Annotated in this window: 755 protein-coding genes, 3 tRNA genes, 15 pseudogenes and 2 riboswitches (2 of these 775 cut by a window edge); of the genes and pseudogenes, 384 read left to right on the plus strand and 389 right to left on the minus strand. The window is 59.1% G+C overall.

Annotation, left to right across the window (positions count from 1 at the left end; genetic code table 11):
- The 6 genes from modC to NK667_RS10070 form a co-directional block, all read right to left on the minus strand.
- A protein-coding gene (gene modC / locus NK667_RS10045; protein WP_054614577.1) for a molybdenum ABC transporter ATP-binding protein crosses the window boundary here: on the minus strand, positions 1-194 show its beginning. It extends 886 nt beyond the left edge of the window; the window shows 194 of its 1,080 coding nt (coding positions 1-194); it begins with the start codon at positions 192-194; its stop codon lies off the left edge, out of view.
- Positions 195-197: 3 nt separating this feature from the next.
- Positions 198-878: a molybdate ABC transporter permease subunit gene (gene modB / locus NK667_RS10050; protein ID WP_054050539.1), complete on the minus strand. Its 681-nt coding sequence runs from the start codon at positions 876-878 to the stop codon at positions 198-200.
- Positions 879-1,646, minus strand: a complete 768-nt coding sequence (modA, locus tag NK667_RS10055) for a molybdate ABC transporter substrate-binding protein (protein ID WP_054614578.1) — start codon at positions 1,644-1,646, stop codon at positions 879-881.
- A gap of 268 nt (positions 1,647-1,914) precedes the next feature.
- Positions 1,915-2,979, minus strand: coding sequence for an NAD(P)H-dependent flavin oxidoreductase (locus tag NK667_RS10060; protein ID WP_054614579.1), 1,065 nt, complete (start codon positions 2,977-2,979; stop codon positions 1,915-1,917).
- 118 nt (positions 2,980-3,097) lie between these two features.
- On the minus strand, positions 3,098-3,691 hold the full coding sequence (locus NK667_RS10065; protein WP_054614580.1) for a hypothetical protein: 594 nt from the start codon (positions 3,689-3,691) through the stop codon (positions 3,098-3,100).
- 80 nt (positions 3,692-3,771) lie between these two features.
- Positions 3,772-6,180, minus strand: a complete 2,409-nt coding sequence (locus tag NK667_RS10070) for an autotransporter (RefSeq protein WP_236708575.1) — start codon at positions 6,178-6,180, stop codon at positions 3,772-3,774.
- 178 nt (positions 6,181-6,358) lie between these two features.
- Here NK667_RS10070 and acuI point away from each other — a divergent pair, with 178 nt between their 5' ends.
- The gene (acuI, locus tag NK667_RS10075; RefSeq protein ID WP_054614581.1) at positions 6,359-7,342 is read left to right on the plus strand and encodes an acrylyl-CoA reductase (NADPH); all 984 of its coding nucleotides are present in this window, start codon (positions 6,359-6,361) and stop codon (positions 7,340-7,342) included.
- Between the two features lie 52 nt (positions 7,343-7,394).
- Here acuI and ada read toward each other — a convergent pair whose 3' ends face one another.
- The 6 genes and pseudogenes from ada to NK667_RS10105 all read right to left on the minus strand — a co-directional run bounded on the left by ada (position 7,395) and on the right by NK667_RS10105 (position 11,038).
- Entirely contained in the window at positions 7,395-8,462 is a 1,068-nt protein-coding gene (gene ada / locus NK667_RS10080; protein WP_054616239.1) for a bifunctional DNA-binding transcriptional regulator/O6-methylguanine-DNA methyltransferase Ada, read from the minus strand.
- 78 nt (positions 8,463-8,540) lie between these two features.
- A complete protein-coding gene (alkB, locus tag NK667_RS10085; RefSeq protein WP_054614582.1) occupies positions 8,541-9,221 on the minus strand; it encodes a DNA oxidative demethylase AlkB in 681 nt (226 codons plus the stop codon).
- Complete coding sequence (locus NK667_RS10090) at positions 9,211-9,900, minus strand: 2OG-Fe(II) oxygenase (RefSeq protein ID WP_054614583.1); 690 nt, start codon at positions 9,898-9,900, stop codon at positions 9,211-9,213. The genes alkB and NK667_RS10090 overlap by 11 nt, the downstream gene beginning before the upstream one ends.
- Positions 9,897-10,172 (minus strand): annotated as a pseudogene (locus NK667_RS32815) (methylated-DNA--[protein]-cysteine S-methyltransferase); the annotation flags it as partial. The pseudogene NK667_RS32815 and the gene NK667_RS10090, both read right to left, overlap by 4 nt.
- A gap of 354 nt (positions 10,173-10,526) precedes the next feature.
- Positions 10,527-10,697 carry a hypothetical protein gene (locus tag NK667_RS10100; protein ID WP_177331429.1) on the minus strand — a complete coding sequence of 57 codons (171 nt, stop codon included), beginning with the start codon at positions 10,695-10,697 and terminating at the stop codon, positions 10,527-10,529.
- A 35-nt stretch (positions 10,698-10,732) separates the two neighbouring features.
- Positions 10,733-11,038 carry a DUF1883 domain-containing protein gene (locus NK667_RS10105; RefSeq protein WP_054050556.1) on the minus strand — a complete coding sequence of 102 codons (306 nt, stop codon included), beginning with the start codon at positions 11,036-11,038 and terminating at the stop codon, positions 10,733-10,735.
- Positions 11,039-11,249: 211 nt separating this feature from the next.
- Between NK667_RS10105 and NK667_RS10110 the strand changes: the two genes are divergently transcribed.
- A complete protein-coding gene (locus NK667_RS10110) occupies positions 11,250-11,606 on the plus strand; it encodes a hypothetical protein (protein WP_054614585.1) in 357 nt (118 codons plus the stop codon).
- 69 nt (positions 11,607-11,675) lie between these two features.
- A complete protein-coding gene (locus tag NK667_RS10115) occupies positions 11,676-11,906 on the plus strand; it encodes a hypothetical protein (protein WP_054614586.1) in 231 nt (76 codons plus the stop codon).
- A gap of 11 nt (positions 11,907-11,917) precedes the next feature.
- Here the strand turns inward: NK667_RS10115 and NK667_RS10120 are convergent, their stop codons facing one another.
- Together NK667_RS10120 and NK667_RS10125 are read right to left on the minus strand one after the other, a co-directional pair.
- On the minus strand, positions 11,918-12,199 hold the full coding sequence (locus NK667_RS10120) for a hypothetical protein (protein WP_054050561.1): 282 nt from the start codon (positions 12,197-12,199) through the stop codon (positions 11,918-11,920).
- A gap of 137 nt (positions 12,200-12,336) precedes the next feature.
- Positions 12,337-12,525, minus strand: a complete 189-nt coding sequence (locus NK667_RS10125) for a hypothetical protein (RefSeq protein WP_054050563.1) — start codon at positions 12,523-12,525, stop codon at positions 12,337-12,339.
- Positions 12,526-12,783: 258 nt separating this feature from the next.
- On the opposite strand from NK667_RS10125, the gene galU reads away from it, so the two are divergent.
- Both galU and gorA read left to right on the plus strand, forming a co-directional pair.
- A complete protein-coding gene (gene galU, locus NK667_RS10130; RefSeq protein ID WP_054050566.1) occupies positions 12,784-13,623 on the plus strand; it encodes a UTP--glucose-1-phosphate uridylyltransferase GalU in 840 nt (279 codons plus the stop codon).
- Between the two features lie 130 nt (positions 13,624-13,753).
- Positions 13,754-15,112, plus strand: a complete 1,359-nt coding sequence (gene gorA / locus NK667_RS10135; RefSeq protein ID WP_054614587.1) for a glutathione-disulfide reductase — start codon at positions 13,754-13,756, stop codon at positions 15,110-15,112.
- Here the strand turns inward: gorA and NK667_RS10140 are convergent.
- Entirely contained in the window at positions 15,109-16,119 is a 1,011-nt protein-coding gene (locus NK667_RS10140) for a DNA-binding protein (protein ID WP_054614588.1), read from the minus strand. The genes gorA and NK667_RS10140 overlap by 4 nt on opposite strands.
- A gap of 178 nt (positions 16,120-16,297) precedes the next feature.
- Between NK667_RS10140 and NK667_RS10145 the strand changes: the two genes are divergently transcribed.
- The 3 genes from NK667_RS10145 (at position 16,298) to ahpF (ending at position 19,648) form a co-directional block, all read left to right on the plus strand.
- Positions 16,298-17,242 carry a site-specific integrase gene (locus NK667_RS10145; RefSeq protein ID WP_054614589.1) on the plus strand — a complete coding sequence of 315 codons (945 nt, stop codon included), beginning with the start codon at positions 16,298-16,300 and terminating at the stop codon, positions 17,240-17,242.
- Between the two features lie 145 nt (positions 17,243-17,387).
- Positions 17,388-17,951 (plus strand): alkyl hydroperoxide reductase subunit C, encoded by a 564-nt coding sequence (gene ahpC / locus NK667_RS10150; RefSeq protein WP_054050573.1) that lies wholly within the window; start codon positions 17,388-17,390, stop codon positions 17,949-17,951.
- A gap of 131 nt (positions 17,952-18,082) precedes the next feature.
- Positions 18,083-19,648, plus strand: coding sequence for an alkyl hydroperoxide reductase subunit F (gene ahpF / locus NK667_RS10155; protein ID WP_054614590.1), 1,566 nt, complete (start codon positions 18,083-18,085; stop codon positions 19,646-19,648).
- A gap of 175 nt (positions 19,649-19,823) precedes the next feature.
- Here ahpF and gloA read toward each other — a convergent pair whose 3' ends face one another.
- Complete coding sequence (gloA, locus tag NK667_RS10165; protein WP_054050577.1) at positions 19,824-20,345, minus strand: lactoylglutathione lyase; 522 nt, start codon at positions 20,343-20,345, stop codon at positions 19,824-19,826.
- Positions 20,346-20,490: 145 nt separating this feature from the next.
- Between gloA and NK667_RS10170 the strand changes: the two genes are divergently transcribed.
- A complete protein-coding gene (locus NK667_RS10170; RefSeq protein ID WP_054614591.1) occupies positions 20,491-21,015 on the plus strand; it encodes a DUF4946 domain-containing protein in 525 nt (174 codons plus the stop codon).
- A 214-nt stretch (positions 21,016-21,229) separates the two neighbouring features.
- Here NK667_RS10170 and NK667_RS10175 read toward each other — a convergent pair whose 3' ends face one another.
- The 3 genes from NK667_RS10175 to NK667_RS10185 all read right to left on the minus strand — a co-directional run bounded on the left by NK667_RS10175 (position 21,230) and on the right by NK667_RS10185 (position 24,289).
- The gene (locus NK667_RS10175; RefSeq protein WP_054050582.1) at positions 21,230-21,595 is read right to left on the minus strand and encodes a histone-like nucleoid-structuring protein, MvaT/MvaU family; all 366 of its coding nucleotides are present in this window, start codon (positions 21,593-21,595) and stop codon (positions 21,230-21,232) included.
- A gap of 224 nt (positions 21,596-21,819) precedes the next feature.
- A complete protein-coding gene (locus NK667_RS10180) occupies positions 21,820-23,355 on the minus strand; it encodes an EAL domain-containing protein (protein WP_054616240.1) in 1,536 nt (511 codons plus the stop codon).
- A 61-nt stretch (positions 23,356-23,416) separates the two neighbouring features.
- Positions 23,417-24,289, minus strand: coding sequence for a LysR family transcriptional regulator (locus NK667_RS10185; RefSeq protein WP_054614592.1), 873 nt, complete (start codon positions 24,287-24,289; stop codon positions 23,417-23,419).
- Positions 24,290-24,359: 70 nt separating this feature from the next.
- Between NK667_RS10185 and NK667_RS10190 the strand changes: the two genes are divergently transcribed.
- Positions 24,360-25,304 (plus strand): DMT family transporter, encoded by a 945-nt coding sequence (locus NK667_RS10190; protein WP_054614593.1) that lies wholly within the window; start codon positions 24,360-24,362, stop codon positions 25,302-25,304.
- Between the two features lie 253 nt (positions 25,305-25,557).
- The gene (hppD, locus tag NK667_RS10195; protein WP_054050587.1) at positions 25,558-26,634 is read left to right on the plus strand and encodes a 4-hydroxyphenylpyruvate dioxygenase; all 1,077 of its coding nucleotides are present in this window, start codon (positions 25,558-25,560) and stop codon (positions 26,632-26,634) included.
- 179 nt (positions 26,635-26,813) lie between these two features.
- Here the strand turns inward: hppD and rarD are convergent, their stop codons facing one another.
- From rarD to NK667_RS10210, 3 genes are all read right to left on the minus strand, one after another.
- Positions 26,814-27,695 (minus strand): EamA family transporter RarD, encoded by an 882-nt coding sequence (gene rarD, locus NK667_RS10200; RefSeq protein WP_054614594.1) that lies wholly within the window; start codon positions 27,693-27,695, stop codon positions 26,814-26,816.
- A 470-nt stretch (positions 27,696-28,165) separates the two neighbouring features.
- Positions 28,166-29,179: an aldo/keto reductase gene (locus NK667_RS10205; protein WP_054614595.1), complete on the minus strand. Its 1,014-nt coding sequence runs from the start codon at positions 29,177-29,179 to the stop codon at positions 28,166-28,168.
- A 274-nt stretch (positions 29,180-29,453) separates the two neighbouring features.
- Entirely contained in the window at positions 29,454-30,764 is a 1,311-nt protein-coding gene (locus NK667_RS10210; RefSeq protein ID WP_054614596.1) for an MFS transporter, read from the minus strand.
- A 170-nt stretch (positions 30,765-30,934) separates the two neighbouring features.
- On the opposite strand from NK667_RS10210, the gene NK667_RS10215 reads away from it, so the two are divergent.
- The 5 genes and pseudogenes from NK667_RS10215 to NK667_RS10230 all read left to right on the plus strand — a co-directional run bounded on the left by NK667_RS10215 (position 30,935) and on the right by NK667_RS10230 (position 36,723).
- On the plus strand, positions 30,935-32,047 hold the full coding sequence (locus NK667_RS10215; RefSeq protein WP_054050595.1) for a sugar diacid recognition domain-containing protein: 1,113 nt from the start codon (positions 30,935-30,937) through the stop codon (positions 32,045-32,047).
- A gap of 223 nt (positions 32,048-32,270) precedes the next feature.
- Positions 32,271-33,413 carry a glycerate kinase gene (locus NK667_RS10220; protein ID WP_054614597.1) on the plus strand — a complete coding sequence of 381 codons (1,143 nt, stop codon included), beginning with the start codon at positions 32,271-32,273 and terminating at the stop codon, positions 33,411-33,413.
- A 462-nt stretch (positions 33,414-33,875) separates the two neighbouring features.
- Positions 33,876-34,637, plus strand: a pseudogene (locus NK667_RS32820) (MCP four helix bundle domain-containing protein); the annotation flags it as partial.
- The gene (locus NK667_RS32825) at positions 34,632-35,495 is read left to right on the plus strand and encodes a methyl-accepting chemotaxis protein (protein WP_401322605.1); all 864 of its coding nucleotides are present in this window, start codon (positions 34,632-34,634) and stop codon (positions 35,493-35,495) included. The pseudogene NK667_RS32820 and the gene NK667_RS32825, both read left to right, overlap by 6 nt.
- Positions 35,496-35,535: 40 nt before the next feature.
- Positions 35,536-36,723 carry a pyridoxal phosphate-dependent aminotransferase gene (locus NK667_RS10230; RefSeq protein ID WP_054614599.1) on the plus strand — a complete coding sequence of 396 codons (1,188 nt, stop codon included), beginning with the start codon at positions 35,536-35,538 and terminating at the stop codon, positions 36,721-36,723.
- Between the two features lie 144 nt (positions 36,724-36,867).
- On the opposite strand, the gene NK667_RS10235 is transcribed toward NK667_RS10230, so the two are convergent.
- The 5 genes from NK667_RS10235 to NK667_RS10255 form a co-directional block, all read right to left on the minus strand.
- Complete coding sequence (locus NK667_RS10235; RefSeq protein ID WP_054614600.1) at positions 36,868-37,845, minus strand: NAD(P)-dependent oxidoreductase; 978 nt, start codon at positions 37,843-37,845, stop codon at positions 36,868-36,870.
- 21 nt (positions 37,846-37,866) lie between these two features.
- A complete protein-coding gene (locus NK667_RS10240; RefSeq protein ID WP_054050605.1) occupies positions 37,867-39,165 on the minus strand; it encodes an MFS transporter in 1,299 nt (432 codons plus the stop codon).
- Between the two features lie 112 nt (positions 39,166-39,277).
- Positions 39,278-40,273, minus strand: a complete 996-nt coding sequence (locus NK667_RS10245) for a sugar kinase (protein WP_054614601.1) — start codon at positions 40,271-40,273, stop codon at positions 39,278-39,280.
- Positions 40,266-41,048 (minus strand): sugar phosphate isomerase/epimerase family protein, encoded by a 783-nt coding sequence (locus tag NK667_RS10250; protein WP_054614602.1) that lies wholly within the window; start codon positions 41,046-41,048, stop codon positions 40,266-40,268. Before NK667_RS10250 ends, NK667_RS10245 begins: the two co-directional genes overlap by 8 nt.
- A 176-nt stretch (positions 41,049-41,224) precedes the next feature.
- A complete protein-coding gene (locus NK667_RS10255) occupies positions 41,225-42,211 on the minus strand; it encodes a LacI family DNA-binding transcriptional regulator (protein ID WP_201783197.1) in 987 nt (328 codons plus the stop codon).
- A 306-nt stretch (positions 42,212-42,517) separates the two neighbouring features.
- On the opposite strand from NK667_RS10255, the gene NK667_RS10260 reads away from it, so the two are divergent.
- From NK667_RS10260 to NK667_RS10270, 3 genes are all read left to right on the plus strand, one after another.
- Positions 42,518-43,357, plus strand: a complete 840-nt coding sequence (locus tag NK667_RS10260; protein WP_152980908.1) for a hypothetical protein — start codon at positions 42,518-42,520, stop codon at positions 43,355-43,357.
- A gap of 90 nt (positions 43,358-43,447) precedes the next feature.
- Positions 43,448-45,493, plus strand: coding sequence for a hypothetical protein (locus tag NK667_RS10265; protein ID WP_054614605.1), 2,046 nt, complete (start codon positions 43,448-43,450; stop codon positions 45,491-45,493).
- Between the two features lie 187 nt (positions 45,494-45,680).
- The gene (locus NK667_RS10270; RefSeq protein WP_236708576.1) at positions 45,681-47,879 is read left to right on the plus strand and encodes an autotransporter outer membrane beta-barrel domain-containing protein; all 2,199 of its coding nucleotides are present in this window, start codon (positions 45,681-45,683) and stop codon (positions 47,877-47,879) included.
- 60 nt (positions 47,880-47,939) lie between these two features.
- On the opposite strand, the gene NK667_RS10275 is transcribed toward NK667_RS10270, so the two are convergent.
- From NK667_RS10275 to NK667_RS10300, 6 genes are all read right to left on the minus strand, one after another.
- Positions 47,940-48,395, minus strand: coding sequence for a hypothetical protein (locus tag NK667_RS10275; protein WP_054614608.1), 456 nt, complete (start codon positions 48,393-48,395; stop codon positions 47,940-47,942).
- Positions 48,396-48,589: 194 nt separating this feature from the next.
- Entirely contained in the window at positions 48,590-49,198 is a 609-nt protein-coding gene (locus tag NK667_RS10280; protein ID WP_054050619.1) for a LysE family translocator, read from the minus strand.
- Positions 49,199-49,250: 52 nt separating this feature from the next.
- Positions 49,251-50,090 (minus strand): AraC family transcriptional regulator, encoded by an 840-nt coding sequence (locus NK667_RS10285; protein ID WP_054614609.1) that lies wholly within the window; start codon positions 50,088-50,090, stop codon positions 49,251-49,253.
- Between the two features lie 75 nt (positions 50,091-50,165).
- Positions 50,166-50,807 (minus strand): DUF1345 domain-containing protein, encoded by a 642-nt coding sequence (locus tag NK667_RS10290; protein ID WP_054050623.1) that lies wholly within the window; start codon positions 50,805-50,807, stop codon positions 50,166-50,168.
- Positions 50,808-50,991: 184 nt separating this feature from the next.
- Positions 50,992-54,090, minus strand: a complete 3,099-nt coding sequence (locus NK667_RS10295; RefSeq protein ID WP_054614610.1) for an efflux RND transporter permease subunit — start codon at positions 54,088-54,090, stop codon at positions 50,992-50,994.
- A 14-nt stretch (positions 54,091-54,104) separates the two neighbouring features.
- Positions 54,105-55,262: an efflux RND transporter periplasmic adaptor subunit gene (locus NK667_RS10300; protein ID WP_054050627.1), complete on the minus strand. Its 1,158-nt coding sequence runs from the start codon at positions 55,260-55,262 to the stop codon at positions 54,105-54,107.
- Positions 55,263-55,558: 296 nt separating this feature from the next.
- Between NK667_RS10300 and NK667_RS10305 the strand changes: the two genes are divergently transcribed.
- Together NK667_RS10305 and NK667_RS10310 are read left to right on the plus strand one after the other, a co-directional pair.
- On the plus strand, positions 55,559-56,260 hold the full coding sequence (locus NK667_RS10305) for a response regulator (protein ID WP_054050629.1): 702 nt from the start codon (positions 55,559-55,561) through the stop codon (positions 56,258-56,260).
- 4 nt (positions 56,261-56,264) lie between these two features.
- A complete protein-coding gene (locus NK667_RS10310; protein WP_054614611.1) occupies positions 56,265-57,566 on the plus strand; it encodes an ATP-binding protein in 1,302 nt (433 codons plus the stop codon).
- A 1,041-nt stretch (positions 57,567-58,607) separates the two neighbouring features.
- Here NK667_RS10310 and pncA read toward each other — a convergent pair.
- The 5 genes from pncA to NK667_RS10335 all read right to left on the minus strand — a co-directional run bounded on the left by pncA (position 58,608) and on the right by NK667_RS10335 (position 61,795).
- Positions 58,608-59,249: a bifunctional nicotinamidase/pyrazinamidase gene (pncA, locus tag NK667_RS10315; RefSeq protein WP_054614612.1), complete on the minus strand. Its 642-nt coding sequence runs from the start codon at positions 59,247-59,249 to the stop codon at positions 58,608-58,610.
- Positions 59,250-59,299: 50 nt separating this feature from the next.
- On the minus strand, positions 59,300-60,076 hold the full coding sequence (locus tag NK667_RS10320) for an anti-sigma factor family protein (RefSeq protein WP_054614613.1): 777 nt from the start codon (positions 60,074-60,076) through the stop codon (positions 59,300-59,302).
- The gene (locus NK667_RS10325) at positions 60,073-60,612 is read right to left on the minus strand and encodes an RNA polymerase sigma factor (protein WP_082356791.1); all 540 of its coding nucleotides are present in this window, start codon (positions 60,610-60,612) and stop codon (positions 60,073-60,075) included. Before NK667_RS10325 ends, NK667_RS10320 begins: the two co-directional genes overlap by 4 nt.
- A gap of 12 nt (positions 60,613-60,624) precedes the next feature.
- On the minus strand, positions 60,625-61,155 hold the full coding sequence (locus tag NK667_RS10330) for a tetratricopeptide repeat protein (RefSeq protein WP_054614614.1): 531 nt from the start codon (positions 61,153-61,155) through the stop codon (positions 60,625-60,627).
- 79 nt (positions 61,156-61,234) lie between these two features.
- Positions 61,235-61,795, minus strand: coding sequence for a cytochrome b (locus NK667_RS10335; protein WP_054614615.1), 561 nt, complete (start codon positions 61,793-61,795; stop codon positions 61,235-61,237).
- 135 nt (positions 61,796-61,930) lie between these two features.
- On the opposite strand from NK667_RS10335, the gene NK667_RS10340 reads away from it, so the two are divergent.
- The 3 genes from NK667_RS10340 to nudC all read left to right on the plus strand — a co-directional run bounded on the left by NK667_RS10340 (position 61,931) and on the right by nudC (position 64,565).
- Entirely contained in the window at positions 61,931-62,704 is a 774-nt protein-coding gene (locus NK667_RS10340) for a class I SAM-dependent methyltransferase (protein WP_054614616.1), read from the plus strand.
- Between the two features lie 211 nt (positions 62,705-62,915).
- The gene (locus NK667_RS10345) at positions 62,916-63,728 is read left to right on the plus strand and encodes a crotonase/enoyl-CoA hydratase family protein (protein ID WP_054614617.1); all 813 of its coding nucleotides are present in this window, start codon (positions 62,916-62,918) and stop codon (positions 63,726-63,728) included.
- A 6-nt stretch (positions 63,729-63,734) separates the two neighbouring features.
- Entirely contained in the window at positions 63,735-64,565 is an 831-nt protein-coding gene (gene nudC, locus NK667_RS10350; RefSeq protein WP_054045794.1) for an NAD(+) diphosphatase, read from the plus strand.
- Here the strand turns inward: nudC and NK667_RS10355 are convergent.
- Positions 64,533-65,312 (minus strand): TSUP family transporter, encoded by a 780-nt coding sequence (locus NK667_RS10355; RefSeq protein WP_054614618.1) that lies wholly within the window; start codon positions 65,310-65,312, stop codon positions 64,533-64,535. The genes nudC and NK667_RS10355 overlap by 33 nt on opposite strands.
- Before the next feature lie 181 nt (positions 65,313-65,493).
- On the minus strand, positions 65,494-66,732 hold the full coding sequence (locus NK667_RS10360) for an acyl-CoA dehydrogenase family protein (RefSeq protein ID WP_054614619.1): 1,239 nt from the start codon (positions 66,730-66,732) through the stop codon (positions 65,494-65,496).
- Positions 66,733-67,087: 355 nt separating this feature from the next.
- Between NK667_RS10360 and sfnG the strand changes: the two genes are divergently transcribed.
- Entirely contained in the window at positions 67,088-68,182 is a 1,095-nt protein-coding gene (sfnG, locus tag NK667_RS10365; RefSeq protein WP_054045800.1) for a dimethylsulfone monooxygenase SfnG, read from the plus strand.
- Positions 68,183-68,321: 139 nt separating this feature from the next.
- Here sfnG and NK667_RS10370 read toward each other — a convergent pair whose 3' ends face one another.
- Both NK667_RS10370 and NK667_RS10375 read right to left on the minus strand, forming a co-directional pair.
- Complete coding sequence (locus NK667_RS10370; RefSeq protein WP_054045802.1) at positions 68,322-68,801, minus strand: nuclear transport factor 2 family protein; 480 nt, start codon at positions 68,799-68,801, stop codon at positions 68,322-68,324.
- 57 nt (positions 68,802-68,858) lie between these two features.
- Positions 68,859-69,422, minus strand: coding sequence for a TetR/AcrR family transcriptional regulator (locus NK667_RS10375; RefSeq protein WP_054614620.1), 564 nt, complete (start codon positions 69,420-69,422; stop codon positions 68,859-68,861).
- A 218-nt stretch (positions 69,423-69,640) separates the two neighbouring features.
- Between NK667_RS10375 and pssA the strand changes: the two genes are divergently transcribed.
- A complete protein-coding gene (gene pssA / locus NK667_RS10380) occupies positions 69,641-70,984 on the plus strand; it encodes a CDP-diacylglycerol--serine O-phosphatidyltransferase (protein WP_054614621.1) in 1,344 nt (447 codons plus the stop codon).
- A gap of 144 nt (positions 70,985-71,128) precedes the next feature.
- Here pssA and efeO (NK667_RS10385) read toward each other — a convergent pair whose 3' ends face one another.
- The 4 genes from efeO (NK667_RS10385) to efeU are packed head-to-tail and all read right to left on the minus strand — an operon-like array spanning position 71,129 to position 75,363.
- Positions 71,129-71,953, minus strand: a complete 825-nt coding sequence (efeO, locus tag NK667_RS10385) for an iron uptake system protein EfeO (RefSeq protein ID WP_054045816.1) — start codon at positions 71,951-71,953, stop codon at positions 71,129-71,131.
- A 36-nt stretch (positions 71,954-71,989) separates the two neighbouring features.
- A complete protein-coding gene (efeB, locus tag NK667_RS10390; protein WP_054614622.1) occupies positions 71,990-73,297 on the minus strand; it encodes an iron uptake transporter deferrochelatase/peroxidase subunit in 1,308 nt (435 codons plus the stop codon).
- Positions 73,298-73,315: 18 nt separating this feature from the next.
- On the minus strand, positions 73,316-74,515 hold the full coding sequence (gene efeO / locus NK667_RS10395) for an iron uptake system protein EfeO (protein WP_054614623.1): 1,200 nt from the start codon (positions 74,513-74,515) through the stop codon (positions 73,316-73,318).
- An 8-nt stretch (positions 74,516-74,523) separates the two neighbouring features.
- Entirely contained in the window at positions 74,524-75,363 is an 840-nt protein-coding gene (gene efeU / locus NK667_RS10400; protein WP_054045822.1) for an iron uptake transporter permease EfeU, read from the minus strand.
- 406 nt (positions 75,364-75,769) lie between these two features.
- Between efeU and NK667_RS10405 the strand changes: the two genes are divergently transcribed.
- The 6 genes from NK667_RS10405 to NK667_RS10435 all read left to right on the plus strand — a co-directional run bounded on the left by NK667_RS10405 (position 75,770) and on the right by NK667_RS10435 (position 82,891).
- A complete protein-coding gene (locus NK667_RS10405) occupies positions 75,770-76,786 on the plus strand; it encodes an AraC family transcriptional regulator (protein ID WP_054614624.1) in 1,017 nt (338 codons plus the stop codon).
- A 249-nt stretch (positions 76,787-77,035) separates the two neighbouring features.
- Positions 77,036-78,700 carry an AMP-binding protein gene (locus NK667_RS10410; RefSeq protein ID WP_054614625.1) on the plus strand — a complete coding sequence of 555 codons (1,665 nt, stop codon included), beginning with the start codon at positions 77,036-77,038 and terminating at the stop codon, positions 78,698-78,700.
- A 16-nt stretch (positions 78,701-78,716) separates the two neighbouring features.
- On the plus strand, positions 78,717-79,478 hold the full coding sequence (locus tag NK667_RS10415; RefSeq protein WP_054614626.1) for an SDR family NAD(P)-dependent oxidoreductase: 762 nt from the start codon (positions 78,717-78,719) through the stop codon (positions 79,476-79,478).
- Between the two features lie 12 nt (positions 79,479-79,490).
- On the plus strand, positions 79,491-80,684 hold the full coding sequence (locus NK667_RS10420) for an acetyl-CoA C-acyltransferase (protein WP_054614627.1): 1,194 nt from the start codon (positions 79,491-79,493) through the stop codon (positions 80,682-80,684).
- A gap of 167 nt (positions 80,685-80,851) precedes the next feature.
- Complete coding sequence (locus NK667_RS10430; protein ID WP_054045832.1) at positions 80,852-81,979, plus strand: acyl-CoA dehydrogenase; 1,128 nt, start codon at positions 80,852-80,854, stop codon at positions 81,977-81,979.
- 138 nt (positions 81,980-82,117) lie between these two features.
- A complete protein-coding gene (locus NK667_RS10435) occupies positions 82,118-82,891 on the plus strand; it encodes an enoyl-CoA hydratase (RefSeq protein WP_054614628.1) in 774 nt (257 codons plus the stop codon).
- A 116-nt stretch (positions 82,892-83,007) separates the two neighbouring features.
- On the opposite strand, the gene NK667_RS10440 is transcribed toward NK667_RS10435, so the two are convergent.
- From NK667_RS10440 to argH, 11 genes are all read right to left on the minus strand, one after another.
- Positions 83,008-84,159, minus strand: coding sequence for an acyl-CoA dehydrogenase family protein (locus NK667_RS10440; protein WP_054045835.1), 1,152 nt, complete (start codon positions 84,157-84,159; stop codon positions 83,008-83,010).
- A gap of 3 nt (positions 84,160-84,162) precedes the next feature.
- On the minus strand, positions 84,163-85,269 hold the full coding sequence (locus NK667_RS10445; RefSeq protein ID WP_054614629.1) for an enoyl-CoA hydratase/isomerase family protein: 1,107 nt from the start codon (positions 85,267-85,269) through the stop codon (positions 84,163-84,165).
- A 262-nt stretch (positions 85,270-85,531) separates the two neighbouring features.
- Complete coding sequence (locus NK667_RS10455) at positions 85,532-86,227, minus strand: HPP family protein (protein WP_054614630.1); 696 nt, start codon at positions 86,225-86,227, stop codon at positions 85,532-85,534.
- 156 nt (positions 86,228-86,383) lie between these two features.
- On the minus strand, positions 86,384-87,562 hold the full coding sequence (locus tag NK667_RS10460) for an MFS transporter (protein WP_054045841.1): 1,179 nt from the start codon (positions 87,560-87,562) through the stop codon (positions 86,384-86,386).
- Between the two features lie 151 nt (positions 87,563-87,713).
- Positions 87,714-89,057 (minus strand): MmgE/PrpD family protein, encoded by a 1,344-nt coding sequence (locus tag NK667_RS10465; RefSeq protein WP_054616241.1) that lies wholly within the window; start codon positions 89,055-89,057, stop codon positions 87,714-87,716.
- A gap of 29 nt (positions 89,058-89,086) precedes the next feature.
- Positions 89,087-89,974 (minus strand): polysaccharide deacetylase family protein, encoded by an 888-nt coding sequence (locus NK667_RS10470; RefSeq protein WP_054614631.1) that lies wholly within the window; start codon positions 89,972-89,974, stop codon positions 89,087-89,089.
- Positions 89,967-90,815 carry a polysaccharide deacetylase family protein gene (locus tag NK667_RS10475; RefSeq protein ID WP_054614632.1) on the minus strand — a complete coding sequence of 283 codons (849 nt, stop codon included), beginning with the start codon at positions 90,813-90,815 and terminating at the stop codon, positions 89,967-89,969. Before NK667_RS10475 ends, NK667_RS10470 begins: the two co-directional genes overlap by 8 nt.
- Before the next feature lie 202 nt (positions 90,816-91,017).
- On the minus strand, positions 91,018-91,842 hold the full coding sequence (locus tag NK667_RS10480) for an ABC transporter substrate-binding protein (protein ID WP_054045846.1): 825 nt from the start codon (positions 91,840-91,842) through the stop codon (positions 91,018-91,020).
- Between the two features lie 39 nt (positions 91,843-91,881).
- Entirely contained in the window at positions 91,882-92,646 is a 765-nt protein-coding gene (locus tag NK667_RS10485) for an amino acid ABC transporter ATP-binding protein (RefSeq protein WP_054045848.1), read from the minus strand.
- 10 nt (positions 92,647-92,656) lie between these two features.
- Positions 92,657-93,535: an amino acid ABC transporter permease gene (locus NK667_RS10490; RefSeq protein ID WP_054614633.1), complete on the minus strand. Its 879-nt coding sequence runs from the start codon at positions 93,533-93,535 to the stop codon at positions 92,657-92,659.
- A 171-nt stretch (positions 93,536-93,706) separates the two neighbouring features.
- The gene (argH, locus tag NK667_RS10495; RefSeq protein WP_054614634.1) at positions 93,707-95,134 is read right to left on the minus strand and encodes an argininosuccinate lyase; all 1,428 of its coding nucleotides are present in this window, start codon (positions 95,132-95,134) and stop codon (positions 93,707-93,709) included.
- A 352-nt stretch (positions 95,135-95,486) separates the two neighbouring features.
- Between argH and NK667_RS10500 the strand changes: the two genes are divergently transcribed.
- Positions 95,487-96,452, plus strand: a complete 966-nt coding sequence (locus NK667_RS10500; RefSeq protein WP_054614635.1) for a LysR family transcriptional regulator — start codon at positions 95,487-95,489, stop codon at positions 96,450-96,452.
- Between the two features lie 123 nt (positions 96,453-96,575).
- Here NK667_RS10500 and NK667_RS10505 read toward each other — a convergent pair whose 3' ends face one another.
- From NK667_RS10505 to arnB, 9 genes are read right to left on the minus strand one after another with little or no spacing between them, the layout of a single operon-like run.
- A complete protein-coding gene (locus NK667_RS10505; RefSeq protein ID WP_054614636.1) occupies positions 96,576-98,192 on the minus strand; it encodes an ArnT family glycosyltransferase in 1,617 nt (538 codons plus the stop codon).
- Positions 98,165-99,544 carry a UDP-glucose dehydrogenase family protein gene (locus tag NK667_RS10510; RefSeq protein ID WP_054614637.1) on the minus strand — a complete coding sequence of 460 codons (1,380 nt, stop codon included), beginning with the start codon at positions 99,542-99,544 and terminating at the stop codon, positions 98,165-98,167. Before NK667_RS10510 ends, NK667_RS10505 begins: the two co-directional genes overlap by 28 nt.
- Complete coding sequence (gene arnF, locus NK667_RS10515; RefSeq protein ID WP_054614638.1) at positions 99,541-99,954, minus strand: 4-amino-4-deoxy-L-arabinose-phosphoundecaprenol flippase subunit ArnF; 414 nt, start codon at positions 99,952-99,954, stop codon at positions 99,541-99,543. The genes NK667_RS10510 and arnF overlap by 4 nt, the downstream gene beginning before the upstream one ends.
- Complete coding sequence (gene arnE / locus NK667_RS10520) at positions 99,951-100,295, minus strand: 4-amino-4-deoxy-L-arabinose-phosphoundecaprenol flippase subunit ArnE (RefSeq protein WP_054045862.1); 345 nt, start codon at positions 100,293-100,295, stop codon at positions 99,951-99,953. Before arnE ends, arnF begins: the two co-directional genes overlap by 4 nt.
- Positions 100,292-101,941 carry a lipid IV(A) 4-amino-4-deoxy-L-arabinosyltransferase gene (arnT, locus tag NK667_RS10525; RefSeq protein WP_054614639.1) on the minus strand — a complete coding sequence of 550 codons (1,650 nt, stop codon included), beginning with the start codon at positions 101,939-101,941 and terminating at the stop codon, positions 100,292-100,294. Before arnT (NK667_RS10525) ends, arnE begins: the two co-directional genes overlap by 4 nt.
- A complete protein-coding gene (gene arnD / locus NK667_RS10530) occupies positions 101,938-102,822 on the minus strand; it encodes a 4-deoxy-4-formamido-L-arabinose-phosphoundecaprenol deformylase (RefSeq protein WP_054045866.1) in 885 nt (294 codons plus the stop codon). The genes arnT (NK667_RS10525) and arnD overlap by 4 nt, the downstream gene beginning before the upstream one ends.
- Complete coding sequence (arnA, locus tag NK667_RS10535) at positions 102,822-104,813, minus strand: bifunctional UDP-4-amino-4-deoxy-L-arabinose formyltransferase/UDP-glucuronic acid oxidase ArnA (protein ID WP_054045869.1); 1,992 nt, start codon at positions 104,811-104,813, stop codon at positions 102,822-102,824. Before arnA ends, arnD begins: the two co-directional genes overlap by 1 nt.
- Positions 104,810-105,829, minus strand: a complete 1,020-nt coding sequence (gene arnC / locus NK667_RS10540; RefSeq protein ID WP_054614640.1) for an undecaprenyl-phosphate 4-deoxy-4-formamido-L-arabinose transferase — start codon at positions 105,827-105,829, stop codon at positions 104,810-104,812. Before arnC ends, arnA begins: the two co-directional genes overlap by 4 nt.
- A complete protein-coding gene (arnB, locus tag NK667_RS10545) occupies positions 105,826-106,974 on the minus strand; it encodes a UDP-4-amino-4-deoxy-L-arabinose aminotransferase (protein WP_054614641.1) in 1,149 nt (382 codons plus the stop codon). Before arnB ends, arnC begins: the two co-directional genes overlap by 4 nt.
- Before the next feature lie 375 nt (positions 106,975-107,349).
- On the opposite strand from arnB, the gene NK667_RS10550 reads away from it, so the two are divergent.
- Positions 107,350-108,288 (plus strand): site-specific integrase, encoded by a 939-nt coding sequence (locus NK667_RS10550; RefSeq protein ID WP_054614642.1) that lies wholly within the window; start codon positions 107,350-107,352, stop codon positions 108,286-108,288.
- A 6-nt stretch (positions 108,289-108,294) separates the two neighbouring features.
- Here NK667_RS10550 and NK667_RS10555 read toward each other — a convergent pair whose 3' ends face one another.
- The 13 genes from NK667_RS10555 to NK667_RS10615 all read right to left on the minus strand — a co-directional run bounded on the left by NK667_RS10555 (position 108,295) and on the right by NK667_RS10615 (position 124,338).
- Entirely contained in the window at positions 108,295-109,347 is a 1,053-nt protein-coding gene (locus NK667_RS10555; RefSeq protein ID WP_054614643.1) for an ABC transporter ATP-binding protein, read from the minus strand.
- The gene (locus tag NK667_RS10560) at positions 109,344-110,942 is read right to left on the minus strand and encodes an ABC transporter permease (RefSeq protein WP_054614644.1); all 1,599 of its coding nucleotides are present in this window, start codon (positions 110,940-110,942) and stop codon (positions 109,344-109,346) included. Before NK667_RS10560 ends, NK667_RS10555 begins: the two co-directional genes overlap by 4 nt.
- 3 nt (positions 110,943-110,945) lie before the next feature.
- Positions 110,946-111,959 carry an iron ABC transporter substrate-binding protein gene (locus tag NK667_RS10565; RefSeq protein ID WP_054614645.1) on the minus strand — a complete coding sequence of 338 codons (1,014 nt, stop codon included), beginning with the start codon at positions 111,957-111,959 and terminating at the stop codon, positions 110,946-110,948.
- A gap of 305 nt (positions 111,960-112,264) precedes the next feature.
- The gene (locus NK667_RS10570) at positions 112,265-113,767 is read right to left on the minus strand and encodes an ArnT family glycosyltransferase (RefSeq protein ID WP_054614646.1); all 1,503 of its coding nucleotides are present in this window, start codon (positions 113,765-113,767) and stop codon (positions 112,265-112,267) included.
- 141 nt (positions 113,768-113,908) lie between these two features.
- Positions 113,909-115,627, minus strand: a complete 1,719-nt coding sequence (gene arnT, locus NK667_RS10575) for a lipid IV(A) 4-amino-4-deoxy-L-arabinosyltransferase (protein ID WP_054614647.1) — start codon at positions 115,625-115,627, stop codon at positions 113,909-113,911.
- Between the two features lie 158 nt (positions 115,628-115,785).
- Positions 115,786-116,463, minus strand: a complete 678-nt coding sequence (pmrG, locus tag NK667_RS10580; RefSeq protein ID WP_054614648.1) for a lipopolysaccharide core heptose(II)-phosphate phosphatase PmrG — start codon at positions 116,461-116,463, stop codon at positions 115,786-115,788.
- A 300-nt stretch (positions 116,464-116,763) separates the two neighbouring features.
- On the minus strand, positions 116,764-117,312 hold the full coding sequence (locus tag NK667_RS10585; RefSeq protein WP_054045888.1) for a PqiC family protein: 549 nt from the start codon (positions 117,310-117,312) through the stop codon (positions 116,764-116,766).
- Positions 117,313-117,329: 17 nt separating this feature from the next.
- The gene (locus NK667_RS10590) at positions 117,330-118,985 is read right to left on the minus strand and encodes a PqiB family protein (RefSeq protein WP_054614649.1); all 1,656 of its coding nucleotides are present in this window, start codon (positions 118,983-118,985) and stop codon (positions 117,330-117,332) included.
- Positions 118,966-119,622, minus strand: a complete 657-nt coding sequence (locus tag NK667_RS10595) for a paraquat-inducible protein A (protein ID WP_054614650.1) — start codon at positions 119,620-119,622, stop codon at positions 118,966-118,968. Before NK667_RS10595 ends, NK667_RS10590 begins: the two co-directional genes overlap by 20 nt.
- Complete coding sequence (locus NK667_RS10600; protein WP_054045894.1) at positions 119,619-120,215, minus strand: paraquat-inducible protein A; 597 nt, start codon at positions 120,213-120,215, stop codon at positions 119,619-119,621. Before NK667_RS10600 ends, NK667_RS10595 begins: the two co-directional genes overlap by 4 nt.
- Positions 120,216-120,441: 226 nt before the next feature.
- Positions 120,442-121,743 carry an NAD(P)/FAD-dependent oxidoreductase gene (locus NK667_RS10605; protein ID WP_054614651.1) on the minus strand — a complete coding sequence of 434 codons (1,302 nt, stop codon included), beginning with the start codon at positions 121,741-121,743 and terminating at the stop codon, positions 120,442-120,444.
- Positions 121,740-122,828: a polyamine ABC transporter substrate-binding protein gene (locus tag NK667_RS10610; protein ID WP_054614652.1), complete on the minus strand. Its 1,089-nt coding sequence runs from the start codon at positions 122,826-122,828 to the stop codon at positions 121,740-121,742. The genes NK667_RS10605 and NK667_RS10610 overlap by 4 nt, the downstream gene beginning before the upstream one ends.
- Positions 122,829-122,979: 151 nt before the next feature.
- Positions 122,980-124,338 carry a glutamine synthetase family protein gene (locus tag NK667_RS10615; RefSeq protein ID WP_054614653.1) on the minus strand — a complete coding sequence of 453 codons (1,359 nt, stop codon included), beginning with the start codon at positions 124,336-124,338 and terminating at the stop codon, positions 122,980-122,982.
- Between the two features lie 162 nt (positions 124,339-124,500).
- On the opposite strand from NK667_RS10615, the gene NK667_RS10620 reads away from it, so the two are divergent.
- The 4 genes from NK667_RS10620 to NK667_RS10635 all read left to right on the plus strand — a co-directional run bounded on the left by NK667_RS10620 (position 124,501) and on the right by NK667_RS10635 (position 128,663).
- Positions 124,501-125,409 (plus strand): helix-turn-helix domain-containing protein, encoded by a 909-nt coding sequence (locus NK667_RS10620; RefSeq protein ID WP_054614654.1) that lies wholly within the window; start codon positions 124,501-124,503, stop codon positions 125,407-125,409.
- A gap of 201 nt (positions 125,410-125,610) precedes the next feature.
- A complete protein-coding gene (locus tag NK667_RS10625; protein ID WP_054614655.1) occupies positions 125,611-126,810 on the plus strand; it encodes an alpha-xenorhabdolysin family binary toxin subunit A in 1,200 nt (399 codons plus the stop codon).
- Between the two features lie 27 nt (positions 126,811-126,837).
- Positions 126,838-127,881 carry an alpha-xenorhabdolysin family binary toxin subunit B gene (locus tag NK667_RS10630; RefSeq protein WP_054614656.1) on the plus strand — a complete coding sequence of 348 codons (1,044 nt, stop codon included), beginning with the start codon at positions 126,838-126,840 and terminating at the stop codon, positions 127,879-127,881.
- A 413-nt stretch (positions 127,882-128,294) separates the two neighbouring features.
- Positions 128,295-128,663 (plus strand): hypothetical protein, encoded by a 369-nt coding sequence (locus NK667_RS10635; RefSeq protein WP_054614657.1) that lies wholly within the window; start codon positions 128,295-128,297, stop codon positions 128,661-128,663.
- Between the two features lie 471 nt (positions 128,664-129,134).
- Here NK667_RS10635 and NK667_RS10640 read toward each other — a convergent pair whose 3' ends face one another.
- Positions 129,135-130,178, minus strand: coding sequence for a DNA-binding protein (locus NK667_RS10640; protein ID WP_152980915.1), 1,044 nt, complete (start codon positions 130,176-130,178; stop codon positions 129,135-129,137).
- Between the two features lie 378 nt (positions 130,179-130,556).
- On the opposite strand from NK667_RS10640, the gene NK667_RS10645 reads away from it, so the two are divergent.
- Genes NK667_RS10645 through NK667_RS10655 form a run of 3 tightly spaced genes read left to right on the plus strand, consistent with a single transcriptional unit; the run spans position 130,557 to position 134,334 of the window.
- Entirely contained in the window at positions 130,557-132,383 is a 1,827-nt protein-coding gene (locus NK667_RS10645; protein WP_054614659.1) for a Mu transposase C-terminal domain-containing protein, read from the plus strand.
- A 23-nt stretch (positions 132,384-132,406) separates the two neighbouring features.
- Entirely contained in the window at positions 132,407-133,264 is an 858-nt protein-coding gene (locus tag NK667_RS10650; RefSeq protein ID WP_054614660.1) for a TniB family NTP-binding protein, read from the plus strand.
- Positions 133,234-134,334: a TniQ family protein gene (locus tag NK667_RS10655; protein WP_054614661.1), complete on the plus strand. Its 1,101-nt coding sequence runs from the start codon at positions 133,234-133,236 to the stop codon at positions 134,332-134,334. The genes NK667_RS10650 and NK667_RS10655 overlap by 31 nt, the downstream gene beginning before the upstream one ends.
- A gap of 73 nt (positions 134,335-134,407) precedes the next feature.
- Here NK667_RS10655 and NK667_RS10660 read toward each other — a convergent pair whose 3' ends face one another.
- The gene (locus NK667_RS10660; protein ID WP_152980917.1) at positions 134,408-134,728 is read right to left on the minus strand and encodes a hypothetical protein; all 321 of its coding nucleotides are present in this window, start codon (positions 134,726-134,728) and stop codon (positions 134,408-134,410) included.
- Between the two features lie 206 nt (positions 134,729-134,934).
- Here NK667_RS10660 and NK667_RS10665 point away from each other — a divergent pair, with 206 nt between their 5' ends.
- A complete protein-coding gene (locus NK667_RS10665; RefSeq protein WP_054614663.1) occupies positions 134,935-135,210 on the plus strand; it encodes a helix-turn-helix domain-containing protein in 276 nt (91 codons plus the stop codon).
- Positions 135,211-135,545: 335 nt separating this feature from the next.
- On the opposite strand, the gene NK667_RS10670 is transcribed toward NK667_RS10665, so the two are convergent.
- Entirely contained in the window at positions 135,546-136,637 is a 1,092-nt protein-coding gene (locus NK667_RS10670) for a site-specific integrase (RefSeq protein ID WP_054614664.1), read from the minus strand.
- Positions 136,638-136,715: 78 nt separating this feature from the next.
- Here NK667_RS10670 and NK667_RS10675 point away from each other — a divergent pair, with 78 nt between their 5' ends.
- Positions 136,716-137,573 carry a DNA-binding protein gene (locus NK667_RS10675; protein WP_054614665.1) on the plus strand — a complete coding sequence of 286 codons (858 nt, stop codon included), beginning with the start codon at positions 136,716-136,718 and terminating at the stop codon, positions 137,571-137,573.
- A gap of 1,218 nt (positions 137,574-138,791) precedes the next feature.
- The gene (locus NK667_RS10680) at positions 138,792-139,010 is read left to right on the plus strand and encodes a hypothetical protein (protein ID WP_054614667.1); all 219 of its coding nucleotides are present in this window, start codon (positions 138,792-138,794) and stop codon (positions 139,008-139,010) included.
- A gap of 334 nt (positions 139,011-139,344) precedes the next feature.
- On the opposite strand, the gene NK667_RS10685 is transcribed toward NK667_RS10680, so the two are convergent.
- Positions 139,345-139,677 (minus strand): hypothetical protein, encoded by a 333-nt coding sequence (locus NK667_RS10685; protein WP_054614668.1) that lies wholly within the window; start codon positions 139,675-139,677, stop codon positions 139,345-139,347.
- Between the two features lie 444 nt (positions 139,678-140,121).
- On the opposite strand from NK667_RS10685, the gene NK667_RS10690 reads away from it, so the two are divergent.
- Positions 140,122-141,594, plus strand: coding sequence for a hypothetical protein (locus tag NK667_RS10690; protein ID WP_177331430.1), 1,473 nt, complete (start codon positions 140,122-140,124; stop codon positions 141,592-141,594).
- A 19-nt stretch (positions 141,595-141,613) separates the two neighbouring features.
- Positions 141,614-142,735 (plus strand): AAA family ATPase, encoded by a 1,122-nt coding sequence (locus tag NK667_RS10695; RefSeq protein ID WP_177331431.1) that lies wholly within the window; start codon positions 141,614-141,616, stop codon positions 142,733-142,735.
- Between the two features lie 279 nt (positions 142,736-143,014).
- Here the strand turns inward: NK667_RS10695 and NK667_RS10700 are convergent, their stop codons facing one another.
- Positions 143,015-143,758: an SDR family NAD(P)-dependent oxidoreductase gene (locus NK667_RS10700; RefSeq protein ID WP_054616242.1), complete on the minus strand. Its 744-nt coding sequence runs from the start codon at positions 143,756-143,758 to the stop codon at positions 143,015-143,017.
- Between the two features lie 10 nt (positions 143,759-143,768).
- The gene (locus NK667_RS10705; RefSeq protein ID WP_054614669.1) at positions 143,769-144,176 is read right to left on the minus strand and encodes a DoxX family protein; all 408 of its coding nucleotides are present in this window, start codon (positions 144,174-144,176) and stop codon (positions 143,769-143,771) included.
- Positions 144,177-144,272: 96 nt separating this feature from the next.
- Here NK667_RS10705 and NK667_RS10710 point away from each other — a divergent pair, with 96 nt between their 5' ends.
- A complete protein-coding gene (locus tag NK667_RS10710) occupies positions 144,273-144,653 on the plus strand; it encodes a winged helix-turn-helix transcriptional regulator (RefSeq protein WP_054614670.1) in 381 nt (126 codons plus the stop codon).
- A gap of 190 nt (positions 144,654-144,843) precedes the next feature.
- Here NK667_RS10710 and NK667_RS10715 read toward each other — a convergent pair whose 3' ends face one another.
- Both NK667_RS10715 and NK667_RS10720 read right to left on the minus strand, forming a co-directional pair.
- Positions 144,844-145,209, minus strand: coding sequence for a hypothetical protein (locus NK667_RS10715; RefSeq protein WP_054614671.1), 366 nt, complete (start codon positions 145,207-145,209; stop codon positions 144,844-144,846).
- A 274-nt stretch (positions 145,210-145,483) separates the two neighbouring features.
- The gene (locus NK667_RS10720) at positions 145,484-145,741 is read right to left on the minus strand and encodes a hypothetical protein (protein WP_054614672.1); all 258 of its coding nucleotides are present in this window, start codon (positions 145,739-145,741) and stop codon (positions 145,484-145,486) included.
- 543 nt (positions 145,742-146,284) lie between these two features.
- On the opposite strand from NK667_RS10720, the gene NK667_RS10725 reads away from it, so the two are divergent.
- Positions 146,285-146,515, plus strand: coding sequence for a hypothetical protein (locus NK667_RS10725; RefSeq protein WP_054614673.1), 231 nt, complete (start codon positions 146,285-146,287; stop codon positions 146,513-146,515).
- A gap of 387 nt (positions 146,516-146,902) precedes the next feature.
- Positions 146,903-147,694 carry a type I methionyl aminopeptidase gene (gene map / locus NK667_RS10730; protein ID WP_054614674.1) on the plus strand — a complete coding sequence of 264 codons (792 nt, stop codon included), beginning with the start codon at positions 146,903-146,905 and terminating at the stop codon, positions 147,692-147,694.
- Positions 147,695-147,774: 80 nt separating this feature from the next.
- Here the strand turns inward: map and NK667_RS10735 are convergent, their stop codons facing one another.
- The 4 genes from NK667_RS10735 to NK667_RS10750 form a co-directional block, all read right to left on the minus strand.
- Positions 147,775-148,788: an isocitrate dehydrogenase gene (locus NK667_RS10735; protein ID WP_054614675.1), complete on the minus strand. Its 1,014-nt coding sequence runs from the start codon at positions 148,786-148,788 to the stop codon at positions 147,775-147,777.
- A 485-nt stretch (positions 148,789-149,273) separates the two neighbouring features.
- Positions 149,274-150,035, minus strand: a complete 762-nt coding sequence (locus NK667_RS10740; RefSeq protein WP_054614676.1) for a YoaK family protein — start codon at positions 150,033-150,035, stop codon at positions 149,274-149,276.
- Positions 150,036-150,186: 151 nt separating this feature from the next.
- Positions 150,187-151,431 carry a malic enzyme-like NAD(P)-binding protein gene (locus NK667_RS10745; RefSeq protein ID WP_054614677.1) on the minus strand — a complete coding sequence of 415 codons (1,245 nt, stop codon included), beginning with the start codon at positions 151,429-151,431 and terminating at the stop codon, positions 150,187-150,189.
- Between the two features lie 530 nt (positions 151,432-151,961).
- Positions 151,962-152,192, minus strand: a complete 231-nt coding sequence (locus tag NK667_RS10750) for a hypothetical protein (RefSeq protein WP_054614678.1) — start codon at positions 152,190-152,192, stop codon at positions 151,962-151,964.
- 140 nt (positions 152,193-152,332) lie between these two features.
- On the opposite strand from NK667_RS10750, the gene NK667_RS10755 reads away from it, so the two are divergent.
- Complete coding sequence (locus NK667_RS10755) at positions 152,333-153,988, plus strand: SulP family inorganic anion transporter (protein WP_054614679.1); 1,656 nt, start codon at positions 152,333-152,335, stop codon at positions 153,986-153,988.
- A 69-nt stretch (positions 153,989-154,057) separates the two neighbouring features.
- Here NK667_RS10755 and NK667_RS10760 read toward each other — a convergent pair whose 3' ends face one another.
- Together NK667_RS10760 and NK667_RS10765 are read right to left on the minus strand one after the other, a co-directional pair.
- Positions 154,058-154,243: a ribbon-helix-helix protein, CopG family gene (locus tag NK667_RS10760; RefSeq protein ID WP_054614680.1), complete on the minus strand. Its 186-nt coding sequence runs from the start codon at positions 154,241-154,243 to the stop codon at positions 154,058-154,060.
- 85 nt (positions 154,244-154,328) lie between these two features.
- Positions 154,329-154,595 (minus strand): hypothetical protein, encoded by a 267-nt coding sequence (locus tag NK667_RS10765; protein ID WP_152980919.1) that lies wholly within the window; start codon positions 154,593-154,595, stop codon positions 154,329-154,331.
- A gap of 110 nt (positions 154,596-154,705) precedes the next feature.
- Between NK667_RS10765 and NK667_RS10770 the strand changes: the two genes are divergently transcribed.
- The 5 genes and pseudogenes from NK667_RS10770 (at position 154,706) to NK667_RS10790 (ending at position 163,340) form a co-directional block, all read left to right on the plus strand.
- Positions 154,706-155,338 carry a trimeric intracellular cation channel family protein gene (locus NK667_RS10770; RefSeq protein WP_054616243.1) on the plus strand — a complete coding sequence of 211 codons (633 nt, stop codon included), beginning with the start codon at positions 154,706-154,708 and terminating at the stop codon, positions 155,336-155,338.
- A 517-nt stretch (positions 155,339-155,855) separates the two neighbouring features.
- Positions 155,856-156,086 (plus strand): DUF4917 family protein, encoded by a 231-nt coding sequence (locus NK667_RS10775; protein WP_054614682.1) that lies wholly within the window; start codon positions 155,856-155,858, stop codon positions 156,084-156,086.
- Positions 156,087-156,628: 542 nt separating this feature from the next.
- Positions 156,629-157,753 carry a response regulator gene (locus tag NK667_RS10780; RefSeq protein ID WP_054614683.1) on the plus strand — a complete coding sequence of 375 codons (1,125 nt, stop codon included), beginning with the start codon at positions 156,629-156,631 and terminating at the stop codon, positions 157,751-157,753.
- A gap of 93 nt (positions 157,754-157,846) precedes the next feature.
- Positions 157,847-162,393, plus strand: a pseudogene (locus NK667_RS10785) (PAS domain-containing hybrid sensor histidine kinase/response regulator).
- Between the two features lie 11 nt (positions 162,394-162,404).
- Complete coding sequence (locus NK667_RS10790; RefSeq protein WP_054616244.1) at positions 162,405-163,340, plus strand: diguanylate cyclase; 936 nt, start codon at positions 162,405-162,407, stop codon at positions 163,338-163,340.
- Positions 163,341-163,627: 287 nt separating this feature from the next.
- On the opposite strand, the gene NK667_RS10795 is transcribed toward NK667_RS10790, so the two are convergent.
- The 9 genes from NK667_RS10795 to NK667_RS10835 all read right to left on the minus strand — a co-directional run bounded on the left by NK667_RS10795 (position 163,628) and on the right by NK667_RS10835 (position 183,248).
- Positions 163,628-164,746, minus strand: a complete 1,119-nt coding sequence (locus tag NK667_RS10795) for an ABC transporter permease (protein ID WP_083471302.1) — start codon at positions 164,744-164,746, stop codon at positions 163,628-163,630.
- A complete protein-coding gene (gene rbbA / locus NK667_RS10800) occupies positions 164,746-167,466 on the minus strand; it encodes a ribosome-associated ATPase/putative transporter RbbA (RefSeq protein WP_054614685.1) in 2,721 nt (906 codons plus the stop codon). The genes NK667_RS10795 and rbbA overlap by 1 nt, the downstream gene beginning before the upstream one ends.
- Positions 167,463-168,428, minus strand: a complete 966-nt coding sequence (locus NK667_RS10805; RefSeq protein WP_054614686.1) for an HlyD family secretion protein — start codon at positions 168,426-168,428, stop codon at positions 167,463-167,465. Before NK667_RS10805 ends, rbbA begins: the two co-directional genes overlap by 4 nt.
- A gap of 117 nt (positions 168,429-168,545) precedes the next feature.
- Positions 168,546-169,346 (minus strand): PRC-barrel domain-containing protein, encoded by an 801-nt coding sequence (locus NK667_RS10810; protein ID WP_054614687.1) that lies wholly within the window; start codon positions 169,344-169,346, stop codon positions 168,546-168,548.
- Positions 169,347-169,517: 171 nt separating this feature from the next.
- Complete coding sequence (locus NK667_RS10815; RefSeq protein ID WP_054614688.1) at positions 169,518-170,243, minus strand: Crp/Fnr family transcriptional regulator; 726 nt, start codon at positions 170,241-170,243, stop codon at positions 169,518-169,520.
- Between the two features lie 75 nt (positions 170,244-170,318).
- A complete protein-coding gene (locus NK667_RS10820; protein WP_054614689.1) occupies positions 170,319-178,958 on the minus strand; it encodes a glycoside hydrolase family 94 protein in 8,640 nt (2,879 codons plus the stop codon).
- A gap of 37 nt (positions 178,959-178,995) precedes the next feature.
- Positions 178,996-180,453 carry an ATPase domain-containing protein gene (locus NK667_RS10825; RefSeq protein ID WP_054614690.1) on the minus strand — a complete coding sequence of 486 codons (1,458 nt, stop codon included), beginning with the start codon at positions 180,451-180,453 and terminating at the stop codon, positions 178,996-178,998.
- Complete coding sequence (locus NK667_RS10830; RefSeq protein ID WP_236708577.1) at positions 180,450-180,851, minus strand: hypothetical protein; 402 nt, start codon at positions 180,849-180,851, stop codon at positions 180,450-180,452. Before NK667_RS10830 ends, NK667_RS10825 begins: the two co-directional genes overlap by 4 nt.
- A gap of 42 nt (positions 180,852-180,893) precedes the next feature.
- Positions 180,894-183,248, minus strand: coding sequence for a response regulator (locus NK667_RS10835; RefSeq protein WP_083471371.1), 2,355 nt, complete (start codon positions 183,246-183,248; stop codon positions 180,894-180,896).
- A 356-nt stretch (positions 183,249-183,604) separates the two neighbouring features.
- Between NK667_RS10835 and NK667_RS10840 the strand changes: the two genes are divergently transcribed.
- From NK667_RS10840 to NK667_RS10850, 3 genes are all read left to right on the plus strand, one after another.
- A complete protein-coding gene (locus NK667_RS10840) occupies positions 183,605-185,221 on the plus strand; it encodes an oleate hydratase (RefSeq protein WP_054614692.1) in 1,617 nt (538 codons plus the stop codon).
- 130 nt (positions 185,222-185,351) lie between these two features.
- A complete protein-coding gene (locus NK667_RS10845; RefSeq protein WP_054614693.1) occupies positions 185,352-185,606 on the plus strand; it encodes an Lpp/OprI family alanine-zipper lipoprotein in 255 nt (84 codons plus the stop codon).
- A gap of 37 nt (positions 185,607-185,643) precedes the next feature.
- The gene (locus NK667_RS10850) at positions 185,644-186,039 is read left to right on the plus strand and encodes a hypothetical protein (protein WP_054614694.1); all 396 of its coding nucleotides are present in this window, start codon (positions 185,644-185,646) and stop codon (positions 186,037-186,039) included.
- 24 nt (positions 186,040-186,063) lie between these two features.
- On the opposite strand, the gene NK667_RS10855 is transcribed toward NK667_RS10850, so the two are convergent.
- On the minus strand, positions 186,064-186,768 hold the full coding sequence (locus tag NK667_RS10855; RefSeq protein ID WP_054614695.1) for a VIT1/CCC1 transporter family protein: 705 nt from the start codon (positions 186,766-186,768) through the stop codon (positions 186,064-186,066).
- Positions 186,769-186,974: 206 nt separating this feature from the next.
- Between NK667_RS10855 and NK667_RS10860 the strand changes: the two genes are divergently transcribed.
- From NK667_RS10860 to NK667_RS10935, 16 genes and pseudogenes are all read left to right on the plus strand, one after another.
- Positions 186,975-187,628, plus strand: coding sequence for a BON domain-containing protein (locus tag NK667_RS10860; RefSeq protein ID WP_054614696.1), 654 nt, complete (start codon positions 186,975-186,977; stop codon positions 187,626-187,628).
- A 79-nt stretch (positions 187,629-187,707) separates the two neighbouring features.
- Positions 187,708-188,190, plus strand: coding sequence for a general stress protein (locus NK667_RS10865; RefSeq protein WP_054616246.1), 483 nt, complete (start codon positions 187,708-187,710; stop codon positions 188,188-188,190).
- A 130-nt stretch (positions 188,191-188,320) separates the two neighbouring features.
- Positions 188,321-189,703 carry an NAD-dependent succinate-semialdehyde dehydrogenase gene (locus NK667_RS10870; protein ID WP_054614697.1) on the plus strand — a complete coding sequence of 461 codons (1,383 nt, stop codon included), beginning with the start codon at positions 188,321-188,323 and terminating at the stop codon, positions 189,701-189,703.
- Between the two features lie 216 nt (positions 189,704-189,919).
- Positions 189,920-190,954, plus strand: coding sequence for an alcohol dehydrogenase AdhP (gene adhP, locus NK667_RS10875; RefSeq protein WP_054614698.1), 1,035 nt, complete (start codon positions 189,920-189,922; stop codon positions 190,952-190,954).
- 14 nt (positions 190,955-190,968) lie between these two features.
- Positions 190,969-192,456 (plus strand): bifunctional ADP-dependent NAD(P)H-hydrate dehydratase/NAD(P)H-hydrate epimerase, encoded by a 1,488-nt coding sequence (locus tag NK667_RS10880; protein WP_054614699.1) that lies wholly within the window; start codon positions 190,969-190,971, stop codon positions 192,454-192,456.
- Between the two features lie 24 nt (positions 192,457-192,480).
- Entirely contained in the window at positions 192,481-194,847 is a 2,367-nt protein-coding gene (locus NK667_RS10885; RefSeq protein ID WP_054614700.1) for a phosphoketolase family protein, read from the plus strand.
- Positions 194,835-196,052 carry an acetate/propionate family kinase gene (locus NK667_RS10890; RefSeq protein WP_083471304.1) on the plus strand — a complete coding sequence of 406 codons (1,218 nt, stop codon included), beginning with the start codon at positions 194,835-194,837 and terminating at the stop codon, positions 196,050-196,052. Before NK667_RS10885 ends, NK667_RS10890 begins: the two co-directional genes overlap by 13 nt.
- A gap of 35 nt (positions 196,053-196,087) precedes the next feature.
- Entirely contained in the window at positions 196,088-196,669 is a 582-nt protein-coding gene (locus NK667_RS10895) for a GNAT family N-acetyltransferase (protein WP_054614701.1), read from the plus strand.
- Between the two features lie 38 nt (positions 196,670-196,707).
- Positions 196,708-197,466, plus strand: coding sequence for a helix-turn-helix domain-containing protein (locus NK667_RS10900; protein ID WP_236708578.1), 759 nt, complete (start codon positions 196,708-196,710; stop codon positions 197,464-197,466).
- A gap of 583 nt (positions 197,467-198,049) precedes the next feature.
- The gene (locus NK667_RS10905) at positions 198,050-200,404 is read left to right on the plus strand and encodes an Orn/Lys/Arg family decarboxylase (RefSeq protein ID WP_054614702.1); all 2,355 of its coding nucleotides are present in this window, start codon (positions 198,050-198,052) and stop codon (positions 200,402-200,404) included.
- Positions 200,397-202,580 carry an ornithine decarboxylase SpeF gene (gene speF, locus NK667_RS10910; protein ID WP_054614703.1) on the plus strand — a complete coding sequence of 728 codons (2,184 nt, stop codon included), beginning with the start codon at positions 200,397-200,399 and terminating at the stop codon, positions 202,578-202,580. The genes NK667_RS10905 and speF overlap by 8 nt, the downstream gene beginning before the upstream one ends.
- A 90-nt stretch (positions 202,581-202,670) precedes the next feature.
- A complete protein-coding gene (potE, locus tag NK667_RS10915; protein WP_054614704.1) occupies positions 202,671-204,014 on the plus strand; it encodes a putrescine-ornithine antiporter in 1,344 nt (447 codons plus the stop codon).
- A gap of 395 nt (positions 204,015-204,409) precedes the next feature.
- Positions 204,410-204,934, plus strand: coding sequence for a hypothetical protein (locus NK667_RS10920; RefSeq protein ID WP_236708580.1), 525 nt, complete (start codon positions 204,410-204,412; stop codon positions 204,932-204,934).
- Complete coding sequence (locus tag NK667_RS10925; RefSeq protein ID WP_054614706.1) at positions 204,931-206,406, plus strand: ATPase domain-containing protein; 1,476 nt, start codon at positions 204,931-204,933, stop codon at positions 206,404-206,406. Before NK667_RS10920 ends, NK667_RS10925 begins: the two co-directional genes overlap by 4 nt.
- A 9-nt stretch (positions 206,407-206,415) precedes the next feature.
- Entirely contained in the window at positions 206,416-207,438 is a 1,023-nt protein-coding gene (locus NK667_RS10930; protein WP_054614707.1) for a sensor histidine kinase, read from the plus strand.
- A 276-nt stretch (positions 207,439-207,714) separates the two neighbouring features.
- Positions 207,715-207,876: pseudogene (locus NK667_RS10935) on the plus strand (universal stress protein); the annotation flags it as partial.
- A gap of 53 nt (positions 207,877-207,929) precedes the next feature.
- Here the strand turns inward: NK667_RS10935 and NK667_RS10940 are convergent.
- Positions 207,930-208,493: a GNAT family N-acetyltransferase gene (locus tag NK667_RS10940; RefSeq protein ID WP_054614708.1), complete on the minus strand. Its 564-nt coding sequence runs from the start codon at positions 208,491-208,493 to the stop codon at positions 207,930-207,932.
- 1,181 nt (positions 208,494-209,674) lie between these two features.
- On the opposite strand from NK667_RS10940, the gene NK667_RS10945 reads away from it, so the two are divergent.
- The 3 genes from NK667_RS10945 (at position 209,675) to NK667_RS10955 (ending at position 212,346) form a co-directional block, all read left to right on the plus strand.
- Complete coding sequence (locus NK667_RS10945) at positions 209,675-210,949, plus strand: ATP-dependent nuclease (RefSeq protein ID WP_236708581.1); 1,275 nt, start codon at positions 209,675-209,677, stop codon at positions 210,947-210,949.
- Positions 210,950-211,019: 70 nt separating this feature from the next.
- Entirely contained in the window at positions 211,020-211,277 is a 258-nt protein-coding gene (locus NK667_RS10950) for a hypothetical protein (protein WP_236708582.1), read from the plus strand.
- Complete coding sequence (locus tag NK667_RS10955) at positions 211,270-212,346, plus strand: UvrD-helicase domain-containing protein (RefSeq protein WP_054614709.1); 1,077 nt, start codon at positions 211,270-211,272, stop codon at positions 212,344-212,346. Before NK667_RS10950 ends, NK667_RS10955 begins: the two co-directional genes overlap by 8 nt.
- A gap of 1,520 nt (positions 212,347-213,866) precedes the next feature.
- Here the strand turns inward: NK667_RS10955 and NK667_RS10960 are convergent.
- Together NK667_RS10960 and NK667_RS10965 are read right to left on the minus strand one after the other, a co-directional pair.
- On the minus strand, positions 213,867-214,625 hold the full coding sequence (locus NK667_RS10960; RefSeq protein WP_054045907.1) for an SDR family oxidoreductase: 759 nt from the start codon (positions 214,623-214,625) through the stop codon (positions 213,867-213,869).
- Entirely contained in the window at positions 214,598-216,064 is a 1,467-nt protein-coding gene (locus NK667_RS10965) for an MFS transporter (protein WP_054614710.1), read from the minus strand. Before NK667_RS10965 ends, NK667_RS10960 begins: the two co-directional genes overlap by 28 nt.
- Before the next feature lie 181 nt (positions 216,065-216,245).
- On the opposite strand from NK667_RS10965, the gene NK667_RS10970 reads away from it, so the two are divergent.
- Positions 216,246-217,097, plus strand: coding sequence for a LysR family transcriptional regulator (locus tag NK667_RS10970; protein ID WP_054614711.1), 852 nt, complete (start codon positions 216,246-216,248; stop codon positions 217,095-217,097).
- 4 nt (positions 217,098-217,101) lie between these two features.
- On the opposite strand, the gene NK667_RS10975 is transcribed toward NK667_RS10970, so the two are convergent.
- Both NK667_RS10975 and NK667_RS10980 read right to left on the minus strand, forming a co-directional pair.
- A complete protein-coding gene (locus tag NK667_RS10975; RefSeq protein ID WP_054614712.1) occupies positions 217,102-217,746 on the minus strand; it encodes a dTMP kinase in 645 nt (214 codons plus the stop codon).
- 30 nt (positions 217,747-217,776) lie between these two features.
- The gene (locus NK667_RS10980; RefSeq protein WP_054614713.1) at positions 217,777-218,376 is read right to left on the minus strand and encodes a TetR/AcrR family transcriptional regulator; all 600 of its coding nucleotides are present in this window, start codon (positions 218,374-218,376) and stop codon (positions 217,777-217,779) included.
- A 168-nt stretch (positions 218,377-218,544) separates the two neighbouring features.
- On the opposite strand from NK667_RS10980, the gene NK667_RS10985 reads away from it, so the two are divergent.
- The 4 genes from NK667_RS10985 to NK667_RS11000 all read left to right on the plus strand — a co-directional run bounded on the left by NK667_RS10985 (position 218,545) and on the right by NK667_RS11000 (position 222,677).
- On the plus strand, positions 218,545-219,645 hold the full coding sequence (locus tag NK667_RS10985) for an alkene reductase (RefSeq protein ID WP_054614714.1): 1,101 nt from the start codon (positions 218,545-218,547) through the stop codon (positions 219,643-219,645).
- Between the two features lie 52 nt (positions 219,646-219,697).
- Entirely contained in the window at positions 219,698-220,486 is a 789-nt protein-coding gene (locus NK667_RS10990; RefSeq protein ID WP_054614715.1) for an SDR family NAD(P)-dependent oxidoreductase, read from the plus strand.
- Positions 220,487-220,583: 97 nt separating this feature from the next.
- Positions 220,584-221,582, plus strand: a complete 999-nt coding sequence (locus NK667_RS10995; RefSeq protein WP_054614716.1) for an NADP-dependent oxidoreductase — start codon at positions 220,584-220,586, stop codon at positions 221,580-221,582.
- A gap of 282 nt (positions 221,583-221,864) precedes the next feature.
- A complete protein-coding gene (locus NK667_RS11000; protein WP_054614717.1) occupies positions 221,865-222,677 on the plus strand; it encodes an oxidoreductase in 813 nt (270 codons plus the stop codon).
- A gap of 112 nt (positions 222,678-222,789) precedes the next feature.
- Here the strand turns inward: NK667_RS11000 and NK667_RS11005 are convergent, their stop codons facing one another.
- The 8 genes and pseudogenes from NK667_RS11005 to NK667_RS11040 all read right to left on the minus strand — a co-directional run bounded on the left by NK667_RS11005 (position 222,790) and on the right by NK667_RS11040 (position 228,724).
- The gene (locus NK667_RS11005; protein ID WP_054614718.1) at positions 222,790-223,230 is read right to left on the minus strand and encodes an SRPBCC family protein; all 441 of its coding nucleotides are present in this window, start codon (positions 223,228-223,230) and stop codon (positions 222,790-222,792) included.
- 118 nt (positions 223,231-223,348) lie between these two features.
- Positions 223,349-223,735, minus strand: a complete 387-nt coding sequence (locus tag NK667_RS11010; RefSeq protein ID WP_054614719.1) for a nuclear transport factor 2 family protein — start codon at positions 223,733-223,735, stop codon at positions 223,349-223,351.
- A gap of 59 nt (positions 223,736-223,794) precedes the next feature.
- Positions 223,795-224,175, minus strand: a complete 381-nt coding sequence (locus NK667_RS11015) for a nuclear transport factor 2 family protein (protein WP_054614720.1) — start codon at positions 224,173-224,175, stop codon at positions 223,795-223,797.
- Between the two features lie 70 nt (positions 224,176-224,245).
- On the minus strand, positions 224,246-224,989 hold the full coding sequence (locus NK667_RS11020; RefSeq protein ID WP_054614721.1) for an SDR family oxidoreductase: 744 nt from the start codon (positions 224,987-224,989) through the stop codon (positions 224,246-224,248).
- Between the two features lie 79 nt (positions 224,990-225,068).
- Positions 225,069-226,176, minus strand: a pseudogene (locus tag NK667_RS11025) (alkene reductase).
- A gap of 57 nt (positions 226,177-226,233) precedes the next feature.
- Positions 226,234-226,815, minus strand: coding sequence for a TetR/AcrR family transcriptional regulator (locus tag NK667_RS11030; RefSeq protein ID WP_054614722.1), 582 nt, complete (start codon positions 226,813-226,815; stop codon positions 226,234-226,236).
- A gap of 110 nt (positions 226,816-226,925) precedes the next feature.
- Positions 226,926-228,185, minus strand: coding sequence for a cation:dicarboxylate symporter family transporter (locus NK667_RS11035; protein WP_054614723.1), 1,260 nt, complete (start codon positions 228,183-228,185; stop codon positions 226,926-226,928).
- Positions 228,186-228,298: 113 nt separating this feature from the next.
- Positions 228,299-228,724, minus strand: coding sequence for a VOC family protein (locus NK667_RS11040; RefSeq protein ID WP_046054868.1), 426 nt, complete (start codon positions 228,722-228,724; stop codon positions 228,299-228,301).
- A 206-nt stretch (positions 228,725-228,930) separates the two neighbouring features.
- On the opposite strand from NK667_RS11040, the gene NK667_RS11045 reads away from it, so the two are divergent.
- From NK667_RS11045 to NK667_RS11070, 6 genes are all read left to right on the plus strand, one after another.
- Positions 228,931-229,809 carry a LysR family transcriptional regulator gene (locus NK667_RS11045; protein ID WP_054045936.1) on the plus strand — a complete coding sequence of 293 codons (879 nt, stop codon included), beginning with the start codon at positions 228,931-228,933 and terminating at the stop codon, positions 229,807-229,809.
- Between the two features lie 305 nt (positions 229,810-230,114).
- A complete protein-coding gene (locus tag NK667_RS11050; RefSeq protein WP_054614724.1) occupies positions 230,115-230,495 on the plus strand; it encodes a hypothetical protein in 381 nt (126 codons plus the stop codon).
- Positions 230,496-230,603: 108 nt separating this feature from the next.
- Positions 230,604-231,500, plus strand: a complete 897-nt coding sequence (locus tag NK667_RS11055) for an NAD(P)-dependent oxidoreductase (protein ID WP_054614725.1) — start codon at positions 230,604-230,606, stop codon at positions 231,498-231,500.
- A 298-nt stretch (positions 231,501-231,798) separates the two neighbouring features.
- The gene (gene potE / locus NK667_RS11060; protein WP_054614726.1) at positions 231,799-233,208 is read left to right on the plus strand and encodes a putrescine-ornithine antiporter; all 1,410 of its coding nucleotides are present in this window, start codon (positions 231,799-231,801) and stop codon (positions 233,206-233,208) included.
- Positions 233,205-235,490, plus strand: coding sequence for an Orn/Lys/Arg family decarboxylase (locus NK667_RS11065; RefSeq protein ID WP_054614727.1), 2,286 nt, complete (start codon positions 233,205-233,207; stop codon positions 235,488-235,490). The genes potE (NK667_RS11060) and NK667_RS11065 overlap by 4 nt, the downstream gene beginning before the upstream one ends.
- A gap of 181 nt (positions 235,491-235,671) precedes the next feature.
- Positions 235,672-236,322 carry an MliC family protein gene (locus NK667_RS11070; protein WP_054614728.1) on the plus strand — a complete coding sequence of 217 codons (651 nt, stop codon included), beginning with the start codon at positions 235,672-235,674 and terminating at the stop codon, positions 236,320-236,322.
- An 18-nt stretch (positions 236,323-236,340) separates the two neighbouring features.
- Here the strand turns inward: NK667_RS11070 and NK667_RS11075 are convergent, their stop codons facing one another.
- Positions 236,341-237,759, minus strand: coding sequence for an aldehyde dehydrogenase family protein (locus tag NK667_RS11075; protein ID WP_054614729.1), 1,419 nt, complete (start codon positions 237,757-237,759; stop codon positions 236,341-236,343).
- A gap of 108 nt (positions 237,760-237,867) precedes the next feature.
- On the opposite strand from NK667_RS11075, the gene NK667_RS11080 reads away from it, so the two are divergent.
- Positions 237,868-238,764: a LysR family transcriptional regulator gene (locus NK667_RS11080; protein ID WP_054614730.1), complete on the plus strand. Its 897-nt coding sequence runs from the start codon at positions 237,868-237,870 to the stop codon at positions 238,762-238,764.
- Between the two features lies 1 nt (position 238,765).
- Here NK667_RS11080 and NK667_RS11085 read toward each other — a convergent pair whose 3' ends face one another.
- The gene (locus NK667_RS11085) at positions 238,766-239,671 is read right to left on the minus strand and encodes a LysR family transcriptional regulator (protein WP_054614731.1); all 906 of its coding nucleotides are present in this window, start codon (positions 239,669-239,671) and stop codon (positions 238,766-238,768) included.
- A gap of 115 nt (positions 239,672-239,786) precedes the next feature.
- Here NK667_RS11085 and NK667_RS11090 point away from each other — a divergent pair, with 115 nt between their 5' ends.
- Both NK667_RS11090 and NK667_RS11095 read left to right on the plus strand, forming a co-directional pair.
- Positions 239,787-240,782, plus strand: a complete 996-nt coding sequence (locus tag NK667_RS11090) for a zinc-dependent alcohol dehydrogenase family protein (RefSeq protein ID WP_054614732.1) — start codon at positions 239,787-239,789, stop codon at positions 240,780-240,782.
- A 25-nt stretch (positions 240,783-240,807) separates the two neighbouring features.
- Positions 240,808-241,383: a chorismate mutase gene (locus NK667_RS11095; protein WP_054614733.1), complete on the plus strand. Its 576-nt coding sequence runs from the start codon at positions 240,808-240,810 to the stop codon at positions 241,381-241,383.
- 4 nt (positions 241,384-241,387) lie between these two features.
- Here NK667_RS11095 and NK667_RS11100 read toward each other — a convergent pair whose 3' ends face one another.
- Positions 241,388-242,266 (minus strand): LysR substrate-binding domain-containing protein, encoded by an 879-nt coding sequence (locus NK667_RS11100; protein WP_054614734.1) that lies wholly within the window; start codon positions 242,264-242,266, stop codon positions 241,388-241,390.
- A gap of 100 nt (positions 242,267-242,366) precedes the next feature.
- On the opposite strand from NK667_RS11100, the gene NK667_RS11105 reads away from it, so the two are divergent.
- Positions 242,367-242,783, plus strand: a complete 417-nt coding sequence (locus tag NK667_RS11105; protein ID WP_054045959.1) for an ester cyclase — start codon at positions 242,367-242,369, stop codon at positions 242,781-242,783.
- Here the strand turns inward: NK667_RS11105 and NK667_RS11110 are convergent.
- Positions 242,756-243,679: a DMT family transporter gene (locus NK667_RS11110; RefSeq protein ID WP_054047657.1), complete on the minus strand. Its 924-nt coding sequence runs from the start codon at positions 243,677-243,679 to the stop codon at positions 242,756-242,758. The two genes, NK667_RS11105 and NK667_RS11110, sit on opposite strands and share 28 nt — an antisense overlap.
- A 126-nt stretch (positions 243,680-243,805) precedes the next feature.
- On the opposite strand from NK667_RS11110, the gene NK667_RS11115 reads away from it, so the two are divergent.
- Positions 243,806-244,663 (plus strand): LysR family transcriptional regulator, encoded by an 858-nt coding sequence (locus NK667_RS11115; protein WP_054614735.1) that lies wholly within the window; start codon positions 243,806-243,808, stop codon positions 244,661-244,663.
- On the opposite strand, the gene NK667_RS11120 is transcribed toward NK667_RS11115, so the two are convergent.
- The 3 genes from NK667_RS11120 to NK667_RS11130 form a co-directional block, all read right to left on the minus strand.
- The gene (locus NK667_RS11120; RefSeq protein ID WP_083471305.1) at positions 244,660-245,802 is read right to left on the minus strand and encodes a patatin-like phospholipase family protein; all 1,143 of its coding nucleotides are present in this window, start codon (positions 245,800-245,802) and stop codon (positions 244,660-244,662) included. The genes NK667_RS11115 and NK667_RS11120 overlap by 4 nt on opposite strands.
- A gap of 169 nt (positions 245,803-245,971) precedes the next feature.
- Positions 245,972-246,607 (minus strand): response regulator transcription factor, encoded by a 636-nt coding sequence (locus tag NK667_RS11125; protein WP_054614737.1) that lies wholly within the window; start codon positions 246,605-246,607, stop codon positions 245,972-245,974.
- Positions 246,608-246,611: 4 nt separating this feature from the next.
- Complete coding sequence (locus NK667_RS11130) at positions 246,612-248,060, minus strand: sensor histidine kinase (RefSeq protein WP_054614738.1); 1,449 nt, start codon at positions 248,058-248,060, stop codon at positions 246,612-246,614.
- A gap of 229 nt (positions 248,061-248,289) precedes the next feature.
- Between NK667_RS11130 and NK667_RS11135 the strand changes: the two genes are divergently transcribed.
- The 6 genes from NK667_RS11135 (at position 248,290) to phaR (ending at position 256,018) form a co-directional block, all read left to right on the plus strand.
- A complete protein-coding gene (locus NK667_RS11135) occupies positions 248,290-249,912 on the plus strand; it encodes an acyl-CoA synthetase (RefSeq protein WP_054614739.1) in 1,623 nt (540 codons plus the stop codon).
- 127 nt (positions 249,913-250,039) lie between these two features.
- Positions 250,040-250,366 (plus strand): DUF485 domain-containing protein, encoded by a 327-nt coding sequence (locus NK667_RS11140; protein WP_054047659.1) that lies wholly within the window; start codon positions 250,040-250,042, stop codon positions 250,364-250,366.
- Positions 250,366-252,036: a cation acetate symporter gene (locus tag NK667_RS11145; RefSeq protein ID WP_054614740.1), complete on the plus strand. Its 1,671-nt coding sequence runs from the start codon at positions 250,366-250,368 to the stop codon at positions 252,034-252,036. The genes NK667_RS11140 and NK667_RS11145 overlap by 1 nt, the downstream gene beginning before the upstream one ends.
- Before the next feature lie 60 nt (positions 252,037-252,096).
- Positions 252,097-253,869, plus strand: coding sequence for an acyl-CoA dehydrogenase C-terminal domain-containing protein (locus NK667_RS11150; protein ID WP_054614741.1), 1,773 nt, complete (start codon positions 252,097-252,099; stop codon positions 253,867-253,869).
- A 130-nt stretch (positions 253,870-253,999) separates the two neighbouring features.
- The gene (locus NK667_RS11155; RefSeq protein ID WP_054614742.1) at positions 254,000-255,268 is read left to right on the plus strand and encodes an OprD family porin; all 1,269 of its coding nucleotides are present in this window, start codon (positions 254,000-254,002) and stop codon (positions 255,266-255,268) included.
- Between the two features lie 228 nt (positions 255,269-255,496).
- On the plus strand, positions 255,497-256,018 hold the full coding sequence (gene phaR, locus NK667_RS11160) for a polyhydroxyalkanoate synthesis repressor PhaR (RefSeq protein ID WP_054045976.1): 522 nt from the start codon (positions 255,497-255,499) through the stop codon (positions 256,016-256,018).
- 32 nt (positions 256,019-256,050) lie between these two features.
- Here phaR and phaP read toward each other — a convergent pair whose 3' ends face one another.
- Positions 256,051-256,620, minus strand: a complete 570-nt coding sequence (phaP, locus tag NK667_RS11165) for a TIGR01841 family phasin (protein ID WP_054614743.1) — start codon at positions 256,618-256,620, stop codon at positions 256,051-256,053.
- Positions 256,621-256,864: 244 nt separating this feature from the next.
- Here phaP and NK667_RS11170 point away from each other — a divergent pair, with 244 nt between their 5' ends.
- Positions 256,865-259,201, plus strand: coding sequence for a DUF3141 domain-containing protein (locus NK667_RS11170; protein WP_054614744.1), 2,337 nt, complete (start codon positions 256,865-256,867; stop codon positions 259,199-259,201).
- A 1,149-nt stretch (positions 259,202-260,350) separates the two neighbouring features.
- On the opposite strand, the gene NK667_RS11175 is transcribed toward NK667_RS11170, so the two are convergent.
- Entirely contained in the window at positions 260,351-261,388 is a 1,038-nt protein-coding gene (locus NK667_RS11175) for an AraC family transcriptional regulator (protein WP_054614745.1), read from the minus strand.
- A 240-nt stretch (positions 261,389-261,628) separates the two neighbouring features.
- Between NK667_RS11175 and phbB the strand changes: the two genes are divergently transcribed.
- The 5 genes from phbB to NK667_RS11200 all read left to right on the plus strand — a co-directional run bounded on the left by phbB (position 261,629) and on the right by NK667_RS11200 (position 267,569).
- Entirely contained in the window at positions 261,629-262,375 is a 747-nt protein-coding gene (gene phbB, locus NK667_RS11180; RefSeq protein ID WP_054614746.1) for an acetoacetyl-CoA reductase, read from the plus strand.
- Between the two features lie 57 nt (positions 262,376-262,432).
- Positions 262,433-263,611: an acetyl-CoA C-acetyltransferase gene (locus NK667_RS11185; RefSeq protein WP_054616249.1), complete on the plus strand. Its 1,179-nt coding sequence runs from the start codon at positions 262,433-262,435 to the stop codon at positions 263,609-263,611.
- A 94-nt stretch (positions 263,612-263,705) separates the two neighbouring features.
- Positions 263,706-265,409: a class I poly(R)-hydroxyalkanoic acid synthase gene (gene phaC / locus NK667_RS11190; protein WP_054614747.1), complete on the plus strand. Its 1,704-nt coding sequence runs from the start codon at positions 263,706-263,708 to the stop codon at positions 265,407-265,409.
- 132 nt (positions 265,410-265,541) lie between these two features.
- Positions 265,542-266,195 (plus strand): hydrolase, encoded by a 654-nt coding sequence (locus NK667_RS11195; protein WP_054045987.1) that lies wholly within the window; start codon positions 265,542-265,544, stop codon positions 266,193-266,195.
- A 60-nt stretch (positions 266,196-266,255) separates the two neighbouring features.
- Entirely contained in the window at positions 266,256-267,569 is a 1,314-nt protein-coding gene (locus NK667_RS11200; RefSeq protein ID WP_054614748.1) for an OprD family porin, read from the plus strand.
- A gap of 648 nt (positions 267,570-268,217) precedes the next feature.
- On the opposite strand, the gene NK667_RS11205 is transcribed toward NK667_RS11200, so the two are convergent.
- Positions 268,218-268,862: a hydrolase gene (locus NK667_RS11205; RefSeq protein ID WP_054614749.1), complete on the minus strand. Its 645-nt coding sequence runs from the start codon at positions 268,860-268,862 to the stop codon at positions 268,218-268,220.
- Positions 268,863-269,006: 144 nt separating this feature from the next.
- Between NK667_RS11205 and NK667_RS11210 the strand changes: the two genes are divergently transcribed.
- On the plus strand, positions 269,007-269,894 hold the full coding sequence (locus NK667_RS11210; RefSeq protein WP_054045993.1) for a LysR family transcriptional regulator: 888 nt from the start codon (positions 269,007-269,009) through the stop codon (positions 269,892-269,894).
- A gap of 166 nt (positions 269,895-270,060) precedes the next feature.
- Positions 270,061-270,264: a hypothetical protein gene (locus tag NK667_RS11215; RefSeq protein ID WP_083471306.1), complete on the plus strand. Its 204-nt coding sequence runs from the start codon at positions 270,061-270,063 to the stop codon at positions 270,262-270,264.
- Positions 270,265-270,293: 29 nt separating this feature from the next.
- On the opposite strand, the gene NK667_RS11220 is transcribed toward NK667_RS11215, so the two are convergent.
- The 7 genes from NK667_RS11220 to fdnG all read right to left on the minus strand — a co-directional run bounded on the left by NK667_RS11220 (position 270,294) and on the right by fdnG (position 279,332).
- Positions 270,294-270,389 (minus strand) — tRNA-Sec (locus NK667_RS11220).
- The gene (gene selB, locus NK667_RS11225) at positions 270,390-272,294 is read right to left on the minus strand and encodes a selenocysteine-specific translation elongation factor (protein ID WP_054614750.1); all 1,905 of its coding nucleotides are present in this window, start codon (positions 272,292-272,294) and stop codon (positions 270,390-270,392) included. It abuts the tRNA gene before it with no gap.
- The gene (gene selA / locus NK667_RS11230; RefSeq protein WP_054614751.1) at positions 272,291-273,697 is read right to left on the minus strand and encodes an L-seryl-tRNA(Sec) selenium transferase; all 1,407 of its coding nucleotides are present in this window, start codon (positions 273,695-273,697) and stop codon (positions 272,291-272,293) included. The genes selB and selA overlap by 4 nt, the downstream gene beginning before the upstream one ends.
- Positions 273,698-273,748: 51 nt before the next feature.
- The gene (fdhE, locus tag NK667_RS11235) at positions 273,749-274,675 is read right to left on the minus strand and encodes a formate dehydrogenase accessory protein FdhE (RefSeq protein WP_054614752.1); all 927 of its coding nucleotides are present in this window, start codon (positions 274,673-274,675) and stop codon (positions 273,749-273,751) included.
- 5 nt (positions 274,676-274,680) lie between these two features.
- The gene (locus NK667_RS11240; protein ID WP_054614753.1) at positions 274,681-275,334 is read right to left on the minus strand and encodes a formate dehydrogenase subunit gamma; all 654 of its coding nucleotides are present in this window, start codon (positions 275,332-275,334) and stop codon (positions 274,681-274,683) included.
- Complete coding sequence (fdxH, locus tag NK667_RS11245; protein WP_054614754.1) at positions 275,331-276,266, minus strand: formate dehydrogenase subunit beta; 936 nt, start codon at positions 276,264-276,266, stop codon at positions 275,331-275,333. The genes NK667_RS11240 and fdxH overlap by 4 nt, the downstream gene beginning before the upstream one ends.
- Positions 276,267-279,332, minus strand: a complete 3,066-nt coding sequence (gene fdnG / locus NK667_RS11250; RefSeq protein WP_152980929.1) for a formate dehydrogenase-N subunit alpha — start codon at positions 279,330-279,332, stop codon at positions 276,267-276,269.
- A 288-nt stretch (positions 279,333-279,620) separates the two neighbouring features.
- On the opposite strand from fdnG, the gene NK667_RS11255 reads away from it, so the two are divergent.
- The 5 genes from NK667_RS11255 (at position 279,621) to NK667_RS11280 (ending at position 284,458) form a co-directional block, all read left to right on the plus strand.
- The gene (locus NK667_RS11255) at positions 279,621-280,769 is read left to right on the plus strand and encodes a MalY/PatB family protein (RefSeq protein WP_054614757.1); all 1,149 of its coding nucleotides are present in this window, start codon (positions 279,621-279,623) and stop codon (positions 280,767-280,769) included.
- Positions 280,770-281,010: 241 nt separating this feature from the next.
- On the plus strand, positions 281,011-281,868 hold the full coding sequence (locus tag NK667_RS11265; RefSeq protein WP_054046013.1) for an SDR family oxidoreductase: 858 nt from the start codon (positions 281,011-281,013) through the stop codon (positions 281,866-281,868).
- Positions 281,869-281,945: 77 nt separating this feature from the next.
- Entirely contained in the window at positions 281,946-283,292 is a 1,347-nt protein-coding gene (locus NK667_RS11270) for a cation:proton antiporter (protein ID WP_054614758.1), read from the plus strand.
- A gap of 218 nt (positions 283,293-283,510) precedes the next feature.
- Entirely contained in the window at positions 283,511-283,720 is a 210-nt protein-coding gene (locus NK667_RS11275) for a hypothetical protein (RefSeq protein ID WP_236708584.1), read from the plus strand.
- A 261-nt stretch (positions 283,721-283,981) separates the two neighbouring features.
- Entirely contained in the window at positions 283,982-284,458 is a 477-nt protein-coding gene (locus tag NK667_RS11280) for a hemerythrin domain-containing protein (RefSeq protein WP_054614760.1), read from the plus strand.
- Between the two features lie 171 nt (positions 284,459-284,629).
- Here the strand turns inward: NK667_RS11280 and NK667_RS11285 are convergent, their stop codons facing one another.
- On the minus strand, positions 284,630-285,166 hold the full coding sequence (locus NK667_RS11285; protein WP_054614761.1) for a hypothetical protein: 537 nt from the start codon (positions 285,164-285,166) through the stop codon (positions 284,630-284,632).
- A gap of 73 nt (positions 285,167-285,239) precedes the next feature.
- Positions 285,240-287,162: a hybrid sensor histidine kinase/response regulator gene (locus NK667_RS11290; protein WP_054614762.1), complete on the minus strand. Its 1,923-nt coding sequence runs from the start codon at positions 287,160-287,162 to the stop codon at positions 285,240-285,242.
- 157 nt (positions 287,163-287,319) lie between these two features.
- On the opposite strand from NK667_RS11290, the gene NK667_RS11295 reads away from it, so the two are divergent.
- Positions 287,320-288,093, plus strand: coding sequence for a type 1 glutamine amidotransferase domain-containing protein (locus NK667_RS11295; RefSeq protein WP_054614763.1), 774 nt, complete (start codon positions 287,320-287,322; stop codon positions 288,091-288,093).
- Here the strand turns inward: NK667_RS11295 and NK667_RS11300 are convergent.
- Together NK667_RS11300 and NK667_RS11305 are read right to left on the minus strand one after the other, a co-directional pair.
- On the minus strand, positions 287,999-290,311 hold the full coding sequence (locus NK667_RS11300; RefSeq protein WP_054616250.1) for an ATP-dependent DNA helicase: 2,313 nt from the start codon (positions 290,309-290,311) through the stop codon (positions 287,999-288,001). The two genes, NK667_RS11295 and NK667_RS11300, sit on opposite strands and share 95 nt — an antisense overlap.
- On the minus strand, positions 290,308-291,975 hold the full coding sequence (locus tag NK667_RS11305; protein ID WP_054614764.1) for a VRR-NUC domain-containing protein: 1,668 nt from the start codon (positions 291,973-291,975) through the stop codon (positions 290,308-290,310). The genes NK667_RS11300 and NK667_RS11305 overlap by 4 nt, the downstream gene beginning before the upstream one ends.
- Before the next feature lie 599 nt (positions 291,976-292,574).
- On the opposite strand from NK667_RS11305, the gene NK667_RS11310 reads away from it, so the two are divergent.
- Positions 292,575-292,799 (plus strand): YgdI/YgdR family lipoprotein, encoded by a 225-nt coding sequence (locus NK667_RS11310; RefSeq protein ID WP_054046026.1) that lies wholly within the window; start codon positions 292,575-292,577, stop codon positions 292,797-292,799.
- A gap of 135 nt (positions 292,800-292,934) precedes the next feature.
- On the opposite strand, the gene NK667_RS11315 is transcribed toward NK667_RS11310, so the two are convergent.
- Positions 292,935-293,300, minus strand: coding sequence for a hypothetical protein (locus tag NK667_RS11315; RefSeq protein ID WP_054614765.1), 366 nt, complete (start codon positions 293,298-293,300; stop codon positions 292,935-292,937).
- A 441-nt stretch (positions 293,301-293,741) separates the two neighbouring features.
- Here NK667_RS11315 and NK667_RS11320 point away from each other — a divergent pair, with 441 nt between their 5' ends.
- From NK667_RS11320 to NK667_RS11330, 3 genes are all read left to right on the plus strand, one after another.
- Entirely contained in the window at positions 293,742-296,024 is a 2,283-nt protein-coding gene (locus tag NK667_RS11320; RefSeq protein WP_054614767.1) for a hypothetical protein, read from the plus strand.
- Positions 296,025-296,498: 474 nt separating this feature from the next.
- Positions 296,499-296,783, plus strand: coding sequence for a DUF3077 domain-containing protein (locus NK667_RS11325; protein ID WP_054614768.1), 285 nt, complete (start codon positions 296,499-296,501; stop codon positions 296,781-296,783).
- Complete coding sequence (locus tag NK667_RS11330) at positions 296,780-297,046, plus strand: hypothetical protein (RefSeq protein ID WP_054614769.1); 267 nt, start codon at positions 296,780-296,782, stop codon at positions 297,044-297,046. Before NK667_RS11325 ends, NK667_RS11330 begins: the two co-directional genes overlap by 4 nt.
- A gap of 97 nt (positions 297,047-297,143) precedes the next feature.
- Here NK667_RS11330 and NK667_RS32935 read toward each other — a convergent pair.
- The 15 genes and pseudogenes from NK667_RS32935 to NK667_RS11400 form a co-directional block, all read right to left on the minus strand.
- A pseudogene (locus tag NK667_RS32935) lies at positions 297,144-297,514 on the minus strand (hypothetical protein); the annotation flags it as partial.
- A 41-nt stretch (positions 297,515-297,555) separates the two neighbouring features.
- Positions 297,556-299,409: a polyurethane esterase gene (locus tag NK667_RS11335; protein ID WP_054614770.1), complete on the minus strand. Its 1,854-nt coding sequence runs from the start codon at positions 299,407-299,409 to the stop codon at positions 297,556-297,558.
- Between the two features lie 97 nt (positions 299,410-299,506).
- Positions 299,507-301,201 carry a polyurethane esterase gene (locus NK667_RS11340; protein ID WP_054614771.1) on the minus strand — a complete coding sequence of 565 codons (1,695 nt, stop codon included), beginning with the start codon at positions 301,199-301,201 and terminating at the stop codon, positions 299,507-299,509.
- 23 nt (positions 301,202-301,224) lie between these two features.
- On the minus strand, positions 301,225-304,296 hold the full coding sequence (locus NK667_RS11345; protein WP_054614772.1) for an autotransporter domain-containing protein: 3,072 nt from the start codon (positions 304,294-304,296) through the stop codon (positions 301,225-301,227).
- A gap of 225 nt (positions 304,297-304,521) precedes the next feature.
- On the minus strand, positions 304,522-307,479 hold the full coding sequence (eprS, locus tag NK667_RS11350) for an autotransporter serine peptidase EprS (protein ID WP_054614773.1): 2,958 nt from the start codon (positions 307,477-307,479) through the stop codon (positions 304,522-304,524).
- Positions 307,480-307,716: 237 nt separating this feature from the next.
- Entirely contained in the window at positions 307,717-309,081 is a 1,365-nt protein-coding gene (locus tag NK667_RS11355; RefSeq protein ID WP_054046043.1) for a TolC family outer membrane protein, read from the minus strand.
- Positions 309,082-309,083: 2 nt separating this feature from the next.
- Positions 309,084-310,433: an HlyD family type I secretion periplasmic adaptor subunit gene (locus tag NK667_RS11360; RefSeq protein WP_054614774.1), complete on the minus strand. Its 1,350-nt coding sequence runs from the start codon at positions 310,431-310,433 to the stop codon at positions 309,084-309,086.
- Positions 310,430-312,208, minus strand: a complete 1,779-nt coding sequence (locus NK667_RS11365; RefSeq protein ID WP_054614775.1) for a type I secretion system permease/ATPase — start codon at positions 312,206-312,208, stop codon at positions 310,430-310,432. The genes NK667_RS11360 and NK667_RS11365 overlap by 4 nt, the downstream gene beginning before the upstream one ends.
- Positions 312,209-312,420: 212 nt before the next feature.
- Positions 312,421-312,843: an AprI/Inh family metalloprotease inhibitor gene (locus tag NK667_RS11370; RefSeq protein WP_054614776.1), complete on the minus strand. Its 423-nt coding sequence runs from the start codon at positions 312,841-312,843 to the stop codon at positions 312,421-312,423.
- A 97-nt stretch (positions 312,844-312,940) separates the two neighbouring features.
- Entirely contained in the window at positions 312,941-314,395 is a 1,455-nt protein-coding gene (locus NK667_RS11375; protein ID WP_054614777.1) for a serralysin family metalloprotease, read from the minus strand.
- Positions 314,396-315,745: 1,350 nt separating this feature from the next.
- A complete protein-coding gene (locus tag NK667_RS11380) occupies positions 315,746-316,204 on the minus strand; it encodes an REP-associated tyrosine transposase (protein ID WP_054614778.1) in 459 nt (152 codons plus the stop codon).
- Between the two features lie 93 nt (positions 316,205-316,297).
- Positions 316,298-317,383 (minus strand): polyamine ABC transporter substrate-binding protein, encoded by a 1,086-nt coding sequence (locus tag NK667_RS11385; RefSeq protein WP_054614779.1) that lies wholly within the window; start codon positions 317,381-317,383, stop codon positions 316,298-316,300.
- A 61-nt stretch (positions 317,384-317,444) separates the two neighbouring features.
- On the minus strand, positions 317,445-317,786 hold the full coding sequence (locus NK667_RS11390) for a cupin domain-containing protein (protein WP_008026311.1): 342 nt from the start codon (positions 317,784-317,786) through the stop codon (positions 317,445-317,447).
- Between the two features lie 31 nt (positions 317,787-317,817).
- Positions 317,818-319,224 carry an NAD(P)/FAD-dependent oxidoreductase gene (locus NK667_RS11395; protein ID WP_054614780.1) on the minus strand — a complete coding sequence of 469 codons (1,407 nt, stop codon included), beginning with the start codon at positions 319,222-319,224 and terminating at the stop codon, positions 317,818-317,820.
- Positions 319,225-319,274: 50 nt separating this feature from the next.
- Complete coding sequence (locus tag NK667_RS11400) at positions 319,275-320,090, minus strand: helix-turn-helix domain-containing protein (protein WP_054614781.1); 816 nt, start codon at positions 320,088-320,090, stop codon at positions 319,275-319,277.
- A 264-nt stretch (positions 320,091-320,354) separates the two neighbouring features.
- Between NK667_RS11400 and NK667_RS11405 the strand changes: the two genes are divergently transcribed.
- The gene (locus tag NK667_RS11405) at positions 320,355-320,630 is read left to right on the plus strand and encodes a DUF1652 domain-containing protein (protein WP_054046061.1); all 276 of its coding nucleotides are present in this window, start codon (positions 320,355-320,357) and stop codon (positions 320,628-320,630) included.
- 197 nt (positions 320,631-320,827) lie between these two features.
- On the opposite strand, the gene NK667_RS11410 is transcribed toward NK667_RS11405, so the two are convergent.
- The gene (locus NK667_RS11410; RefSeq protein WP_054614782.1) at positions 320,828-323,302 is read right to left on the minus strand and encodes a UvrD-helicase domain-containing protein; all 2,475 of its coding nucleotides are present in this window, start codon (positions 323,300-323,302) and stop codon (positions 320,828-320,830) included.
- A gap of 280 nt (positions 323,303-323,582) precedes the next feature.
- Between NK667_RS11410 and NK667_RS11415 the strand changes: the two genes are divergently transcribed.
- Positions 323,583-324,278 carry a pirin family protein gene (locus NK667_RS11415; protein ID WP_054047667.1) on the plus strand — a complete coding sequence of 232 codons (696 nt, stop codon included), beginning with the start codon at positions 323,583-323,585 and terminating at the stop codon, positions 324,276-324,278.
- Positions 324,279-324,473: 195 nt separating this feature from the next.
- On the opposite strand, the gene pgm is transcribed toward NK667_RS11415, so the two are convergent.
- Positions 324,474-326,120 carry a phosphoglucomutase (alpha-D-glucose-1,6-bisphosphate-dependent) gene (pgm, locus tag NK667_RS11420; RefSeq protein ID WP_054614783.1) on the minus strand — a complete coding sequence of 549 codons (1,647 nt, stop codon included), beginning with the start codon at positions 326,118-326,120 and terminating at the stop codon, positions 324,474-324,476.
- A 185-nt stretch (positions 326,121-326,305) separates the two neighbouring features.
- Between pgm and NK667_RS32830 the strand changes: the two are divergent.
- The 5 genes and pseudogenes from NK667_RS32830 to NK667_RS11440 form a co-directional block, all read left to right on the plus strand.
- Positions 326,306-326,444 (plus strand): annotated as a pseudogene (locus tag NK667_RS32830) (integrase); the annotation flags it as partial.
- A 144-nt stretch (positions 326,445-326,588) separates the two neighbouring features.
- Positions 326,589-327,428, plus strand: a complete 840-nt coding sequence (locus NK667_RS11425) for an SDR family oxidoreductase (RefSeq protein ID WP_054614784.1) — start codon at positions 326,589-326,591, stop codon at positions 327,426-327,428.
- A 134-nt stretch (positions 327,429-327,562) separates the two neighbouring features.
- Positions 327,563-328,570, plus strand: a complete 1,008-nt coding sequence (locus tag NK667_RS11430; RefSeq protein ID WP_083471309.1) for an SDR family oxidoreductase — start codon at positions 327,563-327,565, stop codon at positions 328,568-328,570.
- A gap of 128 nt (positions 328,571-328,698) precedes the next feature.
- The gene (locus NK667_RS11435; RefSeq protein WP_054046070.1) at positions 328,699-329,073 is read left to right on the plus strand and encodes a DUF1330 domain-containing protein; all 375 of its coding nucleotides are present in this window, start codon (positions 328,699-328,701) and stop codon (positions 329,071-329,073) included.
- 87 nt (positions 329,074-329,160) lie between these two features.
- Positions 329,161-330,243 (plus strand): alpha/beta hydrolase family protein, encoded by a 1,083-nt coding sequence (locus tag NK667_RS11440; protein WP_054614785.1) that lies wholly within the window; start codon positions 329,161-329,163, stop codon positions 330,241-330,243.
- 253 nt (positions 330,244-330,496) lie between these two features.
- Here NK667_RS11440 and NK667_RS11445 read toward each other — a convergent pair whose 3' ends face one another.
- The 4 genes from NK667_RS11445 to NK667_RS11465 all read right to left on the minus strand — a co-directional run bounded on the left by NK667_RS11445 (position 330,497) and on the right by NK667_RS11465 (position 336,189).
- Positions 330,497-331,414, minus strand: a complete 918-nt coding sequence (locus tag NK667_RS11445) for an AraC family transcriptional regulator (RefSeq protein ID WP_054046074.1) — start codon at positions 331,412-331,414, stop codon at positions 330,497-330,499.
- Positions 331,415-331,671: 257 nt separating this feature from the next.
- Entirely contained in the window at positions 331,672-333,072 is a 1,401-nt protein-coding gene (locus NK667_RS11455) for an aminotransferase-like domain-containing protein (RefSeq protein WP_054614786.1), read from the minus strand.
- 67 nt (positions 333,073-333,139) lie between these two features.
- Positions 333,140-334,594, minus strand: a complete 1,455-nt coding sequence (locus NK667_RS11460; protein ID WP_054614787.1) for a hypothetical protein — start codon at positions 334,592-334,594, stop codon at positions 333,140-333,142.
- Between the two features lie 572 nt (positions 334,595-335,166).
- A complete protein-coding gene (locus tag NK667_RS11465) occupies positions 335,167-336,189 on the minus strand; it encodes a zinc-dependent alcohol dehydrogenase family protein (RefSeq protein WP_054046080.1) in 1,023 nt (340 codons plus the stop codon).
- 270 nt (positions 336,190-336,459) lie between these two features.
- On the opposite strand from NK667_RS11465, the gene NK667_RS11470 reads away from it, so the two are divergent.
- From NK667_RS11470 to NK667_RS11500, 7 genes are all read left to right on the plus strand, one after another.
- The gene (locus NK667_RS11470; RefSeq protein WP_054614788.1) at positions 336,460-337,377 is read left to right on the plus strand and encodes a LysR family transcriptional regulator; all 918 of its coding nucleotides are present in this window, start codon (positions 336,460-336,462) and stop codon (positions 337,375-337,377) included.
- Between the two features lie 152 nt (positions 337,378-337,529).
- A complete protein-coding gene (locus NK667_RS11475) occupies positions 337,530-338,807 on the plus strand; it encodes a tyrosine-type recombinase/integrase (RefSeq protein ID WP_054614789.1) in 1,278 nt (425 codons plus the stop codon).
- A 606-nt stretch (positions 338,808-339,413) separates the two neighbouring features.
- A complete protein-coding gene (locus tag NK667_RS11480) occupies positions 339,414-341,150 on the plus strand; it encodes a primase-helicase family protein (protein ID WP_152980933.1) in 1,737 nt (578 codons plus the stop codon).
- Positions 341,140-341,385: a hypothetical protein gene (locus tag NK667_RS11485; protein ID WP_054614792.1), complete on the plus strand. Its 246-nt coding sequence runs from the start codon at positions 341,140-341,142 to the stop codon at positions 341,383-341,385. The genes NK667_RS11480 and NK667_RS11485 overlap by 11 nt, the downstream gene beginning before the upstream one ends.
- A gap of 62 nt (positions 341,386-341,447) precedes the next feature.
- Complete coding sequence (locus NK667_RS11490) at positions 341,448-341,723, plus strand: hypothetical protein (protein ID WP_054614793.1); 276 nt, start codon at positions 341,448-341,450, stop codon at positions 341,721-341,723.
- 83 nt (positions 341,724-341,806) lie between these two features.
- The gene (locus NK667_RS11495; RefSeq protein ID WP_152980935.1) at positions 341,807-342,241 is read left to right on the plus strand and encodes a hypothetical protein; all 435 of its coding nucleotides are present in this window, start codon (positions 341,807-341,809) and stop codon (positions 342,239-342,241) included.
- A 170-nt stretch (positions 342,242-342,411) separates the two neighbouring features.
- Positions 342,412-343,464 (plus strand): hypothetical protein, encoded by a 1,053-nt coding sequence (locus NK667_RS11500; protein WP_063869673.1) that lies wholly within the window; start codon positions 342,412-342,414, stop codon positions 343,462-343,464.
- A gap of 176 nt (positions 343,465-343,640) precedes the next feature.
- On the opposite strand, the gene NK667_RS11505 is transcribed toward NK667_RS11500, so the two are convergent.
- The 5 genes and pseudogenes from NK667_RS11505 to NK667_RS11525 all read right to left on the minus strand — a co-directional run bounded on the left by NK667_RS11505 (position 343,641) and on the right by NK667_RS11525 (position 347,169).
- A complete protein-coding gene (locus tag NK667_RS11505; protein WP_152980937.1) occupies positions 343,641-343,883 on the minus strand; it encodes a hypothetical protein in 243 nt (80 codons plus the stop codon).
- 192 nt (positions 343,884-344,075) lie between these two features.
- Positions 344,076-344,279 (minus strand): annotated as a pseudogene (locus NK667_RS11510) (ABC transporter permease subunit); the annotation flags it as partial.
- Positions 344,280-344,350: 71 nt separating this feature from the next.
- Complete coding sequence (locus tag NK667_RS11515) at positions 344,351-345,565, minus strand: ABC transporter substrate-binding protein (protein ID WP_054614796.1); 1,215 nt, start codon at positions 345,563-345,565, stop codon at positions 344,351-344,353.
- 108 nt (positions 345,566-345,673) lie between these two features.
- A complete protein-coding gene (locus tag NK667_RS11520) occupies positions 345,674-346,396 on the minus strand; it encodes an ABC transporter ATP-binding protein (RefSeq protein WP_054614797.1) in 723 nt (240 codons plus the stop codon).
- Positions 346,393-347,169 carry an ABC transporter ATP-binding protein gene (locus NK667_RS11525; protein ID WP_054614798.1) on the minus strand — a complete coding sequence of 259 codons (777 nt, stop codon included), beginning with the start codon at positions 347,167-347,169 and terminating at the stop codon, positions 346,393-346,395. The genes NK667_RS11520 and NK667_RS11525 overlap by 4 nt, the downstream gene beginning before the upstream one ends.
- A 210-nt stretch (positions 347,170-347,379) precedes the next feature.
- Between NK667_RS11525 and NK667_RS32545 the strand changes: the two genes are divergently transcribed.
- Positions 347,380-347,514, plus strand: a complete 135-nt coding sequence (locus NK667_RS32545; protein ID WP_256207476.1) for a hypothetical protein — start codon at positions 347,380-347,382, stop codon at positions 347,512-347,514.
- A 117-nt stretch (positions 347,515-347,631) separates the two neighbouring features.
- Here the strand turns inward: NK667_RS32545 and NK667_RS11530 are convergent, their stop codons facing one another.
- From NK667_RS11530 to NK667_RS11555, 6 genes are all read right to left on the minus strand, one after another.
- On the minus strand, positions 347,632-348,066 hold the full coding sequence (locus NK667_RS11530) for a heme-binding protein (RefSeq protein ID WP_054614799.1): 435 nt from the start codon (positions 348,064-348,066) through the stop codon (positions 347,632-347,634).
- A 66-nt stretch (positions 348,067-348,132) separates the two neighbouring features.
- A complete protein-coding gene (locus NK667_RS11535) occupies positions 348,133-348,915 on the minus strand; it encodes an ABC transporter substrate-binding protein (RefSeq protein ID WP_054614800.1) in 783 nt (260 codons plus the stop codon).
- A gap of 156 nt (positions 348,916-349,071) precedes the next feature.
- On the minus strand, positions 349,072-349,425 hold the full coding sequence (locus NK667_RS11540) for a RidA family protein (RefSeq protein ID WP_054046155.1): 354 nt from the start codon (positions 349,423-349,425) through the stop codon (positions 349,072-349,074).
- The gene (locus NK667_RS11545) at positions 349,422-350,822 is read right to left on the minus strand and encodes an NAD(P)/FAD-dependent oxidoreductase (protein WP_054614801.1); all 1,401 of its coding nucleotides are present in this window, start codon (positions 350,820-350,822) and stop codon (positions 349,422-349,424) included. Before NK667_RS11545 ends, NK667_RS11540 begins: the two co-directional genes overlap by 4 nt.
- Entirely contained in the window at positions 350,815-351,147 is a 333-nt protein-coding gene (locus NK667_RS11550; protein WP_054614802.1) for a (2Fe-2S)-binding protein, read from the minus strand. The genes NK667_RS11545 and NK667_RS11550 overlap by 8 nt, the downstream gene beginning before the upstream one ends.
- Positions 351,137-352,261: an NAD(P)/FAD-dependent oxidoreductase gene (locus tag NK667_RS11555; RefSeq protein WP_054614803.1), complete on the minus strand. Its 1,125-nt coding sequence runs from the start codon at positions 352,259-352,261 to the stop codon at positions 351,137-351,139. The genes NK667_RS11550 and NK667_RS11555 overlap by 11 nt, the downstream gene beginning before the upstream one ends.
- A 166-nt stretch (positions 352,262-352,427) precedes the next feature.
- Here NK667_RS11555 and NK667_RS11560 point away from each other — a divergent pair, with 166 nt between their 5' ends.
- A complete protein-coding gene (locus tag NK667_RS11560; RefSeq protein WP_054046161.1) occupies positions 352,428-353,333 on the plus strand; it encodes a LysR substrate-binding domain-containing protein in 906 nt (301 codons plus the stop codon).
- On the opposite strand, the gene NK667_RS11565 is transcribed toward NK667_RS11560, so the two are convergent.
- A complete protein-coding gene (locus NK667_RS11565) occupies positions 353,330-354,115 on the minus strand; it encodes a GntR family transcriptional regulator (RefSeq protein ID WP_083471311.1) in 786 nt (261 codons plus the stop codon). The genes NK667_RS11560 and NK667_RS11565 overlap by 4 nt on opposite strands.
- Positions 354,116-354,363: 248 nt before the next feature.
- Here NK667_RS11565 and NK667_RS11570 point away from each other — a divergent pair, with 248 nt between their 5' ends.
- From NK667_RS11570 to hisM, 5 genes are read left to right on the plus strand one after another with little or no spacing between them, the layout of a single operon-like run.
- Complete coding sequence (locus NK667_RS11570) at positions 354,364-355,377, plus strand: SIS domain-containing protein (protein ID WP_054614804.1); 1,014 nt, start codon at positions 354,364-354,366, stop codon at positions 355,375-355,377.
- A gap of 2 nt (positions 355,378-355,379) precedes the next feature.
- Positions 355,380-356,234 carry a PfkB family carbohydrate kinase gene (locus tag NK667_RS11575; protein ID WP_054614805.1) on the plus strand — a complete coding sequence of 285 codons (855 nt, stop codon included), beginning with the start codon at positions 355,380-355,382 and terminating at the stop codon, positions 356,232-356,234.
- A 60-nt stretch (positions 356,235-356,294) separates the two neighbouring features.
- Entirely contained in the window at positions 356,295-357,065 is a 771-nt protein-coding gene (locus tag NK667_RS11580) for an ABC transporter substrate-binding protein (protein WP_054614806.1), read from the plus strand.
- A gap of 24 nt (positions 357,066-357,089) precedes the next feature.
- On the plus strand, positions 357,090-357,779 hold the full coding sequence (locus NK667_RS11585; RefSeq protein WP_054046171.1) for an ABC transporter permease: 690 nt from the start codon (positions 357,090-357,092) through the stop codon (positions 357,777-357,779).
- Complete coding sequence (hisM, locus tag NK667_RS11590; protein ID WP_054614807.1) at positions 357,776-358,477, plus strand: histidine ABC transporter permease HisM; 702 nt, start codon at positions 357,776-357,778, stop codon at positions 358,475-358,477. The genes NK667_RS11585 and hisM overlap by 4 nt, the downstream gene beginning before the upstream one ends.
- A gap of 42 nt (positions 358,478-358,519) precedes the next feature.
- Here the strand turns inward: hisM and NK667_RS11595 are convergent, their stop codons facing one another.
- On the minus strand, positions 358,520-359,383 hold the full coding sequence (locus NK667_RS11595) for an aldo/keto reductase family oxidoreductase (protein WP_054614808.1): 864 nt from the start codon (positions 359,381-359,383) through the stop codon (positions 358,520-358,522).
- 99 nt (positions 359,384-359,482) lie between these two features.
- Between NK667_RS11595 and NK667_RS11600 the strand changes: the two genes are divergently transcribed.
- The 4 genes from NK667_RS11600 to NK667_RS11615 all read left to right on the plus strand — a co-directional run bounded on the left by NK667_RS11600 (position 359,483) and on the right by NK667_RS11615 (position 366,500).
- On the plus strand, positions 359,483-360,391 hold the full coding sequence (locus NK667_RS11600) for a LysR family transcriptional regulator (RefSeq protein ID WP_054614809.1): 909 nt from the start codon (positions 359,483-359,485) through the stop codon (positions 360,389-360,391).
- 245 nt (positions 360,392-360,636) lie between these two features.
- Positions 360,637-361,890 carry a multidrug efflux RND transporter periplasmic adaptor subunit MexE gene (gene mexE / locus NK667_RS11605; RefSeq protein WP_054614810.1) on the plus strand — a complete coding sequence of 418 codons (1,254 nt, stop codon included), beginning with the start codon at positions 360,637-360,639 and terminating at the stop codon, positions 361,888-361,890.
- A gap of 12 nt (positions 361,891-361,902) precedes the next feature.
- Entirely contained in the window at positions 361,903-365,082 is a 3,180-nt protein-coding gene (locus tag NK667_RS11610; RefSeq protein ID WP_054614811.1) for an efflux RND transporter permease subunit, read from the plus strand.
- A complete protein-coding gene (locus NK667_RS11615; RefSeq protein ID WP_054614812.1) occupies positions 365,079-366,500 on the plus strand; it encodes an efflux transporter outer membrane subunit in 1,422 nt (473 codons plus the stop codon). The genes NK667_RS11610 and NK667_RS11615 overlap by 4 nt, the downstream gene beginning before the upstream one ends.
- Positions 366,501-366,778: 278 nt before the next feature.
- Here the strand turns inward: NK667_RS11615 and NK667_RS11620 are convergent, their stop codons facing one another.
- The 3 genes from NK667_RS11620 to NK667_RS11630 are packed head-to-tail and all read right to left on the minus strand — an operon-like array spanning position 366,779 to position 370,071.
- Positions 366,779-367,729, minus strand: a complete 951-nt coding sequence (locus tag NK667_RS11620) for an HlyD family secretion protein (RefSeq protein ID WP_054614813.1) — start codon at positions 367,727-367,729, stop codon at positions 366,779-366,781.
- Positions 367,730-367,733: 4 nt separating this feature from the next.
- A complete protein-coding gene (locus NK667_RS11625) occupies positions 367,734-367,934 on the minus strand; it encodes a DUF1656 domain-containing protein (RefSeq protein WP_054046186.1) in 201 nt (66 codons plus the stop codon).
- The gene (locus tag NK667_RS11630) at positions 367,924-370,071 is read right to left on the minus strand and encodes an FUSC family protein (protein WP_054614814.1); all 2,148 of its coding nucleotides are present in this window, start codon (positions 370,069-370,071) and stop codon (positions 367,924-367,926) included. Before NK667_RS11630 ends, NK667_RS11625 begins: the two co-directional genes overlap by 11 nt.
- Before the next feature lie 204 nt (positions 370,072-370,275).
- Between NK667_RS11630 and NK667_RS11635 the strand changes: the two genes are divergently transcribed.
- The 4 genes from NK667_RS11635 to NK667_RS11650 all read left to right on the plus strand — a co-directional run bounded on the left by NK667_RS11635 (position 370,276) and on the right by NK667_RS11650 (position 375,702).
- On the plus strand, positions 370,276-371,175 hold the full coding sequence (locus tag NK667_RS11635; RefSeq protein ID WP_054046190.1) for a bestrophin family protein: 900 nt from the start codon (positions 370,276-370,278) through the stop codon (positions 371,173-371,175).
- 76 nt (positions 371,176-371,251) lie between these two features.
- The gene (locus NK667_RS11640) at positions 371,252-372,307 is read left to right on the plus strand and encodes a tetratricopeptide repeat protein (RefSeq protein ID WP_054614815.1); all 1,056 of its coding nucleotides are present in this window, start codon (positions 371,252-371,254) and stop codon (positions 372,305-372,307) included.
- A 225-nt stretch (positions 372,308-372,532) separates the two neighbouring features.
- Entirely contained in the window at positions 372,533-374,035 is a 1,503-nt protein-coding gene (locus NK667_RS11645) for an ATPase domain-containing protein (RefSeq protein WP_054614816.1), read from the plus strand.
- Complete coding sequence (locus NK667_RS11650; protein WP_054614817.1) at positions 374,032-375,702, plus strand: ATP-binding protein; 1,671 nt, start codon at positions 374,032-374,034, stop codon at positions 375,700-375,702. Before NK667_RS11645 ends, NK667_RS11650 begins: the two co-directional genes overlap by 4 nt.
- 183 nt (positions 375,703-375,885) lie before the next feature.
- Here the strand turns inward: NK667_RS11650 and NK667_RS11655 are convergent, their stop codons facing one another.
- The 5 genes from NK667_RS11655 to NK667_RS11675 form a co-directional block, all read right to left on the minus strand.
- Positions 375,886-376,263 carry a response regulator gene (locus NK667_RS11655; protein ID WP_054046198.1) on the minus strand — a complete coding sequence of 126 codons (378 nt, stop codon included), beginning with the start codon at positions 376,261-376,263 and terminating at the stop codon, positions 375,886-375,888.
- Positions 376,264-376,340: 77 nt separating this feature from the next.
- On the minus strand, positions 376,341-377,522 hold the full coding sequence (locus tag NK667_RS11660; RefSeq protein WP_054046200.1) for a hybrid sensor histidine kinase/response regulator: 1,182 nt from the start codon (positions 377,520-377,522) through the stop codon (positions 376,341-376,343).
- Entirely contained in the window at positions 377,516-378,109 is a 594-nt protein-coding gene (locus tag NK667_RS11665; protein WP_054046203.1) for a chemotaxis protein CheB, read from the minus strand. The genes NK667_RS11660 and NK667_RS11665 overlap by 7 nt, the downstream gene beginning before the upstream one ends.
- Complete coding sequence (locus NK667_RS11670) at positions 378,106-378,921, minus strand: CheR family methyltransferase (RefSeq protein ID WP_054046205.1); 816 nt, start codon at positions 378,919-378,921, stop codon at positions 378,106-378,108. The genes NK667_RS11665 and NK667_RS11670 overlap by 4 nt, the downstream gene beginning before the upstream one ends.
- Positions 378,922-378,948: 27 nt before the next feature.
- Positions 378,949-382,440, minus strand: coding sequence for a response regulator (locus tag NK667_RS11675; protein ID WP_054616253.1), 3,492 nt, complete (start codon positions 382,438-382,440; stop codon positions 378,949-378,951).
- A 264-nt stretch (positions 382,441-382,704) separates the two neighbouring features.
- Between NK667_RS11675 and NK667_RS11680 the strand changes: the two genes are divergently transcribed.
- From NK667_RS11680 to NK667_RS11810, 26 genes and pseudogenes are all read left to right on the plus strand, one after another.
- Complete coding sequence (locus NK667_RS11680; protein ID WP_054046207.1) at positions 382,705-383,064, plus strand: response regulator; 360 nt, start codon at positions 382,705-382,707, stop codon at positions 383,062-383,064.
- A gap of 331 nt (positions 383,065-383,395) precedes the next feature.
- Positions 383,396-386,356 (plus strand): hypothetical protein, encoded by a 2,961-nt coding sequence (locus NK667_RS11685; RefSeq protein ID WP_152980939.1) that lies wholly within the window; start codon positions 383,396-383,398, stop codon positions 386,354-386,356.
- Positions 386,357-386,455: 99 nt separating this feature from the next.
- Complete coding sequence (locus NK667_RS11690; RefSeq protein ID WP_054614820.1) at positions 386,456-387,772, plus strand: glycosyltransferase; 1,317 nt, start codon at positions 386,456-386,458, stop codon at positions 387,770-387,772.
- Positions 387,773-387,925: 153 nt separating this feature from the next.
- Entirely contained in the window at positions 387,926-388,792 is an 867-nt protein-coding gene (locus NK667_RS11695; protein WP_054046213.1) for a phosphatidylinositol-specific phospholipase C domain-containing protein, read from the plus strand.
- A gap of 71 nt (positions 388,793-388,863) precedes the next feature.
- Positions 388,864-389,769, plus strand: a complete 906-nt coding sequence (locus NK667_RS11700) for an AraC family transcriptional regulator (RefSeq protein ID WP_054046215.1) — start codon at positions 388,864-388,866, stop codon at positions 389,767-389,769.
- Between the two features lie 307 nt (positions 389,770-390,076).
- On the plus strand, positions 390,077-391,387 hold the full coding sequence (locus NK667_RS11705; RefSeq protein WP_054046217.1) for an ABC transporter substrate-binding protein: 1,311 nt from the start codon (positions 390,077-390,079) through the stop codon (positions 391,385-391,387).
- 204 nt (positions 391,388-391,591) lie between these two features.
- On the plus strand, positions 391,592-392,491 hold the full coding sequence (locus NK667_RS11710; RefSeq protein ID WP_236708625.1) for a carbohydrate ABC transporter permease: 900 nt from the start codon (positions 391,592-391,594) through the stop codon (positions 392,489-392,491).
- Positions 392,492-392,501: 10 nt separating this feature from the next.
- Positions 392,502-393,332 (plus strand): carbohydrate ABC transporter permease, encoded by an 831-nt coding sequence (locus NK667_RS11715; RefSeq protein WP_054046221.1) that lies wholly within the window; start codon positions 392,502-392,504, stop codon positions 393,330-393,332.
- 149 nt (positions 393,333-393,481) lie between these two features.
- Positions 393,482-394,585, plus strand: coding sequence for an ABC transporter ATP-binding protein (locus NK667_RS11720; RefSeq protein ID WP_054046223.1), 1,104 nt, complete (start codon positions 393,482-393,484; stop codon positions 394,583-394,585).
- Positions 394,586-394,597: 12 nt separating this feature from the next.
- On the plus strand, positions 394,598-396,070 hold the full coding sequence (locus NK667_RS11725; protein ID WP_054614821.1) for a mannitol dehydrogenase family protein: 1,473 nt from the start codon (positions 394,598-394,600) through the stop codon (positions 396,068-396,070).
- Between the two features lie 149 nt (positions 396,071-396,219).
- Positions 396,220-397,716, plus strand: a complete 1,497-nt coding sequence (gene xylB / locus NK667_RS11730) for a xylulokinase (protein WP_054614822.1) — start codon at positions 396,220-396,222, stop codon at positions 397,714-397,716.
- Between the two features lie 13 nt (positions 397,717-397,729).
- Positions 397,730-398,674 (plus strand): carbohydrate kinase family protein, encoded by a 945-nt coding sequence (locus NK667_RS11735; RefSeq protein ID WP_054614823.1) that lies wholly within the window; start codon positions 397,730-397,732, stop codon positions 398,672-398,674.
- Positions 398,675-398,891: 217 nt separating this feature from the next.
- The gene (locus NK667_RS11740; protein WP_054614824.1) at positions 398,892-399,512 is read left to right on the plus strand and encodes a transglycosylase SLT domain-containing protein; all 621 of its coding nucleotides are present in this window, start codon (positions 398,892-398,894) and stop codon (positions 399,510-399,512) included.
- A 158-nt stretch (positions 399,513-399,670) separates the two neighbouring features.
- Complete coding sequence (locus NK667_RS11745) at positions 399,671-400,909, plus strand: hypothetical protein (RefSeq protein ID WP_054614825.1); 1,239 nt, start codon at positions 399,671-399,673, stop codon at positions 400,907-400,909.
- Between the two features lie 29 nt (positions 400,910-400,938).
- Positions 400,939-401,235, plus strand: a complete 297-nt coding sequence (locus NK667_RS11750; RefSeq protein ID WP_152980941.1) for a hypothetical protein — start codon at positions 400,939-400,941, stop codon at positions 401,233-401,235.
- Positions 401,236-401,495: 260 nt separating this feature from the next.
- Positions 401,496-403,568: a type VI secretion system Vgr family protein gene (locus NK667_RS11755; RefSeq protein WP_054614826.1), complete on the plus strand. Its 2,073-nt coding sequence runs from the start codon at positions 401,496-401,498 to the stop codon at positions 403,566-403,568.
- Positions 403,565-404,413, plus strand: coding sequence for a DUF4123 domain-containing protein (locus tag NK667_RS11760; RefSeq protein WP_054614827.1), 849 nt, complete (start codon positions 403,565-403,567; stop codon positions 404,411-404,413). Before NK667_RS11755 ends, NK667_RS11760 begins: the two co-directional genes overlap by 4 nt.
- Before the next feature lie 75 nt (positions 404,414-404,488).
- Positions 404,489-405,361 (plus strand): hypothetical protein, encoded by an 873-nt coding sequence (locus NK667_RS11765; RefSeq protein ID WP_083471312.1) that lies wholly within the window; start codon positions 404,489-404,491, stop codon positions 405,359-405,361.
- An 11-nt stretch (positions 405,362-405,372) separates the two neighbouring features.
- Entirely contained in the window at positions 405,373-407,613 is a 2,241-nt protein-coding gene (locus NK667_RS11770; RefSeq protein WP_054614828.1) for a lipase family protein, read from the plus strand.
- Between the two features lie 44 nt (positions 407,614-407,657).
- Positions 407,658-408,844: pseudogene (locus NK667_RS32835) on the plus strand (hypothetical protein); the annotation flags it as partial.
- A 6-nt stretch (positions 408,845-408,850) separates the two neighbouring features.
- Complete coding sequence (locus NK667_RS11785) at positions 408,851-409,789, plus strand: PoNe immunity protein domain-containing protein (protein ID WP_054614829.1); 939 nt, start codon at positions 408,851-408,853, stop codon at positions 409,787-409,789.
- Between the two features lie 107 nt (positions 409,790-409,896).
- Positions 409,897-410,685: a PoNe immunity protein domain-containing protein gene (locus NK667_RS11790; RefSeq protein WP_054614830.1), complete on the plus strand. Its 789-nt coding sequence runs from the start codon at positions 409,897-409,899 to the stop codon at positions 410,683-410,685.
- On the plus strand, positions 410,682-411,452 hold the full coding sequence (locus NK667_RS11795; RefSeq protein WP_054614831.1) for a PoNe immunity protein domain-containing protein: 771 nt from the start codon (positions 410,682-410,684) through the stop codon (positions 411,450-411,452). The genes NK667_RS11790 and NK667_RS11795 overlap by 4 nt, the downstream gene beginning before the upstream one ends.
- Positions 411,453-411,463: 11 nt before the next feature.
- Positions 411,464-412,411, plus strand: a complete 948-nt coding sequence (locus tag NK667_RS11800) for a type VI immunity family protein (RefSeq protein ID WP_083471313.1) — start codon at positions 411,464-411,466, stop codon at positions 412,409-412,411.
- Positions 412,412-412,442: 31 nt separating this feature from the next.
- Positions 412,443-413,225 (plus strand): PoNe immunity protein domain-containing protein, encoded by a 783-nt coding sequence (locus NK667_RS11805; protein WP_054614832.1) that lies wholly within the window; start codon positions 412,443-412,445, stop codon positions 413,223-413,225.
- 40 nt (positions 413,226-413,265) lie between these two features.
- Positions 413,266-414,051 (plus strand): YcxB family protein, encoded by a 786-nt coding sequence (locus NK667_RS11810; protein ID WP_054614833.1) that lies wholly within the window; start codon positions 413,266-413,268, stop codon positions 414,049-414,051.
- Here the strand turns inward: NK667_RS11810 and NK667_RS11815 are convergent.
- The gene (locus NK667_RS11815) at positions 413,960-414,256 is read right to left on the minus strand and encodes a hypothetical protein (RefSeq protein ID WP_082356617.1); all 297 of its coding nucleotides are present in this window, start codon (positions 414,254-414,256) and stop codon (positions 413,960-413,962) included. The two genes, NK667_RS11810 and NK667_RS11815, sit on opposite strands and share 92 nt — an antisense overlap.
- 376 nt (positions 414,257-414,632) lie before the next feature.
- Here NK667_RS11815 and NK667_RS11820 point away from each other — a divergent pair, with 376 nt between their 5' ends.
- From NK667_RS11820 to NK667_RS11830, 3 genes are all read left to right on the plus strand, one after another.
- A complete protein-coding gene (locus tag NK667_RS11820; RefSeq protein WP_054614834.1) occupies positions 414,633-415,181 on the plus strand; it encodes a hypothetical protein in 549 nt (182 codons plus the stop codon).
- 193 nt (positions 415,182-415,374) lie between these two features.
- Entirely contained in the window at positions 415,375-415,644 is a 270-nt protein-coding gene (locus NK667_RS11825; protein WP_054614835.1) for a DUF2790 domain-containing protein, read from the plus strand.
- 91 nt (positions 415,645-415,735) lie between these two features.
- Complete coding sequence (locus tag NK667_RS11830; RefSeq protein ID WP_054614836.1) at positions 415,736-416,131, plus strand: hypothetical protein; 396 nt, start codon at positions 415,736-415,738, stop codon at positions 416,129-416,131.
- Here NK667_RS11830 and NK667_RS11835 read toward each other — a convergent pair.
- A complete protein-coding gene (locus tag NK667_RS11835; RefSeq protein ID WP_054046253.1) occupies positions 416,128-416,397 on the minus strand; it encodes a DUF1652 domain-containing protein in 270 nt (89 codons plus the stop codon). The genes NK667_RS11830 and NK667_RS11835 overlap by 4 nt on opposite strands.
- Before the next feature lie 382 nt (positions 416,398-416,779).
- Between NK667_RS11835 and eco the strand changes: the two genes are divergently transcribed.
- Positions 416,780-417,262: a serine protease inhibitor ecotin gene (gene eco / locus NK667_RS11840; protein ID WP_054614837.1), complete on the plus strand. Its 483-nt coding sequence runs from the start codon at positions 416,780-416,782 to the stop codon at positions 417,260-417,262.
- Between the two features lie 143 nt (positions 417,263-417,405).
- Positions 417,406-417,711, plus strand: a complete 306-nt coding sequence (locus NK667_RS11845; RefSeq protein ID WP_054046257.1) for an NIPSNAP family protein — start codon at positions 417,406-417,408, stop codon at positions 417,709-417,711.
- Between the two features lie 31 nt (positions 417,712-417,742).
- Here the strand turns inward: NK667_RS11845 and ilvA are convergent.
- Positions 417,743-418,738: pseudogene (ilvA, locus tag NK667_RS11850) on the minus strand (threonine ammonia-lyase, biosynthetic); the annotation flags it as partial.
- Between the two features lie 259 nt (positions 418,739-418,997).
- On the opposite strand from ilvA, the gene NK667_RS11855 reads away from it, so the two are divergent.
- A complete protein-coding gene (locus NK667_RS11855; protein WP_054614838.1) occupies positions 418,998-419,333 on the plus strand; it encodes a DUF2834 domain-containing protein in 336 nt (111 codons plus the stop codon).
- Between the two features lie 118 nt (positions 419,334-419,451).
- Here the strand turns inward: NK667_RS11855 and NK667_RS11860 are convergent, their stop codons facing one another.
- Together NK667_RS11860 and NK667_RS11865 are read right to left on the minus strand one after the other, a co-directional pair.
- On the minus strand, positions 419,452-420,375 hold the full coding sequence (locus NK667_RS11860; protein ID WP_054046260.1) for a magnesium transporter CorA family protein: 924 nt from the start codon (positions 420,373-420,375) through the stop codon (positions 419,452-419,454).
- Between the two features lie 7 nt (positions 420,376-420,382).
- Entirely contained in the window at positions 420,383-421,957 is a 1,575-nt protein-coding gene (locus NK667_RS11865; protein WP_054046262.1) for a RimK family protein, read from the minus strand.
- 92 nt (positions 421,958-422,049) lie between these two features.
- Between NK667_RS11865 and rimI the strand changes: the two genes are divergently transcribed.
- Complete coding sequence (gene rimI, locus NK667_RS11870) at positions 422,050-423,147, plus strand: ribosomal protein S18-alanine N-acetyltransferase (protein WP_054614839.1); 1,098 nt, start codon at positions 422,050-422,052, stop codon at positions 423,145-423,147.
- 115 nt (positions 423,148-423,262) lie between these two features.
- On the opposite strand, the gene NK667_RS11875 is transcribed toward rimI, so the two are convergent.
- The gene (locus tag NK667_RS11875) at positions 423,263-424,414 is read right to left on the minus strand and encodes a PQQ-dependent sugar dehydrogenase (RefSeq protein WP_054614840.1); all 1,152 of its coding nucleotides are present in this window, start codon (positions 424,412-424,414) and stop codon (positions 423,263-423,265) included.
- Between the two features lie 51 nt (positions 424,415-424,465).
- Complete coding sequence (locus tag NK667_RS11880) at positions 424,466-424,780, minus strand: hypothetical protein (RefSeq protein WP_054046268.1); 315 nt, start codon at positions 424,778-424,780, stop codon at positions 424,466-424,468.
- Positions 424,781-424,982: 202 nt separating this feature from the next.
- On the opposite strand from NK667_RS11880, the gene ku reads away from it, so the two are divergent.
- Positions 424,983-425,858 carry a non-homologous end joining protein Ku gene (gene ku / locus NK667_RS11885; RefSeq protein ID WP_054614841.1) on the plus strand — a complete coding sequence of 292 codons (876 nt, stop codon included), beginning with the start codon at positions 424,983-424,985 and terminating at the stop codon, positions 425,856-425,858.
- A 34-nt stretch (positions 425,859-425,892) separates the two neighbouring features.
- On the plus strand, positions 425,893-428,412 hold the full coding sequence (gene ligD / locus NK667_RS11890; protein WP_054614842.1) for a DNA ligase D: 2,520 nt from the start codon (positions 425,893-425,895) through the stop codon (positions 428,410-428,412).
- A 97-nt stretch (positions 428,413-428,509) separates the two neighbouring features.
- Here the strand turns inward: ligD and lpxO are convergent, their stop codons facing one another.
- Positions 428,510-429,409: a lipid A hydroxylase LpxO gene (gene lpxO, locus NK667_RS11895; protein WP_054046274.1), complete on the minus strand. Its 900-nt coding sequence runs from the start codon at positions 429,407-429,409 to the stop codon at positions 428,510-428,512.
- A 482-nt stretch (positions 429,410-429,891) separates the two neighbouring features.
- On the opposite strand from lpxO, the gene NK667_RS11900 reads away from it, so the two are divergent.
- A complete protein-coding gene (locus NK667_RS11900; protein ID WP_082356619.1) occupies positions 429,892-431,481 on the plus strand; it encodes an ABC-F family ATPase in 1,590 nt (529 codons plus the stop codon).
- Positions 431,482-431,747: 266 nt separating this feature from the next.
- Positions 431,748-432,935, plus strand: coding sequence for an MFS transporter (locus NK667_RS11905; protein WP_054614843.1), 1,188 nt, complete (start codon positions 431,748-431,750; stop codon positions 432,933-432,935).
- 107 nt (positions 432,936-433,042) lie between these two features.
- On the opposite strand, the gene NK667_RS11910 is transcribed toward NK667_RS11905, so the two are convergent.
- The 3 genes from NK667_RS11910 to NK667_RS11920 form a co-directional block, all read right to left on the minus strand.
- Entirely contained in the window at positions 433,043-434,221 is a 1,179-nt protein-coding gene (locus NK667_RS11910; RefSeq protein ID WP_054055318.1) for an integrase core domain-containing protein, read from the minus strand.
- A gap of 125 nt (positions 434,222-434,346) precedes the next feature.
- On the minus strand, positions 434,347-435,384 hold the full coding sequence (locus tag NK667_RS11915) for an alpha/beta hydrolase family protein (protein ID WP_054614844.1): 1,038 nt from the start codon (positions 435,382-435,384) through the stop codon (positions 434,347-434,349).
- Positions 435,385-435,647: 263 nt separating this feature from the next.
- Positions 435,648-436,259, minus strand: a complete 612-nt coding sequence (locus tag NK667_RS11920) for an FMN-dependent NADH-azoreductase (protein ID WP_054614845.1) — start codon at positions 436,257-436,259, stop codon at positions 435,648-435,650.
- 130 nt (positions 436,260-436,389) lie between these two features.
- On the opposite strand from NK667_RS11920, the gene NK667_RS11925 reads away from it, so the two are divergent.
- Together NK667_RS11925 and NK667_RS11930 are read left to right on the plus strand one after the other, a co-directional pair.
- Positions 436,390-437,298 (plus strand): LysR substrate-binding domain-containing protein, encoded by a 909-nt coding sequence (locus NK667_RS11925; RefSeq protein ID WP_054046286.1) that lies wholly within the window; start codon positions 436,390-436,392, stop codon positions 437,296-437,298.
- Entirely contained in the window at positions 437,295-437,654 is a 360-nt protein-coding gene (locus NK667_RS11930; RefSeq protein WP_054614846.1) for an MmcQ/YjbR family DNA-binding protein, read from the plus strand. Before NK667_RS11925 ends, NK667_RS11930 begins: the two co-directional genes overlap by 4 nt.
- A 1,218-nt stretch (positions 437,655-438,872) precedes the next feature.
- On the opposite strand, the gene NK667_RS11935 is transcribed toward NK667_RS11930, so the two are convergent.
- Together NK667_RS11935 and NK667_RS11940 are read right to left on the minus strand one after the other, a co-directional pair.
- The gene (locus tag NK667_RS11935) at positions 438,873-439,301 is read right to left on the minus strand and encodes a DUF1294 domain-containing protein (protein ID WP_054614847.1); all 429 of its coding nucleotides are present in this window, start codon (positions 439,299-439,301) and stop codon (positions 438,873-438,875) included.
- Positions 439,298-440,128 carry an undecaprenyl-diphosphate phosphatase gene (locus tag NK667_RS11940; RefSeq protein ID WP_054046292.1) on the minus strand — a complete coding sequence of 277 codons (831 nt, stop codon included), beginning with the start codon at positions 440,126-440,128 and terminating at the stop codon, positions 439,298-439,300. The genes NK667_RS11935 and NK667_RS11940 overlap by 4 nt, the downstream gene beginning before the upstream one ends.
- 381 nt (positions 440,129-440,509) lie before the next feature.
- Here NK667_RS11940 and NK667_RS32840 point away from each other — a divergent pair.
- The 10 genes and pseudogenes from NK667_RS32840 to NK667_RS11985 form a co-directional block, all read left to right on the plus strand.
- Positions 440,510-441,196, plus strand: a pseudogene (locus NK667_RS32840) (cache domain-containing protein); the annotation flags it as partial.
- A gap of 270 nt (positions 441,197-441,466) precedes the next feature.
- Positions 441,467-442,054, plus strand: a pseudogene (locus NK667_RS32845) (methyl-accepting chemotaxis protein); the annotation flags it as partial.
- 222 nt (positions 442,055-442,276) lie between these two features.
- Entirely contained in the window at positions 442,277-442,840 is a 564-nt protein-coding gene (gene pnuC / locus NK667_RS11950; RefSeq protein WP_054614848.1) for a nicotinamide riboside transporter PnuC, read from the plus strand.
- Positions 442,837-443,361, plus strand: a complete 525-nt coding sequence (locus NK667_RS11955; protein ID WP_054614849.1) for an AAA family ATPase — start codon at positions 442,837-442,839, stop codon at positions 443,359-443,361. The genes pnuC and NK667_RS11955 overlap by 4 nt, the downstream gene beginning before the upstream one ends.
- A gap of 332 nt (positions 443,362-443,693) precedes the next feature.
- Positions 443,694-444,131 carry a hypothetical protein gene (locus NK667_RS11960; RefSeq protein WP_054614850.1) on the plus strand — a complete coding sequence of 146 codons (438 nt, stop codon included), beginning with the start codon at positions 443,694-443,696 and terminating at the stop codon, positions 444,129-444,131.
- A gap of 1 nt (position 444,132) precedes the next feature.
- The gene (locus tag NK667_RS11965; protein ID WP_054614851.1) at positions 444,133-444,705 is read left to right on the plus strand and encodes a hypothetical protein; all 573 of its coding nucleotides are present in this window, start codon (positions 444,133-444,135) and stop codon (positions 444,703-444,705) included.
- 55 nt (positions 444,706-444,760) lie between these two features.
- Positions 444,761-446,050, plus strand: a complete 1,290-nt coding sequence (locus NK667_RS11970) for a hypothetical protein (RefSeq protein ID WP_054614852.1) — start codon at positions 444,761-444,763, stop codon at positions 446,048-446,050.
- A 62-nt stretch (positions 446,051-446,112) separates the two neighbouring features.
- On the plus strand, positions 446,113-446,793 hold the full coding sequence (locus tag NK667_RS11975) for a C39 family peptidase (protein WP_054614853.1): 681 nt from the start codon (positions 446,113-446,115) through the stop codon (positions 446,791-446,793).
- 33 nt (positions 446,794-446,826) lie between these two features.
- Positions 446,827-447,639 carry a hypothetical protein gene (locus tag NK667_RS11980; RefSeq protein ID WP_054614854.1) on the plus strand — a complete coding sequence of 271 codons (813 nt, stop codon included), beginning with the start codon at positions 446,827-446,829 and terminating at the stop codon, positions 447,637-447,639.
- 46 nt (positions 447,640-447,685) lie between these two features.
- On the plus strand, positions 447,686-448,966 hold the full coding sequence (locus NK667_RS11985) for a coiled-coil domain-containing protein (RefSeq protein ID WP_054046311.1): 1,281 nt from the start codon (positions 447,686-447,688) through the stop codon (positions 448,964-448,966).
- Between the two features lie 202 nt (positions 448,967-449,168).
- Here the strand turns inward: NK667_RS11985 and NK667_RS11990 are convergent, their stop codons facing one another.
- A complete protein-coding gene (locus NK667_RS11990; protein WP_054046313.1) occupies positions 449,169-450,494 on the minus strand; it encodes a sigma-54 dependent transcriptional regulator in 1,326 nt (441 codons plus the stop codon).
- A 342-nt stretch (positions 450,495-450,836) separates the two neighbouring features.
- On the opposite strand from NK667_RS11990, the gene NK667_RS11995 reads away from it, so the two are divergent.
- The 3 genes from NK667_RS11995 (at position 450,837) to nhaB (ending at position 454,233) form a co-directional block, all read left to right on the plus strand.
- Complete coding sequence (locus NK667_RS11995) at positions 450,837-451,103, plus strand: hypothetical protein (RefSeq protein ID WP_054046315.1); 267 nt, start codon at positions 450,837-450,839, stop codon at positions 451,101-451,103.
- A gap of 274 nt (positions 451,104-451,377) precedes the next feature.
- Positions 451,378-452,667: an NHL repeat-containing protein gene (locus tag NK667_RS12000; protein WP_054614855.1), complete on the plus strand. Its 1,290-nt coding sequence runs from the start codon at positions 451,378-451,380 to the stop codon at positions 452,665-452,667.
- 63 nt (positions 452,668-452,730) lie between these two features.
- Positions 452,731-454,233 (plus strand): sodium/proton antiporter NhaB, encoded by a 1,503-nt coding sequence (nhaB, locus tag NK667_RS12005; protein WP_054614856.1) that lies wholly within the window; start codon positions 452,731-452,733, stop codon positions 454,231-454,233.
- A gap of 116 nt (positions 454,234-454,349) precedes the next feature.
- Here the strand turns inward: nhaB and NK667_RS12010 are convergent, their stop codons facing one another.
- From NK667_RS12010 to gnd, 3 genes are read right to left on the minus strand one after another with little or no spacing between them, the layout of a single operon-like run.
- The gene (locus NK667_RS12010) at positions 454,350-455,171 is read right to left on the minus strand and encodes a Cof-type HAD-IIB family hydrolase (protein ID WP_054614857.1); all 822 of its coding nucleotides are present in this window, start codon (positions 455,169-455,171) and stop codon (positions 454,350-454,352) included.
- The gene (gene zwf, locus NK667_RS12015; protein WP_054614858.1) at positions 455,168-456,691 is read right to left on the minus strand and encodes a glucose-6-phosphate dehydrogenase; all 1,524 of its coding nucleotides are present in this window, start codon (positions 456,689-456,691) and stop codon (positions 455,168-455,170) included. The genes NK667_RS12010 and zwf overlap by 4 nt, the downstream gene beginning before the upstream one ends.
- Complete coding sequence (gnd, locus tag NK667_RS12020) at positions 456,688-457,668, minus strand: phosphogluconate dehydrogenase (NAD(+)-dependent, decarboxylating) (protein ID WP_054046325.1); 981 nt, start codon at positions 457,666-457,668, stop codon at positions 456,688-456,690. The genes zwf and gnd overlap by 4 nt, the downstream gene beginning before the upstream one ends.
- A 273-nt stretch (positions 457,669-457,941) precedes the next feature.
- Here gnd and NK667_RS12025 point away from each other — a divergent pair, with 273 nt between their 5' ends.
- The 4 genes from NK667_RS12025 to NK667_RS12040 all read left to right on the plus strand — a co-directional run bounded on the left by NK667_RS12025 (position 457,942) and on the right by NK667_RS12040 (position 463,209).
- Positions 457,942-458,121 carry a DUF6026 family protein gene (locus NK667_RS12025; RefSeq protein ID WP_054614859.1) on the plus strand — a complete coding sequence of 60 codons (180 nt, stop codon included), beginning with the start codon at positions 457,942-457,944 and terminating at the stop codon, positions 458,119-458,121.
- Positions 458,122-458,415: 294 nt separating this feature from the next.
- Positions 458,416-460,164: a phosphoethanolamine transferase CptA gene (locus tag NK667_RS12030; protein ID WP_054614860.1), complete on the plus strand. Its 1,749-nt coding sequence runs from the start codon at positions 458,416-458,418 to the stop codon at positions 460,162-460,164.
- Positions 460,165-460,389: 225 nt separating this feature from the next.
- The gene (locus tag NK667_RS12035; RefSeq protein WP_054614861.1) at positions 460,390-462,630 is read left to right on the plus strand and encodes a TonB-dependent siderophore receptor; all 2,241 of its coding nucleotides are present in this window, start codon (positions 460,390-460,392) and stop codon (positions 462,628-462,630) included.
- A gap of 372 nt (positions 462,631-463,002) precedes the next feature.
- Positions 463,003-463,209 carry a DUF2790 domain-containing protein gene (locus NK667_RS12040; RefSeq protein WP_054046333.1) on the plus strand — a complete coding sequence of 69 codons (207 nt, stop codon included), beginning with the start codon at positions 463,003-463,005 and terminating at the stop codon, positions 463,207-463,209.
- An 86-nt stretch (positions 463,210-463,295) separates the two neighbouring features.
- Here NK667_RS12040 and NK667_RS12045 read toward each other — a convergent pair whose 3' ends face one another.
- The 5 genes from NK667_RS12045 to NK667_RS12065 all read right to left on the minus strand — a co-directional run bounded on the left by NK667_RS12045 (position 463,296) and on the right by NK667_RS12065 (position 466,942).
- Positions 463,296-463,787 (minus strand): GNAT family N-acetyltransferase, encoded by a 492-nt coding sequence (locus NK667_RS12045; RefSeq protein WP_054046335.1) that lies wholly within the window; start codon positions 463,785-463,787, stop codon positions 463,296-463,298.
- Positions 463,788-463,931: 144 nt separating this feature from the next.
- The gene (locus NK667_RS12050) at positions 463,932-464,513 is read right to left on the minus strand and encodes a DinB family protein (RefSeq protein WP_054614862.1); all 582 of its coding nucleotides are present in this window, start codon (positions 464,511-464,513) and stop codon (positions 463,932-463,934) included.
- 18 nt (positions 464,514-464,531) lie between these two features.
- The gene (gene zapE / locus NK667_RS12055) at positions 464,532-465,650 is read right to left on the minus strand and encodes a cell division protein ZapE (RefSeq protein ID WP_054614863.1); all 1,119 of its coding nucleotides are present in this window, start codon (positions 465,648-465,650) and stop codon (positions 464,532-464,534) included.
- 181 nt (positions 465,651-465,831) lie between these two features.
- On the minus strand, positions 465,832-466,173 hold the full coding sequence (locus NK667_RS12060; RefSeq protein ID WP_054614864.1) for a nuclear transport factor 2 family protein: 342 nt from the start codon (positions 466,171-466,173) through the stop codon (positions 465,832-465,834).
- A gap of 52 nt (positions 466,174-466,225) precedes the next feature.
- Positions 466,226-466,942 (minus strand): helix-turn-helix transcriptional regulator, encoded by a 717-nt coding sequence (locus tag NK667_RS12065; RefSeq protein WP_054614865.1) that lies wholly within the window; start codon positions 466,940-466,942, stop codon positions 466,226-466,228.
- Between the two features lie 190 nt (positions 466,943-467,132).
- On the opposite strand from NK667_RS12065, the gene NK667_RS12070 reads away from it, so the two are divergent.
- Entirely contained in the window at positions 467,133-468,185 is a 1,053-nt protein-coding gene (locus NK667_RS12070; protein ID WP_054614866.1) for an aldo/keto reductase, read from the plus strand.
- Between the two features lie 152 nt (positions 468,186-468,337).
- On the opposite strand, the gene speB is transcribed toward NK667_RS12070, so the two are convergent.
- Together speB and NK667_RS12080 are read right to left on the minus strand one after the other, a co-directional pair.
- Positions 468,338-469,297: an agmatinase gene (speB, locus tag NK667_RS12075; protein ID WP_054614867.1), complete on the minus strand. Its 960-nt coding sequence runs from the start codon at positions 469,295-469,297 to the stop codon at positions 468,338-468,340.
- A gap of 13 nt (positions 469,298-469,310) precedes the next feature.
- Complete coding sequence (locus NK667_RS12080) at positions 469,311-470,402, minus strand: polyamine ABC transporter substrate-binding protein (RefSeq protein ID WP_054614868.1); 1,092 nt, start codon at positions 470,400-470,402, stop codon at positions 469,311-469,313.
- A 99-nt stretch (positions 470,403-470,501) separates the two neighbouring features.
- On the opposite strand from NK667_RS12080, the gene NK667_RS12085 reads away from it, so the two are divergent.
- The 3 genes from NK667_RS12085 (at position 470,502) to NK667_RS12095 (ending at position 473,788) form a co-directional block, all read left to right on the plus strand.
- Complete coding sequence (locus NK667_RS12085) at positions 470,502-471,395, plus strand: LysR family transcriptional regulator (RefSeq protein ID WP_054614869.1); 894 nt, start codon at positions 470,502-470,504, stop codon at positions 471,393-471,395.
- 234 nt (positions 471,396-471,629) lie between these two features.
- Positions 471,630-473,078, plus strand: coding sequence for a nucleobase:cation symporter-2 family protein (locus tag NK667_RS12090; RefSeq protein WP_054614870.1), 1,449 nt, complete (start codon positions 471,630-471,632; stop codon positions 473,076-473,078).
- 53 nt (positions 473,079-473,131) lie between these two features.
- The gene (locus NK667_RS12095) at positions 473,132-473,788 is read left to right on the plus strand and encodes a TetR/AcrR family transcriptional regulator (RefSeq protein WP_054046353.1); all 657 of its coding nucleotides are present in this window, start codon (positions 473,132-473,134) and stop codon (positions 473,786-473,788) included.
- A gap of 82 nt (positions 473,789-473,870) precedes the next feature.
- Here NK667_RS12095 and NK667_RS12100 read toward each other — a convergent pair whose 3' ends face one another.
- The 4 genes from NK667_RS12100 to NK667_RS12115 all read right to left on the minus strand — a co-directional run bounded on the left by NK667_RS12100 (position 473,871) and on the right by NK667_RS12115 (position 479,962).
- Positions 473,871-477,449, minus strand: a complete 3,579-nt coding sequence (locus NK667_RS12100) for a molybdopterin cofactor-binding domain-containing protein (RefSeq protein WP_083471316.1) — start codon at positions 477,447-477,449, stop codon at positions 473,871-473,873.
- A 10-nt stretch (positions 477,450-477,459) separates the two neighbouring features.
- Positions 477,460-477,936, minus strand: coding sequence for a (2Fe-2S)-binding protein (locus tag NK667_RS12105; protein WP_054614871.1), 477 nt, complete (start codon positions 477,934-477,936; stop codon positions 477,460-477,462).
- A 311-nt stretch (positions 477,937-478,247) separates the two neighbouring features.
- Entirely contained in the window at positions 478,248-478,730 is a 483-nt protein-coding gene (locus tag NK667_RS12110; protein ID WP_054614872.1) for a MarR family winged helix-turn-helix transcriptional regulator, read from the minus strand.
- A 179-nt stretch (positions 478,731-478,909) separates the two neighbouring features.
- A complete protein-coding gene (locus tag NK667_RS12115) occupies positions 478,910-479,962 on the minus strand; it encodes a 2,5-dihydroxypyridine 5,6-dioxygenase (protein WP_054614873.1) in 1,053 nt (350 codons plus the stop codon).
- A 312-nt stretch (positions 479,963-480,274) separates the two neighbouring features.
- Here NK667_RS12115 and NK667_RS12120 point away from each other — a divergent pair, with 312 nt between their 5' ends.
- The 7 genes from NK667_RS12120 to NK667_RS12150 all read left to right on the plus strand — a co-directional run bounded on the left by NK667_RS12120 (position 480,275) and on the right by NK667_RS12150 (position 487,402).
- Positions 480,275-481,423: an FAD-dependent monooxygenase gene (locus NK667_RS12120; RefSeq protein ID WP_054614874.1), complete on the plus strand. Its 1,149-nt coding sequence runs from the start codon at positions 480,275-480,277 to the stop codon at positions 481,421-481,423.
- Positions 481,420-482,226, plus strand: a complete 807-nt coding sequence (locus NK667_RS12125) for an alpha/beta fold hydrolase (protein ID WP_054614875.1) — start codon at positions 481,420-481,422, stop codon at positions 482,224-482,226. The genes NK667_RS12120 and NK667_RS12125 overlap by 4 nt, the downstream gene beginning before the upstream one ends.
- A gap of 18 nt (positions 482,227-482,244) precedes the next feature.
- A complete protein-coding gene (locus tag NK667_RS12130; protein WP_054614876.1) occupies positions 482,245-482,997 on the plus strand; it encodes a maleate cis-trans isomerase family protein in 753 nt (250 codons plus the stop codon).
- A 229-nt stretch (positions 482,998-483,226) separates the two neighbouring features.
- Complete coding sequence (locus NK667_RS12135; RefSeq protein WP_054614877.1) at positions 483,227-483,859, plus strand: N-carbamoylsarcosine amidohydrolase; 633 nt, start codon at positions 483,227-483,229, stop codon at positions 483,857-483,859.
- 407 nt (positions 483,860-484,266) lie between these two features.
- Complete coding sequence (locus tag NK667_RS12140) at positions 484,267-485,577, plus strand: MFS transporter (RefSeq protein ID WP_054614878.1); 1,311 nt, start codon at positions 484,267-484,269, stop codon at positions 485,575-485,577.
- A 145-nt stretch (positions 485,578-485,722) separates the two neighbouring features.
- Positions 485,723-486,802: a nucleoside hydrolase gene (locus NK667_RS12145; protein ID WP_054046372.1), complete on the plus strand. Its 1,080-nt coding sequence runs from the start codon at positions 485,723-485,725 to the stop codon at positions 486,800-486,802.
- 126 nt (positions 486,803-486,928) lie between these two features.
- Entirely contained in the window at positions 486,929-487,402 is a 474-nt protein-coding gene (locus tag NK667_RS12150; RefSeq protein ID WP_054614879.1) for an LEA/WHy family protein, read from the plus strand.
- A 119-nt stretch (positions 487,403-487,521) separates the two neighbouring features.
- Here the strand turns inward: NK667_RS12150 and NK667_RS12155 are convergent, their stop codons facing one another.
- Positions 487,522-488,445 carry a carbon-nitrogen hydrolase family protein gene (locus NK667_RS12155; RefSeq protein WP_054614880.1) on the minus strand — a complete coding sequence of 308 codons (924 nt, stop codon included), beginning with the start codon at positions 488,443-488,445 and terminating at the stop codon, positions 487,522-487,524.
- Positions 488,446-488,530: 85 nt separating this feature from the next.
- On the opposite strand from NK667_RS12155, the gene NK667_RS12160 reads away from it, so the two are divergent.
- Positions 488,531-489,448: a LysR family transcriptional regulator gene (locus NK667_RS12160; RefSeq protein ID WP_054614881.1), complete on the plus strand. Its 918-nt coding sequence runs from the start codon at positions 488,531-488,533 to the stop codon at positions 489,446-489,448.
- Positions 489,449-489,565: 117 nt separating this feature from the next.
- Here NK667_RS12160 and NK667_RS12165 read toward each other — a convergent pair whose 3' ends face one another.
- A complete protein-coding gene (locus NK667_RS12165; RefSeq protein WP_054046380.1) occupies positions 489,566-489,817 on the minus strand; it encodes a hypothetical protein in 252 nt (83 codons plus the stop codon).
- Positions 489,818-489,981: 164 nt separating this feature from the next.
- On the opposite strand from NK667_RS12165, the gene NK667_RS12170 reads away from it, so the two are divergent.
- Positions 489,982-490,299 carry an ElaB/YgaM/YqjD family protein gene (locus NK667_RS12170; RefSeq protein WP_054046382.1) on the plus strand — a complete coding sequence of 106 codons (318 nt, stop codon included), beginning with the start codon at positions 489,982-489,984 and terminating at the stop codon, positions 490,297-490,299.
- A gap of 133 nt (positions 490,300-490,432) precedes the next feature.
- Here the strand turns inward: NK667_RS12170 and NK667_RS12175 are convergent, their stop codons facing one another.
- A complete protein-coding gene (locus NK667_RS12175) occupies positions 490,433-491,464 on the minus strand; it encodes an Ldh family oxidoreductase (protein ID WP_054614882.1) in 1,032 nt (343 codons plus the stop codon).
- Between the two features lie 202 nt (positions 491,465-491,666).
- Between NK667_RS12175 and NK667_RS12180 the strand changes: the two genes are divergently transcribed.
- Positions 491,667-496,445 carry a M35 family metalloendopeptidase gene (locus NK667_RS12180; RefSeq protein ID WP_054614883.1) on the plus strand — a complete coding sequence of 1,593 codons (4,779 nt, stop codon included), beginning with the start codon at positions 491,667-491,669 and terminating at the stop codon, positions 496,443-496,445.
- Between the two features lie 112 nt (positions 496,446-496,557).
- Here the strand turns inward: NK667_RS12180 and NK667_RS12185 are convergent, their stop codons facing one another.
- Entirely contained in the window at positions 496,558-496,827 is a 270-nt protein-coding gene (locus NK667_RS12185) for a PepSY domain-containing protein (RefSeq protein ID WP_054046388.1), read from the minus strand.
- A 152-nt stretch (positions 496,828-496,979) separates the two neighbouring features.
- Here NK667_RS12185 and NK667_RS12190 point away from each other — a divergent pair, with 152 nt between their 5' ends.
- Positions 496,980-497,993, plus strand: coding sequence for a FecR family protein (locus NK667_RS12190; RefSeq protein ID WP_054614884.1), 1,014 nt, complete (start codon positions 496,980-496,982; stop codon positions 497,991-497,993).
- 64 nt (positions 497,994-498,057) lie between these two features.
- On the opposite strand, the gene pvdQ is transcribed toward NK667_RS12190, so the two are convergent.
- Positions 498,058-500,391, minus strand: a complete 2,334-nt coding sequence (pvdQ, locus tag NK667_RS12195; protein WP_054614885.1) for a bifunctional acylase PvdQ — start codon at positions 500,389-500,391, stop codon at positions 498,058-498,060.
- A gap of 284 nt (positions 500,392-500,675) precedes the next feature.
- Here pvdQ and NK667_RS12200 point away from each other — a divergent pair, with 284 nt between their 5' ends.
- Positions 500,676-501,080, plus strand: a complete 405-nt coding sequence (locus NK667_RS12200; protein ID WP_054046395.1) for a hypothetical protein — start codon at positions 500,676-500,678, stop codon at positions 501,078-501,080.
- Here NK667_RS12200 and NK667_RS12205 read toward each other — a convergent pair.
- Positions 501,070-501,258 (minus strand): hypothetical protein, encoded by a 189-nt coding sequence (locus tag NK667_RS12205; protein ID WP_054046397.1) that lies wholly within the window; start codon positions 501,256-501,258, stop codon positions 501,070-501,072. The genes NK667_RS12200 and NK667_RS12205 overlap by 11 nt on opposite strands.
- 583 nt (positions 501,259-501,841) lie before the next feature.
- Here NK667_RS12205 and NK667_RS12210 point away from each other — a divergent pair.
- Genes NK667_RS12210 through NK667_RS12230 form a run of 5 tightly spaced genes read left to right on the plus strand, consistent with a single transcriptional unit; the run spans position 501,842 to position 508,848 of the window.
- Positions 501,842-503,065 carry an MdfA family multidrug efflux MFS transporter gene (locus tag NK667_RS12210; protein WP_054614886.1) on the plus strand — a complete coding sequence of 408 codons (1,224 nt, stop codon included), beginning with the start codon at positions 501,842-501,844 and terminating at the stop codon, positions 503,063-503,065.
- A 21-nt stretch (positions 503,066-503,086) separates the two neighbouring features.
- Positions 503,087-504,217, plus strand: a complete 1,131-nt coding sequence (locus NK667_RS12215; RefSeq protein ID WP_054614887.1) for a LuxE/PaaK family acyltransferase — start codon at positions 503,087-503,089, stop codon at positions 504,215-504,217.
- A gap of 1 nt (position 504,218) precedes the next feature.
- Positions 504,219-506,648 (plus strand): acyl-CoA reductase, encoded by a 2,430-nt coding sequence (locus NK667_RS12220; protein WP_054614888.1) that lies wholly within the window; start codon positions 504,219-504,221, stop codon positions 506,646-506,648.
- Entirely contained in the window at positions 506,645-507,934 is a 1,290-nt protein-coding gene (locus NK667_RS12225) for an AMP-binding protein (RefSeq protein ID WP_054614889.1), read from the plus strand. Before NK667_RS12220 ends, NK667_RS12225 begins: the two co-directional genes overlap by 4 nt.
- The gene (locus NK667_RS12230; RefSeq protein WP_054614890.1) at positions 507,931-508,848 is read left to right on the plus strand and encodes a GNAT family N-acetyltransferase; all 918 of its coding nucleotides are present in this window, start codon (positions 507,931-507,933) and stop codon (positions 508,846-508,848) included. Before NK667_RS12225 ends, NK667_RS12230 begins: the two co-directional genes overlap by 4 nt.
- Here the strand turns inward: NK667_RS12230 and NK667_RS12235 are convergent.
- A complete protein-coding gene (locus tag NK667_RS12235) occupies positions 508,837-509,763 on the minus strand; it encodes a LysR family transcriptional regulator (protein ID WP_054046410.1) in 927 nt (308 codons plus the stop codon). The two genes, NK667_RS12230 and NK667_RS12235, sit on opposite strands and share 12 nt — an antisense overlap.
- Before the next feature lie 119 nt (positions 509,764-509,882).
- Between NK667_RS12235 and NK667_RS12240 the strand changes: the two genes are divergently transcribed.
- Positions 509,883-510,878: an aldo/keto reductase gene (locus NK667_RS12240; RefSeq protein ID WP_054614891.1), complete on the plus strand. Its 996-nt coding sequence runs from the start codon at positions 509,883-509,885 to the stop codon at positions 510,876-510,878.
- A 45-nt stretch (positions 510,879-510,923) separates the two neighbouring features.
- Here the strand turns inward: NK667_RS12240 and NK667_RS12245 are convergent, their stop codons facing one another.
- Positions 510,924-511,442 (minus strand): hypothetical protein, encoded by a 519-nt coding sequence (locus NK667_RS12245; RefSeq protein ID WP_054046415.1) that lies wholly within the window; start codon positions 511,440-511,442, stop codon positions 510,924-510,926.
- 386 nt (positions 511,443-511,828) lie between these two features.
- On the opposite strand from NK667_RS12245, the gene NK667_RS12250 reads away from it, so the two are divergent.
- The 19 genes from NK667_RS12250 (at position 511,829) to NK667_RS12340 (ending at position 538,351) form a co-directional block, all read left to right on the plus strand.
- Positions 511,829-513,820 carry a methyl-accepting chemotaxis protein gene (locus NK667_RS12250; RefSeq protein WP_054614892.1) on the plus strand — a complete coding sequence of 664 codons (1,992 nt, stop codon included), beginning with the start codon at positions 511,829-511,831 and terminating at the stop codon, positions 513,818-513,820.
- Between the two features lie 398 nt (positions 513,821-514,218).
- Positions 514,219-514,665: a DUF411 domain-containing protein gene (locus tag NK667_RS12255; RefSeq protein ID WP_054046418.1), complete on the plus strand. Its 447-nt coding sequence runs from the start codon at positions 514,219-514,221 to the stop codon at positions 514,663-514,665.
- A complete protein-coding gene (locus NK667_RS12260) occupies positions 514,665-515,099 on the plus strand; it encodes a YqaA family protein (RefSeq protein WP_054614893.1) in 435 nt (144 codons plus the stop codon). Before NK667_RS12255 ends, NK667_RS12260 begins: the two co-directional genes overlap by 1 nt.
- A 170-nt stretch (positions 515,100-515,269) precedes the next feature.
- Positions 515,270-516,292: an alpha/beta fold hydrolase gene (locus NK667_RS12265; protein ID WP_054046423.1), complete on the plus strand. Its 1,023-nt coding sequence runs from the start codon at positions 515,270-515,272 to the stop codon at positions 516,290-516,292.
- A 10-nt stretch (positions 516,293-516,302) separates the two neighbouring features.
- Entirely contained in the window at positions 516,303-517,256 is a 954-nt protein-coding gene (locus NK667_RS12270) for a D-2-hydroxyacid dehydrogenase family protein (protein ID WP_054614894.1), read from the plus strand.
- Positions 517,257-517,856: 600 nt separating this feature from the next.
- A complete protein-coding gene (gene glgA / locus NK667_RS12275) occupies positions 517,857-519,443 on the plus strand; it encodes a glycogen synthase GlgA (RefSeq protein ID WP_054614895.1) in 1,587 nt (528 codons plus the stop codon).
- A 17-nt stretch (positions 519,444-519,460) separates the two neighbouring features.
- Positions 519,461-521,254 (plus strand): malto-oligosyltrehalose trehalohydrolase, encoded by a 1,794-nt coding sequence (treZ, locus tag NK667_RS12280; RefSeq protein ID WP_054614896.1) that lies wholly within the window; start codon positions 519,461-519,463, stop codon positions 521,252-521,254.
- Positions 521,251-523,329: a 4-alpha-glucanotransferase gene (gene malQ / locus NK667_RS12285; protein ID WP_054614897.1), complete on the plus strand. Its 2,079-nt coding sequence runs from the start codon at positions 521,251-521,253 to the stop codon at positions 523,327-523,329. Before treZ ends, malQ begins: the two co-directional genes overlap by 4 nt.
- Positions 523,326-526,121 carry a malto-oligosyltrehalose synthase gene (locus NK667_RS12290; RefSeq protein ID WP_054614898.1) on the plus strand — a complete coding sequence of 932 codons (2,796 nt, stop codon included), beginning with the start codon at positions 523,326-523,328 and terminating at the stop codon, positions 526,119-526,121. Before malQ ends, NK667_RS12290 begins: the two co-directional genes overlap by 4 nt.
- Before the next feature lie 21 nt (positions 526,122-526,142).
- Positions 526,143-526,484: a DUF2934 domain-containing protein gene (locus NK667_RS12295; RefSeq protein WP_054046434.1), complete on the plus strand. Its 342-nt coding sequence runs from the start codon at positions 526,143-526,145 to the stop codon at positions 526,482-526,484.
- A gap of 241 nt (positions 526,485-526,725) precedes the next feature.
- A complete protein-coding gene (gene glgX, locus NK667_RS12300; RefSeq protein ID WP_054046436.1) occupies positions 526,726-528,885 on the plus strand; it encodes a glycogen debranching protein GlgX in 2,160 nt (719 codons plus the stop codon).
- 1 nt (position 528,886) lies between these two features.
- Positions 528,887-529,876, plus strand: coding sequence for an acyl-CoA dehydrogenase family protein (locus NK667_RS12305; protein WP_054614899.1), 990 nt, complete (start codon positions 528,887-528,889; stop codon positions 529,874-529,876).
- On the plus strand, positions 529,873-530,631 hold the full coding sequence (locus NK667_RS12310; RefSeq protein WP_054614900.1) for a PIG-L deacetylase family protein: 759 nt from the start codon (positions 529,873-529,875) through the stop codon (positions 530,629-530,631). The genes NK667_RS12305 and NK667_RS12310 overlap by 4 nt, the downstream gene beginning before the upstream one ends.
- The gene (locus NK667_RS12315; protein ID WP_054614901.1) at positions 530,628-531,227 is read left to right on the plus strand and encodes an SAM-dependent methyltransferase; all 600 of its coding nucleotides are present in this window, start codon (positions 530,628-530,630) and stop codon (positions 531,225-531,227) included. The genes NK667_RS12310 and NK667_RS12315 overlap by 4 nt, the downstream gene beginning before the upstream one ends.
- Positions 531,224-531,883: a glycosyltransferase family 2 protein gene (locus NK667_RS12320; RefSeq protein ID WP_054046443.1), complete on the plus strand. Its 660-nt coding sequence runs from the start codon at positions 531,224-531,226 to the stop codon at positions 531,881-531,883. The genes NK667_RS12315 and NK667_RS12320 overlap by 4 nt, the downstream gene beginning before the upstream one ends.
- A gap of 180 nt (positions 531,884-532,063) precedes the next feature.
- Positions 532,064-532,822 (plus strand): PIG-L deacetylase family protein, encoded by a 759-nt coding sequence (locus NK667_RS12325; RefSeq protein WP_054614902.1) that lies wholly within the window; start codon positions 532,064-532,066, stop codon positions 532,820-532,822.
- Positions 532,823-533,321: 499 nt separating this feature from the next.
- Positions 533,322-534,110 carry an endonuclease/exonuclease/phosphatase family protein gene (locus NK667_RS12330; RefSeq protein ID WP_054614903.1) on the plus strand — a complete coding sequence of 263 codons (789 nt, stop codon included), beginning with the start codon at positions 533,322-533,324 and terminating at the stop codon, positions 534,108-534,110.
- 150 nt (positions 534,111-534,260) lie between these two features.
- Positions 534,261-536,960, plus strand: a complete 2,700-nt coding sequence (locus NK667_RS12335; protein WP_054614904.1) for an autotransporter family protein — start codon at positions 534,261-534,263, stop codon at positions 536,958-536,960.
- 323 nt (positions 536,961-537,283) lie between these two features.
- Entirely contained in the window at positions 537,284-538,351 is a 1,068-nt protein-coding gene (locus tag NK667_RS12340) for an autotransporter domain-containing protein (RefSeq protein ID WP_054614905.1), read from the plus strand.
- A gap of 132 nt (positions 538,352-538,483) precedes the next feature.
- Here the strand turns inward: NK667_RS12340 and glgB are convergent, their stop codons facing one another.
- The 3 genes from glgB to NK667_RS12355 all read right to left on the minus strand — a co-directional run bounded on the left by glgB (position 538,484) and on the right by NK667_RS12355 (position 546,224).
- Positions 538,484-540,715, minus strand: coding sequence for a 1,4-alpha-glucan branching protein GlgB (glgB, locus tag NK667_RS12345; protein ID WP_054614906.1), 2,232 nt, complete (start codon positions 540,713-540,715; stop codon positions 538,484-538,486).
- Positions 540,712-544,059 carry a maltose alpha-D-glucosyltransferase gene (treS, locus tag NK667_RS12350; RefSeq protein ID WP_054614907.1) on the minus strand — a complete coding sequence of 1,116 codons (3,348 nt, stop codon included), beginning with the start codon at positions 544,057-544,059 and terminating at the stop codon, positions 540,712-540,714. Before treS ends, glgB begins: the two co-directional genes overlap by 4 nt.
- Before the next feature lie 170 nt (positions 544,060-544,229).
- Positions 544,230-546,224 carry an alpha-1,4-glucan--maltose-1-phosphate maltosyltransferase gene (locus tag NK667_RS12355; RefSeq protein ID WP_054614908.1) on the minus strand — a complete coding sequence of 665 codons (1,995 nt, stop codon included), beginning with the start codon at positions 546,222-546,224 and terminating at the stop codon, positions 544,230-544,232.
- Between the two features lie 225 nt (positions 546,225-546,449).
- On the opposite strand from NK667_RS12355, the gene NK667_RS12360 reads away from it, so the two are divergent.
- The gene (locus NK667_RS12360) at positions 546,450-546,614 is read left to right on the plus strand and encodes a hypothetical protein (protein ID WP_177331432.1); all 165 of its coding nucleotides are present in this window, start codon (positions 546,450-546,452) and stop codon (positions 546,612-546,614) included.
- Here the strand turns inward: NK667_RS12360 and NK667_RS12365 are convergent.
- Positions 546,604-547,110: an MgtC/SapB family protein gene (locus NK667_RS12365; protein WP_054046459.1), complete on the minus strand. Its 507-nt coding sequence runs from the start codon at positions 547,108-547,110 to the stop codon at positions 546,604-546,606. The two genes, NK667_RS12360 and NK667_RS12365, sit on opposite strands and share 11 nt — an antisense overlap.
- Positions 547,111-547,232: 122 nt before the next feature.
- Between NK667_RS12365 and NK667_RS12370 the strand changes: the two genes are divergently transcribed.
- The 3 genes from NK667_RS12370 (at position 547,233) to mapR (ending at position 550,672) form a co-directional block, all read left to right on the plus strand.
- Complete coding sequence (locus NK667_RS12370) at positions 547,233-547,466, plus strand: DUF3203 family protein (RefSeq protein WP_054046461.1); 234 nt, start codon at positions 547,233-547,235, stop codon at positions 547,464-547,466.
- A gap of 195 nt (positions 547,467-547,661) precedes the next feature.
- Positions 547,662-549,092 carry a cytochrome c oxidase accessory protein CcoG gene (gene ccoG, locus NK667_RS12375; protein WP_054614909.1) on the plus strand — a complete coding sequence of 477 codons (1,431 nt, stop codon included), beginning with the start codon at positions 547,662-547,664 and terminating at the stop codon, positions 549,090-549,092.
- A gap of 170 nt (positions 549,093-549,262) precedes the next feature.
- Positions 549,263-550,672 carry a GntR family transcriptional regulator MpaR gene (gene mapR, locus NK667_RS12380; protein ID WP_054046464.1) on the plus strand — a complete coding sequence of 470 codons (1,410 nt, stop codon included), beginning with the start codon at positions 549,263-549,265 and terminating at the stop codon, positions 550,670-550,672.
- A gap of 150 nt (positions 550,673-550,822) precedes the next feature.
- On the opposite strand, the gene NK667_RS12385 is transcribed toward mapR, so the two are convergent.
- The 8 genes from NK667_RS12385 to NK667_RS12420 form a co-directional block, all read right to left on the minus strand.
- Positions 550,823-551,569 carry an SDR family oxidoreductase gene (locus NK667_RS12385; protein ID WP_054614910.1) on the minus strand — a complete coding sequence of 249 codons (747 nt, stop codon included), beginning with the start codon at positions 551,567-551,569 and terminating at the stop codon, positions 550,823-550,825.
- A 245-nt stretch (positions 551,570-551,814) separates the two neighbouring features.
- Positions 551,815-553,896, minus strand: coding sequence for a putative bifunctional diguanylate cyclase/phosphodiesterase (locus NK667_RS12390; RefSeq protein ID WP_054046468.1), 2,082 nt, complete (start codon positions 553,894-553,896; stop codon positions 551,815-551,817).
- A 315-nt stretch (positions 553,897-554,211) separates the two neighbouring features.
- Complete coding sequence (locus tag NK667_RS12395; protein WP_054614911.1) at positions 554,212-555,693, minus strand: efflux transporter outer membrane subunit; 1,482 nt, start codon at positions 555,691-555,693, stop codon at positions 554,212-554,214.
- Positions 555,690-558,797: an efflux RND transporter permease subunit gene (locus NK667_RS12400; RefSeq protein ID WP_054614912.1), complete on the minus strand. Its 3,108-nt coding sequence runs from the start codon at positions 558,795-558,797 to the stop codon at positions 555,690-555,692. Before NK667_RS12400 ends, NK667_RS12395 begins: the two co-directional genes overlap by 4 nt.
- Positions 558,794-561,898, minus strand: coding sequence for an MdtB/MuxB family multidrug efflux RND transporter permease subunit (locus tag NK667_RS12405; protein ID WP_054614913.1), 3,105 nt, complete (start codon positions 561,896-561,898; stop codon positions 558,794-558,796). Before NK667_RS12405 ends, NK667_RS12400 begins: the two co-directional genes overlap by 4 nt.
- Positions 561,895-563,205 carry an MdtA/MuxA family multidrug efflux RND transporter periplasmic adaptor subunit gene (locus tag NK667_RS12410; RefSeq protein WP_054614914.1) on the minus strand — a complete coding sequence of 437 codons (1,311 nt, stop codon included), beginning with the start codon at positions 563,203-563,205 and terminating at the stop codon, positions 561,895-561,897. Before NK667_RS12410 ends, NK667_RS12405 begins: the two co-directional genes overlap by 4 nt.
- A gap of 175 nt (positions 563,206-563,380) precedes the next feature.
- A complete protein-coding gene (tpx, locus tag NK667_RS12415; protein ID WP_008030203.1) occupies positions 563,381-563,881 on the minus strand; it encodes a thiol peroxidase in 501 nt (166 codons plus the stop codon).
- A 256-nt stretch (positions 563,882-564,137) separates the two neighbouring features.
- Positions 564,138-564,581, minus strand: a complete 444-nt coding sequence (locus NK667_RS12420; protein WP_054614915.1) for an SRPBCC family protein — start codon at positions 564,579-564,581, stop codon at positions 564,138-564,140.
- A 133-nt stretch (positions 564,582-564,714) separates the two neighbouring features.
- Here NK667_RS12420 and NK667_RS12425 point away from each other — a divergent pair, with 133 nt between their 5' ends.
- The 15 genes from NK667_RS12425 (at position 564,715) to NK667_RS12495 (ending at position 583,299) form a co-directional block, all read left to right on the plus strand.
- A complete protein-coding gene (locus NK667_RS12425; protein WP_054614916.1) occupies positions 564,715-565,140 on the plus strand; it encodes a YciI family protein in 426 nt (141 codons plus the stop codon).
- Positions 565,141-565,581: 441 nt separating this feature from the next.
- On the plus strand, positions 565,582-566,373 hold the full coding sequence (locus NK667_RS12430; RefSeq protein WP_054614917.1) for a hypothetical protein: 792 nt from the start codon (positions 565,582-565,584) through the stop codon (positions 566,371-566,373).
- Between the two features lie 10 nt (positions 566,374-566,383).
- A complete protein-coding gene (locus NK667_RS12435; RefSeq protein ID WP_054614918.1) occupies positions 566,384-567,847 on the plus strand; it encodes a DUF1254 domain-containing protein in 1,464 nt (487 codons plus the stop codon).
- Between the two features lie 153 nt (positions 567,848-568,000).
- Positions 568,001-569,407 carry a DUF1254 domain-containing protein gene (locus tag NK667_RS12440; protein ID WP_054614919.1) on the plus strand — a complete coding sequence of 469 codons (1,407 nt, stop codon included), beginning with the start codon at positions 568,001-568,003 and terminating at the stop codon, positions 569,405-569,407.
- Positions 569,408-569,446: 39 nt separating this feature from the next.
- Positions 569,447-570,346, plus strand: a complete 900-nt coding sequence (locus NK667_RS12445) for a transporter (protein WP_054614920.1) — start codon at positions 569,447-569,449, stop codon at positions 570,344-570,346.
- A gap of 28 nt (positions 570,347-570,374) precedes the next feature.
- Positions 570,375-571,412: a hypothetical protein gene (locus tag NK667_RS12450; protein WP_054616255.1), complete on the plus strand. Its 1,038-nt coding sequence runs from the start codon at positions 570,375-570,377 to the stop codon at positions 571,410-571,412.
- A 15-nt stretch (positions 571,413-571,427) separates the two neighbouring features.
- Complete coding sequence (locus NK667_RS12455) at positions 571,428-572,408, plus strand: AAA family ATPase (RefSeq protein ID WP_054614921.1); 981 nt, start codon at positions 571,428-571,430, stop codon at positions 572,406-572,408.
- Positions 572,405-573,340, plus strand: coding sequence for a DUF58 domain-containing protein (locus tag NK667_RS12460; RefSeq protein ID WP_054614922.1), 936 nt, complete (start codon positions 572,405-572,407; stop codon positions 573,338-573,340). Before NK667_RS12455 ends, NK667_RS12460 begins: the two co-directional genes overlap by 4 nt.
- The gene (locus NK667_RS12465; RefSeq protein WP_054614923.1) at positions 573,337-573,930 is read left to right on the plus strand and encodes a DUF4381 domain-containing protein; all 594 of its coding nucleotides are present in this window, start codon (positions 573,337-573,339) and stop codon (positions 573,928-573,930) included. Before NK667_RS12460 ends, NK667_RS12465 begins: the two co-directional genes overlap by 4 nt.
- Positions 573,917-574,909 carry a vWA domain-containing protein gene (locus NK667_RS12470; RefSeq protein WP_054614924.1) on the plus strand — a complete coding sequence of 331 codons (993 nt, stop codon included), beginning with the start codon at positions 573,917-573,919 and terminating at the stop codon, positions 574,907-574,909. Before NK667_RS12465 ends, NK667_RS12470 begins: the two co-directional genes overlap by 14 nt.
- A 1-nt stretch (position 574,910) precedes the next feature.
- Positions 574,911-576,485 (plus strand): VWA domain-containing protein, encoded by a 1,575-nt coding sequence (locus tag NK667_RS12475; protein ID WP_054614925.1) that lies wholly within the window; start codon positions 574,911-574,913, stop codon positions 576,483-576,485.
- Between the two features lie 3 nt (positions 576,486-576,488).
- The gene (locus NK667_RS12480) at positions 576,489-577,913 is read left to right on the plus strand and encodes a BatD family protein (RefSeq protein WP_054614926.1); all 1,425 of its coding nucleotides are present in this window, start codon (positions 576,489-576,491) and stop codon (positions 577,911-577,913) included.
- Positions 577,910-578,932 carry an HAD family hydrolase gene (locus tag NK667_RS12485; protein WP_054614927.1) on the plus strand — a complete coding sequence of 341 codons (1,023 nt, stop codon included), beginning with the start codon at positions 577,910-577,912 and terminating at the stop codon, positions 578,930-578,932. Before NK667_RS12480 ends, NK667_RS12485 begins: the two co-directional genes overlap by 4 nt.
- Before the next feature lie 75 nt (positions 578,933-579,007).
- The gene (locus NK667_RS12490) at positions 579,008-580,597 is read left to right on the plus strand and encodes an arylsulfatase (protein WP_054614928.1); all 1,590 of its coding nucleotides are present in this window, start codon (positions 579,008-579,010) and stop codon (positions 580,595-580,597) included.
- Positions 580,598-580,785: 188 nt separating this feature from the next.
- Entirely contained in the window at positions 580,786-583,299 is a 2,514-nt protein-coding gene (locus tag NK667_RS12495) for a fused MFS/spermidine synthase (protein ID WP_054614929.1), read from the plus strand.
- Positions 583,300-583,403: 104 nt separating this feature from the next.
- Here the strand turns inward: NK667_RS12495 and NK667_RS12500 are convergent, their stop codons facing one another.
- Positions 583,404-584,075, minus strand: a complete 672-nt coding sequence (locus NK667_RS12500) for a DUF3313 domain-containing protein (RefSeq protein WP_054614930.1) — start codon at positions 584,073-584,075, stop codon at positions 583,404-583,406.
- A 214-nt stretch (positions 584,076-584,289) separates the two neighbouring features.
- On the opposite strand from NK667_RS12500, the gene NK667_RS12505 reads away from it, so the two are divergent.
- On the plus strand, positions 584,290-586,650 hold the full coding sequence (locus NK667_RS12505) for a tetratricopeptide repeat protein (protein WP_054614931.1): 2,361 nt from the start codon (positions 584,290-584,292) through the stop codon (positions 586,648-586,650).
- 160 nt (positions 586,651-586,810) lie between these two features.
- On the opposite strand, the gene NK667_RS12510 is transcribed toward NK667_RS12505, so the two are convergent.
- The 3 genes from NK667_RS12510 to NK667_RS12520 form a co-directional block, all read right to left on the minus strand.
- Positions 586,811-587,779, minus strand: coding sequence for a hypothetical protein (locus tag NK667_RS12510; RefSeq protein WP_054614932.1), 969 nt, complete (start codon positions 587,777-587,779; stop codon positions 586,811-586,813).
- Between the two features lie 256 nt (positions 587,780-588,035).
- The gene (locus NK667_RS12515) at positions 588,036-588,515 is read right to left on the minus strand and encodes a DUF934 domain-containing protein (protein ID WP_054614933.1); all 480 of its coding nucleotides are present in this window, start codon (positions 588,513-588,515) and stop codon (positions 588,036-588,038) included.
- A complete protein-coding gene (locus NK667_RS12520) occupies positions 588,512-590,185 on the minus strand; it encodes a nitrite/sulfite reductase (protein WP_054614934.1) in 1,674 nt (557 codons plus the stop codon). Before NK667_RS12520 ends, NK667_RS12515 begins: the two co-directional genes overlap by 4 nt.
- Before the next feature lie 395 nt (positions 590,186-590,580).
- Between NK667_RS12520 and ccoN the strand changes: the two genes are divergently transcribed.
- Positions 590,581-592,008 (plus strand): cytochrome-c oxidase, cbb3-type subunit I, encoded by a 1,428-nt coding sequence (ccoN, locus tag NK667_RS12525; protein WP_054047690.1) that lies wholly within the window; start codon positions 590,581-590,583, stop codon positions 592,006-592,008.
- A gap of 8 nt (positions 592,009-592,016) precedes the next feature.
- Positions 592,017-592,238, plus strand: a complete 222-nt coding sequence (locus NK667_RS12530) for a hypothetical protein (protein WP_054614935.1) — start codon at positions 592,017-592,019, stop codon at positions 592,236-592,238.
- A 116-nt stretch (positions 592,239-592,354) separates the two neighbouring features.
- Here NK667_RS12530 and NK667_RS12535 read toward each other — a convergent pair whose 3' ends face one another.
- Both NK667_RS12535 and NK667_RS12540 read right to left on the minus strand, forming a co-directional pair.
- Positions 592,355-592,849, minus strand: coding sequence for a hypothetical protein (locus NK667_RS12535; RefSeq protein ID WP_054614936.1), 495 nt, complete (start codon positions 592,847-592,849; stop codon positions 592,355-592,357).
- 70 nt (positions 592,850-592,919) lie between these two features.
- On the minus strand, positions 592,920-593,681 hold the full coding sequence (locus tag NK667_RS12540; protein ID WP_054046520.1) for a helix-turn-helix domain-containing protein: 762 nt from the start codon (positions 593,679-593,681) through the stop codon (positions 592,920-592,922).
- A gap of 79 nt (positions 593,682-593,760) precedes the next feature.
- Between NK667_RS12540 and NK667_RS12545 the strand changes: the two genes are divergently transcribed.
- On the plus strand, positions 593,761-594,453 hold the full coding sequence (locus tag NK667_RS12545) for an aspartate/glutamate racemase family protein (protein WP_054614937.1): 693 nt from the start codon (positions 593,761-593,763) through the stop codon (positions 594,451-594,453).
- A gap of 1 nt (position 594,454) precedes the next feature.
- Here the strand turns inward: NK667_RS12545 and NK667_RS12550 are convergent, their stop codons facing one another.
- The gene (locus tag NK667_RS12550) at positions 594,455-594,976 is read right to left on the minus strand and encodes a GNAT family N-acetyltransferase (protein ID WP_054614938.1); all 522 of its coding nucleotides are present in this window, start codon (positions 594,974-594,976) and stop codon (positions 594,455-594,457) included.
- Positions 594,977-595,217: 241 nt separating this feature from the next.
- Here NK667_RS12550 and NK667_RS12555 point away from each other — a divergent pair, with 241 nt between their 5' ends.
- From NK667_RS12555 to NK667_RS12565, 3 genes are all read left to right on the plus strand, one after another.
- Positions 595,218-597,560: a hypothetical protein gene (locus tag NK667_RS12555; protein WP_254744616.1), complete on the plus strand. Its 2,343-nt coding sequence runs from the start codon at positions 595,218-595,220 to the stop codon at positions 597,558-597,560.
- Between the two features lie 397 nt (positions 597,561-597,957).
- Positions 597,958-598,242, plus strand: a complete 285-nt coding sequence (locus NK667_RS12560) for a DUF3077 domain-containing protein (RefSeq protein ID WP_054614940.1) — start codon at positions 597,958-597,960, stop codon at positions 598,240-598,242.
- Entirely contained in the window at positions 598,239-598,442 is a 204-nt protein-coding gene (locus tag NK667_RS12565; protein ID WP_236708586.1) for a short-chain dehydrogenase, read from the plus strand. The genes NK667_RS12560 and NK667_RS12565 overlap by 4 nt, the downstream gene beginning before the upstream one ends.
- A gap of 260 nt (positions 598,443-598,702) precedes the next feature.
- On the opposite strand, the gene NK667_RS12570 is transcribed toward NK667_RS12565, so the two are convergent.
- The 4 genes from NK667_RS12570 to NK667_RS12585 all read right to left on the minus strand — a co-directional run bounded on the left by NK667_RS12570 (position 598,703) and on the right by NK667_RS12585 (position 602,822).
- Positions 598,703-599,683, minus strand: a complete 981-nt coding sequence (locus NK667_RS12570) for a LysR family transcriptional regulator (RefSeq protein ID WP_054614941.1) — start codon at positions 599,681-599,683, stop codon at positions 598,703-598,705.
- Positions 599,684-599,763: 80 nt separating this feature from the next.
- Complete coding sequence (locus tag NK667_RS12575; RefSeq protein ID WP_161807674.1) at positions 599,764-600,972, minus strand: DSD1 family PLP-dependent enzyme; 1,209 nt, start codon at positions 600,970-600,972, stop codon at positions 599,764-599,766.
- Positions 600,973-601,046: 74 nt separating this feature from the next.
- On the minus strand, positions 601,047-602,441 hold the full coding sequence (locus NK667_RS12580; protein ID WP_054614943.1) for a D-arabinono-1,4-lactone oxidase: 1,395 nt from the start codon (positions 602,439-602,441) through the stop codon (positions 601,047-601,049).
- 18 nt (positions 602,442-602,459) lie between these two features.
- Positions 602,460-602,822, minus strand: coding sequence for a c-type cytochrome (locus NK667_RS12585; RefSeq protein ID WP_054614944.1), 363 nt, complete (start codon positions 602,820-602,822; stop codon positions 602,460-602,462).
- 385 nt (positions 602,823-603,207) lie between these two features.
- Here NK667_RS12585 and NK667_RS12590 point away from each other — a divergent pair, with 385 nt between their 5' ends.
- Both NK667_RS12590 and NK667_RS12595 read left to right on the plus strand, forming a co-directional pair.
- The gene (locus NK667_RS12590) at positions 603,208-604,833 is read left to right on the plus strand and encodes an NADP-dependent glyceraldehyde-3-phosphate dehydrogenase (protein WP_054046534.1); all 1,626 of its coding nucleotides are present in this window, start codon (positions 603,208-603,210) and stop codon (positions 604,831-604,833) included.
- Positions 604,834-604,871: 38 nt separating this feature from the next.
- Positions 604,872-605,909: an FUSC family protein gene (locus NK667_RS12595; RefSeq protein WP_177331433.1), complete on the plus strand. Its 1,038-nt coding sequence runs from the start codon at positions 604,872-604,874 to the stop codon at positions 605,907-605,909.
- A 3-nt stretch (positions 605,910-605,912) separates the two neighbouring features.
- On the opposite strand, the gene NK667_RS12600 is transcribed toward NK667_RS12595, so the two are convergent.
- Positions 605,913-606,806, minus strand: a complete 894-nt coding sequence (locus tag NK667_RS12600; RefSeq protein WP_054614945.1) for a DMT family transporter — start codon at positions 606,804-606,806, stop codon at positions 605,913-605,915.
- Between the two features lie 134 nt (positions 606,807-606,940).
- On the opposite strand from NK667_RS12600, the gene NK667_RS12605 reads away from it, so the two are divergent.
- The 3 genes from NK667_RS12605 to NK667_RS12615 all read left to right on the plus strand — a co-directional run bounded on the left by NK667_RS12605 (position 606,941) and on the right by NK667_RS12615 (position 608,560).
- On the plus strand, positions 606,941-607,378 hold the full coding sequence (locus tag NK667_RS12605) for an Lrp/AsnC family transcriptional regulator (RefSeq protein WP_054046539.1): 438 nt from the start codon (positions 606,941-606,943) through the stop codon (positions 607,376-607,378).
- Between the two features lie 57 nt (positions 607,379-607,435).
- Positions 607,436-607,765, plus strand: a complete 330-nt coding sequence (locus tag NK667_RS12610; RefSeq protein WP_054046542.1) for a YceK/YidQ family lipoprotein — start codon at positions 607,436-607,438, stop codon at positions 607,763-607,765.
- 108 nt (positions 607,766-607,873) lie between these two features.
- Positions 607,874-608,560, plus strand: a complete 687-nt coding sequence (locus NK667_RS12615) for a hypothetical protein (RefSeq protein ID WP_054614946.1) — start codon at positions 607,874-607,876, stop codon at positions 608,558-608,560.
- A 62-nt stretch (positions 608,561-608,622) separates the two neighbouring features.
- Here NK667_RS12615 and NK667_RS12620 read toward each other — a convergent pair whose 3' ends face one another.
- Complete coding sequence (locus NK667_RS12620; protein WP_008081508.1) at positions 608,623-609,294, minus strand: Bax inhibitor-1/YccA family protein; 672 nt, start codon at positions 609,292-609,294, stop codon at positions 608,623-608,625.
- A 123-nt stretch (positions 609,295-609,417) separates the two neighbouring features.
- On the opposite strand from NK667_RS12620, the gene NK667_RS12625 reads away from it, so the two are divergent.
- Both NK667_RS12625 and NK667_RS12630 read left to right on the plus strand, forming a co-directional pair.
- Positions 609,418-609,505, plus strand: a tRNA-Ser gene (locus NK667_RS12625).
- A gap of 472 nt (positions 609,506-609,977) precedes the next feature.
- Positions 609,978-610,187 (plus strand): hypothetical protein, encoded by a 210-nt coding sequence (locus tag NK667_RS12630; RefSeq protein WP_054614947.1) that lies wholly within the window; start codon positions 609,978-609,980, stop codon positions 610,185-610,187.
- A gap of 98 nt (positions 610,188-610,285) precedes the next feature.
- On the opposite strand, the gene NK667_RS12635 is transcribed toward NK667_RS12630, so the two are convergent.
- The 13 genes and pseudogenes from NK667_RS12635 to NK667_RS12690 all read right to left on the minus strand — a co-directional run bounded on the left by NK667_RS12635 (position 610,286) and on the right by NK667_RS12690 (position 622,125).
- The gene (locus tag NK667_RS12635; RefSeq protein WP_054616256.1) at positions 610,286-610,582 is read right to left on the minus strand and encodes a DUF7660 family protein; all 297 of its coding nucleotides are present in this window, start codon (positions 610,580-610,582) and stop codon (positions 610,286-610,288) included.
- Positions 610,583-611,040: 458 nt separating this feature from the next.
- Positions 611,041-611,790 carry a substrate-binding periplasmic protein gene (locus NK667_RS12640; RefSeq protein WP_054046548.1) on the minus strand — a complete coding sequence of 250 codons (750 nt, stop codon included), beginning with the start codon at positions 611,788-611,790 and terminating at the stop codon, positions 611,041-611,043.
- A gap of 598 nt (positions 611,791-612,388) precedes the next feature.
- Positions 612,389-612,634: pseudogene (locus tag NK667_RS32550) on the minus strand (RHS repeat-associated core domain-containing protein); the annotation flags it as partial.
- Positions 612,633-612,698: pseudogene (locus NK667_RS32630) on the minus strand (phage holin family protein); the annotation flags it as partial. The pseudogenes NK667_RS32550 and NK667_RS32630, both read right to left, overlap by 2 nt.
- Before the next feature lie 115 nt (positions 612,699-612,813).
- Complete coding sequence (locus NK667_RS12650; RefSeq protein ID WP_054614949.1) at positions 612,814-613,401, minus strand: peroxidase-related enzyme; 588 nt, start codon at positions 613,399-613,401, stop codon at positions 612,814-612,816.
- Positions 613,401-613,922, minus strand: coding sequence for a CMD domain-containing protein (locus tag NK667_RS12655; RefSeq protein ID WP_054614950.1), 522 nt, complete (start codon positions 613,920-613,922; stop codon positions 613,401-613,403). The genes NK667_RS12650 and NK667_RS12655 overlap by 1 nt, the downstream gene beginning before the upstream one ends.
- A 67-nt stretch (positions 613,923-613,989) precedes the next feature.
- A pseudogene (locus NK667_RS12660) lies at positions 613,990-615,554 on the minus strand (ABC transporter substrate-binding protein).
- A 48-nt stretch (positions 615,555-615,602) separates the two neighbouring features.
- The gene (locus tag NK667_RS12665) at positions 615,603-616,616 is read right to left on the minus strand and encodes an ABC transporter ATP-binding protein (RefSeq protein WP_054614951.1); all 1,014 of its coding nucleotides are present in this window, start codon (positions 616,614-616,616) and stop codon (positions 615,603-615,605) included.
- A complete protein-coding gene (locus NK667_RS12670; protein ID WP_054614952.1) occupies positions 616,606-617,601 on the minus strand; it encodes an ABC transporter ATP-binding protein in 996 nt (331 codons plus the stop codon). Before NK667_RS12670 ends, NK667_RS12665 begins: the two co-directional genes overlap by 11 nt.
- On the minus strand, positions 617,598-618,518 hold the full coding sequence (locus tag NK667_RS12675) for an ABC transporter permease (protein ID WP_054614953.1): 921 nt from the start codon (positions 618,516-618,518) through the stop codon (positions 617,598-617,600). Before NK667_RS12675 ends, NK667_RS12670 begins: the two co-directional genes overlap by 4 nt.
- The gene (locus tag NK667_RS12680) at positions 618,515-619,489 is read right to left on the minus strand and encodes an ABC transporter permease (protein ID WP_054614954.1); all 975 of its coding nucleotides are present in this window, start codon (positions 619,487-619,489) and stop codon (positions 618,515-618,517) included. The genes NK667_RS12675 and NK667_RS12680 overlap by 4 nt, the downstream gene beginning before the upstream one ends.
- On the minus strand, positions 619,486-620,946 hold the full coding sequence (locus NK667_RS12685) for a SidA/IucD/PvdA family monooxygenase (protein ID WP_054614955.1): 1,461 nt from the start codon (positions 620,944-620,946) through the stop codon (positions 619,486-619,488). The genes NK667_RS12680 and NK667_RS12685 overlap by 4 nt, the downstream gene beginning before the upstream one ends.
- 228 nt (positions 620,947-621,174) lie before the next feature.
- Positions 621,175-622,125 carry a LysR family transcriptional regulator gene (locus NK667_RS12690; RefSeq protein WP_054046567.1) on the minus strand — a complete coding sequence of 317 codons (951 nt, stop codon included), beginning with the start codon at positions 622,123-622,125 and terminating at the stop codon, positions 621,175-621,177.
- Positions 622,126-622,409: 284 nt separating this feature from the next.
- On the opposite strand from NK667_RS12690, the gene ehuB reads away from it, so the two are divergent.
- The 6 genes from ehuB to NK667_RS12720 are packed head-to-tail and all read left to right on the plus strand — an operon-like array spanning position 622,410 to position 626,377.
- Positions 622,410-623,282 carry an ectoine/hydroxyectoine ABC transporter substrate-binding protein EhuB gene (gene ehuB / locus NK667_RS12695; protein ID WP_054614956.1) on the plus strand — a complete coding sequence of 291 codons (873 nt, stop codon included), beginning with the start codon at positions 622,410-622,412 and terminating at the stop codon, positions 623,280-623,282.
- Between the two features lie 27 nt (positions 623,283-623,309).
- Positions 623,310-623,468, plus strand: coding sequence for a hypothetical protein (locus tag NK667_RS12700; protein WP_177331422.1), 159 nt, complete (start codon positions 623,310-623,312; stop codon positions 623,466-623,468).
- Positions 623,462-624,142 carry an ectoine/hydroxyectoine ABC transporter permease subunit EhuC gene (ehuC, locus tag NK667_RS12705; protein ID WP_054614957.1) on the plus strand — a complete coding sequence of 227 codons (681 nt, stop codon included), beginning with the start codon at positions 623,462-623,464 and terminating at the stop codon, positions 624,140-624,142. The genes NK667_RS12700 and ehuC overlap by 7 nt, the downstream gene beginning before the upstream one ends.
- Entirely contained in the window at positions 624,139-624,789 is a 651-nt protein-coding gene (gene ehuD / locus NK667_RS12710) for an ectoine/hydroxyectoine ABC transporter permease subunit EhuD (protein ID WP_054614958.1), read from the plus strand. Before ehuC ends, ehuD begins: the two co-directional genes overlap by 4 nt.
- A complete protein-coding gene (locus NK667_RS12715) occupies positions 624,782-625,573 on the plus strand; it encodes an amino acid ABC transporter ATP-binding protein (RefSeq protein ID WP_054614959.1) in 792 nt (263 codons plus the stop codon). Before ehuD ends, NK667_RS12715 begins: the two co-directional genes overlap by 8 nt.
- A 54-nt stretch (positions 625,574-625,627) precedes the next feature.
- Positions 625,628-626,377 (plus strand): SDR family oxidoreductase, encoded by a 750-nt coding sequence (locus NK667_RS12720; RefSeq protein WP_054046577.1) that lies wholly within the window; start codon positions 625,628-625,630, stop codon positions 626,375-626,377.
- Positions 626,378-626,603: 226 nt separating this feature from the next.
- Here the strand turns inward: NK667_RS12720 and NK667_RS12725 are convergent, their stop codons facing one another.
- Together NK667_RS12725 and NK667_RS12730 are read right to left on the minus strand one after the other, a co-directional pair.
- The gene (locus NK667_RS12725; RefSeq protein ID WP_054614960.1) at positions 626,604-626,900 is read right to left on the minus strand and encodes a hypothetical protein; all 297 of its coding nucleotides are present in this window, start codon (positions 626,898-626,900) and stop codon (positions 626,604-626,606) included.
- A gap of 74 nt (positions 626,901-626,974) precedes the next feature.
- A complete protein-coding gene (locus tag NK667_RS12730; protein WP_054614961.1) occupies positions 626,975-627,475 on the minus strand; it encodes an Lrp/AsnC family transcriptional regulator in 501 nt (166 codons plus the stop codon).
- A 119-nt stretch (positions 627,476-627,594) separates the two neighbouring features.
- Between NK667_RS12730 and NK667_RS12735 the strand changes: the two genes are divergently transcribed.
- The 5 genes from NK667_RS12735 to NK667_RS12755 all read left to right on the plus strand — a co-directional run bounded on the left by NK667_RS12735 (position 627,595) and on the right by NK667_RS12755 (position 636,158).
- Positions 627,595-628,629, plus strand: coding sequence for a histone deacetylase family protein (locus NK667_RS12735; RefSeq protein ID WP_054614962.1), 1,035 nt, complete (start codon positions 627,595-627,597; stop codon positions 628,627-628,629).
- A 38-nt stretch (positions 628,630-628,667) separates the two neighbouring features.
- Positions 628,668-629,723: an ornithine cyclodeaminase gene (locus NK667_RS12740; protein WP_054614963.1), complete on the plus strand. Its 1,056-nt coding sequence runs from the start codon at positions 628,668-628,670 to the stop codon at positions 629,721-629,723.
- Positions 629,724-629,874: 151 nt separating this feature from the next.
- Positions 629,875-631,284 (plus strand): amino acid permease, encoded by a 1,410-nt coding sequence (locus NK667_RS12745; RefSeq protein WP_054614964.1) that lies wholly within the window; start codon positions 629,875-629,877, stop codon positions 631,282-631,284.
- 88 nt (positions 631,285-631,372) lie between these two features.
- A complete protein-coding gene (locus NK667_RS12750) occupies positions 631,373-633,499 on the plus strand; it encodes a TonB-dependent receptor family protein (RefSeq protein ID WP_054614965.1) in 2,127 nt (708 codons plus the stop codon).
- Positions 633,500-633,686: 187 nt separating this feature from the next.
- Entirely contained in the window at positions 633,687-636,158 is a 2,472-nt protein-coding gene (locus NK667_RS12755; RefSeq protein WP_054614966.1) for a hypothetical protein, read from the plus strand.
- A gap of 61 nt (positions 636,159-636,219) precedes the next feature.
- Here the strand turns inward: NK667_RS12755 and NK667_RS12760 are convergent, their stop codons facing one another.
- The 31 genes from NK667_RS12760 to NK667_RS12910 form a co-directional block, all read right to left on the minus strand.
- Positions 636,220-637,092, minus strand: coding sequence for a DNA/RNA non-specific endonuclease (locus tag NK667_RS12760; protein ID WP_054614967.1), 873 nt, complete (start codon positions 637,090-637,092; stop codon positions 636,220-636,222).
- An 80-nt stretch (positions 637,093-637,172) separates the two neighbouring features.
- On the minus strand, positions 637,173-637,754 hold the full coding sequence (locus tag NK667_RS12765; protein ID WP_054614968.1) for a hypothetical protein: 582 nt from the start codon (positions 637,752-637,754) through the stop codon (positions 637,173-637,175).
- Positions 637,723-637,986 carry a hypothetical protein gene (locus NK667_RS12770; RefSeq protein ID WP_054614969.1) on the minus strand — a complete coding sequence of 88 codons (264 nt, stop codon included), beginning with the start codon at positions 637,984-637,986 and terminating at the stop codon, positions 637,723-637,725. The genes NK667_RS12765 and NK667_RS12770 overlap by 32 nt, the downstream gene beginning before the upstream one ends.
- Before the next feature lie 121 nt (positions 637,987-638,107).
- The gene (locus NK667_RS12775) at positions 638,108-638,311 is read right to left on the minus strand and encodes a hypothetical protein (RefSeq protein ID WP_236708587.1); all 204 of its coding nucleotides are present in this window, start codon (positions 638,309-638,311) and stop codon (positions 638,108-638,110) included.
- Between the two features lie 17 nt (positions 638,312-638,328).
- Entirely contained in the window at positions 638,329-638,466 is a 138-nt protein-coding gene (locus NK667_RS12780; protein ID WP_236708588.1) for a hypothetical protein, read from the minus strand.
- Between the two features lie 58 nt (positions 638,467-638,524).
- Positions 638,525-639,649 (minus strand): OmpA family protein, encoded by a 1,125-nt coding sequence (locus tag NK667_RS12785; protein ID WP_054614971.1) that lies wholly within the window; start codon positions 639,647-639,649, stop codon positions 638,525-638,527.
- A gap of 23 nt (positions 639,650-639,672) precedes the next feature.
- Positions 639,673-640,113, minus strand: a complete 441-nt coding sequence (gene tssE, locus NK667_RS12790; RefSeq protein ID WP_054614972.1) for a type VI secretion system baseplate subunit TssE — start codon at positions 640,111-640,113, stop codon at positions 639,673-639,675.
- A gap of 3 nt (positions 640,114-640,116) precedes the next feature.
- Positions 640,117-640,653, minus strand: a complete 537-nt coding sequence (tssJ, locus tag NK667_RS12795) for a type VI secretion system lipoprotein TssJ (protein WP_054614973.1) — start codon at positions 640,651-640,653, stop codon at positions 640,117-640,119.
- Entirely contained in the window at positions 640,634-641,731 is a 1,098-nt protein-coding gene (gene tssG / locus NK667_RS12800; protein WP_054614974.1) for a type VI secretion system baseplate subunit TssG, read from the minus strand. The genes tssJ and tssG overlap by 20 nt, the downstream gene beginning before the upstream one ends.
- Complete coding sequence (gene tssF, locus NK667_RS12805; protein WP_054614975.1) at positions 641,695-643,464, minus strand: type VI secretion system baseplate subunit TssF; 1,770 nt, start codon at positions 643,462-643,464, stop codon at positions 641,695-641,697. Before tssF ends, tssG begins: the two co-directional genes overlap by 37 nt.
- 24 nt (positions 643,465-643,488) lie before the next feature.
- Entirely contained in the window at positions 643,489-645,075 is a 1,587-nt protein-coding gene (gene tssA / locus NK667_RS12810; RefSeq protein ID WP_054614976.1) for a type VI secretion system protein TssA, read from the minus strand.
- Positions 645,072-648,437, minus strand: coding sequence for an ImcF-related family protein (locus NK667_RS12815; protein ID WP_236708589.1), 3,366 nt, complete (start codon positions 648,435-648,437; stop codon positions 645,072-645,074). The genes tssA and NK667_RS12815 overlap by 4 nt, the downstream gene beginning before the upstream one ends.
- Positions 648,421-649,596 carry a hypothetical protein gene (locus tag NK667_RS12820; protein ID WP_054614977.1) on the minus strand — a complete coding sequence of 392 codons (1,176 nt, stop codon included), beginning with the start codon at positions 649,594-649,596 and terminating at the stop codon, positions 648,421-648,423. Before NK667_RS12820 ends, NK667_RS12815 begins: the two co-directional genes overlap by 17 nt.
- Complete coding sequence (locus NK667_RS12825) at positions 649,551-649,808, minus strand: PAAR domain-containing protein (protein ID WP_054614978.1); 258 nt, start codon at positions 649,806-649,808, stop codon at positions 649,551-649,553. The genes NK667_RS12820 and NK667_RS12825 overlap by 46 nt, the downstream gene beginning before the upstream one ends.
- A gap of 28 nt (positions 649,809-649,836) precedes the next feature.
- Complete coding sequence (locus NK667_RS12830; protein WP_152980948.1) at positions 649,837-650,358, minus strand: Tli1a family immunity protein; 522 nt, start codon at positions 650,356-650,358, stop codon at positions 649,837-649,839.
- A 37-nt stretch (positions 650,359-650,395) separates the two neighbouring features.
- Positions 650,396-652,702: a T6SS phospholipase effector Tle1-like catalytic domain-containing protein gene (locus NK667_RS12835; RefSeq protein ID WP_054614979.1), complete on the minus strand. Its 2,307-nt coding sequence runs from the start codon at positions 652,700-652,702 to the stop codon at positions 650,396-650,398.
- Complete coding sequence (locus NK667_RS12840; RefSeq protein ID WP_083471320.1) at positions 652,690-653,220, minus strand: Tli1a family immunity protein; 531 nt, start codon at positions 653,218-653,220, stop codon at positions 652,690-652,692. Before NK667_RS12840 ends, NK667_RS12835 begins: the two co-directional genes overlap by 13 nt.
- Complete coding sequence (locus NK667_RS12845) at positions 653,217-654,017, minus strand: toxin Tle1 chaperone Tla1 (protein ID WP_054614981.1); 801 nt, start codon at positions 654,015-654,017, stop codon at positions 653,217-653,219. Before NK667_RS12845 ends, NK667_RS12840 begins: the two co-directional genes overlap by 4 nt.
- Positions 654,014-656,410, minus strand: a complete 2,397-nt coding sequence (locus tag NK667_RS12850; protein WP_054614982.1) for a type VI secretion system Vgr family protein — start codon at positions 656,408-656,410, stop codon at positions 654,014-654,016. The genes NK667_RS12845 and NK667_RS12850 overlap by 4 nt, the downstream gene beginning before the upstream one ends.
- 2 nt (positions 656,411-656,412) lie before the next feature.
- Complete coding sequence (tssH, locus tag NK667_RS12855) at positions 656,413-659,079, minus strand: type VI secretion system ATPase TssH (RefSeq protein WP_054614983.1); 2,667 nt, start codon at positions 659,077-659,079, stop codon at positions 656,413-656,415.
- Between the two features lie 153 nt (positions 659,080-659,232).
- Complete coding sequence (locus NK667_RS12860) at positions 659,233-659,724, minus strand: Hcp family type VI secretion system effector (protein WP_054614984.1); 492 nt, start codon at positions 659,722-659,724, stop codon at positions 659,233-659,235.
- Between the two features lie 21 nt (positions 659,725-659,745).
- A complete protein-coding gene (locus NK667_RS12865; RefSeq protein ID WP_054614985.1) occupies positions 659,746-661,470 on the minus strand; it encodes an OmpA family protein in 1,725 nt (574 codons plus the stop codon).
- A 7-nt stretch (positions 661,471-661,477) separates the two neighbouring features.
- The gene (tssL, locus tag NK667_RS12870; RefSeq protein ID WP_054614986.1) at positions 661,478-662,161 is read right to left on the minus strand and encodes a type VI secretion system protein TssL, short form; all 684 of its coding nucleotides are present in this window, start codon (positions 662,159-662,161) and stop codon (positions 661,478-661,480) included.
- Complete coding sequence (tssK, locus tag NK667_RS12875; protein ID WP_054614987.1) at positions 662,158-663,513, minus strand: type VI secretion system baseplate subunit TssK; 1,356 nt, start codon at positions 663,511-663,513, stop codon at positions 662,158-662,160. Before tssK ends, tssL begins: the two co-directional genes overlap by 4 nt.
- A 22-nt stretch (positions 663,514-663,535) precedes the next feature.
- The gene (gene tssC / locus NK667_RS12880) at positions 663,536-665,074 is read right to left on the minus strand and encodes a type VI secretion system contractile sheath large subunit (RefSeq protein WP_054614988.1); all 1,539 of its coding nucleotides are present in this window, start codon (positions 665,072-665,074) and stop codon (positions 663,536-663,538) included.
- Between the two features lie 32 nt (positions 665,075-665,106).
- Positions 665,107-665,610 carry a type VI secretion system contractile sheath small subunit gene (tssB, locus tag NK667_RS12885; protein WP_054614989.1) on the minus strand — a complete coding sequence of 168 codons (504 nt, stop codon included), beginning with the start codon at positions 665,608-665,610 and terminating at the stop codon, positions 665,107-665,109.
- A gap of 659 nt (positions 665,611-666,269) precedes the next feature.
- A tRNA-Gly gene (locus NK667_RS12890) sits at positions 666,270-666,345 on the minus strand.
- 63 nt (positions 666,346-666,408) lie between these two features.
- The gene (gene pgsA, locus NK667_RS12895) at positions 666,409-666,969 is read right to left on the minus strand and encodes a CDP-diacylglycerol--glycerol-3-phosphate 3-phosphatidyltransferase (protein WP_054046593.1); all 561 of its coding nucleotides are present in this window, start codon (positions 666,967-666,969) and stop codon (positions 666,409-666,411) included.
- Between the two features lie 32 nt (positions 666,970-667,001).
- Positions 667,002-668,825, minus strand: coding sequence for an excinuclease ABC subunit UvrC (gene uvrC, locus NK667_RS12900; protein WP_054046595.1), 1,824 nt, complete (start codon positions 668,823-668,825; stop codon positions 667,002-667,004).
- 2 nt (positions 668,826-668,827) lie between these two features.
- Positions 668,828-669,469, minus strand: a complete 642-nt coding sequence (gene gacA / locus NK667_RS12905) for a response regulator transcription factor GacA (protein WP_082356623.1) — start codon at positions 669,467-669,469, stop codon at positions 668,828-668,830.
- A gap of 126 nt (positions 669,470-669,595) precedes the next feature.
- Entirely contained in the window at positions 669,596-670,039 is a 444-nt protein-coding gene (locus tag NK667_RS12910; RefSeq protein WP_054614990.1) for a GNAT family N-acetyltransferase, read from the minus strand.
- A 162-nt stretch (positions 670,040-670,201) separates the two neighbouring features.
- Between NK667_RS12910 and NK667_RS32555 the strand changes: the two genes are divergently transcribed.
- Together NK667_RS32555 and NK667_RS12915 are read left to right on the plus strand one after the other, a co-directional pair.
- A complete protein-coding gene (locus NK667_RS32555; RefSeq protein WP_256207487.1) occupies positions 670,202-670,330 on the plus strand; it encodes a hypothetical protein in 129 nt (42 codons plus the stop codon).
- A 336-nt stretch (positions 670,331-670,666) separates the two neighbouring features.
- Positions 670,667-671,743, plus strand: a complete 1,077-nt coding sequence (locus NK667_RS12915; protein WP_054614991.1) for a 3-deoxy-7-phosphoheptulonate synthase — start codon at positions 670,667-670,669, stop codon at positions 671,741-671,743.
- Positions 671,744-671,793: 50 nt separating this feature from the next.
- Here the strand turns inward: NK667_RS12915 and NK667_RS12920 are convergent, their stop codons facing one another.
- Positions 671,794-672,837 (minus strand): hypothetical protein, encoded by a 1,044-nt coding sequence (locus tag NK667_RS12920; protein ID WP_054614992.1) that lies wholly within the window; start codon positions 672,835-672,837, stop codon positions 671,794-671,796.
- A gap of 339 nt (positions 672,838-673,176) precedes the next feature.
- On the opposite strand from NK667_RS12920, the gene NK667_RS12925 reads away from it, so the two are divergent.
- The 10 genes from NK667_RS12925 to NK667_RS12970 all read left to right on the plus strand — a co-directional run bounded on the left by NK667_RS12925 (position 673,177) and on the right by NK667_RS12970 (position 686,310).
- Entirely contained in the window at positions 673,177-674,058 is an 882-nt protein-coding gene (locus tag NK667_RS12925; protein ID WP_054614993.1) for an esterase/lipase family protein, read from the plus strand.
- A 121-nt stretch (positions 674,059-674,179) separates the two neighbouring features.
- Entirely contained in the window at positions 674,180-674,461 is a 282-nt protein-coding gene (locus NK667_RS12930; protein WP_003445034.1) for a peptidylprolyl isomerase, read from the plus strand.
- Positions 674,462-674,598: 137 nt separating this feature from the next.
- Complete coding sequence (locus NK667_RS12935) at positions 674,599-676,467, plus strand: extracellular solute-binding protein (RefSeq protein WP_054614994.1); 1,869 nt, start codon at positions 674,599-674,601, stop codon at positions 676,465-676,467.
- The gene (locus NK667_RS12940) at positions 676,467-677,528 is read left to right on the plus strand and encodes a microcin C ABC transporter permease YejB (protein ID WP_054046607.1); all 1,062 of its coding nucleotides are present in this window, start codon (positions 676,467-676,469) and stop codon (positions 677,526-677,528) included. The genes NK667_RS12935 and NK667_RS12940 overlap by 1 nt, the downstream gene beginning before the upstream one ends.
- Complete coding sequence (locus tag NK667_RS12945) at positions 677,528-678,550, plus strand: ABC transporter permease (protein ID WP_054614995.1); 1,023 nt, start codon at positions 677,528-677,530, stop codon at positions 678,548-678,550. Before NK667_RS12940 ends, NK667_RS12945 begins: the two co-directional genes overlap by 1 nt.
- Positions 678,551-678,564: 14 nt before the next feature.
- Positions 678,565-680,139 carry an ABC transporter ATP-binding protein gene (locus NK667_RS12950; protein ID WP_054614996.1) on the plus strand — a complete coding sequence of 525 codons (1,575 nt, stop codon included), beginning with the start codon at positions 678,565-678,567 and terminating at the stop codon, positions 680,137-680,139.
- A 152-nt stretch (positions 680,140-680,291) separates the two neighbouring features.
- The gene (locus tag NK667_RS12955; protein WP_054614997.1) at positions 680,292-681,707 is read left to right on the plus strand and encodes a sigma-54 interaction domain-containing protein; all 1,416 of its coding nucleotides are present in this window, start codon (positions 680,292-680,294) and stop codon (positions 681,705-681,707) included.
- A 286-nt stretch (positions 681,708-681,993) separates the two neighbouring features.
- A complete protein-coding gene (locus tag NK667_RS12960) occupies positions 681,994-683,385 on the plus strand; it encodes a GntP family permease (RefSeq protein WP_054046615.1) in 1,392 nt (463 codons plus the stop codon).
- Positions 683,386-683,392: 7 nt separating this feature from the next.
- Positions 683,393-684,166, plus strand: coding sequence for a 3-hydroxybutyrate dehydrogenase (hbdH, locus tag NK667_RS12965; RefSeq protein ID WP_054046617.1), 774 nt, complete (start codon positions 683,393-683,395; stop codon positions 684,164-684,166).
- A gap of 188 nt (positions 684,167-684,354) precedes the next feature.
- Complete coding sequence (locus tag NK667_RS12970; RefSeq protein ID WP_054614998.1) at positions 684,355-686,310, plus strand: acetoacetate--CoA ligase; 1,956 nt, start codon at positions 684,355-684,357, stop codon at positions 686,308-686,310.
- Between the two features lie 16 nt (positions 686,311-686,326).
- Here the strand turns inward: NK667_RS12970 and NK667_RS12975 are convergent, their stop codons facing one another.
- Positions 686,327-690,133, minus strand: coding sequence for a hypothetical protein (locus tag NK667_RS12975; RefSeq protein ID WP_054614999.1), 3,807 nt, complete (start codon positions 690,131-690,133; stop codon positions 686,327-686,329).
- Positions 690,134-690,308: 175 nt separating this feature from the next.
- A complete protein-coding gene (locus NK667_RS12980; RefSeq protein WP_054615000.1) occupies positions 690,309-691,418 on the minus strand; it encodes a PilT/PilU family type 4a pilus ATPase in 1,110 nt (369 codons plus the stop codon).
- 131 nt (positions 691,419-691,549) lie between these two features.
- Between NK667_RS12980 and NK667_RS12985 the strand changes: the two genes are divergently transcribed.
- Both NK667_RS12985 and NK667_RS12990 read left to right on the plus strand, forming a co-directional pair.
- A complete protein-coding gene (locus NK667_RS12985; protein WP_054615001.1) occupies positions 691,550-694,087 on the plus strand; it encodes a PAS domain-containing hybrid sensor histidine kinase/response regulator in 2,538 nt (845 codons plus the stop codon).
- Positions 694,088-694,123: 36 nt separating this feature from the next.
- The gene (locus tag NK667_RS12990; protein ID WP_256207501.1) at positions 694,124-694,429 is read left to right on the plus strand and encodes a peptidylprolyl isomerase; all 306 of its coding nucleotides are present in this window, start codon (positions 694,124-694,126) and stop codon (positions 694,427-694,429) included.
- A 114-nt stretch (positions 694,430-694,543) separates the two neighbouring features.
- On the opposite strand, the gene NK667_RS12995 is transcribed toward NK667_RS12990, so the two are convergent.
- The 10 genes from NK667_RS12995 to NK667_RS13040 form a co-directional block, all read right to left on the minus strand.
- Positions 694,544-695,476, minus strand: a complete 933-nt coding sequence (locus NK667_RS12995) for a sugar kinase (protein WP_054615002.1) — start codon at positions 695,474-695,476, stop codon at positions 694,544-694,546.
- Between the two features lie 129 nt (positions 695,477-695,605).
- Positions 695,606-696,823 carry an amino acid deaminase gene (locus NK667_RS13000; protein WP_054615003.1) on the minus strand — a complete coding sequence of 406 codons (1,218 nt, stop codon included), beginning with the start codon at positions 696,821-696,823 and terminating at the stop codon, positions 695,606-695,608.
- Positions 696,824-696,862: 39 nt separating this feature from the next.
- The gene (locus NK667_RS13005) at positions 696,863-697,627 is read right to left on the minus strand and encodes an IclR family transcriptional regulator (RefSeq protein ID WP_054615004.1); all 765 of its coding nucleotides are present in this window, start codon (positions 697,625-697,627) and stop codon (positions 696,863-696,865) included.
- Between the two features lie 146 nt (positions 697,628-697,773).
- Positions 697,774-698,163, minus strand: a complete 390-nt coding sequence (locus tag NK667_RS13010) for a RidA family protein (protein WP_054615005.1) — start codon at positions 698,161-698,163, stop codon at positions 697,774-697,776.
- Positions 698,164-698,199: 36 nt separating this feature from the next.
- Positions 698,200-698,991 (minus strand): amino acid ABC transporter ATP-binding protein, encoded by a 792-nt coding sequence (locus NK667_RS13015; RefSeq protein WP_054615006.1) that lies wholly within the window; start codon positions 698,989-698,991, stop codon positions 698,200-698,202.
- A complete protein-coding gene (locus NK667_RS13020; RefSeq protein ID WP_054046640.1) occupies positions 698,988-699,650 on the minus strand; it encodes an amino acid ABC transporter permease in 663 nt (220 codons plus the stop codon). Before NK667_RS13020 ends, NK667_RS13015 begins: the two co-directional genes overlap by 4 nt.
- 9 nt (positions 699,651-699,659) lie before the next feature.
- A complete protein-coding gene (locus tag NK667_RS13025) occupies positions 699,660-700,322 on the minus strand; it encodes an amino acid ABC transporter permease (protein ID WP_054046642.1) in 663 nt (220 codons plus the stop codon).
- A 177-nt stretch (positions 700,323-700,499) separates the two neighbouring features.
- Complete coding sequence (locus tag NK667_RS13030; RefSeq protein ID WP_054615007.1) at positions 700,500-701,348, minus strand: transporter substrate-binding domain-containing protein; 849 nt, start codon at positions 701,346-701,348, stop codon at positions 700,500-700,502.
- A gap of 319 nt (positions 701,349-701,667) precedes the next feature.
- Positions 701,668-701,949, minus strand: a complete 282-nt coding sequence (locus tag NK667_RS13035) for a type II toxin-antitoxin system RelE family toxin (RefSeq protein WP_054615008.1) — start codon at positions 701,947-701,949, stop codon at positions 701,668-701,670.
- Positions 701,939-702,187: a type II toxin-antitoxin system Phd/YefM family antitoxin gene (locus NK667_RS13040; RefSeq protein WP_054615009.1), complete on the minus strand. Its 249-nt coding sequence runs from the start codon at positions 702,185-702,187 to the stop codon at positions 701,939-701,941. The genes NK667_RS13035 and NK667_RS13040 overlap by 11 nt, the downstream gene beginning before the upstream one ends.
- A 309-nt stretch (positions 702,188-702,496) precedes the next feature.
- Here NK667_RS13040 and NK667_RS13045 point away from each other — a divergent pair, with 309 nt between their 5' ends.
- Positions 702,497-702,928, plus strand: coding sequence for a thioredoxin family protein (locus NK667_RS13045; protein ID WP_054615010.1), 432 nt, complete (start codon positions 702,497-702,499; stop codon positions 702,926-702,928).
- 142 nt (positions 702,929-703,070) lie between these two features.
- Here the strand turns inward: NK667_RS13045 and NK667_RS13050 are convergent, their stop codons facing one another.
- Positions 703,071-704,630 carry a TerC family protein gene (locus NK667_RS13050; protein ID WP_054615011.1) on the minus strand — a complete coding sequence of 520 codons (1,560 nt, stop codon included), beginning with the start codon at positions 704,628-704,630 and terminating at the stop codon, positions 703,071-703,073.
- Between the two features lie 384 nt (positions 704,631-705,014).
- Positions 705,015-705,881: a LysR family transcriptional regulator gene (locus NK667_RS13055; RefSeq protein ID WP_054615012.1), complete on the minus strand. Its 867-nt coding sequence runs from the start codon at positions 705,879-705,881 to the stop codon at positions 705,015-705,017.
- Between the two features lie 141 nt (positions 705,882-706,022).
- Between NK667_RS13055 and NK667_RS13060 the strand changes: the two genes are divergently transcribed.
- A complete protein-coding gene (locus NK667_RS13060) occupies positions 706,023-707,558 on the plus strand; it encodes an MFS transporter (RefSeq protein WP_054615013.1) in 1,536 nt (511 codons plus the stop codon).
- Positions 707,559-707,839: 281 nt separating this feature from the next.
- Here the strand turns inward: NK667_RS13060 and NK667_RS13065 are convergent, their stop codons facing one another.
- Entirely contained in the window at positions 707,840-708,250 is a 411-nt protein-coding gene (locus tag NK667_RS13065; protein WP_054615014.1) for a MerR family transcriptional regulator, read from the minus strand.
- A gap of 78 nt (positions 708,251-708,328) precedes the next feature.
- Here NK667_RS13065 and NK667_RS13070 point away from each other — a divergent pair, with 78 nt between their 5' ends.
- The 3 genes from NK667_RS13070 (at position 708,329) to poxB (ending at position 711,888) form a co-directional block, all read left to right on the plus strand.
- A complete protein-coding gene (locus NK667_RS13070; RefSeq protein ID WP_054615015.1) occupies positions 708,329-709,552 on the plus strand; it encodes an NADH:flavin oxidoreductase/NADH oxidase family protein in 1,224 nt (407 codons plus the stop codon).
- Positions 709,553-709,717: 165 nt separating this feature from the next.
- The gene (locus tag NK667_RS13075) at positions 709,718-710,092 is read left to right on the plus strand and encodes a hypothetical protein (RefSeq protein WP_254744621.1); all 375 of its coding nucleotides are present in this window, start codon (positions 709,718-709,720) and stop codon (positions 710,090-710,092) included.
- Between the two features lie 71 nt (positions 710,093-710,163).
- Entirely contained in the window at positions 710,164-711,888 is a 1,725-nt protein-coding gene (poxB, locus tag NK667_RS13080; RefSeq protein WP_054615016.1) for a ubiquinone-dependent pyruvate dehydrogenase, read from the plus strand.
- A gap of 116 nt (positions 711,889-712,004) precedes the next feature.
- On the opposite strand, the gene NK667_RS13085 is transcribed toward poxB, so the two are convergent.
- The 5 genes from NK667_RS13085 to cobW all read right to left on the minus strand — a co-directional run bounded on the left by NK667_RS13085 (position 712,005) and on the right by cobW (position 720,563).
- Positions 712,005-713,648 carry a phospholipase D-like domain-containing protein gene (locus NK667_RS13085; protein WP_054615017.1) on the minus strand — a complete coding sequence of 548 codons (1,644 nt, stop codon included), beginning with the start codon at positions 713,646-713,648 and terminating at the stop codon, positions 712,005-712,007.
- 185 nt (positions 713,649-713,833) lie between these two features.
- Positions 713,834-714,445, minus strand: coding sequence for a vWA domain-containing protein (locus NK667_RS13090; RefSeq protein ID WP_054615018.1), 612 nt, complete (start codon positions 714,443-714,445; stop codon positions 713,834-713,836).
- Between the two features lie 53 nt (positions 714,446-714,498).
- Complete coding sequence (locus NK667_RS13095) at positions 714,499-715,500, minus strand: magnesium chelatase ATPase subunit I (RefSeq protein ID WP_054050939.1); 1,002 nt, start codon at positions 715,498-715,500, stop codon at positions 714,499-714,501.
- 143 nt (positions 715,501-715,643) lie between these two features.
- Entirely contained in the window at positions 715,644-719,498 is a 3,855-nt protein-coding gene (gene cobN, locus NK667_RS13100) for a cobaltochelatase subunit CobN (protein ID WP_054615019.1), read from the minus strand.
- A gap of 3 nt (positions 719,499-719,501) precedes the next feature.
- On the minus strand, positions 719,502-720,563 hold the full coding sequence (gene cobW / locus NK667_RS13105; protein WP_054615020.1) for a cobalamin biosynthesis protein CobW: 1,062 nt from the start codon (positions 720,561-720,563) through the stop codon (positions 719,502-719,504).
- 96 nt (positions 720,564-720,659) lie between these two features.
- A riboswitch (cobalamin riboswitch) is annotated at positions 720,660-720,871 on the minus strand.
- A gap of 186 nt (positions 720,872-721,057) precedes the next feature.
- A riboswitch (cobalamin riboswitch) is annotated at positions 721,058-721,286 on the plus strand.
- Between the two features lie 118 nt (positions 721,287-721,404).
- Here cobW and NK667_RS13110 point away from each other — a divergent pair.
- The 4 genes from NK667_RS13110 to cobM all read left to right on the plus strand — a co-directional run bounded on the left by NK667_RS13110 (position 721,405) and on the right by cobM (position 723,566).
- Positions 721,405-721,608 (plus strand): CbtB domain-containing protein, encoded by a 204-nt coding sequence (locus NK667_RS13110; protein WP_054050945.1) that lies wholly within the window; start codon positions 721,405-721,407, stop codon positions 721,606-721,608.
- 11 nt (positions 721,609-721,619) lie between these two features.
- Positions 721,620-722,327 carry a CbtA family protein gene (locus NK667_RS13115; RefSeq protein WP_054050947.1) on the plus strand — a complete coding sequence of 236 codons (708 nt, stop codon included), beginning with the start codon at positions 721,620-721,622 and terminating at the stop codon, positions 722,325-722,327.
- Positions 722,324-722,737: a cobalamin biosynthesis protein gene (locus NK667_RS13120; RefSeq protein ID WP_054615021.1), complete on the plus strand. Its 414-nt coding sequence runs from the start codon at positions 722,324-722,326 to the stop codon at positions 722,735-722,737. The genes NK667_RS13115 and NK667_RS13120 overlap by 4 nt, the downstream gene beginning before the upstream one ends.
- A gap of 82 nt (positions 722,738-722,819) precedes the next feature.
- A complete protein-coding gene (cobM, locus tag NK667_RS13125) occupies positions 722,820-723,566 on the plus strand; it encodes a precorrin-4 C(11)-methyltransferase (RefSeq protein ID WP_054615022.1) in 747 nt (248 codons plus the stop codon).
- A gap of 193 nt (positions 723,567-723,759) precedes the next feature.
- On the opposite strand, the gene nfuA is transcribed toward cobM, so the two are convergent.
- From nfuA to NK667_RS13140, 3 genes are all read right to left on the minus strand, one after another.
- Positions 723,760-724,344 (minus strand): Fe-S biogenesis protein NfuA, encoded by a 585-nt coding sequence (gene nfuA, locus NK667_RS13130; protein WP_054050953.1) that lies wholly within the window; start codon positions 724,342-724,344, stop codon positions 723,760-723,762.
- 57 nt (positions 724,345-724,401) lie between these two features.
- Complete coding sequence (locus NK667_RS13135; RefSeq protein ID WP_054615023.1) at positions 724,402-725,436, minus strand: acyltransferase family protein; 1,035 nt, start codon at positions 725,434-725,436, stop codon at positions 724,402-724,404.
- A 170-nt stretch (positions 725,437-725,606) separates the two neighbouring features.
- Positions 725,607-727,889: a fatty acid cis/trans isomerase gene (locus NK667_RS13140; protein WP_054615024.1), complete on the minus strand. Its 2,283-nt coding sequence runs from the start codon at positions 727,887-727,889 to the stop codon at positions 725,607-725,609.
- 155 nt (positions 727,890-728,044) lie between these two features.
- On the opposite strand from NK667_RS13140, the gene metH reads away from it, so the two are divergent.
- Positions 728,045-731,755: a methionine synthase gene (gene metH / locus NK667_RS13145; RefSeq protein ID WP_054615025.1), complete on the plus strand. Its 3,711-nt coding sequence runs from the start codon at positions 728,045-728,047 to the stop codon at positions 731,753-731,755.
- Between the two features lie 367 nt (positions 731,756-732,122).
- Complete coding sequence (locus tag NK667_RS13150; RefSeq protein WP_054055132.1) at positions 732,123-732,341, plus strand: DUF2970 domain-containing protein; 219 nt, start codon at positions 732,123-732,125, stop codon at positions 732,339-732,341.
- On the opposite strand, the gene NK667_RS13155 is transcribed toward NK667_RS13150, so the two are convergent.
- Positions 732,338-733,411: an ABC transporter substrate-binding protein gene (locus NK667_RS13155; RefSeq protein ID WP_054615026.1), complete on the minus strand. Its 1,074-nt coding sequence runs from the start codon at positions 733,409-733,411 to the stop codon at positions 732,338-732,340. The genes NK667_RS13150 and NK667_RS13155 overlap by 4 nt on opposite strands.
- Before the next feature lie 521 nt (positions 733,412-733,932).
- On the opposite strand from NK667_RS13155, the gene NK667_RS13160 reads away from it, so the two are divergent.
- Positions 733,933-735,591, plus strand: coding sequence for a nitrite/sulfite reductase (locus NK667_RS13160; protein WP_054615027.1), 1,659 nt, complete (start codon positions 733,933-733,935; stop codon positions 735,589-735,591).
- Positions 735,575-736,069, plus strand: a complete 495-nt coding sequence (locus tag NK667_RS13165; protein ID WP_054055126.1) for a DUF934 domain-containing protein — start codon at positions 735,575-735,577, stop codon at positions 736,067-736,069. Before NK667_RS13160 ends, NK667_RS13165 begins: the two co-directional genes overlap by 17 nt.
- A gap of 72 nt (positions 736,070-736,141) precedes the next feature.
- Here NK667_RS13165 and NK667_RS13170 read toward each other — a convergent pair whose 3' ends face one another.
- The 3 genes from NK667_RS13170 to sohB form a co-directional block, all read right to left on the minus strand.
- A complete protein-coding gene (locus tag NK667_RS13170; protein WP_054615028.1) occupies positions 736,142-739,939 on the minus strand; it encodes a dermonecrotic toxin domain-containing protein in 3,798 nt (1,265 codons plus the stop codon).
- 47 nt (positions 739,940-739,986) lie between these two features.
- The gene (locus tag NK667_RS13175; protein WP_063869675.1) at positions 739,987-744,858 is read right to left on the minus strand and encodes an NEL-type E3 ubiquitin ligase domain-containing protein; all 4,872 of its coding nucleotides are present in this window, start codon (positions 744,856-744,858) and stop codon (positions 739,987-739,989) included.
- 211 nt (positions 744,859-745,069) lie between these two features.
- Positions 745,070-746,092 (minus strand): protease SohB, encoded by a 1,023-nt coding sequence (gene sohB / locus NK667_RS13180; protein WP_054615030.1) that lies wholly within the window; start codon positions 746,090-746,092, stop codon positions 745,070-745,072.
- A 207-nt stretch (positions 746,093-746,299) separates the two neighbouring features.
- Between sohB and NK667_RS13185 the strand changes: the two genes are divergently transcribed.
- Positions 746,300-747,010: a histidine phosphatase family protein gene (locus NK667_RS13185; RefSeq protein ID WP_054615031.1), complete on the plus strand. Its 711-nt coding sequence runs from the start codon at positions 746,300-746,302 to the stop codon at positions 747,008-747,010.
- A gap of 64 nt (positions 747,011-747,074) precedes the next feature.
- Positions 747,075-747,389, plus strand: a complete 315-nt coding sequence (locus NK667_RS13190) for an SCP2 sterol-binding domain-containing protein (protein ID WP_019690779.1) — start codon at positions 747,075-747,077, stop codon at positions 747,387-747,389.
- 80 nt (positions 747,390-747,469) lie between these two features.
- Here the strand turns inward: NK667_RS13190 and NK667_RS13195 are convergent, their stop codons facing one another.
- Complete coding sequence (locus tag NK667_RS13195) at positions 747,470-748,060, minus strand: hypothetical protein (RefSeq protein WP_054615032.1); 591 nt, start codon at positions 748,058-748,060, stop codon at positions 747,470-747,472.
- Positions 748,061-748,335: 275 nt separating this feature from the next.
- On the opposite strand from NK667_RS13195, the gene NK667_RS13200 reads away from it, so the two are divergent.
- Positions 748,336-750,183, plus strand: a complete 1,848-nt coding sequence (locus NK667_RS13200) for an amidohydrolase (RefSeq protein WP_054616259.1) — start codon at positions 748,336-748,338, stop codon at positions 750,181-750,183.
- A gap of 249 nt (positions 750,184-750,432) precedes the next feature.
- Entirely contained in the window at positions 750,433-752,145 is a 1,713-nt protein-coding gene (locus NK667_RS13205; RefSeq protein ID WP_054615033.1) for a hydrogenase maturation protein, read from the plus strand.
- 115 nt (positions 752,146-752,260) lie between these two features.
- Here NK667_RS13205 and NK667_RS13210 read toward each other — a convergent pair whose 3' ends face one another.
- On the minus strand, positions 752,261-754,891 hold the full coding sequence (locus NK667_RS13210) for an MGH1-like glycoside hydrolase domain-containing protein (protein ID WP_054615034.1): 2,631 nt from the start codon (positions 754,889-754,891) through the stop codon (positions 752,261-752,263).
- Positions 754,892-755,208: 317 nt separating this feature from the next.
- On the opposite strand from NK667_RS13210, the gene NK667_RS13215 reads away from it, so the two are divergent.
- The 3 genes from NK667_RS13215 (at position 755,209) to NK667_RS13225 (ending at position 758,411) form a co-directional block, all read left to right on the plus strand.
- On the plus strand, positions 755,209-756,072 hold the full coding sequence (locus tag NK667_RS13215) for a LysR family transcriptional regulator (RefSeq protein WP_054615035.1): 864 nt from the start codon (positions 755,209-755,211) through the stop codon (positions 756,070-756,072).
- Positions 756,073-756,189: 117 nt separating this feature from the next.
- Positions 756,190-757,335 (plus strand): SRPBCC family protein, encoded by a 1,146-nt coding sequence (locus tag NK667_RS13220; protein WP_054615036.1) that lies wholly within the window; start codon positions 756,190-756,192, stop codon positions 757,333-757,335.
- A 59-nt stretch (positions 757,336-757,394) separates the two neighbouring features.
- The gene (locus tag NK667_RS13225) at positions 757,395-758,411 is read left to right on the plus strand and encodes an SMP-30/gluconolactonase/LRE family protein (protein WP_054616260.1); all 1,017 of its coding nucleotides are present in this window, start codon (positions 757,395-757,397) and stop codon (positions 758,409-758,411) included.
- A 101-nt stretch (positions 758,412-758,512) separates the two neighbouring features.
- Here NK667_RS13225 and NK667_RS13230 read toward each other — a convergent pair whose 3' ends face one another.
- A complete protein-coding gene (locus NK667_RS13230; RefSeq protein ID WP_177331434.1) occupies positions 758,513-758,686 on the minus strand; it encodes a hypothetical protein in 174 nt (57 codons plus the stop codon).
- A gap of 102 nt (positions 758,687-758,788) precedes the next feature.
- Entirely contained in the window at positions 758,789-759,031 is a 243-nt protein-coding gene (locus NK667_RS13235) for a DUF465 domain-containing protein (RefSeq protein ID WP_054055106.1), read from the minus strand.
- A gap of 217 nt (positions 759,032-759,248) precedes the next feature.
- On the opposite strand from NK667_RS13235, the gene NK667_RS13240 reads away from it, so the two are divergent.
- Positions 759,249-759,770, plus strand: coding sequence for a DUF4142 domain-containing protein (locus tag NK667_RS13240; RefSeq protein WP_054055104.1), 522 nt, complete (start codon positions 759,249-759,251; stop codon positions 759,768-759,770).
- Positions 759,771-759,932: 162 nt separating this feature from the next.
- Here NK667_RS13240 and NK667_RS13245 read toward each other — a convergent pair whose 3' ends face one another.
- On the minus strand, positions 759,933-760,181 hold the full coding sequence (locus NK667_RS13245) for a hypothetical protein (RefSeq protein ID WP_054615037.1): 249 nt from the start codon (positions 760,179-760,181) through the stop codon (positions 759,933-759,935).
- A gap of 346 nt (positions 760,182-760,527) precedes the next feature.
- Between NK667_RS13245 and NK667_RS13250 the strand changes: the two genes are divergently transcribed.
- Genes NK667_RS13250 through NK667_RS13275 form a run of 6 tightly spaced genes read left to right on the plus strand, consistent with a single transcriptional unit; the run spans position 760,528 to position 765,949 of the window.
- Positions 760,528-761,379 carry an STAS domain-containing protein gene (locus tag NK667_RS13250; protein ID WP_054055100.1) on the plus strand — a complete coding sequence of 284 codons (852 nt, stop codon included), beginning with the start codon at positions 760,528-760,530 and terminating at the stop codon, positions 761,377-761,379.
- A 4-nt stretch (positions 761,380-761,383) separates the two neighbouring features.
- Positions 761,384-761,746, plus strand: a complete 363-nt coding sequence (locus NK667_RS13255; RefSeq protein WP_054055098.1) for an STAS domain-containing protein — start codon at positions 761,384-761,386, stop codon at positions 761,744-761,746.
- On the plus strand, positions 761,743-762,147 hold the full coding sequence (locus tag NK667_RS13260; RefSeq protein ID WP_054055096.1) for an anti-sigma regulatory factor: 405 nt from the start codon (positions 761,743-761,745) through the stop codon (positions 762,145-762,147). The genes NK667_RS13255 and NK667_RS13260 overlap by 4 nt, the downstream gene beginning before the upstream one ends.
- The gene (locus tag NK667_RS13265) at positions 762,144-763,148 is read left to right on the plus strand and encodes an ATP-binding protein (protein WP_054616261.1); all 1,005 of its coding nucleotides are present in this window, start codon (positions 762,144-762,146) and stop codon (positions 763,146-763,148) included. The genes NK667_RS13260 and NK667_RS13265 overlap by 4 nt, the downstream gene beginning before the upstream one ends.
- Positions 763,141-764,016: a sensor histidine kinase gene (locus NK667_RS13270; protein ID WP_054055094.1), complete on the plus strand. Its 876-nt coding sequence runs from the start codon at positions 763,141-763,143 to the stop codon at positions 764,014-764,016. Before NK667_RS13265 ends, NK667_RS13270 begins: the two co-directional genes overlap by 8 nt.
- The gene (locus NK667_RS13275) at positions 764,006-765,949 is read left to right on the plus strand and encodes a response regulator (RefSeq protein WP_054615038.1); all 1,944 of its coding nucleotides are present in this window, start codon (positions 764,006-764,008) and stop codon (positions 765,947-765,949) included. The genes NK667_RS13270 and NK667_RS13275 overlap by 11 nt, the downstream gene beginning before the upstream one ends.
- Before the next feature lie 259 nt (positions 765,950-766,208).
- Here NK667_RS13275 and NK667_RS13280 read toward each other — a convergent pair whose 3' ends face one another.
- From NK667_RS13280 to NK667_RS13315, 7 genes are all read right to left on the minus strand, one after another.
- Positions 766,209-768,839, minus strand: coding sequence for an excinuclease ABC subunit UvrA (locus tag NK667_RS13280; protein ID WP_054615039.1), 2,631 nt, complete (start codon positions 768,837-768,839; stop codon positions 766,209-766,211).
- Positions 768,840-768,980: 141 nt separating this feature from the next.
- On the minus strand, positions 768,981-771,092 hold the full coding sequence (locus tag NK667_RS13290; protein ID WP_054615040.1) for an ATP-binding protein: 2,112 nt from the start codon (positions 771,090-771,092) through the stop codon (positions 768,981-768,983).
- Between the two features lie 136 nt (positions 771,093-771,228).
- Positions 771,229-774,327: an error-prone DNA polymerase gene (locus NK667_RS13295; protein WP_201783192.1), complete on the minus strand. Its 3,099-nt coding sequence runs from the start codon at positions 774,325-774,327 to the stop codon at positions 771,229-771,231.
- Entirely contained in the window at positions 774,303-775,718 is a 1,416-nt protein-coding gene (locus NK667_RS13300) for a Y-family DNA polymerase (RefSeq protein WP_054055084.1), read from the minus strand. Before NK667_RS13300 ends, NK667_RS13295 begins: the two co-directional genes overlap by 25 nt.
- Before the next feature lie 7 nt (positions 775,719-775,725).
- Positions 775,726-776,343, minus strand: a complete 618-nt coding sequence (gene imuA / locus NK667_RS13305) for a translesion DNA synthesis-associated protein ImuA (protein ID WP_054055082.1) — start codon at positions 776,341-776,343, stop codon at positions 775,726-775,728.
- Positions 776,343-776,960 carry a transcriptional repressor LexA gene (lexA, locus tag NK667_RS13310; protein WP_054055080.1) on the minus strand — a complete coding sequence of 206 codons (618 nt, stop codon included), beginning with the start codon at positions 776,958-776,960 and terminating at the stop codon, positions 776,343-776,345. The genes imuA and lexA overlap by 1 nt, the downstream gene beginning before the upstream one ends.
- Before the next feature lie 364 nt (positions 776,961-777,324).
- Positions 777,325-778,248 carry a LysR family transcriptional regulator gene (locus tag NK667_RS13315; RefSeq protein ID WP_054615042.1) on the minus strand — a complete coding sequence of 308 codons (924 nt, stop codon included), beginning with the start codon at positions 778,246-778,248 and terminating at the stop codon, positions 777,325-777,327.
- 103 nt (positions 778,249-778,351) lie between these two features.
- Here NK667_RS13315 and NK667_RS13320 point away from each other — a divergent pair, with 103 nt between their 5' ends.
- From NK667_RS13320 to NK667_RS13330, 3 genes are all read left to right on the plus strand, one after another.
- Complete coding sequence (locus tag NK667_RS13320) at positions 778,352-780,094, plus strand: amidohydrolase (protein WP_054615043.1); 1,743 nt, start codon at positions 778,352-778,354, stop codon at positions 780,092-780,094.
- A gap of 97 nt (positions 780,095-780,191) precedes the next feature.
- A complete protein-coding gene (locus NK667_RS13325) occupies positions 780,192-780,929 on the plus strand; it encodes a TorF family putative porin (RefSeq protein WP_054615044.1) in 738 nt (245 codons plus the stop codon).
- Between the two features lie 617 nt (positions 780,930-781,546).
- Complete coding sequence (locus tag NK667_RS13330) at positions 781,547-783,205, plus strand: phosphoethanolamine transferase (RefSeq protein ID WP_054616262.1); 1,659 nt, start codon at positions 781,547-781,549, stop codon at positions 783,203-783,205.
- Positions 783,206-783,528: 323 nt separating this feature from the next.
- Here the strand turns inward: NK667_RS13330 and NK667_RS13335 are convergent, their stop codons facing one another.
- The 11 genes from NK667_RS13335 to NK667_RS13385 all read right to left on the minus strand — a co-directional run bounded on the left by NK667_RS13335 (position 783,529) and on the right by NK667_RS13385 (position 794,377).
- Positions 783,529-783,813 (minus strand): DUF971 domain-containing protein, encoded by a 285-nt coding sequence (locus tag NK667_RS13335; RefSeq protein ID WP_054047648.1) that lies wholly within the window; start codon positions 783,811-783,813, stop codon positions 783,529-783,531.
- Positions 783,810-784,772: a HEAT repeat domain-containing protein gene (locus NK667_RS13340; protein WP_054615045.1), complete on the minus strand. Its 963-nt coding sequence runs from the start codon at positions 784,770-784,772 to the stop codon at positions 783,810-783,812. The genes NK667_RS13335 and NK667_RS13340 overlap by 4 nt, the downstream gene beginning before the upstream one ends.
- Complete coding sequence (locus tag NK667_RS13345; protein ID WP_054047644.1) at positions 784,769-785,617, minus strand: ABC transporter ATP-binding protein; 849 nt, start codon at positions 785,615-785,617, stop codon at positions 784,769-784,771. Before NK667_RS13345 ends, NK667_RS13340 begins: the two co-directional genes overlap by 4 nt.
- Positions 785,617-786,399: an ABC transporter permease gene (locus NK667_RS13350; protein WP_054615046.1), complete on the minus strand. Its 783-nt coding sequence runs from the start codon at positions 786,397-786,399 to the stop codon at positions 785,617-785,619. Before NK667_RS13350 ends, NK667_RS13345 begins: the two co-directional genes overlap by 1 nt.
- Positions 786,400-786,541: 142 nt before the next feature.
- Positions 786,542-787,948 carry an ABC transporter substrate-binding protein gene (locus tag NK667_RS13355; protein ID WP_054615047.1) on the minus strand — a complete coding sequence of 469 codons (1,407 nt, stop codon included), beginning with the start codon at positions 787,946-787,948 and terminating at the stop codon, positions 786,542-786,544.
- A 301-nt stretch (positions 787,949-788,249) separates the two neighbouring features.
- Positions 788,250-788,495, minus strand: coding sequence for a 4Fe-4S dicluster domain-containing protein (locus NK667_RS13360; protein WP_007946457.1), 246 nt, complete (start codon positions 788,493-788,495; stop codon positions 788,250-788,252).
- 25 nt (positions 788,496-788,520) lie between these two features.
- Positions 788,521-790,266, minus strand: coding sequence for a fumarate reductase/succinate dehydrogenase flavoprotein subunit (locus tag NK667_RS13365; RefSeq protein WP_161807665.1), 1,746 nt, complete (start codon positions 790,264-790,266; stop codon positions 788,521-788,523).
- On the minus strand, positions 790,263-791,015 hold the full coding sequence (locus NK667_RS13370; protein ID WP_054047638.1) for a GntR family transcriptional regulator: 753 nt from the start codon (positions 791,013-791,015) through the stop codon (positions 790,263-790,265). The genes NK667_RS13365 and NK667_RS13370 overlap by 4 nt, the downstream gene beginning before the upstream one ends.
- Before the next feature lie 272 nt (positions 791,016-791,287).
- The gene (locus tag NK667_RS13375; protein WP_054615048.1) at positions 791,288-792,253 is read right to left on the minus strand and encodes a Gfo/Idh/MocA family protein; all 966 of its coding nucleotides are present in this window, start codon (positions 792,251-792,253) and stop codon (positions 791,288-791,290) included.
- A gap of 16 nt (positions 792,254-792,269) precedes the next feature.
- Positions 792,270-793,157, minus strand: coding sequence for a Dyp-type peroxidase (locus tag NK667_RS13380; RefSeq protein WP_054615049.1), 888 nt, complete (start codon positions 793,155-793,157; stop codon positions 792,270-792,272).
- A gap of 191 nt (positions 793,158-793,348) precedes the next feature.
- Positions 793,349-794,377 (minus strand): AraC family transcriptional regulator, encoded by a 1,029-nt coding sequence (locus NK667_RS13385; RefSeq protein ID WP_054615050.1) that lies wholly within the window; start codon positions 794,375-794,377, stop codon positions 793,349-793,351.
- A gap of 196 nt (positions 794,378-794,573) precedes the next feature.
- On the opposite strand from NK667_RS13385, the gene NK667_RS13390 reads away from it, so the two are divergent.
- Entirely contained in the window at positions 794,574-795,524 is a 951-nt protein-coding gene (locus tag NK667_RS13390; RefSeq protein WP_054047631.1) for a SphA family protein, read from the plus strand.
- A 288-nt stretch (positions 795,525-795,812) separates the two neighbouring features.
- On the opposite strand, the gene NK667_RS13395 is transcribed toward NK667_RS13390, so the two are convergent.
- Positions 795,813-796,253: a carboxymuconolactone decarboxylase family protein gene (locus NK667_RS13395; RefSeq protein ID WP_054047629.1), complete on the minus strand. Its 441-nt coding sequence runs from the start codon at positions 796,251-796,253 to the stop codon at positions 795,813-795,815.
- A 205-nt stretch (positions 796,254-796,458) separates the two neighbouring features.
- On the opposite strand from NK667_RS13395, the gene pdxR reads away from it, so the two are divergent.
- The 4 genes from pdxR to NK667_RS13415 all read left to right on the plus strand — a co-directional run bounded on the left by pdxR (position 796,459) and on the right by NK667_RS13415 (position 799,926).
- Positions 796,459-797,892: a MocR-like pyridoxine biosynthesis transcription factor PdxR gene (pdxR, locus tag NK667_RS13400; protein ID WP_054615051.1), complete on the plus strand. Its 1,434-nt coding sequence runs from the start codon at positions 796,459-796,461 to the stop codon at positions 797,890-797,892.
- Positions 797,893-798,014: 122 nt separating this feature from the next.
- Positions 798,015-798,308, plus strand: a complete 294-nt coding sequence (locus tag NK667_RS13405) for a putative quinol monooxygenase (protein ID WP_054047625.1) — start codon at positions 798,015-798,017, stop codon at positions 798,306-798,308.
- A 280-nt stretch (positions 798,309-798,588) separates the two neighbouring features.
- Positions 798,589-798,987 (plus strand): cupin domain-containing protein, encoded by a 399-nt coding sequence (locus tag NK667_RS13410; RefSeq protein WP_054615052.1) that lies wholly within the window; start codon positions 798,589-798,591, stop codon positions 798,985-798,987.
- A gap of 231 nt (positions 798,988-799,218) precedes the next feature.
- Positions 799,219-799,926 (plus strand): hypothetical protein, encoded by a 708-nt coding sequence (locus tag NK667_RS13415; protein ID WP_054615053.1) that lies wholly within the window; start codon positions 799,219-799,221, stop codon positions 799,924-799,926.
- 170 nt (positions 799,927-800,096) lie between these two features.
- Here the strand turns inward: NK667_RS13415 and NK667_RS13420 are convergent, their stop codons facing one another.
- The gene (locus tag NK667_RS13420; protein WP_054047619.1) at positions 800,097-804,992 is read right to left on the minus strand and encodes an NAD-glutamate dehydrogenase; all 4,896 of its coding nucleotides are present in this window, start codon (positions 804,990-804,992) and stop codon (positions 800,097-800,099) included.
- Between the two features lie 504 nt (positions 804,993-805,496).
- On the opposite strand from NK667_RS13420, the gene NK667_RS13425 reads away from it, so the two are divergent.
- The 14 genes from NK667_RS13425 (at position 805,497) to NK667_RS13490 (ending at position 826,443) form a co-directional block, all read left to right on the plus strand.
- Positions 805,497-805,850, plus strand: a complete 354-nt coding sequence (locus NK667_RS13425; RefSeq protein WP_054615054.1) for a hypothetical protein — start codon at positions 805,497-805,499, stop codon at positions 805,848-805,850.
- A 287-nt stretch (positions 805,851-806,137) separates the two neighbouring features.
- The gene (locus tag NK667_RS13430; protein WP_003218556.1) at positions 806,138-807,097 is read left to right on the plus strand and encodes an AAA family ATPase; all 960 of its coding nucleotides are present in this window, start codon (positions 806,138-806,140) and stop codon (positions 807,095-807,097) included.
- Between the two features lie 5 nt (positions 807,098-807,102).
- Positions 807,103-808,047, plus strand: coding sequence for a DUF58 domain-containing protein (locus NK667_RS13435; RefSeq protein ID WP_054047615.1), 945 nt, complete (start codon positions 807,103-807,105; stop codon positions 808,045-808,047).
- Positions 808,044-808,538 carry a DUF4381 domain-containing protein gene (locus tag NK667_RS13440; RefSeq protein ID WP_054047613.1) on the plus strand — a complete coding sequence of 165 codons (495 nt, stop codon included), beginning with the start codon at positions 808,044-808,046 and terminating at the stop codon, positions 808,536-808,538. Before NK667_RS13435 ends, NK667_RS13440 begins: the two co-directional genes overlap by 4 nt.
- A complete protein-coding gene (locus tag NK667_RS13445) occupies positions 808,531-809,610 on the plus strand; it encodes a vWA domain-containing protein (protein ID WP_054615055.1) in 1,080 nt (359 codons plus the stop codon). Before NK667_RS13440 ends, NK667_RS13445 begins: the two co-directional genes overlap by 8 nt.
- Positions 809,607-811,346, plus strand: a complete 1,740-nt coding sequence (locus NK667_RS13450) for a tetratricopeptide repeat protein (protein WP_054615056.1) — start codon at positions 809,607-809,609, stop codon at positions 811,344-811,346. The genes NK667_RS13445 and NK667_RS13450 overlap by 4 nt, the downstream gene beginning before the upstream one ends.
- Entirely contained in the window at positions 811,343-812,983 is a 1,641-nt protein-coding gene (locus NK667_RS13455; protein WP_054615057.1) for a BatD family protein, read from the plus strand. Before NK667_RS13450 ends, NK667_RS13455 begins: the two co-directional genes overlap by 4 nt.
- Before the next feature lie 136 nt (positions 812,984-813,119).
- Complete coding sequence (locus NK667_RS13460) at positions 813,120-815,123, plus strand: type VI secretion system Vgr family protein (RefSeq protein ID WP_054615058.1); 2,004 nt, start codon at positions 813,120-813,122, stop codon at positions 815,121-815,123.
- Positions 815,120-815,986, plus strand: a complete 867-nt coding sequence (locus NK667_RS13465) for a DUF4123 domain-containing protein (RefSeq protein ID WP_054615059.1) — start codon at positions 815,120-815,122, stop codon at positions 815,984-815,986. The genes NK667_RS13460 and NK667_RS13465 overlap by 4 nt, the downstream gene beginning before the upstream one ends.
- The gene (locus NK667_RS13470; RefSeq protein ID WP_054615060.1) at positions 815,983-819,588 is read left to right on the plus strand and encodes a toxin VasX; all 3,606 of its coding nucleotides are present in this window, start codon (positions 815,983-815,985) and stop codon (positions 819,586-819,588) included. Before NK667_RS13465 ends, NK667_RS13470 begins: the two co-directional genes overlap by 4 nt.
- A 325-nt stretch (positions 819,589-819,913) precedes the next feature.
- Positions 819,914-820,699 carry a hypothetical protein gene (locus NK667_RS13475; protein WP_236708592.1) on the plus strand — a complete coding sequence of 262 codons (786 nt, stop codon included), beginning with the start codon at positions 819,914-819,916 and terminating at the stop codon, positions 820,697-820,699.
- A 268-nt stretch (positions 820,700-820,967) separates the two neighbouring features.
- Entirely contained in the window at positions 820,968-822,212 is a 1,245-nt protein-coding gene (locus NK667_RS13480) for an exonuclease SbcCD subunit D C-terminal domain-containing protein (protein ID WP_054615062.1), read from the plus strand.
- Positions 822,209-825,850, plus strand: a complete 3,642-nt coding sequence (locus NK667_RS13485; protein ID WP_054615063.1) for an AAA family ATPase — start codon at positions 822,209-822,211, stop codon at positions 825,848-825,850. The genes NK667_RS13480 and NK667_RS13485 overlap by 4 nt, the downstream gene beginning before the upstream one ends.
- Entirely contained in the window at positions 825,847-826,443 is a 597-nt protein-coding gene (locus NK667_RS13490) for a glutathione S-transferase (protein ID WP_054615064.1), read from the plus strand. The genes NK667_RS13485 and NK667_RS13490 overlap by 4 nt, the downstream gene beginning before the upstream one ends.
- A gap of 118 nt (positions 826,444-826,561) precedes the next feature.
- Here the strand turns inward: NK667_RS13490 and NK667_RS13495 are convergent, their stop codons facing one another.
- The 8 genes from NK667_RS13495 to NK667_RS13530 all read right to left on the minus strand — a co-directional run bounded on the left by NK667_RS13495 (position 826,562) and on the right by NK667_RS13530 (position 833,344).
- Positions 826,562-826,819, minus strand: coding sequence for a hypothetical protein (locus NK667_RS13495; RefSeq protein WP_054047593.1), 258 nt, complete (start codon positions 826,817-826,819; stop codon positions 826,562-826,564).
- The gene (locus NK667_RS13500; RefSeq protein ID WP_054047591.1) at positions 826,816-827,028 is read right to left on the minus strand and encodes a hypothetical protein; all 213 of its coding nucleotides are present in this window, start codon (positions 827,026-827,028) and stop codon (positions 826,816-826,818) included. Before NK667_RS13500 ends, NK667_RS13495 begins: the two co-directional genes overlap by 4 nt.
- 253 nt (positions 827,029-827,281) lie before the next feature.
- Entirely contained in the window at positions 827,282-827,461 is a 180-nt protein-coding gene (locus tag NK667_RS13505) for a hypothetical protein (RefSeq protein WP_054047590.1), read from the minus strand.
- Positions 827,462-827,628: 167 nt separating this feature from the next.
- The gene (locus tag NK667_RS13510; protein WP_054615065.1) at positions 827,629-828,804 is read right to left on the minus strand and encodes a lactonase family protein; all 1,176 of its coding nucleotides are present in this window, start codon (positions 828,802-828,804) and stop codon (positions 827,629-827,631) included.
- A complete protein-coding gene (locus tag NK667_RS13515; RefSeq protein WP_054047586.1) occupies positions 828,791-829,087 on the minus strand; it encodes a DUF5629 family protein in 297 nt (98 codons plus the stop codon). Before NK667_RS13515 ends, NK667_RS13510 begins: the two co-directional genes overlap by 14 nt.
- A gap of 202 nt (positions 829,088-829,289) precedes the next feature.
- The gene (locus tag NK667_RS13520; RefSeq protein WP_054047585.1) at positions 829,290-830,870 is read right to left on the minus strand and encodes an aldehyde dehydrogenase (NADP(+)); all 1,581 of its coding nucleotides are present in this window, start codon (positions 830,868-830,870) and stop codon (positions 829,290-829,292) included.
- Between the two features lie 10 nt (positions 830,871-830,880).
- The gene (gene araD1, locus NK667_RS13525; RefSeq protein WP_054047582.1) at positions 830,881-831,873 is read right to left on the minus strand and encodes an AraD1 family protein; all 993 of its coding nucleotides are present in this window, start codon (positions 831,871-831,873) and stop codon (positions 830,881-830,883) included.
- Positions 831,874-832,021: 148 nt separating this feature from the next.
- Positions 832,022-833,344 (minus strand): MFS transporter, encoded by a 1,323-nt coding sequence (locus tag NK667_RS13530; RefSeq protein WP_054615066.1) that lies wholly within the window; start codon positions 833,342-833,344, stop codon positions 832,022-832,024.
- 195 nt (positions 833,345-833,539) lie between these two features.
- Here NK667_RS13530 and NK667_RS13535 point away from each other — a divergent pair, with 195 nt between their 5' ends.
- From NK667_RS13535 to NK667_RS13545, 3 genes are all read left to right on the plus strand, one after another.
- Positions 833,540-835,276, plus strand: coding sequence for an IlvD/Edd family dehydratase (locus NK667_RS13535; protein ID WP_054047578.1), 1,737 nt, complete (start codon positions 833,540-833,542; stop codon positions 835,274-835,276).
- Between the two features lie 188 nt (positions 835,277-835,464).
- Positions 835,465-836,193, plus strand: coding sequence for a FadR/GntR family transcriptional regulator (locus NK667_RS13540; RefSeq protein WP_054047576.1), 729 nt, complete (start codon positions 835,465-835,467; stop codon positions 836,191-836,193).
- A gap of 264 nt (positions 836,194-836,457) precedes the next feature.
- Entirely contained in the window at positions 836,458-841,242 is a 4,785-nt protein-coding gene (locus tag NK667_RS13545; protein ID WP_054615067.1) for a dermonecrotic toxin domain-containing protein, read from the plus strand.
- Positions 841,243-841,406: 164 nt separating this feature from the next.
- On the opposite strand, the gene NK667_RS13555 is transcribed toward NK667_RS13545, so the two are convergent.
- The 8 genes from NK667_RS13555 to NK667_RS13590 form a co-directional block, all read right to left on the minus strand.
- Entirely contained in the window at positions 841,407-843,791 is a 2,385-nt protein-coding gene (locus NK667_RS13555; protein ID WP_054615068.1) for an efflux RND transporter permease subunit, read from the minus strand.
- Between the two features lie 29 nt (positions 843,792-843,820).
- The gene (locus NK667_RS13560) at positions 843,821-844,873 is read right to left on the minus strand and encodes a WD40/YVTN/BNR-like repeat-containing protein (RefSeq protein ID WP_054615069.1); all 1,053 of its coding nucleotides are present in this window, start codon (positions 844,871-844,873) and stop codon (positions 843,821-843,823) included.
- 1,255 nt (positions 844,874-846,128) lie between these two features.
- Positions 846,129-848,786 (minus strand): aminopeptidase N, encoded by a 2,658-nt coding sequence (gene pepN, locus NK667_RS13565; RefSeq protein WP_054615070.1) that lies wholly within the window; start codon positions 848,784-848,786, stop codon positions 846,129-846,131.
- Positions 848,787-848,796: 10 nt separating this feature from the next.
- Positions 848,797-849,627 carry a DUF2797 domain-containing protein gene (locus tag NK667_RS13570; protein ID WP_054047566.1) on the minus strand — a complete coding sequence of 277 codons (831 nt, stop codon included), beginning with the start codon at positions 849,625-849,627 and terminating at the stop codon, positions 848,797-848,799.
- Positions 849,624-849,884: a YeaC family protein gene (locus NK667_RS13575; RefSeq protein ID WP_054047564.1), complete on the minus strand. Its 261-nt coding sequence runs from the start codon at positions 849,882-849,884 to the stop codon at positions 849,624-849,626. Before NK667_RS13575 ends, NK667_RS13570 begins: the two co-directional genes overlap by 4 nt.
- Positions 849,885-849,917: 33 nt before the next feature.
- A complete protein-coding gene (locus tag NK667_RS13580) occupies positions 849,918-850,787 on the minus strand; it encodes a rhomboid family intramembrane serine protease (protein ID WP_054615071.1) in 870 nt (289 codons plus the stop codon).
- A complete protein-coding gene (locus NK667_RS13585) occupies positions 850,784-851,758 on the minus strand; it encodes a metallophosphoesterase (protein WP_177331456.1) in 975 nt (324 codons plus the stop codon). The genes NK667_RS13580 and NK667_RS13585 overlap by 4 nt, the downstream gene beginning before the upstream one ends.
- The gene (locus NK667_RS13590) at positions 851,755-852,645 is read right to left on the minus strand and encodes an NAD(+) kinase (RefSeq protein WP_010459816.1); all 891 of its coding nucleotides are present in this window, start codon (positions 852,643-852,645) and stop codon (positions 851,755-851,757) included. The genes NK667_RS13585 and NK667_RS13590 overlap by 4 nt, the downstream gene beginning before the upstream one ends.
- A 105-nt stretch (positions 852,646-852,750) precedes the next feature.
- On the opposite strand from NK667_RS13590, the gene NK667_RS13595 reads away from it, so the two are divergent.
- Complete coding sequence (locus tag NK667_RS13595; protein ID WP_054615073.1) at positions 852,751-853,701, plus strand: DUF1853 family protein; 951 nt, start codon at positions 852,751-852,753, stop codon at positions 853,699-853,701.
- Between the two features lie 105 nt (positions 853,702-853,806).
- Here NK667_RS13595 and NK667_RS13600 read toward each other — a convergent pair whose 3' ends face one another.
- Positions 853,807-855,090 (minus strand): arsenic transporter, encoded by a 1,284-nt coding sequence (locus NK667_RS13600; RefSeq protein WP_054047553.1) that lies wholly within the window; start codon positions 855,088-855,090, stop codon positions 853,807-853,809.
- A gap of 421 nt (positions 855,091-855,511) precedes the next feature.
- On the opposite strand from NK667_RS13600, the gene NK667_RS13605 reads away from it, so the two are divergent.
- On the plus strand, positions 855,512-855,796 hold the full coding sequence (locus NK667_RS13605; RefSeq protein WP_236708593.1) for a hypothetical protein: 285 nt from the start codon (positions 855,512-855,514) through the stop codon (positions 855,794-855,796).
- A gap of 103 nt (positions 855,797-855,899) precedes the next feature.
- Here the strand turns inward: NK667_RS13605 and NK667_RS13610 are convergent, their stop codons facing one another.
- On the minus strand, positions 855,900-856,460 hold the full coding sequence (locus NK667_RS13610) for an NADPH-dependent FMN reductase (protein ID WP_054047551.1): 561 nt from the start codon (positions 856,458-856,460) through the stop codon (positions 855,900-855,902).
- 176 nt (positions 856,461-856,636) lie between these two features.
- Between NK667_RS13610 and NK667_RS13615 the strand changes: the two genes are divergently transcribed.
- Positions 856,637-856,897 carry a hypothetical protein gene (locus tag NK667_RS13615; protein ID WP_054047549.1) on the plus strand — a complete coding sequence of 87 codons (261 nt, stop codon included), beginning with the start codon at positions 856,637-856,639 and terminating at the stop codon, positions 856,895-856,897.
- A gap of 88 nt (positions 856,898-856,985) precedes the next feature.
- Positions 856,986-857,879, plus strand: coding sequence for a LysR substrate-binding domain-containing protein (locus NK667_RS13620; protein ID WP_054047547.1), 894 nt, complete (start codon positions 856,986-856,988; stop codon positions 857,877-857,879).
- Here the strand turns inward: NK667_RS13620 and NK667_RS13625 are convergent.
- From NK667_RS13625 to NK667_RS13645, 5 genes are all read right to left on the minus strand, one after another.
- Positions 857,845-858,459 (minus strand): GNAT family N-acetyltransferase, encoded by a 615-nt coding sequence (locus NK667_RS13625; RefSeq protein ID WP_054047545.1) that lies wholly within the window; start codon positions 858,457-858,459, stop codon positions 857,845-857,847. The genes NK667_RS13620 and NK667_RS13625 overlap by 35 nt on opposite strands.
- Positions 858,460-858,473: 14 nt before the next feature.
- Positions 858,474-860,729, minus strand: coding sequence for an Orn/Lys/Arg family decarboxylase (locus NK667_RS13630; protein WP_054615074.1), 2,256 nt, complete (start codon positions 860,727-860,729; stop codon positions 858,474-858,476).
- 315 nt (positions 860,730-861,044) lie between these two features.
- Positions 861,045-861,809 (minus strand): DNA polymerase III subunit epsilon, encoded by a 765-nt coding sequence (gene dnaQ, locus NK667_RS13635; RefSeq protein WP_054047534.1) that lies wholly within the window; start codon positions 861,807-861,809, stop codon positions 861,045-861,047.
- Between the two features lie 200 nt (positions 861,810-862,009).
- Entirely contained in the window at positions 862,010-862,462 is a 453-nt protein-coding gene (gene rnhA / locus NK667_RS13640) for a ribonuclease HI (RefSeq protein WP_054047533.1), read from the minus strand.
- A 90-nt stretch (positions 862,463-862,552) separates the two neighbouring features.
- Positions 862,553-863,311 carry a class I SAM-dependent methyltransferase gene (locus tag NK667_RS13645; protein WP_054047532.1) on the minus strand — a complete coding sequence of 253 codons (759 nt, stop codon included), beginning with the start codon at positions 863,309-863,311 and terminating at the stop codon, positions 862,553-862,555.
- A gap of 65 nt (positions 863,312-863,376) precedes the next feature.
- Here NK667_RS13645 and gloB point away from each other — a divergent pair, with 65 nt between their 5' ends.
- The 8 genes from gloB (at position 863,377) to fabI (ending at position 874,184) form a co-directional block, all read left to right on the plus strand.
- Entirely contained in the window at positions 863,377-864,144 is a 768-nt protein-coding gene (gene gloB / locus NK667_RS13650) for a hydroxyacylglutathione hydrolase (protein WP_054616265.1), read from the plus strand.
- Positions 864,145-864,243: 99 nt separating this feature from the next.
- Positions 864,244-865,707, plus strand: coding sequence for a transglycosylase SLT domain-containing protein (locus NK667_RS13655; protein WP_054047531.1), 1,464 nt, complete (start codon positions 864,244-864,246; stop codon positions 865,705-865,707).
- A gap of 280 nt (positions 865,708-865,987) precedes the next feature.
- Positions 865,988-867,820 carry an extracellular solute-binding protein gene (locus NK667_RS13660; RefSeq protein WP_054615075.1) on the plus strand — a complete coding sequence of 611 codons (1,833 nt, stop codon included), beginning with the start codon at positions 865,988-865,990 and terminating at the stop codon, positions 867,818-867,820.
- The gene (locus NK667_RS13665; protein WP_054047528.1) at positions 867,817-869,658 is read left to right on the plus strand and encodes an extracellular solute-binding protein; all 1,842 of its coding nucleotides are present in this window, start codon (positions 867,817-867,819) and stop codon (positions 869,656-869,658) included. Before NK667_RS13660 ends, NK667_RS13665 begins: the two co-directional genes overlap by 4 nt.
- A gap of 3 nt (positions 869,659-869,661) precedes the next feature.
- Positions 869,662-870,735, plus strand: coding sequence for a microcin C ABC transporter permease YejB (locus tag NK667_RS13670; protein WP_054047527.1), 1,074 nt, complete (start codon positions 869,662-869,664; stop codon positions 870,733-870,735).
- Between the two features lies 1 nt (position 870,736).
- On the plus strand, positions 870,737-871,756 hold the full coding sequence (locus tag NK667_RS13675; RefSeq protein ID WP_054047525.1) for an ABC transporter permease: 1,020 nt from the start codon (positions 870,737-870,739) through the stop codon (positions 871,754-871,756).
- A gap of 1 nt (position 871,757) precedes the next feature.
- Positions 871,758-873,368, plus strand: a complete 1,611-nt coding sequence (locus tag NK667_RS13680) for an ABC transporter ATP-binding protein (RefSeq protein WP_054615076.1) — start codon at positions 871,758-871,760, stop codon at positions 873,366-873,368.
- Positions 873,369-873,389: 21 nt separating this feature from the next.
- Positions 873,390-874,184 carry an enoyl-ACP reductase FabI gene (fabI, locus tag NK667_RS13685; protein ID WP_054047522.1) on the plus strand — a complete coding sequence of 265 codons (795 nt, stop codon included), beginning with the start codon at positions 873,390-873,392 and terminating at the stop codon, positions 874,182-874,184.
- 176 nt (positions 874,185-874,360) lie between these two features.
- Here the strand turns inward: fabI and NK667_RS13690 are convergent, their stop codons facing one another.
- The gene (locus NK667_RS13690; protein WP_054615077.1) at positions 874,361-875,224 is read right to left on the minus strand and encodes a LysR family transcriptional regulator; all 864 of its coding nucleotides are present in this window, start codon (positions 875,222-875,224) and stop codon (positions 874,361-874,363) included.
- A gap of 111 nt (positions 875,225-875,335) precedes the next feature.
- Here NK667_RS13690 and NK667_RS13695 point away from each other — a divergent pair, with 111 nt between their 5' ends.
- On the plus strand, positions 875,336-875,761 hold the full coding sequence (locus NK667_RS13695) for a VOC family protein (RefSeq protein WP_054047518.1): 426 nt from the start codon (positions 875,336-875,338) through the stop codon (positions 875,759-875,761).
- Entirely contained in the window at positions 875,758-877,044 is a 1,287-nt protein-coding gene (locus tag NK667_RS13700; RefSeq protein ID WP_054615078.1) for an amidase, read from the plus strand. The genes NK667_RS13695 and NK667_RS13700 overlap by 4 nt, the downstream gene beginning before the upstream one ends.
- Here the strand turns inward: NK667_RS13700 and NK667_RS13705 are convergent.
- The 5 genes from NK667_RS13705 to NK667_RS13725 form a co-directional block, all read right to left on the minus strand.
- Entirely contained in the window at positions 876,991-877,599 is a 609-nt protein-coding gene (locus NK667_RS13705) for a GGDEF domain-containing protein (RefSeq protein ID WP_054615079.1), read from the minus strand. The genes NK667_RS13700 and NK667_RS13705 overlap by 54 nt on opposite strands.
- Before the next feature lie 73 nt (positions 877,600-877,672).
- Complete coding sequence (locus NK667_RS13710) at positions 877,673-878,254, minus strand: hypothetical protein (RefSeq protein WP_054615080.1); 582 nt, start codon at positions 878,252-878,254, stop codon at positions 877,673-877,675.
- A 1-nt stretch (position 878,255) separates the two neighbouring features.
- Positions 878,256-880,427, minus strand: coding sequence for a xanthine dehydrogenase family protein molybdopterin-binding subunit (locus tag NK667_RS13715; protein ID WP_054615081.1), 2,172 nt, complete (start codon positions 880,425-880,427; stop codon positions 878,256-878,258).
- A gap of 9 nt (positions 880,428-880,436) precedes the next feature.
- A complete protein-coding gene (locus NK667_RS13720) occupies positions 880,437-880,892 on the minus strand; it encodes a (2Fe-2S)-binding protein (RefSeq protein ID WP_054615082.1) in 456 nt (151 codons plus the stop codon).
- A 264-nt stretch (positions 880,893-881,156) separates the two neighbouring features.
- Positions 881,157-882,002, minus strand: a complete 846-nt coding sequence (locus NK667_RS13725; protein ID WP_054615083.1) for an oxidoreductase — start codon at positions 882,000-882,002, stop codon at positions 881,157-881,159.
- 113 nt (positions 882,003-882,115) lie between these two features.
- Here NK667_RS13725 and NK667_RS13730 point away from each other — a divergent pair, with 113 nt between their 5' ends.
- Positions 882,116-883,045, plus strand: coding sequence for a LysR family transcriptional regulator (locus tag NK667_RS13730; protein ID WP_054615084.1), 930 nt, complete (start codon positions 882,116-882,118; stop codon positions 883,043-883,045).
- On the opposite strand, the gene NK667_RS13735 is transcribed toward NK667_RS13730, so the two are convergent.
- Together NK667_RS13735 and NK667_RS13740 are read right to left on the minus strand one after the other, a co-directional pair.
- The gene (locus NK667_RS13735) at positions 883,029-884,279 is read right to left on the minus strand and encodes an NnrS family protein (RefSeq protein ID WP_083471325.1); all 1,251 of its coding nucleotides are present in this window, start codon (positions 884,277-884,279) and stop codon (positions 883,029-883,031) included. The genes NK667_RS13730 and NK667_RS13735 overlap by 17 nt on opposite strands.
- Positions 884,279-884,527 (minus strand): hypothetical protein, encoded by a 249-nt coding sequence (locus NK667_RS13740; RefSeq protein WP_054615085.1) that lies wholly within the window; start codon positions 884,525-884,527, stop codon positions 884,279-884,281. The genes NK667_RS13735 and NK667_RS13740 overlap by 1 nt, the downstream gene beginning before the upstream one ends.
- A gap of 292 nt (positions 884,528-884,819) precedes the next feature.
- Here NK667_RS13740 and NK667_RS13745 point away from each other — a divergent pair, with 292 nt between their 5' ends.
- From NK667_RS13745 to NK667_RS13755, 3 genes are read left to right on the plus strand one after another with little or no spacing between them, the layout of a single operon-like run.
- Entirely contained in the window at positions 884,820-885,344 is a 525-nt protein-coding gene (locus NK667_RS13745; RefSeq protein ID WP_054615086.1) for a sigma-70 family RNA polymerase sigma factor, read from the plus strand.
- Between the two features lie 3 nt (positions 885,345-885,347).
- The gene (locus NK667_RS13750; protein ID WP_054615087.1) at positions 885,348-886,331 is read left to right on the plus strand and encodes a FecR domain-containing protein; all 984 of its coding nucleotides are present in this window, start codon (positions 885,348-885,350) and stop codon (positions 886,329-886,331) included.
- A gap of 8 nt (positions 886,332-886,339) precedes the next feature.
- Complete coding sequence (locus tag NK667_RS13755; RefSeq protein WP_054616267.1) at positions 886,340-888,754, plus strand: TonB-dependent siderophore receptor; 2,415 nt, start codon at positions 886,340-886,342, stop codon at positions 888,752-888,754.
- Between the two features lie 9 nt (positions 888,755-888,763).
- On the opposite strand, the gene NK667_RS13760 is transcribed toward NK667_RS13755, so the two are convergent.
- Positions 888,764-890,122 (minus strand): XAC2610-related protein, encoded by a 1,359-nt coding sequence (locus tag NK667_RS13760; protein ID WP_054615088.1) that lies wholly within the window; start codon positions 890,120-890,122, stop codon positions 888,764-888,766.
- A 148-nt stretch (positions 890,123-890,270) separates the two neighbouring features.
- Between NK667_RS13760 and NK667_RS13765 the strand changes: the two genes are divergently transcribed.
- From NK667_RS13765 to NK667_RS13775, 3 genes are all read left to right on the plus strand, one after another.
- Positions 890,271-890,768: a VOC family protein gene (locus NK667_RS13765; RefSeq protein ID WP_054615089.1), complete on the plus strand. Its 498-nt coding sequence runs from the start codon at positions 890,271-890,273 to the stop codon at positions 890,766-890,768.
- A 34-nt stretch (positions 890,769-890,802) separates the two neighbouring features.
- Positions 890,803-891,636: an AraC family transcriptional regulator gene (locus tag NK667_RS13770; protein WP_054615090.1), complete on the plus strand. Its 834-nt coding sequence runs from the start codon at positions 890,803-890,805 to the stop codon at positions 891,634-891,636.
- A 183-nt stretch (positions 891,637-891,819) separates the two neighbouring features.
- A complete protein-coding gene (locus tag NK667_RS13775) occupies positions 891,820-895,482 on the plus strand; it encodes a hypothetical protein (RefSeq protein ID WP_054615091.1) in 3,663 nt (1,220 codons plus the stop codon).
- A 10-nt stretch (positions 895,483-895,492) separates the two neighbouring features.
- On the opposite strand, the gene NK667_RS13780 is transcribed toward NK667_RS13775, so the two are convergent.
- The 4 genes from NK667_RS13780 to NK667_RS13795 form a co-directional block, all read right to left on the minus strand.
- A complete protein-coding gene (locus NK667_RS13780; RefSeq protein ID WP_054615092.1) occupies positions 895,493-896,080 on the minus strand; it encodes a LysE family translocator in 588 nt (195 codons plus the stop codon).
- Between the two features lie 210 nt (positions 896,081-896,290).
- Positions 896,291-897,799: a tripartite tricarboxylate transporter permease gene (locus NK667_RS13785; RefSeq protein ID WP_054047494.1), complete on the minus strand. Its 1,509-nt coding sequence runs from the start codon at positions 897,797-897,799 to the stop codon at positions 896,291-896,293.
- Between the two features lie 24 nt (positions 897,800-897,823).
- Positions 897,824-898,318, minus strand: a complete 495-nt coding sequence (locus NK667_RS13790; RefSeq protein WP_054047492.1) for a tripartite tricarboxylate transporter TctB family protein — start codon at positions 898,316-898,318, stop codon at positions 897,824-897,826.
- 1 nt (position 898,319) lies between these two features.
- Positions 898,320-899,276: a tripartite tricarboxylate transporter substrate binding protein gene (locus NK667_RS13795; protein WP_054615093.1), complete on the minus strand. Its 957-nt coding sequence runs from the start codon at positions 899,274-899,276 to the stop codon at positions 898,320-898,322.
- 221 nt (positions 899,277-899,497) lie between these two features.
- Between NK667_RS13795 and NK667_RS13800 the strand changes: the two genes are divergently transcribed.
- The 5 genes from NK667_RS13800 (at position 899,498) to NK667_RS13820 (ending at position 904,226) form a co-directional block, all read left to right on the plus strand.
- Entirely contained in the window at positions 899,498-900,118 is a 621-nt protein-coding gene (locus tag NK667_RS13800; protein WP_054615094.1) for a LysE family translocator, read from the plus strand.
- Positions 900,119-900,308: 190 nt separating this feature from the next.
- The gene (locus NK667_RS13805; RefSeq protein WP_054047486.1) at positions 900,309-901,391 is read left to right on the plus strand and encodes a bifunctional transcriptional activator/DNA repair enzyme AdaA; all 1,083 of its coding nucleotides are present in this window, start codon (positions 900,309-900,311) and stop codon (positions 901,389-901,391) included.
- A gap of 24 nt (positions 901,392-901,415) precedes the next feature.
- On the plus strand, positions 901,416-902,219 hold the full coding sequence (locus NK667_RS13810; protein ID WP_054615095.1) for an isocitrate lyase/PEP mutase family protein: 804 nt from the start codon (positions 901,416-901,418) through the stop codon (positions 902,217-902,219).
- 5 nt (positions 902,220-902,224) lie between these two features.
- A complete protein-coding gene (locus tag NK667_RS13815; RefSeq protein WP_054615096.1) occupies positions 902,225-902,842 on the plus strand; it encodes a DNA-3-methyladenine glycosylase family protein in 618 nt (205 codons plus the stop codon).
- Positions 902,843-902,972: 130 nt separating this feature from the next.
- Complete coding sequence (locus NK667_RS13820) at positions 902,973-904,226, plus strand: NHL repeat-containing protein (protein ID WP_054615097.1); 1,254 nt, start codon at positions 902,973-902,975, stop codon at positions 904,224-904,226.
- Positions 904,227-904,298: 72 nt separating this feature from the next.
- Here the strand turns inward: NK667_RS13820 and NK667_RS13825 are convergent, their stop codons facing one another.
- The 3 genes from NK667_RS13825 to NK667_RS13835 all read right to left on the minus strand — a co-directional run bounded on the left by NK667_RS13825 (position 904,299) and on the right by NK667_RS13835 (position 907,508).
- Positions 904,299-905,396: an extracellular solute-binding protein gene (locus tag NK667_RS13825; RefSeq protein ID WP_054615098.1), complete on the minus strand. Its 1,098-nt coding sequence runs from the start codon at positions 905,394-905,396 to the stop codon at positions 904,299-904,301.
- Between the two features lie 2 nt (positions 905,397-905,398).
- Complete coding sequence (gene aguA / locus NK667_RS13830) at positions 905,399-906,523, minus strand: agmatine deiminase (RefSeq protein ID WP_054615099.1); 1,125 nt, start codon at positions 906,521-906,523, stop codon at positions 905,399-905,401.
- A 100-nt stretch (positions 906,524-906,623) separates the two neighbouring features.
- Entirely contained in the window at positions 906,624-907,508 is an 885-nt protein-coding gene (locus NK667_RS13835; RefSeq protein WP_054047475.1) for a LysR substrate-binding domain-containing protein, read from the minus strand.
- Positions 907,509-907,765: 257 nt separating this feature from the next.
- Here NK667_RS13835 and NK667_RS13840 point away from each other — a divergent pair, with 257 nt between their 5' ends.
- From NK667_RS13840 to NK667_RS13850, 3 genes are all read left to right on the plus strand, one after another.
- Positions 907,766-908,170 carry a PaaI family thioesterase gene (locus NK667_RS13840; RefSeq protein ID WP_054615100.1) on the plus strand — a complete coding sequence of 135 codons (405 nt, stop codon included), beginning with the start codon at positions 907,766-907,768 and terminating at the stop codon, positions 908,168-908,170.
- Positions 908,171-908,216: 46 nt separating this feature from the next.
- Entirely contained in the window at positions 908,217-908,705 is a 489-nt protein-coding gene (locus NK667_RS13845) for a GFA family protein (protein ID WP_054615101.1), read from the plus strand.
- Between the two features lie 255 nt (positions 908,706-908,960).
- The gene (locus tag NK667_RS13850; protein ID WP_054615102.1) at positions 908,961-911,195 is read left to right on the plus strand and encodes a TonB-dependent siderophore receptor; all 2,235 of its coding nucleotides are present in this window, start codon (positions 908,961-908,963) and stop codon (positions 911,193-911,195) included.
- Between the two features lie 156 nt (positions 911,196-911,351).
- Here the strand turns inward: NK667_RS13850 and NK667_RS13855 are convergent, their stop codons facing one another.
- The 9 genes from NK667_RS13855 to NK667_RS13895 all read right to left on the minus strand — a co-directional run bounded on the left by NK667_RS13855 (position 911,352) and on the right by NK667_RS13895 (position 918,427).
- Positions 911,352-912,638, minus strand: coding sequence for an ATP-binding protein (locus tag NK667_RS13855; RefSeq protein ID WP_054615103.1), 1,287 nt, complete (start codon positions 912,636-912,638; stop codon positions 911,352-911,354).
- Positions 912,639-913,346 (minus strand): winged helix-turn-helix domain-containing protein, encoded by a 708-nt coding sequence (locus tag NK667_RS13860; protein WP_054047704.1) that lies wholly within the window; start codon positions 913,344-913,346, stop codon positions 912,639-912,641.
- A 314-nt stretch (positions 913,347-913,660) separates the two neighbouring features.
- Positions 913,661-914,230 carry a Mov34/MPN/PAD-1 family protein gene (locus NK667_RS13865; protein ID WP_054615104.1) on the minus strand — a complete coding sequence of 190 codons (570 nt, stop codon included), beginning with the start codon at positions 914,228-914,230 and terminating at the stop codon, positions 913,661-913,663.
- A 2-nt stretch (positions 914,231-914,232) separates the two neighbouring features.
- The gene (locus NK667_RS13870; protein WP_083471326.1) at positions 914,233-914,871 is read right to left on the minus strand and encodes a ubiquitin-conjugating enzyme E2; all 639 of its coding nucleotides are present in this window, start codon (positions 914,869-914,871) and stop codon (positions 914,233-914,235) included.
- Positions 914,872-914,877: 6 nt separating this feature from the next.
- Complete coding sequence (locus NK667_RS13875; RefSeq protein ID WP_054615105.1) at positions 914,878-915,129, minus strand: hypothetical protein; 252 nt, start codon at positions 915,127-915,129, stop codon at positions 914,878-914,880.
- A 5-nt stretch (positions 915,130-915,134) separates the two neighbouring features.
- Positions 915,135-916,253, minus strand: a complete 1,119-nt coding sequence (locus NK667_RS13880; protein WP_083471327.1) for a HesA/MoeB/ThiF family protein — start codon at positions 916,251-916,253, stop codon at positions 915,135-915,137.
- On the minus strand, positions 916,243-916,494 hold the full coding sequence (locus NK667_RS13885; RefSeq protein WP_054615106.1) for a J domain-containing protein: 252 nt from the start codon (positions 916,492-916,494) through the stop codon (positions 916,243-916,245). The genes NK667_RS13880 and NK667_RS13885 overlap by 11 nt, the downstream gene beginning before the upstream one ends.
- Positions 916,494-917,324, minus strand: coding sequence for an OB-fold nucleic acid binding domain-containing protein (locus NK667_RS13890; RefSeq protein ID WP_152980954.1), 831 nt, complete (start codon positions 917,322-917,324; stop codon positions 916,494-916,496). Before NK667_RS13890 ends, NK667_RS13885 begins: the two co-directional genes overlap by 1 nt.
- A gap of 494 nt (positions 917,325-917,818) precedes the next feature.
- Positions 917,819-918,427, minus strand: coding sequence for a MiaE family protein (locus NK667_RS13895; protein ID WP_054615108.1), 609 nt, complete (start codon positions 918,425-918,427; stop codon positions 917,819-917,821).
- Between the two features lie 159 nt (positions 918,428-918,586).
- On the opposite strand from NK667_RS13895, the gene NK667_RS13900 reads away from it, so the two are divergent.
- Positions 918,587-919,450 (plus strand): universal stress protein, encoded by an 864-nt coding sequence (locus NK667_RS13900; protein WP_054047464.1) that lies wholly within the window; start codon positions 918,587-918,589, stop codon positions 919,448-919,450.
- 104 nt (positions 919,451-919,554) lie between these two features.
- On the opposite strand, the gene NK667_RS13905 is transcribed toward NK667_RS13900, so the two are convergent.
- A complete protein-coding gene (locus NK667_RS13905) occupies positions 919,555-920,025 on the minus strand; it encodes a DUF1289 domain-containing protein (RefSeq protein WP_027923350.1) in 471 nt (156 codons plus the stop codon).
- Between the two features lie 408 nt (positions 920,026-920,433).
- Here NK667_RS13905 and acnB point away from each other — a divergent pair, with 408 nt between their 5' ends.
- Positions 920,434-922,746: the 5' portion of a bifunctional aconitate hydratase 2/2-methylisocitrate dehydratase gene (gene acnB, locus NK667_RS13910; RefSeq protein WP_054047462.1), read on the plus strand. 297 nt of this gene lie beyond the right edge of the window; 2,313 of the gene's 2,610 nt are visible here — the first part of the coding sequence; it begins with the start codon at positions 920,434-920,436; its stop codon lies off the right edge, out of view.

Genomic DNA, 922,746 nt, shown 5'->3' on the forward strand with positions numbered 1-922,746 from the left:
CTGTCCTGCCAGACTTCATCGTTAATCTGGATAAAGCCTTCGTCGGCTTTCTCCAATCCGGCAATACAACGCAGGCAAGTGGTCTTGCCCGAGCCGGAGTGGCCGAACAAAGCAGTCACGCCACGACCGGGCATTTGCAGGTCCACATCCAGGGCGAACCCCGAGTAACTCAGTTTCAGACGGGTTTGAATCATCGATCAGCTCCAGCCCGCTTTGGTTTTACGGCTGGAGTAGAGCGCCAGCAACACCAGGAAAGAGAACACCAACATTGCCCCGGCCAGCCAGTGGGCCTGGGCATATTCCATGGCTTCGACGTGATCGTAGATCTGCACCGACACCACGCGGGTCTTGTCCGGGATGTTGCCACCGATCATCAGCACCACGCCGAACTCGCCGACCGTATGCGCGAAGCCGAGAATCGCGGCGGTGATGAAGCCGGGACGGGCCAGGGGCAGGATCACGCTGAAAAACGTGTCCCAGGGATTGGCGCGCAACGTCGCGGCGACTTCCAATGGGCGAGTCCCGATGGCGGAAAAAGCGTTTTGCAGCGGCTGCACCACGAACGGCATCGAATAGAGCACCGAGCCGATGACCAACCCCGCAAAACTGAAGGTGAGGGTGCCGAACCCCAGTGATTGGGTGAACTGGCCGACGAAGCCGTGAGGCCCGAGCGCCAGTAATAAATAGAAGCCAATCACCGTGGGCGGCAACACCAGCGGCAGGGCCACAATCGCACCGACCGGGCCGCGCAGCCAGGAGCGGGTGCGCGACAGCCATAACGCAATCGGAGTGCCGATCACCAACAGAATGATGGTCGTCAGGGACGCCAGTTTCAGGGTCAGCCAGATGGCGGAAAAATCGGCACTCGTCAGCGTCATTTAGAGTTGGTAACCGTAGGACTTGATGACTGCAGCGGCTTTCGGACCTTTCAGGTATTCAACCAGCGCCTTGGCGGCCGGGTTGTCTTTGCCTTTATTGAGGATCACCGCGTCTTGTTTGATCGGGTCGTGCAGGCTCGCCGGAACGATCCAGGCCGAACCGCTGGTGACTTTGCCGTCTTTGTAGATCTGCGACAAGGCTACGAAGCCCAATTCAGCGTTGCCAGTGGAAACGAACTGGTAGGCCTGAGTGATGTTCTGGCCTTCAACGATCTTGTCCTTGACCTTGTCGGTCAGGCCTTCTTTAGCCAGTACCTGGGTCGCAGCCAAGCCATACGGTGCGGCTTTCGGGTTGGCGATTGACAGGTGCTGGTATTCGTTTTTCTTCAGTACTTCGCCTTTGGCATCGACATAACCTTCCTTGGCCGACCACAGCGCCAGGGTGCCGATGGCGTAGGTGAAGCGCGAGCCCTTGACGGTGTCGCCTTCGGTTTCGAGTTTTTGCGGGGTGGTGTCGTCCGCCGAGAGGAACACTTCGAACGGCGCGCCATTCTTGATCTGGGTGTAGAACTGACCGGTCGCGCCATAGGCCGCTACCAGTTTATGCCCGGTGTCTTTTTCGAAATCAGCGGCGATCGCCTGGATCGGCGCGGTGAAGTTGGCGGCGACAGCCACCTGGACTTCATCCGCCTGGGCCGAGCCGAAAGCGAAGACAGCGAGCAGGCTCGCCAGGCAAGTAGGGGCAAAATGTGAGGCACGAATGGTCATGGAACGGCTCCGTGGTAGGCAAGTGCAGTGGGCAGTTTTTATAGGGGTGAACTGCGCCGATGCGAGGGGTGAAACGCTATATATCGGAATATATAGCGAAATGCCTGTAAACGGAACTTGTTGGTATTGCGCGGGATTTGATTGGCGCTGATAACCCTGTGGGAGCGGGCTTGCTCGCGAAGGCGGTGGGTCAGGCGACATTAATGTTGAATGCGCCGGCCTCTTCGCGAGCAAGCCCGCTCCCACAGGGGTTTATGGTGTTCTCAGGTTAGCGGCGAATCAGTTTGGCCAAAGCCTCTTCGGCCAGGCGCCGGGTCAGTTCCGCCGTGGGCAACTCAACGCCCAACCTGAATGCCTGCCCGGCCCACAGGTTGGCAAAATCCGCCGGATCCTTGGCTCGCAGCGGCATCAATGCACCGCCAGCCAAAGGGAAGGCGGGGGCTTTATCGCTCATTGGCCCTATCTCTCGCATCACCCGATTCAGCAACCCCCGCGCCGGGCGCCCGGTGAAGAGATTAGTGACCGCGGTTTCGCTTTCCTTGGCGGTGCGCAAGGCCTTGTGGTGCGCCGCGCTGATCTTGGCTTCCGGCGTGAACAAATATGCCGTCCCCACTTGCACCGCCGAGGCGCCCAGATGGAACGCGGCGGCAATCCCGCGCGCGTCCGTGATTCCGCCAGCAGCAATCACCGGCACTTTCACGGCATCGACGATTTGCGGCACCAGTGCGAACGTTCCCACTTGGCTGGTCAGATCATTACTGAGAAACATCCCGCGATGACCACCGGCCTCATAACCCATGGCGATGATCGCGTCGCAGCCGCGCTGCTCCAGCCACACCGCCTCATCAACGGTCGTAGCCGACGACAGGATTTTCGCTCCGGTAGCTTTCACTCGATCCAGCAGGGATTTCTCCGGCAGGCCGAAGTGGAAACTCACGACCTCGGGGCGAAATTCTTCAATCAGGGCACAAGCGGTTTCGTCGAACGGCGCGCGATTGGACACCGGCGTCGGTGCGTCGAAATCAGCGCCCAGTTCACGGTAGTAAGGCTCCAGCAGATTCTTCCAGTCCCGGGCTTTTTGCTCGTCGGGTGCTGGCGGTTGATGGCAGAAAAAATTGACGTTGAACGGCCGCTGGCTGTGCTGGCGGATGGTTTTCAGCTCTTCGCGCAACTGCTCGATGCTCAACAGCGCGGCGGGCAATGAGCCCAGGCCGCCGGCGTTACTCGCCGCAATCACCATGGCTGAATCGTGGGCGCCAGCCATTGGCGCCTGGATGATCGGCAGTTCGATCCCGAGCAGATCAAGAATGCGGGTGTCTGGCCATTGGCTCATTTGAAGCTTCTCCGACATCGACGGTATTGCCCGTTTTGTATCAGCTACGAGGAGGGCAGGCCAGTCGGTTTTTCTGAACGGTCCGGGTCGGTTTTTCAGAATGGACCGACGCCGGTGTTTATGCCGTTGGCAGCCAGGGCGCCGCGAGTGCCAGCGCACCATGGCCGCCACGCCGGACGCAGGCCAACACCTGCACCCACGTCAGTTCGGTCAGGCGAACCTGGGAAGCCGGGACCACGCGGACTTCGCCCGACGTACCGCCCGCCGGGCCTGCATCGAGGATAAACACCGAATACCACGCCTGCTGCTGTTCAAGCACCAGGCAAAACAACCAGCCATCGTCTTCATTGATCAGCCCGACCTTCGCGCCTTCGGCATTTTCCAGGCCAGCCAGGTGCGCTGTCGCATCCTTGAGCAGGGCATAGCCAGGCACCTTGCCGAGCACGTTGTCTTCCAGCGCATTGAACAGTGAGGTGCCCAACCGCGTCTTGGCCAGAAGCCCGGCGAAAAAACAGATCAACACCAGCACCACCAATGCCACGAGGGTGAACGCCGTCACCCCGGCGACGCTGTACTCGGCGAACATCGGCAGCAGTTTGTGAATCGGTTCGCGCAGCAGGTGCACGCCTTTTTCCAGCAGCAAAAACACCAGCACCAACGGCAGGATAAACAGCAGCCCACCGGCCACGGTGGTTTTGATAAAACGAAACATGGCAGCCCCTTTAAGCGGTCATTCAAACGGCATTCAACGACGATGGAATCCGCCGCCACCCCCTCCGCCAAACGAGCGATTCATGACCTGGGAGGAGTTGTGATAGTTGTTGAAGCGTTCATTGCCCGAAGAGCGCGCCGCCGATTCGCGGTTGAGATTCTGCAACTGGCGTTGTTCGCCGGGTTGACCCTTGTCGCGTTGCCCTTGACCATCGATTGCCAGCCGTCGTCGGTCTTTTTGTAGACGTTGCCGTCATGCCCGGCGTAGACGTTGTCACCCACTTTCGCGGCGCCACTGTTGCGTCCGCGAATGGCGCCGTACTGGGTGGTTTTGTCGGTGTTGGGGTTGTAGACCGCACCGCGATTGGCGGTGACTTGAGTGCCGTTGCGCACGTTGCCCGCTGTGACTTTGCCACCGGCAATCGCTGCGCCGCCAGGCCCGACGATCTCGCCGCTGCGCCCGGCAGCGTAGTTGCCGGTGTAGACGTTGTGCACCGCGCCGCGCTGCCCGGCCGTGGCGATACCGGTGCGCGAGTTGTAGGAAGAGCCGACCTGACCAGCCCAGCGGTTGCCGGTCCAGGCGTTGTAGCCCGCGCCGTAACGGCTGACCGAAGCACGATCACCCCATTGACGATAGATGTTGCCGGTGCTGCCCGCCCAGCCGCCAGGACCCCAGGCCACCGCACCGCCGTGATAACCGTAGGCCGCGCCACCCCACGGCATCGGTGCCGGGTAAAGGTGCGGGCCCCAGGCGTAACCCCAACCGTAATTGCCCCACCAAGGGTAGGCGCCCCAGCCCCAGCCCATGGCCACGGTGCTGCCGCCCCAACTCCAGCCAAAACCGAAACCGAAGGTCCAGCCGGTCCACGGGGTATAGCGAATCGCGACGCCAAAACCGTAGGTCACTGGCGGGCCGTACCAGACAGTGCCGACCCATGGCGTATACGGGTAACCGGTGCCATAAACCACCACGCCACTGGCCGGGTCCACCGTGGAACCCTGATACCCCGGCGTATACCCCACGACCACCGTATCGCCGTTGGCCTCATAGACTTTCACGTAGGTGATGTAGTGCATCGGCGAGCTCGGCGGAATCGAGTAAATCACCGCCGGCACCGAAGTCGCGACCGACCACGGGCCCTGGACCGATGTGGCGTTGAACCAGATACCGTTCTCCACCGCATACCAACTCTTGGCATCGACCATGATGATGGGTGTCGGAGTGTTCACCACGTATTGCAGCGGCGTACCGCTGATAGCCTTGAGCTGCGGTTGGCCGTCGAACTGCGGCGCGGTCATTTTTACTTGGCTTTTCTTGATGGCCGAGGTCTGCGGGATCGTCGCTGCAATCGCCGCTTCACGAGCCTGTGGCGTCCCGGCCACCGAAGCCTTGACGTTCTCTTTCGCACTGTCATCCGGGATGTTGGCGAAGTCGGCCGGCAATTTGTCCGCCGAGGCGAAGGTCCACGGGCCTTTCATGTCCGTCGCTTTGAACCAGCGCCCGGAGATCAGCACATAGCTGTCCTGGTCGCCAATTTCCTTGAAGATGTGCCCGGTGGTGTTGGTCACGTAGAGCAATTGAGTGCCCTGGATCGGCTGCCATTGCGGCGCGCCATCGGTGACGATCAACTCGGTGGGCGTCGTTGCAACATGGATCTGTGGGATCGGTGGCTTGGCCAGTGTAGGAATTTTGTCCTTCGGATCACTCTGGCCGGTCAGCAAATCAACCTGACGACTCTGGATCGCGGCTTTCTTGGCTTTTTCCAGATCGGCTGACGGCGAGGGCAGCGGTGCATAGGGGCCGTCGAGCTGATCGGCGGCCATCCAGCCGTCGAACACATGCAGGTAATGTTTGCCCTGGGCATCCTTCAGCAGCAACGGCCGGGTGTTGATCACCCGCTGCAGCGCTGTGCCGTCCACCGGCCGGTAAGCCGGCTCGCCATCGATGTACACCAGCAGCGCTGGGACATCGGAGGTGATGATGCTCGGCGGGGTGTTTTCGATCGGGTCGCTGCTGGATTTCTGCTCGGCCGCGAGTACGCCGACGGCGGCTTCGAGCTGGTCCAGGGAAATGGTTTTCTTGCGGTTCGCCGCGTCTTTTTTCAGGGCGGCGACCCAGGCGTCGGACTGCGCGGCACTCGACGGAAAATCTGCTTTGATCAGAGTGTATTGATCGAGCGCCACCCAACGCGTGGCTTTATCCACGAGGGTATGGGCGCTGAACTGGACGATGCCATAAGTGGATTTTCCATCGGCCCCGGTGGCCTCGACCGCCGCCCGGGCCTGAAGGGTATAACCGTCCCAACTGTCGAGTTGCGGCTGATAGATCGTCAGTTTGGTATCACCGGCGGTCAGGACTTGCGGCCAGGTCGGGCTCGCTGCCGCTTGAGCCGCAGGGGCTTTCGATGCTTGGGGCTGTGCAGCCTGGGCGCCACTGAACGCCAGCAAACAGAGCATCAGCAAAACGGTAAACGAGCGAAGGTAAGGCATTGTCAGCTCCATCGACAGGGCGGTTTTTTCAGGTAATTCAAGGCCGCGAAAAAAGCATAGCCTCCGGTTTTGGAAACGCTCGGTGGATTTGGCGATTGGATGAAAGTCGGGTACGGCAATGTGTTGCATTGTGTTATTTCAATGTCACCAACTTCAGCGAACCCATTGGGAGAGAGCAATGTTCAAGGGCATTTTGATCGACAAAGACGACAGCGGTTACCGGGCCACACTGCAAGAGATCAATGACGATCAACTGCCCGAAGGCGATGTGACGGTGCGCGTGGCGTACAGCACGCTGAATTTCAAGGATGGCCTGGCGATCACCGGCAGCAGCCCGGTGGTGCGAAAATTCCCCATGGTGCCGGGGATCGATCTGGCAGGCAGCGTTGAAGTCAGCGGGAATCCGGACTACAAGGTCGGTGACCTTGTCGTACTTAATGGCTGGGGCGTGGGCGAAGGGCATTGGGGCGGACTGGCGCAGAAAGCACGGCTCAATGGCGACTGGCTGATTCCTCTGCCGAAGGCGTTCACCACGGCGCAAGCCATGGCCATCGGCACGGCCGGTTACACGGCGATGCTCTGCATCCTGGCGTTGGAACACAATGGCGTCACGCCGGATCAGGGCGAAGTGCTGGTGACCGGCGCCAACGGCGGGGTCGGCAGCTTTGCCATCACGCTGTTAAGCAAACTCGGCTACCGGGTGGTGGCGTCGACCGGACGCACCTCGGAGCACGACTACCTTAAACAGTTGGGCGCCAGCGATATCATCGACCGCGCCACGCTGTCCGAACCCGGCAAACCGTTGGCCAAGGAACGTTGGGCAGCGGTGATCGATTCGGTCGGCAGTCACACCCTGGCCAACGCCTGCGCCAGCACCAAGGCCAACGGCACGGTTGCAGCGTGTGGCCTGGCGCAAGGCATGGACTTTCCGGCGTCCGTTGCGCCGTTCATTTTGCGCGGCGTGACCCTCGCCGGAATCAATAGCGTGACTCAGCCGAAAGCCAAGCGCGTGCAGGCCTGGAATCGCCTCGCCGAGGATCTCGACTTTGCCTTGCTGCCGCTGATCAGCCACGAAATCGGCTTGAGCGAAGCCATCGAAGCCGCACCGCGCTTGCTCGCGGGTCAGCTACGGGGCAGGGTTGTCGTCGACGTCAATCGCTGAAGGGAGGCGTCGTTGCGGCTCGAAAGGGCCGCGATGGTGGCAACGGCACTCGCTAAGGCTGGTTTTCCCGCTCCAGCAGTTGCCGCTTGCGCTCCACACCCCAACGATAACCCGACAGGTTGCCGTCGCTGCGCACCACCCGGTGGCAGGGAATTGCCACGGCCAGGCTGTTCGCGCCACAGGCCTGGGCCACGGCGCGCACGGCTTTCGGCGAACCGATGCGCTGGGCGATATCGGCGTAACTGGCAGTGGCGCCGGCAGGAATTTCCCGCAGGGCTTGCCAGACGCGCTCCTGAAAAGCGGTGCCGCGCACATCCAGAGGCAAGTCCAGGCCGATGGCGGGCGCCTCGATAAAGCCGACGACTTGGGCGATCAATTGCTCGAACCCGTGATCAGCACCGATCAGATTCGCGCGACGAAACTTGTCCTGCAGATCGCACACCAGTTGGTGTGGATCGTCCCCCAACAGAATCGCGCAGATACCCCGTTCACTTTGTGCTACCAGGATCGCCCCAAGGGAGCATTGGCCGACCGCAAAGCGGATGTCGTTGTTCTGGCCTTCGGCGCGGTAATCACCGGGCTTCATGCCCAATAGCTGATCGGCCGCCTCGTAGAATCGGCTGTTCGAATTGAAACCCGCGCCATACAGCGCGTCGGTCACCGAACCGCCGACGCTCAAGCGCTCGCGAACCTTGCGTGAGCGGTGTGCGCTGGCGTAGCCCTTGGGCGTCAGGCCAGTGACGGCTTTGAACACACGATGGAAGTGAAAGCTGCTGAGGCCCGCCGCCTCGGCCAGTTCACCCAGCGCCGGCAAGTTCTCGGCGGATTCGATCTGACGGCAAGCAGCCGCCACGGTCGCGGCATGCTGGGCGGCCACAGCGCTTTGATCCTTCGCCGCCCGTTTGCTCGGGCGATAACCCGCTGCCTGCGCCTGTTCGGCAGTATCGAAGAATTCGACGTTCTGCGGTTTCGGCAAGCGCGCCAGGCTGCTGGGGCGGCAATAGATGCCGGTGGTTTTCACCGCGTAGACGAACTGCCCGTCAGCCTTGGGATCGCGGGCGACTACTGCGGCCCAGCGTGGGTCGTTCTCGGTCGCGATGTGGGTCGAAGGGGTGGTCATGGCTTCAGGTCCGTTGACGGGTTTCATACAGATTAAGCAGTCGGCGGGAACGCAACACTCCGGGTCTTGCGGTCAAATTCAACCCGCGCTACGAAACGTGAAATTGATCCGCTGTTCGCCCAGTCGCGGGTGCTGGCCGTCCTTGATTGGCAAGACGCCGTGGTAACGCAAGCGATCAACGCCGCCCCAGACCACGATGTCCCCATGAAACAGCGGCACACGCTGGCTCTTGTCGCTGCGTTCGAAGCCGCCAAACAAAAACATCGCCGGCAAACCCAAGGACACCGAAACGATCGGCGCTGCGTAGGAACCTTCGTCTTTGTCCTGATGCAATGACATCTTGGCGCCTGGGATATAGCGGTTGATCAGGCAGGAATCCGGCACGAAGTCGGCAAATCCTGCTTCCCGCGCCGCCGCTTGCGCCAGCTCGAAAAACACCTCGGGCATCGCCGGCCAGGGTTGCCCGGTTTGCGGATCGTTGCGGGTGTAACGATAGCCGCTGCGGTCCGTGGTCCAGCCCAGCGTGCCGCAACTGCTCAGGCCCACCGACATGGTGAAACCGCCGGGCGTGACCATTTGCCGAAACGGCGCGGCCAGTAGAACGGCTTCCAGCGCCGGTAGCAATCGGTCGATCAGGGGCAGGGCAAAGCCCCGGAGCACGTAGGACTGTTCGCCGATCTGTTCGCGCCGGGGCGGCTGTTCGGGCTCGCTGTCGGCGAACAAATCGAGGGTGGTCGGGTTCATGGGTTCATAGCGCATCGTGAAAGATGATTCCAAGGGTATGCCGTTTGCCACTGTGCAGGCGACTGACGCCGTGGCGCATAGTGACTCGGTAATAGCCGCGAACGCCTTTGACCGGTCGCTGGTTGACGGCAAAGATCAGGCCGTCGCCTTTCTTCAGACCGATCACCTGAGGCCTCGATTGCATTCTCGGGCGCTGCTCGGTCAGCACAAATTCTCCACCGGTGAAGTCGTCGTCCGGTTCTGACAGCAGAATCGCCACTTGCAGTGGGAAAACATGCTCGCCGTACAAGTCCTGATGCAGGCAGTTGTAGTCCTGAGGACCATATTGCAGCAACAACGGTGTCGGGCGCTCCTGACCAGCGGCATGGCAGCGTTCGAGAAACGCTGCGTGGTTGTCGGGGAACCGGGTCGGCAGGTTCATCTGCTCGTACCAGCGATTGGCAATGGGCACCAATCGCGGGTAGAGCGCGCCGCGCAACCGGGCCACCGTGTCCGGCAACGGGTACTTGAAGTACTTGTACTCCCCGCGCCCGAACCCGTGGCGGGCCATCATCACTTGTGAGCGGAAGGGCTCGGGCCGGGGGTACAACGCGCTGACTTGGTCACAGGTTTCGTGGCTCACCAACGAACGGATAATGGCGCAACCGTCCTGATCGAGTTGTTGTTCCAGCAAGGTCCAGTCCAGCTTGCTCATTGTTGCGTCTCACGTTCCAGCAACTGCCGTTTGCGCTCCAGGCCCCAACGATAACCGCCGAGGCTGCCGTCGTGGCGCAGCACCCGATGACACGGCACGATCACGGCAATCGGGTTGGCGCCGCAGGCATTGGCCACCGCGCGAAAAGCCTTGGGCTGGTCGAGACGTTGCGCAATGTCGCGATAGCTGGCGGTCTGGCCCACCGGAATTTGTTGCAGGGCATTCCAGACTTGCCGCTGAAAGGCGCTGCCCGCCAGATCCAGCGGCACATCGAATGCCTGGTGTGGATCGTCGAGGTGGCGCACGGTCTGCTGCAACTGAGGCATCAAGCCTTCATCGCGCTGGAGATCGCCGCTAAAGCGTCGCGCCAGATCGCGTTCAAGAGTGGCCATGTCATCGCCAAGCAGCAACGCACAAAGCCCCTTGTCACTGAAGGCCAGCAACAATACGCCCAGCGAGCAAGTGCCGCTGATGTAGCGAATCGAGGAAGTAGACATGTTCTGACTCCTTAACCAAAGGTTGAGGTGGCCAGTCTAGGGAGCGCCGATCGAGCGAACACTCCGGCGCTTGCGGTCGAATTCGAGCGGGGCGGGGAGCCGACGTCCGTGTTATCGCTCCCGGTCGCGTTACAGCGCTTTGCTGACGCTGATGTCGCTGATCACGTCTTCGCCCTGGCCATGAATGGCGTCCAGCGCAGCTTTGGCTTCTTCTTCAGAGCCGTTTACAAGCTGGGCAAATTCGAAGCGGCGCTCGCCGTTGAGTTTGTATTTGATGACGTACTTGGTCGTTTGGGCCACGGTGATGTCTGCCTTTTTGCGTGTGTGGACGTTGATCAGCTCAGTTTGGTGCTGGAACGGCGAACGATCTTGATCGAGTGGGTCAAGGTCGGCTTGCGCGTAACGCTGATGGCTTTGCGGCTGTTGACCATGTCGATGGTGATGTTCCAGAAACCGGTGCTTGGAGCGGTGATGCGCGCAGGGAAAGTGTCGAATGCGCCGCCGTGATAAGTGTGACGACCGCCATTCTTGAAGCTGCGGAAGTTGGCGTCGTTCATCAAGCGGATGTTGCACATTTGGGAGCACTGGATGACGACGATGTCGTCTTCATTGAGGTGCTCGCGCTGGTGGATAAATTTCATGAGGCGCCTCCAGAAGGGCTTTTTCTACAAAATCAAAACGATAGCAGGGCAATTGGCACAGTTTATCAGCCCGAACGGGTTATTATCCGGCTGTCAGCGTCGTGTTTGACAATTAAAAACAGTTATTCGGAATTCTATGAGCGATAAATGCAACGAGCCTCGGAGAAAAACAGTCATTACGCTGTCGGAGGGTCTTTATCGGAGGTTTTGTATGAAATGGGGTGTCCTGGTCTTGCCACTGGCTTTGGCGGTGAGTGGTTGTGCAAACGTCGCAGAAATCAACGAAACACTGCCGACCATGATCGTGATCTCAGGTAAAAAACCCCAGGAATATGCACAGTGCCTGGTCGAGAAACTGGCTCCCAGCCGTGGCGCCTTGCAACTTGAGCCGCACAAGGACGGCATGCGTGTGATCGTTCCAGGGAAGTTTTCCTCGGGGCCGGCCGCCGTATTCGATATCGAAGACCGCTCCGGCGGCAGCGGTATCAAATTGCATGAGCGCATGTCCAACGTGCCGGTACGCCCCAAAGATATTCAGCGTGCCGCTACCGCGTGCATTTCCGGCTGATAGAATCGACAGCCTGCCTGATGCCGCCAAGGCAACACTTTGGCGGCATTGTCATTTCTGGAGCCGCGCATGAAGCGAGAGCAAGTACGTGAACGCCATGCAGAGGGCCATATCTCTGCCACCCACGTTATTCAGAACCCGGCGAACTCGGGGGAATGGATCGTGTTTTTCAAGAAGAGTGCCGGGCGCAGTTATTTCCTGGTGGATGATAACGACGAAGTCGAATCCTTCAGTCGCCTGGACGATCTGATCGAGGCCGTGCGCGGCCTCGGGATCAAATTTGCCGAAATCCACATGTAGGGCAGGGCGCCCTACTTGCAGACCACCACTACGCTGCGGTTCTTGAAGTTGCCCACATCGACACCCAGGGTTTTGTCGCTTTCCTTGGTCGACGGGGTTCCGTCGGTTCCTACGATCCGGTAGCCAGTGCCGGCACACGAGTCATCGGCTTTTTCATAGCAGGTAGCCCAGGAATTGGCCTCCCCGGAGCAGTCGATAGTCAGCCCTTGCTCGCCATTGTTCAGATAGGTCTTTTCGGATGTGGCGCAGCCAGTGAGCGCCAGTACTGCAATCAGTGCTAGAAGTTTGTTCATGTCGTTGTCGTCGTCAGATGATGGGGCTAAGCCTGTGACAGCAGCGGTGTCAAAAGGTTATAGCGATTGGCCACTTTGTTGCGAACAAGCGTAAAAAAGCCCTGCACAGGGGCAGGGCTGCTCGAATCAGATGCGTTTCAGGACTTGTCCTTGCCGCGCCGCTTCGGGCCTGCGGGTTGATCTTGCAACACCGATGCCACCTCGATCGCCAACGCTTCGGTCGGGAAAGGTCCAGCGATATTTTCGCCAGCAACGCTGTCTACCCACCATTGGCCGTCCTTCGCCTGGTTGATCAGGTACCCATTGACGCTTTTTGCTACCGACATCTATCTGCCTCGTTGGCTGGTTCAATCGCGCCATGATAACGCCAAATGCCCTCAACGGGGGCTGATGGGCGTATGGTGATGTGATTGTCGGTCAGTGCAAAGCCGATGGTCTGTGCTATCTATAAAAGCTTACGGGAACTATCCGCCAGAATATTTCTCTATGATGGCATCGGTTAGCCAGCGCGGGGCATTGTAAGGTGCACGCCGCCTGATTAGACTGCGCCGAAACTCGTACACACAGCCCTTTCAAGGACTTATATGATCAAGAAATGCTTGTTCCCAGCAGCCGGTTACGGTACTCGCTTCCTGCCAGCGACTAAAGCCATGCCCAAAGAAATGCTGCCGGTGGTAAACAAGCCACTGATCCAGTACGGCGTCGAAGAAGCACTGGACGCTGGGTTGACTGAAATCTCCATCGTGACCGGTCGCGGTAAACGCGCTCTGGAAGACCACTTCGACATCAGCTACGAGCTGGAAAACCAGATCAAGGGCACCGACAAGGAAAAATACCTGGTCGGCATCCGCAAACTGCTCGACGAGTGCTCGTTCTCCTACACTCGCCAGACCGAAATGAAGGGCCTGGGCCACGCGATCCTGACCGGCCGTCCACTGATCGGCGACGAACCTTTCGCCGTGGTGCTGGCGGACGACTTGTGCGTCAACCTCGACGGTGACGGCGTCCTGACCCAGATGGTCAAGCTGTACAAACAGTACCGCTGCTCGATCATCGCGATCCAGGAAGTCGATCCGCTGGAAACCAACAAGTACGGCGTGATTGCCGGTGACTTGATCGGTGACGATCTGTACCGCGTGCGCAACATGGTTGAAAAACCGGCTCCGGAGGATGCACCGTCGAACCTGGCGATCATCGGCCGTTACATCTTGACCCCGGACATCTTTGACCTGATCAAGCAAACCGAGCCAGGCAAGGGCGGCGAAATCCAGATCACCGACGCCTTGATGAAACAGGCGCAAAACGGTTGCGTGATTGCCTACAAGTTCAAAGGCAAGCGCTTCGACTGCGGTGGCGCTGAAGGCTACATCGAAGCGACCAACTTCTGCTTCGAGAACTTCTACAAGACTGGCAAGGCTTACTGATAGCGCTTGACTGACCTGTACTGAGAAAACCACCTTCGGGTGGTTTTTTCGTTTTCAGGCCCCATATCGTTCGCAGCGCTTGCCCAATAGACGTCTGCGGGTATGCTGATGGCCTGCCGAGGAGATAGAAATGGCCTACGATTTTGACCTTTATGTGATTGGCGCCGGTTCCGGCGGTGTGCGGGCTGCGCGATTCGCGGCCGGTTTCGGCGCGAAAGTGGCGGTGGCCGAAAGCCGCTACCTGGGCGGTACTTGCGTGAACGTCGGCTGCGTGCCGAAAAAACTGTTGGTCTACGGTGCGCACTTCGCTGAAGACTTCGAGCAGTCTTCCGGTTTCGGCTGGAGCCTGGGCGAGGCGAAGTTCGATTGGGCGACGCTGATCGCCAACAAGGATCGCGAGATCAATCGCCTCAACGGCATTTATCGCAACCTGCTGGTCAACAGCGGCGTGACCTTGCACGAAGGCCACGCCAAGATCGTCGACCCGAATACGGTCGAGATCAATGGCGAGCACTACAGCGCCAAGAACATTCTGATTGCTACTGGCGGCTGGCCGCAGATCCCGGAGATTCCGGGGCACGAACACGCGATCAGCTCCAATCAGGCGTTCTTCCTCAAAGAATTGCCGAAGCGCGTTCTGGTGGTCGGCGGTGGTTACATCGCAGTGGAGTTCGCTGGGATCTTCCACGGTCTGGGCGCACAAACCACGCTGCTGTATCGCGGCGACCTGTTCCTGCGCGGCTTTGACGGCGCGGTGCGCAAACACCTGCAGGAAGAGCTGACCAAGCGCGGTATGGACCTGCAGTTCAATGCGGACATCGAGCGTATCGAGAAACTGGCCGACGGCAGCCTGAAAGCGACCCTCAAGGATGGCCGCGAGCTGGAAGCCGACTGCGTGTTCTATGCCACTGGGCGACGTCCGATGCTGGACAACCTTGGGCTGGAGAACACGGACGTCAAACTCGACAAGAAAGGTTTCGTTGAAGTCGATGAGCAATATCAAACCGCCGAGCCTTCGATTCTGGCACTGGGCGATGTGATTGGTCGTGTGCAACTGACCCCGGTGGCGCTGGCAGAAGGCATGGCGGTTGCGCGACGCTTGTTCAAGCCTGAGCAGTATCGTCCGGTGGACTACAAGATGATCCCGACAGCGGTGTTCAGCTTGCCGAACATCGGCACCGTCGGCCTCACCGAAGAAGAAGCCCGGGAAGCCGGGCATGACGTGGTGATCTACGAAAGCCGTTTCCGGCCAATGAAGCTGACCCTGACCGAGTGTCAGGAGCGCACGCTCATGAAACTGGTTGTGGATGCCAAGACTGACAAGGTGTTGGGCTGCCACATGGTCGGTCCCGATGCCGGGGAAATCGTCCAAGGTTTGGCGATTGCCCTGAAGGCCGGCGCCACCAAGCGCGATTTCGACGAAACCATCGGTGTGCACCCGACGGCCGCCGAAGAGTTCGTCACCATGCGGACGCCGGTCGCGGGTTAATCGTCTTTAGCTGCGTCTGGCGCCGTCGCAACGACTGCCGCCAGACGCACGCTTTCATCCAGGCTGGCCTGGGTCTTCGCCAATTCGACTTCCAGTGACTGATTGATCTGCGACTGCTCGTCGACGTTCTGTTTGAGCGCCTGACTTTCCAGCAAGGCGATGCGCAAGCGTTCCTGAAGAAGGGTGCGTTCGCTGTCGACGCGGTTGGCTTGTTCCAGCAGTTGATCCTGGCGAGTATTGGCTTGTTTGAGCTGCTCTTGTAGCAGGCTCAACTCCCGCAGCGTTCCACGGTTCTCGGTTAGCAAGCGCTCGTTGTCGCGATGCAACTGGGTGATCTCATCCTGACGGACGAGGGCGCTTTGCTGGGCCTGGCGCAATTCCATCTGAATCTGTTGCACCTGGCCTTCATGGCGACGCTGATCCTGTTCGCGCTGCTCCTTGACGGCATTGCGATAATGTTCGAGCGCGTCCCGGGCGTGCAGGTGTTTCTCTTCGAGGGAGCGGATCTGCTCGTCCTTGTCTTTCAAGCGCAATTCAAAATCCGCCAGCGCCTGGTTCAGCCCGGCGTTGCGGGTTTGCTCGGTCTGCAGCATCGAGCGGGTTTCCAGCAGCGCGTCGGATTCCTGAGTCAGTGCCAGGCTTTGAATTTCATATTGCTGATGCAGTTCGCTGTTGGCCTCTCGGGCTTCATCGAGCTGTGACTCCAACTCCTTGCGCTGGCGGTTGAACTGCTCGCGGGCCTGATCAATCGGCTCTTGCGCCTGCTCCTTCAGGCGTTGCGCCAGGCGCGACACCAGTCCGGCCAGCTCATCATCGATGGGTTCGGACGTCGCTTCAGTACGCTCCGGGCCGCCATCCAATTCCTTCAAATAGCGATGAATCGTGGTTTTCGAGCCGGTATTGCCCATCTCGATTCGTACCGCATCAATGCTGGGGTTTTCGCCACGGGCGAGGATCGCCAGCCGTGCTGCTTGAACCACTGCTTTATTTACACCGCCACGAGCCATGAGTCTTCCTACGATTTCGTAATGTGGTACGTACCACTGCTGTACACATTGTACCATTGCAAATAAAAAGGTAAATACTCCAGATTACTGGTACGGGATATACTGGTATTACCCCGTGTGATGATCTGTAGATGCGGTTTTAACCCGCCACAGCAGTACGTTTTCGAGAGTTGAGCCCATGACCGATCTGGATCGCTACCTGCAAGCAGCCACCCGCGACAACACCCGTCGCAGCTACCGGGCGGCCATTGAGCACTTCGAAGTCAGTTGGGGTGGGTTCCTGCCGGCGACCAGCGATAGCGTTGCGCGTTATCTGGTCGCGCATGCGGGCGTGCTGTCGGTGAATACGCTGAAGCTGCGCCTGTCGGCATTGGCGCAATGGCACAACAGCCAAGGCTTTGCCGATCCAACCAAGGCGCCAGTGGTGCGCCAGGTGTTCAAAGGGATTCGCGCGCTGCACCCGGCGCAAGAGAAACAAGCCGAACCATTGCAGCTTCAACACCTGGAGCAAGTGGTGGCGTGGCTGGAGCAGGAAGCGCAAACCGCCCGGAACGGAGGTGATCAGCCAGGATTGCTGCGGGCACGGCGCGACATGGCGCTGATCCTTCTGGGCTTCTGGCGCGGCTTTCGCAGCGATGAGCTGTGCCGATTGCAGATCGAGCACGTAAAAGCCGTCGCTCAATCGGGCATCACGCTCTATCTGCCGCGCAGCAAGAGCGACCGCGAAAACCTCGGCAAGACCTATCAGACGCCGGCGTTGCAGCGTTTGTGTCCGGTGCAGGCCTACATCGCCTGGATCACTGAAGCTGCATTGGTTCGCGGTCCGGTGTTTCGTGGCATCGACCGCTGGGGTCACCTGAGTGAGGAGGGCTTGCACGCCAACAGCGTGATTCCGCTGTTGCGCCAGGCACTGGAGCGCGCCGGCATTCCGGCCGAGCACTACACCAGTCACTCCTTGCGTCGCGGTTTTGCAACATGGGCCCATCAGAGTGGTTGGGACCTGAAGTCGTTGATGAGTTACGTGGGCTGGAAGGATATGAAATCCGCCATGCGCTATGTTGAAGCCAGCCCGTTTCTCGGGATGACGCCCCTCGCGGAAAAGGCCATTGGCGCTGCTAAGTAAGTTTTCTTCTATTAATACGTTCTGCTAATAGCGAAAACCAATGAGCAGCATGAGCTTTGCCAATGAGCCATCCGGCTATCGAGTGGGTAGGATTCACTCCATCAACTTCTCAACCCAACTTTTCAACCCTGACGGAGAGTCACCGATGCCTATCATCAACAGCCAAGTAAAACCGTTCAAAGCTACCGCTTACAAAAATGGCGACTTCGTACAAGTGTCGGACGCAGACCTGAAAGGCAAATGGTCTGTCGTGTTCTTCTACCCAGCTGACTTCACTTTCGTTTGCCCAACCGAACTGGAAGACCTGGCTGACAACTACGCCGCGTTCCAGAAACTGGGCGTCGAAATCTACAGCGTTTCCACTGACACTCACTTTGCTCACGCTGCCTGGCACAACACTTCGCCAGCCATCGGCAAAATCGAATACACCATGATCGGCGACCCAACCCACGCCATCTCCCGCAACTTCGACGTACTGATCGAAGAAGTTGGCCTGGCTGACCGTGGCACCTTCGTGATCAACCCGGAAGGCCAGATCAAAATCGTTGAGCTGAACGATGGCGGTGTTGGTCGTGACGCTTCCGAACTGCTGCGCAAAATCAAGGCTGCCCAGTACGTTGCTGCTCACCCGGGCGAAGTTTGCCCAGCCAAGTGGAAAGAAGGCGAGGCCACTCTGGCTCCGTCCCTGGACCTGGTCGGCAAGATCTAAGTCTGTGACGCAAGCATCACCAGGGCGGGTTTCCGCACCTAAGTAAGCTGCAACCGCCCAATAAAAACGCCCGGGCGAGATTCGCTCGGGCGTTTTTTTTCGCCTCAAATAAAGTAAAGGAAATCGCCCGTATGTTGGACGCCAATCTTAAAGCCCAGTTGAAATCGTACCTGGAACGGGTCACCCAACCGATCGAGATCGTTGCCTCCCTCGACGACGGTGCGAAATCCCAGGAAATGCTCGAACTGTTGAAAGACGTTGCCAGTCTTTCCACGCAAATTACTTTGCTCGACAACGGTGATGATGCACGCAAGCCATCGTTCTCGATCAATCGCCCGGGTGCCGACATCAGCCTGCGTTTCGCCGGCATCCCGATGGGTCACGAATTCACTTCGTTGGTGCTGGCCTTGCTGCAAGTCGGCGGTCACCCTTCGAAAGCCAGTGTCGAAGTGATCGAACAGATTCGCTCGCTCAAAGGCGAGTTCAGCTTCGAGACTTACTTCTCGCTGTCCTGCCAGAACTGCCCGGACGTGGTCCAGGCGCTGAACCTGATGGCCGTGCTCAACCCGAACATCCGCCACGTCGCCATCGACGGTGGGCTGTTCCAGGCCGAAGTCGACAAGCGCCAGATCATGGCGGTGCCAAGCGTCTACCTGAACGGTGAAATCTTCGGCCAGGGCCGCATGGGCGTGGAAGAAATCCTCGCCAAGATCGACACCAGCGGTGCCGAACTGCAAGCCGAGAAGATCAGCGCCAAAGAAGCCTTTGACGTCTTGATCGTCGGCGGTGGCCCGGCCGGTGCTGCGGCCGCGATCTACGCCGCCCGTAAAGGCATTCGTACCGGCGTGGCCGCTGAACGTTTTGGTGGGCAGGTGCTCGACACCATGGCCATCGAAAACTTCATCTCCGTGCAGGAAACCGAAGGGCCGAAACTGGCCAGCGCCCTGGAAGAACACGTCAAGCAATACGACGTCGACATCATGAACCTGCAACGTGCCACCGCGCTGATCCCGGCGAAGAACGTCGGCGAACTGCACGAAGTGCGCTTCGAAAGCGGTGCCAGCCTGAAAACCAAGGCACTGATCCTTGCCACCGGCGCCCGCTGGCGCGAAATGGGTGTGCCGGGCGAGCAGCAATATAAAGCCAAGGGCGTGTGTTTCTGCCCGCACTGCGATGGTCCGTTGTTCAAGGGTAAACGCGTAGCGGTGATCGGTGGCGGTAACTCCGGCGTCGAAGCGGCCATTGACCTGGCCGGTATCGTCAGCCACGTCACGCTGCTGGAATTCGACAGCAAGCTGCGCGCCGATGCGGTCCTGCAACGCAAGTTGTACAGCCTGCCGAACGTCAACGTCATCACCAGCGCGCTGACCAGCGAAGTGAAGGGTGACGGGCAGAAAGTGACCGGCCTGGTCTACAAGGATCGCGATTCGGGTGAGTTCACCACGGTCGAGCTGGAAGGGATCTTCGTGCAGATCGGTTTGTTGCCGAACACCGATTGGCTCAAAGGCACCGTCGAGTTGTCGCCGCGTGGCGAGATCATCGTCGATGCGCGTGGCGAGACTTCGCTGCCGGGTGTGTTTGCTGCCGGTGACGTGACTACCGTGCCGTACAAGCAGATTGTGATTGCAGTGGGCGAGGGCGCCAAGGCTTCCCTCAGCGCATTCGACCACCTGATCCGCACCTCGGCCCCGGCGTAAACGCCAGCGCTGAAAACACAAAACCCCATGAGTGATCATGGGGTTTTTTTGTCTCGCGCATTTCCAATGTGGGAGCGAGCTTGCTCGCGAAGGCGTCGTGTCAGTTAACATTGATGCTGGATGACACACCGCTTTCGCGAGCAAGCCCGCTCCCACAGGGGAATATTGCCAGGTTTTACATCGGTGCTGGCTGGATGATTTCGACCCAGTAAGCATCCGGGTCCTTGATAAACGCCAGGCTCTTCATGCGGCCATCGTTCAGGCGCTTCTGGAAATCACAGCCCAAGGCTTCGAAGCGTTCGCACGCCGCGCGGATGTCAGGAACCGAAATGCAGATATGGCCAAAGCCACGCGGGTCGGTGTTGCCGTTATGGTAGGCAAACTCCGGATCGTTTTCGGTGCCGTGGTTGTGGGTCAGTTCCAGAATGCCGGGGATCGACTTCATCCACTCGGTACGTGCTGCTGCATCGGCCGGGATCTGGTTTTTATCGACCAGCGCCAGGAAGTACAGGCTGAACTCGGCTTCCGGGAAGTCACGCTTTTCAACCAGCGAGAAACCGAGGATGCGCGTGTAGAAATCCAGGGACTTGGTGATGTCCTTGACCCGCAACATGGTGTGGTTGAAGACGAACTTCTGGGTTGCGGTGTCCGGTGCGGCGGTGACGCCGGGGAAGGTGTTCAATTCGTGCAGGCTCATGGGCCCTCCGGAAAATAAGTGGGGCTGGCGAATGGTCGCAATGATACGCAAGCGTCCCGACATCGCCAAACCAAAACGCCCGGCTATTGCCTGACGGCCGGGTGAGGCTCAGACTTTGTGGTTCAATCTGTGAGTGCCTCTCGTAATGATCCGACCGTTTGCATCGCTATTCGTTTTCATGGGTTTGTTTGCACTGGCCTCGACGGTGCAGGCAGACACCCCAAGCATCACCTGGCCAAGCGGCTGGGAAGTGGAAGTCGTTGCGCCAAATCAAGCCGAGCCACAAGTGTCACGCCAGCGCGCGGTGAAAAACGATGCCGATGGCAATCAGGTGCTGGTAATGGAGCTGACCATGACCCCAGTGGAAAGCGGCCATCAGGTGAACTTGCAGGGCGTGTTGCTGGAGATGCGCAAGTCGGTGCAGAAAGACTTTTTCCAGGGTGGCTATCAGAGTGTCTGCAACAAGATTCACCCGGCTACATTGAGTCAACTGTCAGCGCTTGAAACCACGTGCACAATCACCCAGAACGGCCGGCACGTGCTTTCTCAAACATTGGTCGCTGCCGTACAGGCAGACACCGCCTATGTTCTTTCCTACGCGGGGCAGGCTGAGGTTTATAAGGCAAGTCAGGATGAAATAGCGGCGGCCCGTAACAGCTTGAAACTTTAGATGAAGAATTTAAGGCGGTGATTTTTCAAGGCCCGGGTTTTTAGATGCCCAAAGGGATTAAGCACAAAGTACACGACAAGTATTGAGTGCGCCCGGTGTCTGGCACCTCCGTACAAGGTATTTCCAACTTGATCGACGACTATCGTTGCATTTGTTAGATAACAGGCATGAAAAAGCCCTGCATTAGCAGGGCTTTTTTTGTTGCTGCGAAGGGTTAACCGCGCAACCAGGAATCGACGGTGGCTGCACCGTACTGTTCCTTCCAGGCTTTCAGGCCACGGTGATTGCCGCCCTTGGTTTCAATCAATTCACCGGTGTGCGGGTTGTGATAGACCTTGACCACGCGGGCGCGGCGGGTTTTAGGCGCGGCGGTCTGTTGCAGGCCCGATTTAGCCGGGTTCGGATCGAGAATGGCGATGATGTCGCGCAGGCTTTTGCCGTAGGTTTTCATCAGCCCCTGGAGCTTTTCTTCGAATTCGATTTCTTTCTTGAGCCCGGCATCGTTCTTCAAGGATTCCAGCTGCTTGAGCTGTTCTTGAAGGGCCTTTTCAGCTGCACGAAATTCAGCGAGTCTGGACAATATCTTTACTCCAATAGTGTGTTTGGCTGATACCAACCGCAAACAAAGCTATAAGCCAAGAGCCTTGAAGCGACTCGGTGATAATGGCTCACCTGCCAATCTTGCACAGGGTAAGAAAAATTGTAGTAGTTAATTGCTCAAGAGTAAATCATGTCTTTTTCTTCATGTAACAACAGCAGTCTTTTGATTCAATTTGGTGCGGGTTTCGTTATCTGCAGCGTCGGTTAATGAAGACTTAATGCATTAATGAAGTCCGCGCCGGGCATCGGCCGGCCGAACAGGTAGCCTTGCAGGAAGTTCACGTGATGGGCGGTCAGGTAATCGCTTTGTGCCTCGGTTTCTACACCTTCGGCAACAATTCCCAAGTCCAGCTTGGCCGAGAGTTCGATGATGCTGTCCAGAATGTGCCGGGAGAGGGCGTCGGCACCGATCATGGCGACAAAACTCTGATCGATTTTCAGGAAGTCCACGTTGAATTGGCGCAAGTAACCCAGGCTTGAATGGCCGGTGCCGAAGTCATCGATGGCGATCATCACGCCCAACTCGTGAAGTTGCTCGAACAATTGGAGAGTAATGGCCGTGGGCTCGATCAGTTCGCGCTCGGTCAGCTCCAGCACCAGGCTGATGCTGCCGGGCGCGAAGGCGCTGAGAAACACGCGGCAATCCTCCACCAGTTCCAAGTCCCGGCAGTGGCTGGCGGTGATGTTGATACCAATATGAAACGGTCCCTCAAACGTGGCCGATACCGGTGCCAGCAACGCGGCAGTCTTTTGCATCAATGAGTGGGTCATCGGTACGATCAGGCCTGAGTGTTCGGCAAACGGGATAAACAGGTCCGGGCGCACCAGACCTTCCTTGGGATGATTCCAGCGCATCAACACCTCGGCGCCGCTCCACTTTTTGGTGTCGCCATGCACCACGGGCTGGAAATACGGAATGAACTCGCCAGCCTCCAGCGCCCGTTGAAGTTCAACACTGGGTGACGAGGCGCGTTTTTGCAGAATGTGGCCGATCGTGCCCGACACCACGCCAAAAAAGATCAGCAGGCTGAACAGCGGCGGATATTCGCGGCTCATGTAGCGCCAGGTTTCGCCCTCGGGAAAACCGGCGGCCACGGTAAACGCGTACTGCTCGGAAACCCGTGTGCTCTGCGCCACCGGCAAGACGGGCAGGGCGCTGTCATGCACCTTGCCGTCGGCGGATAACCAGTTATTGCCGACTTGCAGCAACAATGAAGTCTGACGGCCGATCAGTCGCAGTACGTTGCTCAAGTGATAACCGTCGAGGGTGGTCAGCGCGCCTTTTTGGCCATCGCTGAGACGATAAACCAGCAACGCGGTATTGGGCGTTACCGGATTGCCATTCATCAACCACAACTGGCCTTGCGTGTAGTCGCCGGGGTTGACCTTCTCCTGATAGTCGCCAAACAACGAACTGCAATAGAGGTTGTTGTCCCACACCAGATTGGTCGAGCGCACAAAAGGTCTGCGGGTCACCTGTTCGCGCAGCGCCAGTTTGGCATCCTCGCAACGGTCGCCGGCCAGGGGCAGCAACACTCGCGCCGCTTCGGCAGTGTTGTCGAGCATCAGGTTGAATTGACGCAAGGCTTCCTCGGCGGTTTGCTCGGTGCTTTGTTTCAGTACGCGCCCGGCTTGCATATAAAGGATGGCGACGCCCAACAGAACCGGGAGCACCCCGCTTAATACAGTCACAGCAATTCGGGCGCTGCGCTTACGGCGGGATTTGACGGTCAGAGGCATTTGCGAAACCAGGAAGAATTCAGTTATGGCCATGATAGTCGGCCGTTCGTGCTCGTGTTGCTCAGCGGTAAGTCAGGTTTGAGGCCAGTTCGATAAAGGCCAGCGTCGCCGGGGATGACTGACGCTGATCCAGCACGGCCAACCCGACCTGACGTTTGACCGGCGGCGACAGAGGTCTTTTCACATAACGACGGTCGTTGTCTTGCGGCAGTGAGCTTTCGGCGACGACGGTCAGGGCCGCGCCACGTCCCACGGTGTCGAGGGTGCTGAGCAGTTGCGAGCAACGATAGCGAATGTTCGGTGTCAGTCTGGCGGCGTTGAACAGCCGGGAAACCAACTCCGAAGAACCGGCCTCGGTCAGCACGAACGGGTCATGACACAAGTCCTGCAAACTCAGGCTTTCATGCGCGCCCAGCGGGTGATCGGTGGGCAATAACGCAACCATCTGATCCTCGAACAGTGCAAAGGTGTCGAAGCGCTCCTCGGGCAACACGACAAAACCGACATCGATGCGCCGCTCCTCCAGCCATTGAATCACCTGGCGGTCAGGGCCTTCGTCGATATGCACTTCGATGCCAGGATGGGCCGCGCGAAATGGCTCCAGGATCATCGGCAACAACTTGATCGACGAGGTCGGGCCGAAAGAGCCAATACGCAGCGTGCCGCGTTTCATTCCCCGGGCATCGGCGGCTTCCTGGCGCAAGGTATTGGCCAGTCCGAGCATCGCCCGGGCGCGCAATAGTAACTGCTGACCGATATCGCTGAGTTCAACCTGGGACTGATGACGACGCAACAGTTCGACGCCGAGTTCCTGTTCCAGCGCCTTCAGCGCATGGGAAACCGCCGACTGCGAAATGCCCAGGCGATTGGCCGCAGCCGTGAAACCGCGCAGTTCGGCGACCAGGGAGAAGATCTCCAGTTGGGTCAGAGTCATGAGTTTTTACTCATTTTACGATGATCAGACATTAGCTTGATGATACGTCATCCGTTTCTTCTGGTGACATATGAATAGCTATGAACAAAGCCTGACAAAACCTTCGGACCTACCGGTTTATTTGAAACTGGCAGCGGTGACGATGATCTGGGGCGGGACGTTCGTGGCCGGGCGATTCCTGGCTGACAGCCTGAGCCCGTTGTTTGCCGCGAGCCTGCGGTTTCTGTTCGCCAGCGTGGCACTAATGCTGTTTTTGTTGCTGGCCCGCGTGCCGCTGGTGCAGCCAAGCTTGCGGCAATGGGCGCAATTGGCGCTGCTGGGATTCTTCGGGATTTTCTTCTACAACCTGTGCTTCTTTTATGGACTGCATTACATCAACGCGTCCCGGGCGTCGTTGATTGTGGCGTTGAACCCGGCAGTGATCGGGCTGGCGTCGTGGTTGCTGTTCAAGGAGCGCTTGAGCCGGGCGAAAGTGGCGGGGATCGCGATCTGCATCGCCGGGGCAGGAATGGTGATCGTCAGCCGCAACCCACAATTGCTGGCGGCCAATGCCGATGCGTGGATCGGTGATCTGTTGATTTTCGGCTGTGTGCTGAGCTGGGGTGTTTACTCGCTGTTTTCCAAAGAGCTGAATGTGACGCTGGGGCCGGTGCAAACGGTGACGTACTCGATTCTATTGGGCACAGCGATGCTCTGGATAACCAGCGCATTGCGCGGCGAGTTGAGTGTCGACGCGCTGGTCAGCCTGGGGCCGCAACAATGGCTGAGCCTGATGTACCTCGGCGTGCTCGGCTCGGCGCTGGCCTACATTGGATATTACGACGGCATCCGCAAAATCGGCGCAACCCGTTCCGGCGTGTTCATTGCCCTGAATCCGCTGACCGCCGTGATCCTCGGCGCGCTGCTGTTGGGCGAGCAGCTAACGCTGGCCATGTGCCTGGGTGGCGGGTTGATTCTGGCGGGGATTTACCTGTGCAACAAACCCCTTGCGCCGGCCACGAAAAAGGGGATTTGATACAGAAGGCGGACAAACCGTTTTACGCTGTGTAGAATCGGGTTACGCATACAATAATAAACGACTTCTGACACCAGAAGCCTCGCCCGCAAGAGCCTTGGGTCGACAATGAAGAGTTTTGGGTTTCAATTGATCTACGGTGACTTCCTCGCCCGCAGCGTTCGGGGCATCTCCTGTGCGCCACCCGCCAGTCTCAGCATTGCTAGCAACTAACGATCCGTTAATTTCAAATGCAGATGATGAGGCGCCAACCATGGCAGATTTATACGAAAACCCAATGGGCCTGATGGGCTTTGAATTCATTGAGTTCGCATCGCCGACCCCGAATACCCTGGAGCCGATCTTCGAGATCATGGGCTTCACCAAGGTCGCGACCCACCGCTCCAAAGACGTGCACCTGTATCGCCAGGGCCAGATCAACCTGATCCTCAACAACGAACCCAACAGCGTCGCTTCGTACTTCGCGGCCGAACACGGCCCGTCGGTGTGTGGCATGGCGTTCCGGGTCAAGGATTCGCAAAAAGCCTACAAGCGTGCCCTCGAACTCGGCGCCCAGCCGATCCATATCGAAACCGGTCCGATGGAACTGCACCTCCCGGCGATCAAAGGCATCGGCGGCGCGCCGCTGTACCTGATCGACCGTTTCGGCGAAGGCAGCTCGATCTACGACATCGACTTCGTGTTCATCGAAGGCGTTGACCGCAATCCGGAAGGGGCGGGCCTGAAGATCATCGATCACCTGACCCACAACGTGTATCGCGGGCGCATGGCCTACTGGGCCAACTTCTACGAGAAGCTGTTCAACTTCCGCGAAATCCGTTACTTCGACATCAAGGGCGAATACACCGGCCTGACTTCCAAGGCCATGACCGCGCCGGATGGCATGATCCGCATCCCGTTGAACGAAGAATCGTCCAAGGGCGCCGGGCAGATCGAAGAGTTCCTGATGCAATTCAACGGCGAAGGCATCCAGCACGTTGCGTTCCTCAGCGACAACCTGATCGACACCTGGGATCGCCTGAAGAAAATCGGCATGCGCTTCATGACCGCGCCACCGGAAACCTATTACGAAATGCTTGAAGGCCGTTTGCCGAACCACGGCGAGCCGGTTGATCAACTGCAAATGCGCGGGATTCTGCTGGACGGTTCGTCCGAGTCGGGCGACAAGCGTCTGCTGCTGCAGATCTTCTCGGAAACCCTGATGGGGCCGGTGTTCTTCGAATTCATCCAGCGCAAAGGCGATGATGGTTTCGGTGAAGGCAACTTCAAGGCGTTGTTCGAATCGATCGAGCGCGATCAGGTGCGTCGCGGTGTGCTCGCAACTGAGTAACCCGTTGCAGCTGTAAAAAAGCCCGGTCAGCAGCAATGCTGGCCGGGCTTTTTATTGGTGTATACAAAACCAATGTGGGAGCGGGCTTGCTCGCGAAGAGGCCGTGTCGGTCGCCATCAATGAGACTGATACACCGCATTCGCGAGCAAGCCCGCCCCCACAGGTTTTTTGCGCAGACTTCAAGGTCGGCGATTACGCATCATGTGCTTGAACCCTTCAAACACCAGCACCACAACCGCCAGCCAGATCGGAATATACGTCAGCCATTCCCCAGCCTTGATGCTTTCCCCCAGCAACAACGCCACACCCAGCAACAGCACGGGTTCGACATAACTCAACAGCCCGAACAGGCTGAACGGCAACAAGCGGCTGGCGATGATGTAGACCACCAATGCCGAAGCACTGATCAACCCTAGCACCGGGATCAGCAGCGAAAGCCACGGGTATTGGTCGAACACGCCGAAGCCTTGGGCGCCGCCCCAGACGAACCAGAACGCCACCGGCAGCATCAGGATCATGTCTAGCCACAGGCCGCCGAGGTTGTCGGTCTTCAGCCATTTGCGCAGCACGAAGTACAGGGGGTAACCGACCACCACCAGCAAGGTCGCCCAGGAAAAACCACCGACCTGATACAACTCGTTGAGCACGCCGAGGGTGGCAAAAAACACCGCGACTTTTTGCAGGTAGGACAAGCGCTCGCCATAAGCGATTCGGCCGGTCAGCACCATCGACAGCGGCAAAAGGAAATAACCCAGCGACACGTCGAGGCTGTAGCCGTTGAGCGGCGCCCACATGAACAGCCAGAGTTGCAGGCCCAGCAATGTCGCCGACACGATAAGAGCCGCCAACAACTTCGGCTTGCCGCCCAGGCGCTTGAGGATCTCGACCGCGCGCCGCCATTCACCGGACACCGCCATGAACACCGTCATGCAGGGCACGGTCAGCAGCATCCGCCAGCCGAAGATTTCTACGCCGCTCAGGGGAGTGAGCAACGAAGTGTAGTAATACATGACGGCAAACAGCACCGAGGCTGTGACCGATAAAGCGATACCTTTAGACAAACTGTCCTCGCGAGGTTGAACGTGAAACGGGGGCGCAGAGGATACGTGGTTTTAGCTTAGAACATTGTCCGATTGATCAAGAACAACGCAAAACCTGTAGGAGCGAAGCTTGCTCGCGAAAGCGGTCTGCCAGCCAGCATTGATGTTGAATGCAAAGCTGCCTTCGCGAGCAAGCCCGCTCCCACTTTTGATCTTTGTCACCTACAAGATTTGTAATCAACACAAGCCCCCTGTGGGAGCGAGCCTGCTCGCGAAGACGGCATTCAGCCAACATTGATGTTGAAGGTTAGACCGCTTTCGCGAGCAGGCTCGCTCCCACTTTTGATCTTTGTCACCTGCAAGATTTGCAATCAACACAAAACCCCCTGTGGGAGCGGGCTTGCTCGCGAAGGGGCCGTGTCAGTCGACATCTGCATTGCCTGACACACTGCCTTCGCGAGCAAGCCCGCTCCCACAGGTTATGGGTTTTTTCAGTTATTACGCGGTTTACGGCCGGACACGAAGTGGCTGACGTCGTTGAATCCCGGTGTCGACGAATGCCCCGGTTTCACCAGCGAATCAATGAACGCTTCATCTTCCGCCGTGATTTTCACGGTTTGAGCCTTGGTGTACGCATCCCACTGCTCTTCAGTACGCGGGCCGACGATGGCGGAGGTGACGGCGCTGTTGTTGATCACCCAGGCAATCGCGAATTCAACGATGCCGACGCCGCGACCCTGGGTGTATTCCTGGATCTGCTGGGCAATGCGCAGCGACTCGATGCGCCATTCGGTTTCCAGGATGCGTTTGTCCTGGCGTCCGGCACGGCTGTTGGCGTCAGGCTTTACATCCGGCGCGTATTTGCCGCTGAGCACGCCGCGCGCCAACGGGCTATACGGCACGACACCCAGGCCATAAGCGTGGGCCGCCGTCATCTGCTCGGTTTCGGCCTGGCGATTGACGATGTTGTAAAGCGGCTGGCTGATCACCGGCCGGTCGACCCCGAGCTTGTCGGCCACGCGAATCACTTCGGCGATGCGCCAGCCACGGTAGTTGGAGAGGCCCCAGTAACGAATCTTGCCCTGGCGAATGAGGTCGCCAATCGCCGAAATGGTGACTTCCAGCGGCGTGTTGTGGTCTTCGCGGTGCAGGTAATAGATGTCGACGTAATCGGTGCCCAGGCGCGTCAGGCTGGCATCGATGCCGTTGAAGAGGTGCTTGCGGCTCAAGCCGCTGCGATTCGGTACGCCGTCCACCGGACCGAAGCCGACTTTGGTGGCGAGCACCCATTCGTGGCGATTGCCGGCGACGGCCTCGCCGACGATCTCTTCGGAACGTCCGCCGGTGTAGACGTCGGCGGTGTCGATGAAATTGATGCCCTGGTCCCAGGCCTTGTCGATGATCCGCAGGGAATCTTCGGTGCTGGTCTGTTCGCCGAACATCATGGTGCCCAGGGTCAAGGTGGACACCTGCAGACCCGAATGACCCAATGTGCGGTAGCTCATGACGAAATCCTTTTGCCGATGGGAAAGGCGTCAATCAAATACCAGAACTGCCGCATGGATCAAACTGATTTATCGAACACTGCGAATCAAATGTGGAAGCAGGTTTGTGTGGCGAGGGGGCTTGCCCCCGTTCGGCTGCGCAGCAGTCGTAAAAACCTTGCACGCGGTATACCTGAAAGAGCGCGATTGCGGGTTCAGGGGCCGCTTCGCGACCCAACGGGGGCAAGCCCCCTCGCCACACAAGCTCGCTCCCACAGGGGGATCAGCGGTGGGGTCAGGCGCGCAGGGTGCGCGTCATGCGCAACGCCAACACGCTCCCGCACACAATCACACCCGCCAACAGATACAGCGCCGCATCCGTCGAACCGGTGCTGTCCTTGACCCAACCCACCAGGTACGGGCTCAGAAAACCAGCCATCTGCCCCATGGAGTTGATCAGCGCCAGACCACCCGCCGCCGCACCCGCGCTCAGCAGGGCGGTCGGCACCGGCCAGAACATCGGCAGGCCGGTGAGGGCGCCCATGGTGGCGATGGTCAGGCCGAGAATCGCAATCGCCGGTGTCGTCGCGAAGTTCACCGCAATCAACAGACCCACCGCGCCCATCAGCATCGGCACCACCAAGTGCCAGCGCCGCTCTTTTCGCAAGTCTGCCGAACGACCGACCAGCAACATGAATACCGCCGCCAGCAGGTACGGAATCGCACTCAACCAGCCAATCACCAGGTTATCGCTGAAGCCGAGGTTCTTGATGATCGACGGCAGCCAGAAGTTGATCGCGTAAACGCCGCTCTGGATGCAGAAATAGATCAGGCCGAACGCCCAGATCGCCGGGTTCTTGAACACCGCCGACAGCGAATCGGTGGTGGTTTTAGGTTTGTTCGCCAAGTCTTCAGCGTGGTCCGCTTCGAGTACCGAGCGCTCAAACGGCGTCAGCCACTTGGCATTCGCATAACTGTCGCTGAGCAGGAAGTAGGCGAGGGCGCCGAGGATGACCGTCGGAATCCCTTGCAGCAAAAACATCCACTGCCAGCCGGCCAAACCCGCCTGGCCAGCGCCGAAGTGGTTGAGAATCCAGCCGGAGAACGGACTGCCGAGCAGGCCGGACACCGGGATCGCCGACATGAACAGCGCCATGATGCGGCCACGGCGGAAGGTCGGGAACCACTGCGAAAGATAAAGCACCACGCCCGGGAAGAACCCGGCTTCAGCCGCGCCGGTGAACAGGCGCAACGTGTAGAACTCAGTCGGTGTGGTGACGAACAGCAGGCAGGTCGAGAGCGAGCCCCAGACGATCATCATCAGCGCGATCCAGCGCCGTGGGCCGAACTTGGTCAATGCCAGGTTGCTCGGTACGCCGCACAGCACGTAACCGATAAAGAAGATCCCGGCCCCGAGGCCGTACACGGTTTCGCTGAATTTCAGCGCGTCGAGCATCTGCAACTTGGCGAATCCAACGTTCACCCGGTCGAGGTAGTTGAACAGGTAGCAGATAAAGATGAAGGGGATCAAACGCAGGGTAATGCGTTTGTAAACGGCGTTTTTTTCGTCAACGATGGTCTGGGTAGCGGCTGCGCTCTGTGACATGGCGGGCTCTCTCTTTATTATGATTTTTTGCGATGCAAAGGGTAACGTTGATCGCCCTGTGAGTCTCGGCCACCCCTTGGGTAATTGTCTTTGTGCCTGAGCACAGGGTTTGCCACCAAGGCCTGTGCGGGTGAACAACCCGTCCCACCCCGTTTTCAAGGACCTGCCCCATGTTTGAACTCGATCACGACCTGGCCCAGGACATCGTCGACCGGGCCATGGCTATCCTGCCGTACAACGTCAACGTCATGGACAGCCAGGGCTTGATCCTCGGCAGCGGCGAACCCGAGCGGATCAACACCCGCCACGAAGGTGCGCAACTGGTGCTGGCCAACGGGCGGGTGGTGGAAATCGATGCGCAAACGGCGATTCATCTCAAAGGTGTGCAACCGGGGATCAACCTGCCGTTGCTGCTCGATCAGCGGCTGATCGGCGTGCTCGGAATCACCGGCGAACCGGAGCAACTGCGCACTTATGCCGAACTGGTGCGCATGACCGCCGAGATGCTGGTCGGCCAGCGCAATCAGCAAGCCGAACAGCAATGGCGGCGCCAGCGTTGCGATGATTTGCTCGCGTTGCTGTTGACCGACGCCGGGGATTCGCCGCGTTTGGTGGATGAGGCACAGCAGTTGGGGCTCAAGCCGCAACTGACGCGGGTCCCGTATCTGTTCGAGCTGGGCCTGGAGCACGGGCCGGGCCAGACCGTCGAAGCCCTTAGTGCCTGGCTGATTAGTCGTTACCCCGACAGCTGGTGCGTCAGTTCGGCTAAGTCCTCGTTGCTGTGGTGCCGACCGGCGAGCCAGGCGATCGAACATGAGCGGCTGCTGGAAAAACTCGATGGCCTGGGCTGGAACATCCTGCGCATTGCCGTCGGCGGGCAGGCCGATGGACTGCCGGGTTTGCGCCGCTGCTATCGCCGAGTCGGGGACTTGCTGGCCTATGGACGCGACGTGTTGCCGCGCTCGCGATTGCTGACACTGAACCGTTATCGGCTGCCGGTGATGCTTTGGCGGCATCGCAACGACGATGCGCTGGACGAACTGCTCAAGCCGTTGCGCAAAGTCATCGCTAAGGACAACAACGGCCAACTGCTGGCGACCCTGCGCAGTTGGTGCGATCACGATGGGCAGAGCCAGGCCTGTGCCGATGCGTTGGGGATTCATCGCAACAGCTTGCGTTATCGGATGGAGCGGATCGCCGAGTTGAGTGGGGTTGATCCATTGCGGCTGGATGGGATGTTGGCGCTTTATCTGGGGGTACAGTTGCTTCCGCAAACGGACTAGAGAGTGGTGGTGATTTCACTGACGCCTTCGCGAGCAAGCCCGCTCCCACAGGGGAACACATTCCAAATGTGGGAGCGGGCTTGCTCGCGAAGAGGCCATCCCTGACACCCGCCATACTGACTTTGTATAAATGAACAACAAACGCCATCCCCGCTTGTGCAACGGACTGGCGTCAGCGCTCCTGGCAACTGGCAGCATGGAAGCACTGAACTGGAGAATTCACATGAAAATCGTCATCGCCCCCGATTCGTTCAAGGACAGCCTGAGTGCCCAGGGCGTAGCCGATGCCGTTGCGCTGGGTTTGGCCGAAGTCTGGCCGGACGCGCAATTGGTCAAATGCCCGATGGCCGACGGCGGGGAAGGGACGGTTGAGTCGATTCTGGCGGCCTGCGAAGGCGAACTGCGCCGCACGCCGGTGCGCGGTCCGTTGGGTGTCAGCGTCGAAGCCGCGTGGGGCTGGTTGCCACACAACCACACCGCGATCATCGAAATGGCTGAAGCCAGTGGCTTGCAACTGGTTCCGCCAGGGCAACGCGATGCCTGCATCAGCAGCACCTTCGGCACTGGTGAACTGATCCGCGCCGCACTCGATGCCGGTGCGCAACGGGTGATCCTGGCGATTGGCGGCAGCGCCACCAATGACGGCGGCGCCGGGGCGATGCAGGCCTTGGGCGTGAAACTGTTCAACGCCCAGGGACAAATTCTCGCGCCGGGCGGACTGGCGCTGGCACAACTGGCGAACATCGACCTGACCGAAATCGATCCGCGCCTGAACGCGGTGCGTTTCGACATTGCCGCCGACGTCAACAATCCACTGTGCGGCCCGCATGGCGCGTCAGCGATTTTTGGTCCGCAAAAAGGCGCATCGCCGCAGCAGGTCCAGCAACTGGATCAAGCCCTTGGGCACTTTGCCGACCTGTGCGCGCAGGCGCTGGATAAAGATGTGCGCGATGAGCCGGGCAGCGGCGCGGCGGGTGGCTTGGGCTTTGCGGCCAAGGCGTTTCTCGGTGCGCAATTTCAGGCGGGTGTGGAAGTGGTCGCGGAGCTGGTCGGCCTGGCTGAAGCCGTCAAAGGCGCGGATCTGGTGATTACCGGCGAAGGCCGCTTCGACGCCCAGACCTTGCGCGGCAAGACGCCTTTCGGTGTAGCGCGGATCGCTCGTCAGCAGGGGGTGCCGGTGATTGTCATCGCAGGAACCCTGGGCGAGGGTTATCAGGAACTGTATGGACATGGGATTGATGCAGCGTTTGCCCTGGCGAGCGGGCCGATGACGTTGGAACAAGCCTGTGCCGAGGCGCCACGGTTGTTGCGCGAGCGGGCGAGTGATATTGCCAGAGTGTGGCGCATGGCCGCCCGCAACGCCTGATCTGCGTAGCAGCTGTCGAGCAGCGCGAGGCAGCGTTCGGCGGCGCAGCCGTCGTGAAATCAGCCAACAAGATGTAACAGGCAGACCGTGAACGCAGGGTTTAGACTTTGTGGCGAGGGGGCTTGCCCCCGTTCGGCTGCGAAGCAGTCGTAAAACTTGCCGATACGGTTTTACTGACAAAATGCGGGGGCCGCTTCGCGACCCAACGGGGGCGAGCCCCCTCGCCACAGAAGCTCAATCCTCTCCGGCACGGTGTTTCACCATTGAAACACCCGTAACCCCTTGAAATATATTTCCACTTCCCCCGCGAAAATCCTCAAGTCCAGCCGATAACCCTCATAGGCGCACACAAACCTATTACAACAGTGGCGCCAGGCTGATCCGGCCGGCTTACACGCCCACCTGACAGCGATCACGGCACGGATGCTCGAAGCTCAATCACCCGAGACTCATCCTATGTCCATGCGTAATCTGAATATCGCGCCCCGCGCCTTCCTCGGTTTTGCTTTCATCGCCTTGCTGGTCATCGTGCTGGGTGTGTTTGCCGTGAGTCGAATGTCGATCATTCGCCAGGCCTCCGTGGACATGGAAAGTAATCACCTGCCCAGCATCGGCTTCCTCGGCACCATGACCGAAAACGTGCTGCGCCTGCGCATTCTGTCGTTCCGCGTGCTGGTGAACCGTGAGCCGGCGAGCCTGCAAGAAGCCGCCACCCGCATTGAGGTGCTGGTAGGCAAAGTCAAAACGGCCCAGGCCGGTTATGCGGCGTTGCCCGCAGGCGGTGAAGAGGCGACGCTGTACAAAACCTTCGCCACCACCCTGGACAACTACCTGCAAGCCCAGCGCGAGATGATGGATCTGTCCCGCCAGGACAAGCTGGATGAAATGCGCAAGTTGATCAACTCACGGATCAAGGACGGCACCGATCAGATGGGCGAGCAGTTGAACAAACTGATCGCCATCAACAAGGCTGACGCCACAGCGGCCGATGCCGAGGCCGAAGACCAGTATTCCTTTGCCACCAACGGCATTATCGTGGTGTCGGTGGTCGCGGCGCTGATGACCGTTCTGCTGGCGTGGCTGCTGACCCGCAGCATCATCGAACCATTGAACCGCGCCGTGCAGGCCGCAGAAACCATCGCCGGCGGCAACCTGATCAAAACCATTGAAGTCGATGGCAAGGACGAACCGGCCCGTTTGCTCGGCGCCTTGGCCGCCATGCAGAACAGCCTGCGCAAAACCATCGAACAGATCGCCGGTTCCGCCACTCAATTGGGGGCTGCCGCCGAAGAACTCAGCACGGTTACCGAAGAGTCCTCCCGTGGCCTGCAAAAACAGAACAACGAAATCGAACAAGCCGCCACGGCGGTGAATGAAATGACCGCCGCCGTGGAAGAAGTCGCACGCAACGCGGTGTCGACGTCCGAAGCCTCGAACCAGTCGACCCAGGCTGCGCGTGAAGGGCGCAATCGCGTGGTGGAAACCGTCGACGCGATCCAGACCATGACCCACGACGTGCAAAACACGTCGGTGATGATCGAAGGCCTGGCGGCCCAGGGCCGTGACATCGGCAAGGTGCTGGACGTGATTCGCGCCATCGCCGAGCAAACCAACCTGCTGGCGCTCAACGCCGCAATCGAAGCTGCGCGTGCCGGTGAAGCCGGACGTGGTTTTGCGGTGGTCGCGGACGAGGTTCGGGCATTGGCCCATCGCACCGCGCAATCGACCCAGGAAATCGAAAAAATGGTCGCCGGGATTCAAAACGGCACCGGCGAAGCGGTCTCCTCTATGCAACAAAGCAACCAGCGCACCCAAAGCACCCTGGAAATGGCCCGCGCTGCCGGCGTGGCGCTGGAGCAGATCACCCAGTCGATCAACCTGATCAACGAGCGCAACCTGGTGATCGCCAGCGCTTCCGAAGAACAGGCCCAGGTGTCCCGCGAAGTCGACCGCAACCTGGTCAACATCCGCGACCTCGCCACCCAGTCCGCCGCCGGTGCCAACCAGACCAGCGCCGCGACCCACGAATTGTCGCGATTGGCAGTGGATTTGAACGCGATGGTGGCGCGTTTTGTAATTTGAGATAGGGTTGAGTCTGGAGCACGCGCGACAGGAGAAGTACATGCGCTATTCAGCCTTGACCCAACGCATTGCCGGTGACGGAGCGGCAGCCTGGCAGATTCATGATCGAGCGCTGGAGATGCGCGAGCAGGGGGTTGATGTGCTGCTCCTGTCGGTGGGCGATCCGGATTTCGACACGCCCAAACCCATAGTCCAGGCGGCCATCGACAGCTTGTTGGCCGGCGACACGCATTACTCGGATGTGCGCGGCACCCGAGCGCTGCGCAACAGCATTGCCAGTCGACATCGGCGCCGCAGCGGTCAAGTGGTGGATGCCGAGCATGTGATCGTGTTGCCGGGCGCGCAATGCGCGGTGTACTCGGTGGCGCAGTGTCTGCTGGATCCGGGCGATGAGGTGATCGTTGCCGAACCGATGTACGTCACTTATGAAGGTGTGTTGGGTGCCTGCGGCGCCAAAGTGATGCCAGTGTCGGTGCGTCCGGAGAACGGTTTTCGGGTAGATCCGGCGGATGTCGCGGCGCTGATTACACCCAGGACCCGGGTCATTCTGCTCAACAGTCCGAACAATCCATCCGGCGCCAATCTGTCGTTGAAGATCTGGCAGGAACTGGCGCTGCTCTGCGTTCGTCACGACTTGTGGCTGATTAGCGACGAGGTCTACAGCGACTTGCTGTACGAAGGCGAACACATCAGCCCGGCCAGTTTGCCGGGTATGGCCGAACGCACGGCGACCCTCAACAGTTTGTCCAAATCCCACGCCATGAGCGGCTGGCGAATCGGTTGGGTGATCGGCCCCAAACCCTTGGCCGAACATTTGGTGCACCTGTCGTTGTGCATGCTGTTTGGCATTCCGGACTTCGTGCAGAAAGCCGCGCAAGTCGCGCTGGATCGGGATTTGCCGGAAGTCGCGCAGATGCGCGAGGAGTATCGCCAGCGCCGCGATCTGGTGTGCGCGCGATTGAGCAATTGCCTGGGCATCCGCCCGATCAAGCCCGACGGCGGGATGTTCGTGATGGTCGATGTGCGCCCGACCGGGCTCTGCGCCCAAAGGTTTGCCGAGCGGTTGCTGGAAGGCTATGGCGTGTCGGTGCTGGCGGGGGAGGCCTTCGGGCCGAGTGCGGCGGGGCACATCCGGATCGGGTTGGTGGTGGATCAGGTGAAACTGGCGGATGCGTGTCGGCGGATAGCGCTGTGCGCGGCGGATCTTCTGGAAGCGCGTAGGGCCTGAAAGATTTGTATTGTTTGGGCCGGCCTCTTCGCGAGCAAGCCCGCTCCCACAGGGGATCTCGGTCATACACAAAATTTGTGTGCACTGAGATCCCCTGTGGGAGCGGGCTTGCTCGCGAAGGCGCCCTCACAGGCGCCAAATGGCTCAGGCCTTCCACGCCCGGGCATTCACCAGGTTCACCGGCCGCTCACCCGCCAACGCCATCAGCAGATTGTCCACCGCGCACTTGGCCATCGCTTCGCGCGTCTCATGCGTTGCCGAGCCAATGTGCGGCGTCGCCACCACATTGTTCAACTGCATCAACGGCGAATCATGGTTCAGCGGCTCGCGCTCAAACACATCCAGCCCGGCAGCACGAATCTGCCCCTCGCGCAGCGCTCGGATCAGCGCCGCTTCGTCCACCACTTTGCCCCGGGAAATATTGATAAAGATCGTTGCCGGGCCCATCAAGGCAAACTGTTCCGCGCCGATCAAACCCTCGGTTTCAGCCGTCAACGGCAAGGTCAGGCAGACAAAATCCGCCTCCTGCAACAGCTCCGGCAAGCTACGGTATTGCGCATTGAAACGCTGTTCCACCGCTGGTTTCGGCGAATGGCTGTGATAGATCACCGGCATGCCAAAACCGAAATGCCCACGCTGGGCCAACGCTTCCCCGATGCGGCCCATGCCAATAATGCCCAGGGTCTTGCCATGCACATCAGTGCCAAACTGCGCCGGGCCGATGTTGCGATGCCAATGACCGGAACGAACCATGTTCGCCAGTTCCACCACGCGCCGGGCGGTGGCCAGGATCAGCGCGAAACCGGTGTCGGCGGTGGTTTCGGTCAGCACGTCCGGGGTGTTGCTGAGCAGGATCCGTCGCTCGGTCAGGTAATCGATGTCGTAGTTGTCGACGCCCACCGAAACGCTGGCAATCGCTTCCAGATTCGGTGCCAGGTCGAGCAATGCCGCATCCAGTTTCAGACTGGCGCCGAGCAGGCCCTGGGCCCGTGGCAGGGCTGCGCGCAATTTGGCCAGGCCGTCGGCATCGAGGCTTTCGATCAGGGTCACGTCGGTCTGCTCGTGTAAGCGGGCCATCAGCAGCGGCGAGAGTTTCTTGTACAGCACAACCTGCTTTTTCATGGTTATCGTCTCAACTTCAATTCAAGGGTGAGCCGCCATCGGCCGTTTCACTGCGGCTTTGGCCACGACCCGGTCACTGGCGCCGGGCTTGAGGAAAATCGTCAGCACCACCGAGAGCATCAGCGCGCCGCTCATCAACAGATAAGAAGCCCCCGGCGAACCGGTGGTGCTGTTCAGGTAACCGACCAGATAGGAACCGCCAAACGAACCGAGGGCACCCATGCTGTTGATCAGCGCCATGGCGCCACCGGCAACGTTGGCCGGGAGGATTTCCGGGACGATCGCGAAGAACGGCCCGTAAGGTGCGTACATGCAGGCCCCGGCGATCACCAGCAAGGTGTAGGACCACCAGAAATGCTCAGCGCCCAAGGCGTAGGAGCCGTAGAACGCAATCGAAGCAATCAGCAGTGGCGGCCAGACAAAGCGTTTGCGCTTCTGCAATTTGTCCGAGCCCCAGGACACCGCGAGCATGCCGATCACCGCCGCCAAATAAGGCAGCGCCGAGAGCCATCCGGCTTCGACCATGTCCATCTGCAAGCCGGCCTTGAGGATCGACGGCAGCCACAACACGAAACCGTAGACGCCAATGCTCCAGCAGAAAAATTGCAGAGCCAGCACGATGACTTTTGGCGAGCGGAAGGCTTCGGCGTAGTTCTTCACCGCTTTGATGCCGACCTGTTCAGCGGCTAGTGCGCTTTCCAGGTCCTGTTTCTCTTCATCACTGAGCCACTTGGCCTGGGCTGGACGCTCATCGGCCAGGCGCCACCAGATAAACGCCCAGAGCACTGCCGGCAGACCTTCGACGATAAACATCCAGCGCCAGCTGAAATGCTGCACCAGATACCCGGACACCACCGACATCCACAGCATGGTCACCGGGTTGCCAAGGATCAGGAAGGTGTTGGCCCGGGAGCGTTCGGCGCGGGTGAACCAGTGGCACAGATACACCAGCATCGCTGGCATCACTGCTGCTTCGACCACACCGAGCATGAAGCGGATGACGATCAGCCAATAGGCGTTCGAGACGATCCCGGTCAGGGTGGCCAGGCCGCCCCAGAGAATCAGGCTGACGAAAATCAGTTTCTTTACGCTGTGTTTCTGGGCATAGATCGCCCCCGGCACCTGGAAGAAAAAGTAACCGAGGAAGAACAGTGCGCCGAGCATCGACGACAGGCCCGGGGTGATCATCAGGTCTTCGGCCATCCCGGAGGCGGCGGCGAACCCGTAGTTGGCGCGGTCCAGATACGCCAGGCTGTAGGTGATGAACACGATGGGCATGATGTACCACCAGCGGCGGGTAGCGAGTGTTGCAGTTTTCATGATGGTGCTCCTGAGCTTGTTGTTTTTGTCGCAGCAGGTAACGGTCTGAATCTTTAGTGACTGGGCGGGCCTCTTCGCGGGCAAGCCTCGCTCCTACAGGGTTTTGTGTCGGTCACGCATTCTGTTCACGTCGCATAACCAATGTGGGAGCGGGCTTGCTCGCGAATGCGGCTTCAAATTCGACAGACATTTCGGACCGGGTCGGCAACCCCTCCATATCCCCCCGACTCTGCACTGCACGGCTGCCAATCCAGTTGGCGCGCTGTACGGCTTCGGCAAAGCTGAGGTTTTCCAGCAAGGCGCTGATCATGCCGACGGCAAAGCCATCGCCAGCGCCGACGGTATCGACAACGGTTTCCACCGGCACACCTGCAATGAAACCCTGGTCCAGATGCGTACGGTAATAAGCGCCGTGGGGCCCGAGCTTGATCGCCACGGCTTCCGCGCCTTGATCGAGGTAAAACGCCGCGATGTCCGCCGGGTCGTCGAAACCGGTGAGCAAGCGACCTTCGCTCAACCCTGGCAGCACCCAGTGGGCGAGGGCGGCGAGGCGGTTGATCTCGGTGATCATCAACTGCTCGCTGCCCCACAGGCTCGGGCGCAGGTTCGGGTCGAACGACACACTGCGCCCGGCTTCGCGCATGCGGGTCATCAATTCAAAGGACATTTCCCGGGCGCTGGCAGAGAGCGCTGGCGGAATGCCGGTGGCGTGCAAGTGCCGCGCGGTCAACAGCTCGGGAGCAATCGACTGCACCGACAGGTGACTGGCAGCCGAACCACGACGGAAATACTCGACCACTGGATCGCTGCCATCGTCGGCGCGGGACTTGAGCTGAAAACCGGTGGGGTGCGCCGGGTCGATAGCGACATGGCGGCAATCCAGGCCTTCTTTTTCCAGCGTATCGATCACGAAACGACCCAAGGAGTCCGCGCCGACCCGACTTAACCAGGCAACGTTGAAGCCCAACCGCGACAGGCCAATTGCGACGTTGCTGTCGGCGCCGGCAATGCGTTTATGAAACTGGCCAACCGCCGCCAGATCACCGCTCTGCTCGGCCACGAACATTGCCATGGTTTCGCCGAACGAGAGGATATCGATCTCAGACATGCGCGTTCTCCAAGCGTGATTGCCCGAGGCGGGCGAGGGTGGCGACATGTTCGGTGGTCAGTTGCACCAGGTCGTCGCCTTGCAGCGGGTATTCCACCGCCCGCATTACGCCTTGGGCCATGTGCCGCAGCAGTTGTTCCCACAGATGCAGGTCACTGGCGCTTGGCGGCATCGCAACCAGTTTGCCATCGGCCCGGCGTGCCACCGCTTTGCAGTGCACATAGCCGACATGCCGGCCAAGCGCACGCGCGGCGCTGGCGGCGGACTGGTCCTGCCATTGCCAGTTGCCGATGTCGAAGGTCATCTTGATCGGCAGGTTGTGCTGCTCGACCTCGCCGAAGAAGCGCTGGAATGGCTCGATACGCCCGCCGTGCAAGGTCTGGTCGTTTTCCACCAGCAGTTGCACCGGACTCTGGGTCAGCAACCGAGCCAAAGCCTGGAGATCGTTGTTGTCGGTAAAGTAACCGAAGGAGACTTTCAACCATTTTGCGCCGAAGGCCTGGGCCCGTTGCAGGGTGGTGGCCAACTCGGGATTGGGCCGCGATTGACCGGCCAGCCACAGTTCCATGGGCGAGGAATACACGCTTTCCAGACCGCGAGCCTGGGTGGCGTCGGCCAGTTGCGCAGGCTCTTCGTGTGTCAGCAACTCTTCGCGCCATTCAATGCGGGTGGCGCCGGCGGCGGCCAACAAGTCGACGAAACTGCCTTGGCCGCGTTGGCGAACCAGGTCGGCGCCGTAGCTCGACAGGCTGATGGAAACGGGTGGTTTATTCATTGTTATCTACCTCTGAAACCGGTTTCATTTTTGTTCAAAAAAAAGGTTGTGCGGTGTTCTTCAGGGCCTCATCGCGAGCAAGCTCGCTCCCACAGGGGATTTCTGGTGGCCAATGTTTCTGTGTTCGATACAAATCCAATGTGGGAGCGAGCTTGCTCGCGATGGCGTCAGCCCAGTCACCGCAAATCCCCGAGGGTAGACCCACGCGCAATCAACCGCGCCGCAAAATCCACGGTCCGCACCGGCCCGACATCCCCACGCAAACGCTTGAGCAGACACTCAAACGCACTCGCGCCAATCTCTGCCGTCGGCTGGGCGAGGGCGGTGATCCCGCTGCCCACCAACGGATACCAATCCAGATCATCCAGGGCAATCAGCCCGACATCCTCGAACAGCTTGCAGCCCAGTTCACGCAACGCATGAGTGCTGGCCAGCGCGGCAATGCCGTTGGCACAGAACAACGCTTTCGGCCCTTGGCCGTGTGTATCGAGGAAGGTTTTCAAATGTGCAGTCAGGTCGCTGCCGGTTTCCACCACAGCACCTTGGAACGAGGAATGCTGCTTAATCCAATTCTTGAATCCGCTCACCCGTTCGATCCGCGAACTGGTGCCGTCAAACGGTTCAGTCACCAGCAACACGTCGCGGTAACCACGTTGCTCAAGATGAGCGAGGGCCATTTCAACGGCGGCCGGATTGTCCAGACCCACTAGATCACTTTCGAGTTGCTCGACCTTGCGGTCCACCAGCACCAACGGCATTTCCCGATGCAACTCCTGCAGTTCATCGCGGTGATGGCCCAGGGTGTTCACGATCAAGCCTTCGATGTTGTACGAGCGCAACAACGCCAGGTGCTGACGTTCCTGCTCGTCATCGCGATCGGTGTTGCACACCACCAGGCTGTAGCCGTGGCGACGGCACGCAGTTTCCACGCCGTGCATCACGGCAATCGAATAAGGGTTACGGATATCGGCCACCAGCATACCGATCAAGCGGGTTCGCCCGCGTTTAAGGCCGCGGGCCATCTGGTTCGGGCGGTAGCCCAACTCGCTGATGGCTTGCTCGATGCGCTGGGCGATGGCATCGGAGAGCAGGGCACGGTCGTCACCGATAAAGCGCGACACGCTAGCCTTGGACACCCCGGCGTGTTCGGCAACATCGAGCATGGTGACGCGGCTGCGCTGGGCGGCGGAAAAGTCATTCACGGTCTGAAACCTTTTTATTGGATTTATTGGTCTGGATACCATGGAGCAATCCTGAAACCGGTTTCAGTTAGCCTAAAAAATAAACTCAGGTCAAGGGTCGTTATTCCTTGACGGGGACAGCTGTGGGACATTTCCCGATAAGCGGTAGAAAAACCTGTCAGATCTGACAGTAGTCCGCCCATGTGCTTTCGCGTTTAATAAATACAACGTACTTCTTAATCCACTAAGAAGCGCGCGGAGTTTGTCCAAGGCACTTTGGAGTCATCCATGATCATATCTAGACGATTGCCAACTCGTTTGGCACTGCTGCACCGCGCCTCGCTCCTTAATGACCCTATTTATGCCAAGCCAGAAGTTAATGGTGTCGACGCCAGTGATCCCGAGGGGCGAATTCCTGCCGGGCTTATTGGCACCGGGTTAACCGTCCCTATTCCTCGCTGGCCAAACTATCCTGTCACGCCTCCAAGATATGATCGGCTTCAAGTGTTTTGGGAGTTTGGCGGCATTATTGAGTTGCCCTATGATGAGCTTGTTTATCCCGTGCCGCCTCCAATTATCGAGGTTCATATTCCCCCGCGGTATCTGGCGGTGGATGGCGTTGCCTATTTATATTACGCAGCGTGGGGCCATGACGTAAACGATACGTGGTCTTTCAAAAAGAAGCTGACCATCGATACACGTTATGTGCCGGTTAATCTTCAGCCAGTTAGTTATCCCGATGCACTGCTAGGGTACTTGAACTGTCAAAGCGCGCGAAAACTGTGGGAGGGAGTTAGGGTGAAAGTGCCTCCTGATCCTGGGTGCGCAATTGGTGATTGGATTGTTGTGCATTGGAACGGTTACCTTTCACAGAACGCAAGCGGCCCAACCATTCCTGGTACCTATAAAGAGGTCCGTAGACAACTATTGACAGATGCAGATCTGAGAGAGGGTGTGGAGGTACTCATTGAACCTTACGTCCCTCATATAGAACCTATGTGGATTAATGCATCTGCCGAAGTCTGGTATGAACTGGAGCGCAATAATCTAGTCATCAGGAAGTCTGTGAAAAAGCACGTAATGATCGATAGGGTACAGAGTGGGCAGTTGCCTTGCGGTCCACCATAAAGATAAATAAAAGGCCAAGTTTATTTATAGCAGTGTCGTTGAGGTGGTATTAAGTCGAATGCCTGTCTTATATAGGTAAGGAGATACGAAATGAACGAGAAAGTGCGTCTGCCTGAACAATCACAGAGTGACCTCACGCAGGATCCAACACTGGTAGTGGATCCTGCACCAACAATCTCCGGCAGATTGGCGGATGGCACGATGCCGGTTGTCCTGATCCCGGTAGGAACACCGTTAGCCGTGGAGGTCAACCAATGGGGAAACCCGAATCCCCTTGATATTTATGAGCTGAGAATCATTGAAGGACCCGCCCCCGACACAACTGTTCCTGACTGGGAGATGCAAGGAACCTCTCTGGGTGAGAAACCTGCGGGGCCTATCATAGATCGTTGGCCACTTCCTGCAGAAATTCCCGCAACCCCTTGGTTGCAACACAGTCCAACGGCTGCGTATCCACGGCTTTTCCATGTGTGGAGCGTCTCCTATCTGGCGGGGGTCAATCCTGCGGGGTCCGTGATCATTCCATTGATCATTGACCGTATCGCCCCTTGGCAAGACCGGACGACACTGGTCAAAAGGCCGCCGCCGATCGCGGCTTGGCCACCTGGAATGGGGTCGACAATCGATGATGATTTCGTGGCTAATAACTCCGCAGGTCTGGTGATGGAAATCTCCAAGGCCTATGAGAACCCGCTGTCCCCCCCTATTGGTGATACCTACAAACTCTGGATGAGTGAAAACTATTCTGCTACGCCCACAACGCTACCCACTATACATGGTGACCTGCCGGCCGACGGCATGGTCGTGATTCCCATTGGTGACGTTGCAGCATTGACAGGGTCGACGGTATATATTTGGTACCTACTGATTGATCCCGCTGGCAACGAGACTATAGGTTCGACGCCTGCGGGCAAGACCGTTAATTTGCTGCCACCTCCTGTTCTCAACCCCTTGAGCGTTCCATTAGCTGATCCGGTGATTTCCATCGCGGATTGCGAGGCGGGCGTAACGGTCGAAACCCTGCGGGGGACCAACTTGCAAAATACAGATCACTACGTACTCACCTGGAATGGCCAAGTGTTCTCCGATGAGGATGTTGGTTCTCAAAATCAATTATCCATTGATGTCGATAAGTTGGTTATTGCTGATAACTACGATGAACTCGTCGGCGGAACACAGGAGGCAGTTATCGTTTGTCAAGCTACCCGAGGCCCGCTTCCTGTTGGTGCACCGGTTAATCTTACTGTGTGGGTTGATCTTGATTACGTCGGACCGACCAATCCGGATCATCCCAGTGAAATCAATCTTGACATGGCGCCGTTGGTAGTGGAGGGCGCGTCAGGTATTGGTCTGCCTAACGAGTTGGTGCCAGAGGACTTCAACCGGAATGCCAACATAGTGCTTACACTTTGGGATGAACCTGGAAGACAACCTGGCCCAGGTCAGGAAATTCGGATCTATTACGATGGTAAATGGGTTCCGCCTTCGATTTTTCCCGCCGCCGGATCGGAAGGTACAACCATCAACTTCCCTCTTCTCTGGAGATATATCGACGACGCCAGCTTTGGATGGAAGATAGCTTATTGGACAGTTACCAGAATTGGCAGTATCAACGTGCCGAGGTCCGAAGACACGAGAGTAAATTCTCAAGCAATTGAAATTAAGCTTGCAGCGCCGAAAGTAGTTGGCCTCAGAGGCAATATTATTGGCTGTCCGACACTGCCTGCTTCTAATGACAATAAACTCACTGTTTTTATAGAACCCGATCCGGTAAATTTACCGAAAGACGCTGTAGTGACAGTCTATTTTAAAGGCTATCAGGACCCCGGGCGGACCATTGTAAATCCGAATGGCGAGGTCGATGTACTGCATACAGTGTTGGACACCGAGGTGTTAACTGGATTTAACGTGGTAATAGGCCCTTTCAATCCAGTGCTGAAGTACTCGTCAAAACCGATGCCCATCGACGTTGTCGGGGAATACAAAGGGGCGGCTGACATTTGGTATACCGTTGCGGGCATTACGAAACCCTCGGACATGGCGAGTCATGAGGTTTTAGTAGACCGAACGGACTTTACATATTGTGATGGCTCTAAATATGCGGATGGGCTGCCACCCGCACTGCAAAAACTCTAAAGAGGAAAGTGATCAGTCGAGCGTCGTAGCGACTCTCGACTGATCTCGATTGTTTTGTTGCTGAAGATTTTTCCTCCTCTAATACAAGATAAATCCTACAGATTCGATTGGTTCAAGCCGCTACTCTTGCCACTTTTTATGCAGCAGTGGTTCATCTAATATGAGCCCGGACATTAAGGTAAGTCCTATGTTTCTCAATTATTCGACGCGCTCAAAGTTGTTTTATATGTTGTCACCTTTGGCACTTTTTTCGCTGGGTTGCAGTTCCGCAATGGCGAGGGCTCTGGCACCGGGGGAAACGGCAGTCGTCGTCAATCCTTCACCCGCCGAAGCATGGTCTGCGACCCAAGGGGGCTCATTGACTATTCTGGGTGGCGAGACGTCGAATATTTCGATCAGCGGCTCCTCATCCTTGTCCCTGAGCGGCGTTACCACCAATATCACGACAGGGCTAAGTGCATTACAGGTCATAAATAGCAACGCCACTATTACTGAAAGTACTCTCAACACAAATGGAATAGCTATACGTGCCGGGCGCACGAGCAGATCAACAACCGGTTCCGTGGTGACAGTGACCGACAGTACGGTTATTGGCGGGACTGGCGGTGTGTTGGCCAGTTCCTATAGCACCTTGAACTTTTCCAACAGCCGTGTTGAAAGTACTGGAGCCAACAGTGTTGGCCTGAGCCTCTTGGGTGCCAGTGCCAATATCAATGCAGGAAGCACCATTGTCGGGGTTGAGAATGGCGTGTCTTTTTCCGCCGACCCCACAGACACTCAGACCAGTCTGTTGAAACTGGATAATTCGACGGTCCAGAGCACCACTGGCGCGGCCATCCTGGTCGACGTGCCTCCAGTTGCCGGTGCACCCGTTCAGATTCAGTTGAACAACAACTCGTCGTTGATCGGGGGGAACGGCGCGGTGCTCGAAGTCAGAAACGGTTCGTCAGCAGACATCAGCGTGGATCGAAGCAACGTGTTCGGCGATGTGCTCAATGATGCGACGAGCACTACCCGCGTGACTTTGAGTAACGGAGCCTCGCTGGTGGGACGCATGGAAAATGTCACGAGCGCTACGATCAACAGCACGGCATTGTGGGACCTGCCCGGGGACAGCCAGGTTGGCACGCTGCTCATGAATGGCGGGACAGTGAAATTTGGCAGCGACCAGGCGTTCTATCAGTTGAACGTCGGCAGTTTGTCCGGCAATGGCGTGTTCCAACTTGGTACGGATTTCGCGACTGGACAGACGGACCTGCTGAATGTAACTGGCGAGGCGTCCGGCGACCACCAGTTGGCAATTGCCAGCAGCGGGGCGGAACCGGCCAGTGGCCAGCCCATTACAGTTGTTCACACGGGTGGCGGCGATGCGACGTTTGCCCTGACCAGCGGCACGGTTGATCTGGGAGCCTTTTCCTATGGTTTGGCGAAGAGCGGCAATGACTGGCTGCTGGATCCGACGACTCGTGTCGTCAGTCCTGGCGCCCGGTCGGTATTGGCATTGTTCAATACCGCGATCCCCGTGTGGTACGGCGACCTGGCGCCCTTGCGTTCGCGCATGGGTGAGCTTCGGCTCAATCCAGGTTCTCCCGGCGCATGGGCGCGGGTCTACGGCAACAAATTCAATGTCGCCGATGGTTCAGGCGTGGGCTACCAGCAGACGCAACGGGGCTTTTCCATCGGCGCGGACGCGCTATTGCCCTGGGGCGATCAACAGTGGTTGATCGGCCTGCTCGCCGGTCACAGTGATTCCGACCTGGATCTGAGCCACGGCACTTCCGGTACGGTGGACAGCTATTACTTCGGCACCTACCTCACCTGGATCGATCGACAGACCGGCTACTTTTTTGACGGCGTGTTGAAATATAACCGCTACCAGAACGAAGCAAAGGTCGGGTTGAGCGATGGCAAGCGAGCCAAGGGCAACTACGACAGTTCAGGTATTGGTGTTGAAGCAGAGTTCGGGCGTCACATCAGCTTGACGAGCGACTACTTCATTGAACCCTTTGCGCGTTTCTCAGCAGTCGTCATCGAGGGCAAGGACTTCGACTTGGACAACGAGATGACCGCCTCCGGTGACCAGGCGAAGTCCTTCCTGGGTAAAGTCGGCATGACTGTAGGGCGTAATTTCGAGTTCGAAAAAGGCATGGTCGCGCAACCTTATGTCCGGGCGGCCTTCGCTCATGAGTTTGCCGAAAACAATGAGGTCAAGGTCAACGACACCGTATTCAACAACAATCTTTCCGGGAGCCGAGGCGAGGGTGCAGCGGGGGTTGCACTGAAGATGAACGACAATCTGCAGGTTCACGCGGACTTTGAGTACAGCAAGGGCAAAAATATTGAGCAACCCTACGGAGTTACATTAGGGATGCGCTACGCCTGGTAATAGATATTAACTATTTAATCCGACCACTGGAACAGCCTACGCTGTTCCAGTGGTTTTTTATTACCCGGTTACTTGGAAGTTATTGATCTCCAATTCCAGGCTGGCGCGATTTCTGGGTTGTGAGCTCTCCAGCGTTGCGCTGATGCTTCCCGTGATGAGCCTGGTTTCTTTGTCCAGCGTGAAGTTAATGGTGCCGGCTGTATTCCTGTATGAAACCGGTTGTTCAGGGATCGAGTAATCTACGTATTCCACGCGCACACTGGATGTGCCTGGCAAATTATGCTCGCCATCACGTAGCGTTGCTGGAATATAGATATTGACTTGCTTGGTTGTAAAGTCCGCCGCGCGCTGATGAACCCGTACTACCCATGTCATGCCCAAAGGGTCGGGGTAAAGGGCTTCGAAAAGCGAGCGAAAATTCGCTCTGTACGGCAAGCCTCCGAGGGTGCCGACGAAGCTATCGTCAGCATGTTTCACAGTGCGAGGGGTCAAGATACGCTTAGCTACAGTGCTCATCGTCAGAATCTCCAATTTCGATAGAAGTTATTCAAAAATGAAGCAATTGCCCTTTGTCGGGGTCGTTAAATATAGGCACGGCCAGCTGTCCTCGTAAGCTGTAAAACATGCCAGTTTACAAGTGCAACATATTGTGCTCGCGTTGCCTGCGAGTTGGGTTTAAGTGTTATAGCAAAATGGCATTTGGAAACGAATTATAGAAACAGTGTCACCCAGGTCGAACATAACAGGAGAACGGCCATTATCTTATTGATTCGTCCCGCAGTTCGAGGTGATGAATATAATCTTGACGAAACCACACCGAGAACCGCCCAAGTTGCCAAAGATGGCAGCGCGATCAGAAAAAACGCCAGCGACAATACCCATACATGGGTTTGTCGATCAATATCATTACCCGCGAAAACACTGACTACCGCCAGCGCCATCATCCAGGTTTTCGGATTGACCACTTGTAATGCCATGGCGCCGATCGCTCCCAGTCTAGGTTCCTGATCGGTGGCGATCGGCTCCGAGGCGCAAGCCTTGAACAATTGCCAGGAAAGGCAACTGAGCCAGAGCACCCCGATCCATTGCAAAAGCGTTTGTGCGAAAGGAAACACCGCAAATATTCGGTTACCTCCGCTGCCTACCACAAACACAATGGTCGCCGCTCCGACACACGCGCCCAGGATAATAGGCGCCGCCGCTCTGAACCCGAAGCGCGCGCTGTTGCTCAGCACCAGAATATTGGTCGGCCCCGGCGTAATGGACGCCACAAACGCAAACAACAAAAACGGCAACAGCGTTGGGAAGGTGGACAACATGACCTTGAGCTCCAGTGAATGATCGATGGCTTCGATCTTCACAAGCCGAGGGTCACGCGTCTGGAAGATTTGAGCAACGCTTGCGATACATCGCCGGGGTCAGCCCATAGGCCCGAACAAACCAGCGCCCCAGATGACTCTGATCGGCAAACCCCAATTCCATGGCCACCGCCGCCGGTTGCAAGCCACTGGCGAGCATTCGCCGGGCTTTGGACAGACGAAGTTGCACCAGATAGGCATGGGGTGCCAGACCGTAGGCTGCCTTGAACGCGCGGGTCAGGCGGAAGCGATCCACGCCAGTGGCTGCGGCCAGTTGATCGAGGCCGATGTCGAGATGGGCATTGGCGTGCAGATACTCCCGGGCCTTTTGCGCCACCAGCGGCAGGCGCGGGTCTTCGCTGTAGCGGGTGCGCCAGTGCAGATGTCGGGTCAGGTGTTCGAGCAAACCGTCGAGAGCGGTCTGGCGCACGATTTTCAGCTCACCGCCGTGCAAGGTCTGGAACGCGAGGCTGGTGGCCTGGGCCAGTTGCGGGTCGCTGGTCAGGGTGTTGGCGAAACTCAGTTGGCTGTTGAGCGGGGCGTCTTCGAACAACTCGACCAATTCCCGCTCCAGCCAATGCGGGTCAAGGTAGAGCATGCGGTAGGTGAAACCGTCCTCGGTGGGCGCTTCACCGTCGTGGATATCGCCAGGTTCGAGCAGGAACACCTTGCCCGGCGTACTTTGATGCCGGGCCCGGCGGCAGTTGAATTGCTGCACGCCTTGCTCGGTGACGCCCACCAGGTAACTGTCGTGCCAGTGCGGGTCGTAGGCGTGGCCCTCGAAATGCGCGCGCAGGGTCTCGATGCCGGTGTCGGCGTCCTGGGCCAGGTCGATCCAGTTATGCGGGCTCATGCTGCACCTGTGAGACGGATTGCCGACTTATTTAACGCCCCGACACGGTGGATGCCTAGAACGTTTGTGCAGTGTTTAGCTGAAAAGTCCGGCGGCGATGTTGATTGAAAACCCGAGAATCGCCGTGTTGAACAGAAAACCGATCAGCGACTGCGCCAGCACAATCTTGCGAATGCCCCGGGTAGCCACGCCGACATCCGCCGTTTGCACCGCGACGCCGATGGTGAACGAGAAGTACAGGAAGTCCCAGTAATTGGGGGTGGTCAGGCCTTCGGCGAAACGCAATGCCGGTTCCTTGCCGTCCCAGGTGTAAAACAGCCGGGCATAGTGCACGCAGAAAATCACTCCGATCAACAGCCATGAGCCGATCACGGTGGCGGCGGTGAAGGCGTAATGCAGCAGTTTGCGCGAAGTCTCCAGGTCTTTGCTGCCCGCCAGTTCGAAGGTAATAGTCGCGAGGCTGGCGATTGCCGCGATACACACCACGAACAACACCAGCCCGGCGTTTTCGTCTTCGACCTCGGCGATGCGCTTGACGTCCGGGGCCTTGGCGCGGGCCGCAAGCCAGAACATCAGGATCAGGTAAGTCCAGACCCCGGCGTTCCAGCCGATGAGGATTTTGCTGATGATCGAATCGGCCGGAGCCAGAATGCCCACCGCGATGCCGAGCGTGGCAGCGGCGGACAGGCGAGGGTGGGTGCGGGCGAGGAGGGGCATGGAGGCTCGATGGGTCAGGGTTTTGAATACCTTAGCCCAGCGGGGTGGGTTGTGACCACAAAGCTGAAAACGCGCGCCCTTGTAGGAGCGAGGCTTGCCCGCGAAAGCGGTGTGTCAGTCAACATGAATGCTGACTGACACGGCCTCTTCGCGGGCAAGCCTCGCTCCTACAGGGGATCGGTGATCAGATGTCTTTATGGCGCTTGCCCACCAGTTTCATCACCACCACAAAGAACACCGGCACAAACAGCACCGCCAGGGTCGCGGTGATCATCCCGCCGATCACCCCGGTGCCGATGGCTTGCTGGCTCGCCGAGCTGGCCCCGGTGGCGATCGCCAACGGCACCACACCAAGAATGAACGCCAGCGAGGTCATGACAATTGGCCGCAACCGCAGGCGCGCGGCTTGCAGTGTGGCGTCGATCAGGTCGTGGCCTTCGTCATACAGGCTCTTGGCGAATTCTATGATCAGAATCGCGTTCTTCGCCGACAAGCCGATGATGGTGATCAGCCCGACCTTGAAGAACACATCGTTGGGCATCCCGCGTAACGTCACCGCCAGTACCGCGCCGAGCACGCCGAGCGGCACCACCAGCAACACCGAGGTCGGAATCGACCAGCTCTCATACAGCGCCGCCAGGCACAGGAACACGATCAGCAGCGACAAGCCAAGCAGAATTGGCGCCTGACTGCCGGACAAACGCTCCTGCAGCGACAAACCGGTCCATTCCTGGCCCAAGCCCGCCGGGCCTTGCGCTACCAGCCGTTCGATTTCCGCCATGGCTTCACCGGTGCTGTGGCCCGGTTTCGGTTCGCCGGAAATGCTGATCGCCGGATAGCCGTTGTAGCGAGTCAACTGCGCCGGGCCCTGGGTCCACTTGGCTTGGACGAAGGCCGACAACGGCACCATTTTTCCGGCGCTGTTGCGCACATTGATCTTCAGCAGATCTTCGACCTGACTGCGTTGATCGCCTTCGGCCTGCACCACCACGCGCTGCATCCGCCCCTGGTTGGGAAAGTCATTGATGTAGGCCGAACCCACAGCCGTGGACAACACGCTGCCGACATCGGCAAACGAAACGCCCAAGGCATTCGCCTGTTTACGGTCGACTTCCAGTTGCACCTGCGGCGCTTCGGCCAGGGCGCTTTCGCGCACGTTCATCAGGATCGGACTTTTCTCCGCCGCTTCCAGCAATTGCGTGCGCGCCTGCATCAGCGTGGCATGTCCGAGGCCGCCACGATCCTGCAAGCGAAACTCGAAACCGCTTGAGGTGCCGAGGCCATCAACCGGTGGCGGCAACACGGCAAACACCATCGCATCCTTGATCTGGCTCAGGGCAATATTGGCGCGGTCGGCAATCGAGCTGGCGGAGTCATCGCTGCTGCGCTCGGACCAATCCTTCAACGTGGTAAACGCCAACGCTGCGTTCTGCCCGCTGCCGGAGAAGCTGAAACCGAGAATCACCGTGCTGTCGCCAACGCCGGGTTCCTTGGCGTTGTGCTTTTCGATCTGCTCGACCACTTGCACCGTGCGGTTCTTGCTCGCGCCGGGTGGCAACTGAACATCGGTGATGGTGTAACCCTGGTCTTCCACCGGCAGGAACGAGGAGGGCAGGCGACTGAAACACAGGCCCAACCCGATCAGCAGCACGCCGTAGATCAGCAGGTAACGCCCGGTGCGTTTCAGCGCATAGGCGACCCAGCCCTGATAACGCACGGTCAGTTGTTCGAAACGACGGTTGAACCAGCCGAAGAAACCGCGCTTTTCGTGATGCTCACCTTTGGCGATCGGTTTGAGCAACGTCGCGCAAAGTGCCGGGGTCAAGGTCAACGCAAGGAACGCCGAGAACAGGATCGAGGTGGCCATCGACAGCGAGAACTGCTTGTAGATGACCCCGACCGAACCCTGCATGAACGCCATCGGAATAAACACCGCCACCAACACCAGGGTGATGCCGATGATTGCGCCGGTAATCTGCTTCATCGCCTTGCGCGTGGCCTCTTTGGGCGACAGGCCCTCGGAAACCATGATCCGCTCGACGTTCTCCACCACCACAATCGCGTCGTCCACCAGAATGCCGATGGCCAGCACCATGCCGAACATGGTCAGCACGTTGATCGAGAAACCCAGCGCGAGCATGGTTGCGAAGGTGCCCATCAGCGCCACCGGCACCACCAAGGTCGGGATCAGTGTGTAGCGGATGTTTTGCAGGAACAGGAACATCACAGCAAACACCAGCAACATCGCCTCGCCGAGGGTGTAGACCACTTTGGTGATCGAGACCTTCACGAACGGCGACGTGTCGTAGGGGATCTTGTATTCGACGTTGGCCGGGAAGTAGCGCGCCAGTTCATCCATCTTCGCTCGCACGGCGGTGGCGGTGCTCAGGGCGTTGGCGCCCGGCGACAGTTGCACACCGACGGCGGTGGACGGCTTGCCGTTCAGGCGGGTGCCGAATTGATATTCCTGACTGCCGATCTCGACCCGCGCCACATCCTTGATGCGCACGGTGGAACCGTCGGCATTGGCCTTGAGCACAATGTCGGCGAACTCTTCCGGCGTCGACAACTGACCTTTGACCACGATGGTCGCGGTGATTTCCTGAGTGCTGCGGGTCGGCAAGTCGCCGATGCTGCCGGCAGACACCTGGGCGTTCTGCGCGACGATGGCGGCGTTGACATCGGCCGGCGTGAGGTTGAAGCCGATCAGCTTGCGCGGGTCGATCCAGATCCGCATGGCCCGTTCGGCGCCATACAGTTGCGCTTTACCGACGCCGTCCAGGCGCTTGATTTCGTTCATTACGTTGCGCGCCAGGTAATCGCTGAGCGCCACGTCGTCGAGCTTGCCGTCGCTGGAGGTCAGGGTGATCAGCAACAGGAAGCCGGAAGAGACTTTCTCCACCGACAACCCTTGCTGGTTCACCGCTTGGGGCAGGCGCGATTCGATGACTTTCAGGCGGTTTTGCACATCCACCTGGGCCATTTCCGGGTTGGTGCCCGGTTGAAATGTAGCCTTGATGGTCGCGCTGCCGAGGCTGCTCTGGGACTCGAAATACAGCAGGTGATCGGCGCCGTTGAGCTCTTCCTCGATCAGGCTGACCACGCTTTCGTCGATGGTCTGTGCCGAGGCGCCGGGGTACGTGGCGTTGATCTCGATCTGCGGCGGCGCGACGTCGGGGTACTGCGCCACCGGCAACTGCGGAATGGCCAGGGCACCGGCCAGCAGGATGAACAACGCGACCACCCAGGCGAACACCGGGCGGTCGATAAAGAACTGCGGCATAAAAAGCGTCCTGCTTACTGACCAGAAACCTGGGCAAGTGGAAGAGGGGTGTCGTCGATCTGGACTTTCTCGCCGGGCTTGGCGTGTTGCAGGCCTTCAGTGACGATACGGTCGCCGGGTTTGAGACCGCCGCTGACGATCCAGCGATCGTTCTGCACTGCGCCCAATTGCACCGGTTGCAGGCCTACACGCTGATCGGCGTCGAGCAGCAGCACCTGGGCAACCCCGGCGCTGTCACGCTGGATCGCCCGTTGCGGCACGCTGATGCCTTGCTGGTTGACCCCTTGCTCGATGCGCACCCGCACGAAACTGCCGGGCAGCAAATCGAGGTCCGGGTTGGGGAATTCGCTGCGCAGGATGATCTGCCCGGTGCCCGGGTCCACGGAAATCTCTGCGAACAGCAGCTTGCCCGGCAGCGGGTACAGGCTGCCGTCGTCCTGGATCAACGTGGCCTTGGCCTGATCCTGACCGACTTGTTGCAATTGCCCGGAACGGAACGCCCGGCGCAGGTCGTTGAGTTCACGGGTCGACTGGGTCAGGTCGGCGTGGATCGGGTTCAACTGCTGGATCAATGCCAGCGGCGTGGTTTCGTTCTGCCCGACCAGCGCGCCTTCGGTGACCAGGGCACGACCGACGCGCCCGGAAATCGGCGCGGTAACGGTGGCGTAACCCAGATTCAACTTGGCCCGCGCCACAGCAGCCTTGTTGGCGGACACTTCGGCAGCGGTTTGCCGGGCATTGGCCCGGGCGTTGTCGTAGTCCTGGCCGCTGATGGCGTTGCCTTCGATCAACTGCGAATAACGCTGCTCTTGCAGCTTGGCCTGGAACGCATTGGCCTCGGCCTTGCGCAACGCAGCTTCGGCGCTGTCCAGATCAGCCTTGAACGGTGCCGGGTCGATGCGGAACAGCACGTCGCCCTGCTTCACGTCGCTGCCTTCGCGGAAGGTACGTTGCAACACGACGCCGGCCACCCGAGCGCGGACTTCGGCAATCCTTGGCGCGGCGATGCGCCCGCTCAGTTCGCTGGAGATCGACAGAGGTCGCGCTTCGATGGTTTCGACCCGTACCGTGGCCAGTGGCGCGGCTTCTTCGGCGGTCGAAGACTTGTCACAAGCGCTCAGTGTCAACGCCAGTGCAAGCAGGCTGAGCGTGGCAAGCAGATTCTTTGACATGTAGTTACCCCAATAATGACCCCCAGCATCCTACGGGGAGGCGACGAGGGTAGCGGTGAAGCTTTGTAGGCGCTGTGTGAAATTGTGTAAGGGTTTTACTCTTAGACGTACGAGGGCGTATATCCTTTGGCGCTTGATTACTTTTGCGACTGTTATGCCGCTTTCGCGAGCAAGCCCGCTCCCACAGTTGATCGGCGCTGTTCACAAAATCTGTGTTCACAGCAAATCCATTGTGGGAGCGGGCTTGCTCGCGAAAGCGGTCTACCAAACGCCACCGCACTTTTTGGAAACACCCCATGCCCAACATCCTCCTGGTCGAAGACGACACCGCGCTCTCCGAACTGATCGCCAGCTACCTGGAACGCAATGGCTACTGCGTCAGCGTAATCAGCCGCGGCGATCATGTGCGCGAACGCGCGCGGGTCAATCCGCCGGACCTGGTGATCCTCGACCTGATGCTGCCGGGGCTCGATGGCCTGCAAGTCTGTCGCTTGCTCAGGGCCGATTCGGCCACGCTGCCGATCCTGATGCTCACCGCCCGCGACGACAGCCACGACCAGGTGTTGGGCCTGGAAATGGGCGCCGATGACTACGTGACCAAACCCTGCGAGCCGCGCGTGCTGCTGGCTCGGGTGCGCACCTTGTTACGCCGCAGCAGCCTCGGCGAACCGCAGACCGCCAACGATCGCATCCTGATGGGCAACCTGTGCATCGACCTGTCCGAGCGCACCGTGACCTGGCGCGATCAATTGGTCGAACTGTCCAGCGGCGAATACAACCTGCTGGTGGTATTGGCCCGGCACGCCGGCGAAGTGCTGAGCCGCGACCAGATCCTGCAACGCCTGCGCGGCATCGAATTCAACGGCACCGACCGCTCGGTGGACGTGGCGATTTCCAAGCTGCGTCGCAAGTTTGACGACCACGCCGGCGAGGCGCGCAAGATCAAGACTGTGTGGGGCAAGGGCTACCTGTTCAGCCGCTCCGAGTGGGAATGCTGAGTCGATGTTCAGAATCCTCTTTCGCCTGTACCTGGTGACGATCGTTTCCTACAGCGCGGCGATCTATCTGGTGCCGGACGTGGTGATCAAGCTGTTCCATGAACGCTTTGTCACCTACAACCTCGATTATTCCCGTGGCTTGCAAACCCTGATCGTCAAACAGTTTCACGCGGTGCCAGAGACGCAGTGGCCGGCGCTGGCGGCGGAAATGGACAAGGAATTCCAGCCCCTGCACATCGTGCTGGCGGGCAAGGATGACGCCGACTTCACCCTCGATGAGCGTGAACGTTTGCAGCGCGGCGAGAATGTCGTGCGTATCGGTGACTGGGGCTGGCGCACCTTGGCGGTGGCGCCGCTGAACGAGCGGACAGTGGTGCAAATGGTGGTGCCGCCGGACCCGCTGGACGTCAATCTGTTGTACTGGAGCATTAACGTACTGATCGGCGCGACCATGCTCGCGTGCCTGTTGATATGGCTGCGCCCGCACTGGCGCGATCTCGAACGCCTGAAAGGCACTGCCGAACGTTTCGGCAAAGGTCATTTGAGCGAGCGCACGCAGATCTCCCAAAAATCGAACATCGGCAGCCTGGCCAACGTGTTCGACACCATGGCCGGCGACATCGAGAACCTGCTCAACCAGCAGCGCGACTTGCTTAACGCCGTGTCCCACGAACTGCGCACGCCGCTGACTCGCCTGGATTTCGGCCTGGCCCTGGCGCTGTCCGATGACATGCCGACACCGAGCCGCGAACGCCTGCAAGGCTTGGTGGCGCATATTCGTGAGCTGGATGAATTGGTGCTGGAATTGCTGTCCTATAGCCGCCTGCAAAATCCGGCGCGCCTGCCGGAGCGGGTTGAAGTGTCGCTGGATGAGTTTATCGACAGTATTTTGGGCAGTGTCGATGAAGAACTGGAATCGCCCGACATCGTGATTGATGTGCTGCTGCATGGTCAGCTCGAGCGTTTCACCCTTGATCCGCGTTTGACCGCGCGTGCGTTGCAGAACCTGCTGCGCAACGCGATGCGCTATTGCGAAAAGCGCATTCAGATTGGCGTGCAGGTGTGCCCGAAGGGCTGTGAGATTTGGGTGGATGACGACGGGATCGGTATTCCGGAGGATGAGCGCGAGCGCATATTCGAGCCGTTTTATCGACTGGATCGGAGCCGGGATCGCGCCACGGGTGGCTTCGGCCTCGGGCTAGCCATCAGCCGCCGCGCCCTCGAAGCCCAAGGCGGAACGCTGACAGTGGAAGCGTCGCCGCTGGGTGGCGCGCGGTTCAGGTTGTGGTTGCCGACACCTGCCTGACACAGCACGCTCATCGCTTCTGTAGCAGCTGGCGAAGCCTGCGTTCGGCTGCGCAGCAGTCGCCAAACCTGAGCACACGGTCTTCCTGAAGCACCGCGCCGCATGATTTTACGACTGCTTCGCAGCCGAACGCAGGCTTCGCCAGCTGCTACAGATCGTGGGGTGTCAGGCGAGTATCGCCGTGTTGTGTATTAGCCGCCGTGCTCCGGAAGCGCAGGGCGGGACGCTGACGGTTGAGGCTTCGCCGTTGGGTGGCGCGCGGTTCAGGTTGTGGTTGCCGACACCTGCCTGACACAGCACGCTCATCGCTTCTGTAGCAGCTGGCGAAGCCTGCGTTCGGCTGCGCAGCAGTCGCCAAACCTGAGTTCACGGTCTTCCTGAAGCACCGCGCCGCATGATTTTACGACTGCTTCGCAGCCGAACGCAGGCTTCGCCAGCTGCTACAGATCGTGGGGTGTCAGGCGAGTATCGCCGTGTTGTGTATTAGCCGCCGTGCTCAGGAAGCGCGGGGCGGGACGCTGACGGTTGAGGCTTCGCCGTTGGGCGGGGCGCGGTTTCGGTTGTGGTTGCCTACGCCGGGTTGAAACAGCACGCTCATCGCTTTTGTAGCAGCTGGCGAAGCCTGCGTTCGGCTGCGCAGCAGTCGCCAAACCTGAGCACACGGTCTTCCTGAAGCACCGCGCCGCATGATTTTACGACTGCTTCGCAGCCGAACGCAGGCTTCGCCAGCTGCTACAGATCGTGGGGTGTCAGGCGAGTATCGCCGTGTTGTGTATTAGCCGCCGTGCTCAGGAAGCGCGGGGCGGGACGCTGACGGTTGAGGCTTCGCCGTTGGGCGGGGCGCGGTTTCGGTTGTGGTTGCCTACGCCGGGTTGAAACAGCACGCTCATCGCTTCTGTAGCAGCTGGCGAAGCCTGCGTTCGGCTGCGCAGCAGTCGCCAAACCTGAGTTCACGGTCTTCCTGAAGCACCGCGCCGCATGATTTTACGACTGCTTCGCAGCCGAACGCAGGCTTCGCCAGCTGCTACAGATCGTGGGGTGTCAGGCGAGTATCGCCGGGGATTGAATCAATCCAACCCCAGCCACCTGCATCCGCTCAATCGCCGCCGCCAGCGAGCCATCCAGATCAATCGCCCGGCAGGCATCCAGCACCACAAACGCATTGAACCCCGCCGCACGCGCATCCAGCGCAGAAAACATCACGCAGAAATCCAGCGCCAGGCCGACCAGGTAAACCGTGTCGATGCCGCGCTCCTTCAAATAGCCGGCCAACCCCGTGGTGGTGGTTCGATCCGCCTCCAGAAACGCCGAATAACTGTCGATATCCGGATTGCAGCCCTTGCGGATGATCAGTTGCGCATGGGACAAATCCAGCTCCGTATGCAATTCGGCACCGTGGGTGCCGCGCACACAATGCTCCGGCCACAGCGTCTGCGCGCCGTAGGGCAGTTGAATCACGTCGTAGGGTTTGCGATTCGGGTGGCTGGAGGCAAACGAGGCGTGCCCCGCCGGGTGCCAGTCCTGGGCAATGACCACTTGATTGAACTGGCCTCCGAGGCGATTGATCAAGGGTACGATCACGTCGCCTTCGGGGACCGCCAGTTGGCCGCCGGGGATGAAGTCGTTCTGCACGTCGATCACCAGCAGGGCCGTGCGGGAAGGGTGAAGCGATGGATGTGACATGGTTGGGTTCCTCCTTGGAAGTCAGGTGCCAAGCATAGTGAGGATTCCCGTCATGCGCTAAGCCGACCTCTCAAAACCCTCGCCATGTCCTCAAGATCCGCCACAGAGCTGTGCCCGATCAGCATCCATGCATGTTCCGTATCCGCCCAGTACACAACGTTCATCTCGTGCCGGCGCTCATGGGCAAACGGCCGGCTGCCTTTGTTGGAGCGGGTGACGCACAGCGCCATTGGGCCGTGGGTCGGGTCGAGGTAGGTGATCTGGGCGATGGGCACGCCGTCGTATTCGAGAATTTGCGCGCGCTTGAGCTCCAGGCGCGGCAAGGTCAGTTTTGCCGGCGCGAGGTTCAGGCCCAAACGGCTGTCGATGGTGCGCAGTTGCGCGCGCTGTGTGGACTCGTCGCTGGGCAAGTGTTCAAGGGTTTGCGGCACGTAGAGCGACATATAGTCGGCCACCAACCCACGCCAGTTGCTTTTCTGCTGGCTCATCTGCCAGCCGAGGAACAACCGGTCCGCCACCACACTGCTGACTACCAGACCGGCCGCCGCCGCCAGAAACCAGCGTCGGTTCAAGGCCGGACGAGCAGGGCTGGGCAAAGTGTCGAGCATCGCTTGCAAGCGATCCAGCGGCGCTTGCTGGCCCAATTCGTCGTAGGCCGCTTTGAACGGCAGGTTGCTGCGAGCCAGCCATTGCAGTCGCAGGTTGAGCGCCGGGTCATCGTTGATGGCGGCGTCAATGAGGGTGCGCTGCTCGGCGTCGAGCTGGTCGTCGAGGTAGGCCACCAACTGTTCATCCGACGGTATTGTCGGTCGTGAGTGGTCGTTCATCGACGCTCTCCCGTGGTTGGGTTCGGTACAGCATGCAGGGGCGGGTACTCCGCGAGCTTCAGGCGCGCGGTGGCCAGTCGGCTCATGACCGTGCCGATGGGCACCTGCAGCACATCGGCCACTTCGCGGTAGGACAAGCCTTCGACGTAGGCCAGGTACACCGTTTCACGCTGGGTTTCGGGCAGCGCATCGACCCGCCGGATCACCTGCGCGGCCAGCACATGGGTTTGCGCCGCGTGTTCACCGTCGAATGACAGCGCCTCGTCGGCGTTCACCAGGCCCTGGCCCAGACGCACGCGCCGGGCTCGCACTTCATTCAGCCAGATCGAGTGCAAGATACTCAGCAGCCAGCGGTCCATGCGGGTGCCGGGCTCGTATTGCCCGGCCCGTTCCAGCGCTCGCACGCAAGTGGCCTGCACCAAATCCTCGGCCACATGCCGTTGCCGGGACAGCAGCAAGCCGTAGCGCCATAACCGCGCCAGATGCTGGCCCAACTCTGCTCGTATTGCCTGATCGCTGGCGATAGCGACCTCCATCCATTCGGTGTGTCAGGTTTTCGATGAATCGTCGATGGCTTCGGCCAGGTCCTGGTATTCCTCACAGGTGCTGCCGCAGATCGATTTGATGTGCTGCAACTGTTCCTGGGCCAGATCCAGCCGACCTTTGATCACATACGCCTCGCCGAGGTATTCGCGCACTTGCGCATACTGCGGGTCGAGTTTGACCGATTGCAGGTAATAGCCGATGCCTTCGTCGGTGCGGCCTAGTTTACGCGTGGCGTAGCCGCGATAGTTGAGTGCTTTGGCGGTGTTTGGATCTTTCAGCGTATCAAGCAGGGCCAGCGCTTCTTCGTAACGACCGTCCTTGGCCAGTCGATAAGCGTAGTCAGTGCGGTCGGCGTCCGGTACCAGGCTGCTGGTTTGCAGTACGCATTTATTCGACTTGCTGTCGAACACCTGGCCTTTGGGGCAATTGGGTTTGGCTGGCGCGTCGTCGTCACCATTGGCAAACGCCAGCGTGCTCGATAACGCCGCGACCAGCAGCAGCGGGGCGGTGAACACAGCGAAACGGATTTGCATTTGCGAAACTCCATTCACAGGGAAAGCAGAATTCAAGGGCAGGTATCCATAGAACACCTCGCCCCGGTGTTTTATTCGTTCAGTTCGTATCGCGCCCCGGCAACATCCTGCGCAAAGTGCCGTCGCGCATTCCGTAATGATGAACCAGCGCCATCACTGCATGCAGCCCGGCCAATAGGATGATGGCCCAGGCCACGTTTTCATGCAGGCCGCCGAATACCGACTTCATGCTTTTATCAAAAGTCATCAAGGTTGGGACATCGAAAAGACCGAAGAAGTTGAACGGTTCGGCCTGGGCCCAGCGAAACAGAAAACCCAGCACGATCTGGCTCAACAGCAGCAGATACAACGCCAGATGCGCGGTTTTCGCCGCAATGTTCATCACGCCTCGATTGGCCGGCGGCAAACGACGACCGCTGGACATACGCCAGAGCAGCCGGCCGATGACAATCACCGCGAGCAAGATGCCGCAGGAGATGTGCACCGACTGCAAACCCTTGCGCAGCGGCGTGCCTTTGGCCAGTTGTTCCCAGATTTGTGCGCTGGCAAACATGAAAATCACCAGTGCGGCAGTCAGCCAATGCAGGCTCATGGTCAGGCGGTCATAACGTGTCGGCGAATCGGTGTTCAGGCGGTTCATGGGTAATCCTCATGGGCGGTGGCAAGTGAACACCGCTGTATGAACAATTATTCATTTCTTTCTTGAGATCTTTGCAGGGGAAGTTCAGGTCCATTCGCTATGCTCGCAGCATCGCTGTCAATCGGGAGAACTGCCATGCGAGAACACATTCACCATGCTGCCGCCGATGGCTACAAAACCGGGGCCGACACTTACGTGCGCGGTCGCCCGGACTATCCTCCGCAAGTGGCCGACTGGCTGACCGGCACCTTGGGTTTGAACGACGATAAAACCGTAATCGACCTCGGCGCCGGCACCGGCAAGTTCACTGGACGCTTGGTGGCTACCGGAGCGCAGGTGATTGCCGTCGAGCCGGTGCCGGAAATGCTCGACAAGTTGGCTGCTGCGTATCCCGACGTGCTGGCGGTCAGCGGCACCGCCACCGATTTGCCCCTGCCGAATGCTTCGGTGGACGTGGTGATTTGCGCCCAGGCCTTTCACTGGTTCGCCAGCCCCGAGGCTCTCACTGAAATCGCCAGAGTGCTCAAGCCGGGCGGCAAGTTGGGCCTGGTGTGGAACCTGCGCGATACCCGGGTGAGTTGGGTGCCGAAACTGGATGCGATCGTCAATGCGCTTGAAGGCGATACCCCGCGCTACTACACCGGGGCCTGGCGCCTGGCGTTTCCGCATAAGGCGTTCGGACCGTTGCAGGCGCAGCATTTCGGGCATGGGCATACAGGCTCGCCGGAGGATGTGATTTTCAATCGGGTGCGGTCGACGAGTTTTATTGCGGCGCTGCCCCAGGCGCAGCGGGACAAGGTGGATGCGCAGATTAAAGCCTTGATTGAAAGTGAGCCGGAGTTGCGGGGTAAGGAGGTGATAACTGTGCCTTATGTGACGGCGGCGTTTGTGGCGGTGAAAGGAGGTTAGATGTGGGTTGTTGCGGATATTCGCGAGCAGGCTCGCTCCCACAGGGGAGTGCATTTCAAATGTGGGAGCGAGCCTGCTCGCGAAGGGGCCTGCCTAGACACCAAAGAACCAACAGCCAGTCCCGCATTTGGCCGAACCACTGCCTTACTCCCACCCGCGATGCCTTGTTATAGTTCGGGCCTCATTTTCTGCCCGGTCAAGGATCTCTGCCATGTCTCAGTACACCGCGTTCACCGTCGAACTCGCCGACAAAATCGCTCATGTGCAGATCAACCGTCCGGAAAAGATCAACTCGATGAACGCCGCGTTCTGGAGCGAGATCATCGAGATTTTCCAATGGGTCGACGACACCGACGAGGTGCGGGTGGTGGTCCTGAGCGGCGCCGGCAAGCACTTTTCTTCCGGTATCGACCTGATGATGCTCGCTGGCGTGGCCAATGAACTGGGCAAGGACGTCGGCCGCAATGCGCGCCTGCTGCGCCGCAAGATTCTCGCCCTGCAAGCCTCGTTCAATGCCGTCGATAATTGCCGCAAACCGGTGCTCGCGGCGATCCAGGGTTATTGCCTGGGCGGCGCCATCGACCTGATCGCCGCCTGCGACATGCGCTACGCCGCTGAAGACGCGCAATTCTCGATCAAGGAAATCGACATCGGCATGGCCGCCGACGTCGGCACGTTGCAACGCTTGCCGCGGATCATCGGTGACGGCATGCTGCGTGAACTGGCTTACACTGGTCGCAACTTCGGGGCCGAGGAAGCGCGTGGCATGGGACTGGTCAATCGCGTCTACAGTGACCGCGACAGCCTGCTCGATGGCGTGATGGGCATTGCCCGCGAGATCGCCGGCAAGTCGCCGATTGCGATTACCGGCACCAAAGAGATGATCAGCTACATGCGCGACCATCGCATCGACGACGGCCTCGAATACGTCGCCACCTGGAACGCCGCCATGCTGCAATCCACCGATTTGCGCGTGGCCATGGCCGCCCATATGAGCAAACAGAAACCCGAATTTCTGGACTGATTAACCATGATTTCACGCTGGACCACCGCAGTACTGGACACCGATCAACCCGGCGGCTGGGCCGTGGCGCGCAGCCCCGAAGGCTTTCTGTTCGATGACAACGGCGCGCTGTTCCCACGGGAATGGCTCAAGCGCCAGGACCTGTCGATCCTTGCCGAACACGGCATCGGTCACCTCGATGGCGAGCCGGTCTATTTACTGGAATTGCGCAGCCCCAGCGAAGTACCGGGCTGCAACTGGAAAGGCTTGCGGGCGTTCATGCTTGAAGGCGATCACACCGTCTACAAGGTGCTTGGTTACGCCGCGCAGATCGGCACCTGGTACCGCGAACACCGTTTTTGCGGTAACTGCGGGCAAGCGACGCATCAGGTTCCCCGCGAGCGGGCGATGTACTGTGAGCCGTGCGATATCCGTTATTACCCACGGATTTCGCCGAGCATGATCGTGCTGGTCACCCGTGGCGATGAAGTGTTGCTGGCGCGTTCGCCGCGTTTCGTCACAGGTGTCTACAGCACGCTGGCGGGGTTTGCCGAGCCGGGTGAGTCAGCTGAGGATTGCCTGATTCGCGAGGTTCGCGAAGAGGTGCAGATCGAGGTCAAGAACATCCAGTACATGGGCAGCCAGTGCTGGCCGTTCCCGCACTCGATGATGTTGGGTTTCCACGCGGAATATGCGGGTGGCGAGATCGTCTGTCAGGAAGACGAAATCGAAGACGCCCAGTGGTTCAACATCCACGCGATGCCGCCGTTGCCGGCATCGCGCTCGATTGCCCGTTACCTGATCGACGTCTACCTGGCGCGGCGCTTAGGCCACGCTGAACCAGTGTTGCCAGGCTAGCCGCACGGTCAGGCCCAGCACCACGGTGATGAACACCGGGCGAATGAACTTGGCACCGCCGCTGATGGCGGTGCGCGCGCCGAAGAACGCGCCGACCATCACCGACACGCCCATGCTCAGGCCGATGATCCAGTCCACTTGCCCGGAAAACACGAACACCGACAGCGCCGCAATGTTGCTGACGAAGTTCATGCTGCGTGCCACGCCGCTGGCCTTCACCAGGTCGATGGGGTACATGAGCAGGCTGCTGACGGTCCAGAACGCACCCGTGCCGGGGCCGGCCACGCCATCGTAGAAACCGAGGCTGAAGCCTTGGGTCGATTGCCACTTTTTCTTGATCGGCGCGTCGCTGTCCAGCGGCGCTTTCGGCGTGCCACCGAACAACAGGTACACGCCGCAGGCGAAGACGATCACCGGCAGCATCTTGTTCAGCCATTCAGCGGGCAGATAATGCGCGACCACTGCACCGGTCAACGCGCCAACCAGCGTGCCGACGATGGCATGTACCCATTGCTTCGGATGGAACAGCTTGCGGCGGTAGAAGGTGAAACTGGCGGTGGCCGAGCCGAAGGTCGAACTCAACTTGTTGGTGCCCAGCACCAGGTGCGGCGGCAGGCCGGCGGTCAGCAAGGCCGGGGTGGTGAGCAGACCGCCACCGCCAGCGATGGCGTCGATGAAACCGGCAATGAAAGCGACAAAGGCCAGAATGGCCAGGGTGGTGAGGTCAACGCTGAGTTCGAAAGGCATGGAATCGGCTTATTCGGCGGGGCGCCGAAGGTGGGCTGCGGGAAGGGCTCATATCTTACCCACATCCAACTTCTGCGGCGACCCGTCTGGCGCTTTCGCGAGCAAGCCCGCTCCCACAGGGGAACGCATTTCAAAATGTGGGAGCGGGCTTGCCCGCGAAGGCGTCATCCCTGACGACACATCACTTGCGCTGCGGCCCATTCCCGATCTGCCACACAAACGGCGGTTCGGTCCCGTTGATCGCCCAATCCCCGATAATCCGCGCCTTGTAGATCACCGGATTGTGCGACGACACCGTCCGCGCATTGCGCCAATGCCGATCCAGGGATTTCCCCTGGCGAATATCCGAAGCCCCCAGCGCATTGAACAGTTCACTGGTCGCGCGCTGGATCAATTCGGTGACCACCACTTGCGCCTTGGCCGATTCGATTTCCGCCGCGACATTCGCCGCCTGTTCTAACGCATCATCACCCGAGAAGCGTGCCTCATAAGCCCTTTGCGCCGGTTGCGCCGCCTTCAACGCGCTGGCCTCGGCCGCATACACCAACGCCGCAATCTCACCGACCACCTGCTGCACCTGCGCATCCTGGCTGACATGCGGGGCATTGCCATGGCTGTAGATGCGTTTGCGCTCGCGCACCTGATGCGCCACATCGCGTAACGCGGCGCGGCCGATGCCGGCCAGGGACGCCAGCAGCACCAGTTGATAGAACGCAGTCTGGTATTTGAAACGGGTTGCGAAGTCGATGATGTTTTCGGCGTCGACTTCGGCATCGATAAACCGCGACGTTCCGCTGCCGGTGGTGCGCTGGCCAAAACCATCCCAGTCATCGCTCTGCACAATGCCGGGTTGACGGGTGCGCACGGCGGCGATCACGTCGCCACCGGTGTCGCTGCGTTGGGCGTAGACGTCGATCCAGTCGGAAAAGATGCTGCCGGTGCTGTAGAACTTTTCGCCGTTGAGCCGCCATTGATCGCCGTGGGGCGAGACTTTGGTGATCACATCACCGATCGCCACGCTGCCGATTTCGGTCCATGCGCAACCGACGATGTCGCCGGCCACGAAGCGTTTGAACCAGACATCCCGCGCCGGGCCGGGCGCAGCGTTGAGTCGGTCTTCGGCAAAGGCGAAATGCCCGCGCAGGGCCTGGGGCACATTGGAATCAGCTTCGGCCAACTCGATCAACAGTTCGAACAGTTGCGGGACTGACGCACCGCCACCGCCATACTCCACGGGCACGCGCACGGCGCCGAAACCGGCTTCCTTGAGCCACTGAATCGGCTCGTATGGCAGGCTGCGGGACTGTTCGCGCTCGACGGCGCCGGCGGCGATGCGCTGGAAGATCGGCCGAAAACGCGCGGCCAACGCTTCGTAGTCAGTACCGGTGGAGAGAGGATTGATTACCTGGTGTTCGGTCATGGCACAGTTCCTGGGATCGGCAGTAGAGACCGGAGCGATTGCACGGTCCATGCCGAAGTTCGCAGGCCATGGTTTATGGGGTTTTGTCGATTCAGGAGTGGCTTGAACTGTTGCTGCACCAACAGCACAGCAGCAAATTGCCCCTGACACACCCGAATTCCTGTGGGAGCGGGCTTGCTCGCGAAAGCGGTCTGGGATTCAACATCTTCATTGGCTGACATACCGTATTCGCGAGCAAGCCCGCTCCCACAAGGATTTGGCCAGGCTGAAGACAGTAGCGGCCTGCGCGGGATTCGGTGCTGGCACGGTTGCTGCTCTTGTCCAAAGACTTCCCAAAAGTCCTGAGGACAAACCTATGAGTCAGCAAGCCGTCAAATTTGCCTACTGGGTACCGAACGTCAGCGGCGGGCTGGTGGTCAGCAAGATTGAGCAACGCACCCACTGGGGCATCGACTACAACCGCAAACTGGCGCAACTGGCCGAAGAGGCGGGGTTCGAATACGCCCTGACGCAAATCCGCTTCACCGCCGGCTACGGCGCCGAGTTCCAGCATGAATCCGTGGCCTTCAGTCATGCGTTGCTGGCCGCCACCACCAAACTCAAAGTGATCGCCGCGATCCTGCCCGGCCCGTGGCAACCGGCGCTGGCGGCCAAGCAACTGGCGACCATCGACCAACTCACCAATGGCCGCGTCGCGGTGAACATCGTCAGCGGCTGGTTCAAGGGCGAATTCCAGGCCATCGGCGAGCACTGGCTGGAGCACGACGAGCGCTATCGCCGTTCAGAAGAATTCATCCGTTCGCTCAAGGGCATCTGGACGCAGGACAACTTCACCTTCCGTGGCGACTTCTACCGCTTCGACAATTACAGCCTCAAACCCAAGCCACTGGGCCAGCCGGAAATCTTCCAGGGCGGTAGCTCTCGTGCAGCCCGGGACATGGCGGCGCGCGTATCGGATTGGTACTTCACCAACGGCAACACGCCCGAAGGCATCAAGGCCCAGGTCGACGACATCCGGACCAAGGCTGCGGCGAACAATCATTCGGTGAAGGTCGGGGTGAATGCGTTTGTCATCGCCCGCGACACCGAAGAAGAGGCGCGCGCGGTGCTGGCACAGATCATCGACCAGGCTGACCCGGAAGCCGTGAATGCGTTTGGCGATGCCGCGAAACAGGCGGGCAGGGCGTCGCCAGAGGGCGAGGGCAACTGGGCCAAATCAACGTTCGAGGATCTGGTGCAATACAACGACGGCTTCAAGACCAACCTGATCGGCACGCCGCAGCAGATTGCCGAGCGCATTGTGGCGTTGAAAGCGGTGGGGGTGGATTTGGTGCTGGCGGGGTTCCTGCACTTCCAGGAAGAAGTGGAGTATTTCGGTAAGCGCGTGTTGCCGTTGGTGCGCGAGCTTGAGGCCAAGGCACTGAGCCAACAGACCGCCGCAGTCGCCTAAACACCACAAATCCCCCTGTCACCACAAAACCCTTGTGGGAGCGGGCTTGCTCGCGAAAGCGGTGTGTCAGTCAACGATGATCTCGACTGACACGGCCTCTTCGCGAGCAAGCCCGCTCCCACATTAGGTTTGTGTGATCTTACAGACCCAGGTCGGATAGACCCGGATGATCATCCGGACGACGCCCCAGCGGCCAATGGAATTTGCGCTCGCTTTCCTTGATCGGCATATCGTTGATGCAGGCAAAACGATTGGCCATCAAGCCGTTCTCGTCAAACTCCCAGTTTTCATTGCCGTAGGAACGGAACCAGTTGCCCGAGTCGTCGTGCCATTCATAGGCGTAGCGCACGGCGATGCGGTTGCCGGTGAAGGCCCAGAGTTCCTTGATCAACCGATAATCCAGTTCCTTGGCCCACTTGCGGGTCAGGAAGCCTTTGGCTTCTTCGCGGTTGTAGGCGAATTCGGCGCGATTACGCCACTTGGTGTCCAGGGTGTAGGCCAGCGACACGCGTTCCGGGTCGCGGGAGTTCCAGCCGTCTTCGGCCAGGCGGACTTTTTCGATAGCCGATTCACGGGTGAACGGCGGCAACGGCGGACGAACTTCGGCATTAGATGACATTTGAATGTCTCCTCATCAAAGTAAAGTTAAAACACAGTGTCGAGCTTGATTAAGCAGTTACAGGTCCAATAACTTTCGCGCCATGCATTGCGCATTATCGGCGGCACTGTGATCACCCATCACAAGCGCTACGGTAATGGCACCCTCGATCAGGATCAGCAGCTGTTTAGCCAGTGCCTGCGGGTCGGTGGCGCCATGTTCGGTGCAAAGCTCGCTCACGTAGTCGAGCAGTTTCTGTTTGTGGTCTTTGGCGACCAGCCGAACCGGGTCTTGCGGGTCGCCGGTTTCGCCACTGGTATTAATGAAGGCGCAGCCGCGGAAGCCTTCGGAGTCGAACCAGGTCGTGAGCACGCTAAACAGGTTGAGCAAGCGGTCGGCCGGGGTCGGGGCCTTGTCGACTTCGGTCCTGAACCAGTTCATCCAGCGCACATCCCGGCGTTGCAGGGCCGCGACGACCAGCACGTCCTTGTTGGCAAAGTAGCGGTAGATACTCTTGCGGGAGACACCGGCGGTTTTCACCAGAAGATCCATGCCCGTGGCGGCGATGCCACTTTTGTAGATCAACTTTTCGGTGACATCCAGAATGATGTCGCGTGTGTCGTTGCTAGTGATTTCGTTCATGGGACAAACAGTAGAACGATCGTTCTCCTTGGTCAAGTGGATATTTTTATCGCCCATGAAATCGCTTTCGCGGGCAAGCCTCGCTCCTACAGGGGAAGGCGATTGAATGTAGGAGCGAGGCTTGCCCGCGAAGGCGTCATTACAGACAGTAACAAGACCCAAACGGATCCATGGTGTAAGCTCTCGGGTTCTTCGGATTCGACCTTTTTGCGAGCCTTATGCCGTCGCTTTTCAAACGCTCTCTGCTGCCCAAATTGCGCAGTTTTCCGCTGACCGCCGATGCCGTCACCATTCTTTCCGGCGCCGCCGAATATCGTCGTTGCCTGCTGGAAAAAATCGCCCAGGCGACCCGGCGCATCTATATCGTCGCGCTGTACCTGCAACAGGACGAAGCCGGCCAGGAAGTCCTCGATGCCTTGCACGCCGCCAAACTGGCGCGTCCGGAGCTGGACGTGGTCGTCGTCGTGGACTGGTTGCGCGCCCAACGCGGTCTGATCGGTGCCGGCAAGCAGCCGGGCAACTCGGCCTGGTATCAGGAAATGACCCGCACCCATGCCAGCGAAGTGCCGGTGTATGGCGTGCCGGTGCAGACCCGCGAGCTGTTCGGCGTGCTGCACCTGAAGGGCTTCGTGATCGATGATTGCGTGATCTACAGCGGCGCGAGCCTGAACAACGTCTATCTGCACAAGTTCGACAAGTACCGCTACGACCGCTATCACCTGTTGCAGAACAGCGCGCTGGCCGATTCCATGCAGCACCTGATCCAGCACGGTCTGATCGCCTCCAAAGCGGTGCATCGCCTCGACCTGCCGAACCTGCCGACCACCCGCAGCCTGCGCAACGACATCGGCGACCTGCGCAGCCGTCTCAAGCACGCGACCTACGACACCACGGCGGGTGGCGTGGCCAAGGGCGGTCTGTCGGTCAGTCCGCTGCTCGGTGTGGGCAAGAACAACCCGCTGAGCCGGGTGATCTGCGAACTGATCGCTAGCGCCCAGCATCAGCTGACGATCTGCACGCCGTATTTCAACCTGCCGCTGCAAGTGACTCGGGAAATCAACCGCGCCCTGGCCCGTGGGGTGAAGATCGACATCATCGTCGGTGACAAGACCGCCAACGACTTCTACATCCCGCCGAGCGAGCCGTTCAAGGTGATCGCCGCGCTGCCGTACCTCTACGAGATCAGCCTGCGCCGCTTCGCCAAGCGACATCAGCAGAACATCGACAGCGGCCAGTTGAACCTGCACCTGTGGCGTGACGGTGACAACACCTATCACCTCAAGGGCATGTGGATCGACGAGCGCTATACCTTGCTGACCGGCAACAACCTCAACCCGCGCGCGTTCCGTCTCGACCTGGAAAACGCGCTGTTGATCGACGACCCGAAAAACGAGTTGCAGGCGCCGCGGCGCAAGGAGCTGGCGGAGATTTTCGAGAACACCCAGCGCGTCGCGCGCTACCTGGACCTGGAAACTCTGCCGGAATATCCGGGGGCAGTGGCCAAGTTTCTCAAGCGGGTGAGTCGGGTGCGGATTGAGCGGTTGCTCTATCGGATGTTGTGAGGGTTAACACACAGCCTTGATGCTGTGTTGTTTATAAGAATGCCTTCGCGAGCAAGCCCGCTCCCACATAGGTTTTGTGTAGATCACAAATCCAATGTGGGAGCGGGCTTGCTCGCGAAGGGGACAGCCCAGACGCTAAAAAACTTAGTTCAAACCCAACTTCCCACGCAACGTCGACAAATCCTCAGCCAAGGTATTCACCGGCCCAACCAGCGCCTTACGGTCAGCTTCTTTCACTTTGTCGTAAGTCTCGAAACCGCCATCCTTTGTTTTGTACTTGGCCAGGATCTTGTCCACGGTCGCGAAGTTCTTGTCGACTTTGGCGATGAAGGCTTTGTCTTGTTTCTCGATCTGCGGGTGGAACAGGTCGACGATTTTCTTCGCGCCGTCGATGTTGCCCTGGAAGTCATAAAGGTCAGTGTGGCTGTAGCGATCTTCTTCACCGGAGATCTTGGTCGCCGCGACTTCTTCAAGCAGGGCCGCAGCACCGCCAACCACTTTCTCAGGCGGGAAGGTCAGGCCGGCGACGCGGGTTTGCAGGTCCTTCACGTCGCCGTTGAGTTTGTCCGCCAGTTCGTCCAGGCCCTTGGTGCTCTTTTCCGAGAACAGGGTGTATTCGATGCGGTGGAAACCGGTGAAATCGTCGGCTTTCACGCCTTTTTCGTGATCGTCGACACGCGAGTCGATGGACGCATCCAGGTCACTGAACAGTTCGGCAATCGGCTCAATCGATTCGTAGAACACGCGGGTCGGTGCGTAGAGCTTCTGCGCGGTGGCCAGGTCGCCTTTTTTCACGGCGTCGGTGAACTGTTGAGTGTGGCTGCCCAGTTGGTCCAGTTGTTCGGTGACGTAGATCTTGTAGTCCGAAACCGGGCCCACCAGATCCAGCGGCGCCGTCGCCGCGAAAGCTGAAAACGGGGTACTGAGCAAGCCAAGGGTCAGCATTAAAGCGAGTGGCGACTTTTTCATGGGACGGTTCCGTGTTTGGGGGTTGTTATAGAGTTGTTACGCGGTTGTTTTTGGCTGATGAGCGGGTTGTGTAGCGTCGAGCAATGAGCGACCGATGAAGTCCTTGTCGCCCGTCACACCCGGCAAGGTGAAGAAGTACCCGCCGCCCACCGGCTTGAGGTATTCCTCCAGCGGCTCGCCGTTGAGACGGGTTTGGACGGTGATGAAGCCTTTTTCCAGGTCGGCCTGGTAGCAGATGAACAGCAGGCCCATTTCCAATTGGCCGTTCTTGTTCACGCCGTTGGAATAGTTGAACGGGCGACGCAGGATCAGGTTGGCCTGGGTTTGCGCGGTGCGCGGATTCGCCAGGCGAATGTGCGCATCGAGCTTGGTCAGCTTGCCTTCCGGGTCCTTGGCGTAGTCCGGGACCTGGTTTTCGTGCTCGCCGCCCATCGGTGCGCCGGTGCTCTTGACCCGACCGAGGATGCTTTCCTGTTCCTGCAACGGCGTGCGGTCCCAGCGCTCAACGAAATTGCGGATAATCCGCACCGCCTGGTAGCTGCCGTTCGCGGCCCAGGCTGGCTCGTCGCTGCCCGGTTGCACCCAGACAATGCTGTCCATGGCCTTGGCATCGTTGGAATCGGGATTGGCCGAGCCGTCGCGAAAACCCAGGAAGTTGCGCGCACTTTGCGCCGGCACACCGGGTTTCGCCGGGGCTTGCGGCGGCACGCTGCCTTCTTGTTTCCAGCGCACCAGCAGCAGGTCCGGCAGGTTTTTCACGATGTCGCGCAGGGCGTGGATGTTGGTGTCGGTGGTGTTGGAGCAGAACTGCAAGCTCAAGTCACCGTGGCAGCAATCCGCTTCCAGGGCATCGTTGGGGAAACCGACCATGCGGATCAGCCGCTTGGGTTTGGCGTTGGCCAGGCCGAAGCGTTCGTCGAACAGCGACTCGCCGACCGACACAGTGATGGTCAGGTTGTCCGGCGTGACCACCGGGCCGAGAATCCCGGAGTCCACTGGTGGCAATTTCGGATCGACCTGCGTCACGGCGCCGCCCTTCATCAGGAACGCGATGCGCTCGTTGAGGGTGCGGAACAAACGCTCCAGATCATCGCGGTCGGCGGCCAATACATCAAACGACACCAACATGCCCGACGCCGGGCGCGGCGTGACGATACCGGTCTGGTGCTTGCCGTAAAAGGTGTGGCGGTCTTCGGTCTTTTCGCTGCTCGGCGCTTCGGTCACCTGGCTGGAAGCGGCCATCGCCGGGCAGCTAAGGGAGCTGCCGGCCAACGCGACACCGGCGGCGCCCATGCCCATCAATACACGGCGGCGCTGGGCGGAAAACTGTTCCAAGTCTTTCATCTAAATGTCGTCTTCTGCTTACAGGCCGGAAAGGCCAAGGGCTGGGTCGATTTCGTCGAGTACGGTGGCCAGGGTCTTGGCCTTGTCGGCGATCTGTTTGCGCTGCTCGGCACTGACCGTGTCGTAGCTGGCGTAGCCGTCCTTGACCTTGAATCCATTGAGTTCGGCGTCGAAAGCGCTGATGGCGCTGTCGATTTTTGGCAGCAACTCGGCGGCAGATTTGCTCAGCAACGGCCGCAACAGGTCGACAACCTTGCGCGCCGCGTCGAGGTTGGCGGCAAAGCCGTTCAGGTCGGTGTGGCTGTAGCGTTCTTCTTCACCGCTGCTGGCGCGCACGTCGGCGATGCTGTTGAGGTTGCGCACCACAATGCTCACCAGTTGCTCCGGCGGCAGGGACTGGGCGAGCAATTGCTGTTTGAGCGTGGTGATGTCGATGATCAGTTGCATGGCCACCGGCGCCAAGGCGTCGAGTTTGCGTTGCTGGAACAGCGCGTATTCGAGGCGATGGAAACCGGTGAAGGCCGAATCCTGTTCGCGCTTTTCAAAGTAATCGGCGCGGGCGTTGACGGCGTTATCCAGCTCGGCCAGACGTTGCGCGGCCGGGGCAATTCGTTGATAGGCAGCGCGAGCCGGCACATAAAGCGCTTGGGCCTGGGCCAGGTCGCCAGCTTCAATCGCCTGCTTCAGGGCGGTCACGGCTTTGATCAGCGCATTGCTTTGGCTGCTCAGGTACACGCGAAATTCCGACAGCGGACCAATGAACGCAACCATCGATGGCCGGGCCTTGGCCGCCGCATCGGACGCCGCCGTCGGGGTCACGTGCAAGGTGCCACGCGGGTTGCTGAGCAAGCCGCAAGTGATCGCATAGTCACCGGGCGCCAGGTTGGCGTTGATCACCTGGCTCAGGCCGGGGGCGATATTTTCCCGTTCTTCGACCACCAGCACGCCGTCGAGGATTTCCCATTCCACCGCCCGGTCGGAGCGGTTGACGATTCGGAAACTCGCGTGCCCGGCCGGGACCGTCAGCGCATTCGGTTCGCAACTTTTCGGGTGGATATTCACCACCACTTCGTCATGGTTGGTCTGGCGCTTGGCGGCGGCCATTTTCGACGCGTAGTAGAACAGGCCACCGGCCGCGATCATCACGATCACCGAACCGGCCACCGCCCAGCGCAACGCGCGGGGAGGTGAAGCCACGGGAGGATTAGGCGTTGACATGAATGCCCTTATTGGCTGGAAACGGAAGAAGATTGCTTGACGGGCGCGGCGGCCGGGAGGAAGAACATCACCAGCGCCACCACCAGATAAATCAGATACGCGCCGAGGGTGCTGACGGTTGGTGCGTCCTGATAACCGAACATGCCGGCCAGTACCGAGCCCAGCGGGCCATCCATCGGCAGCGTGGCGCTGAAGTCGAAGAGCACGGTTTGCAGGTGATTCCATACGCCTGCTTCATGCAGAGCCTGCACAGAATTGGAGAGGATGCCGGCGGCGACCACGAGGATGAACAAACCGGTCCAGCGGAAGAACGCACTGAGGTTCAGGCGCATGCTGCCGGTGTAGATCAGGAAGCCGACAATGATCGCCAGGATCAAGCCGAGCAGGGCGCCAATCGGTGCCGCCGCGCCTTCGCTTTGCTGGAACACCGCCAGCAGGAAAAACACGGTTTCCAGACCTTCCCGGGCCACGGCGAAAAACACCATGGCGATCAGCGCCGTGACCTGATGCTTGGAGCCGGCCAGCGCGTGATCGAGGGAAACGTGCAGGGAATGCTTGATCGAACGCGCCACTTTGCGCATCCAGAACACCATCGAACTGAGAATGCCGACGGCGACCAGGCCGACGATGCCTTCAAACAGTTCCTGTTGCTTCTGCGGGAACTCGGCGCTCATCAACTCCAGGCCACCACCGACCAACAGCGCCAGAGCAGCGGCGAGGAACACGCCAATCCACACGGCGGGCATCCACTGGCCGCGGCCGGTTTGCTTGAGGTAACTGGCGATAATGCCGACGATCAACGCCGCTTCAATGCCTTCGCGCAGCATGATCAAAAAGGGAACAAGCATTCAGCACCGTGTCGAGTTAGTTAGGTTGCTAAGTTGTAACATAATGACACTCATTCTCACATGAGATCGATTGACTTTAGCTGAACCTTAGCTGAACGACCCAAAAGATCACCCCAATCCCTGTAGGAGCGAGGCTTGCCCGCGAAGGCGGCGTGTCGGTTAGTAGAGATGTTGAATGTGCCGGCCTCTTCGCGAGCAAGCTTCGCTCCTACAGGTTTCCCGGCGTTCCACAAATATGTGATCGACTCAAATCCATTGTAGGAGCGAGGCTTGCCCGCGAAAGCGGTGTGTCATTCAAATAAATGCTGGCTGACACGGCCCCTTCGCGAGCAAGCCCGCTCCCACAGGGCTCTGCGCTGGGCTAATATGCCCGCCACTTGAACAAGAACAGGGCTCACCCCGCGCGATGTCGGAAAAAGACACCATATCCATTCAACTGGTGCGTGAAGCGCTGTTGCAAAGCTGTGCGCCTGGCGCTGCCACCGAAGAGGTGTTGCACAAAGTCGGGATTGATCCGGCGTTGCTGGACGCTGTTGACGCCCGAGTCCCTGCCACCTCGTACGCACGACTGTGGCGTTTGCTGGCCCGGCGCGGTGACGACGAGTTTTTCGGCATGGACCTGCGCCAGCTCAAATCCGGCAGTCTTGAATTCCTGTGCCGCTGCGCCATGGTCCAGCCCAACCTCGCCGCAGGTCTCACCTCGGGCCTGGCCTTTCTTTCGTTGATGCTTGAACACTTGCCCGCGCAACTGGTGCGCCAGCAAAGCCTGGCGGAAATCGTCTTGCTCGAAGACGACCAGGAACCGCGCCGCGCCTTCACCTATTTCACCTACTGGATGATCGTCCACGGCGTCGCCTGCTGGCTGGCGGGGCGGCGGATTCCGATCCTGGCCATCGAATTGCGCTGCCCGGAGCCGGACTTTTGTGATGACTATCAGGTGATGTTTTCCGAGAACCTGCGCTTCGACCGCCCGCGCACGCGGATGATTTTCGCCGCCGATTGCCTGGACTTACCGATCAAGCGCAGCCCGGAAGAACTCAAGCGCTTCCTGGCCCATGCGCCGGCCAACATCCTGGTCAAATACCGCGACCCGGAAAGCCTGGCCAGCCGGATCAAACACGATCTACGACAACTGCCCGCCGAGCAATGGCCTGAAACCGAAGCCCTGGCGCAGCAACTGTGCATGTCGGCCTCGACCCTGCGCCGGCGCTTGGCCGAAGAAGGGCAGACCTGGCAGGGTTTGAAAGACAGCGTGCGCAAGGAATTGGCGATTGTCTGGCTGGCGGAACCGAGCATCAGCTTTGCCGAGATTGCGGCGCGGTTGGGATTTGCTGACGCGAGTTCGTTCTACAAGGCGTTTCGCAAGTGGTCGGGGACCAATCCGGGGCATTATCGGAGTTTGATTCTTAACGAGGCGAGCTGATCCAGATCTTGCGTTGATTCGCGTGGCGCCTTCGCGAGCAAGCCCGCTCCCACATTTGGAATGCGTTCCCCTGTGGGAGCGGGCTTGCTCGCGAAGAGGCCAGGCCAAACAACATATCTCCTGAACCTTGGCCAAACCAGTCAAACAACTTGATAGCTTTGACCATTGCCCCACACCCCGCGCGGCGCGAGTATTCCTGTGTTGATTACGGTTCCCCCAACCTAATAAAAATACAGAGGGATTCTGGCAATGCGCGATTACTTGTCTGCCACTTCACAGTTCGATTACCAGCACACCGTGGATGCCGCGCTCGCCGGCGATTTGACGGCGCTTAACGCCTGCGTCGAATGTTGCGACCGTCACGCGTTGCCAGGTCGCATTGCGCTGTTCTGGGAAGGGCGCGATGGCGCCAGCGCGACGTACACCTTCACGGATTTGCAGGACAAAGCCGCGCGTCTGGCCAATTTTCTTCTGGCCCAGGGCGTTCAGAAGGGCGACAAAGTCGCTGGCCTGCTGCCGCGCAACATCGAATTGCTGATCACCGTGTTCGCCACTTGGCGCATCGGCGCGGTCTACCAGCCGCTGTTCACCGCGTTCGGCCCGAAAGCCATCGAACACCGTTTGAGCAGCTCCGGCGCCAAAGTTGTGGTCACCGATGCGGTCAATCGCTCGAAACTTGCGGAAGTCGCCGATTGCCCGACCATCGTTACCGTTGGCGGTCCCAAAGGGCAGGGCATCGTGCGTGGCGACTACAGTTTCTGGGCCGAACTGCCCAATTATTCCCCTGTATGCGAACCGCTGCTGCTGACCGGTGAAGACCCGTTCCTGCTGATGTTCACCTCGGGCACTACCGGCCCGTCGAAAGCGCTGTCGGTGCCGCTCAAGGCCATCGTCGCCTTCCAGAGCTACACCCGCGACGCCGTCGACCTGCGCCCGGAAGACGCGTTCTGGAACGTCGCCGATCCAGGCTGGGCCTACGGCATCTATTTCGGTGTCACCGGGCCGATGTCGATGGGGCATCCGATCACCTTCTACGATGGCCCGTTCACCCTCGAAAGCACCTGCCGGGTGATCAACAAATACAACATCACCAACCTGACCGGCTCGCCGACGGCTTACCGTTTGCTGATTGCCGGGGGCGAAGAGTTCGCCAAGTCGATCAAGGGCAAGCTGCGCATCGTCAGCAGCGCCGGCGAGCCGCTGAACCCGGAAGTGATCCGCTGGTTCGCCGACAACCTCGGCGTGGTGATCCACGACCATTACGGCCAGACCGAACTCGGTATGGTGCTGTGCAACCACCACGGCCTGGCACACCCGATCCACATGGGCGCCGCCGGGTTTGCCTCGCCTGGGCACCGCATCGTGGTGCTGGATGAAGAGTACAAAGAACTCGGTATCGGTCAGCCCGGCATCCTCGCCATCGACCGCACCCAGTCGCCGATGTGCTGGTTCAACGGTTACGAAGGCGCGCCGACCAAGGCCTTCGTCGGCAACTATTACCTGAGCGGCGACACCGTCGAGTGGAACCCGGACGGCAGCATCAGCTTCGTCGGCCGCAGCGACGACGTGATCACCACTTCCGGCTACCGCGTCGGCCCGTTCGACGTTGAAAGCGCGTTGATTGAACACCCAGCGGTGATCGAAGCCGCAGTAGTTGGCAAGCCTGACCCAGAACGCACCGAACTGGTCAAAGCCTTCGTGGTGATCTGCGAGCAATACCGCGCCACACCGGAGCTGGCCGAAGAGCTGCGCCAACACGTGCGCAAGCGCCTGGCCGCGCACTCGTACCCGCGTGAAATCGAATTTGTCAGCGAATTGCCGAAAACCCCAAGCGGCAAATTGCAGCGCTTTATCTTGCGCAACCAGGAAATCGCCAAGGCTCAAGAGGCCGCGGCTCACAAAGCTTCTGCTTGAATCGAAGGAAATAATGATGCAGATCGAAAACAAGGTTTTTCTCGTCACCGGCGGTGCGTCCGGCCTGGGTGCCGCGACCGCTGAAATGCTGGTGGGCGCGGGCGCCAAGGTGATGCTGGTGGACATGAATGCCGAGGCTGTCGCGGCCCAGGCTGAACGTCTCGGCGCGCAAAGCGTAGTGGCCGACATCAGCAACGAAGCCGCTGCCGAAGCCGCCGTCGCCGCCACCGTCAAAGCCTTCGGTGGCTTGCACGGTCTGGTGAACTGCGCCGGCATCGTGCGTGGCGAGAAGATCCTCGGCAAGACTGGCCCGCACGCACTGGCCAGTTTCAGCCAAGTGATCAACGTCAACCTGATCGGTAGTTTCAATATGCTGCGTCTGGCCGCAGCGGCGATCGCGGAAACCGAAGCGGACGCCGACGGCGAGCGCGGTGTGATCATCAACACCGCATCGGCAGCGGCTTACGACGGCCAGATCGGCCAGGCTGCTTACGCTGCATCCAAAGGCGCGATTGTCAGCCTGACCTTGCCCGCCGCCCGTGAACTGGCGCGTTTCGGCATCCGTGTGATGACCACCGCTCCCGGCATTTTCGAAACACCGATGATGGCCGGCATGACCGAAGAAGTTCGCGCATCCCTGGCCGCTGGCGTGCCGTTCCCGCCGCGCCTCGGTAAACCGGGTGAGTACGCCGCGCTGGTCAGGCATATCATTGAAAACAGCATGCTCAACGGCGAGGTGATCCGTCTTGACGGTGCCTTGCGTATGGCCGCCAAATAAGGAGGATTTGTCATGACCCTTTCCAACGATCCGATTGTTATTGTCAGCGCCGTTCGTACCCCGATGGGCGGTTTCCAGGGCGAACTGAAAAGCCTGACCGCACCTCAACTCGGTGCTGCAGCGATCAAGGCTGCGGTTGAACGTGCCGGTGTCGCCTCCGACGCGGTTGACGAAGTGCTGTTCGGTTGCGTGTTGCCCGCCGGCCTCGGCCAGGCGCCTGCACGTCAGGCTGCACTGGGCGCCGGGCTGGATAAATCGACCCGCTGCACCACCGTGAACAAGATGTGCGGTTCCGGCATGGAAACCACGATCCTAGCCCACGACATGCTGGTCGCTGGCAGTGCCGAGGTGGTGATCGCCGGTGGCATGGAAAGCATGTCCAACTCGCCGTATCTGCTGGACCGCGCACGTAGCGGTTACCGCATGGGCCATGGCCGGGTGCTGGATTCGATGTTCCTCGACGGCCTCGAAGACGCCTACGACAAGGGCCGCCTGATGGGCACCTTCGCCGAAGATTGCGCCGAGACCAACGGCTTCAGCCGCGAAGCTCAGGACGCGTTTGCCATTGCCTCGACCACCCGCGCGCAACAGGCGATCAAGGACGGCAGCTTCAAGGCCGAGATCGTGCCGCTGACCGTTACCTTGGGTAAAGAACAGGTGCTGATCAGCAACGACGAACAGCCACCGAAAGCCAAACTGGACAAGATCGCCTCGCTGAAACCGGCATTTCGTGATGGCGGCACCGTGACGGCGGCCAACTCCAGCTCGATCTCCGACGGCGCAGCGGCACTCGTATTGATGCGACGTTCCGAGGCCGAGAAACGCGGCCTCAAGCCATTGGCGGTGATCCATGGTCATGCGGCGTTTGCCGATACCCCGGGCCTGTTCCCGGTGGCCCCGGTCGGCGCGATCAAGAAGCTGATCAAGAAAACCGGTTGGTCGCTGGACGAAGTCGAGTTGTTTGAAATCAACGAAGCCTTCGCGGTGGTCAGCCTGGTGACCATGAGCAAACTTGAAATCCCCCACGAGAAGGTCAACGTCCACGGCGGCGCCTGTGCGTTGGGCCATCCGATTGGTGCGTCCGGTGCGCGGATCATCGTGACCTTGCTCTCGGCCCTGCGCCAGAAAGGCTTGAAACGCGGCGTTGCGGCGATTTGTATTGGCGGCGGCGAAGCAACGGCCATGGCCGTGGAATGCCTGTACTGAGGCCTGTCGCCAATCCCCCTGTGGGAGCGGGCTTGCTCGCGAATGCGGTGTGTCATTCAACATTAATGTCGACTGACACGGCCTCTTCGCGAGCAAGCCCGCTCCCACAGGGGGTCAGCATTTCAGCCAGACATTTGGTGCGTAAGGTTCATTTTTAAGGATTCACCATGATTCCCAATGACGAACAACTGCAGATCAGCGAAGCCGCCCGGCAATTCGCCCAGGAGCGGCTGAAGCCCTTCGCCGCCGAGTGGGACCGCGAGCATCGCTTTCCGAAAGAAGCCATCGGCGAAATGGCCGAGCTGGGCTTTTTCGGGATGTTGGTGCCGGAACAGTGGGGCGGTTGCGACACCGGTTACCTGGCCTACGCCATGGCCCTGGAAGAAATCGCTGCCGGCGACGGCGCCTGCTCGACGATCATGAGCGTGCACAACTCCGTGGGTTGCGTGCCGATCCTCAAGTACGGCACCGACGAACAGAAAGAACGCTTTCTCAAGCCGCTGGCCAGCGGTTCGATGCTCGGCGCGTTCGCCCTGACCGAACCCCAGGCCGGTTCCGACGCCAGCGGCCTGAAAACCCGCGCCAAACTGGATGGCGACCACTACGTGCTCAACGGCTGCAAGCAGTTCATCACCTCCGGGCAGAACGCCGGGGTGGTGATTGTGTTTGCGGTGACCGATCCGAGTGCCGGCAAACGCGGGATCACCGCGCTGATCGTGCCCACCGATTCGCCGGGCTACAAAGTCGCGCGGGTCGAGGACAAACTCGGTCAGCACGCGTCCGACACCTGCCAGATTCTGTTCGAAGACGTGAAAGTGCCGGTGGCCAACCGCTTGGGCGAAGAGGGCGAAGGTTACCGAATCGCCCTGGCCAACCTGGAAGGCGGGCGCGTCGGCATCGCCTCGCAATCGGTGGGCATGGCCCGCGCCGCGTTTGAAGCGGCCCGGGATTACGCCCGTGAGCGTGAGAGCTTTGGCAAGCCGATCATCGAACACCAGGCCGTGGCGTTCCGCTTGGCGGATATGGCGACCCAGATCGCCGTGGCCCGGCAGATGGTGCATTACGCCGCTGCGTTAAGAGACAGCGGCAAACCAGCGCTGGTCGAAGCGTCGATGGCCAAGCTGTTCGCCTCGGAAATGGCCGAGAAGGTCTGCTCGTCAGCGTTGCAAACCCTCGGCGGTTACGGTTACCTGAACGACTTCCCGCTGGAGCGGATCTACCGCGACGTGCGGGTGTGCCAGATCTACGAAGGCACCAGCGATATTCAGCGCATGGTTATTTCGCGCAATCTTTGAAGGAGTCTCCGGTAGGAGCTGCCGAAGGCTGGGATCTTTTGACGTTGATTTTAAAAAGCAGGATTAAAAGATCGCAGCCTCGTTGCACTCGACAGCTCCTACCGGGGGATCGAGCCTTATGCAAAACAGGAGTTATTTATGAGTTACGAAACGATTTTGCTGGAAATTCACGGTCGCGTCGGCCTGATCACCCTCAACCGTCCGCAAGCCTTGAACGCGTTGAACGCGCAGCTGGTCAGCGAAGTGAACCACGCTCTCGATGGCCTGGAAGCCGATTCGAACATCGGCTGCATCGTGCTGACTGGCTCGAAAAAAGCCTTCGCCGCCGGTGCCGACATCAAGGAAATGGCCGAGCTGACCTACCCGCAGATCTACCTCGATGATCTGTTCAGCGACAGCGATCGCGTGGCCAACCGCCGCAAGCCGATCATCGCTGCCGTTAACGGCTTCGCCCTCGGCGGTGGCTGTGAACTGGCGCTGATGTGCGACTTCATCCTGGCCGGCGACAACGCCAAATTTGGCCAACCGGAAATCAACCTCGGCGTGCTGCCGGGCATGGGCGGCACCCAACGCCTCACTCGCGCCGTGGGCAAGGCCAAGGCGATGGAAATGTGCCTGAGCGGGCGTTTAATCGATGCCGTGGAAGCTGAACGTTGCGGGATTGTCGCGCGGATCGTACCGGCGGATGAGCTGCTGGAAGAAGCGCTGAAAGTCGCGGCGCTGATTGCCAGGAAGTCGTTACCGATTGCAATGATGGTCAAGGAAAGCGTGAACCGCGCGTTTGAAGTCAGCCTGTCCGAAGGCGTGCGCTTTGAGCGTCGGGTGTTCCATGCGGCGTTTGCCACGCAGGATCAGAAAGAAGGGATGGCGGCGTTTATTGCCAAGCGTGAGGCCGAATTCCAAGGCAAGTGATGTAGCGTTTTCGAGGATGCCTTCGCGGGCAAGCCTCGCTCCTACAGGTTATCGGTGTCCGTGTGACCGATACAAAACCTGTCGGAGCGAGGCTTGCCCGCGAAGCTTTTAAGGCATCACACCAGATAGTTCTTCAATTCCCGAGCAATCACCATCCGCTGTATCTCACTCGATCCTTCATAAATCTGGGTAATCCGCGCATCCCGGTAGTAACGCTCCACCGGATAATCCTCCAGATACCCATACCCGCCATGAATCTGCATAGCCGACGAACAGACCTTCTCAGCCATCTCGGACGCAAACAACTTCGCCTGTGAAGCCTCCGACAGACACGGCTTGCCCGCACTGCGCAACCGCGCGGCGTGGAGGATCATCAAGCGCGCAGCGTTCAGTTGCATGTGCATGTCCGCCAGCATGTTGGCGATGCTCTGGTGTTCGATAATCGCCTTGCCGAACTGCACCCGATCCCGCGCGTAAGCCAGCGCCGCTTCGAACGCTGCCCGAGCAATGCCCAGCGCCTGGGCGGCAATGCCGATGCGCCCGCCTTCAAGGTTGGAGAGGGCGATGGCCAGGCCTTTGCCGCGCTCGCCCAGCAGGTTGGCTTCAGGAATGGTGCAGTTGCTCAGGGTTACCGCACAGGTATCGGAAGCGCGGATGCCCATTTTGTGTTCGGTGCGATCGACGATGAAACCCGGGGTGTCGGTCGGCACCAGGAACGCCGAGATACCGCGCTTGCCCAGATCGGGATCAGTCACGGCAAACACAATCGCCAGTTTCGCTCGCTTGCCGTTGCTGACAAATTGCTTGGCGCCGTTGATCACCCACTGGCCGTCCCGCAGTTCGGCGCGGGTGCGCAGGTTGTGGGCTTCGGAACCGGCTTGCGGCTCGGTCAGGCAGAAGCAGCCGATGGCCTGACCGCTGGCGAGGTCCGGCAGCCAGGTCTGTTTCTGTTCATCGGTGCCGTAGTTCAGGACTGGCCCGCAACCCACGGAGTTATGGATGCTCATCAATGCGCCGGTCGCGCCATCGCCGGCGGAAATCTCTTCCACGGCCAAGGCGTAGGCGACGTAATCGACATAGGTGCCGCCCCATTCTTCCGGGACCACCATGCCCAGCAGGCCCAACTCACCCATCTTCGCCACCAGACCGTCGTCGATCCAGCCAGCCTTTTCCCAGGCCTGCGCATGGGGCGCGATTTCACCACGGGCAAAATCCCGGGCCATGTCGCGGATCATCACTTGTTCTTCGCTCAATTCGATATCGTGCATGGCTCAGCTCCCGCTCTGCTCAAAACCGGTGAAGAAACTCTCGACATGCTCGGCGTGCAGCGCCTGCAAGGTCGGCGGGTTCCAGCGCGGTTGCTTGTCTTTGTCTATCAGCAAGGCGCGCACGCCTTCGATCAGGTCGCCGCGTTCGAACCACTGGCGGTCCAGGTGCAGCTCAAGGGCAAAGCACTGTTCCAGGCTCAGCTTGCGACCGCGTCGCAGCATTTCCAGGGTCACGCCCATGGCCAGCGGCGAACGGCTTTCCAGCAGGTCGGCGGTGGCTGTCGCCCATGCGTGGCTGTCGGCGACGGTCACTTCGCGCATTTGCTCCACCATACTCGCCACGTCGGGGAGGGCGAAGAAGTGGTCGATGGCCGGACGCAACGCAATCAGCGGCGCATCGGGAAGTTGTTGCACGGCGAGTTTGGCCAGCACGCCTTGCAGGTCCTTGAGCGGCGAGTCGTGCCATTCCAGATGATCAAGTTGCTCATCCAGGCTGCCCAGTTTGTCACTTTCCAGATACCAGTCAGCCAAACCGCAATACAGCGCATCCGCCGCGCGAATCTGTACGCCGCTGACGCCCAGGTAAATCCCCAGTTCGCCAGGAATCCGTGGCAGGAAGTAGCTGCCGCCAACGTCCGGGAAATAGCCGATGCCCACTTCCGGCATCGCCAGCCGACTGCGCTCGGTGACCACGCGCATATCGGCGCCTTGCACCAGGCCCATGCCACCGCCCAGGACGAAGCCGTCCATCAGGGCCAGGACCGGTTTGCAGTAATTGTGGATAGCGAGGTCGAGGGCGTATTCCTCGACGAAGAAATCTTCATGCAAGGTGTCGCCGTTTTTGTAGCTGTCGTACAGCGAACGAATGTCGCCGCCAGCGCAAAAGGCTTTCTCGCCGGCACCGCGCAATACCACGGCATTGACCTGCGAATCTTCGGCCCAGGCATTGAGCTGGTTTTGCAGGCGACGGACCATGTTAAGGGTGAGGGCGTTGAGACCGGCGGGGCGATTGAGGGTCAGGTGACCGATGTGATTGCGTACCTCGGCCAGCACTTCATTTTGCATGGCATCCATGGCGGTAGTCTCCTGGGATGAAACCTGAGCAGTCATCGATAACTCCCTGCTTTTATTGTTCTTTATAGACAAGCTCGCGCGCGAGCGATGCTCGATCGTAACAGTGCAAATTTGTGATGTACAACCCACATACGTGCAGGTTCTGTCTGCATTTTTACCTTAGTGCAAAATCCAGCGGCCACAAAAAAACCTGTGGGAGCGGGCTTGCTCGCGAAGGGGCCGTGTCAGTCAACATTAATGCTGGATGACACACCGCATTCGCGAGCAAGCCCGCTCCCACAGGTGGATCTGTGTAGTGTCAGGTTCTGCTGCTAAGCACTTCGCCGATGCTGCGCCGCTTGGCGTGTAATTCACTGGCATGAATCAACTGCTCAAGGTCTTCCGGCGTGACGTCGAAAAACGCCTCCATGTCTGCCAACGCGAGTTTGAGATCCTCGGCAGTAATCGCCTGGCTGTCCGCCGAGGGCATGACTGGCACCGGGTCAGCGGGGCGTTTTGGGTAGCGGATCTGCGTCAGGTTGTTATACGCCAACGCACTGAGCAGCATGGCTGAGGCGCTGAGCATCACCGGGCCGAGGGCTTTCCAGTCCAGGGCGATGGTCGCCGGGTCGGCCAGCACCAACAACAACGCCAAGGCCCCGGCCGGTGGGTGCAGGCAACGCAGCCAGCACATCAGGATCAGCGCCATTCCGGCTGCAAGGCATGCGCTGCCCAGGGTGCGGCCGAGTACATGAGCGACCAGCAGCGAAACCACCCCGGCGCTCAAGTAGCCACCGAGGATCGACCACGGCTGGGCGAGGGCGCCTGAGGACACAGCAAACAACAGCACCGCCGAGGCGCCCAGCGGCCCGACCAGGTGTTGCGCCACTTCGATGCCGAACACCTGACTGCACAACCAGACGCTGAACAGCGTGCCCAGGGACATGCCGATGGCGGCGCGGCTCCATTCCGAAGGACGGGTGTTGACGGCGGCGGGTAACCAGCGTGCAAGCATGATGATTCCGTAGACAAAAAAACTAGGCAAAAAAAAGGCTTAGCTGGGATACCCAGAAAGCCCTTGAAGGTGTTCCAACTATTGGGGGAGGAACGAGGCACAGTGTGCCGTTGATTTCAGGTGCTGACAAATTCATATTAATGCAGCTTAAGTGCATTATTTTTGAAGTAAAGCCACCCGGCGACCGGCCATGAAACACAACGATCCGCCCATCGCAGTCAGCGCACACAAGGCGTAGAACATCGTCGGCGCCGGGGTGTGCATCAGCAGGAAACCGCAAATCACCGGACTCAAGGCGCCACCAAGGGCCGCGAGGTTCTGTGCGCCGTAGTAACTGCCACGCAGTTCTTCCGGGGCCAGGGTGTCGACGAACAGGAATTCCGCTGGATAGATGATCATTTCGCCGAGGGTGAAGATGAACATCGCCACGCACCAACTGACCAAGCCGTCCGCCAGGCTGAACCCGATCAACCCGACGATGAACAGGCTGGTGCCGCCGGCAATCCAGTAGCGCAGTTGTTCGCGCTTGAGGAAGCGGCCGATCTGGTATTGCAGCAGGATCACGCTAATGGCGTTGCAGGCGAGCAGGGCGGCCATGGTTTCCAGGGCGCGCTTGGAGTCGTGGGTCACCAGCAGGTATTGCGACAGGTACAGGGTGAAGCGGCCGTGAACCACGGTGCTGAACAGGCAGCCGCAGGTGAACATGATCAGCGTGCGGTCGTTCTTCAGGGTGGTCAGGGTCTTGAGAAAGCTTTGCGGCTGGCCGATGGCGGGCACTTGGGCCGCGTCTTTTGGAATTCCGCTCATCAAGAAGATACTGAAGAACGCGATGCCGCCAGCGATCAGGAACGGCGCAATCGGATACACCCCGGCGATCACTACGCCGAGCATGGGACCGGTGGCGTAGCCGATGTTGGTCAGGGTGTAGCGCAGGGAAAACGCCTTGGCCCGTTGGCCCATGGGCAGGTTTTCGCTGAGGATCGCCTTTGAACCGATCAGGAACAGCGCCGAAGCGGTTTCGGTGATTACCAGGGTGGCGGTGGTCAGGTAGAGGTTCTCGGCGAAGGTCAGCAGCACGAAGCCGATGGCGCTGGAGAGCATGGCCAGGATCAACAGCCGCCGTTTCTCCAGTCGGTCGATGATGTAGCCGCCGTAGAGCGCGAGCAGGGTGGCGATAAACACCGCGATGCCCAGCAGCAGGCCAACGTCCTGTTGGTTGAGACCGAGTTTGTTGCTCAGGAACAGCGTGAGCAACGGGCTGGTGATGGCGCGGCTGACGACAATGGTCAGCGAGCAAATCATCAACCGGCGGATAACGAGCGAGTAAGTGGCCACGGTGGTGCGGATGTCCTTATTCAGATGTTGTGGGGCTCGGCGTCATACCGAGTCGCTGCCATTCGCGGGCAAGCCTCGCTCCTACAGGTGTGCGCTAACCCCGTAGGAGCGAGGCTTGCCCGCGAAGAGGCCAGTGCAGGCAGTACAGATTTCAAGTCAGCCACCGATCCAGCATCGCAACAGATTCCAACTCTTCAACCCGCCACAACTGAGCAAGCAATTCCTCCGCTTGCCCCTGCGGCAAAACCCGCCCGGCCAGACTGAAAAACTTCTCCTCCAGCGCCGCATCACTCAGCGGATTCCCCGGCGCGCCCAACGGTACTTCGACGCAAAGACTCACCTGCCGACCGTCCACGGTCCGCACGCTCACCACGGGCTCGCCATCCTCGGACAATCGCGGGTCCACCTCAAGCCGAATCCGCGACATCCAGTGCGCGATTCGCGGGTCACTGCGTTGTGCATCGTCATACGCCTGCAACCGGCAATGCCCCAGCACCAATCGCGCAGCGAGGGCATAACGCAAACTCATCTGCGCCGCCGCCAGACTCGCGACTTCCTGGCCGCCGCACATGTCCTGCAGAAACACGCACAGTGAAACCTGGATGTCCTCGACCTGATCGGCATCAACCTGCAACTGCGCGAGCAGCAAACCGAGGGCATCAATCGCCGAATGGGTCCCACGGCACGCGGCGTAAGGCTTGATCGAGCAGCGGGCGAGTTTCCACACCCGACCCAACTCCGCGTCCAGCGCCTCGGGCACGGCGGTATCGCCGGCGAGGGTCTTGAGAAAACCGCCCCAGACATCATCGAACAGTTTGGTCGGCCCGGTGATGCCGCGCTGGGCAAACCGCGCCGCGAGCAAACCACCTTCGGCAGCACGACCGCTGTGGAGTTTTTTGCTTTGGGAGCCGTCATGAATAAACGCCCAAAGCCCGCCGCTGAAACTGCCGGCGATGCCGAGCGCGGACAAGGTTTGCGCAGCATCGAGGCCGAGAATCCGCGCACTGGCCGCCGCCGCACCGAACACACCACAAGTGGCCGTGGAGTGCCAACCGGCGCCGTTATGCGCTGAGTAGCTGCCGCAGGCTTCGAGCACCCGACGGCCGATTTCGTAGCCGATGACCACGGCGGTGATGAACTCCCGGCCACTCACGGTTCTGCCCGACATCGACACGGCGGCCATGACTGCCGGCAGCACCACTGCGCCGGAATGATCGCAACCGCCAGTGTCGTCCAGTTCCAGCGCATGGGCGGCGATGCCATTGAGCATCGCCGCCTGAGCCGCGCCGACTCGCCAATCGGTGCCCCAGACCAGCGTGCTGCCGGTTTCGCCTTCGAACACCAGACGCGCCTGTTTCGCCACATCACTGCCAGCCCCGGCCAGGGTTGCGCCGAAGGTGTCGAGAATGTGTCGTTTGGCTTGGGCCACCAGCGCCGTCGGCAAATCCTCAAAGTGGGTATCGACGCAAAACTGCGCCAGGTGCTCCATGCGCATCACGCCCTGGTAGGCGCTGCCGAACTCGTTCATACGCCGTAATCCCGATAATGCCGCTCATACACCGCCGCTGGATGATCCTCCGTCACCTGAACCGCCGAATCCGACCACCATTGCGCGACTTCGCCCGCCGTGGCGATCCACACGTCCTTATGTTGCTGAATGCCTTCGAGCAACTCGCGCAACACGCCAATCCGCCCCGGCGTCGCGATGATTTCCGGGTGCAGCCGCAGCACATAGCAGAGGCCAAAGCGATGAAACCCGGCGAAGTCCATTTGCAGGTTGCCGAGGGTGTGGCTGTAGGACGCGATCCGCGATTGCGCCGGCGGCACCGCCGGGCTGAGGTTGAAGGCGAAATAGGGTTCGTCTTCCAGTTCGTAATGCAATGGCAGTTCGATCACTTCGGGCGCCGTCGGGTGAGCGAATGGCAAATCATCACCGCGCCAGGATGAAGACCAGCGGATGCCTTGATCCCGCAACGCTTCGATGAATCCTGGTGCGCCATTGCCCGCCGGAATGCGAAACCCGGTTGGACGCACGCCGGTTAACGCGGTCAGGGCTTCGCAGCCCTTGGCGATGTCGGCGCTCTGCGCGGCTAAATCGAGGTTGTCGTAGTTCTGGTGCCGATAACCGGCGCAGGCGATTTCATGCCCGCCAGCGAGTATTGCCTTTATGTGTTCAGGGTTTTCCTCGGCGACGATGCCGGGAATGCACCAGCTGCTGGACACGCCCAACTCTGCGAACAAATCCAGCAGACGATTCACGCCGCGCTGGCTGCCGTAGCGCCAGACTGACAAGGTCTTGTCGCGCCCGGCGACTTCCGGGGCCTGAGTGAGGATGCCGTGGATGTCGTTGTAATCGACGGTTAATACGACGGCGCAGCGGTAGCCGTTCGGCCAGACGTTGGAATCAGCCATGGTGATGCTCCTTCAGCCACCACTGGGCGACATCGCGGCAGGTGGCGAACCACACGTCATCGCGCTGGCGCATGTGTTCGAAGAGTTTTTCCAGCAACAGGATGCGCCCCGGTTTGCCGGTGATCTTGGGGTGGAACAGGGTGGTCAGGCACAAGCCTTCGTCCATGGCGCCGTCGTATTCGCGGCACCAGTTGTCGAGGGTCAGCTCGTAACTGGCGGTGCGGTCGAGCCCGGAAGGGAAGTCCGGGGCGCGGGTGTAGGCGAGGGAGGCGTAGTCGTCCATTTCCCAGCGCCCGGGGATTTCCACCAGTGGCGTGTCGAAGCCGGGGACGTTGACCAAGTAAGGCCGGTCATCGCCGCGCATGCTGCTGGAATAGGTCACGCCGGCTTCCACCAGCATCGCCGGGGTTTCGGCGCGCCAGTCACCGGACGGCGTGCGAAAACCTTCGGCGCGGATGTTCAAGTGCTTCCAGAACACCTCGCGGGATTTCTTCATCACATCCTTCTGCTGGTCCAGCGTCAGGGCGTAAAAGGATTCGTGTTTGTAGCCGTGATACGCCACTTCATGCCCGCGCTCGACAATCGCCTGGCATTGTTTCGGCCAGTTCTCCACGACCCAGGCCGGGACGAAGAACGTTGTCGGGATCTTGAACGCATCGAGCAAATCGAGAAGACGGGGCAGGGCACGGTAAGGGCCGTAGCCGCCGAAGCCGAAGTACTCGGGCTTGTGCCAGATCGAGCCATTGAGCATCGCATCGCCGGTCGGGCCATCGAGATCAAAGGCCAGGGCGAGGCAGGCCTTGTGCGGGGCGGGCCAGGTGGGTTGCAGCGAGGAGGACATCAGTAGATCTCCAGTGATTTATTGCTGAAACGCCCGTAGCAGCTGCGGAGCCCGCGAGGCTGCGTCCGGCGGCGAAGCCGTCGTAAACCCTACACGCGAGGTGTTCCTGACACACCGTGTCGTCTGGTTTAACGACTGCTTCGCAGTCGAACGCAAGCTTCGCCAGCTGCTACATCGACCGTAATTGCGCGAGCTACGGGGTTTATTTGCCGGCGTTAATCGTCACAGTCTTGATCGCGCCCAGCTCCAGGTCCCACTTCTTCAGGATGGTCTGGTACGTGCCGTCATCAATCATGCTCTGCAACGCCACCTTCACCGCTTCACTCAACTCAGGCTTTTTCTTGCTCAAACCCATGCCGGAGAACTGCACGGAAATCGGCTGGCCGACGGTTTTGTACATGTCCTTTTCCTGAGTCTTCAGGTACGACAAGGTTTCGCTACCCTGCATCGCTGCGTCGATGCGGCTCTGGCGCAGTTGCGCACGGGCATCTGCCGAGCCTTCGGTACCGACTACCACGATCGCCGGTTTGCCGGCGGCTTCGCAGTTGGCCTTGCTGTACTCGGCAATTTCCGCCGGGAACGTAGTGCGGCGGCTGGTGCCGACTTTTTTGCCGCACAGGTCGGTGATCTCGTTGAAGTCCTTGTTCTTCTGCAAGGTGTAGAACTGCGGACCGCTGGTGAAGTAGTCGACGAAGGTCACGCTGGCCTGACGCTCTACGGTGTCGGTCATGCCCGACAGCACCATGTCCACGCGGTCGGTGGTCAGTGCGTTGATCATTTGCTCGAAGCCGGTTTCCTGCCATTTGATCTTCACGCCCAGTCGCTCGGCCAGGGCGTTGCCCAGGTCATAGTCGAGGCCCGTCAGCGTGTTGGTCGCCGGGTCCTTGAAATCCATCGGCGGGTAGTTCGGCATGATCGCAACGACGATCTCGCCCTTGGCCTTGATGCTGGCCGGCAATTCGGCGGCGAAGCTGAAGCTGGAAGCCATCAGGCCGGCGAGTACTGCTGGAATTACGAAGTTCTTCATGGTCGTTCTCTTATGAGTGTTGTGAGCGCCAAGCGGCGCTTAGGTTCGAACGGCAGAAATGAAGCTTTGGGTGCGTGGGTTTTGCGGACTTATTAGTATTTCTTCGGGGCTTCCAGCCTCCACGATCTGCCCGCCGTCCATAAACACCATGCGGTTGGATACTTCGCGAGCGAAGCCCAGTTCATGGGTGACGACGATCATGGTCATGCCGGTTTGCGCCAGATCGCGCATCACCGACAGCACCTCACCGACCAGTTCCGGGTCGAGTGCCGAAGTGGGTTCATCGAACAACATCAGCTTGGGCCGCATCGCCAACGCGCGGGCAATCGCCACCCGTTGCTGCTGGCCGCCCGACAGTTCAATCGGGTAGCTGTTGCATTTGTCGGCCAGGCCGACGCGAGCGAGCAGTTCCAGGGCTTCCTCATGCGCTTCTTTGGGCGAGCGCTTGAGCACCTGGCACGGGCCTTCGATGATGTTTTGCAGCACAGTCATGTGCGGGAACAGGTTGAATCGCTGGAACACCATGCCGGTGGCCAGGCGTTGACGGGCAATCTGCGACTCGTTGAGTTCGTGCAGTTTGTTGCCGACGACCCGGTAACCCACCAGTTCGCCGTCGACCCAGAGGCCGCCCTTGTCGATTTTTTCCAGCTGATTGACGCAGCGCAGCAAGGTGCTCTTGCCCGAGCCGGACGGGCCGATGATGCACAGCACTTCGCCTTGCTCGACCTCGATGTTGATGTCCTTGAGCGCGTGGTACTGGTCGTAATATTTGTTCAGGCTCACGGCCTTGACGATGTTTCTCATGTCGGACTCCTCAAGAACGCTTGCCGGCGCCGCGAGCGAAACGACGCTCCAGACGGCTTTGACCAAAGGACAGGACGGTGACGGCGACCAGGTACCAGATACCGGCGACGATCAGCAATTCCATGACCCGGGCGTTGGCGTAGTAGATGTTCTGGGCGTTGTAGAGCAGTTCCGAGTACTGGATGACGCTCGCCAGCGAGGTCATTTTCACCATGCCGATGAATTCGTTGCCGACCGGCGGAATGATGATCCGCATGGCCTGCGGCAGGATGATCCGGCGCAGCGCTTGCAGGCGCGGCATGCCGATCGACTTGGCGGCTTCGTACTGTCCGGTGTCTACCGACAACAGGCCGGCGCGCACCACTTCGGCGGTGTAGGCGCCCTGGTTAATGCTCAAGCCGAGCAGGGCCGCCACGAACGGCGTCATCAGGCTCACGGTGTCCATTTCGAACAGGCCGGGGATGCCGATGGTGGGGAAGATCAGCGCCAGGTTGAACCACAACAGCAGTTGCAGGATCAACGGCGTACCGCGGAACAGCCAGGTGTAGGTAACCGCTACGTAGCGCAGGATCGGGTTGGCCGACATGCGCATGATCGCGGTGATCACCCCGAACACAATGCCCTGGGCCATCGCCAACACCGCCATGACGATGGTGTTGAACAATCCCCACATGATCGCCTGGGAGGTGACGAACTGGCCGATGTACGACCATTCGATCTTGCCTTCAGCGAAGGCGCGCACCAGGCCGAGAATCGCGATGACAATCACGGTGGCGAAGAAAATCCGCCCGTAATAACGCCGTGGCACATGGTGGTACTGGGTGATATCAAACTGGTTGTCCGCCAGGTTGCGCTCCGCCTGGAGACGTTCTGCCTGAGTCTGGCTCATGATGTTTCTCCGTACACTGGTGTTTCAGGTCTAGCCCAACCCCTGTGGGAGCGGCGGTGCGACGATTCGACTTGCTCGCGAAGGGGCCGGGCCAGTCGCCATTCATGTTGAATGACACACCGCGTTCGCGAGCAAGCCCGCTCCCACATTGGTATTGCGGTGCCCCATGTATCAGAGGCGGAAGCCCTGATAGTTCTCGGTCCACTGTTGCTGCGCGGCGAGGGCGGTTTTCAAGCGGCCAATCTGTTCGCGCACCTGTTGCGGCGCGGTGCCGCCCCAGCCACTACGGGCAGCGATGGCGGCTTCCAGGGTCAGGCTGTCGCGCACTTCCGGGGTCAGGCGTGGATCGATCTCGGCCAGTAGCGCCGTCGACGCTTCCCACAGCTCAATGTCATGTTTCTCACAGGCTTGCACCAGTGCACCGGTAATCTCGTGGGCTTCCTTGAACGGTACGCCACGCATGGCCAGCCAGTCGGCGACTTCGGTGGCGAGGGTGAAGCCCAGTGGCGCCTGACGCCGCAGTTCTTCAACGTTGACCTTCATGGTCGCGACCATCCCGGCCATCGCTGGCAGCACCAGCAACAGGGTGTCGACACTGTCGAGCACGCCGTTCTTGTCTTCGCTCAAGTCGCGGTTGTAGGACAGCGGTAAGGATTTCAGGGTGGACAGCAGACCGGTGAGGTTACCGATCAGGCGACCAGCCTTGCCGCGAGCGAGTTCGGCGATGTCCGGGTTTTTCTTCTGCGGCATGATCGAGCTGCCAGTGGCGTAGGCATCGTCCAGCGCGACCCAGCGAAATTGCCGCGACGACCACAGGCAAAACTCTTCAGCGAGGCGGGAAATGTTGATCCCGAGCATGCTGGCGATAAACAGGAATTCGGCGACATGGTCACGGCTGGCGACGGCGTCGATGGAGTTTTCGCACACGCCGCTGTAGCCCATTTCCTTGGCCGACTGCTGTGGCAAACGAGCGATGGCGGAGCCGGCCATGGCCGCTGCACCGAGTGGCGACAACGAGGTGCGCACGTCCCAGTCCACCAGGCGTTGCACGTCACGCAGCATCGATTGGGCGTGGGCCAGCAAGTGGTGAGCGAACACGATCGGTTGCGCCTGCTGCAAGTGAGTGAAGCCAGGGCAGATGCTTTCGATGTGCTGTTCGGCCTGATCCACCAGCGCTTGTTGCAGGGCCAGCACTTCAACGGCCAGGGTGCGCACGTGATCACGCAGGAACAGACGCAGGTCGTTGGCGGTCTGGTCGTTACGCGAACGACCGGCGCGCAGCTTGCCACCGAGGGCGCCGAGGCGTTCGGTCAGCAGGCGTTCGATAAAGGTGTGAACGTCTTCGTCGTCCAGGGTCGGGGCGATGCTCCCGGCCTTGAAGTCGGTGCCGATGCGCTCAAGGGCATCGAGCATGGTCAGGGTTTCTTCTTCGCTCAGCAAACCGGCGCGTTGCAGTTCCCGGGCATGCGCCTTGGAGCCGGCGAGGTCGTAAGGCGTGAGGCGAAAGTAGCGCTCAGGGCAACGGGACAGGGCCGCCAGGGCTTCGGATGGGCCGCTTTTGAAGCGTGCACCCCAGAGACGGTCGGTGGTTTGAGACATTGTTGTTTTTCCTCGTCGTTACGCGAAAGTCAGAAAGTGATCTGGTGTTTTGCGAAGAGCTTCGCGGGCAAGCCTCGCTCCTACAGATCGGTTTGCCAGGCCTCGAAACACCCGCCGCAAATCAATGAGGCGTGGTCAGGCCAAAGCAGTTTTCAAAGGGGCAGTTGCGAAGGGGCGAGAGCTGATCGAAGTGTCAGCTTTTAATAGTGCGAAATCAGTGAGTTGGCACTCAGGTACGGATTTTATTAACGGTTGCCAAGCCTTGTTTTCTGTGTTCATTATTATTGGCCAGCTATGTTTTTTGTTGTTGGACACAGATTGTTTGCTAGAGCGCCAGAGGTAAATAAGCATTATGGAAACCCCACTTTCCAATTCCGGAAACCCGCCGCCAAAACCGACTCAGCGGGCTCCGTTGGCGCTCAGCGGCCTGGACTTCAAACTGCTCAAAGTGTTCAAGGCGGTGGTCGAGGCCGGTGGCTTCAGTGCCGCGCAGAACGAGCTGAATGTGGGCTTGGCAGCCATCAGCAAACAGATTTCCGACCTGGAAATCCGCATCGGCATGCGCCTGTGCACCCGTGGGCGAGAAGGCTTTCACCTGACTGAAGAAGGACGCCTGGTGTATCAGGCGTCGATTGATTTGTTTGCCTCGGTCGATAACTTTCGGGATCGGCTTAGTTCGGCGCAGAATGAACTTATCGGTGATTTGGGTGTGGGGATTATTGATAACACGATCTCCGACCCTAATTCCCCGTTAGTTGCAGCGCTTAGAAGAATCAACACAGAGTCACCCAAAGTAAGGTTCCAACTTCAGGCGTCGCAACTGGATGAAGTAGAACGAGGGGTTGTGGAAGGGCGATTAGTTGCGGGGATTGTGCCGGTTTATCAGAAGCGCGAAGAGTTCGATTACTACACGCTTTACGAGGAACGCTCCGAGGTTTACTGCGCGGTCGGCCATCCGTTGTTCACAGTGCCGGAGGCAGAAATCAGTAGTAACGTGCTCAAGGATTACGAGTGCGTGAACCATCGCTACGCGATCCATCGGGACAAACTCAACTTTGCCCGCTATGACAGTTTTTCCGCCTCAGCGACCCAGGTTGAAGCCGTGGCGCTGTTGATCAAGACCGGATGTTTCGTGGGTTTTCTACCGCAGCATTACGCCGCGAACCTGGTGGCCCAAGAGCAATTTCGTGCGGTGCGTCCGGACCTTATTCATATCGTCACGCCGTTCAATCTGATCCTGCGCCACAACACCGTGCGCAGCCCGCTGGTCAAGGCGTTTGCCCAGGCGTTGGGTGTCGATTTGAAGGCACAAGGTTAACAACTAGTTGCAACCTGGAACTGCGCACGAACATGTAGGAACTGCCGAAGGCTGCGATCTTTTGATCTTGAAAATCAACGTCAAAAGATCGCAGGCTTCGGCAGCTCCTATAGGTGACCGGTGTTATGGCTTGAGGTGCAGTAAGACGTAATCGTTTTTATCGAAACGCCCGATCAACGCGGGTTCCAGCGAACCCAGTGAAGTGCCTTTCAGGACTTTGTAGTCACTCTGATCCAGCATCACCCAAACCGGCGCCTTGATGGTTTCCAGTTCCTGGACCGATTCCGTGAACACCGGTTGCAGATCCTGCTCGATATTGACCATGAACTTGATTGCCTTGGCGTCCTTGCCCATGCCGAACAGCACCAGCGGCGCCGGGTCTTGTTGAAGCTTGGCGAAGGCTACGCGACTGAAACTGCGCGTGTCGTAGAGCTGTCGTTCCACCGGTTCGAACACCAGGATGTACACCGACCACAACCCCAGCACTGCACCGAACGCCAACATTTGCGCCCGCCAGGCCGGCCGGAAAAGCGCAGCCAAAGCGATCACTTGCAACACGCCGAGCACGATCAATATCGGTGTCAGTGAGCTCAGCATGTCGGGAAAGCGCCGCTGGCCAACCAGCAAGCCGACAATCAATAACCCCGGGATTACCAGCCACAACCCTTGCATCAAACCACGCAACAGGCCAAACAACCGACCGTGGATCACCTGGAACGGATAAGCCGCGATGATCGCCGCCATGGGCAACATCGGCAGCAGGTAGCGGGCCTTTTTTGCCTGGGGAATCGACAGCCCGAGCATCACGATCAACCCGGCCGCCGCGCAGTACTGCACCAGCCGCAACGACGGCCCGGCTTCACGCGGGTTGGTCAGAAAGATCGCTGCCAGCGCCAACAATCCCAACGGATACGCCAGCGCATAGTTGCCCATGGAACTGGTGAAGTAATACAGCGAACCACTGACACCTTCACTGCCGTCCATGCGTCCCATGAACTGCATGCGAATCACGTCTTGCATAAAGGCTGGGCCACCACTGGCCTTGGCCAGTAGCAACAGCACACCGATGCACAGCACCAGCAACCCGGCGGCGACCAGCCCGAACGCCAACAGCCGGTGCCACTGGCGATTGAGCAGGAAATAACTGCACAGCATGCCGGTCGGCACCACCAGCCCAATTGGCCCACGGATCCCGAAACCCAGCAGCAAAAGGGCAAAGATCAGCAGCCAGCGGCGTGGCGCACCAAAGTGGTCGGCGGCGTAACCCAGGTAGAACACCGCAAACGCCACCGCTGCGAGCATCAAATCCAAAGACACGGCGCGGGTTTCGGTGATGAAGGTGTTGGTCAGCAACAGGAGGGCGATGCTCAACAACGCCCAGCGCGTGGAGTAGGGCGCCAGCAGCCGATACATCAACGTGACGATCACCGCGCCGGCCAGCGCACTCGGCAACCAGGCACTGAAAGCGTTCACCTGCCCGAATGGCAGCGACAGCAACCAGACAAACAGCGTGCTCAGTGCCGAATAGTCGGCATAAGGCTGGCCATAGGTGGTCGGGAACACCGTCGGCCCATGGCGCAGCATTTCCTGGGCAAACAACACGAACCGCGAATCGAAACCGATCGCGGCCTGCTGATAAACCCCGGCCATGAACAACAGCAGCGCCAACAGCCCCACACCGAAGGACTGTCGACGGACAGTGTCATTCACGCTCAGGCTACCGACGAGATGGCAGACCATTGCTGATACGGAATCGGCAGGTTGCGCGAATCGCCACGCCCCATCGGGAAGTACAGGAACCCGGCGCGTGACAGACGCTCGGCGTCATACAAGTTGCGCCCGTCGAAGATCACCGGCGCGGCCAGGCGCTGGCGGATCAGGTCGAAATCCGGGGCCTTGAACTGCTGCCATTCGGTGCAGATGATCAGCGCATCGGCGCCGGCCAGTACCGATTCCGGGGTGCCCATCAGCATCAGCTTCGACTCGTCCGGGTACAAATGCTGGGTTTCCTGCATTGCTTCCGGGTCGAACGCCCGCACGTTGGCACCGGCCGCCCATAACGATTCCAGCAACACCCGGCTCGGTGCATCGCGCATGTCATCGGTATTCGGCTTGAACGCCAGGCCCCACACGGCAAAGGTCTTGCCCGCGAGGTCGCCCTTGTAGAACGCTTTCACGCGCTCGAACAGCTTGTGCTTCTGCCGCTGGTTGATGGCTTCCACCGCTTGCAGCAGATCGCTGGAGCAGTGCGCCTCTTCGGCGCTGTGGATCAACGCGCGCATGTCCTTGGGAAAGCACGAACCGCCATAACCGCAGCCCGGGTAGATAAAGTGGTAGCCAATGCGCGAGTCCGCGCCGATGCCCAGGCGCACAGACTCGATATCAGCCCCTAAATGCTCGGCCAGCTCGGCAATCTGGTTGATGAAGCTGATCTTGGTCGCCAGCATGCAGTTGGCGGCGTACTTGGTCAGCTCGGCGCTGCGCAGGTCCATGAACATGATGCGGTCGTGGTTGCGGTTGAACGGCGCATAGAGATCGCGCATGACCTCGCGCACTTCGTCCCGCTCGCAGCCGATGATGATGCGGTCCGGGCGCCGACAGTCAGCCACCGCCGAACCTTCCTTGAGAAATTCGGGGTTGGAGACGATATCGAACTGCAACAGCCGATTGGCTTCCTGAAGCCTGCGCTCGATGTGAGCACGCAACGTGTCGCCTGTACCAACCGGCACCGTGGATTTCTCCACCAGAATCACCGGTTGCTCACGATGACGGGCCACCGCATCACCGACCGACAGCACGTATTTCAGGTCGGCCGAGCCGTCCTCGCTCGACGGCGTGCCCACGGCGATGAACAACACTTCGCCATGCTGCACGGCCAACTTCTCGTCGGTGGTGAACTGCAGGCGCTTGGCCTCAAGGCTTTCCCTGACCAGACTGGCCAGCCCCGGTTCGAAGATGCTGACATGGCCCTGCTGGAGCAATTCGACCTTTTTGGCATCGATGTCCATGCAGATCACATCGTGGCCGACTTCAGCCAGAACGGCAGCCTGTACCAGGCCAACGTAACCACTACCAAATACACTGATTTTCATGGGTCATTCCTGAGAACGGAGACGCGAGCAGGTCGAGAGTTGATGGTGATGACACCCAGGATGACCAGGGCCACCCCGAGGCTTTTTGCGAGACTGAAATGTTCGTTGAACGCCGGCAGGCTGGCGGCCAGCAGGTACACCAGCGCGTAGCTGATGCTCAGCAGCGAATAGGCGCGACCCAGCGGCACGTCGCGCAGGGCGAGTAGCCAACTGAGCATCGACAGGGCGTAGGCGAAGATTGCCGCCAGCACCACGCCGACGGCGGTCAGATCGACGCTGCCATCGCGCAACGCCGTCAGCCACTGATCGGGTTGCGGCAGCCGGCTCATGCTCCAGCGCATGCCCAGTTGCGCGGCGCTGGCCAGGGTTACGCTGCCCAGGGCAAAGGTGATTCCACGGCGCAGGCTCATGCGTGTTGCCCCAGTAAAACTACGCCGCCGATCACCAGCGCGACACCGAGCCAATGACGCCGGTCGACGGGTTCGTGAAAGATGAAGCGCGCGACCAAAGTGATCATCACGAAATTGAGGCTCAGCATCGGGTAGGCGATACCGACTTCCAGGCGCTGCAACACCAGCAACCAGACCAAAAGCCCCAGGCCGAGAGAGAACAGCGCAAGCCACAGCCATGGCGAGCGCAGTTTCTCGCCCCAGCCTGTGTCCTTGCCGCGCCAGCTCTCCACGGCGTATTTCTGGGCAATCTGGCCCAGGCATGTCAGCAGGCACGCGGTCAGCAACAAAAGCAGGCTCATGCCGCGTCCTTGGGGATGATCAGAATCACCAGGTTGCCTTGCTCATAACGCTTGCCCTCTTTAGGCAGCAGATCCACTTCCTGCAGTTCGTCGTCACCCTTGACCCGCATGACCACGCCCACGGAACCCTGCTTGCGAGCATCGCGCATCCACTGTTGCACTTTGTCGAGGGTGATCCGCCGATTGCGCGATTCGGGGAAATTAAGGCCGTATTTCAGCTCGCCGACGGTGTTGAACAACCCCACTTGCGGACGTTTCAGGCGCCAGGCCAAGGCCGATGCGGCGCCGAGGTCGTTGCTCATCAATTGGCTGGTCTGGCTGAGCTCCTCGACGTGTTCGAGGATGAATTGGTCAGGTGTCTTGTTCGCCACCACCGAGTTGGGCAGCCCGGACGGAATCAGGCCGATGAACAGCAAGCTGCCGAACGCCGGTGCCGCCCAGCATTGCAGGGGTCGAAAGGCTTGCAGCAGGTTGGCCATGATCCAGCCGATCAGCGCGATAAACACCAGCACCAGATTGTGCAGTTCGAGTTCGTAGAGCGGCTTTTTTAGTTGCAGGTAAACCAGTGCCAACAGCACCGTGAGGCCCAGCACCAGATTCAGCAGGCCGTTCAGCCCCAGCGCCCGGCCTTGCTCAAGGCGCAAACGGTCGGCCACTGCATTGCCCAGCAACAGGGCCAGGGGCAGCAGGCACGGCAGGATGTAGGTCGGTAATTTACCGTTGCTGAAGCTGAAGAAAATCAGTGGCATCAGTAGCCACAACAGCAGGAAAGCCACGCTGGTCTGGCGGCGAGACTGCCAGGCTTGTTTAAACGCGGTTGGCAGCAACACCGCCCACGGCAAACTGAACGCCACCAGCAGCGGCAGATAAAACCACCACGGCGCGTCATGCTGGGCATCGTCGCCGGCAAACCGCCGAATATGTTCGTGCCAGAAGAAGAACCGCCAGTAATCGGGCTCCTGGGCATGCACGGCCAAGGCCCACGGCAGGCTGACCGCGACGGCCACGACGATCGCTAGCGGGCCATAGACCAGCAGTTCACGCCAGCGCTTCTGCCAGATCATCCATGGCAGCGCGACCAGCACTGGCAACACCCAGGCCAGAAAGCCCTTGGTCATGAAGCCCATGCCGCAGGCCAATCCCAACGCGGCCCAGCTCAATAGCCGCTGGCCACGAGTGACGCTGTCGAGCGCAAACCACAGCGCCACCAGACTCAAATTGACCCAGAGCGTGAATTGCGGATCGAGGTTGGCATAACCCGCCTGGCCGGCGACCACGGTGAAACTCATGTACAGCAATGCGCAGGCAAAACTTTTGCGCGGGTCGTTCCACAGGCGCCGGGCGATCAGGTAGCAGAGCAACACGCTCAGCCCGGTGCTCAGGGCCGAGGCGAACCGCACGCCGAACAGGTTCTCGCCAAACACTGCCTGCCCGAGGGCAATCATCCAGTAGCCGGCCACCGGTTTTTCGAAGTAGCGCACGCCCATGAAATGCGGCGACACCCAGTTGCCGCTCAGGAGCATGTCCTGGCTGATCTGGGCGTAGCGGGTTTCATCCGGAATCCACAGGCCATGGGTGCCCAATGGCAGCAAGTAGGCCAGCAACATGACGACCAGCAACACAGGCAGGGCCCAGCGTTTACTCATGCGCCTTGCACTCCCAGCCAGCCTTCGCGGCCATCGAGGGCGCCGCGTACCACACGCCCGGCCGGCAGGCTGGCGAATGACTCGGGCAACAAGTCGCCCAAGGGTTTGAAACAGATGTCACGCTGGCGCGCATCGGCCAGCAACTGACGAAATTCGTTAGCCATCAGAATCCCTTCTACTTCGGCGTGGATTGTGTAGACGTTGAGTTTTTCAGGGGTGAAACGGTCGAGAATGAAAGCGTTGAAATCCTTGGCAGCCACCGTCGGCCCGACCACCTCGTCGAAGGTCGGCAAGTCCACCGGGATTTGCGGAGCGCCCAACAGGCCATTGGCCAAGGTCGGCTGGAACAGACTCTGGCCCCGACAATCGCTGTTGTAGCGAAAGCCGAACGCCTGCTTGGCTTCGATCACGCGCTCGTCGGCCCGCCAACCGGCGGAGGCCGAGCAGTCGACTTTTTCCCCGAGAATGTCGCTGAGGCTGTCGACGCCCCGGCGAATCTGCTCGATCAGTTGCGCATCGCTCCAGCGCCCGGTATTGGCTTGCCAGCCGTGGTGGTCCCAGGCGTGCAGGCCAACTTCATGACCGGCTGCCTTGGCCTGACGCATCAGGTGCCCGAGATCGCGACCGATGGGTTTGCCCGGCCAGGCAGTCCCGGCCAGCAAAATGTCCCAGCCATACAGGCCGGCGGCGTTGGAACGCAGCATTTTCCAGAGGAATTGCGGGCGGATGAGGCGCCACAAGTGGCGCCCCATATTGTCCGGCCCGACGCTGAAGAAAAACGTCGCTTTGACCTGGGCCTCATCGAGGATTTCCAGCAACCGGGGCACACCGTCACGGGTGCCTCGGTAGGTGTCGACATCGATCCTTAGGCCTGCCTGCATTAGCGCTTGTCCGCGATTTCGAGCATGGCTTCACGCAGGAAGAAGTCCAGCGTGTTGCCGATGGTCTCGCTCATCTCGACGGTCGGCGTCCAGTCCAGCAGGCGCTTGGCGTTGTCGATGCTCGGTTTACGGTGCGACACGTCCTGGTAACCGGTGCCGTAGAACGCCTTGCTTTCCACGTCGCGGAAACCGGCGAACGGCGGGAAGTTGCTGCGCAGCGGATGCGCTTCGAACTGACGCAGCAGCTCTTCGCCCAACTGGCGGATGCTGGCTTCGTTATCCGGGTTACCGATGTTGATGATCTGGCCGTTGCACACGTCATTGTCGTTATCGATGATCCGCGCCAGTGCTTCGACGCCGTCAGCGATGTCAGTAAAGCAGCGTTTTTGCTCACCGCCATCGAACAGACGAATCGGCGTGCCTTCCACCAAGTTGAGGATCAGTTGGGTGATCGCCCGGGAGCTGCCGATACGTGCCGAGTCCAGGCGATCAAGACGTGGGCCCATCCAGTTGAAAGGACGGAACAGGGTGAAGTTCAGGCCTTTCTGGCCGTAAGCCCAGATCACGCGGTCGAGCAGTTGCTTGGAGACCGAGTAGATCCAGCGTTGCTTGTTGATCGGGCCGAGCACCAGGTTCGAGGTGTCCTCGTCAAAACGCGCGTCCTGGCACATGCCATAGACTTCGGAGGTCGACGGGAAGATCACGCGTTTGTTGTACTTGACGCAGTAGCGCACCAGTTTCAGGTTTTCTTCGAAATCCAGTTCGAACACGCGCAGCGGGTTGCGGGTGTATTCGATTGGCGTAGCGATGGCCACCAGCGGCAGGACCACGTCGCACTTCTTGATGTGGTACTCGATCCACTCGGAGTGAATGCTGATGTCACCTTCGACGAAGTGGAAATTCGGATGGCTGCGTAGGCGCTCGATGGCGTCGGAGCCGATGTCCAGGCCGTAGACTTCATAACGGTCGTCACGCAACAGGCGCTCGGACAAGTGATTGCCGATAAAGCCGTTGACCCCGAGGATCAGCACGCGAGTGCGGCGGGGTTTGCGACCGGATTCAGCACCACGCAACACCGAACCGTCCACCAGACCCAGCTCATTGGCCAGTTGCGGGCCGCTCAGGTACAAACCGTTGTCATTGCGCTGACCGGCAGTGATCACCAGCGAGTCTTCGCCACACGCAATGCGCAACGGATCGACGCTGATCACACGGCCCGGGGCCTGGCCTTCATTGCCTTTGGCCACTTGCGCGCCCCAGACAATCAGCTTGTGTTCGCCGACATCGCAAAACGCGCCCGGATACGGCTGGGTTACGGCGCGTACCAGGTTGAACAGTTCTTCCGCCGGTTTTTTCCAGACCAGTTTGCCGTCGGCCGGGGTACGGCGACCAAACACGGTGGCCTTGGATTCGTCCTGCGGGGTTTCGCTGACTTTGCCTTGCAACAGCGCCGGCAGGGTGTCGCGCAGCAGCGAACTGGCGGCGTCGCGCAGCTTTGCGTGCAGGCTCAGGGCAGTGTCGGAACGCTCGATCCCGACCTTTTGCTGGGCGATGATAGCGCCGGCATCGGCGCGCTTGACCATGCGGTGCAGGGTCACGCCGGTTTCGGTTTCGCCGTTGACCAGCACCCAGTTGGCCGGCGCGCGACCGCGATAGAGCGGCAACAACGAGCCGTGCAGGTTGAACGCACCTTTGCTGGCGGTGGCCAGCAGCGGCTCGCTCAGCAGGTTGCGGTAGTAGAACGAGAAAATGTAGTCCGGGTTGAGTTTGCTGATGCGCTCGATCCACAGCGGATGGTTGGCATCCTCCGGGGCGTGCACCGGAATGCCTTTATTGGCGCACAGTTGTGCGACGGAGCCGTAGAACGCGTTTTCCTTCGGGTCATCGGCGTGGGTGAACACGGCCGCAATCTCAAAACCTGCGCCAAGCAGGGCGTCGATGCCGGCACAGCCGATATCGTGATAGGCGAAGACAACAGCTTTTTTGCTCATGAGAGAACCTGTTCTGAAGAGTTGGAAGTGAGACCGTCGACAGTGACAACGGGAGCAGGGGAGGCGGGTTGGCTACGCAAGACTTTTTCGATAAAGAACCGCGGGCGTGCCCGGACGTCGCTGTACATGCGGCCCAGGTATTCACCCAACAGGCCCATGCCGATGAATTGCCCGCCGGTAAAGACGAACAGCACGGCGAACAACACGAACGTTCCGCCACCGGCCCAGCCGGCACCAAAGGCCAGGCGCAGGACGATCAGCGCAATGGCAAACAGCACACCAAGACCGGCCATACAGAAGCCGACAATGCTGAGCAGGCGTAGCGGGGTGGTGGTCATGCAGGTGATCAGGTCGAACATCAGGTTGACCAGGCGCATCGGGCTGTACTTGGATTCGCCGTGCTCGCGTTCGGCGTGGGTCACGAGGATTTCCGTGGTGTGGCGGGCGAAGCTGTTGGCCAGGATCGGAATGAAGGTGCTGCGTTCGCGGCAGGCGAGCATCGCGTCGACAATGGTGCGTCGGTAGGCGCGGAGCATGCAGCCGTAGTCGCTCATGGCGACGCCGGTGGAGCGCTGCACGGCAAGGTTGATCAGTTTCGACGGCCAGCGGCGCAGGGCCGAGTCCTGACGGTTGTTGCGCACGGTGGCGACCACGTCATAGCCAAGTTCGGACTGGGCCACCAAACGCGGGATTTCTTCCGGCGGGTTCTGCAGGTCGGCGTCGAGGGTGATCACCACGTCGCCCTTGCACTGTTCGAAACCGGCCATGATTGCCGCGTGCTGGCCGTAGTTGCGGTTGAGAATGACAGCGACCACCCGGCTGCCTTCACGATGGGCGGCCTCTTCGAGGATCTGCGCCGACTCATCACGGCTGCCATCGTCCACCAGCACGATTTCGTACTCGTAGTGCAATTGGGCACAGGCTGCTTCGGTGCGCCGCAGCAACTCGGGCAGGCTTTCTTCTTCGTTGTAGACCGGAATAACGATCGACACGCAGTTGATTGGGTAAGGTTTCAAAGGCTTCTGTCCGTAATGTTGGCAATGGCACCGACGACTCGTTCGACGTCGTCGGTGGTCATGTCGGGGAACAACGGGATCGAACACAGCCGCGCCGAGTTCCATTCGGTATTGGGCAGGTAGATGTCCGGGAAACGCTGGCGGTAGTAGGTGTGCAGGTGTGTAGCGATGAAGTGGATGCCGGTGCCGATGTTCTGCTCCTGCAAGGCTTTCATGAACGCTTCGCGGTCGAGGCCGCAGCGATCGGCATCGATGCGCAGGATGAACAGGTGCCAGGCGTGCTGCTGCGCATAGGCCGGGATCGCCAGCGGTTGCACTGGCAGACCTTCGAGCTGTTGCAGGTAGGTCTGGGCCAGTTGCGTGCGCTTGGCGTTGATCTCGTCCAGGCGCTCCAGTTGCACCAGGGCGATGGCGGCGTTGATGTCGGCCAGGTTGTACTTGAAGCCGGGCTCGATGACCTGCGCCTGGGGTTTGCGGCCACCGGTCAGGCGGTCGTAGGCGTCAACGCCCAGACCGTGAAACTTGAGCATGCGCACGCGACTGGCCAGCGCTTCATCGTCGCTGACAAACATCGCGCCTTCGGCGCAGGTCATGTTCTTGATCGCGTGGAACGAGAAAATCGCGGTGCCTTGTGAACCGACGTGGCGGCCCTTGTAAAACGTGCCGGCGGCATGGGCCGCGTCTTCGATCACGGCAATCCCGTGTTTGTCGGCCAGCGCATAGAGCGGATCGAGATCGAACGCTGCACCGGCGTAATGCACCGGGATGATGGCCTTGGTGCGCGGCGTGATGGCGGCTTCGATGCTGTCCAGATCGGTCATCAGCGTGTCGCGATCGACATCGACAAACACCGGCGTTGCCCCCAACAGGCAGATCATGTTGGCGGTGGACACCCAGGTCTGCGACGGGGTGATGACTTCATCCCCGGGACCGATGCCCAAGGCCAGCAAAGTGATGTGCATACCCCCGGTGGCCGAGGACAATGCCACCGCATGCTTGCAACCGACATAGTTGGCGAAGTGCTCTTCCAATGCCTGGTTTTTTGGCCCGGTGGTGATCCAGCCGGAGCGCAATACTTGCTCTACGGCTGCAATTTCTTCATCGCCGATACTGGGGCGCGAGAATGGGAGAAAAGCCTGACTCATGGGGACCTCGGGGCTGGCACAACAATGAAATTTTGGCTGCAAGGATTGGATCCACACTGAAGCGTAGACGCTAAAAAACAAAGTGCATCAATGAGTTGCTACATAAATATTACAAAATGCTTAGGTTGACTTTTAGCGGCGGCCTCGTCAGGTTGTGCTGACTGATTGCTGGCGGCCTGTTTGAATTAGAGTAGGCTCGAAAATGTGAAAGGGACATGAAAAACCGGTCGGCGATTCGTTTATCTGAAGTTCAGACAGCTAGAGTTCAGACTTCGACCGTTTATCGCGTTAATCCCAACGTTTGCTACTCCTTACAGCAAGTAGCCGAACTCTTTAGTTGTTATGTTGAACCGTTTTCATTCAAGGCTTTTTCGTTTGATTGACTTACCCGTTAATGAATCCAGGGCTGCAAAAGCCAATCCGTTGACCCTGTATCTGGCGCGACTGGCGCCGTCCAGCCAACTGACCATGCGTTACGTATTACAGGACGCGGCTGATCGCCTGGGCTTCGAAGACATGAACATCGAGGAGATTCCCTGGTACGAACTCCAGCCCGAAGATGTCGTCGCGTTAGTCGCCGCTTTGCGCACTGACGGGTACGCGCCGAATACCTCTTCGCTGTATGTGAATGCGGTGCGCGGGGTCATGAATGAAGCCTGGCGCATGAGCCTGATCAGCCAGGAACACTTGCTGAAAATGCGCTCGGTCAAAGGCATTGCCGGCACGCGGCTGTCTCAGGGACGCAATCTCAAGCGCACGTTGATTCAGGAGTTGATGGAGGTCTGTGCGGCGGATCCGCGCCCCCAAGGCCTGCGGGACGCGGCGATCATCGCGGTGTTGTACGGTTCGGGCATGCGCAAGTCGGAGTCGGTGAACCTGGACCTGAACCAAGTGGACTTCCACGAGCGTAGCCTGCGGGTCACGGCCAAAGGCAACAAGCAGTTGATCAAGTACGCGCCGGCCTGGGCCTTTGCCAAATTGGACGCGTGGCTGGAACTGCGGCGTTCGCAGTTGGGAGAAGGGCAGGAGGACGATCCGTTCCTGTTCAACCGTATCCGTCGCGGCAGCCACATTACCCGCGAGCGCATCACCAAGCATGCGATCTACTACATCGCCCGGCAGCGCGGCGCGCAGGTCGGGGTGAAGATCATGCCCCACGATTTCCGCCGCTCGTTTATCACTCGCGTGATTGAAGAACATGACCTGTCGATCGCGCAGAAACTGGCGCACCACAGCAACATCCAGACCACGGCCAACTATGACGTGCGCGATGACAATGAACGGCGGCGCGCGGTTGATCGTTTCGATTTGTGAAGGCTGTCAGTCGCTGAGCACATGAGCGTTGCCGAGGGTGGTGACGTGAACCGCGCTGCCGGCGGGTGGCGCGTGCATGCCGGAACTGCGCACCAGCAAGGACCGTCCCGGTTCAAACTCGCCGGGGAGTAGTTCCACGGTCAAGGTGCAAGTGTTGCCACCAAAATCGCGCTCGGTGACGACCCCCGGACAACCGTGGGCATCTGTCACCGAATCGCCGATCTGTAATTGCTCGGGCCGCAGCATGATCTGCGCCGAGCCGTTTCTGCCCTGATCGTTGACCGGAATTCGGCCCAGGTCGCAATGGGCCCAACCGGCCTCGATTCGCGCCGGCATGACGACGGCATCGCCAAGAAATAGCGCAGTTTGTTCGTCGTCGGGGTAGCGGTACAAATCCATCGGATGCCCCGATTGCACCAACCGGCCCTGGCGCATCACCGCCAATTGATCAGCGAACGACAACGCTTCGCTCTGGTCGTGGGTCACCAGAATTGTGGTGACGCCAGCCGTTTCCAGCAGTCGCGCAACCATCTTGCGCATGGCCGCGCGCAAGCCGGTGTCGAGGGCCGAGAACGGTTCATCCAGCAGCATCAATCGCGGCTGTTGCGCCAACGCCCGGGCGAGGGCCACCCGTTGCTGCTGGCCGCCGGACAGTTCGTGGGGCCAACGCTTGGCCATGTTCGCATCCAGATTGACGCTGTCCATCAACTCGGCGATGCGTTCATGCCGGGCCGGGCCTTTGTCGGTTAAACCGAAGCCGATGTTGGCGGCCACGGTCATGTGCGGAAACAAGGCGCCATCCTGAGGCACGTAACCGATCAAACGCTGGTGCGCCGGCACCGAGTGCGTGCTGTCCACCAGGGTCTGGCCGTTGAGCGAGAGGCTGCCGGTGTCGGGGAATTCGAAGCCGGCGATCATCCGCAGCAAGGTGGTTTTGCCCGAGCCGGACGGGCCTACGATTACCGTACGGCTGCCGGTTGGCACCGACAGGCTGATGTTCTCCAGGGCTTGTTGAGCGCCGAAGGATTTGTAGATCGAGTTCAGTTCGAGGGCGTTCATCGGCCAGCCGTGCGTTTGGATTGGTGATAGAGAAGTCCGGTCAACGGCAGCGACAGCAGGATCATGACCAGCGCGTAAGGCGCAGCTGCGGCGTAGTCGATTTCGCTGGTCAGGGCCCAGAAACCGGTGGCCAGGGTCCGGGTGCCGTTGGGCGCCAGCAGCAGGGTCGCGGTCAGCTCGTTGGTGATCGCCAGAAACACCAGCGCAGCGCCCGCTGCCGCACCCGGTGCGGCCAGGCGTAGAGTGATCAGCCACAGCGCGCGACCGGGGGAACGCCCGAGGCTGCGGGCCATGTTTTCCAGCTCGACCGGGGCCTGGGCGATACCGGCGCGCAAACTCACCAGCGCTCGCGGCAGGAACATCAGCAAATACGCGAGCAGCACGGTGATGGTGGTCTGATAGATCGGCCGGGCGAAATGAATTGTCACCGTGACCAAGGCCAGGGCCACGACGATGCCGGGCAACGAACTGGTGATGTAATTGCAGCTTTCCAGCACCCGTTGCAGACGCCCCGGCGAGCGAATCGACAGCCAGGCAATCGGGATCGCGGCGCAGGTGGTCAGGGCGGCGCCGGCAACCCCGAGCAACAACGTCTGCTCCAGGGCGGGCAGCAATTCGTCCCATTGCCAGACCTCGCTGCCCCCGGCGATCAGCCATTTACCCAGGGTAATCAGCGGCACGCCGAGCGCCAGCAGGCAGGTGAAGATTTGCAGGGCTAGGGCGAGCCGGGTGGTGTTGCGGTCCAACAGGACAATCCGCTGCTCCCGAGCACTGCCCGAGCCGACCCGGGCGTAACGGGCACTGCCACGCGCCGCCGATTCGACGGTCAACATGGCCAGGCAACACAGGGCCAACACCCCGGCCAGCATGTGCGCGGCCGGGCCGTTAAAAGTCGATTTGAACTGATCGAAAATCGCCGTGGTGAAGGTGTCGAAACGAATCATCGCGTACAGGCCGTATTCCGCCAGCAGGTGCAGGCCGACCAGCAACGCACCACCGCAAATGGCCAAACGCAGTTGCGGCAGCACCACCCGGAAAAATACCGCCCAAGGCTTGAGACCCAGGGATTCGGCGACGTCTTCGATGGCCGGATCGAGCCGACGCAATGTCGCGGCCACCGGCAGATAAAGGAACGGGAAATACGCGATCACCGACACCAGAACACCGGCCGGCAACCCATGAATCGATGGCACCAGGCTGACCCAGGCGTAACTGTGCACGAACGCCGGCACCGCCAGTGGCGCGGTGGCCAGGAGCGACCATGCGCGTCGTCCCGGCAGGTTGGTGCGTTCGGTCAGCCATGCCAGCGCCACACCCAACGCGATGCACAAGGGCAGGGTGATCACCACCAGCAACACGGTGTTGACCAGCAATTCGCCAACCCGTGGCCGGAACACGAGTTTCTCGATGCCTGCCCAACCGGTTTGCCAGGACACGCCAATCACGAAGGCAATCGGCAACAGCGCCAGCAACGACACCAGCACCGACAAACCCGTCACCCACGCGCCACCGCGGCCGATGAACAGGCCGCGAGAGCGCCGGAATGAATTCGCGGGTATCGCCGCAGCGACACCCGACGGCAGGGTTTCAGGCATCAATTAGAGCAGTCCGGCCTGGGTCATCAGTTCCACCGCTTTTTTGCTGTCGAGCTTGGAGGCGTCGACGGTCGGGGCGTCGAGTTGCGCCAGCGGCACCAGTTTCGGGTTGGATTCGGCATTCACGCCCACGGCGTATTCGAACGAGTTGCCGTTCTTCAGCACCGCCTGCCCTTCCTTGCCGGTCACCCACTTCAGGAAGGCCTGGGCCTGGTCCTTGTGTTTGCTGGAGGCCAGCACGCCACCACCGGAGATGCTGACAAATGCGCCCGGATCCTTGTGCTTGAAGTAGTGCAGTTCGGTGTTCTTGCTGTTTTCGCCAGTCTTGGCCTGATCGCCGAAGCGGTAGTAGTGGTAGATCACACCGCTGTCGATCTGCCCGGCATTCACTGCTTTCAGCACCGCGCTGTTGCCACGGTACGCCGTGGAATTGGCTTTCATCGCCTTCAACCACTCGAGGGTGGCGGCCTCGCCTTTGAGTTCGAGCACGGCCGCGACGATCGCCTGGAAATCCGCGCCGCCCGGCGATGCTCCCCAGCGACCTTTCCAGCTTGGCGAGGCGAGATCCAGCAGCGACTTGGGCAGATCAGCTTCCTTCAGTTTGCTCGGGTTGTAGACAAACACCGTGGAGCGCGCGGCGATGCCGACCCATTTTCCGTGCGCCGGACGATACGGCGCGCCGACTTGTTCGAGCGTTGCGGGCGCCACCGGGGCGAACAGTCCGGCGTTATCCACCAACACCATGGCTGGCGAGTTCTCGGTCAGGAACACATCCGCTGGCGAGGCCGCGCCTTCCTGGACGATCTGGTTGCCCATCTCGGTGTCGTCGCCATTGCGCACGGTGACCTTGATGCCGGTCTCCTTGGTGAAGCCTTCGATCCAGGATTTGGTCAGGCTTTCGTGCTGCGCGTTGTAGACAACGATGCCGTCGGCGTCGGCGGCGTACACGTGCCCGGCGCTGACCAGTGCGGCGGTCAGCAGCGCGGTTTTAAGAAACGAAGGGATACGGGAAGTCATGCGATGCGTGCTCCTGTTTTTTTTGATTTTTGCCTGCGCCGTCCACAGTGTTGACGAGGAAGGTTCTCAATAACTGTAGATCAATAGGAATCATTTGCATGTTTGAAGCGCGGGGAATGTAGAGCGCGGAATGAGAAAAAAACGTTAAAAAAATAGTGAATTCGTGTGATTGGCTACGATGAAATGGTCTGCGCAAAAACTGTGGGAGCGAGCTTGCTCGCGATGGCGGTGTAACAGTCAGCAAAAGTGTTGAATGTTATGCCCTCATCGCGAGCAAGCTCGCTCCCACAGGGATTCGGTGATGGTCAGGACTGTGGGATGAACGCCACGCTCTGGTCTTCCCGGCCATGGAACATCCGCTCGCCATTGGTAGGCGTGGTGGTAATCACCTGATGGTCAACACTCAGGTAATGCAGCGGCAGCGCATCGCCATTGCGGTAGTGCGCCACGATGATGGTGCGTTGCGGATCCCAATGCTGGCCGCTGGTGGTGTCCAGCCACTTCATCAACGCGGCGCTGTCTCCTGTGCGTGGGAAGTCCTGGTTTTCCTGCACGTAGTAGAACGGCGCACCGCCGGTTTGCAGGTACATCGGCACTTTGTTATCGACTTCGACCATGACCATTCGCCAGTCCTTCAGCGGTGCACGCTTGCTCGCTTCAAGCTTGACCGACTCACCGAAGCGGATCACGCCGCCACCGCCATTGGTCCACGGGTAGAGCACGCCCAGCACCGCGAGCAACAGCAGCGTCGCGGCGCCAAACCCGATCTTCCAGCCACGACTTACCACGTTGTGCCGGGTGATCCACCAGGCACCGAGCAGTTGTGCAAACGGCACCAGCGGCAATACGTAATAACTGCGCCGGCTGCCGCTGGCGGTGAAGAACAGCATCAGCAAACCCAGGCCCCAGATCAGCCAGCGGGTATTCGGTTCGACGCTGCTCCAGCGCCGCACCGCGACCCACAACGCGATGATCCAGACAGGCGTCCAAGGCAGGGTGTAGACCGGCAGGTAAATCAGGTAGGTGTAAATCGGCCCGATATTGTCGAACGGCTGGAAAAACCGCACGACGTTTTCCCGCAGCACCAGGCCCAGGCCACTTTCGCCATAGGTTGGCGCGCCGTAGAAATGCGACAGGATAAACGGCGTCATATAGAACCCGCCGGCGATCAGCAGCGCCAGGCACATGCGCAGATTCAGGTGACGCTTCCAGCGACCGTCCTGCAACACATGCGGCAACAGCAGCAAGCCCGGCAGGATGAAACCGATCAGGCCTTTGAACAGTGAGGTCAGCGACAGCAACAGGAAAAACCCGAGGTAACGGCCGAAGCGGGTGTCGTCGGGTCCGCGCCAGTACCACCAGACGGCAGCGAGTACACCGCAAACGGTGAGGATGTCGGCCGTGGCCACCCGAGCCCAGAACACGAAATAGAAGGTGGTCGCCAGCATCCAGCCGGCAACCAGCCCGGTGCCTTTGCGAAACAATTGCTCGCCGAGCGAATACACCAGCCACACGCTCAACCACGCCGAGATCACCGAGGGCAGACGCAATGACCAATTGCCGAGGCCGCCAGTCAGCCAGGCGGTGGCGGTAATCAGCCAATAGGACGGCAGCGGCTTGTCGTAATACGGCCCGCCCTTGAGGTACGGGTCAAAGTAGTCACCGCTTTGCAGCATTTGCAGGGCGATGTTGGCCCAGCGAGTTTCCGCGCCCCACAGCTCCCGCGCGCCTAATCCTGACAACAACATCAGGGCGGTTGCACCCAGCAGCAGCCATAGCGCGGTCCTGTCACTTGTTTGGAGCTTCATGGAGGGTTTCCTGGTGCTTTAAAGGTCACCACAATCCCCTGTGGGAGCGAGCTTGCTCGCGATGGCGGCGGGTCAGTCACTATTGATGTTGGATGAACTACCGCATTCGCGAGCAAGCCCGCTCCCACAAGGGTTCGGTGTTTAAGGTTGGGTTTGCGGGAATATCAGGATTTCCAGGTTGCCGCGCTCATAGCGCTTGCCATCCACCGGCAGCAACGCGACTTCTTCGACTTCCTGCACGCTGTTGACCCGCATCACCACCCCGACCGAGCCCTTCTTGCGCGCTTCAGTCATCCATTGGCCGACGCTGTCCTTGGTGACTTTGCGCGAGTCCATGGCCGGATCCTCCAGGCCATATTTCAGCTCGCCGACGGTGTTGAACAGATCAACCTGCGGCCGCTTCAAGCGCCAGGACAAGGCCGACGCCGCGCCCAAATCATTACTGAGCAACGAGGTGGTCTGACCCAACGCATCCAGGTGTTCGGCAATGAACTGGTCAGGCATCTTGCTGTTGACGATCGTCGCCGGCATCGCCGCAGGCAGCAGCGCCACCAGCAGCCAGCTCCCCAACGCCGGCGCGGCCCAGAACTGCAGGGGCCGCGAGACTTGCAACGCGTTGGCGATGATCCAGCCGGCCAGCACGATGTAGGCCAGGGACAGGCTGAACATCTCGGTGTTTTCGAAGATTTCCTTGGTCGCCTGCACGTAAATCAAGGCGATCAGTCCGACGCTGGCCAGCAGCACATTGAGCACACCGTTGCAGCGAATCGCGCGGCTTTTCCCCTGGTCCACCAGACCCACCACGGTATGCCCCATCAGCAATGCCAGCGGCAAAAGGCACGGCATGATGTAGGTCGGCAACTTGCCGCTACTCAGGCTGAAAAACCCCAGGGGCAACAACAGCCACAGCAGCAGGAAACCCATGGCCGGTTGACGTTTGTTTTTCCAGGCTTGAATGAAGGTGGACGGCAACAACAATGCCCACGGCATGCTCGAAGCCACCAGCAATGGCAGATAGAACCACCACGGACGGGCGTGTTGCGCATCGTCGGCGGCGAATCGGCGAATGTGTTCATTCCAGAAGAAGAACCGCCAGAAGTCCGGTTCCTGATGATGAATCGCAAGCACCCACGGCAGGCACACCACTGCCGCGATAACCACGGCGAGCGACCCGTAGCGCAGCAGTTCACCAAGCCGTCGCTGCCACAGCATGTAGGGCAGGGCGATCAGCACCGGCAACAGCCAGGCGAGGAAGCCCTTGGTCATGAACCCCATGCCGCAAGCCGCGCCCAATATTGACCAGGCACCGAGTCGGCGTTTACCCGAGGGGCTGTCGATGGCAAACCACAACGCCACCAGACTCAAATTTACCCAGAACGTGAACTGCGGATCGAGATTCGCATAGCCGGCCTGACCGGCAATCAATCCGAAACTCATGTAGAGCAACGCGCAGGCGCCGCTTTTACGCGGGTCGTTCCACAAACGGCGAGCGATCAAGTAGGTCAGCCACACGCTGAGCCCAGTGCTCAGTGCCGAGGCGATCCGTACGCCGAACAGGTTGTCGCCGAACACGGCTTGGCCGATGGCGATCATCCAGTAGCCGGCGATGGGTTTTTCGAAATAGCGGATGCCCATGAAGTGCGGGGCGATCCAGTCGCCGCTCAGGCGCATCTCCTGGGCGATCTGGCCGTAGCGGGCTTCATCGGGAATCCACAAGCCGTGGCTCACCAGCGGCAGTAAATAGAACAGCACGAAGGCCAGGAGCAAACCGGGAACGATCCAGCGTTCGACGGCAGATGGGGCAGGGCGGCGGGATATTTTCACCGCTGGGTGTTGCAACACATTGTTGTGGGACGTCATGACTCGACCTTAACGCAGGGACGCAGTGGATCCAGAGAACTATCAACCTTCCCGACTGAACAGTTCCTGAAGGAATTCAAACCAGATAGCTTTAATAGCGCGCGCGACAAATCGGCAAACTAAACGTTTCAACTTTAGTTATCTAACGACAGAGCTGATTATTTCAGGGTTTTATCGCTCAACAACGAATGCCAATCAGCGTCATTCAGTACGCCCAGCACTTTAAGTTGCCCATCGGCGCCGATGCTGGCAAACAGCGAACTGCTGTATTGGCTGGCGGCCGCATGCTTGAAACCGGTCTGCACTTCGAAGTCGCTGATACAGCCACTATGGGTGACGAGGACGGTATTGCGATGAGCAACTTTGTGCGCGACCACATCGTTGCGCAGGGTTGTGCCACAACTGGCCAGCCATTCCTGGGTCAGCGCTTCCTTGCCGAACATGAAATGCGCGGTTTGCTCCGTACGGGTCACCGGGCTGGTAAAGACATCGGTTTGCGCCATGCCGAGTTGCTTGAAACCTTGGCCCACGGCGCTGGCAGACTCACTGCCGAGCCGGGTAATGCCGTCGGCCGGACCCAGGCACGGGTTGCTGGAGCGGTCGCAACGCTCGGCATGCCGCACCAGTACCACCACGTCACCAGCGCGCCAGTGCTGGATCAGTTCGGCACGCGCTTGGGCATTCGCACTGCCCAAGTCGGCTGGGGATCGATGCCACACGACAAAACCCGTCACCAATGCAGCTGCCATCAGCAGCGCTGACAGGCTGATAATCCGGATGAGTCGCGATGGCAGCCAACGACGAGTCGGCATGGCGGATGAGACTGATTCGAACACGATGCGGCCCCTTTAACGACATTATTGAAAGTTGCTGATTCGAACTTCCTGCAATGCTCGGCACACTAAGGGGCGGTACGTGTGAGCGTGGTGAAACGGATGTGAAAAATTTGCGCGGATAAAACGACTTCGTTTATTAGTTTGAATGTCACGCAGTTGTCATTATTAAATGCAGTATTTGATATTCGATATCAAACACACTTGGTGGGGGGTTATATCTTGTAGGAGCAAAGCTTGCTCGCGATGGCGCTCTCAAAGACGCCATCGCGGGCAAGCCATGCTCCTACAAAGGTGTGTCGCTCAGAGGGATGCGGGGCAACCCCTTTGCGAGGCGGCCGCTTGGCTGATCACGGCGGCCAGGCGTTTGACGTTGTTCTGCTGCGCGGTCACCAAGTCTTCGATGGACGGCCCCGAAGGCGTCTGCAACGTGCTGCGGCAGGTAACCAGCGTGTTATCGCCCGCGCCAAGCGGCCGCAAACGCCATTTGACGTCGATCAAGCCGTACTGGCCGGGAATCGAGTCGAAGCGCTGCACGTCAACCCGCAACGACACTTTGCGCTGGGTGTTGCTGTTGGACAGTTGATCCACCAGCGCACTGCGCAATTCATCCGACAGGCTCGCGCCCCACCAATCGGTTTCGAGGATCGACAAGCCGCTGTTGCCCTGGCGAATGACAATCTGCGGACGATCGACCTGGGGCGGCACGCTGATGCCTTCGATCTTGATTTCGTCGCCGCTGGTGCGGGGCGGTTGTGCCGGGGTCAGGGTGTGAAAGTGAATCGGGTCGCTGCGGCACGCCGCGAGCAGCACCAACGCGGCGACCAAGGTAATCTTCGGCGAAAAAGCCATGGGTGTTGCTCCTGTGGTCAGTTGCGCGGTGGTCCTTGCAGATCCGATGGCGCGGCATTTTCGGGACGGCCGCGAATCAACGATTCCGGGTGACGACCGAGGTAATCCGAGAGCTCACGCAGGGATCGCGACATGCGTTTGAGTTCGTCCAGGGTCTGGGTCAGTTGTTCGCGCTGCGGCGAGTCTTCGGCCAGGGTCGAACTCGCCGAATTCAGGGTCTTGCTGACATCCGCCAGGGTGGTCTGCACGCCGGGCAGGGTCTTGGCATTGAATTGCGCCAGGCCTTTACGCAGTTCGACCAGGTTGCTGTCGAGGTTGCTGGCAATCCGTTCCACCGGCAGTTGGTTGATTTTGTTGACCATGGCCTCGAGTTTTTCCTGCAATTGCTCGAGGCTGCCAGGTATGGTCGGAATGCTGACCGGCCGGTCGTTCGGATCGAACGCGACTTTCTCTGCTTTCGGGTAGAAATCCAGCGAGATATACAGCTGGCCGGTCAGCAGGTTGCCGCTGCGGGCCTGGGCGCGCAGGCCGTTTTCGATAAAGGTGCCCATCAGGCGCACGCCGGCGGCTTCGTCATTCGGATCATGCATCAAGGCCTTGATCATTTTGGTGTGGGCCTGACCGAGCCGTTGCGGGTAGATCACGATGCCGACGTTGACCGGGAAGCTGCGTTTCTTCTCGTCGAAATCCAGATTGATCGCCACCACCTTACCGATTTCCATGCCGAGGAATTCCACCGGCGCATCGACCTTGAGCCCGCGCAGGGCCTGGTCGAAACGCAGGCTCAGGTATTGCGCCTTGCCATTGGGTGGGGCGAGGGCGGTGGTCTGGTCATCGAACAGCTCGTAGGTTTTTTCCTCGGTGGCCGGCTGATCGTTGGGGCTGTATTGCGGGGCGAGAAAGGCAATGCCGCCCACCAGCAACGAGGACAGCGACTCAGTCTTCACCGCAAAGCCGTTGGCGCCGATGTTCAGGTCGATGCCGCTGGCGTTCCAGAACCGAGTGTTTTCGGTGACATACGTGTCATTCGGTGCGTGGATGAAGACCTCGAGATTGACGCCTTTGCCGTCGGCATCCAGCGCATACGCCACCACTTGGCCGACCGGAATCTTGCGGTAGTAGACCGGCGATCCGATATCCAGCGAACCAAGGTCCTGGGAATGCAGGGTGAAGCGTTTGCCCGGCTCGCCGTAGGTGATCGGCGGCGGGTTCTCCAGGCCTTTGAAGTTCTTCGAGCGCCTGTCGGCGTGACCGATATCCGCGCCGATGTAGTCGCCGGACAGCAAGGTATCGATGCCCGAGACACCGCCGGCTCCGATCCGTGGGCGCACCACCCAGAATTGCGAGTCTTCGCGGGTGAAGGTTTCGGCCTGTTTCGACAGCTTGATCGTGGCGTCGACACTCTTCTGGTCGTTGCTCAATTCCACGTCCGAGACTTGGCCGATCACCACGTTGCGGTATTTGACTTCGGTCTTGTTGGCGGTCAGGCCACTGCCGGTCTTGAAGGTCACGACAATGGTCGGGCCTTCCTGCATCAGGCTGTGCACCACTAGGGAAATCCCCACCAGCACTGCCACAATGGGCACGATCCACACCAGCGATACGCTGAAACGGCGCGTCTTTATACTGGCCTGGCCTGGGGCCTGAGGCCCGTCAGTGGCTTGCGACTTCATCCATGTCCTCCTCGTTTTGTGATTGCTTCGGCGCTTTATCCCAAATCATCCGGGGATCGAAGCTCATCGCCGAGAGCATGGTGAACACCACCACCAGGCCGAAAAACAGAATGCCCGGGCGCGGTTCGATATCCGCCAGGGCCTGGAATTTCACCAAAGAGGCGACCAGCGCGACCACGATTACGTCGAGCATCGACCAGTAGCCGATGACCTCGACGAAACGGTACAGCTTCGAGCGCTCTTTACGTGCCCACAGGCTGTCGCGGTGCACGGTCACCAGCAGCAGCGTCAGCGCGACGAACTTGATCCCGGGCACCGCGATGCTGGCGATAAAGATGATCAGGGCAATGTCCCAGGCCCCGGCCTCCCAGAATTCCAGCACGCCGCTCATGATGGTGCTGTCGGCGCCGTTGCCGACCATTTTGGTGTTCATCACCGGCAACAGATTGGCTGGCACGTAGAACGCCAGGGCGGTGAACATGTAGGCCCAGGTCCGGGCGAGGGCGTTGGTCTTGCGCCGATGCAACGGCGCACCGCAACGCTCACATTCATGCGGTTCGTTGGTCATGTCGCAGGCCATTGCGCAGCTGTGGCACAGGCACAGGCCGAGTTCGCTGGCGACCGGAGGCGTTGTCATAGGATGTCCCACAGATCACGGATATCGCGCCCGGCGATGCGGATCATCATCAGACTGAGCACGGCGAGGGCGAACAGGCCGATGCCGGGCAACACATCCAGCAACCCCGCGAGTTTGATCACGGCAACCATCGCTCCCAGCAGGCAGACTTCGAGCATGCTCCAGGGCCGCAGCGTTTCCAGCCAGCGCATGCAGAACCGGAAACCCGGCGAGCGCTGGCCCTTGAGGGCGAAGCTCAAGACCCAGATCAGCAGCAATAATTGGAAGATCGGCGCGATGATCATCGAAATCGCCGCCACCAGGGCGATGAACGTGATCGGCCCCAGGCTCAGGGCCAGCACCGAATCCCAAAGCGTGGCGCTGTTTTTCAGGCCTTTGAGGCTGATGCTCATGATCGGGTAGAAGTTGGCAAAAACCCACAACATCAACGCGGTGAGGGTCAAGGCCAGGCGCTGCTCGATCGTCAGGCCGTTATAACGCTGGAGCACGCCGCCGCAGCGTGTGCACAGGGATTTCTGATGTTTGGCGAGCGTGACTTTTTCATACACGCAGTCGCAGTGCTCGCAGATGATCAACTGGTCAGTGGTGGCCATGGGTCGCATTCGCAAGGAGGCAGAAAGTCAGAGCACCTCCTCAATATAGAAGTGCCTCGCGATAGAGCAAATTAAAAGGCTGTTCAATGAGATGCACGCCCGACCTGTGGGAGCGGGCTTGCTCGCGAAGGCGTCATGTCAGTCAATGCCGATGTCGACTGACACACCGCCTTCGCGAGCAAGCCCGCTCCCACAGGGGTAAGGTTTTTGCCGGGAGAGGGGAGGGTTAGCCGAGCATTTCGCGCAGGCGATACCAGAACATGCCGAGCGCCAGCAGCGGTGAGCGCAGGGCGCGGCCACCGGGGAAGGTCATGTGCGGCACGGCGCTGAACACGTCGAAACCTTTGCTGTGCCCGGCATGGATCGCTTCGCCCAGCAACTTCGCGCACCAGTGCGTCACGTTCAGGCCATGACCGGAATAACCCTGGGCGTAGAACACGTTGGGGTGCTGGCTCAAGCGGCCGATCTGCGGGAAGCGATTGGCCGAGATGCCGATCTTGCCGCCCCATTGATAATCGATGCGCACGTTGGCCAGTTGCGGGAACACCTTGAGCATCGCGGGGCGCATATAGGCGGCGATGTCCGATGGATCGCGCCCGGAATAGTGGCAGGCACCGCCGAACAGCAAACGCCGATCCGCCGAGAGCCGGTAGTAATCCAGGCCGACTTTCTGATCGCACAAAGCGAGGTTGTGCGGGATCAACTGCGCGGCGAGCTCGGCGGACAACGGTTCGGTGGCGATGATGTAGCTGCCGGCTGGCAGTACTTTGCCGCTGAGCTTCGGTTCCAGTTCTTCGAGATGCGCATTGCAGCCCAGCACCACGCTGCCGGCGCGCACCGTGCCGCCGGCACAACGAACCTGCACGGTGCTGCCATGGATGATCTCTAGCACCGGGCTCTGTTCGAAGATTCGCACCCCAAGGGATTCGGCCAGGCGCGCTTCGCCGAGGACCAGGTTGAGCGGGTGCAAGTGGCCCGAACCCATGTCGATCAAACCGCCGGCATACACACCGGAATTCACCGCTTGCTGGCGGATCTGTTCCGGGCCGACGAGCCGGGTTTCATGGGCGTATCCGGACTCAATCAAGTCAGCTTGCTCAGCCTGGAACGCGGCGAACTGCGCCTTGGTGTTGGCCAGTTCGCAGAAGCCCCAGCGCAGGTCGCAGTCGATCCCGTTTTCGCGGATGCGATCGCCCACCAGCGCCACGGACTCAACCCCGGCGCGCTCCATATAACGCACACCTTCTTCGCCGACATAACGAGCGAATCCGCTGACGTCATGGCCAATCCCCCGGATCAACTGCCCGCCGTTGCGCCCGCTGGCGCCCCAGCCAATCCGCCGGGCCTCCAGCAGAATCACCGAGAGCCCACGCTGCGCCAGTTCGATGGCGGTGTTGACGCCGGTAAACCCGCCGCCGATCACACAGACATCGGCATCCAGGTCCGAGGCCAGCGTGGGGTAGGGCGCCAGACTTTTCGCCGTGGCGGCGTAATAGGACTGGGCGTGTTCATTGCTGTACTGATTCATTTGTTGGACTTCACTTTGCTCCAGGAACGGGTCATCAGACGCATGATCGCCTGGGGCGGGGTGGTCGAAATGTAGAGTTTGTCGAGGACGGTCTGGGGCGGATAAACCTCAGGATTGTTCACCAGCGCCTCGTCCATGTATTGCTTGGCGGCCGGGTTCGGGTTGGCGTAACCCACCGAGGCACTGACCTTAGCGATCACTTGCGGATCGAGCAGGTAATTGATGAAGGCATGGGCTTCTTTCGGGTTGGCGGCGTCGGCGGGAATGGCCAACAGGTCAAACCACAAGTTGCTGCCTTCCTTCGGGATGGCGTAGGCGATGTTCACACCGTTCTTGGCTTCCTTGGCGCGGTTGGCGGCCTGGAACACGTCACCCGAGTAACCGAAGGCCACGCAGATATCGCCGTTGGCCAGGTCCGACACGTACTTCGAAGAGTGGAAGTAGGTGATGTACGGGCGGATGCTCAACAGCTTGGCTTCGGCTTTCTTGAAGTCTTCCGGGTTTTCGCTGCGTGGGTCCATGCCCATGTAGTTGAGGATCGCCGGGAACACTTCATCCGCCGAGTCCATCATCGACACGCCGCACTGGCTGAGCTTCTTGATGTTCTCCGGTTCGAACAGCACGGCCCAGGAATCGATATGGTCGATGCCCAGCACTTGTTTGACCTTGTCGACGTTGTAGCCGATACCGTTAGTGCCCCACAGGTACGGCACCGAGTGCGCATTTTCTGGGTCGTTTTTCTCCAGCAGCGCGAGCAGTTTCGGGTCGAGGTTCTTGAAGTTCGGCAGTTGCGAGCGGTCCAGTTTAAGGAACGCGCCGGCCTTTACCTGGCGAGCGAGGAAGTGGTTGGACGGCACCACCACGTCATACCCGGTGCGACCGGCGAGCAGTTTGCCTTCGAGGGTTTCGTTGGAATCGAAGACGTCGTAGATCACCTTGATCCCGGTTTTAGCCTGGAATTCAGCGAGGGTGGTTTCGCCGATGTAATCGGTCCAGTTGTAGACGCTGACCTGTGGCTGGGCCTGGGCACCGGCACTGAACATGATCGCCAGCGCGACCGGAACCACGGATTTCAATAGACGCATTCGACACCTCTTTGAGTTGTTGGATTTTTCAGGCGTTGGCAATTTCCCCTTGTGGGAGCGGGCTTGCTCGCGAAAGCGGTGTGTCAGTCGACATCTCTATTGACTGTGCCGCCGTCTTCGCGAGCAAGCCCGCTCCCACAGGGGATGCGGTTTAGACGCTCAGCAACAGGAACTCCCGCTCCCAGGAGCTGATCACGCGCTTGAAGTTTTCATGCTCGGCGCGTTTCACCGCGACATACCCGCGCACGAATTTGCTGCCCAGGTAACGGCCAACGGTTTCGCATTCTTCCATCTGGGTCAGGGCGTCTTCGATGGTGATCGGCAGGCGCAGGTTGCGACGTTCGTAGGCGCGACCCTGCACTGCGGCGCTCGGTTCGATCTTCTCGACCATGCCCAGGTAACCGCACAACAGACTCGCGGCAATCGCCAGGTACGGGTTGGCGTCGGCGCCCGGCAAGCGGTTTTCCACGCGCATGGCGTCCGGAGTCGAGGTCGGCACACGCAGGCCGACGGTGCGGTTTTCTTCGCCCCATTCGACGTTCACTGGCGCCGAGGTGTCCGGCAGGAAACGGCGGAACGAGTTCACGTTCGGCGCGAACATCGGCAGCACTTTCGGGATGTACTTCTGCAGGCCGCCGATGTGGTGCAGGAACAGCTCGCTCATCTTGCCGTCGGCATCCGCGAAAATCGGCTGACCGGTGGCGATATCGACCACGCTCTGGTGCAAGTGCATGGCGCTGCCCGGTTCATCGCCGATCGGCTTGGCCATGAAAGTCGCGGTCACGTTGTGCTTGAGCGCCGCTTCGCGCAGGGTGCGCTTGAACACGGTGATCTGGTCCGCGAGGTCGAGGGCATCGCCGTGACGGAAGTTGATTTCCATCTGCGCCGGGCCGTCTTCGTGGATCAGCGTGTCGAGGTCCAGGCCCTGGAGTTCACACCAGTCGTAGACGTCTTCGAACAGCGGATCGAATTCGTTGGCGGCGTCGATCGAGAACGACTGCCGTCCGCTTTCCGCGCGACCGGAACGCCCCAGCGGTGCCTTGAGCGGCAGGTCCGGGTCTTCGCAGCGCTGGGTCAGGTAGAACTCCATTTCCGGCGCGACAATCGGTTTCCAGTCCTTATCGGTGTAGAGCTGCAGGACTTTCTTCAGCACGTTGCGCGGCGACAGCTCGATCGGGTTGCCGAACTTGTCGAAGGTGTCGTGAATCACGATGGCGGTCGGCTCGATGGCCCATGGAATCACGTAGACCGCGTCCGCGACCGGGCGGCAGATCATGTCGATATCCGCCGGATCGAGCAGGTCGTAGTAGATGTCGTCGTCGACAAAATCCCCGGTTACTGTTTGCAGAAGCACACTTTCCGGCAGGCGCATGCCTCGCTCATGCAGGAACTTGTTAGTGGGTGCAATCTTGCCGCGAGCGATGCCGGTCAAGTCGCTGACCACACACTCGACCTCAGTAATCTTGTGATCTTTCAGCCACGTGAACAGCTGATCGAAAGGGACATTCATAAAGACCTCGTTATTGGTTTTAGTAACGCCAGGGTGGGTGGTCGCATCCGACAGACACTTCCCCTGAAGCGCGTTGACGACTATCTTGGGCGAGCCTTGCAGTTCCATCTATCCACTTTAAGCAGCACCAAAACGCACCAAACGAGTGCGTAAGGTCACCCCATGACAGTGTGCAATCCGTTACAAGTCCAAGCGTTCAACACCGCCGATGTCGCCGAGCAAATCCGCGCCACACCGGGTTGGGTGCAGCATTACCAGCAGATGTCGCCGGGGCATTTCGCCGGGCTGGTGCGCTACTTGGACTTGCAAGGCGTGGAGATTTACGAAGAGCACATGAACACTCGGGTCGAGCAGAATTTCAGTGCGCCACAAGGCTCGCTGGCGTTCTGTTTTGATCGCAGCGATAACTCGCTGTATGTGTTGAATGGCGAAAGTCGCAACATCTGGATCACCCCGGAGAACTACCAGGAAATCGCCGTGGTGTTCGGTCCGGAGTTCGTCCAGCGCCATGGCTTGAACGTGGCGCGGCTGGAAGGCCTGTTCATGTCGCCGCTCAATTGCCAGCAAAACGCGCTGTTCAGCCGTTGGCTTAGCACCACACTGACGCGACTCGCGCAGACGTTCGATCCGCCCAGCCGCGAAGCGTTGACCCTGCAACTGCTGGAGGATTGCCTGTACATCCTCGACAACGCTTGCGTGCGCCTGGATCGCGGCGGCCTGCAGCGGCGTTCCGAAGAGCGAATGATCATGAAGCGAGTAGGGGAGTGGGCGGCTGATGCGCCGGAAGAAACCCTCAATCTGCTGGAGCTTTCCCAGGTCGCTGGAGTTTCACTGCGTCAGTTGCAGCATGCGTTCAAGGCCTTTACCGGCATGACACCGACCCATTGGTTGCGCCTGCGTCGGCTCAATAGCGCACACCGAGAATTGCTCAGCCGGACAACAATGGACACGACAGTCGCCGAAGTGGCGATGCACTGGTCGTTCTGGCACTTGGGGCGGTTTTCCAGTAGTTACCACGCGTTGTTCAAAGAGTTGCCGAGTGAAACGCTCAAGCGTGGAAGCCGAGTGTAACTAATGGAATGATTAATACTTGACTGTAGGATTTGTCCTGCATATGTAGCGTCATGTTTCCAGTTGTAACAGTTTTCCTTATTAATCAATTGCTTGTGATTCTTTAAAGTCTTCAGGTTGTTTGACGCAAAACCAGCCTCGTCTAGCTTCTGTTCATCGACACAAAGGGTGTGTCGATCTTATTGAACAGAGGCAAACGTGATGGCTTTTCAGTTGAAAGATGCAGACAGCAGTAATGATCTTCCCAAAGCTGTTCTCCATCTGATTTCAGGCGAGTATCCCGGTGTAGCGCGCAGCGCCGGGGTATTTACCAAAGAAGATGTGATCAAGATCAAACAGTATGTGAAGAAGGGTCTGGCACTGCCGGGTGAATTACCGGAAGTCGAGTCGTACCTGAAATACACCAAGTTGGATATTCCCGGGTTGGAGCCCAGTGACGTTCAGGTCTTATTCAAGAAAATCCGGATTCATGCGTCCAGTTGGGATGCGGTAGAAAGCAAGATCGTCCAGCAAAGTATCGACTTGAGTTCCGCGGCCAAAAACATTGTCAGCAGCGGTGGCGAAATCATTTCCGTGATCAAGGAAATGCCGATCATGGACCGGGTCAGAACCACGCTGGGTCAGTTAAGCAACAGTGATCTGGAAGGCATCCGATACACGTCCGACGATGGTGAAGTGGCATCTGCAGTAACTGAAATCATCGAGCTGATGAAGGTCGATATCAAACGCCAGCAAAGCGCGACGCAAGAGCTCAAGGACCGTATTTCCAACTTCAAGATCGAGCTGGCTGGCGGCGAATTGTCGAGCGGTAAACGGGTCTTTGGTTTGCAGTCCGAGGTCAAGAGCAAGTATGACTTGATGGAGCGCAACAGCTTGCTCGAATCCATCGCCAGTACCAGGGAAACCATCCGCACCAAGAAAGACCGGATCATGCAGTTGGACAAGGACTACGACTATTACGTCGGCATGTCGTTTTCCGGTGGCTTGCCGATTTTCTGGCCTATTTCAGGATCGATCTTTGGCCCGAAAGCAGAGACAGCCCGCAAAGAACGCAATGCGCTGAAGACTGAAGTTGATGAGCTGGAACTGTCCGTCAGTGGCAAGGAAGGCTTGCAGAGCGCCATGGAAAGTTCCCTGTCGAACTTTGGCGATATAGGTATCCGTATGGCTGGCGCAGAAGCCGCTCTTAATATCTTGAACACCATGTGGCAGACGATCCTGAGCAAGATTGAAGCTTCGGCCGAACAGTTCGGGCGTATCAACAATGCCTTGCGCCTGACCTCATTTGTCGCCGAGTTTGCGATGGTGATTGATCCGTGGCGCGATGTGAAAAACACCGCCGGCGAATTGGTGGCCGTGTTTAACGAGGCGCTGGAAGAATACAAGAAGAGCTTTAACTGATTGCCCGGCGACCAAAGGATGACTGCCATGAACAAAGTGACACCGATCGACACCCAACTTATTCCCCCAATTGACGTTAAAAAGATCATTCAAACCATTCGCGACATTTCGAGGCTGGCCAATTTTAGACAGGAGCGATCCGATGTATTGCAGGAGAGGGCGCAGAGAGCTTCCGCGTACCTGAATAACCTGGATAAAACCCTGCGCGAATCCTTACCGGTGCTGCTGACTGCACTGAACAGCGCTTCCGGGCAAAGCTATTTCGATGCGCTAGCAGAACTCAACGACGCGCTAGCCAGGAATGACCTGACGGCACAGGATCGAGACATGGTCAGCGCAGAGGTCTCGAACATCAAACGTAATATCGAGTCGATGCTCGAAGGCGTCGAGGCGAAGTTTACCGATCGCTCGCGGTTTCTTGAGAACGAAGTTCGCAGCTTATATAGAGTTGAAATCGGCGAACGAGCCGACGAGCCGCTGAAAGTGGCGCGGTCGCGCAAAGCCAGGATTCTGCTGGACTTGAACGATCACACCCTGACCAAAGCGAAACGCTCGGAGCAGCGAGACGCACTGATCAAGGCTCAGGACGTGATTCGTGAATTCAACCTGGCTGACCTGTATAAAAACTACATTCCCGAAGGCAAGGAACTCGACAGCCTCGACATGCAGAACCCGAAAAAAGAGGCGGTGAAGCAGGGGATTGAACTGGTCAGGAAGGTGCTGGGCGTAGTGTCCGATGGCATTAAATACAGCGAACTCGCGACCTCTCGGAACAATCTGGACAAGGAAATCCAGAGCATGACTTTATTGATGGAAGGGCTGAACCATGAGCTTCAGATCGCCGAAGATGCGTTGTCCGATATTACCGCCGTCGTCGACATAAGCCGCCAACGTCGCGTGGTCGGTGAGGAAATCATTACGGTGGCGGGCGTGTGGCTGGGGTTTTCATTGAATCTGGATAACCTGAAACGTACGGATTACACCCAGGCGGAGTTATCGAGATTGCTGAATCGGTACAAAATCCATCTGGAGACGTTGAGTGCTGACTACAACAGCATCATGATTCATTGATGTAAAGGTGCGGTTGATCATAGCGATTGACCGCACTTTAAGCGTCACGGCGGAGTGTGGAGTTGAGGCTGAATATGCGAAATAATAATAACTACACTAAATGACCGTTTAGTTTAGTTATATTGATAGTGACTGCAAAATGATCAGGGAGGAGTCAATGTCAATGCAATTGTCGCTGACGTAGAACTTTGTTTGATCGTTTCGAAGTAATGGGGCTTCATTATGCTGTTGTTTTGGATGCCATTACACCACCCGATACTTCCTGCGCCCCAAAGAAACAGGGATGGAGTACTGATCGTAATGCCATGACCAATTTGCACCCGGTTATCAGGGAGGAAGGTGATTTTTGTGATCGCAGGGTTTAGCTCTGGGGTTACGTCCAAGTAGTGACCGTCTTTCCTCCAGATTGCGTGATGCTGGGCAACACAGTATGTATTCCCTTCGATCACGCCCGTCAGCAGATTCCAGCCGTAAATCACTTCACCTTGATTATTGAGTTGATGAATCCGGCAGTTGTGGTGACATTGCAGTACGGGGTAAATAGGGGCCAGGATTTTTTTACCTCGAAACACGATCCGTCTATTGGCTCAGGATTCCCGAGCGGCAAGGCATTCCCTGTGATTTTCTCAGACATTATCTTCTGGATGAATTTCGGCAAATTTCCATTGCTCATGCCATGGGTAACATTAAAGACTCCTTTTTTGATTGAAGACATAGCCTGCGGCAGCGGCAAAGAGCTGACAAGGCCAGAGCGTGTTCAGTTGAGAAGAATCCATTGGTAAGCCTAGTTCCAAGATTGCCAGGCTAAGGCTATTCCCCAGAAATCTGAACCCCGAGCCTCAGCCGTGCTGTCGTAATTTCTTAAAAAAGATAAATTATAAGTATTTGTTTTTTATGGTTTTTACTGGGTTTCGGAGGTTTTTGCCGATTGCTTTCAGAGGGGTTATTTTTTTAAACGGCAAATATGAAGGTTTATTTTTTTTTTATGATTTCTGATGGTGACCACACAGCTTGTTTCTTTCAAGTGTCTGTAACGATGCCAACCTATTGGATTGATTGCAGGTCGCAGCGATGAGTTACAGGGGCGAAATAATAGGTGTTACCCCTAGGCGATGAGCCATCTGCTTGCTAGGTAACTGACCTCTCGGTACAAGGGCGCCAAGCACACTTCCATAAAGATTATTATTTGATCTGGAAGGTTAGCCCAAAATACCTCGTGATCGTCGTTGGTTCGTGCACTTAAGGTTGGCGAGTCATATGGGGCCAAAGTCTTTTTTTTCGGTTGAGATAAGTTGCACTTTGAAATGTTCTAAAAGGGACGCTTGTAGCTTTTCATTCTTCTCGTGGAGTTGGGCATAGTGCTGTTCCAATTTTTCCAGGTTCCGGTTCGTTGCTTCAAGTCGCCCCCTGAGCTCTGCAGCTTCATCGCTGGCTTTCGATCGGAGCAGTCGAAACTGCTCTTTTTCAATACTTTCTTTTTCGAGCTCTTTGCTCAATTTTTCGGTTTTTGACTTGTGCTCATCACGGACCCGAACAGTCTCCCGCATCAGGAAGTCTTGCGTCTTAACCAGTTCGTTCTGATGGCTTTCCGCAAGCGCCGTAAACTCTTGCTGTGAGCTGGACCTAAGGTCAGTGAGCTGCTGCAGTAATCTATCGATGAGCCCTTGTAACCTTTGTTGTTCCTGGGTATGCACAGCTTGCTGTGCAGTTGCCTGGTCACTTATCTCCTTAATCCTGGTTGTTAGATTTTTTCGCTCGACGTCATTCGCTTGTAATTGCTCTATAAGAGAAGCCTTGTCCATCCTGAGCCCTTCAATCTCTCTAGTTTGTCCAAAAAACTTATCGATGGCAGCCTGTTCATTGGCCCGGGCTGTCACAGCCGATGCTAACGCGGAGTCCGCCTGCTGCTGGAGTTGAAGCCGTTCGGTGTCGTGCCCGGCAACGGCGGCATTTAGGGCGACACCCCAAATATTATCGAAGCTTTCACATACATCGTCGGGAATCCCAGGGCGGCGTAGTCTCGCACTTAATGTTGGGCCGGCTTTGGCCCAGAATTTTTTGATCTCATCGGTAACTAAATTGGGTGATGCAGTGATGCCATGTTCGGCGGCTATTAACTCACGAATGGCTGACTGACGAACCTCCTCTCCATGCTCGAGCAGACGGGTTGCGTAATCATGAACCCATTGGCGAGTGCTTTTGAGTTGCGCGCTAGGAGAATGTTTAGGCATGGTTTCCAACCCTTCATGGTGATGCGGAGTAAAATGCGCAGGATGTGCAGGACGAAGTACGCTCAACGGAATAATCCAGTAGGAATGTGCATTATCAGTATAACACTAAGCCATTGAGCTTCTGGTTATCTATCGACCAGAAAACTGACAGCTCACGATCTAAACAGATGGGCACTCTATTTTTTGAAGTAATGTTTACATGCATTTTCGAAGCTAGAGGTTGGCGAAGCCCAATGCCCACACGCCAACAGAAAGCAGACTTTTAAATTTGTTGTATGAAAAACCACGAAGTAAGCTAATGATAAATTGAAGGTTGTGCGTTTTTATAGGTGCGTTAAACGCACTAGTTGGTGTTTGTGTCGAGATCGGTGTATGTTATGAGAGCTATCAGTAAGACTATTTATAGTTATTAACATCGTATTTGGCCCTCACTGAGGTGTGACGATGGAAAAAATAATCAGTCGAGAAAAAGTTTTATACCAAGGCAGAATATGCGAGTACGCTCGTTCGGTTTCAGTTGATAAAGTCCAGATTTACGACATAACCAATAGGAAATACGAGGTCGTAGAGGTTGCCGAACTGCAATCGATTTCACAGGATTCGATCATCCCTGATATCAACAAAAAAGAAATCAATCGGGATGAAGAAGAACTCTCTGCAGAAATGGATGAAGCAAAGCGTAGGTTTGACGTGATTAGGCAGTGCATGGCAGAGGGAGGCACCTTAAAAGAGATAGTAGTAAAGGTAAAAACACGCTTGGAGTTGAGTCAGCCTTATTGCTACCGATTAGTGGGAAACTACGATGTCAATGCTGGTCCTGGATCCTTGATGCGTTTCAAGCGAGGCCAGAAAAGGGGGGCGCGCAGATTGAGCCAAGTGATCGAATCAATCATCCTTGACTGCATAAAAACTGAGTGGAAAGGCCCAGGCGCTGATAGAAAAAAAGTTCATAAAGCAGTTAAAGAGATGTGCCATGCCGCCCATCTCCCCACTCCTTGTGTCAACACAGTGGCCAAGAGAATTAACAGAGAAAAAAGCGCGAGGGAGTTGACGCGCTTAAAGTCAGGGAGAAAGGCAGCAGACGATAAGTACGCCGCCAGGTCGAAACAGATCAAACTTAAAGTACCGCTTGAGTTTTGGCAGATGGACCATACAGTCGTCGATTGTATTATTGTGGATGAAAAAAACAGGAAGCCATTGTGCCGTCCCTGGGTGACATTGATTATAGACGTCTTTACAAGAGTGGTCATGGGCTATTATTTGTCCATTCATGCGCCTAACTCACTGAATGTTGCGATGGCCATTATGCATGCTGTGATGCCCAAGCGTGACTGGCTCAAAAGCCTTGGCGTAGACGATATTGCTTACCCTTATTATGGAAAGCCCCACGCTATTGGCATGGATAACGCAAAAGAGTTTAAGTCTAAGAGTTACCGTTATGCAGCAAACAAACACCGTATTGACCTGCACTGGAGGCCGCCAAGAACACCTCATTGGGGAGGACATATAGAGCGACTAAATGGGGTGCTGCAGATGGGTTATGTAAAATATTTACCCGGTGCAACCTTGTCTAACGTGGTTTTGCGTGGAGACTACGACAGTGAAAAAGAAGCAGCCATGACGTTTTCGGAGTTTAATGTTTGGTTTGCACGCTCATTAAATATATATCACTTGGAAGAGCACCGGATGCTGGGCATGAGCCCGCATGAAAAATGGCTTGAGTATTATACCGAGGCTACCGGGGTGTTGAGTCATCCACCGTTACTCAGTGACGCCTTCGAGTTTTTTATAGATTTTCTTCCGGAAGTACCGCGCACTATTTCCCACTCCGGGTTAGTGTTGAACAAAATCTGGTACTGGTCCGACGACTTCAAGCCGTTAGTGGGGAATAAAGAAAGCTATGTCGTCAAGTACAATCCCCTGTCGCTGCGGCAAGTGTGGGTCCGTGATGGCGAGGGTCGATACATGCAGGCTCCTTATTCAGATGTGGGTTTGCCGGATATTACTTTGCAAGAACTTAGGCTTATACGGGAGAAAGGCAAGCCGCCACCTAAGAGTGAAGCGGAAATATTTGAAAAAATTCGAGCTAACCGTGAGCTCGTTAATAGTGCAGTGAATGCGACCAAAAGGCTCAGAAAAGTCGTGGAGACATCGAGACTGCCAACTGGCATGCCCATTGAACAAATGCTGGAAAAGCAAAAGCATACCAAGCACCCCAATGAATGTCTCAACTATAGCGCACCGGTTATTCCTTATCAGCCGGAAGAGTAACTTATTCCTTTTGGAGATAAGCAATGGATGATCACATTGCCGAGTATCGTAGAGGGTTGATGGCACTGCCAGACGTAGCTCGTACGATTGCACTGTACGAAGACGTGTGGGTGCCCTATGCAAAGTGGAACAGTATTCGCAACGCGGTAGAAACTGTTTTAAGAATGCCGCCCAAAAATCAGGCTTTGTGTTTGTTGATTTCGGGAGTTTCCGGGATGGGCAAGAGCGCCATGGTCGACCGATTGAATCGTCATTATGGACTGAAAGTTGGCGTTAATGCCCCCTGTATGGTCTCGATGGAGCTTAAGGCGGATGTCAATTTTAAAAATTTCAAAAAGCAATTGTTCTCGACGCTGACCGCGGGCATGAGCTTGTCCGATAACAATATGACCGATGAGTTAATGCTGGGGGCAGTAAGAGCCCTTAATATTCGTGCCATTGGAATTGATGAAATAAATAACCTAACCCTGACCACGCGCTCAGATGTTAGTAGAAGCTTGGCGCATCTAAAAACGATGGGAGGAAGTCCTTTTCATCTTTCGGTGATAGCCTTAGGGAGTGACCGAGCGCAAAATGCCTTAGCCTCGGAAAAGTCACTACTACGCCGGTTTGACATTTTTACATTGGATCGCTGGGTTGAAAATGCAGAGTTTCGATCTTGGCTAGCAGGATATGAGGCAACACTCCCACTCCGAAATCTATCGAACTTGACCGCAGAAAAGGAAATTCAGTTTATTTTGGAGTGCACCAAGGGAAATACCGATGGAATCGTTAAGCTCATTCAGCGAGCAGCGGCGTGGTCGATCGTTGAAGGAACAGAGGCTGTTAACCTTGAAATGCTAAAACTCGGATGGGCTACGATGCCCCCCGTATCGAAGTGATGAATAATCTTTACTGCAACGAATCTATGCTGTCATGGGTATTTCGGCAAATAAACAAAAATTGCCTGTCCGAGGATAAGGTTCGAGTCATAAAAAAAATTGTCGAAGCCGAAATGGAAAGGTGTGCCAACGGGGCTTCGAAACTCTATGAAATTGATCCAGCCAAATTACGGGGACTGTTACTGATGCCCAGCGAGTCGTATCGCACGCAGTATGAGTCGTTCTGGCCAATCGTCCCATTCTACAACCGAACCAGTTACTGCCCACACTGCTTGATGGAGGATATGCAGACCATCCATGAATGTTACTGGCGGTGTGACTGGGAGCATTATTGGTATGTTATTTGTATGCGTCACGGTAGGCGCATGGTGGATATTCCGAATGCTAATTATACTTTTGAGACCCTGGGTAATAAATTCGGCGACGCGTTTGCTGATACTTTAAAAGGTTCTTCAATTGATCAGCAGAGGCTCACGCATCCTTCGCATGGCGACCTACGGCCTTGGTCCTGGTATCGCGGGTCGCAGGAGTCTGACGAGACGAAACCAATAGCGCTGTTTAAGTTGGCCATTAGCAGCCTGGCGCTCATACTGCAGCGACTTGTGGTGAACCATTTAAATGGTTCAGAAGTTAAGTTTGGCTGTTTGCCTGTTATCCAGGATCTTATGAGATTAGCGATGCGTCCTACTACCGAATTTTGCGACTCGTTTCCCATCGCGCACCTAATTTCTCAGCGTCTCGGGCTGAAAAAATACGGAAAAACCAAATGGATCGATATTGGCGCAGATGAGTTTTTAAAGCGAGCGGACCGGTATTCGTCCGTATGGATACGACTCATTGCGATGGCTGTTACTTGCTATGTTTTGAAACTGGAGCGTTCGAACTACTGGTGGGTGCAGCTGGTACAGAGTTGCTGCGAGCTTGGTCATACTCTTCCTGACAGTCCGGAACAGGTGTATCGGAGTTTGGTGGGTGGCAGTTATTGGGGGCTTCGAGAATGGTTTGAATTACGACACGGCACGGGACCTGGATTTCGTGCCTTGTTTGGGGATCGGATGTACGGCATCTAGCAAGAGTTTAAAGCGACTGAGGCAACTCGCTGGGATGCGTAAAAGCGCCCCCTGAGTGCCATGAGATCACGTGCTACTCCAGTTGCGGAGCTGAATAAATGCATTGCGGCAAAGCACCCGTCTGATCGATGGTTTTACGACAAAACAGGTCGTAGGTTTTACCATGTTCTACGGTCAGGCGAACGTGGGGCTGTCCTGAGGGTTCGTCTGGCACGGTGTTGATGGCCAATACGTGCTCCATGCGCCAATGTGCCGATGCATTCATACGCGGCGGGGTCATAACCATCACCGAACACACCGAGCCGAACGGCGAGACTTCATTGAGCACTCGCTCCAGGTACTCCACGTCGGAGACCAGCAGGGTGCGACCGAACTCCATTTCTTCTTCTGTCATCTTGATGCACACATGAAACCAGGGATTTTCTAGGTCCTGTTCGACCACTGCCCATCGTTTGATTTTGAGGTCAAAGGGTAGAGGTGGATGGAGTTCTGCACTTGGCTGAGTAAAAAACATCGTGGCGCCCTCATAAAACGAATCCTATAGATTGTAGCCCTAAAGTATTCAAAAAGGCTTCATCGTTCCTTTTGTGAGCGATACAAATGGAACTGAAACAGGCCTTTGGGACGGCGTTAAAAGCGCGGCGGCTGGAGCGTAAGCTGACGCAAGAAGATTTTTCCGACGTGAGCAGCCGAACTTACCTCAGCACCCTGGAGCGGGGAAAGAAATGCCCCACACTTGAGAAGGTAGTGGAGTTGGCTTCTGTCCTGCAGGTTCATCCGCTAACGTTGATCGCTGAAAGCTTCCTGGCCCTTGAGCCAGACCAGACGCTGGAGGCATTGCTGGAGGTCGTCCAGCGTGAAGCGCAACAGGCCTGAGCTTATCGGTGCGCCGATCGTGAACCGATGTCCCTCGAGGGTTTGACCGCTCCCAGTCGCCGTGACCAAGGGTGGCGTATGGGCGCTGGGTCAAGCCGCTCAAACGGGAAAAGGGCTGAGGGGTGCGCGGTTTTCGTTGCACGCACGCGATTAAGGGCTCGCACGGCCCAGCGCGGCCTTGCCGTAGGCAGCGTTAGTGCCCGCTGATGGCAAGGCCTCCCCGGCAGCGCACTCACAACAAAGCATCCGCCCGGTAATGCCGCCGAATCCCGAGAGTGTCATTCATCGCCTGAATCGGCTTCGGTAGCTACAGCTTTTGGCGAGTTGCCTTCGGTTTATGGCTCTCCATCCTCCAACAGTGAGGTGGCGCGACTGCTGAGCAACGCCCCCGCCTGGAAGTAGCCCATCACCGTGGTCACGCTGCGGTGTTCGGTCATGGCCATCACTTCACCGAGCGGCACGCCCTGACGACCAGCTTCGGTGACAAACCCCGAACGCAGGCTGTGCGCTGCCCAATCGCCTTCAAGTCCGGCCAATTGCGCCCGGCGCTGGACAATGCGCGCCACCTGGTCGCTCGACAGGCCATCAGCGCTGACCTTGCCACCTTTATACAGGCGGCGAAACAGCGGTCCAGCAACCGCCGGCGCCGCCGCCAGCCAGGCCGCCAGCGCTGCTGCGGCCGGGCCGCGCAGCGGCTTCTCCCGACGCACGCCGCCGGTGTCGGTCTTGGTCGTGCCCAGAGCGTACAGCCAGGTGTCGGCATCCAGTTGGCGCACATCATTGACTTGCAGGCCGACCACTTCCGAACGGCGCCGGCCGCCGCCGCTCCAGGCCAGCAGGAGCAGGGCGCGATCACGCACGCCACGCATACCGTCGGTGCAGGTGGCGAGCAGCGCCTGCAACGGCTCGCGCACGATCGCGGTCTTTTTGCGCACGTTCACGCCCTGGCGTGACTGGGTCTTGCGCGCGTCACGGAGCAGGGTCTTCAGCGCTGACGCTTCGCATGGACTGTCCCAGCCATTGATCCGATGCCATTTACCCAGCACGGCCAGGCGGTGACTGACCGTGTTGAACGCCAACGGCCCCAGCTTGGCCTTGACCCGCGCCGCCACTAAAGCGGCGTCGATGCCGGGCGGTAGCAGGTGGGCCCAGCCGCCTTGTTCCAGCGGCCGGGCCAGGTGATCGAGAACAAACTGCACGGCGACCGTAGTCGGTAGCGGCGCATCGCCCAGCGCTTGGCCATAGCGCAATTGCAGCCACGCCGACCAGTAGGCGAGGGCGCTGCGGTAGCTGCGCACGGTATTCGCCGCGGTGCCGGCAGCGATAAATGCCGCGGCGGCTTCCTGGGCGCTAAGCGCCAGAACGTGCGGGTCCAACGGGGTTTCGTCGACCAAGGGTAACTGATCTGTAATATTTAATACGTTCAACGTATTATAATTCCATTAATCAAAAAATAACGTCGGATAACATTCTATTATCAGTCCTAATATAACCGGAGATGGACCATGGCAGTAGGGGTGCCGGAAAACGACGTATTTGCTGCAGCGGATGCGGTGTTGGCACGCGGCGAGCGGCCGACGGTGGAACGCGTGCGTCTGGAACTGGGTCGCGGTAGTCCGGCACGGGTCGGCGGTCTGCTGGATCAATGGTGGTCGCGTCTGGCCGAACGGCTGAACGGCGAGACCCGCCTGCCGGCATTGCCAGGCGAGGTGACGCAGGCTTTTGTTGCGGTGTGGCAACAAGCGATTCATCTGGCGCAGGGCGTCGCCGAACAGGCGCTGGCCGAGCATCGTCAGGTTCTGATCGCAGAACGCGAACGGGTGGCAGCGGTCGAGGACCAGGCGCGTCAAGACGCGGCCCAATTTCGCCAGCAGGCGGCAGAAGCTGTGGCCGGGCGCCAAGCGGCCGAGGCGCGCCTGGCGGATCTGGAACTGTTGTTGGCGCAATACCAGACACAAATAAAGGACCTGCACCAGCAGCGTGAAGGCTGGCTGTACGAGCGCCGTGAAGTTCAGCAGCACAACCAGACGTTACAGCAGGAGCTGCAGGTGCTGCGGCTCAAGGCCGAGCAGGAGCGTGTCGCGCAGGAGCTCTACATTCGCGGAGTCGAGGATCGCGCGCACCGCGAGGTCGACCGTGCCCGGGAGGAGGGCAAGGCTTCGGCGACCCAGCTCAAGGAAGTCGGGCGCCACGTCGAGCAGTTGCAACGTCGGCTGGAGTTGATCCAGGCCGAGCTGAATCAAAGCCAGCAGCGTGCCGCGGCGCAGCACGCCCGCGCTGAAACGCTGGAGCAGCAACTGACACAACTACGCCAGGTTGCTGTGACCAAGCGTAAGCCAAGATCCCGAAATCCCCCGACTTGAATATCCAATGCCTGAGTGTGAAGTAGGCACCGCGGGCCGATACGGTGCGATTCGACGCAGCAGATTGCACGCTTCCGACAAAGCGTCGCAATCGGCCGTGGATTCAGCCGGTCGACGCAACACAACTAAATTCTGTGTAAAAACCGTTCTTTCAGTCAACATCGAAGACGGCTGAGGTAATGCCTTGCAAACCCCATATGACTGTCACAGGCAAGGAGGAAAGTGGCGATTACGACTTATCGTGCCCAATTTGCGCCAGTCGACGGTGAGCTCGTGCTCACCCAGCCAGAGGCTATGAGCTGACGACCCGGTGATTATTGCATCCGCTGGCGCAGTGGTTTCCATGATCACTCCACCCCTTTGCCCACAGCGTTCAACCCTCCAGCGAACATTTGGGCTATCTTCTCTTATCGCTCCATGCGGTTCCAATCTTGCCGCGTTCAAGTCGATCGATATTTTCTCCACGATAAAGCTGCAACTCAGGCCCTGTATAACGAGGTGGCGGCCTAGCATATCTTTGACCCTAGAAGCTGCAATCAGCAAACAGATCAGGGACGTCGAAGAGTTCCAAGCCTTGTTTATCAGGGAATACAGGACCATCTCTAAGGTAGCGCTTGGGGCTTTTAAAGAGTTGGAGAAAGGCCCACAGGTCCTCACCCCCTACGAGTTCAAAGCTCATACGCTTACTTCGCTGACAAATATTCGCTCTTATCTCTAGTTTTATTGGGTAACCGCGGTCAACTTCCTGGCCCTGAGACCACTCCGTTTCTGCCTCATGGTACTCAACAAAGCCGGCCGAGGACGTGCTGTGGGTGGTTTAGGCATACTGATCGGGGTGTTGAGTACGTTTCTGTGAGCTGTGAGACTCAAGCAAGGTGGGACTGACTTGGGTAGCGATTGGCTGATCGGCTCAGCTTCATCATTTCTCCAGATCGCGCCTATGTATAATGCTCCACGCCTGTACTCACATATCCCAGCACCTCACCTAAGACTTTAAAGAAACCAGGAACAATGGCAATGAGCGTTACATATTTCTTGGCCCTTTGAGCCAGATACTGCGGCCCCATTTGACTAGAATTAGGTCAAGGTGAAAAGGTAAGATAGTTTTTCAGTTGGCCAAGCTTAAGAGCTGGTGTCCAGCTGACATGAGGCTGTAATTCAGCGGGCTTACCTTGCGGGAGAGCAGTTTTACCAAATTCGACTTAAGGAGAATAGGGATTGGGTCATTACCGCGAGCAACGGGATCGCCTAAATGAGCGGGTTGAGATGCTTGCAAGATTGGGAGACCAATCAATGCAGTCGAAGCCGGGCTCTTTGGAGCATGTCTTGCTGAGCAAAGTGATGGACGTATTTTGGTCTGCGAACCATCTTATGAATGAAGAATTGGAAAAGCTGAACGCCGCTGGCTTGGATCAAACTATCTACCCAGACAGTTGATCAGTAAGACTACGGCATAAGCTTTAGCATTGCTCAGAGCAGCCGTCCTGACTGCCAATACGGTCACTTCAGACGCTTACGCAATACTCACACCATGACTTCGCGGTAGGCGCAACCGGCCGCTTCTGGCTGAGTTCTGCCTGTCGCCACCCGCAGCTTTGGCGCTTGGGGCTGGCCACCAGTTAAACATTGAGAGTCTGGATTAAAGCCAATCGGGGATACGACTACGCCCCCCTTGATGTTCGAGATTTCAATCGAAACGAACCTATTGGGTGAACCGCGGTAACCGAATGCGGTTAAATTCCAGACAAGGGAGCTAAGTGAGAGTATCCACTTACATCGACGTGACCGAGACCACTTCCACAAACCTGAATTTTTTTCTGGCCGTCTTAGTAGCTTCTTGTTCTGCAACTAGGGAGCTCAGCGTATCGGCCTCATGTACCATCTCGTGCATCTCGCCTTCAAATTCATTTCCCACACGGAGTGTAACTCTCAACCTAGGTGTGAAGCCTTTTGAGACAATCTTTTTCTTCGCAGCCTTCACCGGTTGCACAATCACAACATCCGGAACGGTGTCCTGCCTGCCTGAGTTAATTGCCGGAGCAGAGGGCTTAGAATCACCGAATAGCGCCCGGCGCATCTCATCCTCCATCAATTTTGTATTCATATCATTTCTCAGAAGAGTGTTATCTATAACCTGATCGATTCTATCAGGATGGCCCAACGCTGTAGTAAAGCGTCGATGAGGTCAGACCTGGAGTGGTAGAGGGCCAGCAGATACAGGCGAGCGTCAGTGTCTGTCCATCTGCTGCCTATCATGGCGGGCAGCTGTCGGCCAATAGTAGTCCTTCCCGGAGTTCAGTTTTGGGTCTGCATGAGAGAGCCCGCCGTGCTCACCAATTGGATTCTTGGTATCTCGCACTTGCTCAACCTACTCATCGAGAGCAGCTGATTCTTTGTGTGTGAAAGCAGGACCACCATTCCATAACGTCAGGTTGTCACAATGCGACGGAGTAACGCGGGCTTCGTCATCGAGACTCAGAGCTCGTCGGCCTGCAAGTAGCGATTGGTGCACTATCCTTACGACCTCACGTACATAGAGATGTAAGGAATGGCTCTATACGAGGAAGTACTGGCTTGGTCGGAAAGGCTGCCGCCGTGGCGCAGCGACGCCTTGCGCCGTTTGTGTGTCCAGGGTAGCTGGAGCGACCAGGATTTTGTCGAAATTCTCGATCTCGCAAAGCAACACCATGGGGTGCGAAGCGCATTCCTGCCGGTTCTTCAGCCTGTTCTATTCGCAGCAGACCATTTCCCCGCTGAGGCGAGTCAGGACCACACCGTCGTATTGCAGTCCCTGCATTCACTTACTAACGTGGGGAAGATCCCGAATAGTCAGGCTCTGAACTTCCAGCTGCATGGTCTCACCATCGTGTATGGCGGAAACGGCACGGGGAAGTCCGGTTACGCACGGGTGTTGAAGCAGGCGTGCCGTGCCCGGAGCCGAGGAGATGTCTACGCCAATGCTTACGCTACGGATTACCAGCAACTCGTACCAAGCGCTGTTATCGACTTCGCACTGGACGGCGCCGTCGCGCAGACGACCTGGAGCAATCATCGCGATAACGTACCGCAGCCAGAGCTCCGGGGCATTTCAGTTTTCGATGGCGACTGCGCTAGGCATTACCTCCAGTCACGAGAAGCTGCCAGCTTTCAGCCATCGGCTCTGACTTATCTCCAGCGGTTGGCGAATGGACTCAATCAGGCTCTGCGCCCCGCGCTGCAGGCTGAGATCACGGGCCTTGCAACAGACACGACCCCGTTCAGTGTCATTCCGTTCGAGACCGATGCCGGACGGGCGGTGCATCCGATTGGCCCGACCACTGATCTGACGCGAGCGCGTGAATTGGCTGCGCTCGCCGATGAAGAGCAGGCAGAGCGTGTACGACTTCCACAGGAAATCAGCGAAGCAGACCCAACTGCCCGGGCCTCGCTACTTGACCATGCTGCAACCAGGGTCGATGAATTGGCCAGCCTCATCACTGTGGTGGCAGGCGTAGTGTCTGATGAGGCTATCGATGCCAAGCACCAGGCACATCGAGCCGTCGTTGAGGCTGAGGCAGCTGAACGTGCAGCGTCCGCCATGTTGCAGGCAGGAGATGCTACACAACTACTTCCTGGAACGGGGCAAGGTCCTTGGGCGTTGCTATTCAACGCTGCTCGTGAATACTCGTCGAGTACTGCATATCCAGGACAGGCATTCCCAGTCACCTGTGACGATGCGGTCTGTGTACTTTGCCAGCAAGAGCTCAGTCCTGAAGCGCAGGACCGCTTGCAGCGATTCGACCACTACATTCGAGACCGGGCGGCGGAGACTGCTCAGACTGCACGCAACGCTTGGCTGCATATGGTTCGAGAAGTCGCTTCAGCAAGTGTCGACTTCACAGTTGCCTCTAACATGCTGGAGAGCCTGAGGGCCCGTGATCCAGCGCTTCCGGACGATATACAGACCTCTCGGAGTGACTGTCGCGCGACTTCAGTGGCTCAAAACTGCGGTGGCTACTGGGGTATGGCAGGACTGTCCTGAGTATCGTGGAGCGAATCCGGTGGCGTCGCTCACTCAGGTTGCGGAAGTACTTCGCGTAGAGGCGGGCCGCCTGCGCGCAAACATGGACGCAGAAGCCTTAGCGGCCAAAAAGCTACGGTTGAAAGAGCTGGAAGCACGGCAGCTACTCTCCGAGCATATCGAAGGCATAGCACGGGTGATTGATAACCTGGCCCACAGGGCTCGGCTCCAGAATTGCCTAAATGACATTGCAGCTACACGGCCGATTAGCGTGCTAGCTGGCCAACTGACTCGGACTTATATCAGTGAAGCACTGGCTGGACGCATGAACGAGGAGCTCACTAGGCTGGAACTTAGGCATGTTGAAGCTGGAGTCAGCTCCGCCGGTGAGGCCGGGGCAGTTCGCCTGGGAATTCAGCTGTTGGACTGCCAGCTTGCCCCGCACCAAGTGTTGAGCGAGGCAGAGCAGCGTATGTGTGCGCTTGCCTACTTCTTCGCTGAGCTTCACCAGTCGGGATCGACTTCCGGAATCGTTTTCGACGACCCGGTCTCAAGCCTCGACCACAGCCATCGAACCGCCGTCGCGCAACGAATTGTCGAAGAGTCCGCCAACCGGCAAGTCATTGTATTCACCCACGACGCTGTATTCTTCGGTGAGTTGATAACGCTCTGCCAAGATGCGGGTCTGACACCTGAAGTGAGGTCGATCAGCTACCGGTCGGAAGGCCCTGGATATGTCGATGTCGGTTTGCCGTATGACATGCGCCGGCATCGCGAGCGCATCGTGCAACACCGTCGTGACCAGCAGCAAATTGCAGCAAGCTTCAACTCCCCTCCCGGAGACACTGAGCGGTATGCGATCCGTAATGCATACAGTGATCTTCGCGTGACGATCGAAATTGGTATCGAGGATACGATACTTAACGAAACCGTTGTCCGGTTCCGCGACGGAATCTCGGTCGGCCGGCTTAACGGCGTGATGGCTGTCCAGGAACAGGACTTCCGTGAAGTACAGCGCCTTCACGATCGATGTTGCCGCAATGTTAGCGCGCATTCGCATGCGGCCGGCCAGCAGCGTCCAGTAACACATCCCGATGAGTTGCTTGGGGATATCGAGGCCGTGAACACGATGTTTACGCGCATCCGAAGCCGAAGAGGCTGAATCAGCCGTTACGTGAGCATCTTTGCAGCGCCTGGCAAAATCTGGCGCGAGGCTGCTTACGGCCAGAAGCGGACGTTCAACATCCGTCTTTTCGCCTGTTCTGAATGCTATACACGGTGAGGCTTTCTATTAGCGCGGCCCATGGGATAGAGGATTACTTTGGATCGAATGCAGCCGCCGCAATCGCATCCGAATTCCGCTTGACCGCTAATCACGAGACATGGCATGGCATGTCTCCTGATTTCCGTTGAGTTGGCGTTTAGTGTTGGGACACGACAGTTAGCGGGCGCTGTCGATGATTTGACCTCCGTCAGGCGTGAGGCTGTATCCCGTCAAGAACTGCGAGTCCCTGCTGGCGAGAAACAATACCACTGGCGCAATATCCTCTTCCGGTGATCCATAACGGCCAAGCGCGTTAGTGGGGGCAGGCGCATCGACTGCTGTTCCCCAAGTATCAGCAACCGGCATGACATTGTTGACAGTGATATTGTCAGCGCCCCACTCCCTGGCCGCAGTGCGAGTCAAAGCACGTACTGCCTCCTTTGCCATGTTGTAAGGCGCATAGCCCTGCATGCCAATTACGCCGGCCAAGGAAGCGAAGTTAATAACCCGGCCCTCACCGCTAGCTTTGAGGTGGGGATAGCACGCCTGCATTGCTCGCAGATAAGCAATCGGGCCCATTTCTAAATTACGCTGCAACAACTCGGCCGATAGCTCAATCACCGATGAAAAAACCGCAGAAGGATCGAAAGCATTGTTAACCAAAATATCGATTCGTCCATAGGCAGCCATCACCTTGTCGACAGCGACAGGAAATTGATCGGGATCAGCGATATCGCAAACGATTCCGAGGGCGACACCGCCAGCGGCCTGTATATCAGCAACCACCTGATCAACATTTTCAGCCGTGCGCGAAACGACCGCGACTTTCGCACCCTCCGCCGCCAAAAGTTTAGCGGTGGCTCGGCCGATACCACGGCCGGCGCCGGTGACAATAGCGACTTTTCCATTGAGTCGGGTCATAGTATTCCCCTCACTTAAAAGCATCATGGATGATCGCCATCGGCGCATAAGGCGATGGATTTTCGCGAACAACGTTTTGTGTCACGAACGAAGCAGCGAGGAGAATGATCCCAACGGCTGCCGGGATAGAACCTTTGGGTTTACGAACACCCAGGTGGGCTGACGCTGATAGCAACAGGTGATAAAACATTCCGGCATACGCCAGATCACTGATTGCCACATTGAAACGCCACAAAATCGCGATGGGCCCCAGTATCTTCACCACGATCATCAACGGCACAAGATGGGCGGCTGAATAGCCCAACTCCGCTTGTGCGTTGCGAACAAAGTCTCCTTTGGCGATGTACATCGAGGCAGAGGCGAAATAGAGCAGCGAAAGAAGCGCTGTGCTAACCCAGTAAATATAATTTTCGATCATGAGGTTTTTCCTAAACAGGTGTTGTTACTTCGACCTGGGGCAAAGATGTCGTTTAATATGAAAGACCACAAGTAGGATGAAAAACTGGTGCTTAGTATGGAAAACCAGACTAATGATGACGGTCAGATCAATATGCATGAGGAAATGCGGCGCGCATTTTCGCTGCTTTCAGGCAAGTGGAAGCTGGAGATCATGTGGCTGCTAAACCAGCGAATCTACCGTTTTGGGGAACTGCGCAAAGCGATCAGCGGCATTACACAACACATGCTGACGGCGCAACTTCGAGAGCTTGAGAGCGATGGCTTGATCTCGCGAACGGTCTTCGCAGAAGTGCCCCCGCGTGTTGAATATGAAATGACAGCAAAAGCACGTGCACTCGGACCGACGATGGAGGCGCTCGCTAAATGGTGGAACGAATACGGCGGAAGCGTGCCGGTGAAGCCCGCCTCACGTGGCCGCAAAGCAAAAATAATCTAGTTGGATCAACGACTGATTTGAGTCGATCTGGGTGTAGCTTGAAAGGCAGCTATGGGTCGTTTTCTGCCCATCGCGACAGGCCGCAAACGACCCAAAGCTGTCGCTCTGTATCTGGAGAGCGGGGGGGGGCACTCAGGTGCACACCTAATCGACGACAGATAGCCTGGACTTCCACGTCTCCTTGGAGCGCTCACGTCAAAGAATCGGTAGCGACCTCCTGAAAATTCTCTGGTTCGATGCAGGGCGGTAGCGAGTTAATACCTCCCAGCGGTGGATTGCGAATGGTGACGCTATGCTGAACCAGGCGCAGCCGAGAGGAGAGACGATTACGATAGGTCAAAAGCTCTGAAAAGTTTGTGAACCATTTCTGCTCGCCTGCCGCAATGCCTTCCAGAAGCTTGGTCACTTCAGCTTGGGCCTCATAAAGAGGAAGAAGTGTGTAATACATGACTACAGGGAAATCAAAAGAACATGCAGAAGGCGCGAACAGGTATTTGTCTCTGTCGTCACTGCAATAGTCCCATTTATCCCATCGCGTAAACGCAAGTCGCCACATGTCTGCTGATCTTCCTTTTCCATGGCATTAAGGAAGGGGATTAGGATGTCATAAAAATACAGTTGACGAGCTTGTTATTCGCGCAGAGTCGGCATCCGGCGGAAGCGATAATCTAGTATGTGGAAATCATGGGGCGCCAAGGGGGGGGCGCTGTTTGTGGGCAATTGTCTTTGGCTTAATAAGTTAAAATATTTAATACCTGCCGCAGGCAAGTAAGTCTCGTTAAGCAGCTTAAAACAGTTAGCGCTCTGCGTTAAAAGTTATCTTTAACTTTTTAGAACGTTTCTTGTTCAGGTTTGAGTACTGATACAAATGCAGCCAGCGAAGGGTCTTTTTCAGCATTTTGTTTGTGTCTGCCAATGAAAATCCACTCATCCTCTGCCCAAAGAATTCGTGTAGTTTTAGGTGCTTTTCTGTCAAACACGACCTGATAGATATTCGTTTCCCGCTGCTGGACGACGACGCATTGCTCAAGGCAAACAAACAATCGCTGCCCGGGCTCCAGTGTCGGAGCACTGAGCGGGGCACGCATCTTAATTCCTGTTTTTCGCATAATGACTTTCGTCCTTAAAATTCAGAAATCGTATGCGTTAAATCAAAAGCAAAGAAGATCCGCTGCTGCCAGGGTCTCATTTCATGCCTTTGAGCATGACGCCATATGTGCTTTTCAAGGTGCAATCATCACGGTCAACTAAGTCGTTTTGACCCGTACAGACAGTCACCTTCAAGGAGTGGCATTGATAGCTCATTACTGATCGTGAGCGCTTTTTGGTTCGGTTTTATTCTCGATCTGGCCATTAGGGGCTTCTGTCACTTGAAGCTCATCGGCAAGGTCGTGTGTCTTCAAAGACAAAGCATTGGGCGGATCCACCCAGGCCGGCGTACCTCAGGCGGCTTGGTGGTTCTGCTGACGACTAGCCTCCGAGGGTCTATATGTGCATAATATTATCATGCAGTGATAATACAAAGGCAATCTACTCAGCCTTGCCTCAGGCAGCGGCGACGTTTTTTGCTCAGTTGCACGGAGGCAAAATCGTGCATGAGAACAGAAATATGTGAGCGTTTGGAGAGCTGCATGAAACGTGAGGACGTACAAATCAAACACGCTGAAGGCATTCAGTTTGATACCCATTTGATTGCCAATCCGGCAAACACCCAGGAGTGGATCGCCTTTTTTAAAAAAGAAGCAGGAAGAAGCTTTTTCCTGGTTAATGACAACGAAGAAATTGAACCCTTCCGACACCTTGATGATTTGATTCATGAACTGCGTGAAATCGGTATCAAGGTTGCTGAAATTCATTTTTGAATTCTTGTTCCTTGGAGTGTCGTCATGTCTGTCAGGGTCGAACATCTGTCAAGTCCGAGTGAAGAACTATGGTCCGTGTGTGTAGGCGTGCGGAGAATTCAGTTCCGTAATGAGCAGGGTGCAAAGGACTACGCGGCAAAGCTGAAAGAGCGTATTGAAGCTCCACATCTGTACCCATATGCAGCGCCGGCAACCGGTGATCGAAGTGCTGGCGAGTAATTAGCTGTGATGATCTGGTTTTATTATAAATATTGAAAAATAACAAAAATAATTACACCCCTGCTTGGGGGGGGCACAAGCCTGCAAGTTATAAATAGAAAGCGTTAAGTTTATGTCAAGTATGTTCGACAAGTGAATGCCCGTTCATTCAATATCTGGAGTCGCATAATGAGGGTGAAAGTGCCAACTAAAAAGCCAGCAGAAATTGCCCTGTCGCGGGCCGCTGGTAAACTGGCCGCGGAAGTTTTGAGCATGATCGCGCCTTATGTCAAACCAGGCGTTTCTACCGACGAACTTGACGCGCTATGTCATGACTACATCGTCAACGTGCAAAAGGCCATTCCAGCCAATGTCGGCTATCAAGGTTTCCCTAAAACCTTGTGCACATCTGTCAATCATGTGGTGTGCCACGGCATCCCGTCAGATAAAAAGCTTCGGGATGGCGATATCATCAATATCGACATCGCAGTTCTAAAAGATGGTTGGTTCGGTGACACAAGTCGCATGTACTTTGTGGGTGAGCCAAGCGCTGAGGCTCGCCGGATAGTGGACACCACCTATGAGGCGATGTGTGCCGGCATTTATGCCGTAGGTCCTGGCGCGACGCTCGGTGATGTCGGGCATGCCATTCAAACTGTGGCGCACCGTGAGGGCTACAGCGTTGTGCGCGAATACTGCGGACATGGCATCGGTATGGTTTACCACGATGAGCCGCAGGTTCTTCATTATGGCAACCCAGGCGAAGGGCTGAATCTGAAACCGGGCATGATCTTCACCATTGAGCCAATGCTCAATGCTGGAAAGTGCGATGTAAGAACGCTTGGTGATGGCTGGACGGTGATCACCAAGGATCTTTCGCTCTCGGCCCAGTGGGAACATATGGTCCTGGTCACTAATGATGGTTTTGAGGTGTTGACTCCTTGGCCAGACCAATCAGAGGAGTATCAGGAGATTTTCTAATCGATTGGCCAGCCCTCCAGCTGAGCCGCAGCGATGGATGTAAAAGCGCCAGCTCTGACTGAGCTGGCGAGTGTGTCTATCTAGTCACGCAAATAGGCCACCAAGGCGTCAGCGAAGGACTCGGTAGTACCGGTTCCGCCCATATCCGGTGTCACTTGATCACAGGAGGTTTTCAGAACAACACGGATCGCGGTACGAATGCGTGTTCCCTTGTCCACCATGCCCAAATAATCAAGCATGTCTGCGGCAGCCAACAACAATGCACATGGGTTTGCGATGTTCTTGCCCGCAATGTCTGGTGCCGAGCCGTGGACCGCTTCGAAGATGGCCGCATCGGCGCCGATGTTCGATCCGGGCGCCAGGCCCAATCCACCCACCAGGCCTGCGCACAAGTCTGAAAGGATGTCGCCAAACAGGTTGGTGGTGACAATGACATCGAATTGATGGGGATTCATCACCAACTGCATACAGGCGTTATCGACGATCATTTCGTGAAATTCGATTTCCGGATATCCCGCAGCGACTGCACGTGCAGCCTCGAGGAACAAACCGGAACAAGACTTGATGATGTTGGCCTTGTGCACTGCGGTAACTTTCTTGCGACCTTTGCTGCGAGCCAACTCGAACGCATATCGCACGATGCGTTCGGAGGCTGTGCGTGTTACGCGAATGCTCGCCAAAGCGACTTCGCCGTCCGCTGAAATACTTTGTCCTTCGGGTAGGTACGCCCCCTCGGTATTTTCGCGCACCGTGATGATGTCGATATCTTCGAAGCGCGAACGGGTACCAGGGAAACTGATCGCGGGTCGTACATTGGCATAGAGATCGAAATGGCGGCGAAGGTGGACGTTGATCGATGAGAACCCACGACCAATCGGTGTCGTCAGAGGACCTTTGAGTGCGACACCATGTTTGGCGATTGTCTCTATGGATACTGGGGGCATCAACTGCCCATGTTGCTGTAAGGCCTCTAGACCGGCCTCAACGAAGTCGTAGCGAAGATTGCAGTCAAGAGCATCGAGTACGCGTAACGTCGCTTGCATGATCTCAGGGCCGATGCCGTCACCCTTGATGATTGCGATGGTTTTGCTCATGGTCTCTTCCTTAACAGCGCTATGTCAGCCAGCTGTATTGATTGGGTCATTGAGACTGGTGTCACGAGTCTGCTGATAAGCGTTGACTGCCCGACGGCTATACCGTTGCAGTGCGCTGTGTTTCATTGCCCGCGCCGTGACTGCGCAGGTCATCGCGGATCAAATGACGGGCGTCCTGAGAGGGTGTCAGATCTCGCGCCGCACAGAGCTACTCGAGGAGGATGCTGATGCGGGGCGAGCTACCGGGTCAAGCGTGCTGTCATTGCTCCAGCGAATACACGCATAACATTAACATATAATGTTAATACTATGCGTAGGAAAAGAGGGGGTTCATCGTGAGGACTGTGAGGCTTTTGAACGTCCGTGCATGACGGGTTGAGGTGGCTTTCAGACAGAAATAAAGGAGCAGGGGGGGCTCGAATCGTTCTGGACGTCGCACCGCCAAACCAAAACCAGCGGGCTCGCACCTCACAACAGGCATTGCCTCACTTTCGCATGACGCGGCGGACAAAAAGCCTGACGTCATCAAAGGCAGGCACGATTGCCAGCGTCACCAGAACCATCGCGAGCGGTACCGTTGAGATGTACCCGATGTGCTTGAAGCCAAATGCACCCACCACGCCGCCGAAGAAGAAATTCAGCGCGAGCAGTATCAGTATTTTGAGTCGGGTCCGATTGGCGAGAACTTTTGGATGGAGCGATGTGCTAACGGCATTCCAATAAAACAGTTTTCCAAACTCGATACCGATATCCGTGATGATCCCGGTGATGTGAGTCGTTCGGATTTCGGCTTTGGATATTTTGGTAATCACCGCGTTTTGCAGGCCCATGATGAAACACAGCAGCATCACGGTGACGGACACGAACAAACCATCCACGGTGGAAAGCTGAGCGCCCATAAATCCAAAGCAGATGAGCAGAAAGGCTTCGAACAAGAGGGGCACGGCAAACTCACTGTGCATCCGTCTGCGTCGGGAGTAATTGACCATGACCGCAGAGCACGCAGCCCCAACCAGAAAAGACAACAATGCGCCGGTGCCACTAAGAACCAGGTCGTAGTCTCCCAGCACACTGTTGTCTGCCATCGAAGAAACGATGCCTGTCATGTGTGAGGTGTACTGATGCACCGCCAGGAAACCGCCAGCATTGATTGCTCCTGCGACGAAGGCCAGGACAAACCCAAGATGTCGGTTTGCGGCTGTGGTACGCCTTCGCCCGGTGAGGCTCCTGACATATTTGATCGGCATTTATTCACCCTTGTCTCAAGGGTGTGAGGAGCAAAAAAGCCAGCCGATTATGCATATCTGATATCACCAGGTACTCGCGATTTAGACGGGGCTGCCCGTTGGTAGTTGATGCCTGATCGGTGAACAGAGGATCTGCTGCTGGAGCATCAGTTTAGAGCGGGTAATGCGTCGGGTAATGCAGCTTCGCAACGCCGGTGTCGATAGCGGCCTTGGCCACTGCGCCGGATATCGCTCCGAGCAGGCGAGCATCGAGCGCTTTGGGGAGGATGTAATCGCGCCCAAACTCGAGCTTATCGACGTTGAACGCTTGCAGCACTTCCACAGGCGTCGGCTCTTTGGCCAATTGGCGCAGTGCTTCCACCGCCGCAATTTTCATTGCTTCGTTGATCCGGGTAGCGCGGACATCCAGCGTCCCGCGGAAGATGAACGGAAAGCCCAGAACGTTATTGACCTGGTTCGGGTAATCAGAGCGACCGGTCGCCATGATCAGGTCATCACGAGTGGCCATGGCGAGCTCGTAGCTGATTTCAGGGTCCGGGTTCGAGCAGGCAAACACGACCGGATTAGGTGCCATCGCTGCCAGTGCTTCTGCCGGAAGCAGATTGGCTCCAGACAGACCGACAAACACATCAGCGCCCTTCATGGCTTCCATCAGCGTACGCGGGCCACCGTCGTTAATGAATTGTGCTTTGTATTGATTGAGGCCTTCCCGAGCGGAGTGAATAACGCCGATGCGATCGACCATGTACAGATTGCGTCTTTGAGCGCCGAGACTCAGCAGTAGACGCATACAGGCAGTGGCTGCGGCACCCGCACCAAGGCAAACAATTCTCGCATTTCCCAGGGTTTTGCCCTGAATCTCAAGTGCATTGAGCATGCCGGCGGCAGTGACGATGGCAGTGCCGTGTTGGTCGTCATGGAAGACGGGGATGCTGCATTGCTCGATCAGTGCTTCTTCGATTTCAAAGCACTCAGGAGCTTTGATGTCTTCCAGGTTAATGCCGCCAAAGGTGTCAGCAATGCGTACGACTGTATCGATAAAGGCCTGGGAGCTTTCAGCGTTGACTTCGATATCGATCGAATCGATTCCGGCAAAACGCTTGAACAGCAATGCTTTGCCTTCCATGACCGGCTTGCTGGCCAAGGGACCTAGATTGCCCAGGCCCAGAATGGCAGTGCCGTTGGTGATCACAGCCACCAGATTTCCTTTACCGGTGAAGCGGTAGGCATTCTCGGGATTCTTTGCTATTTCGCGTACAGGCTCGGCTACGCCAGGGCTGTAAGCCAGTGCGAGTTGGGCGGCTGTGTCGGCAGGCTTGGTCAGCGCAATGCTGATTTTTCCTGGGGTTGGGAACTCGTGGTAATCCAGTGCAGCCTTTTTGAAGTCGGTAGTCATGCGATCACCTAATTAGATGTTGATTACAATCACATGTTAACACTATTATAATGCGAGGCGATGAGGTCCTGACCCACAGACCAGGATCGAATTGCCAGCTGAGCGCTGCTGATGAAGGGGTTTATCAGCCAGCGGACCCACTCTATTGGCCCTAAGACTTCAGGGCGGGCCTGTATCTGTTGGCCAATAGAGATCCTTCTATGCTTGAACCCGTCTTAGGCCACCTTGTGTGGCCATTTTTTTGCGCGCTCGAATGTCCCAAGCGTCAAGGCGCTGAGGTCATGGGTGTGAACGACAGGCTCGGATGAGCGCGGTGATCAATGATCTTGGCTGTGAGAGACGTGGTGAGCTCGCGGGAAGGCATGGGGTGCGTCGATTCTTTCTTTGAGTGTGGCGGCATATTCCTTTGCTCCCTGCTCAGTTCGAAATTGGATGCAGCGGCTACCGAAATATACCGACCAATACGCTTCGCTTTGACCGGACAGATACTCAACCTTTACTGACATCATCAAACTCCTTGAGTGGAACAATCAGAAATGAACTTCGGCGGACTTGATACCCAGCTCTCGAAGCTCGCGGATCAGTTCATCGAGGTGTCCAAATGACTCAATTTCTTCGCTGTCATTGACCAGAAAGTAGCTTCTCCCGGCGTCCTTTTTGAAAAGAATGATCCACTCGTGCGTATTGGCCGGGTTGGCTATCACATGCGTGTCGAAGTGCATGCCTTCACCGTGTTTGGTTTTGACGTCATCGCGTTTCATGCGGGGTCTCCGGGCATATGTTTATGCGCTCTCGACACTGTATCTACAGTGTCGCTGGTGTCGTACGAGGCTAGGCCAATTGCTTTACTATTATCACGGCATGTGAATAGTATGCACATGCAGCCAAAGCGAGGCTAGTCATGATTGCCATACGAGAAGCTTGGAAAGCGGGCTTGTTAGGGCGCGAGCATTGGCTTCGAAATATCGTTTCGGGGGTCATCGTCGGCGTCGTGGCGCTACCCTTGGCCATGGCATTTGCCATCGCCTCGGGCGTCAAGCCGGAGCAAGGGATCTACACGGCAATTGTAGGTGGCTTGTTGGTTTCGCTTTTCGGCGGGAGTCGACTACAGATCGCCGGCCCTACCGGGGCGTTCATCGTCATTCTGGCCAGCGTAACCGCCAAGTACGGCGTTGATGGCTTGCAGATCGCGACAATGATGGCGGGCGCAATTTTATTACTGCTCGGCATCACCAAGCTGGGCGCACTCATCAAGTTTATTCCCGATCCCGTGATCGTTGGGTTCACCGCTGGCATCGGTGTGATCATTTGGGTCGGGCAGTGGAAATACTTTTTGGGCTTGCCGAAAATCAGTGGCGAGCATTTTCATGAGCGGCTTTGGCACCTCATCCAGGCGCTGCCCGGCCTTCATGTGCCCACGACCCTGTTAGCCATCTTGAGCCTGCTGCTGGTGATTCTTGCGCCTAAAATTCCAGGCGTGAGGCGTGTTCCGGGTCCTCTGATTGCCATGGTCGTTGTGACAGCGCTGCATTCCTGTTTTCAATTCGATGGCGTGGCAACGATCGGGAGTGCATTCGGGGGTATTCCTCAAGGCCTACCCAAAATGGGTCTTCCTGAAATAACGCTGCCACAGATCATTGAATTGATTGGTCCTGCGTTCGCGATCGCGATGCTGGGGGCGATCGAGTCGCTGTTGTCTGCTGTAGTCGCCGACGGGATGGCCGGCACCAAACATGATTCCAATCAGGAGTTAATCGGACAAGGCATTGCTAACCTGGTCACTCCTCTGTTTGGAGGCTTTGCTGCGACAGGTGCGATCGCTCGAACAGCGACCAACATCCGCAACGGTGGCAACAGCCCCATTGCGGGTTTTGCCCACGCTGTCACGTTGATTTTATTGATCTTCTTCTTGGCACCTCTGGCTTCGGATATCCCGCTGTGCGCGTTGGCTGCGATCTTATTCGTGGTCGCTTACAACATGAGCGAACTAAAACACTTCAAACGCATGGTCAAACGAGCCCCAAAAGCGGACGTTGCGATCCTTTTAATCACCTTCGGCCTGACCGTTTTCAGCGATCTAGCGATTGCAGTGAATATCGGGGTCATTCTCGCGATGCTGCAATTTATGCGTCGGATGGCTTCATCTGTAGAGGTGCAGCTAATGGTCGAAAAAGAGCTGGAGGCAGAGTTGCGCATGAATGGGCATGTACATCTTCCACCTGGTGTTTTGGTTTACACCATTGAGGGGCCTCTCTTCTTTGGCGCAGCAGAAACCTTTGAGCGCGTCTTGGCTCAGACGCATACCGATCCAGGGACGTTGATTATTCGCCTGAAGCGGGTGCCATTCATGGATATCACGGGCTTACAAACGCTGCTCGAAGTTATTGAGCAGTTGCGCAAACGCAGCATCGTCGTGAGGTTGTGTGAAGCCAACGAAAAAGTCCTTGGCAAGCTCGACAGGGCAGGGGTTCTTCAGGCGCTCGGCTCACAGCATTATCATGCTGACTTCAGTGGCGCACTGGGCAGTTACGCCGAGATCGACAAGACCCAGGGCTAGAGATGAGGTGCAGGAAAATAGAAGGAGCGATGAGCAGGTATTCGTCGTACCCGCTCATGCGCAGATGAATCACTTACCATTGGCCGCAGCTTTGCTTTTGGTGGCGTAAGACACGCCATGCGTCTCCAGATAGTCCCGAATAAGCTGACGAACAACCTGAGAGGGCGTCAGATCCTGAGAAGCGCACAGCTCCTCAAGGGCTTTTTTCTTGACGGGATCAATGAGCACAGTGAGTCGTGCAGTCTTATTTTCCATGGAATTGCCTGTACCCTAAAACGGTCAATGTTAATCAAATTGTAATGGTCGGAGTTTTATTTGTCACCGGTTAGGTTCGTAACAGTTAACCGGATTGACCGTGATCAGAAAATGGCGGCGGCACGTCAATCAGAAATGGGTAAAAGTACGGAAAAATGGACGGGCATTTAGCGATTAGCGCTTGTTCGATTTCCAGACTCTTAGACTCAGCCATTCCCTCCATATGGATACCGCCGAACGTGTCGGCAATGCAATCGATCGTATCAATGACTGCGGCCGAATGGCTGGTGTTGACCTCCACCGCGTTGATTTTGGCCAGGTGCTTAAACAGAAGCGCCTTGCCCTCCATCATCGGTGTTTTTATTATCATACTATGATAATGTTATTAGGTCCTGATGTGTGTCTTTGAGGGCGATTCATTTCAAGAACTCTTCCCATTTGCAGTACAGGCTGGTTCCGCAGATGAAGGCTTACCACGCTGGTTGGGTGATCTATTATTGTGAGTTGTCAGGCGTTGCAGCCTTTGCAGTGACAGGCACCCTGATGGCAGGGCGAAAATCGTTGGACTGGTTCGGCGTAATCACCATCAGTTTAGTCACCGCTTTAGGCGGCGGTGCCTTGCGTGACGTACTGATGGCACATTATCCGATCGAGTGGGTTTCCAATGAGAATGGCTTTTTGGTAGGAGTTAGCGCTTCGCTAGGAACCATGATTTGGGCGAGGACCTTGAAAACCTTCAACGATAGGGTGTTGTTGGTAGCCGATGCATTTGGATTGGCTGTATTTACGGTCAGAGGAACAGATATGGCTCTTCAACAAAACCTCCCTCCCAGCATCGCAGTGATCATGGGTGTAGCTACCGCAGTCGCAGGGGGTGTGATGCGTGATGTGTTGTGTAACGAAGTACCGTTGGTGTTTAAACGAGAGGTTTATGCATCCATCAGTATTTTGGGTGCCGTCGCCTACATCACGCTGTTGGATTTGCAGATTTCACTTGAAGTAGCGTCTGCAATCGCTATTGCGTTCGTTTTTGTCAGCCGTATTGCTGCCATTCGTTGGAAATGGAAGCTACCCAGATTCGATGTAGTCGATTGATCTTGTTGCTCACCTGACAAAGCTACGTCCTATAAGAAAACATGAGTGATGCTTAGTCATCTCTGCCCCCCCATCCTTGAGGCTGCTCCTGCAGCCTTTTTTTCCTTCGCCATTCGATGATTTCGCGTCAAAAACGAAGGGCTGGAAAGCTGCATACACGTTTTACTCGACGTTATTTGGTAGGCACCAAGGTCACAGGCTTCGTACCCGAGTGCGCACTCCGTAAAATAAAAATGCCACGTGCGGTAGGTGGCTTTGCCTGATCTTTGTTCGCATCGAGCCGCTCAACCAGGTGTTTGAGCGTCGGCGCGTAATGGGTGGCATGTCGCTTCGACACCGGCAATTTCGAATAGGCAGAGGCAATGCTTCATCGCCTGGTGGATATGGCTGACTGGGTGGTAAGCCGGCTTCACATGTTTGATGAGGATGAACCCACCGTACCATTCACTACTTCTCAGTGGGCCTATATCCCCCTCAATATAATCGCGGCCCAATGCTACTGGGTAACGGAGCAAGCATGGCCGTTGCGCCCAGCTTTGGCTACGGCTCATTGCTGGATCATGCCCGACAGAATGGCCTTCTCACCGCTGACGTGATCCGCCTGTTCGAGTTCTTCGATACAGCCGATTTCGAGCTCATCCTCCGTCTTGTCTGGCAGACATCCCACGTCAATCTATCCCTTGAGATACCAGATGACCGTACGGGCCAAGCAGTAAGGTGCCTTGGCCTCGATGTTCACCTTGGATAAAGCGCTTCATGGGCGATCCCTGCGATGAAATCCTCAGAAATCATAACAAGTGTTCGCGAAGGCGTTTCTACACACTATGGGCCGATAGCTGTCTATCGCGCAGGGCATTGGGGACGTATTCCCTTAGAAGATGCCAGGACAGTCATAGATGTTGAAGTAAAACCAGCCGAAACTCCGAGGGGTGACTGTCGCCCGGGCAGTTAGCCAAGACTGCTTGCAGCAGTGTATCAGCGGGGGTAGCGCATTTTTGAGCCGCCGCAGTACGGAATTGTTCATGCTATTGCGCTAGCGCGGCGTTCATGCACTGCCCCCCGTCAGCCTAATTAGCTGCGAGATGCTTGCTTGTATAGTTCACTGGTCAGGAATAGATTCGATCCTTCAAGGATCCTCTCAAGCTACAAGCCAAAGGGAAATTGCAGTGATTGACTCAAAATCGCTCGGTTACTGCCTCACACTTTGATCTCATCGACGTCTCTTGCTGTTAGCTGATAGAACGCCGAGGACGTTGCGAAATTGGGTATCAATCCGGTGAGGATTATCGAATGCGTGTGATGATTCTGGATGATGATCCCTGGATATCAGATCTTTTAAAACAGCTCGTGTTGAGTATCCGTCCGGTTGCCCAGGTCGACTGCTTTATCGATGTCGCTAGTGCTTTAGACGCTTGGCAGCCAAGCACCTATCAATTGGTGATGGCCGACTGGAATCTACCGGATGCCCCCGGCGTCAACCTGTTGCAGAAAATTCGCGAAAAAGATCAAGACACGCCGCTGATCATGATCACCGGACGCGCTGATCGAGACAGTGTGCTCGCGGTAAAGTCGCTGAGAATCAGCGCCTTTTTCACCAAGCCATTCCAGGTTTCGCGCGTTGTTCAATGCCTGGAAGAGCTCCTTCCCCTTGATGCACCCCCTCGAGCGACCACTGTCAGCACTGAAGACCTGATGAGCTATCTCAATGGTTTGTCTTCGGGTGAGTTGGACTTGCCTTTACTGGCTTCGGTAAAAGACAAGCTTCAGCTCGGCTATGGCGGGGCGTTAATGGATTTGCGAGAGCTCGCCAATGATTGGCAGTATGACCCGGCTCTATGCGCGCACTTGATCGCCGCAGCCAACGGTGCCGCGTATTTCGGGCTCGGGCAGCCATGCACGAATTTGAACGGTGCCCTGACGCGGTTGGGAGGGCTTACCAGCGTGAATCTGGCGATCAGCCAAGCCCTGCGACAGACTAATACTCAACCAGACGGCATGCTGATGACTTTCATCCAGGCGCATTTGGATGAAGCTGAGCGCTTAGCTGAAAGGATTTTTCTGTTGGCGCAACAGTGCGGTCTAGACCCCGCGCCCCTGCAGAGTGCTGCCTTGTTGCACCGCATGGGCGAACTCTGTGTGCTTTACCAAATTCAGAAATGGGGGAACCAAGACAATAGTGTGGACGAAGAAACGCTCATGCACGCAATCCGCGATTTTGCAGCGCCATTTGCCGTTCGCTTGAAAGCACGCTGGGGACTGCCTATGGTTCTTCGGGAACTGATAGGTGCCATTTATGCCTTGCCGCCCATGCAAGTCCGTCGCGAACAAGTGGTAATGCGCCTTGCCGCCGCCATGAACAACGGCGAACCCGAAGCAGACATTGAAAGGCTTAAACGATTGGCCGGCCTGACCTAAGCGTATTTGGGTCTTGCAGGTCGGATATCTCGTGGCCCCCAACTGGGTTCGAACTTTAATCTTGAAGGCTTCGAGGTCTTCTGCGACGGGACAATGCAGGTGAGAAAGCATAAGTATTTTGCATTGAGCTGGGGAGTAGCTATCACTCTGGCGGCGGGGCTGGGGGCGAGCATTCTGAGCGGCTGGATCGTTGACCGCATCAACCAACAGCAGGCTCAGGAAGCGATCGTCGCGGCCACCGAGGAGGCCGCAGATTTGGTTTTAACGCGTCTCAATCTTTACCAATACGGTTTGCGAGGCGCTCGTGGAGCGGTGCTGACAGCGGGTGAGCATGGCGTCAGTCGTAAGGTTTTTGATCAATACAATCAAACGCGCGACCTCGCTGCCGAGTTCCCCGGTGCAAGTGCCTTGGGTTTCATCAGGCGTGTACCGGAACAGGATGAACGCGACTTTCTCAAATACGCTCAAGCAGACGGCAAAGCTGATTTCTCCATTCGCCAGTTCTCGCCCCACTCAGGCGAGCGTTACGTTGTCCAGTATGTCGAGCCTGCTGAAGGTAACCAGCCTGCAATTGGCTTGGACATAGCCTCGGAAACATCGCGGAGAGAGGCTGCTCAATCCTCGATACAAAGCGGTACGACACGAATTACAGGGCCCATCACGTTAATACAGGCACAGGGAAAACCGCAGCAATCTTTCCTTGTGTTGATGCCCATCTTTCGCGGCGGAGTGACTCCGGTGACCGCGGCTGAGCGCGAGGCCACAGCTTTTGGCTGGAGCTATGTCGTGTTGCGGACAGAGGAGGTACTCAGAGGCCTGCGCATAGAAAATGAGACGGTACATTTACGATTAAGGGATATCACGGTTCCAGGGCAAGAGAAGCTGTTTTATGAAAGCACCGACGACTCGGCTCGCCGTGAAACGCTGATGACCCATCAGCTGGAGCGCGAGGTATACGGGAGGCGATGGCAAATCGAACTCGACGCAAATTCGCTGTTCATCCAGCGTCTACATCAGGTCTCACCAAAAGTTGTCCTGTTTTTCGGTGGTTTTATCACGCTTCTTCTGGCGACCTTGGCAAGTGTCGTGAGTGTCAGTCGTCAACGTCGGCGGCAGATATTTGCCGAGCAGGCAAGGTTGGCTTCCATCGTTGAAAGCTCGGCAGATGGCATTATCGGAAAAACACTCGATGGCATCGTCACCAACTGGAACAAAGGCGCCGAGCGCCTTTTTGGGTACACCGCCGAGGAAGCGGTGGGACAGACGCTCGCCAATTTGATTGTTCCGGCAGAATTGGTCACAGAGGAGGCGCATATCCTTGCGCGCATCAGGGCGGGGGAGCGTATCGATAGCTTTGATACCCAACGCCATCACAAAGACCAGCGACTGATCGATGTCTCTGCCAGCATCTCACCCATTTATGGCGAGGGTGGTCGCGTCGTTGGAGCCTCCAAGACATTAAGGGATATCTCGGCGAAAAAAGCCGCAGAGGCCCGAATTCTCGAACTCAATTTCAACCTGGAGGAGCAGGTTGCGCAGCGAACATCCGAGTTGCGGCGGCTCAATCTGTTGCTGGGCACGGTGCTGCGCTCGGCTACTGAGGTTTCGATTATTGCGACGGATCTCGATGGCGTTATTCGAGTGTTCAACAAAGGTGCCGAGCATTTGCTGGGTTACGAAGCCGATGAGGTAGTGGGCAAAGACACCCCGGCGCTCTTTCATGTACCCGAAGACGTCGCTGCCCGTGGTGTAGAGCTGAGCGAGGAGTACGCTCAGACCATCGACGGTTTTCGTGTGCTTACTCATAAACCTGAGCTTGAAGGCGCGGAAACCCGAGAGTGGACTTACATACGCAAGGATGGCTTGCGGGTTCCTGTCACGCTGGTGGTCACCTCCATGCGCGACGCCGATGGGGTGTTGAGCGGTTACCTGGGTATCGCGGTAGACATCACCGAACGTAAAGCGGCAGAAAAGGAATTGGCTGCGAGCCTGAAGACAACACAGGAACAACGTAGCGAACTGATGGCGGTGCATGATCAGCTGCTGATGGCGGCTGAAGTGGCCGAACTGGGCGTTTGGTCCTGGACATTGGCAGACAATGCCTTGAAGTGGAATGACCGCATGTTCGAGTTCTATGGGCAGCCACTGTCGTTGCGCGATACCGGCCTTTGTTATGAGCACTGGTACTCGCGTGTTCACCCCGAGGATGTCGTGGCTGCGGCTGCAAAGCTGAAGGGTGCCGTCGAAGGGATTGATGTGTATGACACCATTTTCCGTGTCGTTCGCCCGCAGGGTCAGGTCCGCTTCATACATGCCGGCGCACAGATAGAACGCAATCCAGACGGTACAGCTTTGCGCGTTACCGGTATCAATCGGGACATCACTGTCCAACGCGAGCTCGAGTCACATCTGCTTTACGCCAAGGAACAGGCCGATGCAGGGAGTGCGGCCAAGTCTGCCTTCCTGGCCAACATGAGTCATGAAATACGCACACCGATGAATGCTGTGTTGGGTATGTTGCAGTTGGTGCAAAACACCGACCTAGATGGTCGCCAACTCGATTATGTGAGCAAAGCGCAGACCGCGGCAAAATCACTGCTGGGTTTGCTCAATGACATCCTTGATTACTCCAAGATTGAGGCGGGCAAGCTACATCTCGATGTGCACCCGTTCGAGCTTGAGCCACTGATGCGTGATCTCGCCGTCGTGTTGGCAGGCAACCAGGGCCGGAAAGAAGTTGAGGTCATGTTTGACCTGGATGCCAAGTTACCCAACGACCTGATCGGCGATAGCCTGCGACTGCAACAAGTACTGATCAACCTGGCGGGCAATGCCCTGAAATTCACCCTGGAAGGCCAGGTTGTGGTCAGCGTTGAACAACTGAAACGCACGGGAAATGCTGTGAGCTTGCGCATCGCCGTTTCTGATACCGGCATCGGTATCAGCCCGGAGCAACTTCAGCGCATCTTTGAAGGTTTTACTCAGGCCGAGGCTTCAACTTCCCGGCGCTTTGGTGGCACAGGTCTGGGCTTGGTGATCTGCAAGCGGTTGGTCACCTTGATGGGGGGTGAACTTCAGGTGGAGAGCCAGCAAGGTGTGGGGAGTCGTTTCTGGTTCGATATCACTCTGGAGGTAGCGCCAACGTCACTGCCGAAATCCACCCCTCCTGAAGTCGATGTGTCTGTACGGATTCTGGTCGTCGACGACAATGCCATGGCGGGTGAATTGCTGTTGCGCACCGTTCATGCGTTGGGATGGAAGGCTGATCGGGTGAGTGGAGGCACGCAAGCGGTGGAATGGGTGAAGAAAGCCCAGGCGCTAGGTGAAGACTACGACGTGGTGCTGATGGACTGGCGGATGTCCGATATGGATGGGCTGAGCGCTGCGCAATTGATCCATCAGCAGGGTAACGGTGTGCCAACTCCGATGGTCATTATGATCACTGCTTACGGCCGCGAAGTATTGGCCGACGCCCACCAGGCGGGAGACGCCCCCTTCGTGGGTTTTCTCACTAAACCTGTCACTCCCAAGCAACTGGCCGACGCTGTTCAGCGAGCGCTCAACGGCAAAGACCTGTTGCATTCTCCCGTATCTCGGTCAACGGTTGACCGGCCACAGCGTCTGGCCGGGCTGCGGTGGTGGTAGAAGACAACATGCTCAATCGCCAGGTAGCCGATGAGTTGCTGACGAGGGAAGGCGCTCAAGTAACGCTGGCCGAAGGCGGACTGGAAGGTGTGAGCAAGGTGATGAATGAGCGTGTGCTCTTCGACGTCGTATTAATGGATATCCAAATGCCAGATATTGATGGTTTGGAGGCGACCCGTCGCATTCGATCGAATCCGCGCTTTGCAACGTTGCCGATTGTGGCGATGACCGCAAATGTCTCCAATACCGACCGTGAAGCCTGTCTTGCTGCAGGAATGAATGATCATGTCGGCAAACCTATAGACCTAGAACAACTCGTCGTAACACTGCTCTTTCAAGCAGGCCCTGAGGATAGTCAGGCATCTTTAGCCTTGGGACAAGCCAATACAGGAGAAGGCGTTATAGAGTCTCGTGCATCAACTATTGACCGTTTTGGTGGTGACCTCGACTTGATCCGCACGGTGCTGCGTACCTTTGGCCCAGAGATGGAAAAACAGCTTGTCCGGTTGCGCGATCAAATCCAGCGGCAAGAAGCATCTGGAGCCGCTTTTGTACTTCATACCATTAAGGGTAGCAGCGGCACCATGGGGGCCAAGGCGGTGTCGCTACTGGCCGGCAATCTGGAGCACACACTAAAGCACGGAGATGCAGAGTGTGTAGCGAGCCTCTTGGCCGACCCGGTTTGGTTTGACGAATTGAGCAAGTTACTGCAACAAAGCCTTGAGCAAATGAATGTCGATTTTGGTCAAAGTCCGCGAGCAAAAAACAGTGCTGACGAAGATTCCGTGGCGCCGGCGCAATGGAGAGAGTCCCTGGAGGAGATTTTGCTATTGCTGGAAGCGGGCAACCTTCAAGCCATAGAGCTGGTAGATGCATTGGCGTCAAAAATGCCACATCCCCTGCGCCCACAGTTCGACGAGCTGGTTGTCAGGGTGCAGTCGCTAGACTTCTGCGCTGCGATGCCGATTGGTCGCGACCTGTTGAGATCTGCCTGATGGAACAGTCGATGGAAACCTGGTTGCCGCATTCCTTCAACCGTCCAAAACTGCTTATCGTCGACGACCAACCAACTAATATCCGGGTACTTCATGAGCTGTTTCGTGAGGACTGTGATGTGTTCATGGCCACCAGCGGTGAGCAGGCAATCAGCGTATGTCAGACCCAACTACCCGATTTGATTCTGCTGGACGTGGTCATGGAGGATATGGACGGGCATGAAGTATGCCGTCGACTCAAGTCCGACCCTGCAACCCAAGGTATCCCAATCATCTTCATTACCGCACAGCAGCAGGAGTCAGATGAGGTGCTAGGTCTGGAGCTTGGCGCGGTGGACTTCATCAGCAAACCCATAAATACCACCATTGTCAGGGCACGTGTGCGAACACATCTAACCCTGAAACTACAGAGCGATCTGCTGCGTTCCATGGCGTTGATAGATGGTCTTACTGGAGTGGCCAATCGACGCAAATTCAATGAGGACATCTCGGCAGATTGGCGTTTGTGCTTTCGAGAACAAAAGCCGCTATCGCTCATTTTGGTAGATGTCGACTTTTTCAAACGCTACAACGACCGATACGGGCACCAGGCTGGAGATGGCTGCTTGAAATCTGTTGCCCAAGCGTTAGCTGAAACGGTTAGACGCCCCTATGACCTGATCGCTCGGTATGGGGGTGAAGAGTTCGCCTGCGTTCTGCCCAATACACCTCTTACTGGAGCAGTCGACATTGCAGAAAAAATGCAAAAGCGTGTCAGAGCGTTGGGCATCGAGCATGCTGCTTCTGATGTCGATCGTGTGGTGACTATCTCTCTAGGTGTCGCAACATTGACGCCCACTGGCGAACTAGGATTCGAGTCTTTGATAGACGCTGCGGACAAGCAACTCTACGCAGCGAAGAACGCGGGCAGGGCGCGCGTATGTTCATCTGCGGTGCCGTCCAGTTAGCGTTTTTCCCGTTGCTGACTGATCGTTTTCTTCCTGCAGCAGCGGGCTAAAGGGAGTGGCTGATCAATGGATAATCGCCGCTACCTTGCTTGACCTTAGCTGACGATCAGATTGAATGAATCTGCCCCATTTGCTGCTTGGCTTTGGGCCGCCTTGGGTCGGTCCTTCGCAACTGTCAGCTTTTGGCCGATCGGTGCCTGTCGCGAAGGACCGTTACCAACCTATTCGACAGCTTCTGCCGATTGTTTTCTATCGGGGAGGCGACGATCGACCCGTTGGGAACGTCATTAAGAAGACAAGCTGGATCGGAATCTCAGCAGTGTGATACCAAAAAAAACCGAACCTATCGCTGTCAAGGCAAGTAAATTCGGCCAGACCAGACTGAAGCCGGCATTGCGGAACAAAATGGCCGTGCTGAGGCTGACGAAGTGGGTAGACGGGGACATCTGCATTACCCACTGCAGCCAGTCGGGCATGCTTTCCAGCGGTGTACTGCCGCCTGAAAGCAACAGCATCGGGATGATTACGGGGATTGCCAGCAGCCCGAATTGCGGGGTTGAACGGGCCAGTGTCGCGAGGAAGATCCCCAGCGAATTGGCGGCAAACAAATACAGCGCGGTGGCTGACAGGAACAACACTACTGAGCCGGTCAGGGGCACGCCCAACGCGAACCTCACGATACCCTCCAGCGACAACCAGGTGCAGCCAACCACGACCAGAGCATTACTGCCGATTTTCGACAGCATGATTTCAAAGGGGGTTAGCGGCAGGACCAGCAAATGGTCGAGCGTTCCATGCTCGCGCTCCCGCAGTAGAGCGGTGCCTGTGAGTATGATGGCCAGTATGGTGATGTTGTTGACGATCTGAATCACCGCCAGAAACCAGCCTCCGTCCAGATTAGGATTGAACAGTGAATGCGTCACCAGCGTGATGGGCAGTTGGACTGCATCGTTGTCCCGGGTGCGATACTCCAGCAACTCCCTCCCAAATATGCGCCCGATGTAACCGGCGCCCATAAACGCCTGGCTCATCGCCGTGGCATCTACATTGATTTGCAGGGTTGGACTGCGCCCTGCGTTGAAATCGGTTTGAAAGTGCGGCGGAATATCGATGATGAACGTGTATCGTCCACTGTCCATCGATGCATCGAGCTGATCGTAGCGCAGCGGCACAGGTGCCTGAAATTCTGGCGTCAGTAGGGCGGCCGGTAGTTGGCGTGACAAATAGCTGTGGTCTTCATCCACAATTGCCACACTGGCGTGATGAACACCAATGACTGAACCTGCGGCTGGCATGTAAATCGCCACGCTGAAGGCGTACGCGAGAAACAACAGCAGTACCCGATCATGGCGCAGGCTGGTGAGTTCCTTGAGTGCCAGCGCGAATATGTGCGCAGGTTTGTTCATCATGCCTCCTGCTTTTTCAGCATCAGCAGACTGACGCCGCTAAAGACAAGAAAAAAACCTAGCAAGGCAAGGCACTGCGGCCAGAGCTGACGCAGGTCCAGTGCCTTGGTGAAGGTGCCAACGGCGATGTCCAGGAAGTAGCCGGCAGGAAACAGTGCACCCATCATCGCAGCGGCCCCCTCCAACGATGAGCGCGGTACGATCAATCCGGAAAACTGAACAGTCGGCAAGCTGGTAATGATCATCGTGCCGAGGATGGCGGCGATTTGTGTTCGCGTGAAGGCAGAGATCAACAAGCCGAGACTGGTTGTCGCCAGCACGTACAAAAAACCGCCGAGGGCGAGCGTGAGCAGACTTCCTTTGAATGGCACCTCAAACAACCATCGATTCATCCCGGTCAGTAAGCACAGGTTGGCCAGGCTGACCACGACATAGGGCATTTGCTTCCCTAGCAGGAATTCCAGGCGAGAAAGAGGGGTGGCGTAGAAATTGGTGATTGAACCCAGTTCCTTCTCCCGAACAATGCCCAATGCCGTCAGCATGGCCGGGATGAACGCCAGAATCAGCGCCATCACGCCAGGCCCGATCGCATTGACGCTGACCACATCCTGGTTGTAACGAAAGCGAATTTGCATGTTCGCCAACGGCTGCGAGGTGTGTGCCTGGCTGTTCAACGAGGCTAGTCGTTCCAGGTTTTCTGCGTGTACCGATTCCACATAGTTGCGACTGGTTTCAGCGCGAAACGGCATGCCGCCTTCCAGCCATGCGGCGACTGTCGGTTTGCGCCCGGCATACAGATCCCGACCGAACCCCGGAGGGATCTCCAGCGCCAGTTTGATCTCCGAGCGTTGCAGGCGCTGCTGTAACTCGACGGGATCGTGAATGGGCGCATGTTCTGAAAAATAGCGAGAGCCACGGAACGCCTCAAGGTAGGCTCGACTTTGTGGCGACTGATCTTGATCGTAGGCCGCGAAGGCCAGGTTTTCGACATCCAGCGAAATCCCGAATCCGAAAATGATCATCATGAACACCGCTCCCAGGAATGCGAACGCGAGGCGGACCCGATCACGCATCAGTTCACGCGCCTCTTTGCTTGCAACAGCCAGCAGGCGACGCAGACGAAAGCGCTTGGGAGGGCTGATTGGAACGTCGTCGCGGGTGAACGCTTTGTCACTGGCCTGCGGGTTTTTGCCTGGAGTCTGCGCCTGTTCAAGACAAGCGATAAATGCCAACTCAAGGGTCTTGGCTGCATATTGCTTTTGCAGTTGCGCCGGGGTGCCACACGCCAGCACTCTGCCAGCGTGCATGAATGAAATCCGGTCGCAGCGCTGCGCTTCATTCATGAAGTGCGTGGACAGAAATATCGTCACGCCCTCATCGCGTGACAGTTCGGTAAGCAAGGTCCAGAACGCGTCTCGGGCTACCGGATCCACACCCGATGTGGGCTCGTCGAGAATCAGAACCTCGGGACTGTGCAGTACCGCAACGGCCAGTGACAGCCGCTGACGTACACCCAGCGGCAGCGCGCCCGAGAACTGCATGGCAACGCCTGACAGATCGAAGCGGGCCAGCAGTGCGTCGATGCGTTCGGTACTCGCAGCCTTGGGCATGTCGTACAGTCGTGCATGCAGATCAAGGTTCTGGCGCACGGTCAATTCACCGTATAACGAGTAACTCTGGGACATGAAACCCACTCGCTTGCGAGTATCCAGATCCGTGGCGTCCACGGGCTTGCCCAACAGCATGGCTTTGCCCTGGGTCGCAGGAATCAAACCGGTAAGGACCTTCATGGTCGAGGTTTTGCCACAACCGTTCGAGCCCAGAAAACCGAAAATCTCACCTTTGGCGATGGAAAAGCTGACATCGTCGACAGCGGTGAAGTCTCCAAAGCGCAGGGTCAACCCTGTCGCTTCTATCGCGACCTGCTTGGCGCCGAGATTCTCATCGGTGTTTACGGGCGATGCCTGCCAGGCCTTTTTTGTACCTCCCTGAAAATGAGTAAAGGCATCGTCAAGCTTGCCGCTGGGCGTGATCGCTGCCAGCTCTGCGCTGAGCCCCGATGCGATCACTTTTCCTTGATCGAGCATCAGGCAGTTTTCGAACTGCTCCGCTTCTTCCATGTAGGCCGTTGCCACCAGCACCGTCAACTGAGGTCGCAGTGCGCGCACCTCATCTATCAGCTCCCAGAAATGCCGGCGTGATAGCGGGTCGACGCCCGTTGTTGGCTCATCGAGAATCAAAAGATCGGGTTGGTGAATCAAGGCACAGCACAGGCCCAGCTTTTGCTTCATACCCCCGGATAGCTTACCTGCCGGGCGGTCTTTGAAGCGCTCCAGATCGGTAGCTGACAGTAGGCCCGTCAGACGCTTCTCGGTGCCTGGTCCCTCCAGGCCGAACAGGGCGGCAAAATAGCGAACGTTTTCGGCGATGCTCAGGTCCGGATAAAGATTATTACCAAGTCCCTGAGGCATAAACGCGATCCGCGAATACAAAGTGCTGCGATGGGCCGCATCATCGATCATGCCTCCCAACACCGACAGTTCGCCGGCTTGCAACTTTTTAACCCCGGCAATCAACCCCAGTAGCGTTGACTTGCCTGCGCCGTCTGGTCCGATCAGACCGCAGCGAGTGCCGGGCGGCAGTTCGAGGTTGATATCGATCAGCGCGCGTTGGGTGGCATACGTGTGATTCAGGCGGATTATCTTTACCGCGTCTGTCATAGAAGCTGCGCCGGCCAGGCAACGGACGTAGTACGCACATAACCAACACCAGGCATCCCGGGTTTTGCCTGCGGTGTGTCGGTGGGGCTGATCAGACGAGCCTTGACCCGGAACACCAGCTTCTGACGTTCGTCACGAGTCTCGACCTCTTTTGGCGTGAATTGAGATTTATCTTCGATAAAGGTGATACGCGCCGAAAGCTGTTGGCCGGGGAGGGCATCCAGGACGATTTTCGCTTCATCGCCCAGCGTCAACTTGCCTGCCGTGGCGGCAGGCAGGTACAGATTCATGTATTGGTCGTGGAGATCGATCAGCACGAACACTTGCCCACCAGCGCCGAGTACTTCGCCGGGTTCGGCCATGCGTAGCTGGATTGAACCATTGATGGGGGCGCGTAAGCTGCCGTCGTCGATCTCACTTTGCAGGCTCGCGGCTTGCGCCACAGCCTCACCAATCCCGGCAATCAAGGCGAGTACTTGAGCTTGGGCTGACCGTACGGCCGCACTGCTGGTGTTGTATCGCGCTTTTTGCTGGTCGAAAAGTTGAGCGCTGTAGTAGCCACGATCGAACATTAATCGTGCGCGTTTGAGCTCCTGTTCTGCCAACCGTTGTTCACTCTGGCGAAGCTGAACATTGGCTTGAGCCACTGCAACGTTCTGACGCGCGCCTGAAACTCCTGCCAGTGCTTGTTGCAGTTTCGCTTCAAGGGTCCGGGTGTCCATCACCGCCAGCAGTTGTCCGGTGATGACCTTGTCCCCCTCGTGCACCAGCACTTGTGCGAGGCGTCCAGGGTTTTTGCTGGCGATCTGAACTTCGGTGGCTTCCAGCCGACCATTGGCGGCGTAGAATTGCTCAGGCAGTGACGGGTGACTCCAACGCCAAAAGCCGAACGCACTGCCGGCCAGCATCAGGACGAGGATCACCAATCCCGATGCGATGAGCTTACGGTGCTTCGTCGGCATTGCACTTCTCCCTATGAATACAGAAGTATGGGGAAGTGCGTAGCGGGCAATCTGATCTAGATCAAGTTGGAGCTGATGTGGCGAGTATTACTATAAGCCGATGCAATGGACGTGAACTCACTCCAGCCGCTCAATGACTGCCTCGATGTGCCAATAACCGATGCGCTCGTAATGGTCATACAATGTCGCCTCCCGCTCACGGTTTAACTGCTCAGACGACTCATAATGAGGCGACGTCCTGATCGTGGCACGCTTAAGGTCTAAAGAAACGGTGTGATCCCGCCACGACACCTCGTCGATCCATTCAGGTGCAATCAACACCCTGTGTCCCAACCACCAATTGCTTGTGTTGACCACAAGATACTGAACCGCCCAACTGTCTTCGTTGATCAACAGGGTCTCGACGTGACCTATCTCACCATCAATGGCTTTAATGTGATAGCCGATGATAGCCTTGCAACTGCGTAAACGGAGACCGTCATTTTCATGGGGTTGCGCACTCGTACGTTCTTTTCGAGCATGTGGTACTCCGATGCCGCCCGGTGCCAGTCCGTCACCTCGAGGATATATGTCGGGCATCCAGCTATCTGCGCCACCCCAGTAACAGGGGTAACCGTAGTAGGTGAGGTATCGCATCTCGTGCTGGCGAGATGTTGGTTGATCGAAGTCTATTCCCGGGCTGTTTTTGATGTGTTCGCTGTTGACCGTAACGGGCAGGCGATGCGACGACCAATCGGGGTGGCGAATTGAAAGTGGTGAGATCAGAACGTTTCGCCTGGAAAGCCAGGAGCCGGTATCGATAACGAGGTATCGGATGACCCAAGCCTCGTCATCGAAATAAAAGTCTTTCACTTCGCCAATATCACCGTCGGTCGCGCCGATAGTGAAGCCCTCAAGGTCCTGCAAGCTTCGTAACATGGGACGGTCCTTTCGTAGTACCGATCGAATGCTCGGCGCGTGGGGAAGGGGCAGACCAGGTTCTCGACGTGGCCATGGTCACTGTGCGCGGAACTACCCGATGGGTCTGTGCGGTGCCGCACGTTGAGGCGGGACGGAAGGCAACCCGAGTTGGGCATTCAGAATCGGTGATCAGTTGTCCTGGCGTCGGGTGTAGTGCAATAGCCGGTCAGTTTCGGTCTTCACTACCGAATAGCATTCACAGCTGAGCAACTCCAGTTGCGGGCGATTGAGGACTTTAATATGGCCACGGCTGTACTCGATGACGCTTTGACGCTGCAACTTGCCCGCAGCTTCCGTGACACCTTCCCGTCGTACGCCAAGCATGTTTGCGATCAGTTCCTGAGTCATATTCAACTGATTGCCTTGCAAACGATCGAGTGACAACAGCAGCCAGCGACATAGTTGCTGATCAATCGAATGATGGCGATTACACAAGGCGGTCTGCGACATTTGCGTAATCAACGCTTGGGTGTAACGCAGCATAAGCAACAGCAGATCGCCGTGGCGATCGAATTCCTCCTTGAGCTTTTGACCGGGCAGACGAAACGCATTGCCGGCACTCTGGACCACGGCGCGACTCGATGTGCTCTCGCCACCCATGAACACGGCAATACCAACAAGGCCTTCGTTGCCAACCACGGCGATTTCCGCCGAAGCGCCGCTTTCCGTAACGTGCAGTAGAGAAACGATGGAGTCGGTTGGGAAGTACACGTGACGCAGGGTGTCTCCGGGTTCGTAAAGCACCTCACCCAGTTCCAGGACGACCCATTCCAAGTGCGGAGTGAGACGCTTGAGTTCCTGGCTGGCGAGCGCTGCAAGTAGGTGGTTTTGGATGGGCTGCGGCGAGGCAGACATAATCAAGCTCCCTGACAGAGGACTAGTACGCCGACTCAGGGTACACCTGTGTCTCCGGAGGCAGGGAATCAACGTTTAATCGTCGACTGCTTGCACATATTTAAGCTCCAGCGGCCTTGGCAGGGGCTTACGGCAATCGACGAGAATCCGGTGCTCGACACCATCATCGATGAGCACCACCGCACCTCCTTCCAGGGGATGACCATCAAGTGTCATTGAAGTTGTATCCGTGGTCCCCTGGCGCGCTTCGAAATGGTACTCCGTCAGTCCGAATCGATAAGTCAGCGTAAAACCCGGCCAGTCCTCAGGGATCAATGGCTCTAGCCTGAGCGTGTTGCCGTTGCGTTGCAGACCGAGCAGAGATTCAACTCCCAGGCGATACATCCATCCTGCGGAGCCCGTGTACCACGTCCAACCCCCGCGTCCGGCGTGGGGTGCAGTGCCATAAACATCAGCGGCCATCACATAGGGCTCGACTTTGTAGGTGTCAATCCTCGCATTATTGAGGGGGGCGGCGGGGTTGATCAGGCTCAGTAGCTCCCAAGCCTTCACAGAGTCACCCAATTGAGCAAACGCCATCGCCGCCCACACCGCAGCGTGGGTGTATTGTCCACCGTTCTCGCGTACCCCTGGCACGTAGCCTTTGATATAGCCCGGATCCAGCTCGCCTTTGTCGAACGGCGGATCGAGCAGCAGAATCGCGCGGATCTCGGGCTTGACCAGATACTGGTCCAGCGCTCGCATTGCCAAGCGCTGTCGTGTTGCCGAACCGCCCCCAGACAGCACGGACCAGCTCTGGGCGATGGAATCAATGCGGCATTCATCGTTGATAGACGAACCCAGTGGCTGTTCGTCATCAAACCAGGCGCGGCGGTACCAAGCGCCGTCCCAGGCCTCTTTTTCCAGACTATCGCGCAGCAGGATGGCATTTTCATCACAGCGTCGCGCAAAATCATCATCGCCGTACCGCGCAGCGATAAGGGCGAAGCGCTTGAGCACATGACACCCGAAAAACCCTAACCAGACACTTTCACCGCGGCCGAGATAGCCCACGCGATTCATGCCATCGTTCCAGTCGCCGCTGCCGATCAACGGCAGTCCGTGCATACCCCGTCGCAGGCTGTGTTCGATAGCTCGCATGCAGTGCTGATAAAGCGGCTCGCGCAAATCCGACACGCCCGGCAGGTCGTAGTAGGACTCTTCACCGGTATTCAGTGCGCGCCCCTCCAGATACCCCGCGGGTTCGTCCAGCACAGACAGATCATCGGTAATTTCCACATAACGGCTTGTGGCTGCCACCAGCCAAAGAAAGTCGTCGGAGCAGGCTGTGCGCACGCCGCGATTCAGTGGTGGGTGCCACCAGTGCTGCACATCTCCCTCCTGATATTGATGACTTGCGCACAAAAGCAAATGCGAACGCACCGTTGCCGGATCTGCATGGATCATGGCCATGCTGTCTTGTAGCTGATCCCGGAACCCTATTGCTCCACCGGACTGGTAATAACCACTGCGGGCCAGGAAGCGGCAGGCGATGACCTGATACATCAGCCAGCCGTTGACCATCACATCGAAACTCGCTGCCGGTGTCTGGACCTGGATCACCGATAGCAGCGAGCGCCAGTGCTCTCGAACTTTTTGCAACTCCGCGGCGGCGACCTGTACCCCTCTGTAACGTTGCACAAGTTGGGTGGCCGCGGGAACGCTTTTTTCTGCGCCCATGCGTAGAACCACTTCCGTACTTTCACCGTCCGCGAGCGCCACCGTTACCTGAATCGCGGCGCAAGGATCCAGACCTGCTCCGATGCGCCCCGACAGCCCGGCATGTTGCATTGCTGATGGCGATTCCAGGCTGCCGTTGCGGCCGATGAACTCGGTACGATCGCCGCTGATGCTGTGGTCACTTCCATCCGTATCAAAGAACGCCACGCGCTCGTTGAACTCGATCGAATAGGCATTACGAGCGAAAAACGCACCACTCACAGGATCCGACTGGGTGACCACGTGCATCGCTGACTTGCTGCGCAGATCGCCCAGCACCCATTCCACGTAACCGGTCACCGTCAACTTTCGATTTCGACCGGACACGTTGCGTACAATCAACCGCGAGAATTTGATCGGGGCGTCGGTTGCCACGAAAACCCACAGTTCGGTCTGGATGCCATCCTCCTCATGTTCGAACACGCTGTAACCAAAACCGTGACGTGTTTGATAGCTGCCAGTACCCGGACAGGGCTTTGGTGTAGCCGACCAGAAGTGCCCTGTTTCCTCATCGCGCAGGTAAATAACCTCGCCGCTGGGGTCAATAATCGGATCGTTGTGCCAAGGTGTAAGCCGGAACTCATGCGCATTTTCCGCCCAGGTGTAGGCACTACCGGTGTCAGACACGACGGTGCCCAATTGTGCATTGGCGATGACATTGACCCAAGGGGCTGGCGTGGGGCGGGTAGCGTTCGAGTTGATCACATATTCGCTGCCATCTTCGCTGAACCCGCCGTAGGCATTGCTGAGCGACAACGGCAGGGAGAGTGGTTTGAATGGCGTGGGTATTGGCACGTATTGACGAGTCGCGACGAAGGGCGCGTACACCGGTACCACGCGCCGACGGTGTATTTGCTCGGCCAGGGAACCGAGTCCTTCGCTAAGTACCAACCGCGCGACCGACAGGATCAATGTGCGATCCTCGTTTGACATCTGTTGGGCTGTACGAACGAAAATCCCTCCGGAACGATCCACCAGCGTGGCTTCGCTACCGGAAGTTACCAGGCCCATGATCGCGTCTTGCAGTTGTTGGCGGTAACCGGTCGGGTCTTCGTTCCAAACCAAAAGGTCCACCACCAGGCCTTTCTGGCGCCAATACGCGTGTGCCTGAATCATCTTCCGGACCAGTTCGATGTTATCCAGACTTTTTATCTTCAGAAGTACGATTGGTCGGTCGCCGGAAATGGACTGTCCCCATAACCCCTGTTGGTTGCGCCGATTATCAATCAGCACGGCACTGTCGGCGCGTACTGCTGCGTTCGCGTAAAGCAGCGAAGAGGCCATTTGTTCAAATAGACGGGCGTCTGCGTGCGAAGCGTTTAGCTGGCGCAGCAGTACCTGGCTGTGGGTCCAGGACAAATCGAAGACCCGATCAGCCAGATGCCGGTCGCGGTATTTATTGATGAGAGATAGACAATGGTCGCGGCTGGTCGCCGCGCCGGTCACCAGATCGATAGTCGCTTGCTGTCCTGGTTGCAAGGTGACACGACAGCGAATTGCGACAATGGGATCAAGTACCGGCCCTGCGGTGCCCGAGAGCTGTTTGCATCCGGCATCCAGGGCGGCCGGCGACTCGAGCTTTCGCCCGCGGCCGATGAAACGGGCGCGGTCGGTTTCGTACGAAATGTCTTCAATATCGACATCATGGGCCGCCAACAAATGGCACATCCACGGTGTAGGCTCATCGCTGGCCCGTGGGCGGCGACTGCAGACAATCGCCTGTAGAGGCAACAGCAACTCTGATTGCACGAACAGCTTGCTGAAAGCAGGGTGCATTGCGTCGGTGTCTGGTCCGGCCAGCACCACTTCTGCATAGGTAGTGATCTCCAGACTTTTTGCCGATGACCCGCAATTAGTGATGTGCAATCGGCGGAGCTCGATGTTGTCTTCCGGCGAGACAACGATTTCCATGTGCGTATCGAAGTCCAGCTCCCGAGTGCGGAACTCTGCACGCGCATCACTGAAAATCGCTTCGTGGCTTTCTGTCCGGCGCAGCGTGGGTTGGAATGCTGCCGACCAGAACACGCCGGTATCGACGTCTCTCAAGTAACAGAACGTGCCCCAGTTATCCTGGGTAATGTCTTCGTGCCAACGGGTCACCGCCATATCGTTACGTCGGCTATAGCCACCACCTCCACTGCTCAGCATCACATGATAGTTACCGTTGGAGAGCAACTGAACGGCGGGGCGTTTAAGCCCGGGATGGGCGAATATCCGAAGGTCATTATCCTGGCTCTGACCGGCGTCAACCAAGGCGGACGACTGCGCTGCCTGCAGGTAAGGCGCTGCTGCTTTGGGCACCCGTTCCTGGAGCAACAGCAGGGCAGACTGCAACGCGGGGTCGGATTCGAATCGCCTTTGCATCGGTTGGTCGAGCAATACGCTGGTCAGGGCCAACAGGCTCATCCCCTGATGGTGTGCCATGAATGACTGCACCAATGCGAAACGCTGACCCCGAGGCAGACGCGCTTCGGTGTAATCGATGGCTTCGTAAAGCCCATAGCGGCCAGCCGCTCCCTCCCGAGCCAGACGCTGCAGGTTCTTGCAGGCAGCCTCGGCGTCCACCATCAACGCCAGCGCACTGGCGTAAGGCGCTACGACGATGTCATCGCCAAGGCCGCGCTTAAGGCCGAGCGCCTGCACGCCAAAGGCGCGATATTGGTAGTTGAAATGCGCATCCAGGGTGTAGTAACCGGACTCCGACACTCCCCAGGGAAGACCAAGACGATGTCCCTGTTCGATTTGAACGGCCACGGCGACATGGCAGCCTTGATCGAGCAGACTGCCGTCATAGTTCGGCATGACTAGCATGGGCATGAGGTATTCGAACATTGAGCCTGACCAGGACATCAAGGTCGGAACACCCTCGTGTTCCCCAAACAATCGACCCAGCGTAAACCACGCCCGTTGCGGAATCTGGCCTTGTGCAATGACCACGAAGTTCGTCAGGCGCACTTCGGACGCCAGCAGATCGTAATAGCCGGTGTCCAGCCGGCGCTCTTCGGCGTTGTAGCCGATGACAAACAAATCGCGTTTGTTGTCATAGAGCAGCGAGAAGTCCATTTGCGCGAGCGCGGCGGTCAGGTTGATCAGCCGGTCAAGGCCGCGGCTGGACTCGATTGCCGCGGCGCGTACCGTTTCAACGCGAACGTGATGCTCGACTGGCCAGTCCGCGTCGTTCAGATGTGCCAAGTCCCGTAGAGATTGTCTCCGCGGTTCGCGACCGATGGCGGGCGCGGGTAACCGAAAGCGTTCCAGCGCTTCAATCCAGTCGCTGCATTGTTCAATAAGTGCACTTTGCCAATAACTGCTGTCTCCCTCGGCCTCCACCTGCGGCGTCGGCACAATGGCGCGGACTGTCTGCAGCATGTCCAGCAGTGAGTTGGCGTCGAGATGTCTGGATGCGCTGTCGAGGAGTGAGTACAACTGACCCGATTCGCCATACACCTGTTGATTTTCAACCAGGGCGTCCAAGGTATCGCGCAGGCCATCGACGATTGAAAGACCAAAAAGGGGGGCGTGGGTGATTTGCACAAGGCCCGCGCGCAATGTCAGCAGCAGCCCGGCCAGATTGCCGCTGTCAACGGTCGAAATATAATGCGGCCTCAGCGGTTCCAGCGTCTGTGTGTCGTACCAGTTGTAGAAATGCTGCTGGTGGCGTTCCAGCCTGTTCATGCTGTCCAGTGATGCCGATAACCGTCGCAACAGTCGCTCGGTACTCAGATAACCAAAGTCGTGAGCTGCCAGGTTTGCGAGCAATGCCATGCCCATATTGGTAGGCGAGGTGCGGTGGGCAATGGCCGGTTTCGGTTCTTCCTGAATATTGTCCGGTGGCAACCAGTTGTCCTGCGGGCCAACGAATTCATCGAAGAACGCCCATGTCCTGCGGGTCAGCACACGCAGGAAACGCAGCGCCTCTATCGACGGTTTAAACAGCGAGCGCTTGGGCGCTGCGCTAAAACGCCACGCCATCCAGGGTCCGGCCAGCCATGACAGCAGGAGGGGGGTAGCAATGACCAGTCTGATGGGATCCGTTACTAGCACGGTTAGCGAGATCAGGGCGAAAAGGGGACCGATCCACATCTCGCGATAGTACCCGGTAAGCCGATTTGCCGAGTTGCGCTCTACCTCGCGGGAAGGTTTCCATTGCAAGAGCAAGCGTCTGCTGAAAATAATCCTCCAAAGCGAACGCGCAATCGCGCCAGCGCTGTAGTACATCTCAAACGGCAACCAGGCGATGGTCGCGCCGACTTGGGCCAGGTCTTGCGCCAGCCCGCCAAAAAGCGCCGCAAGATACTGCCGGTAGGGCACGTTCAGCGGGGGTTGCAGAACGTCGGCGAGCGTTCTGAGTAGTGGTTGCAAAACCAGCAATCCGATCACTGCCAGTGTCCAGGCCAAAGGTTCGCTACTGGCAAACCAGCCCCATGCCAACATCACCAGCAGCGCCAGTGGCTCCAGGCTGCGACGTAGATTGTCGAGAATCTTCCAGAGCGCCATGACATCCAGACGGTTACGCGCCCATTCACCTCGCGCATTGCGCGTCCACGGCAGAATCCACGGTATCAGCTGCCAGTCACCCCGGATCCAGCGATGTCGACGTTTGACGTCGGCGCTGTATCCCGAGGGATATTGTTCGTACAACTGCACATCGCTCAGCAGACCTGAACGGGCATAACAACCCTCGATCAAATCGTGGCTGAGAATCTGATTATCCGGCAGGCAGTCTTTCAGGGCGCAAGTAAAGGCGTCAACGTCATAAATACCTTTGCCAATGAACGATCCTTGATGGAACAGATCCTGATAGATATCCGATACAGCGCGGGTATAGGGGTCGACACCACCTCCGGTGCCAAGCAGACGCGAATAGATGGAACGCGGGGTGCTGGTCAGGCTGATGCCTACCCGAGGTTGTAAAAGAGCATGGCCCGATATGATTTTTTCTTTTCGGGTATCGAATACCGGCCAATTCAACGGGTGCATCATGGCCGCCACACACTGGCGGGCTACGTCTTGAGGCAACTGGGTGTCAGTATCGAGGGTCAACACGTAACGCACCGTTTGCAGTGATCGCGTGTCGCCAACCACAGTCGTGAAACGACTAGCGTCTCGTCCGCGGAGCAACGCATTGAGGTCGTTCAGCTTGCCTCGTTTGCGCTCATATCCCATCCATACCTGTTCCCCTGGATTCCAGCACCGTGGTCGATGCAGGAGGAAAAAACGGTCGATCGAACCTTCGGCGTATTTGCGATTGAGCAGGCTGATCGCCTGTGAAGCGTGTGCGAGCAAGTCGGCGTCTTGCACCTGCACCTCTTCCGGTGCATCGCAGAAGTCAGTCAGCAATGCGAAAAACAGATTGCTGTCACGATTGGCCAGGAACCTCACCTCCAGCCCCTCAACGAGATCTTCGACGTCGGCACGGGAGGCAATGAGCGTTGGAATAGCTACAAGGGTGCGAGCTTCATCTGGAACTCCATTGGCGTAGTCCATCTTTGGCAACATCGTGGGCAACAGGCTGAACGTCACCAACCAATTGATCAGACTGAAAGCCAACTGACTGGTCATGATCAGACAAGGCACAGCCAACACCAGCAATTCGGTGAAAGACAGACCATCGCGGCCCGCGGACGCAAGCATTGGCAGGGCGAAAATCACAGTAAGCGACCCTGCCGGGGCGAGGTAAAACATCAATGGCGAACGTTGAACAAGGCGCTTCCAGCGTTCGTGAAGTGGCACATGGGCCTTGAGCCTTTGCTCAAGAATGCCAATGCCCGCGCCAATCAGGAAATAGCCTACATGGCTGGCTAACAAGCTGTCGGACGTTAAGGCGTTCTGCTCTCCCGAAAGCTTGACGACAATGTCTGCAACCTGGATTTCCGAGTGCTGGCTACGCCTGGCGAGCCGCTCGATCACGTGCCGATAGCTGTCGCGAGTGTCGAAGTCCATGAATGGATAAACAGCCGCCGGATCATTCTTCAATGTCTGCTCAACCAGGCTCATCGACTCGACGAATTCCCGCCAGTTGGTGGCAGACAACAGCCGCAAGCTTGCAATGCTGTTGCTGATTGAAACCTGATCGGCAGACTGTTGCCGAGTGTCGAGCTGCACTTGACGTTCAATGCTCGAGCCGGTCTCAACGAGTGTTTGCTCGATCCAGTTCAGCGGCAGCGCTAACGCAGCGCTTTGGCCCTGCAGGCGACGGGCGAACTCGGCGACGAAAGCGGCCGTCAGAGGCGGCGCCGAGTGAGCCATATCGGCGACGGTCAGTACCACACTTTTCACGTCGCGTTCGGATATCTCAATCAGTCGCTCGGCCCAGTCATCGGCCAGATTTCCGTCGTCCCAGTTAGCCATAACGCGTGACGCGACCCTGCGTAGGTTTTCGATCAAGGCCAGACGCAGCATGATCGGGACTGCCCAGAGCTCGCCAAGAGAGAGTGGCATCACCGTTTGATAGGCGACTATAAAACGTCTGAGGCTGTGTTCGTCGAACCGACCGTCACCATGAGAGATTGTCTCCAGTGCAATGTCATACACCCTGGGCAGGCCGGTCGACGGGCCATTGATCAGGCGCGGCAACTCTCGGCTGTAGCCTTTGGGCAGGTGCGTCCTGGCGGTACGAATGTGATCTTCAATGAGAAAGTAATTGTCCAAAAGCCACTCGGCGGCCGGCGTAATGCGTCGACTGGTCGGCGATGCCTGTATCAGCGCAGTGCAGCTACTGCTGAGGAGGACTTCGTTGTCATCCAGCCTGCCTAGCAGAGAGTCTCGTACGTACAATTCGCTGAGCTGATGCTGTCCGGCAAGAGCGATACCGTGACTAGCCATCTGATCTGCGTTGAAAAGCTCGGAGCGAAGAATTTGCTCATGAGCGAACTTGAGTGGGCGGTATTTGCCACTTCGGCAGAAAGCAGTCAGCCGGGAAAGTAGCCGGCTGGCGCGTATCCATATGCTGGTCATAGGTGCCCTGATCCTGGGAATCGGGTAAAGAGTTGTTCTATTCGTCTCGGAGGAGCTTCTGCGAAGGTCGCCCACCCAATAGTCCCTCACGATCCCTTAATGGTTGGCCAACCACGATTCCATCTTCGTTGATGTCGTAACGTCGCAATTCATCAGAGTGAGCACTGGCGCGTACTTTGACCACGGCCATAACGCGCAGTAGGCGACTGTCGATTTCGATATAGCGCTGAACGATGATGGCATCCGTCATGAAGGCAGTGCCGTAAGGGCTGAAACGAAGGTCGGTGTAGCGATCTTCAAGCTCGCAAGTCATCAGTGTGCTGACACCCGCCTGGCTCAAGGCACTGACCAGACACAACAGTGATTCACGAAAGTCATCCCGAAACGTCGGCGCCAAAGCCAATTCAAAACCCGAAAGCGAGTCGATGACAACGCGTGTGGCGCCGAGCCGTTTTACTTCAAGAAGCAACAGATGAACGATCTCGTCGATGGACAGGTCCGAAGCGCGGCTGTTCACCAGTCCCACCCGGTCTGCTTCGATCAAGCGTGAAAGCTCAGGGCTCTGTGAGCGGTTCGGATGCTGCTCGAACACTGCAATCACCCCCGTTTCACCCTGGTTCGCACCGGCGGCGAGAAAGCTAGCGGCCAAAATGGTTTTGCCTGAGCCGGATGGTCCTGCTACCAGAAGTGAATAACCCTTTGGAAGGCCCCCGCCAAGCATTTCGTCAAGACCCGAGATGCCAATCTTCAAGCGCGAGCGTGTCGCTGATTGGGCAGCAAGTGGTTCCACACTGTTTTGCACAGGGGCGAATACGGTAACGCCTGTTTGATCGATGCGAAACGTATGCAGCCCGGGCAAGGTCGATTGCCCACGCATTTTCATGATCTGCATTTGTCGCACCATCGAATTGCGCTGCACCGTCTGGCCCATCCAGATCAAGCCATCGGCCACGGTGAAGACGGGATTACTCTCGGCCGGGGAAAAGTACTCGCCTATCAAGAATGTTGTCGCCTGCCAACTGGTCATCATCACCCCCAGTTCTTGCACAAACTGCGGCAGGTTGTTGTTGGGGTTGGCTTGTGTCTGACTTGCCAACACCACTGAACGGAACGAATCAATAAACACTAAGCCGGGACTGTAGGCTTCCACTTCACTGACGACGCGCGCTAATACCGCGTCAAGGTCACCGGCCAGCGTGTCCATGGAGAGGTTGATGTAGCGCACTGAGTGGTTGAGCGCCTGACTCTGAAAAAACTCGAATTGCTGCTGGTAGCGCAACATCTTCAAAGGCGGTTCACCCAAGACCGTGAAATACAGCGCGGGGCGCTCGGGGGTGGCCAAGGCAAACATCATCTGGTGGGAAAGGGTTGTCTTGCCGCTGCCTGGCGGTCCGGCGATAAGGTTGAACGAGAACTCCGGCAGGCCGCCACCGAGAACTTCATTGAGCCCCGGGACACCGGTAGACAGACGGTTGATCTGTACGCTGGTACTCATTTCTCGCTGCTCTGATGATTGGTTCGGTCCATGGAGCCCGCCGTGCAATCGCCCACGAGTTGCTCTGTGAGCGAGGGGCCGATCAGGGAGGCCAGCAATGTATAAAAAGTGCTGATCAGTGCATCACCTGATTGACGGGCATCAGCGTGGCTCTGTTTAGCCAACAAAGCTTTCAGGGATGATGTATTCATCACCGTTTCTTCGTACTCATGGACAGATTCGAAAAAAGGATGATTCGCTGCGCACAGGAGCAGGCTACGTCGGTAAAGCGCAGTCACTGCCTGTGGTCCGATGATCGGTGTCAGCGCGGCTCGTATTTCTTCAAGTGTCAGTACAAGCGCCTCGGCCACCTGGCCAGCGCTGTACTGGTCATGCCCCTGTACGTACAGCATTGGCACGCAACGTCTCTGTTCATCACTTGGCATGATCGGCATTACTCATCAGCACGATAGGCGCTGGGCTGCAAGTGCAATACGAGCCAGTGCAGGAATGGACTTGGAATGAGTGCGAGTCATGATCGAAGCGCGGTGATTTTCCACGGTGCGCTGGCTGATCCCGAGCTCGACAGCGATGTTCTTGCTCGGGTGACCTGCCAGCACCATGTCCATGATTTGGCGCTGACGGTCAGTGAGGTTGTTAATGCATTGGGTGGCTTCGTGAGTCCAGGCCAGTTTTTTATTCGAATCACGCGAGTGTTCCAACGCTCTGGCAACACTTTGAAGAACCTCACTTCGACCAAATGGCTTTTCAATAAAGTCCGAAGCGCCAGCCTTCATGGCATCTACAGCAATCGACACTTCACTGCTACCGCTGATCATTACGGCAGGCAAATCGTCGCCGTTGCTTCTCAATCGATGCAGGAGATCAAGGCCTTCCATTCCCGGCAGATGAGCATCAACCAGCAAGCATGCCCGTAGCCCGGGGGAGTAGTCCTCCAGAAACGCCTCGCATGACGCATAGTCCTGGACTAGATAATCGCTTGATTCAAGGACTCCTCGAATCGTATCGCGAAAAAGATCGTCGCGATCAACCACGAATATGATCGATGTCCTTGTATCGCATGACTCGTTTTTATCGAGTTGCTCATCGTCGACAATCGCCAGACGTTGTTGTGAAAGCAACGAAGTAATAACAAAGATGACCTCTTTGAGCTTCGCCGGTTTGTTGAGCTGAGTACAGTGCTCGAACGCCACGTCACGGGAGGTCTGTCGTGAAATATCACCAGTCAGGATGATGGCGGGAATGCTGCGGTGCAGTCTTTTGCGCAGCTGGCTGATTAGTTGCAAGCCATTGATCGATCCTGGCAGATTGAAGTCAGCCAGTATCAGATCAGGTTGGACGCCTCGATGTGTGACGCTTTCGAGCGCCGTGACACCGTCGATCGCCATTGCCACTTGATATCCTTCGGATTTGAGCAGGCCGCCCAGTAATTCGAGCAGTTCAACGTCATCCTCGACAATCAGGATCATTTCTTTGTTGGTTACTGGGCCGTGCTCTTGTAAATCATTTTCTTGCGCCGCGCTTGGCAGGGCTGCGCTTTCACGGGATAAAGCGACGTCAATAGAAAATGCAGACCCTTTTGCAAGACTCGATTGCACACGTAAACGGTGGCCCAACACGGTGCACAAGCGTTTAACGATAAGTAATCCTGTGCCATTCCCCAGACTGAAGTTTTCTATAGGCGCCGCGTAGTCTTTGAGGATTAATTCCTGCTCCGATGACCCCATGCCTATACCGGTATCCCAGACTTCAATGCTGAGCCACCGGCCGTGGCGGCGGCAGCCCAGAAGTATCCGACCTTCGTGGGTGTACTGCAGCGCATTGGACAGCAGATTGCGCAACATTTGCTCCAGTAGGCGCGGGTCACTTTCCACCGAAAGATGACAAGGAACTACCTTCAGTTTTAAACCTTTGGCACCTGCCTTGTAGCGGAACTCGTCAGCGAGTCGATCCAGCAGGTCACTCATTCGAAAGCTGACGGGGTTTGCCAGGATCGCGCCGGTTTCAATGTGGTTGATATCCAGAAGGGCATTCAGCATTCCGGACATTGCGCCCACGGTTTCGCCAATCCTGACCGTCAGCTTGCGAGGTTGCTCATCTTTGAGAATGCCCAGCAGCAGGCCTTGCAACAACTTGAGTGTTTGTAAAGGCTGGCGCAGATCATGACTGGCGGAGGAGAGAAAGCGTATCCGGGTGGCGTTAGCGAGTTCCGCTTTCTGCGTTGCGTCTTCAAGCGCTTGGGTGACCTGCTTTTTATCGCGGATATCGGTAAAGGTAATGATCACACCTTCAACAAAATCATCTTGTTTGTTATAGGGCGAAATCCGACGGGTAAAACTCACTCCACTACGCGATTCGACGTCTCGCTCCAGCGGGGTCATATCACGCATGACAGTTTTGGCATCATCCAGCAGATTGACATCGGTTGCCATCGGACATAGGTCAGCCAGTGGTCGCCCAATGTCCTGGGTAAGAATGTTGAATAGTGACTGACTAGCGGGGGTGAACAAGCGGATATTCAGATTTGCGTCTAACAGAATGACCGCGATGTTCATGCTATTCAGCACGTTCAGTGAAACAAGCGAGGCGGTCCGTTGCTGTTCGAGCGAAGCACGAAGCTGATCATTCATCTCAGTCAGCTCGATGTTCAAGGAGCGCAACTGGTGAGTGGATTCGGTTGTGTTCTTCGGCGTCAATTGCTCTTTCGAGCCCAGCGTTGCAGCATCGGCTGAAGGAGATGGGGTAATCACCTTGGGCGTGGCCGTTCCAGCGTCGAGTGGAAGGCGAACTGGCATTGTGATCTCGCAGCAATGCATTCCGAAGGAATACGTCTCCTTGGATCCTACACCCCTTTAGTCGCTACGCAATGTCCACGCTTCAATGCTGTTCGAGTCAGCAACGTTGTAAATGGCATTCCCAACTGACCTGCTAAAAGTTACCCCGCCATTGCTGAACCGCGCCTACGTTTGTACCAGTGTATGTCGCCAAAGGTCTCCGACCGACGGTCGCTTACAGAATGCCTTGCTTACAGAAAACCCCTAGGTAGTTTCCGAGTCTGTCGCCCCCACTGTAATTCCTCATACCCTGAAATTCATACCGGCGCATCTCTACGGGGGTGCTTTTCGACGACTCGGCACTCAGAGTACGACCCATGACCGATAAAGATGACTCGCAAACAAATGCACCGAGTGAAACTGAGCCGCGTTTCTACCTCGTAGGCGGGGGAATAGCCGCCATGGCTGCGGCCGCGTTCATGATCCGTGATGGCGATGTCATCGGGCGCAACATCACCCTCTTCGAAAAACTCGACACGCCCGGGGGTAGTCTTGATGGTGGAGGATCGGCACAGGACGGTTATGTGCTTCGGGGGGGACGGATGTTCGAGAGCAAGTATGTATGCACTCTGGAGTTGTTCGCGTCGATTCCGACCCTTGATGGCAAAACAACCGTCACGCAGGAGACACTCGCCTGGAATGAACGGATGCACACGTCTTCCAAGTCACGACTTGCCCGCAACGGTCTCAGGGAAACGGCTCCGGAATTCGGACTTACCGAGGGTGACATTCTGACGATCGAGAGGATCGCAATCGAGTCGGAAGCAGCATTGGGACGAACCACGATCGCCGATCAGTTTTCAGAGTCGTTCTTCCAGACTCAATTCTGGTTGATGTGGTGCACCACGTTTGCTTTTCAACCTTGGCACAGTGCCGCGGAATTCCGTCGCTACATCGTGCGCTTCGCACACATGGTGGCGGGATTCAATCGGCTCGAAGGCATCATGCGAACGGTCTACAACCAGTACGATTCGCTGGTCAGGCCCTTGCACAAATGGCTGGTCGAGCACGGCGTGGTCTTTGAGCAAGGGGCTTGCGTGACGGATATGCATTTGCGTGAGCAAAACAACGGAAAAAGCGTCAAGCGTATCCTCTACGAGCGCAATGGTGGGCAGTCAGTCGTCGATGTTCGAAGCTGTGATTACGTGTTAGTGACGCTTGGTTCCATGACCGAAGCGTCGAGCATTGGAGGCATGGATCAAGCTCCGCAATTGAAAAGCAAAGCGATCAAAGGCGCTTGGGCTCTTTGGGAAACATTGGCAAAAGGCAGGCCCGAGTTCGGCCACCCACAGGTGTTTTCCAATCATATCGATGCGACCAAGTGGGTATCGTTCACGACGACCCTCAGCGATCCGGTCTTTTTGCGACGGACCGTGGAATTTACCGGCAACGTACCGGGGGAGGGCGGTTTAATAACCTTTCCTGAGTCCAACTGGTTGATGTCGATAGTGGTGCCATTCCAGCCTCACTTTATTGACCAGCCCGAGGAAGTCAGCGTGTTTTGGGGCTACGGGTTGCATGTCGACGTCCCGGGCAATTTCGTCAATATCCCGATGTCTGCCTGTACCGGGCGGGAAATCATGACGGAGTTGCTTGGGCATCTGCACTTTGGTTCAGACAGCCAGGCCATCCTGAAAAGCGCAATCTGCATTCCCTGCATGATGCCGTTCATCACCAGTCAGTTCATGCCGAGAGAGGAGGGCGATCGACCTCAGGTCGTGCCCGAGGGATACAAAAACCTGGCCTTTATAGGGCAGTACTGTGAACTGCCTAACGACGTCGTCTTCACCGTGGAGTACTCGATACGTACTGCGCAATGCGCAGTTTCCAGTTTGCTGGGGCTCAAACGCAAACCGCCAAAAGTCTACAAGGGCGCGACGGATCCTCGTGTCTTGTTCAAGGCCTTCAAGGCGTTGCATGACATGGGTGTTTAAGTGCTGCGGATCTGCATATCCCTTGCCTAGGTAGTTTCCGAGCCTTCTTTCAGAGCCAACTACCGAATAGGGTGATCTCTCTGCATCGGCAGACCGAACTACGCCTATTCAGGCGCCAAGGAGTGACACCATGAGAAAACTCACCCTGACTACTTCATTGATCGTGGTCTTGGCGATGACTGCCGGTTGCAGTCACCGCCGACAGGAGATTGACGCCCGGATAAGCGGCGCCGAAGACATGGCAACAGCGGCCAGAGTGCACGCGGATCAGTCGGCGGCCAAAGCAGATCAGGCACTGCGTGCAGCCCTGGAGGCAAAGAAATCGGCAGACGAAGCCAATGCGCGCGCACAACTTATGCTCAAAAAGGCCGGTCGCGCCAATTAACGACAGGCGCATTCCAATTCAATTGAATGGCACCGCTATGAAAATGAGTATTTTGCTGAGTCTGATGTGTGCTTGCCTTGTCGGCTGCGTACATGCTCCGACTGAAAAAAAAATGACCACGCCGGACTCGATCGAAAACCTCAGTCAGCCCCGCATCAAGGTGCCGGTTACCGCCAAGGACGACTACGTAGCCAAGACCAAAGCGCTGACCGGGCTGGAGGGCGACGGATGGGTGTTCGACCCGCTCTACGCGACCGCAGTGAATACCGAGCGCCGTGACCTTGCCGTGTGTAGTTTTGCTCGCCAGCGAGGAACGACAAATTCGGTTTATTTTGCCTATTACAGCGGCGAGCTGATCCTTTCGGATGACAAAGCGCCTTCTGGTGTCAGTGTTGAAAATGAATTCCTGACGATGATTTGTTCCCCCTCCTGAATCGTGACAACCACGTTTTTAGCGCTAGACAATCGCCCCGAAGAGTCTGCCAACCACAGCGGTAATAACCATCGCCAAAGCTCCCCAAAATGTCACCCTCCAGGCCCCCGCCAGCAAGGGAGCGCCCCCGGCTTTTGCGGCGACGGCGCCCAATGTGGCGAGGAAAACAAGTGACATGATCGATATCCAAAGGATCACGCTCTGAAGCGGCACTATCAGCGTTACGGTGACCGGCAAAATGGCGCCGACGGTGAAACTCGTCGCAGACGCGAACGCTGCGGAAAGAGGCTTGGCACTCAGCTCCTCGGAAATACCCAGTTCATCTCGGGCGTGTGAACCCAGGGCATCGTGCGCCATTAACTGGATGGCCACCTGTCTGGCCAGTTCAGGCTCAACCCCTCGGCCGACGTAGATATGTGCCAGCTCTTGATGTTCAGCCGCAGGCTTTGTTTCGATCTCTTTTTTCTCTCTTGCCAAGTCAGCGTGCTCGGTATCGGCCTGGGAGTGCACGGAAACGTACTCACCTGCCGCCATCGACATAGCGCCCGCTACGAGCCCCGCGACACCCGTCACGATCAGCGCGTTGTGCGTGGTACTGGCGGCTGCAACGCCGATTAACAGGCTGGCGGTCGACACAATTCCATCGTTTGCCCCCAGCACAGCCGCTCTGAGCCAGCCTATACGGCTGCTGGTATGGGTTTCGGCATGACGACGCATGAATTTGCTCATTGCAGTTGGCCTGCTGTGCGATGGCTTCAGCCGAGAGTGTAGGTAGTTTCCGAGGCTACTCATGAGCAAATCAGGCGCCTAACTTGATTGACTCTGCCACTGCGCAGCTGCAACGACTGCTTTGACGTTGAAGCCACGGGGTCTGATTGATGAGCGGCCTTGTGACAAAAGCCGCAGCGGCAACCACATAATTCGGGATTGAATTCATGAAAACCGATCAGGAACTGAAAAACGACATCCTTGCGGAGTTGCGCTGGGAGCCCTCGGTCAACGCCGAACAGATCGGTGTTGAGGTCAAGGATGGCATCGTGACCCTCGCCGGACACGTCAACAGTTACGTCGAGAAGTGGGCCGCCGAGCAAGCCGTACAGAAGATCTCGGGTGTTCGTGCGCTGGCCGTGGAAATGGACGTGAAGCTCCCAGGCTTGAGCCAGCGTAATGATGCCGATGTCGCGCGTTCTGCCGATAGCGCCCTGGAGTGGGCAACCAATCTACCCAAAGACTCTATCAAGATTCAGGTTGAAGGCGGTTGGGTGAGTTTGACGGGGGACGTGGAGTGGGAATACCAACGCAGGGAAGCGGAAGGTGCAGTCCGAAACCTGATGGGCGTCAAGGGTATCAATAACAACATTTCAATCAAATCCGCGGTTTCGGTAAGAGGCGTTAAGGTCGAGATCACTGAAGCGCTCAAACGTCGGGCAATTATCGATTCGCAGAAGATTACGGTCGAAGTCCACGGTGCCGATGTGACCTTGTCCGGGACAGTCGACAATTGGGCGGAGCGAGAGTTGGCAATGCATTCAGCCTGGAGTGCGGCTGGCGTCAAGAATGTGCAGAACAACATCATCGTCAGCTACTGATCCTCATGTGGTGTTCGGCAACAGGACGCGTGTGTCTTGCACCGTTTTCAGATACGTCCCCATGAGCAGGCTTCAGACCATGAGCATTAACCGTTCTGATTTCTACATCTTTAAAACCCATGCCGAAGCCGAAAGTGCGATACGTGCTCTGAGCCAGGCAGACTTTGACGTAAAGAAACTCTCAATCGTGGGTAAGGGCTATCACACGGAAGAACACCCGATCGGCTTTTACCAGTTGGGAGACAAAGTGAAGTCTTGGGGCGCTATGGGAGCTCTTTGGGGCAGTGTCTGGGGGCTTCTTATTACGCCGGCATTTTTCTTCCTGCCTGGCCTGGGGCTCGTTGCCTTGGCGGGTCCTTTGGTGGCCCTGTTGGTGAGTGCGCTGGAGGGCGCTGTGATTGTCGGCGGTGTCTCCGCACTCGGCGCAGCGCTATTAAATATGGGGTTAAGCAAAGACCAGGTCATCAAATACGAAACCGCCCTCAAGGCTGACGAGTATTTATTAATGGTGCATGGCAGCAGCCACGACATCGATGCGGTGCGAGCTGTGCTCGGGGATTGAAATCACGGCGCTTTCGTTTCGAGAGAACTGCGCATTTAGCCACTACCAGAGCACTCCCATAGGGAATAACCCTTGTGGGCTCTCAGCCGAAATCCATCGGCCTGTGTTCACTCAAGTGAAGGCATTCGTCATGGCTTATACAAGTGTTAATCCCAGTGACGGCCAGTTGCTGGAAAGCTTTGAACAAATCAGCGATCTCGAGTTGGAAGAAAAGCTTGCGGCCGCAGAGCATTGTTTTCAGAGCTGGAAACATACCTCTTATGCGCAACGTGCCGCAGTGATTGGCAGGGCGGCAGAACTGATGCACTCCAGGGTTGAAGACCTGGCTCGACTGGCAACATTGGAGATGGGGAAACGCATCAGCGAAGCCAGTGGTGAAGTGACCTTCAGCGCCGATATCCTGGACTATTACGCAAAAAATGCTGAGCGCTTTTTGGCACGCCAAAGACTCCACCCCCAACAGGGCGAAGCCCATATGGAAAGCAGCCCTATCGGGGTGATTTTCGGCGTTGAACCCTGGAACTTTCCTTTTTACCAATTGGCACGTGTCGCAGGGCCGCATCTCATGGCGGGCAATGTGTTGGTGGTCAAGCACGCCGGTTGTGTTCCGCAATGCGCGATGGCTTTCGAGTCGCTGTTGGTCGAGGCCGGAGCACCCTTGGGCCTCTACACCAACCTGATGATTTCCCATGAGCAGTCGGACCGCGTGGTGGACGACGCACGCGTCAAAGGTGTCGCCCTTACGGGTAGCGTAGCCGCCGGCCGCAGTCTCGCGGCGCGGGCCGGAGCCAACCTCAAGCCTTCATCGATGGAACTGGGCGGCAGCGACGCGTTTATCGTACTGGAGGACGCCGACCTTGACCTCGCCGTCAACTGGGCGGTCTGGGGGCGTATGTACAACTGCGGGCAAACCTGTTGCGCCGCCAAGCGCTTTATCGTGCTTGAAGAAGTCGCAGATGTATTTATTGAGCGCTTTCAGGCAGCACTGGCTGCGCTTAAGCCAGGCAACCCGATGGACGAGAGCACGACACTGGGGCCCATGTCGACAGAGTCGGCCCTGCAGCAGTTGCTGGCGCAGGTCGAAGACGCTGTGTTTAACGGCGCCGAGGTACTGCTTGGCGGCGAGAGAATTCGTCGTCCGGGCGCTTACATGAGTCCGACCATCCTGACCAACATCGCGCCCGACAATCCGGCTTTCAGAGATGAATTCTTTGGCCCTGTCGTGCTTTTTTTCCGGGTCAAGGATGAAGAAGAGGCGATCGCGCTAGCCAATGACTCGGATTTCGGCCTGGGTGGCTCGGTGTTCACAAGAGACGTGGGCCGTGGTCTGCGACTCGCCAGCCGGATCGATACCGGCATGGTGTTTATCAACAACATCAGTTGGTCAGATGCTGAATTGCCCTTCGGAGGGATTAAGAACTCCGGTTACGGGCGTGAGTTGGGCGATATAGGCATCCAGACCTTCGTTAACAAAAAACTGGTGCGTTACGTCTCCGTTGACGCTCCGGTTTAAGGCCGCGTCGCGCCCACTCAAGGCGCCGAGTTCTGCGCTAATTCGTGCCCGCTTAGGTCGTCATGTCGAGCATGATTGAAGCGGTCAGGGGCTTGGGTTTGTCCGCCGCCAGTTGATACGCAAGGTGCAGCGCACACCGGAAATCGGCCCACCTTCTGGACCTGCTTGTCACTTCATGTGGCCCCATGTACGGGACCCATCAAAAAGGAAGCTCCCATGACACTCCAAATGCTGGCTGCCGTCGTTGAACAATTCGGCCAGCCGCTGGTGCTTAAACGTTGCGATATTCCAACCCCCGGTCCCGGGCAGATTCTGGTTCGTACCGAGGCCTGCGGGGTTTGTCATACCGACCTGCATGCGGCCCGTGGCGACTGGCCGCTCAAACCGGGTTTGCCTTTTATTCCGGGACACGAAGGCATCGGTATCGTCACAGCCCTCGGGGCCGGAGTAACCAGTGTCAAGGAAGGCGAGCGGGTCGGTGTGCCGTGGCTGTATTCGGCCTGCGGGCATTGTGAATACTGTCTGTCGGCCTGGGAGACGGTGTGTGCCCAAGCACAATTCGGTGGCTACACAAAGAATGGAGGCTTTGCCGAATACATTCTGGCAGACCCGAACTACGTCGCACACATTCCCCATGGCCTTGATCCGAGAGAGGCCGCGCCAATCATTTGTGCCGGCGTCACGACTTACAAAGGCATCAAGGAAACCGAGGCCCGGCCGGGGCAGTGGATTGTGATTTCCGGTGTGGGGGGACTGGGCCACCTGGCTGTTCAATATGCCAAGGCCATGGGGCTGCGAGTCTGCGCCGTTGATATTGATGACCGCAAACTGGCCCATGCCACCCGACTTGGAGCCGATGCCGTGGTTAATGCCAAAAAAGGCGACCCGGTCGAAGCGGCGAAAGAGGCTACTGGCGGCGGTGGTCATGGCGTGCTTATCACCGCGCCCTCGCTCAGCGCATTCAATCAAGGCGTCGCCATGACGCGTAAACACGGGACTTGCGTGCTGGTGGGGTTGCCGCCCGGTGAGTTTCCGGTGCCGCTGTTCGATGTGGTCGCCAACTGCATCACCGTTCGCGGCTCGTTTGTCGGCACTCGTCAGGACATGGCCGAGGCGCTGACCTTTGCTGCTCAGGGCAAGGTCAAGGCAGACATCGAGTTGCAGCCGTTGTCGGCGATCAACCAGATTTTCGAGCGCCTCGAACACGGAGATGTTCCATCGCGTGTGGTTATCGACTTCAGTGCGGTTTGAAAGAGTGGTAGAGCATGAACATGTTGATTTCCGAGTCTGTGCTGACAAATCGCCAGTGCGCCTTACTTACCGTTGGGCAGATGGCCGAAGCCGATCGGCGCTCGGTCGCTGCCGGTGTGTCGTCTTTTGAATTGATGGCCAATGCCGGTGCGGCAGTGGCGCACGAAATCGAGTGCCACTGGACACCGAGACCTGTGTTGGTGCTGTGCGGGCCAGGTAATAACGGTGGTGATGGTTTCGTCACCGCCCACGTGCTGGCAGAAGCAGGCTGGCCGGTGAGGGTGGCAATGCTGGGGAGCCGATTCAGCCTCAAGGACGAAGCGCGGCAGCATGCCCAACGATGGGTTGGGGAAGTTGAAGCGTTGAGTCCCGAGGTGCTCGAAGGTGCCGAGTTAATCGTTGATGCTCTATTCGGCGCAGGCCTCAGTCGCCCACTGCAAGACCAGGCGCTGGAAACGCTTGCCGCCGCCAGCCATGGCACTGTCCCCATTGTCGCAATCGATACGCCTAGCGGCGTGATGGGCGATAGCGGTGAATCGCTAGGGGCGGTTCCGGCAGTGCTGACCGTGACTTTTTTCCGCAAGAAACCAGGCCACCTGCTGCTACCAGGGCGAGACTTGTGTGGCGAAGTGATCGTTGCGGACATTGGCACCCCGAAAGCGGTGCTCGATGCCATCGCGCCCCAAACATATGAAAATCATCCAGCACTGTGGTTGGCCAACCTGCCGCGAGCCACGTCGGACACCGACAAACACAGCCGTGGCCATGCCCTGATTTTCGGCGGGTATCCAATGACGGGGGCGGCTCGAATGGCTGCCAGAGGTGCAGCGAGAGCCGGTTCGGGTCTCACGACCATTGCGGTGCCTGAAATAGCGTTTCCCATTTATGCCACAGTGCTGGACAGCATCATGGTACGTCCATGGCTGACGCCGGAAGACTTCGGTCACTTGCTCAATGGCAGCCGCTTTTCCGCTTGGTTGATTGGCCCGGGTGCCGGCGTTGACAAGGAAACCTTCGGTCATGCTCTGGCAATGCTTGCCACTGGCCGCCCAACCATCATCGACGCCGATGCGATCACCGCATTCCAGGATGAACCCGGCGCGCTGGATCGAGCCATTCACGGTCCATGCGTGTTGACGCCCCATGAGAGCGAGTTCCGCCGGGTTTTTGATCCCTTTGGCGACAAGCTGACCCGCACCCGAGCCGCTGCCCGGCGTTGCGGGGCAGTCGTGGTCCTCAAAGGCAGTGACACCGTGATCGCCGCCCCCGACGGCAGAGCAATCATCAACGCCAATGCACCGCCAACTTTAGCCACCGCTGGGACGGGCGATGTCTTGAGTGGAATTATTCTGGGTCTGCTAGCGCAAGGAATGTCGGCCTTTGACAGTGCCGCAGCGGGAGTCTGGTTGCACGGTGCGGCGGCTGCCGAATTTGGTCCCGGACTACTGGCAGAAGATCTGCCGGATCTGTTACCCGCGGTGTTCCGTCGGCTGTATAGCTGATAGCCACCCGTTAAGGAGAAAACAATGCGCCAGGGAATTACGACTCAACAGTTGCAGGACATGGATGCCTATTGGCGTGCAGCCAACTATCTGTCCGTCGGGCAGATTTATCTGCAAGACAATCCTTTGCTTGAAGTGCCCTTGTTACTTGAACACCTCAAGCCACGACTGCTGGGACATTGGGGGACGACACCGGGTCTGAACTTGCTTTATGTGCACCTCAACCGCGTGATCAAGGCCTTTGACCTCAACATGATTTTCATTGCGGGCCCTGGCCATGGCGGCCCCGGTATCGTTGCGCAGACGTACCTTGAGGGCTCGTATACCGAGCGTTATCCAGCGATAGAGCGTAATCACAACGGGTTGTGCAGGCTCTTCCGTCAATTTTCCTGGCCAAACGGGATTTCCAGTCACGTCTCGGCGCAAGTGCCCGGATCCATCCATGAAGGAGGTGAGCTGGGTTACTCCCTGGTGCATGCCTTCGGGGCGGCGTTCGACAATCCTCAGTTGATCGTTGCCTGTGTGATTGGTGATGGTGAAGCGGAGACCGGCGCGCTGGCAGCCAGTTGGCACTCGAACAAGTTCCTCAACCCGATCAGGGATGGCGCCGTACTCCCCATCCTGCATCTCAACGGTTTCAAGATTGCCAATCCGAGTGTATTGGCACGTATTCCTCATGAAGAACTGATCGCGCTCATGCGTGGCTATGGCTATGAGCCTTATGTCGTCGAGGGCGATGATCCGTTACTGGTGCATCAAGCACTGGCAGCCACGCTCGATATCGTCATGCAGAGCATTCGTGACATTCAGACGACTGCCCGTCAGGCCCTCAGAAGTGAAAGACCGCAACGTCCCACCTGGCCGATGATTATCCTGCGCACACCCAAAGGCTGGACCGGACCCAAGTGGGTCGACGGGCTGCCTGTAGAGGGCACATGGCGTGCACACCAGGTCCCGATTGCCGACTTCAGCAAACCTGAGCACCTGCAACTGCTTGAGTCGTGGATGCGCAGTTATCGGCCCCAAGATCTATTCGACAAGAACGGCCAGCTCCGTGCAGATCTGGCTGAACTGGCCCCGACCGGTCATCAGCGTATGGGTTCCAACCCTCATGCCAACGGGGGAGAGTTGTTACGGCCATTATCGCTGCCACACTTTCACGATTATGCCGTGCCCATTAACCGACCCGGTGCGGTCAGGGCGGAAGCGACCCGCGTACTGGGTAACTACTTGCGAGACGTCATGCAGCGCAATCTCGCATCCGGCAATTTTCGGCTATTCGGTCCTGACGAGACTGCATCGAATCGCCTGGACGCTGTGTATCAGGTGGCCGGCAAAGCCTGGATGGCCAGGATTGAAGAGGTCGATCTCAATCTCAGCGCCGATGGACGCGTGATGGAAGTCCTGAGCGAACACTTGTGCCAGGGGTGGCTTGAAGGTTACTTGTTAACCGGTCGCCACGGCCTGTTTTCCTGCTATGAAGCGTTCATCCATATCATCGACTCAATGCTCAACCAGCACGCGAAGTGGCTCAAAGAATCTAAAGCAATTCCCTGGCGCAAACCCGTCGCTTCACTCAATTACCTCCTGACTTCACACACCTGGCGCCAGGACCACAATGGCTCTTCGCATCAGGATCCGGGGTTTATCGATCACGTCGCCAACAAGAAATCCGACACCGTGCGCATCTACCTGCCGCCGGATGCCAATTGCTTATTGTCGGTCACTGATCACTGCTTGCGCAGTCACGACTACATCAACCTGATTATTGCCGGTAAGCAACCGGAGTGGCAGTGGCTGGACATGCCATCCGCCATTCGTCATTGCACTGCCGGAGCCGGGATCTGGAACTGGGCGGGGACTGAGGGGCCGGAGGGGCCGGATGTCGTTATGGCCTGTGCCGGCGACGTACCGACGCTTGAGACCCTGGCCAGCGTCATGCTGTTGCGTGAGTACATCCCCGACATTCGAATTCGGGTGGTCAACGTAGTTGATCTCATGGTTTTGCAGCCCAATGACGAGCATCCCCATGGCCTTCAGGACAATGATTTCGACGAGTTGTTTACCAACGACAGACCCGTCATTTTTGCTTTTCACGGATACCCCGCGCTGATTCACAAGTTGACCTATCGACGAGCCAATCATGACAATTTTCACGTGCGCGGTTTCCGTGATGAGGGTACGACCACCACGCCGTTCGACATGGTAGTGCTCAACAACCTGGATCGTTATCAGTTGGCCCTGGACGCTATCGAACGCATCCCGCGCCTGCGTAGTGAGGTGGACCGTGCGCGAGAACGTTACTGGACGATGATCCAGTGCCACAAACGTTACATCAGCGAGCATGGCGAAGATCTGCCGCAGGTGCGGGATTGGCAATGGACAGTCTAAACCTGACAAATGCCGAACCGGACGGCGAGTTGGCGTCGGGACGGGAGCGTCTGATTTTAGCGCTCAACAGCGGCTCGTCTTCACTGAAGTTTGGTGTTTATCGAGTCACGGGTGATCGCGTCCAGAAGTTGATTTCAGGTGAAGCACAGGCGCTCGGCACCCAAGCCGGGCGCTTTGAAGCGATCAACGCACACCAGCAACCACTCGTTGGAGAATCAGTGCCCATGATCACAACGAAGCACGCGTTGCATGAGGTTGAACGGTTGCTGGAGCAGACGCAATCAGGACCTTTGGATGGCATCGGGCATCGCGTCGTACATGGTGGCCCGGCGCTACGCCAGCCATGTCGCATCAACAAACAGGTGCTTGAGCAACTGCAACAGGTGATTGGCTTTGCGCCTTTGCACACGCCGATGGCGCTGTCTGTCATTGAGGAAACCTCCAGACACTTCCCGGAGGTTGCACAGGTGGTGTGCGTTGACACGGGATTTCACGCACAAATGCCTGAGGTTGCCTGCGTGTTGGCATTGCCCAAAGAACTTCGCGAGCAGGGAATCCAGCGCTATGGCTTTCATGGGCTGTCTTGCGAGTCCATTGTCCGGCGGTTCGGGTCCAGTCTGCCCAGGCGTCTGATCATCGCCCATCTGGGTAACGGAGCGAGCATCACTGCAGTGCGTGCTGGTCAATCAGTCGACACCAGCATGGGCCTGACACCCTGCGGCGGAATGATCATGAGCACTCGCAGCGGCGACTTGGACCCCGGGGTGCTGATTTACCTGATACGCCAGAAAGGACTTGATGTGGCGGCGGTAGAGACGCTGGTTGATCGGCAATCCGGTTTGCTTGGCATCTCTGGACTCAGCGCTGACATGCGCTCGCTAAAGATCGCGTCCCCTACTCAGGCAGACGCCCGACTGGCAATCGCGATGTTCTGTTATTCGGCCTCCAAGCAGATCGCCGCAATGATGGCGGTGCTTGGCGGCATCGACACACTGGTTTTCACCGGGGGGATCGGCGAGAACGATGCCGAGGTACGCGCGAATATTTGTAATGGGCTGACCTGGACCGGTTTGCACTTGGATAGCGCGCTGAACCAGTCAGGCAGTGACCTGATAAGTACCCTTGAGTCCACCTGCACAGTGCGCGTTTTTGACTCGCGGGAAGACGAAGAAATTGCCCGCCATACCTGGCAACTCATTCCCTGACGTCACTTTCCCATTCCTTGATACAGGTGCTCATCATGTTGACTGACTATGCAGTAGAAAAAATTCTGGCGGCGCTGGGCCACGCGTCACCCGATGAGCACTGGATCGAAGCCTTGAACGACGGCACCCACGTACTCATCCGTCCATTGCATGAGCAAGATCGCCAACTCGAGTTCGGTTTCATTAACCAGCTGTCCGCCGAGTCTTTTCGTACTCGTTTTTTCGGGGCGATAGGGCAAGAGAATGTGCCACTCCTGGATCAGATGATGGACGTGGATTATCGTAATCGCATGGCATACATCGCGATGGTTCACGAAAACGGCCATCTGTCCGCTGTCGGAATCAGCCGCTATGCCGTCACTGCCGATGGCCGACAATGTGAGTGTGCGGTAGTTGTCGCGGATCACTGGCAACGTCAAGGCATGGGAACGCTATTGATGGAGCACTTGATCGTTGCGGCGCGACGTAATGGCTTCAATAAAATGATGTCGATTCATCAGACCAACAACTTCGGTATGCATCGCCTGGCGCGAAGCCTTGGGTTCCACAGCCGCTACCCGTCTACTGGCGATAACGAAATCATTCATGAACTCGACCTGACGCCGGCCTTCGGATAACGGCGGCTGATGGATGTCCATAAAATGCTGGAGTGCGCATGATGCTGCTCAATACCGGACAAGTACGACCGTTGACGCCACATTTTGCGCGGTCTTACCCTTCAATAAAAACCCTTGATCAATCCACCATTCATGAAGTGTTTTTGTCGTCGCACTGCTCTGAGGAAGACCGTGAACGTTTTGACGAATTAATCATTCATAAAGTTCGTATTAGTAAAGGCATAGAGCTGTATCGCGCGGGAGATCCGTCGCAGTATTTATATTTTGTTCGGCGTGGCAGTTTTAAGACAACCCTTGTAAGCGAACAAGGTCATAGTTTGGTCACCGGATTTACGATGTCCGGAGAACCTATGGGCTTGGAAGTGATCACTGGCGAACGGCATATATGCACGGTGTCGGCTTTGGAAGACAGTGAAGTGAATCTTATTTCTTGTCAACGGCTGGCAAATCTTGCTCGGGATATCCCCGTATTGCAGTTAAACTTGAACAGAATGCTTAGCAGGGAGCTTATCCGCAGCCAGAATATGCTAATCACTTTGGGCCACTGCACCGCAGAAGAGCGCTTGGCAATCTTCATGCTCGACCTCTCCAGGCGCTTTGCAGTAAGGGGGTACTCTGCACACTGCTTTCTTTTGCGAATGTCGCGTGAGGATATTGCATCGTTCATTGGCGTGAGGGCCGAAACGATTTGCCGGGCTATTGCGCGCTTGCGCGCTCTACGTCTGATGACTTTCGAAGGCCGTAGCGTCGAAATTATCGATATACCGCAGCTTGAAACGTTTTGTCAGCGAGGCTGATACCAACAAGGTTTAGCGATGAAACAAGGGTTCCAAGGGTTCGATGAATGATTTGAGTATATTTACTCATGACGGCGCCAGTTCTATAAAGACTGTCGCTCTTTTCCTGTGGTCGAGCCCTGGTTTTATGGGTGTTGCGTAAGTAGATTCCGATGCTTTCCCGAGTTAAGCGCGAGCATTATGATTGCGGGGAAGGAAAAGAGTTATGGGGAAAAGCAGTACTGGCTGTCAATGTGATTTTCAGAGCGGATTTCTGAAAAATGGGCATTCAAACCCAACAGTCAAATATTTCATGCCCTGAGTTTACTTCTCAATTAATGTGGTGACCTCTGTGTGGATTGTTGTGGGGGAGATTTCGCCACCCCTCTCACCGAATAAATGAAATCTTGGATTGTGCCGGGCACGCCGTGCTGAAAACAATTAAACAAACTAATTCCAGCGGAATTTCGTAAACCAATACTCCAAAGCATGGTTCCTCCGTTGATCATAGTTCGTCGTCAACTGCATACAGTTTTCACGATTGATGAGGGAATTAGAGTTCTTTAATCGGTCCCGGTTTCATTTATCCAATCTGGAGGTTGCGATGCCCCTTGAGAAGCAACGACGTCTCGGTATGAAAGTCTTACTCATACATGAAGAGCTTTCGAATAAAACGGCGGCAGGCCGCGCGGTGAGAGAGTTAGCCGAGGTATTGGAAGGGCGTCAGGTGGAAGTCATATTGGCGCAATCGGCACTGGATGCGATTGCCATCATCCACTCCGACCCGATGGTGCAATGTGTCTTGCTCGATTGGGACCTGAGTCTGGACGACAGCCATGAGATAGCAATGAGCGTGCTGGATGCCGTACGTGAACGCAGTGAAGCGGTGCCGATTTTTCTCCTGGCCGACCGCAGCAGTGCAGCCACCATTGGGCTGGATGCCATGCAGAAATCGGATGATTTCATCTGGCTGCTGGAAGACACCAGCGTCTTTATCGGTGGGCGAATCATCGCCGCCATCCAGCGCTATCGGGACGAGGTATTGCCGCCAATGTTCGGCGCGCTTGTACGCTTTTCCCAAGTCTATGAATACTCCTGGCACACCCCGGGACACACCGGTGGCACGGCCTTTTTGAAGTCGACAGTGGGACGCGCGTTCTTCGATTTTTTTGGTGAAAACCTGTTCCGTTCCGACTTGTCGATTTCCGTCGGTGAACTTGGTTCGTTGCTCGACCACTCCGGCCCCATCGGCGCCAGCGAAGTGTATGCGGCCAGGGTCTTCGGCGCCCATCGTACCTACCATGTCACCAACGGTTCTTCGACCTCCAATCGGGTAATCCTGATGGCCAGCGTGACCCGCGGCCAAGTCACCCTGTGTGATCGCAACTGCCATAAGTCGGTCGAGCACGCCATGACGATGTCTGGGGCGATACCAACCTATCTGGTGCCTCTGCGTAACCACTACGGTTTGATCGGGCCAATCCCCCCACAGCACATGACCGTCGAGGCGATCCGCGAGAGCATCTCCAACAACCCGCTGGTGAGTGATGGGACAGACCCGACGCCGATGCACGCGATCATCACCAACTCTACCTACGACGGCCTCTGCTACAACGTATCGCGAGTCGAGGGGCTGCTGGGTGCAAGCGTCGACCGACTGCATTTCGACGAAGCCTGGTTCGGCTATGCACGCTTTAATCCGATTTATCGCGAACGTTTCGCCATGCATGGCGAGCCGGGCGATCACGGTACAGACCGGCCGACGGTGTTTGCCACCCAGTCCACTCATAAATTATTGGCGGCTTTGTCCCAGGCCTCAATGATTCATGTTCGAGACGGCCGGCGCCCTATCGATCATGCACGATTCAACGAGTCGTTCATGATGCACGCTTCGACGTCGCCGAATTACGCCATCATTGCCTCCAATGATGTCAGCGCCGCGATGATGGACGGCCCGGGCGGCAAGGCCCTGACAGGCGATGCCATTCGCGAGGCGATTGCCTTTCGGCGCATGCTCGCCCGGCTCAATGGCGAATTTCAAGGCCGCGGCGAGTGGTTTTTCAATGTCTGGCAACCGGACACGGTGACCCTTCCCGATACAGGCCAGACTGTACCTTTTCATATCGTCGACGAGGCCTTGCTGGCGAGCGACCCGGCTTGCTGGGTCCTCAAGCCCAATGCCGCCTGGCATGGCTTTGGCGACATAGAGGATGGCTATTGCCTGCTCGACCCGATCAAGGTCTCGATTACCACGCCGGGTATTCTGCCGGGCGGCGCCATGAGCGAGCTTGGTATACCTGCCCAAGTGGTCACGGCCTACCTGGATCGGCAGGGCATCGTGGTCGAGAAAACCACCGATTTCACCATTCTGGTGCTGTTCTCCATCGGCGTCACCAAGGGCAAGTGGGGGACGCTGGTTAATGCATTGCTCGACTTCAAGCGCGATTACGACGCCAACGCCCCTTTGGATCGAGTACTGCCCGGGCTGCTGGCCGCACATCCGCTCCGTTATCAGGGCATGGGGCTACGTGACCTCTGTGAAACCATGTTTGTCACGATGGTCGAGTTGCGCACCACCGAAACAATGTCACAAGCATTCTCGATGTTACCGGTACCTGATCTGAGCCCAGTAATGGCTTATGAGCAGCTGGTACGCGGCAACCTTGAAATTGTGTCCCTCGAAAATATGGCGGGCCGTACCGTGGCGACTGCCGTCGTACCTTATCCGCCGGGTATTCCATTGTTGATGCCGGGTGAAAACGCTGGCGCAGCCGATGGTGCGGTACTCGGCTACCTCAACGCATTGGAAAGCTTTGACCGGCATTTCCCCGGGTTCACTCATGACACCCATGGCGTCGAAGTGGAGGAGGGGCGTTATCTGGTCCGCTGCATAACAACCCAGGTGCAGGCTCCATCACTGGGCGCTCAGGCCTTCCTCAGAGATAAAATCGGTGAATAAACTAAAAGTGGCCGCTAACGCAGCCTCACGTAGCAGTTTTTTAACCTCGCGCGAAGTCGTGGACTTTTCTCAAACCGACCTGACGGATGTTGCCGCCGCAGTAATTACCGGCGCGGATGTTCAAAACGGTTTGCTCGATGTCATCAGTCGATCTGGATTCGATATCCCGATTTTCTTTGCCGTCAGCGCCAAGGACGAACTGTCTCGGGAAAACCTGCCAAGCATTGAACACGTCCTGCTGCAAATCAGCGGAGTGTTCGACTTGGGCACCGGGAAGGCCGAGTACTACGGCGACAAACTGGAAACAGCGGCCAGTCAATACGAGGAAGCATTGCTGCCGCCTTTCTTCGGTGCGCTCAAACACTATGTCGAGCGCGGTAACTCGACGTTTGCTTGCCCGGGGCATCAAGGCGGACAGTTCTTTCGCAAGCACCCGGCGGGTCGCCAATTCTTCGACTTCTTTGGCGAGACGCTGTTTCGTGCCGACCGCTGTAACGCCGACGTGGAAATGGGCGATTTGCTCATCCATGAAGGGGCGCCTCTGGAAGCGCAAAAGCGTGCCGCGAAAGTCTACAACGCAGACAAAACCTATTTTGTCTTGAATGGCACTTCAGCGTCGAACAAGGTCGTGACCAACGCCTTGCTGACTCCGGGCGATGTCGTGCTGTTCGATCGCAACAATCACAAGTCAATCCATCAGGGCGCCTTGTTTCAAGCCGGTGCTACACCGCTGTACCTGGAAACCGCACGTAACCCCTACGGCTTCATTGGCGGTATCGATGCGCACTGTTTTGACGAATCCTACCTGCGTGACGAATTGCGCCGGGTTGCGCCAGATAAGGCAGACGCTCCCCGGCCATTCCGGCTGGCCGTGATTCAGTTGGGCACTTACGACGGCACCATCTACAACGCTCGGCAGGTGGTCGATAGCATCGGCCATCTGTGCGACTACATCCTCTTCGACTCGGCGTGGGTCGGCTATGAGCAGTTCATTCCGATGATGAAGGACTGCTCGCCGATGCTGCTCGAACTGGGACCGGACGATCCCGGTATCTTCGTCACACAGTCGATTCACAAGCAGCAGGCGGGCTTCTCCCAGGCGTCGCAGATCCACAAAAAGGATCGCCACATCAAAGGCCAGGAGCGCTACTGCAATCATCATCGTCTGAACAACGCGTTCATGGCCCAGGCGTCCACTAGCCCGTTTTACCCGCTGTTTGCCTCACTCGATGTCAATGCGCGGATGCACAGCGGTCGCAGTGGTCACCGGCTCTGGGACGAGTGCGTTCGCGCCGGCATTGAAGCCCGAAAATTGGTGATGGATAACTGCACCTTGATCAGGCCTTTCGTGCCGCCGACCATCGACGGGCGTTACTGGCAGGATTATCCAACCGATGAAATCGCTACTAACCGGCGGTTCTTCATGTTTCATCCCGAGGAGCGCTGGCACGCCTTCGAGGGTTATACCGAGAATCAATACTTCATCGATCCGTGCAAATTGTTGTTCACCACCCCAGGCATTGATGCGACGACGGGCGAATACACGGAGTTCGGCATCCATGCCGGAGTCCTCGCCACGTTCTTGCGCCAGTACGGCATGGTCCCGGAAAAAAGCGATCTGAACTCCATTCTGTTCTTGCTCACGCCAGCCGAAAGCCAGGCCAAGATGCAGCACCTGGTCGCGCAGATCGCGCGCTTCGAGCGTTTTATCCACGACGACGCGCCACTGGCCGAAGTGTTGCCGGGTATCTATCGCGCCCACGAAGCACGCTACAAGGACTACAGCATCCGCCAGTTGTGCCTGGAAATGCACCAGCTCTACGCAGGACATAACGTCAAACAATTGCAAAAGGACATGTTCCGCAAAGCTCACATGCCCACAGTGGTAATGGACCCCCGCGAGGCGAATCTTGAGTTCGTGCGCGGCAAAGTGGAACTGATCGCACTCGAAGACGCCCAAGGACGAATCGCCGCCGAGGGGGCTCTACCTTATCCGCCGGGGGTTCTGTGTGTGGTCCCCGGTGAAGTGTGGTCGGGTGCGGCGCTGAGCTATTTCCTGGCGCTACAGGATGCAATCAATCGCTTGCCTGGCTTCAATCCCGAATTACAGGGTGTCTACCTCAAGACCGAAGAGGGTGGTCGCATTCGGGCGTATGGATACGTCATCAAGCAATAAAACGTTCCCGAAACGGCACGGGAAAATCATCCCGGTATTCGTCTATCCGCAAAGCAGCGCTCCGCGAAGGAGCGTTTTTGGAGTTCAAATATGGGAACTATCGTGAAGAAGATGAGCGTGGTGCAGCTCACCGTGCTGACGGCCATCAACATGCTGGGGTCGGGCATCGTCCTGCTGCCGTCCAAGCTTGCGCAAGTGGGCACGATATCGATTTTCTCGTGGATCGTGACGGCACTCGGTTCGCTGGCCCTGGCCTATGCCTTCGCCAAGTGCGGGCGTTTCAGCCGCAAGCCTGGCGGTATGGGAGGGTATGCCGAATACGCCTTTGGTCGCTCCGGCAACTTCATGTCCAACTATACCTATGGCGTGTCGCTGCTGATCGCCAACGTAGCCATCGCGATTACTGCAGTAGGGTATGCGACGGAGTTGTTCCATGTGACGTTGACGCCTATCGGTGTCGCCGTAGCTACCGTGGTGCTGCTGTGGTTGACCACCATTGCCAACTTTGGCGGTCCGCACATTACCGGTCAGATCGGCAATGTCACCATCATGGGCGTCATCATTCCGGTGCTGGGGGTTTCGATACTGGGCTGGTTCTGGTTCGATTCATCGCTGTACGTCGCCGCCTGGAACCCACACGACATGCCTATTTTTCATGCGGTAGGCGCTTCGATCTCGATAACCCTGTGGGCCTTTCTTGGCCTCGAATCGGCGTGTGCGAACACCGACGCCGTGGAAAATCCAGAGCGTAATGTGCCGATCGCAGTATTGGGCGGGACCATCGGCGCAGCGGTCATCTATATCGCGTCGACTAACGTGATCGCCGGGATTGTACCGAACATGGACCTTGCGGCCTCCACCGCGCCGTTCGGGCTGGCGTTCGCCACCATGTTCACGCCACTGATAGGCAACATTGTCATGGGGCTGATGATCATTGCCTGTATCGGTTCGCTGCTCGGCTGGCAGTTCACGATTGCCCAGGTGTTCAAAAGCTCGGCCGATGTCGGCTATTTCCTGAAGCTTTTCGCCAAGACGACCAAGTCCGGCACACCCATTGTCGGCATGCTGGTGCTGGTGGTCTGCCAGAGTGTGTTGACGCTGATGACCATCAGCCCGGACCTGAGCAAACAGTTCGACATGATCGTCAACCTGGCGGTGGTGACAAACCTGGTTCCATATTTGATGTCAATGGCCGCCTTGATGACCATTCAAAAGGCTGCTGGTGTCACTCCTCGCAAGGCTATGTTAACCAATGGCATTGCCTATATCGCAGCTGCGTATAGCTACTACGCGCTCTATAGCTCCGGTGCCGATGCAATGATGTTGGGCGGTATTGTCACCATGCTCGGATGGACCCTGTATGGGACTGTCAGCCGTCGATTTATGACGGTTGACACCCAAGTCGTGGAAGGTACATGGCCTCAGAAAGTGTAGACAGTCGTCAGTAGATTCGACTTTTCTTTGGTATGTCATGCGCCGCCTTCAACTACTAATAAGTGTTTGCTTAGAAGTTTAGGGCGGTAAATTACTTTTTTCTAAAACTGCCGTTTTTTTGTAGCGCCCGATCACCTCAGCTATTTCGACGTTCCTCTAATAAAATTATGATGGCTTTTATTAAGCAGGTCTTTTAGCTTCATGGGATGAAGCCGCGTTGCGTCAAACGATGCATATGAAGAATGGAGATCCTTTATAAGTTGCGCACATCCACCATCGACTGAACTAATTTAGTGCCCGACCTGATCAAGCGATTCCAGTCATATACGCCAGGCAACAAAAGGCCAGATATTAAATAACAATCTGCTGAAAAATAACCCCTTACAGCATCATAAATGAGCGCAATCGACATGCTGAATGTGATAAGTCCAATTAATGTCTCAAAGGGAGTACCATCGGCACTAGTCATCAAATATCAGTTAGCCATGTCCACGCAAAGTGAAGAGCACCGTCAGATCGTAGCTTCTTTGGCGCACCGGGATAGGCCCAACGCTGAGAATGCAAAGGTCGCCCAAGCGATCGTTTCAATTTTGCAAGATATGGACGCAGCCCTGACGCCGATCATCGGCCAGCAAGGGGTTGTCGCGCTCTACCGCCGCAGCCTTCATCTGTGCACCTCTACTCATTCGCATCTGGCCGGCACCTTTGGCAGTGTGCAGGCCGCGCTGGACCTGATTGCCCTCAAATCCGTACTCGCAGGGCAAAGCGAAGTCGATGCACTGTTCTTTGGTGAAGAGCTGCTGACCACGTTTTATGAGTTGCTGACCACGCTGATCGGTCCCTCGCTCACCGCACGTTTGCTTCGTGGCGTGTGGGAACCTTCTTTGAGCGACACCCCTTCGCAGGAAAATTCACCATGAGCTCCAAAGTGACTATCAACCGTCTGGCCACCGGCGTGCCAGGCCTGGACGAGGTGCTGGGCGGAGGTTTGCCGGAGTTTTCGTTCAACCTGATCGCCGGCCCTCCTGGCTGCGGCAAAACCACCCTGGCGCATCAGATGATGTTTGCCTTGGCAACGCCTGAACGCCCGGCGTTGTTCTTTACCGTACTCGGCGAGCCGCCGCTGAAGATGCTGCGTTATCAGCAGCAATTCGACTTTTTCGACAGCGAAGCGATCAATCAGTCGATCCGCTATGTAAACCTCGCCGACGACACCCTCGCCGGTGACCTGGACGAAGTGTTGCGACGCATCGTCAGCGAGGTGGAGGCTCACTCGCCGTCGCTGGTGTTTGTCGATTCGTTCCGCTCCGTGGTCCTGGCCAGCCAGACCCAGGACAACCCCAACAACAACCTGCCGCAGTTCGTCCAGCAGCTCGGCATGTTGATGACCACATGGCAGGCGACGACCTTCCTGATTGGCGAATACTTCACCGAAACCGACACCAACCCGATCTTCACCGTCGCCGATGGCCTGATCTGGCTGCGCCAGAGCGTTCAACGCAACTCGATGGTGCGCAAGATGGAAATCATGAAGATGCGCGGCCAGCCAACATTACCGGGGCTGCACACCTTCCGCATCGCGACGTCGGGGATCAAGGTCTTTGCGCCAGCAACACTCAACCCGGTTGAAGCATCGCTGGCGTTCCCGATCAAACGCCTAAAAATGGGTGTGCCGCAGCTCGACGATATGCTCGGCGGCGGTTTACCCCAGGGTTATTCATTGCTGGTGGCCGGGCCGTCGGGCTCGGGCAAAAGCATCCTGGCCGCGACCTTCCTCGCCGAAGGCGCACGCAACGGCGAAACCGGTGTGATCGCGGTGTTCGAACAACGGCCCAACCACTCGCAAAACGCTATGTTGGCCGGTTTGATTCAGAACGGTCAGGTTGGCCTGGTGGACAGTCGCGCGCCGGACCTGTCCATCGATGAAATCGTCCAGTTGCTGCTCAGCGAAATCAGCCGCCTCAAAGCCACCCGCCTGGTAATCGATTCGTTGTCAGGCTTCGAGTTGGCGCTGGCGCCGACCTTCCGCGAAGACTTCCGCGAGTCGCTGTCACGCATGGTCACCGCGCTGACCGGCGCCGGGGTCAGCGTCCTGATGACTTCGGAGTTGGAAGACCGCTACACCGACCTGCGTTTCAGCCCTCACGGCACGGCTTTTCTCACCGACGCGATCATCGTTCAGCGCTACATTGAAGTGCGGAGCCGCTTGTTACGGATTATGGCGGTAGTCAAGGTCCGCGCCAGCGACCATTCCGATGAATTGCGCCAGTACCACATTGACGATAACGGCTTGCAGATTGGCGAAATGCTGGCTGATCAGGAGGGGCTGCTCGGTGGTAGACCGACCAAACAGAGTTCAGGAGCGGAACACGCAGGGAATCAAAATGTTTGAGCCCAACTCATGAGTAATGCCGGTAGCAAGAATGAGCGTGAGATGGCCAATACCGCTCACGAACTTTTTCTGCTCGGCCAAAAAACCGTCGAAGCACGCACCGTGTTAGCAGCACTGCAAAAACAGTTGAGCGACGCCAGCAACAGGCTGGTGGATACCCAGCAGGTCGAGCAATTGATTGAAGCCAATCAGCAGTTGGTACTGGCGATACTTCTGGCGCAAACAGACGCCGTAACACCCCCTCGTTTGGAGGAGCAGCGTTTGTACCTTAAGCTGCGCGAGGCTAATACGAAGTTGGTTATAGCAGCGCTCAGCGCTCAAGACCTTCAGGCAACGGCTGAGCGCGCATTGAGCCAGCAAAAAAGCATCTTGGCGACGGTGGCCCACGAGCTGCGAAGTCCATTAACCCCCATCAGTATGATTGCAGAGCGTATGGTTCGGCTACCTAGCGACCAACTACCGCGGATGCGTGAGTTGATCGAGAGCCAAGTGCAGCATATTTCACAGCTGGTCGATGATCTGCTCGACGTATCTCGCGCCAGTACGGGTAAGTTGCGAATCGACCGCCGCGATATCGATATGATGCCAATTCTGAGCGGCGCTATTGATGTGTGTGGCCCCGTGATGATCGCGCAAAATCAGCATTTCGATGTTCATCTTCCCGATGGCATCTTTAAGGTGAATGGCGACCCAGGACGCCTTGCCCAGATTCTCCATAATTTACTGGCCAATGCGGCCAAGTACACTCCGGTAGGCGGCAAAATCAAACTGTCTGTAACGGTAGGGGCCGACGTTTTGAGAATAAGCATCTCCGACAATGGTATCGGTGTTTCGGCCGAAGCACTCCCGTTCATTTTTGACCCTTATGTTCAAGACAAGCACGCCATAGGTTTCAACGGTGCTGGCTTGGGCATTGGGTTGACCGTAGTTCGGGAGTTGGTCGAAGCACACGGCGGCGAGGTCATCGGCATGAGCGAGGGTAATGGAAAGGGGAGTGAGTTCGTGGTGACGTTACCGTTGGTGAACCCTTAACTTTTCAGAATCGCTAACTGGCTGGAAACCGAAAATTACAGCTCAGGCCTGGGAGGCTAACAGTCCATAAGAAGCATGTATCCCTTATTCCTTTAAGTGTTCCCGCTGTTGTGTGGTTTCGTCGCTATAGCTTTGTACGGTCTGTGCCTGATGTTTCCCCCAGGCCCGCCACGGGCACCCACGAACCGATCAAAGTCAGTGGTGCGTTTAATCTCAAACAGGCCTTGATCGTGACGCTGGTTATAACCGGCCGCACCTAGCTGTTGTCGCTCGGGGATCTGTGATTTTGCAACTGAGCACCGGGCTGACGTGATGGTGAAGGGGACGGTGCAGCACAAGGGGTTGAACTAACTCCTGGGCACCACGGCGGACCAACTCTTGCATCTAGCTCCGTGCAGTGTGCTGGCGATCAAACCGGGCAGGGGGCTCCAATCCTGAATGCTGAATTGCCCCGTGATGGACCGTTGTCTGGAATACCACAGGGCGATTTTTTACAGGTAAAGCCGGTGAATGACCTGGCGGGTGTCGTCAGGATCGCTGTGCGTTTCGAAACCCAGTGATTTCGCCAGATCGCGCATCGGAGTATTGCTGGAGGCGTCCACCGAATACATCTGGCGGAAACCATTCTTGCGAGCGGATTTGATCAAATGCTCCATCAACGCCGAGCCCAGGCCCAGGTGGTTCCATTCATCGGCGACCGTCACCGCGCATTCGCACTCACTTTCCCCGACGGCAGCGTAGCGAGCTACGCCGATCTCGATCAGTTGACCATTTTCATGGACTAGCGCGACGTAGGCCGTGCGTTGCTTGTTATCGGTGTCCATCAATTGGTTGAGCAGGGCGGCTCCCGGTTCGCTGATCTGCGCGAGAAAGCGCATGTGCCGGGACTCGGGAGACAGGCGCTTGATGAAAGCGTATTCGCGGTCGCGGTCTTGTTCCGCCAAGGGACGGATCAAAACGTGGCGGCCGTCCTTGAGCGCTTCGATCCAGTATTTACCGGTGACCGCGGCATAGGCTGCGACGGCTCGATCATTGTGCTCTTTAACGGTGAGCATGGGGTGATCCTCCATTCGGTCCAAAAGGTTGGTGCGTGGTGATGAACCACACGGTTCATTCCTTTGTACTCCGCTGACGGCGTTTGAATCTGATCTGGATCAGACCCCCGTGACTTGGCTTGCTCATACTCCCTATCCAAAACATCAGTAGTGGGCATGCTCTTCGCTGCTGTCGGCGTGGATTATGGGGATATTGGCACCTCTGTGGATCAATCTGATCACTGATGCGGCGCCTACCATCGCCATGGGTCTTGATCTGTAAAGCACGGATGTCATCACACGCAGCCAACCAAGCCGACGGATTGAAGCATCAATACACATATGTGGGTGACAGTACTCCCCAGGTGGGGCTGGTCATGGCGTTAGCAAGTTTATTGACGGAGGAGAGGATTGATTGACTGCGACTCTGCCTTGGCTGAACTCAATTTCAGGGAGTTCCTTTCGAATTTTCAGCGCCTTAACTGATGTGGCTCGTTGTACGTCCAAGATGTTGTAGCAGGTGCTATACGTCGTGCCGAGGCTGTCATGACGTAAGTCCGCTTGGGAAGCTTTCATATCGCGAAGCGGCGCGTCTGATGCATGGCACGAATGCTTTAAATTATTTGGGATAGAGGTGTGGCTACTTACAGAGAAAGCAGTTCGGCTAATGGTCACCTTTTCTGACCACCGAGCTCACTCCTCATCGCCTAGCCTGCTAAACCTTTTGGGTCTAGGTATAGGAGCGACTCCGCGCAACGCAGCTTTGACATATTCCGCAGCAAGTTCAAGGCTATCTTGATCTGCTGCGTATACCGCACTAATTAGCTTGTCCCTAAGTCGGCGCTTGATTGCCAATATCTCTTAAAAACTGTCTTTTTCTAAAGGTTTTTTGTTTGCAATCATATTGATAGCCCGCATATCAGTTGAAAAGTCACGACTGATAGTAAAGGAGAATACCTTAGGGATTATAGCGCGTGATGACCTAGACGACCGAGTCCAGCACTTTGGCAAAGAGATAAATTCAGCGGCTATGCAGCATCGAACAGCGTTGCGACCGCATCAGCGCGATATCAATGCAGCTTCATTCAGAAAGCCTACCTATATTTTGAGACTATGCTGAGAAGCTACAGCGTGTGTTCACCAAACCTGCTTGTAGCTCTCTGATCACTCATCAAAACGTTCTGCCTCAAAGGATGACGGCATTGATCACCAAAATAAAGATCCATGGTTACCGAATTTACAAAGACTTTGTGTTGTTGCCAAACCCAAAGCTGAACTTGCTGGTAGGCGGAAATGAGGCGGGCAAGTCTTCCCTGATGGAGGCGGTAGCTTTGGCGCTAACGGGGCGTGTAGGAGGGCGAACTGCTACGGAAGAGCTCAATCCCTACTGGTTCAACACGTTATTGGTTGCCGATTTCCTCAAAGCGCATCGCGCAGGTGAACGGGTTGCATTGCCAGAGATTTCTATCGAGCTATTTTTTGATAACAGGGCTGATCTGCAATCTCTCTGTGGCGCTATCAATAGTGACGTCCCAACCAATGCGTGCCCAGGTGTTTCTCTCAAAGTCTTGCCAAACACCGAGTACGCTCCGGAATTGGAGGAGTGGCTAAAGTCTCCATCGTTATTGTTGCCCGTCGAGTACTACACCCTCGAATGGCGCTCCTTCGCAGACCAGCAACTTACGAAACGGCCAAGGCAGCTCGCTGTAGGCATAATCGACTCCAGGACTGTCAGATCATCAAGCGGCGTCGATTACCATCTTCGCCAGATTCTCAGTGATCACCTAGAGCCTGCCGAGAAGGCGTCAATCTCACTTGCCTATCGGGACGTCAAAGCTTCGATGTCCGATAACGCGCTAAAGGACGTCAACAAGCGTCTGGGTATCCTGGAGGCATCACTGCAGGAGCAGCCGATGTCTTTGGCGATGGATCAGAGCTCAAGGACGTCTTGGGAAGCCGCAGTGACGCCTCATGTTAACGACGTGCCTTTTTCAATGTCAGGGCAGGGTGAGCAGGCCTCCATAAAGATTTCGCTGGCAATGAGCCGCCATGCTGAGAAAGCGAATATCGTGATGATTGAGGAGCCGGAGAATCATCTGTCACATACCAGCTTGACCACGCTATTGGCTCGCATAGAGAAATTGGCAGGTGATCAACAACAATTGTTCATCACAACCCATAGCACATACGTATTAAACCGACTGGGTCTCGGCTCATTGATCTTGATTGGCCGAAGTACGGCGACAAAGATTACCGAGCTTGAGCCAACGACGGTGTCTTACTTCCAGCGGTTACCCGGATACGACACGCTGAGAATGGCGCTCGCGAAAAAAATTGTGCTCGTTGAAGGGCCATCCGATGAGATCATATTCGAACGAATCTTTCTTGACCGGTATGGCCTATATCCAATGGCATGCGGCATCAGACGTTCTGAGCATGCGCGGCCTCGCGCTTTCCCGCTGCCTGCAACTATGTGAAGCACTCGACAAGCCAGTGGCTGTCCTACGCGACAATGATGGGTTGGATCCCGCGGAACTACGAGCACCAGTGGAGCATTTGCTGACCGCTGGCAGGCGAGAGCTGTTTATAGGGACGGTGGAGACAGGGAGAACGCTGGAGCCACAACTGACCTCGCACAATGGCGAGAAAGCCATGCGTGAAATTCTTGGAATCACAGATTCGGCGGTCCTCGAGACCTGGATGCAAAGGGAGAAAACAGAGGGCGCCCTCCGGATCGCACAGTCCAAGCTGGCGCTAGTCCCGCCGGCTTACATGGTCGCCGCTGCCGAGTTTATCTATGGCTAACTATCTGACATTAGCAGTGGCGGGATCCCGTAAGACCCAAGGAGTTGTCGATCATTGCGCAGCGCTCCCTCTGGCTCGTCGTGCGCTGGTCGTGACGTTTACCCAGACTAACCAAGAGGAACTTCGACACCGAATTGAGATGTACGCAGGAGACCATCAGGGTATTGAAGTGATGGGTTGGTACACCTTCCTTCTCCGTCATTTCGCTAAGCCTTTCTTACCTTTTAAGCATCCTGGCAAACGTGTTCTTGGATTTGATTTCGAGGGTCGTCCGCCCATGATGGTAAAGGGGCTCAAGCGATTTTTAAATTCCAACGGTGCGGCATATGCTTGTGAGCTCGGACGCCTAGCTTTCGAATTAATAGAAGAGAGTAGGGGAGCGCTGCTTCACCGGCTGGAATGCCTCTATGATGAGATCCTAGTGGATGAGGTGCAAGACCTTAGCAGTTACGACTGGGAAATTCTCGACGTTCTGCTTCATTCGTCGATCGACATCCGAATGGTCGGTGATATTCGCCAATCTGTATTGGCCACTAATCCACGTGGTTCGAAGAACCGAAAGTACGCATATACCGATGCAATTCATTGGTTCAGGGCGCGTGAGAAAAAAGGCATATTGGAAATTAGTGAGAGGGTTCTCACGTGGCGCTGTCACCCAAGCGTCGCCGCATTCTCCGACACCATTTTTGACGCTAGCTGGTTGTTCCCTGCGACCGAGTCACTGAATGAAACAAGGACTGAACACGACGGGGTGTTTCTCTTACAGAAAAAGCACGTAGGTAGTTACGCCGCCCAATTTCGCCCGCAATGCCTGCGTAATGCGGCGAGCTCTGGCAAGGATTACGACTTGGATTTTCTGAATTTCAAGGTCTCGAAAGGCGCTACCTATGAGCGGGTTCTGATCGTTCCTACCGCTCCGATACTCAATTTCCTCCAGAAAGGAGTTTCGCTGGAACCAGGGCCAGCATCGGCTTTTTACGTTGCTGTCACTCGTGCGCAGCAGAGCGTAGCGATCGTGGCAGAGAAGGCGGGGATTTCGGGATTGCCATATTGGTGCCCCGTTGAATAGCTCAACTAAACATCCATTTAGTTGAGTTGGCTGATGCTCTCCATATATAGCCTGTTAAGGCGCCTCTGGCGGTTGGTGCTGCATAGACTATCCCCAATAGCACAAATCACTCGTCAGACATGATATTTCCTCACGCCCTGATGAGCTCAAACCTAATCTAGCAGCATGCCAAATGGTGATGTCTGTTGAAATTTTCAGGTTTGAACTTGACGTTGTATTGGTAGATAAGGAGAGACAACCCCCACCAAATCCGATGATTGCGGTCGCTGTTGACAGTGAAGCACAAGTGATAATAAGGCTATACATTTCGCCTGGCAAACCCCAGAGTTCGAACAGAATTACGGAGCTTTGAAATCCTAGGCGCGCCAAGTGAATCAAGGGCTAACACGCAGATTCAGCATTACTCTGTAAACTTGTTTTTTGACTTGTTAACCACCGCAGTTAACAAGTCAAAATTGTAGTTAACAACGGTACCAGACTAGCGTTTTACTGAGCTTTTCATCTAGCCAGGTTGTGGTGAGCGTCCAGGGTATTTGGTGGGAGGAAAGCTCCACAGCCTTCAAGTGTAAGGTGTGCACCGCTAAAACGTCAGCATCTCCATGTATGTAAACGGCGAAACCTAGTGATGTCTAGTAAAATTTGGTAGACATCACTAGATTTCGCTAGAACTTCCTATATTTGGTTAACCAGCTATTTCACGCGATTTTTTCCGAGAACTACCGCGCCGATTACTTCATATGCCTAAATCACTAAGCATGTCTTTTCACGTGCGGCAGTCCTTGAAATTTGCGCGCCAACTCCACGCCGAACGCTGCAGATTTCACACAGCGACGTGCTTGTAGATGGACCTGTGCCATAAGCAATGCCTTAAACGAACAAACTGTAACCAAAAGACCCCTTATATCAAACGAACAGATGAACTCGCATACAGAGCACGGATACGCGAATCTAGGACAATTTCACGCGATTTCTTCCGGAACTGCGGGCTCCGACGACAGGCATGCTTCCATATGGCTGCGAAGAGCTAAAATGTCGTATGAGGCCGATGATGATCGTGGAATCTATTTTGTACTGCGTGGGACAGCGCCGATTACTTTATATGCCTGAACCACGAAGAATCATTTTCGTGATTTTCTAGGCCTATGAATTTTCGATAATATTTTTTTAAAATGATTTTTCTGATTTTAAAGTGACAACGACACGTGCTCAGAGCCCCCAGCTCCCCATAGACTGGTACGCATAATGTATATTATGTTAAATGATGTGTATGGGTGGAACTTCTCCCAAGCCCCTTTCTTGCGACTCCCCAATTCAGCTTCCAGTGATTAAAGTGTTCGCCTCATCAGATCCCCAGTGCCAGCAGCGTTTGTGGATGCAGCGCATTCGGCATGTCCAGGCTGATCGCCTCGAACCCATCGTCGTGGCGATCATGCAATTGCATGGCGGTAATGTGAGTGTTGAGCAACTCCAGCCCGGGACTATTCGGTTTTCGCTGTATTTTCCGACTGTTTGAGCAACCCTCAGATTTGTGAAAGACCACCGTCGACCATCAGTTCCACGCCGTTGACATAACTGGCGTCAGCGGATGCAAGGAACAGCGCGGACGCCGCTATTTGTTCCGGTTGGGCCATGTAGCCCAGCGGTACGATTTGTCCTACGTGACTTTTCAGTGCTTCGATCTGGCTCTCATCCATCTTCAGTCCGTTGTCCATCAACGGTGTCCTGGTAAAGCCAGGGCTGAGCACGTTCGCGCGAATTTTTCGGCCTTTGAGCTCATTGGCCCACGTCCGTGCGAATGAACGAACCGCAGCCTTTGAAGCGTTGTATAGACTCAGGCCTTCCATCCCGTTGCTGGAGCAAATGGAGGCAGTCAGAACGATTGATGAGCCGTCCTTCATCAATGGCAACAGCGTCTGAACAGTGAAAAATACGCCCTTAACGTTAATATCGAACGTGTTGTAGTAAGCGGCTTCGGTCGTTTCTCCCACTGGGTTTTTTTCGCAAATACCGGCATTGGCAAATACTGCGTCGAGTTGATCGTCCCGTGCTTCGACCAAGGCCTTGAGCGCATCGAGGTCGGCCTGCCGAGCGACGTCAGACACCACCGCCACGGCATTTTTGCCCAGTGCGGTAACCGCCGCGTCCAACGTTGCAGCCGAACGTCCGGTGATATAGACGCGCCTAGCACCCTCGGCTAACAGCGCTTGAGCAATGGCAAAGCCGATGCCGGTCGAGCCGCCGGTGACGACCGCTACTTGATTGATAAATTTACCAGACATGTTTTAACTCCTGAGTGACGAGGTATTGAGGCATAAACAGACAGCAGCGCTGAAAACATCAGGCAAGCTGCGATACCCAGCAGCGCGGCAATAAAACCGTTGGCTAGCGAAGATGGGTTTTGCGCAGGCGCGGCGACCGCGTAAAACACGCCACCGAGGACCGCCACCCCCAGCGCGGCGCTGATCTGCAATGCCGAATTGACGACGCCGGAGATCATTCCCGAGCCGCCTGGTGGCGCTCGATCGATAACCGTGCGAATCAGTGTGGGCAGCGCCCAACCCTGGCCGAAGCCGAGTAATCCCACCGCCAGGATCACGAGCGCCAATTGCGGGCTCTCCCCTGCCTGCGCGGCAGCGACCGCGGCGCTCAGGATCAGGCATCCCAGTACCTCAAGCGTCATGCCCATGGCGGGTACAAAACGGCCGAACCAGCGGATGGCAAAGGGCGTTGTCAGAGGGCCAATTAGAAAGCCCACGCCAAAGGGAACGAACATCAGCCCTGAGACCAATGGTGTTGCGCCTAGCGCGTCTTGCAGGTAAATCGAAAACGTTAAAAAGAACGCGGATACCACGTAGAAAAACAATACCCCCGTCAGCCCGGCGACCAGCCCGGGTGCCCGGCTCAACTGCGGACTAACCAATGGTGTGCCGCCTCGGCGCTCCAGCGCAGTTTCGTAGCGCCAGAAGCCGACGGCGGCTATCGGCGAGCTCAGCAGCATCAGGCATAACCACCAAGGCCACCCCGCTTCCCTGCCCTCCACTAACGGCAGCACTAGCAGCCCGACTGATAGCGCACACAGCAATACGCCAATGCGATCCAACGGCGCCGGGGTTTTACTTCGCGAATCGGGAAGCAGTGGTATTCCGCCAAAAAAAACAGCGGCGACGATGGGCAGATTGATCAAGAAAATGGCGCGCCATTGCAGGTCGAAAACATTCGCTGAAATCAGCAGTCCGCCAAGCGCCTGGGCGACAACCGCCGCAAAGCCGATCGTCGCGCCATATACCGCTAAAGCGCGCGAACGTTCGTGTTCCGGAAATAGCGTGTGGATGGACGCCAGCCCTTGCGGCGCCATTGCCGCTGCGCTCAACCCTTGCAACACGCGTCCGAAGATCAACATCGTCGGCGAGTTGGCCAGTCCGCAAATCAGCGACGAAACGCCAAATCCGGCGATGCCGGTCAGGAACACTCGGCGGCGGCCCAGCAGGTCGCCCAAGCGACCTCCAGTGATCAGAAAGACGGCATAACTGGCGGCATAGCCCGAGATGATCCATTGGACTTGCGCGGGTGTAATAGCGAGGCCGCTGCGAATGGACGGCAACGCAACATTGACGATGAAAAAGTCCAGCGGCGGAAGGAACGCGCCGATCAGAAGAACAGCGAAAGCAAACCATCGGCGAGAGTCGGCTGCTTGTGATAAATCCTGTTGGGATGTCATTGGGCAACTCCAGAAAGACACGGCAAGCGCCCATTGTGGGAGTCAGCCAGCGGCCACGGCACTGCCAGATCTGCACGTTTTCCGTTCATATTTGTAAGGGCGATTGGCGTCGGCCTGAAGGATGTTGCAACGCAACGGTCATTGCGGCATCTTCGCCGTTCATTTTCGTTAGAGGTGGGCCATGGACTGGGACGACTTACGCGTCTTTCTGGCAATAGTCCGTACCGGCTCGCTGGGCGCCGCTGCGAAGCAACTTGGCGTTAGTCATCCCACCGTCGGACGGCGGCTTCACGTTCTTGAGCAGCACAGCGGGCAGGTTTTCTTCCGCCGCACCGGACAAGGTCTTGTCCTGACGGACAGCGGTGAAAGAATTCTGGGGCTGGCTGAGGAAATGGAGCGAAGCGCGCTTTCCATTGAGCGGCACCTGGCGGGCGACAGCGATCAACCTGAAGGACTGTTGCGGATTTCATCGGCTGACTGGTTCGCCTGCTATGTGCTGGCTCCCGTACTCAGCGAACTGTCGCGTCGCTACCCATTGATCGTTCCCGAGGTCATCGCCGGACATCGCCTGTTCGATCTGACGCGCCGCGATGCGGATATCGCTTTTCGCATCGTGCCGTTCACCGAACCGGATATCGTTCAACGTCGACTCACGACCCTAAGCTATGGGCTCTATGTCGCGGCTGACTTGCCTTTCTCACCGTCCCAAAACGGAGAAGGCCTCGGGTTGATCCTCATGAACACAGCACAGGCTCACTATCCCGACGTGCTCTGGCTAAAGGAGATGTTTCCTCGCGCAAACACGGTGCTCACCAGCAGCAGCCGTACCGTTCAGGCGCAGATGTGCGGCCGCGGATTGGGTGTGGCGGTTTTGCCACGGGCGTTAGGCGATCAATTGACCGCCCTGAGATTGGTAGACGTCGGCAGTGAACCACCAGGACGCGATATCTGGATGGGGTATCACCACGATATGCGGCAGATGGACAGGCTCCGCGCCCTTGCGAATCTAGCTGGCGAAATGATTGGTACGTAGGGCCTCAAGCTGTGTGCGCAGATGCGCGGATAAGGACTTTATTGATCTCAGAAACCACCTGCATCGTTGCGTCTTCGATCGTTCCTTCATTGCGGCACAAAACCCAGCCGTGATCCGCAATCGCGCGCTCGAATGCCTTGGTACTGGCGACCTGTTCTTCCAGCTTATGCATCACCGTACTGCTCAGCCCGCGCGATCGTGCTGCGGCTCTCGCCCATGAAATATCAGGGTCGGTGACAACCCCGACATGCAGGTCCGGCACTCGCACGTTTCGATCAATGTTCATCTGCAGAATTTCTGCAAACGGGACCATGCGGCGAAACGCAGCATCTGACGGGTACCAGCGATCAATCAGGATGATACTGCCGGGCGGCTGCTTAGGCAGGACGTGCCGGGAAATCCAGGCGCGGCTATCGGCAAAGCGCTCACAAACCCTTAACTCCAAATCCCGGGAGGGATTTCTGACGAGTTGGTTAACGAGAGCCATTGTTTCACCCCTGAAGGGATCGCTTTTACTCTCGCAGAGTCGGATCACCTTTTTGTTGTCGGCCCTTAGTACTTTCGTGATGGCTTCCAACAGTGTGGTTTTACCGGTTCCCTTGGGCCCATCTAGAGATACAAACAGCGGACGATTCCTTCTTCGATTCAGACTGAGAAACGCTCTGTTATGAGCCCGTCGTCAGGTGCTCTCCTGCGACTCATTAGCTGGACACGACGGCAATGACGCAATTATCTCAGCGCGGCAAACTTCGAGTATTTCATCAGCGAGTGAAGAATCATCCGGGCAGGCGCGCGACAACATGACGGCACCGATTGCATGCGCCAGCAAGTCGATCATCTTTGCTCGCACTCCTTCCTGCAGCGTGTCCTGACCATCTTTGTACTTTTCTTCGAGCGCTGCCAGTGTATTTTCTATTCCGTCGGCAAAGGTCGCCTTCAACTCACTCGACTGACGAGCAGCGTCACCGCACAGTGCTGCCATAGTGCAACCCACTCCCCTGCCGTCTCTGTGATCCCTCGACACGTACAGATTTACAAATCCCGTAACGTCGAGATCGCTGGCACTCGATAGGGATTTTGACAGGCTATTTTCAGCTGCTTCTGCCATCAAATCGGCTTTGGAGCCGAAATGCTTGTAGAAACCACCTTGCGTAAAACCCGCTGCAGCCATCAGTTCCGCCACCCCCACGCCATCGTAGCCACGGTCACGAAATAGCTCGGAAGCCGTCTCGACGATATGCGCTCGATTAGCGAGTGATTGCGTCTTGGTGATTTTCATTTCGTGCGCCTCTGCATCTCAAAGCAATGTCCGCATCATACTCTGATGTTGGTCGTAATCAAAAGCGTTGACAGTTTTGAGCATGAGCGACATCATAAATCTCGTCATCGCGAATCTTCGCGGGCACGGCGCACGTCGCCGTCATTGATCAACGATTATGGAAACGATATGAACGATAAGACGTTGTTTGAGCCATACACACTCGGCTCGCTGACACTTTCCAACAGAATCGTAATGGCGCCGTTGACCCGTAACCGAGCTGGCGAGGGTTTTGTACCGAGCGAGTTCGCTGCGACCTATTACAGCCAGAGAGCGTCCGCAGGCCTGCTGATTTCCGAGGCTTCGCAGATCTCGCAGCAAGGACAGGGCTATCAAGATACGCCCGGGATTTATACCCAGGCGCAGATAGATGGGTGGCGCAAAGTCACAGAAGCAGTTCACGAAAAAGGCGGACGAATTTTCCTGCAACTCTGGCATGTCGGGCGCGTTTCCCACATCGACCTGCAGGAAAACGGTGCCGCTCCGGTAGCGCCCTCTGCTTTGCGTCCTGCCACAAAAGTATTCGTCAACAATCTCTTCGTGGATGTTTCGGAACCGCGAGCCCTCGATATCAGCGAACTTCCCGGGATCGTTAACGACTTTCGCCAGGCGGCGTCGAACGCCATCGCTGCGGGGTTTGACGGCGTAGAGATCCATGGTGCAAACGGGTATTTGCTGGATCAGTTCCTCAAGGACGGTGCCAATGTTCGCACTGATGCCTACGGTGGCTCGGTCGAAAATCGCGCTCGCTTGTTGCTTGAAGTGACTGCGGCAGTGGTGAACGAGATCGGTGCTGGGCGAACGGGTATCCGACTTTCACCCGTCTCGCCTGCCAACGGTGTTTCCAGCACCGATCCGCAAGCCCAATTCGACTACGTTGTCGATCAACTCGACGCCATCGGCCTCGTTTACCTTCATGTGGTCGAAGGTGCAACCGGCGGCCCGCGCGATGTTGCGCCCTTCGACTTTGGCTCCCTGCGTCAACGCTTCAAAAATACCTACATCGCCAACAATGGCTACGACCTGAATCTGGCCACCTCGACGCTCAACGATGACAAGGCGGACCTCATTGCTTTCGGACGTCCCTTTATTGGCAACCCCGATCTGGTTGAGCGACTCAAAACCGCCGCCTCTTTATCAGCACTCGATCCTGCAACCCTGTATGGCGGTGGCGCCGCGGGCTACATCGACTACCCGACGCTTGCCGAGTCCAGTTCCGCGCAGCGCTGAACAGTCACAGTGACTGAATCGCTTATCGACGTCCATTCAAGAGAATCTAATTATGAGCATCAATGAAACCGTACTCATCACCGGCGCCTCGACTGGCATTGGCGCCACTTACGCCGAGCGCTTTGCCCAACGCGGGCACAATCTGGTGTTGGTTGCCCGCGACAAAAACCGGTTAGACGCACTGTCCTCCCGGCTACGTGAGAAATACGGCGTGGCCATTGACGTTATTCAAGCTGACCTGACTCAAATCACTGATTTGGCGACCGTCGAAGCTCGTCTGCGCGATGACGCCAGCATTGGCATCCTTGTGAATAATGCGGGAGCCGCCCAATCCGGCAGCTTCATCGAGCAATCCACCGATAGCGTTACCAACCTGGTCGCGCTCAATACCACCGCGCTGGTACGGCTCGCCAGCGCAATCGCCCCGCGCCTGGCACACGCCGGCAATGGCGCGATTATCAACATCGGCTCCGTCGTCGGACTGGCACCGGAATTCGGCATGACCGTCTACGGCGCGACCAAGGCCTTTGTCCTGTTCCTATCGCAAGGTCTGAGCCTTGAGCTCTCGCCCAAAGGCGTCTACGTGCAAGCTGTTCTGCCAGCGGCTACCCGCACCGAAATCTGGGAACGCGCGGGCATCGACATCAATACCCTGAGCGAAATCATGGACGTGGGCGATCTGGTCGACGCTGCGCTGGTCGGCTTTGATCGTCGCGAGCTGGTGACCATTCCACCGTTAAAAGACGCCGGTCGTTGGGATGCTCTGCAGTCTGCCCGCCAAGGTTTGATTTCAGAGATCCGTCAGTCTGAAGTCGCCGAGCGCTATCAGGCCGAGGCGTGATTGTCATGCAGCAGATGCTGATCCTGCCGGGTTTTTCATTAGGCGGATGCGTGGCACAGGCAGGCTGCCATCCCATTAAAACCATGAGAACTGAATCATGAAAGCCTTCTTGATCGACCGTTACGGCAAGAGTCATGGACGTATTGGCGAGGTACCGGTACCTGAACTTGGAATCAACGACGTCCTGGTTGAGGTGCATGCCAGCAGCGTCAATCTGCTGGATTCGAAGATCCGCAAAGGTGAATTCAAACTGATCCTGCCGTACTCATTCCCTTTGATTATGGGTAATGACTTGGCCGGCGTCGTGGTTCGCGTGGGATCGGGCGTGCACAACTTCAAGGCGGGTGACGAGGTCTATGCCCGTCCTCCTCAATCACGCATTGGCGCCTTTGCCGAACTGATTGCGGTGGATGAAAGTGCTCTTGCGCTCAAACCCAAAAATATCTCCATGGAACAGGCTGCTGCCCTCCCCTTGGTTGCACTGACCGCTTGGCAGGTGCTGGTTGAAACAGCCCGGTTGAAAAAGGGGCAAAAAGTCTTTATCCACGCGGGTTCCGGCGGTGTCGGCACAATTGCCATCCAGCTTGCAAAGCATCTGGGCGCCTTTGTTGCGACGACGACCAGCACAAGTAACGTGGGTTGGGTCAAGGCGTTGGGAGCGGACGTCGTCATCGACTACAAGCAGCAGAACTTCGAAAGCGTCTTGCGCGACTACGACGTCGTATTAAACAGCCTCGGCCCTGTCGAGCTGGAAAAATCACTCAGCATTCTCAAACCTGGTGGCCAACTTATCTCCATCTCGGGGCCACCGACGCCAGAGTTCGCACAAGAGCAAAAGCTGTTCTGGGGACTGGGTTGGGTAATGCGTCTGTTGAGCAGCGGCATCCGCAGAAAAGCGCGCAAACAGGACGTCAGATATGCGTTCGTATTCATGCGTGCGAGCGGTGCTCAATTGAAGAAAATCACTGCGCTTGTCGAGTCCGAAATTATCACACCTGTGATCGACCGAACCTTCCCTCTCGAGTCAACGGCTGAGGCATTGAGCTACGTCGAACGGGGCAGAGCCAAAGGTAAAGTGGTCATCAAGCTCATATGACTAAGCAGGTACCCAATAACGGTCGCTGCTGCGTCGACTTAAAGATCTGTAACTCGACCAGCCTGCCGGACGAGACGCCTGGTTCAGTTATACGTGAAGGTCACTTATCAGAAGTGCCCTGTATTAACCCGACTTCACCACCGGGAAAAATTGAGTTGCAGTCCCAACCCGCTACGCCAGCGCCTTCAACAATAGTCTGGCGAAAATTAATGCTGGAGCAATAGCGTCGAACCAGCTGCTTGCTATCGCCGAAAGCAACTCACGGACACACTGGAGTATCAATTGAAAACATCTTCCGAAAAAACCGCGATAGTGACCGGTGCCTCATCCGGTATTGGTCAAGCTACTGCCGAGGCTCTGGTGCGTGCGGGGTATACGGTGTTCGGCACGAGCCGCAAGGCTGGTGAAAGTTCAACACAGGTGTCGATGCTCACTTGCGATGTGACGGATGATCAGTCTGTAAGTGCGCTCGTTTCCACCGTACTCGCGCGGACCGGGCGGATCGATCTCTTGGTTAATAACGCTGGTGTCGGTCTGCTGGGCGGTGCTGAGGAATTCTCGATCCCGCAGGTGCAGGCACTGTTCGATGTCAATCTGTTCGGAGTAATCCGCATGACCAATGCGGTATTACCGTCGATGCGGCAACGTGGACAAGGGCGCATCATCAATATCGGATCTATTTTGGGGTTAGTGCCCGCGCCCTACTCCGCTCATTATTCGGCGGTCAAACATGCTTTAGAGGGCTATTCGGAATCTCTAGATCACGAGGTTCGCGCCTTCAATATTCGAGTATCGGTCATCGAGCCGGCATTCGTGCGTACCGTCTTCGATCAAAACGGCATTGAGCCGGACTCGAAGTTGAAGGAATACGATCAGGCTCGGGCCGGGTTCAAGGCACTGCTAGGCGATGTGATGCCTAAAGCCGACCTTCCAGAAGTCGTGGCGGCAGTTGTAGTGAAAGCGGCGACCGATGTCCGCCCTCAGCATCGCTACACTGCGGGCAAGGCCGCGCGACAAATCAGCATGCTGCGCCGTTTTGCCCCCGCAAAGATTTTTGACAAAGCCTTGCGCAAGCAATTTCGCCTGCCAGTTTGAAGCCGGCGCAGTAAAAGTTGAACCAGAAAAGGGCCATCAAAGGCCCTTCTTTACTCAAACCAAATCACCTGGTCAGCCAGGACTCGACGCTATCGCAGCCCTGCCTGGCTGCTCAGTGTTGGGTAAGAAATAACTGGAGGCTGTTGTGGCCATCCACGATCAGTCCTCGAACAAGTTCCTGGTACTGTTCTGCGGTATTCAGATCTTGCAGGTCAAAGCTTGCAGACCAATGGATGAACGTCTTGGACTGTCCAGTAAGAGCGGCCAGTTTTACCGTGGCTACATAGTTATCCAGCGGCAATGGAGCTTCCTCGAAGCGGTAGGACAGCGTTGTATTGCGATCATCGACCGATAACAGGCGCTCCCTGACAACTGCGCCATCGGCCAACGTGAGTTTGCGAATACAGCCCACCAATCCATCAGGTTGGTTGTCCTCAATGCTGCTTTCGACAATCGAGGGATGCCATTTATGAATCTCACCAAATTTCTTCAATACGCCCCAGGCGTGTCCTGCATCGCTGTCCAGGACAGCGGAAAACTCAACCATCGGCATCGTGTATCTCTCTTCGAATGATCTATTTTTGAAAACGGCTAACTTCGGCTTTTGCCAGCGCCGTCGATGATGAAAGAGCTCCGATCCCGGCTTTGATTCAACCGGGATCGGTGCACGCTCAACCTTCGAACTGGTGATAAACCTTGGCGATGACCTTCCAGGTGCCGTCGATTTTGATCAGGGTCAGGTAATCGTTGTAGTCGGCGCCGATCGCATCCTTTTCCATATCGACACGCACTACGGCTGTCGTGGGTGTGATCGCCAGTATGTCGAGCCGAGTTGTAATTTCTGGGGCGCTGCCGTTCTTCTGAACGAAATCAAACAGATTCCTGATCGGGCCGCCAAGCAGCTCGCCATTTGTGAAACCGTACATCACGGCGTCTTTATGGAAAGCTTGCGCAACGCCTTCTGCACTGCCCACACGCAGACCTTCAACGTACTGATTGGCGGTAGCGATGACAGCGTTGTACTCGGAAGTCGGTACAGCCTTGATGTTCTTGGACATGGTTCTCTCCTTTCAATAAGGGCGAGGTACAACACACCTCGCCAGAGGCGCTCGAGTGCTCAAACGCTCGGATGGGTGTGGTAGATCTTGCTGACGATCGTCCACTTGCCGTCTACCTTCAGCAGGTTGAAGAAGTCGGTGAAACGAAATCCCGAAACGTTGTCGGTATCGACGCGAGCACTGGCGGCAGTGCCCACGATGTCGATGCGAACGATCGCTGCTTTGGCTTCGGGAGATGGGCGGAAAACGTTGTCGATGACGTCGTACAGATTCTGGATCGCACCGCCGACGAGCTTGTCGCCGTCGACCCCAAACATGGTGGCCTGCTCGTTGAACGCGGGCTTCATCAAAGCGCTGTCAGCCTTGGCCCCACCTTCGTTGTATTGGCTAAGCACGTCGACGATCGCGTTGTATTCCTGGACGTAAGTTGGATGGCTCATGATGTGACTCCTGATTGGGTGTTTCCGGTGAGCCGTTTGGCTGAGCGGATGGAAGAAACTCAGCCGACAATCACCAATCCTGGCGTGTCGGCGAGATGATCAAATCGTTGACGGTGACGTTTTCCGGTTGGTTGAGCGCGTAAATCACAGCGCGGGCGATATCGTCAGGCGCGATGGCAATCCGGTTCAGCTCCTGAGCAGCCTTGCGCCCTTCAGGATCGCTGACCTTGTCCGCCCAGCCGGTATTGATCACGCCGGGGCTGACGGTGTTGACGCGGATGCCATGCTGCACACCCAACTCCTTGCGCATGGATTCGGTCATGGCCTGCACGAAAAACTTGGTTGCGCTGTAAACACCCGCCGCCGGCCCGACCTGATGACCTGCAACAGAGTCCATGTTGAGAATCTGCCCGGACTTCTGTTCAAGCATGAACGGCAACACAGCAGCAATAGCGTTGAGGTAGCCCTTGATGTTCACATCGATCATCTTTTCCCAATCTTGCACGGCCAGATCGACCCAGTTGGAAAAGAGCATCAGGCCGGCGTTGTTGACCAAGATGTCCACGGCGCCGTAGGTGTCTTGTGCAAACTTCGCCAACGCTTTGGTTTGATCCAGATGGGTAACGTCTGCGGTGAAGGCAACCACATCGCTGCCTGACTCACGCAGTTCTGCAACAAACGCTTCCAGCCCATGCTGATCGTGTGCTGCCGCTACTACGCGGACACCCTGTGCCGCGAGTGCACGAGTGGTGGCTGCGCCGATGCCGGAAGATGCGCCAGTGACGATGGCGACCTTGTTTTGCAGATAATTCATATTTGAGTACCTCTTGTGCGGCGAAATGCGTTCGCGACGGAGCCTCCCCGCGCCGAGTCGACGCAGGGGGAACTGCTCATTAGTTGGCGTTGGCCGTTGGCCAATCGGTGTAGCCCTTGGCGCCTCCGCCGTAATAACTCTCACGTGGCGCGATGGTCAGTTCGGCACCACGCCGCAGGCGCTCTACAAGGTCTGGATTGGCAATGAACAAGCGACCCAAACGCTACCGCGTCAATCCGGCCTTGCGCCCGGCGTTCCAGCGCCATATCCAGGTCGTAGTTGTTGTTACCAATGAACGACCCTTCGAACTGCGCACTCAGCGCGTCCAGATCCACCCCTTCCGGAACGGAGCGAGAAGTGGCGGTGGCGCCTTCGACGAAGTGCAGATAGGCCAGGTTGAATCTGTTCAACTGCTGAATGAGGTAGCCGTAAGTCGCCATGACGTTGCTGTCAGGGGGTGTATTACCTGCGTCAGGTGTCACCGGCGAAAGACGGATGCCGACCCGGTCACTGCCCCAGATCGCAACCACGGCTTCGGTGACTTCAAGCGTCAGCCGCGTCCGGTTCTCGATAGAGCCGCCGTACTGGTCAGTGCGCTGGTTGGTGGAATCACGCAGGAACTGATCGAGCAGATAGCTGTTGGCAGAATGGACTTCCACACCGTCAAAACCGGCTCGTTTTGCATTTTCAGCCGCATGCCGGTACTGCTCGATGATCCCCGGTATCTCTGAAGTCTCAAGCGCCCGAGGCATGGACACTTCGACCATGCCATTGTTGGTGTAGGTCGTGCCTTCGGCCTTGATTGCCGAGGGCGCGACCGGTGCCTCGCCGTTCGGCTGTAACTCGACGCTGGAGAAGCGGCCTACGTGCCATAGCTGGCTGACGATCTTGCCGCCCGCCGCGTGTACCGCGTCAGTGACTTTTTTCCAGCCTGCCACCTGTTCTTCCGACCAGATTCCCGGCGTCATGGCATAGCCGCGCCCCTGAGGAGAAATGTTCGTGGCTTCGGCGATGATCAGGCCTGCGCCGGCACGCTGGGCGTAGTAAGTGGCGTGCAGTTCATTCGGCACGCCGTCCTCCGCCATCCGGCTGCGTGTCACTGGCGCCATGACAATACGGTTGGCCAGTTGCAAGGCGCCCATCTGCGTGGGCGAAAAAAGGTCGGTGTTATGACTGTTATCAATCATGTTGAATACCTCAAATATTAGACCGGTCGTCTAGTAATTTGGTTAAAAAAAACGCCCCTAGGCCAGCAGGCGTTTACTTGTGATCAGTGCGGTTTCAAACGGGGCCGTGGTCTTCTTGACCTTGACCAACAGCGAAGCGCCCAGCCATAGCTGATAAAGCGATTCGGCTAATATCGCCGCGTCCTGAGTCGGCGAGATGGAACCATCGGCCATGCCCTGCTCGACGCAACGCATGATCCGCTGAATGATCAGCGCGGTGCCTTCCTCCAGCACCGTGCGCATGTCTTCTGACAAGTCGCAGACTTCAGCGCCCAGCTTCACCACCAGGCATTTCTCCTCGGGATGATCGAACGCTTGCGTCTTTGCCCAGTAGTGCAGATAGCCAAGCAGCCGCTCCGCTCCGGTTCCTTCTGCAGCCATGACGATATCGACGCGCCCGATGTACTCCTGAAAATATTCTTCGAGTAGCGCCTGGCCGAATTCTTCTTTCGAGCGGAAGTAGTGATAGAACGACCCTTTGGGTACGCCAGCGGTTGTCAGCACTTCCGACAGCCCCACGGCGGTGTAACCCTTGTTGGTCATCAGCGACTTGGCCACATCGATGATGTGCTGTCGCATGTCTTGGATAGGTTTTTTCATAGGGAAGGCAGCCTACACAAAACTAGACCGGTCGTCTAGAAACTCCTCCCTGCATCTGATGAACTGGCTCCGCCGATAGCGCTTCCTGTCGAACGTTTTCTTGCAAATGGCTAGGCTTTTTGCACGACCTGATTGACTCGTGAAGGCTCAAGGGCCGCCCTCTCCCATTTGGCGATTACCAAGGGTGCGATGGCATTACCCAGCACGTTCAGCGTGGTGGTTCCGCTATCGATAATCCTGAAGATTCCCGCAATAAGCGCCACCCCTTCCAATGGAAGACCGGCAGAGGCCAACGTCGCAGACAAGATAATGATGGCGAATCCAGGCACCCCTGCGGCACCTTTGGAGGTCAGCACCATCGTGACCACCAGCAAGATCTGCTGAGACAACGACAGGTCAATTCCATAAAGCTGAGCGACAAAAATCGTCGCAACGCCCAGGAAAATCGATGCACCATCCAGATTGAACGCATACCCCACCGGCACCACAAAACTGACGATTCGGCGCGGGACTCCATAGCTCTCCAGCTTGCTAATCAACTGCGGCATGACCGCTGCCGATGCGGCACTCGAGAACGCAAGAATCAGCTCATTCCGGAAATACTTGATCAGCTTGAAAATGTTCTCGCCGATCAGATAGCAAATACCGCCAAGTACCACCAATGCAAAGACAATCAGTGCCAGGTAGACCACGCCAATCAGCTTGAGCAAGGGTAATAGCGAGGCAAAGCCGAAGGTTGCGACGGTAGCGCCGATCATGCCGAACACGCCTATTGGCGCGTAAGCCATGACGATAGAGACGACTTTGAACATCGCATCGGAAATGCCCTGAACCACTGCGACCACTGGCGCGCTTTTCTCTCTGGGTAGCGAGTTCAATGCCATGCCGAACAGGACAGCGAAGAACAGCACCGACAGCAGCTTCGCTTCCGACATCGCCACAAAGACGTTATCAGGAACGATGTTCTGCACAATCACGAGAGCGCCCTTCGAAGGCTCCATCGTGATGGACGCCGCGCTATGCGTAATGCCGGAAATATCAGTGCCTGTGCCAGGCGCGAATACATTCGCGAAGCAAAGCCCCATCACAATCGCCAGGCCGGTGATCGCAAAAAAGTACCCCAGCGACTTGATGCCCATGCGACCAAATGACTTGTTATCTCCGCCTCCTGCAATGCCCAGGATCATGCAACAAAACACGATCGGAACAACGACCATCTTCATCATCTTGATGAAGATATCGCCGAGCGGTTTCAGGATTTCCGCGCTAACCCACAATTGATACTGCGGATGAGTATTGAAATACCAACCGACGAGCACGCCAAGCAACAGCCCGGCAATGATTTGCCACACCAAGGGAATACGTTTCATGTCTAGCCTTCTTGTTGGAATGAAAGGACTGCGTTAATAGGCAGTTGCTAGATTCATGAGCTTCCAGCTCACTTGAGTTCAAATGGCACAACGCTGTTGTGCCAACACGGTTCTTATTTGGCGAAAAGTTGGCTCATATCCTTGAAGGCCTTGAATTCAAGGGCATTACCGCAAGGGTCAAACAAAAACATGGTGGCTTGCTCGCCAACCTGCCCTTTGAAACGAATGTAGGGTTCGATTACAAACTCAGTACCAAACGACTTCAGGCGTTCGGCCAGCGCTTCCCACTCTTCCCAGCCCAGAATGATGCCGAAGTGCGGAACTGGTACGTCGTGGCCGTCTACCGGGTTGCTATGGACGCTTTCCTGGGACGCGGTTTTTGGGTGTTCGTGAATAACCAGTTGGTGACCATAAAAGTTGAAGTCGACCCATTGGTTGCTGGAACGACCTTCTTCCAGGCCGAACACTTCGCCGTAAAATGTGCGTGCGCCAGCGAGGTTGTAAACGGGAATTGCGAGGTGGAAAGGCGAGAGGCTCATCAGAACTCCAATACAGTTTTTTTGTTGGTAAAGGACGGAGCGCATGAATGCTGGCCGTTGGTTTTTCGCGACGCTTCAAGTTCCGTCGTCCCACCGACATCGGCTCATGGGTTCGGGCTGTTGCCGGGGGACAGACACATCGTAGGGCGCCCCACAAAACAAAAAAATCAATATAAATTTCTTAGAAACACAATTAATATTTGTGAATGATCAAAGAACTCAAAACACTCATCGCCGTTGCACGGGAAGGTACGTTTGCCGCTGCCGGGAATAAAATCGGCCTCACCCAGGCAGCGGTGAGCGCCCAGATTCAGCGTCTGGAGGCCGAGCTCGGCTTTGAGATATTCGACAGGAAGGGACGCTCGGCCCACCTGAACAGGATGGGCCATCAAATACTCCTGCAAGCGCAAGAGTTGCTTCGGCTTTACGACAATCTGGGCTCCACCACGGTCGGACTTCCTGCGAGCGTGCTGGTGAATATCGGTGCCATCGCTTCTGTACAGCGATCCTATCTTCCAGACGCACTGGCCAAGTTTCACCAACAATGCCCGCAGTGCCGAACCCGCGTAATTCCGGGGCTATCGATGGAGTTGGTGAACCTCGTGGATGCCGGCGAGATCGACATGGCCGCAATCATTCGCCCACCCTTCTCGCTCCAGAGCGATCTACGCTGGACGACCCTGGCGCTTGAACCCTACCGGCTGATCGTTCCGCGCGACGTGCCTGGCGAAGATTGGTCAAAACTGCTTTCAAGCCAACCATTCATTCGGTACGACCGATCATCCTTCGGGGGCCGGCAGGTGGATCGCTTCCTTCGGCAGATGCATTTCACCTTGCGCGAAGTTTGCGAGCTGGATGAACTGGAGGCGATCATCAAGCTCGTGGAGAACGGCGTCGGTGTAGCGCTGGTGCCGCAGACCGCAACCGATCAGGAATGGCCCGCCGGGGTAAGAGCGCTCGATCTCGGACAGCACACCTTTCACCGTGATATCGGGCTCGTGCACAGGTCTCGACAGAGCTTTACCGAACCGGTGCGGATACTGGCTCAACTTATCAGTGAGCAAGTCAGGGCCGGTTCTGAATAAATTCACACAGGAAAAGGCCTGACTTGGTGGCACGTACCGCCTCCTTCGCCATGTTGTAAGGGGCGTATCCCTGCAAGCCGATCACACCGGCCAATGAGGCGAAGTTAATGAACCTGCCCTCCCCGCTGGCTTTGAGGTGTGGGTAACAGATTTGTATCCGTCTGTATAAAACCCCGCGCTAGATACGCAACACCCGACTTCGCGGCATCCACGCACACATCGCCGATACACCCGAGCGTTTAACTGTGTTCACCGGATAGCAGCAGCTACCGACCCACTCAAACTAAACGCACGGAGCATCATCCATGTTCAACTTCTCGAAAGTCTCGTCCCTGGTACTCGGTCTGGCATTGATTGGCGGTCTCGGCCTGTCGAACCTGGCCTCGGCCAACACCCTGAGCGCTGCCGCCCACCGCTCGGCCCAGCAACTGCTGGTGGAAGGTGGTTCGGATCGGCTGCAACAGAATCGCGTTGCGGAATATGGCTCTGAAAACCTGCAAAAGAATCGTGTCGCCGAGGGTGGTTCGGATCGCCTGATCCAGAATCGCGTAGCCGAAGGCGGCGCCGATCGCCTGCAAGAACTGCGCGAACGTGTCGCGCTGTTCAGCCCAGGCAATGCAGCGCACTCCGGTGTGGTCGTCGCAGAAAACCGCCCTGAGTTCGGCTCGAAATATCAGCGTTATTGATTGCCGCTCATATCCGCAAAGCCGAGACTGTGACGCTATAGCTTCTGGTGTTATGAACGATCATCTCGGCTGATTCATTTGGACTCTCGCAGACAAGGAGCACAGCTTATGAAAATCGGTTTCCTGGGGCTTGGCAGCATGGGCCAGGCGATTGCTGCCAATCTTTTGAAAAGTGGTCACGAAGTGTGGGTGTGGAATCGCTCACCGGAACCGGCGCAGAAACTGGTCGAGCTTGGCGCCCACGCCGCGACGACCCCGGCCCAGGCCTTCAACGCAGATATAGTGTTCAGCATGTTGGCTGACGATAAGGCACTGCGTGCGGTGTTACTGGACTCCGGGTTGCTGGCCCAGCTGAAGGGCCCGCTGATTCACGTCAACCTGGCGACGATCGCCGTGGCCTTCGCCGAGGAGTTGGCGGCCTTGCACGAAGCGCAGGGCATCGACTACATCGCCGCGCCAGTGATGGGTCGCCCCAACGTCGCGGCCACGGCTCAACTCAATATCCTGGTCGCCGGACCGGAGGCTGCCATCGAGCGCGTCCAACCGCTTCTTGATCTGATCGGGCGAAAAACCTGGCGCCTCGGTGATAAAGCCGCGAGCGCCAACGCCATGAAGTTGGCCACCAACTTCCTGCTGGTGTCGGCGGTGCAAGCCATGAGTGAAGCGGCGGTGTTGGTGACCCGTCACGACCTGCCCTCCGCCGCGCTGATCGATCTGGTATCGACCACTATCTTCACCGGCCCGGTCTATCAAGGCTACGGCGCCCTGATCGGTGAGCGCCGATATGAGCCGGCCGCTTTCAAGGCGTCCCTTGGGCTCAAAGACGTCGACTTGATCCTCGCCGCCGCTGCCGACGTATCGATCCAGCTGCCGACAGCGGACCTGATCCGCGCCAACCTGCTGGATGCCATCGCCCATGGTGAAGGCGATAAGGATCTTGCCGTACTGGCCGAAGTCGAGGAAAGGCGCACATTGGCAGCGGCGGGACAAACAGCCTCTGATTGAGCCGGACCTACGGGTCAATGAAGCAAGAGGAGCCAAGTGTTATCACCCTCTTGCTTCAACACTGGCTCAAAGATGATCGGCGTCGATCACGATTTGCCGGACAAAGACGTTTTTCTCAGGTCAGGTTCCGACCGGCCGCTCTCCTATGTTTCTGCCTTCCAGCTTGGGTTTATGGCGAAAGCATTGATGTCCTTACCCTCGACTTATTCCAAATCGTGATTAAACACCTCCATTCCTTGCACGCTCCCCATCCTTTGCTATATCTAAAGTCCACCACGCAATCTAATGAGGCAACGGAATGTCAGTCGCGAAGAAAATGAGTGTGGGGCAACTGACGATGTTGACGGCCGTCAACATGTTGGGCTCGGGCATTGTGTTGTTACCGACCAAACTCGCCGAAGTCGGCGCTATTTCGATTCTTTCCTGGCTGATCACGGCCACTGGCTCGCTGGCACTGGCGTATGCGTTTGCGCGGTGCGGGATGCTCAGTCGCAAGACCGGCGGCATGGGTGGCTATGCCGAATACACCTTCGGCAAGGCCGGTAACTACCTGACCAACTACACCTATGGCGTATCGCTGTTGATTGCGAACGTGGCGATCAGCATCACGGCTGTGGGTTACATCCAGGTGCTGTTCGACGTGAAGCTGGACTCGCTGCAAGTGGGCCTGGCGACCATTGCCTTGCTGTGGGTCACCACCTTCGCCAACTTTGGCGGCGCGCGGATTACCGGGCGGATCGGCGCGGTGACCGTGTGGGGCGTGATTGCGCCCGTTGTGCTGGTGTCGACGGTCGGTTGGTTCTGGTTCGACAGCAGTGTCTACGCCGCTGGCTGGAACCCGCACGACAAGGGCTGGTTCGAAGCCGCCGGGGCTTCGGTGGCGATCACCTTGTGGGCCTTCCTCGGGCTGGAATCGGCGTGCGCGAACACCGACGCGGTTGAAAACCCCGAGAAGAACGTGCCGATTGCGGTACTGGGCGGCACTCTCGGGGCGGCGGTCATCTACATCGTTTCGACCAATGTCATCGCCGGTATTGTTTCCAACCCGGAACTGGCCTCCTCCACCGCCCCGTTCGGGCTGGTGTTCGCCAAGATGTTCACGCCGCTGATCGGCGATATCGTAATGGCGGCCATGATTCTGGCGTGCATCGGCTCGTTGCTCGGTTGGCAGTTCACTATTGCCCAGGTGTTCAAAAGCTCGGCGGACACCGGCTATTTCCTGCCGATCTTCGCCAAGGCCAACAAGGCCGGGACGCCCATTGTCGGCATGTTGATTCTTCTCGCCGGCCAGACCGCGCTGGGCCTGCTCACCATCAGCCCGGACCTGAGCAAGCAATTCGACACCCTCGTCAACCTGGCGGTGGTGACCAACCTGGTGCCGTACATCCTGTCCATGGCTGCACTGGCGACCATGCAAAAAGTCTCCAACGTACCCGCCGGCAAGGCGCTGGCCACCAACATCATTGCCTGGGTCGCGGCGGCCTACAGCTACCTGGCGCTCTACAGTTCGGGCGAGCAAGCGCTGATGCTCGGCGGCGTGGCGACGATCTTTGGCTACACGCTGTTCGGCTTCGTCAATAACCGCCTGATCCGTCTCGAAGCACTGAATAACAGCGTACCGACCCAGACCGTCAGTGCGCAGCACATCACGGGCGAGCCGGTGCCGGTCAACCACTTGCAATCCGCCACTTTGGAGCCTCAATCATGACGGAATATAGACACACGCTCGGGATGCTCACGCTGTTGGTGAGCAACCCGCCGGACAAACGCACCGTGTTCGGTCGCGCCCTGGATCAGTTGATCAATGATGTGGAAGAGCGCGCGGTCCACGTCATCGCCTCGGAAACCCTGAGTGACGCCACGTCGATCCTGCGCTCGGATCCGGCCGTGCAATGCGTGCTGCTCAGCTGGGAAATGGACAAAAGTGAAGGCCACGAGGAATGCATCCAGCTGCTGGTCAGCCTGCGCGAACGCAATACCCGCGTCCCGGTGTTCCTGATCAGCGACCGCAGCACCGCGTCGAGTATTCCGCTGGTGGTCATGCAACACGCCGACGACTTTATCTGGTTGCCCGAGGACACCAGTCGCTTCCTCAGCGGCCGTATCCTGGCAGCCATCGAACGCTATCGCCAGGCCGCGCTGCCGCCGATGTTTGGTGCGCTGGTGAAGTTTGCGCGGACCTATGAATATTCCTGGCACACGCCGGGGCATGCCGGCGGCACGGCGTTCCTGAAAAGCACTGCGGGCCGGGCGTTCTACGAATTCTTCGGAGAGAACCTGCTGCGCTCCGACCTGTCGATCTCGGTCGGCGAACTCGGTTCGCTGCTCGATCATAGCGGCCCGATCGGCCAGGGCGAGCGCTATGCCGCCAAGGTCTTCGGCGCCCATCGTACTTATTACGTCACCAACGGCTCGTCGACCTCCAACCGCGTCATCCTTATGGCCAGCGTCACGCGCAACCAGATTGCCCTCTGCGACCGCAACTGCCACAAGTCCGCCGAACACGCGATGACGTTGTCCGGCGCCATCCCGACCTACCTGGTACCGACCCGCAACCGCTTCGGCATCATCGGCCCGATTCTGCCGCAAACCCTGAGCGCCGAAGGCGTGAAAGCCGCCATCGCCAATAACCCGCTGGTCAAGGACGGGATCGACCCGACGCCGATTCACGCGATCATCACCAACTCCACCTACGATGGCCTGACCTACAACGTCACACGCGTCGAAGAGCTGTTGGGCCAGAGCGTTGACCGTCTGCATTTCGATGAAGCCTGGTACGGCTACGCGCGGTTCAACCCGTTGTATCGCGAGCGCTTTGCGATGCACGGCAGCCCCGACGATCACGACGCGTCGAAGCCGACCGTTTTCGCCACCCAATCGACCCACAAACTGCTGGCCGCCCTCTCCCAGGCTTCGATGATCCACGTGCGCAACGGGCGCAATCCCATCGAACACGGGCGCTTCAACGAGTCGTTCATGATGCACGCCTCGACCTCGCCCAACTACGCGATCATGGCCTCCTGCGACGTCAGCTCGGCGATGATGGAAGCCCCGAGCGGTCAGATCCTCACCAGCGAATCCATCGAAGAAGCCGTCGCGTTCCGCCAGGTCATCTCGCGCATGCACAACGAGATGCTGAGCAAGAACGACTGGTTCTTCACCTGCTGGCAACCGCCGACCGTGCAAGTCGGCAACGCCACGGTGCCGTTCCATGAAGTCGATCCGCTACTGCTGAAAACCGAGCCGAACTGTTGGGTCCTGCACCCGAACGAGGTGTGGCACGGTTTCGGTGACATCGAGGAAGGCTACTGCATGCTGGACCCGATCAAGGTCTCGGTGCTCAGCCCCGGCATGGGCGATGACGGCAATCTGCTGGAATCCGGGATCCCGGCCTGTGTGCTGACGGCCTACCTCGGTCGCCAAGGCATCGTGGTCGAGAAAACCACCGACTTCACCATCCTGTTCCTGTTCTCGATCGGCATCACCAAAGGCAAGTGGGGCACCCTGGTCAACGCCCTCCTCGACTTCAAGCGCGACTACGACGCCAACGCCGAACTGGAACTGTGCCTGCCGGATCTGCTGGCCGCCAATCAGGCGCGTTATGCCGGCATGGGCCTCAAGGACCTGGCCGACGACATCTTCGCCGCCATGAAAAAACACAAGACCACCGCCAACATGGCTCAGGCGTTCGGCATGCTGCCCAAAGCCGAATTCAGCCCGGTGGAGGCCTACGAGAAACTGGTGCGCAACGACATCGAACTGGTCACCCTCGAAGAAGCCGCCGGCCGCATCGTCGCCACGGGCATCGTGCCGTATCCACCGGGCATTCCATTGTTGATGCCGGGCGAAAACGCCGGGCCTGCGGAAGGGCCGCTGCTGGCGTATCTCAAGGCGCTGGAAGCGTTCGACAAATCCTTCCCGGGCTTCACCCATGACACCCACGGGATCGAAAGCGAGGCCGGGGTTTATCGTCTGCTGGTGCTGAAATGAGGTAAGTGGGGTTCGCCGCTGCTTGCTGGCCTGAACCTGAAAACGCCCTGACGACATGTCGGGGCGTTTTTGTATCTGCGTGCTCAGGTGACGATGGCCCGGCGCGGAGTAGACATTGCTTCAACTACCGGCCAAGCTCTAACCCGTTTAATCACAGTTGCTGACACTGGATGAAACCCACATGAAAACGGTCATGGCCCTTTTCACCTGTCTGCTCGCTGCCAACGTCTGCGCGGCGACGCCCCCCAGTGCCGAGCCCCCAACACCCATCAAGACCACCTTCGACTGCACCCTGGCAAAGGCCTCTGTCGAGAAGCTGATCTGTCGCGACCCGCAATTGAAGCAGATGGATATGGAACTGATGCGCCTCTATCGTTTGGCGCTCACCGATGAACGTGCCGTCCCGCCGCCGGACAAAATCGTGATCGACCAGCGATTCTGGATGGCCGCGCGCAACCAGTGTGGCGCTGATCCGGAACCCAAAACGTGTGTGATCCGCAGTTATGCCGAGCGCGCCCACCTGCTGCGCCAAGGCTCGGCCATCGTGCGGACCAAGGATCCGGACCGCCTCACCGAAGGCCCTCTGGCGTTTCGCTGTACCGGATTGAACGCGCTGATTGCCGCCACGTTCTATCTCACGCAACCCGGTGCCGTGTACCTGAAATGGGCGAACGCCTCGATCACCCTGAACCAGGTGCAGAGCGATTCGGGCACCCGCTACACCGGCAAGGATCGCCAGGGGGATTACAGCTTCTGGCAAACCGACAATGGGGTGCTGTTCCAGAAGCCAGGCTCAGGGGCGATGAGTTGTACGGCAGAGCCGGTCGGCTGATGTTGGTACCGACAGCCCTTATTTCGATGCAACCGTCTTTGCTTCCAGAAACGCCTCCAGTCCAAGGATGCCGAATTCCCTGCCGATCCCGGACTGCTTGACGCCGCCGAACGGGGCGAGAAGATCCGGAGTCATTCTGTTGATCAATACGGTGCCGGCCTCTAACCGGGACGCGATACCGTTCGCGCGTTCCTGCCGTTGCGAAAACACATACGCCTGTAAACCGTAAATCGTGGCGTTGGCGATTTCTATGGCGTGCGCCTCGCTGCCATAAGCAAGGATCGACAGCACCGGGCCGAAAATTTCCTCACGTGCGATGTCCATGTCGTTGTTAACGTCAGCAAATACCGTGGGCTGCACGAAGTAACCCTTTTCCAGCCCGAAGGGTCGGCCCTCCCCACCTGCAATCAGCGTCGCGCCTTGCTCTTGGCCGCGGCGGATGAAACCTTGCACCCGATCGTATTGGGCCCGGCTGACAAGTGGCCCGATGTCCGTTGCCGGTTCTTGAGGATTTCCCACGACCAATGCAGCCACTAACGTCTTGACCCGCTCGATGACTTCCTTCAAGCGCGCACGCGGCACCAACAAGCGTGTACCGGCGACGCAGGCCTGGCCGTTGTTCATGAAGGCGGCATTCAGAGCCAAGGGTATGGCGGTGTCGAAGTCTGCGTCATCGAGGACGATAGCGGCGGATTTCCCTGTGAGCGCCAGGCTTACCCGCTTCATGGTCTCGACACCGGCGTGAGCAATCAGCTTGCCTGTCGGTGTCGAGCCCGTGAATGAGATTTTTGCGATGAGAGGACTGGTGCTGATTTCGTCGCCCACATCGCTTCCCCGCCCAAGCAGGATATTGAAAACACCGTCAGGCAAACCTGCGCGATCAAGGGCTTGGGCTAGCGTGTGAGCCTGCAGGGCACTCAATTCACTTGGCTTGATGACCGAAGCACAACCGGCAGCAATCGCGGAGGCCAATTTGCTGCAAATCGTGCCGGCGGTGCTGTTCCAAGGGGCAATCAGGCCCGCAACGCCGACCGGTTCCATAAACACCTTTGCGGCTCCCATCGAGCGAACCAGTTCGTAGGCCTCCAGGGTTTGCGCTGCGTTGGCAAAACACTGCGAAGCATACTGGCTAACCCATTGAGCGCGGGCAAACGGGGCGCCGTATTCTTCGATGGCGGTGTCGCGTATCTGCTCGGTGCTGGCCAGCACGGCCGCCTGGAGGCGTCTGAGCATGTCGATACGTTCAGCCTTGGTGGTGCGCCCCATTGCGACCTGAGCACGATGGGCCGCCGCAATTGCGCGTTTCGCATCGTCACGATTGGCCAGTGTGACGGTGCCCATCAGCGCTTCTGTCGTTGGATTGATGCACTCCACGATTTCACGTCCCTGCACGGGAACGAACTTGCCGTCGATATAAGCCTGATTGATGTGCCACATGATGAGGGATTCCTGACTGTGTCCGGGTTCGGTCCCTACAATCTAAGGTCACTTCACTGTTTTAATAATATGATCAAACACGGATGAGTTATTTCGGAAACCGGGACTATGTATAAAAGTGGCCTGACTGAACTGGAAGTGGTGCTGGCCGTGGCCAGGCGCAACGGCTTTCGCGCGGCAGCGGTAGAACTGGAGATGTCGACCACCGCCGTCAGCAACGCCGTGGCCGGATTGGAAGCCCGGCTGGGTGTGCGACTGTTTCACCGCACCACCCGCAGCGTCTCGTTGACCGAGGCGGGGCAAACCTTTGTGAATCAAATCGGCCCATCGGTCATCACTATTCAGGAGGCGATGGCCTCCCTCCTGGAACACAATGCCCTGCCTACCGGCACGTTACGCATCAACAGTTCGCTCGGCGCTGCACTGATGGTTTTCCAACCCATCCTGTTGACCTTCCTGAGTCGCTATCCCGGCATGACGGTAGACATCGCGACTGACGGGCGGATGGTGGACATTATTGCCGAGGGTTTCGACGCCGGCCTGCGTGCCAGTTCACGCGTCCCACAGGACATGATCCGCGTGCCCATCAGTGAGGAAATCTCAATGGTCGTGGTGGCTTCGGCCGACTATTTGAGCCGACATCCCGCGCCAGACACGCTCGATGACCTTGCGGCGCACACCTGCATCCGCGCCCGTCTTCCGAGCGGGATTGCTTCACCGTGGGAGTTCATGCGCGAAGACACATTGCTGAAGGTTGAAGTGCGGGGCCCCTTGGTTCTGGACAGTCCCATCCTGATGCTGGAGGCCGCGAGGCAAGGCCTGGGGCTTGTGCAGTTGCCCGAGTGGTACGTCACGCATGATCTGGCAAGCGGACGCCTGACAAAGGTGTTGCAGCAATGGACTACGCCGGCCCCCGGGCTTTCCCTTTACTACTCCGGCCATCGACATTTACCCGCCGGGCTGCGTGCGCTGATAGGCGTGATTCATGAAGTAGCCGACCTTTAGCTCAAGAAATACAAACATCACCATCGAGCGCAAACGCATCACGCAGATAATCGGTAAACGCGCGCACCCGCGCCGATTGCCGGCGATCCGGCGCAAACACGGCATGGATCGGCAGCGGCGACGGCGTGTATCCGTCCAGCACCGCCACCACCCGCCCAGCCTGCAGGTCCTCGCGAAACAGCCATGAAGGCGACAGCGAAAGACCCAACCCACTCAGGACCATTTGCCGAATCGCCTCGCTGTTGTTGCTGCGCACATTGCCCTTGACCTGCACGCTCTGCCATTCGCCGGCGTGTTCGAAGCGCCAACTGTCGAAATGCTCCAGCTGATTGAACACCAGGCAGTTATGCGCGCTCAGCTCATTCGGTGTGGCGGGGATGCCGTTTTGTTCGAGATAACCGGGCGCCGCGAAAACCCGACGTTTTGTCAGTCCGATCTGACGGGCAACCAGACTGCTGTCCTTCAACTCGCCAATGCGCACCGCGACATCGATCCCCTCGCTGACCAGATCGACGTTCTCATCGCTCAACTGCAAATCGATGGTCACCTCCGGGTGCTGCTGAAGAAATCCGTGCAGCCGCGGCGCAATTTGAATCCGCCCGAAACTGCCGGAAGAGGCAATGCGCAGTGGCCCGGCGACCCGTTCCTGGCCGGTCTGGAAACTGTGTTCGGCGTTGTCCACCGCAGCGAGGATCTGCCGACAATGTTCGTAATAGCGCTGGCCTTCGTCCGTCAGGCTCAGGTTGCGAGTACTGCGAGCAAACAATCGGCCGCCCAGACGTTTTTCCAGCGCACCGATCTGTTTGCTGATCGTTGGCTGGCTGAGTCCGAGCTCTCGAGCCACGGCGGAGAAGCTGCCCCGCTCCACCACTCGCGTGAAAATCGACATCGCGTCTAACGTATCCATGACTGCCTGCTTGGCGATGATTTGGAATGAATACTATAGGCATTTATCGTCTTATCGGAATCCATCGACGGCGTGAAACTGTGGTCATCAACCTCATCGTCCTCAGGAGTTCCACATGAACCAGACCACAATGCGCGCCGCCATTGCTGTAAACGCAGGCGCCGCACTGCAAGTGCAAGACATGCCATTACCTGAACTCAAGGCAGGCCAAGTGCTGGTCAAGATCATCGCCAGTGGCGTCAATCCGCTGGATACGAAGATCAGCAGCGGCCAGGGTGGACATGCCCGGCAGCCATTGCCCGCTGTTTTGGGGATGGATCTGGCGGGTGTCGTCGCAGCAGTGAGTGCGGACGTCAGCGCATTCAACATCGGCGATGAGGTCTACGGCATGGCCGGCGGGATTGGCGGCAATCAGGGATCACTGGCGCAATACATCGCCGTCGATGCCGACTTGCTGGCACGCAAGCCAAAAAACCTGAGCATGCGCGAAGCCGCCGTCCTGCCGCTGATTTTCATCACCGCGTGGGAAGGACTGGTGGACCGGGCCAATGTTCGGGCCGGGCAAAAAGTATTGGTGCAAGGTGGCGCCGGTGGCGTCGGGCATGTTGCCGTGCAGATCGCCAAGGCTCGCGGGGCCGACGTGTTCGCGACCGGGAGCGCCGATAGCCGGGCAATCATCGAAAGCTTCGGTGCCACGGCGATTGATTACCGCCATCAAGCGCCGGCCGATTACCTTGCGCAACACACCGACGGCGAGGGTTTCGACATCGTGTACGACACCGTCGGCGGTGCAACTCTGGATGCCTCGTTCGGCGTGTTGAAGCTCTACACCGGGCATGTCGTGAGCTGCCTCGGTTGGGGCGAACACAAACTCGCACCGCTGTCGTTCCGGGGCGCGACTTACTCCGGAGTCTTCACCCTGCTGCCGCTGATCACCGGCAAAGGTCGCAAGCACCACGGCGAAATCCTCGCACAAGCCACGCGCATGGCTGAAGCGGGACAACTGCGGGTGCTGCTGGATGATCGACGCTTCAGCCTGGAAAACGTTAATGACGCCCACGCAATCGTTGCCGCCGGGCAGGCAATCGGTAAAGTAGTCATCGACATCTGACCGATCCCTTCCAGGATATTCATGAATGAGCGTTAAACCGACACTCCAACTGCTTTGCTGCGCCACCCTCGGCCTGGCCGTCCTCAACGCCCAGGCCAGCGTGCCCGCCTCCCCGCCCCAGGCCTTGCAACCGTTGCTGGTGACCTTGAATGAACGCCTGAACATCGGTGATCTGGTTGCCCTGACCAAATGGGACAGCGGCAAACCGATCCAGGACAGCCCGCGCGAAGCGCAAGTGATCGCCAACGCCCGACAGCTGGCCACCGACCGCAAACTCGACCCGGAAGACGTCGGCCAGTTACTCGCGGCGCAGATGGAAGCCAACAAACTGGTGCAATACGGCCTGCTGGCCAAATGGCAAACCGCCGGCAAGGCTCCGGACACTCCACGCCCGGACCTGGCCAAGCAAATCCGACCACGCCTGGATGAGCTGCAAAACCGTCTGTTGCAGCAATACGCGGACTTTGCGCCCTATCGAAATGATCCTCACTGCGCGAGCTGGATTGCCCAGGCTCGCCCCCGTCTGGCCAAGGACAAGTTGCATGAACTGGCGCTGATTCGCGCTACCGGGGAGTTGTGTACGGCGGCTCTGCCCCGGTAAATCCTCAGGTCAGCCGAGCACCTGACATCAGCCCTTCGGTCAGCAACGACACCAAGGGCTGGACCAGATGCTGAGTGCGCACGTCGTCGCCGATCACCGCCACTTCGGTGCTGGGCAAGGTCGGCAACTTTTCCGAAGGTTGCAGAATCCGCATCCCCTCTTGCAAGAACGAGGTTCCCAGCGCCGTAATGCCCAGCCCACCGGCAACAGCGGCTTGAACCCCCATCAAGTTGCTGGCCAGGCAGGCCGACACCCACTCTCGCCGGACCGACGCCAGGGCCTCGATCATGATGGCCCGGTACGCGCACGGCGGTCGCATCATCACCAGACGCACGGGTTTGGAGGCTTGCATGTCGAAGTCCTGCGCGGCGATCCAGACCAAAGGCTCGCGCCAGATGACCCGACCCCGTTGTGCGGTGGCACTGGCCTTCTGCTTGGCAATCACCACGTCCAGCAACCCGGCTTCGTGGTCGGCCAGCAGGTCGTGGCTCAGGCCGGTGGTGAGTTCCAGTTGAATATCGGGATAGGCCTTGCAGAAGCGCGATAACAACGTCGGCAGTTGCGTGAGCACCAGGTTCTCGGAGATCCCCAGGCGCAGCAGATTCACGGTTTCGGGCGCCTTGATCTCGCGGATGAAGGTATCGAAATGCACCATCAACTTTCGCGCGCCCACCAACAGGCGTTCTCCCTCGGGCGTCAGGATCAGTGTGCGGCTGGTGCGTTCGAACACACGCAAACCGAGGATGTCTTCCAGGCGAATAATCTTCTGGCTGACCGCCGATTGCGAGCGTGCAATCACCTGCGCTGCCGCCGTGAAACTGCCCGTCTCCGCCACCGCGATAAACGCTCGCAACAGATCGATTTCAAGGTCGCTGGCTAGCATGGTCGATTCGCCTTTCAACTGAATGCCATAAGATTTATGCGTTTGAGTTCTGGATAGCAAGCACCGAACATCGTATTCAATCTGAAACGAGGTGTTTGAAATGACCGATAGAACAGCCGTAAAAATCGTTGAAAGCTTCTGGCGCGAAGTGTGGCAGGCCAAAGACCCGCAAGCCGCCGCGCGCTTCGTGGCTGAAGACTTTGTGATCACGTCCGGTGGTGTCGATATTGTTGGCCGCGAAGCCTTCATTCGCTGGATTGGCGCCTTCCTCTCGACCATCGAAGACTTCGAATTCGGCGCCATCGAGACCTTCCAGAATGCCCAAGGCACTCGCGTAGCCTCGCGCTGGAAGTTGACCGGGAAAAACCAGGGGTTCATCGGTGGGCGCACCTGCAACAGCCCGTTTGAAATGCTTGGCACCGCCGTCTGGGAAGTGCGCCCGGACGGCTTGCTCGCGCACAACTGGGTCGAGCGCAATGCCCTGGAAGTTCACCGGGACATGATCGGCTTGGGTTGAACCGGGCTGAAGACCATACCCGACGCGAACACCACCCCAAGGATGACGCCAGCCGCACCGAGCAATTGCCAGATATTCGGCAACACACCGAGGATCGACGACACCAGCATGGTGAACACTGGCGCCAGGTTGAAGAAAATCGAAGTGCGTGCGGCGCCAATGGCATGGATGCCTTTGAACCACAGCAAGTACGCAATCAACGAACCGAAGACCGCCAGGTAGATCACCGCGCCGTGAATGGCCAGCGAAGCGTTGCGGATGTCGGCCAGCGGGTCTTCATAGATGAAGCCCAGCACGATCAGACCGATGACCCCGAACAACATGGAAAAACTTGTGGTTTCCAGCGGCGTGGAGTCTTTGACGAAGCGTCGGGTGCCGACCATGTTTGCCGCCCAGGCCATGCTGCCGGCGAGGATCATCGCGTCACCGCTAGCGACTTTCAGCCCCAGCAGCACCTGGATATCCCCGCGAGTAATCACCAGCCCAACACCGAGCAGGCCCAAAATCAGCCCGATGGCGCGGCCTCGATCAATGCGTTCGCCTTCAAGCAGCACCGCAAAGATCATCGTCCACAGCGGCGTAGTCGCCAGGATCAGCGCGCCGTTAATCGGTGTGGTGGTTTGCAGGCCAAAGAAGGTCGCGAGGCTGAACGCGGTAAACCCGAGCAGCCCCAAGCCAATGAAGGCCAGCAGATTGTTTTTCAGCGTGCTGAGCCGCAGCTTTCCGGCCAGACTGAAAATCAGCACGAGCAACAACGTCGAGATGGCAAAGCGCTCAATGGAGGCGCTGATCGGTGCCATGCTCTTGATGATGTAGGCGCCGGCGTTGAAGTTGGTGCCCCAGAAAAACGTGGCACCGACAATGCCGGCATACGCGAGCGGCGTTGATTTAGACATGGTGGTTTCCTCGGCAAAGCGTGCGATGAACATTCAAACCTGCCCATCAGGTTTTGAAGGATTCTTGCAGGCTTGCCGATGGGGCAAAATTCCCCATTTATTCACCTTCAATGTGAGAAAACGCCCATGTTCGATTGGGAGGATCTGCGCTACTTCATCGTCTTCGCCCACGAACGGTCGCTATCGGGGGCAGCACGCGCGCTCAAGGTCGACCACGCCACGGTGGCGCGGCGCATCAGCGCACTGGAGAGTTCGCTGAACCTCAAGTTGGTGGACCGGCGCCCGCGCGCGTATGTCATCACCGAGGACGGCGAACGCATTGCCCAATTGGGGCGGCGCATGGAAAACGAGTCCTTCGCGGTACAGCGCACCGCGCTGGCCGGACAGGACAACTACGTCGGCGAAGTCACGGTCAGCGCCCCGCCCGCGCTGGCCTGCGCGTTGATAGCGCCGCACCTGAATGAATTGCGGGCGAATTATCCGCAGTTGTCGTTGCAGTTGATTGGCAGCCTGGGCAGCGCGTCGTTGTCGCGGCGCGAAGCCGATATTGCCGTGCGCCTGAGCCGCCCCAAGGAACCGGACCTGGTGGCCCGCAAGGTCGCGACGATACCTTTTTACCTCTACGCCTCGGCGGACTACTTAGCCGCGACCGCCGCGCAAGACCTGGTCTTCATCGCCTATGACGAAACCATGGAGCAATCCCCGCAACAGGCCTGGCTGAAGCAGCAAGCCGGGGATCGCTCGATCCTGCTGCGCAGCAATGACCTGAATATCCAGGCGACTGCCGCCCAGGCCGGCGCCGGTGTCGCGGCATTGCCCGGTTTCCTTGGCGAACGCTACGGCCTGCAAACGATGCCGTCCGTAGGTGCGGGCTTGACCCGTGATGTGTGGCTGGTGGTGCACAACGACATTCGGCACACCCCGGCGGTTCAGGCGGTGATGGGTTTTCTGGTGTCTTGTTTTGACAAACCGGCTCGCGCTTAGCTGTGCGGCGATTTGTGCCACGGATAGCCTTTCGAGCTGACTTCAAAGGCGTAATCGAACAGGCGCTTCATGTACTCGCCATCGAATTTATGATTACGCGGGCACAGAAAATCAGAGCCGATGTACGCCAGGTTGAAGTCCGCGCTGTCCTGCTGCGCAATGCGGTAGATACGGTCCAGGTCGCTGATCCCCTGGGTCTGAATCAGTGTGCTGATGGCGCGACCGCCAATACTCAAGGTGCGGCGCTTGGTGCCGGACCACTGCGGTTCCAGTTTGCCGTTGCGAATGACGTAGAAATGTCGCTCTCGACGCAGGCGCGCGCCGGGCACTTTGCTCAGCTCCATGACGGTGGCCGGCGGGTAAAGAAATACCTGGGTGAGGACGCCGCCGTCCACATGCATTTCCTGGAACTGTTTACCGTCGACCTCCACATCGATCATGACCGGCGAGACGGCGCCGGGAATGCTCATCGAGGCGACCATGATGTTGCGAAACAGGTCGAGCGCTCCCGGCGCGCCGCTGGAAGCAATAGCGCCCATGTTCCAGGTGACAGGGCGCCCTGCATCCAGGTCGGTGGTGCCGATCATCAGCAGGCGTCCCTTGGCGTATTGCCCGGCGATGGCTGCCAGCAACTCCGCGTCGACGTACTTGGCAATCAACCGCGACAATGGCTTGCTGTCCGCGATGCCGTCGCTCGCCAGGCGGGTGAGCACGTTTCGCGAATGGAACACGTCTTTCGGGCCGATGCCGTTGCAGATCCGTTGAATCACCGCGTCGTACTCGGGCCCCAAGTAAGCGAACGGCGCGACCAGTGCGCCCGCGCTGATCCCGGTGACAACCTTGAACACCGGCCTCGTGCCATTCAGGGTCCATCCCGCAATGATCCCCGCTGCGAAGGTGCCAGCGTCGCCACCACCGGAAACGGCGAGCATATCGGCCAGCGGCAGCCTGTCATCCGGCTCATCGACACTGGCGAAGGCCTCGTACTCCTGAAGGTTGGCCTCACTGGCATCGCGGATAAATGCCGTGAGGTCATGATCCAGCCAATAGCGCGCATTCGGAATGCCGGGGATGAGCGCTTTTTCGGTCAACGGTTGCGGCACCGCATCCCGGCGTTGCAGGCAGCCTTGGCGCAACATGTTCAGTGTTGAGGCGCTGGGCCTGGGCAGAAAGGGTTTCAAGACGCCTCCTCCGGTCCCTGTAATTGACAGAGAACGCGCTCGACTATTGGGTGGTGAGTGGCTTGTACACCTTCCAATTTAGCGCAAGCCCGGGCAGTCAGGATGGCGGCGGGACGTCCGGTCTGGCTTAACGCAACTTCAGTGGATCAACCAACCCCGCCGCAATCGCCATCCCCACCAGGTCCGGCAAAGTGCTGGCCTGCATGCGTTTCATCACCCGCGAGCGATACAAGTCGACGGTTTTCGCGCTGACACCCAGTTGCTCGGCGATTTCCCGCGTGGTGTAACCCTGCACCAACGGCAGCAACACATCGCGCTCCCGTGGCGTCAGCGTCAGCAGGCGGGCCTGCAATTCTTCATGGCCGACATTGCCTGAACGATGGGTCGCGCAGTTGCTGAGGGCCTGTTGCACGCTGTCGAGCAGCAGTTGTTCGTTGTAGGGTTTTTCGATGAAGTCATGGGCGCCGGCCTTGAAGGCACGGACAACGATGGGCACATCGGCGTGGCCACTGACGAAGATGATCGGCAGTTTCAGCTCGCGCTCGCGCATGGCTTCCTGCACGTTCAAACCACCCATGCCGGGCATGCGCACATCCAGCAACACGCAGGCATTGAGCTTTGCATCGCAGGCATCGAGAAATTCAACTCCACTGGTGAACGGCAAGGCTTTCAGCCCGACCGATTCGAGTAACCAGACCGTTGAATCGAGCATGCCTTGATCATCATCGACCACGTACACCACGTGTTCCGTCACAACTGCCATTGCGTTATTCCTGTTGTTGTTTTGTTGGGCCGGCCAGCGGCAAACGGCAATACAGCAGCAGCCCGACCGGTTGCCGACGGGCCTGCAGTTCGCCACCGAAACCTTCGATGATGCTGCGACTCATGGACAAGCCAAGGCCCAGGCCATCGGGCTTGCTGGTGTAGAACGGGGTAAAAATCTGCTCAAGCTGCGACTCGCTGACGCCCGGCCCCTGATCGTGCACGCTGATCTCCACCGTTGCGCCACTGATCTGCCCCGCCGCCATCACGATCAGTGACGGCCGGCCCGGATGTTGTTCGCGGTTGGCATCGATGGCGTTGCGCAACAGATTGAGCAGCACTTGCTCCAACTGCACCCGGTCGGCGTAGACGGGCGGCAGATTATCCGGCAGCCGATCGTCGATTGTCACGTGGCACTGAGTCGCCTCCCAGGCACACAAACGCACGGCGCCACGGGCGACATCGGCGACGTTCAGGGCCTGCATGCGCCGCTGGCCTTTTCGCAGAAAACCACGCAGGCGACGGATCACTTCCGAAGCGTGAGTGGCATGCAACGTGATGCGTTCCAGGCCTTGCGCTACCCGTTCGGCGGCTTGCGGATTGGTGCCCAGCGCCTGCAAATAACGTTGGCTGGCGTTGGCATAATTGACCACGGCGGCCAATGGCTGGTTGATTTCGTGGGCGATGCCCGACGCCAGTTCCCCCAGCGTCACCAGGCGCGCGGTGTGCGCCAGTTCGTCCTCCAGACGCCGCCGGTTTTCTTCGGACTGCACGCGAGCGGTGATGTCGCGGGAGACGCAGACCACTTCCACCACATCCCCGGTGTAGGTTTCACGAATCGCCCGGCTGGCGGTCTCGAACCACAGGTAATGCCCGTCACGATGGCGGATTCGGTATGTCATCGTGTGATAACCGTCGTGCTCCAGGGCATCGCGGGCGGTTTGCACCAGGTTGGCCAGGTCCTGGCCGTGGAACAGGCCCTGGGCCATTTGCCCACGCAACTGTTCAGGCCAATAACCGAGCAAGGTCCAGGACGCCGGCGACGCATCGAGAAAACGCCCGTCCGGGGTGTGCCGGGAAATCAGGTCGGTGGTGTTCTCGATGATCAGCCGGTACAGCCGCCGCGCCGTGGCCGCCTCGCGTTCTGCCAGCACTTGCTTGGTGGCCACATGGCAACGACCGAGCACACGGCTGCTCTGCGGATCGGGGATAAACGTCCAGATCAGAATCTGCGCCTGGAACTCGGCCTCGACCCCTTCGATGGCGCGCTGCTGCGCCAGGCAAGCGCGCACCAGGTCCCGGTGATTCTTCGGCAAAAAGCCCAACACGTAGCTGTGCGGATGCTGCGCGACCAATGCCAGCAGCGCCGCATTCAACTCCAGCGGCTGGCCTTGGTTATCGAGCAGCACACTCGGCTGTGGGTCATAACTCAACAAGGACGAGTCAGAAGTCATCACGGGTCCGCTACGTGGGGGAAACCAAGGATATACCGGCCGTGGAGCTTTGGCGGCATTCATTTACCGCTCGGAGAATAATATATAGTACATATCCTATACAACGTAGGTTGTACTTCCATATCTCCGGCAGATTGTTATATAAAGCACACCGGACATAAAAGTTGACCTCAGCGGCTACGCTGAAAGGTCAGCTATAGAGCTAACAATCAGCCACCGAGTACCCGTCATGTCGATCTTCGAACAAGGGCTTAGCCCTACGGCTGTCAATCATATTGCCTTGTCGCCGCTCAGCTTCCTCGAGCGCACCGCCCACGTTTACCCCGACTACCCCGCCGTCATCCACGGTTCGATTCGCCGCACCTGGGCGCAAACCTACAGCCGCTGCCGACGCCTGGCTTCAGCCCTGGCCGGTCGCGGGATCGGCAAGGACGACACCGTTGCGGTGATGCTGCCCAACATCCCGGAGATGCTGGAAGTGCACTTCGGCGTGCCGATGATTGGCGCGGTGCTCAACCCGCTGAATGTGCGCCTGGACGCCGAAGCCATCGCGTTCATGCTGCAACACGGCGAAGCCAAGGTGCTGATCACCGACCGCGAGTTCCACAATGTGATTCATGCAGCCATCGGCATGCTCGACCATCCGCCGCTGGTGATCGACGTCAACGACCCGGAATACGGCGAAGGTCAGGCCGTCAGCGACCTGGACTATGAAGCGCTGCTGGCCGAAGGCGATCCGGCGTTCGCCTGGCAATGGCCGGACAACGAGTGGCAAGCCATCTCGTTGAACTACACCTCCGGCACCACCGGTAATCCGAAAGGCGTGGTCTATCACCATCGCGGCGCCTACCTGAACGCATTGGGCAACCAGATGACCTGGGCCATGGGCAACCACCCGGTGTACCTCTGGACCTTGCCGATGTTCCATTGCAACGGTTGGTGCTACCCGTGGACCATCACCGCATTGGCCGGCGTGCATGTGTTCCTGCGCCGGGTCGATCCACAGAAAATCCTCACGCTGATCCGCGAACACCAGGTGACGCACCTGTGCGGTGCGCCGATCGTGCTGAATGCGCTGGTCAACATGCCGGACTCGGCGAAGGCCGCCATCGATCACCCGGTGAATGCCATGGTCGCCGGTGCCGCACCGCCGGCCAAGGTGATCGGCGCTGTGGAAGAAATGGGCATCAAAGTCACCCACGTCTATGGCCTGACCGAAACCTATGGCCCGGTGACGCTGTGCGCCTGGCACGCCGAGTGGGATGAATTGCCGCTGGATGAACGCGCGCAGATCAAGTCCCGCCAGGGCGTGCGTTACCCGACACTCGAAGGCGTGATGGTCGCCAACTCGACCACGCTGAAACCCACTCCGCGAGACGGCAAGACCATCGGCGAGATCTTCATGCGCGGCAACACCGTGATGAAGGGCTACCTGAAGAACCCGACCGCCACCGCCGAAGCCTTTGAAGGCGGCTGGTTCCACACCGGCGACCTGGCGGTGTGTCATCCCGACGGTTATGTCGAGATCAAGGACCGGCTCAAGGACATCATCATTTCCGGCGGCGAGAACATTTCCACCATCGAGCTCGAAGGCGTGCTCTACCGCCATCCTGCCGTAATGGAAGCTGCGGTGGTTGCGCGGCCCGATGAGAAATGGGGTGAAACGCCCTGCGCATTTATCACCTTGAAGGCTGATCACCCGGACGTGCGCGAGGCGGACATCATCAGTTTCTGCCGTGAGCACCTGGCCGGATTCAAAGTGCCGCGCACGGTGATCTTCACCCTGTTGCCGAAGACCTCCACCGGCAAGATCCAGAAATACGTGTTGCGCGACCGGGCCCAGGCCCTCTAACCCTCACCGACGTTAAACGCTTTCAAGCGGCAGGTCGCGAACCTGCCGTTTCGGGCTCGTGCGCGCCCAATTCGGCTGCCGGGCCCTGCCCCCACACACCGACAACAAAAACAATGTGGAGCTACCGATGATCGACATCCATTCAACCGACACCCAGCGCTGCGAGCGGATTCGCACCAACCCGAAATTCCTTCAACTGGTCAGCAGCCGCTCGCGTCTGGCCTGGTCGTTGAGTGCCACGGTGCTCGGTACGTATTACCTGTTCATGTTGGTGGTGGCGTTTGCCCCCAAATGGCTGCATGCGCCACTGGGTGAAAACCGGATGTTGACCCTGGGCATGCCGGTGGGCGCGGCGATCATCATTTTTTCCTGGCTGCTGACGGGTTGGTATGTCTACCGCGCCAACACCCGTTTCGACGCACTCGGCGCCGCGATTCTTGAGGAGAGCAAGTGATGACTCTCTTCAGGAAACTGACCTTCGCCGGTCTGGGTCTCTTGCCGGCCTCTGTTGTGCTCGCCGCGCCACTGACGGGCGCAGCGGAGAAGCAACCGCTCAACCTGAACGCGATCAGCATGTTCTTCGTGTTCGTGCTCGGCACACTCTGCATCACCTGGTGGGCGGCGCGGCAAACCAAATCCACCTCGGATTTCTACACCGCTGGCGGAGGGATCACCGGGTTTCAGAACGGTCTGGCAATTGCCGGTGACTACATGTCCGCCGCCACGCTGCTGGGGTTGTCGAGCCTGGTGTTTGCCAAGGGTTACGACGGGTTCATCTACACCATCGGCTTCTTCGTCGGCTGGCCGATCATCACGTTCCTGATGGCCGAGCGCTTGCGCAATCTGGGGCGCTACACCTTCGCCGACATCGTTTCCTATCGGCTGGACCAGAACAAAGTGCGGATCTTTGCCGCGTTCGGTTCGCTGACGGTGGTGTGCTGCTACCTGATCGTGCAGATGGTCGGGGCTGGTCAGTTGATCAAATTGCTGTTCGGCCTCGATTACCCGGTGGCGGTGGTGATCGTTGGCGCGCTGATGCTGGTGTACGTGATCTTCGGCGGCATGATCGCCACCACTTGGGTGCAGATCATCAAGGCTGTGTTGCTGTTGGCCGGCGGCACCACCTTGGCGGTCATGGCCATGTCGCAGTTCGGGTTTAGCTACGAAACCCTCGCGGCCAAAGCGGTTCAGGCTCACGCCAGCGGCTGGAACATCATGGGGCCCGGCGCGATGCTCGCCGACCCGATCAACACCGCTTCGATGTCCCTCGGGCTGGTGTTCGGGATCGCCGGCCTGCCGCACATCCTGATGCGTTTCTTCACCGTGCCGAATGCCAAGGAAGCGCGTAAATCGGTGTTCTACGCCACCGGTTTCATCGGTTTCTTCTTCCTCGTGGTGTGCACCCTGGGCTTCGCGGCGATGGTGATCATCGGCACCGACCCGCAGTACTACGTCAACGGTGAAGTCGGCGGCGCCTTGATCGGCGGCGGCAACATGGTCGCCATGCATTTGGCCAAAGCGGTGGGCGGCAACCTGTTCTTCGGTTTCCTTGCGGCAGTCGCGTTTGCCACCATTCTGGCGGTGGTTTCCGGTCTGGCGCTGGCCGGTGCTTCGGCGATTTCTCATGACCTCTACGCCACGGTGTTCAAGCAAGGCAAGGCCAGCGAGAAACAGGAAATGCGTGTCACGCGCATGGCCACGGTCGGCCTGGGCATCATCGCGATTCTGCTGGGCATTCTGTTCGAGAAGATGAACGTCGCCTTCCTCGTGGGCCTGACCTTCGGCATCGCCGCATCGACCAACTTCCCGGTGCTGATCATGGCCATGTACTGGAAAGGCCTGACCACCAAAGGCGCGATCCTCGGCGGTTTCGCGGGGCTGATCTGCGCGCTGGTACTGGTGATTCTGTCGCCTGCCGTGTGGGTCACCGTGCTCGGCCATGCCCACGCGATTTTCCCGTATGACCACCCGGCGCTGTTCTCCATGCCACTGGCGTTCCTGGTGATCGTCGTGGTGTCCCGACTCGACCGCAGCGTGCGCGCCGACAAGGAGCGCGATGCCTACGCCGATCAGTTCGTCCGCGCCCAGACCGGCCTCGGCGCCGCCAGCGCTTCCAGTCACTGATTGAGCAAGCACGGCCCGCCGTTGCGGCGCCGTGCCCACCGTCCCAAAGAGGTTCACGTTATGCCCGAATTCAACGCTCCCCTGCGCGACATGCGCTTCGTGCTGCATGAAGTGTTCGACGCTCCGGCCCTGTGGGCACGCCTGCCGGCCCTGGCCGACAATGTCGATGCCGACACTGCCGACGCCATTCTTGAGGAAGCGGCGAAAGTCACCTCGCACCTGATTGCGCCACTCAATCGCAGCGGCGATGAAGAAGGCGCACATTGGGTCTACGGCCAGGTCACCACGCCGATCGGCTTCAAACAGGCTTACACCACCTACATTGAAGGTGGCTGGGTCGGTTTGTCCGGCAACGCCGAGTTCGGCGGCATGGGCATGCCGAAGATGCTCGCGGTGCAGTTCGAAGAAATGCTCTACGGCGCCAACTCCAGCTTTGCGCTGTATTCGGCGTTGAGCTCCGGCGCGTGCCTGGCGCTGGATGCCCACGCCAGCGAAGAGCTGAAACGCATCTACCTGCCGCCGATGTACGAAGGCCGCTGGGCCGGTTCCATGTGCCTGACCGAAGCCCACGCCGGCACCGACCTGGGGCTGATCCGCACCCGCGCCGAGCCTCAGGCCGATGGCAGTTACCGCATCAGCGGCAGCAAGATCTTCATCACCGGTGGTGACCAGGACCTGACCGAAAACATCATTCACCTGGTGCTGGCCAAACTGCCGGATGCACCGGCCGGGCCGCGAGGCATCTCGCTGTTCGTGGTGCCCAAGGTACTGGTCAATGCCGACGGTTCCCTCGGTCATGCCAACGCGGTGAGTTGCGGTTCGATCGAACACAAGATGGGCATCAAGGCCTCAGCCACTTGTGTGATGAATTTCGATGGTGCCAGCGGCTGGCTGGTGGGTGAAGCCAACAAAGGCCTGGCGGCGATGTTCACCATGATGAATTACGAACGCCTGTCCATCGGCATTCAGGGCATTGGCTGCGCAGAGGCGTCGTATCAGAGCGCGGTGAAATATGCGCGGGAACGGGTGCAGAGCCGCTCACCGACCGGCGCGATGGCCCCGGAGCAAATCGCCGATCCGATCATCGTGCACCCCGATGTGCGCCGCATGCTGCTCAGCATGAAAGCCATGACCGAAGGTGGCCGCGCGTTCGCCAGTTATGTCGGCCAGCAACTGGATCTGGCGAAGTTTTCCGATGACGCCCGGGAACGGGACAACGCGCAAACCCTGGTGGCGCTGCTGACCCCGGTGGCCAAGGCGTTTTTCACCGACTCCGGGCTGGAGAGCTGCATCCACGGCCAGCAAGTGTTCGGCGGTCACGGCTACATCCGCGAATGGGGCCAGGAACAATTGGTCCGTGACGTGCGCATCGCGCAGATCTACGAAGGCACCAACGGCATTCAGGCGCTGGACCTGCTAGGGCGCAAAGTGCTGGCCGACAGTGGTGTTGCGCTGCGCCAGTTCACCGGCGAGATCCGCCACTTCGCCCACCAGCCCGACGCGCCCTACTCCGTTCAACTGTTCGACGCCGTGCAGCGCCTGGAAAACCTCAGCGACTGGCTGCAAGACCAGGCCGCGACCAACCGCAATGAAGTCGGCGCCGCGTCGGTGGAATACCTGCATTTGTTTGGGTATGTCGCCTACGCCTGGCTCTGGGCGCGGATGGCCCAGGTGGCGAAGAAAAAGCGCAGTGACGATCAGGCATTTTATGGCGCGAAGATCGCCACCGCGGACTTCTACATCGAACGCCTGCTGCCACGAATTCTCAGCCTGGAGCAATCCATTCGCGCTGGCAGTGGCTCGTTGTATGGCCTGAGCGCCGAACAGTTCTAACGATTGAACCGCACGCGGCGCCCCGCTCCTCTCTTTGGGTGTTCGCGTTTTTTACTGAACAAGCCCTCGCCTGTCTGGCGAGGGTGTGTGAATCGCTGTTCCAAAAAAATAAAAACAAAGGGGCTTCACCATGGACCGTCACACCTGCACGCTCGCTACACGACTGTTACTGGCCGGCGGCGTCATCAGCCTTTCGGCCCCCGCTTCGGCGGACTTCATCAAGGACAGCAAGGCCAGCCTTGAGCTGCGCAACTTCTATTTCAACCGCGATTTTCGCCAGGACAACGCCGCGCAGTCCAAGCAAGAGGAATGGGCCCAGGGTTTCCTGCTGCGTTACGAATCGGGCTTCACCGACGGTTTGATTGGCTTCGGTGTCGATGCCATTGGCCTGGTCGGGATCAAGCTCGATTCCAGCCCGGATCGCGCCGGTTCCGGCTTGTTGCAACGCCATCGCACCACCAGCAAAGGTGCTCAGGATGAATATGGGGAGCTGGGCGTAACCGCCAAGGTCCGCGCCTCCAAAACCACGCTGAAGTTGGGCACTTTGCTGCCGAAATTGCCGACGGTGCTGGCCAACGATTCGCGGCTATTGCCGCAGACGTTCGAGGGCGGCCAGTTGACCTCATTGGAAGTCGAAGGCCTGACCGTGGACGGCGGGCGCCTGAAGCAGGTCAACCAGCGCGATTCCTCAGACTACGAAGACATGAGCATCACCAAGACCGGCGCCAAAGGCATCATCACGCCGCAAGCCACCAGCGATAAGTTCGACTTCGCCAGCCTCAACTACAAATGGACCAGTAACCTCGCCACGGGCTACAGCTATGGCCATCTCGATAATTTGTACAGCCAGCATCTGGTCAACCTGACCTACGTGCTGCCGGTGACCGCCGGCCAGTCGTTCAAGAGTGACTTGCGCTTCGCCCGCTCCATCCACGATGGCGGCAGCAACGTCGATAACAAGGCACTCGGGGCGATGTTCACCTACTCCCTCGGCGGGCATGCGCTGGGACTCGGTTATCAGGGCATGAGCGGTGACACGGGTTTTGCTTACATCAACGGCACCGATGCGTTCCTGGTGAACTTCGTGCAGATCGGCGACTTCGCCAGCAAGGATGAAAAATCCTGGCAGGCGCGCTACGACTACAACTTCGCGGCCATGGGCGTGCCGGGGCTGACCTTTATGACCCGCTACCTGACGGGCGACAACATCGACCTGGGCGGCAATCGCCCAGAGGGAAAGGAGTGGGAGCGCGATACCGATATCGGTTATGTCGTGCAGAGTGGCCCGTTGAAGAACGTTGGAGTGAAATGGCGCAATGCAACCGTGCGCTCGACTAACTTTGGCAGTGATCTGGATGAAAACCGGTTGATCGTCAGTTACAGCCTGCCGATTTGGTAGGTGGACTTGGCATCACAAGATGGGGCTCGCTTTGCGGCGGGTCCCTTTTTTTTTGATCCGGAATCTTTGGTGTTCTGGCGGGCCTCTTCGCGAGCAAGCCCGCACCCACAGGGGATTTGTGAACGACGAAGATCCTGTGTGGGAGCGGGCTTGCTCGCGAAGGCGGCCGCAAGGGCAACAAAGAAGGTTAAGATGCCTGCAAATCAGGCTCGCCACGAGACGCCCCGCATGACCGATAACAATCGCAACACTCCCCGCCTGATCAAGAAATACCCCAATCGCCGCCTGTACGACACCCACACCAGCAGCCACTTGACCCTGGCCGACATTCGTCAATTGGTGGTTGATAAAGTCCCGTTCCAGGTGGTCGATGCCAAAAGTGGCGAGGACTTGACCCGCAGTATTCTGCTGCAAGTCATCCTGGAAGCCGAAAGCGGCGGCGAGCCGATCTTCAGCAGTGAAATGCTGATGGGCATCATCCAGTTCTACGGTCCGTACCAAGGCGTGCTTGGCAGTTACCTGGATAAAAGCATCCAGACCGTGATCGATATCCAGTCCCAGACCGGCGCTCAGTCGACCGAGGCCTGGAGCACCTTCATGCACCAGCAGGCACCGGTGATGCAGGACTTGATGCGTCAATACGTCGACCAGTCCAAAGCCCTGTACCTCAACACCCAGAACATGTTCGGCCTGTTCGGCGCCAAGCCTGCCGCCGATAACGAGCCGAAAAAAAATGGCGATGGGGAATAACCCCATCGCCATCGGTGCCGCTCTGATCTGACTTACTTGTTAGCGCTGGTCGCCTTGGCGCCTGCTTCTGGAGCGGTTTTGCCGGCGGCGGCAGTCGCTGCGTCGAAGCTGCTCTGAGCCACATCAGACGCCTGTTTCACGGCTTTCTGAGCGTTTTCAAACACGCTGCCGGCATTCGCCAAACCCGACTTGAAGGCTGCAACCACTGGCTCGGAACCCGCCGGGGCATTCTTGCTGATCGACTCAACAAACTCATTCACCTGCTGGGTGCCCGCCTCAACCTGACGCTCGGTCAGTTTGGCGATGTCCGATTGCGTGCCGACGATCAGCGCTTGTACCTGACGATTGAATTCGGCCAGGCGTTCGGTCTGCGCGCTCGGCTGGGTGAACGACGCCTGCAAATCGGCGAAGCCTTGTGGGTCACGTACCGCCAACAGCTTGCGAACACCTTCGAAGTGCTCTTCGGTGGAGTCGCGCAGTGCCTTGAACTGCAACTGGCTCAGTTGCTCAACGCTGGCGAAGACTTTGCCGCTGATTTGCTGCAAAAGGTCGAGGTTGGCTTTCTGAGTGGCTTGCAGTTTTTCCGAGTTGAAAAAAGACATGCTGAAATCTCCTGGTACTGGAAGGCCCATTCAGGCCTGAGGACGCGACAGCGATCCGGGCAGTCGTCGCGTTAGCCTTGATATTGCAGTGCACAAAACTGTTTGGCAACGGATATTTTGTGCGCTGCAAAATAAACGGTACGCCTCTTGTGGTTAATCCCTATAGACTTGGGAAAATCCGATGATCGGCCTAGCCATTGCTAGTCTGGCTGAAGACTCCCTCGCACTATGTCAGGAGATCACGATGGGCCAGGACGAAAATATTGCAGCGCAAGAAGAAGCGCTTTCCTCAGCGGCCGGTTTGTTCGAGCACCTGAACCACCTCCAGCGCCTTAACGCTCGCAACGTGTTCGACGCCGTGCAGCAGCGCCAGGCCAAAACCTTCGCGCCGCTCAGCCAAGGCCAACTCAAACTGCCCACGGCGGCTGACTGGCAGGAATACTTCACCGACCTCGGCCAACGCAGCCTGTTGTTCTGGGACACCTTGCGCCAGCGCGGCGACAACACCCTGGCCCACGAACGTGCAGGCTTTCCGCTGTTGCTCAAGTTCGAGCATGAAACCCTGGTCAGCGGCGCCGACCTGCCGCGCCCGGTCAACTACTCACTGTTGCGCATCCTCAGCCACGAGCCCTCCATCGACGGCCAACCGCCGGTGATCATCATCGACCCACGCGGCGGTCACGGTTCGGGCATTGGCGGTTTCAAACAGGATTCGCTGATCGGTGAAAGCCTGCGTGCCGGGCATCCCACTTACTTCATCGCCTTCAGCCATTCGCCAAGCCCCGGGCAGACCCTGGCGGATATTGTCGAGGCGCAGGCACACTTCATCGAAACGGTCAGCGCGCGGCATCCCGCCGGCGCCAAACCGGTAGTGATCGGCAACTGCCAGGCCGGTTGGGCGCTGATGGGACTGGCCGCGACCAGACCCGAATTGCCAGGGCTGATCATCGTCAATGGCGCGCCGTTGTCTTACTGGGCCGGGGTCAACGGGCGCAACCCGATGCGCTACACCGGTGGTTTGCTCGGTGGCGGCTGGATGGCGCGTTTGGGCAGCGACTTGGGCAACGAGCGTTTCGACGGCACTTGGTTGGTGAGCAATTTCGAGAACCTCGACCCGGCCAACACTTACTGGGGCAAGTACTACCACCTGTTCAGCGAGGTCGACACGGAAGCCGCGCGCTTCCTCGATTTCGAGCGCTGGTGGGGCAGTCCGACGCTGCTCAACAGCGAAGAAATCGAGATGATTGTCGATGACCTGTTTATCGGCAATCAGCTGTCCGGCGGTTTGGGGCGCAAGAGCAGTGGGCTCGACCTCAAGCGCATCGAAGTGCCGGTGGTGGTGTTTTGTTCCTATGGCGACAACATCACCTCGCCGCAACAGGCGCTGGACTGGATCGCGGATGTGTACCCCAGCGACCTGGCCCTGCAAAACGCCGGGCGCACCATTGTCTATCTGCGTCACGCCAGCATCGGTCACCTGGGGATTTTCGTCTCCGGCGAAGTGGCGCGGCGTGAACACCGCGAACTGCTGGGCGCGGTCGACAGCATCAATGCCCTGCCCGCTGGGCTGTATGAAATGCTGATCGACGATCTGCCCGATTCGCAATATGCCGTGCGTTTCGAAACCCGGCGCATCGCCGATATTCATGGCGATGGGCAGCCGTCCCGTGATGATGATCGCGAGTTCGCCCTGGTCGAGCGCACCTCGGACCTGAACAACACGTTGTACGACGGTTTTGTCCGTCCGTGGCTGCGCCCGTTGATTAGCGAATCCACCGCAGAGTTGATCCGCAAAGCCCATCCTTTCCATCAGCAGCAAGCGCTCTGGAGCAGTTCGAACCCGGCGTTGTGGTGGCTGGCCGGCAGCGCGGCGCAGGTGCGCAAAGATCGTCGCCCCGCTGCTACCGCCAACCCGTTGCTGGCCTGGCAGGCGTTGTTTTCCAATCAGATCCAGGACGCCTTGAACGGCTATCGCGATCTGCGTGATGCCACCCAGGAACTGTGTTTCTACGGCGTGTATGGCGCGCTCAACAGCTTCGCCGGCAACCCGCCGGAGCGCGATCTTAAGGCGCATGCCGAGCAGCACGACAAAGTACTGCTCGAACGCCTGCAAACCGCCCTGCCCCTTGGCGGCCTGATGGAAGCCTTGGTTCGCATCCTGTTCCTGCTGGACCGTGACAGCGACGCGGCGGGCAAGGCCAACCTGGAAAAACTGCTCGAGCAATTGCAGGTGCTGCTGCAAGACCACAGCGCCGAACCGCTTGACCTTCGCGAAACCCTGCAAACCCAGAAAATGCTGGTGCTCACTCACCCGCAAGAAAGCCTGCGCTGCCTGCCGCTGTTGCTGCCTGAAACCGAGGAACGCCAGCAGGTATTGGCCGCCGTTGCTAATTTGCTGCCGGATTTACTGAACGAAACCGCAACCGGCCATGCCTTCTGGCGTGAGCTGCACACCTTGCTTGAAGTGCCGTTGCCGGGCTTCGACCTGACTCAGCCGCCCGGTGAAGCAGCAGTGACTGCGCAGCCCATACACAAAGCGGCCAAGGTCAAGAAAGGTTCGAAAAAACCTCCGGCGAAATGACCTGAAACGCAATCCCCGTAGCAGCTGCCGAGCAGCGCGAGGCTGCGTTCGGCGGCAAAGCCGTCGTAAAACCTGACCGCGAGGTATTCCTGATACACCGCGTCGTCTGAATTCACGACGGCTGCGCCGCCGAACGCAGCCTCGCGGGCTCGGCAGCTGCTACGTCAGATGGGTTCGGTTTCGGTTACGTCAGACCGGTTCGGCTTCTACAACCTCAAAGGATTCATCCGCCCGGCTCGGCTTCCACTGCAATCCCCGTAGCAGCTGCCGAGCAGCGCGAGGCTGCGTTCGGCGGCGAAGCCGTCGTAAAACCTGACCGCGAGGTATATCTGATACACCGCGTCGTCTGAACTCACGACGGCTGCGCCGCCGAACGCAGCCTCGCGGGCTCGGCAGCTGCTACGTCAGATGGGTTCGGTTTCGGTTACGTCAGACCGGTTCGGCTTCTACAACCTCAAAGGATTCATCCGCCCGGCTCGGCTTCCACTGCAATCCCCGTAGCAGCTGCCGAGCAGCGCGAGGCTGCGTTCGGCGGCGAAGCCGTCGTAAAACCTGACCGCGAGGTATATCTGATACACCGCGTCGTCTGAACTCACGACGGCTGCGCCGCCGAACGCAGCCTCGCGGGCTCGGCAGCTGCTACGTCAGATGGGTTCGGTTTCGGTTACGTCAGACCGGTTCGGCTTCTACAACCTCAAAGGATTCATCCGCCCGGCTCGGCTTCCACTGCAATCCCCGTAGCAGCTGCCGAGCAGCGCGAGGCTGCGTTCGGCGGCGAAGCCGTCGTAAAACCTGACCGCGAGGTATTCCTGATACACCGCGTCGTCTGAACTCACGACGGCTGCGCCGCCGAACGCAGCCTCGCGGGCTCGGCAGCTGCTACGTCAGATGGGTTCGGCTTCGGTTACGTCAGACCGGTTCGGCTTCTACAACCTCAAAGGATTCATCCGCCCGGCTCGGCTTCCACTGCAATCCCCGTAGCAGCTGCCGAGCAGCGCGAGGCTGCGTTCGGCGGCGAAGCCGTCGTAAAACCTGACCGCGAGGTATATCTGATACACCGCGTCGTCTGAACTCACGACGGCTGCGCCGCCGAACGCAGCCTCGCGGGCTCGGCAGCTGCTACGTCAGATGGGCTCGGCTTCGGTTACGTCAGACCGGTTCGGCTTCTTCAACCTCAAAGGATTCATCCGCCCGGTACTGCCCTGGCGTCATGCCGAACCAGCGGTTGCACGCCTTGTTGAAACTGCTGTGGTCATGAAAACCAAGGAGATAGGCAACATGCTTCATGTTGAAATGAGAATGACGCAGGTAAAAGTCCGCCAATTGCCGGCGTACCGCGTTCTGTACGTCCTTGAATTGCGTGCCGTCCTTTTCGAGGGAGCGTTGCAGCGTGCGCTTGCTGATGTTCAGCGCGGCGGCGATCGATTCCATGTCGTATTGCCCCTTGCCCTGGCTCAAACGCTCGCTGATCAAGGCGCGAATCCTGCCGACAATCGAGAAGCCAAACAGCAGGTCCAGTTGCGCTTCGGCAAAACTGTCATGCAGCACCGCCAGTGTCTCGTTGGCCATGCTCAACGGGCGCAGCACTTCCTGGCCGTCGAACAGAATGCTGTCGTAGGCCGCATCAAACTGCAGGTTGCAGCCAAACAGGCGCCGATGTTCGGACGTGTCCGCCGGTTCCGGATAACTGAACTCCACGTTCAGCGGTTGCGGCGAGTTGCCGCCCGCCAGCCAACGGCAAAACCCCATCAACGATGCGAGTGCCGCATCGACGTATTGCCTGGGTTTGACCGAGCCGGCCTGCTGATGATCGAGGGCGGCCAATCGATAGTTCTGCTGCTCGGCCATGAAAAACAAACTGAAGCCGGTACCGATCAACGGGCTGAAACGCACCAGCCGTTCGAGGGCGCGTTTCAGGTTGAGGCTGGACATCATGGTGTAGCCGACAATTTGAAAACTGCCGGGATGGAAGTTGCCATAGGCTTTGAGGCCGATGTCCGGATCACCGCTGGCCTGGGCCGCCAGTGCCCACAATTTATAGATCGCCCTGCGCTCGCAAAACGCTCCTGGCAGGTTCGCGAGCCTGATGTCCAGTCCAGCCTCCCGGCACAGACTGGCGACATCCAGTCCTTGAGCCGAGAGCGTATTCACCAGCACGCTGGCATAGCCTGAACTCATTCTATACATGGCGTCCTCATTGACCTGTGGAACCGGACATCCTGTCCGGAGCCATTACCGATCTGCGTTGAATCAAAGAATATCGGGCCGCTCAATGTCGAGTGTTGATCCCAGTATAGGTATTCCTCGTTTTTAACCACGTTTGGCACCGTTGGACACCACACCGTCACCTCACAACACTTCCGCAGGCCCCGGTAATACCGAACAATCCCCCATCTTGCAGCGCAAAAGAAAAAAGGGAAGAAGTCTATGAAGTCGCTTGGTCGTATTGCGTTGGTAACCGGTGGTATGGGTGGGATTGGTACGGCGATCAGTCAGCGTCTTTACAAGGAAGGTTTCAGAGTTGTGGTGGGGTGCAGCGCTGATTCCGCGCGCAAGAACGAATGGGCCGCGACTCAGTTGGCAGCCGGTTTTGAGTTCGAGTTTGTCTACGGCGACATCACTGACTGGGAATCAACCCGCAAGGCATTCGAAATGGTCAGGGAGACGGTTGGCCCGGTCGATGTGCTGGTCAACAACGCCGGCATAACCCGGGATGCCTCGTTTCGCAAACTCACCCACGAAGACTGGAATGCGGTAATCGGCACCAACCTGACCGGCCTGTTCAACACCACCAAACAGGTGATTGAAGGCATGTTGAGCAAAGGCTGGGGACGCGTAATCAACATCTCCTCCATCAACGGCCAGCGCGGCCAGTTCGGCCAGACCAACTACAGCGCGGCCAAGGCCGGCATCCACGGCTTCACCATGGCGCTGGCGCGGGAAGTGTCCGCCAAGGGCGTGACCGTCAACACCGTGTCGCCGGGCTACATCCAGACCAGCATGACCGCCGCCATTCGCCCGGACATCCTCGACAGCATGATCGCGGCCACGCCGGTCGGTCGCCTCGGCCAACCCGAGGAAATCGCCTCCATCGTCGCCTGGCTGGCATCCGATGAGTCGGCCTACAGCACCGGTGCCGACTTCTCGGTCAACGGCGGCATGAACATGCAGTAACCCGCGCGGGGCATGGAGGCCCTGCTGCCGTTCGATACATTCCTGATGAGGTCACGCATGAACGAAGTCGTAATCGTTGCCGCTACTCGTACCGCCATTGGCAGCTTCCAGGGTGCCTTGTCCGCGATTCCGGCCACCGAACTGGGCGCGGCGCTGATTCGCCGCTTGCTCGAACAGACCGGGATTAACGGCGAACAGATCGATGAAGTGATCCTCGGCCAGGTGCTCAGCGCCGGGTCGGGGCAAAACCCGGCCCGCCAGACCGCGATCAAGGCCGGCCTGCCCTTCACCACGCCCGCCATGACCTTGAACAAGGTCTGTGGTTCCGGGCTCAAGGCTGTGCAACTGGCGGTCCAGGCGATTCGCTGTGGCGACGCCGAGCTGGTGATTGCCGGTGGCCAGGAAAACATGAGCCTGGCGCCTTACGTCCTGCCCAAGGCCCGCACCGGTTTGCGTTTGGGTCACGCGCAATTGCAGGACAGCGTGATTCAGGACGGTTTGTGGGACGCCTTCAACGACTACCACATGGGCATCACCGCGGAGAATCTGGCGCAGAAGTACAGCCTCAGCCGTGAACAGCAAGACACCTTCGCCGCCGCCTCACAGCAGAAGGCCGCCGCGGCCATTGAAGCCGGTTACTTCAAGCGCGAAATCACCCCGATTCTGATTCCCCAGCGTAAAGGTGAGCCGCTGGCCTTCGACACCGATGAGCAGCCGCGCCCGGACAGCAGCCTCGCGTCCCTGGGCAAGCTCAAACCGGCGTTCCAGAAAGATGGCAGCGTCACCGCCGGCAATTCATCGACCCTCAACGATGGCGCCGCCGTGCTGTTGCTGGCCAGTGCCGCCAAGGCCCAGGCGCTGGGATTACCCGTGCTGGCGCGGATCAAGGCTTACGCCAGTGCCGGCGTGGACCCGTCGATCATGGGCATCGGCCCAGTGCCGGCCACCCTCCGGGTGCTGGAAAAGGCCGATTGGAGCCTTGATGACCTGGACCTGATCGAAGCCAATGAAGCCTTCGCCGCGCAGTCACTGGCAGTCGGCAAGGAACTGGGCTGGGACACCAGCAAAGTCAACGTCAACGGCGGTGCGATTGCCCTCGGCCATCCGATCGGCGCATCAGGCGCGCGGATTCTGGTGTCGCTGCTGTTTGAGCTGATTCGTCGCGATGGCCACAAAGGTTTGGCCACGTTGTGCATCGGTGGCGGTCAAGGCGTCAGCCTGGTCATCGAGCGCTAGTCACACCGAACTGCTTGCCTTAGCTACTGACGCGGCACCTTACACGGTGTCGCGCTTTTTTCTGCCCGCTTGATCTTTGTGGGCAAGGAGTTCCATGGATAACAATGCGCACACGTTCAACACTTTCTGGTCTGGCCAGGTTCCGTTCATTGCGTCCTTTGCAGTGCAACAATTACGCCTGTGGGTCAGCACCAATCCGTGGTTCACAGGGCAGGAATACAACGACTGGTTCGACCTGCCCCGTGGCACCCTCGACAACCTGCAGTCCGACTATCAACTGCAATGGGGCGACCTCGGTCAGCGCCTGATGACCGGCCAGCCGTTCACGTTTGAGGATCGGCGTTTCGCCAGCGGTGCCTGGAGCCAACCGCTGTTTGGTTCGCTGGCGGCGTTTTACCTGCTCAACGCCGGTTTCATGCTGAAGCTGCTGGACAAGCTGCCGATCAAGGAAAAAAAACCGCGTCAGCGCCTGTTGTACCTGGTCGAGCAAGCCATTGCCGCCGGGGCGCCGAGCAACTTCCTCGTCAGTAACCCGGATGCTTTGCAACGGGTGGCCGACACCCAGGGCGCCAGCCTGATCACAGGGATGCTGCACCTGGCCAACGACCTGCAAGAAGGCAAGATGCGTCAGTGCGACAGCAATGCGTTCAAGGTCGGCGTGGATTTGGCCACCACCCCCGGCGAAGTGGTGTTCGAGAACGAATTGTTTCAGTTGATCCAGTACTACCCGCAAACCGAAACCCAGTACCGGCGCCCGGTGTTCGTGGTGCCACCGTCGATCAACAAGTACTACATCCTTGATTTGCGCCCCGACAACTCAATGATCGGTCACCTGTTGCAGCAAGGGCATCCGGTATTCCTGATGTCCTGGCGCAACTTCGACCAGGCACATGCCGGCACCACTTGGGACGACCTGATCGAAACCGGCATCATCAAAGGCTTGCAAGTCACCCGCGACATCAGCGGCGAGCAACGGCCCAATTGCGTCGGCTTCTGCATCGGCGGCACGCTGTTAAGCACGGCGCTGGCGGTACTGGCCGCGCGCGGTGATAAAGACATCGCCAGCGTCAGCCTGCTGACCACTTTCCTCGATTACCTCGACACCGGCCCCATCGACATCTTCGTCGACGAACAACTGGTGGCTTACCGCGAGCGCACCATCGGTGGGAAGGACGGCCCGATCGGCCTGTTCAAGGGCGAGGACATGGGCAATACCTTCTCGCTGCTGCGGCCCAATGATTTGTGGTGGAACTACAACGTCGACAAATACCTCAAGGGCCTGAAGCCGACGGCCCTGGACCTGTTGTTCTGGAACAACGACAGCACCAACCTGCCCGGCCCGATGTACTGCTGGTATTTGCGCCACACCTACCTGCAGAACGACCTGAAATCCGGTGAGCTGGATTGCTGCGGCGTCAAACTCGACCTGCGGGCCATCGAAGCGCCGGCGTACATTCTCGCCACCCACGACGACCATATCGTGCCGTGGAGAAGCGCCTACGCCAGCACCGAATTGCTTGGCGGTACCAAACGTTTCGTGCTCGGGGCCTCGGGGCACATCGCCGGGGTGATCAATCCGCCGGCCAATCAGAAACGTCACTACTGGACCAACAACCGCGTGAGCAAAAAACCGGACACCTGGTTCATGAATGCCCAGCAACATTCCGGTAGCTGGTGGAACGACTGGTTCGTCTGGCTGGCCGAACACGCCGGCGAGCGCCAGCCTTCGGCGCTGCACACCGGCAATGCACAATACCCGGCGCTGGAGTCGGCACCGGGGCGCTATGTGATGCAATGATCCACCGCCCTGCGCGATAGATGACCGTCGCGCAGGGCTCGCACCCAGCACAAAACACAGCACACCCACTCAATATCCCCGCCCGAATCTGCGCAACCATGAGCCTTCACTCACTCCCGTAAGGACCTCGTGATGGCCATTGCAAAAGCAGTTCCCGGCAAAACCCTGCTCACCCCTACCGATCACACCTTGATCATGATCGATCACCAGTCGCAGATGTCCTTTGCGACCAAGTCCATCGATGCCGTGACCCTGCGCAATAACGCCGCACTGGTGGCCAAGGCTGCACGCGGCTTCAAAGTCTCGACCATTCTTACCACCGTCGCCGAGAAGAGCTTTTCCGGGCCGATCTTCGACGAGATCAAGTCAGTGTTCCCAGAACACAACGTGATCGACCGCACCAGCATGAACACCTGGGAAGACGAGCGCATCGCGGTTGAAGTCAACAAGTTCGGCAAGCAGAAAATCGTGCTCGCCGGTCTGTGGACTTCCGTGTGCATCGTCGGCCCGGCGTTGTCGGCTATCGATCAGGGTTTCGAGGTTTATTTCATCGCCGATGCTTGTGGCGATGTGTCCATCGAAGCCCATGAAATGGCGATTCAACGCATGATCCAGCTCGGCGCGCGGCCGATGACTTCGTTGCAATACCTACTGGAACTGCAACGCGACTGGGCTCGCACCGAGACCTACGAAGAAACCGTGAAAACCTCCATCGCCAATGGCGGCTCGTATGGCCTGGGGCTGATCTACGCGAAAACCATGTTCGGCGCGTCCGAAGGTCATTAAGCAACATCAGCGACTGCGTGATTTGCTCGCGCAGTCGCTGCCCCTCGTGGTGATCGATCGATGATGTTTTCCGTACAACACCGCATTGTTTATTTGTCGATACTGTTCGCCGGCACCGCCCTGGCGGATGAACCGGCGCCCACAGGTTTTCTAGAGGGCGCAACGCTTGGGGTGTTGAGTCGCAACTTCTACCTCAACAGCGACTATCGAACGCCCTCACCCTCTGGCAAAAGCTACAAAGCTGAATGGGCTCAAGGGTTTATTGGCACTTTTGAATCCGGTTTCACCGAAGGCACGATTGGCGTTGGGCTCGACGCCCATGGCTTTTTCGGGCTCAAGCTTGATGGCGGCAGAGGTCATTCAGGCACCGGACTGCTGCCGGTGGGTGATGACGGTCGCAGTGACAGCAACTACTCCAGTGGTGGCGGCGCGATCAAGTTCAAGGCATCTCGCACTACTTTGGCCTTCGGCGAAATGACCGTGGAAACCCCGGTGTTCGATACGTCGGACAAACGACTGCAACCGGAATACGCCACGGGTTTTCTCATGGACAGCCGGGAAATCGACGGCATGAATCTGGTGGCGGGGCACTTTACGGCGTTCAAGAACCAGGACAGTTCATCGCCCAAGGATGACTTTTATGGCTACGGTGCGAATACCGAGGCTGGCGGGATTTCCTTTCTCGGGGCCGATTTGTTCACCAACAGCCCCGTGGGCGGCGCGTTGTATGCCTCCGAATTGAGCGACACCTGGCATCAGTACTACGGCAATCTGCACCTGAAGCAATCGGATGTGTTTCTCGACGCGAATCTGTATCACACGCAGGACACCGGCCGGGCGTTGGCGGGGGCAATCGACAACACGGCCTACAGCTTGTCGGGCAAATACAGCCTCGGCGCGCATGGATTTACCCTCGCCTATCAACAAATCGACGGTGACACGCCGTTCGATTTCGTTGGTGGCGACTCCATCTACCTGGCCAACTCGATCAAATACGCCGACTTCAACGGCGCCCATGAACGTTCCTGGCAGGCGCGCTACGACCTCGACCTGGGTGCGTTTGGCATTCCGGGGCTGAAGTTCATGACCCGCTACGTGACCGGACGCGATATTGACGGCACCCATGCGCCGAAAGGTGGCGCCTACAACCCGTTCGATGGGGACAGCGGCGAGTACGTACCGCAGCAAGGGGACGGCGGAAAACATTGGGAACGCGACATCGACTTGCACTACGTCGTGCAATCCGGAACCGCCAAGGGCTTGTCCCTGCAACTGTCCCACGTCTCGCACCGAGGCAACACCGCCCAGGCGGGCGATGACATCGACCGGGTCTACGTCGTCATCCAATACCCACTGACCTTCGGGCCATTCTGATTCACCCCAAATCCCTGTAGGAGCGAGGCTTGCCCGCGAAGCCGGCGGCACATTCAACATCGCCGTGTCAGACAAATCGCCTTCGCGAGCAGGCTCGCTCCCACAGGGGAAATGCAGCGGTCATGGGATCGGATTTCACATAGATCAAAATGTGGGAGCGAGCCTGCTCGCGAAAGCGGTAGTTCAGACAATATCTTTGTCGCCTGACACTCCCCCTTCGCGAGCAAGCCCGCTCCCACAGGGGAATTGTAGCGATCACAGGATTGGGTTTCACACAGACCAAAATGTGGGAATGGTGGCGGTCGCGGGATCGGGTTCTCACACAGACCAAAAATGTGGGAGCGGGCTTGCTCGCGAAAGCGGTGGTCCAGGCAACATCTCTGTCGACAGACACTCCGCCATCGCGAGCAAGCTCGCTCCCACAGGGGAATTGTAGCGATCACAGGATTGGGTTTCACACAGACCAAAATGTGGGTACGGCTGCGGTCACAAGATTGGGTTTTACGCAGGACAAAATGTGGGAGCGGGCTTGCTCGCGAAGGCGGTGGATCAGGCAACATGGCTGTCGACTGACACTCCCCCCTCCGCGAGCAAGCCCGCTCCCACCGCTTTGGCCCTGTATTGAATTCAGGGCCGGTGATCGTTCGCTTATTTGACCTGACGTTGCGGGGCCTTATGCACCATGGTGTAGGCGTAGTCCACGCCCATGCCGTAGGCGCCGCTGTGTTCGCGTACCAGTTCCATCACTGCGTCGTAGGTTTCTTTGTGAGCCCAGTCGCGTTGGTATTCGAGCAGTACTTGTTGCCAGGTCACCGGCACCGCGCCGGCCTGGATCATCCGCTGCACGGACATGTCGTGGGCTTCCTTGGTGGTGCCGCCGGACGCGTCGGTGACGATGTACACCTCGTAGCCTTCAGCCAGGGCTTCCAGCGCCGGGAAGTTCAGGCAGACCTCAGTCCACAGTGCCGCCATGATCAGCTTTTTGCGCCCGGTGGCTTTGACCGCAGAAACCAGCGCCTTGTCTTCCCAGGAGTTCATCGAGGTGCGCTCGATTGGCTGTTGTTCCGGGAACACACCGAGCAATTCCGGCCAGATGAAACCACTGAAGCTTTCGGTTTCCACCGAGGTCAGGATGGTCGGCACGTTGAAGATCTTCGCCGTCTTGGCCAATGCCACGGTGTTGTTCTTCAGGGTCTGGCGATCAATCGATTGCACGCCGAAGGACATCTGCGGCTGGTGGTCGATCAGGATCAGGGCGGAGTTGGTTGGGTTGAGCAATTCACGGATGGACATGGCGAGTTCCTTTTGATGTCGATGAGTTTTGTTTAATGGGTTAGTCGCTGTTTGTTGGCGGCTTGGTTGCTAATTTAGGCCCTAGCCATAAAAGGAACAATTCCCTAAAATCGGGAATCATTGATTCCAAATTAGGGACAATCCTTGGACCGTATCGAATGCATGCGCGCGTTTATCGTGACCGTCGGTGAAAACGGCTTCGCTGCCGCAGCCCGGGCGATGGATGTACCGCGCTCAAAAGTCAGCAAACAGATTCAGGCACTGGAAGAAGCCATCGGTGTGCAACTGCTGCAACGCACCACCCGCAGCCTGCACCTGACCGAGGCCGGTGCCGAGTATTACGATGCAGCGCGGGAGCTGATCGCCTCGCTGGACGAGGCCGAACAACGGGCCCGTGATGGCGTCGGTGAATTGCGTGGCGTGCTGCGGATCAACGCGCCGATGTCCTTCGGGTTGCGGCGTCTGGGGCCGCTGATCCCGGTGTTCCATGAACTGCACCCAAACATCGAGCTGCAACTGGTGCTGAGTGATCAGCAAGTGGACCCGGTGCGCGGCGGTTTCGACGTAACGCTGCGGATTGCGAGCATGCCCGACTCATCCATGGTCGCCCGCCTGTTGGCCCCGGCGCCGCGAATCATGGTGGCCTCGCCGGCCTACCTGAAACGTGCCGGCACGCCACAAGTGCCCAAGGACCTGACCAACCATCAATGCTTGAATTACGGCTATCTGCAAAGCGGCGTCAGCCTGCAATTGAGCAACGGCAAGGACACGCAACGGGTCAACGTCACCGGGCCGTTGCACGCCAACAACGGCGATTTGCTCGCCCAGGCCGCCGAAGCCGGAATGGGCATCGCCCTGCTCCCGGATTTCATTGTCGAAGAGGCGCTAGCCGCAGGTCGGCTGGTGTCGGTGCTGTGCGAATGGCAGGCGCCGCCGATCACCATCAACGCGGTTTACCCGTCCGCGCGGCGCGTGCCGCAGAAGACCCGCACGTTTATTGATTTCCTGATCAAGGAATTGGCACCACGGTGAGACTGAAGCAAGCCCCCAGCAGCGATTTGTCGCATGAATGCCGTCCGCTATTCCAAATCAAGCTTAAAACCTGTCAGATCTGACAGTTCACTGATTCTTGACCGAGTGGGAAAATCCCGGCTGCCCAGTCATCTGGATCGGGTGGAGACTCACGGGGAAAGGAATCATGGAGCATATTGTTGATTTGCACGGTACTGCCCAAACCGATCAAGACGCACGAAACAAGGCTTCGCAGGTGCTCGCCAAACGAGGTTTTCGGGTGGCGATCTCAAAGGTGGAGATGCGTCCAGAAACGTATGCAGCAACCGTTTTCTATCAGTACGAACAAGATCCTGGTAATGATCCTGATCGTAATCGGAATGCAAGTTGATGATGAGTGGGTCCTGGCCACGGTGAAACTGGCGGAAGGCAGCCGGAGTCGAACCTGCCCGGGAACGGATGCCGTCCCCAACCGGGTTTGAAGCCCGGCCGCGCCACCGGGCGCGATTGCCTTCCTTATTCGTTGGCCTGTGCCAAGGCACTGTCGAGGCGGATCTGGCGCCGGTCACCAAGGCGTCGGGTCAGGCCGATCCGGTCGAAATATTCAAGAATCTGCACGCTGCGCTTGCGCCCCAAACCCACGGCATCACGAAACGCCGCGACCTCGATCACCGGGTTTTCACCGGCCAGTTGCAACAGCATAGCCGCCAATCGGCGCAGCGCCGCGTCGGTGTAGAACAGGTCGCGCACTACTTGGTGCAGTAACCCGAGACGCGCCATTTTTCGCAGCAGCAGGCGCACCACCACTTCGTCATGCCCCAGGTCACGCACCCATGGCGGATTGAAGCCTGCCTGTTCAAATGTTGGCTGCAATTGTTGCCACAAGGCTTCGTCGTCGGCACTCAGGCGCACTTGATGATCGGGCAGATGCAGCCACGCTCCACTGCTGAGCACCACACCGCTGGCCAGTAACTCGTCGAGCAGGCTGATGAACGTCGGACGGTCGAGCACGGAGCCCGAGAACCGGCGCAGGCGATCGCGGTCCGGGCCCATCTGATCCGGTTCCAGTTGATGGAAGCGTGCGAGGTGTTCCAGCAGCATTGGTTTGAAAGATTCCCAGCGTTCGGCGCTGAATAACAGCGGCCCTTGGCGGGTGCTGATAAGACGCACGTCGTCGGGCAAGACCCAGCTATCGCGAGGACGGTTGAACTGACGTTCGAGGCGTTGCGGATCAAGTCCGATGTCGCTGTGGGCCAGCAGCGCAGGCATGACAGCTTCAAGACTGTCGGTGCTGGCGAGCGCCTGTAGTTGTGCCAATCGCTCGGGACTGCGGCGGTGGCGGCTCGGTGCAAACGGATCGAGCACCCGCCCACCGCCGAGGGTGCGTTGGGCGCTTTGGTCGCGCAGGATCAGCGGATCGCCCTTCACTGCGTGTACCGGCGCATTCAACAGCAACTGCGCGAACATCCGCTCGCCGGGTGCCAGGCTCGGTCCTTCCAGTAATGCCACTCGCCCGGTCACGTCTTGCGTGCCGAGGTGCACGTGCACCGGGTGAAAGTGCGCAAACGCAATGACTTCGCTGGGCAACAGGCGCATCTCGATATCCAGTCGCTGGGTCGGCGCGTGCAGCCACTCGGCGAGCAGCCATTGGCCGCGGTGAATCTGTTCCAGGTTCAGGCGTTCGGCGCTCAGGTTCAACGCCACCCGTTGCCCGGCGAATGCATGGTTGGCAGCTTGATTCTGCGCATGCAGGCCTCGTATTCGCACCGGTTTACCCAACGGTCCGAGCAGCAACGTATCGCCCACGGCCACCGAACCCGACAACGCCGTGCCCGTCACCACAATACCGGCGCCGGCAACCTTGAAGGCACGGTCAATTGCCAGTCGAAACCCGCCGCTTTTACTGCGTTGCAGGACGTGTTTTTGCTCAGTGAGCAGCGCTTCACGCAGCGTCCCGATACCGTCGCCAGTGACACTCGACAGCACAATCATCGGCGCGCCGGCATACGGTCCAGGTGCGAGCAATTTTTCGACTTGAAATCTGACTGATTCGACTCGGTCCGGCTCAACCCGATCACACTTGGTTATCGCCACCAACGCCCGAGGAATCCCCAGCAACTCGACAATCGCCAGATGCTCGCGAGTCTGTGGCATCACGCCGTCATCTGCCGCCACCACCAACAGCACCAGATCGATCCCTTGTGCCCCGGCGAGCATGTTGTGGGTGAAGCGCTCATGCCCCGGCACGTCGATAAACCCGGTCAGTTCCGCCCCCGGCTCCAGCGCCGCGTAGAGGTAACCCAGATCGATGGTCATGCCACGCTCACGCTCTTCGCGACGTCGATCCCCCGCCTGACCGGTCAGCGCCTCAAGCAACAACGTCTTGCCATGGTCGATGTGCCCTGCAGTGCCGACGATCACCCTTCCCTTCCTTTCAGTTGATCAAGCTGCGCCAGCCACGCCGCTTCGTCGTCCAGTTGCCGCAAGTCCAGCCACAACGCGTCGTCATCGATGCGCCCGAGCACCGGAATCGGCAAGCCCCGGAGCGCTGCTTCCAGCCCATTCAAGGTTCGACCGCGCAAGCGTTTGGAAGCCACCGGCCGCAGACACAACGCCGCGCTCGGCAGACGCGCCACCGGTTGGCTGCCGCTGCCAATCATGCCCAGCGCCGGCACCGCGCTGACATTCCAGCCTTCGCCCAACACCCGCGCCAATGAAGGTTGCAGGCGTTCGGCCTGGGCGAGGATGTCGGCTTGAGGTCGGGTCAACAGGCGCAGGCTCGGCAAGCGTTCGGCGAGTCGATCAGGGTCACGGTACAAACCCAACACCGCTTCCAGCGCCGCCAACGTCAGTTTGTCGACCCGTAATGCACGCTTGAGTGGGTTCTTCTTGATCTTCGCGATCAAGTCCTTGCGCCCGACAATCAGCCCGGCCTGCGGACCACCCAGCAACTTGTCGCCACTAAACGTCACGATGTCCGCGCCATCCAGCAGCGCCTGGCGCACCGTGGGCTCAGCCGGCAGGCCCCACCGCGTCAAATCCAGCAAACTGCCGCTGCCCAAGTCTTCCAGCAACGGCAACGCATGCTTGTGCGCCAACTCGGCCAGTTCCGCCGTCGGCACGCGGGTGGTGAAACCGGATATCGCGTAGTTGCTCGCGTGCACGCGCATGATCAAGCCACTGCGCAGGCCGATAACCGCTTCATAGTCCCTGGCGTGGGTGCGATTGGTGGTGCCGACTTCAACCAGTTTCACCCCGGCCCGGGCCATGATGTCGGGGATGCGAAACGCGCCGCCGATTTCAATCAGCTCACCCCGAGAAATGATGCCTTCCTTGCGCGCACCCAGGCTGTTGAGGGTCAGCAGCACGGCGGCGGCGTTGTTATTGACCACGGTGACCGCTTCGGCGCCGGTCAACTCGCGGATCAGGCCTTCGATCAGGTCGTCACGGTCGCCGCGCTTGCCGCTGTGCAGGTCGAATTCCAGATTGATTGGATAGCGCGCCGCCATTTGCAAGGCTTCGATGGCTTCGTCCGGCAGCAACGCACGCCCCAGATTGGTGTGCAAAACCGTGCCGGTGAGGTTGAACACCCGGCGCACATGGCTGCGATGCTGCGCTATCAGCCGTTCGCCCGCCCTGCCTGCCAGCACTTCAGGCGCGATCTCGACGGCCGCCAGTTGTCCCGACAAAACCGGTTCGCGCAAGTCATCCAGTAACTGCCGCAGACTCGCCAGCAACGCATCCCGCCCGTAGCGCTCAGCCAGTGGCCGGCACGCCGGATGGCGCAATAAACTGTCGATGGAAGGCAGGCGCAGGTTGGACATCGGTAGCTCCGCAAAGCAATGAACCGTCGCGCCTGAGTGTAGACGTTGGGTTCATTCGCCTCCGGGAGCCAACAACAGATTCGGCGCCAGGCGCTGATAGCCTTCCTGCTCCAGGCGCATATCCAGCAGCAGGCTGGTCAGGTCGGTCGACAACGGCTCGGCCTCGGCATCGTTTTCCAGATACAGCAGTTTCAGATAGCTGTTGCAGCCGGGGCAGACTTCCGCACGCAACGGCGCCTGATCTGCTGCATAGCGATCATCATCCAGGCTGACGTATTCCAGGCCTTTGCTCTGCTCGCAATACACGCACTTGACCCGAACCACATGCCATTCACAGGCACACAGCGAACACACCAGATAGCGCAAACCGTTGAACTTGCCGCGATGGCGAATCACCCCGGCCATGGCCGGCGACCCACAGGCCGGGCACTGGCTAAGGCTATCGCCAGGCTTGAGTTCCAGGTTCGGCGTGTCCAGCAACCAATGACTCCACGCCACTTGCAGCGCAGCGCCGAGAAACGGCACCACCTCTGCCGGCAGCAACGTGAACTGACCGCTGACCAACGCAACCGCCCAGGCCTTGAGCTGTCCGGGATTGGCACCCAGCAACGTGTTGATCGCGCTTTTGACCGCCGGCTGTGGCGGTGGCTTATAGCGCAGCAACAGCGCGTACAGAAACGGCATCCAATCACCCTCACGCACCAGACTGTCAGCGGCGAACGGCGGCAAACCGTGTTGCTGGCAGGCTTTCAAGCGTTCGGGGTCTGGCATTTCATCAACCGGCAAGTCATCCAGCATTTCCTGTTGCAGATGACACAACCCGGCCATCAGTCGCAGGTAATCAGCGAGCGGATGCCCCTCGGCCAACCGCTCCAGCCCCTGCGCGCGCAAGGTGAACAGGTTGCGCGGTGGCAGGTGCAGAAACGGCGGCGAACTGGCCGCCGCTTCAATCTGTCCAGGCTCAAGAATCGTCGCCAAGGTGTTTATCCTTTTTTGCTGATCGGCCGTTCGGGATGTTCGTCGCGGGTCACTTCGCGATACCAGAGTTCATGGTGCTTCCTGGCCCAGGCGCGGCTGACCCAACCGTGGACCATCGCGCTGATGGAGCCCTTGATCCAGATCCCGGCGTAGATGTGAATGATGATGCTCAACACCAGCACAAACCCCGCCAGCGCATGCAACAGCATGGCCCAGCGAATCGTGGTGATGCCGAAATACACGCTGAAGTACGCGCGCCAGATCACCAACCCTGTGAACAACAACCCTAACATGCATAACAGCAGCGTCCAGAACAGCAGCTTCTGCCCGGGGTTGTACTTGCCAATCGGTGGCACGCCCTCCTCTTCATTCTTGATCACCCGATCGATGCGCTTGAGCCACAGCCCATCGTTGTGAATGAAGAAGTTGGCCCGCCAGAAACGAATCACCAAGCCGAGGAACAGCACGAACATCAGCACGCCCATGAACGGATGCAAAATCCGCGTCCACGGCCCGCCGCCAAACAGGTTGCTCAGCCAGAACAACGCCGGATGAAACAACGCCAGCCCCGACAGTGCGGCCATGAAAAACAGGATCGCCACCAACCAGTGATTGGTCCGCTGGTTGGCGGTGTAGCGCAGGATCTGCTTGCGGATCATGGTCTGTCCTCCCCGCGCGGATCAAAGGTGTGCACCGATGGATCGACTTCATGCACCGCCGGATCCTTGAACGGCGGCAGTTCATCCTCTTCGACGATTTGCGGGCCGATGCGCACGTAATGGAAGAACCCGGCCAGCACCGCCAGGCCCATGGCCAGCAAGCCCAGGGGTTTGCTCACGCCTTTCCACAACCCCACCAATGGGCTGATTTCCGGGTCCTTCGCCAGCCCGGCGTACAGCTGCGGCGTGTCGGCATGGTGCAGCACGTACATCACGTGGGTGCCGCCAACCCCGGCCGGGTCGTACAGGCCGGCGTTCTCAAAGCCACGGCTCTTGAGATCGACGATGCGCTCGGCGGCGTGTTCCTTCATGTCTTCCTTGGTGCCGAAGACGATGGCGCCGGTCGGGCAGGTTTTCACGCAGGCCGGTTCCAGCCCCACGGCGACCCGGTCCGAACACAGCGTGCACTTGTAGGCCTTGTGGTCCTTTTGCGAAATGCGTGGAATGTTGAACGGGCACCCGGTGATGCAATAGCCGCAGCCGATGCAATGGTCCTGATCGAAATCCACGATGCCGTTGGCGTGCTTGATGATCGCCCCAGGGCTGGGGCACGCCGCCAGGCAACCGGGCTCGGCGCAGTGCATGCAGCCGTCCTTGCGGATCAGCCATTCAAGGTTGCCGGCGTCGGTTTCGTGCTCGGTGAAGCGCATCAGGGTCCAGGTTTCCGCCGTCAGGTCCTGGGGATTGTCGTAGGTGCCGAGGTTATGGCCGACGTCATCGCGCAACTCGTTCCATTCCGAGCAGGCGACCTGACAGGCCTTGCAGCCGATGCACTTGGTGGTGTCGATCAACTTCGCCACTTCCTCCTGATTACGCGCCGAGGGTGGCACGGTGGTGGTGGCCGAACGGGCGATGATGTCTTGGCTGGCCATTTAGACTTTCTCCACGTTGACCAGGAATGACTTGGATTCCGGGGTCTGGGAATTACCATCGCCGAGGAACGGCACCAGGGTGTTGGTGAGATAGCCGTGACGCGTCAACCCGGTAAACCCCCAATGCAACGGGATGCCGATGTGGTGCACCACCTGGCCGTTGACCTGCAACGGACGAATGCGCTTGGTCACCACCGCCACCGCTTCGATAAAGCCTCGCTTACTGCTGACCCGCACCTTGTCGCCGGCGACGATGCCTTTCTCCTTCGCCAACACTTCGCCGATCTCGACGAACTGCTCCGGCTGCGCGATCGCGTTGAGCTTGCAGTGCTTGCTCCAGAAGTGGAAATGCTCGGTCAGCCGATAACTCGTCGCGGCGTAGGGGTAATCCTTGGCCACGCCAAGGGTGTCCCAGACGGAATCGAAGATCCGCGCCGCCGGGTTGCTGGTGGCTTTCTTGTTGTTTGGGTGCAGCGGATTGATGCCGATCGGGGTTTCGAACGGCTCGTAATGCTCGGGGAATGGACCTTCGTTCATTTTGTCCACGGCGAAAAACCGCGCCACGCCTTCGGGGTTCATGATGAACGGGTTCATCCCGGCGTCCGGTGCCGAATCGACCTTGAAGTCCGGCACATCAGTGCCTGCCCAGGCCTTGCCGTTCCACCACACCAGGCGTTTTTTCTCGTCCCACGGTTTGCCTTGCGGGTCGGCGGAGGCGCGGTTGTAAAGAATCCGCCGATTCGCCGGCCAGGCCCAGGCCCAGCCGAGGTGCTGTTTCATGCCATACGGATCGCTGTTGTCGCGGCGGGCCATCTGGTTACCACTTTCGGTCCAGCTGCCACAGAAAATCCAGCAGCCGGACGCGGTGCTGCCGTCGTCCTTGAGCTGGGCGAAACCGGCCAGCTGTGAATTGCCCTTGATCGCCGCGCCGGTGGCATCGCTGAAATCCATGGTGGCGTTGCCGTTGATTTCCTTGGCCAGTTCTTCCGGCGAAGGCTCGTCGGGAATCTTGTACGGCCAGGACAGTTTCAGGATCGGCTCGGGATACGCCCCGCCCTGCGCCTGATAACGCTTGCGCAGGCGCAGGAACAATTCGCCCATGATCTTGATGTCGGTCAGTGCTTCGCCCGGACCATCAGCGCCTTTCCAGTGCCATTGCAGCCAGCGACTGCTGTTGACCAGCGAGCCGTCCTCTTCGGCGAAACAGGTGGTCGGCAGGCGAATGACTTCGGTCTGGATATCGGCGCTGGTCACGTCGTTGTACGGCCCGACGTTTTTCCAGAACTCCGAGGTTTCGGTGGACAGCGGGTCCATCACCACCAGCCATTTGAGCTTGGCCAGTGCCGCCATCACGCGGTTTTTGTCCGGCAACGCGGCAATCGGGTTGAAGCCCTGGCACATGTAGCCGTTGACCTTGCCCTGGCCCATCAGGTCGAACATTTTCAGGATGTCGTAGTTGGGGATGTCGAGTTTCGGCAAGTAGTCGTAGGCCCAATGGTTCTCGGCGGTGGCGTTGCTGCCGTACCAGGACTTCATCAGGCTGACGTGGAACTTGCTGTAGTTCTGCCAGTACGACAGCTGCCCCGGCCGCAAGGGTTTTTGCGTGCGTTTGGTGATGTAGGCGTCGTAATCCTGCTCGGCGTCCAGGCCCAGCGTCAGGTAACCGGGCAGCGAGTTGGAGAGCAAGCCGAGGTCGGTCAGGCCCTGAATGTTCGAGTGCCCACGCAACGCATTGACCCCGCCGCCGGGCATGCCGACGTTGCCCAGCAGCAATTGCACCATCGCCGCGCTGCGGATGATCTGCGAGCCGATGGAATGCTGGGTCCAGCCCAAGGCGTAGAGAATCGTCATGGTCTTGCCCGGTTGCGAGCAGGTGGCGATTTCTTCCCAGATTTTCTTGATCGCCTCCACCGGCATGCCGCAGATCTGGCTCGCCAGGTCGATGTTGTAGCGGCTGTAGTGGGTTTTCATCAGTTGATAGACGCATTGCGGGTCTTGTAGGGTCGGGTCGACCTTGGCAAAACCATCCTCGCCGATTTCATAGCCCCAGCCGGACTTGTCGGTGTACAGGCGTTTTTCCGCGTCGTAGCCGCTGAAAATCCCGTCCTCGAAGCCGTACCCGGCTTTGACGATGAACGATACGTCGGTGTAGTTGCGCACGTACTCGTGCTGGATTTTGTCTTCGGTCAGCAGGTAATTGATCAGCCCGCCCATGAAGGCAATGTCGGTGCCGGTACGGATCGGCGCGTAATAGTCGGCCACGGACGCGGTACGGGTGAATCGCGGATCGACCACGATCAGTCTCGCCTTGTTGTGCGCCTTGGCTTCGGTCACCCATTTGAAACCACACGGGTGCGCTTCTGCTGCGTTGCCGCCCATCACCAGAATCAGGTTCGCGTTGGCGATATCGGTCCAGGTATTGGTCATGGCACCACGGCCGTACGTCGGGGCAAGACTTGCCACCGTCGGACCGTGTCAGACACGCGCCTGGTTATCGAACCCCAGCATGCCGAGACTGCGGATCACTTTGTGGGTGATGTAGCCCGCTTCGTTGGACGCCGCCGACGCCGCGAGAAACCCGGTGGTCAGCCAGCGATTCACCGTTTGGCCCTGGGCGTTCTTCTCGATGAAGTTGGTGTCGCGGTCGGCCTTCATCAGATCGGCCACGCGGTCCAGCGCTTCGTCCCAGGAGATCCGCGTCCATTCGGTGCTGCCCGGCTTGCGCACTTGCGGGTATTGCAAGCGGCTGGGGCTGTGAATGAAGTCCAGCAGACCCGCGCCTTTCGGGCACAGGGTGCCACGGTTGACGGGGTGATCGGCGTCGCCTTCGACGTGGATGATGCTCTGGCTGACGTTTTTCGCCTGGTCGCCCTGGCTGTACATGATCAAGCCGCAACCCACGGAGCAATATGGGCAGGTGTTGCGGGTTTCATGGGTGTGGGCGAGTTTGAAATGACGCACTTGCTCGGCAAAGGCTGGCGCCGGGAGCATGCCCAGCGCGCCAAGGCTCGAGCCCGCAAGGCCGATACCGGCGACCTTGAAGAACTGACGACGGTTGAGGTCCATCGTGCACTCCTGTTTTCTGGACAAATACATTTCAAACTCTAGGCCAGTGAAACGGCGCCCCAGATGAAAACCGACCGTCGGCACAACACCGATCTAAATGTGGGAGCGGGCTTGCTCGCGAAAGCGGCTTTACATTCAACATCATTGCTGACTGACCCGCCGCCTTCGCGAGCAAGCCCGCTCCCACAGGGGATGGTGTCCTGATTATTTTTGTGAGGTGGCTCCAGAGCCGACCGCAGGGGCTTATCATGCCGCCATGATTAACCCCCACCCTTTATGAGACTGAGCATGACCTTCGATTTCGATCAGGTGTTCGACCGCCACGCAACCGGCAGTACCAAATGGAGCCGTTACCCGGCCGACGTGTTGCCGATGTGGGTCGCGGACATGGATTTCGCCGCGCCGCCGGTGATTATCCAGGCCCTGCAAAAACGCCTGGAACACCCGTTGCTCGGCTACAGCGTGGCCCCGGACACCCTGCGTGACGCCATCGTCGCCGACCTCTGGAACAAGTACGCATGGCGCGTCCAGCCGCAAGAAATCGTGTTTCTGCCGGGTGTGGAATCGGGTTTCAACATGGCGCTGAATGCGTTGGTCGAGCCACAACAGAACGTCGTGGTGCAGACGCCCAACTATCCGCCTCTGCGGCATGCGCCGGGACATTGGGGCCTGAACAAGGTTGAGCTGGAATTTGACACCCAGGCCGACGGTTCCTACGCCACGCCGCTGGAAGCATTGCGCGAATCCCTGAGCGGTGGCGGCGCGCTGTTGCTGAGCAATCCGCACAACCCGCTGGGCAAAGTGTTCCCGCGCGAAGAACTGCAAGCCGTGGCGGATATCTGCCTGCAACAGGACGCCTGGATCATCTCCGACGAGATCCACGCCGAGCTGTGTTACGACGGGCGCGTACACATTCCTACCGCCTCGCTGAGCCCGGAGGTCGCCAAACGCACCATCACGCTGATGTCGGCGAGCAAGGCGTACAACATCGCCGGTTTGAAGACCTCGTTCATGATCATTCAGGACCCGGCGCTGCTGTCGCGGGTCAACCATGCCCGTTGCGGTCTGGTGGACAGCGTCAACCCGCTGGGCCTGGAAGCTACGCGTGTGGCCTACACCGAGGGTGGACCGTGGCTCGCCGAGCTGATGACTTATCTGCACGGCAACCGTGACTATCTGGTGGACGCGGTGCGCACGCGCTTGCCGGGCGTGACCATCAACGTGCCACAAGGCACTTACCTGGCGTGGCTCGATTGCTCGGCGCTGGGGTTGGACGATCCGCAGCGGTTCTTCCTTGAACAGGCCAAGGTCGGTTTGAGCGCTGGCCTGGATTTCGGTGATCACAGCAAACAGTTCGTGCGCCTGAACTTCGGCTGCCCTCGGGCATTGCTGGAAGAAGGGATTGCGCGTATCGAGCGCAGTTTGCTCAACAAGTGAAAATCCCCCCCTGTGGGAGCGGGCTTGCTCGCGAAGGCGGTGTGTCAGTGGATATAAATGCTGATTGATACGACGCTTTCGCGAGCAAGCCCGCTCCCACAGGGGATTTGTGTGCTTTGTGATATTTGCGTTCCAAATCCGTCATCTGAAATCCAACCGAACTCCACGCAAAAGGCCAGGGTCAACCCTCCAGGAGCGGCATCCGCCCTCGCCTTTTTTGCCTCGAGACTGGAGATCGATGATGACTGACTATCCAAAACCGCCCTTCGCGAAACAGGCCCAACCCGTACCCGGCTCGCAAAAGAAAATGGACCCGTATCCCGACTGCGGCGAGCAGAGCTACAAGGGTTCCGGCCGGCTGGAAGGCAAGATCGCCCTGATCACCGGCGGCGACAGCGGTATCGGGCGCGCCGTGGCGATTGCGTTCGCCCGGGAAGGCGCCGACGTGGCCATCGCCTATCTGAATGAACACGAAGACGCCGAAGAAACCGCGCGCTGGGTCGAACAGGCCGGGCGTCAATGCCTGCTGCTGCCCGGCGATCTGGCGCAAAAAGCCCAGTGCTACGACATTGTCAGCAAGACCGTCGAGCGCTTTGGCCACATCGACGTGCTGGTCAATAACGCAGCGTTCCAGATGACCCACCAGAATTTTGAAGACATCCCCGATGAAGAATGGGTGATGACCTTCGACGTCAACATCACCGCTATCTTCAGGATTTGCCAGGCAGCGCTGAAACACATGAAGTCCGGTGGCTCGATCATCAACACCAGTTCGGTCAACTCCGACATGCCCAAACCAACCCTCCTGCCCTACGCCACCACCAAGGGCGCCATCGCCAACTTCACTGGCGGCCTGGCGCAGATGCTCGGGCCGAAAGGCATCCGCGTAAACAGCGTGGCGCCCGGCCCGATCTGGACGCCGCTGATCGTCTCGACCATGACCGATGAGGAAGTGCAGAACTTTGGCGGCGAAACACCACTCGGGCGGCCGGGACAACCGGTGGAAGTCGCGCCGATTTATGTGCTGCTGGCCTCGGACGAAGCCAGCTACATCACCGGCCAGCGCTACGGCGTGACCGGCGGCAAACCGATCCTTTAAATGGAACCTGCCACCCCCTCCAGAACTCAACTCTTTACAGGCCTTCCCACGGCGGGCCCACCCAGCGAGAATACGGAATGAGCTTCACTTTATGGGTGGCTGTATTGGGTGCGGTGCTGTTGACGCTCGCACTGACCTCGTCGTTTCTGCGCTGGATGCCGGTGACCACTTCGGCCGTCTGTCTGGCGCTGGGAGTGGGCATCGGTCCGGCGGGCATGGATTTGCTTAAGCTGGACATTAAGGACGCGTCTAACTGGATGGAGCACCTGACGGAAGTCGCGGTGCTCTTCTCGCTGTTTGTCTGCGGCTTGAAGTTGCGTCTGCCGCTGAGGGATCGCAGGTGGCGAGTCGCGTTCGGGCTCGCCGGGCCGGTGATGCTGCTGAGTATTGCTGGTGTGAGCCTGTTGCTGCACTACGGCCTGGATCTGGCGTGGGGGCCGTCGATGTTGATCGGCGCGATCCTCGCACCTACCGACCCGGTGCTGGCAGCCTTGGTGCAGGTCAATGACGCCAAGGACTACGACCCGGTGCGCTTCGGGCTCTCGGGTGAAGCGGGTCTGAACGACGGTGTCGCATTTCCTTTCGTGATCCTCGGTTTGTTATTTTTGCAGCAGAGCGGCAGTTCCAGCGCCTGGCTCGATGACTGGGCCTTGAAAAGCCTGTTGTGGGCGGTGCCTGCCGGGTTGCTGACCGGTTATTGGATGGGCCACGGCATCGGTCGCGTGACGTTGTCGATGCGTATCCGCAATGCGGACAGCACCTTCTCCCCCAATGATTACCTGACCCTGGCACTGATCGCCCTGGCCTATGTGGCGGCCGAATCGATCCACGGCTACGGCTTCCTGTCGGTGTTCGCCGCGGGTTTGGGCCTGCGCCAGGCCGAGGTCAAATCCACCGGCGACACCCAGACCCCGGCCGAGCATTTGGTGCAACCCGTGGTCGGCCATCAGAACGTCGAGCCCGAGGCGGCGGTGCATGGTGACGTCGCCAATCTGGAAGACACCCAGGTCGCGGCTGGCATCATGATGGGCGACATGCTCGCCTTCGGCAGCCTGGTGGAACGGGCCATGGAAGTGTTTTTGGTGACGCTGCTCGGGGTAGTGCTGGTGACGCATTGGGACTGGCGCGCACTCGTGATTGCGGCGGTGTTGTTCTGCGTGATTCGACCCTTGAGCGTGTGGCTTATTCCCTGGGGAGGCTTGCTCGACCGGCGGCAACGTTCATTGATCGGCTGGTTCGGGATTCGCGGCATCGGTAGTTTTTATTACCTGTTCTACGCGCTGAACCATGACCTCCCCGCGTCTGTGGCGACCCTGTGTACTGACCTGACGCTGTCAGTGGTGGCGTTGAGCATCCTGATTCACGGCATCAGCACCCAGCCAATGCTGGCGTGGTATGAGCGCAAGAATCATCCAGAAAACTGATTGATTTTTACGATAGCAAGCTATGTATCCATCCATTTTCCAACCCGAAAATAATGAAATTACTTAGGGGCGCATGCAGTCACAAGAATATCCGGCCCCGCGTGGGCCCCCAAAATCAGGTGAACGTTATGCAGTACTCCTCGGCCCCGTTGCATCCTCAAGCCTGCCGCGACTTTGCACTCGAATGTAATCGCCAGTTGTTTGAGGATGCGCATCTGTTGAGCCAGGAGGCCTTTGAACTGCTGGAGAAAGCCGAGCTGGATGCCGAATTGTTCACCCATTACCAGGCCCTGCGGTACAAGGCTGATATGAAATTCGAGGAAGCGATCGATCATCTGCGTTTGATCGAGGAAGAGTTTCCGTCGGCAGAGAGGTTGGCTTTGCTGCGCTCGAAGTCATCTGGCGAGGGTTTTGATTCGCGGGCTTGAACCAGTAAAAAAGATCGCCGCCTTCGGTAGGAGCTACCGAAGGCGGCGATTTTTTATTTCAGGGCTGCGATTTGCATTGAGCAGCCTCGTCAATTCATGCACCTTGCACGGCAAAAATCTTCAGCGCTCCTCGCAAGTTTTTGTTTTAACTCTATTTTTGTCTCAGTAGAAATCAGGCACAGGAAATGCTCTTGAACTGTAAGCGACTGACGGCAACCCGATCGTCTGCGCTGCCCAGTGATTAAACCAAGAGGTTCGACCATGAACGCCATTGACCTGTTGAAAGCCGACCACGAACGCGTAAAAGGCATCCTTGGCCAGTTGAGTGAGTCCACGGAGCGCGCAGTCAAAAAACGCACGGAGTTGATCGCCAAGCTGGAAATGGAGATCACCATCCACACGCGTCTGGAAGAAGAAGTGCTCTACCCCGCCTACAAGAAGGCCGGTGGTAAAGAGCAGGAAGTCATGTACTACGAAGCCAAGGAAGAACACCGGACCGTGGATTCCCTGGTGTTGCCAGACCTGAAAACCACCGATCCTTCGACGCCCGAGTTCTCGGGCCGGGTGAAAGTGGTCAAGGAACTGCTGGAACACCACATCGAGGAAGAAGAAACCGAGATGTTCCCACAAGCCAAAAAGCTGCTGGGCAAAGCCACATTGGAAGAACTGGGGCAGCAGATGGAAATGCTCAAGGTTCAATACAAGAAGGAAATGACGGCGGCTAATCTGGCGGCGTGATGCTTGTAACACTCAACCATGGCAAGGGAGATCGCTGTGGTGAAGGGGCTTGCTGTGGCGAGGGGGCTTGCCCCCGTTGGACTGCGCAGCAGTCCCTTCTTTTAGGGCCGCTTCGCAGCCCAGCGGGAGCAAGCTCCCTCGCCACAAAAGCCTTCCCCACCAATATTTATCTCAACCCCCAGGATTCGTGACCTGGATGTAGAACGAGTAACTGCCCAGCAACATCCAGAACGTCGCAAAAATCCACGGCGTGCGCACCGAAAATAACAGCGACTTGCGATAACCCTTGTGGCTCGACTCCGTTTCTGCGAACAGCGGCGACTCGTCGTAGGCCAAGCCCATCAGCGGCTCGCTGTCCAGCAATTGGCTTTGCTTGAAGTGCCAGTGATCGATGATGTCGTATGCGGCCCGAATGCCCGGCCAGGCGTTCAACGAACTGAGCACGCCCAGCAACGCCAGAAACGGTGGCACCACCAGCGTGAACAACTTGCCCCACTCGGGATTGAGGTTGGACATACAGGACGCGAAGGCGATCACCAGAAACGATTGCGCTGCCAGATAGGCATCGGTGCGGTTGGCCAGAATGCTGGTTTCGTACTGGATTTCCCGGCGATAGAAGTCCAGGCGTTCCTTGGGTGAACCGAACATCTTGGCGTTGTGTTCGTTCAGGGCTTCTTCAGCCAGGGAGTCAGTCAGGATTCTTGGCACAGTGCTCACACATAGAGTGGAAAGCATTTAGAAGAGTTCTGCACTGGCAAAGTTCAGCCCGATTTCCTCGTTGTCATTTCATCGCCTGCGCAATGATCTCGACCAAATGCAGTTGGGTAAACGGTTTGGACAAGCGCGGTAGTTCAGTCACGAAGCCTTCCAGGCGGTCGGCGTAACCGGTGGCCAGGATAATCGGCAGGTCCGGTTTCTGTGCCCGAATGGCCTGTGCCAGCTGCGCGCCATTCATTTGCGGCATGGCCATGTCGGTGATGACCAGATCAATGTTTTGGCCGCTGTCGAACGCTTGCAGCGCCTGCGCACCGGATGCCGCACTGATCACCCGATGCCCGAGATCCTCAAGCAGCAAACTGGTGCTGGTCAGTACCAGGCTGTCGTCATCCACGACCAGCACACTGAGCCCCGGTATGGTCGACATGGCCGGCGTCTCGATAACAGGTGCTCGCACTGCGCCGGGGGTTGCGACGGGCAACCAGAGTTCGGCGGTCGTTCCAGCGCCCTTCTGGCTCTTGAGAATGAACCTTCCGCCCAACTGCGCGATAAAGCCGTGAACCATCGACAATCCCAGCCCGGTGCCTTTGCCCACGCCTTTGGTGGTGAAAAAAGGATCCGTCGCCGACGCCAGCGTAGTCTGATCCATGCCCTCCCCGGTATCGGCGACACTCAGGCACACATACCGACCGACCGGTAAGGATGACCGGGCCGGATCGCTGACCTGTTCGTTGCGGGCACTGATGACAATTTTGCCGCCGTCGGGCATGGCATCACGGGCGTTGGTCGCCAGATTCAGCACCGCCAGTTCAAGTTGATTGAGGTCGGCCGCAGCAGGTTCAAGGTCGGGCGCGAAGCAGGTTTCGAGATTCACTGCCGGCCCCAGGGAGCTGCGTAGCAGGCCGGTGATCCCTTGAATCAGCGCCGGGATTTCGACCGATTCGGTCTTGAGTTCCTGGCGCCGGGCGAAGGCCAGCATGCGCTGGGTCAGAGACACGCCACGCAAGGCTCCCTGCGTGGCGTTATCCAGCAAGCGCAAGATTTTCGGATCGTCCGACACGCGTTTACGCACGATTTCCAGATTACCGAGGATCACCGTCAGCAGGTTGTTGAAGTCGTGGGCAATCCCGCCACTGAGTTGGCCAATGGCCTGCATCTTTTGCGCCTGGAACAGCGCTTCGCGGGTTTGCTCAAGGGCCTGCTGGGCTTGCGTCACTTCGGTGATATCGCGGGTGATCTTGGCGAAACCGAGCAACGTCCCCGTCTCGCCCCAAATCGGGTCCACCACGACATGGGCGAAGAACTGTGTCCCGTCCTTGCGCAGGCGCCAGGCCTTGTTTTCGAAGCGACCTTCCCGCGTAGCTGTCGCCAGCGCTCGTTGCGGCTCGCCGGCGTCTCGGTCTGCGGGGGTGTAGAACATCGAAAAATGCTTGCCGATGACTTCTTCCGGCCGGTAACCCTTGATGCGCTGGGCGCCAAGGTTCCAGTTGGTCAGGTATCCATCCGGGGAAAGCATGTAGATCGCGTAGTCGGTGACGCTCTGAACCAGCAAACGAAACTGTTGCTCGCTTTGCTTGAGGGTTTCTTCGGCCATTTTGCGGTCGGTCAGGTCTCGGGTGATCTTGGCGAAACCCACTAGCGTGCCCGACGGGTCGATAATCGGATCGATCACCACATGCGACCAGAACAGCGTGCCGTCCTTGCGCACCCGCCAGCCTTCACCCTCGAAACGCCCTTCCGTCCTCGCCGTCTCCAGCGCGCGCTGGGGCAGACCGGCCAGACGATCGGCCTCGGTATAGAAGCGCGAAAAATGCTGGCCGAGAATCTCCGCCTCTTCATAGCCCTTGAAACGCCGGGCACCGGCATTCCAGCTGGTAATGATGCCATCGGGATCGATCATGTAGATCGCATAATCCACCACGGAATCGATCAGCTGACGAAATCGGCTGTCCTCGATAGCCTTGGTTTTTGTCCGATCACCGCTCATTGATCCCTCCCGACGTTATTGTTCTGTGGAGTATGCGACAAACCAAAGGATAGGACAGCCGTAATACCCAGGCCTCGCAATGTTGTAGTGGAGCGTCGGTAACAGAACACCTATTCTCGATGCCACCTACCGCGTCCGGCCAAGGAAACTGCCCTCGATGATTCTGATTCTGTTGCCGACCCGCGATTACGATCCGACTGAAAGCAGTGTGCCTTGGCAGGCCATGCGCCAGGCCGGGATCGAGGTGCGTTTCGCAACGCCCGAAGGCTTGCCCGCCTACGCTGATCCACGACTGGTGGACACCGGTTTCGGCCTGTTGAACCCGCTCCTGATGACGCGTAAATCCGACCTCATCAGCTACGCCCGAATGATCGAAGACGAGACGTTCCTCCAGCCATTGGCCTACGCCGATGTCGACCCTGCGCAATTCAGCGGGCTGCTGATTCCCGGCGGTCACGCCCAAGGCATGCGCAGCCTGTTGGAATCCGGGCAGGCCCGGCGTATTGCCCGGCACTTTTTCAAGATCGCCAAACCTGTCGCCGCGATTTGCCATGGCGTACTGCTGCTGGCCCGTACCCTTGACCCTGACACCGGGCGCCCGGTCATCGATGGGTACAAAGTCACGGCGCTGGTGGCCAGCACGATGGAGCTGCCGGCCTGGATCCTTACCGCGTTGTGGCTGGGACGCTACTACCGGACTTACCGGCAGACCGTCGAAGCCGAAGTGCGGGCCGCCCTGGGCAAACCTGCGGATTTCCAGCGTGGTCCGTGGGTGTCCAAACGTGATTCGGCGGACAAGCCACAACACGGTTTTGTGGTCCGCGACCGGCAGTTGCTCACCGCTCGCTGGCCAGGCGACTGTCATCGCTTTGCCTCTGAATGGCTGCGGATGCTGAGCGAACAGACCACCAGCTCGGTAGCAATTGCTTGACCTTGCTGTCGCCAAACCGGTCATCGATTAGCATCACCACGCCTTGATCCTGCTGAGTGCGGATCACCCGCCCGGCGGCCTGCACCACTTTCTGCACGCCGGGATACAGGTAGGTGTAGTCATAACCGGCGCCGAAGATAGCCGCCATGCGGTGTTTCATTTGCTCGTTGACCGGGTTCAGTTGTGCCAGCCCCAGGGTCGCAATGAAGGCGCCGATCAGCCGCGCGCCGGGCAAGTCGATGCCTTCGCCGAATGCTCCGCCCAGCACGGCGAAGCCAACGCCCTGACTGTGGGCGGTGAATTGGTCGAGAAAGTCCTGGCGCTGCCGTTCGGCCATGCCCCGCGATTGCGACCACAACGTGATGTGCGGATGCCGCTCGGCCAGCAACTGCGCGACTTGCTGCAAATAGTCGAAGCTGCTGAAAAAGGCCAGGTAGTTGCCGGGACGCTCTGTGAACTGCCGGGCAATCAGCTCGACAATCGGCTCAAGGGACGCTTGGCGGTGCACGAACCGGGTCGAGATCTGGCTGACAATGCTGACCTGCAACTGATCCGCGTGAAACGGCGATTCCACATCGATCCACACCGTATTCGCCGGGGTGCCCAACAGATCGGCGTAGTAATGCCGGGGGCTCAAGGTCGCGGAAAACAGCACGGTACTGCGCGCCGCCGTCAGGCGTGGGCGGATGAACCCGGCGGGCACCACGTTGCGCAGGCACAACTGCGACAAGTTGCGTTTGCGCTCGAGGTCGCGCTTGCTGATGTCGAACAGGAATTGCTCATCGAACAGCTCGGCCACCCGGCCAAACTGCAACATCTCGAAGTAGAAATTCTGTAAGGCGCTGTCCAGCCCTTGCGGGTGATCGTTGAGGTAGTCGCCAATGCTCGCGCTGCACGATGACAAGGCCTGGAGCAGTTTTTCCGGGGCCTTGTCATAGGCTTGATAGGGGCTGAGTTGCAGGTCATGCAACGCGTTCCACTCACGATTGACCCGCTGCAAGGATTTCTTCAGCGGCTCGGGCGCGGTTTTGCGCACGGCGTTGAGGGTCGCCTGATCGAGGCTGGCGCTATACATCTGCCGGCCGCGCTCCACCAGATTGTGGGCTTCGTCTACCAACACCGCGACCCGCCAGTTGTTGGCCTGGGCCAGACCAAACAACAAGGCGCTGAAGTCGAAGTAATAGTTGTAGTCCGCGACCACCACGTCCGCCCAGCGCGCCATTTCCTGGCTCAGGTAATACGGGCAAACGTTGTGTGCCAGGGCGACGTCACGCAACGCGCTCTGGTTCAACAGGCTCAATTGGCTGGCGGCCTGGCGCGCGGCGGGTAAGCGGTCGTAGAAGCCTTGGGCCAACGGGCAGGATTCGCCGTGGCAAGCCTTGTCCGGATGTTCGCAAGCCTTGTCCCGGGCGATCATTTCCAGAACCCGCAACGGCGGCGCATCGGCGCTGTCGAGGATCACCTGCGCCGCGTCCAGCGCCAGTTTGCGTCCCGGGGTTTTTGCCGTGAGGAAGAACACCTTGTCCAGTTGCTGCGGCGCCAGCGCCTTGAGCATCGGGAACAACGTGCCGACGGTCTTGCCGATCCCCGTCGGCGCTTGCGCCATCAGGCAACGACCGGTGCTGACCGCTTTGAACACGGATTCGGCCAGGTGTCGTTGCCCCGGACGAAACCCGGCATGCGGAAACTTCAATGCTTGAGCCGCCTGATTGCGGGCGTCGCGGTGAGCCATTTCCTGCTCGGCCCAATGCAGGAACATCTGGCAATGATGTTCGAAGAACGCCTCCAGTTCAGCGGCGCTGAACGCCTCGACCAGACAGGTTTCCTTTTCGCTGACGATGTCGAAATACACCAGCGCGAGGTTGATCTCGGCCAGTTGCAGCTTCTGGCACATCAGCCAGCCGTAGACTTTGGCCTGGGCCCAGTGCAACTGGCGGTGGTTGGCCGGTTGTTTGCTCAGGTCGCCGCGATAGGTTTTGACTTCTTCCAGGCAGTTTTGCGTCGGGTCGTAGCCGTCCGCCCTGCCCCTGACTTTCAATGATTGATACAAGCCTTCCAGTGCCACTTCGCTCTGGTAGCTGTCGTTGCGGCGCGAGGCAACGGTGCGATGGCCGACGATGCCTTCCAGTGCGGTGGGTGACGGGGTAAAGCGCAGGTCCAGGTCGCCGACCTTGGCGGTGAATTCACACAACGCCCGCACCGCGATGCTGTAGCTCAAGCGCTCTGCTCCGCCCATTGCACATAGCAGACAGCAATCGGCATCTGGTGTTCGTGGCAGAACTCCAGCCAGCGCAGTTGATTGTCTTGCAGGCGGTCGCCGGGGCCTTTGACTTCGATCATGCGGTAGGTCTTGTCCTGCGGCCAGAACTGGATCAGGTCCGGCATGCCGGCTCGATTGGCCTTGATGTCGAGCAACAGGCGATTGAACCAGTGTTTGAGGTGTTCGGCCGGCAGGCAGTCCAGCGCCTGATCGAGCAGTTCTTCGCTCAACGCGCCCCAGAACACGAACGGCGACTGCACGCCCCACTTGGCCAGGTAACGCTCGCGGATGGTCTGGCGATAGCGCCCGTCATTCAGTTCGGCGAGGCAGGCCTGGAACAACTCGGCGCGTCGCTGGTGGAAGTCTTCATTATGTAAATCCACCGGCCCGCGCTGGAACGGGTGGAAAAACGCCCCCGGCAACGGCGCGAAAATCGCCGGCCAGCAGAGCAAGCCGAACAGCGAATTGATCAGGCTGTTCTCGACGTAGTGCACCGGCGCCGCATCTTCAGCCAGGTGCGCCTGCACGTAATACTCCACCGACAGCGCCAGATCGGTGCGGGGCAGTTGCAAGTCCAGGCGTTCCATGGCCCGAGGGGCTGCGCGCTTCATTGGCGGCCCGCCCAGTTTGCGCCGCAGCCTTGGCAGCACTCGCAACAACTTCTGCTGTTCGGTGGCGCTTTCTGGTGACTGCTCGGCGAAAGACGCCAGATCCAGCGCCAACGCGTATTCACCGCAACGTTCCAGCACCCGGATCAGCCGCAATCGCGCGCCGGGATAGGCGCATTCACGGTAGATGCCCAGGGCATTGGCGAAATCGGCGATACGTTCGCAGTACTGACCGATCTGGAACAACAACTTGCCCCGACGCCGTTGCAACCAGGGATTGTTCAGCACCAATGCGTTGATCTGCTCGACAACCTCCGCCACCGCTTCACCGGCCTCGAACCGCTGCTGACACTCGTGCAGGAACACGCAGGCGTCCACGTCTTCACGGCTGCGCAAGCCTCGGGATTCGGCGCAGAACTCGACTTTTTCATAGGTGTAGATGCCGAGGTCAGCCAACACGAACTCCGACCAGTCCTGGTAAAGATTGCCGAAGAACATCAGCCGCAACCGGTCGCACAAACCCATGATGGTCAGGCTGAACAAGCGGTCATCCAGTGTCGGGCACCACTGCTGGAAGCTGCGGGACTCGGGAAACTGCTCGCTCAACAGCTGCAGCCAATCGGTCTTTTTGCCCTTGGGCTGGTCGATGGCATGGCCCAGGCATTGCAGAATCTCGGCCTTGAGCAATACGTCGAACACGTCCTCTATAAACAGTGGCGATTGCTCATCGATCCAGCCCAGTTCCAACAGCGGAGCGGCAGCGTTGGCGATATCGCCGATCTCGACGTAATGCAACTTGCCGGCCCGAAAATGCAGGCCCTTGCGCATCACCATCCGCACCAGCAATGCCCGGGATTCACGCGGCAACCGGTTGAACTCCGCCATGAAATGCTGCTCTTGCGGGCTCAACACATCGGCATAGCGATGCTCAAGCCAATCAAGCACTTGCATGAAGTTGTTCAAGTAATAGAACGGATCGTCGAGCGGATTTGCAGTCACAGGAAAAAGGGCCATGGCGAGCGAGTACTGGTTATGCGTACAGATACCAGCTACAGCCGGTGCGAGGCAATCGGAAAAGGATGGGCGGCGCGGTTAAAACATCAACTGCCGCCGGCTTTGTAGCAGCTGTCGAGGTACGAGGCTGCGTTCGCTCGTAGCAGCTGTCGAGGCACGAGGCTGAGTTCGCTCGTAGCAGCTGTCGAGGCACGAGGCTGCGTTCGCTCGTAGCAGCTGTCGAGGCACGAGGCTGCGTTCGCTCGTAGCAGCTGTCGAGGTACGAGGCTGCGTTCGGCTGCGAAGCAGTCGCCAAACCTGACCACGCGGTCTGCCTGAAACACCACATAGCCTGATTTCACGACGGCTTCGCCGCCGAACGCAGCCTCGTGCCTCGACAGCTGCTACGAGCGAACGTAGCCTCCTACGAGCCGTGCGCAGGTTTCGACAGCTGCTACAGGGTGCCTTACGGTTTAGATGACTGACATCTGGCGGCGCGGCTAATCGTGGATTTTTCAGGTGACCATCGAACTTTCTGCCGATCCACGGCACCAACCGCCATAGAGCGACAGTGATGACAGAAACCGTCACACTGATTTTTTGAGCATCATGGAGGTGTTATGAATATCAAGACCCTGGGCCTGCCCCTGGCCGTTGCAGCCTTTCTGGCCTTGGCCGGTTGCTCCACGCCAACCGTGGTGACCCTGCAGAACGGCACCCAGTATTTGACCAAGGACATGCCGAAAACCAAGACCAAGGACGGGTTCTATGAATTCGAAGATATCTCCGGGGCGAAAGTGAAGGTCAATGCCAATGATGTGGCGACGGTTCGTAAAGAGGACTGAGACCGCGTTATCGTTCTTCGCGGGCAAGCCTCGCTCCTACATTGGATCGGCGTCGTGCACAAAATGTGTGACCGGTGCGGTCCACTGTAGGAGCGAGGCTTGCCTGCGAAGAGGCCCGTCAAATCAGCACAAAAATCAAGGCATCCCCGGAACACTGGTATCGCAGACAACATAGCGATCACCGCGCTTGATCATCTCCGCCCGCAGCTTCTGGCACCGGTCATATTCCTGCTGCACCGAATTATCGATGCTGATATTGCCGGTCACTGGCGGCTTGTTCCCGTCACCGATCCGGATCGTCGCCCAAGGCTGCTCCGGCTCGATATGAAAGCGGCTTTTCGCTTCGACAGGTTCTTTGGTTTGGATCGCTGCCGGTTTCGGCAACTCATCTGGCGTCAGGCCATAACGGCTCAAAATCGAGCTGTGAGGCAGTTCTGCAGCGGCGTTCGCCGATAACACGGCCAAAGCCAACCCCAAGACATACCCCTTGCTGTTACTCACGTTGCTGAATCTCCTGTACTCAATGGCGGCATACCGCTGTGCGTTTAGACATAACGCAGCAGTGGGCGGATGCTTTAGTGCCGATTCCTGTTGGTGCAGGTGTTTGAGTCCAGGAATGGCCGATGAGTCACGGTGGCAGGCAGGTTTATCGCGTTATCGTTATTCGCGGGCAAGCCTTGCTCCCACAGGGGATCTGCGTCGTGCACAAAATATGCGACCGACGCGATTCCTTGTAGGAGCGAGGCTTGCCCGCGAAGGGTCCCTATCAGGCGATGACGATCCCGGAGCCAGACAAACTTTCCCCCACCAACGTCCATCGTCTGCCCGGCTGACCACTGATCCGAAAACATCTCCAACCTGTAATTTCTGACAGTAGCTAACCCCCTCCAGCCGAGGTTTGATCACTCCAGCCCTTCTCTGATTGCGCAAGGAGTCCACATCATGCCAACCACCCCCTCTTCCGATGACACCGTCCTGGTGCTCTACCCGCCCAGAATGCCCGGCGCCACCACACCGGTAATCGGTGCTCATTACGGCGTGCCAAAGCGCATTTATGACCTGGAGCCAATGGGCGCCAAAGTGGAGGTCAATCCTTATCCGGATCAGGAAGCGGGCGACACGGTGTTCCTCAACCTGGACGAGTACAACGGCATCGACAGCAGGCAGACGCAGTCCGACTCCGACACCGTCGCGCTCTACATCCCCAAGAATATGTTGAAGCAGGACACCCTCCATAAGCTCTCCTACTCCGTGGTGCGCGGCAGCCAGAACCGAGGTACCTCGGAGCCGCCGCTGGAGTTGCTCTACAACCTCATCCGCCCCGGCAATCAGGACCGCGCTCCCGGCCCAGGTGAAAACGATGGCCACTCCGAGCTGGAGTTGTTGCTGCCGGATGAGATCAAGAACGGCGTCGGCCCGGACTTCCCGGTGGCCGGTGTGCCGGTCTGCGTTTCCTACCCGTTTTGCCGCGCCTACGATCGGATTCGCCTGAACCTCAACGGGCATGATGTCTACCACACCGTCACCCCGCTGGAGGCACCACTGCCGGGTTCGGCCACGCCGGTGAAGGTGTGCTTTACCGTGACGCGCGCGGACCTGGCCGCAGGCGGCGATCACCCCCAATTCAACATTTCCTACACCCTCACCGACCAGTGTGGGAATGGTCCTGATCCCGACGCGCCGTGGTCGGCGTCACAGGTGGTGGATGTGGATTTGGCCGGACGCCAACTCGTGGCCCCGGACCTGGCCGAAGACCCGGATGACCCGAGCGATGACCCGGCGACCATTGACCTGATCAAACTAGGGACAAAAGACCTGACGGTATCGGTGCAAACCTTTGCACCGGTGTGGCAGGTCAACGATCGTATTCGCGTGGCCTACACCGCCACACCGCCCACCGGTCCGGTGGCGGATCAACTGATCACCGCCGACGTTACCCGTGTGCCCTTCACCTACAAACTGATGGTGGATAACGCCAAGGTGTTGCCCAACAGCGTGGTGCGGGCCCGGTATGAGTTGGTTCGCAACAATGTGGTGATAGCCACTTCCCGCATCGCGACCGCCCGAGTTATCGGCGGCGGTGCCGTCGAGTTGAGACCGCCGTTTCTGGTGGGGGCTACCAACCCGATTGACGTGCTGGCGTATCCGGATGGTGTGACGGTGCGGGTCGAACACCTGACCGCCGAGAGTGGTGACAAGGCGCATCTGGTCGAGGTCAGTCCCCTGCCCGACACCCCGGCCTTTCCAAGTCCGGTACTGAACGCCAATCATCGCGCCAACTTCAACTTGAGCCCGGCGTTCCTGGCGGCGCGGCAGGGTAAGAACATTGAGTTGAAATGGGAGTTGATTCGTAATGGAGCGAAAGTGGCGGAATCGCCGGTGTTGGCACTGACGGTGAACCGGATTGTGGATGGGGATACACGGTTGCCGACGCCAACCATTACTGCCGTGACCGATGGCGTAACCCTGGATCTGACCAGTTTCACGGGCGACACCAGCGCACTGCTCCAGGCTTGGCTGGGGATTGCCGTCGGACAACCGTTTTGGCTGCGGTGCGAAGGCACAACTAGCAGTGGCGCCCTGGTAACGCTGCGAATCCATCAAGGGACGGCCATTGGTACCACCGGTGACCAGAGCGGTGACGTGACGCGGGCGTTTCTGGGCCAGTTGGGGAATGGCACGCAGATCACTGTGTTTGCGGCGGTGAATTTTGATGGGGTGGCGAATGAGGCAACGGCGGTTAGGTTTCGGGTACGGGATTATACCGTCAAATCGGTTCCCATATTTTGGGAAGAAAATTTTAACGCTCAACCAACTCGCAGTATCTCTGCCGGGCAGAGTATTTCTCTTGATAGTATGACCATAACCTTAATTAGCGGCGCCGGCACCTCTGGTATTCATACATTCTCAACCCCAGTTCCAGGAATGCTCAACGGCCCTGCAATCGTCACAAATAACGGAACCGAAACCGGCCAACAACAAATCAGACTGAGTCTCAAATCAAACTGTTCTCGGGTAAGATTTGCCTATACCTACCAACTCAAAGCAGCCGAAGTAATTTTCTTGGATGGGGCAGGCAGGATCGACCAGCGAGACTTACCTGCAGACCCGTCAAACGGTCATAAATGGGTCGACTTTTCCGCACCCTCCGGAAGACAAATATCAACTATTGATATCATCTCCAGAGATTGGTCATATCTCGATTTCTTTCAGTTCTGGAGCTAAATAAAGAGAGAAAAAGAAACGCACTTATTTAACGGCCCGCCCATAAGTTTGGTAGGAGTTGCCGAAGGCTGCGATCTTTTGATCTCTGATTTTTAAAGGCAGGATCATCAAAAGATGGCAGCCTTCGGCAGCTCCTACGGGATCGGGGTCAGGCCTGGAAAACGCCTACAGGAGAAGCAGCTGTTTCGGGCGTTGCTTTGGTTGACTGCCCTGCCCTCACTCCCTATCCTCACGCCCGTCACGACTCATTCGTGATCGGGTTTGACGGCCTGGACTTCCTTACTACGCGCATAGCCTTTCTCTGCTCGTGCACTTCTGTGCCCGCTCATTGCATATGGTGACTGTGCGTGGGGCATCTTCGGATGCGCCGGGTTAGTGAGGACCGGTCCGTCAACCTGCGCACAGTTGCCACCCAATTCGTTTGACGGCGATTTCGTGGCAGCTCTTTTTGAACCAAAAGGAGTTACCTCACTTATGACGCAAGCAACCACAAAATCCACCTCCTTCGCCCCCTGCGATCACGTCGACCATCACCTCTTCGCCGTCCAACCCGGCATCCCCCTGCTCGACGCCTTGGAACACGCCTCGGTCTACCTCAGTTGCGCCGAAGCCCTCGCCCATCAAGCCCCTCACGCCACCCGCCCGGAACACATCGCGACGTTACGCTGGGCCAGCAAACAGATGCTCGGCACCGCAAGTTCATTGTTGCAGGCCTCCATCGACGGCATGCACGCGGCGCAAACGGGAGGTGAGGCATGAATGCGCATATGCCGATGACCCACAACGAGTGCGACATTCCGGTGTTGCTGGTGGCCACGCAAGCACCATTGGACGTGTTGCACAGCAACGCCGCGACGCGGTTTCTGGCGGGGACGCAGATGATGGAGAGTCTGGCCAGTCTGGATATCACCCAGGCCAAGGGTGCTGATGTGCAGCAACTGGCGCATGCGGCGGCGATGTTGTTGCGTGACGGGTGTGATGTGATGGATGTGTTGGGGCGGCAGATTCGGGCTCGGGTTTGATCGCATGATTTGATGTTGGATCGGCTGGCCTCTTCGCGAGCAAGCTCGCTCCCACAGGGATTGGTGCCGGACACAGATTCTGCGCCCACCGAAGGTCCCCCTGTGGGAGTGAGCCTGCTCGCGAAGGTGGCCGGACAGCCAAAATGATATTGCCTGACACACCGCTTTCGCGAGCAAGCTCGCTCCCACAGGGATTGGTGCCGGACACAGATTCTGCGCCCACCGAAGGTCCCCCTGTGGGAGTGAGCCTGCTCGCGAAGGTGGCCGGACAGCCAAAATGATGTTGCCTGACACACCGCTTTCGCGAGCAAGCCCGCTCCCACAGGGATTGGTGCCGGACACAGATTCTGCGCCCACCGAAGGTCCCCCTGTGGGAGTGAGCCTGCTCGCGAAGGTGGCCGGACAGCCAATAATGATGTTGCCTGACATACCGCTTTCGCGGGCAAGCCCGCTCCCACAGGGGACCGCGATGCCCTGTAGGAGCAAGGCTTGCCCGCGAAGGGTCCCTATCAGGCGATGACGATGCCGGAGCCAGACAAACTCTCCAACCCAACCCCCACCAACGTCACCGAATCCCCGCCAAACGTCAGCACCGTGTCATGCCCGACCGCCGTGGCATGCGCCCGGTAATCATCGTTCGGCGCCACGCCTTGAACGCCGAGAAACACCAGTTTGTCGCTGGCCTGATAGCCAATCACCTTGTCCTGACCAAACCCGCCAGTGAACAGGAACGTATTGACCCCGCCTCCCGACTCCATCAGGTCATTGCCCGCGCCGCCAACAAACACGTCGTTGCCCTTGCCGCCGATCAAATGGTCGTTGCCGTCCAGGCCAAACAGCCAGTCGCCGCTGGCATGCGCCGTGAGCGTGTCGGCACCCGCGCCGCCCTTCACCGTCGAGGCGTATTGGGTCAGGTTGTTGCCGACCTTCAGGCCATCCGCCGTGACGCTGTGGGTCACGTCGTCCTTGAACACGCCCCACAGGAACGCCGGTTCCTTGGTGATGATGTTGCCGATGTCGCGGGTGATGCTGATCCCGCCGTTGGCATCCTTGACGTAGAGGTTGCCGACGCCGTCATTGGCGAACACGAAGTTTTTCACCGACTGCTGCAAATCCAGCACGTTGCTGCCCTTGCCGCCCAGCACGATGTTGTAGCCGCCACCGTCGCGGAAGGTGTCGTTGCCATCCCGGCCTTCGAGGTAGTCGTTGCCCTTCCCGCCCTGGATCAGGTCATTGCCGTCGCTGCCGATGATGAAGGTGCTGCCCTTGTGGGTTTCGGCGTTGCGGTTCAGGTCCTGAACCCAAGTGTTGGCCTTTGCCGGGTCCGAAAGATTGGCGACGATGATGGTCGAGTCTTTGCTGGTGAGGTCGTAGAACTTCGACTCGATCACCCGGTTCATGCCATCGCCGTAAGCGGTCGGCAAGTGGGAGATCCAGGTCGGAATGTTCAGGATGGAAAACGGCAGCACGTTCCATGCGGTCGAGGCGTAGTGATCGTTGAAGCTGACGATGTTGTCGGTGGTCGAGGCCTTGGCGCCGTCATGCACGCCCACGGACGCGAGGTTGAAGGTCGAGCCGTCGAGAGCGCGGAACACCGGATCGTTTTCGTAGCCGACGTTCAACACTTTGTCGGTGCTGCTTTGGGTTGGCGAGGCGTAGGCGATGTAGTTCGAATCCTTGTAGAAACCCGACCATTTGTCCGTGCTCAAATCCGCCAGGCTGTTGACCGCCAAGCCGCCGAGGCTGTGGCCGCTGACCAGCACGTCTTTGCCTGACAGGCCATGGGCACTGGCAAACGCCGCCAGATTGCCGAACAGTTTGCCAAAGGCTTCACCGGCGTAGTTCTTCGCATAATCCTTGGGCCCCAATGCGGCCAGCAGATCATTGATCGCGTCGCCGATGGAGTCGCCGATCAGGATTTCCCGTGGGCCGCTGGTGCCACGAAAGGCGATGCCAAGCTCCGTAAGATGACCTTGGGCGTCGTATTTGCCGAGGATCTCGACCTGCGCGCTGGTGTAGCCAGCCTTCTCGCCGTAGAAGGTTCCGCGTGCGTCGGTCTTGCCGTCATAGCCCAGTTGCGAGGCGGTGATCGGCGTCCAGCCGGCCTTTTTCACGGCGTCCAGTGCGAGTTTTTCGGAATCCGGATTCCACGGCACGCCGGGAATGACGCCCTGGGAATCGGTGCCACCGATCAGCGCGGTGATCAGCGTCGCCGGCAACCCGAGGCCGAAGCCGTTGTGCTGATAACCGGCCGCAAAGCCGTTATCGAGGTTGTGATAGGAGTACAGCGTGATGGCCATGGCGTCGCTGAACAACGCCTTGGATTCTGCGGTGCTGAAGTTTTTGTAATCGTAAACACCCATTGCTATTGCCTCTCTTTTGTTGGAATTGTCAGAGATAGCTCACAGCCAAAGCGCCTCGGGAATGAGGCGCTCCGGAGCATTTCAGTGCATGTCGCCCTTATGCAAAGGTAAAACTTGAGGTGGACAGGTTATCCAACCCGACGCCGACCAGGGTCACGGCAAAATCGCCAATCTTGAGCACGGTGTCGTGGCCGGACTGGGTCGCATTTTGCTTGTAGTCATAGCCCTGCCCTGCGCCCTGCACGCCCATGAACACCAGTTTGTCGCTGCCCTGGTAGCCATTGATCGCGTCGAAACCGAAGGCGCCGCTGAACAGGAAGGTGTTGTTGCCGCCATTGGCATGCATCACGTCATTGCCCGCGCCACCGACGAAGGTGACGTGACTCTTGTCGCTGCGCAGCAGGTCATCGCCGGCATTGCCGAACAACCAGTCGCCATCGACGGTGGCCGCCAGGGTGTTGCCATAGGCATCACCGTTGAGCGAATGGTTGTAGTGGGTCAGCTCGCTGCCATTGAGCAAGCCGTTGGCCGTGACGTTGTAACTGACGTCCTTGCTGCCCAACCACGAGCCTGGCTCCTTGCTGACTATCGCGCCAATGTCGCGGGTCAGGCTGATGCCGCCGTAGGCGTCGCGCACATACAGGGTGCCGTCGCCATCGTTGGCAAAGCTGAAGTTCTGCAACGGCTTTTGCAGCTCGAAAGTGTTACTGCCCTTGCCGCCGAGCAGGATGTTGTAGCCGCCGTCATCGCGGAAGCGGTCGTTGCCGTCCCTGCCCTCAATGAAGTCATTGCCGGCGCCACCCTTGAGCAAGTCGTTGCTGTCGGTGCCGATAATGAAGGTGCTGCCGATGTGCGGCTCGCCGCTGCGGCCGAGGTCCTCGACCCAGGTTTTACCCCGGGAATCGACCGCCAGGTTGGAAACGATCAGCGTCGAGTCCTTGCTGGTCAGGTCGTAGAACTTCGAGTCGATCACCCGGTTCAAGCCATCGGCGTAACCCAGCGAACCATGCGCCGACCAGCTCATCGGGTTGAGGATGCTGAACGGCACCAGGTTTTGCGCGGTGGAGGCGTAATGGTCATTGAAGTTGACGATGTTGTTGGTCGCCGACGCCTGATAACCATCGTGCTTGCCCACCGAACCAGTGCTGAACGTGGTGCCATCCAGCGCGCGGAACACCGGATCGTTTTCGTAGCCGATGTTGAGCACGTTGGTGGAGACGCTTTGGGTTGGCGAAGCGAAGGCCACGTAGTTGGCCTGCTTGAAGAAACCGCCCCAGTTGTCGCCGCTCAACTCTGCCACGCTGTTGACGCCGAGGCCGCCGAGACTATGGCCGCTGATCAACACGTCCTTGGCACCCACACCGTGGGCGATGGCGAATGCGGCGACGTCCTTGAGCAAGGTGTCGAAGGCGTTTTTCGCGTAGTTCTTCGCGTAATCCACCGGGCCGATGGCGGCCAGCAGGTTGTTCTTGATGTCGCCGAAGGTGTCGCTGTAGCCCAGGCCACCGGTGCCGCGAAACGCCACGCCGATGCCAATCAGCTTGCCGGCCGCGTCGTACTTGCCGAGCACTTCGGCTTCAGCGCTGGTGAAGCCGTCCTTCTCGCCAAAGAACGAACCTTGCGCACTGACCTTGCCTTGATAACCCAGCGCCGTCGCGCCAATCGGCGCCCAAGCGGTAGCGGGCAATGGCTTGCCCGTCGGCGTGTAGGCATAAAGCGTCAGGGCGATGGCATCGCTGTACAACGCCTTGCCGGCGGCACCGCCGGCATTTTTGTAATCAAACAGTCCCATGTGTTGGCTTCCTTAGCGTCAAATCAGAACTGCCAGTCCAGGGTCAGGCCCACGCCGTGGTCCTTCTCGTTGGAGCCGATCAGCCCGTTGTAATCCAGGTTTACGCGGGTGGCTTTGTTCAAGGCCAACCCGGCACGCAGGCCGACCACGGCGGCATTGCGATCCATCGACACGCTCTGCACGTTGAACCCGGTGTTGCCGTTGGCAAACGCCAGGTGTTGATCGGTATCAACGCTGCTCAAGTTGTGCTGCCAGCCGAGGCTGCCGGACAGTTCGAGGCTTTTCTGGTCGGACAGCGCAATGGCTTTGCTCGCCCGCAGACCGAGGGTCGAGAGCACCGCGTCGCGATTGTCTTCACCGCCCTTGAGCGCGGCGGCATCACCCTTCTCGGTGAAGCTTTCGCTGTTCAGGTGCACGTAGGCCAGTTTGGCGAACGGTTCCAGAGCCAACGGTTGCAGGTCCAGACGATACGCCGCTTCGGTGAACACCTGCGCGGTGCTCGCATCGTGCTTGGTTTTCTGCTTGCCGCTGACATCGGCGAATTGCAGGTCACGTTTCGCATCAATGCGATGCCAGCTGTAGGCACCGCCGACGCTCAGGCGCAAGGCATCGATTTCATGCCCCAGGTACGCACCCAAGTGGTAGCTGTCGACGTCGGCCGACGAATGCGTGCCATCGCCCATGCTCAACGAACTGTTGCTATAACCGGTGACGAAACCGAGACGGGTATCTTTAGCGATCAGGCCATCGCCACCCACCAACAAACCGCCGATGGAGCCGTTGGAACTGGCGTTGTCGTTACCGCCATCACTTTTGCCCCAGGCGCCCAGGACCTTGACCCACAGGTTGCTCTTGTCATCGGTCGGCGCGCCGGCATCGAACAGATCACGTTCGCGCAGGCGATCGCTGACTGCATCACGCAGGTAACGGCTGTCGTTGATCAGCATGGTGCCGATGGCTGGATGAATCTCACCGGACAGTTGCTGGAACGCTTGCTGGGCCACCGCCGCAGTCGGCGATAACAGCAGGGTTTCGTACAGCGCATTGCCCGCGCCCAATTGCTCGGCGGCAGCAGCCACGGCGCGTTGGTTCGGGGTCTGGCCCACATCGCTAAACGTTGTCGCGTTACGCTCTACCGCCAGTTGAACACCGGTGGCCGAGTAATCCAGGGCGCCGCCGATAAACAGGTAGTTCGGCAGTACCGCACCGAATTGGCCCTGAATGCCGCCCGCCGCTTGCAAGATGTTGTACTGATGGCCGAGCAGGCTTTGCGTTTCGGCAGTGGTCAGCAAGGTCGGGCTGTTTTCCAGGGACAGGCTGACAGTGGCGCCATCGATCACGGCTTTGCCGCCCGCGACGATCTGGTCGCTGCTGGTTGGCGACAGTTCCACGGCGTAGGTCGAGCCGCGCTCGAAGACCACGTCGCCGGCCACTTGCAAGGTGCCGATGGAATTGCCCGGAGCCACGGTGCCGCCACTTTTCGCGGTGAGCGCGCCGATGCGGCCGTTACCGCCGAGGATGCCGCTGTCATTCACAGTGACTGCCGACGCCAGCGAACCGTTGATTGCCAGCCGCCCCTGATTAACCAGGGTCGGGCCGCTGTAAGTGTTGGCGCCGGTCAGCACCAGGGTGCCGATGCCTTGCTTGGTCAGGCCGCCATGGCCGGAAATGTCGTTGCGCCAGGTGTCGAGCCCGCAGTGCACGTCGTTGCAGACGCGCTCGGTGGGTTTGCCGGCGTCGATGATCCCGCCAATGCCTGGCAGGTTCGCGACAAACTGGCTGTCGCCGTAGGCGCCCTGGATGCGGAACTCTTCAGGAATGTCCTGCTCGGTGACGAACATCGCCGGGCCGTCGATGCCTTTGCCCAGGTTGATCATGCCCCAACCGTACAACGCATCGACGCCAGGCGCGCCGAGGTCGGTGGCCGTGGTGCGCAATACGCTGGCGACCTGTGCGCCGGTCATGTACGGGAAGCGCTCCATCAACACCGCCATGGAACCGGCCACGTGCGGCGCCGCCATCGAGGTGCCGTTGTAGTTGGCATAGCTGGTGCCGAGGTTATCGGCGCTGGTGCCGGTGATGATCGAGCTGTAGATCCTGCTGCCCGGCGCCGACACGCAGTAACTCGCGGTGTAGCCGCAGCGCGATGAGAACGTGCTGATGTTGTAGAGGTCGGCGCTGGTCAGGTCCGGATTCTTTTGCAGCGCCGCCACGGTGATCCAGTTCGGGGCGATGTCCGGCACGAAATACGCCAGGCCGGCGATGGCATCCGGGTTGTTGAGGTTGTAGTCGTTGCCGGCGGCGAAGATCGTGACGATGCCACTGCGGGCCGCCGCGATAGCGCCGTCATAGGCACCGCCCGGTTTGGTGCCGAGCAAGGGCTGGATCTCGTTGAACTGCAACTGCGCGTCTTGCACAGTGAAGTGCGGGAACGCCGGGTTGCGCCCGCCGAGGTCGAAGCGATCGGTGATACCGATGCCCCAGCTGTTGTTGATGATCCGCGCGCCGCTGGCGATCAGCGCATCCCAACCGGCCTTGTAGACCGCGCCGTCGTTGCCGCGAATGATCCCGTCTTCCGGGCCTGGGTCGCCGTTGTCGGCACTGATGATTTGCGCGCCGAATGCTACGCCGTGCATCGGTCCGCCATCGCGGCTGCCAGCGGCAATCCCGCCGACGTGGGTACCGTGGGCGCCGAGTTTGCCGTCGGAACCGACCGAAGGCGCGCCGTCATAACGGAACGCGTCCCCGGCTTTGACCGGGATGTACGGGTCGGTGTATTCGCGGATGCCGCTGGTGACCAGATTGATCACCTTGTTGGTGCCGGAAAATTCCGGGTGCTGGGCATAGACCGGCTGGTCGAAGATCCCCAGTTTCACGCCTTTACCGGTGTAACCGGCGGCGTAGGCCTGCTGCGCATTGATCGCACCCACGCCCCAATCGGCGTTGAACTCGGCGCTGCGCCAACTGTTGGGATCCCCGAGTTTGCCGTTTTCCACGTACGGCGCGGCATGCGCGGTGCCCAGGCTGGCCAGGGCGCAGAGCACGGCGAGGTTGAGGGTTTTCAGAGCAAATTTGTTGTTGTTTACAACAGTCATCCAGTTACCTTCCTTAGTTGTGTTGCCAAAATCCCTGCGCCGAAGGCGCACTAATATTCACAGCGACCTGTAGCAGCTGCCGAGCCTGCGAGGCTGCGTTCGGCGACAAAGTCGTCGTGAAATCAAGCGACACGGTGTTTGAGGTCGACCGCATGCACCGGTTTCACGACGGCTTCGCCGCCGAACGCAGCCTCGCGCTGCTCGGCAGCTGCTACGACGACCGCGTTAAAACTGCCAGTTGAGGCTCAGCCCCACGCCATGGCTTTTCTCGCGGCTGGCCAGTTGGCCGGTGTAATCGAGGTTCAAGCGAATATCCCGGCTCAGAGCGAGGCTGGCATGTGCGCCCACCAGTGCGGCATCGCGCATCAACGGCGAACTTTCCACCGCGAACGCCGTGCCACCGCTGGCAAACGCCAGGTGTTGCTCGGAATCGACGCTGCTCAGGTTGTGCTGCCAGCCGAGGCTGCCGCTCAGGTCCAGTTGTTGCTGGCCGGACAGGTTTACAGTTTTCAGCGCCCGCAAGCCCAGCGTGCTGAGCACTGCATCGCGGGTGTCGCCATGGCTCTTGAGTGCGGCGGCATCACCCTTTTCGGTGAAGCCTTCTGTGTCGAGGTGCACGTAGGCCAGGTTGGCGAACGGTTCCAGGGCCAGCGGTTGCAGGTTCACGCGATACGCTGCTTCACCGAACACCTGGGTGGTGGCCGCATCGACCTTGGCTTTTTGCTTGGCGCTGACGTCGCCGTATTGCAGATCACGTTTCACATCGGCGCGATGCCAGCTGTAGGCACCGCCCGCGCTCAGGCGCCAGGCGCCGAGTTCGTGACCGGCATACGCGCCCAGGTGATAGCTGTCGACTTGCGCCGAGGAATGCGTCCCCGAACCCATGTTCACCGAGCTGTCGCTGTAACCGGCGACCAGACCGATCCGGGTTTGCTCATCCACTGCGCCATCGACACCTGCGAGCAAGCCACCAATCGAAGTGGTGTAACCCGCCGTGTCGTGGCGATCATCGGTCTTGCCCCACGCGCCGAGGGCCTTGATCCAGCCGTTGCTTTGCGCACCTTTGGCGTCGTTCAGGCGCTCGCCGACTGCATCACGCAGGTAACGGCTGTCGTTGATCAACACCGAGCCCAGCGCTGGGTAGATTTCCCCCGACAATTGCTGGAACGCCTGTTGCGCAGACGTAGCAGACGCCGACAGCAGCAGACTTTCGTACACCGGATTGCCCGCGCCCAAGCCTTCCACGGCGCTGGCCACGGAGCGCTGGTTCGGGGTCTGGCCGACGCTGGCGAAACTGGTGGCATTGCGTTCCACGTTCAATTGAACGCTGTTCGCCGCGTAATCGAGGCTGCCGCCGATAAACAGGTAGTTGGGCAACACTGCGCCGAACTGGCCCTGAATGCCGCCGCCCGCTTGCAGGATGTCGTACTGATGACCGAGCAGGCTTTGCACTTGTTGGGCGCTGAGCAAGGTCGGGCTGTTTTCCAGGGACAGGCTCACGGTGGCGCCATCGATCACGGCTTGGCCGCCAGCGACGATCTGGTCGCTGCTGGTTGGTGACAACTCCACGGCGTAGGTCGAACCGCGCTCGAAGACCACGTCGCCGGCCACTTGCAAGGTGCCGATGGAATTGCCCGGCGCCACGGTACCGCCGCTTTTCGCGGTGAGTGCGCCAATACGGCCATTGCCGCCGAGGATCCCGCTGTCATTGACGGTGACCGCCGATGTCAGCGAACCGTTCACCGCCAACAGACCGCCGTTGACCGTAGTCGGTCCGCGATAAGTGCTGTCGCCCGTCAACATCAAGCGACCGGCGCCGGATTTGATCAGGCTGCCTTCATAGACGCGAGATGCCGCTGCGGTATTCCGCGCTGTGCCCACCGCGTAGTCGGTCTGGTCCTGTTGACTGGCACCGGCTGCCACGCCGTTTTCCCAGCCTTTGTCCCTGAGAGTTTGTTGCCAGGCGCTGTGTTCGGCGGCGTCTTCGGCCTGGCGCTGGATCAACGCTTTGTCGCTGATGCCGTTGCTCCAGACATCGCTCTGCCCTGCCCCCAGATTGGCGTCGAACGCGCCGAGCAATTGCCCCGGTCCGTGCAACGCCCGCTCCAGATTGGCGACGCCCCAGCCGACCTGCGCGTTCGGCGCATCAGTGATCGAACCGTCGAGCTGGGTCGCGGTGGTCAGCAGCACTTGCAGCGCTTGCTGGTTGTTCATGTACGGGTAGCGTTCCATCACCAGCGCCAGAGCGCCCGTGGCGTGCGGCGCGGACATCGAGGTGCCGGACTTGATCGCATAACCGCCATCGGGAATGGTGCTGTCGATCTTCGCGCCGGGGGTGGTAATGCACCAGTATTTGGCGATTCCGCACTGGTTGTACTTCTGCAGGTTGCCTTGATCGAGTCCCGACACCGCCAGCCAATGGCCTTCCAGGTCTGGCTGGAAGTACGGCAGCGCCGAACGCACGCTGGCGTTGGGGTAGCCGCTGTTGCCGGCGCTGAACACGTTGATCACACCGCGACGGGACACGTCGGCGGCGGCATCCAGCCAAGTGCCTTTGTTGAAGTGCTGGGCGTAGGCCGCGTGCAGGTCGTCGAGGGTTCGATAGCTGACATCCGGCGGCTGACTGCCCCAGCTGTTGTTGATCGCACGCACACCGGCATCCGCCAGCGCGTCGTACGCCGCTTTGAAATAACGCGGATCGGGTTTCGGGCCGAACAGGAAGCTGTCAGTCTTGTTGGTGTTGGCCACATAGAGTTGCGCGTTGTACGCCACGCCGTGCATGCCGGTGCCATCGCGAGACGCGCCGATGGTGCCGGCAACGTGGGTGCCGTGGGAGTCGTTGTTGGTGTTGAGCGCACCGTTGACGCTGAACGGTGTGCCATCGACGTAGCTGCCGCTGGCGGTGACCGCGTGATAGCGGTCTTTGGCGAATTCGGGATGGGCGGAATCGAAGCCGGAATCCAGTTCACCGATGATCACGCCTTTGCCAGTGATGCCGGCGGCGTAGGCTTGATCGGCCTGCATGCGCGCCAGGCCCCAATCGCGCTGGAACTCGGCCGAACGCCAACTGGCGGCGTCACCGGGCTTGCCGGTTTCAAGGTACTGGGCCTGGGCGGCTGCGGGGATGGCCGAAACCAGGAGCAATAGCGTGCCGACCGAAATCGGCTTGATCTGTACGTCCATGTCGTTCTCGCTTTTTTGGCGTTTTTAGAGTTTTAGCCCCCTGTCCGCGGGGGTGGTCGTGCGGTGTTGCTGTGTCGCTATGTTTTCAGGTTGCAGGTAGCTCTGTGGCGAGGGGCTTGCCCCCGTTCGGTTGCGCAGCGACCGCCGCTTTGGAGCCGCTTCGCAGCCCAACGGGGGCAAGCCCCCTCGCCACAAAAGCCCTATTGCCACATAATTTCACTCGCCACACTGATGTGTTTATCGGGATTTCGGGCCCTGGCCAAACGCCTCGTCGACCTTCGCCAGATCCTGCTCATTCAACGTCCCGGCGTAGTAATGCAGCTTGGTCCATGCCATCAGGTAGTCGTAGCGTGCCTGAGCCAAATCGCGGCGGGTGGTAAATAGTTGTTGTTCGGCGTTCAGCGCATCGAGGTTGACCCGCTCGCCACCGAGGATGCTTTGCTTGGTCGAGACCACCAGCGCTTCAGCGGAAGCCAGGGCCTTTTGATAGGCGCGCAGCTTGTTCACGCCCGACAAACAGGCGCTGAACTGGCGACGCAGTTCGATCAGGGTTTCGCGGGTCTTACCGTCGAGGTCGTACTCAGCCTGTTCCATCGTGCGGCTGGCCTGACGGGTCATGGCCGACACTCCACCACCGGCATACAGCGGCACGCTGACTTCAATACCAATGGTGTTGGTGTCGTAACGCTGGTTATAGGTGTTGCCGCTTTCCGACTCGTTCTGTCGCACCGTGGCGTACGCGTTGACTTTCGGCAGGTGCCCGGCGCGGTTGCGTTCGACTTCATACCGCGCGACTTCCACGGCTTGGCGCTGCGAAGCCAGGTTCGGGTTATTGGCCACGGCCATTTCATGCCAGGTGTCGAAGTTGGCCGGGGTCAGGGCGAAGGTCTGGAAGTTCTGGTCCAGCGGTGACAGGTCGCCGATGTTGAGCGCCGGCACACCGATCAGCGCACCTAACTCGCGCAATGACGCGTCCTGCTCATCCCGGGCTTCGATTTCTTCGGCCGTGGCCAACTCGTAACGAGACTCGGCTTCAAGAATATCGGTGCGCGTACCCTCACCCTGGCGGAACATCTGTTCGTTCTGCTGGAACTGTTGCTCGAACGCCTTCTTTTTCGCCAACGCGATGTCGATCTGATCCTGGGCGAACAACGCCTTGGTGTAGTTCTCCAGCACCCGCACCAGCAATTCCTGGCTCTTGCCGCGGAAGGTTTCGTCGGCGAACAGCGACTGCGCCACGCCTTTGCGGTACGACGCGTAAGCCTCGTAGTCGAGCAACGGTTGTTGCAGGCTCAGGGTCGAGCCGTAACTGCTGTAGTTGCGGTCATCGGTCTGGTTCTGCCCGCGCTCATTGAGGGCGGTGGCCTTGGACGAGTTGCGACCCTTGTTGTAGTTGTAACCGATCCTGGGCAACAGCCCGGCGCGACCGATAATGCGGTTTTCCAGGCCGGCATCCCGCTCCTTGATGGCGCCGAGGAACACCGGATCATTGCGCAACGCCTGTTCGTAGATTTCAAACGGCCCCAGGGCCATCGCACTGTTGCAAGTCAGTAACGCCAGGGCCGCCCCGAGCATGGAAAGCTTATTCATACAACCGAACATCCTTATTCCTCGGTCAACGCGGAGCCTGCCCGGTCGAGCAGCGGTTTGAACAAATAGTTGAGGAGTGAACGTTCACCGGTGCGCACGAACATTTCCGCCGGCATGCCGGGCTTGATCACCAGCCCATGGAGTTTTTCCATAGCCTGGTCGCTGACGCTGCTGCGCAATACGTAATACGGCGCGCCGGTTTTTTCGTCGATCATCTGGTCGGCGGAAATCAGACTGACTTCACCCGGCACCCGTGGCGTGCGGCTCTGGTTGAACGCGGTGAACAGAATGTCTACCGGCAAGTGCGTGCCGACCTTGTCGATCAGATTGACCGGCAAATGCCCTTCCACTTCCAGGGTGGTGCCTTGCGGGACGATTTCCAGCAGGGTTTCACCCTGACGGACCACGGCGCCTTCGGTGTGCACGCCGAGGTTTACGGCGATGCCGTCAGCGGTGGCGATGATCTCGCGGTGTTGCAGGTCGAACCCGGCGGAGGTCAGTTGCTCCTTCAGCGTCACGCTCTTGAGCTGCGCGTCGGCCAGTTGGGTGCGGACTTCTTTCTGGTATTCCTCGATGTGCTGTTGCAGCTTGAGTTTTGCTTCGAGGATGCCCTGTTCCACCCGACCGCTTTCGCCGGTGTTCTCGGCCAGTTGTTGCTGCACTTGCGAGAGTTGTCGCTGGTATTCCATCAAGCGGTTGCGCGGGATATAGCCGTTGTCCGCCAGCGGTTGCAGGTTGCTCAGCTGTTGTTGCAGCGAGTTGGCCTGAGCCGTCAGGTCGGTACGCGCTCGGCGCATGCCGGCCAGTTGCGCGCTGGCGCCTTCGATATTGGCGCGCAGGCCGCCCTGTTCGCGGGCATAGGCTTCGCGGCGGCTGCTGAACAACTGGCGCTGGCCTTCGAGGACCAATGCCAAACGTGGATCGGCGTCCTTGCTCAACTCGGCGGGGAACGTCACCTGCTTGAGGTTATCGCGCTCACTCTCCCAACGCGCCACGCTGGCCCACGCCATGCGGTATTGCGCCTGCAACGAATCGACGTCGGCGGCGGCCTGGGTCTGGTCGAGCTGGAACAGCGGCTGACCTTGCTTAACCACCTGGCCTTCGCGCACCAGAATCCGGCTGACCACGCCGTTGCCAATCGACTGCACGGCTTTGCGTTTGCCGGATACGACGACGGTGCCCTGCACCGGAATCCCTTGATCAAGCGGCGCGAGACTGGCCCAAGTGAAGAAACTGCCAGCGCCGACTATCGCCAGGATCCAGCCCATGCGCGCGAAGAATCTGGCGTCGCGCTCCGGGCGTTCGGCGATGTAATCGTGTTCCATCGTTGCTTCGTTTTCAGTGTTCATGCGTGCGCTGCTCATACACCCGAGTTCCTTGTCGTGGGCTGATACTGCCGGCTCATGCTGAGCCCGCCCGGTGCCTGCGCCGCTTTCTGTTCCTGATTTGCCGATTGATTGCCGGACAGTGCCTTGAGCACATCCTGACTTGGGCCATAGGCCTGCAAACGACCGTCGTTGAGCACCAACAACTTGTCCGCCTGGGCCAGTGCCGAGGAGCGATGGGTCACCAGAATCACGCTGGTGCCCCGGGCTTTCATGTGCGCGATGGCGCCAGCCAATGCCGCTTCGCCGACGGTGTCGAGGTTGGAATTGGGTTCGTCCAGCACCACCAGGCTCGGGTTGCCGTACAACGCACGGGCCAGGGCCACGCGCTGTTTCTGGCCGCCGGACAAACCGCTGCCGTCTTCGCCGAGCACGGTGTCGTAGCCTTGCGGCATGCGCAGGATCAGTTCGTGGACGCCAGCGTGTTGCGCCGCTTCCACGACTTTCTGCGGATCGGCATCGCGGAAACGCGCGATGTTTTCGGCGATGCTGCCGCTGAACAATTCGATGTCCTGGGGCAGATAGCCGATGTAAGGGCCGAGGTCGTCGCGGTTCCAGCGATGGATGTCGGCACCGTCGAGCCGCACCGTGCCGCCGAGGGTCGGCCAGACGCCGACCAGCACTCGGGCCAGGGTCGATTTGCCGGAGCCCGAAGCACCGAGCACGCCCAGTACTTCACCTGCGCCGAGGCTGAAGTTGACCATGTGCAAGGTCGCCGCACGTTGACCCGGCGGGCCGGCGCTGACTTGCTCAAAGGTGATCTGGCCTTTCGGTGCCGGCAGCGCCATGGCGTCGTCGCTGGGCGGATAGGCTTGCAGCAGCGCGTCGAGGCGGCGGTAGGCGAGTTTGGCGCCGCTCCATTGCTTCCACACGGCAATCAGTTGATCGATGGGGCTCAGGACGCGGCCCATCAAGATCGAACCGGCAATCATCATGCCGGCGGTCATGTCACCCTTGATCACCAGCAACGCGCCCAGCCCCAGCACCAGCGATTGCAGGCACAGGCGCAGGGTTTTACTCAGGGAACTGATCACCGCACCGGTGTCACTGGCCTGATTCTGCAAGCCCAGAAAACGTGAATGCACCTGGAACCAGCGCTTGCGCAAGACACCGAGCATGCCCATCGCCTGAATGGTTTCGGCGTTATGCAGGTGACTGGTGGCCAGTTGGCTGGACTTCTGGGAAAACCCGGCGGCTTCGCCCAGGGGCTTTTTGGTCATCGCCTCGTTGAGGCATGCCAGCCCGATCAGTAGCACCGCGCCGGCCGTGGCCAACACGCCCAACCACACGTTGAACAGGAAAATCACAAACAGGTACACCGGGAACCACGGCGCATCGAAGAAGGCGAACAGCGCCGGGCCGGTGACGAACTGGCGAATGTGGGTCAGGTCCCCGAGGGATTGCCCGGCGTTGCCCTCGCCCTTGAACAGGTTGCGCTCGAACGCGGCCTGGTAGACCCGCAGGTTAAAGCGCCGCTCCAATTGGCTACCGATGCGGATCACGATAAAACTGCGCACGACTTCGAGCATGCCGATAAAGACAAAGAACCCGACCACCATCAATGACAGCATCGCCAGCGTCGTTTCGTTTTGCGAAGACAGCACCCGGTCATACACCTGGAGCATATAGATGGAGGGAACCAGCATCAGCACGTTAATCAGTGCAGTAAAACAACCGACGCTGATCAGGATGCTCTTATAGTCGCCCAGTGCCTTGAATAAGGGTGCGGTGCCTGGGGCCTTCGCCATCTTCATTGATTTTTCCTGAGATGTTAGTTCTCGTCACTCTTTGACGAGGCTTCAATTAACTGCCTGCACGCGAGCCAGGCCTTCTTTGCTAGTTAGTGCTTACAAATGAATAACAACTCTTTTAGATCAAGCGAGAGTCAGGGTTATTGATCCGCTGCCTATAACTGCATTGATGGGCTTTATATCCAGCGTTCAGTGCGTCGATCTTGTAATTATGCTTAAGGCGCCGAGCGCTTGAGCGTAATGATCAGTCCTGACTTCAAAGTGCTTTTATAGAGCCCTTCGCGTTGTCGGCTGAAAAACACAATTCTTGAGCCTTCTTTACCGGTGATCGAAATGCCGTCCGGCTCGGTGAACCAGCCAATCGCCGACTCTTCCAGCCAGGCGCTGAGGCAGTCGGCGCCGTCACCCAGGGTCTGCTTTGGTTGAAAATCTATGGTGCAAACGTTCGACGGCTTGTCCTGCAATGCCTGGGACTCAGCGGTGTCTTGCGGGGCATTGAGGGTGGCTTGCCAAAGGCCTGCCAGTTCCGAAGGGTCCGCTAATTTCAGGCTGCTTGCCATGGCTACATCTCCAAAAAACATCATCAGCGTCGCCAATAGCCACGCGGTTGCTTTGTAGGTAACGGCGTTATGGGTCATAGGACTTTTTACTCCGGGGTGTAGCCTCACCCACAGCGTGCATGGATGCAAGGACAGAGCGCGGCGCATTAAGCGCCGCGCTCCTTTTCGCCTTGTATCAGGCCACGATGTCCGTGGTTGCTGCCTGGCCAACGGTGCTGACGAGGAAATCAGCCACGCCGTGCCCGGAGAAGTCCACCGCCAGTTGGCTGTTGCCACCCGACGAGGTCAACACCGCATCGCCTGCCGCACCGGTGAACGAACTCACAAAGTGCACGCCTGCGCCTTTGGTGATGCCGGTCAGGTCAATCTTGTCCAGGCCGCTGACAAAATCGAGGATCTGATCGACCGCACCTGGCTTGGAATCGCTGCTGGCGGCAAACACGAAAGTGTCCGAACCCGAACCACCCCACAGTTTGTCCGCACCGCCTGCGCCGTAGATCAGGTCGTTGCCGGCACCGCCCTTCAGCTCGTTGGCGACGCTGTTACCGATCAACAGATCGTTGCCCGAACCGCCGATGGCGTTTTCGATGATTGCGCCCTTGGCGATGGACACGTTACCTACCAGGCCGCCAACGTCGGAGAACGAGGCGTCATTGAGGTTGATCTTCTGGTTTTGGGTAAAACCGGAGAAATCCAGGGTGTCCTTGCCGCCCGCATCCCAGACCGAAAACACGAGTTTGTCGGCGGACGACGAAGCGCTCAGGAAGTCGCGACCGGCGTTGGAGTTGAAGCCGTAGGTGGTGTCACCGGTACGGGTTTCAGTGTTGGCGCCGTAGAGCTTCTGGATGGCCGCGATATCGTCCATCAGCGGGCCGGAAGCATAGGCTTCGACGCCGGCCTTGCTGAAGTTCTGGCTGGTGTTGCTTTCACTCCAGTAGCTCATGAGGCTGTAGCCACGGGTGTCCTGGCCGTAGGACGCGTCGTTGTAAGTCGGGTTGCCTTCGCCGGCGTTGTAGTCGCCAGGGTGAGACAGGCCCAAGGTGTGACCGATTTCATGGGTAAGGGTCTGACGCCCGTAGTTGTTCACGCCCGGGGTTTTGTTGACGTTGTAGCCGCTGCCGGTCAGGTACCAGGACTGACCGTCATAACCCGGCTCGGTGCCCGGCAGGAATGCAAATGCCGCTGCGCCGTCCTGGCCACCGCTGTAGTTACCGAAACTCATGTGCCCGTCGCCGCCCTTGGCCGCTTCGGCAAAGGTGACTTTGGCCACATCGGCCCAGGATTGCATGGCGAGCACGGCCTGGGCTTTTTGCAGGGCGCTGAACTGACTGAAACCGGTGACGCCCAGGCCGCTGAAATTCGAGGTCTGGGACGTCAGAAAGGTGTAGGTCAGTTCGATCTTGCCGCTGCCGTTCAGATCGTGCCAAGCAGCACCATCGCGCAGCAGTTGAGTCGCGGCTTGATCCACCGAGAAGGAGGGTTTGCCATTGACCGTGAGGTTGCCACCCCGGTCGTACTGATGGCTGAAGCTATTGATCTGGTTGAACGCAGAACTCGGCGCGGCCAGTGCATGCAGTGGCTGGAAGGCCAGTTCGGCGGAATCAATAGCCTTGGCTTTTACTTTCGACATAAACACACTTCCTTGTTAAGCAATGGAACAGTTTTTGTCAGACAGAGACAATCTCTGGCGAGATCGTCCTATCACTCGCCCAATGAAGGCGTAAGAAACCTGACACAATTTGAAATCAAACGTCTACTACTTTTTCGAGGTCAAATTGTTGTGTTCCAGCAAGTGCCCGGAAATAAGGGGGATGGGGTTGGAATATAGTTTTTAGTGCGCGGGGATGGGCGAATTGTCTGACAATTTCAAATTTAAATATTAAATAGGGGTAAGTTGCTTTTTGTCGAGAGCGTCTCACTTTGTTGAACTTATTAATATGAGTGCCAGTGCATTGCCATCAACTAAATTAAATAATTAGTGAATACTACATGCGGCCTGTAGCAGCTGCCGAAGGCTGCGTTCGACTGCGCAGCAGTCGTCAAACCTGAACACACCGCCATACTGAAACACCGCATCGCCTGATTTCACGACCGCTGCGCGCCCGAACGCAGGCTGCGCCAGCTGCTACAAAAAGCGCGCTATACGCTACAAAAAACGCGCTATACGCCATGTCTGTAGCAGCTGCCGAGCCTGCGAGGCTGCGTTCGGCGGCGCAGCCGTCGTCAAACCTGAACACACCGCCATACTGAAACACCGCATCGACTGATTTCACGACCGCTGCGCGCTCGAACGCAGGCTGCGCCAGCTGCTACAAAAACCCCGCCATACGCTACAAAAAACGCGCCATACGCCATGTCTGTAGCAGCTGCCGAGCCTGCGAGGCTGCGTTCGGCGGCGCAGCCGTCGTCAAGCCTGAGCACACCGCCTTACCGAAACACCGCATCGACTGATTTCACGACCGCTGCGCGCTCGAACGCAGGCTGCGCCAGCTGCTACAAAAAGCGCGCCATACGCTACAAAAAACGCGCCATACGCAATGTTTGTAGCAGATGCCGAGCCTGCGAGGCTGCGTTCGGCGGCGCAGCCGTCGTCAAACCTGAACATACCGTCTTACTGAAACACCGCATCGCTCGATTTCACGACCGCTGCGCGCCCGAACGCAGGCTGCGCCAGCTGCTACAAAAAACGCGCCATACACTACAAAAAACGCGCCATACGCCATGTCTGTAGCAGCTGCCGAGCCTGCGAGGCTGCGTTCGGCGGCGCAGCCGTCGTCAAACCTGAACACACCGTCTCACTGAAACACCGCATCGCTCGATTTCACGACCGCTGCGCGCCCGAACGCAGGCTGCGCCAGCTGCTACAAAAACCCCGCCATACGCTACAAAAAACGCGCCATACGCCATGTCTGTAGCAGCTGCCGAGCCTGCGAGGCTGCGTTCGGCGGCGCAGCCGTCGTAAAACAAGCGTTGCAATACATCAGAGCCAACACGCATCCCAAAGCGGATAGTCATGAACTCGCTCGACGAGTCCAGCGCGTACGGGGTTGCGAACCACGTATCGCGCAAGATCCTTTACATCTTCCTCCTTGCGCACTGCTCGATCGTGATAGCCCTTCTGCCACAACCGCCCTCGCCGTCCCAACGTCTGATTAACGGCCAAACTGCTACGCGATTTGATGCGGCACACCACGTCGGCCAATGTTCTATCCCTCAGCTGCAACAGGTAGTGCATATGATCCGGCATCAAAACCCAGGTCAAAAAATCCGCCCAACCCTCCGCTTCCAACTCGCGCAGCTCTCTGACGACCAGTCGCCCCAGCCGCCAATCAGCAAAAAGCGGCTGTCGTTGGTGAACGACAGCCGTTATCAGATAAATACCTCCAGGTTCGGAAAAACGTCCAATACGCAGGCTACCGGCATTCGTAAAGACAGGCATTCCATTGCCTCCTTATCCATTGAAGAGGAAGTCTCGAATCTACAACGCTGCCTCTCAGCTCGATAATCACCAATCGCTACCAAATATGAACGCTCAACTCCCCGTCCGAATCTTGTTCCACACCCGCGTCCGAATCCGGTCAATGTTCAACGGCATAGCCTCCAGCGCAAACAATTTCCCCATCATTTCCGGGCTCGGATAGACCTTGGTGTCGTTCTTGATCGTCGGATCGATAAGGCTGTCGGCTTGTGCGTTGCCATTGGCGTAGTGCACGTAGTTGCTGATGCTGGCCATGACGTCCGGGCGCAGCAGGTAGTTCATGAAGGCGTAGCCGGCCTTTTCGTCCGGGGCGTCGGCGGGCATGGCGACCATGTCGAACCAGATGGCGGCGCCTTCCTTGGGAATCGAGTAGCCGATGTCCACGCCGTTCTTGGCTTCCTTGGCGCGGTTTTCCGCTTGCAGGATGTCGCCGGAGAAACCGACCGCCACGCAGATGTCGCCGTTGGCCAGGTCGCTGGTGTATTTGGACGAGTGGAAATAGCTCACATACGGCCGGACTTTCAGCAGCAGCGCTTCGGCTTTTTTATAGTCTTCGGGATTTTTGCTGTGGTGCGGCAAGCCCAAATAATTCAGCGCTGCGGGCAGCAGCTCCGGGCCGTTGTCGAGGATGGCCACCCCGCACTTTTGCAGTTTCTGCATGTTTTCCGGTTTGAAGATCAGGTCCCAGGAATCCACCGGCGCGTTGTCGCCCAATACCGCTTTGACTTTGGCGATGTTGTAGCCAATGCCAGTGCTGCCCCAGAGGTACGGGAAGCCGTGCTCGTTGCCCGGATCGTTGGTCTGCAAGGCTTTGAGCAGCACCGGGTTGAGGTTTTTCCAGTTCGGCAACTGGCTCTTGTCGAGTTTCTTCAACGCCTTGCCTTCAATCTGCCGGGCCATGAAGTGGTTCGACGGGAATACCACGTCGTAACCGGATTTGCCGGTCATCAACTTGCCGTCGAGGGTTTCGTTGCTGTCGTAGACGTCGTAGGTGAAGCCGATGCCGGTTTCTTTCTGGAAGTTCTTGGTGGTGTCCGGGGCGATGTAGTCCGACCAGTTGTAGATTTTGACTGTTTCGGCCGCGTGGCCGAGGGTCGCGACGAGTGCAAGGGGCGCCAGGGTCAGTGTCTTTCGGATCATGAGTCGATTCCTGTAAGGGCTATTGTTATTGGCAGGCAATCAAAAGATCAAAATCAAAAAATCAAAAAATCAAAACGTAGGTCTTGCGCACGGTTTCCTGGATATCCCAGATACCGAGACTGTTGGCTGGCAACATCAGTGCATCGCCGGCTTCTATGTGCAGGGTTTCACCGTCGTCAGGGGTGAAGGTGCAACGGCCCTGGATGAAGTGACAGAACTCCTGGGCCACGATTTGCCGGCGCCAGCGACCGGGAGTGCATTCCCAGACGCCGGTTTCGACGCCGTCGTCGCGCTCGACGCTGGTGGTCGAGGCCACCGCCACTGGCGTCCCCAGTGGCACGGCGACGGGGTTGGATTCGTCCAGCTTCAGGGTGGCGGTGTTCTTGAATTGCGTGATGCCCATGGGAGTACCTGTCAATGAGAAAGAACGCTGTTTAGTGCATGAAACCTTCCATGAACCCCGCCACGCCGCTGGCGAGTTTGCGCCGCCAGGGTGCGGTGGCCGGGTTGGCCAGGGTCTGGTCTTCGTGGACGAAGCTGCGGATGATCGCGTTGTAGCCGAGCCAGCGGCAGGGTTCCGGCTCCCAGGCTTTCAGCGCATCGAGTCCACCCTGTGGGATGACCCAAGGCTGGCGCACCAGCTCGGTATCGCGCTCCAGGATCAGATCGGCGAGGGTTCGCCCGCCCAAATTGCTGGCACCGACACCCTCCCCGCCATAACCGCCAGACAACGCGATGCCAGCGGCCCGATCGCAGAGCATGTGCGGCTTGAAATGTCGGGACATGCCCAGGTTGCCGCCCCACGCGTGAGTGATGCGCACGTTCTTGAGTTGCGGGAACAGTTCGCCGAACAGATAACGCCGCAGTTCCACCTCGCCGGTGGTCAGGTCGAAGTCATGGCGTAATTTGCCAGCGAACTGATAGCCACCCCGAGCGCCGAACACCAGGCGATTGTCGGCGGTGCGCTGGCCGTAAGTGACCTGGCGGCTGCTCTCGCCAAAAGCCTGGCCACGGCTCAAGCCGATTTCGTCCCACGTCGCGGCGGACAAAGGCTCGGTGGCCACAATCAGGCTCTGAACCGGCAATTGATAACGCCCCAGGGGCGGCAGCGTGACGGCGTAGCCTTCGACCGCAGGCACAATCCAGCGGCTGCGCACCTGAGCCTTGGCCGTACGCAAACTGCCGGACTGCCACTGAGTGACCGGGCTGTTCTCATAGATCTTGACGCCCATGCGCTCCACCGCCCGGGCCAGGCCACGCACCAGTTTTGCCGGGTGAATGGTCGCCACATGCGGCGCATAGATACCGCCATAAGGCTTGGCGATTCTGATCTGTTGCGCCAATTGCTCGGGGCTGAGCCAGCGGTAATCGTTTTCGGTCAGGCCCTGGCTGTGCAGCTTGTCCAGGTAACCGCGCAGGCTGGCCTCCTGCTCTGGATAACGCGCCGCGCAATACAGCACGCCACCTTTGCGGTAATCGCAGTCGATGCCTTCGCGTTCGAGGACGATCTCTACTTCATCGGGAATGCTGTGCAGCAGATCGAACGAGGCGCGGCGTTGTTCAGGCGAGAGACCGGCAAGCAAACGGTCCTCACCCAGCAGATTGCCCATCAGCCAGCCGCCATTGCGGCCCGAGGCGCCAAAACCGGCGGTTTGCGCCTCGACGATGGCGATCTCCAGGCCCGGGGCCAGGCGCTTGAGGTAGTACGCGGTCCACAACCCAGTGTAGCCGGCGCCGATGATGGCCACATCGACGTCCAGGTCCTGTTCCAAGGCCGGACGTGCCAGCAACGGCTCGTCGAGTTGATCCATCCATAAACTGATGTTGCGCCACGCCGGCATACCAGACTCCACCACTCAAACTTCGATGGCGTCGATCCTAGAGCGTGACCTCAGAGGCTGTCTTGCGCGCGTGCACGCAAAGAAATTTGTTTGACGTAGGCCTTGGGCGACTGGCCGGTGTGTTGGCGGAAACAACTGTAAAACGCCGACAGCGAGTTGAAGCCAGCGGCAAACGCCAGTTCGTCGACCCGCAATGGTGGCGTAGCCTTGTCCAGCGCCGCGAGCAAGTGCTGCAGGCGCGCCTGGTTGACGTAACGATAGAAGCTTTGCCCGAGCACCTGGTTCAACAGATAGGAAATCTGATTGCGGCTGTAACCGCACTCCTTCGCCACCCGCTGCAAATCGAGTTCGGGGTCCAGATAAGGTTGCTGGCGCTGAAAATACTGCTGCAGGTCTTCGGCCATAAAGCTCAGTTGTCGCGGTGACAATCCAAGCCGGCTGGCCGCCGGGCGCAGGTTATTCGACGTTTTACTCGGCGGCTGTTCGCGCACCAGAGACGCGTATTCGTTGACGCGCCAGATCAAGCCGTCACGCACGGTGATCGCTTCGCTGGAGCGAAACGACACCATCCCGTCGGTGCCGCGCAGGGTCATCTGGTATTGAATGAACGCGGTGTTGCCGTCCAGGCGAATGCGATCCGAATGCTCCAGCGCTTCGCCGGGATTGCGCGGCATGCTGTCGCGTACGTACTCGCGCAACTCGTCCAGGCCCATCACGCGGTTCTGGAAAAAGTCGCTGTACTGGATGTCCGGGTGATACAGCGCCATCACGCCGTCCAGGTCCCGGTGTTTCCAGCACAGGTGGTAGCGCATGACCGTCTCGCCGGTGGCTTGGGTTTGCAGCGGACCATCATCATCGGCGTGCATAGAGGGCTCTGTGAAATAAACCGAGCTTGCCCAACTTGGGCCTCGGCTTCAATGGCCGATCAATGATGGCCTTTTGGCGATGAATGCCCGAGGCGTGACCCATATCAAAAAAAATCGAACCAATCGCTAAACGGACTGAAAAAATCCACATGGTTTTCACATCTGGATGCTACTTTTAAATGCATTCACCGGTTGAACCAATGAAGGTTCTACCCCTCCTCACATGAGCTAAAGGAAGCGCTCGATGACTAAGGCGGGCAACACATGAACAAAGGGTCATTCAGCAAAGTTACCTTTCCAAACGCCTGCCAGCTGATGCGCTGGCATTTTCATCCCATGGGTTTCGAGGCGAGCATGGACGCGCCGGGCAGCATGATTGCCCGTCTTTTTGACCGTGCCAGTGGCGAAACCATGATCGCCATTGCTGGCATTCCTTGCGCGACCGTGATGAATGCCGCAGATGTAGAACGAATAATCGAAGCGGTGGAAGATGAACTTGAAACGTTCATTCCGCCGGTGGCGCTCAGGAGTTATGCCTGACACCGGATCCAGACAACAAGAAGCCCACAGGATGTGGGCTTTTTTGTGGGTGCTGATTCATCCTGAATTGAAATGCCATACCCCTGTGGGAGCGGGCTTGCTCGCGAAGGCGGTGAATCAGTCGACATTGATGCTGGATGACACACCGCCTTCGCGAGCAAGCCCGCTCCCACATGGCTCCCACAGGAATTAGCGGTCTATGCGGATTTTGCGCTCTGCCGATGATCCGCAAAGAACGCCTTGCCCTGACCGACCTTGTCAGACGCCTTGGGCATATTGACGGTTTGGCCGTCCTGGCCATCGACATACCAATAGCAATGACTCACCGCCCGGGTGATCCCGACATAAGCCAGCCGCAGAATCTCGTCTTTCTGCGCCGTGTCATAAGCCTCGCTGTCCCCAGCCTTGCCCAGCCCTGCCATGCGATACACCTGGTTCTTGTAAGGCGAGCTGGTCAGATGCTGGCAATCGCCCAGCAAGAACACAGCGTCCGCCTGAAGCCCTTTGGCGCTGTGATAGGTCAATTGCTTGAGCCGGCGAGCGTCGTACGGCAGGCTAGAATCAACATTAACTAAAGATTGAATATGCTGCTCTATCAATGACTTATCGCTACTTTTTCGATAAAGCATCAAGATTGAATCGCCGCGCCGATAGTGTTCCATCAACCGCTGCGCCATGCCTTGGTCATCCCGGTCCAGCACGTTCACCGGCTGGAGCGCCTTGGATTCACCGCAGGCCTTGGCCTTCTTGCCAGGGATGGCTGGCGCGGCTCGCACGATGTGTTCGGCGGCATCGATGATGTGCTGATGACTGCGATAATTGTCGCTGAGCATGACCCGAGTGGTGCTCGGCGACGGGAATTCCTTGTTGAACTCCATAAAGTACGTCGGCGAACTGCCGCGCCAGCCATAGATCGACTGCCAATCATCGCCAACACACAGCAACGACGAACGCTGCGCACCACGCCCTACATGCATCGCCGGTCCACGACTGCGAATCTCGGCCAGGCTGGCGCGAATCCACGAGACAATCTGCGGCGATACGTCTTGAAATTCGTCGATCATCAGGTGCGACAGCGGCCTGAGCAGCTCATCGCTCAGCAGCTTCAGGTTTTCGGGCGAATGCTCGCTGAACAGGGCAAACATCCGGTTATAGGTCATCACCGGTGGCTTTTGATCGAGCAAGTGATCTTCCAGGGCGCGCCAGAACAGGCTCAAGGCTTCAAAGAAAAACCGGTCCGGGTCGTCCTTGGCAAAATTCATACGGCCCACGGCATCGGGAACGTCCAGCCCCAGGTTCTCGATAAACCCGGCGGCAGCGACGAAACAGTCCAGCAACGGTGAGGAGCCTAGCTCACCCTTGACCTTGTAATCGAACCCCGGCCCGGCACTGGCATCCCCGGCCAACGAGGCTAAAACACGTTTTGAAGATTCATAACTATCCAGCCATATCAATGGCTTACGACAGAATGCTTGAAACAAGGTGCGCTTTACTGCCCATTCGGCGCGCACCGTCAGCTTGGCATTTGGACGGCTGACTTGCGGGTTTTCCCGAGGATCGAAGCCCAGCACCACCCAGGCGTCCAGGCTTGGAATGTAGCCGTGACAATGAAAGGTCGAGCCGTTGATATCGAACGTCTGACGATTCGGCTCGATGCCCTTGATCGGCCAGGCACCCGCGCGAAACCACAGGTCTTCAATCGTGTCGCAGAGTTCTTCATCGCGCTTGGCCGCCAGTTCAGTCACGGCCACACGCTTCTGTACATCAGGGTGATCGCGTTCCAGCTCCTTGAGCTGCAAGGCATGGCGAGATAAAGGCTGGATCAGCTCGCGAAAGCGTTCGTTGGTGGTGAACAACGCGTGATAACAAGCGTTGAGCTGCTGGCGCTGGGCGTCGTTGATTCGCAGGTCGAATGGATTGCTGTCGACTTCCTCGTCACCGTTTTGTGGGCGATTGCTGAGATTTTCGAAGGCCTGCAAGCGCTCGAATCCCGGCAAACTACGGACCATCGGCAGAATCCGCGAGTGAAAGGTGCGCACCAGTTCCCGGGCGTCTTTAAGGCTGAGTGCCCGGCCCCACAAGCCAAACAGCTCGATGAGTTTGTTGATGAAGTCTTTGCGCGATTCGCGGGTGAAGGTCACCACGGTCATCGAACTCAATTCGAACCCTAAATAGTGGGTCAGCAACAGAATACGCAGTACCAGCGTCGTCGACTTGCCCGCACCCGCGCCGGCGATCACCGAGGTCGAAGGTGTATCGCTGAAGATCATCTTCCATTGCGCAACGCTGGGCTGAGCATGAGCAGGCAGCAGTCGCGCGACATCAGCCTTCATGCGTTTCTTGATCTCGGCATTCAACGGCAGCCGCCAATCATCGAACAGGTTGTCGTCGACATTCGGCGGTCGGTGCTCGGTGGAGCGCGAGTCGCGGATCAACAACACCTGCCGGCCTTCTTCCAGCCCTTCGAGCTTGCCCTCCTTAAAGCCGTAATCCACCCCGGCACTGTGGCCGCTGCGAAAGCCGTCAGCCTGCCCGTGGAGCCACGATGCACGGTGTTGCGCGCGCATTTGGGTCAAGCCATACCCGAAAAAACGGGCGGCCAGGCGCTTGAGCCATGGCATCTCGGCGAGGGGACGTAGTTCGGGAGGGAGATCGGGGGTGTGTTGCAGCACGCGGACGGACTCCAGGGTGTGAGGCTGTTGAGGGCTATGGTGTCTGCATTTGCCGTTTAGTTCTAGTGAAATGCTTACAGGTCATTGGCTTATGCGATGAAGTGAAGGCTGGATGAGAATGTTTCGAGGTTATTCAACATCAACTTATTAGATTGTTTTGAAGCACTTTTTACGCTTTTTATCGATCATCGGCTGATAGATGATGCTCGCCATCAACCACCGGTTCTTGTTTCGTGGCTCAGGCGCACCGCCCCATGACGAACCTTTTCAGGAGACGATCATGCTTGAACTCAGACCATTCAACACCTTGGGCGGCGCCCATCATGGCTGGTTGGATGCCCATCACCACTTTTCGTTCGCCGAGTACCATGACCCGAAACGCATGAACTGGGGCAACCTGCGGGTCTGGAACGATGACGTGATCGCCCCGGGTACTGGCTTCCCACAGCATCCGCACCGCGACATGGAAATCATCACTTATGTGCGTGAAGGTGCGATTACCCACCAGGACAACCTGGGCAACAAGGGCCGTACTGAAGCGGGTGACGTGCAGGTCATGAGCGCAGGCACCGGGATCGCCCACAGCGAGTACAACCTGGAATCCACCGAGACCCGGATTTTCCAGATCTGGATCATCCCCAACGAGGCCGGCTCGGCTCCGTCGTGGGGCGCCAAGCCTTTCCCGAAAGGTCAGCGCGAAGGTTTCGTGACCTTGGCCAGCGGCAAGACCGGCGACGATCAAAGCCTGCGGATTCGCGCTGATGCGCGGTTGGTGGCGGCGAATCTGAAGGCCGGGGAATCGGCGGAGTATCACCTTGATAACGGGCGCCGTGCCTACCTGGTTCCGGCCACCGGTGTGATTGAAGTCAACGGCTTGCGTGCACAAGCTCGAGACGGTGTAGCGGTCGCCGATGAGCAAGTGTTGCGTGTGACGGCGATTGAAGACAGTGAGATCGTGTTGGTGGATCTGGCTTAAATACCAGGTAAAAAAATGGGCGACCTTGTGGTCGCCCTTTTTTGTTTGTAGCGATTGTGGCGAGGGGGCTTGCCCCCGTTCGACTGCGAAGAAGTCGCAAATCAACACACACGGTATGCCTGGAAAACCGCAATGGCCGGATTAGGGTCGCTACGCAACCCAACGGGGGCAAGCCCCCTCGCCACAGGCCCTCAATCACTTCGTTGAAATAGCGCCATCCACCAGGGTCTGAGCCTCAGCCACCAACTGCTTGAGATGCTCGTCGCTGATAAAGCTTTCCGCATAGATCTTATAGATGTCTTCAGTGCCCGACGGACGCGCCGCAAACCAGCCGTTCTCGGTCATGACCTTCAAGCCACCGATTGCCTGGTTGTTACCCGGCGCATGGCTGAGGATGCTCTGGATCGCTTCGCCAGCCAGTTGGGTCGAGGTGACTTGGTCCGGGGACAATTTGCTCAGCAGTGCTTTCTGCTCAGGGTTGGCCTTGGCATCGACCCGCACCGAGAACGGTTCGCCCAACTCGTCAGTCAGTGCGCGATAGGCCTGGCTTGGGTCGCGACCGGTGCGGGCGGTCATTTCTGCCGCCAACAGCGCCGGAATCAGGCCGTCTTTGTCAGTGCTCCAGACACCACCGTCCTTGCGCAGGAAGGAAGCGCCGGCGCTCTCTTCGCCACCAAAGCCCAGGGAACCGTCGAACAGGCCATCGGCAAACCACTTGAAGCCGACCGGCACTTCGTACAGACGACGACCGAGGCGCTTGGCCACTCGATCGATCAAACCACTGCTGACCACGGTTTTGCCCACGCCAGCATCGGCACGCCAGTGCGGACGGTTCTGGAACAGGTAGTCGATTGTTACTGCGAGGTAGTTGTTCGGCGCCAACAGGCCGCCGGACGGGGTCACGATGCCGTGACGGTCGTGATCCGGATCGCAGCCGAAGGCCACGTCAAAACGATCTTTCAGACCAATCAGGCCCTGCATGGCGTGGGTGGACGATGGGTCCATGCGGATCTGCCCGTCCCAATCGACGGTCATGAAACGGAAGGTCGGATCGACCTCGGTGTTGACCACTTCCAGATCCAGGCGGTAATGCTCGGCAATCGCCGACCAGTAGCGCACCCCTGCTCCGCCCAACGGATCGACACCCAAATGCAGCTTGGCGTCACGAATGGCGTCGAAGTCGATCACGTTGATCAGGTCGGCGACATAGGTGTTGACGTAGTCGTGGCGATGGGTGGTGCTGGCTTTCAATGCCTGCTCGTAGCTGATGCGCTTGACGCCGGCCAGCTTGTTGCCGAGCAGTTCGTTGGCCTTGGCTTCGATCCACTTGGTGATGTGGGTGTCGGCCGGACCGCCATTGGTAGGGTTGTATTTGTAGCCGCCGCTTTGTGGCGGGTTGTGGGACGGCGTAATGACGATGCCATCCGCCAGGCCCGAGGTGCGGCCACGGTTGTAGCAAAGAATTGCATGGGAGATGGCCGGGGTCGGCGTGTACTCGTCGCCTTCGGCGATCATCACGGTGACGCCGTTGGCGGCCAACACTTCGAGGGCGCTGGCACCGGCTGGGGTCGACAGCGCGTGGGTGTCGATGCCGACAAACAGCGGGCCGTCGATGCCCTGGGCTTCACGGTACAGGCAAATGGCCTGGCTGATCGCCAGAACGTGCCATTCGTTGAAACTCAAGTCGAACGAACTGCCACGGTGACCTGACGTGCCAAAGGCGACGCGCTGGGTAGAGATGTTGGCATCAGGCTGGCCGGTGTAATAAGCCGTTACCAGTCGCGGGATGTCGACCAACAATTCTGCCGGTGCCGGTTTGCCCGCAAAAGGACTGAGTGTCATGCAAAACCTCTGAAATAGAGTGGTTCAGGAATAGAGACGGAGTTTACTGGCAGTTTGACCACGGCGCGATAGCAACGATCCGCGCGGTCTACGACCTTTTTTAACCCAGGATGACTCCAGTACCGCATTTCGCTGGAATACGCCACAGCCTGCTACAGCAGGTTTATCAAGGAGTCAGGCGATAGAACTACGTCATCCCCCTGGCGATCCGTCTGCAATTCGAGTTTGCCGCCCGCCGCTGCGAAATCGTCACGCTCGAATGGGAATGGGTCCAAGCCCATGAGCGAAGAAGCCTATCGGCTGCTTTCGACAGCACCGATGCGTTCGCCGCGCGTGTCGAAGCACGCCGATAGCTGTTCATATAGTCTTCGTGAGAAATCATATTGGGCAATAAATGCTGCGTAACGTGCACCAAATTCAATGAAATGGCGGGCCACAATGGGTAATCGTTAAAAGAGGTTACCCCCTATGACTGACAAGAAGGTTTGGCTCGTCACCGGCGCTGGCCGCGGGCTGGGCACCGAGATCGCCAAGTCGGCGCTGGCCGCAGGACATGCCGTGGTGGCAACCGGCCGCGATGTCGCCAAGGTCGGCGCGGCCATTGGCAAGCATGACAATCTGCTCACAGTCCAGCTCGACGTTACCCGTCCCGAAGATGCCCAGGCCGCGGTCGAGGCCGCCATCGGCAAGTTCGGCCGGATCGACGTTCTGGTCAACAACGCGGGCAATTTCTACGCAGGCTTCTTCGAAGAACTGAGCCCGGATCAGGTGCGCAAGCAGATCGAGACCCTGCTGTTCGGTCCGATGAACGTCACCCGTGCCGTGCTGCCGGTGATGCGCCAGCAGCGCTCCGGCCTGTTGCTGAACATCTCTTCGACCGCGGGCATTGCCGGCGGCATGTTCTGCACCGCCTACGCGGCCGCCAAGTTCGGTATCGAAGGCTGGACCGAGTCCCTGACTCCCGAGATCGAACCCTACGGTATCCGCACAATGCTAGTGGAACCGGGGTTCTTTCGCACCGAACTGCTGAGCGCCGACTCCACCACCTACGCCGAGCCAGCCATCGACGACTACGCCCAGCGCACGCGAGAGATCGTCGCGGCCTGGAGCGGCATGGACGGCAAACAGGGCGGCGACCCGGCCAAGCTTGCGGCCGCCATCGTACAGCTCGCGGGACGAGATGAACCGCTGACGCGTTTCGCCGCTGGCGCCGATGCCGTGCAGACCTTCGAGGCCAAGGCCAAGGCGCTGCTCGATCAGGCCGAGGCGCATCGCGCGTTGTCGTCCTCGCTTGCCCACGACGGCTGACGCGATCGTTCGCAACATCAACCCGTGCAACGCATGTGGATGACTTCATGACGCTTGGTCTCGCCCTGCGCGCCCCCGCATTGCGGACCACGCCCACCATCCAGGCCTGGCCATCAACCCAAGGAGCCCTCACCATGAGCAATCTACCCACCGACCAAGTCGAATCCGACGACGCAGCAGGCCGTGAACGCCGGGAATTCATCAAGGCCGGCCTGGTCGTGACGGCCGCTGCCTTGCTGCCTGGTTTGGCTGCGAGTGCGTCGGCCGCGACCGCAACCGGCGCGCAAGCGCAAGGGCATCAAGGGGCAGGCAAGAAGGTGTGGATGATCACCGGCTCCAGCCGGGGCCTGGGCTTGGCGATCGCCAGATCGGCACTGGCTGCCGGCCATGCGGTCGTGGCTACCGGGCGCAATCCGCAACGGGTCGCGGCGGCGCTGGGCAACCACCATGACCTGCTCACCGTCAGGCTCGATGTCACCCGTCCGGAAGAGGCCTACACCGCGGTCGAAGCGGCCGTGGGCAGGTTCGGCCGGATCGATGTCCTGGTCAACAACGCGGGCAACTTCTACGCAGGCTTCTTCGAAGAGCTCAGCCCGGATCAGGTTCGCAGCCAGATCGAGACCCTGCTGTTCGGCCCCATGAACGTCGCCCGTGCCACGTTGCCGGTGATGCGCAAGCAGCGCTCGGGGCTGCTGCTCAATATCTCCTCGAGCGGTGGCATCACCGGCGGCATGTTCTGCACGGCGTATTCCGCCGCAAAGTTCGGCATCGAAGGATGGACGGAGTCGCTCATCCCGGAAATCGAGCCCTACGGCATCCGCACGATGCTGGTGGAGCCCGGCTTCTTTCGCACCGAACTGCTGACCCCGGCCTCAACCACGTACGCGGAACCCTCGATTGATGATTACGCCCCGCGTACGCGGGAGACCGTCACGGCGTGGAAGAGCATGGACGGCAAGCAGCCGGGAGATCCGGTCAAGCTCGCCAACGCCATCGTGCAACTCGCGGGGCGCGAACAACCGCCGCTCCGCTTCCCCGGCGGTGCCGATGCGGTGCAGACCTTCGAGGTTAAGTCCAAGAACCTGGCCGAGCAGGCCAATGCCAATCGCGCACTGTCGAGCGCCCTGGCGCATGACGCGTAGGGCCGGGCCAACCAAGGCGTCTACAACATGACCAGGTTCGGCGTGAACGGCTTCACCGAATCGCTGCGCCAACCGCCGCTCTGGCGCTTGACCTCAATCTTGACCTCAATGCAGTGGACCCAACTCCAATGAAGAAATACATCCTCACCGCAGCCGCCGTCATGGCGATGGCACTCTCTGCAACGGTTTACGCGCAGCCGCCCGGCTACATGATCGCCAACTACACGATCACCGACCAGGCCGGCTTCCAGCGATACATGGATGCTGCGGGGCCGCTGGCCCCCAAGTACGGCGGCAAGATTATCGTGTTCAACATGAACGCCACCGCCGTGGAGGGCAAGCCCAAGATGGTGATGGCCATCGCGGAATTCCCGAGCCTGGCCGACGCCCAGCGGTTCTACAACTCGCCGGAATACACCGCCGCCAGAAGGCTGCGCATCGAGTCCACAGAAGGCTCGGTCGTCATCACCGAAGGCTTCGTCGCGCCGACGCAGAAGCCGTGACGCCCTTCGTGCCGCGGTTCTGACCGCGCCTCGGGAGAACGCGCCTCATCCAACACCGATATCTCACCTACATCGAAGGAATCCACCATGAGCAATCCGGACAACTCTCCCGCTCTGCAGGAAGGCGCCTCATCCCATAGTCGCCGACAGATTCTGAAGGCCAGTGCATCGCTGGCTTCCCTCCCGTTGCTGGCCATGGCTGCGTCCGGCGTGGGTGCGGCGCAAAGCCAGGCCGCCGCACCGGCCGCTGCACCAGCCGCCGCGGCCACCGATGCCGGTACTGATGCCTTCATCAACGGCATGGCCGATCTCATGGCCCACTCGACCCGCACGCCCATCCTGCGTTGGCCCAACGAGTACGGCATGGAGTACGAAGATGTCTTCTTTCCCGCGATGGACGGCGTGACCATCGAGGGCTGGTTCATCCCCGGCAACTCGGACCGGCTGCTGATCTTCAACCACCCGATGCCGTGCAACCGCTATGGCTATCCCGGCCACCTGGCCCCGTGGCAGGACTTCGGCGGCTTCGAGGTGAACTTCCTGCCCGAGTACAAGATCCTGCACGACGCCGGCTACAACATCCTGACCTACGACATGCGCAACCATGGTCGCAGCGGCATTGGCAGCGGCGGCGTCAACGGCCACGGGGTTCTGGAGTACCGCGACGTGATCGGCTCGATGCGCTACGCCAAGTCGCGGCCCGATACCCGCAAACTGAAGACCGCGCTGTACAGCCGTTGCCTGGGCGCCAACGCCACCATCGTCGGCATGCACAAGCACCCCAAGGAGTTCGCGCATATCAGGGCGATGATCGCGCTGCAGCCGGTGTCGCCGGCGGTGTTCGTCCAGACCGCCGTCGAGAGCCAGAAGATTCCCAACGGCGTCGCACGGTTCGATGCCGCCTTCCACAAGCGCACCGGCTACCACCTCGCCGATGTATGGCCCATCGAGTACTCGCGGTCGGTCACCATTCCGACGTTCGTGTCTCAGGTGCGGCGGGACTTCCTGACCAAGCAGTCCAACGTGCAGGAGATCTACGACCTGATCTCATCCAAGGACAAGAAGCTGTTCTGGATCGAAGAGACGGACAAGCGCTTCGAGGGCTACAACTATTTCGGGCGAAACCCGCAGCTCGTCCTCGACTGGTTCGAGAGCCACATGCGCTCGTGACGGGCTCCAGCAGCAACATCGGCTTCGCGATAGCCAAGGATTCGGCAGACAGAGGCGCGCTGGTGATTCTCAACGGCCGCCATCAAGACAGCCTGTACAGGGCCGCCGCGGGCCTCAGCTCCGAAGTGCGCAGCGCGATTGGCGCGTTCGTACTGGTCGCGTCAGAGTTCAGAGTGGTTGAAGCTGCCTCCGCAGACGATTCGAGAACCACTTCTGGCTTATCGCCGCGCGGCGTCTCTGCCACTCGGTGCAATCAACTCAGTCGCATGCGTTTGATATCACGTTGAGGCGGTGCGCCGAACAGGCGGCTGTACTCGCGGTTGAACTGAGAGGCGCTTTCGTATCCAACGAGCCCGCCCGCGTAGCCGGCATCGAGGTTCTGGTTGAGCATCAGTTGCCTCGCCTCCTGCAGCCGCAGTTGCTTCTGGAACTGCAGCGGGCTCATGCCGGTGATGGCGCGAAAGTGCTGACGAAAAGTTGAAGGGCTCATGCGCGCACGCTCAGCCAACTCGTCGACGTGCAGCGGCTCTCTGAAATTCTGCTTGAGCCACGCTACCGCCTTGGCGATTTGCCGGCTCGGTGAGCCCGCCGCGACCAAGTGCTGCAGTTGTGCGCCGTGCGGGCCTGTGAGGAGGCGAACGGTGATCTCGTGTCGAATCAACGGGGCCAGTTGAGGTATCACCTGCGGCTCGTCCAGCAGATTGACGAGACGGACCAGGGCATCACCCAAGGCGCCATCGAGCTTTTCGATGGTGACCGGTTGGCAGGAGCTACCCTTGTCCGGTTGCGACAGTTCCAGCTCCGAAGCGATCTGCATGATCAGGCGCATGTCCAGCGTCAGCATCATGCCGAGGAACGGCTCGCGCGTGGTCGCGTGCATGATGTGCGCCAGCACGGGGAGATCGATCGTCGTCAGCATGGACTGCCCCGGTCCGTAGTCCGCCACCTCTTCTCCAAGCGTGACCTGCTTGCCGCCCTGCACGACGACGCCAAGTCCCACGCCATAGATGCAGTGCAGCGGCGCGGTGGGTGCCTTGCGGCGATGCAAGGTCAAGCCGGGAATGACTGTGGCGTGATCACCGTCGCTTTGGGCAAATCTTCCGATGACACGCGCCAACGCCTCCACCGTCGTCGGAGTCGCCGATGGCTTGGGCGATTCATACTTGATCATGAGCTTCTCTTTTGCCTTGAGTACCACAGCCGAGCCTAGCATCGGCCCACATCACCCACACCGTGTTACAACGATCATTAATCATTTTAGGCAAACATAAGGATGAATCCGGCAAGCAAAAAGAGGGCGCGATCCACAGGCGTGCGAGCGTCATGCTCGCCAAGTAGAACGCATGCTGCGTCGATTCGACCGGGCGCCGATGATCGCCGAACAGGTCGCTTTTCAAAGAGCTTGATAGCGGACCTTTTTAACCCCGCTCAATCAATCGCTTCCAGACGTAATGCGTCACCCAGCAATCCCAGTGCGGTACCGAGGTCATGGTCACCGCTGAACGTATGGCTCAAGCGAAGATGCTGACCATACAGGCCTTGCAGGCTGAACAGCTCGCCTGGCGCAATCACCACTTGCTGCTTGAGCAAGCGCTGAAACACCCTGCGCACATCGACCTGACGCAACGAGCGCGCCCAGATCGTCGCACCACCTTGCGGCTCGACCGGTTGCAGCGCGTCCCCCAGTCGTTCGTGCAACAGATGGATCATCTGCACCTGACGCTCCTTGAGCAGGCGCCGCAGTACTTGCAGGTGCTGGTCGATACGGCCATTGCTGTAGAGGCGGGCAATGGCTTTCTGGCGGATCGGCGACAGGCGAAACGCACGCAACAAAAAATGCCGCTGCAGTTCTTCGCCCAGTCGTCGTGAGAGCAGATAGCCGTACGGCGCTTCCGGCCCGATGATTTTCTCGAAAGTGGAGAACACGATCAGCCGATCAGGCGCCAGAAGGTCGCGAAACTTCGGCCCTTCTGGCTCGAAACCAAGCTCGCCATAGCAGTCGTTTTCCAGCACCCAGCAGTCATGCCGAGCCAGCAGCTGCGCGACCGACTGCCGGTTGTCATGCGGTACCTGGCTTCCCCGCGGCATGCTCAGCCCTGATGACAGCATCACCAGCCGCACCGACTCGATCTCCAACACGTCATTGAGCCGCTCCAGGTCCAACGCGCCGCAGGCTTGCAATGGCAACTCGATCACCCGCACCTCCGCCGTCTCAAGCAAACGCAGAATCACCCAATCACACGGCGACTCGACCACCACCGTGGCGCCTTTGAGGCAGAGGATGGTGATCAGTATTTCAAGCACGCCGCGAAGATCGGCGCCGATGTAAACCTCGTCGGCATGCCAGTAACGCGCCGGTGACGTGGTGTAGCGCGCCGCCAGTGCCGTACGCAATTCAAGCTCGCCACAGGGTTGCGAGGCCGAGAGTGGCTGGCGCGGATACTGGCGCAGCAGTTCGCGTTCCAGCGTCAGCAGCGGGCTGTCCAGTGGCTGCAACAGGGCCGGTTCATCGGCGCTCAACACCAGCATTTCTGGACGCCGAGCATTGAAATAGACGGTTTCAAGTAAATCATTGCCGCTGGCCAACGGACCAATGGCAGCTATCGGCTGCGAGTAATAACCGGACTTGGCCACCGAGTAGACCCGCCCTTCCTTCTCCAGCAGCGAATAGGCGTATTGAATGGTTGAAATCGACACGTTCAGGCGCAGCGCCAACTGCCTCAAAGAAGGCAGGCGAGTCGGTGTGCCGCAACCCGGTTCATTGATGAGGTGCGTCAAATATCGATACACCGCCTGATAAGCAAAGTCGGTTTCTCTGGGTCCTTTCATTGGTATTCGCCGGGCACGGTGCAGGTATTTGCTTGAACGGTTGTGGATGGCGACAGCCCCTGCACTTTCAATGCCCCGCTGACAGTTCGCCAATAGCGTCCGCGTCATCGTCCTGCGGGTCTTCGACGCAAACGTCTTCCTGCACGGTTACTGACCCCATGCGATAAAGCGTGGCAATCAGGTTGACTGGCAAGCCACTGACATCGACCATCCATTGCACGACTTGCTCGGGCACCTGATGCCCCTGCATCGCCTTGTGCAGGTCCGGCATGGCCACCAGCATTCCGGGGTGGCAACTGCGCAGGAAACGCTCGAGTCCCGCTCCCCCATCGACAAAGGGCGCAAAGAGCAGGCAGATCAATTGAGCCTCGGTCAACCCGAGGGTTTTCAGCACCTCGTCCGCCGCCAGCAAGCGGCGCTCGGTCATGACGACCGGATTACCAAATGACTCCAGTGCCAATTCGCAAAAGCGCTCCGGCACCAGTTTGCGCCGCATCAACACCAGGGCTCGCTGCAAGTATTCAGCGATCCCGGTTTCATAACTGTCGCCCGACACAACGCTCGCCTGTAACCCGCGCAAATGCGCCGCAATCACTGGGCTGACGTATTCGCTATCGCTCAGGTGCGCCGCCATTTCGTCAATCTGGACACCGAGGAATTCGGTGAGCAGCGGCCAGCGCTCCTCGAGTTTGCCGACCACCATGTCGTGAATATCGATATTGGTCGTGCGGCGGCAGGCTTCAAATCCGCCATACGGGCGCCATTGCGCGCGCTCATGGCCAGCATAAAATTCAAGATAATAGTCGCTGCCCAGGTCATCGAGCACGGCGAACAACCCGTCAAACCCCGCGATGTTGTTATTCAGGGTCCCGAGACCTGCCTTTTGCGCCGCGCGCTTCAAACCGTCGAGAAACTGCTTCTGTTGGCGCGGCGTTTCGCTGCTGATCAACGCATCGACCCCATTGCCCCATCTCGCGATCTGCCCGTAGAACTCGCCCGTTGTCAGGTAACCATCATCCCAAAGATCAAGCGGCCCATCCCAGGCCCGGCGATGGCCGACCATCAACAGGTTGAGCCGGTTCGACTCGCGCCCGGCCTCGGAGATCGGCGCCAGATGGTTGAATGGCAGGACTTCACGGTTATCCACCATCAACAATTCGACCCGAGGATCGTCATAGAGGAACAGCGCCGCGTTGGTACGATGGATGTTCTCCAGCGCTGTAGAACCGGTCCCGTTCAGGCGCAACGTGGCCACGCGTAGCTGAAACGTCGCCGGTGCCCGGCTGGCGATGCTCAGTTGGGCGGCGCGCAACAAGGCCAGGGTGTAACAACTGTCGAGCGTGCCGGACTGGATCGACATCACCTTGAATTCGCCGATGCGCTCCATACCGCCAGCCGACACCACCAGGCGCTGAATCATAAGCTGCAAGGCGGTGCGCTCGGCGCGCGAGAAAAAACTCAGCAGCCTTTGCAGTACTTGCTGGTAAACATAGTTCATTGCCTGATCGTGAATTGTAGTCATCAGTGTTTTACCTGGTATTCGGAAGTTCAACGTCACGCAAACAGTGATAGACACTGCGCGACCGATTCTCGCTGTGAAGTGCTTGATCCTGTCATAAAATGCTAGCACTTAAGTTTGGGGTAATTATTTGAAATGTTTGAACTCTGCCTATGCCAAGGCGACAGCCACCTCCTCGCAAAGCCCGACGGGGCAAGGCCCGCGAGGTTTGGCACGACTTCCTAGGAAACTTCCGACAGCGTCCCACAGACATTGAGTACAAAAAATAGAGAAAGAAGATACTGATTGGTCTTTAGTCTTCAAACGTTGTGACATTTGCCCGTCGTCTGTCGCAAACATGTGCTGATTAATATCAGCCGAACGCCCACTCATGACTCATTCCTTGAGATGAAAGTAATCATTCAATTATCAGGGCTTATATGATGATTAGAAGATACAGATCGAAAGCAAAAACCGGTTCAGTTGCTGAAACCCGGTAGACAGAAACGAAAATGCCCTCTGCGCAAGGAGCGCAGAGGGCATCGGGAAAGCTTGAAGAGCAAGCGTACGTGAGGGCACGCACGCCTGCGTAAGGCTTACGCTGGCTCGACCTGCAGGGCGACCCGTTCGCGGCATGGGCATTCGTCCATGTAGCGATGCGCTTCGACAAACTCGGAAAACGGGAAGACCCGAGTCTTGAGCGGCAGCAGCACGCGGTCGGCGGTCAACTGGTTGATATCGCGCAACGCCCGTTGCAACGCCACCTGATCCTGAATAATGCCCAGCTCCGGCTTGCCGGTGAAGTTACCGATACAGTGCACGAAGAACTGAATGTTCTTCTGGAACGCTGCACACGCCGGGAATGGCGTCTGGTTGCCGCCTTGCAGGCCGTAAAGCACCAGGCTGCCACGCGGCGCCAGCACGTCACCGAGCATCGACATCTGTGGCCCGCCAAGCCCATCGAACACCACATCGACGCCACGGTTGTCGGTGATCTTGTTGATCTGCATCAGCAGATCCTGTTCTTCGGTGACGATGACTTTCTCGGCACCGAGGGACAGCAGGTAGTCACGTTCTTCCGCGCTTTTGGTCGCTGCGATCACTCGCACACCCAGGGCTTTGCCCAGTTGTACAAAGGACGGCCCTGCGCAATGGCTTGCGTCGGTTACCAATGCAAACTGCCCTGGTTTGACCCGCGCCAGATCGACGTAGGCAAAATAGGCGATCAGCAGCGGCGTGTAATGCACGCTGGCTTCGATCGGGCTGAGCACGTCCGGGTAGCGGGTCAGTGCCGAGCGCGGCAGAACAATCTGTTCACCGTAGACCGGATAATCGTTAGGACTCTCGGCTGGGAAGCTGGCGACCTTGTCACCCACCGCCAAGTCATCAACACCGTCGCCGACCGCCGTCACAACACCCGACATTTCATGGCCGAGGCCTGAAGGCAGACGAGCGTGGGACGAAGCCAGGTTCTGGCGCCAGAGAATGTCGTACCAGCTGATGCCGATTGCTTCGACGCGCACCTGCACTTCACCTGGTGCAGGCAGAGCGGCCGCATGCTCTTCGCATTTGAGCACCTCGGCTGGACCAAACTTGTGAAAACGGATCGTGCGGGACATCGCAAACCTCGTCAAAGTAACCTCTAGTGCCACGAACTCTATCTGGGCTTTCTACCCAAGACCATCAGTGGCTATTAATAGTCGACATGCCTGTCATTGATTCCGCAGCGCCGGCGGCATCACCAGATGCCGTAAAAAACCGAAGCAGCCATTTAAGTAAAAAGTGAATTACACGGTGCAGAGTAGCAGCCTTTGCCCGTAAGATTCATGCCGGCCATTGTTCTCATATGGCCGCCCACGTCAAGTTTGCTGACTCTGCCAGGACTCCAGATGAATCGTAATGACCTGCGTCGTGTCGACCTGAACCTGTTGATCGTTTTCGAAACATTAATGCATGAACGCAGTGTGACCCGTGCTGCGGAGAAATTGTTCCTTGGACAACCCGCGATCAGTGCGGCGCTCTCGCGCCTGCGCGGGCTGTTCGATGACCCGCTGTTCGTGCGCACCGGCCGCAGCATGGAACCGTCGGCCCGGGCAGTGGAGATCTTCGCCCTGCTCTCCCCGGCGCTGGACTCGATTTCCACGGCGGTCAGCCGTGCGGCGGAATTCGATCCAGCCACCAGCACTGCGGTGTTTCGTATAGGTTTGTCGGACGACGTCGAATTCGCCTTGCTGCCCATGCTGCTCAAACGTCTGCGCGCCGAATCACCGGGCATCGTGCTGGTCGTTCGCCGGGCCAACTACATCCTGATGCCAAGCCTGCTGGCCTCGGGTGAAATCTCCATCGGCGTCAGCTACACCGCCGACCTGCCGGCCAACGCCAAGCGCAAAGTACTGCGCCGCAGCATGCCCAAGCTGTTGCGAGCCGACACCGTGCCGGGCCCGCTGAGCCTGGACGACTTCTGCGCGCGACCCCATGCGCTGGTGTCGTTCGCCGGCGACTTGAGCGGCTTCATAGATGAAGAACTAGAGAAGCTCGGGCGCAAACGCCATGTCGTCCTTGCAGTGCCGCAATTCAACGGGCTGAGCACGCTCATCAGCGGGACGGATATTGTCGCCACCGTGCCTGATTACACGGCTGAGGCGTTGACAGCCGCAGGTGGTGTGCGGGCGGAAGATCCGCCGTTGCCGGTGCGAACCTTTGAACTGCACATGGCGTGGCGTGGGTCGCAGGATAATGATCCGGGCGAGCGTTGGTTGCGGTCGAGGATTCAGATGTTTTTTGGGGATCCGGATAGTCTCGCCTGAACGCGACCTTCAAGCATAAAATCCAGAAAACAATGGGAAATACTGGTCCGCACTTGTTCGTTACTGTTCTTATTTTTCCGTGTTCGTCCAGGGTATCTGGGGGTATTATCTAGGGTATCTTGCCCTGGCAGCTCCACGGATACCCCTACATCATGCCTGCTTCCGACAGTCCCACAGCCAACCCGTCATCTCCCAGAAGCCTCAGTGATGCCCGCCTTAGATCGCTGTTCGAGCCCGGTAGGTACACAGACGGCACTGTGCCCGGCCTCTATCTGCAAGTCTCGAAGAGCGGCGGCAAGTTGTGGCGGCTGAAGTACCGCCTGCACGGCAAGGAATACGTGTATGCGATCGGTACCTACCCTGCCATAGGCCTGAAGAAAGCTCGCGATTTGGCTTGGTTAGCTAGAACAGAGGTATCTGAAGGCAAACACCCTCTGAAAGAGAAGAAAGCCAAGCTCGAGGAAAAACGACTCGCGGAAGACCGGACGTTCCAGTTCGTCGCCGAGCAATGGTTGAAGATCAAAGGGCCTAAGCTGGTCGAAAAGTCTCTCGCCGGCTTCAACGGTGCACTGACCAACCACATCTACCCTACCCTCGGCCAAATGGCGGTGGCCGACATCAAGCTTGAGCACATCAGTGCCGTGATCGGCAGACTCACCGGCAAGGGCATGATGGCGATGGCCAAGCGGTGCCGGACGATCATGCGGGCCGTGTTAGGGTTTGCGCTGGGGCGTAGCTGGGTGCCGCACAACGTGGCACTGGGCAAAAGCGACGAACTGGAAATCAGCCACGTCGTGACCCACTCCGCCGCGCTGGAAACACCTGAAGAGCTGGGGCGCTACCTGCGACGGCTGGAGACTTCTGGCGACGGCAGTGTGACGCAAGCACTGCGACTGTCGGCCCTGCTCCCCTGCCGCCCCGGTGAGCTGGCGGTGATGCGCTGGGAAGACACCAATCTCGCCGGTGGCGACTGGCGTTACGTGGTCGGCAAGACCAAGCACCTGAGTAAGGAGAAGCACATCGTACCGCTGCCGACACAAGCGCTGGCAATCCTGCGTGAGTTGCACGAAAGCCGTGTCGTCAACGCCAAGGGAGAAGGCTGGGTATTTCCGAGCCCGGTCCACCCTGGCGAGCCCATCAACCCCACCTCACTGTTGAAAGCGGCACAGCGCCTGTGGCCGGACGGGAAGATAACCGCCCACGGTTTCCGCAGCGTGTTTCGCAGCATGGCCCACGAGCATCTAGGGATTGATTTCGTGGTGCTTGAACTGATGCTGTCGCACAAGATGCCCGGTCCGCTCGGTGCCACCTACGCACGGGCGCAGTTGCTGAAGCAACGTCGAGAGGCGGCGCAGGAGTGGGCCGATTACCTCGACCGCCTGCGCTCAACGCCAGAACAAAACAATGACCGGATGAACGGCATTGAATGATATTGCACAGCTGAAAAAACAGGAATAAGGTGCCGGCCAATCCCGACAGGAAAGGGATTGACCAGCAAACCAAACCAGATACACGTAGTCCCGCCCCAAGGTCCGCCATAGGAACCTGACAGGTACACACAAATCGAAACGGAACAGACATTCGATTTGGACTGGGATCAAGTGACCGGTGCCAACAGCGCCGGGTTCAGTTGATTTCGAGGTGCACCATGTCAGCAGCAACCCTCACCGCCACAACACCCCCTACTCTCGCGTCGGAATCGGCCTACAACCATGGCCACAGCCCACTCATGCCCCTTAGAGAAGCATTGGCCATCTACGGCGCGGGACGCACTGCCTTCTACGCCAGCATCGCGCGTGGCGACTTCCCTGCCCCTGTCTCGCTCGGCCCCCGGCGCTCAAACGGCTACGCCGGTAAATCCATGTGGGTTCGCACTGAGATCATGGCCTGGCTCGAAGCCAAGATTTCCGAGCCTCGCGCACTAGGACCGACCGCAAAGTCCTGTCGCGCTGCCGAGCAACCGGCGTAGTCAACCTTCGGACAAAAGAAAGCCCCGGCAAGCGGCTAACTTCCGAGGCTGAATCAGGTATTCCAATATGAAAAATTCTAGCACTTTTGCGCCAGGAAATCAGCCGGGCGCTGTGTCGCCGAGGCATCTTGACGACGAACAGTACATCCCTCATTTCAATGAGAAACGCGACGAGCTTCTGCGGTCAGGATTGTGCTCGAAAGGCTCTGTGTCCGCAAAGGCGGTCATGTTGCTGGCGCATGTAGGCCTATTGCGTGCTGCGAATGACCATCCCACAAACAATCATCAACACCCTGCGCCAGGCATTGCTGGCGAGCACGGTGGTGCACCAGTTGTTGACGATCACCCCGCCTCTACCCAGTCGCAACGCCGTCCTGCAACGTCTGACAAAAGGAAAAAGGCCAATCCAATAACGACGATTGATGCTGAATCGAAGGAGATTTTGCGCTACATCAGCGAAGACTTTGTCATGTTGGGCAGCGCTTCCAGCTTGGTGGCGTACCACATCGAAAGCGGCGACAAGCTGGGTAAAGAGGCATTCATCCAATACTGTGCCAAGCATTACGGCGAGGTGCTATTCGTCGATAGCGATGGCAATCAGGTTGATCGGGCATCGAGCGGGCAAATCTGGTGGGCGTGGAGCGATCCGAGCAGGCGTGTGGTGAAGTCCATCATTATGGAGCCGTCCAGCAAGCCCGAGCACGAAGGCGACCCGACCGCCTACAACCGCTGGTACACACTGCGCAAGAGCATGGTCGAGCCGAACTACGCCGCCACCGTAGACGACGTGAAGGTACTCACAGATCATTTGATGTTCATCAGCGACGGTGACGAAGTAGCGGTGATGTACTTTCTGTGCTGGCTGGCACAGCTATACCAATTCCCTGAAACCAAGATCCCTGTCGCGATCCTGATGTACTCGCGAGTGGGCGGTGTGGGCAAGAACCTGATTCAACGGCTGCTGACCAAGGTCTTCGGGAAACCGCTGGTGACAGGCTGCACCGGCAAAATGCTGCAAAGCAATTTCATGGACGCCATCGAACACCGCCGCATGGTGTTCATCAATGAAGTGGCCAAGTCCGAAAAGGCCGACGGGTATGAAAATTTCAAGAGCCAGATATCCGAAGAATCCGTCTCGTTCGAGGGCAAGGGGCGCGCAGCCCGTGAAATCAAAAACATCGCGCATTACATCATCACCACCAACAACCTGGATGCCTTGCCGTTGATGCAAGGCGATCGGCGCATTGCTGTGCTGATGTGCGACTCGGTGCCGAAGTCCACGATCTATTACAAAACGCTGGTCGAGTGGATTGACGGACCAGGAGGGCCGGCACTGGCCAACGTACTGCGCACCTGGGAGTTCCCAGCCAGTTGGAACCCGCACGCACCAGCACCACAGACCGAGGCCGCTCGCATCATGCAACGTGAGTCACGGGGCGCACTGCATGCAATGGTTGAGGAATTAATTGAAGGCCACAGGGCACCGTTTGACCGCGACCTGGTGACGATCAATGCTACCTGTTTGGCTCTCGAAACGCAGTACGGAAAGATACTCCAGAGGGAAATCAACCCGGTCAAGTTGGGCAGGGTCTTGAATGACATTTGCGGCAAACCCAGCCAGAAAGACATCAAACGCCCAGGACAGGCCACCGAAAGGAAGGTGCGGTACTACGTCGTCCGTAACGGCGAAAAATGGGAAAAATCCACGCCGGAGCAGCGCGGCGACCACCTCGAAAAAGGTACTCCGCTGTTCGCTGTGTCAACCGAAACCCGAGGCAGTGAGGTAGGAAGTCATGAAATTTGATTGGATTGAATGGCTCGGTCGAGGAATGCAGCTCGCACTGGTTGTGCTGGCCGTCGGTGGGATTTATGAGTGCTCCGCCGACAGTAGCCGAAAACAGGAAGCGCTGTGCGGCGTGGCGCAGTCATACGTGGAAGCCCTAGATACTCGGTCGCAGGTGTCCCGACAGGAAATTAAACGCGCCGAGAAGACTATCAGCGACGCCTGTGATCAGAATGACGACTACCGGGACTACTGACCATATGCTGCTACGCTTCCAGCTCTCAAGCGACATCCGTCGTGAACATAAGGAGATGGACAGTGTACATTTTCGAGATCGTTGTTCCGGGTGAATCGCTAGAGCTGCCCGGACTAAGCCCGCGTGCCAAATGGGATATGGAAGACATGCTCCATGCGCTCACTGCACAGTTTTTTGAGGCTAACTTTGCACTCAACTTGTTCGAGCAGACACGGCTGAAGGAGGACGCGAGCCCCACCATTGAAAAGTGGCAGCGCAGGGTAAACCGTAGTCGAGAGATAGAAGAGATCGTCGAACAAGAACGTGGACCATCAACGGATTTTTCAAAACGGATATAAAATTTGAGGCCGACATACGCCTCAAACGCGAGGAGTGGGCATCAGGCAAGCTGCCATCCGAGTTCGAACATCAGCTTTCTTTTTTGTATGCTAAAGAGTTTCTCAGCGCGCTGGACGGCTTCGAAAAACATCTTGGGAAAATCCAGAAAGCTGAAGGTGCGCCACCAGTTATCGCGGACCTTCACAGCAGAACGATCGCCGCTTTTCCAGACTTGCGTGCGGTTCGAAATTCAGTCCAACACAATGAGGAGCGCGTACGCTCGAAGGGTTTCAAAGAAAAAAACCTTGATTTGCAACCCCTCCCCAATGGAATGGCGCCGCCTGAGCTCAAAGTGCTAGCGCTCAAAAACTTACATGGTTCAAAGTTCTGCACAACCATGGACAATGGAAGCTACGGTGAAGTGGATATTTCTCCCGAGTCCATGGAAATAATGCGAGGGCTTCTTCAAGAAGCATTGAGCGCGTTCATCTGGACCGGGCCGATGCGTCACCTACCAAGCGCACCAAAACTCGTCTAGCTGCCCCGTCGATCCAAGAGGGCGCTCTCCGTGGCGCCCTGCAAGCGATTGGCAAGAACGCTGGGCACATCAAGCAAGGACTGGCCAAGCTGTTGCAGCAGTTAAAATAAAGGGCGATCGCCATAGGCGCCTCGACTACTACAGCTCAACACTTACAAAGGGAATCTCCAATGCGGTTAACACTGTCGTGCATGCAGTGCTTACAAGAAAGCGGACGACTAGGCGGTGCTTCGCACGTCGAAATTCGGGACGATGGTTGCTACACGGCAACCTGCCTGAACGGCCATAAGACTGTGACCGTCCTTCAGCAGCAAAAATTCGAAGTCCTGTTTGAGATTGGCGCCCACGCGATACTGGACGGTTACTACCGAGAAGCGGTTTCCTCTTTTACTTCGAGCCTCGAACGCTTCTACGAATACACCATCCGAATACTCCTCGAAAAATCCTCGGGTAGTGACAACCTTTTCCAGGCTGCATGGAAAAATGTCTCGAACATGTCGGAGCGGCAGCTCGGTGCGTTTATCTTCCTTTGGGCCCACAACTTCAAAGAACCCCCTGCGCTACTGCCCGATAATATGATTAAGTTCAGAAATGAGGTAATCCATAAAGGCAAAATTCCATCGCGAGACAAGGCTTTGGAATACGGAGATGCGGTCCTGGACGTGCTGCGGCCGAAGCTAAGTAAAATTCTTGAGGCGTTCCCAGAGCAAGTGCAAAGCTCAAGCATCCGGCAAATTATGGCTAGTGCAGGAAAAGCCGACACCCCGAATAGCGTATCGACAATGTCCATCAATACAATCCTAGGTCAAGGCAATGTTGAGGGCCCAGAAAAACGCCTCGAAGAGCACCTGGTTTTGGTAGATGACATGCGCACTCGACTTGGTAACCTTCAGGATTACTTCAATCAGATGCAGGCGCCGCAAGGCCCCATTATGTCGCCTGATGAAATTCGTGATTTCCTCGGCCGAAAATTCCCTGAGCTGGTAGCAGAGGGTCGCAACGACCCCGACGGCTGGGATTTCTTTCTGGGGGCACCACAGCAAGAGCCAAACTCCAATTGCATCGTCCGCACTGTGCAACACCCACAAGGGGGCACCCAATTCGAGCTGTCGGTATCATCACGACTTGAAGGCACAGAAAAGATGGTCATGTTCAGCGGGAATGAGGACGCATTGCGTCAAGTTGTCGATGCGCAGCTACGCATCTATCGCGACCACCTGTAAGCAAAATAAAGGGCGCTCTCCAAAAGCGCCCTTGTCGTCTGTGCTGCACACCGGTCATCTGCCACGCTTCCCGCCCTTGCCGGCCTCACCTCTCGGACGCTTGCCGGGGTTGGCCTGCGGGAAGTACTCCTGCGTCTTGACCGGTTTCCTGGTCGTACCATCGCGCTTGTCGATCATCACTTCACCTCGCTGATGTGCCGGCGTGGCACAGATTCGGAAAACAACTCACTGCGTAACTCGGCCTCGAACTGATCAAGCGGCAAGCAGGGAGCATGTACCAGCGCCCACGCCGTCATCCGAACGCCCTTCATGATCAGCCGGCGACGAACCCGCAGTGCTTCGCTCGGGCCGCTCTCCACGTCCCGCTGAAGGCGGCTCAGAATGCGTTCGAGGCGTATTTCCTTAGCTTCAACGCTCATGATCAGTACGCCGGACGCACAGTGGAGGCGTCCTTCATCGAGTTCCACAGCTTGTCGAACTCAGCGTTGCTCATGCTGGCGACGTCTTTCGCACTGATCCTCCCCGACTCGTCCGGCGCACGGCCAGCGGCTGGTAAATTGCTCAGGCTGGTGGGCGCTTGGCGAGCGGGTTGGCGGGTTGCAGGCACATGAGTTCAAGCCCAGGTAGTTGAGCCCAAGTACGGCGATGAAGGCACCCAACATGTACTGGGCGCCGTGGGCGAAGTTGATGATCCGCAGGAGCCCGAAAATGATCGCCAGGCCCAGGCTGAGCAAAGCATAGAAGGCCCCGTTGATCAGCCCCAGGAGCACCTGGCCGAACAATACACTCAGGGGAATACCGAATACGACAGTCATGATTTACCACCCGCTGAAAGTCAGTGACACCCGGCTGGTCGCAGCCGGGGCATAGCTGGAGTCACACCTGTTTAGTTTGTGGTGACCAGCTTGCACTTGCTTTCAGCCAGAGGGCGGTAGGCTTCCTCGCCAGGAATCGTGCGAACGATTTTGTACAGGTCCCACTCCCCTTTTGATTCCGCTGGAGTCTTGACCTGAGCCAGGTACATGTCGTGAACCATTCGGCCATCGACACGAATTTTTCCGTTCTTGGCGAACATGTCATTGACCGGTGTCGCCACCATCTGTGCGCGTACCGTCTGCGCATCATCGCTGCCAGTCGCCTTGATGGCGTTCAGGTAATGAGTAGTCGCCGAGTAGATGCCTGCCGGCACCATGCCCGGCATCTTGCCGGTGCGTTTGAAGTAGCGCTGAGCCCATGCACGGCTTTCATCGTTCATGTCCCAGTACCAGCCAGTGGTCAGCATCAGACCCTGAGTCACCTCCAAACCCATGGCATGGATGTCGTTGAGGAACACCACCATGCCGGCCAGTTTTTGTCCGGACTGCGCGACGCCAAACTGGCTGGCAGTCATCAGCGAATTGACCGTATCGGAGCCGGCGTTGGCCAATGCAATCACTTCTGCACCAGACCCCTGGGCCTGCAAGATGTAGGAAGAGAAGTCGCTGGTCGGGAATGGATGACGAACCTTGCCAACCACCTTGCCGCCATCAGCCTCGACGACCTTGATGATGTCCGCTTCCATCGCATGGCCGAAGGCATAGTCGGCGGTCAGGATGAACCAGCTCTTGCCGCCAGACGCGAGCACAGCCTTCGCGGTTCCATTGGCTAACGCGTAGGAGTCGTAGGTCCAATGAATGTGATTGGGTGAGCAAAACTCATTGGTCAGGCTGGAGGCCGCTGCACCAGAAATCAGCGCCAGCTTACCGGCCTGCTCAACCACCTTGCTTGCCGCCAGCACTACCGAGGAAGCCACCATGCCGGTAACCATGTCGACATTGCGCTCATCCACCCATTGGCGAACGGTGTTAGCGCCGACATCAGGCTTATTCAGGTCATCGGCACTGAAGACCACGATTTTCTTGCCATTGACCTGACCGCCGAAGTCCTCGATGGCCATGTTCAGCGCTTCCAGACCGCCGGGGCCGGAGAGGTCGCGGTAAGTCCCGGACATATCGGCCAGATAACCGATTCGAATCTCGTCATTGCTGATCTGAGCCTGGGCGGCGCTGACAAGCAGGCTGGAGACGAGAATGGCACGTGCAGTCTTCTGAAAAACCTTCATTTAGCTCACCCATTCTTCACAGTTATTGTTGTTGTTTCGGGCAAAACGATCCCGTATCGGCGGGTCTTGAGCCACGTCGACACCTATGTCGCAGGGATAAAACGGATCTCAGACGCCGAGACAGCTCTGCAGGAGTTCTTGTTTCGACTCCAGTTCAGCAGCGCTGATTTCTTCCACGATCTGACCGTGGTCCATCAAGTAATGGCGGTCAGCCAAAGGTGCTGCGAAGCGAAAATTCTGCTCCACCAACACAATGGTCAAGCCTTGCTTCTTGAGCTTGATCAGCACTTCGGCCAGCTTCTGCACAATCACCGGGGCCAGGCCTTCGGTGATCTCATCCAGCAACAACAGATTGGCGCCCGTGCGCAGGATCCGCGCCATGGCCAGCATCTGCTGTTCGCCGCCGGACAGGCGTGTGCCCTGGCTGAAACGCCGTTCATAAAGATTGGGAAACATCTCGTAGATTTCGTCGAGGCTCATGCCGTCGTTGCGCACCGTCGGTGGCAGCAGCAGGTTCTCCTCGACATTGAGACTGGCGAAAATACCGCGCTCTTCCGGGCAGTAGCCGACACCCAATCGTGGGATCAGGTGCGCGGCGAGACCGATGGTCTCGTTGCCATTGAGCACAATCGAGCCGGTGCGACGGCCGACCATATTCATGATTGCGCGCAGCGTGGTGGATCGCCCGGAGCCGTTGCGCCCAAGCAAGGTGATGAGTTCGCCACGCCGTACCTGCAGGTCGATGCCGTGCAAGATGTGAGATTCGCCATAGAAAGCATGCAGGTCGCTGATCCGCAGTTGCTTGAAATCCGGAGCGTGCAGACTGTTCATGCGTGCTCTCCTGCAAGGCTGACAGCTTCACTGCCAAGGTAGGCCTCGCGCACCAACGGATTAGCGGAGACGCTGGCATAGTCTCCTTCGGCGAGAATCGCCCCGCGTGCCAGGACGGTGATGCGGTCGCACAGCTCGCTGACCACTCCCAGGTTATGCTCGACCATCAATACCGTGCGCCCTACGGCGGCCTGACGTATCAGGTCAATGACCATGTTGACGTCCTCGTGCCCCATGCCTTGGGTCGGCTCGTCGAGCAGCAACACCTCCGGATCCAGTGCCAGGGTAGTGGCCAACTCCAGTGCGCGTTTACGACCGTAAGGCAGTTCGATGGTCAGGGTATCGGCGGCGTCGAGCAGACCGACCTGCTCCAACATCTGTAAAGCCCGCTCATTAAGACCCTCGAGGCTGCGTTCGGACTTCCAGAAGTGAAAGGAGTTACCCAGCTTGCGCTGCAAGGCCACCCGCACGTTCTCCACCACACTCATATGGCCAAACACTGCGGATATCTGAAATGACCGCACCAAACCCAAGCGGGCAATTTCATTGGGCTTCAAACGGGTGATCGACTGGCCACGGTAGAGGATCTCACCACGGGTGGGCGGGAGAAACTTGGTGAGGAGGTTGAAAACGGTGGTTTTGCCGGCACCGTTAGGCCCGATCAGTGCGTGAATATGGCCCGTCTGCACACGTAGATCGACCGAATCCACCGCAGTGAAACCGCGAAACTCTTTGGTCAAGCCACGCGTTTCCAGCACGATTTCTGACGACATTTGAAGCCCTCTAACCTTAGTTATTTTTATTGGTTATGGTGCTACTGCGCGATTTGACGTTTACGTAAACGAAACCGCTCATTCAAAAAAAATCTACTTAATACAAACTCTCCAGCTGGCCTCAGGCACGCTGATGGAACAGCTCCAGATTGATCAATCGACGCTCATCCCGCATGCCTAAAATGGCGAATTTGTTGCACGATCCGAGGTATGCGCGATCCCTGTCCTCTGCCGATGCGCCTGGCGGTGCATCACCCGAAACTCAACGTGCCGGTGTTGTGTTGGCGCAACGTGGAGGCCCTCACGGGTAAGTCGGTGCGTGAGTTGCTCTTCAGGCTGGCGTGACAGAGCTGGGATCGACGAGTCTGGATTTCACTCGATTAATGAATGGGCCAAGATGCTTCAGCGGCCAAAGAAAACGTACCGTCAACGGTGGTTTGATGGGAAAACCAGCACAAAGACCTAAGGCGCAGTAACGCCGTTGCCACCAGCACGCAGCAACTCTTCAACAGCCAACCGCGCCACTTCGGCATCCTGCTCCGCCTTGACACCGGACACACCGACAGCGCCAATGCAGTGGCCTTCGTGCCAGATGGCAACGCCGCCCTCGAGCATGCCTTGCAGGTTGGGTGCGCTGAGGAAGGCGTGTCGCCCGCCGTTGATCATGTCTTCATACGCCTTGCTGTCGCGACGACCCAACGCTGCGGTGCGGGCCTTTTCGGTGGCGATGTAGCCGGCGATCGGCGCCGCACCGTCCAGACGCAGCAGCCCCAGCGGATGCCCGCCGTCGTCGACGACAGCAATCGCCACGCCCCAGTTGCGCGCCTGTGCCAACTGTTTTGCCGTAGACAGCAGGTGTGAAACCTCTTGTTCACTGAGAAAAGCCTTGGTTTGCATCCCGCCTCCTGATCAAAAAGAACGGCACGCCGGCTCAAGCAAGCGTGCCGATAGAACACACGCGGCTTAATCGCCGTAGATGTCGAAGTCGAAATACTTCTGGCGAATTTTGTCGTAGGTGCCATCAGCCCGAATCGCCGCCAAGGCCTGGTTGAAACGGTCTGCCAGCGGATCGTTCTTGGGCACGGCAATGCCGATGCCTGTGCCGAAGAATAGCTCTTCAGTGAAGTTCGGGCCGACGAATTCGTAATCCTGCCCTTCCGGCCGCTTCAACAGGCTTTCATCGATCACCACCGAACTGGCCATGGTTGCGTCGAGGCGCCCGCCCAGCAGGTCGAGGAAGATTTCGTTCTGCGAGCCGTAGCGCACCACTTCGGCACCCGCCGGGGCGAATTTCTCGGTGACGTAACGATCGAAGTTGGTTGCGCGCTGAACGCCAATGCGTTTGCCCTTGAGCTGCGCCGGAATGTCGACGATGCCGCTGCCTTTCTTGAACACCAGGCGCGCCGGAATGCGGTAGTAGCGATTGCTGAAATCGACCGACTTGAGGCGCTCCGGGGTCATCGACATCGAAGAAATCACCGCGTCGACTTTCTTCACCTTGAGCGCGGGTATCAGGCCGTCGAACTCTTGCTCCTTCCACTCGCACTGGACTTTCATTTGCGCGCACAAGGCCTGGCCGATGTCGTAGTCGAAACCGACAATCTGGTTATCGGGAGTCTTCGACGCGAACGGCGGATAAGCCGCTTCGATGCCCAGGCGCAGCGGCTGCTCCGCCGCGTGCAGGTTGCCGGCCAATGCCAGCAGCGAGATGAGACAAGCCTTCAATAGCGTATTTTTTACGTTCATACATGGCTCCAGATGCGATGTTGTTTGTGTCGGGCGCTCCGCAAAGGAAGTCGTCCGTTATGGCAGCGGAAATGTGAACAGGCGGAGATGGCGGCTCTGATGGCCCCTGCTCCGTTGTTGCGCCGCGTGGAACCGGCGCAACGGGTCGAGAAACACTCAGACGGCGGCGGTGACGATCAACTCCAGCAGGATCTGCGGGTCATCGAACATCACCTGGGCGGTGGCGCGTGCCGGCGTTTGCGCGGCATCGACCCAGGCACTCCAGGTTTCATTCATGCCGGCGAAATCGGCACTCATGTCTTTCATCCAGATCTGCACACTGAGCAGCCGGCTCTTGTCACTGCCGGAGATTTCCAGCAATTCGTCGACCCGTTGCAGCACCTGGCGCGTCTGGCCACGGATGTCCTGGCTGCAATCGGCGGCGACGATGCCGCTCAGCCAGGCAACGCCGTTGTGCACGACGCTGCGGCTCAGGCGTGGGTTGCTTTCGATGCGTTGGATAAGGCTCATACAGGCTCCTGGGTCAAAGGTGTCTCGGTTGATAGTTGGGCAAGGGTGATGGGTTTGAGCGGTGATCGAATGCGGTAGTAGCCGACTTCTGTGGCAGACACCTGGCGTTGCGCGGCAATGATTTCAGTGACGCTCAAGCCACACTGGCGCCCCTGGCAAGGCCCCATGCCACAGCGACCGAAGGCCTTGGCTTGATTGGGCCCCAGGCACCCCAGCTCGACGTACTGGCGAATCGAACCGGCGCTGACTTCTTCGCAGCGACAGACAATCACCTCGTCGGCGGGTATGCGGTTTTGCTGCTGCGGGCGGTACAAGGCATCGATCAGTGGCCGCGCGGCAAGCTGGCGACGCAACGCCTTGCGATAAGGTGCGGCGAGTCGTTGCGCCTGTTGCGCATCGAGCTTTCCCGAGCGGGCGGCAATCGCCAGCCCGACCAGACGGCCTTCGAGCCGCGCCACGTGCGCCCCGCCGATTGCCCCGCCATCACCGGCGATGTAAATGCCCGGCAGGCTGGTTTCACCTTGGCTGTCACGGCGCGCGATCCAGCACAATTGCTGCTCGCTCCAATCGTGTTCCAAGCGCAACGACCAACTGATCTGTGTGTTGGGTACCACGCCTTGATGCAGCAGGATCAACGAAGCGCGAATGGTCCTGTTCCGACCGTGACTGACGAAGCTCAAGGCGTTGGCGTGCGCCTGCCCTTCGATACGCAAATCCCGCGCATCGCGAAAATGTTTGACGCCGGCGCGCTTCAGTTCCGCCAGCAATTGCAGGCCCTTGAGCAAATCGCGCCAGCCGCGCAGGGCGCTTGGGATGTTGCGCCAGGCGCGCGGCAGATCGTTGCGGCCGCTGGTGTCCACCAGCGCTTCAATCGCAACCCCGGCGCGCAGGTATTGCACCGCCAGCAGGTACAGCAACGGTCCGCAACCAGCGAGTACCACGGGGCCTTGCGGCACCAGTGCGGCATTTTTCAGCAGGATCTGTCCGGCACCGGCGGTCATCACGCCCGGCAAGGTCCAGCCCGGAATCGGCATGGGTCGCTCGAACGCCCCGGTGGCGATCAACACCTGCCGCCCCTGGAGGATTTGCGCCCGCCCCTCGATCAGGAAATGCACCTGACGCTGGGTTGTCACCTGCCAGATCGCCGCGTTGGGCAGGTATCGGGCGGCGCATTGCAGAAACTTCGCAACCAATGGCGCACCCGCTTCATAGTCGCGTCCCAACAGCTGGCGGCTGCGCGCGTCGGCCTGCTGGATGTTGCGATAGATCTGCCCTCCCGGGCTGCCCTGCTCATCCAGCACCGCCACCGAAAGGCCGCGCTCCGTAGCCTCAAGGGCGGCACTCATGCCGGCCGGGCCGGCGCCAATCACGATGAGATCGACCGTTTGCTCATTCATCAGCCACCTCCTCCTCTCCCCCCAGCACATCGCGAGCGCCACGCTGACGCTGCACTCGCATGCCCGCTCGAACTGGCAGCAAACAGGCCTGACAGTTGGCTTGGCCGTCGACCTCGACCAGGCATTCGAAGCACACCCCCATCATGCAAAAGGGCGCGCCGAGTCGGCCGTTGACCGCGCTTTCACGGGTATGAGTGACGCCGCTGCCGAGCAATGCTGCGGCCAGTGACACACCGGCCGGCACTGACAATGGCGCGCCTTCGAATTCGATCTGCACGGTGTTTTGCCCAGGGTCGATCACCCGAAACAACGAATCAACCGACATGGCGCACCTCGCTTTTGTGGTGAAAGCGCTTAAGGCCGAAAGCCGCTACCGCCGGATCGTCGAACTCGCCGTCGATCCACGGCGCCAGGCGCAAGGCGTGAATCGCCGCCAGGGTCACGCCGCTGTGGCAGCTGACCACTACGGCTCCCGGACATGCCTGGGAGGCTTCATAAATGGGATAGCCATCGGCGCTCATTACCCGCAGCGCGCCCCAGGCCCGGACCAGGCGCACTTGCCCCAAACGGGGGAAACAGCGCACCGCGCGCGCGGCGATCGTCGCCATCACTTCGCTGCAAGTGCCGTCATCGAGCCCGGCGGACTCATGGGAGTCGCCCAACTGCACCGTGCCTTCGTCGGTCTGGCGTATGTAGGTGGTGGGGTAATGCAGAAAAGGTTTGAGGCGCTCGGTGACCAGGATTTGCCCACGGTTAGGACTCACGGGCACGTCGATCCCCAACTGAGCGCCCAGCTCACGATTGCCGAGCCCGGCGGCCAAAATTACCCGCCCGGCATACCAGCGTTGTTCACCGGCCTGCAGCTCGAAGCCCGAGGCGCATTGGCCGATGGCGCTGACCCGATGACCATTGATGATCCTGACTCCACGCGCCCGGCAGGCGGCGTACAGCGAACGCAGCAGCTTGAGCGGATTGACGTGCCCGTCCATGGGCGAATAGCAGGCACCCACGACCGTCGGCCCCACGCCCGGCAGACGCGCCTTCAGTTGTTCGCCATCCAGCAACTCGAAGGGGTAATCGCCCTGCATGGCATCGCGCAGCCAGAGCAGCCGACGGCTTTCCTCGGCCATTTCCTCGTCACTCAAACACAGCTGGAAACCGCCCGGCTGGCGCAGATGAAGGTCGATGCCAGTATCGGCCTGCAACGAGGCCGCCAAGCGTGGCCACAGCGCCACCGCTTCACGCGTCCATTGCGCATAGGCACTCATCCCGTACCCCTTGCCCTGCACCCACAGCAAACCGAAGTTGCCACGGGCCGCGCGCAAGGCATCGTCGCCTTCGTCCAGTACGCTGACCTGGCGCCCCATCAAGGCCAGCCCATAAGCAATGGACAGCCCGACCAAACCACCGCCGACGATCATGACATCAGTTTTTTGCATGAGCTTCACTACCGCCCTTTCAACGCCAGGGATTCAGCCCAGGCGCAGGCATTACGCCTGGATAATCTTGATAGGGACGATGCTAAACAGCAGACAAGCGCTTGAAAAATGCTTTATTTTGGCAAGGCCATGTCTTTTTGTTATGGCTTTTCTGAAGGACATCACCATGAATCTTCGCCAGCTGGAAGCCTTCCGCGCGGTCATCCTCGGCCAGACCGTCACCCGCGCTGCCGAGATGCTGCACATTTCGCAACCGGCGGCGACGCGCCTGATTGCCAGCCTCGAGGAGGACATCGGCTTCGATTTGTTTGTCCGCGCCAAGGGCCGACTGCAACCGACCGCCGAGGCCATGACGCTGTATCAGGAAGTGCAACGCTCACTGCTCGGGGTCGAGCGCATTGCCCGAGCGGCACAAGACATCCGCAGCTTGAAACGCGGTTCACTGCACATCGCTTGCGCGCCGGCCATGGGCCTGTCATTCCTGCCGCGAGCCATCGCTGCGTTCATGGCTGAGCATGATCAAGTGCAGATCTCGCTGGTAGTGCATTCATCGCGCGAGATCGTTGATCTGGTGGTCGGTCAGCGCTGCGATCTGGGCATCATCGTACTGCCCAACACCTACCCCAGCCCGCGCGCAGAAAAACTGCTGGCAACCCGGATGCTCTGTGCACTGCCGGCCAATCATCGCTTACAGGACAAGGCCACCATTCGCCCGGAGGATCTGCAAGGCGAGGCGTTTATTTCGTATCCACAATCCATCGGCTCGCGCCAACACATCGACTCTATATTTGCCGCACACGGGGTCGAGCGTGAACTGCGCCTGGAGACCCAGCTGTCGCTACCGATGTGCATGTTTGTCGAACAAGGATTGGGGATAGCGCTGGTCGATGCCATCAGCGCGGTCGAGTACCGGGGCAATGGCATCGTGTTCAGAGCGTTCGAGCCGGCCATCGAGATGGACTTCAACATGCTGTTGCCGGTTCAAGGACCGGCGTCGAAACTGCAAATCAGCTTTCTCGAACACATGCAGCACTTCATCGCTCGGGAGGTGCCGGCGGATTATCGGTTTTAGACGCGAAAGCTGTTGACCCGACTGTCTGCCAGTTTGAACACCACACGCTGCGGGTGGTTGATCGAGACCAGATACTCCACCGGCTGGCCTTGGGTGTCGAAAATCACGCCCCGATACACCAACGCGGCCGTCCCGGGATCGACCTCCAGCAGACGCGCCTCCTGGTCATTCATCGTGGCAATGCTTAACGTCCCCTCGTCGCTTTCTATTTCGATCTGATAGCGCGACAGCAACAACGCATACAACGAGCCGCCCTCGATCAAATCCCCCGCCACCAGCTCGGGTACCCGGGCCGCAGGAATGTAACTGGTCTCGATGCAGAACGGCTTTTGGTCCACGGTGCGCAGACGCCTGATGGTCAGCAACACATCGCCTTCCTGAATCTTCAGCAGTTTGGCGACGCGGACGCTGGCCTGGGTTTGTTCGAAATAGAGCAATTTGCTGCCGGATCGGGCTCCAGCTTGTTCAACCACTTCGGCAATGCCTTTACGCGCCACCGTATTGAGCGGCCGTTCGACGCCCGGTGCGGTCACGAAGGTTCCGCGATTGCCACGGCGCTCCAGGACACCGCGATCGATCAGTGTTTGCAGCGCCTTGCGCAAGGTCATCCGGCTGATCCCCAGGTGTTCGGCCAGGTCCCTTTCTGCCGGGATTCGCTCAGCCGGTCCGAACTCCGGGCGCTCGAGCATTTCAAGCAACGCCTGAACCGCCTGCCAGGCCACCTGTTTGCGCTGGGGCGCGGGAAACGCCATGTCGGAGGGTTTTTCGCTGGTCACTTTCATGGTCTACATCCTGGAATATTTTTCTGGCGATCCACTGCGACTGTAAAAACCGAAAACCGACGCAAACCCGCCAACTGGGCTATGACAAAGAATACCCGGTTCAGCAAAACCTTGAAAACCGCGTATTTGGCCCATTAGACCACGGGCAAAAAGCCTTGTAATGGTATTTTTCGTGGTATAGCTTTTGGTCTAAATGGTGGTCGTGAACAGCAACATGCACCGCCGCAACAAGGCACCCAGGAGTCCACATGGCGATCCAGTTCAACCGGGAAGGCTTCATCAATTCCTTGCAACAATCCGTTCAAATCGTCGACGACGCCCAGCAGTTTGGCCAAGAGCTGGCAACGCGGATTGACCGCATCTATTTCGTCAGCTGCGGCGCTCCCAACCGCATCATGCTCGGCCTGCAGTACTGGCTTGAGCGCTACAGCCATTCACTGGAGGTGCGCCGTTACTTCCCGGCCGATTTCATGGACATCGACCCGCCGCGCCTGGATGAGCGCACCCTGGTCGTGCTCGCATCCAAATCCGGAACGACGCAGGAAACCATCGCCGCTGCACGCTTCCTGCAAGACAAACCCTGCCTCACGGTGGGCGTGACACAGACCGCCGAGTTGCCGCTGGCCCAAGCCGTTCAACATTGCTTCCTGCTGGGCCGCACGGACGAGGCGTACTTCGGCTGCTTCATGATCCTTCAGGCGTTGATCGGCGGTATTTTGGCCAAACGCGAAGGCTGGCCGCTGTTGGATAAGCTCACTCGCTCACTCAAAGCGCTGCCGCAAGCGCTGGCCGATGCGGCGATCAACAACGACCAACGAGCGACCGAAGAGGCGCGGCTCTATAAAGATGATCGCGTCATGTACTTCCTCGCGTCGGGTCCGATGTTCACCACCGCCTATGTATTTGGCGTGTGCGTGGTGATGGAAAGCCAATGGCTGCACTGCCTGCCGGTGGAGGCCGCGGAGTTTTTCCATGGTCCGTTCGAAGCCATCGATGCCTCCACCCCGCTGCTTCTGCTGGTCGGCGAAGACCCGAGCCGAGCGCAGATGGAACGGGTCGTGAACTTCTGCCAGCGCTACACCGAACGAGTCATGGTCTACGACTCCAAAGATTTTCCAATGGAAGGGATCGACCCGGAAATCCGCGCGATGGTCGCGCCCTACATCGTCGGCATCGCCGCTGAACGCATCGCGGCTCATCTGGCGGTCTGGCATCAACAACCGCTGACGACTCGCCGCTACATGTGGAAAACGGAGTATTGAGCATGGCCAGCCTGATCGCGGTCGGCGACAACACGACGGATGTGTACCTGGACCGGAACATCGAATACCCGGGCGGGAATGCGCTCAACGTTGCGGTATTCGCCTCCCGGCTGGGCACTCGTAGCGCCTACCTGGGCTGCGTGGGCGATGACCGCTATGGCCAGCGCCTGCTCGATTGCCTGCAACAAGAAGACGTCGATGCATCCCGTTGCCGAACGCTGCCGGGCGCCAATGGTTGGGCGTGTGTCGACAACATCGACGGCGAGCGCGTGTTTCTCGGCAGCGACCCTGGTGTTTGCCGTCAACTACGACTCAACGCCGAGGATTTGGCCTACATCTCGACGTTCCCGCTGGCGCACAGCAGCCTCTACAGCGGCCTCGAAAACCAACTGGCGCAGATTCGTCACGCCAGCGGCTGCCTGTCCTTCGACTTCTCGGACAACTGGGTCGAATTCGATTGGCCGGCCCTGATCAAGCATGTCGATATCGCCTTTTTCTCGGCGGCGGACCTGTCTTCGCGAGAAGCCTATGAACTGGCGCACTCGATGCGGGCTCTGGGCCCCTCGATTGTGGTCATCACTCGCGGTGCACTAGGCGCCCTCGCGGTCGATGTCCACGGCGTCCATGAACAGCCCAGCCTGCCCTGCACGGTTGTCGACAGCATGGGCGCCGGTGACGGCTTCATTGCCGCATTTCTGCTGGCATGGCAAGCCCGGCACAGCCTCGCCGACTGCCTATTACGCGGCGTCGATTATGCCGGCCAGGTGTGTGGCTGGTCGGGTGGTTTCGGCCATGGGCAAGCCCTGGACGCCGAACGTTCCGAGCATCTGAAACAAGCCTTGAACATTCGAGGCTGATCCGTGCTGCCTCGGCCAATCCCGGGGCGGCTCAACCAACCTGTCGTGGATACCCTGTCGATGAAAAAATATCTGATCGGTTTGATGCTCGTGACCAGCCCGCTGATGAGCTGGGGCGCCAGCGAAGAGTTGCGCTTCGGGGTCGACCCCACCTATCCACCGTTTGAGTCCAAGCGGCCAGACGGCTCGCTGACAGGTTTCGATATCGAGTTGGGTGAAAGCCTGTGCACCGAGTTGAAACGTCGTTGCGTCTGGGTTGAAAACGCCTTCGACGGAATGGTCTCAGCCCTTAAAGGCAAAAAATTCGACGGCATCCTGTCTGCCTTGTCGATCACCGAAGAACGCAAAACCGAAATCGCCTTTTCCAATACGCTGTATGACACCCCGGCTCGTCTGGTGGCACCTGAGGGCAGCGCCTTGCAACCGACCGCCGAATCCTTGCGCGGCAAGCGTATCGGCGTGCAGCAAGGCAGCGTTTTCGAGGTCTATGCCAAGCGGATGTGGGGTTTGAAAGGCGTGGAAGTGGTGCCGTATCAAAGCAGTGATTTGACCTACTCGGACTTGATCAACGGCCGGCTCGATGCGGCATTCGATGACGCCATCGCGGTCTCCGAAGGCCTGCTCAAGAAGCCGATGGGCAAAGGCTTCAGCTATGCCGGCGAGGTGGTTAAATCCCCTGAAATCTTCGGGCCGGGAACCGGGATCGGCTTGCGCAAAAGCGATACCGAGCTGGCTGGGGACATCAATCAGGCGCTCGAGCGAATCCACCAGAACGGCACCTACGAACGCATCGCCAAAAAGTACTTCGACTTCGACATCTCGCCTAAATAAACCACCATCGCGGAGCCTGGAACCATGTTTCTTGAGGGATACGGCCATCTTATTTTTCAGGGCGCGTGGTTGACGGTGCAGGTGGCCACCTGGGCTGCCTGCGTGGCTATCGCGCTTGGCCTGCTCGGGGCCTTGGCGAAACTCTCGCCACTGGCGCCGCTCAGGCTGATCGCAACGGTCTATACCACGCTGGTGCGCAGCGTCCCGGATCTGGTCTTGATGCTGCTCATTTACTACAGCGCACAAATCGGGCTGAACCAGGTGGCGGAAGCGTTCGGCCAGGAATCGTTGCAGTTGAACCCTTACGGCACCGCGATCGGTACGCTGGGATTCATCTACGGCGCCTACTGCACCGAGACCTTTCGCGGGGCCTTCCAGGCCATCCCGTTCGGGCAACTGGAAGCGGCTCGCGCCTACGGCATGAGCCACTGGCAAGTGCTGCGACGTATCCGCTTCCCGCAGATGATGCGATTCGCATTGCCCGGCATCGGCAACATCTGGCAAGTACTGTTGAAAAGTGCCGGCCTGATCTCGCTGCTGGGTCTCAACGACATGGTGCAGGTCGCCAAACAGGCGGGCAACGCGACCTCAAGGCAGATGTTTTTCTACCTGGTGATTGCCGCGATATTTTTCGCCTTTGCGATCCTTTCAAGCCTGGCGCTCAAACAGCTTGAGCGGCGCTACAGCGTCGAGCCGCAGCGGAGAGCGTCATGATCGAGATACTGAAAGAGTTCGGGCCAAATTTCCTGTGGTCCGACGGCTACCGCTGGAGTGGTCTGTCCATCACGTTATGGCTGTTGGTGACGTCAGCCGTCATCGGTCTGTGTGCGGCGATACCGCTGGCACTGATTCGCACCTATGGCAGTCCATGGCTCGCACTGCCCATTCGGCTCTACACCCTGGTGTTTCGCGGCACACCGTTGTTCGTGCAGCTGCTGATCATCTACAGCGGCCTGGCCAGTTTGAGCTTCATCCGAGAGTCATCGAGCCTGTGGTGGTTCTTTCGTGACGGCATGCACTGCGTGATTCTCGCGCTGGCCTTGAATACGTGCGCTTACACCATCGAAATTCTTGCCGGCATACTGCGCACGACCCCACGCGGCGAGATCGAGGCGGCGCTGGCTTTGGGCATGACTCGCAGCCAACTGTTCATCCACGTGCTGATACCAAGCATGCTGCGCCGCGCACTCCCCGCTTACAGCAACGAAGTAATTTTTGTCCTGCACGCCACCGCCATCGCCTTCACCGCAACCGTGCCCGACATCCTGAAAATAGCAGCCGATGTTAATGCGGCGACCTTCAAAACCTTTCAGGCGTATGGGATTGCCGCTCTGCTCTACATGTTGGTGGCGTGTGCGCTGGTGGGCATATTCCGATTGGCTGAGCGCCGTTTGCTGACCTATCAGCGATGAAACAGGCCAGCAGGTTAATGGCGCGGGCGGCGCTGAATAAACCTACGCCATGTCTTCCAGCTCTGCCAAAAGGTCAGGTGCAATCACCAAATCACTCGCCTTCAGATTTTCCTCCAGGTGCTTGACCGAGGAGGTGCCGGGAATCAGCAAGATGTTGGGCGCACGCTGTAGCAACCAGGCCAATGCCACCTGGTTGGGCGAAGTGCCCAGGCGCGTCGCAACACTGGTCAGCGTTTGCGACTGCAGCGGTGTGAAGCCGCCCAGCGGGAAGAACGGCACATAGGCTATTCCTTGAGCGCCAAGCTCGCTGATCAGCAACTCGTCATTGCGGTGGGACAGGTTGTAATGATTCTGCACGCAGACAATATCGGCTATCCCCTGCGCCTGCCTGACTTGCGTGGCGGTGACATTGCTGACGCCGAGGTGGCGGATGAGGCCCTGACGCTGGAGTTCTGCCAGGGCAGTGAACTGTTCTTCAATGGACTCGTCGCCAGGCGAGTGCAAATTGCCCCAGGCACGGTAATTCACCACTTCCATGACATCGAGCCCCAGATTACGCAGGTTGTCATGCACTGCCTGGACCAGTTCAGCCGGGGTTTGCGCCGGGTTCCAGGAGCCATCGGTTCCCCGCTGTGCGCCCATTTTGGTCACGATCACCAAGTCATCTGCGTAGGGATGCAAGGCTTCCCGAATCAGTTTGTTGGTGACGTGCGGGCCGTAGAAGTCGGAGGTATCAATGTGGTTCACCCCCGCCGCGATCGCTGCGCGTAAAACGGAAATCGCCGCCTCGGGGTCTTTGGGAGGTCCGAACACGCCCGGACCGGCTAGCTGCATGGCGCCGTAGCCCATTCGGTTTACGGTCCGGTCGCCCAGTGAAAAAGTACCGGCCTGGATTGCTTGGCTCATTTCGTGTGCGTCCTTCAATGTATGTGGGGGCACTATAGGCATTGACGACTGCACTGATAATCCGCTGCAATCTGCACGGGCCGTACGGGTGAGCGAACAATGGCGACTGATATTCAAGACTTGTTGGCCTTCGTGGCCGTGGTGAAGGCGGGTGGATTTCGCGAGGGTTCACGCTCAAGCGGCCGATCGGCTTCAAGCCTCAGCGATGCCGTGCGGCGGATTGAAGCGGGCCTGGGTGTGCGCCTGCTTAACCGGACGACCCGCAGCGTAGTGCCGACCGAGGCCGGAGCGCGGTTGATGGAGCGTATTGTTCCTGCACTGGGCGAAGTCGAGTCGGCACTGGATGTGGTCAACGACTTCCGCGACCGTCCTTCCGGCACACTGAGGCTCAACGTTCCCGTGAGCGCGGCGCGCCTGGTGTTGCCGAAAATCATCACGCCTTTTTTGCAAACCTATCCTGATATCTGTGTCGAGGTCGTTACCGAAGAGAGCTTCGTCGACATGCTCGCGGCCGGGTGTGATGCCGGCATTCGCTACGACGACCGCCTGGAGCAGGACATGATTGCCGTCCCAATCGGCCCACGATTTCAGCGCTTCGCCACGGCGGCATCACCGTCCTACCTGAATGCCAGAGGGCGCCCCGAGCACCCACGAGACCTGCTCGCTCATGCCTGCCTGCTCGGCAAGTTCCCCAGTGGCGCCGTGCCGCTCTGGGAGTATGAACGTGACGGCGAAGTTGTCCGCATCGACCCGACAGGCCCATTGATCGTGCGGATTGGAGGGGCGATGGACCTGGCCGTACAGTCCGCTATTGATGGCTTGGGAATTGTTCATCTGTTCGAGGACTGGTTGCAACCTCACCTGGAAAGCGGTGTGCTTGAACGGGTGCTCGAGCCCTGGTGGCAGCGCTTTACCGGGCCGTATCTCTATTATCCCGGACGCCGATACCTGCCCTCTCCGCTAAGAGCATTTGTGGACTTTATTCATTCAGAACCTTGGGCTGACTGACACGATAGAAAACAGGCACGCCGCCTGCCAGCGAGCACCAGGCGCTTATCGAGACCTTTGCACATCCCGCAACACAGATTTGTCATCAATCCGATTGATAGCCCCCTAACTAAAGGTGCATGCTAGAGGGCTCGCTCGATGCTTATATCATTCCGAATGATAGTTACCTTTGCCTCATTCGATTCGTGCGATACAGCCCTGCCGAGCATCATCCGTCCATTCTCAATACATTGGCGGATGCATCCATGGAACAGTCACTTAAACATTTGCGCTTCCCGTTGGCCTTGTTGGCCGTTCTGGTGATGAGCGCTTGCGGCAAGGCTCCTGAGACCGCCGCCACCATGCCGGCGGCCAAGGTCAGCGTGGCGAAGGTGTTGGAGCAACCTGTCAACGAGTGGGACGAATTCACCGGGCGCCTCGAAGCGCCAGAAACCGTAGAAATTCGTCCACGGGTCTCCGGTCAGATCGATGAAGTTGCTTTCACTGAAGGCGCATTGGTCAAGAAAGGCGACGTGCTGTTCCAGATTGACCCCCGCCCATTCCAGGCTGAAGTCCGCCGCCTTGAAGCACTGGTCGCCCAGTCCCGCGCCAACGCCACCCGCAGCGAAAACGAAGCCCAGCGCGGTGAACGCCTGCGCACCAGCAACGCGATCTCAGCCGAACTGGCCGATTCGCGCACCAGCGCTTCGCAAGAAGCCCGCGCAGCAGTTGGCGCCCTCCAGGCTCAACTGGACCTGGCCAAACTGAACCTGAGCTTTACCCGCGTCACTTCCCCAATCAGCGGTCGCGTCAGCCGTGCGGAAATCACCGCCGGTAACCTGGTGACCGCCGATACCACCGCACTCACCAGCGTCGTGTCCACCGACAAGGTCTACGCCTACTTCGACGCTGACGAGCGTGTGTTCCTCAAATACACCCAGCTCGCTCGCCAGGGCAAACGCGGCGCCACTACCCCGGTTTATCTCGGTCTGTCCAACGAAGACGGCAACCCGCACCAGGGCGTGATGAACTTCGTCGACAACCAGGTCAACCCGAAGACCGGCACCATCCGCGGTCGCGCTGTGTTTGATAACACCGACGGGCAATACACGCCTGGTCTGTACGCTCGCCTGAAACTGGTCGGCAGCGGCACCTACTCCGCCGTGTTGATCAATGACGAAGCGGTCGGCACCGACCTCGGCAAGAAGTTCGTACTGGTGATGGATGCGGACAACAAGACTGTGTACCGCTCGGTCGAGCTGGGTCCGAAGATCGAAGGCTTGCGCATCGTACGTAGCGGCCTGAACAAGGACGACACCGTGATCGTCAAGGGTCTGCAACGGGTTCGTCCTGGTTCGCCAGTCACGCCTGAAGTGATCCCGATGGCCACCAAGGAAACCCTCGCCGCTCTGGCTCAACAACGACAAGCGCTGGAAGCCAGCAACCTGCCTCAAGTCGCACCTGCCAAGGTCGCGCCGGGTGCGGTTGTGAAACTGGCTGCTACGACCCCACGCGGTTAAGGGATCTCTACGATGAATTTTTCCCAATTCTTCATTTCACGGCCGATCTTTGCAGCGGTACTTTCGCTGCTGATCCTGATCGCCGGTGCCATCTCGCTGTTCCAGTTGCCGATCAGCGAATACCCGGAAGTGGTTCCGCCGACCGTTGTGGTCCGCGCCAACTTCCCGGGTGCCAACCCTAAAGTCATCGGCGAAACCGTGGCCGCTCCACTGGAGCAAGCCATCACCGGCGTCGAGAACATGCTGTACATGTCCTCGCAGTCGACGGCCGACGGCAAGATCACCCTGACCATCACCTTCGCCCTGGGTACCGACCTGGATAACGCGCAGGTACAGGTTCAGAACCGTGTCACCCGGACCGAGCCGAAGCTTCCAGAGGAAGTGACGCGCATTGGTATCACCGTGGACAAGGCTTCTCCGGACCTGACCATGGTGGTCCACTTGACCTCGCCGGACAAACGCTACGACATGCTCTACCTGTCCAACTACGCCTTGCTCAACATCAAGGATGAGCTGGCACGTCTGGGCGGTGTCGGTGATGTGCAGCTGTTCGGTATGGGCGACTACTCCTTGCGGGTATGGCTCGATCCAAACAAGACCGCGTCACGTAACCTGACTGCCACCGATGTGGTCAACGCCATTCGCGAGCAGAACCGTCAGGTCGCTGCCGGTGCCTTGGGCGCGCCTCCTGCGCCGAATGCCACCAGCTTCCAGTTGTCGGTTAACACCCAGGGTCGTCTGGTTTCCGAGGAAGAGTTCGAGAACATCATCATTCGCTCCGGCGACAACGGTGAAATCACTCGCCTCAAAGACATCGCTCGCGTTGAACTGGGTTCCAGCCAATACGCCCTGCGTTCCTTGCTGAACAACCAGCCTGCGGTAGCGATCCCGATCTTCCAGCGTCCTGGCTCCAACGCGATCCAGATCTCCAACGAAGTTCGCGACAAGATGGCTGAACTGAAAAAGAGCTTCCCGGAAGGCATGGACTTCAGCATCGTCTATGACCCGACGATCTTCGTGCGCGGCTCCATCGAGGCGGTGGTTCACACCCTGTTCGAAGCACTGATCCTGGTTGTTTTGGTAGTAATTCTGTTCCTGCAAACCTGGCGCGCCTCGATCATTCCGTTGGTGGCGGTGCCGGTTTCGTTGATCGGTACGTTTGCGGTGATGCACCTGTTCGGCTTCTCGCTGAACGCCCTCTCGCTATTCGGACTGGTACTGGCCATCGGTATCGTGGTGGACGACGCCATCGTGGTGGTGGAGAACGTCGAGCGCAACATCGAGCTTGGGCTAACGCCTGTCGAAGCCACCAAGCGCGCCATGCGTGAAGTAACTGGCCCGATCATCGCCACGGCACTGGTGTTGTGTGCTGTTTTTATCCCGGCAGCCTTTATCTCCGGGTTGACCGGGCAGTTCTATAAGCAGTTCGCCCTGACCATCGCGATTTCGACCGTGATCTCGGCCTTCAACTCGCTGACCCTGTCGCCAGCATTGGCTGCGGTGTTGCTCAAGAGCCACGACGCTCCGAAAGACCGTTTCTCCAAGGTGCTCGACAAGATCTTCGGTGGCTGGTTGTTCCGTCCGTTCAACCGCTTCTTTGAAAAGGCCAGTCATGGCTACGTCGGCACCGTCGGCCGGGTTATCCGCAGCAGCGGTATCGCCCTGCTCTTGTACGCTGGCCTGATGGTGCTGACCTTCTTCGGTTTCGCCAATACCCCGACCGGTTTCGTACCCGGCCAGGACAAGCAATACCTGGTGGCCTTCGCGCAATTGCCGGATGCCTCGAGCCTGGACCGTACCGAAGACGTGATCAAACGCATGTCCGACCTGGCCTTGAAACAGCCTGGCGTGGAAAGTGCGGTGGCCTTCCCTGGCCTGTCGATCAACGGCTTCACCAACAGCCCGAACGCCGGCATCGTGTTCGTGACGCTGAAACCGTTCGACGAGCGTAAAGACCCGAGCATGTCCGCCGGTGCGATTGCCGGTGCATTGAACGGCAAGTTCGCCGGGATCGAAGAAGCCTACATGGCGATCTTCCCGCCGCCGCCAGTACAAGGCTTGGGCACCATCGGTGGTTTCCGCCTGCAGATCGAAGACCGGGGCAACCTGGGCTACGACGAGCTGTACAAAGAAACCATGAACATCATTACCAAGAGCCACAACGTGCCGGAACTGGCCGCCCTGTTCACTAGCTACACCGTGAACGTGCCGCAGGTCGATGCCGCTATCGACCGTGAGAAAGCCAAGACCCACGGCGTGGCCGTCAGCGACATCTTCGACACCCTGCAGATTTACCTGGGCTCGCTGTATGCCAACGACTTCAACCGCTTCGGTCGTACTTACCAGGTCAACGTTCAGGCCGAGCAACAGTTCCGCCTCGAACCGGACCAGATCGGTCAGCTGAAAGTGCGTAACAACAAAGGCGAGATGATCCCGCTGGCGACCTTCATCAAGGTCAGCGACACCTCGGGCCCGGACCGCGTGATGCACTACAACGGCTTCATCACTGCTGAAATCAACGGTGCGGCAGCCCCAGGCTACAGCTCCGGCCAGGCTCAGACGGCCATCGAGAAACTGCTCAAGGATGAACTTCCTAACGGCATGACCTACGAATGGACCGACCTGACCTACCAGCAGATTCTGTCCGGCAACACCGCGCTGTTCGTGTTCCCGCTCTGCGTATTGCTGGCGTTCCTGGTGCTCGCGGCGCAATACGAAAGCTGGAGCCTGCCACTGGCGGTGATCCTGATCGTGCCGATGACCCTGCTGTCGGCCATCACTGGTGTGATTGCTTCGGGAGGCGACAACAACATCTTCACCCAGATCGGCTTGATCGTACTGGTGGGGCTTGCCTGTAAGAACGCGATTCTGATCGTCGAGTTTGCCAAGGATAAACAGCAGGAAGGCCTCGGCCCCCTGGCTGCGGTACTCGAAGCATGCCGTCTGCGTCTGCGGCCGATCCTGATGACCTCTTTCGCGTTCATCATGGGTGTTGTGCCACTGGTTTTCTCCAGCGGTGCCGGTGCCGAAATGCGTCATGCCATGGGTGTGGCGGTGTTCTCCGGGATGCTCGGGGTGACCTTCTTCGGTCTGTTGCTGACGCCAGTGTTCTACGTATTGATTCGTAACTTTGTGGAGCGCGGTGAAGCGCGCAAAGCGGCCAAGGCCCTGAAACTGGAGTCGCAACAATGAGCCTGAAAGCCTTCCTGCCGAGCTTGCTGGTACTGGCCCTGAGTGCCTGCGCCGTCGGCCCGGACTACAAAACCCCAGCCACGGAGCCGGCCAATATCACGGCCGTCACCGATGGCGCCAGCGGTCAGAAGAACTATGACCGCTCGCGTTTCGAAGGCATCTGGTGGCAACAGTTTGAAGACCCGACCCTCAACCAGTTGGTGATGCAATCGCTGCAAGGCAACCGTGATCTGCGCGTCGCCTTCGCCCGCTGGAAAGCCGCGCGAGCGATTCGCGATGACGTCAGCAACGACGCGATGCCGACCATCACCAGCCGGGCCAGCAGTGACCTGGCCAAGGGCCAAATCCCTGGCCAGACCACCAAACGGGTGAATAGCGAACGCTATGACCTGGGTCTGGACATGGCGTGGGAACTGGACCTCTTCGGCCGGATCCAGCGCAACCTGGAATCCAGCGACGCCGAGCAACAAGCGGCTGAAGCCGATCTTTACCAACTGCAAGTCAGCATGATTGCCGAACTGGTGGACGCCTACGGTCAACTGCGCGGTGCGCAACTGCGAGAAAAGATCGCCCTGGCCAACCTGAACAACCAGCAGGAATCGAGCAAGATCACCGTCAGCCTGCGTGATGCCGGCGTCGGCGATCAGCTCGATGTGGTCCGCGCCGATGCACGCCTGGCCTCTGTAGAAGCCAGCGTGCCGCAACTGCAGGCCGAACAGGTTCGGCAGAAAAACCGTATCGCCACCCTGTTGGGTGAACGTCCGGACAAGCTGACCGTCGACCTGAGCCCGAAAGATTTGCCAGCCATCGCCAAGGCGCTGCCGATCGGTGATCCGGGTGAACTGCTGCAACGTCGCCCAGACATCCTCAGCGCGGAACGCAAACTGGCTTCCGCCACCGCCCGTATCGGCGTGGCCAAGGCTGATTTGTTCCCGCGTGTCAGTCTCAGCGGCTTCCTCGGCTTTACCGCCGGGCGTGGTTCGCAGATCGGCTCCTCGGCAGCCAATGCCTGGGCGCTGGGCCCAAGCATCACCTGGGCTGCATTTGACCTGGGCAGCGTGCGGGCCCGTTTGCGCGGTGCCGACGCCGAAGCCGAAGGCGCCCTGGCGACCTACGAGCAACAAGTGCTGCTGGCCCTGGAAGAATCGGAAAACGCTTTCAGCGACTACGGCAAACGTCAGCAACGCTTGATTTCACTGATTCGTCAGAGCGAATCCAGCCGCGCCGCTGCCGATCTGGCGGAAATTCGCTACCGCGAAGGCACGGCGGACTTCCTCGTCCTGCTCGATGCCCAGCGTGAACGCCTGGCGGCCGAAGATTCCCAGGCCCAGGCCGAAGTGGATCTGTATCGCGGCATCGTCGCGATCTACAAGGCCCTCGGTGGCGGCTGGCAGCCGGAGACGGTCGCCAGCAAGTAAGCAGGTTTTTAAAGAGCTCCTTTGGTTGGCCGCAACCAACCAAATTTTTTGGCCCCGCGTCTCATTCGGTCGCGGGGCTTTTTTTTGCCTGCTGAAAACACCCGCCCCTGTAGGAGCGAAGCTTGTGTGGCGAGGGGGCTTGCCCCCGTTGGGTCGCGAAGCGGCGCCAAAACCTGCAACTATGATATGTCAGGCAAACAGAGTGAATTGTTCACGACTGCTTCGCAGCCGAACGGGGGCAAGCCCCCTCGCCACACAAGCCCGCTCCCACAAGGGGTTTAGTGGTGCCCCTCCATCACGGTGACGGTTGCCGTGGTACCCGCACGCAACCGGTTCTTGGCCGCATAGTCCGCATCAATCTGTATCCGCACCGGCACCCTTTGCGCCAGTTTTACCCACGTATAACTGGGGTTGATGCTGGCCAGCAGGCGACCGCCGGGGGCGTTTTCACGGTCGGCGATGGCGAACGCAATGCTTTGCACCGTCCCGCCAAAGGTTTCGCCGCTCATCAACTCGATCCGCACCCGATCGCCCTCCTCGATTCGCGGCAGCTTGGTTTCTTCGAAGTATCCGCTGACATAAAAGGAATCGCTGTCCACCAGCGCCAACAACGCACCGCCGGCCGTGGCGTAATCACCCTGACGGGTCAGCAGGTTGGTGACATAACCACTGACCGGCGCTTCGACCCGAGTGCGCTGCAAATCGAGTTCGGCCTGGGTCAACGCGGCGATCGCCAATTGCACATTCGCCTGCGCCAGACCGAGATTGGCCTGGTTGCGCAGCAACTCGGCCTGGGCCACGGCGACTTCGGTACTGGATTTTTCCCACTCCTCGCCGGAGATCGCGAACCCCAGTTTCAACTTGCGCCGCCGCTGCTCTTCGCTTTGACGCTGCTTAAGCAAGGCTTCGCTGGAGACAATCGAAGCCTGTGATTGGCCGAGGGTCGCTTTCGACACTTCCACCGAACGCTTGGCCCGCTCCACCGCCAGGCTGTAGCGCGCCGGATCGATCTCCAGCAATAACTGGCCTTTCTCCACATGTTGGTTGTCCTGCACGCCCAGGCTGACGATGCGCCCCGCCACGTCGGCCGACAACGTCACCACATCCGCACGCACCCGTGCATCCCGGGTCCAGGGCGCGCGGGTGTAATGTTCCCAGGCGAACCAGCCAAGGATGAAAGCCAGCAACACCACTGCGACAGTCGCGAGTCGGGCAAGGATCTTCTTCAAGGCATCAGGCTCCCATGACCAGGATCAGCGTGGCGCAAACGCAGGCATACAAGGCTCCTTCGAACAGCGCTTCATGCCAGACGAAACGCAACACACCCAAGCGCCGCAGCAACCAATCCAGCAGCAGGAAAATCGGCAAGGCCAGCAACAGGGCCTGGGCAATCGGCGGCAGATAGACCCCGCCTACTTCCAGATCAATGGGCAAGGGCCGGTACTCCTTGTGCGTTTGCAGGTTGAAAGTAGTCACGGTAGCGCTGCAGAAACGACACCACGATCAGCAACGCTACACGCATGCGGAACACCGACCACAGGTGCTCATGGACATCCACGTGCAGGTCGTCCATTTCATCGCCCAAGACCCGCAAGATGCTCAACAGTCGTTCAACATCAATCCCGGGCCGCCCGGCGACCAACCTTCCGGTATCACGGACCGCGCCCAATAAGCGATTTTGTTGATCGGTACTGAGCAAGGTGTTGCCCTGCCCTTGCTGCCTGAGCTGATTCAACGCCACCCCCAGCGCCATGCAACCGAGGCTGACTTCGAACAGCTCGCGGGAACGCCGATCCTCAATCGCCGGGAGCAAGCCGAGCATCATGGTCAGGCGATCGACCATGCGGCTTTCAAAGGCAAACTGCTGCTCATCGGTGGCCGGCGTCTTCATCAAGGCGTAGACCTGCTCGCAGTTCTCATTGAACAACCGGCGCATCCGCAACACCGGTCTGAACGGGAAGATCAGCGCATAGACACTCAACGCGAGGACGGTGGCGCAGGTATAAGCGCCGGCAAACTCGAACCACTGGATCGCAGTGTTCTGGCCGCTCCCGATGTTTTGCGGCCCCAACAGCAGAAACGTCGACAACCCAAGCCCAATCGCGGTGCCGGTGGTGGCCGGCGTGGTCAGGCCGACCGCCACGGCGTACAGCAATGGCGCTAACAGCAACGCGAGCAATTCGAAGTTACTGATCATCGGAAACAGCAGAAACAGATAGAGCGCCGAAGCCACTAATGCCAATACCAGGCCTCTCGCATAAGCCTGGGCGGCTAGCAGCGGGCGCGGGAATGTCGCCATCAGCGAGCAGAGAATGCCGACCAGCACCATTCCGCCACGGGCGCCATCCCAACCCGTTTCAATCCAGATCAGGCCCGCGACCACCAAAGCAGTAAAGGCGCGGATGGCATTCATTGCTGCCAAGGTGAAATCCAGGTGCAGCGGATTTTCCTGGCCGCGAAACATGCAGCTCGCTTCGCGCCCATCCTGTATCGCGTCGCTCAGCTCCAGAATCTGCTCCAGTTGCTGCAACATCCGCGCTTGCTCCCACCGCAGTGCCCAGGCCAGAGAGCGCAAAGTGGCGGTCATGGTTTCGGTCAGTTGCTCGGCCTTATAAGCCAGGTTATCGAACCGTTGTTGCAGCGCGACGAAATGCTGGCGAGCTTCGGGCGACAGCGAGCGCCCCTGCACCGCCAGTTCATCGAGAAAGGCCAGCTCTTCGGCACGCAATGCCTGTATGTCCACGGGCAATGCGCCTTGCCAGCGCTCGGCCAATAACTCCCGCTGGTGACGCAACGCCGTCAGCCGTGAGGTCAGCAACACCAGCTGATTGCCCAGCAACTGCACCAGGCTATTGGCACTGCGCAGCCGTGGCGCGTCGAAGTACAAATGCCTGCGCAACCCTTCCAGCGCGCTGATCTCACCCAGCAGTTGCATCTGTCGACGATGGAAATCGGCTTCGCTTTCCTCAGTACGAATCACCGCCGCCGCGTGGGTCGCCAACAGCTTGATCACCTGATCGACCTTGGCGAAATAGTTGCGGGCCACCGTCTCCGGTCGCGCGGTCAGCAAGCTGACCACGCATACGCAAGCGACGGCCAACAAGGTTTCGGTCACCCGCGTTACCGCGAGCAGGAACGTGCCGTCCTGGTCCGGCACCGACAGCAGCGCGACCACCACCGCCGTATAGCCGCTGAGCACAAACGCCTGGGAACTGGTGTAGCGCAACAAGGTGCCGCCAGCGGTACACAGCGCCAGCCACAAGGCCAGGGTAATAATGAAAGGCAACGGCGCCTGGGGGAAAATCGCCATGATCAACACCGCGACCGCCGCGCCCATGGTGGTGCCGATCACTTGGCCGAAGCTTCGGGCCAAGGCCATGCCGCCCAATGGCTGACTGACGATGACCACTGCCATGATCGACCACTTGGGTTGGTCGAGGTCGAACACAAATGCCAGGTACAACGTCAGCAACCCGGCCGAGATGGTTCTCAGGGCAAACAGCAACACCCCTTGGCCGGGGTTGAGCATCATCCTGAAGTATTGAAGCAGCGGTTGCATGGGCGCACTCATTGAGTCATCTCAAGCAAGCGTAGTCACTGCATCAAGACCTCGACAGGTTTCAAAGTCGACAGAAGTCGTAGGCAATTTCGCCGATGAGCCACCTGTTTTCGATAGATGCGCTCGATAACCCCGTCAGCCATAGCAATTGGACAGAAGCGCACTGGCCCCCTAGGCTTGAATCGCTGCGAAAGCGTCTTTGAATAAGCCTTACCCATGATCGTGCGTCCCAAGCCGAACCTGATCGGCATCCTGTTTTCCCTTAAAGGCTCGATTGCCAAGCGCATTGCCTTGCGCAGTCTTTTAGTGACCCTGCTCGCCTCGGTGATTGTGCTGGTGGAAACCTGGCACCCGGACTCCTTCTCCAAGGTCAGCGCCACGCCGTTCACGCTGCTGGGTTTGTCGCTGTCGATCTTCATGAGCTTTCGCAACAACGCCTGCTATGACCGTTGGTGGGAGGGTCGCAAGCAATTGGGCCAGTTGATCATCGAGGTGCGCTCGCTGATCCGCCAGACACAAGGCTTGATGGACGCCGATGAACGCGAACTGCTGTTGCGTGAACTCTGCGGCTTCGCCCATGGACTGGTTGCCCGCCTGCGCTTTGAAAGTGAACGTCAAGCCGTCGCGCCCTGGACGCCCGACCCCATCGATCATCAACACCCGAACATCCCCGACGCCTTGTTGCAGCGAATCGGCGCGCGCTGCTCGGAACTCGCCGAGCTCGGCCGCATCAGCGAATGGCGCTACACCCAACTCGAGTCGCGGCTGGTCAGCCTGAGCCAGGTCCAGGCCAGTTGCGAGCGGATCAAAAGCACGCCACTGCCCTTCCCTTACACCCTGCTGCTGCACCGCACCATTTACCTGTTTTGCATCTTGTTGCCGTTTGCCATGGCCGAACCGCTGGGATGGCTGACGCCGGTGTTCACCGCCATCGTCAGTTACACCTTTTTCGGCCTCGACGAGATCGGCGACGACCTCGAAGACCCGTTCGGCTTCGATGAAAACGATTTACCGTGTAACGCGATATTGCGTACGCTGGAGCGCGAAGTGCTGGCCGCGTTGGGCCAAACCGATTTGCCGCCAGCCCTGGAGCCTGTCGAGTACGTTTTGAACTGAGCCAGGGTTTGACTCGACGCCGCGCCTGACCGAAGCTGACGGCTTTGCAAAAGCTCGCCAGCTCCCGGATCCGTGCATGCCCCAGTCCCGCCGCTACCTGCTTATCAGCCTCTGCGTCCTGTTTGCCGTTGCCCTCGCCTGGTTTTTCCTGCGCAGTACCACGCCCGTGGTGCCGGAGGCGATCAAACATGGCTACAGCGAAGCGCTGGCCCAGGCGCGCGCCGGTCAACCGGGTGCGGCTCGGGTGCTCTACCAGCAATTGGGCCGTCCTGACTTGTCGGCCAAACGTCGCATCTGGCTGCTCGCCGAACTGCCGAACTACCCCAGCCCGCAAGCCCTGAAACTGGCCGGCACCGATTTGCAAAACACTTCGGTGGATGTGCGGATCGCGGCGATCAAAAGCGTGGTCGGCCTGGTTCCCGGCGGGCAGCGCAGTCTGCTGCTCGGTCCCTTGCTCGACGACAGTGAGCAGACGGTGCGCTTTGCCGCCGTCAACGCGCTGTTGGGTTTGTCGCCGGATGACCTGGGCTTGTATTTCGCGCCGTTGCAGCAGGCCATCGATGCTTGGGAACAGGTCCTCAAGGACGAGCCCGAAAGCGCCAATACTCACTACCAACTGGCGCGGCTGTATTTGCACAATGCTGAGTTGAAAGAAGCGCAACTGGCGCTGGAGGGCACCTTGCAGCTTGAGCCCGGCAATCTGCCGGCGCTGGTGATGCAAATCGAAGTGCTGGACAAGCAAGGCCAAAGCGATGCCGCTCGCCAGTTGCTGGCCAAACAGCTGAAGGCCCAGCCGGACTCAGCCTACCTGCAACATGCGCTCGGGCTCTGGTTGCTGCACCACGGGCAGAGTGAATTCGCCGTGCTCGGCCTGTCGAAAGCGGTTGAGCTGGAGCCGGACAACAAGGAATACCGCTACGACTTGGCCACCACGCTGCACAGCGAGGAAGAGCTGGAAGCGGCGCAAAAGCAGCTGCAGGAAATCGTCCAGCGCCACCCTGCCGACCGCAAGGCGCGGGTGTTACTGATCAATTACTGGACGGAAAGCGGACAGTTGCAGAACGTGCAGATTCTGCTGGCGCAACTGGAGCAAATGAACCCGGATGATCCGGCGTTGCAGCAGGGTCTTTAAAAGATCACCCACGCCCTGTAGGAGCACGGCTTGCCTGCGATGGCGTTCCTGAGATCGCCATCGCGAGCAAGCTTTGCTCCTACAAGATACGTGTCGATAGGTGTTGGTGGTCCCGGAAAAAAAGGTTTGAACCGTCGTCTCGGCCAAGGGTCAAGAGAAACAGGCAGTCAATTCAGGCACTTCAGGCCTGCTGCCTCGCTTCCCCTAGTCATGAGAGGGCTTTTTTTGTCTACATCTAACGAGTTGTTCAGTGCAAAAGCCGCCACCGGCATCGAAGGTCTGGATGACATCCTGGCCGGTGGGTTGTCCCGCGGACATGTGTTTCTGCTGGAGGGTGAGCCGGGAACCGGTAAAACCACCGTCGCGTTGCATTTTCTCCTTGCCGGCGCCCGAGCCGGCGAGCGCTCGTTGTACATCACTCTGTCAGAAACCGAACGGGAGCTGCGCCAAGGCGCGTTGTCCCACGGTTGGGAGCTGGATGAAAACATCCATATCTTTGAGCTGACGCCCCCGGAAAGCCTGCTCAACGCCGAGCACCAGCAAAGTTTGCTGTACTCCTCGGACCTGGAACTGGGCGAAGCGACCAAGCAGATTTTCGAAGTGGTCGAGCGGGTCAAGCCGACCCGTGTAGTACTCGACAGCCTTTCAGAAATTCGCCTGCTGGCCCAAAGCTCACTGCGCTATCGCCGGCAAATCCTCGCCATCAAACACTACTTCGTGCGCTATGACGCCACCGTGGTGCTGCTCGATGACTTGACCACCGAGTCCCTCGACAAGACCGTGCACAGCGTCGCCCACGGGGTGATTCGCCTTGAAGAGTTGACTCCGAACTACGGCGCCGAACGCCGACGCATTCGCGTGGTGAAATACCGCGGGCAGAAATACCGTGGCGGCTACCATGACTTCACCATCATGGGCGACGGTATCCACGTGTTCCCGCGTTTAGTTGCGGCCGAACACCGTGGCGGCTACGTGCGCCAGCAATTGACCAGTGGCATCAAGGAAATGGACGCCCTGCTCGGCGGCGGTATCGAAACCGGCTCCAGCACCTTGATTCTCGGCCCGGCCGGTACCGGCAAGTCGCTGATCTCGATGATCTTCGCCGCTGCGGCCGTCGCCCGGGGCGAGAAAGCGGCACTGTTTATCTTCGATGAAGAACTGGGCTTGCTGTTCGAGCGCATGAAAAACATGGGCATCGACCTACAGGCGCTGCAAGACACCGGCAACTTGCTGATCGAACAAGTAGATGCGGCTGAACTGTCCCCCGGCGAGTTTTCCCACCGGGTTCGCCGCTGCGTCGATGAGCGCAATATCAAGACCGTGGTCATCGACAGCATCAACGGCTATCAAGCCGCGATGCCTGAGGAAAACGCGCTGGTGCTGCACATGCACGAGTTGCTGCTGTACCTCAATCGCCGAGGCGCCGCGACGTTCATGACCGTTGCCCAACACGGGCTGGTCGGCGACATGCAGGCGCCGGTGGACATCACCTACCTGGCCGACACGGTCATTTTGCTGCGCTACTTCGAAGCCTTGGGCAAAGTGCGCCGGGCCATCTCTATCATCAAGAAACGTACCGGCAGCCATGAATCAACCATCCGCGAATACCGCATCAGCAGCCAGGGCATGACCATCGGCGAACCGCTGGACGCGTTCCAGGGTGTGTTGCGTGGAGTGCCGACCTACCTGGGCGCAAGCAATCCGCTGCTCAAGGACGACAAGCAATGACTGCGCTGGCGGCGACCTCCGAGCGCGCGATCATTCTCGCGCCGCTGGGGCGCGACAGCCAGATTGCACTGATGATGCTCAATGAAGCGGGCTACGACGGTGTAATCAGCCGCGACCTGCCGGGTTTGTGCAGTGAACTCGAGAAAGGTGCCGGCCTGTTGCTGATCTCTTCCGAGGCATTACTCGGCGGCGATCTGGAGCCGTTGCTTGGCTTGATAGAACAACAACCGGCTTGGTCAGATTTGCCGATTGTGTTGCTGACGTACCACGGCGGCCCGGAACAGAACCCCGCCTCTCGTTATGGTCCGCAACTGGGTAACGTGACCTTTCTAGAGCGACCTTTCCATCCGGTGACGTTGATCAGTCTGGTGACCACCGCGTTGCGCGGGCGCCGACGACAGTATGAAGCCAGGGACCGGCTGATCGATCTGAGCCAAAGCGAGCTGCGGCTGCAAAACACGCTGGAAACCCTTGAGCAACAGGTCGAGGAGCGCACCGCCGAGCTGCGCAATAACGAAGAAGCGCTGCGCCAGTCACAGAAAATGGAGGCCGTTGGCCAGTTGACCGGCGGCATCGCTCACGACTTCAACAACATGCTGACCGGGATCATCGGCAGCCTGGAGTTGTTGCGCCGACGCTTGGCTCGCGGGCGCACCGAAGACCTCGACAGCCTGATTGACTTGGGCGTGACTTCGGCCAACCGAGCGGCCGGCCTGACTCACCGCTTGCTGGCGTTTTCCCGACGCCAGTCGCTGGACTCCAAACCGGTTGTGATGAACACCTTGGTGAGGTCGATGGGCGAGTTGCTGGAACGCAGCATCAACGAGAGTATTCAGTTGGACATGCAGTTGAGCGAACAACTGTGGGTCGCCGAAGCCGACCCCAATCAACTGGAAAGCGCCCTGCTCAACCTGGTGCTGAATGCCCGCGACGCGATGCCAAACGGCGGCAAGTTGGTGGTGAAATCCTTCAATCAGCACTTGGACACCGGTTTTACCGAAGCCCACGGCAATCTCCAACCCGGGGACTACGTGGTGCTGAGCGTCACTGACACTGGCTGCGGCATGCCGCAAAGCACCATCAGCCGGGCGTTTGATCCGTTCTTCACGACTAAACCCATCGGCCAGGGCACCGGACTCGGCTTGTCGATGATTTACGGGTTCAGTAAACAGTCCCGAGGCCATGTCACCATCAACAGCGAGGTCGACCGGGGCACCACCGTCAACCTGTACCTGCCGCGTTACAGCGGCAACCTGGCGCAGGATCCCATGATGGAAGTCCAGCAGACGCCTTACGCCCAGGACGGCGAGACGGTGCTGATCGTCGAGGACGATCCGGCGGTGCGGGTGTTGGTGAGTGCGGTGTTGAGCGAGTTGGGCTATGCGTTTGTCGAGGCTGGGGATGCCGACAGTGCAGTGCCGATTCTCGATTCCGCCCAGCGCATTGATCTACTGATCAGCGACGTCGGGTTGCCCGGGATGAATGGCCGGCAGCTCGCGGAAATCGGCCGTCAGTACCGGCCGGATCTCAAAGTCTTGTTCATTACCGGGTATGCCGAGCACGCAGCAGTGCGCGGTGGTTTCCTCGACCCGGGCATGCAGATGATCACCAAGCCGTTTACCTTCGATCTGTTGACAGCGAAGGTGCGGGAGATGATCCGGATCTGAAATGCCCTGTGTAGCGCGGCTTACTGGCGATGGTGCTTTGAAGAATGCCTTCGCGGGCAAGCCTCGCTCCTACAGGGGCTGCACGTCCTTGCCCGCGAAGGCGCCTGCACGTCCTTGTAGGAGCGAAGCTTGCTCGCGAAGGCGGCCTCAAGGACGCCATCACCAGTAAACCTTACCCTGTGCTCAGGACAGCATCTGCTGCATCAATTCCTGTAACACATCCAGATCAAACGGCTTGCCAAGGATCGGCGCCTTGCGGGTAATCGGGCTGTCGGTCTCGCGGATTTCCTGCGGATAACCGCTGATGAAAATCACTTTGAGCTCCGGTCGGAGCTTGACCGCCGGCTCGGCGATCTGCACGCCGGAGATCCCGCCAGGCAGGCGGAAGTCGGTGATCATCATGTCCAGGTGCGGTTTGCTGGCAAGGATCTCGAAGGCTTGCTCGCCGTTTTCGGCCTGCAAGACCCGATAACCCTCGCCCGATAGATAGGCAGACAACACCATCAAAATCGAGGGATCGTCCTCGACAATGAGTACTACATCTTGCGCATCTTCACTCATGGGAAGCCTTTGTTCGGTCAATTGCTGCTGATACGACCGTGAGGTCGATCAGAGGTTGCGTTTATCTGGCTGCTTTCCTACAACGGCAGACAAACGCGAAATAAGGCGCCTTCGTTGATTTTGCTCTCGACGACGATGGATCCGCCATGGGCGGCAACGATTTGTTCGGAAATAAACAGTCCCAGCCCAAGTCCCGCGACCACGGTCTTGGCGGAAACCCGTTCGAACTGTTGAAAAATACGCTTCTGGTTTTCTTCACTGATGCCAATGCCACGGTCCTGAACCTCGACCCGGGCCTGGCCCTCGTGACTGTACACCCGCACATCAATCGGACCTTTGCCGCCATAACGCAAGGCGTTGGTCAGCAGGTTGGAAATCACCTGCTCGATGCGGAACTCGTCCCACGGCCCTTCCACGGGCGCATCGGCGGTAAACGTCACCGTGGACTCAGCGGCATCGAATTGTGGCGCAAAGTTTTGCAGCAGGTTGGCCACCAGCTTCACCAGGTCAAAGCGGCTCGGCCGGATCGACAGCTTGCCTGTACGAATCCGCGACACATCGAGCATGTCTTCGATCAGGCGGATCAGGCTTTTGATCTGGCGTTCATCCCGCTCGACCATGGCGTGCATCTTGTCCAGGGTGAACGCTGAGGCGTTGTCCCGGGCCAAGTGCATCTTGCGCAACTGGGTTTCGAGGATCAGGCCGTTGAGCGGCGTGCGCACTTCGTGGGCGACGATGGACATGAAGTCATCGCGCATACGCACCGCTTGCTCCAGTTCATTCTGGGTGGCCTGCAATTTCTTCAGCAGCGCCTCCTGTTCGCGGCGGCTCTGCTCCAGCGCTTCGACCTGTTGCTTCATGGCCTTGCTCTGGCGATACAGGTCGACGAACACATTGACCTTGCTCTTGACCGCGTGGATATCCAGCGGCTTGTGCAGGAAGTCCACGGCACCGCTTTCGTAGCCTTTGAACGCGTAGTTCAACTCACGCCCGGCGGCACTGACAAACACGATCGGGATGTTCTTGGTCTTTTCTGTGCCACGCATCAATTCGGCCAGTTCGAAGCCGTTCATGCCCGGCATCTGCACGTCGAGAATGGCCATGGCAAATTCGTGTTGCAGCAACAGCGACAAGGCCTCGTCGGCCGACAGCGCTTTATAGACCATGCGATCTTCACGCTTGATCAGCGCTTCTAGAGCCAGCAGGTTTTCCGGCAGATCGTCGACGATCAGCAGTTTGGCTTGGATGTTACTCAGCATGCTATTCGTTCCAGCTCGACAAGCAGACGGCCGATGCCGCGTATAGGGAGAATGTGGTCAGGTTGATGCAAGTCCAGCGCCGCTTGGGGCATGGTTGAAACCTGGGCTTCGTCCGGGTCTTGCACGACGGTAAATCCGCCACGGTGCTTGACCTGGGCCAGCCCGTTGGCGCCATCACGGTTGGCGCCGGTCAGCAGCACGGCGGCCAGCGCCGGCCCGTAGGCGTCGGCGGCAGATTCAAAGAGGAAATCGATGGCCGGCCGCGAGTAGTGCACGCGGTCTTCCAGGCTCAACGAGAAACTGCGGTCCTGCTCCACCGAGAGGTGATAGCCCGGCGCGGCGAAATACAGGGTTCCGGCCTCGACCAGTGTCTTGTCGACCGCCTCCAGAACCGGCAGCGCCACTCGCCGCGCAAACACCTCGGCCAGTTGGCTGCGGCGTTCGTCAGGCAAATGCAGTACCACGATGATCGGCAGCACAAAGCCTTCGCGCAGCGGGCTGAGGATGTTCAGCAGCGCCTCGACTCCACCGGCCGAGGCGCCAATCACGATAGCCTCTACGGTCGGCAAACCGGCTTCGTTGTTCATGATTTACGGTAGATCCGTTCTTGTTTGACCAAAGGCTCGAACTGTTTGCCGAATGCCGAGAAATCCGGGGTTTCCTTGCTGCCCAACACCAGGAAGCCACGATGGCACAGGGATTCATGGAACAAACCAAATGCACGATCCTGAAGCTTTTTATTGAAGTAAATCATCACATTACGGCACGAAATTAATTGAGTCTCTGAAAAGACACTGTCGGTTGCCAGGCTGTGGTCGGCGAACGTCACGTTTTCGCACAATGTCTTGTCGAAAATCGCGTAACCGTACGCTGCCGTGTAGTAGTCGGCAAACGAGCGCTGGCCACCGGCCTGCTGGTAGTTAGCAGTGTAGGCGCGGACGTTCTCCATGGAGAAAATCCCCTGTTTGGCCTTCTCCAGCGAACGCGGATTGATGTCAGTGGCGTAGATGATGGTGCGATCGAGCAAACCCTCTTCACGCAACAGGATCGCCATCGAATAGACCTCTTCGCCAGTGCTGCACCCGGCGATCCAGATCTTGATCGACGGATAAGTCTTGAGCAGCGGCACCACTTCCTGACGGATCGCCAGGAAGTGCGAAGGATCACGGAACATCTCGCTGACCGGAATCGTCAGCAATTGCAGCAGTTGCATGAACGCGGTCGGATCGTGCAGGACCTTTTCCTGCAGCGCCGAGATAGTCGCGCATTCGAATTGAGCCAACGCATGTGCGACCCGGCGCTTGATCGACGCGCCAGAGTAGTCACGAAAGTCATAGCTGTATTTGAGGTAGATCGCCTCGATCAGCAGCCGCAATTCGATTTCGGTATTCTTTTCCACTAAAAGCTTTCCACTAAGTGCTTTCCTTTAAATGCGTTCCATCTTCGGCAACCACACGCGGATCAGCGAGAACAGGCGATCCAGGTCGATCGGCTTGGCCAGATAATCGTTGGAACCCGCCGCCAGGCAGCGCTCCTGATCGTCCTTCATGGCCTTGGCCGTCACCGCGATGATCGGCAGTTTGCGCCAGCGCGGATCCTGGCGGATCAAGGTCGTGGCCTCGAAACCGTCCATCTCCGGCATCATCACATCCATCAACACCAGGTCGATGTCCTCGACCTCATTCAGTTTTTCAATCGCTTCACGACCGTTACGACCGATCACCACGACTGCGCCTTTTTGTTCCAGTGCACTGGTCAGGGCGAAGATGTTGCGCACATCGTCGTCCACCAGCAGCACCTTGCGGCCCTCGAAGACCTTGTCGCGACTGCGCGCGGTCTTGAGCATCTTCTGCCGCTCATGGGACAACTGGGATTCAACTTTGTGCAGAAAGAGTGTCACCTCATCCAGCAGTCGTTCTGGCGAGCGGGCGCCCTTGATGATGATCGAGCGCGAATACTTGCGCAGCTCGGCTTCTTCATCCCGCGTGAGGTTACGCCCGGTGTAGACGATCACCGGCGGGAACGAGCAGATGTCTTCGGTGGACATGCGCTTGAGCAAATCGTTGCCGAGCATGTCCGGCAGTTTCAGGTCGATGATCATGCAATCGAAAATCGTCGTGCGCAGCAGGTCCAGCGCTTCCTGGGCGAAACCGACCGCGGTGATCTCGATGTCTTCGTCGCCGATCAGGCGGGCAATGCTGTCGCGCTGCAAATCGTCATCTTCCACCAGCAAGACCTTCTTGACCTTCTGGGTCAGCTTGGCCTCAAGGCGGGCAAACACGTCCTTGAGCTCTTCGCGGGTGGTCGGCTTGACCGCATAACCGATCGCACCCATGTGCATCGCGGCTTCGACCCGGTCTTCGACCGAGATAACGTGGACAGGGATGTGGCGGGTTTCGGCGTGTTCCTTCAGACGCTGCAATACCGTCAGCCCGGAATGATCCGGCAGGCGCATGTCCAGCAGAATGGCGTCGGGGATGAATTCCCTGGCCAGGTCATAACCTTCGTCGGCACCGTGGGCCACCAGGCACTGATAACCCAGTTCATGGGCGAGGTCATAGAGGATGTGCGCGAAATTCACCTCATCTTCCACCACCAGAATGCAGCGCGTGGCGAACGGTGCCTTGGCGCGGTCGTCGTTGAAACGCGGGATGTCGACTTCAGCAATCAACGGCACCGGAGCGGCTACCGGGACGCTTGGCACGTAGGCCACCGGCGTCGCGCGCATCGGTTCGATTGGCTCATCGCCGGGTTCGACGTACTGCTGCGGCAACACCAGGGTGAATGCACTGCCCTGCCCCGGTTCGCTGGTGACGCTGATCGAGCCACCAAGCAGATTCGCCAGGTCGCGGGAAATCGACAGGCCCAACCCCGTGCCGCCATAACGACGATTGGTGGTGCCGTCGGCCTGACGGAACGCTTCGAAGATGCTTTCCTGCTGATCAGGAGCGATGCCGATCCCGGAATCGCGCACGATGAAGGCAATCCCGTCGCCCGGTTGACTGGTCACGGTCAGGCTGACGCTGCCTTTTTCGGTGAACTTCACCGCGTTCGACAGCAGGTTCTTGATCACCTGCTCCAGGCGTTGGCGGTCGGTGTAGATCATCATCGGCGAGCCAGGCTGCAACTCGATCTGGAAGTCCAGATTCTTGTCCGTGGCCATCGGCTGGAACATCCCGCGCAAACCGTCCACCAAGCGCGCGACGCTGGTGTTTTCCGGACGCATGTCCAGCTTGCCGGCCTCGACTTTGGAAATGTCGAGAATGTCGTTGATCAGGTTGAGCAAGTCATTGCCAGCCGAATAAATCGACTCGGCGAACTTGACCTGTTCGGCAGTGAGGTTGTCCTGCGGGTTCTCCGCCAACAGCTTGGCCAGGATCAGCGAACTGTTCAGCGGCGTGCGCAGTTCATGGGACATGTTGGCGAGGAATTCGGACTTGTACTTGCTGGAGCGCTGCAATTCTTCGGCGCGGTCTTCCAGCTGAATCTGCACCTGATTGAGCTCGGTGTTCTTCTGGTCCATGGCGTCGCGCTGATCGGCGAGGATCTGCGCCTGTTCGGCCAGTTGCTCGTTGGTCTGCTCCAGCTCCACTTGCTGGGTCTCCAGGTGCGCCTGGGACTCCTTGAGAATTCGCGACTGCTCTTCCAGCTCTTCGTTGGCAGTCTTGAGTTCTTCCTGCTGGACCTGGAGTTCTTCGTTGAGCTGCTGGGTTTCGGCCAACACTTCCTGCAAGCGTTGACGGTAGCGAGCAGCTTCGATCGAAGTGCCGATGTTGCCGGCAATCAGCTCGAGCAGCTCGATATCACGTTCATCCAATGGGCGCAGGAAGCCCAGTTCGATCACGCCATTGACCCGGTCATCGTCGCTGGTCGGCACCACCAGCACACTGTGTGGCAAGCCTTCACCCAGGCCAGAGCTGACCTTGAAGTAATCGGCAGGTACGTCGTCCAGGCGAATCAGCCGCCCCTGTTTGACCGCTTGGCCGACAATCCCTTCGCCGTCATAGATCGACTGATCCTGTGCCTCCTGCTCACGGGACAAACCGTAAGAAGCCACGCGCTTGAGGCCGCCATGTTCTTCGCGCACATAAATGGCCGCCACGGCGGTGCCCAGGTATTGCGCACAGAATTGCAGGATGTTGCGTCCCAGCAAGTTAAGGGTCAGTTGCCCCAGCACTTGCTCAGCCAGTTCGGTCTGGCCACTGCGCAGCCAGCCTTGTTTCTCCAGGCGCGCGGCGCTGGCCTGTTGGGCCGCCATGTTGGCGCTGTAGTTCTGCGAAAGATTCAGCAAGTCGCGACGGCCAATGTAGGCCAGCAAGGCACTGATACCCGCCACGAACAGCAAGTACAGGGTGATGCTCCAGATCGTGGTGCGGCGCACTTCTTCGTTGCGCGTGGTGCGCAACTGCTGCTCCATGTCGATCACATCCTGGAACTGGGCACGGATTTCATCGGTCAGGCGCTTGCCGCGCCCGGCCTTGACCGCGCCGCGGTAGTCACCGCTGCTGCGCTGCAAATCGATCATCGATTGCGCGTAGGTGGCCCATTCGGTTTGCAGGGCCTGAAGGCGGCGCAAACGGTCGGTCTGCACCGGGTTATCAGCGGTCAGTTCGAGCAAGGTATTGAGGGCGACCGCGATTCTCGGCCTGGCCGTTTCGTAAGGGTCCAGGAAGTGCTCGTCACCGCTGAGCAGGAAACCGCGCATCCCGGTTTCCAGATCCACCGTCAGCTTCACCGCTTCATTGGCGTTATTGATCACCCGGTCGGTGTGCTCCACCCACTGGATGACCGACAACAGGTACGTGATCAGCGCTACAAAGAAAACCGCGCTGATTGCACCTACGCCAAGCGGCAAACTGACGTTGCGGCTCAGGAGTTTACGGAAGCGTTGCTCGTCAACCGAAGACGCAGAGGTCATGGGGAAGGCCTTGTCGAACTGTTGAAAACCAAGGAGTTTGCCCCAAAACGGCCCCATTGATCTAATTTTCTGACTGCTTTGTTAGCAAATTCCAGCAATTAACTGCTCTTGATCAATGCCGCGCGTTATCCTTGCCTATTGTTGTACAGCGATTGTTTTTTGCATCGGGTCGGGAACTTGTCGGGGTCTTGCATTTACTCAAGCAAGAGACCGGCGATTTCGATCGACCGCCGACCCGTAAATCCACCATTGAGAGCCCCTACTATGTCCTCCAACGCGTCCATCATTCTTGTCGTCGAAGACGATGCCATCGTGCGCATGCTGATCGTCGATGTGCTGGAGGAACTTGAATTCAAGGTTCTCGAAGCAGATGGCAGCGAGCAAGCCCTGGAGTTTCTCAATGACGAAGACCAGTACATCGACCTGATGATGACCGACGTCGGCCTGCCAGTGATGGATGGACGTGAACTGGCCACCCAGGCGCGGATGCTGCGCCCCGAACTGCCAATCCTGTTTGCCAGCGGGTATGCCGAAAGCATCGACGTGCCGGCGGGCATGCAGGTGATTGGCAAACCGTTTTCGATTGACCAGTTGCGGGACAAGGTAAAGGGCATGCTGGCTTGAGTGTTCAAATACGCTGAGGCTTCATCGCAACAACGATTGTCAGGATTCTCCAGACACGTATCCGCATCATGTGCCGCCTGAACTTGACGGCATGCCGTTTTGCAACACACTGCCCGTCCCCCAAACTAACAAACCAGCACACGACAATTCCGGAATTGATTAATCCGGGATTGTCGTGCCTGTTATTACTTCAACACTCCAACTTGGAAACAATCCGTCGAAGTAACTTGCTAGCCATAACTAACGCCAGATAATAACTTGCCCCTCAGCAGCGCACCGCTGCTTAATTAAAACACTTCACACCTATAACAAAACCGTTCAAGGATTGAACATGACCATGCTTAGCTTTTCGGCTGAATTAAAAAACGCCGACGAAAAAACCGCCATCATCGCAAAGATGACGGCACTGGAAAAACTATACCCTGCAAAGGTCACGATAGATGATCTGCTGGTCCCGCGCCTAATGGGATCTTCCTTGGATATTGCACACGAGAAAGAGCGCAGCGTACTGCTGGACATGATGAGCAGTCCCGAATTCATGCTTGTACGGCAGCTGTTCAGCATTCCCGAAGGTGCCATCCTTTACTGTGATACGAACAGAAACTTTTATATGAGTGTCGGTACTCAACGCAGAAATCTTGCACCGATCATGGATAACAACAGTTATCTAAGCCGCCGACTTGATGAACTATCCCTATTGGCGGAAAACTCTGGTGGCTGTGTCTATGCCGGCGCAACTATCAGCGTCGACCAATGGCATAACTTCCATGGAGTTCCGTTCCCAGAGCATTTAAAGCAGCATTTGGCAACGATCAAGCCTCAACGCTTCCCTCGAGCAAAAGGCGTTGTGCTCGGCAACTACATGGCCTTATTGGATCAACAATCGCCATCTTCTCTAACCCTGACCGACGCACAACGATCCCGACTCCAGCCTCCGAAAACACTGGATGAAACAATGCTCTATCGTCTACTGGATCGCTCACGTACAGCGCAGGCTATCCGCTTCGATGCGCGCTCGGCGCTGGAATCGGGTTTGAAAAGCTCCAGGGCCAAGAGTCACGCACGTGACATTCTCAACAGTGTCGAGTGGTACGGTTCCGGCTTCGGGCAGACGGCATCGGATGAAGACCTGAACCTGCTGCTGATGGCGCGCATCCTGCTCGACATCAACCCGGCCATCGGGCAAGAGCTCGAAGAGCATCGACTGTTCGGGTTTGAGCTTTATTACCCTGGCTACGTCGAACTGAACCGCGAGCAGGTACTGCGCAAGTTTGAGGAGCACTTGATTGCCCAGGGCAAGGCCGATGCCCTGACGGCACCGGTGATCGCCCACCTGTTACTCGCCACCTGTGCTCCCGAGTGCGTGGTCAAGGATATTCCCGACTCGCTACCGTTGGGCTCCACGGGTTGGGCAACTTTCGTGAACGCCGCAGCGTATATCGAAATGCTCTCGCCGGGAGCCTGCTGCGTCATGACTTATAGAGACGTGATGTATTTTGCTGATAGCTATTTGACCGGCGCCAGGCAAGACACTCTTTACTGCAGCTTGATGGTCAAGCCGATGCTGAATTGGGCGGCGATGAACAATTTGATCCCCTACAGCGCCGAGGGGGATTACAACGCGCAACATTTGATCGACGCCAGTGGCGCGCACGATCGATACATTGATCAGATGACAGCCGCTACCCAGGCCCTGAGTACGCCGTTGCCAACGCGAGAATCCGTGGCTCGTAAAGAACTTGAACGGGTTATCCCGTATGCGGCCCGCGATATCGACAGAAAGAGCATCCGTGAACATATCCTGCCGGACCTCGCCCAGCAAAACGCAAAACGCCCTTTCCAATATTCTGTGCTGGACTTGTACCAGTCAGACGACCTGTTACAGAAAAACGGTAATGGCTCTTTCTCCTGGAATTTTTATCACGACCGCACTATCAACTGGCTGGACGATGCAACCCTGCTCAAACGCCTGGGCACGGTGACATCCTTGTTTCCACCTGCGTTCGACAGCTACTACGATTCCCTGCAAAAAGCTCTGAATACCAACCTGAGGGTTGCCCTTTCGCGGCTTCCGATGAAGGAGCGTATCGCGTTTGAATATGGTGCCGTTTACCTGTACCTGGTCCGCATGCGCGACAACCAGCCGCGCATCGATGAAACACCTGAAACCCAGGAAAGAGCCAGGGCGCGTTACGGCGTCGTGATCAGTTCGACCTATAAGGGCCACACGAGCAGTTACGAGTTGTTCACCATCCGGGCACTGTTGCAAAAACAACCGGCGCTGGATGGCCTGTTCAACGATCCCGCCAATCGGTACCAACGGCGCCTGTCGGAAAAAGAGGCACGCCGGGTGGCCTATATGGGCGGCTCCGGGACAACCTACGATAAGGATGAACTGTGGAGCGGCGTCCGTTCGCAGGACAAGGATGTGTTTTTCGGCGGGCACCTGCCGTTGGATGAAGCCGCCTACTTCACCGGTTCCCTGCCGCGAAACACAGTCAGCGCATGGTTATTGCTAGAAAAGGATTGGCGCTCGTTGCAATCCGAAATTACCGGGCCAACCAAGCGTAGCCCCATGGAAACCTTCAACTCTCCACGAGTTGAGATGTTGTTCAAAGCAATACTTGAACGCTGCCCTGTCGCAACCCGGGATGAGTTGTACGAAACCGCCAAAGGCATCTCCATACTGGAAGCGCAACGACAACAGTCCTCGGACCAACTTCATCAAGTCCTGAACCTGATTATTCCGTTCAAAGGCTGCATTGAGGACATCACCTCCGGCGATCCCGAGCGCGAGGCGGCGGGTGCGCTCAGTTGTGTATTCGACGGCATAGCGGTGATGGGCGCGGTGTTGGGCGCTGCACCCAAGATGCTGTCGATTGCCGCCAGGACCGGGTCAGCTTCGTCTAAAGCATTCAGCTTCGCCAAGGCCGGCTCTGCGTTTGTCACTTCGTTGATCAACCCTTTGGATGGCATGCCGGACTTGGTCAACAAGGGCAGCAAGCTGCTGCACAAGGGTAATGTTTTGCTTTCGAAGAGGGGTCGACGCGCAGTCAGCGATGCGGTGGAAAACCTGAGACAAGGCAACTCTGTCGATGAATCGGCACAGGCGCTCAAGGCCCTGACATTTCCGGATGTCAAACGGGTGCAATGGATCGGACGCGATGATGCCGACAGCCTGTTCAACCTGCTGATTATAAAAAGAGGCAGCGACTGGTATTCGCTGGACTTGAATACCTTGCTACCCCGAGGCCCGAAACTGTCGCAAACGCAGTTACAGTTTGTAGCGTGATCGCTCTCAGGGAGGTCACCGCCTCACGTTTCTGGGTTCCTGTGGTTTAATTGCGCCCTTTTGCTCCACCCCCATCGTCCGCCGCAAAGGAACACGTTCATGAGTCAGCCCACAACCAAAGTCCTGGTCATTGGTTACGTCTGGCCCGAACCCCGCTCTTCGGCGGCCAGTGGGCATGTGATGCAGATTCTCGAGACATTTTTGCAGGAAGGTTGGGACATCACGTTCAGCAGCCCGGCGGGTGTCGGCGAGCATAAGGCCGACCTCGCCGCGCTGGGTATCCGGGAATGTGCGATCGAGCTGAATAACAGCAGTTTCGACGCCTTTATCAGCGAATTAGCCCCGGATATCGTGCTGTTCGACCAGTTCATGATGGAAGAACAGTTCGGCTGGCGCGTGGAGAAACACTGCCCCGACGCGTTGCGCGTGCTGGAGACGTCCGACCTGCAAAGCCTGCGGCACGCCAGGCACCAGCGGCTCAAGGACCGTTTGAAGGCCAGCAGCGACGAAAACGACTTCAGCGATCTGTTTGCTCCGGCGTTGCGCGAGGAATTCGAGTTGATGGCCGGCACGGACCTCGCCAAACGCGAGATTGCCGCGCTGTATCGCTGCGACCTGAGCCTGATGATTTCACCGGTGGAAATCGAGTTGCTGGTCGACCAGTTCAAGTTGCCACGGGACTTGCTGCACTGGTGTCCGTTAATGCCCGACATGCCGACAACGGCCCACACGGCGTTTGAAGATCGTGCGCATTTTCTCAGCATCGGCAACTTCCGCCACGCGCCGAACTGGGACGCGGTGCTCTGGATGAAAAACTCGGTGTGGCCGTTGATCCGTCAACAATTGCCCGGCGCGCAACTGCATCTTTACGGCGCCTACACCCCGCCCAAGGCCACGGCCCTGCACAATCCGGCGCAGGGCTTCCACATCATGAACTGGGCGGAGGATGCGTTGCAGGTGATGTCAGCCGCGCGAATCTGCCTGGCGCCGCTGCGGTTTGGCGCAGGAATCAAGGGCAAAATCGTCGACGCCATGCTCTGTGGCACGCCCACCGTAACCACGCCGATTGGCGCTGAGGGCATGAGCGACGGGCTGCCGTGGCCGGGTGTTATTGCAGAGTCAGCCGAAGCGCTTGCCGCTGCGGCTGTTGCGCTGTATCAGGACAAGACGTTGTGGACCGAAGCTCAGGAGCATGGCGACCAATTGCTGGCGGCCCAGTACCGCCAATCGCAACACGGCCCGGCGCTGATTGAGCGCTTGCAAGCCTGTCGTCGTGACTTGGCCGAACGGCGTCGCGACAACTTCACTGGCGCCATGCTTCGCCATCATGCGCACAAAAGCACGCAGTACATGGCGCAGTGGATCGAGGCGAAAAATCGCCACATCGAGTCATCCGTTTCGGATTCTCGTGGGTGATTTTTGACGTGAGGTAGCTGGCTTAACGCTATGTTTATGTGGATGTTTCTGCACATTGATTAATCCAGTTCCGTCTTCTAGGCTTTGGTCACGAATCAATCAAATCTCGCTCCCACGGACAGGGAGCCGAGCCAAAGGCAGGAGCCTTGGAACATGCCCAACACCCCCACTTCCAATGTCGACAAGCAACGCTGGATGAGTAAAGTCCCCGACATTGACCGTTTGAAACTCACCGACCTTATCTGGCCCGGCACGCACAACTCGGGCATGGACAAGAAAGCCCGCAATTATGAGGTGATCCTGGGCAACTGGACCACCTGCCAGAACGATTCGTTTGCCTGGCAACTGGCCAACGGGGCCCGCGCCTTCGATCTGCGCCTGGGTTACCGCGCGGGCTCCCCCCACGGTACGTTCTACTTCCATCACAACGGCTACCAATCCCTGCGGGTGCTGGGTGAACTGATCGACGCGGTGAATGATTTCCTGGATCGCAACCCGGATGAATTCATCATTCTCGACTTTCATCAGTTGCGCGACGGTAACCGGCACTTCGATTTTGCGCAGTTCAACGATGTGCTGACGCAACGCCTCGGGGCGCGAGCCATCTCCCCCGAAGACGAAGACAAGACCCTGGGCGAACTCAAGGCTGCCAGCAGTAAAAAACGCCTGATCATGGCAGCCAGTGGTTCCGTGGAGCTGGACATTGACGTGTTCTGGATACGCGTTCCCCATCACTGGAGTGGCACGCGACTGACTGACATCAGCGATCTGCGCTCGCATATCGTTCGAACCCTGGAAGCGCCCCGCCGCGACGATTACTTCTGGTCACTGACCGCCACCAGCTACTCATTCCTCGGTGGGCCGGTGGACATCAAGCAGCACATCAATGAATGGTTTCATTCGTCGCTGGACTGGGTGACCCGCTGCAGCATCATCAGCACCGACTTTTTCGATGAGTCCGAGATCGTCGGTTACTGCTGGGTTGCCAACAGCATGAAGGCAGCACCCAGGGTGTCTTGAATCGAGATGCTGGCGCTTTCAGCCGTGAAAGAGGCATCATCAAGTCGCAAAAACAATAACAGTGCGGTGCCATGAGCCGATCAGCCAGAATTACCGATCCTTCCTACGAGTTGATGGACGATCACAACGGATTGTCCATCATCTATCGCCAGCATGGTTTTCCCTGCCCGCTGGTGCGCTGGCATTTCCACAAGGAATACGAACTGCACCTGATCGTGGCCAGTTCCGGCAAGGTGTTCATCGGCGATTACATCGGCAACTTCTATCCGGAAACCCTGTTCCTGACCGGCCCCAACCTGCCGCACAACTGGATCAGCCAGGTGGCCGAAGATGAAGTGGTGCCCAAGCGCGACATGCTGGTCAACTTCACTGACGAGTTGTTCGACAGCGGCCATCTGGTGTTTGCCGAACTCAAGACCCTGACACCGCTACTGGAACGTGCGAAGTACGGCATCGAGTTCCGCTGCAAGCGCACGATCCGCCAGGCCATGACCCTGATGCAGCGTATTGCCGACACCAAAGGCGTGACCCGGCTCGGGCATTTCTTCATTTTGCTGGAGTTGCTTGCGGCGTCCGACGATTTCCAGTTGCTGTCCGGTGCGACGACGGGGCAACTGGCGGATGAGCACAACGTTGACCGCACCAACCGGGCGGTGGACTATATTTTTGCTCACTACGCCCGGGAGCTGCCGCTGGAAGAAGTCGCCGAGCATCTGGGCATGAAGCCGACGTATTTCAGCCGGGTATTCAAGCAGGCCACCGGGCGCTGTTTCATCGAGTTCGTCAATCGCCTGCGGATCAGCAAATCCTGCGAACTGCTGGCCGATGGCGACAAACCGGTTACCGATGTGTGTTTCGAGTCGGGCTTCAACAATATTTCCAATTTCAACCGGCGCTTTCAGCAACTCAAGGGCATGACTCCTTCGCATTACCGGCGGCTGGCGGTACAGCGGTTGACCGAGCAAAACCTCGGTTAACCGCCTTTTTGTAGGAGCGAGGCTTGCCCGCGAAGGCAATTTGTCTGATACACCGCCTTCGCGGGCAAGCCTCGCTCCTACAAGATCAAAACCAATACGGATTCCATACCGGCCAATCGCCAGGCAACCGTCCCATACGCCTCTCCCTCCAAACACCAGTGCAAAAAAGTATCGATTCAAGTGTTACGGATGATTTGTCACATCCTCAATTGAAGGCTGTAATCAGTGCACATTCTTCCTGCCGTCGGAAGACACAAAAACAATAACCGTCCTTCTGTCCCTCCTGGGCTCAGAAAAGGAGTGCACGATGCAACCTTCTGTAAAAGCTCTGCTTGCCCTCACCTGCATGACCCTCAGCAGCGTCAGCCTCGGCGCTCAGACCCTGACCATCGCCACCGTCAACAACAGCGACATGATCCGCATGCAAAAGCTCTCGAAAACGTTCGAGACCGAGCATCCGGACATCAAGCTCAATTGGGTGGTGCTCGAAGAAAACGTCCTGCGCCAACGACTGACCACCGACATTGCCACTCAGGGCGGACAATTCGATGTGCTGACCATCGGCATGTACGAAGCTGCACTTTGGGGCGGTAAAGGCTGGCTGGAACCGATGAAGGATTTGCCGGCCAGTTACGCCCTCGACGACGTGTTTCCATCGGTGCGTGAAGGTCTGTCGGTCAAGGGTTCGTTGTATGCCCTGCCGTTCTACGCCGAAAGCTCGATTACCTATTACCGCACCGACCTGTTCAAGGACGCCGGGCTGACCATGCCTGAGCATCCGACCTGGACCCAGATCAGCGAATTCGCCAGCAAACTCACCAACAAAGATAAAGAGCAGTACGGCATCTGCCTGCGCGGCAAGGCCGGTTGGGGCGAGAACATGGCACTGATCACCACTGTCGCCAACTCCTTCGGCGCACGCTGGTTCGATGAGAAGTGGCAACCGGAATTCAACGGTCCAGAGTGGAAAAACGCCCTGAACTTCTACGTCAAGACCATGAAGGATTCAGGCCCGCCGGGCGCCTCCAGCAACGGTTTCAACGAAAACCTGGCGCTGTTCAACAGCGGCAAATGCGCGATCTGGGTCGATGCCAGCGTCGCCGGTTCGTTTGTGACCGACAAGACTCAAAGCAAGGTCAGCGAGCACGTAGGCTTCACTTACGCACCGCACGAAACAACCGACAAGGGCTCGGCCTGGTTGTACTCCTGGGCACTCGCAATTCCGACCAGTTCCAAAGCGAAGGACGCAGCAAAAACCTTCAGCGCCTGGGCCACTTCCAAGGAATACGGCGCACTGGTTGCCGAGAAAGACGGCATCGCCAACGTACCGCCTGGTACCCGAGCTTCGACCTACAGCGACGCGTACATGAAAGCCGCGCCGTTCGCCAAAGTGACCCTCGAGTCGCTGAAAGCTGCCGACCCGAGCAAGCCGAGCATCAAGCCTGTGCCTTACATCGGCATCCAGTTGGTGACCATTCCTGAATTCCAGGGCATCGGTACGCAGGTTGGCAAGTCGTTCTCGGCAGCGCTGATCGGCCAGACCACGGTCGATCAGGCCCTTGCCGCCGCCCAGCAAACCACCGAACGTGAGATGAAGCGCGCCGGTTATCCCAAGTAACCCGCGCCCTCTGTAGGAGCGATTTTGTGGCGAGGGAGCTTGCTCCCGCTCGACTGCGAAGCAGTCGCAAAGCTTTTGGGGCCGCTTCGCGACCCAGCGGGAGCAAGCTCCCTCGCCACACAAGCCTCGCTCCTACAGTTGATCTTCACCTGCCTGTTCCCAATCGGTTTTAACGCCATGAATATTTCAACTGCCAAAGCTCAAATGGACATTCCCCAACCGGTGCGTAAAAGCCGGTTGTCCAACCCCGGCTGGTTTCTGGTCAGTCCTTCGGTAGCGATGTTGCTGCTCTGGATGATCGTGCCGCTGGGCATGACCCTGTACTTCTCGGTAATTCGCTACAACCTGCTCAACCCCGGCGAGAACGAGTTCGTGGGGCTGGAGAACTTCACCTATTTCCTGACCGACTCGGGCTTCCTGCCGGGCGCCACCAACACCCTGTTACTGGTGGGCAGCGTGCTGCTGATCAGCGTGGTGTTCGGCGTGTTGATCAGTGCGTTGCTGGAGGCCAGTGAGTTTCTTGGTCGCGGCATCGTGCGGGTCATGCTGATCTCGCCGTTCTTCATCATGCCCACCGTCGGTGCGCTGATCTGGAAGAACCTGATTTTCCATCCGGTGTCGGGGATTCTCGCCTACGTCTGGAAACTGTTCGGCGCGCAGCCGGTGGACTGGCTCGCACACTACCCGCTGCTGTCGATCATCATCATTGTGTCCTGGCAATGGCTGCCCTTCGCGATCCTGATCCTGATGACCGCCATGCAGTCCCTAGACCAGGAACAGAAAGAAGCCGCGCGCCTCGACGGTGCCGGCCCGGTCGCGATCTTCTGGCACCTGACCCTGCCGCACCTGGCACGGCCGATTGCAGTGGTAGTGATGATCGAAACGATCTTCCTGCTCTCGGTGTTCGCCGAAATCTTCACCACCACCAACGGTGGCCCCGGCTACGCGTCGACCAACCTCGCCTACCTGATCTACAACCAGGCGCTGGTGCAGTTCGATGTCGGCATGGCGTCCGCCGGCGGTTTGATCGCGGTGGTGATTGCCAACGTCGCGGCCATCGTGCTGGTGCGCATGATCGGCAAAAACCTGACAGACAAAGCCTGAGGCCCGCGCCATGACTCTTCAACAATCCCGCCGTCTGCAAAGCCTGCTGCTCGGCACCCTGGCCTGGGCCATCGCGATCCTGATCTTCTTCCCGATCTTCTGGATGGTGTTGACCAGTTTCAAAACCGAAATCGACGCGTTCGCCACGCCGCCGCAGTTCATCTTCACGCCGACGCTGGAGAACTACCTGCACATCAACGAGCGCAGCGACTACTTCAGCTTCGCCTGGAACTCGGTGGTGATTTCCTTCAGCGCAACCGCTCTGTGCCTGCTGATCGCGGTGCCGGCGGCCTACTCGATGGCGTTCTACGAAACCAAGCGCACCAAAGGCACGCTGCTGTGGATGCTCTCCACCAAAATGTTGCCGCCGGTGGGCGTGCTGATGCCGATCTACCTGCTGGCCAAGAGTTTCGGCCTGCTCGATACGCGTATCGCGCTGATCGTCATCTACACGCTGATCAACCTGCCGATCGTGGTCTGGATGATTTACACCTACTTCAAGGACATCCCGAAAGACATCCTCGAAGCCGCACGCCTCGACGGGGCAACCCTGTGGCAGGAAATGGTCCGGGTGCTGCTGCCGATCGCCAAGGGTGGTCTGGCTTCCACGGTGTTGCTGTCGCTGATCCTGTGCTGGAACGAAGCGTTCTGGTCCTTGAACCTGACCTCGTCCAAAGCCGCGCCGCTGACCGCATTGATCGCCTCCTACTCAAGCCCCGAAGGTTTGTTCTGGGCCAAGTTGTCGGCCGTATCGACCCTGGCGTGTGCGCCGATCCTGATCTTCGGCTGGATCAGCCAGAAACAACTGGTTCGCGGCCTGTCGTTTGGCGCTGTGAAATAAGCCACACCCGTTACTTGTAGGAGCCAGGCTTGCCGGCGAAGGCGTCCGTCAAATCGCCTTCGCCGGCAAGTCGGATCGCCGCATCGCTGGCTCCTACAAAAAAAGCGCGCCCGGCTCAACTGAATAAAAACATTTGGAGGCCCATCACCATGGCCAACCTGAAAATCAAGAATCTGCAAAAAGGCTTCGAAGGCTTTTCCATCATCAAGGGCATCGACCTGGAAGTGAACGACAAGGAATTCGTGGTCTTCGTCGGCCCGTCGGGCTGCGGCAAGTCCACCCTGCTGCGCCTGATCGCCGGTCTGGAAGAAGTCAGCGGCGGCACCATCGAACTCGATGGCCGCGACATCACTGAAGTCAGCCCGGCCAAGCGCGACCTGGCGATGGTGTTCCAGACCTACGCCTTGTACCCGCACATGACCGTGAAAAAGAACATGTCGTTCGCCCTCGACCTGGCCGGCGTACCGAAAGCCGAAGTCGAGAAGAAAGTCGGTGAAGCGGCGCGCATCCTCGAACTCGGGCCGATGCTGGAGCGTAAACCGAAGCAACTCTCCGGCGGCCAGCGTCAGCGCGTGGCCATCGGCCGGGCGATTGTGCGTAACCCGAAAATCTTCCTGTTCGACGAACCATTGTCCAACCTCGACGCCGCCCTACGCGTGCAGATGCGTCTGGAACTGTTACGCCTGCATAAAGAACTCAAAGCCACGATGATCTACGTGACCCACGACCAGGTCGAAGCCATGACCATGGCCGACAAAGTCGTGGTCCTGAACGGCGGCAAAGTTGAACAAGTAGGTTCGCCGCTGGACCTGTATCACCAGCCGGCCAACCTGTTTGTCGCCGGGTTCCTCGGCACGCCAAAAATGGGCTTCCTCAAAGGCAAGGTTACCCGCGTCGAAAGCCAGAGCGTTGAAGTGCAACTGGACGCCGGCACCCGCATCACCCTGCCATTAAGCGGTGCCAACCTGAGCGTCGGCGGCCCGGTGACCCTGGGGATTCGCCCAGAACACCTGAATCTCGCGCAACCCGGCGACTGCACCTTGCAAGTCACCGCCGACGTCAGCGAACGCTTGGGCAGCGACACCTTCTGCCACGTCGTGACCTCGTCCGGCGAAGCGCTGACCATGCGGGTTCGTGGCGACCTGGCCAGCCGTTACGGCGAGTCGCTGAGCCTGCACCTGGACGCCGAACACTGCCATTTATTCGATGCCGATGGCGTGGCGCTGACCCGCCCGCTGCGCGCCGCTGCCTGACGAGACTATGCGATGAAACTCAATAAACAGAACCTCAATCGCCTCGCGCCTGAGGTGGTGCTGCCCGCCTACGCCCTGAGCGATACGCGCCAAGGCATCGCCCACATCGGCGTCGGTGGTTTCCATCGGGCGCATCAGGCGTACTACACCGATGCGTTGATGAACACGGGCGAAGGCCTGGACTGGGCAATTTGCGGGGTCGGCCTGCGCGCCGAAGACCGCCGTGCACGGGACGATTTGAAGGAACAGGATTACCTGTTCACCCTGTTTGAATTGGGCGACAACGACGACGCCGAAGTGCGGGTGATCGGCTCGATTCGCGACATGTTGCTGGCCGAGGACGGCGCCGAAGCGCTGATCGACAAACTCGCCAGCCCCGAGATCCGCATTGTTTCGCTGACCATCACCGAGGGCGGCTACTGCATCGACGACAGCAACGGCGAGTTCATGGCCCACCTGCCATTGATCCAGCACGACCTCGCGCACCCGGCAGCACCGAAAACCGTGTTCGGCTTTCTCTGCGCCGCGCTGGCCAAACGTCGCGCCGCCGGTACGCCGGCGTTCACTTTGATGTCCTGCGATAACCTGCCGCACAACGGCGCGGTCACTCGTAAAGCCTTACTGGCCTTTGCCGCCCTGCGCGATGCCGATCTGCGGGACTGGATCGACCAGAACGTGAGTTTCCCTAACGCCATGGTCGACCGCATCACGCCGATGACCAGCACCGAGCACAAGCTGCAATTGCACGACAAACACGCGGTCGACGATGCCTGGCCGGTGGTCTGCGAACCGTTTGTGCAATGGGTGCTGGAAGACAAGTTCGTCAACGGTCGCCCGGCCTGGGAAAAGGTCGGCGTGCAGTTCACCAACGACGTCACGCCTTACGAAGAGATGAAGATCAAGTTGCTCAACGGCAGCCACTTGGCCCTGACGTACCTGGGGTTCTTGAAGGGCTACCGTTTCGTCCACGAAACCATGAACGATCCGCTGTTCGTGCAGTACATGCGTGCTTACATGGACCTCGATGTCACGCCACAACTGGCGTCGGTGCCGGGCATTGACTTGACCGACTACAAGAACACCCTGGTGGCGCGGTTTTCCAACCAGGCGATTGCCGATCAACTGGAACGGGTGTGTTCGGACGGTTCGTCGAAGTTTCCAAAATTCACCGTGCCGACGATTAACCGGTTGATTGCCGATGGTCAGGAGACCAAGCGCGCGGCGTTGGTGGTGGCTGCCTGGGCCTTGTATTTGAAGGGTGTGGACGAAAATGGCGTGACCTACGCGATTCCCGATCCGCGGGCGACGTTCTGTCAGGCGCTGGTGGCGGATGATGCGTTGATCACCCAGCGGTTGCTGGAGGTTGAAGAGATTTTCGGCACCGCGATCCCGCGTTCGCCAGAGTTTGTTGCGGCGTTTGAATGGTGCTGTAACAGCTTGCGGGAAGTGGGGGTTACGCAGACATTGGAGCGGGTGTTGGCGTAAGTGCTGCGGTGAAATGACCGCCGTCTTCGCGGGCAAGCCTCGCTCCTACAGGTATGTCGCCGGCCTCCCGATCGACATCAATCCTGTAGGAGCGAGGCTTGCCCGCGAACAGCTTCACCAAGAACGACCTGACACACCAAGGATCAACCATGGCAAACCAACAACTATTCCTCGGCATCGACTGCGGCACCCAAGGCACCAAAGCCATCATCCTCGATGCCGTCAGCGGTCAGGTGCTGGGCCAGGGTGCCGCCGCTCACACCCTGATCAGCGGCGCCAACGGTCGCCGCGAACAAGACACCAGTCAATGGCTGGACGCCTTCACCCTGGCCACCCGCCGCGCCCTGCTCGCCGCCAACGTTAACGGCCAGGACATCCTCGGCGTCGGCGTCTCCGGCCAGCAACACGGCTTGGTGCTGCTCGACGACCAAGGCCAGGTCCTGCGCCCGGCAAAGCTTTGGTGCGACACCGAATCCACCCCTGAAAACGATCGCCTGCTGGCCCATCTGGGCGGCGAACAAGGCTCGCTGGAACGCCTCGGCGTCGTCATCGCGCCGGGTTACACCGTGTCCAAACTGCTCTGGACCAAAGAACAACACCCGCAGGTTTTCGCCCGCATCGCTCGCATCCTGCTGCCCCACGACTTCCTCAACTATTGGCTGACCGGCCGCAGTTGCAGCGAATACGGTGACGCGTCGGGCACCGGTTATTTCAACGTGCGCACCCGCCAGTGGGACTTGCAACTGCTGCGCGATATCGACGCCACCGGACGTCTGCAGGCATCGCTGCCCGAGCTGATCGATGCGCACGAAGCGGTCGGCACGATCCTGCCGAGCATTGCCGAGCACCTGGGCATCAACCCGCAAGCGCTGGTCTCCAGTGGCGGCGGCGACAACATGATGGGCGCCATCGGCACCGGCAATATCCAGCCCGGCGCGATCACCATGAGCCTCGGCTCCTCGGGCACGGTTTACGCCTACTCCGAACAGCCGAAAGTCAGTCCGGACGCATCGGTTGCCACGTTCTGCTCCTCCAGCGGTGGCTGGCTGCCGTTGATCTGCACCATGAACCTGACCAACGCCACTGGCGTGATTCGCGAACTGTTCGAGCTGGACATCGAACAGTTCAACAATTTGGTCGCCCATGCACCGATTGGTGCGGACGGCGTGTGCATGCTGCCGTTCCTCAACGGCGAACGCGTGCCCGCCCTGCCCCACGCCACCGGCAGCCTGCACGGCCTGACCATGACCAACATGACCCAGGCCAACCTGTGCCGCGCCGCCGTCGAAGGCACGACCTTCGGATTGCGCTACGGACTGGACCTGCTGCGCCAGAATGGCTTACAAAGCCGCAACATTTGCTTGATTGGCGGCGGCTCGAAAAGTCCGGTGTGGCGCCAGATCGTCGCCGATATCATGAACACCCCGGTGATCTGCACCGAACAAAGCGAAGCCGCGGCCCTGGGCGCGGCGATTCAAGCGGCATGGTGCAAATCCTGGTCTAACGGCCACGAAAGCACCCTGGCGGATTTGTGCGAGCGTTGCGTGAAGCTCGATCTGGCCAGCGAAACTTTGCCGATCGCCGAGAATGTCGCGGCGGCGCAACAGGCCTACGAGCGCTATCAACAACACGTCGCAACCCTTTAAAGAGCGAACAATTATGTATCTGGTGTGTGGCGAAGCGCTGTTCGATTTCTTCAGCGAAGACGATGCCAGCGGTCTGGCTTCAAAAGTGAATTTCAAGGCGATTGCCGGTGGTTCACCGTTCAATGTGGCGGTGGGTCTGCGCCGCTTGGGCGTGGACGCGGCGCTGTTTGCCGGGCTGTCCACCGACTACCTCGGCCGTCGCTTGCAGCAAGTACTGCAAGACGAAGGTGTGCGCCCGGATTACCTCGTCGACTTCGCCGCGCCGACCACGCTGGCGATGGTCGCGGTCGGCGCCAATGGCTCGCCGCACTACAGCTTCCGTGGCGAAGGTTGTGCGGATCGGCAGTTACGCCTTGAGCATTTGCCGGAACTCGGGCCTGAAGTACGCGGCTTGCACATCGGCTCGTTCTCGCTGGTGGTGCAACCGATTGCCGATACGCTGATGGCGTTGGTGGGCCGGGAAAGCGGCAAACGCCTGATCAGCCTCGATCCGAATGTGCGCCTCAATCCAGAGCCAAACATCGACCTGTGGCGTTCGCGGATTGCTGAACTGGTGGAATTGGCCGACCTGATCAAAGTCAGCGATGAAGACTTGAGCCTGCTGTATCCCGAACAGGATCCGCAGCGGGTGATCGAAGGCTGGCTGCAGCATCGTTGCCAGTTGGTGTTCCTGACCCGTGGTGGCGAAGGCGCGACGGTGTTTAGCCGGGCCCATGGCTCGTGGTCGGTGCCGGCGTGTTCGGTGAAGATTGCCGACACGGTGGGCGCCGGCGACACCTTTCAGGCCGCGCTGATTACCTGGTTGACCGAGCATCAGCTGGATTCGGTGGACGGTGTGCAGCATCTGAGTCGCGAGCAGATCGACGGCATGCTCAAGTTTGCCGTACAGGCCGCAGCGCTGACATGCAGCAAAACCGGACCGGATTTGCCGTACCGCAAGCAGTTGGATTTGCGCTGAATGTGAGGGCCTCTTCGCGGGCAAGCCCGCTCCCACAATGGATTGTTACCGAACACCAAACCTGTGTTCGCTGAAGATCCACTGTGGGAGCGGGCTTGCTCGCGAAGGCAATCTATCTCATACCGCCAACTCCAAAGCCATCACCCACAATCCCCCCGCCATGGCCCCGAGTCGGTAAACTGTCGCCCTTTTACGCGCATGACAGGAAGACAGGCTTTTGAACTCAAGGCAAACGGCTGGACTGTTACTACTCACCACGCTGCTGGCCGGTTGCAGCACCTCGCCCCCACGCTCCCCCAACGATCTCTGCGAAATCTTCCGGGAAAAGAGCGACTGGTACGACGCCGCGCAAGTCACGCAAAAGCGTTGGGGCGTGCCGATCCAGGTGCCTTTCGCGATCATGTATCAAGAGTCCGGCTACCGTTACGACGCCAAGACACCGCGCAAATACTTGCTCTGGATAATTCCGTGGGGCCGGGTGTCGACCGCGTCCGGCTACGCCCAGGCCAAGGATGAAGTCTGGTCCGACTATCAAAAAAGCACCGGCAGACACGGCGCCGACCGCGAGGATTTCGATGACGCCATCGACTTTGTCGGCTGGTACATGGACAAGACAGCCACCATCAATGGTGTTTACAAATATGACGCCTACGGGCAGTACCTGAATTACCACGAAGGTTGGGGTGGGTATCGTCAGAAAACCTATGCCAGCAAAGGCTGGTTAGTGGCGACGGCGGGCAAGGTGCAGGGGCGTTCTGATATGTATGCCCAGCAATATGCCGGGTGTAAGGATGATCTTCGGCAGGGGTTTTGGAGTCGGTTTTGGCATTGGCTTTAATGTGGCCTGACCCTCTGTAGTTCGGCCAATACAGCAAAAAAAAACCGCTGCCTAGCTGTCAACTCTGACAGCTAGGCAGCGGTTTTTTTTGCCTGTTAACTGGTCATGTAAGTCGATTCACTGCCAATGACTATTCACAAACCAAGGAAGGGGACGTTATGAACATCAACGTTACAAAGCCCTCATTGTATCTGGTGAGTGCTGCCTCGCTCGCCGGATTCTGCCATTTCGCAAATGCTGCTGCATTTATCGATCTGGGTAACAACGCAGGTTCCCAGTGCGAAACCGCAGGCGTGAACGACAACGGCTTGGTGGTTGGCAACTGCTCGGAGCCGAACTTCGTTCCCAATAACGAGCCGTGGGTGGCCAATGTCACTACGGCGGGGCCGCAGCAGCCGCTTGCCTCCATGGTCACCGACCAGCCTTGTTGGGTTATGGGAGCTGCCAACTCCGGGACACTTGCAGGTGCCTGTGAAGACAACAACTCTGATTTCTTCGCCGTGGTGTGGACCGCGACGGCCCCCGGCACGGTCCCCTTGAAACTTAATCCTCTTCCGGGAGGCCTTCTGCCTCCCCTCATTGGTCCTTATCCCGATCAATCAACGTCGCTAAGGGCCTTCAGCCAACAAGGCGACATCCTCGGCGAAAGCATGAATGCAAAAAACATCGCCACCGTGGTGTTGTACGGCGCAGGCAGTGCGACCCCCATTCAGGTCTCGAATCGCGGTGACAATTGCGTCGGGGTCGACATGATCAATCGCGGTGCCAGCATTGTGATGAACTGCCCTCGCAGCCCAGACGTACCGACAGGCACCTTTGCACAAGTCAGTGGTTCCAGTTATAGCATCACCACCTTGCCGATACCGTCAGGGGCAACCAACTGCACAGTTTCCGCCATCAATAATCAACAGCAGATTGTTGGCAACTGCATGTATCCCAACTCCACGACCAACGTGCGAAAAGCAGCCTACTGGGCCACACCAACCAGCGCTCCACAGTTACTTACATTGTCGAGCGGTTCAAAAAGCCGGGCTCGATCCATCAACAACAACGGACTAGTACTGGTAGTTTCACAAGATACCAACGGCAAACCTCAATACCAGATCTGGCAGCCATCATCGTCGAGTACGACGATTATTCCACCGCCCGCTACAAATGCCTGGATCACGGGTGCGATGCTCGCCGACAGTAATACCGTAGTACTCAACAGTCTCAACGCTAATCAACACCTGCAGGCATACACCTGGAGCAGTATTAACGGGACGCAACTTGTGCCGCCACTCAATGGTGGAATGATCAATAGTTTCACGTCCATATCTCAAAATGGGGCGTTTGCTGGCGGGGATAACATTGATGGAACACAAGACGTTAGTGCTGTAGCAACCACACTGCCCTGATAAACATGACCTTTCAGGTAGATAAGAAGATGAAAAAACTGATCATTTGTGGTCTTGTCATCGGGTTTGTCACGTCCGTCCTCAAGCCACAACCAGTCCAGGCGGTTCAGCCGAGTGAGTTGTCACCTCCTGAGCTTGTGGCGCTTGTGGGTGCTCAAACGTATGAGGGAGGGGCTGATTCATTCACTCGATCATTACCAGGCATACCCTTCGACTCAACCCCAGCTGTTTTCGATACAAACATATTTATTGATGTTTTGTTAAAAGGCCCTGCTTTTCCTAGCGGGGCTGAAGTAATTGCGCCGCTGGTATCTGTACATGATTGAGACCTTCCGCGGAGATAACGGCAGAGGGCTTTTACGTTCAGATGAACACTTCAGTCCGAAAGTGACCGCTAGTTCTTGAGTGCAAGCGCGCTTCGGCCAACTCCCAGTGCAGCCAGATATGTACAAAACCCGGCAATCATTGGCCCGAATGTCGCCTGTAGGGGATTTCCCTATGACAGAGCACGCCATTTGCGCCTTGAACACACCCACTTAATCCTGCACCATCCGCCCCAGCTTATTCAAAGGACGGAATTCAAGGCATGCTGGACGCGAACGCAACCCATATCACCCTCACGCTGGACGGTGTTTCCGCCGACTTGCAAGTGCTCAGTTTCGTCGGTCGCGAAGCCCTCAACCAGCCGTTCAGTTTCGACATCGAACTGGTCAGCGCCCGCCCCGACCTGAAACTCGAAGAGCTGCTGCACAAGCCTGGCTGCCTGACCTTCGGCGCCACCGGCAAAGGCATCATCCATGGCCTGGTCTATCGCATCGAGCAAGGCGATTCCGGCAAGAAGCTGACCCGCTACAGCATCAGCCTGGTGCCGCAACTCGCCTACCTGCGGCACAACCACGACCAGCAAATCTTCCAGCATCTGACGGTGCCGAAGATCATCGGCCAGGTCCTCGAAGCGCGGGGCATTTTGTCCAATGCCTATAGCTTTCAGCTCGGCGCGATCTACCCCGAACGCGACTACTGCGTGCAGTACGACGAATCCGACCTGCATTTCATCCAGCGCCTGTGCGAAGAAGAAGGCATTCACTTCCACTTCCAGCACTCCGCCAGCGGCCACAAACTGGTGTTCGGCGACGACCAGACCGTATTCCGCAAACTCACGCCCGTGGCCTACCAGCAAGATTCCGGCATGGCCGCCGAGAAAACCGTGATCAAGCGCTTCAACCTGCGCCTGGAAACCCGCACCACCCGCGTTAGCCGCCGCGACTACGATTTCGAGAAACCGCGCATCCTCCCTGAAGGCACTGCCAAAAGCACCTTCGCCCCGGACCTCGAAGACTACGACTATCCCGGCCGCTTCACCGACCGCGAACGCGGCAAGCAACTGGCGACCCGCGCCCTTGAACGCCATCGCAGCGACTACAAACTCGCCGAAGGCAAAAGTGACGAACCAATTCTGGTCAGCGGCCACTTCCTGGCCCTGAGCGAACACCCGCGCGCCGAGTGGAACGACCTCTGGCTGCTGCTGGAAGTCGTCCACGAAGGCAAACAGCCGCAAGTGCTCGGCGAAAACACCACCAGCGACGTCACCGACAACAAGGACGATTTCCACCAGGGCTACCGCAACCGCTTCCTCGCCACCCCGTGGGACGCGCACTTTCGCCCTGCCCTGGAACACCCGAAAGCAAAAATCCTCGGCAGCCAGACCGCCATCGTCACCGGCCCCAAGGGCGAAGAAATCCACACCGACCAGTACGGCCGCGTCAAAGTCCAATTCCACTGGGACCGCGAAGGCCAGGCCGACGACAACACCACCTGCTGGCTACGCGTCGCCACCGGCTGGGCCGGCAATGCCTATGGCGGCATCGCCATCCCGCGCATCGGCATGGAAGTGCTGGTGTCCTTCATGGAAGGCGACCCCGACCAACCGCTGGTCACCGGCTGCCTGTACCACAAGGAAAACGTCGTCCCCTACGACCTGCCGGCGAACAAGACCCGCAGCACCTTCAAGACCCTCAGCTCACCGGGCGGCAAGGGCTACAACGAATTCCGGATCGAAGACAAAAAAGGTGCAGAACAGATTTATCTGCACGCCCAACGGGATTGGGATGAAAACATCGAGCATGACCAGAAGATTCGTGTCGGCAACGAGCGGCATGACACCGTCGAGGCCAATGTTCTAAGCGAATTCAAGGTTGAAGAACACCGCATCACGCATCTGGATCGCAAGAGTGAAGCCCGCGCGGATGATCACCTGACGGTGGCGGTGACTCAGCATGTGAAGGTGGGGACTGGGCAGTTTGTCGAGGCTGGAACAGAGATTCACTACAACGCTGGGGAAAAGGTTGTGGTTGAAGGAGGCATGGAGCTTACGGCCAAGGCTGGTGGGAGCTTTGTGAAGGTGGATGCAGGGGGCGTGACGATTAGTGGCGCGAATGTGAAGGTTAACTCGGGTGGTGCGCCCGGCGCGGGCACGGGGATCCAGATTCTCGACCCGGTCATCCCATGGGCCGCCGCCCGGGACAAACCCGGCGCCCCGCTCGTCCCGGCTGCCGTGCAAATGGCCATGGCCAAAGCCGCCCGTGCTGCCGGCGATATCCGCTGCCCGATTTGCGAAGCCTGCCGTGAAGGCAAGTGTGACCTGGGGGCAACAGCATGAGTGACGTTCTCAACAGCTGGCTGAGCGAACAAACCCGGCTCAATCGCGTGCTGATCCTGGCCCTCGACAGCCTCGCCGAACCCAATCCGGTCACCTCGCTATACAGCGCCGGCCTCATGCAGCGCACCGTGCAGCTCTATCGAGGCACCCAATACACTGAATTCGCCCCCATCAGCCCATGGCTGACCGAACTGCCCAACCCCGACGCCGATGCCTTCCGCAAACTGCTCGACGACCCACAGCGCAACTGGGGCTGGATTGGCAGCATGGACCAGGCCGACCTCGACGGCCTGACCCAACACTGGCGTGCGCGGATGATTATTGATGAAGACGGCGAACGCTCACTGTTCCGCTTCCAGGACAATCGCGTACTGGCCCGCTGTCTCGCCAACCTGAGCGAAACCGAACGACCGTTGCTGTTAGGTCCGATCAGCAGCGTGCTGTATTGGGATGAGGAACAGTGGAAAAGCGATGATAACGCCAAGCCTGGGATGTACCCGGTGCCGAATCCGGCACCTTGGTTGCGAACCCCTGAGTCCGGTGAACAGGCTCGAAGCATCTTGCGCGATAACCTCAAACGTTGGCTGCTGACCTATCACGTCGAAGCGGCGGCTTCGTTGGCGGAGACACGCGTGGTCAGCGAGTGGTTGGAAGAACAAATGGACTTGATGGAACTGTGGCAATGGAAAACACCGGAACAGCGACAGCTGATGTTGAGTCGGCGGCTGAGCTCCGAATGTATGGAAGATATTGCTTGGAAGCCTTTACCGGGAGAAACACCGGAAGTTCATTTTTTGCGTTGTCAGCGAGTGTTTGCTGATTCTAGTTCCGGTGCTGAAGTTTGAATATAAAGAAAAGTGGGTGTGAAGACGCTCGCGAATTCTCGACCTACCCAAATTGCAGTAAGCAAGGAACATTGAATGAGTAGTCCTAATTTTTCAAACTGCCTGAAATCAGCTTTTTTTCTTGCTTTTCCTCTAATGGGAGCTTGCTCCTGGGCTGGGCAGGTGGCGAAAGACAGCGCTGAATCTGCAACCAGTTACTATGGCTCCGAGTCTTTCACTTTAGTCGCGACAACCCCGGCTAATTTTGGATTTACGTCGAAAGCTCAATATGCACCGCGAGCAGGACAGGACTGCAAAGCCTATGTCTCGGGCCTAGGTGGCAGTGTCACAAGGCACCAGCAAAAATCGGACAGAATCGAAGTAAAAAATATCGAACAGACTGCGCGCTTTAATATACCTACGGAGTATCACATCGCGGGATGCGTGATGGACTTGACACGTGTTGATACCAGTGTCGATGGTAGCTACGGCCCTACACCGCTGGATATTGGTGGTGATGGTGGCGGAATATCAATTAGCAATTCAACTGCGATGCCTGCGAGCAAATCAATTAACTCCGGTGAGATTAAGTTTCGTGGCATTTGCAGTTGGATGTTTCAATTAAGCGTTGCAAGAATCCAGAAAGATGGAATTTCCAAAATACTTTCCTGCACGGCAACAGACGAAAACTGGAACGTGAACGAAGATCGCAATAGCAGGGGAAAACCAGGTGGTTCCCTGAGTCGCGATAGTTTGGCAGGAAAGGAGGTACATCTTGAGCTTCGTTTCTCACCTGAAGAAACACCTGCTTCAGACGGAAAATGGCAGAAATTTCCAAACGGTTGGAAACCATGCCTAGGCAAGGGTATTAACGACATATATGGTTTTTGCCGTGGAAACACTAAAGATTTCAGACCCTTCAAGATGAATGGTCGCGAGTGCACTATTTACCCAGGTTGTACAGAGTAAGGGAATACGATATGGATCTCAGGGAAACGCAATCTCTAAGCGATCAAAAGCGTAGTTGCGCCGCACTTGGAGACTCGATTAGTTTTCGATTGGTGGATGAATTTGGTGATGCAAAACCATACGCGGGCTTGAAATATGAACTGTTCGATAGCGAAGGTATAAAACATAGCGGATCATTAGATGCTGATGGATTTGCAAGAGTTGACGGCCAATATGCAGGTCCTCTTGTTCTTACCATCACGGAAGCCTACCAAGGCGCAGATGATTTTTACACCGCCATTTCCACTCGCGGAAGTTATCCAATTAAGCTTACACAGCTACAAGTCGCCGCGGAACAAACACTTCATCGGCCCATCGGTAGTAGCGCAAAAACGGGGGCTTATCGGGCATCTTCAGAAAAAGCGGAGTTTTTCAATGTGGAGGTCCGTCAATTTGTACAACACTCACGGCATCTACCTCCCGCAGCGAAACTCTCCAAACCAGTTCCAGAGGGTTGGGCAAAACTTGCGTGCAATCTAGCTGCCGGAAAGGTTCCAAGCTTTGGGGTCGGTCTGCTACCAGGGAAGCATTATGTGCTAGAAGTGCGAGCACTGCGCGCCTACAGGCCTCTTATCTCCTTAGCACCAACGTTCAGCGCCATTAATCTTTACAATCTGTCACTTTTTGCCACGCTGAGTTATGGAGATTTCGGTCAGGTACCAGAAGATCCAAACGCGCCTAAAGATCCGAAAGACCCTAAATCTCAGGAGCCCGGTGGAGAGATAAAGTTTCCGACCGTGGGAACTGTGGGTCATGTTCTTCAGACATGTCTGGCTTGTTGCCAGGAACCAATGCGCTACGCTGATGCGAAAACAGTTAATTACCCTGTTGTAGAGGACGTCCCCTATTCGAAACGCTTGGAGATTATCCCTTACGACCCGGATCTATATCAGAATGAGGACGACCGAAAAACACCTTCTCAAGTCCACTTCTTCAACGATCAACGTCAGGGTATGACTGACTGGGTAAATACCGACACACAAGCGTATGCGACTCACGATGATCGAATGATCCTTATCGCAATTCGCGGAACGGCGGAAAAATGGGACGCCTGGCGCGATGGCGACGCAGAACAAGTACCTGTTGAGGGGGGTGTAGGAAAAGCACACCAAGGTTTCCACGAAGGTTACGTGGCAGTAAAAGCCTTTTTAACAGAATACATAGAGCGATTTCGCATAGGTGATCAGCGCATTGTTGTTTGTGGCCACAGTCTAGGTGGCGCGATTGCATTATTGGTGGCTGAATGGATACGCAGGAACTACGACCCTGCTGTCATTCTTTATACGTTTGGCTCGCCACGGGCAGGCGATGCCGAGTTTGTTGAGGGAGCAAAGTCCCTGGTTCACCATCGAATTGTAAATAACAACGATCCGGTACCAAGTGTACCCGTCCCGTGGATGGATACTAAAAAAGCGGTTTGGATTACAGGTATCACGGCCACCGTAACGGGGGGCGTCGCCCCTGTTGTTGGCGGAATCGTGTTTGGGGCGGGATTGAGCCGACTCGGCGGCAAGCCATATCGACATCAAGGTGAGCAGCGTTACTTCATGCCTCTAAGACTACCCGGCAATCAGGTTTCTTCCGTTCTGTGGACGCCTGGTTGTGAAGGACTCGAAGAATCTGCAATGACTCAACTCTGCTATGCAAATGTGAAAAACAATGACACGCCTGATCGTAGCTCATTTGGTGTACAAGTGATGAACGGGGCTGATCATACAATGTTAGGCGGTTACATCCCGGCTTGTTGGGCAACTTTTCGCCGCTGGCAGGATGCTCAAGCAAGCTGTGGCACGGTGCTGACTGCGAGAGAAGCAGTCAACATGCGCGCTCAGATAAAAAGCTACAGTGAAGCGCTTGAAAAATGGCAAAAAGTACAGCAAGAGGAGTATCCGGGGAGATCTATCGAAACTAGGCCAAATGATCGGGCTACGGCGTTGCAAAGGAGATCGACCATGAGTGATTTGCAAGCGCGCCAGAAGGAGATCGATTCAGCTATTAAACACAACGAAAAAGAGCTGGATAACGTTAAAAATACCTATCAGAACATCAAGGATCTAGAGGCGAAAACTTTGGAACTGTCGGATGTGTATGGTGATCGCTCTGAACTACCAAAGTTACAGGACCATATCGACCGATGGTTCGCGCATGTGGAAAATCAAGCATTAGTGCGAGTAGCTCAAATTCCACAAGCCACGACATCGAGTACAGCCTGACAAAGACCTTTCAATAGCTGCTATTTGCCAGACCCTTCGGACTGATTCGCGTCGGCAACAAGCGCCACGACACGGTTTAAGCGAATGTTTTAAGCGAATTCAAGGTTGAAGAACACCGCATCACCTACCTCGACCGCAAGAGTGAAACACGGGAGGATGATCACCTTACCGTCGGCGTGACTCAGCATGTGAAGGTAGGGACTGGGCAGTTTGTCGAGGCTGGGACAGAGATTCACTACAACGCCGGGGAAAAGGTTGTGGTTGAGGGTGGCATGGAGCTAACGGCCAAGGCTGGCGGGAGCTTTGTGAAGGTGGATGCGGCGAAGGGCAAGGACGGCGCCAGCGGTACCCATTCCAACCAAGTTGAGCCTCCAAAGTAGGCCTTCAGGCCCCTTCCGGGATTCTGAATGAAGGGTTGGGGGTTAGTGGGGAGCACATTGCCGATTACATTTGTGCGGTGGAGTTTGGTTGGGGCAAGGATTGGGATGGGCATGATAAAGGGGCGGATGGGAAGTGGCTTGAGGGGGTCCCGAGTGCGAGTAAGATGGGGAAGCTTTCCGCTGGTGGGAGCCCAAAAGCAAAGCACATTCTCTACAAATTGTCTGATGGTGCTAATGGGACAGGAATAGATGCTGTTTGGCGCGTCAATCCTGCCAACAATGACGGCGAACAATTTGCCATTGTTGAGGCGAAGGCAAGCCGCGACGAGGATGCGCCAAAATTCATGCGTAAAAAGAACAACACGCGTCAGCCTGGCATCAGCTCAAGGTTAGGGGTTGCCGGCCTGACTGATTCAAGTGAACTAATAGAACCAATCGAAAGTGATGAAAACAATACGTCTAACGAAAAGAAAAATAAAATAAGCACCGAAAAAAACAAACCCACCACAACAAAAAGCGAAACACCTCCGTACAAACAAAAAAGAAAACTATCGGTACAAATGAACAGGGAGTGGATCGACGAAAACTTGGGCAAAGCCGTTAATAGCGTTCTTTTAGCTACCCAAATAACGCATCCTTACAGCCGACATCTATTTTATACGCCGCTATACCATACAAGCCTGAGCCCTCAAGAACATGCCAGCGCACGACTAAACAACACCGATGAAATCTCTCATAAAAACCATAAAGCCTTTCACTATGCCGACCACGAAGTTAAAAACTTTGTGAATAAACGTAAAAAATCTTTAGCTAAAAAACATGGCATGTCAGCTTCACTTAAGCTTGAGGTATAAAACATGATAAAAAGACAAAAATTTTATAGTGAAAACCATTACAACACCTTCCTAAGAGAATATGACGAGTCCATAGACTTTTATAGGACGAGAAAATTCAAGTCAGACTCCGACGAAGAAGAGGCGACGCTTCGCTCTAGATTTTTTCAACGTTTGGCACTTAATAAGCTTCTAGCAACATACACCGCCGGGGAAGAAATCACTGCACTCATCCCACTCTTAGAAGACTTAATTACAAAATATGAAATCAGGCAAGAGAAATTATCAGAATCGGAACAAACTCCCGATATATCACCACTTGCGATTAGCGACTATCCATATCAATATGAAGAATGCGTGCAAGTTATAGGTTTTTGCGTTTTATTACATCGAACAGATCTCCTTAAGCGATTCGTGAAATTAATAGACGACGCAGGCTACGAAGGCCACGATACGTTATATGAAGATTTGCTTTGCAAGTTATTACCTGGCAGGCATGACATAGACCAGTGGTATCACGACGTATATTCACCTTTAGTGCAAGCAATATATGCAAAAACGAAAGAAGAGGCGGCCAACTTCCTTAAAAAATACTGCACCCAGTGGTATCCAGCCTTCAAACAAGCCCCGTGGCACGACACTCATCATCAAGGAGAAGGAGGAAACTACGTAGGCTATTGGGCTATCGAGGCTGGAGCAATTGCTTTTTTGTATGGCATAGATGACAGCAAAATTGATCACATGGTTTATCCAAAAGACTTGGTCGAATACGCGAGAAATTACCAACCGACCGATGGGTCTCGAGTTGCTCGTATAGATGCAGGACAATCATGTAGCAAGACTGGCTATTGGTTTACGCCGGCAAAAGCAGAATCTCGTCGCCACTTCAATCAAGGCGACATAATGCCTGGGTTCAGTGACTCCCATTGGGGCGATACTATTTGGTATTGGTCTGGAGAATAATGATAGCGGCGACAAAATAACTTAATTTAAGTTAGTTATTAGTCAGATGGGCGGACAACCGCCCATCAAGTCATGGCGAAACCACTACGGCCCCTTAGCTGACATTTATGAACAAAAGACAAAAATTCTATAGTGAAGCCCACTATAAAAATTTCTTAAAAGAGTACGACGAAGTTATTGAGTTTTGCAAAACAAATACACTCGAATCTGACTCTCCTGAAGAAGAAGCCTCACTTCGAGCAGAGCAATTCCAAAGCCTCCTGCTTGACAAGATTTCCGCCTGCTACACGGCAGGAGAAGAGATAGAAGTCTTGTTTCCACTACTTGAGAAACTAATACAAAAATACGAAATATGGCAAAAAAAATTAGCCATCTTTGAACAGGCACTCAAAATATCGCCCCTCGCAATAGATGACTGGCCAGATCAGTATGAAGAATGCGTACAAGTCATAAGCTTGTGCATACTCCTGCACCGTACTGACCTATTGAAGCGCTTCGTCGTCTTGATAGATGAGGCAGGGTACGTTGGCGATGACACCCTATATGAAGACCTGTTGAAAAAAGTCTTACCAAATAGACACGACGTCGACAGATGGTATCACGATGTATATACACCTTTAGCCCAGGCCATATATGCAGACAGCAAAGAAAATGCTTCCAAGCTTTTGGATGAATATTGTAAACAATGGTATCCAGCATTCAAACAAGCATCTTGGTATGACACTCACCTGCAGGGAGAAAAGGGGAGTTATGTAGGTTATTGGGCTATCGAGGCGGGAGCAATTGCATTTTTATATAACATAGACGACAGTAAAATCGATCACATGGTTTACCCAAAAGCTTTAGTCGACTACGCCAGAAACAACACCACTATTGACCGAAGCAAAGAAACATGATCAAAAGACAAAAATTCCTTACCGAGCAGAGATACGGTAATTTTTTAAGCAATTATAAAAAGTCATTTACCTTCTGGAAAGATAAGCTGTTTCAAGCAGACTCTCCCGAGCAGGAGCAGTCTTTAAGAGCCCGGCATTTTCAAACGCTTTACTTGAACAATATCTTAATGCGTTATACCGCCGGAGAAGAAATCCACAACTTACCACCCCTACTAGAGACGCTGGTAGATGGCTATGAGACTCTGCAACACGAGCGGGCTCAATATGAACAGATTGAAAACATCACGCCGCTGACAATTGATGACTGGATTGACGAGTATCAGGAATTTTTACAGGTGATCAGTCTCTGTATCCTTCTGCATCGCCGGGACTTACTGAAACGATTCGTTTTGCTGATCGATAACGCCGGTTATGCAGGCATGGATACTCTATATGAAGATCTACTGATCAAGATTCTTCCCGACCGTGAAGATGTCGATCAGTGGTATCACGACGCTTACACCCCGCTAATTCAAGCCATTTACGTCGAAGATAAAAAAATCGCACCCGAGTTATTGAAAAAATATTGTGTAAATTGGTATTCGTCCTTTGATCAAGCCCCTTGGTATGACACGCATAAGGATGGCGACGAGGGAAGCTACGTTGGCTACTGGGCGCTGGAGGCGGGAGCCATCGCGTTTCTGTACGACATCGACGACAGCAACATTGATCATATGGTTTACCCAAAAGACTTGGTCGAGTATGCCAGAGCCGTAACCGCCAGATAGAAAAGACGACTATGAATCCATTGCAAATATTATCTGACCAAGCTCCAAACCTGACTTTTGAACTTCCTGACAGCACACCAGTCATCAGGCTGGGGCTGATTGCCACAGTTTATTTTAAAGAAGGCTATCTACTGGAAAGCAAGAAAAAAATTATAGAATGCTTTGATCGTTTCAACAAAGAATTTGGCCAACACCTAAAGGGACAATTCAATGATCAATATAAGAAACTGACAAATGACAGCTTCAAAAAAATGACTCTGGACATTCTTCGAACTGGTTCGAACGATCAATATGAATGGCACCTCAGCAGCGCTTCAACTGCAAGTGAGGCCGCGAAATACAGTCTTTCGGTTTTGAACTCTTTTGAAATCCATGGAAACCACAAGCGCTCATATCTGAAGATCACTTTACCTTGGACTTTTTTGCTGGAAGCTGATGGAGCCATTCGATATCAAAATTGGCTAGTTTACCTCTGTAACCAGGTTAAGGCTGAACATGGTTATGGTGGACTTTCCAGTGTTCTGCCTTATGACTTCGATAGCTACACGCCAATGGAATTTCAGTTGGCTCAGCAGTTCCCCGGACTTGAAGTGGACACCATGGTGCACAACTTTAAGAGAGAACTGCTGGATCACATCAAGGGTGTGAACTGGTACACCATTCTCGGCAATCAGTTTGTGGAACGTCTAGGAGGTGAAAACTCGTTAAATCATGCTTTTAGCAGCCGCAGCGATGTGGAGATATTGAATTATGTCAGCGGATTGATCATCCGTGCAGGAGACTACCCCCAGCTCGGAGCACAAGATGAGGAACCGCCCGCAGCCTATGTAGCCGTCAATGAAATCGTCAAAACCCTGCGCATTCCTGAGCCAGAACAACTCCAGTCCCATTCGCCCTATGGCCCGACCTTCGGAGAAGACGACACTGCGCAGTGGTTTAAGCGATTCGACAAGCAATAGCCCTGCAACGGAAGAGAGCCAGACAAACGTAATGAACAGACGACAGCGCTTCATCGTTGATTCGTACTACCGAAAGTCCATCCATCTCTACGATACGACCGAATCGCGCTGGGCCGGCCAGACGATGCAGGCAGATTCTCCAGACCAAGAGAGATCATTACGAACGGGATACTTCAAGGCAGCAGCGTTGAATGCCTTGCTGATCAGTTACACGGCGGGCGGGCCGATTGAAAGCCTTATTCCCCGGCTGGAGAAGCTGATCAGCAGCTATGAGACTTACCAACAAGCCCTGGCTGCGGAGGAACGCGAACCTGATATTTCACCCTTGGCCATTGATGACTGGCCTGAACACTATGAAGAGTGTGTTCAAGTCATCAGCCTCTGCATTTTGTTGCATCGCACTGACCTGCTGACTCGTTTCGTCGCCCTGATAGATCGCGGGGGATACGCCAACGAAGACACGCTCTACGAAGACCTTCTGCGCAAGCATTTACCTGACCGTGCTGATCTGGACGAGTGGCTCCACGATCTCTATACGCCGCTGATCAGGGCGATATACGCCACCGAACCTGAAGAATCGAGCCACTTGTTAAAGCACTATTGCGAAGCGTGGTATCCCGCTTTCGCGTCGCTGCAAACCAATTGGCATGACAGTCATTTGGACATTGAAGACGACGATGGCAACTACGTCGGTTACTGGGCCTTTGAAGCAGGCGCGATCGCGTTCTTATACGGTATCGACGATAGCAAAATCGATCACATGGTTTACCCCAAAGACCTGGTTGAATACGCCAGGAACACCGCAAACAAGTAAACTCCCGCCTCACCAAGAAACGGACTTCGGATTCAACGCCATGGAATTGCAATTCACCATTACCCCCGAGCACACCCAACTCAGAGTCAATGAACTGCTTGAGCGAGAATTGCTCAAGGATGATCAACTGCAAGCCCGGCTGTTGGGCCATGTGGCACGTGTTCAAGACCGTTTGCTCGCGCCACTGTTGTTTCTCCTGGGCCTGGCGGGCGGCATGCTGGCGATCTATTTTCCTGCGCGCGAGTTAAGTCCCCAGAAACTCCTCTCCTTTGCCCTGTTTGCGGTGATCTTCGTGGTGATCTGGTGGTGCTTCTCCGCTCGCCTGCTAAGCCATTTGCGCAACCGTATCGCCGACAATCGTGCGAAGTCGCGCGCGCCATTTCGCCGTACGAATCAGCGTCTGATCGAAATGAAACTGCGCATTCCCCTCAAGGCGGCTGAAGGCGCTTATCGTCTGCAATTCGACGACGAGGGCTTCACTCTGATTAATACCAAGGGCGCGAAAGTCGGGTTGGCCTGGGCGAAGATCGTGCGTTTCAAGGAAACGCCTGACTTTTACTCGGTGGCCTGCGCTGAGCTGGATCGCAAGGACAAGGCCTATCACATCCCCCGGCACAGCGATGTGATGGATGCGGAGCAGTATCAGCAAGGTTTGGAACTGTTCTTGAGCCGGGTGCCCGCCTCTGCCGCTTTAAAACCTGCCCCCGTAGGAGGCAGGTGTGTATCAGCAGGCGTCAGGCCGGCGCTGTCCAGCCCAACATCTGCTGTTGCGCGACCTGCAATAGGTCGCAGCCGTCTTGCGTCAGCAGATACAGCGCGTGGGTGATGTGCGGAATGTCCTGGACATCACCATTCTTGAAGCACTGGCAATGGAGCGTTTCGAGCAAGTTGCTGGAGGCACGGATGCGCTGTAGAGCGGCTTCGAGGATGTCTTGGGGATTGGCCTCGGTGTCGATGACCATGGGGTTTGTGTCGGTAACGTTGCTTTTGATTGAACGATAACGACCGGGAACAGGATTTAACGTTGGCATAGTGATTACTCATCTGTTTTGAGGTAACCGCCAGCACCGTGACCAAACGATGGGAGGCGGACTGTGCACAGGCTTGGTCAACCGAGAACAGAAACTCAGCTCGCCCGAAGGCGTCCTGCACACAGCCGCCACAACAATGCGTCTTAAGGACATAGATGTCCGCAAGGCGAATCATGGCACACATGTGTGCACTGTTCTCAGGTGACCAAACCTGTTCGCTGATTTTGCAGCGAGGCCAAACAGTAAACGCTGCAGACCTGCCGGCGAAAGTCGACAACACGCCCAAGCCTGTAGGAACGGGACGAAGCTTTCTTAGGATTTTTCACCCCGACCGGGTAGCACTGTAGGACCCCACAACAGAATGGACTCACCCACAATGAAATCACCCTGGCCATACCTCTTCGCAGTGCTGCTAACCACCCCGGCCGATGCGCAACCACTCAAGACTATCCTCACCTGCCCTTTAGCCGGCCACTCCAAGGTATCGCTGCTGGCCGAGCCCGCCGAAGACGGCCATCGTCTTTTCATAAAACTCGATGGCAACACCCACATCGCCTTCACCGATATGCCCCAAGAGGACTTCATCGGCCGCATCGTCCTGGCAAAGTGCGTGTCCTCAACCCTGATGTTCGCCCTCGAATACGGCTCGCCCTATATGAAAGGCGTCGTGCTGCGCAAAAACCCGATCACGCACAGCGTCGAGAAAATCAATTTTGCCGAGAAGGCCCTGCCTCGTTGGCTCTATCTGGGGCCGCTGCAAATGCGCCTGGTCATGCCAAACGAAGGCTATGAAGTGCCGACGAAGTTACTGCTCTATGACTACGTGGCCGGCAAAGGCCAGGCTGAAACGGCTGTCGGCATTGACACGCTTCCCGAAACGCGCGGTTTTAAAGTCTTGCACTTGGAGAGGCGTTCTTATAACTAATTTACCGGTCCCACATGAAACCTCTGTCAGAAACCGCCTCACGACAGGTGGTATCAAGTCGCGTTAACCATCGCTTAACCCCGCGGTCCAAACCTGTACGGGACCGCACGCCTTCAGGCTCTCCTGATGCCCAGTGCGGCAGGTTCGACGCTTTCACGTCGAGCTGACTTCAAGCCTGCACCGGAGAACTTCCATGAACATGCGCACGTTGCTGATCACCACCGCCCTCGCCTGCACCGCATTCGCCGGTCTGGCCCAAGCCGCTGACACTTCAACTTCCCAGGCTGTGCCGTACACATACGGTATGCCGCTGAATGTGGGCAAGGTGATTGCCTTGACCGAGCCATCCACCCTGGACTGCAAAGTGGTCAAGGCCGACATGAAGTACATCGACAGCGCCACGGGCAAGCCTTCTGAAATCACTTATCGGAAATTGTCTGACGCCTGCAGTTATCAAAACTGACGGAAGGCTCTGATTCGGCGTTTTGCGGTAGGCGTGTGAGGGTTGTGGCGCTATGCTTTGGGCGCCTCCCTCACTGCCGCAAGGATTCGCCATGCAGTTATCGTTTCGTACGTTATCGACGTTCACCGCCGCGTTGTGTTTTGCACTGGCGTTGGTGTGGGGTTTGATGCCGGATCGTTTGTTGGCGATCTGGAGTATCGAGTATTCGTCAGCGGCGGGATTGGTCGCGCGGCGCAGCGCGGTGTTGTTCGCAGCGCTGGGGGTGATGTTTTATCTGATTCGCAATGAAGCGCCCTCCTCAACCCGCAGTGCGTTAAGCACCGGGTTTATTGTCGGCTGCTGGGGGCTGGCGGCACTGGGCTTCGGCGAATGGCTGAATGGCCATGCCGGGCCAGGGATTTTGCTGGCGGTCGGGGTCGAACTGGCGCTGGGTCTGGGATTTTTCCAGACCCGGCGCGTGTCGGTGGAACTTGAAACAGCGGGCTAAAGCGCTTTCCGGTCAAGATGCAACGGCTGGACTTGCGCCCTGTGCTGCATGTCTGAACGAAGTTCGGCGATCAGATCGTTGATTTCCCGACAACCATTCAAGCGTTTGGCGTTGATGCCGGTCACCAACAGATCGAGCTGATCGGTTTGCGTGTCGGCATAGACTTTGATGGTCATCGACAGGTCCGGCGACAGCGTGCATTGACAGCGCTTCGGCAGGAAGCTGCTTTCAATGATATTGCGAAGTTCCAAGGCAGATAGAAACATGGCGACCCTCTCCTTAATGTGAGACTGCCAATCAACATAAATATCGGTCTGTATCGGAGTGACCCGTTTGTCGTCCATGCGGGCCTGAATACTCCAGATTTGACCGTTCTCTCGTAGCGCCGCTGGCTCATTAAAATCACCGGCCAGCTAAAGACAGCTACAGCATAAAACATGCCTGTAATTGCGCTTTGCATCTCGTCGGCAAATCAACGGTTTACAGAACGTGCCAGCAAAATCCCTCATGCAATTTGCAAGGAAGACCGGTCGAAGCCCTGCAAATTGCAGGCATCAAGCGCGGGGTTGCATTTGCCGGGAATGAACGTAAAAAATGCTACCCGATATTTCAGTATCCGCTGACCCCACTCACACGCAAGGAGGCATCATGGGTTCTTTGACCTTTATCACTACCGTCGGGCTAATAACTGCCGGGTTGTCGTGCGCGGTACACGCCGCGAAACTTGAAGATGTCGCGCCGTTTCCCAAGGCCGAAAGTGGTTTCACTCGCCAGGTCATTCATCTGGCGCCGCAAACCCAGGAAGATGGCTATCAGGTTGAAGTTCTGGCGGGCAAGACCTTGAACGTAGACTGCAATCGCCAGCGCTTGGGCGGGATACTTGAAGAGAAGAATCTCGACGGCTGGGGTTATCCGTTCTATCGCCTGGAAAAGGTGATTGGCCCGATGAGCACGATGATGGCTTGCCCGGATGGCAAGACCAAAAGGGATTTTGTGCCGGTGGTCGGCGACGGGTTCATGTTGCGCTATAACAGCAAGTTGCCGATCGTGTTGTATGTGCCCAAGGATGTTGAGGTGCGTTATCGGATCTGGTCGGCGTCGAGCAAGATTGAGAAGGCTATTCAGGAATAAGCCACCACAATTCCCTGTGGGAGCGGGCTTGCTCGCGAAGGCGGCGTGCCAGTCACCATCAATGTTGGATGTGACGGCCCCTTCGCGAGCAAGCCCGCTCCCACAAGGGGAATGTGTTTAACAACAGTTACGGGAGCTGCCTTTTGATTACCTGCCACGTCAAATATGTGATCGATCCCTACCAACTCAGTGAGTTCGAAGCCTATGCCCAAGCCTGGCTCTTGATTGTCGAGCGTTTGGGCGGGACGCATCACGGGTATTTCCTGCCGTCCGAGGGTGCGAGCAATATCGCCTACTGCCTGTTCAGTTTTCCGTCTCTGGCGGACTACGAAAGCTACCGCCACATCGCCATGACCGACCCGGAAAGTACGGCGCTGGTGGCTTCGCTGGTCGAGAAGAAGTTTATCGTCAGCTACGAGCGCACGTTCCTGCGCCCGATGTTGCCCTGACCTGCGTTCACGCCGGCGCACCACAAGCAGCGGCGCGCTCGGCGACATGGCGCAGGCTGTCGAAATTGATATTCGCCCCCGAGTCGATGGCCACCAGGGTCTGACCGCGAGCGCCGGTTTGAGCCACGTACTTCTTGATCCCGGCCACGGCCAATGCGCCGGAGGGCTCGGTGATCGAGCGGGTGTCGTCGTAGATGTTCTTGATCGCGGCGCAGAGTTCATCATTGCTGACGGTGATCACATCGTCGACACAAAACTGGCAAACCTCGAAGCCATAAGCGCCGATCTGCGCCACCGCCACGCCATCAGCGAAGGTGCCGACGTTGGGCAAAATCACCCGTTCACCGGCCCGCAACGCCGCCGCCAGGCACGCGGAATGCTCCGATTCGACGCCGATGATGCGCACTTCCGGCCGCAGGTATTTGACGTACGCGGCGATGCCGGCGATCAGGCCCCCGCCGCCGACTGGGACGAAGATCGCGTCCAGCGGGCCTTGATGCTGGCGCAGGATTTCCATGGCGACGGTGCCCTGCCCCGCGATCACGTCCGGGTCGTCGAACGGCGAGACAAACGTGCGACCGGTTTGTTTGGCCAGGTCCAGGGCGTGTTCCAGCGCGAAAGGAAAACTCTCGCCATGCAGCACTGCGTCGGCGCCCCGACTTCGCACGCCCAACACCTTCAACTCGGGCGTGGTGCACGGCATGACGATGGTCGCGGCAATCCCCAACTGACGGGCCGCATGCGCCACGCCTTGGGCATGATTGCCGGCTGAAGCGGTGATCACGCCGCGCCCCTTTTGCTCAGCGCTGAGCTGCACCAGTTTGTTGTAGGCGCCGCGGATCTTGAAGGAAAAGGTCGGTTGCAGGTCTTCGCGCTTGAGCAGGATCTGATTACCCAACGCCTCGGACAATGCAGGCGCCGGTTGCAGCGGTGTGCGCACCGCCAGTTCATACACTGGTGCGGCGAGAATCTTTTTCACGTAGTGCTCAAGCAAACGTTGTTGGGCGGTGGCGCTGTTCATACTCATCTCCTGTCCTACGCCGGATATGTTCCGGTTCAAGACCCAGGAGACAGAAAGTAAAAACCCGCCTCTAGGGCGGGTTGGGTGCTGCAGTCGTGAGCTAGCCCGCCAAATAAGGAATGGCGGTAATAATGCTTGGCTGGCAGCGCAATACGGTGGAAGTCATGGCTGGAAATTAGCCGGGCATTGGTGGCAAGTCAATGGCCAATTTTGTCGGGCCTCTGTAGGCTGGCGATTCTGCTCATTGTCCCCAAGGAAGGAAACCATGAAGTCTGTCGCCCTGCCCCTGATTGCCCTGATCGCGTTTGCCGGCTACACCGTTTCGGTGATGTTGCAGGCGGAACAGTCGTTGATCGAGTTTGGGATCAGCCTGATGTCGCGGCCGGATACAGCGCAGGTGGTGATTGATCTTTTTCTGTTGGCGACGCTGGCCGGAATCTGGATGTACCGGGATGCTCGCCAGCGTGGCCGGTCAGGGCTGTCGGTGATGCCTTATCTTGTGCTGACTGCTGTTTTTGTGTCGATTGGGCCGTTGTTGTATTTGGTGGTTCGGGGGGTTCAAAGTCGGACAGCTCGTGTCGATGCAAGCCAACGAGTTTGATCCGGTTTATTGGGTGATATTGAGATTGCTTTCGCGAGCAAGCCCGCTCCCACACTTGAAAGGCATTCCCCCTGTGGGAGCGGGCTTGCTCGCGAAGGCGGCCTGACAGTCACCAAAACTACCTGGCCAGGCGCCTGAGCCCCAACACCATCACCCCGGCGCCAAGCATCATCGCCGTCAGGAACAGCGGATAGGACACCCACCACGGTGTCCCCGCCGTCATCATGCTGAACTCGGACATGCCGCCAATGCTGGCAATCAGGTTCAGCGGCAAAAACACCACGTTGATCAACGTCAGTTTGCGCAGCAGGTTGTTCATGCTGTTGTTCATCAGGTTGCCCCGGGCGTCGATCAGCCCGGAGAACACCGTGGAGTAGATTTCCGCCTGTTTGTAGCACTGGTTGTTTTCGATGATCAGGTCGTCGATCAGGCCGATGGCCTCGGCGCTGAAGTGCTCCTTTTCCGCGTGGTTGCGCAGGCGGGTCAGCACCGCGCCGTTGCTGTGGATGGCGTTGATGTAATAAATCAGGCTTTCGCTGAGGTTGAACATCTGGATCAGGTGCTGGTTTTCCATCGAGGCGTTGAATTTCTGCTGCAACTCCCGGGCAACCAGTTTGATCACCTTCAGGTGACCCAAGTAGTGATGGATGTTGTTGAACAACAAATCCAGCAACACATCCAGCGGCGTGTTGAGCCGCTGGCGGGTGCCGAGGCCATGCAGCGGCGAGTCGTCGGTGGCGATCACCAGCAAGCGGCCCGGCGAGAACAACAAGCCGCAGGACGACACCTCGAAGGCCAGGCTGCCAGCGCCCGAATAGTTTTCCGGACGTTTCCAGATCAGGAACAGGTTGTCGGGGTGAAACTCGATGCGCGACACCTCGTCGGGGTCCAGGGCCGAGGCCAGGGCGTGCTCATCGAGCTTGAAATGGCTGTGCAGCAAATCGCGCTCAGCGGCGTCGGGGTTGCTGAACAGCATCACCTCGGCGTCCAGCCGTTCGACGGTGTGCAGGGCGCCGTGGGTCAGTTGAAAACTCTTGATCATCGGCCGCTCACCAAGCCTGGCCGCGACGTTTAAGCTCCAGGCGGCGGACGAACTCTTCCAGCACCAGCGAGTACAAGTCGTCCTGCAAATAGGCGTCTTCGATGCCGGCGTCCATGTTCGGGTTGTCGTTGACCTCGATCACCACCACTTTGTCGCCGGACTGCTTGAGGTCGACGCCGTAGAGGCCATCGCCGATCAGGTTGGCGGTCTTCACCGCCAGTTCCACCACGGCGCGCGGCGCTTCGTGGACTGCCAAGGTGCGGCATTCGCCGTTGATGTCTTGGCCCTTGGCTTTGTGGTTGTAGATCTGCCAATGGCCCTTGGACATGAAGTACTGGCAGGCGAAAATCGGTTTGCGGTTGAGCACGCCAATGCGCCAGTCGTACTCGGTGTAGAAGAATTCCTGCGCCAGCAACAACACCGAATGCTCGAACAGTTCAGCGGTGGCTTCAAGCAAGGCTTGTTGGCTTTCGACCTTGATCACGCCTCGGGAGAAACAACCGTCGGGGATCTTCAACACCAGCGGAAAGCCCAAGCGCTCGCCGACCCGTTCGAAGTCTTCCGGTCGTTCCTTGTAGAGGATTTCGGTGGCGGGCATGCCAAGTTGATGGCTTTTCAGCAAGTCGGTCAGGTAAACCTTGTTGGTGCAGCGCAGGATCGACGTCGGGTCGTCCATCACCACCAGCCCTTCGCTTTCGGCTTTTTTGGCGAAGCGATAGGTGTGGTTGTCGACACTTGTAGTCTCGCGGATCAGCAGCCCGTCGTATTCGGCGATGCGCGCGTAGTCCTTGCGCTCGATCAGCTCGACGTCGATGCCCAGGGTTTTGCCGACCCGGACGAAATTGTCCAGGGCCTTGGCGTTGGACGGCGGCAACGCTTCCTGTGGGTCATGCAGAATGGCCAGGTCATAACGGGCCAAACGCCGGGAACGCGGCACACGCCAGATCTTGCGACTGAAACTGTCCAGGGAGTTGGCAAACTGGTCTTCCTGATCTTCGCGCAACTTATGTAACGCGCCGAATTTTATGCCTTCGATGTGCCAACCATTAGTTCTTCTAAACTCAACCAGCAATATCGGACACGGAAACACTTCAAACAATTGTCGCGCCAGATCCTGTAGCGGCTCGATATTAGTTTTTCCAAAATAGAGGGTTAGCGTAAATCCTTCTGTATCGCTGTAAAGATGATTACTGAGGGCTTTTTCCAGGGGTTTGTCCAGATCATCCAGGGCCAGTCCGTAAAGGGATTTACGCGTCAGTTCGCTGATGGTTCGCACCGACGGTATGACCTTGTGCCCCCGGGCCTCAGCCAGCAGCGAGCAGTAATAACCGTGCCCAAGGTACTTGTAGCTGCGGCACAGGTTGATCACCTGGACCCGTTTGCCCTGCTCGTTGTCGCGGGTTTGTTCCAGATATTCCTGGGCCGTGACGATGTCTTCGCTGGGGAAATACGACGCCCAGTCTTCCTTGCGTTCTACGATGATAATCAACTGACTTGAAGTTCTGACTGCATCATTTAAATAAGTTGCCGCCGGCAAAGTTTGCTCGGATACTTCGCGCCAATGACCTTGTACCGCTGACATAGTGATTAATCCGTTGGAGAACAAGACCTTTCCTATTAAGCACGAACTTTTTCGAAAGTCCCGTTTCGTTACGCAACTTTTACGGCGGTCATATGAATGCTGTCTTTCGCTTGGCGGTAGTTGAAGACTTACCCGCGTTGCTCCAACTCGAAGAGCAATGCTTCACCACGGACCGGCTCACCAGTCGCAGTTTTCAATGGATGATCACCCGCGCTCATGGGCAGTTGCTGGTTGCCCAGCACGGGGAGCAACTGGTCGGCTACGCCGTGGTGCTTTTCCATCGGGGCACTTCCCTGGCGAGGTTGTATTCGATTGCCATCGCTTCCGAGGCCAGAGGCAATGGCTTGGGCAAGCAGTTGCTGGAGCGGATCGAAGCCTGTGCGCTTGAGCACGATTGCGCCTATTTGCGGCTTGAGGTGCGTATCGACAATCCGGCGGCGATTGCTCTGTACGAGCGCAATGGTTACCGGCGTTTCGCGCTGATTCATGACTATTACCAGGACCACGCCGATGCGTTGCGGCTGGAGAAACGCATCCTGCAGCACCGCGATTCGCGCAATATCCAGGTGCCCTGGTATCGCCAGACCACCGACTTCACCTGCGGCCCGGCCTGTTTGCTGATGGCTATGGGGGCGTTGCATCGGGATCGTTTGCTGGAACGTCGGGAGGAGCTGCAAATCTGGCGTGAGGCGACCACGGTGTTCATGACTTCGGGCCACGGTGGTTGCAGCCCACAGGGCCTAGCGCTGGCGGGGTGGCGACGCGGGTTTCGCGTGCAATTGCAACTGAGCATGGCCGGACCGTTGTTTCTCGATGGCGTGCGCGATGAGCATAAAAAGGACGTAATGCGCCTGGTGCACGAAGAGTTCACTGCGCAGTTGCAGGACACCGATGTGGAACGGGTGATTGGCGGGACGCTGGATCTGCCTCGATTACTCGACGCGGGTGGTCAGCCGCTGGTGTTGATCAGTAGCTATCGCCTGACTCGATCCAAGGCGCCGCACTGGGTGATGGTGACGGATTGCGATGAAGAGTTTGTCTACCTGCATGACCCGGATGTGGATCACAGCCAGCACCGCCAGCCCATGGATTGCCAGCACTTGCCGGTGAGTCATGGGGAGTTTGAGAAGATGTGCAGTTTTGGGCGGGGGAAATTGCGGGCGGCGGTGATTTTGTATACCCGAAAGTGAGGAAAGCCCAGCATTGTGGTGACTGTAAGGCCGCCTTCGCGAGCAAGCCCGCTCCCACAGGGGAATGCATTCCAAGTGTGGGAGCGGGCTTGCTCGCGAAAGCGGTGGTCGGGTTTCACTTCAACCCGACTTTGTAAATCGCGCCATCCTCCTCATCCGTCAGCACATACAAATACCCATCCGGCCCCTGCCGCACATCGCGGATCCGCGCCTTGAGCTCGCCCATCAAGCGTTCTTCATGCACCACTTTGTCGCCGTCAAACTGCAACCGGATCAGTTCCTGACTTCCTAGCGCGCCGATAAACACGTTGTGCTGCCAAGGCTTGAAACGGTCGGCGTCATAGAACGCCATGCCGCTGATGGCCGGTGAGACTTCCCAGACATGGTGCGGCGGCACGGTGCCTTCGGCGGTCTTGCCCGTGGCTTCCGGGATCGGCTGGCCGGAATAGTTGATGCCGTTGGTTGCCAGCGGCCAGCCATAGTTCTTGCCGCGTTCGATCACGTTGATTTCATCGCCACCCTTGGGGCCGTGCTCGTTTTCCCAAATCGTCCCACTCCACGGATTCAGCGCCAAACCTTGGGGGTTGCGCTGGCCGTAGGACCAGATTTCCGGACGCACACCCGCCTGACCGACAAAGGGGTTGTCATCCGGCACCTTGCCGTCCGGGTAAATCCGCACGATTTTGCCTTGCAGCTTGTCGAGGTCCTGGGCGGTCATGCGGTCATTGTTTTCACCAAGAGCGATGAACAGATAACCGTCACGATCGAACACCAACCGCGAACCGAAGTGGTTACCGACCGAGAGCTTCGGCTCCTGGCGGAAGATCACCTTGAAATCCTTGAGCGTCGTCAGGTCATCGGACAAACGCCCGCGCCCCACGGCGGTCCCGGCCTTGTCGCCTTCCCCGCCACCTTCGGCGTAAGACAGATAGACCATGCGGTCCTGTTTGAAGTCCGGCGACAACACCACATCGAGCAAACCACCCTGACCCTTGGCCCAGACCTTCGGCACGCCGCTGATTGGCGCCGAGCGTTTGCCATCGGCAGTAACCACCCGCAGGTTGCCGGGACGTTCGGTCACCAGCATGCCCTGGCGATCCGGCAGAAATGCCAGGGCCCACGGGTGCTCCAGGCCTTTGGTGACCGGCGTGACCTCGAGGGTGCCTTGTTCGCTTTTCAGTTCCTGGGTGGGCGCCGCGAAAACAGGCGCCGCGGCGGTGATCAGTGCGCTGGCGCAGAAGGTGGCCAGGAGGGTTTTACGCAACATGCACGCTTCCTTTTGTCGTTCGAATGGCTGACAGAACCTCAGTCCTGCCGTTCAACGGTTGCTGCTGTCCGAGTCCCTTGGTGGTGGATTGGGAATGAATTTCGGCGGCGTACTCGGTGCCGTTTTGTCTTGCGGATAGCGATTGCCAATACCGCCGTTGTCCAGGGTTGGCGGGCGCGGCGCGGGGGCGAATGTCGGTTGCCGGGTGGCCGGTTGGGTGCCTTGCATGCTGTTGGGGTTGGCCCGGTGAATCGGGCTGTTGTAGGGATTGTTATTGCTGCTGCCGGTCGGGCTCTGGGCCAGGGCCACCGGGCCGAGCAAACCGCTCAAGGCCAGCACGGTGCAGCCGAGCACAAATCTGTTCATGGAGAGCCTCTCTACTGATGCGGGAATAGAGTCTTCGATGCCACGCTACGCCCGACGTTCGGATTTGTTAACTGAAACCTCCTTCACAGATGTAACACCCGTTTGCCGCACCGCTGATCCCCCCGCAGGGCCTGGGTGAAAGCCGCTGAAACTTTTGCGCCGGGCCACGGGTCACCTGATCATCACTTTCGAGTAGACGAAGATGGCCCGAGCAATCTGGAAAGGCGCAATCAGTTTTGGCTTGGTGCACATCCCTGTGGCACTGGTGTCGGCGACTTCATCTCATGGGGTGGATTTCGACTGGCTCGACAGCCGGAGCATGGACCCGGTGGGCTACAAACGCGTCAACAAAGTCACCGGCAAGGAAGTCACCAAGGAACACATCGTCAAAGGCGTCGCCTACGAAAAGGGCCGCTATGTGGTGCTCAGCGAAGAGGAAATTCGTTCGGCGCACCCGTTGTCGACCCAGACCATCGACATCTTCGCCTTTGTCGACAGCGAACAGATCCCGCTGCAAAACATCGACACACCCTATTACTTGGCGCCGGACAAACGCGGTGGCAAGGTCTATGCGCTGCTGCGTGAAACCCTGAGCAAAACCAACAAGGTCGCCCTCGCCCATGTCGTGCTGCATACCCGGCAACACCTGGCGGCGCTGATGCCGCTGGAATCAGCGATGGTGTTGGTGATGCTGCGCTGGCCGGCGGAAGTGCGCAGCCTCGATGAACTGGAATTGGGCAGTGAGGTGACCAAACCCGAGCTGGCCAAGGGTGAACTGGACATGGCCAAGCGGCTGGTCGAGGACATGAGTGCCGACTGGAAACCCGAGGATTACCGCGACAGTTTCGAAGACAAGATCATGGCGCTGGTGGAGAAAAAGGCCAATGAAGGCAAGATCGAGGACGTCGAGAGCGCCGCCGGCGAAGAGGAACGTAAAACTGCGGATGTCATTGATCTGACTGAACTGCTCAAACGCAGCCTCGGTGGCAAGGCAGCCAGCAAACCGGCGGCCAAGCCGCGCAAAGCCGCGGCCAAACCGGCCCCGGCGAAAAAAGCCACGAAGAGTTCGCGTGGCTGACCGCCCGCAAAATCGCCGCACAAGGTAGTACGCCATGGCTAAAACGGTGAGTGAATACACACGCAAACGCAACTTCGAGATCACTTCAGAGCCGCCTGAAGCAGCGCCGGCCAAGCGCGGCAAGAAAACGCCTTCGGCCTTGCGTTTCGTGATCCAGAAGCATGATGCGCGCAATTTGCATTACGACTTTCGCCTGGAACTCGATGGCACCCTGAAAAGCTGGGCCGTGCCCAAAGGCCCGAGCCTGGACCCGACGCAAAAGCGTCTGGCGGTGCATGTCGAGGACCATCCGATCAGTTACGGCACCTTCGAGGGCAGCATCCCCGAGGGTCAGTACGGCGCCGGGGATGTGATTGTCTGGGATCACGGTGTCTGGCAACCGATCGGTGACCCGAAAGAAACCTACAAGGCCGGCAAACTGAAATTCACCCTGATCGGTGAAAAGCTCGCCGGTGACTGGGCATTGGTGCGTACCCATCTGCGCGGCAGTGGCGACAAGGAGCAATGGTTGCTGATCAAGGAAAAGGATCAACAAGCGCGGCCGATCAGCGAGTTTGACGTGGTCGCCGAGTTGCCCAAAAGCGTATTGAGCAATGCGACCGTGGGCGACAAAACCAAAAAGGCCAGTAGCAAATCCGTCAAAAAGCCCAAAGCAGCCAAACCCAAACCCACCGCCCTGCCCGAACAATTCAGCCCGCAACTGGCCACGCTGATGGACAAGGCACCGGCCGGCGATTGGCGCTATGAAATCAAGTTCGACGGCTACCGGATCCTCGCCCGGATCGACAATGGCAAGGTGCGACTGCTGACCCGCAATGGCCACGACTGGACGGCCAAACTGCCCCTGCAGGCCAAGGCCCTGGCCGAGATGAAACTCGACGGCAGTTGGCTCGATGGCGAAGTGGTGGTGCTCAACGACAAAGGCTTCCCGGACTTCCAGGGATTGCAGAACGCGTTCGAAATCGGCCGCTCCGTGGACATCATTTATTTCCTGTTCGACGCACCGTTCCTGCATGGCGTCGATCAGCGTGAGATGCCGGTAGAAGACCGCCGCGCGGCGCTGAAAAAAGCCCTGGGTCGCAAGTCCCGGCAAATCCTGCGCTTCTCCGAGGCCTTTACCGCCAAACATCAAGACATCGTAGAGAGTGCCTGTGCCTTGTCACTGGAAGGCGTCATCGGCAAACGCGCTGGCAGCCCTTACGTGTCACGCCGCAGTCCGGACTGGATCAAGCTCAAATGCCGCTTGCGTCAGGAATTCGTGATCATCGGCTATACGGCGCCGCAGGGTTCGCGCAGTGGTTTCGGCGCCCTGCTGCTGGGGGTTTACGACGATAAGGGACTGCTCTATGCAGGGCGCGTTGGCACCGGGTTCAATCAGGCCAACCTCAAGTTGTTTCATGGCCAATTGCAGAAGATCGAGCGCAAGACCTCACCGTTGGACAAACCGTTGACCGCCGCTCAGGCCCGGGGTGTGCACTGGGTCGAGCCGACGCTGGTGTGCGAAGCCGAGTTTGCCGAGTGGACCCGCGAAGGTGTGGTCCGGCAAGCGGCGTTTATCGCCATGCGCACCGACAAACCGGCGACGGAGATTGTGCGTGAACAGCCGCAGTCCCCCAAGGCGAGCAAACCCGTGACCGAGAAGAAAACCAGCAGCAAGGACAGCACCGTCGCCGGGGTCAAGATCACGCACCCCGAGCGTGTCATCGACAAGGATAGCGGCACGCAGAAACTCGAATTGGTGCAGTTCTACGAAAGCATCAGCAAATGGATCCTGCCGTTTCTGCGCGACCGGCCGGTGTCGTTGTTGCGGGCGCCGGAAGGCGTCGAAGGCGAACAGTTCTTCCAGAAACACGCCGAGCGCCTGGCGATCCCCAATATCAAGCACCTGGACCCGAAGATCGACCTTGGCCACGCGCGACTGATGGAAATCGACTCCGTCCAGGCACTGATCGGCGCGGCGCAAATGGGCACCATCGAGCTGCATACCTGGGGCGCGACCACGGACAAGATTGAAACCCCGGACTTGTTCGTCCTCGACCTCGACCCAGATCCGGCGCTCCCATGGAAAAGCATGGTTGAGGCCACGCAACTGACCCTGTCGGTGCTGGATGAAATCGGCCTGGAGGCGTTCTTGAAAACCAGCGGTGGCAAAGGCATGCACATCATCGTGCCGCTGGCGCGCAAGGATGACTGGGACACGGTCAAAGCGTTCGCCAAAGCCATCGCGCAGTTTATGGCGCAGCAACTGCCGGAGCGGATCAGCGCGACCATGGGCCCGAAAAACCGGGTCGGCAAGATTTTCGTCGATTACCTGCGCAACACCCGTGGGGCCAGTACGGTGTCGGCGTATTCGGTGCGGGCGCGGCCGGGGTTACCGGTATCGGTGCCGATTGCGCGGGATGAGTTGACGGCGCTGCATGGTTCGCAGGAATGGACGGTGGCCAATTTGCTGGAGCGACTGGAGGGATTGAAAGAGGATCCGTGGGCGGGGTATGCGAATCGGCAGAAGATTACGGCGAAGATGTGGAAGCAGTTAGGGGCCAAGAAGCCTTAGTTGATGTGTTGAATGTTCTGGCCTCTTCGCGGGCAAGCCTCGCTCCTACGGGTCACGCAATACCCTGTAGGAGCGAGGCTTGCCCGCGAAGGCGTCCTCAGATCAGTACAAAAACCGCCAACAACCCACCAAAAATCGCCCACTTCTCAAAGTAGTAGCGTGCACGGTTGCGCTTTTTCAGCTCTTTGCCGCGCAGCCGAACCTTGTAGATTTTGGCGAACAGGCGATTGATGCCGCCGGTCTTATCGCCTGCATCATTCGGTGCGCCCGCCGCCGACATTACGTTACGGCTGAACCAGGCATTGAACGCCGCCGCCCAGCGATATTTCATCGGCCGCTCGACATCGCAAAACAGGATGATGCGGTTCTGATCGGTGGTGTTTTCCGCGTAGTGAATGAACGTTTCATCGAACATCACCGCTTCGCCGTCGCGCCAGTGGTAGTTCTCACCGTCAACATTGATGTAGCAACCAGCATCGTTGGGTGTTTCCAGGCCCAAGTGATAACGGTAGGAACCGGCATACGGGTCGCGGTGGCGCACCAGTTTGGAACCTGGCGGCAGTTCAGCGAACATCGCGGCCTTGATCGAGCCAATGCTTTGCACCAGTTCGGTGGTGCGCGGGCAGAGTTTCTCGGCAGAAGGATGACTGTCGCCATACCACTTCAGGTAGAAACGCTTCCAGCCGCTCTTGAAGAACGAGTTGAAACCTACATCGTCGTATTGGTTCGAGCGCTTGATCTCGCCGGCCCGGAGCAGGTTCTGCCCTTCGGCACGGATTTCTTCCCAATGGGCCTGCAACGGGCTCAAGTCCGGAAAGTCGGCCGGGTTGAGGTAAGGCTTGCTCGGGAGTTTGGAGAACATATAGAGGAAGCAATTGATCGGCGCCAGAAACGTCGAGTGATCGCTCAGTTGACGGCCCAATTTGTGGCGCACGCGTCCGCGCAGGTGAACGTACGCGATCGAGATAACATAAATAGCGGCAATGATGAGTTTCACGGCAATCGTCACACGTCAGAAGTGAACAAACTGCGCAGCCGGCCAAGCGGTCTGGCGCAGTATCTGAATACGAAACAGCGGTCCCGGTGGCACGTCCTTGAGCTCATGCCAACAGCGGCATTGGGTGAATAGATGGCATTTTAGCCACGGTTTGTAACAAATAGTTAGCTAAGAACTGTGAAAATGTGTCCGCTGATGCTGCCAAAGTGCCCGCGCAGACTCAACGCCCTATCGTTTAAAGAGCCAGACCAGTACAATCGCCGCCAAACATTACGCGCCCCCCTTGGTTGATGACGGGAATGAACCCCGCCTCAGCGCACTTCGACTCGGGCCAAGCGCTCCATTGCTGCTGTCCACTTATTGCCAGATGGACCTTCCGCTTCTGACCGGGATGCATTTCCCGTGGTTTGAATACCGGAACCAGGTACTGAATCGGTACTGCCGCACCTTTAGCTACTCTGAATGCTTCGCAGGAAAAACCTTTGATTTCTACAGCTAACATCACGATGCAGTTCGGCGCCAAGCCGTTATTCGAGAACGTTTCGGTCAAATTCGCGGCGGGCAACCGCTATGGCCTGATCGGCGCCAACGGTTGCGGCAAGTCGACCTTCATGAAAATCCTCGGCGACGATCTCGAGCCGTCCGGCGGCCAGGTTATGCTCGAGCCGAACGTGCGTCTGGGTAAATTGCGCCAGGATCAGTTCGCTTACGAAGAATTCACCGTGATCGACACCGTGATCATGGGTCACGAAGAGCTGTGGAAGGTCAAGGCCGAGCGCGATCGGATCTACTCGCTGCCGGAAATGACCGAAGAAGACGGCATGGCCGTGGCCGAGCTGGAAACCGAGTTCGCTGAAATGGACGGCTACACCGCCGAATCCCGTGCCGGCGAACTGTTGCTGGGCCTGGGTATCGGCATCGAGCAACACTTTGGCCCGATGAGCGAGGTTTCCCCAGGCTGGAAACTGCGCGTATTGCTGGCTCAGGCGCTGTTCTCCGATCCTGAAGTGCTGTTGCTCGACGAACCGACCAACCACTTGGACATCAACACCATCCGCTGGCTGGAAAACATTCTGACCCAGCGCTCCAGCCTGATGATCATCATCTCTCACGACCGTCACTTCCTGAACAGCGTGTGCACCCACATGGCTGACCTGGATTACGGCGAGCTGCGCCTGTTCCCGGGCAACTACGACGAGTACATGACCGTGGCGACCCAGTCCCGCGAGCAACTGCTGTCGGACAACGCCAAGAAGAAAGCCCAGATTTCCGAGCTGCAATCGTTCGTCAGCCGTTTCTCGGCCAACGCCTCGAAAGCCAAGCAGGCCACGTCCCGCGCCAAGGCGATCGACAAGATCCAGCTGGCCGAGGTCAAGCCTTCGAGCCGTGTGAGCCCGTTCATCCGTTTCGAACAAACCAAGAAGCTGCACCGTCAGGCGGTCATCGTCGAGCGCATGGCCAAAGGTTTCGACGGCAAGCCGCTGTTCAAAGACTTCAGCTTCCAGGTTGAAGCCGGCGAGCGCGTGGCGATCATCGGCCCGAACGGTATCGGTAAAACCACCCTGCTGCGCACCCTGGTCAACGAACTGACCCCGGATGCCGGCACTGTGAAGTGGACCGATGCCGCAGAACTGGGCTATTACGCCCAGGACCACGCGCACGACTTCGAAGACGACTGCAACCTGTTCGACTGGATGGGCCAATGGACCCAGGGCGGCGAGCAGATCGTTCGCGGCACCCTCGGCCGGATGCTGTTCTCCAACGACGAGATCCTCAAGTCGGTCAAGGTCATTTCCGGTGGCGAGCAAGGTCGCATGCTGTTCGGCAAGCTGATCCTGCAAAAGCCGAACGTGTTGATCATGGACGAACCGACCAACCACTTGGACATGGAATCCATCGAGGCGCTGAACCTGGCGCTGGAGAACTACCCGGGCACGCTGATCTTCGTCAGCCACGACCGTGAGTTCGTATCATCGTTGGCCACCCGCATTATCGAACTCAGCCCTAGCGGTGTGATCGACTTCAGCGGCACCTATGACGATTACCTGCGTAGCCAGGGTGTTGTGTTCTAAATAGCGGTCGAAAATGAAAAGCCCTGTCCTGGTGACGGGGCTTTTTGCATTTCAGGGCCGACGGATGTACTGGCGCTGACACCTCCGCGGGCAAGCCTCGCTCCTACAGGATTTGTGTTCATTATTAAGCGCCGCGAAACCTGTAGGAGCGAGGCTTGCCCGCGAAGAGGCCCTCAAACACAACGAACATAGATAGCCTGCTTCCTTTTATTTCCCGCCCACGCCATGATGCAGGTCTCCCACCGCCGCCCGCGAACGAGCCCTTCATGTCAGTGCAGCAACTGCCCCCGCAAAGCTCCATGGCGATCACCCTGCAGATCGTCTCCATCGTTTTCTATACCTTTATTGCCTTCCTCTGCATCGGTCTGCCGATTGCGGTGATCCCGGGGTATGTTCACGAACAGCTGGGTTTCAGCGCGATCATCGCGGGGCTGACCATTGGCTGCCAATACCTGGCCACCCTGCTCAGCCGCCCGATGGCCGGGCGCATGTCGGACACTGTCGGCACCAAGCGGGCGATTGTCTACGGCTTGTCGGGGATTGTGTTGAGTGGGGTGCTGACGTTGATGTCGACGCTGCTGCAAAGCTTTCCGTTGCTGAGCCTGTTGATCCTGATTGCTGGCCGGCTGCTGTTGGGGATCGCCCAAGGCTTGATCGGCGTCGGCACCATCAGTTGGTGCATGGGCCAGGTCGGCGCCGAGCACACCGCGCGCTCGATTTCCTGGAACGGGATCGCGTCCTATGGCGCCATCGCCATTGGTGCACCGCTGGGCGTGGTGATGGTCGCCGAGTATGGCTTTGAAAGCCTGGGGATTGTCCTGTCGGTGCTGGCGCTGGGCGCGCTGTTGCTGATCCGCAACAAACCGTCGGTGCCGGTAATTCGCGGGGAACGCCTGCCGTTCTGGAACGTGTTCGGGCGCATTGCGCCGTTCGGCGCGAGCCTGAGCCTGGCGTCCATCGGCTACGGCACCCTGACCACTTTTATTACCTTGTATTACCTCAATCGCGACTGGACCGGCGCGGCGTATTGCCTGACGGTGTTCGGCGTGTGTTTCATTCTGTCGCGGCTGCTGTTCATTTCTGCGATCAGCCGTTTCGGCGGCTTCACCTCGGCGATTGCCTGCATGACCATCGAGACCGTGGGCCTGATGATGTTGTGGCTGGCACCGTCCACTGGTTATGCGTTGATCGGCGCCGGATTGACCGGGTTTGGCCTGTCACTGGTGTATCCGGCGCTGGGGGTGGAGGCGATCAAGCAGGTGCCCAACTCCAGTCGCGGCGCGGGGCTGAGTGCTTATGCGGTGTTTTTCGATCTGGCGCTGGCGATTGCCGGACCGCTGATGGGCGCGGTGGCGTTGAACCTGGGGTATTCGTGGATTTTCTTCAGTGCGGCGTTGTTATCGGTGACCGGGCTCGGCTTGACGCTTCTGCTGAAACGCCGCGCAATCGCCTGACAACCACGATCCACTGTGGGAGCGGGCTTGCTCGCGAATGCGCTGCGTCATTCAACATCAATGTTGACTGACAAGGCCCCTTCGCGATGTAGAAACGGACACATCCTTTACGATTGAAACCGGGGACGTCCTTTACGTTTCTGCTGGCTTGAAAGGCGGGTTTCGCCGCTTTTCAGCCTGCCTAAAAGGTAGTTACAAAGGTAAATATCCCACACATCATCGTCCACTTCCTTGAGCCCTAACGCCTCACCTGCCAGGGATTCACTGACGAAAATCATCTTACCTTTCCATTTCATCGACCCATTCTGCCTGACCATGCGGATCGTCATGTCCGAAGCGTAAACGGCCTCGGGCACGTGTCCGTCGTACTGCCGTTGAGATGGCTCGTAGAGGGCCGCAGGAACTTTCATCTCTAAAGCCTTGTGTGGTCTTACGAAATTGAACTCCTGTCGAAACTGTTCGAATGCCAACTGTTGCTCCACCAGATTACGTTCCGGTGCGTGAAGCAATGCAGCCTTGAGCGTTCGGTGCATGCGTTCATGACGGCCATTCTGGTCAGGGCGCCCCGGCTGGATTCTCTCCGGATAGATCCCTAGTCGTATCCACCACGCCGCCAGACTGGATATGCGTGAAATACCGGTGGAGGCAAAGGGGGAGCCATTATCTGTGCGGATTACGTCAGGCAAACCGAACTCTCGAAATGCCCAGTCAAATCCTTCGCGGGCACCGGCAACGCTACTCTGAGCCCTGCACAGCAATAAAAATCGGCTGACATGATCGGTAATGGTCAGTGGGTAACAACGTTGGCCGTTCTGAAGTGCGAAGTCTCCTTTGAAGTCCGCAGCCCATGTCTGATTAGGCGCAGTGGCATCGCGCAGCGGATTTTTCCCTGCTGGCGGACGATTGAGAAAGCGGCGTTTCTGCACCAGGCCTGCTCGTTTAAGCCACTCGCCTGCCGTGCTGACAGCTGGCCAAGACAACTCTGGGTGATCGATCCTGAGGTTATGCACCAGCTTCTCAGGCCCCCAACTGTGGTGCTCGCGCTTGTACGCGATTAGCAACTCAAGCACCTCGTCGCTGATTTTGAAGGGGCTCGTATGCGGGCGCCGTGACAACTCCTTTAACCCATCAACGCCATGTGCCTCGTAGCGTGCAAGCCATTTGTCCAACGTAGGCCGGCTGAGCCCGTAGTGACGGGCCAGCTCGATTTTTGAGTAGCTGCCTTGCAGCCAGTCGCCTATGAGTTTGATTCGTTGATCCATCGGGGACTCTCGATTCCAGGGCATGGTCAGGCACCTCCTGACCGTATTTCACACCTGTAAAGGATGTCTCCGGTTTAAAACGTAAAGGATGTCTCCGGTTTCTACCCGAGCAAGCCCGCTCCCACAGGGGTGTTGCGGTGTTGATTAGATTACTGATCCGCAGTCTGCATCCCCGCCCGACTCGGCTTGCCCAGCGCATGCGAGAAGAAGCGCCCTGCTTCGGAGATCAAATTGCGGTGGATGTCTTCGCGATCAACCCCATCGGCATCGGTGCACAGCGCCGGCATGACAATGATCTGTTCTTCATTACACGGCGCCATGAACACAAAGTGCCCTGCCCCGGCCAATAACTTGAAGTCCGGCGCGATCGGCAGTTTGCGCGCCAGCGCTGCAGCGTTTTTGTCGAAAGCCACAAGTTTGTCGCCGTCACCGCTGTACAGCAGCACCGGCACATGCACATCCGCCAACGTATGACGGCCGAACTTGAGGCTCAGCGGCGCCATCAGCAGCAACGCATGAACACGCGGGTCGGCCACTGGCTGCAAATCATCACGATCAACGATCAACTCGCCCTGGGTATTGCAAGCATCGCGGTCATCCGGGCGTTCCTGGCAATAGCGGCGCAGACGATCCAGATCAGGCGTGGCACCGGACAGGATCAACGCGGTTTCACCGCCCGCCGAGTAACCAATCACCCCGACCTGATCGGCGTTGACGAAAGGCGCCAGCATCGCATCGCCCAAGGTGGCGGTAATCGCTTCGGAAATTTGCAGGGGCCGGCCGTACAGGTTGCTCAAGGTGCCGAGACGGCTGTGATCCTTGGAGTTGTCGCCGGGATGAATCACCGCGACGACTACAAAACCCTTGCGGGCCAGCGACGTGGCGAGGTCGTGCAAGGCCAGCGGCGTGCCGACGTTGCCGTGGGACAGCATCAGCATCGGGAAACGGCCGATGGCGACGCGGGCATCTTCGCTCGCTTCGACGGTATAGCCTTCGAGTTTGCTGGTGTGATCCTTGTCGCTGGACGGATAAAAGGCGATGGCGCGCATCGGCTGCAAATCCAGCGGATCGAGGAACGTCATCTCGTGATAACCGACGCTCCAGTGGGAATGCAGGCCAGGCGCAGCGTGCACTGAAATCAGGCTGCTGAGCAGGCACATCAGTAACGTTGCACAAAGACGCACCATGGGATGCCCCACCTTTGTTACTAAACTGAAAAGCCCGTAGTGCTCCGGGGTACGGAGAACGCGGCCTTGTGCCAGTGTTGGCGGCCATCAAGGTCATTGCGCAACGGGGACGTTAACCCTCGACTGCATAACCTGGGCCACAACATAAAAAACCGTCAAAAACAAAAAAACTCTGTAACTGATCATTACAATGATCAGAATACAGAGTTTTTCGGGTATTGCCTGAGCCGTTTAGTATTTTTTACGCAGGCCTTACACAGGCCTTATGCCGCGGCGAACAGTTGCTCGCTGATTTGCGTGTGAGCATCGCTCAGGGCTTTGGTGCGCACTTCGTCGCCGTATGCCAGGCCATGGGCGCGAACGAACTCAATATCAGTGATGCCCAGAAAACCGAACAGCAGTTTCAAATAGTCTTCGTGAGCAACACCGGTCGCCTGACCGGCATGCAGGCCGCCAGCAGTCGAAACGATCACCAGTTTCTTGCCACCGCACAGGCCTTCAGGACCGGCTTCGGTGTAGCGGAAGGTCTGACCGGCAACGGCGATGCGGTCGATCCAGGCCTTGAGTTGGGTTGGAATGGTGAAGTTGTACATCGGCGCAGCAATCACGATGGCATCAGCGGCGATGAATTCGGCCAGGGTCGAAGCGCTCAGCTCGGCTTCGTGCTGTTGTGCGGCGTTGCGCAGTTCAGCGCTGGTGCCGGCAGCGACCAGGGTCGTGGCGGAGAAATGGCTGATGGCGTCAGCGGCCAGGTCACGGTAAGTCACGACGGCCGAAGCGTCAGCGGCTTGCCAGGCTTTGACCACTTCGCCACTCAGCTGACGGGAGGCCGAGTTGTCACCCAAAATGCTCGAATCGATATGCAACAGTTTCATAAAGGATCTCCAGGTGAGGATCGCCACTCGAGCGATCTGATGGAGGAGATCCTACAGATGAATCTAATAGCTGATTAGCCCGCAACAATGCGATAGTTCGTCTCACTGATAGAACAATCGAGTTCACGCCATGCAAGACCTGAATGATCTCTACTATTTCGCCAAGGTGGTCGAAGCCGGTGGTTTCGCCGCGGCCGGGCGTTTGCTGGGGATTCCAAAGTCGCGGCTGTCGCGGCGTATTGCCGAGCTGGAAGAACGCCTGGGCGCGCGGCTGCTGCAACGCACCACCCGGCAACTCAAGTTGACGGCCGTGGGAGAGCGTTACCTGCGGCATTGTCAGGCGATGCTGCTGGAAGCGGAAATGGCTGACGAAGCGGTGGCCAGTATGTCCAGCGAGCCTCGGGGAAGATTGCGGGTTTCCTGCCCGGTGGGCCTGGCCCATCACATGTTGCCGACAGTGATCAGCAATTTCCTGGAGAAATACCCGCAGGTCCAGTTGGAAGTCTTGCTGCTCAATCGTCGGGTGGATCTGGTCACCGAGGGCGTCGATGTCGCGCTGCGGGTCCGCGAATTGGGGGATGAAGACCCATTGTTGGTCACCCGTCGCCTGCGCCAGGCGCAAACGATGATCGTCGCCAGCCCCGCCTTTCTGCATGGCCGGGAGATCAATCACCCGGAAGACCTCAAGGGTTTGCCGGTGCTCGGCGCACTGGAGCCGGACCGCATGGTGCATATCCGCATGCTCGATCAGCAGGGCAAAAGCTATGATTTGGCGCTGGAGGCACGGCTGGGCATTGACGACTTTATTGTGCGCCGGGCCTGCGCCCTCGCCGGCCAAGGCTTTACGGTCCTGCCGATGATGTATTGCGAACAGGAAATCGAGGACGGCTCGCTGATCCAGTTGTTGCCTGACTGGTCACTGCCTGGCGGCTGGCTGCAAGCGGTGTACCCTCATCGGCGCGGGGTCATGCCGGCGGTACGCGCCTGGCTCGACCATTTGATCGAATCATTCAATGCCTGCGGGGACCGTTTGATATGAAGGCTGGACGCATGAGCGAAGCGGATGTCGCAGACTTTTGCCTGGGGCTGCCCGGTGCACGGGAAGACTACAAATGGGGTGGCGTGCGGGTGTTTTCGATTGCCGGGAACAAGATGTTCGCGCTGCAGAACCTGCGGGGTGACTCCCTAGCGTTCAAGGTCGACAAGGATTTGTTTCTCGGTCATTGCGACCGTCCGGGCATTCACCCGGCGCCATACCTGGCCCGGGCACAATGGATCATCATGCAGACGCCCTACCCGCTGGGCGCCGAAGAACTGCAAGCCTTGCTGCAACGTTCCCACCAATTGGTGGTGAGCAAGTTGCCCAAGCGCACCCAGGTCGGGTTGTTGCTCTAAAAACTGCAGAAGCCTGCGTTTGGCTGCGAAGCAGTCGTGAACCCAGAAGACGCGGTGTATGAGCAGAACCTCGTGCTCAGGTTTTACGACTGCTTTGCAGCCGGACGCTGCCTCGCGGTGCTCGACAGCTGCTACATGGACGTGTGGGTTTCGAAGAGCCAGCGTTTGGCTCGTGTAGCAGCTGGCGAAGCCTGCGTTCGGCTGCGAAGCAGTCGTGAATCCAGAAGACGCGGTGTATCAGCAGAACCTCGTGCTCAGGTTTTACGACTGCTCCGCAGCCGGACGCTGCCTCGCGGTGCTCGACAGCTGCTACATGGGCGTGTGGGTTTCGAAGAGCCTGCGTTCGGCTCGTGTAGCAGCTGGCGAAGCCTGCGTTCGGCTGCGAAGCAGTCGTGAATCCAGGCGACGCGGTGTACCAGCAGAACCTCGCGCTCAGGTTTTACGACTGCTTCGCAGCCGGACGCTGCCTCGCGGTGCTCGACAGCTGCTACATGGGCGTGTGGGTTTCGAAGAGCCTGCGTTCGGCTCGTGTAGCAGCTGGCGAAGCCTGCGTTCGGCTGCGAAGCAGTCGTGAATCCAGGCGACGCGGTGTATCAGAAGTACCTCGCGCTCAGGTTTACGACTGCTCCGCAGCCGGACGCTGCCTCGCGGTGCTCGACAGCTGCTACGTGGACGTGTGGGTTTCGAAGAGCCAGCGTTTGGCTCGTGTAGCAGCTGGCGAAGCCTGCGTTCGGCTGCGAAGCAGTCGCGAATCCAGGCGACGCGGTGTATCAGCAGAACCTCGTGCTCAGGTTTTACGACTGCTTCGCAGCCGGACGCTGCCTCGCGGTGCTCGACAGCTGCTACATGGACGTGTGGGTTTCGAAGAGCCAGCGTTTGGCTCGTGTAGCAGCTGGCGAAGCCTGCGTTCGGCTGCGAAGCAGTCGTGAATCCAGAAGACGCGGTGTATCAGCAGAACCTCGTGCTCAGGTTTTACGACTGCTCCGCAGCCGGACGCTGCCTCGCGGTGCTCGACAGCTGCTACATGGGCGTGTGGGTTTCGAAGAGCCTGCGTTCGGCTCGTGTAGCAGCTGGCGAAGCCTGCGTTCGGCTGCGAAGCAGTCGCGAATCCAGGCGACGCGGTGTATCAGCAGAACCTCGTGCTCAGGTTTTACGACTGCTCCGCAGCCGGACGCTGCCTCGCGGTGCTCGACAGCTGCTACATGGGCGTGTGGGTTTTTAGAAGAGGGTCGTTACATTTGCGCCAAGGAACAACTGGTCGATCCAGAACACCTGGTGCAGCAGCACGATGAGCCAGAACACCAGTTGGAACGAGACTTTGCGGGTCTTGTGTCGAAACACTTGCTGGGCCAGCAACGCACCTGGCCAGCCACCGGCCAGTTCCACAGCGTGCAAGACGTTTTCCGGGGTGCGCCAGGTGTCGGCGCGAGCCTTGCGCTTGTCGCTCCAGTAAAGGAAAAACGCGATCAGGCTGACCACCCCGTAAGCGGCCAGCGCAATCACTGAAGTCCCGCGCAGCCACAACATCAACGAGCCATACAGCGGCAGCGCGCAGAGGACAGCGAACACCAGCAACTTCAAGCGAGGATGCTGGACCTGCCCCCCGGACGAGCGTCCGGGATTGTTCCGCGCGCTGGAATCACTCATGGCTTGGCGGCAGCCCAATCAACCCAACCGAACTGCCAGGTCGCCAGGATCACCAGGCCGAACGCAATGCGGTACCAGGCAAACGCCGCATAGCTGTGGCTGGCAATGAACTTGAGCAACGCCTTGACCGCAATCATCGCGAAGATAAATGCGGTGATGAAACCAATAGCAAACACCGGAAAGTCGGCTGGCACGAACAGGTGACGGTATTTGAATCCCGAATACACCGCCGCCGCCACCATGGTTGGCATCGCCAGGAAGAACGAGAACTCGGTTGCAGTCTTGCGCGACAGCCCGAACAGCAGGCCGCCAATGATCGTCGAGCCGGAACGCGAGGTCCCCGGGATCATTGCCAGACACTGGGCGAAGCCGACTTTCAGCGCGTCCTTCCAGGTGATGTCGTCGACCGTTTCGGCATGCACTTCATGCTGACGTTTCTCGGCCCACAACATGATGATCCCGCCTACGACCAGCGCCGCCGCCACGGTTATCGGATTGAACAGGTAGTGATGGATCAAGTCGGAAAAGATCACCCCCAACACCACAGCCGGCATAAAGGCGATCAACAGGTTGGCGGTGAACCGGCGCGCGCTCGGCTGAGTCTTCAGGCCAGTCACCACATCGAGGATCTTGCGGCGAAACTCCCAGACCACGGCCAGGATCGCGCCCAACTGGATAATGATGTTGAACGCAATCGCGCGCTCACCACCGAAGTCGAGCAAGTCCGCGACGATAATCTGGTGTCCGGTACTCGAAATGGGCAAAAACTCCGTCAGCCCTTCTACAACTCCTAGAATCAGTGCCTGAAAGGCGGTCCAAAGATCCATCAATCCCCCAAAGACAATGCGCAAAGGCCTGCCCCGTTAATATTTTTAGTACGTCCACCGCGCTGAGCGTAGCTGAAGTCCGGCGCGCACAGGATCCCTACGAAACCGTAAAAATTCCGTGAAAAATCAACTTGGATTCAGGTTTTTCCGCGCGAGGCCGAAATCCTATCAGAGATGCCTGATTAACGCGGCTGCGTTATTGGACTTGCGTCGCATGGTACTGACCGGCAAAGCGTGTTTGGATGCTGGCGGTCGTTTATGACAAGAATAAGAATCCGGAGTGACAGCGTTATGAACAGCTTGCGCAGTGTGTCGATCAGCCGACGCTTGTGGCTCATCTTGATCGTGGCCATCGTGATGTTATTGACCTTGGGCATGCTCATGCTCAAACAGATCCACGATGACCTGTACCGCGCCAAAGTGCAGAAAACCCAGCATGTGGTGCAGACCGCCAGTGGCATTCTGACGTACTTCCATGACCTGGAAACTGCCGGCACCCTCACCCGGGAAGCTGCGCAGAAACAGGCGCTGACGGCGGTTCGCGGCTTGCGCTATGACCAGAATGACTACTTCTGGATCAACGACCTGACGCCGGTGATGATCATGCACCCGGCCAACCCGAAACTCGAAGGCCAGAACCTCTCGACGATCCGCGACCCGGACGGTTTTGCGCTGTTCAACGAAATGGTGGTCATCGCCAAGGCCAAGGGCGCCGGCATGGTCGATTACCGTTGGCCGAAACCGGGCGCCAGTGCGCCGGTGGAAAAAACCTCTTACGTCAAACTGTTCGAGCCTTGGGGCTGGATCATCGGGTCTGGCGTGTACATCGATGACATGCAGGCCGAGTTCTACGGGCAGGTCTGGAAAGCCTCGTTCATTGGCCTGGCGATTGCGCTGATCATGGCGCTGCTGGTGATCATGATCGCCCGCAGCATCGTGCGGCCGTTGCAGGAAACCGTGAACGCCATGGCCAACATCGCCAGCGGCGAAAGCGACCTGACCCGCAGCCTCGATACCCACGGCCAGGATGAAGTCACGCAACTGGCGCGGCACTTCAATGCCTTCACCTCCAAGTTGCGCCTGGTAGTCGGCCAGTTGCAGGAGTCCGCCAGCGCTCTGGGCCAGTCGTCCAGCGACCTCGGCAACGACGCCGCCCAAGCCCAGCAACGCAGTCAGCAGCAGTCCCAGCAAATGGAGCTGGTGGCGACGGCGATCAATGAAGTGACCTACGGCGTGCAGGATGTGGCCAAGAACGCTGAGCACGCCGCCAGCGAAATGCGCGATGCCGAGTCCCAGGCGCAGCAAGGCCAGGTCAACATCGATGGCAGCTTGCAGCAGATCGACAAGCTCTCGGGGACGATCGATCAAGCCGTCGAAGTGATTCGCACCCTGGCCGCCGAAAGCAACCAGATCGGCAGCGTGCTGGAAGTGATTCGCTCGATTGCCGAACAAACCAACCTGCTGGCGCTCAACGCCGCGATTGAAGCGGCCCGGGCTGGCGAACAAGGGCGCGGGTTTGCGGTGGTGGCCGATGAGGTCCGCTTGCTCGCGCAGCGTACCCAGAAGTCCACGGCGGAAATCCAGGCGATGATCGAACGCCTGCAAAACCATTCCGAAGCGGCGGTCAAGGTGATCGGCGACAGCAGCCGTGCATCACAACTGACCATCGAACAGGCCGGCCTCGCCGGTGCGAGCCTGAGCGCTATCGGCCAGGCCTTGCGCAACCTCAATGGGCTGAATGCTTCGATTGCCAGCGCGACCCTGCAACAGGCCCATGTGGTGGAAGACATCAACCAGAACGTCACCCAGGCCGCCGGTTTGTCCCACAGCACGGCATTGGCGGCGGAGCAATCGAGCCTGGCCAGTGTTCACCTCAGAGAGTTGAGCGAACAGTTGAACGGGTTGCTCAAGCAATTCCGCGTCTAAACGATCCCGTAGCAGCTGCCGAGCAGCGCGAGGCTGCGTTCGGCGGCGAAGCCGTCGCAAACCATGCAATCACGGTCTACCGGATACACCGCGATGGTTGATTTTACGACGGCTTCGCCGCCGAACGCAGCCTCGCGCTGCTCGGCAGCTGCTACGTGGGTTTGCGCTGGCGGATCCTACGGCTACAATCCGCTCCTCTTTTGACTCCCCCAAGGTACCGCCATGTCCGGGCTTGAACTGTTTGCTGCCGCCCTCGGCGTGATCGCCGTCTGGCTGACGGTCAAACAGAACCCCTGGTGCTGGCCGATCGGCCTGGTGATGGTGCTGCTTTATAGCTGGATCTTCTTTGAGGTGAAGCTGTATTCGGACATGCTCCTGCAGGTGATCTACGCCGCGCTTCAGGTCTATGGCTGGTGGCAATGGACCCGCGCCGGCGATGCCCATCATGGCCGCCAAGTGACTGAACTGAGTACGCGTCCAATCCTGCTCGGGCTGGCCGCGGGTGCGGTCGGCAGCCTGTTGCTGGGTGCAGCCATGGCCCACTGGACCGATGCCGCGCAACCCTGGCTCGATGCCGCACTGACCGGTTTCAGCCTGGTGGCGCAGTTATGGATGGCGCAAAAACGTGTGCAGTGCTGGCCACTGTGGATCGTCCTGGATGTGATCTTTGTCAGCCTGTTCATTTATAAAGGCCTGTACCTGACCGCCGCTCTCTACGGCTTATTCACGTTGATTGCTGTGCAAGGCTGGCGTGAATGGCGTGCCGATCCGGCGTTGCACGCATGAAAGTGCTAGTGCTTACAGGACCTGAATCCAGCGGAAAGAGCTGGCTTTCGAGTGAGATTCTCGCCAATTTTGGCGGCATTTTGGTCAATGAATACGTTCGACACTTTATCGACAGCGAAGCACGCGAAACCCGCTACGATGACATTACTTCCATCGCACTTGGCCAACTGGCCTGGGAAGATGAAGCACGGGCGAAACGTCCGTCACTGTTGATTCTCGATACTCATCTTTTGAGCAATATCCTTTGGAGCCACACCCTGTTTAACGCTTGCCCGACATGGATCGAGCAAGCATTGCTGGCACGTCACTACGACCTGCATTTGCTGCTGAGCCCTGAAACCGTGGAGTGGCATGACGACGGTCAGCGTTGCCAACCGCAACTCGCAGAACGCCAGGCGTTTTTCCAGGCCAGCCATGATTGGCTAGACCTGCACCGCCAGCCTTTTCAGGTTCTGCACGGTGATTGGCAACAGCGCAAAGACTCAGCATTCGAGGTTGTCACGCGCCTGCTCGAGGCCTGACAGAAGCCCCTCCGCCCCGCCCTAACTGTCCATTTGTGAAACACCCCCTCCTGAGCGGACCCGCGAATTAAAGCGGTCCGCGCACTTCAGAACGAAAATGTTAAACCACTGATACACCCCTCCCTTTCAGCGCCCTGGCATGCTCTGCCGCCTGCTTGGACGGCGTTTTTGCGTGGCTCTGTCTCAGCGGCGTTACATAATTTTTTTGATTATTTCGAAAATTAAAGTCAACCCACTGTTTTTAATAGAAAAACAAAAACCGGCACACCTTCTGCTCTCTTCCTCGCAACGCGGATACGGGCCAGCGTTTAATCACAGAAGGAATTGCCGCCGTGGGGAAATTTGATAATCGCATTTACAGCCTCATGCTGATCGGATGCGCATTGGGCTCAAGTGTCAGTCTGCCTGTCCAGGCTGACAACGGCATCATCACGATTAAACGTGACGTCCAGACGCGCAACGCAACGATTCCGCCGCTGATCCCCGATCCTCACCCCACCACCGTCAACGCCAACCCGTCCAAGCAGATCCTCACTCAAACGAACGAGTTGAGCGACGGCGATTTTGCCGGTGTCGCCAGTGGCGCAGGCATCAGTAACCTGGTGACTCAAAACACCAACAACCTGGGCGGCAATATCAGCAACCAGCAGCAACTGTCCAACCTCCCTGCCGGACGTTCGGGCAACTCGGGCAGCGGCATTGCCAACATGGTCAATTCGAACGTCCAGCAAGGCCTGGGTGCTCTGAAAATCATAACGGGAGACCGTTAGCATGAATCGTTCGCTGCTGATTATCGCCATGTTTTGCAGTGCATCGTCCTTTGCCCAATCTCCCGTCATCGACAACGCCGACATCGACAGTTCGGGCGCGCAGTACCAGGGCAACCTCGGGGTCAACCAGGCGGCGGGCGACCAGCAACAACAGGTCAACGCCCGGGCCATCGCCATTGGCAACAACGCCAATGCATCTACACAGATTCGCCAACGGCTGCATTCACCCGCGGATCCCCACATCGACGCCAGCTCCAGCATTCAGGGTAACGCCTTCAGCAACGGTAACGGCGTGCTGGGCGTCAACCAGAGCGCGGGCGCCAACAACCAGCAGGCCAATGCCCTGCGGATAAGCATCAGTACACAGCCGCAAAGTATCGACGACAGCGTCCTCCTTCAACAGAACGTGGCGCTGATCAACAACTCCGATCCAACTGACTCCGCACCAGGCTATCGCCGGGTCGCTACCAGCGATCAGGCCTTCACCGGTAGCCGTGGAGTCATTCAGTTGAATCAGAGCGCCGGGGTGGGAAACCGAACGGCCAACACCGTGAGCGTACGGGTCGCGGATTGACCCAAAACAGGTAAAAAAAACAACACTTAACCTAAAATCAGTACGGAGAATCACCATGAAACCTTCGATGGCAATCAAGCCTCTGGTTTTCGCAATTGCTGCGGTCATGGCTGTTGCTGTACAAGCTGGACAAAGTGACGACCACCATAACGGCCACCACAATGGTCATAACAACAACGGTGGTGAACACACTCCTCCTCCAACCAGAATCCCTGTCTACGCCACGGCGAATGCGTGGGATACCCAAAGCAGCACCAACAACCGTATCAGCAATAACGGTACGGTTAACGAAGCCGAGATGAACAACTCTGCTACCGGCACCAGCGGCAACGTCGGTGTCAACGTGGCAGCCGGCGACGGCAACCAACAAGACAACGCAGCTGCCATTGCCAACGCCGCCGCTGCCGCTCCTGACAACGCGTTCGTGTTCGGCACTGCCAGCGCCACTGCTTCCGTCACCCAAACCAGCAGCAATAACCGCGTCAACAACTATGGCAGCACTGCTTCTGCCACGATGAGCGGATCGGCTAATGGCGGCAGCGGTAACATGGGTGTCAACGTTGCTGGCGGCGACCTTAACCAACAGAAAAACACCATGGCCATTGCTAACACCAATGCTCCACTGGGTAACGCAACAGCTACTGCCTCTGCCAGTCAAAGTGGTCCTGGCTTGACCGTGAATAACGACGCCGATCGTACCTACCGTGTGGATACGCTGACGTTTACTAACTCGGCGAGCGGCAGTGCCAACTACGCCAAGGCGAGCGCAGCGTCCGGCAGTAAAAGCTCTTCTTCGAGCTTTGACGTGAGCGGTTCAAAAAGCTTCGATGCCAGTGGTTCAAAAAGCTTCGAGAAGAGCAGTTCTTCTAGCTCTAATCTGAATGCTTCGTTGAACGCTACGCTGGATGCTTCTGCCGAGGCTTCGAGAAACGCATCCTGGGACTATGGCCGTCACAATTCTGGCAGCTCCAGTTCGTCATCGGACGCTTCTCTGACTGCATCGCTTGATGCAACGCTCGACGTATCGGTCGATAAATCGCACAACAAATCGGGCAGTTCGTCGTTCGATAAATCGTTCGATTCGTCGTTCGAAAAATCCGGCAGCAAGTCCCACGAGTCTTCGTATGACAAGGCGAAAGCCTACGCTGAGAGCAGTTCATTTGATCTGAGCAACACCTATTCCTATCAAGTGCTGACTCCAACTGGCTGGGCCAACCCTGTAACCAACACTGCAACCCTTAGCGGTTCGGTGAATGGTGGCAGCGGCAACCTGGGTGTCAACGTGGCTGCTGGTGTGGGCAACCAACAAAGCAACTCGCTGGCCATTTCCAACAACTCGTTCTAATGGCTGTCTTTGGGGCCCCCTCACGGGGGCCTTTTTCAGCAACAACCAAAAGGCGTCCCACCATGCGCATGATTGCCTTGGCATTTTTGCTTTGCGTGGCCAGTGTGAGCGAGGCTGCACGCATGCCGCTTTCCGTCCTGCCGGGCGGCGCGGTGGTGTACAAGCCGATCCAGAGCGTACGCGAACGTAAATTTGAGGACCTGGTTCAACAGAAAACCGACTTCAGTTGCGGCGCAGCTGCCCTGGCGACCGTATTGCGCCAGGCCTATTGGCTGGACGTGACTGAAAATCAGATCATTGAAGGCATGCTGGCCCACTCGGATCAAAATCTTGTCCGCGTCCAGGGCTTCTCCATGCTCGACATGAAGCACTACGTGGAAAGTATCGGCATGCGGGCCCGTGGCTACCGTGTAGCGACGGAAACGTTAAGTGAAATCAAAATTCCGGTCGTAGTACTCATGGATATCCGTGGCTACAAACATTTTGTAGTCCTGCAAAGAGTTCATAAGGGCTGGGTCTATATCGGAGATCCGGTACTCGGTCATAAACGTTTCAGCGTCGACGACTTTGTCAAAGGCTGGAACGGCATCATCTTTGCGGTCATCGGCCAGGGCTACGACAAAAACAATGCGTTGCTCGACCCACCCATGCCTCTGACTGCCAAGAACCGCATCAACAATTTCAACCCGGTGCAAGACGCAGAGTTGATGGATTTCGGATTCATCCAAAGCGACTTCTTCTAATAACAAGGGAGCACGAAGCTCCGGGAGCATCCAATGAAAACTTCAACCTGGCTGGCTGTGGTTTGCCTGGCCGCCAGCCTGCCAACCCAAGCAGAGATATTCAAACCCATTGAATTGAAAGATCAGGAATTGGCGACCCTGCGAGGCCGATATGTCATGCCTGGACGGATCGTCAGTTTCGGCGTTGTCATGACCACCACTTGGCAGAATGCCAACGGCGCATTGATCGGGGCGACCACCGCGATGCAAGTTCAGCAAAACACCATCAAGCCGCAGTTCTATGTGTCGATGATCGACGAAAAACCTAGTACCTCAACGAGCTCGCAACCCTCCGTAGCCAACACAAGCACCAACACCAATACCAATACCAATACCGGGACCAATACCGGGACCGGTATCGTTTCTGGCGGCAACGGCCTCAACAGCACCGAAGGTGTCACTCAAGTCGTGCGGGCTGCCGGCGACAAAAACACCGCCTACAACAACGTTGATATCAACGTCGCAAAAGCCAGTCAGGTCGATCAGCCCCCAGTAAGCCAACCGCAGGGCCAGGCATTGACCCCAGGCTCGACGCTGGTTGGCAACAATGATGCCGGCTCGCTGAGCGTTTCCTCAACCAATACAGGAGGAGTGCAACTCAACATCGTCGCCAACAACAACCAGGGCAGTACCGTGCAACGCCTGGCCCAGGGTGGACTGATGCAGAACACGACTTTGCTTGGCAGTAGCAACCAGGTGCGCAACCTCACTTCCTTGAATGTCGTGCTACGTGACAACGTGCCGACAGCCGGATCTGTGAGCGGCAATCTGGATCAGCTCAAAGGTCTTCGCACAATCGGATTCTGATCTACGCTCAGTCTCATCGGATCTAATCAGAAGGGACGGCTAACCCATGCACCGATCGTTAACGTTCAGAGCTATCGTCTGTTTGAGTAGCCTGACCCCGGCGACACTGCTATACGCAGCACCGGACCCTCAGGTCGAAGCACTAAAACAAGAACTCACGGAGTTGAAACAGCGTTACGAAGCACAACAGAACGCGCTGATGGTACTTGAGCAGCGCGTTCGCCAAGTCGAAGAAGCACCTGCGACACCGGCTCCCAAACGCCTGACCAAATCCCCTGCCCAGCCGGCCAAGGGTGGCCAGACGGTGGCCGCCGGCGCGCCCGGCGCCTCAGGCAGTTCGTACGGCCAATCGCTCAAGGATGATTCGGAGCCAGCACAAAGCGTTTCCAACCTGTATGACGAAGCGAGCGGTTTCTTCGGTGGCGGCAAGTTCAGCCTCGAAACCGGCGTGACCTACACGCACTACGATACCCGCGCGTTAACGCTCAACGGCTTCCTGGCACTGGATTCGATCTTTCTCGGCAACATCAACCTCGACCGCATCAAGGCCGACAACTGGACCCTGGACCTGACCGCCCGCTACAACGTGGCACAGCGCTGGCAGTTCGACATCAACGTCCCGATTGTTTATCGCGAATCGACGTATTCCTCCGGTGGCGCTGGTGGCGCAGGCCCGGTGACGTCGGACGCAACCGTCACCCGGGACCCGACCATCGGCGACGTGAACGTTGGCGTGGCTTACAAGTTTCTGGATGAGTCGGCCAACTGGCCCGACGCGGTCGCGACACTGCGCGTCAAGGCCCCCACCGGCAAGGACCCTTACGGCATCAAGCTGGTCAGTGACCCGACCAACGATAACCTCTCGGTCCCCGAGGACTTGCCTACCGGCAACGGTGTCTGGTCGATCACCCCGGGGATCTCGCTGGTCAAGACCTTCGACCCGGCCGTGCTGTTCGGCACCTTGGCCTACACCTACAACATTCAGGACTCTTTCAGCGATATCAGTCCTCAGGTCGGCTCAAAGGTGAAAGGCGATGTGAAACTGGGTGATTCCTGGCAGGTCGGCGCTGGCATTGCGTTCGCCTTGAACGAGAAGATGAGTATGTCGTTTTCGTTCACCGATCAGTTCGCCCGCAAGAGCAAGATCAAGCCGGACGGTGGCGAGTGGCAATCGATTTCCAACAGCGATTACAACGCGGCCAACTTCAACATCGGCATGACCCTGGCGGCTACGGATAACCTGACGATCGTACCCAACTTGGCCATTGGCCTGACCGAGGACTCGCCAGACTTTTCCTTTAGCCTGAAATTCCCTTACTACTTCTGATCCATAACAAGCAAAGCCCCGCTGCGACTCGATCGCAGCGGGGCTTTTTTGTGGATGGGTCTATGTCAAAAAGATCGCAGCCTCGTTTCACTCGACAGCTCCTACACAGCTCCTACACAGCTCCTACACAGCCCCTACACGGATCCGCGTAGACCCGTAGGAGCTGTCGAGTGAAACGAGGCTGCGATCTTTTGATCTTGGTCTAACGTATCTGATGCTTGTGCAACAACCGGTAAAAGGTAGGCCTGGAGATCCCCAACACCTTGGCAGCAATACTCAAATTATCGCTGTGACGGTTAAGCACATCGCACAAAGCCTGGCGCTCGGCGCGGGTCTTGTAGTCTTCCAGCGTGCCCATCGGCGCGGCAATCGTCTGTTGGCTGATCAGCCCCAGGTCTCGCGCTTCGATCTGGCGTCCTTCGGCCAATACCAGCCCGCGACGTACCCGATTGGCCAACTCACGAACATTGCCCGGCCAGTCATGCTTGCCCATGGCGATCAACGCGTCTTCGCTGAAGCTGCGCGGGCGGCGACCGGTTTCATGGCTATAGAAATGGGAAAAATGGTTGGCCAGCATCGACAGGTCGCCGTGGCGTTCACGTAGCGGCGCGGTGACCACTTGCAGCACGTTGAGGCGATAGTACAAATCTTCGCGAAAACGTTTCTTCTCGATGGCCGCCTCCAGGTCGACGTGAGTCGCCGCCAATACCCGCACATCCACCGGAATCGGCGTACTGCCGCCGACATGCTCGATGTGTTTTTCCTGCAGGAAGCGCAGCAGATTGGCTTGCAGTTCCAACGGCAGATCGCCGATTTCATCAAGAAACAGCGTGCCGCCGTTCGCGGCTTCGATCCGCCCGATCTTGCGTTGATGCGCGCCGGTAAAGGCGCCTTTCTCGTGGCCAAACAGTTCGGACTGGATCAGGTGTTCGGGAATCGCACCGCAGTTGATCGCCACGAACGGCTTGTTGTGGCGTTGGGATTGCCGGTGCAGGGTGCGGGCGACCAATTCTTTACCGGTGCCGCTTTCGCCGCGGATCAATACTGGCGACTCGGTGGGCGCCAGTTTGCTCAATAACTTGCGCAGCTCACGGATCGGTTTGCTGTCACCCAGCAACTCGTGTTCTGGCTGATCGATGTGAATCGTGCCCTGCCCGCGCAGCCGCGCCATGCCGAATGCGCGCCCCAGCGTCACCTGGACCCGGGAGACGTCGAACGGCAAGGTATGGAAGTCAAAAAACCATTCGCATACAAAATCCCCGACGTTTTGCAGTCGCAGGACTTCCTGGTTAAGCACGGCAATCCATTCGGTGCCGCTGCGGCTGATCAATTCCTTGACGGCTTCGGGCCGTTCCAGGTGGAACGGCTGCAACCGCAAGAGGCCGACATCGCAGGTCCGATCGGCGGCGTTTTCCAGCGTGCAGCTGTCAACGTCCCATCCTACAGAGCGCAATCCCGGCAAAAGACGATGGCAATCGTCGCAAGGATCAACCACTAACAGACGTCGTAAGGCAGGCGCTTCGATCATGACTGTTCCTTGGCGCCAAATTTAAGGAAATATTATTAAAAACAGTCATTTGGCGGACCTGGCTGTAACATTAGCAAGAATTTGACGGCACCTTGTATCGTTTGATTATAGGAGTCTTAACTAATTAGTTATAAGAAGGAAGTTTGTTAGTTACCTAACGACTGAACCTTTCAGCCAGCTTTCAAAAACTGCTTGAATATTGAGTATATGAAAGAAAGTTGAATTTTCTTTGGATTCTGTGTGACCCAACCCCCCATTGAGGGCATCAGTACAAGTAACCAGCCGAACGGTAAGCCCAACCGACGGCACATCACTTGATTGGGCATATAGAGAGAAGATCCCATGACCGCCCCGCTCCGTATCAACGAAGCTCTTTTGATTGCCGACCGCGCGTTCAAGCCATTTCAATGCGTGGCCTGGGCGCCACAAGACGGCAACGGCGAACTCTGCCTGAGCGTGATCGACCGCACCAATACCCGCATTGGCCGCGCGCAGATCCCAAGCAGCGCTTACTCCGATCCGGTGCAACTTGAGCATCTGCTGGAACAGGCGCGCGCTGCACTCAGCGAAGATGGCTACACGTTGCAATCGTGGTCCATGCCTCATTAATTAAAGATCAAAAGATCGCCGCCTTCGGCAGCGCCTACAAGGAAACGCGTATTCCAATGTAGGCACTGCCGAAAGCGGCGATCTTTTGCTTTATAAAGGCTCGATTGTTGGCACCCTCTTCAGTGGTTCCAAAAGACACTGTTCTGGCACAAAGCGACCCTCCGCCTGTTAGTTATGACAGTTGTGCATCCAGGCATTCAGGGATTGAATGTTTCGCATGCACAGTCACCCTCCCGGTTACCGGAATGAGGTCGACTGGCAAGGAGATGCGTGCATGTCAAACCAGACCGCTTTCGCCTGCCCCGCCACGGTAAATTCAGCCGGGCACCTCGATCCGGAATTTGCCGCCGCCGGCAAGACCCAAGTCTATTTCGCCGGCAGTTCCTCAAGCATGGCCAACGGTGTCGCCATCGACCCGCAAGGCCGTTTGCTGGTCGCGGCCAAGGTCGGCACCCATGCCGGCAGCCTCTTTGGCCTGGCCCGCCTGCTGGAGGATGGCTCGGCGGACCTGGGTTTTGGCAACCAGGGCAGCCTGATCGGCCAATTCGCCCTCGGCTTCGAAGCCATGGGCAGCAAGGTGCATGTCTTGCCCTGCGGCTCTATTCTGCTGGCTGGCCTGCAATACGAAGACGCTCACCGCACCCTGCCCGCCCTGGCGTTATTCGATTCCCACGGTCAGCCGGTTCGACGCTTTGGCGACAATGGCCGCCAGGTTGTGCGCCTGCCTGGCAATCTGTCCCAGGGCTTGCGCGACGACTGGCTGCCACCGGGCGTACCGGGCGCCGAGGCCTGCGATATCGCCGTGCAACCGGACGGTCGAATTCTGTTGGTAGCCAATCATCATTTCGAACTTGCCGATCACGTCGGCCTGCTGATCCGCCTGAATATCGACGGCAGCCTGGACAGCGATTTCAACGGTCGTGGGTTCGTGGTTGTCAGGCATTTGATGATGAACACCTGGCTTGCCAGCCTGATGCTGCAACAGGACGGGCGAATCCTGGCAGGTGGCTCGATCAATTTCCCTGCCGAAGGTTTGCTGGCGCGCTATAACGCCGATGGCCGACTGGACGACAGCTTCGCCGTGGATGGCTTCATGACCTTCAAGGCACAGGGGCGCGGCGCTCAGGTCAGCCAGATCGTCCAGCAGGACAATGGCGACTTGCACTGTTTGGGCAGCAGTCGCGACCCGATGCATTGCCTGTCGCTGAAACTGCACAGCAACGGTCGCCCGGACACGCATTGCAACGGCGGTCAACCGCAACACCTGGAAATCGGCCACAGCGGCAGCCAATGGACCGCCGCCCAGGTTCAGGCGGATGGCAGCGTACTGGCGGTCGGTGCCACGATCGGCGGGGTCGAAGCCGATTTCATCCTCGCCCGCTATCTGCCCCAAGGTACGCTGGATCGCAGCTTTGCCAATGGCCTCGGCTGGGTTCGTACCCGTCTGGGCCGCAGCCTGAACACCGCGACTTCCCTGGCCGTGCAGGACAACGGTCGAATTGTCGTTGGCGGTTACTCGCTGGACGGTAACTATCGCGCGGTGGTTGCGCGTTACCTGAGCTGATACGGGTTGATCTTCACCGACGCTTCCGGCAAGTTGCGCGCTTCTTAATACAAGGAGTAGCCGATGTCCGGTTCAATGGCCCAGGCGTTCGCGCATAATTTTCTCGGGCACTCGCCCCGCTGGTACAAGGCGAGCATTGTCGGCTTCCTGATCCTTAACGCGCTGGTGCTGTGGACCGTAGGGCCGGTGGCGGCGGGTTGGTTGCTGGTCCTGGAGTTTATTTTCACCCTGGCCATGGCGCTCAAGTGTTATCCGCTGATGCCCGGCGGCCTGTTGCTGATCGAAGCGCTGCTGCTGAAGATGACCACGCCCCAGGCGCTGTACGACGAACTGGTGCACAACTTCCCGGTGATCCTGCTGCTGATGTTTATGGTGGCAGGCATCTACTTCATGAAAGACCTGTTGCTGTTTCTGTTCTCGCGCCTGTTGCTCGGGGTGCGTTCCAAGGCGTTGTTGGCGTTGATGTTCTGTTTTCTGTCAGCGTTTCTGTCGGCGTTTCTAGACGCCTTGACCGTCACGGCGGTGATCATCAGCGCGGCAGTGGGGTTTTACTCGGTGTATCACCGCGTCGCCTCGGGCAACGATCCACGTCAGGACAGCGAATTCAGCGACGATCAGCACCTGCCGACCCTGCACCATGAAGACCTCGAACAATTCCGCGCCTTTCTGCGCAGCCTGCTGATGCATGGCGCCGTGGGCACGGCTCTCGGCGGTGTGTGCACGCTGGTTGGCGAGCCGCAGAACCTGCTAATCGGCCATGAGATGGGCTGGCATTTCGCTGAGTTTTTCCTGAAGATCGCCCCGGTTTCATTGCCGGTACTGGCCGCCGGCCTGGTGACCTGCGTGCTGCTGGAAAAGCTGCGCTGGTTCGGATACGGCACGCTGCTGCCGGACAATGTGCGCGCCGTGCTGGCCAACTATGCCGCCGAAGACAATGCCGAACGCACCGCGCGCCAACGTGCGGCGTTGCTGGTCCAGGGCGTGGCGGCGTTGATCCTGATTGCCGGGCTGGCGTTTCACATTGCAGAAGTCGGGTTGATTGGCTTGATGGTGATCGTGTTGATCACCGCGTTTACCGGCATCACTGACGAACATCGTATTGGCAACGCGTTTAAAGACGCGATGCCGTTCACCGCGCTGCTGGTGGTGTTTTTCGCCGTGGTGGCGGTGATTCACGACCAGCAACTGTTCACGCCGCTGATCCAGTGGGTGCTGGCGCTGCCGCCGGAGCAACAGCCCGGCATGCTGTTTATTGCGAATGGCTTGTTATCGGCGATCAGCGACAACGTGTTTGTGGCGACGATTTACATCACCGAAGTGAAACAGGCGTTCATCGCCGGGCATATGAGCCGCGAGCATTTCGAGACGTTGGCGATTGCGATCAATACCGGGACCAATTTACCGAGTGTGGCGACACCGAATGGTCAGGCAGCGTTTCTGTTTTTGCTGACCTCAGCGATTGCACCGCTGATTCGCCTGTCGTATGGGCGGATGGTGTGGATGGCGTTGCCATATACGGTGGTGATGGGGGTTTTGGGGTGGTATGCGGTGAGTTATTGGCTGTAAACACCGGCCCAATGTGGGAGCGGGCTTGCTCGCGAAGAGGCCGTGTCAGACAACATTGATGTTGAATGACATACCGCTTTCGCGAGCAAGCCCGCTCCCACAGGGGGAATGGGGTGTTATTGGGGGAGGATGTACTTCTCAATCGCCTGCGCCGCGCCGTCTTCGGTGTTGGCGCCGGTGACCACATCGGCCTGGCGCTTCACCGCTTCTTCCGCCTGTCCCATGGCAATCGACAACCCGGCACGATGGAACATCGCCGGGTCATTGCCGCCGTCGCCCAGTGCGGCGGTTTGCTCCAGCGGCACGCCGAGAAACTCGGCCAGTGTCGCCAGCGCCGCGCCCTTGTTGGCTTGCATCGCGGTCACGTCCAGGTAAATCGGCTGTGAGCGGGACACCTGGGCCTGGCCTTCGACCTTGGGCAGCAACAGCGCTTCCAGTTCGATCAACAGGTCAGTGTTGTTGCTGGTGGCGACGATCTTGTCGATGCGCTCCAGGTACGGCTCAAAACTCTCGACCACCACCGGCGGATAACCCAGACCGTGCTGTTCACGAGGCACCATCGGGCCGTTAGGATCTTTGAGCAGCCAGTCGCCACCACTGAACACCCAGATTTCGATGTCCGGCCGATCAGCGAACAGCGCCAGTGCGGTCAGCGCAGCGGTGGCCGGCAAATAATGCGCGACCAGCAAACTGCCGTCCGGGTTGACGATGGTGCCGCCGTTGAACGCAGCGGTTGGCAGATCGACGCCCAGGGCTTCGATCTGCTGCAACATGGCTTTCGGCGGCCGGCCGGTAGCCAGGCTGAACAGCACGCCGGCCTCACGCAATGCGCGAACCGCGTCGATGGTGCGTTGGCTCAGGCTGTGATCGGGCAGCAGCAAGGTGCCGTCCATGTCACTGAGCAAAAAACGGATGGGTTGTTTCAGTACATCACTCATCCGAGGCTGTGCCAGACGCGACCGTCACGGGTCAGCAGGTCTTCGGCGGCTTGTGGGCCGTTTTCACCTGCCGCGTAGCTCTCAACGCTCGCGTCCTGCTGCCAGGCGTCGAGGAACGGCTGCACGGCGCGCCAGCCGTTCTCGATGTTGTCAGCGCGCTGGAACAGCGTCTGGTCGCCGGTCAGGCAATCGTAGATCAGGGTTTCGTAGCCGGTGGACGGCTGCATCTCGAAGAAGTCCTTGTAGGCGAACCCCAGCTCGATGTTGGCCATCTTCAGCGCCGGCCCTGGCCGCTTGGCCAGCAGGTCAAACCACATGCCCTCGTTGGGCTGGATCTGGATTCGCAGATAGGTCGGCTGCAACTCATCGACTTCGGTGTCACGGAACTGCGCGTACGGCGCCGGTTTGAAGCAGATGACGATCTCGGTGTCGCGCACGCTCATGCGCTTGCCGGTGCGCAGGTAGAACGGCACGCCGACCCAGCGCCAGTTGTCGATCATGACTTTTAGCGCGACGTAGGTTTCGGTGTTGCTGTCCGGCGCCACGTTGCCTTCCTGACGATAACCGGCCAATGGCTTGCCATCGACTTCGCCAGCGGCGTACTGGCCGCGCACCGAGTTGGCCCGCGCATCTTCAACCGACCATGGGCGGATCGCGCCGACCACTTTGGCTTTTTCGCCACGTACCGCATCGGCGCCAAACGCGGCCGGCGGTTCCATGGCCACCATCGCCAGCAACTGGAACAGGTGATTGGGCACCATGTCCCGCAAGGCGCCGGTGTGTTCGTAAAAACTGCCACGGGTTTCCACGCCAACGGTTTCGGCGGCGGTGATCTGCACGTGGTCGATGTAATGGTTGTTCCAGAATGCTTCGAACAGGCTGTTGGAGAACCGGCTGACCAGAATGTTCTGCACGGTTTCCTTGCCCAGATAGTGATCGATCCGGTAGATCTGCTTTTCCGACATGACCTTGAGCAGGCAAGCGTTCAAGGCTTCGGCGGTTTGCAGGTCGGAGCCGAACGGTTTTTCGATCACCACCCTTCTGAAAGCGTCCGGGGTTTCTTCGAGCAAACCGGCGCTGCCGAGTCGGCGCACCACTTCACTGAAGAAACGTGGCGCGGTGGCCAGGTAGAACACCGCATTGCCAGTGCCGCTGTCGGCGATTTTTGCCGCCAGGGCTTGATAGGTGCTGTCGTCCAGGAAATCGCCCTGGACGTAGCTGATGCCTTTGGCCAATTTGGCCCACAAGTCCGGATCAAGGGCTGTATCGCCCTTGCCGATCTTGGCGGCCGCTTCGGTGCGAATGAAGTCTTCGAGCTTTTGCGCGAAGGCTTCATCGCTGATGGCGTTGTGGTCAACGCCGATGATCCGCAGTCCATCGCCAAGCAGGCCGTCGCGACTGAGGTTGTACAGGGCCGGCATCAACAGACGCTTGACCAGATCACCATGGGCACCGAACAGGAACAGCGTGGTCGGTGGTGCGGGTTCTGCCTTGGATTTCCTGCGGATCGTATTACTCATTTTTTCGATGTCTCCACATGGCCGCCGAAGCCGAAGCGCTGGGCCGAGAGAATTTTGTCGCCAAAGGTGCCTTGGCCGCGGGAACGGTAGCGCGAGAACAGCGAGTTCGACAGCACTGGCACAGGCACCGATTGTTCCATGGCGGCTTCGATGGTCCAGCGACCTTCACCGCTGTCAGCCACGGAACCTGAGTAACCGTCGAGTTTCGGGTCGCTGGCCAGGGCGTCGGCGGTCAGGTCCAGCAACCACGACGACACCACGCTGCCACGACGCCAGACTTCAGCAATGTCAGCGACGTTCAGGTCAAAACGCTGGTCTTCCGGCAGGTTTTCGCTGGATTTGGTCTTGAGGATGTCAAAACCTTCGGCGAAGGCCTGCATCATCCCGTACTCGATGCCGTTGTGGATCATCTTCACGAAATGGCCAGAGCCTGCAGGGCCGGCGTGGATGTAGCCACGTTCGGCGCGATCGTCGTCGGACTTGCGGTCCTTGGTGCGCGGGATGTCGCCCAGGCCCGGGGCCAGGCTTTCAAACAGCGGATCAAGGCGCTTCACGGTCTCGGCGTCGCCGCCGATCATCATGCAGTAACCGCGTTCCAGGCCCCAGACGCCGCCGGAGGTGCCGACGTCGATGTAGTGCAGGCCTTTTTCCGACAGGGTCTTGGCCCGGCGGATGTCATCTTTATAAAAGGTGTTGCCGCCGTCGATGATGGTATCGCCGGCTTCGAGCAGGTTGCTCAGGGTGTCGATGGTGTCTTCGGTCGGTGCGCCAGCCGGCAGCATGACCCAGATGGCACGCGGTTTGGCCAGGCCTGCGACCAGCGCCGGCAGGTCGGCAACGCCGGTGGAGCCTTCTTTGGCCAGGTTCTCGACGAAGGCGGTATTGCGGTCGTAAACAACGGTGGTATGCCCGTTGAGCATCAGGCGCCGCGCAATATTACCGCCCATGCGGCCCAGTCCAATAATCCCGAGTTGCATGTGCTGATGCTCCTTACTGCAAATAATGTGTGTCAAAGGTTATAGCCCAACGCGACTAATGTGGGTTAGTCCAGAGCGCCGGGATGAAGTTTCCGGGCATTGTGCCCGATTCACACTGATAACGTCGGGAATCGTGTTGAAGACACACCGACCATGAAAAATAAAAAAGTTCCCATCATGGGCAAAAGAAATCAAAATCGGTGCCGATAGTGTTTATGTCGCTCGCAAGAACGGCACAACCACAGTTGATGCAGGCCATTTGCGAGGTGAGCAATGGACACAATCGTTACCGCACGTCCCCCACAAACTCTCTACGTCACGATTCGTCGTGATGAACTGCGCCAATTGAAAGATGAGCGTGACACCTTGAAGACCCAGGTGGCCCAGCTCAGGCAATTGCTGCAGCAACAGGCTCAACTCTCCGGGCAACCGATGCCTTCGCTTAGCGCCTGATTCCCCCTTAGCACCCCCGCCATCCCCTGTGGGAGCGGGCTTGCTCGCGAAAGCGGTGTGTCAGCCACACAAATGCTGACTGACCGGACGCATTCGCGAGCAAGCCCGCTCCCACATGAAATGCCATCCAAGCCTGCACTTCCTGTCGCGTTCCTGAACGAAACTCACAAAGTTTTCACACTCGTGTAGCGATACTCCCGATCCTTGTGGCTGTTCGGTTCTCGGGCAGCGGTTTCTCGTGGGTTCGTTTGATGACGCCGGTGACTCCATGACGCCGGTGGGAGTACGTACTTAATGGCATTGCTCAAACGCAGCAAAACGTCTGCGACAGGTTTCGATTGGGCCGGGTTCATCTGGCTATTTGTATTCTTCTGGTACTTCTCCGGCATTACCCAGCTGCTGATCCAATTGACCGGCACCTCCGGTTTCAGCGGGTTTCGCCAGGCGTTTGTGATGAGTGCCATCTGGCTGGCGCCGATGCTGCTGTTCCCCAAGCGCACCCGCCTGATGGCCGCGCTGATCGGCGTCGTGCTGTGGGCCTGTTCGATGGCCAGCCTGGGCTACTTCTTCATCTATCAGCAGGAGTTTTCCCAGAGCGTAATCTTCATCATGTTCGAGTCGAACATCTCTGAAGCCGGCGAGTACATGACCCAGTACTTTGCCTGGTGGATGGTGGCGGCGTTCCTCGCTCACACCGCGTTCGCTTACTTCCTGTGGACCCGCCTGCGCCCGGTGTATATGCCGCGCGGACGAGCGCTGGTCGCTGCGACGGCGATCCTGGTGGCGGTGGTCGGTTATCCGCTGATCAAGCAAACCGCCCGCACCGGCAGCTTTGCCGGCGGTTTCGAGAAGTTCGAAACCCGTATCGAGCCGGCCGTGCCGTGGCAAATGGCCGTGGCGTATCACCGTTACCTCGACACCCTGGCCGGCATGCAAGACATGCTCGACAGTGCGAGCAAGATCGCGCCGCTGAAAAACCTCAAGAACACCATGGCCGACCAACCGTCGACCCTGGTGCTGGTGATCGGCGAGTCCACCAACCGTCAGCGCATGAGCCTTTACGGCTACAACCGCGAGACCACGCCGGAACTGGACAAGCTCAAGGATCAACTGGCGATCTTCAATAACGTCATCACCCCGCGCCCCTACACCATCGAGGCGTTGCAACAGGTGCTGACCTTCGCCGACGAAGAGAACCCGGACCTGTACCTGACGACCCCGTCGCTGGTCAGCATGATGAAACAGGCCGGTTACAAGACCTTCTGGATCACCAACCAGCAGACCATGACCAAGCGCAACACCATGCTCACCACGTTCTCCGAACAGGCTGACGAGCAGGTGTACCTGAACAACAACCGCAACCAGAACGCCGCCCAGTACGATGGCGACGTGATCGAGCCGTTCAACAAGGCCCTGAGTGATCCGGCGGCGCACAAGTTGATCGTCGTGCATCTGCTCGGTACGCACATGAGCTACCAGTACCGTTACCCGCCGACCTTCGACAAGTTCAAGGACCGCACCGGGGTTCCGGCCGGCGTAAAAGACGCCGAAGTGCCGACCTACAACAGCTATGACAACGCGGTGCTGTACAACGACTTCGTGGTGTCGAGCCTGATCAAGGACTACGCCAAGGTCGATCCAAACGGCTTCCTGATGTACCTCTCCGACCACGGCGAAGACGTCTTCGACTCCCCGGGCCACAACACCTTGGGGCGTAACGAAAACAAACCGACGGCGCCGATGTACACCATTCCGTTCATGGCCTGGGCCTCGCCGAAATGGCGTGACACCCACGACTGGAATTTTGCCGCCGACCTGAGCCGCCCTTACAGCAGCTCGCAGTTGATCCACACCTGGGCCGACATGGCGGGCCTGAGTTTCGATGAACTGGACCACAGCAAGAGCCTGGTCAGCGACAGCTTCAAGCCGCGACCGTTGATGATCGGCAACCCGTACGAGCGTCAGCAGCGTCCGCTGATCGACTTCAGCCTGATGAAACCCAAAGCCGCCGTGACGGAAGTGCCATCGGTCGTCAAGCAGTAACACCGCAATACCCCATGTGGGAGCGGGCTTGCTCGCGAAGGCGTCGTATCAGTCGATATCAATATTGACTGACCCACCGCTTTCGCGAGCAAGCCCGCTCCCACATTTTTTTGCGCGTTGAATATCCAGAGATGACAATTATTCTCGTTTAACGCTAAATCCCCCCGCTCCCCTTCGTCTTTGAGCAAACGGAATTTTTCCCTCGAAGACAAGGAGTCGGCTGCGATGTTCGCGCCTATCACCCGTTCCATGACCTTGACCCTTGGGCTGTGCAGTGCAGCCTTGAGCCCGGATTTGCTGGCCGAAACCGATCCCGACAAGGATCCGGCCACCAGTGCCCTGGAGCTCGCCAGCACCAGCGTCACCGCCGAAGGCTTGGGCAGCACCACCGAAAATACCGAGTCCTACACCACCGGCGCCATGAGCACCGCCACGCGGCTGAACCTGTCGATCAAGGAAACGCCACAATCGGTGTCCGTGGTCACTCGCCAGCAAATGGACGACTTCAAGCTCGGCACCCTCTCCGAAGCCATGAGCCAGACCACTGGCGTGGTGGTCCAGCACAACGACTCGGACCGCGTCAGCTATTCGTCCCGTGGCTATGAGATCAACAACTTCCAGATCGATGGCATGCTCAACACCTTCGGGCGCATGAAGTCCGATTCCGACACCATCATCTACGACCGCATCGAAGTGGTTCGCGGCGCCACCGGGTTGACCACCGGCGCGGGCGACCCGTCGGCCACCATCAACATGGTGCGCAAGCGGCCGACCGCGCAATGGCAGGCCCAGACCGGGGTCAGCGGCGGCAGTTATGACGATTACTACAGCTACGTGGACGTCGGCGGCCCGTTGGCGTTCGACGGGCGTTTGCGCGGGCGCAGCGTGCTGGCCTATCGCGACAGTCAGTCGTTCCGCGATCATTACCAGATGCAACGGGAAGTCGGTTACGGCGTGCTGGAAGCCGATCTCACCGACGACACGCTGCTGGCGGTGGGTTACGACTATCAGGATAAACAGGTCCAAGGCACGTCCTGGGGCACGGTGCCGTATTGGAACTCGTCCGGTGGCAAGGCCAACCTAGGGCGTTCGACCCACATGGCGACGTCGTGGAGTTCCTGGCCGCTCAAGGACAAGACCGCTTTCGCCAACCTCGACCAACAACTGGGCGGCGGCTGGCACCTGAAAGCGGCCTACACCCACCGCGACAGCGATACCGACGGCAAGGTCTACTACGGCGGCGGTGGCTTCCCGAATGACGATCGCAGCGGCATGAGTGCTTACAGCAGCCACATGCTCGGCACGCAGAAAATGGACACCTATGACATCAATGTGGCCGGTCCTTATGCGCTGTTCGGGAGGGAACACGAATTGATGTTCGGTTATGGCGAAGCGGAGCGCAGTTCAGAATCACCGCACACCGTGGGCGGCGCCGTGCCTGCGGGCTATGGCAACATCCCCGACTGGAAATACATGGGTGGCATCGCCAAATTTCCCGACACCGTCACTGGCCTCACCGGCGCATCGGACAGCACTCGGCAAAAGGCTGGCTACCTGGCCACGCGCCTGAGCCTGACCGACCGCGTTCACGCGGTACTCGGCAGCCGATATGGCAGTTGGAAAACCTCGAACAAGAACTACAGCTACGATAAAAACCTGCAACTGACCGGCGTCGAAATCACTGCCCAGCAACAAAGCGATATCTGGACGCCGTACGCCGGGTTGCTCTACGACCTAACGCCCGAGTACACCGTCTACGTCAGCTACACCGACATCTTCAAGCCTCAGGACAACCGTGACGCCAACCGCAAATACCTGGAGCCGGTGGTCGGCAGCAACTATGAACTCGGTCTGAAGGGCAGCTTGCTGGACGAACGACTGAACGTCGCCACGGTGTTGTTCTGGAGCAAGCAGGATAACGTCGCCGAACTCGACGACTCGGTGCCGCAAGACCCGCTGACTGGCGAGCAGTTCTATAAATCCGGGGGCAAGGGGCAGAAGGTGCAGGGCTTCGAAGTCGAAGTCTCCGGTGAAGTCATGACTGACTGGAACATGACCGCCGGTTACACCTACACCCACGCGGCGAACGGCGATAAGCAGCGCGCGAACACCAATGAACCGTTGAACATGCTGCGACTGTCTACGGCCTATCGCCTGCCCGGCGACTGGCATGCGCTGACCGTCGGTGGTGCGGTGAATTGGCAGAGTGATATCTGGGGCAATTCCAATCGCCCGATCGGTCGGGACGATCAGGGAGACCTGATCACCGAAAACGCGAAGATCCGCCAAGGGGCCTACACGGTGGTCAAGTTGATGTCGCGTTATGCGTTCGACAAGCACCTGTCGGCCTCGCTGAACGTGGATAACCTGTTCGACAAGAAGTATTACGACAACGTCGGCTTCTACAACGGCGTGTTCTGGGGCGACCCGCGCACGGTCACGTTGAGCCTGGACTGGAAACTCTGAGCCATACCAAGTCTCTACTGTGGGAGCGGGCTTGCTCGCGAAAGCGGTGAGTCAGGCAACATTAATGTTGGATGTGCTGCCGCCATCGCGAGCAAGCTCGCTCCCACAGGGATTGAAGCTGGATGCAGTAGTTGCGTTCACCACAGATCCATTGTGGGAGCGAGCTTGTGTGGCGAGGGAGCCTGCTCCCGGTGGGTTGCGAAGCAGCCCAAAAAAAAACGAGCGCTGCGCACTCGAGCGGGAGCAAGCTCCCTCGCCACAACAGGCTCGCTCCCACACTTAATTCAGACTTAATAGGGTCTGCCGATACTGCGCCCACGCCCTTGAATCACGGATGAAAGGCACCCCGTCATTCTTAGTGGGAGATACACCATGAAACGAGTCAGCCTGATATTCGCCGGCCTGCTGCTTGTCGGTTCCGCCAGCGCGTTTGCCGAAGGCGGCGCAGAGCGGATGAAGCATCATTGGGACAACTTTCCGGTCCACACGGCGCAAAGCCAGACCGATCAACGTCAAAGCCATGAGCTGCGGGTCCCGGACGATCAAACCGCGCAAGTGACCGAATATTACAAACCCTGAACCCATGGACCTCTGACGGCCCCTGCTCCGCCGTCAGAGCTGACACTTCGGGCGTCCTGATGGACGCCCTTTTTTATGCCAGGGATTTACAGGGCCTTGATCCAGAACAGCATGCGCCCGTGGGCCGGGTCGAACATGCCGGGCGCAAAACCGAACTTGGCATAGGACGCCTGGGCGACGTCATTGCCTTCCAGGACTTCGAGGGTGATCTTGCAGGCGCCGCGCTGGCGGGCGATGTCTTCGACCTTTTGCAGCATTTTCTGGCTCAGCCCCAGGCCTCGAAACTTCGGCACCACCGCCACATCGTGCACGTTGACCAGTGGCCGACAGGCGAAGGTCGAAAAGCCTTCAAAGCAATTGACCAGCCCTGCCGGTTCGCCGCCGACGAACGCCAACACGCTGAAAGCATATGGACGCTTGGCCAGTTCCGCCGGCAGTTGCCGCAACACCTCGGCGTCCAGCGGTTCGCCGCCGCCCATCGGGTCTTCGGCGTAGCTGTTCAGCACCAGGCAAATGGCCTCGGCATGTACCGGGTTGGTGTAGCTGGCTTGAAGGACAAGTATTTCTGCGGATTCCATTTCCACCCTCGATCACACATCAAATTGGCCACGGACATTAGCGTGAAGGTGACGTGGGGACAACCGGGACAAGATCAAAAGATCGCAGCCTTCGGCAGCTCCTACGCGCCTGTGGGCGCCGCCGAAGCCTGCGATCTTTTGATCTTAGTGGCCCCACACCAATTCTTCGGTCCAACCCAACTCAGCAAAATCCTGCGCCCGCAACCCCGCCTCCCCAGCGCAAAAAAACTCGTCCAGTTGCGGCGGTTTGACTGAAGTGCCACTGAGCATGGCGTGAACCTGCCCACGGTGGTGAATCTGGTGTTCGAACAAATGAGAAAGCATGCGCAAACGGCTGTCGTGTTGCGGCGGATCCCGTGCGATGGTCACCATCTGCCCGAGATCCGCATCACGCAGTTGTTCGCAATAAGCGATCAGCCGTCGGTCCACGCTGACCTGTTCGTGCTTGAGGTCATCGGCGTGCGTGAACGGTTGTTCATCCTTGAAAAACACGTAGCAATCGGGATGCGGCACATCACCGCGCAACTCGCGCTCCAGAGCGTCCACGTAGAACCAGTCACAGGTGAGGATGTGGTTGAGGGTCGCACAGATGCTCGGGAAAAAACTGACACGCGGTGCCGCCAATTCCGACGCGCTCAACTGGCCCCAGGCCTTGGCCAGTCGATGGTTGGCCCAGGCGTTCTGGTAGGCCATGGTCAGTAAATGGTGAGACAGAGGCTGATTCATCGTCGCTCCTCCTGGTGCTCAAACGTCGGCAAAGCGTTGCAGCTGCATTTCCTGCAAACGGCTGAGCGTGCGGCGGAACGGGAATTCCAGGTAACCCTCGGTGTACAAGGCGTCCATCGGCACCTGGGCTTCGAGGTACAGCGGCACCTTACGGTCGTAGCACTCGTCCACCAGCGCGATGAAGCGCCGCACGCCGTCGTCATGCACCGACAACTGCGGCAACTCGCGGTCACCGGCCACCACCCGTTCCGCCCCGTCTTCCGTGCCCCGCGCAATCCGCCCTTCGCGTTTTTGCGCACTGAGGTTGGGCACTTCACTCATCAGGATAGCGCTGAAGGTGTCGCACAGGGCCATGAAGTCCATGGCGGCGAAAGGTTGTTCGCACAGGTCAGCGTAGCGACACCAAAGCACCGTGGCACTGGCCTGCACCACATGGACGCTGCGATAGCCGACCTGGATCGGATCACTCGACACCGACTGGCCAACAGTCAGGGCCTTGAACGCTTCGGCCAAACCGCTGGGCTGATCAAGTGCCCCGACCCAATACCGCTGCAACGCCGTGCCGGGATGCAGGCGATGATCTTCCCCGCCATCCACCGCGATCACCTGCATATGCTGCTTGATCGCCTCGATGGCCGGGGTAAAACGGTCACGATTGAAGCCATCGGCATACAGCTGATCCGGCGGTTGATTGGAGGTGCTGACCACCACCACGCCTTCCTCGAACATCACCTGGAACAGTCGGCCGAGAATGATCGCGTCGCCGATGTCGTTGACGAACAACTCATCGAAACACAACACCCGGACTTCCTGGGCCAACTCTTGGGCCAGGGCTTTGAGCGGGTCGGCGGTGCCGGTCAGTTGGAATGAACGCTGATGCACCCAACCCATGAAGTGGTGGAAATGCTGGCGCCGGGCCGGCACCCGCAGGCTTTCGTAGAACTGATCCATCAACCAGGTCTTGCCGCGACCGACCGGGCCCCAAAGGTAAACGCCAGTAATGGACTTATGCCCTTCGTGCAAGGCTTCGTGACACTTTTGCAGGGCCCAGACGGCATGTTCCTGGGCCTCGTCCTGGACGAAGCCCTTCTGTTCAACGGCGTATTGCCAAGCGCTTAACGGGGAATCGAAAGTCATGAGGGCCGCGCTTCAAGTCTGAAGCCACGCAGTATGCCAGCCGCCCGATTATTTGAAACACCACAAATCTTCCCTGTGGGAGCGGGCTTGCTCGCGAAGGCGTCGTGTCAGTCGACATCAATATCGACTGACCCACCGCTTTCGCGAGCAAGCCCGCTCCCACAGGGTTAAGTGGCGGATGTCAGAGGGAGATATCCAACCGGGCGATCTTGCCCTGTTCGTTCAGGCGGAACGTGTAGCGCAGTTCCAGCGGACTGCCGGGAAATGTCCCGGAAATCAGGTTGTGCACCAGCACCTTGCCGGTACGCAGTTGCACGTCGAGCACTTCGACCCGAGGCTGGTAGCGTTGCGCGGTGTCTTGCATCCATTGGGCGATGGCCTGGGTGCCGACCTGGTGCTCGCCTTCATCGAAGACATTGGCATCCTCAGCGAAAAAACTGGCGACCCGCGAGGTGTCACGGGCATTGGCGGCGGCGATGTAATCGGCGATGGCCGGTGCCAGTGAAGAGGCTGGATTAGACATGCTGAAGGCTCCTTGTTGTTTGATTCTGGAGCCATGTTAAGACACGTCTGTGTCAGTTCTTGTCAGGAGTGAATCGGCCGTTTTCGTCCAGTTGCATCTGCTTGCGCCAGGTGCGCAGCAAGTCACTGCGACGGCCCGGATAGCGATCGCCCTGCTCACTCGCGGCGGAAATCCGGTCGGTGCGAAAGGTCCGGTAGGCGCCGCGCAATTCACACCAGGCGACGATGATCCGCACCTCGTTGAGAAACCCCAGAGCCAGCGGCCAGATCAGGCGCTGGGTCGGCACCTGATTGGCATCGGCGTAATCGATGTGCAACTTGGCCTGATTGCGGATCGCCTGGCGAAACACATTCAACGGCACGGCGTTTTGCGCGAAGCCGAATCCCGGTGGGCCGGGCAAGACTGTTGGGTTGTGTAAGGCGTCCAGTGCCTCAGGCGCCAACACGGCGGCAATCTTGGCCAGCGCATCCGCTGCGGCTTTGCTCAACACCTCATCCCCACGCTGATCGACATAACGCAAACCGAGCACGATAGCTTCGGTTTCGTCGGCGTTGAGCATCAATGGCGGCAGAAACAAACCACTGCGCAACACGTAACCAATCCCCGCCTCGCCATAAATCGGCGCGCCGAGAGCCGTCAGTTCGGCGATGTCGCGGTACAGCGTGCGTTCGGAAATCTCCAGCTCGCTGGCCAGGGTTGCGGCGGTCGCCGGACGGCTTTTACCCCGCAGCACTTGCAGCAAGGTCAGTAATCGGGTGGTTCGCGACACGATCGGCACTCAGTGCGGAAAAGTGCTCGCAGCTTAGCAAAGGCTGCTGTCAGAAACTGGCAGGAGCGAAACTGCCAGTGGTCACTCCCTGAAAAAAGCGTCTTGACGCTGGATATTACTCGCATCATATTAAATACATGTCGTTGAACATTTATATTTAACCCAAGCGTATTTCCTCAGGAGTGATCTCATGCATTACAAAGTCTTCGGCCGCAAAACCGGCCTGCGGGTTTCGGAACTGGCGTTGGGCGCCGGCAACTTCGGCACCGGTTGGGGCCACGGCGCGGAGCGCGATGAAGCCAAGCGGATATTCGACGGTTACCTGGAAGCCGGTGGCAACTTCATCGACACCGCCAACGGCTATCAGAACGGTCAATCCGAAGTGATGCTCAGCGAGTTCATTGCGGCGGAACGGGATCGTCTGGTCATCGCAACCAAATACACGATGGGCACGGATCGGGTTGCGGGCATTTCCTTCACCGGCAACAACCGCAAGAACATGGTCCGCTCTGTGGAAGAGAGTCTGAAACGGCTCAAGACCGATCATATCGACCTGTTCTGGGCGCACATCACGGACGGCGTCACGCCGATGGAAGAAATCCTTCGCGGCTTCGATGATCTGGTGCGCGCCGGCAAGATCCACTACGCCGGCCTGTCGAACTTCCCGGCATGGCGCATTGCTCGCGCTGACGTGCTGGCCGAAGTGCGCGGTTTCTCGCCAATTGCCGCGATCCAGACCGAATACAGCCTGGCCGAGCGCACCGCTGAACGTGAATTGCTGCCGATGGCTGAAGCGCTTGGTTTGGCCGCAACCTTGTGGTCACCGCTGGGCGGTGGCTTCCTCACCGGCAAGTACCGCACCAACGACGAGAACAACCGCGCGGCCAAACTCGGCATGCTGATCCACGCCGAGAAAAGCGCCCGGGAAACCGCCCTGCTCGATACCTTGTTGGCGGTCGCTGCAGAACTGGAATCGACCCCGACGCATGTGGCGATTGCCTGGTTGCGTGAGAAAGCCAAACGTTCGACCACGGCGCTGATTCCGATCTTGGGTTCGCGGACTCGGGAACAGCTGGATGCGACGTTGGGGGCATTGGAGGTGGCGTTAAGTGATGAACAGTTGGCGCGGCTGGATGGCTCCAGCGCCGTGGAAGTGGGTGTGCCACACGCGATGATTGCCGGGTCGGCGGCGCGGTATACCGGGGTTGAGACCCTGGATTTGCCGAAGATTCCGGTGGCCTGAAAAAGCTTCGCGGGCAAGCCTCGCTCCTACAGGGACTGTGGAGATCCTGTGGGAGCGGGCTTGCTCGCGAAGGCGTCGTGTCAGTCAGCATTTTTGTCTACTGACACACCGCTTTCGCGAGCAAGCCCGCTCCCACATTTTTGAACCGCGTATTACCTGTCGACTTTGTGCTTCGCCGCATACAGGCACAGCATTTCCATCGCCAATGTCGCCGCCGCCAGCGAGGTAATGTCTGCGCTGTCATACGCCGGCGCGACTTCGACCACGTCCATCCCCACCAGATTGATCCCGCGCAAACCGCCGAGAATCTCCAGCGCCTGAACCGTGCTCAAACCGCCACACACCGGGGTTCCGGTGCCCGGAGCGAACGCCGGGTCCAGGCAATCGATATCAAACGTCAGGTACACCGGGTTATCGCCGACCCGCGCGCGAATCGCTTCGACAATCGCCTCGCAACCCTGGCGATGCACCTGCCGTGCGTCCAGCACTTGAAAACCCATGTGATCGTCATTGGTGGTGCGTAAGCCGATCTGCACCGAGCGCGACGGATCCACCAGCCCTTCTTTCGCCGCGTGCCAGAACATCGTGCCGTGATCGACGCGCTTGCCCTCCTCGTCCGGCCAGGTGTCGCTGTGGGCGTCGAAGTGGATCAGCGACAACGCGCCATGTTTGCGCGCATGGGCCTTGAGCAGCGGATAGGTGATGAAGTGATCGCCACCAAACGTGAGCATCGCGCTGCCGGCATTCAAGATGTGCTCGGCATGGGCTTCGATGCTTTCCGGTACAGATTGCGGCGTGCCGTAGTCGAAGTCGCAATCGCCGTAATCGATCACCGCCAAGTGATCGAACGGGTCGAAGGTCCACGGCCAGTGGCGCTCCCAGGCGATCCCGGTGGACGCCGCACGAATCCCGCGCGGTCCGAAACGTGCGCCGGGGCGGTTGCTGGTGGCGGTGTCGAACGGTACCCCGCTGACGGCCACATCGACCCCGCGCAAGTCGCGGCTGTAGCGCCGGCGCATGAAACTGGTGATACCGGCGTAGGTGCTTTCGGCGGCAGTCCCGTAGAGGCTGTCGCGGGTCATGGCCTGGTCGTTTTGCACAGGGACATCCATGGTGAGTTCCTTATTATTGGCGGCTACGGAAAGTGGTCCAGAGACGGGTGCGCTGGCGCATGTCCTTGAGGCTCATGCTGCGGTCGGCGTACAAACGGTCGCGAACGTCGGCCAGCGGGTAGATATCCGGGTCGGTACGCACTGCTTCATCCACCAGCGGCGTCGCGGCAGTGTTGGCGGTGGCGAAAAACAGTGTATTGGTCAGCGCGGCAACGGATTCGGGGCGCAGCATGAATTCAATGAATTGGCGGGCGGCTTCGGGGTGTGGCGCATCCTTGGGAATCGCCAGGTTGTCCTGCCACACCAGCGTGCCCTCCTTGGGAATCCGGTAGGCCACTTCATAAGGCTTGTTGGCCTTTCGCGCCTGATCGGCGGCCATGCTCGCGTCACCGTTGTAAGTCAGGGCCAGGCACACGCTGCCATTGGCGAGGTCATTGATCTGCCGACCGCTGGCGACGTACAGCACATTCGGTTGAAGCTGATGCAGCAATGCCTCGGCGGCGGTCAGATCTTTCTGATCAGTGCTGTAGGGATCTTTACCGAGGTAATGCAACGCCAGGCCAATCACTTCCTGCGGTGAGTCGATAATCGCAATCCCGCAGTCTTTCAACTTGCTGGCGTACTCGGGCTTGAACAGCAAATCCAGGCTGTTGAGCGGTACGCCGGGCAAGCGTTGTTTCACCGCTTCGACATTCATCCCAAGGCCCAACGTGCCCCAGGTGTACGGCACGCCGTAGCGATTGCCGGGATCGACCGCCGCGAGTTTTTCCAGCAAATCCGGATCAAGATTGGCGTAACCCTTGAGCCCTTCGTGGGGAATCGCCTTCAATGCGCCGGCCGCCAAACCACGGGCCAGGACACTGGAGGACGGCACCACTACGTCATAACCGCTGCCGCCAGTGAGCAACTTGGTTTCCAGCACTTCCGACGCATCGAAGGTGTCGTAGCGCACGTGAATACCGGTTTCCTGCTCGAACTTCTGCAGGGTTTCGGGCGCCACGTAATCGGCCCAACTGTAGAGGTTGACGACTTTTTCCTCGGCCTGGGCGGACACGGCCATGGCGAGTAACAGCGCGGGAAAACACAGCTTGAAGAGAGGAGCCATGACAAACACCTGACCAGTTGGAGTAGTTGCAGCGTGCGCCCTCGGATACATTGGTGAAATATCAAGTTTGTTAACCTGACTTTATCCGGGAGTAATGTGATGCTCGGCCAACTGCATGATCTGGACCTGCAATTGCTGCGGCTGTTTGTCAGCGTGGTCGAGTGCGGCGGCTTCAGTGCGGCGCAGGGTGAACTGGGGCTGAGCCAGTCGAGCATCAGCCAGCAAATGGCCAAGCTCGAAACCCGCCTCGGTTATCGCCTGTGCAGTCGTGGCAAGGGTGGTTTCCGCATCACGCCCAAAGGCGAGCAACTGCTGATCGCCATCCGTGGCCTGTTCGAGTCCATCGAAGCCTTTCGCCATCAGTCCAACGGCGTGGCCGGACGGTTGATTGGCGAGGTGCGCTTGGGGCTGTCCGAAGCCCTCGATCAATCGGTACTGCAACGGGTGGCGGACGCGATCCGGCGCTTTCGCGAGAGGGACGAGTCGGTGCGTATCGAGTTGATAAGTGCGATGCCGGGGGAAATGGAGCGGCTGATGCTGCAACAACGGCTGGACCTGGCGATCGGCTATTTCTCACAGGTGCAAAGCGCTTTTGACTACCGCGAGTTGTTTAGCGAAACCCAGCACTTGTATTGCGCACCGGGGCATCCGTTGTTCAGCAATGAAGCGCCGGATGATCAGGCGTTGCAGGCGAGCGACCGGGTGGATCATCCGTATCGGTTTCTGCGCAGTGATGAGCCGTTTCAGGGGAAGTTGTGTTCGGCGCGGTCGGAGCAGGTTGAAGGCACGCTTGCGTTTATTCTGTCCGGCAAGCATGTCGGGTATTTGCCGAGCCACTTTGCCCGTAGCTGGGAGGAAAAAGGATTGCTGCGGGCGGTGCGTGTAGGAGAGATGAGTTTTGACGTGGGTTTTCACCTGGCCCGGCATCGGGCGCAAGTGCCGGGGGAAGCACAGAAAGCGTTTGAAGAGGATTTGCTGGCGGCGTTTGCTTGAGCCCGCCACTAACCCCCTGTGGGAGCGGGCTTGCTCGCGAAGAGGCCGTATCAGTCGATAGAGATGTCGACTGGCACGCCGCCTTCGCGAGCAAGCCCGCTCCCACAGGGGTTTTGCATAGGGGTTTGTCATAGGGGTTTGTCATAGGGGTTTGCCGCAGGGATTTGTGTCAGGTTGTAAGTTTTCTGGCATCCTGCGCCTCCATTTTCTGACCTGGCCCCTGGCGCTTTCCTCGTGACCCCATCCGAACACGCAAAACCCCAGCCCCGCTCCGACCTGATCTACGGCCTCAACGACCGCCCTCACCTGACTGCCACGGTCTTCGCTGCCCTGCAACACGTGCTCGCCAGTTTCGTCGGCATCATCACCCCGACCCTGATCATGGGCGGTGCGCTGGGGCTGCAAAGCGAAATACCCTACCTGATCAGCATGGCGCTGTTTGTCTCCGGCCTGGGCACCTTCGTTCAGGCGCGGCGCTTCGGCCCGGTGGGTTCCGGTTTGTTGTGCCTTCAGGGCACCAGTTTTTCCTTTATCAGCGTGATTCTCAGCGCCGGGTTCATGGTCAAGGCCCGGGGTGGCGGCACCGATGAGATCCTGTCGACGATCTTCGGCGTGTGCTTTTTCGCCGCGTTCATCGAAGTGGTATTGAGCCAGTTCATCGGCAAGCTACGGATGCTGATCACCCCAGTGGTCACCGGGACGATCATCACGCTGATGGGCCTGTCGCTGATCAAAGTCGCGATGACCGACATCGCTGGCGGCTTCGGCGTGGCGGACCTTGGCGCCAGTCATCATCTGCTGTTGGCCGCGTTGGTCTTGGGCACCATCGTCGTATTGAACCGCGTCGATGTGCCGTTCCTGCGCCTCGGCGCGATCGTGATTGGCCTGACCCTCGGCTACGTGGTCGCCTGGCTCATGGGCGACGTCGATTTCGCCAGCCTGCCCGCCGTGCCGCTGGTGAGCGTGCCGGTGCCGTTCAAGTACGGCTTCAACTTCGATTGGGTGGCGTTTGTGCCGGTGGCGGTGATTTTCCTGGTCTCGCCGCTGGAAGCTGCGGGCGACCTGACCGCCAACTCGATGATTTCCAAACAACCGGTCAAAGGCCCGATCTACATTCGCCGGATCAAGTCCGGGCTGCTCGCCGATGGCCTCAACTCGGCCATGGCGGCGGTGTTCAACAGCATGCCGATGGTGACCTTCGCGCAGAACAACGGCGTGATTCAGCTCACCGGCGTGGCCAGTCGTTACGTCGCGTTCTTTATTGCAGGCCTGTTGGTGTTGCTAGGCCTGTTCCCGATGATCGGCGCGGTGCTGCAATTGATGCCGAAACCCGTATTGGGCGGCGCGGAGCTGGTGATGTTCGGCACCGTGGCGGTGGCCGGAATCAAGATCCTCGCCGAAGCCGGCCTGCATCGACGCAACATGCTGATCGTGTCGATTTCCCTGGGCATGGGCCTCGGTATCGCGGCGGTGCCGGAAGTGTTGCGTGAGTTGCCGCTGGCGCTGCACAACATCTTCGAATCGCCGATCACCGTCGGTGCGTTGTGCGCGATCATCCTCAACGTGTTCCTGCCGGAAGAATTCATGGAGCTGGAAGAGGATGATTTCGACCCGGAAGCCTCGATCCTGCAGGTCATGGAAAACCCGCAAGCCAGCGAATCGGCGCCAAGCCTGAACCGCTGAAAGGACCGTGCTACATTCGATGCGACTCTGTCTGGCACAAGGTTGACCGCACGTTGAACAAGAAGACCGGTATTCGGGCCGCCCAGGCCCAGCAGACCCGCACACGGATCCTCGAAGCAGCGGTGAAAGTGTTCACCCGCGACGGTTATTCCGGAGGGCGGGTCGAGAGTATTTCCCGGGAGGCCGAATCCAACGACCGCATGCTCTATTACTACTTCGGCAGTAAGGAGCAGCTGTTTATCTGCGTGCTGGAACACACCTACGAGCAATTCAACAAGGCCGAAAGCCGCCTCAAACTGGATCTGAGCCAGCCGTTGGTGGCGTTGCAGGAGTTGGTCGCGTTCGTCTGGCATTACTACGTCAAGCACCCGGAATTCGTCGCGATCCTGAGCAATGAAAACCTGCACAACGGCAAGCATGCGCAGCAGTCCAGCGAGTTGCGGCGGCTGTCGGGGGAAGCGGTCGGAGTGTTGCGGCCGATCATTGAAGCGGGTCAGGCCCAGGGGTTGTTTCGCGAGGTGCTGGACATCAAGCATGTGTATTTGATGATTGCCTCGCTTTGTTATTTCTATAACTCCAACCGGCATACGCTCAGTTCGTTTCTGGGGGAGGATTTGGCGGACAAGGGGCAGCAGCAGGATTGGTTGGGGTTTATTCAGGATTTGGTGGTGCGGGGGGTGATGAGGTTGCCCGAGAAAGATTTGCGGTGAATGTGCCGGCCCCTTCGCGAGCAAGCCCGCTCCCACAGGGGAATGCATTCTAAATGTGGGAGCGGGCTTGCTCGCGAAGCTTTTAATGGCTCCCTGGATTAGCCCTGAGATACGCAACCTTATGTTCCAACCCTTCCCACCCCGGCGCATTCCCCGCAAACCGGCTCCGCAAATACGCCGCCAATTCCGCCACCTGAGTATTCGACAAACTGTCCTTGAACGCCGGCATATACCCCAGATCCTTGGTCGCCGGGGTATCGATGCCCTGCAAGATCACCTTGATCAAATTATCCGGCAGATCACTGTGCACATTGGTGTTGGTGGCCAGCGACGGGCTCACGCCAAACAGCTTCGGCCCCAGGCCATCGGCATGACAGGCCTTGCACGAGCCTTCGAAGACTCGCTGGCCATTGCTCAATGAAAGACTGGGCATCGGGCGCGTGGCTTTCTCCACCACCTGCGCCTCGGCCTGCGCGCCATTGAGTGACGCCAGGTACACCGCCATCGCGCGGATATCCGCCGTGGGCAACTTCGCCAACTCGGTGACCACCGGCCCCATCGGCCCGGTCGCCACGCCATGTTCGGCGGAATAGCCGGTACTCAGGTAACCGAACAACTGATCCTCGGTCCACGGCGTCGGCGATTTGGACAACCCATTCAACGCCGGCGCCTCCCAGCCATCAACCATCCCACCCGCGAGGAATGCAGCACCGCCCTTCTCCGCCCCCATCAGGTTGCGCGGCGAATGGCACGCCGCGCAGTGGCCCAACCCGTTGACCAGATACGCACCGCGATTCCATTGTTCGCTGCGTTCAGGCTGCACACTGATTTCGCCCTTGCGCAGAAACAACGCATTCCACCCCGCCATCAATGGCCGCAGGTTGAACGGGAAACGCATGTCGTTGGCTTTCGCCGGTTGGCTGACCGGGGCTTGTGACATCAGGTAGGCGTACAACGCCTGCATGTCCGCATCGTTGATGTTGCGAAACGCGGTGTAGGGAAACGCCGGATACAGATTGCGCCCGTCGCGACCAATGCCATCGCGCATCGCCCGTTCGAATGCCGGATAGGACCAACTGCCGATCCCGGTTTCCACATCCGGGGTGATGTTGCTGCTGTAGAGCGTGCCGAACGGGGTCTGCATCGCCAGGCCACCGGCATTGGTCACGCCGCCGGGCGCGGTGTGGCACACCGCGCAATCGCCAACCGCCGCCAGCAAGCGTCCGCGCTCCAGGGTCGCGGCTGACCAGGTGCCGGCGCTCGGCGGGGCAATCGGCGCGATTTCGCCATGGAATGGCCACGCCGTCGCAGCCATGCCGAGCACCGCGCCGAACGCGGCAAACAGTGAACCGAACAACCACTTCGAACGCTTGGTCGGGGACTTCGGCGGTTCATTACAAGTCCCGGCATTCAGCGCGGCCAAGACCCGTTCCGGAGTGATCGGCAGTTCACGAAAACGAATCCCGGTGGCGTCATAAATTGCGTTGGCAATCGCCGCCGCGCTGGGTACCGAAGCCGATTCGCCAGCGCCCATCGGCGGTTGGTCCTGACGCGGCATCATCAATACGTCGATTTGCGGCACTTCCGGAAAAGTCAGAATCGGGTAACCGCCCCACTCCTTGCTCGCCACCGTGGATTCTTCGAAGGTCACCCGCTCCTTGAGCACGCGGCTGGTGGACTGGATGACGTTGCCATGGATCTGATGCTGCACGCCTGCGGGATTGATCATCATCCCAGAGTCATGGCCGATCACCACGCGGGTGACCGATACATCGCCAGTTGTGCGGTCAATCGCCACGTCCGCCACCCACGCCGCCCACGCCGCGCCGAAACCGGGAAACTTGCTGTGGATGTAGCGCGCGTAGGCAAAGCCGCGACCGCGTAACAACTGGTCTTCATTTGGGGTTTGCATCGGCGCGGTGCGCGGGGTCCAGGCCGCGCGTTCGGCGGTGGATTTGACCAGGTCGATGGCGCGCTCGTCGTGCAGATAGCGCAAGCGGTATTCCACCGGATCGACGCCAGCGGCGAAGGCCAGTTCATCGATATACGACTCATGGGCGAAGGTGTTGGGCAGCGCTGAAACCCCGCGCATCCACGAGGCGCGTACGATGGGCGCCATGTCGTTGATGGTCACGCGCATGTTTTCAAAGTCATAGGGCGGGATTGACGTGCGGTCGCCCATTTCGAACATCGCCGCCACTGGTTCGACCCGCCCGGTCAACAGCAAGGCCAGGGTCGGCGCACCGTTGGACGGGTATCTGGTCTGGAAGTCATAGGCGGCGACGCTGCCATCAGCGTTCAAGCCGCCATCGACGTCCATCAGTTGCGCGGTGCCTTTGGGTTCCCACAAATGCTCTTGCTCGCGAGTCAGTTGCACCCGCACCGGTTTGCCCACGGCGCGGGACAACAGCAACGCGTCGGCGCACACGTCATCGGCGCAGTTACGCCCGTAACAGCCGGACGCTTCCATGCGAATGACCTCGATGGCTTCTTCTTCGCACTCCAGCAGCCAGGCCAGGTCGGCGCGCAACAGATGTGGATTCTGGCTGCCGGACCACACCCGAGAACCCGACGCCTGATAATCCGCCACCCCGCAGGACGGGCCGATCGAACCGTGCATCTGATACGGCCACATATAAGTGCGCGGCATGCGCTGGGCAGCGTTGGCCAGGGCTTCGTCGACGTTGCCCTGATCGAGAACGACCCGCTGCACGCGCGGGTTATCGCGGATGGCCTGCTCGACATCGTTTAAATCCGGTAACCCGTGATTCCAGGCTTTCCAGGTGATTTTCAACGCCTGGGCAGCCTTGATCGCCTGTTCTTCGCGCAGCGCGACGACGCCGACGAAATCGCGGATCACCACCACCGCGACGATCCCGGCGATGTGTGCGATGGAGGATTCGTCGACCTCCAGCAGGCTGTTGCCGACAAAATCACCGCAATCGAGCCCGGCGTACGGCGGGCGAATCACCCGGCCGTGGAGCATGTCCGGCACGCGCATGTCGTGGACGTAAGTCAGTTCACCAGTGGCTTTGGCCGGAATGTCCACCCGAGCGGCACCCTTGCCCACCAGTCGATAGTCGGCGGCGGGTTTCAAAGGCGCGGTGCCGGAGATGCGCAGTTCAACGTGTTCGCCGCTGACAAGCTCGGCGTAAGTAGCCGTACGACCATCGGGTGCAAGAATCACCCCGGCCTCGATTTTTAAAAAACCTGGCTCCAACGCCCAACGCTCAGCCGCCGTTTCCAGCAGGAAGCGTCGTGCTTCAGCAGCCGCATTTCGCAACGGAATCGCGGAAATCTGCAACGTCGCACTGGCAATCGTCGCGCCCTGATTCGGCGCGCGCTCGGTGTCGCCGAGCACCATGCACACCTGCTCCAGTTGCAGGTCGAGTTCCTCGGCAACGATCTGCGCCAATGAGGTGCGAATGCCGGTGCCGAGGTCGACGTGGCCGTTGAACGCGTACACGCGCCCGTCGTCGCTGATGGCAATGAACAACCCCAATTCCTTGGGCTTGATCAGTGGCGTACCGCCCTTCGCCACCGGGCCGGATGGCGGCAGGATGTCGTCGACGATCAGCAGCACGCCGGTCTTGGCCAGCAGTTGGTCGCGGGTTGGTGTGGAGAGCGGGATGGAGAGCGGGATGGAGTCAGTCATGGTCATTGATCCACCTTCAAGGCATTTGGCGGGCGGCACGCAGCACCGCGCGGAGGATTTCGATGTGGGTGCCGCAACGGCAGAGGTTGGCCGAGAGTTCGTTGCGGATCTGGGTTTCGCTGGGGTGCGGGATGCGGTCGAGCAAGGCCTTGGTGGTCATGATCATGCCGTTCAGGCAGTAGCCGCATTGCGCCGCTTGCTCGTCGATAAAGGCTTGCTGCACCGGGTGCGGATCGGCGCGGGTGCCGAGGCCTTCGAGGGTGACGATGTGCCGATCCACCGCGCCAGCCAGCGGAAATACGCAAGAGCGCGCGGCCACGCCGTCGATGATCACCGTGCACGCCCCGCACTCGCCCAGGCCGCAGCCGTACTTGGGACCGTTGAGTAGGAGGTCATTGCGCAAGATCAGCAATAACGGCGTATCCGCCATGGCGGTGACGGTGGTGGTGAGGCCGTTGACCTCAAGCGCTACGGTGATTTCCTGGCTGCTCATTCGCTTCGCCTGCTTCGTTTTATGAAGTGGCTACTACACCAAAAGGTCGAAAAAAACGTCGCGGGCCGGATGGGGTTGTGGCGTCGCGACACACTCGACTGGTGAAGTGGCTACTACATGAAACAAGAGCAAAAACGATGCCAGTACGGAATGTAGCAGCTGGCGAAGCCTGCGTTCGGCTGCGAAGCAGTCGTGATATCAGCCAGCGCGGTGTTTCAGGAAGACTGTGTGCTCAAATTTCACGACTGCTTCGCAGCCGAACGCAGCCTCGTACCTCGGCAGCTGCTACACAGAGCGCGTTTGGCCTGAGATCAGTCCTGCGGGTCGTCGATCATTTTGCGCAGCAGGAACAGCACCGCGACCCGCTCGGCCGGGTTGAGGTTGCTCAGGGTCAGTTCGGTGATTTTCCCGGCGCAGGGCACGGTTTGCTGCACCAAACGGTCGCCCGCCTCGGACAGCCCGACGATGACTTTGCGTCGGTCTTGCGGGTCAGGTTCGAGGGTAATCAGCTCCCGAGCCTTGAGCCGTTCGACGATGCCGCGAATGGTCGCCTGGTCCACGGCGGTGGCCTTGACCAGTTCAGTCAGGGAGCTGGGACCGTGATCGCGCACGGCGCACAGGGTCACGAACTGCACCGCCGTGAGCTGCGAATCACCGACATTCTGCTGAAAAATCGCCATGTGCCGCTGATAGGCCTTGCGCAGCAAATGCCCGACTTGTTCGGAAAAAACATAGGAAGAATCAGGATTTTCAGGCACGGCGGACTCGAAAGACGATGAGTGGTGGGGAGGCATGATGGACAGGTTGGGGGGCGGACTCAAGGGTGATATCGGTCTTAACAGACTGCACAAACCCCTTGTGGGAGCGGGCTTGCTCGCGAATACGGTGTGTCAGTCAGCACTTACATCGACTGACACACCGTATTCGCGAGCAAGCCCGCTCCCACATTCGATCTCCTTTGGTTGTGAGGACCTCAGCGAACTCGCGAAGCCTCCGGCGCCACCACATCCCCGCCAATCACTACCGCCCGGTCATCCAGGTACACATCGCAATTGCGCAGCGGAATGTCCAGGTGGCACGGGGTTTTGCGCTTGCCGCCGACTTCGGTGTTCGGCCCGGTGGAGAACAGGAAGTTGCCGTAGAACGCCCGCGCGTCCATGCACATGCCGTCGTTCTTGTCGTGCAAGCCCATGGCAGTCCACTGGGCTTTCGGCTGCAATCCCCAACCGATGTGGGAGATGCCGTACACCTCCGGATCGTTGAAATACTTCATGTAATCGCGCAGGTATTCAGCCTCGAAGCCGCCGTGGATCGAGGTGATGAAACCCTTCTCGATCTCCAGGGTGATCTTCTCCCGGGTGTAGGTCTTGAATGGCAACAGGATGTCGCCGATATCCAGCACCAGCACGCCTTCGGCGGTTTCTTCGTTGGGCCAGGAGAACAGGAAACCGCTGGGCCAGTGATCCCAACGCCCCGGCTCATCGGCGAAACCGTATTCGGTGACCGCCGGATATTGCCCCAGCGCCGCACGGAAATCGCTGCCGGCGCGCGAGGTGACGTGGATCGAACGTGCCTGTGTCAGTAGCTTTTCCGCCGCCATCACCCGCACCTTGTCGGCCTCGGTCGGCAGCATCCGCGCCAGCACTTCCGGGGGCTCGACGGCCAATAGAATCCGCGTGCCGGTCTTGAGGATCTGCTCCTGTTCCGGCGAGTGCAGCAGCATCATCGTGTCGACGATCAGGTCCGCCGCTTCCAGCGCGCGCTGCGCCGCGATATTGCCGGTCAACGCGGTGTCGCCGCAGTAGGCGGTCATGTCGTTGCCCATGGCCGTCGGGTGGTTGAACGACGGCAATTCCACCGCGTAGACCTTGGCCCCCAGGCGCTGCGCCGCATCCATCGCGGCGCGTACGGTGCGCGGGTCGGAATAGTGGCTCTTGAGCACGGCGACGCTCTGGGTCGCATCGACCTTCGACAGCTTCAACACGTGCTCGAACATCTGGGTCAGTTCGCAATCGCTTACCGGCATTTTCCTGTCTCCTCAATCGTCTGCTGCGCACCAAGTCGAGGCGCCCCGCCTCACCCTAGTGCATTTTTATAGCGTGTACGCCATTTGTTATCGATAAGACATCAAATGCGAGCGGACTGCAAGTACCAGACCACAACGTTACCAACCCACACAAACCCAACAAACAAAGGTTACATTCGGTGTCATTCGCAAAAAACCGCTGAAAATTAATTTTTACCAGTGGCTCTTTCTTTTTGAAAAATACAGCGTATACACTTTAAAAACCTTGCGGCGACCCAGCCAGCGACCATTCGAAGAAGAGGAACAAGCCCCATGGCCAATACGCAAAAAATCGCCATCGTCGGTGCAGGTCTTGGCGGTGCAGCCGCCGCGACGTTGTTGCAACAAGCCGGGTTCCAGGTGGACATCTACGAACAGGCCCCGGAGTTCTCCCGCCTCGGCGCCGGGATCCACATGGGCCCGAACATCATGAAAATCTTCCGGCGCATGGGCATCGAGCAGCAGCTCGACCTGATGGGCTCGCACCCGGATCACTGGTTCAGCCGAGACGGCTTGAGCGGCGACTACCTGTCGCGCATCCCGCTGGGAGATTTCGCTCGCAAGGAATACGGCGCGTCCTACGTCACCGTGCACCGCGGCGACTTGCACGCCTTGCAAATGTCGACGATCAAACCCGGCACCGTGCACTTCAACAAACGCCTGGAAACGCTTGAAGAAACCGACACCCAAGTGCGCCTGACCTTCAGCGACGGCGAAGTCACCTACGCCGACATCGTGATCGGCGCCGACGGGATCAATTCGAAGATTCGTGAAGAGCTGCTCGGCGCGGAAAAACCGCTGTACAGCGGCTGGGTCGCACACCGCGCATTGATCCGTGGCGATCAACTGGCCAAGTACGATTTGAAGTTCGAGGACTGCATCAAGTGGTGGACCGAAGACCGGCACATGATGGTCTACTACACCACCGGCAAGCGCGACGAGTACTACTACGTCACCGGCGTGCCGCACCCGGAATGGGATTTCCAGGGCGCGTTCGTGGATAGCAGCCGCGAAGAAATGTTCGAGGCGTTCCAGGGTTATCACCCGACCGTGCAGGCGCTGATCGAGTCCACCGAAAGCGTGACCAAATGGCCGCTGCGCAACCGCAACCCGTTGCCGCTGTGGAGCCGGGGTCGCCTGGTGTTGCTCGGCGACGCCTGCCACCCGATGAAACCGCACATGGCCCAAGGCGCCGGCATGGCCATCGAAGACGCCGCGATGCTGACTCGCTGCTTGCAGGAAACTGGCCTGGGCGACTACCGCACCGCGTTCGAACTCTATGAAGCCAACCGCAAGGAGCGCGCCTCCCGCGTGCAGTCCGTGTCGAATGCCAACACCTGGCTGCGCACCCAGGAAGATCCGGCCTGGGTCTACGGGTATGACCTGTACGCCCAACCGCTGAAATCGGGGGTGGCCGCGTGAGCACTTTCGTCCATGGCGGCAACGTCCAGGCCAATGGGATTCGCCAGCATTACTTGCGCTACGGCGGCAAAGGCCCGGCGCTGGTGCTGATTCCTGGTATTACCAGCCCGGCGATTACCTGGGGTTTTGTCGCGGAACGCCTCGGCGAGCATTTCGATACTTACGTGCTCGACGTGCGTGGCCGCGGCCTCTCCTCCACCGGCCCGGATCTGGATTACAGCGCTGACACCTGCGCCGACGATATCGGGGCGTTCGCCGAAGCCATGCAGCTCGACAGTTATCACTTGGTCGGCCATTCCATGGGCGCGCGGTTTGCCGTGCGCAGTGCCGTGAAGCATCCGGCTGGCGTGAACCGTCTGGTGCTGATCGACCCGCCCGTGTCCGGCCCCGGTCGTCGTGAATACCCGAGCAAACTGCCGTGGTACGTCGATTCGATTCGCCAGTCGTTGATCGGGATGGATGCCGAGGCGATGCGCGCCTTCTGCGCCACCTGGACCGACGAGCAATTGCAGCTGCGCGCCGAATGGCTGCACACCTGCTACGAACCGGCGATCGTGCGCGCCTTCAACGATTTCCATGACGTGGATTTCCATCAGGACTTGCCGAAACTCCAGCAACCCGCATTGCTGATGATTGCTGGCCGTGGCGGTGTGATTCAGTCCGAGGACGAAGCGGAAATCCTCGACCTGCAACCGAAGATTCGCAGCGTCCACGTCGCCAACGCCGGGCACATGATTCCGTGGGATGACCTCGACGGTTTCTTCGCGGCATTCGGCGATTTCCTCGGCCCACGTCTGATTTAAACGACTTCGGAGACTTTTATGCTCAAGCCTTATCGCATCGGCCAGATCGTGCCGAGCTCCAACACCACCATGGAAACCGAGATCCCGGCGATGCTCACCGCGCGCCAGTTGATCCGCCCGGAGCGTTTCACCTTCCACTCCAGCCGCATGCGCATGAAGCAGGTGCGCAAAGAGGAACTGGCGGCGATGGACGGCGAGTCCGACCGTTGCGCCGTGGAATTGTCCGACGCCAAGGTTGATGTGCTGGGTTATGCCTGTCTGGTGGCGATCATGGCCATGGGGCTCGGTTATCATCGCCAGTCCGAACATCGGCTGCGCAAGGCCACCGCCGATAACGATGCGAATGCCCCGGTGATCACCAGTGCCGGCGCCTTGATCGAAGGGCTGAAAGTCATGGGCGCGAAACGCATCGCCATCGTCGCGCCGTACATGAAGCCGCTGACCGAACTGGTGGTGGATTACATTCGCGAAGAAGGCTTTGAAGTGGTGGATTGGCGTGCCTTGGAGATCCCCGACAATCTCGCCGTTGCGCAGCACGACCCGGCGAACCTGCCCGGCATCGTGGCTGGCATGAATCTGGAAGGTGTGGACGTGATCGTGCTCTCGGCCTGCGTGCAGATGCAGTCGTTGCCGGTGGTAGCGCAAGTCGAAGCGCAAACCGGCAAACCGGTGCTGACCGCCGCCATCGCCACCACCTACGCCATGCTCAAGGCCCTGGACCTGGAACCCATCGTCCCCGGCGCTGGCGCCCTGCTCTCCGGCGCTTACTGAAGTGGCTCGTTGAAAGCGGCTTTGTGGCAGTCGGGCACTTGTGGCGAGGGAGCTTGCTCCCGCTGGGTTGCGCAGCAGCCCTCAAATCGACCATGAATTTTTGTCTGAATTAACGCGGTGACGGTTTTGGGGCTGCTTCGCATCCCAGCGGGAGCACGCTCCCTCGCCACAGGTTAGTTGCAGTGCCAAAGAGAGTATTTGCAATGCATAAGAATGAGGACGCGATTAAATGAGCGAACAAACCGCCAACGACAATTATCAAGGCGTGTGGGGTCAGCGCATCGGGTTTGGTCAAAAAGCTGCGTTGCTGATGATCGATTTCATGCGCGGCTACACCACCGAAGGCGCGCCGCTGTTTGCGCCCGGCGTGGTCAGTGCGGTGGCTGAAAGCGTCGAGTTACTTGCCAGCGCCCGGCGCGTGGGCATCTCGGTGGTGCACACCAATATCCGCTACCATCCCGGCCATTTCGCCGACGGCGGGATCTGGGTGAAAAAGGCCCCGGTGATGAAGGACATGGTCGAGGGCAACCCCTTGGCGGCGTTTTGCGAAGAGGTGTTGCCTCAGGAAAATGAAGTGGTGATCAGCAAACAATACGCCAGTGCTTTTTTCGGCAGCAGCCTCGCCTCGATGCTGCACGCCCAAGGCATCGACACCGTGGTGCTGGCCGGTTGCTCGACCAGTGGCTGCATTCGGGCGACGGCGGTGGATGCGGTGCAACACGGTTTTCGCACCATCGTCGTGCGCGAGTGCGTCGGCGACCGACACCCGGCGCCCCACGAGGCCAACCTGTTCGACATCGACAGCAAGTACGGCGATGTCATCAGCAAACAGGAGGCCATCGCCCACTTCGAAAAAATGTAATGCGTGCCACAAGAACCGCGCCATTTAGAGCGTTGGTCTTGTCGGGTTTGAAGGGACGATAGCCACTCAGTAAAGACTTCGAGTCGAACACTGTCCTGTGGCGAGCGAGCTTGCTCGCGCTGGGCTGCGAAGCAGCCCCAAAATGGCGGCGACACACCTATTTTGCGAGTGCTGCGCACTCGAGCGGGAGCAAGCTCCCTCGCCACAACAGCAGTGCATGACTGAAGATCGTCTTCAACTGCCTGGCGCCGGTCTGACAAACCCAAACGAAAAAAACTGAGCTCAACTCGCCCACGAGCGAGCGCCCAGTCTTCTGACACTGCCTTTGGACGTCGCTTTTGCAGCGCGCCAGAGCGCTGGAAAAAGCGGCTGTATAAAAACCATAAGTCACCGCCAGGAGACATCCGATGCCCATTGCGAACGCAGCACCCGCGACCACGGTCGCCGACCCGATTCAAGCGCTGTACCACAAGATCACCTGGAAGCTGATTCCGTTCCTGTGCTTCTGCTACCTGGCCGCGTACCTCGACCGGATCAACATCGGCTTCGCCAAACTGCAGATGCTCGATCAACTGCACTTCAGCGAAACCGCGTTCGGCCTCGGCGCCGGGCTGTTCTTTGTCGGCTACATCCTGTTCGAAGTGCCGAGCAACCTGGTGCTGGAAAAGGTCGGCGCGAAGATCTGGATCGCCCGGATCATGATCACCTGGGGCCTGCTCTCGGCCTGCACCATGCTCGTGACCTCCACCACCCAGTTCTACGTCCTGCGTTTCCTGCTCGGCGCCGCCGAAGCGGGTTTCCTGCCGGGGGTCCTGTATTACCTGACCACCTGGTTTCCGACCTATCGACGCGGCCGCATCATCGCGCTGTTCATGATCGGTTTGCCACTGTCCAGCGTGATTGGCGGGCCGCTGTCCGGCTGGGTGATGAGCCATTTCGACAGCCTCGGAGGTTTGCGTGGCTGGCAGTGGCTGTTCTTGATCGAAGCGGTGCCCAGCGTATTGCTCGGAATACTGACCTTCTGGGCACTGCCCAATAGCTATCAGCAAGCCAAGTGGCTCAACGATGAAGAGAAAGCCCTGCTAGAACAGGAACTGCGCGCCGACGAAGCGAGTGCTGGCGACAGCAAACACAGCTTTCGCGACGGTTTCTTCAACCTGAAAGTGTGGATGCTCGGTGGTATCGATTTCTCGATTCTGCTCAGCGCCTACGCCATGGGTTTCTGGATGCCGACCTTCATCCGCAACGCCGGGATCGTCGATACATTCCACATCGGCATTCTCACCGCATTGCCGAGCGTCGCCGCGCTGCTGGGCATGCTGCTGATCGGCGCCAGTTCGGATAAACATCGCGAACGCCGCTGGCACATCATCGTACCGTTCCTGGTCGGCGCGGCGGCCATGGCCACTGCACCGTTATTCGTGCACAACGTGGTGGCGACCGTGGCGCTGTTCGCCATTGCTTCGGCGGCGATCATCGGCGCGGTGCCGGTGTTCTTCAGCCTGCCGGCGACCTTCCTCAAAGGTACGGCCGCGGCCACCGGGTTTGCGCTTGCCTGTTCGTTGGCGAACATTGCCGGGCTGGTGAGCAACTCGCTGATGGGTGTGGCGATTGATGTCACCGGCAGCAGTGCCGGGGCGCTGTGGTTCTTTGCCGGGTGCCTGATCCTCAGCAGTTTCCTGGTGATTGCGTTGCCGGCCAAACTGGTAAACCGCTGACACCACACACCTCCCCTTGTGGGAGCGGGCTTGCTCGCGAAGGCGTCGTGTCATTCAGTATTTCTGTCAACTGACACACCGCATTCGCGAGCAAGCCCGCTCCCACAGGGGATTTGTATTCCAAAAATTACCCAGGTGAGTATCCATGCAAGGTTTGATCAAACGCTGTGCCCTGCTTGTCGCCGCCGGCCTGTGCGCCGGTTCTTTGCAAGCCGCGGAAAAAGTCATCTTCGACACCGATTTCAACGTCCTCAACGATGACGGCCAGGCCTTCATCATGCTCGCCCAATTGCACGCGCAAAAACGCATCGACCTGCTCGGCATGACCCTGGTCAGCGGCAATGCCTGGGTCGATCAGGAGCAGGTCGACGCGCTCAAGGCTGTGGAGCGCATGGGTGTGGAAAAGGACATCGGCGTGTATTCCGGCGCGGCGTACCCGTTGCTGCATGACTTCGCCACGTACCCGCAGGAGCAAGCGCTGTTCGGCGCCGGTTGGCCGGGAGCGTTCAAGGCGCCGCGCCCGACGTCTGCCGCGCAACTGGTAGCACCGCCGGACGGCCTCGCTACCCACACGAAACTGCGCAAGGAAACCGCCGCGCAGTTCATCGTCGACAGCGTGCGCGCCAATCCGCATGAGGTGACGTTGCTGGCGGTCGGGCCGCTGACCAATATTGCGCTGGCGATCCGTTCCGCACCGGACATCGTGCCGCTGATCAAACGCATCGTGTACATGGGCGGCGCGCTGGAGATTCCGGGCAACACCACCCCGGCTGCCGAGTTCAACTGGTGGTTCGACCCCGAGGCGGCGAAGATCGTCCTGCGCTCGCCTGTCGAACATGTGATCTTCCCCAACGACGTCTGCGAGAAGGTCACGTTCGATGCCTCGGTGTACAAACGGGTGATCGCAAAACCGGGGGCCATTGCGGACCTGTACAAGCACGAATTCGGCCCGCTGTTCGACAAGGATCCGGCGTATCACAGCTTCACCTGGGACAGCCTGCCGGCACTGTTTCTGGTGCAACCGGACATCGTCACCGAATCCCGGGATTTGTGGGTGGATGTCGACGCGCAGTTCGGCGCCGATTACGGCCGCGCGCTGGGCTACAAGAAAAGCCCGCCGGTGGGCACGCAAAAAGCCAAAGTGGTGTTCGCCATCGACCAGCAGAAATTCTGGGACGGCTACGTCAACCTCGTGACCTTGCCGACCCCGGTGAAGGGCCGCTGAAACCCCTGGCAATCATGAACAAGTGACAGCCTCGGGCGAACCCCTCACAGTGAGCGTGGTCGCACAGGTGAACCGCCAGCGTTTGCGCGATGGCGGTTCAGTCCCTTTTTCTGTCGAGAGCCCTTCATGCGCAGACTTCTTGCCCTGTCCCTTTCACTGCTGTTGCTCTCCCTGAGCGCCTGCGCGCTGTTCCCGAATCGCGATCCGCTGAACATCAATGTGGTCGGCATCGAGCCTCTGCAAAGCCAGGACCTGGAAGTGCGTTTCGCGGTGAAGATCCGCGTGCAGAACCCGAATGAAACCGCTATCGACTACAACGGCGTGGCGCTGGACCTGGAAGTCAACGGTCAGCCATTGGCGTCCGGTGTCAGCGATCAGTCGGGGACGATTCAGCGGTTTTCCGAAACCGTGCTGACCGTGCCGGTGAGCGTCTCGGCGTTCTCGGTATTGCGCCAGACCCTTGGGCTGAGTCAGACCCAAACCCTAGACAACCTGCCCTACGTGCTGCGCGGCAAATTGGCGGGCGGGTTGTTTGGCACGATGCGGTTTGTGGATACCGGGAAGCTCAGGTTGCCGGGGCCGAACGCGGCGACCTGGTAGTTCCAACCCAATCAAAAATGTGGGAGCGGGCTTGCTCGCGAAAGCAGTGTGTCATTCGATGTAAATGTCGATTGACACACCGCTTTCGCGAGCAAGCCCGCTCCCACAGGGGTAAGTGGTTATGCGGTAAATCGCACGCCGGGTTTGGCCCGTTCATCCACAGTCAGCTCAAACACATCCGGCCGCGCATAGTGCCCGACGACATCGAAATCGTAGCGCGCACGAATCAACTCGTCGGTATCAATTTCCGCCGTCAATAAACCCGGCCCTCCCCTTAACGGCCCGGCCAACACATCCCCCATCGGCCCAACAATCACACTGCCCCCCGCAATCAACGGCCGCTCCACCGGCCAGTTGGCGATCTCTAAACCCAACGCTTGCGGCGATTCCTGCACCTGGCACGCGCTGACCACAAAGCAGCGGCCTTCGTGGGCGATGTGGCGCATGCTGACTTGCCACATCTCGCGCTCGTCCACGGTCGGCGCGCACCAGACTTCCACGCCTTTGGCGTACATCGCGGTGCGCAGCAGCGGCATCATGTTTTCCCAGCACACCACTGCCGCGAGGCGCCCGACCTGGCTGTCGATCACCGGCAGCGTCGAACCATCGCCCTTGCCCCAAATCAGCCGTTCGGTGCCGGTCGGCATCAGTTTGCGGTGCTTGGCCACCAAGCCAGCCTGCGGATCGAAATACAGCGCAGTGCAATACAGCGTGCTGCCCGCGCGCTCGATCACGCCAATCACCAGGTTGGCCCCGGTGCGCGCCGACAACCCGGCCAACGCTTCGGTTTCGACGCCCGGCACGTCGATGGCATTGGCGAAGTATCGCGCAAACGCTTCACGACCCTCGGGCAGGCGATAGCCCAACTGCGTGCCAAAAGCTTCACCTTTGGGATAACCACCCAGCAGCGCTTCCGGCATCACCACCAGCGCGGCGCCGGACTCGATGATCGCGTTTTCCCAGGACAGGATCTGCTCCAATGTTTCGCCCTTGCCTCCGGGCAAGGCGCCGATTTGCAGGGCGGCAACGATTGACTTGGACATGTCTGTAACTCCGACGGCAATGAGGTGTTGCTGATTTTCCGCCCGCGCCGGATCATGAATAAAGCCCCGCTCACTGCTTAATGATATGAACACAATGAATATCGCCACCGTCGATCTCAATCTGCTCAAAGTTTTCGAAGCCCTGCATGAGGAGTCCAGCGCCAGCCGCGCGGCCCTGCGCCTGGGCGTCACGCAATCGGCGGTCAGCGCTGCGTTACGGCGTTTGCGGGAGTTGTATGGCGATCAGTTGTTTGTGCGTACTGGCCGGGGACTGGCGCCGACGCTCAGGGCCAATCAATTGAAACCGGTGGTCACTGATGCGCTGAACAAATGCCGGCAAAGTTTGGCGATGATCGATCCGGCGGCTCAGCACTACGAGGGACGTTCGGTGACCGTGGGCCTGTCGGATGATTTCGAGATTGCCTACGGGCGGCGGCTGATCGAAGAAATCGACCGCCGCGCACCGAAGCTGCGACTGATTTTCCGCCAGACCCACAGCCAGATCGTCGCCCATGCGTTGCTGGATCGCAGCATTGATCTGGCGATTACCGCTGGCGGGTTTGCCGAGCGGCTGCTCAGCCGTCAGGTGTTGGGTGAAGGGGGTTATTTGTGTTTGGTGGACCCGCTGAGTCTGGCTGAAGGACAGCAAACTATCGGCCTGGAAGAGTTCGTCGCACGGGAACACATTCTGGTGTCGTCGGGTGGTTTTATCGGGATCACCGATGAGGGATTGGCGGCGCTGGGCCTGAGTCGGCGGGTGTGCGCCTCGACCACGCATTTTGCCGCGTTGCCGCATCTGCTCAAAGGCAGTCAGGCGGTGGCGACCATTCCGGCCCACGCCGCGCAAAGCATCGCGGCGCTAACGGGGCTGGCGCTGCTGCCCTGCCCGCTGGCGCTGCCGCGTTACCCGATCGAACTGGGCTGGCGCACCAGCACCCAGCTCGATCCGGTGGTATTGAAAGTGCGCGAAGCGATTGTCGCGAGCTTCGACGCGCCCCTGTAAACGACATGCCCTTGTAAACGATACGCCCGTGTAGGAGCGAGGCTTGCCCGCGAAGGCGTCCTTGAGATCGCCTTCGCGGGCAAGCCTCGCTCCTACGGGGATCGGGGTTATCGGAAATTATTTGGCGGCCATCAAGCGATTCACTTCGCTGCGCACCATGTTGGCGTACTCGGGCGGTGACAGCAGGTCGAGCTCGGAGCGGACCCATTCGGCCCATTTGCCTTTGCGTTTGGCCCGTTCGCCGAACAACCGCGCGGCTTCGCCCTTGGACTTGCCCAGGTTGCTTTGCCAGAGGTCGAACAGACGGGATTTTTCGTCTTCAAGCGCAGCGCGCTCGGCAAGGGGTTTGTCGGCCAGATTGAAGCTCATGGGAAATACCTGCGGCGTAAATAGGCGACATCTTACACTGTAGGAGGATTCCTCCGACCCTGGATTTTTCTCCGGAGTTGGGTCTGCGCGCAAATTCACTGCAACTTTTTCAATCGCCGCAGACTCCATTGTTCACTGCCCACTTACCCGCAAGGAGTTACTCAATGGCCCGCAAAACAGCCGTACAAACCGCCGCAGACCAAATCAAGGACCAGGCATTCAGTGAACTTCAGGCGCTGATCGAAGAATCGGACAAACTGCTCAAAAGCAGCGCGTCGCTGGTCGGTGAAGAGGCCGATACGTTGCGTGGGCAAGTCGCCCAGAAGCTGCAACTGGCACTCGAATCCGTCACCAGTGTGCGCGAGCGCACCAAGCCTGCGGTCGATGCCACTGAATCCTACATCGGTGGCCATCCGTGGCAGACCGTAGCGATCTCCGCCGGTTTCGGCCTGGTGGTCGGGTTGCTGCTCGGTCGTCGCTAAACCTTTCGGTTAGCCACATCCCCCCTGTGGGAGCGGGCTTGCTCGCGAAGGCAGAGTGTCAGTCAACATTTGCTTCGACTGACACACCGTCTTCGCGAGCAAGCCCGCTCCCACAGGTGTCTTGAGGTGACGGTCAGAGCCCAGCCAACTCCCGCAGATTCGCCAACACTTCCGGTTCCAACCGAATCCCCTCAGCCGCCGATTTGGCACGCTGATGATGCCGCCGATCCCCCGGCAAACGCTTGAGCCCAACCCCATGCATCTGCCGCACCAGTTCCTGGCTGCGCTCGGCGAAGCTTTGCCCGGCGGCCTTGCTCGGATCGATCACGATCAGCAATTGCCCGGTCCACGGCGTCTTGGCGCCCGGATGGTTCGACCAGTCGAACTCGAAGGAGAAATTACCGCCGGTCAACGCCGCCGCCAACAACTCCACCATCATCGACAACGCCGAGCCCTTGTGCCCGCCAAACGGCAGCAATGCACCGCCTTCAAGAATCGCTTTCGGGTCCTGGGTCGGCTGGCCGAGGCTGTCCACGCCCATGCCCGGCGACAAACGCTCGCCCTTGCGTGCAGCGATCTGTACGTCGCCGTGGGCGATGGCGCTGGTGGCCAGGTCGAAGACGATCGGATCACCATCCGCCCGTGGCGCGGCGAAGGCAATCGGGTTGGTGCCGAACAGCGGACGGTCGGCGCCATGCGGCACCACGCAGGTCATGCTGTTGACCACGCTCAGGGCCACCAGGCCTTCATAGGCGAAGGGTTCGACATCCGGCCAGAGCGCGGCGAAGTGATGAGAGTTGCGGATCGCCAGCACGGCAATCCCGGCGCTGCGGGCCTTTTCCACCAGCAAGCCACGGGCTGCGGCGAGCGCGGGTTGGGCGAACCCGTTGGCGGCATCGACCCGGACAAACCCCGAGGCCACGTCCTCGACCACCGGCACGGCTTGACCATTGACCCAACCGCTTTTCAGCGTCGACACATAACCGGGAATGCGGAACACACCGTGGCTGTGGGCACCGTCGCGTTCGGCACCGGCACAATTGAGGGCCAGGGTCCGGGCAACGTCGGTGGAGGTGCCATGGCGCAGGAAGACGTGTTCGAGCAACACAACGAGTGAATCGAAATCAAGCGGTTCGGTGTTCGAACTGACGGGTGTTGCGGTCATCTGAGGCTCCAGTTTTATTATTGAGTTCGGGCTACAGGCTGAAATGGGGTTGTGCGGCAACCCGGTAATACATCGGCGATTAATCGCTGTTCTGGAGGGCTCCTGTCAAGCCTCGGCGACAGGATCGACTCAAGCAATATGTACCGCACCAAGGCTTTGCGCCGGCCTTACTGTTTTTCCTCAACCTGATCGAGGAAAAACCATGACAGCTCCCCCACTCCCGTATTTTTTTGACGAGGCCGAAACGGCGGCCATCGCCCGGCAACCCGGCGATCGCGAAAAAGCCCTTAACTTCAGTATCGACGACCTGAAGTGGCTGAGGGCGGTTTACCTGGCCACCGATACCGCCCGCCTGGCGCACACACCCGGCATGCAAGTGCAACGAATATTGTTGACCCCGGACAATGGATCGGCAATTCCCCTGGCCGGCGCTTTTTCCATGAGCCGGCCCAATGACGGCGAAGCCACGCTCTACACCCCATGGAAAGGCCTGATCAAATATGCCGACATCAATGACCTCAAAAACACCGTAAAACGATGGCTTGGCGAAACGGCCGGCAAACGCGAGTTATTGCGTTATCTGTCCATCGAACAGCGCTGCACGGTCCTGGCCGCCAACACCCTGAGCGTTTCCACCCAGTCGATTGACGGTGCGGTGTTCCAGGATCAGCAGACCGTGATCGAGCGCAATCAACACCACAACGTCACCACAATGCTGGCCGAACTGATCAAGTGCCCAACCCTGCGCAGCATGCTCGACGACGCACTAAAAAACGCGTTGGTCCGGCACTTTCCCGGACTGGACCAGCGTCGCACGCGACTGGACAGCTTTGCCGGCAATGCTCCTCGGCGCCAACTGTCCTCGCTGTCGCTGAGCGAAGCCGTGCTGCACTACTACCTCAACAACCAGTGGCCCGACGGCGATACCCGGGTTTTCGTCCACCCGACCCGTAACGCGAACATCGATGCCGACAATCTGGCATGGGAAGTGGCGATCAAGGAGATCGCGCAAAGCCTGACGCCGCATCTACGCAGCCTGCTCGACACCTTCTGGAACAGCCCGATGAACAACGGCCTGGCCCGCTCGGAATTTTTCGCGCAAAGCCTCGGTGACACCTATTGCGTGGACCTCTTGCTCAAACGCCAGCAAGGGGTACTGAGCAGCCAGGAATACCTGCGGTTGATGAACGTCATACTGGCGGGCACCGACGATCTGCCCGCCTCGGACGATCCGGTGCGGATCGAGAAAGTACGGATCACGGCGCCGCTCAAACACTACGTCGAACCGGCCTGCACCTTGATGATCGGCACCGACAAGGCCAGCGCCTTTCTGTATACCCAGGCCAGAGGTGTCGAAACCAGCGGCAATTTGGGCCAGATCAAGAACACCTTGCTGAGCATGATGAAAAGCGAGGGCCACGACGACAATCTGTTCAACTTCCTGGCCCTCGAAGAGCGCGGCCTGTTTCTCTCCCTGGAAGAACAGCAACGGCTGATTCTCGGGGTACCAATTGCCGGCCCGGTGTTCGCGCACTTGGTGTCGGACGTAATGGCCAAGCAACAGCAGAACCTGACTTACGCCTTGAGCCGTTACCGCGAAAGCGCCGGCGTGCTGGACCCGCATGCACTGCTCGACAACGCGCTGGATGTGCGCGCCTTGCTCGATAAACGGTTGCTGGCAATCGACGCCAATGGCCGCTGGAGTACCCGCGCCGATCAGCGCTGGAGCGCGCAACCGGCCACCGTGCGCGCGGACTCGGCCAAGCAACAACTGGCGTTGCTGGCCAGCGTCGACAATTCACTGCGACAGCAACTGCAACAACACCCGGCCATTTCCAACACCGTCACCACGGTCGGGCAGGCTGAAAAAGATGTTCACGCTTCGCTGGAACTACTCAAACCCAAGTTCGCCCACACCCGGTCGACGGCGTTACGAAGCGAGCTCAAGCTACGAAGCCTGAGCCACTCCTTGGGCAGCGTGGAACAGGCGATGGTGCAGGCCGTTCTCGATACGCCGATGCGGCTCAAGCGCAACGCCTTGAACGGTTTCCTGCCGGATGTGTTTGGCCTCGCGCTCAAGACCGACAGCGCTGACATGTTTAAGCTGGCCAGCTGTTTCGTGATCACCGAACGCGGCGGCCTGGATCCGCAACATTCCGGCAAAACCCTCCTGTGGACCCCGGCCCTGGGGTTTGAAGCCTTCCCGTCACTGACACCGATGCGCACTGAACTCAACCGACGCCTGCTCAGTGAGCATGAGCGCCACGGGTTGCTGGAAAATCTGTTGCGTAGCGAACGCGTTCCTGGCCGCGTCTTTACCCTCGCGCCGCTGCAGCTGATTCATGAAGATTTTCTAGAACACCTGCAACAACCCCATATTCGGCTGGATAACCATTTCGTCGAACACGTGCTCGCCTCCAACCTGCCCACCCGTCATCGCGCTGATCTGTTGAGCCTGACCGCACTGGCCGTGCCCAAGACCGGCCTGCAACGGGCGACGGCGGTTGCGCAGTCCTTGATCACCCGGCAAAAACTGCCGGCATGGCTGACCAATGCGTCTCTGGAAGATCAGATACTGCATACCGAACTGTTGATGCAGTATTTGAACAATGCCGAGGAAGACAAGGACTACCTGAGCGGCATTCGCTCCCTGGAGCGCACGGCTCATCATGAACTGCACAAACAGCTCAGGGCCGACAAACACGACATTGACCCGGACACGATTGAAATCCGCATCAGCCCCCGGGCAACGTCCGATGCACAAACGCAAACCCTGCCGACCTTTGCCTTGATTCACCTGCACCACCTCGATGCGCTGAGCTTCAAGCCCGCCTCGCTGACGAATAAGCCGCTGCCTGCCAGCCTCGACGAAACCTACGTCAAAAACCTGATCCGCAACCTCAAGCCCGGGGAACATCATCGCGCCGAGCTGAGCAAGGCCTTCGCCGATTCCCATGCCGATGCCGCGACCCGCAGAAAGCGCTTCGCCACGCAATTGCCCTGGCAACTGCTGCATTACGCCCATTCAGAGAAACTCCAGGAACGCTTGAGCGCCAGCGGGTTTGACCTGATTCGGCAAGTCATCGACATGCCCGACGCGATTGCCCGTGACGCAGTGGACGGCAGCAACGCGATTATCCGTCCACTTGAACTGCTGGGTACCCGCAATGAATCGGCGATCAACGTGCCGGGGGTCTACCTGATCGGGCCGAAAAACAACGCGACCGGGCCGCAAGTCCTGCTGGCGCCCTACAGCCCGGAACACGGGATCAAGGAATATGAAAGCGAAAGTGCGTTGCTGACCGAGCTGAAAACCACCAGTGCGTTGCAGCGCTGGGTGCTCAACAGCCTTTCTCCGGCAGACCGGGCCCTGTGCAAAACCCGTCTGGCACGCCCTGCCAGCGTCAAACTGGCCTCCAGTCCCGTCAAAGGGCCGTTGTTCATGCAGCTGTTCAAAGACAACGCCGACCTGTTGGCCCGGTTGCTGGGCTGCCAATCGAACACCGACGGTCAAAGCGAGTGGGCGACCATCAAACATGTCTTGGGCGAAGACCTGGACCAGGCGCTGACTTTTGTGTCAGGCAAACTGGCCTACCCCGTCACCGTATGGCGCAGCTACCGCGACATCCAGGCATCGGCTGAAGACCTGCAAGAACATAAATGGGGGGCAGCGCTGAAAGCCTTTATCCGTGGCATGGCGCAACTGGCCATGTTGCGCGAGTCGATGGACAGTCGCGAGCCTTCGCCACCCGCCTCCGACGCCGCCACGCCCTCTGAAAGGATCGACATCACCGCCCCCGAGCGAACGCGCTTGCAGCGTCATGAAAGCACCGACGTGGACCTCGGCGCCCTGACACAGGACAGCAAGCTTGGACTCTACGCGAACGCCGCCACGCAACAGCATTACGCGCCGATTGACGGCAAGGTCTACCCGATCCAGAAGCGCGGCAGCCGCTGGATCATCCGTGGCGATAAGGTCGATGGGCCTTATGCGCTACGGAACGCGTCGAAAAAATGGGTGCTGGATGCAGAGGCTCAGACGCCGCGCTACAACCTGCTCCGGCGCTTGAAGACTTGGGACACGGTCAACGCCGGGATGAATGTCCAGGCCGATGGCATGACTGAGATCCGCCAGTTGTTTCCGGTCCGGGCCAGACTGATCGATGAAGGGCTCGACCTGGCGACCACCTACGCCTGGAACAGCTTTCGCAATCTGCAGTTGTTGAAGACCTCGTCCACTCGAACGACGCCGGTCAATTTACTGATCAGGGAATTTATCGATGTACCTGAGGTGCTGCCCGAACACGTAACGATGATTGAAAAAGTCGTACAAGAGATCCTGGGGGCGCTACTCGATCCGACGCTCAGGCAAGAAAACTCCACGCGGTTTGTCATCGGCAGGGCCAAGGATGAACCGGAAAACGTCTTGGCGTTTGCGATCCCGACCGATCAGAGAAACAAGATTTACCTGGCAGAGAAATTCTTTTTCCCCAAATTCGAGCACTATCGTAATTACATGAAGGACGCCTCGTTTCCGATCAGCACCCATGCCCGCGCGACGACGCTGATCCATGAACTTTCACACATAACCTGCAAGACCGATGACATTGCGTATCTGGACTCGTTGCGACCCTTTCCCGACCTGATCGAAACCACCACCCTGCGCGCCATCGCACTGAAGGACGCGCTGACAGGGATTCAGAACAAAGCACTATCGACACGAACGCCCCCGGCGGAGCTGTTTAGCGTCTACAACCCCGTGGACGAAATCTGGGAAGACTTTGGTGACACGACGCTCGAATACACCGACCGCGCACTGAACCAGGTCTTGAGATTGACCGGAAAAGAAACGCTGGACGAAGCGCGGACAATTTTCAGGGCTGATGCAACGGTCAGGCTGGCGGTGCAGTTGGGTAATGCCGATTCGGTGTCCTGGCTGATCAGCCAACTGGGGCGCCAACTGCACGCCCGCACACCCTGAAAGCACGAACTATTGTGGGAGCGGGCTTGCTCGCGAAAGCGGTAGATCAGTCAGTATCAATGTTGACTGTGCCACCGTCTTCGCGGGCAAACCCGCTCCCCTGGGATCGTCTTCAGTCCTTCTGATCACGCAGGATGTTGCCCGAGGCGCCGTCGATGCGGAACTCATAGACCACGCCATCGGCCTTGCGGCCCTCGCCCTTCCAATAACCGTTGTTGTCAGCTTCTACTTCATAGACCTCGACATAACCTGCCTTGGTCTTCGCGGTTTCAATAGCCTTCTCGATCGAGATCCAGCCGGCCCCCGGACGATCAGCCATGGCTGCGCCAGCGCTCAACAAGGTTGCAGCGGCAATGACGGCAGCAAAGGTTTTCTTGATCATTTTTTCACTCCATTTGTGGATACTGTGTATTGAGGTCCTTTTTTTAGGGCCTTGCGGGGAAAAATAAGTTCCACTTTGATGGGTAATTGCCATGACGGATGTTCTCGATACGTTGCCCTCAAGGTTAGAATGCAGCAAATCAGGATGAGTCAATGACCGAACACACCTTCTCGGAAGCCGAATACGACGCCGTCACCGATGCCGCTGCGCACTGGTGCATGCGTCTGCACGCCATCGACTGCACAGCCGAAGAGCGCCAGGCGTTCGAGCAATGGCGTGATGCACATCCGCTGCATGCATTCGAATACGAAGCCATGCTGGAGATCTGGGACGTTGCCGGCGATTTGCCGCGTCCAGAGTCCGCCGCCCCGCCCCTGCACGTGCCCCTGCCCAGCAAGCCCTCGACATCCTGGCGCACCTTTGGCATCAGCGCCGCAGCCTGTGCCTTGGCGCTGCCGCTGGCGGCGTACACCGGATGGAATCTTGGCTGGTTGCCCAATTCCTATCAGCATTTCGAATCCACTGACAACGTACGCCAGGTCACCCTGAGCGACGGCAGCCAGGTGGAACTGAACCTGAGCAGTGAGCTGACCTTCAGCAACTACAAGGATGAACGCCGGGTCACCCTGAAAAAAGGTGAAGCCTTCTTCAGTGTCAGCCACGACATGAAACACCCCTTCATCGTCAAGGCAGCCGAAGGCCGGATTCGGGTGACCGGCACCAAGTTCAACGTCTGGCTGTATGAAGATCAGGTGCGTGTGAACCTGATCGAAGGCTCAGTGCTGGTGACCAGCAACGACGCGCTGAACGGCGACGGGTTGCGCCTGGGGCCGTCGATGCAGGCGCGTTTCCGCCACGGCGACTTTATGCCGCAGATCAGTGAAACCTACGCCAACGACAGCTCCCTGGCGTGGCGCAGCGGCAAACTGGTGCTCGATGACCTGCCGCTGAGCGAGGCATTGCCACTGATCAATCGCTACTTGGCCAAACCGGTGATGGTTGCCGATAAAAGCACCGCTTCGATCCGCCTAGGCGGCATCTACAACATCAAGGAAATCAACAATCTCGTGGCGACCCTGCCCCGGGTGTTGCCGGTGTACCTGACTCGCAACGAGAACGGCAACCCGGTGCTCAATGCAATTCCCAGGCAAACGCCAAAAAGCTGAAGGCCGCTACCCATGAGGGGTGCGGCCTTCATGTTTGCCACAGACAGATTGATAGAGCGGCGTTTTACTGCGTCGCCACCTTCCCTACTTTGTCATCCGACTCGCGAATGGTCTGCACCTGATACTGCGGATCAGCCTTGATCTGCTGCTCGGTGAACGGCAACACACTCAACTGTTTCTTCGAGAAGGCCTGCGTCTGGTCCCGTGCGTACTTCGACGCCGGATCACTGGACAACGAGAACGCCAGCAAGCCTTGCGCGTGCGGACCTTTTTCATCGAAGGACACGATTTGCAGGTAACTGGTGCCGCTGACCACTTCAAGCTTGCCGTCGGTTCTCGGCACGCTCTGGATCGCGTTGTAAATCCCCAGCGGGCCCGGTCCACCGTGGATCGATGTTTGTTGTCCGCCGCTGCTCACCACTTGAATATCGCCCCAGCGAGTGTCCGGCTTAAGCCCCATTTTCGTGGTCAATTCAGCCGACGCGAGCATCGCTTCGCGTATGGCTTTGGCGACTTCCGGCCGTTCGAACGCCAGCCCGCTCGGGGTGTGTTGCGCGTCTTTCGGATCGAACGCCACGCGCCAGATGTCCGGCGACTGTTGCAGCGTCTGCATGACATTCTGGAAGTGCACCAAGCCCGGACCGCTGTCCAGATTCGCCCGGCCATCCCAGGCTTTCAGGCTGGCACACACCGATGCCTGCGCTGCTGCATCGGCACTGCAGAATTTCAGCAAGTCCGGCAACACCTGCGCCGCCAGATACACCTGATCATCCATCACCATGTGTTGCAGATCCGCGGCGGCCAGCTTCCCGGTCTTGGCCAGCGAACCCAGGCGATCCAGGGCAAATCGCGAACGCAGGCCCAGCGGCTGGCTGTCCTGACTGATCAATGGCGAGAAACCGGTCAGCGGTTGCGCCGGGTTAGCCAGCCACGCGGAATCGTTGGAGTGCTGAACGAAGTCCTTGCGCAGTAATTGCGGCAACTGGTCCGCCGCATAAATGCCCTTTTGCGCAGCGTTCGGATCAATGTCCCAGGCGCAGGCACTGTTGGAACCGTCGAGCACAATCATCTTCAGCCCGATCCGAGGATCGCTGCACTTGGCGAGCTTGTCGGCATTCACATTCGGTACCACCGACAGGTTCATGTAAAGCGTCTGCCCCTGATCGTCCGCCGCCAGGGTGTTGACCCACGGAATGCCTTGGATCTTGTGCACCGATGCTTGTAAATCCTTGAGGCTGGTGGCGCGGTTCATCGCGTACCACTGTTGCAAGACGCGGTCGTTTTCCAGGTTGGCATCGCGCAGGCTATAAGCGTACTGATTGTCCCAGTCGAGCTTGCCGGGCCATTGCACGATCGGGCCAAACACCGAACTGTAGACCACGTGCGAAACCGGTTTGACCTGGCCATCCGGCTGTTTCACCTGCACCGTCAGAGTCTGTTTATCCAGCGGCAACGACTTGCCATCGAGCAGGTAGCGGGTCGGATCCTTCGGGTCCAGTTGCAGGCGATACAAGGTGAAATGCTTGGACGAATCCACCGTGTGGGTCCAGGCCAGGTGCTGGTTGAAACCGATATTGATCATCGGCAGACCAGGCAACGCTGCGCCCATCACATCCAGTTTGCCGGGAATCGTCAGGTGCATCTGGTAGAAGCGCATCCCGCCAACCCAAGGAAAATGCGGGTTGGCCAGGAGCATGCCGCGACCGTTGAACGAACGCTCGCTGCCGATGGCCACCGCGTTGCTGCCACGGTCCAGCGCGAAACGCTGTTGGCGTTCGGCGGCAAGCTGGAACGACTGCGCGCCGCCTACCGTTTGAGCCACCGCAGCCGGCGGCGTGGCGCCGGCCAAGGCTTCGGCAAACTGCCCGACTCCGCCTTCTACCAACAGGCGTCGGGTGATTTTCACCAGGTCCTCGGCGGCAATCGGGCGCACCCAGTCGTCCTGGCATTGCGCCGGCAAACCCTGTGCCTGACGTTCGGCCAGGGAGCGGTTGTAGCCTGCCACGTATCCGTCAATCAGATCGCGCACTTGCGGGGTTTGCGCCTGCCAGAAACCGGCCACCGCTTGCGGGGTATTCAGCCAGTTGAAAAACAGGTCACTGGCCGGGTTCGCGCGTTCTTCGAGGGTGAATTGATCCGGGCCGAAATACCGCGAACGCTCGCCGTTGACGGTGACGATCTCGTTGGCCATCAGGCACAGGTTGTCCTGGGCGTAGGCGTAGCCGATGCCGTAACCGAGTCCACGCTCGTTCTCTGCACGAATGTGCGGCACGCCGAAACTGGTGCGGCGAATATCCACGGCCGAAGGTTCCGGCGCACTGCGCGCGCTCGCCGCAACACTCAGCCCCAGCAACACACCTGCAAGACTCAACCGGGTTAACTGCCTGCTAATAATCACGCTCGCTCCTGATGGACATGGCCTGGAAAAATCACACCCGCGTTCTACACGGAATGTGCCTGTCCTCAGGAACGAAAAAATCCTCAGCAAATTTAGGCGGCGCAGCGGCTTGCCGATGCCGATGCCGATGCCGATGCCGATGCCGATGCCGAATCACATGGCGATCACATGCCATCGACAAATTTTCTACATCAAAGCCTTCATGATTTGCCGTGCTCGTTCGTCTTAATGATTGAGAGCACCATCACTATTTTCCTGATCAGGCTCTGAAAAGGAGTTTTTGAATGTACAACTCGCAACTGCCAACGGACGGTAGCCATGCGCCAAAAGGTATTTCCATGACCCAGGGTGCAGGGATTTTTGAACAAAAGGCTGAACGCCACGGAAACGAACGAATCCGGGTACTGCTCAAGAGCTTTGGCCTGCGCACCAGCCTGATTCGCCTTAAAGTCATCGACGCCTTGCTGAGCGCCGCCGAAAGCGAGCGCAACCTGGGCGTGCGCGGCGTGCACACGTATTTGCTGGACCTGGATATTCCCCTGTCCTTCCTGAGTGTGCGGGAAGTGTTGAAGCGGTTATGCAGTGAGGGCGTGATCACGCTCAATCCAGACAAAAGCTACAGCCTGCATCCGCAGGCTATTGCCATTCTCTACAGCGAATCGACCTCGGGCGCGTCGCTCAAGGCTTGACCTTGCGGCGCATCACGCCGTTGACGACCACGACGATCACGGCCACACCAATGGCGATGTACTGAAACAGCTTCTCGCTGATGATCCCTGCGTTTTGCAGATACGAAAGGCCGAACATGATCCCCAGAACCACCAGGGAGATCAGAATCGAGTATTTCAAACGTTGCGACTGGGTCATTGCGGGTTCCTGAATCTTGAAATGTATCCGGTTTGTATCCGTTTGCATGCCAAGCCCCTACCTTCGGGCGGGGATAAACGCCGGCAAACGCAGTCTCATGTTACAGCCGATGAAGAGTTTTGGCTTCATTGCGGCGATAACCATGAGGATTTTGAAATGCTCCGTCGAATCACACTGCTGATTCCCCTGATCGCTCTGCTTTCCTTGAGCGGCTGTATCATTTTCCCCCACGGCGGCTGGCACGGTGACCACCATTACGATCGTGGCGGACCGGGTTATTACCAACATCGGTAGTCCGCACTGGTAAATCCCGTGTAAGACAAAACAAGCCTTTTAACTAAAACCTGAACAAATGCCCGCCTTGTCGCGGGCATTTTTCGTACAGCGGATTGTTCGCACTTATGTAAGTTTGGATCCATGTCACTCTGGATTTGACGCTTGTTCCTGCCACTCGCAATACGTGGCAAACCATTGAAATCCCCCGTCTCAAACGCTTTATAGAGCGCAGCGCTCTGGATGATTAGTCTTTCGGTACACCGTTACAGGAGCTCCCTCCTCAAACTTTAAGTATCGACAGGAAGTCATGCCGACATCATCCATCACTATCCGCCCTATCCGTTTAACCGGTTTTTGCCTGGCCATCGCAGCCTTCGAACTCCTGACCTATATGGCCAGCGACTTGATCATGCCCGCCATGTTGAACGTAACCGAACAGCTTGAGGCCAGTCCCGGGCATGTTCCGTATGCCTTCACGCTGTATTTGACCGGCGGTGTCCTGCTGCAATGGCTGGTCGGCCCTCTGTCCGATCACTATGGGCGCCGTCCGCTGTTGCTCATGGGCAGCGGGCTATTCGCCTTGGCGTGTGGCGCGGCGTATTGGGTGCAGGGCATCGAGGTGTTCAATGGCTTGCGATTGATCCAGGGCATGGGCTTGGGCTTTGTCATCGCGGTCAGTTATCCCGCCTTGCAAGAGGCGTTCTGCGAGGCCGATGCCGTGCGGATCATGGCGTGGCTGGGGAACATTGCCCTGCTGTCTCCACTGTTCGGTCCCTTACTGGGCAGCCTGCTATTGCAGTGGTTGTCATGGCGCGAAATGTTCCTTGCATTGGGGATCGCCGCACTCGCCGTCTGGTTGGGCTTATATGCGTTCATGCCGCACAGACCCGGCTCCCAAACCAGCGCCGAACCCTTCGACCTGCGCGCCACCCTGCGCCGCTACGGCCTGTTGTTGCGTAACAGGTCGTTCGTGCTGTCGTCCCTCGCCCTGGGGCTGATGAGTCTGCCGTTGATTGCCTGGATCGGCCTCTCGCCACTGCTGTTGATCCACGGCCAAGGCATGTCGTCGCTGCAATATGGGCTCTGGCAGATCCCGGTGTTCGGCGCGGTGATTCTCGGCAATTTGCTGCTCGACCGCCTGATCGCAAAAGTGGCCCTGGCGCAGTTGATTCGCTATGCGCTGTGGCCATTTTGCGCGGGTCTCATTGCGCTACTGATCGTCGGCTTGCACGGCGTTTCAACGCAATGGCTGGTCGGCTGTCTGGCGGTCTACGCCGTGGGTCTGGGCATGAGCAATGCCGCGTTGTACCGGTTGGCGCTGTTTTCCAGCGCGGACAGCAAAGGGCTGGTGTCAGCCATGATCGGCATGATTTCAATCTCGATCATGGGCGCCGCCGGGTCGGTGATCGCGGCGCTGGGTGGCGGCGACAGCCTTGAGTCGTTCGCCATCATCGCCAGTATCGCCGGGCTGGCCTGCCTCGTGCCGTTACAACCTTTCCTGCGACGCTTCCATCACACGGCCGCTGCCTGACCAAACAAAAAAGGACTTTTGATGATTCACCTTCCCAACACCGACGCACTGTGTGCGCTGGCGCAGCCTTACGAGCAGGATTCGGTACCACCGGGGCTGTTCGACCGCGCCATGGCTGAAGTCAGCCTGTTTCACTGCCACCACACCCCCGGCTACGAACGCTGGCTGAACAGCCATGGCCTGGATGAAAAGGCCCTCGATGGGCTGGATGACTGGTCGCAACTGCCGCCGATCTTCGCCAATTTTTTCAAGCAGCAACTGCTGTTGAGCCCGAGCGGTGAAGGCGCGCTGGAGCTGACTTCGTCCGGCACCAGCGGCCAGAAAAGCCGCATGCGTTATGACGCTCGCAGCATGGCCGCCGCCCAAGGCATGGTCACGCGGATTTTCCAGCATTATGGCTGGGACACCCCGGACACGCCGTGCAACTACCTGTTGCTGAGCTACGAACCTGAGCCCGACAACCGTCTGGGCACCTCTTACACCGATCAGTTTCTGTGCCGTTATGCGCCGGTCAATCAGATCGTCCATGGCCTGCGACGTACCGGTACCGGCCATGAATTCGATCAGTTCGGCGTGATCCGTGCGTTGCAGGCGTTCGCCGAACAACAATTGCCCGTGCGCATTTTTGGCTTTCCGGCCTTCCTGTGGCAGGCGTTGCAACGCATGCAGGCGACGGGTATTGCGCCGCTCTCATTGCCGGCGGGGTCGTTGGTGTTTCTCGGCGGCGGCTGGAAAAACCATGCGGCGCAGGAGATTCCCCGGACTCAGCTGTATGAGCGGATCGAGCGGCAACTGGGCATCGATCCCGCCCGCTGTCGCGACGGCTACGGCGCGGTCGAGCACGCGGTGCCCTATATCGAGTGTGCCCATCATCATTTTCATGTACCCGTTTACTCGAAGGTTTTCGTGCGCAATCCATCCGACTTCAGCGTCCAGCCCTACGGCCAACCCGGCCTGCTGGGTTTTGTATCGCCCTATATTTCGTCAAGCCCGGCGCATGCCGTGGTCATGAGCGACCTGGCCACGCTGTACCCCGGCGCGACATGCGGCTGTGGCCTGTCCAGTGACTGGTTCCAGTTGCACGGGCGCGCCGGCACCAGCCCCGGTCGCAGTTGCGCAATGGCCGCGGCCGACTTGATCGGGAGGGTTTGACATGTTCCTGATCAATGGCCAATTGCACCCCGGACTTTCCCTCGATAGCACTCTGGACACCCTGCACCAGGCCTTGCCGCGATTGCTGATGACGCCCATCGACAGCGACACCGTCGTGGCTGCCGCCGCCCGCTTTGCCGAACAATTGCAAGCGGACGAATTGGATGTGGGCCTTGAAGAAGAACAACGCCTGGGGCTGATCGATTTCTGCCAGCCTGGGCACCTGACCGACAAACTGGAGCGGGAACTGGGCGTGCAGGCGCGCTCACTGAGGCGTATCGATTACCGGCAACCGCGCTTCGAGAGTTGGCACCCGTTGGGGCTGGTGGTGCACATCACGCCAGGCAATGCACCGATGTTGGCATTTTGTGCTGTCCTGGAAAGCCTGCTGGCCGGCAACATCAATTGGCTGCGCCCCAGTTCCAGCGACCAAGGGCAGACGGCGCGTCTGCTGCACGCCCTCACCCAGTGCGACAGCAGCGGCAGGCTGGCGGACTTTATCGCGGTGTTGCCCGTGGACACCGCGCACATCGGGCGCCTCTGTATCCGCGCCGATGGCGTGGCGGCGTGGGGTGGCGAAACCGCGCTCAAGGCCATCCGACAGCAACTGCCCGGCGGATGTCGCTGGATCGACTGGGGGCATCGGATCAGTTTCGCGTACCTGAGCCCCGAGGCTGCGCAGCAGTCGGCACTCGATACCTTGGTCGACGAAGTCTGTCGTCTGGATCAACAAGCGTGTTCCAGTCCGCAATGGGTGTTGGTGGACAGCGATGATCCGGCCGTTCTGCGGGATCTGGGCTCGCGCCTGGCTGAGGCGTTCGAACGCCGCCATGCACAGTGGCCAGCGCTGCTGCCCACCGCTCAGGAAGCCTCGGAAATCACCACTCGTAGCGCGATGGCCAAACTGGAGCAGTGTTTTGCCGGGCATACCGGTGAAGTCTGGGCCGGCGCCGGATGGCGGGTGATCTGGGAACATCATCGGACCCTCGCGCCTTCACCGCTGTTTCGCACGCTGGTGCTCAAACCGGTGCCGCAGCCGCTGATTGCCGAAACCCTGCTGCCCTGGCGCACGGTCCTGCAAAGCTGCGCCTTGATCTGCCCGCCAGCGCAAACCCCGGCGCTGGTACGCAGCCTGATCAATGCCGGCGTCACGCGCATAGCGCCTGCCGGGTCGATCCATGCTGGCTACGCCGGTGAGCCTCACGATGGCGTTTATGCGCTGACACGCTTGAGTCGCCGGCTCTCGGTGAGCCTGTCCGCCGACGTGTTGAGCAGGCATGCCAGCCTTGATGCATTGCCGGCTGCCCCGGACATTGCCGGTCTTGCGATCATGCACAAAACCGCGTTCCAGGCCCAACCCATAGACCGCTCGGCTCAGCTGTACTTCCGATCCGGTGGCAGCAGTGGCACCCCGGCGCTGGCCGGTTTCAGCTACCGCGACTTCGACCGGCAAATGCGCGCAGCGGCTGACGGGCTGTTCGCCGCCGGGCTGGATCCGTCGCAGGACCGGGTAATGAACCTGTTCTACGGCGGCAACCTTTACGGCGGCTTCTCGAGTTTTTCCTGGATCCTGCAACAGATGGGCGCGACCCATTTCCCCATGGGCGCGCCCCATGACGATGACTTTAGCGAAATCGCGCAAATGATCGTGCAGCAACAGGTCAGCGTGTTGATCGGCATGCCGAGCACCCTGCATCGTCTGTTTCTCAGTGAGCAAACGACCCTGCGCGGGTATGCGGGCATTCGCAAAGTGTTTCTCGGTGGCGAGCATCCGGGATTGGCCAGCCGCCAATTGATGGAAAGTTGCGGCGTCTCGACGATCCGCTCGGCGATTTACGGTTCCGTCGACGCCGGTCCCTTTGGCCACGCTTGCGCCGCGACCAGCGATGGCATCTTCCATTTGATGTGCGATACCCAACATCTGGAAATCGTCGATCTGGAACAGGACATGCCGGTCCGCAACGATGAGGTCGGGCGCTTGCTATTCACCTCACGGGCCCGCCAAGGTCAGAGCGTCCGTCGCTACGAAGTGGGCGACACCGGGCGCTGGGTGACCGGCCCGTGTCCGTGTGGATTGAGTTCGCCACGCTTCCAGTTGCTGGAGCGCCATGGGCAATGGCTGCGGATCGGCACCGAATTCATTTCCCCTTCACAGCTGGCTCAATACGCAGGCGTGCCTGTTCAGATCGTGCTCGACCACGCAGCCAACGGCGTCGAACGCCTGTTGGTACACGCCGAGGCTGACGCTGATCACGTTCACCAGCAATTGCTTTGCGATACCGCACTTAAAAATGCCGTGGACGCTGCACTGCTGGTGCTGGAAGTGAACACCTGCACCGCGACTCGATTCGAGCGCAATAAACACAGCGGCAAAATGCCGTTGGTGATCGACCGGCGGCAACGCCCAATAACGGAAAAGGAATTCCAATGAACGAGCTGCTTACGCTAGAGCAACTGGTGGAATATCTGCGCGAACACTCGCGTTTTTATAACAAGCACCTGGAACACTTGCCGCAACGGGGCTTTACCTCGGGCGATATCCCCTTGATCGACGGCAACACCTATTGGGCCGGCAGCCACGACCTGGCGCAATGGCCCGTTCTTACGGCCCCGGTCGACGATGCACTGTTGTTTAAAACCGGGGGCACCACCAGCCAGGGCAAACTGGCGGTGTACACCCACGCGGAATGGCAAACCCTGGTCACGGCATTTGGCAAAAGCCTCTCGTCGCAACTGAACGGCGGTGACCGGGTGGCCAATCTGTTTTTCTCCGGCGACCTGTGCGCCAGTTTCCTGTTCATCCACGATTCGCTGGCCCACGTCAGCGTCCCGATCAGCGAATTCCCCTTCACCGGCAACGCTGATTTTTCCGGGTTGGCGGCGGCGATTCGCGACTATCGGATCAATGTGCTGGCAGGCATCCCGGCGCAGTTGCTGAAGTTCGCGGCTTACCTGACCGAGCACAACCAGGTGTTGCTCGGCGTCGACACGCTGCTGTATGGCGGGGAAAGCGTATTTGCCGGGCAACTGGCGATCTTTGCCCGAGTCTTTCCCAATGCCCGCGTTGCGTCCATCGGCTATGCCAGCGTTGACGCCGGGTTGATCGGCGGCAGTGATCGTGACTGTGCCTTGGGCGAACATCGGGTATTCGATCAGCACACCTTGCTCGAAATCATCGACGAACACAGCGGCGAGATCATCGAAGAATGCGACCGTGTGGGCCTGTTAGTGGTGACCAATCTGAGTCGCCGCCTAATGCCGCTGTTACGTTACCCGGTGGGCGATCGCGCCTGCTGGCTCGAACCCGCCGCCAGCCCAAGACGCAAGTTTGCCCTCAGAGGCCGCAGCGCCCATAGCCAGCGAGTACGGGTCGGCGTGATGTCTCTGCAGACGGACGAGATACACGGGATTGTCCAGCAGGTAACTGGCAGTGATCAGTGGCAAATACGCATTGAACAGGTGGAATACATCGACCAATTGAGCGTGACCTGGGTGCCCGACACCGGTGCCTCGGCCATCGAACACGTGAGTGTTGCGCTACGCGATGCACTGGTCGCCCACTACCCCGCCATCAGCACGTTGAGCCATGACGGCTTGCTGGTTTTCCAGGTCCAGCCGTGCGCCGCCACTGAACTCGCGTTGCATCCGCGCTCGGGCAAACAACTGCGGGTCCTGGACTTGCGGGTATACACGTCCGCGTCGCAGGTCGGGCCATGATTTTCCGCCCCTTCAGGGCCGCCGACGCCCAGGCTGTCAGTCAGCTGTTTCGTCTGGTCTATGGCGATCATTACGTGCAGCCGGACGTTTATCTGCCGAAGCTGATCACCCAGCACAACGCCGACGGTCGCTGGCAATCCATGCTCGCGGTGCAAGGTTCACAGGTGGTCGGCCACGCGGCGTTGTGCCGCGACAGGCTCCCGACCGCCAGCGCCGAACTGGCCCTCAGCGTGGTGCACCCGCAGGCCCGTGGCCAGAGCATCGCCACTCGCCTGGGTCGCGAGGTGCTGGAACACGCAAGCGCGGTCGCGGGGCGTTGCGTGTTGATCAAGCAAGTCACCCATCACCCGTACACCCAGCGCATGGCGCACACCTTGGGGTTCCATTGCACCGCGATACTGCCCGATTACGTGCCGTCGCCTTTCGCCGGGGCATCGGCGGAAAGCATCGTGGTCGGCGTCCACCCACTCGACGGCCACGCTTGCCCGCTCCCGGACATTGCCTGGCCGGACAGCTGCCGTGGGTTCATGCAGCATCTGGGTTCGGTGTTTGGCAGCGGCAAGAGCGCGGCGATTTACCCGGCGCAGCCCCTGCACATGCAACAGCATCAGCAGAGGATCGATGTGGTCATTGAGCGGTTGGACAAACGCTTGCTCGATCAACTGATTCAACTGCCGGCGGCCTGGCTGATTTCCCTCAGGCTGGCCCTGTCACCTGGCTTTGCCGAGGACTGTCAGCGTTTGAGCAGCAAGGGTTTTGTTTTCACAGGGGTGATGCCCGCGCCCGATCAGGGGCGATGGTTCGCCTTGTTCCATCGCGGTGCCCGGACGCGGGATTTGCAACTGCACTGCCCGCACATGCAACGACTGCATGACCACTTGCAAGGTGCCGAGGCCGATCGGTCAGCCGCCTGAGTCACTTCGATAAAACTGCTGGCCCGGTTGCGCACAGAGTTCAACCAGCCAATCAACGAATACCCGCACCCGCCGGGATAACTGGCGGTGCGGCGGATATAGCGCAGTCAGTGGCATCCCCGGCGGCGGCGCGTCCTTGAGCACCTCGCACAGACGCCCTTCGCTCAATTGTCGGGCAACGTGATAGTACGGCGCCTGGACCAGACCATACCCGGCCTCACACGCGGCCATGTAGCCGTCGGCGCTGTTGACCGAGACCTGCCTGGGCAGATTGACTGCTTGCACCTGCCCCTCCACCACAAACTCAAGCCCGAAGCGCGTGCCGGTGGTCGCGGAGAAATACTCCACCATCTGATGGCCGTGCAGGTCCGACGGACGCTTGGGCACGCCATGACGCTGCAAGTATTCGGGGCTGGCGCAGGTCACCTGATCGAGCATGACCAGTGGGCGTGCCACCAGAGAGTCATCCAGCGGCGAGCCTCCGCGCAACACGCAATCCACGCCTTCGCGAATCAGGTCAATGGTGCGGTCGTTCAAGCTGATCTCCAGTTCGATCTGCGGATACCGGGCGGTAAATTGCGGCAATGCCGGGATCACGATCAGCCGCCCGATACCCGCCGGCATGTCGACCCGCAGTAAGCCTTTGGGATTGTGTCGGGCGGCGGAAAACACCGCTTCGGTTTCCTCAAGGTCCGCGAGCAATTGCACGCACCGGGGGTAATAGGCCGCGCCGTCCAGGGTCAGGCTAATGTGCCGGGTGGTGCGCTGCAACAGTTGCACACCCAGGTGTGCTTCCAGTTGCTTGATCAGAATCGTCACCGAGGCGCGAGGCATTTGCAGGCTGTCCGCCGCCTTGGCGAAGCCGCCCAGCTCGACGATCCGGGTAAACACGCGCATGGCGTTGAGACGGTCCATGGTTCTGCCGCACCTGTCGATTATTTAGAAATCATGAATAGTGATAGCAGTTTTAGCCGGTTTATCTTGTTTCTGTCGAGGGGAACAATGGCGACTCACATTTTCAAGGAGCTGAACTCATGCAAACACGTCAACTGGGCAAGAACGGACCGCAGGTGAGCGCCATCGGATTGGGCTGCATGGGCATGACCGATTTCTACACCACCGGCACCGATACTCGCGAAGCCACCGCGACCCTGCACCGGGCGCTGGAGTTGGGCATCAACCTGCTCGATACCGCCGACATGTACGGCCCGCACACCAATGAAGAACTGATCGGTAAAGCCATCGCCGGCAAGCGCGACCAAGTGTTCCTGGCCAGCAAGTTCGGCATCGTTCGCGATCCGGCCAACCCGACCGCACGTGGTGTCGACGGGAGCCCGGAATACATTCGCCAGTCCATCGACGGCACTCTCAAGCGCCTCGGCGTGGACACCCTGGACTTGTACTACCAACACCGGATCGATCCGCAAGTCGCCATTGAGGAAACCGTCGGCGCCATGGCCGAGCTGGTGAAGGCCGGCAAGGTGCGCTATCTGGGATTGAGCGAAGCCTCAGCGGCGACGCTGGAACGGGCGAACAAGGTGCATCCGATCAGCGCGCTGCAAAGTGAATATTCATTGTGGAGCCGAGATCAGGAAGACAACGGTTGCCTGGCCACGTGTCAGCGCCTGGGTATCGCGTTTGTGCCTTATAGCCCGTTGGGCCGCGGCTTTTTGACCGGAGCACTGAAAAGTCCGGACGACTTTGCCGCCGACGATTACCGTCGCTTCAGTCCGCGTTTTCAAGGGGAGAATTTCGCGAAAAACCTGCTGCTGGTGCAGCAAGTACAAGTGCTGGCCGCCGACAAGGGCGTGACTGCCGGGCAATTGGCGTTGGCCTGGGTGCTGGCGCAAGGCGAGTTCCTGATCCCGATTCCCGGGACCAAGCAGCGTAAATATCTGGAGGAAAATGTCGCGGCGCTGGAGGTGAAACTGAGCACCAGCGAGCTGCAAGCGCTGGAAGCGATCTTTCCGGCCCACGCCACGGCCGGCCTGCGTTACCCGGAAGCGGTGATGCAAATGCTCGACCGCTGATTGCGCGACTTCTGCCCCGCTCAGCGCAATGAGCGGGGCAGACAATCATTTGTCCTTTTTCTTGACCGTCGAGCCGTTACCTTCGCCGTAGGTTTTCAGGTTCTGCAGCACGTAAATAGCTTTCTTGAACTCAGGCACCAGGTAGTTGGCGTACTTGTTGCCCTTGAGGTTGTTGCTCTGGATCGAGTCCAGTTGCGTGGCGAAGTAGTCCAGCGCATTGAATTTGGCATCCGGATCGTTCGGGATACCAAACTTGTCGAATTTGTCGCCAGCGTTGAGCAAGGTCAGCGCGGTCACATCGCCGATGATGCCGTTCTGCTTGAGGAAGGTGCTCATGTTGCCCAATTGCTTGGCCGAGATGTTCGACGGATCGAAGCCCTTGACCTGTTTGAACAATTGCAAGCTATCCATTTTGGCCCGATCGAGGATCGTCGGGTTGGTGCCGACCATGGTCAGGATTTCCCGCACCTTGGCGCTCTGGGTCACCGGTTTCGCATTCTCCGAACCCTGGCGCACCAGCAGGCCCGATTTGGCAGTCCAGTTGCCGACCAGACCAATTGTCATGACCGTACTCCTTTCGACTGGAACATAGAAAATCCTTGTTTTGAGCGAGATGATTGCGGGGAAGTATCGGCGCGAAACGTTAGTACACCTATTAATATTTCGTCTTTTTACAAATTTCGTACATTTTCGATACATATCGCCAAAGGCCCGGTTTCATTGGCCTATATGAAATTTTTGTTCTTGGTCTAGCCGCTCTATCGATTGTCATTTATTACAGAATCATTCCGTTTGTAGCGGTCTCGACACTTGCCTGATCTTGACCGTCTGTCCCCCTGACTGATTTCTTGCACGCCCGTACTAAAGCTCGCCCCCGCCAGGCCGATAAGCCCTGGATAGCCCCACTTCCAGAACCCAAACAATAAAAACGCAGCACAAGGACCGGTCCCATGCCCGCATTCCGTACCATTCAGGCTCGCTACACGCTGTTTCTGGTCCTGTTCATCCTGCTGCTTTCGGTGCTCACGGTGGTGGGCATCAGCCAGTTGGTCGCGCCGAAACTGCGCCACACCGAAGAACAGGTGGCCCTCAACCGCATTGCTGAAGTCGCCGAGCAAATCCAGGGCGAACTGAACAAGGTCCAGGCCCAACAACGCAGCATCACCCAGACTATTCCCCTGCTCGACAGCGCCGCCATCGATACGGTGTTGCCCGGTTTGGTGGACCAGTACGGCGAGCTGAAAGTGTTCGGCGGCGGGATCTGGCCATTGCCTGGCCAGCGTGAAGCGGGCCGCAACAAGTTCAGCACCTTCTGGCACCGCGACAGCTCCGGCAAACTGGCGGTGAACACCTTCTGGAACAGTGACGCCGCACCTAACTATTACGACCAGACCTGGTACAAGGGCGGCATGGCCACCCCACGCGGCCAGTGCGCCTGGGCTGCAGCCTATAAAGATGACGCGAGTGCCGAACCGCGCACCAACTGCGCCATGGCCATCCAGAAAAATGGTGCGGCTTACGGCGTGTCGACCATCGACGTGACCCTGGGCTTCTTCAACGACCTGATCGCGCGCAAGGAAAAAGACCTCGGAGCCGAAATGCTGATCGTCGAGTCCGACGGCAAAATCATCAGCAACAGCTCGCGCATCAGCGGGCCGATCGTGTTGAAAAACATCAGCGAACTGGCTGGCAACTCGCCGTTCGCCAACCAGGTCAAGACTGGCCTGCAAAATCGCGACAAGGCCCAGCGGGTCGAATTCGACAACAACGGCGAAGCCAGCACCTTCTTCATGCGCCCGATCGAAGGCACGCCGTGGTACCTCGCCACCGCCCTGCCGACCAAGCTGATCACCGCCCAGCGTGACGATGTGCTGAACACCTTGAGCCTGTTGCAGATTCCGATGGTGATCCTGCTGGTGCTGTTGCAGATCTATGCGATCCGCCAGTTGATCCACCGCATGAAAATCCTCAAGACCAACATTGACGCGCTGTCCGCCGGCGACGCCGACCTGACCAAGCGCATCACTATCCGCGCCGAGGACGAACTGGGCGCCATCGGCCATTCGGTCAACGCCTTCATCATCTATTTGCAGAACATGATCGGCGAAGTGACCCAAGCCACCGGTGCCATGGCGTCGAGCCTGGACAACCTGCAACGCACCTCGGAGCACACCAGCCAGATCCTGGTGCGTCACGCTTCGGAAACCGATCAGACCGTTACCGCGATCACCGAAATGAGCTCCACCGCCGACAGCGTGGCGCAGAACGCGGCCGAAACCGCCTCGTTCACCCAGCGCGCCAGCGAACACGCGGATCGCTCGCGGGTAGTAGTCGGTGAAGCCTCCAGCAGTGTGGTGGCGTTGATCGAAGAAGTGGCCAGCGCCACGCATAAAGTCGAAAACATGCAGCAGGATGCGCAGCGGATTACCGAGATTCTCGGTGTGATTGGCGCGATTGCCGGGCAAACCAACCTGTTGGCGCTTAACGCTGCCATTGAAGCGGCACGCGCCGGTGAGCAGGGTCGTGGTTTTGCGGTGGTGGCCGATGAAGTCCGCGCCCTCGCCGCCCGGACCCAGGCCAGCACCTCGGAAATCAACGAAATGCTCAAGCGCCTGACTCAGGGTGTGAGCTCCTCGGTGGCCGCGATGGAAAACACTCAGGCCAGCTGCCAGTCCGCCGCCGATGCGACGGCGCGGGTGAACTCCGGCCTGGATGAAATGGCCGGCTCCGTCAGCCACATCAACAGCCTCAGCACGCAGATCGCCACCGCCGCCGAACAGCAAAGCGCAGTGACCGAAGAGATCAACCGCAGCATGGTGCAAATCCGCCACATGGTGGATGAACTGGTGAAAAGCGGTCACGCCAGCGAACTCAACACCCAGCAATTGCTGGAAGCGAACAGCCGGGTGAGCGCGATCATGGGACGGTTCAAAGTTCGCTAGACCATGTGTAGCAGCTGCCGAACGCAGCACTCGGTTCGTAGCAGCTGTCGAGGCACGAGGCTGCGTTCGGCTGCGAAGCAGTCGTGAAATCAGGCGACGCGGTCTTTCAGCAAGACCGTATACGTAGGCTTGGCGACTGCTCCGCAGCCGAACGCAGCCTCGTACCTCGGCAGCTGCTACATGAGAAATACCGTGAATCCAGGCGACGCGGTCTTTCAGCAAGACCGTGTACTCAGGCTTGACGACTGCTCCGCAGCCGAACGCAGCTTCGTGCCTCGGCAGCTCCCACAGGATCCGTGTCACTCTCGAATTACTTCGAAACACTCTCGCCCCGCGCGGTCGGTTAAAATCGTCAAAATGCGTCTTTTTTTGACCGCCACCCGAGTCGAGATCCTCCCATGCGAACCCACCTGCGTCTGGTCGCCCTGAGCGCCCTGTTCCTCTCCTCCCTGGCCCACGCCGCCGCGCCGATCCCCATCGAAGTCCACCGCGATGCCAACTGTGGCTGCTGCAAAAAATGGATCAGCCACCTGGAAGCCAACGGTTTCAAGGTTGAGGATCACGTCGAAGCCGACATGAGCCAGTTCAAGCAACAGCACGGCGTGCCACCGCGCCTGGCGTCGTGCCACACGGCGCTGATCAACGGCAAGTTCGTCGAAGGCCATGTGCCGGCCGAGCAAGTACTGGCCTTGAGCAAGCGTGACGATCTTCTGGGGGTCGCCGCGCCAGGCATGCCCATGGGTTCGCCGGGCATGGAAATGGACGGCATGAGCGACGCCTATCAAATCATCGGCCTGAAAAAAGACGGGACTGACACGGTGGTAGCGGACTACCCCGCCCATTGATGTCCGGCGCACTTATCGGGCTGTTTCTGGCGGCGTTCGGGGCCGCGACGTTATTGCCGTTGCAGTCCGAGGCGGTGCTGGTCGGGTTGTTGCTCAGTCATCGTGATTGGCTCTGGTCGCTGCTGGCGGTTGCGACGCTGGGCAATGTGCTTGGCTCGCTGGTGAACTGGTGGCTGGGTCGCGGCATCGAACGGTTTCGTGACCGGCGCTGGTTTCCAGTCAAGCCACGGCATCTGGAAACAGCGCGAAAACATTATCAGCGCTATGGTCACTGGTCATTGCTGCTCAGTTGGGTGCCGGTGATCGGTGATCCGCTGACCCTGGTCGCTGGCGTGATGCGCGAACCGCTGTGGCGATTTCTGTTGATCGTCAGCCTGGCCAAAGGCGCGCGTTATGCGGTGTTGGCTCTCGCAACCCTCGGCTGGATGAGTTAACCCTGTGGGAGCGAGCCTGCTCGCGAAAGCAGTGCATTAGTCAACATCAGTGTTGCCTGACACTCCCTCTTCGCGAGCAGGCTCACTCCCACATGGATTGCATCGGTTGTATTTAATCTCGCCCTAATCGCGCCCATCCAGCATCGACAAATTTCCCATGGAGTCCACCTATGTCCTCTCCCCGCTGGCTGCCCGGCCTGCTGTTGACCGCCGCCCTGCCGATGTTGGCTCACGCCGAAGGTCCGGAGTACGGCCCGGAGCTTCAGGGCTTCGAGTACCCCTACACGGTCAAGCACTTCGCCTTCCAGTCCCAGGGCAAATCCCTGCAAATGGGTTACATGGACGTCGCCGCCCATGGCAAGGCCAACGGGCGCAGCGTGGTGCTGATGCATGGCAAGAATTTCTGCGGCGCCACCTGGGACAGTTCGATCAAGGCCCTGAGCGAGGCCGGTTACCGGGTGATCGCGCCGGACCAGATCGGCTTCTGCACCTCCAGCAAACCGGACAACTATCAATACAGCTTCCAGCAACTGGCGACCAACACCCAGCAGTTGCTCAAGGCGCTGGGCATCCAGAAAGCCACGTTGCTCGGGCACTCCACCGGCGGCATGCTCGCCACCCGTTATGCGTTGCAGTACCCGGAGCAAGTCGAGCAACTGGCGCTGGTCAATCCCATCGGCCTGGAAGACTGGAAAGCCCTCGGAGTGCCCTATCGCACCGTTGATCAATGGTATCAACGCGAGCTGAAAGTCAGCGCCGACGGCATCCGCGAATACGAACGCAGCACCTATTACGCCGGGCACTGGAAGCCTGAGTTCGACCGTTGGGTCGACATGCTCGCGGGGCTCAGCAAAGGCCCCGGCAAGACTCAGGTGGCATGGAACTCGGCGCTGATCTACGACATGATCTTCACCCAACCGGTGTACTACGAGTTCAAGGACTTGAAGGTGCCGACGCTGTTGCTGATCGGCACCTCCGACACCACCGCCATCGGCAAGGACATCGCGCCACCGGCGGTGAAGGCGAAGATTGGTCACTATGAAGTGCTCGGCAAGCAGGTTGCCCAGCTCATACCACAATCGACGCTGATCGAATTTCCTGGCCTGGGCCATGCCCCCCAGATGGAAGAACCGGCAAAATTCCACCAGGCCTTGCTTGGCTGGCTGACTCAATACAACCCTGTTCGCGGATGAGGTAAGGCTGATGGCAGTGCAGATTGCGGTGATCGATGACTGGCAGGACGTGGCCAGCGGCGTGGTGGACTGGTCGGTGCTGGAAAGCATTGGCCAAGTGAGTTTTCTGCATGACTACCCGGCGGACAACGACACGCTGGCCGAGCGTCTGGGCGGGTTCGAAGTGATTTGCGTGATGCGCGAACGCACACGGTTCGACGCAGACCTGCTGCGCCGTTTGCCGAAACTCAAACTGCTGGTCACCGGCGGCATGCGCAACGCAGCCCTGGACTTTAAAGCCGCCGCCGCGCTGGGCATCCAGGTCAGCGGCACCGACAGCTACAAACACGCCGCCCCGGAGCTGACCTGGGCGCTGATCATGGCCGCCACCCGCAATCTGGTGGCCGAAGCCAATGCGTTGCGCGCCGGTCAATGGCAACAAAGCCTGGGCGGTGACTTGCATGGCAAGACCCTGGCGATCCTCGGCCTGGGCAGCATCGGCCAGCGTGTCGCGCAGTTTGGTCAGGTGTTCGGCATGCGGGTAATCGCCTGGAGCGAAAACCTCACTGCCGAACGCGCCGCTGCAGTGGGCGTTAGCTATGTCAGCAAGCAGGAACTGTTCGAACAGGCCGACGTGCTGTCGGTGCATCTGGTGCTCAGCGAGCGCAGTCGCGGGATCGTCGACGCCCAGGCGCTGGACTGGATGAAACCCACTGCCCTGTTGGTCAACACGGCTCGTGGGCCGATTGTCGATGAAGCGGCGCTGATCAAGGCATTGCAGAAGAATCGCCTGGCGGGCGCGGCGCTGGATGTGTTCGACGAGGAGCCGTTGCCCGAGCTGCATCCGTTCCGCACGCTGGACAATGTGCTGGCCACGCCGCATGTCGGGTATGTCAGCCGACAGAATTATCAGCAGTTCTTTTCGCAGATGATCGAAGACATCCAGGCTTGGGCGGCGGGAGCGCCGGTTCGGTTGCTCACCTGAGACCGCGTTATCGTTCTTCGCGAGCAAGCCCGCTCCCACAGGGATTTCTGGTGACCACATATTTTGTGTACACCCCAATCCACTGTGGGAGCGGGCTTGCTCGCGAAGAGGCCCTCCGCAACACCACCCCTCCTCAAACATTGCGCACCACAACAGTGCAAAACCCCTTCCGCCCTCGCACACCCATGTGACTCCCACGTGACATTTTGGCCCGTCATTTCAAAAAAACATGCCCTTCGTCGGTGCGTTTGCCCTCCGTATTTGCACGTCCGTACCTCTTTAAACCGATTGTCGAACAATTTTGCCATTTGGTCCGTGGCGCTCTAAGTTCTGGCCTAGACTGATTTTCGCAGGCTGAAACCGGTCGGTCACAAAGCGGGAAAAAACTCGAAACTTTTACCTGTTGTGCAGAGTCCTCTCTAAGACAGGTGCGTTCCGACTGGTGCAATCCTTGCAACAGCCCTATCACCCTTTGTGCTTTAGCGTATCGGGCAGCCATTGCTCCTTGATGCGTAGCGCGTTTGCGCCCGGCCACAGGATTTGGCCACGAACACCGTTTGTGCCAGGCCTAGAATTAGATCAACAACACGGGAGATTCATATGATCAGTGCGGCTTTAGATATTCAGGGAGAACGTGCTCATCAGCAGGTCGGCGAATCGAGCGCCGTGAATGCCCCGAGCAGCAAGACAGTCAGCGTCCCCGGCACCAAGACGCTGGCACCGGTCGCCAGTCAGAACCCCAACCGCAAAAAAGTCCTGTTTGTGACATCGGAAATCGCCGACCTGGTGAAGACCGGCGGTCTGGGCGACGTTTCTGCAGCGCTGCCGCGAGCCATGGCTCATCTGCACGATGTTCGTGTGCTGATCCCCGGTTATCCGCAAGTGCTGCACAGCGAAAATCCGATCCACATCATTGGCGAGCTCGGCGGTCATGCCGCATTGCCGCCCTGCAAGATCGGGCGCATGGACATGCCGGATGGCCTGGTCATTTACGTGTTGATCTGCCCCGAACTCTACGAGCGCGAAGGTTCGCCCTACGGCGCCAACAACGGTCGCGACTGGCCGGACAACCATATTCGTTTCGCCCGCCTGGGCCTGGCCGCTGCCGATATCGCCGCCAACCTCGCACAAATCCACTGGTGCCCGGACCTGGTGCACGCCCATGACTGGCCAGCGGGCCTGGCCCCTGCCTACATGCACTGGCGTGGGCAGCGCACCCCGACTCTATTCACCATCCATAACCTTGCCTATCAAGGCGTGACCAGTCTCGGCTCTTGCCCGGAGCTGGGCATTCCAATGCACGCGCTGCAACAGGAAGGCATGGAGTTCTACGGCAAGATGTCGTTCCTCAAGGCCGGCATGGCTTATTCGAGCCACATCACCACGGTCAGCGCCACGTACGCCCAGGAAATCACCACCCCGGACTTCGGCTGCGGCCTCGACGGCTTCCTCGCCGCCAAGACCCAGCAAGGCCTGCTCAGCGGGATTCCCAACGGCATCGACGAGAGCTGGGACGCGGCCACCGACCCGCACCTGTTCTGCCCGTTCACCATTGGTGACTGGGACGGTAAAGCGGTCAACGCCGCCCACGTCCGTGAACTGTTCGGCCTCGAAGATTCCGAAGGCCCGCTGTTTGCCGTGGTCTCGCGACTGGTCTATCAGAAAGGCCTGGACCTCACCGAAGCCGTGGCGGACTACATCGTCGAGCACGGCGGCCAGATTGCAATCATCGGCCGTGGCGAGCCGGAAGAAGAACAAGCCATGCGTGAACTGGCCCTGCGTTTCCCAGGCCAGGTCGGCGTGCGTATCGGCTTCAACGAAACCGACGCCCGTCGCATGTTCGCCGGCAGTGATTTCCTGCTGATGCCTTCGCGTTACGAACCTTGCGGCCTGAGCCAGATGTACGCCCAGCGCTTCGGCTCGTTGCCGGTGGCACGCAATACCGGCGGCCTGGCCGACACCATTGAAAACGGTGTGACCGGTTTCCTGTTCGACGAATCCACCGTCGAAAGCTACCGCGAAGCCCTGAGCCGCGCGTTCAAGGTCTTCGCTTTCCCCGATCTGCTTAACGCAATGCGCTGCCGCGCGATGGCCGCACCGTTCAACTGGTGCAAGGCCGTCGAACCCTACGCCGAACTCTACGAAAAACTGGTGGGCAAAGCCTTGGGCAAATCGGGCCACAAATAACTCAGAGGCTTTCAACAATGCCGTTACGGACCCTTGAGACCTGGCCCCACGGCGCAATCATGCTGGACGCTGAACACACGCGTTTTGCCTTGTGGGCGCCAGATGCGTTAAACGTCAGTCTCGAACTGGATGATGGACAATCAATACCGCTACTGCCCCAGGCCGACGGCTGGTTTGTGATCAAGACCCGCTGCCCGGCCGGCACGCGATACCGCTACAACATCGACGCCGAACTGCAAGTGCCGGACCCGGCCTCCCGCGCCCAGGCCGGGGACCTCGACCGCCACAGCGTGGTGGTCGATCCTCTCGCCTACCACTGGCAAAACAACGCCTGGCAAGGGCGGCCGTGGAATGAAGCGGTGATCTACGAATTGCACGTCGGTGCCCTCGGCGGTTTCAGCGAAGTCGAGCAGCACCTGGCGCGCCTGGTCGAACTGGGCATCACCGCCATCGAACTGATGCCGCTGGCGCAATTTCCCGGCGAGCGCAATTGGGGCTACGACGGGGTCCTGCCCTACGCGCCCCAAGCCTCCTACGGTTCTCCCGAACAACTCAAGCATCTGATCGACACCGCCCACGGCCATGGCTTGGCGGTGATTCTCGACGTGGTCTACAACCACTTCGGCCCCGACGGCAATTACCTGCATCACTACGCCAAAGGCTTCTTTCGCGAAGACAAACATACGCCGTGGGGCGCGGCCATCGACTTCCGCCGCCGCGAGGTGCGGGAGTTTTTTATTGAAAACGCCTTGATGTGGTTGCTGGAATACCGTTTCGACGGTCTGCGCCTGGACGCGGTGCACGCCATCGAAGACCCGGACTTCCTCCAGGAATTGGCGCAGCGAGTGCGCGAGCAGACTGCGCCGGGCCGCCACATCTGGCTGAATGTGGAAAACGAACACAACCAGGCCAGCCTGCTGGAACAAGGTTTCGATGCGCAGTGGAACGACGACGCCCATAACGCCCTGCACGTGCTGCTGACCGGTGAAACCGACGCCTACTACGCCGACTACGCCGAGAACCCCACCGAACAACTGGCGCGCTGCCTGAGCGAAGGTTTCGTGTTCCAGGGCCACATCAATCGTCACGGTGAGGCGCGGGGCGAACCCAGCGGCCACTTGCCGCCAAGTGCTTTCGTGCTGTTTCTGCAGAACCACGACCAGATCGGCAATCGCGCCTTTGGCGAGCGCCTGCATCAACTGGCGCCGACCGACGCGCTGAAAGCGGCGACTGCGCTGCTGCTGTTGTCGCCGATGATCCCGCTGATGTTCATGGGTGACGAGTTTGCCGCCGAACAACCGTTCCTGTTCTTCACCAGCCACCACGGTGAACTGGCGGAACTGGTGCGCGAAGGTCGGCGTAACGAGTTCAAGGCCTTTAGCGCGTTCAAGGATCCGCACAAACGCGAAAAGATCCCCGACCCGAACGCGCCAAAAACCTTCGAAGCGTCGCAGCCAAAACCTGCCGGCGAGCCGGCGCAGCAAGCGATTCACGAGCTGTATCGGCAACTGCTGAAACTGCGTCATGAGCACATCATCCCGCACCTGACCGGCGCCCGCGCGCTGGGGGCCGAGGTGCTGGCCGACGGCGCGGTGAGCGCTCGCTGGCGGCTCGGCAACGGCAACCTGCTGCGCATTGACCTGAACCTCAGCGACGCGCCTGTGGTCCACCCTCCACAGGCCGATGCTTCGCTGTTGTTCGAACACCCTCCCGCGTCCGGCCTGTTGAACCAGAGCAGCCTCGCCCCTTTTTGCGTGCTCGTCAGCCTCACGGCTGCAAACCCTTTGCTACCTGATGGAGAGCGCCTATGAGCGATGCGCAACTGGAAATACTGGCCAGCCGTGCTGGCCTGGCAGTCGATTGGATCGACGCCAACGGACGCCCACAGAAAGTCGCCCCGGCCGTGCTGCGCGCAGTCCTGATCGGCCTTGGCCATCCGGCCGGCACGACTCAGGAAATCGACGCCAGCCTGCTGCAATTGCAGCAAGTGCAACAAACCCGCCACCTGCCGCCGCTGATCACCGCGGACGTGGGCAAGGGCCTCGACCTGGCCCGTTATTTCGAGCCGCAAACCCCGTGCGAAGTGCACCTCGAAGACGGCTCGCGCCTGAACCTGAAACTGGATGCCAATGCGATCCTGCCGGGCTTGATCCCGGTCGGCTATCAACACGTCAGCATCGACGGCCAGTCCTTCACGCTGGCCGTGGCCCCCGAGCGCTGCTACAGCGTTGGCGATGCGGTCGACAGTCCGATCCCGCGCACCTGGGGTTTGAGCGTGCAGCTGTATTCGCTGCGACGCCCCGGTGACGGTGGCTTTGGCGATACTCAGGCCCTCGAAGACCTGGCCCGCGTGGCCGGTGAACGCGGCGCCGAAGCGCTGGCGATCAGTCCGATGCACGCGATGTTCAGCAGCGACACCCATCGCTACAGCCCGTATTCGCCGTCCAGCCGCTTGTTCCTCAACAGCCTCTACGCCGCGCCGGGTGCGATTCTTGGCGAACGCGCCTTGCGCGATGCGATTGATGCCACCGGGCTGGCCGAACAACTGCAAGAACTTGAAGCCCTGCCGCTGATCAATTGGCCGGTGGCCGCCGAAGCCAAACATCGGCTGTTGCAGGCGCTCTACGAAGGCTTTGTCCAGGGCGAACATCCCTTGCATGAAGACTTCAGCAGCTTCCGGCATGCCGGCGGTGAAGCGCTGGAAAACCATTGTCGTTTCGAAGCCATCCAGGAAGCCCGCGCCGCTCGCGGTGAAGACCTGGACTGGCGTCACTGGCCGGAACAATGGCAAGACCCGCGCAGCGCCGCCCTCGCCGACTTCGCCGAAGAAAACGCCGGACGCATCGGCTTCTTTGCCTTCTGCCAATGGCTGATCGACCGTTGCCTGGCCCGCGCGCAAAGCGCAGCGCTCGGTGCAGGCATGAGCATCGGCTTGGTAGCCGATCTCGCAGTCGGCGCCGATGGCGGTGGCAGCCAGGCCTGGAGTCGCCAGGACGAATTGCTCGCGTCCCTGACCGTCGGTGCGCCACCGGACATCCTTAACCGTTCCGGTCAGGGCTGGGGCATTTCGGCGTTTTCCCCGGAAGGTCTGGTGCGCAACGGCTTCCGCGCATTCATCGAAATGCTGCGGGCCAACTTCGCCCATGCCGGCGGCCTGCGCATCGACCATGTGATGGGCCTGCAACGCTTGTGGGTGATCCCCAACGATGCACCGCCAGCCGATGGCGCGTACCTGTATTACCCGGTGGACGACATGCTGCGTTTGCTGGCCCTCGAATCCCATCGACATCAAGCGATTGTGCTCGGTGAAGACCTCGGCACCGTGGCCGACGGCCTGCGGGAAAAATTGATCGCTCGTTCGATCCTCGGCATGCGTGTGTTGCTGTTTGAACAAGACAACAGCCACTTTAAGTCGACGCTCGAATGGCCGGACAACGCGCTGGCGACCACCAGCACCCATGACTTGCCTACGCTCAACGGCTGGTGGCATGGCCACGATATCGACTGGAATGCCCGGCTCGGGTTGGTCGACGCGAACGGCGAGATCGAGTGGCGCCATCACCGTGAACGCGAGCGCGAAGGCCTGCGTCGGGTGTTGAGCGAGGACCCGCAGAACTTCCGCGAAGAGTCCCATGAAACCGATCAGGTACTCGACGCAGCGATCCGCTTCCTCGGCCATACCCGCGCGCCGCTGGTGTTGCTGCCGATGGAAGATGCCCTGGGCATCGAACAGCAAGCCAACCTGCCCGGCACCATCGACACGCACCCTAACTGGTCACGGCGTTTGCCCGGTGACAGTGAAGCGTTGCTGGATGACCCGGACGCGGCCCGACGCCTTGAACTGCTCGCCTGTGCGCGACTCCAGGCGGCCGAGCGTGACCAATGAACCAGGCCTTGATCCAACCGCTGCGGGCGACCCTGCGGCTGCAATTTCATAAAGGTTTTACCCTCGACGATGCGGTGCCGCTGGTGCCGTACTTCGCCAGCCTGGGTATCAGCCATGTCTACGCGTCGCCGCTGCTCAGCGCCCGCGCCGGTTCGATGCACGGCTACGACGTGGTCGACCCGACCACGGTCAACCCGGAACTCGGCGGCGAAGCGGCACTGCGCCGTCTGGTCGATGCGTTGCGCCAGCAGAAGATGGGGCTGATCCTCGACATCGTCTCCAACCACATGGCGGTCGGCGGTGGCGATAACCCTTGGTGGCTGGACTTGCTGGAATGGGGACGCCTGAGTCCTTACGGCGAGTTTTTCGACATCCAGTGGCATTCCCCCGACCCGCTGATGGAAGGCCAGTTGCTGCTGCCGTTTCTGGGCAGCGACTACGGCGTGGCGTTGCAGGACGGCACCCTGCCCCTGCGCTTCGATGCCGAACACGGCGCGTTTTATGTCGAGCACTACGATCATCACTTTCCGATCTGCCCGACCGGCTACGGTGATTTGCTCAAGCCTGACGATCAACTGAATGCCGAACAAACCGAGCAACTGAAGTTTCTCGCCGATCGTTTTGCAGCCCTGAGCTACCAGACCGATGCCCATAGCCTGGCGATTCCCCTGCAAGAGGAATTGCGCGAGTTGGCCAGCGACCCGGCCATGCTGCACGCCATCCAACAGCACATCAGCACTTATGACTCGCTGACAACAGAAGGCTTCCAAAACCTGCACAACCTGCTGGAGCGCCAGAGTTATCGGCTGGCCAGTTGGCGCACGGCGGCGGACGACATCAACTGGCGGCGCTTCTTCGATGTGAATGAACTCGGCGGCCTGCGGGTTGAACGCCCGGCAGTCTTCGAGGAAACCCACGCGAAGATCTTCGAACTGATTTCCGAAGGCCTGGTGGACGGCTTGCGCATCGACCATATCGACGGCCTCGCCGACCCACGCGGTTATTGCCGCAAACTGCGGCGTCGGGTCGATAGCCTGTCACCGCAGCGGCACCTGCCGATCTACGTCGAGAAGATCCTCGGCGAAGGTGAAACCCTGCACCGTGACTGGTCGGTGGATGGCACCACCGGTTATGAATTCATGAATCAATTGTCGTTGCTGCAACACGATCCCGCCGGCGCCGAAACCCTCGGTGAACTGTGGAGTCGCCATAGCGAACGGCCCGCCGAATTCATCCAGGAAGCGCAACTGGCGCGCCAGCAGATCCTCAACGGTTCGCTGGCCGGGGATTTCGAAAGCGTCGCCCAGGCCCTGCTGCAAGTGGCCCGGGATGACGTGATGACCCGCGACCTGACCCTCGGCGCGATCCGCCGGGCATTGCAGGAACTGATCGTGCACTTCCCGGTGTACCGCACCTACATCAGCCCGCGTGGTCGCTCGGCCGAAGACGATGTGTTTTTCCAGCAAGCCATGGACGGTGCACGGCAGACCTTGGGCGAGGCCGACTGGCCGGTGCTCGATTGCATCGCTGGCTGGCTCGGTGGCGAACCCTGGCGTAAACGCCCGGTGGGCCGCCAGCGCAAGATCCTCAAACATGCTTGCGTGCGCTTCCAGCAATTGACGTCACCGGCGGCGGCCAAGGCCGTCGAAGACACCGCGTTCTATCGTTCGGCGGTGTTGCTGTCGCGCAATGACGTGGGCTTCAGCACCGAACAGTTCAGCGCGCCGGTCAGCGATTTCCACGACGCTTGCCTGCAACGCCTGGAAGCGTTTCCCAACAACCTGCTGGCCACCGCGACCCACGATCACAAGCGTGGCGAAGACACCCGGGCGCGTCTCGCGGTGTTGAGCGAGCGCAGCGGCTGGTACGCCGAACAGGTCGAACACTGGCGAAACCTGGCGCGCGAACTGCGCACCGACGACAGCTCGCCCTCGGCCGGCGATGAGTTGATCCTCTATCAAGCGATCCTCGGCAGTTGGCCGCTGGAACTGCGTAGCGATGATCAACCGGCGCTGGAGGATTACGCCAAACGCCTGTGGCAGTGGCAGCAAAAAGCCCTGCGCGAAGCCAAGTTGCAAAGCAGCTGGAGCGCGCCGAACGACGCTTACGAACAGGCCACCGAAGCCTTTCTCAATCGCTTGCTGCTGAGCCCCGAAGGTCAGCCGTTGCGTTCGGCCCTGGGTGAAGCGGCACAGGCGATTGCTGCGCCCGGCGCGCTGAATGGTTTGGCGCAAACCTTGCTGCGCATGACTGTGCCGGGGGTGCCGGATCTGTATCAGGGCAACGACTTCTGGGACTTTACCCTGGTCGATCCGGACAACCGCCGGCCGGTGGATTACGCCGCTCGACAACAGGCTTTGCAGGCCCCACTCGACCTGTCCGGGCTGTTGGCGAACTGGCGTGACGGGCGCATCAAACAACGGCTGGTCGCCCATACGTTGAACCGTCGGGCCGAGTACGCCGAGCTGTTTCGCCAAGGGACCTATACGGCCCTTGAAGTGCTCGGCAGCGAGGCTCATCGCGTGTTGGCGTTCATGCGTTCGCTGGAAGGCCAACGCGCCATCGTGATCGTGCCGATACGCTGTGCCGGGTTGCTGGAAAACAGTGCCGCGCCTCAGGTGGACGCGCTGCGATGGGGCGATACGCGGGTCAAATTACCGTTCACCACCCCGAACGAAAACCTGAAGGGACTTTTTTCAAACGCCGCAGTCACAAAAAACATGGAGCTGGAAATCAGCGCCGCGCTGGGGGACTTCCCGGTCAATCTCTTTATCCAAACTATCGACACTTGAGTTCAGTTCAGGAGCATTGCGATGAGTACCGAAGATAAACGCGTTCGCGAATTTGCCTATCAAATCTGGGAGTCGGAAGGGAAACCCGAAGGCCAGGAAGAGCGCCACTGGGAGATGGCGCGCAAGCTGGCCGAAGCCGAAGCCCTGGCGCCGAAAAAATCGCCGAAAGCTGCCGGCAGCAAGGCTGCTGCGGCCAAACCGGCTGCCGCCAAGGCTGACAGCAAACTCAACGGTCAGGCCGATGGCAAGGCTGCGGCGTCCAAAGCCAAGGCCAAACCTGCTGCGGCCGCCAAAGTAACCCCGCCGGGTGAAAAGGCTCCCGAGAAAAAACCACGCGCCGCGAAAAAACCGCCAACGGTTTAACGCTTCACGCCTTGTCCTGATTGATCTCGTGGCGAGTTCGCTCGCCACTGTGGGCGCACTCGCCCGGAATAAAGAGAACGCTGCAGTCCTTGTGGGAGCGGGCTTGCTCGCGAAAGCGGTGTGTCATTCAGCATCGATGTTGATTGACCCACCGCTTTCGCGAGCAAGCCCGCTCCCACAGGGTCCGCCCCTGACTGATCCGCCACACCCGAATTCGTACCCCTATTTTGCAGGAGCATTTATGACCAATCCAAAAAAAGCCGCGCCAGAACCTCAAGCCGAGGCCTCGCGAATTCGTGAAGGCTTGCCCTTCCCGCTGGGCGCGACCTGGGATGGTTTGGGGGTTAACTTCGCACTGTTTTCCGCCAACGCCACCAAGGTTGAACTGTGCATCTTCGACGACGCCGGCGAAGTTGAACTGGAACGTATCGAATTGCCGGAATACACCGACGAGATCTACCACGGCTACCTGCCCGACGCCCATCCGGGGCTGATCTACGGCTACCGTGTCTACGGTGCCTACGACCCGGCCAACGGCCATCGCTTCAACCACAACAAACTGCTGATCGACCCGTACGCCAAGCAATTGGTTGGCGAGTTGAAATGGTCCGAAGCGCTGTTCGGCTACACCATCGGCCACCCTGACGCCGACCTCAGTTTCGATGAGCGCGACAGCGCGCCGTTCGTGCCGAAATGCAAAGTCATTGACCCGGCGCACACCTGGGGCAATGACCATCGGGTCAGCGTGCCGTGGGACAAGACGATCATTTATGAGACTCACGTGCGCGGCATCAGCATGCGTCACCCTTCCGTCCCCGAGAATCTGCGTGGCACTTTCGGCGGGTTGATGGTCGACGACGTACTCGAACACATCCGCAAGCTCGGCGTGTCATCCGTTGAATTGCTGCCGATCCACGCCTTCGTCAATGACCAGCATCTGCTGCATAAAGGCATGACCAATTACTGGGGCTACAACAGCATCGCCTTCTTCGCCCCGGACCCGCGCTACCTGGCCAGCGGCAAGATCGCCGAGTTCAAGGAGATGGTCGCGCACCTACACGAAGCCAATCTGGAAGTGATCCTCGACGTGGTCTACAACCACACCGCCGAGGGCAACGAACAAGGTCCGACCCTGTCGATGCGCGGTATCGACAACGCCTCCTACTACCGCTTGATGCCTGATGACAAACGCTACTACATCAACGATTCCGGCACCGGCAACACCCTGGATTTGAGTCACCCGTGCGTACTGCAAATGGTCACCGACTCGTTGCGCTACTGGGCCACGGAAATGCACGTGGACGGTTTCCGCTTCGACCTCGCGACCATTCTCGGGCGCTACCACGACGGTTTCGACGAACGCCACAGCTTCCTCGTTGCCTGCCGCCAGGATCCGGTGTTGCGCCAGGTGAAAATGATCGCCGAACCTTGGGATTGCGGCCCCGGTGGTTATCAGGTCGGTGGCTTCCCGCCGGGCTGGGTCGAGTGGAACGACAAGTTCCGCGACACCGTGCGTGCCTTCTGGAAAGGCGATGACAACCAACTGGCGGATTTTGCCAGCCGCATGACCGCGTCCGGCGAGATGTTCAACCAGCGTGGACGCCGGCCGTATGCCTCGGTGAACTTCATCACCGCCCACGACGGTTTCACGCTCAACGACCTGGTGTCGTACAACGACAAGCACAACGAAGCCAACGACGAAAACAACCAGGACGGCAGCAACAACAACCTGTCTTGGAACCACGGTGTCGAAGGCCCGACCGACGATCCCGAGATCAACGAACTGCGTCAGCGCCAGATGCGCAACTTCTTCGCCACGCTGCTGCTGTCCCAGGGCACGCCGATGCTGGTCGCCGGTGACGAGTTCGCCCGGACCCAGGATGGCAACAACAACGCCTACTGCCAGGACAGCGACATCGGCTGGGTCAATTGGGACCTCAGCGAAGACGGCAAGGCGCTGCTCAAGTTCGTCAAACGCCTGATCAAGTTGCGTCTGGCCTATCCGATCCTGCGTCGCGGACGCTTCCTGGTCGGTAATTACAACGAGGACATTGGCGTCAAGGATGTCACCTGGCTGGCCCCGGACGGCAGCGAGATGAGCACCGAACAATGGCAGGAAGCCCACGGTCGTTGCCTGGGCATGCTGCTTGACGGCCGCGCCCAGGAAACCGGGATCCGCCGCAAGGGTGGCGATGCGACGTTGCTGCTGGTGGTCAACGCCCACCACGACATCGTCAATTTCACGTTGCCGGAAGTCCCGGACGGCGGTCACTGGACCTGCATGATCGACACCAACCAGCCGTCGATTCGCGGTCAGGAACGCTTCGAGTTCGGTCACGAATACTCGGTCACCGGCCGCTCGCTGCTGCTGTTCGAATTGCAGCATGAGGAAGAAGAGTGAAATGGACCTTCAGACGTTTCTGCAACAGCAATCCACGGACTGCGCCGATACACAGGCGCTAGGCCGTTGCCTGCGGGCGTTGGTGGAGGCTGGTCTCGACCAGCTTCCGCTGCCCGGCAGTGGCGAGACGCTGGAACGCTTCCAGCGCCTGGCCGAGGTCGGTGGCCACGACCTCGGGTTGTGCAAATTGTACGAAGGGCATACCGATGCGCTGGCGATCATCCAGCAACTCGGTGGCTCACCGACTCCCGCCAGCACTTGGGGCATGTGGGCCGCCGAACCGCCGCAAGCCAAGGTTCGGGTCAGCCCTTCGGGGCACATGGTGTTGCTCAATGGACGCAAGGCTTGGTGCTCCGGCGCGGCGGTACTCAGCCATGCCTTGCTCACCGCTTGGGATGATCAGGACCGCCAGCAACTGGTGGCGGTCGCGCTGGATCAGCCGGGGGTGAACGTCACCGCTGACGGCTGGCATGCGGTGGGCATGGGCGCCACCGGTAGCGTCGAAGTGTTGTTCGAAGGTGCGGAAGCCCAAGCCATCGGCAACCCCGGCGACTATTTGCAACGGCCAGGTTTCTGGCAAGGCGGGATCGGGATTGCCGCGTGCTGGTACGGCGCGGCGCAGAGCATCGCCGAGCGCTTGCGCCGTCACTGCGCGCAACGTCCGGAATCGCATGCCCTGGCCCATCTCGGCGCGGTGGACAGTGCCTTGCATGCAGCGGCGCAAGTGTTGCGGGTCAGTGCCATGACCATCGACACCACACCGCTGGAAGACGCCGAACTGCTCGCCCGGCGCGCTCGTGCAGTGGTCGAGCACAGCGCCGAACTCGTCATCCAGCACGTCGGCCATGCCCTCGGTGCCGGGCCTTATTGCAAGGATCGACAGTTCGCCCGATTGATCGCTGATTTGCCGGTGTTCCTGCGCCAAAGCCACGCTGAACGGGACCTCGCCGCCCTCGGCGAACAGGTGGTCAACGGAGGGTGGACGCTATGAAAGCCAACCCCATCGTCGGCCAGGGCACGCCACTGCATCTGTGGCAAACCTCCCAACAACTGGCGCAATTGCCGGTGATCGACATTCTGGAGCTGGTGCCCGAAGGCTCACGCGCCGTGATCATCGCCCCGCACCCGGATGACGAAGTGCTCGGCTGCGGCGGCTTTCTGCAACTGCTCGCCGACGCTGGCCGGGCGTTGCAGCTGATCTCGGTCACCGACGGCAGTGCCAGTCACCCCGGCTCCCGGCGCTGGCCCGTAGAACGTTTGAGCGCGGTGCGGCCGCAGGAATCCGCCGAAGCCCTGCGCCGGCTCGGTTTGCCGCTGCACAGCCTGAAATGGCTGCGCGGCGGTTTTGCCGACAGCCAGGTGGCCGCGCGGGAAGCCGAGTTGAGCGCATTCATCGAACGTCACTTGCGACCCGACGACGTGGTCTTCACCACCTGGCGCGAGGACGGCCATTGCGACCACGAAGCCGTGGGCCGGGCCAGTGCCGACGCGGCCAATCGGGTCGGCGCGACGTTGCATGAACTGCCTGTGTGGACCTGGCACTGGGCAACCCCGGAAGACAGCTTTGTACCCTGGGAGCGCGCACGCAAGATTCTGCTCGACCCGCACCTGGTCGCCCGCAAGCGTCACGCCATCCATGCTTTCGCCAGTCAGTTAGAAGGTGATCCGCAAGTCGGTCTGCCGCCCGTGCTCGCGCCCTATGTATTGGATCGGTTGCTGCAACCGTTTGAAGTGGTGTTTCTATGAGTGTCGAGGATCGTTATTTCGACGGGTTGTTCTCGGGCAACGACGACCCTTGGGCGTTTCGCCAACGCTGGTACGAACAGCGCAAACGCGCGATCACCCTCGCCGCCCTGCCCCGGCCGCATTACCGTTCTATCTTCGAACCCGGTTGCGCCAACGGAGAGCTGAGCGCCGAGCTGGCCAGCCGCTGCGACCGTCTGCTGTGTTGCGACACCGCAGCCGCCGCCGTCGCACTGGCCCGTACACGCCTGAGCCTGTTCGACCACGCCGAAGTCCGCCAAAGTCGCTTGCCGGGCGAGTGGCCCGAAGAGAAATTCGACCTGATTGTCATCAGCGAGATCGGCTACTACCTGGACGCCGACGACCTCAAACGCCTGATCGTCCTGGCCGAACAATCGCTGACCGCCGATGGCCAACTGCTCGCCTGCCACTGGCGCCCGCCCATTGACGGCTGCCCGCTGAACGCCCGCCAGGTCCATGACCTGCTCCACGAACACTTGCACTTGCCGCGCCTGGTCCTGCATCAGGAAGCGGATTTTCTGTTGGAACTCTGGAGCCGAGAACCCCGCTCCGTGGCGGCTCTGGAGGGCTTGCGATGATTGGAATCCTGATCCCGGCGCACAACGAAGAAGACTTGCTCGAACCCTGCATCCGCGCAGCCCTGCGCGCCGGTTGCCATGAGAGGCTGGAGGGCGAACCGGTGATGGTGCTGGTGGTGCTCGACAGTTGCACCGACCGCTCGGCGCAGATAGTCGCGCAATACCCGGTGCACAGCCTGGAGATCGAAGCCCGCAATGTCGGGGAAGCCCGGGCCGCCGGAGCGCGTTATCTGCTGGAACAGGGCGCGCGCTGGATTTCCTGTTCGGATGCCGACAGCCTGGTGTCGAAAGACTGGCTGGTGGCGCAATTGGCGTTGGGCGCCGATGCGGTGTGCGGCACGGTCACGGTGGATCAGTGGCACGCCGATTTCGACGAGTCGGCACAGATTCGCTATCACCAGCATTACCAGGCACGGGACGGTCACCGTCATATCCACGGCGCAAACCTGGGCATCAGCGCCGAGGCGTATCAGCGCGCCGGCGGCTTCGAACCGCTGGCCTGCGATGAGGATGTGCAACTGGTGCGACAGCTGGAACTCTGTGGCGCGAATATCGCCTGGAGCCACCAGCCACAGGTGCTGACCAGCGCGCGCCTGGACAGCCGGGCCCGGGGTGGCTTCGGCGATTTTTTGCGGAACATGGTGCAAGTCGAGTAAAAAAAACCGGATCAGATGCAACAGTGAGGCGACGAATACCGTTGTATGAGCAATACTCTTGTTCGCTGCAATCCAGGGTTCGGAGCGCGGCACATTGCTATCAACCAGCCTTCACGGGTCTGCCAGGCTTGAAATCAAGCAACGCATGACTGAGGGCGAGACACAACAAGGACGTAACCCATGAAACCGGTTTACCTCAACGAAAGTACCCTGCCTTCACAGATCTGGAACAACGCGCCGCAACTCGACAATATCCCGGTGATCAACACCCAGACCCTGGTTCCCGAAGGCGCTCGCGCCGTGCTGATCGCGCCCCATCCCGGCGATGAAGTGGTGATGTGCGGCGGTTTGCTGCAGCTGTTATCCACCCTCGGCCACCCCTTGCAATTGATCTCGATTACCGACGGCAGCGCCAGCCATCCGGGCTCGCAGCAGTGGTCGGAGAAACGCCTGAGCGTGTTCCGCCCCCAGGAAAGTGTCGAAGCTTTACGCCGTCTCGGTTTGCCGATGCACAGCCTGAAATGGATTCGTGGGGGGTTCGCCGATAACGCCTTGGCTGAGCGCGAACAACAATTGAGCCACTACATCGCGCGCTACCTGCGGCCGGGAGACGTGGTGTTCAGCACCTGGAGTGAAGACGGCATCGATGACCATGATGCGGTTGGCCGGGCTGCCGCCAGGGCGGCGGCGATTGTCGGTGTGACGTACCACGAAATCCCGGTCTGGGCCTGGCACTGGCCGATGCGCGAGCAAGGGCAGATCCCATGGCACCGGGCGCGCAAGGTCCGTCTGGACACCTGGACCATCGCGCGCAAAAGCCACGCCACCCACGCCTACGCCAGCCAGCTCGACGGCGAACCCGCCATCGGCATCGCCCCGCTACTGCCCAGGGCGCTACTGGAGCGGATCCGATTGCCGTATGAAATCGTGTTTGTCTGAGAGCGCTATTCTCAAAACAACGATGTACCCCTGTGGGAGCGAGCTTGCTCGCGATAGCGGTGTATCAGTCACTATCAATATCGACTGGCATACCGCTATCGCGAGCAAGCTCGCTCCCACAATTGACTCGCGGTGGACACAGGTTTTATGTACGACCTAAATCCCCTGTGGGAGCGGGCTTGCTCGCGAAGGGGCCGGCACATTCACCCTCAACGCTGACTGACACTCCGTCTTCGCGAGCAAGCCCGCTCCCACAATAGACTCGTGGTGGACACAGGTTTTATGTACGACTTCAATCCCCTGTGGGAGCGGGCTTGCTCGCGAAGGGGCCGGCACATTCACCATCAACGGTGACTGACACACCGTCTTCGCGAGCAAGCCCGCTCCCACAGGGGATCTGCGATGGCTGCTTTATCCACGTTATCCCGGCAATCGGGCTGAACTGACCGCTTGCGCATCAGTCGCATTACTTGAGCAGCCCTGATTTAGAGGAGCCAACGTGACCAGCGATTCGCTTAAATCCGTGCCACTGAACACCCCCACGGCGATTCATCGACTGCGAGTGCTGACGGTCAATACCCATAAAGGCTTTACCGCGCTCAACCGGCGTTTCATCCTGCCGGAGCTGCGCGAGGCGGTGCGCAGTACCTCGGCGGACCTGGTGTTTCTGCAGGAAGTGGTCGGCGAACACGAGCGGCACTCTTCCCGCTACAACGAATGGCCGCAGATGTCGCAATACGAATTTCTTGCCGACAGCATGTGGAGTGATTTCGCCTACGGCCGCAACGCGGTGTACCCCGACGGTCACCACGGCAATGCGCTGCTGTCGAAGTATCCGATTCGTGAATTCCGTAACCTCGACGTTTCGATCACCGGCCCCGAGCGCCGTGGCTTGCTGCACTGTGTGCTGGACGTGCCGGGGCATGCCGAAGTGCATGCGATCTGCGTGCACCTGAGCCTGCTCGAAAGCCATCGCCAGTTACAGTTGCAGTTGCTCTGTCAATTGCTCGAATCCCTGCCCGACGATGCACCGGTGATCATCGCCGGTGATTTCAACGACTGGCAGTTGCAGGGCAATGCCGCCCTCGCCCGGCGCGATTATCTGCATGAAGCCTTCGAACGCCATCACGGCCGCCCCGCGAAGACCTACCCGGCGCGCTTCCCCCTGTTGCGCCTGGACCGGATCTACCTGCGCAATGCCAGCAGCCATAACCCCCGCATACTTGGTAACAAGCCCTGGACACATCTGTCGGACCATTTGCCGTTGGCGGTTGAAGTGCATCTGTGATCAGCCACACGGTCTGACTGATCAACGCTCACCCTCCACCTGTCATGTCTGACAGTAGCGACGCTGTAAGGCTGTTGCTACGCTGTGCCTGTCCATATCGGACCGCCGCGCAGCCAAACGCACTTTGGCCGGCACTGTGGGGAGACGAGCATGATTTCTTCGACAGAACGACCAAAGTACGGGGCCTGGATTGCTTCAGCCTGCTTATGCCTTGGCGGGTCCCAAATCTCTTACGCCAGTTGCACGCTCACGCCGTCGTCCGGCAATGACTCCTTCATCTGCGACAGCGGCACCAGCGGCCCAATGACCGACCTGGCGGGCAACAACAGCCTGAGCTTTCCCGCCAGCGGCACCGGGCGCGTCAACGGCAACGTGACGTTTGGCGCCGGGATCGACTCGGTGCAGATGGACTCCGGCACCCTCGCCGGCGCACTGGATCTGGGCAACGGCAACGACCGCCTGCGCATCACGGGCGGGCAAATCACTGGCGCCGTCAGCCAGGGCAATGGCATCGATGATTTCGTCATGCTCGGCGGGACGATCCAGTCCCTCGCCCAGGGCGACGGTCGCGACACGTTCCTGATGACTGGCGGCACGATCACTGGCGCGTTCGAGGACGGCGACGTGGCGAGGATGACCGGCGGCAGCATCGGCCGGGTCGACATGAAGCTCGACAACAATATTTTCGACCTGTCCGGCGGGCAGATCCTCGGCAATCTGGTCACCGGGTTCGGCACCGACACGATCATCGTCTCGGGCGGACGCATCGGCGGCAACCTCAGCGTCAGCGGCGGCAACGACAGCATTACCGTGACCGGCGGCGAGATCGTCGGCGAAATCCGCGCCAGTACCGGCGACGACAGCCTGATCTGGAATGGCGGCGGCATTATCCGCTCGGCGATCCTGATGGCCGACGGCAATGACCGCGCCACCCTGAGCAATCTGGACGAAAGCACCCTCGCCTTCACGCCGAGCCTCGACGGCGGCCCCGGCAACGATCTGCTGACCTTCGACCAAACCACAACCTCCAGCGCCGCGCGCTATATCAACTGGGAAACGGTCAACCTGAGCAACGGCTCGCAACTCGACCTCGCCGGCAACCTGGTGCTGGGCGACAGCGCCAGTGGCACCGGCGTGTTCAACATCGACGGCAGCAGCACCCTGACTTCCGTCCACGGCAGCATCCGGCCATTCGCCGCCGGCCAGTTGGCGACGTTGAACAACGCCGGTGTGATTGACCTCACGCGCAGCAACAGCCGCACCGACGACAGCCTGACGGTGCAAGGCAACTACGCCGGCAACAACGGCCAACTGCTGTTGCAAAGTGTGATCGGCGACGACAATTCCCCCAGCGACAAACTGGTGGTCAATGACGGCACCTTGACCGGCAGCACCGTGATCAGCGTCAGCAACCTCGGTGGCATCGGCGGCCTGACCCAACAGAACGGCATCCCGTTGGTGTTGGCCCAAGGCACGGCCGTCAGCGAGAACAGCGCGTTTGTGCTTAGCGGTCCGATATCCGCCGGCGCCTACGATTACCGTCTGTTCAAGGGCGGCGTGACCTTGGGCTCCGAGAACAGTTGGTACCTGCGGTCGGCGGTGGTCGCACCAGCGGTCCTGAGCGTTCAAAATCCCGATCCGGCCTTGCCACCGGTCATCGTTCCACTGGCGGCGACACCCGTGGCAGCAGAGACGCCGACGATCGTGAGCATTCCCAACCCCGACCCGACTTTGCCACCGATCCTGGTTGCGGCCGCTGCGACGCCGACGGTCATCAGCATTCCAAACCCTGACCCAGCGCTGCCACCGATTCTGGTCACGGTACCGGCGGCACCAGCCGGCAGTTCGCCGCTGCCGGTAGTGCCCGCCGCGATACCGGGCGCGGCGCCGATCCCCTTGTACCGCCCGGAAGTCCCGACCTGGTCTGTGTTACCACCCGCCGCCGCGCAACTGACCCTGAGCGCCCTCGGCACGTTTCATGATCGTCAGGGCGATCAGCGCCTGCTCACCGAAACCGGGGCATTCGGCGCTGGTTGGGGGCGGGTCTATGGCAAAAACTTCGACCAGACCTGGGCGGGCACGGTGACGCCACGGCTCAACGGTTCGCTGAACGGTTTTCAGGTGGGCAACGATCTGTACAGCTCGCAAACCTCGGGCGGGCAAACCCAGCGCATCGGTTTCTTTGTCGGCCATACCCGTTTGCAGGGCGATGTCGATGGTTTCAACCAAGGTTTTGAAGGCAAGCGCGCCGGCAGCATCGAACTGGAAGGCGACAGTTACGGTGTGTACTGGACGTTGACCGATCCCAAGGGCTGGTACGTCGATACGGTGGTCATGGGCACCCGGTTCGACGGCGACAACCGTTCCGAACGCGGCCTCAAGCTCGACAACCGTGGCCACGCCCTGACGCTCTCGGCCGAGGCCGGCTACCCGCTCGCACTGGCCGGCAACTGGGTGGTGGAGCCCCAGGCGCAAGTGATTCACCAGAAAATCTCCCTGGACAGCCAGGACGACGGCATCTCCCGGGTGTCCTTCGACTCGGACGGCGCCTGGACCGGTCGTCTCGGCGCGCGCCTCAAGGGTCGCTACGCCGTCAGTGGCCGGCCGCTGGAACCGTACTTGCGGGCCAATCTGTGGCAGACCTTTTCCGGGACCGACACGGTGACGTTCGATCACGTCGACCGGATCGAAAGCCAACAGAAATCCTCCAGCGCCGATTTGGGTGCCGGGGTGATCCTGAGCCTCGCCTCCTCCGTCAGCGTGTACGCGAGTGCCGATTACTCCCGCAATATTGACAGCAATCAGCTGCGTGGCGTCGTCGGAAACCTCGGTATCCGGATGAGTTGGTAGGTGTTTAGCCAACTATCAAAAGCGCGTATCTCGACGGTTTGTTGATGATTTTTTGTACAAACAATCACTTATGGACACGCCGAAAAACAGACACTTGGAACCGCTAAAATAGCCCTACCACTTATCGGCCATTTTCTTGACGCAAGGTCTTGGGTCTTCTTAGCTACACGTTACTACCCCCGGAAGTACAACCTGGGACAAACCTTCAGACACCCGTTAAAACGGGCGGCCCCAGGCTTGCCCCACTCCATTCGGTCGCCCCTCATTCGGGGTAGGAGAGACGCCAAAAGCGAGAACGGCATGCGTGTGCAAGGTAGACCTCCATGAAAACTTCATTCACCCCACAAGAGATCAAAATCACTTTTTGCACCGTCTCGAGCACACTCCTGCTCTGTTCGTCGATGGACGTACAGGCCGGCACTGCCGAGGATGACACCGCCCCCTGGTATCGCCAGGAGATCCCGACACTGACCTTGCCGAATGTCGCCGCCACCTATCCGGGCCGCTACACCTTCAACCCGGACCTGCGAAGTACACGCCTGACCACCGAAGACGCCGCACCTGCGGCCTGGGATCAACTCTATGGTCAGGCGTCACGCCAGGCCCAAACCGATGTACAGTCCGCAGGGTTTGCGATCCCTGGCTCGGAAGATTTCAAAGGTCCGGCCCTGCTGACCCTGCAAAGCGGCAGCGGTCATGTGCAGCGGGTCGGACTGATTGGCGGCATCAGCCAGTACCAGGGCAATAGCGATGGTCTGCTGACCAGCCGTGCGATGGCCGACCCCGGCAATGACACCCTCAACCTGCAAGGCCAAAGCCTCGGCGCCTACTGGAGCCTGACCGGGCCCCAAGGCTGGCACGTGGATTTGACCGCCAGCGGTGGCCGGGTCAACGGTTACAGCCGTGACGCCCAGGGCATGCGGCAAACCGCCGAGGGCAGCGCGATGACTGTGTCTGTCGAAGGTGGATTTCCCATCGGCCTCGGTGAGAACTGGGTAGTCGAACCCCAGGCGCAATTGATCAATCAGCGCATCACCCTGGACACGCCGTATGCCGGCGCCAACAACGCGAGCTCCAGCGACCTGTCCTCCTGGAGCGGCCGGGTCGGTGCGCGATTGAAAGGTAGTTACGACATCAATGGCCTGCCAGTCGAACCCTATGTGCGGACCAACTTGTGGCACACGGTGTACACCGGCAATACCGTGACGCTGGATCAGGTGGACAAGATCAGCAGTAGCCGCAATTCGTCTACGGTCGAATTGGGTTTGGGCTTGGTCGCCAGGGTTTCGCCCACGGTCAGCCTGTACGTCAGTGCCGATTACAGCAGTGACGTGGATGACAATGATTTGAATGGATTGATCGGGAGTCTGGGGGTTCGGATGCGGTGGTGAGGGGCAGGCTTCAGGAAATGTCTTGTCTGGGCTGACGCCTTCGCGGGCAAGCCTCGCTCCTACAGTTTGAAATGCATTCCAACCTGTAGGAGCGAGGCTTGCCCGCGAAGGGAGCGACGCGGTGCTAGAGAATCAACCCTCCGGCCGCAAGATCAGCACCGCCAATGGCGGCAGGTTCAACACCAGCGACAGCGCCTGGCCATGGCTCGGCTCTTCCTCGGTAAACGCCCCGCCGCCATTGCCATAGTTCGAACCGGCATAAGTGTCGGCATCGCTGTTGATCAGCTCGGTCCAGCGCCCGGCGAACGGTACGCCGATGCGATACGCCTGACGCGGCACTGGCGTGAAGTTAGCCACGACCAACGCCGGCCGGCCGTCCTTGCTCCAGCGCATAAACGCATAGACGCTGTTGACCGCATCATCGCCGATCAACCACTGGAAGCCCTGCGGCGCATCGTCTTGATCGTGCAGCGCCGGTTCTTCGCGGTACAACCGGTTCAAGTCACCGACGAGTTTCTGCACACCTTTGTGCTCGGAGTACTGCAACAGGTACCAGTCCAGTTGCTGATCGTGATTCCACTCGCGCCACTGGCCAAACTCGCAGCCCATGAACAACAGCTTCTTGCCCGGATGCGCCCACATGAAACTCAGGTAAGCGCGCAGGTTGGCGAATTTCTGCCAGCGGTCGCCGGGCATCTTGTCGATCAGCGAATGCTTGCCGTGTACCACTTCATCGTGGGAGATCGGCAGGATAAAGCGCTCGGACCAGGCATAGACCAGGCCGAAACTCAGTTCGTTGTGATGATGCGCGCGGTACACCGGATCCTGCTGGATGTAATGCAGCGAATCGTGCATCCAGCCCATGTTCCATTTGTAATCGAAACCGAGGCCGCCCTGCTGGGTGTCCTGGCTCACGCCTGGCCACGCCGTGGACTCTTCGGCGATCACCAGCGCACCCGGCGCTTCGAGATTGACTACATCGTTGAGGTGGCGCAGGAAGTCGATGGCTTCCAGGTTCTCGCGACCGCCATGGCGGTTTGGCACCCATTCGCCGGCCTTGCGCGAGTAGTCGCGATAAAGCATTGATGCCACGGCATCGACCCGCAGGCCATCGACATGGAAATGCTTGAGCCAGTGCAACGCCGACGCCAGCATGTAGCCATGCACTTCGGTGCGGCCCAGGTTGTAGATCAGCGTGTCCCAATCCTGGTGAAAGCCTTCCATCGGGTTGGCGTATTCATACAGCGCCGTGCCGTCGAACTGCGCCAGACCGTGGGTATCGGTCGGGAAATGCGCCGGCACCCAGTCGAGGATCACGCCGATGTCAGCCTGGTGGCAGGCGTTGACGAAGGCAGCGAAGTCATCCGGCGAACCGTAGCGGGCGCTCGGGGCAAACTGCGACAGCAACTGATAACCCCAGGAACCGCCAAACGGATGTTCCATGATCGGCATCAGTTCGATGTGGGTGAAACCGAGTTCCTTCACATACGGAATCAGCCGTTCGCCCAATTCGTGCCAGGTGTACTGGCGCGCAACTTCGCCCAAATCATCCAGTTCGCATTGCCACGAACCGGCGTGCAATTCGTAAATCGACAGCGGTGCACTGGGCTTGTGCTTGTCAGCGCGAGCCTGCATCCACTCATGGTCTTGCCAATCAATGCTCAGCGGCGCAGCGACTTTCGAGGCGGTGTCCGGCGGCAGTTGCGTGGCCAGGGCCATCGGGTCAGCCTTGAGCGGCAGAATCCCTTGCGAGCCGAGGACTTCGTACTTGTACGCTTCCCCTGCTTGCAGGCGCGGGATAAACAACTCCCACACGCCGGTCGGATGGCGCAGGCGCATCGGGTGACGGCGACCGTCCCAGACGTTGAAATCGCCGACCACAGACACCCGTTTCGCATTCGGCGCCCACACGGCAAACCGCACGCCATCGACGCCATCCACGTTCTTCAGTTGCGCGCCGAGGCAGGCACTGAGATCGCGGTGATTGCCTTCGGCGAACAGGTACAAGTCCATCTCGCCGAGCAGCGGCCCGAAACTGTAAGGATCCTCCGCGACTTGCTCGCCGCCGGCCCAACGGGTACGCAGCACATACGGCTGCGCCCGGTCGAAGTGGCCGACGAACAGCCCCGGCGTCTGGGTGGCTTCAAGGCTGCCCAGCTCTTCGCCAGAATCCTTGGCCAATACCTGAACGCTCAGGGCGTCAGGCAGATAGGCACGAATGAATTGGCCGCCATGGTCATCGGCGTGAGGGCCGAGGATTGAAAACGGATCGTGGTGTTCGGCGCGTACGAGCGCGTCAATGTCACGCGCCTTGGGCAACAGCGCTTCTTTGTGATGCCCCTGTTCCTTGTTCGAGAAACTCATGAATACTCTCCACCAAGATCGGAAAAGGGTTTAAGCCCACTCAATAACCCATATAAACCGTGCAACGGCACCGGCAGCCAAGTGGGGCGATTCTCCGCCTCATAAGCCACCTCATAGGCCGCCTTCTCCAGGCCAAACAACGCCAGCGCGGCATCCTCGCCTTCAGGATCTTGCCACGCATGAGCAAGACTAGCTGCCGCCAGCCGATAAGCGTCGATAAATGCCTGTTGTGCTTCTTTCAGATAGCGATCAGCCACCCGTTGTCGCGCTGCTAGGGCATCGTCAGTGTTGTCAACGTTGTGCACGTTGATCGCCATCGCGGCGGCGTAGTCGAAGGAACGCAACACGCCGCTGACATCCTTATACGGACTGTGCTTGCCGCGACGTTCGCTCAGCGGCCGTGCCGGCTCGCCTTCGAAGTCGATCAGGTAAGCATCGCCCTTGATCACCAGCACCTGGCCCAAATGCAAATCGCCATGGACCCGAATGCGCAAACCACCGGCAGCCTTTTTGCCCAGTTCCTGGACATGACTGATGATGATTTTTTTGTTGTCCAGCAAGCGAGTGACCAGTGCTTTGTCCGCCGGGTTCAATTCGTTTTGATGCTGCTTGAGCAACTTCAATGAATGTTCCAGCTGCGCCGCCACGTCCTTGGCCGAGGCCAGGGCTTGTTTCTCCGTGGTGACCTGCGGGGCGAAGTCCGGGTTGTCGGTGGTCGAGGCCAGCACCACGTGCATTTCCCCCAGGCGCTGGCCGAGCATGCCGGCGAAGTCTTTCAATTCACCCAAGGCGTTGTAGTGCTGCTCCTGCTCGGACATGGCATCGGCCATCTCATCGCGCAGTGCCCGTTCGAGGTTGTTCTGGGTCCATTCCCAGGCGTCGCCCTGATTGCTCAAGTAGCCCTGGGCAATCATCAGCAAGTTGTCTTCGCCCTGAGCGTCGCGGCGAATCACCGAACCCAGCAATGGGGAGATGTTGGCGAACCCGGCGTTGGTCAGGTAGGCGCTCATCTCCAGTTCCGGGTGCACGCCCGAGGCGACTTTGCGGATTAACTTGAGCACCATGCCTTTGCCGACCACCACCGAACTGTTGGACTGTTCGGCGGACAGGTAACGCACTTCGGATTCCGCCGTCAGGCCAAGCTTGGCCAGTTGCGCGGTCGGTTCGAAACGGATTTCGCCACCATCGGATGGCAACACGGTGTTGTTGTGCATGCCCTGCACCACCGCGCGGATAAAGTTTTCCAGGGCAAACGCGTCGGTGATCAAACCGACCTGCGGCCCGCGTCGAACCCGGGACAGCGCCAGTTGTTGCGGCAACGGCGCGCCGACCTGATCTTCGGCAATAAAGCCGAACGGCAATTGATAACGGCTGGTCTGGCCGCCGCTAGTGACTTCGATTTCGCTCAGCAACACCGGATGCTGCGGATCGCCGAAGCGCACGCCATAAGCGATATTGACCTGCTCGATCGTCGCGTCCTTGCCGGCGAACCAGCGACGGTTTTGCAGCCAGTTCGGCAGGATGCCCTGCTCCAGCGTGCCGCGGGACGGCGCTTCGAGCAGTTCTTCCATGCGTTTCTTCAGCACCAAAGTGGTGAAGTCCGGCAGGCTTTGCGCCGGTTCCACGTGCCAGCTCGGCATTTGATTCTCCGCGGCCAGTACAAACCAATAGAAGCCGTACGGCGCCAGGGTCAGGAGGAAATTCAACTGGCCAATCGGCGGAAAGGCGTTACCGCCCAACATTTCCACCGGGACCATGCCGGCGTAGGCCGACAGGTCGAGTTCAGCCGCTTGAGCACTGCGCGACACGTTGGCCACGCAGAGAATGATTTCGTGCTTGCCATCGGCCCCGGTGAATTCACGGGTATACGCCAGAATCCGCCGGTTGCTTGGCGAGAGCATTTTCAACGTGCCACGCCCGAAGGCCTTGGATTGTTTGCGCACGGCAAGCATGCGTCGAGTCCAGTTCAGCAGCGAATGCGGGTCGCCGGCCTGGGTTTCGACGTTGACCGACAGGTAGCCGTATTGCGGGTCCATGATCGGCGGCAGCACCAGGCTGGCCGGGTCGGCGCGGGAGAAGCCGCCGTTACGGTCGATGGACCATTGCATCGGCGTGCGCACGCCATCGCGGTCGCCAAGGTAGATGTTGTCGCCCATGCCGATTTCATCGCCGTAATACATCGTCGGCGTGCCAGGCATCGACAGCAGCAGGCTGTTGAGCAGTTCCACACGGCGGCGGTCACGCTCCATCAACGGCGCGAGACGACGGCGAATCCCCAGGTTGATCCGCGCCCGACGGTCGGCCGCGTAGTAATTCCACAGATAATCGCGCTCCTTGTCGGTGACCATTTCCAGGGTCAGCTCATCGTGGTTGCGCAGGAAAATCGCCCACTGGCAGTTGGCCGGGATCTCCGGGGTCTGGCGCAGGATGTCGGTGATCGGGAAGCGGTCTTCCTGGGCCAGCGCCATGTACATGCGCGGCATCAGCGGGAAGTGGAACGCCATGTGGCATTCGTCACCGTTCAGGCCTTTTTTATCGGTGTCGCCGAAGTACAGCTGCGTGTCTTCCGGCCATTGATTGGCCTCGGCCAGCAGCATGCGGTCCGGGTAATTGGCATCGATTTCGGCACGAATCTGCTTGAGGACGTCGTGGGTCTCGGGCAGGTTTTCGTTGTTGGTGCCGTCGCGCTCAATCAGGTACGGGATCGCGTCCAGGCGCAGGCCGTCGATGCCCATGTCCAGCCAGTAACGCATCACCGACAACACCGCTTTCATGACTTGCGGGTTATCGAAGTTCAGGTCCGGCTGGTGGGAATAGAAACGGTGCCAGAAGTATTGGCCGGCGACCGGGTCCCACGTCCAGTTGGACTTTTCGGTGTCGAGGAAAATGATGCGGGTGCCGTCGTACTTTTGATCGTCATCGGACCAGACATAGAAGTCCCGCGCTGCCGAGCCTTTCTTGGCCTTGCGCGCACGCTGGAACCAGGCGTGCTGGTCGGAGGTGTGGTTGATGACCAGCTCGGTGATCACCCGCAAACCACGCTTGTGCGCCTCGGCGATAAAGCGCTTGGCGTCGGCCATGGTGCCGTAATCCGGGTGCACGCCACGGTATTCGGCGATGTCGTAGCCGTCGTCACGACGTGGCGAAGGATAGAACGGCAACAGCCAGATGGTGTTGACGCCCAGGTCGGCAATGTAATCGAGTTTGGCGATAAGACCGGGAAAGTCGCCGATCCCGTCATTGTTGGAGTCGAAAAAAGACTTAACGTGAACCTGGTAAATCACAGCGTCCTTGTACCAGAGCGGATCCTTGATGAACGTTGTGGCCTTGGGTTTCTTCGCCATTTGAAACTCCTGTTGAATTCAAATAAACCGCTGAGCCGAGCGCCAACTTCAGGGAAGATGATGACCTGTGGGAGCGGGCTTGCTCGCGAAAGCGGACTGTCAGCCCACATCAATGTTGATTGATCCACCGCCTTCGCGAGCAAGCCCGCTCCCACATTTAACGCAGTGGTCTAGACGGTAATCCGCCAAATCCCGAACGGCTGGTGGGCCGGGTCGATGCGCATGGACTGGTACTTGCCGTACCACGTCCAGCGATGGCCGCTCATCAAGTCTTCGCCCTGGGTTTGGGCATCGTCGGGCAAGCCCATTTCCCACAATGGCAGTTCGAAATTGGCTTCCTGGACGTTGTTCGGGTCCAGGCTGACGGCCACCAGAATGAAGTTGCTGCCATCGGCGCTGCGCTTGCCGAAATACAGGATGTTGTCGTTCCAGGCGTTGTAGATCTTCAGCCCCAGGTGCGTATGCAGCGCCGGGTTCTGCCGGCGGATGCGGTTGAGCTGGGCGATCTCGGCAATGATGTTGCCCGGCGCATTGAAGTCCCGAGGGCGGATCTCGTACTTCTCGGAGTTGAGGTATTCCTCTTTGCCCGGGATCGGCGCGGCTTCGCAGAGTTCGAAGCCCGAATACATACCCCACAGGCCGGAGCCCATGGTCGCCAGTGCCGCGCGAATCAGAAAACCGGCGCGCCCGGATTCGTGCAAGAACGCCGGGTTGATGTCCGGGGTATTCACGAAGAAGTTCGGCCGGAAACACTCACTCCAGGGCGACTCATTGAGTTCGCTGAAGTAGGTCGCCAACTCCGCCTTGGTGTTGCGCCAAGTGAAGTAGGTGTAGCTCTGGGAGTAACCGACCTTGCCGAGGCGCGCCATCATCGCCGGGGTGGTAAAAGCTTCAGCGAGGAAGATCACTTCCGGGTGCAGCGCCCGCACATCGGCGATCAGCCATTGCCAGAACGGCAGCGGCTTGGTGTGCGGATTGTCGACGCGAAAGATCTTCACGCCCTCCTCGACCCAACCGACCACGATGTCGCGCAACTCTACCCAGAGGCTGGGGATCGCGTCGGCGGCGTAGAAGTCGACGTTAACAATGTCCTGGTATTTCTTCGGCGGGTTCTCGGCGTATTTGATCGTGCCGTCGGGACGCCAATTAAACCAGCCTGGATGCTGCTGCAGCCATGGGTGATCCTGGGAACACTGGATCGCGAAGTCGAGGGCGATTTCCAACCCATGGTCCGCCGCTGCAACCACCAGTCTGCGGAAGTCTTCGCGAGTACCGAGCTCGGAGTGAATCGCCTCGTGGCCACCTTCGGCACTACCGATGGCGTAAGGGCTGCCCGGATCATTAGGGCCGGCAGTCAGCGAGTTGTTCGGGCCTTTGCGATAGCTGCGACCGATCGGGTGGATCGGCGGGAAGTACAGCACGTCAAAACCCATGTCCTGGATCATCGGCAGCCGCGAGTGCACATCGTTGAACGTGCCGTGACGTGCCGGATCGTCGGTGATCGAGCGTGGGAACAACTCGTACCAACTGGCGAACTGGGCGATTTCCCGTTCAGCATCCAGCGGGAATTCCTGGCTCAGGCTCAGGTAGGCCCGGTGATCGGCCTCGGCCATCAGGTCGGCGCTACGCTGGTGCAAGAACAACGCGACCTGCTCGGTTTCGAGCAGCGCGGACAATTCATGGTGCAGTCCGGCGAGTTGTTCGCTGAGTTGCCCATCGCTGCGCTCGGCGGCTTGCTGGACCATGGTCCGGCCTTCCTGCAATTCCAGGCTCACCGGAACGCGGGCGGTGTGCTTCTTTTCCAGCTCATAACAGAAGCTGGCGAACTGATCGATCCAGGCTTCAATGCAGAACACATGGCGGCCCTGGCGCTCGACTCGGAAGCGGCCCTCCCAGCCGTTGTTGCCCAGGTCGGCCATGGTTTCGCTGTGCCAGGACTCTTCGCCCTCGCCACGCCAGCGGATGCGCGCGGCCAGTTTGTCGTGACCGTCGGCAAACACCTTTCCGGTGACCAGCACGTCCTGACCCACCACGGCTTTGACGGCAAACAGCCCGCCATCGAGGGTCGGCATCACGTTTTCAATCGCAATGCGCGGCAGCAATAAAGCCTGCGACAGCGGCATGTGCGGGTTGTAACTGAGTTCGGTCGGTTTTTCAGCGATCATCGAGCATCTCTCCTTTACGCCCCAAGGACGCTCTTTTGCTTGATGTCCATCCACATGGGGCGTTCTGCCCGGAATGAACTCACTTAGGTTCCGAGCGACAGGCGCCGGTAAAAGTTCACGGGGATTTGCCTGAGTATTAGCGGGAATCAAATCCTGTACGCGGTGGTCAACAAACTTAAGAAACTTAAGCACGAGTTACGCCATGTGCCACAAGGAGGCTTCACGATGAGCATACCGATCCCCGCTGAAACGCCAGATCCGAACATCGACAACCCGACGATTCCGCCGACCGAGCCGGACCCGGTGCCCGAGCAAGAGCCGCCGGGCACCACCCCGCCGCCGATGGAAGAGCCACCGGCCACGATGCCGCCAGTGATCGTCAGTCCTTAGGGCTACGATCTCTGTCGAGCATGCGCACCACCGCTGGCATGGCGCTGAATATCGCTAATGCCAGCAACGTACTGAGCACCGCCGTCGCTTCGCGCCCCAACCCGGCGGAAACCCCAATCGCCGCGGTCATCCACAACCCGGCGGCGGTGGTCAGGCCTTTCACGTGGCCCTCGTCGCCCTCGGTGTTCTTCAAAATCGTCCCGGCGCCGAGAAAACCGATCCCGGCGATCACGCCTTGCACCACCCGGCTCATGGCATCCGCCTGGGACCCGGACATCTGCGGCACCAGCACAAACAGCGCCGCGCCCAACGCCACCAGCATGTGCGTGCGCACCCCGGCGGCCTTGCCCTTGTGCTCGCGCTCGAAACCGAGAATGCCGCCCAGCACAGCGGCCATCAGCAAACGCACGGTAATGCGCGTCAGTTGCGAGGCGTCGCCAACGTCGGCGAACTCCGCTTGCAGCGTCACCCAAACCTCATGCCACCAGGCGTCCATGGTGCAGTCCTATGTATTGATTGATAGAGGATGGACCGCGCCGACCATTAATCGGTTGCACAGAACGATGGCCGTCCCGAGTGACCTAACGTTTTAGTCTCCGCTGAAAAAAGGACAGTCCCATGACCGTGCGCATCGAAAACCAGACCTGCTTTTTCACTGTCGAAAACGGCGAAGAAATTCGCCTGTGCCCCGACGTCACCATCATCACCGACTCGGAAAAAGCCATGTCAGCCGTGGAGCTCAATGGCCAGCGCGTCTACATCACCGAAGCAGAAGCCGACGCATTAACCGTAGCAGGCGCTGTGGACGGCCGTAAGCATTTGAAGGCCACCGACAGTGATTCGGTGATTTGACTGACCCGGATCAACAAGCGCTGCGGACGCCTGGGATAGGCGCCCGCAGCCTGCGTTGGCGGGTGCATCAAGTTGTCGCAGGCACTCGTTCAGAACCCATCTGATCCGCTTTTTATTGCGATACCTGAGTCTGTTATGCAAACAGATCGCCGCTCATAGTGCACCGGCCTGATGGAGGCTGATGAGCGAACGACCATGAGCGAGAGAATCCCCGTCCGAACCGTAGAAAGCGCCCCCGCAGTCCAGCGCTATGAGCCTTCGCGTCCAAAGATGAAGGCCAAATCCAGCGACAACCTGATTCACACCCGCAGTTTTACCGGCCTGTACCGCAGCCTGCGTATGAGCGGTGCCGGTTTTCTGTTCCTCGCCTTCTTCGGCACGGTATGGCTGAACTGGGGCGGTCGCCAGGCGGTGCTCTGGGACTTGTCTGAAAGCAAATTCCACATCTTCGGCGCGACCTTCTGGCCGCAGGATTTCATCCTGCTTTCGGCGCTGCTGATCATTGCCGCGTTCGGCCTGTTCGCGATCACCGTGTTCGCCGGCCGGGTCTGGTGCGGCTATACCTGCCCGCAAAGCTCCTGGACCTGGATCTTCATGTGGTGCGAAAAAATCACCGAAGGTGAACGTAACCAGCGGATCAAGCTGCAAGCTGCGCCGTGGAGCCTGAACAAACTGCTGCGCCGCTCGGCCAAGCACACGTTGTGGCTGGGCATCAGCCTGCTCACCGGCCTGACCTTTGTCGGCTACTTCACGCCGATCCGGCCCCTGGCCGAAGAACTGCTGACCTTGCAAATGGCCGGTGTCAGCCTGTTCTGGGTGATCTTCTTCACCGGCGCCACTTACATTAATGCCGGTTGGCTGCGCGAAGCGGTGTGCATGCACATGTGCCCATATGCGCGGTTCCAGAGCGTGATGTTCGACAAGGACACCCTGACCATTTCCTACGATGTGGCCCGTGGCGAAAACCGTGGCCCGCGCAAACGCGAGGTCAAACCGGCGGACGTCGGCCTCGGTGATTGCATCGACTGCCAGGTCTGCGTGCAGGTCTGCCCCACCGGCATCGACATCCGCGACGGCTTGCAGATGGAATGCATCGGCTGCGCGGCGTGCATCGACGCCTGCGATTCAATCATGGACAAAATGGGCTACGCTCGCGGCCTGATCAGCTACACCTCCGAGCATGAACTGCAGGGCGGCAAGACCCACCTGCTGCGGCCACGGTTGATCGGTTACACGGCGGTTCTGTTGGTGATGATCGGCGCGCTGGCTCTGGCGCTGGTGGAACGACCGATGGTGTCGCTGGACGTCACCAAGGACCGTGGCATGTACCGCGAGAACAGCGAAGGCCAGATCGAAAACATCTACAGCCTCAAAGTCATCAACAAGACCCAGCAGCGCCAGGATTACCGCCTGAGCCTGGAGGATGGCGAAGGCTTCCAGTTGCAAGGCAAGACCGAGCTGAGCCTGGCGCCGGGCGAGATTGTCGACGTCCCGGTGTCGGTGGCGATGACCACGGAACGGCCGAGCAGCAGCTCGCAAACGATCAGCTTCAAGATTGTCGACAGCGATGAGCCGGACATCTACAGCGTGGCCCAGAGCCGGTTTGTTGCGCCGATGAATCGTTGAGCCGTTAAGATGCCGGCCATTGTCAGGCGCGGTCCATTGTGGCGAGGGAGCTTGCTCCCGCTCGGCTGCGAAGCAGTCGCAAAGATTTTGGGGGCGCTACGCACCCCAGCGGGAGCAAGCCCCCTCGCCACAACGGCGCATCACATGAATAACTTGAACCCAGGCACTCGATGAAACGCTACGAAAAATTCGCCGATGACATCGCTGAACTGATCCGCTCCGGGGTGCTCGGCCCCGGCCAGCGCGTGCCGTCGGTTCGCTACGCCAGCCAGACTTACGGGGTCAGCCCGTCCACGGTATTCCAGGCCTATTACCTGCTGGAACGTCGCGGCCTGATCCGTGCCCGGCCGCGCTCCGGCTACTTCGTCAACACCCACGCGCCGAGCCCGTTCTCGGAGCCGGTGATCAGCAGCCAAGTCAACGAATCCACCGAAGTCGACGTCAGCGAACTGGTGTTCTCGGTCCTCGACTCGATCAAGGACCCGACCACCGTGCCGTTCGGCTCAGCGTTCCCCAGTCCGACGCTGTTCCCGTTGCAACGGCTGTCCCGTTCCCTGGCCAGTGCCGCCCGGGAGATGGACCCGCGCATGGTGGTTACCGACATGTCGCCGGGCAACCCGCAACTGCGCCGGCAAATCGCCCTGCGCTACATGGTCGGCGGGTTGATGCTGCCGATGGAAGAACTGCTGATCACCAACGGTGCCCTCGAAGCGCTGAACCTGTGCCTGCAGGCCGTCACCGAACCCGGCGATCTGGTGGCCATCGAGGCCCCGGCGTTTTACGCAAGCCTGCAAGTGCTGGAGCGCCTGAAGCTCAAAGCCGTGGAAATCCCGGTGCACCCGCGTGACGGCATCGACCTCGGCGTGCTCGCGCAAACCCTGGAACGCCATCCGATCAAGGCCTGCTGGTGCATGACCAGTTTCCAGAACCCGATGGGCGCGACCATGCCTGAGGCGAAGAAGCAGGAATTGGTGGAGCTGTTGCGCAGCCATCAGGTGCCGCTGATCGAGGACGACGTATACGCCGAACTCTATTACGGCCAGCAAGCACCGAAACCGGCCAAGGCGTTCGACACCGAGGGGCTGGTGATGCATTGCGGTTCGTTCGCCAAGAGCCTGGCCCCCGGTTACCGCATCGGTTGGGTTGCCGCCGGGCGTTATGCGCAGAAAATCGAACGGCTGAAACTCATGACCTCGCTCTGCGCGTCGATGCCGGCCCAGGCCGCGATTGCCGACTATCTGCAACACGGTGGCTACGACCGTCACCTGCGCAAACTGCGCTACGCCCTGGAAGAACAACAAAGCGCCATGCTCGCCGCCATCGCCCGTTATTTTCCGGCGCAGACCCGCGTCAGCCAGCCGGCCGGCGGCTACTTCCTGTGGCTGGAACTGCCACCGCAGATGGATTCGCTGAAGTTGTTTCAGATGGCGCTGGCGCAAGGCATCAGCATCGCGCCGGGCCCGATCTTTTCACCGACCCAGCGCTTCAGGAATTGCATTCGGTTGAATTACGGCAGCCCTTGGGATGAGGCGGCGGAAAAGGCGATGGAGACGTTGGGGCGGATTGTGCGGTCGTTCTGACGGTGCGATGTCGTCTGGACTATCGCCTTCGCGAGCAAGCCCGCTCCCACAGGGATCGGTGTTGTTCACAAATTATGTGTTCACACCAATCTACTGTGGGAGCGGGCTTGCTCGCGAAGAGGCCCGCTCCGGCAACGCAAACCTCAAGGACTAACGCCCACCCCCAAGATCAACGAACGTCCCGGTCGCATACGAAGCCTTGTCCGACAACAACCACACAATCGCCTCCGCCACTTCATCCGGCCGCCCGCCACGGGCCATCGGAATCGCCGACTCCAGCTTGCTGACCCGATCCGGGTCGCCACTTAGTGCATGGAAATCGGTATAGATGTAGCCAGGCCGGACTGCGTTGACGCGAATCCCCTCGCCCGCCACTTCTTTGGACAGCCCCAGGGTGAAGGTATCCAGCGCGCCTTTTGAGGCGGCGTAATCGACGTATTCGCTCGGCGCACCCAGGCGGGCCGCAACCGACGACACGTTAACGATGCTGCCACCCTGCCCGCCATGTTTGGGCGACATGCGCAGGATCGCGTGCTTGGCGCAGAGGATCGGCGCCAGGACGTTGGTCTTGAGGATTTTGAGAATACGGAATTCGGACATTTCGTCGACCCGGGACTTGTGCCCGACGGTGCCGGCGTTGTTTACCAGAGCAGTAACCCGCCCCAGCTCGGTGTCGACGCGGTGGAACATCGCGATCACTTCGTCTTCGATGCTGACATCGGCTCGTATCGCTATGGCTTGCGCACCGAGGGCGCGGACTTGCTCCAGCACACTCTGGGCCGCGACTTCGTCAGCCAGGTAGTTGATACAGATCCGATAGCCTTGCTCGGCGGCCAATAATGCAGTCGCGGCGCCAATGCCACGGCTGCCTCCGGTGATGACGATGACTTTTTCCATGCTGACGTTCCCCCGTTTCAAGCTTAAGCAGTCGGGGGCAAGAATAACCGTCATTGATGGGTTTTGCATGACCTGCATCTATCGGGGTGACAATGCGGGTCTTGGGTCTGGAAATTACCTGTGGCGAGGGGGCTTGCCCCCGTTCGGCTGCGAAGCAGTCGTAATCTGGATGACTCGATGTACCTGAAGAAAAAGCGGGGCCGCTACGCACCCCAACGGGGGCAAGCCCCCTCGCCACAGGTCTATCAGCCGGCAGCCTGTTGCTCGCCACGATGGATGTCGTGCATGAAACGCTCCGCCGGCAGCGGATGCCCCAACAGATAACCCTGCAGCGAATCACACCCCAGCTTGGTCAGGAAATCCTGCTGCACACCGGTCTCGACGCCTTCCGCCACGATCCGCAAACCCAACGCCTGGCCGAGCGCAACAATGGCCGAGACAATCGCGGCGTCATCACTGTCATGCTCCAGATCCCGGACAAAACCACGGTCAATCTTCAGCTCATTGGCCGGCAAACGCTTGAGGTACATCAAACTCGAATAACCGGTGCCGAAGTCATCGATGGACAAATCCACGCCCATGTCCGACAGCTCCTGCAGCACCGTCATGCTGGCATCGGCGTCGCTCATGGCGGTGGTTTCGGTGATTTCCAGGGTCAGGCTGTTGGCCGGCAAATGGTGCGTGGCCAACGCCTTGGCCACGCTCTGGACCAGGCCGACGTGGCAGAACTGCAAGGCCGACAGATTCACCGCAATACGCCAGTCGGTGTAACCGAGCACATACCATTCGCGCATCTGCCGGCAGGCTTCATTCAACACCCACTCGCCGATGGGAATGATCAACCCGGTCTTTTCCGCGAGGTCGATGAACTTGTCTGGCAGCAACATGCCTTGGGTCGGGTGCACCCAGCGCAGCAACGCCTCGGCACCCACCGGGCGGCCATTGCTGGCGTCGAATTTGGGTTGGTAATACAGGCTGAACTGTTGCTGCTCGAGGGCAGCGCGCAAGTCTTGTAACAACTGCAACTGTTTGCGGGCGTTGCTGTTCATCGAGGCGTCGAAGAAGCTGTGGCCGTTTTTCCCGGCGCCTTTGGCGTGGTACATCGCGGCGTCGGCGTTCATCAGCAGTTCTTGCGCAGTCTGGCCGTTGCCCGGATACAGCGCGATGCCGACGCTGGCGGAAATCTGCAGGTCATGTTCAGCCACGCGGAACGCGCGTGAGATCAGGTTGACCTGACGGGCCGCCAGGTTGAGGGCGTCGTCGGGTTCGCTCAGGCGCACCAACAACACAAATTCGTCACCACCGATCCGCGCCAGGGTGTCCTGGCTGCGCAAGTCTTCGCGCAGTCGCAAGCCGACCTCACGCAACAACTGGTCGCCCATGTGGTGGCCGAAGGCATCGTTGACCGGTTTGAAGCCGTCCAGATCGATGAACATCAACGCAAAACAGCCGCCCTGCTCTTGCACCTTGGACATAGCCAACTCGATGCGGTCAGCCAGCAACATGCGGTTCGGCAGGCCGGTCAGGGTGTCGTGCAGGGCCAGTTGCGTGAGTTCGCGATTGGCCTCGGTCAACGACCGCGCAAGATCAGCGGTGCGAGCTTCCAGGCGCGCGTCGAGAATCGAGGTCAACAAGGCAATGCTCAGAACAGCCAATGTGGTGATCAACACCAGATTGTCCAGGCCCTTGCCGCTCAAGCCGTCGAGGGCGGCACCACAGAAGCTGCCGTCCGGAAAACGCGCCGCCGCCATGCCGGTGTAATGCATGCCGACGATGGCGAAGCCCATGATTATCGCGGCACCGCCACGGAACAGGCTGACATAAGGCGAGTGCTGGCGCAGGCGGAAGGCGATCCACAACGCCGCTGCCGACGCACCGACGGCGATCAGCAGCGACGCGCTAAACAACGTCGGGTCGTAATCGATCCCCGGCTGCATCAGCATGGCCGCCATGCCGGTGTAATGCATGGCGCTGATGCCGCTGCCCATGACCAGCGCGCCAAATGCCAGTTGCCATAGCGGCAGTTTCGGCTGGCTGACCAGCCACAGGGCAAAGCCGCACGACAGAATGGCGATTAACAGCGACAGCACGGTGAGGCTGAGGTCGTAACCCAGATCGATGGGTAATTTGAAGGCGAGCATGCCGATGAAATGCATCGACCAGACGCCAATGCCCATGGCGACCGCGCCGCCAGCGGTCCACAAATGAACGGCGCGGCCCTTGGTCGTGGCGATCCGGCCAGTCAGGTCCAGCGCGGTATAGGAAGCGAGAATCGCCACGCACAGCGAGATGAAAACCAGCGTGGGGGAAAAGGTGCCGATGAGCATGATATTTCTCGTGACTGCCCCTCCGTACTGCGTCCGTTCTCGGGGGGCAAAGTCGGCGATTGTACTGATTGCGCGGAAGAACGCACTGACAAAATTATCAAATGGCCATCAACCCGATGAAACGCTTGTTTGACACCTTAAAACCCCCTTACCCGTAGCAGCGGTCGAGCCCCAGCGAGGCCGCGTTCGGCGGCGAAGCCGTCGTGAAATCAGGCTATGCGGTGTTTCAGGTTAACCGCGAGCTCAGGGTTTACGACGGCTTCGCCGCCGAACGCGGCCTCGCTGGGGCTCGACCGCTGCTACGCCGCCAGGCGGTTATTCCTTATCACTTACCTGCAACTGCCCATCCCACCCGCCGCCCAACGCCGCAATCAACTGCACACTGGCAATCAACCGGGCCTGCAACACGTTCAACACGCTTTGTTCATTGCTCAGCGCGGTGGCTTGCACCACTACCACATCCAGATAAGCAATCAACCCGGCCTTGTACTGGTTCTCGGTCAGGCGCAAGGAATCACGGGCGGCGTCCAGCGCTTCCTGGCGCACCGCTGCTTCGTTCTCATAGACCTTGAGTTGCACCAGGTAGTTTTCCACCTCGCGGAAACCATCGAGCACGGTCTGGCGGTACTTGGCCACGGTTTCGTCGTAGAGCGCTTCATTGCGATCGACTTCCGCCGAGCGTGCGCCACCGTCGAACAGTGGCAAGTCGAGTTTCGGACCCACCGACCAGAAGCGGTTCGGCAAGCTGATCAGGTTGCTCGACGTACTGCTGCTGTAACCGCCACTCAGGCTCAGGCTCAAGTCCGGGTAGTACGCAGCTTTCGCCACGCCGATGTTGGCGTTGGCGGCGATTACCGAACGTTCGGCGGAAGCGATATCCGGGCGGCGTTCGAGCAGTTGCGACGGCAGACTCAGGGGAATCTGCGGCAGTTTCGGGATGTCCTGGGTTTCCGCCAGGTTGAACTCCGCCGGAGCCTTGCCGATCAGCACGGCAATCGCGTTTTCGAACTGCGCGCGTTGCCAGATCAGGTCCACCAGATCAGCCTGGGTGCTTTTCAACTGCGCCTGGGCCTGGGCCACCGCGTCACGCCCGGAGACGCCGGCGCGGTACTGGTTCTGGGTCATTTGCAGCGAGCGTTCATACGCCGCGACTGTAGATTCCAGCAAGCGTTTCTGCTGATCGATCACCCGCAACTGCAAGTAGTTCTGCACCAACTCGGACTGCTGGCTCAGGCGCATAGCCGCCAGATCGGCGAAGCTTGCCTGTGCGCTGGCGGTATCGGCTTCGAGGCCGCGACGCAGCTTGCCCCAGATGTCCGCTTCCCAACTGACACCCAACTGGGTGGTGTAGGTATTTCGAATACCGCTGGCCGAACTGCTCAGGCTTGAACTGCTGCTGCCGGCGCCCTGGCTGGAGCGGGTCTTGCCCGCGCTCAGGTCAACCGTGGGGTAAAACGCCGCACGGGCGCTTTCCACCAAGGCTTGCGACTGACGATAACGGGCGTCGGCCTGGGCCACAGTCTGGTTGGCGCTGTTGAGTTGCTCGATCAGGCCATTGAGCTGGCGGTCGCCGTACAACTCCCACCAGGCACCACGGGCCAGGGAATCGCTCGGACTGGCCTGGCGCCAGCCCTCAGCTTCCTTGTACTGCGCCGGCTCGGCGGTGGGCGGACGCTGATAGTCCGGGCCGACGGCGCAGGCGCTGAGCATCGCCACACACAGCGCCAGGCTCAACAGGCGTGAGCCCCGGGCCGTGGCAATCGGTGCAGCCAGAGTGATAAGCGAACGGTCAGTCATAGCGGAGTTTCCAGAGCTGCATCGGTACGTACCCCACGCCATTTATTGAAGCGATGGCGCAGTTTGTCGAGATAGAGGTAAACCACCGGGGTGGTGTAGAGGGTCAGCACCTGGCTGAAAATCAGCCCGCCGATGATGGTCAGGCCTAATGGCTGGCGCATTTCCGCACCTTCGGCACGGCTGAGCAGTAGCGGCAGTGCGCCGAGGATCGCCGCCAGGGTGGTCATCAGGATCGGCCGCAGACGTTGCAGACAAGCGCTGCGAATCGAATCCAGCGGCGTCATGCCCTGATGCCGCTCCAGCTGCAACGCCAGGTCGATCATCAGGATGGCGTTTTTCTTCACCACGCCGATCAGCAAGAACAGCCCCAGCAGCGAGATCAGGCTGAACTCCCCGCCCAAGGCATAGATCGATAGCAATGCGCCAACCCCGGCCGACGGCAAGGTCGAGAGAATCGTCAGCGGGTGAATGTAGCTTTCATACAGCACGCCCAACACCAGATAAACCGCCAACAGCGCGCCGAGAATCATGAACGGCTGGCTCTTCTGGGTCGCGGCGAAGGCGTCGGCGGTGCCGGCCATTTTCACGATCACGTCTTCTGGCATGCCAAGCTTGGCAATCGCCCGCTCAATGGCTGCCGTGCCCTGCTCCACCGTGACGCCTTCGGCCATGTCGAAGGAAATGCTATCGGAGGCGAACTGGCCTTCGTGGCTGACCCGATCGTCTTCCAGGCTATTTTCGTAGTGCGCGATGGTCGACAACGGAATCCGCGCACCAGTGGAAGTGATCACCTGCACCTGCTTGAGGGTGATCGGGTCCTGGGCGTATTTCGGATTGACCTCCATCACCACCTGATACTGGTTGAGGCTGTCGTAGATCGTCGAAATCTGCCGTTGGCTGTAGGCGTTGTTCAGCACTGCGGTGACCATGTCCATATCGACTCCCAGGCGTTTAGCCTGGTCGCGGTCGACAATCAGCGTGACCTGCTGCGCGCCGCGTCCTTCACGGGCGTCAATCGCGGTCAGCTCCGGCAAGGTCCGCAGCGCCGCGACGACTTTCGGGTACCACTCGCGCAACGAGCCCAGGTCGGCGCTTTGAATGATGTAGGAATACTGCGAGGTGGTCTGTTCGCGACCGCCCCCGAATTGCAGGTCCTGATCCGCCATCAACATCAGTTGCGCACCGGGCACCTTGGGCATTTCCTTGCGCATCCGCTCGATGACTTTTTGCGCAGAAATATTGCGCTCCTTGATCGGCTTCAAGCGCACCAGCATGAAGGCGTTATTCGTGCCGTTGGTGCCGCCGATGAACCCGGCCACGCTTTGCACTGCCTCATCCTTGAGCACGGCGCGGCGGAAGATTTCCATCTTCGGCTGCATCACGCTGAACGACAGCCCGTCATCACCGCGCACAAAACCGATCAACTGGCCGGTGTCCTGCTGCGGCATAAAGGTTTTCGGCACCACCACGTACAGCGCGACGTTGACGCCAACGGTCACGATCAAGCTGAGCAAGGTCAGTCGGCGGTGGCGCAGCACCCAGTCGAGGCTGGTGGCGTATTTGCCGACCATCCATTCATTGGCGCGCTGGCTCCAGCGTTGTAGACGGTTTTCCTGCCCCGGCGTGTGCGGCTTGAGCCAACGCGCGCAAAGCATCGGGGTCAGGGTCAACGACACGATCAGCGAGACGACGATGGACGCCGCCAGGGTGATGGAAAACTCGCGAAACAAGCTTTCGATGATCCCGCCCATAAACAGGATCGACAGGAACACTGCCACCAGCGAGACGTTCATCGACAGTAAGGTGAAGCCGACTTCCTGTGCGCCGAGGTACGCGGCCTTCATCGGCGGCACGCCTTCGTCGATGTGCCGGGAAATGTTTTCCAACACCACGATGGCATCGTCCACCACCAGCCCGGTGGCGAGGATCAGCGCCATCAGCGACAAGTTGTTCAGGGAGAAACCGTAGAGGTACATCACCGCAAAAGTGCCGACCAGCGACACCGGCACCGCCAGCGTCGGAATCAGCGAAGCGCGGAAGTTACCCAGAAACAGGAACACCACCAGAATCACCAGGGCCACGGCAATCAGCAGGGTCATTTCCGCTTCGTGCAATGTGGCCTTGATCACCGGCGAGCGGTCCATGGCCAGGTTCAGTTTGACGCTGGCCGGCAACACCGCCTGCAACGCCGGCAACTGCGCCTTGATCTCGTTGACGGTCTCGATGATGTTGGCGCCGGCCTGGCGGTTGATCACCAGCAACACCGCCGCGTCGTTGTTGAAGAAACCGCTGTTGTAGCGGTCCTCGACGCCGTCGCTGACCGTCGCCACATCCTTCAGGCGCAGGGCCGCGCCGTTGTTGTAGTGGATGATCAGCGACTCGTAGTCCTTGGCCTTTTCCAGTTGATCGTTGGCCTGCACCTGCCACAAACGCTGGTCGTCCTCGACCGAGCCTTTGGGCCGGCGCACGTTGGCGTTGGCGATGGTGTTGCGCACATCGTCCAGGGCCACGCCGTACTGGTTCAGCGCCTGGGGTTCGAGTTCGATGCGCACCGCCGGCAGGGAGCTGCCGCCAATCTGCACTTCACCCACGCCCTGCACCTGGGACAGGCTCTGGGACAGGATCGTCGAGGCCAAATCGTAGAGCTGACCTTTTTCCAGCACATCCGAGGTCAGGGACAACACCATGATCGGCGCTTGCGACGGGTTGACCTTCTTGTAGGTCGGCATGCTGCGCATCCCGCTCGGCAGCAGGTTGCGCGAAGCGTTGATCGCCGCTTGCACTTCCCGCGCCGCGCCGTTGATGTCGCGGTCCATGTCGAACTGCAAAATCACCCGGGTCGAGCCCTGGCTGGAACGACTGCTCATGGTATTGACCCCGGCGATGGCGCCGAAGGAACGCTCCAGCGGCGTGGCCACGGTTGAGGCCATCACTTCCGGGCTGGCACCCGCGAGGCTGGCCTGGACCACGATCACCGGGAAATCCATCTGCGGCAGCGGTGCCACCGGCAACAGGCCGAAACTCACGCCGCCCAACAGCATGATCGCCAGGCTCAGCAACATGGTCGCGACCGGGCGCTTGATGAAAGGTCCGGACAGGTTCATGGCTGTTCTACCACTTCCACGGTTTCAGACTTGCGGCCCCAGCGCCGGCCGAGACGGTCGAAATACAGGTAGATCACCGGGGTGGTGAACAGCGTCAGCACCTGGCTGACCAGCAAGCCGCCGACCATCACCAGACCCAGAGGTTGACGCAGTTCCGCGCCGGAACCGGTGGCCAGCATCAACGGCACCGCACCGAACAACGCGGCCAGGGTGGTCATCAGGATCGGCCGGAACCGCAGCAGCGCCGCTTGATAGATCGCCTGCTCCGGCGCCATGCCCTGATTGCGCTCGGCGTCGAGGGCGAAGTCGATCATCATGATCGCGTTCTTCTTCACGATGCCGATCAGCAGGATGATGCCGATGATCGCGATCATCCCCAGGTCATTGCCGGTCAGCAGCAGCGCGAGCAAGGCGCCGACCGCCGCCGAGGGCAAGGTCGAGAGGATGGTGATCGGGTGAATGTAACTCTCGTAGAGCACGCCGAGCACGATGTACATGGTCACCACCGCCGCCAGGATCAGCAGCAAGGTGCTCGACAGCGACGCCTGGAATGCTTCGGCCGCACCCTGGAACTGGGTCTGCACGCCAATCGGCATGCCGATGTCTTTCTGCACCTGATCGATGATTTCAACCGCGTGCCCCAGCGCCACGCCGGGAGCCAGGTTGAACGACATCATCACCGCCGGGAACTGGCCGATGTGGGTGATCGCCAATTGCGTCTGGCGTTGTTCGACATGCGCCAGGCTCGACAGGCGCACCTGCCCGCCATCGGTGGTCTTGACGTGAATCTGGTTCAGCGCGTCCGGGCCGATCTTCTCGCCCGACTGCGATTGCAGGACCACGCGGTACTGGCTGGCCTGGGTGTAAATCGTGGAAATCTGCCGCTGGCCGAAGGCGTCATACAGCGCATCGGTGATGTTCGACACCGACACACCCACCCGTGACGCCGCATCGCGGTCGATCACCAGGTACACCTGCAAACCCTTGTCCTGCAAATCGCTGGCGACGTCGGTCAGCTCGGGGCGCTGGGCCAGGGCTTCCACCAGACGTCCGCTCCACAGACTGAGCAATTCCGAATCCGGCGACGACATGCTGAATTGGTACTGCGTGCGGCTGACCCGGTCTTCGATGGTCAGATCCTGCACCGGCTGCATGAACAGACGGATGCCGATCAGCTTGTCCACTTCCGGTTGCAGGCGCGCAATGATCTTGGTCGCGCTGAGATCTCGCGCACTGTGGGGCTTGAGGTTGATCAGCATGCGGCCGCTGTTCAACGTCGAGTTGTCACCGTCCACGCCAATGTAGGACGACAGGCTTTCGACCGCCGGGTCGGCGAGGATCACTTTCGCCAGCTCCTGCTGACGTTCGCTCATCGCCGCAAAGGAAATCGACTGCGGCGCTTCGGAAATGCCCTGGATCACCCCGGTGTCCTGCACCGGAAAGAAGCCCTTGGGCACCACCATGTAAAGGAATACCGTCAGCCCGAGAGTGGCGATGGCCACCAGCAAGGTCAGCGGCTGATGCTTGAGCACCCACTGCAATTTGCGCCCATAGGCTGCGATCATCCAGTCGATGGTCGCGCCGCTGGCCCGGTAGAAACGGCCCTGTTCTTCTTCCTTGGGTTCACGCTTGAGTAACCGCGCGCACATCATCGGCGTCAAGGTCAGGGACACCACCAGGGAAATCAGGATCGCCACCGCCAGGGTGATGGCGAATTCACGGAACAGGCGCCCTACTACGTCGGCCATGAATAGCAATGGAATCAACACCGCGATCAGCGACAAGGTCAGGGAAATCAGGGTGAAGCCGATCTGCTTGGCGCCCTTGAGCGCCGCATTCAACGGCGTGTCGCCCTCTTCGATAAACCGGGAAATGTTCTCCAGCATCACGATGGCATCGTCCACCACAAAACCGGTGGCAATGGTCAGGGCCATCAAGGTCAGGTTGTTGACCGAGAAGCCGGCGAGGTACATCACGCCGAACGTACCGATCAGCGACAACGGCACGGCGACCGACGGAATGATCGTCGCGCTGGCCCGGCGCAGGAACAGGAACGTCACCATCACCACCAGTGCGATGGCGATCAGCAGTTCGTGTTGCACGTCGGTGACCGAGGCGCGGATGGTCTGGGTACGGTCGGTGAGGACCGTGACGTCGAGACCGGCCGGCAGGTTGTCGGTGATGCTCGGCAACAGCGCCTTGATCCGGTCAACCACTTCGATGACGTTGGCGCCGGGCTGACGCTGGATGTTCAGCAAAACCGCCTGGTTTTCATTGGCCCACGCCGCCAGTCGTTCGTTTTCGGCACCGTCGACAATCTCTGCCACGTCCTTGAGCCGCAACGGCGCGCCGTTGGCGTAGGCGAGGATCAGGTTGGCGTAGTCCTTGGGCGAAGTCAGTTGATCGTTTGCATCCAGCATCGAGACCCGGGTCGGGCCGTCGAAGTTGCCCTTGGGCTGGTTGACGTTGGACGCGCCGATCAAGGTGCGCACGTCCGACAGGTTCAAGCCATTCGCCGCCAGGGCCTCCGGGTTGACCTTGATGCGCACGGCCTGACGCTGGCCGCCGGCGATACTGACCATGCCGACGCCGCTGATCTGGGCGATTTTCTGCGCCATGCGCGTATCGACCAAATCATTCAGTTTAGGCAGCAGCATGGTCTTGGAGGTGATGGCGAGGGTCAGCACCGGGGTGTCGGCCGGATTGACCTTGTTGTACACCGGCGGTGCCGGCAGGTCCTTGGGCAGCAAATTGGTCGCAGCGTTGATCGCCGCTTGCACTTGCTGCTCGGCGACGTCCATGTTGATGTCGAGGCTGAAGCGCAGGGTCAGCACCGAGGCGCCGCCGGAACTGGTGGACGCCATTTGCGTCAGGCCGGGCATTTGCCCGAATTGGCGCTCAAGCGGCGCGGTCACTGCACTGGTCATCACGTCCGGGCTGGCGCCGGGATACAGCGTCATGACGCGGATGGTCGGATAATCGACCTGGGGCAATGCCGACACCGGCAGCAAGCGGTAGGCGATGATGCCGGCCAGGATAATGGCCAGCATGCTCAGGGTCGTGGCGACCGGGCGAAGGATGAACAGCCGCGAGATGTTCATGCGCCCTTTTTCACCTTGTCGTTGGCGGTCGCTTCAGTGGTTTTCGCCGCGGATTTGCCTTGCAGGTGTTCGGTCGGGGTGGTCGGCACATCCTGGCTGTCGTTGACCACTTCCACTTCGCTGCCTTCCTTCAGGCGGTCGGTGCCTTCCAGGACCACGCGATCACCGACGGCCAGGCCTTCGGTGATCACGGTGTTGTCGCCGTCACTGGCGCCGACTTTCAATTGACGAATCTTGACCTTGTTGTCCCCGTCCATGGCGTAGACGAACGTGCCGTTGGTGCCGAACTGGATCGCTGCCGATGGCGCGAGTACCACGCCTTTGAGGGTGTCGGCCAGCAGGTGCACGTTGACGAACTGATTCGGGAACAGGCTCAGGTCGCGATTATCGTAGCGCGCCTTGAATTTCAGGGTGCCGGTGGTGACGTCGATCTGGTTGTCCAGGCTCTGCAACACGCCGCTGGCCTGCATCTTCATGTCGCCACGGTCCCAGGCTTCGACGGGCAGTTTGGCGCCGGTGTGATAGCGCGCCAGAACGGTGTCGAGGCTGTTTTCCGGCAAGGTGAAGACGACGCTGATCGGCTGGGTCTGGGTGATGATCGCCAGCGCTGTGGTGTCGTTGGCGGCGACGAGGTTGCCGACGTCCAGCTGACGCAAACCGACGCGCCCGGTAATCGGCGCGCGGATCTTGGTGAATTCGAGATTGAGCTTGGCGTCGTTGACCGCCGCCTGGTTGGTCTTGACCGTGCCCAGGTATTGGCCGACCAGCGCCTCGGCGGTATCGAGGGTCTGCTTGGCGATGCTGTCTTCTTTAAACAGGCCGCGATAACGCTCGACATCGACCTGAGCGTTTTTCAGCTGCGCCTGGTTTTGCAGCAGGGTGCCTTCAGCCTGGAGCAAGGCGTTCTGGTAAGGACGCGGGTCGATCTCGGCCAACAGGTCGCCGGCCTTGACCATCTGCCCTTCCTCGAAGGCAATCTTCATCAACTCGCCCGCCACCCGGCTGCGCACATTGATGGTGTTGAGCGCCGTGACCGTGCCCAGCGCCTTGTAATACAGCGGGAAGTCACCCTTGACCGCCGGGGCCACCCGCACCGGGATCGGCCCGGTCGCGCCGCCAAACCCAGGACGCATACCCCCGGCCTTGCCCGTATGCCCGGCGACGGCTTTCGGCTTTTCGCCCGCTTTATGGTCAGTGCCAGCAGGCCAGAATTTCCAGCACACGGCAGCGACGACCAACAGGACAAGCAGGCCGAACAGCCAGCGACGGGGACTACGGGAAGAGGATTGCATTGAATGATCAACCATTGGGCGCGTGGGCTTCTTCTACGGGAGGCTGAACGATAAGCACTGGCGCGCATTAAGCAAAGCGGCTTTACCGGCAATTTACCTTCGGCTTACGTAACAGGAGATTTATCTAAGACACTGAAGCACAAATGAAAACGGCCCAGCGAGTGCCAGGCCGTTAACAATTGTAAAAACCTTACTTCAGAACAGCGAGTGCTGCTTCGTAGTTCGGCTCTTCTGCAATTTCTTTAACCAGTTCGCTGTGCAGCACGTTGTCGTTTTCATCCAGCACGACGACGGCACGGGCGGTCAGGCCTTTGAGCGGGCCGTCAGCAATGGCCACGCCATAGTTTTCGATGAACTCGGCGCCACGCAGGGTCGACAGGTTCTGGACGTTTTCCAGGCCTTCGGCGCCGCAGAAACGGGCTTGAGCGAATGGCAGGTCAGCGGAGATGCACAGTACAACAGTATTGGCGACGTCGTTGGCCTGGGCGTTGAACTTGCGTACCGAAGTCGCGCAGGTCGGGGTGTCGACGCTTGGGAAGATGTTCAGCACTTTGCGCTTGCCGGCGAAGCTCGCCAGGGTCACGTCCGACAAATTGCCGGCAACCAGGGAAAAGGCTGGCGCCTTGGAACCGGCTTGTGGCAGTTGGCCGTTGACTTGAACCGGGTTGCCTTTAAGAGTGACTTGAGCCATGAACGGAGTCCTTCTGATGGTGTTGTTGGAAATCTGAAGAGGCCGAAGTTAACCACGAAATGGCCCGACGACCTATGGCCAGATACAAATTGTGAAGTGTCGGCGCACAAATTGGATACAACTCGCACAAATGACACAAATCTCCTGTGGGAGCGGGCTTGCTCGCGAAAGCGGTGTATCAGCTCACAAAGACGTTGGCTGACAGGCCGCCTTCGCGAGCAAGCCCGCTCCCACAGTGGACCGCGTGTACACCGTGCTATTTCAGCAAGCACAACATATTCCGATGCCGCGCCTCGAAAATCCGCCGCATATAGGCATTGACCAGCAACCACTCCAGCGCCGCCCCGCCGATCGCCGCATACGTCACGCGATCGGTATATAGCGTACCGCCCTCTCCCGCCGCCACCCGGTGTTCATGACGAAAGGCAGCCATCGGCCCCTTGAGCATTTCGTCGATGAAATGCGTGTCGCTGACCTCACGAATCACCACCGTCCAGTTCGACGGAATGACGTTGAACATCCAGTGCCGGAAGCGGAACTGGCGACCGGCTTCGATGCGCAGGTTATTGATGTCGATATCGCCCAGCGGCGTAACGCGCTCGGGGAAGATCTTCGGGAAGTTGACGCCTTCCAGGCAGAAGTCCAGGACCTGCGCCGGTGTGCGGTCGGGGATCAGCGTTGTGAGTTCAAGGACGGGCATGGGCATTCCATTGACGAGTGGCGTCGCAGCGCAGGAATACTAAGTAACGAAAATAATGTCGAAAAATTTGTCGATTCCGCAAACCACCATTCGACTAGGCAGTGAATCACTCACCTCCAGCGGAGATAAATCCATGCAATTCATGATCATTGTCAAAGCCAGCCCGGACTCCGAGGCCGGCGTCATGCCCACCGAAGAACTGCTCACCGCGATGGGCAACTACAACGAAGAACTGGCCAAGGCCGGCATCCTTCTTTCGTGCGACGGACTGCAACCCAGCAGCAAAGGCGCCCGGGTGCGTTTCTCCGGCGAAAAACGCAAGGTGATCGACGGCCCGTTTGCCGAGACCAAGGAGTTGATTGCCGGCTATTGGCTGTGGGAAGTGAAGTCGAAAGAAGAAGCCATCGAATGGGTCAAACGCTGCCCGAATCCGATGCCGGGGACGGAAGCCGAGATCGAGATTCGTCCGGTGTACGGGCCTGAGGATTTCGGTGCAGAGTTCACGCCTGAGTTACGGGAGCAGGAAGAGCGGATACGCGCGCAGGCGAAGAAGCACTGAATGTTTGGGGAGGCCTCCACAGGGATCACCTTGTCAATTGTGGTAACCCCTTGTGGGAGCGGGCTTGCTCGCGAAGGCGTCGTTTCAGTCAGCATCTCTGTCAACTGATACACCGCTTTCGCGAGCAAGCCCGCTCCCACATTGAACCTCCAGCGGGCACAAAATTTGCGCCCGCCCCCCCCCGACAACCACGCACAAATGCTTACTCTCAACCTCAGGTCCCCTCCCCAACCACCTGATTCGTATTAACTTTTTAGTACACAGAAAAAACGCCAATTCGCGCACAAAACCAAAGAATTAATCCATTCGACTGGATAACCCGTGGTTTGCTGCTAGCTTCAAATGACGTGTCCTACAGGCTTGATTAGGAAAGAGACTACGCATTGAAGGCCAAGAATATGGCCAAGTTCGTCCACTGAGCCACCAAGGAACCGGGGAATCATGTCGAAAAATCAGGGAGCGCACGCCTGTTCGCTGGTGGCACTGCTGGCGTCTGCATTTTGTGCACACGCAGATAACGCCGAGGAAGCCAACAAAAGCAACAACCCGCTGAACCTGGCGCCGGGCGCCAATCTGCAGGACTACTACACCCCCAAAATCTACGACACCAACGTCCACACCAATGACGCGTTGCTGCGTGGCACCTTGCCGGTGGCGCCCAACGATTTCATCGGCGTTCCGCAATTGCTCCGTGCGACGTTGCCGATCAGCACCCGCCCTGACCCGCACAACGGCTACAGCACCGGTATCGGTGACCTCAACCTGTTCGATATTTTCCTGCTCAAGACTGATGGCATTCAGCTCGGCATCGGCCCGCAGATCACCGCGCCTACCGCCGAGCAGGACGAATTGGGCACCGGCAAGTGGCAGGCCGGCCTGGCCGCCATTGCTATCGACTCTTCGCCGCGTGGCCTGTTGGGCGCGCTGGTGCAATACCAGAGTTCGTTCGCCGGCGACCATGATCGCGCGCACGTCGAAACCGCGACGATGCAACCCTTCATCATTCATAACCTGGCCAAGGGCTGGTACCTGCGTTCGACCGGCACCTGGACCTTCGACCTGAAGAATGACACCCATTACATCCCCATCGGTTTCGGTGGCGGCAAGGTCTGGAAGTCCGGGACCAACGTTTTCAACGCCTTCGTTGAACCGCAGTGGACCGTGGAACGCAAAGGCGATGGCCTGCCGCAGTTCACGCTGTTCGCCGGGATCAACGTCACTTTCGGCAAATAAGGATATCCCTATGCACATTGCACTGCGTGCCGCCGGTTTCAGCATCATGGCGACATTCGTCAGTTGCGGCGTGGGCGCGCAAGCGCAAGCCCAGGACCTCGACACCCGAATTGGCAAAGTCGCCATGGAAGGCGAACTGCCGGCCCATGAGTCTATCGCCAAGCTCTACGCCGAACTGGATTTCCAGCAGGCAACCCAGAGTTATTTGTGGGCCTTGCCGCTGGTGTCCTACGCCCAGTGGCAGGAAGAATTTCGCGACAAGCTCGGTGCCCACAGCGGCGACTTGATGGTGCTCAACAGCTACGAAGACAAGCTCGGCGTGATCACCGCCAACGCCACTACGCCGTACATCCTCGGCTTCGTCGACCTGAATGAAACCGGGCCGCTGGTCATCGAACTGCCACCAGGCCCGACTGCCGGCGGCATCGGTGATTTCTGGCAGCGGGCGATCATCGACATGGGCCAGACCGGCCCGGACAAAGGCAAGGGTGGCAAGTACCTGGTGCTGCCACCGGGCGCCGAGCCACCGGCCGACGCTGGCAAGTATTACCTGGCCAAGTCGGAAACCATGAACGTGCTGGTGGGCTTTCGCGTCCTTGATCCAGACCCGGCCAAGGGCAAGGCGCTGGTCGAGCAATTCAAAATGTATCCCTACGCCAAGCGCGCCGAGCCGAGCAAAACCAGACTGCTGTCCCCCGGCGGCAAGGCCTGGTCCGGCACCCAGCCGCGCGGCCTGGCGTACTGGGAGCGGCTGCACCAGATCATCCAGAAAGAACCGGTCAACGAACGCGACCGTTTCTACATGGCAATGCTCGCCAGCCTGGGCATCGAAAAGGACAGACCGTTCAACCCCAACGACAAGCAACGTGCGGCATTGGAACAGGGCGCACAGGTCGGCGAACTGATCGCCAAGGCCAATACCTTCGCCAAGCGCTTCCCGGATGCGCAGTATTGGAAAGACCGGCAGTGGGACACCGTGCTGAATATTGCCGAGCCATCACAACGCGTCGCTTATTACGACCAGTTGTGGGAACGCAGCGCCTGGTTCTACGAGGCGGTGACCAACACCAAAGGCATGGTTTCGAAAACCCCGGGCCTGGGGCAGACCTACCTCGGCGCCTACACCGACGCCAAGGGCAACTGGCTCGACGGCGGCAAGAGCTATCGCCTGCACGTCGGCGCCAACCCGCCGGCCAAGCAGTTCTGGTCGATGACTGTGTACGACATCGACAGCCGTTGCCTGATCGACAACACGCAGCGCAAGGCCGATCTGTCGTCCCGTCAGGACCTGAAAAAGAACGCCGACGGCTCGGTGGACCTGTACTTCGGCCCGACTGCGCCCAAGGGGTTTGAGAACAACTGGGTGCAAACGGTACCGGGCAAGCACTGGTTCAGCTATTTCCGCTTGTATGCGCCGACCGAGGCGTATTTCGACAAGAGCTGGAAGCTTGATGACATTGCGGCGGTGGAGTGACCACTGATGCGGGACATCACCCAAAAACCTGTGGGAGCGGGCTTGCTCGCGAAAGCGGTGGGTCAGTCAACACTGCCTTTGAATGTGCCGGCCTCTTCGCGAGCAAGCCCGCTCCCACAGGATTTGTGCAGCATTCAACACAAAGGACACCCCATGCACATTAAGAAAGCCCCCCGCCTGATGCTCGCCAGCCTCTCGCTCCTGCTGAGTTGCAGCGCCTGGGCCGACTTCACCGCCACCCCGGAAGAAGCCCGGGGCATCGCCAAGGAAGCCTACCTCTACGGTTTCCCGGTGGTGGAGATGTACAAGACGCTCTACACCCAGGCCGTGGACAAGGCCGGGGCGAATTTCAAGGCGCCGTTCAACAAAATCGGCAACACCGCCAAGGTTTTTACTCCGGCGGACACCGCGTTTGTCACGCCGAATTCCGACACGCCCTACTCCTTCGTCTGGATGGACCTGCGCGCCGAGCCGGTGGTGCTGACCCTGCCGCCGATTGCGGAAAACCGTTACTACTCGGTGCAACTGATCGACCTCTACACGCAAAACTTTGCCTACCTGGGCACCCGCAGCACCGGCAACAAGGGCGGCACCTACATGATTGCCGGCCCCGACTGGCAGGGCCAGCAACCGGTGAATATCGATCGGTTGGTGCGCAGTGAAAGCAACATCGCCTACGCGTTGTACCGCACGCAGTTGTTCGACAACGCTGACCTCGCCAAGGTCAAGCTGATCCAGAACGCCTATAAGGTGCAGACCCTGAGCCAATACCTCAAGCAACCGGCGCCAGCCGCCGCGCCGAAGGTCGAATGGCCGAAACCCACCGCCGACATGAGCGACACCCCGGATCTGTTCCGCTACCTGAATTTCATGCTCGGTTTCGCGCCGCCCCAGGACGTTGAAAAGGACCTGCTGGCACGCTTCGCCAAGATCGGCATCGTCGGCCGCCAGCCGTTCAAGCTCACCACCCTTACCGCAGACCAACGCAAGGCGCTGGAGGATGGCATCGCCGATGCCAAGGCCGAGTTTGCCCAGTTCAAGAAAGACAAGGTCGACACGCACCAGATCACCAGCGGTGACTTCTTCGGCACCCGCGATCACCTGAAAGGCAACTACCTGTATCGCTACGCCGGCGCCAACATGGGGATCTTCGGCAACTCCGCCGAAGAGGCGAATTACATCGGCTACTTCGTCGACAACCAGGGCAAACCGGTCAACGGTGCGCGCCACAGCTACACCTTGCACTTCAACAAGGACGAACTGCCGCCGGCCGATGCCTTCTGGTCGCTGACGATGTACGACGGTAAGACCAAGTTGCTGGTGGCCAATCACATGAAACGCTACCTGATCAACTCGCGGATGTTGCCCAAGCTCAAACTCGACGCCGACGGTGGGCTGACCCTGTACGTGCAGCATTCGGAGCCCCTGGGCGACAAGAAACACAACTGGCTACCGGCGCCCCCTGGGCCGTTTTATGCCGTACTGCGGGTCTATCTGCCGAAGCCGGAAATGGTCAGCGGCCAGTGGCAGATCCCGTTGCTGACGCCGATTGGCCAGTAAGTCGCAAATCGTCATACAGAACTTTGCAGGAGCACAAGCATGCGTTTGAACACATCAAGGATGACGGCACTGACGTTAGCCATGACCCCACTGCTGAGCCAGGCCGATAACGCCCGGGACTGGCAGAACCTGCCGACCGACCTGAACATGGTGTTCGGCTATTACAACCGCATCGACACCAACACGCCGATCGACACCGCGCTGCCGATCGATGGCCTGTCCCTGAACGCTGACCTGTACATCGCCCGTTACGCCCGTTCGTTTGCGGTGGACGGGCGCAACAGCGCGATCCAGATCCTGCAACCCTACGCCGACATCTCCGCATCGTTCGACAACGCGCAGTTTTTCGACGGCACCAAGCACAACGGCGGCATGGCCGACACCCAGTTTGTGCTAGTGCACAACCTGTTCGGCGGCCCGGCGCTGACCAAGGAAGAGTTCGCCAACTGGACGCCGGAAACCTTCCTCACCGGCGCCATCTGGATCACCGCGCCCACCGGGGATTACGACAAGGACCGGATCATCAACATCGGCTCCAACCGCTGGGCGTTCAAACCGGAAATCGCCTTTGGTACGCCCATTGGCCCGACCTGGCTCGAGTTCAACACCTACGTGTCGATGTACGGCGACAACAACGACTACCACGGTGACGGCAAGCTCGAGCAAAAGCCGCTCTACGCCATCGAAACCCACTACAGCTACACCATCAACCGTGCGTTGTGGGCGTCACTCGACGCCACCTATAACCGTGGCGGCGAAACCAAGATCAACGGCGATTGGCAGGACAACAAACAGGAAAACGGCCTGTTCGGCGCCAGTGTCGGTTTCATGCTGTCGCCACAGTTCGGCGGGCTGATCGCCTACTCGGACACGGTGTCGGAGCGTACCGGCTCGCCGGACGTGAACACCTGGACCTTGCGCCTGCAATACGCCTGGTAACGGAGGCTGATCGATGATCACGGCATGGATGCGCACAAACCTGACCCTCTGCGGGGCGATGCTCAGTGGCATGGCCTGCGCCGCCGGCAACTTGCCGGCCCTCGGCAGCACACCCGCGCAACCGGTCGGCAAGAGCGATCCGGAAACCTGTCATCGACTGCAGCAAGACTTCGACATCGACCTGAAAAAAGTCGTGGCCGCCGGCTGCGATCCGTCTACCGAGCAAATCGCCAAGTTGATGGACAACCCGGTGGGCAATCTGGTGCTGCTGTTCAACCAGTACGACTACACCGCGCTCAAGGGTCCGAACAGCAACGGCACGCGGATGCTCGGCAAATACAGCTTTATGCCGACCTTCCCGATTTCCATCGGAGAAGACTGGAACCTGATCAACCGTCTGCCGATCAGCTATGTCAGCGCACCGGTCAACCACAAGGCCGGCAACCTGATCGGCATGGGTCCGAATGAGTTGCTGCATGATCGCGGCGACTTCACCTCCGTGGTGCAGGACCCGTTCGACCGCACCAGCGGTTTCGGCGACCTGGCGTATGTCGGGGTGTTCTCGCCCAAGGAGCCGATCCGCTTCGCCGGGGGCGGCAAAATGGTCTGGGGCTTCGGCCCGACCGCGATGTTCCCCACCGCCGAATACGACGTGCTCGGCACCGGCAAATACTCTCTCGGCCCGGCGTTCGTCGCCGCGTACCTGGGCGAAGACTGGACCCTCGGCCTGTTCCCGCAGCACTGGTGGTCGGTGGCGGGCGACAGCAAGCGCAAAGACGTGAGCCTGACCAACATCCAGTATTTCATCCAGCGCACCATCCCCGGCCCGGAGCAATGGCGGGTCGGCATGACGCCGAACGTCACGGTCAACTGGAAGGCCAAAGGCGGCAACAAAGTCACCTTCCCTATCGGCATCGGCGCCGGCCGGATCTTCAACTTCGGCAAGTTGCCGGTGCGGATTTCCGGCGAGATTCAGTACTCGGCGATTCACCCGGAAGACCTGATCAGCAGCCGCTGGAATTTCCGTTTGTCCTTCATCCCGGTCATTCCGACCTTTATGTTTTGAGCGAGGGAAACAGCCATGACCGCACTCAGCGACCTAAACGCCCTGCAAGCCAGCATCGCCGAATCCGTACTCGGCCAGGATCAAGTGATCCGCCAGATCCTGCTCGGTCTGTTGGCCAACGGCCATTTGCTCCTGGAAAGCCTGCCCGGCCTGGCTAAGACCCGCACGGTCAAGGCTCTGGCCAAGCACCTGGACGCGAAGATGAGCCGCATCCAGTTCACCCCGGACTTGCTGCCGTCGGACATCACCGGCGCCGAGGTGCTGCATCAGGTCGAAGGCAAGAACGAAATCCGCTTCCAGCCCGGGCCTCTGTTCGGCAACTTGATCCTGGCCGATGAAATCAACCGCGCCCCGGCCAAGGTCCAGGCCGCGTTGCTCGAAGCCATGGAAGAACGGCAAATCACCGTGGCCGGCAACAGCCATGTGCTGCCGGAACTGTTTATCGTGGTCGCGACCCAGAATCCGATCGAACAGGAAGGCACGTACCCGTTGCCGGAAGCGCAGATGGACCGCTTCCTGATGAAAGTTCTGCTGGATTACCCGAGCGCGGAAAACGAAAGCCAGGTGCTGCGCCTGTTGCGTGAAGAAGAGTTTGCCTTGAGCGCCAAAACCGCCGCAGTGCCAGGTTTCGCGCTGTCCCAGGACGTGATTTTTGCCGCGCGCCGTGAGGTCAGCGGCATTCATGTGTCCCCAGCCATCGACACGTATTTGATCGACCTGATCAACGCCACGCGCCACCCGGCGGATTACGACGCCGACCTCGGTCGCTGGATCGCCATCGGCGCCAGCCCACGGGGCGGCATCGGCCTGGACCGTTGCGCCCGCGCCGACGCGTGGTTGCAAGGGCAGGATTTCGTCTCGCCGGACAACGTGCGCGCCGTGGTGCATCCGGTGCTGCGCCATCGCCTGCAATTGAGCTACGACGCGGTGGCTGACGGTGTGACAGCGGATCAAGTGCTCGACCGCTTGCTCGACAAAGTGGCGATTCCTGCATGAATGTCGACGGTCTGGTCTATGTCTCTCTGGCGCAGTTGATGGCGCTGGAGTTCAAGGCCCGTGACCTGAGTTTCCTCGCGCGCCAGCCCCAGGGCAGCATCCTCGCCGGCAACCACGCCTCGCGGTTGCGTGGCCGTGGCTTGAATTTCGATGAGTTGCGCCGCTACCAGCCGGGGGACGACTTGCGCCATCTGGATTGGCGCGCGTCCCTGCGCACCGGCAAACCGGTGGTGCGCACCTTCACCGAAGAGCGCGACCGCCCGGCGCTGATTCTGGTCGACCAGCGCATGTCGATGTTCTTCGGCTCGCAGCGCAGCTTCAAATCCGCCGTCGCTGCCGAGCTTGGCGCGTTGGCGGCATGGATAGTGTTCAACGCCGGCGACCGGGTCGGCGGTTTGGTGTTCAACGACCAACGCATCGACAGCATCGCCCCGCTACGCAGCCGCAAACGCCTTGAAGCGCTGTGCAGCCGTATCGCCCAGCAGAATCAGGAACTCAACGCCGGTAACCCGGACGCTGAAGACGAAGACCAACTCGACAAGGTCTTGCAGCATTGCCTGGCAGTGGCCGGGCACGATCATTTGATCTGCATCGTCAGCGACTTTGCCGGGGCCGGCGAACGCACCTTGAAACTGATGCGACAACTGGCAGCGCACAACGATGTGATCGCCATGAAGGTCTTCGACCCGTTGGCCCTGAACCTGCCGAAAAACGGCCGATTGCTGGTGACCCAGGGCCAGTTGCAAGTGGAACTGGCGGTGGAACAGCGTCGGGTGCATGAGCCATTGGTGGATTTCCTCAGCGGCCGGCTCAAGGACGTCGCCACGCTGCTTCGCCGCAGTCAGGTGCCCCTGATGATGTTCAGCACCGCCACCGAGGCGCATGAACAATTGCGGGTTGAACTGGGCAAGCTCAGCGGTGGCCGGCGATGAATCAGAACATCCCGAGCATCGAACAACTCAAGGAGTTGGGGTTGCCCGCGCCGGTCAGCTATGCGCCGCAGACCTGGGGTTGGTGGGGGCTGCTGGGATTGTTGGTGCTCGCGGTGCTGCTGGTGAGTGCGCGCAAGGTGTGGCAATGGCGGCGGGATCGGTATCGGCGGGAAGCGTTGGTGCGGCTGGCAGAGTTGCAGCGGCGCAGTGATGATTTGAGTGCGTTGCGCGAATTGCCGGAATTGCTCAAGCGAGTGGCCATATCCATCCCCATTTCAGGTTGGAAACCCCATCCTGTGGGAGCGGGCTTGCTCGCGAAGGCGCCGGGTCAGTCAACATCAATGTTGAATGTAATGGCCCCTTCGCGAGCAAGCCCGCTCCCACAGGGGGTTGGTGCGTTGTCTGGTGAAGAGTGGCAAGCCTTTCTGGAGGCGCACAGCGCGAAGCCTTTACCCGCAGATTTCAGCCAACACCTCGCCCAACTGGCCTACGCCCCGGACGCCACCCTGCGCGCCCTGCCCACCGAACACCGCCAACAGCTGTTCGACACCTGCAAACGCTGGGTGGAGCATCATCATGTGGCAGCTTGATTACCCCTGGCTGTTAGTGCTGCTGCCGTTGCCGTGGTTCGGTTACCGCTATTTGCCCGCGTATCGCGAGGCCCGCAGCGCGGTGCGCGTACCGTTTTTCAGTGCGATGAGCCGCGCGGTGGGCCAGGCCTCGAGTGCGCCGGGCAGTCGCAGTAACGTCTGGCAGTTGCTGTTGAATTTGCTGATATGGGCCTTGCTGCTGTTGGCAGCAGCGCGGCCCGTGTTCGTGGAAAAACCCATCGAGCGCCAGCAACCGGTGCGCGACCTGATGCTTGCCATCGACATTTCCCAGTCCATGGAAACCACCGATTTCACCGACGCCAACGGCCAGAAGATCAATCGTCTCGCTGCCGTTAAAGAAGTCGTCCACGGCTTTATCGACAAGCGCAAAGAGGATCGCATGGGCCTGATCGTGTTTGGCAGCGGCGCCTACCCGCAAGCACCGCTGACCCTCGATCACGCCAGCCTGTCGCTGCTGCTCGACGATACCGGCATCGGCATGGCCGGCCCCAACACCGCGATTGGCGATGCCATCGGCCTGAGCCTGAAACTGTTGGATCAGGCCCACGAACAAGAGAAAGTGCTGATCCTGCTCACCGACGGCAACGACACCAGCAGTGCCATCACCCCGGACCACGCAGCGGCCATGGCGGCGGCCAAAGGCGTGGTGATTCACACCATCGGCATCGGCGACCCGACCGCCGAAGGCGAAGCCAAGGTCAACCTGCAAGGCTTGCAGCAAATCGCCAAGGCCACGGGCGGTAAATTCTTCCGTGCCGAAGATCGCACGGCGCTGGATCAGGTCTACAGCACTCTCGACAAACTCACCCCACATCAGGTGAAAACCCTCAGTCATCAGCCGAAACGGGATCTGTTCTGGTGGCCGTTGGGCGCTGCAATCGGCTTGCTTGCGCTGTATCACTTGGGCGCCCTGCTCCGTCCGCGCTTGTCGATTGCCCGCCAGCGGCAGGAGGCTTGAGATGGAGATCAATCTCAGCGACTTCCACTTCCTGCGCCCACTCTGGTTATTGCTCGCATTGTTCGGTGCATTACTGCCGTTGCTGTGGCGCCGCAGTCATGACTTGCAACGACGTATGCGCGGCAATATCGCCGAGCACTTGTTGCCGCACCTGTTGATCACGCCACAAGATCAACAGCGGCTGCGCCCGGTGCATCTGGTGTGCGCGCTTTTGATCCTCGGCGCGCTCGCCGCTGCGGGACCAACCTGGGAACAGGATCGCCCGGACTTCCTGGAAAACCGTGCGCCGCTGATCATCGCCATCGACCTCTCGCCATCGATGGACGCCAGCGACGTGCCACCGAGTCGCCTCGAAGCGGCGAAACACAAACTCCACGACCTGATCCAGCGTCGTGCCGGTGCTCGCACAGGTTTGATCGCTTATGCCGGCAGCGCGCACCTGGTGTTGCCGCCCACCGATGATCCGGCGTTGCTCGATACCTTTATCCAGGCGCTGAGCACTGACCTGATCGCTAAATCCGGGAAAAACGTCAGCGCGGTGATCGAGCAAGCCAAGCGCCTGCTGGCCGCCGAGAAAATCCCGGGCACGCTGTTGCTGATTACCGATGGCGCCGACACCGCGCAACTCAGCGGCCTCGACAAGCAACTCGATGACAGCCAACTGCAAGTACTGATCCTCGCCGTGGGCAGTGAAGACGGCGGGATCATCCACGACGCCAACGGCCAGCCGCGCACCGACAGCAACGGCCGCCCGGTGCTCGGCAGTTTCGATCAAGCCGCGCTGAAGCAACTGGCTTCCGCGCTCGACGCACCGCTGGGCAGCCTGACCCTGAATAACGACGATCTGGACTGGGTCGAGTTGCACGCCCAGCAGCATTTCCAGAGTGCCAGCGATGAACAACGGGAACTGCACTGGAAAGACGCCGGTTACTGGCTGTGCTGGCCGTTGCTGCTGATCGCGTTCTTCAGCGTGCGCAAAGGCTGGAGCCTGAACTGGATGGCCGGTGTGCTGTTGGCGCTGGGCATTGGCCTGCAACCGACCACGGCCGAAGCCAACGCCCTGACCGACGCGTTTTTCACCAGGGATCAGCAAGGTCGCTGGGCCTTCGAGCATGAGCATCTGCCTCAGGCCGCAGCGCTGTTTGTCGACCCGTACTGGAAAGGCATCGCCGCTTATCACGCGGCCGATTACGACCTGGCGCTGGCAAGTTTTGCGCGACTGGAAACGCCCGAGGCTTATTTCTACCTGGGCAATATTTACGTGAAACGTTTCAAGTTCGATCAGGCCATCGCGGCGTATACCCAGGCGTTGAAATTGCGCCCGCAGTTCCCTGAAGCCACGGCCAATCTGGCGTTGGCGATTGCCTTGCAGAAAGACACCGACAGCGCCGAGCAGAACGCGCCGGAGACCAAACCGGACGAGATCAAAATGGACAAGGCCCCGGGCAAAGGCCAGAGCAAAGCGGTGCAGACCGAGCAAGCAGCGTCGGATGCGTTGTGGTTGCAGAACCTGAGTACATCGCCGGCGAAGTTCTTGAAGCAAAAGTTCAGTTTGCAGGATCAGGTGGGGGGGTAAGCCATGATCGACAGTCTGGTGGACCGCGTCGTGGCCTTCGCGAGCAAGCCCGCTCCCACAGGGGATTTGCAGCGCACACAGGTCCAGTGTGGGAGCGGGCTTGCTCGCGAAGAGGCCAGCCCAGCCACTACAAAACTCTGCACCCTGCTCCTCTGCCTGCTCAGCACCCAAACCCTGGCCGCCGAACTCCAGATCCAGTCCCGCCTGCAACCCTCCGACTCAATCACGGTCGGCAGCCTGATCGAACTGCAACTCGACGTCCTCACCGACACCTGGTTCACCGATGCGCCAACCCTGCCCGACCTCAAGCTCAACGGCGCACTGGTCATGCCGCCCAACGGCCACGCCCAGCACCTGAACCACATCATCGACGGCAAATCCTTCAGCGGCATGCGCTACAGCTACCTGATCACGCCGAACCTGGCCCAGGGTTTCGACATTCCGGCGCTGACCGTACGCGCCACGCCCGCCCAGGCCAGCACCGAGTTGAGCGCCCAGAGTCAGCCGCTGCACTTCAGCGCCGCGGAACCCCCGGGGTTCACGGCCGGTGAAGCGGTGCTGGTGGCCAGCGGAGTGCGCTTCACGCAAAAAACCGTCAACTCCGCGACACCGTTGAAGGTCGGCGACAGCCTCACGCGACAACTCACGCTGCAAGCCGACGGTGCGCTGGCGATGGCGCTGCCAGTCCCGATATTGGCCGACGTCCCAGGTCTGAGCCGTTACCCGAAAGCCCCGCAGGTCAGTTCCCTTGACGATGGTCGCGGCAACTTCAATGGCGGCAAGCGTATCGATACCGTGACCTATCGCATCGACACTGAAGGCAGCCACACCCTGCCCGCCATCGCGGTGAAATGGTGGGACAGCGGCAGCCAGCAAACCCGCACAGCCCAAGTGCCGGCCATTACGTTTGAAGCGACGGCCAACAGCGCTTATCGCCCGGTGTTTTCCATTAGCGAAGACCTGAAGAAACTCGGCCAGCAAAGTCGCGTACATCTGTCGGGACATTGGCTGGGCTGGCTAGCAGTACTCGTGATCGTCGGCCTGCTCGGCTACTTCGCCCGTCCGTTCATCCATCGTGCAAGGCTCGGCTGGCAGACTCGACGGCAAGCCCGCCACGCAGCATGGCTGCAATCGGCGGACTGCGCCTGGCAGCAGATTCCAGCTCAAATCGACGGACGACCGGCGCAATTGAGCGCCCTGTACTTGTGGGTCAGGCGCCGTGGCAAAGGCCTGAAACTAACCAACCTCGGCCCACGACTGCAAACCCTGTTGCGCGGCTGTTACGGCCGCACACCGACCGAAGATCCGGCGCTGCGCCAACTCCAGCAATCCTTGGCTACGCTGCATAGTCAGGCCGAGCATCACCGGGCCCCGGCGCCTCCCGCGTTACGGCCACTCAACCCCGTCCACGAGAAGGAACTCCCATGACGAACCCGTTATCGATCCGCCACCGCTACGGGCTGACCCTACTGCTCACCTTGGCCCTGCCATTGCTGGCCCAAGCCAACGAACCGCTGCCTTCGTGGAACGACGGCCCGGCGAAAAAAAGCATCATCGAGTTCGTCCAGGCCGTCACTGACCAGACCAGCAAGGACTTCGTCAAACCTGCCGAACGCATTGCTGTGTTCGACAACGATGGCACCCTGTGGAGCGAGCAACCGGCGTATTTCGAGTTGCTGTTCGCCTTCGACGAGGTCAAGCGCACCGCGCCGCAGCACCCGGAATGGAAGACCACCCAACCGTTCAAGGCTGTGCTGGAAAACGATCACCAGGCGTTGGCCGCCTCGGGCATGGAGGGCATCCTGAAAATCTTCGGCGCCACCCACACCGGCATGACCACCGAGGCCTTCGATGACTACGCCAAGACCTGGCTCAGTCAGGCCAAACACCCGAAAACCGGCAAGCCCTACACCGAGATGATCTTCCAGCCAATGCTGGAAATGCTCGACTACCTGCGCAGCCAGGATTTCAAAACCTACATCGTCTCCGGCGGCGACACCGCGTTCATGCGTGCGTTTGCCGAGAAGGTCTACGGCATCCCGCCGGAGCAAGTGATCGGCACCACGTTCGTCACCGCGTTCGAGTTCAACGACAGCAAGGCGTCGATCGTGCGCACGCCGAAACTGGCGCATAACGACGACGGCCCGGGCAAACCGGAAAGCATCGATGCGGTGATCGCTCGGCGACCGATCCTGGCCTTCGGCAACTCCGACGGTGACTTGCAAATGCTGCAGTGGACCGCTGCCGGCAGCGGTAAACGCTTCATGGGCCTGGTGCACCACACCGACGCCAAACGCGAGTGGGCCTACGACCGCCAATCCCCGGTCGGCAAGCTGGACAAGGCCCTCGACGAAGCAAAATCCCGTGGCTGGACTATCGTGGACATGGCCGCCGAATGGCGCCGGGTCTACCCGTTCGAGTCCGCCACACCTGAGCAAGTGCAATAACAAAAGCGTTACGCAGGACCGCAAAAAACGTATGTCGCCTTGAGGCGACGCAAGTGAGCAAAAGGAGCAAGTCAGATGACTCGCATACGCAAGTGGCTACCGAAACTCGCCCTGGTGGCAGCCTCGGTCATGGCGATTTCGGCAACTGCCGGAGCCGCTGAAAAACCCAACATTCTCGTGATCTTCGGCGACGACATCGGCCAGACCAACATCAGCGCCTATTCGATGGGCGTGGTCGGGTACAAGACTCCGAACATCGACCGGATTGCCAAGGAAGGCATGATGTTCACCGACTACTATGCGGAGAACAGCTGCACCGCCGGACGGTCATCCTTCATCACCGGCCAGACGCCACTGCGTACCGGCCTGTCGAAAGTCGGCATTCCGGGTGCCCCGGTCGGCCTGCAAAAACGTGACATCACCATCGCCCAGGCGCTTAAAGGCCTCGGCTATTCCACCGGCCAGTTCGGCAAGAACCATCTGGGCGACCGAGATGAATACCTGCCGACCAATCACGGTTTCGACGAGTTTTTCGGCAACCTGTACCACCTCAACGCCGAAGAAGAACCCGAACGCCCGTACTGGCCCAAGGACGACCCTGACTTCGTCAAGGCCAACACCCCGCGTGGCGTGATCCACAGCTTCGCCGATGGCAAGATCGAAGACACCGGCGCGCTGACCACCAAGCGCATGGAAACCATCGACGACGAAACCACCGCCGCCGCGCAAGCGTTCATCGAGAAACAGGCCAAGGCGGACAAGCCGTTTTTTGTCTGGATGAACACTACGCGCATGCACGTGTTCACCCACGTACGCGATTCGATGAAGGGCCAGAGCGGCATGCCCGGCAACGAATACGCGGACGGCATGCTTGAACATGACGGCGACGTCGGCAAACTGTTGCAAACCCTCGACGACCTGAAAATCGCCGACAACACCATCGTCGTCTACACCACCGACAACGGCCCGAACCAGTTCTCCTGGCCGGACGCGGCGACCACGCCGTTCCGCAACGAGAAAAACTCCAACTGGGAAGGCGCTTATCGGGTGCCAGCGATCATTCGTTGGCCGGGCAAGATCAAGGCCGGTGAAGTATCGAACGAGATGTTCTCGGGCATGGACTGGTTCCCGACGTTGCTCGCGGCGGCAGGCGATAACCAGGTGAAAGACAAACTGCTCAAAGGCTGGGCGCCAACCTCGGGTGGCACCAACTTCAAGGTGCACCTCGACGGCTTCAACCAACTGCCGTACCTGACCGGCCAACAGCCTAAAGGTGAGCGCAAGGAGTTCTACTACTTCAACGATGACGGCGTGCTGGTTTCCATGCGCTTCGACAACTGGAAAGTGGTGTTCTGCGAACAACGCGAACCGGGTGGCTTCAAGGTCTGGAGCGAACCGTTCGTGTGCCTGCGGGTGCCGAAAATCCTCAACTTGAGGATGGACCCGTATGAACGCGCCGACGTGGTTTCCGATCAGTATTACGATTGGCAAACCAAAAACGTCTACCTGGCGGCTGTCGCGGTGGGCAAGGCTGCAGCGTTCCTGCAGACGTTCATCGAGTATCCACCGAGCCAGAAACCGGCGAGCTTCAGCATTGACCAGATCCGTGCTGCGGTAGATGCCAAAATCGCAGAAAAAATGAAAGCGGCACCGGCTGCACAGTAAGAAAGACGCTTGACCGCCGCTCGCCCTCATCGGCGGGCGGCCTTATTTTTGGCTTGGGACCGTGTTGGCCCCTTCGCGAGCAAGCTCTGCTCCTACAGGTTCGGAGTCGCTTTTGTAGGAGCGAAGCTTGCTCGCGAAGGGGCCGGCCGGGGCACAGGTTTTTTCAGATCGGAACAAGGCAACCCGCAATGTCCTCACGTGTCGCCAGCAAGTCGTCGGCCATACCCGCCCCGCACGTCGCCTCCCCAGCGCTGCTGATCCCCGCCCTGCTGCTGTTCGTCTCCGGCGCTGCGGCGCTGGTGTATCAGGTGCTGTGGATCAAGCAACTGTCGCTGGTGGTGGGCGTCGAGGTGTATGCGATCACCACCGGGATCAGCGCGTTTTTTGCCGGGCTGGCCTTGGGTGGCTTGCTGTTCGGACGTTGGGCCGATCGTTTGCAGCAACCGGTTCTGCTGTATGCAGGGCTGGAAGTGTTGGTCGCCGTGATCGGCGTCGGTGCGACCTTCGCCATGAGCCTGGCCGCGAGTCCGTTCGCCTGGCTGGAACAACACGTCGGCCTGCTGGCCTGGGTGTTGCCGTTTGCCTTGGTCGGCATCCCGGCGCTGCTGATGGGCGGCACCTTGCCGGTGTTGGTGCGTTCGCTGACCGCTGACCCGCAGCAATTGGGCAAGGCTGGCGGTCAGCTGTATGCGGCCAACACCGCTGGAGCAATCGCCGGCACCCTGCTCGCCGCATTTGTGCTGATCGCCACCCTCGGCGTACGTGGCAGTGCCTTGGCCGCCGCGATGCTCAACCTGCTGGCCGCTGCCGGTGCGCTGTGGTTTCAACGTCAGCGTTCGACGCCACCCGCCGCTCCAGTGAAGCATCGCACTGACAAAACCCCGGATCGCCTGGCGCTGTGGCTGTATTCCATCGCGGGCGGCGTGGCGTTGGGTTACGAAGTGGTCTGGTCGCAATCCATCGTGCAGTTCATGAGCACTCGCACCTATGCGTTTGCCGTGGTGCTGGCGACCTATCTCACCGGGTTGTTTTTGGGTAGCGCACTTTTGGCTCGTCGGGTCGAACGCATTCGTGATCCGTGGGGCGTGTTTGGTCTGCTGATAGCCGGTGCAGGGTTGATCGCACTATTGGAAATCGCCCTGCTCGGACGCTGGCTGATCGTCGCGCAAAGTGTTGCCGAAGCCTGGGTGCTGTCATTGGGCGCCAGTGAACTGCTGGGCATGAGCACGCGGTTTGCGGTGGCGGCGTTGAGCATTGTGTTTGTGCCAACGTTGCTGCTGGGCGCGGCGTTTCCCCTGGCGTTGCGCTTGAGCGTGGGTCGCGAGCGGGTTGGCCAGGATGTCGGCGCGGTGGTGGCGTTCAATACCCTCGGTGGGATTGTAGGTGTGATGCTTTGCGGTTTCCTGTTGATCCCGTTGCTGGGGCTGGTGCGCACTCTTGGGCTACTGGCGATTGTCGCCGCCGGGATCGGTTATTTCGCGGTGCGTAAAGGTCACCATGTGAAGAAAGGCCGGCGTCAGGCCGTGGTCGCGATTGCTTTGCTGTCCGTGGCGCTGGCGATTTTCACCCCGGTCAACAAACTCGCGAGCCTGCTGCCCGGCGCGCGCAATGCGACCTTGGCTTTCTATGAAGAAGGACGTGGCGGCACGGTGGCGGTGGTCACACAGGGCAAGGGCAAGAAGGCCTTTCAGCGCTTGTACATCCAGGGTGTTTCCAACACGGGCGACGCGATGCCGTCCCTGCGTTATATGCGCATCCAGGCGCTGTTACCGCTGCTGATCCATAACGGCGAACCGCGCTCGGCGCTGGTGATCGGGTTCGGCACCGGCATCACGGCGGGCGCCCTGACTCGCTATCCGGGGCTGGAACACCGGGTGGCCGCCGAGTTGTTGCCGTCTGTGGTCAAGGCTGCGCCGCTGTTTGAGGGCAACTTCAATGCCGCTGCCAATCCGGGGGTCGATGTGCGCCTGCGCGATGGCCGTCAGGAACTGCTGCGCAACCCGCAGACCTACGACCTGATCACCCTCGAACCACCACCGCCCTCTGCTGCCGGGGTGGTGAATCTGTATTCCCGGGACTTCTACCAATTGGCCGCCAGCCGTCTGGAGAAAAACGGACTGGTTGCGCAGTGGCTGCCACTGCCGACCCAGAATATCGACGACTCACGCTCGCTGGTGCGCAGCTTCCTCGACGTCTACCCCTACGCCACCCTGTGGACCAGCGAGTTCCACGAAATGCTGCTGGTGGGCTCCATGCAACCGATCGAACTGGATGCGGCGAAAATCACCCAGCGCTTCCAGCAGGAGAGCGTTCGCAGCACGTTGCAGGACGTGGGCATTGGCTCGGCCGCTGCGTTGCTCGCGACCTGGGTAACCGATCGCGCGGGGCTCGAACGTTTCGCCGCTGACGCTGCACCGGTGACCGACGATCAACCGCGCATCGAGTACGCGCCGTGGGTCCGCGCCAAGGAAATCAGCCGCGTGCTGCCGGCGTTGCTGGACCTGCACGTCGCGCCACCGCTGGTGAATGCCGATGCGGGGTTCAGCGAACGAATGAACGCCCACCGCCAGCGCCTGATGCAGTTTTATCGGGCGAGTTTGCATGCCTATGACGGGGACCGTGATGCCTGGGCCAGGGATATTGGCGAGGTGATGCGTGGGGATGGAGGGAATCCGTATTACCGGTGGTTTGTCGGGGAGTGATGCGGCGCCTGGCAGACCGCCATCGCGGGCAAGCCTCGCTCCTACAGGTTTACATATCCGTAGGAGCGAGGCTTGCCCGCGAAGGGGCCCTAAGCCTCAATACATTACTTGGACTTGAGTTTCAGATACGACTGATGCAAATCCGAAGCCCAGCCATCGATCACGCTTTTAACGTCATCGGCCTTCATCACCTGAGTGTCGTTCTCCAGCGGTTTGCCGGTGCCCTTGCGCACAACCTGGGCTACCACACTGTTGTTGCCGCCATCGAGGAACACCGCTTCCGTGGCCAAGGTAGTTTCCTGATCACGAATCCCGCTGGCCGTACTGACCGCCGCTGCCACTAACGCAATCGGGATCACTTCATAGGGCTTGAGGCCTTCGGTCTTGCTGCTCACGGCAGTAATCGCCGCTCGCACCACGATCACGCCCGGCCCTGGACCGGCGGCCAATGGCAGGGATTTACCCAGTTCGCGCTTGAGCGCCTGGTCGTAGTAACCGGTGATGCCGTTAAGCGTGGCCTGGGGAATTTTCACCGTGGCTTGCGGCTTGGGATAGAGCTGCGTCGGCTCGATGTAGACGCTGGTGAATTTATCGATGTTGAGTTTAGGGTCCATCCAGCGCATGACCTCGGCGCCCGACGGCGACTTGGCTTCCTTGAGCTGGCTGTAGTCCTTGAGAAACCCCGAATACTGGTCTGGTTCGACGACTTTACTGGAGCAGCCGACCACCCCGATCGAGGCGATGCACAGTGTGCTCATCATTAACGCAAGCTTCATGCTGTAACTCCTGTAAGAGGATCGATAACGCAACGGGACTAGGTAGTTATAGCCAAATATCAATTATCTGCCGCCAGCATCACGGAAGATTCATCTAAGGCTGTGGCTCAGCGCACAAAGCCTATTTGACAGACGCGTGCCATCCAGCAAAGCTGCATCGAGCTTCAAAAAGCGCGCCCTCAGCGGCCAACGCACTCGGACTACGGAAGTCGCAATGCCGAAGCATAAAAATAAAGCTGTAAACCCAAACCCTGATTCGCCACCGACCCTGATTAACCGCTACCTGTTTCCCGTCACCATCGGCGTCTTGCTGTTGGCTGTAGCGGCGATTGGCTGGTTTCTGCTCCATAGCAGCACACCGGCCCCGCCCAAGCCTGTCGCGGTCAGCGCGCCGGTCGTGCAACCGATAAAACCGGTGGTGGCTGCGGCCCCGGCGACGATGGTCGATGAACAACAATGCCAGGGCTGCCACACCGAGCAGGTCAAGGACTGGCAAGGCTCCCATCACCAATTGGCGATGCAGCCGGCCACGGCCGAAACGATGCTGGGGGACTTCAACAACGTCACCTTCAAGGCCGAAAAAGAGACCACGGTGTTCTCGCGCAAGGGTGAGGATTTCTGGGTCAACACGCAGGGGATCGACGGCAAGAATGCGGATTTCAAGGTGGCCTACACCTTCGGTATCGCGCCGCTGCAGCAATACCTGATCGAGGTCGGCGAAGGTCGGTTGCAAGCCTTGGGCGTGGCGTGGGATACCGAGAAGCACCGCTGGTTTCATCTGTATCCGGGCCAGGGGGTGAACTTCAAGAATCCGCTGCACTGGAGCAAGCCGAGCCAGAACGCCAACTTCATGTGCGTCGAGTGCCATACCACGGGCTACAAACGCAATTTCGATGCGGCTAAAAACACCTTTGAAAGTCACTGGAACAGCCTCGGTGTAGGCTGTCAGGCGTGTCACGGGCCGGCGTCCAATCACCTCGAATGGACGGCGAAAAAAACCGATCTGATCCACGCCGGGTTTGCCGTCGATCTCAAGGACAAGAACGCCACCGTCGAACTGGAAACCTGTGCGCGCTGCCACTCACGCCGCGCGCCGTTGGGCGATGGCTACACCGTCGGCAAGCGCTTGATGGACGACTACCTGCCGAGCACCCTCACCCGCGAACTGTATGCGCTGGACGGCAAGATCAAGGACGAAGTGTTCGAACACGGCTCCTTCGCCCAGAGCAAAATGTTCGACAAGGGTGTGCGTTGCAGCAACTGCCACAATCCGCACAGCACCGAACTCAAGGCACCGGGCAACGGCGTGTGCCTGCAATGCCACAACAGCGCCGGCAAGACTGCGGTGGAAGGCGTCGATGGCAACGGGCTGCAAGCGAAGAACTACGATTCCATCGAACACACCCGCCACACCATGGGTCAACCGGGTTCGCAGTGCGTGGATTGCCACATGCCGGGCAAGTTCTACATGGGCAACGACTTCCGCCATGACCACAGCTTCAGCATTCCCAACCCTGAGCGGGCGGCGAAACTCGGCACGCCGGACGCCTGCCTGTCCTGTCACCAGGGCAAGGCCGGGGACAAGGTCACCGAGCAGTTCAAACTGTGGAACACCGCCAACGCTTCGCCGGTTCAGGCGCCGCGTTACGACGAAAGCCTGTGGCTGATCCGCAACGGTCAACCGGGCGCCGCGCAAACTTTGTATGAGCAGTTACAGCGCAGCAATCTGCCGGCGATCCAACGGGCGACCCTGCTGGCCGAATTGCCGCTGTACCCGAGCGACCAGGCACTGAAACTGGCGACCCAGGACCTGAGCAACCCGGCGCCGCAAGTGCGGGAAAGTGCGGTGCGGGCGATCAGTGCGTTCCTGCCGCCAGCGGAACGCGCGCCGCTGCTGACGCCATTGCTCGGTGATCCGGTGAAAGCGGTACGGATCGTCGCCGCCCGGGATCTGCTGAACGTCGCCCGCAATGGTTTGGGCAACGCCCAGGCCAATTGGAACGCGGCCATTGCCGAATACGAGGACGTGCAGAAAAGTCTGGCGGAACGCGCCGAGGCCAACCTCAACCTGGCGATGCTGTATCAGGCCAGTGGTCGTACGGAAGAAGTCGAACCGCTGCTTCGTGCCGCCCTCAAGCGTGATCCGGACTTTTACCCGGCGCTGGTGACGCTGGTGCAATGGCTGGAGGCCAGTGGCCGCGGTTCTGAAGCGCAAACGCTCCTGGAGCAGAGCGTCAAGGATCACCCGGACGCCGCCCTGCTGGTACACACCCAAGGACTGTCGCTGATTCGTGCGGGGAAACCCGCGCAAGCGATGCCGCTGCTGCACAAAGCCGCCACGCTGGAGCCGCAGAGTGCGCAGTACGGGTATGTGCTGGCGGTGGCGCTGCATGACAGTGGCAAGGTGGATGAGGCGTGCCTTGAGCTGGAAAGGCTATTGAAAGTGCAGCCGGCGAATCGGAATGCGCGGTTGTCGCTGATCCAGTATTACCTGGAAAACGGCCAGGAGCCGAAAGCCCAGGTGTTGTTGCAGGGCTGGAAAAAAATGAACATGGGGGATCCGGCGTTGAAATAACCCGCCCCGTAGCAGCTGTCGAGCAGCGCGAGGCAGCGTTCGGCGGCGAAGCCGTCGCAAACCCTGCGCACGCGGTTTACCTGAAAAACCGCGCTGCCTGATTTCACGACGGCTTCGCCGCCGAACGCTGCCTCGCGCTGCTCGACAGCTGCTACGGGATTCACCAGGTCGACCCGCTCTGAGCCGCCAACGCCCGCCGACTATTAGCCCGCATCGCCTTCACCAGCGACACCGTTCCCACCAGCAAAATCGCCGCGCCAAACAAGAAATCGATGTTGTACAACTGAAAATCCTGCAACGGCCCCACCAACAACACCCGGGCCGCAGCAACCCCCACCAGCGTGGCCAGAAAGTCGACCCCCGGCTCATCGCGATAAAACACATGCATCAGCGGCAGGCAGATCACCAGCAACAGCAGCAGCACAATCACCTTGAACGAACCTTTGCGCTCGACGCTGAACGCGCATTCCGTGGTCGCGTAAGGCTTGTAATCCTCATCGCGCACCAGCGGACTTTTCTCGTTGATGTATTCGGCGCGGTTGTATTTCTGAATTGGGGTGAAGGTGTTCGACATCTCCATCACGGTGGTGATGTGGCGGAAACGCAGGTCAATGCGCTCGTTGCCCTTGAGGTAATACAGCACCGGTTTGTAACCATAGCGGTAAGTGTCGAAGGGAAAGTCGGTGGTGCGACCCTGCACGCCGATCGGTCGCGACTCCAGTTCGGCGTAGGCACTTTTGTTGTCGGCGGCGAGGTTGCGGCTCAGGGGTTTGATCCTGACCTGCTCCAGGAAGATCGGCGCGGCGCCGAACGACCACTGCAGCGGTTCCAGGCGCAGGCGCAGTTCGTTGCGGCCCAGGTCATAGCGATTGAAGGTACGCTCGGAAACGATCACCGAACCACCGAGCATGAACTCGCCGCGCAGGTTGTTGGTGACGCGCAGGGTCAGTTGATCCTTGCCTTGGGACAGCGCGTCGGCCGACGGTGGCGTACCGCACCAAGCGGTGCTGTCGTAGGCGCCACCCAACTGCCCGCCGCGGTTTTCCTGGAAAACGTAGATGTAGCCGCCCCACAGGGTCAGCATCAGCAGAAATGCCGTCAGCCCCAAAATCTTTTTGCCGAAACTCACAACGCCAGACTCCCTTCTTGATTTCGTCCATGTAGCCAATGCAGCGGACTCTACCAAAATGCCAGTACCGGCCCAAGCAAAAACACTCCCTGACTACGCCCTGTAGCAGCTGAGGAGCAACGCGAGGCAGCGTCCGGCGGCGAAGCCGTCGTGAAATCACCTAACGCGGTGTATTAGGCTGACCGTTAACGCAGGGTTTACGACGGCTTCGCCGCCGGACGCTGCCTCGCGTTGCTCGACAGCTGCTACAGAAAGCTCAGCGGCGCCGGAATAATGGACGCGGCTCAATCACCGAACGCCCATACAACACACTCATCCCCGCCAGCCCCTTGAGCGCATCTTCAGCCGACTTTTCCTCGCGCACCGCAAAACTATCAAACCCGCATTGGCGCATGTGACTCAGCTGATCGCGCAGCACATCGCCAATCGCACGCAATTCACCTTTCCACCCCAGTCGAGTCCGCAACAGATACGCCTGGCTATAACCACGACCATCACGAAAGCTCGGAAAATCCAGCGCAATCAGCGGCAGCAGGTTGAAGCAGGATTTCAGGCTTTCCACCTCATCATCCGGCCCAAGCCAGACAGCATGTCGCGCCGGGTTATCAAGCCAGCGGGCCAGCGGCAGAATCAAGCGGCCCGCCGGCAACTCAGCGTCGATCTCCCGCACCAACGTCCACGGGTCATCCCGATCAATCCGCGCCACACCCTCCTCCAAGCGCAATAGATTAATCATGCCGACGCCTCCAGCACTTTCGGATAAACCCGTTCCTTGAACGGTTCCAACCCAATGCGTTGCACCGTATCGACGAACAACTCCTCACTTTCGCGGTAACGCACGAAGGTGCTGATGATCCGCTCAATCACATCCGGCACTTCAGCGGCACTGAAGGACGGCCCGATCACTTTACCCAACGCGCTGTGCTTGCCCTGAGCGCCGCCGAGGGTGATCTGGTACCACTCGCTGCCATTTTTATCGACGCCCAGAATGCCGATATTGCCGATGTGGTGATGGCCGCAGGCGTTCATGCAGCCGGAGATGTTGAGGCTGATATCGCCCAGGTCATGCAGGTAATCCAGGTCTTCGAATCGGCCTTGAATGGCTTGGGCGATAGGGATCGACTTGGCGTTGGCCAGCGCGCAAAAGTCGCCGCCAGGGCAAGCGATGATGTCGGTCAGCAAGCCGATATTGGCGCAGCCCAGGCCTTGGTCGCAGGCCAGGCACCACAGCGCATACAGGTCAGCCTTGGTCACGTCCGGCAGCACGATGTTCTGTTCATGGGCGATGCGGATCTCGCCGAAACCGAATTGCTCCGACCAGTCGGCCACCGCGTCCATCTGCTCGGCCGTGACGTCCCCCGGCGGAGACGCGATGCCCGGTTTGGTCGAGAGCACCACGCTGGCGTAACCCGGCACTTTGTGCGGCTGCACGTTGCGCGCGACCCAGCGGGCGAACGCCGGGTTCTGCGCCAGGCGCGTACCGAAATCCAGGTCGGTGCCCGCCAGCGCACGATACATCGGCGGGACGAAGGCACTGGCCACGCGCTCATATTCGACGTCGGTCAATTGCGCTGGGCCGTCCTTGAGGTGCTGCCACTCCTCCTCGACTTCCTTGGCGAAGGCGTCGATGCCGAGGGCTTTCACCAGGATCTTGATCCGCGCCTTGTACTTGTTATCCCGCCGACCGTGGCGGTTGTAGACCCGCAGCACCGCTTCGACGTAAGACAACAAATGCTGCCACGGCAGGCCTTCGCGAATCTGCAAACCGAGGATCGGCGTACGCCCGAGGCCACCGCCGACGATCACTCGCAAGAGCATTTGCCCGTCGGTGCCGGGGTAAAGATAGAGGCCGATGTCATGCATCATGATCGCCGCGCGGTCCTGTTTCGCCGAGCAGATGGCGATCTTGAACTTGCGCGGCAGAAACAGGAATTCCGGGTTGATGGTTGACCACTGCCGGAGGATTTCCGCCAGCGGGCGCGGGTCGATCAGTTCATCCGCCGCGACCCCGGCGAAGGCTTCGGTAGTGATGTTGCGCACGCAATTGCCGGAGGTCTGAATCGCGTGCATTTCCACCTGGGCCAGGCGTTCGAGGATGTCCGGCACCTGGGCCAGTTCGATCCAGTTGAACTGCATGTTCTGCCGGGTGGTGAAGTGGCCGTAGCCACGGTCGTAATCCCGGGCGATGCTCGCCAGGATACGCATCTGCCCGGCGCTCAAGGTGCCATAGGGAATCGCCACCCGCAGCATGTACGCATGCTTCTGCATGTACAGGCCGTTTTGCAGGCGCAGCGGCAGAAACTCTTCTTCGCTCAATTCACCGGCCATGAAACGCTCGACCTGATCGCGAAACTGCGCGACCCGTTCGAACACCAGCGCCCGGTCATAGTCGTCGTACTGATACATCTCGCTACCTCATCAGGATTGACCCGTAGCAGCTGTCGAGCACCGCGAGGCTGCGTTCGGCGGCGAAGCCGTCGTGAAATCAGGCGACGCGGTGCATCAGGCAGACCGCGAACACAGAGTTTGCGACGGCTTCGCCGCCGAACGCTGCCTCGCGGTGCTCGACAGCTGCTACGGGGTTTATGGCAGCGACTATGAACCTGCGGCGCAGCGCGTTACAGACCCACCTGAAAGCTAAAAAACCGTATCAGAGCGCGGCAGATGGCCGCAGGTATGCTCCGTATCTGATCCGCATAAATCGAGTTTTCCTGAGTCTGTTTTGTTTCCTGCGAGGTTTCTACAGTGCATCCCATGCCAGACCGGGTGGCCTGGCAAGACTCTGCATGGATGAACTGACCATGAGCACAGCAACAATCGGACAGGCCTACAACTACAAGGTCGTCCGCCAATTCATCGTGGCAACCATCGTCTGGGGCGTGGTGGGCATGGCCATGGGCGTGTGGATCGCCTCGCAACTGGTATGGCCGGAGATGAACCTCGACCTGCCGTGGACCACCTTCGGCCGCTTGCGCCCGCTGCACACCAGCCTGGTGATTTTCGGCTTTGCCGGCAGCGCGCAATTCGCCGCCAGTTATTACGCGGTGCAGCGTACCTGCCAGGTGCGGCTGTACTCGGACACGCTCGCGGCGTTCACCTTCTGGGGTTGGCAATCGGTGATCGTGATCATGCTGATCAGCCTGCCGCTGGGCTACACCACCACCAAGGAATACGCCGAGATCGAGTTCTCCGGCGCGGTGTGGATGACCGTGGTGTGGGTCGCCTACGCCATCGTGTTCTTCACCACGGTGGTGCAGCGCAAGACCAAGCACATCTACGTCGGCAACTGGTTTTTCGGCGCGTTCATTGTGGTGATCGCCATGCTGCACGTGGTCAATCACCTGTCGATTCCGGTGGACTGGTTCAAATCCTATCCGGTGTATTCCGGGGCCACCGACGCCATGGTGCAGTGGTGGTACGGGCACAACGCAGTGGGCTTTTTCCTGACCACCGGGTTCCTCGGGATGATGTATTACTTCGTGCCGAAACAGGTGGGTCGACCGGTGTATTCCTACCGGTTGTCGATCGTGCATTTCTGGGCGCTGATCACCCTCTACATCTGGGCCGGTCCGCACCATTTGCACTACACCGCGCTGCCAGACTGGGCGCAGTCCCTCGGCATGGCGATGTCGCTGATCCTGCTCGCGCCGAGCTGGGGCGGGATGATCAACGGGATGATGACGCTGTCCGGCGCCTGGCATAAGTTGCGCACCGACCCGATCCTGCGTTTCCTGGTGCTCTCGCTGGCGTTCTACGGCATGTCCACATTCGAGGGGCCGATGATGGCGATCAAGACTGTGAACGCCCTCTCCCACTACACCGACTGGACCATCGGCCACGTCCACGCCGGCGCCCTCGGCTGGGTGGCGATGATCACCTTCGGCGCGATCTACCACATGGTGCCGAAAGTCTTCGGCCGCGAGCAGATGTTCAGCACGCCGCTGATCAACCTGCACTTCTGGCTGGCGACGATTGGCACGGTGCTGTACATCGCGTCGATGTGGGTCAACGGCATCACTCAAGGCCTGATGTGGCGCGCGATCAACGACGACGGCACGCTGACCTATTCCTTCGTCGAAGCCTTGCAGGCCAGCCATCCGGGGTTCGTCGTGCGGTTTACCGGTGGCGTGTTCTTCCTCAGCGGCATGCTGCTGATGGCCTACAACACCTGGCGCACCGTGCGAGTGGCGGACGTATCCATGGCCGAGCGCGAAGCGCAGATTGCGTGAGGTTTGAGATGATCGAGATGGCGTTAAATCTGTTGGGGGTCGTCGGGTTTTGGCTGGCAATCGAGTATTGCTTGAAACACCAGACGCCCGAGAGCCTCGAGGACGCGAGCCTGATGCCGTTCGCCGATGACCCGGAGGTGGCGCGACGGGTTGAGTTGGCGACGGGGAAGAAGGTGAAGGCGGTGGCGCCGGAAGGGGCGAAGCCGGGGTGGGGGAATATCGAAATTTGATGCGACGCCAATCCACTGTGGGAGCGGGCTTGCTCGCGAAGGCGTCCGTTCAGTCGATAAAAATGTCGCCTGACACTCCGCTTTCGCGAGCAAGCCCGCTCCCACAGGGTTATGGATCAGCCGCGCTCGCGGGGGATCAGGCTCTGCAACTGCTGCGCCAGGAAGTTCGCGTCGAGGCTAAAGGTATCCGGGTCTTTCAGCCCATTGGTCTTGCGCCATTGCCAGTTGGCAGACGGCGGCAGGCACACCAGGGAAATGCTGCCGTAACGCGCCGCTGTCAGGCCCATCACCGCCAGGGAAATCTGGCCACCGGCGCCCATCACGTCCGGCACGAATTCCACTGGTTTGCCGGCGATCACCACCGTCAGCTTTTCGGTCTTGAAGGTCGAGGCCTCGACCGGCACGCTTGGGCCGGACGCGACGTACACTTCGCGGCTCACTTCCAGCAGGTTCGGCGTCTGGACCGGTTCCAGCCAGTGCTGGATCTGATCGAACAGCTCACCAATGCGCGTCGCCCACACGGCCGATTGCGATTCAAACAATTGCTTCTTGTGCGCTTCGCTTTCTGCGTAGTGACGAAGCATCTCGCCCAGTTGCTGTACGTTGTCCATTGCCATGTTCCTTTGGTTGAAGCAGTGCTGCGGACTTTGAGCATGGCAGATGCCAGCGGCCGGCGTACGACTAAAAGCGTGAGCGGTACTGGCTGGGGGTCATGGCCAGGTGTTTGCGAAAGGCGCTGCCCATGTGCGACTGATGGGCGAACCCGGCGTCGAGGGCGATGCTGGCCAGGGGCAGATCGGTTTGCTCGATCATGCGGCGCGCAGCCTGGAGCCTGACTTCGATCAGGTAGGCGTGGGGTGTGAGGCCGATGGTGCGGGTGAAATCGCGCAGAAACCGCAGCTCGTTGTGTCCGTAAGTCACGGCCAACTGCTCCAGGCTCAGGGGTTGATGGAACTGCTCGGCGATTTGATCGAGGACTCGGGCGAAGGCTTTGGGAGTGGTTCGGGAGTCGACTTGCAGACTCGCCTGCCCCACCAACTGCAATGCCGCTTGTTCGAGCGCCAGACCGTCAGGTTGGGGGTTGAGAATCAAGCGGCGCAAAGTCCGAGCCAGCCCCAGCGCCTGAACGTGCCCCGGTGACTGCACCCGATGGCTAACCGCAGGCAGATGCTGCCGGGCAAACGGTTCATCCAGCCGCAGCAACAGGTATTCGCCGCCACTGGCAGATTCGGAAAACACTTCCACGCCGACCGGGGTATGTGCAAGAACGCCGGGCAGCGTGTCGAAGTCCACCCGATGGTCGGAATCGATGGCGTGCACGCCTTGCTGGCGCTCCAGAGTCACGCCGAGCGTGTGCCACTGCGCCGGGTCCCGGGCGCTGTAGGCCGCGCGCGGCAGCAGATGCAGGCCGATTTTATCGCCCAGCAGGCTTTGGCTCAGCATGTGAAATTTCCTGATAGATCGAAGCGCGGATCCACGGGAGACTCTCTATCAAAGGGTTGCCAAAAAACAGGAGCACAGCATGCGCACCATCGGCCTTATCGGCGGCATGAGCTGGGAGTCCAGCGCCGAATACTATCGCCTCATCAACCAGCAGGTCCGGGACCGTCTCGGGCCGTTGCGCTCGGCGCAATTGCTAATGTACAGCGTCGACTTCGGGCCTGTCGAACAGGCCCAGCACGCCGGGCGCTGGGACGATGCGGCCGCAATCCTGGTGGATGCCGCGCGCAGGCTGGAGGCTGGCGGCGCCGAGTGCGTGGTGCTGTGTACCAACACCATGCACAAGGTGGCCGGGCAGATTCAGGCGGCGATCGGCATTCCGTTCCTGCATATCGCCGACCCGACCGGCCAGGCGGCAGTCGATGCCGGCGCGCTGAAAGTCGGGTTGCTGGGTACCGCGTTTACCATGGAGCAGGACTTTCTCAAGGATCGCCTGATAGCCAAGGGACTGACAGTGCTGGTACCGGACGTCAAGGAGCGTCAGGCCGTGCATCGAATCATCTACGACGAATTGTGCGTTGGCGTGATCAGCGAGGCATCGCGGAAGGTCTACCAGCAAGTCATCGAGTCCCTGACCCGACGTGGCGCCCAGGCGATCATCCTCGGCTGCACGGAAATCGGCCTGCTGATCAAACCCGAGCACAGCGCCCTGCCCCTGCTCGACACCACCGAACTGCATGCGCAGGCGGCGGTGGCGTTCGCATTAGGCGAGTGACTCAACCGGCCTTGGGCGTGGCACGCAGACGCGCCATGCTCAAGGCATCCACCAGCACGCCGTCACGCACGGCATAGTCGCGAAACAGGCCTTCGTCTTCAAAACCGAACTTGCGGTACAAGCCAATGGCCGCGGCGTTGTCGGCATACACCGAGAGTTCGACCCGGCGCAGGTTCATCCAGTTGTCAGCGATATCCAGCGCCGTGGCCAGCAGTTTCGAGCCGACGCCCTTGCCCTGCCATTCCCCGGCGACACCCATGCCAATGCTGCCGGCGTGGCTGCGGCGGATCCGCGAGAACTGCTCCAGCCCGATATTGCCGATGACCGCGCCCTGATACAGCGCCACCAGTTGCACCACCCGCTCGTTGTCCGGCATCAGGCGTTTGCGCCAGACTTCGGTGGATTGAAAGGGCATTTGCAGGACTTGACGGGTAATCGCCGGGTCGTTGTAGAGCGCGGTGATGCCGTCGATGTGGGATTCGTTGAAGCGCTGAATGGTGATGCTGGGGTCGGTGGTCGTCATGGTGATTCTTCCTTGAATGGCCGCTTACTCTAAACCGCGATCTACCTGCGTGGCGAGATCCAAATGTGGGAGAGGGCCTGCTCCCACAAAGGATCTGTGGTGTGTTTAAAAATCAGTTTTGAGAGCCACTGACCACTCGTCCAAAACCTCCCCTTACCTGTAATTTCTGACAGTAGCCAACCCCCTCCAGCCGAGGTTTGATCACTCCAGCCCTTCTCTGATTGCGCAAGGAGTCCACATCATGCCAACCACTCCCTCTTCCGATGACACCGTCCTGGTCCTCTATCCACCCAGAATGCCCGGCGCCACCACACCGGTCATCGGTGCTCATTACGGCGTGCCAAAGCGCATTTATGACCTGGAGCCAATGGGCGCCAAAGTGGAGGTCAATCCTTATCCGGATCAGGAAGCGGGCGACACGGTGTTCCTCAACCTGGACGAGTACAACGGCATCGACAGCAGGCAGACGCAGTCCGACTCCGACACCGTCGCGCTCTACATCCCCAAGAATATGTTGAAGCAGGACACCCTCCATAAGCTCTCCTACTCCGTGGTGCGCGGCAGCCAGAACCGAGGTACCTCGGAGCCGCTGCTGGAGTTGCTCTATAACCTCGTCCGCCCCGGCAATCAGGACCGCGCTCCCGGCCCAGGTGAAAACGATGGCCACTCCGAGCTGGAGTTGTTGCTGCCGGATGAGATCAAGAACGACGTCGGCCCGGACTTCCCGGTGGCCGGTGTGCCGGTCTGCGTTTCCTACCCGTTTTGCCGCGCCTACGATCGGATTCGCCTGAACCTCAACGGGCATGATGTCTACCACACCGTCACCCCGCTGGAGGCACCACTGCCGGGTTCGGCCACGCCGGTGAAGGTGTGCTTTACCGTGACGCGCGCGGACCTGGCCGCAGGCGGCGATCACCCCCAATTCAACATTTCCTACACCGTCACCGACCAGTGTGGGAATGGTCCTGATCCCGATGCGCCGTGGTCGGCGTCACAGGTGGTGGATGTGGATTTGGCCGGACGCCAACTCGTGGCCCCGGACCTGGCCGAAGACCCGGATGACCCGAGCGATGACCCGGCGACCATTGACCTGATCAAACTCGGGACAAAAGACCTGACGGTATCGGTGCATACCTTTGCACCGGTGTGGCAGGTCAACGATGGTATTCGCGTGGCCTACACCGCCACACCGCCCACCGGTCCGGTGGCGGATCAACTGATCACCGCCGACGTTACCCGTGTGCCCTTCACCTACAAACTAATGGTGGATAACGCCAAGGTGTTGCCCAACAGCGTGGTGCGCGCCCGGTATGAGTTGGTTCGCAACAATGTGGTGATAGCCACCTCACGCACTGCGATTGCACGGGTTATTGGTGAAGGCGCCGTCGAGTTGAGACCGCCGTTTCTGGTGGGGGCTACCAGCCCGATTGACGCGCTGGCGTATCCGGATGGTGTGACGGTGCGGGTCGAGCATCTTCCCGCCTTGACTGGAGACACGGCGCAATTGGTCGAAGTCAATCCGCCGTCGGGGGCAGTGCCGTTTCCGGAAGTGCCACTTAACGCGAACAAGCGGGCGAACTTTACGTTGAGCCCTGAGTATTTGGTGCAGCGGCATGGGGAGGCGTTGTCGGTACTTTGGATTTACTCGCGTAATGGGGTGGAGATTGGGCGGTCTGAAGCGCTGCGGTTGCAGGTGATGAAGATTGCGGATGGCGATACGCGGTTGCCGACGCCGGTGATTAATCAGGCGCAGGGGTTGGTGCTGGACCTGAGTACGTTTGAGGGGGATGCGACTATTGATGTGGACAAGTGGATCGGGATTAAAGAAAGACAACCTACTTGGATGGATGCAGAAAGTGGTAGCAATAAACATCCGGTATTGAATGCGCACCTTGTGACACCTACTGAGATAGCGGGAGGTCTTCGAGGGAAAGTTTTGCCGCGTAGTTGGTTGGAGGGGTTGGCGGACGAAAGCAACGTAACAATTCCGACGAGTGTTTCGTTCCAAGGGGGAGCATCCAAGGATGATGCTGTTTTTTTTCCAATGCATATCTACACACTTAAACACAAGCCAAAAACTATAGACGAGAACTTTGACGAGGCACCTTTAGTAGAGCTTCTTCCGAATCAAAGCATTGAAATAACAACAATGAAAATCACTAACTTTTCTATTCCGGGAGATGCATTCGTACACATTACCGATCACAAATACAATTTCCCAGTCATACCTGGACAGATATCCGGAAACATACTAATCATGCAAAGCGATACAGCCTTTAATTACCTAGAGTCCGAACCAAAGCCTAGCTTAAATACCAAGCCGAGAATGAGAATGGAACTTAAATTTACCTGCTCCAATATAAGCTTCTGGTACATGGCACAGCAAGACTGGGTCGAAGCCTTTACAACAGTTAATTTTTTTGACATTAACGGAAACTACTTGGATCACAAAATACTAAATGCCGGGACTCCTCCCTACACACAAATGCAGAAGTTTGATATATCAATAAAAGGTGTTCATAAAATCGAATTCGAATCAGATGGTGGTTTTACATTTTTCGACTACTTCTCCTTCAAAACTTAAGAGCAATTTAGGGAGAACAATTATTTGCAAAGCGGCCCAACGGGGGAAACTCACTCGCCCAAATAGGTGTTGTCGGATCAGAAAAAAGGCCTACAGGCAGAGCGGATATTTCGGTTTATTAGGCGGTTGACTGCCCTGCCCTCACTCCCTATCCTCGCGCCTGTCACGACTCATTCGTGATCGGGTTTGACGGCTCGGGCTGCATCTCAAGACGTATGGTTTCCTTAACTTCGCACGCGAACAACTTCGTCCGCAGCAAAGTCCTATGGTGACTGTGCGTGGGGCACCTTCGGGTGCGCCGGGTACTTGAGACCGGTCCGTCAACCTGCGCACAGTTGCCACCATTCGTTTGACGGCGAGGAAGTGGTAACTCCTACTTATCTCAAGAGTTAAACCAATGACAGACGCAACCACAAAATCCACCCCCTTCGCCCCCTGCGATCACATCGACCATCACCTCTTCGCCGTCCAACCCGGCATCCCGCTGCTCGACGCGCTGGAGCACGCCTCGGTCTACCTCAGTTGCGCCGAAGCCCTCGCCCATCAAGCCCCTCACGCCACCCGCCCGGAGCACATCGCGACGTTACGCTGGGCGAGCAAACAGATGCTCGGCACCGCAAGTTCATTGTTGCAGGCCTCCATCGACGGCATGCATGCGGCGCAAGCGGGAGGTGAGGCATGAATGCGCATGTGCCGATGACCCACAACGAGCGCGATATCCCGGCGCTGGTGGTGGCCACGCAAGCGCCATTGGACGTGTTGCACAGCAATGCCTCGGCGCGGTTTCTGGCGGGGACGCAGATGATGGAGAGTCTGGCCAGTCTGGATATCTCCCAGGCCAAGGGTGCGGATGTGCAGCAATTGGCACATGCGGCGGCGTGATGGGTGTGATGTGATGGATGTGTTGGGGCGGCAGATTCGGGCGCGGGTGTAACAGGAGCCGGCTGACTGAGTTGATTGGCAGGGCCTCTTCGCGAGCAAGCTTCGCTCCTACAGGGGATCTGTGGTGAACGCGGAATGTGTGTTCGATGATGATCGACTGTAGGAGCAAGGCTTGCCCGCGAAGGCGGTTTAACCTTCAACGTTGAAAGTGGCTGACACGACGCCTTCACGAGCAAGCCCGATCCCACAGGGGATTGGCGTCAGCTTTCGAACCAGTCCCGACGCTCATGGAAGGTGTGGCGGATCAGTTCGGCGAGTTCCTGCACTTCGGTTTGCTGCCGGGAATGGGCATTCACCGCCAGCCACGCCTGGCGCTGCATTGGCTCGCTGAACAACCCCGGCAGGGCAATCAGCGCGCGGTCGAAGCGGCTGATATAGCCAGGCAACAGGCCGATGCAGGCGCTGCACCGAGTCATTTCCAGCATCAGTTCGTAGGACTGCAACTGCACGACCCCGGCCAGGCGTTGTTCCACCAGGCGATTCCAGGGCCCGAAGCTGTCGATCTGGCGGTCGTGCTGCCAGTGCACCAGCATGAAATCCGCCAGTTCATCGAGGCTTTCCGGGCGGGACGTGACCCGTGAATAGCGTTTGGCGATGTGCGGAAAATAGTCCAGTTGCGCCAGGCGTTGTGGCTCATCGGTGGCGAACGTCGGTCCGGGCAACGGTGTGTCGCCGGTCCCCAACCACAGCACCACATCGGCGCTGACGGCTTGCAAGGCGAGTTCGCTGTCCAGCGAGATGATCTCCAGGCGCACGCTGGCATTGCGCCGCAGCAGCGCGATCAGGTCGCGACCGAGGATGTCATGCAGGATCGACTCGGCCACCGCCAGCCGAACCAGCGGCTGTTCGACCAGCGGCAAAGTGCGTTCGTGAGCCAACGCGATCAGTTGCGCATGCAGTTGCAACCCTTCACGGCTGAGGCTCAGATTGCTGCCCTGGAAATTGAACAGGGTGCGCTGCAACTGCGCTTCCAGTTTCGCCAGTTGTTTGCGCAACAACGTCGTCCTGACGTTGAGGCTGCGCGCCGCCTGCATGAAACAGCCGCACCGGGCGCTGACCATGAAGTACTGCGCCACCTCGGCCTCGATCCCGGCTGCCAGCGCCAGCCAGGATTCGGATTTCGCCTCGGGGTAGCGGTAATCGCTCGTGTTCTGAGCTCCTGCGGGTTCTGCAAATGCCATCGATGACTCCCTGTCGTGCTTGTTCGTCGAGCTTCCTCTGCTGATTGTTAACGGAACATTGCTGCACTTGTGTTTCAGGCTCAGGAATAAACCGGCCACACGTCGACAATCCTGCCGCCCCGCACCGCTAGCAAATCACCGAACTGCAACAACACCGACTCGGTCTGGGTAGGACGCAGGAACACTTGGTCTTCCACCGCCAACCCCACGGCGCTGGAGCCGTTCACCATCTCCTGATTGGAGCTGCGCCCGTACACCCCATTGCTCTGCAAACCCTGCGGCGATTCGAACTCGGCCATCCAGTTGCCGCCATAGATGAAAAACGTCTCGCGCTGATTGGCGTCCCACCACGAAAACAGCTTCGACTTGCCATCCAGCGCCGGAATATTCACCGTTCCAGTGCTTTTCAACACCGGCGTGGCGATGTACGCCGCCGGCACGTGGTCCAGCAGCGACGGTAAGTCGTAGTGCGTCGGCTTGAGCATCGCCGTGCCCACCGACACCTCGGTGCTCAGGCGTTCCTGTTCGTGCATGCGATAACTGGGGCTGCCGGCGGTGTTGAGCGTCAACCCTTCACGCCACAGACCGGGATATTGCTGACGGGTGAAATCGACGCAACGGTTGTAGATCACCATGACTTTGCCGAACAGTTCTTCGGGCGAACCCAGGATCCCCGGCACACCCATGCCGACGAACGGGTCGTAACCCATGAACCCCGCGAACTCCAGGTTTTGCGGGTTGGCGCTGATCAGCGACAACATCTGCCCAAGAACGCCCACATCGCTGACACCGCCACGGTGCAGGCCAACGTCCAGTTCAATATTCACCCGCAATCGCGTACCCAAGCCTTTCGCGAGTGCCAGGTATTGCTGGAGCCGCTCGGGGGTGTCGAGCAACCACTGCAACTGCTTCGCCGGGTCGAACGGCCCTTTGTGCGTTTCATAAAACAACTGCGCCGAACGCACCGGCAGCGGTTTGCCCAGCAGGATATCCGCGTCGGGAAACTGCACGGCGTCATGGTTGAGAAACGGTTGGTGAAACGACATCAGGCGCTTCGTCCCGGCGCGCTGGGCGATATACGTCAGCAGCCCCGGCGCCGGCAGGGATTTCTCCACCAGACGCAGGTGCTTGCCGCCACGCTGGACCGATTGCGTCACCACATCGATGTTGTGATCGAGGCGATCCAGATCAATCAGCATCACCGGGCGCATCGGGCCGTGGTCCTTGAGTTCGCGGTTCAGCGCTCGAAAATAATCGCTGTAGGGACCGCCCCGATCCCCCGGTCGCAACCAAGCGCCAACCCCCACCAGTAAAGCGCCAACCCCCAAACTCCCGAGCAGGAAATTGCGACGATTCACGGCCATCAGTTCACCCCCAGAATCGACGCCAGATGTGCGTTGAGAAACTTGCCGCTGGGGTCCAGCGCCTGACGCACCTCAACGAATTCCCGCCAGCGCGGGTACAGTGGCTGCAGGTTTTTAGCATTCAAGGTATGCAACTTGCCCCAGTGCGGCCGCCCGTTGTACTTCCAGAAAATCGGCTCAACGGCGGCGAAGAAGTTGTGATGGTCCATCTGGTAATGCTGGTGGACCGAGATCGAGCAACTGTCGCGGCCTTCGAACATGCTCAGGGGAATGTCGTCAGCTTTCACGTAGCGGTACTCGATGGGAAACCAGGTGCGCAGGTCCTTGTCCTGAATCAGCTTGAGGATTTCCCGCAGGCAGGCCGGGCCAAGTTCTGCCGGCACCGAATATTCCATCTCGTTGAAGCGCACGGTGCGCACGTTGGCGTAGATGTCGAACGAGTCGCCGACCCGGTCATCGAAACTGGCGAGGTGGCGCAGGTTGTTGAGCAGTGTGCGGCGCAGGTCGGGGAAATCGCTGCCGTACTTGTCGATCTTCTCGATCAGGGTCACGAACTCGTTGCCGCCCTCTTCCTCCGGCGGGATCGGCGGCGTGGCCGGGTCGTTGGTTTCGTTGAGGGCGATCGACAGCGCGTAGTCGGAATGGGTCACCACAAGCATTTCCCAGTGCTGGTTTTCCCGGGTGTTCTTGTCGAGGTCTTCCAGCAGTTCTTCGGTCTTGGCGATCCACTGGCGTTCTCGCAGGCGATAGGCCGGGCGGTTTTGCAGGCGGATTTTAGTCGCCACGCCCAAGGTGCCGAGGGAAACCCGCGCCGCGCTGAAGACTTCGGGATGACGGTTGCTGTCACAGTCCAACACCTCGCCGCTGGCGGTCACCAGTTGCAAGCCGCAGACGTGGGCGGAATAGGATTGAAAGGTTTTGCCGGTGCCGTGGGTCGAGGTGGAGATCGCCCCGGCGAGGGTCTGGTAGTCGATGTCGGCCATGTTTTGCAGGGCTTGGCCTATGTCTTTCAGCGGCGTGCCCATGCGTGACATCGGCGTGCCGGCGGCGAATTCGGCCTGCAACGTGTTGGGGTCGTGGTCGAGCAATCCGGTGAAGTAGCTCAGGGACAACAACGTGCCGTCGGTGGGCACCAGGGCGCTGAAGGAATGCGCCGAGCCGACCGGTCTTACTTTGCCGGGGGCCTGGCGGATGACCTGGGTGAGCTCATCCAGATTTTTCGGCGCCAACCGCGCCGCCGGCAGGCAACTCTGGCCACCCGACCAGTTGCGCCATGGAATCAACCGTGGTGCGCGCAGCAGCTCGGCCAGCGCCGGGCTTGAGCCGAGGGCGGTGAAGGCGCCGATGATGCTCGCCCGTTGCAGTAACTGACGTCGAGTCAGGTCCATTGTCATGAAGTGCACCTGCCGTTCTTATTGTTGGATGGACTGACCGGACATAAACGAAATCAACGCGAGGAATTCTTCCTCCGAACACTGCATGCACAGCCCCATCGGCGGCATGCCGTTGTAGCCGTTGATCGCGTGATCGAGCAGCGTGTCGGCGCCCTGCTGAACGCGCGGTTCCCAGGCTTTTTTATCGCCGGTCAGTGGTGCGCCGGCGGCAGGATTGGCGTGGCAGAGCTGGCAGCTGTTGGCGTAGACCTGGGCCAGTGCGGCGTCGCTGGGTGCTGAATTGGCCGCTTCGTTGCGGGTGGCCGTGGGCTTGGCTTCTTCGCCGCAGCCGCTGAGCAACGTGGCGACGATCAGAAACGCCGCGTACCTGTTTGTCGGCATAGCCATCCTCTCGTTGGGTGCTCCGGCCAGCCGGGGGCACATTGTTATTGTGATCAAGGAGAGGCCACGTTAAGCCAGGCACGTCGCGGGGTTGAGGGCATTGCGGGACATTAAGGGGGGCTTCTGAGGCCACCGAAAAAACCTGTGGGAGCGGCGGTGCGACGATTCGACTTGCTCGCGAAGGCGGTGGGTCAGCCAGCATCAGTGTTGAATGACACACCGCCTTCGCGAGCAAGCCCGCTCCCACAAAGGGCCGGTGTCGATTAATGCCAGCAGCGTCTATCTTGAATAAGCGACGCTCACCTGCGATGGGTCATGACAAGCGAGGCCCAGGTCTGCTAAAACGATTCATCAACGCCTTACCGAATCCAGACGGGGTAGCGACATGACCACAGCACACATCCTTGGCAATCTGTTTCCCGACAGCAGCGACATCCCGGAAAAATACCGCCTCGACGGCCAGACCGAGCAGCGCGAATACCTGGTCGATGGTCAATTGCGCACCTGGGACGGCCCGCTCGCCCAGGTTCGCAGCCCGGTGTACCTGACCGGCGAGAATGGCGACGAACAAGTGATCCTCGGCAGCACGCCCTTGCTGGATGCCGAAACCGCGCTGACCGCCCTCGACGCCGCCGTGCGTGCCTACGACCGTGGCCAGGGCCTGTGGCCGACCATGCGCGTGGCTGAACGCATTCAACACGTCGAAGCGTTCCTCGGGCGCATGCGCCAGCAGCGTGAAGCCGTGGTGAAGCTGCTGATGTGGGAAATCGGCAAGAACCTCAAGGACTCGGAAAAAGAGTTCGACCGCACCTGCGATTACATCGTCGACACCATCAACGCGCTCAAGGAACTTGACCGCCGCTCCAGCCGTTTCGAGCTGGAGCAGGACACCCTCGGCCAGATCCGCCGCGTACCGCTGGGCGTCGCCTTGTGCATGGGGCCTTACAACTATCCGCTGAACGAAACCTTCACCACGCTGATTCCGGCGCTGATCATGGGCAACACCGTGGTGTTCAAACCGGCCAAACTTGGCGTGCTGCTGATTCGCCCGTTGCTGGAAGCCTTCCGTGACAGCTTCCCGACCGGCGTGATCAACGTGATCTACGGCAGTGGCCGGGAAACCGTCAGCGCGCTGATGGCCAGCGGCAAGATCGATATCTTCGCGTTTATCGGCACCAACAAAGCCGCCAGCGACCTGAAGAAACTCCACCCAAAACCACACCGTTTGCGTGCCGCCCTCGGCCTGGATGCGAAAAACCCCGGCATCGTGTTGCCCGAAGTGGATCTGGACAACGCCGTCAGCGAAGCGCTTACCGGCTCGCTGTCGTTCAATGGCCAGCGCTGCACCGCGCTGAAAATCCTCTTCGTCCACGAAGACGTGGTCGAGTCGTTCATCGAGAAATTCAACGCCAAACTCGCCACCCTCAAACCCGGCATGCCGTGGGACAGCGGCGTGGCCCTGACGCCGTTGCCGGAAGCGAGCAAAGTCGATTACCTGCATTCGCTGGTCGCCGACGCGGTGAGTAAAGGCGCGACCGTGGTCAATCCCAATGGCGGCGAAGCGCGCGCGTCGTTCTTCTACCCGGCGGTGCTGTACCCGGTGAACCCGCAGATGCGCGTCTATCAGGAAGAACAGTTCGGTCCCGTGGTGCCAATCGTGCCGTACCGGCATCTGGACACGGTGATCGATTACGTCCTGGAATCGGACTTCGGCCAGCAACTGAGTATCTTCGGCACCAACCCGGTGGCGGTTGGCCGGCTGGTCGACACCTTCGCCAACCAGGTCGGGCGCATCAACATCAACGCCCAGTGCCAGCGCGGCCCGGACACCTTCCCGTTCAACGGTCGCAAGAACTCTGCCGAAGGCACCTTGTCGGTACATGACGCATTGCGGGTTTTTTCGATCCGCACACTGGTGGCGACCAAGTTCCAGGACAGCAACAAAGCACTCATCAGCGAGATCATTCGCGGACGGGATTCGAGCTTCCTGACCACTGATTACATTTTCTGAGGAGAACCGATCTGAGAGCTTATCGCCTGCCACCGCTGATGCGCCGATTGCTACGCCCGTTACTGGACCCGTATCGGCGTTATCGCAATGCCCGGGTGATCCACGCGGTGCGGGTGTCGCTGGGGCTGCTGGCGACGATCCTGCTGACCACCGGCATCCACCTGCCCCACGGCGAGTGGGCGTCGGTGACCATGCTGGTGGTGATTGGCGGTTTGCAGCACCACGGCAACATCGGCAAAAAAGCCGCCGAGCGGGCGATCGGCACCTTGATCGGTGCCGGGGTCGGCTTGCTGCTGGTGGCACAAGAGGCCTGGCTTGGTATGCCTTGGCTGACCTATTTTGCGATGTCGGTGGTGTGCGGGTTTTTCTCGTATCACGCCATCGGCAAGGGCGGCTACACGGCGCTGCTGTCGGCGATTACCGTGTTTATCGTCGCCGGGCATGGCGATAATCCAGTCAGTGACGGGTTATGGCGCGGGGTCGATATTCTGATCGGCATCGCCCTGGCCCTGGCGTTTTCCTTCGCCCTGCCGTTGTACGCGGTGTTCTCTTGGCGCTACAACCTGGCCGATGCCTTGCGCGATTGCGCGACGATCTACGGACGCATCATCAATGGCCAACCGGTCACCGATGACGAACACTTGAAACTCATGGGCCGCTTGAACGCGGTAATGGTGCAACTGCGCTCGCTGATGCCGTCGGTGTCCAAGGAAGTGCGGATCTCCATGACCGAACTGGATGCCATTCAACGCAATCTGCGCATGTGCATCAGCACCCTGGAAATCCTCGGCAATACGCGGCCGGATGCCAGTGATCCGGCTGCCATGGCCCATCTGCAAATAGCGTTGAAGGCCGAGCACCGACAGATTCGCGTGCAACTGATCGGCATGGCTCGGGCCTTGAAATCCGGCGCGTCCCAGCGGCTCAACCGGCCGGCGGAGTTGCCGGACGCCAGCCTTGACGCGCCGGTCTACAGTCCGCTGGACGGCTACCGCTTATTGACCCGGCAACTGGCCGCCAACATCGGCGACATGCGCCAGCGCCTGGCCAAGACTGCGCCGCGCTGGAACCTCTGAGGCTTACGGCGTGGCCACTCGACGCTGCTTCAGGCCCCAACCTTGTTGCATACCGGCGGCGGCCAGCAGGATCGCCGCCACACCGAGCCATTGCAGCGGTTCCAAGCGATGGCCGAACGCGAACCAGTCAACGAAGATCGCCGCAATCGGGTAGATAAACGACAGCGCACCGGTCAATGCCGTCGGCAGTTTCTGGATGGCGCCGTAGAGCAGCACGTACATCAAACCGGTGTGAACGATGCCCAGCGTTACTAGACTCGCCCAAGCACTCGGCGCTTGGGGCAATGCCGAAAAATGCGCAAAAGGTGCGAGCAACAATATGCCGGTGCAAACCTGAATCAACGCGATCAAATGCGGCGGCGTGCCGGTCAGGCGTTTGATGATCAACGCGGCAATCGCGTAGAGCAACGCCGCGCCTAGCGCCAGGCCGATTCCCATCAGGTAATCATTGCCACCGGCGCCCTGCTCGCCATGGGCACTGACAATCGCCAGCATCCCGAGGAACGAAACACCCAGCCAGAACAGCTTCTGCAGGGTGATTTTCTCCCCGAGAAACAGCGCGGCCAGACCGACCAGCATGAACGGTTGAACGTTGTAGACCGCCGTGCCGATGGCAATCGAAGCACGGGAGTAAGACGCAAACAGCAACACCCAGTTGCAGACAATCGCCGCGCCGCTGAGCACTGCCAGCAGGAACGTGGTGCGGGTCAGAAGGCCTGGGCGCAGGAAGCCGAATGCGGCGCAGATCAGCAACAAGGTGCCGGCGCCGAACACGCAGCGCCAGAACACCACGTCCAGCACCGGCTGCCCGGAAACCAGCACGAACCAGCCGATCGTCCCGGAAATGAGCATGGCGGCGGTCATTTCGAATGAGCCGCGACGTAGTGTTTTGTCCATTTCAACCTCCTGTGTTTGAGGCCAAATTATGACAATCAGGTGGGGGCCTTCTCCAGCGCAAAAATCAGGTTAAACTCGGTTTCTGCCTTTTTTATCGAGGCCGTTTTGTTCAATCGCCTAATTGAGGTTTCGCCATGACCGACGACATCGATCAAGTCCTGATCAGCGCATTGATGGAAGACTCACGGCGCTCGCTCAAGGCTTTGGCGCAAATCAGCGGCTTGTCATCGCCCAGCGTTGCCGAGCGCCTGCGTCGTCTAGAGGAGCGCGGCGTGCTCAAGGGCTACACCGTCGAAATTGATCCAAAATGCTTCGGCTATCAACTGCAGGCAATCGTGCGCATTCGCCCGTTGCCCGGGCAATTGCAGGAAGTCGAGCGGCAGATCCAGGCAATCCCCGAGTTCACCGAGTGCGACAAGGTCACTGGCGATGACTGCTTTATTGCGCGCCTGCATGTGCGCTCGATGGAACAGCTGGACACCCTGCTCGACCGCCTTAACACACACGCTGAAACCAACACCGCGATCGTCAAGAAAACTCCGGTCAAGCGCCGATTACCGCCGATGGCGTGAGTGTTGTTTTGCCCGGATCGGCGTAGATTGATAATTTTACAGCTAAGGAATGGCGGTATGAAAACTCAGGTAATGCTGTTGGCGGCGCTGATGCTGACGGGATGCGGCACCGTTCAAACTGTGATGCGCGGCGACGAAGTGGCTGCCAAGAGTCTCAAGGATCAAAAAAGTTACTGCGGCGCAGTTCCCCGGATTTACAGCGGCGTGACCTACGATTTTTGCAGCTTGAATGCGCCACTGGAGCAAGGGCGCGATCCGCAGACCTACACCAACGACCCTGCCTGGGTATTAATCGATGTAGTCATGTCAGGAGCCCTCGATACCTTGCTCCTGCCCTATACCATCTACCGCCAGAATGCCGATGGCAGCATTTTCGTGGCGGAGTAAGTAGCGCCCCTTTTTCTGACAGCAGTAGGTTTTACGCTTTCACCACTCTCCATACGCCGTTAGAGTGCGCACCCCATTGCCGCCCGGCAAAATTACAAGGAAGTATTTATGCGCCCCCTACTACGGCACCTCTGTTCCAGCGCCGTACCTCGTTCCGTCCGCAACTTGCTACTGGGAAGTTTGATTCTGCAAGTAACAGGCTGCGCGATGCTTTCCAATCACGTGACACTCAAGACCGAGGTTCCCGCACAGTATGCTGTGGACGTGACCGCCTCCTATCGTCCGCTGTTCACCAGTGTCTGCATCTTGCCCGACGATTACGACGGAGAGCCCAATCCTGACAAAGCGACGTTTTACAGTCAGCTGTACCCTACGCCCCACACTTCTGAATTCGAGGTCGAGCTAGGCAAAAGAGTCGGCGATTGCACGCTGGTGCTCTACAGTTTTGATTTCTCGATCCGGGATCGCTCACAGACCGGGCGCAATACGTTTGACACCTCCACCGTTGGGCTGGAGGTCGAAACATTCCTTAAGGAAGACGAACAGCTAGCGACTAGGCTTGACGAGCAATTGCTCGAAGTACGCTGCCATTGGGAAGACGCGGACGCCATGAATCACTCTGAACGAAAACTTGAATGTCATGGCCTGGATGCCAATAGGCAGGAGCGAAAGGGCTGGCGGCTGGGCATGTTAAAAATGAGGCAGTTACAAGGTCTGACATTGAGGCTGAAAGTCAGCGCCGCGGGCATCGCTGAAAAACCCCAACCTCTGAAATCAAGCATACCTACCCGGTAGTCAAAGAGGCGATCATAAAAAAACCCGCCGAAGCGGGTTTTTTTATTACTCATGACTAGCGATTAATCATCACGGCTCATGATGCCGAAGATCTGCAACAAGCTGATGAACAGGTTGTAGATCGATACATACAGGCTGATGGTCGCCATGATGTAGTTACGCTCGCCGCCGTGAATGATGGCGCTGGTCTGGAACAGAATGCAGACCGAGGAAAACAGCACGAAACCTGCGCTGATCGCCAGTTGCAGACCGCTGATCTGGAAAAAGAAGCTCGCCAGCGTCGCGCCCAGCAACACGAAGAACCCGGCAGTGATGAAACCACCCAGGAAGCTCATGTCCTTGCGGGTGATCAGCACATAGGCCGACAGACCACCAAACACCAGCGCAGTCATCGCGAAAGCGGAGCTGACCACTTCAGCGCCGCCCTGCATGCCCAGGTAACGGTTGAGAATCGGGCCGAGCAAGAAACCCATGAAACCGGTCAGGGCAAAGGCAGATACCAGGCCCCACGCCGAGTCACGGAGTTTGTTGGTCAGGAAGAAAAGGCCATAGAAGCCGATCAGCACCACGAAAATGTTCGGATAACCGACACGCATCTGCTGAGCAACGAACGCCATCACACCGCTGAATGCGAGCGTGAGGGCGAGCAAGCCGTACGTATTGCGCAGGACGCGGCTAACCTCTAGCTGCTCAGCCTGCACGCTGTTATTAACTGCGTAATCCTGTTCGCGCATGGCGACACTCCTGTTGGTTTGAAACGTTCAGTCGCAAAGATCATAACAGACGCTCTGTAACAAGCCATGCAGAGAGTTTGACAGTGTGTTTCATTCAGGTATTATGGCGCCCGCAACGCAAACGGAGGTGTGGCCGAGTGGTTTAAGGCAACGGTCTTGAAAACCGTCGACTGTAACAGGTCCATGAGTTCGAATCCCATCGCCTCCGCCATCTTGAATACGTTAGAGCCCTGATTAGTCAGGGCTTTTTCGTTTCTGGGGTTTGGGGATTTCGCCCGCCATCGACGCGGTCGTTTCCGCATCTTTTAGGCTATTTCCGCAACTCCCCATCAGACATCTCCCGTAATCATTTAATTAAAGCGCCGCCTACGGCGTCCTGCCGATCACAATAATCACCCTCAAAAAACGTCTATCGTGTTAGTTGGAAACACAATCCTGCATAGCCAAGGAGATGGTCATGTCAAAATCTAACGGCGGTAAAAGTGGTTCCGCTCCAGCCGGAAAATCCGGTGGATCAAAGGCACCACCGGTAGCAAATCTTCCAAGCACCACTGGCAAACCTTCAGGAGGAGGACGGGGTAACGCGCCGGCCAAAGGTAAGTAAGCCATGCGACCAAGCTGGCCGGCGTCATGGCCGCAGGCCAGCCTCGCTGCTACGCTGACCTCAATATTGAGGATTCGCGATGCCACACTCAGATCTGCTCCCTTCCCTGCTGTACAAGATCAACGAAAACCCACTCGCCCTTGAAGCTGCCATCTTGGAGCTGACAAATTGGGTCGAAGCGCGCGGTTCAGCCGATGTCGCCGACAACGGGCGCAGCGCCCTGGACGACATCGACAAGAATGAAGAATTCATCAAGCTGACGCTCGCGGTACTCATGGCGCCGGAATAACCGCTTTCGGCCAAAAGCAGACCTTCGATCAGGGGCTACTTCCGGCCATTAGCAGACTGAATGAGTCTCTCGATTTTCTTTCAAGGAAGAACTAGCGTTCACTCATAAAATTTGCCAGCCAGCAAAATGGATGCACACCGCTGCCAAACATTCGAAACAGGAGCACTCGGCGGAGAGCTCCTGGTACTGTCGGTCGCCCATGCAGCCGCTGCATCGAGAAACGTATCTATAGAGCCATTTTCCCACCCCAAGGCGCCTGGCCCATAAGGAGACGATGGCGTCGTTTCCTCCAATACGCGCTCACTGGCAAAATCAGAACCAAGAGCCCCGATAAACTCAATGAAGGATTGCTCATCTTTCACGCGCCCTAATAACTCATCAAAATCAATAGACATAGGAAACCTTGTATCGGGCATTAGCGAGAATGCTAGCTGGGATGCTGCTATGCAGAGAGACGGACAGTTGCCTCTCCATTTGTGAGTATCCACTATGGGTCGGAAGCCGTCGTTCATGAACGTCTGCTTTTGACCGATAGCAGTCCTTAGGAACTGCGGGCGCTGGACAAGCATGCGGGTACCACTATGGCCAAGCTACTTCGCAATGATCAGATCCGGTCCGTTGTTCCGAGCGTTCCCAACGGCAGTGTCGACCTGAACCACACGAGCACCTCTGACTGCTCACTTTGGTGAAGCATCACCTGCCCCGCAAGCTCCTTTGGCGTGGCCGGGTTAAGCCATTCCCTTGTTCCAAGGCTGATGGCTGTATGTTGCAAAAATGTTCATGGCTTATCCTCCGCGTTGAGTGAGAGCAAGGCTGGATAAGTGCGAAGCGGGCTTGCGCTGGTTCCGCGCTTTCATTGCTCGATGGGTAGATTGTATTGATCCTGGATGCGCTCCAGTTCGCCCGAGTGGCGCAGTTGCTCCAGGGCGTGGGCCCAGGAGGCTACCAGTTCGTCGTCACAGTCGCGGCTGAAGGCGATGTACAGCGATGAGCGATAGAGCTCGATGGGAATCTGCCGCAGCGTGCCGCGGGCGATGTTCAACTGGCGGCTGTAGTAAGCCACCCCCGCATCGGTGTCGCCTATGATGATATCGGTGCGCCCGGCTAGCAGCATGCGATAGAGCTGCAGGCTCTCGGTTGCAGTTTTTTCGAGATTGTTGAAGCCCCGCGACTGCAGAGTCTCGGGTATCAGGCCGGCATGTCTCGTCGTAATTTTTGGGGCGTGCAGTAGCTGCTCCAAGGAATTCACCGGCTGCTGCGCATTGGCTAACTGATAGGGGTGAATGGACTCTTCCACGATCGGTCCGACCCACTTGTATAACGGTTCACGCTCTGCCGTGCGAAATAGTGAATACATGATGGTCTTGGGCCGGGTCTTCAATGCACGGGCGCTTCGCATACTGGGCAGCAGCACCACCTCAAAATCATCCCCGGTCAGCGCCATTATGCCTCGAACGATCTCCGTGGCCATGCCGGTGAGCTGATTGTTCTCCTGGTAGTTGTACGGCGCCCACTCTTCAGTAACGACCTGATACTGCTCGGCCCTGACGGGTGTGCCAAGTAATAGGCAGAGCAGCGCGGCAGTAAGTGGCGAATGTTTCACGGGTTCTGCCTGGTGGGCTCTGCGGTGATCAAGGGTGGATCTGATTAAAAGGGCGAAATTAGTATAGACCCTGACACACGTCAAACGCCTGATGCAGTCCCGTAAACCGTCACCACGGCGATTGATACATACTAACCAGTACGCATGGCGCAGGTTTCTCAAGAGCGTTTAGAGGATTGCCTCTTATCGATATCGGTTGGGACACGAAGTGACCGTCCGGTTCTGGCCGATTTCTACCGTTCCTGACGGGCAGCAATCGGCCAAAAGTGGACGGTGGACACGATGACGGCAAATGGGTAGCTTCATTCGAGGGCAGCAGTCCTTGCCGTCACCCATGTTGCGTTTCTTCCTGAGCAATGTCGCATTTGCCGTGACCACTTCCCTCCTTTTGAAGTAGGGACGTTCTTGTGGCCGAGGTGCATGTCATCAGGATTTGTGGAGGTATGGCCACACCGCCAGCATTTGTAGACTCCGACTGGCTTACTTTTCTTAACCAGCTTTTTACGGCAACTGCTTTGGCCTTTCCGATCCCCCCACCTGCTTTACTCGCAGCGATATCTTGAGGACTTGCCCCATCCCCATCCTTGAACGCTAATTTTGAGGGAGGCTTTTTCGCCAAACCAAGCGGGTCAATCCACTGAATCGGATTGGGGGCGAATTGGTAAAGGTTAATACCACCTGCAAATCCAATAGGATCTTTGGAGACAAAGCGCCCGGTTTCAGGGTCGTAGTACCTATGCCGGTTGTAGTACAGGCCCGTTTCGTAGTCGTGGTACTGCCCTTGAAACCGAATCGGGTTGGTCAATCCTTGTTGCAGCGCAGATGCGGATCGTTGTTCGCGCAACCAAGGACAAGGCAATCACCAACCAGATCGGCATCTCTGCCAGCGCCTGTTGCTCGTTCGTCATTGCCCTGCCCCTTAAACAAAAAGACCCGGCGCTGTGGCCGGGTCAGGTGGTGGGTGGCCTGCCGCGCTTTGCGTTTGCAAAGCCCGCCAAGCGCGGGCTTTTTTATGCCTGCGAATTACGACGCGCCAAACACCGGCTCCCCCAAATTCAACATCAATCGATTGGCCCAGGCGAAAATCGAGATCGCGTGGATCAAATCCAGCAACTGTGAATCATCCAACCCCTGATCACGCAGCGCATGAATATGACTGGCATTCAGCGACGCCGGCGCCAGTGTCAGGTCAATGGCGAATTGCACAATGGCTTTCTCGCGATCGGTCGTGCCGGCGGTGGCAGGGTCGGCAAACACTTCGGCGATCACATCGTTGCGCTTGGCCAGTTGTTCGAATCGTTGCGCATGCACCGAGGCGCAGTACACGCACTGATTGATCCGCGACACGACCGTACTCGCCAGTTCGCGCTCAGCGCGGGATAAACCGCCTGGGGCATACATGATGGCGTTGAATGCCTGGGAACGCTGGCGAAGGATGTCCGGGTGGTGGGCCAGTGTCAGGTAGTAGTCAGACGTCTTGGCCTGCGGATGGCTCTCTTGCAGTACGTCGATTTGTTCCTGTGTGGCGCGGGTCAAGTCGACGGTGGGCAGCCAGGCTTTCCAGCCCAGCACTTCGTTGGTGAATCCGTTGCTGCGAATAAGCTCGCTCATCAGGCTGCTCCGGCGGACAGTAACGCGCCGAGCCCAGCGGCCAGACGCATTTGGTAGGACAGGAACGCAATCAGTTGCGCCAAGACGACGATTTCGGCGGTGCTCAAGCCTTGCTGTTGTAGCGCTTGCAAAGCCGCCTGATCACCGTGGACCGGCGATTCGATCAAGGTACGGGTGAAGCTCAAAATCCCCCGCAGGCGGGCGTCGTCCAGCGTTTCAATGTCAGCGAAATCGATGGCCGCCCGTACGGTTTTATCCGCGCCCAACGCCTGCAACTGCTCGAGGTAGTGCGCAGTCAACGTCGCGTGCGGTGTCAGTCGCGCGGCGTAGTAAGCCACCCATAGACGCTCACTCAATGACAGGTTGTTTTCCAGTGCCTGATCAAAAAACAGATCGTGGCTACCCTGCGTCGCCGAGGCGACCTTATCCCTGGCATCGCGCACGGCGTGCAGATGCGTTCCCGGCTGGATGCCCAGCACGCTGTTGAGCAAATCGGCATTGGGTTCAACGGTCGAGGTCATGACAAATCCTGTAAGGCTGTGGGCGAGCGTTGCGCGCAGAGCCCGTCAGGCCCTGGCGCACACCGATTCAACGTTGTTCGGTGACCATCGTCGCGGCCGTGCGGTCGCTGACCAGCGGCTCGACTTTCAGGCCTTTGCGGGCGGCCCAAATGTTCTGGTAGTGGAACAGCGGAATGATGCCTACGTCGTCACTGACCACCTTGACCGAGTCCTGGAGGATCTTGCGGCGCTTGGCTTCATCAAACTCTGCGGTCGAATCCACCAGCGCCTTGTCCACCAGCGGGTTGCTGTAGTGACCCAGTTGGAAGCGCCCTGCCCTTTGGTGCTCTCCACCGTAGTCAGGATGTTGGTCAGCGCATACGCCGCTTCGCCGGTGCCGTTGCCCCAGGCGATCACACTGATCGCCAGCTCATTTTTGTTGGCCTTGCCGGCATACACCGCCCACGGCAACACCTCGAGCTGGACCTTGACGCCGATCCGCGACCAGAACTGCGCCACCGCCTGCAACGCTTCCGGCGCCTGCGGATAGCGATCACCCGGGACGTGCACGGTCAATTGGAAGCCGTCCGGAAAACCGGCCTGCGCCAGCAGTTCCTTGGCCTGTTTCGGGTCGAAAGGAATGTTCTTCACGTCCGGGTTGTAGCCGAAGGTGTTGGCCGGCATCCATTGATTGGCCTCGGTGACGGTACCCTGCATGATCCGTTCATCAATCGCCTGGCGGTTGATCGCCAGCGACAGCGCCTTGCGAACGCGTACATCACGCAGCGGGTTCTCTGGCAGCGGCTTGCCGGCGTTATCGCGAATGAACTCGTTGGGGCCTTCGCGGAAACTCGGCTGGATAATCAGCGCCCGCAAGCCCTGATAGGCGAAGACATTGACGTTCGGGGTCTTGCGCAGACGCTCGACATCCGTGGGCGATACCTTGTCGATCACATCAACATCGCCAGCGAGCAACGCGGCTGTGCGGTTGGCAGCGTTGGCGATAAAGCGGTAGTCGACCTTGTCCCAAGTCGGCTTGGCGCCCCAATAGGTATCGTTTCGCTCGAAGATCGTCCGGTCACCCGGCACATAAGAAACGAAACGGTACGGCCCCACGCCCACCATGGCCTTGCCCGAGTTGTAGTCGGCGCTGCTGGCATTCGCGCCGGCATGCCGGCTGACGATGTAGATCGAGTCCACGTCCGGCAGCAGGTTCGCGTTCGGCGTGCGGGTCTTGATGATCAATGTGTGATCGTCCTTGGCCGTGACCGATTCCACCGTGCGAGTGGCCCCGGCATACGACGCCACGCTGCCCGGCACATTGCGGGCGCGCTCGAACGAGAACACGAAGTCATCGGCAGTCAGCGGCGTGCCGTCCTGCCATTTCACGTCGTCGCGCAGGGCGAATTCCCAGGTCGTGTCATTGATGACTTTCCAGCTCTTGGCCAGGCCCGGCAGGGTTTTGTCGTCGCGCCGATTGACCAGCGATTCGAAGGCATGCAGCGCCACCGAGCGATCACCGGCGTAGTTGTTGAGTTGCGGATCGAGGGACGACACAGGGTCGGCGTAACCGATGCGCAGGGTCTGCGCGGCAGCACTGCCAGCCGCCAGGATAAGCGCCGAGGCTAACAGTGAACGAACAAGTGGCTTCATGGGTAATTCCTTGCACGCAATGGGCATGACGAGCGTCATAGCGCTCGTTCAAAAGTGGTCGTTGAGGTGACACGCGCTCAGGTGGTTCGGCGAAACCTCCCTGAGTGCTGGAACTTCGCTGCGGCAGCGCGCGGTGGCGTGTGGGCAACGAGGATGGAAATGACACCCGGCGGGCGGGTTCAGCGGGCTGGGGATTTCCCCTTTGATCGCGTCATAACGGGTACTGCGGACATCGAAACGCGGGATCTGCGCCAGCAATGCCTGGGTGTAGGGATGGTTGGCTCGGGCAAACAGGTCATCGACCGACGCGCTCTCGACCACCCGTCCCAGGTACATCACCACGACGCGGTCGCACAGGTGCTCGACGACGCCCAGGTCATGGCTGATGAACAGATAGGTCAGGCCCAGCTCATCGCGCAGGTCCATGAACAGATTGAGAATCTGCGCCTGGATCGACACGTCCAGCGCCGCCACTGACTCATCGCAGACCAACAATTGCGGCTGCACCGCCAGCGCCCGGGCAATGCCGATGCGTTGACGTTGACCGCCACTGAACTGATGCGGGTAACGGTGACGCAATTGAGGGCTGAGCCCGGCGCGTTGCAGCTGCGCACTGACGTAATCGTCGAAACCCTGCTTGTCGGTCAAGCCATGCAGCAACGCGCCCTCGCCGACGATACGGTCGACTCGCAGACGCGGATTGAGGCTCGACGACGGGTCCTGAAAGATCATCTGTACCTTCAGACGGACAGCCTGACGCTCATCTGCCGTCAGGTTGTCGAGGCATTTGCCGTCTACCCACGCCGTGCCCGATGACACCGGCAGCAGCCCCGCCACCATGCGCCCGAGGGTTGATTTGCCACAGCCGGATTCACCGACCAGCCCGACCACTTCGCCACGGGCGATGCGCAGGTCCACGGCATCGACGGCATGGGTCACAGGCTTGGGCCGCGTCAGGTGCAAGCGTTGCAACAGGTGCTGAATTGAATGTTCTTGCACCGGTTTGCCGAACGTCTTGCTGACTTGGCGCAGTTCAATCAGTGGGATTTGATCAGTACGCATCAGCGGCTCCCGGGTGAAAACAACGAACCGTCTGGCCGGGCAAGATCTCGCGAGGTTCAGGCTCCTGGACACAGAGCGCCGACGCTCGGCTGCAGCGCTCGGCGAATGCACAGCCGCTCGGCATTGAGGACAGGTCTGGCGCCATCCCGGGAATCTGCCGCAGACGCTCACCGCGTTTATTACGGCTCGGCAGGCTGTTGATCAGGCCTTGGGTGTAGGGGTGTTGCGGACGATCGAGCACATCGGCAACCGAACCCTGTTCGACGATGCGCCCGGCGTACATCACGGCCACGTCGTCGGCCAACCCGGCCACCACCGACAGGTCATGGGTAATCCAGATCAGCGAGGTGCCCTGTTCGCGCACCAGTTTCTGCACTTCGCTGAGGATCTGCGCCTGGATCGTCACGTCCAGCGCCGTCGTCGGCTCATCCGCAATGATCAGGTCAGGCGAATGCAGCAGTGCAATCGCAATCGCCACCCGCTGACGCATGCCACCGGACAACTGATGGGGATAGGCGCGCAGGCGTTCTTCAGGGCTGGCGATGCCCATCAGCGCCAAGGTGCGACTGGCGTGTTCACGGGCGTCGCGTTTGCTCAGTGAACGATGGGCCCGCACCGCTTCGATCATTTGCGAGTCGACTCGCAACACCGGATTGAGGGTCATCATCGGGTCCTGGAAAATCATCGCGATCCGATTGCCTTGTAATGCTCGCAGTTGGGAAGCCGAGAGTTTTGTGAGATCACGTCCCTTGAACAACACCTCGCCGCCACTGATACGGCCGGGTTCATCCACCAGCCCCAGAATGGAAAACCCGGTCACTGATTTACCCGAGCCCGACTCACCCACCAGGCCGAGTATTCGACCCGGCTGAACGTGCAGCGACAGATCACGCACCGCCGGCAGCACGCCGGCCCGGGTGTAGAACGAGGTGCACAGGCCGCGCACCTCCAAGGTCGGCAGCAACGGCATTTCAGGCAGGCTCATCGTTGCAACCTCGGGTTCAGGACATCGCGCAATCGGTCGCCGACCAGATTGATCGCGACGATGGTGATCAACAGCGCAAGCCCCGGAAACAGACTGATCCAGTATTCGTTGCTGAGCATGTACTGGAAGCCGTTGGCGATCAGCAGTCCCAGGGACGGCTCCGTGACCGGCACACCGAGACCGAGAAACGACAAGGTCGCTTCCAGTGTGATCGCGCGGGCGATCTGCAAGGCGCCGATGACAATCAACGGTGGCAGGCAGTTGGGCAGGATGTGTCCGATGACGATGCGCCACGGACCAATGCCCTGCCCCCGCGCGGCGTCGACGTATTCCCGACGGCTTTCGGTCAATGCCTGGCCGCGGGCGGTTCGGGCGTAGTAGGCCCATTCCAGCAGGACTAACGTGAGCATCACGTTGCCGACACCCTTGCCCAGCCAGGCGAGGATCATCAGTGCCATGAGAATCACCGGGAACGACAGCAGCAGGTCCACCAGGCGCATCAACAATGCATCGACCCAGCCACCGACATACGCCGACACCAGGCCCAGCAAAGTGCCGATCAATGCCGCGATCAACGCCGAACCGATCCCGACCCACAAGCTGATGCGCAGGCCATACAGGATCGCCGAGACCAAGTCGCGGCCCTGGCCATCGGTGCCGAGCCAATAGGTGTAGCCGCTGTCCATATTGACGCTGCCCGGTGCCAAGCGTGCATCCATTACGTTGAGTTGCATCAGGTCATAGGGGTTCTGCACCACGATCCATGGCGCAAAAACCGCGACCAGCACAATGGCCAATAACAGCAGCAGCGCGATGACTGCCGTCGTCGAGCTCATGAACTCGACGGACACCCGACGCCAGGGCGACTGGGCCTGCAAACCCACGCGGGCGGTTGGGGTTTTTTGGACGGCATTCATCGGGAGGCCTCGACGCGCACACGGGGGTCGAGCCAGTAATACAGGCAGTCGACAATCAAATTGAGCACCACGAAGATCACCACGACCACCATCAGATAAGCCACTACCACTGGCCGATCCAGCGTGTTGATGCTGTCCAGAATCAGCTTCCCGGCACCGGGCCAGGAAAAGATGCTTTCGGTGACCACGGCGTAGGCGATGGTCGATCCCAGTTCCATCGCCAGCACCGTGACCAGTGGAATCATGGTGTTGCGCATGACGTGCATGCACATCACCCGCATCGGAGAGAGGCCCTTCGCGCGGGCAAATTTGACGAACTCTTGTGGCAGCACCTCCCGGACGCCTGCGCGGGTCAGGCGCAATACCAGCGAGATTTTGAACAGCGCCAGGTTCAGCGCGGGCAACAACAGATGTTGCAGGCCATCAAGGGTCAGCCACGACCACTGCACTCCCAGCCACTCGCGGGTCTCGCCGCGCCCGCTGGCGGGCAGCCAGCCCAATTTGATCGAGAACAACATGATCATCATCAACGCTACCCAGAACGCGGGCAGTGAAAAGCCCACAATGCTGCAGGCCATCATCAGGCGCGAGAACGGGTGATCGGGATAGGCGCCGGCAAATATGCCCAAGGGAACGCCAATCACCACGGCCAGGAACAGCGCGCTGAAGGCCAGTTCGAAGGTGGCTGGCAGTCGTTGCAGAATCAGGCGCATGGCGTCTTCGTGATAGACAAAACTCTGCCCCAGGTTGCCGTGGACGGCGCCCTTGAGAAAAATCAGGTATTGCTCCCACAACGGCTTATCCAGCCCCAGGTGTGCGATGGCCTGCAAGCGTTCGGCCTGATTGAGGTCTTCACCCACCAGAATGTCCATGGGATTGCCAATGGCGTTCAAACCGATGAACACCACGAGGGTCATCAGCACAATCACCAGCAACGACTGAGTCAATCGTCGCAACGCCCAGCCGATCATTGCCGCAGCTCTTCAGCGGTAGGCTGGGCAGGCACCCATTCATCGCCCAGCAATTCGGGGTCTGCATAGCTGCGCATGGCTTCGAAATGCAGCGCAATGTCGTCGTTGAACAACTGGCCGACCAACGCGTGCGCCAGGCGTTTCGAGCCTTCGCTGATGGCCGGGATGTCGCCGGATACCGCGCCATAGGTCAATGCCGCGGGATAACTGAAGCAATGGATATGGTTCAACCCCGGGCAACTGCCGGGTGTCTTTTCCTTGAATTCGAAACAGTCGCCCAGGTCCGGTAGTTCGGACAATTCGGCATCGAGCTCCGTGGAAGGCGCCTCGAAGCGATCCCGCCAGATACGGACCTGCGAGGCGAACGGCGCGAATTCCGGGCGCTGCTGAAAGTCCGTGCGAAAACCGGTGGCGAACACCAGGAAATCCGCTTCGATACGCGCAGTGGGCGTGTGCAGCCAGAGGCCGCCAGCCGGGTTTTGTTCCACCGAGATTACCGGACTGCTCAGCAGGAACCGCGCTTTGCCGGAATTGGAAACCCTAAGCGTACTGCCGCGTGGCGGAGGCACTTGCTGGGTGTTGAGGTAGTTGCGAATCCGCCATTTCCAGGCGTCCGGCAGACGCCAATAGCCGTGGATCATCCCCGGATTGCCGGCGCCCTTGCCTTTGTTGATGCGCGGCAACTCTGCACGGCGGATCAGCAGATCGACGCCCTTCGCGCCTGCTTCCAGCGTAGTGGCGGCACTGTCCATGGCAGACGCCCCGCCACCGATGACCGCAACGCGCTTGCCTTCGAACCATTCGTTCTGCAAACCGTCCGCCGAATGCGCCCACAAATGACTCGGTAGCTGCCGAGCGAATTCAGGCACCCAAGGGCCGCCCAGACCGTCGCGCCCGGTGGCGAGTACGACATGACGCGCCAATAGATTGTGCGTCTGCGTGGGGGTCACGATCTCCAGCTCAACCAGGCCGTCGGCTCTTGGCGCGACCCGGTTGACGCGGTGCTCATTGCGCACGTCCAGCGCCAAAACCTTGCGATACCAACGCAGGTAATCAGCCCATTGCAGACGCGGGATTTTATCCAGCGCGGCCCAGCCCTCGGCGCCAAATTGCGCTTCGTACCAGGCGCGAAACGTCAACGCCGGCAACCCGAGTGCCGGCCCGGTCAGGTGTTTGGGTGAGCGCAAGGTTTCCATGCGGGCGGTGGTCGCCCAAGGCCCTTCGAAGCCTGCCGGCGACTGATCGAAAATCACCGCCACGACACCGAGGTGGCGCAACTCGGCAGCCAGTGCCAGCCCGGCCATGCCGCCGCCGATGATTGCCACATCGAGTACCGCTGCGCCTGCGCTGACGCGCGGCTTGACCCACGGATTGGCCGGAAGGTCGAGCCAGGCGAGATCCTGGCGCAAGCGTGCTTCGAGGGCCGCAAGGCCGGCTAGCGGGGTGGGATCGGACATTGATTGCTACTCGATGACGATCGAGAGCATTTCACTCGACCCTTTGTTGAAATCACTTTAAAAAGCATTCAAGGCCGACAAGAAATGAATTCTAAAGGCTATTGAATGCTTAAAGTGAATACTAGAAGGGGTTTTTTATTCTAACAACGCTCAAAAGAACATATTGATATTCATAAATGGAATTAATGAGCGACGAAACGCTAGACCAAGACCTGCGGCTAACCTGCCTTACTCCGCGTAGATGCTCTGCAAAAGCGCGTCATGGGCACTGGCTTCATGCATGACCATCTCCGGCAGCAGCAATTTTGCCGAAGTGGCGATCTCGCCGATCAGCGCACGAGTCACGTCGGACAACGGGCTGGCGAACGCCGAAATCAAGCCAAAGAAAAACGGGATGTTGCAGGCAATCGGCCTGACCACCACGCCTTCCAACGGCACGCCCATCGCGGTAAAGGGATCGACCAGCGCAACACCCAATCCGACTCTGGCCATCTGCATCGCGACCAGCGAGGTGTTGGTATCAAGCATGCGTGCCGGTGGCCCGCCGGCATCGTGGAAGGCTTTGTCGACACGTCGACGAAACCGGTACGGATTGGCCATGGTGATCAAGGTCTGTTGCGCCAGCAGTTCCATGGACAGCACGTCGTGCGACGCCAATTCGGAACTGGCCGACAACACCGCGACGCAGGGCGCCTCGCCGATCCAGTGAATCTCCAACCCGCGATGTTCCAGCGGCAGGCTCACGGCGCCCAGGTCCATGGTCTTCGACAGCACCGCTTGCACCACATTTTCCGGTGACATGCTCTGCAACTGGATCTGCTGCGGACGCAGGCTATCCGGCAAGCGTGCCAGCGCCGCAGGCAGCAGCCCAAGCGCCAATGCCGAGATCGCGACCAATTTGATCTGATGATTTTCTTCCAGCGCAATGTGCTGCGCGCGCTGGCGAATGTTGCGAATGCCCAGCAGTGCGCTTTCGACTTCGGCGTACATCATGAACGCCTTGTGGGTAGGCGTGACCTTCGGCCCGCTGCGTTCGAACAAGGCAAAGCCGAGCTCTTGCTCCAGCTCCTGAATGACCCGGGTAACCGAAGGTTGGGAACGGCCGAGCATCTTTCCCGCTGCGGTGACACTGCCCGCCGACATCACAGCAGCGAAGGCTTCAAGCTGACGCAGATCCATAAGCACGCCTTGATCAATACAGAGACTGACAGGAGCACAGCACATCAGGCTCCCAAGTTCGAAGCGCGAAAGTCTACACACAGTTCACGCATATATCGCGTCAGCCGCCCCCCGTGTCCGGCCTCACGACGGCAACGCCCTGCCCCCTGCGCCATTTACCTCGATCTATAGATATTCCCCAACGATATTTAAAAAATGATTTTTATAGCTATAGAGTCGACGAAAGTGCCATCTGCTGAATCGGTTAGCCCAGCCCCTTTATCACCACCCTGACGAGTACATCAATGAAAGGCATCAAACTTCGTTCGTTGTCAGCCACCCTCGGTTCGGCCGCTTTGCTGAGCGCAGTGTTTGCCTCATCTGCCATGGCCGGCCTGTTGGAAAAAGGTCGCAGCAGCGGGCTCACCGCAGGCATCGCCAACGAGCAGCCCTATGCTTATATCGGCACGGATGGAAACGTCACCGGTGCCAACGTCGAGGTATTGCAGGCCATTTTGAAACCACTGGGCATCACCAAAATCGACACGCCGATCACCGATTTTGGCTCGCTGGTTCCAGGCCTCGCCGCCGGGCGTTTCGATCTGATCGGCGCGGGCCTGTTCATCAATCCCGCTCGCTGCAAAGTCATTGGCTACTCCAATCCCGTCACCCATTCCGGCGGCGCGTTTATTGTCAAAGCGGGCAACCCGTTGAAGCTGCACAGCCTCAAGGATGTCGCCGTAAACGCAAAAGTACGCCTGGCCACTCAAACCGGCACCAATCAGGTTCAGGAAGCCAAGGACACTGGCATTGCCGCCAGCAACGTCATCCTGTTCGACAAAGACACCGAGGCACTGGCCGCGCTCCAGGCCGATCGCGTCGATGTGGTGTACTTCCCCGATGCCGAGATCATCAGCCTGGTGAAAAAAGCCAACAGCCCGGCGATCGAACGCGCCCTGCCCTTCAATCAGATTCCCGATGCCCAAGGCAAGCCGACCTGGAATTACCACGCCTATGGCCTGCCGAAAAACGATCCTGAGTTCACCCAGGCGTTCAACGATCAACTGGCGAAGCTGCGTGCGTCCGGCGAACTGTTGACGATTCTGCAGAAGTACGGCTACACCGAAAATGAACTGCCGGAAGCCGATGTGACTGCGGCACAACGCTGCGCACTCTGACACTCACCGCACTGAGAGAACTTCGCTTTGCACAAGCACATCATCGGCGAAATCAGCACGTTGAGCTGGGGAACGCTGACCTTTGACCCGCCCTTGCTGGCGGATCTGCAACTGCCGTATTTCGACATCCAGGCGCCGTTGCCCGGGCCCAAACTGGCGATCATCGCCGGTATGAGGCCATGTTGATCGAACCCGCAACGCTGGATACCGCCACGTTCATTGCCCGGCAGTTGGCCAAAGGTGCGTTGACGACACTGGAAATCACCGTCCTTGCGGAGCTGGTGGTGTTGCTGATGTCCTTCGTCATCGCGCTGATGCGTCTTTCATCGTCGCGAGCCCTGCGCTGGATCGCCACGATCTATGTCGAAGTGCTGCGCGGCATCTCCGCACTGGTGCTGTTGTTCTACCTGTTTTTCATTTTGCCGTTGTTCGGCATCAGCCTGTCGCCCATGACCACGGGGGTCATCGGCCTGGGCCTGACATTCTCGGCCTATGGATCGGAAATCGTCCGCTCGGCGCTGATCAACGTCAGCCACGGACAACGCGATGCGCTTCGGGCGCTGGACTTTGGCCCTGTGACGGCATTTCGTCGCATCCTGTTGCCCCAGGCCCTGCCCTTCATGTTGCCGCCGTTGGGCAATCAATTGGTGGAACTGATGAAAACCACCTCGCTGGTGTCATTGATTACCCTGAGCGACCTGACATTTTCCGGCGGGCAACTGGTAACCACCCTGGGCCAACAGACGCTGATCTGGAGCATCGTGCTGGTGTGCTATTTCGTCATGGCCTGGCCAATGAGTTGGCTGGTTCGGCGTTATGAGCAACATGTCACTGCGTGGCGACAGGACCGCACATCATGAATTTCGACTACGACTTTGCCTGGTCAATTCTGCCGGATCTGTTGCGAGGCCTGCTGGTCACCCTCCAAGTAGTGGTGCTCGGCTTCCTGCTCGCGGTGTTGCTCGGTCTGGTGTTGGCCATGGCCCAGCGATCGCGGGTCGCCATCGTCCATGCCGTGAGCACGGGCTACCTGAGTTTTTTCCGCAACACGCCGTTGATGGTCCAGTTGTATGTGCTGTTCTTTGCCTTTCCGCTGGTGGGGATCACCCTGCCGGCGATCTCTACCGGGGTCATCGGACTGGGCCTGTATTACGGTGCCTACATCGCCGAGGCCTATCGCGGAGCCATCGACGGTGTGCCGGCCGGACAATGGGAAGCCGCCAAGGCACTGGATTTCGATACCGCGACGACGTGGCAAAGGATCGTCCTGCCCCAAGCGCTGAAGCCCATGCTGCCGGTCCTCGGCAACTACCTGATCGGCATGTTCAAGGAAACCCCGCTGCTCGCCGTCATCACCATTCCGGAACTGTTTCAGGCGGCCAAGCAAATCGCTGGCATGACCTATCGCTACAACGAACCCTATACCGTCATGGCCCTGATGTTTCTCGCGATCAGCGTGCCGACTTCCCTATTTTTCAGATACCTCGAAAGGCGCAGCCATGACTGATCTCGCACACGCCCAAAGCCTCGCGCCGGCGCAGATTTCGCTCAAGCAGGTGGTAAAGAATTTTGGCAGCACACGGGTCATCGACCACCTCGACCTGAGCATCCCGCAAGGCCAGAAAGTCGCCTTGATCGGCCCCAGCGGTTCAGGGAAATCCACGGTTTTGCGTTTGATCAAAGGGCTCGAAACGTATCAGCATGGCAGCATTGAAGTCGCTGGCGCGGCGGTGCCAGTCAAACGCTCGGGCTGGCGCTGGCCAGGCGCCGGAAAGACGCCCGTGGTGCATCGCGTGGGCATGGTTTTCCAGCAGTTCAACCTGTTCCCGCATCTGACGGTTCAGGAAAACATCACCGAGGCGCCCTTCCGGGTGTTGAAACTCAGCCGCGAAGAAGCCAACGCCCGCGCAGAGCAATACTTGGGTCTGGTTGGTTTAAGCCACAAGGCCGACGCGTTCCCGAGCCAACTGTCAGGCGGCCAACAGCAACGCGTGGCGATCGCCCGAGCCCTGGCGATGCGCCCGCAAGTCATGCTGTTCGACGAAGTCACCTCTGCGTTGGACCCGGAACTGGTCGGCGAAGTGTTGGCGGTCATCCGCGCCATCGCTCATGAGCAGCAGATGACCATGCTGTTGGTGACCCATGAAATGAAGTTCGCTCAGGACATCGCTGATCGGGTGTTGTTTATGGAAGCCGGGAAAATTGTCGCCGATGGCTCGCCAAGGCAAATATTGGTCAATCCTGACAACGAACGGACCCGACGCTTTCTGAACCTGGTCGAACAGCGTTAATGCTTGATCACGGTTGCTGAATCTCTTCTCTAACTCATGACAAGGACGAATGACATGTCGAGACTGAAAAACAAATACGCGTTGATCACGGGCGGCACCTCCGGCATCGGCCTGGAAACCGCTCGCCAGTTTTTGGCGCAAGGTGCAACGGTCGCGATCACCGGGCGCAGCGAAAGCGCACTGGCGGCGGCCCGGCAAGAACTGGGCGACGCCGTCCTGGCGATTCAAAGTGATGCCGGCGATACAGCCGGCCAACGGACGCTGGCACGCAAACTCGCCGGGCTGTGGCCTCGGCTGGATGTGCTGTTCGTCAACGCCGGTGACGTTACTCACCGGTCGATCGAGGATTGGGATGAGTCGGCATGGGATCAGCTCATGCAAACCAATCTCAAAGGACCGTTCTTCCTGATCCAGGCGCTCTTGCCTTTACTGGCAAACCCCTCGTCAGTGATTCTTTGCGGCTCTGTCAGCGCCAGGATCGGTCTTGCGCAGAGCAGTGCGTATGCCGCGAGCAAGGCCGGACTGCTTTCATTGGCGCGGACACTGTCGGGCGAGTTGATTGAGCGCGGCATCCGCGTCAATGGGCTAAGCCCGGGGCCGACTGAAACAGCGGCCCTGAGCAAACTGGGCCTGCCCGCCGCAGAGCAGGAAGCGTTGCGCGAGAGAATCCGTCAACTGGTCCCCATCGGGCGCCTGGGAACCCCGTGGGAATTGGCCAAGGCGGCGGTCTACCTGGCTTCTGACGAATCGACGTTCGTCGTGGGGACCGAATTGCTCGTGGATGGCGGCGTCGGCAATTTGTGAAAATCAAACACCTGCCCGCGCCGGTATAACCTTCAGGAGGAGGACGCGGTAATGCGCCTGCCAAAGGCAAGTAACGCAGGTATGGAAGGTGCTTTGCCGAAGGGTCGCAATCGAAACTCTGCTCACTGACCCCAAACTTTGCCGCCATGGCTGAACGCAGGATCGCTTCGGCCTGGCTCTCCGCCCTCGCCTACCCGGCCTGGTTCATCTACACAGGGCTAGATAATCAGGCGACCTTCAATATCTCGACACGCACCCGCCCATCAGCCATGTGATGAAGATAGTCGCGCCATTTTATGAAGGCTTGCTGCTGTCTGCTGGAGGCTTCCTGCCACTGAGTGCCGCCGATAAAATTGACCGGGATGGACATCATCAGGGCGGTCGCATCGTCAAGCTCATCAATGAGCTCGCGCCCATTGGGTACTTCGAGAATTAGTGATCGCATAGGAACCTGTTTTTTTAGGGCTACTACATCGACTTGCCAACTGCCTGATCGTGCGAGAGTTCCGATGAACGGCCTCATCTAATTCCCCTTTCTGCCGATGCGCGCGACAAGCGCCCGATGGGAAAACCCAAAACCACCCAGCTTTCGTGGTTTCACTCCCTGCTGGCTTTGGGTATCGCTATCCGGTTGCTGGTCTTGACCTCGCGCAAGGCCAGGCTGGACTGGATCGAGGCAATACCCACCTGACGCCGTAGTACCTGCTCGATAAAGTCACTGTAGCTATCAAGGTCCTCTGCCAGCACTTGCAGCACGTAATCGGCATCCCCGGTGATCTTGTGACAGGACAACACTTCGGGCAGTTGCGCAATCACCGCCTCGAAAGCGTCCGGCGCGTGGTCGGCATGGGTGGAGAAACGGATGTGCACGAACGCCAGGATATCGAGCCCCAGCATGCGTCGATCAAGGTTGGCCTGATAACCCTTGATCACGCCCGCCTCTTCCATTCTCTTACGCCGCCGCCAGCACGGCGTCAGGCTTAATGACAGACGTTCACTGAGATCGGCGTTGGAGATACTCGCATCCTCCTGCAGCAGCGCAAGTATCGCCAGGTCGGTGTCGTCGAGACTGATGCGTTTGGATGTTTTTTTCTTCATTTCGCCATTCCTGAGTAAATCCTCCCGCAATATCCACCAAAGCCTGAATATAAAGCAAAGATTTCGCCTCCGTACCAGAACAAAATATTTGCACTGGTTCACATCAACGGATGCGCACAATGTTTACAGTTTTCAGTGATTCCCACCGTTTGCACCACGGTACCGAATTAAAAGATGGCGTGCTCAAGCCATCTTTCGAACAGCCGAGTCGCGCCGATACCGTGCATCATCGGGTCAAGCAGGTAGGGCTTGGTCAGATCATCGAACCGCGAGCGTTTGACCGCTCCTGTTATGTCAACGCGCACAGCGAGCGCTACGTTGCCTTTCTGGAATCCGCCTGGTCTGAATGGTGTGCCACCGGGCGCACCCACGATGCCTTGCCGCTGGTATGGCCAGTGCGCGATCTGGCCAACGAGCAAGTGCCGACGTTCATCGACGGCAAGCTGGGTTTCTACGCCATGGACGCCGGCTCGCCGATTACCGCCACCACCTGGCAAGCGGTGAAAACCAGCGCCGATATCGCGCTGACCGGGCTGGCGCTGATCGATGAAGGCCACGACAGTGCCTTTGCCCTGTGCCGACCACCCGGCCATCACGCGGCACGCGAATACATGGGCGGTTATTGCTATCTCAACAACGCCGCGATTGCCGCACAGCGGGCGATTACTCAAGGCGCCAAACGTGTCGCCGTGCTGGACGTCGACTTTCATCATGGCAACGGCACGCAGAACATTTTCTACGGGCGCAGCGACGTCATGTTTGTCTCGCTGCACGGCGAACCCAGTGTCTCTTATCCGTACTACTCAGGCTTCAGCCATGAAGTCGGCGCCGGCCCAGGTGAAGGGTACAACCTCAACTATCCATTGCCGAAAAACACCACCTGGGAAAGCTACCGCAACGCCTTGCTCCACGCCTGCAAGAAACTCCAGCAATTTGCCCCGGAAGTGCTGGTTATTTCACTCGGCGTCGACACGTTCAAGGACGACCCCATCAGCCATTTCCTGCTGGAAAGCGAAGATTTCGTCGGCATCGGCGAGCTGATCGCGGGCGTCGGCTGCCCCACCCTGTTTGTGATGGAAGGCGGCTACATGGTCGATGAAATCGGCATCAATGCAGTCAACGTGCTGCATGGCTACGAGAGCAAACGCGCCTGAATCGCAGCGCTTCAACCACTGAATCGGAGAATAAAAACATGACTCTTTTCGTAGACGTCGATCATGTCGCACGCCTGTTCGCCAAGGTCGGAATCCGCCGCGCTATCCGCGAAATGGCGGCGTACATCAAAGCCGACTATTCGCGCTGGGCACAGTTTGATAAGTCGCCCCGCACCGCCAATCATTCGGCCGACGGTGTGATCGAGTTGATGCCGACCGACGATGGCCAGCAGTACTCGTTCAAATACGTGAATGGCCACCCGGACAACGGGCAAAGGAACTTGCTTACGGTCATGGCCTTCGGGGTTCTGGCCGACGTTCACAGTGGCTATCCGACCTTGCTCAGTGAACTGACGCTGACCACCGCCGTGCGCACTGCCGCGACCTCTGCCCTGGTTGCGAAGTCCCTGGCACGTCCCGATGCAAGCATCATGGCAATCATCGGCAACGGCGCGCAGAGCGAATTCCAGGCCCTCGCCTTCCATGAAATGCTGTCGATCAAGGAACTGCGCATTTTCGATATCGACCGCGAGGCGTCACTCAAGTTGAAGCATAACCTGAGCGCATTCCCGGACATCAAGGTGATTCTGGCCAGCTCGGTACAGGACGCGGTCAAGGGTGCACACATCGTCACCACCGTCACCGCGGACAAAGCCTACGCGACGATTCTGACCCCCGAGATGATCGAGCCCGGCATGCACATCAACGCGGTCGGCGGTGACTGCCCGGGTAAAACCGAACTGCATGCTGACATTCTGCGCAGTGCGCGGGTGATCGTTGAGTTTGAAGCGCAAACCCGGATTGAAGGCGATATCCAGCAACTGGAGCCTGACTTTCCCGTCGTCGAGTTTTTTCGGATTGTCCAGGGCGAAGTCCCAGGCCGCGAGAGCGACGCACAGGTCACCGTATTCGATTCGGTGGGCTTTGCCCTGGAAGACTTTTCGTCTCTGCGCTACGTGCACGACCTGGCGCGAGAGCATTCCATCGGCGAGCGCATCCATCTGGTGCCAACGCCAGCCAACATAAAAAACCTCTACCAACTGCTGGATCCGCAGCCCGCAACCGCCGCTTCGCGCTTGCGCACAGTCAGCTGATAGCCATCGATGATGCCCCCTGAGCAAAGCGCCAGGGGGTCACCCTGCCACGCCAAACCACCACCGTGAGTAACCGTTGCACCCCTAACAAGAACGCCAGACACCCACTTTTCTGCCAAAACTCAAAAACATAAAATCAAGAGGTTTTGTAATGAAATCGACTCCAGCCGAACGGGTTGAACAGCCCGCGCTGCAGCGCACGCTCAGCAATCGCCACATTCAATTAATGGCCATGGGAGGCGCCATCGGTACCGGCCTGTTCATGGGTTCCGGAAAGATCATTGCCCTCTCTGGCACCTCGATCATCCTGATTTATATGATCATCGGGTTGTTCGTCTACTTCGTCATGCGCGCCATGGGCGAACTGTTGCTCTCCAACCTGAACTTCAAAACCTTCGCCGATTTTGCCGGCGCCTACCTCGGCCCGCGAGCGGCGTTCTTCCTCGGCTGGTCGTATTGGCTGAGCTGGAGTGTCGCGGTGGTGGGCGATGCCGTCGTGGTCGGCGGATTCTTCCAGTACTGGTTCCCGGATGTGCCCGCGTGGATCCCGGCCATCGGGATGTTGATGACGCTGTTCGCCTTGAACGTGCTGACCGTCAGGCTCTTCGGTGAAGTGGAGTTCTGGTTTGCGATCATCAAAATCATTGCCGTCGTCACCCTGATCGGCGTCAGCATCGTGATGATTGCCAGCTCATTCGTGTCCCCCAGTGGCGTGACGGCATCGCTGAATCATCTGCTGGATAAACAGGCAGCCTTTCCCAACGGTCTGTTTGGTTTCTTCGCCGGGTTCCAGATGGCGATCTTCTCCTTTGCCGGCACCGAGCTGATCGGTACGGCAGCTGCCGAAACCCGCGCCCCCGAGAAGACGCTGCCCAAAGCCATCAACTCGATTCCGCTGAGAATCATCCTGTTCTATGTGTTGGCACTGACTTGCATTATTGCGGTGACCTCGTGGCAACAGGTGTCGCCGAACAAGAGTCCTTTCGTTGAACTGTTTCTGGTTGCAGGGTTTCCCGCCGCCGCCGGCATCGTCAATTTTGTGGTGCTGACGTCGGCTGCTTCATCGGCCAACAGCGGCGTGTTTTCATCCAGCCGCATGCTGTTCGGCCTGGCCAGTCAAGACAATGCGCCCGGGATTTTCCGGCGCCTGTCGGGCAACAGCGTGCCGCTGCTGAGCCTGGCATTTACCACGCTGTTGATGCTGATTGGTGTGCTGCTGTTGTTCATCGTGCCAGAGGTGATGACCGCGTTTACCATCGTCTCGACCGTGTCGGCAATCCTGGTGATTTTCACTTGGTCGACCATCCTTGCGTCGTACATCGCCTATCGCAAACGCCGGCCCGACCTGCATGCGCAATCCTTCTACAAGATGCCTGGCGGCGTGCCGATGGCCTGGTTCTCCCTGGCGTTCCTGGGCTTTGTCCTGTGTCTTCTGGCACTCAGACCTGACACGCGCATTGCCTTGATGGTCATGCCGGGCTGGTTCATCTGGCTGGCCATTGCTTATCAGCTGACCCATTCCAGAAAGCTGAGATCCGCTGTGGTTTCGGCGAATCTTTAACCCGAAAAACAAAATCCCCATGTGTTTCCTTCGTTCTTACTGACGTCGCAGTTCTCACTGCCCGTTCCTGTACGTCTGGAGTTTTCCCATGCCCTCGCCCAAATCCTTGCCCGCTGCGCTGCTGGGCCTGGCGCTTGTTTGTCCGGCCTTCGCCGAAGCCGAAGGCCTGGAGCTTGGGCAAGTGCTGATTGGCGCGGAGGATTTGAGCGGTGAAGACGCGTCCGTCGAGAACGCCAAAGCGCGGCTTGCGGAGGTTCCCGGCGGCACCAACGTGGTTGACCTGCGCCGCCCATTACAGGGCCGCGTGGCCAGCAATCAGGATGTGCTGGCTTATCAACCGGGGGTGTATGCCCAGTCCGCGGGGAATGAAGGGGTGAAGATTTCGGTTCGGGGTTCGGGCATCAACCGTGCGCCGGGCGCGCATGCGTCGGGGTTGTACGCGATGCTCGACGGCTTGCCGCTGACCGGCCCCGGCGGCACGCCATATGAATTGCTGGAGCCGTTGTGGCTCGACCATGTTGAGGTGCTGCGCGGCGCCAACGGTTTCGACCGGGGCGCCCTGGCCTTGGGCGGGGCCATCGATTACGTCAGCCACACCGGCTACAACGCACCGAAGTTGCAGGTGCGTTACGCGATGGGCAGCCACGGTTATCAGCAGCGCCAGATCAGCTCCGGGCAGGTGCTGGGCAACTTCGACTACTACGTCGCCATGACCGATGCGCGCGCCGATGGCTATCAGGATCACACCGCCAGCGAGAGCCAGGGCGTGATCGCCAACTTCGGTTATCGCTTCAATCCGAACCTGGAAACGCGTTTCTACCTGCGCTATCGCCAGACCGACAACGACCTCGCCGGCCGCGTGACCAAGCACTCCATCGAGCATGATCCACGCGCAGCCAACCCCGCTTACGTGACGCGAGACGACAGCCGCAAGCAACCCGGCAGCACCTTTTTCGGCAACAAGACCACGTACTACATCGATGACGATTCGAGCATCCAGACCGGCCTTGTCTACCACGACTATCCGATGGATTTGCGCGAGGGACCGAACCGCCTGAAGGTCGCCTATTCGGACGTCAGCGGCACCTTCGACTACAAACGTCGCGACACGCTCTGGGGCCTGGAAAGCCGTAGCACTGTAGGTTTGCGCGTGACCAAGCACCTGCCGAATGACGGCGCCAGTGAACTGGTGCGCATCCCCACCGGCAACACCGCCGGCTACGCGCCGGGCACACACATTCGCAACTTCACTTATCAAGGTTCGGACACGGTCCTGCATGTGGGCAATGACCTGGAAATCGCCGATGACTTGTGGCTGACCACCGGCCTCGCCGCGATTTACACCCGTCGCGAAAGCGCCGTGACTTACCCGCAAGACGGAGGCAAGACCAGCCAGAACGACTGGGACTATGCGCCGCGCCTGGGTCTGCGCTACCAACTGACACCTGATCTGCAACTGTTCGGCAACCTCAGTCGCTCGGTCGAGGCGCCGCATCCCTGGTCGTTGATCTACAGCTCCAACATTCGATTCCCGGCCGGCAGCGGTGCCGCCACCGGCGCCCAGCGCGACCCGATCAAGCTGCAGAACCAGACCGCTACCACTCTGGAACTCGGCGGTCGTGGCGACAGCACGATGGGGCAATGGAGCCTGGCCTGGTATTACGCCCAAGTGCACCACGAATTGCTCTCGGTATTACCGGACGCCAACGCCACCACGCCCTACGAACTCAACGCCAGCCCCACCGTGCACCAGGGTGTGGAAGCCAGCTTGCAGAGCAACCTGTGGACGCGGGACGACGGCGGCCAATTGAGCCTGCGCCAGAGCTATACCTTCAGTGACTTCCACTATCGCGACGATGACCGCTTCGGCGACAACCGCTTGCCGGGCCTGCCGATGCACTATTACCAGGGTGAGTTGCGCTACGACTGGCCTCAGGGATTCTTCACTGCACTCAACACGCAGTGGGTGTCCAAGGCCGCGGTGGATTACGCCAACAGTTACTACGCCGATCCTTACGCGACCTTCGGTGCAACCCTCGGCTACAACGCCCCCAAGGGCGACTGGCAGACCTGGCTGGACCTGCGCAACCTGACCAACAAGCACTACGCCGCCACCGTCACGCCAGGCTACGACGACAAAGGCCAGGACGCCGCACGCTCGACGCCGGGGGAGGGTTTGGGCGTCTACGTCGGGATGTCGTGGAGCTTGCTCTGAGACCTTCGCGCGGGGCTGTCACTTAATCCCCGCGACCTGGCCTGCGCCTGCCGAAAAGGAAGAGCCGGCTGTCGAGCTAGATTCGGAGGATGAGCACTGAGTTGCCGGAATGCCGATTCCCCTGTTAACTCTCCGGGGTCGCAAGACCCGCCTGCTCTGAAATCGCCCATCTGTTATCGAGGTAACGGTGCCCCACTCTTCCGATCAACACGCTGACGAAAAAAGCCTGCCGCGATTATTGCTCGATCTGCTTTGGCAAATCGCCGTGCTGTTGATCCCGATTTTCCTCGTGACGGTCATACCGTTGCTGTGGGCGCTCGGTGTAGTGCTGGCTTGTGCAGCCTTGATGTGGCTGACGGCTCGGCTTGGCTGGCAACGCACCGGTCGAGGGGCCGCAAGGTTAATGACCTCCGCCGCCATCGGCCTGGGTTTTAATCTGGGTCGGGCGTTGCCGGCGTACTGGGACATTGCGGGGGCGGCGGTCGTAATGTTCTGCGGGCTGGCATGCGTCAGTCATCTGGAAAAACGTTTTGGTTTGGCCGATAAAACACCGGCCAAGTCATCGCCGCTAACAGGGGGCCAGTCTTCCGGCGGCGCCAGTGCCTGGGGTGGCGACGAACCCCGACAAACGCCCGAGGGCGAACCCATCAGGGTGTTCAATTACAGTGAAATCGCCATGGGCGGGCCGGTCCTGTGCGACTACCTGTTCCCCGATGGCGTGCTGCTCCAGGGCCTTGGATCGTCGGCGCGTTTCTCCAATGACGGACGTTATTTCGCCGCGCCGCTGCCCTCGCGCCAGGCTTGGGGCTTGGTGATTCTGGATCGCCAGTTGCGTCAGCTCTACCAGTGTTCGTTTGATGAATTCTGGGAACTGGATGCCTTTAACGACGGCACCCTGAGTGGGCGTTACAGCCCGCTGGTCGACAATGGCGCACGGCAAATCAGCCTGGAGCAGCTGCTGGCGACGGCTGAACGGATCGATCTGGTGCCCGTTGCTGACCTTTGGCTGGAACCGGGTGACTGGCAAACAAACCTCGCTCACGAAACGCTCCGGCATACGTCCCCCGATGCTCAGCAACGCCTGGATGCCCACCCTGCGCTGCCGGCGAGCTTGCGCGAACTACCGCAGCCTTGCGACCCGTTGAGGTACCCGGAATACCGCGTGGACATCAACGGTGAGCCCACTTCGTTACTGATCAGGGCCGATACCGCAATCATCTGGAATCCCGATAGCCGCTCTTTCGGTTGCCGCGCACGGATGGGCGAAGACCAAGCGCTCGATTATTGGCTGTGGCACGCTGACCGTGGCTGGCAAACCCTGCCGTGCCCATGGATAGCCGCTGACAGCGAACCTTCGATGGGATGGAGCGAACCCCTGGCGCTGGATGACCATTACCTGCGGCTATCGTCTTACTTTGACTATCCCCAGCCTGATCACGGCCTCTACGGTTATGGCTTGCACAGCATCCACAGCGACTGCGACTCCCAGGTCGGTCATGCGCCGAACGGCCGGATACAGGTCGCGGAGCGGCTGCTGACTCAAGTGCAGTTGGCCGTGCCGCTGGCGGGTGATGGACAGCGCGGCGCGACGATGGTCGAGTCGGCAGCCGTGACGGGTAAGACGCGGGCTCAATTTCGTTGGCAGCAGGACAACAGCCTGGGACTCGGGGGTTATACCTGCACGATTGGCGATTGGGCGTTGCCAGGCGTTTGGTTGCTCGATCATCGCGTTTCAGACGCTGGACGCTATATCGCCCTGATCCCGTTCACTCTGCCGCCCGCCTCCGCAGGTTACGTATTGGTAGCCGACGCTCAGGAGCGACAATTGCTGAACAGTCCTCCCCTGCTGGCCGCACGCTTGCTGGACTTCCGTGGGCCGCGATTGAGCGTGGCAGTGATTCGCGGTCGCCTGGATCAGGATCGGCCAGGCAGCCCGTTGCAGCGCTTTGATCAATCGCCCCCCGAGGCAGGCGATGCCGCTGAGTTTTCTCAGTATCGACCGGACTCGCGACTTTACTATGAGTGGTGTGAGCTGGAGGTCAGCCCAGAAGGCCTGAGCCTCCTTCCCGACTGGCGTCTGGTCAAGCAACCACAGTCTTCAGTAGCCGATGGCAACTTTGTCCAGCCAGCACCGACGAATAACGATGCCGCGTGGCTGTTCGGTTGTGAAACCGAATACGCCGACAGTTGGCTGCGCGTCCAGAGCCCACGCTTGGGCGGACATTTGCTGACAGCGTCCGGTTGCGCCATCAGCGATCTCGCGCCCTCGATGATCTGGTCCGAGGATGCCCGTTATCTTGCGCTGACCCGACTGCACACCGACGTCGAGGATGAACATGGTGGCCGGTTGGCCTGGCGGGTCTTGCTGCTGGATGTCCGGGAACGAACCTTGAGGCAGTCACCGCAGCAACTGCGCAATCGACCTCAGTTTGAGAGTTTTAAAGCCGAGGTCTTGAAAGTGCGTTTGTTTCTGCGCGACTGGGAAGCCGAGGATGAGACAGACCGAGGTTCAATCACCGCGCTGAAGCTGAGCGAGCTGCTGGCACTTCCTGCCGAAGCCTTGAGCCCGAGTGCGGAGCTCTGGCTGACGAAGGATCAGTTGAGTGATACCGACGCCTGGCGCGCCTTGGACACGTCGCCGTTGAGCCATTGGCGCTAATCACGCCTGTACATTCGCGGCGGAAAAAAAGGGGACAGATATTGATCTGTCCCCTTTTGTTTTACGAGCGCCCTACCGAACCTGTGACCGGTAGATTGCCCAGCAACTTGAGCCCGGTACTCTTCACGAAAGTCTCGTAATCCATCGGTCTCTCGATACGGGTTTCCGCGTTAGGCAACACATAGGCCCAGGCACGCTGGGACGATGCGTCGTACACCAGTTTGAACAGGCGGGTAGGCACCCAGACCTTGTTGCCGCCGATGGTGCCGTGGCCTTCGTCAAACAGCGGGCCGGTGAAGACGTAGACATTGCCATCGGCGCGCTTGGCAAACTTGCGCACATCAGCCTCGACCTTGCTCCAGATCTTGCGATTGTTGGTGGGGTCTTGGGGCACCATGTTCGACAGCGCAAAAGATTGCGCCATGGCATTCGGGCTCGGTGCATCGGCGGCCGGGGATTGATGACCACGGTCCACGGCCGGATGCTGGCTGCGGTAGTCGCTCAACTCGGCCCGCCCGCTCTTGGGGATGCGCGGGTCCGGGTAGAACTGGTTGGTGCGCTCCTCCCCTTTGGCATCCTTCAATTGAGCCGAATTTAGGCGTTCAACCACCACCAGCGGCGTCCGACTGGTTTGCGAGTACAGCACCGCGAAATTGTCGGAACACAACGCCAAGGGTTTCATGGTGGCCGGCACAGTGGCCGTGTTGATCGGTTTGGCTGCCGGGAACAGATCGGCGCAACCGTCGAACGAGGGCTGTTTCTGTTTGCTTGAGTAGAGGTCCAGTGCCGCGTTCTGGTTGATCGAGCCCGAATGGGACGTTTGGGTCTGATGCTGGGTGGCTGGCTTGAGGAGATCCAGCAGACTGCGGGCTTCTGCGCCAGTCGAGAGCAAAACAAGGGCCGACAGCCCAACTGCAATTTTGCGTAGGTGCATGCTTTAAATTCTTCGATTTGGATTGAGGAGTAAACGTACGACGAGTCCCGATTTACGGAACCGGGCGGAGGTGATTGTGATTATCTTGCGGGGAGCATGCTTTCACTGTCCTTGATCAAAATACCGATGCGAAACCACGACCGGTGACGGTCGTGCGGGACGTATTGACCATTGGAAATCACCTTAGTGCCTGAGGGACCGGGGCCTTTACGTTCAATGCCGCTGCTGAAAAACACGCAAAAAAAAGCGCCACTCAATGAGTGGCGCTTTTTCTGTATTTGGAGCGGGAAACTACAGAATGGTTTCGTGAGACCTGGAACTCTCCACTGAGTCGCAGAATGCCCTTTTTTTAGATAGCTTCTGAAGCCTATTTCGGTGACCAGAAAGAGGATGACTCTGTCCTCCTCAACCTGCGGCTCAGGTTTTTCGAGATCAATGCGAAACGGGCCAAAATCGTCCGACACTTCGTCGAGTTGATACTCGTTACCGTGCGTGTCATAGATGCTGAAATTCCAACCCACCTCTGACGCAATATCGATGACTCTGAGCGTCGCCGATTCATGCAGGTTCGACGCAGAGAGAGACGATTCGCCCTCGCTGATAAGAACCTGATTTGTCCGAGCAAGCTCGTTAAGAAATAACGCCAGCTTTAGGTGCGACAATGCTGTCCTCCATGACCCGATCGGTCTCCACAACGAACTGCTTCCTTCCGTCTTCTAAATCCACCACACGCACGTTCGGATTATCAGTTTTGTCCGGAAAGGTAATAGTCACCCCTTCAACAGTGATGATTTTACGCATATAAGGCTGACGAAGGATTTTACGATCAGGCTTGAAGGTAAGCTCTTGTGACTTACTGGACTTCGTCCGCTTACGGGTGACTGGCCACCCCATTGATCACACGCACCAGAGCAGTCTTCTGGATCGCCTTCTTGTCATCGACAAGTGCAGTCAAAATCCGCCTAAGAGACTTTTGGGGATTGGCATCACTTTGCTCTAGAACTAATTTGTAGTCTTACTTGATCAGGCTAAATATCACGACACTAGGGTCATCGACCGCCAGCTCGAACATACACAACACGCCATCGGCACTACCACTGACGTGAGCGGTATTGAAGTTTCGAGCAAGTCCTTGGGCGCCAGTTTCAAAATCGATATCACCGTTCGCAATGGCCTCAAGTTCCCTGCGAGAGACGGAAAGACTCTTGAACATGAACACAGGCGAGGCTGCTGTCTCTAGTATTTCCCTGTGAAAAAACTTTCTTCCTCAAGGCCACGCTCGGGCATTGCCTCGAAACTCTTGCCGCCGACGACATGTAAAATCATCTTTTTGATCGCCAGGGAAGTCTCTTCTTCTTCCGTAAAAAAGCTCATTTAATCGCCTTAATTTGCACATTCGATCATTCTTCAAATTGTTGATACCGGCCATTCATCACGACTGGCGATCCCCCTCCACCAAATCCACCTGCTCACAAGCCCCCACCTGCGGCACCAAATGGATATCCACCCGCCGATTAACCGAGCGCCCAACCTCAGTCTCATTACTGGCAATCGGTTGATTGGCCGCAAAGCCCTGCACCGCAAAGCAATTGTCGGCAATGTCGCCCATGCCCTGCATCCAGTCCCGCACGGCTGAAGCGCGGGCGTGGGACAGGGCCAGGTTCTGTTCGGCTGTCCCTTTCGCATCGGTATGCCCGGCGATCACGATCAACCATCCCGGCTGGGCTTTGATGCCGACCAGGGCATTGACCAGAACCTTGGTCGAGCCAGGCTTCAGCGTTGCGCTGCCGGCGTCGAACAGCGACAGGCTGTCCAAGCGTACCGGCTCGGGCATGAGGACTTCATTGCCTGGACCTGCCAGCCATGTGCGCCAACCGAACCCCGCGGCCAAGGCAACAAGTAGCGCCCCGGCGAACAACCACAGGCGCATTTGAGGCCTGCGCGCGTCCACCTCAGGGGGCGGCAGAATCACCACAGGTGTCACCCAGGTCGGAGCCGCCACCCTGATGGGCACCAGTACCCTTTGGTCCGAGGAGTAGCTCTGTTCCAGTCGCTGGGTCAGATTGATGAGCTGGTGACGCAGAGCCTGCAGCGTCAGCAGAGGACTGGACAGTTGAGGAAGCAAACACGCCTGCAAACGTGCGAGCTCGGTGTCCAGTTGAACCAGCGCGGGAACACCGTGTGCCGTAATCGGTGCGCCGCGCAGCAGCAGTTGCAACTGATCGAACAACCACTCCAGCAGATCCAGGCGCACCGACGCCATCAACGGCCACAACCGAGACCACTCCCGACCCAGAGCCTCAAGCAACACCACGCCTTGGGTGATGCCTTCCAGTCCGTAACGCTGACCACGCGCCAAGGTGTAAAAACAGACTGTTTGCAGTTCCGCCCCGTTTTGCTGGAACAGCGCCAGACACCATTGCTCCACCCTGCCCCAGTCCACATCAGGGCAAGCGGGGTGGCTGAGTTTGGCCAACTCATCGCACAAGGCCATAAACTCGCCGAAGCCGCGCGGATCGCCGCCGACTCGAATACGCATTTCAAACAACGCCGTCATCCAGCTTCCCTTCCGTTATCGGTTCAAGACTTCGACAGGTAGTCCTGTCGTTTCAAGTGGCGCACCAGCACCCGGCCTTCGGGTGCCAGGGTGGTGCCGAAACTCACCCGCCGCCCATCCTTCAATTGCATGTCCAGGGCGTATACCAGATGTCCCGGCAGCGCCTGGGGCAGCAGCTCGATGGAGACCGCCGCCAGACGCGGTTCGTACTTGAGCAAGGTGCCGCTCATGGTGCCGATCAATCCATGGGCGGTGGCGGGTAACCCTTGCAGGATCAGGCTCATGTCCGGTAGCCCATAATCCGGCAGATGGCTGATCGCCCCCGCGCGGCTGTTGAGAATGCGCTGCAGATTGTCCAGCACAGACAGGACGTGCTGGTCCTCTTCGCTGACGCGATGCAGGTCCAGTTCACCCTCGAAATTTTGCAGCAGCATTTCGTACAGCGATGGGTTGTACTCGGCCATGGGTCACTCCTTCGCCAAGGGCCGCAGGGTCACGCGGTTGTCCCCCAACTCGATCACCCGCGCCCGATCCGGGTCCAGGTCATCACGCGTCAGTGTCAGGCGCCAGGTGTTCATCCGGGTATCGGGGCTGCGGAACAACGCCACCACCGTGACAAACTGCGCATCCTTGTGCAGGGGCACGTTCAACTGCGCGCCCTCCTCGGGTTTCACCACCACCGAGCGCTTGTCCAGTAAAGCGCTGGCCAGCAGTTGATCGTCATGCCCCAACAAACCGTCGTAGGTCGCCAGTTCCACCGACTTGTTGTCGCGCAACTGGTACACCCGCACCAGGGTCGGCACCGACAGTGCGCGCATGTCCGTGGTATCCGTGTTCAACGCCGTGCGCGCACTGAAATCGAGGTGCAGGGTTTTCACCTGCTTGTAGAAGATCGCCCTGGCCGTGGATGACGTACCATCCGCCACGGTCTGGGCCACCCCACAGCCACCGAGCGCCAGTGCGAGCGCCGCCAACATCAGTAGATTAAAAACGGTACGCGACATGCTGTGTCTCCCTGTTCCGGGCATTAATCGAAAGTCCTTGGTAACGACCCAGGTTGATAGTGAGGGTGTCGTGCTCCGCTACCCGCCAGGCATCGCCGCCCAAGCCCAGAACACCGGTCATACCGAGCCGAATGGGCACTTGCCCCAGCACCGGAGCAGGCAGACTGCCTACCGGCAGCGACAACTGCAGTTTCGCCGTGCACCGCCACCCCAAGTACACACGCAGCAGCCCCAAAAGATCGCTGTGCAACGAGCCACCGGGTAACCAGCCACTGGCTTCCTGCGCGTCTTCGGTAAACAGCGCCAGGCACAGTTGACTATTGGCGTCCTGGCCGACGCTGCCCAGCGGTGTGCCTTGGAACAAACTCACCGGACGCCTGACGCAAAGACTGGCCGGCTGAGCCAGCGCAATCTTCTGCGGCCAATGCGGAGTCACCTGCGCCCGCGTGTTGGGGGCCAGCAGTTTGACCAGCGCGACGATGCCTTCAGCATTTCGCGTGGGCAGGCGCATGACACTGAGCAACGCCAGAAAACGCGAAACCGGCGTGTCGATGTGCCGTGCGGTGCCGGGAATGCCCAGGCCGATCAGGCCGAGCAGGCATTGCGAAGTGGCATCGGTGCCCCCAGCTTCGAACGTCGCCGGGTAGGAATACTTGCGCCAGATTCGGTAGAACTGGGTGAAGATCCGGTGATTGAAAATATCCAGGAAAGCTTCCAACGCTTCATGCCCTTCCCGGCGCTGCGCGATGTCATCCAGAAACGCGCTGGGCATCGGCGAATCGACCCCGTACAACCCGAGTAAACGGGTGCGTATCGTCGCCGGACGTTCCGGGTGATCCGCATCGGTCTCAATGGCCTTCAACTCACCGGCCGGAAACCCCATGCCCGGATCAGGTCGAAAGCGCACCGCGTCATCGGCCGGATTCGCGGTGCTGCCCAAGAGCGGCTGACCGGGCAAGGCCTGCTCCAGCAACTGACAAAAGCGATACAGATTGGCTTCGGCTACCTGCTTGCGCAAAGCGTCCAGCAAACCGCCAGCTTTCAGCCGGGAATACGCTGACTGTGTTTCTCGTTCCATCGCAGGCACTTTCCAGTAGGTTGCAGGATCAGCGTGAGCTGGGTGAACAAATGAATGTCGGCATACAACGCAAAGAAGCGATTGAGCATTTCGCCGAACAGGCTGATATCGCCCTCCCCCGAAAAACCGTTGGCATCCAGGGTGATTTCGATATCCACCCCGCGCAGCAGAAAGCCTTTCTCGAAACGCTGAATCAGGTGATGACGGACATCGACGATGGCCGCCAGGCGACGACGGTTGAGCTCACTGCCCGTCCAGTCGTACAGCGCTAACGTGCCCCGCAACACCTCAGCGTTGTCGAGCATCGGCAGGAAGTTCGAGCTCAGATGGCTGAGCACCCGCCAATGAAAGCGATCGCGGTTTGGCGGGTAGCACGGCTGGGTCGGCGCACACAGATTGCGCACGCGCAAACCGGCCTGGGTGGACTGCACCACCGTATCGAGCAAGGTGCTCTGCAGCGCCTTGCGCGGCAACTGACCGTGAGTGCCAGTCAAGCGCAACGACAGGCTTTCGCGCTCGCGCAGACGGTCCATGTCAAAGCCCTCGCCACCCAGGATCAGCCAGGTGTCATGCAATCCATTGGCTGCGCGTTTTAGGCGCGTATGAAAGTAACGCTCAGGAGCCTCGTCGCGCAGCATGCCGCCCTTGTGGCGAAAGCTGCTGAACGGCACGTAATCCAGACGCTCGGCGTTCTTCGAGGCCGTGACCCTGTCCACGGAATAGATCTCCGTATGGCCATCCTGCAATCGCATGGGACGCAGCAGGTAGTCGGTTTGCAATGGCGCAAGGGTCAGCGGGTCGGCTTCCATCGGGAACAGATTAATCACCGGCACGGCGTGCAGGCGGATGTGCTCGCAACTCAAATCGAAGGTATGCGGCCAGGGTTCACGCAACACGACTTCGAGTTCGAACCAAGGAGTGCCGGGCGCAATCTCCAACTGCTCCAATCCACACAGGGTCACGAACATGAATTTTTCACGGAAGGTGAAGTACTCCAGCAACAACTGATAACCGCTGAACGCACTGTCACCCTTGGGCCACAGCCGGTCCTCATCGGCAAATCCCTTAGGCGCAAAATGCCCGGTCAATGGCTGACGTTCGGTTTGGCCAGGGCAGCGCACATACAACGCTTGCACATTCAGCGTCAGCGCCTGATGCAGTGCACTGGCCAACGGCGCATCCGCATTCAAGTACAGCGGCAGCCGGCTCAGGTCGATCTGGCTCCAGTCGGTCAACGCACCACAAGTGAAGCGCAAGCGCAGCAGCGAGCGGCCATCCGGTTCATGGCCCCGCCCTACCGATGCCAGGGCCAGTGGCCGCAGGGTCAGATCCTGAGAGGTGGTGTAACGGCAACGGGTGAGTTGCGGCCCAATGGGTTGAGACAGCACCTCGAAGCCCTGAGCAACCAACTCGCTGCGCTTCATCTGCTCAAGTTCGGGCATCAGCTCGACAACCGACAGCGACGGAATGGTGCGCAGGTAATGCGGCCATAACAGGCTGACCAGACCTTCGGTCAACTCCGGCAGGTCATCGTCGAGTTTTTCGCGCAGCCGTCCCATCAGGAACGCGAAGCCCTCGAACAGGCGCTCCACATAGGGGTCCTGCGCACCCGGTTTGTCCAGGTTGAGCTGCGCCGCCCGGTCCGGGAACGCGTCCGCGAACTCCTTACCGGCCTCGCGCAGGTAGCGCATTTCAGCATCGAAGTAGCGCAATGTCAGATTGTCCATGCTCACAAAAAGAATCCTGATGAATAAGGGTCAGCCGCAGAGCACCGCAGCACGTACCGGGTCGATGGCCACCAAGGCGGCCAGTAAGATTTCCATGCGTCGCGCCAGAGTGGGTTTGTCGGCATCGTTGCGCTGGGCTTTCAAGCGCAACAGTTTGAGCAGCCGCGCCTTGACCTCGAAATTCAACTCCGGCTCCCACTCGGCCAGGGCCTGGCGTTGCGCCGTGGCGTCCAGTTCCCCCAGCAGGTGGATAGCGAGGTCGCTCTTGCCATACTGTTCGGCGACACGCGCCATCAGCAGACGCAGCAGCCAGCGTTGGCGCCCGGTGTCGATACCGGGGCGTGCGGCTAGCCAGGCCAGCGCCTGCTCCACGCCGTCGCTGTCGGCCTGGGCCAGGGCCTCGCCCTCGAGGGTCAGGATGTCGGCGTCGCGCGAGGTCAGTGCGACCGAGGGCGTGGGCAACCATTGCCGGGATTGGTTGCCGCTGACCTGCTGGGCAATCCACTCGCGGGTGGTCTCGTCGGCGAACGGACTGCCATCGGTCCAGCACAGCACCTCAAGACCCGGCAGCCGCTCAAGGAACATGCCCAGATCACGCTTGGCGATATCCGCCCAGCGCTCCTGCGGCGCGGGTTGCTTGCTCAAGGCCTGATACAAATACCACTGCAGGTCCAGCCAAAAATGGTTGACCCCCTCGGCATAGATCCGCTCGACCTGTTCAATCAATTCGGTCCAGTTCTGTTGCAGGTGCAAACGCTTGAGCTGTGCCCGGTAGTCAGCCCGAGGCGGCGCCAGGCGTGTGTAGCCATTGACCTCCTGCGGGGGCGCCTGATGCACTGTGTCCCAGCGCAAGCTCTTCATCAGTCGATGGGCCGCCAACCACCCCTCGGGTTGCTCACGCAGATATCCGGCCAAGGCCCGGCCGCTGTCCAACAAGTCACGCCCGGACTTGATCACCGTTGCCGACGATGCGCTGACCTGTGCAGTCGACTCATGACGGGAGATGTTCTGCGGCACCAACGCGTCCAAACCGCCGGACTGCGCCAGTCTCGCGGACAACGCGGCATACAACGGTCCCAACGCCGGACGTTGATCCTGCGGCCACGCACTCAACCCATTTTCGAGCAAGGCCAATGCAGAGACCGTACGCTCGGCCTCAGTCTTGACCACTTCCGGGTACAACGACAGCGTGTCCAGCACCTTGCCGCTGGCCAGCCATTCCAGGGCCATCTTGCGGCTGTTGGGGCGCGTTGGCAGAACCTCGTTGGCGAAGCGCTCGACCAGCGCCGCCAGCAGGCTCAAGCCATCGGCCAGCCCTGCTTCGCCGTCCTTGTGCAAGCGTGCCCACAGGTAGTAGGTGGCGACACGCAAATCCTTGCAGCTGTGGATCAACAGCTTCTGTGCCAATTGCGCAACCTGCTCGGCATCGGCGCCCGACAGCTTGTTGACCTCTTCGCGCATACGCTGAAAGTCATCGTCGTAGCCGGGGTCTTCACCAACGGGATGCTCTGCGCTGATCGGTTGCAACCAGGGCTGCCAGTGGGAGGCCTGTTCGCGTGCAACGGACAGCGCATCGCGCGCTCCCAGGCAACGGGCGATCAAGGTGCGCAGGCTCATTGAAAACTCTCCTTTTGCGCGTAAGGCCCGCCAGCGGCGTTCTCGCTGAGAAATATCTGCTGGGGCAACGTGAAGCCCCTTAATTTGAGCAGGGCCAACGGTCCCGCGTTCAACTCAGTGCGCAGGTGCCAGATCAGGTTCAAGCCGTCGGGGGCCTTGAGCACCATGCGGTAGCGGCTGTCACCGTCGTCCAACGGCGTGACCTGGGCTTTCTCCAACAGGCGGATCAGGCCCCATGTACCCGGGTAGTCGCCGAACAGCCGTTCGCTGGCCTGCACGCTGGTCCAGCTCAGGCTCACACCGGGATAGTCGCTGCGCCCCGGCCAGTTGAAGCGCTGCCAGCTTTCCTTCTGGTTGAAGTAGTGATGCTTATCGCCGTTGAGGACGAAGGTGGTTTGCACCACATCGCGCACCGGTTTGCCTTGCAGTTCAAAGCTCAGGCCCACGCCGCCGTCGGTGTAGAGCACATCGGCCAGGGCGCTGAGCTGGTTGATGGCGCCGAGAAATTTCGGGTTGAAGCGCAAGCCTTGGCTGTGGCGCGGGTCGGCCACCCAACGGCTGCCCTCCTTGCGCAACACGCCGCTCAATTGCCGCTGTAAAAACTGCTCGATGCGCCCGGAATCGGCCCGAATCATCTGCCCCAACATCGGCAAGGACGCGTCGCTGGCGGTGGCCGCAAAAGGGTAACGGCTGGCGAACGCATCGTTCCAATGGCTGACAATCGAGCGCTGCCACTGGCTGTTGAGCCCAGCGGCGGACGGTTGCAAGACCCTTTGCCAGGCTTGTTCCAGCGGCTGTACAAAAAGCGTCTGTGCCACCCCGCCCCACTCAGCGCCCAGGCTGGCGGCCATCAGGCTGCCGTAGGACTGAGTATCGGTCAGGTCGATCCTGCGACCTTGAAATACGGTTTGTGCCAGTGCCTGAGTCATCGCCAGCGGATCGGGCGCGGTGCTGACTTGCTGCAACTTCAGACGCACCCGAGTCACCCGGGTCAGGAAGGCCTGCAGGCTCAGGCCGTCATCGCTGTTTTTACCTTCAGGGCCTTTGCCCAACAACGCCAACAACGGGCCGAAGGTCGCGTCCAACGGACTGCTCGGCACGTGGGTCAGTTGGTCGATCACCGGGGCCTTGTCCTGCCCGATGAGCTTTTGCGCGGACTTCACCAGCGAGTCGGCCAAGGCCTGAGTCCGGGTGCCCGCCTGACCCTGATAGGCCAGGGTATTCATCAGCGCAATCAGCGGGGATTGGCGTACATCGCTCATCAGCGCCAACTGGTCGATCACCTCATCGAGACTGCCGGCCTCCTGCCAACGCAGGCTGTTAAGCAGATTCAGCCAGGCGCTGGCGTAGTCCTGAAAGTAGCGTTCGGTGAGACGTTCGCGGAGCTGGTCCGGGCTCAACCGGGTGTCGATGTCGGTGGGTTTGTCGCTGAGTACCCAGTCGATTTCCTCGCGCCGCGCCTCGGCGATCGCATCAATGGCGTGGCGCACCTGACCTTCCCAGGCCTCGCGGGTGAACACGCCCGGCACACGAGCATCGGTGGAAAACAGCGCCAATGCATCGGTGTCGCCTACCAGTTGGTGCAGACCCACGTCCGAGTAGTGATTGGCCGCGTCATCGAGCAGTTGCTGGTACAGGCTGGCTTCGGCATTACGTTGGCCCAACTGGCCGAGCAATACCTGTCGGACTTGCGCGACCAGCTTCGCGTCGGCCTCGATGCGCCAAGCAGGGTTCGCGGCCAAATGTTCACCATAAAACGCCCACAGATTGGGTGACAGGTTTTGCCAGAGCCCCGGCGACAGTCCTTCGCGCGAGGGCTCGGCGTCACTCAGAGTCTTGACCAGAAGCGCGGCATCGGTTTTTTCCGGGCGCGCCATCATCAAATAAGCCTTGAGCTGGTTGTAAGCGTCGCGGGCGCGCTCGGCCCGTTCCGGGCTGTCCGGTGACAGCTTGAGCAGCGCGCTGAGTTGCTGCTGCAAGCGAGTCGCGGCCGGGTCACGAATCAGGCGATTGTTAGCCTCGACATAACGCGGCCACAGTGCGTCCAGCAGGGCTTGATTTCTATTCAGGCCGAAGCGCTGATACCAAGGCGCGCTGTGCGCGGCGCGATAATCCAGACGCGCCAGTTCACGCACCAGATCGTAGAGCGCCCTCAGTTGCTCGTCGTTACTGCGCGGTTGCTGCAACGCTGCAAGTGAGGTGTGTACCTGAGCAATCAGTACGCGGTTGCTGACGAATGACAGCAAGAGCCCTGTCCCCCACAGCACTGCCAGCCCTAGCACCAACGTGTAAGCGATGCGCGGAACGCTCCAGCCCAGGCGACGACTGCGGGGGTTATCGCCAAGGACGCCGCTCCACACTGAGGCCGCCGGCCAGTCATGGTTCAAGTTATGGATTGTGCGCGGCACAGGCAAGCTGAACCACAACCCACGCAACGGCACGCCACGGGCAAACTCACCGGCCAGGGGCGTCAACGTGTGACGCCAGCGGTCAATGCCCTCACCCTGCAAATCCCGAGACAGGCGCAGCAGGAAATCATGGCCCCACACACCGCTTATCTGCGCCAGCCCCCCACGGCGCAAAGGCTCCAGCAAACGACTCAAGCGGCCTTGCAACACCTGCGCATCAAAGCGAGACGGCAGCAGGCAACCGACCGGTTGAGCCTTGCGTTTGTCCTGAGCCCATTCACTGGCGCAGACCTGCCATAAATACAACGGCAACTGCCAGCCAAGACCACGGGCCAACCGCTGCAACTGACGCACACCCTCGCCCATCGCCGCATCATCGGCAGCCTGGGTTTTATTCAGTGCCCAGACCACCCCGTCCAGCGCACGCCCACGGTTTAGTCCACTCCACTGCTTAAGGAATGGCTGTTCCAGCAACGTTTCGGCGCTACCGCCCCACAACAGGACGGTGCCCTGGCCTTCCAGCCAGAATTGTTCGGCCAGGGTCGGGGCGATGGCTTCGATTTCGGTGGGTTCGCCGATGACCAGTAATAGGCGGACTTTGCGGCGCCAGAAGAAGCCGTGGCGGGCGCGTAAGTATCGAATGATCTCTGACGGGGCTTTCTGTTTATCGGGTTCGTCAGGAGCGGACACCGGCGACAACCAAGAACCGATGACCAACCTGCGAACCCCATTCTGGACAATCTGCCAAGTCACTAGCGCCATACCGAACAGCAATGCCCACAGCAATACGCCCTTGAGCAGGACATCTTGCAGCACAGCACGACTGAGGAGCCGAGGTTCCATCAACAACCACCAGACCACCGCCCCTACAGTAACCAGCACCGCCAGGATCACAGCCAATAACAACGCCGTCTTCCCGGAGGATATTTTCGAAGCTTCAACTATTTGAGTCATCGGGTTCCACGATTCCAAGGGCCAGAGTGTGATAAGGATCGTTCGCCAACCAGGCGCAAGGCACCCGATGCTGCTCGGCGTACCAGGCAGCCAAGGTCTGTACGACCATGGCCTGTAGGCTTTCCAGGTGGCCAAAGTTGGCGTCTTGCACGTGCTGTCGAGTGTTCCAGCCGATGACTGGCAGATCAGCCAGGTCCGGCTGAGAGAACGACACGCATAGTTCAGCGGGGGCCGCCAGTTCGCTCTGTTGCAGAACGCGCTTGGCCACCGCGGGAAGATTCTCGGTATCAGCCGAGAACCATTCCCCACGAGAAAAACGCACGCCACCCTCGGGGCCGAATAGCCAGAGCACCGCTGCTTCCCCGGCCGGTAAGCGACTGTCCTGCCTATAAGGCAAGGATTGGCAGCCGGCACAGAGAATGCGGGCGGTCGCGGGAGCGCCCTGCAATTGGTCAATGATTGAATCCAGACTGCGAATGCCCTGCCAGGGCTCGGGCTGTTCGGGCAATTGAAGCGGCGCAAAACACCGCGCCATTTGTTCGACAAACGCTTGCCAGGCCTCCAGCGAACCCAGCCAGTAACACCGCAACGGCTGAACGACCGAATGTTCAACCCGTTGTTCGTGCCACTGTAGAGCGAGCAAAATCGCTAAATTGCGCTCGCGTTCGGCGACATCACTCCCGAACACATGACCAAGGCGAATCGCACGTCCTTCGGGTATTGTCTGAGGCTCCGGCGGTAGGTGGTCCGGGCCGAACAGCCGTAGTCCGTGCTCTGGAGTGCTGGCTACCGCGCTGACCAACACAGACTCGACGAGCGCGGCTTTCTGGCGATGGGACTGCCACCACGCCTGGCGTACTTGCTCCGCCGCCTCGGCATAGCACTGTGCGTTATGTTGACTGAGCCGGAAGTACAACACGCGCAACAACAAGGCCAGCAGCCACAGCAGTAACGCAAATGCCATACCAATAACCGCGATGCGCGGCTCAATGAACGATCGCAATGCCACGCTGCCAGCGCTCAGCAAAACCAGCACGGCCACACCACCCGCCATCCAGCGCGAGTACTTCGGCGACTGTGCCGCGGGATAGGGGGCAAACTCAGGCGCAGTCTTCACGAGGTCACCAGTGTTTCGGACATTGAACTGATCAGCGTGCATCCGCATTTGCAGGCGTGGCCGTGCAGCGCCGCTGGGCGACCGTTGATGAGCAATAAATCGCTGCCTTCGGCGATCCTGGTCCGCCCATGCAAGTTGCAGCGTACGGCGTCGCCCTGACAGGCGATGGGCTGTCCATGACACTCGTAATGGCCCTCCAGTACTTCGCCGCCAAATTCTTCCAGCGAATCTCCCTGACGGATCAGCTGTTTCATCGCCACTCCTCCAGATAAGGGGCACACATCACTTCGGACATGACTGAGGCTCCGGCAAGTGCAGCGGGATCTTGATCGGGTATTCCGGGCTGCCGTAGGCGTAGCAGGAAGTGGTGACTTGGAGCTCATCGCAGGGCAGGAAATGCACGGTGAGGCCGCAGACTTTTTGGCCGGTGTAGTCCGGGACGGGGACTACTTTGCTGTGCTGGCGTTTTTGGGCTTTTATCGTTTTTTCCCATGCTAAAAACTTTGGCCAGTCACCTGTGCCTGGAAAATCCTCGGAACTACCTGCGCCCGTTTCCCAATCAACACGCACCGTCATCCCCGGCTGCCAGCGCGATGGCGCGACGTAACAGCAACCTCCGCCGCCGCCCTGGTACGGACCGATGATGTCGATCCCCGAGCGTCCATCGACACTGAAGCGGTTGATCGCCCAGTGGGTGTGATTGATCGCTTCAAGCGTGCTCGCCTGGGCGCTCTGCACGAACGCTGCTCCCACCAAAGTGCAGAGGGCCGCTATCAGCACGCGACACGTAATGGGAGTGAACATGGAGTTGACTCCTGAAGCAGGTCGTCGAACAACAGGATCAGCCCCGCGCATCGTTCACCTTGCCGAGCTGGGCGTAATAGGCGTCCCAGTGCGCTTCGATGGCTTGCTGGGCCTCCGCCAAACGCTGCGCATCCATGACTGGAGGCCGTGCCGCCACGACCGGCCCAGACACGGGCAGTGGCGTGCCCGCGGCGAGCAGCATCGCTCGGGTTTCATGGTTCAGCGCCAGCTCCCGTCTGCTGGCCTCGCCGAAGAACACCATGCGTTCCCGGAAATAGCTGCCCATCGGCTCCCGCCCGAATCTGTAAAGAAACCACGCGCGGGAGTCGTGGACCTGCTCGTCAAACAACGCGCGCAACAACCCTACCGGTTGCGTGGCATTGGCGGTTTCGTCGACGGGGCCGCGGGTCTTGTCGTCGGGATAATTACTGTAACCGGGCGGCGGTGGAAACAGCTGGGCTACCCTGGCCTGGCCTGCTGCTTTCATCTGCCGACACTCGACGCGGGCGTCGGCGGTAATAATGCGCAAGACCACCACGGGCGGCGGGTGTGCCGGTAGCATCCGGCTCAGGTTGGAGGCCAGATGATCGGGGTCGCGGTAGGCCGCCGCGAACTCCTCGGCGGCTTCGCGCAGTTGGGTTTGCGCCATATCGGCATCGAAATCCTTGACCCCGGGTTTCAGCGGGGTTTTCGGTACGCGGCCCTCGCGTTCGATGGCCAGTTGCTCTCGACGACTTTTTTCGACCGCTTTCTGTGCTTTGTCGCGTGTGTCCTTGGCTTGCTGACGTGCATCTTTATCGGCCTGGGTATCGGTCGCTTGGCGATAGAATGCGGTCTGCTTCAGGCTGGCAAAGGCATAGCGGTCAATGCGCCAGGCGGTGATCCAGCCCAACTGCGCACGCACGGCGTGTTCCAGCGTGGTGGTGGATGGCAGGGGTTGGTAGCGCTCGATCTGTTCAGAGGATAGCGGTTGCGAAACGGGGGGCAGGCCTAGCGTTGTCTGGCGCCAGGCGTTAAATCGAGTAGCCAAAGTTGGCGCAGCAATGAACTCCAAAACGACTTCCGGCGCCATTACCCGCCAAAGCTCATGCTGCAATCCGATCGGTAAAGTATTTTTCGGGACCTTCAACGGTGCACCGTGTGCGAAGGCGTCGGCATACAAATCATTCAAAGAAATTTGCGAAAGTAACAAGTGATCGTTTTCGCCGTTGGCCTTCCCCTGATCCCCCGGCGGATACCCCCCACCCAGATCCGAGTGCACCCCTGGATAGATCACTTCCACGCTGTTCACTGGGTAACTGCCGCTCTCGCGCCGAATCGACTCCAGCGGAAAACACAGCCGCTGCTCAAAGCTCGCCGCCAGATGCAGGCAACGCTTGACCAACCCGCCACCGGGCAATTCCTGATTACCATCGGCCCAGGCCATATGGCCGTCCGCCCCTGGCAGAATATCGGCGATGCCCACCGAAGCCACGGTATCCAGCAGGCCCAGATATTCCACGCTCAGCGGAATTTCCAGATCGTCCAGCTTCAGGAATGGCCGGTACCGCATCAGCTCGTTCAACCAGCTCACAAAGGCTCTCGCCGCTGCCGCGCCACGGGAAAACCCATAGACGTACAGCTTGATGCCCAACAGTTTCGAGGTACCGGGGTTGGGTTGTGCAAGCGCGAGGCGCAATGGTTTTTCGATGGCCTTGAGTTGCTTGCGAAACTCAACGCTACGGTTCGACCGCCCCACGGCCCACTCCGTCCCCAACACAGTGCCCATGGCCTCGACCGCCGCCTTCAGGCTCGCGTTGTCCAGCCTCGGCAGACCCAACGTACGCCGCAGGGCGTCGATGAGCATCAGCAGGCCCCAGTTGATCCGCTCTTCGCCGAACCAGGCGCCAGCCAGCCCGCTAATGGTGTAATCCAGGTCGCCTACCTCCGCAAATGGCGTGCCGACGCCGGGCATGTAGTACTTGAAGTACTGGCCATTGCCGGTGCCTGCCGCATCAGTCAAACGTGACGCTCCTTCGCTGTGCGTGGTACCACCGGCATGCCCGTCACCGACCGTGGCGCGAAACAGCCGGGCGATATTGGTCGGGTGCGGCGTATCGGATTGATACAAGTCGTTGTTCAGGTTATTGCCGGTGCCGTCGAAGAACAGGCTGATGTGCACGGTCTTGCAGCACGGTGGCATGACCCGGTAACCGGTGGCCAGGCACAGGGCATCGTGGTAGCCGCGCTCCTGCTCGCACTGGCGCAGGATATTTTGCTGAACCTGCGCGGCGCGGCGCGGCAGACGCCCTTCCAGTGGAAACGGCGGCGGGAGCCAGACGCTGGCGTGTTTTATTGCAGACATGACTGAGGCTCCGGCAGGTGCAGCGGGGTTTTGATCGGGTATTCCGGGCTACCGTAGGCGTAGCAGGAAGTGCTGACCTGGAGCTCATCGCAGGGCAGGAAATGCACGGTGAGGCCGCAGACTTTTTGGCCGGTGTAGTCCGGGACGGGGACTACTTTGCTGTGTTTTTCGGTTAGCGCATCATTTTTTTTCACCCACTCCAGATACTTGGGTCTATCGGCGAAACCAGGGAAATCATCTGGATAAGCCACTCCTGCTTCCCAATCAACACGCACCGTCATCCCCGGCTGCCAGCGCGATGGCGCGACGTAACAGCAACCTCCGCCGCCGCCCTGGTACGGACCGATGATGTCGATCCCCGAGCGTCCATCGACACTGAAGCGGTTGATCGCCCAGTGGGTGTGATTGATCGCTTCAAGCGTGCTCGCCTGGGCGCTTTGCACGAGCAAGACTCCAGCAAAAGCACCAAGCAGCGCGATGCGACACCTGCCGTCCGTGGATATGGGCATAACGTTCATTTCCTGTCTTCGCTGGGGTGAGTCGCGCAGAAGTGATGTAACTTGTCGCGGGTGTAGGCTTCACGCTGAGGCATGAGTAGTAACTCGGCCTGGGTAGCGTCGAGCATTCCGGCGTAGCACGCCTGAAAGCGTTGTTCGGCACTCCATTCAGACGGCAATGCATCGGCAAGGCTTACCATCGCCGCTGTGGCATCACTGGCGCAGGACAGCGTTTCCAGCTGACTGTCGCTCAGCTCGATGGCTATGAAATCGCCGGGCCACTCGGGCGTATCAGGAGCCCCTAAAAGCCGTTGCGGAAGACCGTCACGATCCAGCCAGCTCCAGAAAACCGCTGGATGTAAAAACCGTTGCTGCTGTTCGGGGTCAAGCACATGACTGAACAGCAACGGGAAGAGACGCGGGTCGTAATAACGCAACAACCCCAGATACCCGCCATTACGCGCTTCCAGGCAACGACCAAGGTGTTCAGCCAAGGCCTCGAAAGGCCAGTGCGAAGCCAGCACCAGCAATTGTGAGCGACCATCCAACGCTTGCGCCAAACCCAACAGCCACAGCCGTTGCAGGGGCTGCGCCAGATCGACACGCACGAGCAACGGCGCCAGCTCTTCGGCACCGGCCTCCGGCAAACCGGTAAATAACGAGTGCCAGGACAATGCAGGCTCGACACTGAGAACACTGGGAAGCAACGGCAAATCCATGCCGGCCTGATCAATGATGATATCCAGGCAGTTGACGGACACTTGTGCGCAGGAAACTTCCAACAGCTCGATCCAGGCACCACGAGTAATAGCGCTCATGCTTGCGCGCCCCTGGGTACGAAACCCTGAGCGGCCGTTTGGGCCTTCTTCAGACACTCCTTGCACACCGAACCGGGCAATTCTGGTAGCGGGAATTCTTCACTGGTTCCAGGATTCAACCGATGCTGGCCCTTGATGCTGATCAACCCTGGTCCATGAATCTGGATCTCTCCCTGCGGCGTAAGACGGATATAGGCGCCACCACACCCCAGGGTGATGCCATTTTTGGCGGTCAATTGCAGATGGCCCTGTACGGACTGCACGGTGATGTCATGCTGGGCGATCAGATTCATCGCGTCGCCGTGGGATTCGATGTCCACGGGACCTTTGCCGGACACCAGCCGCATGCCTTCCTGTTGAGCCAGCAGGGAAATGGCCTGACTCGCGTGGATGGAAAGGCGTTGGGCGGCGGCCAGGTTGATCTCATCGTCGCTTTGCACATACAGCGCCTCGCCGCTTTTCAGCAGCAGGCTGGCGGGCGTCACCGCGCCGATGCCCTTTGGCGCGCTGAGCAGGATGGCGGCGGCGCTCAGGTCTTTGGCGTTGTCCTGAAACTGTTGCAAGCCGTGTATAGCCGGCTGGCGACTGCGGTGAGCCGGGGCGATGTTTTGCCAATCAGCGATTTGCTGTTTTGCACATTCGATCTGATGGGTAACCGGCGCCATGGCGAGCACATCACCCAAAGACTTGGCCTGGGCATCAGCACTGATGAACACCCCCTTTGCGCCACGAATCGCGCCCCAACCATCCGTGCGCAGCTCAAACCCCTCCCCTCGCTTCTTACGCTCGGCATCCACCAAATGCCCCAGATTCAACTGGCTCTTGCCACTGTGTTCGGTACTGAGCTTGACGTGCTCCTGCCCCCGCGTGTCGTCCATGCGCAGTTTGTTGTTGGCCGGGGTGCGCAGCACGTTGCGTTTGTCGTTGCGCAGGGTGACGTGGTCCGGGTGCTGGCTGTCGTGCAAAGCGTGGGCGATGTAGGGCCGGTCCGGGTCGCCTTGTTCGAAGGCAATCGCGACTTCGGTGCCGGGAATCAGCGGCAGGTGCAGGCCATGGGTGTCGCCGGCGTAGGGTCGGGCCAGGCGCAGCCAGAGGCTTTCTTCGCCGGGTTTCCAACGGTCGCGATCAAACAGGAATTTCACCCGATAGCGTCCTTCCAGATCGATATGGGCGTAAGGGTCGTTCGTCTGAGAGCTGGTGACGCGGGCTGGGACGGTGCCGGCGATTTGTGGCGTGGGCGGCACGATTGGACGAAAGCACACGGTTTCTGAGTAAGGCATGGCCTGGAGATTGGCTTCGAAGCTGCGATCGCGGGCGGCCCGTGTGGTCAGACCGGTGATCACCGCCCCCGGCGTGAAAGCCTTTGGCGCGCCGCCGGAAATCTTCAGCACTTGGCCTGGCGTCAGGATGGCGCTGCTGCTGACGCCGCTCAGCTGCGTCTGATCGTTGAGGTAGCGCTCATGCCGCAGGCGCGCAAAGAAATAACCGCTTTCGCTTTGCAGGTCTTCGTCCTGATCCTGGGCGTCGCCGAGCACGCGGTACGGTTCGGCGTAGTGGTAGGCCTCGCCGTAAGTCGTCGTCGCGCCCCGACTCTGGTCGATCGCCCCGCTCAGGTGGGCGCTGGCGTCACGGTGCTGGTAGGCGCGAAAATGCACCTGCTGCTCGACCACCCGGTGGTTCGATTGCAATTGCCATACGCTGTCCTCGCCGCTGCTGCTCAGTCCGGACAGCGGGCGATACGGCAGCTCGACGTTGAACTGATACTGGCGTTGATCGTCGCAAAACTCGACGACATCGATGTACAGGCGCTCGTCGCTGGTGAAGCGATACCAGATACCGACCTCGGCCAACAGGCGGGCGATAAAGGTCAGGTCGCTTTCACCGTATTGCATGACCTGTTCACGCTTGGGGTACTCACGCACCAGACGGAAGAGGAAGTCCTGGCCTTCAAAACCGTGACGGCTGCGCAGGATGCTTTCGACGATCTGCGGCACCGACTGATGCTGGTAGATACGGAATTGTTGGCCGCGATCGAGCAGTGCCAGACGCGGTTGCAGAGTGATTTCATAACAGGCTTCGTCGTTGGAACCGGACAGGCGCTTGAAGCCGGTGACGACGCCATGCAACGTGCGCAGGGGCTTGACCTCGGGCGTCTTCAACCCAACGAGCGGCATTTTTTGCGGTGCTGCGTGCAGGCTGAAACTGGCGTCTTGACCCAGCAGGTTGTCGGCGGGCAGGTCACGCTCGGTGCAGGTGAATTCCACGCGATAAATGAAGGGTTTACTCAACCGCTCTTCGCCTTCAAACGCCAGGACATCAAGCCGCGCATCGACGTTGCGCACACCCAGGGTATGCCGGCTGTGGTCGAAGAACGTCTGCAATCCGTTCAACATACTCATGCCTCCACCGCGACGGGCTGAGCCGTGTGCTGGGCGTCTGTGAAATGCAGGCTGATCCCCTCGTCGGCGCAGTAGCCCAGGCGCACACCTTGGGTGCGCTGATGCGCCGCCCGACGCTCAAGCAATTGTTGGCTGAGGACTGGCAGGATCTGCTCATTGAGCAGGCTATCGATGTTGCGCGCCCCCGAGTCGGGCAACAGGCAGGCTTCAACCAAAGCAGCGTTCAGCGCGTCGTCAATCTGGCAATCCAGGCCGTAATTGCGCTGCAGGCGCTTGGCGACCTGAGCGAGTTTGATCGCGACGATGCGCGAGAGAGCGTCGGCTTGCAGGGGGCGATAGATCAGCGTTTGGAAGCGTGCCAGCAACGCCGGTTGGAAGTGTTCGCGCAGGATCGGCCGCAGCAGTTCGTGCAGCACGCTGTCCGGTGCGTCAGGTTGATCCTGCAAACAGCTTTGCAACAGGTCACTGCCGAGGTTGGAAGTCATGAGAATGACGGTATTGCGAAAATCGATCTCGCGCCCTTCCCCATCACGCATAAAACCGCGATCAAAGACTTGATAGAACAGATTGAGGACGTCGCTGTGAGCCTTTTCCACTTCGTCGAGCAGCACAACACTGTAGGGGCGTTGACGCACGGCTTCGGTCAGCACGCCGCCCTGGCCATAGCCGACATATCCGGGCGGTGAGCCTTTGAGTTGGCTAACGGTGTGGGCTTCCTGATACTCGGAAAAGTTGAGGGTGATCAGCGATTTTTCGCCACCAAACAGGCTGTTGGCCAGGGCCAAGGCTGTTTCGGTTTTACCGACACCGCTGGTACCGACCAGTAAGAACACGCCCAGCGGCGCTTTGTCATCGGTGAGCCCGGTTTTGGCTGCACGCAGGCGCTGAGCCAGTGCGCTTAGAGCGGACGCCTGTCCAATGACGCGCTCCCCTAATTGCTGCTCCAGTGTCAGCAAATTGGCCTGTTCGTCCTTGAGCAAACTGCCCAGCGGCACACCGGTCCAGTCAGCAATCACTTCGGCCACACTACGTGCGTTAACCTCCAACGACAGCAACGGTTGATGACCCTGTATATGATCCAGCCGTCGTTGCAATTGAGCACAGGTATCGCGCTGCGGTGGTTGCGCCTCGCGTGCATCGAGCAATTGCTGGCTCAGGTCGAGTTCGTGCCGGTATTGCCGCACTAAATCGATTTGCTGACGCTGCAGTTCAACGATTTGCGCCGCGATCATCGCCAGACGTCCGTCAGCGCTGCTGCCACTGAGCGCCTGATCTTCTTCCAATGCCTGCCGCTCCAACCCCAGGGAGATCTGTCGGGCTTTCAGGCGGACCAACGCCTGCGGTTCGCAGTCCAGACTCATACGAACTCGTGCACTGGCTGTATCGAGTAAATCGACGGCTTTGTCTGGCAATTGACGGCCCGTAAGGTAGCGCCGCGATAGGCTGACAGCCGCCTGCACCGCTTGATCCTGAATATGAACACCATGATGGCTGGCGTAGCGCGCCTTCAGACCGCGCAACATCAGGCAGGCATTGTCGTCATCCGGCTCGTCAACCTTGACCATCTGGAAGCGCCGTTCCAAAGCCGCGTCACGCTCGAAATACTGCTTGTACTCGCCCCAAGTGGTAGCGGCGATGGTGCGCAACTCGCCACGTGCCAAGGCAGGCTTGAGCAAATTGGCCGCGTCAGCACCCCCGGCCTGGTTGCCTGCACCGATCAGGGTATGGGCCTCATCGATAAACAACAGCACCGGTTTTTCAGACTGCTGCACGGCGTTGATCACGTTTTTCAGGCGTTGTTCGAATTCGCCTTTGACACCGGCACCGGCCTGCAACAAGCCCAGGTCAAGGGTGCGCACACTGACTGACTTCAGACTGTCCGGCACCGCGCCTTGGGCAATACGCAATGCCAGTCCTTCAACCAGTGCGGTTTTGCCAACTCCTGGCTCGCCCACCAGGAGCGGATTATTCTTGCGCCGACGACTGAGGATATCGATGACCTGACGAATTTCGTCGTCACGGCCAAACACCGGGTCGATCTTGCCTTCCGCTGCCTTGGCGGTGAGATCCTGGGTGAATCTGTCCAGCACCGCCTGCAGCACATCATCCTTCGGGTCCCGGAATGGAAGCATGGCGAGCTCACCGGAAGGCTCAGCCGCACTGCCCAAAACGGCTGACGACTGCGCCTCGGGACGTTCTTCGGAGGTTTGATCCAGCAACACCGACAGACGCTGCAACTGAGCCTCACCGAGACTGAGCAATGGCCATGCGGCCTCACACACCAGCAAGCCGGGTGTCTCCATCAACGCGCTCAACAGGTGCGCAGAGCGCAGGCTCTCGTGGTTGTCATCCAGCGAGGCTCGCAACCAGGCATTTTTTATCAGTTGCTGCAGCGAATCCGACAGTTGCGGCTTGCTCTGCACACTGCGTGGCAGACGATCGAGGTGCTCGATCAGTCCGTGCCACAGCGTCTCCAGGTCCCACTCGTAACGGCGCGCGATTACGGTCAGATCACCTTCACCCTGCCCCAGCAACTTGAGTAACCAGTGCTCAATGGTGATCTGTGCGTGCGCGCGGTTCTGGCACAGCGAGGCGGCTGCACTCAACGCTTGGGCGCAGTAAGGGTTGAGGCGGCGAAGCAGGCGCGTGGAGTTCTGGGCCATGCGGTTACATCCTTGTTCTGGGATCTGGGTGTGTCGTCGATAAAGCCAGTCGCGGGTCGAAACGCGATGTGTTTGGCTGAACGCCCGCGAACGGACGTTCAACCCAACACACCGGGAATCAGCAGGCGAACGCTCGCCTGCTGCCGATGCGCATCAAGCGCTTTGGCGCTCGCTCCAGGCGTCGGAGTGGATGATGTTGCCGTCCTTGTAGGTCCAGGTGACCTTCTCGTAGCGCAACTCAATCTGCTCAAGATGGTTGTGCTTTTCCTTGCTCGGATCTTTGACGTCGTGCATTTTCGGCGCGACTTTCACCACCTTGACGTTTTCCAGTCTGGTGACGAAGTACTCGACTTCCTGCCCCGCGTCATCGATGCGATACCACTTGAACTCGGCGCTCCTGAGGGTCTGGCCAGTGGTCACCGCTTTGTAGAGGTATGGACTGGATGCGTCGATTTCCTTGGAAAACAGAAAGGGCGTGTGAACCCGCGTACCGGTCAACTTGCCGGTGTTGTTGTCGGTGGGGATGTACAGGCTGTGGTCCTGGGCGACTACTTCGATGCTGCCTTCGCGCTTTTGCACGTCCACCGAACCTTTGATGGCCGCACCGCCGTCGTCTTGCAGCCAGAGATAAACGGGAATTGCCATGTGAAGCTCCTTTTCTCGAAGTTAAATGTCGCTGGATGCGACAGGAGGTTGCCTGTCCGGCCCAGCGGTCGGGAGCGCACAGGCCCCGACCTCCGGCACCAGACGGATATCAACGCGGCGATTGGTTGCACGCCCCGCTTCGGTGTCATTGCTGGCGATCGGCTGGGTGGCGCCGAAGCCCTGTACCGCAAAGCAACTGTCGGGAATGCCGCCCATGTGCTGCATCCAGTCATGCACGGCGCTGGCTCGGGCGTGGGACAACCGAAGGTTTTTCTCGGCGTCTCCGCTGGCATCGGTATGCCCCGCGATAACAATCAGCCAGCCAGGCTGTGCCTTGATATCGGTCAGCGCACTGATCAGGACTTTGGTGGAGTCAGGCTTAAGTTGGGCGCTGCCGACAGCGAACAGCGACAGACTGTCCAGTCGCACGGGGCTGGCTACCCGCGAGGGCAGTGCCTCCGGAGGCTCTACATGGTTGGCCAGCACCGTCAATAACGGTGCGCGCAGGCGCTCGCCGCGATACAGGCCGAAACCGAACGCCAGGGGTTCACCGTGGCGGTAATAAGCGTCCAGACGCTGGGCGTCCTGACGAAGAACAGTCACGGCATCTTCACGCCAACCAAACTCGCGCTGTTCGCGATGGATGGGGTGCGGGATGGCGGCATAACGGCGTAAATCGTCACTGATCTGGCGTACCAACAGCGTGTTCTGCCACGCCGAACTGGCGACCGCGACGACACCCGCCATCGCGAACAACCACAATGCAGCGACGCTTGCGCGCAGTACCGGGGAGCGCTGCGCACGGAGCGGGAGCACGTTGAGTAAAGGGTCCGGGAACGGCAAGAGTGCGTCTGGAACGAACTGCCGGTTGTCAGCCAGCGCTACTTTGCTGCGCAACCATTGCTGCCACAGGCTCCCCTTCACGGCATGGGGCAACGCCGGTACCAGCTTGACGGCGCAGACCGTGGCCACACCATGGGCGCTGCGAGCGTTGCGAATAGAGAGGTGTGGCAACACCGCGTCTTGCAGCCAGGCCACAACACCGTTCAGTTGAATGCTGGCGTGCATCCGATCGGCTTGTGCGCAGGAATCAGAGGTTTGCCGCAGCCACTCAGCCAAACTGACACAAGCACCCGCATCACGCACACGGGCGTTGGCCTGGCCATTGTCCCAACTGAACCACGGCTCTGCGCCCTGCAAAGTTTGCAGGTAACTCACCAGCATCAGCGGCAGGTCGATTCCGCGTTTGCGTGCCATGGCCATTTGATGACGGAAGGCTCGTACATGACCGGCGAGTACAGCATCGTCGCTGTGCGCGCCCGGGTTGACCATAAACATCACGCCGAGCTGGCCGCCCCAGCCAGGACGCAACGCCAGGATGCCATCGGTGACGACCGCCAGTTGCTTCACGCTCGGCACCCGCACATAGCAACCGTGCGCGGTCACACGCAGGCCAATCCGGTCTTCGGGAATCGTACCGAAGAGTCCATCCAGACCATCGCCACAGGTCAGTACGACCGGCTGACGAAATGACGCCACAGGCAAGGTCATGGGATCGACCAGCCTGACCGATCCACGTTGATGCGCTGCCTGGCGGCTCGCTAAAGCACAGCCCAGCACAACACCGCACAGCGTGGTCAGCCCCACGATGGCGCGAATCCAGGCCGTGAGCGGAATAATGGCCAGCAAGGCGAAGGTCAGTGCGCCGGCCCACAGCCAAAGTGCTCTTTTCAGTGTGAGAGTCATCGGGGCCTCACACCTGATCCGGCAAGAGCGAGGCGATCGCACCGCTCAACAGATGATCCGTCGCCCACCATGTCGCCGCAAACAACACAACCACTGCCAGCACATGGATCAAAGGTGATCGCAACCAAGCCAGACCTGCAAACAGGTCGCCAGCACCGACTTGGGTTATCAGGTCTCGACCGACCTTAAGCGGTGCCACTTGTGCGTTGAGAGCCTCCAACAATTGCTCACGCTCGGGGTCGGCCAGATCACTGTAACGACCGCGAAAACCCAACATCAGTACCCGCTGAAATGCCGTGAGCACCTGGTGATCCGGCGCGGGTTCGCGCAAGACGTCGCGCATATCCTCATACAGAAATTCACCCGCCTGATGGCGGTTGAAAAACTTGGCCTGCAACGGTTTGCTGGCCCAGTCCCCGTGCGCGTCACCTTTGGCGCAGGTCAGCACAACCTCGTCGAGCAACGCGCATTGCGCATGGCTGATGTGATCGATACTGCGCTGATTCAGGCCCGCCAGCTTAAGCTGCTGCCGCACTTGGTCCACCTGTTCCACGCAAAACTGCGACAGGTTCAAGTCGTGCCGCACCGAGGCGCCCTGGCGTAACTCAACCACTAACAGGTAGGTGTCCTGCAACAGCGCATCGATATGCACGGCCGCTGCGGATTGTTCTTTGGAAGCGGTGAGGTTCATGAGCGCAGCACCGCAAACAGTTCAAGCTTCACGTCGAGCAAGGTGCTTGGAACGTAGAAAGCGAAGACCCCCGCGTCCAGCACTGCTAGCCCCTTGGAATGACCGAGATCAAGCGCGAAGTATTGATTTTCCAGACGCAGCGGAATCGCCGCCGGCACATGGCTGAGGGACTGCAGCGGGACACCGTCGAGTGCTGCGTTGATCAAGTAGTCGACATCGTCCGGCGTGCCGATCTTGCACAAGCGCGGGAACTGATCCTGCAACTGCGCAGCCGGCAGACGGCAGCGCACCGACAGATAGAAATCGGCACCCTCACGCTCGCGCAAGCGAGGGTCATTCAGTGTGACCTGCCAGCGATTGGCCCCACGCTCCTCCAGTGCCAAGGCAATGACCCGCGACGGTAGACTGGCTTCCAGCAACAGAGAAATGGTCTGCATCAGTGGCGGGAACACCGCCTCCAATGTCTCGTGCCGGTACTTTGGCACTTTGTCGATGTCGTGCTCCAAAGAGAACGTCAGCAAGCTGCCCGCCAACTTGATCAACTCTTGGTAGACCTGCTCGGGGTGCCGCTCGGGAAACTCCCGCAGGTTCGCCAACACGGGCTGATAGGTATTCAAGGCATTGAGCAACCAGAACAGCGACACATCGGCCACGGCAAAATCGGCCATGCGCTGATTGCTCTCCCGGCGCATTCCCATGAGCCTCTGGCGTTTGGTGGATAGCTGCGTCAACAGGTTATCTAACTGATTCACCACCCCGGGATGTGCAGCGAAACTCAGCAGCGGCGGCACATAGGCCGGGTCGAGGCTCCAGGCGCCCTGCCCGTCCCGTACCAGACGCGCGACAGGGCATGTCACGTAATCCGCGTTGTCGTCATGCTGCCAACGCAGGCTTAGCGCATGCTCCAACACGCCGATCGATTGGACTTCGTCCGCGTAAATGTCCTGGACTTCGCGCCACGACTGACGATAGCGCGTCGGCCGATCGGCTCTCCCCCCGTCAAACAGGCAGTTGTTGCCGTTGGCCTGCTCCAGAGGCAAGGCCAAGTGCACTGTCACATCCTGACCAACGTCTGCCAGCAGTTGCGCCAGTTCCAAGGCGGAAGGCAGGCGATCCACCTGTTCGGTGTCGACCCACGTGCCGTCGGGCATTCGCAGACGCAGTTGAGTCGCCTTGAGTTTGCCCAGCCGCAATGCCTCCAGGTCAAACCCTAAGGCCTGGACACCCCAAGGGTGCGCCAGGGTCAGATGAGCGAGCTGTTCGTTGGCCCAGGCCTCCCAACGCGCCTGCTGCTGGAATTGCTGCGGAGACAGCAACGCCCCGGCGGCCCATAGAGGACGATCGATCTTCATGGCATCGTTTCCCTACGACTAATCAGGCTTTTGCCTTGGGCATCTGCGAAACCAGCGACAGGTTCACGTCCATTCCCTCGACCTGGAAGTGCGGCACGGCGTACAACTTGACGCGAAAGAAACCGGGGTTGTCTTCAATGTCTTCGACCGTCACCTTTGCATCCCGCAGCGGGTGTGAGGCCTGCAAGTCATCGCCCGGATCAGTCATTTCGGTGACCAGCCCGCCAATCCATTTGTTCAGCTCCAGTTCCAGCAAACGACGGTCCTTGGTCGTGCCTATATTTTCACGCTGGATCAGCTTCAGGTAATGGGCGATGCGTGAGAGCAGAAAGATGTAAGGCAGGCGTGCGTTGATTCGACTGTTGGCAGTGGCGTCGGCCGTGTCGTAGAGCGCCGGTTTCTGAGCGGAGTTGGCCGAGAAGAAACACGCGTAGTCGCGATTTTTGTAGTACGAGATAGGAATGAAACCGAGGTTGGCGAATTCGAACTCGCGCGTTTCCGGGATCATCACTTCGGAGGGGATTTTGACCTGATTGCCAGTGCCCAGGTCATACAAATGGATCGGCAACTCGGTGACGGCGCCACCCGACTGCGGCCCACGAATCTGCACACACCAGCCATTGGCGATGAAGCTCTTGACCATGTTGGCAGCGAAGGCAAACGACGCATTGGTCCACAGGTATTTGTCATGGTCCGGCCCCTTAACGCTTTCAATGTAATTGAAGCTGCGCACGGGAGCAGTGTCAGGCCCATAGGGCAAGCGGCCCAAGACCCGTGGCATGGTCAGACCGATGTAACGTGCATCGTCACTGTCACGGAATGCCTTCCACTTGATGTATTCGGCGCGATCAAAGTAGTTACCGATGTCCTTGATCGCAGCCACCTCCTCCATGGACTCTTTGCCAAAGAACGCCGGACCTACGGAACCGATAAATGGCATATGGGCGGCTGCGGACACCTTCGAAATATTGCGCAGGAGCGCTATATCCTGCGGGCTGCGGTCGAATTCGAAGTTAGAAATAGCCGCCGCAATTGGCTCGCCACCGGGGGTGTCGTAATCCTGTGTGTAGGTATGAAGATACAAGCCACTCTGGGCGATCTCCGGCGCATCCTCGAAGTCCTGCACCAGATGATCCTTGCTGATATCCAACAGCTCTATACGCACGTTCTGACGAAAATCCGTCTGATCAATAAGGGATTTCACGCCGCGCCAGGTTGACTCGACTCTTTGAAAGTCCGGATGGTGCATGACCGCATCCAGTTGCCGGCTGATTTGCATATCCAATGAAGCGATATGCTCGTCCAGCAGGACTTTATCCAAGCGCTCGACCTTTTGCGGTGATTGCTTAAGCAGTTTCAACAACACACTAACGGCTGCTGTCACCCGTTCATCAGCCGAAACATCAGACAGCGCCTCAGAGTTCTGGAAAACCTCAATACCTACCAATTCATCAACCGGATTTAGATTGATTTTATTGAACAGGGCACCATAAACACTATTACGATCTTCAGACAATACTGTAGCGCCGCGCAATTGCACGCTGGAATTTTCTACGGACATGATTGAACTTCCCTTGATACTGCCGGTACGAATTAACGTTCTTCTTTAGAAGCCAAAGCAGCCAACTCGGCTCGCAACTCTTCACTGAGCGCGTCATCCTTGAGGATGCGTTCCAGCTCATGACGAAAGGTCACGTTGTCCAGCAGGTTCGATTTGAGATCGCGCAACAGATTGCGCATGGCCAACAAGGCACGTAGGTGCGGAATCTGCCGCGCCACCTGCTCGGGCTCAAAGTCCTTCATGCTCTGGAAACGCAGCTCGACAGAGGTTTCAGACACGTTGTCGGCCAAGGTGTTATTGACGGCGAGCTTCAGGCCTGGCGCGAACTCACCCAAGACGCTGTCAAAGTTGTTTTTATTGATATCGATCTTGTCTCGCTCAGAGAGCGAACGTTGTTCTCTCCCGTTACTGTAGTCGCCCAACACCATCAATTTTAGCGGCAACTCCACTTGTTTTTGAGCACCACCGGTATGCAGATCAAGTTTGATATTGACCCGTGCCTTAGGCACCTCATTTTGGAAACTGTTTGAAGTCATAACTCCCCTCCTTTGGCACTTCTGCAGCAGGATGTTATGCGGCAACACCTCCAACTGACACGTTAGAGAGTTCACCAACCGCAGCACGCGAGTTTAATTTTAGTTTAAAGACCATAAAACGCTTACAAAAAGCGCGCTCATGTCCTTCCGCATTAAAATGAATTATTCATGGAGTAGTTAAAATGATTTTTGTCTACCCAAAATCACGAAAGGGAAAATTCAACAGCGCTACGAGGATGTTTCTTACAGATCGGTATATTAACGATCAAACTATCTCACGGTTGAAGGAAGGTTTACCTGGTCACGCTTAGAAAGGTCGTCGTGGGTAATGCCTTTGATAGGGCAATCGCCCAAGGTTGGCAGGGCGTCTTTTTAAATATGTTGAGGATTTGCGAAAGTGTGTCTTGGCGACCTTCTTTCAGGCCCTGACGGCGGAAGTCGATCCAGAGGTTGTACACCGCCCCAGTAGAAGCGAAACAGCCGGTGCTTCCCCCCTCCCGCCGTCACCATCAATGACAGACCATCATCGCCAAGCGGTGCGGGATTTATTGATCATGACAATTCATTTTAGTGCTGGGGTAGCGCTTACATTGCGCTTGGCTTTCAAATATCAGGCACAAAAAAAAGCGCCACTCAATGAGTGGCGCTTTTTCTGTATTTGGAGCGGGAAACGAGACTCGAACTCGCGACCCCGACCTTGGCAAGGTCGTGCTCTACCAACTGAGCTATTCCCGCGTCTTGGTGTGGCGCATTCTATAGAATCCAGAAGCCCCGTCAACCCCTTGATTCAAAAAAGTTTTATTTCTTTTCTACATCGGTCTTCAGATGCGGCCAGGCAGCCCGCAGATACTGGACCATAGACCACAATGTCAGGCCTGCCGATACCAGCAACAAGGCGTAACCCACCAACACCCAGAACGTGAAGTCCGACGGGTTGGCCAGCAGGATCACCAGCGCGAGCATTTGCGCGGCGGTTTTCCATTTGCCCAGGTTCGACACAGCAACGTGAGCGCGGGCGCCAAGTTCGGCCATCCACTCTCGCAACGCGGAGACGACGATCTCGCGACCAATAATGACCGCAGCCGGCAGCGTGAGCCACAGGTTGCCGTGTTCCTGCACCAGCAATACCAGCGCGACAGCGACCATCAACTTGTCGGCCACCGGATCGAGGAAGGCCCCGAACGGCGTGCTTTGTTCCAGACGGCGGGCCAGGTATCCATCGAGCCAGTCAGTGGCAGCGGCGAATGCAAAGACCGAACTGGAGGCCAGGTAGCTCCATTGGTAAGGCAGGTAGAACAGTAAAATAAAGATCGGGATGAGCAGGACGCGTAGAACGGTAATCAGATTAGGGATATTCATCGGCACAACTGGCTACGAGGTGAGTTGGCATTCTACTCGCTGTGCAGATTTGCATAAATCGACTCAGCGAGCTTTTTACTGATCCCGGGTGCTTTGGCGATCTCTTCGATGCTGGCACGAGACAGCTCCTGCAATCCACCAAAATGTTTCAACAAATCGCGCCGACGTGTCGGCCCTACCCCTGCGACGCCCTCAAGCGTGGACGTACGGCGGGTTTTGCCGCGCCGTGCCCGGTGCCCGGTAATGGCGAAACGGTGAGCTTCGTCGCGAATCTGCTGGATCAAATGCAGCGCGGGGGAATCACCGCGCAACGTGAATTCGTGTGCAGCGTCATTCAGGTACAGGGTTTCAAAACCGGCCTTGCGCGTAGCGCCCTTGGCCACGCCCAACAGAATCAGGTCGGGCACCGCCAGTTCATTGAGCACGTCCCGGGCCATCGAAAGCTGCCCTTTACCGCCGTCCACCAGCAAAATGTCCGGCAGCTTGCCCTCGCCGTCCTTCAACTTGCTGAAGCGTCGGGTCAGGGCCTGGTGCATGGCCGCGTAATCGTCACCGGGCGTCACGCCCTCGATGTTGTAGCGGCGGTAATCGGACTTGATCGGGCCTTCCGGACCGAACACCACGCAGGACGCCACGGTGGCTTCGCCGCTGGAATGACTGATGTCATAGCATTCCAGGCGCTGCGGCGGTTCATCCAGGTTCAAGACTTCGGCCAGCGCTTCGAAACGTGCCGCGACGTGCTGACGATTGGCCAGCCGCGCGCTTAATGCCTGCTCCGCATTGGTGACCGCCAACTGCTGCCAGCGTGCTCGCGTACCACGAACCCGATGGCTGATGGACAATTCGCGACCGCGAAGCTCGTCGATGGCGGTGATCAGCACCGGGAAATCGTCGTGAACCACGTTGACGATCAGCTCGCTCGGCAAGTCCCGTTCCGGACTGGTGATGTAGTACTGGCCCAAAAACGCGGCCATGACTTCGGAAACGTCTTCTTCAATCCCCACTTGCGGGAAGAAGTTCTTGCTGCCCAACACCCGGCCGCCACGCACGCTGATCAGGTGGACGCAGGCACCGCCCGGATTGACGAACGCAGCGATCACATCGATATCGCCTGTCCCGCCTTCCATGCTTTGCTGGTCCTGGACGCGGCGCAACAATGAAATCTGGTCGCGCAATTCAGCTGCACGCTCGAACTCGAGATTGATTGCCGCCTCTTCCATCCCGGCAGACAGCTCGTCCGTCAGCGCATTGCTGCGCCCCTCAAGGAACATCACCGAATGCCGCACGTCCTCGGCATACACTTGCGGCTCTACCAGCCCGACGCACGGCGCCTTGCACCGCTTGATCTGGTATTGCAGGCAGGGTCGCGTGCGGTTCTTGTAGTAGCTGTCTTCGCACTGACGAACAAAAAAGGTCTTTTGCAGCAGGCTCAGGCTCTCGCGGATGGCGCCCGCGCTTGGATACGGCCCGAAATACTTGCCCTTGGCCTTTTTCGCGCCGCGATGGATGCTCAGGCGTGGAAACTGGCCATCCGAGAGGAAAACATAAGGATAGGATTTATCGTCGCGCAGCAGAATGTTGTAGGGCGGACGCCATTCCTTGATCAGCGTCTGCTCAAGCAACAAGGCTTCGGTTTCGTTGGCCGTGATCGTGGTTTCGACCTGGGCGATACGCCCCACCAACGCCGCAGTCTTGGGCGCAAGACCGGTTTTGCGGAAGTAGCTTGCCAGGCGTTTCTTGAGATTCTTGGCCTTACCGACGTAAAGCAGGCGCGCGTCGCTGTCGAACATGCGATAGACGCCAGGGCGTCCGCTCACTGTCGACAGGAATGCACTCGGATCGAAGACTTCAGTCATTTTCAGAGATTGGCATCGACCATGCCGTGACGCACCGCCAACAGTGTCAGCTCGACATCGCTGCTGATCGAAAGCTTCTCGAAAATGCGGTAGCGGTAGGTATTCACGGTTTTCGGCGACAGGCAAAGTTTGTCGGAAATGATCTGGACCTTCTGACAGCCGACAATCATCAACGCGATCTGGATCTCGCGCTCCGACAATGCGTCGAAAGGCGAATCATTGGTTGGCTGGAATGACTTGATCGCCAGTTGCTGGGCAATTTGCGGGCTGATATAGCGTTGCCCGGCAAATACCAGGCGAATGGCCTGGACCATTTCCGGCAAACCTGCACCCTTGGTCAGGTAACCCGCAGCCCCGGCCTGCAACAGCCGTGTAGGAAACGGATCCTCCTCGCACACAGTGACCGCGACAACCTTGATGTCCGGATGACTGCGCAGCAATTTTCGCGTGGCCTCAAGACCGCCGATCCCGGGCATCTTGACGTCCATCAGAACCACATCGGGTTTCAACTCACGCGCCTTGAGCAGGGATTCCTCCCCTGACTCGGCCTGGCCGACTACTTGCAGGCCATCGATGTCAGCCAGCATTCGTGTAATGCCTGTACGAACGAGATCATGGTCATCGACTACTAGCACCCTAATCAAGCAGACACCTCGCGATATGGTCGTATTGGGTTGCCGACACCTTAGCAAAAAGCGACTGGCAGACCTAGCGGCAAGCGTCATATAAAAAGTTTCAATTCATCTTTCAAGGCTTGCCCCTTGCGTGTTTCAGCGCTGAGGGGTAGCAGTTTCACGCTGCATTCTCAGGAAACACTCGTCCTCGCCGACCACCTCCAGCCCCATGCGTCGATACAGCGCCTGCGCCGGATTATTTTTGAAGACAGTCAGGCGCAAGGCAGGTCGTCGTTCTGCGCGGGCCATGGCCAATACCTGATCGATCGCCCAGGAACCTGCGCCCTGTCGCTGAAATGCTTCGGTTACGTGCAGTTCGCGTATGTACAAGGCCCTGGCATCACGACTCAGGCTGCAATAACCCACCGGAACGTCGCTTTTCATAATCAGCCAGTTTTCCCGCCCCGCCCAAGCCACGTCGAAGGCTTCATCCAGCCATAACAGGTCGTACTGGATGTAATAACGCAGCATGTTTTGACAGGTCAGGCCCCGAGCAAAATCAAGATCCAGGGCTGTCGCCTGACGTAATTCGAAAACCATTCAACGCTCCGCAACGAAATTGGTTTTTAGCGAAGCGCCCAGTGTGTCATACCCCTTCATGCACTCAAGCGATAGGAAACGCCGTCGCCGCCCGATAGTATTTTCTGATTGAATCTGCCTACGTCCCTCTAGTAAGCTCGGCGCATTCATCGGAGACAGATCATGTTCAACGCCCTCTCACAGCTTCGTACCGTCAGCGCCCTGCGCTCGATGGCGGCTGCCCGGGCGAATGACGTTTGTGCTCCGGTCAGCTTTTATTTTGGGTATTGGTTTAGCCACTGGCGCGCCTGATACCCACACGGCGCCCACTTTAAACGGGTCGCCACCAGAGAATTCTCAACCCCCGGTCGGCCTCCCGACCGGGGGTTTTGTTTTTTCAGCCCCAGAATTTTTAGCGACACACCAGACAACTTGAGGATCCAGAAAATGAACTACGCCACTTATTACCGTCACGACAGTTTTACCGCCTGGCGATTTACCAGCCTCCGCTCGGGACAGCCTGCCGCCTCCGATCGGTCACCCACAGGTGGCAAGCACACACACGCAGCCAATCCGGCCAATTGTCGAACACCCCAGTAGGGCCGAGCACGCGGGAACGAACCCGCCGCCAGCCCAGGAAGAATGAATATGAACTCGTCCGTCTCTGCTTTGCCACTGTCCACCTTGATCCCGGCCAATGAAGCGCTGACCCTGCGCCTGCCCAGCTCATTGCAACTCAAACAGCAATTGCCACTCAGCACCGCCCTGACCCAGCAGGTCGCCAGCCACCGCCAAGCGGTACGCGCCATCCTGAACGGTGAAGACTCCCGTTTGCTGGTCATCGTCGGCCCGTGCTCCATTCACGATCCCCAGTCAGCCCTCGAATACGCCGCTAATCTCGCGCGCCTGGCCGCTGAGGTCAGCGATGAAATGCTCCTGGTGATGCGCGCCTACGTCGAAAAGCCCCGCACCACCGTCGGCTGGAAAGGTCTGGCCTACGATCCACAGCTCGATGGTAGCGACGACATGGCCGGTGGCCTGACCCTGTCTCGGGAACTGATGCGCGAAATGCTCCGCCTCGGCTTGCCGATTGCCACCGAACTGCTGCAACCGATGGCCGCCGGTTACTTCGATGACTTACTCAGTTGGGTCGCCATCGGTGCACGCACCACCGAGTCGCAGATCCACCGGGAAATGGCCAGCGGCCTGAACATGCCAGTGGGCTTCAAGAACGGCACCGATGGCGGCGTCACGGTTGCCAGTGATGCCATGCGCTCGGCAGCCCACCCGCACAGGCATTTCGGCGTCGATAGCCAGGGGCATCCTGCAATCATCCAGACACCGGGCAATCCCGATACCCACCTGGTATTGCGTGGAGGCCATCGCGGACCGAACTACGACCGCGATAGCGTTGCCCACATCAACCACGACCTGGCCAAACTGAAAATCCCGGCCCGGATCATGGTGGATTGCAGTCACGCCAACAGCGGTAAAGATCCATTGCGTCAGCCAGCCGTGTTCAACGACGTGCTCGAACAACGCCTGCAAGGCGATCGCTCACTGATCGGCATGATGATCGAAAGCCACCTCTTCGAAGGCTGCCAACCGTTGAGTTCGTCCCTGCAATACGGTGTATCGGTAACGGATGGCTGCCTCGGCTGGAGCGCGACCGAACAATTGCTGCGCCAGGCAGCAGACCGGCTTCGCACCCAGCAACTGGCATGACCAACGCCTCTTCCAGTCTTCAATCGAAGACTGGAAGGCCACGACGCGACTTACCCCTGCACCTGAACCAATGCCACATCTGACACTTGGCTCACATCGTCCAGTCGTTCAACCGAATAACTGACACGAACCGTCGAGCCCTGGTGCTCTCTCCAGAATCGGTAAGGCACGATAAACACCAGTGGCTCACCCGCCATCTCCCGGCAAATATCACGCTCATCCCGGTGGCTGAAGTGGACACCGTCACACCTCAGATACACCAACTCGCCCGCCTCGGTTCGGGCGTCGTCAATCACGACAGTAACCCCATCAATCGAGTCTTGCAGGTCCAGCCAGCCTTCCTCGGCCTCCAATATGATGGGGGCCACCAGCTGTGGTCGCTGCAGCGGCCCGATGGACAATCGCATCGGTTCTGAATAAAGCGGTGCCTGTCCATGCTGCTCAATGCAATAGGTGATCGTCACTGACGATCCAAGACCAGGGGCAATGAACTCGGGACTGACCCAAAATGAAAGCTCCTGCCCCACTGCAAAGGCTTCGATACTCAACCTGTCGTTGAAGCTCAATTGCGGGGTAACACCCTCCCAGACCAGTACTACACGGTCGCCAGCGGCCATCCGGGCGTAAGGCCGAATCGTAAGGCGCGCACCTTCAACCACCCGGTCCGGGTCGAGCGTACCGCCCACGGCATCATTCACAACCAGCGGCAACAAACCGGGGCGGGCATCGCCAACATTCAGCTGCAAATGCCGGGACTGCGCCGACTCGGGTAAACAACGGCTGGTCAGCGTGTAGTAGATCTCCAGTGAACCGCCATCCAGCGCGCCGATGTGTGCCCCGGCGACGGGAAAGACAACCTCTTTGTCTACCTGCCCCTGACTGACGAACTGAGAAACTTCGTGCCGATAGATCTGCCCCTCGGCATTGAGCCCCGACCAGTGCAGCACCAGCCTGTCTCCGCTCGCCATGCCTGGATAAGGCAAGACCGTGACCACGGCTTTTCTGCAGGCCGGATCGAGAACCGCGTTATCCGCCTCCGCTAACTGTGGGGCCGGCAGTGACAGCTTTCCTGCATTTACTTCATAGGTACCCATTCATCTACTCCATTCCTTGGAAATATCCGCCGCCCCGCAGGTCGGCATCGAACGAAGCCTATTTAAGCCGATCCCGCTGCTTGGCGATGTCAGGTGATCACTACAGGTGCCACGGACAAATGCGGCTTATGAAGTAGGCCTTTGGTGAGAATCACTCTTGACGGTATAAAAAGATGTCGAAATGTTCCGACATAGGCTTCAGCCAGATCGGAATTTTCAGACGTTTTCTATTCCGTTTTCCCCCGAAAACAGCGGCTTTTTCAGACATCACCGAGTGGCGGGAGTGTTTTAGAGTGGAGCCCGGCGCACATCCTCGAACTTCTGCGAAAAGGCACGAACATGCAACGGAATGCAACAACTCAACACCCAATCCTGTTGGTACACGGACTCTTTGGCTTCGACCGTATCGGCAAATATGAACTGTTCCATGATGTCAAGCAGGCCCTGAGAAGTCACGGGGCAAGAGTCTTCGTACCTCACCTGTCGGCTACCCACAGCAATGAGGTGCGCGGCGATCAGCTATTGACCCAGATCGAACGGGTACTGGAAGGCACCGGTGCGAGCCAGGTCAACCTGATCGGCCATAGCCAGGGCGCACTGGCCGCCCGCTACGCGGCTGCTGTCGGGCCACAATGGGTCGCATCGATTACCTCCGTCAGCGGCCCCAACCATGGCTCGGAACTGGCCGACTTCTTGCGCAAGGCCCTGACGCCGGGGCGTTTGCCGGAGCATGTAGCCAGAAAGGTCGCAACGCTGTTTGCTGATTTCCTGTCGCTGCTGAGCGGCAATCTTCACTTGCCGCAAAACGCAATTGCCGCACTCAACGCCCTGACCACCGAAGGCGTCGGCGCTTTCAACGACAAGTACCCGCAGGGCCTGCCGAAGACCTGGGGAGGCAAGGGTCGGGAAGTGGTCAATGGCGTACGCTATTACTCTTGGAGCGGGACTCTGCAAGGGACCATTCTTGACCAAGGGCTCGGGGCTCTCGACCCGACCCACGCCTTTTGCCGGGCTTTCTCCGAGTATTTCATTACCGAGGCCGGGCAAAACGACGGGTTGGTCGGCCGATACAGTTCCCACCTGGGCAAAGTGATCCGCTCCGACTATCCGATGGATCACATGGACAGCCTCAGCCAGACGACTGACCGCGGCAGCAAAGGGGTCAACCCGATTGATCTGTACGTCGAGCACGCCGAGCGTTTGAGAAACGTCGGCCTTTAAATCCTTCCTTTATACGGACCTGCCATTGCCCGCCCGGCTTCAGATGGAACTTTGAGAAGAAATAGGCCACTGAATCCGGTAGGCTCAGCACTTTACTGAACACTGAATGGAGAATTTTCCCATGGCTAAAGCCACTGCCCGCCACATCCTTGTTGCCAGCGAAGACAAGTGCAACGAACTGAAAGCCCAGATCGAAGGTGGCGCTGATTTCGCCGAAGTTGCCAAAGCCAACTCCACTTGCCCGTCCAGCCGTCAGGGCGGTGACCTGGGTTCGTTCGGTCCAGGCCAGATGGTCAAGGAATTCGACACCGTGGTCTTCAGCGCGCCAATCAACGTCGTGCAAGGCCCGGTGAAAACCCAGTTCGGTTATCACCTGCTGGAAGTGACCAGCCGCCAGGACTGATCCAGCGGTTGAGTTTTCAATACAACGGCCCGCCTTTTGGTGGGCCGTTGTGTATTTGGTTACGTGATTCGGCTGGCGAGTGACGCGCCGCTAGCGTACAAATTGCGCTTATCGATCACCCGGCTCTAAGGCTGACAATGCGACTGCTTTTCCCCACTTTGATATTCACTGCCGTGGCCCTGCTCTTGAGTGCCGCTGGTGTGAATGCTGCACCGCAACACGCGTTGACCGTGTATGGCGAACCGGCGAAGTATCCCGCCGGTTTCAGTCATTTCGCCTACACCAATCCCCAAGCCCCCAAGGGCGGCACGATGCGCCGCTCGGCCATCGAGATCGGGAATTTCGACCATATCCTGCCCTACATCGACAAGGGCATCGGTGTGAACCAGATTGATGGCCTGCTTTATTCGCCCCTGGCCCAGCGTTCGCAGGACGAGCCTTATACGGTTTACGGTCTGGTGGCAGAGAAGATGGAGCGGTCCGAGGATGGTATGTCCCTACGCTTCTATCTGAATCCCAAGGCCCGATTCGCCGATGGCACGCCGATCACCGCCGAAGACGTGCGCTACACCTACGACCTGCTGATGACTCAGGGCAGCCTGCGCTATCGCACCCAGTTCGCCGATGTCAAAGGCACCGAAATCGAATCGCCCCTGACCATCCGGTTCGACTTCAAGAGCAATGAAAACCGCACCCTGCCCCTGGATATCGCGACCTTGCCAGTCTTCCCCGAGCATTGGTGGAAGACCCGCGACTTCGCCAGCGGCGGCGGTTACGAAGCGCCACTGGGCAGCGGCCCGTACCGGGTCGGCAAGGTTGATTCCGGGCGCAGCATCACCTTCGAGCGCAACGCCGACTGGTGGGGCAAGGACTTGCCGGTCAGTCGTGGCCTCTACAATTTCGATCATTTCAGCATCGAGTACTTCGGCGATACCGACGTCGCCCGCCAGGTATTGCGCGGTGGCGCCTACGACTACAACCGTGAGTTCTCCGCCACCGGTTACTCCATCGGTTACGAAGGCCCGGCCTTGAGCGACGGTCGACTGCGCAAAGCGCATCTGGCAACCGACGCACCGCAAACAGCCCAGGGTTTCGTCTTCAACCTGCAAAACCCGATGTTCCAGGACCGTCGTGTGCGCCAGGCCCTGGCCATGCTCTGGGATTTCGAATGGAGCAACCGACAGATGATGCGCGACCTGTACATCCGCCAGCAGAGCTTCTTTTCCAATACTGACCTCGCCGCTCGACAGCTTCCGGATGCTGCTGAACTCGCGATCCTCGAACCGCTGCGCGGGCAGATTCCCGACGAGGTCTTCACCCAGGTCTTCGAAGCACCGAAGACCGATGGCAGCGGCGTGATTCGCGACAAGCAGTTACAAGCGCTGGACCTGCTGGAACAGGCCGGCTGGAAACCCGATGGCGATCAACTGGTGAATGCTCAGGGCGAGCCGCTGAGCTTTACCTTCCTCACCAGCCAGAACGGCATTGACCGACTGCTGCTGCCGTATAAACGCACGCTGAAACAGATCGGCATCGACCTCAATATCCGCCGCATCGATTCGTCCCAATACGTCAACCGCCTGATGTCCCGGGACTATGACATGGTCATCACCGGCTACCCCGTGACCACCTCCCCTGGTGGCGAGCTGGTCAATTATTTCGGCTCGGCCTCGGCCAACGACCCCGGCGCCAACAATTACATGGTGCTGAAGAACCCGGCGGTCGATACGCTGATCAACGGCCTGATCCGCGCCAACACCCAGGCCGAAATGCTGCGCTACGCCCATGCCCTGGACCGGGTGCTGCAATGGAACTACTACTGGATCCCCAACTATTACCCGCCCGGCAGCTCAACCGTATGGTGGAACCGCTTCGGCATTCCCAATGTGCAAGCGAGCAATGACGAAGCCATCGAGAGTTGGTGGGAAGTGAGCTCCACGCCCCTGACCAACGAACAGATGACCGCCGAACTGATCAAGCGCGGAAAATCCGGAGGACCACATTGATGTGGGCTTACATACTGCGGCGTTTGCTGCTGATCATTCCGACGCTGGTCATCATTCTTCTGGTCAACTTCGTGATCGTCCAGGCCGCGCCCGGCGGTCCGGTGGAACAGGCCATCGCGCACCTGCAAGGCATCGGCGGCGCGACGGTCGGCGGTGGCTCCAGCGAGACGATGCACGGCACGTCCAGGGCCAGTCGCGGCCTCGACCCGCAACTGATCAAAGAGATCGAAAAACAATACGGCTTCGACAAACCGGCACCGGAACGCTTGTGGCTGATGCTTAAAAGCTACGCACGCCTGGATTTCGGCAAGAGTTTCTTCCGTGGCGCCACCGTCACCGACCTGATCCTGGAAAAAATGCCAGTGACCATTTCCCTCGGGCTCTGGGCGACGCTGATCACTTATCTGGTATCGATTCCCTTGGGCATTCGCAAAGCGGTGCACCACGGCAGCCACTTCGACATCTGGAGCAGCACCGCGATCATCATTGGCTATGCCATGCCGGCGTTCCTGTTCGCGATGTTCCTGATCGTGGTGTTTGCCGGCGGCACGTCGCTGAACTGGTTCCCGGTACGCGGGCTGGTTTCGGATAACTTCGAATCGCTGTCGACCCTGGGCAAAATCGCCGATTACTTCTGGCACCTGGTCTTGCCTGTCACTGCGTTGGTGATCGGCGGGTTCGCCACCCTGACCATCCTGACCAAGAATTCCTTCCTTAATGAAATAACCCGCCAATACGTGGTCACGGCCCGTGCAAAAGGCTTGAGCGAGCGACGGGTGTTGTACGGCCATGTGTTCCGCAATGCGATGTTGCTGGTGGTGTCGGGGATTCCCCAGGCCTTCATTAGCGTGTTCTTCGCTGGCTCCTTGCTGATTGAGGTGATCTTCTCCCTCGACGGTCTGGGTCGCATGAGCTACGAAGCCGCCGTATCACGGGACTACCCAGTGGTGTTCGGTTCGCTGTTCATCTTCACCTTGTTCGGCCTCCTGATAAAACTGGTCGGCGACCTCTGCTACACCCTGGTCGACCCGCGTATCGACTTCGCCGCGAGGAACGCCTGATGTTCAAGCTTTCGCCGCTGGGCCGGCGCCGTTTCGAACGTTTCAAGAAAAACCGCCGGGGCTGGTGGTCGCTGTGGCTGTTTATCGGGTTGTTCCTGCTGACCCTCGGCGGCGAACTGATCGCCAACGACAAACCGCTGATCGTCAGTTACCAAGGCTCGCTGTACTTCCCGGCGTTCAAGCGCCACACCGAACAGGAGTTTGGCGGGCAACTGCCGTTCCAGGCCGATTACCGCAGCGACTATGTACAGAAGCTGATCAAGAAGGACGGCGGTTGGCTGCTGTTCCCGCCGATCCCGTTCAGCGACGACACCCCCAACTACGACCTGAACAAACCGGCGCCGAGCCCACCGACGAAGGTCAACTGGCTGGGCACCGACGACCAGGCACGAGATGTGCTGGCCCGGGTAATTTTCGGTGCGCGGGTGTCGATTCTGTTTGCCCTTATGCTGACCTTAGTCAGTGCATTGATCGGTATTGCCGCCGGCGCACTGCAAGGCTATTACGGCGGCTGGGTCGATCTGCTGGGCCAACGTTTGCTGGAAGTCTGGTCGGGGCTGCCGGTGCTGTACCTGCTGATTATTCTGTCGGGGTTCGTCGAACCGAATTTCTGGTGGCTGCTGGGGATCATGGCGCTGTTTTCATGGCTGGCCCTGGTGGACGTGGTGCGCGCCGAATTCCTGCGCGGGCGCAACCTGGAATACGTCAAGGCTGCTCGCGCGCTGGGCCTGAGCGACCAAAAAGTGATCGTGCGGCACATCCTGCCGAATGCCATGAATGCAACCTTGAGCTATCTGCCGTTTATCCTCACAGGGGCGATTTCCACCCTTACCGCGCTGGACTTTCTCGGCTTCGGCATGCCTGCCGGCAGTGCTTCCCTGGGCGAACTTATCGGCCAGGGCAAGCAGAACCTGCAAGCGCCATGGTTGGGTCTGACGGCGTTTTTCACCCTCGCGCTGATTCTTTCTTTGCTGGTATTTATCGGCGAGGCGTTGCGTGATGCCTTTGATCCAAGATCATGAAACGGACGGTAGATATGAGTGACAACCTGATCGAAATCCGTGACCTCAACGTAGCCTTCAGCGGCCAGACCGTGGTGCGCAACCTGTGCCTGGACATCCGCCCCGGCGAATGCCTGGCACTGGTGGGCGAATCGGGCTCAGGTAAATCGGTGACGGCCCATTCGATCCTGCAATTGCTGCCTGAGGAAGGCACTGAAACCCGCGGTAGCATTCGTTATCGCGGCCAGGAATTGGTCGGTGCCGATGCCAAGGTGCTGCGCCAGTTGCGCGGCAACCGGATCGCGATGATCTTCCAGGAGCCGATGACCTCGCTGAATCCGCTGCACAGCATCGAAAAGCAGATCGGCGAAACCTTGCTGCTGCACAAGGGTCTGGCGGGCAAAGCGGCGCAAGCGCGGATTCTCGAACTGCTGGAACTGGTGGGCATCAAGAAACCCAAGGAACGGCTCAAGGCCTACCCGCATCAACTGTCCGGCGGCCAGCGGCAACGGGTGATGATCGCCATGGCCCTGGCCTGTGAGCCGGAGTTGCTGATCGCCGACGAACCGACCACCGCGCTGGATGTGACGGTGCAGCGCAAGATCCTGCTGCTGCTCAAGTCCCTGCAACAACGGCTTGGCATGTCGCTGCTGCTGATCAGTCATGACCTCAATCTGGTGCGCAGCATTGCCCAGCGGGTGTGCGTGATGAAGGCAGGGGAAATTGTCGAGCAAGCCCCTTGCGAGACGCTGTTCACCGAGCCGAAGCATCCTTACAGCTGCGTGCTGCTGAACGCCGAACCGGAAGGCGAAGCCCTGCCCCGGGATGAACGCGAGAAGGTGCTGGAAGTCGACAACCTGCACGTCAAGTTTGCCCTGGGCGGCGGGTTGTTCCAGCGCAAGACCTGGTTGCACGCGGTGGATGGCATCAGCCTGCATGTCCAGCGCGGCAAAACCCTGGGCATCGTCGGCGAGTCCGGTTCAGGCAAGTCCACCTTGGGCCAGGCGATCCTGCGTTTGCTCGACTCCGAAGGCAGTATTCGCTTTCAGGGCGAGGCGCTGGATGGCTTGACGCAAAAACAGCTGCGGCCGTGGCGCAAGAAAATGCAGGTGGTGTTCCAGGACCCGTTCGGCAGCTTGAGCCCCCGCATGTCCGTGGCGCAGATCATCAGCGAAGGGCTGGAAGTGCATAGCCAACTGACCGCCGAGGAATGCAAGGCTGAAGTGATTCGGGCACTGGTTGAAGTCGGCCTCGACCCGCAAAGCCGTCATCGCTATCCGCATGAGTTTTCCGGTGGCCAACGGCAACGCATCGCCATCGCCCGGGCACTGGTGCTCAAGCCGGCGCTGATCCTGCTGGACGAACCGACCTCGGCGCTGGACCGCACCGTGCAAAAACAAGTGGTCGCCCTGCTCCGGGATCTCCAGGAAAAACACGGCCTGACCTACCTGTTTATCAGCCATGATCTGGCGGTGGTGCGCGCCCTGGCGCATGACATGATTGTGATCAAGGATGGCAAAGTGGTGGAAAGCGGCGCCAGCCATGATGTGTTCGACTCGCCGCAGCATCCGTATACCAAGGAACTGTTGGCGGCGGCGCATCCGGGGTAGGCCTTTGGACCGAGGCGCGGCCTTCGCGGGCAAGCCTCGCTCCTACAGATTATGCGTTGCGCCCATTTCCGGCATGCGACTTAAATCCTGTAGGAGCGAGGCCTGCCCGCGAAGAGGCCCCGACAGACAACACAACTTCTGGACCTGAAACCATGAACACCACCGAAAGCCTCAAGGACTACCAGCGCGTTCGCATGCTGGCGATCCGTTCGTTGTTCGAGATCATCGAGCAGTCGAGCGAAGGCACGGTGATTGTCGACCGCGACGCGAATATTGTCTGGATGAACGAACGCTACGCCCGGCGCTTCGGCCTGGAATCGGCGGAAGTCGCGATCGGCAAAGCCTGTGAAAGTGTTATCCCCGGCAGTCTGCTGCGCGAAGTGGTGCGCACCGGCCGGCCGATTTTGCTCGACATGCAGGACACGCCCAAAGAACCGCTGGTGGTAATGCGCCTGCCGATTCATGACGACGCCGGCGCAGTGATCGGCGCGATCGGTTTTGCCCTGTTCGACGAACTGCGCAGTCTGTCGCCGATGCTCAAGCGCTACCTGAGCATGCAGGAAGAACTGGCCTCCACCCGCTCGCTGCTGCGCGCACGGCAAACCAAATACAACTTCGCCCATTTCATCGGTACCAGCGCCGCCAGCCTGGAAGTAAAACGCCGGGCCCGGCGCAGTGCCAGTGCCGAATCGCCAGTGCTGTTGCTCGGAGAAACCGGCACCGGCAAGGAGTTGCTGGCCCAGGCCATCCACGGCGCTTCGCCTCGGGCGCACAAGGCGTTTGTCAGCATCAACAGTGCGGCGATTCCCGAGTCATTACTGGAAGCGGAATTCTTTGGCACCGCCCCCGGCGCGTTTACCGGCGCGGACCGCAAGGGTCGGGTCGGCAAGTTGCAGATCGCCCAGGGCGGCACGCTGTTCCTGGATGAGATCGGCGACATGCCCTTGCCCCTGCAAAGCAAGCTGCTGCGGGTGTTGCAGGAAAAAGAGTTCGAGCCGGTGGGCTCCAATGAAGTAATCCAGAGCGATGTGCGGGTGATCGCCGCCACGTCCACAGATCTGGAAGCAGCGATCAAGCGTGGCGAATTTCGTGCGGATTTGTACTACCGCCTCAACGTCCTGCCGATCCAGGTTCCACCGCTGCGCGACCGGCTCGACGATATCCCCGCTCTCAGCGAAGCGATCCTTGAAGAACTGCGCAGTCAGCACGAGTTGAACCGCGAAGCGTTGGAGCTGCTGGGCCAGCACGCCTGGCCGGGAAATATTCGCGAGTTGCGCAACGTGTTGGAGCGCGCGGCGTTGCTCAGTGATGACTTGATGCTGAACGCGGCTGACATTCGCGCAGCGATTGGCACATTTACCCCGGTTGAGCGCACGCCCAACCTTACGATAGAGCCCACCGCGCATGAGACGTTCAGTGAGGCTCGTGAGCGGTTTGATCGGCAGTTGATTGAGTCGGCGCTCGCGCAATGTGGGGGCAAGGTGATTGAGGCGGCGGCGCGATTGGGGCTTGGGCGGTCGACTTTGTATAAGAAAATGGTGGCGTTGGGGATTGCGGAGTCTCTATAGAGAGACTGATGTCTCCATATTTAGAAAGATCAAAAGCTTCGCGAGCAAGCCCGCTCCCACAGTGGATTTGTGTTGTACACATCCCCCCTGTGGGAGCGGGCTTGCTCGCGAAGAGGCCCACCCACCCAACATACATCTCAAATTAGAGACAAATCACCGAACCCGCCCCGCCAACCAAACAATTTATCTTTATATTTCAACAACTTAATCGATTGGCACGATTCCCGCTAAAGCCCTCTCCCACAAAAGATCCACCCTACAAAAATAACAATCCAGGAGACACACCATGAGTGTGATCATTGCCTTGGCAGCTCTCACGCTGCTGATGCTGGCTGCCTACCGTGGCTACAGCGTTATCCTCTTTGCCCCGATTGCCGCCCTCGGCGCTGTCCTGCTCACTGACCCTTCGGCCGTCGCCCCTGCTTTCACCGGGGTGTTCATGGATAAAATGGTCGGCTTCATCAAACTGTATTTCCCGGTGTTCCTGCTCGGCGCAGTGTTCGGCAAGCTGATTGAGTTGTCGGGGTTCTCCCGCTCCATTGTCGCGGCCGCCATTCGCTTGCTCGGCACCCGCCAGGCGATGCTGGTGATCGTGTTGGTCTGCGCCCTGCTCACCTACGGCGGCGTGTCGCTGTTTGTGGTGGTGTTCGCGGTCTACCCGTTTGCCGCCGAGATGTTCCGCCAGAGCAACATCCCGAAACGCCTGATCCCGGCGACCATCGCCCTCGGCGCATTTTCCTTCACCATGGATGCCCTGCCCGGCACTCCGCAGATCCAGAACATCATCCCCAGCACCTTCTTCAACACCACCGCCTGGGCGGCGCCCTGGCTGGGCCTGATCGGCACGATTTTCGTGTTCTGCACCGGCATGCTGTTTCTGCAGCGCCAACGCAACAAGGCCCAGCGTGCCGGTGAAGGCTACGGCACCGAGCTGCGCAACGAGCCGGAAACTGCTGCGGACATCAAGTTACCGAACCCGTGGATCGCGCTGTCGCCGCTATTGGCGGTGGGCATCATGAACCTGCTGTTCACCCAGTGGATTCCACAGTGGTACGGCAAGACCCACAGCCTCTCGCTGCCGGGCATGGCGACGCCGGTGACCACCGAAATCGCCAAGCTCACGGCGATCTGGGCAGTTCAGGCCGCGTTGCTGGTCGGTATCATCATGGTGCTGGTGTTTGGCTTTCAGGCGATTCGCAGCAAATTGGCCGAAGGCAGTAAAAGTGCGGTCAGCGGCGCGCTGCTGGCGGCGATGAATACTGCGTCGGAATACGGTTTTGGTGCGGTGATCGCCTCCCTGCCGGGCTTCCTGGTATTGGCCGACTGGCTGAAAAGCATTCCCAACCCGCTGGTCAACGAAGCGATTACCGTGACCTTGCTGGCCGGCATCACCGGTTCCGCATCCGGGGGCATGAGCATTGCGCTGGCGGCCATGGCCAATGACTTCATCGCCGCGGCCCACGCCGCGAACATTCCGCTGGAAGTGCTGCACCGGGTGGCCGCGATGGCCAGCGGCGGCATGGACACCCTGCCGCACAACGGCGCGGTGATTACCCTGCTCGCGGTCACCGGCCTGACGCACCGCGAAGCCTACAAAGACATTTTCTGTATTACGCTGATCAAGACCCTGGCGGTTTTTGTGGTGATCGGTACTTTCTACGCCACTGGCATTGTGTGAGGTATTCATGACGACTCTTACAGGCAAGACCGCATTGGTCACCGGTTCCACCAGCGGCATTGGCCTGGGGATCGCCCTCAGCCTGGCCAAGGCCGGCGCCAATGTGGTGCTCAACGGTTTCGGCGATGCGTCCAAGGTGATTGCCGAAGTGGAACAGTTTGGCGGCAAGGTCGGGCATCACCCGGCCGACGTGAGCAACCCGCAACAGATCGCCGAGATGATTGCCTACGCGGAGCGTGAGTTCGGTGGCGTGGATATTCTGGTCAACAACGCCGGAATTCAGCATGTGGCGGCGGTGGAAGACTTTCCGCTGGAGCGCTGGGATTCGATCATCGCGATCAACCTGTCGTCGGTGTTTCACAGCACGCGCCTGTGCCTGCCGCGTATGCGCGCCAAGAACTGGGGCCGGATCATCAACATTGCTTCGGTTCACGGCCAGGTCGGTTCGGTGGGCAAAGCGGCTTACGTCGCCGCCAAGCATGGGGTGATCGGGTTGACCAAAGTGGTTGGCCTGGAAACCGCGACCACCCAGGTGACCTGCAATGCGATCTGCCCGGGCTGGGTGTTGACGCCGTTGGTGCAAAAGCAGATCGACGATCGCGCGGCCACCGGGATCGACCCGCAGCAGGCGCAGCATGATTTGTTGGCGGAGAAACAGCCGTCCCTGGAATTCGTGACCCCGCCGCAGTTGGGTGAACTGGTGCTGTTCTTGTGCAGCGAGGCCGGCAGCCAGGTGCGTGGCGCGGCGTGGAATATTGATGGTGGGTGGTTGGCGCAGTAATTCGCCGGCTGGACCCCTGTGGCGAGGGAGCTTGCTCCCGTTGGGTGGCGGAGCCGCCCCAAAACCTGAGCAGGTGATTCAACAGACAAGTCGCATTCACCGGATTTGCGGCTGCTGCGCAGCCGAGCGGGAGCAAGCTCCCTCGCCACAAGAGCCATGCGTGCAATAAGAAAGATAAGGGGACACTTATGTCAGACGTTTTGTGGCAACCCAGCGCCGAACGCATCGGCAAAACCCGCATGGAGGCGTTTCGGCGCTTCGTCAATCAACGTCATCACCTCAAGATCGACGACTACCCTGCCCTGCACCAATGGTCTATCGATCAGCGCGAAGCGTTCTGGCAGGCCATCGTTGACTTCTTCGACATCCGCTTCCACGACCAGCCCGACGCGGTACTGCGTGAAGGCCCGCAGATGCCCAGCGCCGAATGGTTCCCCGGCGCGACCCTGAACTTCGCCGAGCATCTCCTGCGTCGTCGCGACGATGCTGTGGCAGTGGTTGCTATTGCGGAAAACGGTCAGCGCGAGCAATTGACCTGGGCCGAACTGGCCAGCAATGTCGCCGGGTTCCAGAACAGCCTGAAAGCCGCGAACGTCGGCCTCGGCGACCGGGTCGCGGCGTGCATGCCCAACACCTGGCAAACCCTGGTGGCGATGCTGGCCACCACCAGCCTCGGAGCGATCTGGTCCTGTTCGTCACCGGACTTCGGCACCCAAGGGGTGATCGATCGTTTCGGTCAGATCGAGCCAAAGGTCCTGATCACCTGTGCCGGTTATCGCTATGCCGGCAAGGAGATCGACCAGACAGCCAAGGTCAACGAAATCCTCGAACGCCTGCCGTCCTTGCAACAGTTGATCGTGGTGCCTTACGCCCGGCCCCACGCGCACATTCAAGACTTCCACACCCAGGCCAATGTGACGCTGTGGGATGATTTCTACGACGTCGGCGGCGAGCCGGATTTCGTCCCCGTGCCGTTCGCCCATCCGCTGTACATCCTGTATTCCAGCGGCACCACCGGCGTGCCGAAATGCATCATCCACAGCACCGGCGGTGTGCTGCTGCAACACGCCAAGGAACACGGCCTGCATTGCGACCTCGGCCCCGGCAGCCGGTTGTTTTACTACACCACCTGCGGCTGGATGATGTGGAACTGGCTAGTGTCGGCCCTGGCTGTCGGTAGTGCCGTGGTGCTGTACGACGGCTCACCGTTTCATCCCGGCCCCGAGCGCTTGATCGACCTGATCGATGACGAACGCATCAACGTCTTTGGCACCAGCCCCAAGTTCCTTGCGACCCTCGAAAGCAATGGCGTGAAACCTCGCCAGAGCCACGACCTGAGCAGCCTCAAAACGCTGCTCTGCACCGGTTCGGCGCTGTCACCGCAGAGTTACGATTTCGTCTACCGTGACGTCAAACCCGACGTGTGCCTGGCTTCGATGTCCGGCGGCACCGACATCGTTTCGTGCTTCGTGGTCGGCAATCCGTTGCAACCGGTGCGCCGTGGGGAAATCCAGGGCAAAAGCCTGGCGATGGCGGTGGAGGTCTGGAACGACGCCGGGCAACCGGTGATCGGCGAAAAAGGCGAACTGGTGTGCACCCGGCACTTTCCGGCGATGCCCATCGGTTTATGGAATGACCCTACGGGCGAAAAACTCCGCGCTTCTTACTTCAGCCAGTTCCCCGGCGTCTGGGCCCAAGGCGACTACGCCGAGCAACTGCCCCACGGCGGGATGCTGATCCATGGCCGCTCCGACGCGGTACTCAACCCCGGCGGCGTGCGCATTGGCACGGCGGAAATTTACCGTCAGGTCGAGAAAGTGCCGCAGGTGCAGGACAGCGTGGCGATCGGTCAGCAATGGCAGGATGATGTGCGGGTGGTGCTGTTTGTGCGCCTGAAGGATGGCGTCACGCTTGATGAAGCATTAGAGCAGCAGATCCGCCAAGTCATCCGTGCCAACACAACACCGAGGCATGTGCCGGCGAAAATCCTCAGCGTGACGGACATTCCGCGCACCATCAGCGGCAAAGTGGTGGAGTTGGCGGTGAGAAATGTAGTGCATGGGCAGCCCGTGAAAAACACCGATGCACTGGCCAATCCCGAAGCGCTGGAGCAGTTTCGGGATCGACCGGAGTTGGTCGACTAATAGCCGTCAAAAGGGATCAAAGGCTGATCAGAACCTCTCCCTCTATAGGGCCGCTGCGACGTTTTCCGACAGCGGCAGACATGATCCGGGTGTTCTGCAAAAACCTTGATTTATCGGTCATCAATTGGTCGAACAACACAACCGCGAGACTGAAGGTGTCCGCATTTTCCAGAGACCTGGCACTGTCATGTTTTTGTACTGGCGACTCTAACGAAATCGCAAGTTCGCCCAAGGCAAGATTCAGTAACGGCGCGACATTCAATTGATAAGTGTCCTGACTCTTTGTCTGCGGGTCGAGTGCGTAGCTCAAACCTTTCGCGTCTGGCCCGCCCCTGAACATTTCATGCACCAGATCGATGGCGATGACCTCGTAGTTGAGCTTTTCCCGGTAAAAATGATCATTCAGGTTGTCGCTGTAGACGGTAATCACCGGTTGATCTACCCCGGCAACCGCGCCGTCTTTTTTCCATGCCTTGTATTCCACTGGCATGAGGGAGGCCGTGGTGATGTCATCTTTTACCGCTGCCAAGACGAAGTTTCTGCCGGACAAACCATCAAAGTCAGTCTTGACTACTTTCAGGAAATTCAGCGCCTGATCTCGCCCCTTTGCCGTACTGCCAAACAACAACCCGATCACCAGATTGGTGTCCAGACTGTTGGAGTGTTCGCCCAATGTCACCAACGCATTGGCGATCTTAGAACGGGCAATTGGCAAACTTTTGCGCAGAATCAAATGGGTGTAATCCGCAGGCAATAGTTTGTGAAACCTGGGTACGCTGAGCGACTGTGTGAAGTCAAAGCGTTTCAGTTTCGGCCCCCATGGTTTACCCAGTCGATTCATGGCAAACCAACGCTCCTTTCGGGCAATCGCACAAATACTCACTGCATCGCCGCCATTCTCCAGCGGGCGCCACAGACCTTGGCCGATGTGTGAATAATCGGCAGCCTTGATCAGATCATAAGATTGGGCGCTACCCGCAATTTTGCGTAGCTGGAAGGTCGCGGTTTCAAACGTTTGAAGAACGCCAGCGCCTAACTTCAAGGAGCCTTTGTGAAACAGTTTCCCCGCGCTTCGCCCAACCGTTCCCGCCCCATCCAGAGGATTGAACATCGATATAGTCGTGGTGATGGCGAATTTCGCCAGGCTGGCAACTTTGGACGTCATCGAAACACTTCTGGCGGCGACGCTCATGACTTTGCTTACGACACCTACCGCTGTACCGAACAGCGCAAGGGTATCCATGATGCAGCCAAAAGCCCCGTCGGCTACCCGATTTTTATCGCCAGAACTCAAGTCCTCAATGCAGCTTTTGAACGGCACGATCAAATTGACAAGAAATTCCGTCTGCGCCTTCTGAGTGAGGATCTTCTCCTCCATCCAGGTCAATTCTGTGGCAATTTCCTTAAGCTCTTCGTAGGTCACCAGCGGACGGTTCTTCACGATAAACGTCGCGATTTTGTCAAACTGTTCGCTTGCGTAATTCTTGTAGATGCTATGTCCGCGCGAAACACGAATGTTCGGCCCTGCAATTTCGCCGAGTTTTTCGATTACCGCTGCGCTGTAGACCTTAATGTTGCTATGCACACCGTGGGTGTAATTCCTGATATCAACAGGAATATCCGCAGTTGTGGGGATTGCCCGTGTTTTCTCTGACATATCGCCGGAAAAATCCACTCTGGCTGCGGTGCGCATTTTTTGTGTTCTTCCAATCAGTGCGCCCAACTCCGGGTTTTTTTGGCACTTGCCCAGCAGAATGAAAACTTCATAACAGGTAATTTGATCATTGCCGTGGAAGGCGCACATCACCACGCCATAGCGCCCCGTAGCAGCGTCCTTCTCCGCTTGGGTTTCCGCTAGATAATTTCGCCCCGGCGTACTACTGCCTACCAGGCCGGAAGTCACCTCGGGAATATGATTTTTCGCCACGGATGGACGCAGCGTAAAAAAACCGATTTTGCTGTTTTGGAAAACAACACGGTCGGCGTCCATCATAGAAGACATCGCCAACTTCATTATCGTGACGTGCGCACTGTTCATTTTGCTGTAATGCGCCTTCAGCACTCGGTCAAACTCAACATCTACATTGTCCAGTCCGGATAAACCCGGCCAGGTTTTAAAAATACTCTCCCCGTTAAGCTTGTCCCAATTACCACCGACCAGATACCCGCTAATGTGTGCATCGACCATTGATAGCGGATGGCCGGTCGGGCGGTAAATCGAGTTCGGTTGTTCATCAGGACGGGAGGACCAGTTTCGCGTATTGGTGCCTTGCTTGTAGTCCCTGTCCTTGCGGGTAAAAAGTGAACGCTCCTCAAGATTAAAGCCCGGTGCAGCATCCTCCAGCGCTTTCAGAGCAACCTGCTTGCGAGAAGGCATCACTGTCGAGAATGTCTCGGCTGCCTGAGCAATCGAAGTCGCGTATCCGTCATAGGCTGTCACTGCGACGATCGACGTATCTTTTTCGGACTCGGCTAACTGCTCATGGGTAATCAGTTTATTGATCAGGCCCCAATCGATAATGGACGGGATCGCCGCCAACCCTTGGAGCTTTTCAATCCACGGGCCGACGGGCTCGATCCCGGCGAATGCCATTACTTGATCATAAGTCATCGATTGCGAGCTCCCCGGCGACTTCAGTTCGAGGGTTGCCACGGCACTGCAAAAACTCACCCAGCCCACCGAGCCGACCAGCAATTGATCTGGGATATCCCTGACCAGGAATTCCGGTGCCGCTTTAGCCAATAGCAGATGAATCGCCAACCGCGAGAGCCTCATTGAAACAATCTGATTGCTCAGCAGATAACGTTCAAGATCATCAAGAATCAGAAAGTATGGTAAATCAGCATTCGCAGGCTGATAAAGATCGTAGCCGCAGATGTGGTTCCGCCGAGAGTCCCGGCCACTGTGATGATCAAGATCAAGAAGGACTGCAGTAACGAGTATTTGGGCAAGGTCTTCGGCGGTAACGTTTTCATCCGGGCCAGCGCCATACCATTGCAACTCGCTGATGTATTTTTTCGCGAGAGCCTGGGACGTGGAGTGGAGAAACATTTCCTTGATCAACCGGCTGGCCGCCTGCGGGTCATATGGGTCTGGTAACGCTTTCACACTTTCAGAGTACAACTTTTCAAGTAGCCTTCCCTTTTGAGAAAGCGTCTTCGCTGTGAGCGCCCTGACTCTTTGTATTTCTTCATCGGTTAATACGGCCGACGAATCATCCTCAGCGACGAGCTGCCCCCAATAATTACCGAGCGGCTCAACATCCGGCAATTCCAGTGTCAGGAAGGCAATCAGATTCTTCACCCCGGCGATTGTCGCTGGCACATAGAGGTCGTGAAACCTCAACCACTGGGACAACACCACTTCATCAGAGTCCCACACGAACTCCCCCGTCACCTTGGCGAACCCGGCCAATAAACGGATTCGCTCGATAGCGTTCGGATCGGCATCCAGCCTTTGCGTAATGTCGTGTTTATCCTGACCAGCGAAAACAATGACCTCGCCACGCCCGGTGATGCAGAATTCATCTGTTTCTTTAGTTCGATAGCGCGCGTGTACCCCGATCATCGACTTGAACTTCAGCATTTCTTCCAACAGAACTTTGGCCGGGGTGTGCGCCTGATAAAGCGAGGACCCCACACGCAATTGAAAAGGCATGTTATCCAAATCGACCAACCGGGTATCGACACCTCCATGTTTCTCTACAAGTTCTTGCAGTTCAGCCAATAACAGTTGCTTCTCGAAAGCATCTTCACTCATGCGCAGGTTATGTGTTTGGGCAGCAACCGAGCCAACAGCCTTCGGTTTATTTCTGGTTATCATCAAGGATCTTCCTACCAACTTTCTGCCGGCATAATTATTGAGAGCAAGATACTTGCCCACAACAGAAAAACCCTCAAGCCATCTTCTATTAGATAGCGTTTCAACGGACAATGAATAGCGGTCGCCTGCGCCACTGCGCCACTTAAAATGCCATGGGCTTAACTAATAAATACGCTTAATCCACCAGCCCCCACTCTCCCGCAGAGCCTGGTTGGTCAGGTAACGTTTCGACATGCAACTTCAGGCGCAACCGCAAGTTATTCACTGAATCAGCATGTTTTAACGCCTCCTCCTCACTGATCGCACCTTCCACGACCAACGCGTACAGCGCCCCGTCAAATGTCTGCATCCCCAACTCCACCGACTTCTCCATGATCCCTTTAAGTTCATCAAACGCATTACGCCGGATCAGATCGGCAATGGTCGGCGTCCCCAACATCACCTCCACCGCCGCCCGGCGCTGGCCGTCGCGGGTGCGCACCAGACGCTGCGAAACGAACGCCTTGAGGTTGTTGGCCAGGTCGTGCAGCAATTGTTCGCGACGCTCCTGAGGGAAGAAATTGATGATGCGGTCCAGCGCCTGGTTGGCGTTGTGCGCGTGCAGGGTGGAGATCACCAGATGACCGGTATCGGCAAAGGTCAACGCGTGCTCCATGGTCTCGCGGTCGCGGATTTCACCGATCAGCACCACGTCCGGGGCCTGGCGCAGGGTGTTTTTCAACGCGGAATGAAAACTGCGGGTATCGACGCCGACCTCACGCTGGTTAATGATCGACTTTTTGTGCCGATGGATATATTCCACCGGGTCTTCGATGGTGATGATGTGGCCGCTGCTGTGGCGGTTACGGTAATCGATCAGCGCCGCCAGGGAGGTGGACTTTCCCGAGTCGGTGGCGCCGACAAACAGCATCAGGCCTTGCTTGAGCATCACGGTTTCGAGCAGCACCGGCGGCAGGTTGAGGTCTTCGAAGCGCGGGATGTCGAGCTTGATGTTACGCGCGACAATCGACACGTCATTGCGTTGTTTGAACAGGTTGATCCGAAAGCGTCCGACCCCTGGCAGGGAGATCGCCAGGTTCATTTCCAGTTCCCGATCGAACTCCAGACGCTGTTCGGCGTCCATGATGGACTCGGCGATGGCCGCGATTTCCCCCGGTTTGAACCGCTGTTCGGACAAGGGTTTGAGCACGCCATCGAACCGCGCACTGGGTGGCGCGCCGGTGGAGAGGTAAAGATCGGAGCCCTCCTGGCTGGCCAGTTGCCGCAACAATAAATCGATTTCCATGGCAAAAAGCACCCGCGAAGCATTCAATGAACGGATATGGCCCGATACCGTGACCCATCGGACCATCCAGCGTCTACTGCCTTGCAAGGATAGTAGACGTAGCCACACCGACTGACGTGCAGGACATCTTGATGAACGCATCACCGACCGGCAGCGATGCCCAGGCCCTGATCGCCCGACTGGACTGGAGCCGCAGCCCCCTGGGCGCCGCCAGTGCCTGGCCGCAGAGCCTGCGTACCGCGGTGGACATCGTGATTCATTCGCCGATGCCCATGCTCTTGCTGTGGGGCCCGCAGCTCACGCAGATCTACAACGACGGCTTCGCGCTGCTGGCGGGCAGCAAGCATCCGCACGCTTTCGGACAGCCGACACACCTGATCTGGCCCGAATTAAAAGACTTTACTGACCCAATCTACAGCGCCGTCCTACAAGGCCAGGTGCGGACCTACAGCGAACAGCGCTTTACCTTGCAGCGCGACGGGCAGGATTCCGACTTCTGGCTGGATTTGACCTACAGCCCGATTCGCGATGAACACGCCGAGGTGGCCGGGATCCTGGTCACGGCCATCGAAACCAACGAGCGACGACGGATCGCCCTCGAACTCGAACAGCGCTCCGCCGCCAGTCTCAAGGCCCAACACGAAACCGAACAACGCCTGCAACTGGCGCTCGCCGCCACCGATGCGGTCGGCACCTGGGACTGGGACATTGGCGAGGACCGCTTCATCGCCGACGCCCACTTCGCGCAGTTGCACGGCGTTGATCCGGCGATGGCCAGCCAGTTGCCGATCAGCGAATACCTGCACGGCGTGCACCCGGAAGACCGAGGCATGGTGGCGCGCAGCATCAAGCACTGCATCACCCACGGCACCGAATACGCCGAGGAATATCGCTTGCTGCAACCCGATGGTGAGTTGCGCTGGGTGTTTGCCCGGGGGCGTTGCTACAAGGACCACCACGGCCGGCCGACGCGCTTCCTCGGTGCCGCCCTGGACCTGACCGAACGCAAACACACCGAACAGGCGCTACGCCAGAGCCAGACCGAGTTGCAGCTGATCATCAACGCGATGCCGATCCTGATCAGCTACGTGGACCGCGAGGAACGCTTTCGCCTGAACAACGCCGCGTACCTCGACTGGTACGGCCTGACACCCCAAGAGCTGTTCGGCCGAACCATCCGTGAAGTGCTTGGCGAAGAAGCCTACGGCCTGCGCGCCGAGCACATCGCCGAAGCGCTGGCGGGCAAGCCTTGCTGCTTCAGCATCGATGCCGCGCACCGTGACGGCAGCATCCGCAGCGCTCTGATGAATTACCTGCCGCGCCACGGCGCGGATGGCTCGGTCAACGGTTTTTACATCTTCGTGATCGACGAAACCGAGCGCAAACAGACCGAAGAAGCTCTGCGCAACCTCAATGAAACCCTCGAAGAACGAGTGATCGCCCGCACTCAACAACTGGCCGAAGCCAATCAGCGCCTGCAAAACGAGATGTTCGAACGTGAGCGCGCTGAAGACGCATTACGGCATGCGCAAAAAATGGAAGCGGTCGGCCAGCTCACTGGCGGTATCGCTCACGACTTCAACAACATGCTCACCGGGATCATCGGCAGCCTCGATCTGATGCAGCGCTACATCGCCGACGGACGCACCGCCGAGATCGGCCGGTTCACCGAAGCGGCGGTGTCCTCAGCCAACCGCGCGGCAGCCCTGACCCATCGCCTGCTGGCGTTCTCCCGGCGCCAGTCGCTGGACCGCAAGCCGCTGAACGCCAATGACCTGATTCATTCCCTGGAAGACCTGCTCAGCCGTACCAAGGGCGACCATATCGAACTCAAGCTGCAATTGGCGAACGAGGTGTGGCCGGTCAGCACCGACGTCAGCCAACTGGAAAACGCCTTGCTGAACCTGGTGATCAACGCCCGCGATGCCATGCCTGACGGTGGTCGGCTGCTGATCGAAACCGCTAACGTTTACCTCGACGGCAACGACCTCACCCCTCTGGAGTCGGTCAAGGCCGGGGACTATCTGATGATTGCCGTCAGCGACAATGGCACCGGCATGTCCGCATCGGTGCTGGCCAAGGCGTTCGATCCGTTCTTCACCACCAAACCCATCGGCCAGGGCACGGGCCTCGGGTTGTCGATGATCTACGGCTTTGCCCAGCAGTCGGGCGGGCATGTCAGCCTCGACAGCGTGCCGGGCCAGGGCACTTGCGTACGTCTGTACTTGCCGCGCCTGCACCTCGGCGCGCCGCAGGACACCTTGATGCCAGTCACCGGCGAAGCACCGTCGGCGATTGCCGGTGAAACCGTGGTGCTGGTGGAAGACGACCCGGCTGTGCGCATGCTGGTGCTCGATTTACTGAATGAGCTGGGTTACCACGCCCATGAAGCCGAAGACGCGAGGGCTGCCCTGCCCTTGCTCGAATCCGACCTGCGCGTGGATTTGTTGGTAACCGATGTCGGGCTGCCAGGGATGAATGGCCGACAACTGGCGGAAATCGCCCGCCAGCATCGGCCGAACCTCAAAGTGCTGTTCATGACCGGCTACGCGGAGAAAGCCGCCGAGCGCCAGGGCTTCCTGGAGGAAGGCATGGACATGGTGGCCAAACCGTTTTCCATCGACCTGCTAGCCAACAAGATTCGCACGATGATCGGCCAACCGGAGTGAGTTAAGGCATAATCGCGCGCCCCCGCTGGCTCCAACATAGCCACCACCGTTACAAGGTCTGCCTCAATGAAAGCTCAAGCCCGCCATATTCTGGTGAAAACCTCGGAAGAAGCCGAGCAGCTCAAACAACGCATCGCCAAGGGCGAAGCCTTCGATGTGCTGGCCAAAAAGTACTCCACCTGCCCGTCCGGCAAGCGCGGCGGCGATTTAGGCGAAGTGCGGCCGGGGCAGATGGTCGGGGTGATCGATGCGGTGATCTTCAAGAAACCGCTGCGAGTGGTGCATGGGCCGATCAAGAGCAAGTTCGGGTATCACCTGGTGCAGGTGTTTTATCGGGATTGAGAGGTTTGCTTTAGGGCGCCTTCGCGAGCAAGCCCGCTCCCACATGGATATGCGATCTCCTGTGGGAGCGGGCTTGCTCGCGAACCGATTGCGCAGCAAACGGCCATTCTCCGCTTACCTCGGGATCAACGCCCCGGGTATCTGAATCACTCGACTCGCCAACCGATGCCCCGCCTCTGCCGCTTCTACCGGGCTGCCGCCCTTGAGCCGATTGGCCAGGTACGCCGCACTGAACGAATCCCCCGCCGCCGTGGTGTCCACCACGCGCTCGACCTTCTGCGCCGGCACTTCGAATGACTCGCCATCACAGCGAATCAAGCACGCCTCGGCGCCACGCTTGAGCACCACTTCCGGCGTGCCGATCTGCGCGTAAGCTTCAAACACCGCGTTCGCATCGGAGAAGTGAAACAGCGCCTGTTCGTCATCGACCGTCAGCAACGCCAGGTCCACGTACGGCAACACACTGCGATACGCCGCCCGAGCTTCTTCCAGCGAGGCCCACAAACGTGGTCGGTAGTTGTTGTCGAACACGATTCGCGCATCCCGCTGCCGGGCTTCGATCAAGGTTTCCAGTAACTTTTCCCGACCTTGCTCGCCCAGGACTGCCAGGGTGATGCCGCTAAAATACAGCACGTCGTAATCCGGCAATGCCGCCAGAATCGGCGCGGCCGCCGGGGTGGTGAAGCAGCTGCGGACCGCCGCTTCGTTGCGCCAGTAGAGAAAGCGGCGCTCGCCAGCGGCGTCGGTCTGGATGCAATACAACCCCGGCAAGCGACCGGGCAAGCGCTGAACCATTTCCAGGCCAATGTTCTCGGCCGCCCAGCTCTGGCACATGGCATCGCTGAAGCTGTCATCGCCAAGGGCGGTGACGTAATCCACCGTGCCGCCCTCACCCAGTTCCCGGGACAGGTAGACGGCGGCGTTCAAGGTGTCACCGCCGAAGCTTTGTTGCAGGCTGCCGTCGGGGCGCTGCTGCAACTCGATCATGCATTCGCCGATCAGCGCGATGCGCGGGGTGTTGGGGCCGAGGGTGTTGATGGTGTTCATGGGTGTGGAATCTCACGGTTCGGTGGTGTCTGGGCGGGCCTCTTCGCGAGCAAGCCCGCTCCCACAGGGAAACGCATTCCAAATGTGGGAGCGGGCTTGCCCGCGAAGGCCACGCCTCGGTCTGGAGCCTTAGAAACAGGTTTCCATGGTCTCAATCACCTGCAACTGCTCATCCACCAGGCACCCCGTGCGCCATTTGTCGAACGTCAGGCACGGATGCGAAGTGCCGAACGAAATGATGTCCCCGACCCGCAATTCAACTCCGGTTGCCACGGTCATGAACGCGTGCTGGTCCATCACCGCCGTCACTTTGCAGGCGCTGACATCATCGCCTACCGCCGGAATCACACCCGCCTTGTAACGCAACAACGGCACCGGCAAACCGGCGTCGTACGCTACGTCGCGCTTGCCGAGGGCGATCACCGCAAAGCCCGGTTCCGGCAACGACTGCACGTGCGCCCAGACTTCCAGCGCCGGGCGCAAGCCTTCATGCAAATCGCTGCGACGGTCGAGCACGCAGCATTGCGCTTCTTTGTAGATGCCATGGTCGTGGGCCACGTAACTGCCGGGGCGCAACACGCTGAGAAAGCGGCCACTGGCGTTCTGGGCTTCGAAGGATTCGGCGATCAGGTCGTACCAGGCCGAACCCGAAGCGGTGATGATCGGCTTGGGAATCGCGAACGCCCCGCTGTCCTGCAGCTGCACCGCCAGACGCACCAACGAAGCGGCGAACTCACGGATGCCGCTGACCGCGTGATCGCCGTGAATCACGCCTTCGTACCCTTCGATCCCGGTCAACGACAGCGCCGGTTGTGCAGCGATGGCCTGGGCCAGCGCCACCACTTCGGCCTCGGTGCGGCAACCGCAACGACCGCCAACCACGCCGTATTCGATCATCACGTTCAAGCGCACGCCACGGGAAGCGAAGTACGCCCCCAGGTCGGCGACGTTGTCCGGGTGATCGACCATGCAATGGAAGTCGAAGGTCGGGTCCGCCAGCAAATCAGCGATCAACGCCATGTTCGGCGTGCCGACCAGTTGGTTGGCCATCAACACCCGACGTACGCCATGCGCATAGGCCGCGCGGGTCTGGGTGGCGCTGGCCAGGGTGATGCCCCAGGCGCCAGCGTCGAGTTGGCGGCGAAACAGTGCCGGGGTCATGCTGGTTTTACCGTGGGGCGCCAGTTCCGCGCCGCTGTTGCTGACGAACGCCTGCATCCAGCGGATGTTGTGTTCCAGCGCTTCACGGTGCAACACCAGCGCCGGCAGGCTGACGTCGCGCACCAGATGAGCACCGGTGTGCGCAAAGCCTTTTTCTACGGCAGCAGTGGATTCGGCAGAAGACATGTTCGAACTCCTTACATTCGCGGCCGCAGGCAGCCGCTGTTATTCGTTGATACGTCGGGCCAGGTTGTTGGCGCTGTCGATCAGTACCCGACGATAGTCGTTGTAATTGTTCTTGGCATCCGCCCGTGGGGCGACGATGCACAGGGTCGCAATGGCCACGCCGTTGGGGTCTTTGACCGGGGCGGCGAAGCAATGGGTGAAGGTGTCGGCGACGCTATCGAAAGAGAAAAACCCGTCGATCCCGGCCTGGCGGATTTCCCGGAGAAACGTTTCCAGCGGCAGACGGTCGCCGTTGGGCAGGATGAAGTCGTCGTGGTCGATCAGGTCGACGATTTCGTCGTCGCTCAAGTGCGCCAGCAACAGGCGCCCAGACGCAGTCCAGGGAATCGGCGCGTTTTCGCCAATGTCCGAGGAAATACGGAAATGCCGCTCGCCCTCTTTCATCAGCGCCACGGTGTATTTGCGCCCGTTGAGCAGGCACATCTGCGCGGTTTCGCGGGTCTGGCTGACGATTTCCTGCAGGGCGTGATCGGCCTCGCGGGTCAGGTCGAAATGGCGCAAGTGCGCCTGCCCGAGGAAGTACAGTTGGCGGCCGAGGTAGACGTGACCGTCCTTGCCCACGGGTTCGAGGATGCGTCGTTCCAGCAGCGAGGCCACCAGTTCGTAGACCGTGGATTTCGGGCTGCCGATGCCACTGGCGATTTCGTTCGGGCGCAGGGGCTGGCCGATTTCCTTGAGGAAATCGAGGATATCGAACGCCCGGTCCAGACCACGTGCCCGGCGCTTGATGGTGTCTTCGGTCATGTCATCAGTTCCCATAAAAGTGCCGGGAGTTTAACCAGAGTACGGTGGTGACTGTTAGGGCGCCTTCGCGGGCAAGCCTCGCTCCTACATGAAACCGCACTCCCCTGTAGGAGCGAGGCTTGCCCGCGAAGCAGTCACCGCACATCTCAAGCCTTTTTCTTGTACGCCACGCAGTCAATCTCAACCTTGCAATCGACCATCATGTGCGCCTGCACGCAGGCCCGGGCCGGGGCGTGTTCGGGTTTGAAGTACTCGGAGAAGACCTTGTTGAAACTTGTGAAATCCCGCGGATCCTCCAGCCACACGCCAGCACGCACAACGTCTTCCAGGCCATAGCCGGCCTCTTCGAGTACCGCGATCAGGTTCTTCATGGTCTGGTGGGTCTGTTCGACGATACCGCCAGTGATGATCTCGCCGTCCAGCGCCGGCACCTGCCCGGACACGTGCAGCCAGCCATCGGCTTCAACGGCGCGGGCGAAAGGACGCGGCTGACCGCCAGCGGCGGTGCTGCCGGTGCCGTAACGAGTAATGCTCATGAGTGTTTCTCCTGCTTGAAAATTCTTTTGAAAAAATCAGAAACGGGTGTTCTTGAGAAATTCCGCCAGTCGCGGCGATTTCGGGTGTTCGAACAATTCTTTGGGCGGCCCCTGCTCTTCGATCCGGCCCTGATTCATGAACACGATCTTGTCCGAGACTTCGAAGGCAAAACGCATTTCGTGAGTCACCAGCAACATGGTCATGCCTTCGTCGGCCAGGCCCTTGATCACATTCAGCACTTCGCCGACCAGTTCCGGGTCGAGGGCCGAGGTGACTTCGTCGAACAGCATCAGGCTCGGGTTCATCGCAATCGCCCGGGCAATCGCCACGCGCTGTTGCTGACCGCCGGACAACTGACCGGGATAGTGATCGCGTCGCTCATACAGGCCGACCCGCTCCAGCCATTTCTCGGCCAGCGCGACGGCTTCATCCTTGTGCAGCTTCTTGACCTTGAGCAGACCGAGGGTGACGTTCTGCAACGCGGTCAGGTGCGGAAAGAGGTTGAACTGCTGGAACGCCATGCCGGTCATGGCACGATGGCGGGCGATGACCTTTTCGGCGTGACGCACGCGTTTGCCGTTGACCTCGTCATAACCGATGGATTCGCCGTCGAGCAGGATCTGTCCGCCCTGGAACTCTTCGAGCATGTTCACGCAACGCAGCAGCGTGGTCTTGCCCGAACCGCTGGAACCGATCAGCGTGACAACGTTGCCGCGCTGCATGGTCAGGTCGACGCCCTTGAGCACTTCAAGCTTGCCGTATTGTTTGTGCAGGCCGCGAATGTCCAGCAGGGCCTGGCCGTTTGGTGCAGTAGAAGTCTGAGTCATGGCAAAGCCACCCGCTTTTCAATGTGCCGGCCGAGTAATTCGATGGCGTAGTTGATGACGAAAAAGAGGAAACCGGCGAACAGATAAAACTCGAGGGTCATGAAGGTCCGGGCGATGATCTGTTGCGTGCTAAGCAGCAACTCGGCCACGCCGATCACCGACAACAGGGTCGAAGCCTTGACGATCTCGGTGGACGAGTTGACCCACGTCGGCAAGATCTGCCGCAGCGCCTGGGGCAACAACACGTAACCCAGCGATTGATAAAACGTCAGGCCAATCGCCTTGCTCGCTTCCATTTGCCCGCGCGGCAACGCTTGCAACGCACCGCGCACGATCTCGGCGACGTGGGAACCGCAAAACAGCGTCAGGCCCAGGGCACCGGCCTGAAACGCGCTGATCTGCCAGCCCAATGCCGGCGCCATATAGAAGCAGGCCAGCACCAGCACAAACACCGGCGTGCCGCGGATCAGGTCGACGTAGAAACGAAACGGGGCGCGCATCCAGACGTTGCCGTAGGTCAGCACCAGACCGGCGACAATGCCGATCAACGTACCGAGCAAAATCGCCAGCGCCGAACACTGCACGCTGGTCAGGAAGCCTTGCCACAAGACTTCACGCGCCACCCATAACTCATGCAACCAACTTGGGGATTCGTACATGGGAGGCTCCTATCGGCGGATCGCCAGACGCTGTTCGAGGTAACGCAGCATCATGGCAATGAGGTAACAGGCCGCAACATAGAGCGCTGTGGTCACCATCCAGGTTTCAATCACCCGGTAGCTCTCGACATTGATCTTGCGCGCGTAATAGGTCAGCTCCGGCACCGCAATCGCGGCCGCCAGCGAGGTGTCCTTGAACAGCGAAATGAAGTTGTTCGACAGCGCCGGCAGCACGTTGCGCAGCATCACCGGTACGGTGACATACGCCTTGACCTGCCACTCGCCGAGACCAATCGCCAGCCCGGCTTCGCGTTGCCCTTTGGGAATGCTCAACAAACCACCGCGGAATACTTCGGTCAGGTACGCCCCGGCATACAGCGACAGGGTGATGATGAACGAAGGAATCTTGTCCAGCCGAATGCCCAGGCTCGGCAAGGCGAAGTAGATCAACAGAATCAACACCAGAATCGGCGTGTTACGGATCACCGTCACGTACACCGACGCCAGCACCCGCAATGCGCGATGCTTCGACAACAAAGCAAACGCCATCATCAGGCCGATCACGCAACCAATGGCGATCGACACCAGCGCCAGCTCCAGGCCCAGACCGAGCCCCGCCAGCAAACTGGGGAAATCGCGCCACACGGCGGCAAAGTTCAACTGATAGTTCATGGTCAGCAGTACCTTGAACGGGGGCGCTTTCGCAGCCGCCCCGCTCATCATCCTAAAATTGGAAACGTAGCGAGCGAAGGAAAGACAAGGCGAAAACAGGCGAGAAAGCGGAGTTGGCTTTAGCCAATGAGCATTTCGAGTCTGTTTTCAACGCAGTATTTCTGAGCGCAGTAGTTTTCATTTGAATTCGACAGGGAAACCGATGGCTGGGGTGGGCAGATCGACACCGAACCATTGCTTGAAGGACGCCGCGTAAGCCGGGAATTCAACGCCGGTCATGGCCTCATGCAGCGCGGTGTTGACGAAGTTCAGCCAATCCTGATCACCACGTTTGACGGCACAAGCGTAGGTTTGCGGGCTCCAGGCGTAAGTCGGGCTGCGATAGCGGCCAGGGTTTTGCACCATCAGGTATTTGACCGAAGACTGATCGGTGGCAGCGGCATCGGCACGGCCGGAGTTCACGGCCTGGTACATCAAGTCGACGCTGTCGTATTGATCGACCTTGGCTTTTGGCAGCGCCTGGTGCACCAGTTCTTCGGCGTACACGTTCTGCAGCACGGCCACGGTCACGCTGTCGCCAGCGGCCTTGAGGTCTTCGATTTCCTTGTACTTGCTGTTGGCCGGCAGCAGCAGGCCGACGCCTTCGCGGTAGTACGGCAGGGTAAACGCTACTTGCTGCGCACGGCTGGCGGTGACGGTGATGAACTGGCAACTGATATCGACCTTGTCCGTCAGCAGGTTCGGAATCCGCGCATCGGAGGACTGCACCACGTACTCGACCTTGCTCGGATCATTGAACAAGCCCTTGGCGATCATGTGCCCGATGTCGATATCAAAACCCTGCAACTTGCCGTCCGCTCCCTGGAAATGCCACGGCGCGTTGGTACTGCCGGTCCCCACGATCAATTTGCCACGGGCCAGCACGCTATCGAGCTTGCTGTCCGCCGCCTGGGCAACACCCATGGCAGCAGCCGAAGCCGCGAGGATAAAAACACACGCTTTGAACAAGGAAGGTCGGCGATGCATGGCAAGCACTCCAGAGTGTTGTGTATTCCGTTATACCGGACGTTGGTGTGTAACAACGGAATAGACAGCAGAAAGTGTGCCATAGGACGGGAGGCCTATGTTGGGAAGATTGAAAAGTGTTTTGAATCAGAGGGATGCGTGATGGGAGGGGAAAAGCGTTACCGAACGCACGGGATTAGGGAGCGCTACCGTTGGCTACAGAGCGCGGGTACTTGGTTCACATTGAAGCCCAGGTGAACTAATACAGTGCAGGGTTGCACTCGACGGGCAAACAAGAAAAAAGAATGATCCTCCTTTAGGAAAAGGCTAGCCAAATGCGCTATCGCTCGCCTGCATCTTTGTAAACACCGCCACGTTCTCTTTTACCCACTGCAATTACGGTCACTATCAGCACCTCGTCTTTCACCCGATAAACCAATCGATACCCCGCGCTCCGCAGCTTGATTTTGTAAGCATTCCCAAGCCCATGGAGTCGATCTGCTGGCACGTGCGGGTGGACAAGGCGCTCCTGTAGCTTATTTTTGAACTGCTCCCTAAGGTTTACCCCAAGCTTCTTCCATTCTTTCCAGGCCTTTTCAGAAAACTCCAGCTCATAGGTCATCAATTGAAACCTTTACGGTTGGGTCGTTTTCTCTTTCTTTACAAAGCGCGATCAATTCCAAATCTTCCAGACGACTCATCATGGCCTCGTACTCTTTGGCTGGAACACAATAGAACGCCGGCTCGTTGCGGTTGAGAATCGCAACAGATAGCCCACCGCCGGCCGCCACTGTGCCCATCGGGTTTTTTTTTAGTTCAGATATGCTCGCGACAACTTGCGAAAGCACGATATGTGTCATGAAGTTCTTCCTTAGAGTGCTTTAAGAAGTGCTCAAAATAGCACTCTGATACGCATATCGCCCCATCCTTTTTTGCCGTAAAAATCCCGTTCAACACCACCGGCCGTCATCTCTCACGAATGCCTAAAAACTATCACGTCATGCGCTTCCGGATTTCCGCGTTTCCTGTCAGGCGGTTCCTGTAAGGCAGCGAGGTAAATCGGGGCCTATATAGGAAATCACCACCTGTAATTTCTGACAGTAGACCCACCTTCCGCCCTCCTTTAACGTCAACGAGCCTTCGATGATCGTTGTGAAAAGGAGATTTCAATGAGCTCGACCACCAGTCCCACGGCGTTGGCCCCGACCTACCGTAAAGCCCTGCAAACCTGGCGTCCGGTGATTCTGTACTTCGGCAATCAACACTGTGCTGCTTGTGAAGAGGCCGGGCCGGTGTTTCGGGCGATTGCCGAGACGTATCGGCATCGGGCGGACATTTATATGTTGAACACCAGTGAATCGCCCCGGCATCCGAATGTCACCGGGACGCCGACGGTGCTGTTTTACAAGGATGGGAAATTGCTGAAGAAGATTAAGGGGATTGGGACTGCGCAAACGCTGGCGGCGGATTTCGTGGCGCATATCGGAAAGGTGAAGCCACGTTATGCGCCTCGAAAACCGAGACATGATTTGGGATGGTTGCGGCGGACGTTGCGTGGCTTGTGTACGGTGGCTCGGGCGCGGTCCTTGGTCGGTGCTTGAGAGATGTGTTGTTTGGCAGATAGCCTTCGCGAGCAAGCCCGCTCCCACATGGATTCAGTGGAGTACACAAATAATGTGCTCGCCGCGGATCCAGTGTGGGAGCGGGCTTGCTCGCGAAGAGGCCCTCAAACCCAAGGCAAAATTACCCGCTGATACGTACCAACAACACCCGCACCACCCGCCGCTCTTCAACCGCCATCACCGTCATGCTCCAGCCATCCCGTTCATGCCGGTCCCCGATCATCGGTAACCGATCCAGCACACTCATCACCAACCCGGCCAAAGTCTGGTAATCCTCGGTGGGTTCAGCGCCGAAGCCAGTCAACTGCCGCACCCGCGCCAGGCTCAATGCGCCGCTGACCATGAACCCGCCCTGCTCTTCAGCCACATCCGGGCCTTCGATTTCGCTGGCGTCCGGCAATTCGCCGGCGATCGACTCAAGAATATCGGTCATGGTCAGCACGCCGACGAAGTCGCCGAATTCATTGACCACGAAGGCGATGTGAGTCGAGGCCTGGCGCATCTGCTCCAGGGCATTGAGGATCGAGTAGCTCTCGAGCAAGTTGATGGTCGTGCGCGCAAGGTCTTCAAGTTCTGGGTCGTTGCCGGCCAGGTACTCTTTCAGCAGTTCCTTTTTATGCACGAAGCCCAGGGGCTCATCCACCGCGCCATTGCGAATCAACGGCAGGCGTGAGTAGGACGAGTGCATCAGGCGTGTACGAATGGTCTCGGCATCGTCGGCCAGATCGATGTGATCGACGTCAGCCCGCACCGTCATCAGAGTACGAATCGGCCGTTCGGCCAGTTGCAACACGCCGCTGATCATCACGCGCTCACGGCGGTCAAACAGCACTTCACTCGGCGCCTCACCGTTATCCAACAGGTCGGCAATCTCTTCGCCGACCTCTTCCACCGCCAACCGGCGACCACCGAGCAAACGCATCACCGCATGCGCCGTGCGCTCGCGCATCGGGCGCAGGCCCTGCATGGAGCGCTTGCGCCGGGCGCGGGCGATCTGGTTGAACACTTCGATCAGGATCGAGAAACCGATGGCCGCGTACAGGTAACCCTTGGGAATGTGGAACCCCAGGCCTTCGGCGGTCAGGGCGAAACCGATCATCATCAGGAAGCCCAGGCACAGCATGATCACCGTCGGGTGTTCGTTGACGAAGCGGGTCAGCGGCTTGCTCGCGACGATCATCAGACCGATGGAAATGATCACCGCGATCATCATCACCGCCAGCTCATCGACCATGCCCACGGCGGTAATCACCGCGTCCAGGGAAAACACTGCGTCGAGCACCACGATCTGCGCCACGATCGGCCAGAACATCGCATAAACCGCATTGCTCGCCCGTTGGCCGACATGGCCTTCGAGGCGTTCGTGCAGTTCCATGGTGGCCTTGAACAACAGGAACACACCACCGAACAGCATGATCAAGTCACGCCCGGAGAAGCTCTTGTCGAACACCTCGAACAGCGGCTGAGTCAGCGTCACCAGCCAGGAAATACTCGCCAGCAAGCCAAGACGCATCAGCAGCGCCAGGGACAACCCGATGATCCGCGCACGATCACGCTGATGCGGCGGCAACTTGTCCGCCAGGATCGCGATAAACACCAGGTTGTCGATGCCCAGCACCAGCTCCAGCACAATCAACGTCAACAAGCCCAGCCAAGCGGTGGGGTCAGCTATCCATTCCATAAAAAAGTCTCGATCTGTTCAGCGAATTCAGAATGCCGGGCACGGCAAGGTGCGGCGCGAGTGCCGTGAGGTTGTAGATACAGAAATAGACAGAGGTCGGAAAACCGGGTGTTTGGCGTGCGTCAGAGTTGCGCAGATGCGCGAGATGACGGGCTGACTGGGAGGCTCCGAGAGGGTGTTCATGCAAGTCCTGAAAGGAAAAAGGACTTGGAGCGTACAGGGAGCGGTGACTTTTCCTACAGCGGGAAATCATTACAAGATCTGTAAACCATTTGGAAAATTGGTATTTTCGAGGCCGCCTTCGCGAGCAAGCCCGCTCCCACAGGGGATCTTCAGTGACCACAAATCCCCTGTGGGAGCGGGCTTGATCGCGAAGCTTTTGCCTTAGCTGTTCCGAACCTGCTCGATATACCGGCTCACCGCCCGCGACTTCTCAAACCGCCGATAAATCAGTGACAACCACGAACTCGCCGCACACGCCTCAATCTGCCGGTACACCACCCCGGGCAACCCGACATGCCCGACCACCGACTCCGGCACCACCGCCACGCCCTGCCCCAGCGACACCAGCGCAATCACCGCGACCAACCCGCCCGGTTGCGCCCCCAGTTTCGGCGCGAATCCACCTTGGGCCGCGACCTGCAAAGTTCCGTTGATTTGCTCCGGCAGGACGAAGATCTCGTTCTGCAAATGCGCCGGGTTGATCTGCGGCAAGCGGCACAGCCAGGATTCGCTCGACACGGCGAGCACAAAGCCTTCCGCATCGAGCCGAATCGCCTCCAACCCGTCGGGCAAGGTCATGGGCGAACGGACATAACCGATATCGAACCGGCCCTCGATCACCAAGCCCGGCAACGCCGCCATCGGGCTTTCCCGCACATTCAGGCTGACGTCCGGGCACTCGCGGTTAAAGGCTTGCACCTGTTTTTGCAACAGCCCCGAGTACACCGCCGAGGCCACGTAACCGAGTTCGATATGGCCGATATCGCCACGTCCGGCACGTTGCGCATTGCGCTGGGCGAATTCGAACTGGCGCACCGTGGCTTCGGCCTCGATCACCAACGCGGCGCCGGCTTCGGTCAGGCTGACTTCCCGTTGCTGACGCAGGAACAACCGAGTGCCGAGTTCGGTTTCCATGTCCTGGATCTGACGGCTCAAAGTCGGCGGCGCGATGCCCAGTTGTTCGGCGGCGCGGGTGAAATTGCGCTGCCGGGCAACGGCCAGAAAGTAGCGGAAATGGCGTATGTCCATCGAAGGATTAGCTCAAAGGTAATTAAGTCCAGACTGCCAGCTAACAAAGCCTGATAGCGACCGGGATAAGCTTTCGGTGCACCCACAGTAGAGAGCCGAAACCATGTCCGTCAAACACCTTACTCAAAAGGCAATCTCCTAATGAACCGGGTCAGTCCGCGCCTGACACTGCTGACCGCCTCCGGGGTGTGTTCGCTGATTGTCCTCGACACTAATATCGTCGCCGTCACCCTGCCGACCATCGCCCGGGACCTGGGTGCCAATTTTGCCGACATCGAATGGGTGGTCAGCGCCTATATGCTGGCCTTCGCCGCATTGTTGCTGCCAGCAGGCAGCATTGCCGACCGCTTTGGCCGGCAGAAAACCCTGCTCTGGGGTCTGGGTATTTTCATCCTCGCCTCCCTCGGGTGCGGGGCGGCGCCGAATGCGCTGTTTCTCGACATTGCCCGGGCGATCAAAGGAGTTGGCGCGGCGCTGCTGCTGACCTCGGCACTGGCCTCGATTGGCCATGCCTTTCACGACGAGGTGGAGCGAGCCAAGGCCTGGGCGTTCTGGGGCGCGTGCATGGGCGTGGCGATGACGACCGCGCCGATGCTGGGCGGGTTGATCACCGAGTACATCGGATGGCGCTGGATTTTTTACCTGAACTTGCCAGTCGGTTTGCTGCTGATGGCGATGGTCTGGCGCAACGTGCCGGAATCCCGAGACACTCAATCCTCCCGCCTCGATCCGTGGGGCAGCCTGGCCTTCAGTGCGAGTCTGTTGTGCCTGATCTGGGGTCTGATCGAAGCCAACCGCATCGGCTGGAGCAATCCACTCACTTACGCACGACTGATCGGCGGCGCGCTGTTGCTCGGGTTGTTCGTAGTGATCGAGCGGGTGCAGCAGCGGCCCATGGTTGACCTGCAATTGTTCAAGCATCCACGCTTTATCGGCGCGCTACTGGGGATGTTCGCCTACGCCGGTTGCGCCCAAGTGATGATGACGATGCTGCCGTTCTACCTGCAAAACGGCCTCGGCTTTTCGGCTATTGCCTCGGGACTGGGAATGTTGCCGTTTGCCGTGACGATGCTGATCTGCCCGCGCATCGGTGCGCGGCTGGCGAGCCGGTTTGCTCCCGCGACATTGATGGCCACCGGGCTGACGCTGGTCGGCGGCGGCAATCTGCTCAGCGCCTGGGCGGTCAACAGCGGCGGCTACCTGCCCTTTGCCCTGGCGATTGCCGTGACCGGTGCCGGCGCCGGGCTGCTGAATGGCGACACGCAGAAAAACATCATGGCCTGCGTGCCACGGGACCGCGCCGGCATGGCGTCGGGCATGAGCACCACCATGCGCTTCAGCGCAATCATGCTGGCCATCGGCGTGTACGGCGCGTTGCTGGCCAGTCATACCGAGTTGTTGCTGCGTAATAGTCTGTCGGGGCAATGGCTGGAGCAAACGCGCGGTATCGCCTCGCGGGTGGTGGCCGGGGATATGACAGCGGCGCTGGGTTTGTTGCCGGATGCCGCGCGCGGTGTGGTTGAACCGTTGGCTCGGCAAGCGTTTGTTGGCGGTTTCAGTTTGTTGCTGTTGGTTGCGGGGTTATTGGCGCTGCTGGGGGCGTTGGTGGTGGGTACGTTGATGCGTAATCCGATTCCAGCGCCTTCGAAGCACTTGCCGGAAACGGCGCGGGTTTGACGGCATGATTCGATGTTGAATGGGAGGGCCTCTTCGCGAGCAAGCTTTGCTCCTACGGGGGATCTGCGGTGGGCACAGAATTTGTGTTCGACGATGATCCCCTGTGAGAGCGAGCTTGCTCGCGATGGCGGCTGATCAGTCATTAACGATGTTGCCTGACACACCGCCTTCGCGAGCAAGCCCGCTCCCACAGGGAATCTGCAGTGGGCACAGAATTTGTAATCGACGATGATCCCCTGTAGGAGCGAAGCTTGCTCGCGAAGAGGCCCTCCATGCAGCAATCAGCGCTGCTGTTTGAACGACGAAAGCACCCGCTCGGCATTCGCATCGCAGCCCATGCCTTCGGGTTTCACCTGGATATCATCGATCACCGCCAACAGTTTCGCCTTGCTCTGCGCCAGGTGCTGCTGCATTTCTTCGATCTGCTCGACCTTGCGCGTCAAACCCGCCAGCAGCTCATCGTGTTTGAACTCACCCGTCGCTGCATCCGGCATCAACAGCTTCAACTCTTCGAGGCTGAAACCGGCCTGCTGCGCACACTGGATCAGGTACAGCGTCTGCAACACCTGCTCGGGGTAATGTCGGTAACCGTTGGCCCGGCGCTCGACTTTCTGGATCAATCCCTGTGCCTCGTAAAACCGGATGCGCGACGGATTGAACCCGCTTAATTCAGCCAATTCACCAATCTTCATCTGCGCCTCATTTGCCTGCTTGACATTAAAGTTAACTTTAAGCTTAGCCTCCACGCATTACTGATGAGGAGTCAAGCCATGTCGCCCTTCCAAGCCTTGAATTTGCCCAACGGCCAGACCATCGGCAACCGCATTGCCAAAGCCGCGATGGAAGAAAACCTCGCGGACCGGCAACAGGCGCCTTCCGATGCATTGCTGCGCTTGTATCAAGCCTGGGCCGAGGGCGAAGCCGGATTGCTGCTGACGGGTAACGTGATGATCGACCGCCGCGCCATGACCGGCCCCGGCGGCGTGGTGCTGGAAGATGAGCGGCATCTGGAACGCTTCCGGCAATGGGCGACGATTGGCCGGGCCGGTGGCGCGCAGTTCTGGGTGCAGCTCAACCATCCGGGGCGCCAGACCATGGCCAATCTTGGCCAGCAAGCCTGGGCGCCGTCGGCGGTAGCGCTGGATCTGGGCGGGTTCTCGAAGATGTTCGCAGAGCCTAAACCGATGTCCGAGAGCGATATCCATGAGGTGATCCAGCGCTTCGCCACCAGCGCGGTCCTGGCGGAAAAATCCGGCTTTACCGGGGTGCAGATTCACGCGGCCCACGGTTATTTGCTCAGCCAGTTTTTGTCGCCGCTGACCAATCGCCGCACCGATCAATGGGGCGGTTCCCTGGAGAATCGTGCGCGCCTGCTGCTAGATGTGGTCAGCGCCGTGCGTAACGCGGTGTCGCCGCAGTTCTGTGTGTCGGTGAAGCTCAACTCTGCGGACTTCCAGCGCGGCGGCTTCGATGCCGACGATGCCAGGCAAGTGATCCAATGGCTCAACGAACAGCAGATAGACTTGCTGGAATTGTCCGGCGGCAGCTACGAAGCCCCTGCGATGCAAGGCGAAGCGCGTGATGGCCGGACCTTGGCGCGAGAAGCCTACTTTTTGGAAATGGCCGGCGAACTGGCCAGCGTGGCGCACATGCCGGTGATGGTCACCGGAGGCATCCGTCGCCTGGCAATCGTCGAACAAGTCCTCGACAGCGGGATCGCCATGGCCGGGATCGGAACCGCGATGGCGGTTGAACCACAGCTGGTCAAACACTGGCGTGAAGGCAAGAACAGCCACCCGCAACTGCCGCCGATCCACTGGAAGCGCAAACCCCTGGCCGCGCTGGCGACCATGGCGGTGGTGAAATTCCAGTTGCACCGCCTGAGCCGTGGGCATCAGCCCCGCCCTCAGGTCTCAGCCCTGTGGGCGTTAATCCGCGACCAGATCTACATCGCCCGACGCACCCGCCAGTACAAAAAGGCGATGGCCACTTGATGCGGGTAGCCGCCGCCATACCTACGTTCGGCTCGTAGCAGCTGTCGAGGCACGAGGCTGCGTTCGGCTCGTAGCAGCTGTCGAGGCACGAGGCTGCGTTCGGCTCGTAGCAGCTGTCGAGGCACGAGGCTGCGTTCGGCTGCGCAGCAGTCGTGAAATCAGGCGATGCGGTGTATCAGGAAAACCGCGTGCTCAGGTTTCACGACTGCTGCGCAGCCGAACGCAGCCTCGTACCTCGACAGCTGCTACAACACCGACGCAGCCTCGTACCTCGACAGCTGCTACAACCCCGACGCAGCCTCGTACCTCGACAGCTGCTACAACCCCGACGCAGCCTCGTGCCTCGACAGCTGCTACAACCCCGACGCAGCCTCGTACCTCGACAGCTGCTACAACCCCGACGCAGCCTCGTACCTCGACAGCTGCTACAACCCCGACGCAGGCTCGTGCGTCGGCAGCTGCTACTGGCCAGACGCAGCCTCGTGCCTTGGCGGCTGGTACGGGGCGAGGGTTTGGCCAAGTAAGCGCAAATCCAAGTGAGTCATGGGTGCTGTTGAGTTGTCCTCTTTTAACCCCGAGGACAATTCATCGATTACTGGAGCACCTCATTCATGGCGAAAATTACCATTGCCCAGCAGCTGGCAACCACCCTTGAACAGGCCGGCGTCAAACGCATCTGGGGCCTGACCGGCGACAGCCTCAACGGCCTGACCGAAGCCCTGCGCACCATGGACAGCATCGAGTGGATGCACGTGCGCCACGAAGAAGTCGCGGCATTTGCTGCCGGGGCTGAAGCCGCGGTCACCGGGGAACTGGCGGTGTGTGCCGGCAGTTGCGGGCCGGGCAACCTTCATTTGATCAACGGCCTGTTCGACTGCCACAAGAATCATGTGCCAGTGCTGGCCATCGCGGCGCAGATTCCCTCCTCGGAAGTCGGCCTCGACTACTTTCAGGAAACCCATCCGCAGGATCTGTTCAAGGAGTGCAGCCACTTCGTCGAACTGGTCAGCAACCCGGCGCAGATGCCGCAGGTGCTGCACCGAGCGATGCGCAGCGCGATCCTCAATCGTGGCGTCGCGGTGGTGGTGATTCCCGGTGACGTGGCGTTGCAGGAAGTCGAAGACAACCTCAAGCCGTGGCCAGCCCTGTCCAAGCCGCGCACCCTGCCCGCGCCGCAGGACCTGGATCGGCTGGTCGAATTGCTGAGCCAAAGCAAAGCCGTGACCCTGATGTGCGGCGCCGGATGCGCCGGGGCTCACGATCAAGTGGTGGCGCTGGCCGACGCCCTCGGCGCGCCGGTGGTGCATGCTCTGCGCGGCAAGGAACACGTGGAATGGGACAACCCGTTCGACGTCGGCATGACTGGGTTGATCGGCTTCAGCTCCGGCTATCACGCGATGCTCAACTGCGACACCCTGGTGATGCTCGGCACCGACTTCCCGTATCGGCAGTTCTACCCCACCGACGCCACCATTATTCAGATCGACCACAACCCGGAAGCCCTTGGGCGCCGCACTACGCTGGACCTGGGCATCGCCGCCGACGTTGGCGAAACCCTCGCCGCGCTATTGCCGCGCCTGCCATATCGCGGTGACCGGAGCTTTCTCGAATCGTCGCTCAAGCATTATGAAAAAGCGCGCCAGGGCCTCGATGATCTGGCCCAGCCGTCCGCGCCGGGCCGGCCGATACACCCGCAATACCTCACGCGCCTGCTCAGCGAACTGGCGGATGAAGACGCGATCTTCACCGCCGACGTCGGCACACCGACCGTGTGGGCGGCGCGTTATCTGAAAATGAACGGCAAGCGCCGGCTGCTCGGTTCGTTCAACCACGGCTCGATGGCCAACGCCATGCCTCAGGCGATTGGCGCCCAGGCTGCGTTCCCGGATCGGCAGGTGATTTCGTTGTCCGGTGATGGCGGCTTCAGCATGTTAATGGGGGATTTCATTTCCCTGGCGCAGTTGAAGTTGCCGGTGAAAATCATCGTCTACGACAACGCCTCGTTGGGCTTTGTCGCGATGGAAATGAAGTCCAGCGGGCTGCTCGACACTGGCACGGATTTGCATAACCCGGACTTTGCCGCGATGGCGAATGCCATGGGTATTCTGGGGATACGGGTCGAGGAATCGGAAGCCCTGGAACCGGCATTGCGCCGGGCGCTGGCGCATAACGGGCCGGTGTTGGTGGATGTGATCACCGCGACCCAGGAACTGGCCATGCCGCCGACCATCAAGCTGGAACAGGCCAAGGGGTTCAGCCTGTACATGCTCAAGGCTGTGATGAGCGGGCGTGGGGATGAAGTGATTGAGTTGGCGCGGACTAACTGGTTTCGTTAAGGCTTGCGAAGATTTCCTGTGGGAGCGGGCTTGCTCGCGAAAGCGGTGGGTCAGTTGGCATAAATGCTGACTGACACGACGCTTTCGCGAGCAAGCCCGCTCCCACAGGGGGAATTCTATCGACCAGAGAATCGCAACCTGGACAACTCCCGCAAATCCCCCGCCACATAATAATCATTGGTCCAGCTGTCATCCGCCGCCAACGGCGAGACCTCTTTCAACGCCAGTTTCTTCGCAAAATACCGAAACCGGTAATGCTCATAAAACCGCAGCAACTCCAACCCATATCGATCCGCCAGATCCGTATCGCCACGAATGATCAGGTAGTTCTCGTCATTGCCGTTACTCGCCGCCGCACTCAGGTTGTGGCTGCCGCTGATGATGGTCGGTGTATCGGTGGTGAAGTCGGTGACGATGGCTTTGGTGTGCACCAGCAGGTTGCCCTTCTGGCCTTTCATGTTTTCCTTGAGCCAGCCTTCCAGCCCGGTATTGAGCAGCGCCGTGGCAGCGAATTCGGCGCTGCGGTCGGCGTGGAAACCGGTGATGCGGCTGACGGTGTTTTGCAGGCCGTAGCGCAGGATGTCGTCGTGGGGCTGGCCGAGCAACGCGTTGAGGATGTCGTTGGGCAAGGCGAACGCGGTGACGAACAGGATGTCCTTTTTCGCGCCGTTGATGATCTCGACAAACTCGTGCAAATCACCCTGGCCGGTGCGCGGTGAAAATCCGGCGAACAGCGGCTGCGTCGGGTCCATGGGATTGTTCTTGGTCAGCCAGGTGCGCGTCGCACCGACGTCCGCCGGATTGGCCCACACCTCTTCGAAGGTTTGCAGGTAACTGGCGCCGATCCGCGCATCATCGAGCACATGCACCACGTTGGCCTGGCGGTAGACGCCGTTGGGCGTGAAGTTGGTGCTGCCGCAGAGCACCGCTTGCGGCCGATGCTCCCCGCCCTCCAGTTTGCTCAGGACGATGAATTTGTCGTGGAAGATATTGTGAGTGACCCGCCCGCGCTTGTTCGCCGCCGGGATTTTTTCCAGGCTGGCCTCGTTCATCGTGGTGTCTTCGTCGTTCGGCTGCGCGTGATACAGCACCCGAACCTTGACCCCACGGGCGAACGCGGCGTTCACCGCGTCGACGATCGACTGCAATTGATACTCGTAGATCGCGATGTCCAGCGCCCATTGATCGTCCACGGCGCGCTGGATAAACCCCAGCAAACGTCCGAGCAATCCGTTCTCCAGCCAATTCTGCGCCGCTATCGGCCAGGCTTCGATGGGCAGGTTGCGGTTGACGCTGATCTGCGCATCCAGCTCGGGAAACTTGCGCTGGAACGCCTGGCTCGCCGCCACCGCGCGGTTGAAGATCACGCTCTGGTTGTGCGGCAGGCCGTCGTCGGACGTGATGCTGAGTTCGAGGCATTCACCCAGCTGCGGCGCATCGGGAGTGCCGTAGGCCAGATGGACGCGGTAATGCAGGGTCGTCCCCGGATTGACCGCGTAATCGGCCCAGCGAAATTTCTGCAGCGGCGCGATATCGCTCGGGGTGGCGTGGTATTGCGCGAAGGTGTGGACCTTGCCGGGGAAAGTCAGGCTGTTGAACAGGAACAGCCAGGGTTTGCTGCCTGACTGTTTCTCGATGGCAAACCCGAGCAAGCCTTTGCGGCGAGGTTCGGCCAGGTCCATGGCCAACAGCACGCCGTTGGTGCCGGCGTAGGCTTTGACGCGGAAATCGTCCTGAAGGTTAGCGGCTAGAACGCGCATGGTTCACTCCTGTGAATGGCTGGCCTGCTGAGCATAGGGCAGTGATGCGGATTTGCCTTGATGATCCAAAACCGAGTCGCTGCCTTCGCGAGCAAGCCCGCTCCCACACTGGATCTCTGTCGCACCGAAGATTCCCTGTGGGAGCGGGCTTGCTCGCGAAGAGGCCGGCCCAGACACCAAAGCACTCAGCCCGAGATCAGATCATCAATATGCCGATACTCTGCCTGCAACTCACCCGCCAACACCCTGGCCCGCCCCAACCGAATCGGCCCGCGCTCGATATCAATCAGCAGGCCCGGACATCCCAGCATCGGCAACCCCGGCCATTCCTTCAAGCGCCCATCGGTCACCAGCAACAAACGCTGTTGTTCCGCCGGAAAGCGCTTCTGCCGAGCGGCCAGCCACTGCCCCGCCTCGTTCAGCGCCGCGAGCATCGGCGTGCCGCCGCCAGCGCCCAAGCCATCCAGCCAGGTGCGCAAACCGCTGGAAGCCTTCAAACCTTGCACCTGCCACTTCGGCGCATTGCCGCTGGCGGTCAACAGTGCCAGTCGCGCACGCTGCCGATAGGCGTCATCGAACAGTTGCGCCAATAAACCCTTGGCATCGCTCAATGCCTGATGCCGCCGGGTCGAGGCCGACGCATCAACGATCACCAACCACAGTTCGTGGGCCGAACGGGTGCGCAGATGAAACAGCAGATCGTCATGCTTACGCGGGCGCCCGTTGAGCAAGGTGCCCGGCCAGTTGATCGAGCCTTGCGGGGCAGCACGACGTTTACCTTGGCGGCCATTGTCCAACCGTCCGGCGCGGGGTCTGGCATTCGCCCCCGCGTCAGATCGAGGGCGAATGCCTAGGGCTTTTTTGGCCAGCTCGGCACGTCACGTCGGGCGCCGACCGGCAGCGCCTGGGCGGGCATTTCGCCCCATTGGCCCTGGCCTTCGCTTGGGTTGGAATTATCAGCAGTCGGTGACTGTGGCGTTTGTTGCGGTGGCGCGTGAGGATGTTCGCGACGCCGATGGCGCAAGGCAAACTCGGCGACCGCATCGATATCTTCCTCGCTAATTGCGCTTGCCCCGCGCCAGGCCGCGTGGGCACGGGCCGCTCGCAGCCAGACCAGATCGGCACGCAAACCATCGACCCCGGCGGCATAGCAGCGCTCGGTGATGTGTGCGAGTGCGGCGTCATCAAGGGGAATGCTCGCCAATAGGCTGCGTGCCTGCTGACAACGTTCGCGCAGTGCGTGTTGCTGGCTTTCCCACTCAGCGCAGAAGCCTTGGGGATCGCTGTCGAAATCCAGGCGCCTACGGATGATCTGACCACGCTCGGCTGGCGCAGTGTGGCCGCTGAGGGCGACGTTCAGGCCGAAGCGGTCGAGCAATTGCGGGCGCAGTTCGCCCTCTTCCGGGTTCATGGTGCCGATCAGGACGAACTTCGCCGAATGCCGATGGGAAATACCGTCGCGCTCGATCAGGTTCGTACCGCTGGCGGCCACGTCGAGCAGCAGGTCGACGAGGTGATCGGGCAGCAGGTTGACTTCATCGACGTACAAAACACCGCCATCAGCCTTGGCCAGCACGCCGGGGGAAAACTGCGCGCGGCCGTCGCTCAGGGCGGCATCGAGGTCGAGGGTGCCGACCAGACGTTCTTCGGTGGCGCCCAGGGGCAAGGTGACGAACTGGCCGCTGGCGAGCAGGTCCGCGAGGCCACGGGCCAGGGTGGACTTGGCCATCCCGCGCGGGCCTTCGATCAGCACGCCGCCGATTTTCGGGTCGATGGCGGTGAGGTACAGGGCGAGCTTCAAGTCGTCGGCGCCGACCACGGCGGAGAGCGGGAAATGGGGGGTGTCGGTCATCTTAAATACTCGGTCATGGTCGGGGTAAATACATGTTCCCCTGTGGGAGCGGGCTTGCTCGCGAAGGCGGTGTGTCATTCACTATTGATGTTGGCTGACACACCGCCTTCGCGAGCAAGCCCGCTCCCACAGGGTTCAGTTTGTTAGCTGTCTTCTTCTATATCCAACAACAAATTCTCCAGCGCCTCGCGATACTCACCGGGCTCCTTCCACATCCCCCGCTGCTGCGCCTCAAGCATCCGCTCCGTCATATCGCGCAAGGCATGTGGATTATGCTCGCGGACAAACTCCCGGGTCGCCGGATCCAGCAAGTACGCGTCCGCCAGCAACGCGTACTGGTGATCGTCGATCAACTGCGTGGTCGCATCAAACGCAAACAGGTTATCAACCGTCGCCGCCAGTTCAAACGCACCTTTATAGCCGTGCCGTTTCACGCCGTCGATCCACTTCGGATTCGCCGCCCGGGAACGGATCACCCGGTTCAGCTCTTCCTTCAACGTGCGGATTTTCGGCAAGTCGGGCTGGCTATGGTCGCCGTGATAACTGGCCGCTGCTTCGCCGCTGAGGCTTTCCACGGCAGCCAGCATTCCGCCCTGGAATTGGTAGTAGTCGTTGGAATCGAGCAAGTCATGCTCGCGGTTGTCCTGGTTCTGCAGCACTGCTTGCACCTGGCTCAGGCGCTGGGCGAATTGCTCCTTTGCTGCCGTGCCTTCATCGGAACCGCCATAGGCGTAACCGCCCCAGTTCAGATACACCTCGGCCAGGTCGTCGCGGCTTTGCCACAGGCGACCGTCGATGGTGCCCTGCACGCCCGCGCCATATGCACCGGGCTTGGCCCCGAAAATCCGCCAACCGGCCTGACGCCGCGCTGTTTCTTCATCCATACCGCTCGCCAACAAGGCTTCACGCTCGGCGCGAACCTTGGCGGCCAATGGGTTGAGATCGTCCGGTTCGTCCAGTTCGGCGACGGCTTGTACCGCCGCATCAAACAGACGAATCAGGTTGGCAAACGCATCGCGGAAGAACCCGGACACACGCAAGGTCACGTCCACTCGTGGACGGTCGAGCAAACTGATCGGCAGGATTTCGAAATCATCGACCCGCTGACTGCCGGTGGCCCACACCGGGCGCACGCCCATCAGCGCCATGGCCTGGGCGATGTCGTCGCCGCCGGTGCGCATGGTCGCCGTGCCCCAGACCGAGAGGCCGAGCTGACGCAAGTGGTCGCCATGGTCCTGCAAGTGCCGTTCGAGAATCAGGTTGGCGGACTGGAAACCGATGCGCCATGCGGTGGTGGTCGGCAGGTTGCGCACGTCCACCGAATAGAAATTGCGCCCGGTGGGCAGGACATCGAGGCGACCACGACTGGGTGCGCCGCTCGGGCCGGCCGGGACGAAACGACCGCTGAGGGCGTCGAGCAGGCCATGCATTTCTGCGGGGCCGCAGGCGTCGAGGCGTGGGGCGACGACTTCGCGCAGGTTGTCGAGGATGGCATGCACTTCAACCCAGCCGGGATCCTGTGGGAGCGGGCTTGCTCGCGAATCGGTTGACCATTCAACATCGATGTCGATTGACCCACCGCTTTCGCGAGCAAGCCCGCTCCCACAGGGACCGAGATCGCCTGAAGTTTGCGTGATCAACTGTGCGGCAAACAACTCCAGCCGTTCACGGGTATCCCCCGCCGTGCGCCACGCTTCATCGCTGATCGATTGCAGTTCATCGGGACGCGGCCCAACCCAAGGTTCAGCCAACTCACAATCCAGCGGATCAAACCCTAACGCGAACGCCTTGGCCAACGCCCGCAGCAAACTCGACTGCGCGCCACGCCCATCGCCACGAGGAATCCGCAGCAGCGCCAGCAACGTATCAATGCGCAAGCGCCCGGTCGGCGACTCACCAAAAATATGCAGGCCATCGCGGATTTGCGATTCCTTCAAATCACACAGATACGTGTCCAGGCGCGGCAGCCAGATCGCCGCATCCGCATCGCTGTCGAGTTTTTCGTCGAGTTGCAGTTCGCGATCGATGTGGGTGTCGCGCACCAGTTGCAGGATGTCGCGCTGCAACTCCCGGGCGCGGCGTGGATCGAGCAGTTGGGCTTCGTAATACTCGTCTGCCAACAGCTCAAGGTTGCGCAGCGGGCCGTAGGTTTCGGCGCGGGTCAGCGGCGGCATCAGGTGATCGATGATCACCGCTTGGGTGCGGCGCTTGGCCTGGGCGCCCTCGCCCGGGTCGTTGACGATAAACGGATAGATGTTCGGCAGCGGCCCGAGCAACGCGTCCGGCCAGCAGTTTTCCGACAGCCCGACGCCCTTGCCCGGCAGCCATTCCAGATTGCCGTGCTTACCCACGTGGATCACGCCGTGGGGGCCATAGGTGTTGCGCAGCCAGAAGTAGAACGCCAGGTAGCCGTGAGGCGGCACCAGATCGGGATCGTGATACACCGCGCTCGGATCGATCTGATAACCCCTGGCCGGTTGAATGCCGACGAAGGTCAGGCCGAAGCGCAGCCCCGCAATCATCATGCGTCCGCCACGGAACATCGGATCGTTTTGCGGCGGGCCCCAACGCTCCAGCACCGCTTGGCGATTGGCCTCAGGCAACGCGTCGAACATAAGCAAATAGTCGTCCAGCGCCAGGCTTTGCATGCACGGGCGCTGGTCGAGGGTGTCGAGGTCATTGCTGATGCCGCCGAGCAGTTGCTGGATCAACGCGGTGCCGTTGTCCGGCAACTCGGCCGGCAGCGGATAGCCTTCTTTATACAGCGCACGCAGGATATTCAGCGCCGCAGCCGGGGTGTCGAGGCCGACGCCGTTGCCGATGCGACCATCGCGGGTCGGGTAGTTGGCGAGAATCAGCGCGATGCGTTTTTCGCCATTGGGCACCCGCGCCAGATCGATCCAGCGCCGCGCCAGTTCGGCGACGAAATCCATGCGCTCCGGTTGCGGCCGGTAGCAGACCACGTCGGACTGACTGCGCTCACTGCGCCAAGCCAGATCCTTGAAGCTGATCGGCCGGCTGATGATGCGCCCGTCGAGTTCCGGCAACGCGATGTGCATCGCCAGATCCCGTGGGCCGAGGCCTTGTTCGCTGGCGCGCCAGCCGGGTTCGTTGTCCTGGGCACAAATCGCCTGGATCACCGGGATATTGCGGCGAAACGGTCGCAAGTGCGGCGCTTCGGGGCTGGATTGGGCGAAACCGGTGGTGTTGAGAATCACCGATGCTTCCACTTCATCCAGCAGGTCCTCGACCACCGTCAGGCAGCCGGGCTCTTTCAAACTGGCCAGCGCAATCGGCAACGGGTTCAGCCCGGCCGCTTGCAAACGCTGACAGAAAACATCAATGAAAGCAGTGTTCGCCGCTTGCAAATGCGAGCGGTAAAACAGCACCGCCGCCACCGGTTGATCGGCCTGCCAGTCGGCTTGCCAATCACTCAGTTCAGCTGGGCTTTTTTGCGGATGGTAGATCGCGGTGCGTGGCAGAGTTTGCGGCTCAGCCCAGGCGTAGTCGCGACCCAGCCAGCGATTGGCCAGGCAACGGAAAAAATCCAGGGCATTGCCCATGCCGCCCTGACGCAAAAACTGCCAGAGTCGATCGCGGTCTTCCGCGCCCACGGTACTGAGGTCACTGAGCTCCGGGTCCGGGCGGTCATCGCCGGGCACCAGGATCAGTTGCACGCCGCGTTCAGACAGTTCGACCAGCCGCTCGACACCATAACGCCAATAAGCGATGCCGCCGTGCAGCGAGATCAGGATCACCTTGGCGTGGCGCAGCACTTCATCGACATACAAGTCCACCGACGCATGGTTCTGCACCTGCATCGGGTTGGCCAAGCGCACACTCGGGTAGTCGTCGGGCAATTGCTGCGCGGCTTCGGCGAGCAGCGCCAGGCTGGAATCGCCGCTGCAAAGGATCACCAGTTCGGCGGGGGTTTGTCCAAGGTCGGCAATGTTGTCATCCGACACGAAACCGCCGGGCTGGGTCCTGAGCAGGTGCATGGCTTAAACGCTGAGCGCGGCGCGCAGTTGCGCTTCGAGTTGAGCGGCGTCCAGTTCCTGGCCGATCAGCACCAGACGCGTGGTGCGCGCTTCTTCGGCGCCCCATTGGCGGTCGAAGTGCTTGTCGAAGCGCGTGCCCACGCCCTGGATCAGCAGGCGCATCGGCTTGTTCGGGATCGCCGCGAAACCCTTGACCCGCAGGATGCCGTGCTTGACCACCAGTTGAGTCAGCGCGTCCATCAGCAGGCTTTCGTCAGCTTGTGGCAGCTCGATCGAGATCGAATCGAAGGCGTCGTGATCGTGATCGTCTTCACCTTCGTGGTGATGATCGTGACGGCTGTGGCGGCTGTCGATGTGTTCTTCGGAGCCGGCGCCGAGACCGATCAGCACGTCGAGTGGCACGCGACCGCTGCTGGCTTCGATAACTTTAACGGCTGGCGGTAGTTCTTCGGCGACTTCCAGGCGCACGCGGGCCAGGTCTTCCGGGCTGATCAGGTCGGCCTTGTTGAGGATGACCAGGTCGGCGCTGGCCAGTTGGTCGGCGAACAATTCGTGCAGCGGCGATTCGTGGTCCAGGTTCGGATCGAGTTTGCGCTGGGCGTCGACTTGATCCGGGAACGCGGCGAACGTGCCAGCGGCTACGGCCGGGCTATCGACCACGGTGATGACCGCGTCAACCGTGCAGGCGCTGCGGATTTCCGGCCACTGGAAGGCTTGCACCAGTGGTTTTGGCAGGGCCAGGCCAGAGGTTTCGATGAGGATGTGGTCGAGGTCACCGCGACGCGCAACCAATTCGCGCATCACCGGGAAGAACTCTTCCTGGACCGTGCAGCACAGGCAGCCGTTGGCCAGTTCGTAGACGCGGCCGTTGGCCTCTTCTTCGGTGCAGCCGATGGAGCACTGCTTGAGGATTTCGCCGTCAATGCCCAGCTCGCCGAATTCGTTGACGATCACCGCGATGCGGCGACCCTGGGCGTTGTCGAGCATGTGCCGCAGCAAGGTGGTTTTGCCCGAGCCGAGGAAGCCGGTAACGATAGTGACGGGGAGTTTGGCCAGTGTTTTCATCGGATGCCCTTTGGCAAGGTGGCGGGCATACGGGACGACGACCGCAGCGATAAAGGCGCGGAAAATTTCGCCACCGGATCACCCCGCCCGGTTGTAGTGAGAATTCGTTTCGAGGCAGGTCTCCTGGCTGACGGTGTGCCGGTCGTTGGACTGGCGTTGGCTGCGCCTTCCCGCGAACCCTTTGGAGGGGTTTGCAGTGGCGTGGCAGCGAACATCACCGTTCACAGTTGCGGGGGCAGCCGCGGCATCGACCGCGTTCCCTTCTTAGCTTCGGCAAACGCCGAAGAACCTCGAAAGCGCAAGGCTACGCATGGTGTGGGGGCGGGTCAATGTTCTGCTGAGTTCTGTAGCGACTGTGATGACGCCTTCGCGAGCAAGCCCGCTCCCACATGGGAATGCGGTTACCTGTGGGAGCGGGCTTGCTCGCGAAGGGCGCGACTCGGTTTCCAACTGAGAACCCATGCCAATTGACTCCCCCGCCCCGCCCATGCTCTCCTACACGCCTTGTTACGGGTGCCCTTCACAGGGTGAAACGGGAAACCGGTGAATCATGTGCTTTACTCTAAAGCCATGTCAGTCCGGTGCTGCCCCCGCAACGGTAAGCGAGCGAAGAATCAGATCCACTGTGCCGGCAGTTCGGCATGGGAAGGTGATTCTTGCAGGTTTCGGCGCAAGCCTTGACCCCTCGTGAGCCCGGAGACCGGCCCGCAACACAAAGTGACCAGTACGATCACTGAATAACAAACCCGCGGTGGGCGGGCGCTGTTTGAACCTCTGCGCGCACGCTCGCAGGGGTTTGCATGCGCTCAATTCACCCGCTGACAGACCAGAGGGAAGCGCCATGTCGATCATCAGCAGCACCGACAGCAGTACCAAGAAAGCCACCGCCAGCACCACAACCACCCTGAGCCAACGCCTGACCGCCGCCGTTTGTGCGTCGATCCTTGGCGCGTGCCTGGTGTATTTCGCCGGTTTCTCGCACATCGAAGCGGTGCACAACGCCGCGCACGATACCCGTCACAGCTCCGCGTTCCCGTGCCATTGAGACCTGCCGACATGATCAAGCGTATCGCGCAAACCGCAGGTTTCACCGGGCTGCTGGCCGCCCTGCTGCTGACCCTGCTGCAGAGTTTCTGGGTCGCTCCGCTGATTCTCCAGGCGGAAACCTATGAAAAATCCGAGCCTGCCGCAGTAGTTGCTCACGAGCACGCCGATGGAGCCATGGCCGCACACACCCACGACGCCGAAGCCTGGGAGCCGGAAGACGGCTGGCAGCGCGTGTTGTCCACCACCGGCGGTAATCTGGTGGTCGCCGTCGGTTTCGCACTGATGCTCGCCGGTCTCTACACCCTGCGCGCCCCGACCAAAACTGCTCAGGGCCTGCTCTGGGGCCTGGCCGGTTACGCGACCTTCGTGCTGGCGCCGACCTTGGGCCTGCCGCCTGAATTGCCGGGCACTGCGGCTGCCGATCTGGCACAACGGCAGATCTGGTGGATCGGTACTGCAGCGTCCACCGCTGTCGGCATCGCGCTGATCGTGTTCAGCCGTCACTGGCTGATGAAGATCCTCGGCGTGGCGATTCTGGCGGTTCCGCACGTCATCGGCGCGCCGCAACCGGAAGTCCACTCGATGCTGGCCCCGGAAGCTCTGGAATCGCAGTTCAAAATCGCTTCGCAGTTGACCAACGTAGTGTTCTGGCTGGCCCTGGGCCTGATCAGCGCCTGGTTGTTCCGCCGCAAAAGCGATGGTCAATACCACGCATGACTGAACAAGGCACAGCGCCGACTTTAGTGGTCGGCCTGGGCTGCCAGCGCGGCTGCCCCGCCAGCACATTGCGGGCGCTGCTCGATCAGGCACTGCAGGCGCATCACATCGAACTTCGCCAGATCAAGGCCTTGGCCAGCATCGACCTGAAGCGTGATGAACCGGGCCTGATCGAGTTAGCCGCGCAGCTGGGGCTGCAGGTGATGTATTTCAGCAGTGAGCAATTGGCCGGTTACCAATTGCAACTGAGCCATCAATCGCAGATCGCGTTTGAACGCACCGGCTGCTACGGCGTCGCGGAAAGCGCCGCCCTGGCCCTGGCTGAACACCTGGCCCAGGCACCGGCGAAGCTGCTGATTTCCCGACAAAAATATGCCCAGGCCACCCTCGCATTGGCCAGTGCTGCATAAAATCCCCGATAATCCCTGCCTCGATCATGAGCAATCTTCATCTGAAGCCTTGCCCAGCCCCTTTTTTCCATAGGAACTGACGATGACCGTCTACTTCATTGGCGCAGGTCCCGGCGACCCGGAACTGATCACCGTCAAGGGCCAACGGCTGATTCGCAGCTGCCCGGTGATCATCTACGCCGGCTCCCTGGTGCCGGTCGCGGTGCTCGAAGGCCACCAGGCGCAAACGCTGGTCAACAGCGCCGAGCTGCACCTGGAACAGATCATCGAACTGATCAAGACCGCCCACGGCAACGGTCAGGATGTCGCGCGGGTGCATTCCGGTGATCCGAGTCTGTATGGCGCGATTGGCGAGCAGATTCGCTACCTGCGAGAGCTGGGTATTCCGTTTGAAATCATCCCTGGCGTCACGGCGACAGCGGCTTGTGCGGCGTTGCTGGGAGCGGAGTTGACGTTACCCGATATCTCGCAAAGCGTGATTCTGACTCGCTATGCCGACAAGACCGCGATGCCGGCCGGTGAAGAACTGGGCAGTTTGGCGCAGCACGGGGCGACCATGGCGATTCATCTGGGGGTCAATCATTTGGAGAAGATTCTGGCCGAGTTGCTGCCGCATTACGGCGCGGACTGCCCGATTGCGGTGATTCACCGGGCGACGTGGCCGGATCAGGATTGGGTGGTCGGGACTTTGGCGGATATCGCCGGGAAGGTTGAGGCCAAGGGGTTTCGGCGCACGGCGTTGATTCTGGTGGGTCGGGTGTTGGGAAGCGATCACTTTAGCGAGTCGTCGCTTTACCGCGCGGGGCATGCGCATCTTTACAGGCCCTGAAGCACTTGTGGCGAGGGGGCTTGCCCCCGTCCGGGGGCGAAGCCGTCGCAAAACCTGCATGCAAGGTATGCCTGAAAAATGCAGGGGCCGCTTCGCAGCCCAACGGGGGCAAGCCCCCTCGCCACAGGTAACTGTTCACGTATAAAAAAACGGCACTCACGGGTGCCGTTTTTTTTATGCCGCAGCGAACACCTTAGTAGTAGGCGTTTTCTTTCTGCGTGTGGTCGGTCACATCGCGAACGCCCTTGAGCTCCGGAACGCGCTCGAGCAAGGTGCGCTCGATGCCTTCACGCAAGGTCACGTCTGCCTGGCCGCAGCCCTGGCAACCGCCGCCGAACTTCAGCACGGCAATGCCGTCCTCGACCACATCGATCAGGCTGACCTGACCGCCGTGGCTCGCGAGCCCCGGGTTGATCTCGGTTTGCAGGTAGTAGTTGATGCGCTCGTTGACCGGGCTGTCGGCGTTGACCATCGGGACTTTGGCGTTTGGCGCCTTGATGGTCAGCTGGCCGCCCATGCGGTCGGTGGCGTAGTCGACTACCGCGTCGTCCAGGAAAGCTTCGCTGAACGAATCGATGTACGCGGTGAAGCTTTTGAGCCCCAACGCGGTGTCTTCAGGTTTTTCTTCGCCCGGCTTGCAGTAGGCAATGCAGGTTTCGGCGTACTGGGTGCCAGGCTGGGTGATGAAGACGCGGATGCCGATGCCTGGGGTGTTCTGCTTGGAGAGCAGATCAGCCAGATAATCGTGGGCGGCGTCAGTGATGGTAATAGCGGTCATGGAAACTCCTCGCAGGCTTGGGCGCAGTTTACGCCAATCATCGCGCCGCACAAAGTCCTAGTATTTTTGTCGGGAAAGCGCCAGCGCGGGTTGAGTAACCGTTTCGCCGTCAATCCGTGCTTTAAGCCACCGATAGCTGCGTTTTTCCACCCATTCGTAACTGGCCCAGGACGCCAGACCGATAGTCGCCGCGCAAACGCCGAACATCACGTAGGGATTCACGCCATAGCGCTGTGCGACAAATCCCCCGGCGGACAGCACCAGCACATGCATCAGGTACACCGAGTAGGAACAATTACCCAGCAGCTCGAACACCCGGTTGTTCTCGAAAAAACGCTCCAGCGCGATGCACGCGATTACCAGCACCGCGCTCGGCAAGCCCCAGTTCAGGAAACGCGGCGCCGGCGCCCAGTGATAAATCGCCAGCAACGCGCCGACTATCCCCAGCAATGGCAGCCACAGCCCCGGTTTGATCCAGCCACGCCGGTAAAGCATGCCGACGGCGATCCCCAGCAGAAACTCATAAACGATGTCTGAACGGTAGAACTCGCTGACCCAGCCATAACCGGTCCAGGCCTGGCACACCGCGAACAGCAACGCCGCCACAATCACCAGCCTGAAGTGCAAGCGAAACAGCAGCGCCCAGCCGAACAGCAGGTAAAAGAGCATTTCGTAGTTGAGGGTCCAGCCAACGTTGAGGGTCGGATAAATCCCGTAACCGCCGGGGTTCTCCGTAGGAATAAACAACAGCGACAGCAGGAAATGCGACCAATCGACGGTTTGATCGGGCAATACCGGCCGCGCAAACACCACCACCAGCGCCATCAGCGCGGTGTACAGCCAGTACGCCGGGACGATCCGAAACAGCCGATACAACAGGAATCGCGCGGGCGGCAGGGATTTGCCTTCGGTCGAGAGGAAAATCACCAGGCCGCTGATGACGAAGAAGATGTCGACGCCCACCGCGCCCTTGTCGATAAACGCCTGCCCCACCGGCCCTCGGGCCTGGAAGTCGAAAAAAATCTGCATGAAATGGTGGCAGACCACCGCCCAGGCTGCGATGGCGCGCAGGGCTTGTACTGAAATCAACATCAATCGCCCTCCTGATCGCATCTCCCCTTGTGGGAGCGGGCTTGCTCGCGAAGGCGGCGTGTCAGTCGACATTGTTAGTGCCTGACACACCGCTTTCGCGAGCAAGCCCGCTCCCACAGGGGATTTGCGGTGCCTTACAGATCCGACACCGGCCCGCGATCAAAGGTCGATCAAAGATTCTCGTACCGATTCATGTCCAGCACGCCCTCTTCCACCGGGTCGGTTTCGTGGACGTAGGTACTCAGGTCATGGAAGTAAAACCAGAACTGCGGATGGCTACGCCGAATCCCCCAGCGCTCGACGATTTTCTCGAAGCGATGGGCGTCCTTGGCGTTCTCCATCGCATCTACAAACGCCGGTACCTGCTCGGCAGGAATGTTGAACATGAAGTTCGGATAGCTACTGAGTACCCCTGGGTAAATGGTCAACGTGTCGAGCCCCGGCTGATAACGCAGGGATTCACCGAGCAGGAACGCCACGTTGCTATGGGCACGGTTGCGCAGCAGGCTGTAGATCTCGCGTTTGCCGCTCGCGGTTTCGATGCGCAGCATGGTCGCTTCGGGCAATTGGTCGATGACTTTCAATCCGGCAGCCGGCCTTGAGGTCAGGCGACTCAAGGCCTGTTCGGCATTCTGCAACGCCGGATCAATGTTCGGTCGCGAGCAATAGGCGCCGTCGCAGCGGTTGATCGGGTCGGGCCTGGCATTGAGGTCGCCATAACGGGCCAGCAACTGCATGGCGAAATCCCGTTTCGGGTCTTTTTCGTCGAGTTTCAGCGCAGTTGGCTTGTCGTTGTCGATGGCTTCGTAATCCAGCCACATCTTGAACTTGCCACTGCTCTGGTACCAATCGTCGAGGTAGTCATCGCGGGAATCGGCGGGCATCAGGCGCAGAAAATTTTGCTCGGCACCGTTGCGGATCAGGTCGAAATACAAGCGCGTCTGGGCCTGATGGGAGACGTTGCCGAACACGTCGAAGTTGACCGCCAACTGATAATAAGTGCGCTCCAGAAGCGGGTAATCGAACAACCAGATGGTTTGCGGCACATCACCGATCAGGCCTTTGTTCACCGAAGCACTGTCGAAGTGACGGAAGATCGAGAGCAACGCGTTGTCATTCCCGGCCCACAACGTTGACCAGCTCGGCGCCGGTGCATCGGCATAACTGTCCCGGCGTAGGGCTTCGTATTCATTACGTTTGTCGCGGTAGTTGTGCCACAGGCTCAGGACGCTGCCGACATCGTCGTTCTGCCCCGGCATCGCCAGCAACGGCGTGGCCTGGCCGCGATAGTTCGGGTCGGTGATGTACAGATCGTGTTCCGGGGCCTGGAACAGCGCCCAGAAGTTGTCGCGAATCACGTCGGTGGCGATCTGCCCGCGACACACCGGGCCGCGTATAAAGGTGCGCACGAAGTATTCGGCGTTATCGAGCATGAACTGATAGCGCGCCTGGGCCGGGATCGCTTCGAACGTGGTGAACGGATTGGCCCGGCGTTCCGGGCCGTAGCCCGGCAAGGCGTTGACCTGCCAGTTGCCACTGAAAAACAGGCTTTTGACCCGCGACAGCTTCGCCGCGCTCAGCGGATAGGTGATGTGGGTCTTTTGCACGATCACGCCCTGCACCGGCCACAAGCGGTAATAAACCTGGGTGCCCGGATCGTCGTTTGGCCGGCGCGTATTGATCAGGTCGATTGGCTGGCCGGTCGGCGTGCGCGAGCGCACCCACTGGAAGAAATGCCCCGGTTCGCCATCCTTGAAGTAGATGTGCGCCAAAAACCAGTGTTCAAACAACCAGCGGCCCACAAGGCTGCCGCGCGAACCGTTGGTGTTGAGCAGGTTTTCCCACTGCACCACCTGCAAGGCTTCCTTTGCAGAAGGCACCAGCCCTTGTTCATCAATCGGCGCACCAGAAGCGAGCCAGCGTTGCAACGTCTGGTATTGCTGATCAGTCAGGCCAGTCACCGCCAGCGGCATGCCTTCTTTTGGGTGAGCGCCGGCATAACCTTCGAACTCCGCCGGCATCGCGCACATGTTCTCCCGGTTCAGGCCCAGCACGATGTCTTCGGGCAGCTTGGCGTTGGGCGTCAGCGGGGTTTTGTGGCCGAGTTCGAGCATTCGCGCCATCAGTGCCGCCTGGCTGCCCTGGGCGTCAAGCACCGAATAGAAGTCCTTGTGCTGCCAGGCGAGTTTGCCGAAGGCGTCGTAAAACAGCCGGGTCGGCGCGGCGGCCACGCTGCGCTCACCATCGTAGACCGGCGTCTTGGTCGCGCCACGGGCTGCGCCTTCGCCACTGCCGAGGTTGAGCTGACAGGCGGAGTCGTAGCAGGCATGGCAGGCCACGCACTTTTCGGTGAAGATCGGTTGAATGTCGCGGGTATAGGAAATGGCCGGTTCCTGCGCAACGGCGCCCCAGCTCAGAAACAGCAAAACAATGCTGATGACGCGATACGACATGTCCCTGGTCCCGATCATGAAAAATCGCCGCGATTCTACCGGTCTGCTATCGCCACCAACATGAGCGATATTCATGCAAAACCTTGGCATGCTCTAAAAGCGCACAGGTTTGCTATTATCCCGGCCCTTCGTCATGGTCTTTCCGAGTAGTCCAAATGTCCGATCGCAGTGTTCGCCTTCAAGCTCTCAAGCACGCCCTCAAAGAGCGCATCCTGATTCTCGACGGCGGCATGGGCACGATGATCCAGAGCTACAAGCTCGAAGAACAGGATTACCGTGGCAAACGCTTCGCCGACTGGCCGAGCGACGTCAAGGGCAACAACGACCTGCTGATCCTGACCCGTCCGGACGTGATTGGTGGCATCGAGAAAGCCTACCTGGATGCCGGCGCCGACATTCTGGAAACCAACACCTTCAACGCCACCCGGATTTCCATGGCCGACTACGGCATGGAAGAACTGGCCTACGAATTGAACGTAGAAGGCGCTCGCCTGGCGCGCAAGGTTGCCGATGCGAAAACCCTGGAGAACCCGGACAAGCCGCGCTTCGTCGCCGGCGTGCTCGGCCCGACCAGCCGCACCTGCTCGCTGTCGCCAGACGTGAACAACCCCGGCTACCGCAACGTGACCTTCGATGAACTGGTGGAAAACTACACCGAGGCCACCAAAGGCCTGATCGAAGGCGGTGCCGACCTGATCCTGATCGAAACCATTTTTGACACCTTGAACGCCAAAGCCGCGATCTTCGCCGTGCAAGGGGTGTTCGAGGAATTGGGCGTCGAGTTGCCGATCATGATCTCCGGCACCATCACCGACGCCTCCGGCCGGACCCTGTCGGGCCAGACCACCGAAGCGTTCTGGAACTCCGTGGCCCACGCCAAGCCGATTTCGGTCGGCCTGAACTGCGCCCTCGGCGCCAGCGAGTTGCGTCCGTATCTGGAAGAGCTGTCGAACAAGGCCAGCACCCATGTTTCCGCGCACCCGAACGCCGGCCTGCCGAACGAATTCGGCGAATACGACGAACTGCCGGCGGAAACCGCCAAGGTCATCGAAGAATTCGCCCAGAGCGGTTTCCTCAACATCGTCGGCGGTTGCTGCGGCACCACGCCGGGGCACATCGAAGCCATCGCCAAAGCCGTGGCCGGTTACGCGCCGCGTGAGATTCCAGAGATTCCGAAGGCATGCCGCCTGTCCGGCCTGGAACCGTTCACCATTGATCGCAGCTCGTTGTTCGTCAACGTCGGCGAGCGCACCAACATCACCGGTTCGGCCAAGTTCGCCCGCCTGATCCGCGAAGACAACTACACCGAAGCCCTGGAAGTCGCCTTGCAACAGGTCGAAGCCGGCGCCCAAGTGATCGACATCAACATGGACGAAGGGATGCTCGATTCGAAGAAGGCCATGGTGACCTTCCTCAATCTGATTGCCGGTGAACCGGACATCTCCCGCGTACCGATCATGATCGACTCCTCGAAGTGGGAAGTGATCGAAGCCGGCCTCAAGTGCATCCAGGGCAAGGGCATCGTCAACTCGATCAGCATGAAAGAAGGCGTCGAGCAGTTCATCCATCACGCCAAGCTGTGCAAGCGCTACGGCGCCGCCGTGGTGGTAATGGCGTTCGACGAAGCGGGTCAGGCCGACACCGAAAAGCGCAAGAAAGAAATCTGCAAACGCTCCTACGACATTCTGGTCAACGACGTCGGCTTCCCGCCGGAAGACATCATCTTCGACCCGAACATCTTCGCCATCGCCACCGGCATCGAAGAACACAACAACTACGCTGTGGACTTCATCAACGCCTGTGCCTACATCCGCGACGAGCTGCCGTATGCGCTGACCTCCGGCGGCGTGTCCAACGTGTCGTTCTCGTTCCGGGGCAACAACCCGGTGCGCGAGGCGATTCACTCGGTGTTCCTGTTGTATGCGATCCGCAACGGCCTGACCATGGGCATCGTCAACGCCGGTCAGCTGGAGATCTACGACCAGATCCCGGCCGAACTGCGTGACGCCGTGGAAGACGTGGTGCTCAACCGCACCCCGGAAGGCACCGACGCCCTCCTCGCCATCGCCGACAAGTACAAGGGCGACGGCAGCGTCAAGGAAGCCGAGACCGAAGAATGGCGCGGCTGGCCGGTCAACAAGCGTCTGGAACATGCGCTGGTCAAGGGCATCACCACGCACATTGTTGAAGATACCGAGGAATCCCGTCAGTCGTTCGCCCGACCGATCGAGGTGATCGAAGGCCCGCTGATGTCTGGCATGAACATCGTTGGCGACCTGTTCGGCGCCGGCAAAATGTTCCTGCCGCAGGTGGTGAAATCCGCCCGCGTGATGAAGCAGGCCGTGGCCCACTTGATCCCGTTCATCGAACTGGAAAAAGGCGACAAGCCGGAAGCCAAGGGCAAGATCCTCATGGCCACCGTGAAAGGCGACGTGCACGACATCGGCAAGAACATCGTCGGCGTGGTGCTGGGCTGTAACGGCTACGACATCGTCGACCTCGGCGTGATGGTGCCGGCGGAGAAGATCCTGCAAGTGGCCAAGGAACAGAAGTGCGACATCATCGGCTTGTCCGGTTTGATCACGCCTTCGCTGGATGAAATGGTCCACGTCGCCCGCGAGATGCAGCGCCAGGACTTCCATTTGCCGTTGATGATCGGTGGCGCAACCACCTCGAAAGCGCATACAGCGGTGAAAATCGAGCCGAAATACAGCAACGATGCGGTGATCTACGTCACCGACGCCTCCCGCGCCGTGGGCGTGGCGACGCAGTTGCTGTCCAAGGAATTGAAGCCGGCCTTCATCGAGAAGACCCGCCTGGAATACATCGAAGTCCGCGAGCGCACCGCCAACCGCAGCGCCCGCACTGAGCGCCTGAGCTACCCGGCGTCCATCGCCAAGAAACCGCAGTTTGACTGGAGCACGTATGAGCCAGTGAAGCCGACGTTCACCGGTTCTCGCGTGCTGGATAACATCGATCTGAAGGTGCTGGCCGAATACATCGACTGGACGCCGTTCTTTATCTCCTGGGACCTGGCCGGCAAGTACCCGCGCATCCTCACGGATGAAGTGGTCGGTGAAGCCGCCACCGCGCTGTTCGCTGATGCCCAGGAAATGCTCGCCAAGCTGATCGACGAGAAACTCATCAGCGCGCGTGCGGTGTTCGGTTTCTGGCCGGCCAACCAAGTGCGCGAGGACGACATCGAAGTCTACGGCGATGACGGCAAGCCGATTGCCAAGTTGCATCACTTGCGCCAGCAGATCATCAAGACCGACGGCAAGCCGAACTTCTCCCTCGCCGACTTCGTCGCGCCGAAGGACAGCGAAATCACTGACTACGTGGGTGGCTTCATCACCACCGCCGGGATCGGTGCCGAAGAAGTGGCCAAGGCGTATCAGGACGCGGGCGACGATTACAACTCGATCATGGTCAAGGCCCTGGCCGACCGTCTGGCCGAGGCTTGCGCCGAGTGGCTGCACCAACAGGTGCGTAAAGAGCACTGGGGTTATGCCAAGGACGAGACGCTGGATAACGACGCACTGATCAAAGAGCAATACACCGGCATCCGCCCTGCCCCCGGCTACCCGGCCTGCCCGGACCACACCGAGAAAGGCACGCTGTTCGCCCTGCTCGACCCCGAAGCCAGCGAAATGCAGGCTGGCCGCAGCGGCGTGTTCCTCACCGAACACTACGCGATGTTCCCGGCAGCGGCGGTCAGCGGCTGGTACTTCGCGCATCCGCAAGCGCAATACTTCGCCGTGGGCAAGATCGACAAAGACCAGGTGCAAAGCTACACCTCGCGCAAAGGCCAGGAACTGAGCGTCACCGAACGCTGGCTGGCACCGAACCTGGGTTACGACAACTAAGCCCCTCGGACTGGCCACAGCTCTGTGGCCACCAGAGATTCCCTGTGGGAGCGAGCTTGCTCGCGATGAGGCCATGACAGTCAAAATCAATGCGACTGTCAGGCCGCCATCGCGAGCAAGCTCGCTCCCACAGTGGTTTCTGGGTGTTCACAAATTCTCGGTTCAACCCTGATCCATTGTGGGAGCGGGCTTGCTCGCGAAGGCGGTGTAACAGTCAACGAAGAGGTTGAATGTGCTGGCCTCTTCGCGAGCAAGCCCGCTCCCACAGGGGTTTGGGGGCGTTCATAAATTCCCGGTTCCGCCCGCCCCCGCAGGATTCCTGCGGATTGTCTATGCTTGCCTGACACACAAACATGACGAGGGATTTATGGACGATCCGGTCGACAACAAGCCGCCAACCTTGTGGCAGATGCTGCATAGCGTGGTCGCGGCAGCATTCGGGGTGCAGAGCGGGAAGAATCGCGCTCGCGACTTCACCCACGGCAAGCCGAGTCATTTCGTGATTCTGGGGATTCTGTTCACCGCAGTCTTCGCGCTGTCGCTGTTCGGCATCGTGAAACTGGTGCTGTTGCTGGCAGGGGTTTAGTGCATCAAGGTTTGCAGGTTGAACGGATAGCGATAGGACGTTGGCCGCCCCTTGGCCGACAGGTGCCGGAAGTTCACCCCGAAATCCGGCGCATCGCCCATGGCCAGCATCCGTCTGGCCTGGGTCTTGTCGATCAATTGCAATAACGGCAGCTGCCGGTCACGGCCACCGTACTGGTTCAAGTCCACGCCCTGATCGATATCGTGCAACTCCACCATCGCCCAGCCACCCAGGGTAAAATGCCCGCCCAACAACACGCTCAAGCGTCCATCAATAATCGCCTGCAACGCCGCGGGCGAGGTATTGAAAGCGCTGAACAGCGCATCCACGCCCGGCTTCCTCCCGGTTTCGGCATACGCCTGCATGGCACCGAACGCCATCTCGTCATTGGCTGACCACACCAGCGACACCTGCGGATAACGCCTGAACAGCATCTTCGCCTGCTCATACGCGCGATCACGAGTCCAGCCGCTGTAGACCAGTTGCCGCAAGCGCACTTCCGGGTGCTCGGCCAAGGCGCGCAGCATGCCTTTCTCGCGCAGTTGCGCCGACGGCGTGATCTTCAGGCCGGAAAACGCCAGCAAGTCGATGGATTGGCCAGGGGCCACTGGAGGATGCTGGCGGATCAGTTCCTTGAGCATCAGGTAGCCGCCCTCCTCATCGTTGGGCACCAGACTGCCCAACCGGTCCGGACGCTCACCCAGCAGGCTCAATTGATTGTCGGTCAGGGACGCATTGACCATGAACAGCTTTACGCCGCTGCCCTGGGCCAGGCGCAGGATTTGCGGGGCGACGTATTGTTCGTTGGCGAACACCAGATAGTCCGGGCGATCAGGTCCCTGCAGCGCCGTGCGCGCCTGGGCAATCGTCAGTTCGGGCATGCGCTGGGAATAGAGAATCCGCAAGTCCATGCCCAAGTCCGTGGCCGCTGCCTGCATGAATTGCCCGTAGCTGACCCAGAACGCTTCATGGGTACTGCCCGGACTCAGGAACAGCACCGATGCCGCCTGGGCGCAGGGTCCGAAGACCGAGCCAAGCGTCAGCAACACACCACACAAATACTTCAACATTAATGGTCCGAGCCCCGAAAATTCGCCGCGCATTATGCCAGCGAACGCCCGAAAAACGGGGTTTATTCCGGTTTTTGTCCGACAATCCGTCGGAACCGGGCCCGGACGGGTCGCTATTGGTGACTGACCCAGAAAACGGCGGTTCCTACGACCAGTATGATCAGGAACAAAATCGCCCAAGCGTCAACGGTACTGTCGCTTTTCCTTGCTTTGGTCGGGTTGCTCATTGCATCGCCTCTTGTCGGTTTTATCGGTGATTGCATAAAGACTCGACCACAGTAAAGACGACGATTGCCCTCACCACAAATAGGGGTTTATTAATAACGGTTCTCGTTAGTCGTTTTGGTTCTTTACATATACTCAAACATCACTTTTGCGCATAACTGCAAACTGGTATCTTGCCCCGGCTCCGTAGGGAGTGCGCGGCCGTGCGCGCAGAATTGCCGAGGCAGTATCGGAAACTTCAGCAAGCGAAAAACGCAACTGGAACCGACCGGCCCAAGCCTGAGAACAGGACTTATATGTACGTATACGACGAGTACGATCAGCGGATCATCGAGGACCGCGTCAAGCAGTTCCGTGATCAGACCCGACGCTATCTGGCAGGCGAGCTGAGCGAAGAAGAATTCCGCCCCCTGCGCCTGCAAAATGGCCTTTATATCCAGCGGTTCGCCCCGATGTTGCGGGTGGCGGTGCCTTACGGCCAACTGACTTCGCGCCAGACGCGAATGATGGCCAAGATTGCCCGTGACTACGACAAGGGCTACGCCCACATCAGTACCCGGCAGAACGTGCAGTTCAACTGGCCGGCGCTGGAAGATATTCCAGACATTCTCGCCGAGTTGGCCACCGTGCAGATGCACGCGATCCAGACCAGCGGCAACTGCCTGCGCAACGTCACCACCGACCAGTTCGCCGGTGTCGCTGCCGACGAATTGATCGACCCGCGTCCATGGTGCGAAATCGTCCGTCAGTGGACTACCTTCCACCCGGAATTCGCTTACCTGCCGCGCAAATTCAAGATCGCCATCAACGGTTCGACTTCCGACCGTGCGGCCATCGAAGTCCATGACATTGGCCTTGAGCCAATGCACAACGCCGCTGGCGAACTGGGTTTCCGTGTGCTGGTCGGTGGCGGCCTGGGCCGTACGCCGGTGGTGGGCGCGTTCATCAATGAGTTCCTGCCGTGGCAGGATCTGTTGAGCTACCTCGACGCCATCCTGCGGGTCTACAACCGCTATGGCCGTCGCGACAACAAGTACAAGGCGCGGATCAAGATCCTGGTCAAAGCCTTGACCCCTGAAGTCTTCGCGCAAAAAGTCGATGCGGAAATGGAACACCTTCGCGGTGGCCAGACCACGCTGACCGAAGCCGAAGTGCATCGCGTCGCCAAGCATTTCGTCGACCCGGATTACAAGGCCCTGGACAACCAGACTGCCGAGTTGGCCGACCTCGACAAACAACACCCGGGTTTCGCCCGCTGGCGTACCCGCAATACCCTGGCCCACAAGAAGCCGGGCTATGTGGCGGTGACTCTGTCCCTGAAGCCGACCGGTGTTGCACCGGGCGACATCACCGACAAGCAGCTCGACGCCGTGGCCGACCTGGCCGAGCGTTATAGCTTCGGTCAACTGCGCACCTCCCATGAGCAGAACATCATCCTGGCCGACGTTGAACAGTCCCAACTGTTCGCGATGTGGGGCGAATTGCGCGAGCAAGGTTTCGCCACGCCGAACATCGGCCTGCTGACCGACATCATCTGCTGCCCTGGCGGCGACTTCTGCTCCCTGGCCAACGCCAAGTCGATCCCGATCGCCGAATCGATCCAGCGTCGTTTCGACAACCTGGATTACCTGTTCGACATCGGTGAACTGGACCTGAACATCTCCGGTTGCATGAACGCTTGCGGTCACCACCACGTCGGCCATATCGGCATTCTCGGGGTGGACAAGAAAGGCGAAGAGTTCTACCAGGTGTCCCTGGGTGGCAGCGCCAGCCGTGACGCCAGCCTGGGCAAGATCCTCGGCCCGTCCTTCGCCCAGGAAGCCATGCCTGATGTGATCGAGAAGCTGATCAACGTGTACATCGAACAACGTCACGAAGACGAGCGCTTTATCGACACCTATCAGCGTATTGGTATCGACCTCTTCAAGGAGCGCGTCTATGCAGCGAATCATTAAGAACAACGAAGTCGTCGACGAAACCTGGCACTTGCTGCCCAAGGATTTCAACATCGACGAGATCAGCAACTGCGACGACCTGATCGTGCCGCTGTCGCTGTGGCGCGAACACGGCCGCATGCTCAAGGCCCGCGATGGCGGCCTGGGTGTATGGCTGGACGCCGATGAAGAAGCCGAAGAAATCGGCGAAGACGTGGACAACTTCCAGGTCATCGCCCTGAACTTCCCGGCCTTCACCGATGGCCGCAACTACTCCAACGCCCGTCTGCTGCGTGACCGTTATGGTTTCAAAGGCGAACTGCGGGCGATTGGCGATGTGCTGCGCGACCAGTTGTTCTACCTGCGCCGTTGCGGGTTCGATGCCTTTGCGATTCGCGCCGACAAAGATCCGTACGAAGCCCTTGAAGGTCTCAAGGACTTCTCGGTGACGTATCAGGCCGCCACCGACGAACCGCTGCCGCTGTTCCGTCGCCGCTGATGGCTAAAAGGCCTTGGGCCCTGGCATTGCGCCGGGGCCCGAGGTTTTTTTTCGCCTTCCAGAAAGTCCGTGCTATTGCCCAGATGCACGATAAGTCGTGATGCTTTCTTCGAGCCCGGCCAGCCCCGCAAACGGGTTGTTGGAGTTGATCGCCGGCCACTGCACTTCACGGAACAGATGCTGGCAAAGCGAAGGTGACGCCTCCAGCGTGTCGATCAAGTGCCAGACCCGTTGTTGCAACGGCGCATAGTCCACCATGAAATCCGCCGTGCGCCGCAGCACCGCCAGGGTTTCAAACAGCCGCTCGCTCCCCGCCTCCGCCACCAGTCCCTGCCAGCGCTGAACCTGCAACGCGACCTGCTCCGGCGCAAGCCCCACCAGCCAGGCATCGGGCTGCAGGACGTCGCCGCTGGGCAAGCCCATCCACACGTTGATACCGGTTTGCTGGCGGTGGGTCACGACCCAGCGCAGGGTGTCCTCATCCGATAACGGGTTGCCCGCCAACAGTAGATTCTCTGCGTTCACCGACTGTTTCCTGACCGTTGGCGGAATCCGCGTAATCAGGTTGTCGCGCAACTCCAGACGCTGCAGATACGGGTGATCGAGCACGCCCACCGGGCAAGTCCGGATGCCCGTAGCGCGCAGGTACAAGCGGCGCAAGGCCGGCATCTGCAACACCACCGGCGGCACACCCAGCGGATTGTCACTGAGGTCGAGGGTTTCGAGACGGGTCAATTCGCCGAGCTTGCCGGCGGTTTGCTCAGTCAGCACCAAACCCGTCTCCTGAAGATTCAGGTAAGTGAGCTGCGTCAGTTGGCTGATGGCGTCAGGCAGGTTGGCGTGCGCCCCACCGCCCGGAATGACGACACGCAGGTCGGTCCCTCCCAGGTCCAGCGTACGCAAATTGGGCAGGCACTCCAGGAAACCTGACAGGCTTGCGGGCTGGGACAAGGCGAAATTCGCGGCCGACAGCGCCACGACGTCCGGCAACTTGACGTTCATGGCTGGCAAGCAGTGCAGCTGTTCGAAGTCGAGATCCAGCCGAAAGCCCACGAACTGCCCCTCGAAATACACGCGACTGCCGGTATTGCCGCGTCGCTGCCACAAGGCTTGCAGTTCGTTCGAAAGCTCGATTCGGGTGCGGCGTTCGTACTCGATAGCATCGTTTATGCGCCCGTCATTTTCCTCTTCGATCTCTTCTAGACTCAGCCCTTCGGCGTCCTCCTCGCCCGCTTCGAGCAAATCGATGTCCATATCTTCGGCATCGATTTCGACCCGTTCGATCCAGTCCGCCAGGTCGATACGCAATTGCTGCAACTGATCAGTGAGGCTGGCCAGCCGGGCCTGGACGCTGAGACCTGCGTCGTCAATCCATGCGTCAACCTCTTGCGCGGACATTTGCGGGTAAATTTCCCGGAGCTGCCACTTCACCAGATTCCTCGACAGCGCCTCACCTTGCGCGGTCGCCGGGTAGCCACCACCGCGCAAGCCCATGTTGTCGAATGGCATCCCGACGTCCATTCGGCGCAGCCCCACTTCCAGTTCCGTACGGAGCAGCGCGGCCTCCCTGAGTTTGATCGTCAAGTCCTGCACGGCGTTTTCCGGACGCAAGCCCAAGGCCGAACGCTGCTCAGGCGTCAGCGCTTCGAGTAATGCGCTCGGAAAGTCCAGCGTCTTGCCGGTGACCGGCGGGTTGGCCTGATAGCGCGATCCTTGCTTGATCAATTGCCGATAGTGACCGCCGCTGCGAGGACCGATGCTGTCCAGCACCCGAGGATTCGCCGACGCGCCGTCGAGGATTTCGATGCGGGTCAGCGGCGACCAGCCCGGCAACCGTCGCAGGGAATGCAACGCCAGCACATCGCTGTCGGCGTGCTCCACTGATCGCAGGTACAAACCTTCGTAGGCACGAGTCAGTCGGACATTCAACGCGTATTGCTGCGCCTTGGCGCTCAATTCACTGAGTACACGTTTGGCGTCGGCCGGGGTATGAACCACCTCGATGTCCACGCCCGCGCGGTCCAGCATCTGTTCGATGGCGTTTTTCGGCAACCCGGGATAATGCTGCTGGAACAGCTTCACCCAAGCATGCTCCGAGTGCTGCAGCACGGCGTAGCGTTGCGTGAATAGCTCGGCTGCGTTTGATTCCTGGCGCACCTCCTGGTCAATCCGGAACCGCGCGAGGGTGTCCGCCAGGATCGGCGTCGGTGGACGGCGACCCGCCTGCATCAGAGACAGCAAGTCATTGTCGATATCGCAGACATGTGCAATCTGGCCCAATACTTCATCGCTGAAGGAGGCTGTTTCAGGCCCCAGACCGCGTAGCAGGCGCAGGCGTTCGTTGACGGCGGCGCCTTCGCTGACGATTGCCGGCGCGGGTGCCTCGATCACCTCAGGCTCCCGGACCGTCGCCGCCACTACGTGTTCTTCGGTCTTGAGCGCCACGCCGCCCATCGCGACCGGCAAGGCATTGAGCAAACCGAATACCGTGCGAGTGACCCCGGCCGAGCGTTCATCCGGCGTCTGGCCATCTACCGCTTGCGCCAGCCCATAACCGGCATCGATCAGCCCGGCCAGTGCCAGCAAGCCCTCGGCGCCGGGTACGAACAAGGCCAACGGGCCAAACTTCTCGATCCATTGCGCCACCGGCTCGACCACTGCGCTCAGGTTGTCGCGATTGACCTGGGCATCGTCACGAATGCTTTCGATGCTGGCCTCGGCCGCTTGCTTCATGACCCGCACCCACTGGGCAAATGGATCGGTTGCCGCCCCAGGCACTTGCAGATCAATGTAATCACCCGCCGGCCAGTAACCATCGTTGTTGAAGAATCCATGTCCCTTTTTCAACTGATGCTGGCGAGGGTATGTGGCCATGCCTGCAAGGGCCGTCAGCACACCGGCGTGAAAGGTGCCGTCCTCGCGGTCGTCTTCGGCAAAATGCGCCGCCAGCGCGTGGCGCTTGGTGGCATCGCGACCGCTATCGACCAGCCATGTGCGCAAGGCATGCAGATTTGCAAACTCATGGAACGGTGAAGAGTTTCCCGGCACGTACAGCACAACGCGGCCACTGGCCTTGTCCTTGAAACTCCAGATATCGCTGGAGGTGTAGCGATAGATCATCAGGCGTGCTGCCTCAACCGACGACGGAATCGGCGCCTGCACTTGCAGTTGCTCGACCGTCAGTTGCGCCCAGGTTTGTCGAGGATCAAGTCCGGCGGCGCGCAGCGCCAGGCTCAACCCGGCCTCGCTCAAGCTGTTTTCCTGGCGTTGCAGCCAGGCCGCCATGACAAACGCCGTTTTGACCCCGGTGCGTAACGGATAGGCCGCCGACGCCAGAATCGTCTCGTCGCCGGGCCAGGCATCACGCACATACGCGGCATACAGGTCCTTGAACTCAAGCTCCCATACCCATCGTTTGAACTCCGCCGGTTGCAAGGCCAGTTGTGTGTCCGGGCCGTAGCGCTGTGGTGTGCTTTTCCGGTAGAGGCCTTCGTAATCGCGAAAGCCGCCGCCGGGGTTGATCGACTCGTCGATCTCGACGATCCGCACCTGCGGACCCACTGCCGGCGGCGTGTACAGACCAAAAGCGGTCTCGCCAAAACGGCCAGCGCCCACCGTCTGATAGTTGTTCAGCAGGACCTGAACCAGACTTTGCGAAGTCCGGACCTTGCCCAAATGAACATTGCCGATGGCCGGGTAACCGTAGAAATCGTAATTGAGGTCCACCAGCAGCGCGCTCAAGGGCGCTTCGCCCCAGCGCTGGCGGATCAGTTTCGCCGCGTATTGGGCGGCGGTCATTGGCAAGACCGCGTCCAGCCCGAGATGGGAGAGCACCTCGGTAGCCTTGCCTGAATGTTTGAATGCGTTCATGTGCAATCCTTGCAGTGATCGGGTTCCGTGTTTTGTCTGCGCCGCTTTCAGCGTCCCGCCGTAGCCGGTAGTACCAGCTCGGGATGACGTGCCAGGGCTTGCGATGTCAGTTGCCGGAACAACGTCGAGCGTTCATTCGTGTAATTGGTGACGATGCCGTCCATGCTCTGGGTGAACTGCTCTCGGGTGTAATGCAATTGGCCGTCAAGCTGAGCGAAGGCGAGCGCGCTGCGAATGGTCAGTTCGTCGAATTGCTCGCGATGGGTGCTTTCCAGGTATTCGGTCCAGAACTCCTGAGCCGAGATCCAGTCGAGCAATTGCGTCGTGTGCTCTGCCGCCACCACCTTGGTGTAAGCCCAATCAAGAGTGGGCGGAATCACATCGACACTCAGGCGATTATTCAGCTCTCGCGGCTGGGCGGGCAGGTTCAGGCGTTCGGCCAGGCCAACGCGGAACGCCAGGCTGACTTCCATGGCCTGTTCGCCCGTCAGCGGACCGGTACGTCGGCGCGAAAGGATGTTATTGAGGGCCAGTCGCTCGACTTCCTGCAACCGGAACAAGCCACGCAGCAACAGGGCCAGTTGACCTTCCAGAGCGTCGATCCCGGTTCTGGCGGCGGTCATGGCCCGGTAGCACAGCACCCGCACATGCAGGTCGCTGAACAACAGCGAAATCCCGTCGGCGCTGCTGCGACCGGTGCTGGCCATGCGAAACAGCGCGCGCCGCAAGGCGTCGTCTTCGGCAGCCGCTGCTACCACGTCCCACACCCGCTGGCGCAACGAGCGGTAGACGATCCGGAAATCAGCGGTATAGCGCAATTGCGTCAAGAGCGAAAAAAACGGCGTGCCGTCCGGATACGCCAACAACGAGGTCCACAGAATGCGTTTTTGCACGGCCTCCTGCGCATTGACGCCGGTCAGCCAGGTCGCGCTCATGCTCATGTCCGCCACGGCGCCAACCAATCCCGACCATTGCCCTGACAGCACCATTCCAAGACCGATTTCCGTGGTGAGTTGATAGGCCGCAAGCCGCCGTTTTGTCTCGGCAGTCAACGGATTACCGCCAATATCGGTGCCTTTGTTCAAGCGGCCGGAAGCCGCAAACACATCTTCCGGGATCTGGCTGATACGGTTGTTGCGCAGGTCCAGCACTTGCAATTCGGCCAGCCCGGTGGCGCCTGCGGGCCACTGAGTGATCCCCGTATTGCTTAACTCAAGGCGCTGAAGCCGGGTCAACCGAGCGACATTGGGGATCAGGCTCAAGGTCGGGTTATTGTTCAGGTTCAGGGTCTTGAGGTGGGTCAAACCAGCCAGTACATCGACCGTAGCGCTGGTCAGCCGAATCTGGTTTTCACTCAGGTTGAGGGTTTCCAGGCGCGGCATCTCGCCGATAGCCAAGGCCACCCTTGTCAGACCGTTGCCGACCAAAGACAGGTGGCGCAGTTGTTTGAAGTTATACAAAAAGCTGTTCATTCCGGCGCCGGCACCGATTCGGTCCATGACCAGCGAGCCGACATGGCTGAAGTCGCCGGTAATGATCGGCAATTCCCCCACATGCAACGGCGGTAGCGACAGCTCATACAGTCGACCGTCAAGGGTGAGTCGGCTGGTAGTCTCTTTGCGCCAGCAACGGATGATTTCCCGGGCGACCCTGGATTTGGCCAGTACCGACACTTTGATCCGTGGCTCATCTGCCAACTGGTACCAGCTATCGCGACCGATCCAGCCCTGCAGCACCTCGACGATCTTCAGGTATTCGAGCCTGAGGTGTTCCAGCTGCCTGGCTGCCAGTACTTCAACGGGGCCCAACCCTGTCAGAAACAGATCGATCTGTTCCGGCGACTGCGAGGGGTACAGCTCTTTCGCGCGATGGATCAATGCGGGAGACTTGGCGGCCGACGTCAGGGGTTCAGAGAGATGCTTACTGGAACCGGTGCCCAATAACGGATCGGCCAGGCGCATGGGTGACACGTAGCCCTGGCGGCGAAACGCGATGCCCAGGACTTGACCGGCCGTCCCGTGGCGCTGCAGTGCCAGCGCGGTGATCTTTTCCCGCAGCACCAACGCCCCTGTGTCCCCGTCCACGCCCACGCCCAATGCCTGGCGACGAAGTGGTGTCAATCCATCCCACAAGGCCTGGAAGTAATGCTCGCGGGTTCGTCCCAACAGGTAGCTGCGGATGTCGTAGTTCTCATCAAACACTTGATAGCGATCCGGATGAGCGCTGATCAGTAATTTTTGCGTGGAATCTTCGGCGCCCAAACTGGCAAATTCTTCGGTGTAGAACGAGTACTCCAACAGTTGAAGATAAATATCGCCTTTCCAGCCTGGAAGATTCTTCATGGTATTGAACACCAAGCGATCAGTATCGATGCCACCGCTCGCGTTCAGGTACAGCCCCTCGTAGGCTCGGCTGATGCGCACCACTTGTTGGAAGCGTCGGGCTTCCTCGGCCAGGCGCAAAGGGACTTTGCCGTCATCCAGTTCGGCCCATTCGCTGTCCTCGGCGTAATGCACCAACTCATCGAGCACGCTGATCGGCAAGTCGGTAAATTGATTGCGCAAGGGACTGGTACGGCTCTCCTGTACAGGCACACCACGCCGGTAGATCCAGGCAAACAGCTCCTGCCGCTTGCGATCAGCCTGCTCGGCCAGCACTTTCACCAAGGCCTCGCTCTGTTCGGCGGGCGCCTTGGATGCCGAGTCCAGCAGGCTCTGCTTTTGAGAGTCGCTCAAGCCCGCCAGCAGGGGCGCATAGAACGTCCCGCCCTTAACCTGCGCCTGGGTCAGGCTGACGGTTTTTGTCGTTGTCTTGGCGTCTTCGTGAGCGTATGCCTGCACGGTCCGACCTTCGACATCGACCACCTTGAGCCCTGTCTGCGCGGGCCACTTCTTCAGGGTCATCAACAGCCGCAGCTGTAGATCGGCATCGGCCAGGGGTTCGGCGGTTGCGCCCTGCAATTGCTCGATAAACAGACTCACGGATTGATCGGTACCAAAGCGGCGAACGGTATCGACCAACAGCGCCGGCGGGTTCATGCGGTCAATCAGCGCCCGGCGCAAAATCCGCTCATCGACGGCACTGACCGACAGAATCTGCTCGGCCCTGGCGTCTGGAATATCCTCCTCCGAGTAGCCCATTCGCCGAAACAGCTTCAGTCGATCCCACTCTTGTGGCAGTTCGGAATCGTGGCGCCAGGCCCCGGCGTCGTTGGTTTCAAGTTGCGGATAATAGGTTTCCCGGATCGCCGGCCTCTGCACCTCCCACAAGCCACTGTCCGCCTGTTGGCGAACGGCGTAGACATGTTTGTCTACGGCCAGGTAGGCCTGATCGTCGATCCAGCGCAGCCCCTTTTCATCGGGCTCAAGCCAGGCCGGCAACGTCATATCCTGTCGGTAAGGCACCAGGCTCGGCTTCCACAGACGCTCCTCGTCACCGGATAACCTGACCCGGCGCAAGCTTTCGACAAAGCTCGAGCCCCTGACTTTCAGGAAGGTAGCTTTCGCCGCCGCCCCGCCTGCGACCAGTGCCGCCATGACGATGAGGTTTTCCAAGGTGTCGAAGAAGTAATCCGTGGCCTGTTCCTGCTCCCCGGCGGCCCAGCTCTCGACGCCGTGGTAAACCCCAAGCAACAGTTGGACCGCAGCTACCGCCATCAATACCTCGCCCACCACCGGAATGAAGGAAGCGGCGAACAACGCAATATCGAGTCCCAACTCCTTGTAACCTTCCAGCCGTGCAATGCGGCTTTTTTCGTCCTCATCGCCGGTCGGCACTACCAACTGCCGTGCATCTGCCATCACCCTGACTACGCGCTGGCGGTAAAGCTCGGTGAAAAAATCGCTTTCCGTCTCGATAGCCATCACGGGAATGAACGCCGTGTGGGTTGGCAGCATCCAGCCTGTGTTGGTCCCAAACAAACGCTGCTTGAGCATGTACTGAAATCCCGCCAGATCCACCAGAGTGACCATCCCCGTGATGTAGGACTGGAACGCCTCGGTGCGCAATCGATCGCTCAGGCCCAGCTCAAATCGCCTGTAGGTCGGATACTCCTTCAATGGCTGTATTGGATCGCCAGGTAAATACAGCACGCACGGATTATCGAAATAAGCCCCGTTACTGACCGCGACTATCAGCATCGCGCCGTGCAACGAATACTCCTGCAGCTCCAGACGCTTGAAGGCGATGGTGTGAGTGTCGAGCTTGATCGACGCCTGGTTTTCCACAAGCTCTCCGAGCATCTGAAAAACCTTCTCGCCAATGTGTTTCTGCATGAGTGCCGTGTGCCGATCAACGTCGAGTTGTCGCCGGGCGTGAGCCGAACATTTATTTCGGACCTCGCCGGTGCTGACGTAGGGCTGGAAAACACTGTCGAGGTGCGTCTGGTATTGCTTGCCCAGGTCCAGTTGGCGGCACAGCTGCGCAAACTCATGGGGCTGGATATCCAGCACATTGTTGGCTATTCCGTTGATACGCTTCGGCTGATAGATCAGCGATTTCTCATGATAGTTACTGGCAAGCGTTTCACTCTCCTCGAAGTTCTCACACGCGGCGACCAACACATCCCTGTCGATAGGCAACACGAGTTTCTTATTAAGCCCCAGAAAACTTGAAGTGGAGCGAATATGCTGAAAAACAATGCCGTTTATATCCAGGGGCGCGCCGAACTTATCGGACATGGCCTTGGCCAATAAGGGAGCACAGAATTTTTCCATGTTTTTCAACCCGGCCATAACCTTGATGACTTCGGCACGGGAGTGATGACTGGCAACAAGGGCTGCGTGCAGGGCTTTGCGCCTTTGCGGGGAGGTTTCCAGCAGCCATGCCGGGAGATTTTCACGCTTGAAGAAATCGAAGAAAACGCCTTGCTCTTCGGGCGTCATATCCTGGGGTGTTGTAGTAACTGGCGTTGAAGACATAGTCAGCGATCCTTGCGACTCATAAGAATCACCAGTCTATCGCTCGGCATTTCAATAAAAAGCGCTAATAACCGATAGGAACTTGCACAAACAAATCAACAACTCGAATTTAAACAATACATATATACCACCTGCCAACTTCATATTTATGTCGTTAAACAATCACCCACAAAAAAGCCCGGCCACCGAAGTGGCCGGGCTCATGTAGGTATTACCAGAAACGTTGTTGGGTCAAACGACTCCACCAGCTCAGCAGCACGCGGTCGATGGAACCGCTGGCGGCCAGGCCGACGCGCTCCTGCAGGCTTTTGCGTTCGGCGTAGTGCAGGTGGTACAGCTCGGCGCCCTTGGCGCGCTCGGAGAGGTATTCGTCACTGGTCTTCAGTTCGTCTACCAGTTGCTTGTCCAGCGCCGCCACACCGAGCCAGACTTCGCCGGTGGCCACTTCATTGATAGCCAGTTGCGGGCGATAGCGGGCGACGAAGTTCTTGAACAGCGCGTGGGTGATGTCCAGGTCTTCCTGGAATTTTTCGCGGCCCTTCTCGGTGTTTTCGCCAAACACGGTCAGGGTGCGCTTGTACTCACCAGCGGTCAGCACTTCAAAGTCGATATCGTGCTTTTTCAGCAGTCGGTTGACGTTCGGCAGTTGCGCTACCACGCCGATCGAACCGAGGATCGCAAATGGCGCGCTGATAATCTTCTCGCCGATGCACGCCATCATGTAGCCGCCGCTGGCGGCAACCTTGTCGATGCACACGGTCAGCGGCACACCGGCGTCGCGGATGCGCGCCAGTTGCGACGAGGCCAAACCATAGCTGTGAACCATGCCACCGCCGCTTTCCAGGCGCAGGACGACTTCATCCTTGGGCGTGGCGAGGGTCAGCAGTGCAGTGATCTCGTGGCGCAGGCTTTCAGTGGCCGACGCCTTGATGTCGCCGTCGAAATCCAGCACGAATACCCGGGCCTTGGCTTCGGGTTTCTTCTTCTGTTTCTTCTCGGTTTTGGACTGGGACTTGCGTAGCGCCTTGAGCTGATCCTTGTCGAGCAGGGATTGCTCCAGGCGTTCGCGCAGCCCTTTGTAGAAATCATTGAGTTTGCTGACCTGCAACTGACCGGCCGACTTGCGCCGACCTTTGCTGCGCAATGCCGCGAAACTGGCCAGGACCACCAGAATGGCGATCACCAGTGTCACGGTCTTGGCCAGAAAACTGGCGTACTCGGCAAAAAACTCCACACAGGACTCCTCTAATACTGATGCGCTGCTGAAACACTCGCGCGCGATGGCTCCAGCATACCCATGCCCCGCCTTTGGGGCCAGCCATGAAACCTCTGGAAACAGGCCTGTAACGAGCATTTCAAACAAGCGTATGTTTTTTCATTGACAGCTCACGGTCATCCTCATAACCTCGCCAAACCTTCAACGTACCGGGACGACGCGGACGTGGGCAGCATCTACTTGATTCGACATGGCCAGGCCTCCTTTGGTGCAGACGACTATGACGTCCTGTCGCCGACCGGTGTACGCCAGGCAGAAATCCTCGGTCAGCACCTGGCCGGGCTGGGTGTCAGCTTCGATCGCTGCCTGTCGGGGGACTTGCGCCGCCAGCAACATACGGCCAACTGCGCGCTGGAACAGTACGCGGCCGTGGGCCTGCCGGTGCCAACCCTGGAAATCGATTCCGCCTTCAACGAATTCGACGCCGACGCGGTGATCCGCGCCCTGCTCCCGGCCATGCTGGAAGACGAACCCGAAGCCCTCGATATCCTGCGCAACGCCGCGCAAAACCGCGCCGAGTTCCAGCGCATCTTCGCCCTGATCATTGAGCGCTGGCTGGCCGGCACCTACGACACGCCGGGGCTGGAAAGCTGGCTGGGCTTTGTCGAACGTGTGCAGGCCGGTCTGCATCGCATTCTGGAGCAGGCCGACAACACCCAGAAAATCGCCGTGTTCACTTCCGGCGGCACCATCACCGCTCTGCTCCACCTCATTACGCAAATGCCTGCGCGGCAGGCCTTTGAACTCAACTGGCAAATCGTCAACACCTCGCTCAACCAACTGAAGTTTCGTGGTCGCGAGGTGGCTCTGGCTTCCTTCAACAGTCATGCACACCTGCAACTGCTGAAGGCCCCGGAACTCATCACGTTTCGCTGAGTCCGGACTATTGTGACCCTGGCTGTAATTCCCCAGCTCTAATTAACCAAGAAAGGATCGAACCATGACCTCCGTAGCTGATGCCGTACAAGCAATGAAAGCCAAGTTCAACCCAGCCGCTGCTGCCGGTCTGGACCTGGTATTCGGTTTCCGCATCGACGACACCAAGAACTTCTCGCTGATCGTCAAAGACAGCACCTGCGAGCTCAAAGAAGGCGAGAACCCGGACGCCCAGGTCACTCTGGTGATGGACGGCGAAACCCTGGAAGGCATCGTCGACGGTTCGACCGACGGTATGCAGGCGTTCATGGGCGGCAAACTGCGCGCTGAAGGCGACATGATGCTGGCGATGAAACTGTCCGAGCTGTTCCCTTCGTAAGATGACGGCTCCCTGCTTCGGGGAGCCTCTCTGGCTGCACACGAATCCCGTCTCTATGGCGGGATTTGTCGTTTGTGGGCTCAACGCGTGCCGGCGTCGTCCATTTCTTCGAAGATTTTGGTGTGCTCTTCTTCCAGCGCATCGACGCTGTTGACCTCGGTCACATCACCGTCATAACGCAGTTCACCTTCGTCGCCTTCGAGCCTGAGGCTGATGACAAACCTGCGATAACTCACTTGCAGATACAGGTTGTAAAGATCCGCCGGCTTATCCGGGGCCAGGAAAACGCTGGATTCGTAACGTACACGTCGAGTCAGCACCGGCCATGTATCCCAGATCTGCTGAGTATTCACTTCAGGCTGAACATCTTTCAGCGCCTCAAGGGTTTCCTGGACCAGGAATACGTTGTCCTTGGCCTTGAAAACAAACGGCTCGCGGCGCGTCATGATGTACGGATTGATCCCGCCGTCGAGCTCTTGCGGCACGTACATGCCACTTCGAAACCATTTCGTCGCATCAAACCTCGGCCCGACAGGGCCTGCCTCGCGAGACGTCATCATCACCTGGTCAGGAAGGCTGCTGCTCTGCCCGGCGTAGAGGTAAGTCCCGCCCAGACCGACGGCAATCAGTGCCGCGATCAAAATACCTTTCGGCTTACTGAGTCTAATCATCGTCTACATCCTTGTTTGGGCGGGCGGGGAATCTAACCGATCTACCCTTGAGTTAAAACAGGCCGGCCATGGATTTGGCGTCTATATTCCTTCTGGCCGCATGCGTCAGACATCGGCTGTTCAATCCCTGTTTTTTTATGAAGAACTGAGCGGAGAAGACTGCCATGAGCCCACCTGACGAGCACGACGGATTCAACCGCCGCCGTGTACTGCAAGGCCTTTCGGCAGGCGCCGTCGGTGCCTGGGTCAGCCCACTTTTCGCAGGGAGTAAAACCATGCCTGATGCCCCGGCCGATCTGATTTTGTACAACGGACGCTTGCACACCGTTGACCGCAAGAAGCCCCAGGCCAGCGCCGTGGCGATCAAGGACGGACGCTTCGTGGTGGTGGGCAGCGACGCCCAGGCCATGGCCCTGCAAGGCCCCGGTACGCAGATCATCGACCTGCATGGGCGCACGGTGATCCCTGGCCTTAACGACTCGCACCTGCACCTGATTCGCGGCGGCCTGAATTACAACCTCGAACTGCGCTGGGAAGGCGTGCCGTCACTGGTCGATGCTTTGCGCATGCTCAAGGACCAGGCGGACCGCACACCCACGCCGCAATGGGTGCGGGTGGTCGGGGGCTGGAATGAATTCCAGTTCGCCGAAAAACGCCTGCCGACGATTGAAGAACTGAACAAGGCAGCGCCGGATACGCCGGTGTTCGTGCTGCACCTCTACGATCGCGCCCTGCTCAACCGCGCGGCGCTGAAAGTGGTCGGCTACACCCGCGACACACCGAACCCACCGGGTGGCGAGATCGTTCGTGACGCGAATGGTGACCCGACCGGCATGCTGATCGCGCGCCCGAACGCGATGATCCTCTACTCGACGCTGGCCAAGGGACCGAAGCTGCCGCTGGAATATCAGGTCAACTCGACCCGCCAGTTCATGCGCGAACTCAATCGACTCGGCCTGACCAGTGCTATCGATGCCGGTGGCGGCTATCAGAACTACCCGGACGACTATCAAGTCATTCAGCAACTGGCCAAAGACCAGCAACTCACGGTGCGCATCGCCTACAACCTGTTCACCCAGAAACCCAAGGAAGAGCTGACCGACTTCAAGAACTGGACCAGTACCTCGCACTACGGTCAGGGCGACGACTTCCTGCGGCACAACGGTGCCGGGGAAATGCTGGTGTTCTCGGCGGCAGATTTCGAAGACTTCCTCGAACCGCGCCCCGACTTGCCTCAGACCATGGAGCAGGAGCTGGAACCGGTGGTCCGCCACCTCGTCGAGCAGCGCTGGCCGTTCCGCCTGCACGCCACGTACAACGAATCCATCAGCCGCATGCTCGACGTGTTCGAGAAGGTCAACCGCGACATTCCCTTCAATGGCTTGCCATGGTTTTTCGATCATGCCGAAACCATCACTCCGCAGAACATCGAACGGGTCAAAGCCTTGGGCGGCGGCATTGCGATTCAGGATCGCATGGCGTTCCAGGGTGAATACTTCGTCGACCGCTACGGCGCCAAAGCCGCCGAACACACACCGCCCATCGCGCGCATGCTGGCAGAAGGCATTCCGGTCGGCGCCGGCACCGACGCCACGCGCGTGTCCAGCTACAACCCATGGACCTCGATGTACTGGCTGGTCAGCGGTCGCACCGTCGGTGGTATGGAGTTGTACCCGCAAGGCCTCAGCCGCGACACCGCGCTGGAATTGTTCACCCATGGCAGCGCCTGGTTCTCCTCCGAGCAAGGCAAGAAAGGCCAGATCAAGGTCGGGCAACTGGCGGATTTGATTGCGCTGTCGGCGGACTACTTTCACATCGACGACGAAGCGATCAAGTGGATCGAATCGGTGCTGACCATCGTCGATGGCAAGATCGTCTACGGCAACGCCGAGTTTGAAAAACTCTCACCGCCGCCAATTCCGGTCGTGCCCGAGTGGTCACCGGTGACCAAGGTGCCGGGACACTGGCAACCGTTGGCGCCGCTGACGGCGCAGGTTCACCAGTGTGTCGGCGCGTGTGCGGTGCATGCCCACAGCCACCAGCGGGCGCGGATGTCGTCGGCGCCGATCAGTGACTTCCAAGGGTTCTGGGGCGCGTTTGGCTGTTCCTGTTTCGCGTTCTAACCAACACAGACAATCCCCCCTGTGGGAGCGGGCTTACTCGCGAAAGCGGTGTATCAGTCGACATTGACGTTGACTGACACGACGCCTTCGCGAGCAAGCCCGCTCCCACATTGATCCCGCATTGATCTGTAAATGCTTGATCCCCGTCAGTAGCCCACCTTCGCGCAATCACTACCATCGCGCTTCCATCGAAAGCCAGGGACGGCTCATTGGGAGCCGCGGCTGCACATGCTCAAGGAAGAGGCACTCATGCGTTCACTCAAGATCATTCTGCTGTCATCCGCCTTCAACGGCCTGACCCAACGGGCCTGGCTGGAATTGCGCGAGGCCGGGCACTCACCCAGCGTGGTGTTGTTTACCGACGCAGACGCGGTGCTTCAACAAATCGAATACTGCGGCGCCGATCTGGTGATCTGCCCGTTCCTCAAGGACCGGGTGCCGCAACAGCTGTGGAGCAACACCCGGCGCCCGGTGGTGATCATCCATCCGGGCATCGTCGGTGATCGCGGCGCCAGCGCGCTGGACTGGGCGATCACCCATGAACGGGAGCGTTGGGGCGTCACCGCGTTGCAAGCGGTGGAGGAAATGGACGCCGGGCCGGTCTGGGCCACGTGCGAGTTCAACCTGCCGCAAGGCCTGCGCAAATCCGAGCTGTACAACGGGCGGGTCAGCGACGCGGCGATTCGTTGCATCCGCGAAGTCGTGGAAAAATTCGTCGCCGGTTTCGTGCCGGTGCCGGTGGATTACAGCCAGCATCAAGTGTTAGGCCGCTTGCAGCCGAACATGAAACAGGCCGACCGCACCTTCAGTTGGCACGACTGCTCACGCTTTATCAAACGCAGCATCGACGCGGCCGACGGTCAGCCCGGTGTGTTGGCCAGCCTGGCGGGCGGTCAGTACTACGTGTATGACGCTCATCTGGACGCACGCAGCGGCACGCCGGGAGAAATTCTGGCAGTGCATGACGATGCGGTGCTGGTGGCAACCGGTGATCACAGCGTGTGGATCGGATCGTTGCGGCGCAAACCGTTGCCCGGCGAAGAGACTTTCAAGCGCCCGGCCCGGCATGTACTCGCGCAGCAGTTGCGCGAAGTGCCAACCCTGGATTGGTCAATCGCCTCAAACCCGTTCAACACCGAAGCCTATCAACCGATCCGTTATCGCGAATCCGGGCAAGTCGGCGAGTTGACCTTCGAGTTCTACAACGGCGCCATGAGTACCGAGCAATGCCAGCGGTTGGTAGACGCACTGCGCTGGGCCAAGGCGCGGGACACCAAGGCGCTGCTGATCAAGGGCGGACGCGGCAGCTTTTCGAATGGCGTGCACCTGAATGTGATTCAGGCCGCCGAAGTGCCGGGACTGGAAGCCTGGGCGAATATTCAGGCGATCGATGATGTCTGCGAGGAACTGCTCACCGCCCGACAATTGGTGATCAGCGGAGTGACCGGCAGTGCCGGGGCCGGCGGTGTGATGCTGGCGCTGGCCGCCGACATCGTCTTCGCCCGCGCCGAAATCGTGCTCAATCCGCACTACAAAACCATGGGCCTGTACGGCTCCGAATACTGGACCTACAGCCTGCCTCGCGCCGTGGGCCAGGCCATGGCGGAGAAACTCACGGAAGACTGCCTGCCGGTCAGCGCGACCCAGGCGTTGCAACTGGGCATGGTCCAGGAGATTGGTCCGCGTTGCCCGGATGAGTTTGGCTTGTGGTTGTTGCAACGGGCCAACGGCGCGTTGAGTGATCCGGCGTATGCGGCGATTCGCGAGCGCAAGGGGCGTAGCGATACGCAGTTGATGCAGCATTGCCGGAATGCTGAGCTGGAGGAGATGCACCTGGACATGGTGCAGAACCGTAAGCAATTTGCCGAGAAGTGCCGCAACTTTGTGCTGAAGCGCAAGGCGTGCGGGACGCCGCAGCGGTTGGTGGCGGAGTGGGCCAGGGCAATTGAGTTAGCCGGTTGATTTTTCGGCGTCTGTGATGGCCTCTTCGCGAGCAAGCCCGCTCCCACAGGGGATTTGTATTCACCGCAAATTCAATGTGGGAGCGGGCTTGCTCGCGAAGAACGATAACTCGGTCTCAAGGCTGCAACAAAAGCGCCACTAAAGCCGTCCACCCAGTCTGATGGCTGGCCCCCAACCCGCGCCCGGTCTCGCCATGAAAGTACTCATGGAACAGCACCAGATCGCGACTCGCCGGGTCAGCCTGCAACTGCGCATAGCCAGCCATCGACGGCCGATTACCCTCTTCATCCCGCAGAAACAGCTTGGTCAGGCGCTGGCTCAAGCTGTCCGCGACCTCTTCCAGCGACGCCAGAAAACCCGAGCCCGTCGGGTACTCCACCGAGAAGTTCTGATCGTAGTACCGGTGAAACTCGCGCAAGGATTCGATCAGCATGTAGTTGATCGGCATCCACACCGACCCGCGCCAGTTGGAGTTGCCGCCGTACAGCCGCGACTCGGATTCCGCCGGTTCGTAATGGGCGCACAGGCTGTCGCCGTTGATGCGGATGCCGAAAGGCTGTTCAGCGAAGGCCTTGGACAAGGAACGGATGCCGAACGGCGAGAGAAATTCACCCTCGTCGAGCATGCGCTTGAGCAGGTCCTTGGTGCGTTCGCCCCGAAGCAACGCCAGCAACATGCGATTGCCTTCACCGGGCTCGGTCCAGCGCGACACCAGGCTGGCCAGGTCCGGGCGATGGCGCATAAACCCGAGCAATCGCTCGCGCAAACCAGGCAGGCCTTCGTGTTCGTGCTGCTCCAGAACCTGCACCGCAAACAGCGGCATCAGGCCGACAATCGAGCGCAAACGCAGCGGCTCGTTAACCCCATCGGGACGGTGCAACACGTCATAGAAAAACTGATCCTGCTCGTCCCACAAGCCTTCGGCGTCAGAGTCGATTTTATTGATCGCCCCGGCGATGTAGAGGAAGTGTTCGAAGAACTTCACCGCGATGTCGACGTACACGCTGTTGCGCTTGGCCAGCTCCAGGGCGATGCGCATCAGGTCCAGCGCATAGGCGGCAACCCACGCCGTGCCGTCGGCCTGATCGAGTTGATAACCGGGCGGTAAAGTCGCCGAGCGGTCGAACAGCGCAATATTGTCCAGCCCGAGAAAACCGCCCTGGAACAGGTTGCGACCCTCGGCGTCCTTGCGATTGACCCACCAGGAAAAATTCAGAAGCAACTTGTGGAAGATCCGTTCAAGGAAGTCCATGTCCCCTGCCCCGGTCAACGCCTTGTCTTGCTGATACACCCGCCAACAGGCCCAGGCATGCACCGGCGGGTTGGCGTCGTCGAAGCGCCATTCGTAGGCCGGCAATTGGCCGTTGGGGTGCATGAAGCGGTCTTTGACCAGCAGCAATAATTGATGCTTGGCGAAGCCCGGATCGATCAGCGCAAACGCCACCGCTTGAAAGCCCAGATCCCACGACGCATACCACGGGTATTCCCAAGTGTCGGGCATCGAAACGATGTCGAAATTCGACAGGTGTCGCCAGTGCGTATTGCGAATATGCATGCGCTCGGGTGGTGGCGCGGGTTGTGCCGGATCGCCGTCGAGCCATTGGTTGACGTCGAAATAGTAGAGCTGTTTCGACCAGAGCAACCCGGCCAGGGCCTGGCGCTGCACATTCCGTGCATCGGCGTCTTTGATCTCGGTTTGCAGCGCGGCGTAGAAGCCATCGGCTTCGGCCCGGCGTTGCTCGAACAAGGTTCGGGCGTTGATTTGCGGGGAGCCCTGCGGGGCAAAGCGCAGGAACACGCTGCGGGTCTGGCCGGGGTCGAAGGTCAGCACGAAATGCGCGGCGACCTTGGTTCCGCTGTCATGCCGCACCGCGTCGGTAACGCCATCGACAATAAAATCGTTGATCCCGTCCTTGAACGGCCCCTGCGCAGGCACACCGTCGAGCTTGGGGAAGTTGCTCTGGTTTTCGCAGAACAGCCACTCGCAATCGGCCTCGCCCCAGGCAGTGGCTTGTCGGTCGGCCAGCAGCGGATGACGAGCCAGGACCTGATGGCCGTCGAGGCTCAGGCTCGGTTTTTCGCCATCGGCGATCCAGCTCCAGGTGTTGCGCGCCCACAGGTGCGGCAAAACGTGCAGGCGCGCGGGTTGATCGGCGCGGTTGTGCACGGTGACGCGCATGAAGATGTCGTCAGCGGTGTGCTTGGCGTATTCCACGGTCACGTCGAAATAGCGATTGTCGTCGAACACCCCGGTGTCGAGGATTTCGTATTCGGTCTCCGCCAGGCCACGGCGGGCGTTTTCGCGGACCAAATCGGTGTAAGGGAATTCGGCCTGCGGGTATTTGTAGAGCATGCGCATGTAGGCATGGCTCGGTACGCCATCGACGTAGAAATACAGTTCCTTGACGTCTTCGCCGTGATTGCCTTCGCTGTTGTTCAGGCCGAACAGGCGCTCTTTGAGAATCGGGTCGCGCTCGTTCCACAAGCCCAGGCCCAGGCACCAGTGCTGGGCCTTGTCGGAGAACCCGGCGAGGCCATCCTCGCCCCAGCGATAAGCACGGCTGCGCGCGTGTTCATGGGGAAAATAGCGCCAGGCATCGCCGTCGCGGCTGTAATCCTCGCGCACCGTGCCCCACTGCCGTTCGCTCAAGTAAGGCCCCCACTCGCGCCAGTCCTGGGCCTCGCTGCCGGCCAGGCGCTGGCCTTCAGGGGTGTCGAGGATGTTCGCTGCGGGTTTTGCCGGCATGGGGTGGTCCGTTGGGGCGGGAGACGGTTGCAGTGTAGTGCGCACGGTCCTGCAAGAATGTGAAAACTCTGACACCTTTGAAGCGACCGCAAATCGCCCGTAGCAGCTGTCGAGCACCGCGAGGCAGCGTTCGGCTGCGAAGCAGTCGTAAAACAACCGACCCGTAGAATCAGACAATTCGAGATAGCCGGATCACGACGGCTTCGCCGCCGAACGCTGCCTCGCGGTGCTCGACAGCTACTACAAAGGCAAGCTTGGAGATAGGCGTAGGCCATGGCTGCTCTTACAATGCGGGCACCTCTCTCTTCGGCCACCCCATGGACATCGACCTCGCCCGCACCTTCCTGGAAATCGTCCGCCACGGCAGCCTCGCCGCCGCCGCGGAAAAACTCCACGTGACCCAGACCGCGATCACCGCCCGGGTGCAGAAACTCGAAAGCCAGCTCGGCAGCACGCTGTTCGTGCGCAACCGTGCCGGTGCGCGCCTGACGCCGAACGGCAAGGCCTTTGTGGTTTACGCCAATCAACTGGTGCAAACCTGGGAAGCCGCCCGCCGCGACCTGCCGTTGCCCGAAGGCTATCGCGACGTGTTGCACATCGGCGGTGAGGTCAGCCTGTGCAACCCGCTGATGCTCAGTTGGGCCGCCGAGCTGAGGGAGAAAATCCCCAGCCACGCCCTGCGCATGGAAATACGCGACGGCGAAAACCTGCTGCGCCAACTGGAACTGGGGGTGCTCGACGCGGCGCTGGTCTACCAGCCCGAATACTGGCCGCGCCTGCAAGTCGAGCAGGTGCTGGAAGAAAAACTGATCCTCGTGCGCCTGGCCGGCCAACCCGACCCGTACGTGTACATCGACTGGGGCCCGGACTTCCGCCGCCAGCACGATGCCGCCCTGCCGGAAAAAGCCAAGGCTGCCTTGAGTTTCAACCTCGGGCCACTGGCGTTGCAGTACCTGCTGGAGCATGGCGGCAGCGGTTATTTCCGTACGCGGGTGGTGCAGAGTTACCTGGAAAGCGGCGTGCTCGAAGCCGTGCCCAAAGCCCCGGAATTCAGTTACCCGACCTACCTGGTTTACTCCCGGGATCGGGATTCAGCGACGCTGCAACAGGCGTTCGACCTGCTGCGCGAAGTGATCAAGATCGACGATGACTGGTCCCAGCGCTGGAACCCGCTGAGCTGAGCACATCCAGAAGCGGCTTTTGCACCCGAGCATGGCGTTTGTGCCCTTAAGGTTGGTCGAGCCGGATCGGCGGGATCGGCTAATCTGCTGTGATAACAATAATCACAGGTGATTGCAGTGAGGCAGACCACCCAGGCATTTCGCACCCGTTACCGCGCCGACATTCATCGGCTCTACAATCCATGGCTGCACGGCGCGTTTGTGCTGCTGTTCGGCATCGTTGCCATCGGCGGCTTTTGGCACACGGTGCAGCAAGTCCAGCCGCTGGAATGGCTGGCGGTGCCGCTGACGCTGCTGTTCTTCAACTTCGGCGTGTACGTGGTGCATCGGCATCTCGGGCATCACAAGAAGAGCTTCGCGCGGATGTTTTACGCCCGGCATGCCGGCGACCATCATAGTTTTTTCGCCCCTGGCCACATGACCTACGACAGCGCCCGGGACTGGCGGGTGATTCTGTTCCCGGCGTGGCTGATTGTGTTGCACACGGTAGTGATTACCCTGCCCCTGTGGTGGCTGTTTTCACAGGCCAACGCCAACGTCGCCGGGCTGTTCGGCGGCTGCATGGTTCTGGGCTACCTGACCTATGAAGTGTTCCATGCCTGCGAGCATTTGCCGCCGCGCAACCCGATTACACGGCTGCCGTGGATCCGCCAGATGCGCCACCTGCATGAACTGCATCACCGCCGCGAGCTGATGCAGGAGCGCAACTTCAACATCGTGTTTCCGCTGATGGACTACCTGTTCGGCACCCTCTATTGGGAACCGGAGCAAGCCAACCCGCACCCGACGAGAACGCCCATGACCCGCATGCAACATCAGATCGAGATTGCCGGTAACCCGATTGCCGTGCTCGCCTACGCCAGCACCGTGACCCGTTGGCCGGAGTGGCATCCGTCGTCGCTCAAGGTCGATGGTCAGGGCGGCCCGCTGCATGCAGGGTCGCGGTTTGAGGAGGACATTCGCGCCGGCGGGCGTGACGGGCATTTGAGCTGGGAGGTCGAGGAGTATCTGCCGGGGCGGCGCTGGAGCGCCCAGGCGCGGGGCGATCATGGGTTGTCGCTGGTGGTGACTTACGAGTGCGAGGCCTTCGGCAGCAGCACGCGGTTTGTTCGGACCCTGGATTATCAGTTCCGCGGCTTGGGCATGCGCATCGCCAATCAACTGCTGCTTAAACGGCGCATCGAGCATGAATCGGCAGCGTCGATGCTGGCGCTGCGCGAGATGGCGCAAAAGCACCTGGCCCCCGCAGGAGTGAGCGCGTGAGAGCAGTCTTCAGGGTTCTGTTACTGCTGATCATCGTCTTTGTTGCCTATTTGCTGCTGATGCCGAACAAGGTGCAACCGGTGGCCTGGACACCCCCAGCGGCGCCATCCCTGACCAGCGGCGTGTATGCCGAGAATCAACGGCTCAAGGACGTGGCGCGCATCGGTTCTTCGGACATCGACGGGCCCGAGGCGCTGCTGCTGGAAAACGGTGAGTTGCTCACCGGCCTGCATGACGGCCGGGTGATTCGCAGCAGCCTCGACGGCAGCGTCAGGACCGTGCTGACCGATACGGGTGGCCGGCCTTTGGGGCTGGCGCGGCATCCCAACGGTTTGCTGGTGATCGCTGACGGGGTCAAGGGTTTGCTGTCCCTCGATGCTCAGGGTCGGGTGATTCCATTGACCACGGAGGCGAATGGCGTGCCGTTCGGTTTTACCGATGACGTGGTGATCGACAAGCCCGGGCACTACGCCTACTTCAGCGATGCTTCGAGTCGTTGGGGTTATGGCAAGGATGGCGAGGCGATCATCGAGCACGGCGGCGACGGTCGTTTGCTGCGCTATGACTTCCAGACCGGCAAGACCGCCCTGCTGATGGACAAACTGGAGTTCGCCAACGGCGTGACCCTCGGGCCGGAGGATGCCTATGTGCTGGTCAACGAAACCGGCGCCTATCGCATCAGCCGTTATTGGCTGACCGGGCCGAAAGCCGGGACGCATGATGTGTTCATCGACAACTTGCCGGGGCTGCCGGACAACCTGGCGTTCAATGGCCGCGATCGTTTCTGGGTGGCGCTGTATGCACCGCGCAACAAACTGCTGGATGCCACGGCGCAGCATCCGTTCATACGCAAAATGATCGTGCGGGCGTTGATGATCTTGCCTAAACCCGTGGAGAGACGAGCGTTCGCGCTGGGACTGGATCTGGACGGCAAGGTGATTGCCAATCTCCAGGATGCCGGCAGCGGAAACTACTCGCCGATCACCACCGTGCGCGAGTATGGGGAATGGTTGTACTTTGGATCATTGAAAGAACAGCACATGGTGCGATTACCGCTCACCGAAGCCCTGCACTAAACCCTGTGGGAGCGGGCTTGCTCGCGAAAGCGTCAAGTCAGTCAACGCAAATGTCGACTGATACACCGCTTTCGCGAGCAGGCTCGCTCCCACAGGGGGATCTAGGTGTTTGGGCTATCGGGGTTTGCAGGTTTTACGTCGTCTTCCGGTAGCTCATTGATACCCGGCTTGGTCTTCGGACGCTCGGTAATGTGCTGCGGGCTCAACGGTTCAGGACGCGTCGGAATCGGGTCATACCCGCCCTGCTCTTCGCTTGGAAACTTGGGACTTGTCATGGAAGGCACCTCTCAGCGAGTCATGGGTTGTTGAGACTCTGTACGTTCGAGGTGCCGGTTTATATCGCCGTTCCAATTATTCAGTCACCGGTCGTCGGTGACTCAGGACGACGCCTGGAGTTGTTTGACGATCTTGTCCTTGACCAGCAGTCGCTGTTCCTTGAGCTTTTTCAGGGTGTCGTCGCTGGGCGCATCCGTTTTGGCGGTCTCAGCCTTGACCACCTCGGCGTCCGCTTGCGAATACTTGTTGATCAGTGAATCCAGTAATGGATCCTTGGTGCGTTTTTGCTGGATGACTTCCTTGGAAACTTTCAGGTCCTGATAAAGGTCGTGTGGCACCGGCATGGAACACCTCCGTTTGTTGATCGGCAGCAAACGCGATCAATTGCGTTCACCAACTATCAGAATGGCCTCGGTTACCCGGTTCTGTCGACCTCCTGTCAGACCAGCGGTGTCCGTTCGTCGTCGTTTTGCAATTGCGATCAAACCTTTCGTCGATCGCCGACCTCCACTGAATAACGATCACCTCGATCGCTTATAAAACACGTGTGGAGAATAACCAATGGACGGATTTACCCTGCGCCACCTCGCCCTGGCCGTAGCCTTGAGCACCAGCATGGGCAGCGCTTTCGCCGCCACTTCCAATGACTTTGTCGATAACGCAGCGGCTGGCGGCATCGCAGAGGTCGAAACCAGCAAACTGGCCCTTGAAAAAAGCGCATCGGCAGACATCAAATCCTTCGCCAACATGATGATCACCGACCACACCAAGGCCAACGAAGAGCTGGCAGCCCTGGCGAAAAAGCATGACATCGAGGTGCCGGACAGCACGACGATTGTGAATCAGGCCAAGGCAAAAATCCTTGATCTGCGCGATGAATCCTTCGATGCGGCCTACGCCAACAATCAGGTCAAGGCCCACGAAGACACCATCGCCCTGTTCAAGAAAGAAGCCGACACGGTGACCGACGACAAAAAACCTGGCGCCACCGAGCTGAAAGGCTTTGCGCAGAAAATGCTGCCGGCGCTGCAAAAGCACCTGGAAGCAGCGAAAGAACTGCAGGCGAAGCACCCAAGCAAGTAACTAACACCGCAAAACCCTGTACCCCGCGGTAACCCCTTGTGGGAGCGGGCTTGCTCGCGAAAGCGGTGTATCAGTCGACATTGACGTTGACTGACACGACGCTTTCGCGAGCAAGCCCGCTCCCACACAAGCCCGCCCCCACAGTTGGTTTATGCCAGGCGCCTAGCCTCCATCTGTATCGATATCGGCATCCGTTTCATCGCTAGGCTTCGGCCGGTCAGGGTGCGGTTTAAAACCGGGGCTGAACTCGTTGTCGTTGTCGGTGTGGACATTTTTCTGGTCGACGGCGTTGTTGGCGCTATCCGGTTCAGGGGTGTTGCTATCGCCATCTCCCGGTGTCTTCGGGTCGATGGCCGGGTCATTGCGATTGATCGCCTGATCCTGCTGCTGGCTCATTGAATCGTCTTTCATAAGCACCTCGTTCGTCACTACTCAAGCACGGCTGAAACAGCCAGGCCTTGAAGATTCGAAGCCTTGCGCCGCGCAACGTTCCATCGCATGAAACACGCGATCCCTGTAGGAGCGAGGCTTGCCCGCGAAAGCGCCCTTGAGATCGCCATCGCGGGCAAGCCTTGCTCCTACAAAAGGCTTCAGGATCAAGATCAAAAGATCGCAGCCTTCGGCAGCGCCTACTAGAGTTGTGGCCAGGGATGAAAAATCCTTCCGTTAGCGAACAACTATTTCGCACGGCAAATGTCACTGATGTGCGTCGATCAATTTTGGGGATTCGGCGTAACACTTTTGGGAGTCAAGACACATGGCGGCACTGCAACGCAACACACTCGAAGCGATCAAAAACAACCAGACGCAACTGCTCGTCAATTGGACGAACAGCCTCGAGGCCAGTGGTGCCACGCGCAACATCAAGGAACTCGACCTCAAGCAACAGACGTCGGATTTCCTGCACCTGATCATTTCCGGGCTGGAACAGGGCAATAGCCAGAACGTCGCCGCCCCGGGCTGGGACGATATTCGCCAGTTCCTCGAAAAACTGTCCCAAAGCCGTGCCCAGCTCGGCCAGGACTCGCAACAGACCGCCAGTTTCATCTTCGCCCTCAAGGGCCCGCTGTTTACCTTATTGCAGGCGCACTACAGCAACGACCCCGCGCAATTGGCCGAACAACTCTGGGAAATCTCCGAGCTGCTCGACTCCTTGGGCATGCACACCATCCGCACCTTCCAGAAGTCCCGTGAAGCAGTGATCAAGCGCCAGCAGGAAGAATTGCTGGAACTGTCGACCCCGGTGGTCAAGCTCTGGGATGGCGTGCTGGCGCTGCCGATGATCGGCACCCTAGACTCGCAACGCACTCAGGTAGTGATGGAATCGCTGCTGCAACGAATCGTCGACACCGGTTCGGAAATCGCCATCATCGACATCACCGGCGTGCCGACTGTCGATACCCTGGTGGCGCAACACTTGCTCAAGACGGTCACCGCGATCCGCCTGATGGGCGCCGATTGCATCATCAGCGGCGTACGTCCGCAGATCGCCCAGACCATCGTGCACCTGGGCCTGGACCTGCAAGGCGTGGTCACCAAGGCTAACCTGGCCGATGCCCTGAAACTGGCCCTGACCCGGTTGGGACTGACCGTCAACAAGGCGGTATAAGCCGATGGAGCGTATTCCGATTCTGAAAATGGGCGACTTCCTGCTGGTGACCATCCAGGTCGACATGCATGACCAGCTCGCCCTCACGCTGCAAGACGACCTGTCCGAGCGCATCAGTAATACGTCCGCCCGAGGCGTGCTGATCGATATCTCGGCGCTGGACATGGTCGATTCGTTTATTGGCCGGATGATCGGGACCATCTCCGGCCTGTCGAGCATCATGGATGCCCAGACCGTGTTGGTCGGCATGCAGCCGGCCGTGGCGATTACCCTGGTCGAACTGGGCCTGACCCTGCCCGGCGTCAGCACGGCGTTGAACGTCGAGCGAGGGATGAAATTGCTGCAGGACCGAGTACGCGAACAATGACCGTGCGCAGCAGCGGCAGCCAACCGATTCAAATCGAACAGGACGTGGTGCTGGCCCGCCAGACCGCGCGCAAACTGGCGCAGGAATGCGGCATGCGCCTGATCGACCTGACCAAACTGGTGACCGCCGTCAGCGAGCTGGCGCGCAATACCATGGTCTACGGCGGTGGCGGCGACATGGACTGGCAGATCCTCGACGAAAACGCCCGTACCGGCCTGCGCCTGGTTTTCCGCGATGAAGGGCCGGGCATTCCCGACATTAAACTGGCGATGACCGACGGCTGGACCTCCGGCAGTGGCCTGGGCCTGGGCCTGACCGGAGCCAAGCGCCTGGTGGAAGAGTTCGAACTGGAAACCGAGCCTGGCAAAGGCACTCGCATAACGATTACCCGATGGACATGAATATTGGCGGCAGCCTGACGCTCGTCTTGCCGATCGAAGACAGCAGCCAGATCGGTCATGCCCGGCGCACCGCACAACAACTGGCGGAGAAACACGGCTTCGACGCCACCGATGCCGGCCGCGTGGCGCTGGTGGTCACGGAATTGGCGAGTAATGTGCTCAAGCACGCTAAACACGGTGAATTGCATATCAGGAGTTTGCCGCGCCCGACAGGCGCCGGGGTTGAAATCCTTGCGGTGGATCGCGCCGGCGGCTTTGATTTGCAGGCGTGCCTGGCCGATGGCTTTTCGACCCGAGGCACCCAAGGCATCGGGCTCGGCGCGGTGTCGCGCCAGACCGAAGTGTTCGATGTGTATGCCGATCACCGTGGCGCGGTGCTGCTGACACGGCTGTACCCGCGCAGCGACAAGGCGCCGGATCGACGGATCGGCATCAGCCAGCATTCGTTGCACAACGACCCGGCGTGCGGCGATGTCTGGCACCTGGCATTCGACGGCGGCTGCATCAGCGCCCTGATCATCGACGGCCTCGGCCACGGCGAAGAAGCCGAACGCGCCGCCCGCGCCGGTGAGACAGTCTTCGCCCTGGCGCCGTTCGCTTCACCGACGCTGTTGCTTGAGGACATGCATCACGCCATGATCGGCACCCGTGGCGGCGCGGCAGCCTTCGCGCAATTCGATGGCGATGCCTTGAAGTTCGTCGGTATCGGCAATATTGGCGCCAGCCTGATCGGCCCGGACAAAACCCGGGGCCTGGCCTCCCACCCCGGCATCGTCGGTGGCCAATACCGGCGCGCGCAGCCCTTTGACTATGCTCAAGTGAACGGACACCTATTGATCATGTACAGCGACGGCCTGCAGTCCCGTTGGAACCTGCAAGACTACCCCGGCCTGGTGCACCGTCATCCCGCCGTGATTGCCGCCGTGCTGCACCGCGATTTCTGTCGCGGGCGGGACGATGTAACGGTATTGGTCGTTGCCCTGGAGGCCGCCCATGGCTGAGTCACCCAACCTGACGCCCGACGAACAAACGATGCTGATCGCGCAATTGCAGAGCGAAGCCACTGCGTTGCGCGACGAACTCGATGAAACCAATCAGGGCGTATTGGCGTTGTACGCCGAACTCGACGAACAGGCCGAGCAATTGCGCCAGGCCTCAGACCTGAAAAGCCGTTTCCTGTCGTACATGAGCCATGAGTTCCGCACGCCGCTGGGCTCGATCCTGAGCATTACCGGCCTGCTGACCGATGAACTCGACGGCCCGTTGAGTCCCGAGCAGCACAAGCAAGTGGCGTTTGTCAGCGGGGCCGCGCGGGAATTGAGCGACATGGTCGACGACCTGCTGGACCTGGCGAAGATCGAGGCCGGGCGTATCAGCATTTCCCCGGCCTGGTTCGACATGCTTGACCTGTTCGCCGCCCTGCGCGGCATGTTCCGGCCGATTGTCGATGGCAGCGCTGTGGACCTGATCTTCGAAGAGCCGGTCGGCCTGCCACGGCTGTACACCGACGACAAGAAACTCGCACAAATCCTGCGTAACTTCATTTCCAACTCGCTGAAGTTCACCACCCGTGGTGAAGTGCGGGTTTCGGCGCGCCTGGAGAACGCTGATCACGTGCGTTTCGCCGTCAGTGACACAGGAATAGGTATCGCCCCGGAGCTACATGGCGCATTGTTCGAGGACTTTTCACAGGTAGACTCGCCCTTGCAAAAACGCCTGCGCGGCACCGGACTCGGTTTGTCCCTGTGCAAACGCTTCGCCGAGCTGTTGGGGGGCGAAGTCGGGGTGCAGAGTACGCCGGGCACCGGTTCGACCTTTTTCGTGATCATCCCGCTGGCCATCGCCGTGGAGCCTGCCGATGAAACGTGATATCCGTTTGTTGATCGTCGATGACAACGTCGCCACCCGCTACGCCCTGCGACGGCGCCTGGAACGCCACGGCTACGAAATCCTCGAGGCCGGCACCGGCAGCGAAGGCCTGGCGCTGATCGACAGCGAACTGATTGATGCACTGATCCTCGACGTCAACCTGCCGGACATGAGCGGCTTCGACATCGTGCGCAAACTGCGCACCGAGGCGGCCACCGCGCTGCTGCCAGTGATTCACGTGTCGGCGGCCTCGATCCAGACCGGCGACATCATCACCGGCCTCGACGCGGGCGCCGATGCCTATTTGATCCACCCCGTGGACCCGGATGTACTGCTCGCCACCCTGCGCACGCTGCTGCGGGTGCGCGACACCGAGAATGCCTTGCGCGAAAGCGAGGCGCGGTTCCGCGAGATTTTCACCAATGTCTCGGCGCCCATCGCGGTGATGGACGCGACGTTGAAAGTCCACGAATGCAATCACGCCTTCGCCCAGTTGATCCAGGAAAACCTCGACCCGGACAGCCTGCGCGAATGCTTTGCCGACGATCAAGGCGCGGTGATTGATGAACTGCGCCTGCGCCTGGCGTACGGCGAGCGCTGGAAAGGCACGCTGAACATGCGGGTCGAAGGTCAGGTGCGGGAAACCGAGTGGCAGATTTCGCCCTACCGCACCCCGGAATTGAGCCTGGTGTTCGTCGAAGATGTCACCGAGCACCGCCATCGCGAGCGCTCGCACCTGGCGCGGCTCGACGACGCCACCACGCAACTGGCCAAGGAAGTCGCCGAACGGGCGCGCACCGAAGCACAGTTACTGCAAGTGCAGAAAATGGACGCTCTAGGCAAGCTGACTGGCGGCATCGCGCATGACTTCAACAACTTGCTGACTGGCATCATCACCAGCCTTGAACTGATTCAGAAACGGGTCGCGGATGGACGCACCGACAAGGTCCAGTTCTACGCCGAAGCGGCGCTGAACTCGGCCATGAGCGCCGCATCCCTGACCCATCGCCTGCTGGCCTTCGCCCGTCAGCAGCCGCTGGACACCCGGCCGGTGGACATCAACGAGAACATCCGTTCCCTCGAAGAATTGTTGGTGCGCACCATCGGCGAGCGCATCGCGCTGAAACTGGAATTGACCACCAAGCCCTCCATTGCCCTGGTCGATCCGATCCAGCTGGAAAGTGCCGTGCTCAATCTGGTGATCAATGCGCGGGATGCGCTGCCTCAGGGCGGCAATATCTGGGTCAGCACCTACGCCGCCTATTCCCATGGCGACCCGAATCTGGCGGACGGCGCCTACATCGCACTCGCGGTGCGCGATGACGGCACCGGCATCGAACACAGCGTGATCGACAAAGTGTTCGATCCGTTCTTCACCACCAAGCCACTGGGCCAAGGCACCGGGTTGGGCCTGTCGACGATTTACGGTTTCGCCCGCCAGTCCGGCGGCGATGCGCACATCCGCAGCGTGGCCCGGCGCGGCACCGAAGTGACCATCATGCTGCCGGCGAGTACCGATCCCCTCGCAGTCGCAGAGGAAATGGTGGTCTCCGATTCCCAAGGCTCGGGCGAGCATGTGCTGATCGTCGAAGACATGCCCTCGGTGCGCATGTTTGTCGCCGAAGTGCTGGTGGACGCCGGTTATCGCTGCACTCAGGTGGAAGACATCGAAACTGCCCTGGAGCGGTTGCAGAACGATCCAACGATTGACCTGATGCTGACTGACGTCGGCCTGCCGCGCATGAGCGGGCGGGAATTGGCGGATGTAGCCCGGGGCTGGCGCGAAGGGTTGCCGATCCTGTTCATGACCGGCTACGCGGAAAACGCCCTCAACCGCCAGGAGTTCCTCGGCGTAGGCATGGACATGCTGGTCAAGCCGTTTCAGATCAGCGAATTGCTGGATAAAGTCCGGCGCAGCCTCGACGGCGCCTGACACACCGAATCGCGAGCAAGCTCGCTCCCACAAGGGTTCTCTGTTGAGCACTGTATTTGTGTACAACTGAGATTCACTGTGGGAGCGAGCTTGCTCGCGATGGCGGTCTGTCTGAAACATTGATGCTAAGGCTGATGGCCCCTTCGCGAGCAAGCCCGCTCCCACACTGGATCTCGGGTGTACACAAACTGTGTGTTCACTGCAGATTTCCTGTGGGAGCGGGCTTGCTCGCGAAGAGGCCAGCTCTGACACCGCTATCTCAAGCCAGCACCCTGGCCAAAAACGGTGCTGTCCGGCTCTTCTTGTTTTTGGCCACGGTCTGCGGCGTACCCGCCACCACAATCCTGCCGCCCTGATCCCCTGCCCCCGGCCCGATGTCGATCACCCAGTCACTCTGGGCCACCACGCGCATTTCATGCTCGACCACAATCACCGTGTGCCCCGCCGTCACCAGCGTATTCAACTGCTCAAGCAGCCGATCCACATCCCTTGGATGCAACCCAGTGGTGGGCTCGTCGAGCACGTACAGGGTCGCACCACGCTGGTTACGTTGCAGTTCGGTTGCCAGTTTGATCCGCTGCGCTTCGCCGCCGGACAACTCGGTCGCCGGTTGACCCAGTCGCAAGTAACCTAGGCCAATATCCCGCAGCACTTCCAGCGAACGGCGAATCCCCGGTTGCTCGGCAAACACCGTGACCGCGTCATCCACCGTCAGTTGCAACACCTGGGCGATGCTCAGTCCCTGCCAGGTGATAGCCAGTGTCTGTGGGTTGTAGCGCGCCCCATGACACGTCGGGCAAGGCGCGTAGACGCTCGGCATAAACAGCAATTCAACGCTGACAAAACCCTCGCCTTCACAGGTCGGGCAACGCCCCTTGGCAACGTTGAAGGAAAATTGTCCGGCGTCGTAACCCTCAGCCTGTGCCTCAGGCGTGGCGGCGAACAGTTTGCGCACGTTATCGAATAGCCCGGTGTAAGTCGCCAGGTTCGAGCGCGGCGTGCGGCCGATGGGTTTCTGATCGACTTGCACCAGGCGCTTGATCGATTCCAGCCCCGCCGTGACCTGACCACTGCTGACTTGCGGCGCGTCGTCCTCAAGGCTCAATTCTTCCGGCTCGCTGGCCGTCGATGGTTTGCCCAAATGCGCGCCGACCAGTTCGAGCAACGCCTGGCTGACCAAGCTCGACTTGCCGGAACCCGACACGCCGGTCACCGCCGTAAAGCAGCCCAAGGGAAATTCGGCGCTGAGGTTGTTCAGGTTATTGCGGGTGATGCCTTCCAGGCGCAGCCAGTCCTTTGCCTTGCGCACAGCACGCTTGGCGCTGACCTGCTCGGCGAACAGATAGGCGCGGGTCTGGGAATCGGTAATGTGCTCCAGCCCTGAAGGATGACCGCTGTAGAGAATGTGCCCGCCATGCTCACCGGCCGCCGGCCCTACATCGATCAGCCAATCCGCGCGGCGCATGGTTTCCAGATCGTGCTCGACCACAAACAGGGTATTGCCCGCCGCTTTCAGGCGTTGCAGGGCTTCAAACAACGCTTCGCCATCGGCCGGGTGCAGCCCTGCCGAAGGTTCGTCCAGCACATAAATCACGCCGAACAACTGCGAGCCCAATTGCGTCGCCAGGCGCAAGCGCTGCAATTCGCCGGAGGACAGGGTCGGCGTGCTGCGATCCAGGGCCAGGTAACCGAGGCCCAAGTCAGTCAAGGTGCTGACCCGCTCCAGCAAATCCTGGGCGATGCGTTGCGCCGCCAGGCGTTTCTCCACCGACAGGTTCGGCGTGTGGCGCACGTCCGGCGCATTGGCGTGACCGCTGGCACCGTGGGCGACGCGCTGCTCCCGAGCCTCGCGGGTCTGCTCATGGGTCAGCACTTCGCCGGGTTGATCCGGCTGCTCAAGGTAACTGTGAGCCGCCACCGGTCGCAGTACTTCGGCCACTTGCAGCAACGGCATCTGCGACAACTCGCCGATGTCGTAACCGGCGAACGTTACCGACAGCGCTTCACGCTTGAGCCGCTTGCCATCGCACAACGGGCACGGGCTGCCGAGCATGAATTGCGAGACGCGCTTCTTCATCAAGGCGCTTTGAGATTGGCTGAAGGTGTGCAGGATATAGCGCCGCGCGCCGGTAAACGTGCCCTGGTAACTCGGTTCCATTTTGCGCTGGAGGGCGACTCGGGTTTCTTCCGGGGTGAGCCCGGCGTACACCGGTACGGTCGGGGTTTCTTCGGTGAACAGAATCCAGTCGCGCTGCTTTTTCGGCAGCTTTTTCCAGGGGATGTCCACGTCGATGCCCATGGTCACCAGGATGTCCCGCAGATTCTGCCCTTGCCAGGCCAGAGGCCACGAGGCAACGGCGCGCTGGCGGATGGTCAGGCTCGGATCCGGGACCATCAGCGCTTCGGTCACTTCGTAGACGCGGCCCAAGCCGTGACATTCGGCGCATGCCCCTTGCGGCGTGTTCGGCGAAAAGTCTTCGGCATACAGCATCGCCTGTCCCGGCGGGTAACTGCCGGCGCGGGAATAGAGCATGCGGATCAGGCTCGACAACGTGGTCACGCTGCCCACCGAAGAACGCGTACTCGGCGTGCCTCGTTGTTGTTGCAAGGCGACGGCGGGCGGCAAACCTTCGATGGAATCGACGTCCGGCACACCTACCTGATCAATCAAGCGCCGGGCATACGGCGCCACGGATTCGAAATAGCGCCGTTGCGCTTCCGCATAAAGAGTCGAGAACGCCAACGAAGACTTGCCCGAACCGGACACGCCGGTGAACACCACCAGGGCATCCCGGGGAATGTCCACGTCGACGTTCTTGAGGTTGTGTTCCCGGGCGCCGCGCACCTTGACCATGCCGGAGGGAGGGGTTGAGGTGCGCTTTGACGTCATGAAATAACCTTAAATAAATAACTGAAAAACACCGATCCCCTGTGGGAGCGGGCTTGCTCGCGAAAGCGGTGTGTCAGACGACATCAATGTTGAATGTCAGACCGCATTCGCGAGCAAGCCCGCTCCCACATTTGACTGGGGTTAACCGTTGAGCACCATGCGCACCATTTGGGTCAGTGCCTCAGGCCCATACGGTTTACTGAGCAAATGTGTATCGGGACTCAACTGATGGTTGCGCGAAATAATGTCGCGGGTGTGCCCGGAGGTAAACAGTACCGCCACCGGCGGATTCTGCACCTTGGCCCATGCCGCGAGGTCCGAGCTTTTGATCAGGCCGGGCATGACCACGTCGGTGAAGATCATGTCCACGGCCGCGCCTTGCTGCAATACCTGCATGGCCAAGTCGCCATTGGCGGCGGTCAGCACCTGATAACCCTCTTCGCGCAGCAACTCCACCGCCGAGGCGCGCACCGCTTCGTTGTCCTCGACCACCAGAATGGTTTCATGCCCGCCCCGTTGCTGCGGCCCCGGCAGCGGCGCTTCATTGGGCAACGCTCGCAGGCTGCGCGGAAAATACAGCCGCACTCGCGTACCCTCGCCAACCACGCTGGACATCTCGATATGCCCCCCGCTTTGCTTGACGAAGCCGAAGACCATGCTCAAACCGAGCCCGGTGCCGTGGCCATCGGCCTTGGTGGTAAAGAATGGTTCGAACGCCTGGGCCAGCACTTCCGGCGCCATGCCGCCCCCTGCGTCGGTCACCGTCACGCGCAGGTAGTCACCGGCGACGATGTCTTTACCTGCGCAGAACCGCCGATCCAGGACGACGTTCTCGGCGCTCAGGCCGATGGTGCCCTCGCCCTTCATCGCATCACGGGCATTGATCGCCAGGTTGAGGATGGCGTTTTCCAGCTGATTGCGATCCACATGAACACGCCAGGCTTCGTCGGCCACTGCCACGTCGATCTGGATGGTTTCCCCGAGCGCCCGTTGCAGCAGTTCCCCCAGGCCATCAAAGATCTGCCGGGGTTCGCAAACGTCCGGCGACAGTGGCTGGCGGCGGGCAAACGCGAGCAGTTGCGACGACAGCTTGGCCCCGCGTTCGACCGCCGCAATCGAGGCACTGACCCGGCGCTGCACATTGAGGTTGTCCGGCTCATGCCGCGCCAGCAAATGCAGATTGCCGGCGATCACTTGCAGCAGGTTGTTGAAGTCATGGGCCACGCCGCCCGTGAGGCCGCCGATGGCTTCAAGCTTCTGCGCCTGGCGCAATTGCTCTTCCGCCGCCAGCCGCGCATTGACTTCATCGGCGACGCGCTGCTCCAGGTTGCGTGTGAATTTGATCAGGGACTCTTCGGCGATTTTGCGTTCGTGGATGTCGATCAATACGCCGGGAAAGCGAAACGGTTTGCCCTGTTCATTGAACTCGCAGCAACCGCTGGCCAGCACCCACAGGTAAGTGCCATCGGGGCGCAATACCCGGTATTCAGCGTTGTAGGGTGCGCCAGTGCTCACCGATTGATTGACCTGTTCCTCGACCCAGTCGAAGTCGTCGGGATGAATACGCGACTCAGCAATCTCGGTGGGCAGGTCGGCCAGATTCTGGCCCGCCGGATAGGAAAAAGTACGGGCAAAACGCTCGTCCCCGGACAGCACATTGGCCTTGATGTCCCAGACGAACGAGCCGAGCAGCGCCCCGGCATTCAGCGCCAGGCGCACCCGTTCGTTGTCGGCACGGTAGGCGTTCTCGGCTTCCTGGCGCAGGCGTTCGGAAATCACGTGGTCGGTGGTCTCGACCACCATCGCCATGACCCCGGACGGACGCCCTTCATCATCAGCGACCGGGCTGTAATAGAGATCCAGCCAGACATCTTCCGGAATGCCGTCGCGCAACAGCACCAGCTCTTTATTGCGATAGGACAACGTACCGCCCGCCAGGCAAGTATCGAGCACATGGCGATTGAACTCGGCCACCTCCGGCCAGCCGAGTTCCACCGGCACCCCCAGCAGATAGGGATGGCGACCGCCGGCGAACACCGAGTAGGCGTCGTTGTAGATCATGTAGCCGAGCCGCCCCCAGAGCATCACCATCGGCAGCGGCGAAGCGAGCATCAGCTGCACCGTACTGCTCAGGCTGCGGGGCCAGTCGTCGAGGTTGCCGAGCTCGGTCCGGTCCCAGTCGAACGCGCGAATGCGTCCGGCCATTTCGCCAGTCCAGCCGGCACAACCGTGGCTATCTGATAGAAACTGCATTGACTGACTCTGTGTCCTGTAATGGCGCCCGTTTGTTTCGAGCGCTGCGGATGCCAATGGTTTCATAGAGGTATAGCTGATTCATTATTCCCTTGTGGAAAGCCGATTTCCACAGGGCTCTGTGGGCATGGCGGCGCTAACGAAAATCCCGGCTACGCACGCTGATGCCGTCGAGCAAGAAACTCAGATCGCTCAAGCGACCGGCAATCAAGTGCCGCACCTCGCCTTCCCTTTCCCAGCGCCCATCGACCTTGAGCAATTGCGAGCCGACCAGCACCTGGCGCTGCCGTTCGGCCAGGTCGCGCCAGACCACCACGTTGACGTTGCCGAACTCGTCTTCGAGGGTGACGAAGGTCACGCCGCTGGCGGTACCGGGGCGTTGGCGACCGGTCACCAGCCCGGCGACGCTGACGGGCCGGCCGTGCTCGACGTCGAGCAGTTCCTTCGAACTGCGGCAACGCCGGACCTTCAACTCCGGGCGCAACAGCGCCAACGGATGCGGGCCGAGGGTGGTGCCGACGGTCGCGTAATCGGCTTGCAGGTCTTCGCCGACGGTGGGTTTGGGCAGCGACACTTCGGGCTCTTCCTGACGCGGCAACCCGACGAACAACCCCAGCTGTTTCTGTACCCCCGCGACTTCCCAGCGCGCACGATGGCGGTCGCCGGCCAGACCACGCAAGGCCCCGGCATCGGCCAGTTGTTCCTGGGCACGGGCGTCGAGTTGCGCCCGCTCGCCAAGGTCGGCGATGTCGACAAACGCACCCCGTGCCCGTGCGGCCTCGATGCGCTGGGCATCGTCCTCGCGAAAGCCCTTGATCATCCGCAGCCCCATGCGAATCGCCGGCTGCGCCCCGCTGATCGGTTCCAGGCTGCAATCCCAGTCGCTGGCGCGCACATCCACCGGGCGAATCTGCAAATGATGCCGACGGGCGTCTTGCAGAATCTGGTCCGGGCTGTAGAAACCCATGGGCCAGCTGTTGATCAGCGCACAGGCGAAGGCTGCCGGTTCATGGCATTTGAGCCAGCAACTGGCGTAGGTCAGCAAAGCGAAACTGGCGGCGTGGGATTCGGGGAAGCCGTAGCTGCCAAAGCCTTTGATCTGTTCGAAGATTTGCGCGGCGAACTCTGGTGTGTAGCCCTTTTTTTTCATTCCGGCAGCCAAGCGATCCTTATGCGGTTCAAGCCCGCCATGGCGATTCCAGGCCGCCATGGAACGGCGCAATTGATCGGCTTCGCCAGGGCTGTAACTGGCGGCAACAATGGCGATCTGCATCACTTGTTCCTGAAACAGCGGCACCCCGAGCGTGCGCTTCAACACCTCCCTCAGCTCTTCGGAGGGATAGCTTTCGAGTTCTTCCTTGTTTCGGCGCCGCAGATAGGGATGCACCATGCCGCCCTGAATAGGGCCGGGACGGACGATGGCCACCTCAATCACCAGGTCATAAAACTTGCGGGGCTTGAGCCGGGGCAGCATCGACATCTGCGCCCGGGATTCGATCTGGAACACGCCGATGGTGTCAGCCTGGCAAATCATGTCGTAGGTTTGCGAGTCTTCGGAGGGCACGGTCGCCAGGCTCAAGTCCAGATTGCGATGACGGCGAAGCAAATCGAAACAACGGCGAATCGCGCTGAGCATGCCCAAAGCCAGGATATCCACTTTGAGCAGCCCTACCGCATCGAGGTCGTCCTTGTCCCATTGAATGATGGTGCGATCAGCCATTGCCGCGTTTTCCACCGGCACCAGGGTATCCAGCGATTGCTCGGAAATCACGAAGCCGCCGGGGTGCTGAGACAGATGCCGGGGAAAACCGATCAGTTGTTGCGTCAAACTCAACACCCGTTTCAGCACCGGGCTCTCAGGATCGAAACCACTTTCAATCAGGCGCTCGACCGGTGGCGTGTTATCACTCCAGTGACCACAGCAATCGGCCAGGGCGTTGACCTGATCCGGCGGCAGGCCCAAGACCTTGGCCACATCGCGCACCGCACCGGCAGCGTGGTAAGTGCTGACCACGGCGGTCAGCGCGGCGCGGGTGCGACCGTAGCGCTGGAACACGTACTGCAAGACCTCTTCACGGCGTTCGTGTTCGAAGTCCACGTCGATGTCTGGAGGTTCGTTGCGCTCCTTGGACAGAAAGCGCTCAAACAGCATGTTCATTCGCGCCGGGTCGATCTCGGTAATGCCCAAGGCGAAACACACCGCCGAGTTGGCCGCCGAGCCTCGCCCCTGACATAGAATTTTCTGGCGTCGGGCGAAAGCGACGATGTCCTGAACGGTAAGGAAATAGCTTTCATAACCCAGCTCGGCAATCAGCGCCAACTCCTTATCGATCAGCCCGCGCACCTTCTCGCTGGCACCTTCAGGCCAACGCTCGCGGACGCCACGTTCGGTCAACTCACTCAGCCAGGACGCGGCGCTGTGCCCTTGCGGCACCAACTCCCGAGGATATTGATAACGCAGCTGCCCCAGATCGAAGGTGCAGCGCCGGGCGATAACCAGCGTTTCATCGAGCAAGTCTCGCGGATAGATTTCCCCCACAACATCCAGGCAACGCAAATGCCGCTCGCCATTGGGATGCAAACGCAGCCCCGCCGCCGCCACCGGCAGGTGATGGCGGATCGCGGTCATGGTGTCCTGCAAGGCACGTCGGCCACGGGCGTGCATGTGCACATCGCCGCTGGCCACTGCCGGGATTTGCAGTTCCGTGGCCAGTGTCAGCAATGCGTTTAAGCGCCGTGTATCGTCCTGCCCTCGATGCAACTGGACCGCCAGCCACAGGCGCTCGGCAAAGGCCTGTTTCAGCCAGTGGCCGCTTTGAAAATCATCCACCGCATCCGGCACCCACAACGCCAGCAACCCTGGCAACGGTTCGCTGAAGTCCTCCCGCAATACTTGATACTGACCTTTCTGCGTGCGCCGCCGAGCACGAGTGATCAGCCGACACAGCGCCTGATAACCCTCAAGGTTTTCCACCAACAGCACCAGTTTCGGCCCGTCCTCAATGCGGATTTCGCTGCCAATGATCAGCGGAAGCTCCACCGACTTCGCCGCCTGCCAGGCCCGGACAATCCCGGCCAACGTACATTCATCAGTGATTGCCAGGGCCTGATAACCCTGGTGTTTCGCCCGTTGAAACAACTCCAGCGCGCTGGAAGCCCCGCGCTGGAAACTGAAGTTCGACAGGCAATGCAGCTCGGCATATTCGACGCTCATGCGAACCAGCCTTGCAGCCACAACGGACCGTCTTCACCCACCGCCCGATAGGCCCAGCCCTGTTGGCCGGATCGGGTCTGGATCAGGTAGTAATCCCGGCGCACATCGGCGCCGTCCCACCAGCCGGACTCGATGCGTTCCGGCCCCATGAGGATCCGCGCCGAACCTTCGTGCACTGCCTGCGGTTCGGTCAGCAGCCAGCCCGGCCGTTGCACTCCCGGCAATCCGCCGCAGAACTGGCTGTCGACACTGGTTTGCCAGGCGCATTCGGGGCGGTGATCGGCCTGGAAACGCAAGCCCTGCACCGCCTCGTCGCCCAGCCGGGCGCGTAGGCGTTCGCGCAGTTGCTCCCAGGGCAAGGACTGCTGCGGGCGGTCGTCGAACAGTTCCTGGCGCTGGGGCACAAAGCTCGGCAGGTCTTCGGCGCGCAGGCGAAAACCGCGCACCGGGGCCTCGACCTGCACCTGTTCCAGCCGCCCTCGGGCCAGTTCGAAGAGCATCGCCGGATCGCGCTCGGCGCTGAGCAGCCCGACCTTGATCACGCTGTCCGGCAACCCGGCGTGTTCCAGGTGCAGGTCGAAACGCTGCACGCCACTGTCCCGGCCGCAGAGAAACGCCGACAGATCGCCAGTCAATCGGCGCAATGGAAACAGCAACGCCTGATGGGATTGCACGTCGAAGTTGAGTTCGATGCGCACATCGAAGCGGTCCGGCGGCAGGTAGAACGCCAGCGCCAGGTGGCGCAAACCGAGCAAGGCGTCCAGATGCTTGAGTACCTGGGCCTCGAAACGCCGGGCCAGGGTATGCCGGGGCAGCGCCTGCACCTGGCTCAAGGTGCGCAGGCCCATGCGCGTCAACGCCGTGGACACCGAAGGTTCGAGGGCGATCCGGTCGATGGGCAACTGCCCCAGGTGATAGTGCAAAGCCTGATCGTCCGGCACCACCAGACCGTCATAAACATTGGCCAGCACCCGCGCCGCCACCGGGTTGGGCGCGGCGACGATCCGGTGACGAAAACCCAGCGCGGTGAGTTCGCTGCGCAACCGCGCTTCGAACTGCGGCCAGGCGCCGAACAGGCCCAGGCTCGATTCGATCTCAAACACCACCGCGCGCGGGTAATGCACGCTGACCTGGGAACTGAAGCCATAGGCCCAGGCCGCGAGAAACTGCTGCCAGTGCTCGATTTCGGCGGCGTCGTATTCAGCCGTGACAAAACCTTTGCTCAAGGCCTGGGCCGCCGTCATGGACTGGCCGGGGCGCAAGCCGAGGGCCCGGGCCGCGCCGTTGACCGCTTGCAACACCCGGCGCTGGGCCGGGCCGGTCAGCAGCGCCAACGGCTCGTCGGGATCGGGACGCTGACGCAGTACCGCGTCCAGCGCCAATTGTGGGAACAGAATGCACACCCAGCGCATGGCAACCTCAATGTCCCATGGCAAAGGCAATCGGCGCCGTACGGGCCAGTCCGCCGCGACACTTCAAGACTCGCAATTGCGCAGGCTTGGCATCGATGGCAATGCGCAGGGCCGCCGGCGAAGGGTTGACCGCCTCGGCCAGCGAGCGATAGGCAAACGCCAGGGTCGAGCCGGTTTCCGCCGCCACCTGCAAACGCCGCAGCGCCCGGTCATCGGCCTTGTGCGGCCAACACAGCACCGCGCCGCAACTGCCCGAACGCAGGCACTGTTCCGCCGCCCACAAGGCATCGCGTTCGCTGGCCTGGATGATCGACAACTGGCGCAGATCGACCCCGGCGTTCTGCCACGCCTGGGGATACGGCACGTACGGAGGCGCGATCAGTACGATGCGCTCGCCCGCCGCCGACAGCCGCGCCAGGGCTGGCCACACCAGTTGCAACTCGCCGACGCCCTGCCCGGCGAGGAGGATTTCGGTCAGCGCCGCTTCCGGCCAGCCACCGCTGGGCAACGCCGCATCCAGCGCCGCATGCCCGGTGGGTTGCGGGCTGACGGCCGGAGGCGCAGGTCGGCCCTTCCAGACCTGGCCGCCATTGAACAGCGTATCCAACGCAACGACGGCGCCCATCACCCTTGCCTCACCAGACCGCAGAACACGCCTTCGATCGCCAGGTCCTGATCGGCTTCGACGATGATCGGTTTATAGGCCGGGTTGCGCGGCAACAACCGCACGCTGTCGCCGACCCGCTCGAAACGCTTGATGGTGACTTCGCCGTCGAGCCGCGCTACCACGATCTGGCCGTTGAGCGCCTCGGGATTGCGGTGGACGCCCACCAGGTCGCCGTCGAGAATGCCGTCCTCGATCATCGAATCGCCCTGGACCCGCAGCATGTAGTCCGGCACTCGGGAGAAAATCGACGGGTCGAACAGCAAACGGTTATGCACCTCGGCATCGGCACCAATCGGCGCCCCCGCCGCGACCCGACCGAGTACCGGAATGTCCAGCAACTCGGGCCGCGCCGGTTGCCCGAGCAAGCGAATGCCCCGGGCCTGATGCGGGTTGACCTCGATAAAACCGGCGTCGGTCAACGCCAGCACATGCTTGCGCGCCACGCTACGGGAGGCGAAACCAAACGCCTCGCTGATTTCAGCGAGGCTCGGGGACTGACCGTGCTCCGCGATTCGATCACGGATAAACGTCAGGATGGCGGTACGGCGGGGAGTGAGAGTCGTCATGGAGTACATTTGTACTCTTTTGGCATTTTCCTGGCAACAACCGCTAATCCGGTAAGCGCTGTGTAGGAGCTGTGTAGGAGCTGACGAGCAGCGCGAGGCTGCGATCTTTTGATCTTAAAAAATCAAAGTCAAAAGATCGCAGCCTCGTTTCACTCGTCAGCTCCTACAAGGAATCCGGGTCAGGCCGAAAGATCGCAGTCACTGGCAAGTCGTTGTAGCAGCTGTCGAGCAGCGCGAGGCTGCGTTCGGCGGCGGAGCCGTCGTGAAATCAGCCACCGCGGTGTTTTAGGTAGACCGCGAGCGCAGGGTTTGCGACGGCTTCGCCGCCGGACGCTGCCTCGCGCTGCTCGACAGCTGCTACAAGGAAACCATGTCAGTCATCACCCAATCCACGGGCCGTCAGAAACTCTGCGATGTAATCGATAAACGCCACCACCTTGGCCGTCGCCCGCCGATGGCTCGGGTACACCGCCAGGATGTGCGCACCGAAGCTGTCCGGGTCGATGTCGTAGTCGGCCATCAGCCGTACCAGTCGCCCGTCGGCGATGTATGGCGCAGCGCTCCACAACGGCGTGTGCAGCAAGCCGCGACCGGACAAGGCATTTGCCAGCAGCAAGTCGTAATTGTCGCTGCGCAGCCGTGGTGACTGCGGTTGCGGCAGGCTCAGGCGCTGGCCGTCGCGCTCGGCCCACCAGAATTCGCGGCTGAGCAACGGATGGCGATACAACAGCCATTCGTGTTCATCGAGGTTTTGCGGCGTCACCGGCACGCCCTTGCGCGCCAGATAGGCCGGGCTGCCACACAACGCCAGGCGATTGCTGCCGACCACCCGGGCAATCAGCCCCGGCAAGTCGTCATGACCTTCGCGCAAGGCCAGGTCGTAGCCGCTTTCCAGCAGATTGACGAACTCGTCGCACAGGTCCACTTGCAGGTTGATCTGCGGGTATTGCTCCAGAAAACCACCGCACACCTGATCCAGAAACGCCTGCCCGTACGCCAGTGGCGCGGTGATTTTCAGGCTGCCGCGCAGGCCATGCTGCATCTGCTCGACCTCCTCGCCCGCCTCCTCCAGCCGCTGCAACACCTGGCGCGCAGTTTCCAGATAAAGCCGCCCGACTTCCGTCAGCAAAATCCGCCGGGTGCTGCGTTCGAACAGCCGTGCGCCGAGCTCGGCTTCCAGGTGATTCACCGCTTTGGTCAGGGCCGACGGGGTCTTGCCCAGTTGCTCGGCGGCGCGGCTGAAACTGCCCAGTTGCGCGGTAACCACGAACATTTTCAACGCACCCAACTTGTCCATGCTTTTTCCATTCCGGCAAAAACGTTTTTCGTGAGGCAGGCGTTCTGCTGAGCGCGCGCAGCCACTAATCTGGCCATCAGACGCAATAACAAGGAAACATTCAATGAAAAGATTCATCCCGAATCTATTGATGGCCGCGATCAGTTTTGCCTCGATGGAAGCCATGGCGGCCACCGATCTGGTGCTACTCAATGGCAAGATTTTCACCGCCGACCGCGCCCAACCGAAGGTGCAGGCCCTGGCGGTAGAAAACGGCAAGGTGCTGAAAGTCGGCACCGTTGCGCAAATCAAAACTTTGATCGACGCCAACACCAAAGTGATCGACCTCGGCGGCAAAACCCTGATGCCCGGCCTGATCGACAGCCATTCCCACGCGATTTTCGGCGGTCTGGAAATGGTCTCGGCGAATATGGAAGACGAGGTGGTCAGCCTCGACGAACTGGAAAAACGCCTGCGCGGCTGGCGTGACGACGGCAAGGCCAAACATGGCGATGTGCTGAGCGTGGCCGGCATGAGTTCGGCGTATTGGGCGCAGGCCGAAGCCTTCGGCAAGAAATTCAACAGTGGCGAATGGGCCCAGGTGCCCGTGGTGTTCACCGGCAGCGACCACCACACCGCGTGGGCCAACGACGTGATGCTGCAACGCGCCGGCATCGATGCTGCGCTGCTGAAAAACCTGCCCGACGCGGAGAAAGACACAATCGGCAAACGCGCCGATGGCACGCCGAATGGTTTTCTGGTGGATGCTGGTTGGGACCGGGTCGCCTCGAAAATGCCGGTGCCGAGCGCCGCTGACATGCTCAAAGCCGCGCAATCCGCCGTGCGTTACAACAACAGCCTCGGCATCACCGCGTGGATGGACCCCGCTGCCAACGCTGCGCCGGGAGAGCCAGTGTTCGCCCTCAAGCCCACGGAGAAAACCGTCGGCGTGTTGCCAGCCTATAAAGCCCTGTCCGAGAGCGGCGGCATGACCGCGCACGTCGCCGCGCTGCTGGTGGCCAACCCGAAAAGCGTGCCGGCCGATCTCGATGTGCTGGACAAGGTGCGCCAGCAATTCCAGGGCATTCCCAACCTGACGCTGCCGGGGATCAAGATCTTCGCCGACGGCGTGATCGAATACCCGGCCCAGAGCGCGGCGATGATTGATCCGTACAGCAACTCGCACAAACAGGGTGAGTTGCTGATCGATCCGAAGCATTTCGGCGAACTGGTCAGCGCCATCGATCAGCGCGGCTGGCTGGTGCACATCCACGCCATCGGCGACCGCGCGGTACGCGAATCCCTGAACGGTATCGAGCAGGCGCGCAAGGATCGCCAAAGCGGTGTTACCCACTCGATCACGCACCTGCAAATGGTCAATCCGAAGGAGTTTGCGCGGTTCAAACCGCTGAACGTGATCGCTTCGATGCAACTGCTGTGGGCGACTGCTGACGATTACACGTTGGACATGATCAAGCCCTACGTCAGCGCCCTCGCCTTCCGTTATCAATACCCGGCGCACTCGTTGCTCAAACAAGGCGCGACCATTGCCGGCGCCAGCGACTGGCCGGTGTCTTCGCCGAATCCCTTCAATGCCATGGCCCAGGCCATCACCCGCGTCGGCCCGCTGGGCGTGCTGAATGGCGATGAACGTCTGGACCGGGAAACGATGTTCTACGCCTACACCCTCAACGCCGCCCGGACTATCGGGTTGGAGAAGCAGATCGGTTCGCTGACGGCTGGCAAACAAGCCGATTTCATCGTGCTGGATCGCGATGTGTTCACGGTCGATAACAAAGCCCTTCACGACACCCGAGTGCTGCAAACCTGGTTCGCCGGCCGCGAAGTCTACGCACCCACCTTATAAGAAAACCTATTGTTGCCCGCCCCTGCGCCTGTCGCCGGGGTCTGGCGCAGCCTTGCCCGCTATCTGCCCAAAACAATCAAAACAAAGGCACTGACCCATGAAAGCTTTCACCCTGTTCGCCCTCGGATCCTTGAGCGTGCTGCCCCTGAGCAGCCAGGCCATCCCCTTGAATGACGACTTCAACGTGCTGGTGGATTTGACTCTGGCGAGTGATTACCGCACTCGTGGTATCTCGCAAACTCAGAACGATCCCGCTGTGCAGGCTGGTGTCACGCTGGCCCATAGCAGCGGTTTGTATGCCGGGGCATGGAGTTCGAACGTCGATTTCGGCGGAGGTTTGAAAACCCGTCAGGAAATCGACTACTACGCCGGTTGGCTGTGGCAGGCGACCGATGCCGTGAGCCTGGACCTCGGCTACCTGAAATACGCCTACCCCAAGGAAGGCCAGTTCAATCAGAGCGAGACTTACGGGATTCTCAGCCTGTATGGCGTGAAACTCGCGGCCTATTACTCGGCGGATGCGCCGGGGATCGACAGCAAGCAGAGTTCGCTCTACACCTACGTCGGTTACGAAACCGAATTGCCTTATGGGCTGGGCTTGAAACTGCGCTACGGCGAAATGGATTTCAAGGACCCGCACCTGTACTCGTCCAACGGCCACGCGGAGGACGCCTACCACGAATGGGAAGTGAAACTGAGCCACGAACTGGCCGGGGTGATGGTTGGGTTGAGCTACATCGACACTGACCTTTCGCAAAGCCAATGCGAGAGCAATTGGGGCTTCAAGGACGTGTGCACCGCGACGGTAGTGGCCAGCCTCAGCAAATCGTTCTGACCACCGCAGATCCAACCCCCATTGTGGGAGCGAGCCTGCTCGCGAAGAGGCCAGCACATTCAACATCTCTGTTGACTGAACCACCGCATTCGCGAGCAAGCTCGCTCCCACATTTGATCTCGAGTGACCACAGCTTATGTGCACTCCATAAATTTCCTGTGGGAGCGAGCTTGCTCGCGAAGAGGCCAGCACATTCAACATCTCTGTTGACTGAACCACCGCATTCGCGAGCAGGCTCGCTCCCACATTGGATCTCGAGTGGCCACAGCTTATGTGCACTCCATAAATTTCCTGTGGGAGCGAGCCTGCTCGCGATGGCGTCCTGTCAGTCATTACTGGTGGGTCTGAACCACCGCATTCGCGAGCAAGCTCGCTCCCACATTTGATCTCGAGTGGCCACAGCTTATGTGCACTCCATAAATTTCCTGTGGGAGTGGGCTTGCTCGCGAAGGGGCCTGCACATTCAATATCTCTGTTGACTGAACCACCGCATTCGCGAGCAAGCCCGCTCCCACAGTTTTTGATCGGTGTTTGTTACAGGATGTTTACGGAATTTTTACCAATGTTCTTCTACAGTTACGCGCGTCATCCCGTATTTGAGTAGAGGAATGTTTGAAATGGCTTTGGGCAAAGGACTGCGTTTACCGTCCATCACACCGACCCGCCTGGTGCTGCTGTTTTCCCTGGCACTGGTGGCGTTGTACAACCTGGCAACGTGGAAGGCGCTGGATACGCTGATCACCCTGCAAGGTGCGCACAAACTGGGTTTCTTCATCTCCTTCGGCCTGTTTTTGTGGGCCGCCATCACGCTGCTTTTGACCCTGGTTTCGTTTCGCTGGACGCTGAAACCGGCGCTGACCCTCGTCGCCCTGCTCTCGTCCTGCGCCGCGTATTTCATGAACGAGTACGGGATCACCATCGACACGGTGATGATCCAGAACGTGTTCGAAACCAATCCCGCCGAAGCCACTGCGCTGTTCAACGGCAAGTTGCTGGCTTACGTGTTGCTGCTCGGCGTGCTGCCGACGGTGCTGGTCTGGCGCTGGCCGGTGAGTTATCGACCGTTCTTTCGAGGCCTGCTGAACAAGATCCTGGTGATCGTCGTTTGCGTGCTGGTGATCGGCGCTTCGGTGGGCACGTTCTACTCGACCTACGCACCGATCTTTCGCGAAGAAGACAAGCTCACCCACTTCATCAACCCGACCAACTACATCTATGCGATCAGCAAATACGCCAAGCAGCGGCTGGGGATAAAAAAGCATTTCGTGGTGCAAGCCATCGGTGAAGACGCGGTGATGAGCGCCAAGGCCGCCAGCCGCGAGAAGAAATCACTCATGGTGTTCGTGGTCGGCGAAACCGCCCGGGCCGACCATTTCTCGCTCAATGGCTATGAGCGCGAGACCAATCCCGAGTTGAGCCAGCTGGATATCCTCAACTTCACGAACGTGCACTCCTGCGGCACGTCCACGGCGGTGTCGGTGCCGTGCATGTTCTCGATGTTCCCCCGCGAGGACTACAGCGACAAGAAAGGCAAAACCTACGAAGGCTTGCTGGATATCCTGCAACGGGCCGGCGTGCAGGTGCTGTGGCTGGACAACAACAGCGACTGCAAAGGCACTTGCCTGCGGGTGCCGCACCGGGACATCGCGAAGAACCAGCCGGGACCGTTCTGCGACGGCAACAACTGCCTCGATGAAGCACTTCTGGCGGATCTGCAAGGCTACATCGACAGCCTCAAGGGCAACGCGATCATCGTCCTGCACGCCGACGGCAGCCATGGCCCGGAATACTACGAGCGCTACCCGAAAGAACTCGAGCGCTTCAAACCGATCTGCCACACCAATCAACTGGGCAGTTGCAGCCGCGAAGAACTGCTCAACGTGTACGACAACACGATCCTCTACACCGACCACTTCCTCGCCAAAGTGATCGAGTTGCTCAAGCGCAATCAGAACACCCTCGACACCTCGATGCTCTACGTGTCCGACCATGGCGAATCCCTGGGCGAAAACGGCTTGTATCTGCACGCCGCGCCGTATGCATTGGCTCCGGAAGCGCAAACCCATGTGCCGATGGTTATGTGGTTCGGCACCAACACCCTGGCCCAGTTGGGGATCGACCGTGGCTGCCTGCAAGGCAAGAGCGCCCAGCCGGACCTGAGCCATGACAACCTGTTCCACTCGGTGCTCGGCTTGTTCGAAGTCCAGACCTCGTTGTATCAGCCGGGACTGGACATCTTCCAAGACTGCCGACCGCCGATGACGGCCGGCAAATAACCCTGTAGGAGCGAGGCTTGCCCGCGAAGGCGGTGTGTCAGGTACGCCGCCTTCGCGAGCAGGCTCACTCCCACATTTAGTCCCGGGTGGCCATAAATCCTGCGCCCGACGCAAATCCCCTGTGGGAGCGGGCTTGCTCGCGAAGAGGCAATCACATTCAACATCTTCATTGACTGACCCACCGCTTTCGCGAGCAAGCCCGCTCCCACAGTTGCTCCCGGGTGGCCACAAATCCTGTGCCCGAGGCAAATCCTTTGTAGGAGCGAGGCTTGCCCGCGAAGGCGGTGTGTCAGGTATGCCGCCTTCGCGGGCAAGCCTCGCTCCTACGGGGTTGGGGGTAGTCCGGAGAGGTAGGGCCAGGGGTAGATGCCACGTTCGTGGCCGTCGCTGAAGATCAGTTGCAGGCCGTAGCCTTGGCTATTCAACTCGACCACGCGAATCCGCGAATCGACCTTCACCGTCAGTCCTTGCAGCCGAAACGCCCGGCATTGCGAGCACGGGCATTGGCGGCGCAATTCGGCGTGATCGAGCAACTGCTCCCGCCCATCCGGCCAGTTCAACCGCAATTGCTGTTTGCTTTGGGAATTCCCCACCGCCAGCGGGTTCATTGCAGTTGACTCAAGGCGATGCGCACGGCTTTGCGCACTTCCGGGTCGCCGTCGTCTTGCGCGGCCTGCAACGCGGCGATGGCTTGGCGATCGTTCAATTCACCAAGGGCCAGGGCCGCTTCCTTACGCAGGTTGCTGATGCGATGACCGAGGGTTTCGATCAGTGCTTCAAGCGCCGGGGCATAGCGCAGGCGGCCGAGGCTGCGGGTGGCGCGCAGGCGCACTTGCCAATAATCGTCGCCTAGGGCTTCGATCAGCGCCGGGCCGGCATCGGTGTGACCGACCTTGCCCAGCGTGGTGGCGGCTTCTTCGCGCACTTGCCAAGCCTGATCCTGCAAAGCCTGACGCAGCGCCGGCAACACTTGAATATCGGACGCCAAACCAAGGGCGCCAGTGGCGGCGCGGCGCACTTCGGTGTCCGGGTCATCGCTGGCCAATCGGGCTAACGCAGGCAACGCATCGAGCTGCTTGAGCCAGCCGAGTACACCAACGGCTTCGCGGCGCACGCTGGCGTCTTCATCCTTCAGCGCGATCAACGCAGCGGCGGCGGCATCGGGGAAACGCAATTCGCGCAAGGCCCTGAACGCCGCGACCCGCACACTGATATCGGCATGCCCGGTCCACGGCAAAATCACCCGGCCCGCCGCTTCGCTTTTCAGCAGGCTCAAACTTTGTGCGGCCGCAGCCTGCACGGCCGGCGATGGATCGGTCAGCGCCTGGCACAACGCCTCGACCACCGGCTCATCCTCCCAGGCTTCCAGTAGCCGAGCAGCTTCGGCGCGGACTTCTTCGGTCGGGTCGTCAGCCAGCCGATCGACCAGCCACAGCAAACCTTCCGGTTCTTCGAGGTCGGCCAGTTCGATCAGGGCAATGCGTCGCACGCCCGGATCGTCATCGGTCAGGCGCGGTTGCAGGGCAAGAATGTCGTCGTTATCGGTTGTTTCGAATAGTGAGGTCATAGGGCAAATCGCGGCAGTTTGTTTTCTGGGGGAAGTCCGAGGGGGTTCAGGCGTGGTAATTGCCGACCGTCCTCGTGACGCAGCAACTCGAGGCAGTGACGCTTCAAGCGTGAAAATTCGTGACTGGTGACCAGTTCGGTGGTGCGCGGTCGAGGGAAATCCAGGCGCAGGTCTTCGATGATTCGACCGGGCCGCGAGCTCATCACCAACAGGCGATCGGCGAGGAACAGCGCTTCGTCGATGTCATGGGTGACGAACACTACTGTGGTGCGAATCCGCGTCCAGATGTCCAGCAGCAGTTCCTGCATGTTCAGCCGGGTCAGTGCGTCGAGGGCGCCGAAGGGTTCGTCCATCAACAACAGGCGTGGACGATTGATCAGCACCCGGGCGATTTCCACTCGTTGTTGCATGCCACCGGAGAGCTGATCCGGCCAGCGCTCGGCGAAGCCTTCCAGCCCCACCAGCGCGAGGATTTCATCGGCGGCTTTGTGGCGTTCGGTCTTGCCGATGCCGCGCATTTTCAGGCCGAAGGCCACGTTGTCGCGCACCGTGCGCCAAGGGAACAGCGTGTGATGCTGGAACACCATGCCGCGTTGCGGTGACGGGCCGGAGATCGGCGCGCCATCGACATTCAACGTGCCGATACGTGGTTGCAAATGCCCAGCCAAGGCCCCGAGCAAGGTGGATTTGCCGCAGCCGGACGGCCCGAGAATGCACACGAACTGCCCCGGCTCGATCTGACAATCCAGCCCCTGCACCGCTTCAAACGCGGCACTGCCCTCGCCCAGGCTGATGGACAACCCGCGAATATCGATGTGCCCTTCCGGGTGTTGAAAAACGCTCATCAGGCTTTTCCTCGTGGTCGATGCCAAGGCGTGAACAGCCCGCCAAGGCGTTTGATCAGCAGGCTGCTGCCCATCCCGAGCACTCCGATCAGCAACATGCCGACGACGATGTCGGCGTAGTTCTGGATGGTGTAGGACTCCCAGGTGTAATAGCCGATGCCGTACTGGCCGGAGATCATTTCGGCGGTGACCAGGCAGAACCACGAGGTGCCCATGCCGATGGCGAGGCCGGTGATGATGCTCGGCGCGGCGCCGGGCAGGATCACCTCCAGCAAGATGGCGCGACGCCCTGCGCCGAGGCTTCGGGCGGAGGCGATCAGGCGTGGGTCGACGCCTTCGACGCCGTGGATGGTGTTGAGCAGGATCGGGAACAACGCGCCGGTGAAGGTGATGAAGACCATCGACAGTTCAGACGATGGGAACATCAGGATGGCCAGGGGAATCCAGGCGACTGCGGGGATCGGTCGCAAGACTTCCAGTGGTGGCAGCAGCAAGTCTTCCGCCCATTTCGAGCGGCCGATGGCCAGGCCCAACGCGATGCCGATGACCAGCGCTGCGAGGTAACCGGCGAAGACCCGGCTGAGGCTGCTGCTCAGGTGCTGGCCGAGCTTGCCGGAGTCGCCGAGGCCCAGTGCGGCCTGGATCACCGCCAGTGGGGTCGGGACGTTGGCGAAGGTCACCAGGCCGAGGTTCCAGTGACCGCTTGCAGCGAATTGCCAGAACAGCAGGCAGAGCAGCAGTGAGGCGGCTCGGGGGAGCCAGCGTAAATAGGATCTGGGCATACATAACTTCCAATTGGCGAACACATCACCCTGTAGGAGCTGCCGAAGGCTGCGATCTTTTGATTTTGTCTTTAAAGGCAAGGTCAAAAGATCGCAGCCTCGTTTCACTCGACAGCTCCTACAGGGTTCGGTGTTTTGGTACTTATCGGGTAGCGACCGCTTGGGTGGTTGCATCGGTGAAGTCGAAGACTTTGCCACCCTGCGCCGTAGCAAATTGCTGGGCCTGGCCTTTCAGCAGAAACGCGCTGAGTCGCCCTTTCGCATCGCTGGCAAACCACGCCTGATCCGCCAGCAACTTGATCCCGCTGTCACTCGCCTGGGCATACACCGCGCGGATGTTTTTGCCTTCCGCCTTCAACCCGGCCAACGCGGTGAACGCCGCTTCCGCCGAGGCGTACTGGCGGACTTTCGGTTCGCCGCGCACCCAGATCTCCGCTACATGGCTGACATCGGTGATGGCTTTGCCGCTGACCGCATCCACAGCCTTGAGCGGTGTCTGCGCGTAGTCAGCCAGTTGCGCGGTGTAATCCAGGTTCGAGGCTTTGAATGCGGCGCGGATGTATTGGTCGTCGATGAAGGTATTGAGGTCGAGGCCACGGTCAGCCTTCTTCAACAATTTCAGCGTATCGATGGCGGTGCCGACCGCCTGGCGGTATTCCGGTTTCCAGCTCAGGTCGCGGGTTTGCACGCCCAACGGGCCGTGGAACAGGTAGTTCACCTCGGCATCGACCCCGGTGACTTTGGCGATCAGCTCGCTGTATTTCTCCGGTTCCGCCGCCAGCAACTGATTCGCCTCGATGCTCGCACGCAGGTAAGCCACGACGATTTCCGGGTACTTCTTGGCGTAAGCCTGATCCACCAGCGCACCATGGAAGGTCGGCGCGTTGGCCTGGGCGCCGTCGTAAATCTTGCGCGCGAAACCACGGCTCGGGAACAGCTCGGCGAACGGCACGAAGTCGGCATGCGCGTCGATCTTCCCGGCCTGCAACGCCGAGCCGGCGACTTCCGGTGGTTGGGCGATGATGTTCACGTCTTTCAGCGGATCCCAGCCTTGAGCGGCCACCGCACGCAGCAACATGCCGTGAGCGGTGGAAGCGAACGGCACGGAAATAGTCTTGCCCTTGAGCTCTGCCAACGACTGCACGCTGGACGCGCTCGGCACCACGATGCCGTTGCCGCTGCCCTTGGTGCTGCCCGACAGCACGCTGATAAACAGGCTGTGCTTACCGGCGGTTTCGAACGCCACGCCGTTGAACGCACCGGGGAAATCGGCCATGGCACCGAAGTCGAGTTTGCCGGCGACCATCTCGTTGGTCAGGGGCGCGCCGCTGGTGAAGTTTTTCCACACCACGTCATATTTGGCGTCTTTGTATTGGCCGTCGTGGGGCAGGTATTTGTCCAGCAGGCCGAGCTCACGGATCAATAGCCCGCCGGCGGCGCAGTTGATGGTGGTGTCCTGGGTGCCGATGGCGATGCGGATGGTTTCGGCCGAGGCCGACAAGGTGAATGACGCCAGTACCAGACCGGCCAGTGTTGCGCGCAAGAACATGGTGAATCCCCTCGAATCATTTATTGGATATTCGTCTCCGCCACGATCAGGGCGTGGTGGGAAACGAGGGGTGTTTTGAATCAGGCGTCCGGTGGTTGCCGGATGGCTTTTTTGTTGTCTGGGCCGGCCTCTTCGCGAGCAGGCTCGCTCCCACAGGTTGCCGGGTGTACACAACATTTGCGGCTGGCCTCGATCCACTGTGGGAGCGGGCTTGCTCGCGAAGGCGTCCTTTCAGTCAATGGAGATGCAAGCTGTGCCGGCCTCTTCGCGAGCAAGCCCGCTCCCACAGGGGGATTGCATTTCAACGGAGCAGATACGGGATTTCGACTTTCACCGCCCCTGTCGGGCAGTCCTTTTCGCACGGCATGCAGTACCAGCATTCGTCGAACGCCATATAGGCCTTTTGTGTGGCCGGGTTGATTGCCAGCAGGTCCATCGGGCAGACGTCGACGCACACGGTGCAGCCCTTGTGGGCGATGCAAAGGTCCTCGTCCACCGTGACCGGTGCGTTGGAACGAAAGAAGATTTCCTGGGGTTGATAGGCCATTTCACGGTTCTCTCTTTTTTAATACTCAGGCTGCAAACGCGCCGACCCGCAGCCGGTCGTAGGCCTGCATTTCTTCGGCATCGAGCGGGATGATGTAAGGCTCGACGGCTTTCTTGAAACTGGTCATCTGGCCGTCGTCGCCCTTCTTCAGGTGGCAATGGCAGAACCAGTCGCTGTCGTTGCGTTGCGGGTGGTCAACCCGATAGTGGTAAAGCCCCCAGCGACTTTCGGCGCGGAACAATGAAGCGCGGGCGGCCATTTCGGCGCAGTCGCGGATCATGCTGACTTCCATGGCGCGCATCAGTTCGTGAGGGTTGTGAGCCTTGATCTGATCGAGATCGCGCTGGATATCGCTGAAGCGCTGCAAGCCGATTTGCATCTTCTTGGTCACTTTCGGCGGTTGCAGGTAGTCGTTCACGAAACGCCGCAGCTTGTATTCGACCTGGGCTGGCGGCAGACCGTGTTCGCGATCCAGTGGTGCGTAGACTCGAGCTTTTTCGATTTCGACTTGCTGGGCATTCACCGCCGAAAACTCGCGCCCGGCGACAAAATCCGCCGCGTTGGTGCCGGCAAACCAGCCGTAAGTGAACGCGCCGAGCATGTAGTTGTGCGGCACTGCGGCCATATCTCCGGCCGAGTACAAGCCCTTCACTGAAGTCTCGGCCCGCTCGTTGACCCACACCCCCGACGCAGAATGCCCGCTGCAAAAACCGATCTCGGAGATGTGCATTTCGACCATCTGCGTGCGGTAATTCGTGCCGCGATTAGCGTGGAACTGGCCGCGACTCGGGCGTTCGTTGCTGTGCAGGATCTCTTCGATGTTCTGGATGGTTTCCTCGGCCAGGTGATCAAGCTTGAGGAACACCGGGCCGTTGCCGCTTTCGAGTTCCTGGTGGAACTCCCACATCATCTGGCCGCTCCAGTAGTCGCACTCGATAAAGCGCTCGCCCTTGTTGTTGGCGGTGTAGCCACCCAAAGGACCGGTCACATAGGCGCAGGCCGGGCCGTTGTAATCCTTGATCAGCGGGTTGATCTGGAAGCATTCGAGGTTCGCCAGTTCGGCCCCGGCGTGATACGCCATCGCGTAACCGTCGCCTGCGTTGGTCGGGTTTTCGTAAGTGCCCATCAGGTAACCCGAGGACGGCAGACCCAGGCGTCCGGCGGCGCCACAAGCGAGGATCACCGCTTTGGCCTTGATCACATGGAAGTCGGCGGTGCGGCAGTCGAAGCCCATCAGGCCGTTGACCGCGCCCTCTTCGTCCGTCAGCAAGCGTGTGCAAACAACGCGATTGGTGATGCTGACTCGCGCACGTTTCAACTGGCGGTACAGGACTTTCTTGATGTCATGCCCTTCCGGCATCGGCAGCACGTAGGCTCCCATGTGGTGGACCTTTTTCACCGCGTAGTCGCCGGTTTCATCCTTCTCGAACTTCACGCCCCAGCGGTCGAGTTGCTCGATGGTTTCAAAACTGTGCGTGGCATAGGCGTACACCGCCGCCTGATTGACGATGCCGTCATTGGCGATGGTGATTTCCTTGGTGTATTGCTCCGGCGTCGAGTGGCCGGGAATGATCGCGTTGTTCAGGCCGTCCATGCCCATGCTGATCGCGCCGCTGCGCTTGACGTTAGCCTTGTCGATCAGCAACACGCGCAAATCGCGGTTGCGTTCCTTGGCCTTGATCGCCGCCATCGGGCCAGCGGTGCCGCCGCCGATCACGACGATGTCGTATTCCTGTTCCAACGTGCTTCTGGTTATTGAGCTGTGGGTCATGCCTGCGCCCCTTTTTGCCGGTCGATCCGCAAGCGGTACTGGAAGGCATCGCCGCGGTAGTAAAGGTGTTCGAAGTCCACGGGAACGCCGGCGGCATCGTGGGTCAGCCGCTCGATGCGCATGATCGGCGAGCCGGCTTCAACGTTCAGCGCCTGAGTCAGGTCGCTGTCAGCCAGCACCGCGTCGATGGCCAGGTCGGCGTGGCCGAGGGCCAGACCACAGTCGTTTTCCAGGATCAGGAAGATGTCGCGGGTCACCAGGTCGGCCTTCTCCAGCCGCTCGCCGATGGCTTTGGGTAGGTAGGTGATTTCCAGGGAGATTGGCTCGCGGTTGATCAACCGGACGCGTTTGATCTGCGCCACGGTTTCGCCTTCGGCGACTTGCAAACGCTCGGCGACCAGTTTGTCGGCGGCGATGAATTTGAAGCTGCGCAGGCGGTTGATCACCTCGTAACCACGACCGGTCATGGACTCAGCCAGGCCTTGCAGGGTGCTGACGTTCTGGAAGGTTTTCGGCTTGGCAACGAAGGTGCCCTTGCCGTGGATCTTGAAGATCAGCCCTTCTTTTTGCAGATCGCCCAACGCCTGGCGCACGGTGATGCGGCTGACTTTGAACAGCGCACCGAGTTCGCTTTCGGATGGCATCTGGCTGTCTTGCGGGTATTCGCCGTCGAGGATCCGCGCACGCAACACGTCGCGGAGCTGGGTGTGCAGGGGAACGCTGCTGAGGGATAGAACGTTATCGGTCATCTGAGATCACTTGTTATAACGAGTTATGACGTGATCTTAGAGAGGTGATGCGGGGGTTGAGAAATATTGTTTAAGCATAAGGTTAGATTCGCAGCACAAACACGATCCCATCTGTAGCAGCTGTCGAGCAGCGCGAGGCTGCGTCCGGCGGCGAAGCCGTCGTAAAACCAGACAACGCGGTGTATCAGGCAGACCGGGTACGCAGGGTTTGCGACGGCTTCGCCGCCGAACGCAGCCTCGCGCTGCTCGACAGCTGCTACGGATAAGGGGCGTCAGCGCTTGAGGATCTGGTCCATCACCCAATCGGTCTTGACCGCTTCCCCGGACAGCGCCGGATGCTGTGATTCACCCCGGATATGCGCATTCATCCCCAGCACATGGTGCCACTGGATGTGTTCGTGATGATCGATATCCAGGCTGAGGGTTTCTTCGGCTTCCAGCATCACCGGATGCTCATCGAACACCGAAAAGCTGATCCGCCCTTTACTGCCAATCACCTCGACCCGGTCCTCGCGCCGGTCGGCCACGAAGTTCCAGCAGCCCATGCCCGTGGCGCCCGAAGCAAACCTCCAACTGGCGGTGACGGCATCTTCGGCGGCGTATAACCCGGCTTGTCGCGCGGTGAACCCGGCGACTTCGACGACGTCGCCCAGCAGGTATTGGAACAAGTCGAAACCATGGCTGGCCAGGTCGGCAAAGTAGCCGCCGCCAGCAATCGTTGGATCAGTGCGCCAGTTATCTGTACCACCCAGATCGGCCGGTGAAGGCGCCTTGGTCAGGGTCCAGGTCAGGTGCCGCACATCGCCGATGCGCCCGTCCGCCAGCCATTGGCGCACTTGCTGGAAGCGCGGCAGCGAACGTCGGTAGTAGGAAACAAACAGGTGCAAACCGGCATCGGCGAAGACTTTTTGCATCTCTCGGCTTTGCCCGGCATTCAGCGACATCGGTTTTTCGACGCAGCAGTGTTTACCGGCCGCAGCCACCAACAAGGCGTAAGCGTGGTGACTGTCGGGTGGCGTGGCGATGTACACCGCGTCCACCTCGGGGTCGTTGATCAGCGCTTCGGCGTCGGTGTAGAACCGGGCGATGCCGTGGCGCGCGGCGTAATCGCTCACCGCTTCCAGCCGTCGCCCCATCACCGCCACCAGCGCCGAGCCCGGCGCCTTGTAGAAGGCCGGCCCGCTCTTGCGCTCAGCGACGCTGCCGCAACCGATCATGCCCCAACGCACCACGTTCATACTCACTCCTTGAGGTTCAGCCAATGCGCAATGCGCGCAGGTCCAGGTGACCGTCCTTGAGTGGCGGGCACCAGTAGTAGCCGCCGGTAATCGGCCGGCTCATCCGATACAAACCATCGGTGATGCCGTCTTCCAGACCGCTCATGCGCCGCAGTTGCGCTTCGAACGCATCGAGGGAGAAGCCGAACGCGAGGAACATCAGGCCGGCGCGATGGCCTTCGATCCACGGCATAGAGCGGCGTACCACGAAAGCTTCGGGGGCGAAGCTTTCCTGGGCGGTGCGCTTGACGTGGGCGGAGATCGGCGCGTCGTCGAGTTCTTCGTTATCGCTCAGGCGACGGCCCATGATGTTGTCCTTTTCATGGGACGGCAGGCCAGCGAAGCCCTTCAGATCATGCTGCCATTGCTGGATCGCGGCGAAACTGCCACCGACCGTGCCGTCAGCGCCCTCGCCAACCAGCGCGGCGGCCACGGCGGCTTCGTCGTGCGGGTTTTCGGTGCCGTCTTCGTAGCCGGTCAGGTCGTGGCCGGTGAGATGGCGGAAGGTTTCGTTCATCTGCACCAGGCGAAACGCCGGGGCCAGCGCGGCTTCGATGGCGGTGCTGCGATTGAGCAATTCACCGCGATCCACGCCATGCAACCAGCACCACAGAGCGTGTTGGGTCGACGGGTTATCGACGCCGACGCCAGTCATCGCCGGGAATGCGCGCAGGCCTTCGACCTGACCGTGCAGGGCTTTGACCAGGGACTCACCGAAACCGACCACCGCCGACGCGCCGTCTACCAGTTGCATCAACTTGTCGAGCGCGGCCGGCAGTGCAGCGGCGGATTCGAGGGCGAAGAACATATGACGGGCTTGAGGCGGAACAGGGGTGGCGAGAATGCCCGACTGGTAATAACTCATATGAACTCCTTAGGAAAGAAGCGCGGAGTTTAACCGTTGCGGGGGTTTGAGCGGTAACGAAAGGCTGAACACATACCCCCTGTGGGAGCGGGCTTGCTCGCGAAGGCGGTGTGTCAGTCGAAATTAATATTGGATGACACACCGCTTTCGCGAGCAAGCCCGCTCCCACAGGGGTTTTGGTGGTGTTTGATCTATGAGCTGACCCGAAACGCCGTCGGGCTCATCCCCGTCCAGCGCTTGAACGCCCGGCGAAAGCTGCGCACGTCGCTGTAGCCGACTTCTTCGGTGATTCGCTCGATCGACATCTCGGGATTGGCCAGCAAACACAAGGTCCGCGCCTGGCGCACTTGCTCCAGTAAGGTCTCAAATGTCAGGGCATGTTCAGTCAGGCGCCGGCGCAATGTACGGCTGCTCATGTTCAAATCGCCAGCGATCTTCTCGATATGGCTGCCACGCGTCAAATCCCGGGCAATCGCCCGTTCCACCGCTTGAATCAGGTCGATTTTCTGGTGTACCTGCGCCGCTTCCAGCTCCAGCAACTTGACCGCCTGACGCAGCGCCAATGAGTGATGATTCGGCAGTCGCACGTCCAGCCAGTGCGCGGCGATCACCATGCGGTTTTGCATACACCCGAACCGCACATCCGGCCCGAGCAGCCGTGCGTACTCAGCAACGTAATCCGGCGCGGCGTGGACGAACTCTACCGTCATTGGCTTGAAATCCGCCCCGACCAACGCCCGGCCGTAAACCAAGAGGCTGGCGAAAAACTCTTCCACCCCAAACAGCTGCACATCGGCAAACGGCAGGCGACATTCGATGTCGAGAAACACCCGATCCCCCGCCTCTTCCACGCTCGACACCACGATGCCGCCGGAGGTGTGTTGATGGCGGATGCCCAGCTCAAACGCATCGCGCAGGGTCTTGCACAGCGACAGCACATGCCCGAGTAAACCCAGGGTGCCGAGCACGTTCTGCGCGCCAACCCACAAGCCGAGCCCGCGATTGGGCAAGACCTTGAGCGCGCGCTGGATCATCGCCACGGCCTGGCGATAGGAAATCCGCTGCGCCGGGTCCTGCAGGTCTTCCAGGGTAAAACCCAGGCCTCGGCAAAGACTCTCGGGATCGATCCCTTTGAGTTCGGCGACTTCGGCGAGTGTTTGCAGGAGGAATGGCGAAACCAGCGCCAGTTCGTAGGTAGGATCGACGACTTTCATTTGCATGGGGCAGGACATCCCGGATCAAGCTGAATTCTTATTTTTGTTACCGGTTATGTCGAAAGAAGTTAGCACAGGGTTTGGCGGCTGTCCGCAGAAGTCCCCCTATGTGGCCGCCAATACCCTGCCCGCCAAGGCTTGAACCGCTTATTTCTATGCAACGGCCGGCGGTTGGCCCCTAACAATAATAATGAGCACGCATATGAACCCGACCCGCACACGATTCTGCTTGCGACTGGCCGTCAGCCTGGCCGGCGTCTACGCCATTCATTTGCCTGCGCTGGCCACCGAGGCCGGCGTGGACAATATCGGCACTGGCACCGATGGTTTCTTCATGCTGCCGCTGGAGGTCGACAGCCTTCCAGACAACATGGTGGCGTTCAACATCTACTACAACCACTACAAAGCCACCAAATTCCACATCAGCTCCCTCGGCGGCAAAGTGCCGAATGTCGAAATCGAATCCACTGCCGTGATTCCGCGCCTGGATTACCTGAGCCCCTTGCGCATTTTCGGCGGACGGCTGGCCGGCTACATCGCGCAACCCTGGCTCAAGCAGGAAGTCTCGGTATTCGGCTTGCAGGACACCCGCGAAGGCATGGGCGACACGACGATTGCGCCGATTATTCTGTGGGACATGGGCAAGAACCTGACCCTCGGCGCCGCCGTGGAAATCACCGTGCCCACCGGCGAATACAGCACCGATCGCCTGGCCAACACCAGCAACAATTTCTACACCTACAAGCCGCTGTTCTCCTTCACCTGGTTGCCGACGGAGCGCACCGAGGTGTCGATGAAGACCACGTACAGTTTCAACGAAAAAAACAAGGACACCGACTACAAGTCGGGGCAGATTTTCCACTTCGATTATTCCGCCAGCTACAAGATCACCGACGACCTGATGCTCGGCCTCAACGGCTACTACCTCAAGCAAACCACCGACGACAAACAGTTCGGCCGCACCGTGCAATTCAACGGCGAAGACGTCAACGACGGCGTGCGCGGCCAGGTATTCGCCATCGGCCCGGCGCTGCACTGGACCTTCCTCAAATACGCCAGCGCCGAGATTCGCTGGGCCAAGGAGTTTGATGTGGAGAACAGGCCAGAAGGCGAAATGCTCTGGGCGAAGGTCAGTATTCCGTATGCGTTTTGATGGCTGCCGGATCATGTTGACTGTCCCCATCCCCCTGTGGGAGCAAGCTTGCTCGCGATGAGGGTTTCACATTCAACATTGATTTCGACTGCCACACCGCTATCGCGAGCAAGCTCGCTCCCACGAGGGATCTGCGGTGAACATAGAATTTGTGTCCCGCAGTGATCTCGGCTTCTGTGGGAGCGGGCTTGCTCGCGAAGGCGGCTGGTCAGTCAATGATGATGGTGACTGACACACTGCCTTCGCGAGCAAGCCCGCTCCCACAGGGTTTTCACTTGGCTCAAGATTTCAGTCACTGGGGGTTTGGCGGAAGCTCACCGCCAACCGATTCCAGCTATTGATGGTGGTCACCGCAATGGTCAAATCCACCAATTCACCTTCATTGAATTGCTCCCGCGCCAACGCATAGACGTCATCCGGCACATGACTTTCCGAGAGCAGCGTCACAGCTTCAGTCCACGCCAGTGCCGCCCGTTCCCGAGGGTTGAAGAAGCCACTGTCACGCCAGACCACAATCGAATACAAACGCCGATCTGTCTCGCCGAGGCGTCGGGCATCCACCGAGTGCATGTCGGTGCAAAATGCGCAGCCGTTGAGTTGTGAGGCGCGGATTTTGATCAGGTGCAGCAAGGGCGGTTCGATGCTCAGGTTGCTGGTCAGCGCCTCCATGGCAATCATGGCTTTCATCGCTTTGGGCGAGGCGCTGTAGTAGTCCAGGCGGGGATTCATGGCGGGACCTCGTAGCGCGGATGTGTATGCCCAAGGTAGGCGCTGATGCAGCAGCGTTACAGGTCCAATTCCACGAAAAACCCAGGGACCACCCGGTAACAGACCAATCCGGCGCTTTTTACCCACGCAACTTCTATGCAGCAGCGCAATAGGGGTAATCTGGCGCGACCCACAGTCGCCTCACTGCCTCAGGAGCCCCGCCGGTATGGAACTTCATGTTGTCATCAACGGCCGCAAGGACCTGGCAGGCCAGTTGTACCAACAGCTGCGCAGTGCCATCGAAACCGGTCGCCTGGCAGCCGGCACGCAACTGCCACCCAGCCGTTTACTGGCGGAACAGTTGGGCATTTCGCGCAAGACCATTTCCGACACGTACTCGCAACTGACCTACGAAAACTTCCTCACCGGGGTCACCGGCAAAGGCACCTACGTCAACGCGCGTCCGGCGAAGATCCAGCGCAAGCAAAGCCATTCGGAATTGGCCAGCAGCGAGGTCGTCGAGTCGTGGCGTAACCTGCCGGTGTTCCTGCGCCACCCGACGCTGGAAGGCTCGCTGCGCTACGACTTTATCGGCGGCGCCACCAGCAAGGGCCAGTTTCCCCAGGACGATTGGCGGCGCTGCACCTCTCACGCGCTACGCCAGATCGCCGGTTCCAAGGGTTTCTACAGCCTGCCCGAAGGTCTGCCGGCGCTGCGCAATGCGATTGCCCGGCACATCGCGTTTTCCCGTGGGGTCAATTGCCAGGACGAAGACGTGGTGGTGTGCAACGGCGCCCAGCAAGCCCTGGACTTGATTGGCCGGGTGCTGCTGCGGCCCGGCAGTCTGGTGGCGATGGAAGATCCCGGTTATCCGCCGGCGCGCCTGTTGTTTGGCAGCCACGGGGCCACCGTAGTCGGAGTGCCGGTGGACGCCGAAGGCATTCAGGTCGAGTTGATTCCGGACGGGACGCGGCTGATTTATGTCACGCCATCCCACCAATTTCCGCTGGGCATGCCGATGAGCCAGGCACGTCGCGAAGCCCTGCTGGCACGGGCCCGTGAGCTGGGCGCGATCATCATCGAAGACGATTACGACAGCGAATTCCGCTACGAAGGCCGGCCCACCGATTCGCTGCAAAGCATGGATGAGCGCGGCATCGTCGCCTACGTCGGGACCTTCTCGAAAACCCTGCTGCCGGAACTACGACTGGGCTACGCGATCCTGCCGCCGGCGATCCTCGAAGCGGTGATCCGCGCCAAGCAGCTCACTGACCTGCACACCTCGACCCTGCCGCAATGGGCGCTGGCCAAGTTCATTGCCGAAGGTTGCCTGCTCAAGCACATCCGCCGTTGCCACACGATCTACGCCGGGCGCCGCGAGCGGATCCTCGCGCGCATGGCAGGTGACCTGTCGCCGTGGCTGGAAGCCGTGCCGACGGTCGCCGGGTTTCACATGGTGGCGCTGTGCAAGGTGCCGATCGACGTCACGCTGGTTATCGAACTGGCGAGGAAAGTCGAAGTCGGGCTGTATTCGATTGAAGGCTTTTTCTATCAGCAAGCACCGCGCGCCGGGCTGCTCATGGGGTTTGGCGCGATTGAAACCCTGGACATCGACACCGCGCTGGACCGCGTGCGCGACATTTTGCAGCAGGTCGCCTGACGATTGGTCTGCGGGTTTATCCGGCGATTGGCTATTGGCGGTCCCCCGGTGCAGGCCTATTCTGCAGGGGCGTTATCCCTCAATGAGCAGGATTCGTCCGGCCTGATTCAGGAGTGTGAGTAATGTCCAACGAAGTGATCAATACCGTCAGGGTACAGGCCGCCGCCGGCCGCTCGGAAGAACTGGGTAAGCAACTGCAAAAGATTGTAGACACCCTGCGCGAACTTCCGGGCTGCGATTCCTACATGGTCGACCGCTGCCCCGAGGACAGCAACCGCTGGAACGTCAGCGCCCGCTGGCAATCGGAAGCGGCCATGCAATCGCATTTCAACAGCCCGCAAGTGCAGGGTTTTATTGGTTTGATTGATAGCCGATTGGCTAATGCCGTGGACTTCAATAGCTTTCCTATCGTGTAAACGTGCGCGGCCTCGTAGCAGCTGTCGAGCTGCGCGAGGCTGCGTCCGGTGGCGCAGCCGTCGTAAACCCCGCGTACGCATTCTTCCTGATACACCGCACTGGCTATTTCACGACGGCTTCGCCGCCGGACGCAGCCTCGCGCTGCTCGACAGCTGCTACATCGATTAATCTCGCCGCCCTTGATTGGTCCCCTCACCTTCCCGAATATTGGCCGTTTTATTGCCCCGACCCGAGGCTTACTGTGGTCCCTGACGACTAACAACCCCCAGGTGATCAACCATGAAAGCTTTGAGTTTACTGGCCGCCCTGGCCCTCAGCGTTTCTGCCTCGGCCTTCGCCCACGACCCGTCGGAAAAGGTCACGGTGTTGCAAGATGAACTGCTGCAAAACGTGCCCGGCAAAAAAGCCATGATGATCGAGGTCGACTACAAACCCGGCCAATCCTCCATCGCCCACAAACACGACGGCACGGCCATGGCTTACGTGCTGCAAGGCCAGGTCACTTCCCAGGTCAAGGGCCAGAAAGCGATCACCTACAAGACCGGCGAGTTCTGGTACGAGCCGGCCGGTTCCGAGCATTTGGTGTCGAAAAATGCCAGCGCCACCAAACCCGCCAAGTTGCTGGTGTTCATGGTGTTGTCGCCGGACGAGAAAGTGTTGATCCCCTTGAAAAACTGATAGCCAGTGCATCAGCCATAAATAAAAAGGCTCGAATCGATGATTCGGGCCTTTTTATTACCCGGCGCACTTAGATGAAAACTTTTACATCAAACAAAACTATGGATCAGTCTATAAGTGTATTTATGGACGATTTCATTCAGCCCATAGAGGTTTAGTCTGGAGCCACTGCCGGACACTTACCGGCAACTATCAACTTTTCGACTCAAGTTGTTTCACTGGAGAAACACCATGAAACTTGCGCTTGTCAGTTCGTTGACGATTGCCGCGTTGTTAGCCGGCTGCTCGGTCCCCACCGCCCCCAAAGCCGTGTCGTCCCTGGACACAATGTTCAGCGCGCCGGTCGGCCGTTCCAGCGCCACCCGCGTTGCCAATGGTGGCAATGTTTCCCTGGGCATCGTCTTCAGCCCTTCCACCCAGGCTAACCGCGAATACCTGCGCCACTACCAGGCCAATGCCGGCACCGGTTTCGGCCAGAGCCTGCTGGTGCAGCCGATCCACGACGCCTATGTGGCGACATCCAACCCGGACTTTGCGGTGGAAGCCGTCAAGGCGTCGTTGCAGCGTCAGTTCGGTTCGGTGACGGTCTATCCCGACCTGCAAAGCCTGCGGGCTGCGCGGCCGGATGTGGTAGCCATTGTCGATACCCACAGCCAGTTGATGACCTCGCGCAGTTCCGATATCAAGGCCGATGTCAGTGCGGATTTTTATGATGCGAAGTTCAACTATATCGGTACTGCGCAAGGGCATGACGCCAAGTCCCTGAGTCCTGTGTGGGCCGACTTTAAACGCAGTGAAGAGATTGTTGCGGATATTAACCAGCAACAGGATGTGCAAGTTCGGGCGCTGCAGAAGTTTGACCAGTCGCTCAGTAATTTATTGACCAGTCCGGCAAGTAATGTGTCGATGATCGATAACAAGATGGATAAAAATTTGTAGTGAGGCGGATGGCCCTTTCGCGGGCAAGCCTCGCTCCTACAGTTGATCGCATTCCAATGTAGGAGCGAGGCTTGCCCGCGAAGAGGCCCACCCAGCCACCACAAAACCCAAAGGCATAAAAAAACCCCCGCATCTCTCGATACAGGGGTTTTTTCATTCAGCGCCTAAAATCAGGCCGCCGGTTCCAGCTCCAGCGCAGGAGCAGCAGGCACAACTGCCTGACCACTCAACGCCAGGTCCAGCAGTTCACGGTTGGCCACCGCGTACATGGCGTAGTCCGTACCGCTGGCGGCACGGATTTCCACCAGCATGGCGCGCCAGCGTTCGATCATGCCTTCGTGCTCTTCCATCCACAGCGCCAGACGAGTTTCCACGTCCTGAGTGCCGTCGCCCTGTTGCAGGACGGAGATGGTGATCGCACGTTGCTGCCAGTCCACATCATCACGGAACGCTTCACGGGCCAGGGCCTGCCAGTTGTTTTCAACCGGCAGAGCGCTGATCTGTTGCAGGTACCAGGTGATGTCCAGCGCGCTGCCCACGGCGAAGTACGCCTTGGCCACGTCTGCCGGGTTTTGACCGGTCACATCGGCCGCTTCAATGATCGGCAGCAAGGTGTACAGGTGAGTCGTGCCTGCAACCATGCGCGCCAGCAATTCAGGCACGCCAGCAGCGACGTACGCCTGATAACGGGTCTGCCAGCCTTCGCGGGTCGGGCCTTCCAACAGTTCGTCGAGCTTGAGGCCCAGCGCTGCCAGATGTGGACCGAAATGCGCGACGTCACGGGCAGCGTTCTGCTCGTTACGACGGCTGCGCAGGAACCAGCGGGTAGCGCGGCGGCCAAGACGCATCAACTCGTCCATCAGCTCCAGTTGCACATCAGCGGAAACCTGGTAGTCCAGGGCTTCGATCTGACGGAACCAGTGCGGGAGATGGAAAATGTCACGCACGATCACATACGCGCCAGCCACGTTCGCCGGACTCATGCCGGTCGACTCTTTGAGTCGTTGAACGAAGGTGATGCCCATGTGGTTCACCAGATCGTTGGCGATCTGGGTGCTGACGATTTCGCGCTTCAGACGGTGACGGCGCATGGCTTCGGAGAACTTGCTCACCAGCGATGGCGGGAAAGCGGTTTCCATGTCGCGAGTCAGGTAATCGTCGTCCGGCACCAGGGAGTTGAGCAGCGCTTCCTTGAGGTCGATCTTGCTGTACGAGATCAGTACCGACAGTTCGGCACGGGTCAGGCCATGGCCTGCCGCGACGCGTTCGGCCAGCACTTCTTCGTTCGGCAGGAACTCGATGGCGCGATCCAGCTTGCCGCGGCCTTCCAGATCGTTCATCAGGCGCTTGTATTCGGCAATCCGCACGAAAGCACGGCGGGCCGCCAGGGACAGGGCCTGAGTCTGCTTGTAGTTGTTGCCCAAAACCAGGTTGCCGACTTCGTCGGTCATGCTCGCCAGCAACTGGTTGCGTTGCTTGTCGGTCATATCACCGGCCTGAACCACTTCGTTCAGCAGGATCTTGATGTTTACTTCGTGGTCGGAGCAGTCCACGCCACCGGCGTTGTCGATGAAGTCGGTGTTGGAACCGCCGCCATTGAGGCCGAATTCGACACGACCCAGTTGGGTCATCCCGAGGTTACCGCCCTCGCCCACGACTTTGCAGCGCAGTTCGTTGCCGTTCACGCGCAGCGCATCGTTGGCCTTGTCGCCGACATCGGCGTGGCTTTCGGTGCTGGCCTTGACGTAAGTGCCGATACCGCCGTTCCACAACAGGTCTACCGGCGCCTTGAGCAAGGCGTTCAGCAGTTCGGTCGGGGTCAGCTTGTCAGCCTGGATGTCGAAGCGCTCTTTCATCTGCGGGGAAATCGCGATGCTTTTCGCGCTGCGGGAGAAGATCCCGCCGCCTTCGGACATGATGCTGGTGTCGTAATCGGTCCAGGCGGAGCGCGGCAGGTCGAACAGGCGCTGACGCTCGACGAAGCTGTTGGCTGGCTGTGGATTCGGGTCGATGAAGATGTGCAGGTGGTTGAAGGCTGCGACCAGTTGCAGCTTGTCGGACATCAACAAACCGTTACCGAACACGTCACCGGCCATGTCGCCGACGCCCACTACCGTGATGCTGTCTTCCTGGACATTGATGCCGCGCTCGCGGAAGTGACGTTGTACGCCAACCCACGCGCCTTTGGCGGTGATGCCCATTTTCTTGTGGTCGTAACCGGCAGAACCACCGGAAGCGAACGCGTCACCCAACCAGAAACCGTAGTCGATGGCGATGCCGTTGGCGATGTCGGAGAAGGTCGCAGTGCCCTTGTCCGCCGCAACCACGAGGTACGGGTCATCGTCGTCATGACGCACGACGTTGGCCGGCGGTACCAGCGCGCCGTCTTTCAGGTTGTCGGTGATGTCCAACAGGCCCGAAATGAAGATGCGGTAGCAGGCGATGCCCTCAGCCGCGATCTCGTCGCGACCGCCACCCAGTGGCAAGCGACGCGGCAGGAAGCCGCCCTTCGCGCCAACCGGCACGATCACCGAGTTCTTCACTTGCTGGGCTTTTACCAGGCCCAACACTTCGGTGCGGTAGTCTTCTTCACGGTCGGACCAGCGCAGGCCGCCACGCGCGACGTTGCCGAAGCGCAGGTGCACGCCTTCGACGCGAGGCGAGTAAACGAAGATTTCGAACTTCGGTACTGGCTTCGGCAGTTCAGGGATCTGGTGCGGGTTGAACTTGAAGCTGAAGTAGGACTTGTTATGGCCTTGCGCATCGGTCTGGTAGAAGTTGGTGCGCAGGGTGGCCTTGATCAGGTCCAGGTAGCGACGCAGGATGCGGTCTTCGTTCAGCACCTGGACGTCGTCCAGTGCCGTGACGATGGCTTGTTCCAGGCGTTGCTGCTTGTCTTCCAGATCGTCGCTGGACAGCTTGCGCGCCAGGTAGAAACGGGTCTTGAACAACCGGGTCAACTCGCGAGCGATGTCGGTGTGGTTGGTCAGGGTAGTTGCGATGTAGCCCAGGTCGAAGCCCAGACGAATCTGCTTCATGTAGCGAGCGTAGGCACGCAGCAGCGCAACGTCGCGCCATGGCAGGCCAGCGGTCAGCACCAGACGGTTGAACGCATCGTTCTCGGCATCGCCACGCACGATGTGGACGAAGGCGTCCTGCAGCGTGTCGTTGAGTTGCTGGATGTCGAGTTCCAGGCCTTCGGCGGCGGTGAACGCAAAGTCGTGAATCCAGAACTCGCGACCGTTGTTGTGACGCAGGCGATACGGGAACTCACCCAGCACGCGCAGGCCGAGGTTTTCCAGGATCGGCAACACGTCGGACAAAGCCAGCGGGGTATCGGCGTGATACAGCTTGCAATGCAGCTCGCGTTGACCGGAGACCTGGCCCAGCGGCTGATAGAAGCTCATCACCAGCGGATTTTTTTCGGTCAGGCTCAGCAGGTGCTGCATGTCGACCACGGCCGAATGCGCGGCGAAACGCTCGCGGTAACCGGCCGGGAAGCCTTTCGGGAAGTCAGCCAGCACGTTAGTGCCGTGGGCTTCGCCGAAGCTTTCGACAACCAGGCTGGCGTAGTCGTCCTGCCAGCTGCGGCAGGCCTGAACCACTTCTTTTTCCAGCAGCACCGGATCGATGTCCAGGCGATTCTTCGGATCAACCCGCAGAATCAGCTGCACGCGAGCCAGCACGGACTCGGAGAAGAAGGTCCAGAACTCGCAATCCGAGGCTTTCAGGCGATCCATCAGCACTTGCTGGATCTTCTGGCGCACTTCGGTGGAGTAGATGTCACGCGGCACGTAGGCCAGGCAGTAGCAGAAACGGCCGTACGGGTCTTTGCGCAGGAACACGCGGATCTTGTTGCGTTCCTGGATCTGCACGATCGACATCACGGTGCTGAACAGTTCGTCCACCGGGGTCTGGAACAGATCGTCGCGGGGCAGCACTTCGACCACCTGCGCCAGTTCCTTGCCCAGGTGAGCCTTGGCCTGGAAGCCGGAACGGCGTTCGATTTCCTCGACCTTGCGGCGGATGTACGGGATGACCCGCACGCTCTCGCCATACACCGAGGAGGTGTACAGACCCATGAAACGGCATTCCTTGATGACTTTGCCGTCGGCGTCGATTTCACGGATCGACACGTAGTCAGGGTAAGCCGGACGGTGTACACGGCTTGGGTGCGCAGCCTTGGCGAACGACAGCAGGGTCGGTTCGCGCAGGTAGTTCACGGCGTAGTCTTCGATGCGCAGGTCTTCGTAGGTCAGGCCGGTGCGCAGCAGTTTGGTCAGGCCCAGGAAGGAGCTCTGGTCATACTCGATGTGGCCACCATCGGCCTGGTCGCTGACCACGAATTCTTCGTAGCCCAGGAACGTGAAGTGGTTGCCCACCAGCCATTCCAGGAAGCTTTTGATTTCAGCTTTTTCTTCTGGATCGACTTTGAACTGGCTGTTGTCCAGACCGGTCAGGATTTCCTGGACCTTGTCTTTCATCGGTTCGAAATCGGCAACCGCAACGCGGACTTCACCGAGAACCTGTTCCAGCTCTTTGCTCAGTACATTCAATTCGGCCGCGTTGGCGCAACGGTCGATTTCCAGGTACATCAGCGATTCTTGCAGGATGTCTTCGCCCTGGGTGCCTTTGGGCAGGATTTCCAGCAGCTCGCCCTTGCTGCCGCGACGCACGCTCAGCACTGTGGTTTGCAAGGTGTGGATGCTGTAGCCGCGACGGTTCAGCTCGGTACGCACCGAGTCCACGAGGAATGGCAGGTCGTGGTGCAGCACTTCGACCGCAGTGTGGGTCGATTGCCAGCCGTGGCGTTCGTAATCAGGGTTGTAGACGCGCACTTGCGGTTGCGCGTGATCGAAGCGCTCAAGCAGGCGCCACGCAGAAAGGGTACAGCCAGCGAGGTCGGACAGCCGACGCTGGGTCAGCTCGTCGAGGGAAATGATGCCGAAAAATTGTTCAGCGAACAGCGCCACTTGTGGCAGTGCCTGTTCACTGATGTGCTGCGCCAGTGCCGCTTGCAGTTGGTGCTGGAAGTCGGCTTTGCTGGCTGCGGTGAAGAACGCCATCTGTGGTACTCCGCTTGGGCTTGTTATTGATGGAAGCGTCGCGTGCAAAACCCCTTTCGGGGCGATCCGTCACCCTGTTCCTGATTCTCGGGCAGAGGAAACAGGATGACAGGTGGGTGAAGCTGGACGAGACACTCGGGTCACATTCACCTTCCAAGAATGGCTATCGGCAAAAGCGACTGTACGATGAATTGCACAATGCCTTTACCGGTATCCATTCGATGCGCAGCTTAACGAGTGCGACAACGTGCCTGCTTGCGGTGCTGCGACATATTCGGTCATCGGCACGCAGCTTGCGCCTTGTGCATCGAACAACACTAGCATCCGCACGCCAAAACGGCAGGTTTCAGCCCGTTTTTGCGGCACATCCGTACCAGAAATGACCAGTAACACCCCGGATGTTCACGACACATCCTCTGACACTCAGGCGAGCAGAAATTCCCGCCGACTGGCAGAATCGCCCTTTGTTTGTCTTCACGATGCTCGTCGAGCCAGGAATTCCCCATGCAAATCACCACCGAACTGTTGATCGTCAACCCGTGCGATGACGAAGAAGACAACCTGGCCATGCTCTGCTGCACCAGCGACGATGGCGAATTGTTCCTGATGAGCCGTTTCCCGGACGAGGACGAGCTGGAGATCATCTTCCAGGACAAGCCTTCGGCGCTGGACGGCGTGAAAGTCACCCTCAGCCCTACCCGCCTGCTGATTGAAATCGCGGCAACCGACGCCGATGCGCTGAATGGCGAAGACTCCCTGGAAATCATTCACAGCACCGATGCCAGTGATTTGCCGGAAGTGGAAGAAACCTTGCAGAACATTCTCGCGGGCATTGGCACCTATATCAGCGAGATTTAAGGATCTCGGTGACTTCACCGGCCTCATCGCGAGCAAGCTCGCTCCCACAGTGGACCGCATGTATCTGAAGGAACGCGGTCACCTGTGGGAGCGAGCTTGCTCGCGATGAGGCCCGAAAGAACCCCGCCGCTCCCCCGCCCTACAAATTTCCAACAATTTCACCAAGCATTTACCAGTCTTTAAGCAAAATGCCGTTAGTCGCCACCCCCTGCGATGCATTAAAGTAACGCCCCCAGCCCTGGCGTTATTCGAACGTCTTCGGTCACCCTTTCCAGGAACAGTCATCGATGGAACATCGTGAAGCGCTGCTAGCGCTGCGAACCTTTCTTTCAACGCAGATTCTCGGCCAGGAAAAACTCATCGAGCGCTTGCTCATCGCCTTGCTCGCCGACGGCCACATGCTGGTCGAGGGCGCCCCGGGGCTGGCCAAGACCAAGGCCATCAAAGAGCTCGCTGAAGGCATCGAAGCGCAGTTCCATCGCATCCAGTTCACCCCCGACCTGTTGCCCGCCGACATCACTGGCACCGAGATCTATCGCCCAGAAACCGGCAGTTTCGTGTTCCAGCAAGGCCCGATCTTCCACAACCTGGTGCTGGCGGACGAAATCAACCGTGCCCCGGCCAAAGTCCAATCGGCGCTGCTCGAAGCCATGGCCGAACGTCAGGTCAGCGTTGGACGCAGCACTTATGAACTGTCGCCGCTGTTTCTGGTGATGGCCACGCAAAACCCGATCGAGCAGGAAGGCACCTATCCGCTGCCCGAAGCCCAGCTCGACCGCTTCCTGATGCACGTAAAAATCGGTTTCCCGGACGCCGCCGTCGAACGGCGGATCCTGCAACAGGCTCGCGGCGAAGCACTCAACGGTGAAACCAAGCCTGAGCGCCGGGTCAGCCAGCAGGCGATCTTCGCCGCACGCAAGGAAATCCTCGGGTTGTACATGGCCGACGCCGTGGAGGAATACCTGGTGCAACTGGTCATGGCCACCCGCACACCGGCCAAGTTCGACCCGGAAATGGCCGAGTGGATCGCCTACGGCGCCAGCCCGCGCGGCTCGATTGCCCTCGACCGCTGCGCCCGCGCCCACGCCTGGCTCGCCGGTCGCGACTTCGTCAGCCCGGAAGACATCCAGGCCGTGCTGTTCGACGTGTTGCGTCACCGCATCATCCTGTCCTTTGAAGCCGAAGCTGCTGGCATCGACCAGGACCGGGTGGTCCAGCGGATTCTCGACGTCGTAGCCGTCGCTTGACCCCGATGAACGTCATCCTGCCGCCCGAGCCGGGCATCCGTGTCAGCCTCGCCGAGCTGATCGAGATGCGCCATCGGGTGCGCGAAGTGCAATTGTTCTCCACACCGAGCCAGCGCAGCCCGCTGATCGGCCTGCACCACTCCAAGCTGCGTGGCCGTGGCGTCGATTTCGATCAGGTGCGGGTCTATCAGGCCGGCGACGACGTGCGCACCATTGACTGGCGCGTGACCGCCCGCACCCAGGAGCCGCACACCAAACTCTTTCACGAAGAACGCGAGCGACCGATTTTCATTATGGTCGAGCAAAGCCGTCGGCTGTTTTTCGGCTCTGGGCTGATGTTCAAATCGGTGCTCGCCGCGCAAGCCGCGAGCCTGATCGGCTGGGCCGCCCTGGGCCACAACGACCGGGTTGGCGGATTGGTGTTCGGCGACAACGAGCACTACGAAATCAAACCCCGGCGCAGCAAACAAAGCCTGTTGCAATTGCTCAACCGCTTGGTGCGGGTCAACCAGTCGCTGCACACCGAAAGCGAGCAGAACCGCGATTCGCTGAACCTGGCCCTGCGCCGCGCCCGGGAAGTGTTGCGTCCCGGCAGTCTGGTGATCGTGATCTGTGACGAGCGCGCACTGACCGAAGGTTCCGAGCAACAACTGAGCCTGCTGTCGCGACATTGCGACCTGTTGCTGCTGCCGCTGTCCGATCCGCTGGACCACGCCCTGCCCGCCGCCGGGCTTTTACGTTTCGCGGAACGTGGCGCGCAACTGGAACTCGACACGCTGAATTTCGACCTGCGCCAAACCTACCGCGCCCAGGCCGAAGAACGCATCGCGCGCTGGGAATTGCTCGCGCAGAAGCTGCGGGTATTGTTGATGCCCCTGAGCACCCAGAGCGAGATGGTCGAGCAATTGCGTGAATACCTGAACCCACAGAAACCGGGGAAAGGTCGATGAGCAGTCTCGAACAACTGCAACCGCTGATGACCCCGCCGCCGATCGGCTTCTGGCCGCCAGCGCCGGGTTGGTGGCTATTGCTGCTGTTGCTGCCGCTGATCGGCTTCGGCCTATGGCAGTTGCGCCGCTTCATTCCCAACAAACGTCCCATCGTGCGCGCCGAACAACCACTGGACCCGGTGCGCGTCGCCGCCCTCGCCGAACTGGCGCGCATGCCCAAACCCTACGACGGCGCACCGGCCGGCGCGTGGCTGCAGCAGCTCAACGGCTTGCTCAAGCGCCTGTGCCGCAACCATTACCCCTACAGCCAGAGCCACACGCTGAATGGCCGCAAATGGCTGGCGTTCCTCGACAACCGCTGCCCGGCCGCTGGTTTGACGCGCTGGATGGTGCTGGTGGAAGGCGCCTACAAACCCGAATGCAAACTCGACGACAAGGCCATCGCCGGCCTGACTCAAGCCGTCGACACCTGGATTCGCAAACATGTTTGAGTTCGCCTGGCCGTGGATTTTCGCCCTGCTGCCGCTGCCGTGGCTGATGCGCCTGGTGCTGCCGGTAGCCGACAGCGGTGAACCGGCGCTCAAAGTCAGTTTTCTCAGCGACCTCGAAGGCCTGACCCGCCGGCGTGCCCGCGCCAACCTGCCGGCCTGGCGCCAGCAAGCCCCGTTCATTCTGCTGTGGCTGTTGCTGCTGATGGCCGCCGCGCGCCCGCAATGGCTCGGCGAGCCGCTGCCGATTGCCGCCAGTGGCCGCGATTTGCTGGTGGCGGTGGACGTGTCCGGCTCGATGGATTTCCCCGACATGCAGTGGCAGGACGAAGACGTCAGCCGCTTGTCGCTGGTCCAGCATTTGCTCGGGGACTTTCTGGAAAGCCGCGAAGGCGACCGGGTCGGCCTGATCCTGTTCGGCAGCCAGGCCTATTTGCAAGCGCCGCTGACTTTTGACCGCCGTACCGTGCGGGTCTGGCTGGATGAAGCGCGGATCGGCATCGCCGGCAAAAACACCGCCATCGGCGATGCCATCGGCTTGGCCCTCAAGCGATTGCGCATGCGTCCGGCGCAGAGTCGCGTACTGATTCTGGTCACTGACGGCGCCAACAACGGTGGCGAAATCGATCCGCTGACCGCCGCGCGCCTGGCCGCCAGCGAAGGCGTGAAAATCTACCCGATCGGCATCGGTGCCGATCCGGAACAAAGCGGCACCCTGGGTTTCCTCGGCGTCAATCCAAGCCTGGACCTCGATGAACCGGCGCTGAAGGCCATCGCCCAAGCCACCGGCGGCCAGTACTTCCGCGCCCACGACGGCAAGGAGTTGCAGGCGATCAAGGAAACGTTGGACAAACTCGAGCCGGTGACCCAGCAACCGACCCAGGCCCGCCCGGCCCAGGCGTTGTATCACTGGCCTCTGGCGCTGGCGTTGCTGTTAAGCATGCTGTTGGTGGCGCGCGAGCGCTGGCCGGACAATCCGTTGCAACGCTTCCTGAGCAAGGACCTGTTTTTGCAAAGCCAACTGCCGGACTGGCGCCAACGGCTTAATCGCCTGCGCCTGCGGAGGCGTCGATGAGCGCACTCTGGCCTTACTGGTTCCGCCCTTGGTGGATGCTGCTGTTGCCGCTGCTCGGTTGGTTACTCTGGCAACTCTGGCATCGGCAGAAACGCGCCGGGCGCTGGCAGATGATTTTGCCGCCAGCCTTCCACGCCGCGTTGCTCAGTGGTGGCAAAGGCAGTGACAGCAAATTGCCGTGGGTTGTGCTCGGCCTGGCGTGGGTGCTGACCGTCGGCGCGCTGCTGGGTCCGAGTTGGGAGCGCGTCGAACAGACCAGCCAGAAACCCGCCGATCCGCTGGTGGTGTTGCTGGAGCTGACCCCGGAAATGCTCGCCACCGACAGCCCGCCGACCCGACTGGAACAGGCGCGGCGCAAGCTATTCGATTTGCTGCAAAGCCGCAGCGATGCGCAGACCGCAATCGTTGTCTACGCCGGCAGCGCCCACACGCTAGTGCCGTTGTCGGATGACCTGTCCACCAGCCGCAATTTGCTGGACGCGCTCAAGCCTTCGTTGATGCCCGAGGCCGGTCATCGCGCCGATCTGGCGGTGATCAAGGCCCTGACGCTGCTGGATCAAGGCGCCCTCGGCCAAGGACGGATCCTGCTGATCGGTTCGTCCCTGACCGAACAGGAACGCTTCGGCATCGAGCGTGCGCTGAACGGCAAGTCCACGGAATTCCTGATGCTCGGCGTCGGTACGCCCGAGGGTGCGCCGGTGGCTCAGGAGGACGGCAGTTTCCTGAAGGATGCCCAGGGCGCGATTCTGGTGCCGCACCTGGATAATCCGGGTCTGAAAGCCTTCGCCAGCGACTTGGGCGGCCGCTACCACGCGGCACGCCTGGACGATGCCGATCTGGGCGCCCTCGGCCTGCTAGACGGTCCGCGCAACCTGCGCAACGACGGCCAGACCCTGCGCCTCGACACCTGGGCCGATCAGGGTTATTGGCTGTTGTTGCCACTACTTTTACTGGCGTCCTTTGCCGGGCGTCGGGGCTGGTTGTTCTGCTTGCCGCTGTTGTTCCTGCTGCCGCAACCAAGCTACGCCTTCGACTTTGAAGACTTGTGGCTGCGTCCGGATCAACGCGGCCTGCACTTGCTCAATCAGGAGCATCCGGCCGAGGCCGCGCAACATTTCGAAGACCCGCAATGGCAAGGCGTGGCGCTGTATGAGGCCGGCGACTACAGTGGCGCCGCCCAGCGCTTCGCCCAAGGCAACGATGCGCGGGCGCACTACAATCGGGGGAACGCCCTGGCCAAGAGCGGTGAGCTGGAAGCGGCACTCGACGCCTACGATCAAGCCCTGGAGCGGCAGCCGGATTTGCGTCCGGCGCTGACCAACAAGGCGTTGGTGGAAAGCCTGATTAAGCAGAAAGCCACGCCACCGGCGGTTGAACCGGACAAGTCCGAAGGTGACGAACCGGGAACCGCCAGCGACAGCCCGGCCCCCGGCGCCGCGACCCAGCCGTCGAACAGCGGCGAGGCGAAAACCGATGCCCAGCCCAACGCGCCGGACACCGATCAGACGACCACCACGCCGCCACAACCGGGGGCCAACGAGGTGGCGGGCAGCGAGCTCGGGGACGAGCAAACCACCACACCACCGCGGCGCCCAGCCAACGATAGTCTTGAAGGCGAACAGGCCCAGGCGCTGGAGCAATGGCTGCGCAAGATCCCGGATGATCCGGGCGAACTGCTGCGACGCAAATTCTGGTACGAACAGCAACAACATCAGGATCAGGGAAAAACTCGATGACCCGCTTCACCGCTTTCTTGCTCGCCATGCTTTTCTGGACCGTTCAGGTTCAGGCTGCGGACCTGGTCGCCTCGGTCGACCGCAGTCGCCTGAGTTCCGGCGAAACGGTCGAGCTGACCCTGGAATCCAACGACGTCACGCTGTTCGGCAAACCCGACCTCACGCCGCTGGAGCCGGCATTCGAAGTGCGCGGCACCCGCCAGGTCAACCAGTTGACCACGATCAACGGTGACAACCGCGCCACCACGCGCTGGATCATCACCCTGTTGCCCAAACAAAACGGCAGCGTGGAGATCCCGTCGCTGCAACTGGGCGAAGTGCGCAGTCAGCCGATCACTATCCAGGTCGTCGAAAGCGAAACCCAGGACACTAAAAACACTCTGGCGCCGGTGTTTATCGAGGTCAGCCTCGACCAGAGCAGCGTGTACGTGCAGGCCCAGGCGATCCTGACCTTGCGCATCTACCATTCGGTGTCGCTGTACGACGACAGCAGCCTGACGCCGTTGCAGATTCCCGATGCGCGCATCGAGCAACTCGGCGATTCGCGCACCTATGAGAAGGTCATTAATGGTCTGCGCCACGGCGTGATCGAAATGCGCTATGCGATCTTTCCCCAGCACAGCGGCGTGTTGAACATTCCAACGCAGACGTTCAGCGCGACTTTGGTGGACGTGCAGCCGTCCCCGGACGTGGCCTCCCAAGGGCCGAAACCGGGCAAGTTGCTGCGCGTCAGCTCGGCCGAAATTCCGCTGACGGTCAAGGCCAAACCCGAGAGTTACCCGGCCGATGCGCCGTGGTTGCCAGCGCGTAGCCTGAGTTTGAGCGAAAGCTGGAGTCCGGAGCCGGATCACACGCAGGTCGGCGACTCGCTGACCCGCAGCCTGACCCTGAAAGCCGAAGGCCTGGCCAGTTCGCAGTTGCCGCCGCTGCCCGCCACCGACATCAACGGCTTGCGCCGCTACCCGGACCAACCGGTGCTGGGCAACCAGAACAGCGAACGCGGGCTGATCGGCAGTCGCGAAGACCGTGAAGCCCTGGTCCCATCCCACAGCGGTGCCATCGAGTTGCCAACGGTGGACGTAGTCTGGTGGAACACCTTCGAAGATCACCTGGAACACAGCAGCCTGCCGGCGCGGACCCTGCAAGTGACGAACAATCCGAGCCTGATGGTCGACACTCCGGCGGGTACTGCGCAAACGAATTTCGCCGCCGACAGCGAAGCGCTGTGGTGGTGGAAACTCAGCACCCTGATCCTGGCCTGCACCACCCTGCTCGGCTTCGGCCTGTGGTGGCGCGCCCGCTGGCAACCGGCGATCCTGCGAGCCGCGCAAGCCGGCCCGAGCCCGCGCACCGTGCTCGACGAGCTCAAGCGCGCCTGCCAGGCCAACGACCCCCACGCCACCCGCCAGGCCCTCGACGCCTGGGCCCGGCAACAACCGGAAACCCTGGCCGACATGGCGGCGCGGTTTGTGCCGTTGTCCGACGCCCTCGACGGATTGAACGGCGCGCTGTACAGCGAAACCGGCCAGCATTGGCAAGGCGAAGACCTGTGGCGCGCGACCCGGGCGATTCCGATCGCCGAGCGGGTGCAGGATCCGGTGGGTGACAGCGGGTTGCCGCCGCTCTATCCGAAGTAACTGCCAGAAAGATCGATGTTTAAGCTGCAATCCTGCTTCGCGGACAAATCCTACAGCAGATATAGAATCGACTGACTTCGCCAACGTGTAGATTCACGCAAAGTCCCGTGCCTTAAAAAGACACAGGGATGCGCGAATGTTCAGTACGGCCAATGACGTTGTTTTCAGTCTCGACATTGCGGGTTTTTCCTACGACCTTCAGGTTCTTGAATTCCGGGCCAAGGAAGCGCTGAACAGGCCCTACGAGGTCAAGCTCGAACTGGTCAGCGAACACCCCGACCTGGACCTCGAATCGCTGCTGCATCGCCCGGCGTTCCTGACGTTCGGCCAAGATAATAGCGGCATTCACGGCCAGGTCTATCGAGTCGCGCAAGGCGATTCGGGCAAACGCCTGACCCACTATCAAATCTCCCTGACGCCCCGCCTCGCCTATCTCGCGCACCGCCGCAACCAGCGTATTTTCCAACACCTGAGCGTGCCGCAAATCATCGGAAAAGTACTGACCGATCACGGCATACAGGCCGACACCTGGCGTTTCCAACTCAGCGCCGAGTACCGACCGCGACTCTACTGCGTGCAATACAACGAATCGGACCTGCACTTCATCCAGCGACTGTGCGAGGAAGAAGGTCTGCACTTTCATTTTCAGCACAGCGCCACCGGACACGTGTTGGTGTTTGGTGACGATCAAACGGTGTTCCCGAAACCCGCTCACCCGACGGCCTATGTTCAGGGCAGCGGCATGGTCGCCGAAGCGTCGGTGATTGATCGTTTTCAGGTCAACCTGGAAACCCGCACTACCCACGTCAGCCGCCGGGATTACAACTTCGAAAAGCCGCGCCTGCCGCTCAATAGCGAAAGCACAAGCGCGCAGTTACCCCGCTTGGAGGATTACGCCTTCCCGGGACAATTCACCGAGCGTGAACGCGGCAATCATCTGGCCAAGCGGACGCTGGAGCGTCATCGCGCCAGTTACCAGCAAGCCCGGGGACGCAGCGATCAAAGCGCCCTGCGTAGCGGACACTTCGTCGACATAACCGAACACCCACGCGATGACTGGAATGGATTGTGGCTGCTGACCGAGGTTGAGCATGTCGGAAAACAACCCCAGGTTCTGGAAGAGTCAATCACTGACGGTAACTCTGATGACGGCTTCAGCCAGGGTTACCGCAATCGGTTCATCGCGACACCCTGGGACGTGATATTCCGGCCGGCTCTTGAACATCCCAAGCCCCGAGTGACCGGCAACCAGCACGCAGTGGTCACCGGGCCTCCCGGCGAAGAAATCCATTGCGATGAGTACGGCCGCGTGAAGGTCCACTTGGCGTGGGACCGTGACGGTCAGCACAACGAACATTCAAGTTGCTGGCTGCGCGTCGCCACCGGTTGGGCCGCTGACCGCTATGGCAGCGTGTTGATCCCGCGAGTCGGCATGGAAGTGCTGGTGGGTTTCAGCGAAGGTGATCCCGACAAACCCTTCGTACTGGGTTGCTTGCCTAACGCGGCGACAACCGTTGCGCTGGACCTGCCCACCGAACACACACAAAGCATTTTTCGCAGCCAGAGCAGCCCCGGTGGCGGCGGTTATAACGAGTTGCGCATTGAGGACAAAACAGGCGCCGAGGAAATTGCCCTGCGTGCCCAGCGCGATTGGGTTCAGCGGGTGCTCAACGACGAATGTATTCAAGTCGACCACCAGCGTACGGTCGTAGTCGGCGGCATCGCCAGCCATGACCTGCGCAGCGAAGAACACCACTTCACCCATGGCAACCGCCTCACTGAGCTCAAGCAGGACGACCATCTGTTGGTTCAGGGTGACCAACACATTCGCGTCACCAGTCAACGACTCAGCGCCACCGGGCAAATCCACCTCGGCGCTGGGCAACAAGTCGTTATCGATGGCGGCGCGCACCTGACCGTCAAGGCTGGCGGCCACTGGCTGACGTTGGGGCCGGACGGCATTTTCAGCAGCGTAGCGATTGTGCAGGGTGGCGCCCCGGCTGTGGGCATGTCGGCAGCGCCGCTAATGCCGGGCGCGTTGCCCTTGCTGAAGTTGACCTTCGACGCAGCACAACAGCGCCAGGCGCTGGTTTCAACACGCAGCTCAAGGTGCCTGATTTGCGAGGCCGCCCAAGCATGATGCGCTCGATCGCACTGCCGACAGACTTGCCCTGGAATGATCAAACGGCCTATGTGTTGCTGGACGGCGCGACCTTCCGCCAGTTGCCGGAGCGCTTGAAACAGCTGAGTCCCGGAGTCAGCACTGTTGCGCTATACGACTGCCCGCCCTTCACCGAGCTGCAGGATATCTCGCCGCTATTAGCGGTGATCGAACACCCGGACGCGCCGGTTTTTCAGTTCTATCTGGAGCATGCGCACGAGGAATGGGGCGTGCTGTTGTTCAGTTCCGCGCCGGCACATGGCGTCGCGCAACACTTGCGCAAACTGCTGACGGTTGAATTGCCGGAAGGCCTGCCGGTCATCCTGCGCCTGGCCGACTCCGCCGTGGCGGGGGCCCTGTTTGGCAGCAGTGATCCGCGTTTGTTTGGCCCTGTGTCCTGTGTGGTGACGCCCGATAGCGTCAGCGCCAATTGGCATCGCCACCAACCTCGAGTGTCCGGGTGCCCTGAGCTGCCGACGCCCTATCGCCTGAGTCCTGAACAGAACTCAGCGCTGGACCACGCCGATCGTCGCCGCGTACTGCTCCAACTCGATGCTCATCTGCTGCGCTACTTCCCCGAACGTCAGCGCGGCGGAACCGTGGCCCAGCGCTGGCCGACCCTTGAACAGCTATTCGAGGAGGCCAAGGCCCTGAGGTTAAGCAGCCAATCCGAATTGTTCTACTACGCCAACGTCATGGCCTGGCTGGACGGATCGCCGCTCGACCAGCATCCGCACATCGATCGGTTACTCCATACGCCATCGCTGCAATCACCCGGCGAGCGCGTTGCGCTGGCCGCTGACCTCGCCCACCAATGGGCTATCCAACGGGGCCGCCCATGAACGCACCAGCCAACCTCGCCGCAGCTGCGGCACCCAAGACCGCCATCGGCTCGCCCGGCGCCTGCCCTTTGCAGCAAGCCCAAGTGCAGCTTCTACCGTTGCGCTACGGACTGGTCGAAAAACCCCTCGATCCGGGCACAGCGCTAAAACTGCCCTACACCCTCGAAACCCGTCCACTGGGCATTCGCATGCTGCGTGACGGCTGGCTGTACGTGATCGACAGCATCACCGGCCATTTGCATGAATACCGCGTTCTCGATGGGCTGGTCAGCGCCCTGCTGCACAAGGGAGCCAAGGTCGAAGGCGATCAGCGCACAGCTGTCGAGGAGCGTCCGGCATTGGTATTTTCAAGGCGCAGCCGCTTGCACGTGAGCTTCGCCGAAGTGCAGTGGACGGCGGCCAAATGCGCTCAGGTGCTAGACAGTCTTGAGGAGCGCGATCACTTCATGCAAGCCGTTGACCTCGCCCCGGTAGATTGCGAAACCGGTGGCGAGCATCTGCTGACCATCGCGCAGGGCAAGCAGTGGCTGGCGGAGCTGGCGGATCAAACGCCACAAGCCGCACAAGAGAACACTGAGCTGGAAAAAGGCGCGCCGACGGTACGCGTCAACGACGCCCCCGAGCACGAACGCGCAGCGTATCTATGGGAACAGCCTCGGCGCTTTCGCGAAGCGCATATCGGCGAGTTTCTGGGTCAGGTGCGCGCGCCCTATCAGGACGACACTTTGTTCCTCGTGGTGCAGGATGACCTCGGCGTGTTGCGCGACCTGGCCGACTATCAAGACATTGTGGTCGGCTGGGTCGACGATTGGACCAATGCCGGTCACAACGAACGTAATTACTTGCTGGCCTGCTACATCGAGTCGCTGAGCCAGCTCAGCCCGGCGGATATCGAAAAGTTGTCCGAGGCCAGTAACGACCCGCGACACAAGGCGTTATTCGCTGATCTGGAACAGTTGCCCGAGCCGGACCGGGAAGACACCCGCAAGGCCCTGCTCGATTACCTGAACAAGGGCGGCAAAGTCGAGCCACTGGGCGCTCCGGTGACGCCGGAGTTGGAACAATTGCGCAAGCAGGCCCACACCGAAGCGTTCGAAATGGCGAAGTACCAGGGCGCCGATCCGGATTTCACCACGCATAGCCGCGCCAGTGACGATACAGATCGCCGATATTACGCTCGCCAACATTTTTCAGTGGCCCCTGACGACTTCGTCGAACGTCACCTCGACACCCTGATCAGTCTCGGCAGGGAGCAAAACAAGCGCATTAAAGACGCGCTCGACGGCCCGATTTTCAGCGGCAAGCGCGGGATCAACGACTTCATCGACCGCCCGGCCATGGACACTGAGTTACTTCAGTACCGCGCCGACATCGGCCGCTGGAACCGCCTGCTTGAGCGCATCACTTCTGACCGAACGATGCTGGTGTGTGCCGGACGCTATCACCGTTCGGCCTGGTACTACGACGCGCATGAACCGTCGCAATTGGGTCAGGCCTTCAGCGCTGAATACGCGTGTATCAAAGACATTTGCCGCAGCGATCACGCAAGTGAAGAAATGCTGGGATATCTGGAAAAACACCCGGAACTGACTCGGCCTTTGTTCTACACCCTGCCCCTGCGCCTTCAACAGGAACAGGTCACGCAGTACAGCACGCTGTTCAACGCCGGAATGGCCCTTTTCAACAACCTGCCGAGCTGGCTGGCTGAGCTGAAAAAGATCGAACAACCGCACCTGCCGGCCCTCGACGACTTGCCCGAACATACCCGTGCCGTCGCCGATGCTGCCCAACATAGCCTCAGCCCGGCGCTGAACCTGGGCCTGAGTCGGGTGCTGGAAGGGTTTGATCTGGCGGCAGAGAAAATCCCGGATCTCGACGAACTGTTCCGGCGCCTGCCCAAAGCCCTGTCGGTGCGAATCCTCGATGCTGCCAAAACCACTGGAGTGACCTTCACCGTCGCCAGCCCGGCGGAACACGCAGCCCTGCAAACCAACCTCAAGGAACTGCTGAGGGAACGCGACTACCTGAAAACCTTGACCCGTGAACGCAACCAGATCACCCACAACAAAAACCGCCAGGGGCACAAGACGCCACGGGCGGTGGAGTTGCAGGGCGAGATCGCTCGCGTGCGCGAGCAGTTGGCGCAGCTTGAGGGACGGTTGGCCGCAGCGTTGAGTCCGATTGCGGAGTTGCCGGATCAGTCGGCGCGCCTGTACGGCGCAACCCAGGCCCGGGCGGGAGTGACACTGGTGTTTCCACCGGCACAGCAGCAAGAGGTGCGGGGGCTGCTGAAAAATATTCGGATGGGGGTGGGGTCGGTGCCGAATGCGGGGTTGATTCGTAGTGAGGGGATGGGGTTGTTGGTGTTTTTGGTGCAGGGGGTGAATTTGGTGGGGGTTACAAGAGAACTGATCAATCAATCCAGGAACAAGCGAACATGGATGCCTTTGGCCAATGCACTTGCTGCGACTGGGGCTACGGGATTCACTGCTGCTCAGAGCCTCACTGATACGGCGTTAAAGGCGCGTAGTAGTGCTCTAGTTACAGGACTTCAGCATCATGCTTTGAAGAGTGTTTTTGTGCAGATGGGGAAGATGCATATAGGGTTGGGATTTTTTACCTACGGTTTCGGTTTTGCGTCGTCACTGTTCAGCCTCGACTCCCAATTGCAGAATTGGCAACAAGCGACACGAAGCGGAAATCACTCGGCACAGAACAGTGCGGCGCTGACCACGCTGGGTGCAGGCGGTATGGCAACCGTTAATGCCTACGGCCTAGGCCAAACAGTTCATGCCACTTTTAAAGTTCTGACTGCTCGGAGCATCGAAGCACGAACAGCCGCTTGGGCCGCAGCTGGGACAAGGCTGTCTACGGTGTTCTTCCGTTTTAACTTGGCCGGTGCCTTGTTCACTGTTTTGGAGTTGGGTGGCACCTGGCTCTTCAATCGCTACAACATCAGCGCTCACGACAAATGGCTCAAAACCACGCCATGGAGCCTGGATGCCGATGTGCGTGTCGACCATACGCTAGATGATTACAAAAGTTATCTGGCCTATTTGCTTAATACTCCTTATGTCCAACTTGGTCCAAGTCAACATGACTCGTGGCTGAAAAACCTGCTGTTAAAGGCCAAACCCAAAGACATTCATCTGGTGCTGCCAGGGTTAAAACTCAATGAGTTTCAGCCGCCCTTAAATGGCCAACCAGCTCGCCGTTTAGGAATCGGCGCTCAACGCATTTCCATTCCACTTCACAGTCGCGGCACGTCGCGAGAACGCAAGGACATCATCAGCGATGAAGTGGTGAATAGCTTGCGCATCGTACAAACAGGACCTGATTGGCTGGTCCTATGCCTGCACTATCCGCTGGATCCTGATGCCGAATTTACACCCGCGTCCGAAACGCTGGAGTTGGCGGTTTGCGTGCAGACCTTGAGCACCAATGGTGAGTGGGTTTCCCGAACCCGCATCATTCGCCTCAATCCCTATGGCGAGGGCCATTTCCCTGCCCTATCTGCCCAACCCACCACAGAGCATCCCCCAATATTACCAGTGGAAACCCATTTGCTGGAGCTGGCCGAACATGCCCAACAAGATCAATAACCTCGCGCCTACCCCGCACCTTGAGCCATCCCGAAATGCCGGAGATATCGAGCCTTTTCCAGGTGGAAGGATCACTTATCTTGCGCCTATTCCATTGCCCACACTAATGCCTGCGCATGGTCCTCACATTGGGGTACTAAATGATGTGTTCATGGACTTCGGACTTGAGTGGCCGCAGATATTTTCATGGCAGGTCATCTTAGGCGGGCCATTAAGTGTTGCCTTCTCTGTTGCATTTCTGCTCCCACTAATTGGCGGCTTCTTGTTTTTCTTATTTGGGATGGGATGGGACGATATTACTGACGCCATACAGGGAGTTTTTCTAGTGTCATATGGCAATGCAGCACTAACCGGCACTGCCTCTCTACTCATCGGCCTCTGCGTCTGGCACCACAACCACAAAAAACGCCTCCAAATCATCCCCACCCGCTTCAACCGCCAACGCCGCGAAGTCTGCATCATGCCTGAAGGCGCCACCGAACCGGTCTTCGTCCCTTGGGAATCCCTCTCGGCCTGGGTCATCGAAGCCCAAGGCGCGACCCAATACGGTATCCAGCGCCAGTACGGCATGGGCATCGGTTTCCAGCACGGCGAAACCCTGACCAGTGTCGAATTCCCCTGCTTCGGCCTACCCCTCGCCATCAGCCATTGGGAAGCCATCCGCGGTTACATGGAATACGAAATCAACGATCTCAAAGCCATCCAGGACCTCGAAGACCTGCAACTCCCCGGCGACCCGCCCCACGAAGGCTTGCACACCTTCCGCAACGCCCGCGCACGTATGCATCAGGAAATCCGCGACGGCTCACGCGACCGGCTCTCCGGTTTTTTCTGGTACCTGTACCACGTCATGACGTTGTGGACGATTCCCAACTACCTCACCGAATGGGAAGTCCGCCGCCTCCAACAACTGGGCCCGCAGGCCATGCCCGAGGTGATGCAGCAATGGTCCGAGCCTTTGCCGAAAGAGCAATGGGCCAAACCCAGCGAAGAACTGGTGCGGATGAGCGAGCAGGTCCGACAGATGCACAAGCGCCAACCGAGGCGGCCGATTACCGAGATTTTTGCGGAAGTGCGGCGATTGAACACTGGTTGCAAAGTAAAAGAATAAAAGAGCTTTTTGTGGCGAGGGAGTTTACTCCCGCTCGGCTGCGCAGCAGTCGCTTAACCAGACAATGAGTTTGTCAGGCGGATCGCAGGGGCCGCTTCGCACCCCAGCGGGAGCAAGCTCCCTCGCCACAGGTAAGCCTCCTGGCCACAAGTCCGCCGTTCGACCAGATCCATCGCGCCATCCATCCTGTTTGCCAGTAAACTCCCTCTCTTTTATAACCGCGCTCATTTCCCACGCGGCCATCACCTTATTTCCTACGGAGTTCGCCTTGCGTCTGTTCCACACCTCCGACTGGCACCTTGGGCAGAACCTGCACGGCCAGGACCGCGATTTCGAGCACGGTTGTTTCCTTGAGTGGCTGTTGCGCCAGCTGAAGCTGGACCAGCCCGACGTGCTGCTGATCGCCGGCGATATCTTCGACACGGTCAACCCGCCCGTCAAAGCCCAGGAACGTCTCTACGATTTCATCGTCAGCGCCCACGAGCAGCAACCGTTGCTGACCATCGTGATGATCGCCGGCAACCACGACTCCGGCTCACGGATCGAACTGCCGGCGCCGTTGATGCGGCGTTTGCGCACTCACGCATTGGGTCGGGTGCTGTGGCTCGATGACGGTCAACTCGACTCCGAACGCCTCTTGCTGCCGCTGCCCGACGCCAGCGGCGAGATTGCCGGTTGGTGCCTGGCGCTGCCGTTCCTGCGCCCTGCGGAGGTGACTGGCGCGCAATTGGGCGACAACTATTTGCGCGGTATCGGCCAAGTGCATGAATGGCTGATCGAAGCGGCGAACGCCAAGCGCAAGCCGGGTCAAGCGTTGATCGCGATCAGCCATGCGCACATGGCCGGCGGTTCGGTGTCGGAGGATTCCGAGCGCAGCCTGATCATCGGCAACGCCGAAGCCCTGCCCGCCAGCCTGTTCGGGCCGAGCATCAGCTACGTGGCCCTCGGACATTTGCACAAGCCGCAGAAGGTCAACGGTGAAGAACGCATCCGCTACAGCGGCTCGCCGATTCCGTTGTCGTTCTCCGAGATCAACTATCAGCATCAGATTCTCGACGTCACCCTCGATGGCGAAACCCTAGTCAGCGTCGAACCGAAACTGATCCCGCGCGCGGTCAACCTGCAACGCATCGGCCCTGCCCCACTCGCCGAGATCCTGCTGCAACTGGCGGATCTGCCGAATACCGATTTGCTGGAAGATCTGCAGCGCCAGCCTTGGCTGGAAGTCCGGGTGCGTCTCGACGAACCGCAACCCGACCTGCGTTATCAAGTGGAAACCGCCCTGCAAGGCAAAGCCGTACGGCTGGTGCGAATCGCCGCCGAATATGCGGGCAACGGCAGCAAGGACGGGACCGATGACGGCGCGACCCTGATCGAACTGGATCAGCTCTCGCCCCAGGAATTGTTCAGCCGCGCCTGGCAGGACAACTACGGCAGCGAGGTCGATGAGCAAACCCTCAAGGACTTTGCCGAGCTGCTGCAAGACGTGCAGATGGAGAGCGAACAGCCATGAAAATCCTCGCGATCCGCCTGAAAAACCTCGCCTCCCTGGCCGGGCCGTTTGAAATCGACTTCACCGCCGAGCCGTTGGCCAGCGCTGGTTTGTTCGCCATCACCGGGCCGACCGGCGCCGGTAAAAGCACCTTGCTCGATGCGTTGTGCCTGGCGTTGTTCGGCGCTGTGCCGCGCCTGAACAACACTGGCCGCGATGCAAAAGTCCCGGATGCGGACGGCGAAATCGGCACTGGCGACCCACGCACCTTGCTGCGTCGCGGCACCGGCGAAGGCTATGCGGAGGTGGATTTTGTCGGCATCGACGGCCGCCGCTACCGTGCGCGCTGGGAGGCCAATCGCGCCCGGGAAAAGGCTGGCGGCAAGTTGCAAGCCAGTCGCCAGAGCCTGCGCGATATCGATCAGGATCAACTGCTGGCCAGTCAGAAAGGCGAGTACAAGGCGCAGCTCGAAGCCGCGCTGGGCCTGAACTTCGAACAGTTCACCCGCGCCGTGCTGCTGGCCCAGAGTGAGTTCAGCGCCTTTCTCAAGGCTGACGACAACGACCGCAGTGAACTGCTGGAAAAACTCACCGACACTGCACTCTATACGCGCCTCGGTCGTCGCGCGTACGACAAGACCAGAGAGGCCCGCGAAGCCCACAAGTTGCTGCAGGATCAGGCCACCGGCGTCACGCCGCTGTCCCCCGAAGCCCGCGCCGAACTGGATGAGCGTTTCAACGAAGCCCAGCAGCAACTCAAGACTCAGCAAGCGCAGCTCAAGCAGCTTGAAGAGCAACACACGTGGCTGAAGAACCTGCGCCAATTGCAGGACGAACAACAGAGCGCCACCGAGCAACTGCAATCCGCCCAGCAGCACTCGGAAAGCCTGGCCGGTGAACGCCTGAAGCTGACGCGCCTGGAGCAACTGGCGCCGCAGCGGCACCAATTTGCGCGCAAGACCGAACTCACCGCCCAGCTCACACCGCTGGCTGCGCAGATTCAGCAGCACACGCAACAGCAACAAGAACTGTCCGAGCGCCAGACGCAACTCGAACAGAGCCTGAGCAACGCGCATGCCGCGTTGACCGAGGCGCAAAACCAGCACAGCGCCGGTGCACCGTTGCTGCGTCAGGCGTTCGAGGAGCAAAGCACCCTCGCCCGTTTGGCCAAGGATGCCAGCCTCAGTGCCGACGCCAAGCAGCAAGCGGAACTGGCGAGCACCCAAGGCCAGACCACGATTCAAGGATTGCTCGACCAGCAAAAACAGGTCGCCGAACGTTTGCAGCGCATAGCCGGGGAGCTTGAACAAAGCGCTCATCTGGCGCCGCTGAGCGATGCCTGGAACGCCTACCGTGATCGCCTGCAACAGCTGATGCTGATCGGCAATCGTCTGAACAAAGGCCAGGATGAACTGGCCGATCTGCAACAACGCGCCACCCACGCCGCCGAAGAACTGGCCGCGCAAAAGCAGAATCTGGAAGTCCTGTACAAAGAGGCTGGCGCCGAGCCCGAAGCCGTGGCCGAGCAGATTCAGTTGCTGAGCACGTTGTTGCAGGACAACCGCAAACAGTTACGGGGCTTCGAAGAACTGACGCGCCTGTGGGCCAGTCAGCAGGAACTGGACAAACGCGGTGCCGAGCTTCAACAACGTCAACTCGCCGCCCAACAGGAACGTGAGCGCCTGACGCAGGACGGCGTGAAAACCAAGGCCGAACTGACCGTCGCCGAACAGACCCTGACCGTTACCCGGGAACTGCTAGAGCGCCAGCGTCTGGCCCGCAGCGAAAGTGTCGAGGAACTGCGCGGGCAATTGCAGGATGACCAACCGTGCCCGGTTTGTGGCAGCCCGGAGCATCCTTATCATCAGCCCGAAGCGCTGCTGCAAAGCCTCGGCCGACATGATGAAAGCGAGCTGACCAACGCGCAGAAAGCCGTTGACCTGCTGAAGGAAAAACTCACCGATCTGCGTGCCGAAGTCGGCGGCTTGATCGCGCAGCAAAAGGAACTGCTGCAACAACAGGATCACCTCGCCACGCAACAACAAAGCCTGACGCCGGGCCTCGAAGCGCATCCGTTGTCCGCGCAGTTGCTGAACCAGGACGCCGCCAAGCGTGATGCCTGGCTGGCGCAGCAAAGCAGTCAGCTAAACCAGAGCATCACCCAGGACGAACAACGCCAGACCGCCCTGCTCACCCTGCAACAGGACGCCGCGCGACTGGCCCAGCAACTGCGCAACGCCGAAACCGCGAGCCAGCAAGCGACCCAGCACCTGAGCACTCAGCAACAAGCCTTGAGCAGCGATCGCCAGCGTCTGGACGAAGAACTTACGGCGTTCAGCACCCTGCTCCCGGCCGATACGCTGGAAGCCTTGCGCACCGAGCCGGCCGCGACGTTCATGCAGCTCGACCGGCAGATCGCCCAGCGTCTGGAACAACTCGACCAGCAGCGCGACGAACTCAGCGAGCAGCAGCAACGCCAGCAGACGCTGGAGAAAGAACAGGATCGCCAACTGACCCGTGCCCAACAACTGGAAACCGCGCAACAGCAGTTCACGGTGCTGGCCGAGCAGCAACAGGCTTGCCAGCAGAAACTTGCGCAGTTGCTTGGCGAACACAACAGCGCCGAGCAGTGGCAGCAGCAACTCGATCAAGCCGTCGAACAGGCGCGGCATGCTGAAGCGACGGCCAATCAGGAACTGCAAACCGTGCGCACGGGGCTAGTGCAGTTGGCCGCGGAACTCAAGGCCCAGCAACAACGTTCAGAGGCGCTGGAGCATGAAGATCGCGAGTTGAGCAGCAAGATTGCCGATTGGCGCGCTCGGCATCCAGAGCTGGATGATGGTGGCCTGGAGGCGCTGCTGAGTGTTGACGATCAACAGGTCAGCGACCTGCGCCAACAATTGCAGCACAGCGAAAAAGCCATCGAGCAGGCCAAGGTGTTGTTGCAGGAACGCGATCAGCGCTTGGTCAATCATCAGGCCCAGCACAACGGCAATCTCGATGCCGAACAACTGGCCACTGCGCTGACGGAACTGCAAAACCTGTTTGCCGCCAGCGAACACCGTTGCGCCGAACTGCGTGCCGAACAGGCCGAGGATCAACGGCGGCAGAACGCCAATCAGGCTCTGGCGCAACAGATCGCCGACGCGTATACCGAGTACCAGCGCTGGGCACGTTTGAACGCGCTGATCGGCTCGGCCACTGGCGACACCTTCCGCAAGATCGCCCAGGCCTACAACCTCGACCTGCTGGTGCATCACGCCAACGTGCAGTTGCGCCAATTGGTGCGTCGTTATCGCCTGAAACGCGGTGGCAGCATGCTCGGCTTGTTGGTGATGGACACCGAGATGGGCGACGAGCTGCGCTCGGTGCATTCGCTGTCCGGCGGCGAGACGTTCCTGGTGTCGCTGGCCTTGGCCCTTGGTTTGGCGTCGATGGCGTCGAGCACGTTGAAGATCGAATCGCTGTTTATCGACGAAGGCTTCGGCAGTCTCGATCCGGAATCCCTGCAACTGGCCATGGACGCCCTCGATGGCTTGCAGGCGCAGGGCCGCAAGGTCGCGGTGATTTCCCACGTGCAGGAAATGCATGAGCGGATTCCGGTGCAGATTCAGGTGCGCCGCCAGGGCAATGGCCTGAGTACGCTGGAGGTGAAATGACTACGCTCTACTCCTTCCGCCGCTGCCCCTACGCCATGCGTGCGCGCATGGCGCTGCGTTATTCAGGGGTTGAAGTGCAGATTGTCGAAGTCAGCCTCAAGGCCAAGCCCGCCGAAATGCTCGCGCTGTCGAGCAAGGGCACGGTGCCAGTGCTGGAGGTTGAGGGTCGGGTGATTGATGAAAGCCTGGCGATCATGCGCTGGGCCCTGGCACAGCACGATCCTGAGGATTGGTTGCTCAAGGACGATCCTGCCGCGCAGCAACGTATCGCTGAACTGATCGAAGAAAACGATAAGGTGTTCAAGGTGCATTTGAATCGCTACAAATACGCCGAGCGTTATGCCGAGCAGCCGATGGAACATTATCGAGCCGAGGGTGAGGTGTTTTTGCGCAAGCTGGATGAGTTGTTGGAGGGGCGGGATTATTTGCTCGCCGAGCACCTGAGCCTGGCGGACGTGGCATTGATGCCGTTCGTGCGACAGTTTGCGCATGTGGATCGGGAGTGGTTCGGGCAGACGCCGTATGCGCGGTTGCAGGTGTGGCTTCAGCGGTTGTTGGAGTCCGATCTTTTTACCGGCGTCATGCAAAAGTAAGGATATGCACTACTGTGGCGAGGGAGCTTGCTCCCGTTGGGCTGCGAAGCAGTCCCATCTTTTGGGGCCGCTTCGCAGCCCAGCGGGAGCAAGCTCCCTCGCCACAGTGACCGAGTTTTTACGCCAACACCGAGCACATCCCCAGTGCCGAGCAATCCACCTGGAACGGTCCGAGGAACCCGGCCCGGACCTTCGATGGCGGATTACCCGCCAACAGCCCTAACGCCTTGGCCGTTTGAATATTATGGGCGATGTTGTGGTTGCATTCGATGGCGCGGGCCACCGAGCCCGCCGAGCCCTGCCCGATCCCCAACAGTGAAGCGCCATTAGTCATGAACGCCAAAAAGGCAATGACCCAGAGTCTGTGTCCTTTCATGCTCCGACCGCTCCCAACAAATCCTCGTGATCAGCCACGACGCTTTGCGCGCGGTGTTCGAACTGGATAGCGGGATAAGCGACCTGAATCGGCGCTTGAATGTCGTGTTGCGATTGAGCCGAAAGGCTCACCACTAGCACCATGGCCACGTAGATTCCGATGGCCAGGTAGGCGCCGTGTTTGGCAGAAGTGAGGATTGCGCTGGCCATGGTGTTCTCCGTGGGCATGTTTCAGTGCCGACAGGATCTATCAAAAAAACCGAAGCAACCACTCAGCGTTTTCCATAGTGACCATCAACTTGGTTGATCATTAAACCAGTCTATGCCGACGCTTGATAAAACCTATGAACCCGAGAAACACACACGCAAAGGGGCTGCCGAAGGCTGAGATCTTTTGCTCTTAATAAGTCAAAAGATCGCAGCCTTCGGCAGCTCCTGCGGGGAGCGACAATGTTCGAAGATTTCAGGCTTGGGTTTTGTGATCCAGCGCGGCGTAGAAGTTGGCGCTTTGTTGCAGGTATTTCTGGGTGTAGCTCTGGGTGTGGGATTTTTTGCTGTTGATTTCAACGTTGGCGCTGGCTGGCAGGGCAACGGTGGCAGAGATGGCGGATGCGGCGATGATGGAGAAGATATTGAAGTTCATGGCGGTGTTCCTCGGAGTCAGTTGGCTTGCTTGCCCGGTTGGGCCGTGGAGCAAACTTAACGTCCGAGGTCCGCGCCTTGAAATGCTTTGTAGCATTAGCGGATATCAGTCTCATTAATAGAAGGTCGCAGGCCTTATCAACCGGGGCCTGCGGCCTATTGCCGCACCTATTGACGCACTAGAAACTTGAGGTCACTCGGGGCATCCATCGGCAATTTCTGCACGGTTTTGCCCAACAGGCCGGTCTTGGCATCGCGCTCGACCACGACAATCTGGTTGCTTTTCTGGTTGGCGATCAGCAGAAACTTGCCACTCGGATCGAGGCTGAACTCGCGCGGGTGATCACCCTCGACGGAACGTCGCTGGACTTCCTTGAGCTGAGCGGTGGACGGGTCGATGGCGAATACCAGCAGTTGATTGGCGGTGCCACGATTGCTGACGTAGAGGAACTTGCCGTCAGCCGAAGCGTGAAGCGCTGCGCCGGCCTTGTCGGAAGTGGGTTGTCCCGCCGCCAGATCGACCATTTGCGTTTGCTTGAGCGTGCCGTCCTGGTAGTCGAACACCGCGACCTGTGCGCTCATTTCCATGGTCAGCCAGGCGTGTTTGCCGTCGGCGCTGAACAGCAAATGACGCGGCCCACTGCCGGCGGGCAATTGCACCGAGGCCGGGGTGGCCGGCGTTAATGGCAACAGCGGGTTGGCCTTGGGATTGAAGCGATAGACAAAGATCTTGTCTGCACCCAGGTCGTTCGAGAACACGTATTTGCCATCCGGCGAGGAGATCGTCGAATGCACGTGCGCCGAGGCTTGACGCTCCGGGTTGACCCGGCTCGATGGGTGGCTGCTCATCTGCACCACGGACTTTAACTTGCCGTCCGTGCCCACCGGCAACACCGCGAGGGTGCCACCCGGATCTTCGACCACCGAGTAGTTGCTGACGAACAAGTGGCTGCCGTCGCCGCTGAGGCTCGAATGGGTCGGTTCGTTGCCCAGGCTCTGGACCTGACTGAGCAGGCTCAGCTCATGGGTCTTGGGATTGATCGCATAGCTGCTGACCTTGCCCACCGGATCGGTTTGGCCCGGACCGTTTTCGTTGACCACGAACAGGTGTTGCTGGTCTTTGGAGATCGTCAGCCAGGACGGGTTTTCGCTCTTGACCACTTGCAGTGGCTTGGCGGCGATCTGCCCGGTAGCGCTGTCGAAGTTCAGGCGATAAATGCCCTGGCTCTGACCTGCGGTGTAGGAGCCGACCAACAATTGATAATCGTCGACGGTCGCCGCCTGAACGCCCATGGCGCCGACACTGCCGGCCATCAACAGTGGCCAGAAATTACGCATCTTCATGCTCTTCTTCCTCGTCGTCATGCCCGCCAATCGCGGCCATGCACACCAGCCGGTGCTCGCCGGAATCACCGGTAATGAGCCAGCTCTGCAGGGTTGGATCGAAAGTCGCTGCCTGGATCTGGGCCATGCTGAACGCCCAACGCTTGGCCGCACGGCCGTCCATGCATTCGATGTGCAGGTTGTCGTCTTCATCGAGAGAGAAATCGAAGGCGTGCAAGCCATCGATTTCCAGCATGTCGCAGTTTTCAAGGGCGTTAAGCAAAGTGTCGGTAACGGCAGTCATGGCAATCAATCATTCAATTGGAAAGTCGCAATGATAGCTCATCACTCCCCCTGGACCGGTGCTGAACACAAAACTCACGCACAACACCGAGCCAATGTGGGAGCGGGCTTGCTCGCGAATGCGGTGGGTCAGTCGAAATCAATAGCGCCTGACACTCCGCATTCGCGAGCAAGCCCGCTCCCACAGGGGTTGTGTTTACGCTTTAGAGCGCATCACGCGATGGCTTGCCGTCCACCAAACGCTGAATCCGCAGCGGGTTGCCGTTTTTCAGCGGCTCCGGCAGCAGGTTGTCGGGGTAGTTCTGGAAGCATACCGGGCGCAGGAAGCGGTCGATGGCCAGGGTGCCCACCGACGTGCCGCGCGCATCGGAAGTCGCCGGGTACGGACCGCCATGGACCATCGAATCGCAGACTTCCACGCCAGTCGGATAACCATTAAGCAAGATTCGCCCGACCTTCTGTTCCAGCAACGCGGTCAGCTCGCCGAACTGTTCGAAGTCCGCTGGCTCGCCAATGATCGTCGCCGTCAGTTGCCCGTGCAGGCCATTCAACGCCGCGCTGAGTTGCGCCTGATCCGCCACTTCCACAAACACCGTGGTCGGGCCAAACACTTCTTCCTGCAACACTTCATCGCCATCGATCAGCAGGCTGACATCAGCCTTGAACAATTGCGGCTGCGCTTGATTACCCTGCTGCGCGCTGCCCGCCAGATGCTCGATCCCAGAATGCGCCAGCAGCTTCTGCAAGCCTTTGCCATAGCTGCTCAACGTCCCGGCATTGAGCATGGTTTGCGCCGGCTGATCAGCGATCAACGCCGCAACCTGCTGCACGAACGCGCTGAACTGCGGCGAGCGAATGCCGATTACCAGCCCTGGATTGGTACAGAACTGACCACAGCCCTGCACCACCGACGCGGTCAGGTCGCGGGCAACGGTTTCCGCCCGAGCTGCCAACGCCTGCGGCAACACGATCACCGGGTTGATGCTCGACATCTCGGCGAACACCGGAATTGGCTGCGGACGCGCGGCGGCCATGTCACACAAGGCACGACCGCCCTTGAGCGAACCGGTAAAGCCCACGGCCTGGATCGCCGGGTGCTTGACCAGCGCTTCGCCGACCCCGCCGCCGTAGATCATGTTGAACACACCGGCCGGCATCGCGGTTTTTTCTGCGGCGCGAATGATCGCATCGGCGACGAGTTCAGCGGTGGCCATGTGGCCGCTGTGCGCCTTGAACACCACCGGGCAACCGGCAGCCAGAGCAGAAGCGGTATCGCCACCAGCCGTGGAAAACGCCAACGGAAAGTTGCTCGCGCCAAACACGGCAACCGGGCCGAGGCCGATGCGGTACTGACGCAAATCCGGGCGTGGCAACGGTTGGCGTTCAGGCAAGGCCTGATCGATCCGCGCACCGTAGAAATCACCACGACGCAGGACTTTGGCGAACAAACGCATCTGGCCGCTGGTGCGACCGCGTTCGCCCTGGATACGACCGGCGGGCAACGCCGTTTCGCGGCAGACCACGGCAACGAAATCATCGCCTAGTGCATCCAACTCGTCAGCAATGGTGTCGAGAAACTGCGCACGACGCTCGGCACTCAGGCTGCGATAGGCCGGGTAAGCGCTGGCGGCAGCCTTGGCGGCGGCATCGACTTCTTCCGGGGTGGCTTGATAAAAATCGTGGGGCAAGGCCTCGCCAGTGCTGGCGTCGGCGCTTTGCAGTTTAAGGTTGCCGGCCGCGCTGCGCTGGCCGCCGATGTAGTTGTGACCAAGAATCTGGGTCATGCAAATCTCCTTAAAGGGTGCCGACGGTGCCGGGTTCGAATGCTGCTGCTACCGGCGCAATACCGTTGATCAACGGCGCGCCGAATTCAGCCTGGCTGATTTCGAACACATCACCCGGTTGGGTGCGGATGCCATCGGCGAAGGACAGGGTCGCGGTGCCGAAGAAGTGAATGTGCACGTCCCCCGGACGCAGGAACTGGCTGTACTTGAAATGGTGATACTCGAGGTTCGCCAGGCTGTGGCACATGTTGGCCTCGCCGCTGAGGAACTCGTTCTGCCAAAGCACCTCGCCGTCACGCAGGATGCGACTGGTGCCTGCCAAGTGTTGGGGTAGCTCACCGACGCGAAGTTCCGGGCCATAACTGCAACTGCGCAATTTAGAGTGGGCGAGATAGAGGTAATTCTTGCGTTCCATTACGTGATCGGAGAACTCGTTGCCCACCGCATAACCGAGGCGATACGGCTTGCCGTCGTGGCCGATGACGTAGAGTCCGCTGAGCTCCGGCTCTTCCCCGGCGTCTTCGGCAAACGGTGGCAGCGGGAACGGCTGGCCCGGACGCACGACAATACTGCCGTCGCCCTTGTAGAACCATTCCGGTTGCACGCCGGCCTGGCCCGCCGCCGGTTTGCCGCCCTCCACGCCCCACTTGAAGATGCGCATGGTGTCGGTCATCGCCGCTTCGTCGCCGACTTGCTGGTGCATTTTGTCCCGAGCCGAAGCGCTGCCCAAGTGAGTCAGGCCGGTGCCACTGACCAGCATGTGCGCCGGATCCGGGTGATCCAGCGGCGGCAGGATGCGCAGGTGAGTCAGCAACTCTGCGTAATCGTGGCTGATGCCCAGACCGAGGGTTTTCACTTGTTGCTCAAGATTGACGCCGGCCTCGATGGCCGCCAGGGCCAGATCCCGAACTGTGCGCGCGTCCTGCACTTCACGCACCAGACCGCCCTCGACCACGCCAACCCGGCGCTCGCCGTTAATCAATTCGAACTGAACTAAACGCATGATTTTCTCCTGTAACCATCTTGAAGTCGGCATTGCCCCCTGTGGGAGCGGGCTTGCTCGCGAAGAGGCCTTCACATCCAACATCTATGCTGGCTGACACTCCGCCTTCGCGAGCAAGCCCGCTCCCACAGGGGATTTGTGTGATGTCTCAGGTGCGCGTTGCACCTCGAGCGCTGGCGGCAAATTGATCGGCCGGCAATACATGTTTGCGCTCCAGCAACCGATAAACCACACCGGTCAGCACCAGCCCAAACACCATCACCCCGGACAGGAAGTACAACCCCGACGCCAGGTTGCCGGTGTATTCCTTCAACGCACCAATCACGAACGGCCCGATATAGCCGCCGAGGTTGCCCACCGAGTTGATCAGGGCAATCCCCGCCGCCGCACTGGCGCCGGCAAAGAAGCGTCCCGGCAAGGTCCAGAACACCGCCGTGCAGGAAAACAACGCAAACGCCACTAGGCACAACGCCGCCAGTTGCAGCACCGGCAGCGTCAGCCAGGCGCTGAGGAACAGGCCAATCGCGCCCAGCACATAGAGCACCGCCAAATGGCCGTAGCGATCATTCAAGCGATCAGAACTGCGCGGCACGATCAGCAAACCGATGATCCCGAAGATATACGGCACCGAGGACACGAAACCGGTCACCAGGTCGGTGCCGCCGAACTGCTTGATCAAAGTCGGCAGCCACAAGCCCAAACCATAGATGCTCAACGTTACCGGCAGATAGAACAGCGCCAGCAGCAGGACGCGTTTGTCTTTCAGCGCGTGCAACGGATTGCCGTAACGAGTCTGGCCATATTCTTCGAGGTCTTTTTTCAGCTCGCCGGTCAGCCAGTCCTTCTCGGCCTGGTCCATCCACTTCACTTGTTTCGGACCGTCGGGCAACCAGCGCAGCACCGGCCAGGTCAGCAGGATCGCCGGAGTGCCGATGACGATGAACAACCACTGCCAGCCGTGCAGGCCGAGGGTGCCGTCCATGCCGAGCAAACCGCCGGACACCGGGCCGGTGATCATCATTGCGATCGGTTGCGAAAGTATGAACAGCCCAAGGATCTTGCCGCGATGGCGCACCGGAAACCATTGGGTGATGTAGTACAGAACGCCCGGGAAGAACCCGGCTTCGGCGGCGCCGAGCAGGAAGCGCATCACATAGAAGCTGTGCGGGCCCTGGACGAAGGCCATGCCGATGGTGATCGCGCCCCAGGTGATCATGATCCGCGCGAACCAGCGGCGGGCGCCGAAGCGTTCGAGCATCAGGTTGCTGGGGATTTCCAGCAGGAAGTAGCCAATGAAGAACAGCCCGGCACCGAGGCCGTAGGCTGCATCACCGATACCGATGTCCGCGCCCATGTGCAGCTTGGCGAAGCCGACCGCGGAGCGATCCACATAGGCGATCAGGTACAGCAGGATCAGGAAGGGAATCAGTTTCAACGTGATGCGACGAATAAGCCGCAATTCCTGGCTCATGAGATCGGTCTCCGATTGTTGTTGTTATAGAACCTCGGGGGACGCCTCTCGCGGAAAACCGCCAGGGCCAATCCCTCCGTTGAACGCGACTATATAGTAATACTATTTAAGCTAGCAACACTTCCAAATCCGCAGAATTGCGCTTATGTTAAGCGTCAGCTCGAACAATATAGTCATACAATAAGAGAATCGATCATGTCTGATAAGAAACCCACCCTGCGCTCCGCCCAATGGTTTGGCACGGCCGACAAGAACGGCTTCATGTACCGCAGCTGGATGAAGAATCAGGGCATCGCCGACCACCAGTTCCACGGCAAACCGATCATCGGTATCTGCAACACCTGGTCGGAACTGACCCCGTGCAATGCGCATTTCCGCCAGATTGCCGAGCACGTCAAACGCGGTGTGATCGAGGCCGGTGGCTTCCCGGTGGAATTCCCGGTGTTCTCCAATGGCGAATCGAACCTGCGCCCGACCGCCATGCTCACTCGCAACCTGGCGAGCATGGACGTTGAAGAAGCGATTCGCGGCAACCCGATTGACGGCGTAGTGCTGCTGACCGGTTGCGACAAAACCACCCCGGCACTGTTGATGGGTGCGGCCAGTTGCGACGTGCCGGCGATCGTCGTCACCGGCGGGCCGATGCTCAACGGCAAGCACAAAGGCCAGGACATCGGCTCGGGCACCGTGGTCTGGCAGCTCAGCGAACAAGTGAAAGCAGGCACGATCACCATCGACGATTTCCTCGCGGCCGAGGGCGGCATGTCCCGCTCGGCCGGCACCTGTAACACCATGGGCACCGCATCGACCATGGCCTGTATGGCTGAAGCACTGGGCACGTCCCTGCCCCACAACGCGGCAATTCCGGCGGTGGATGCGCGGCGTTATGTGTTGGCGCACATGTCCGGCATGCGCGCAGTGGAGATGGTGCGCGAAGACTTGCGGCTGTCGAAGATCCTGACCAAGGAAGCGTTTGAAAACGCCATCCGGGTCAACGCGGCGATTGGCGGTTCGACCAACGCAGTGATTCACTTGAAAGCCATTGCCGGGCGCATTGGTGTCGAGTTGGATCTGGATGATTGGACGCGCATCGGTCGCGGCATGCCGACCATCGTCGACCTGCAACCGTCCGGGCGTTTCCTGATGGAAGAGTTCTACTACGCCGGTGGTTTGCCGGCGGTGTTGCGTCGCCTCGGCGAAGCCAATCTGATTCCGCATCCGAACGCCTTGACCGTCAACGGCAAGAGCCTCGGCGAGAACACCAAGGACGCGCCGATCTATGGCCAGGACGAAGTGATCCGCACCCTCGACAACCCGATCCGTGCCGATGGAGGCATCTGCGTGTTGCGCGGCAACCTCGCGCCACTCGGCGCCGTACTGAAACCGTCCGCCGCCAGTGCCGAACTGATGCAACACCGTGGCCGTGCGGTGGTGTTCGAGAACTTCGACATGTACAAGGCTCGGATCAACGACCCGGAACTGGACGTGGATGCGAACTCGATTCTGGTGATGAAAAACTGCGGGCCGAAGGGTTATCCGGGCATGGCTGAAGTCGGCAATATGGGTTTGCCAGCCAAGCTGCTGGCTCAGGGCGTGACTGACATGGTGCGGATTTCCGATGCGCGCATGAGCGGCACCGCGTACGGCACGGTGGTCTTGCACGTCGCGCCGGAAGCCGCAGCCGGCGGGCCTTTGGCGGTGGTGCAGGAAGGTGACTTCATTGAGCTTGATTGCGCCAGCGGGCGTCTGCACCTGGACATCCCCGACGTCGAACTGGCGGCGCGGATGGCTGACCTGGTACCACCGAAGCAACTGATCGTGGGCGGCTATCGTCAGCTGTACATTGACCATGTGCTGCAAGCGGATCAGGGCTGCGACTTTGACTTCCTGGTCGGCTGCCGCGGCTCCGAAGTACCGCGCCATTCTCACTAACCCCACCCATCCTCTGTAGGAGCGAAGCTTGCTCGCGAACGCGGTTCAACGTTCAACATCCACGTTGACTGACACACCGCCTTCGCGAGCAAGCTTCGCTCCTACAGTATTCCTCATCTGATTCAGGACTGTGTCCACGCCTGCTATCATGCGCCACACCCCCATCGCCCAGGATTGCTTCGTTCCCCATGGATTACCGCAAACCCTCCGACCGCAAAAGCATGCATTCGCGCATCGTCCAGGAATTGGGCATGCAGATCGTCTCCGGACGCTTCAAGCCCGACGACAAACTGCCCGCCGAAGCCCTGTTGTGCGAAGAGTACGCGGTCAGTCGGCCGGTGCTGCGCGAAGCCACGCGCGTGCTGGTTGCCAAGGGCCTGGTGTATTCCCGGCCGCGGGTCGGCACGGTGGTCAAGGCGCGCAAGGAATGGCACATGCTCGACCCGGACGTGTTGCATTGGTTGATGCAAAGCAGTCCGCAGAATGAGTTCTTCGGCCTGCTGACCAGCGTGCGCAGCATCATCGAACCGGCCGCCGCCGCCCTCGCCGCGCAGTACGCCACCGACGCCGACATCGCCTCCATCGGCGAAGCCTACCAACGGATGGAAGCCGCGCCGACCCCGGAAGCGCTGTTGCAACCGGACCTGGACTTCCACAGCCGCATCGCCGATGCGACCCACAACGACTTGCTGGCCAACCTGTGCAACATGCTCGCGGTGGCGATTGCCGAGGCGTTGAAGCATTCCAACCAGCGACCGAACCTGCATGAACTCGCGCTGCCACGGCACAAGGCGATCCTCACCGCCATCGAGAATCGCGATGCACTGGGCGCTCGGCATGCGACGCTGGTGCAACTGGATGATGCGCGCAGTGCGCTGAATGTCGTGCTCGGCGCAGATCCCACCAACAACCACTAAACCCCTGTGGGAGCGGGCTTGCTCGCGAAGGCGGTATGTCAGTCGGCAAAGATGTTGGCTGATAGTCCGCCTTCGCGAGCAAGCCCGCTCCCACATTTGATCTGTGTGAACCACAAGAAAGCCGCCACCCTCAGGTCGCGGCTTTTTTGTTTCTGCGCGCGCGCCATATCCCATTCAATCGACACCTGTGCGGTACCCGGGTACCGCACCCCTCGCTCGTCGACCCTTTATGTTCAAGGTCTCAACCATGCAAAGGACTGCATCATGCCCACCGTTCCATCATCGATTGTCACAGCCGGGTCCACCGACATCATTGCCCGAACAATCAGCGCCCGATTCAGCACTCGCCCGACCCTGCGCTCGGTAACCGCCAGCCTGCTCAAGGAAGACCTGCTGGAAAAATACCCGTCACTGGATTTTGACCCCTACCGAACCCGTCTTGCACAACCACTACCAGAGGGAGGCTGGCGTCTGACACTGCTGCTGGATGTTGTGCTCGCCTACCTGGCAAGCGGTAAACCACCGCTACTCAGCGAACAATATGGCCGCGCCTGTTTCCTCACCAACAAGGCGCCGACGCACCTGACCGTCGACAGCACCACCCGACGCGAACCGGGTATGCAGGTCATCGCCGACCTCGTCCGTGAGTTGCCGGCCCTTGTGTCCGTCGCGTATCAGCAAACAATGACTGATTACTGGAATGAGCCGATCGACGCGGGGGCCAGCTGCTGGCAATGGCTGGGGGATTTGCTGAACGGAGTGTTGAAAACGGCGGCGATACGGCATGTACCGATCAACGCGCTGCACGCCGAGATCCTCACCGAACTGACCCGCCATCCCGACAAACAGGAACGCCTACAGGCACCTTGGGCAAAAGGCGTCATCCATGCCTACACGCTTGAAACGAGCCTGAACATCGATCAGCAATCAGTCAATCTGCAAAGTCCTGACATCCTGGTGGCCTGTGGTGAAACCCTGCTCCTGTGCAGCGTGACCGGCACTATCGAGGCGTTTCCTTCCATGGAAGCGTTCGGCCAAGCCTGGGCCGCGCGGTTTCAAACCGTCTTCATGGCCGAAACCATCATCTGGAAACGCTTTGAACCGGACGGCAATATCTTCGACACCCAGGCGGCCCTGCTGCTGAACCAGCAACTGGACGACCTGGCCGCGTTCAAGCTGCCCGCAGGCCTACCGGTGGACGAACTGGAACAACGCTTCGCGGCGATCACCGATCTGGCGGCGCTGTTCGTCGCTTCGTCGCGCGTCCAGACCGCGAACCCGATGATCTTCCAGCACATCGAGTCAAACCTGCCCGAGTGGCTGCAAAGCGCCCGCCCCATTGATCGCATGGCTTATCGCAAGCATGTGCTGGAACACGCCAGCATCAAGCAACAAAACCTGGGCAGCACCTTCCACGCGGGCATCGATGACCTTCACAGCTTTGCCAAGAAAGCCTTGCACCAACAGATGCTGCTGGACCAGCCGCAAGCCCCCGGTTACAACCCTGACGAACTGGAACTGACCTTCCATGTGCCGGTCGGCGACCTCGGCAGTGGCTACATCGAGCCGGTGAGCATGTCGCTGACCGAGTTGGCGATCAAGAACCTGGCGGGCAAACCCAAAGGCCGGATGAGCGTGCGCCACACAGCAGGCCAACTGATCCAGGGCTGGACCACCGAGGCCTATCTACTGGAGCTGGTGACCCGGGTCGACATCGGAAAACACTACCCCGAATACATTCGCACCGAATTGCTGGCCGACACGCCCGAATCGCGGGAACGCCAGCGACTGTTCAGCCTGGAACTGGCCGTCAGCTTGCCAATGCTTGCACTCGAACACTCGATCAAGGCCGAACAAGGTTTCACCCGTCAGGGTTACCGCTACGTCGCCGCGCTGATGCACAAGACCACCGCCGAGCGCTTCGTTGATGACCAGGAGATTGTCCTGCGGCCACTGGCGTTCCAGAGGAAAGCCGACGCCGAATGCGACGTGGCCGGCAACCTGTTTATCATCGAGCCGCGAGATTTGAAGGCCGATGGCCCGCACATTCTTTATCGGCCGATGTACGTACCGGCGCTGCTGCAATACCCGAACCGGCAAGCCTTGCTGAACGCCATCGCACAACCAGGTCCACTGCAGACCAGCGTGCTGACCTGGTTACCGGATCGCGCACGACCGATCTACGACAACAACGGCTTCACCGAACCGCACATCGTGCATTTTCATCCCGGTGATGAATTTGCTTTTTTCGAAAAACCAAAGCCGGCGCTGCTGGTGGGCGACGAAGCCGCCACCGACTGGCTCACGGCGCTGCAACACGGTCAATTGCTGGCCCGGTTATTTGAAAACAATGCCAATGCGCTGGCGGAACAGGCTGATCGACAGTCGGTGTCTAACACCGAAAGTCGCTGGGCGATCATTCTCGAAGGCGGCTGGCTGTTGTTCAACAACCTGATTCTGCCAATGCTGCGCGGCCCGGCCATGCTGGTGGGCTGGATGCTGCAAATCACCCACAGCCTGACCCAGGACCTTCCCGCCCTCGACAGCGACGACGTCACCGCGCGCGAGCAGGCCTGGGTCGATGTGCTGTTGAACCTTGGGCTGGTACTGCTGCATGTGGCGCAAAACAGCGGCGCGGCTGACAGTCCCGCTCCTTCCCGCGAACCCCGTTTCGCCACGCTGCGTCGGCCGCCGAATCTCGCCAACGTTATTGCCGAAAGCGTCGTGACCCAGGCAGCGCCTGGATTGCCATCCGAACCACCGGGCGGCGGCCATACCCTGCTGGACTTCAACCTGTCATTGGCGCGGGATTCAGCCACCGCACGATTGATCGAACAACTGAAAACCGTGCGGGTGTCATGGCCGCAATCGCTACCGGAACCGATTGCCATCGGCGTCTTCCAGGGCCTGTACCGCATCGACAACAAATGGCACGTCAGCCTCGCCGGCCTGCTGTTTCGCGTGCGAATCGTGCCGGGCTTCGGCGAAGTCTTCCTGGTTCCGCCGGAACACCCTGACCATCCGGGCATCAAGCTCAAATCCAATGGCCGGGGCAAATGGACACTGGATCAAGGCCTGCAACTGGTCGGCGGCGGCCCGAAAAAACGAATCGCAGACGCACGCAGAGCCAGACGTGATCGCATTCAGGAGTTGGCCCTGTGGCGCCAAGAGTTCTTTGCCCAACAGGAACGGGTGCAAAAACGTATCGATATCTCGGAAAACCTGATGGACCTCAAAGACAACAACCCCGCCAGCACGGATCAAGAGCGCACGACGTTCATGGAACGTTATGTTGCCGAACTCGAGAAGCAAACCGACGCTTACACAACGCTGCTCGACGGACTGAAGGAAACAAACGAGCTGACGGATTTCCCCTTGGATTACTCACTGATTTGCACCGTACTGGGCAACATCATCAAGAATATTCGCAAAAGGATAGTCAAGGCCGACGACGCGCGAACCGCCGCCAACGCCAAGTACAACGAGTTCGCCAGCAATTTGCAGCAACTCTATGAAGCCCTGAGTATCGAGGGCGAACCGGTGGTGCAGCGATACTTCGACTTCATCCGCAAAACCTCCGAAATCAATGAAACCATGATCAGGTCCTATGAGGAGATCGACCGACGCATAGAGGAACTTCAACAGATCCCACTGCTGGGGGCCGAAACCTTGAAGGAACTGAACCAGGGTCGACCGAAAAATGAACTGACGGCCCTGAGGGTCAAGTCCTTCCAGTTGATCATCTTGCGGATCCTCAGCGTCAAGGCTTTGGGAACCCAGACCACCGAAGCCCTGGACACGGCCGTCGAACCGTTGTTGATGCTGTCCCGATCCCATGCCGAGTTACAGACAGACCACGTGTATGAACGCAGTGATCGCATCGCCGTGCTGGACAATCTGGTCAATCACTACAGCGCTGCACAGGATGCCTTGGGCAGTATCGGAATCTTCCGGGCCGATGAATTGGAGATGCCGGCCTTCAACCGTCTGCGGGTAATCATTCACCAATTGCACCTCGATGCCGAACAGCGCTTGGCGGATGAGATTCAGCAGCTCGCCCTGGAAAAAGAAAACAAGTCCGATACCTCCGGCCAGGTAACCGCAGCGCAAGCGAACGACGAGTCCGGCCAGGCAACCGCAGCGCAAACGGCCGGCACCTCCAAGGAGGCCGCTGCGGGCGAGACGAAGCCCATGCCCGACCCCGCTCCGAGCAGCCGGAAAAAAGTCATCAAAACGGCCAAAGGCACCTTGATCGGAGATCTACGCCCACGCATTGCCGATCAGGACGGCGACATCGTCGACATCAACGGCCCGCTGGATGACAAGCCGTTGCTCTCGTTCCATCAACACGACAATGACTGGGTGGAGATCGTCGAAGTCAGGGAGCCTGCGCCCAAACCCGCACTAACCCCCTACCCGCTGCTAAAGGGCGACGCCCGAAAGGCCTTGGCGCAGGTCGATGAACAAGTCCTCAAGATCGACGGCTACGCCAAAGGTGCGAGTTCGCCCAAGGAAATCCAAGAGCAACTGCAACGTGAAGCGCAAAAGCTCACCGGGTATGCCGACAAGCTGGAAAAACACAACAACGCCCCGGCGGACAACGAAAAAGACACCGCTCTGATTACTACGCTACGGGACAAGGCACACCTCCTCGAAAGAAAGGGAGGGGAACTGCGCACCCGCATGACACTGGCTCGGACGCCGACCAGCGAAGGTGTGGAATACCTGTTGCAACACAATGTCATTCACGTCACCCCCATCGGCCGTCGGGTCCAGTTGAAAACCGGACGCCGGGATTTCATGCAGGAATACGCCCTGCTGAATACCCACAACAACCCCCTGTGGTACGCACACTTTCACTATGTCGGCTTGCTGGACGATAGAGCCACCTACACGACAGCTCATTTGAAAACCGTGGAACAACGATTTGAAAGTTACGAATCGATAATGGCCAACGCAAAAGATCCGAAACAGAAAATCGAGATCTATCGTGGCGCCATTAGCGAAACGCTGGCCCGAGAGCATTTCCTGCCATTGGAAACGAACTGAGCACGCATGAAAAAGCCGCAACCGAGGTTGCGGCTATTTAAGCCCTGCTGAAGATCCCTTGTGGGAGCGGGCTTGCTCGCGAAGGCGGTTTATCATTCAACATCTCTGTTGGCTGACACTCCGCCTTCGCGAGCAAGCCCGCTCCCACAGGGGGGCTTTCAGTGCTAGTGAGCAAACAACGAATTACCCTTCTGCCCTGCCAGTTTCTCCGGTTTGATCAGGAACCGCGCCAGCGCTGGCAGCAGCCACAGTGCACCGAACATGTTCCAGAGCAGCATGAAGGTCAGCATCAGGCCCATGTCGGCCTGGAACTTGATCGCCGAGAAGATCCAGGTGCACACGCCGATGGCCAGGCACAGACCGGTGAACAGCACGGCTTTACCGGTGGACTTCAGCGTTTGGTAGTACGCCTCTTGCAACGGCAGACCGGCACGCAGGAAGCTTTCGAGGCGGCTGTAGATGTAGATGCCGTAGTCCACGCCAATCCCCACGCCCAGCGCCACCACCGGCAGGGTCGCGACTTTCACGCCGATGCCCATGAAGGCCATCAGGGCGTTGCCGAGCACCGAGGTCAGCACCAGCGGCAGCACGATGCACAAGGTCGCCGCCCAGGAGCGGAAGGTGATCATGCACATGGTCGCGACGCAGATGTACACCAGGATCAGGATCGTCAGCTCCGACTCCTTGATCACTTCGTTGGTCGCCGCTTCGATCCCGGCGTTACCCGCAGCGAGGATGAATTCCAGGCCATCCTTGTTGTTGTCCTTGGCGAAGTCCTGCACCGCATGCACCGCACGGTCGAGGGTCGCTGCCTTGTGATCGTTGAGGAACACCAGCACCGGCGCCAGGGAGCAGCTGTTGTTGTACAGGCCGTCAGCCCGGGCAATGGAGTTGTTCAGTACATCCGGGTTGCGCGACAGGGTTTCCCATTTCAGGTTGCCCTCGTTCATGCCCTTGATCATCTGCTTGGACACGGTCACCAGCGAGATCGCCGACTGCACGCCCTCGGTGTTCTGCATCTTCCACATCAGCTCGTCGATCGGCGCCATGGCTTCGTAGCGCGAACAGCCTTCGGCCTTGGTCTTGACCATCACCACCAACACGTCGGAACTGGTGGAGTAGTTGCTGATGATGAAGTTGTTGTCCTTGTTGTAGCGCGAGTCCGGGCGCAGCTCTGGAGCCCCTTGATCGAGGTCACCGATTTTCAGGTTCTGGCTGTACCAGAGGCCGCCGCCGAATGCGATCAGCGCCAGAATGATCGATACAGGAGCGATTTTCGGGCTGGCGAAGTTCGACAGCAGGCGCCAGAACGGGTGTTCGCGGTGCGCGTCTTTCTTGCTGCGTTCCACCGCACGTTTGCTGATGCCGACGTAAGAAATCGCCACCGGCAACAGGATCAGGTTGGTGAACACAATCACCGCCACGCCGATGGACGCGCCGATGGCCAGTTCACGAATCACGCCGATGTCGATGATCAGCAGCGTGATGAAGCCCACCGCATCCGCGAGAATCGCGATCATCCCCGGCAGGAACAGTTGGCGGAACGTACGCCGTGCAGCAGTCAGGGCGTTGTCGGCCTCGCTGGACTGCAAGGCGATCCCGTTGATTTTCTGTACGCCGTGGGAAATACCGATGGCGAAGATCAGGAACGGTACCAGCATCGAATACGGATCGAGCCCGAAACCGAAGAAGTGCATCAAGCCGAGTTGCCAGACCACCGCCACCAGCGTGGTACTCAACACCGCCACGGTGCTGCGCATGCAGTTGGTGAACCAGTACAGCAGGATCAGGGTGATGACGAAGGCGATGCCGAAGAACATCACCACCATGACCAGACCATCGATCAGGTCGCCGACTTTCTTGGCGAAACCGACGATGTGGATCTGCACGTTAGGGTTCTGTTTTTCAAACTTGTCGCGGATCTTGTCTTCCAGCTCGTGGGAGAACTTGCGGTAGTCCAGGGCCAGCAACTTGCCCTGGTCTTGCGGGTCCGGATAGGACTCCAGCAACGGGATATCGACGATGCTCGACTTGAAGTCGTTGGACACCAGACGCCCGACCTGACCGGACTTGAGCACGTTGTTGCGCAGCAGGTCGAGGCTTTGCTGGGAGCCGTTATAGCTCTGCGGGATCACCTCGCCACCGGCGAAGCCCTCCTCCGTCACCTCGGTCCAGCGCACGCTCGGGCTCCACAACGACTTGAGGCCGGAACGGTCGACACCGGAGATGTAGAACACTTCATCGTTGATCTGACGCAGGGTCTCCATGTATTCCTTGGAGAAGATATCGCCGTCCGTGGCTTCCACGGAAATCCGCACGGTGTTGCCCAGGTTCGCCAGATCGTTGCGGTGCTCCATCATCTTTTGAATGAACGGATGCTCGAGCGGGATCATTTTTTCGAAGCTGGTGGACGGCCGGATCAGCGTCGCTTGCCAGAACAGGAAGATACTCACCAGCAGGCAGATGACGATCACTGCCGGGCGGTTGTTGAAAATCAGGCGCTCAAGAAACGTCGCCTTGTCTTGGTGGTGACTGGTCAATGATGTCATAGCTTCGCCCTTCTTATTATTTGCCCGGTTCACTTGCCAAGCTCAGCGCCGGTTGGCGAAGTGGCGCGAACGCCGCCCTGTCCTGCCAGAATCAGATTGCCGTTACCTGCTGCGGTGACCGCCGACACGGAAATCCGGTCCGGGCGGTTGAACACGGTGAAGGTTTCGCCGTTGTCGCTGCTGCTGACCACCGAGCCGCCGTTACCGACGATCACGATGGAGCCGTCATCCAGCAGCGTAGCGCCGGACAGCCCGAACTCCAGTGTGCCGCGTGCGGCCTGAAGTTGAACTTGTTCCCAGGTGCTGCCGAAATCCGTGGAGCGGTAGAGATTGCCGCGCAGCCCGTAGGCCAGCAGGGTGTTGGCCTGTGCGGTGCCGATCACGCCGAACAACGAACCTTCATACGGGCCTTCGAGTTTTTCCCAGGTCTGGCCCCAATCGGCGGAGCGGAACATGCTGCCCTGCTCACCGACGATAAACAGCCCGGAATCCTTCACGGCGGCGATGGCGTTGAGGTGGAACTGGTCTTCGTTGTCGAGGCGATCACTGGCGTCTTCCCAGTTCTTGCCGCCGTCGGTGGTTTCCAGCAGTGCGCCATACGCGCCCACGGCAAAGCCGCTGTTGACGTCCTTGAACCAGACGTCGAGCAGCGGCGATTCGCGTTTCAGGTCTTCGAATTGTTTGGCCCAGGTGACGCCGCCGTCTTCGCTGGCGAGGATTTGCGCGTCATGCCCGACGGCCCAGCCGTGTTTGTCATCGACAAAAAACACCGCCGTCAGCAGTTGCCGGGTTGGCACCTTGGCCTGGGTCCAGGTTGAGCCCTGGTCATCGGAATACAGAATGTGCCCACGATCCCCGACCGCCACCAGGCGCTTGCCAGCGTGGACGACGTCGAGCATCAGGCTTTTGGCAGCCTTGGCGGATTCAACGGAATAGACCGTATCGGCGGCCGGCGCGTCGGCGGCCAGCACCGGTGCCGACCACATGGCACAGCCCAACAGCGAGAGCGCTGTAGCCAGCAACGCGATTTTGCGTAGTGCCGGCGGGCGGCAGAGACCCACACCCATGACAGGCTCACTCATAGACCTTCCCCCATTATTATTGTTAGGTCGTTCAACCTTTCAGGGCGCCGTAAGGGTGCTCTTGGTGATTGGTTGGTTGGAGCATAGTCCTGAAACCTGCAATCTAGAGCCCCTTCGGAAGCTGGCTTATCCTATCGGGCTTTGGAAAGGTCTGACAATCGACGCCACGTTATGTTTTGTTAACCTGGGGGGTTGGGGGGAGTGGGTGAATGATGGGGTATTAGGTGGGGTGATTTGGGTTTCTGGGTTTTGTGTGAATATCCGTTTCTTCGGTAAACGGCTGATTTTGGGGTTCGGGGTTTTGGGGTTTTTGGGGGTTGGGTGTATATCCGTTGCTGCGGTGATGGCTGATTATGGTTTCGCTCTTACAGCGACTCACTTTTCCAGACGCCGAAAAGTAAGCAAAAGGCTTCGCCCCGGCGTACGGCACCTCGCTTCGCGAGGTGTACCCTCGCTACGGTGTCCATCAGGGGGCATCGCCTACGGTCTGCTTCGCGACGACCTCCTCTCGATGTGTGCGGCTTCGCCGCACGGCGCTACGCGCCTAACCCCCTGATGAACACCTACGCTCGGCCTGCCGAAGGGGCGAGAGATCAAGGTCAAGGTCAAGGTCAAGGTCAACATCAAAATCAACGTCAAAAGCCACAGCCACAGCCACAGCCACAGCCACAGCCACAGCCACAGCCACAGCAAGATTCGGGGTTTGGGCCCGGATCAAAAGATCGTAGCTTCGGCAACCCAGGTATCAGTACCTCAGAAAGAGATGAGTCGACCATCAGACCGCCTTCGCGGGCAAGCCTCGCTCCTACAGGGGGTACGCCACCCGCTCTTCACCACTCGACAGGCCGAGCGTTAGCTCGCCTGCAGCTCTTGATCTTGCTTTGCCCGCCCCTTCGGGAGGCTGAGTGGAGGTGTTTATCTGGGGGTGGGCGCGTAGCGCCGTGCGGCGAAGCCGCACACATCGAGAGGAGGTCGAAGCGAAGCCGACCGTAGGCGATGCCCCCAGATGAATACCGGAACGAAGGAACGCCGAGCCTAAGCGAGGGGCCGGATGCTCGGGGCGAGCCTTTTTTTGCTTACTTTTTTTTGGCGTTTGAAAAAAAAGTGAGTCGCCGTAAGGGCGAAACCCTAAGTAGCCGTTACCGCAGAAATGGATATGTACACCATCCAAAAATACGATCAACCAGAAGGGCGCCTTCGCGGGCAAGCCTCGCTCCTACAGGGGGCCGAGCCCCCCGAAAGAACCAAGCCAAACTCAGGCCAGGCTTTTGCTGACCACCTCAAACACATCACTCGAAAGTTGACCCGACGCGCGAATCCGCTCCAACTCCCCTTTCATCAACGCCTGACGCGCATCGTCATACTTGCGCCAGCGAGTCAACGGCGCCAACTGCCGAGAAGCGATCTGCGGATTAAACCCGTTCAGCTCAATCACCAGATCCGCCAGGAACCGATACCCGGAACCATCCGCCGCATGGAAGTTAATCAAATTCTGCCCAGCAAACGCCCCCACCAGAGCCCGAACCTTGTTCGGGTTCTTCATATTGAACGCCGGATGCTCCATCAACGCCTTCACCCGCGCCAAACCACCCGGCAACGTGCTGCCCGCCTGAACACTGAACCACTGATCCATAACCAGCGGATTATCCTTGAAGTGCTCGGCAAAACTGGCCAGCGCCTTGGCCTTCTCATCTTCGAACGACGAATTGACCAACACCGCCAACGCCGTCAAACGCTCGGTCATGTTATCGCTGGTCTCGAACTGCTCCAGCGTCGCCGCCAACACTTCCGGCTTGTCGCTAAGCATCAAGTAAGACAGCGCGATGTTCTGCAACGCACGCCGGGCAAAGTGTTCGGCCTCGGCCACGTACGGAGTTTTCTTCGACAGGTCGCGGTTAGCCTGGTAACGCAACCACAGCGCTTCGAACAAGTTGTCCGCCAACTGCTTGCGCACAAACTCGCGAGCGATGTGGATGGCATCGACGTCAGCCACTTCGCTGATTTCAGTCAGGTACGCCTCACCCGGCAGCGAAAGCATTTCCGCGACCATCGCCTGATCCAGCGTCTCGTCGGACAGCACGGTGCGCAATGCAGAAATCAGTCGCTGATCGAGCACCAGCGTCTCGCCCTTCTGCTGCTGGGCGATCAGTTCTTGCAGCACCTGCACCGACAATTGCTGACCGGCATCCCAGCGGTTGAAGCCGTCGCTGTCGTGCTGCATCAGGAACATCAGTTGGTCGCGGTTGTACGGGAAGCTCAGTTTCACCGGTGCCGAGAAACCACGCAGCAGAGAAGGCAATGGCTGTTCGGCGATGTCGACGAAGGTGAAGGTTTGCTCGGCTTCAGTCACCGAGATAACCCGCGAAGTGCCTTGCGCCGACGCTTCGCCAGACAGACGCAGCGCAATCGCCGCGCCTTTGGAGTCCAGCAGGCCCAATTCCACAGGGATCACGAACGGCAGTTTTTCAACCTTGTCCGGGGTCGCCGGGCAGCTCTGGCGGAAGGTCAGGCTATAGCTTTTGGCCGCAGCGTCGTAGGACTCGCTGACTGCCAAACGCGGCGTACCGGCCTGGCTATACCAGCGTTTGAACTGGGTCAGGTCGACACCGTTGGCGTCTTCCATGGCCTTGATGAAGTCGTCGCAAGTGACGGCCTGGCCGTCGTGGCGATCGAAGTACAGGTCGCTGCCCTTACGGAAGCCTTCGGCGCCGAGCAAGGTGTGGATCATGCCGACCACTTCCGAGCCCTTTTCGTACACGGTCAGGGTGTAGAAGTTGGAAATCTCGATAAAGCTGTCCGGGCGCACGGCGTGGGCCATCGGGCCGGCGTCTTCTGCGAACTGGTGGGTACGCAGGTACGCCACGTCCTGGATGCGCTTGACGGTGGCCGAGTTCATGTCGGCGGAGAAGCCGGAATCGCGGAACACGGTGAAGCCTTCCTTCAGCGACAACTGGAACCAGTCGCGGCAGGTCACGCGGTTGCCCGACCAGTTGTGGAAGTATTCGTGGGCGACGATCGCTTCGACCCGCTGGTGCGCGGCGTCGGTGGCGGTTTCGGCCCGGGCCAGCACGGCGCTAGAGTTGAAGATGTTGAGGCCCTTGTTCTCCATGGCGCCCATGTTGAAGTCGTTGACCGCGACGATCATGAAGATGTCCAGGTCGTACTCGCGGCCATAGACCTCTTCGTCCCAACGCATCGACTTCTTCAGGCTGTTCATGGCGTGCTGGCACTTGTCGATGTTTTCCGGCTCGACGTAGATGCGCAACGCCACGGAACGCTCGGTCATGGTGGTGAAGGTGTCTTCGACGCACCACAAGTCACCGGCCACCAGCGCGAACAGGTAGGCCGGTTTCATGAACGGGTCTTCCCAGGTCGCCCAGTGCCGGCCGTCTTCGCCAGGACCGGAGGCAATCGGGTTGCCGTTGGACAGCAGCACCGGATAGCTGTGCTGCTCGGCGACTACCGTGGTGGTGAACTTGCTCATCACGTCCGGGCGGTCGAGGTAATAGGTGATCTTGCGGAAGCCTTCGGCCTCGCACTGGGTGCAGAACATGCCGCTGGATTTGTACAAACCTTCCAGCGCGGTGTTGGTTTCCGGGTGGATGCGCACGGTAGTGTCGACCGTGAAGCGTTCGCTTTGCGGGTGCAACGTCAGGTGGTTTTCGGTCAGCAGGTAGTCGTCGGCGCTCAGCTCGCGGTCGGCCAGGTTCACCGTCAACAACTCAAGTTGCTGACCATCCAGCACCAGTGGCGGCAGGCCCGGGCCACGTTCAGGATTGCGGCGCATCACCAATTGCGCATGGACCAGGCTGTGGTCCTCGAACAACTCGAAGGTCAGGTGCGTCTCGTCGATCAGGTACTCAGGCGCCTGATAGTCCTTCAGGTAGATCATCTTCGGTTGTTCGGTGCGCATGCTGGAGTCCTTACTGATGCACGGCGAGCTGATAGGCCGTGTATTTACGAATATTGATCACGCCGGTGTCGAAGATCAGGTACTGGCCCTTGATCCCCAGCAGCGTGCCTTCGGCAATCGGGTTCTTGTCCAGGTTGAAGCTGACGATCTTGGCCGGGTATTGCTCGATCGGATAGCGGATTTCGAGGACGTCTACATCGGCAATAGTCTGGATTGCCTGTAGGCCGAATCGTTCCTGCAAACCTTGCAAACCTTCGGCGCAGCTATCAAATAGCTGATCGCGAACCTCGGCCAAATCCACCGATACCGCGTCGCCCTTGAGTAAAGCACGCCAATTGGTCTTGTCAGCCACCTGGCTGCGGAACAGGTCTTCGACGAAGCCCGACTGCTGACGGGTCGAGACGCGCATGATCGGCAACGCCTGGCGTGCGCCTTGGTCGATCCAGCGGGTCGGCAACTGGGTGGCGCGGGTAATCCCGACTTTCACCCCCGACGAGTTGGACAGGTAGACGATGTGATCGGTCATGCAGAATTTCTGGCCCCACTCCGGCTCACGGCACGTACCAGCGTCGAAGTGGCAACGCTCCGGGCTCATGATGCAGATGTCGCACTGGGCCAGTTTGGTCATGCACGGGTAGCAGTAACCCTGGCTGAAACTGGTTTTGGTCTTGCGTCCGCAATGGGAACAGAAAATCGCCCCCAGGTATTCCAGGCGCACGGTCGTGCCGATCAACGGATTGACCGGCACCTCGGTGTCGCCCAGACGAAAAGCGTACTGCACGTCCGGCCCGTCCAGGCGCGCCGACATTTTACTGATTGCACCGCGGCCAATCTCGATCAATGGATGGCATCCGACTTGAACAGGATGTTCGGCACGCTGATCGACTTGGAGCTGCACTCCTGCGGGCCCATGTAGCCGGTCCGCTGTTCTTCGGGCAGGTTCTGGATTTCCCAGGCGATCATCGCTTGCAACGACAGTTCGCGTTGTTCGGCGGTGAGTTTGCCACCGTCGGACCATTTGCCGATTTCCACCGCCAGTTTCAGGCTCTGGTAGATATCGGGGGTGATGTTTTTGATCATTTCGTTAAAAGAGGACATCAGGGTCTCCGCGCTCTTTATTCAGTAACTGTTTTAGACGGCCAGTTTACGGCGGTTGTACAAACCACCCAACAAACCGGTGAAGCATCCGATGAGCAACCCGCCGACGTGGGCTGCGTTGGCAATTTCGCCGAAGCCGATCATCGAGACCAGCCCGGACAGGCACAACACCAGCCAGACCAGCATCATCACCAGCACGCCGCGCGGCAGGCGATAGGCCGGGTTCGGCGACAGCAACTGGAAGATCCAGCAATGCCCGAGCAAGCCGTAGAGCACGCCGGACAACCCGCCAAACAGGGTCGCGCCGCTGAACCAATACTGGGCGTAGTTCGACACCAGGCTGAACAGCAAGGTCAGGCCGATCAGGTTGATGCTGCCCTGGCGCGCCTCGATGCGCCGCCCCAGTTCCCAGTACCACATGCCGTTCATGGCCAGGTGCAGGAAGCCGAAGTGGATCAGCATCGGCGTCACCAGACGCCACCACTGCCCCGCCGCCAGACCTTCATCCAGCGGCGTGAACTCGATGTAGTCGCCGATCACGCGGAAGTCGAGAAAGGTGAACCAGTGCATGGTGCTGAGGTTTTCACCCAGCACAGTCACCGCGCCGACGATCAGGCACAGCAGCAGAATGCCGGCGGTCGCCTTGCTGTGGCGCAACTGCTCGACAAAACCCGGGCGCCGCATGGTTTGCGCCACCGGGATGTCCAGTTGCTGATCGGGATCACCCGCCGGGAAGCGTTCGTACAGCGAACGCACGTCCTCGCTGATGTTGGCCGGCACCCACAGCACTTGCTCGCCCGCCTCTTCGCTGACCCGATGGGGCACTTGCATGCGTTGCAGCAACTTGACGAAGCCACTCAAATCCACCGCCAACGGCAGACGCAATACCGCGACAACACTCATTGCAAGGCCTCCGGCCGTTCGACGTCGACCCAGACGAATTTATGCGGATCGAGACGGGTTTCCTGGTCCAGGCGATAGGCCACCAGTTTGCCGTACAGCACCGCGCTGTAATCCAGACACGCGAGGTTCGGCCGGATCGGCGCCGGTTTGCCGCTGCGCCAGTAATGGCCGACGAACAGCAAAGGCTCGTCGACGCCGTAGCGCAGCAAGGTGTTTTTCTCGGTCGACGACAGCGGCGTACGCGCCACCGGTTTCGGCAAGGCGTCGGGCTGGAACACAATGTCTCCGTAGGTTTGCGGGTCGTCTTCCCAGAACTTGGTACGGAAGAACGATCGCGTCAGGCCATCGCCGCTGGTCATGGTCTGGCCATCGGGCAGGCGCATGTCGGTGCCGCGCAGCAGGCGATCGAACACGGTGCAGGCGAAGCTGCCCGGCACGGCGGAGGCCTGGAGGAAGTGTTCATCGACACAACCGTCGGGGAACAGTGCGCGCAACGGTTCGATCAGGCCCGAATCCCAACAAGCATGCACCACGCGAAAACGTCCGGCATCGACGAACAGCGGCAGTTCATAGAACCATTGCTGGAAGTCATGCCAGTCGGCGGGATGATCTTCGAATTGGGTCAGGGTTTCCCCCAACAGCCGGGCATGTCGTGGCGTGTGCTCGCGCACGAACTGCTTGCCGCTGCCGGGTGGCGCCGGGGTGCTCCAGCCGAGGGCGTTGAACTCATGGTTGCCCATGATGCACAGCGCCTGGCCGGCCTCGACCATGTCGTGGACGATGTGCAGCGCTTCGCGAATACGCGGGCCGCGGTCGATGATGTCACCGACGAACACCGCCATGCGCGACGGATGCCGCCAGACACCGCCCTGTTTGTGGTAACCGAGCCGGTCGAGCAAGTGCTCAAGGGTCAGAGCGCAACCGTGCACGTCACCGATCAGGTCGTAGCTACGCGCGGGATCGAGCATCAGTCGCCTCCACCACCCAACCGACTGCCCCAGCCGAGCTTGGTCCGGCACACTTCGTAGTAGTTGTGGTCGAGAGGGTGAATCAGCCGCAACTTCTGGGCTTTTTTGCTGATGGTGATGGTGTCACCCGGCGCGCAGGTGAAATGGTTCTGCCCATCACAGGAGACTTGCGGGTAGATCTGCATATCCTTGGACACGACGATTTTCAGCTCACTGTTGCCATCGACCACAATTGGCCGGCCTGACAAGGTATGGGGGTACATCGGCACAATCACAATAGCGTCGAGCTTGGGATGCATGATCGGGCCGCCCGCCGACAACGCATACGCGGTCGAACCGGTGGGTGTGGCGACGATCAGGCCGTCGGCCTTCTGGCTGCAGACGAACTGGCCGTCGATGTACAGCTCGAATTCGATCATGCGCGTGGATTTGCCGGGGTGCAGCACCACGTCGTTCAGCGCGTCGCCCTGGCCGATGGCCTCGGCATGGCGGCGGACTTCGGCCTGCAACAGGAAGCGGTTTTCCACCAGATAGTGGCCGTCGAGCACTTCGGCGACTTTGACTTCCAGCTCATCAGGGCGGATATCGGTGAGGAAACCCAGGCTGCCACGGTTGATCCCGAGCACCGGGATATTGTGCCGGGCCAGGGCGCGTGCGGCGCCGAGCAGGCTGCCGTCACCGCCGACCACAATCACCATGTCACACACTTCGCCGAGCATCTTGCGCGACGAGGTTTGCAGGCCGTGCCCCGGCAGGACTTCAGCGATGGTGTCTTCGAGGATCACGTGCAGGTGACGATCGAGCAGAAACCGTTTCAGTCGGCGGACGGTATCCAGCACCTGCGAACTGCCCAGGCGACCGATGATGCCGATATTACGAAATTGCTCCATGGGGCTCCTGCGAGGTTCTGCGTCGGGCTAAAGCGACGATTATGGGCGAAAGCGCGGGATAGACAAAATCCTTTAAGCCATGACTTAAGAGGCTATGCTCGCAGAATGATCTTATTCCCGGATTTGCTCCAGTTACCCCACCAGTTGCGCCACCCGGAAGTGCGCGACCTGGCGTGGGTCATCCTTGCGCCGCCGATGCTCGGCGAACCGCCGTGGCCGCAGCGTCATCCGCTGGCCGGCAGCGACTGGGTGCAGGCGCCGGAGGGTCTGGAACGCTGGTTGCGAGAACTGGATCGCGACAGTTATGACTTGCTGCACTGGCTGGCGCAGTCGCGCACCCGACGCCTGGGCCTGTATTACGAACGCTTGTGGCAATACGCGGTGAAGCATGCACCGGGAATCGAGTTGATTGCCGCCAACCTGCCAATCCGCCGCGAAGGTCATACCCTAGGCGAACTGGACATGCTGCTGCGTGATCGTGACGGAGTGCATCACCTGGAACTGGCGATCAAACTCTACCTCGGCCCGCAAAACGGCGATGGGCATGACACGGCGACGTGGCTGGGGCCGGGTTGTCATGATCGACTGGACCGCAAACTGGCGCATTTGAGTCAGCATCAACTGCCGATTTCTGCCCGCCCGGAAAGTCGCGAAGCGCTGGCGGCGCTGGATATCCAGCAGTTCAGTGCGCATTTATGGCTCGGCGGTTACCTGTTGTATCCGTGGCCGGGGCAATCCGCCTCGCCGAACGGCGCCCATCCGCAGCATTTGCGCGGTAGCTGGTTGCATCAGAAGGATTGGGCTGACTTTGTCGTGCAGCGACCGTTCGGGCGCTGGCAACCCCTGCCCCGGCATGCCTGGCTCGCGCCGGCGCACTATCCGCTAGAGCAGACCTGGAGCACTGAACAGTTGAATACCTGGCTCAATGAGCTGGACCCGTTGGCCCCGGCGCAGTTGATGGTGCGGCTGACCGAAAACGCCAATGGCGAATGGGAAGAAGCCGAGCGGTTGTTTCTGGTGGCGGATCTTTGGCCGAATGTGCCGGGTAGTGGTTGAGATTTACAGCGCCCGGGCTGGCCCCTTCGCGAGCAGGCTCGCTCCCACAGGGGAATGCATTCCAAATGTGGGAGCGGGCTTGCTCGCGAATGGGGCCAACACGGTCTAAACGGACAACCGCACAGCCAACGCCGCCAACGTCACCAACAACACCGGCACCGTCAGCACAATCCCGACCTTGAAGTAATAACCCCAGCCGATCTTGATGCTCTTGCGCTCCAGCACATGCAGCCACAACAACGTCGCCAGACTGCCTATCGGAGTGATTTTCGGCCCCAGGTCGCTGCCGATGACGTTGGCGTAGATCATCGCTTCCTTGACCACGCCCGTGGCCTGGCTCGCATCAATTGAGAGCAGGCCGATCAGCACCGTCGGCAAGTTGTTCATGATCGACGACAGCAACGCCGTCAGCACACCCGTGCCCATCGCCGCGCCCCAGACGCCGTAACCGGCGAAGCCGTTGAGCCAACCGGCGAGGTAGTCGGTGAGCCCGGCGTTGCGCAGGCCGTAGACCACCAGGTACATGCCCAGAGAGAAAATCACGATCTGCCACGGGGCTTCTTTCATCACCTTGCGCGTGGAAATCTTGTGGCCGCGGGCGGCGATGCCCAGGAGCAGCGCCGCGCACACCGCGGAAATCGCGCTGATCGGAATCCCCAGCGGTTCCAGGGCAAAGCAGCCGACCAGCAGGATCACCAACACGACCCAACCGGCATAAAAAGTGGCTTTGTCGTGGATCGCCGTGGCCGGGTCGTCGAGTTGTCCGGGGTCGTAGGCCTTGGGAATGTCCTTACGGAAGAACCACATCAACATACCCAACGTCGCGGCGACGCTGACGAAGTTGACCGGGATCATCACCGCCGCATAGCGGTTGAAACCGATGTGGAAGAAGTCGGCGGAAACGATGTTCACCAGGTTCGACACCACCAGTGGCAGGCTCGCGGTGTCGGCGATGAACCCGGCGCCCATCACGAAGGCCAGGGTCGCGGCGGGCGAAAAGCGCAGGGCCAGGAGCATGGAAATCACGATCGGCGTAAGGATCAGCGCCGCGCCGTCATTCGCAAAAAGTGCGGACACCAGCGCCCCGAGCAACACCATAAAGGCAAACAGCTTGCGCCCGCTGCCCTTGCCCCAACGCGCCACGTGCAACGCCGCCCAGGCAAAGAACCCCGCCTCGTCCAGCAACAGACTGATGATGATCAGTGCGACAAAGGTACCGGTGGCGTTCCAGATAATCTGCCACACCAACGGGATATCGCTCAGGTGCACCACCCCGAACAGCAGCGCCAGCACCGCGCCAAACACCGCGCTCCAGCCGACGCCGAGGCCTTTGGGTTGCCAGATCACCAGGGTAATGGTCAGCAGGAAAATCAACGACGCAATGAGCATGCACAGCAGCCTTGAAAGACAATCGGGTGGGGGGACATGCAACAGAGTGGAGGGTCGGGGCGATAATTCCGTGACGCGAGACAAAATCCCGGTCACACCCAAATCCCCTTTGTGGGAGCGGGCTTGCTCGCGAAAGCGGTGGGTCAGTCAATATCAATGTCGACTGACACCACGCCTTCGCGAGCAAGCCCGCTCCCACAGGGGATTGGGGGCTATCGTTGAGTCAGCAGACTACAACCTGATGACATGCCCCTCGACCGGCGCCACCTGCCCATGAAACAGCCGCGATATTACACGTTGCACCGCCTCGTAGCCTTCACTCTCGACCACTTCAAGCAATAGCGTGGAAGTCGCGGTGACCAACCCATAAAACCGCTGCAACCCTTCACCAATATGCGGGCTGACCTGCGAGCCGGATGTTGTGCGGCAACCGCTGTTCAATGACGAAGTGCTGGCGATCGAACACCGGTTCACCGAACCCAAGCATCATCGGCGGCTGTTCCAGGAACTGTCGCAAAAATGGCGTGAGGCGTTTGCTGCGTGTGGGGATTTGCCTGTGCAACCGTCGCCAGCCACCATCGATGCCTGGGTGATCATGGCCTGGGGTGGGCGGCGGTATTTTGTGGTGGCGCAACCGGTGGCGGCTCAAATGGCGGCTTGGCTATTGGAAATTGAATCGATGTTCTGCGCCCGACTCGGTTACTAATGTGGGAGCGGGCTTGCTCGCGAAGGCGGCCTATCAGCCAACATCAATGTTGAATGTAAGGCCGCCTTCGCGAGCAAGCCCGCTCCCACAGGTTTTTGGGGTGTCAGGCTTTTTTGTGTTGCTCGACCCACTGCCCATACGCATTGATGAAGCTCTGCAAGAACGGCTTCACTGATTCATTCAACTTGCCCGCCTCGTCGAACGCTGTGCCGGCGCCACCCAGATACGCTTCCGGCTGCTGCATGCACGGCACATTGAGAAACACCATGGACTGGCGCAGGTGATGGTTGGCCCCGAAACCACCGATAGCACCCGGCGAAACACTGATCACGCCGCCCGGTTTGCCGCTCCAGGCACTCTTGCCATAAGGACGTGAACCCACGTCAATCGCATTCTTCAACGGTGCCGGCACCGAACGGTTGTATTCCGGGGTTACGAACAGCACTGCGTCGGATGAGCTCACTTGTTGGCGGAAAGTGCTGTAGGCTGCCGGCGGTGAAGCGCCATCGATGTCTTCGTTGTAGAGTGGCAAGTCGCCAATTTCGACGATGTTCAACTTCAGATTGGCAGGCGCCAGATCAGCCAGGGCCAATGCGACCTTGCGGTTGATCGATTCTTTTCTCAAGCTGCCGACCACAACGGCGATCGTATAGACGTTGCTCATGGAAGATTCTCGACTGTCCGATGGGAAGAGCCTGTAGTTATAGATGACGTTTCGATCAGCGGGCGAGCGAAAATCGCCGCCGCTGACTATTTTTTTCTTGTAGGAAAACTTACTTCGCCCAAGCACGGTCTACAGAACCGCAAATTGAGTGATTTATCTCCAGAGGTTCTAAGCAGATGGCAGCAGTACTCGTCGGTCAGTTCCATGCAAGAGACGCGGAAGGCCGCGTTTATTCCGTGCATGAGTTCCAGGAATCCAACCCGTCGGCAGACGGTGTCGAAGGCACGGAGCCTGTCACCACTTACAAACTGGCCATTGGCGATCGCATGAAGAAGCTCGATGACAATCGGTTCCAGTTAATCCAGTCGGATATCACCCTGACTCGCGAACCGGACACTTACATCGGTACCCTGCCGGAAACCACCGTCGCCTCATAACCCCGTGTTATGAGCAGAAGTCATATGCGCGCACTTGAGTTAGGATTCAGCCACTGACTCCCTCACCTGCTGAACATGGACTTCACGCATGCGTTTACGTCATATCGAAGTGATCCAGGCGCTCTTGCAGACCGGTCACCTGGGCACCGCCGCCGAATGGCTGCAGTTGCCGGTGGCCGAAGTCGAAGGGATTTTGCGCGACGCCGAGGGTCAGTTGGGCTTCATGCTGTTTTCCAGCGTGCGCGGCCGCTTGCAGGCCACACGCGAGGCGCGGGAGTTGCAGGTCGAGATCGCCCACGTTTATGAAGCCCTCGAACCGGTTCAGCGCCTGGCCAACAGTCTCAAGCAATACCTCGCGCCACCGCTGCGCGTCATCGGCACCCCGCCGCTGGCCCAGCAGTTATTGCCCCACAGCATCGCGGCCCTGCGCCGACGCTTTCCCGATGCGCCGTGCACCCTCCTCAGCCAACCCACCCGCGATATCGTCCGCAGCCTATTGTTGCGCGAAAGCGATCTGGGCCTGAGCCTGCACGACCCCGACCACGCTGATATCGATTGCCAGGTTATTGCCCAGGGCAAGCTCCAATTGCTGGCGCCCCACGGCTGGCTGCAGCCGAAGCAGAAGTATGTGTCGGTGCAGGATTTGGCCGGCCAATCGATGGTTGGCCTCGACGGTCATGATCCGTTGAGCCCGGCGCTGGAAACCAAGTTGCAGGCGCTACGCCCGGCCCTGGTGATCCAGACCCGCGTGCAGACTCATCAGATGATGCGCAGCATGGTCGAGGCCGGTGAAGGCCTGGCCATCGTCGACCCCTTCACCGCCCTCGGCGCCAAGGCGTCCGGGCTGGATGCTTGCCCGCTGGCCCCGGCGGTGCCGATCAGCCTCTACGCCCTGACCTTGAAGAACGCCGAGCCATCACCGGCCGTTCAGGCGTTGCTGGCGATCATTACGGAACAAGCCGTGGTGATGCTGGCGAGCTGATCGGGTTTTCCAGCGGGTTATCGAACAATCGATACCAGAACAACGCGACTTCGGCGGTGTTCGGATCGATGCCGCGATAGCGCAGATGATCGATCCCGCCAATCACATAGCCACAACGCTCGTAGAGCCGACAGGCGCCGAGGTTGTTGTTCTGGGTTTCGAGCATGATGCCCGGCAGTTTCTTTTTGCGACTCCAGAACTGCGCCACATCCAGCAGCGACTTGGCCACGCCATGCCGCCGGGCCGGCGCATGCACCGCCAACTCGTCGATATGCGCAAAGCCGTTCCAGTTGGTGCTGATCACCAGATGGCCGACTGGCTCGTCATCCAGATAAGCCATGAAAATCGCGCTGTCGGCGGCATCGCGGAAACTGCTGAACTCTTCCGGATCGATGCCGTAGCACTTTCGATAAGGGGTGATCGGCGTCACCGGCCATTGCGCCACCGGTTTGCCAATTTGCGCAGCACCGTAGGCGGCGACTTCAAAACTGAAATCGCTGCCCCAGATGTAAGCGGCAAAACCATCGTCGGCAACCCGCACCGACAGCCCTGGGTATTTCGGATTCATGACCGGTTGCATACTGGGAAAGGTCCTCATTCCTTGATGCAATCGACGGTGTACAACCGCCCATTGCCCTCATCTTCGTGTTGCAATCCGTGCACATCGGCGACAAATCCCGGGAAGCTGCTGTCGAAGGTACGGGCGAATGCCAGGTAATCGATGATCGATCGAGTCGATTCGGTGAAGCGCTCGCCGGGCATGATCAACGGGATCCCAGGCGGGTACGGCACCAGCATCACGGCGGCGATTCGCCCCTCCAGGGCATCGATCGACACCGCCTCAACCTCACCGCGTACCAATTGATCATAGGCGTCGGCGGGCTTCATGGCGATTTCCGGAAGCACGGTGTACATGCGTTTCAGGTGTTTGGCCGTGGCGTTGCTGCGGTAGCAGGCGTGCAGTTGATCGCACAGGTCGCGCAAACCCATGCCTTGATAGCGCGCCAGATTCTCCTGGGCCACACACGGCAGGCAACTGGCGAGGCTGGTGTTGGCGTCGTAGCTGCGCTTGAACTCCAGCAACTCGGTGAGCAGCGTGCTCCACTTGCCCTTGGTGATGCCCATGGAGAACAGCACCAGAAACGAATACAGCCCGGTCTTCTCGACCACCAGTCCGCGCTCCCAGAGGAATTTGCTGACCACCGCCGCCGGAATTCCGCGCTCGCTCAGCGCGCCGCCAGCGGTCAGGCCCGGCATGACCAGGGTGACCTTGATCGGATCGAGCAGCACGTAGTCATCGGTTACGCCGCCAAAGCCGTGCCAGTCCGCATCAGGCTGCAGCAACCAGTCTTCGGTGATGACCTGGGTAATGCCTTCCACCGACGGCGGCTGCCAGATGGAAAACCACCAGTCATCTGCGGCAATGTGCTGACGCAGATTGGCCAGGGCGCGGCGAAAGCTCAGGGCTTCGTCGAACATTTCCTGCAACAGCGAACGCCCGGCCGGACCTTCCATCATCGCCGACGCCACGTCCAGCGAAGCGATGATGCTGTACTGCGGCGACGTGGAGATGTGCATCATGAACGCTTCGTTGAAACGGTCGCGATCCAGTTGCCGCGCGCCGCCGTCCTGCACATGAATCATCGACGCCTGACTGAACGCCGCCAGCAATTTGTGCGTGGAATGCGTGGTGAACACCAGCGGGCCGTCTTCACTGCGCGAGGTGCCCATGCCGTAGCGCCCGGCGAAGAATTCGTGAAACGCCGCGTAGGCGTACCAGGCTTCATCGAAGTGCAGGACCTCGACGCTGTTGCCGAGGTTCTGCTTGATCAGCTCGGCGTTGTAGCAGAGGCCGTCGTAGGTCGAATTGGTCACCACCGCCAGCTTGACCTTGGGCGCGCGGCCCTTGGTCAGAGGGCTGGCGTCGATCTTGGCCTGGATCGATTCGCGGCTGAATTCGCTCAGCGGTATCGGGCCGATGATCCCCAGTTCATTGCGCTCCGGACACAGGTACAGCGGGATGGCGCCGGTCATGATGATCGAGTGCAGGACCGACTTGTGGCAGTTGCGATCCACCAGCACCAAGTCATCCCGGGCGACCATGGAGTGCCAGACGATTTTGTTGGCCGTGGAAGTGCCATTGATCACAAAAAAGGTGTGATCGGCGCCGAAATTGCGCGCTGCCCGGGCCTCGGCTTCGGCCAGCGGACCGGTGTGATCGAGCAGCGAACCGAGTTCCGGGACTGACACCGACAGATCCGAACGCAAGGTGTTTTCGCCGAAAAACTGATGGAATGCCTGCCCCACCGGACTCTTGTGATACGCCACGCCACCACCATGCCCGGGAGTGTGCCAGGAATAGTTGGAGTCGGCGGTGTGCTGTACCAAGGCCTTGAAGAACGGCGGCAGCAGACCATCGAGGTACTTGCGCGCCGCACGGGCGACCTGGCGGGCGAGGAATGGCACGGTGTCTTCGAACAGATAGAGAATGCCACGCAGTTGATTGAGCTCGGCCATGGCGTCGGCCGGGGCGTTTTCCAAAGTGACTTGTTCGCCCAGCGCGAAGATCGGCAAATCCGGCGCACGCACCCGCGCAAGACCGATCAATTCGGCCATATTGTGTAACAAATGAGAATGGACGCTGGCGTCTTCGGCGGCGATCAACATGCACGAGAGGCCGTGATGGGTCGAGGCAACGAGCCGCCCTTCGGTGTAATCCACCGCACTGAGAATGCTGAAACCTTCTTGCTCCAGTTCCCGGGCGATACCCCGCACGCGGTCACCGGCAACAGTGTCGGCCTTGATGTCGCGGTGGACGATCAGGACCGGGAATTTCAAATCTTTATACATGGGGCTCAGTGTCCTGAGGCGGCAGACCGTGGTCTGCCAATTCCCTCAGGGTAGAGGGTTGCGGCGGATGTGGCGAGCGCGGATGCCCCGAAGCGGGTCAGTCAGCGCACCATCATGTGGCCATCAATCGCAATCTGAAATGATGATCAGAGGTTGACGCGGGACCTTGTGGCGAGGGGGTTTACCCCCGTTCGGCTGCGCAGCAGTCGTAAATACTGCGAATGCGGTTTATCTGAAAGTAATGCAGGGGCCGCTTCGCGGCCCAACGGGGGCAAGCCCCCTCGCCACAGGCAAGCTCCCTCGCCACAAAGGCCTTCAGCCTGCAGCCTGCGCCTTGGCATCTGCCAACTGCTGCCACAACGACGGCGCACCGGCGGATTTGGCCACTGCTTCCAAACGTGCGAGGTGCTGCGCGAGGTCATCTTCGCTGGCGCGGATGATCCGGGTTGGTTGGCGATCGGCTGGCAGGCGACGAATTTCGGTGGCGGAGTTGTCCGCGCCCTCGCCCGAACCGTTGCCGTCAGACGCGTTACCCGCCAGGGACAGGCTGGTCTGGCCGCCGGTCATGGTCAGGTAAACGTCGGCGAGGATCTCGGAGTCGAGCAAGGCGCCGTGGAGTTCACGGCCGGAGTTGTCGACGCCATAGCGTTTGCACAACGCATCGAGGCTGTTGCGCTGACCCGGGTGACGTTCACGGGCCATCATCAGGGTGTCGAGGATCGAGCAATGCTGGGTGATGTCGGCGCGGTCGTGCTGGCCCATCAGCGCGAATTCGTTGTTGATGAAGCCAACGTCGAACGCCGCGTTATGGATGATCAGCTGCGCGCCCTTGATGAATTCGAAGAACTCATCGGCCACTTCGGTAAAACGCGGCTTGCCGACCAGAAATTCGTTGGTGATGCCGTGAACGCCGATGGCGCCCTCATCACTCTCGCGATCCGGTTGCAGATAAACGTGGAAGTGCCGGCCCGTGAGGCGCCGACCGATCAACTCGACACAACCGATTTCGATAATCCGGTGGCCGTCGGTCACCGGCATGCCGGTGGTTTCGGTATCGAGTACAACGGATCTGGTGGCCATCAGTGTTCAGCTCTCAACGGGTCAATCGTGCAAAAGCGGCGATCTTAACATGCTCACCACAGGAGCAAAGCTTGCTCGCGAAACAGACAGCGCGGTCTTTCAGGTCGACCGCATCATCGTTCTTCGCGAGCAAGCCCGCTCCCACATTTGAAACGCATTCCCCTGTGGGAGCGGGCTTGCTCGCGAAGGCCGCGCCGCAATTAGTCCTGCTTGTAACCGCGCACTTCATCCACGCCGCGATTGGCCAATTGGTCAGCCCGTTCGTTGCCGTGGTGGCCGATGTGCCCGCGCACCCATTTCCAGGTCACGGTGTGGCGGTTGACCTGTTCGTCCAGCAGCTTCCACAGGTCAGCATTTTTGACCGGTTCTTTCGCGGCGGTTTTCCAGCCGCGTTTCTTCCAGTTGGCCATCCACTCGTTGATGCCTTTCATCACGTACTGGGAGTCAGTCACCAGCAGCACGTCGCAGGAACGCTTGAGTTCTTCCAGGCCTTTGATCGCGCCCATCAGCTCCATGCGGTTGTTGGTGGTGTTGGCTTCGCCGCCCCACAGTTCCTTCTCGACGCCCTTGCACACCAGCAGTGCGCCCCAGCCGCCGGGGCCGGGGTTGCCTTTGCAGGCGCCATCAGTGAACAGTTCTACGCTATCGCTCATGCCAATCTATCCAGAAAATGCGGTGGCTCGCCGATCCAGGATCGACGATGCCCGAGGCCGGGCTAACCCGGCCGGGAAAATAAAGAATGTTTACGGCTCGATATGACGACGATTGACCTTGGCCATCGGCAACGGAATCAGCTTGCCCATTGGCTCGCGTCGCTCCTGACGCACGGGGCGCAGGCCGACCACGATCTTGCGTGCCACCAATAGATAGAAGCCGCCGCCCGACAGTTGCCAGTCACCGGCCTTGCGCTCCCAACCCGCCAGACGGCTCTGCCATTTGGGTGACGCAAGCGGCGGACGATAGCACCCGAAGCGGCGTTTCTCCAGTGCGAAGCCCAGCAGGTTCAGCCAGTCGCCGACCCGCGACGGCGAAATGCAACGGGCCTTGCGCAAGGCGTCATGGGCGAACACATGGCGCAGGCCCCAGGTGCTCCAGGGATTGATGCCGATGATCAACAGATGCCCGCCGGGCCGCACGCTGCTTGCCGCTTCGCGCAACAAACCGTGGGGCGACAGGCAGAAATCCAGCCCGTGCTGCAACACCACCACATCGGCGGCGTGCTCGCTCAAGGGCCAGGCCTGTTCTTCACAGACGATCTCGACCCCGGGCAATGGCGCACCGAGCCTTACATTACGCTGCACTTGCGGCGCCGACGGCGGTGTTTCGGCCGATGGCCCGTAGTGCACGAGGTAGCCGCCGAAGAACCGGCCCAACTCGTCTTCGAGCATGCGCCGTTCTTCGTCCAGCAGAAATTGCCCGATCGGGCCGGACAACCATTCACGGGCGGCGCTGATCAATGTCAGCCACTCAGGATCGGCCTGAGCGAACGCTTTATCGGTCATTGCATTCTCCAAAGCGCCAGGAAGTTCTAAGATGCACCATTGTTTTCCGCTTGGCGAATCCGACGATGATACAGATCAGTGCCCTGCCCGCCTTCACCGACAACTACATCTGGTTGTTACAAGACCACCGCACCCAACGCTGCGCAGTGGTCGATCCGGGCGACGCCGCGCCGGTCCAGGCCTGGCTGGAGGCGCATCCGGGCTGGGTGCTCAGCGATATTCTGATCACTCACCACCATCATGACCACGTTGGCGGCGTCGAGCAGCTGAAAAAAGCGACAGACGCGAAAGTCTACGGCCCGGCCAGCGAAACCATCCCGGCGCGGGACGTCGCGCTCAAGGATAACGACCGTATCAACGTGCTGGACTGGGACTTCGATGTCTACGCCGTTCCCGGCCACACCCTTGGGCATATTGCCTTTTATCACCATGGCCTGCTGTTCTGCGGCGACACCCTGTTTGCCGCCGGTTGCGGCCGCCTGTTTGAAGGCACTCCGGAGCAGATGCACACCTCGCTGACGCGCCTGGCGTCGTTGCCTGAGGACACGCTGGTGTATTGCACCCACGAATACACCCTGAGCAATCTGAAGTTTGCCGCAGCGGTCGAACCGGGCAACCCGGACACTGCCGCGCGTCTGGAAAAAGTCAGCGCGCAACGCGAAGCCGGAATCATGACGCTGCCCTCTACGCTGGCGCTTGAAAAGCTCACGAACCCGTTTTTGCGTGTCGATGAAACATCCGTTAAAGAAAAAGTGGACGAACGGAATGGAACCCAAAACCGGGGTCCGAGTGCGGTTTTTGCTGCCTTGCGGGCTTGGAAAGATAAGTTCTAAGCTGGCTACCTATTGGTACAAAAATTCTGAATGGTTGACCGCGGGGGGTACGCTTTCTAGAATCCCCCGACATTTTTGCCCGGAACTTACTTCCAGCCAATGTCGTCATCTATTCGTAAAGCCATCAATTCAGACGCATTGACCCGCTTGGCTCAAGCCATCGCGGTGGCTGTGTCCGCCACTTTGGCGGGCTGTTCAAGCCATGTCCCGCAACCCGAAGCCACACACGTTCCGAATATTGCCGCCCGAGCCAAGCAGAAACCCATCTGGCTCAGCGAGAAACCAACACCGCAAGTACCGCAGGACGTCTGGGAGCGCATGCGCCAGGGCTTCCAGCTGCAGGACAACCTGGGCGTCAACCCGCGTATCGAGCAACAACGACTGTGGTTCGCCAGTAACCCGTCCTTCCTCGAAAACGCCGGCGAACGCGGCAGCCTGTACATTCACTACATCATCGAACGTCTTGAAGAACGCAACATGCCGCTGGAACTGGCGCTGCTGCCAGTGATTGAAAGTGCCTACAACCCGATGGCCTATTCCCGGGCCGACGCGGTGGGTCTTTGGCAATTCATCCCTTCCACCGGGCGTTACTACAACCTGCGTCAAACCCGTTTCTATGATGGCCGTCGCGATATCACCGCTTCGACCACAGCGGCCATGGACTACCTGACCCGCCTGCACGACATGTTCAACGGTGACTGGTTGCTGGCCCTAGCGGCCTACAACGCCGGCGAAGGCACGGTCAGCCGCGCCATTGAGCGTAACGAGAAGCTCGGTCTGCCAACCGATTACTGGAACCTGCCGCTGCCGGCCGAAACCCAGGCCTACGTGCCAAAATTGCTGGCCCTGTCGCAAGTGGTACTGGCGCCGGAAGCCTACGGCGTTAACCTCAACCCGATCGCCAACGAACCGTACTTCCAGGTCGTCGAAATCAACCAGCGCATGGACCTGTCCAAGGTTGCTGCGGTGGCCAACATCGATGAAGACGAACTGTTCCAGCTAAACCCGGCCTTCAAGCAACGCACCACCATCGACGGTCCCCAGCATTTGCTGGTGCCGACGTCCAAGGCGCAACTGCTGACGGCCAGCCTGTCGACCATGCGCCCCGAAGAGTTGATCAGCTCGCGACCACTGAAACCGGTGTTCGAAGGCGCTGACGACAACGAAATCGCCAAACTCAAGCGCGCCTACCGGGTGAAACGTGGCGATAACCTCGCTGCTATTGCCAAGGCCAACAAGGTCGATGTCAAAGACCTGCAGCGCTGGAACAAGATGACCGGCAAGAACCTCAAGGTCGGCCAGACCCTGGTCATGCAGGACAACACCAAGCGCAGCGCCGGCCGGATCAACACGGTCGTCGCCGCGAGCGGCAAGTCCAAAGGCAAGGACACCGGCAAGACCGTCGCCAAGACCCAGCAGACCTACAAGGTCCAGCAAGGCGACTCGCTGTATATGGTCGCCAAACGTTTCAACGTTGAGATGCAACACCTAAAGCGCTGGAATCCTCGGGTTGGCCAGGCGCTGAAGCCTGGGCAAATGCTGACGGTGTCTTCGCCACGCTAACAAAGAGCCCCTGAATCCAGGGGCTTTTTTTTGCCTGCTATTTGAGGGCTGAAACAAATCCCCTGTGGGAGCGGGCTTGCTCGCGAAAGCGGTGTGTCAGACAACTATTGGGTGGCTGGAAAGCCGCATTCGCGAGCAAGCCCGCTCCCACAGGTTCTGCAGCATGCAGGCCCACCGCATGTGCAATTAACAGCGCATTAACCCCCTGTCTTTTTCCTGTCGATACAAGCTGTTACTGTACGGCCCACAAAGCCCAAGCCGCCTGGATCGGATCTCTGACTTGAAGCGTCCCCTCCTCCTTCTCCTGATCAGCCTGGCCTTGAGCTCCCCCGCAAGCGCGACGATCAGCGAAAGCCATGGTTATGCGCAGTTCGGCACGCTCAAGTACCCGGCCAGATTTACCCACTTCGACTGGGTCAACCCGCAAGCGCCCAAGGGCGGTACATTGCGGGTGATGGCGTTTGGCACCTTCGATACGCTCAATCCGTACACTTTCAAGGGTTCAAGCCCGGTTTCCACGCCGAATTTCCTGCAATACGGGATCAACGAGCTCAACGAACCGCTGATGGTCGGCACCGGCCAGTACGCGCCGTCCGGCGACGAGCCGACTTCAAGTTATGGCCTGATCGCCCAAACGGTGGAATACAGCGAGGACCGCAGCTGGGTGGTGTTCAACCTGCGCCCCGAAGCGCGGTTCCACGATGGCACGCCGATCACCGCCTACGACGTGGCGTTTTCCTACCGTTTGCTGCTCAAGGAAGGCCATCCGCAGTACCGCACCGCCCTCCAGGAAGTGCTGCGGGTCGACATTCTCAACCCGCAGCGCATCCGTTTCGTGTTCAAGCGCGCCGGCAATCCACTCCTGATCCTGCGCCTGGGCGAGATGCCGGTGCTGCCCCAGCACTACTGGAAAGGTCGCGACTTCAAGGCCACCACCTTCGAACCGCCGCTGGGCAGCGGGCCGTATCGGATTACCTCGGTGCAACCGGGACGCCAACTGGTCTTCGAACGGGTCAAGGATTACTGGGGCAAGGACTTGGCGGTCAATCGCGGCAAGTACAACTTCGATCGCATGGAAGTCGAGTTCTACCGCGACAGCGACGTGGCCTTCGAAGCCTTCAAGGCTGGCGAATTCGACATCTACATCGAGCACCAGGCGAAGAACTGGGACAACGGCTACAACTTCCCGGCAGTGCGGCGTGGCGATGTGATCAAGGCGCAGATCCCGCACCAGATCCCGACTCAGAGCCAAGGCCTGTTCATGAACACCCGGCGCCCGGCCTTTGCCGAGGTCAAGGTGCGCGAAGCACTGGGCTTGATGTTCGACTTCGAGTGGACCAACCGCACCCTGTTCAGCGGCGCCTACAAGCGCGCCATGAGTTACTACCCCAACAGTGAATTCGAAGCCAGCGGGCTGCCGGTCGGCCACGAATGGCTGATGCTCAAGCCGTACCGCGAGCAGTTGCCCGCCAAGCTCTTCACCGAGCCCTTCAGCCTGCCGCAGACCGAAGGCCGCGGCATCCCTCGGGAAACCTTGCGCAAGGCCTTGGGCCTGCTCAGCGAGGCCGGCTGGAAACTCAATGGCCAGCGCGTGCAGAACGCCAACGGCCAGCCGCTGCGGTTCGAGATTCTGCTGGTCAACCCGAACCTGGAACGGATCCTCCAGCCCTACGTCGAGAACCTCGCCAGCATCGGCATCGACGCACGGCTGCGCACGGTGGATCGCGCCCAGTACAAACAACGCCTGGATCAGTTCGATTTCGACATGATCCTGATGACTCTCAACCAGACCCTCAGTCCGGGCCTGGAGCAATGGCAGTACTTCCATTCCAGCCAGGTCGGGGTCAAGGGCAGCAAGAACTACGCCGGTATCGCCAACCCGGTGGTCGATCATTTACTCGAACAATTGCTCGCCGCCCAGACCCGGGATGAACAGGTCGCCGCCGGCAAGGCCCTCGACCGGGTGCTGCTGTGGCAGCACTACATCATTCCCAACTGGTACCTCAATTACCATCGCCTGGCCTACCGCAATCGGTTCGCCTTTGTCACGACGCCGCCCTACACCCTGGGCCTTAGCGCGTGGTGGCTGAAGTCTTCGGAGAAAGATCAATGAAACCCGTACGCGCCCTGCTCCTGCAGGCCAGCGGTCTGTTGTTCGCCGGGCTGGCCTGCGCCGCCCCGCAACATGCCTTGACCCTGTACAACGAGCCGCCGAAATACCCGGCCGACTTCAAGTACTTCGACTACGTCAACCCGGACGCGCCCAAGGGCGGGATCTTCCGCCAGGCCGGTTTCGGCGGCTTCGACAGCCTCAACCCGTTCATCAGCAAAGGCGTGCCCGCCGACGATGTCGGGATGATCTACGACACCCTGGCCAAACAGGGCCTGGACGAACCGTTCACCGAATACGGCCTGATTGCCGGCAAGATCGAGAAAGCCCCGGACAACAGCTGGGTGCGTTTCTACCTGCGCCCCGAAGCCCGCTTCCACGACGGCCACCCGGTGCGTGCGGAGGATGTGGTGTTCAGCTTCCAGACCCTGATCAAGGACGGCGCCCCGCTCTATCGCGGTTACTACAGCGATGTCGCCGACGTGGTCGCCGAAGACCCGCTGACGGTGCTGTTCAAGTTCAAGCACAGCAACAACCGCGAACTGCCACTGATCCTCGGCCAGTTGCCGGTGCTGCCGAAACATTGGTGGGCCAGCCGCGACTTCAACAAGGGCAACCTGGAAATCCCGCTGGGCAGCGGCCCTTACAAAGTCAGCGAAGTGAAGGCCGGGCGTTCGGTGCGCTATGAGCGGGTCAAGGATTACTGGGGCAAGGATCTGCCGGCCAACCGTGGTTTCTACAACTTCGATGTGATGACCACCGATTATTACCGCGACAACACCGTGGCCCTGGAAGCGCTCAAGGCCGGGCAGTTCGATTACTGGCTGGAGATGACCGCGAAGAACTGGGCCAACGCCTACAACATCCCGGCAGTCACCGAAGGCCGGCTAATCAAGGAACAGATCCCCAACGGCAACCCGACCGGCATGCAAGGCTTCGTCTTCAACCTGCGCCGCCCGGTGTTCCAAGACATCCGCGTGCGTCAGGCGATGACGCTGCTGCTGGATTTCGAATGGACCAACAAGCAACTGTTCAACGGCGCCTATGCGCGCACCCGCAGTTATTTCGAAAACTCGGAAATGGCCGCCACCGGCCTGCCGGACGCCGCTCAACTGGCGATCCTCGACCCGTTCCGCAGCCAGCTCCCGGCCCAGGTCTTCAGCGAGGCGTTCGAAAACCCTACGACCGACGCCAGCGGCATGATCCGCACCCAGCAACGCAAGGCCTATCAGTTGCTGCAAGAGGCCGGCTGGAAGATCGTCGACGACAAAATGGTCGACGCCACCGGCAAACCGGTGACCATCGAGTTCCTGTTGGCCCAGACCGAATTCGAACGGGTGCTGCTGCCGTTCAAGCGCAACCTCAGCGACCTCGGGATCGACCTGGTGATTCGCCGGGTCGACGTTTCGCAATACATCAACCGTGTGCGTTCCCGGGACTTCGACATGATCGTCGGCAGCTTCCCGCAGTCCAACTCGCCGGGCAACGAACAGCGTGAATTCTGGATGTCCGCCGCTGCCGACAAACCCGGCAGCCGCAACTCCATGGGACTCAAAGACCCGGTGGTGGACCAGTTGGTCGAAGGCCTGATCAACTCAGATTCACGCAAAAGCCTGGTGGCCCACGCCCGTGCGCTGGACCGCGTGCTGCAATGGGGCTATTACGTGATCCCCAACTGGCACATCAAGACCTGGCGCGTGGCCTATTGGAACCATATCGGCCATCCAAAAATCTCACCCAAGTACGACGTCGGCATTGCCACCTGGTGGGTCAAGCCTGACGCGAAACCGGCGGTAGAAGTCGAAACCAAACTGCAAGCCGACCCTGCGGGCACGGAGTAATCAATGCTGGCGTATATTTTTCGGCGACTGCTGCTGATCATCCCGACCTTGTTCGGCATTTTGCTGATCAACTTCGTGATCATCCAGGCTGCCCCCGGCGGTCCGGTGGAGCAGATGATCGCCAAGCTCGAAGGCTTCGAAGGCGCCACCAGCCGCATCGCCGGTGGCGGTGCCGAAGTGTCGGTGGCCGGCTCGGCCTATCGCGGCGCCCAGGGCCTGGACCCGGCGCTGGTCAAGGAAATCGAGCACATGTACGGCTTCGACAAATCGGCGCCGGAACGCTTGTGGATCATGGTCAAGAACTACGCGACCCTGGATTTCGGCGACAGCTTCTTCCGCGACGCCAAGGTCATCGACCTGATCAAGGAAAAGATGCCGGTGTCGATCTCCCTCGGGCTGTGGAGCACGCTGATCATGTACCTGGTATCGATCCCGCTGGGGATCGCCAAGGCTACGCGGCATGGCAGCCACTTTGACGTCTGGACCAGTTCGCTGATCATCGTCGGCTACGCGATCCCGGCGTTCCTGTTTGCGATCCTGCTGATCGTGCTGTTTGCCGGCGGCAGTTATTTCGACTGGTTCCCGTTACGGGGCCTGACCTCGAACAACTTCGCCGAGCTGAGCATGGGCGGCAAGGTCCTCGATTACTTCTGGCACCTTGCACTGCCGGTAACGGCGCTGGTGATCGGCAACTTCGCCACCATGACCTTGCTGACCAAAAACAGCTTCCTCGATGAAATCAACAAGCAGTACGTGGTCACCGCCAAAGCCAAAGGCCTGACCAATCATCGCGTGCTCTACGGCCATGTGTTCCGCAACGCCATGCTGCTGGTGATCGCCGGGTTCCCGTCGGCGTTTATCGGGATTTTCTTCACCGGTTCGCTGCTGGTGGAAGTGATTTTCTCCCTCGACGGCCTCGGCCTGATGAGTTTTGAAGCGGCGATCAACCGTGACTATCCGGTGGTGTTCGGCACGCTGTTTATCTTCACGTTATTGGGGCTGGTGGTGAAACTGATCGGCGACCTCACGTACACCCTGGTCGATCCGCGCATCGACTTCGAACACCGGGAGCATTGAGATGAGCCTGTCCCCCCTCAATCGCCGCCGTTTCGAACTGTTCAAGGCCAACAAACGTGGCTGGTGGTCGCTGTGGCTGTTCCTGATCCTGTTTGGCGCCAGCCTCGGCGCCGAACTGATCGCCAACGACAAACCGCTGGTAGTCCATTACGACAACGGCTGGTACTTCCCGGCGCTCAAGCGCTACCCGGAAACCACCTTCGGCGGCGAATTCCCGCTGGAAGCCAACTACAAGAGCCCGTACATCCGTGAACTGCTCAAGGCCAAGGACGCCTGGATTCTGTGGGCGCCGATCCCCTACAACTACCAGAGCATCAATTACGACCTGAAAGTCCCGGCCCCGGCGCCGCCCTCGGCGGACAACCTGCTGGGCACCGACGATCAGGGCCGCGATGTGCTGGCGCGGGTGATCTACGGCTTCCGGATTTCGGTGCTGTTTGCCCTGACGCTGACCATTCTCAGCTCGATCATCGGCGTGATCGCCGGGGCGTTGCAGGGCTTCTATGGCGGCTGGGTCGATCTGGCCGGGCAGCGTTTCCTCGAAATATGGTCCGGGCTACCGGTGCTGTATCTGCTGATCATCCTCGCCAGTTTCGTGCAACCGAACTTTTGGTGGCTGCTGGGGATCATGCTGCTGTTCTCGTGGATGAGCCTGGTGGACGTGGTGCGTGCAGAGTTCCTCCGTGGGCGTAACCTCGAATACGTGCGCGCGGCCCGGGCGCTGGGGATGCAGAATGGCGCGATCATGTTCCGCCACATTCTGCCCAACGCCATGGTCTCGACCATGACCTTTATGCCGTTCATCCTGACCGGCGCCATCGGCACTTTGACCGCGCTGGATTTCCTTGGCTTTGGCCTACCGGCAGGCAGTCCATCACTGGGTGAACTGGTGGCTCAGGGCAAATCCAACCTGCAAGCGCCGTGGCTCGGCATGAGCGCGTTTGCCGTGCTGGCGCTGATGTTGAGTTTGCTGGTGTTTATCGGCGAGTCCGCTCGCGATGCCTTCGACCCGAGGAAGTGAAATGAATCAGGACAATCTGATCGAAGTGCGCGACCTCGCCGTCGAATTTGTCGTCGGCGAACGCGTGCAACGGGTGGTCGAAGGCGTCAGCTTCGATATCAAGCGTGGCGAAACCCTGGCCCTGGTCGGTGAAAGCGGCTCCGGCAAATCGGTGACGGCGCACTCGATCCTGCGCCTGCTGCCCTACCCGCTCGCCCGGCACCCGTCCGGCACCATCGAGTATTCCGGGCAAAACCTGCTGGGCCTGAAAGAGAAAACCATCCGTCACATCCGTGGTAACCGGATCGCGATGATTTTCCAGGAGCCGATGACCTCGCTCAATCCGCTGCACTCGATCGAGAAGCAGATCAACGAGATCCTCGGCATCCACAAGGGCCTGACCGGCAAAGTCGCGACCAAGCGCACGTTGGAACTGCTGGAGATGGTCGGCATTCCCGAGCCGCACAAGCGCCTCAAGGCTCTGCCCCATGAATTGTCCGGCGGCCAACGCCAGCGGGTGATGATTGCGATGGCCCTGGCCAACGAGCCAGAACTGCTGATTGCCGACGAACCGACCACCGCCCTGGACGTAACCGTTCAGCTGAAAATCCTCGAATTGCTCAAGGAATTACAGGCCCGCCTGGGCATGGCGTTGTTACTGATCAGTCACGATTTGAACCTTGTACGAAGAATTGCGCATCGCGTATGTGTCATGCAGCGCGGTTGCATCGTCGAACAGGCATCGTGCGAAGAGTTGTTCCGCGCGCCGCAGCATCCGTACACTCGGGAACTGCTGGCAGCGGAGCCCAGCGGCAAGCCGGCGACCAACGTTATTGGCCCGCCATTGCTGCAGGTCGAGGACCTGAAAGTCTGGTTCCCGATCAAAAAAGGCTTCTTGAAAACCACGGTGGATTACATCAAGGCGGTGGACGGGATCAATTTCAGCCTGCCCCAGGGCCAGACCTTGGGGATCGTGGGTGAAAGCGGTTCCGGCAAATCGACGCTCGGCCTTGCGATTTTGCGGCTGATCGGCAGCAAAGGAGGCATCCGTTTTGAGGGCAAGCAGCTAGACTGCCTGACGCAGAACGAAGTTCGACCGTTGCGTCGCGAGATGCAGGTGGTGTTCCAGGACCCGTTCGGCAGCCTGAGCCCGCGGATGTGTGTGAGCCAGATCGTCGGCGAAGGCCTGCGGATCCACAAGATGGGCACCGAGGCGGAACAGGAACAAGCGATTATTGCGGCATTGAAGGAGGTAGGCCTGGACCCGGAAAGCCGGAACCGCTACCCCCACGAATTTTCCGGCGGGCAACGGCAGAGAATCGCCATTGCCCGGGCATTAGTGCTAAAACCGGCATTGATCCTGCTGGACGAGCCGACGTCGGCCCTCGACCGGACAGTGCAACGCCAAGTGGTGGAGCTGTTGCGGTCACTGCAAACCAAGTACAACCTGACGTATCTGTTTATCAGCCATGACCTGGCTGTCGTCAAAGCGCTGAGCCACCAGTTGATGGTGGTCAAGCATGGCCAAGTGGTCGAACAGGGAGACGCGCAAAGTATCTTTGCCGCCCCCCAACATCCGTATACACAGCAGTTGCTGGAAGCCGCTTTCCTGGCACCAGCCACTGCGCAATAACCTGAAAGAGAGGAGCAACACATGGGTTTTCTCGCCGGTAAGCGCGTACTGATCGTCGGTGTCGCCAGCAAGCTGTCCATCGCATCCGGCATCGCTGCCGCCATGCATCGCGAGGGCGCTGAGCTTGCCTTCACTTATCAGAACGACAAACTGAAAGGTCGTGTTGAAGAATTCGCACAAGGCTGGGGCTCGAGCCCTGAGCTGTGCTTCCCGTGCGACGTGGCCAGCGATGAAGAAATCGCCAAGGTCTTCGAAGAACTGAGCAAGAAGTGGGATGGCCTGGACGTGATCGTTCACTCCGTCGGCTTCGCACCGGGCGACCAACTGGACGGCGACTTCACCGAAGCCACCACCCGTGAAGGTTTCCGCATCGCTCACGACATCAGCGCCTACAGCTTCGTGGCCCTGGCCAAGGCTGGCCGCGAAATGATGAAAGGCCGCAATGGCAGCCTGCTGACTCTGTCGTACCTGGGCGCCGAGCGCACCATGCCGAACTACAACGTCATGGGCATGGCCAAGGCTTCCCTGGAAGCTGGCGTACGTTACCTGGCCGGCTCCCTGGGCCCGGAAGGCACCCGCGTCAACGCCGTATCGGCTGGCCCGATCCGCACCCTCGCGGCTTCCGGCATCAAGAACTTCCGCAAGATGCTGGCTGCCAACGAAGCGCAAACCCCGCTGCGTCGCAACGTCACCATCGACGAAGTCGGCAACGCCGGCGCCTTCCTGTGCTCGGACCTGGCGTCCGGCATCAGCGGCGAAATCATGTACGTAGACGGTGGTTTCAACACCACTGCGATGGGCAACATCGAAGAGTGATCTTCGGTTAGCGCATAAAAAAACCCGCCGAGATTGGCGGGTTTTTTTATGCCTGGATTTCAGTGGTGAACACAGATTCCCTGTGGGAGCGGGCTTGCTCGCGAAAGCGGTGTGTCAGGCGACATATCTGGTGGCTGGAAGACCGCATTCGCGAGCAAGCCCGCTCCCACAGGGGGTTAGGTGTTGTGTGTGAGACACCGCGCAAACAATTGCTGAATCGGCTGCATGCGCTGGCTATAGCGCTGCAACAACACAATCTCGCGATAGAACGTCAATTCCCCCAACGCAATCACCCGCACCTTCGCCCCATGCTCCACCCACAACCCCGCCTCGGGCAGCAGCGAAACGCCCAACCCGCACTCGACCATTTTCACAATCGCCTCCAGCTCATCCAGTTCCAGCGCCACGCGCACGTCAATCTGCTGTTCGCGCAGGAACCGCGTCACCAGGCGTCCGCCGAACGAGTTGCGGTCGTAGCGCACGTGAGGATGGTCGGCGAGCAGTTGCAGCGGATCATCGCCCTCCAAATCCGCCGGCACGATCAGCACAAACGGTTCTTTGCGGATGACCTGCGCCGACAATTCCTTGGGCAGTTCAAACGGCGGCTTGATCAGGATCGCCAGATCCACTTCGCCGGTGTCCACCTGGCTCAGCAGATTCAACGACACCCCCGGCACCAGTTTCGGCTCCAGCAATGGCGCCTGCTGCCTCAACCGCAACAACGCCTGAGGCAACAAACCGGTCTGCACCGTGGCCACCGCGCCGATCTTCAATTCGCCACGGTATTCACTGACGTCATCACTGACCGCCATGCGCGCGAAGGTTTCCAGCATCTCGCGGGCCATCGGCAACGCCCGCTCGCCCGCCGCATTGAGCAGCGCCTGACGTCCGGTGCGGTCAAACAAACGAATGCCCAGCGCCTGTTCCAGATTGCGAATCTGTGCACTGACCGCCGATTGCGTCAGGCCAATGTGCATGCCGGCCGCCGCGAACGTGCCGTAGCGGGTCACCGCGATAAAGGTTTTCAGTTCCCGCAACATGGCCGCACCATTGATCGAAATAATTTGAGCTCGATGCAAAAATTATCGTATTTTAATCAAAAAGCACAGGACTAAACTCAGCTGTAACTTCCGACCGTTGAGGATCAACCCATGCAGCTCTCCCCTTTTCACCTGGCAATACCGGTGTATGACCTGGCGGCCGCGCGCAGTTTCTATGGCGAAGTGTTCGGTCTGGAAGAAGGTCGCTCCAGCGAGCATTGGGTGGATTTCAATTTTTTCGGCCACCAACTGGTGATTCACCTCGCGCCGAAAAACGCCTCGCAAGAAGCCGCCCACACCAACGCCGTGGATGGCCATAACGTGCCGGTGCCGCACTTTGGCGTGGTCCTGGGAATGAAGGAATGGGAGGTCCTGGCCGAACGTCTGCAATCCCTCGGTACGCAGTTCGTGATTGAACCGGGCATTCGTTTTCAGGGTTTGGTGGGCGAACAAGCGACGATGTTTCTGTTTGATCCGTGCGGCAATGCCCTTGAGTTCAAGGCGTTCAAGGACATCAGCCAGTTGTTTGCCAAATGAGCCGCCTTGCCTTGGATGCCACCGCCCTCAGTCAGACGGTGCGCGACGGTGAAACGACGGTCGCAGCCGTTGCCGAGGCCTTTCTTCAGCGCATCGAAACGCTGGAACCGGACATCCACGCCTTCGCCTCGTTCAAACCGCAGCAGGTGCGCCTGCACGCCGCGCAGAATGATGGCCGAGGCCTGCTTGCCGGTGTGCCCGTGGGCGTCAAGGACATTATCGACAGCGCCGACTATCCCACGCAGTTCTTTTCGCCAATCTATGCCGACCATAAACCGTCGCGGGACGCCCATGTGGTGACCCTGCTGCGCCAGGCCGGCGCGCTGATCATGGGCAAGACCCACACCACCGAATTTGCCTACATGCGCACTGGTCCGACCCGCAATCCGCATGACCTGGAGCGTACGCCGGGCAGTTCCAGCGCTGGTTCTGCGGCCGGGATGGCGGCGGACTTCTTTGCGGTGGCGCTGGGCACCCAGACCGCCGGATCGCTGCTGAAACCGGCAGCCTATTGCGGCCTGTTCGCGTTCAAGCCGTCGTTTGGGCTGGTGTCGCTGGAAGGGATAAAACCGCTGGCCCCAAGTTTCGACACGGTCGGCTGGTATGGCCGCTCGGTACGAGATCTGTGTCTTGTGGGGCGGGTGTTGATCCCCGGATTCAAAGTGCCTGACATCGAGCAGCGTCCGCTGCGCCTGGGTTTCTATCGCACTGCGCGCTGGGATCAAGTCGCCCCCGACGTGGCCAGCGCTCTGGAACAAGCGGTTGAACACTTGCACGGCGCCGGTCATCAGGTCAGCGAGGTGCAGTTGCCGGACGAATTCGCCGGGGTGTTCGACGATCACCTGTTGATCAACGATTGCGAGGGCGCCCGTTCACTGGCGAAGGAGTTTCAGGAGCATCGCAAACTGCTGAGCCCGTCGATACTGGCGATGTTCGACCGCGCAGCGGCGACCACCTGGGAACAGGAATCCGCTGCAAAGGCCCGATTGACGGCCCTTGCACCGATCCTGAATGAGATTTGCCAGCCATTCGACGCAATGCTCGGCCCCTGCTGCGGCACCGTCGCGCCGCTGTATCGGGACAGCGCCGAAAACACCGGCCCATCGGACTACATCAAGTTCTGGGGCGCGTTCGGCTGGCCGCAGGTGAATCTCCCGCTGCCACGCGCCGAAGGGCTGTTGCCGATCGGATTGCAGTTGATTGGTCGGTTTCGCAATGATGCTGCGCTGTTACGAGTGGCCGAACGCATGACCGTTGACCTGCTCACCTATCGCGGCCAATAGACCCTCTGCGGTCTGATGCAGCGCCGGATGAAATTCGATCTGGCCGACACTGAAGCGTATGTCATAACCGCGATGCACCGTGGCGTTGCGCTCGTCGAGCATTTCTTCGAGCCGCGCCCGGATCGCCGAGATCTCCACGGCGTGGGCGCCGGTCAGCAAGGCAGCGAACTCATCGCTGCCCATGCGCCCGATAACGTCGCTTTCGCGAAAGGCGATCCGCAGCACGTCGGCAAAGGTTTTCAAGGCATCATCGCCTTCGGCGCGGCCGTACAGATAGTTGATGTGCTTGAAGTTATCGAGGTCGAAAAACAGCAACGTCGCGGGTTTGCCCATCCGCAAGCATGCGTCCAGGCCCATTTGTGCCAGGGCCTGGAAGCCGTGGCGATTAGGTAACAGGGTCAATTCGTCCATGCTCGCCACCTGCACCGCGGTCAGTTCCTGCTCGGCCTGTCGCGCCAGGTCACGCAGCAATTCGCGCTCCTGCAGTGCAGTGTCCGGGCCGTGCAGGGTGTCTGCACTAATGCCCGGTTTGATCGGTTTGCCTGGAAGCAGCATGTGTCACTCCTGCGATGGGTATATACGTTAGAGCGCACATATCCCGTTTGACTCCTTTTTAAGCCGCCGTTGGTCAGATGCCCGCCACGGGACACGGGCCTCCGGCGTCTGCCCAGAGCTTGAATTGCGTGACAAAGATGTCGTGCGGCACCGGTACCGGCGCCCGATTGCCGCCCGGATTCCAGCCCCAGAGCACTAGTTTATCGTCGCTGACATGCTTGATCAGCGCAGCGAAATCCCGGTCACCGTTGCTGGAACGGTCCTTGATCATCGCGCAGAGTTTGTCCGCGGGTAGGCCGATCCAGGCCATTTTGTGTGCAGCGGGCGGCAGGCTCCAATGCGGCGCGCCCGGCGGTGCGTGGGGGCCGTAGCTTGCCGGCGGGTTGTTTTCGGCGTGGCAGGTTGCACAGGGCAAACCGGCGGCGCCCTTGCCGTCCATGCCGCGCACCACGTTCATCGCGTGGGGAATGCCGGCGTCGAATTGCAACGGCGAGTCGCCGGGGATGTGGCAGTTCTGGCAACGCGGGCTCTGGAAGACCTTCTGCACAGTACCGAAGGCTTCCAGCGCGGCCTGGTTGTCCGCTGCGAACAGGTCCGACGCATAGCCGGTCAGACCGACCAACACCACGGCGCCAAGTATCAAATGTCGTCTCATGTCATACCCCCGACAGTTGCAACGGCAGTTCCCGCAGACGCTGCCCGGTCAGGGCGAACACCGCGTTGGCCACCGCTGGCGCCACGGGCGGCACACCGGCCTCGCCGATGCCGCCGGGTTTGTCGGTGCTGGGCACGATGTGCACCTCCACCACCGGCATTTCGTTGAGCCGCAGCACCTGATAATCGTGGTAATTGGACTGCACCACCTGACCGTCCTTGAGCGTCAGTTTGCTGTGCAGCGCAAACCCGAGGCCGAAGGTGACGCAGGATTCCATCTGCGCGGCGATGCTCTGCGGGTTGACCGCGATGCCGCAATCCACGGCGCACACCACCCGGTGCACGCGAATTTTCAGGTTGTCCTCGGACACTTCGGCGACATGCGCGACATAGCTGCCAAACGACTCATGCACCGCCACGCCCAGGGCGTGACCGTCAGGCAACGGCGCGTTCCAGTTGGCCTTCTCCACCGCCAGATTCAGCACGCCCAAATGTCGTGGATGATCCTTGAGCAAGGTTCGTCGGTATTCCACCGGGTCCTTGCCGGCCGCATCGGCCAGTTCGTCGATCAGCGATTCCATGACAAACGCGTTGTGACTGTGCCCCACCGAACGCAGCCAAAGCACGCTGATGCCGGTTTTCGGCGAATGCAGTTCCACCTGATGATTGGCCAGCCCTTCGATATAAGGACTGTCGGCCACACCTTCGACCGAGGTCTTGTCCACGCCGTCCTTGACCATGGTCGCGGCAAACGCGGTGCCGTCCATGATCGATTGCCCGACCATCACATGCTTCCAGGCCAGCGGCATGCCGTCGGCATCCAGGCCAATGTTCGCCTGATGGAGGAACATCGAACGATAGTAGCCGCCGCGAATGTCGTCCTCCCGCGACCAGACGGTTTTCACCGGCATGCCCGCCGCCTTGGCCACTTGCACGGCTTCGGCGACAAAGTCCGAGGTCGGATTGGCCCGGCGACCGAAGCCGCCGCCGAGGAATTCGGTGTGGATTTCCACCTGTTCAGGTTTGAGCCCGGTGATCTGGCCCGCGACCATTTGATCGAGGGTCTGGAACTGGGTGCCGGTCCAGATTTCGCATTTGTCCGCCGTGATTTTCACCGTGCAGTTGAGCGGTTCCATCGGCGCATGGGCCAGGTACGGCACGCTGTATTCGACGTCGATGGATTTCGCCGCTTTCTTCAGCGTGGCAGCGGTATCACCGGCTTGACTGGCCGGCATGCCAGGGGTGGCGGCGAGTTGGCGAAAGCTTTCCAGCAGTTTGACGCTGTCGAGCCCGCTGTTCGGCCCCAGGTCCCAGTCGATTTTCAGCGCATCGCGGCCCAGTTTCGCCGCCCAGTAATGGTCGGCAATCACCGCCACGCCCGTGGGCACTTGCACCACTTTGCGCACTCCCGGCACCGCCAATGCCTCGGCACCTTCGAAGGATTTGACGCTGCCGCCAAACACTGGCGGACGCGCGACCATGGCGGTCATCAGGCCGTCGAACTGCACGTCCATGCCGAACTTGGCGCGGCCGGTGATTTTCTCCGGCGTGTCGAGGCGCTCGGTCGGTTTGCCGATGATCTTCCAGTCCTTGGCTTCCTTGAATTTGATCGAGGCCGGATCCGGCACCGGCAGCTTGCCGGCGTCATCCGCCAGTTCACCGTAGGTCGCGCGTTTGTCGCCGGCAATCACCACGCCCGACTCCGTGCGAATCTCCGACGGCGCAACGTTGAAGCGCTTGGCTGCGGCGTCGATCAGCATCAAGCGTGCAGCGGCGCCGGCCTGGCGATAGCGGTCGAACTCCATCCAGGTCGAGGTCGAGCCGCCGGTAATCTGCATGCCGCCGAACCCGGCCAGACCGTAATCCTTGGCCGAGGCCGGGGAATGTTCGACGCGGATTTTTGACCAGTCGGCGTCCAGTTCTTCAGCGATCAGCATGGTCAGGCCGGTCCAGATGCCCTGGCCCATTTCCGAATGGCCGAGCAGCATGGTGACGCTGTTGTCATTGGCGATGCGCAGGAAGGCATTGGGCGCGAAGACATTGCCCTGGTTCTCGGCGCCCATGGCAAAGCGATGAGCGCCGGGGATGACAAACGCCACCACCAGACCACCGCCGAGCACCGCGCTGCCCTTGAGAAAACCGCGACGTGATACGGGATTGTTGATGCTGTTCATGACATGGCCTCAACCGATCTCGGCGGCGCGTTTGACCGCTGCGCGAATCCTTGGATAAGTGCCGCAGCGGCAGATATTGCCGGAGAGCGCCTGGTCGATGTCGCTGTCGGTGGGCTTGGGAATCTTCGCCAGCAACGCGGCGGCGGACATGATCTGCCCCGACTGGCAGTAACCGCACTGCACCACGTCGAGTTCGGCCCAGGCCTGTTGCACCGGATGCGAACCGTCGGTGGACAGGCCTTCGATGGTGAGGATTTTTTGCCCATGGGCCACGGCGGTGGCCGGGGTGATGCAGGAACGCAGCGGCGCACCGTCGACATGCACAGTGCAGGCACCGCACTGCGCCATGCCGCAACCGAACTTGGTCCCGGTCAGGTGCGCGACATCGCGCAGGACCCACAGCAGCGGCATGTCTGCGGGGACATCCAGCGCCTGGTCCTTGCCATTGATATTCAGGGTCAGCATTGCCAATTTCCTCAGACTCACGGTGTTCTGAAGGGGCGCCGCTGTGGTGATTCAAGACCTACGCGCGCCTCGGGTTATCCATACAGCTAAGCGCAGATTGACCTGCCGGCCAGCTTCTGCGACCGCCGGTCACATCTCCCAGATTGTTGAAGATCCCTTGTGGGAGCGGGCTTGCTCGCGAAAGCGGCGTGTCAGGCAACATAGATGTTGAATGTTAAACCGCCTTCGCGAGCAAGCCCGCTCCCACAGGGATTGGGGCAGGGGTTAGAAATCAGTGGATTGTGACAGCGTGCGCCAGGTGTTCAGTTCATCGCTGACGAACGCATTCTTGGCCTCGATGTAACTCACCGAATCGGTCCCCAGTGGCAGGCGCAGCGGCGGGTTTTTGGCCTCGACCAGGGTGATCATCGCCAAGGCCAGTTTCTCCGGGTCGCCGGGTTGTTGCTGGTTGACGGCCTTGGCCAGTTTGCGCACTTCGCCCGACGTCGGGGCGTAGTCGGCGATGGTTTCAGGGGATTCGACCAGGGAGTTAGTGTCGAGGAAATCGGTGCGGAAGTAGCCCGGTTCGACCACGGTGACGTTCACACCCAGCGGTGCCAGTTCGCCGTGCAGCGCTTCGCTCAAGGCTTCGACAGCGAACTTGGTCGAGCAATACACGCCATAACCCGGCGCCGACTGATAGCCACCCACCGAAGAAATATTGATCACATGACCGCCGCGGGCGGCGCGCATGTACGGCAACACCCCGCGAGTGACATTCAGCAAGCCGAAGACGTTGGTTTCGTAGAGCCGTTTGATCTCATCATTGCTCGCCTCTTCCACCGCGCCGAGCAAACCGAAACCGGCGTTGTTGACCAGCACGTCGATGCGCCCGAAATGCTCGATGGCGGCCTTGGCCACGGCGGCGCCCTGAGCCTCATTGGTCACGTCGAGGGTCGCGGCCAGCAAGCCCGGTTGATCGCCGAAACGCTGGACGATGGTGCTCGCATCGCGGGCCGTGGCGACCACCGCATCACCGTTGGCCAGGGCGGCAGCGACGATTTTTGCGCCGATGCCACGGGAAGCGCCGGTGACCAGCCAGACACGTTTGAAAGCGTTGGAAGTGCTCATGATCAATACCTTGTGTGGGTTGGGATGTGCCCAAGGTACGCCGCAAGATTGGTGGGAAAAATGCCCTCGTGTTACAAGCACTATGAAACGCTCTTTCATAATGGTGCTTTTCCATGAACCATGATCCGTTCGACGGCTTGACCGAATTCCTCGCGGTGGCCGAGCACAAAAGCTTCACCCTCGCCGCCACCCGCCTGGCCGTCACGCCCACGGCGGTCAGCCATGCGATCAAATTGCTGGAGCGGCGCACCGGCGTGCTGTTGTTCCAGCGCACCACTCGGCGCGTCGCGCTGACCGAGGCCGGCGCGAGCCTGTTCAGCCGTTTACGCCCGGCAGCCAGTGAAATCGATGAAGCGCTGGCGGTGCTCAGCGGGTTTCGCGATCAACCGATGGGCACCCTGCGCATCACTGCGCCACGCCTGTCCGGCGCGTTGCTGATCGAGCCATTGATGCCGCTGTTTCGCCAGGCACACCCGCAAGTTACCCTGGATATTTCCCTCGACGACGCCACCGTGGATTTGATGGCGGGCGGTTTCGATGCCGGGATCAGATTGGGCGAATCCATCGAGAAAGACATGGTCGCCGTGCGCCTGACGCCTGATCTGCAATGGTCGGTTGTAGGCTCTCCCGCATATTTCGCCAGGGCCGGGCAACCCGCCACGCCTGAAGCGCTGACCGGGCACGAATGCATCGGCTTTCGCTTCTCGACCTCGGGCAATGCCCATCGCTGGGAGTTTCGCCGCGAGGGTCGCGACTTTACCGTCGGCGTTGCGGGTGGCGTGATCGTCAACGACCGCAAGTTGCTGGTGGCCGCTGCCCGGGATGGCCTGGGCCTGGCGTATGCCTGCGACCTGGAGATCGCCGAGGAGTTGGCCGATGGACGTCTGCAACGGGTGTTGCAAGCGTTTGTGCCGCTGAGTTCGGGGCTGTACCTGTATTTCCCCAGTCGCACCCAGACGCAGCCGAAACTGCGCGCCTTTATCGACATGGCGACCCGCTGGATTGCCGAACGCGGCGGCCTCGGCGCTAAACCCTCGGTTTGAGCAGGATGCCGGTATAACGCGTCAGAAACAGCCCGAATGCCGCACACCAGAGCAGCGCCGACAATCCCAGTCCAGCAGCGGAAAACGGCACCAGCAACACCCGGCACACACCGGCGAGCAACAGCAAGGCAAAGCCCAGCACCACGGTTTTCGAGGGCTGCAGCAAGCGGCCGGTATGCCCCAGGCTGACCCGGGCAATCATCGCCAGGATCAGTCCGCCAATCCCACCGACCGCCAGCGAATGAGTGGCCAGGCTCTGTTGTGGCATCAGCCCCAAATGCCATAGCGCCATGGCCAATGTGGCAACCACCAGCCAGGCGTAAGCCAGGTACAGCGACCACAACAGCGGCACTCGCCAGAGGCCCCGGTCGTGCCAGCGCCACAACCGCAGCAGATGCACTGCGCCGAGCATCAGGAACAACGCAGCCAGCCAAAGTTTCGGCGTGTCATTCAAGCCAGCGGCAAACGACACCGCAGCCAGCAATCCGCCCAGCAGCAATACTTTGGTGGTCAGCGGAGAAGCCGGTGCCGCAGCGGGCCGATTCAAGCCACGCTGAATGAAGAAAGGAATTACCCGCCCGCCAATCACGCTCATCAGCGCCGCCACCAGCCACAACGCGGCCAGCACGCCATGGCGTTGTAATCCGGCGTCGTCGGCCACGAAACCCCACAAGGTCATCGCCTGACAGCCTGCCAGCAGCGTGATCATCAGCAGGATCGGATAGTTGTCACGTTTGCCCGCCGCCACCAGATCCCGCCCCAGGCACCAGGCCAGCAACGGCAGAAACGGCAGTTGCAGAGCAATCAACAGCGTCGGGCTGATCGGCAGCAGCCAGGCCAGTCGTGCCAGCAGCCACACCAGCACCAGGCCGATCAAGGGCCAGCCGTTGAGGCCCGGACGCCCGGTCCAGTTCGGCACCGCCGTCAGCAGAAAACCGGCGATGATCGCCGTGGCGAAACCGAAAGGCATTTCATGCCGATGCCAGGCCAGCATCCCGCCGATCGGTTGCGCACCGGGTAATCGGCCGTACAACCACAGCGCCCAGATCGCCACCGCGAGCACGGCAAACCCGGCGCCGGCAAGGAAGAACGGTCGAAAGCCAAGGCTGAAAACGGCCGCCCTTGTGGGAGCGAGCTTGCTCGCGATGACGGTTGCAGCCTCAACACTTTTGTCGCCTGCCAGTCCGCTATCGCGAGCAAGCTCGCTCCCACCGGTTGTGTTGGGCTTGTGCATCAAGCCACCACACCAACGTGGTGAGTTGCCAGGCGATGCTGGGCCAGCAACCGCATCACGTAGCCGATTTTGAGCAGGGTTGGGCCGATGATGGTCATGGCGTGCATCGACACCAGCGCCACGATGGGCAAGTGACCGCTGTAGAGGTAAGCGCCGTAGATGCCGATCAAAAGCAGCGCCAGGCCACCGCCCAACACTTTGCTCGACAGGTGCAGAACGTTCTGGGGATTGCTGAAGAAATCAAACATTTTTCCGTACTCCCGAAGCTGTTCAGTGGTACGAGAGTTAATCCAAAAGCCATGCCAGGATTTATAGGCCGGTAAATCAAAGGGTTGGCCACAACGCAGTCAATATGACTCAACCCTATAATGGTCTTAATGACTCAGAACAACGTCATATTGACTACATCACCAACATTCACTCCGCTCACCCGCCTAAAAGCAAACCAATATCATTTGCGCACACTCAGGTCATTTGGTTTAATCGCGACCCATTCTTATTTGCACCGAAGGCGCCGGTCGCCCATGGATAGTGCTCACGATGACGGTCGCCGATCTCTCCAGCGTTCAGAACCTCTATCTCTCGCACCATCGCTGGTTGCATGAGCTGCTGCGCCGACGCTTGAATAACGCTTTCGATGCAGCTGACCTGGCCCATGACACGTTTATCCGGGTGCTCAAGCGTCCGCTGGCGTTCGACTGCGAAACCCGTGAGCGCTCCTACCTGGCGACCATCGCCCGGGGCTTGTGCATCGATCACTGGCGCCGCCGTCAACTCGAACAAGCCTGGCTCGACACCCTCGCCGCGCGGCCCCAGGCGGTTCATCCATCGCCGGAGCAACGGGCGATCATCGTCGAGACCCTGTATGAAGTCGACGCGATGCTGCAACGGCTGCCGCAGCGGGTGCGCGATGCGTTCATCCTCGCCCAGTTGCACGGCCTGCCCTACCGCGCCATCGCCGAGGAAATCGGTGTGTGCGAACGCATGGTCAAGAAGTACCTGGCCCAGGCGTTGATGCATTGCGCGATCCTCGAGGCCGAACTCGACGGCCTGCTGATCGAGTAACCCATGCCTCGCACTTCCCCGAACAGCATCAGCCACGCCAGCCTCGAACAGGCGGCCCAATGGTATGTGCAATTGCACGATCAGCAGGCCGGCGAACCGGAACGCGAACGCTGGCAAGCCTGGATGGCGCAAAGCGGCGATCATCAGCAAGCCTGGCGCTACGTCGAGCGCGTCGGCCAACGCTTCGCCGCCCTGCAGGATGACCAGCCGCAGGCCGCCAGCCATGTGTTGCGCCACACCAGCCGCTCACCAGTCAGCCGCAGGCAAACCCTCAAGAGCCTGTTTATTTTGGCCTCGGGCAGTTTGTTGGGCTGGGGCGCGTGGCGACAAACCTCGTTGCCGGACACCTTCAGCCGCTGGACCGCCGACCTGTCCACCGGCACCGGCGAAACCCGGGAAAGCCTGCTCAGCGACGGCAGCCGGATCTGGCTGAATGCCCTGAGTGCGCTGAACGTACGCTTCGATAACGCGCAACGGTTGCTGTTGCTGCGTAGCGGCGAAGTGTTGATCGACACCGCCAAGGACAGCCGCCGGCCTTTCCTGGTGCACACCGCCCAAGGCCAGATGCGCGCGCTGGGCACGCGTTTCAGCGTGCGCCAGGACGAACAGCGCACGTTGCTGAACGTGTACGAAGGCGCGGTCGAAGTTCGCACCTTGCACGGTCAGGTGCACGTCGTCGAAGCCGGCAAGCAACTGGCGTTCAGCGAAAACCAGATTCTGGCGACCACGCCTGCCGCTGCCGGACGCGAAGCCTGGCGTCGCGGGGTGTTGCTGGCGGATAACCTGCCGCTGGGGCAGTTGATCGAAGAGTTGAGCCGCCATCGACCGGGGCATCTGGCGTGCGATCCAGCAATTGCCGGGCTGCCGGTGATGGGTTCGTTCCCGCTCAAGGACACCGATCAGGCGTTGCGCTTGCTGGAAGCGGCGTTGCCGATCCGGGTGCAAAAGACCATGCCTTGGTGGGTCAGCATCGGCCCGAAAGCGTGATTCGCCCGATGGCCTTTGCGCTGGCGACAGGGCTTGTGAGTCTTGCGCCGGGCATCGCTCCGGCCGCCAGTGAGCAGTCCGCCAGCCAGAAGCGTCATTACGCGATTGCGGGCGGCTCACTGGTCAGCGTGCTCAACCGCTTCGCCGAACAAGCAGGGATTTTCCTCGCCGGGCACAACGACCTTGCCAGCGGCAAACTCAGTCCGGGCCTGAGCGGCGATTTCACCGAACAACAAGCCTTGCAGCGCCTGCTACAGGGCAGCGGTCTGCAAGCGCAACCGCAGATCGGCGGCGGTTATGTGCTGCAACCCGCAAGTGGTGCGCTTGAACTGGATGCCACGAATATCGCAGCGCTCAGCCTCGGCGCAATCACCGAAGCCACCCACGCCTACACCACCAGCTCGACCTCGACCGCCACCGGCCTGCCGCTGTCATTGCGTGAAACCCCGCAATCGATCACGGTCATCACCCGCCAGCAAATGGACGATCAGGGCGGCACCAGCATCGCCGATGTCCTGCGTCGCGCTCCCGGTATCAGCGTGCAGAACTACGACAGCGAGCGCTGGGAGTTTTCCAGCCGTGGCCTGCCGATCACCAATTTCCAGTACGACGGGGTGAATACCGACTACGACGGCGTCTACGATTACGGCACCACCAGCACCGACATGGCGACCTTCGACCGCGTCGAGATCATCAAGGGCGCCACCGGCCTGATGACAGGTTCGGGCGATCCGTCGGCCACCGTCAACCTGATCCGCAAGCGTCCGACCGAGACGTTCAAGGCCTCGGTCAGTGGCAGTGTCGGCTCTTGGGACAGCTATCGCAGCGAAGGCGATGTCTCCGGCCCGCTGACCGCCAGCGGCAACGTGCGCGGGCGCTTCGTCGGGGTCTATCAGGAGCGTAGCGCCCACGCCGATCACTATCAAAATACCAAGGACATCGCCTACGGCATCCTCAAAACCGACCTGACGCCGGACACTTTGCTGACCTTCGGCATCGACCAGCAAAACACTCGATCCCGTGGCGCCAGTTGGACCGGTTTCCCGATGTTCAACAGCGACGGTTCACGCACGCACTTTTCGCGCTCGTTCAACCCGGCCACCGACTGGAGCCGCCGCGACTTCAACAACCAGACGCTGTTCGCCTCACTGGAACAGCGACTGGCCAACGACTGGACATTGAAAGTCAGCTACGACCGCAAACACCGCCAGCACGACACCTTTCTCGGCTCGGCCAGCGGCGGCAACCCGGACCCGGTCAGCGGTGACGGCATGTTCATGTACATGGGCAAATTCAAGGGCGACGAGGTGCAGGACAACCTCGACGTCAACTTCAGCGGCCCGTTCAGCCTGTTCGGTCGCGAGCACCAATTGATCGCCGGTTTCATGGCGATGAACACCCGCCAGGACATACCGGTGTTCGGCTCGATCTATCCGGCGCTGGACGGCAGCATCTTCGACTGGCGCGGCGAATTCCCGAAACCGGACATTCCGCAAGTCGGCAGCGACGACATCGTCCAGCGCCAGACCGGCGCCTACCTGGCCACCCGCCTGAAGCCGACCGACGATCTGTCGCTGATCCTCGGTGGCCGGGTCAGCGATTTCAAGGGCAGCGACCATCTCGACTACCTCGACGCCAATACCCCGGACGTGCGCGACGGCTACCGGCAAACCGGCGTGATCACGCCCTACGCCGGGCTGGTTTACGACCTCGACGACACCTACTCGGTGTACACCAGCTACACCAACATTTATCAGCCGCAAATGAGCAAAGACGCCAATCGACGATTACTCGATCCGGTGGAAGGCGATGCCTACGAGGCCGGCATCAAGGCTGAGTATTTCGGCGGGCGGCTGAACGCCAGTTTGGCGATTTTCCGCATCGAACAGGACAACCTCGCCGAATACGTCAGCGGCGTCGACACCGAGTCGATCTACCGCCCGGTGCAAGGCGCGACCACCAAGGGTTTCGAACTGGAACTGGCCGGCGAAGTGCTGGACGGCTGGAAACTCTCGGCCGGTTACACCTACAACCACACACGCGATGCCAAGGGCGATTACGTCTACGGCTCCGTGCTCCAAACCACGGCGCCGGCGCAAGTGGTGCGGGTGTTCAGTACGTATCGACTGCCCGGGGTTTGGGAAAACCTCACGGTCGGTGGCGGGGTGAATTGGCAGAGTGAATTTTTCGGCAATGTGTTCCAGCCGAATCCAAACGACGGCGGCCAATACGCGCGTATCACCCAGGACAGTTATTACTTGGTGGACGTGATGGCGCGCTATCGCTTCAACGAGCACCTGAGTGCGACGCTCAATGTGAAGAACCTGTTCGACAAGACATACTACACCGGCCTCGGAAATTTCGGCACCGGGTTTTATGGGGAGCCGCGGAGTTTGCAGCTCACCACCAAGTGGGAGTTCTAGGGCTGCGCCTCAGCGGATTTTTACGTAGTTGCCGCCGTATTTCAGGTACTCACCGTAACCCGTCACGACCGCCGCGCCGTTGAACAACTGCAGGCGCAAGACCGGCCCACCCTGGGCGTCCAGCACGATGGCCAGATTGCCTGCCTGCAACGTCGACTGATAATGGATTTCGCTCGGTGGGTCCTTGAGCTGTGAGTAGTCGAGGGTGATATCGGCAGTCTCCGGTCCATTATCGATTCCCGGCAGTATTTTCACCGACAGCTCGCTGATTAGTCTCGCTTCGAAATTGGTCAGCCGGTACTTACCTTCACGCTGATTGTTGGCCACCCCTTCAAGTTTCTGCGGCGCAATCTTGAATTCGGCGAGACGCATTTTGGCGTTGAACTCGCGCTTGGCGCTACGCCAGGTGCCTGTGTAGTTACCCTGTTCGTCCGGTTCGTCTTTCAGGGACCAATCGCCGGTGATCTGCCCGTCATCGTCCAATTCATGCAGCAACACACCGCGACCATAGACGGAGTCTCCGACCAGCCGGATCGGTTTGCCGCTACCGCTTTTTCCGTAACGCACTTCACCTATGTACACCTCGCCCTGGATTTGCCACCAGAGCTCGAACGCGATCTTGTCGTTAAGGGTGCCGCGAAACGTCAATGGCGGCTCGGCGTAGGGGCCCGCAAGTGTCTGGTGTTCGATCCACTGGCCGTCCTTGAGCTCGCGTTCGGTGACGTCCAGGTAGCCCGCTGGCATGTAGGGATTGGCTTGCGTCGGCATCTGCATCGCCTCGATCTTTTCAGCGACCATGACCGGTTCATTATTTTCGATTTTCCAAGTCGCGTACTGATGCCAGCAGCAGCCGCTTTTCGAGCTAGTGTGCAAGCGCTTGGCGACTGGATCAACACCGAACATGCCCAATTGCCCGTCGCGGGTCAGGTCGGAGAAAGCCGGGGCAAACACCAGAGTCGGGCCCCCGGGGGCGGACAGGTAAATGTCATAGGAAGGCCCGCCATAACCGCCCTCGCTGCCGTTGCGCACAGCCAGATCCTGTTGTCCGTCGAAATTGAAATCATCGAAAAACAGCAAACTCTGTTCGCCATAGAGCGGGGCCTGGTTGATCTCCATCATTTGGCTGCCCGGTTTGTACGTGACAAACCCCTCGGGTGAATCAATGCGCTGCAACACCTGGCCACCGGTTTTGTCGCGCAAGGTGATCTGCGCGGGCGCGCCCTCATAGCTTTTAGCGGGCGGCTGCGGGAACACCACCTCAATCGCATATTTGTGCGCAGGATCAGTGAGGTGAAACGTCAACGGTTCGGCATTTAGGCCCGTGCTGGCAAGCAGGCAGGCAACAGCCAATAAACGAGGGGCAACCATAATGCTGAGCGTCCTTGCGGCAAAATCCGGGCGGCAAGTCTAACGGCAAACGGTGCGGGCGGCGACTTGTCGATCTACGGCACGGCCAATCGACTACAGACTGACTACGCTGATAATCCAGCGTGATAACCCGTAGAGGAGAACCGCCATGCAACGCGTGCAAAAACTCACACCCTGCCTGTGGTTCGACGATCAGGCTGAAGCGGCTGCCAAATTCTATTGCTCGATCTTCGATCACTCGAAAATCACCGCCATCACCCATTACGGCAAGGCCGGTTTCGAGTTTCATGGACGCCCGGAAGGCTCGGTATTGACCGTAAGTTTCGAACTCGACGGCCAAAGCTTCACTGGGCTCAACGGTGGCCCGGTGTTCACGTTCAACGAAGCGGTGTCGTTCCAGGTCAATTGCTACACGCAAGTCGAGATCGACCATTTCTGGGGCGCGTTGTCCGCTGTTCCCGAAGCAGAACAATGTGGCTGGGTGAAGGACAAGTTCGGGGTGTCGTGGCAGATCGTGCCGGTGGCGCTGACGGAAATGCTCAAGGACCCTGACACGGTCAAATCCCAACGGGCCATGCAGGCGATGATGCAGATGAAAAAACTCGACATCGCCGAACTGCAGCGCGCCTTTCATGGCGAGAGCTAATACACTCGTGCGCTGACCTGCGAGGACGCCGATGATGAAGCACACCGTGGCCAAAGATGCCGACAAAGCCCCACGCTTCTGGCGCGACGACGCCCTGCCCTTCATCGAGGCCCGGGCCATCGCCGACGGGCGCGAGGTCTGCTATGCCCGGCACTCCCACGCGCACTTTTCCATCGGCGCGATCACCGCCGGGTGCAGCACGTACGTTCACGAGCAATCGGAATTTACGGTGAGCGCCGGCACCGTGGTGCTGATGAATCCGGGCGATGTCCACGCCTGCAATCCCATCGACGACCAGCCCTGGTCGTACCTGATGCTCTACGTCGAGACGCCATGGCTGACCGACTTGCAGCATCAATTGGGGTTCAGCCAGGACCAGGCATTCCGGCGGTTTTCCATCACCCATTTGCGCGACGCCAGTCTGTTTACTGGTCTGAAAGATTTGTACGCGGTGTTGATCGACACAGAGCAAGACGTGCTGCGCAAACACAGCGCGGCGGTGGAGTTTTTCACCGACGTGCAACAACGACTCAACCCCATCGATCAGCCGCTGCGCGAGCCCAACTTCAAACTGGAACGTGCCGCCGAGTACATCCGCGACAACTGCAGGCAGTTGCTCAAGTTGGAAGACATCTGCGAGGCGGCGCAGTTGTCGCCGTCCTACCTGATTCGCGCGTTCAAGCAGCATTTCGGCATGACGCCCCACGCCTTCCTGGTCAACCAGCGCATCCAGTTTGCCCGGGAGCGTCTGCGCAGCGGCCGGCTGATCGCCGATGTGGCGCTGGAAGCCGGGTTTGCCGATCAGGCGCACTTTCAGCGGGCGTTTAAACAGCATCTGGCGGCGACACCGGGGCAGTATCGGGGGTAAGTGGTCTTCCCTGTCCAACACCGTTAAACACAAGTAGCAACAACAGCAACTATTAACTTCGCCCCCACAACACAACGTCGGCGACGTGTTTTCACATACTGTCATAGACCCACAACCACGAATTTGTGCGTACTCCCTTACTCTAAAAACAACAGCCACATCACTAGAAGAGGGAACTTCAGTATGTATAACGCCAGCAACGAACTTCAGCGGCAAGTTGTAACCGAAACACTTGCGAACCTTATCGGCGACGCGTTCGTCCACAAAACCCTCGAATGGCCGTGGGATCGCCTGGCCGTTAGCAGCGTGACGGGCTCGACCTTCGACCAGGCCCACCGCCCGGCGTCGGTTTATCTCGCGCGCCTGATCCGTCATCCCGAGTTCTTGAAACTTCGGGCGGAACGATCCATTCGGGAAAACGACACGTTCCATGTCGACAAAAACGGGCGTATTTACCACGCCCATGAAAACTCGAGTTCCGGTGGGCGTCCGGGCAACCCGCCGACTTACGTCACCAATCATTACTTTTCGCGCACCGACATTACCCGCCATGTCGCCAGCATCACCGCGCTTCAGGAAGACCTGGAACTGCTGACGAAAATGGCCGGCACTACCGCCGGATTCGTTACATCCAATGGCCGTATTACCATCGGTCAATGGCTGCAATTCCACGGTCTGAAACTGCCGACCAGCGAACAGGACATCCAGGCGCTGATCGACTTGCTCAACTTCGCAACGCTGCCCTCCAGCCCGACGTTCGAGAATTACTGGCAGTTACTGGACACGCCCGACGATTCGCCCTTCAGGCTCACGGAGCAAAACCGCGCCATCATTGGCCGAGTGAACCAGGCACTGAAAGTCGAGGAAGCTCCTCTGGTCGAGCAATTTGGCGCCTGGCTGATGCTGGAAAACGCCGGCTCGGAAAAACTGCCGACCAGCCATGACTATCGATTACAAAGGCTGATCGACATCGCCCGGCAAAATACCGATCACGGGCAGCCGTATCTTGATGCACTGGGCTGGTTCACTGAAAAAACCGGCGCCAAATCCACCCAAGCCTTCATCGAGCAACTGCTGATTGCCGCCCTGCTGCTTGATCTTGATCCCGATGCCGACAGCGCCAACACGTCATTCGCAGGCTTTGACCTCTACTCGACCCACTACCTGCACCGTCAGCCCGCCGACGTGCGCGAAGAGTTGCAACGGCATCTGAAAAACCGATGTGCCCTGAACCCCATGATTGCGCCGCTGGTCGTGGAATGGGTGCTGGCGGGCATGGCCCCTGAATACCTGGTCCGCGATGTCCCCGCCGAACTGCGACTCGGCAGCCCGGGCTGGGTGGTGTTCACCCAGGCGGTTCATCTGGTTGAAGCGCTGGTTCCCGGCGCATCCCGTGTGATGACGTATCAGCATCTGCTGGAGTTCAGTCAGGTCGCGGGGTTGACCCCGCAACTGCAAGCGCTGCATGTCTCTCATATGATTGACCCGATCATCACCTGGGCGCTGATGAACGATCTGATCACTCGGGAGGCTGACGGCCGCTTGAGCGAGGCGGCGCTGAGCCAAGGCATTGAAGAATACAACCGCTATGTGGGCGCCCTGTCGAAGGGGCTGGACTGCATCAACCAACCGATCCCCAGCCGAAAGGTGCTCGCGCTGAAGGAGCTGAAATCAGATATCCCCGACATCGATCCTGATGAACTGCTGGTCAAACATCGCGGCAGTGGTGGCGGCGCCGGCAGGAAAGTCTCGGTACTGGACCTGTACCTGGGAGATGAACTGCATACCCGGAACTGGGGCCGTATCAAGGGCAAGGATATTTACCAGGCTTTCCCGCAGTTGACGCAGTTGTATCCCGTTGCCCATTTGTATGAAGAAGCCATTCAGGCGCACTACAACGCAACAACGAACGCTTTATCGACCACGATAAGGTTCATCTTTTCGCAAATGGAAGAGTCCAACAGGAAGTTTATTGAGCGGGGCCACCTGGGCATCTATCAGGTTAACGAGGTCAAGACCAACGTCGATTATCGACCCAGTGGTGGATTTATATTCACGAGCCCTCCAACGACTCTGCAGCCTGAAAAAGACCCGGCTCGCTACGGCATCATTATTTGCGCGGTGATGGGTTCACTGATTCGTTGCTATGAACTATTCCCCATGCGCCTGGAATGCCGATCACGCCAGGATTTTCGATCCGTCGTGGCTCCTGGGCTTATTTCCCATTGGGCAGATGAAGACTTCAACCAGCAGACGCTGATTACCAATGCCCCCGTTGACCTGGACGCCTACCTCAAGAATGTCGAACCACGGGACGGTGTGAATTCCAGTTTTTACCTCACCAGAATCGGCGAATTCAAAGCATCGACGCATCCAATCCAATCGGCCAACCCGGTCCGCTACTTCGGCTCCGAACGGATAGAAGCCATCAGCGACCTGATTGCCCGGAAAAACCCGCTCTTTACCGAAAAGGAACTGATGCAGATCGGGCTTGACCAGACCGAGCGAGAACGGGCCATTGAAAAAACCGACGCCGTGTTCAATGTCATTCTCAACCTGATCATTCCATTCAAGGAATGCGTCGAGGAGATGTCCTCGGGTGTCCCCGAACGGCAGCGCAACGCGATCGCCGGATGCGTCATGGACGCTGCGGTGGTCGGCCTCGCCTTTGCCGCCATTCCGCTCAAGGTTGCAGGCAGTGTCGCCAAAGGTGCTTCCCTGACCACGAAACTGCTGACGGCATCGCGGGTGGGCGCAAGTGCGGTTGTTAGCCTGCTCAACCCTTTGGATGGTGTCCCGTCATTGCTCAAGGGAGGCGCGAAGCTGATTGGCAGGGGCGCGATAAAAGCAGGTCACTTCGCGGCCTCCAGCGCCCAGATTGCACGGGCGCAACTGAGGCAACTGACCGGGGCCAATGCCTATGACCTGATCCGAGCACTGAACCATACCGGCGCGGCTTCAGAAATTCGCATGGGCCTGGACACCGTGGCTCACGCCCGGGCGCTGTTTAAAAGCGATGGAATCGAAACCGTGGAACAGGTCCTCAAACACCTGCACGCCAATGACGCCAGGTTGCTCAAGCAGGTTCCCGAACAGGAACTTCAGCAGCTGCTGGAAAAAACACTGGCCGATATTGCACGCCAATCTGACGATGCCCGATCGCTGGCCAAGGTGTTGGACACTGACGTCGTGGATTCGCTGACCCGCCAACTGGCGCAGAAGTACTCGCTGGACAATCTTTACCAGTTCCTGGAGCACACCGTGTTGCCGGAGATCTTCAACCACATCCTGAAGGTCGAATACAAAAACCTGGTGGCGATGAATCAATACCAGGCCATCGTGCGCGGTTCGGACCTTGGCAAGGCGCCTTTCGGCGGCGTCCTTGACGAGGTGTCCTTTAACCCGGGCGGGTTGACCGACAACGTCGACCGGGCCACGGCCTGGATTCTCAACGCCTCGAATTCGCGAAACGAAGCGGACACCATCAGTGCGCTGCTCCGGGAATTCAGCCGCAACGGCCAACCCCTGACAGAATCTGCGGTTTACCACGCGCTGCATCGACGCCTGGTGCCCGAGGTGAAAAACACCTTGCGCAGCCCCACAGCCGAGGCACGTTACCCGTCCAATGTGTCGGGCGCGGCAATGCTGAAGAAACACTTGGCGACCCTGGATCCGGCTCACGAACATTTCGGCAAACAGATGCTCGGCTCATTCCTTGGTTATCACAGCTTTGTCGATGGCAATGGCCGTACCGCCCGGGCCATTTATGCGATCACCGAACTTCGCGCCAACCGCTTCAACGCCCTGCCCGTCTCGGCGGAAACCGCCCTGAGCGGTCTGGCGTGACGGAAAGAATCTAGGCCCAGAGCAGATACCCGGCACACACCACCAGCAGCAACGCCATTGTCCGGTTGAACAACCGCAGGCCTTTGGTGTTGCTCAAATACCCGCGCAAGAACGTGCCGGCGTAGGCCCAGCAGCCTACCGACAGGTAACAGATCACCAGATAAATCGCCGCGAATTGCCAGACCAGCCGCGCATCGCCATCCGCGACAAACGCGCCCATGCCTGCGACACAGGCCAGCCAGGCCTTGGGATTGAGCCATTGCATCAACGCGCCGTAGAACATCGACGGTGCCTTGCCCGGTTGCCCGGCGCTCAATCGACCATCGTCGACCGCCAGTTTCCATGCCATGAACAACAGAAACGCCACCCCGGCCAATTGCACCACCCGGGTCAGCATCGGCCACAACTGCAACAACTCATGCAGGCCCAAACCCATCAGCACCAACAACAGAACAAATCCCAGGGTCGCCCCTGCCACATGCCGTTGACTGGCGCGAAAGCCGAACTGCGCACCGGAACTCAACGCCACGATATTCACCGGGCCCGGGGTTATCGAAGCGGCCAGGGCAAACGCCGCCATGGAAATCATCAGACTCATCACAGACCTTCTTCAATTCAGTGGGAACGCTGCTCAAGGTAGAGAGCACGCAGCCCCGCGTATTGAAGAAAACTGCCCTGACATCAAACTCTGTGGCGAGGGAGCTTGCTCCCGCTGGGCTGCGAAGCAGTCCCAAAAATCTATGTCGCGCTATCCATTTTGCGAGCGCTACGCACTCGAGCGGGAGCAAGCTCCCTCGCCACAGGTGAATCAATCATCCTCGTGCAACTTGATCCCACGGGCATGCAGCAGATGCGGCACCACCAGCACCAGCAACGTCAGCGCCAGGAATGCAGCCGAGATTGGCTGGGTAAGGAAAATCGTCCAGTCGCCCTCGCTGATCGACAAGGCATTGCGCAATTGCTTTTCGGCCATCGGCCCCAGCAACATCCCCACGATCACCGGGGCCACCGGGAAATCGAATCGCCGCATCAACACCCCGCCCCAACCGATGGCCAGCATCAGCATCAAGTCGAAGGAAGAGTGGCGCATGCCGTACACGCCGATGGTGGCAAACACCAGGATCCCCGCATTCAGGTAAGGCCGGGGGATTTGCAGCAACTTGACCCACAGGCCCACCAGCGGCAGGTTCAATACCAGCAGGATGACGTTGCCGATGTACAGCGACGCCACCAGCGTCCAGACCAGTTCACCGGAGGTCTGGAACAGCATCGGCCCCGGTTGCAGGTTGTAGTTCTGGAACGCCGCCAACAGGATCGCCGCCGTGGCCGAAGTGGGAATGCCGAGCGTCAGCAGCGGCACCAGCGAACCGGTCGCGCTCGCGTTGTTGGCGGCCTCCGGGCCGGCCACACCTTCAATCGCGCCCTCGCCTTTGCTGCCGGCGAACTCTTTGGGGAATTTGCTCAGTTTGCGTTCGGCCGAGTAAGACAGGAACGTCGGAATTTCAGCGCCACCCGCCGGAATCGATCCAAAGGGAAAACCGATCAACGTGCCCCGCAGCCACGCAGGGATCGAGCGCTTCCAGTCGGCGCGGGTCATCCACAACGAGGTCAAGCGATGTCGGCCCGAAGCTTCTTCCTTTTGATACAGCAGGCTGTACAACGCTTCGCCCACCGCAAACAAACCGACCGCCACCAGCACCACTTCGATGCCATCCACCAGCTCTGGCACGCCCAAGGTATAACGGGCGATACCCGACGTCGCGTCGAGGCCGATCAAGCCCACCATCAGGCCAATCCCCAGCGAGGCAAAACCGCGCAGCATCGAAGCGCCGAGCACTGCCGACACCGTGGTGAAGGACAACACCAGAATCGCGAAGTATTCCGCTGGGCCAAACTTCAGCGCCAAAGTGGCGACGAGGGGCGCAAACAGGGTCAGCAAGATAGTCGCGATGGTGCCAGCCACGAATGAGCCTATCGCCGCCGTCGCCAGCGCAGGCCCGGCCCGGCCGTTACGGGCCATGAGGTTGCCTTCCAGCGCGGTGACCATCGACGATGATTCCCCCGGCGTATTCAGCAGGATCGATGTCGTCGATCCGCCAAACTGCGCGCCGTAGTAAATCCCGGCGAACATGATCAGCGCCCCGGTTGGATCGACCTTGGCGGTGATGGGCAGCAGCAACGCCACGGTCAGCGCCGGGCCGATACCGGGCAAGACACCGATGGCAGTGCCGAGCAGACAGCCGATAAAGCCCCACATCAGGTTGATCGGTGTCAGCGCCGCAGAAAAACCAATGGCCAGGCTTGAGAGAATGTCCACCGTGTTGACCTCCTTCGGCCCGGATCAGAGCCAGGCGTTGATAAGGGGCGGCAGGGAGACCCCAAGCCCGGCGTTGAACAGCCAGTAAATCGGCAGCGTCAGGGCAATGCCAATGGCGAGGTCGCGCACCGGTCGGCGACTGCCAAAACCCCGCGCCGAACAGGCAAACAGCAACCCGGCCGCGAGGACGAAGCCGATCAGGTCGATCAGCACGGCCACCGCCACCAGGCCGGCGGTGACCCACGCCGCGCCTAGTTTGCCGCCGGGCAGCGCCTTGGCACTTTCGTCATCGTGATCGGCCAGTTCGCGGAAACCACCGGTGAGCGCCTGGTAACTCAGCAGCAGGCCGACGACACCGAGAAACGCCGCCAACGCATAGGGATAAACATGCGCGCCGAGGATCACGAAACCCATCTCCGCCGGAAAGCGAAACGCGCCGACCGCCAACACGGCGCTGATCGCGATCACGCCGGCGCCAATCGCCAGTTGCACCGGGACTATCTTGCGCGGCGCGGCCATTTCAAAGCAGCCCGACCTTGACCAGCATCTCGTGCAGCCGCACGTGCTCTTCGTCGACAAACTTGCCGAATTCATCCCCGGTCAAAATGCTCGGCGACCACGCGTTGGTTTTGACATTGTCTTGCCAGACCTTGGTCTTGGCCGCGGCCACCACGGCGTCGGTGACTTCCTTGCGCTGCTCAGGGGTAAGATTCGCCGCGCCGTAGACACCGCGCCAGTTGCCGATGATCACGTCGTAGCCTTTCTCCTTGAGCGTCGGCGCATCGATGCCTTCGACGCGCTCCGGTGCGCCAATGGCGAGCACGCGGAACTGGCCGTTCTTGATGTACTGACCCAGCTCGGCATAACCGCCGGTGATCACCTTGATCTGGCCACCCAGGACCTGGGCCACCACTTCCCCGCCACCGGCGAAGGCCACGTAATTGACCTTGTTCACCGGAATGTCCATTTTGCCGGCCAGATCAGCGATGCCGATATGATCGACCGAACCCTTGGAACCGCCGCCCCAGGTGATGCTGGACGGTTTTTCCTTGAAGGCCTTGATCAAGTCTTCCAGGGTCTTGAACTCAGACTCCTTGCGCACGGCAATCACGTTGTATTCGGTAAACAACCGGGCAATCGGCGTGACATCCTTCAAGGTGATTTGCGGCTTGTTCTGCTCAATACCCGCGACCATGATCGCGCCCACCACCAGCAACGCATTCGGATCACCCTTGGTGCTATTGGCAAACTGCGCCAACCCCAATGTCCCGCCCGCCCCGCCCTTGTTCTCGAAGGTCACGGATTTGGCGGTCTTCGCCTCGATCAGCGCCTTGCCCAAATCACGCGCAGTCTGGTCATAACCGCCACCGACTGAGCCGGGGGCCATGAACTTGACGGTGTCGAGGGCAAAGGCCGGAGTGGCGGCGGCAACGGCCAAGGCAATCGCGCAGGTGAGTCGACGGAATAAGGGCTGCATAGGTTGTCTCCCGATATTGTTGTTTTAGGGAATCGCAGTTTTATCGCGCTCAGGAGCAGGCCATGCTCACTGAACAGGGTTTGTGAACAAGCGTAGGTCATGGATTGTTTTTTTGGCGGGGGGAGATGGGCAAGTGTATGGCGACTTGTGTCCATGGCTGTATAGGTCAAATCCCCCGCTATCCGTGATAAAAAAAGGCTCTCGAATCAGGAGACCCCATCATGGACCTCGCCACCCTCACCCTGTTTGTCCCGGCCTGTTTTGCCTTGAACATGGCCCCCGGGCCGAACAATCTGCTGTCGGTCAGCAACTCGACCCGCTATGGCTATCGCCGCGCCTGTGTGGCCGGGCTCGGGCGGTTGCTGGCGTTTGCCGGGATGATTGCGCTCGCTTCGGCCGGGCTGGCGGTGGTGCTGCAAACGTCCGAGTTGTTGTTCTACGGGATCAAGATTCTGGGGGCGGCGTATTTGTTTTATCTCGCCTGGCAACTGTGGCGGGCCGATCCCGGTGCGCAGAACGCCGTGGAAGGCGCGCCCGTGGGGATCCTGGCCTTGGCGCGCCAGGAGTTCCTGGTGGCGGCGGGCAATCCGAAGGCGATTTTGATATTCACCGCGTTTCTCCCGCAATTCGTCGACCCGACCCGCGCGATCACCCCGCAATTCGCGGTGCTGGGCGCGTTGTTCCTGATGCTGGAATGGATCGCCATTAGCGCCTACGCCTACATGGGCCTGCACATGCGCCGCTGGTTCGCTGAGCCGCGCGGCAAGCGGATCTTCAACCGCTGCTGCGCCGGGTTGTTGTCGACGGCGGCTTCGGTGTTGTTGATGGCGCGGCGGGCCTGAACTTGACCTGCCCTTGTGGGAGCGGGCTTGCTCGCGAAAGCGGTTTAACATTCAACAAAGATGTTGCCTGACACACCGCCTTCGCGAGCAAGCCCGCTCCCACAGGGGTCTGCAGTGCTCCTTTGATTTGACGAAATTCACTGTCGATTTACCGGTGGAGGCATCCCGCAAGCGGACTTATGCTCAGCCCATGAACCTACAAAACGTTGTGCTGCCACCCCACGCCGAGATGGTCCGCGCCATGCTTGAACGAGACACCGCCTACGAGGGGGTGTTTTTTACTGCGGTCAAGACCACCGGGATTTTCTGCCGGCCCAGTTGCACGGCGCGCAAACCCAAGCCCGAGAACGTCGAGTTCTTTGCGCATGCCGACGAGTGCATGTCTGCCGGCTACCGCGCCTGCCTGCGCTGCAAACCGCTGGATGCGGCGGCCATTGCGCCGGACTGGGTGCAGCGCTTGCTCACCTTTGTGGACTCCGATCCGGAGCAGCGCTGGACTGACACGCAGCTGCAAGCCGAAGGCATCGAACCACTAAAATTGCGTCGCTGGTTCAAGCAACATTTCGGTATGACTTTCCATGCGTGGCTGCGCACCCGGCGCCTGGGCATGGCCCTGGGCGGGATCAAGCAGGGCGAATCCATCGACAACGTGGCGTTCGACTCAGGCTACGAATCCCTGAGCGGTTTTCGCGATGCCTTTCAGAAGTCTTTCCACATCACACCGGGGCGCGCTGCCAACAGCGAGCCGCTGCTGTTCACCCGTCTGACCACGCCGCTGGGACCGATGATCGCCATGGCCGAACGCCGTGGCCTGGTGCTGCTGGAGTTTCTCGATCGCCCGGCGCTGACCAGGGAAGTCGAAGAATTGCAGAACCGTTATGGCTACGTCGTGGCCCCAGGACACAACGGCCACTTGAAGCAAATCGAAACCGAACTGGCGCAGTATTTCGCTGGCGAGCTGACCGAGTTCCGCGTGCCATTGCACCTGCCGGGCAGCGAATTCGCCAGGCAGGTCTGGGCTGAGCTCGCGCGGATCCCCTACGGCCAGACCAGCACCTATGGCGCGATCGCCGCGCTGTTGGGCAAACCCGGCGCCAGTCGCGCCGTGGGCCTGGCCAACGGGCATAACCGTTTGGCGATTGTGCTGCCCTGTCACCGGGTGATCGGTGCGGACGGTTCGCTGACCGGCTATGGTGGTGGACAGCCGCGCAAGGCGTTTCTCCTCAGGTTGGAAAAAGCGGCGGTGCAGATCACTCAGGCATTGGCATTTTGATCATTTCATAGGGAAGGAAACTCGATGGAAGCGTTCGACCAACAGTTCCACAGGCTGCATCAGGACGGCCTGCTGATCCTCACCAACGTCGCCGATGCCGCCGGGGCGCGGCTGGTGGAACAACTGGGCAACAAAGCCGTGGCCACCAGCAGTGCGGCGGTGGCTTGGGTGCATGGTTATCCCGACGGCAACGCCCTGCCCCTCGAACGTTTGGTGGCGACGGTGGAATCCATCGTGCGGGTGATCAATGTGCCGCTGACCGTGGACATTGAGGCCGGTTATTCCGATGACCTGGCGCGGGTCGGCGAAGTGATCGACGCGGTGCTCGCCGCCGGTGCCGTCGGGATCAACATCGAGGACGGCGCTTCCCCGCCCGAGTTGCTGGCACGCAAGATCGAAGTCGCCCGGCAAGTGGCCGAGCGCCGGGGCGTGAAGCTGTTTATCAATGCGCGCACCGACGTGTACCTCAAGGGCCTGGTGCCTGCCGAAGACCGCGTCGCCGAAACGCTCAGGCGCGCCGCACTGTATCAAGCCGCCGGGGCTGACGGGTTGTTCGCCGCGGGTGTGACGGCGGAGTACGAGATCGCCGCGATCTGCCGTGGCACGCCGCTGCCGGTGAACGTGCTGGGCTGGGCCTCCCTGCCGTCGCCCGAGGAACTGAAAACCCTCGGCGTGCGGCGCTTGAGTGCCGGGTCGGGCATCGCTGAATTCCTGTACGGCGCCATGGCGAGCGTGGCGAAAAGCTTTCTGGAAACCGGCAAGCTCGATACCCATGACCTCAAGGCACTCACCTATGGCGAAGTGAACTCGCTGCTGAAGAAAACTTGAGTTCCATGCCCGATATCTACCAGCCCGCCAGTGAATTTCTGGCCGCCCTCGATGACGACTGGCGGCGCCATATCACAGCCATCGGTCCGTGCCTGCATCAGCCGCATCCGGCGCGGGATCCGTATGAATCGCTGGTGCGCGCGATTGCCTATCAGCAGCTGCATGCCAAGGCCGGGGATGCGATTGTCGGGCGGTTGATTGGGTTGTTTCCTTCGAGTGCGTTCCCACGCCCGGAGCAGATCCTGGCGACAAGCTTTGAGCAGATGCGCAGCTGCGGGTTTTCCGCCGGCAAGATTGCGACCATTCAGGGGATTGCCCAGGCGACACTGGATGGGGTGGTGCCGGATTACGCTACGGCGCTGGCCATGGATGATGAAGCGTTGATCGAGCGCCTGATTACCTTGCGCGGGGTTGGGCGCTGGACGGTGGAGATGTTGTTGATCTACAGCCTGGAGCGGCCGGATATCTTGCCCGCCGATGATTTCGGCGTGCGTGAGGGCTATCGGCGGATGAAGGGGTTGGAGGTGCAGCCTACGCGTAAGCAGATGATTGAGATTGGGTTCGGGTGGAGTCCGTTTCGTACGGTGGCTTCGTGGTATTTGTGGCGGGTTCCCAAACAGTGAAAGGCTACAACCCCGTTTGATCTTTTGTCTGAGCGTACTGATCACCTGTCAGATCTGACAGTAGGCAATTTACCTTCGCCGTTCCATATTCGAACAACCCAGTAAGGGGCTAACCTTTTGGAGATTGTTCATGAACCTTCAGGACGAACCTTCTGTTACATCCCGTGCACCAGGCGATCTGGACCGCACATTTGGCACCAACGGAACGATGGATCAATTTGCCGTATACAGTCGGCCTCTCACCTTTTTCGGACAACGGCCCGACGGCAAAGCTCTGCTTGTAGGCACAGTCAGGAACGATGACGGTTTTTTCTATCAGTTGGCTCAGCTATTGCCCAATGGGAAACTCGATGAATCATTCGGCGATGAAGGTTTGGTCGTGGGAACTTTCAAAAAAGGAATCGGAGCGTCAGGACTTGGGGCTCAGTTGCTCGATGATGGAAGGATCATCTTGCTAGGCGCCCACAACGACGGCGAGCGAGGCGACGCGGTAGCGAGATTCCTGGCCGATGGGACGCTGGATACGAGTTTTGGCGACGGAGGTGTCGCACTGATTCCTCCTGTATTCAATGCTGAGCATAACGCTGCGCTGCAGGAGCAAAGTGAAAAATCAGGCACTGGACCTTCAACCATCATTGCCGTCGCACCGAATGGAAAAATCGTGATCGGGCGACAACGTCTGCTTCAACAGCTCGACGAAAATGGTGCCGCTGACCTGAGTTTCAACAAGACAGGCCATATTATCTTGGAGTACGTCACCATCACGGCAGTCAAAGTCTCAGAGAACGGTGTAATTACCGCGGCAGGTTCCGAAATAGACGCCGCCGCTGTACTGCGCTTTAACAGTGATGGAACGCCTGATACCAGTTTTTCAGACGATGGAATCCTACGATTCCGTGCCGAGGATACCGACACATCACTATCAGCCCTGCTACTGCGCCCCAATGGCAGCTTTTTTGTGGCGGGACATATCGACAGAGTACGTAACGATGTTTGGGGCGTCGGGCGACGCTGTTTACTGGCCGCCTTCAATGCCAGTGGTAGCCCGAATCTGACCTTCAATAATGGACAGCCATTGGTCAGCGAACTTGCAGGAGCGGGTAGTTGTGTGTGGGCAGACCTGGGGCTCGACACTGACAACCACATTATCGCGGTCGGCAGCACCGGCCGTAGGTCAGAAGAAATCAGCCTGGTGGGTCGTTACGAACTGAGTGGGAAACTGGACGCTTCATTTGGCCAGGGAAAAGGTTACGTCAATTCCAGGATTGGCATTGATCGAAATCTTTGGGAATCCGTCCTGGTGTTAGCGGACAAACGGATTCTGGCCACAGGTGTTTGCCGACTCCGGTTTGAAGAGGCTGTCGTTGCTTGCTATCTGGGTTGAACAGAAAATCTCGTGAGTGGAGCTTCCACTCACCAGTTTCACGTCCCTTGGCGCGCGATTAACACTGCACATCTACAACCCCGACTTCAACCGACTGAACGCCCGAATCAACGCCCGGTTGAACGCCTTGCCATTGTCATTCTTGCTATACAACGAAGCCCTCACCGCCGCCGACGGATACGTTCCCGGATCATTACGAATCGCCGGATCGATCAACTCGTCCGCCGCCGTGATCGCATTGGCGTAGTGAATGGTGTCGGTGATCGGCGCAATCACTTGCGGGGTCATCAGGTAATCCATCAACGCCAGCCCGGCCTGCGGATGCGGCGCGTCCTTGGGAATGACCATGGCGTCGAACCAGATCAACGTGCCCTCCTTCGGTATGCGGTAATTCAGTTTGAACGGCTTGTTCGCCGCCGAAGCCTGGCCGGCAGCGATGGCCACGTTGCCGTTCCACGACATGGCCACACAGGTGTTGCCGTTGGCGAGATCGCTGATGTTCAAATCGTTGTCGAAGTAGCGGATGTAGGGCCGGATTTTCGCCAGTTGCTGCTCGGCGAGTTTCAGGTCATCGAGGTTCTGGCGATTGATGTCCAGGCCCATGTACTTCATGACCGCCGCGAACACTTCGTTGGGATCGTTGAGCAGACTGACCCCGCAATCGGCGAATTTCGACACCACCGCCGGATCGAACAACATCGCCCAACTGTCCCGTGGTGCGTCAGGCAGACGCTGTTTCACCGCTTCCTCCTGATAGCCCACGCCCGTGGTGCCCCACGCGTAGATCCCGGCGTAGCGATTGCCCGGATCGAACACCGCCATGTGCTGGCGAAACTCTTCGCCAACGCCGGCAAAGTGCGGCAGTTGCTGCTTGTCCACGGTCTGGATCGCGCCGCTCTGGATCGCCCGGGACAAATGCTGCCCCGCCGTCAGCACGAGGTCATAGCCGCTGCGTCCGGTGAGCAGTTTGGTCTCGACGGTTTCCAGCGAATCGAAGTGATCGGCGACCACATGAATGCCGGTCTGCTTCTCGAAATTGCTCAAGGTGTCCGGGGCCAGGTACTCGCCCCAGATGTACAAGTTGACCACCGGTTTGGTGGTGTCGGCGGCCTGCACACACAGGGGTGCAAGCACCAGCAATAACGCCTGAGTCAGTTTGTGCAGGCCCATGATTACACTCCCTGTTTATTGCAAGCAGGCGCAGCGTACTGCGGCATGGTGATACAGGCGACGTTGCCGCCGCCAAGGAGGATTTCCCGGGAGTTTTCGATGCCGACGATTTTGTGCTGCGGGAACAGTTCCGCGAGGGTCGCCAACGCCGCCTGATCCTGACGGTCACCGAACAGCGGCACCACGATCGAGGTGTTGCCGGCGTAGTAGTTGATGTACGACGCGCAGATTTTCGTCCCGGCCTGACGGGTATGGGTACTGTCCTGCTGGTCGAGGCCTTCGGCTTCTTCGGCGGTCCATTCCAGCACGTCCGGTTGCGGCAATTTGTGCACGATCAACTCGCGGCCACGGCTATCGCGGGTGCTGCGCAGGATGTCGTAGGCTTCCTGGTAGATTTCCCACTGCGGGTCATCGCGATTGTCGGTCCATTGCAGCACCACTTCGCCGGGACGGACGAAGCACGCGAGGTCATCGACGTGGCCATCGGTTTCGTCGAATTTGCAGCCCCGTGGCAGCCAGATGATCTGCTCGGCGCCGAGGTAATCGGTCAGCCGCCGGGTGACTTCTTCTTTGCCCAGATGTTGATTGCGATTGCGGTTGAGCAGGCATTGTTCGGTGGTGAGGATGCTGCCCTGGCCGTCGCTCTGGATGCCGCCGAGTTCGGCAATCAGCGGCGCGCGGTAACGGTCGAAACGTTCGATTTCGAGGATCTTGCTCGCGATCTGGTCGTCCTTGTCCCACGGGTAGTACAAGCCGCCGCCGAGGCCGCCGTAGGCGTTGAATTCGAAATCTACGCCGCGCACTTCGCCACTGGCGTCGTTGACCACAAAGCACGGGCCGCTGTCGCGGAACCAGGTGTCGTTGCAGGTCATTTCCACTACCCGCACTTGCGGCGGCAGTTGACGGCGGGCGGTGGCGAATTGTGCGGCGGAGGCACACACGGTAACCGGTTCGCTCTGGGAGATCGCGGTGACGATCTGCACCCAAACTTTCTGCGCAGGCTTTGCGCCGTTGCGCCATACATCAGTGCGCTCCGGCCAGCCGAGCCAGCATCCGGATTTGCTTTCGAACTCGCCGGGCAGGCGGAAACCGTCGTGCTTAGGGGTGGAATCGAGCAAACGTGCCATGGGCAAACCTCATCAGCGGGGATTGGAATGACCACAGGCTAAGGTCGCCAGCGCCCTCCTCGCCAACGATGATTATTTCGGAATAGTTGAATTCAACTCATCAATCGATCAGCTGATCGTTGAACCATTCCAGCATCTGCGCCACGGCCGGGCGCTCCAGTCGCACCCGTTCGCACACCAGCGCATATTGGCCCAGTGCGGTGATATTGGCGGTGAAGGGACGCACCAACCGACCGCTGAGCAAATCTTCCTGGGCCGTGAGGTTGTCGCCCATGGCCACGCCCTGCCCTTGGGCCGCCGCTTCCAGCGCCAGACCGGCGTGGGCGAAATACAACTGGCGTTCAGGGCGCTGGTCGCCGGCATGGCTGGTGAGCCAAGCGGTCCAGGTCTTGCCGTCCTGATCGTCGTGCAGCAGGCAATGGCGGGCCAGGTCCTTCGGGGTTTTGAGGGTGCCCTGGTTGAACAGGCCGGGGCTGCACACCGGGAAGAACTGCAACGCCGGCAATGGCCGGACGAAGTACGCACTGCTGTCCACCGGGCCGGTGCCGTAGGTGATCGCCAGGTCGATGTCTTCCCCCGGCGCGGTGGCGTCGATCGGTTGTTCGTAGAGGTGCAAGGTGATGTGCGGATAGCGCGCGTAGAAATCCGTGAGGCGACTCATCAACCATTTTTGCGCCAACTCGGCGGTGACCGCCAGGCGCAACACGGCGAGGGATGACGGGTCGCGCAGTTCATCGCAGGCCTCGCCGATCAGCTCGAAGGCGTGCTGCAAGCTCTGCATCAAGCGCCCGGCGGCCATGGTCGGGCGAATCTGCCGGCCTTCGCGGATAAACAGCGACACGCCCAGTTGCTCTTCGAGCTGGCGGATCTGATGGCTGACGGCGCTGTCGGTGACACACAACTCGGCGGCCGCCCGGCCGAAATGCGCGTGGCGAGCGGCGCATTCGAAGGTTTTGAGTGCTGCCAGGGAGGGTAGTCGTCGCATGATCAGGGCCCTTTTTTAGGTGCTCATGCTGACTTGGCGGGCGGTGGGCGTCCAGTGGGACCGCGTTATCGTTCTTCGCGAGCAAGCCCGCTCCCACATTAGCCTTGTGCCCGACACATATCCCCTGTGGGAGCGGGCTTGCTCGCGAAGGCGCCGGCCCATTCACCAACATTCCCCCAGTCCATCACCCGACTTTATCCACCATGACTTCCCCACAATCCCGGCGCATGTTGATCCCTCAATCGGAGGGATTCGTCATGCTCAATGCACTCAAACAGATCAATTCAACTTCAGCTTTCAACCGCTGGGCCGGTTTCGAAGTGACCCGCGCCGAGAGCGGTGAAGCCGACCTCACTATGGCGTTTCGAGAAGCGGATATGGCGCAATACGCCGGTTTCCTGCACGCCGGGCTGATCGGTGCGCTGCTCGACACCGCCTGCGGGTTTGCTGCCGGGACGGTGGCCGGCAACGTGCTGGCTTCGCACTTTTCGGTCAACTGCCTGGCCCCGGCGGTCGGTGAAGTGTTTATCGCCAAGGGCCGGGTGGTGAAGGCCGGCAAGAAGCAGGTGTTCGCCCGTGCCGAGTTGTTCGCGCAAACCGGCGATCAACTGAAACTGGTGGCGACCGGCGACGCGATTCTGGTGCCGGTCGAAAGTCGCTGAGGGTCTAGGCTGTCTTGAGTCCATTCAAGAACCGCCGGAGGTTGTCATGCAGCTCGAAGGTTCGTGCCATTGCGGCGCGGTGTCGTTCAATCTGACCAGCGCCCACCCCTACCCTTACCAGCGTTGCTATTGCTCGATCTGCCGCAAGACCCAGGGCGGTGGAGGGTATGCGATCAACATCAGTGGCGACGCGAACAGCCTGAAGGTGCGCGGGCGCAAACACATTTCGATCTACCATGCACGGCTCAAAGAAGACGGCGATAAACGCGCGCATAGCAGCACGGCGGAGCGGCATTTCTGTTCGGTGTGCGGCAGCGGTTTATGGCTGTTCAGCCCCGAGTGGCCAGAGCTGATCCACCCGTTCGCCTCGGCCATCGACACCCCGCTGCCGGTGCCGCCGGAGCACACGCATTTGATGCTGGGGTCGAAGGCGCCGTGGGTGGAGGTTGAGGTGAAGCCCAAGGATCAGGAGTTCGATGTTTACCCAGAGGAGTCAATTGCCGAGTGGCATGAGCGGTTGGGTTTGGAGAAGTAAACACAAACTCTGTGGCGAGGGAGCTTGCTCCCGCTGGGCTGCGAAGCGGCCCCAAAATCTATGTCGCACTATCAATTTTGCGAGCGCTTCGCACTCGAGCGGGAGCAAGCTCCCTCGCCACAGGTTACTCATCGCTCTTTCGGCACGTGGAAAAACATCAATTATTTTCCACCCCGCAGTTCCCCTTTGCGTTTTTCGTTCGGTTAACCCTTCAGAAGCATTCAATTACCGACCGATTGATACAAAGGGACCGCCATGCCGCACCACCTCGCCGCGCGTTTTCGTTTTGCCTTGTGCCCTTTGGCACTGGCCCTTCCGGCCGCCCTGCTGAGCCTTGCCTCCGCCGCCCAAGCCGCTGAAACCGGCACTTCGAAAGGCGATGCATTGCAACTGGACGCCACCAACATCTCCGCTCAGGGTTTGGGCGCGACCACCGAAGACACGCATTCCTACACCACCGGCCAGACGTCTTCGGCCACCGGTCTGCCGTTGTCGCTGCGGGAAACCCCGCAATCGGTCACCGTAATCACCCGTCAGCAAATGGATGATCGCGGTGTGCAGAGCGTCGGTGATGCGTTGCGCAACACCCCCGGCATCTCGACGCAAAAGTACGACAGCGACCGTACCGAGTTTTCCGCCCGTGGTTTCGCCATCACCAATTTCCAGTACGACGGCGTGAACCAGCCTTACGACGGTGTGTATGGCGAAAACCCTAACAATAGCGACGACTCCGCCAGCCTCGACCGCATCGAAGTGATCAAGGGCGCGACCGGCCTGATGACCGGTTCGGGCGATCCGTCCGCCACCGTCAACCTGATCCGCAAAAAGCCGACCAAGGAATTCAAAGCCTCGATCAGCGGCACTGTGGGTTCGTGGGATGCCTATCGCAGCGTTGGCGATATTTCCGGGTCGCTGAATGAATCCGGCAGCGTGCGCGGTCGTTTTGTCGGCTCGTACTCGAACAAGAATTCCTATCAGGATCACTACAGCCAGAAGAAAGACCTGTATTACGGGATTCTCGAAGCTGACCTGACGCCCGATACCCTGCTGACCTTCGGCATCGACAAATCCAGTGCGACCCCGCGCGGCAGTTCCTGGACCGGCAACCCGACGTATTTCTCCGATGGCGGGCGCACCGACTTCCCACGTCACTTCAACCCGGCCGCCGACTGGAGCCGTCGCGATTTCGACGAAACCACCTATTTCGCCTCGCTGGAGCAGGCCCTGGCGAATGACTGGAAACTCAAGGTCAGCGTCGATCAGAAAACCACGATTCACGACACCCAATTGGCCTCGGCCAGCGGCGGCAACCCGGATCGGGTCACCGGCGAAGGCATGTTCCTGTACTGGGGTCGCTGGGAAGGTCATCGGGTGCAGAACACCGCTGACGTGAACGTCTCCGGACCGTTCAGCCTGGGTGGTCGCGAGCACGAACTGGTGGCTGGCGTCATGACGTCCCACTCGCGCCAGACCGGTTCGACCTACGACACCAGCGCCTTCGAACTGGTGCCAGGCAGTATTTATGACTGGAACGGTCATCTGCCGAAACAGGAGTTCCCGAAGAACGGCAAATACGAGCGCACCCAGAGCCAGAACGGCGTGTACCTGGCCACGCGCCTGCGCCCGACCGACGATTTGTCGGTGATCCTCGGCAGCCGCTTGAGCACTTTCAAGTACAACGAAGATTACGGCTACAACCCTGGCGCCGGGCTGGACGACACTCACGCCAGCTACAAGGAACACGGCGTCGTCACGCCTTACGCCGGGGTGATCTATGACCTGAACGATGTGTACTCGGTGTACGCCAGCTACACCTCGATCTACCAGCCACAAACCTACAAGGACATTAACGGCACGACCCTGGCCCCGATCGAGGGCGACGCCTATGAAACCGGTCTGAAAGCGGCTTATTTCGACGGCAAACTGAATGCCAGCCTGGCCCTGTTCCGCATCGAGCAGGACGGCGTCGCCGAGTCGATCGGCACTAACGCGATCACCAATGAAGGCATCTACAAAGCGGTCGATGGCACCAAGACCCAAGGTATCGAACTGGAACTGGCCGGCGAACTGGCGGACGGCTGGAACCTGTCGGCTGGCTACACCTACGCCCGCACCCGCGATGCCGACGAGCAACGGATCTTCGGGTTCCCGCTGTCCACCAGCAAACCGGAACACGTGGTGCGCACCTTCACCACCTATCGCCTGCCCGGCGCGCTGGACAAGGTGACCGTCGGTGGCGGCATCAGTTGGCAGAGCGCTTTCTACGGCAAGATCTACAGCCCGACCGTCGGCGACTACACCCAGATCAAACAGGGCGGCTACACCCTCGTGGACCTGATGACTCGCTATCAGTACAACGAGCATCTGAGCTTCACGGCCAATGCCAACAACGTGTTCGACAAGCGTTATTTGACGGGGTTGGGCAACTTCGACACCACGTTCTACGGCGAGCCGCGGAATCTGACGTTGACCACGAAGTGGGATTTCTAAGGTCGGTGGCTGGGCCGGTGGTCTGCTCCCGGCTGATTTTTTGGTGTTGCTGATGGCCTAATCGCGAGCAAGCTCGCTCCCACATTGGTTTTGTGAACGACACAAATCCCCTGTGGGAGCGAGCTTGCTCGCGATGGCGTCCGTGGGCCAACACAGCTAGTCGAGATGCGCCCAGGTCATGCGAAACGACGCCCCACCCCACGGCGAATCCGCCACTTCGACCTGCCCGCCATGGGATTGCGACACCCGTCGTACCAACGCCAACCCCAGCCCGAAACCACCGGTCCGCCGATCCCGACTGGCATCCAGCCGCGAGAACGGTTCGAAGATTTTCTCCCGCCCATCCACCGGCACACCCGGCCCATCATCATTGACCTGCACTTCATACTGATCGCCACTGCGCACCAGCGACACTTCTACCCGCCCGGCGGCATAACGAATGGCATTGCGCAGCAGGTTGATCACCGCCCTCGCCATAAAGCGCGGCTCGATCCGCACTTCATCAATCTGGCACTCGACAATCAGCAGTTGCACCCCCGCCGCTTCCGCTTCCAGCGCCACGCTGCCGACTACGCTGTCGAGCCAGCTGCTGGCCTGGATATTCTCCCGGGTGATCACCGTGGCGCCGCGTTCCAGGCTGGCGTAAGTCAGCAGTTCCGAGACCATTTCTTCCAGCTCGCCAAGGTCGGCGTACATGTCGGCAATCAATTCGCGGTTCTGCGCCGGATCGGGTTGTTGCTTGAGCTGATCGAGTTCAAATGACAGCCGCGCAATCGGCGTGCGCAACTCATGGGATACCGCGTTGGTCAGCTCGCGCTGATTGGCGATCAGGCCTTCGATGCGCGCGGCCATCAGGTTGAAGTGTTCGGACAAATCGCGAATGTTCGAGCGCTTGGACAACTGGATCCGCGACGACAGATCGTTATCGCCAAAGCGCTCGGCGGCCAGACGCAGTTTCTCCAGATCCCGCCAGTGTGGGCGCACCCAGAAGAACAGTACGATGCCGATCAGCACCGCCAGCATCAGGTAAGCCGCCGTGATGTAGAACGGCATCAGGCTCGGCTCCGCCGGCAACTTGATGCTCAGCAGCTGCGGCCCCCCATCAATCGAAGAAATGAACTGCGTGTACTTCTCCCGAATCACCAGCAGGCCTTCGGCCAGCAAGGCTTTTTCCTGATCATCGAGGGCAAGATCGTCAGCATTGACCAGCGTCAGACCCAAGCCGTAATGCGGGCGCAGCGCCTCCAGTTGTTGCTCGCGCCCCGGCCCTTCCAGACCGCGAATCTGCTCCACCAGCGAATACGCCTGCCCGCGCACGGCCTCGCGGTTATACGCCTGCATCTGGTTATCGAGCAGTGCGTTAAAGGTGTGTTCGACGGTCTGCAACGCCAACACCAGCCCAACGGCCAGCATCAGGTACAACCCAAGAAATAACCGCAGCATCTAAAGCTCCCACGCGAACGGATTGAACAGGTAACCCTTGCCCCAAACGGTCTTGATGCACACCGGCTCCCGAGGATTGTCCCGGAGCTTGGCGCGCAGCTTGCTGATGTAGACGTCGACGCTGCGGTTGAGGCCATCGAAAGCGATGCCGCGCATGCGGTTGAGGATGTCATCCCGGGACAAAATCTTGCCGGCGGCGCTGGCCAGCAACCACAGCAGCTCGAACTCCATGGTGGTCAGCTCGATGCCCTCGCCCGCCAGGCGCACTTCGCGGCAGCTGCGGTCGATGCTCAGATGGCCGAACTCCAGGGCGCTGCACACGGCGGTTTCAGGCACTTGCCGACGTTGCAACGCACGCAGACGGGCCAGCAGCACTGGCGGTTTGATCGGTTTGATCACGTAGTCATCGGCGCCGGATTCCAGGCCGAGGATATGGTCGAGGTCGTCTTCCTTGGCGGTGAGGATGACGATGGGCGTGTCAGACACGCTGCGAATCTCGCGGCACACGTGCAAGCCGCTCTGGCCCGGCAACATCAGGTCGAGCACGACGATTTTCGGTTTGAATTCCAGAAACGCGGCCAACGCCAGGTCGCCACGGTGCACTGCCCGGACCTCGTAGCCATGTTGGGACAGGAAATGCGCGATCAGCCCGGCGAGCTTCTCGTCATCTTCCACCAGCAAAACTTTGCCAAAACCCAGGTTATCCATAACGACCGTCTGCCAACCCCTGTTTGAAGTGGGCGGCATTATGGCGGCAATCGATGGCGGGACGGTGACGGCAGGCAGCAAAAACCGGCCATGGGGGCCGGTTTTGGGTGATGTTTCATACTCTTAAGAGTTTTTAACAGTTTTGAATCAATAGATCACACCTGATTTGCCGAAGGCTGCAATTTTTGATACTCAGCTGGCTGATTGGGGTGACGGTGGCATGCGGGACACCACGTCTTACGATTTAACCACTATTCGACAGAACGAAATTTTACAAGAGGAGCTAAGCCAAAAAAGATTCTGACGTGAATCCGTCATGACAAAGGCAAAACGCCAGATACAACCAAAACATTTTCTTGCGCTATTTCAACCGAGTCCTCTCCAAAGAACCAACGCTCTTCATTTCTAATTGGATCAATAACGAGGCCCACACTATATTTAGTGTTAAAAAAGTCACGTTGGGTTTTTCTGTCGGTACCACTAAAAAACGCTCCCAAGTCAGGATGACTGTGATACCAACCAACAACAAAACTATTTGGCTCTCTATTGGCATTCGCGCGCTGCCAGACTTCGGCACCCATGCTTAGAGAGACAGACGTAGAGTTGAACACCTTGCTATCCATGAAACTGGAAACTTTAACTATGGTGACTCCTCGCTCAAGATCGAGTGAGCTCACAACACTTCCAATGAGTAGTCCGCCCAACTCAACCCGCTCAGAGCTTAAGTGCAAAAGTATATCTTCCCTGACGCGCGATTCCATTATAACGACGGGGCAGTCTTTCGACGAACTGATCAACCTAACCAAATCGAAAGAACTCCATCCTCGTGAAAACTCAGCCAGGCCCACCGAGAATATATCTGCCTTTACATTATTCCATTTCATATTTACGTTTCTATATAAAACGTGACGTTACATTTTGGACAGGAGACATTTCCTTTTTTACCAAATGGCACGCGAAGAGATGCTTTACATGAAGGACAGATTATCACCGCTTTTTCAGTAGTCTCGCTGCTCACGTTGTTCCAGCCAACCTTCCCTGCAGGCTGCTCTTTGATGATCAACTTTCCGGTAGGAAAAGCATTTGGACTAGTCCTTACGGCAGTCCTGTACCAAAGCAGCGCATCTCTATTCGCGGGCGACGCTTCGTTCAAGATAGTCTCGTCGAACGTTATAATTTGAATAATCCGTTTAACTAACAAATCGAGACCTTGTGTGGGAAGCCATTTACTCCCCAAACAGACCCTGCCGGAACTATATACATTAGGGTGAAATATTGGGGTTGTAATCGTCGCTACCGGTTCCTGAAAAGGATAACGGCTTAAAAGCTCTATTTTTACTTCTGTTCTTTTCTGTACAAGCTGCGGATATTTTGTGGATGGAGCAGTAGGAAAATTTAGTTCAAGAATAATCGTGTTAATAGGATTGCCTGATTTGCTCCTAATCGTCACACGTCCCTCTGCGGCTTTAGAAAGTTCTTCAATTTTACGCAGATCCTGGAACACGCGCTCAGCCATAGCATTCATAACTTACTACCCCGCGACAAGTACCGGTTGAACCTCAAGAATATCCCCGTTTTTTACACCTGCATCTTGAAGCAACGCATTTGGCGTAAGCGTTTTACCAGTGGTTGTATTAACCAAACTGTAGTCTGTATCAATCGGCAGCGACCAGTTATCCACCGACGCTTGTATGATGTCCGCCCCCGTATTACTGCTTTTCAACGCCACTTCAGCCTTCCTTGTCTGATCGGCCGTTCTAATAATCACGTTGATATCCGACACTTCAATTACTCCATCTCGATAATAGTTGTCTGTTCGTTTACACACATACGGATGAATTTACAAGGAAACTGCATTCCGTAAAAATCATGATTTAATTCGTGCAGCGAAAATGAATCCTTGATCACGACCTGCACCGAATCAATTCCACAGCGCACACATGTGTTAATTGATGCATCATAACTTGAAGCCCGCTGAAAAATAATATCGAAGTCGTCGATTGACGGACTGCACACGACACACCGAGTTGAAACCAGCACTGGATCACTGGTAACTACGTAATCATCTGAATCCCCCGCAGGAAAACCCAGACTGCTATGGATTTGCGAACCTCCCTTCAACACTGAAACTCGCCCAACCAATAATGCGCAAGCAGGACAACTGCAACTCGATTCAATGCTGCTGAGTGTTGAGCGCCCACTGAATGAATCAATCAATATTCGTTTCGATTCATCAAGAGCAACGCCTCTGGTCATATCAAGTGCATTTGAGACTGCTAACGCGCCAGTCAGGCTGGATGTTATTATTGTCGTGGGAATCTTCTTCTCGACAAAAGAGATTTTTTTCAACCACCCGCAAGAGTATCGTGCCTGCATTCGCTCATAAGCACTATTAGGAAGATTACATTCATAGCACGCCACACGCGTTGTTGAGGCAAAAGGAAAAACTTCGACTTGGCAGAATCGGCTATCTATCCCCGTATTTATAAGATTTGTTTTAGCGATCAAGCAGAGTTGATTGAGCCTAATCCTGGCCTCAAAATTATCAACGCAACAAATAATGCAACTATATGATGCCGCTCGATCCAATGACATTTCATCCCAAAAATCCCCGAGAAAAAACCCCACATTGATATTCGGATCAAGCTCTTCTATCCGCGCGGCGGCGACCTCTGCCTTAAAGCTACCAACATCGCCTTCCCTAAAAAGAACGCTTCTCGTCAGATTATGAAGTTCGATAGTATCAAAGTCATACAGATCAACATTACCGACCCCGAGCAGAGCCAAGTTTTTTGCAACTTCATTTCCTACGGCGCCACAGCCAACAATCGCAAACGTTGCAGCCTTCACATCTTCCTGTGAAAACCAATCGATTAAAGAATGACGCTGATAGCGGTCACTGCTCATGACTCTTCTCCTTTTTTATCTGCTCAATAGCCTGATTCAATAACTTGATAACTTCCGTAACATAGCTGGACATAAAAGCGTCCGCTCTATCAGGATGATAAAGCTTGATTTTTCTTCGATAAGCCCCCTTCACCTCATCCAATGTCGCCGTTTCAGAGACACCTAAACGCTCGTACGGATTCTGACATTTAATGCGATCAAGCTGACTCTTATAGCCAGTGTCAATATCAACCCACTTCATTAACCGACACTCAGAATCATTGCTTTTTCAGAAACAACTATTTCGAATCCAAAATCAGGATGCTCAATAATCAGTCCTCGAACCTTGACTCTCTTTCCACTCAAACCGAGAATTTGGCTTCCGCCAATTTTTTTGACAGCCCCACGAAAAAACACCAATTTAAAACTCTTCACCCACGACTTATCTTCAAACATAACGGCGTAGTCGTTACCTCGGCTGCTTTCCCTTACCTTATGTACCAGGCCTTCAAATGTAACAACCGAACCCACATACTGGTGATAATTACCTAACGTCACAACATCTGGCGTGTAATCTCTTCCTTTGGACGGCGCTCCAAAAACAACCGATATAATATTTATAGAAGGACAGGAAACGCACTGAGCGTTATTCACCTCTTTTAGGAGCTGAAAGCTTTCAGTGTGATAGTAAACCTTGCAGGCTTGACATTGATACAGACCTAACTTTTGATTAAGCAGGGCACCTGTAAAAGCATCATGCAAGCCGCTCAAATCAGTGGCAATAGATTTAGTGCCTGCAGCAGGGGCAGCCGAAGCATCTTTAAAACTTATAGCCGGCTTGTTTACAGAACGCGCAGCAGGGCGAAATACTTCATTGCTGGGTGGCTTTGGTTGTGGTTGTGGTTGTGGTTGTGGCGGTGGCGGTGGCGGTGGCGGTGCCGGACGAACCGGCCTTGGTGCAGGAGTAACGGTGGAAGTTCGCACCGGCGCAACACTGGAGCGCCGTTGATTGTCCTTTTTAACTGACAAACGCCACTTGGACACTAACACCCAAATTAACCATATACCTCCAACTACTATTAACGAGCCCATCGCATTCCTTCGCTGCAATCAATTCTAAAATAAAAACAACAATAGCTTTTTAGCAGGATTTCCAGACACCAGGCCCATCAAATAGACCCCGCGCAACATCCACCGTTTACTTACCAATTTCCCAATCTAACCCATAGGCAAGTATCTGTCTATCCGCTCAGATTACGAGGGCGGCAGCTTCACCCGGAAGGCGATACATACAACCTATCTTTTGGCGCTACGCTCCTCGCCCCCCTCTCGCGCCAACAGCAAAACTATTGATGGAATAAAAATTGACGTCCACATAAAAGCTTGAGGTTGCGCCGTTTTATTGACAGCTGACTCTCGGATTTTATTAAACAGTTTCTTGTGCTACCCAACCATGATGGGGCAACTTAAGACAAGAGGAAATGCAGGGCCCAGCTTCAGTGAACGACCCTGCACTACACGTTTTTAATATGTCGAATCATCAATTCGAAGCTTGCTACTTACTCGACAGGGGTTATGACCAGCATTTATGCGGCGGTCGGCACGCCGCTGTGAAAACGGAATTCCACGTCCGGCGACTCAATCAATTCCTGCTCGGCGGCGCGTACCCGGTCGATGACCTGGGCGATGTCCTTGGCGTCGCCGTACTGGTAGGCCAGTTTCAGGTAACCCTGGAAATGCCGGGCCTCGCTTTTCAGCAAGCCGAAGTAGAACTTGCCCAATTCTTCATCCAGATGCGGCACCAGCGCCTCGAAACGCTCGCAGCTGCGGGCCTCGATAAACGCGCCGACTACCAGGGTATCCACCAGTTTCACCGGTTCGTGGCTGCGCACGACTTTGCGCAGGCCCGAGGCGTAACGCCCGGCGGAGAGCTGGCGCAGTTCGATCTTGCGCTTTTTCATCAGGCGCATGACCTGCTCGTGGTGCACCAGTTCTTCCCGGGCCAGGCGCGACATCAGGTTGATCAAATCGACGTGGGAGTGATACTTGGCGATCAGGCTCAACGCCGTGCTGGCGGCCTTGAATTCGCAGTTCTTGTGGTCGATCAGCAAGGTTTCCTGATCGGCCAGCGCGGCCTGGACCCAGCCGTCAGGAGTGCGGCAGCCGAGGAACTCGTGAATTTCGGGAAGGATCATGGGGCTCACGGATAAAAGGTTCAAAACGAAGGGCGCCGATTATACGGGCTTGTCGGCAGACCACCAGTCGCCGCCATTGATATGCATCAAGTCCCGTGTTGCCGGGCAGCAACTATAGTTGTCCAACGCAGTGTTTTTCATCTTCAGGAGATCCCGATCATGCAAGCCATACGCAGCATTCTGGTGGTCATCGAACCCGAACACTCGGAAAGCCTGGCGCTCAAGCGGGCCAAGCTGATCGCGGGCGTGACCCAGGCCCATCTGCACTTGCTGGTGTGTGATCGCAAGCATGATCACAGCGCGATGCTGGGCGTGCTCAAGGCGGCACTGGTGGAGGACGGCTACAGCGTCACCACCGAGCAGGCCTGGAACGAAAGCCTGCACGAAACCATCGTCGATGTGCAGCAAGCCGAAGGCTGCGGGCTGGTGATCAAGCAGCATTTCCCCGACAGCCCGCTGAAAAAGGCCCTGCTGACCCCGGCGGACTGGAAACTGCTGCGTTACTGCCCAACGCCGGTATTGCTGGTGAAAACCTCGAAACCCTGGACTGGCGGGGTCATTCTGGCGGCCATCGACGTCGGCAACACCGACGGCGAACACCGCACGCTGCATGCCTGCATCGTCGATCATGGGTACGACATCGCCAGCCTGGCCAAGGCGCAGTTGCACGTGATCAGTGCGCATCCTTCGCCGATGCTCTCGTCAGCCGACCCGACCTTCCAGCTCAGCGAAACCATCCAGGCGCGCTATCGCGAGCAGTGCAAGGCGTTCCAGGCCGAATTCGACATCGATGACAACCACCTGCATATCGAGGAAGGCCCGGCGGATGTGTTGATTCCGTTCATGGTGCATAAGCTGCAGGCGGCGGTGATCGTGATCGGCACGGTGGCGCGGTCCGGGTTGTCCGGGGCGTTGATCGGCAATACGGCGGAAGTGGTGCTGGATGCGGTGGAGAGCGATGTGCTGGTGCTCAAACCGGATGAGATCATGGATCATCTGGAAGAGGTTGTGACGCGGCATTGAGATTTGTAGCGTCTGGTCGGGCGCCTTCGCGAGCAAGCCCGCTCCCACATTGGATCTATGGCGTTCACAAATCCCCTGTGGGAGCGGGCTTGCTCGCGAAGCTTTTAGGCGCCGAAGGCGTCCTTTAAAAAGCCCGGAGCGATATATCGCTGGTAATGCGCCTCCGACAGCAGGAAAAACTCCCGATCAATGGCATCGCGCAATTCCGGCAGGTTCCAGTCGCGGAACTCCGGCATCAGCACCATCCCGTAAGCCTCCAGATTGTTGATGACACGCGCGCCACGGGCGATCAACTGATAGGCCCAGCAATATTCCGACTGATGCGGCACAAAGCGGATTTTTCGCTGTTCGAGCTGCAAACGCAGGCGCTGGGGGTCGAAAACTTCCAGTTTGCTGGCCATCACCTGGGACAGCAGTTGCTCCAGACGCAACCACACCGCGCGTTTTTCTTCCTCGTTGTAACCGTTCCAGTTGATCACTTCGTGGTGGAAACGCTTGCAGCCACGGCACACCAGGTCACCGTAAACGGTGGAGCAGAGGCCGACGCAGGGGGTCTTGATGGTCTGATTGGGCATAGGTAGGCAAAACACGGGAAAGCAGAACAGGTCGGCATGTTAGCCCTTTGTCTAACATTGATCACCCCTCAAAGTTCAGGGGCTAACTTACCTTTAATTTTTTTTTGCCGTAGAATCAGCCAGCCTTTTAAGGCGCCAATGTCCGTTAGAAGCTGTTTTCAAAGCGTCACGAGCACAGTCGTTCCTTCAGAGCGGTGTTGGCGAAGGGTTTTTCCAGCGGGGAAAAGCTCTACGCCAACCCTCATCAGCTCCCCGTTCTGCAGGCGTAAAACTTTGAAAGCAGCTTCTGTAAGGAATTGTCGGTAATTCTGGCTAAGTGGCCCACAACGCCACGCAGCGCATGAGTACGGCAATTTCGGGATGAGCGTCCCGGACACCCATTTGGGACCACTGATGAGGGTAATAACTGTGCTTGAAGCCTACCGCAAACATATCGAAGAGCGTGCAGCACTGGGTATCGTTCCCCAGCCGCTTAACGCCGAACAAACTGCAGGCCTGGTCGAGCTGCTGAAGAATCCCCCGGCTGGCGAAGAAGCTTTCCTCGTTGACCTGATCACCAATCGCATTCCACCTGGCGTGGACGAAGCAGCCTATGTAAAGGCCGGTTTCCTGTCTGCCCTGGCCAAAGGCGAAGCAACTTCCCCTCTGATCGACAAGAAGCGCGCTGTTGAACTGCTCGGCACCATGCAGGGCGGCTACAACATCGTGACCCTGGTTGACCTGCTCGACAGCGCCGAACTGGCTCCAGTCGCTGCCGCTCAACTCAAGCACACCCTGCTGATGTTCGATGCGTTCCATGACGTCGCGGAAAAAGCCCGCAACGGCAACGAACACGCCAAAGGCGTGATTCAGTCCTGGGCTGACGGCGAGTGGTTCCGCAACCGTCCGACCCTGGCCGACAAGATCAGCCTGCGCGTGTTCAAGGTCACCGGCGAAACCAACACCGACGACCTGTCCCCTGCCCCGGACGCCTGGTCCCGCCCGGACATCCCGCTGCACGCCCTGGCCATGCTGAAAATGGCCCGTGAAGGCATCGTGCCTGACGCCCAAGGCGTTACCGGCCCGATGAAGCAGATCGAAGAAATGCGCGGTCAAGGCTTCCCTATCGCCTACGTCGGTGACGTGGTCGGTACTGGTTCGTCGCGTAAATCGGCAACCAACTCCGTACTGTGGTTCTTCGGCGACGACGTTCCTTACGTGCCGAACAAGCGCGCTGGCGGTTTCTGCTTCGGCAGCAAAATCGCTCCAATCTTCTACAACACCATGGAAGATGCCGGCGCACTGCCAATCGAGTTCGACGTAACCAACATGAACATGGGCGACGTGATCGACCTGTACCCGCATGCTGGCAAAGTCTGCAAACACGGCACCGACGAAGTCCTGACCACCTTCGAAATGAAGACTCCGGTGCTGTTGGACGAAGTTCGTGCCGGCGGCCGTATCCCGCTGATCATCGGCCGTGGCCTGACCGACAAGGCGCGTGCCGAACTGGGCCTGGGCCCAACCGACCTGTTCAAACTGCCTGAAGCACCTGTCGACACCGGCAAGGGCTACACCCTGGCACAGAAAATGGTCGGCAAGGCGTGCGGTTTGCCAGAAGGCAAAGGCGTTCGTCCTGGCACCTACTGCGAACCGAAGATGACCACCGTCGGTTCCCAGGACACCACCGGTCCTATGACCCGTGACGAACTGAAAGACCTGGCGTGCCTGGGCTTCTCGACCGATCTGGTGATGCAGTCCTTCTGCCACACCGCGGCTTACCCTAAGCCAATCGACGTGACCACCCACCACACCCTGCCAGACTTCATCATGACCCGCGGCGGCGTTTCCCTGCGTCCGGGCGACGGCATCATCCACAGCTGGCTGAACCGCATGCTGCTGCCGGACACCGTCGGTACCGGTGGTGACTCCCACACCCGTTTCCCGATGGGCATTTCGTTCCCGGCCGGTTCCGGTCTGGTTGCGTTTGCTGCTGCCACCGGCGTTATGCCGCTGGACATGCCGGAATCGATCCTGGTGCGCTTCAAAGGCAAAATGCAACCGGGCGTTACCCTGCGCGACCTGGTTCACGCCATTCCTTACTTCGCGATTCAGGCTGGCCTGCTGACCGTCGAGAAGAAAGGCAAGAAGAACGCTTTCTCCGGCCGCATCCTGGAAATCGAAGGCCTGGACAACCTGAGCATCGAACAAGCTTTCGAGCTGTCTGACGCCTCGGCTGAACGTTCGGCTGCCGGTTGCACCATCAAGCTGTCGAAAGAGTCGATCACCGAGTACCTGAACTCCAACATCACCCTGCTGCGCTGGATGATCGGCGAAGGCTACGGCGATGCACGTACTCTGGAACGTCGCGCTCAAGCGATGGAAGCCTGGGTTGCCAACCCTGAGCTGATGGTTGCCGATGCTGACGCCGAATACGCTGAAATCATCGAAATCGACCTGGCCGACATCAAAGAGCCTGTGCTCTGCGCGCCAAACGATCCGGACGACGCCCGTCTGCTGTCCAGCGTTGCTGGCGAGAAGATCGACGAAGTGTTCATCGGTTCGTGCATGACCAACATCGGTCACTTCCGCGCTGCCGGTAAACTGCTGGATCAGGTCAAGGGTCAGCTGCCAACCCGTCTGTGGCTGTCGCCGCCGACCAAAATGGACGCTCACCAACTGACCGAAGAAGGCTACTACGGCATCTACGGCAAGGCTGGCGCACGCATGGAAATGCCAGGC

It is taken from the genome of Pseudomonas nunensis, assembly GCF_024296925.1.
In the GTDB taxonomy this organism is placed as follows: Bacteria; Pseudomonadota; Gammaproteobacteria; order Pseudomonadales; family Pseudomonadaceae; genus Aquipseudomonas; species Aquipseudomonas nunensis.

What these genes read in the sequence shown, in the direction of transcription:
- modB (WP_054050539.1), bottom strand. Translation starts at nt 878, where the DNA reads ATGACGCTGACGAGTGCCGATTTTTCCGCCATCTGGCTGACCCTGAAA.
- modA (WP_054614578.1), bottom strand. Translation starts at nt 1,646, where the DNA reads ATGACCATTCGTGCCTCACATTTTGCCCCTACTTGCCTGGCGAGCCTG.
- NK667_RS10060 (WP_054614579.1), bottom strand. Translation starts at nt 2,979, where the DNA reads ATGAGCCAATGGCCAGACACCCGCATTCTTGATCTGCTCGGGATCGAA.
- NK667_RS10065 (WP_054614580.1), bottom strand. Translation starts at nt 3,691, where the DNA reads ATGTTTCGTTTTATCAAAACCACCGTGGCCGGTGGGCTGCTGTTTATC.
- NK667_RS10070 (WP_236708575.1), bottom strand. Translation starts at nt 6,180, where the DNA reads ATGCCTTACCTTCGCTCGTTTACCGTTTTGCTGATGCTCTGTTTGCTG.
- acuI (WP_054614581.1), top strand. Translation starts at nt 6,359, where the DNA reads ATGTTCAAGGGCATTTTGATCGACAAAGACGACAGCGGTTACCGGGCC.
- ada (WP_054616239.1), bottom strand. Translation starts at nt 8,462, where the DNA reads ATGACCACCCCTTCGACCCACATCGCGACCGAGAACGACCCACGCTGG.
- alkB (WP_054614582.1), bottom strand. Translation starts at nt 9,221, where the DNA reads ATGCGCTATGAACCCATGAACCCGACCACCCTCGATTTGTTCGCCGAC.
- NK667_RS10090 (WP_054614583.1), bottom strand. Translation starts at nt 9,900, where the DNA reads ATGAGCAAGCTGGACTGGACCTTGCTGGAACAACAACTCGATCAGGAC.
- NK667_RS10105 (WP_054050556.1), bottom strand. Translation starts at nt 11,038, where the DNA reads ATGAAATTTATCCACCAGCGCGAGCACCTCAATGAAGACGACATCGTC.
- NK667_RS10110 (WP_054614585.1), top strand. Translation starts at nt 11,250, where the DNA reads ATGAAATGGGGTGTCCTGGTCTTGCCACTGGCTTTGGCGGTGAGTGGT.
- NK667_RS10115 (WP_054614586.1), top strand. Translation starts at nt 11,676, where the DNA reads ATGAAGCGAGAGCAAGTACGTGAACGCCATGCAGAGGGCCATATCTCT.
- NK667_RS10120 (WP_054050561.1), bottom strand. Translation starts at nt 12,199, where the DNA reads ATGAACAAACTTCTAGCACTGATTGCAGTACTGGCGCTCACTGGCTGC.
- NK667_RS10125 (WP_054050563.1), bottom strand. Translation starts at nt 12,525, where the DNA reads ATGTCGGTAGCAAAAAGCGTCAATGGGTACCTGATCAACCAGGCGAAG.
- galU (WP_054050566.1), top strand. Translation starts at nt 12,784, where the DNA reads ATGATCAAGAAATGCTTGTTCCCAGCAGCCGGTTACGGTACTCGCTTC.
- gorA (WP_054614587.1), top strand. Translation starts at nt 13,754, where the DNA reads ATGGCCTACGATTTTGACCTTTATGTGATTGGCGCCGGTTCCGGCGGT.
- NK667_RS10140 (WP_054614588.1), bottom strand. Translation starts at nt 16,119, where the DNA reads ATGGCTCGTGGCGGTGTAAATAAAGCAGTGGTTCAAGCAGCACGGCTG.
- NK667_RS10145 (WP_054614589.1), top strand. Translation starts at nt 16,298, where the DNA reads ATGACCGATCTGGATCGCTACCTGCAAGCAGCCACCCGCGACAACACC.
- ahpC (WP_054050573.1), top strand. Translation starts at nt 17,388, where the DNA reads ATGCCTATCATCAACAGCCAAGTAAAACCGTTCAAAGCTACCGCTTAC.
- ahpF (WP_054614590.1), top strand. Translation starts at nt 18,083, where the DNA reads ATGTTGGACGCCAATCTTAAAGCCCAGTTGAAATCGTACCTGGAACGG.
- gloA (WP_054050577.1), bottom strand. Translation starts at nt 20,345, where the DNA reads ATGAGCCTGCACGAATTGAACACCTTCCCCGGCGTCACCGCCGCACCG.
- NK667_RS10170 (WP_054614591.1), top strand. Translation starts at nt 20,491, where the DNA reads ATGATCCGACCGTTTGCATCGCTATTCGTTTTCATGGGTTTGTTTGCA.
- NK667_RS10180 (WP_054616240.1), bottom strand. Translation starts at nt 23,355, where the DNA reads ATGCCTCTGACCGTCAAATCCCGCCGTAAGCGCAGCGCCCGAATTGCT.
- NK667_RS10185 (WP_054614592.1), bottom strand. Translation starts at nt 24,289, where the DNA reads ATGACTCTGACCCAACTGGAGATCTTCTCCCTGGTCGCCGAACTGCGC.
- NK667_RS10190 (WP_054614593.1), top strand. Translation starts at nt 24,360, where the DNA reads ATGAATAGCTATGAACAAAGCCTGACAAAACCTTCGGACCTACCGGTT.
- hppD (WP_054050587.1), top strand. Translation starts at nt 25,558, where the DNA reads ATGGCAGATTTATACGAAAACCCAATGGGCCTGATGGGCTTTGAATTC.
- NK667_RS10205 (WP_054614595.1), bottom strand. Translation starts at nt 29,179, where the DNA reads ATGAGCTACCGCACATTGGGTCATTCGGGTCTGCAGGTGTCCACCTTG.
- NK667_RS10210 (WP_054614596.1), bottom strand. Translation starts at nt 30,764, where the DNA reads ATGTCACAGAGCGCAGCCGCTACCCAGACCATCGTTGACGAAAAAAAC.
- NK667_RS10215 (WP_054050595.1), top strand. Translation starts at nt 30,935, where the DNA reads ATGTTTGAACTCGATCACGACCTGGCCCAGGACATCGTCGACCGGGCC.
- NK667_RS10220 (WP_054614597.1), top strand. Translation starts at nt 32,271, where the DNA reads ATGAAAATCGTCATCGCCCCCGATTCGTTCAAGGACAGCCTGAGTGCC.
- NK667_RS32825 (WP_401322605.1), top strand. Translation starts at nt 34,632, where the DNA reads ATGCAGAACAGCCTGCGCAAAACCATCGAACAGATCGCCGGTTCCGCC.
- NK667_RS10230 (WP_054614599.1), top strand. Translation starts at nt 35,536, where the DNA reads ATGCGCTATTCAGCCTTGACCCAACGCATTGCCGGTGACGGAGCGGCA.
- NK667_RS10235 (WP_054614600.1), bottom strand. Translation starts at nt 37,845, where the DNA reads ATGAAAAAGCAGGTTGTGCTGTACAAGAAACTCTCGCCGCTGCTGATG.
- NK667_RS10240 (WP_054050605.1), bottom strand. Translation starts at nt 39,165, where the DNA reads ATGAAAACTGCAACACTCGCTACCCGCCGCTGGTGGTACATCATGCCC.
- NK667_RS10245 (WP_054614601.1), bottom strand. Translation starts at nt 40,273, where the DNA reads ATGTCTGAGATCGATATCCTCTCGTTCGGCGAAACCATGGCAATGTTC.
- NK667_RS10250 (WP_054614602.1), bottom strand. Translation starts at nt 41,048, where the DNA reads ATGAATAAACCACCCGTTTCCATCAGCCTGTCGAGCTACGGCGCCGAC.
- NK667_RS10255 (WP_201783197.1), bottom strand. Translation starts at nt 42,211, where the DNA reads ATGCTCGATGTTGCCGAACACGCCGGGGTGTCCAAGGCTAGCGTGTCG.
- NK667_RS10260 (WP_152980908.1), top strand. Translation starts at nt 42,518, where the DNA reads ATGATCATATCTAGACGATTGCCAACTCGTTTGGCACTGCTGCACCGC.
- NK667_RS10265 (WP_054614605.1), top strand. Translation starts at nt 43,448, where the DNA reads ATGAACGAGAAAGTGCGTCTGCCTGAACAATCACAGAGTGACCTCACG.
- NK667_RS10270 (WP_236708576.1), top strand. Translation starts at nt 45,681, where the DNA reads ATGTTTCTCAATTATTCGACGCGCTCAAAGTTGTTTTATATGTTGTCA.
- NK667_RS10275 (WP_054614608.1), bottom strand. Translation starts at nt 48,395, where the DNA reads ATGAGCACTGTAGCTAAGCGTATCTTGACCCCTCGCACTGTGAAACAT.
- NK667_RS10280 (WP_054050619.1), bottom strand. Translation starts at nt 49,198, where the DNA reads ATGTTGTCCACCTTCCCAACGCTGTTGCCGTTTTTGTTGTTTGCGTTT.
- NK667_RS10285 (WP_054614609.1), bottom strand. Translation starts at nt 50,090, where the DNA reads ATGAGCCCGCATAACTGGATCGACCTGGCCCAGGACGCCGACACCGGC.
- NK667_RS10290 (WP_054050623.1), bottom strand. Translation starts at nt 50,807, where the DNA reads ATGCCCCTCCTCGCCCGCACCCACCCTCGCCTGTCCGCCGCTGCCACG.
- NK667_RS10295 (WP_054614610.1), bottom strand. Translation starts at nt 54,090, where the DNA reads ATGCCGCAGTTCTTTATCGACCGCCCGGTGTTCGCCTGGGTGGTCGCG.
- NK667_RS10300 (WP_054050627.1), bottom strand. Translation starts at nt 55,262, where the DNA reads ATGTCAAAGAATCTGCTTGCCACGCTCAGCCTGCTTGCACTGGCGTTG.
- NK667_RS10305 (WP_054050629.1), top strand. Translation starts at nt 55,559, where the DNA reads ATGCCCAACATCCTCCTGGTCGAAGACGACACCGCGCTCTCCGAACTG.
- NK667_RS10310 (WP_054614611.1), top strand. Translation starts at nt 56,265, where the DNA reads ATGTTCAGAATCCTCTTTCGCCTGTACCTGGTGACGATCGTTTCCTAC.
- pncA (WP_054614612.1), bottom strand. Translation starts at nt 59,249, where the DNA reads ATGTCACATCCATCGCTTCACCCTTCCCGCACGGCCCTGCTGGTGATC.
- NK667_RS10320 (WP_054614613.1), bottom strand. Translation starts at nt 60,076, where the DNA reads ATGAACGACCACTCACGACCGACAATACCGTCGGATGAACAGTTGGTG.
- NK667_RS10325 (WP_082356791.1), bottom strand. Translation starts at nt 60,612, where the DNA reads ATGGAGGTCGCTATCGCCAGCGATCAGGCAATACGAGCAGAGTTGGGC.
- NK667_RS10330 (WP_054614614.1), bottom strand. Translation starts at nt 61,155, where the DNA reads ATGCAAATCCGTTTCGCTGTGTTCACCGCCCCGCTGCTGCTGGTCGCG.
- NK667_RS10335 (WP_054614615.1), bottom strand. Translation starts at nt 61,795, where the DNA reads ATGAACCGCCTGAACACCGATTCGCCGACACGTTATGACCGCCTGACC.
- NK667_RS10340 (WP_054614616.1), top strand. Translation starts at nt 61,931, where the DNA reads ATGCGAGAACACATTCACCATGCTGCCGCCGATGGCTACAAAACCGGG.
- NK667_RS10345 (WP_054614617.1), top strand. Translation starts at nt 62,916, where the DNA reads ATGTCTCAGTACACCGCGTTCACCGTCGAACTCGCCGACAAAATCGCT.
- nudC (WP_054045794.1), top strand. Translation starts at nt 63,735, where the DNA reads ATGATTTCACGCTGGACCACCGCAGTACTGGACACCGATCAACCCGGC.
- NK667_RS10355 (WP_054614618.1), bottom strand. Translation starts at nt 65,312, where the DNA reads ATGCCTTTCGAACTCAGCGTTGACCTCACCACCCTGGCCATTCTGGCC.
- NK667_RS10360 (WP_054614619.1), bottom strand. Translation starts at nt 66,732, where the DNA reads ATGACCGAACACCAGGTAATCAATCCTCTCTCCACCGGTACTGACTAC.
- sfnG (WP_054045800.1), top strand. Translation starts at nt 67,088, where the DNA reads ATGAGTCAGCAAGCCGTCAAATTTGCCTACTGGGTACCGAACGTCAGC.
- NK667_RS10370 (WP_054045802.1), bottom strand. Translation starts at nt 68,801, where the DNA reads ATGTCATCTAATGCCGAAGTTCGTCCGCCGTTGCCGCCGTTCACCCGT.
- NK667_RS10375 (WP_054614620.1), bottom strand. Translation starts at nt 69,422, where the DNA reads ATGAACGAAATCACTAGCAACGACACACGCGACATCATTCTGGATGTC.
- pssA (WP_054614621.1), top strand. Translation starts at nt 69,641, where the DNA reads ATGCCGTCGCTTTTCAAACGCTCTCTGCTGCCCAAATTGCGCAGTTTT.
- efeO (WP_054045816.1), bottom strand. Translation starts at nt 71,953, where the DNA reads ATGAAAAAGTCGCCACTCGCTTTAATGCTGACCCTTGGCTTGCTCAGT.
- efeB (WP_054614622.1), bottom strand. Translation starts at nt 73,297, where the DNA reads ATGAAAGACTTGGAACAGTTTTCCGCCCAGCGCCGCCGTGTATTGATG.
- efeO (WP_054614623.1), bottom strand. Translation starts at nt 74,515, where the DNA reads ATGTCAACGCCTAATCCTCCCGTGGCTTCACCTCCCCGCGCGTTGCGC.
- efeU (WP_054045822.1), bottom strand. Translation starts at nt 75,363, where the DNA reads ATGCTTGTTCCCTTTTTGATCATGCTGCGCGAAGGCATTGAAGCGGCG.
- NK667_RS10405 (WP_054614624.1), top strand. Translation starts at nt 75,770, where the DNA reads ATGTCGGAAAAAGACACCATATCCATTCAACTGGTGCGTGAAGCGCTG.
- NK667_RS10410 (WP_054614625.1), top strand. Translation starts at nt 77,036, where the DNA reads ATGCGCGATTACTTGTCTGCCACTTCACAGTTCGATTACCAGCACACC.
- NK667_RS10415 (WP_054614626.1), top strand. Translation starts at nt 78,717, where the DNA reads ATGCAGATCGAAAACAAGGTTTTTCTCGTCACCGGCGGTGCGTCCGGC.
- NK667_RS10420 (WP_054614627.1), top strand. Translation starts at nt 79,491, where the DNA reads ATGACCCTTTCCAACGATCCGATTGTTATTGTCAGCGCCGTTCGTACC.
- NK667_RS10430 (WP_054045832.1), top strand. Translation starts at nt 80,852, where the DNA reads ATGATTCCCAATGACGAACAACTGCAGATCAGCGAAGCCGCCCGGCAA.
- NK667_RS10435 (WP_054614628.1), top strand. Translation starts at nt 82,118, where the DNA reads ATGAGTTACGAAACGATTTTGCTGGAAATTCACGGTCGCGTCGGCCTG.
- NK667_RS10440 (WP_054045835.1), bottom strand. Translation starts at nt 84,159, where the DNA reads ATGCACGATATCGAATTGAGCGAAGAACAAGTGATGATCCGCGACATG.
- NK667_RS10445 (WP_054614629.1), bottom strand. Translation starts at nt 85,269, where the DNA reads ATGACTGCTCAGGTTTCATCCCAGGAGACTACCGCCATGGATGCCATG.
- NK667_RS10455 (WP_054614630.1), bottom strand. Translation starts at nt 86,227, where the DNA reads ATGCTTGCACGCTGGTTACCCGCCGCCGTCAACACCCGTCCTTCGGAA.
- NK667_RS10465 (WP_054616241.1), bottom strand. Translation starts at nt 89,057, where the DNA reads ATGCGCATGGAGCACCTGGCGCAGTTTTGCGTCGATACCCACTTTGAG.
- NK667_RS10470 (WP_054614631.1), bottom strand. Translation starts at nt 89,974, where the DNA reads ATGGCTGATTCCAACGTCTGGCCGAACGGCTACCGCTGCGCCGTCGTA.
- NK667_RS10475 (WP_054614632.1), bottom strand. Translation starts at nt 90,815, where the DNA reads ATGTCCTCCTCGCTGCAACCCACCTGGCCCGCCCCGCACAAGGCCTGC.
- NK667_RS10480 (WP_054045846.1), bottom strand. Translation starts at nt 91,842, where the DNA reads ATGAAGAACTTCGTAATTCCAGCAGTACTCGCCGGCCTGATGGCTTCC.
- NK667_RS10485 (WP_054045848.1), bottom strand. Translation starts at nt 92,646, where the DNA reads ATGAGAAACATCGTCAAGGCCGTGAGCCTGAACAAATATTACGACCAG.
- NK667_RS10490 (WP_054614633.1), bottom strand. Translation starts at nt 93,535, where the DNA reads ATGAGCCAGACTCAGGCAGAACGTCTCCAGGCGGAGCGCAACCTGGCG.
- argH (WP_054614634.1), bottom strand. Translation starts at nt 95,134, where the DNA reads ATGTCTCAAACCACCGACCGTCTCTGGGGTGCACGCTTCAAAAGCGGC.
- NK667_RS10500 (WP_054614635.1), top strand. Translation starts at nt 95,487, where the DNA reads ATGGAAACCCCACTTTCCAATTCCGGAAACCCGCCGCCAAAACCGACT.
- NK667_RS10505 (WP_054614636.1), bottom strand. Translation starts at nt 98,192, where the DNA reads ATGGTCTGCCATCTCGTCGGTAGCCTGAGCGTGAATGACACTGTCCGT.
- NK667_RS10510 (WP_054614637.1), bottom strand. Translation starts at nt 99,544, where the DNA reads ATGAAAATCAGTGTATTTGGTAGTGGTTACGTTGGCCTGGTACAGGCT.
- arnF (WP_054614638.1), bottom strand. Translation starts at nt 99,954, where the DNA reads ATGAGCCTGCGCCGTGGAATCACCTTTGCCCTGGGCAGCGTAACCCTG.
- arnE (WP_054045862.1), bottom strand. Translation starts at nt 100,295, where the DNA reads ATGAGCCTGCTTTTGTTGCTGACCGCGTGCCTGCTGACATGCCTGGGC.
- arnT (WP_054614639.1), bottom strand. Translation starts at nt 101,941, where the DNA reads ATGAGTAAACGCTGGGCCCTGCCTGTGTTGCTGGTCGTCATGTTGCTG.
- arnD (WP_054045866.1), bottom strand. Translation starts at nt 102,822, where the DNA reads ATGCAGGCAGGCCTAAGGATCGATGTCGACACCTACCGAGGCACCCGT.
- arnA (WP_054045869.1), bottom strand. Translation starts at nt 104,813, where the DNA reads ATGAGCAAAAAAGCTGTTGTCTTCGCCTATCACGATATCGGCTGTGCC.
- arnB (WP_054614641.1), bottom strand. Translation starts at nt 106,974, where the DNA reads ATGAGTCAGGCTTTTCTCCCATTCTCGCGCCCCAGTATCGGCGATGAA.
- NK667_RS10555 (WP_054614643.1), bottom strand. Translation starts at nt 109,347, where the DNA reads ATGAACGCCCTCGAACTGAACTCGATCTACAAATCCTTCGGCGCTCAA.
- NK667_RS10560 (WP_054614644.1), bottom strand. Translation starts at nt 110,942, where the DNA reads ATGCCTGAAACCCTGCCGTCGGGTGTCGCTGCGGCGATACCCGCGAAT.
- NK667_RS10565 (WP_054614645.1), bottom strand. Translation starts at nt 111,959, where the DNA reads ATGACTTCCCGTATCCCTTCGTTTCTTAAAACCGCGCTGCTGACCGCC.
- NK667_RS10570 (WP_054614646.1), bottom strand. Translation starts at nt 113,767, where the DNA reads ATGAAGCTCCAAACAAGTGACAGGACCGCGCTATGGCTGCTGCTGGGT.
- arnT (WP_054614647.1), bottom strand. Translation starts at nt 115,627, where the DNA reads ATGACGTCCCACAACAATGTGTTGCAACACCCAGCGGTGAAAATATCC.
- NK667_RS10585 (WP_054045888.1), bottom strand. Translation starts at nt 117,312, where the DNA reads ATGGCTTTTTCGCCGAAGATTACCTTGGTCGCCGCGTTGGTGCTGCTC.
- NK667_RS10590 (WP_054614649.1), bottom strand. Translation starts at nt 118,985, where the DNA reads ATGAAGTCGCAAGCCACTGACGGGCCTCAGGCCCCAGGCCAGGCCAGT.
- NK667_RS10595 (WP_054614650.1), bottom strand. Translation starts at nt 119,622, where the DNA reads ATGACAACGCCTCCGGTCGCCAGCGAACTCGGCCTGTGCCTGTGCCAC.
- NK667_RS10600 (WP_054045894.1), bottom strand. Translation starts at nt 120,215, where the DNA reads ATGGCCACCACTGACCAGTTGATCATCTGCGAGCACTGCGACTGCGTG.
- NK667_RS10605 (WP_054614651.1), bottom strand. Translation starts at nt 121,743, where the DNA reads ATGAATCAGTACAGCAATGAACACGCCCAGTCCTATTACGCCGCCACG.
- NK667_RS10610 (WP_054614652.1), bottom strand. Translation starts at nt 122,828, where the DNA reads ATGCGTCTATTGAAATCCGTGGTTCCGGTCGCGCTGGCGATCATGTTC.
- NK667_RS10615 (WP_054614653.1), bottom strand. Translation starts at nt 124,338, where the DNA reads ATGAATGTCCCTTTCGATCAGCTGTTCACGTGGCTGAAAGATCACAAG.
- NK667_RS10620 (WP_054614654.1), top strand. Translation starts at nt 124,501, where the DNA reads ATGACAGTGTGCAATCCGTTACAAGTCCAAGCGTTCAACACCGCCGAT.
- NK667_RS10625 (WP_054614655.1), top strand. Translation starts at nt 125,611, where the DNA reads ATGGCTTTTCAGTTGAAAGATGCAGACAGCAGTAATGATCTTCCCAAA.
- NK667_RS10630 (WP_054614656.1), top strand. Translation starts at nt 126,838, where the DNA reads ATGAACAAAGTGACACCGATCGACACCCAACTTATTCCCCCAATTGAC.
- NK667_RS10635 (WP_054614657.1), top strand. Translation starts at nt 128,295, where the DNA reads ATGCTGGGCAACACAGTATGTATTCCCTTCGATCACGCCCGTCAGCAG.
- NK667_RS10645 (WP_054614659.1), top strand. Translation starts at nt 130,557, where the DNA reads ATGGAAAAAATAATCAGTCGAGAAAAAGTTTTATACCAAGGCAGAATA.
- NK667_RS10650 (WP_054614660.1), top strand. Translation starts at nt 132,407, where the DNA reads ATGGATGATCACATTGCCGAGTATCGTAGAGGGTTGATGGCACTGCCA.
- NK667_RS10655 (WP_054614661.1), top strand. Translation starts at nt 133,234, where the DNA reads ATGGGCTACGATGCCCCCCGTATCGAAGTGATGAATAATCTTTACTGC.
- NK667_RS10660 (WP_152980917.1), bottom strand. Translation starts at nt 134,728, where the DNA reads ATGACAGAAGAAGAAATGGAGTTCGGTCGCACCCTGCTGGTCTCCGAC.
- NK667_RS10665 (WP_054614663.1), top strand. Translation starts at nt 134,935, where the DNA reads ATGGAACTGAAACAGGCCTTTGGGACGGCGTTAAAAGCGCGGCGGCTG.
- NK667_RS10675 (WP_054614665.1), top strand. Translation starts at nt 136,716, where the DNA reads ATGGCAGTAGGGGTGCCGGAAAACGACGTATTTGCTGCAGCGGATGCG.
- NK667_RS10685 (WP_054614668.1), bottom strand. Translation starts at nt 139,677, where the DNA reads ATGAATACAAAATTGATGGAGGATGAGATGCGCCGGGCGCTATTCGGT.
- NK667_RS10690 (WP_177331430.1), top strand. Translation starts at nt 140,122, where the DNA reads ATGGCTCTATACGAGGAAGTACTGGCTTGGTCGGAAAGGCTGCCGCCG.
- NK667_RS10700 (WP_054616242.1), bottom strand. Translation starts at nt 143,758, where the DNA reads ATGACCCGACTCAATGGAAAAGTCGCTATTGTCACCGGCGCCGGCCGT.
- NK667_RS10705 (WP_054614669.1), bottom strand. Translation starts at nt 144,176, where the DNA reads ATGATCGAAAATTATATTTACTGGGTTAGCACAGCGCTTCTTTCGCTG.
- NK667_RS10710 (WP_054614670.1), top strand. Translation starts at nt 144,273, where the DNA reads ATGGAAAACCAGACTAATGATGACGGTCAGATCAATATGCATGAGGAA.
- NK667_RS10715 (WP_054614671.1), bottom strand. Translation starts at nt 145,209, where the DNA reads ATGTGGCGACTTGCGTTTACGCGATGGGATAAATGGGACTATTGCAGT.
- NK667_RS10720 (WP_054614672.1), bottom strand. Translation starts at nt 145,741, where the DNA reads ATGCGTGCCCCGCTCAGTGCTCCGACACTGGAGCCCGGGCAGCGATTG.
- NK667_RS10725 (WP_054614673.1), top strand. Translation starts at nt 146,285, where the DNA reads ATGAAACGTGAGGACGTACAAATCAAACACGCTGAAGGCATTCAGTTT.
- map (WP_054614674.1), top strand. Translation starts at nt 146,903, where the DNA reads ATGAGGGTGAAAGTGCCAACTAAAAAGCCAGCAGAAATTGCCCTGTCG.
- NK667_RS10735 (WP_054614675.1), bottom strand. Translation starts at nt 148,788, where the DNA reads ATGAGCAAAACCATCGCAATCATCAAGGGTGACGGCATCGGCCCTGAG.
- NK667_RS10740 (WP_054614676.1), bottom strand. Translation starts at nt 150,035, where the DNA reads ATGCCGATCAAATATGTCAGGAGCCTCACCGGGCGAAGGCGTACCACA.
- NK667_RS10745 (WP_054614677.1), bottom strand. Translation starts at nt 151,431, where the DNA reads ATGACTACCGACTTCAAAAAGGCTGCACTGGATTACCACGAGTTCCCA.
- NK667_RS10750 (WP_054614678.1), bottom strand. Translation starts at nt 152,192, where the DNA reads ATGAAACGCGATGACGTCAAAACCAAACACGGTGAAGGCATGCACTTC.
- NK667_RS10755 (WP_054614679.1), top strand. Translation starts at nt 152,333, where the DNA reads ATGATTGCCATACGAGAAGCTTGGAAAGCGGGCTTGTTAGGGCGCGAG.
- NK667_RS10760 (WP_054614680.1), bottom strand. Translation starts at nt 154,243, where the DNA reads ATGGAAAATAAGACTGCACGACTCACTGTGCTCATTGATCCCGTCAAG.
- NK667_RS10765 (WP_152980919.1), bottom strand. Translation starts at nt 154,595, where the DNA reads ATGATGGAGGGCAAGGCGCTTCTGTTTAAGCACCTGGCCAAAATCAAC.
- NK667_RS10770 (WP_054616243.1), top strand. Translation starts at nt 154,706, where the DNA reads ATGAAGGCTTACCACGCTGGTTGGGTGATCTATTATTGTGAGTTGTCA.
- NK667_RS10775 (WP_054614682.1), top strand. Translation starts at nt 155,856, where the DNA reads ATGGCCGTTGCGCCCAGCTTTGGCTACGGCTCATTGCTGGATCATGCC.
- NK667_RS10780 (WP_054614683.1), top strand. Translation starts at nt 156,629, where the DNA reads ATGCGTGTGATGATTCTGGATGATGATCCCTGGATATCAGATCTTTTA.
- NK667_RS10790 (WP_054616244.1), top strand. Translation starts at nt 162,405, where the DNA reads ATGGAAACCTGGTTGCCGCATTCCTTCAACCGTCCAAAACTGCTTATC.
- NK667_RS10795 (WP_083471302.1), bottom strand. Translation starts at nt 164,746, where the DNA reads ATGAACAAACCTGCGCACATATTCGCGCTGGCACTCAAGGAACTCACC.
- rbbA (WP_054614685.1), bottom strand. Translation starts at nt 167,466, where the DNA reads ATGACAGACGCGGTAAAGATAATCCGCCTGAATCACACGTATGCCACC.
- NK667_RS10805 (WP_054614686.1), bottom strand. Translation starts at nt 168,428, where the DNA reads ATGCCGACGAAGCACCGTAAGCTCATCGCATCGGGATTGGTGATCCTC.
- NK667_RS10810 (WP_054614687.1), bottom strand. Translation starts at nt 169,346, where the DNA reads ATGTTACGAAGCTTGCAGGACCTTGAGGGCTTCACTATCGGCGCGACC.
- NK667_RS10815 (WP_054614688.1), bottom strand. Translation starts at nt 170,243, where the DNA reads ATGTCTGCCTCGCCGCAGCCCATCCAAAACCACCTACTTGCAGCGCTC.
- NK667_RS10820 (WP_054614689.1), bottom strand. Translation starts at nt 178,958, where the DNA reads ATGACCAGCATATGGATACGCGCCAGCCGGCTACTTTCCCGGCTGACT.
- NK667_RS10825 (WP_054614690.1), bottom strand. Translation starts at nt 180,453, where the DNA reads ATGAGTACCAGCGTACAGATCAACCGTCTGTCTACCGGTGTCCCGGGG.
- NK667_RS10835 (WP_083471371.1), bottom strand. Translation starts at nt 183,248, where the DNA reads ATGCCAGTTCGCCTTCCACTCGACGCTGGAACGGCCACGCCCAAGGTG.
- NK667_RS10840 (WP_054614692.1), top strand. Translation starts at nt 183,605, where the DNA reads ATGACCGATAAAGATGACTCGCAAACAAATGCACCGAGTGAAACTGAG.
- NK667_RS10845 (WP_054614693.1), top strand. Translation starts at nt 185,352, where the DNA reads ATGAGAAAACTCACCCTGACTACTTCATTGATCGTGGTCTTGGCGATG.
- NK667_RS10850 (WP_054614694.1), top strand. Translation starts at nt 185,644, where the DNA reads ATGAAAATGAGTATTTTGCTGAGTCTGATGTGTGCTTGCCTTGTCGGC.
- NK667_RS10855 (WP_054614695.1), bottom strand. Translation starts at nt 186,768, where the DNA reads ATGAGCAAATTCATGCGTCGTCATGCCGAAACCCATACCAGCAGCCGT.
- NK667_RS10860 (WP_054614696.1), top strand. Translation starts at nt 186,975, where the DNA reads ATGAAAACCGATCAGGAACTGAAAAACGACATCCTTGCGGAGTTGCGC.
- NK667_RS10865 (WP_054616246.1), top strand. Translation starts at nt 187,708, where the DNA reads ATGAGCATTAACCGTTCTGATTTCTACATCTTTAAAACCCATGCCGAA.
- NK667_RS10870 (WP_054614697.1), top strand. Translation starts at nt 188,321, where the DNA reads ATGGCTTATACAAGTGTTAATCCCAGTGACGGCCAGTTGCTGGAAAGC.
- adhP (WP_054614698.1), top strand. Translation starts at nt 189,920, where the DNA reads ATGACACTCCAAATGCTGGCTGCCGTCGTTGAACAATTCGGCCAGCCG.
- NK667_RS10880 (WP_054614699.1), top strand. Translation starts at nt 190,969, where the DNA reads ATGAACATGTTGATTTCCGAGTCTGTGCTGACAAATCGCCAGTGCGCC.
- NK667_RS10885 (WP_054614700.1), top strand. Translation starts at nt 192,481, where the DNA reads ATGCGCCAGGGAATTACGACTCAACAGTTGCAGGACATGGATGCCTAT.
- NK667_RS10890 (WP_083471304.1), top strand. Translation starts at nt 194,835, where the DNA reads ATGGACAGTCTAAACCTGACAAATGCCGAACCGGACGGCGAGTTGGCG.
- NK667_RS10895 (WP_054614701.1), top strand. Translation starts at nt 196,088, where the DNA reads ATGTTGACTGACTATGCAGTAGAAAAAATTCTGGCGGCGCTGGGCCAC.
- NK667_RS10900 (WP_236708578.1), top strand. Translation starts at nt 196,708, where the DNA reads ATGATGCTGCTCAATACCGGACAAGTACGACCGTTGACGCCACATTTT.
- NK667_RS10905 (WP_054614702.1), top strand. Translation starts at nt 198,050, where the DNA reads ATGCCCCTTGAGAAGCAACGACGTCTCGGTATGAAAGTCTTACTCATA.
- potE (WP_054614704.1), top strand. Translation starts at nt 202,671, where the DNA reads ATGGGAACTATCGTGAAGAAGATGAGCGTGGTGCAGCTCACCGTGCTG.
- NK667_RS10920 (WP_236708580.1), top strand. Translation starts at nt 204,410, where the DNA reads ATGAGCGCAATCGACATGCTGAATGTGATAAGTCCAATTAATGTCTCA.
- NK667_RS10925 (WP_054614706.1), top strand. Translation starts at nt 204,931, where the DNA reads ATGAGCTCCAAAGTGACTATCAACCGTCTGGCCACCGGCGTGCCAGGC.
- NK667_RS10930 (WP_054614707.1), top strand. Translation starts at nt 206,416, where the DNA reads ATGAGTAATGCCGGTAGCAAGAATGAGCGTGAGATGGCCAATACCGCT.
- NK667_RS10940 (WP_054614708.1), bottom strand. Translation starts at nt 208,493, where the DNA reads ATGCTCACCGTTAAAGAGCACAATGATCGAGCCGTCGCAGCCTATGCC.
- NK667_RS10955 (WP_054614709.1), top strand. Translation starts at nt 211,270, where the DNA reads ATGGCTAACTATCTGACATTAGCAGTGGCGGGATCCCGTAAGACCCAA.
- NK667_RS10960 (WP_054045907.1), bottom strand. Translation starts at nt 214,625, where the DNA reads ATGTCTGGTAAATTTATCAATCAAGTAGCGGTCGTCACCGGCGGCTCG.
- NK667_RS10965 (WP_054614710.1), bottom strand. Translation starts at nt 216,064, where the DNA reads ATGACATCCCAACAGGATTTATCACAAGCAGCCGACTCTCGCCGATGG.
- NK667_RS10970 (WP_054614711.1), top strand. Translation starts at nt 216,246, where the DNA reads ATGGACTGGGACGACTTACGCGTCTTTCTGGCAATAGTCCGTACCGGC.
- NK667_RS10980 (WP_054614713.1), bottom strand. Translation starts at nt 218,376, where the DNA reads ATGAAAATCACCAAGACGCAATCACTCGCTAATCGAGCGCATATCGTC.
- NK667_RS10985 (WP_054614714.1), top strand. Translation starts at nt 218,545, where the DNA reads ATGAACGATAAGACGTTGTTTGAGCCATACACACTCGGCTCGCTGACA.
- NK667_RS10990 (WP_054614715.1), top strand. Translation starts at nt 219,698, where the DNA reads ATGAGCATCAATGAAACCGTACTCATCACCGGCGCCTCGACTGGCATT.
- NK667_RS10995 (WP_054614716.1), top strand. Translation starts at nt 220,584, where the DNA reads ATGAAAGCCTTCTTGATCGACCGTTACGGCAAGAGTCATGGACGTATT.
- NK667_RS11005 (WP_054614718.1), bottom strand. Translation starts at nt 223,230, where the DNA reads ATGCCGATGGTTGAGTTTTCCGCTGTCCTGGACAGCGATGCAGGACAC.
- NK667_RS11010 (WP_054614719.1), bottom strand. Translation starts at nt 223,735, where the DNA reads ATGTCCAAGAACATCAAGGCTGTACCGACTTCCGAGTACAACGCTGTC.
- NK667_RS11015 (WP_054614720.1), bottom strand. Translation starts at nt 224,175, where the DNA reads ATGAGCCATCCAACTTACGTCCAGGAATACAACGCGATCGTCGACGTG.
- NK667_RS11020 (WP_054614721.1), bottom strand. Translation starts at nt 224,989, where the DNA reads ATGAATTATCTGCAAAACAAGGTCGCCATCGTCACTGGCGCATCTTCC.
- NK667_RS11030 (WP_054614722.1), bottom strand. Translation starts at nt 226,815, where the DNA reads ATGAAAAAACCTATCCAAGACATGCGACAGCACATCATCGATGTGGCC.
- NK667_RS11035 (WP_054614723.1), bottom strand. Translation starts at nt 228,185, where the DNA reads ATGAAACGTATTCCCTTGGTGTGGCAAATCATTGCCGGGCTGTTGCTT.
- NK667_RS11040 (WP_046054868.1), bottom strand. Translation starts at nt 228,724, where the DNA reads ATGAGCCTCTCGCCTTTCCACCTCGCAATTCCCGTTTACAACCTCGCT.
- NK667_RS11045 (WP_054045936.1), top strand. Translation starts at nt 228,931, where the DNA reads ATGATCAAAGAACTCAAAACACTCATCGCCGTTGCACGGGAAGGTACG.
- NK667_RS11050 (WP_054614724.1), top strand. Translation starts at nt 230,115, where the DNA reads ATGTTCAACTTCTCGAAAGTCTCGTCCCTGGTACTCGGTCTGGCATTG.
- NK667_RS11055 (WP_054614725.1), top strand. Translation starts at nt 230,604, where the DNA reads ATGAAAATCGGTTTCCTGGGGCTTGGCAGCATGGGCCAGGCGATTGCT.
- potE (WP_054614726.1), top strand. Translation starts at nt 231,799, where the DNA reads ATGTCAGTCGCGAAGAAAATGAGTGTGGGGCAACTGACGATGTTGACG.
- NK667_RS11065 (WP_054614727.1), top strand. Translation starts at nt 233,205, where the DNA reads ATGACGGAATATAGACACACGCTCGGGATGCTCACGCTGTTGGTGAGC.
- NK667_RS11070 (WP_054614728.1), top strand. Translation starts at nt 235,672, where the DNA reads ATGAAAACGGTCATGGCCCTTTTCACCTGTCTGCTCGCTGCCAACGTC.
- NK667_RS11075 (WP_054614729.1), bottom strand. Translation starts at nt 237,759, where the DNA reads ATGTGGCACATCAATCAGGCTTATATCGACGGCAAGTTCGTTCCCGTG.
- NK667_RS11080 (WP_054614730.1), top strand. Translation starts at nt 237,868, where the DNA reads ATGTATAAAAGTGGCCTGACTGAACTGGAAGTGGTGCTGGCCGTGGCC.
- NK667_RS11085 (WP_054614731.1), bottom strand. Translation starts at nt 239,671, where the DNA reads ATGGATACGTTAGACGCGATGTCGATTTTCACGCGAGTGGTGGAGCGG.
- NK667_RS11090 (WP_054614732.1), top strand. Translation starts at nt 239,787, where the DNA reads ATGAACCAGACCACAATGCGCGCCGCCATTGCTGTAAACGCAGGCGCC.
- NK667_RS11095 (WP_054614733.1), top strand. Translation starts at nt 240,808, where the DNA reads ATGAGCGTTAAACCGACACTCCAACTGCTTTGCTGCGCCACCCTCGGC.
- NK667_RS11100 (WP_054614734.1), bottom strand. Translation starts at nt 242,266, where the DNA reads ATGCTAGCCAGCGACCTTGAAATCGATCTGTTGCGAGCGTTTATCGCG.
- NK667_RS11105 (WP_054045959.1), top strand. Translation starts at nt 242,367, where the DNA reads ATGACCGATAGAACAGCCGTAAAAATCGTTGAAAGCTTCTGGCGCGAA.
- NK667_RS11110 (WP_054047657.1), bottom strand. Translation starts at nt 243,679, where the DNA reads ATGTCTAAATCAACGCCGCTCGCGTATGCCGGCATTGTCGGTGCCACG.
- NK667_RS11115 (WP_054614735.1), top strand. Translation starts at nt 243,806, where the DNA reads ATGTTCGATTGGGAGGATCTGCGCTACTTCATCGTCTTCGCCCACGAA.
- NK667_RS11120 (WP_083471305.1), bottom strand. Translation starts at nt 245,802, where the DNA reads ATGTTGCGCCAAGGCTGCCTGCAACGCCGGGATGCGGTGCCGCAACCG.
- NK667_RS11125 (WP_054614737.1), bottom strand. Translation starts at nt 246,607, where the DNA reads ATGGCAGTTGTGACGGAACACGTGGTGTACGTGGTCGATGATGATCAA.
- NK667_RS11130 (WP_054614738.1), bottom strand. Translation starts at nt 248,060, where the DNA reads ATGACTTCTGACTCGTCCTTGTTGAGTTATGACCCACAGCCGAGTGTG.
- NK667_RS11135 (WP_054614739.1), top strand. Translation starts at nt 248,290, where the DNA reads ATGTCGATCTTCGAACAAGGGCTTAGCCCTACGGCTGTCAATCATATT.
- NK667_RS11140 (WP_054047659.1), top strand. Translation starts at nt 250,040, where the DNA reads ATGATCGACATCCATTCAACCGACACCCAGCGCTGCGAGCGGATTCGC.
- NK667_RS11145 (WP_054614740.1), top strand. Translation starts at nt 250,366, where the DNA reads ATGACTCTCTTCAGGAAACTGACCTTCGCCGGTCTGGGTCTCTTGCCG.
- NK667_RS11150 (WP_054614741.1), top strand. Translation starts at nt 252,097, where the DNA reads ATGCCCGAATTCAACGCTCCCCTGCGCGACATGCGCTTCGTGCTGCAT.
- NK667_RS11155 (WP_054614742.1), top strand. Translation starts at nt 254,000, where the DNA reads ATGGACCGTCACACCTGCACGCTCGCTACACGACTGTTACTGGCCGGC.
- phaR (WP_054045976.1), top strand. Translation starts at nt 255,497, where the DNA reads ATGACCGATAACAATCGCAACACTCCCCGCCTGATCAAGAAATACCCC.
- phaP (WP_054614743.1), bottom strand. Translation starts at nt 256,620, where the DNA reads ATGTCTTTTTTCAACTCGGAAAAACTGCAAGCCACTCAGAAAGCCAAC.
- NK667_RS11170 (WP_054614744.1), top strand. Translation starts at nt 256,865, where the DNA reads ATGGGCCAGGACGAAAATATTGCAGCGCAAGAAGAAGCGCTTTCCTCA.
- NK667_RS11175 (WP_054614745.1), bottom strand. Translation starts at nt 261,388, where the DNA reads ATGTATAGAATGAGTTCAGGCTATGCCAGCGTGCTGGTGAATACGCTC.
- phbB (WP_054614746.1), top strand. Translation starts at nt 261,629, where the DNA reads ATGAAGTCGCTTGGTCGTATTGCGTTGGTAACCGGTGGTATGGGTGGG.
- NK667_RS11185 (WP_054616249.1), top strand. Translation starts at nt 262,433, where the DNA reads ATGAACGAAGTCGTAATCGTTGCCGCTACTCGTACCGCCATTGGCAGC.
- phaC (WP_054614747.1), top strand. Translation starts at nt 263,706, where the DNA reads ATGGATAACAATGCGCACACGTTCAACACTTTCTGGTCTGGCCAGGTT.
- NK667_RS11195 (WP_054045987.1), top strand. Translation starts at nt 265,542, where the DNA reads ATGGCCATTGCAAAAGCAGTTCCCGGCAAAACCCTGCTCACCCCTACC.
- NK667_RS11200 (WP_054614748.1), top strand. Translation starts at nt 266,256, where the DNA reads ATGATGTTTTCCGTACAACACCGCATTGTTTATTTGTCGATACTGTTC.
- NK667_RS11205 (WP_054614749.1), bottom strand. Translation starts at nt 268,862, where the DNA reads ATGTCCATCCGTGAATTGCTCAACCCAACCAACTCCGCCCTGATCCTG.
- NK667_RS11215 (WP_083471306.1), top strand. Translation starts at nt 270,061, where the DNA reads ATGGAGCATATTGTTGATTTGCACGGTACTGCCCAAACCGATCAAGAC.
- selA (WP_054614751.1), bottom strand. Translation starts at nt 273,697, where the DNA reads ATGTCCAACCTGCGCCTGCCTTCCATCGACAGTTTATTGCGCCATCCG.
- NK667_RS11240 (WP_054614753.1), bottom strand. Translation starts at nt 275,334, where the DNA reads ATGATCCGCAAGCAGATCCTGCGCTACACCGCCAACCAGCGGACCAAT.
- fdxH (WP_054614754.1), bottom strand. Translation starts at nt 276,266, where the DNA reads ATGGCCAGCCAAGACATCATCGCCCGTTCGGCCACCACCACCGTGCCA.
- NK667_RS11255 (WP_054614757.1), top strand. Translation starts at nt 279,621, where the DNA reads ATGACCTTCGATTTCGATCAGGTGTTCGACCGCCACGCAACCGGCAGT.
- NK667_RS11265 (WP_054046013.1), top strand. Translation starts at nt 281,011, where the DNA reads ATGACTGACTATCCAAAACCGCCCTTCGCGAAACAGGCCCAACCCGTA.
- NK667_RS11270 (WP_054614758.1), top strand. Translation starts at nt 281,946, where the DNA reads ATGAGCTTCACTTTATGGGTGGCTGTATTGGGTGCGGTGCTGTTGACG.
- NK667_RS11280 (WP_054614760.1), top strand. Translation starts at nt 283,982, where the DNA reads ATGAACGCCATTGACCTGTTGAAAGCCGACCACGAACGCGTAAAAGGC.
- NK667_RS11290 (WP_054614762.1), bottom strand. Translation starts at nt 287,162, where the DNA reads ATGAGCGGTGATCGGACAAAAACCAAGGCTATCGAGGACAGCCGATTT.
- NK667_RS11295 (WP_054614763.1), top strand. Translation starts at nt 287,320, where the DNA reads ATGATTCTGATTCTGTTGCCGACCCGCGATTACGATCCGACTGAAAGC.
- NK667_RS11305 (WP_054614764.1), bottom strand. Translation starts at nt 291,975, where the DNA reads ATGGCCCTTTTTCCTGTGACTGCAAATCCGCTCGACGATCCGTTCTAT.
- NK667_RS11310 (WP_054046026.1), top strand. Translation starts at nt 292,575, where the DNA reads ATGAATATCAAGACCCTGGGCCTGCCCCTGGCCGTTGCAGCCTTTCTG.
- NK667_RS11320 (WP_054614767.1), top strand. Translation starts at nt 293,742, where the DNA reads ATGCCAACCACCCCCTCTTCCGATGACACCGTCCTGGTGCTCTACCCG.
- NK667_RS11325 (WP_054614768.1), top strand. Translation starts at nt 296,499, where the DNA reads ATGACGCAAGCAACCACAAAATCCACCTCCTTCGCCCCCTGCGATCAC.
- NK667_RS11330 (WP_054614769.1), top strand. Translation starts at nt 296,780, where the DNA reads ATGAATGCGCATATGCCGATGACCCACAACGAGTGCGACATTCCGGTG.
- NK667_RS11335 (WP_054614770.1), bottom strand. Translation starts at nt 299,409, where the DNA reads ATGGGTGTTTACGATTACAAAAACTTCAGCACCGCAGAATCCAAGGCG.
- NK667_RS11340 (WP_054614771.1), bottom strand. Translation starts at nt 301,201, where the DNA reads ATGGGACTGTTTGATTACAAAAATGCCGGCGGTGCCGCCGGCAAGGCG.
- NK667_RS11345 (WP_054614772.1), bottom strand. Translation starts at nt 304,296, where the DNA reads ATGACTGTTGTAAACAACAACAAATTTGCTCTGAAAACCCTCAACCTC.
- eprS (WP_054614773.1), bottom strand. Translation starts at nt 307,479, where the DNA reads ATGGACGTACAGATCAAGCCGATTTCGGTCGGCACGCTATTGCTCCTG.
- NK667_RS11355 (WP_054046043.1), bottom strand. Translation starts at nt 309,081, where the DNA reads ATGTTCGGTTGTATGAATAAGCTTTCCATGCTCGGGGCGGCCCTGGCG.
- NK667_RS11360 (WP_054614774.1), bottom strand. Translation starts at nt 310,433, where the DNA reads ATGAGCAGCGCACGCATGAACACTGAAAACGAAGCAACGATGGAACAC.
- NK667_RS11365 (WP_054614775.1), bottom strand. Translation starts at nt 312,208, where the DNA reads ATGAAGATGGCGAAGGCCCCAGGCACCGCACCCTTATTCAAGGCACTG.
- NK667_RS11370 (WP_054614776.1), bottom strand. Translation starts at nt 312,843, where the DNA reads ATGACCCATAACGCCGTTACCTACAAAGCAACCGCGTGGCTATTGGCG.
- NK667_RS11375 (WP_054614777.1), bottom strand. Translation starts at nt 314,395, where the DNA reads ATGTCGAAAGTAAAAGCCAAGGCTATTGATTCCGCCGAACTGGCCTTC.
- NK667_RS11380 (WP_054614778.1), bottom strand. Translation starts at nt 316,204, where the DNA reads ATGCCTGTCTTTACGAATGCCGGTAGCCTGCGTATTGGACGTTTTTCC.
- NK667_RS11385 (WP_054614779.1), bottom strand. Translation starts at nt 317,383, where the DNA reads ATGATCCGAAAGACACTGACCCTGGCGCCCCTTGCACTCGTCGCGACC.
- NK667_RS11390 (WP_008026311.1), bottom strand. Translation starts at nt 317,786, where the DNA reads ATGGGCATCACGCAATTCAAGAACACCGCCACCCTGAAGCTGGACGAA.
- NK667_RS11395 (WP_054614780.1), bottom strand. Translation starts at nt 319,224, where the DNA reads ATGCCGGCGTGGCGCAACATCAGTTTATGGATGGATCAACTCGACGAG.
- NK667_RS11400 (WP_054614781.1), bottom strand. Translation starts at nt 320,090, where the DNA reads ATGCACGCCGATGATGATGGTCCGCTGCAAACCCAAGCCACCGGCGAG.
- NK667_RS11405 (WP_054046061.1), top strand. Translation starts at nt 320,355, where the DNA reads ATGAACAAAGGGTCATTCAGCAAAGTTACCTTTCCAAACGCCTGCCAG.
- NK667_RS11415 (WP_054047667.1), top strand. Translation starts at nt 323,583, where the DNA reads ATGCTTGAACTCAGACCATTCAACACCTTGGGCGGCGCCCATCATGGC.
- pgm (WP_054614783.1), bottom strand. Translation starts at nt 326,120, where the DNA reads ATGACACTCAGTCCTTTTGCGGGCAAACCGGCACCGGCAGAATTGTTG.
- NK667_RS11425 (WP_054614784.1), top strand. Translation starts at nt 326,589, where the DNA reads ATGACTGACAAGAAGGTTTGGCTCGTCACCGGCGCTGGCCGCGGGCTG.
- NK667_RS11430 (WP_083471309.1), top strand. Translation starts at nt 327,563, where the DNA reads ATGAGCAATCTACCCACCGACCAAGTCGAATCCGACGACGCAGCAGGC.
- NK667_RS11435 (WP_054046070.1), top strand. Translation starts at nt 328,699, where the DNA reads ATGAAGAAATACATCCTCACCGCAGCCGCCGTCATGGCGATGGCACTC.
- NK667_RS11440 (WP_054614785.1), top strand. Translation starts at nt 329,161, where the DNA reads ATGAGCAATCCGGACAACTCTCCCGCTCTGCAGGAAGGCGCCTCATCC.
- NK667_RS11445 (WP_054046074.1), bottom strand. Translation starts at nt 331,414, where the DNA reads ATGATCAAGTATGAATCGCCCAAGCCATCGGCGACTCCGACGACGGTG.
- NK667_RS11455 (WP_054614786.1), bottom strand. Translation starts at nt 333,072, where the DNA reads ATGAAAGGACCCAGAGAAACCGACTTTGCTTATCAGGCGGTGTATCGA.
- NK667_RS11460 (WP_054614787.1), bottom strand. Translation starts at nt 334,594, where the DNA reads ATGACTACAATTCACGATCAGGCAATGAACTATGTTTACCAGCAAGTA.
- NK667_RS11465 (WP_054046080.1), bottom strand. Translation starts at nt 336,189, where the DNA reads ATGTCCCGCACGATCCGTTTTCACAAGTTTGGTCCAGCCGAGGTGCTC.
- NK667_RS11470 (WP_054614788.1), top strand. Translation starts at nt 336,460, where the DNA reads ATGAATCGTAATGACCTGCGTCGTGTCGACCTGAACCTGTTGATCGTT.
- NK667_RS11475 (WP_054614789.1), top strand. Translation starts at nt 337,530, where the DNA reads ATGCCTGCTTCCGACAGTCCCACAGCCAACCCGTCATCTCCCAGAAGC.
- NK667_RS11480 (WP_152980933.1), top strand. Translation starts at nt 339,414, where the DNA reads ATGAAAAATTCTAGCACTTTTGCGCCAGGAAATCAGCCGGGCGCTGTG.
- NK667_RS11485 (WP_054614792.1), top strand. Translation starts at nt 341,140, where the DNA reads ATGAAATTTGATTGGATTGAATGGCTCGGTCGAGGAATGCAGCTCGCA.
- NK667_RS11500 (WP_063869673.1), top strand. Translation starts at nt 342,412, where the DNA reads ATGCGGTTAACACTGTCGTGCATGCAGTGCTTACAAGAAAGCGGACGA.
- NK667_RS11505 (WP_152980937.1), bottom strand. Translation starts at nt 343,883, where the DNA reads ATGAGCGTTGAAGCTAAGGAAATACGCCTCGAACGCATTCTGAGCCGC.
- NK667_RS11515 (WP_054614796.1), bottom strand. Translation starts at nt 345,565, where the DNA reads ATGAAGGTTTTTCAGAAGACTGCACGTGCCATTCTCGTCTCCAGCCTG.
- NK667_RS11520 (WP_054614797.1), bottom strand. Translation starts at nt 346,396, where the DNA reads ATGAACAGTCTGCACGCTCCGGATTTCAAGCAACTGCGGATCAGCGAC.
- NK667_RS11525 (WP_054614798.1), bottom strand. Translation starts at nt 347,169, where the DNA reads ATGTCGTCAGAAATCGTGCTGGAAACGCGTGGCTTGACCAAAGAGTTT.
- NK667_RS32545 (WP_256207476.1), top strand. Translation starts at nt 347,380, where the DNA reads ATGCGCGATCCCTGTCCTCTGCCGATGCGCCTGGCGGTGCATCACCCG.
- NK667_RS11530 (WP_054614799.1), bottom strand. Translation starts at nt 348,066, where the DNA reads ATGCAAACCAAGGCTTTTCTCAGTGAACAAGAGGTTTCACACCTGCTG.
- NK667_RS11535 (WP_054614800.1), bottom strand. Translation starts at nt 348,915, where the DNA reads ATGAACGTAAAAAATACGCTATTGAAGGCTTGTCTCATCTCGCTGCTG.
- NK667_RS11540 (WP_054046155.1), bottom strand. Translation starts at nt 349,425, where the DNA reads ATGAGCCTTATCCAACGCATCGAAAGCAACCCACGCCTGAGCCGCAGC.
- NK667_RS11545 (WP_054614801.1), bottom strand. Translation starts at nt 350,822, where the DNA reads ATGAATGAGCAAACGGTCGATCTCATCGTGATTGGCGCCGGCCCGGCC.
- NK667_RS11550 (WP_054614802.1), bottom strand. Translation starts at nt 351,147, where the DNA reads ATGTCGGTTGATTCGTTGTTTCGGGTGATCGACCCTGGGCAAAACACC.
- NK667_RS11555 (WP_054614803.1), bottom strand. Translation starts at nt 352,261, where the DNA reads ATGCAAAAAACTGATGTCATGATCGTCGGCGGTGGTTTGGTCGGGCTG.
- NK667_RS11560 (WP_054046161.1), top strand. Translation starts at nt 352,428, where the DNA reads ATGAATCTTCGCCAGCTGGAAGCCTTCCGCGCGGTCATCCTCGGCCAG.
- NK667_RS11565 (WP_083471311.1), bottom strand. Translation starts at nt 354,115, where the DNA reads ATGAAAGTGACCAGCGAAAAACCCTCCGACATGGCGTTTCCCGCGCCC.
- NK667_RS11570 (WP_054614804.1), top strand. Translation starts at nt 354,364, where the DNA reads ATGGCGATCCAGTTCAACCGGGAAGGCTTCATCAATTCCTTGCAACAA.
- NK667_RS11575 (WP_054614805.1), top strand. Translation starts at nt 355,380, where the DNA reads ATGGCCAGCCTGATCGCGGTCGGCGACAACACGACGGATGTGTACCTG.
- NK667_RS11580 (WP_054614806.1), top strand. Translation starts at nt 356,295, where the DNA reads ATGAAAAAATATCTGATCGGTTTGATGCTCGTGACCAGCCCGCTGATG.
- NK667_RS11585 (WP_054046171.1), top strand. Translation starts at nt 357,090, where the DNA reads ATGTTTCTTGAGGGATACGGCCATCTTATTTTTCAGGGCGCGTGGTTG.
- hisM (WP_054614807.1), top strand. Translation starts at nt 357,776, where the DNA reads ATGATCGAGATACTGAAAGAGTTCGGGCCAAATTTCCTGTGGTCCGAC.
- NK667_RS11595 (WP_054614808.1), bottom strand. Translation starts at nt 359,383, where the DNA reads ATGAGCCAAGCAATCCAGGCCGGTACTTTTTCACTGGGCGACCGGACC.
- NK667_RS11600 (WP_054614809.1), top strand. Translation starts at nt 359,483, where the DNA reads ATGGCGACTGATATTCAAGACTTGTTGGCCTTCGTGGCCGTGGTGAAG.
- mexE (WP_054614810.1), top strand. Translation starts at nt 360,637, where the DNA reads ATGGAACAGTCACTTAAACATTTGCGCTTCCCGTTGGCCTTGTTGGCC.
- NK667_RS11610 (WP_054614811.1), top strand. Translation starts at nt 361,903, where the DNA reads ATGAATTTTTCCCAATTCTTCATTTCACGGCCGATCTTTGCAGCGGTA.
- NK667_RS11615 (WP_054614812.1), top strand. Translation starts at nt 365,079, where the DNA reads ATGAGCCTGAAAGCCTTCCTGCCGAGCTTGCTGGTACTGGCCCTGAGT.
- NK667_RS11630 (WP_054614814.1), bottom strand. Translation starts at nt 370,071, where the DNA reads ATGAGTGCGCCCATGCAACCGCTGCTTCAATACTTCAGGATGATGCTC.
- NK667_RS11635 (WP_054046190.1), top strand. Translation starts at nt 370,276, where the DNA reads ATGATCGTGCGTCCCAAGCCGAACCTGATCGGCATCCTGTTTTCCCTT.
- NK667_RS11640 (WP_054614815.1), top strand. Translation starts at nt 371,252, where the DNA reads ATGCCCCAGTCCCGCCGCTACCTGCTTATCAGCCTCTGCGTCCTGTTT.
- NK667_RS11650 (WP_054614817.1), top strand. Translation starts at nt 374,032, where the DNA reads ATGACTGCGCTGGCGGCGACCTCCGAGCGCGCGATCATTCTCGCGCCG.
- NK667_RS11655 (WP_054046198.1), bottom strand. Translation starts at nt 376,263, where the DNA reads ATGAGTGAAGATGCGCAAGATGTAGTACTCATTGTCGAGGACGATCCC.
- NK667_RS11660 (WP_054046200.1), bottom strand. Translation starts at nt 377,522, where the DNA reads ATGCTGAGTAACATCCAAGCCAAACTGCTGATCGTCGACGATCTGCCG.
- NK667_RS11665 (WP_054046203.1), bottom strand. Translation starts at nt 378,109, where the DNA reads ATGAACAACGAAGCCGGTTTGCCGACCGTAGAGGCTATCGTGATTGGC.
- NK667_RS11675 (WP_054616253.1), bottom strand. Translation starts at nt 382,440, where the DNA reads ATGACCTCTGCGTCTTCGGTTGACGAGCAACGCTTCCGTAAACTCCTG.
- NK667_RS11680 (WP_054046207.1), top strand. Translation starts at nt 382,705, where the DNA reads ATGTCCTCCAACGCGTCCATCATTCTTGTCGTCGAAGACGATGCCATC.
- NK667_RS11685 (WP_152980939.1), top strand. Translation starts at nt 383,396, where the DNA reads ATGACCATGCTTAGCTTTTCGGCTGAATTAAAAAACGCCGACGAAAAA.
- NK667_RS11690 (WP_054614820.1), top strand. Translation starts at nt 386,456, where the DNA reads ATGAGTCAGCCCACAACCAAAGTCCTGGTCATTGGTTACGTCTGGCCC.
- NK667_RS11695 (WP_054046213.1), top strand. Translation starts at nt 387,926, where the DNA reads ATGCCCAACACCCCCACTTCCAATGTCGACAAGCAACGCTGGATGAGT.
- NK667_RS11700 (WP_054046215.1), top strand. Translation starts at nt 388,864, where the DNA reads ATGAGCCGATCAGCCAGAATTACCGATCCTTCCTACGAGTTGATGGAC.
- NK667_RS11705 (WP_054046217.1), top strand. Translation starts at nt 390,077, where the DNA reads ATGCAACCTTCTGTAAAAGCTCTGCTTGCCCTCACCTGCATGACCCTC.
- NK667_RS11710 (WP_236708625.1), top strand. Translation starts at nt 391,592, where the DNA reads ATGGACATTCCCCAACCGGTGCGTAAAAGCCGGTTGTCCAACCCCGGC.
- NK667_RS11715 (WP_054046221.1), top strand. Translation starts at nt 392,502, where the DNA reads ATGACTCTTCAACAATCCCGCCGTCTGCAAAGCCTGCTGCTCGGCACC.
- NK667_RS11720 (WP_054046223.1), top strand. Translation starts at nt 393,482, where the DNA reads ATGGCCAACCTGAAAATCAAGAATCTGCAAAAAGGCTTCGAAGGCTTT.
- NK667_RS11725 (WP_054614821.1), top strand. Translation starts at nt 394,598, where the DNA reads ATGAAACTCAATAAACAGAACCTCAATCGCCTCGCGCCTGAGGTGGTG.
- xylB (WP_054614822.1), top strand. Translation starts at nt 396,220, where the DNA reads ATGGCAAACCAACAACTATTCCTCGGCATCGACTGCGGCACCCAAGGC.
- NK667_RS11735 (WP_054614823.1), top strand. Translation starts at nt 397,730, where the DNA reads ATGTATCTGGTGTGTGGCGAAGCGCTGTTCGATTTCTTCAGCGAAGAC.
- NK667_RS11745 (WP_054614825.1), top strand. Translation starts at nt 399,671, where the DNA reads ATGAACATCAACGTTACAAAGCCCTCATTGTATCTGGTGAGTGCTGCC.
- NK667_RS11750 (WP_152980941.1), top strand. Translation starts at nt 400,939, where the DNA reads ATGAAAAAACTGATCATTTGTGGTCTTGTCATCGGGTTTGTCACGTCC.
- NK667_RS11755 (WP_054614826.1), top strand. Translation starts at nt 401,496, where the DNA reads ATGCTGGACGCGAACGCAACCCATATCACCCTCACGCTGGACGGTGTT.
- NK667_RS11760 (WP_054614827.1), top strand. Translation starts at nt 403,565, where the DNA reads ATGAGTGACGTTCTCAACAGCTGGCTGAGCGAACAAACCCGGCTCAAT.
- NK667_RS11765 (WP_083471312.1), top strand. Translation starts at nt 404,489, where the DNA reads ATGAGTAGTCCTAATTTTTCAAACTGCCTGAAATCAGCTTTTTTTCTT.
- NK667_RS11770 (WP_054614828.1), top strand. Translation starts at nt 405,373, where the DNA reads ATGGATCTCAGGGAAACGCAATCTCTAAGCGATCAAAAGCGTAGTTGC.
- NK667_RS11785 (WP_054614829.1), top strand. Translation starts at nt 408,851, where the DNA reads ATGATAAAAAGACAAAAATTTTATAGTGAAAACCATTACAACACCTTC.
- NK667_RS11790 (WP_054614830.1), top strand. Translation starts at nt 409,897, where the DNA reads ATGAACAAAAGACAAAAATTCTATAGTGAAGCCCACTATAAAAATTTC.
- NK667_RS11795 (WP_054614831.1), top strand. Translation starts at nt 410,682, where the DNA reads ATGATCAAAAGACAAAAATTCCTTACCGAGCAGAGATACGGTAATTTT.
- NK667_RS11800 (WP_083471313.1), top strand. Translation starts at nt 411,464, where the DNA reads ATGAATCCATTGCAAATATTATCTGACCAAGCTCCAAACCTGACTTTT.
- NK667_RS11805 (WP_054614832.1), top strand. Translation starts at nt 412,443, where the DNA reads ATGAACAGACGACAGCGCTTCATCGTTGATTCGTACTACCGAAAGTCC.
- NK667_RS11810 (WP_054614833.1), top strand. Translation starts at nt 413,266, where the DNA reads ATGGAATTGCAATTCACCATTACCCCCGAGCACACCCAACTCAGAGTC.
- NK667_RS11815 (WP_082356617.1), bottom strand. Translation starts at nt 414,256, where the DNA reads ATGCCAACGTTAAATCCTGTTCCCGGTCGTTATCGTTCAATCAAAAGC.
- NK667_RS11820 (WP_054614834.1), top strand. Translation starts at nt 414,633, where the DNA reads ATGAAATCACCCTGGCCATACCTCTTCGCAGTGCTGCTAACCACCCCG.
- NK667_RS11825 (WP_054614835.1), top strand. Translation starts at nt 415,375, where the DNA reads ATGAACATGCGCACGTTGCTGATCACCACCGCCCTCGCCTGCACCGCA.
- NK667_RS11830 (WP_054614836.1), top strand. Translation starts at nt 415,736, where the DNA reads ATGCAGTTATCGTTTCGTACGTTATCGACGTTCACCGCCGCGTTGTGT.
- NK667_RS11835 (WP_054046253.1), bottom strand. Translation starts at nt 416,397, where the DNA reads ATGTTTCTATCTGCCTTGGAACTTCGCAATATCATTGAAAGCAGCTTC.
- eco (WP_054614837.1), top strand. Translation starts at nt 416,780, where the DNA reads ATGGGTTCTTTGACCTTTATCACTACCGTCGGGCTAATAACTGCCGGG.
- NK667_RS11855 (WP_054614838.1), top strand. Translation starts at nt 418,998, where the DNA reads ATGAAGTCTGTCGCCCTGCCCCTGATTGCCCTGATCGCGTTTGCCGGC.
- NK667_RS11860 (WP_054046260.1), bottom strand. Translation starts at nt 420,375, where the DNA reads ATGATCAAGAGTTTTCAACTGACCCACGGCGCCCTGCACACCGTCGAA.
- NK667_RS11865 (WP_054046262.1), bottom strand. Translation starts at nt 421,957, where the DNA reads ATGTCAGCGGTACAAGGTCATTGGCGCGAAGTATCCGAGCAAACTTTG.
- rimI (WP_054614839.1), top strand. Translation starts at nt 422,050, where the DNA reads ATGAATGCTGTCTTTCGCTTGGCGGTAGTTGAAGACTTACCCGCGTTG.
- NK667_RS11875 (WP_054614840.1), bottom strand. Translation starts at nt 424,414, where the DNA reads ATGTTGCGTAAAACCCTCCTGGCCACCTTCTGCGCCAGCGCACTGATC.
- NK667_RS11880 (WP_054046268.1), bottom strand. Translation starts at nt 424,780, where the DNA reads ATGAACAGATTTGTGCTCGGCTGCACCGTGCTGGCCTTGAGCGGTTTG.
- ku (WP_054614841.1), top strand. Translation starts at nt 424,983, where the DNA reads ATGGCCCGAGCAATCTGGAAAGGCGCAATCAGTTTTGGCTTGGTGCAC.
- ligD (WP_054614842.1), top strand. Translation starts at nt 425,893, where the DNA reads ATGGCTAAAACGGTGAGTGAATACACACGCAAACGCAACTTCGAGATC.
- NK667_RS11905 (WP_054614843.1), top strand. Translation starts at nt 431,748, where the DNA reads ATGTCAGTGCAGCAACTGCCCCCGCAAAGCTCCATGGCGATCACCCTG.
- NK667_RS11910 (WP_054055318.1), bottom strand. Translation starts at nt 434,221, where the DNA reads ATGCCCTGGAATCGAGAGTCCCCGATGGATCAACGAATCAAACTCATA.
- NK667_RS11915 (WP_054614844.1), bottom strand. Translation starts at nt 435,384, where the DNA reads ATGGTGCGTCTTTGTGCAACGTTACTGATGTGCCTGCTCAGCAGCCTG.
- NK667_RS11920 (WP_054614845.1), bottom strand. Translation starts at nt 436,259, where the DNA reads ATGAAACTGTTGCATATCGATTCGAGCATTTTGGGTGACAACTCGGCC.
- NK667_RS11925 (WP_054046286.1), top strand. Translation starts at nt 436,390, where the DNA reads ATGCAAGACCTGAATGATCTCTACTATTTCGCCAAGGTGGTCGAAGCC.
- NK667_RS11930 (WP_054614846.1), top strand. Translation starts at nt 437,295, where the DNA reads ATGAAGGCTGGACGCATGAGCGAAGCGGATGTCGCAGACTTTTGCCTG.
- NK667_RS11935 (WP_054614847.1), bottom strand. Translation starts at nt 439,301, where the DNA reads ATGAGTGATTCCAGCGCGCGGAACAATCCCGGACGCTCGTCCGGGGGG.
- NK667_RS11940 (WP_054046292.1), bottom strand. Translation starts at nt 440,128, where the DNA reads ATGGATCTTTGGACCGCCTTTCAGGCACTGATTCTAGGAGTTGTAGAA.
- pnuC (WP_054614848.1), top strand. Translation starts at nt 442,277, where the DNA reads ATGTCCGGGCTTGAACTGTTTGCTGCCGCCCTCGGCGTGATCGCCGTC.
- NK667_RS11955 (WP_054614849.1), top strand. Translation starts at nt 442,837, where the DNA reads ATGAAAGTGCTAGTGCTTACAGGACCTGAATCCAGCGGAAAGAGCTGG.
- NK667_RS11965 (WP_054614851.1), top strand. Translation starts at nt 444,133, where the DNA reads ATGAATCGTTCGCTGCTGATTATCGCCATGTTTTGCAGTGCATCGTCC.
- NK667_RS11970 (WP_054614852.1), top strand. Translation starts at nt 444,761, where the DNA reads ATGAAACCTTCGATGGCAATCAAGCCTCTGGTTTTCGCAATTGCTGCG.
- NK667_RS11975 (WP_054614853.1), top strand. Translation starts at nt 446,113, where the DNA reads ATGCGCATGATTGCCTTGGCATTTTTGCTTTGCGTGGCCAGTGTGAGC.
- NK667_RS11980 (WP_054614854.1), top strand. Translation starts at nt 446,827, where the DNA reads ATGAAAACTTCAACCTGGCTGGCTGTGGTTTGCCTGGCCGCCAGCCTG.
- NK667_RS11985 (WP_054046311.1), top strand. Translation starts at nt 447,686, where the DNA reads ATGCACCGATCGTTAACGTTCAGAGCTATCGTCTGTTTGAGTAGCCTG.
- NK667_RS11990 (WP_054046313.1), bottom strand. Translation starts at nt 450,494, where the DNA reads ATGATCGAAGCGCCTGCCTTACGACGTCTGTTAGTGGTTGATCCTTGC.
- NK667_RS11995 (WP_054046315.1), top strand. Translation starts at nt 450,837, where the DNA reads ATGACCGCCCCGCTCCGTATCAACGAAGCTCTTTTGATTGCCGACCGC.
- NK667_RS12000 (WP_054614855.1), top strand. Translation starts at nt 451,378, where the DNA reads ATGTCAAACCAGACCGCTTTCGCCTGCCCCGCCACGGTAAATTCAGCC.
- nhaB (WP_054614856.1), top strand. Translation starts at nt 452,731, where the DNA reads ATGTCCGGTTCAATGGCCCAGGCGTTCGCGCATAATTTTCTCGGGCAC.
- NK667_RS12010 (WP_054614857.1), bottom strand. Translation starts at nt 455,171, where the DNA reads ATGAGTGATGTACTGAAACAACCCATCCGTTTTTTGCTCAGTGACATG.
- zwf (WP_054614858.1), bottom strand. Translation starts at nt 456,691, where the DNA reads ATGAGTAATACGATCCGCAGGAAATCCAAGGCAGAACCCGCACCACCG.
- gnd (WP_054046325.1), bottom strand. Translation starts at nt 457,668, where the DNA reads ATGCAACTCGGGATTATTGGACTGGGCCGCATGGGCGGTAATATTGCG.
- NK667_RS12025 (WP_054614859.1), top strand. Translation starts at nt 457,942, where the DNA reads ATGGACACAATCGTTACCGCACGTCCCCCACAAACTCTCTACGTCACG.
- NK667_RS12030 (WP_054614860.1), top strand. Translation starts at nt 458,416, where the DNA reads ATGGCATTGCTCAAACGCAGCAAAACGTCTGCGACAGGTTTCGATTGG.
- NK667_RS12035 (WP_054614861.1), top strand. Translation starts at nt 460,390, where the DNA reads ATGTTCGCGCCTATCACCCGTTCCATGACCTTGACCCTTGGGCTGTGC.
- NK667_RS12040 (WP_054046333.1), top strand. Translation starts at nt 463,003, where the DNA reads ATGAAACGAGTCAGCCTGATATTCGCCGGCCTGCTGCTTGTCGGTTCC.
- NK667_RS12045 (WP_054046335.1), bottom strand. Translation starts at nt 463,787, where the DNA reads ATGGAATCCGCAGAAATACTTGTCCTTCAAGCCAGCTACACCAACCCG.
- NK667_RS12050 (WP_054614862.1), bottom strand. Translation starts at nt 464,513, where the DNA reads ATGAATCAGCCTCTGTCTCACCATTTACTGACCATGGCCTACCAGAAC.
- zapE (WP_054614863.1), bottom strand. Translation starts at nt 465,650, where the DNA reads ATGACTTTCGATTCCCCGTTAAGCGCTTGGCAATACGCCGTTGAACAG.
- NK667_RS12060 (WP_054614864.1), bottom strand. Translation starts at nt 466,173, where the DNA reads ATGTCTAATCCAGCCTCTTCACTGGCACCGGCCATCGCCGATTACATC.
- NK667_RS12070 (WP_054614866.1), top strand. Translation starts at nt 467,133, where the DNA reads ATGCATTACAAAGTCTTCGGCCGCAAAACCGGCCTGCGGGTTTCGGAA.
- speB (WP_054614867.1), bottom strand. Translation starts at nt 469,297, where the DNA reads ATGGATGTCCCTGTGCAAAACGACCAGGCCATGACCCGCGACAGCCTC.
- NK667_RS12080 (WP_054614868.1), bottom strand. Translation starts at nt 470,402, where the DNA reads ATGGCTCCTCTCTTCAAGCTGTGTTTTCCCGCGCTGTTACTCGCCATG.
- NK667_RS12085 (WP_054614869.1), top strand. Translation starts at nt 470,502, where the DNA reads ATGCTCGGCCAACTGCATGATCTGGACCTGCAATTGCTGCGGCTGTTT.
- NK667_RS12100 (WP_083471316.1), bottom strand. Translation starts at nt 477,449, where the DNA reads ATGACCATGACTGACTCCATCCCGCTCTCCATCCCGCTCTCCACACCA.
- NK667_RS12105 (WP_054614871.1), bottom strand. Translation starts at nt 477,936, where the DNA reads ATGAGCAGCCAGGAAATCACCGTAGCGCTTGAGGTCAACGGCCTCACC.
- NK667_RS12110 (WP_054614872.1), bottom strand. Translation starts at nt 478,730, where the DNA reads ATGCCTCCCCACCACTCATCGTCTTTCGAGTCCGCCGTGCCTGAAAAT.
- NK667_RS12115 (WP_054614873.1), bottom strand. Translation starts at nt 479,962, where the DNA reads ATGCCGGTAAGCGATTGCGAACTGACCCAGATGTTCGAGCACGTGTTG.
- NK667_RS12120 (WP_054614874.1), top strand. Translation starts at nt 480,275, where the DNA reads ATGGCCAATACGCAAAAAATCGCCATCGTCGGTGCAGGTCTTGGCGGT.
- NK667_RS12130 (WP_054614876.1), top strand. Translation starts at nt 482,245, where the DNA reads ATGCTCAAGCCTTATCGCATCGGCCAGATCGTGCCGAGCTCCAACACC.
- NK667_RS12135 (WP_054614877.1), top strand. Translation starts at nt 483,227, where the DNA reads ATGAGCGAACAAACCGCCAACGACAATTATCAAGGCGTGTGGGGTCAG.
- NK667_RS12140 (WP_054614878.1), top strand. Translation starts at nt 484,267, where the DNA reads ATGCCCATTGCGAACGCAGCACCCGCGACCACGGTCGCCGACCCGATT.
- NK667_RS12145 (WP_054046372.1), top strand. Translation starts at nt 485,723, where the DNA reads ATGCAAGGTTTGATCAAACGCTGTGCCCTGCTTGTCGCCGCCGGCCTG.
- NK667_RS12150 (WP_054614879.1), top strand. Translation starts at nt 486,929, where the DNA reads ATGCGCAGACTTCTTGCCCTGTCCCTTTCACTGCTGTTGCTCTCCCTG.
- NK667_RS12155 (WP_054614880.1), bottom strand. Translation starts at nt 488,445, where the DNA reads ATGTCCAAGTCAATCGTTGCCGCCCTGCAAATCGGCGCCTTGCCCGGA.
- NK667_RS12160 (WP_054614881.1), top strand. Translation starts at nt 488,531, where the DNA reads ATGAACACAATGAATATCGCCACCGTCGATCTCAATCTGCTCAAAGTT.
- NK667_RS12165 (WP_054046380.1), bottom strand. Translation starts at nt 489,817, where the DNA reads ATGAGCTTCAATCTGGCCGACAAACCCCTTGCCGAGCGCGCTGCGCTT.
- NK667_RS12170 (WP_054046382.1), top strand. Translation starts at nt 489,982, where the DNA reads ATGGCCCGCAAAACAGCCGTACAAACCGCCGCAGACCAAATCAAGGAC.
- NK667_RS12175 (WP_054614882.1), bottom strand. Translation starts at nt 491,464, where the DNA reads ATGACCGCAACACCCGTCAGTTCGAACACCGAACCGCTTGATTTCGAT.
- NK667_RS12180 (WP_054614883.1), top strand. Translation starts at nt 491,667, where the DNA reads ATGACAGCTCCCCCACTCCCGTATTTTTTTGACGAGGCCGAAACGGCG.
- NK667_RS12185 (WP_054046388.1), bottom strand. Translation starts at nt 496,827, where the DNA reads ATGATCAAGAAAACCTTTGCTGCCGTCATTGCCGCTGCAACCTTGTTG.
- NK667_RS12190 (WP_054614884.1), top strand. Translation starts at nt 496,980, where the DNA reads ATGACCGAACACACCTTCTCGGAAGCCGAATACGACGCCGTCACCGAT.
- NK667_RS12200 (WP_054046395.1), top strand. Translation starts at nt 500,676, where the DNA reads ATGTACAACTCGCAACTGCCAACGGACGGTAGCCATGCGCCAAAAGGT.
- NK667_RS12205 (WP_054046397.1), bottom strand. Translation starts at nt 501,258, where the DNA reads ATGACCCAGTCGCAACGTTTGAAATACTCGATTCTGATCTCCCTGGTG.
- NK667_RS12210 (WP_054614886.1), top strand. Translation starts at nt 501,842, where the DNA reads ATGCCGACATCATCCATCACTATCCGCCCTATCCGTTTAACCGGTTTT.
- NK667_RS12215 (WP_054614887.1), top strand. Translation starts at nt 503,087, where the DNA reads ATGATTCACCTTCCCAACACCGACGCACTGTGTGCGCTGGCGCAGCCT.
- NK667_RS12220 (WP_054614888.1), top strand. Translation starts at nt 504,219, where the DNA reads ATGTTCCTGATCAATGGCCAATTGCACCCCGGACTTTCCCTCGATAGC.
- NK667_RS12225 (WP_054614889.1), top strand. Translation starts at nt 506,645, where the DNA reads ATGAACGAGCTGCTTACGCTAGAGCAACTGGTGGAATATCTGCGCGAA.
- NK667_RS12230 (WP_054614890.1), top strand. Translation starts at nt 507,931, where the DNA reads ATGATTTTCCGCCCCTTCAGGGCCGCCGACGCCCAGGCTGTCAGTCAG.
- NK667_RS12235 (WP_054046410.1), bottom strand. Translation starts at nt 509,763, where the DNA reads ATGGACCGTCTCAACGCCATGCGCGTGTTTACCCGGATCGTCGAGCTG.
- NK667_RS12240 (WP_054614891.1), top strand. Translation starts at nt 509,883, where the DNA reads ATGCAAACACGTCAACTGGGCAAGAACGGACCGCAGGTGAGCGCCATC.
- NK667_RS12245 (WP_054046415.1), bottom strand. Translation starts at nt 511,442, where the DNA reads ATGACAATTGGTCTGGTCGGCAACTGGACTGCCAAATCGGGCCTGCTG.
- NK667_RS12250 (WP_054614892.1), top strand. Translation starts at nt 511,829, where the DNA reads ATGCCCGCATTCCGTACCATTCAGGCTCGCTACACGCTGTTTCTGGTC.
- NK667_RS12255 (WP_054046418.1), top strand. Translation starts at nt 514,219, where the DNA reads ATGCGAACCCACCTGCGTCTGGTCGCCCTGAGCGCCCTGTTCCTCTCC.
- NK667_RS12260 (WP_054614893.1), top strand. Translation starts at nt 514,665, where the DNA reads ATGTCCGGCGCACTTATCGGGCTGTTTCTGGCGGCGTTCGGGGCCGCG.
- NK667_RS12265 (WP_054046423.1), top strand. Translation starts at nt 515,270, where the DNA reads ATGTCCTCTCCCCGCTGGCTGCCCGGCCTGCTGTTGACCGCCGCCCTG.
- NK667_RS12270 (WP_054614894.1), top strand. Translation starts at nt 516,303, where the DNA reads ATGGCAGTGCAGATTGCGGTGATCGATGACTGGCAGGACGTGGCCAGC.
- glgA (WP_054614895.1), top strand. Translation starts at nt 517,857, where the DNA reads ATGATCAGTGCGGCTTTAGATATTCAGGGAGAACGTGCTCATCAGCAG.
- treZ (WP_054614896.1), top strand. Translation starts at nt 519,461, where the DNA reads ATGCCGTTACGGACCCTTGAGACCTGGCCCCACGGCGCAATCATGCTG.
- malQ (WP_054614897.1), top strand. Translation starts at nt 521,251, where the DNA reads ATGAGCGATGCGCAACTGGAAATACTGGCCAGCCGTGCTGGCCTGGCA.
- NK667_RS12290 (WP_054614898.1), top strand. Translation starts at nt 523,326, where the DNA reads ATGAACCAGGCCTTGATCCAACCGCTGCGGGCGACCCTGCGGCTGCAA.
- NK667_RS12295 (WP_054046434.1), top strand. Translation starts at nt 526,143, where the DNA reads ATGAGTACCGAAGATAAACGCGTTCGCGAATTTGCCTATCAAATCTGG.
- glgX (WP_054046436.1), top strand. Translation starts at nt 526,726, where the DNA reads ATGACCAATCCAAAAAAAGCCGCGCCAGAACCTCAAGCCGAGGCCTCG.
- NK667_RS12305 (WP_054614899.1), top strand. Translation starts at nt 528,887, where the DNA reads ATGGACCTTCAGACGTTTCTGCAACAGCAATCCACGGACTGCGCCGAT.
- NK667_RS12310 (WP_054614900.1), top strand. Translation starts at nt 529,873, where the DNA reads ATGAAAGCCAACCCCATCGTCGGCCAGGGCACGCCACTGCATCTGTGG.
- NK667_RS12315 (WP_054614901.1), top strand. Translation starts at nt 530,628, where the DNA reads ATGAGTGTCGAGGATCGTTATTTCGACGGGTTGTTCTCGGGCAACGAC.
- NK667_RS12320 (WP_054046443.1), top strand. Translation starts at nt 531,224, where the DNA reads ATGATTGGAATCCTGATCCCGGCGCACAACGAAGAAGACTTGCTCGAA.
- NK667_RS12325 (WP_054614902.1), top strand. Translation starts at nt 532,064, where the DNA reads ATGAAACCGGTTTACCTCAACGAAAGTACCCTGCCTTCACAGATCTGG.
- NK667_RS12335 (WP_054614904.1), top strand. Translation starts at nt 534,261, where the DNA reads ATGATTTCTTCGACAGAACGACCAAAGTACGGGGCCTGGATTGCTTCA.
- NK667_RS12340 (WP_054614905.1), top strand. Translation starts at nt 537,284, where the DNA reads ATGAAAACTTCATTCACCCCACAAGAGATCAAAATCACTTTTTGCACC.
- glgB (WP_054614906.1), bottom strand. Translation starts at nt 540,715, where the DNA reads ATGAGTTTCTCGAACAAGGAACAGGGGCATCACAAAGAAGCGCTGTTG.
- treS (WP_054614907.1), bottom strand. Translation starts at nt 544,059, where the DNA reads ATGGCGAAGAAACCCAAGGCCACAACGTTCATCAAGGATCCGCTCTGG.
- NK667_RS12355 (WP_054614908.1), bottom strand. Translation starts at nt 546,224, where the DNA reads ATGATCGCTGAAAAACCGACCGAACTCAGTTACAACCCGCACATGCCG.
- NK667_RS12360 (WP_177331432.1), top strand. Translation starts at nt 546,450, where the DNA reads ATGAGCATACCGATCCCCGCTGAAACGCCAGATCCGAACATCGACAAC.
- NK667_RS12365 (WP_054046459.1), bottom strand. Translation starts at nt 547,110, where the DNA reads ATGGACGCCTGGTGGCATGAGGTTTGGGTGACGCTGCAAGCGGAGTTC.
- NK667_RS12370 (WP_054046461.1), top strand. Translation starts at nt 547,233, where the DNA reads ATGACCGTGCGCATCGAAAACCAGACCTGCTTTTTCACTGTCGAAAAC.
- ccoG (WP_054614909.1), top strand. Translation starts at nt 547,662, where the DNA reads ATGAGCGAGAGAATCCCCGTCCGAACCGTAGAAAGCGCCCCCGCAGTC.
- mapR (WP_054046464.1), top strand. Translation starts at nt 549,263, where the DNA reads ATGAAACGCTACGAAAAATTCGCCGATGACATCGCTGAACTGATCCGC.
- NK667_RS12385 (WP_054614910.1), bottom strand. Translation starts at nt 551,569, where the DNA reads ATGGAAAAAGTCATCGTCATCACCGGAGGCAGCCGTGGCATTGGCGCC.
- NK667_RS12390 (WP_054046468.1), bottom strand. Translation starts at nt 553,896, where the DNA reads ATGCTCATCGGCACCTTTTCCCCCACGCTGGTTTTCATCTCGCTGTGC.
- NK667_RS12395 (WP_054614911.1), bottom strand. Translation starts at nt 555,693, where the DNA reads ATGACTGACCGTTCGCTTATCACTCTGGCTGCACCGATTGCCACGGCC.
- NK667_RS12400 (WP_054614912.1), bottom strand. Translation starts at nt 558,797, where the DNA reads ATGAACCTGTCCGGACCTTTCATCAAGCGCCCGGTCGCGACCATGTTG.
- NK667_RS12405 (WP_054614913.1), bottom strand. Translation starts at nt 561,898, where the DNA reads ATGAACATCTCGCGGCTGTTCATCCTTCGCCCGGTCGCCACGACCCTG.
- NK667_RS12410 (WP_054614914.1), bottom strand. Translation starts at nt 563,205, where the DNA reads ATGGTTGATCATTCAATGCAATCCTCTTCCCGTAGTCCCCGTCGCTGG.
- tpx (WP_008030203.1), bottom strand. Translation starts at nt 563,881, where the DNA reads ATGGCTCAAGTCACTCTTAAAGGCAACCCGGTTCAAGTCAACGGCCAA.
- NK667_RS12420 (WP_054614915.1), bottom strand. Translation starts at nt 564,581, where the DNA reads ATGCCCGTCCTTGAACTCACAACGCTGATCCCCGACCGCACACCGGCG.
- NK667_RS12425 (WP_054614916.1), top strand. Translation starts at nt 564,715, where the DNA reads ATGCAATTCATGATCATTGTCAAAGCCAGCCCGGACTCCGAGGCCGGC.
- NK667_RS12430 (WP_054614917.1), top strand. Translation starts at nt 565,582, where the DNA reads ATGTCGAAAAATCAGGGAGCGCACGCCTGTTCGCTGGTGGCACTGCTG.
- NK667_RS12435 (WP_054614918.1), top strand. Translation starts at nt 566,384, where the DNA reads ATGCACATTGCACTGCGTGCCGCCGGTTTCAGCATCATGGCGACATTC.
- NK667_RS12440 (WP_054614919.1), top strand. Translation starts at nt 568,001, where the DNA reads ATGCACATTAAGAAAGCCCCCCGCCTGATGCTCGCCAGCCTCTCGCTC.
- NK667_RS12445 (WP_054614920.1), top strand. Translation starts at nt 569,447, where the DNA reads ATGCGTTTGAACACATCAAGGATGACGGCACTGACGTTAGCCATGACC.
- NK667_RS12450 (WP_054616255.1), top strand. Translation starts at nt 570,375, where the DNA reads ATGCGCACAAACCTGACCCTCTGCGGGGCGATGCTCAGTGGCATGGCC.
- NK667_RS12455 (WP_054614921.1), top strand. Translation starts at nt 571,428, where the DNA reads ATGACCGCACTCAGCGACCTAAACGCCCTGCAAGCCAGCATCGCCGAA.
- NK667_RS12460 (WP_054614922.1), top strand. Translation starts at nt 572,405, where the DNA reads ATGAATGTCGACGGTCTGGTCTATGTCTCTCTGGCGCAGTTGATGGCG.
- NK667_RS12465 (WP_054614923.1), top strand. Translation starts at nt 573,337, where the DNA reads ATGAATCAGAACATCCCGAGCATCGAACAACTCAAGGAGTTGGGGTTG.
- NK667_RS12470 (WP_054614924.1), top strand. Translation starts at nt 573,917, where the DNA reads ATGTGGCAGCTTGATTACCCCTGGCTGTTAGTGCTGCTGCCGTTGCCG.
- NK667_RS12475 (WP_054614925.1), top strand. Translation starts at nt 574,911, where the DNA reads ATGGAGATCAATCTCAGCGACTTCCACTTCCTGCGCCCACTCTGGTTA.
- NK667_RS12480 (WP_054614926.1), top strand. Translation starts at nt 576,489, where the DNA reads ATGATCGACAGTCTGGTGGACCGCGTCGTGGCCTTCGCGAGCAAGCCC.
- NK667_RS12485 (WP_054614927.1), top strand. Translation starts at nt 577,910, where the DNA reads ATGACGAACCCGTTATCGATCCGCCACCGCTACGGGCTGACCCTACTG.
- NK667_RS12490 (WP_054614928.1), top strand. Translation starts at nt 579,008, where the DNA reads ATGACTCGCATACGCAAGTGGCTACCGAAACTCGCCCTGGTGGCAGCC.
- NK667_RS12495 (WP_054614929.1), top strand. Translation starts at nt 580,786, where the DNA reads ATGTCCTCACGTGTCGCCAGCAAGTCGTCGGCCATACCCGCCCCGCAC.
- NK667_RS12500 (WP_054614930.1), bottom strand. Translation starts at nt 584,075, where the DNA reads ATGAAGCTTGCGTTAATGATGAGCACACTGTGCATCGCCTCGATCGGG.
- NK667_RS12505 (WP_054614931.1), top strand. Translation starts at nt 584,290, where the DNA reads ATGCCGAAGCATAAAAATAAAGCTGTAAACCCAAACCCTGATTCGCCA.
- NK667_RS12515 (WP_054614933.1), bottom strand. Translation starts at nt 588,515, where the DNA reads ATGATTAATCTATTGCGCTTGGAGGAGGGTGTGGCGCGGATTGATCGG.
- NK667_RS12520 (WP_054614934.1), bottom strand. Translation starts at nt 590,185, where the DNA reads ATGTATCAGTACGACGACTATGACCGGGCGCTGGTGTTCGAACGGGTC.
- ccoN (WP_054047690.1), top strand. Translation starts at nt 590,581, where the DNA reads ATGAGCACAGCAACAATCGGACAGGCCTACAACTACAAGGTCGTCCGC.
- NK667_RS12530 (WP_054614935.1), top strand. Translation starts at nt 592,017, where the DNA reads ATGATCGAGATGGCGTTAAATCTGTTGGGGGTCGTCGGGTTTTGGCTG.
- NK667_RS12535 (WP_054614936.1), bottom strand. Translation starts at nt 592,849, where the DNA reads ATGGACAACGTACAGCAACTGGGCGAGATGCTTCGTCACTACGCAGAA.
- NK667_RS12540 (WP_054046520.1), bottom strand. Translation starts at nt 593,681, where the DNA reads ATGCTGAGCCAAAGCCTGCTGGGCGATAAAATCGGCCTGCATCTGCTG.
- NK667_RS12545 (WP_054614937.1), top strand. Translation starts at nt 593,761, where the DNA reads ATGCGCACCATCGGCCTTATCGGCGGCATGAGCTGGGAGTCCAGCGCC.
- NK667_RS12550 (WP_054614938.1), bottom strand. Translation starts at nt 594,976, where the DNA reads ATGACGACCACCGACCCCAGCATCACCATTCAGCGCTTCAACGAATCC.
- NK667_RS12555 (WP_254744616.1), top strand. Translation starts at nt 595,218, where the DNA reads ATGCCAACCACTCCCTCTTCCGATGACACCGTCCTGGTCCTCTATCCA.
- NK667_RS12560 (WP_054614940.1), top strand. Translation starts at nt 597,958, where the DNA reads ATGACAGACGCAACCACAAAATCCACCCCCTTCGCCCCCTGCGATCAC.
- NK667_RS12565 (WP_236708586.1), top strand. Translation starts at nt 598,239, where the DNA reads ATGAATGCGCATGTGCCGATGACCCACAACGAGCGCGATATCCCGGCG.
- NK667_RS12570 (WP_054614941.1), bottom strand. Translation starts at nt 599,683, where the DNA reads ATGGCATTTGCAGAACCCGCAGGAGCTCAGAACACGAGCGATTACCGC.
- NK667_RS12580 (WP_054614943.1), bottom strand. Translation starts at nt 602,441, where the DNA reads ATGACAATGGACCTGACTCGACGTCAGTTACTGCAACGGGCGAGCATC.
- NK667_RS12585 (WP_054614944.1), bottom strand. Translation starts at nt 602,822, where the DNA reads ATGCCGACAAACAGGTACGCGGCGTTTCTGATCGTCGCCACGTTGCTC.
- NK667_RS12590 (WP_054046534.1), top strand. Translation starts at nt 603,208, where the DNA reads ATGACCACAGCACACATCCTTGGCAATCTGTTTCCCGACAGCAGCGAC.
- NK667_RS12595 (WP_177331433.1), top strand. Translation starts at nt 604,872, where the DNA reads ATGCGCCGATTGCTACGCCCGTTACTGGACCCGTATCGGCGTTATCGC.
- NK667_RS12600 (WP_054614945.1), bottom strand. Translation starts at nt 606,806, where the DNA reads ATGGACAAAACACTACGTCGCGGCTCATTCGAAATGACCGCCGCCATG.
- NK667_RS12605 (WP_054046539.1), top strand. Translation starts at nt 606,941, where the DNA reads ATGACCGACGACATCGATCAAGTCCTGATCAGCGCATTGATGGAAGAC.
- NK667_RS12610 (WP_054046542.1), top strand. Translation starts at nt 607,436, where the DNA reads ATGAAAACTCAGGTAATGCTGTTGGCGGCGCTGATGCTGACGGGATGC.
- NK667_RS12615 (WP_054614946.1), top strand. Translation starts at nt 607,874, where the DNA reads ATGCGCCCCCTACTACGGCACCTCTGTTCCAGCGCCGTACCTCGTTCC.
- NK667_RS12620 (WP_008081508.1), bottom strand. Translation starts at nt 609,294, where the DNA reads ATGCGCGAACAGGATTACGCAGTTAATAACAGCGTGCAGGCTGAGCAG.
- NK667_RS12630 (WP_054614947.1), top strand. Translation starts at nt 609,978, where the DNA reads ATGCCACACTCAGATCTGCTCCCTTCCCTGCTGTACAAGATCAACGAA.
- NK667_RS12635 (WP_054616256.1), bottom strand. Translation starts at nt 610,582, where the DNA reads ATGTCTATTGATTTTGATGAGTTATTAGGGCGCGTGAAAGATGAGCAA.
- NK667_RS12650 (WP_054614949.1), bottom strand. Translation starts at nt 613,401, where the DNA reads ATGAGCGAGCTTATTCGCAGCAACGGATTCACCAACGAAGTGCTGGGC.
- NK667_RS12655 (WP_054614950.1), bottom strand. Translation starts at nt 613,922, where the DNA reads ATGACCTCGACCGTTGAACCCAATGCCGATTTGCTCAACAGCGTGCTG.
- NK667_RS12665 (WP_054614951.1), bottom strand. Translation starts at nt 616,616, where the DNA reads ATGCGTACTGATCAAATCCCACTGATTGAACTGCGCCAAGTCAGCAAG.
- NK667_RS12670 (WP_054614952.1), bottom strand. Translation starts at nt 617,601, where the DNA reads ATGAGCCTGCCTGAAATGCCGTTGCTGCCGACCTTGGAGGTGCGCGGC.
- NK667_RS12675 (WP_054614953.1), bottom strand. Translation starts at nt 618,518, where the DNA reads ATGAATGCCGTCCAAAAAACCCCAACCGCCCGCGTGGGTTTGCAGGCC.
- NK667_RS12680 (WP_054614954.1), bottom strand. Translation starts at nt 619,489, where the DNA reads ATGATCGGCTGGGCGTTGCGACGATTGACTCAGTCGTTGCTGGTGATT.
- NK667_RS12685 (WP_054614955.1), bottom strand. Translation starts at nt 620,946, where the DNA reads ATGTCCGATCCCACCCCGCTAGCCGGCCTTGCGGCCCTCGAAGCACGC.
- NK667_RS12690 (WP_054046567.1), bottom strand. Translation starts at nt 622,125, where the DNA reads ATGGATCTGCGTCAGCTTGAAGCCTTCGCTGCTGTGATGTCGGCGGGC.
- ehuB (WP_054614956.1), top strand. Translation starts at nt 622,410, where the DNA reads ATGAAAGGCATCAAACTTCGTTCGTTGTCAGCCACCCTCGGTTCGGCC.
- ehuC (WP_054614957.1), top strand. Translation starts at nt 623,462, where the DNA reads ATGTTGATCGAACCCGCAACGCTGGATACCGCCACGTTCATTGCCCGG.
- ehuD (WP_054614958.1), top strand. Translation starts at nt 624,139, where the DNA reads ATGAATTTCGACTACGACTTTGCCTGGTCAATTCTGCCGGATCTGTTG.
- NK667_RS12715 (WP_054614959.1), top strand. Translation starts at nt 624,782, where the DNA reads ATGACTGATCTCGCACACGCCCAAAGCCTCGCGCCGGCGCAGATTTCG.
- NK667_RS12720 (WP_054046577.1), top strand. Translation starts at nt 625,628, where the DNA reads ATGTCGAGACTGAAAAACAAATACGCGTTGATCACGGGCGGCACCTCC.
- NK667_RS12725 (WP_054614960.1), bottom strand. Translation starts at nt 626,900, where the DNA reads ATGAGGCCGTTCATCGGAACTCTCGCACGATCAGGCAGTTGGCAAGTC.
- NK667_RS12730 (WP_054614961.1), bottom strand. Translation starts at nt 627,475, where the DNA reads ATGAAGAAAAAAACATCCAAACGCATCAGTCTCGACGACACCGACCTG.
- NK667_RS12735 (WP_054614962.1), top strand. Translation starts at nt 627,595, where the DNA reads ATGTTTACAGTTTTCAGTGATTCCCACCGTTTGCACCACGGTACCGAA.
- NK667_RS12740 (WP_054614963.1), top strand. Translation starts at nt 628,668, where the DNA reads ATGACTCTTTTCGTAGACGTCGATCATGTCGCACGCCTGTTCGCCAAG.
- NK667_RS12745 (WP_054614964.1), top strand. Translation starts at nt 629,875, where the DNA reads ATGAAATCGACTCCAGCCGAACGGGTTGAACAGCCCGCGCTGCAGCGC.
- NK667_RS12750 (WP_054614965.1), top strand. Translation starts at nt 631,373, where the DNA reads ATGCCCTCGCCCAAATCCTTGCCCGCTGCGCTGCTGGGCCTGGCGCTT.
- NK667_RS12760 (WP_054614967.1), bottom strand. Translation starts at nt 637,092, where the DNA reads ATGCACCTACGCAAAATTGCAGTTGGGCTGTCGGCCCTTGTTTTGCTC.
- NK667_RS12770 (WP_054614969.1), bottom strand. Translation starts at nt 637,986, where the DNA reads ATGGGGTGGCCAGTCACCCGTAAGCGGACGAAGTCCAGTAAGTCACAA.
- NK667_RS12780 (WP_236708588.1), bottom strand. Translation starts at nt 638,466, where the DNA reads ATGAGCTTTTTTACGGAAGAAGAAGAGACTTCCCTGGCGATCAAAAAG.
- NK667_RS12785 (WP_054614971.1), bottom strand. Translation starts at nt 639,649, where the DNA reads ATGACGGCGTTGTTTGAAATGCGTATTCGAGTCGGCGGCGATCCGCGC.
- tssE (WP_054614972.1), bottom strand. Translation starts at nt 640,113, where the DNA reads ATGGCCGAGTACAACCCATCGCTGTACGAAATGCTGCTGCAAAATTTC.
- tssJ (WP_054614973.1), bottom strand. Translation starts at nt 640,653, where the DNA reads ATGTCGCGTACCGTTTTTAATCTACTGATGTTGGCGGCGCTCGCACTG.
- tssG (WP_054614974.1), bottom strand. Translation starts at nt 641,731, where the DNA reads ATGGAACGAGAAACACAGTCAGCGTATTCCCGGCTGAAAGCTGGCGGT.
- tssA (WP_054614976.1), bottom strand. Translation starts at nt 645,075, where the DNA reads ATGAGCCTGCGCACCTTGATCGCCCGTTGCCTGGGAGCGCGCGATGCG.
- NK667_RS12815 (WP_236708589.1), bottom strand. Translation starts at nt 648,437, where the DNA reads ATGACTCAAATAGTTGAAGCTTCGAAAATATCCTCCGGGAAGACGGCG.
- NK667_RS12820 (WP_054614977.1), bottom strand. Translation starts at nt 649,596, where the DNA reads ATGCACGCTGATCAGTTCAATGTCCGAAACACTGGTGACCTCGTGAAG.
- NK667_RS12825 (WP_054614978.1), bottom strand. Translation starts at nt 649,808, where the DNA reads ATGAAACAGCTGATCCGTCAGGGAGATTCGCTGGAAGAATTTGGCGGC.
- NK667_RS12830 (WP_152980948.1), bottom strand. Translation starts at nt 650,358, where the DNA reads ATGTTCACTCCCATTACGTGTCGCGTGCTGATAGCGGCCCTCTGCACT.
- NK667_RS12835 (WP_054614979.1), bottom strand. Translation starts at nt 652,702, where the DNA reads ATGTCTGCAATAAAACACGCCAGCGTCTGGCTCCCGCCGCCGTTTCCA.
- NK667_RS12840 (WP_083471320.1), bottom strand. Translation starts at nt 653,220, where the DNA reads ATGAACGTTATGCCCATATCCACGGACGGCAGGTGTCGCATCGCGCTG.
- NK667_RS12845 (WP_054614981.1), bottom strand. Translation starts at nt 654,017, where the DNA reads ATGAGCGCTATTACTCGTGGTGCCTGGATCGAGCTGTTGGAAGTTTCC.
- NK667_RS12850 (WP_054614982.1), bottom strand. Translation starts at nt 656,410, where the DNA reads ATGTTGAACGGATTGCAGACGTTCTTCGACCACAGCCGGCATACCCTG.
- tssH (WP_054614983.1), bottom strand. Translation starts at nt 659,079, where the DNA reads ATGGCCCAGAACTCCACGCGCCTGCTTCGCCGCCTCAACCCTTACTGC.
- NK667_RS12860 (WP_054614984.1), bottom strand. Translation starts at nt 659,724, where the DNA reads ATGGCAATTCCCGTTTATCTCTGGCTGCAAGACGACGGCGGTGCGGCC.
- NK667_RS12865 (WP_054614985.1), bottom strand. Translation starts at nt 661,470, where the DNA reads ATGACTCTCACACTGAAAAGAGCACTTTGGCTGTGGGCCGGCGCACTG.
- tssL (WP_054614986.1), bottom strand. Translation starts at nt 662,161, where the DNA reads ATGAACCTCACCGCTTCCAAAGAACAATCCGCAGCGGCCGTGCATATC.
- tssK (WP_054614987.1), bottom strand. Translation starts at nt 663,513, where the DNA reads ATGAAGATCGATCGTCCTCTATGGGCCGCCGGGGCGTTGCTGTCTCCG.
- tssC (WP_054614988.1), bottom strand. Translation starts at nt 665,074, where the DNA reads ATGTCCGTAGAAAATTCCAGCGTGCAATTGCGCGGCGCTACAGTATTG.
- tssB (WP_054614989.1), bottom strand. Translation starts at nt 665,610, where the DNA reads ATGACTTCAAACAGTTTCCAAAATGAGGTGCCTAAGGCACGGGTCAAT.
- pgsA (WP_054046593.1), bottom strand. Translation starts at nt 666,969, where the DNA reads ATGAATATCCCTAATCTGATTACCGTTCTACGCGTCCTGCTCATCCCG.
- uvrC (WP_054046595.1), bottom strand. Translation starts at nt 668,825, where the DNA reads ATGACTGAAGTCTTCGATCCGAGTGCATTCCTGTCGACAGTGAGCGGA.
- NK667_RS12910 (WP_054614990.1), bottom strand. Translation starts at nt 670,039, where the DNA reads ATGGTTTTCGAATTACGTCAGGCGACAGCCCTGGATCTTGATTTTGCT.
- NK667_RS32555 (WP_256207487.1), top strand. Translation starts at nt 670,202, where the DNA reads ATGTTCAACGCCCTCTCACAGCTTCGTACCGTCAGCGCCCTGCGCTCG.
- NK667_RS12915 (WP_054614991.1), top strand. Translation starts at nt 670,667, where the DNA reads ATGAACTCGTCCGTCTCTGCTTTGCCACTGTCCACCTTGATCCCGGCC.
- NK667_RS12920 (WP_054614992.1), bottom strand. Translation starts at nt 672,837, where the DNA reads ATGGGTACCTATGAAGTAAATGCAGGAAAGCTGTCACTGCCGGCCCCA.
- NK667_RS12925 (WP_054614993.1), top strand. Translation starts at nt 673,177, where the DNA reads ATGCAACGGAATGCAACAACTCAACACCCAATCCTGTTGGTACACGGA.
- NK667_RS12930 (WP_003445034.1), top strand. Translation starts at nt 674,180, where the DNA reads ATGGCTAAAGCCACTGCCCGCCACATCCTTGTTGCCAGCGAAGACAAG.
- NK667_RS12935 (WP_054614994.1), top strand. Translation starts at nt 674,599, where the DNA reads ATGCGACTGCTTTTCCCCACTTTGATATTCACTGCCGTGGCCCTGCTC.
- NK667_RS12940 (WP_054046607.1), top strand. Translation starts at nt 676,467, where the DNA reads ATGTGGGCTTACATACTGCGGCGTTTGCTGCTGATCATTCCGACGCTG.
- NK667_RS12945 (WP_054614995.1), top strand. Translation starts at nt 677,528, where the DNA reads ATGTTCAAGCTTTCGCCGCTGGGCCGGCGCCGTTTCGAACGTTTCAAG.
- NK667_RS12950 (WP_054614996.1), top strand. Translation starts at nt 678,565, where the DNA reads ATGAGTGACAACCTGATCGAAATCCGTGACCTCAACGTAGCCTTCAGC.
- NK667_RS12955 (WP_054614997.1), top strand. Translation starts at nt 680,292, where the DNA reads ATGAACACCACCGAAAGCCTCAAGGACTACCAGCGCGTTCGCATGCTG.
- NK667_RS12960 (WP_054046615.1), top strand. Translation starts at nt 681,994, where the DNA reads ATGAGTGTGATCATTGCCTTGGCAGCTCTCACGCTGCTGATGCTGGCT.
- hbdH (WP_054046617.1), top strand. Translation starts at nt 683,393, where the DNA reads ATGACGACTCTTACAGGCAAGACCGCATTGGTCACCGGTTCCACCAGC.
- NK667_RS12970 (WP_054614998.1), top strand. Translation starts at nt 684,355, where the DNA reads ATGTCAGACGTTTTGTGGCAACCCAGCGCCGAACGCATCGGCAAAACC.
- NK667_RS12975 (WP_054614999.1), bottom strand. Translation starts at nt 690,133, where the DNA reads ATGATAACCAGAAATAAACCGAAGGCTGTTGGCTCGGTTGCTGCCCAA.
- NK667_RS12980 (WP_054615000.1), bottom strand. Translation starts at nt 691,418, where the DNA reads ATGGAAATCGATTTATTGTTGCGGCAACTGGCCAGCCAGGAGGGCTCC.
- NK667_RS12985 (WP_054615001.1), top strand. Translation starts at nt 691,550, where the DNA reads ATGAACGCATCACCGACCGGCAGCGATGCCCAGGCCCTGATCGCCCGA.
- NK667_RS12995 (WP_054615002.1), bottom strand. Translation starts at nt 695,476, where the DNA reads ATGAACACCATCAACACCCTCGGCCCCAACACCCCGCGCATCGCGCTG.
- NK667_RS13000 (WP_054615003.1), bottom strand. Translation starts at nt 696,823, where the DNA reads ATGTCTTCTGCCGAATCCACTGCTGCCGTAGAAAAAGGCTTTGCGCAC.
- NK667_RS13005 (WP_054615004.1), bottom strand. Translation starts at nt 697,627, where the DNA reads ATGACCGAAGACACCATCAAGCGCCGGGCACGTGGTCTGGACCGGGCG.
- NK667_RS13010 (WP_054615005.1), bottom strand. Translation starts at nt 698,163, where the DNA reads ATGAGCATTACTCGTTACGGCACCGGCAGCACCGCCGCTGGCGGTCAG.
- NK667_RS13015 (WP_054615006.1), bottom strand. Translation starts at nt 698,991, where the DNA reads ATGACTCAGACTTCTACTGCACCAAACGGCCAGGCCCTGCTGGACATT.
- NK667_RS13020 (WP_054046640.1), bottom strand. Translation starts at nt 699,650, where the DNA reads ATGTACGAATCCCCAAGTTGGTTGCATGAGTTATGGGTGGCGCGTGAA.
- NK667_RS13025 (WP_054046642.1), bottom strand. Translation starts at nt 700,322, where the DNA reads ATGAACTATCAGTTGAACTTTGCCGCCGTGTGGCGCGATTTCCCCAGT.
- NK667_RS13030 (WP_054615007.1), bottom strand. Translation starts at nt 701,348, where the DNA reads ATGCATCGCCGACCTTCCTTGTTCAAAGCGTGTGTTTTTATCCTCGCG.
- NK667_RS13035 (WP_054615008.1), bottom strand. Translation starts at nt 701,949, where the DNA reads ATGACCTATGAGCTGGAGTTTTCTGAAAAGGCCTGGAAAGAATGGAAG.
- NK667_RS13040 (WP_054615009.1), bottom strand. Translation starts at nt 702,187, where the DNA reads ATGACACATATCGTGCTTTCGCAAGTTGTCGCGAGCATATCTGAACTA.
- NK667_RS13045 (WP_054615010.1), top strand. Translation starts at nt 702,497, where the DNA reads ATGAGCTCGACCACCAGTCCCACGGCGTTGGCCCCGACCTACCGTAAA.
- NK667_RS13050 (WP_054615011.1), bottom strand. Translation starts at nt 704,630, where the DNA reads ATGGAATGGATAGCTGACCCCACCGCTTGGCTGGGCTTGTTGACGTTG.
- NK667_RS13055 (WP_054615012.1), bottom strand. Translation starts at nt 705,881, where the DNA reads ATGGACATACGCCATTTCCGCTACTTTCTGGCCGTTGCCCGGCAGCGC.
- NK667_RS13060 (WP_054615013.1), top strand. Translation starts at nt 706,023, where the DNA reads ATGAACCGGGTCAGTCCGCGCCTGACACTGCTGACCGCCTCCGGGGTG.
- NK667_RS13065 (WP_054615014.1), bottom strand. Translation starts at nt 708,250, where the DNA reads ATGAAGATTGGTGAATTGGCTGAATTAAGCGGGTTCAATCCGTCGCGC.
- NK667_RS13070 (WP_054615015.1), top strand. Translation starts at nt 708,329, where the DNA reads ATGTCGCCCTTCCAAGCCTTGAATTTGCCCAACGGCCAGACCATCGGC.
- NK667_RS13075 (WP_254744621.1), top strand. Translation starts at nt 709,718, where the DNA reads ATGCGGTGTATCAGGAAAACCGCGTGCTCAGGTTTCACGACTGCTGCG.
- poxB (WP_054615016.1), top strand. Translation starts at nt 710,164, where the DNA reads ATGGCGAAAATTACCATTGCCCAGCAGCTGGCAACCACCCTTGAACAG.
- NK667_RS13085 (WP_054615017.1), bottom strand. Translation starts at nt 713,648, where the DNA reads ATGCGCGTTCTAGCCGCTAACCTTCAGGACGATTTCCGCGTCAAAGCC.
- NK667_RS13095 (WP_054050939.1), bottom strand. Translation starts at nt 715,500, where the DNA reads ATGACCGACACCCCCCATTTCCCGCTCTCCGCCGTGGTCGGCGCCGAC.
- cobN (WP_054615019.1), bottom strand. Translation starts at nt 719,498, where the DNA reads ATGCACCTGCTCAGGACCCAGCCCGGCGGTTTCGTGTCGGATGACAAC.
- cobW (WP_054615020.1), bottom strand. Translation starts at nt 720,563, where the DNA reads ATGAAAACACTGGCCAAACTCCCCGTCACTATCGTTACCGGCTTCCTC.
- NK667_RS13110 (WP_054050945.1), top strand. Translation starts at nt 721,405, where the DNA reads ATGTCGATCATCAGCAGCACCGACAGCAGTACCAAGAAAGCCACCGCC.
- NK667_RS13115 (WP_054050947.1), top strand. Translation starts at nt 721,620, where the DNA reads ATGATCAAGCGTATCGCGCAAACCGCAGGTTTCACCGGGCTGCTGGCC.
- NK667_RS13120 (WP_054615021.1), top strand. Translation starts at nt 722,324, where the DNA reads ATGACTGAACAAGGCACAGCGCCGACTTTAGTGGTCGGCCTGGGCTGC.
- cobM (WP_054615022.1), top strand. Translation starts at nt 722,820, where the DNA reads ATGACCGTCTACTTCATTGGCGCAGGTCCCGGCGACCCGGAACTGATC.
- nfuA (WP_054050953.1), bottom strand. Translation starts at nt 724,344, where the DNA reads ATGACCGCTATTACCATCACTGACGCCGCCCACGATTATCTGGCTGAT.
- NK667_RS13135 (WP_054615023.1), bottom strand. Translation starts at nt 725,436, where the DNA reads ATGTTGATTTCAGTACAAGCCCTGCGCGCCATCGCAGCCTGGGCGGTG.
- NK667_RS13140 (WP_054615024.1), bottom strand. Translation starts at nt 727,889, where the DNA reads ATGTCGTATCGCGTCATCAGCATTGTTTTGCTGTTTCTGAGCTGGGGC.
- metH (WP_054615025.1), top strand. Translation starts at nt 728,045, where the DNA reads ATGTCCGATCGCAGTGTTCGCCTTCAAGCTCTCAAGCACGCCCTCAAA.
- NK667_RS13150 (WP_054055132.1), top strand. Translation starts at nt 732,123, where the DNA reads ATGGACGATCCGGTCGACAACAAGCCGCCAACCTTGTGGCAGATGCTG.
- NK667_RS13155 (WP_054615026.1), bottom strand. Translation starts at nt 733,411, where the DNA reads ATGTTGAAGTATTTGTGTGGTGTGTTGCTGACGCTTGGCTCGGTCTTC.
- NK667_RS13160 (WP_054615027.1), top strand. Translation starts at nt 733,933, where the DNA reads ATGTACGTATACGACGAGTACGATCAGCGGATCATCGAGGACCGCGTC.
- NK667_RS13165 (WP_054055126.1), top strand. Translation starts at nt 735,575, where the DNA reads ATGCAGCGAATCATTAAGAACAACGAAGTCGTCGACGAAACCTGGCAC.
- NK667_RS13170 (WP_054615028.1), bottom strand. Translation starts at nt 739,939, where the DNA reads ATGAACGCATTCAAACATTCAGGCAAGGCTACCGAGGTGCTCTCCCAT.
- NK667_RS13175 (WP_063869675.1), bottom strand. Translation starts at nt 744,858, where the DNA reads ATGTCTTCAACGCCAGTTACTACAACACCCCAGGATATGACGCCCGAA.
- NK667_RS13190 (WP_019690779.1), top strand. Translation starts at nt 747,075, where the DNA reads ATGACCTCCGTAGCTGATGCCGTACAAGCAATGAAAGCCAAGTTCAAC.
- NK667_RS13195 (WP_054615032.1), bottom strand. Translation starts at nt 748,060, where the DNA reads ATGATTAGACTCAGTAAGCCGAAAGGTATTTTGATCGCGGCACTGATT.
- NK667_RS13200 (WP_054616259.1), top strand. Translation starts at nt 748,336, where the DNA reads ATGCCTGATGCCCCGGCCGATCTGATTTTGTACAACGGACGCTTGCAC.
- NK667_RS13205 (WP_054615033.1), top strand. Translation starts at nt 750,433, where the DNA reads ATGCGTTCACTCAAGATCATTCTGCTGTCATCCGCCTTCAACGGCCTG.
- NK667_RS13210 (WP_054615034.1), bottom strand. Translation starts at nt 754,891, where the DNA reads ATGCCGGCAAAACCCGCAGCGAACATCCTCGACACCCCTGAAGGCCAG.
- NK667_RS13215 (WP_054615035.1), top strand. Translation starts at nt 755,209, where the DNA reads ATGGACATCGACCTCGCCCGCACCTTCCTGGAAATCGTCCGCCACGGC.
- NK667_RS13225 (WP_054616260.1), top strand. Translation starts at nt 757,395, where the DNA reads ATGCCGAACAAGGTGCAACCGGTGGCCTGGACACCCCCAGCGGCGCCA.
- NK667_RS13230 (WP_177331434.1), bottom strand. Translation starts at nt 758,686, where the DNA reads ATGACAAGTCCCAAGTTTCCAAGCGAAGAGCAGGGCGGGTATGACCCG.
- NK667_RS13235 (WP_054055106.1), bottom strand. Translation starts at nt 759,031, where the DNA reads ATGCCGGTGCCACACGACCTTTATCAGGACCTGAAAGTTTCCAAGGAA.
- NK667_RS13240 (WP_054055104.1), top strand. Translation starts at nt 759,249, where the DNA reads ATGGACGGATTTACCCTGCGCCACCTCGCCCTGGCCGTAGCCTTGAGC.
- NK667_RS13245 (WP_054615037.1), bottom strand. Translation starts at nt 760,181, where the DNA reads ATGAAAGACGATTCAATGAGCCAGCAGCAGGATCAGGCGATCAATCGC.
- NK667_RS13250 (WP_054055100.1), top strand. Translation starts at nt 760,528, where the DNA reads ATGGCGGCACTGCAACGCAACACACTCGAAGCGATCAAAAACAACCAG.
- NK667_RS13255 (WP_054055098.1), top strand. Translation starts at nt 761,384, where the DNA reads ATGGAGCGTATTCCGATTCTGAAAATGGGCGACTTCCTGCTGGTGACC.
- NK667_RS13260 (WP_054055096.1), top strand. Translation starts at nt 761,743, where the DNA reads ATGACCGTGCGCAGCAGCGGCAGCCAACCGATTCAAATCGAACAGGAC.
- NK667_RS13265 (WP_054616261.1), top strand. Translation starts at nt 762,144, where the DNA reads ATGAATATTGGCGGCAGCCTGACGCTCGTCTTGCCGATCGAAGACAGC.
- NK667_RS13270 (WP_054055094.1), top strand. Translation starts at nt 763,141, where the DNA reads ATGGCTGAGTCACCCAACCTGACGCCCGACGAACAAACGATGCTGATC.
- NK667_RS13275 (WP_054615038.1), top strand. Translation starts at nt 764,006, where the DNA reads ATGAAACGTGATATCCGTTTGTTGATCGTCGATGACAACGTCGCCACC.
- NK667_RS13280 (WP_054615039.1), bottom strand. Translation starts at nt 768,839, where the DNA reads ATGACGTCAAAGCGCACCTCAACCCCTCCCTCCGGCATGGTCAAGGTG.
- NK667_RS13290 (WP_054615040.1), bottom strand. Translation starts at nt 771,092, where the DNA reads ATGCAGTTTCTATCAGATAGCCACGGTTGTGCCGGCTGGACTGGCGAA.
- NK667_RS13300 (WP_054055084.1), bottom strand. Translation starts at nt 775,718, where the DNA reads ATGCGCTGGGTGTGCATTCTGTTCCCACAATTGGCGCTGGACGCGGTA.
- imuA (WP_054055082.1), bottom strand. Translation starts at nt 776,343, where the DNA reads ATGGGCGCCGTCGTTGCGTTGGATACGCTGTTCAATGGCGGCCAGGTC.
- lexA (WP_054055080.1), bottom strand. Translation starts at nt 776,960, where the DNA reads ATGTACTCCATGACGACTCTCACTCCCCGCCGTACCGCCATCCTGACG.
- NK667_RS13315 (WP_054615042.1), bottom strand. Translation starts at nt 778,248, where the DNA reads ATGGACAAGTTGGGTGCGTTGAAAATGTTCGTGGTTACCGCGCAACTG.
- NK667_RS13320 (WP_054615043.1), top strand. Translation starts at nt 778,352, where the DNA reads ATGAAAAGATTCATCCCGAATCTATTGATGGCCGCGATCAGTTTTGCC.
- NK667_RS13325 (WP_054615044.1), top strand. Translation starts at nt 780,192, where the DNA reads ATGAAAGCTTTCACCCTGTTCGCCCTCGGATCCTTGAGCGTGCTGCCC.
- NK667_RS13330 (WP_054616262.1), top strand. Translation starts at nt 781,547, where the DNA reads ATGGCTTTGGGCAAAGGACTGCGTTTACCGTCCATCACACCGACCCGC.
- NK667_RS13335 (WP_054047648.1), bottom strand. Translation starts at nt 783,813, where the DNA reads ATGAACCCGCTGGCGGTGGGGAATTCCCAAAGCAAACAGCAATTGCGG.
- NK667_RS13340 (WP_054615045.1), bottom strand. Translation starts at nt 784,772, where the DNA reads ATGACCTCACTATTCGAAACAACCGATAACGACGACATTCTTGCCCTG.
- NK667_RS13345 (WP_054047644.1), bottom strand. Translation starts at nt 785,617, where the DNA reads ATGAGCGTTTTTCAACACCCGGAAGGGCACATCGATATTCGCGGGTTG.
- NK667_RS13350 (WP_054615046.1), bottom strand. Translation starts at nt 786,399, where the DNA reads ATGCCCAGATCCTATTTACGCTGGCTCCCCCGAGCCGCCTCACTGCTG.
- NK667_RS13355 (WP_054615047.1), bottom strand. Translation starts at nt 787,948, where the DNA reads ATGTTCTTGCGCGCAACACTGGCCGGTCTGGTACTGGCGTCATTCACC.
- NK667_RS13360 (WP_007946457.1), bottom strand. Translation starts at nt 788,495, where the DNA reads ATGGCCTATCAACCCCAGGAAATCTTCTTTCGTTCCAACGCACCGGTC.
- NK667_RS13365 (WP_161807665.1), bottom strand. Translation starts at nt 790,266, where the DNA reads ATGACCCACAGCTCAATAACCAGAAGCACGTTGGAACAGGAATACGAC.
- NK667_RS13370 (WP_054047638.1), bottom strand. Translation starts at nt 791,015, where the DNA reads ATGACCGATAACGTTCTATCCCTCAGCAGCGTTCCCCTGCACACCCAG.
- NK667_RS13375 (WP_054615048.1), bottom strand. Translation starts at nt 792,253, where the DNA reads ATGAACGTGGTGCGTTGGGGCATGATCGGTTGCGGCAGCGTCGCTGAG.
- NK667_RS13380 (WP_054615049.1), bottom strand. Translation starts at nt 793,157, where the DNA reads ATGAGTTATTACCAGTCGGGCATTCTCGCCACCCCTGTTCCGCCTCAA.
- NK667_RS13385 (WP_054615050.1), bottom strand. Translation starts at nt 794,377, where the DNA reads ATGCAAATGAAAGTCGTCGATCCTACCTACGAACTGGCGCTGGTTTCG.
- NK667_RS13390 (WP_054047631.1), top strand. Translation starts at nt 794,574, where the DNA reads ATGAACCCGACCCGCACACGATTCTGCTTGCGACTGGCCGTCAGCCTG.
- NK667_RS13395 (WP_054047629.1), bottom strand. Translation starts at nt 796,253, where the DNA reads ATGAATCCCCGCCTGGACTACTACAGCGCCTCGCCCAAAGCGATGAAA.
- pdxR (WP_054615051.1), top strand. Translation starts at nt 796,459, where the DNA reads ATGGAACTTCATGTTGTCATCAACGGCCGCAAGGACCTGGCAGGCCAG.
- NK667_RS13405 (WP_054047625.1), top strand. Translation starts at nt 798,015, where the DNA reads ATGTCCAACGAAGTGATCAATACCGTCAGGGTACAGGCCGCCGCCGGC.
- NK667_RS13410 (WP_054615052.1), top strand. Translation starts at nt 798,589, where the DNA reads ATGAAAGCTTTGAGTTTACTGGCCGCCCTGGCCCTCAGCGTTTCTGCC.
- NK667_RS13415 (WP_054615053.1), top strand. Translation starts at nt 799,219, where the DNA reads ATGAAACTTGCGCTTGTCAGTTCGTTGACGATTGCCGCGTTGTTAGCC.
- NK667_RS13420 (WP_054047619.1), bottom strand. Translation starts at nt 804,992, where the DNA reads ATGGCGTTCTTCACCGCAGCCAGCAAAGCCGACTTCCAGCACCAACTG.
- NK667_RS13425 (WP_054615054.1), top strand. Translation starts at nt 805,497, where the DNA reads ATGCAAATCACCACCGAACTGTTGATCGTCAACCCGTGCGATGACGAA.
- NK667_RS13430 (WP_003218556.1), top strand. Translation starts at nt 806,138, where the DNA reads ATGGAACATCGTGAAGCGCTGCTAGCGCTGCGAACCTTTCTTTCAACG.
- NK667_RS13435 (WP_054047615.1), top strand. Translation starts at nt 807,103, where the DNA reads ATGAACGTCATCCTGCCGCCCGAGCCGGGCATCCGTGTCAGCCTCGCC.
- NK667_RS13440 (WP_054047613.1), top strand. Translation starts at nt 808,044, where the DNA reads ATGAGCAGTCTCGAACAACTGCAACCGCTGATGACCCCGCCGCCGATC.
- NK667_RS13445 (WP_054615055.1), top strand. Translation starts at nt 808,531, where the DNA reads ATGTTTGAGTTCGCCTGGCCGTGGATTTTCGCCCTGCTGCCGCTGCCG.
- NK667_RS13450 (WP_054615056.1), top strand. Translation starts at nt 809,607, where the DNA reads ATGAGCGCACTCTGGCCTTACTGGTTCCGCCCTTGGTGGATGCTGCTG.
- NK667_RS13455 (WP_054615057.1), top strand. Translation starts at nt 811,343, where the DNA reads ATGACCCGCTTCACCGCTTTCTTGCTCGCCATGCTTTTCTGGACCGTT.
- NK667_RS13460 (WP_054615058.1), top strand. Translation starts at nt 813,120, where the DNA reads ATGTTCAGTACGGCCAATGACGTTGTTTTCAGTCTCGACATTGCGGGT.
- NK667_RS13465 (WP_054615059.1), top strand. Translation starts at nt 815,120, where the DNA reads ATGATGCGCTCGATCGCACTGCCGACAGACTTGCCCTGGAATGATCAA.
- NK667_RS13470 (WP_054615060.1), top strand. Translation starts at nt 815,983, where the DNA reads ATGAACGCACCAGCCAACCTCGCCGCAGCTGCGGCACCCAAGACCGCC.
- NK667_RS13485 (WP_054615063.1), top strand. Translation starts at nt 822,209, where the DNA reads ATGAAAATCCTCGCGATCCGCCTGAAAAACCTCGCCTCCCTGGCCGGG.
- NK667_RS13490 (WP_054615064.1), top strand. Translation starts at nt 825,847, where the DNA reads ATGACTACGCTCTACTCCTTCCGCCGCTGCCCCTACGCCATGCGTGCG.
- NK667_RS13495 (WP_054047593.1), bottom strand. Translation starts at nt 826,819, where the DNA reads ATGAAAGGACACAGACTCTGGGTCATTGCCTTTTTGGCGTTCATGACT.
- NK667_RS13500 (WP_054047591.1), bottom strand. Translation starts at nt 827,028, where the DNA reads ATGGCCAGCGCAATCCTCACTTCTGCCAAACACGGCGCCTACCTGGCC.
- NK667_RS13505 (WP_054047590.1), bottom strand. Translation starts at nt 827,461, where the DNA reads ATGAACTTCAATATCTTCTCCATCATCGCCGCATCCGCCATCTCTGCC.
- NK667_RS13510 (WP_054615065.1), bottom strand. Translation starts at nt 828,804, where the DNA reads ATGAAGATGCGTAATTTCTGGCCACTGTTGATGGCCGGCAGTGTCGGC.
- NK667_RS13515 (WP_054047586.1), bottom strand. Translation starts at nt 829,087, where the DNA reads ATGACTGCCGTTACCGACACTTTGCTTAACGCCCTTGAAAACTGCGAC.
- NK667_RS13520 (WP_054047585.1), bottom strand. Translation starts at nt 830,870, where the DNA reads ATGACCCAGATTCTTGGTCACAACTACATCGGCGGCCAGCGCAGCGCG.
- araD1 (WP_054047582.1), bottom strand. Translation starts at nt 831,873, where the DNA reads ATGCGTTTAGTTCAGTTCGAATTGATTAACGGCGAGCGCCGGGTTGGC.
- NK667_RS13530 (WP_054615066.1), bottom strand. Translation starts at nt 833,344, where the DNA reads ATGAGCCAGGAATTGCGGCTTATTCGTCGCATCACGTTGAAACTGATT.
- NK667_RS13535 (WP_054047578.1), top strand. Translation starts at nt 833,540, where the DNA reads ATGTCTGATAAGAAACCCACCCTGCGCTCCGCCCAATGGTTTGGCACG.
- NK667_RS13540 (WP_054047576.1), top strand. Translation starts at nt 835,465, where the DNA reads ATGGATTACCGCAAACCCTCCGACCGCAAAAGCATGCATTCGCGCATC.
- NK667_RS13545 (WP_054615067.1), top strand. Translation starts at nt 836,458, where the DNA reads ATGCCCACCGTTCCATCATCGATTGTCACAGCCGGGTCCACCGACATC.
- NK667_RS13555 (WP_054615068.1), bottom strand. Translation starts at nt 843,791, where the DNA reads ATGACATCATTGACCAGTCACCACCAAGACAAGGCGACGTTTCTTGAG.
- NK667_RS13560 (WP_054615069.1), bottom strand. Translation starts at nt 844,873, where the DNA reads ATGAGTGAGCCTGTCATGGGTGTGGGTCTCTGCCGCCCGCCGGCACTA.
- pepN (WP_054615070.1), bottom strand. Translation starts at nt 848,786, where the DNA reads ATGCGCACCGAACAACCGAAGATGATCTACCTGAAGGACTATCAGGCG.
- NK667_RS13575 (WP_054047564.1), bottom strand. Translation starts at nt 849,884, where the DNA reads ATGTCCTCTTTTAACGAAATGATCAAAAACATCACCCCCGATATCTAC.
- NK667_RS13580 (WP_054615071.1), bottom strand. Translation starts at nt 850,787, where the DNA reads ATGAGTGTTGTCGCGGTATTGCGTCTGCCGTTGGCGGTGGATTTGAGT.
- NK667_RS13590 (WP_010459816.1), bottom strand. Translation starts at nt 852,645, where the DNA reads ATGGAGCAATTTCGTAATATCGGCATCATCGGTCGCCTGGGCAGTTCG.
- NK667_RS13595 (WP_054615073.1), top strand. Translation starts at nt 852,751, where the DNA reads ATGATCTTATTCCCGGATTTGCTCCAGTTACCCCACCAGTTGCGCCAC.
- NK667_RS13600 (WP_054047553.1), bottom strand. Translation starts at nt 855,090, where the DNA reads ATGCTCATTGCGTCGTTGATTTTCCTGCTGACCATTACCCTGGTGATC.
- NK667_RS13610 (WP_054047551.1), bottom strand. Translation starts at nt 856,460, where the DNA reads ATGAGCAACGTCTATACGATCGCCGTTGTGGTCGGCAGCTTGAGAAAA.
- NK667_RS13615 (WP_054047549.1), top strand. Translation starts at nt 856,637, where the DNA reads ATGGCAGCAGTACTCGTCGGTCAGTTCCATGCAAGAGACGCGGAAGGC.
- NK667_RS13620 (WP_054047547.1), top strand. Translation starts at nt 856,986, where the DNA reads ATGCGTTTACGTCATATCGAAGTGATCCAGGCGCTCTTGCAGACCGGT.
- NK667_RS13625 (WP_054047545.1), bottom strand. Translation starts at nt 858,459, where the DNA reads ATGCAACCGGTCATGAATCCGAAATACCCAGGGCTGTCGGTGCGGGTT.
- NK667_RS13630 (WP_054615074.1), bottom strand. Translation starts at nt 860,729, where the DNA reads ATGTATAAAGATTTGAAATTCCCGGTCCTGATCGTCCACCGCGACATC.
- dnaQ (WP_054047534.1), bottom strand. Translation starts at nt 861,809, where the DNA reads ATGGCCACCAGATCCGTTGTACTCGATACCGAAACCACCGGCATGCCG.
- rnhA (WP_054047533.1), bottom strand. Translation starts at nt 862,462, where the DNA reads ATGAGCGATAGCGTAGAACTGTTCACTGATGGCGCCTGCAAAGGCAAC.
- NK667_RS13645 (WP_054047532.1), bottom strand. Translation starts at nt 863,311, where the DNA reads ATGACCGATAAAGCGTTCGCTCAGGCCGATCCTGAGTGGCTGACATTG.
- gloB (WP_054616265.1), top strand. Translation starts at nt 863,377, where the DNA reads ATGATACAGATCAGTGCCCTGCCCGCCTTCACCGACAACTACATCTGG.
- NK667_RS13655 (WP_054047531.1), top strand. Translation starts at nt 864,244, where the DNA reads ATGTCGTCATCTATTCGTAAAGCCATCAATTCAGACGCATTGACCCGC.
- NK667_RS13665 (WP_054047528.1), top strand. Translation starts at nt 867,817, where the DNA reads ATGAAACCCGTACGCGCCCTGCTCCTGCAGGCCAGCGGTCTGTTGTTC.
- NK667_RS13670 (WP_054047527.1), top strand. Translation starts at nt 869,662, where the DNA reads ATGCTGGCGTATATTTTTCGGCGACTGCTGCTGATCATCCCGACCTTG.
- NK667_RS13675 (WP_054047525.1), top strand. Translation starts at nt 870,737, where the DNA reads ATGAGCCTGTCCCCCCTCAATCGCCGCCGTTTCGAACTGTTCAAGGCC.
- NK667_RS13680 (WP_054615076.1), top strand. Translation starts at nt 871,758, where the DNA reads ATGAATCAGGACAATCTGATCGAAGTGCGCGACCTCGCCGTCGAATTT.
- fabI (WP_054047522.1), top strand. Translation starts at nt 873,390, where the DNA reads ATGGGTTTTCTCGCCGGTAAGCGCGTACTGATCGTCGGTGTCGCCAGC.
- NK667_RS13690 (WP_054615077.1), bottom strand. Translation starts at nt 875,224, where the DNA reads ATGTTGCGGGAACTGAAAACCTTTATCGCGGTGACCCGCTACGGCACG.
- NK667_RS13695 (WP_054047518.1), top strand. Translation starts at nt 875,336, where the DNA reads ATGCAGCTCTCCCCTTTTCACCTGGCAATACCGGTGTATGACCTGGCG.
- NK667_RS13700 (WP_054615078.1), top strand. Translation starts at nt 875,758, where the DNA reads ATGAGCCGCCTTGCCTTGGATGCCACCGCCCTCAGTCAGACGGTGCGC.
- NK667_RS13705 (WP_054615079.1), bottom strand. Translation starts at nt 877,599, where the DNA reads ATGCTGCTTCCAGGCAAACCGATCAAACCGGGCATTAGTGCAGACACC.
- NK667_RS13710 (WP_054615080.1), bottom strand. Translation starts at nt 878,254, where the DNA reads ATGAGACGACATTTGATACTTGGCGCCGTGGTGTTGGTCGGTCTGACC.
- NK667_RS13715 (WP_054615081.1), bottom strand. Translation starts at nt 880,427, where the DNA reads ATGAACAGCATCAACAATCCCGTATCACGTCGCGGTTTTCTCAAGGGC.
- NK667_RS13720 (WP_054615082.1), bottom strand. Translation starts at nt 880,892, where the DNA reads ATGCTGACCCTGAATATCAATGGCAAGGACCAGGCGCTGGATGTCCCC.
- NK667_RS13725 (WP_054615083.1), bottom strand. Translation starts at nt 882,002, where the DNA reads ATGAGCACTTCCAACGCTTTCAAACGTGTCTGGCTGGTCACCGGCGCT.
- NK667_RS13730 (WP_054615084.1), top strand. Translation starts at nt 882,116, where the DNA reads ATGAACCATGATCCGTTCGACGGCTTGACCGAATTCCTCGCGGTGGCC.
- NK667_RS13735 (WP_083471325.1), bottom strand. Translation starts at nt 884,279, where the DNA reads ATGCACAAGCCCAACACAACCGGTGGGAGCGAGCTTGCTCGCGATAGC.
- NK667_RS13740 (WP_054615085.1), bottom strand. Translation starts at nt 884,527, where the DNA reads ATGTTTGATTTCTTCAGCAATCCCCAGAACGTTCTGCACCTGTCGAGC.
- NK667_RS13745 (WP_054615086.1), top strand. Translation starts at nt 884,820, where the DNA reads ATGACGGTCGCCGATCTCTCCAGCGTTCAGAACCTCTATCTCTCGCAC.
- NK667_RS13750 (WP_054615087.1), top strand. Translation starts at nt 885,348, where the DNA reads ATGCCTCGCACTTCCCCGAACAGCATCAGCCACGCCAGCCTCGAACAG.
- NK667_RS13755 (WP_054616267.1), top strand. Translation starts at nt 886,340, where the DNA reads ATGGCCTTTGCGCTGGCGACAGGGCTTGTGAGTCTTGCGCCGGGCATC.
- NK667_RS13760 (WP_054615088.1), bottom strand. Translation starts at nt 890,122, where the DNA reads ATGGTTGCCCCTCGTTTATTGGCTGTTGCCTGCCTGCTTGCCAGCACG.
- NK667_RS13765 (WP_054615089.1), top strand. Translation starts at nt 890,271, where the DNA reads ATGCAACGCGTGCAAAAACTCACACCCTGCCTGTGGTTCGACGATCAG.
- NK667_RS13770 (WP_054615090.1), top strand. Translation starts at nt 890,803, where the DNA reads ATGAAGCACACCGTGGCCAAAGATGCCGACAAAGCCCCACGCTTCTGG.
- NK667_RS13775 (WP_054615091.1), top strand. Translation starts at nt 891,820, where the DNA reads ATGTATAACGCCAGCAACGAACTTCAGCGGCAAGTTGTAACCGAAACA.
- NK667_RS13780 (WP_054615092.1), bottom strand. Translation starts at nt 896,080, where the DNA reads ATGAGTCTGATGATTTCCATGGCGGCGTTTGCCCTGGCCGCTTCGATA.
- NK667_RS13790 (WP_054047492.1), bottom strand. Translation starts at nt 898,318, where the DNA reads ATGGCCGCGCCGCGCAAGATAGTCCCGGTGCAACTGGCGATTGGCGCC.
- NK667_RS13795 (WP_054615093.1), bottom strand. Translation starts at nt 899,276, where the DNA reads ATGCAGCCCTTATTCCGTCGACTCACCTGCGCGATTGCCTTGGCCGTT.
- NK667_RS13800 (WP_054615094.1), top strand. Translation starts at nt 899,498, where the DNA reads ATGGACCTCGCCACCCTCACCCTGTTTGTCCCGGCCTGTTTTGCCTTG.
- NK667_RS13805 (WP_054047486.1), top strand. Translation starts at nt 900,309, where the DNA reads ATGAACCTACAAAACGTTGTGCTGCCACCCCACGCCGAGATGGTCCGC.
- NK667_RS13810 (WP_054615095.1), top strand. Translation starts at nt 901,416, where the DNA reads ATGGAAGCGTTCGACCAACAGTTCCACAGGCTGCATCAGGACGGCCTG.
- NK667_RS13815 (WP_054615096.1), top strand. Translation starts at nt 902,225, where the DNA reads ATGCCCGATATCTACCAGCCCGCCAGTGAATTTCTGGCCGCCCTCGAT.
- NK667_RS13820 (WP_054615097.1), top strand. Translation starts at nt 902,973, where the DNA reads ATGAACCTTCAGGACGAACCTTCTGTTACATCCCGTGCACCAGGCGAT.
- NK667_RS13825 (WP_054615098.1), bottom strand. Translation starts at nt 905,396, where the DNA reads ATGGGCCTGCACAAACTGACTCAGGCGTTATTGCTGGTGCTTGCACCC.
- aguA (WP_054615099.1), bottom strand. Translation starts at nt 906,523, where the DNA reads ATGGCACGTTTGCTCGATTCCACCCCTAAGCACGACGGTTTCCGCCTG.
- NK667_RS13835 (WP_054047475.1), bottom strand. Translation starts at nt 907,508, where the DNA reads ATGCGACGACTACCCTCCCTGGCAGCACTCAAAACCTTCGAATGCGCC.
- NK667_RS13840 (WP_054615100.1), top strand. Translation starts at nt 907,766, where the DNA reads ATGCTCAATGCACTCAAACAGATCAATTCAACTTCAGCTTTCAACCGC.
- NK667_RS13845 (WP_054615101.1), top strand. Translation starts at nt 908,217, where the DNA reads ATGCAGCTCGAAGGTTCGTGCCATTGCGGCGCGGTGTCGTTCAATCTG.
- NK667_RS13850 (WP_054615102.1), top strand. Translation starts at nt 908,961, where the DNA reads ATGCCGCACCACCTCGCCGCGCGTTTTCGTTTTGCCTTGTGCCCTTTG.
- NK667_RS13855 (WP_054615103.1), bottom strand. Translation starts at nt 912,638, where the DNA reads ATGCTGCGGTTATTTCTTGGGTTGTACCTGATGCTGGCCGTTGGGCTG.
- NK667_RS13860 (WP_054047704.1), bottom strand. Translation starts at nt 913,346, where the DNA reads ATGGATAACCTGGGTTTTGGCAAAGTTTTGCTGGTGGAAGATGACGAG.
- NK667_RS13865 (WP_054615104.1), bottom strand. Translation starts at nt 914,230, where the DNA reads ATGAAATGGAATAATGTAAAGGCAGATATATTCTCGGTGGGCCTGGCT.
- NK667_RS13870 (WP_083471326.1), bottom strand. Translation starts at nt 914,871, where the DNA reads ATGAATGCTATGGCTGAGCGCGTGTTCCAGGATCTGCGTAAAATTGAA.
- NK667_RS13880 (WP_083471327.1), bottom strand. Translation starts at nt 916,253, where the DNA reads ATGAGCAGTGACCGCTATCAGCGTCATTCTTTAATCGATTGGTTTTCA.
- NK667_RS13885 (WP_054615106.1), bottom strand. Translation starts at nt 916,494, where the DNA reads ATGAAGTGGGTTGATATTGACACTGGCTATAAGAGTCAGCTTGATCGC.
- NK667_RS13890 (WP_152980954.1), bottom strand. Translation starts at nt 917,324, where the DNA reads ATGGGCTCGTTAATAGTAGTTGGAGGTATATGGTTAATTTGGGTGTTA.
- NK667_RS13895 (WP_054615108.1), bottom strand. Translation starts at nt 918,427, where the DNA reads ATGATCCTTCCCGAAATTCACGAGTTCCTCGGCTGCCGCACTCCTGAC.
- NK667_RS13900 (WP_054047464.1), top strand. Translation starts at nt 918,587, where the DNA reads ATGCAAGCCATACGCAGCATTCTGGTGGTCATCGAACCCGAACACTCG.
- NK667_RS13905 (WP_027923350.1), bottom strand. Translation starts at nt 920,025, where the DNA reads ATGCCCAATCAGACCATCAAGACCCCCTGCGTCGGCCTCTGCTCCACC.